We start from the raw sequence: 922,746 nt of genomic DNA on the forward strand, positions 1-922,746 counted from the left end.
TAGGTGTACAGGTACGGGTTGTCCTGCTGGATGATCTGCACGGCCTGCCCGTACAGTTCGGCGCGCTTGGCGACATCCGTTGTGCGCGAAGCCTGCCCGAGCAGATCATCCAGTTTCGGCGAGCTGTACCCGCCGTAGTTGCCGCCCGATCCGGTCTGCAGGAATCTGGTGATGTTGCCGTCCGGATCGAGGCGGCCCGACCAACCCAGGTACAGCGCCTCGAACGTGCCCCTCTTCTGCACGTCCAACAGCGTTGAGTACTCGGTTGGCACGACCTTGATATCGAATCCGCCCTCGGCGGCGCTGGCCTGCAGCGCCTGCGCGTAGCGGAGCTGGTCCTGCTGGTTGGTCACCTGCAGTTTGACCGGGTAGGGAATCGGCACGCCCGCCTCGGCGAGCAGTTGCCGCGATTTCTGCGGATCGTATGCGGGGCAGGCGGTTCCGTCCGGTGTGGCGAACGGGCTCTGCGGCGAGATCGGCGTGCAGGCCAGCTCGAACCAGTTGTTGAATACCACGTCCACCAGTTGGCGCCGGTCGATGGCCAGCGAGAACGCCATGCGGACCCGAGGATCCTTGGCCAGCGGGGTGTCGATCTGCTTGGACGGCTTGCCGACGCCGTCGACATTGCCGATATTGAGCGTAATGCCCTGGTAGCCCAGCGAACTCGACTGCAGCAGGTGCAGCCCCTTGTTCTTCACCAGCGCGCCGACATCCTGCGGGGAGATGGTGTCGGCCACCTGGATATCACCCGAACGCAGGTTCGCCGCACGGATATTCGCATCCGACATGATCCGATAAGTGATCTTGTCCAGGTGCACGTTCTTCGCGTCGTAATAGTTCGGATCGCGCTCGACCACGATCGAGGTCTGCGGCACCCGCTCGACGAATTTGAACGCCCCGACGCACACCGGGTGATCGCCGAAGTTGTCGCCGCGCTCCTTGATCGCGGCGGGCGACATGATCATGCCCGCGCGGTCGGCCAGCGCGGCCGTGATGGGCGAGAACGGCTTCTTGAACTTCAGCACCACATGCGCGGGATCGGCGGTCTCGATGCTCGCGATCGGACCCATCTCGCTGGTGCGCTGCGAGCCCTTCATCGACAGATGCCGCTGCAGGCTGGTCTGGACGGCCGCGGCGTCGAACTCGGCGCCGTCGGCGAATTTGATGCCGGTGCGCACCGGGATGGTGACCGTGAGCCCGTCCGGCGAAACATCCGGCAGCGCGGTGGCCAACTGCGGAACCAATTGGCCCGCAGCGTTGTTGTCGTAAAGCTTTTCGCAAATCGAGTTCATCACGTAGCGCGTGTAAAGAGAACTCGACGTGGTCGGATCCAGCCGGTCGGGCTCCGAGGATAGGCCCATCACCAACTCGCCACCCTCGCGCACCGACTGGCTCCCCACCGGGGTGCCGAAATCATCGGTGTGCGTTGCGCTTCCGGTCGGATGCTGCACCGGAGCACAGGCCGCGAGCGCGACGACGACCATTCCGGTCGTCAACGCACCCGCTGGGCGTCTCGACGCCCGAAACAGGTACCGCAACATGGCTTTTCAGCCCTTCCAATCCGTCACATAGGCCGCGTTGCCCAGCCGTACCGCGCCGTCGGCGTACACCTCGATGCCGGTGACCTTGGTCGAATGCACCGTCAGGCTGCGAATACGGTAGGTGTAGAGGTAGGGGTTCTCCCGATGGATGACCTGCATCGCCTGCTCGTACAAGGCGGCCCGCTGGGCCGTGTTGGTGCTGCTCGCGGCAGCGCTCAACAGTTCGTCGAGGGTGGCGTTGCTGAAACCGCCGTAGTTACCGGTGGATCCGGTGGTCAACATTCGGGAGGTGTTGGCGTCCGGGTCGATTCGGCCGGACCAGCCAAGGAACAGTGTCTCGTAGTTTCCGCGCTTCTGCATGTCGAGCAGCGTCGGGTAATCGGTTGGGATGAGCCGGATGTCGAAACCGCCCTGTGCCGCGCTGGCCTGTAGCGCCCGCGCGTAGTTGAGCTGGTCCGGAATGTTCATCACGTGCATCGCGATCGGGTACGGCATCTGCACGCCGGCCTCGGTGAGCAGCTTCTTCGCGGCCTCCGGATCGAAGACCGGGCATGCGGTGCTGGTTCTGGTCGCGAACGGACTGGACGGCGAGATCGGCGAGCAGGCCGACTCGTACCAGTCCTTCCATGCGGTGTGCACCAACTTGTTCCGGTCGATGCTGAGCGAAAGCGCCATCCGCACACGGGGATCCTTGGCGAGCGGCGTTTCGATCTGTTTGGTCGGCTTGCCGACGCCGTCGACATTGCCGATGTTGATGGTCAATCCTTGGTAGCCGAGCGAACCGGTCTGCAACACATGCAGTTGCGGATCCTTGGCGAGTGCGTCGATGTCCTGCGGGGACATGGTGTCGGCCACCTGGATCTCACCGGAGCGCAGGCTCGCGGCGCGGGCCGACGCATCGGTCATGATCTTGTAGGTGATCGTGTCCAGGTGCACGTTCTGCGCGTTGTAATACAGCGGATCGCGGGCCACCGTGATCGAGACACCGGGCACGCGGTCGACGAATTTGAACGGGCCGACGCAGACCGGGCGATCGCCGAAGTTGTCGCCCTTCTCCTTGAGCGCGGCGGGCGACATGATCATGCCCGCGCGGTCGGCCAGCGCGGCGGTGATGGGCGCGAACGGCTGCCGGTACTTGATCGCTACATGGGTGGCGTCGACGAGCTCTACGCCGTCGACCGGCCCCATCTCGCCGGTGCGCTGCGAACCCTTCATCGTCAAGTGACGTTCCAGGCTGGTCTGCACGGCCTGCGCGTCGAACGCGGTGCCGTCGGCGAACTTGATACCGGTGCGCACCGGAATGGTGACCGTCAGCCCGTCGGAGGAGATATCGGGCAGCGCGGTGGCCAGCTGCGGCACGATCCGGCCCGCCAGGTCCACGTCGTAGAGCTTCTCGCAGACCGCGGTCATGACGTAACGCATGTAGAGCGAGCTGGAGGTGGACGGGTCGAGGCGGTCGGGATCGTTGGACAGCCCCATTACCAGATCGCCGCCCTGGCGAACCGGCCGCGTACCCACCGGTGTGCCGAAATCGTCGGTGTGCGCGGTCGCGACCTCAGGAGCTTGATGCGCCGGCGCACATGCGGCGAACATGGCGGCGGCCACAACGAGCGCCGCCATCCGGGTGAAGCGGATCAGCATGCGCTACAACATACTTCAAGGTCTTTCACTTTTCTCCCCCACCATTTCCACTTTTCGGATTCCGTTCTTTTTCTGGCAATCACCGTGAATGTCATTTTCAAAAAGGCATGCGAAATAGCGGTCCGGTGCCATTTCCGGACCGCTATTGGCTGCTTGATTCGGTTATCGACCCACCGCGTAGCCCTGCATACCGCGAGGATTCGCGGCCGCTGACAATACACCGGTCTCCGGATCGCGGGCCACCGCGCACATCCGCCCCTCCGACCAGGCGTCGCCGACCGTCACCCGGTGGCCACGCCTGCGCAGATCGGCGATCACCTCATCCCCGATCCGCGATTCCACAACCACCGCACCGGGATTCATCATGCGCGGGTAGAACGAGCCGGGGAAACTCTCCTGATGCCAGTTGGGCGCGTCGATGGCGCCCTGCAGATCCAGGCCGCCACGCACCTTTTCGCGCAGCGCGACGGCGAGGAAGAAGTGCAGGCTCCACTGATCCTGCTGATCGCCGCCCGGCGTGCCGAACGCCATGATCGGCACCCCGTCACGCAGCGCGAGCGTCGGGCTCAGCGTGGTGCGCGGACGGCGGCCCGGCCGCAGCGAATTCGGCAGGCCCGGTTCCAGGGTGGTCATCTGCAGACGGGTGCCGAGCGGGAAACCGAGCTGCGGCACAACCGGATTCGATTGCAGCCAGCCGCCGCTCGGGGTGGCCGCGAGCATATTGCCCCAGCGGTCGACCACGTCGACGTGACAGGTGTCGCCGCGGGTCGCGCCGGTCGCGGCCACCGTCGGCTCCCCGACGCCGAGCGAAAGTTCAGCGGGCGCAACGGAATTCGTCTTGGCGTACTGGCCGAGCCGGGGCCGCTGACCATCCGGGCTACCCGGGCGCAACTCATAGGAGGCGCGCGGTGCGATCTTGGAACGGCGGCATACGTTGTAGTACGGGGACAGCAGCGTTTCGAGCGAGACATCGGTGCCGTCGCCGTACCACGCCTCCCGGTCGGCCATGGCCAACTTCGAGCCCTCGATGAGGGTGTGATAGTACTCCGGCGTGCCGTATTCGAGTTGGTCTGGCAGGAGCGCGAGTTGTTGCAGGAACACCGGTCCCTGGCTCCACAGTCCCGGCTTGGCCACGGTCCAGCCGTTCCAGTCGTAGGTGACCGGATCTTCGTAGGAGGCAGCGAAATTCGCGAGATCGTCACCGGTGAGCGTGCCGGCGTGCCGTTCACCGGAGGTGTCCATGGTCGGCTTCGCCGCGAATTCGGCGATCGCCTCGGCGATGAAGCCCTCACGCCACACCTTGCGCGCCGCCTCGATCTGCGTCTCCCGATCGGAGCCCGCGGCCTCGGCCTCGGCGATCACCCGGCGCCAGGTGGCGGCCAGCGCCGGATTCTTCAGCAGCGCACCGGGTGCGGGCGCGCGTCCGTCGCGCAGGTAGAGCTCGGCCGAGGTGGTCCACTCCGTCTCGAACAATTCCCGCACGGTGCCGACGGTTTCGCCGATCCGCTCCACCGCCGGATGTCCGTTCTCGGCGTAACCGATGGCGTAGGAAAGGATTTCGGACAGCCGCTTGGTGCCGTAATCACGCAGCAGCACCATCCAGGCGTCGAACGCACCGGGTACCGCGGTGGCCAGCGGGCCGGTGCCGGGCACCAGGTCCAGGCCGAGCCCGGTGTAGTGCTCGATCGTCGCGCCCGCCGGGGCGGGGCCCTGGCCGCACAGCACCCTGGGCGCCTGGCCCGCGGGTGCGAGAATTACCGGAACCTCACCGCCGGGTCCGTTCAGATGCGGCTCGACAACGTGGAGCACGAATCCGGCGGCGACCGCCGCGTCGAACGCATTGCCGTCGTTCTCGAGTACCGCGAGCGCGGTGGCCGAGGCGAGCCAGTGCGTGGACGACACCATCCCGAAGGTTCCCTGCAATGTGGGACGCGTGGTGAACACCCGCTGAGTATCGCCTGAGAACGGCACGTGCGTCCAAGACATCTATAACACCACACCGATAGCGTCAGGACATGGAACGCAGACAGCTCGAATACTTCGTCGCGATCGTCGAACACGGCGGTTTCACCCACGCTGCCCGCGCCCTGCGGGTGGCCCAGCCCTCGCTGTCCCGCGCCATCGGCAAGCTGGAGAAAGAGCTCGGCGTCGAGCTGTTCCACCGGGTCGGCCGCAGCGCGGTGCTGAGCAACGCGGGCGAATTGATGGCCGACCGCGCCCGCCAGGTGCTGCGCGACCTGGACGCGCTGCGGGCCGCCGCGCAGGCCGTCGGCGCTGGCGTCGTCGGCCGGGTCGATGTCGCGGCCACCTCGTCCTCGGCGCTGGAGCCGGTGATCAATACGATTGCCCAACTGCGCGACGATCATCCGGGCGTCACGGTGAGCACCTGGTCCGCGCTATCCGCGGCCGAGGTGATCGCGACCGTGCTGCGCGGCCGCTGCGAGGCCGGGGTGTGCGGCAGCGCCGAACGCCCGGCGGGCCAGGGCCTTGTCGCGCACTATCTGCGCGATGAGGATTTCCTGCTCGTCGCCCCACCCGGCACCCAGCTCGGCGCGAACGGCACGGTGACCCGCGACGATCTGCGCGGTATGAGCTTCGTGCTGCCGCAATCGGCGACAGCCGTTCGGGCCCGGTTCGACCGGCTCGCCGCGGCGGTCGGCGACCTGCATATCGCCGCCGAGGTCGGGGACCGCAGCATCGTGTTGCCGATGGTGTTGCGCGGCGTCGGCTGCGGCCTCATGCCCGACGGATGGGAATACCTGGCCCGCCGCGCCGGGGCGGAGATCTACCGCTTCGACCCGCCCGAACGGCTCCCCCAATGGCTGGTGCACCGCAGCGGACCGCTGACCGCGGCGGCGCAGGCCTTCATCGATACGACCCTGGCCCATGCCGGGGAGGTCCACTGAACGGACCGGGTATCACCAGCGGGATCGTCTGAGCGATCAGCCCTCCGCCCGGGCCGGATCCGCGGCCGCATGCCGGTCCGGGTCGTAGGTGTCCGCGCCGGTGTGGTGCATCCAGGCCAGGACCCGCGCCAGCGCGGCGGCCCGGCCGGCCTCCGGGTCGGCGACCTTGCCGGTGCGGATATTCAGCGCCACCTCACCGCCGAGTTCATCGCGGATCTCGGCGGCCGTACTGCCGGACAGTTTGCGCGCCGTACTATCCGACACCCGGACGCCGCGCGGCACCGGGAGCGCGGCGAGCGCACCATCGATCGCGCGCCGCGCCGACCGGAGGGCGGTGCGCGGGCGACGCAGACGTTCCACCGATATCTCGGTGCGCGCCTTCGTAATCCGTTCCACGTTGACGCCGGTCATGGTGCCGTCCTCGGTGCGGCGCTGAATCTCCGCGAGCAGTCCGGCCGCGACCTCGACCACCTCGTCGAGCACCTGCGCGCAGCCTTCGAGCGCGGCCGCCAGATCGCCGGGGGCGTCACCGGCGCGGTGCGTCCAGTTCGCCGCGTAGCGGTTCAACTCCTCGCGCGCCCGCCAGATCGGCGCGGCCGGGGTGCCGGGCACCACGTCGCGCGCGTTCACCAGATGCTGGCCCTCGCCCGAATCGGCCAGCCGGGTGGTCGGCACCCGCCCGCCGAGCAGATGCCGAACCCGCTCGTTCTCGGCCAGGTCACGAGCCGGATCCTCACCGGGCTGCGGCAGCGAGCGGCGCGGACCCGACGCACACCACAGGTGCTGGCTCGGATACAGCGTCTGCGAAATCGCCCGCCCGCCGAGCATCTCGGGCAGTTCGGTGATCACACCCGAGGAGACCGCCGACCGCTCGGCATACCGTTCCAGATGGTAAATCCATTTCCGCACTTGGGAACTCGCCTCATCCAGCGAATCGACTTCGGCGCCGTCGTCGCCGCGGGCGGCGTGATCGGTGGCCAATCGGTGCGCGACCGCGAGATGCTGCGCCGACGCCGCGAAATTCCGCGCGACCATCACCGCCACCGGCACCGGCAGCGCCGCACCGGGCAGCTGATCCAAATCCTCCGGCCGCCTGATCTTTCCGGATTCCCACCCGACCGCGCGGGCCGCCTCCGTATACGACTCCCCCGTCCGCGCCATCCGCGCCCGCACCTGCCGCTTACGCGCCTTGTCAGTGGTCACGGTCGATCCCTTCCACGGCGACGCCCCCACACCACCCCGCCGCTACTCCCGAATCGCCGAAACGCGCACAGCACAAGTAGATTCATCGCGCGAGGCGAAGCCCCTTGTCCTCATCTCGCCCGGCGGTGTGGGCGCCGGAACGATCGGAAGCGGGCGGGCGCGGGCAGCCACTGCACAGCAGAATACAACCCGCACAACGGATTCGAGGACGCCGGATCAGGCGAAGTCGACGTCCCCGCACCCAGGCCGCGAGCCGAGCACCCTGTACACCCAACGCACGGTTCGCGGACGAGGTGCGGCTGCACCCGGACGCGGTGCGACACGCCGCCACCACACAATGGGCGAAGACCAGCGCCGAGCCGTTGGGGTCTAGGCACGGTCACGCGCTGGACGCAGCAGCGCGAGTCCGGTGAGCAACCCCGTGGTCGAGGCGACGTGGATCAGCAGCGCCTTGCGGTTGGGCGCCCACTTGCCGGTGGTCGGCCCGCCGGACCACATCGCGGCCGCGAATCCGCCCGCGCCGCAGGCCATCGCACGCCACAGGACCCGGCCGCGATCGGGTCCGGCGAGCAGCCCGACACCGATCACGCCGAGCGAACCGAGCGTGATCAGCACCTCGCGCGCCATGTGGTACTGCACGTGCCCGGCGCCGTGGCGCACCTCCGGTGCGCGGTAGCTCTCGTCGGTGATGTGGGTGACGGTCTGCCACACCGACGGAACCGCCGCGGCAAGCCCAGCGACGGTGACCGCGACTCCAACACCTTCGCGCAGTGGCATTTTCAACTCCTGAATCTCGATGCGTGACAGGCGTTATCGACAGCCTGCCGCTGAACCATTGCTCAGTAGAACGATTTTCAGCCTAGACGCAACGCTGCGTCAAGTCTAGAATTTGGGTACATTGTCCCGAGGAGGTCACCCGATGCACCCGACCGAGACGACCGGACGTCACCACGGAAACCGGCACGGCCGTAGCGAATCCGCGCGTAAAGCGGTGTTGGAGGCCGCCGACGATCTGCTCGCCGAACGCGGCTTCGCCGGGTTCACCATCGAGGGACTCGCGCTGCGGGCCGGTGTCTCCAAGCAGACGATCTACCGCTGGTGGAAGACGAAGACCGACATCCTCGTCGACACCTACCTCGACGACGCGGCCGAACATCTCGTGCCGCCGGACCTCGGCGCCCTGGATCGGGACCTGCGGGCGCATCTGCGCAACCTCGTCCATTTCCTACGCGACTCGGACTCCGGCATGGTGCTGCGCGCCCTCATCGCCCAGACGCAACACGATCCGGCGATCGCCACCGCATTCCGTAACCGCTGCCTGCGGCCGCAGCGTGAGCGCGACCGAATCCCGTTGCAGCGGGCAATGATCCGGGGCGAGCTGGCCGCCGAGACCGATATCGACGCGGCACTGGACCGGCTCATCGGTCCGATCTACTACCGAGTGCTGGTGAGCGGCGAAGATATCGACGACAGGTTCATCGACGAATTGATCGAGATGTTGCTCCGCACATTCGGAAACGGAATCAACTGAATTCGGGGAGACCGACACCTCGCGATGCGGGCGATCGGAAGCAGGCGGTGCGCGGGTAGCCACCCCGCACAACGCATTCAGGGACGTCCGGCCCAGGGTTGGGAGCCGGGCGTCATCAGGGATCAGGCCAGATCGAAGCGGTCCAGGTCCATCACCACCTGCCGCTTACGCGCCTTACGTCAATACTCCTTACGTCTAATATTGCATCCACTTGGAATTATTGATAAAGTCTGTTGCGGAAATCGCGCGGAGCCTCGGGCTCGGGGGTGATATGGAAACCAGACAATTCTTCTGAACGCTCGAATTGCGTTGGGCGCGTTCTTTTGCCATTTTCCGGCCGATTCGGCTGTTGAATAGCGAGTTCGAGTTCGCGGCGGGGGTCTTGGTGAACGAATTTGTGAGCAATGAAGTGGATGCGTCGGCAACGCATCGAGATCGTGTCGAGCGACCGTCCCGTACCGCGGTGATCGGTGCGCTCACGGTGTTCTTGGTGTTCGGCGTGATGGCGGGCTCGCTCGGGTCGGCGCTTCCGGTCCTGCGCGTGCAGTACCACCTGGGGCAGACCGATGGCGGAGCGGCGGTCGGTGCCTACAACCTGGGCGCACTGCTGGCGATCATCGTCAGCGGCGTCGTCGAACGCGTCGTCCCTGCGCGAAAGGCCACGATCGCGCTGATCGCGATATTCGCCATCGGGGCGATCAGCGCGTCGGCGGCGGTTACTTTTCCGCTGTTCGTCGCGTGTACGGGCGTCGCCGGATTCGGTTTCGGTGGCCTCATCGTTTACCTCAACTCGGCATTCGCGAACGAATTCGGCGAGCGCAGCTTATTGATGGTCAGCGTGCTCAATGCGGCCTACAGCGCCGGAGCGGTACTCGGACCGATTGCCGTATCGGCCACCGCGCATACGGATATCCGTGCGGTGATGTGGATAATCGCGGTATCGGCCGTACTCGGCATACCCGCCTCGGGGTGTGTTTCCGCCGAATCCGCACGGGCCACGGACACCGAATTCCGGCCGGCAGTCCGAAAAGTCCTGGCCGTAGTAGCGCCGTTCGCAGTGCTGGCCTTCCTGTACTCCGGACTCGAAACGGCAACCGGGGCCTGGGAATCCACCCAACTCGTGTGGACTGGAATGTCCTCGGCCGCGGCCGCTCAGCTGACCTCTTTGTTCTTCGTCGGGCTCGCCGTGGGCCGGGCGATTATTCCCCTTTTCGCGCGACAGGCGGCGCCGCAGCGAACGGTTCAGGTGGGATTCGGCGCCGGAGCTGCCGCGCTGCTGCTGTCGACACAACCATTCGCACAGGTATGCGGATATTTCTTGGCGGGCCTGGCCATCGCGCCCATATTGCCCGCGATTCTCACGTGGACGAGTTCCGTCGTCCCCGCCAGCCGGTTGGCCACCGCATGCGTACTGACCGGCAGCCTCGGCGGGGCCACGATTCTGCCGACCACGATGGGCGCACTCGTCACGCCGGGCTCGCCGTGGCTGATCGCGGCAGCGCTCGGCACCGTGGCCGGACTGGGAGTGCTGGCCGCATATGTGATCGCCGTGTTCCGCTCGGCTGCGAAACCGAAATCGAAGGAACAAAATGACTAAACTGAACATTTACCTGGCTCAGGTGAACAACCATTTCGGAAATATGGCCTTCGTGCCCTATTCGGTCGGTATTTTGCAGGCATTTTGTCAGGAGCAGGAAGAGATTCGCGAGGCGTTCGAGTTCAAACGGTTCCTGTTCCTGCGCGAGGATGTGCGCGCTGTGGCGCGGGGGCTGGAGGCGCCCGCGGTGGTCGGCCTGTCCTCGTATATATGGAACTGGGAATACAACCGAGCATTGGCACGGGTGATCCGTGCGATGTATCCGCAATGCCTTATCGTGATGGGAGGTCCGCAGATCCCGGTCGACTCGTCCGAATTCTTCCGGGCCAATCCGATGGTCGACCTCGTCGTACACCACGAAGGGGAATACGCCTTCGCCGATATCCTGCGAACCAGGATCAGCGGCAGAGCGGACTACACCGATATTCCGGGCATCAGCATTCGCGACGAAGACGGTATGGCGATCAAAACCCCGGATCGTGAGCGGATTCGCGACCTCGAGGCATTGCCATCTCCATACCTGACCGGTGTTTTCGACTCACTGATGCGGCAGCCATATAAATGGAGCGTGAGTCACGAGACGAACCGCGGTTGTCCGTACTCATGCACTTTCTGCGATTGGGGTTCCGCGACCTTCACGAAGCTGCGGCAGTTCTCCACCGAACGACTCGCCGACGAGCTGGAATGGTTCGGACGCAATGGTGTGGATATCATCTACAATTGCGATGCCAACCACGGCATTCTGGCCAGGGATCTGGAATTGGCCGAAAAGCTGGCTGAAGTGCGTGGCCACTACGGATTCCCGGCGCAATTCCGCACCGCCTACGCGAAGAAGAGCAACGACACCGTATTCGCGATCGCAGAAGTTCTGCACCGGACCGGTTTGGAGCGCGGTGTGACACTCAGCATGCAGAGCATGAGCGACGATACGCTTTCCGCCATCAAACGACGCAATATCAAACAGGACAATCTCGGTGCACTGTTGCGCCGCTATCGCGAAGCGCATATTCCCACATATACCGAACTTATTCTCGGGCTGCCGGGTGAGAGCGCCGAGAGTTTCCGCAAGGGGATCGGCAGGCTGTTCGAGTTGGGACAGCACGAGGCGCTGCTCATCTACCTGTGCGAGGTGCTGCTCAACTCCGAGCTGGGCAATCCGGACTACCGCCGGGTGCACGGCGTCCGCACCGTGCGGATGCCGTTGCTGCTGGCCTACGTCACGCCGAGCGAGGACGATGTGACGGAATATTTCGAGATCGTCGTCGAAACCGCCACCATGCCACACGACCAGTGGCGTAATTCGTTGATTTTCTCCTGGTTCGTCCAGTGCTTCCACTGCCTGAATCTCACCCAGGGCATCGCCGTATTCCTGTACGCGGATCGTGGACTCGCCTACGAAGATTTCTACGAAGAACTGCTCCGGTTCGCCTCGACACCGGACAGCCGGCTGCTCCATCGTGTCCGGCGGGACGCTGTCGCACTTGTCGACGAAGGTTTGCGGGGGAAGGGGATGGGGCGCGTCGTGCCCGACTTCTGCGATCTCGTCTGGAATCCCGAAGAAGCGTTCTTCCTGAATCTGGTTCGCGACAAGGACGAGTTGTACGCGGAAATCGACACATTTCTGGCGAAGTTGAATATCGAGCGGCAGCTGGGATTGTCGGACGAACTGCGAACGGATCTGGTGGCGTTCCAGCGGGCGAGCCTGGTCGGCCCGGGTGAGTCGGCGGATATCGCGATATCAGTCGGTCACCGGCTGCCGGATTACCTGGCGCACGCGTATCTGCGGGAACCGACGACCCTCGTCCAGGAAGAATCGACGGTCGTGTTGACCGGTAACAAAGAATATCCGGACCCGGAACGATATGCGGTAGAAGCGCTTCGCTACGGGCGGAAGAACAATCGCCTCAGGCGGACCGCGGTCACCGCGAGAAAGTAGCGCACCGCATGGACTTCCATGAGGCGGAAGCGGCCCTGTTCGACCTGGATGGAACATTGGTCGACACCGAACCGCGCAGTCGGTGGGCGTGGTCCCGGCTGTTCGACGGCTACGGTGTGCCGTTGAGCGAGCCAACGCTGGCCGGTTTCGCTGGCCGACGGGGTTACGACGTTCTGGCCGAACGTCTTTCGCTGTTTCCCGGGCGCACCGCCGAGGAATTGTTCGCCGAGACCATGGCCTACTGGTGGTCCGCCGCGGCACCCGGCATCGCGGCGGTGCCGGGCGCCGTCGAACTCGTGCGGCAGGTCCATCGGTCCGGCACGCCGCTGGCGATCGTCTCCTCCGGCCGGCGCACCGACGTGGCGGCGATGCTCGGGGAGTTGGCGGTGTACGAGCTGTTCGATGTCATCGTTACGGCCGAGGACGTGAGCCGGGGCAAACCCGATCCGCAAGGCTATCTCATCGCGTGTGAGCGGCTCGGCCGCCACCCCCGTAGAACCGTGATCTTCGAAGACGCTCCGGCCGGAGTGACCGCGGCCAAGACGATCGGCGCCCGGTGTGTGGCGGTCACCACCACCTCGGCCGCCACCGAACTGGTCGACGCCGATCTCGTTGTGGCAGATCTGAGTTCGGTGTCCTGGCCGCTCGGCGGCGGTACGCGGCGGCGGTAACCGCGCACCGCTCGCACCGCGCGGATGCCCGGCCCCGAGGTTCGGGGGCCGGGCATCATTCGACGATCAGGCCAGATCGAAGCGGTCCAGGTTCATCACCTTGGTCCAGGCGGCGACGAAATCGTCGACGAACTTCTGCTTCGCGTCGTCGGCGGCGTATACCTCGGCGAGGGCGCGCAGCTGGGAGTTCGATCCGAAGATCAGATCGGCTCGGCTGCCGGTCCACTTGGCCGCGCCGGTGGCGCGGTCGGTGCCGATGTAGGTGCCGTCGTCGGCCGGGGACGGCGACCACTTCGTGCCCATATCGAGCAGGTTCACGAAGAAGTCGTTGCTCAGCGTGCCGGGGTTGTCGGTGAAGACGCCGAGCGGCGAACGCTGGTGGTTCGCGCCGAGCACGCGCAGACCACCGATGAGCACCGTCATCTCGGGCCCACTGAGGGTGAGCAGGTTCGCCTTGTCGACCAGCAGGTACTCCGCCGGGAGCCGGGTGCCCTTCCCGAGGTAGTTGCGGAAGCCGTCGGCCGTCGGCTCGAGCGCGGCGAAGGATTCCACATCGGTGTCCTCCTGCGTCGCATCCGTGCGGCCCGGCGTGAACGGCACCTGAACGTCGAAACCGCCGCTCTTGGCGGCCGATTCGACCGCCGCGACACCGCCGAGCACGACGAGGTCGGCGAACGACACCCGCACATTGCCGGTCTGGGCGGAGTTGAACGACTCCTGGATACCCTCCAGCACCCGCACCACCTGCGCGAGCTCGTCGGGTTCGTTTGCCTCCCAACCGATCTGCGGTTGCAGCCGGATCCGGCCGCCGTTCGCACCGCCGCGCTTGTCACTGCCGCGGAACGACGAGGCCGCCGCCCATGCGGTCGAAACCAGTTGCGGCACGGTCAAACCCGAGGCCAGGATGCGGCTCTTCAGATCCGCGATCTCCGCGGCGCCGACGAGTTCGTGGTCCACCGCGGGCACCGGATCTTGCCAGAGCAGGGTCTCCTCGGGAACCAGCGGCCCGAGGTAGCGGACCTTCGGGCCCATATCGCGGTGGGTCAGCTTGTACCAGGCCTTGGAGAATTCCTCGGCCAGTTCCTCCGGGTGCTCCAGCCAGCGGCGGGTGATCTGTTCGTAGATGGGGTCGAACCGCAACGACAGATCGGTGGTGAGCATCGCGGGGAGCCGGGTCTTGCCCGGTTCGTGCGCGTCGGGCACCGTGCCCGCCTTCGCGGGATCCTTCGGGGTCCACTGCCAGGCGCCCGCGGGCGACTTGGTCTTCTCCCACTCGTTGCCGTAGAGGACCTCGAGGAAGCTGTTGTCCCACTTGGTCGGGGTCGGCGTCCAGGTGACCTCGATACCGCTGGTGATGGCGTCCTTGCCGACGCCGGTGCCGAACGAGCTGCGCCAGCCGAGGCCCTGCTCCTCCAGCGGGGCGGCCTCGGGCTCGGGGCCGACGAGCGCCGCGTCACCCGCGCCGTGCGTCTTGCCGAAGGTGTGGCCGCCGACGATGAGCGCCGCGGTCTCGACGTCGTTCATCGCCATCCGACGGAATGTCTCCCTGATGTCGATGGCCGCCGCCAACGGATCCGGATTGCCGTTGGGCCCTTCGGGATTCACGTAGATGAGGCCCATCTGCACCGCGGCGAGCGGGTTCTCCAGATCCCGGTTGCCGGTGTAGCGCTCGTCGCCGAGCCACGTGTGTTCCGGACCCCAGTAGACGTCCTCCTCGGGCTCCCACTGGTCGACGCGACCGCCGCCGAAGCCGAAGGTCTGGAAGCCCATATCCTCGAGCGCGACATTGCCCGCGTAGACGATCAGGTCGGCCCAGGACAGCTTCTTGCCGTACTTCTGCTTGACCGGCCACAGCAGGCGGCGGGCCTTGTCCAGGCTCGCGTTGTCGGGCCAGCTGTTGAGCGGTGCGAAGCGCTGCATACCCGCGCCCGCGCCACCGCGGCCGTCGTTGATCCGGTAGGTGCCCGCGGCGTGCCAGGCCATCCGGATGAAGAACGGGCCGTAGTGGCCGAAGTCGGCGGGCCACCAGTCCTGCGAGGTGGTCATCACCTCGATGATGTCCTGCTTCACCGCGGCGAGGTCGAGGGTCTCGAACTCGGCCGCGTAATCGAAGTCCTCGCCCATGGGGTTGGCGACGGCCGGATTCTTCTGCAGGATCTTCAGATTGATCTGATTCGGCCACCAGTCGCGGTTGCCACCGCCCTCGGCGGGGTACTTGAGGCGACCGGAGACTACGGGACAACCACTTTCGGCCGGTTCCGTACTGGCCTCTCCGATTGGCGGATGTTCCTGGGCCACGGTATTTCCTTTCGCCGGTGCGTATTTCGGGCTGTGATCACGGTTGTGATCGGGTTTTTTCCGCTGTCGAGCAGCTGGGGCACAGGCCCCAATAGATGACTTCGGCCTCATCGAGGACGAATCCGTTGTCGTCGGATGCGGTCAAGCAGGGCGCCTCGCCGACGGCGCAGTCGACATCGGCGATGGCGCCACAGGAGCGGCATACGACGTGATGGTGGTTGTCGCCGACCCGGGTCTCGTAGCGCGCCACCGAACCCATCGGCTGGATCCGGCGGAGCAGACCCGCGCCGGTCAGAGCCCGCAACACGTCGTAAACGGCCTGGTGAGAGACCGCACCGAGGCTCTCGCGCACATGAGCGAGGATGGAATCGGTATCCGAGTGCGGATGCTCGTGCACCGCGCTCAGCACCGCCATCCGCGGCGCCGTCACCCGCAGTGATGCGCCCCGCAGCATGCGTTCGAAGTCCGAAGTCGTGGACACATTCCAGAGTATGACCCAGTCAAGTCTTGGCCGGGCGGGATTCGCGCGTATTTCATAGGTTCGTCCGTATCCGGTAACCATCGCCAGGCGCGGCTTCGGAGCTTCGACCAGACCGGGCGCGGTTGCCCACAACGACTTTCGCGCCGCGTCCGCGATGACGGAATCAGGTTAAGCGACGGTCAAGGATCGTTGTCCGGGGCTGCCTCGCGGGGGTGCGGTGGTATAACGTCGCCCGGTGCTGGAAGAGTTGTCGACGCGGGCAACGGCGATCGGGGTGGCGGGATCCGCACGCGCGGCCCGGCAGATATTGGACCAGGTTCTCGCGCACGCACCCACCGACGAGTCCGCGCTGCTGCGCGCGATCGAAAAGCTTTACGCGGGCGAACATTTCGCGGAGGCACGCACCGCCACCGCGACACTGCTCGAGCACAATCCGGACCATATCGACGGTCTGCACTACATGGCGGGCATCATGCTGGCCTGCGGCCTGCCCGAACACGGGCTGCCCTACGTGCGCCGCGCCGTCGCGCTGGAACCGCGACTACCTGGGCCGATGTGCACGCTGGCCGAATTGCTGTACGCCATCGACCAGGACGCGCCGGAGGCGATGGACTGGCTGCTGCGCGTCATCGACATCGCCCCGGATTACGCCACCGCGCACCTCGTCCTCGGCTGGTGGCACTGCCAGGCGGGCCGCTGGGCGGCCGCCGAACCAGCGCTGCTCGAGGCGGCACGGCTGGCGCCGTACAGCGATGCCGCGGAGCTGCCGCTCGCGCTGGCCAGGGCCGGACGCGGACGTTTCGCCGAATCGCGCTCGGCCGTCCGGGAATTGATCCGTACGAATTCGAAACAGGATCAACTACAACGAGTTTGCCGAGTGATCGAGCGCGTCGGCCTGCCCGGCGAGCTGTCCGAACTGTACGAGATGGCGCTGGCGGCGCTCGGCGAAACCGATCTCAGCCAACCGGGCGCGGCCGGAGCCGACCCGGAACTGCTCGCCGCACAGGGTGAACTCGCGCGCCGCGTCTACGAGTCGAAGATCGCAGGCGCCGCGGCGCGCGCGAAGGCGGCCGAACTGGCTTACGCGGTGCTCGCGCAGCGCCCGGCGGATCGCAACGCCCGCTACGTCTACGACCGGTCGACGGAATCCACCCGGCGGGAGAACCTGCAGCGAACCAGGTCCCGGCAGGGCGCGGGCGAGATCGCAAGGGCCAGAATGCTGGTCGATCAGGGCGATACCCGGGGGCCGCTGGCGCTGTACACGGCACAGGTCGCGGCCGGCGATCTCACCGCGGCGCGGCAGACGGTCCGCGACCGGCTGCGCGCCGACCCGGCGTCCTCGCTGTGGCTGTATCTGGCCTCCACCATCGCACAGGCGCTCGGAAACCACACCGAGGCACTGGATTACGCGCGCCGAGCCACCGCCGCCGCGCCCGCGCACGCCCATATCAACCATCGGCTCGGGCTGGCCGCCAAGGCGGCGGGCGAGCTGCCGCTGGCCGAGCAGGCGCTGCGCCGGGCCGTGCAGCTGGCGCCGGATCTCGTTGCGCCGCTGGCCGATCTGGCGCTGCTACTGGGCGAGATCGAGCGCTGGCAGGATGCGGACGCACTGCTGGCCCGGCTCACCCCGGAACTCCCCGAGCTCGGGACCGCCCGCGATCAGGTGGCCCAGATCGTCCGGCTCTGCGTCGCCAATTCCGAACCGCTCCGGCGTGCCGTCGTGCACCGGATCGCCGACGAGCAGGTGGCATCGGAACTGGCGCAGTGGTATCGGCTGATCCTGTCCTGTCACCCGGTGCTGCACGCGGGCAACCCGGACTGGGCGACGGCCGAATACCGAGGTCTGGCAACGCAACTGCGCCGAATGCGGGATGCGTTCACCTTCCCCGCACCGCCCCGCTTCCTCGAAATCCTGCACCGCTACGACGAACTCACCGCCATCCGATCGCGGTAAATCAGGACTCGAGCCGCCAGCCGTCCGGCAGGTCGGCGTCGACGCGGTCGCCGTCCACCCGCAGCCGCACGGCGGCCGCACCCAACCGCAGATCGCTGAATTCGACCGCGCCCCAACGCTTCGGCACCTGCGGCCGCACCGTGACCAGCCGGCCGGGCACATCCGGATCCAGGCCGAGGAAGGACCGCACGAGCAGCAGCGGCGCCGCGCTCGCCCAGGCCTGCGGTGAGCACGCGGCCGGGTACGGCACCGGCGCCTCGAAATCCGAACGCTGGAATCCGCAGAACAATTCGGGCAGCCTGCCGCCGAATGCCGCCGCCGAGTCGAGCAACCCATCGGCCAGGCGGGTGGCCAGCTCGATCGCGCCGGGCAGGTGCCGGTAGCGCAGCAGGCCCGCGACCGCGATCGCGTTGTCGTGCGGCCAGATCGAGCCGTTGTGGTAGCTCATCGGGTTGAAGGCGCCCATCGTCGCGGCCAGCGTGCGCAGGCCGAAACCGCTGTCCATATCGGGTTCGGCGAGGCGGTCGATCATGCGCGCCGCATGTTCGTCGGTGGCGATACCGGTCCACATGCAGTGCGTGATATTGCTGGTGAGCGCGTCGAGCGGGCGCTTGTCCCGATCCAAAGCCACCGCGTACCAGCCCTTTTCGGGCAGCCAGAAGGTTTCGTCGAAGTGGGCGCGCAGTTCGGCGGCGCGCTCGCGCATGCGGGCCGCGCCCGCCCGATCGCCGAATTCGGCGGCCAGCGCGGCGCGGCCGAGCAGCGCCGCGTATACGTAACCCTGCACCTCGCACAGCGCGACCGGCGGTTCGGCCGCCCGTCCCGCCGCGTCGTTGATACTGCCCTCGCTGTCCTTCCAGCCCTGGTCGGCCAGGCCGCGATCGGAGGCGCGCCGGTATTCGACGAAGCCGTCACGGTCGCGATCCCCGTAGCGGGCGATCCAGTCGAGCGCCGCGTCGGCGGCGGGCAGCAGCGCGCGCACCCGTTCGCGGTCGGCGCCCCAGCGTCGCGCCTCGGCCAGCAGCATGACGAAAAGTGGTGTGGCGTCGACGGTTCCGTAGTACGGCTCGCCGCCGAGCGCCTCGGTGACGGCCTGATGTCTGCGGATTCCGTGCATGATCCGGCCCGGCTCCTCGTCGCGGAACGGATCCACCCGCGCGCCCTGCAATCCGGCGAGCAGTTCCAGGGTTTCGACGGCGAGGCCGACATCGAGCGGCAGCGCCATCCATGCGGTCAGCAGGCTGTCCCGGCCGAACAGGCTCATGTACCAGGGCGCGCCCGCGGCGACGAACCGGTGACCGCCGTCCCGGATCTGCAGCACGGACAGATCGCTTTCGCTGCGCCGCAGCACCCGCGTCAGCACCGGATCCGCGACGGCGATCGAGGTCGGCGTCTCCCGCCACTCGCCGGTTCGCCGCGGGGCAGTGGGCTGATCGGTCCGATATGCGGCCGGATGCGTTGGCGCCACCCGGATTTCGGTCCGCCACCGCTCCCCGGCCGGGACGACCACCCGCCAGATCAACATCCCTGACCGCACCAGCGCGGGCCGCGAGGACGAGATCGAAACCCCGTGTGCGTGCGCACCGTCGGCGACGAGCACCAGCTCGCCGTCGGCGACGATCATCTCCGCCCGCCCGCCGCTCACCCGGCCGTCCTTGACCGCGTACGGGTCGGCGAAATCGCCGTCGACGCGGAGTTCGACGGTGACCGCCGACGGTTCGGATCCGGTATTCACCAGCGTGATCGTCTCCCGCATCCCCTCGTCCACCGTCCGCTCCCGCACCACGAGCATGGTGCTGTCGGCGGCGGTGGCCCACGGCGTGCGGCGCAGCAGGAAGCGCGCGGCGAACGGCCGCGAGTTCAGCACGGTCAGCGATTGCAGGCAGCGGTGTGCCAGCCGCAGCTCCCACCGCGACAGCACCCGCCGATGCCGATAGAAGAGCCCGTATTGCGCGCCCGGCTCGATATCGCCGGATCTGTCCGACACACAGAACGTCCGGTGTTCGACCAGCGTGACCACACCCGCGTCACCGACCACCGACGCGACCGGGTCGTCATCGAATCGCGAGGCACTGTCCTCCGGCATGGAACACCCCGAAAGTTATTTGGAGACATCCGTATTCGCCGCCCGGCCCGCCTTCCTGGAGCCTGCTTCGTCGCGGATACCCGGTGCCGGGCCCGTTATAACCCACGGTGCCGTGGGCACTTCCGGACGCGGCCGCCGCCTACCCGCAGCCGTACGGCAGCCGCCCCTCAACCGCAGATCGCCGAATTCGACCGCGCCCGATGATCACTCACGAGCGATGATCGGGAGTCGCCGAAGTAGTTGCAAATCAGAGCCTTCCGAGCGAAAGGATCTTGATGCCCGGCGTGAGCTGCTAGCCTGGCCGCGATCCGTCCAGGATTGTCGGACGTATCGGCGTAAGGATCGTTTTCTGGTATCGACAGCGAGGGAACGGGAGCACGCATGAACCACTCGACCGTGACGACTCGACGCATAATCTCATGTGTCCTTGGGTTGGGAATGGCCACCGCCGCAGGCATTTTCGCGGCGACTCCGGCCACCGCCGCAGCCGAGCGGTGCGGCGGGACACTGACCGATTACGTAGGTGCCGACAAGGATGCCTCCTACAGCGGCAAAGACGAAGAGGGCAGCACGGTCACGCTCACCTTCGACAGAGACAAGGCCACATTTCAGGAACCGGGCGAAAAGCTCAGTGGCACTTACGATTTCACGCCGCAGAAGACCGCCCCCGGTCTGGTCAACATAAACACCGAAGAAGGGGATGTTGTCCTCGAGTTGCGGGGCGGGAAATGCGCTGCGGGATCAACCTCGGTTGATAAGGCGCTGCTGGAGTTGACAACCAAGGGCGGGGGCAACGAGTCTTTCCAGCTCGAGCGCACCAAGTAAGGCACGCCAGATCCGGAAAGGGCCTCTTGGGCGCAACTGCGACGTGTCGGCTCGGTCCGATGGTGAAGGTACGAATGTCATCGATGAACGGAGAAACCGCCACACCCGCGGGCGTGCGAATCGCGCCCGCGGGCGGCAAGGGATTCGGCGTATTCGCCACGCACACCTTCGACCCAGGGGAGGTCGTCATCGCGGCACGTAAGGTGCGTGAACTGCCCCGACGCACCAGCCACTCGCTGCAGATCGGCTGGGACCGGCACATCGAGGTCGACCTTCCGGCGAGGCTGGTCAACCACTCCTGCGATCCCAATGTCGGTATCCGGGACAACGACTGCGACGCATACGATTTCGTAGCCCTGACCGATATCGCCGCAGATGAAGAGATCACCTGGGACTACGCGGCAAGCGAGTGGGTCAGCATCGCCGTTCCCACCTGCCGCTGCGGCAGCGCCTCCTTCCGCGGAGCGTCGCTGGGCTACCAGTATCTCTCGCCCCGGCAGACCGCCGGGCTCCACGGATACACCGCTCGCTACCTCACAACTCCTCGGCAAGCCGACGACAATCGGGAATGACGCATAACCCACGGCGCTCTCCTCGCTGCCCAAGCTCTACTGGAGCGACGGCCGCCCGCCGGGACGGGAGTGGATCCGCTTCTCCCGCAAGAACTTCGGTGCCGCGCAGAAACTCACCTATTTCGCCGTGGTGTAGATCGCATCGGGCGCCGCGATGTCACCGGCCGTGCTGGCCCGATTTCCGCGCTACGGCAGGCTTTTCGATTGCATTCAGGGCTGGAACGGCATCGCCGAATGGGGTGGCGTACCGCTTTCAGCGCTCGTCGACCTGGTCCGCCCTTCGAGTTCCGCGACCCATCTGATCTGCTACGCGATGGACGACAAGGCACTCACCGAGGGGCACGGCCGCTTCGGCTATTTCTACGAGGCCATCCCGCTGGAGGTCGCCCGCGCACCGCAGGCGCTGCTGGCCATGGAGATGAACGGCGCACCGCTGCCGATCGAACACGGCGCACCGCTGCGGCTGCGGCTGGAGAACCAGCTCGGCTACAAGATGGTCAAGTGGATCAAGGCCATCGAATTCGTCGACGACGTCGGCGGAATCGGTATGGGCCAGGGCGGATATCGCGAGGACCAGCTGCACTACGGCAATGTGCCCGGCATCTGAACCAGGGTCGGAGCAATCATGACCGGACCGATCGAACAGGCCACCGACCCGACGCAGCGGACGGTCGCCTTGGCGCGCGCCACCGTCTCCGACGGCCGCGGCCCGGACGCGGACCCCGCCGAACAGGCACGCGCACAACGGAATCGCGACCTGCTCGGCGCACTGCCCGCTCCGCTGGAGCGCGAGTTGGTCGCCCGGGCCGCACACCTGATCCGGCACAGCCCTGGCCCGATACTCGACCAATTGCGCACGGAACCCGAGCAATTGGCGGCGGCATGGCGAGTGCCCGTCGAGCAGGCGCGCATCCGGCTACGCGATCGCTGGTGAATTCCAACCGTTTCTATCGGTCGGAGCCGTCGTCAGGGCAATGCCTGACGTGGTCCGCACGCTGTCGTTCATAGAGGTCTCGGGCGCGGTCGAGCGGAGGGAGGTCGTCGGCGCGGCGGAACAGCTCCACAGGTTGAGCGTTTCGCTCCGGGAAGTAGAACGCGGCGGCTCGGCGTTGCTTCTGTGCACGTTCGGCCAACCAGCTGACGGCGGTCAATACCAGGGTGATCACGACCCCGCCCAGGATGGCGCTTGTCGGTGCGCCGTGGGAGAGCACGGCGGCGGTAGCCGTCGCCGTGAGGCTGTAGCCTACGCCCTGAACCGCGTACATCACCGAGTAGGCGGGGGCATGTAGGTCGGGCGGAAGCTGTTCGCGCAGTGCGAGATTGCGGGTGACCATGACACCGGATTGGAATATGCCCGCAACCACCAGGGCGACTCCGATACCAACACCGGGCAGGAGGGCGACCAGTGCGATCGCCGCCGCGGTCGCGATGAGCAGCACGAGCGCTTGGGTTCGCACGGCACCCGGCCAGGTGCGCAGTCCATAGCAGAAGGCACCGATCGCACTGGCGACAGCGAAGGCGGTGAGCATCGGTCCCGCCCACTCGACCGGCAGCCTCCGGTAATCCAGCAGCGCGGGCAGCACGAGCTCGGCCGTAGCCAGTAGCGACATGGCGGCAGCACTGGTGAGATAGATGGGCCATCCGGAAACCACTGTGCGCCAACGTGATTCGGAGCCAGAAAGCAGGTGCTCCGGCTCGCTTTCCGCGGGTGCGGACAGCAGGAAGATCAGCGCCGCCGCGGCGGCGGCGCACAATGCGCCCAGCGCAACGGGTGCGGCAGCGGACAATTGCGTCGCGAGCAACACCACCAGCGCGGGAGACACCGCCCAGATCACCTGTGTCAGCATCGCCTCGGCGCTCAGCGCCCGTGGCACGTCCTCTTCGTCCACCATCCCCGTCAGGATCGATCGCAATCCGCCCGGGCTGGCCGCCGGTCCGGCGCCGGCCAGCAATGCCAGGGTGATCAACACCGGTGCGGGCGCCTCGCGACCGAGCGCCAAACCGGCGAACGCGACCGCGCCGATGGCGAAACCTGCCGCTAGCTGGATGCGAATTCGATGCTGGCTCAGCCACATCGATTGTCCGGCCGCGCCGGCGACTTCACCCAGCACATAGGCCGCGGCGAGCGTCGCGCCGAGCGCATATCCGCCCGGCGTCTGCCGGACCAGAAACACCAGGCCCAACGGGGCCATGGCAATCGGTAGCTTTCCCGCGCTGGAAACGATTGTCCAGCTCAACGTTTCTCGTGTAGCAAGCCTGCGATAGCCCATCGGTCGTCTCCAGGTTGGTAATCGAGTTACCTCAGGTGGTTACCCGCTGGTCTATATCGGTGAACAACGCGGCCACAGCGGCCTCGATTCCCTCCGCCGCCGCCAGGGTCTCGGCAACGACAAGGTATTCACCCGAGTGGCCAACCGGCGCGGCATCGTCAACAGTGATCAGCACCCCGGTTCGGCTCGCCGGATCGTAGGCGAGACCATGCTCGGCGAGCAGTGCCACCGTCTTGCGGAACGGGGGGAAGGTGCAGCGGCGCAGCTCGATCAGCACTCGATCGTGGAAGTAGTTCGCACCGACGATTCGTTCGCCGATGTGATGGATGTGGCTGGAACCGCCGACACGGCAGTTGAACTCGTTGATAAGAATACGTCTGTCGGGTACAACGATGGCATCGATGCTGACGGTGCCCCGGTATCCCATCGCGTGCAGCGGCCGGCACAACTCGGTGGCTTCTTCGAGGAAGCCGGGAAAGCTCGGCAGGTCGGCCGATGGCGCCGGGACGATCAGTCCGTTCAGGACGGGCATCATCCGCATTTCGCCGTGTCCGACGAATTCCACCCCGGCATCGGTGACGACGACTTCGGCATAGATCGGAATCGAGTTGGGCAGGTAGTGCTCGATTACCACTCGACGCCGTCCCTGCTCGGTGTACCAGGGCCACGTCTGCTCGAGGTAGTGAGTCAGTGTGGCTCGATCGGAAATCTGCTCGACCTTGTGTGCGCCGACCGCCGGAATCCCGGGTACTGGACTGATGATCTCATTGCCATATCCGGCGACGTGAAAGTCTTGCTTCACGATTGCGCAGTGACCCGCGGCGAGCAGGGACCAGATCTGGTCTTCGGCGCGTTCCCGGCTGTTGACCACGGCGCCGTCCGCGACCGATACCCCGACCCCGGCCGAAAGGGCACGAAATGTCGCCTTGCTGTTGAGCATTTCACCGCCGCCCTGATCGACGAACGCGAATCCCGGTGTGCCGCGGTCCAACCCGAGTGCCTTCGTCAATTCGGCTACGGCACTGTCGAAGTGGAAGGGAAGTACGCGCTCGACTTCGAGCTTTCCGACCAGGGCACCCAGTTCGGCGACGAAGCCCGGTTCCAGTAGCCGATCACGGGTCAGCACATCGAGACCCAGTCGGCCCGGCGGCGGTACCAGCACCGGCAGCGCCGCCGATGCCACGCCCATAATGTCCGCGACGTAGTCCACGAACGCCTCGTCGACCCCGATCGGCAATACCAGGATGTCCCCGGGCCGCATGCTCCAGATCATCCGCTGCGCCTGGTTGGCGACGTATCGGCGATACTCGGGGGTCAGGGCCTCCAGGTCACCGACCATCTCCTCGGTTCGCTGATTGCTGATAACCAGTGTGCTCATCGAATTCCTTTCTCGTAGTGTCGAATCGATGAAGCGTCAGACGGCGTGCGCCGGGAGGATGTCGCACAGGGCATCGGCCAAGATTTCGATACCGTCGGGGCTCAACACCGACTCGGGATGGAACTGCATCGACCGAAATCCGGGTCCGCGCGTCGCGTAGACCTCGCCGGTGTCGTGGTCACGACTCACCGCGACTCTTCCGCCCGCAACGGGGCTGGTGAACTCGCCGACCGCGCTGACCGCGGCGAAAGTGTTGTAGAACCCGACCCGTCGGCGCCGGCCGAACAGATTCACCACGTACTGGCGTCCCTGATTCGGCAAGGTTCGACGCACGATCGGGAGACCGAGGATCCCGCACAGGACCTGATGGCCGAGGCAAACAGCGATGAGTGGTTTGCCGGCGCGCAGGGCGTCGGTTCCGATCGCACGTAGCGCCGCGATCTTCGGATGCCCTATTTCGCGCGGGTCACCGGGGCCGGGGCCGAGCAGCATCAGGTCGAATTCGCGGTGGTCGGTCGGCTCGTCGAATCGCCGAGTCGTAACCTCCAACCCGAGCGCGGCCAACTGGATGCGAAGCATGGCTGTGAACGAATCCTCGGCGTCGATGACCAGAAGCCGTCGACCATCGAGCGGCGCCGGCTCCGAACGTCCACGCTGCCGAAGCCAGAACTGCGCCAATGCGGCATTGCGTCCCATGAGCAACCGGTGAACGTCCGGATGGCTCGCGAACGTAATTCGCTCGCCAACCGGCGGTGTGGGAGTGGCCGCGGTTACGCCCCTTATCGCCGCCAAGAGACCCGCCGCTTTGGCGCGAGTTTCGGCCGCTTCGGTGGCGGGGTCGGAGTGCCGGACCAACGTCGCACCGACCCCGATGCGCACTGTGCCGTTCTGATCGACATCGGCGGTGCGGATCATGATGGCCGAGTCCATGGTGGGTCGCCCGCTGGCATCGTGGCCGATGAGCGCCAGCGCGCCGCTGTAATAACCGCGCCCCGTCCGTTCATGACGCGCCAGCACCCGGCACGCGTTCTCCAACGGGCTGCCGACGACGGTCGGCGCGAACAGCGTTTCCCGGAGTATGTCCGAGACGCCCCGTGCCGAGGTGCCGTCGATCAGGTATTCGGTATGCGCCACCCGCGCCATCGACTTGAGAAACGGACCGCGTACCCGCCCGCCCCGGATACACATATGCGCCATCATTTTAAGCTCTTCGTCCACCACCATGAAAAGCTCTTCGGTCTCCTTCTGATCGGACAGAAAGCGCAATGTATCCGAGAGCGTCGGGCCGGATGGCGGATAACGATATGTCCCACTGATGGGATTCATCATGACCGTACCCGCACACAAGTTGACGTGACATTCCGGGGTGGCTCCGATAAATGTGCGATCACCGAGATGGACCAGAAATGTCCAATAGACCCCGTGCTCGGCGAGCAGCAAACGCCGATAAATACTGAGCGCAGCGCGGACCGAGAATCCGGGAATTGTTGCGATAAAGGTTCGTTTGATCACGAAATTCGCCCCTTCACCGCCCCCGATCTCCGTTTCGAGCACCCGCCGAACGATCTGTGCGTACTCCTGGTCGTCGATATCGAAATCCGCGTTGAGCAGTGCGATCGGATCATCGGGCAGATCTTCGAGCAGTCGCTTCATGTCGATGGTGTGTTGTGCGTCGATGGTGAGGATCCGGATCGGTTCGCCATCGTCGACGCAGTCGAAACCGCGCTCGGCGATCTGCCTGTACGGAATCACTGCGAGCAGTTCGTGTCCGGCGCGGACAGCGGTGCCGCGCGTCGGCAGATCGGCCAGTGCCGCGACCGTCGTCACCTCCCCCAGCAGCGCTTCGACCGTGTCGGCGCCGGTCGCGCCCGGCCGGTGCAACAACGCAAAGGCCGGGGCGGCCAGCACCGATTCCAGCGCCGAGCCGGACCGGCCCGAATCGCGAATTACGGTATTCATTCCAGTCCTTTCCGCAATGGACGCTCCCCCTATATTGCCGAGGAGCGTGCGAGCACGGAACTACTCGATCGTGCAGTTTTTGCGTACTGCGGGCACCGCACCGATCAGTGCACAACTACTCATTCGAGTGATGCGGCCCCGACCGCGCGTTATCTAATTTTGGAGATGCACGGTCGCTCGATGCCAGATCTTCGAGCATAGACCGATTCGAACACATTTCGATCTATCGAGATGAGGACTTCGTGAGCAAGGCAATAGCGACAACTGAACTGACCGACGAGGAAATTCTCGAGTTCCATCGGGGCGGCAAACTCGTCGTCGCGAACTCCGCCCCACTGCTGGACCCGCGCGCCCTGTCCATTTCATATACTCCGGGCGTCGCCCGGGTCAGCCAGGCGATTGCCAGACAGCCCGAATCGGCCGCCGAATACACGTGGGCCTCGCGGTTGGTCGCGGTTGTCACCGACGGCACGGCCGTCCTAGGCCTCGGCGATGTCGGCGCCCTGGCCGCGCTTCCGGTGATGGAGGGCAAAGCCGGGCTGTTCCGAAGTTTCGCGGACCTGAACGCGATACCGCTCGTACTGGACACGACCGACAACGCGGAGATCGTGCGAATTCTCGAACGGCTCCGTCCCTCGTTCGGTGCGGTCAGTCTCGAGGATGTCGCCGCGCCGCGCTGTTTCGAACTGGAGCAGCGGCTTATCAGGGCGCTGGACTGCCCGGTCATGCACGACGACCAACACGGCACGGCCATCGTCACACTGGCCGGACTTCACGGGGCCGCCAGCGTTCTGGGGACGGCGTTGAATCGACTGCGCGTCGTGATCCTGGGTGCGGGCGCCGCCGGTATCGCGTGTGGACGGCTGCTGTTGGCCGCCGGCATCAGCGACATCACCCTTGTCGATTCGCGCGGCATCATCTATCCCGGGCGTGCGCAATTGACCACGGACAAAGCCGAATTGGCGCGGCGGACGAACCCGCGCGGCCTGCGCGGCGGGATCGCCGAAGCGCTGCGCAATGCGAATGTCTTGATCGGCGTCTCCTCCTCTCGGGTACCGGAGGAATTGGTCGCAACGATGTCGCCGGATGCGGTGATCTTCGCGCTGTCCAATCCGGAACCGGAAATCGAGCCGGAGCTCGCCGTTCGATACGCCGCGGTCGTTGGGACGGGTCGCAGTGATTATCCGAATCAGATCAACAACGTGCTGGCATCGCCCGGCATCTTTCGTGGTGCGCTCGACGCGGGCGCTAAACGCATCACCGATGCGATGAAGCTGGCCGCGACCGACGCCATCGTGGCCATCGCCGCTGAGGATCTGGCGGCGCACCGGGTGGTGCCGAGTGCCCTGGATCCGCGTGTCACCCCGGCCGTCGCGGCAGCCGTCGCCGCCGCGGCCGGAACGAACTGAAAAGGACTATCACTTGAGAAGCGAAACGGCGCTTAATCGTTCATTGTGGATCGACACGCGTCCCCTGGATGCCGATCGCGCCCGGTTGGCAGCTCTGCCAGCTCGGCAGCAACCGGATTGGGGAGATCCTTGGCTGATCTCGAAGGTCCGAACCACCCTGTCCCGAATGCCCGCTCTGACCGAATGGGGCGAAATCAGAGACTTAAGCCGGTCGCTGGCCGAGGCCGCCGCTGGACGAGCGCAGATCATCCAGGCGGGTGACTGCGCGGAGGATCCCGCCGAATGCACGCCGGAGTTCCTTACCCGGAAGTTCTCATTGCTCGAGACCTTGGGCGCGGCCATGCACGACGACACAGGTCGCCCGGTGATCCACGTCGGCCGGATCGCGGGCCAATTCGCCAAGCCCCGATCACGGCCCACCGAGCGGCATGGCGACCGCGAAATCCCTTCGTATCGTGGGCCGATGGTGAACGATCCGAGACCCGATCGGCGCTACCGGCAGCCGGACCCGATGCGATTGCTCACCTGTTTTCAGGCGGCGAGTTCCGCGATGGCATATCTGCGGTACCACGAGGATCGCCATCGCCGACCACGGATCTGGACCAGCCACGAGGTCTTGGTGCTCGACTACGAATTGTCGGCACTGCGCCGTTCCTACGACGGCCGACTGTTTCTGGCCTCGACACACTGGCCATGGATAGGTGACCGAACTCGCCAGCTTTCTGGTGCACACGTCGAACTGTTGGCTTCGGTCGCCAATCCCGTCGCCTGCAAAGTCGGGCCGACCATGACCGAGGCCGAGTTGCTCGCGCTGTGTCGGCGCCTCGATCCGGCCCGGACGCCGGGACGACTGACGTTGATCTCGCGCCTCGGCGCGGATTTGGTGGCCGATCGCCTCCCGCATCTGGTCGCCGCCGTCCGGTCCAGCGGCCATCCGGTGCTCTGGTTGTGCGATCCGATGCACGGCAACACGATCGCGGCGCCGGACGGTCATAAAACACGGATGCTCGGCGCCATAATCCGCGAGGTCACCGACTTTCGAACCGCGGTGCGTTCCGGCGGCGGTGTCGCGGCCGGGCTGCATCTGGAGGCCACCAGCGAGCAAGTCGACGAGTGCGTGACGGACCTCGCGCTGCTGGACGGGGTCGAACGCCGCTACACGAGCCTGTGCGATCCCCGGCTCAATCCCGAACAAGCCGGAACCGTTATCGAAGCCTGGACGCGAGATTCCTTGGTATCTCACGAAAGGAATGTCTGATGCCGATCTCCCCCATCGCTGCGTACCCCATGCCGGAGGAGTCCGATCTCCCGGCGAATATCGCTAACTGGCACCTACAGCCCGACCGCGCCGCCCTGTTGATCCACGACATGCAGCGATACTTCCTCGCCCCGTTCACGCTCGCGGAATCCCCAGGGGCCGAACTGATCCGCAACATCGCCGCGCTGCGCCGACGCTGTGTCGAACTCGGTGTGCCGGTCTCGTACACGGCGCAACCAGGCGGTATGACCGAGGCCGAGCGCGGATTGCTGCACGATTTCTGGGGCCGGGCATGACCGTTCGCCCGGAAGATCGGGAGATCGTCGAGCCATTGGTTCCGACCTCGGACGACCGGGTGTTCACCAAATGGCGATACAGCGCCTTCCACCGCAGCGATCTGCTGAAATATCTGCGGGACCACGACCGCGACCAGTTGATAGTGTGCGGCGTGTACGCACACGTCGGCTGCTTGATGACCGCCTGCGATGCCTTCACCAACGACATCCAGGCGTTCCTGGTGGCCGACGCGGTCGCGGACTTCTCCATCGACTATCACCGCCTGGCGCTGAACTACGCGGCCGAACGATGTGCGACAACACCAACGACCGCTGCGGCGTTGGCCGACCTTGCCGGGCAGCGCCGCAGCGACGAATCCGAGGCAGTGCGCGTCTAGGCGCCGTTGCGGTACCAGTGGTGGACAAGTTCGACCCGCGAGGATATCCCGAGCTTGCGGAAAACAGCACGGAGATGGTAGTTCACGGTGTGCGGCGACAGGTAAACCTTTTGGGCCACTTGCCGATTGGTCAGCCCCTGTCCGACCAATTCGGCGATCGTGCGTTCGGTATCGCTCAGCGTCCCCCAAGCCGATTCGACATCATCGGAATCGCTTGCGGGAGCGAGACTCTCGCTCGACGAATCATCGCCTCGGCCAGTGGTCGACGAAAACCCTTCGGCCGCAGCGCGGTTGCGGAACACTCCGGCGGCAGCATCGAGTTCGACCAGATCCTGTTCGGCACACGCGCGAGCCCACGGATCCACATGACGGACCGTGGCGGTGACCAGCCGGTCGCGATTCATGTCGAGAAGTCCGCGTGCGTGCGCGGCCCCTGGAGCGAGATACGGAAACCCTGGATTGTCCTGTACCAGCCGTTCTGTCGCAGCGACAATCCTGGCGGCGAGATCGCGATCGCCGATGTCCAAGGCCAATCGCGCGAGCCAGGCCCCGGCCCCCGGTTCCTGGACGAAGAGCCAGCGATTCGACTCCAGACCCCGGCAACGCTCGGTGAGAAATGCCGCCGCGGCCTGCGATCCTGAACGAGCATGTGTGGCAAGTAGTTCCACCCAGTCGTATTGCGGGGAGCGGAACAGCGTTCGCCCGCTGGCCAGTTCGGCACGGTAGCGGTGCACATACGCGAACGCGTCGTCGAGGTTTCCCGATCGCAGCGCGACCAACGCCAGCGTCGAGAAGGTAAGCGGGACAAGTAATGGCGTTCCCAACTCGGTTGCCGTATCGAGCGCGGCCAGCGCCGCATCGCGCGCTTCGGCCAGCGAACCTGCCTGTAGTAGCAGCCGCGCGCGCACCGTCGACAACGCGGAGAGGTGCGCGGCGAGCTTGAGCCGGGCAATACCGACGGCGGCGTCGTCGATCAGCGCCTGTGCCTCATCGAATCGGCGCAGTTCGCCCAGCTTGGTCGCCAATGCCAACTTCGGCCATACAAAAGGTGAATCGGCCCCGACTTCGCGCGCGGCCTCGTGGCCCCACCAAAGCCCCTCGCGAAGCCGGCCGCCTGACCACTCGGTGCTGGACAGCACGGTGGCGGCGATGATGGCGTCGGGGTCGTGCCCGACCAGGCCCCGCCGGTCCAGGATGGCATGAGCACGGGTGCGAGCCCTCGATTCGTCAAGCACAAATAGACCGAACATCAAGGCGGCGCCGGCCGCCGCAGCCTCCTGGGCCGATGGTGGCGGCGAGGCCGCCAGTACGCGTTCGGCCTCGATCACCCCCTCCGACGCGTTGCCCGCCATAACGAGCACATCACTGAGCAGGCAGCGCAATTCGATCGAAAGGTCTTCCGGCAGTTGACGGTCCAGTGCCCAACGCGCCACACGGATAGCGGTCTCCGGGCGGCCGGCCACGACCAGGCTGCGGACCGCCTCGACGGCATGACGATTGCGATCGAGTTCGGTCGACGGCGTCGTGCCCACCACCATCGGATCCGCCCCGAGGTGCTCCGTCCCTCGCTCGGTGCGCATGCGCCGTACGTCACGCTCCATGGATCGGCGCACGGAGACCGTAACCGATCCCCGAATCACCTGCCACACAAGATTGTTCGGAAAGGTGAGTCGATCACCGTCGGATATGAGCAGCCCGGCCCCCAATGCCTCGTCCAGCACGGGCACCATGCTCGCGGTCGACTCGTCGAGTAGATCGAGTACCTCGGGTAGTACGAATGACGAACCGAACACTGCGCCGATCCGTAGCAACTGCTGGCATTTGTCCGAATGTTCGCCCATCCACGATTGGATAGTCGAGACAACACGGTCTGGCACGGATTCGTCGAGCAAAGCCACGCGACCATCGACAATGGCGATATGTTCCTGCTCCGCGAGGCCCGTTGCGAGATCGATGATCAGACGAGGATTACCGCCCGCCATATCGAATAAGGACAGCACCTCCGGCTGTGGCGTCGCGTCGAAAACGTCCTCCAGCATCCGAACTACTGCTTCGTCACCCAGCGTGTCCAAAGAAAGCCGCACGACCTTGCCATAATCACGCATACGGAGGCTGGTCTCCGCATCGGGCTGATAGCTCGTGCATGCCTCGACGATCGCCGACCAAGGTGCGACATCCATGCCTGCCGGCCCCGCGGAACTCCTCGGCCGGATCAGGACCGCCGACGCAGCCGAATCTTCGAATTCGGCGATCAACCCAGCCGCCTTTCCCAGCATGACGGCCTCACTCAGCAAGCGACTCTTGCCGATACCACGCGGCCCCTCGACGATGAGCAACTGACGGGCGCCGCTGGCGGTTGCGGCGAGAAATTGCCGGACCTCGTCGAGTTCAGCCATTCGACCATGTAGTCGCATGCGATCAGCAAGCGCCGCGCCACCGTCGACAGACTCGAGGAGGCGCCGGTCCCTGCCGATCATGTCGCGCTCTCGATCGCAGACGAAGCACCGCGCCGCATAATTGCCATTATGCGTACGGAAAATTCTCTACTAAACTTGAACGGGCGATACCAAACGTGCCAGGTGAAATAATCTCGATCGACATCGAATACTAGACTAAATCTACGAATAATAGGCATATATCCCACCCCATTCCAACTGCCCACCACCCCCATGATACCGTACGGACGAAAGTCCATCACGTGCAGCCCTGGCCCACAATTGCATGAGCCGGACTGCATAAAAATAGATCCCGTAGCAGAATTATCCAGCCAACCGGTATCAAACAATTGATGCGCTTTTCCACCGAGTAGTGTTATATCCGACCAGGGTGACGTCACTGGGTATGCATATTGCTTCTCAACACACGCTATCCGGCTACTTTCGCAGCGCGGCACACAGCGCCGAGACGCCCTCGGCGTCGGTTTCGAAGCGGTCGAATCCGTCCGGCACGCCGACACCGGCGAATGACACCTCGCCATCGGCGCCGCGCACCGGGGCGCGCACGGCGGCGTGTACATCGGAAACCCCTGTGGCGGCGACGACTTGGGTGACATTCGCGGCCCTGATGCCACCGCACGCCATGATCGAGATGCGCCCCGCCGCCTGCGTGACCAACTCCGCGATCAGTGGCGCGCCGTCCATCGCCCGTGGCCGTGCGCCGGAGGTGAGCACTCTGGTGAAGCCCAATTCGATCGCCTGGTCCAGGACCTGCCGCGGTGACGCGCTGGCATCGATCGCGCGATGCAGGGTGATCTGCCGGTCCCCCGCCGCGTCGATCAGCGCCGCGCAGGCGGCGCGATCCAGCAGGCCGTCCGGTCCGAGCGCGCCGACGACGACACCGTGCGCACCCGCCAGCACCGCGGCGCGCACATCGCGCACCATCACCGCGAGCTCGTCCGCCGTGTACCGGAAATCGCCCGGCCGCGGCCGGATAAGCGGATGCACCGCAACGCTTTCCGCGCGCTGTACGGCGAGCTCCAACAACCCCTGGCTCGGCGTCAGCCCGCCTTCGGCCAGCGCCCCGCACAGTTCGACGCGGTCCGCGCCGCAGCGCGCCGCGATCTCGACACCGGCGATCGATTCGACAACGATTTCTATCCGCATCGGGCTCATTTCGACCGTGTAGCCTGCTCTCTCCTCGACCTCCGGCGCACCCGCCGACAGACTGTCGGCGTGGGTCGCACCCTGTTGCGTTGGCTCGCCATCGGTTTGGCAGTGCTGCCATTGCTCATAGTCTCGTGCGACGCCGGTCTGGTCGCAACAAGATCGCGTCCGGTCGCTTGGGCGCCCAAGGCGACCCATCCCGTACACAGCTGACGGCCTGGATCGGCGTGGCCGCCGAATTCGCCCACCCGATACCCCGCTGACCGTCCACACGCCGCGCCCGCACAGCAAGTTCACAGAAGTCCGCTCATCGGACCGGAGTCTTCCGCGCGCACAATTCCCAGCTCACCATGGGGCGGTCGATCGACGCGGGGGCGGAAATCCTTTCATGGCCCACGCAGCGCCAACGCGGCCGTCGTTCGATCCATTCCGCTGGGGGTTGAACATGGCTGAACTGTTCCGATTCATCCAACAGGCTTTCGTGGTGTCCGGCGATACCGCTTCGATCGACCTGACATCGCAATCGGCATTCCAGAACGGATTGCGCGATCTGATCCATTCCGGCGCGCCCTATACCGCGGTGCGCACCAAGGCCGAGCAGTACCTCGACACCGTCATCAACGGGCCGTCCTCCTCGCCTGGCGTCACATCCGCCGCGCTGGCCGATCCCGGGCTGGCCCGCCGCGCGAAATACGTCGACCTGCGCGCGAAACTGCTCGCGCTGCCATGCCCGCCGCAGCCGACACCGGCTCAGGTGGACGCCGCGATCAAGGGTGTCTTCGGCCAGAGCGCCGCCGATCTCGTTGCCTCGCAACAGTTCCCGACCGAACGCGACGTCTCCGGCGATGTGCTCGTCGCGGTGAAGCTCACCACGCGCTTCGATCTGATCGACGCGCCGTCGATCACCACCATGCGCCAGGTGATCGCGTTCGTCGCCGATTTCGCCGCGGGTCACGTGACCCCGCTGACGATCGACCACATCCGCGCGCTGCTGGACCGTCCGGTGCGAATTCCCAAGGTATTCCTGCCGACGCCGACTCCGGCCGCCGCCCAGGCCGCGCCCGCCGCGCGCGACGAGTCGGCAGCGCGCCGCGATCTGCTGCTCGCCGAACAGGATTCGCTGCGCGGCGCCTACGACACCCTGCTGACCGTGCGCCCCGACCGGCTCGCGATCAGCGTCCCGGCCGCGCAACGCGCCGAAGCGGCGGCGCCGAACGACCAAGCGCCGACCGCCAATCGAACCGCGGCGGCCGCACCGTCCGTGCTCACCGTCGCGCCCGAAATCGTCGCATCGATGGATGAGGTTGTCCGCGAACGGCTTCGGACCGAACTCGGCGACACCGCGACTGCCTCGTTCGCCGACATCCTCGCCGTGATCAAGGGCCGCTGGCTCGCGGTGTCGCGCGAGGTGGAGCCGAACAAAGTTCCAACACCACTGCGCACCTACCGACTCGGCGCGAATGTATTCGCGGTGCAAGAATCACTCGCCGCGGACGCCGCCCCACCGCCACCGGATTTCAGCCACGCCATCACCCGCCCGGTCGGCGTCGGTGATCTGCAGGTGGTCCGCCAGGAGCTGATCGGCTATGTGGCCGCGGACATTTCGCATATCGAGAACGTGTTGCCCGGCGAGCTGCTGAAGAAGACGACCAAGCGCGAGGAGACCTCCGAGCTGATCGTCACCCAGGAGACCGAGACCACCCAGACCGACGAGCGCGACACCCAGACCACCGACCGCAACGAGCTTGTCTCCGAGACGCAGAAGGAGGCGAGTCAGCAGAGCACCGCCACCTCGGACCAGACCTCCACCACCAGCTACGGCAGGCTGGTCGAGAACAGCAAGACCGACTATGCCCGCAGCGTCACCGACCGCGCCGTCAAGTCGCTCACCCAGCAGGTGAAACAGCAACGCGTGCAACGGGAGAAGAAGGTCTACACCGAAGAGGCCGAGCATCAGCTGGACAACTCCAAGGGCTTGCGCCCGATTCGCGGCATCTACCAGTGGGTGGACAAGAAGTACAAGACCCGCGTGCTCAACTACGGCAAGCGACTGCTGTACGACGTGGTGCTGCCCGAACCCGCGTCCTTCCTCATCGAATCGCTGAAAACCGCTGCGCAGCCGGAGAATTACCAGCTGGTCCGGCCGGTCGAACCGACGGTGCAGCCCGGCGATCTCAACGCGTCGAACTACATGATCTGGGCCGCGCAGTACGGCGTCACCGGATCGGTCACCCCGCCGCCGGACGAGATCACCACCGTGGTCGCACATGCCGAAAGCGGGGATGTCGCGCGCAAGCTCCAGGCGTATGGCGGGTCGTTCGACGCGGAGCAGTTCGGCCAGTTCACCATTCGAGTGCCGAACGACTACAGCGCGATCAGCGGCTATCTCCAGCGCACCAATCCGAACGAGGTCATCGACAACACGCAGACCGAGAACCGGATCTTCGAATTCTTCATCGGCGAGAACACTTTCATCCGGCAGAACGAAAACGACCAGCTGAACAAGTCTTTCGCGATGAACGGGGAAACCGGCGATATCCCGGTGACCTTCAACACCTTCCGGAAGATGTTGCAGTACAACTTCGCGATCGGCATCACCTGCCGCATCGATCGGCCGAAAATCGAAGAGTGGCAGCTGAAGACGCACGCTCAGATCGTCCAGGGCTATCAGCGCCAGCGCGCCGACTACCTCGATCAGCTCTCCCGCTTCCAGGCCGCGGTGCGCGCCCAGATGGCGTTGGCGCAGGGTCTGGCGCACGATGCCACCGCCGAACGCGACGAGCTGAAGAAGGCGTTCATCCAACTGCTGATGAGCGAACACTTCGGCCAGGTGTACTTCCCGACGCCGGATCCCGGTGCGTTCCCGCCGGATCCGCGGTACGTCAAGACCTGGGGCGCCGTCGTCGCGTTCTTCGAGCGCGCCTTCGAGTGGGAACACCTGATGTACCTGTACTACCCGTACTTCTGGGGCCGTCGCGCCCGCTGGGGTGAGCTGGTGCTGATCCAGGACGTCGACCCGCAGTTCGAATCCTTCCTGAAGGCGGGCGCGGCCCGGGTGGTGATCCCGGTGCGGCCCGGCTTCGAGGCGGCGCTCGCGCACTTCCACGAAACCGGCGATGTGTGGATGGGCGAGGAGATCCCGGATATGTTCAGCGATCAGTACGTTTCGATCATCGCTGAGATCAAGGCCCGCAATTTCGCCGAGGACGCGGAGGTCTGCGTCGATCAGTGGGAGGTGCGGCTGCCGACCACCCTGGTCATGCTCAAGGACGACGCGGATCTGCCCGAGTGGACGCCGACGCCGTGCCGGCCGGGCGCCGACACCGAGTCGCGGTGATTCGCGGTGGGGGACGGTGATCTGCGGGCCGAGTTGGAGCGGCGGCGCAAGTGGTTCTTCGAAGCGCAGCTGCGGCGCTTCAGCACTCAGACGTTCCGCGGAATCTCGCGCGATAGCAAGGATCCCGACGATATCCGGCTGCTCAAGCTGATCAGCGAACCGCTGCCCGCCCTCGGCTCCGGTCCACTACAGGTGACGGTGGGCGAAAACCCTTTGGGCCCGGTATATCTCGACAGCAAGACGCAGGTGTGGGACGACGATGAACAAAAGCGCCGTGAGGCGTTCATCGATTACACCGGGTATATCGGCGGTTGGCTGGAGTACAAGGATCCGCAGCGGCTGCGGGCGAAAATCGCCGAGCTGGCAACGGAATTCGAGCGGGACCGGTTCACCTCGGTGCTCGAGCCGACACCGCTGGGCGTATACCGGCGCAAGCCCGCCACCCTGGATCCCGATCCCGGCAACGATCCGTGGCAGAAGACCGACGGCCGTGGCGCGGCGATGAGCCGCGCCACCGTCGGCGCGGCCAAACCGTGGCTGCTGCCCGAGCTGTATCACCCCAAGAATGTGGATAGTTCGGAGCCGGAGAAATGGCTGGAGAACCTCGAGCAGTTCCTCACCGACTACGAGTCGGAACTGCAATTGGTGCTCGGCGGCGCGGTCGATCAGAAGATCACCTTCGATCGCGCCGCGCCCGACAAATACCGGGCGGCCATCCAGGAGGCGCTGCGGAAATCCACGGCGGTGGACGCGGCGGCCGCGGTCAAGGCGGAGCTGCTGCATCAGGAGCAGAAGCCGGGCGGCAAGCCTGACGAACAGGTCTACAAATACCAGATCAAGGTCGCCACAAACGGATTCCCGCTCGGCGACCCGAAGGACTTCCCATACTCGGCGATGGTGAAGTACTGGACCAGGGTGGTCGGCGCGCCACTGAAGGAGGTCTATGTCAACAAGGAGAACTCCGATATGGGCCTCGTCCTGCTCATGCGGGTGCTCTACCTGTTCGGCACCATTCCCGATCAGGTGGCGAGCGGGGATCGGCTGCGCTGGCGGAAACGGGCCGCGCCGGGGCCAGAGTTCGCGGAGTTCTTCGAAAACCGTGCCGCCACCGAGGTTTTCACGAAGGATGCGGCGCTTGCCGCCCGATTGTCCGACGCCCGAACGAGACTGAGCATCATCGTCGAGGAGAACGCGGCCGCTCCCGGCAGCGCGTCGGTCGCGTTCTCACCGATCGCGCAGGAGGTATTGCGTACCGGCATCCACCATTTCAAGTTCTGGCTCGACGAACCGCTGCACGCCAAGGACAACGGCAAGCAGCAGCAGGCACGCAGCGACCTCGGCTACGGCGATATCGCCGAGGGCGAGATGGAGTACTGGTCGGAAAACCACTTCATCATGTTCGCCTCCTCGGAGTATCTGGCCGGGCAACTGTGGGAGGGTGACGAATTCCAAGCGGGCAAACAGTTTCTCGACCCCGGCAAGCGCGACGGTGTGCTGACCGGTAAGCAGCGCAAGGAGCGCGGCCGGGCACGAGTGCTGCGCTGGCTCAACCACCGGCTGATGCTCGGCTGGACCGAATTCAACTCCTCCGGCTATTACCGCGAACATTTCTGGTCGCTGCTCAACCTGGTCGATTTCGCACTGGATCGTGAGGTCCGCGAAAAGGCGACGCTCGCAGCGGATCTGTTGCTGTTCGATATGGCGCGATTCCTGCACCGGGGTGCGATGGGCGCGGCGGGCGGCCGCAGCCAGTTCAAATCCAAGGCCAGCGGCAGCGATAACGCCATCGGCGATGCCATCGAGATCCTGTTCGGCACCCGCGGCCTGCTCGAGGACAGCGATTCCGAGATCGGTGCCAGCATGGCCACCTCGACCTACCGAATCCCCGATGTGCTACTCGAAATCGCGGCGCACCCACCGGTATCCGGCTTCATCGACCGCTCCCGGGTATCCGTCACCTTCGACGAGGCACCCAAGTACGGGATCTCCATCTCGCAGCAGTCGGACGCGATGGACTCGCTGCGTTCGGGTTACGCGCCGAAATTGGCCAAGCACTTCCAGTTCATCGATCAGCTGAATGCCGAAATCACCCGCACCCATATCGGTTACGGCGCCACCGAGGACAGCGTCGCCTTCTGGTTGAGCACCTCGGCCTTCTTCGTCAAACAGGTCGTGCACGGCCAACTCGACTTCATCGATAAGTTCGGCCTCGCCAAGACCGGCATCTTCAAGAAGCTCACCTCGATGGTCGGCACCATCGCACCGATCATCGAGGGCGTCGGGGATACGCTGTTCGGCGCGACCGTCGGCGCGGTGGTCGGCGGCGGGGTCGGCGCGCTGGCGGGCGGGCTCATCGGAGCCTTCTCCGGTGACAAGACCGAGGAGGTGGCCGACAAACTGTCGCTCTTCCTGGAGGGTTCGACGCGCACGCGCGCAAACATCATGACCTACCGCAATCGCGACATCATGCTGTCGAGCATCCAGAACTTCCGGACCGGTCAGCTGAACTTCCAATCGAACGTCAGCCAGGCCACCGTCAACGGCGTCACGAATGTGTTCACCACATCGGGCTTCGGCGGGTTGGATATTTCGGTGGAGCTGGCCGGGCTGGTCAGCCTGCTCGCCGGTGCGACCGCGACATTGGTCGGCGAGGCGATCCTCGGCATCACCGGTGTCGGCGCGGTAGCGGCGGTCGGGCTGGGTGTCGCGGCCGGTGTCGAGACCTTCAAAACGATCGAGGATCTCAACGGCACCAACCCGATCGGCGACGACCACGACGGACCCGGCTGGTGGACGGGTTACTGGGCGCTGCCCATGGTGGTTCAACAGGGGCCCGCGGCGATCATCGCCTACGACTTCCACGACTCGCAGAAAACCCTGGCCGACTGCGGTTCACACCTGTGGTTTCCCAAGCGCGGCTTCGACAATGCCGACGAGGTGCGCTGCTCGGGCTACGACGATGCCAACTTCTTCCTGCTCGATATCGGCGATATCGGGCCCAAGGGATTCTGGGTTTTCGGCAAATACACCCATCCCGCCGACGGTGTCGCGGCCGCGGATCGGCCAGAGGCCTACATCGGCGTGTTCTCGAACCAGCGCCCGGCCTGGTTGGACGGCTCGAAGGACAGCGATCCGGACTTCTACCATCGCAAACTGGAGGAGGCCGGCAAGAAGAAGATCGACGACCTCGCCGACCAGATCGACAACGAGAACGATCCGAACAAGAAAAAGCAACTGCAACAACAGAAGTCGGATCTGGAGCGGATCTGGAGCGAACCGCTGGCCCGCGACTACTTCGCCGACCAGGACTGGTACGTCGGCGGCAAGAACATCTGGATCGTGCACGTCGGCAACAAGGACGAATACGGCGATTACCAGACCTTCAAGGACCGGGTGAGCAGCGCCCGCGTCCACCTCGACGATGTCGGCGACATGGAGTGCACCTATCACATGCCGCTGCCGAGCGGCGGCAGTCAGACGCTGCAGTTGAAATACGGCGACGGTGGCGAATTCCATTACGGCGACGCACCTTTGCAGACCGACCTCTACCCACGCTTCGAAAATCCCTTCCTGCGCAGCGGTCGGGTCGAATGGGGGCAGCGGGCCTACGTCATCGAGTACAACGGCAAAACTCTGCTGCACGATTTCTCCGATTTCACCGAACCCGTTCGCACCGAACAGGTTCCGGCCGACGACCCGGACAACGTTCGCGCGCTGGTCGCCTTCGTCCGCACCCGCGACGACGATCTGGACGCGAAGAACCGCTGCGTCGCCACCGTGCGAATCGCCTGTGCCACAGTCACAACCGATGAGATCATCGCGGTCGGCCCGGTCGACGACAACACCACCCACGACGCGGAATGGATCTTCCTCGACAGCTCCGCGCGGTACGGCCCGGATATGACGATCGAACTCACCAAGGAGGCGTTCGACGACGGCGACGCCGACGACGGCTGGAAGATGAGCTTCTCGCTGCGGGCGCTGATGGGCGATTACACCCTGCGCGACTGCACATTGTCGTTCGACTCGGTGGATTTCGACGGCGACCGGCACGGCTCCGGGGTGTTCCCGGTGTCCATCCGCACCGACCGGTGGCGGCGCTGGGAGCCGGTGCCGGAGGGCCGGGCCGATGGGCGGGTCGTGCTCGCGGCCCGACCGTCCTGGGACAAAACCTATTACGACTACTGCGATCTGCTGGTGGTCGGTCCGAAACAGGCTGTGCGGCATCGCAAGTTGCCCGCCTGCCTGACGGCGGCACCGCAGTGGTCCGATATTCCGGGCGGTCCGGGGTTCACGCCGTCCTGCTCCGTCGCCGCGGCTTCCACCGTCCCGGGACAGTTGATCGCCGTAGTGCTCGATGCCGGAACGCTTTTCGCAGCGTCACCCGATCAGAACCTGCGGTGGACGGCGTGGACGGCGCAGCAACCGATGGCGGGAAATCTTTCGGCGCAGACTCCCGTGCCGCTCGCCTCCCCCGGCACCGTCAGCGCCGGGCCGTCCCAATTCTCCGGCAGCGGAGTCGAACTCGTCGTCACCGGGTCCGACGGGCAGGTATACGCCCACTTCGATTGGCACCTGGGCGAAATCTTCCCGTGGCGGCAATTGGCAGTGAACGGCTTCACGCTGCGTCAGGACGGTGCTTGCGTTCTGGTGGGCAATCAGCTGTACGTCCTCGATACCGACGGCGCGATCTGGGCGGCGTTCATCGATCGGTTCCCGCTGATCCCGCTTCCACCGGTGTGGGTGAAGGTCTCCGCCGACCTGCCGCCGATCCGAAACCTCACCGCCGCCAACGAAACCCGCCTGCTCGCGATCTCCGCGGACGGCCGGATCTGGGATGGCAGCCTCCCGCAGGACGGGCAGCCCACCTGGACCCAGCTCGCCAACATCCCGTTACCCGAAGGTGTCGGAATATCCTGTGCCACACCATATTCCGATCACATCGACGCATTCGTCGTCGGTGCGGACGGCATCGTGTACACCGCCGCATGGGATAAGGCGACCGCTTGGACCGACTGGCATCCGGTTACCCAGGACGCTCAGGGATTCCACGCCGCGCCGCGCACACCGCTGGCGGTCCATCGGGTCAACCGGCAACTGGAACTGTTCGTCGAATCCACCGACGGCGATCTCTTCCGCGCGTGGTGGTCGTGATCAGCTCAGCAGAGCCCGGGCGTACCAGTCCTTGTTGTCGACCACGCCCGGCAGCACGAAGAAGTAGCCGCCGCCGAACGGTTGCACATAGTCGGTGAGCGGTTCACCGGCGAGCCGGGTCTGGATGGCCTCGAACTGGCGCTGCACATCCTGCTGGAAACAGGTGAAGATGTGGCCGGTCGCCATATTGCCGTTCGGGTCGAGGCCGAGATCGTAGTTGTAGGAACGCCGAAGCAGCTGCTGGCGCGCGGTTTCCGGGGTGCGCGGGTTGGCCAGCCGGATGTGCGCGGTGGCCGGGATCACCGCGCCGTCCGGATCGGCGGCGTAGTCCGGCGTGTCGAATTCCTTGTTGCCGTCCAGCGGTGCGCCGGATTCGCGGCGGCGGCCGAACATGTTTTCCTGCTCGGCGATCGAGACCCGGTCCCAGAACTCCACGAGCATGCGGATCAGGCGCACCACCTGATACGTGCCGCCCTTGGTCCACTCCGGTTCGTCGGAACTGTCGGTCCAGACCAGCGACGCGGCGTCCGTATTGGTCGGATTCGCGGTTCCGTCCTTGAACCCCAACAGATTTCGCCCGGTGCCCGACGGCCGCGGCGGTGAGTTGTAGCCCTGGATCTTCCAGCGCAGCTGTAGCGCGCCGCGGGTGCGGCGGGTGATGTCGCGGATGGCGTGGTGGATGGTGTCCGGATTGTGCGCGCACAGCTGCAGGTGCAGATCGCCGTGCATCCAGGCCTGATCCGGCGAATCGTCGGGGAAGATCCGCATCGGCGTCAACCGGGCGGGCTTGCGGCTCGCGAGCCCGAAGCGCTGGTCGAACAGGCTCGCGCCGACACCCGCGGTGATGGTGAGGCCGTCGGCGGGAATATCCGGGCCGAGCACGGCGCTGTCGGCGGGCGGCTGACCCGGCCCGAGGTCCGGCGGCGGGCCGCCCGCGGTCAGTGTCCGGGCGCGATCGGTGAGCGTCTTCATCAGCTCGACCAACTCGCCCCGGTTGGCCGCGGTGACATCGAACGAGGCGAAGCAGGCGGCATTCTGGCGGTCCGCGGGCGCGGGCGTGAGGATGCCCGCCTGATGCACCCCGTGGAACGGGAAAGACGGTGCGGCCGTTGGCGTTCCGGTGGCGGTCGCGGCGTCCACCCGCGCGCCCTCGGCGAGGACGCCCGCGGTCAACGCGGTTCCGGCGGCGCCTGCGGCGGTGCCGGAGAGGAAGCGGCGGCGGCTGACATTCATCGGTGGGCCTTAGTCTTTCGTGCGGGGGTCAGTGGGCGCGGGTTTCCAGCAGCCGGGGCACCCGGTCCAGCTGTTCCAGTGCACCGCCGATCGCGGCGAGTACGGCCTGCCTCGCCTGCTGCGGCGTCTGCGCCGGTGCGCGCCAGCGGCCGTTGTCCTGGGTGGCGAGCAGCGCGTTGCGCAGGGTGTCGAGCCGGGCATTGATGGTGGCGCGCAGCTTTGGTTCGCGCTCGTCCACCAGCTGGCCGAGTTGGTCGAGCACCACCCGGGTGACATCGATATCGGCCAGGGTCGCCGGGTAGGCCGAGCCGGAGCCGAGATCGTCGAGGCCCGTAAGGTGGTCGCGCAGCGCGTCTTCCAGGATCTCGTGGGCCCGGATCGGCAGGTTGGTCGGCTGGCCGGCGAGGTCGGTGCTGCCGAGGTTCTGCTGCATCGCGTCGATATCGGCGTTCAACCGATCCAGCACTGGCAGCAGTTGCTCCGGTCCCTGACCGTGCCACAGTCCGTACTCCAGGCGGTGCAGTCCGGTGAAGTCCGGATCGTCTACGCCGCCGGGCAATCCGTTCGCCAGTCCGTCCACCGCGGTGCCCGCGGCGCCGAAGCTGTTGTACGACGCGCCGACTCGCTCCCACTCCAGTTGGGCGATCAGCCAATCGGCTTGTGCGGCAGGGATATTGCGCGCTCGCAGATCGCGGCCGACGGCGCCGAGCGCGCCGGTGAGCCGGGTGAGCACCTGATGCACGTAGGCCTGGTAAGCCTCGTTCGGCGCCTTGAGTTCGGTGGCGCGGACGGGCTTGACCACCTGCGGCGCATCCGTCGCGGCGCCGGTCGCCTGGACCCGCCGCGAGGACACCGGCGCCTGGCCCGACATCGCGCAGTAGATGGTGTACGCACCCGGGTTCAGCGTCGCGACCAGATCGGCAGTCGTTGCGGGACCGATGTTTTCGATCTCCGCGACCACCGCGCCATCGGCGTTGACCACACTGATCTCACCGGCCTTGTTCGAGTTGTTGTGCACCGAGATCGTCTGCGTGCCGGTGCGCGCCGCGGTCCACTCCGGGGCGCACGCGTCCGCGGTCACCGTCACCGTGCGCTTGGAATCCGCCGAACCCGAAGGCAGCAGCGCGATGGCCACTCCGGCGATCAGTGCCGGAACCACCACCAGCGTCGCGCCCACCAGCACCGGGCGCGGACCGGCCAGCCGCTCCCACCAGTCGGGAGCGTGCTCTTCGACGACCGCGGCGGGCGCGGTTTGCGTTGCGGGCGCAGCAGATTCGTCCGACTGCGACGATTCGATATTCGTCGCGGCCCCGGTTTGCGCTGCGGGCTCGGCAGATTCGGCCGCCGCCGGTTCCGTCTTCGGCGCGGGCTTGGCCGGGACGGCCCGCCCCGCGCGGACGAACAGCGGAATCACGATGGCCAAGTAGACAACCCAGGCCACCACCTGCAGCACCGTCATCTTCGGCGCGAGTTCGGTGACGCCGGTGATGAGCGAGACCCACCAGGAATTCGGGTCGACGTGTGCGGTGAGGTCGAAGGCCATCCAGCGCGCACCGGGCAGCAGGCCCGCCTCCTGGATGTCGCCGAGGCCGTATGCCAGCACACCGGCGGCGATCACGATCAGCAGCAGCGCGGTCCGGTTGAAGAACACGCCCAGGTTGAGCCGCACCGCCTGACGGAACAGCAGCCAGCACAGCGCGATCGCGGCGAGCAGGCCGAGCGCGGCGCCGACCACCGGCGCGACGGTCGTGCCCGCCGCCTTCACCGCCGTCCAAACGAACAGCGTCGTCTCCAGGCCCTCGCGGCCGACCGCGAGGAATGCGGTCACCGCGAGCGCACCGGCGCCGATTCCGGCGGCCCGCGCGACCTCACCGCGCAGATGTCCCGACAGCGTCGCGCCGACCCGGCGCATCCAGAACACCATCGCGGTGACCAGTCCGACGGCGAGCACGCTCAGCACGCCGCCGACCGCCGCCTGCGCGGAATTGGTCAGCACGCTGGTGGAGTAGCTCAGCACCGCCGCGAAGCTGCCGGCCAGCGAGACCGCGCCGAGTAGGCCGAGCCACACCGGCGCCGTCGATATCGGCCGCTCGGGGGTCGATATCCGCCGCACGGCCGCCAGCAGGATGGTGACGACCAGTCCTGCCTCCAGGCCCTCCCGCAGGCAGATGAGGAAATTGGGCACTGCCTCGGTAACGCTCACGCTGCAAAGGTAAGCCATACCTATTTGCGAGTCCAGCTTGGGCCCGGATTCGGCAACGCGGACCGCCGTGCCCCCAGAATCTCGGGCACGCCGTGTTCATCGGACCCCGCCGTGGACGCCTCGCACGAGCTGGAGATTCGACCCGAAACCGCCGCCGATCAGCGCGGCGTGCCGATGCGCTGCCAGCGGCGTCCCCCGGTACCGGGCTCGCGGGGCCGGACCAGCTCGCGGCTGCGGTAGACGACACAGGTACCACAGTGGAAACTCCACGAGCGCTCCAGCCGGGTGAACGGCCACACTGCCAGAATCGCCCAGGCCGCCGTCGCATGCATTTGGTAGAGCAGCGATCACCGCGACATCGGGATCGGCGACGAACAGGCTGCGGGACCAGAGCGCGACGCTGGCCCGATAGTCGTAGCCGGATCCGAGCATGTTCACCCCCGGCGGTGGGGACGATGCCGAACATCGACGCTCAGCGCGGAGCTGCGTCCCGCGCTGGCGGAGTTGGCGGCCCCGCACGAATCGCAACTGGTCCGCACCGATCGGGACGGTTGGCGGATCGCTTCGCCCGCACTGGAATCCGAAATCCACGACGGTATCGAACCGGCCACCTCGATGCGGTTGCATCTGCTGTCCGCCGATGCGCTGCATCGGCGGCGGCGACCCGAGCGCGGTGGCGACCCGGGCGCCGTGGCGGCGGGCGGCGACGACCATCGCGCGGCATCGACCTATATCACTGCGGCCGAGGAGCGGCTGCGATGCGTATCCGACGCCGCCGCACCGCTTTATGCCGAGACCGGGCTGGCTCTTCCGGTGCGTCGCCGCACCAGGCCGCGCTCCTCGCGGTGCGGGCGCAGACGCATCGGCGGCCCGCAGCCCGCACGAATCTGCTTGCCGCACTGGATGAAACCACGGTGGGTGTGCACAGCTCGCGACTGCTCTTCTCCAACCTGGCGATCATCGAAACTCGTTCGCGTGCAACCCCATTCGGCGAGCAGCTGGTGGAGCTCGCGGTCACCGAGGCGGCGATGATCCGGCGGCGCGCGGGCAGGCGCTCGCCGCCGCGGCCATCATCGATCTCACGCTGTCGAATTTCGAACGCGCGCGACGCAAATTCCGCCACGCGCGTCAGCTGCTCGAATTCGGCGCGATCCGAACGGGGCGGCACGGGCGGTCCCGCCCTATGCGGGCTGGGCGGCGGCCCGGCTCGGCCTGATACTGGTCCGCCAGGGGCGGCACGCCGAGGCGACGCCGCTCATCGAGGGTGCCGTGCAGCACCGGATCCCCCTGGTCTGGCACGAAGGACGTTCTGGTCTGGCACGAAGGACGTTGGGCCTACGCAGAATTGCTGTCCGCGTGCAAGGGCGCGGCGGCTCGCGCTGTCGCACGCGACGTGCTCGACACCGCCCAGGCGGCCGGGCATCTCGCGCAGGTCCGGCACCTGGCCGATCTGGCAGAGGCGGGATAGCCCCATCGACTTCGCCCAAGGCCCTCCACCAGACCGCACGGTACGAGTACGCTTCGAAACTGCTCCAGCTACGTTGCAGCTATATCGCGCTGAGGCCGGGTCGACCGGCCGTTCGACCACGCACTCGGTAACAGTTCGACCAACTCGACCGGGAACGGGAGTGAGATGGCTGGGACCTTGCTCGTCGCCGTCTGCGCCGCCGCGATCGCGGTGGCGATATTCCTGGCCGGAGATCGGCTGCGTCCGGAATCCTGGCGGCAGTCCGGCGACGAAACATCGGGCGCGCTGGCCCTCGATCTGGTCAAGACGTTCTTCACCGCCGTTGTCGCATTCATCTTCATCGTCTGCTGGCAACAGCACCAGAGCGCGCACGATCACACCGTCGCCGAGGCGAAGGGCCTGCTCGACACCTATTGGGCCGCGCAGGCCCTGCCGCCATCGGAGCGGACACAGGTGCAGTCGCTCGTGCGCGGCTACACCGGGCAGGTGATCGAGCAGGAGTGGCCGCTGATGGAGAATCGCGGCCGGCTCAGCGAGTCCGCCGCGGATACGCTCGCCACTCTGCGCGAGACGGCGGCGGCGCTGCGTTCGCCCGACCCGATCGTCACCGACGCGCGGTCCCGAACGCTGGCCGGCCTCGACCAGGTCGTGCGGGCCCGCGGCGACCGTGCCATCGACCTGAACCGCAATATTCCGCAATTCCTTTATCTCACATTGTATTTCGGCACCGCCCTGGTCTTGCTCAATCCGGTCCTCACCGGAATCAGGGTTACCTGGCGCAGCGTCACGATGATCGCGCTGCTCGGGATCGTCGTCGGTTGTGCGCTGTTGGCGCTGCGCGATATGGAGCGGCCGTTCTCCAGCGTCATGGGGATCTCGAAGGATGCGTTCGTCTACACCCAGTCACAGATCGAGCAGCCGCCCAGCGAACCCGGTGACAGCGCCAAATGAACCCGCGGTCCCCCGGACGCCTGCGCGGCTTGCTGACGGCCGGTGCCGTCCTGTCCGCGGCGATGCTCTCCGGAGGCAGGTCCGCCGCCGAACCGGTGGTCCCGAATCTGCCGTTCATCGCCGATATCGCGACCGGCAGCACCGCACCGACGGCCGCGCCGACCGGCAGTGCGGAAATCGGCAAACCACTCGCGTTGACACCCGAGATCGTCAGCGCCGCAGCGGATTACGATTCCGTAGCGGATCCCGGCTATCACCCGATCGCGCTCGGCCCCGCCGACGGCCCCCTCTCGGCGGCGTGCGCGGGCAGCGCGGCGGCGGCCGGGTCGGCGCTGCTGCTCGGATCCGCGGCGGGCAGCGGCCCGCTCGGGCCCGCGGCGATCATTCCCGGCTCGGCCGAATTGGCGATGGGCTCGGTCGCCCCCATGCTGCTGGGTTCGGCGGCGCCCGCGATCGGCTCGGCGACCGTACTGCTCGGCGTCACCGGATCCGCGATGACCGGCTCCGCGACGGCCGCCCTGCTGGCAGCCACCGGATCCACGCTGACCGGCTCGGGCGTGCCCGCGCTGCTCGGCTCGGCGGCGACCGACTCCGCGGCCGCCGCGCTACTGCTCGGCGTATTGGCCGCGCCGGGCGCCGGCAGTGCCGCCGCCGCGGGTAGCGCGCTGGTTCCTTGTTTGCTTGCCGTACCGGTAATTCCACCGACGCCCGGATTTCCGCTCGTCATCCCGCCTGCCGCCGCGCCACCCGGCGCACCCGTCGTGCCACAGCCCCCAGCGCCGCTACCCGCCGCCGCGCCGCAACCGGTCGCCGCGATCCCGCCGATCCCCTCGGCGGCCGAACCGGCGCCGCCGGTCGAGTTCGGCACCCTGGAGCTGGTCACGGTGCTGATCGTGACGATCATCGCCGCGTCGACGGCCAAGCGCGCGACCCAAGGGTGACCGACAGCCGATCGAATGCGGTGACTCGACGTGGCTTTCTTGTGCTGGTTCGTGGCTCGGCACATCGTACGAGCAATGGCGCGACCGCATCGGCGGTCCGTAGCCGCCGAGCAGTGAGATCCGTTGCGCGATGCCCGGTTTCGCCGAGAACGAGCCGGGTATGGCGGCCCTGTCCCTGATCCCATCGGTGGAGGAGCCACCATGCGGGAGGCCGAACGACGGCGGCTCGCCGAGGCGCTGCGCGGGTGCGTGGCGGGCGAGGTGCGTTTCGACGATGGCAGCCGGGCCATGTACGCCAACGACGCGTCGATCTACCGGCAGGTCCCGGTCGGCGTCGTCGTGCCGCGCGACGCCGACGACGTGCGCGGCGCGCTGGCGGTGTGCCGCGATTTCGGGGCCGCGGTCCTCGCGCGCGGCTGCGGCACCGGGCTGGCCGGTCAAAGCGTCAATGCCGCAGTGGTTTTCGATTTTTCCAAATATCTGAACTCGATACTCGAGATCGATGCGGACCGGCGGCTCGCCCGGGTGCAGCCGGGTGTCATCTGCGATGAATTGCGCTCGGCCGCCGCACCTTTCGGTCTGACCTTCGCGCCCGATCCGGCAACCCACGACCGCTGCACCATCGGCGGCATGATCGGCAACAACTCCTGCGGCACCCACTCCGTGCTCGGCGGAAAGACCGTGGACAACGTGCTGTCGATGACGGTATTGACCGCCGACGGAACGGAATTGACCGTTGGCCCGACACCCCCGGCCGAACTGGCCGCCCGGCGACGCGAGCCGGGACGGGTCGGCGACATCTACCGCGCGCTCACCGAACTGCGCGACGAATACACGGCCCTGATCCGCACCCGCTACCCCGATATTCCCCGGCGGGTTTCCGGATACAACCTCGATGCGCTGTTGCCCGAGAACGGCTTCGATACCGCCAAGGCGTTGGTCGGCACCGAGTCCACCTGTGTGCTCGTGCTGGAGGCGACGCTGCGGCTCATTCCGAATCCGAGTCATCGCGCGCTGCTCGTGGTCGGCTATCCGGATGCGGCGACCGCGGCCGACCATGTCACCGAATTCCACGATCCGCAGCTGGTCGGTCTGGAATGCTTCGACGCCGGTGTACTCGACAACCTGCGCAAACACCTTGGCAGCCAACCGAGTTCGGCGGAATTGCCGTCCGGGCGGGCCTGGCTGCTCGCCGAATACGGCGCCGACGACCAGGATCGGGCCACCGCCGCCGCGACACGAGTCGGGGATCGGATCGGCGCGCCCGGCTCGGCACGGATATTCGAAGATCCGGACGAGCAGGACGAGGTCTGGGAAATACGCCGCAGCGCAATCGAATTCGCCCGCATTCCGGGCGAGCATGCCGGACTCGCCGGGTGGGAGGACGCGGCGGTCGCGCCGGAGGTGCTCGGCGACTACCTGCGCGACTACTGTGCGCTGGTCGCGCGGTACGGCTATCACACCGTGCTGTTCGGGCATTTCGGCCAGGGCTGTGTGCACAACCGGCTGGACCTGGATTTCCGCACCGCCGACCGGGTGGCCGCCTTCTCCCGATTCCTGGCGGACGCGGGCGATCTGGTGGTGCGCTACGGCGGATCATTGTCCGGCGAACACGGTGACGGGCAGTTGCGGGCCGACCAGCTGGTCAAGATGTTCGGGCCCGACCTGGTGACGGCGTTCCGGAAATTCAAGGCGATCTTCGATCCCGAGGGCCGGATGAATCCGGGCAAGGTGGTGGACCCCTTCCGGCCCGACCAGAATCTGCGCTCCGGACCGGACAGCAAAGTGCGAACCGTCCGAACCCATTTCGCGTATCGGGACGACGAACGCGGATTCGCCGACGCCGCGAACCGATGCTTCGGCGTCGGCAAGTGCAGGCATCTCGATGGCGGCGTGATGTGCCCGAGCTTCATGGTGACCCGCGAGGAACAGCATTCGACGCGCGGCCGGGCCCGGCTGCTGTTCGAGATGATGGAGGGTCATCTCGCCGACGGGCCGGGCTGGCGCGATCCGCACGTCAAAGGCGCACTAGATCTTTGCCTGTCCTGCAAGGGCTGCCGCTCCGACTGTCCCGTCGGGGTGGATATGGCCACCTACAAGGCGGAATTCCTCTCGCACTATTACGCCCGCCGACTGCGGCCGCGAGCGGCCTACGCGCTCGGGTTGATTCCGTTGTGGGCCAAGGCCGCCAGTCACGCACCCCGGCTCGCCAACGCGGCCCTGCGCGCACCGGGCCTCGGCCGGATGCTGAAGTTCGCGGCGGGCGTCGCACCGGAACGCGCGGCGCCCTCGTTCGCGCACAACACCTTTCGCTCCTGGTTCGGCGGACGGCAGTCGGCGGCGGGCGAACCGGTGCTGCTGTGGCCGGATACCTTCACCAACTATTTCCAGCCCGGCATCGGCATGGCCGCGGTCGAGGTGCTGACGGACGCCGGTTGTGCCGTACAGCTCCCGGACCGTCAACTATGTTGTGGCAGGCCGCTTTACGACTACGGCATGGTACCCACCGCCAAGCGGTGGCTGCGCCGCGCCGTCGACGCGCTCGGCCCGGCCGCGGCCGCCGGACTCCCGGTGATCGGGCTCGAACCCAGCTGCGTCGCGGTATTCCGCGACGAACTGCGCAACCTGTTTCCCGACGACCTGGACGCGCATCGGGTCGCCAACGCCACCCGCACCCTCGGCGAATACCTGGTCGAACACGGCTATCACCCGCCCCGCCTGGCCCGGGACGCATTGGTGCAGACCCACTGTCACGACCATGCCGTCCTGCGTCCGGACGCCGACCGTGAGCTGCTCGCCGCCATGGGCGTCTCGGCCCGGTATCCCGATTCCGGATGTTGCGGTATGGCGGGCAGTTTCGGCTTCGAACGCGGTGAGCGCTATCGGGTGTCGATCGCCGCCGCGCAGCGGGTCATCCTGCCGCAGGTGCGTCGAGCAGAACCCGAAACCCTGCTGATCGCCAATGGTTTCAGCTGCCGCGAGCAAATCGCCCAGGCGACCGGACGGCAGCCGCTGCACCTGGCCCAAGCGATCCAATTGGCCATCGACGACGAGAAGGGCACGAAATAACCCATGAGCGAACAGCGCACGGCAGCAGACGTTCTCGTCGACCGACTGGTCGACTGGGGCGTCGACACGATATTCGGTCTGCCCGGTGACGGGATCAACGGCCTGATGGACGCACTGCGCAAGCGACGCGACGATATTCGCTACATCCATGTGCGCCACGAGGAAGTCGCCGCCATGGCGGCGGTCGGCTACGCCAAATTCACCGGCAAGCTCGGCGTCTGCTTCGCGACATCCGGGCCCGGCGCGATCCACCTGATGAACGGCATGCTCGACGCCAAGGTGGAACAGGCGCCGCTGCTTGCCATTACGGGCATGACCTATCACGACCTGATCGGAACGTCCTACCTGCAGGACATCAACACCGACTACGTGATGAACGACCTCACCGTCTACAACGCCCGCATCATGGGCCCCCAGCACGTGCTGAACGTCACCGACTATGCCTGCCGCACGGCGCTCACCCAGCGCGGTCCCGCGCATCTGGCCTTCCCCATCGATTACCAAGCCGCCGACGCCGAATCCGGAACCCGCTTCCAGCGCAACGTGTCCGGCCACACCTCAGCGAAATTCCAACCGCCGGTGCGTATTCCGCAACGCGAATTGCTGCGCCAGGCCGCCGACCTGCTCGGCGGGCGCAGCCGGGTCGCCATACTCGCCGGGGCGGGCGCCCGCGGGGCGGGTTCGGAACTGGAGCAGGCCGCCGAGAAGCTCGGCGCACCGATCATCAAGGGCCAGTTGGGTAAAGACTGCGTGCCGGACGACAGCCCGTACACCACCGGACCCGTCGCGCTGGTCGGCAGCCGCCCCAGCGAGGAGGCGCTGCAGGACTGTGACGCGCTGCTGATCGTCGGCAGCACAATGCCTTACCTCGAGTACTATCCGGAGCCCGGCCGCGCGGTATGCGTGCAGATCGATGACAAACCCGAACGCATCGGCCTGCGTCACCCCGTCGACGTCGGGCTCTGCGGCGACGCCAAGGCCACCTTGGCCGAACTCGTCGCGTTGCTGCCGCGAAACGAGGACCGCACCTTCCTGGAGCAGGCGCAGCGCGGTATGCGCGACTGGTGGGATCTGATGGCCGAACGCGGCACCCACACCGACGTTCCGATGCATCCGCAGGTGCCGACCTGGTACCTCAACGACGCGCTGACCGACGACGCCATCGTATGCGGCGACTCCGGCACCGTAACCACTTGGGCGGCAAGGCTACTCAAGATCCGCGGCAACCAGCGGTTCAGCTTCAGCGGCACCAACTGTTCCATGGCCGCGGCGCTGCCGTACGCCATCGGCGCCCAAGCGGCGTATCCGGGACGGCAGGTCGTCGCCTACACCGGGGACGGTTCGCTGACCATGCAGCTCGGCGACTTCCTCACCTGCGTCCAGCACGATCTGCCGGTCAAGGTCGTCGTCATCCGCAACGACACGCTCGGGCTGATCAAATGGGAGCAGATGGTCTTCCTCGGCAATCCGGAATACGGCGTGAACATGGCGCCGTTGGATTTCGTGAAATTCGCGGAAGCCTGTGGCGCCAAGGGATTTCGCATCGACGATCCCCGTCGCTGCCGCGATCAGCTGCTCGCGGCGCTCGGCCACCCCGGCCCGGTCATCGTCGAATGCGTAGTCGACGCGCACGAGCCGCCCATGCCTGCCAAGGTCAAGAAGGACCAGGTGCGAAAGCTCGTCAGCGCCCTGCGCGAAGGCACCCCCAACCGCCGCCGCATCGCCCTGCAAATGGTCAAGGACATGCTCGACGAGGCCAGCTTCGACGCCAGCCCCGGCCACGTCATCCCCGACGCCGTCGGCCGAGCCGCCAGCCGCGTCGTCCACCGCCACGACGGGAAGGAATAGCGCGGATCTCGCGATAGCACCTGTGCCACCATGTGCTGCATGGACACCGTCGGCCGGCGGGAATTGCGGCAAAACGCCTCCGAACTCGTGCGACGAGTCGAATCCGGCGAGGAATTGACCGTCACGATAGCGGGTCGGCCCAGCGCCCGGCTGGTACCGATGGCAACGGCACCGAGAACCTGGCGAACCTACGCACAGATCGCGGAGCTCTGGTCCGGCACCCCCGACACCGACTGGGAGGCCGACCGCGACCGAATCGACCAGCAACTGCGCGACCCGTCCTGAACCGTTCGATGGTCAAGGTGATCGAGGCCAGCCAACCGGCCAGTCCGCCGAGCAGCAGCAGCCACGCCGTGGTGCCCATCGCCGTGACGGCGGGCACACGGGTGGACGTCCGATCAGGCACGGGCCGCCTCGCGGGCCAGCGCCCGATCGCGCTGTTCCTCGAACCTAGGGATCTTCACCTTTTCCATATCGTCGAGGAAGGCGGCGAGCCGTTCCCTGGTCTGTTCCCCGCGGGTGCCGAAATCGGTGCGGCCGAAGATATTCCACTGCCGCAGCACCGGCTGGAGCACTTCCTCCAGGTGCTGGCGCAGGTCGTAGACGCCGTGTTTGGCCATCAGCACGCCGTTGCGGCGGAAGTTCGGCATTTGGGCGCCGGGCATGCGGAAGTTCTCGACGATATTGTCGATCGCGGCGATGGCCTGGTCGGGCGCCAGATCCAGGGCCGCGCCGCACACGGTGCGGTAGAAGATCATGTGCAGGTTCTCGTCGGCGGCGATGCGTTGCAGCATCCGGTCGGCGACGTCGTCGGCGCAGACCCGGCCGGTGTTGCGGTGGGTGACCCGGGTGGCCAGTTCCTGGAAGCTCACGTAGGCCACCGAGTGCAGGAATCCGCCGCCGTCGTCGAGCGTGACGGCGGCGCGCGGAGCGAACCCGTTGGTCATGTGCACCATGCGCGCCTGCTCCAGCGCGATCGGGTCGACGCCGCGGGTCACCACCAGATAGTCGCGAATCACGGTGCTGTGCCGCATTTCCTCGGCGGTCCACCGACCGACCCAGGTGCCCCACGCCCCGTCCTGCGAGAAGTTCTCGGCGATCTCGCGGTGATACGAGGGCAGGTTGTCCTCGGTGAGCAGATTGGTGATCATGGCGGCCTTGGCGACCTCGCTGAGCCTGGATTGTTCCGGCTCCCAATCGATTCCGCCGAGCATGGCAAAATTGCGCCCCTCGTCCCACGGCACATAGTCGTGCGGCTGCCAGTCCTTGGACATGGCCAGATGCCGGTGCACACAGGTCTCGGCGATGGGTTCCAGTTCGGTCAGTAGCTCGCGCTGGGTCAGATCACGCACCAATGCCGTTGTCCGCCTTTCTGTTTCGATGGCCCAAACGGCGATTTCGGCTCGCTGCCACCGATCTCGCCACATGGCATGACATCACCGCGTCGAGCCCCGCCAGTAGGGCAGCAGGTCCCACGACCGAAGGACCTAGGCCCCATCACCCGCGATACATCCGGCACATCCCGAGCCATAACCCACCATCGGCCTCGAAATTCGAGAATTTCTTGATTGCTTTGTTTCGCAACCAGTAGATCGATGCGGCGGTTTCTGCTAAACCTTCTCTTCGTGGCTGACGTAGTCGAGGTTCCTCCCACCGCCCCGGACGGGCGGTAGCGTGGGCTGGGCACGCAAGATCCTGCGCGTCGGCCGCATTGCCGAACCGGCCCCCGAACCGCCCGGCAGCGCGGAAACGCCTGCGGCGCTGCGTGGTTCACTGCAGCTGCGGCATGTGGACGCGGGCTCGTGCAATGGCTGCGAGCTGGAGATCTCGGGAGCGTTCGGCCCGGTTTACGACGCCGAGCGGTACGGTGCGCGCCTGGTGGCGTCGCCGCGCCATGCCGACGGGCTGCTGGTCACCGGTGTGGTGACGCGGAATATGGCCGAGGCCCTGCGCCGCACCCATGCCGCGACACCCGAACCCCGGGTGGTGGTCGCGTGCGGTGACTGCGCACTGAACCGGGGCGTATTCGCCGATGCCTACGGCGTCGTCGGCGCGGTCGGCGATGTGCTCGACGTGGACGTCCGGATCCCGGGTTGCCCGCCCACCCCGGAGGCGATCGTCGCCGCACTGCGTTCGGTGACGGGGCGATGACCGCGACCGTGGCGGCGGAAACTCCGATTCCGGTACGCCGCAACGGAATCGGCGCAATCGCCGCGGGCGCGACGACGAGCGTCCTCGGCGCGCTCGGCGTGGCGGTCGGCGTCGCCGGGATATTCGGCGCCGCACGATCGGTGACGATCGGCTGGCTGCTACCGCTGTCGGGCGTGTACCTGCGGATCGATCGACTCGGCGGCTTCTTCCTGGCCCTCACCGGGGCGGTGGCGGTACCGGTCGGCGTCTACCTGATCGGATACGCCCGCCGCGCGCACCTCGGCCGCGTACCACTATGGGTGCTCCCGGTGTTCGTCGCCGCGATGCTGGCGGTCCCGGCGGCCGGTTCGGTGACGACATTCCTGCTGGCCTGGGAGTCCATGGCAATCGCATCCCTGGTGCTGGTGCCGGCCGAGCACGAGCGCCCGGCGGCGCGCGCGGCAGGCGTGTTCTACGCCGTGATGACCCAGCTCGGATTCGCCGCGATCCTGCTCGGATTGTTGCTGGCCGCCGCGGCATCCGGTGGCGCGAACCGCTTCGCCGACTTGATGATTCACTCGGACGGCACCCGGGCGGTGATCTTCGTGCTCACCGTGGCGGGATTCGGATCGAAGGCGGGTCTGGTGCCGTTGCACGCGTGGCTCCCGCGGGCTCATCCGGAAGCGCCCAGCCCGGTGTCGGCGCTGATGAGCGCGGCGATGGTGAACCTCGGCATATACGGCATCGTCCGATTCGACCTACAGGTGATGGGGCCGGGTCCGCGTTGGTGGGGGCTGACGCTGCTGATCGTCGGCGGACTGACCGCCGTGTACGGCGTATTGCAGGCGTCGGTGGCGACCGATCTCAAACGGCTGCTTGCGTTTTCGACCACCGAGAACATGGGTTTGATCGCGCTCGCACTCGGCGCGGCGACCCTGCTCGCCGACGCGGGCGCCACCTCCGGGGCCACTGTGGCGATGGCGGCGGCAATGCTGCATCTGGTCGCGCACGCTGCCTTCAAGAGTCTCGGATTCCTTTGCGCGGGTTCGGTATTGGCCGCGACCGGATTGCGCGATCTGGATCGGCTCGGCGGGTTGGCCCGGCGCATGCCCGCGACAACCGTACTGTTCGGGATCGCGGCACTCGGCGCGTCCGGACTGCCGCTGGGCGCGGGTTTCGTCAGCGAGTGGCTGCTCGTGCAGGCGCTGATTCATACCGGTGCCCAACATGATCCGGTGGTGGCGCTGGCCGCACCGCTGGCCGTCGGCGCGGTCGCGTTGACCGCGGGGCTCGGTGTGGCGGCGATGCTGAAGGCATTCGGGATCGGATTCCTCGCCCGGCCCCGCTCCGAGCAGGCCGCCGAAGCAGGCGAGGCGCCGTTCTCGATGGTTGGCGGGATGGCCGTCTGCGCCGCCATCTGCGTCGTGCTCGCGGTGATCCCCGTCGTGATCGGCCCTGCCCTGCAACGGATCCTGACCGAATTGCCCGCGTCGGGAGGCAGCGAATTCTCCGGGCTCGGCTGGATCGTGCGGCTGCCGGGATTGGCCGGTTCGATCGCGCCGGGCGTTATCGCCATCGCGTTGCTCGCGGCGGTGACGGTGTCCGTCGGGGTGATCGCCTGGCACGCCCGGCGTCGTCCCGCGACGGACGCGCTGCCGCTGTGGGCGTGCGGCGCCGCCCAGCCGACCGCGCGAATGCAGTACACGGCAACATCTTTCGGCGAGCCGCTGCAACGGGTGTTCGACGATGTCCTGCGCCCGGACACCGATATCGAGATCACCCCGCTGGCCGAATCCCGTTACCTGGTGGAAAAAGTCGCGTATCGGGCCAGGATCGGCGACACCGTGGAGAAAGGGCTGTATCGGCCGGTCGCCCGTGCGGTCCGGCTGGCCGCGTTGGCGGTGGCCCGCGCCCACACCGGCAGCGTGCATCTCTACCTCGCCTACGGCACGGCCGGTGTGCTCATCGTATTGGTAGTGTCGCGGTGACCGCCCTCTCCTACGCGGCGGGCGCCGCGCAACTGGGCGCCGTAATGGCCGGTGCGCCATTGGTTTCCGGTGTGATGCGGCAGGTGCGGGCCCGCGCGGAGGGCCGAGCCGGCGCCGGGATACTCCAGCCGTGGCGAGACCTGCGCAAGCAACTGGGTAAACAATCGATCACGCCGATCGGCACCACCATCGTCTTCGCGGCGGCGCCCGCGGTGCTCGTCGGCACCATCCTGTTGATCGCCGCGGTGGCCCCGCTCGTGGCGACAGGGTCACCGCTGGACGGTGCGGCCGATCTTTTCGCGGTGGTCGGGTTGCTATTCGTCGGGACCGCCGCGCTGATACTCGCCGGAATCGATACCGGCACGGCATTCGGCGGGATGGGAGCCAGCCGGGAGACGGTGATCGCCGCGCTGGTCGAGCCGACCATTCTGCTCTCGGTATTCGCGCTGTCGATTCCGGGCGGATCATCGAATTTGGGTGCGCTGGTGGCGAATACGCTCGACCACCCGGGCCGGGTCGCGTCATTGAGCGCGGTGCTGGCCGCCGCGGCGCTGGTGATCGTGATCATCGCCGAGACCGGCCGGCTGCCGGTCGACAATCCGTCGACCCATCTCGAGCTGACCATGATCCACGAGGCCATGATCCTCGAATACGCCGGTCCCCGACTGGCATTGCTCGAATGGGCCGCCGCGATGCGGCTCACGGTGCTGCTGGCGCTGTTGGCGAATCTGTTCCTGCCGTGGGGAATCGCGAGCGGCGCACCCAGTGTGGCCGGAGTCGGCATCGGCGTCGCCGCGATCGCCGCGAAGGTGGTGGTGCTCGCGGTGCTGCTGGCCGCCGCGGAGGTGTTCATCGCCAAGCTGCGGCTGTTCCGGGTGCCCGAACTGCTGGCCGGATCGTTCCTGCTGGCGCTGCTGGCGGTGACCGCGGCGAATTTCTTCACCGCGCGAGGAGGATCGTGACCGACGCCGGATACGCGAGCATTCTCGATTTCGCCGCCGGGGCAATGGTTCTCGCGGCGGTACTGGTGGTCTGGCGGCGCGATCTGCGTGCCATCACCTGGCTGCTGGCGGTGCAGGGATGCGCGCTGGCGCTGATCCCCATCGTGCAGGGCGTCCACCACCGCGATATCGCGCTGTCGGTGGTCGGCACGATCGTGCTCGTGCTGCGCGCCGGGGCGTTGCCATGGCTGCTCGGCCGGGCGGTCGGCGCCGAACGCCGCGAATACCGTGAGGCGACACCGCTGGTGAATACGGCCGCCGCACTGCTGGTCGCGGCCGTGCTGACGGTCGCGGCGTTCGGGATCGGCAGGCCGCTGGTGGACCTGCAGCCGACGGCCGAGACGGCCGCCGCGCCCGCGGCATTCGCGGTGGTCCTGATCTCCCTGTTCACGATGGCCACCCGCCGCCACGCGATCTCGCAGGCGGCCGGATTCCTGATGCTGGACAACGGAATCGCCGCCACCGCATTCCTGCTCACCGCCGGGGTGCCGTTGATCGTCGAACTGGGCGTATCGCTGGACGTGTTCTTCGCGATCATGGTGATCGGGATCCTCACCGGCCGATTGCGACGCACCTTCGGCGACGCCGACCTGGACCAGTTGCGGGAGCTGCACGACTGATGACATCGCTGATCCTGCTCGCGATCCTCGCGCCCGTCGCCGCGGCGGTGGCCGGTGCGGTCGCCGGATGGCGCAGAGCCACGGCGCTTTTCACCGTAGCCGCCGCCATTGTCGTGCTCGTCTGCGCCGGCTGTCTCGGCGCCGGGCTGCACGGCCGCGAGCATGTGCTGCTCGACGGGCTGCTCCGCGCCGACGCCCTCTCGGCCACCATGCTCACCGTGATCGGCGTCGTCGGAACCTTGGCGACATGGGCTGGGATCGGCTACATCGATGCCGAACTCGCCGAGGGTCACGCCGATGAACGCCAGGCGCGCGCGTACGCCGCACTGGTGCCGACCTTCCTGGCCGCGATGGTGATCGCGGTGTGCGCCAACAATATCGGCATCACCTGGGTGGCGGTCGAGGCCACCACCGTGGCCACCGCCTTTCTGGTCGGGCATCGCCGCACCAAGTCCGCGCTGGAGGCCACCTGGAAGTATGTGGTGATCTGTTCGGTGGGGATCGTGGTCGCATTCCTCGGCACCGTATTGCTGAACTTCGCCGCCCGGCACGCGGGCATACCGACCGAGCAAACCTTGGATCTGGATGTATTGCTCACGCACGCAAGCCAATTGGATCCGGGAGTCACCCGGCTCGCGGGTGGGTTACTGCTGATCGGCTACTGCGCCAAAGCCGGTCTCGCCCCATTCCACACCTGGCTCGCCGACGCGCACAGTCAAGCCCCCGCACCGGTTTCGGCGCTGATGAGCGGGGTGCTGCTGTCGGTCGCGTTCTCGGTTCTGTTGCGCGTCAAGACGATTGTCGACACCGCGACCGGAACTACCTATCTGCGAACGGGTTTGCTGATCATCGGCCTGCTGACGCTGTCGATCGCGGCCCTGATGCTGACGGTGACCCGGGATGTCAAACGCATGCTCGCCTATTCGTCGATGGAGAACATGGGCCTGATCGCGATCGCCGCGGCGGCGGGCACCGAGCTCGCGATCGCCGCGCTGCTGCTGCACGTACTCGCCCACGGCATCGGCAAAACCATCCTGTTCCTGTCCACCGGGCCGCTACAGGCCGCACACGATTCGACGGCCATCGCCGCGATCTCGGCCGTCGCGGCCCGCTCCCGGTTGATCGGCACCACCTTCGCCGTCGGCACCGTCGTCCTGCTCGGGCTTCCGCCGTTCGCGATGTTCGCCAGCGAACTGGCCATCGCCCGCTCGCTCACCGACGCCCGCCTGGCCTGGGCGCTCGGCGCGGCGCTGCTGCTGATCGCCATCGCCTTCGCCGCACTGGTCCGCAATACCAGCCGCATCCTGCTCGGCACCGCGCCGAACGGAGCGCCCGCCATCACCGTGCCCGCGACGCTGGCCGCCGCGCTGGTCACCGGGGTGGCCGTATCCATCGCGCTCGGCATCACCGCGGGCCCGCTCACGGATCTGTTCACCACCGCGGCGGGGCAGGTGACGCGATGAGCGCGACCCGGATCCGCAGAATCGTCACCGTCGACGAGCTCACCGATATCGCGGAAGAACTGCTGGACAAGGGTTTTCGCCTGGCACTAACCGCCGCGCACGACGACGGGTCCGTGCTGCTGCGCATCGTCTATCTGTTCCTGGCCGGCCGCCCCGACCGGCGGGTGGAACTGGAATGCCTTGTGCCCGAAACCGATCCGGTGCTCCCGTCGCTTGCGTACATGTCGTTTCCGGCCGGGCGGTTCGAACGAGAAATGATGGACCTGTACGGGGTCCGCCTGCACGGGCATCCGCGCCCACGACGGTTGGTGCGCCACGCGCACTGGCCAGACGACTGGCATCCCATGCGCGCAGGCGCCGAAAACCGCCCCGACTTCGGCGGTTCCGGGGAATTGCGCTTTCTCACCGTCGCCGGTGACGGCGTATACGAGATCCCCGTCGGCCCGGTCCACGCCGGGCTCATCGAACCCGGTCATTTCCGTTTCTCCGTGGTCGGTGAAACCGTCGTCCGGCTCAAGGCCCGGCTGTGGTACGTCCACCGCGGTATCGAGAGACTCTTCCACGGCCGCCCCGCCACCGGCGCGGTCGAATTGGCCGAACGCATCAGCGGCGACACCTCCGCGGCGCATGCGCTCGCACACAGCCTGGCCGTCGAAGAAGCCTGCGGCATAACGGTTTCCGATGAGATTCACCGGTTGCGCGCACTGCTCGTCGAACTCGAACGGCTCTACAACCACGCCGCCGATCTCGGCGCACTCGCCAATGATGTCGGCTTCGGGCTGGCCAATTCGCACGCACTGCGCATCCGCGAACAACTGCTGCGCATCAACGCCTCGGTCACCGGGCATCGGCTCCTGCGCGGCGCGATCCGGCCGGGTGGCGTTGTCCTGCAAGCGCTTCCGGACCCCGCCCAGCTGTCCGCCATTGCCGCCGATCTGGCCGAGGTCGCGGAGCTGACGCTGCGTAACGCGGTGATCTACGACCGGTTCGCCGGTGCCGGGGTGCTTGCGGGTGGGGACGCCCGCGCGCTCGGCTGCCTCGGCTACGCCGCGCGCGCCAGCGGTCTGACCACCGATGCCCGCCTCGACCACCCGACGGTCGACATGCCGGTTACCGAGGTGCGGGCCGATGCCGGCGACGTGCTCGCCCGCTACACCGTGCGCCGCGACGAATTCGCCGCCACCGCGGCCCTCATCCCATGGATCATCGAAAACCATAGCGGGCCGATGGAATTCGAGAGAACGTCGAATGACCGGTCCGGCACCGGTGTCGGTATCGTCGAGGGCTGGCGCGGCACCATCGTGCATCGGGTGGAGATCGATGCCGGCCGGCTGACCCGCGCCAAAATCGTCGACCCGTCCTGGTTCAACTGGCCCGCGCTCCCGGTGGCGATGAGCGAGACGATCGTGCCCGACTTCCCCTTGGTGAACAAGAGCTTCAACCTCTCCTACGCGGGCAACGACCTCTGAGCGCATTTGCCCTGTTTGCTAAACTTCGCAACCAAACGACGATTTGGTTGTAAACATCGTCCGCGACAGAAGGGAGCGGCTCACATATGCCAGGACTGAGCAGGCCCCTCTACCAGATGAAGGCCGACTTCTTCAAAACCCTCGGCCACCCCGTCCGGATCCGCGTACTCGAATTGCTCAGCGAGCGGGAGCACGCCGTCTCGGAGATGCTGAGCGAAATCGGGGTCGAACCGGCGAACCTGTCGCAGCAGCTGTCCATCCTGCGCCGCGCCGGATTGGTGACGGCCCGCCGCGAGGGACTGTCGGTGACCTACGAACTCACCTCATCGAGCGTGGCGGAACTGCTGGCGACCGCGCGCGCCATCCTCACCGGCGTCGTCGCGGGTCAGGTCGAGGTTCTCGGACAGTCCGCCTGATACTCCCGCACACCCGGCCCGCGTCCGCACAGTCACTGATTGCAGGATTTCTAAACTAGTAGTTTCGCGAAGGAGACAACCACCGTGATCGAAAGCCCGACCAGCATCACCGGGATCGGCCAGGCGCCGACCGACCATGCGGGCATCCTGACCTGGGTGACCGAGATCGCCGAGCTCACCGCGCCCGATCGCATCGTGTTCTGCGACGGCACCCGCGACGAATGGGATCGGCTGACCGGACTGCTGGTCGAGAAGGGCACCTTCGTGCCGTTGACGGCGAAGCCGAACTCCTTCTGGTGTGTATCGGATCCCGACGATGTCGCGCGCGTGGAGGACCGCACGTTCATCTGCTCCGAAAACCGCGGCGACGCGGGCCCGACGAACAACTGGGTCGATCCGCTGGACATGCGCACGGTGATGACCGAGCACTACCGGGCCGCGATGGCCGGGCGCACCATGTACGTGATCGCCTTCTGCATGGGACCTTTGGATGCGGATGATCCGAAATACGGTGTGCAGATCACCGATTCGGAATACGTCGCGGTATCCATGCAAATCATGACTCGGTCCGGTACGCCGGTGTGGGAAAAGCTCACCGACGGAATAGATTTCGTCAAATGCCTGCATTCGGTCGGCGCGCCGCTCGCCCCGGGGCAGGCCGATGTCGCCTGGCCGTGCGACAAGATCAAATACATCTCGCACTTCCCGGAGACCCGCACCATCTGGAGCTACGGCTCCGGCTACGGCGGAAACGCACTGCTCGGCAAGAAATGTTTCGCGCTGCGCATCGCATCGGTGCTCGGCCGCGACGAAGGCTGGCTGGCCGAACATATGCTCATCCTGAAACTGACGTCCCCGCAAGGGAATACGCACTACATCGCGGCGGCCTTCCCCTCCTCTTGCGGTAAGACCAACCTCGCGATGCTCGAATCCGCACTGCCGGGCTGGTGGGCCGAGACGATCGGTGACGATATCGCCTGGCTGCGCTTCGGCGCGGACGGCCGGTTGTACGCGGTGAACCCGGAGACCGGATTCTTCGGTGTCGCACCGGGAACCGGCGCGAAGACCAACCCGAACGCGATCGCCACCATCGACCGCGGCAACTCGATCTTCACCAACACCGCACGCACCGATGACGGCGACGTGTGGTGGGAGGGTATGACCGCACAGCCGCCCGCGCACCTGATCGACTGGCACGGCAACGACTGGACGCCGGACTCGGAAACAACTGCCGCACACCCGAATTCGCGGTATTGCACCCCCATCGACCAGTGTCCGTCGGTGGCACCCGAATGGAACGACCCGACCGGCGTGCCGCTCTCGGCGATCTTCTTCGGCGGCCGACGCGCCGGTACCATACCGCTGGTCGCCGAATCCTTCGGCTGGGAGCACGGCGTTTTCACCGCATCGGTACTGTCCTCGGAGACCACGGCTGCTGCCGCAGGCAAAGTCGGTGTGGTGCGCAGGGATCCGATGGCGATGCTGCCCTTCCTCGGCTACCACGTCGGCGACTACTTCGCGCACTGGCTGAAGCTCGGCGCGGCCGCCGACCCGGCCAAACTGCCGAAGATCTTCCAGGTCAACTGGTTTCGCCGCGGCGCGGACGGCAAATTCCTGTGGCCGGGCTTCGGTGACAATGTGCGCGTGCTGAAATGGGCGCTGGAGCGGATCGAAGGTACCGCCGACGCCGAATGGACACCGATCGGTCGTGTGCCGACCCTGGACGCACTCGATCTCTCCGGTCTCGGCGAGGAGTATCGCGACCTGGTCGCGGCGGCGCTCGCGGTGAACACCGAGGAATGGGTGGCCGAAACCCGTTCGATCGACGAGTGGTACGCCACCATCGGCGGCAACCGGCTGCCCGACCAACTGCGTGAACAGCTCGCGGCACTCAAACTACGCCTGGTGCAAGCCCGATGACCGAACCAACGCTCGCACAACGAATCCGCTACATCTGCGGCGGCACGCTGCCACCGCGGATGTCGGCCTGGGTGATCAACGACCTCACCGGTCCCGGAGCCGCGCGCCGCTACCTGATGCGCATCCTCATCCCGATCATCCCGCCACTGTGCCTGTTCCTGCTCATCCCCGGCCCCCTCTGGATGGGCCTGGCATGATGGCACTGCTGTACCTACCACTGATCTACTTCACCGTCGCCCTCATGTACGTCTACCGCCGCCACCGCCTCGCCGGCCACGGCCTCGACCCAGCACTCGCCGACGCCAACGAACGCGCCCGCGCCACCGCCGAACGCGAGGCCTACGAACGCCGCCACGGCCGCCGCTGACCTTCGCGCAGCGCCACTATCACTGCGCACCATCCGGGAGGAGCAACCGTGACGACGCCGCCCGACCCGGCACAACTCCGAACCATCGACGAGGCCGACGTTTAAAAGGCCGACCGCGACGGGAGACCACCCAACGTTTGGCAACGCAAAGGACTCCACCAGATGGCACCTCGAGTGCCCTGCTCGATGGAACCTCCGACGAGGCGACAACTGCACGCCACCATCAGTACGAGGCTCCGGATCGAACCGCGTCCCAAAGACTTTCGGTGATGAAACCACCACAATCCGACAGCGCCAACAGTCATCATTGATTGGCAACCATCGTTGTAGCAGGGGCCGAGGGGATCCATGCCCACAAATATCGCTTGGGAACAACGGCGGCAGCGGGTCGGGGAAGCTTTACGAAAGATCTCCGGGTTGCACGGTGACCGCCGCAATGCCTTCGAGGCGTTACTGACACATGACCGCACCTGCCACCTACTTGTTGCGGAACCGCGCACCACGACGGCCGGACAGGCCGATGCATTCCTCCTTCGCCGCACCGGAATCTATGCGCTGACCTTCGCTGAAGCACTCGACGATTCATTCCTGCACCAACTTCGTGCTCAGACCGCCGACGCCTGTAGCGCTATCACCATGGGACGTAACGCATTCGTCCCATCCGCCGTCCCGATCGTTCAGGTGTTGCCAGCCGGACGGGCCGATGCCGCCGACGAGCGCGTCGTCGCTGCCACGTTGACCAACCTCGTGAACGTCGTAGCAGCAGAACGTGTCCGGTACTCCGCCGAGAAGATCACCCAATGGGCGCTCATGCTGTCCCAGCGCCTACCCGGCTATATTCCCATCACCGTCCCGGCGGAAAACACCCAAACCCATCGCGATGGCACCGATGACGGCTTGTTCACAGCCGCGGAAGCAAACTCCCGACAACGCGACCACGCCCTGACATTGCGCTGGGAACAGTGGATGCATTTCCTCGACAATGAGCAACGCGGATACGTGCGCAAGAACTACACCGGACCTGCTCGTATCGCCGGGCCGGCGGGAACCGGCAAGTCGGTTGTGGCGATGCATCGACTGGCCAGGATCGCGCGGGAAAGCCGAGGAAGACTTCTTTTCACGACATTCGTAGGCAGTCTGCCCAAATGCCAGGGAGCGGCGTTCCGTAATCTCGCGCCGGAAGTCGCCGACCGGGTCGAGTTCACCACGCTCCACAGATGGGCGCGAAGGCATCTCGCTGACACCGGAGCGGTCGATTTCGGTCGATATTCCCTGGACCGTAGAGATATCGACAGTGCCTTCGGCCATGCGTGGCGCGACTCGGGCCGGGCGGATGGCCCGCTCGCACAAGTGATTCCCGACGCCCGGTACTGGCACGACGAGATCACCCAGGTGATCGAGGGACGCGGTATCCGCACGGCATCCGAATACCGATCGCTCCGGCGAACCCGGGATCGCTTGAAGTTGCCGCCGGACCTGCGCGACGAGGTATGGAACCTATACGAGAGCTACGTTGGGTACAAACGCGAAAACGATGTGCTGGACTGGAGCGACGTGCTGCTGCAGGCGCTCGCGGAGCTGCGCCGTAAACCCCTCGAGGCACGCTACCGAATGGTGATAGTCGATGAGGTGCAAGACATCCCGATGATCGGAGTTCTGTTGGCCGCCGAGCTGACCGATATCGCGGAGCCGAATTCGTTGCTCCTTGTCGGAGACGGTCAGCAACAGGTTTACCCGGCCGGATGGCGGGTGTCCGAACTCGGATGGGAATGGCGTGGACGCAGCGAAGTTCTGCGCGTCAACTACCGCAACCGCCGGGCGGTGCACGAGCACGCCCGCGCGATCGGCGCAGGCAATTCACTCGACGATACAGGCGATGTACCCGCCATTCCGCTGCACGACACCACCGCCGCACTCGACGGCGGGTCCGTCGAGCACTGGCGAGGCACCGAATTCGAATTGGCCGACGCACTTGCCGACGCGCTCCGGGCCCGCCCCCGACCGCGACCGCCAACGGCCGTAATCGTGGACAACAACCAGCAGGTCGATCGGATCATCGGCAAACTACGCAGGGCCGGATTCGATGCCCAACACCTCGACCAATACGACTGCACGCCCTCGGAACGGGTCGTGGTGGGAACCGTCTATCTCGCCAAAGGGCTCGACTTTGCCGAGGTATTCCGGATCGTTGAAGCAAACACGCAGGGAATCACGTCATACGAATCGGATCGCCGGGATCGCCAGAGTTTGGTCGCCGCTACACGAGCCCGTGACTACCTTTGGATCGGCGTTGTGGGCGAGTCCGGCACCTGACTGTACTGACTGCGCTACCGCCCGGTGGCGTTCATGACGGTCTCCGCGACGTCGAGGGCGGGTTTGGGGTCGCCCTGGTCGGTGAAGAGGCCGAAACCGCTCAGGCCGGGGATCAGGTTGGGGACGTCGGTCAATTCGTAGAAATACAGTGACCGCACGCCGTAGGCACCGCGGAACAGTGAGACCGCGGCGAGGATCCGCTGCCAGAATTCGGCCTGTGCCTCGTATCCGGCCGGACCGGTCGGCGTGGGATAGCCGACCTCGGTGATATCAATCGGCAGCGTGATCGGCAGCCCTATGTATGCCATCCAGCACCGCGCGGACGCCATTCCCTGCAACTCACCGGCCTCCAGGTAGTCGCCGATCGGCGTCGCGGCGCTGGCCGGATTCGGGTAGGTGTGCAAGCCGAAGAAGTCCACCGAGCGAATGAATTCCGGAGTCGATATGGCTCGCAGCTGATCCCAGAAGCCCGGGAAAATGCCGAAATCGTAGTCCCAATCGAATGCCACCTGCAGTCCGTAACCGTGACCGACCGCCGTCTGCTTCGCCACGATCACGCCGTCGACGACATCGCGCACCACGTCGGGACTGCTGCCGTCGGTATTCGGCGTCCCGGGCAGGTTCGGTTCGTTGGTGATCTCCACCGCCGACAACCAGGACCCGTTGTCGGCGATGATCCGGCGCACGAATTCGACGAACGCGTCGTGCGGTACGCGATCGCCGCCCTTCGGTTCGTCATTGATATTGAGGCTGATCCGAAATCCCTTGTTCGCCAAGGCCCGCAGCGCGCCGAGCGTATTCGACAGCATCTCCGGCGTATTCGCCGCCGAAACATAGGAGTGCACGGTGAAATTCGGCAGATCCCCCCGCATCCGGTGCGCCAACGCCGCCGACCGAGGGGTGAGTTCCTCATCGATCACACCGAATGTCATCGGACCCGCGGACGGCAGTGGCGGCAACAGCGGCAGCGCCGAGGTACAGGGAATGAGTGGTTGCGCGACAACGGGCGCCGGAAACACGATCCCGGCGCACACAAGCACCGCGACGCCGCTGAACAACCTCCTGCTGATCGACATCGCTACCTCCGCTCGCGGGTAACAAACCGAATCAAATGCTAATCCCCCACAGACCGCCGACCCGGAATTCCCCGGCAGTGTCCCCCATCGAATTCCCGCTGGTAGACACACAGCGGCACAGCAACCGATGCACTGTTACCGAGCGCATCCACTCTCGGCTTCAGAGGTGCCGAATGTCTATCTCGGTCAGCTCCGGCACTATTCGGGAAACCGTTGTGAAGTCATTGTCGGCGTGAAGCACCGTGAGTCCGTGATGGACCGCTGTCGCGCAGAGCACCAAGTCGATGGGGCCCGGGCCACGATGTTGACCCTGCTGAGTGAGCTTGTACTGGGCCATCTCGGCCCATCGCCACGAATCCTTGGGCACGGATACCGACTCGAACAAGCCGTTCAGCTCGGATTCCATCTGATCCCGGTCCGCAGGACCCCGTGCCGAAAACAAGAACTCGAGCCGGGTCGGTGCGCATATATTGACCGACCCGGTCTCCAGAACAGAGAACAGCTTGGTTCGGGTCCCCTTATCGCGAAGCAGATTCCAGATGCCGGACGTATCCACCAAATACTTCACGCATCGCCCCGCTGCGCAGCCTTTCGGGCTTCATACGCAGCGATTGCCGCGTCGAAATCGCCGGCCTCGGCCCTCGCAACAAGACGTTCTAGCGCTTCGGACCGCTTCAGCCGTTGCACCGCCTCACGCAGAGCGGTGTTGACGGTGTCCTTCTTGGTCTTGGTTCCGAATAGCCGCATAGCTTCTGCCAGCAGTGCCGGATCCACATCGATATTGGTCGCCATGGCTGGCCTCCTCGCACAAGACGAGCCGCACTGTTGTGCGGTATGTACATCCTAGCTCAGAACGGAGCCTCCACGACAAAACAGGCCGGTCCTTCGACCAGTGAGCAGGTGATCCGCTGCGAGAGTTAGCGGAAAGCCGCTCGTCGCAAGGTGAGTCGTTCGGCTCCTTCCGGTGTGTACGCGGTGCACCGGTCGCCCGCGATATCGACCGGACCGGACGAGCCGGTGTGGGTGCTGATGTCGATCGCGTCGATGGTCAGGACGGCCGGGTGTGGCGGGGCCTGGGTCCGGTGCAGCTGGTGTACCAGCGTTTCCAGCTGGTTCAGCGGGAGGTCGGCGCGGGGGGCCGGGGTGATCGGGACGAGGTCGCGCATCCGGTCTGCCTCGATGTGGGGATCGTCCGATGGCTGTCCGAGCCGAAACATGTGGCCTGCCCAGTCCAAGCGCCGCACCGGCGTGCCTTCGACCGCTTCCACCGCGTCCGGCGATGGCGGGGCGGCGCCGTAATACACCTCCGCCCGCGCGACGAGCGCACCGTCGGGTCGGGTGACGCGAATCCGAGTCCGCCAGCTGCCGCGCGCGTACCAGGCTCCCTCGGCTGTCCCGCACAGTCGGACCCCGCCGTCGACCCGCAGCGCGGACAGTGCCACGGTGACCTCCCGAAACGCGACCAGAGGAAGATCGGCGTTCTCCGGCTGCACCCAATCGGCCAGGGCGCGCATGCCTTCCAGCAGGATGCTCACGGGGATGGCGGGCGCGCCGTCGACGCGAAAGTCGTTGCAGCACGGCCACGTTGCCGGATCGATTTCCAGCTCGGTCTCCAGCAGGGCGCCGCTGACGAATCGCCGCGGTCGCCCCAGGAACAGTCGGCGGTTGGCAAGGCGGTCCACGGCCGCGAACTCAGGGCTGGGCGGGTAGCCGCGTAACACCGTCGGCAGCAGTGCTTTACCGAATTCGCCGATGTAGGTGCGCTCCCCCGAGCCACCGGCCAAGATCTCCCGATGCCAGTGGTGCAACCCTTCCGGCACCGCCAGGGCCGACATGTAGGCAAGTGTCGCTTCGTAATTCGTGATGATGCCCAAGCGCTCCCAGGTGGGCCAGCACATCGTGGTCACCGGGATGCGCCGCGGCCGGCCCGCCTGCTCGGTACGGGTGGCCGCCCACAGGCCGATTCGGCTCAATGCCTCATTGGCGGCGGCATATTCGAGTTGCCCGACCATTCCGCCCATCCGGCCGGCGAGCGAACCCGCGATGCTGAAGAACCGCACCGGCGGCCCGTCGGCGAGCGCGTCCAAGAGATTCAGCAGGCCAACGACTTTCACCGATACGGTCCGGCGGATATCGTCGGTCCTCTTGGCGGGCAATCGAACCGGTGTATCGACCCCGGCATTGTGCACCACGCCGGCCAGCCGGGTTCCCGCGGCGGCGAGCAGGGCGCGTACCTGGTCCGGATCGGTGACATCGCAACGGCGATAGACGATGTCGAGTCCCTCGTCGCGAGCCGCCGCCAGTGCGCGCACCAGATCGCGGTTCCAGCGGGCGCGGGCCAGGTCGGCGCGGGCCGCGGCGACTGTCCCGGTAGTTCGTGCGGCAATCAGCAGGTTGTCGCGATGGTCGCGAAACTCACTGTCGGACAAGCTGTTCACCGGATCGTCCGGGTCCGGCACCGGCCCGCGACCGCTGACGATCACCCGGCAACCGTGCGCGCGGCACAGGGTTTTCGCCAGTTCGAAACCGATGCCTCGCCCGCCACCCGACATGACGACGACATCGCCGGGCCCCAGGGACAGCGCAGGTTCGGGCACCTCGACCCGCTCGGCGACCAGGCTGTAGCGATGTCCGTCGGCATATCCGATTTCGAAGTGATCCCAGCGGTACGGCTCGCGGCAGATCGCGTCCGCGTCGAGCGGGCCATCGGCCAGGTCGACGATGCGAACGTTCACATTGTCGAATTCGCGTGGCAGGCTTTTCGCCAAACCGGCCCACAGCCCACCCAGCGGCTGGGAGATCGGACCGTCGGCGAACCCATGCCTGCCGCCCATGCGGGTGACGACGAGGTAGAACAAACGGTCGGTGTCGATTTCGGCGCGCCAGTCGTCGAAACACTGCCGCAGCAACCCGATCGATTGAAGCAGCGGCGGCTCCCACTCGTAGCGACGCGAAATATCCAACTGCGCTTCGATATTCAGGTCGATCACGCCATCGATACCACCCGCGGACCGATAGAAACCGGCTACGTCGGCATCGGGAGCCAGCCGATGTGGTCGCGCACCCGCTCGGTGCAGCGCGGCGACGATCGCGTCGGCGGAGGCCGCGCTGCCGCCGACGACGGCCACCCGGCGCCCGGCCAGTCGCGGGCTCGGTTCCGGCGGCAACGCGGGCACCTGGATCGGGCGCCAGATGAATCGCCGCACGGGCAGCACCGAACGATCGGCTGGGTAAACAGTTTCCGCTTGCGCGGCATGCACCGTCACGTTCATCGCGACCTCGGCTCGACCCGCAGCACGACCCCGTTCTCGGGCCGCAACGTCACATAGGTGGACAGATCGGCGGAATGCCCTGGCACCGTGGTGATCCGGAACCGGGACACGATCATCGCCAGCGTCAGCTGCATCTGCATCAACGCCATCGCATGTCCGATGCATTTGCGCTGCCCGCCGCCGAAGGGGAAGTACGCGTACTTCGGCCGGTCGGCCGCGACCGCCGGATCGAATCGGTCCGGGTCGAATCGCGAAGGGGCGGACCAGAACTCGGGGTGGCGATGGGTCGCGTACGAGCACAGGAACAGGCTGTCACCGGCCGGGATGTGCCAGCCGTCCACCTCGTCGTCGGCCAGCGCTTGGCGCGGGTAGACGTAGACCGCCGGATGCAGTCGCAACGTCTCGTCGGTGACCGCCTTCGTATACGCGAGCCGCGATAAATCGGAGAGCACGGGATCGCGGCCCGCGAACACCTGCTGCGCTTCGGCGAACATCCGCTCCTGCACCTCGGGATTTCGCGCCAGCTCGTACAGCGCCCAGGACAGGCCCGTACCGGTGGTCTCGTGCCCGGCGATGAACACCGTCATCAACTCGTCCCGTACGTTCTCGGTGGTCAATGGCCGCCCGGTGGCCGCATCGGTGGAATTCAACAGCAGATTCACCAAATCGGGCCGGTCGCCGTGCGTTCCGCTGCGATGCGCCTCGATGATCCGGCCGGCCATATCGAACATCGTCGCCTGCGCGCGGGCCACGCGACGGTGATACGGCAAGGACAGCCACGACGGCAGCAGCTGAACCACGGTGCCCTGGAACACGATCGCCTCGATCACGGTTTGCATGGCCGCCCCGATCCGGGGCCAATCCGGCTCCAGGTCGGTGTCGAACATGATCCGGCCCAACGCGCCCAGGCTGATCCGCATCATGTCGGGCACCACATCTTCGATGACCGGACCATCGGACGCGGCCCAGCCGTCGAGCACCACGGTGGTGGACCGCACCATCTCCTCGGCCATGGCGTCGATCGCGGTCTTGTGGAACAGCGGATTGACCAGTCGGCGCCGGTTACGCCACGATTCGCCATCCATGGTCAGCAGACCCTGACCCATGAACAGCTTGAACCATTCGTAGGCGATACCGCGCACGTAATTGCCGTTGTTCTCCTGCAGCACATGCTGAACCGCATTCGGATGGTAGGCGATGTTCACGGTGAACAGACCCAGCGGCAAGCGCACCATATCGCCGTACCGACGGTGCAAGCTGGCGAGAAATTCGGGTGCATTGTCACCCAGCGCTCGAGCATTGCCGAGGATATGGCGAAATCCGATAGGGCCTGGCGGGATTCGGTTGGTGGATGAGGTGGTGACGATCATTTCAACGGCTTTCACTGCTAGAGGTGATTGAGTTGGTCTGTTGTGTTGCGGGAGTGAGGAATCCGATCGGGGCCCAGTCGACGTCGGTGAACGACACGACGACCCGGCCATCACGGCGGACCGCCGCGAAACGGTTGTCCCCGGCGGCCGGTACGACCGCGTAGAGCTCGATCGGTTCCGGTGCGAGCAGTGCGTCGTTGGTGTGCTCGTACAGATCCAGACGCCCGATGCGGCGCGGTGCCACGATCGGGATCGCGCCGTCGGCATCCGGTTCGGCGAGCGCACCGGTGCGCAGCAATCCATCGAGCAGCAGCGTCGGCACCCGAAAGCGGGAGAACAGCGGGTCATCGGGTGCCACCCGCAGTCGAGCGGTGGCGCGCTTACCGAGCGGATGCAGCCGGGTATCGGTGGTCGAGACGAACGGCCCCCGCAGCGAAATCGGTGACGCCGCATCGTGATACGCGTCGATGACCGGTACTTCGTCGGCCGGATACCAGTCCGGCCACCGCGGCGCGGGCGGCAGCACCGGTGACAGCAGAGCGGTCACGGTGAAGTGTGGCCGGTCGGTGATCAGCACGGTGCCGTTCGGCGCGACGACATCACCGGTGACGGTGACCGCCACACTCGTTCGGACCGAATCCTGCCGGATCACCTCGGCCCGAATGCGTTTCACCTGCGGCCGGTTACCGAGCTTCAGGAAATGGTGCAGCTCCAGATCCTCCAGCGCGTGGACTCGCAGTCCCGGCAGCAGTGCGGCGGCCGCCTCCACCGCCATCTCGGCGACGAAAGTCGCTGGCAGCGTGGGTGATCGGTGCACCTGATGGTCCGCCAGGTAGGGATCCGTGGTCAGGTCGAAGGTCCGCTCGTGCACCGCCCACGGCCTGCCCTCGGTGACGCCGGAGGCGATCAAGCGATCGCGATAAAACGGGCGCGGGGTCGGACCGAGGAAACCGGGGAGCAGGGCGTCGATGGTGCCGTACTCCGCGACACCCAGATGCGCCACCTGCGGCCGAGGACGCTCGATGTGCTCCATAAAGCGTTGCACGCCTTCGGTATTGGTGAATTTCGAGTACCGGCCGCTCTTGTCGTAGTAATCCTTGGCCAGCCCGTCCGCCGCCAAACCCACCTCTGCCCAACGGGTCCAACCGATAGTGGTTTCGCGACCGGGTTCCCGCACCGCGCGAGAAGAGGCGGCGGTGGCGAGAAAATCGTTGCCGCAGGTGTAATCCACCTCCCCGACCTGACCGGTGATCCCGACCAGCGACCCGAAATTGCACCACAGCCGCGGCGGATGCGCGGCCAACGCGACCCGCAGGTTGGTGTACCCGACGAGTTTGATATCGCGGATGGCACGGAATTCGGCGAAGTCCTTGACCGCGATCCGAGACGACCGATTGCGCCCGGCCGCATTGACCAGCAGGTCGATCCGGCCGGACGCACCCAGTATTCGATCGACCGCCTGCCGCACCGAGGCCAGGTCGGTCACATCGCATTCCAGATAGGTCACCTCCGCGCCGGCCACGGCGATCCGTTCCAGGGTGGACCGGGCGCGGCGCACATTGGCGATGTTCTGGTACTCGGCGTTGAGCGCACCCGGCGTCCGGGTCGGATCGGCGGCCAGCCGGGTGCGGATGAAATCGCGTTTGGCCGTGGCGAATTGCTCGTCGGTCAAACTCAGGTAGGCGGCGGGCGCGCCCTCGATATCGGAACTGCCGAGCAGATAGAACCGGCCACCGAACCGTTCGGCCACGGCCACCATCAATTCGGCGGTAATGCCACGCGCACCGCCGACCGCGACGATCACCGAATCCCGGTCCAACTGCGCGCCACCATCGGTGCCGTCCGATTCGACTGTGCGCCAACCGATGCGGCCGTCGACCGGCAGAGCGCCAGGCCACCCGGCGGGCTCCGCATCGGCGACCAGTCGGCCCGTGTGCCGAATTCCGGCGGCGTAGTACGCGACCGGCAGGCCGCGCGCCCGCATCGATTCCGACTCCGCCTCGGCGACAGCGGATTTCGCCGCACCGTCGGTCACGACGGCGAATGTGAGACCCTGTTCGCGCTCGAGATGGGCGACCTTGACGAATCCGGTGAACACCCCGACGTAAGGGTTTGGCGTTGTGCCCGTGATCGCGTCCATCAGCACCGCGATGGTGCTCGACTCGGGCGTCGCCAACGCCCGTGCCCGCTGCCGGGTGACCAAAAACAGCAGATCGTGTAGCGCCTGGACGCGCGCGGTCTGCTCCGACGTCACCTCGGCCCCGAGCGCGGTCACCAGTCGCAGATGCCGCAACCTGGCCTCGGGATCGAGCCGATCCAATAGCGCGGCAACGGTTTCCGGTGTCACATCGGCGATATGCACGGCCCGCGGATGCCGCGACAGGGCGAGTACGGTTACGGTGTCCGGCAGGGTGAGCTCATCCAGGATGGTCGCGTCGTCGGTGAGCAAGAATGTCGGCGCGTCGGGCCAGAACGGGGTGGGCGGCCGCACCACCGTGCCGGGGTCGACGACGAGCTGCCAGGTGTGCACGTCGATGCTCGGTGCCGCAACCGGATTCGCACTGTCATCGGCGAAACCGGCGCTCTGCCCGGGCCCCCCAATAGCGGGTTCCTCGGCTCGGGCGCCAGCGCCTTCGACCCCGATGATGAAATCGGGAGCATCGGCACCGCCTCGGCACACCACGAGGGCTCTGCCGTCGCGGCCGACCGTGCCGAGAGCGCGGAGTATGCCGACCGCGCCCTCGGCGGCGAGGAATGTGGCGCGGTGTGTCGATGGTGTTGCGCCGCACTCGATTACGGAATTCATGTCGTTCGGGGCAGGGTTGGTGTCGAGATAGCCGAGGATCGGCAAGCCCTCGGCCCGAGCGGTTTCGGGGGTGGTGAGGGCCAGTAGGAACGCGCCCTCCGCCAGCTCCACCTGCTCGGGCAGCATCGTGGCGAGCAGTTCGCGCTGCTCCGGGGTGCTGTTGCCGTTGATCCCGCCCACCAGAGCCATACTCAGTTCACCGGTCCGCAGGTAGCGGCCCGCGATATCGATGGCGGTCACCGCCGAGGTGAACCCGGTGTCGACGGTCATGTTCAGGCCGTTGAGCCCGAAGTAGTTCGCCACCCGCGCGGGAATGACATTCGGCATCATGCCGGGAAAGGTGTCCTCGGTCGACGGCGGCACCAGTGCCTTGATGTCGGCCGCGATGTCGGCGAGCACCTCATCGATCCAGGGGCCGCGCTCATCCTCTCCGGCGAGATCGGCGTCACCGCGCAGCGCGGCGGCAACATCGTCGAGGTAGCAGCGCAGCGCGTACAGCGTCGCATTGCGGGTGCCACCGAAATGGCCGAGCACCACACCGGTGTCGCCTTGCCGGCGGGTCCAGAAGTCGCCGAGCTCATCGCGGATCGATCGAGCGCAGGCCAGCACCATCAGCTGGCAGCGGTCGATGGCGCGCATGGTCGGCGGCGGCATCTTCACCTGGGTGAGCGGCGGCAGCGGGTACCGGTCACCGAAGCCGACCCGAGCCGCCGGGTCGGCAAGCCACCCGTCGAGCGACATAGCATCCGGCAGGTGTGTCGCGACCGCAACCACCGCGAGCCGCGACTGTTGCGCGCCACCGCCTTTCGCACGAAGCGAGGAAACCGTGGACACAGCAGTGGGCTCGGCCGCAACGGGTTTGCCGGGATCGCCTGCGGCGGCGACAGGTTCGGTCACCACGAGATGGGCGTTTGTGCCGCCGAAACCGAAGCCGGACACCGACGCGACCCGGGGTGCATCGGATGCGACCCAGGACACCGGGGACGTCGGAATCGCCAAATCGCCGGAGTCGAGGGCGAATTCGTCGGGTGGCGAGGTATAGCGATGCTGCGGTGTGATGGTCTCGTGCTGAAAGCCGAGTAGTACCTGAATCAATGATGCGGTACCGGCCGCCCAGCCTGTGTGTCCGATCACCGACTTGTTCGAGGTCACCCGGATCGGCCGTACGCTGTCGAAACTGCTTCGCAGCGTGCCGAATTCGGTGACATCCCCAGCGGGCGTGCCGGTGGCGTGCGCGATGATCCAGTCCGGTGTGCGGTCGGTTCCGGACAGGGCACGGCGGATGGCCAGTTCCTGCCCGGCGGCGCTCGGCGCGTAGATCGCCTTGCCCTTCCCGTCCGACGAACTTCCGAACGCCGTGATCGTCCCGAGCACCCGGTCACCGTCGGCCCGGGCCCGGCTCAGCCGTTTGAGCACAACGGTTGCGGCGCCGTCGGAGAACAGCACACCGTCGGCGGTCCGGTCCAGGGCCCGCACCTCACCGGTGCGCGACAGCCCATTGAGTTTGCCGAACAACACCGAGCCGCGCGGACCCACCGCGAAAGCTCCCGCACAGACCGCGATGTCGTACCTGTTCTCCAGCAGACCCTTGGCGCCGATATCGACGGCGTATAGCGACGAGGAGCACGCGGTGTCGACCATCACCACGTCGGTATCGGCGGGCAATACACCGGTGATGGCATTGCGCCCGACCCGGTGCGGGAAGAACCGCGATGTCTCGCCGACACTTCGTGGATACCGTGTGCGCAAACGCTTTTCGGCGCGAGCCGCCAAGCGGTCCGCATCGGGCACGCCGCGCTGCGCGAGCGCCGTACGCAGCCGCCGAAGCACGCCCGACACGACGGTCGCCTCTTCCAGATGCTGGTTGCCGTCGGCGGTGTAACCGGCCTGAAAACTAACCCGGTCACCCCGGCGCCGACGCACCGAATCCATCGCCTGCAGCACCGAATGGCGCAGCCACAGCGTTGTCGCTTCCATCTCCTTGCCGTCGCGCAGTTCCTCGGCGAGCACATGGTGCGGCTGGAAGTCCCTGATGAAGGCACCGTGCCGCGAATACGACTTGTCCTCGCCCGCACCGTCGGCCGAATAGAAACTGTCGCTGTGCCACCGCTGCGGCGGCGCGGGCTCGAACAGATCCGCACCCGAAATCAGTTCGTCCCAATACTGTTCGGGATTGCTGGCGCCGGGCACGACAATGCCCATACCAACGATGGCGATAGCGTCGGAAGCGGCGTCCTGATCGGAGACCGCGTCATCATCTAAGGCTGCGTGATCATTCGGGACCGCCGCATCCTCGAAGACCTTGTGATCATCCGAGACCGCCCCACCAACGGACAGCTCGCGATCATCCGGTACCGCCCCATCATCGGAGCCCGAATCATCCGAGACCGCCCCATCATCGGAGCCCGAACCATCCGAGACCACCCCATCATCGGAGCCCGAATCATCCGAGACCACCCCATCATCGAAGGCCGAATCATCCGAGACCACCCCATCATCGAAGGCCGAATCATCCGAGACCACCCCATCATCGAAGGCCGAATCATCCGAGACTGCCGCATCATCGAAGGCCTCGTCATCATCAGAGCCAACGTCATCGGGACCCGCATCATCGTCGACAGCACCCGCAGCGATGCGGGTCCTGCTCAACCTCGGGGCGAGTAGTGCCGCACCCGTTGACATTCCACCGTCGGCGAGGACCACCTGACCGGTGATCCAACTTGCGTCGGTCGAGGCGAGGAATGCGACGAGCGCGGCCAGTTCCTCAGGCGTGCCGAGACGCCCCATCGGCGTGGCATCGACAACGGCTCGCTGCATCGCCCCGGAGTCCGGAAACTGATCTGCAACAGGGGTTTTCAGCATGCCCGCCGCGGCGGCGTTCACTCGGATCCCCTGCGGTGCGTATTCGACGGCCAGGTAGCGGGTCATCGCCTCCACCGCCGCTTTGGCGGGGCCGCACGCGAAATAGTTGGCCATCACCAACTGGCCGCCGCCGACGGTGGAGAGGTTGACGATATTCGCCCCGTCCCGGCCCGCCATCAGTTCGGCCGCGCGCCGCGCGCAACCGAATCCCCCTTTCAGGTTGGTGTCGACGGCTTTGTCGATCATCGCGTCGGTGACCTCGCCGACGCCGACGAGCGCCCCGTCTGCGGCGTTGTTCACCAGGATGTCGAGGCCGCCATATTCTTGCGCGACCTGATCGAACATTCGATTCCGCTGTGCCGCAACGGCTACCGATGCGCGGATCACCGCACCCCGGCCGCCGCGTGCCTGGATCTCGGCCAGGGTTTCGCGCGCCTGAGCCGGTGATCGCCAGTGGTTGACGATGACGAATGCGCCCTCGGCGGCCAGCCGCAGCGATATGGCCTTGCCGACGTTTCGGGCCCCACCCGTGACCAGTGCGATCTTGCCTTCGAACCGTCCAGTCATCCTCACACCTCAGGCCGCGATGATCAGGTCCGCGATGCGGCCGAGCGTATTGTGTTCGCCCACTGCGAAATTGGATGGTCGCGGCGGCAGCCCGCGCTGTTCACCCACTCTGGTCAGCAGTTCGGTCTGTTTGACCGAGTCGACGCCGAGTTCGGCCTCCAGATCGGTGTCCTCCTCGAAGACCTCCGCCGGATATTCCAGGGCGTCGGCATAGAAGTTCACCAGCCAGTCGAGAACCTGTGCGCGGGACCCGTCGTCCGCCGCGGGTGCGGCCGGGGCAGGTATCGATACGGGCTTCGCCGATGCCGCCGGCACCGCGGCCGATCCAGCAGACGGCACCGCCGAGGACGCCACCGCCAGCTCGGCCCGCACGAGTTCGGTGATCCGCGCACCATGCAGCCGCCAGAGCCGGTCGAAATCCGTCGCGTCGAGTTCGGGTGCGAACAATCGGCGCAACTCGCCGGCTCCAGCGGGGACGAGGACACCGGCGCTCGTCAGCGTCGAAATCACGGTGGTGATCGGCGCCGTCGGCAGCAGTGTCGCCGTGTTGAGCTCGGCACCGGGGGCGAGGTGTCGCATGATCTTCGTCAACGTATCCCCCGCACCGCATTCGATGACGATGTCGGCCGGTACCGCACGCACCGCGTCGGCGAAATTCACGCGGCGGGTGAAATGCTCGGCCAGTTCGGCGGCGAGACGATCGGAATCGACGTACGCGCGCCCGGTGATCGGCGAGTGGACGAGATACTCGAGCGACCGTTGCGGCAGATCCTGGATCCGGCTGTGAAAGTCCTTCGCCGCCAAGGTCAGCAGCGGACTGTGGAACGGGTAGGGCGAGGGCAGTGTGCGTGCGCCGACGCCGAGCACCGCGGCGATGGCGCACGCCGCCTCGACCGTCGACCGATGCCCCGAGATCACCGTCTGGTCCGGGCGATTCGCCACGGCGATAACGGTTTCCGGGTCACCGAGCAGTGCGAGCAACCGCTCGGCCTGCACGGTGTCGGTGCCCAGTGCGGCCATCGCACCGTCGGGAATTCCCGCCTCGCGCAGTGCGGCGTTGCGGTGGAACACGATTCGCGCGCCGTCACCCGCGGAGAACGCTCCGGCGGCGACCAGGGCGGCGATCTCGCCGAAACTGTGCCCCATCAGCACCGCCGGTGTGAGCCCGCGGGCGGCCAGAATCCGGTATGTGACAACCGATGTCGCATAGATGGCCAGTTGCAGTAGATCCGGATCGGCGGCGAGCAGCTTGTCGAGGTCCGGGCTGTCGGCGGCGGTCAGGCGATCGGTGATGCGGTGGCCCAGCAGATCGATTGCGGCCGCATCGATCTCGGCGAGCACCTCCACCGCTTCGGGGAAGCTCCGGGCCTCGGCCAACGCACCCGCGAACCAAGCGCCTTGGCCGGGGAACAGGATTGCGATTCTATTGTTCATCGGATGAACTCCTCACGACGACTTCACTGATACAGACCCCGCCGGGGCCCGAAATTCGTCTGTGTGTTCGAAAACTGTTCGTGAACGACAGATCTCGATTCGGTCACATCCGATCTTGTTCAGGCGGAACGTAATCGGGAGGAGCTCGACCGATGTCGGTCAGCGATCGGAGAAGGCGCTGGGCAACCCGAACCGGGGCAGCAGACCGCTTTCGAACCGGACAATCGAGCTGACCCTCGCGCCGGTGATGCCGACGACGATGAGTCCGCTCCGCCCGCACCCCCCGGCCCCGTCGTCCCCGTACACCCCGAACGCCGGCTGCCCGTTGGCCCGCGTCGGCACCAGGCGATATCTGCGCCCGGCGTCGAACAGCATGCCGAGGAATCGCGCTACCGCGTTCAGGCCCTGGTATTCCAGCGGGACCGGCGGCATCGAGAGGAAGACATCGTCGGTGAACAGGGCGATCAGGGCTTGGAGATCCGCGGCCTCGTAGGCGGTGACGAACTTCGCCACGATGGCGTCCTCGGCAGGGGCGTCAGAGACGGGCGCCGGTAGCCGACGCCGCAGGCTGGTGCGTGCCCGCTTCAGCGCACTGTGCACCGAGTCGACCGTCGAGTCGAGCATGTCGGCGACCTCGCTCGCCGGAAAACCGAGGACGTCGCGCAGGACGAGGACGGCCACCTGACGCGGTGGCAGCACCTGTAGTGCGGTGACGAAGGCCAGCGAGATGGATTCGGTCTGCTCGTAGCGAGCCTCCGGCCCGGGCGGGGTGTGCGCCGCATCGGCCAGCACATCGTCGGGAATCGGCTGGAGCCAAGGGATTTCGCCGAGCCGCGTCGGTTCGGGCGGCTCGATACCGGGCAGGTCCCACGCCGCCGCCGACCGCCTGCTCGCGGCGCGCCGGACATTGAGGCACCGATTGGTCGCGATCCGATACAGCCAGGTGCGGATCGACGCCCGCTCCTCGAATCCACCGAGACCCTGCCAGGCCGCCAAAAGTGTGTCCTGCAAGGCATCCTCGGCATCCTGCAGCGACCCGAGCATCCGATAACAGTGCACCTGCAACTCGCGCCGGTACGGTTCGGTCAGCTGACGAAACGCTTCATCATCGCCGGCCCGCGCCCGCAGCACGAGGTCGTCTGTTCCCACCAACACCAGGAACTCCCACTTCTCTCATCCAGTCATGTCCCCCCTCGTATAGACACCGTTCGTGGGCAGAACTGGGCGGTCCGACAGCGACAAGTTTCGGGGCGTTGCGGTGTCGGCGGGCTTCTCGGTCATCAGCGGTCTGGTCTTCGCCTGCTGAGGCCAGGGCGATAGGAAAAGCGATGCAACATCAAATCCGCCGGATTCTACCGCCAAAGATAGTATCTCGCACGATAGTATCGCAGTTGAAAGTATCTTGATCCGAACCTGGAGGTGCGGTTTGGTCAACTTCATCGGGCGACAGCGCGAATTGAACACACTCGCAACCACGCTGGCCGGAGTACGCGGGGAGATCGGAACAGCGCGGCCAGGACGATGCCTGATCCTGCGTGGGCGACGCAGGATCGGCAAGTCCGCATTGGTGGAGGAGTTCGTGGATCGAAACCGAGTACCGAACGTCTTTCACACCAGCGAAATCGGCTTCGGCACCGATCCGCTCACCGAGTTCGTCGACGCGGTGCGCGGCTCTTCGCTGCCCGACGCCGATATTTTCGCCGAGGCCGTACCCGGCAATTGGACAGCGGCGTTCCGCCAGCTCGCCGGCATCCTGCCCGAGGACAAACCGAGTGTGGTGGTGCTCGATGAGCTGCCGTACCTGATGGACCCCGCCGGTGCGTTCGAGAGCGTTCTGCAGCGCGCCTGGGATCGTGAACTGTCGCGCAAGCCAGTGCTGCTGATCCTCATCGGTTCCGACCTCGCCATGATGCAGGCACTCACCTCATATGGACGGCCGTTCCACCAGCGCGGCACCGAGATGCGGCTGGGACCGCTCAACCCGGCAGACGTTGCCACGATGACCGGCCTGGAACCAGCCGCTGCCTTCGACGCCGCTCTGGTGACGGGAGGTCTGCCCGTCATCGCCGCCCGCTGGCACTCGGGTGAGGATATCTGGGCATTCCTCTCCCGGGAGCTAGCAGATCCAGTAAGCCCACTGGTCGTTTCCGCACAACTGTCGCTCGCCGCCGAGTTTCCGGACCAAACCCAAGCCCGCCAAGTCTTGGCGGCGATCGGCAGTGGCGAGCGCACCTTTACAAATATCGCCCGGGCTGCTGGCGGAATCGCACACTCGACCCTGACACGCGCGACGGAACTGCTGACCGAAAAGGGGATCGTCGCGGCCGAGCTGCCGATCAGCCTCATGCCCTCCAAAGAACGCCGATACCGGATCACCGATCCATATCTCCGATTCTGGCTGACCTTCCTCGGCCCACACCTCACCGAACTGGACCGAATGCGCCCCGACCTCACCCTCGAACGAATTCACCGTGGGTGGACAAGCTGGCGTGGCCGCGCCGTGGAGCCGCTGGTCCGGGAATCACTGGCACGTGTGCTACCCGCACACGGAATTCCGGCGGTTCCCGCAGTCGGCGGCTACTGGACCCGCAGCAACGATGTCGAAATCGACATCGTTGGCGCGGACCGCGAACCCATCGCGCACGAGCTGGCGTTCCTCGGGTCCATCAAGTGGCTGGAAAGTTCGCCCTTCGACAACCACGACCTGACCGAACTCCAGCGCCATCGGCACCGCGTCACCGACGAACCCGTCCCCCTGCTGGCCGTCACCAGGTCGGGTGCGACAACCGAGCATCTCGACGCCGTATTCACACCTGCGGATCTGCTCGAGGCCTGGCAATCTCGCTGATCAGCCCGAAAGCTCGAGTCCGGTTCATGCATGTCGGCTCCACAGCAGTAGTCACCCGGATTGCCGCAGGTGACAGCGACCCGGGGCGGCTGGTCACGGTATTCGGTAACTGATGAACGTCTCGCCCGGGTACATGGACACATTGATGGTCCCGCCCAGAACCGTGGTGATGAAACGCATCAGTTGGCTCTCCGTGACACCACTCGACCCGGCTCGGTTGACAGCGTTCAGCAATAGATGCGCGATGCGGTCCGGTTCGCCGTCCCACTCGTCCTTCTCGTATCCGAAATCGACGGTGACACCGTGCCGCTCGCGCAGTTCCGCTGCGAGCACGGCGATGGCATCCCATCGATTTGCACCGGGCCGAAGGCAATGCAGGCCGGACCCTTCGGGATACCACCGGCACCCTTCCGGTGGTGCATCCGCGAGCGCCGCGAGTTTCCCCTTATCGTTGTTCCAGTCGAGGAACAGCGTGATGTCGTGGACCACCTCACCACTCGCGTCGATCAGGATGAGTTCCCTAGCAGCCTCGTACCATCCTTCCGGCGCGGTCAGCTTCGCAATCTCGTAGCGCGCGAAGCGTAGATCATCGACCAGGACTTCAGGACCGCTGGGGCTACGGACCAACCATCCATCCTGAACGGGGGCAATCGTCGCAATAAGATCCGGCACGTGCCCCATCGTCGCGGATCCGTCGCCTGCCATCCGGCAGATTCGAGCCGAGTTGGGCAAGCCGCTCAACAGGTTCCGGCCACGCATCCCACTCGGGTGCAACCGGGATCACGTTCACATGCACACGAGAGCCAAACGCCTTGTGCAACTTCGAGCCCAACATATCCGCCCGCCACAGCTGATCATCGGCATCACGGATCAACGCAGACTCGACGGCCCGAGTTATCCGCGTAATACCTTGCCGCATCGAGAACTTCAGCGTCCGGCCCACCGATGGTTGACCGGCACCAACGTATCCCGCATCTAATCATCCGGAGTATGCAGCGACACAGCCGAAGTCACCGACAAACCCTCATCGGCAACTCTCCGGATGCTCGAGGATTCGCACACATCGGCGCATCCATCACTCCGTAGCTGTCAGCTCGATTTCGACCGGCGTGACGATGTCGATATCGTGGCGACCAGGCGTGGCCCACTTCGCGACGTCTTCGAGGAACTCACTGCCGCCCGCCTCGTCGTCGGCGTAATAGTTGAGCACTCTGGCAGCATCGACGGCGAGCGCTTCGCCGGTGATTCGAACGGCAAGGTTGAGGTCGTCCAGGCTTTCGATCGTCAACTGAATCGGGACGACGGAGGTGATCGACACATGATGGCTGGGAACCGTGCCTGTGCTCCCGTCAGGGAAGGTCAGGACCAGCTCGGCATCCTTGCCGTTTCCCGAGTAGACGATCTCGCGAACTGGCTTGTTATGCAGCGGAAGTGCTTCCCACGGGGCTTCGCTCACGGTGCAGGATCATTGCATGCGGGCGGGCTCCACGGGCCACGATTGGACAATCTTGTGCCCAGAGCCGCTATTCCGGTCGGCCGCAACACTTCTTGTACTTGCGAGCGGATCCGCGCCGAAATCCGGATGACAATGACATAGATAGGATCCTGAACAGGATCAGGCGTGCCTCAGCCTTCGGCGGCCAACTGCCCGCACGCCGCGGCGATCTCCTGACCCCGCGTATCCCGCACCGTACACGGCACACCAGCGGCATTGACTCGCCGAACGAACTCCCGCTCAACAGGTTTCGGGGACGCATCCCACTTCGAACCCGGGGTCGGGTTCAACGGGATCACGTTGACATGCACACGCGAACCGAGAGCCTTGTGCAGCTTCGAGCCCAACATGTCGGCCCGCCACGGCTGATCGTTGACATCGCGGATCAACGCATACTCGATCGAGACTCGGCGGCCCGACTTGTCGGCGTAATACCTTGCGGCGTCGAGGACCTCAGCGACCGGCCAGCGATTGTTCACCGGCACCAACGTGTCTCGGAGTTCGTCGTCCGGAGTATGCAGGGACACAGCCAGAGTCACCGACAGGTCCTCGTCGGCGAGCTTGCGGATGGCGGGAGCCAAACCGACGGTGGAGACCACGACATTGCGCTGGGAGATACCAAGGCCGTCGGGAGCCGGGGAGGTGATGCGGCGCACCGCGTTGACCACACGCTTGTAATTGGCAAGCGGCTCACCCATACCCATGAAGACGATGTTCGACAGCCGTCCTGGCCCACCCGCGACCTCACCGTCGCGCAGCGCGGCCGCGGCGGCACGCACCTGGTCGACGATTTCGGCGGTGGACAGGTTGCGGTTGAGTCCGCCCTGGCCGGTCGCGCAGAACGGGCACGCCATACCGCAGCCCGCCTGGCTGGAGATGCACAGGGTGTTGCGGTCGGCGTAGCGCATCAGCACGCTTTCCAGCAGGGTGCCGTCGCCCGCGCGCCACAGCGTCTTCCGGGTTTCCCCGCCATCGCATGCGACATGCCTTACGACATTCAGCAGCGGCGGGAACAGCGCCTCGCCGATTTTTTCGCGCACCGACGCGGGCAGATCGGTCATCTGCTCCGGATCGGCCTGTAGGCGGCCGAAGTACTGCCGCGCGATCTGGTCGGCACGGAACTTCGGCAACCCGAGCTCCTCGACCGCCGCCCGCCTGCCCTCGGCGTCGAGGTCGGCGAGGTGCCGGGGCGGCATGCCGCGGCGTGGGGCATCGAAGACGAGGGGCAGGGAGGCGGTCATAATTTCTCGATTCTCCCATCAGGGCGAATCGGCCGCACATCCGCCCGGCCGCCGACCGGCCGACATGCGCTTTCGTTGTGACGAAATGCACCCCGGTTCCATAGCCATCGGCAATGATCGAGGTATGTCCACCAATGCTGAGCCGCTGCCCGAGCCGCAGGTGTCCGACCAGCCGACGGCCACCACCACCGGCAAGAAGGACACCACAGGCAAGAAGGACATCGCCTCGCGCACCGGCTACACCTGGACCGGTCTGATCGCGGGCGCGCTGATCCTGATCGTGCTGCTGGTGTTCATCCTGCAGAATCTGGAGCAGGCCCGGGTGAGCCTGTTCTTCTGGGATTTCTCGCTGCCCCTCGGCATCACGATGCTGCTGGCGGTGATCGGCGGCGCGCTGGTGATGGCGCTGGTCGGCGGGGTTCGCATCCTGCAGCTGCGCCGCGCCGCCAAGAAGCACTGACGCCGAGAGCACTGAGCAGGCGCGTCAGAGCAGGGTGCTGAGTACCAGCCAGGCGACGAACGCCGAGGGCAGCATCGAGTCGAGCCGGTCCATGATGCCGCCGTGGCCGGGCAGCAGGGTGCCCATATCCTTGATGCCCAGCTCCCGCTTGATCTGCGATTCGATGAGGTCGCCGCAGGTCGCCACCAGTACGAGACCGATGCCGAGCACCACGCCGATCATCGAATTCGCCTGCAGCAGCAGGGTGACCGTGAGCAGGCCGCCGATCACGCTGAACACCAGCGAACCGGCGAAGCCCTCCCAGGATTTCTTCGGGCTGATCGACGGCACCATCGGATGTTTGCCGAACAGGACGCCCGCCACATAGCCGCCGACATCGGAGCAGACCACCAGGATCATGAAGGTCAGCACCCGCAGATTGCCGTTCGGATCCTCCAGCAACAGCAGCGTCGCGAACGATGCGAGCAGCGGAATCCAGGCCAGCGTGAAAATGGTGATGGCGGTGTCGCGCAGGAAGTTTCGCGGCGCGCTGCGCAGCCCGTGATCGAACAGCCGCCACACCATGCAGACCAGCGTTGTCGCGGCGAACGCGCCCGCCACCCCGCTCGCACCGTACGGCCAGCCCAGCCAGAACACCGCTTGACCGCCGACGATCAGCGGAATCCTCGGCACCAGCACATCGGCCTCACGCAGCCGCTTCGCGACCTCCCAGGTGGCCACCGCGACCGCGACACCGACGACGCCGATGAAGACCTTCGGCACGAACAGCAGAATCGCGATGAGCGACAGGCCGAGACCGAAGCCGACGGCAAGCGCCGCCGGTAGGTTTCGCCCGGCCCGCGAGGCAGGTGGCGCGGCACCGCCGGACCCGCCGGCGTCTGTCGCACCGGTGGACCCGCTCCGCGCAGGTGTCTCGCTGACCGGTACCGGATCTCCGGCGGCACCGGTGGCGGCGGCATTCTCGGCCACGATCGTCCCGTCGCTCAAATTCGTCGTTCCGTTCATCCCCCGCCCTGGCGGGCTTGCGCTGACGAGCGTCAGACCTCGAGCAGCTCGGATTCCTTGTGTTTGACCAGCTCATCGATCTGGCCGACATATCTGGCGGTGGTCTTGTCGAGATCCTTCTCGGCGCGCCCGACCTCGTCCTCGCCCGCCTCGCCATCCTTCTGGATGCGACCCAGCTCATCCATCGCCTTGCGCCGCACGTTGCGGATGGCGACCTTCGCGTCCTCGCCCTTGGCCTTGGCCTGTTTGACGAGTTCGCGGCGCCGCTCCTCGGTCAGCTGCGGCACCGAAATCCGAATGATGTCACCGTTGTTCGTCGGGTTGACACCTAGGTCCGAATTGCGGATGGCGGTTTCGATCGCGCCCAGCTGCGACTGCTCGTAGGGCTTGATCACCACCATGCGCGGCTCCGGCACCGTGATGCTCGACATCTGGGTGATCGGGGTCGGCGAACCGTAGTAGTCGATGACGATCCGGGAGAACATGCCCGGATTCGCCCTGCCGGTCCGAATCGCCCCGAGATCGTCTTTCGCGACCGAGACGGCCTTCTCCATCTTCTCCTCGGCGTCGAAGAGCGCTTCTTCAATCACGACCGTTTCCTCCACAGCGTCGTCATCGTCATGATCCGCGATCGGGCGGGTGTCAAGACCGAACCAGTGTGCCGATCTTCTCACCGGCGACCGCTCGGGCGATATTGCCCTTGGTCAACAAATTGAACACCAGCATCGGCATCTGGTTGTCCATACAGAGACTGAAAGCTGTCGCGTCCGCGACCTTCAGGCCGCGTTCGATCACCTCTTTGTGGGTGATTTCGGAGAACATGGTCGCGCCGTCGTCGGACTTCGGGTCGGCGGTGAAGACGCCGTCGACCGCCTTGGCCATCAACACCACTTCCGCGCCGATCTCCAGCGCGCGCTGGGCGGCGGTGGTGTCGGTCGAGAAATACGGCATGCCCATACCGGCGCCGAAGATCACCACGCGACCCTTCTCGAGGTGACGCTTGGCGCGCAGCGGCAGGTACGGCTCGGCGACCTGACCCATGGTGATGGCGGTCTGCACTCGGGTGTCGATGCCCTGCTTCTGCAGAAAGTCTTGCAGGGCAAGGCTGTTCATCACGGTGCCGAGCATGCCCATGTAGTCGGAGCGGGCGCGGTCCATCCCGCGCTCCTCGAGTTCGGCGCCGCGGAAGAAGTTGCCGCCGCCGATCACCACCGCGACCTGCACGCCGGTGGACACCACCTCGGCGATCTGTTCGGCCACCGTCTGCACGACGTCGGGGTCGAGTCCGACCTTGCCGCCGCCGAACATCTCACCGCCCAACTTGAGCAGCACCCGGCGATATCCTGGGCGATCGGTCCCCGGGTCCGTCATCGGTGTTCTACTCCTTCGGTGCGAGAGTGGTCACGGCGCGATTCGTCAAGGGCTGCGTACGTCGTCTCGGGTGGAGCGCGGCGCAGCTGCCGCACAAAGCGACCCTATCCTGCCTTACCGGGGCTCGGCGCCGACGAGCCACCCCCGCTCCAGCGCGAGTTCCCTGGCAACCGCACGGATCTGCTGGGATACCGGCGCGGAATTCCGGGGCAGTACGAGGTAGGTGCGCAGCTCGATACCCGGGTCCCGCAACGGGATCCAGCGCAGGCCGGCGGGCTGCGCACGCACCCCCGACTCGCCGACGATGGCGATCGCCGCACCGGAGCTGATCAACCCGCGGGACATGTCGAACGCGATCACCGGTTCGACGAACTCCGGATCCAGGCCCGCGAACAACTTTCGCACCTCGTCGTAGTGCGCCGGATTGTCCGCACGCGGATGCTGCATGATCGGAAACCGCGCCGCCGCAACGAGATCCAGTTCGGCGTGCGCGGTGAGCGGATGATCGGCCGCCAGCTGCACGCCGCGGCGTTCCACCCGCAGCAGAAAGCGGCGCGTCCCATCGATCGGCTGCGCGGACCTGGTGATGCCCGCGTCCGCCGAACCCGAGGCCACCTCGGGGGTGATGAGGGGTGTCGGCAACGGATGCCCCGACAACCGGAATCCCGGCAGCTCCCGTTCCAGCGCGGCCAGCAGCGCGGGCGCGGTATCGGAACCCATGCTCGCGCTGAACACGATTCGCATGGCACCGGATTCGCCCGCGGCGGTGGCACGCACCCGCGCCAACAACCGATCCCAGGCGGCCAGCGCGGCGGGCCCCTCCTCGGCGAGCAACCGACCGGCCGGTGTCAGTTCGACCCTGCGGGTGGTCCGCACCAGCAGCGGCGCACCGAGCTGCGCCTCCATCCGCCGGATCTGCGCGCTCAGCGCGGGCTGCGCGATACCGACGCGGGCGGCGGCCCGGGTGAAATTGCCCTCCTCGGCGACGGCGAGAAAGTACCGCAGGCTGCGCGCGTCGATCGAGAACGCCATGGTCTGAATCTAGTGCGCCGCGGTCTTTCCCCGCGCCCCGGTCGCGGACATACCGTTCGAGACATGGCAACTCTCACCTTGTCCGTCGCCCTCCGCCTGCGCGCCGACGCGCGCCCGGATTTCCTTGCGGCCGTAGCGAAATTGCGCGCGTCCGTGGCCGCCGAACCCGGTGTGCTCGACTACCGCGTCGGCCAGGACCCCGACGATGAAACCCGGGTGTACTTCTTCGAGCGTTACCGGGACCAGGCGGCCTTCGAGGCGCACCGCGCGACCGCCGCGGCGGACGACTATCTGACGGCGCTGCCCGGCTGGTTGGCCGAACCGTCGCACGTCGTCATCGAGAACGCGGAAACCGTAACCGAATTCGCGGTCGCACCGAAGGAGTGACCGACCCGCTACCGATACGCATCGGCCCCGCAGTCCGGGACTGCGGGGCCGATTCACGCATTCATCGACTCAGTTCTGGCCGACCTCGAAGCGGGCGAAGCGGCTCACGGTGACACCGGCCTCGTCCAGCAGCGCCTTCACGGTCTTCTTCGAATCGGTGACCGACGGCTGCTCCAGCAGCACGTTGTCCTTGAAGAAGCCGTTGAGCTTGCCCTCGACGATCTTCGGCAGCGCGGCCTCCGGCTTGCCCTCCTCACGGGTGGCCTGCTCCAGGATGGCGCGCTCCTTCTCGACCACGTCGGCCGGAACGTCCTCGCGGGTCAGGTACTTGGCCTTGAGCGCGGCGACCTGCATGCCCGCGGCACGCGCGGCCGCGGCGGCCTCGTCACCCTCGCCCTGGTACTCGACCAGCACGCCGACGGCGGGCGGCAGGTCCGAGGAACGCTTGTGCAGGTAGGTGGCGACCGGGCCCTCGAAGGACACGACGCGACGCAGTTCCAGCTTCTCGCCGATCTTCGCGGCGAGCTCCTGCACGGCCTGGTCGGCGGTCTTGCCGCCCAGGTCCAGCGCCTTCAGCGCGTCCAGGTCGGCGGGGCGGGCCTTGGCGGCGGCCGCGACGATCTGGTTGGCGAGACCCTGGAATTCGGCGTTCTTGGCGACGAAGTCGGTCTCGGAGTTGAGCTCGATCAGCACGCCGTCCTGCGCGGCGACCAGGCCCTCGGCGGTGGCGCGCTCGGCGCGCTTGCCGACATCCTTGGCGCCCTTGATGCGCAGGACCTCGACGGCCTTGTCGAAGTCGCCCGCGGTCTCCTCGAGCGCCTTCTTGCAGTCCATCATTCCGGAGCCGGTCAGCTCCCGGAGCCGCTTCACATCGGCAGCGGTGTAGTTCGCCATCCTCGGCGAGCCTCCTTCGGAGAAAGTCGGTGAGTACTGGGCAGCGGTGATCACGATGGCACGGCCTCGTGATCACCGCTGGAACAGCCGGTTACGAGTCTCAGGCCTCGGCCGGAGCGTCGGCGGCGGCCTCGGCGTTCGGCGCGGCCTGCGCCAGCAGCTCCTGCTCCCACTCGGCCAGCGGCTCACCCGCACCGGCCTCCGGCTTGTCGTCACCGCTGGACAGACCCGCGCGGGCCTGCACGCCCTCGGCGACGGCGGAGGCGACGACCTTGGTCAGCAGGGCGGCGGACCGGATGGCGTCGTCGTTACCCGGGATCGGGTAGTCGACCAGGTCCGGATCGCAGTTGGTGTCCAGGATCGCGATGACCGGGATGTTCAACTTGCGCGCCTCGCCGACGGCGATGTGCTCCTTGTTGGTGTCGACGACCCAGATCGCCGACGGCACCTTCTGCATGTCGCGGATGCCGCCGAGGGTGCGCTCGAGCTTGTTCATCTCACGCGTCAGCATGAGGATTTCCTTCTTGGTGCGACCCTCGAAGCCACCGGTCTGCTCCATCGCCTCGAGCTCCTTGAGGCGCTGCAGGCGCTTGTGCACGGTGGAGAAGTTGGTGAGCATGCCGCCCAGCCAACGCTGGTTCACGTAGGGCATCCCGACGCGCGTCGCCTCGGCCGCGATCGACTCCTGGGCCTGCTTCTTGGTGCCGACGAAGAGAACGGTGCCACCGTGGGCGACGGTCTCCTTGACGAACTCGTAGGCCTTGTCGATGTAGGTCAGCGTCTGCTGCAGGTCGATGATGTAGATGCCGTTGCGGTCGGTGAAGATGAACCGCTTCATCTTCGGGTTCCAGCGCCGGGTCTGGTGGCCGAAGTGTGCGCCGCTGTCGAGCAGCTGCTTCATTGTTACGACAGCCATGGCTCTCGTATCTCTCTTTCGTTGCCGGTTGACGCGACGGATCGGCGATCCATCGCCCTGGCGCCGCCGAATCATCGGAACCCGACCACCGTGGCGGATCGGGACCAGCCGACGATTCCCTGTTTCGCGAATGCACTGCGTCGAACGAGCGTTCTCGAACTGGAGCTCGGTTCGAACAGCGCCGTTACGAACAAGCACGGGTGGCGCGCGAAGTCGGTCAGCGTGTGCGGACCGCCGCAACAGTTTACGGGGTTCCGGCGCGAGGTCCTAAATCGGCCCGTCAGGGAGGTGGAGTCCGGCCGGTCAGCGGTGCGAAACGGGAGATGTCCACAGTTCGGAAAGTTGTCCACATTCCGCGATTGGGGGTGTTGCCGAAGGGGTCGCGGCGGCTGAGCTGGAAGGCATGAATCGCACATACCTTTCGCTCGGATTGCTCGTTTCGATGATGGTCGGCGCGCTGTTCGCGACCACGGGGTCGGCGGTGGCGGCGCCCCGCGACGATGATGCGGTGACCATCGGCGCGGGTTCGGTCGCGGTGCTGGACCCGGTCGCGGCCGACCGCAGTAAGGCGCGCACGTTGGAGGCCGTGCTCGGCGGCTGCACCGGATCCGCGGGCGGCCTGCCGCTGCTGGCGTGGCTGGTCCGGCTCACCCCGCTGCCGGTGCGGCCGCGCTGATTTCGGATGCTCCGGCGCCGGATAGGTTGGGCGGCAACGGTTTTGCTGCTGCTCACGGTGCTGGCCGCCGAGAACGACCCGGTCGCGGCGGCGGCGCCGGTCGGCCGGTTCGGCTGGCCGCTGCGGCCGCGGCCCGCGGTCGTGCGGCCCTTCGACAACCCGGCGCACGACTGGCTGCCGGGCCATCGCGGGGTCGATCTGGCGGGCACGCCCGGTCAGCCGGTGCTGGCCGCCGGGGACGGGATCGTGGTGTTCGTCGGTTCGGTGGGCGGCAAATCCGTTGTCTCGCTCGATCATCCGGGCAGTCTGCGCACCACCTACGAACCGGTGCGCGCGACGGTTCCGGTCGGTGCGCGGGTCACTCGGGGCAGTGTGCTCGGAACGCTCGAGCCCGGCCACGCGGACTGTCCGGCGGCGGCCTGCCTGCACTGGGGGCTGCGCGACCAGAGCGGCGGCAGGCGCGGGCGGGCCTACCTCGACCCGCTCCGCCTACTGCATTCGAATCCGCTGCGGTTGAAACCGGTGGATCCGGCCGCCTGAGCGTGGGGCAGGATCGATGGATATGGAGTCTCAGCCTGGGTTCACCTATCCGGAGGTCGGCGCGACCGCGGGTCCGCCGCCCGCGGGCTACCACCACTTCCGGCTGCGCCGCCGCATCGGGCACGGCCGCGCGCTGTTCGAGCGCGCGGCCGCGGAGGTGCTGGCGTACCGAATGCAGAAGGGCACCGGCGTTTTCGAATCCGCCGACACACCCACGGCCGCGCCGGGCACCGGCATCACCGTCCGGCTCGGCCTGGGCCCGTTGGCAATTCACGCGCCATGCCGAGTGGTGTACGTCCTCGACGAGCCGAACCGCCGCGGCTTCGCCTACGGCACCCTGCCCGGCCATCCCGAAATCGGCGAGGAACTCTTCGCCGTCGAATTCGACCCCACCGACGAATCGGTCCACGGCCTGGTCGCCGCCTTCTCCCGCCCCGGAACCTGGTACGTCCGCCTGGGCGGCCCGGTGGTACGAGCCATCCAACACTTCATCGGCGGCCGATATATCGCCGCACTGCCGAAATCGGAGTAGCGCAACCGTTTACGGCTACTCCACCGACCAAGGCACGGGCTAGCCCACGTCGAGTACTGCCTTACCGGCGACCTTGCGGGTGAGCAGTGCCTCGGCCGCATCGCCTACGCGTTCCCAGTCGCTGTGCCAGTCCACTTGCGGATCGAGTCGACCCGCGGCTACAAGCGAAGCCAGGTAGGCCAGGTCCGGGCCGAAGCCGGGGCCGACCACGAACGCCTCGATCCGAGCACCCGGATTGGTCAGCCGGGCCTGCTCGAAATCGATCGTGGAAGGTTCCAACGATGCTTTGCCGACGCTGACGGCGAGGCCGTCCGGGGCAAGCAGCGCGAACGCATCGGCCAACAGCTGTCCACCCACATTGTCGATCACTGCGGACACAGGCTCGCGCACCTCGGCCAGGCCACCGGAGACCACCTCGGCCGCACCCAGCTCCGTGAGCCCGATGCCGCGCTCCGGTCGACCGACAACGGCGACCACATGTGCGCCTGCCTGCGCGGCGAGCTGGACGGAGAACCGGCCGACCCCACCGGATGCCCCGGTGATCAGCACCCGCTTTCCGAGAATCGAACCCAGTCTGCGCACCGCGCGCAACGCGGTCACTCCGGCCACCGGCAGCGCCGCCGCCGCACTATGGTCGAGGCCTTCCGGCAGCACGGCAAGCTCACCGGTATCGACAGCCCGCAGCTCAGCCCACCCGCCATTCCAGCCGAAGGTCACTACCCGTGTCCCGGCCGGAGGGCCGCTTCCATCCGCCGCCGCAGCCACGACGACCCCGGAGGCGTCCCAACCGGCTACCCCGCCTGGCACGTAGTTCTTGCTCAGATACGCAACCTCACCGAAGTTGAGCGAAATCGCCGCGACCTGCACCAACGCTTGCCCAGGACCGGGAACTGGATCCGGCGCTTCACCCAACCGGAGACCATGCCTGGCAGTCGGGTCATAAACCAAAGCTTTCACGATCTCAACAACCCGAGGCACAAAGCCTGAATTCCGCTCCCGCTCGAGACCAGCCGTCAATTACTCGAACTCGCCTCGACGGTAAGCCCGCACGGACTTCACGCAACACCCTGCTCACGCTGTTGCGGAGTTCCCGTTGCGAGATCTCCGGAAGTTCGTCCGGTAGCGGCATATTCGCAGGCTAGACGATGTGCGACGGGCGCGGCTCTTCCGGAGGGAGTTGCTGACCTGCGGTGATGTGGTGGTACCGCTGCGGTCGTGAGGCTTCTGGATGCCGCACTAGGAGACCTCGAGCAGTTTGCCGGAGAGGTCGTAGAGGGCGGACTTGCCGCCGTGGGCTCCCTTGTTGGAGATGCTGACCACGATGACTGGCTCGGTGTCGTTGCGGGTGTGCCGGAAGACGGTCAGCTCATCGGGCACGCTGTCGGTCATCGCGGTGTCAGCGGGGGCTGACGCCAATGCTTTCGCCATCACCTGGGCGGAGACGAGATCGCTCCTGTACTGCGCCTGCACCACATCCGGCGAGGTCACCGGCGTTGTCTTGGCCGGCCCGACCGTATCGGAGTTCCCGTCATAGGTGTAGTCGACGAGGGTCTCGGGTGTCTGCGGATCGAACGCGAGGATTTCGACCGTCCGGGCTTGCTCGTTGACCCTGACCCTCGAGTAGTCGTGGGTGCCCGGACCGAGCTTTGCCTGAATCGCGTTGAGTGCCTTGGTCAACGTATCCGCCCGCCACCATACTGTCGGTTGTCGCGGCGTCGAGGAGGTCGGCGCGGGGCTGGCCGACGCCTGCGCGGTTGTTGTCGTGGATCCCGAGTTCGCCTGCACCGCAGTATCTTTCGAGCATCCCGTGAGTAGCAGCAGGGTGCCGATGCCGACTGCGATAGTCAGGGCCCGCCCGTATTCGTTCATCCTCATCGACAAACCGCCTACCACCATCGAACCAATCCCAAACATTCGCAAGACTTCCCAAGAATGGCTATGGCGGATGGCGTCCCGCGACGGAAGGGACAGATCAACACCATGCATCGCGGACACCCTACGCGGCCTGGCCCTCCCCGACAATCCGATCAGGCTCAGTTATCGAGGTTGGAGTGGTTCTTTCGTAGGCAGCCTGTGAGCTGCGTGGTCAACCGTCACTGCGAACGAGCCACTCCCATGTGCGACAGCTGTGCTCCGGAAATGTTGCGGCCCTAGGCTCGGGACCGATCCGGGTGATGTTGTTCTGCGAGTACAGGTGACGGTGCCTCTTCCTCGGGGGTGGTGGAGCGGACGGCGGCGATGTAGTGGCGGCCCCAGCGGGCGAGGGCGTCCATGAGTTCGGAGGTGCTGCGGCCCAGGTCGGTGAGCGAGTATTCGACCTTCGGGGGGACCTGCTGGTAGATGCGGCGGTGGACGAGACCGTCGTCTTCGAGTTCGCGGAGTTGGTGGGTGAGTACGCGCGGGGTGATGGTTTTGATGGCGCGGGTCAGTTCACCGTAGCGGAGTATCTCGTGCGTGGCGAGCAGCTGAATGATGGTCGGCTTCCAGGAGCCGCCGACCACGACGACGGCGATTTCGGCGGCGCACTTCGGATTCCAGTGTGCTACGACGTCTGCGGTTCTCGGGCGCATGATATCCATTTTGTGCGTATGGACAAGATTGTGCGTACTGGCGGGGATCGATGGTATCCACCAAACTGAGCCGGTGATCATTGGAATTTCTCGAAATCGACTGTGGCACAAGTGGCTTCCAATGGTTCCGATGCTGCTCGGCATTGCCGTACAGGGTCTGGCAACGACCATGACGAATCCGGCGCTGCCCGCGATCGCGGCCGATCTCGGGATGTCACCACGCGCACGGCTGTGGGTAATCGACGTCGTACCACTGGCTTTGGCCGCGGGCCTGGTCGCGGCGGCACGCGCGGGCGATCAGTGGGGACGCCGACGGGTGTTGGCCTGCGGGCTCATCGGCTACGCGGTATGCGGCCTGATCGGGGCCGCGGCGACCACCCCCTGGGTGCTGATCGCGGCGCGCACCGTCACCGGCTGCGCCGCCGCCGCGGTACTCGCCAGCGTTGTCGCCTCGATCGGCGCGATATACGCCGCGCATGAGCGGGTGCTCGCCTACGGGATGTGGACCGGAACCTTCGGCGCAGCAGCCGGATTCGGGCCGATCGTGGGCGGACTGCTCGGCACCGGCTCCGGGTGGCGAATCGGGATGGCGGCATGCGCCGTAGTGGCTGTACTCGCGGCGGCCCTCACCTTTCGGCTGCTGCCGGACAGCCGCGCCACCGCGGTGCACTGGGATCTGCCCAGCCTGGGCCTCTCGGTCGCCGGGCTGGCCGGATGTGTGACCGCCATGCAGGAGCTGCCCGACAACCTTTTGCTCGCGGCCGGACTCGGCTTTGTCGGCGTCGGCTCCTTGCTCGGGTTCATCATGCGGCAACTGCGCATGAGCACGCCGTTCATCGCGATCCGGATCTTCCGGAATCCCGGATTCACCCCCAACTGGCTGCGGGCCGTCGCCGGAGCCGCGACCGCATCCGCCGCCGTCTACCTCGTCACGCAGCATCTGATCCAGAGCCGGGGTGATTCGCCCGCCGCCGTCGGCGCGGCGCTCCTCCCGGAGGCGGTGGGTGTGGTGCTGGGCGCGGTCTGCTCACCGCGCCTGGCGAAACGCTTCGGGCAGGCCATCGTGCTCACCGCGTCTGTGGTGCTGCAGGCGGCGAGCCTCGCCTGGCTGTCGACCGATCCGAGCAGCATTCTGGTGCCGATCACCGGCGTCGGCATCGGTCTGGGCGTGCTCGGCACGCTCGCGGCGGCCGCACTGTTCGACGCGGTCACCGCCGAGGAGGCCGGTCATGTCGGCGCCATCCAGGAGGTCGGCTTCGCACTCGGCAACGGTCTCGGCGTGGCCGTGTTCGGTTTACTCGCAACAAGTTTCGATGATGGCTACCCGATCGCGATGATCGCCGCCGCCCTCACCATCGCCCCACTCGCCCACTCGCGCCGCCGACCGCGCATCGCACCGGTACCGGAACGGCAGCGCTGCGGGTGAGCTACTTCGGCGTCGACCGAAGTATTCGACTTCTACGCTCCCCCAATGCATCCCACCGACAGCGGCGTTATCTCCGCGTCTTGCACCGCGACCCACCTCGCCGTCGAGCCGAAGATCCTGTACTTCGGGACGCCGGTGGCGTTCATCTCGACCGAAAACGAGGACGGTTCATTCAATCTCGCGCCGATGTCCTCCGCATGGGCGCTCGGACAGGTTGTCGTGCTGGGGCTCGGCGCGCAGGGACAAACCGCGCACAACCTCCGCACCCGACCCGAGCTCGTGATCAATCTGCCTTCCGCGGCCCTGTGGCCCGCGGTGGAACGATTGGCGCCGTTGACCGGTCGCTATCCGGTGCCGCCCACCAAAGATGCCGACTGCGCTTCGAACCGGAGAAGTTCGCGGCGGCCGGGTTGCATGCGGCTCCGGCGGACCAGGTGCGGCCGCCGCGCGTCGTGGAATGCCCGCTGCAACTGGAGGCCTATGCGGACCGGGTCGGCCCGAGTTCCACCGGCGGGTTCGTCATCGTCGAGGCATCGGTGCGTAAGGTGCACGCCCACCGTGACATCGTCGTATCCGGCACCGACCACATCGACCCCGCAGCCTGGAACCCACTGATCTACAACTTCCGCCACTACTTCGGGCTCGGGCGGGAACTCGGCCACACCTACCGGTCCGAAACTTCCCGTGGGACCGAGCATTCCGGCACATGATCACGTAATGCCGTTGGTGCGAGCCCCCAATCGGCAATGGACGCAATCACGATGTGGCGCAAGGTCCGCCGACTATGGGCAGCCGTGCCACGGTGGGGCGGCCTTGAAGTCGGGGTGGAGTTCGATGGTCGGGGCGAGGGTGGACAGGAGTCGGCGGGCGCGGGACAGGGGGTGGGTGGGGTATGCGGCGTCGAGTTCGGGTTCCTCGGAGAGGTTGCGCGGGAGTCCGCCGGAGATGTCGGGGGCGTACGGGTGGACCGCCCACATCCGCATGACGTCGGCGAGCGGACGTCCCTTGCCGTATTCGGCGCTGAATTGGGTGAAGACCATCGAGTCCCGAATACCGGTGGTGCCGTGCTCGGGACAGTGCAGTTTCAGCACGACGCTGCGGTCCGCCCGCGGAATGGTGAAGGCGGCGATATAGGCGACGCCGAGCTCCTTGCCCGGCGGGCGCACCTTGACGATCTGCTGGATGGCGGGCAGCCCATCGATGGCGACAACGTCGAGTTCGATGACGCCCGCACCCAATTCGGCGGTGTGCGCGACGATCTCGCGGCGCAGCCGATCCAGATCGGCGAGGGAGGCGGGTAGGTCCGGCGGCATATCGTAGAACTGCACCTCGGCGAGGTCGTCATCACGATTGCGGAAGACGTTGGGCTCCAACTGTTCCCACCCGGTGGTATCGAATCGCAACGCCATATCGGCGAATCTAGTGTGCCCGGCCGGAATATGCACCGCCGCGCATTCCCAAATGCGCAGCGGCACTACCTATTCCGTTAGGTCAGGCCTTAGAGCAGCGCCTCCAGCGCGGCCGCCTCGGCGCGCAGGTCTCCGGCGTGCTCCGGTCGGCCGAGCGCGTCGTATTCGTCTGCGGTGCTGTGGCGATCGGCGATCTCGGCGCGCACGATCGATTCGATATCGGTCTCGGTGAGGTCCCGGCGGCGCACCTCCTGTGCGCCGAGCCCGACGGCACTCGCCTCGATCGCGCCCGCGCGCACGTCGACGGCGTCGACGGCCTCCGCGTTATCGATCGCGCCGAGCGCGGAGCGCAGCGCCTTCGTGGCATTGCGGTCACGCGCCTTCATCGCGACGGGCAGGGCGGCGCGCAGCCGGTCCCGCAGCGGTACGGATCTGTCCACGATCGTATTCGGCATGATCGTGACCGTACGCGCCTCCGGATCACCGGTCGAGCGATTTACTCAATCGAGTAAGGCAGGTCACGGGGTCACAATCGCGAAATCCGGATCCGGCGCATCGAAGACGCCGATCAGCTCGGACAGCTTGGTGACATCGCCATCGATCGCGATATGCCCGGCGGCGACCGCGACGCCGAAATCCTCACCGGCCAGCAACACTCGGATCAGCGTCGGTTTGGTGAGGGTGAAGGTGGCGTCGGGATCCGGCAGTCGCGCACCGGCGGGCCGGTCGTAGTGGGTCAGCCTGCCGTTGCGCAATTCCAGCCGGTGCACCCGGTTTTCGTCGCTGAACTCCCAGTCGGTCACCACCCGCTGATTCCACGCCTTCGGTCCGTCGACGCGCAGCGCCATGGCATCGAAGATCTGGTCGACCGTCATCGCGGCGAGCACGGTGGACGATCCGGCCTTGGTCGGCGTGCCGAAGGGGCCGTAGCGCAGTTCGTACGCACCGCTCAGATAGAAGTTGCGCCAGGTGGCGTTCTCCGCGCCGTAACCGAGTTGCTCGAACGTGCTGGCCTGCAACGCTTTCGCGGCATCGTTGGCCGGATCGGCGAAGATCACGTAGTTCACCACCTGCGCCACCCACCGGTAGTCACCGGAATCGTAGGCGGCCCGGGCCTTTCGCAGCACCTCGTCCGCACCACCCATGAATTCCACATGCCGCCTTGCTGATTCGACCGGCGGATGCTCCCAAAGATGCGCCGGATTACCGTCGAACCAACCCATATAGCGCTGGTAGATGGCCTTCACGTTGTGCTGCACCGAGCCGTAATAGCCACGCGCGTGCCATGATTCGGCGATGGCGGGCGGCAGCTCCAGCATTTCGGCGATTTCGCCGCCGGTGTAGCCCTGATTCAGCCGCCGCAGCGTCTGATCGTTCAGATAGCCGTATAGATCACGTTGCACCGCAAGGTATTCCACCAGCCGGTCGGTGCCCCAGGTCGGCCAGTGGTGGGAGGCGAAGACCACATCCGATTCGCGGGCGAACAGATTGATGGCCTCGGTGAGGTATTTCGCCCACACCCGCGGGTCCCGCACCAGCGCCCCGCGCAGGGTGAGCAGATTGTGCATGGTGTGCGTGGCGTTCTCGGCCATGCAGAGCGCCCGCCGGTCGGGGAGATGGAAGTTCATCTCGGCCGGCGCCTCGGTGCCGGGGGTGAGTTGGAAGACGAACCGCACCCCGTCGATCGTCTCCTCCTGCCCGGTGCGGACGATATCGACCGTCGGCGCAAGCAGCGTCACGGTGCCGACCGAATTGGTCTGTCCCAGACCGGATCCCACCGAGCCCTTGGGTCCACGCGGCAGCACCGTGCCGTACATGTACCCCGCGCGGCGCGCCATCGCCGTTCCCGCGTAGATATTTTCGGCGACGGCGTGCTCCAGGAACCCGTCCGGGGCGAGCACCGGGCAGCGTCCGGCCGCGACCTCCGCCTCGGTGATCACCCCGAGCGCACCGCCGAAATGATCGACGTGTGAATGGGTGTAGATCAATCCGGTCACCGGGCGCGGTCCGCGATGGTGCCGATACAGTGCCAACCCGGCCGCGGCGGTCTCCGTGGAGATCAGCGGATCGATCACGATGACGCCCGAATCCCCTTCTACCAGCGTCATATTCGACAGATCCAGGCCGCGGATCTGGTAGATCCCCGGAATCACCTCGTAGAGACCCTGTTTGACGACCAGCCCCGACTGCCGCCACAGGCTCGGGTTCACCGAGGCCGGACATGGTTCGCGCAGGAAGGCGTAGGAATCGGCGTCCCACACCACGGCCCCGTCCGCGGCGGTGATCACGCCGGGTTCCAGCGCGGCGACGAACCCACGGTCGGCGTCGTCGGTGCTGTCGGCGAACGGCAGCGCGGCGGCGACGCGCCGCTGTTCGGCGACGATGTAATCGCTCGGCTCGGTCGCTGTGGTCATCGGTCATCCTCCTCTGGTCGCGGCCGGACAGGTGGGTGTAGCGGATCAAGGTGCGGGGTCGGTGAATCCGAGCAGCACCGCGACGACGGCAACGGCGACCACCGCGGCGGCGGCGACGCCGATCACGAAAGCGCCGTGGCCGTAACGGCCTTCGTGCAGGCTGCGGTTGCGCAGGCTGCACAGGACGGCGACCGCGACCATGGTCGCGGCGGAGCCGAGCGTGGCCAGTTGCGCGCGATGCCAACCCACCGATACCGTGTGCTGCAGGAACAGCGCGGCGACCGCCATCGCCGACACCGCGGTGCGGCGCCACGCCAGCGCGGTGCGCTCGACGGCCAGCCCTTCGAGACCCGTGTCCGCGCGCCGCTCGCTCATGCCTGCGCTCCGTTCCGGCATGACCGAGCAATCTCGGCTGTGTCTATTGTTCGCTCGCTGCGCTCACTCATCGCAGCAACACCGCCACACAGGCCAGCACCGCGACGATGGCGATGCCCGCGGACAGGATCGGCACCAGCATGGTGTCCGGCAGCCGGTGGCCCCGGCGCATCGCCGCGCCGACCCGCCGCCAGTGTGTGTAGGCGCCGATCGAGACGATCACCGCCAGCAACAGGCAGCTCAGCGCGAGCGCCTGGCGTATGCCGGCCAGCCGGAACGGCTGCACCAGCGTATGCACCGCGACGCCGCCCGCGAGCAACCCGAGCGAGGTGCGCATCCAGGCCAGGAAGGTCCGTTCGTTGGCGAGGGTGAACCGATAGTCGAGTTCGGCGGGTTCGGGTTCCGGATCCGCGCCCGATCCGGAATTCATGGCCGGGCTTCCACTGTGGACCGCTGCACGACAGACAACGCTACTTCGGGTTCCGCGAAACCGTGCCGCGCTGCGCCGATCTCGGCGCGGGCATGATCATCGCCGAACACCACGGGCACCTCTTTCGCCGGCCGAGTTCCGAGTCCGCAGCTAACTATTCGCTACCCGAGCCTAGTTGGCATATCCGGGAGCGTCCACGAACCGGACCGGCGGGGCTCAGATCGGGGTGGCGTCCGCGAAGGTCATGGCGAGCCGATCGACGGTGGAGCTGGTCAGGGCCCGGCGCGGCAGGCCGAGCGATCTCAGCTCCGCGGCGATCGGGTGGTCGCCGAGGATCAGGCGGGCACCACCGGGACGGGCGCGCATGCCCGCCGGATGCATCCGCCATTCGGTGCGCCGGGTGACACCGTCGATGTGCGAATATGCGGCGAACACCGCCGACCGGCCGCGCCCACACGGTACCGAAACACCGTGGCGCAGCGTCAGATCGACGGCGAGCCGTCCATCCTGGCGCAGCGCGCCGCGGCGCGTCGGGCCGCCGTGATCGGTGTCGAAATCGGCGAGTTCCTTTGGGAAGCCCCAGATGCCGCGGCCCGCGGCCAAGGTGAATTGGCCGTCGACCGGAAGCCGGTGAATGAAAACGCCCGATCTCCCGGCGATAAGCGCACGCAGATCACCGGAGTCGAGTCCGTGCTCGCGGACCATGAACGACACGCCGAATTCCTGGTACGGCCCCAGATCGCCGTCGCGATAGTCGACGAAGACCAGCGTGCACGCGGCCCGGCCGCCCGGCAATCGGAGTATCCGCAGGCAGGAGTAGTCGATCAGGCGCTGCGCCGCCGCCGCGGGCACCAGGTACGTCGCCATGAACGCACGTGCCGACCGGATTCGCACCGGCATTCGGACTTCCCGGCCGAGGATCATGTGCGCTGTCATCGGACCGCCCTCCGAAACTAGAACTCGTTTCAGAATAATGGCACAGTCGATCGGCCGAATCGGGCGAAAGCCTTTCAGGCGCGCGGATGGGCCTGGTCGTGCACCTTCTTCAAGCGCTCGATGGACACGTGCGTGTACAGCTGGGTGGTCGCCATGCTCGCGTGGCCGAGTAGCTCCTGCACCACCCGCAGGTCCGCGCCGCCCTCCAGCAGGTGGGTGGCCGCGGTGTGCCGCAAACCGTGCGGACCCATATCGGGCGCGCCCGGAATGGCGGAAACCACCTCGTGCACAACGCTTCTGGCCTGGCGCTGGTCCAATCTGCGCCCGCGACGGCCGAGCAACAGCGCGCGACCCGATTCGGCGGCGGCGAAGGCCGGGCGCCCGAACCGCAGCCAGGCCGCCACCGCCGCGTCAGCCGGTCCGCCGAACGGGACAGAGCGCTCCTTGTTGCCCTTACCGAGCACGCGCACCAACCGCCGCTCCCGATCCACATCCTCGATGTCCAGCCCGCACAGCTCGCTGACCCGGATACCGGTCGAATACAGCAGCTCGACGATCAGCCGGTCCCGCAGCGCCATCGGATCCTGCTGGGCCGCACCGGATTCCGCCGCGTCCATGGCCTCGAGCGCCTGCTGCCTGCCGAGGACGGCAGGCAGCACCCGGTGTGCCTTGGGTGAGCCGAGCCGCAGGCCGGGATCGGTGGCGAGCCGCCCGGTCCTGGTGAGCCACGCCGTGAACGTGCGCGCCGAGGACGCCCGCCGCGCCATGGTGGTGCGGGCCGCACCGCTCGCCGACTGAGCCGCCAACCAGGATCGCAGCAGCGGCAGATCCAGTTCCCGCACCGCCGAATCCGACGACCGGGCGTACAGGTGGCCCAGCAGCGACCGCGCGTCCCCGAGGTAGGCGCGCACGGTATGCGCCGACCGATTCCGCCCCAACCGCAGATGCCGCCCGTACTCGGCCAGCAGCCCCTCCAGATCCTCCGGCAGTTCCTCCATCCCTCCACCGTCGCGGCCCGCCACCGACCGCGCAAGTCACCGCGCCGCCGTTACCCGCCCACACGTTCGACGTGGCGCGCCCACGACCAACCCGACACAGCCATTCCGCCACAGCACCCGGGCCACAGCGACCACCAGCTCTTGCCACGCCAGTTCCGGCACCGACATCCCGGGTAGCCCGCCGGACGGCAGATCCGAATCCGCAACGTCCAGTTCGGCCACCAGCCGTCGAGCACCGCATCCTGCTGAGCGCGGTGAGTGCCAACCATAGCCCATACCTCACCGCAGGATGCCCGGCCACTTCGTCCCGAGCGCTGTCTATCACCCACTCCGACAACGGATCCGCCGCAACAACAGGCCGAGCCTGGCGACCATCCATCGCCGAACACCGCACCGAACGACGGCGATCCGAGTGGCCGACCATTGCTCATCCGGATTCGCGGCTTACCGCACGACGCCGGGTCGCAGCGGTTCGGTGCCAACCGTTTTCGTCGGTACCGACCAGTTCGGCCAGTTCGAGTGCGGATAGTGCGGCGCGGACGGCGGGCAGGGGGAGGCCGGATCGGTCGGCGAGTTCGCGGGGTTGGCGCGAGCCGATGGTCGGCAGGGCGTCGAAGACCTGGGCGAGCTCACCGGTGAGCGAGTCGGTGCGGTCGGCGACGGGTGGGCCGTCGGGCAGCGCCAGCCGCAGCGGACCGGTCTCGTCGATGATCTCCTCGGCCTTCGTGACCAGCAGTGCCTCGCCGTCGCGGATCATCCGGTGACAGCCCGCGGAACTGGCCGAGGTGACCGGGCCGGGTATCGCCAACGCCGGACGGCCGAGGCGGCGAGCCCATTTCGCGGTGTTGCGGGCACCGCTGCGCACCCCCGCCTCCACCACGACCACACCGTCGGACAGCACCGCGATCAACCGATTCCGGGCCAGGAACTGATGCTTGCGCGCCACCGTGCCGGGCGGATACTCGCTGAGCACCAAACCGGTTTCGGCGATTTCGGCGAGCAACCGTTCGTGTTCGACGGGATACGGACGATCCACGCCGCATGCCAGCACCGCGATCGTCGTCCCGCCCACCGCGAGCGCCGCCCGGTGCGCGACGCCATCGATGCCGTACGCCGCGCCGGAGACGATCGTCCACTCCCGTTCGGCGAGTTCGCCCGCCACCTCGGCGGTGACCTGCCTGCCGTAACCGCTGTTGCATCGCGCACCCACCAGCGCAACCGCACGTTCCGTCGACGCGGACAGCGAGCACGGACCACGGACCCACAGCACCAGCGGCACCGCGCCGCCCGGGTCGCGGGCCGCGTCGAGTTGGGCGAGGCCGAGCATGCGCCAGGCGGGCCATTCGGCGTCGTCGGGTGTGACGACGCGCCCGCCCATTCGCTCCATCAACTCCAGATCCCGTGCCGCCCTGTCGATTCCGCGCCGCTGCTCGGTGGGCCTGCGCAGCGATTCGGGAAGTGCGGACTCCCGCACCGCACGCGCGGCCTCGACCACGCCGACCGATTCGATCAGCGCCGACAGCGCCGCACACGGCCCCGCCACCACCCGGGACAGGTAAACCCACGCCAACCGCCGCTCATCAACGGAATCCGCGTCCAGATCCACCGTCGGCGACCACCCACGCGCCCCCACATCCGCCACCATCCCACGCGGTTCACCCACAACACCCTCCCGTACTCCGCCGCCGTACATTTCGGCACGCGAACCGATTCACCGTGTCGCTCATGACGCGCTCCGCTGCCGGAAGTTCAGGGCGAGCAGAACGTCCTGTTGGGCAGGCATGGTGGCACCGCGCAGGTCGGCGATGGTCCAGGCGCAGCGGATGGCCCGGTCTGCGGCACGGGCGGACATGCGGCCGAGGCGAAGGGCGGCCTCGATCGGCGCCACCGCGTCGGGCGGCAGCCGGAATCGTTGGCGCAGAATATGTCCCGGTACTTCGGCGTTGGTGGTCCAGCCGTATTCGCGCCAGCGCTCGATCGCCGCCGATCGCGCGACCGCCACCCTGGCGCGCACCACCTCGCTGCTCTCCGCCGTATCACTGCTCAACGCGGCCCCGGCTTGACCGTGCATCTGCACCCAGATATCGATGCGATCCATCAACGGACCGGACAGTTTGCCGAGATACCGGCGGCGGGCCAGCGGCGCGCAGATACAGTCCACGTCACGGGCAGGCGCACACGGGCAGGGGTTCGCCGCCAACACCAGTTGGAAGCGGGCGGGATATCTGGCGACGCCGTCGCGCCGGGCGATGCGAACCTCGCCCTCTTCCAACGGTGTTCGCAACGCCTCCAGCACCTTGGTGGAGATCTCCGCGCACTCGTCGAGGAAAAGGACACCGCGGTGGGCCCGGCTGACGGCGCCGGGCCGGGCCGAACCCGTTCCGCCGCCGATCATCGCAGCGGCCGAGGTCGAATGATGCGGTGCGACGAACGGTGGCGTGGTGATCAGCGGTTGTTCGCCCGAGAGCGCACCCGCCACCGAATGGATGGCCGTCACCTCCAACGCCTCCGATTCGGTCAGTGGCGGCAGCAGTCCCGGAAGACGTTGCGCCAGCATGGTTTTCCCGATGCCCGGCGGACCGGTGAGCAACAGGTGATGGCCACCCGCCGCGGCCACCTCCAGCGCCCAGCGAGCCTCGTCCTGGCCGACCACCTCGCTGAGGTCACCGCCGGGGCGCACGATATCGGGCAGCGTGCCATCCGGTTCGGACAGTGCGCCCTCGCCGCGCAGCCATGCGATGGCGGTGCGCAGGCTGGACGCGCCGAAAACCGTTATCCCGTCGACCAATCCGGCCTCGGCCAACGCCGACTCGGGCACCACCACCGTCGGCCAACCGGCATTGCGCGCCGTGATCACCGCGGGCAGGATGCCGCGGACCCGGCGGACACGGCCGTCGAGCGCCAACTCCCCGAGCAGTACGGACTTGGCGAGCCGTTCGGACGGGATCACTCCCGCCGCATCCAGAACGGCTGCGGCACAAGCCAGGTCGTATACGCTGCCGACCTTCGGCAGGGTGGCCGGGGACAGCGCCAGGATGACCCGGCCGTCCGGCCACTTCTCCCCCGAATTCGCCACCGCGGCGCGCACCCGGTCGCGCGATTCGCTCAACGCGGTATCGGGCAGACCGACCAGATGCACCGATGGCAGGCCCTGACCGACATCGGCCTCGATTTCGACCAGCTGACCATCGATCCCGGTCACGGCGACGGAATAGGCTCGGCCGAGGGCCATTTCAGAACACCCCCCGCAGATGTTCGATCTGCGGCCGGAAGCCGCGGCGCAGCAGCACCGACACCACGTCGAAGCGGACATTCGGCCAATGCCCGTCCTGTTCGGCCAGCCAGAGCAAGGCGAGCCGCCGAATGCGTTGCTGCTTGGTGAATGTCACCGATTCGGCAGGTACGCCGTAACCCATCCCCGTGCGCGTTTTGACCTCGACGAACGCGGTGACCGCCGGATCACGGGCAATCAGATCCAATTCGCCGTACTTGCACCGCCAGTTCCGCGCGACGATCTCCATTCCCGCATCCCGCAGGAACCGGGCCGCGAGCTCTTCCCCGTGTGCGCCGAGCGCCTTCTTGTCTGCCACCGGATCAGCGTGACCCGTACCCGGTCCGCGCCTGACGACGCGACCTGGGCGAATACAAACCCTGTTGATAACCGCCCGGCTGTGGACAACCCGCCGCGGCAGGCGCTACGCGCGACGGATTCTGTCGGTGCCGTGCGGTAAAGGCGCGCCCTACTCCGGCAACCGCAGGTCGGGCTTCTCCAACTCCTCGATATTCACGTCCTTGAACGTGATCACCCGGACGTGTTTGACGAAACGCGCGGGCCGGTACATATCCCAGACCCAGGCGTCGCTCATCCGTACCTCGAAGTACACCTCACCGTCGGCGTTCTGCGGCCGCAGCTCTACGGAGTTGGCGAGGTAGAAGCGGCGCTCGGTCTCCACCACGTACGAGAACTGACCGACGATGTCCTTGTACTCGCGATACAGCGAGAGTTCCATCTCGGTTTCGTATTTCTCCAGGTCCTCGGCACTCATCGGGTGGGACTTCCTCCTTCTGGCCGCACTGCGTCGGGTTCTGACATCATCGCGCATGGGCGGCGTCGGTAGCCACTCGGCCATCGACGTCGACGCCTTCGGCCAGGACCGCGTCGGCGTAGTCGACCGGCGATCCGCCCGTTTCCCGGACGTTGCGCCAGGATCTGCGGTGCTCGCTGCTCGGTCCGAGGCGGTTCAGCGCGGCGATGTGCTCGGGTGTGTTGTAACCCTTGTGCGCCGCGAAACCATACCCAGGGAACCGTTCGTCCAGCTCGACCATGATCCGGTCCCGGGTGACCTTGGCCAGGATGCTGGCCGCGGCGATGCAGGCGGCCACGGCGTCGCCGCCGATCACCGGCAGCGACGGCACGGGTATGCCGGGCACGCGGAACCCGTCGGTGAGCACGTATCCGGGCGGGTGCGCGAGTCCGGCGACCGCGCGGCGCATGCCCTCGATATTGGCGACGTGGATCCCGATCGAATCGATCTCCCAGGCCGGGACGACGATCACGTTGTAGGCCAGCGACAGCCGGGTGATGACCGGGAACAGCTCCTCGCGCGCGGCCTCGGTGAGCTTCTTCGAATCGTCGAGCCCGGCGAGCTTGTCGTATGCTTTGGGCGCGAGCAGGCAGGCGGCGACCACCAGCGGCCCCGCACACGGACCGCGCCCGGCCTCGTCGACCCCGGCCACCGGCCCGAGCCCACCGCGAATCAACGCCGCCTCCAACGTGCGCAACCCGCCGGCCTTCCGCATCACCGCACGCGGCGGCCAACCCGGTGCGGTCCAGCCACGTTGAGCCACCCGACTACCTCGCGCCACTCGCCCTTGCCCCACCGTCCAATTATCCTGCGGCCCTGCCGAACTAGTTCGTCCGGGGTCCGGCGTCGACTTCGGGCCGACGCGTCCGCGAGGCTACATCGCCGACGAGCCCGCTTCCAGCAGGCATGGTGATAGCCGCCCTACTGTTGCGGGTCCTGCGAGTGCACCGGACCGATGCGCCCCGGCGGCCAGATCTTGAAGACGGCCTTGCCTCGGACGTTCGCGATCGGGACGGTTCCCTGGTACTGGTCGGCGACATGGGCGCGGGAGTCCCTCGACTCGTTGCGGTTGTCGCCCATCATCCACAGATTGCCCTCGGGCACCTTGATCGGGCCGAATACCCGACCAGCCGGGTAAACGGCGTTGGCTCCGTTGGGATTCCACTTGTAGTCCTTCTTCACGTATGGCTCATCGAGTGGTTTGCCGTCGACCATGACACGGCCCTCCGCGTCACAGCATTGAACGGTCTGACCGCCGACCGCGATCACCCGCTTCACCAAATCGTTCTCATCCGGCGGCACCAGACCGAAGAACGAGAAGAAGTTCTGCACGCCGCGCAGGGCCACGTTGTCCGAGCGGATCGACTTGTAGGTGTCGTTCCAGGACGGCGGCCCGACGAACACGATCACATCGCCCGGCTTCGGGTCGCCCCAGTAGTAGCTGAGCTTCTCGACGTAAATGCGGTCGCCCGTGCAGCCGGTGCAGCCGTGCAGCGTCGGTTCCATCGACTGCGATGGGATCACATACGGACGCCCGACGAAGGTGACCATCAGCGCGGCGATCACTGCGGCGATGACGATCAGGATGGGCAGCTCCTGCCAGAACGGGCGCTGCTTCTTGTTCGCCCGCCGCTTGCCGCGGCGCCGACCCGTCCTTTCGCCGTCCGCATCGGACACCGTCATCGACCCACTTTCGTCTGCCACGCGGAACAGAGTAGCCCGGCATCGAACCGAACGTCCGCTGCCGGGCTACCGTGAAGTTCTTTCTCAGGAAAGGCGGTTCGACGCCCTCGCCGGGCGCGCCTCGATCAGTGTGATTGCGGGTCCTGTGCATGCACCGGACCGATGCGCGACGGCGGCCAGATCTTGAAGACGGCTTTGCCGCGGACATCCTCGACCGGCACCGTACCCCCGAGCTCGTCACCGACGTGCGCGCGAGAGTCCGCGGAATTGCTCCGGTTGTCCCCCATCACCCACAGCCGCCCCGGCGGCACGGTGATCGGCCCGAAGATTCGGCCTCGATGCGCGAAGTCCTGGTTCGGTCGATCCGTGTACCACGGGAAGTCGTTCTTCACGTACGGCTCGTCCAATGGTTTGCCGTCGACCATGATCCGGCCCTGGGCGTCGCAGCACTGAACGGTCTGACCGCCGACCGCGATCACCCGCTTCACCAAATCGTTCTCGTCCGGTGGCACCAGGCCGAAGAACGAAAAGAAGTTCTGGATCCCGCGAACTACGGTGTTGTCCGAGCGAATCGAACGATGACTCCAGTTCCACGACTGGGTGGGACCGACGAATACCACCACGTCACCGGGCTTCGGATCGCTCCAGTAGTAGCTCACCTTCTGCACGTAGATTCGGTCCCCCGTACAACCTGTGCAGCCGTGCAGCGTCGGCTCCATGGATTCGGACGGAATGACGTAGGGACGCCCAACGAAGGTCACCATCAGCGCGGCGATCACCGCCGCGATCACGATGAGGATCGGAAGTTCCTGCCAGAACGGACGCTGCTTCTTGGTCTTCTTCGCCCCGCGCCTGCGGCGCCGTCCGGTTTCGCTGTCGTCGGGTTCGGAAACCGCCGCCCCCACACTTTCGTCTGCCATGCGAAACAAAGTAGCCCGGCATCGAACCGAAGGTCCGATGCCGGGCTACCCGGAAGATCCTCTTCAGGAAATGGCGGTCAGCGCTTTTCCTTGATCTTGGCGGCCTTGCCGCGCAGATCGCGCAGGTAGTACAGCTTGGCCCGGCGGACGTCGCCGCGGGTCACGACATCGATGTGGTCGATGTTGGGGCTGTGGACCGGGAAGGTGCGCTCGACACCGACGCCGAAGGACACCTTGCGGACGGTGAAGGTCTCGCGGATGCCGCCGCCCTGACGCCGGATGACGACGCCCTTGAAGACCTGGATGCGCTCCTTCGAGCCTTCGATAACCTTCACATGCACGTTGAGGGTGTCACCCGGTCGAAAGTCGGGAACGTCGCTGCGCAGCGACTTCTCGTCGACGAAGTCAAGGGTGTTCATATCCATCCTTTATGGGTTGGCGCGAACAGAGGACCCTGGCGGCACGGTATGTGCTCGGCCGGTTCATGCTCCGAATAAGTGTGGTCGCCGGGTCGACATCTACCCAGGGCAACCTGAGTATTGTGCCAGATCGGCATACCCGCGGTGAAATCGGACCCCGCGCGCACTCAGGCCGGATCTTCCGGAACGGCGAAGAAGCGGATGTTCATCGCCCGTGCCCCCTCGGGTGCGTCCGCCCGCTGCGTGGCATAGCGCATGACGAGCTCGTGGTACTCGCCGATGAACGCCACCCACTGCTCGTGCGTCATATACGTGCCGGTCCGCCGCACCTGCGCCCAACCGGTCGGACCCGAATATTCCTTCATGGCACGCAGGTAGAGCTCGATGTCCCGACTGGTTTTCAACCCGGCGAGGTGGGCCGCCGCGGCGTATTCGGCCGGTTCCATCGTCGCCGGATCCGGCGAGGTATGCCCGTAGGGCAGCGACTTCCACCAGCGTTCCCGGCCCGCCGACTTCTCCGCGATCTCCTCGATCAGCCCGAGTTCGGCGAGTTTGCGCAGGTGATAGCTGGTGGTGCCGGTGCTCTCGTGCAGCACCTCGGCCAGCGTCGCCGAATTCGCCTCACTGTGTTTGCCGAGGTAGTCGAGGATCTGCGCACGCAACGGATGCGCGAGCGAGCGATAGAGCGCGGTGCGCTGCGCGCTCGTCATCTCTTCGGCTACGTGCGTCTCTCCGGACCTGTGCGTCGGCATGCGCCCACGATAGCAAAAATTTCTTTGCAAATTTTTATTTGCAGAGATTTCTTTGCGACCGTACTGTTGTCGGCATGACCACAGCGCTCCTCCAGCGACCCAAGCCCATCGGCCGAGCCGTTCGCGACAAGTCCATGCGGGGCAAGGCCCGCAGGCTGATCATGCTCAGCGCCATCGGACTTCTGCCGTGGGCGAGCGTGCTCGCGGTAACCCTGCCGAGCAGCACGCACGTCCGGAACTGGTCGACCGCGTGGGTCGGCCTGGATCTATTACTCGCCGCGGGCTGCGGATTGACCGCGATCCTGTTGCAGCGCAACGATTCCCGAGCGCGGCTCACCGCGTCCGCGGTGGCCGGCGCCGCACTGATCGATCTGTGGTTCGACGTGATAACCGCCGAACCGGGCGGCCCGCTGGCCGTCGCGATGCTGTGCGCGGTGGCCGAATTCGGTTTGATCGCGGCATGCATGCACGTCGCACTCAGCGCACCCGAGGCGCCGGGTGCCGAACCCGCCACCGACCCCTACGTCCTCCGGCGAGCGACGGTCAGCGAATGACGGCGCGATGCACCGTCGCCGCCAAGCGCTCGTTCTCCTGACCCGCGAACCCAAAGGCGGCGCGCCGCCGGGTATAGCCATAAGCCAGATCTGCTCGCGGATCGGCGAAGGCCTCCGAACCGGCGGCGCCGGCATGGCCGAACGCATTCGCGCTCAGGAATGGATACATCAGCCCCTTGGCCTCGAAGCCGAGCGCATATGGCGTCCGGTCACCACGCACGAGGTCGTGGCCGACGCTTTGGAACGCGGCGAAGGCGGCCAGCGTATCCGGCGTCAAAAGTGCTGGGCGACCGTCGATTCCGGATGTCGCGGCGGCATACATTCGGGCCAGCCCCCTGGCGCTGGCGACCGCGCCCATCGAGGCCGGGCCGCCGGAGCGGACCGCTGGATGATTCGGCAACTCCAGCACGTCCGACGGCGCGAATCCGACCGCGTCGAGGTTGTACGAAATGCCCGCGATGCCTTGCGAGTTGGGCGAATTCGCGGCGAAGGCTGCCTCCTGCTCAGGCGTGGCCAGCCACGGCAGTACCGGGAGGTACCGACCCGACAGCGCCGCGGGTAATCCCAGATACACATCCAGCCCGTACGGCATGCGGATCCGTTCCTCGAACAGTTCTTGGATAGTCCGTCCGGTGTGGCGGCGCACCGCCTCGCCGATGATCGCGAACGTCACGAAGCTCGCGTAGGCCTGCGCCGCACCGGGCCGAAAGTATGGACGTTGCGCCACAACCCGTTTCGCGATCAGCCGATCGTCGGCGAGTTCGGCGATGTCGAATCCGCCGTCCACGCCGACCATTCCGGATCGGTGGGTCAGTACGTGACGGATGGTGATACCGGATTTGCCAGCGGTACCGAATTCCGGCCAATAGTCGGCGACCGGACGGTCCACGTCGAATACACCGTCCTGCACCAGTAGTGCGATCACGAGCGTTGCCGCGCCCTTCGTCGAGGACAGGACACCGGTCAACGTCTCACCAGTGACCTCGGCGCCGGACCAGAGGTCGACCACCTGCCTTCCGGACACGAAAACAGCCAGTTGAGAACCGGATTCACCGTTCTCCGCCGCGACAACGGCCCCGAATTCCTCCCGCACAGCCTCGTAACCCGGTGCGACACTCCCGTTCACCTCGATGGTTCGCATGAACTTCCTCCTTCGGATCGGATCTCAGGCGTGCCGGATGGGTACGAGCGGATTGCGGCGGCCCGACGCGGGCCGCAAAGCCCAGGACACGAGACTCAGACCCGCGAAACCGAGCGGGCCGAGCCATGCCTTCGGCTCGTCCCGCACCGCTATGTGCGAAGCGGCGGCACCCGCGTAGACGAAGGTGAGCCCGGCATAGGCCCATTCCTCGGCCTTCGGGAAGCCCGGCGTCACGATCGCGGCCACCGCGGCTGCCTTGGCGACCCCGAGGATGGTCGCGAGATACACCGGATACTCGAGCCGCTCGAAAACGTCACGCACATAAGAGATTCGGGCCAGGTCCCAGTAGGACCCGACCGTGGATTCGGCGAGCAGAACGCCGGTGGCCCCGAGGTAGGCCAGGCGAGCGGTCCGGGAGGTGGTGCACAGGTTCATGATTCATTCCCTTCTGGCGGCGTGATGCCGTCATCTACCTGACGACCGGCGGCGGGCAAAGGTAACAACTGTGGGCCGGATCACTCGGTTGTCACACCCGGCCCACCCGTTCCGTCATCGATGCGGAGCGATGCGAAGGAGATATGTTGGACGACAACGTGCTGGCCGACCGATTCGAGGCGCATCGACCGCATCTGACCGCGGTCGCGTATCGAATGCTGGGGGCGCTGGGTGAGGCCGACGACGCGGTGCAGGAGACCTGGCTGCGGCTGGCCCGCTCAGAGGTGTCCGGAATCGAGAATCTGGGCGGCTGGCTGACCACCGCCGTCGGCCGGATCTGCCTGGATATGCTGCGGACGCGCAAGTCGCGCCGCGAGGAGGGCTTCACCGACCATCTGCCCGACCCGATCGTCACCCCCGAATCCGCTGAGTTACCGGAACAGCAAGCGTTACTTGCCGATTCGATCGGGATTGCGCTGCTCGTCGTGCTCGACACCCTGAATCCGGCCGAACGAGTGACCTTCGTACTGCACGACATGTTCGCGGTGCCGTTCGAGCAGATCGGCCCGATCATCGGCAAATCCACGACGGCGGTGCGGATGGCGGCCAGCCGCGCACGGCGCCGGGTGCAGGGCCGGGCGCCGCGAGCCGATACCGATCCGCGACGTCAGCGACGCGCGGTGGACGCGTTCCTGGCGGCCGCGCGCAATGGCGAATTATCTGAGTTGCTGGCGGTTCTCGACCCGGACGTGGTGTTGCGCGCCGATGGTGGATCGGCATTCGGCGGCGGAATGCTGGTGCTGCGCGGCGCGGCCGCGGTGGGCGAACACCTCTCGGTGTTCCAACGGTCGGCACACGCGGCAATATCGCACCCGGTTCTGGTCAATGGTCTGGCCGGACTGCTGAATACCATGCATGGACAGGCAGTTTCGGTGATCTCGTGCACAGTGCGCGACGGCCGGATCGCGACCATCGAGGTACTCGCCGACCGGGAACGCCTGCGCGAACTGGAATTACCGGCTCGCGCCGACCACTGAGCCCGTGAGCTACCCGCCCATCGAACTGCGCTCTCCGCCGCTCCCCGGCCCGGCCGCACCGCCGCCAGACCGCGAATTGTCGTGCGGCCGAGCCGGATCGCCATCGGACCCCATGTGTTCCTGCTCACCGGAGAACAGCCCGTGATACCGGTGCGGTGCGGGCGGCGCCGGGACCACGATGCGGGTCAGCTCCGCCTCGGCCGCGCTGCGCACATGCTCCACATCGGGTTTCCCGGCGATCAGGTCCTGCACGAAGATCTTCGCGCGGATCACCGGTCGTCGATAGCGCCGCTCGCGCACGATGGCCCGATACATCAATCGCCTGCGGTCGGCGTAGCGCCAGCGCGCCCACGGCGCACCGGGCCTGCTCAACCGCAGCGCGCCGACCACGAGCAGCGGCAGGAAGAACATGCCGAACAGGCCGGTCCAGATCTTGCCCTTGGCGATGACGATCGCGGCGAGCCCCAGATTCACCACCGCGAAACCGACGACGAAGACCCGCACCTCGAGGCTCGGATCACGGCGAAAGTCGTTGATATCCAACAACCACAGCGGATGAAAGCCGAGCAACAACAGCCCGGTCACCGCGAGCGCGACGAATACCGCGTCGACCGAGGTGCGGCCCTGCTCCTCCCAATACACGTCACGCAGATAGAAGATCAGCGCGAATTCGTCGAGCACCAGCGCGGCGCCCACCCCGAAGGCGGACGCCAAAGCGCTGGCGGTGACCGTATCGGCGCTCTGGTAGAGGGTGACCATCCCGATGCCGGACAGCAGCACCAGCACCACCCCGAACACCATGTGGTGGATGTGCACGCCGCCGGACCGGAGGTTGCCCGGCCACCAGCGCACCTTCTTGCGGATCAGCCGGACGCTGAGCCGAATGAACAGGAACCCGACGATGAACCCGAGCAGGAAGCACAGCAGCGGCAGGCGACCGTGCGCGATCACATCCTGCTCGAGCCACCGTTGCATGGGGGCCTAGGACCTCCGTTCGCGCATCGCGGCCTACTGTCCGAAACCGGCCCGCCGCAACGCATCCGCCATCGCACCGCTCGGCGCTGGCGCATTGCGGCGCTGGTTGTTGTTGCGGCCCTGCTGGTTTCGCTGACCCTGCTGTTTACCCTGTCCACCCTGCCGCTGCCGGTTGTCGTTACCGCCGCGGCGCTCGCCCTGCGCCCGTCCGCGCGACTGATCGCCCTTCGGCGCGCCGCCGCCCGGTTCGTCGTCGAGACGCAGCGTCAGCCCGATGCGCTGGCGGGCCACATCGACCTCGACCACCTTCACCTTCACCACGTCACCGGATTTGACCACCTCGCGTGGATCCTTGACGAAGTTGTGCGACATGGCCGACACGTGCACCAGGCCGTCCTGGTGCACGCCGACGTCGACGAACGCGCCGAACGCGGCCACATTGGTGACGACGCCCTCCAGCACCATGCCCGGCTTCAAATCGGCGACTTTCTCGATGCCGGCGGCGAATTCGGCGGTTTTGAATTCCGGGCGCGGGTCGCGGCCCGGCTTCTCCAGTTCGGCGATGATATCGGTGACGGTGGGCACACCGAACTTGTCGTCGGTGAATTCGACCGGCTTCAGCGAACGGAGAACCGTTGTGTTGCCGATGATTTCGGAGACGCCGCGCCCGGTGTTCGCCAGGATGCGCCGCACCACCGGGTAGGCCTCGGGGTGCACGGCGGAGGTGTCGAGCGGATCGTCGCCGCCGCGGATGCGCAGGAAGCCCGCGCACTGTTCGAAGGCCTTCGGCCCGAGCCGCGGCACGTCGAGCAGCGCGGTGCGACTGCGGAACGGGCCGTTCTTGTCCCGGTGCGCCACAATGCTTTCCGCGACCGAGGTGGCGATGCCGGACACCCGGGACAGCAGCGGCACCGATGCGGTGTTCACATCGACGCCGACGGCGTTCACCGCATCCTCGACCACCGCGCCGAGCGAGCGGGCCAGCAGCGTCTCCGACACGTCGTGCTGGTACTGGCCGACACCGATGGACTTCGGTTCGATCTTCACCAACTCGGCGAGCGGATCCTGCAGCCGCCGCGCGATCGACACCGCGCCGCGCAGCGACACGTCCATATCGGGCAGCTCCTGCGAGGCATACGCCGACGCGGAATACACCGACGCCCCCGCCTCGGAGACGACGACCTTGGTCGGCTTGTTCTCCGGGATCCGCGAAATCAGTTCCGCGGCAAGGGCATCGGTTTCGCGTGAGGCGGTGCCGTTGCCGATCGCGATGAGTTCGACACCGAACCGCGCGACCAGCGCGCCGAGCACCGCGAGGGCCTCCTCGCTCTTGCCCTGCGGTTTGTGCGGGTAGATGACCTGGGTGGCGACCACCTTGCCGGTCGCGTCGACGACGGCCACCTTCACACCGGTGCGGTAGCCCGGATCCAGGCCCATGGTGGTCCTGGTACCGGCGGGCGCGGCCAGCAGCAGATCGCGCAGGTTGGCCGCGAATACGTCGACGGCGTCCTTCTCCGCCTGCTGACGCAGCCGCATCCGGGTGTCGATGCCAAGGCTCACTTGGAGTTTCGTGCGCCACGCCCAGCGCACGGTGTCCAACAGCCACGAATCGGCGGGGCGGCCCTTGTCGGCGATGCCGAAGCGCACCGCGATCCGGCCCTCGTAGATGGTCCGCTCACCGGGTTCGGGCTCTTCGGTGTCCGGTTCGAGGTGCAGCGTCAGCACCTCCTCCTTCTCCCGCGCAGCAGCGCCAGGATCCGGTGCGATGGCAGCTTGTCGAACGGCTCGCTGAACTCGAAGTAGTCGGCGAACTTGGCGCCCGCCTCCTCCTTGCCCGGCCGCACCGTCGAGGTGACCTGGCCGCGGTTCCACATCAGCTCGCGCAGCTCGCCGACCAGGTCCGCGTCCTCGGCGAAACGCTCGACCAGGATGGCGCGGGCGCCGTCGAGCTGTTCGGCGGAGTACTGCGCCGGATCGGTGGTCGGATCGTTGATCAGCGCGTCGGCCACCGGCTCGTGCCCGGCCTCGCGGGCGATCTGCGCCTTGGTGCGCCGCTTCGGCTTGTACGGCAGGTAGATGTCCTCCAGCCGGGCCTTGGTCTCGGCCAGCAGCAGCTGCCGGTGCAGCGCCTCGTCCAATTTGCCCTGGCCCCGGATGGATTCGATGATCGAGACCCGCCGCTCGTCGAGTTCGCGCAGGTAGTGCAGGCGCTCCTCCAGCGTGCGCAGCTGCGCGTCGTCCAGCCCGCCGGTGACTTCCTTGCGGTAGCGGGCGATGAACGGCACCGTCGAGCCGCCGTCGAGCAGATCGACGGCGGCGGCCACCTGGGTCTCCCGCACGCCTAGCTCGTCGGCGATGCGACGGTTGACTCCGGCGATACCGGCTGTGGTGCCGGCCGCCGGGCCGGTCGGTTCGGAACCTGCGATCTCGGGCGCTGTCGTCACAGCCGCAAACACTAGCTCGTCCGCCTCTCCGCGTCTGTTGCCGGTGGTAAGAGCCGCGGCGGTCCGCTCTCGTCGTGCGCGATGAATTACCGGCGTACCGCCGAAATCAATTGTCCGGCCTCGCGGCGTCGGCCGGTGCGAGGATCGCCGGTGCGAGTTCGCGCATCCGCGCTTTGCGGATCTTGCCGGTCACCGTCATCGGGAATTCGTCGACGATGTGCACATAGCGCGGGATCTTGAAGTGCGCGAGCTTCCCCGTGCAGAACGCGCGTACCGCGGCCGCGTCCAGCGGGGTCGCGCCCTCGCGCATCCGGATCCAAGCCATCAGCTCCTCACCGTATTTCGGGTCGGGCACGCCGATCACCTGCGCGTCCAGAATGTCCGGGTGGGTGTAGAGGAATTCCTCGATCTCGCGCGGGTAGATGTTCTCGCCGCCGCGGATCACCATATCCTTGATGCGTCCGGTGATCGCGAGGTAGCCGTCGGCGTCCATCAGGCCGATATCGCCGGTGTGCATCCAGCGGGCCGCATCGATCACCTCGGCCGTTTTCTCCGGTTGTCCCCAGTAGCAGAGCATCACCGAGTAACCGCGGGTGCACAGTTCGCCGGGCTCGCCGCGCGGCACCGTCAAACCCGTTGCGGGATCGATGATTTTGACCTCCAGGTGCGGGCCGACGCGACCGACTGTCGCGGTGCGACGATCGATGCTGTCGTCGCGCCGGGTCTGGGTGGAGACCGGCGAGGTCTCGGTCATGCCATAGCAGATGCAGACCTCGCTCATCCCCATCCGGTCCATCACCCGCTTCATCACTTCCACCGGACAGGGCGAGCCCGCCATGATTCCGGTGCGCAGCGACGAAAGATCGGCCGCCGCACCAGAATCCAGCGCAGTGAGCAGATCGATGAACATGGTCGGCACGCCGTAGAGCGAGGTGCACCGCTCCTCGGCCACCGCGGTCAAGGTGGCCGACGGATCGAAGGACGGCGCCGGAATGACAATGGCCGCACCGTGACTCGTACTCGCCAGATTGCCCATCACCATTCCGAAGCAATGATAGAAAGGCACCGGCACGCAGATCCGGTCCTGCTCGGTATATCCGCACAGCTCGCCGACGAAATACCCGTTGTTCAGGATATTGTGGTGGCTGAGCGTCGCACCCTTCGGGAAACCCGTTGTGCCGGAGGTGTATTGGATATTGATCGGATCGTCCATGGACAGCGTCGCCGCGATCTCGGCGAGCCGGTCGGCGTCGATCGCGGTGTGCGCCACCGCATCCCATTCCGGGGTGCCGAGAATCAACACCTGCGCCAGCTCCGGACAGTTCGGGCGCACCTGCTCGATCATGCCGACATAATCCGACGACTTGAAGGCGCTCGCGGCGACCAGCAGCCGAATCCCGGACTGGCGCAACACATATTCCAGCTCGCTGGTGCGATAGGCCGGGTTGATGTTCACCAGGATCGCGCCGAGTTTCGCGGTGGCGTACTGCACCAGGAACCATTCGGCGCAGTTCGGCGCCCAAATGCCGACCCGCTCGCCCTTGCTTATGCCCTGTGCGGCAAGGCCGGTGGCCAGGGCATCGATAGCCGCGGACAGCTCGCGATAGGTCCAGCGGCGTCCGGTCGGACGGTCCACCAACGCTTCTCGATCCGGATGCGCGGCCACCGTGCGATCGAAATTGCCGCCGATGGTGTCGCCGAGCAGCGGAGTCCGCGAGGCGCCGGAGGCATAGCTGGGCAGTGCGGACATCACTGGACTCCCTTCTGTCGCAGGATGAATCGCTGCACCTTGCCGCTCGGCGTCTTGGGCAGCTCGTCGACGAAATGCACCCGCCGCGGATAGGCGTGCGCCGCGAATTTCCGTTTCACCAGATCCTGTAGTTCGGCCGCCAACTCGTCGCTGCCATGACAACCCTCGCGCAGCACCACGAACGCCTCGATAACCTCGCCGCGCAGTTCGTCGGGCAGGCCGACCACCGCGGCCTCGGCGACCTGCTCGTGCAGCACCAGCACGCTCTCCACCTCGAACGGGCCGATGCGGTATCCGGCCATGATGATCACGTCGTCGTCGCGGGCGGAGAAGCGGAAGAAGCCGTCGGCGTCGACGGAACCCGCGTCACCGGTGAGGTACCAGCGGCCGTCCGGGGTGTAGCGCTCGGCGGTGCGTTCGGGTGCGTCCAGGTAGCCGAGGAACCACATCAGGGGGCTGTGCTCGGTATCGATCACCACACGTCCGAGTTCACCCGGTTCCGCCGGTTCGTCGATGTCCTCGCGCAGCACCCCTAGCGTCCAGCCGGGCAGCGCGCGGCCCATCGAACCGGCCGGGGCGTCGGTGTTCAACGCGTCGTGCCAGGAATTGCAGATGAGCATGCCGTGCTCGGTCTGGCCGTAGTGGTCGCGCACCGCGACGCCAAGATGCTCCACCGACCAGGCCACCACCTCCGGAGTCAGCGGCTCACCCGCCGACGATGCCCGGCGCAGCGTGAGATGCATTGTGGCCGTTGCGGGATCGCTGCGCAGCGCACGATAGACGGTGGGCGCCGCGGTGAAATTGGTGACACCGAAACGCTCCAGCACCTGCCGGGTGAGCGCGGGCGCGAAACCGGCGTGCAGCAGCAGACTGTGCCTGCCGGTGGCCAGCGGGCTCAGGATCGCCCAGTACAGCCCGTATGCCCATCCGGGATCGGCTGCGTTCCAATACATGTCGTCTTCGCGCACATCCAGCGCGAATTCCTGATAGGCGCAGAACGAGGCGAGCGCGCGCAGCGGAATCGGCACGCCCTTCGGTGTTCCGGTGGTGCCACTTGTGAACAGCTGCACCAGGATTCCGTCACCGCCCACTGTCACCGCATCGGCTCGTGCGTCGGCGTCGGTGAGCAGATCCGCGAACGGCACCGCGCCCGCCGGAGCGTCGCCGACGACCACCAGCCGCCACGGCGGATCGGCCGGAATATCCTCGCTCGGGGCAAGTTTCGGCGCCTGGTCCGCGTCGGCGACCACGACGGCCGCCCGACTCGCGGCCAACCGGAACGCGATGGCGGGCGGCGCGAACGCGGTGAACAGCGGGACGTGGACCGCGCCGCGGCGCCAGATGCCGAGCAGCGCGATCACCAACGCCGCCGATTTCGCCATCAGCGTCGCCACCCGGTCGCCCGGACCGACCCCGAGTTCTGCCAGACCGGTCGCGAAACGCGCAGAGGCGTCCCGCAATTCGCCGTAGGTGAGCTCGCGCGCCGACAGATCCGGTTCCACGATCGTGAAGGCGACCCGGTCGGCCGGGTGCCGATCGCACAGCAAATCGGCGGCGCACGCTTCGGGTCCGTCGTATTCGTCGATCAGCTCGCGCACGCGCGCGGCAAGCTCGGATTCGCCGGTCATCGGTGCCGTACTCATATGCCTCTCCTCGACGGGTGATCCAGCCCACCCGATTTCCAATAGGATGTGGGTCACATCACGTTCGCCACTACCCCCGAAAAGGGGTGAGTCCAAGTGACCACCGCACTGCTGCGCCCCCGCGACGGCGATGCGCTGCGCGCCGAGATCCGCTGGTTGGCGGGCCGGGCCGGGGTGCCGGTGGTGTTCGGCGGCGAGGTGCATCAGGACACGCTGCTCATCTCCGAGCTGTTCGGCACCACCACCAACGCGCTGCGCGGGCTGCCGGTGCTGCGCGCGTCCGGGCTCGGCGGGCGGGTGCTCGACACCAAGCGCCCCGCCTCGGTGGCCGACTACCAGAACGCCTCGACCATCACCCACCACTACGACGGCCCCGTCACGGGTGAGGGAATTCGCTCGGTGGTCGCCGTACCGGTGGTGGTGGCGGACCGCTCGCGCGCCGTCCTCTACGCGGCGACGCGCGGCGGCATCCCGCTCGGCGACCGCACCACCGATCTGATCATCCAGGCCGGGCGCAGGCTCGCCACCGAGATCACCATTCGCGACGAGGTGGACCGGCGGCTGCGGCTGCTCGAATCCGCCACCCCGACCGCCGCCACCGCGCCGGCCGTGGCCGAGGAGCTGCGCGATATCCACGGCGAACTGCTCGGTATCGCGGGCACGGCCGACGATCGGCTGCGCGGCCGCCTGCACACGGTCTGCGAGCGCCTCGGCCGGGTATTGGTCGGCGAGCCCGCCCCTGACGCGCCGCGCCTGTCGAGGCGGGAACTCGACGTGCTGTCGCAGGTCGCCTTGGGCTGCTCGAATCAGGAGGCCGCGCAACGCCTTTCGCTCGGACCGGAAACCGTCAAAAGTTATCTGCGCAATGCGATGATCAAACTCGGCGCGCACAATCGCCACGAGGCCGTCGTGCTGGCCCGGCGGCTCGGGCTGCTGCCCTGACCGGTCTGGTTAAGATCGGCCAATGGGATATCAGGGGTGGAGATCGTTCGTGTCGTGTGCGCTCGCCCTGAGCGCCGTCGTCTTGGTGGCCGGGTGCGGAAGTCAGAGCGGCACCGCCGAGCCGACCGGATCGGCGGACGTACCCGCTCTCGATTCGGCCCGGATCCAGAAATTCGATCTCGGCAAATACGATGCCGTCCGGATGACGGCCGCGGGCATCGTCACCATCACCGGCGACGGGCTCAACGGTTACGACCCGCGAACCGGCGAGCAGCGCTGGACCATTCGCCGCGACGGCGCCCAGGTCGACCAGCAGAGCATCTGGCTGCTCGACTCCGGACACGTCCTGCTCGTCGGCTGGAAAAACGTGCCGGAGCGGATCGCGTACGACACCGACAGCGGACGCGAGCTGTGGCCGACCATGAACCCGTCGTGGAGCGAGGCCGACGTCATCGCGGGCAACTTCGTCCGCAACGATCCGCGGACCGGGCAGCGGAGCTGGTCCATCGACCCCGCGACGGTGGGCTGCGCGGTGCCGCTGCCCGATAAGCCGACACTGTTCGAAAGCCGCGATGTGCTGCTGTTCCGGTGCCCGAGCAAGGTGGGCAACGATAACGACATGCGCGATCTGCGCATCGGGGCGCTCGCCAAGGACACCGGAAAGGTGTTGTGGCAGCGGCAACTCGAAGGGGATCAGAGCATCGCGCGCGGGCCGAGCAATGTCCTCGACGTCCGGCTCGGCGACAAGGCCGACACCGTCGACGTGCGAACGGGTGCGGTGCTCGGCACCAGGAAGCGCCCCGACAGCCCGTGGCGCTATCCCCTCCCCGATGGTTCGGCGCTCGCGATGGACAGCGTGAACCTCGTCGAGGACAAGGAGTTCCGTCTGGTCGCCGCCGACGGCTCGGTGAAATGGACGGCGCCGTTGCAGGCCGGCGAGCAAACGCTACCCGGCCCGGCCGCCCAGAACGTCATCCTCGGCACGATGCGTCAGCGACAGGGCGACCCCAAGGCGACCTGGATTCTCGCGTGGGACCTGCGCACCGCGAAACGAACCGTCATCCTGGGCCCCGACACCACCGCCCAAAACGAATCCCCTTCGCTGCGTTTCCCCGTCGCCGTGGACACACCTCTGGAGGTTTGGCCTTGGGGTGTCGCCGTAAAGGGAACCGACGGTAGTTTCGCTGTCATACCAGCCGCCTGACCCCGGCATACTTACCTGTCCGCCAAAACTTTCTCGAAGTTCGGCGCCGGCGACCAAGTGTAGTTGCGTCCCATTTTCGAGCGAACCAGTAGGCCGCGCTTCTCGAGGTCGTTGAGATCATTTCTGGCGGTCTGATCGGAAACGCCGTGACTGACCATATGAGTCTGGACCGTGTAATGATTACCCGGGTTCTTTATCGACGATTCGATCAGTGCAAGCTGTCGATGATTGAACTCGCCCCTGCTCGACAGCAAGCGGCGAGCTTCTTGTAGTTCCGCGGATTTCCTTACAAGATATTGGTTCAGCTCATCCAAAGCCTGTTTGATCACCTTCAGGTGATAAATCAGAAAGTATGTGAGGTCGCCCTCGTCCTGCTCGGTCAGAACGAATGAGCGCACATACTGTGCCGGTGCCTTCTTCAGTATTCGAGAGATGGTCAGATATTCGGTGAGCCAGTATCCCTGCTTGAGCATGCTCCAATAGAAAAGCGCTCGCGCAGTGCGGCCGTTTCCGTCTTCGAAATAATGATCGTAGCCGACCATGAAATGTACGATGAGCGCCCGGACCACGGCCGGAACGTAGGCCGTTCCGGTACTGGTCGCGTTCGCGAACGCACACAGGGCCTGCAACCTCGCAGGAAGTTGGGCCACCGGCGGTGGTATATGCAGCACGTCATCTTCTCGGCCGAACACCTTGACCCGGTCGTCGGGGTCCGGGTTGCTTTGTATTCGTCCAGCAGATTCGGGATCGTCCAGAGTGCCGGCCGTCACTATTCTGTGGAGCTCGCATACCAGCGCGGGCGTAAAGTCTTCATCCCTGTGTTCCGCGACGAACAGCATCGCATTGTAGTTGTTCAAGATCATCCGCTCACTGCGATCGCGGGGCTGACGACCGGACCTGATCATCTCTTTCGCTACGATCCTGCTGGTCGATGCCCCCTCGAGCTGACTCGACGTAATTGATTCCTCGATCAAGGAGCTGATGACATAGCGGTTCCGTGTAGCCGGATTGGTTACCGGTTCAGGCGCCGCGATCTGCCCGCTTGTCCGCCGAGTTATTTCATCCGTCAATTGCAGCACTTCATCGGGAAGAGCGTATGCGAACTCCCGACCCCCTATCATCTGGAGTGGCAGGGGCCGCAGCATATTGATTCGCATCATTTTGACCCCGAGCCACCACTCTTGCGGAGTGAGATCCCGAGGTGGCTTCTGATAGCGCAACTTGTCCCAGGGTAGGTAGGAATCGGATGGGGATGCGATACGGATGGTGGACATCAAAATTGTCGCGAGACGGCCCTTTTCGATCGTGCTCAGCAACTCGTCGCGATCCGGTGGCGGCGCCGGGTGCATCAGCCCTCCTCTGAGGTCGTCAGCCAAAGTCTAACAAATTTTGGTTTTGGGGTTGCTGGCGCGCCGAGTCAGTCGCGGGTGTCAGTTCCGCACAGCCCGCGTGGGCGGCTGATGGCCGATCGGGTGGTGAGGCCGGCTGGTTGGCTATCGCCAAATTTTGGCTTAGTTTGGCGTTCGTTTGGGGTTGGGCGCGGCTGGCGACAAAGCGTGCATCGCGTACCGCAGGGGCGGCACACGGCCGGATACATGGTTCTTCGAGCGGATGCCGCCGACTCAGATCGTGTCCGATTCGCCGAGTAGGTCAGGGCGGCGGTCGCGGGTGCGCTGCAAAGACTGTTCGCGACGCCAGGCGGCGACCTTGGCGTGGTCGCCGGAGAGCAGGATCGGGGGGACTTCGAGGCCGCGCCAGGTGACGGGGCGGGTGTAGCTGGGGCCTTCCAGCAGTCCGTCGGAGAACGAATCCTCTTGGTGGGATTGCTGATTGCCGAGGACGCCGGGCAGCAGGCGGACCACCGCTTCGGCCATGACGAGGACCGCCGCCTCGCCGCCGATCAGCACGTAGTCGCCGATGCTGACCTCCTCGACGCGGACGCGGCGGGCGGCGTCGTCGAAGACGCGCTGATCGATGCCCTCGTATCGGCCGCAGGCGAAGACGAGATGTTTCTCCGCGGACCAGCGTTGCGCGGTGGCCTGGGTGAACGGCACACCCGCCGGTGTCGGGACGACGAGCAGGGCGTCGTCGGGGCAGACGGCGTCGAGGGCGTCGCCCCAGATGGTCGGCTTCATCACCATGCCGGGGCCGCCGCCGTACGGGGCGTCGTCGACCGATTTGTGCACGTCGTGCGTCCAGTCGCGCAGATCGTGTACTTCGAGGGAGACCAGTCCCTTATCGATTGCCTTGCCCAGCAACGCCGTTCGCAGCGGTTCCAGGTATTCCGGGAAGATGGTGACTACGTCGAGCCTCATTCCGGATCCAACAGTCCCTCGGGCGGGTCGATGACGACGAGCCCGTCGGCGATCGACACGGTGGGCACGATGGCGGTGACGAACGGGATGAGGATCTCCCGTCCGTCCTCGGCGGCGCGCACCGACAGCAGCTCACCGGCGGCCGAATGCAGCACCTCACGCACGGTGCCGACCGGCGTGCCGTCGGTGAGCTGTACCGTCAGCCCCTCCAGCTCGTGGTCGTAGTACTCGTCCGGATCGTCCGACGGCGGCAGGTCGGCGCTGTCCACCACGAACAGCAGCCCGCGCAACGCGTCGGCGGCGGCACGATCGGACACCCCGGCGAGAAAGACCAGGAGCCGGCCCGAGTGTTCCCGGGCCGACTCCACGGTGAAGTCGCGAACCTCTTTCGCGCGCGGCAGCCGGCCACGCAGTCGCGCGCCCGGCGCGAAACGCGCCTCGGGTTCGTCGGTGCGGATCTCGACGACCAGTTCGCCGCGCACGCCGTGCGATTTGGCGACCCGGCCTACGACGAGTTCCATCTACTGGTCGGTGTCGACCACGTCGACCCGGATACCGCGGCCGCCGATACCGGCGACCAGAGTGCGCAGCGCGGTCGCGGTACGTCCGCCGCGACCGATCACCTTGCCCAGGTCATCAGGATGAACATGCACCTCGACGGTGCGTCCGCGGCGGCCGGTGATCAGCTCGACGCGGACATCATCGGGATTGGCGACGATGCCGCGAACGAGGTGCTCGACGGCATCGGCCACGACCGCACTCATTACTCGGCAGCCTCGGCAGCCTCGGCCTCGGCGGCCTCGTCCTTCTTGGCGGCCTTCTTCTTCGGGGTGACGGCCTCGGCGACCGGCTCGTTGTCGGCGGCGGCCAGCGCGGCGTTGAACAGGTCCAGCTTGGACGGCTTGGCCGCCTTCACCTTCAGCGTGCCCTCGGCGCCCGGCAGGCCCTTGAACTTCTGCCAGTCGCCGGTGATCTCCAGCAGACGCTGCACCGGTTCGGTCGGCTGCGCACCGACACCCAGCCAGTACTGAGCGCGCTCGGAATCGATCTCGATGAGCGACGGCTCTTCCTTCGGGTGGTACTTGCCGATGGACTCGATGGCCCGGCCGTCCCGGCGGGTGCGGGCGTCCGCGATGACGATGCGGTACTGCGGGTTGCGGATCTTGCCCATGCGGGTGAGCTTGATGCGAACAGCCATGCTGTTATATGCCTCTTTCAGGTAGTTGGTCACGGCGCGATTCAGCGACCCGCACGGTCTGCGGGCCCGGTTTCACGCTTGAAGTGTGTGACCGCCGCGCGGTACGTAACCGGAGACGGGCTGACACTGTCCGGAAGGACGGTGCTCCATTCTGCCAGACCGCCGACGCACCCCTGAAATCGGCTCCATCCTGGGTTACACCGACGCGTCGAGATCGATCCCCGGCAGCATCGGGACCGCCATGACGCGACGTAAGCGAACTCACCGGCACCGCCTTCGGCACGAACGGACTCAGGCTGGTTTGGTCGCCATGACCGCGTTGGTGGACATCCACGGCCCGGCGAACCACATCCGCCAGCCGAGGGGTTCGATAGTGACGTCGCGGGCGCCGTTGGCGGACAGCACTTCCCGGTATTCCGGCGCCTTGCTGATGTCGGCGATGACCATGCGGCCGCCGGGGCGCAGTACCCGCAGCGCCTCGCGGACGGCGGCGGCGCGACCGGTGGCGGATTTGATGTTGTGGATGGCCAGGCTGGAGACGACGACGTCGAATTCGTTGTCCGGGAACGGCAGCGCGGTCATATCGCCGGTGCACAGCTCGACGCGGTCGGCGACGCCGCAGGCATCGGCGTTGCGTTCGGCGATCTCCGCGCTGTTGCCGGATTGATCGATCGTGCGCCACAAATCGATGCCGACGACGCGGCCGGTGGACAGCCTGCGCGCCACGGCCAACAGCACCGCGCCACGGCCGGGGCCGAGATCGAGCACTCGTTCGTCACCGCGCAGCGCGAGCCGGTCGAGCAGTTCGCTCCACACCTGGAATTTGCCGCGGCGGGTGGCGTACAGGAACAGCCCGATCTGGGCGATCATCGCGATGGTGATGATGGCGACCACCCAGAATGCGATGGCGGTGCCGTATATGCCCACCAGGATCAGTGCGATCAGATAGCCGAGCGCGACGGCGCCGAGCCCGATCAACACATAGGGTGCGTCGAAACCATAGGAAACGCGCGTGGACCGAGCAGCGATCATCACCTCACTGTAGGAGATTGATCAAAGATGCTCAGCCCCAAGGTATTTGGGTCTAGAGCGAACTAGCGGTGCCCGGTGACCGGCCCGCCGCCCTTGACCACCTCACCCCGCAACACCACATAGTCCGGATTGCCGAGCACCTCGGGATGCGTCCGCGGATCCTCGTGGTAGACAACGAAATCCGCGGGCGCACCGGGCTCGATTCCGGGCCGCCCCAACCAGCCCCGGGCATCCCAGGAAGCCGCGCCCAACGCGTCGTGACTCGACAGCCCGGCCCCACGCAGCGCGGCGATCTCGTCGGCGATGCGCCCGTGCCTGATGCCGCCGCCCGCGTCGGTGCCCGCATAGATCGGCACCCCGGCATCGTGCGCGTTGCCCACCGTTTCACGCACCCGGCGGTGCAGGTCACGCATATGCGCGGCATAGGTGGGGAATTTGCCCGCGCCGTCGGCTATTTCGGGAAACAGCTCGATATTGATCAGCGTCGGGACCAGCGCCGTGCCATGTTCCACCATCAGCTCGACGGTGTCGTCGGTGAGGCCGGTGCCGTGCTCGAGGCAGTCGATTCCGGCGTTGATCAGTCCGGGCAGCGCGTCCTCGCCGAAGACGTGCGCGGTGACCCTGGCGCCGTTCGCGTGCGCGGCATCGATGGCCTCCTTCAGGATGGCGTCGCTCCACAGCGGGCGCAGATCGCCGACGGAGCGGTCGATCCAGTCGCCGACGATCTTCACCCAGCCATCGCCGAAACGGGCCTGTTCGGCGACGATCTCGGGCAGGTCGCGCTCGTCGTCGAGTTCGATGCCGAGTTCGCGAATGTAGCGCTTGGGCCGGGCGATATGCCTGCCCGCGCGGATGATCCGCGGCAGGTCGGCGCGCTCGTCTATGAAGCGGGTATCGATCGGCGATCCGGCGTCGCGCAGCAGCAGCGCACCGGCGTCGCGCTCGATCTCCGCCTGCGCGACGGCACCGGCCCGGTCCTCGTGGCCGCCGCCGTGCCGGATGCCGACATGGCAGTGCGCGTCGACCAGTCCGGGCACGATCCATCCTGTGCGGCAAAGGGTTTCGGCATCGGACACCGGTTCGAAGGACACCGCGCCCGCGCGCACCCAGATATCGCGGACCTCGTCATCCGGCAGAACAACACCGCGTAGATGCACCGCAACCCTCCTGGACGTCGTCGGCTGTCCTCAACTTACCTCCAGGAAAACCTAGCCATCGAAGACGACCACACCCGGTCGCTCCCGGCACACCTCCCACACCGCCGCGAGCCCGATTCCGATCAGCGGATGGTCGCCGCTCCCCCGCCGCACGCAGATATTGTGCCGCCGGAACGGCCGGGGCTCCCCGTGCAGCGGCACCCGGACCACCGCGAGATCACCGGGCAGACTGGCCAGCCGCGGCACCAGGCTGACCCCGAAGCCCTGCGCGATCATGGCGGAAATCCCGATCCAATCGATCGCGCGATGGCCGACGTGCGGCGTGAATCCCGCGGCGGCGCAGGCGGCCAGCAGGAATTGCTGATGGGCGACGCGATCCGGCGCCCCGATCCATACCTCCCCGGCCGTCTCGGCCAGCGCGATACTCGTCCGCGCGGCGAAGGAGTGCCCGGCCGGAACGAGCAGGTCCTGCGGGTCATCCAGCAGGGGCCACTGTTCGAAGCGCAGATCGTCCGGCGGCGGAGTATCCACGGTCGGGAAGACGACGGCGATATCGATATCACCCGCCAGCAGCAGATCCAGGCAAAGCCCGCTCTCGTCGGAGCAGAGCTCGACGGTGAGCCGCGGATGTACCGCGCGCAACCGGGCCGCCGCGGGCGCGACCACCGCGGTCGCCGTCGGCGAGCTGCCGATCCGCAGCACGCCCGCGATGCCGTCGCGATGTGCGGCCAACTCGGCCCGCGCCCGTTCCGCCTGTGCCGCAAGCAGATCCGCGTGCCGCAGCAGGGTGTGCGCGGCCGCGGTGAGCTGGACGCGGCGACCGATCTGTTCCAGCAGTCGCACGTCGAGTTCGTTGGCGAGCTGACGCAACTGCTGGGATACCGTCGACGGCGTCAGGTGCAGCGCCCGCGCCGCCGCGGTCACGGTGCCGTGCTCGCGCACCATGCGAAGGGTATGCAGCCGCGGATCAATCATTCGGTAATTCAACACGATTCGCTGCGGAATCTTTCGATGGACCCGAACGCCGGATGCGGTGAACACTGCGAATATGACCAGCGAAATCTGCACGCACTGCGGACAGCCGATCGATCGCGCCGACCGCACCATGTCCCGCCACCGCACCTCGGAGGGCACCGTCGTCTACACGCGCTGCGCCTGCGGCGGTGTGCACATCTGGCTGGAAGCGCACACCCGCAGCCTGCTCGCCGGTTGAAAAAGAATCGGCTACTTCTTCGGGAATTTGAGCTTCGACAGGTCGAAACCCTCCAGCCCCGGCGGCAATTCGTTCAATCCGGCGGGCATATCGGACAGGTCCGGCATTCCGGCGGGCAGCCCACCCATGCCGGGCAGACCGGGGAAGCCGCCGCGCACCTTCGGCGGCGTCGGGCCACGACCGCCCTTCTTACCCTTCTTGCCGCCCTTCTTGTTGTTGCGACGTCCCGCACCGGGCAGCCCCATCTGGCGGCCCATCGCCGCCATCATCTTCTTCGCGTCGAAGAAGCGATCGACGAGCTGATTCACCTCGGATACCGATACGCCCGAACCGTTCGCGATGCGCAGCCGCCGGGAGGCATTGATGATCTTGGGATTATCCCGCTCGGCGGGTGTCATACCGCGGATGATCGCCTGCACCCGATCCAGCTGCTTATCGTCGATCTGGGCGAGCGCGTCCTTCATCTGACCGGCGCCGGGCAGCATGCCGAGCAGATTGCCGATCGGACCCATCTTGCGGATCGCGAGCATCTGATCGAGGAAGTCCTCGAGGGTGAGCTCACCGCTGCCGATCTTGCGCGCGGCCTCCTCGGCCTGCTTCGCGTCGTATACCTGCTCGGCCTGTTCGATGAGGGTGAGCACATCGCCCATGCCGAGGATGCGGCTCGCCATCCGGTCCGGATGGAAGACATCGAAATCCTCCAGCTTTTCGCCGGTGGACGCGAACAGGATCGGCACGCCGGTGACCTCGCGCACGCTCAGCGCCGCACCGCCGCGAGCGTCGCCGTCGAGCTTGGTGAGCACGACGCCGGTGAAGCCGACACCGTCGCGGAACGCCTCGGCGGTGGTGACCGCGTCCTGACCGATCATGGCGTCGAGCACGAACAGGATCTCGTCCGGCTGCACGGCATCGCGAATGCCGGCGGCCTGCTGCATGAGTTCGGCGTCGATGCCGAGGCGGCCCGCGGTGTCGACGATGACGATGTCGTGCTGCTTCTGCCTGGCCTCCTCGATACCCGAGCGGGCCACGTTGATCGGGTCGGCCGCGGAGATGCCCAACGGGTTCTCGCCGCCGCCGATCGAGGTGCCGGGATGCGGCGCGTAAACGGGGACGCCCGCGCGCTCACCGACCACCTGCAGCTGCGTGACGGCGCCGGGGCGCTGCAGATCGCAGGCCACCAGGATGGGCTGATGTCCTTGGCCCTTCAGCCATTTCGCGAGTTTTCCGGCGAGGGTGGTCTTACCGGCGCCCTGCAGACCGGCGAGCATGATCACCGACGGCGGGTTCTTGGCCAGGTTCAACCTGCGGGTCTCGCCGCCGAGAATGCCGACGAGTTCCTCGTTGACGATCTTGACGACCTGCTGCGCCGGATTCAACGCCGCGGAAACCTCGGAGCCCTTGGCGCGCTCCTTGATGCGTGCGATGAACCCGCGCACCACGGGCAGCGCGACGTCGGCCTCGAGCAGGGCGAGCCGGATCTCCCGGCAGGTGGCGTCGATGTCGGCCGGTGACAGACGCCCCTTACCACGCAGATCCTTGAGGGCACCGGTAAGCCGGTCGGACAGGGATTCGAACACCGATCGCGCTCCTGATCTCGGGGGACGTCTAAAACACTGCTCTCCCAGGGTAATGGGCTAGCCCGAGTGTTCGCGCACGCGGTTCGAAGTCCAAGGCAGAAACCTTGGGAAATAAGGGGAATTCGCGAAGGCCGGTCAGTCGAGGGAGCGGCGGCGCGGTTTGACGGTCTTGCGGTAGTCGTGATTTTCCTCGGCCACCATGAATACCGCCTCGCGGGCGGTCAGGCCTAGCTCCAGGGCTAGGTCGTCGAGCATGGCCCATTCGGTGGTGGTGGGAATCCGCGAGGCGGCGACGGTGGTGGCGATTGTCATCGCGGTCACCGCCTGCTGACCGCTGAGGGTCCGCCCGGGCAGCCAGGAGACGACCCAGCGGTCTCCGCCGACACACCGCGCCATGTGCGTCGTCTCGTCGCTGGTCATCATCGATGCCGAAACCACCTCAATTGCCACCGACCTGCTCCCCTCACGCTTGCGATAGCCGGACGCTCTGATATTAAGGCGCGCGGAGCCCCGCGTATACGAGTTCCAGCAAATCGCGTGCAACAGGTTGGCTAATCGGTGGTCGGGGTCGGCTCCGGTTTCTTCGGCGCGGGCCGGGGAACCACGTCCAGAATGGCCTTTTCGATGGTTTCGCGCCGTTCCGGCCCGTCGTCGGCGCCGAGCTCGAGACAGAACACGTCGACCACCGCGGCGCCCATGGTGACGACCCTGGCCCACCGCACATCGGCGCCGGCCGCGGCGAGCGCAGCGGCGAGTCGGCTCAGCAACCCGATCCGGTCCTCGGCGCGCAGTTCCAGGATCACCTGGCCGGGCAATGAACTGTCCGACCAGATCACCCGCGGTTGGGCCTGCGCGAACGGGCTCGGTTTGGCGCCGACCGAGTCACGTTCTCGCTTGGCCAGCAAAGCGGGCAGGTCCAGGTCGCCCGCGATCGCGCGGATCAGCTCCTGCCGCAGCAAACCCGGATCCGGCGGATCGCCGAACTTCGGTGAGACGACGAAGGTGTTGATCGCCGAATCCCCCTCGCTGCCGAGCGCCGCGGACAGCACGCGCAGCGAGTGCAGCGCCAGGACACCGGCCGCCTCGGAGAGCAGTCCCGGCGTATCCGGCGCGATGACGGTGACCTCGTGCGTGTGTTTGCCCGCGCCCGGCCGCAATTCGACGTGCACGCCGCCCCACTTCGCCTTGGCGACCAGTTCCGGATCGATTTCGGCCGGGGTCGGGAGCCGGTCGCCCGCCATCACCAGGCGGCAGCGGCGGACGAGTTCGCCGATCAGCGAGGCCTTCCAGTCGCCCCAGACGCCGGGGCCGGTGGCCAGCGAATCCGCCTCGGCGAGGGTGTGCAGCAGATCGAGCAGTTGCGCGTCGCCGCCGAGCGCATCGACGACGAACTGGATGGTCTCCGGATCGGCCAGGTCGCGCCGGGTCGCGGTATCGGGCAGCAGCAGATGGTGCCGGACGATAGCGCTCAGCGTCCGCACATCGGACGGCCACAGGCCGAGGCGGCGGCCGACCTGGGTGGCCAGTTCCGCGCCGACGACGCTGTGATCGCCCGCCCGTCCCTTGCCGATGTCGTGCAGCAGCGCACCGAGCAGCAGCAGGTCCGGCCGGGCGACGCGGGTGCTCAGCGCGCTGGCGTAGGCGACCGTCTCCATCAGGTGTCGGTCCACGGTCCAGGTGTGCATGGCATCCCGCGGCGGCAGGTCGCGCACCGCGCCCCACTCCGGAAACAGCCTGCCCCACAAGCCCGTTCGGTCCAGCGCCTCGACGGCATCGATGACGCCGCGGCCCGCGCCGAGCAGCACGAGCAGATCGTTGACCGCCTCCTTGGGCCACGGTTCGCGCAGTTCGGGCGCGTCCTCGGAGAGCCGGTTCAGCGTGGTCGCCGACATCGGCAGTCCGGTCTGCGCCGAGGCCGCGGCCACCCGCAGCACCAGACCGGGATCCCGTTGCGGCCGTGCGTCCCTGGCCAGCACCACCTCACCCGCGTGCTCGACGACACCCTCGTCGAGCGGGCGGCGCACCGGCATGCGGCGCAACCGCGCCAGCCCGCGCCGCGGCAGCGCGTTGGCGGCGGTGCGCAGGCCGACATCCACCGAATAGCTGACGGTCCGCGCGGAATCACTGAGGGTGCGGGCGAGGTCGAAGCGGTCACCGATGCGCAGCGCGCCGCCGATTTCGTCGGCATCCTGTGCCCGCAGCTGATCTCGGGCGCGTCCGGCGACCCGATGTAACTCCGTGCGAACATCCAGCAAACGTCGTTGGGCCTGTTTGAGACCGCCTCCCGGCACGTCCGGACCGAGTCCCGGCATGGCGTCGGTCAGCTGTGCGATAGCCAGCGCGTCGAGCAATTGGATATCGCGCAATCCGCCGCGGCCATTCTTCAGATCCGGTTCGGCCCGGTGCGCGATCTCCCCGCTGCGCTGCCAGCGCGCCTGTGCCTGGGCGACCAAAGCGTCGAAGCGCGAACGGATTCCGGTGCGCCACTCCCGGCGCACCCCGCCGATCAGCAGATTGCTGAGTTCCTCGTCGCCGACGATATGCCGGGCCTCCAGCATGCCGAGCGCGGCGGTCAGATCGTCGGCGGCGACCCGAACGGCCTGCGCCACGGTGCGCACGCTGTGGTCGAGTTTGATATGTGCGTCCCAGAGCGGATACCAGAGCCGGTCGGCCACCTCCGCGACCCGCTTCGGATCGACGTCGTCGTGCAGCAGCACCAGATCCAGATCGGAATACGGCAGCATCTCCCGCCGCCCCAACCCGCCGACCGCCACCACCGCCAGACCGCTGTCGCGGGCGATGCCGAGCTCGGCGCCCTTGCCGGTGAGCCACAGTTCGTAGAGGTCGACCAGCGCCTGCCGCAGTGATTCGGCGTCGAGGCGCGGATTCCTCGGATGGCCCCCGTCGAGTAGTTGGTCACGCGCCCGAACCAGATCCGCCGCACCACCGGACACTTCGTACTGCTCACTAGCCACTGCCCACCACCCCAATCGATGCTGGCGGCCCCGTCCCGACCGGTGCTCCGGTGGGAGCGGGGCCGCCGCTCAGCCTCGTCATGCTGTTTTCGCGCCGCTCACGGACCCTGGGTGGTCACGCTGCGCCACCTCCTTCGGGCCCGACGCGCACGTCACGGTTACAGCGCGTCGGTACCACGTTCGCCGGTCCGCACCCGGATGATCGACTCGACCGGGGTGACCCAGACCTTGCCGTCACCGATCTTGCCCGTCCGAGCCGCCTCGACGATGACCTCGACGACCTTGTCGACCGACGCATCGTCCACGACGACCTCGACCCGGACCTTCGGGACGAAATCGACCGAGTACTCCGCGCCGCGGTACACCTCGGTGTGACCCTTCTGGCGACCGTAGCCCTGTACCTCGCTGACGGTCATGCCCAGCACGCCCGCCTGCTCCAGACCGGTCTTCACGTCCTCCAGAGTGAACGGTTTGACGATTGCGGTGATCAGTTTCATTGCGGTCATGCCTCCTTGACGGCCGTACGTGCCGTGCTACCCACAGCAGCAAAATCGTATGCCGTTTCCGCGTGCTCGGATTCGTCCAAGCCGAGCGATTCGGCCTCGTCGCTGGCGCGCAACCCGATCGTGAACTTGACGATGTAGGCGATGATCAGCGCCGCGACGAACGAGAAGGCAAGCACCACAAGGGCGCCCACCGCCTGCCGCCATAGCTGATCGATACCACCACCGTAGAACAGGCCCTTGGTGTTCGCGTACAGACCCGAAGTGGCGGCGGGCGATTCGGGCGCCAGGAACAGCCCGACCATAAGGGTGCCGACGATGCCGCCGACCAGGTGGACACCGACCACGTCGAGCGAATCGTCGAAGCCCAGTTTGAACTTCAGGCCGACCGCGAGCGCGCAGGCGATGCCTGCGACCGCGCCGATCGCGAGCGCGCCGAGCACGTTCACCGAGGAACACGACGGGGTGATCGCGACCAGACCGGCGACGATGCCCGAGGCGGCGCCCAGCGAGGTGGCGTGACCGTCGCGCAGCCGCTCCACCAGCAGCCAGCCGAGCATGGCCGCGCAGGTCGCGATGGTGGTGGTGATGAACGTGCTGCCCGCCGCGCCGTTGGAGCTCACCGCGGAACCGGCGTTGAAGCCGTACCAGCCGAACCACAGCAGGCCGGCGCCGAGCATCACGAACGGCAGGTTGTGCGGACGGAACGCGGTCTTCGGCCAGCCCCTGCGCTTACCGAGCACCAGCACCAGTGCCAGACCCGCCGCACCGGCGTTGATGTGCACCGCCGTGCCGCCCGCGAAGTCGATCGCCTTGAGATGGTTGGCGATCCAGCCGCCCGCGTGCACCAGGTTGCCGTCCGGATCCTTGACGTCGAAGTCGAAGACCCAGTGCGCCACCGGGAAATAGACGACCGTCGCCCAGATGCCCGCGAACAACATCCATGCGCCGAACTTGAGCCGGTCGGCAACCGCACCCGAGATGAGGGCAACCGTGATGATCGCGAACATCAATTGGAACGCGACGAATACGGTCATCGGAATCGTGCCCGCCAGCGGAATATGCACCTCCGGAGTGGTGATATTGCCTGCGGCGTCTTTCACCGCGTCCGCCGAATTGCCGCCGATCAGACCCTTGAGCCCGAAGAACTGCGCCGGATCGCCGATAACACCGAATTTGTTGTCGCCGAACGCCATCGAGTATCCGTACAGCGACCACAGCACGCCGATGAGACCCATGGCGCCGATGCTCATCATGATCATGTTCAGCACGTTCTTGGAACGCACCATCCCGCCATAGAAAAACGCCAGGCCAGGCGTCATCAACAGCACGAGTGCCGAACTCGCCAGCATCCATGCGGTGTCACCGGTATTCGGTGCTCCGGTCAAGGGAAAAGCCACCTTGAAATCCTCCTCATCTCGGGCCCGGCCGATAACGGCAAACGGACCTGCCCAGAAGGTTCCTCATTCGGTGTTTCATCCGTGAGTTTGCGGTGTTTCGCATATGTGAACGCATGGTGCGGTTATGTTGCTACCACGTTTCCGTGTCCGATTTGCCGCGCTCAGCGCGGCGTGTCCGCGGCCCCGGCGAGTCTCGCGGCGGAAACCGGAGCGGGAGCCGATCTCGGCTCGCCGACCGTCAACCCAGCAGTGCGTCCACGAAAGCCGCCGGTTCGAACGGGGCCAGGTCGTCGGCGCCCTCGCCGAGACCGACCAGCTTCACCGGGACGCCGAGTTCGTGCTGCACCTGGAAGACGATGCCGCCCTTGGCCGTTCCGTCCAGTTTGGTCAGCACCACGCCGGTGATGTCGACCACCTCGGCGAACACCCGCGCCTGCATCAGGCCGTTCTGTCCGACGGTGGCGTCGAGCACCAGCAGCACCTCGTCGACGGCGGCCTTCTTCTCCACCACCCGCTTGACCTTGCCCAGCTCATCCATCAGACCGGTCTTGGTGTGCAGGCGGCCCGCGGTATCGATCAGCACCGCGTCGACGCCGCGCTCGATACCCGCGGCCACCGCGTCGAAGGCGACAGCCGCCGGATCGGCGCCCTCGCGGCCGCGCACGGTATCCGCGCCGACCCGCTCGCCCCAGGTCTGCAGTTGATCCGCGGCGGCGGCGCGGAAGGTGTCGGCCGCGCCGAGCAGCACCCGGCGGCCGTCGGCGACCAGCACCCGCGCCAATTTGCCGGTGGTGGTGGTCTTTCCGGTGCCGTTCACGCCGACCACCAGCAGGATCGACGGATGGTCCGCATGCGGCAGCGCGCGCACCGCGCGATCCAGTTCCGGGCGCAGCGCATCGATCAGCACCTCGCGCAGCACCTCGCGGGCCTGTTCGGCGGTGCGCACGCTGCGGCCGGCCATCTCCTCGCGCAAACGGTCGACGACGGCGGCCGTGCTGGCGGTGCCGAGGTCGGCGAGCACCAGCGTGTCCTCGACCTCCTCCCACGATTCCTCGTCCAGGTCGCCGCCGCCGAGCAGACCGAGCAGCGACTTGCCGACGGCGTTCTGCGAACGGGACAGCCTGCCGCGTAGGCGTTCCAGGCGGCCGGTGGTCGGTTCGATGGTGTCGAGCGGCGGGGCGGTGGCCGCGGCGGCGGCATCGGACGGGGCGACTACCTCGGGTTCGGCAACAGGCGCGGATTCCGCGGCTGTCGGTGCCGATTCCGGGGTGGCCGTGCCGGATTCGGCGGCTGCACCGGAGCCACGGGTCGTCGTGCCGGAGCCTGCGGTCGCGCCGCCGGACCCGGTCGCCGGTTCGGCGGTCGTCGTGCCGGACTCGGTCGCGGCGTCGGGTTCGGCGGTCGTCGCACCGGACCCGTCCGCGGCCTGAGATTCGGCGGTCGTCGCACCGGATTCAGTGGCGCTTCGGGATTCGGCGGCTGTTGTGCCGGACCCGGTCGCACCCCGAGGCTCGGCCGTCGCGGTGCCGGATTCGGTCGCGGCATCGCCATCGGCCGCCGCATCGGGTTGCCCGGTCGGCGCGGCGGATTCCCTCGCGGCCTCGGTGGATTCGACATCCTCCGTGGGCAACTGAACATTGGTGATGCCGCGCCGCGGTGCGTCCCGCGGTATCGCCGCGTCATCGCCGACGTGCGGCTGGCCCTCGGTATCGGTCCGCTCGATCGGGGCGGGTTCCGGTTTGGTCGCGGTCCCGCCCTGGCTGAAGGTGAATCCACCCGACGCCGTGTAACCGCCCGACTTGTCGGTCAGCTCTTTCCGCTCGTCGGACGGCGTCAGCGAGACACGCCTGCTCCGGTACCGGACGAAACCGGCGACCAGGGCCACCAACAACACGGCGGCGACGGCGGCGATCAGGATCCACACTTCGGCACTCACGCGCCCCATCCTTGCAGAACCGCCTCGGTCGTCGGCGGACCACATCGCCCGGTGAGCTGCGTCACCACCGCCGACGGACCGGTCGATGGCCACTGATGGGCAGGTCCCGCCGGATGACGGGCCGGCAAATTAGTCGGACACACGAGGGGTGAGATTTCTTGTCCTGCGGAACTTCTCGCGACGGGCCAATAGGATCGGCGAGGTGACCGATCGAAACGTGCTTGGGGGGCCGCTGGAAGAGTGCGGCACCGATCCACTCACCGGCTTCTACCGGGACGGCTGCTGCAGCACCGGGCCGGAGGATCTGGGTAGCCACACCGTGTGCACCGTCGTCACGGCCGAGTTCCTGGAACACCAGGCATCCATCGGCAACGATCTGAGTACGCCGCGCCCGGAGAACAACTTTCCGGGCCTGCAGCCCGGAGACCGGTGGTGTGTGGTGGCCGTGCGTTGGTTGCACGCGCACGAGGACGGTGTCGCCGCACCCGTCGTGCTGGCGGCGACCCATGAAAACGCGCTGGAAGTGATCTCCATGGATATCTTGCGCAAATACGCCGTCGACGTGCCCGACGACGTCAGCGACCTGCTGTAGCGCCTCGTCCACGAACGACGGTAACCGTCGAGGCGGTCGGCGGTCGGCGGGTGATCCAGGAGGTGGGCACGCGCCGAGCGCCGAGCGCCGCGGTGGCCCGGTCGATGTCGGCGCCCGGTACGGCTCGGCGGCGAGTACCGCGGCGGCCCAACCGAAGTCGTCAGCCCGCCGCCCGCCCGCGATCGGCGGCACGCCTGCGATGCGCCTTCTGTCGGCACGCCGACGAACAGTAGCGCGGCGGGCGACCGGTACCGGCGGGTCGCATTGCGGTGCCGCAGATCGGGCAGTGCCTAGTTTGTTCCATTTCGTTACGCGCGCCAATTTCGTTATGGCGCTTGGCCTGCGCACCGACTTTCGTAACGGCCGTCGGCGCCCGTAGCGAGTCGAGCACCAGGCCCGCACCGCGCGACAGTCGGCCGTCGTATCGTCGATGTCGTTGGATGGCAACACATCCGGTGAATATCTCGGTAATGTCGGCGACGGTGATATCGGCGCGCACGCTGCCCTGCAGCTGCGCGGCCCGCAGCAGGGCGCCGAGCGCCTGATGGAATCGCGCGCCGATCAGCGCATTCGGCCAGCCGTCATCGGATTGCACGAGATCGCACAGCGCCTGCACGCGCGGCGCGGATACCACGAGTTCGGTACAGACCGCGAAGAACGTCGCGCCGGGATCCGATGCTTCGAGCCCGGCGGCGATCAGCTCCGTCATCCGATCGATGCGCTCCTGCATCACCGCCTGTAACAGCGCGGATTTCGTTGGGAAGTGCCGGTATACGGTGCCTGCGCCGACACCGGCCGACCGTGCGATCTCGACCAGCGTGACCGAAGTGCCCTTCTCGGCAAAGGCACGCCGGGCGGCGGCGAGCACCAGTGCGCGGTTGCGCCGGGAGTCGGCGCGCTCGAGGGTCAGTGGAGCGGACATTCGTTACGGCCTTCCGGATAGCGCCTGGTCTGCGGGTGTGGCCACCCATATGGTTCGAATACGGGTTGTTCGACCCGATTCTATCGAAACAGACAGGTGAACATGTCCACTCAGCAGTCCCCCATTCTGATCACCGGAGCCACTGGCAAGCAGGGCAATGCCACTGCGCGCAAACTCCGCGCCGACGGTGTGCCGGTGCGCGCCCTGGTGCGCGACCCCGATGCGCCATCGGCACGCGAATTGGCCGGGCTCGGCGCGGAATTGGTGGTCGGCGATTTCGACGCACCGGATACCTTGACACCGGCGGTCGCCGGCACCCGCGCCGTATTCCTCGTTCCCCCCGCCGCTTTCGGACCGAGCGGCTGGGATTCCGAACTGGAGGCCGCGCGCGGCATCGCCATGGTCGACGCCGCGGTCCGGGCCGGCGTCGAGCAGATCGTGTTCACCGGCATCGCGCAACTGCGCGACGACTCATGGGGCACGTACGGCAAAGACAAAATCGAAAACGCCGTCGCGGCAAGCGGTCTACGCTACACGCTGCTGCGGCCGGTGCGCTTCATGGAGAATTACCTCAATGCTGCGACACTCACCCTCGACGGCATCCGGGCAGACGGGGTGCATCGCCACCTCTTCCCCGCCGACCAGCCGCTGCAGATGATCGCGGTGGCCGATATCGCCGAATTGGCCGCGCTGATCTTCGCGGACCCGGCGCGATTCCACGGCCGCACACTCGAATTGGCGGGCGACGCACCGACACCGGTGGCCGCGGCCGAACTGATCACCGCGGCCACCGGACACAAGATCACCTATCAGGAAATCACCGCCGCCGAAGCGGACGCAATCGGTAAGCAGATCGGCAATACCTGGCGGCTGACCCACGAACACGGCGGCTGGCAGGCGGACATCCAAGCGCTTCGGGAAATCCTGCCCGGTCTCCAATCCCTCGAATCCTGGCTCGCCGCAACGGGAACCGCTCGGATCAAGGCGTTGTTGGACGAACAGCGTCCGGCCGCTGGCTGATCGCGGCACGCACATCGAATTATGTTCGGCCGCAAGTGGATCGGCGCGGAGGTCAGCTGGCCGCGCCGACCAGATTCTCCCCGCGCAACCGCTGCGAGATCACCTGGGTGATGCCGTCGCCGCGCATGCTCACGCCGTACAGCGCGTCGGCGATCTCCATGGTCGGCTTCTGGTGGGTGATGACGATCAGCTGGCTCTTCTCGCGCAGCTGCTCGAACAGGCCGATGAGCCTGCGCAGGTTGGTGTCGTCCAGCGCGGCCTCGACCTCGTCCATCACGTAGAACGGCGAGGGACGGGCACGGAAGATGGCGACCAGCAATGCGACGGCGGTGAGCGATTTTTCACCGCCGGACAGCAGCGAGAGCCGCTTCACCTTCTTGCCCGGCGGGCGGGCCTCCACCTCGATGCCGGTGGTCAGCATGTCGGACGGGTCGGTGAGCAGCAGCCGCCCCTCGCCGCCGGGGAACAGTTTCGCGAACACCTCGACGAATTCGCGTTCCACATCGGCGTAGGCCTCGGTGAAGACCTGCAGGATCCGCGCATCCACCTCGGCGACCACCTCGAGCAGGTCTTTCCTGGCGTTCTTCACATCCTCCAGTTGGGTGGCCAGGAAGTTGTAGCGCTCCTCGAGCGCCGCGAACTCTTCCAGCGCAAGGGGATTCACCTTGCCGAGGGTGCCGAGATCCTTTTCGGCGCGTTTGGCGCGGCGCTCCTGGGTGGCCCGGTCGTACGGCTGCGGCTGCGGCGGGGACACCTGGTCGCCGCGGTCCTTGGCCTCCTCGTACTCCCGCCATTCCAGATCGGACGGCGGCAGCGGGACATCCGGACCGTATTCGGCGATCAGGTCGGCCAGCGCGATGCCGAACTGTTCGGCGATGGTCTGCTCCAACTGCTCGATCCGCAAGGCGGCCTGGGCCTTTGCCACCTCGTCGCGGTGCACGGCATCGGTGAGTTGGGTGAGCTGAGCGCTCAGCGCGCGCACCCGCTCCTTCACCTGGTCGACCTGGGCGGCGCATTCGGTGCGGCGGCGCACCAGGTCGTCGCGGCGCGTCGCGGCCTGTGCCACAACCGTTTCCAGTTCGGCCGCCACCCTGGCGCCGGATTCCGCGACGGCCGCCGCCACCTCGGCGGCCCTGCGGCGGGCGGCCTGCGCGCGTTCGGCACGGGCTCGCGTCTCGCGTTCGGCCCTGGCCGCCCGGCGCAGCGAATCGGCTTTGCCGCGAACCGATTCCGCGCGCTCCTCGGCGGTGCGCACGGCCAGCCGCGCCTCCACCTCCATGGATCGGGCCTCGGCGAGCGCGGCCGCGGCCTCCTCGCGCTCCTGGCCGGCGGATTCGGTTGCGGCGCCGTCGTCGTCGGAGTCGCCCCGTTCGAGTTCGGCGTTGCGCAAACGGTCTTCGAGGTCGGCGAGTTCGGCGAGCGTTTCCTCGCGACCCGCCTCGGCCTCCAGCCGCTGGGTGACCAGCCGGTCGCCTTCGGCCTGCGCGGCGCGCGCCGCATGGCCGAGCCTGCCGAGCCGGTCGTAGATGCCGATCATGGCCTGATCCGATTCGTGCAGCGCCAGCAGGGCCTGGTCGACGGCCTCCTTTCGGTCGGCCTGCTCGGCGAGCGCACCGGCGAGCGCAGCCTCCAGTTCCTCGGCGCGGCGCTGGGACGCGACGAGATCGGCCTTCGCGGCATCGATATCGGCCTGGATCTCCAGCTGACTCGGCGCGCGATCGGATCCGCCGAGCAGCCAGCCGTTACCGGTCAGGTCACCATCGCGGGTGACCACCCGCAGGTGCGGTCGCCCGGCGACGAGTTCGCTTGCCGTGGAAAGATTTTCGGCAACCACGAGTCCGGCGGTCAAGGCGGCTATGGCCGGACGCACCTGTTCGGAACAGTCGACGACATCGGCCAGCCAGCGGGCGCCGTCGGGCAGCGGCGCATTATCGGCCGCCGCCACCGGGCCACCGCCGAAAACCAGTGCGGCACGGCCGCCGTCGGCCTCCTTCAGCGCGCGCACGGCCGCATGCGCGGTGCTGCCGGTGTCGGCGGTGACCGCATCGGCGAGCGGACCGAGCGCGGCGGCCACCGCGGCCTCGTATCCGCCGTGCACCCGCAGCAGCCCGGACAGCGGGCCGAGCAGGCCCTGCGCCCGGTTCTCCACCAGCCAGGCCGCGCCGTCGCGACGCGCCAAACCCATGCCGAGCGCCTCGATGCGCGCGGTCAACGAGGCGACCCGCTTACCGGCATCGCGATCCTGGTCACGCAGTTCGGCGACGCGCTCGTCGGCCAATTCGAGGGCCTGCACCGCATGTTCGTGCTGGGCGTCGAGGCCGTCCTCGCCCGCCTCCAACTCACCGAGTTCGGTTTGGACCGCGTCGAATTCGGCCTGCGCGGCCTCGTGGCGCTGCCTGGATTCGGCGAGCGCCGCGGACAACCTGGCGATCTCACCGTCCACCGACTGTGCCCTGATGCGCAGCGTGTCGACCTGCCCGGCCAACCGGGCCGCCCCCTCGCGGCGGTCGGCGATCGCCCGGACCGCCGCCAGATGCGCCTGTTCCGCGGCCTTGGCGGCGTGTTCGCGTTCGGCGAGCGCGTCGCGGGCGGCCTCCAGCGTCTCCGTCGCGATCTCGACGGCCTCGCGGAGCTCGGCCTCCTCGGCCTCCACCCGATCGGCCTCGGCCTCCAACTGCTCCGGATCGCGGCCGGTGCCGACCGGGGTTTCGGTGTCGAGATGCCTGGCCCGGTCCTCGGCGATGCGGATGGTCGCATTGACCCGTTCGGCCAGCGCGGACAGCTGGAACCAGATCTGCGCGGCCGCCTCCGCGCTCGGGGTCAGCTTGCCGAGCTGGAATTCCTGTTGCGCGAGTGCGGCATTGGCGGCATCGAGTTCGGCCTGCACGGTGACCTGCTGCTCGCGCGCGTACGCCTCCTTGCTCTGCTGACTCTCCAACTCGCCGCGCCTGGTCACCAGGTCGTCGGCGGCCAGGCGCAGGCGCGCGTCGCGCAGATCCGCCTGCACCGTCGCGGCGCGGCGCGCCACCTCGGCCTGCCTGCCGAGCGGTTTGAGCTGGCGGCGCAGTTCGGTGGTGAGGTCGGTGAGGCGGGCCAGGTTCGCCTGCATCGCCTCAAGTTTGCGGACCGCCTTCTCCTTGCGTTTGCGGTGTTTGAGCACACCGGCGGCCTCCTCGACGAAGGCCCTGCGGTCCTCGGGACGCGACTCCAGGATGGCGGAGAGCTGGCCCTGCCCGACGATGACGTGCATTTCCCGGCCGATACCCGAATCGCTGAGCAGTTCCTGCACGTCCATCAGGCGGCAGGAGCTGCCGTTGATCTCGTATTCGCCCGCGCCGTCGCGGAACATCCGGCGGGTGATCGACACCTCGGCGTAGTCGATGGGCAGCGCGCCATCGGAATTGTCGATGGTCAGCGTCACCTCCGCGCGCCCGAGCGGGGCGCGGCCCGAGGTGCCCGCGAAGATCACGTCCTGCATCTTGCCGCCGCGCAACGCCTTCGCGCCCTGCTCACCCATCACCCAGGTGAGCGCGTCGACGACGTTCGACTTTCCCGAACCGTTCGGCCCGACCACACAGGTGATGCCCGGTTCGAAGCGCAGCGTCGTCGCGGACGCGAAGGATTTGAAACCCTTCAGCGTCAGGCTCTTCAGGTGCAAATTCGACGACCTTTCCGTATGCGGACGATCCGCCATGGTATCCGTCGCTACCCGGCTTACCCCGGACCAGGCTATCGAGTCATCGCCGAAACTCCGGTATTTCGGTGTGCCTCGGATTTGCTCACCATACTGCGCGGCGCCGCGCGATTCCCCTCGCCCTGCCATCGGGCGATCGCTGCGCATACGATCCATGCGACCTCACCAGCCGAGTGTTTGTTCGGGAGCGCAGCGCATGCCAGTTCCGGTGCTCGAGACCAGCACGGTGCTGCGTCTTGTCCGGATCGGCTCGCTGGTGGCGGGCAGCCTGATCTTCCTATGGGGGTGTGAGGTCAGCAGACGGCCGATGCTGACGGATGTGTGGACCGAGCTGGTGCTCTCGGCGCTGCTCGGGCTCACCGCGCTGGTCGTCGCCTGGTTCGAGGTGGCCCGGCGCGGACGCCGCCCGCCGCCATCGGAATGCCGGTTCGAGGTCGACGGTTTCGCGGTGCGGGTGCGCATCGTGGCATCGGGTGAGCTGGTGTTCCGCGGCCGCGAATTCGTCGACAGCCGACCGGAATACGAGTGGGCGTGGACCTTCCACCCCGATACCTTCCCGGCCATTCGCGCCGCGCTCGACGGCAAGGGACATCTGCTCGCGATCCTGGATCGCACAGTGCCGCAACTGGATCCGGAGATCCGGCAGGATCCTGGGGCGTGGCTGTACGAACAGGGCATTCCGGCGGCGTTCCGGGAGCGCGGCGTCAGCCCCACCAGGATCACCGCGGACCTACCGATCGTCGAACCCGCCGCGCGACCACCCACGCGACCCCGCGCCGATCGTCGGCCACCGGCCCGTGAACAGTACGGGACGCACAGAGCCCGCGGTTATGCGCGATACGAGGCCGATTCCTATGGCGCCGAGGGAGATTCGGATCGTCGGCGCCGGGGCCGCTACCGGCTCGATTATTGATGCCGTCGCGGTCGGCTCACCGCTGCGGGCGACCGGAACAACGTCCGGCCTCGAATCCGGCGAGCATCCGGAATACCAGCACGGCACCCCACGGCCCGATCACCCACATCGGCCAGAAGTAGGTGAGCGAGCCGACGCCGAGCGAAATCGCACCCCAGATGACCAGCACGAGCACGCTGACCCCGAGCCAGCTGCCGCCCTCGATGCGCTGCCAGATCGGTACGCGCGAATTACGCTGCGCCACCGAATCTTTCAGCCGAGGCAGATCCGAAAGCACCACCGACAACTCCTCGCGCGTCGCGGTCGCATACACCCGCGCCACCCGCTGATCGTATTCGGCGAGGTCGATCCGCCCGTCCGCCATATGCCGCCCGAGCAACCGCACCACCCGCTCCCGCTCGGCATCCGAGGCGCGAGTCCCGGTCGAGAGTTCCATCCCAGCTCCAACCCTCCATAGTGGAATATAACCAGCGTGAACCGTCCAAAGTGGAATGTCAAGTCCGTCGCCGACCGAGAACTACGTGATGACGACGTAGGACCCGCAACCCGATCGCGCTCGAGCTCGGCTCGGCATATGACTGATAACCTCGAACGAGACACTCGATCGGGGGGGTAACGATGGCCGACGTGCCTATGAGCGAGCTTTCGGTCACCTCTGCCGCCCTACTCGGCTTCGCCGGAGATTTGAGAAATACCGGCGAAAGCCTACTGCGCAACACGTCGAGGATATCGTCGATGTTGTCACTTCCAGGTGACGCCTCCGGCCTCCTGGAGACTTTGACCTCCTCATTCCAAAATTTCCGGGATCGAGTATCAGCACTCGGTAGGCAGAGTCACGATCAGGTCCTGACTTTCGGTAGCAATCTCGAAACTACCGTCCAAAGGTTCCAGCAACAGGACACCGCCTGGGCCAGGGCCATGACCACCGCCACGTCCTCGCTTTCGTTGCCACCACTGGACCAGACCGCAACGGACAAAATCCGATTCAGTGGGATGCAATTTTTTGATCCCGTGGATATCCAGACGGAGAACCTCAGCGTCAAGGCCGTCGTCACCGGCGCTCACGACATCATCTCCATATTCGATGAGCGATTGAGCCAATCGATCGGGATAAAACCAGCAGAATACTATCTCAGCCCTTTGGCTTGCGACTGGGAGCATATCCGGACCATCGGCAAGCGAATCCGGCAGCTCGGAACCAACGATTCCGTCACCGCATGGAACCTGAACAGTGGCTCGCGGTGGCTGAGCTCGAAATGGTCGGGCAAGGCCGCCGACTCCTACGCGACCACCATCAGCACCCTCGAGACTACGATTTCGCAGCGCAGTGCCGATATGGAAACCATCTCGAATACGCTGGAAAAGGGAGGCGAATGCCTGGAACGGCTGGTTTACAACCAGGCCGCGGGCGTGTCCACCGGGCTCATGGAACCGCTGAAATTGCTGGGATTTTCGCTCCCGGTCGGGGTCTGGGCCCAAGTGGCGGATCGTCCGATGAACGATGCGGTCAAGAACCAGATCACCTCGGCGATCAACACCGTGCGAACCATGGCCGACACCAGGAACACAGAGATAAAACATTTGCTGGAACGGATTCAACAGGTCTTGGCCTACGAGCCGGGAACTCGGGTCCCCGAGCCGACCGACGATCTTTTCAACCTCCCCAGCAAGATCGTGGCAGATTTGGGGACCCTTCGGTACGGATACAAGAACAACGTATGGTGGGAACACAGCCTTGCATCCACCCTCTGAACCTCCGATTCCCGACAATGTCGTGGCATACGGTTCCGCCGATGGGATCGTAGACAAAGCCGAGGCGGCCGCGAACTGGTCGGAGGCCGGATACGTAGCCGCCTACTTCGATATGAAAGGTTTCGACTTCGCCTCGGAACTATTCGACTTCTACATCGGGAACAACGGTCCCGATGCCCGATACACGATGACTGCCGACCAAGTCCGAAAGGTATTGAAAACCGGCGACGTCAGAGACAAGGCCAGAGTCGGCCTCGACCGCATCAAGGACATAGTGAAGGCCGATCCTCGAATTGGTTCCAGAGAAGTAACAACCGACTGGATCCTGACCTATCCGACCGACGACTCGGATATCGCGAACGCTTTGGGACACTTTTCGATCGCGGTTGGCAGCGATGTCAAGGTCGAACAAAAAGATGGCGATAGCAGATTACTGGCCCACATCGATTGCGTGGTATACATCTATGATTACTATAATTTCGACCAAGCCCGCCAATTCGACACCGACCTCATATACAGCCTGAAAACCAATATCGACGCCGATATGAGGCAGTTGGAAGCGGCCGGGTGGGCCCGCAGCTTCCGTGTCAGCGGCAATACGAGAAATATCGTGCCTATGTCCTGGGAAGGGTACCTGTGAGACGCGCTCTCGCACTTCTGCTACCGGCCGCTTTCCTGCTCATCGGATGCAAGGCCGAATTCGGTGAGAAGTCCGCTCCGGACGAGCTGGCCAAATGCGCGAATATCCACTTCGCTGCCGCACCGCATGTTGCCGCGCAGCACTTCGCCGCCGACTTCGGGGCGGGTCGAACAGTGTCCGCCATCGTCGACGTCCCGCAGGACCAGGTGGCGCCCTTCCAGCAGCTCTCCGCGTTGGGTCGATTCACTCCCGGTGTGCCGCCTGAGTGGCGGTCGGAGCACTGGATGGACTCGGCCGTGGCAGACGCTCTGAAGGCCGATACCGGAAATATCCAATTCAACGACTACCATCCCCCCTTCCCGGCTCGATGGATCGTCATCCACGACAGCGGAAACGACCAACGGCGGATCTTCATCAAGGCGTACTGCGAAGGCGACGCCTGATATGCGACCGAGTTGAACTCGGCTACTCCGTGATGATGCGGTGCGGGATGAAGGCGGAGCCGTCGTCGGTGATCGGGCCCGCGGATTCGCGGATGCCCATGCCCGCGGCCGAGTCGCCGACGATCCAGGCGCCGATGACCGGGCGCATATCGTCGAAAAGCGGTAGGGGGTCCAGGAGTTGGTAGATGTAGCCCTCTTCGCCGTAGACGCCGCCGGTGGCGGTTTCCAGACCGGCGCCGACGATGGTCATATTCGCGCCCTCGCGGCCCAGCTTCGGCTTGCGAATGTATTCGGTGAGCTCGTGCGGCGCATCGATGTAGGCGGGCAACAGATTCGGATGGCCGGGATACATCTCCCACAGCACCGCGAGGATGGATTTGTTGCTCAGCAACGTCTTCCACAGCGGTTCGATCCACATGGTCTGCGGCAGACTCGACACCACCCGCTTGCCGAAGTCGTCGTCCAGCGCCCACTCCCACGGATAGAGCTTGAAGATCGCCTCGATCGGCGCCTCGGCCAAATCGACGAAACGCTCGAGCTCCGAATCGAATCCGACCTCCTCGATGGGTAGCGCGACGGTATCGAAACCCGCCTCGGCGGCGGTCTCCTGCATATAGGCGGTGGTCACATTGTCCTCACCGCTGGAATCCGCGCCCGACCAGCTGAAGTGCAGCTGGGCGCCGGGCAGGATGTCGCGCAACACCTTCCAGCGATCGACCAACTGCTCGTGCAGCGAATTCCATTGGTCCCCACCGGGATAGGAGTCGGTGAGCCAATGCCACTGCACGATCGCCGCCTCCAGTAGCGAGGTGGGCGTATCGGCGTTGTACTCCAACAGTTTCGGCGGCCGCCGCCCGTCGTAGCGCAGATCGAAGCGGCCGTACACGTGCGGGTCCCGGCGTCGCCACGATTCGGCGATCGGTTCCCAACTCCATTCGGGCAGACCGAAATCCCTATACCGCTCGGTCAGGATGATCTGGTCCACCGCGTCCAGGCACATCGAATGCAGCAATTCGACCTGGGATTCGAGGGCGAGTATCTCGTCCATATCGAATTCGTAGTGCACCGATTCGTCCCAGTACGGCCTCGGACGACCGGCGGCGTCCCTGGCGGGCACACCGTAGACCAGGCCCTGGCTCTGAATGGTCTGCTGCCATCCGCGCCGGGGCGCCCCGCGCACGCGTCGCACTACGAGCCACCGCCGCTCTTGCTGCCGAGCCCGCCGCGCTGAATTGTGGTGCCGCTCTTGGTGGTGATGTGCGCGTTGCTCGGGCGGTCGAACGTCCCGCCGGTCGGCGGCTTGCCAACGGTGCCGGTGCCGCCGTAGTAGTACCGGTACTGCGGACTCCCGATGGGCACGATGAGCGGGAACGGGACGAACCCGTTGCTGTCGTCGACGAATCCGGGGTGCCCCGGCCCGCAATGGGGGTCGGAGTCGGGCACGACCGTCTTCTGGTCTCCCTCGAGTTTGGTGCAGTAGGCGGTCACGTTCTCGTAGTCAGGTGCCGTCGCGGTGCGGTACGCGAGATAACCACCTCCGACCAACGCCGCGACACCGACAATCGCGGCACCGCCGATCATCGCCCGTTTCCGGTTGCGCCGCTTGCCTTCCGCGGCCGCCTCGGCGGCGAGCCTGGCCTCCTCCGCGCGTTTACGAGCCTTGTCCCGAGCCCGCGATTCGGCAAGTGTCGGCGGACGCGGCTGCGTGATACCCGCCTCCTGCACCTGGATCCGACCGCGCGAGACATCGGACTTCTCCAGCGACACCGTCGGCGAATCCGCTGCCGCAAGGCTTCCCGGATCCGCGCCGATCGCATCCAGCAGAACCCCGTCCACCAGCGTCGGATTCGGCCGGTCGGCGAATGTCGATTCGGGCCGGGTCGGCCCCGGCGGCGGGTAGCTGGGATATACCGGCATCGGATCCGGGACCAGGAGCGTCGGATTCGGCGCGACCGGCTCAGCCCACCACTCCCGGTTCGCCGACTCCGAGACCTGCGGCAACAAAGGTGTCGTCGGCTCAGGAGAAGGCGATTCCGACGCGGCCGATTGCGAGGCAGCCGATCCGACCGCGCCCGGTTCCGGCACAACCGGTTCGCGCGAAACCGATTCGGACACCGCCGATTCCGCGGCCTGCGGCAATAACGGCGTGGTCGGTTCGGGCGCAGGCGATTCCGCAGCCGCCGATCCGGACACCGGCGATCCCGGCATCGCCGATTCGGGTGCGGATGGCTCCGGTCCAGTCGATTCGCGCGCGGCCGATTGGGGCAGCCCCCGCTCCGCGGCCACTGAATCCGGTCCGACCAGTTCGCGCGCGGCCGATCGGGAGTCAGTCGATTCCCGCACCCTCGACTCGAACGAAGTGCGCTCGGGCTCAGGCGCTTTCGCCGACCCAGAACTCCCGGATCCAGCAGCGTCGTCGCGCAACGAATCCGACCGATCCGGCATGCCGGGATCCCGTGTGCTCATCCCGTCTTGCCCCCGTTCGCCCGAAACTTCATCAGCGCTCCTCGAATCCCGCCAAATCTCCCCGCGCCGCCTCCCAGTTTTCCACGACCAGGGTGACCCTGCCCGGAGTTTCACCGGAGCGCAACAGCCCGAGCAATCGCTCGCAATTCGGCCGTGACCCCTCCGCGATCACATGCACCCGCCCATCCCGGGCATTGGTGGCATGACCGGTCAGGCCGAGTTCCAGCGCCCGCGATCTGGTCCACCAGCGGAACCCGACGCCTTGCACCCGACCATGCACCCAAGCGCTAAGTCGGACAGCCTCCATCAACCCTCCACGGCGAAATTCAGCGTCACCTTGGTACCCGCCTTCAGCGTCCGGCCGACGGTGCATGCCCTGTCGACCGCGCGCTGCACGGTGACCAGCAACCGCTCCCGATCCTGTTCGCTTAGCTCCGACAGATCCAGCTCGAACTCCTCGTCGAGCTGCGGGTACAGCTCGTTCTCCCGGTCGGCGTCGCCGGAGACGTGGATCGTCGCGTCGAAGTTGTCGCCGAGTTTGCGGCTGAGCGAGAAGTCCGCGCTCAACCCGGTGCAGCCCGCCAGCGCGATCTTCAACAGTTCACCGGGGGTGAAGCGGCCGGGGACACCCTGCGAGCCGATCAACACCTCGGCGCCGCGCGAACTGCGCCCGATGTACTCGCGGGTGCCGGTGCGCTCGACCCATAGGGAGGTGGGGACAGTGGTGGGTGCGGTCTGCTCGGACATGCTCTCGATCCTGCCATTTGAGTAGGTATGGCTGCATGCCCGCTGTCCCGCCTCCCCGCGCTTTCAGGCCAGACTCGTGTGCCACACCGGCTGCGTCGGCGACCGGCGGCTGAGACGCTGGTCCAGTTGGCCCGTACCCGATGAGTTACCCATGTTGTCGCGAAATCAGATGTTGCGTCGGATTCCCATCACTCACTCCTGGAAGCGGTAGCCCATGCCCGCCTCGGTCAGCAGATGCTTGGGATGCGAGGGATCATCTTCCAGCTTGCGCCGCAGCTGCGCGAGATACACACGGAGATAATGGGTTTCGGTCGCGTAGGAGGGTCCCCACACCTCGCGTAGCAGTTCGCGCCTGCCCACCAGCTTGCCCTTGTTGCGGACCAGCATCTCGAGCATGCCCCATTCGGTGGGGGTCAGGTGCACCGTCTCACCGTTCTTGGTGACCTTCTTGGCGGCCAAGTCGACGGTGAACGACGCGGTCACCACCACCGGGTCGGCGGTGTCGGCGTCGGTGGCGCCGCGGCGCACCGCGGCCCGCAGCCGGGCGAGCAGTTCGTCCATACCGAACGGTTTGGTGACGTAGTCGTCGGCGCCCGCGTCCAGCGCCTCGACCTTGTCGGCCGAATCGGTGCGCGCCGAGAGCACGATCACCGGCGCGGTCGACCAGCCGCGAAGTCCGGCCAGCACCTCGATGCCGTCCATATCGGGCAGGCCGAGGTCGAGGATCACGACGTCCGGATGTTTGTCGGCGGCGGCACGCAGCGCCGCGGCGCCGGTGGCCGCGGTGATCACCTCATATCCGCGAACCGACAGGTTGATGCGCAGCGCGCGCACGATCTGCGGCTCGTCGTCGACCACCAGCACTCTGGTGGCCGGGGTTTCCTGCGTCTTATCGGTCATCGCCGCTTCCTGTGTTGGTAGGGCTGTCCGCGTCCGGTCCATTCCCAGCGTCATCATTGTTCCTGCTCGCTTTCGTCCGCGGGCAGGTCGACCAGCATGGTCAGGCCGCCGCCCGGAGTCGGTTCGGCATGCACGGTGCCGCCCATCGCCTCGACGAAGCCGCGCACCACGGACAGGCCGAGGCCGACGCCCGTGGTGTTGTCGCGATCCCCGAGCCGTTGGAACGGTTCGAAGAGTTGTTCCTCCGAGCCGGGCGGGATTCCGGGTCCGGTATCGACGACCGCGATGATCGCGCGGTCTCCGTCCCGTTCCGCGGTAACCCGCACCGGCGTGTCGCGCGGCGCGTGGCGCAGCGCGTTATCGATCAGGTTGGCGACCACGCGCTCGAGCAGGCCGGCGTCCGCGCGGACGGAAACCTCGCCGACCTCCACCTTCACCCGGTCCATCGCGGCGCGGCGCAACCCGCGCGCACCCATCCCGACGCTCACCAGCGCCCGGTGTACGACCTCGTCCAAATAGACGGTGCGCAACTGCGGTTGGACGACGCCGACGGCGAGCCGCGACTGGTCGAGCAGATTGCCGACCAGCGCGGTGAGCTGATCCACCGATTCCTCGATGGTCTCCAGCAGTTCCGCGGTGTCCTCGGGCGAGAATTCCACGTCGTCGCTGCGCAGACTGGATACCGCGGCCTTGGCCCCGGCCAGCGGGGTGCGCAGATCGTGGCTCACCGCCGAGAGCAGCGCCCGGCGCAGCCGGTCGGCCTCCAGCAGCGCCGCCGCGGCGCTGGCCTCCTCGGCCAGGCGGGCCTGGCGAACCAGTCCGGCGGCCTGGTTGGCCACCGCGTTCAGCACCGGCCGTTGCCCGACCTCCAGCGGTTTGCCCGCGAGCAGTAGCAGGCTGGTGGCGTCGCCCGCCTCGATGGCGATATCGGCGTCGGCCGGCCGCCGCGGCGGATCCGTCCCGGCCTCACCGACGACCGTCTCCCCGCACACCATGCTCACCGCGCGCTGCCCGTACGTCTCGCGAATCTGCTCGAGCAGATTCGGCAGATCGGCGCCGTGCAGGACCGCGCCCGCGAACATGGTGAGCAGTTCGGCCTGCCGAGATGCCTTGCGCGCCTGACGCGTTTGCTTCGCGGCCACATCGACCAGCGCCGCGACCGCCACCGCGACGATCAGCAGCACGACCGCGGTGATGAAGCTATTCGGCTCGGCGATGGTCAGGCTGTAGCGCGGATCGGCGAAGAACCAGTTCAGCAGCAGTCCGGACAGCACCGCGGAGAAGGCCGCGGGCAGTACGCCGCCGAGCAGCGCCACCGCGACCACACCGACCACGAAAATCGCGCTGATGCCGCCGAGATCCAGTGTGCCGTCCAGGAATTCGGAGCAGATGCCGCACACGATGAACGGCACCAGCACCGAGGCCAGCCAGGCCCGCACCGGTTGCCGCGGCCACAGCGAGTACCGGCGCAGCCCCCGATGCGCCTCCTCGTGGGTGACCATGTGCACGTCGATACGGCCGGAGCGCTGCACGACGCTCGCGCCGATGCCCTCGTCGAGGATGCGCGCCCAGCGCGAGCGCCGGGAGGTGCCGAGCACCAATTGGGTGGCGTTCACCTCGCGGGCGAATTCCAGCAGCGCGGTGGGCACGTCGTCGCCGGTGACCGTGTGCAGCGTGGCGTCCAAACTGGTGGCCAGTTCGCGCAGCCGGTTCATCCGCTCGGTCGAGACACCGGCCAGCCCGTCGCCCCGAACCACGTGCAGCACAACTAGATCCGCGCTCGACTTGGTGGCGATGCGGCTGGCCCTGCGCACGATGGTCTCGGATTCGGGACCGCCGGTCACCGCGACGACCACCCGCTCGCGGGCCTCCCACAGATCCTTGATCTTGTGGTCGGCGCGGTATTTGGCCAGCGCCGCGTCCACCTGATCGGCCAGCCACAGCAACGCCAATTCCCGCAGCGCCGTGAGGTTTCCGGGCCGGAAGTAATTGCGCAGCGCGGCATCGACCTTATCGGCGGCGTACACGTTGCCGTGGGAGAGCCTGCGCCGCAACGCCTCCGGCGTGATATCCACCAGCTCGACCTGTTCGGCCTGGCGCACGATGGCGTCCGGGACGGTCTCCTTCTGCTGGATGCCGGTGATCTGCTCGACGACGTCGTTGAGGCTCTCCAGATGCTGCACGTTCACCGTCGAGATCACGTCGATGCCCGCGTCGAGCAGTTCTTCGATGTCCTGCCAACGCTTTTCGTGCTTGCTGCCGGGAGTGTTGGTGTGCGCCAACTCATCCACCAGCACCACCGCCGGATGCCGCGCCAGCACCGCTTCGACGTCGAGTTCCGGGAAGGCGGTGCCCCGGTACGGGACCATCTTCGGCGATATCCGCTCGATTCCCTCGAGCAGTTCGGCGGTCTTGGGCCGCCCGTGCGTCTCGACCACCGCGGCCACCACGTCGCGACCGCGCTCCAGCCGCCGGTGCGCCTCGCCGAGCATGGCGAAGGTCTTGCCGACGCCCGGCGCAGCACCGAGATAGATCCGTAGTTGTCCGCGCTTCACGCCACCATCATCGCGCGGCGCGCGTCCTGTATGGGACACCCGTGCCGTAACGGGGTCATGTGGTCAGGCATCGGCGCCACGCCCCGGACCGCGCCGCCGCGCGAAGAGCCCGGATTCGGCCCGCGCCGCCACCCGATGCGCTTGACGCTCGTAGTCGCGGGCCCCGAGCGCGCGGATCAACAGGGCGCAGCAGACGAAGCCCAGCAGAACAGCGACCGTGACCGTGGACATGGCAACCCTCTCCTCAACCGATGGGAACACCGGTCGCGCTGGGAGTGGCCCGCCAGGCCGGCTCTCCACTTCTACCGCCGCGATCCAGGCAGAAGCGGGTATTTACGGTGTGTTTACGGCATCCGGACACACTTTGACGGCATCCTTTCAGTTATCCCATGACCGGCTGTAAACGAAACGCAAATGCGGTGGTCGACTGCGCAAAGGAGTCGTAAGGGACCTCGGCTCACGGTCTGATGGACGTTTGACTCCTCCTGTTGCGCCCCATGACAGGGGGCGTTGATGAAAGGTGTGTGTACCCATGTCTGTGGTCGTGTTCACGGTGGTCACCGTGGCCGTCTTCGCCCTGTTGGGCCTCATCCAGCGAGGGGTGGAGCGACTGTGACCGAGAACATCATCGGTCTGGTTCTCGGCATCCTGATCGCCGTCTACCTGGTTGCCGCCCTGCTCGCCCCGGAAAGGTTCTAGGTGAACACGACTACCGCAGGGATCGTCTTCGCGGCGACCCTGATCCTTGCGCTGGCCTTGGTGCATATTCCGCTCGGCGACTACATGTACCGCGTGTACGCCGGCGAGAAGCACAACCGGGCCGAGCGAATCATCTACCGCGCCATCGGCGTTCAGCCGGGCGTCGAGCAGACCTGGCCGGTGTACGCGCGCAGTGTGCTCGCATTCTCCGCGATCGGCGTGCTCTTCCTCTATTTCCTGCAGCTGCTGCAGAAGCATCTGCCGCTGCACCTGCCCGCCGCGGAGCAGACCACCGAGATGAAGCCGGATCTGGCCTGGAATACGGCCATCAGCTTCGTCACCAACACCAACTGGCAGAACTACGCCGGTGATTCGACCATGGGCCATGTGGTCCAGATGACGGGTCTGTCGGTGCAGAACTTCGTCTCCGCCGCGGTCGGTATGGCCGTCGCGGTGGCGCTGGTTCGCGGATTCGCCCGCAGCCGCACCGGCGATCTCGGCAACTTCTGGGTGGATCTGGTGCGCGGCACCATTCGCATCCTGCTGCCGATCGCCTTCGTCGGCGCGCTGGTGCTGGTCGCCGGCGGTGTGATCCAGAACTTCCACCTCTACGACCAGATCGCCGACACCGTCGCCAACACGAATAAGCAGACGCTGCCCGGTGGACCGGTCGCCAGCCAGGAAGTCATCAAGCTGCTCGGCACCAACGGCGGCGGTTTCTTCAACGTGAACTCCGCGCACCCGTTCGAGAACCCGACGGCGTGGACGAACTGGATCGAGATCTTCCTGCTGCTGGTGATCAGCTTCTCGCTGCCGCGCACCTTCGGCCGGCTGGTCGGCGACCGCAAGCAGGGCTACGCGATCGTCGCCGTGATGGCCACCCTGGCGATGATCAGCCTCGCGCTGAACAACTTCTTCCAGCTGCGCCACCACGGCACCGTGCCGACCGCCGTCGGCGCCGCCATGGAGGGTGTCGAAACCCGTTTCGGCGTCTCGAATTCCGCGACCTTCGCGACCGCGACCACGCTCACCTCTACCGGCGCGGTCGACTCGGCGCACGACTCCTATTCCAGCCTCGGCGGCATGATGACCATGTTCAACATGCAACTCGGCGAGGTGGCGCCCGGTGGTACCGGTTCCGGTCTGTACGGCATGTTGGTCCTGGCGGTGATCACGGTCTTCATCGCGGGCCTCATGGTCGGCCGCACCCCGGAATACCTCGGCAAGAAGATCACCCCGAAGGAGATCAAGTTCGCCGCCGCGTACTTCCTCACCACGCCGCTGCTGGTGCTGACCGGCACCGCTATCGCGATGGCACTGCCCGGTGAACGCGCGAGCATGGCCAACTCCGGACCGCACGGCCTGTCCGAGGTGCTGTACGCCTTCACCTCCGCGGCCAACAACAACGGCTCCGCCTTCGCCGGTCTGTCCGGCAACACCGTGTGGTGGAACACCGCGCTCGGCCTCGCCATGGTGTTCGGCCGGTTCCTGCCGATCATCTTCGTGCTCGCACTCGCCGGTTCGCTGGCGCAGCAGGGCCACACCCCGGCATCGATCGGCACGCTGCCGACGCACCGGCCGCAGTTCGTCGGTCTGGTCGTCGGTGTGACCGTCATCCTGGTCGCCCTCACCTTCCTGCCCGCGCTCGCGCTCGGGCCGCTCGCCGAAGGAATTCACTCATGACCACCCCAACCGTCGACGCGACGTCGACCACCGAGCAGCAGCACGCTGCGGAAAAGCACAAGGGCGGAAGGGTTTCCGGCGGATTGTTCGATCCGCAGATGCTCTACAAATCGCTGCCGGACGCGCTGAGGAAACTCGATCCGCGCACGCTGTGGCGCAACCCCGTCATGCTGATCGTGGAGATCGGCGCGGTCTGGTCCACCATCCTCGCGGTGGTGCATCCGACCTTCTTCGCCTGGGCGATCGTCGTATGGCTTTGGCTCACCGTCCTTTTCGCGAATCTGGCCGAGGCCGTCGCGGAGGGGCGCGGCAAGGCGCAGGCCGATACGCTGCGAAAGGCCAAGACCGACACCATCGCCCGGCGGCTCGTCGAATGGCATCCCGGCCAGGAGCGCATCGTCGAGGAGAAGGTGGCAGCGCCCGAACTGCAGCGCGGCGACCATGTGGTCGTCGAGGCGGGGCAGGTCATTCCGGGTGACGGCGATGTCGTGGAAGGCATTGCCTCCGTTGACGAATCGGCCATCACCGGCGAATCCGCCCCGGTCATCCGGGAATCCGGCGGCGACCGCTCGGCGGTCACCGGAGGCACCACCGTGCTCTCCGACCGGATCGTCGTCAAGATCACCCAGGAGCCGGGCGGCAGCTTCATCGACAAGATGATCGCGCTCGTCGAGGGCGCTTCGCGGCAGAAGACGCCCAACGAGATCGCCCTCAACATCCTGCTCGCCGCCCTGACGATCATCTTCGTCTTCGCGGTGATGACGCTGCAGCCGCTGGCCATCTTCTCGAAGGCGAACAACCCTGGCGTAGCGGACAGTTCGGCGCTCGACAGCAACGGCGTCACCGGAATCGTGATGGTCTCACTGCTGGTCTGTTTGATCCCGACCACCATCGGCGCGCTGCTGTCAGCCATCGGCATCGCCGGTATGGACCGCCTCGTGCAACGCAATGTGCTCGCCATGTCCGGCCGCGCCGTCGAGGCCGCCGGTGACGTGAACACCCTGCTGCTGGACAAGACCGGCACCATCACCCTCGGCAACCGCCAAGCCTCGGATTTCGTCCCGATGCCCGGCATCACCTCCGACGAATTGGCCGATGCCGCACAGCTTTCCAGCCTCGCGGACGAAACCCCGGAGGGCCGCTCGATCGTGGTGTACGCCAAGCAGGCCTACAACAAGCGCGAGCGCACGCCGGGTGAATTGCAGGGTGCCACCTGGGTGGAATTCACCGCCCAGACCCGCATGTCGGGCGTCGACCTGGCCGACGGGCACCAGCTGCGCAAGGGTGCGGCCAGCGCCGTCACCGAATGGGTGCGGGCCAACGGCGGCGCGGTGCCGGACGAGGTCGGCATCACCGTCGACGGCATCTCGGCCTCCGGCGGCACGCCGCTGGTGGTCGGTGAGATCGTCAAGGGCGAGGCCCGGCTGCTCGGCGTCATTCATCTGAAAGACGTTGTGAAGCAAGGCATGCGGGAACGCTTCGACGAGATGCGCCGGATGGGCATCCGCACGGTGATGATCACCGGTGACAACCCGTTGACCGCCAAGGCGATCGCCGACGAGGCGGGCGTCGACGACTTCCTCGCCGAGGCAACGCCCGAGGACAAGCTGGCGCTGATCAAGCAGGAGCAGGAGGGCGGTCGCCTGGTCGCGATGACCGGTGACGGCACCAACGACGCCCCCGCGCTGGCCCAGGCCGATGTCGGCGTCGCGATGAACACCGGCACCTCCGCCGCCAAAGAGGCGGGCAATATGGTCGATCTGGATTCGGATCCGACCAAGCTGATCGAGATCGTGGAGATCGGCAAGCAGTTGCTGATCACCCGCGGCGCGCTCACCACATTCTCCATCGCCAACGACATCGCCAAGTACTTCGCGATCATTCCCGCGATGTTCGTGGCGCTGTTCCCCGGCCTGGACGTGCTGAACATCATGCGCCTGCACAGCCCGCAGTCGGCGATCCTGTCCGCGGTCATCTTCAACGCGCTGGTCATCGTCGCGTTGATTCCGCTGGCACTGCGCGGTGTGAACTACACACCGTCGAGTGCGTCGAAGTTGTTGAGCCGCAACCTCTACATCTACGGCATCGGCGGCATCATCGCTCCGTTCATCGGGATCAAGATCATCGATCTCGTCATCCAATTCCTCCCAGGGATGTAGTCATATGCGTATTTCAACCTGGATCCGCCAACACATCGCGGCGCTGCGCGCGCTGGTCGTGCTCACGGTGATCACCGGAATCGCCTACCCCCTGGTGGTTTTCGCGGTCGCCCAGCTCCCCGGCCTGAAAGACAAGGCCGACGGTTCGCTGCTCGAGCGGGACGGCAAGATCGTCGGTTCGAGCCTGATCGGCCAGGCCTTCACCGATGGGCAGGGCACCCCGAAAACGCAGTACTTCCAGACCCGCCCGTCGAACGCCGTACCGGCCGCCGACCCGACCACCGGTGTCAGCCCCATGCCCGATGGCTACGACGCGACCGGTTCGAATTTCGGCAATATGGGTCCGGAGAGCATCGCCGACACCTACGTCCTCGATCCGAAGGATCCGACCAAGGTGACGGCGAAGACCACCAGCCTGCTCACCACGGTCTGCCAGCGCAGCCAGGCGGTCGGCAAGCTGGAGGGCGTCAGCGGCGAACGGCCGTTCTGCACCAAGGACACCGGCGTCGGCGCGGTGCTGTCGGTCATGGGTCCGCGCAACTCGCGCGGCGAGGTGATCGAACCCACCAGGGTGATCAGCATCAACGAACCGTGCCAGACCACGACAACGCCGTTCATCGCCACCTACCGCCGTGTCAAGGTCGAATGCGCCAAGGTCGACGCGAACGGTGAGGAGGACTACTCGGCGGGCCTGATCGTGCCGATCCGCGGTGACGCACCGACGGCGACACCGGTTCCCACCGACGCCGTCACCGCGAGCGCCAGCGGCCTGGATCCGAACATCTCCCCGGCGTACGCCGCCATCCAGGTGGCGCGAATCGCCAAGGCCCGCAACATCTCCGAGGATCAGGTACGTGACCTGGTGGCCGAGCACACGCAGGGTCGCGAGCTCGGATTCATGGGCGAGCCACGGGTGAACGTGCTGGAGCTGAATCTGGAACTCGACAGCAAGTACCCGTTCCGCGGCTGAGCGCAGCCCTTTACCGGCCGGAGGCCGTCTCCCCTGGGGGAGACGGCCTCCGTCTTTCATAGACCACGGAAGCCTGTCGGTGGCCCGGATTACAGTCCCACCTCATTCCATAGATCGATGGAATTAAAGAAAATCCTTGAATCTGAGCGGAGGGGGCGGTAGCGTCATGGATGCGTGGGAGATCTTGCTTACCGACGAAGTCGAGCGGTTCCTCGACGAGTTGTACGAGACCGACCGCACCACACACAAATTGGTGAACGAGGCGATCCTGGTGCTGGAACGGGTCGGGCCCTGTCAGGGCCGTCCACTCGTGGACAGCATCGTCGGATCGAATATCGCGAACCTGAAGGAACTACGACCGGGATCGTCGGGCCGGACCGAGATTCGCATACTGTTCGCCTTCGATCCGTGGCGCTCGGCCATCCTGCTGGTGGCCGGGGACAAAGCGGGCCGGTGGCAGCAGTGGTACCGCGAGGCGATCATCCGGGCCGAGCGGCTGTACCAGGCATATCTGATCGAGCGAGAGGAGGAGCCAGTATGACCACGTTCCGTCGTTGGCGCGACAGCGGGCACCTCGAGCGTGCCATCGAAACCGCTGGCGGGCCCGAGAAATTCGAGGAGGGCGTCCAGCAGCTCCAGGACTGGGCCCAGGGCTGGCGGCTGGCCGAGATGCGCAAGCGGCGCGGTCTGACCCAGCGCGAGGTCGCGGACCAGATGAGCATCTCGATCGCCCGCGTCTCCCAGATCGAAAAGGGTGAGGTGTCCACCAGGGACGTGCTCGACCGCTATGTCGCCGCCCTCGGCGGCAAGCTCAAACTCGTCGCGGACTTCGGCGACGAGCAACTGCTGGTCGGCTGAAAACCCTAATAGACACTAAGTATACGCATACATACAATATGCGTATGCTCGATCCAATCACCCTGATCGTCGGTGCCGGAATCGCGGGCGCCGGCTGGGCCGTCGGACGGTTCGGCCGACCGAAGGCGAAATCGGCCGAATCCCTCCCCGCGACCTGCGGCTGCGGTCACGACCTGGCCATGCACGACCCGCAGACCGGCGCATGCCATACCGAGATCGGCCGCAAAAGCGTTGTCGGCCTGCGCGAGTGGGTGCGTTGCGGCTGTCGCCGCTACACCGGCCCGCAACCGCTGGAGGAGCTGTTCAACAGGCCGCTGCTGCCGCCGACTCAGCCCTGAACGGGTTCGGGCCGTTTACGCAGCGGCACGCCGAGCCGATTCCAGAGGTTGATCATCGCCGTCACCGCGACCAGGCCCGCCAGGGCCTGCTCGTCGAAATGCTTCACCACCTCGTCCCAGATCTCGTCGCTCACACCGTGCTCGGTCAGCCTGGTCGTCGCCTCGGCGTAGGCGAGGGCGGCGCGTTCGGCCGGGGTGTACAGCGCCGACTCACGCCAGGCGTTGAGCTGGTAGATGCGCTTTTCCGTCTCACCGGCCAGCCGGGCGTCGGTGGTGTGCAGGTCGATACAGAACACGCAGCCGTTCATCTGTGAGACCCGGATCTTCACCAACTCGCGCACCACCGGATCCAGCGGACTGCGGTGGATCGCCCGCTCCACCTCGAACCACGCCTTGTACATCTCGGGCGCGACCTCGTTGAGGTTCATCCTTGCCATCGGGACCGGTCCTTTCGTCGTCATACCTGATAGATGACAGACGATGCGGCGGTCGCCGGTGTGACATTCGGCCGGTCAGGAGACCGGCTGGCACAGTGCCGGATTCGGCAGATCCGCGCACGGCAGCGCGCCCGCGCCGCGCAGCACATCCTTGCCGCCCTGATCGGTGAGGTAGCGCAGGAATCCGGCCGCGAGCGAATCGGCGGGCAGATCGCCGTTGCTGTAGGCGAATTCGACACCCCAGAACGGATACGTCCGGTCGAGCACCGCCTCCTTGCTCGCGGCATGTCCGTCGATGGCGACCGTTGTGATACCCGAAGCCTTTGCCGCGTCGGCGAATTCGCTGTACCCGATGGCGCCCGGTGTTTCCGCGACGGCGGCCAGCATGTCCTTGGTCGACGCCACCTCGCAGTGCGCCGGGCTCGGCGGTGCGGTGTAACGGATTTCGCGGCAGGTCGCTGCCGGGTAGAGCGGCTGCGGTTCGTCGAGCATCCGGTGTTCGAAGGTGTCGCGGGTGCCGGAGCCGTGCATCCGATTCACCAGGCGCACCGGCAGATCCGCGCCACCGACCTGATTCCAGTTGGCGATACGGCCGGCATACAGATCGCGGATCTGCGCGACGGTCAGCTCGCGCACGCCGACATCCTTGTGCACGATCACGCCGTACAGCGCGGATGCCAGCGGCCGGGACAGCAGCGTCGGATAGCCGACGCCCTTCGGTCCGTCGGTGATCGCCAGCAGGCCCGGATTACCCTTGCCCTGCTCGTCCAACCGGTCGAGCCCCGCACCGCTACCCACCATGGCGAAATCGAATTCCGCTCCGGCACAACGCTTCCGGTATGAATCGGCGGCCTGCCGGACGACCGGCTCGAAGGCCGTCGACCCGACGAGCGTCAGTTTGCCCGTCGCGCAGTCGAGCGGTTCCGGCGCGGACGGCGAATCCAATGCACCGACCGCGAACTGCACAGCGATCACCACGGCGAGGAAGGCCGTCAGCCCGACCATGAATTTGGAAGCACCGGTGCGGCTGTGGCTTTCGGCCACCCGGCCGCCCCGCAACCGCCCGCGCAGCTGCGGATCCGGATATTCGCCGACGCCGGACGAGCGCTGCAGAATCGCCAGAATCTTGTAATGGTCACCGCGATTCAGCTGCACCTTGGGCAGATCGATGATGCCGAACTGACCCACCGGATCCTCGCGCACCGCGATACCCGATGTGCCGTCCAGGAATTCGCCGAGACCGGGATCGCTCAACTCGGTGACCGCCATGCCGATCACCCGGCGCTGCGGGAAGTGCAGGTGCAGCCCGACCCGAACATCGTCCGGCACGGCGTAATCCGCCGGATCAATGGTGGTGATGCCGCTGTTCTCGATGCGGAACAGCACCACCGACAGATCCTTGAGCTCCGGGCTGCGGCCGTTCTCGTCCGGCCGCAATTGCGGTAGCACGCCAGGGAATACCGAATCGATCTCACCGGTGACCGGCGTGTCCATCTGCACCCGGTAGCCCAGCCGCCGCCTGCCGACCAGCACGAACTCCCAGACGAATGCGACAATCGGTACCGCGATACCGATGAGCGCAACGATCAAATCAATCGGAAATCCGCTCACGGCGCCTCCTCGCTAGCGCTCGTCGGCACCGTGCGCGGTGCGCGCTGCGCCCATGGTTCACTCGCAAGCTCGCTCACGGGCGATACCACTCCCCAACTATGCGCTGTGCCAACCATTTTCACGGTCGATATATCGGGCAGGAGGTTAACCCAGCGGGTGCCGGACACGCCAGCTCAGGCGTGTCGCGCGTGTTTCACTGTGTGCGCCGCGTCCAGGCAAGCAGTTCGTCCAGCGGCTTGGTATTGATGATCCGTTCCGGCGCAACGCCGTTCGCGATTGCCCGCTCGCAGCCATAGCCCTGCCAGTCCAGCTGCCCCGGCGCGTGCGCATCGGTGTCGATCGCGAATTCGCAGCCCATCTCCACCGCCAGTTTCAACAGCCGAGACGGCGGATCCAGCCGCTCCGGGCGGCTGTTGATCTCCACAGCGGTGCCGTACTGCCTGCACGCCTCGAACACCATCTCGGCGTCGAAAACCGATTCCGGGCGGGTGCCCCGCTCCCCCGTGATCAATCGGCCGGTGCAGTGGCCGAGCACGTCGACATTGGGATTCGCCACCGCGTAAACCATTCGCCGCGTCATGGTTTCGCTGTCGGCGCGCAGGTTGGAATGCACGCTGGCGACGACGATATCGAGTTCGGCGAGCAGGTCGGCGCGCTGGTCGAGTGCCCCGTCGTCGAGGATGTCCACCTCGATCCCGGTCAGGATCCGGAACGGGGCCAGCCGCTCGTTCAGCTCGGCGACCACGTCGAGCTGGCGGCGCAGCCGGTCCGCCGAAAGCCCGTTCGCCACCTTCAATCTCGGCGAATGGTCGGTCAGCGCGCAGTACTCGTGCCCGAGTGCGGCCGCGACGCCCATCATTTCGGCGATCGGGCTGCCGCCATCCGACCAGTCCGAGTGGGTGTGCAGGTCGCCGCGCAGCAGGGTGCGAATCGGCCTGCCCGGCACGCCGATCGGCTGTGCGGCGCGGCGCAGCTCCACCAGATAGTCCGGCACCGCACCTGAGCAGGCCTGTGCAATTACCGCGGCCGTCTTCGGCCCGATCCCGGAAATATCCTGCCAGTTACCGGAATTCCGGTGGGCCGCGAGATCGTCGTCGGACAATCCGGCGACGATATCGGCGGCCCGCCGGTAGGCCTTCACCCGATGTGTCTGCGCGCGTGAGCGTTCCAGCCAGAACCCGATCTCGCGCAGCGCCTGTACCGGACCCGGCGCCGCGGCCGGATCCGGTGTTGCGGTCGAATCCTGTTCGCCCACTTGGCTTATCGGATCCTGCTGTACTTCAGGAAGGCCACCCCGTCCTCGAATACCCGACTGGTGATCACCCGGAACCTGGCCGCCTCCGGCAGCCGCGGTCCCGATCCGAACAGCGACCGGCCCCGGCCGAGCACGATCGGATACAGCTTCAGGTAGATCTGGTCGATTTCCGGCAGCAGCGCCTGCGCCAACTCGCCGCCGCCGCACAGCCAGATCCCCAAACCCTTGGCGCGCTTGAGCTCTCGCACCTTGCCCAGCGGATCGCCGTCGATGAGTTCGACGGCGGCGTCCGGGCACTCCGGCAACGTGGTGGACACCACGTACTGCTTCAGATGCGCGTACGGACTGGATGTTCCGGTCCGCACACCGAAATCGTGTGTCTTGCGGCCCATCAGCACCGTGTCGAAATTCGCGTTCGGCTTATCGATCCCGAGCGCCTCGCGCACCTTCGTCGGCACTGTCTCCGGGTACAGCGCGTTGATCGCGGGGCCGTGATCCCCGCCGACCGGAAAGAAATCGACCGACCCGTCCTCGGTGGCGATGAATCCATCGATGGTCGATGCGACGTAGTACGTGAGCTTGCGCATATGTCCTTCCTCTACGGCCGTCATGTCCCGGTCCGCATAGAAGAAACGGTAGCTTGCGCGCCTCAGCGCAGGCGAGGCTTCGGCTGGCAGCGAGGGCAGGAGTAGGAAGAACGATTCATGAATTTTTCGCGCAGAATCGGCGCGCCACAGCGGCGGCACGGCTCGTCGGCCCGCCCGTAAACGGCCAGCGAACGCTCGAAGTAGCCGGACTCACCGTTGACGTTGACATAGAGCGCGTCGAACGAGGTGCCGCCGGCGAGCAGCGCATCACCCATCACGGTGCCGACCTCGGTGAGCAATGCGTGGACGGCGGGCCGGGTGAGTCCCGAGGCGAGCCGGCCGCCGTGCAGCTTGGCGCGCCAGAGGGATTCGTCGGCGTAGATATTGCCGACACCGGAGATCACGGACTGGTCCAGCAGCACCCGCTTGATCTCGGTCTGTTTGGCGCGCAGCGCCTTCACCGCGATATCGGCGTCGAAGAGGGGGTCGAGCGGATCGCGCGCGATATGGGCGACGGGTTCGGGCACCGATGTGCCGTCCACCTCGACCAGCGGGGCCAGCGCCCAGCCGCCGAAGGTGCGTTGATCGACGAAGCGCAGTTCGGAGCCGTCACCGAGCCGGGCCCGGATGTGGGCGTGCTTCTCGACCGGCGCGTCCGCGGGCTGCACCAGCATCTGCCCGCTCATCCCGAGATGGACGACCAGCGCGGTATCGGGCTCGTCGAAGGTGAGCCAGAGATATTTGCCGCGCCGCTGCGCGGCCTCGACGCGCAGGCCGGTCAGGCGCGCGGCCAGATCGGCGGCACCTTCGAGATGCCGCCGCACCGACCGCGGATGGGTGATGGTGACCGATTCGATGACGCGACCGACCACATGTTCGGCCAGCCCACGCCGGACGACCTCGACCTCGGGAAGCTCTGGCACCGGTCTCTTTTCAGCCTTCGGAGGTGAGCGCCTGATATGCGGCGCCCGCCGCCTTCTGCTCGGCTTCCTTCTTGGAGCGGCCGACGCCCTTGCCGTAGGCCCGGCCACCGATCACCGTCGTCGCGGTGAACTCCTTGTCGTGGTCCGGGCCGGTCGAGGTGATCTCGTAGCTGGGCACGCCGATACCGCGCTCGGCGGTGAGCTCCTGCAGGCTGGTCTTCCAGTCGAGTCCGGCGCCCATGCGGGGCCCGCGCTCGAGCAGTTCGGCGAACAGGCGCAGCACCACGCCGCGCGCGACCTCGATGCCATGCTCCAGATGCACCGCGCCGAGCAAGGATTCCATACCGTCGGCGAGGATGCTCGGCTTATCTCGGCCGCCGGTGAGTTCCTCACCCTTGCCGAGCAGCAGGTGTACGCCGAGACCGCCCTCGCCCAGCCCGCGCGCCACCTCGGCGAGCGCATGCATATTCACCACGCTCGCGCGTAGTTTGGCCAACTCGCCCTCGGATTTGTCCGGGTGCTCGTGGTACAGGCGCTCGGTGATGCTCAGGCCGAGGACGGAGTCGCCGAGGAATTCCAGGCGCTCGTTGGTCGGCAGGCCACCGTTCTCGTAGGCATACGACCGATGGGTCAGCGCTAGCCGGAGTAGATCCGGGTGCACATCCACGCCCAAGGCTGCGAGCAGGCTCGCGTGGTCACCAGTCGAGTCGGGTTCGTTGCCGGCGGTCACGTCGTGTATGACAGGTCGAGCGGTCAGACGGCGGGGGTGACCTGGCGGCCCTTGTAGGTGCCGCAGGACGGGCAGGCGATGTGCGGCAGCGTCTGCTGCCCGCACGCGCGGTTCGGGCAGGTGATCAGGGTCGGCGCGGTGGCCTTCCACTGGCTGCGCCGCGACCGGGTGTTGGAACGGGACATCCGGCGCTTGGGAACGGCCACGACTAATTCTCCTCTGTCCTATTGCTTGCCAGTTCGGCTGATTGGTCTGCTTGCTGTCGACCCGCACCGGCGCCCGCGTTCGGGTCGTCGGCGCCGGGCGATCCGGCGGCGAACTTCGCCAACCCGGCCCAGCGAGGGTCAAGTATCTCATGCCCATGGCCGGAACCCGCAATCGCCATCCGGACACCGCATTCCGGACACAGTCCGGCACAGTCGGGTTCGCACAGCGGCTGCAGCGGGAGTTCCAGCCCGATCGCGTCGATGATCACCGGTTCCAGGTCGATGGTGTCGTCGACCAGGCGGTAGATCTCGGCCTCTTCGGTGGTCTGCTCGGTGGCGCTGTCCGGGTAGGCGAACAGCTCGGTGAGCCGCAGTTCCACCGAATCGGTGAACGGTTCGAGGCAGCGCGAGCATTCGCCCTCGGTCGGCGCGGATACCGTGCCGGTGACCAGCACACCCTCCGAAACCGCCTGCAGCGTCAGGTCGAGGGCGACCGGCGCGCCCGCCGGGATCGCGATCAGATCCAGCCCGATCCGCTCGTCGGTGGTGATCTCGCGACGCAGTTCCCGCATGGTGCCGGGCCTGCGGCCGAGGCTGCGAACGTCCAGCACGAAGCCCGCGTCCGGCAGGCGGCGCGACGCCGCACGGGGACGCGAGGCGGGACCGGATCCGGCGGACATGACGAACTCACTCACGTTTCAAAGGCTCTTGTTTTCAAGAGAATGGGCAACCACCCAACAATACCGAAGTGGGCAGGCGGGGCTCAAACCGGGTTCAGCGGCGGTACTCCGCGGCATAATCCGGCACGCTCGTACCGGACCGCAGCTGATGCCGCCCGCGCCCGACGGTCCGCAGGGTGCCGTTGAGCAGCTCCTCGAAATCGGCCAGCTTGCCGTCGACGTACTCGTCACACTCCTCGCGCAACCGGTCCGCCTCGGCCTGCGCGCCGTCGATCAGCCGCGCCGATTCGGCGTGCGCGGCCCGCACCACCTCGGTCTGCGCGACCAGGCGGGCCTGCTCGGCCTTGCCGTCGGCGACCGAGCGCTCATAGGAGGCCTTGCCCGCCTCGATCATCCGCTCGGATTCGTCCCGCGCCCGGCCGGTGACCTCCTCGAATTCGGCATTGCCGTCGGCGATGACGCGGTCGGCCTCGGCCTGCGCGGAATTGACCAGGTGATCGGCGTGCGCGCTCGCCTCGGCGACCATGCGATCGGCGTGCGCCTTGGCGTCGGCCAGGATGCGGTCGGCCTCCTCGCGGGCGGCGGTGATGGTCTCGTGCGCCTGTTTGTTGGCGCCCGCGACGGTGGCCTCGGCGCCGTTGCGGGCGTCCGAGACGATCTTGTCGCGATGGTCGAGCACGTCCTGGGCGTCGTCGAGTTCGCCGGGCAGCGCGTCGCGCACGTCGTCGAGCAGCTCGAGCACGTCGCCGCGCGGGACGATGCAGCTGCGCGTCGGCGGAATGCCGCGCGCCTCTTCGACGATGGCCACCAGTTCGTCGAGTGCCTCGAATACGCGATACATGCTCACTTACCCCGCTCTCGGTGCAGATTCACGGCAACAAACTCGCCATTGTCGCCCAGTGTGCCCCGCATCACCGGCAACGGCCGAATCACTTTCCGGTGTGTCGCGCCAGTGTCTCGCACACCACACAAATCAAGTGGAGGATTCTCCTCCACTTGGTGTTAAATTTGATCACGCAGATCGAAACACGATTTTGACGACGTATCGGAAGAGCCATGGCAGTACTGCAAGCACCCCGCCCCTCGGTGTTGTCCACCGTGGGCTTGTTGCTGCCCTGGGGCGTCCCCTTCCCGCCGGTTCAAACACCGGGCCCGGCATCGCCCGCCCCGGCTCCGGCCCGGACTCCGGTGCGCGATCTCACCCAGCGGACGCTGGGGTACCTCCGCGGTGATCGCGCCTTCGCCCAGCTCATCCGCTTCGCCCTGGTCGGCGGCACCAGCAATATCGCCTACGTGCTGCTGTTCTTCGCCATGCACGGCATCGGGTCGCTCACCGCGAACGTCATCGGTTCGGTAGTCAGCACGATCATCGCCAACGAACTGCACCGCCAGCTCACCTTCCACGCCGCGGAGCGCGTCGGCTGGTTCACCGCGCAGTGGGAGGGCGGCGGACTCGCGCTGGTCGGCCTCGGCATCAGCACCGCGGCCCTGGCCGCACTCGACCTGTGGGCCCCCGGCATCGGCGGCGCCTTGCAGGCCGTCGCCCTGCTCGCCATCACCGCGGGCGTCGGCGGAATGCGCTTCCTGGCCCTGCGCGGCCTGGTTTTCTAGTACCGCAAGGGAACTCGCCGATCAGGTTCTGCGCGAGATGACCATGAGGTATTCGCACGGAGCGTTCGTCCGGTTGGCGAAGCCGTGGTCCGCGTCGGCCTGGAAGAACAGGGAGTCGCCCGCGCTCAGGGTCTCGCTGATCCCGCCGATCAAGACGGTGACGGTGCCGTCGAGCACCACGAGCTGTTTCTCCGTACCCGGCGGATACGCGGGCAGCAGCCCGGTGGAGACCTGCGCGGGGAGGTGGTGAAAGATCATCTCGCCCGTTCCCGCGCCCGGGGCCGCTGACACAATATGCCGTTCGAAGCCGGTTTCCGGGTCACGGAAAATCGGGCGCTCGCTCTTGCGCATGACGACGGCCGCACCGGATGCGGCGGCGGCCCCACCGATCAGGTCCGAGAGCGATGCCTCGAGGGCGTGGGCGATCCTGGACGCGACACCGATCGTCGGGCTCTTCTCACCGCGTTCGACCTTGGACAGCATCGCCCGGCTGACCGACGACTGAATCGACAGCTGTTCCAGCGTCAGACCCGCCTCCTCGCGGCGTCGCCGCACATTTCCGCCGAACGCCCCGGCCAGGTCGTCACCGTGCTGTGGTTCTGCCGCGTCTTGCTCGACCACCGTGCTCCTCGATCGATGGGTAACTCGCCGCCCAGAGTATCTTTCTTCTAAAGAAGATATCGTCTTCTATCGAAGACGGCCGATATCCGCCCGGCACTACGGAGGGTTCCATGCGTTTCATCTCGAGCGGCCAGCATCACGCCACGTTCGAATTCGGCGATCTGCGGGTGATCTCGCTGCGAGACGGGTACATCGATATGCCGCCGACCCGGCTCCGCGACGAGGAAGGGCGCACGCTCCCGGTGCTGCCGACCGCCGTGCCGCTGGTCGGCGACAACCTGCGGCTGTCGGTCAACGCCTTCTTCGTCACCGACGGCACGCGGTCGGTTCTCCTCGATACCGGCGCGTCCAACGCCTGGCACGACCCCACCATGGGTTTGATCTACGACGCGCTAGACGAAGCGGGAATCGATCGCGCGGACATCACCGATGTGGCCATCACCCACAATCACGAAGACCACGTGAGCGGCCTGATCGCGCCGGACGGTTCGGAGGCCTTTCCCAAGGTCGAGCGCGTGTGGATCGGCGCGGGCGACACCTCGGTGTTCACCGGGCGGCTGAAGCCGATCCGCGATCGGGTGGTACCCGTATCGGAGCGGGTCGCGATCAACGACTGGACCACCGCGATCCCGACACCGGGCCACACACCCGGTCACACCGTCTACGACATCGGGAGCGGCACCGGCCACCTACTCGTCTGGGGCGACACCGTTCACGTTCCCACGCTCCAATTCGAACGGCCGAACGTGACATGGGAGCTCGACGGCAACCAGTCCCAGGCCCGCGCCGCGCGTGCGGCCCTCCTCGAACAACTGACCCGACCACACCACTTCGTGGCAGGCGCCCACCTCGACTCACCCGGCATCGCCCGCGTGACCCCCTCCGGCGACGGTTATGCGCTGGAGTACCTGGCGCCACCGATCGGCTGATCGAGCCTGCGCGAACATGAATTCGCCCCGGCACCAATGGGTTCGGCGCCGGGGCGGATTCGGTCACGCTATGAACTGCCCGCGGATCCGGTGCTCGGCCTGCTTCCGGGCTTGCCCTGCTTATCCCAGTCCACGTTCAGGGTGTAGACATCGCCGTGCAGCAGGCTGCAAGTGGCGACACCCGGCGGGTATCCCTTCGCGGCCTGATTGCACTGCGTCCTGCCGTCCCTGCCAGAGAAGTGCCCGACGATCTGCTCGGTCGCCGACGCGGTGCCCACCGCGCAGACCCCGGCGAACACCGCGCCCGCGATGGCACCGGCCACCAGCGGCTTCCTCATCATTTGAACCAACTCCCCTTCTGGTTCGCCCCATGCAAACCGGAACGAGCTGAGCCCCTTCGTACTCAACTCGAACCACTCGGCACCGCTCTCCCTAAGTGCGGGTCAGGCGTTCGCTTCGGCCGTGCGCAGGTATGCGAACGACTTCGCCGACAGCGGCTATTGGGCGCGGCGCTCCGCGATGCGGGCCAGCAGGCGCTTGTGCACGGCGGCGGGCAACATTTCGGTGACATCGCCGCCGAAGGTCGCCACCTCCTTGACCAGCGAGCTGGACAGGAAGCTGAGGGCCGGGTTGGTCGCGATGAAGAAGGTGTCGACGCCGGAGAGCTTCTTGTTCATCTGCGCCATCTGCAGTTCGTAGCCGAAATCGGTGGCATCGCGCAGACCCTTGACGATCGCGGTGATGCCCTGCTCCTTCGCGAAGTCGACGAGCAGTCCGTACCACGACGCCACCCGCACGTTGGGCAGGTGGGCGGTGGCCTCGCGCAGCATCTCCATGCGTTCCTCGATGCTGAACATGCCCTGCTTGTTCTTGTTGATCGAGACGACGATCACCACCTCGTCGAACTGGGCCGCGGCCCTGGTGAAGACGTCGATATGCCCATTGGTCACCGGGTCGAAGGAGCCCGGGCACAACGCTGCTGCCATAGCTTCCGACCGTAGCAGCGAGCCACACAGAGATAAGAAGCGGCAACCGATTTCGTGAGAACATGGGTAACTCGCCGGGTACAGGCTGACCCGACCACCTGGCCTACCGCCGGTCGCCAGCGCAAATCTCGCGGCACACGAGTCTGGCCTAAAGTCGCGGGGAGGCGGGGGAGTATTCCGCGAGTTCGATCCGGGTTTCGCCGTATTTGCGCGGCTTGGCCGCGGAATACCCTGCGGGCCAATCGATTTCCGGTGACCGACTGGAACGTTCGACGATCACCAGCGCCTCGGGCGCGAGCCAGCCGTGCGCGGCGAGCAACCGCAGGTCGGCGAGCACCGCGGCGTCGTCCAGATCGTATGGCGGGTCGGAGAAGACGAGATCGAATTCGCCCGCACCGCCCGCCGCCAGCACGGATCCGACCGCGCCGACGCGCAGTTCCGCGCCGGGCAGCCCGAGGTCGGCGATATTGCCGCGGACGACGGCGGCGGCCTTGCGGTCGGATTCGATCAGCAGCGCGTGCGCGGCGCCGCGGGACAGCGCCTCCAATCCCAGCGCGCCCGATCCGGCGTACAGGTCGAGCACCCGTACGCCGTGCAGGTCCAGCCGCGCGTCGATGGCGCTGAACAGCGCCTCGCGCACCCGGTCGGAGGTGGGGCGGGTGCCCGCGGGCGGCACCCGCAGCCTGCGCCCGCCGACCGCTCCGGCGACGATCCGCGTCATTCCGCGGCGGCTTCGTGTACGCGCAGTTCGATGAGCAGATCCCCGCCCTCGACCTGCTGCACCGTTCCGATCGCGATCCGGCCGACCACACCGGCCCGGGGCGCGGTGATGGCCGCCTCCATCTTCATCGCCTCGATGGTGCCGATGATCGCGCCCGCCTCGATCGAATCGCCTTCGGACACAATGAGAGTCACCACACCGGCGAACGGCGCCGCGATATGGCCCTGGTTGTTCTTATCGGCCTTCTCCGCCGCGGGAACCTCACTGGCGATGGACCGGTCGCGCACCGCGACGGGCCGCAGCTGGCCGTTGAGGATGCACATCACCGTGCGCATACCGCGCTCGTCCGGTTCCGAGATAGCCTCGAGGCCGATCAGCAGCGTGACGCCCTTCTCCAGCTGCACCCGGTGCTCCTCACCGTGCCGCAGGCCGTAGAAGAACTGGTTGGCCGAAAGACCCGTCGTATCACCGTATTTCTCACGGTGGGCGAGGAACTCGTGCGTCGGGCCGGGGAAGAGCAAGCGGTTCAACGTCGCCCGGCGCTGCTCCGGCGTCCCGGCCAGCTGTTCCTCATCCTCTTGGGAGAGTTGGACTTCCGGCTTCGCCTGCCCGCGTCCGGCCAGCGCGTGCGTGCGGAACGGCTCCGGCCAGCCGCCCGCGGGTGTGCCGAGTTCGCCGCGCAGGAAACCGATCACCGAATCCGGAATGTCGTAGCGGCCCGGGTCGGCGGCGAAATCCGCGACGTCGACGCCGGTGCCGACGAGCGCGAGCGCGAGATCGCCGACCACCTTCGAGGACGGTGTCACCTTCACCAGCCGGCCCAGCAGCCGGTCCGCCGCCGCGTATTTCGCCTCGACCTCCTCGAACCGGTCGCCGAGGCCGAGCGCGATGGCCTGCTGGCGCAGATTCGACAACTGACCGCCCGGAATCTCGTGGGTGTACACCCGGCCGGTGGGTGCGGGCAGCCCGGATTCGAAGGGCGCGTACACCTTTCGCAGCGCCTCCCAGTACGGCTCCAGATCGCAGACGCTCTGCAGGTTCAGCCCGGTGTCGTATTCGCTGTTGGCCGCGGCCGCGACGATCGCGGAAAGCGCTGGCTGGCTTGTGGTTCCGGCCATCGCCGCGCTCGCGCCGTCCACCGCGTCGGCGCCCGCCTGCCAGGCCGCGAGGTAGGTGGCCAGCTGGCCGCCCGGGGTGTCGTGGGTGTGCACGTGCACCGGCAGATCGAAGTTACTGCGCAGGGCCGTAACGAGTTTCGCCGCGGCGGGGGCGCGCAGCAGGCCGGCCATATCCTTGATGGCGAGCACATGTGCGCCCGCGTCCACCATCTGCTCGGCCAGCTTCAGGTAGTAGTCGAGCGTGTACAGGGACTCGTTCGGGTTGGACAGGTCGCCGGTGTAGCTCATCGCGACTTCCGCGATGGCCGTTCCGGTTTCGCGCACCGCATCGATGGCCGGACGCATCTGGTCGACGTTGTTGAGCGCGTCGAAGATGCGGAAGATATCGATGCCGGTCGCCGTCGCCTCCGCGACGAACGCCCTGGTCACCCGCTCCGGGTACGGCGTGTAGCCGACGGTGTTGCGCCCGCGCAGCAGCATCTGCAGACAGATGTTGGGTATCGCCGCGCGCAGGGCGGCCAGCCGCTCCCACGGGTCCTCGTACAGGAATCGAAGCGCCACATCGTAAGTCGCGCCGCCCCAGCATTCGATGGACAGCAGCTCCGGCGTCAGCCGCGCGACGTGGCCCGCGACATCGAGCAAGCCGTTGGTGCGCACCCGGGTGGCCAGCAGCGACTGGTGCGCGTCGCGGAATGTGGTGTCGGTGACGCCGACCGCCTTCTGCTCGCGCAGCGCCTGCGCGAAACCCTCTGGGCCCAAACGCAACAGCCGCTGGCGCGAGCCGTGCGGCGGCGGCGCGGCCAGGTCGATGGCGGGCAGTTTGTCGTGCGGGTAGAGGGTGGTCGGGCGTTGGCCGTGCGGTTTGTTGACGGTGATGTCGGCCAGGTAGTTGAGGATCTTGGTGCCGCGGTCGGCCGAACCGCGCAGCGCGAGCAGCTGCGGACGCTCGTCGATGAACGAGGTGGTCACCCGGCCCGCCTGGAAGTCGGGATCGTCGAGCACCGCGAGCAGGAAGGGGATATTGGTGGTGACGCCGCGGATCCGGAATTCGGCGAGCGCCCGCTTGGCCCGCGCGATCGCGAGACCGAAATCGCGGCCGCGGCAGGTGAGTTTGACCAGCATCGAGTCGAAGTAGGCGCCGATCTCCGCGCCGAGGTTGGCGCCGCCGTCGAGCCGGATGCCCGCGCCGCCCGGCGTGCGGTAGGCGGTGATGCGGCCGGTGTCGGGGCGGAAGCCGTTGGCCGGATCCTCGGTGGTGATCCGGCATTGCAGCGCCGCGCCCCGGATGGCGATCGAATCCTGGGTCAGGCCAAGGTCTTCCAGCGTCTCACCGGCGGCGATGCGCAGCTGCGACTGGACCAGGTCCACATCGGTGATCTCCTCGGTCACCGTATGTTCGACCTGAATGCGCGGGTTCATCTCGATGAAGACGTGGTTGCCGCGCTCGTCGAGCAGGAATTCGACGGTGCCCGCGCAGCTGTAGCCGATCTGCCTGGCGAAGGCCACCGCGTCGGCGCAGATGCGTTCCCGCAGTTGCGGATCCAGGTTCGGCGCGGGCGCGAGCTCGAGCACCTTCTGATGCCTGCGCTGCACCGAGCAGTCGCGCTCGAACAGGTGCATCACATTGCCGTGCTGGTCGGCGAGGATCTGCACCTCGATGTGACGCGGGTTCACCACGGCCTGTTCGAGGAAGACGGTCGGGTCGCCGAATGCCGATTCGGCCTCCCTGGACGCGGCCTCGATCGATTCGCGCAGCTGTGCAGGATCGGCGACCCGGCGCATACCGCGCCCGCCGCCACCGGCCACCGCCTTGACGAAGATCGGGTACTCCAGCTCCCGTGACGCCGCGAGCAGTTCTTCGACATCCGCCGACGGCGCGCTGGACCGCAGCACCGGCAGTCCGGCCGCCCGCGCCGCCGCGACCGCGCGGGCCTTGTTACCCGCCAGCTCCAGCACCTCCGCCGATGGGCCGATGAAGGTGATGCCCTCGCGGGCGCACGCCGCGGCGAGGTCCGGATTCTCGGACAGGAAGCCGTATCCCGGATAGATGGCGTCGGCGCCCGCGGACTTGGCCGCGTCGATGATCGCGTCGATCGACAGGTAGGCGCGAACCGGGTGCCCCTGTTCACCGATCTGGTAGGACTCGGCCGCCTTCAACCGGTGGACCGAATTGCGGTCCTCGTACGGAAAGACGGCGACGGTCCCGATGCCGAGCTCGTAGGCGGCACGGAAGGCACGGATGGCGATCTCACCGCGATTGGCAACCAAGACTTTGGAGAACATTGGCCTAAGGTACCTGCCCCCAACACACGCACAGATGGGGAATGGCGCTTCGCATGGTTCTTCACAAGATGGCTTGGCAGCCTTGCGAAGTTGTGTTCATCGGCGCGTCACATACGACGCGCCGATGGACATCTGTCGGCTACCGAATTCCGGCAAACCGAGTCACAGCCAGCGCAGGGTGTGATACCTCGCACCGCCGCGCAACTGACCCACCGCGATGCCGAGCAGCAGCCCGCGCTCCTCGCTCACCAGCCCGCGGGCCACCGCGAGTCCGCAAATACGCACCAGTAATTCCGGCAGCCTGATTTCCGGCATACCGTTACCCGGATATTCGGCGTTCAACCGGGCGAGCCCGATGCCCCGGCTGCGTCCCTGCCGGTAGCCCGGTTTGAATCCGGGCCGATAGCGATAGGCCAGCAATGCCTCGGGCAGGAATCCGGTGCGATATCCGGCATTGTGCACGCGCCAGCCGAATTCGACATCCTCATTGGCCGGATAAGTCACATCCATGCCGCCCAGTTTGCGATAGACCTCGGCGCGGCATGCGGTGCTTCCGGCAATGATGATCGGGGCGAAGACACCGGCCGGTTGGAATTTGTCCGGCGCGGGCACATCGGCGACGCCGCGCGGATTATCCGCATTGAGCGATTTGCCCTCTACGGCCGAGCAGACCAGGTCGTAGCCCTCTTCCAGGAATTCGACGAGCCGCCTCGCCCAATTCGGATACGCCTTGTCGTCGTGATCGCAGAAAAGAAGTATCTCGCCCTCGGCGTGGTCTGCACCAATATTTCGAGCAAAGGCGGCGCCCTTGTGCGCCGACGCGTCGACCCATTTCAGGTCGAGTTTTTCCCGTAGCGGATGCTCGAGTATGTGTCGACGCACAAAAGTCGGCGATCCATTGTCCGCCACGACTACCTCGAGCGGGCCAACGTAGTCTTGCTCGGCTATTGCACCGAGTTGAACATCGAGGAAACCCAGACCCTCGGCATCCGAAATGAAAACGGGAATGACGATCGAAACCGATCGTGCGACCACGGTTACCCCACATCCAAGCTACAAGCGGGAAGGCACTCCCCCACAGACTCAGCAGAATTTAATGCATAGGTCAGCATACGGGAATCCAAACGTTGGTGACGATTCTCACATCATCCACCATTACCGGGCCGCCGAACGCATCGCCGGAGCGCACGGCGGGCAACGGAGAAGATGTGAAAGCTGCTGGCGCTGAAACTATCTCAGCGAACCAGCCAGATGTTACGAACCGAACTGCCGTGCGCGAGCGCATCGCCCAACGAGGCGGCGGCCAGACCGCGCTCGGCCAGACCGTCCAATACCAGGCGCGAGAGCGCACCCCGATCGAAGGTGGGCGCCGGACCGTCGTCCGCGCCGTCCGCGGCATTGGCGAACCCGTCGTGCAGCAGCAGCACATCGCCGTCGCCGATGCCCTCCAGCGCCTGCCCGGCCAGCTTCTGGACATCCTCGTCGACCCAGTCGCCCGCGAACCGGCTCCACACCACCGGGGTCAGGCCCGCGGCGCGAATCGCGGTCCACGTGCTCGCGACCTGCGCGCCGTACGGCGGCCGGAACCAGCGGACCGGTCTGCCACACAAATCCTCCAGCTGCCGCCGGGCATCCCTGGTCCGCCGGTACACCTGGGTGGCGGGCAGGGTGGTCAGCCGGATGTGGTCGTAGCCGTGTAGGCCGATCTCGTGGCCCGCCGCCAGCACATCGTTCAACAGCGCGCGCTGCTCCATGGCACGCCGGACCAGGACGAAGAAGGTCGCCGTCACACCGGCGTCGGCCAGCGCGGCCAGCACCGGCTCGGTGCTGCCGGGCTCGGGCCCGTCATCGTAGGTGAGCACCACGGTGGGGCGATCGGCTCGCACCAATTGAACAGACCCCACCCCGGCCGCAAGTGGTGCGAGTGCGCGGCCAACCACAGATTTCAACACGCGCCCATGCTAGGCGAATAAGCGTGTGATTCATGACCAACTTAAGGAAGGTCCGACCCGATTTGATGACAACTATGTAGTTGGACATATGCTGGATGACGCAGCTGGTTCACCGGGCGCAGGCGAGATGGAGCCCCTACGTCGCGTACCGGTGTCGAAACCCGAACGCTCCCTTGGGCGTACGGGCAAGAGGGAACCCGGTGGGAATCCGGGACTGTCCCCGCAGCGGTGAGCGGGAACGACCGCCGTCATCACGCACTGGGCTCATCGGCCTGGGAAGCGACGGCCAGTAGGACCTTCCGGCGGTCTGCCGGATCGGCCGATTCGGCCGGTGCCCGCGAGTCCGAAGACCTGCCGGTTGTACCGGGTACGCCGTATCCGGTGGCCACCGCCTCGTGGAGAGGGCGCGCGGGTCCGCAGCGTTTCGCCGGATGTGTTCCCGGTTCAGGGCTCCTGTTCGGCAGATCGCTGGTCCCGCTTGCCGATTGGGCGTTGGTTCAGGTCCAACACAATGGAGCACAACGTGACTGTTTCACATACGCCGTTCACCGCAACGGTTCTCGGTCTCCCGCGGGTGGGGCCGCGACGGGAACTCAAGCGCGCCACCGAGTCCTACTGGGCAGGTCGCATCGACGCAGAACAACTGCACGCCGTCGCCCGTGAGCTGCGGCGCGCCCAGTTGTCCGAATTGCGTTCCGCCGGGCTCGATTCGGTGCCGGTCGGCACCTTCTCCTACTACGACCAGATGCTCGACACCGCCGTGCTGCTCGGTGCGCTGCCCGCGCGGGTGGCCTCGATCGCCGATCCACTCGACCGGTATTTCGCCGCCGCGCGCGGCACCGACACCATCGAACCGCTGGAGATGACCAAGTGGTTCGATACCAACTACCACTATCTCGTTCCCGAAATCGATTCGGGCACAACGTTTTCGCTGAATCCGGAGCAGCTGCTCGCACAACTTGCCGAGGCGAGGGAAGTCGGCGTCGCCGCCCGGCCGGTGGTGATCGGTCCGATCACCTTCCTGAAGCTGGCCAAATCCGCCGGGGAACGCACGCTCGATCGGCTGCCGGAATTGGTGCGCCTGTACCGGGAGTTGCTCGTTCAGTTGGCCGCGGCGGGCGCCGAATGGGTGCAGATCGACGAGCCGGTGCTGGTCACCGACCTGACCGAGGACGAAATCGCCCTGGTGCGGCTCACTTACACCGAATTGGCCGCGGTCGAGCAGCGCCCGGCCATCCTGGTGGCCACCTACTTCGGGCGGCCGGGCGCGGCGCTGCCCGCCTTGGCCGAGACCGGAATCGATGGCGTCGCGCTCGACTTCGTCTCCGGCACAACGGTTCCCGAAGTGTCGGTGCTGCGTGACAAACTGCTGGTGGCCGGTGTGATCGACGGGCGCAATGTGTGGCGCACCGATCTGGACCGTGCGCTGGAAACGCTGCGGGACCTCGCGGGATCCACGGGCGCCGTCGCGGTTTCGACCTCGTGCTCGCTGCTGCACGTGCCGTACGGGCTGGCCGCCGAGACCGGACTCGACGAAGGGCTGCGTTCCTGGCTGTCGTTCGGCGCGGAGAAGGTGACCGAGGTCCGGACGCTGGCGACCGGTCTGCACCAGGGCGCCGATGCCATCGAGGATCAATTGGTCGCGACGCGTGCGGCTTTGGCCGCGCGGCGGGCCGACCCGCGCCTGCACGATCCGGCGGTGCGGGCCAGGTTGGCCGCGCTCGGCCCGGACGCCACGCGGCGCGCCCCCGCCGAGCAGCGGCGCGAATTGCAGTCCGAGCGACTGCGATTGCCCGCGCTGCCGACCACGACGATCGGATCGTATCCGCAGACCTCGGCCATCCGGCTGGCTCGGGCCGCGCTGCGCAAGGGCGAGATCGATCAGGCCGAATACCAGCGCCGGATGCGCGCCGAGATCGCCGATGTCGTTGCGCTACAGGAGAAATTGGGCCTCGACGTGCTCGTGCACGGCGAACCGGAACGCAACGACATGGTGCAGTACTTCGCCGAACAGCTCGACGGATTCGCCGCCACCGAGAACGGCTGGGTGCAGTCCTACGGCACCAGGTGCGTTCGGCCGCCGATCCTGTACGGCGATGTGGCGCGGCGCGATCCGATGACCGTCGACTGGATCACCTACGCGCAGTCGCTCACCGACAAGCCGGTCAAGGGCATGCTCACCGGCCCGGTGACCATTCTCGCGTGGTCGTTCGTGCGCGACGATCAGCCGCTCGCCGATTCGGCACGTCAAGTGGCCCTTGCCATTCGGGACGAGACGGTGGATCTGGAGGCGGCGGGCATCCGCATCGTCCAGGTGGACGAGCCCGCCCTGCGGGAGACGCTGCCGCTGCGTGCCGCCGACCAACCCGCCTACCTGGAGTGGTCGGTCGGGGCGTTCCGGTTGGCCACCGCCGGTGTCGCCGACAGCACCCAAATCCACACGCACCTCTGCTATTCGGAATTCGGTGAGGTCATCGACGCGATCGCCGGACTCGACGCCGACGTCACCTCCATCGAGGCGGCCCGGTCGCGGATGGAGATAGTCGAGGATCTCCGGTCCGCCGGATTCGACCTCGGCGTCGGGCCCGGTGTCTACGATATCCACTCGCCGAGGGTGCCCAGCGTCGAGGAGATCACCGCCTCACTGCGGACCGCACTGAAAGTCATTCCCGCCGAACGACTTTGGGTGAATCCCGACTGCGGCCTGAAGACCCGCGGCCCGGCCGAGGTGGAGTTGGCGCTGCGCAATATGGTGGCCGCCGCCCAAGCGGTGCGCTAGCCGATGTGGATCCCGCTTCGCTCGCGCGGAGCGGGATCCACTGGACTCCGGAAAGGTCACTCCGGCCACTGGTACGAGCGCGTCTGCGGAACCACCGGCCCGGGCTGCGGGGCGGGGGCCTGCTGCGGCACGGTGGTGCTGCGCCGCGGTGGCGGTTGCGGTGGGGCGGTGGTGATCGGCGGAATGTCCGCCGGGTTGGGGGCTTCGGTCGGCGGCGCGGGCGGCGGCTGTGAGGTCGTCGGCGCACTCGACGTGGTGGTCGTCGTAACCGGTTGCGGCACAACCTTGGACGTTGTCCCTGGGTTGGATGATCCACCGTCGTCGCGCATCACGAACGCCGCACCCACCGCGACACCGACCCCGGCCAGCAACAGTCCCGACGCCACCACGAATCGCATGCGCCGAGGTTTGCCGCGGGTCACCGGCTCCACCCACCGCGGCTGCTTGAACGGTATCGGCGGCGCGGGCGCCACGGCGCGGATGACGGTCGGGATCACCGCCTGATCCGGCACCGCATTACCCGAAACCAGAACCGGCCGTGGCGGTTCCGCACGCACGGTGACCGCGGCGGGTCGCAGCGCGTTCGCCGCGGCCTCGGCGAACGCGGTGCAGCTGGCGTATCGGTCCTCCGGCGATTTCGCCAGTGCGGTGGCGAGTACGGCGTCCAATTCGGCCGGGAGTTCGGGACGTGACTCGCTCGGCGCGGGCGGTGGAGCGCTCAAATGCGCGGCGATCACGGCCGCCTGTTCCTTGCGCGGGAACGGCTGCCGCCCGGTCAGCAGCTGAAATAGTGTGCAGCCCAGGGAATAAACGTCGGCGCGATGATCGGCGGGCGCGTCGGTGAATCGTTCCGGCGCGACATAGGCGAAGGTCGCGGCGATACCGGACAGCGTGACGGTGTCGTCGAGGGTGCGCGCGATCCCGAAATCGGTGAGCACCGCGCGCTCGCCGCCGCGCCGATCGTGCTCGACGAGCAGATTGGCCGGTTTCACATCCCGGTGCAACACACCCTGCGCATGCGCGTAATCCAGTGCGTGCGCGGCATCTTCGAGTAGCCGCAGGGCTCGCTCCGGCGCGAGCCCGTCCGGATGCGCGCTCAGCAATCCGGCGACATCACCGCCGTCGATATAGCGCATCGCCAACCACAGCGCGGGATCGTCGGCGGCGCTACGGTCGTATACGGGAACGATATTCGGGTGATCGAGTCCGGCGGCGAGGGTCGCTTCGCGGTCGAATGCGGTGCGCGTCTTCGGATCACCGGTGAACGCGTCGGCCAGCACCTTCAGCGCGACCCGGCGCCGCAGCCGCGGATGCGTGGCCAGATATACCGACCCCATCCCGCCGACACCGAGCAGTCGCTCGATGGCGAACCCGGCGAATACCGTTCCCGGCCGCAAACCCATGATCCTCCCCGGCGCGCATCGGGCCGAAACACGCTGCGGCGCTGTGCAAATATAACGAGCGCAAATGTAACGAGGGCAAATGTAACGTCACGAGGCCATCGGAGCGAGGCCGAGGGCCGCGAGCTCCTCGGCGTGGTCGCCACCGGCGAGCATCCGGGTTCGCAACGACTGGTAGCGGCATCCGGCGGCGTCGAACGCGGCAACCGTTGCGAGCATCCGCTGCCGGTCCCCCGTGCGCAGACCCTCGGCCCGTTCCACCAGCGCCTCGGCGACGGGATTCCCGGCCACCAGTTCTCTTGCCTGCGCCGAATATGTTCCGGCAGCCGCGCTTTCGGCGAGCACGGCCGCTTCGGCGCGCAGCGCCACATACCAGTGCAGCCACAGCCAGGTGATCGAGCGCCACACCTCGCCGGGCTCGGCCGCCAGCCGGTCGTGCGCTGCGCTCGATTGTCCGTTGTGCAGCAACAGCATTGCGTCGAACACCGCGCGGTATCCGTACGCGTGCTCGGGTGCGGTGTCGAGCCGGCTCAGCACGGCATCCCATTCGCGGCGCGCCGCGTCGTCGCCGCGCAGGCCGTTGATCATCGCGACACCGGCCACCGCGGCGCCGAGGACCGGCCCGGACGGGTTACCCGCCCGCTGCCACGACTCGAGGAATCGGGCGCCGTTGACGAGCACCTCGCCGACATTGCCCGCCAGCGCGTCGACCACCAGCAGCCAGCATGTCGCACGATGGCCGACCTCGGCGAGCATCGGATGTTCGGCGAGCTGCCGCGCCGAGCGCCGCGCGCCGGGCAGATCGCCGACGCCGAGGGCCGCCTCGGTGGCCTCGCCGAGCGCGTCGATCAACTCGTGGGTGCCGAGCGGTGTGTCCGGCGCGGACGCGAGCCGGTTCACCCGGCGCCGGGCCGTCGCGGCGGCGGCGAACGCGTCGCCCGCCCAGCTCTGTGCGCCTGCCAGGGTGTCGAGCGCGGCGGATTCGGCGAGCGGATCGCCGGTGCGGCGCGCGAGTTCCACTGCGCGCTGGGCGTATTCGATGGTCCGCGCCGCGGCGCTGTCGGGTGCGGCGGCGAACGCGTCGGTGAGCGCGCGCCCGGCTTCGGCCAGCGCCACCGCGGCCTGGGCCGCCAGGTTGTCACCCGCCGATTCGCGCGCGTCGGAAATGAGCGCGGCCGCCTCCGCCTGCGGCAGCGACCTGGCGAATTTGCTGGAGAACCGGTAGGAGTTGGCGGCGGCGGTCGCCAGGTCGGTGGCGGCGCCCGCGGCATCACCGGCCCGGCGGGCGGCCGCGGCGGCCGCGCGGTAGAGCCGGTCCATATCGTCGCCGCGCAGTTGGCATGCGGCCGCCGCGGCGGCCTGCCGCAGCATCGATGCGGCGTCGGCCGGGTCGTCGGCGAGCATGGCCGCCTGCTCGAAGCGCCACTGGGATTCACCGATCAGATTGCGGGTGAACAGCATTCCCGCCAGATACTCGGCGAAACGGTATGCGTCCGCGCGCTGTTCCGGCCGGTCGGACGCCCATGCCATCGCGGCGCGGAAATCATCGGCCGCCGCGTCGAATCGGGGCCGCCATTCGGCGCGCACCACCGCCAGCTCGGCGGCCTCGGTCAGGCACCAACGCAGGTGACGGGACCGGGTGATATCCAATTCGTCGGCCTCGGCGAGTCGCTCCATCCCGTACTGGCGGATGGTTTCCAGCGCCCGGTATTCGGTCCCGCTCGGCGCGGCCGAGACCAGCAGCAGGCTCTGCTCCACCAGCCGCGCCAATCCGTCTGCGACAACGCCCTTTTCGGAATCGGCGACCTGCGCGGCGGCCGCGACGGTGAACGACTTCATGAATACCGACACCCGGCGCAGCAGCACCCGGTCGGCCGGGTCGAGCAGGGCGTGACTCCAGTCGAGCGCGGCCCGCACCGACCGGTGCCGGTCCTCGGCGCGCGCGCCGCCCGCGAGCATCCGGAGTTGGTCGGACAGTCCGGCGGTCAGGCCATCCAGCCCGAGCGTCGTCCAGCGCGCGGCGGCCAGCTCGATGGCGAGCGCGACGCCGTCGAGCCGCGCGCAGAACGCCGCGACCTGGTCGCGCAGTGCGTGATTCGGCGGCCAGCCGCTGGCCGCGGCCCGATCCATGAACAGCGCGACCGCGTCCGAGGCGCCCGCACCGTCCAGCGACATCGGCGGCACCTGGTAGACCCGTTCGAACGGCACCAGCAGCCGGGCCCGGCTGGTCGCGAGCACCGTCACCTTCGGGCAGGCCGCGAGCAGTCGTTCGATGAAGGGCGCGACACCGTCCCGCACATGCTCGCAGTTGTCCAGCACCAGCAGGGCGTGCCGGTCGGCCAGCGCGGTGAGCACCGATTCGTCCATACCCCGGCCGGGTTGTTCGCCGAGGCCGAGTGCGAGCGCGGCCGTACCGGCGACGACGCAGATATCCGGGTTCGTGGTCGGGACCAGGTCCACGAACCACACCCCGTCCGGATACCCGCCGGCCACCTCGGCGGCGACCGCCAGCGCGAGCCGGGTCTTCCCGACCCCGCCGGGGCCGACGGCGGTCACCTGCCGATGTTTCGAAAGCAGCTCGGCGAGTTCGCCCCGCTCGCGGTCGCGGCCGATGAACGAGGTGAGCGGTGTCGGCAGCACCGGATGCGCTCTGTCGGCAGGCGCGAGCGTTGACGCGCGCTGGGCGAGCGCCCGCCGATCCGGAACCTCCAGTTTGCGCAGCAGCGAGGAGACGTGACTCTCCACCGTTCGCACCGAAATGAACAGTCGTGCACCGATTTCGGCGTTGCTGAGATGTTCCCCCACCAGCGAGAGCACCTCGGCCTCCCGAGCCGAGATCTCCACTGTCACTGCCATAACGCCACTCTCCCGTATCCGGCCGGTCCGATACTCCCCGGTCGGTTCTGCGCGCGACGACGCGCAGGTCACGGTACCCGCCACCGGTGATCCGTGCGGCAATCCGTGGCCGATTCCGTGGTCGGCACGGATGTGGGCGGACCACTGCGGCGGCGATGCTTTGGGCACCAACGAATTCAGGAGGGATCATGACCACCCAGGGCATCAAGACCGTGCTGCATCCGGTCTCCGACCTCGCGACCGCCAAGGCCCTGTACACGACGCTGCTCGGCATATCGCCGCAGACCGACTCGGCCTACTACGTCGGCTTCGACGCCGAGGGCCAGCACATCGGGCTGGTGCCGAACGGCGGGCCGCAGCAGATGACCTCCCCGGTGTCCTACTGGCACGTCGCCGATATCGCGGCGAAGCTCGCCGAGCTGACCGCCGCGGGCGCAACGGTCCGGGAGGACGCGCACGAGGTCGGCGGCGGCCGCCTGGTCGCCACCGTGACCGATACCGACGGCAATGTCCTCGGCCTGATCCAAGACCGCTGAACTTCCGAGCAGGAGAACGAATCATGACCACGAAAACCAAGACCAACACCGGATTCTCGGCCGACGAGGTCGCCGCGATGAAGGAGCACGCCGAGGAGCTGAAGACGGCGGCCCGCCGCGGCGCACGCGCCACCAAGGCGGATGGCGAGCAGGACGTGCTGGCGAAGATCGCCACGATGGCCGCGCCCGATCGCGCACTGGCCGAACGGATACACGCCATCGTCACGGCCAACGCGCCCGGCCTCGCCCCGAAGCTCTGGTACGGCATGCCCGCCTACGCCAAGGACGGCAAGGTCCTGTGCTTCTTTCAGAGCGCGGGCAAGTTCAAGGCGCGGTACGCGACGCTCGGCTTCAACGACGTCGCCCAGCTGGACGAGGGCACCATGTGGCCCACCGCCTTCGCACTGACCCGGCTCACCGCCGACGACGAGGCGCGGATCGGCGAGCTCGTCAGAAAGGCGGCCGCTTAAGCCTGCTGATCGAACGATTCACCGGACCCGATCGTGGTCACAGGTACGGATGACCCTCCGGCATCCGTCCGTCCACAAGATTCGAGACCGTCATGCACCTGTTAGCTACCGATAGGAGTGCCGGACCCGCGCCGGGCAGTGCCGGTGCGCTGGTTCTCGGGCTGTTTCGCATTCTGATCGGAATTTCGTTCGCCCTCCACGGGCTTTCCGAACTGTTCGGCAAGCCCGTCGCGCCGTACGGCGGCCATACCGCCACCTTCGGCAGCTGGCCGCAGTGGTGGGCCGGGGTGATCGAACTCGTCGCCGGTGCGCTCGTCGCGGCGGGAATCGGCACCAGGGTCGCCGCGCTGCTGTGCTCCGGCGCGATGGCCTATGCCTATTTGTTCGTCCACCTGAAGCACGGTCTACTGCCGATCCAGAACGGCGGCGAGCTCGCGGCGCTGTTCTGCTGGTCGTTCTTCCTCATCGCGGTCATCGGGCCGGGCGCGTTCGCGGCGGCATCGCTGTTGCCGTCCGCCGCTCGGCGCAACACCGTATCTACTCACAGATAACGGGATCGCCCGCCCGCTCCGCGCAGTACCGGGTGGCGAACCGGTACAGGATCCGCCGCGGCACCGTCACCGATTCCCGATGGCCGAGCGCGATCAGGTATTCGGCCTCGGCCGGATCGAAATAGCCTGCGTGCCGGTAGGTTTCGATGCGGATGGCGAGTCCGTCGCCATCCAGTTCCGGATGGAACTGGGTCGCGTACACGTGCTGCCCGGCCCGGATCATCTGCACCGGGCACGCGGCCGATCCGGCCAGCAGCACCGCACCGGGCGGGACGTCCTGGCAGGCCTCCTTGTGCCCGACGAACGCCCGGAACCGCGTCGGCAGGCCGCGCAGCAGTGGATCGGTGGCGGCGCTTTCGGTCAGCTCGATCGTCGGGGCGCCCACTCCCTCGCCGTACCGCTGCCGACCGACCTCGCCGCCGAGCACATCCGCCAGGATGCCCAAGCCGTAGCAGGCACCGAGATACGGGAAGTCGCGCGCGACGATCTCGGCGATCAGCTTCTTCAGCGTCGGCTCGAATGCCCGCTGATACTCGTACTTTTCGTCATCGGGGCTGCTGACATTGCTCGGCCCGCCGCCGACGATGACCGCGGCGAACTCGTCGAGATCGATATCGGGCAGCCCGCGATCCATCTGGATCCGCACGAACCGATCCGCGGGCAGGTCCGCACCGCGCCGGATGGCCTGGTACTCGTCGTCGGCGGCCGACCGCTCCGGCCGCAGCTGCAGCAGTAGGCAAGGCTTCGGCATGGGTCACATTCTGGTGCAGGGTCCGGCTGCGCGGTTCGGGTTCAGCCCACGATGTGGACCGGTTGCGAGCCCGTGCTCGCGATGACGGTGGTCCCCTGCCCGAGGTTGGCCGTCAACATGCCGCCGGATTCGTTGGGCAGCGCGCGGCCGGGCGCGATCAGATGGCCCGACCAGTCGTGCGGCACGCCGTCGCAGTCGACCATGACCGGGCCGTCGAGCCGGATGGCGATCGGGCCGCCGATGCCGCCGCGGAACATCTGCTCCAGCGAACCGTCCACCACGTCGACCCCGGCGGTGCCCCCGCCGCCGCAGGTGGCCGACCCGCTGACGGTCAGCGTGGTGATGTTGTAAACCAGCTCGGGCGCAACGGATATCGATGCGGGCGGCTGGGCCGCGACGGTCGCCGGGACGATCCCGAGGCAGCCGGTCGTCGCGGCGAGAACGATCAGGGTGCGGAACATGGTTGTCCTCCTGTCGATGCGCGAATCGCGAGATCGGAGACCACTACATCATCCCAGTTCGCCGGTTGGCGGAATTTCGGGGCACCTGTTTGCTCGCGATCGCTCCGCGATCGCTGCCCGCCCGGAATGCCGCCGACCTTGCATCACGGTTCGATGATCAACGAAAGGAATAGCGGCACTTGACCATTCGCCGAAATCGGCGCTACCAGGCGTCATTTTCCGCGAATCATGGCCGCGCACATTGCGTTATGGCCACCGTATAGTCCGCCGATATAACTGTTTCGCCAGAAATCAAGAACGCCAGCAATTTCTGGGTACATCCCGCACAAGCCGGGCCGGACCCGGAGGCATCGAAAAATGAAGAAAGTTACGACCATGCGTAGAGCAACGGCGCTCTTCGCCGCAGTATTGTTGGCCATCCTCCTCTCCCTCTCCTACGGAACAACGCCGAAGGCCGTCGCCGATGACTGCATCGGCGATTGGGCCATCGGTATCGGCGGTCTCGGCGACAACACCTCATCGGTGGTCGCCCCATACGTGGATCAACCCGTCGGCTACAACTCGCTCGATCCGATGTCGGGATTGAATGAACTCGACCGCCTGTTCTGGCTGCATCGCAACGAATGCCCCGGCGACCATATCCGGCTGATCGGGCACAGCGAGGGCGCCGGCATCGTGCACGCCTGGGTCACCGCCCATCAGGACGTGGACAATGCCAACGCCATACTCCTTTCCGATCCCAAGCGGGCGCCGGGACCCGGCTGGGGCGGCCTTTCGTCCACCCCGGGAAGCGGGATCGTCGGATATCCGCTGGCCGGTGTCGACGACTGGTTCGGCGGCTTCCCGGTGCTGACCGTGTGCAACCACGACGACCAGATCTGTGACACCTCCGCAGGCTGGCAGGGTTATCTCTTCGGCGGCGCGCACACCCGTTACGATTTCAACGTATGGGATTACGGCGATTGGGATTCCGGCGTCTGGTACCGGTGAACCGATCGGCCCGAGGGGATCAGTAGCCCTGCGCCACCGATCCCCGTTGGCTGAATCCGTGCCCCATCGAAGTACACACCGCCACACCCTGATAGGTGATTTCGCAATTCGCCCCGGCATATGACACCGAATACTGCGGATCGTGGTAATTGCCGGGCGCCGCGCGCAGCAGCGCCGGATTTCCACCGGGCAATGTGTGGCTGCCGTTGGAGTTCCACTGCGGATGTGCCGGCGACATCGTCGAATCGATGACGATGGCCGGCACATTCGGCAGCGATACCTGCATTCCGGCGTACAGCACATTCATCGCCGACGCCGGGATCGCGAGGTCACACCCCACCGCCGCATTCGCCGCAATCGAACAGTTCCATCCACCGATCGCGAAATACGCTGTGCCATCGACAACCGTCGGCCCCGCTCCGTCGGCGGCATCCGCCACGCCCACCCCCGACAGGGCCGCGACGCCACCCAGAATTCCTCCGCAAACCGTTGCGACGGCCAATTTTCCGGCCCTCAACACAACATCTCCCTCGAACGCACGACCAGCTCGGGTCAAGTCGAATATAGAGAAAAGCTATCACCATACGGTGCAAAGGCAAGCGATCCCGTCAAGCGCCCTTACCCACCGCTGTCCGATTCCTTCAAGACCTCTTCCCCTGTCCTTCGGTTGACTGGCCGCGAACAACATCGTTCAACCGAGGAGGCACCCATTTTCCGGCTACGAACCCTGGTTACGGCGGCCGTCGTGGCGGCCTCGATCGCCTTGACGGCCTGCTCCGGCACACAGAGCGGCTCCGCATCGGCAAATACTCAACCGCCCGTTCAGAGGAGTAACGATATGAAGGTCGATATCGGCGCGATCACGCTCGCCGTGCGGGATCTGGACCGCTCGCTGCGCTTCTACCGGGAAGCGCTCGGATTGTCCTCGCCCGGGATCATCGGCACCGAATACATTGGCGACCAGAACAATCCGAGCGGCGCGACCGCGATGTTCAAATTGCCGTCGGGGCAGATCTTTTCGATCTACTCGCGCGACGACCTCGCGAAGGATGCGGGTGTGCCACCCGAGCGGGTAGCGGGCTCCGGGTCGAGCCTCGGCTATTTCGTCGACAGCCGAGACGATGTGGACCGCGTCCTGGAAAACGTGCGGAAAGCGGGCGGCACGATAGTCCGCGCACCGCTGGAACGTCCTTGGGGGATATACGCGGGCTACTTCGGCGATCCGGACGGACACCTCTGGGAGGTGGTCTATTTCCTGCACGGTAGGCCGAACTGACCGACCCATCGGGTACGCGCCTCGATTTGCGTTGCGGCACTGCCACTTCGAGGCGCGTACCCACCGGTGAACGGAATCCCTCAGTCCGGCTCGTTCTCCGGTCGCGGTCTACGCCTCGGCCGCGCCGGATATTTCACGCACGGCTCGGTATGCGCTGCCGGTCGCGGCCGTATCTTGGACAATCCCTGACGCAATGCCGGATGACACCCACGCCCCATTAGAACTCCCCTCCCGATCGGTCGAAGAGCACCTTCAATCCCCTGATCAGATTCGACGCACGGGCGTGCGGATCGGTTCCATGGATTCAGGCGGAATTTGCGACGGGCCGGTCGAGGGCGGGTTATCCGGGGTTCAGGAGCCGAACGCTCGGGTGATGGCGGCCATGTCGAAATAGTCGCGCCAGGCGGTGATCTCACCGTCGGCGATCTCGAACACGCCGACGACCGGCAGCGGGGTGGCGCGGCCGTCCTTGCCGTTGAGGGTGTCGGTGCGCTCGTTCATCACCAGGTTCCCGTCGGCGAGTTGGTGGTGGATGGCGAAATCGATCGAGTCGAAGGTGGCCAGGAAGCCGGCGATGAATTCGCGGATGGCGGCCCGGCCGGTGATCGGTTCCATCGGAATGTTGTGGTACACGGCATTTTCCGCGAAATAGGCGCTGATCTTGTCCGGATCCGGATCGGACCAGCTTGCACACATGGCGCGGACGAGTTCGTCGGGGGTGGGCATGCGCGGCTCACTTCCTGCTCGGCGACGTGTACCGATTCAACCAAGCAATCGCTTGGCATGGAAGTCGCGTGATCGAATGCGGCCGACACCATAAGCTGGGCGCATGACCGACGAACGTCCCCTGCCCTACCGGCTCATCACCGGCGTCGACGACGCGGCCTTCTGCGAGCGCATCAGCGCGCTGCTGGATCAGGGTTACAAACTGCACGGCTCACCGGCCGTCACCTACAACGGCGCGAATGTCATTGCCGCGCAGGCGGTTATCTGGGATCCGCAGTAGTTTTCCGCTCGGCGGGCCGCGCTCGTGACGAACAGCCGTCCAGTATTGCCCGCTTGACTTCACCGGGCGCGACAACGCCGCCCTGCGCTCCGAATCTCGGACGTCCAGCAATCTGTCGACACCCACCGGGTTGGCTCGAGTTTGCGCGTGTCGCGCATGGTCATCGCACCGACGCATGCGTCGCGCGCTGCCGACCGGAGACCCGCACCGCGCCTGATGGGCGCTCGTCCGCAGACCTGCGCACGGACGGAGCGAATGCGGCGGTACCCCTGACTCGCACCCCATAGCCGGTCTCGGTATCGAGTTCGAACGGACCGCCACCGACAACCCGAATCTCAACGCGCACAACCGAATTCCGCACACCGAGCCGAGGCGCACAGCGTAAACCGTTGCGAATCAAGGAATAAGTCCGCCAACACCACGCCCATACGCCGAGCGGCAACCACCCCGGCAATCTTGGTTGCCAGCGGATCCGCATGCCGCGGCCGCCCGGCCGCGCACCGGCCGCAGCCGTATCGATCCGCCCGGACGCCAGCCGTCCACTTCGCACGCTACGCAGCAGCAACCTCGGGTAAAACTCCTCGCAACGCGCATTCCGGTGACCAGCATCGGCCCGGTTGCAATGTTTGCGAAGGATCGGGACTACCATCTTCGGCGTGCGCAAGATGTACGCGGGCGCCCGCCTACGGCGGTTGCGCGAGGAACGCCGGATGACCCAGGCGGCGCTGGCGAAGACCCTCGACCTGTCACCCAGCTACCTCAACCAGCTGGAGCGCGACCAGCGGCCGCTGACGATCCCGGTCCTGCTCAAGCTGAACTCCACCTTCGACCTGGATGTGCAGTTCTTCGCCGCCGACTCCAACGCGCGCCTGGTCTCGGACCTGCACGAGGTGCTCGTCGACGCCGCGGGCGGCGATACCGCGCCGATGACCGAGGTGGAGGAGCTGGCCACCCGACTACCCGAGGTGGCCAGGATGGTCGTCGCGATGCATCGCAGGCTACGCGCGGCCACCGACCAGCTCGACCTGCTCTCCGCCAGGGTCGCCGCGCCGACCGGCGCCCCCGGGGTGCCCATGCCGTACGAGGACGTGCGTGACTTCTTCTACGACCACCACAATCACATCCCGCAGCTGGATCTGGCCGCCGAGCAGCTGTTCGAGGAGTGCGGGCTGACCATCGGCTCGCTGGATCGCCAGCTCGCCAGGGTGGCCGAGGAGCGCGCCGGCGTCACCGTGCTGGTGCGCGGCGACGGCGCCGACCCGAATATCCCGAAGCGCCATTACGAACCGGACAACCGCACCCTCACCCTGGCCCGCAGGCTGCGGCCCGGCCAGCGCGCCTTCCAGATCGCCACCACCATCGGATCGCTGTTGTACGGCAAGGAAATCGACGCCGTCCTAGACGAATCCCGTTCACTCACCGGCGAATCCAGAACGCTGGCGCGCATCGGACTGGCCAACTACTTCGCCGGTGCGCTGGTGCTGCCATACGGTAAATTCCTGCGCTCGGCCGAGGAATTGCGCTACGACATCGACCTGCTCGGACTGCGTTTCGAGGTCGGCTTCGAAACCATCTGCCACCGGTTGAGCACCCTGCAACGACAGGGGCAGCGCGGCATCCCGTTCTTCTTCGTCCGCACCGACCGCGCGGGCAATATCTCGAAACGCCAGTCCGCCACCGCATTCCACTTCTCCAGGGTGGGCGGCAGCTGCCCGCTGTGGGTGGTGCACGAGGCGTTCGCGCATCCGGGCCGCATCCTCACCCAGATCGCGGAGATGCCGGACGGGCGTCGCTATCTGTGGATCGCCCGCACCGCGCACGCCGCGCCGCACGGATTCGGCACGGCGACAAAGAATTTCGCGATCGGCCTGGGCTGCGACATCGAATACGCCGAGCGGATGGTGTATTCCACCGGCCTGCAGCTGGACAATCCGGCGGCAACGGTGCCGATCGGCGCGGGCTGCAAGGTGTGCGAGCGACCCGCCTGTCCGCAGCGGGCCTTCCCGCAGATCGGCGCGCCGCTCGCGGTCAGCGAGAACACCAGCACCGACCTGCCGTATCCGCGGATCGGTCGCTAACAGCTGGTGAGCTTGTCGGGGTTGGCCACCGCATATATGCCGACGATCTGCCCGGTGTCCGGATCGAGATCGAGCACCACCACCGCGAAAGCCGCACCGCCGGAATAGATCACCGCCGACGGCTCACCATTGGCCAACCGGTACCGCACCGAAATATTTTCGACGAATTCGATGAGGCCCGGATTGGTGATCAACCGGACCACCTTGTCCTTCCCGATGATCGGGCGCAGCGCGGCACGGCGCTTGCCGCCACCGTCGGACCATAGCGTCACATCCGGTGCGAGCAGTTCCAGCAGCGCGGACAGATCGCCGGTGAGCTGGGCGGCGAGGAATTTCTCCGTCACCAGCTGTTGCGTCTTGGGATCGGCGGTGCGGCGCGGGCGGCGGGCGTGCACGTGTTCGCGGGCGCGATGGGCGACCTGCCGCACGGCCGCCTCCGACCGGCCGAGCATCTCGGCGATATCGCCGTGCGGATAGCCGAACACATCGTGCAGCACGAACACCGCGCGCTCCAGCGGCGTCAGGGTCTCCAGCACGACGAGCATCGCCATCGACACCGATTCGGAGCGAAGCGTCGCGTCCGCGGCATCGCCGGGCTCCGCCACCAGCGGCTCGGGAAGCCAAGGGCCGACATAGGTTTCGCGACGGCGGTTGACGAGGGCGCGCCGGTCCAGCGCCCGGTTCACCGCGATGCGCACCAGATACGCGCGCGGATGCTCGATGTGTTCGGCCGACGACCCGTTGCGCGTCGCCCAGGCCAGCCAGGTGTCCTGCAGCACGTCCTCGGTGTCGGCGACGCTACCGAGCACGTTGTAGACGATGGCGAACAACAGCTCCCGGTGTTCGGCGAATACCTCGGTCGCCCCGTCGATCTCGGTCATCGGCCCTCCTTCGATGTCAGAACCTAGAGGCCGGCGAGCGCGCGAATGTGACATCCCGCGGCGATATGTGATCTGAATCTCGCCTTGTCACGCTGGGTTCACGACTTCGCCAGATACTCCAGGCGCTCGCCGTCGACGGCCGCGTGCATCATGCTCGCCAATCCGGGATGCCGCTTCAGCCCCGGATCCTGCTCGACCACCTTGCGCGCCAATTCCTGTGCGGCGGTGATGACTTCGAGATCGTCCAGCAGGGACAGCAGCCGCAGCGACCGGGCGGTGCCGGACTGCGCGGCGCCGAGCACATCGCCCTCGCGCCGCTGCCGCAGATCGAGCACCGCGAGCTCGAATCCGTCGGTGGTCGCGGCCACCGCCTCCAGCCGCGCCATGGCCGAACCGCCCGGTGCGGCATCGGTGACCAGCAGGCACAGCCCGGCATGCTTACCCCGGCCGATGCGGCCGCGCAGCTGGTGCAGCTGGCTGACGCCGAACCGGTCGGCGTCGAGGATCACCATCACCGTCGCGTTCGGCACGTCGACGCCGACCTCGACCACCGTCGTGCACACCAGCACATCGATGGTCCCATCGTTGAAAGCCCGCATCACCTGGTCTTTTTCATCGGCGGGCAGCCTGCCGTGCAACAACCCGACCCGCACGTTCGCCAGCGGGCCGTGCCGCAGCATATCGAACACCTCGACAACGGCCTGGGTGCTCGGCCCCTCCTTCTCCTGCTCGGATTTCTTCGCTTTTCCGTTGCGGCCCTTCGGATTCTCCTCGTCATCACCGATGCGCGAGCACACCACATAGGCCTGCCGCCCGGCCTCGACCTCCTCGAGTATCCGCTCCCACGCTCGGTCCACCCAGTTCGGGTGCAGTTTGCGCGGCACCACCCGCGAGGTGATCGGTGAACGGCCCCTTGGCAATTCGGTGAGGGTCGAGGTCTCCAGATCACCCAGGGTCGTCATCGCGATGGTGCGCGGAATCGGGGTGGCGGTCATCACGAGCAGATGCGGTGTGGTACCCGGTTTCGCCTTGGCGCGCAACGCGTCCCGCTGTTCGACGCCGAAGCGGTGCTGCTCGTCCACCACTACCATGCCCAGATCGAAGAATTCCACCGCGTCCTGGATGAGCGCGTGCGTGCCGATGACGATGCCCGCCTCGCCGCTCACCGCGTCCAGCAGCGCCGCCTTCTTCGCGCCCGCCGACATGGACCCGGTCACCAGCACCACCTTGGTGGACCGCTCCGCCGCACCGAGTTCACCGGCGGTACCGAGGTCGCCGAGCATCCCGCGCAACGACCGATAGTGTTGGGCGGCAAGTACTTCGGTCGGCGCAAGCAGCGCGCACTGCTGGCCGCTGTCCACCACCTGCAGCATGGCGTGCAGCGCGACGATGGTCTTACCGGAACCCACCTCACCCTGCAGCAGCCGATGCATCGGGTGGCTGCGCGCGAGATCTCCGGAGATCTCCTCGATCACCTGCCGCTGCCCCGCGGTGAGTTCGAACGGCAGGCGTTTGTCGAATTCCGCCGCGATACCGTCGGCGCGGGGCGGGCACGGCCGCGCGGCCCGGCCCTCCGTCTCGTGCCGCCGCTCGGCCAGCACCAGTTGCAGGGCCAGCGCCTCGTCGAAACGCAAACGCTCCCTTGCCTGTTCGATATCCGACTTGTGCTCAGGCAGGTGAACCAGCCGCAGCGCGTCGGATATCGGCAGCAGCCCGCGCTCCGCGCGCAGGTCCGCCGGGAGCGGATCGTCTATCGGGTCGAGTTGATCCAGCACCTGCCGCACGCAGGCCAGCAGCGTCCAGCTCTGCACCTTCGCGGTCGCCGGGTATACCGGGATGTACTCCCGTTCGAAGAACGAAACATCGACCCCCTCCGCACCTTTGGCGCTCTGCGCGAGCCCCCGCAATGCGCCGCTGCCGCGCACGGTGGTGAGATTCTCGACCGAACCCTCACCCTTCTCGGGCAGGATCAGGTAATCCGGATGCGACAGATTCCACCGGTCCGGCCGCCACCAGTGCACGGTGCCCGACATCATCGCCCGAACCCCTTCGCGGACAAGGTAACTCACCTTGTCGCCATTGAAGAAGGTGATATCGATCGGGCTGGTGGAGCCGGTGTCGAACACCACCTTGAGCATCTTGCCGCGCCGGTTCTTCATCGGCCGCAGTTCGGTTTTCGTCACCCGGCCCACCACGGTGATGTGCTTGCCCTCCTCGGGCAGTTCTTCGGTGAGCGGCTGACCCTGCGTCGCGTAACGCAATGGATAGTGCCGCAACAGATCCTCGACCGTATGCATGTCGAACGCGTCGGCCAGCGGTTCGGCCGCCTTCGCGCCGAGCAGATGATCGAGCCGATCGCTCAGTGTCGCCATAGCTATCGCACCGTCCTACTCCACCCCGATCTGCACCAGATCACCGTGCTGCCCACCGGAATACACGATGACCTCGACACCGGGGAAGCCGCGTCCGATATGCGCGGTCAGTTCATCGGCCAGGTCCGCGGGGGCATCCGCACCCATCAGCAAGGTCACCAATTCGCCACCGAGACCGAGCATCCGGTCCAGCAGGGTCTGCCCCGCCGCCCGCACCTCCCGGTCTATCACCACCACGTCGGGCCCGACCAGACCGAGGCCGTCACCCGCCGCGCAGGTGCCGACCATGGTGAGCGCGCGTTCGGTCGCCGTGCGCAGCGCACCCCACCTGGTGCTCGCGGCCGCCTCCGACATCGCGAAGGCGTCGTCCACCGCGATCCGGCCGCGATCGTGCACCGCGAGCGCGGCCAGCCCCTGCACCATCGACGCGCTCGGCAGCAACAGCACGTCACGGTGCGCGTCGCGGGCCGCGACACCGACCGCGACCAGTTCGTGCGCGGGCAGTGCACCGTTCGGCAGCACCAGCACTTCGCGATTCGGCAGGCGGCGGATCGCCGCGAGCAGCGAATCCGTCGTCACCGGACCATCCGCGCCGAGGACGACCGCACCCGCGGTCTCGAACAATTCGACGGCGCCCGCGCCATCGGCGACGGCGAGCACCGCGCGGTCGTGCTCGCCCCGCGCCGAACCGATCGAATGCCCGACCGGCGCGGTGATCGCGAAACTCTCGATCCGGATCCGGTGCACCGCCCCCGCCGCCAGTCCGGCCTCGACGGCCGCACCGGCATCGGCGCAGTGGACGTGCGCCGACCAGGTCCCGGAGCCGTCGCCGACCACCACCACCGAATCGCCCAGCTCCGCCAGGCGATCGCGCAGCGCGGCCGCCTGCGGCTCGCCGGATGCACTGACCAGATACATAACCTCGAAATGCGGTGCGCTGGAAGGGAACTCATCATCGATGGGGTCCGGATTGCCGGACGGCGCGTACTCCGGCCGCACCGGCACCTCGCCGAGCACCACCTCGACCAGGCAGTCCAGCAGCACCACCAGCCCGCGCGCGCCCGCGTCCACCACACCGGCCGCGCGCAGCACGCCCAACTGTGACGGCGTATCGCCGAGCGCCTTCGCCGCGCCGTCGGCCGCCGCCACCGCGACCTCGGCCAGCGCCGCATCCGGGCAGCTCGCCGCGCAGGCGGCGGCGCAGTCGAGCACCGTGAGAATGGTGCCCTCGATCGGCACGCTCAACGCCGCGCGCACCAGCTCCGCCGCCCTGGCCAGCGCGATGCGCAGCGCGTCACCGGTGAACGGGCCATCGCGCACCGCATCGGCCATACCGCGCAGCACCTGCGACAGCAGGATCCCGGAATTGCCGCGCGCACCCGATATCGCACCGCGCGCCAGCGCCGCCGCGACCGCATGGGTATCGGATGCGTCCACCGCGGCCGCGGCATCCACCGCGGCGCGCATCGTGGCGAGCAGATTGGTTCCGGTATCGGCATCCGCGACGGGGAAGACATTGAGCGCGTTGATCTCCGCGCGACGCTCGGCAAGGCCGGTGAGACAGGCCCGGCCCCAGCGCAGCAACGCCGTGCCGTCCATCACGTCCCGCACCTCGGGCACCCGTCACCCCTTTTCCCATCCGCCAACGCCCGTCAGGTTAGCGATCAACACCGACAGTAGGATTCCACCGGTCGAACCGCGTGTCTCGCCCTCGTGACCGGATACCCCGGTTTGGCGGATCGAAGGCCTTCCGGCTACTCTTGCAGGGTTGCCTCGCGTGGCCACCCCATGGTTCACGCTGGTCGGCGTCAGTCGGCAGGCACATCACGACATTGTTCCCGGACATGCTGCACCGCGAATGCGGCGGTCCCCACATGACATGAAGGAGTTCGCGACTATGGCTGCCGTCTGCGACGTCTGCGCCAAGGGCCCCGGCTTCGGGAAGTCGGTCTCGCACTCGCACCGGCGCACCAACCGTCGTTGGAACCCGAACATCCAGACCGTTCGTGCGCAGGTCGCGCCGGGTAACACCCGTCGCATGAACGTGTGCACCTCCTGCCTCAAGGCGGGCAAGGTCGTCCGCGGCTGATTAGGCCCAGTTCGACGAAATAGCGCCCCGGTACCGCAAGGTGCCGGGGCGTTGTCGTGCCGACCATCATGGATCCCGTGACCCGACCGTGGCTGATCGCGCCGCTCGCCGCCGAACACACCCGCGGCCTGGCCGAATGCCATATCGAATGCTGGCGTGAGGCATATCGGGGATTGGTTCCCGATCACATCCTGGCCGCCTTCGATGTCGACCACCGCGCCGACCAGTGGGAACGCCGTCGGCTCCGCTATCCGAGCGCCACCCACCTCGGCCTCGTCGACGACAAGGTGATCGGCTTCGCCAGCGCCGGTCCGGCGCGCGACCCGGATCCGGCGACCGCCGTCGAACTGCATGCGATCTACGTGCGGACCGCGTGGCACGGCACCGGCATCGCCGACGAGCTCATCCGCACCGCGATCGACCCGGAAATCCCGTGCCACCTGTGGGTGTTCGAGGAGAACCCGCGCGCACACGCGTTCTACCGCAGACACGGCTTCGTCCTGGACGGCGCGCGCCGGATCGAGGCCTTCGCACCCATCACCGAGGTGCGCATGGTTCGCGGGTGGGATGCACAATCCAACCCGCGATAGGGTGCTGGACATGACCGCCACCGAGACCGAGTACGTCACCGTCGTCGACGGCGTGCTCACCATCACCATCGCCACCGCGGCCAACGGCACCTCGATGGATTTCACCGGAATCAACGCGGGCACCGCCGCGCTGCGCGAACTCGGCCCCGAGGTCGGCGCGGTGCTGCTGACCGGATCCGGCGCGAATTTCTGCGCGGGCGGCAATGTGCGCGGCTTCGCCGCGGCCGCCGACCGCGGCGCGCATATCCACGGTCTCGCAACGGATCTGCACGAATTCGTCCGCGCGCTGGCCGCGACACCGGTACCGGTGGTCGTGGGTGTGCACGGCTGGGCGGCGGGTGCGGGCATGAGCCTGGTGCTGCTCGCCGATATCGCCATCGGCGGTCCCGGCACCAAACTGCGCCCGGCCTATCCGGGTATCGGGCTGAGCCCCGACGGCGGCATGTCCTGGACGCTGCCGCGCGTCGTCGGCGCGGCCCGCGCCCGCGAAATCCTGCTCACCGACGCGGTTCTCGACGCCGACGAGGCCGTCCGCCTCGGCATCATCGGCCGCCTCGTCGACGACGCCGCGGTGCGCGACGAGGCGCTGCGGGTGGCCCGATCACTGTGCACCGGACCGCGATCCACCCACGCGAGCATCAAATCCCTGCTCGCCCAATCCGCTTCGTCGAATCTCACCGATCAACTGGATCGCGAACGCGACGCCATTGCGGTCGCGGCGAATTCGGCCACCGGTCGCGAGGGAGTCGACGCCTTCGTCGAAAAGCGCAAGCCCGACTACGCCCACCCGTCATCCGACAACCGCCCCTGATCGAATCACCGAGCGACGCTTGGCCCACCCGTCGCCCGACCTCGAATCACCGCGCGACGCTTGGCCCACCTGTCGCCCGACCTCGAATCACCGCGCGACGCTAGGCCGTTCAGCGGATCCGCAGCACGAATTTCGCGACGGCCTCGGTGAACGAATCGTTGTCGTCGCCGGCCGCCGTATGCGCGGCGCCGCCGATTTCGGCGAGCTGCGCGTGCGGCACCAATTCCTGGAAGGCGGCCGCACCCTCGGCGCTCACCACATCCGAGCGCATCCCGCGCACCAGCAGCACCGGAATGGTGAGCGCGCGGGCCGCCGCCTCCATCTGTTCCACCATCAGGCTGGGATCCTCCACCCGGTCGCGCAGCATGTCCGGATCCCAGTGCCAGTACCAACGGCCTTCCCGCAGACGCAGATTGCGCAGCAGCCCGTCGGTGTTCTTCGGGCGGGGCGGTGTGGCAGATATTCGGCGACCGCGTCGGCGGCCTGATCCAGCGTGTCGAAGCCGTCCCGGTGCCTGCTCATGAAGTCGATGACGCGCGCGACGCCGCCGGTCTCCGGTCTGGTGACGATATCGACGAGAACCAGTGCGGCGATCCGGTCGGCATCGGGAGCCGCGGTGGCGAGCAGTCCGGTGATGCCGCCCATGCTCGCGCCGACCACCACCGCGGGCGCGCCGAGCTGTTCCAGCACCAGCAGCAGATCTCGAACCATGGTGCCGCGGGTGTAGTCGCGATCCGGCGCCCACTGGCTGTCGCCGTGGCCGCGAGCGTCGACGGTGACCACCCGCATACCGGCGGCGGCCAGCTTCACGCCGGTCTGCTTCCACGAGTGACGGGTCTGACCGCCGCCGTGCAGAAAGACGACGAGCTGGCCGTCGACGGGTCCGTACTGGTCGGCGGCCAGCTCCAGTCCGCCCGAACCGCGCAATCGGAGCGGGGTCGGTTCGAGAAGATTCGCATCACTCACGATCCGAGGATCGCACAGTGTCGTTGCCGGGCGGCGGCGAGCCCGGCGAAAACTGTAACTAGTTGCAGTCCCACTTGCCCTGTGCGCTGAGGGTGCGCTGCAGCAGGCAGGTGACCTTGGCGTTGATCGAGGAGGAAAGGCTGGACGACCCCGAGGTGGTCAGCAGGTCGGTGACCGGCTTGGCGTTGCCGTCGACGGTGGTGGTCGTCGCATCCGTCGCGGGCTCGAGCGGCAGCGGGGCCGCACTCGCCGCCGCGGCGCCACCGGTCAGTGCGGCGCAGACGGCGATGGTTGCGGTGGCGCCGCGCAGTGCGCCGCGAACGGTCTTGTCGTGCATGGGAACAAGCTCCTAACTCGGTTTCAATTTTCGACTACCCTCGGCGAGCTTCAGGGCAGCCGCCAGTCCACCGGTTCGGCACCCAGTTCGTCAAGCAATTCGTTGACGCGAGAGAACGGACGCGAACCGAAGAAGCCGCGCGACGCGGACAGCGGTGAGGGATGGGCGGATTCGATATACGGCACCTCGGCCGCGGCCAGCGTCGGCTTCAGCGTTGACGCGTCGCGGCCCCACAGAATGGCGACGAGCGGTTCGTCCCGCCCGACCAGCGCGCGAATCGCCTGCTCGGTCACCGGTTCCCAGCCCTTGCCGCGATGCGAGGCGGGCTGTCCCGGCTGCACCGTGAGCACCCTGTTCAACAGCAGCACACCCTGATCCGACCACGGGCTCAGATCGCCGTTGGACGGTGTCGGGTGGCCGAGATCCTTGCTGTACTCGGCGAAAATATTGGCCAGGCTGCGCGGCACCGGCGAAACATCCGGCGCCACAGAGAAACTCAGGCCCATCGGGTGCCCTGGCGTCGGATACGGATCCTGGCCGACGATCAGCACGCGCACCGCGTCGAACGGGCGCTGGAAGGCGCGCAGCACATTCTCGCCCGCCGGTAGATAGCCGCGGCCCGCGGCATTCTCGGCGCGCAGGAACTCGCCCATGGCGGTGATCTGGTCCGCCACCGGTTCCAATGCCTTCGCCCAACCGGGATCGATGATTTCCGACAGTGGTTTCGCACCCATGACCGCACAACTTAGCGCGGGTCACCGACGGATGCCGCGTCTGCCCCGCCGAACGATTCCCAACCGCCACCGCCCGGCCGCGCGACGCCGTCCACGGTGACACCGTGACCGGCGTGAACCAGGCCGATCGCCACCCAGCCGGGCGGCAGTGGCCGGTCGGCCGGGAAGGCCCCGGCAAAGGCGTGATCCTCGCCGCCGGTCAGAATCCATTGTGCCGCATCGGCATTCGGGCCAGCCGACGACAACCCGGCCGGATCCGGCACGGCGGCCGAGCGCAATGCGGCCGCGATCGACTCCAGGGCCGGATCACGCAGCGCCGCATAGTCCAGATCGATCGCGACGCCCGACGCGTCGGCGATGTGGCCGAGGTCGGCGAGCAGGCCGTCCGAGACGTCGGTCAGTGCGTGGGGTGTCACTTCCGTTGCGGCCGTTGCGGACTCGACAAAGCGATCGAGTACGGCGGCGTAGCGCGGCCGCGGCGCACGGTGGTCTGCAAGCACACCCGCAAACTCATCGCGACCGTCCATGCCACTTGACAGCACGGCGAGTCCCGCCGCCGACCGGCCGAGTCGCCCGGCGATCGCGACCGTATCCCCCACCCGCGCACCGGATCTCGTGATCGCCGCGCGCCCGCGCAGATCGCCGAACGCGGTGACCGAGATGACCAGCTGCCCGTTGCGCACCAGATCCCCGCCCGCGATCGAACCGCCGGCCCGCGCCGCCTCGTCCCACATGCCGTCGGTGAGACCGTCGACGAAGGCGACCGGCGTATCGGCCGGGCAGCCGAGCGCGACGACGAACGCCGTCGGCGCCGCGCCCATGGCGACGATATCGGCCGCGTTCTGCGCGATCGCCTTGCGCCCGATCTCCACCGGACTCGACCAGTCCAACCGGAAATGCCGGTCCTGCACGAGCATGTCGGTGGACACCACGAACCGGCCGTCCGGCGCGGCGACCACCGCGGCGTCGTCACCCGGGCCGAGCTGCACGGCCGCCGCCTGCACCCGGTTGCTGTTCATGCGCTCGATCAGCGCGAACTCACCTAGTTCGCCGACCGTGGCGGGCTGCGTACTGTCGCTGATGACCGGTCCCTCCGGGCGCTGTGTCGGATCCGCGCCGGGCCCGTCGTACCGCGCGGCTGGTTCAAAACGACCCGACGGTACCCTTGCCGAGGCAATCAACTGTTACCGGGCTGGTCCGGCCGCCGCCTGATCCAGCCCGACGAGGAAGGAGTCGGTGACGATGGCGGAGCCGGACCGCGATTCGACGACCGATGCGGAGATCACGGCCCGAACGTCCGCCGGTAACTCGCCCGCCGACTCCGCGACCGCGCCGAGCGCGGATCCCTCGACCACCGATGCGGCCGAGCCGGAACGCGAAACCAGCGCGACCGAACCGGACGCCGCGCCGACCCGCGCCTACCCGCCCGCGCTCATCGCGACCGCGGTCGCCCTGCCGGTCATTCTCGTCGTCGCCGTCCTGGTCGCCGCGATTCTGGCCCGCCGCACACCCACCGAACGCGAACCGCTGGCGCTCGGCCCGGTCGCCGCGCCCACGGCCGACGGACCCGCCTGTGCCGCACTGCTTCCCGCGCTGCCCGCCGACCTCGGCGACTTCACCAAGTCCACCCTGGTGGAGCCGTCGCCGCCGGCCACCCGCGCCTGGCAGCGCAAGGACGGCGGCGATCCGATCGTGCTGCGCTGCGGCCTGGAACGCCCGCTGGAATTCAACCGCGCGTCCGCGACGCAGTTCGTCAACGGCGTGCAGTGGTTCGAGGTGCGCGACCAGACCGCCAAGGCGAGCACCTGGTTCGTCGTCGACCGCGGCCCCACCTATATCGCGCTGACCTTGCCCGACGGCACGGGTCCCACACCGATGCAAGAGGTTTCGGACACCATCGCCGCGCAGCTGCCCAAGCGGGACATCGATCCGGGCCCGCTGCCCAACTAGGCCCTGTGTCGAGGTCCGGCCGGACTTCGACACAGGGCCTAAATGTCAGCGCAGCCCGGTACCCCTGGCCAGCGCGGTTTCGATCAGCGTCGAAAGCAGCGTCGGATAGTCGATTCCGGTGGCCTCCCACATCCGCGGGTACATCGAGATCGAGGTGAAGCCGGGCATGGTGTTGATCTCGTTGATGACCGGACCGGCGTCGGTGACGAAGAAGTCGACGCGCGCGAGCCCTTGGCAGCCAAGCGCTTCGAATGCGCGTACTGCGAGTTCCCGTACCCGGTCGGACATTTCGTCGTCCAGTTTGGCCGGAACGTCGAATTCGCAGACGTCGTCGAGGTATTTGGTGTCGAAGTCGTAGAACTGCGGCGCCTCGGCCGTCGTGTCCTGCTCCGGCATCCTGATCTCGGCGACGACGCTGGCCGCGACCCGGCCGTCCGGGAATTCCAGTACGCCGCACTCGACTTCGCGCCCGATGATGCCCGCCTCCACGATCACCTTCGGATCGTGTTCGCGCGCCGTCGCGACGGCGGCGTCCAGCCGATCCCATGAGGTCACCTTGGTGATGCCGATCGATGAGCCGCCGCGCGCGGGCTTCACGAACACCGGCAGCCCGAGCCGCGCCCGGTCGGCCTCGCTCAGCGTGGTCTCACCGCGGCGCAGCACCACCTGGGTGCCGATCGGAAGTCCTTCCGCGGCAAGGAGTTTCTTGGTGAACTCCTTGTCCATGCCCGCGGCGCTGGCCAGTACGCCCGGCCCGACGTACGGGATGCCTGCGAGCTCCAGCATGCCCTGCAGCGTGCCGTCCTCGCCGAACGGTCCGTGCAGGATCGGGAACACCACGTCGACCGCGCCCAGCGCGGCGCCGGGTTCGTCGAGCGCGACCAGCGCGCCGGAGCGGCCCGCGGCCAGGGTGAGCGCGGTGCCCGCGCCGTCGACCGACGGCAGCTGATCGTGGCCGAGCTCGAGCTCCCTCGGATCGGCGCTACCGAGCACCCAACCGCCCTCCGTCGTGATGCCGATCGGCACCACCTCGTACTTCGCCGGATCCAGGTGCCGTAGGACGCTGCCCGCCGAAACACACGACACGGCGTGCTCGTTACTGCGCCCGCCGAACACCACAGCCACCCTGATCCGGTTCGTCATGCCCCGAACCGTACCCGTAGCGGCGGATGTGACGGGCCCCGCCCAGTGGCCGCTGCCGACGAAGCCGTCCTACTCCGGCTTGATCCGCCTGCCGAGCAAATTGCCAACCGCCTCCGGCACCGGCAGGCCCTCATGGCACACCTGATGCACGGCGTTGGTGAGCGGCATCTCCACCCGGTGTTTGATGGCGAGCGCGCGCACCGATGTGCACGACTTCACGCCCTCGGCCACCTGACCATGAGTCGCCTCCTGCGCGGCCTCCATCGATCCGCCCCGGCCGAGCACCCGCCCGAACGAGTTGTTACGCGAGAGTGGGGAAGCACAGGTAGCCACCAGATCGCCGACGCCGGCCAACCCCGCCAGCGTCGCGGGTTCGGCGCCGAGCGCGACACCGAGCCGGATGATCTCGGCGAGCCCGCGGGTGATGATGCTGGCCCTGGTGTTGTCGCCCAAACCCATCCCGGAGGCGATGCCACAGGCCAGCGCGATGACGTTCTTCGCGGCGCCGCCGACCTCGCAGCCGATCACGTCGGTATTCGTATACGGCCGGAAATAGCCCGTGGCACAGGCATGTTGGACGGCGACCGCGCGATCGGTATCGGTGCATGCGATCACGGTTGCCGCGGGCTGGCACTGCGCGATCTCCAAGGCCAGATTCGGCCCGGACAGCACCGCGATCCGGTCCGCGCTCGCGCCGGTGACCTCGCCGATCACCTCGCTCATCCGCAGCAGGCTGCCGTTCTCGATGCCCTTGGCCAGGCTCAGTAGCGTGGCGTCCGGATCGATCAGCCCCTTCCATTCCGCGAGGTTCACCCGCAGCGACTGCGAGGGCACCGCGAGCACCACGATGTCGGCGCCGTCCAGCGCGATCGCGGGGTCGTGGGTGGCGGCCATGGGGGGCAGCGGAATATCCGGGAGGTAGAAGCGATTGCGATGTTCGGAGGACAGCGCCTCGGCGACCTCCGGCCTGCGCGCCCAGATCGTGACCTCGGTTCCCGCGTCCGCCAACACCTTTGCGAACGCGGTGCCCCACGATCCCGCGCCCATAACCGCCGCCCTCGTCATCAGCCCAATATGCCATGGAAGGATTGGTCGCATGCGCCCGCACGCCGTGCACGCCGTGATCGCGGTCAAGAGCCTCGAACACGCGAAGACCCGCCTTGCCGACCGGCTGCGCCCGCCGGATCGGGCGCGGCTGGTGCTCGCCATGCTCGCCGATACGGTGGCGGCGGCGGTGGCGGTGCCGCAACTGGTTTCGGTCACGGTGGTGACTCCCGACGCCGCGGTCGCCGAGCTGGCGCGCGGGTTGGGCGCCGAGGTCCATCCGGAGCCGCCCGCCGTCGCCGACGCGCTGAATTCGGCGCTGGCCGACGCCGCGGCCGCGGTCCGGCGGCGCAACGGCCCCGCCGAACTGCTCGCGCTGCAGGCCGATCTGCCCGCGCTGCGCCCGGAGGACCTGGCCGAGATGCTCGCCGCCGCGCCGCCGGGGCTGCGTTCGCTGGTGGTCGACCACGCGGGAACCGGAACCGCCGCGCTGCTGGTGCGCGACCCGCTCGCCGCGCTCGACCCGCGCTTCGGCCCGGATTCGGCGCGCAGACATATCGAGGCGGGCGCGGTCGATCTCGCCGGTGATTGGCCGGGGCTGCGACTGGATGTCGATACCGCCGACGACCTCGACCTCGCCGTCGCGCTCGGCGCGGGTGACGCGACCCGCGCCGCATTGCGCGATATCGGCTGGCCGCAGCGGGTACCCGAATCCGCGCGACGGGTGTGCTAGCCGGTCGCCGAGGCGGCGTGATGCTGGCGGCAATACCGGTGTCGGACTGCACACCTACCCGGTAGTAAGGGATGATCGTTGGCGTGAACGAGGGTCAGCGAGTGAAGAACAGGCACGGCGCGCCATCGCGCACAGCGGCCGAGAGCGCCCCACCGGCGCGGCCGATGAGCGGCAGGATCGAGCAGAGCGAGGCGCAGTCGTGAGTGATACACATCAGCTATTGCCAACCGCGCCGCCCGCGGCGTCCACGCCCGCGACCGAAACCGCGACGGAGCGGTTGCCCGCCGATCGCTACCTCAACCGGGAACTGAGCTGGCTCGATTTCAACACCCGGGTGCTCGCCCTCGCCGAGGACGCCTCGCTGCCGCTACTGGAGCGCGCCAAATTCCTGGCCATCTTCGCCTCGAACCTCGACGAGTTCTATATGGTCCGGGTCGCCGGACTGAAACGCCGCGCGGAGACCGGATTGCTGGTGCGCTCGGCCGACGGCCGTTCCCCCGGTGAGCAATTGGAGCTCATCGCGGCCCGCGCCCAGGAGATCGCCGATCGCCACGCGCGCGTCTTCCTGGACCATGTGCTGCCCGCGCTCACCGCGGAGGGTATCGCCATCATCGACTGGTCCGATCTGGACGACGATGAGCGCCAACGACTTTCGGGGCACTTCCAGGATCAGGTGTTCCCGGTGCTCACCCCGCTCGCGGTGGATCCGGCGCACCCGTTCCCCTACATCAGCGGCCTGAGCCTGAATCTCGCGGTGACGGTGAAGGATTCGGCCACCGGCGGGGAACACTTCGCCCGCGTCAAGGTACCCGATAACGTCGACCGGTTCGTCCGGGTGCGGCGCACCGAATCCGCTTCGACCATCGCGGCCTTCCTGCCGATGGAGGAGCTGATCGCCGCGCACCTGGATCTGCTGTTCCCCGGCATGGAAGTCGTTGAGCACCACTCGTTCCGGATCACCCGCAACGCCGATTTCGAGGTGGACGAGGACCGCGACGAGGACCTGCTGCAGGCGCTGGAACGGGAATTGGCGCGCCGCCGCTTCGGATCCCCGGTGCGGCTGGAGGTTTCCGACGATATGACCGAGCACATGCTCGATCTGCTGCTGCGCGAACTCGACGTCGATCCGGGCGATGTCATCCAGGTGCCCGGCCTGCTCGACCTGTCCTGCCTGTGGCAGGTTTACGGGGTCGACCGGCCGAATCTCAAAGACGCGCCGTATGTTCCGGCCACCCCGCCCGCCTTCGGCGAGCGCGAGACCCCGCGCAACGTCTTCGCCGCGCTGCGCGAGGGCGACGTGCTGGTGCACCACCCGTACGACTCGTTCTCCACCAGCGTGCAGCGGTTCATCGAACAGGCCGCCGCCGATCCGCAGGTGCTCGCCATCAAACAGACGCTGTACCGCACCTCCGGCGACTCACCGATCGTCAACGCGCTCATCGACGCCGCCGAGGCCGGTAAGCAGGTGGTGGCGCTGGTCGAGATCAAGGCCCGCTTCGACGAACAGGCCAACATCAAGTGGGCCCGCGCGCTGGAACAGGCAGGCGTGCACGTCGTCTACGGCCTGATCGGTCTCAAAACCCATTGCAAGACCTGCCTCGTGGTGCGCCGCGAGGGCGCGACCATCCGCCGCTACTGCCACATCGGCACCGGCAACTACAACCCGAAGACGGCGCGCCTCTACGAGGACGTCGGATTGCTCACCGCCGCACCGGAAATCGGCGCCGACCTGACCGACCTGTTCAATTCGCTCACCGGATACTCGCGAAAGGCCAACTACCGCAACCTGTTGGTGGCGCCGCAGGGCGTGCGCGCCGGGATCATCGAACGCATCCAACGCGAGACCGAGCTGGCCCGTCAGGGCAGGCAGGCGCGAATCCGGATGAAGGCCAACGCGATCGTCGACGAACAGGTCATCGACGCGCTGTACCGGGCGTCGCAGGCCGGGGTTCCGGTCCAGATCGTGGTGCGCGGCATCTGCGGGCTGCGTCCCGGCGTACCTGGGATGAGCGAGAATATAGAGGTACGTTCGATTCTCGGCCGCTTCCTGGAACATTCGCGGATCATGCACTTTCAGGCGCAGGACCAGTACTGGATCGGCAGCGCCGACATGATGCATCGCAACCTGGATCGCCGGGTGGAGGTCATGGCCCAGGTGAAGGATCCGCGGCTGAGCGAACAGCTCGGCTCGATCCTCGACTCCGCGCTGTACCCGACCACCAGATGCTGGGTGTTGCAGCCGGACGGCAGCTGGCAGGCCTGGCCGGAGAAGTCCGACGAGGACGGCGAGCAGGTGCGCGACCACCAAGAATTCCTCATGCGATTGCGGAGACCTGATCAGCAGTGAACGACGCGGGGTACGAGATGGACGGAGGGTCCTTCTGGGATCCCCGGGTACGAGCCAACATTCACGCCGCGGGCACGGTGCTGTGGCGCCGGGCCGCCAACGGCTCCGGTGTCGAGATCGCCATCGTGCACCGGCCCAAATATCAGGACTGGTCGCTGCCCAAGGGCAAGCTGGATCCGGGCGAGACGCCGGTACTCGCCGCGGTACGGGAGACCGCCGAGGAAACCGGGCTGGATTGCCGGCTCGGCCGCTACCTCGGCCACGTCACGTATCCCATTCCGGGACACCGGAAGTTGAAGCGGGTCGACTACTGGGCCGCCGAGGTGGCGGGCGGCGCGTTCACCGCCAACTCGGAGGTGGACGAGCTGTCCTGGTATCCGATGGACCGGGTGATGGACCAGCTGTCGTATCCGATGGACCGGCAGGTGGTGCGCACCTTCATGCGACTGCCCGCGCACACCAGCACCGTGCTGCTGGTGCGGCATGCCAAGGCCGGACGCCGAGATCGCTTCTCCGGCCCCGACTTCGAGCGTCCGCTGGATCGGGCGGGCCGCGCCCAGGCCGACGCGCTGGTGCCGAATCTGTTGGCGTTCGGGGCATCCGAGATCTTTTCGGCCGATCCGCTGCGCTGTGTGCAGACGGTGACCCCGCTGGCCGAGAAGCTCGGCGCCGATATCCAGCTCGAACCGCTGCTGTCCGAAACCGGTTATGCCGCAGCGCAAGACGAAGGCCGTGCCCGAGCGGTCGAGCTGGTCTCCGACGCGGCGGTGCGCGTTATCTGTAGTCAGGGCAAGGTGATTCCTGATCTTCTCGCGTGGTGGGCTGAAAAGGACGGTGTCACAGTGCCTTCCGCTCGCAACCGGAAGGGCAGCGTCTGGGTGCTCTCGTTCGTCAAGGGCAGGCTGGTGGCCGCCAACCATCTGGACCGGTCCCTCTCGATGGACATCGTCGGATCCTGATCCACGGCACAGCCCAAAACCCGCTCCACACAACGAAAACGGCCCCAGGGTGTTTCCCTGGGGCCGTTTCCTACAGCGTGGCTTGGTGATTCGGCTGGGAACCGATCACCCAGCGGCTAAATGCCGCTGTCGCAGTGCCTACCGGCGCCTGGCAGTGGCCTTGCGGGCCGGAGCCTTCTTGGCGGCGGTCTTCTTGGCGACGGTCTTCTTGGCAGCCGTCTTCTTGGCGACGGTCTTCTTGGCTACGGCCTTGGTGGTGGTCTTCTTGGCCGGTGCCTTCTTCGCAGTTGTCTTGCGAGCGGCCGCCTTTGCGGGCGCCTTCTTGGCCGCCTTCTTCGCCGTGGTCTTGGCAGGCGCCTTGGTGGCGGCCTTCTTGGCCGTCGCCTTCTTCGCCGCCTTCTTGGCGGTCTTCTTGGCCGCCACCGGCGCGTTCGCGCCGCGCTTGACCGCAGGACCGCTGGCGGTGAGCTTCTGCTTCCCCGCGATAACGGCCTTGAATTGCGCACCCGGACGGAACGCAGGTACCGAAGTGGGCTTCACCTTGACAGTTTCACCGGTACGCGGGTTGCGAGCCACGCGCGCCGCGCGCTTACGCTGTTCGAACACACCGAATCCGGTGATCGTGACGCTCTGGCCTTTATGCACCGCGCGCACGATCGTGTCCACAACATGCTCGACTGCCGCTGTAGCCGTGCGCCTGTCTGTACCCAACTTTTCGGTCAGAACGTCGATCAGTTCCGCCTTGTTCATTGAATCCTCCGCAGACTAATGGCCCGTCGTCGGACCGACTAGGTACCACGGTAAACCCAGTTTGGGCAAGAGTCTATGTGCCACGCCAAAATTCATGTGGTTTAGCACACGTCCAGCTACCGGCGAAGCCGTCGTACAGCTAACGAAGACGGTGATTACGCTTGCGAAATACGTGCCGGAAGGGTGGTGGGTTTCCAACTCGGCCTTGCCTTTTCGAACTGCCCGATCACGTCACTCCGGCGCAACGTCAGCCCGATGTCGTCCAATCCCTCGAGCAGACGCCACCTGGTGTAGTCGTCAATATCGAACGGCAACACGACGGTTCCGGCCGTCACGGTCCGACTCTCCAGGTCCACAACCAATTCCAGCCCCGGCTGTTCCTCGAGCAACTTCCACAGCATTTCGACATCGTTCTGTGACATCTGGGCGGCCAGCAGCCCGCCCTTGCCCGCATTGCCGCGGAAGATGTCGCCGAAGCGGGACGAGATGACGACCCGAAAGCCGTAGTCGGACAGTGCCCATACGGCATGCTCGCGTGAGGATCCGGTGCCGAAATCCGGACCGGCGACCAGCACACTGCCCCGGTTGTAGGGCTCGGTGTTCAGAATGAAGTCGGGATCCGTGCGCCACGCCGCGAAGAGGCCGTCGTCGAATCCCGTGCGCGTCACGCGCTTCAGGTACACCGCCGGGATGATCTGGTCGGTATCGACATTGGACCGGCGCAGCGGCACACCGATCCCCTTGTGCACGGTAAAGGCTTCCATTTTCGATTCTCCTGTGAGTTGACTGGGTGGCCCGACTCGAACTGGGGGCGGAGGGTTTTCGTCCCGCTCAGTCGAGATCAGCGGGCGAAGCGAGCGTTCCGCGTACCGCCGTCGCCGCGGCCACCAGCGGGGAAACCAGGTGTGTGCGGCCACCTTTGCCCTGCCTGCCCTCGAAGTTGCGGTTCGAGGTCGACGCGCAGCGCTGACCGGGCGCGAGCTGATCCGGATTCATTCCCAGGCACATCGAACAACCGGCCTGCCGCCATTCGGCGCCCGCCGCGGTGAAAATCTCGCCCAGTCCTTCTTTTTCCGCCTGCGCGCGCACCCGCATCGAGCCCGGTACGACCAGCATTCGCACACCGTCGGCGACCTTGCGGCCCTTCAAAATCCCGGCCACGGCGCGCAAATCCTCGATACGCCCGTTGGTGCACGATCCGACGAATACCGTGTCGATGGCCACCTGCCTAAGCGGAGTACCCGGCTCCAAATCCATGTACCGCAGGGCCTTCTCGGCGGCCTCACGGGTCACCTCGTCGGCGATCTGCGCCGGATCGGGCACCGATTCACCCAGCGGCGCACCCTGTCCCGGATTCGTGCCCCAGGTGACGAAGGGGGTCAACGTATTCGCGTCGATGCGCACCTCGTGGTCGAACACCGCGCCGTCGTCGGTCTTCAGCGCCTCCCACGCGGCCACCGCGGCATCCCACTCGGCCCCCTGCGGCGCATGCGGACGGCCCTTCAGGAATTCGTAGGTGGTCTCGTCCGGCGCGATCATGCCCGCCCGCGCACCCGCCTCGATCGACATATTGCAGATCGTCATTCGCGCCTCCATCGACATGGCGCGAATGGCTTCGCCGCGGTATTCCAGCACATAACCCTGGCCGCCGCCGGTCCCGATTCGCGCGATGACGGCCAGAATCAAATCCTTGCTCGTGACGCCGTCGGGCAGTGCGCCGTCCACCGTGATGGCCATGGTCTTGAACGGCCGCAGCGACAGTGTCTGAGTGGCGAGCACATGTTCGACCTCACTGGTGCCGATACCCATCGCCAGCGCGCCGAACGCACCGTGCGTCGAGGTGTGGCTGTCACCGCAGACCACCGTCATACCCGGCTGGGTCAGGCCGAGCTGCGGCCCGACGACGTGCACGATGCCCTGGTCCAGATCGCCCATCGGGTGCAGGCGCACCCCGAATTCGGCGCAATTGCGCCGCAGGGTCTCCACCTGGGTCCGGGAAATCGGGTCGGCGATGGGTTTGTCGATATCGACCGTCGGGACGTTGTGGTCCTCGGTGGCGATGGTGAGATCGGGCCTGCGCACGGGCCTGCCCGCGGCGCGGAGTCCGTCGAAGGCCTGCGGGCTGGTCACCTCGTGCACGAGGTGCAGGTCGATGTAGATCAGGTCCGGTTCGCGGGCGGAGCCCTCCCCCTCGCCGCGGGCAACGACGTGTTGCTCCCACACCTTCTCGGCCAAAGTACGCGGGCGTTCGGCCATTCTTCGATCACCTTTCGGAACGCGCAGCCTGGTCCGCATCGTGGGCTGATGACACGGCAATCGGCTGCATCGAATTCGGATATCGCGGGCGTAGCGGGCTGTCGAGACATGATCTGTTCGATGTGCAATCTCAACATCCGAGACGCTAATATCGTTGTATGAGACAGCATAGCGGTATCGGCGTCCTCGACAAAGCGGTGGCGGTGCTCCATGCCGTCGCCGAGCATCCCTGCGGTCTCAACGAGCTCTGCACCCGCACCGGCCTGCCTCGGGCGACCGCGCACCGCCTCGCGGTGGGGCTGGAGGTGCATCGACTGCTGGCCCGCGACAACAACGGCCTGTGGCGGCCGGGCCCCGCTCTGGCCGAGCTGGCCACCAGCGCCGCGGATCCGCTGCTGGACGCGGCCGGATCGATCCTGCCCAGGCTGCGCGAGATCACCGGCGAGAGCGTGCAGCTCTACGTCCGCGACGGGAATGCCAGGGTCTGCGTCGCGGCGATGGAACCGCCGGTCGGCCTGCGCGACACCGTTCCGGTCGGGGCGCGGTTGCCGCTCACCGCGGGCTCGGCGGCCAAGGTGCTGCTCGCCTGGTCCGATCCGGAATTGCAGCGCGCCATCCTGGCCGACGCGGTCTTCGGCGAGCGGCAGCTGGCCGAGGTGCGCAGGCGCGGCTGGGCGCAGAGCGCGGCCGAGCGCGCGGCCGGCGTCGCCAGCGTGTCCGCCCCGGTGCGGGATGCGGCGGGCAATGTGATCGCGGCCGTTTCGGTATCCGGCCCGATCGACCGGATGGGCCGCAGGCCGGGCGCCCGCTGGGCCGCCGATCTGGTCGCCGCGGCCGATGCCTTGCACAAGCGTTTGTAAGGCAGTCTCAATTCGGAATCGCTAGTGTTTGCGCATGGGAGTCAACCAGCGGGCGCAGATCGTCATGTCCGACAGCGAGATCACCGAATTCCTGCAGCGCAGCCGCATCGCCACCATGGCGACGCTCGGGCGCGACGGCAGGCCGCATCTGACCGCGATGTGGTACGGCCTCATCGATGGCGAGATCTGGTTCGAGACCAAGGCCAAATCGCAAAAGGCCGTCAACCTGCGCCGCGATCCGCGGATCACCTGCATGGTCGAGGCCGGCCAGACCTACGACCAGCTGCGCGGCGTCGCCATCGAGGGCCGCGCCGAGATCCATGACGATCCGGACCGCCTGTTCGCCGTCGGGGTGAGCGTCTGGGAGCGCTACACCGGCCCCTACAGCGAGGAGGTGCGGCCGATGGTGGAGGCGATGCTGAACAAGCGGGTGGCCATCCGGGTGGTGCCGGAGCGGCTGCGCAGCTGGGACCACCGCAAACTCGGGCTGCCCGCGCTCCCGCTCGGCGGCACCACCGCAACCCCTATCGACTGACCCGCGCGGTAAAGCACCTGACAACGCGGCATCCGCCAGCTACCGTCAGGCACGTTCGACACCAATGGCCGGGCGTCGCCGCCCAACCCGGGGGCGCCGCGCGCGGCCCGACTACGAGGAGCAGGCATGGCGCAATCGGGCAGTTCCAACGGCTCTGGCAGTACCAACGACGGCGCCGACGAGGTCAAACGCAAGTTCCGCGAGGCGCTGGAGCGCAAGAACCAGCAGCACGCCAGGTCGGCCGACCACCTCGACGGCCGCTCCAAGGCCAACTCCACCCACGGCAGCGCCACCCACAAGCGCGAATTCCGGCGCAAGAGCGGCTAACCCACCCCGCGAAAACAAAAAGACCCTCCAGTCCCCGCGGACCGGAGGGTCTACTCATATCCCCCACCTGCGCTTTACACCACAAAATCAACAACCCACCCACCAAGAACACACCCCAAACAGCCCACATCACAAACCCACCAGCGAACTTCCACCGCCGACCCCCCGAAGCCCCAAACCCCCGAAACCCGAACCCGCACATTAACCCAACGACAACATGAAGCCCCACACATAACCGAGCCCCAAACAGAAACCCACCAACAAAACGCAACCCCCAACAAATAGGGGGCCAGGGGGCAAAGCCCCCGGTAGGGGGTCCGGGGGGCGAAGCCCCGCCGGGCGGGGTGTGGGGGTTGCACCCCCACAAAGTGCGCGGAAATGAGCAATGGCGAGTGCTCTCCACGAGCACTCGCCACCGCGAATGTAGCCCCGACGGGATTCGAACCCGCGCTACCGCCTTGAGAGGGCGGCGTCCTAGGCCGCTAGACGACGGGGCCAGGACTGATCTCTCACTTCCGTGAGTGACCGCTCTGTCGATCTCGGAGCGGGATCCTTCGCTCTCTCGATCAGTGGAAGCTCGGCTAGCTTAACCGGCCGAAGCTCGGCGACCAAATCGCCGATTGCTGAACTGATTTCGGCCGCGAACCGAAGCTAGAACAACAATCTCCGCTGGGGTACCAGGACTCGAACCTAGAATGGCTGAACCAGAATCAGCTGTGTTGCCAATTACACCATACCCCATTGACCAGGGATTCCGACCTCGCGTCTGGTTGACTCGAGACCGTGTTCCGGGCCGAGAAGAAGATTACCCTACGGCTACCGGTTAACCACAAATCGCCTGGTCAAGGCCATATTTGAGCTTCAGCCCGCCGCCTGCCAGCCCTGCGCGGCGCGCAGCCGGGCGAGGGCGGTCTCGCGTCCGAGCAACTCCATCGACTCGTACAGCGGCGGGCTGATGTGCGATCCGGTTACCGCGACGCGCACGGGCGCGAAGGCCTTGCGCGGTTTGAGGCCCAGTTCGTCGATGAGCGCGGTTTTGAGCGCTTCCTCGATTGCGGCTGTCGTCCACTGCGGCAACGGCTCCAGCGCGGTAATAGCGGCCCGCAATACCGGTTCGGCTTCGGATCCCAGATTCTTCGCACCCGCCGCCGGATCAATTGCGAACTCGTCCGCGGGCGCAAACAGGAATCGCAGCAGATCCCATGCGTCGGCCAGTACCACGATCCTGGTCTGCACCAGTTCCGCGGCCGCGGCGAACATCTTGTCGTCGATTTCCGCGCCGATGTGTCCGTGTTCGGTGAGGTACTCACGCAAGCGGTGCGCGAAATCACCCGGCTCCAGCAACCGGATGTGCTCGGCGTTGAGCGCATCCGCCTTCTTCTGATCGAATCGCGCCGGATTCGAATTCACTTTCGAAATGTCGAATGCCTCGACCATCTCGGCCATGGAGAACACATCGTGATCGTCCGAGATGCCCCAACCCAGCAGCGCGAGGTAATTCAGCAAACCTTCGGGAATGAATCCACGATCGCGATGTGCGAACAGATTCGACTCGGGATCGCGTTTGGACAACTTCTTGTTGCCCTGACCCATCACGAACGGAAGATGTCCGAACTCGGGGGTGAACTCGGCAACGCCGATCCGGCGCAACGCGGCATACAGCGCGATTTGTCGCGGAGTCGACGAGAGCAGATCTTCACCGCGCAATACGTGGGTGATCTTCATCATCGCGTCGTCGACCGGGTTGACCAGCGTGTACAGCGGATCACCCGTCCCGCGGGTGAGTGCGAAGTCGGGCACACTGCCCGCCTTGAAAGTCGTTTCGCCGCGCACCAAGTCGTGCCAGATGAGATCTTCGTCGGGCATCCGGAGCCGAATCACCGCGGGGCGACCGGCATCTCGGTACGCCTGGATCTGCTCGGGCGTGAGATTTCGGTCATAGTTGTCGTAACCCAGCTTCGGGTCGCGTCCGGCTTCGCGGTGACGTTGCTCGACTTCCTCTGGCGTGGAGAAGGATTCGTACGCTTCGCCCGCCTCGAGCAGCCTGCGCACGACGTCCCGGTGGATATCGCGCCGCTCCGACTGCCGGTACGGCCCGTACGGCCCGCCGACCTCGGGACCCTCGTCCCAGGTGAGCCCGAGCCAGCGTAGAGCGTCGAGGATCGCGTGGTAGGACTCCTCGGAATCGCGTGCGGCATCGGTGTCTTCGATGCGGAAGACGAACGTGCCGCCGTTGTGGCGGGCGTACGCCCAGTTGAACAGCGCCGTCCGGATCAGGCCGACATGCGGGGTCCCGGTCGGCGACGGGCAGAATCGGACCCGTACTTGTGTCATGGCTCTCTTTCGATCTGGCCTCTTCGAGCGACCTGTGAGCGGTCGCTAACGATGTTTGGCGGCAACAGGATTGGTGAGGGTGCCGATGCCCTCGACGGTCACCGTCACGCGCTGCCCGTCCTTCATCGGACCGACGCCCTCGGGGGTTCCGGTGAGGATCACATCACCGGGCAGCAGCGTCATCACCGTGGTGACCCACTCGATGAGCTTCGGAATGTCGTGCAGCAGAAGCGAAGTGCGGCTGCGCTGGCGCACGTCGCCGTCCAGTTCGGTGACGATCTCCAGATCCGATGGATCCAAGGCTGTTTCGATCCAGGGGCCGAGCGGGCAGAAGGTGTCGTACCCCTTGCCCCTGGTCCACTGGCCGTCGTGGCGCTGCTGGTCGCGCGCGGTGACGTCGTTGGCGACGGTGTATCCGAGCACGACGTCGAGCGCGCGGGCGGCGGGCACATCCTTGCACGGCCTGCCGATGACGATGGCCAGTTCGCCCTCGTAATCGACCTGAGATGAGCTGGGCGGCAGGATGATCGGCGCGTTGGGGCCGATGATCGACGTGCTCGGTTTGAGGAAGATCACCGGATCTTCCGGTGCGGGCCCGCCCATCTCGGCCGCGTGCGCGGCGTAGTTCTTGCCGACGCAGACCACCTTGCTCGCCAGAATCGGGGCGAGCAGGCGAACGTCGGCCAGCGGCCAACTCCGCCCGGTGAATGTCGGCGTACCGAACGGATGTTCCGCGATCTCTTTGGCGATGCTGTCGCTTCCCTCCCCTTCGATGCTGACGAACGCGACCCCATCGGGACTGGCAACTCGACCTAGACGCATGGCTGGCAGTCTATCGACCTGCTCGAACGCGTCCGACCACGCGGTACGCGGGAGCTCGTCCCAGGTGTTGAGAACAACGCGGGCAGCGCGGTCGCGACTTGTCGGCCGGGTGTACGGTGAACCTCGTTGTTCATTCAGTGGGACACGATTCCCAAATAATGAGATATACCGAGGTGATGCCGATGGCTGCCGTGACTCAGCTTCCCGAGGTCCGGCGGTGGGCGATGCTCGGCCTCGGCGTCTTCGCCCAGGCGAGCAGCGCGATATTCGTACACGGCCTCCCGTTCCTGCTGCCCGCGCTGACCGACCGCGGCATGACCCTCGCCACCGCGGGCCTGCTGGTGGCCATGCCGACAGTCGGGCTGGTCTGCACGCTGATCGCATGGGGTTACATCGTCGACCGGATCGGTGAGCGCCGCGTGTTGATCGGCGGGCCGCTGCTGATGTGCGTCGCGGGAGCGGCAGCGGCCGCGACGCACACCGATATCGCCTTGGGCGCACTGCTGTTCGTCGCCGGGGTCGGTGCGGGAAGCACCAACGGGGCCAGCGGTCGGGTGATCGTCGGCTGGTTCCCGCCCCGACAACGCGGGCTGGCCATGGGAATTCGGCAGTCCGCTCAGCCCGCCGGTGTCGCCGTCGGCGCGCTGACGATCCCGTACGTCGCCTCCAATCACGGTGTCGCCGCGGCGATTCTGGTACCGGCGGTAATGGCGGGCGCGGCCGCGCTCGGCTGTCTGATCGGCATCGTCGATCCCCCGCGACCCGCGGGTACAGCGGATAAAGACTTGCGCGCCAACCCCTATCGCGGCGATTCGACGCTGTGGCGCATACACGCCGTTTCGGTACTGCTGGTCGTACCGCAGGGAACGGTGTGGACCTTCGCGCTGCTGTGGCTGCACCGCGACATCGGCTGGTCGCTGCCCGCCGCAGGCCTATTGGTCACCGGCACCCAAATCCTCGGCGCCCTGGGCAGAATCGGCGCCGGAGCGTGGTCGGACCGGGTCGGCAGTCGGCTGGGCCCGCTGCGCACAGTGGCGATCGCGGCCGTGATCTCCATGGCCGCACTGGGTTTCACCGCATGGACGCACTGGTGGTTCGCGGCCGTGCCGCTGCTCGTCGCGGCCTCGGTCATCACCGTTTCGGATAACGGGCTGGCCTTCACCGCGGTCGCCGAAATCGCCGGACCCTACTGGAGCGGACGAGGATTGGGCATTCAGAACACTGGACAAAATCTTGCGGTCGCAGCGGTGCCTCCGCTGTTCGGCGCTCTCATAACTGCGAGTGGCTTTCCGGCTGCCTATCTGATGGCCGCCGCGCTGGCGGCGGTGGCGGTTCCGCTGGTACCGGCCGACAGGCGTACCGAATAGTGGTGCATACCTTATATATTCGGCCACCTCGTCGACGTCGCCCGCACCACCCGAACCAGCCGGGTTTCGGTCACGGTGACGAATAGGGGTGCCCTACTTACGATTTCGTGCCCGTCTCGAATGTCCGAGGCGGGCACGAGGTCCGATCGTGGGATGATCCCACTCACCATTACCCGCTCATCCTTCTCTGAAACCTCTTGGTCCCAACAACTTCCGGCGATCTTGACGCGGCGGGCGCTCCTATCCCCACCATGACAGGCGTCTGAAACCCGTCGTTCCCAACAACTTCCGGATCCACTCAGCCGGGGAACGTTTCACTTCGGTCGCGGTATCCCAATTTGGCGACATTACGTCGCCAATGCGCTAAGATAGCGACAGATCGTCGCCAACGACGGGAGCGAGATGCCGAAGATCGACGCACCGACCATCGCCGAGCATCGCGCGAATCAGGAGAACGCCCTACTCGCGGCGGCCCGCGCACTGCTGCTTTCCGAAGGGCCGCACGGGGTTACCCCCGCCGCGGTCGGTGCGGCCGCCGGGCTCGCCCGCAGCAGCGTCTACAAATATTTCCGCTCCGGCGACGAGATCTTGACGAGAATCGTCGCCGACTCCTTCGCCGAGTGGGGCGCGCAGGTGCGCGATACCGTCGAACGGGCGGAGACGGCGGCGGGCCGGATCGAGGCATATGTCCGAACGACTTTGGCGCTGGCCGCGGCGGGTGACCATCGCATCGCCGTGCTCGGCGGCGGACTGCCCCGCGACGAGGAGAGCCGCGCCCAACTCGCGAACGCCCACCACGATTTGGCCGCCCCCCTGCGCTCGGCCCTCACCGAACTCGGCGTCTCCGACCCCGAACTCACCGCCATGCTCATCGACGGCGCCCTCGCCCGCGCCATCGACCTGCTCGACGCCGGCCACCCGTCCGCCGAAATCGTTCCGAAGACAGTCGGTTTCATCCAACGCGCGGTCGGCATCACACATCACCGCCACCGCCCCCGCCCGCGCACCCATAAAGAATAAGGAACGACCCACACGATGTTCACGGTCATCAACGAGCTCACCGTCGCACCGGAGAATCGGGACACCTTCGAACGCAACTTCACCGCCAGCCTGCGCGGCACCCTCCCCGGTGTCCCCGGCCTGCGCGTCGCCCGTCTACTCGCCCCACAGGAACCGGACCGGCCTTACCTGTCCATCCTCGAATTCATCGACGAGCCCGCGTATTCCGCCTACCGTGCCTCCGCCGCCTTCCACGCCGCACACGCCTGGCCCGACCACGCCCCCATCGACGGCGCCCGCGTCACCACCTACCGCACTACGGCCACTGTCACCGAATCCCACAGCGCCGACTGAGCTTACAGCGAGCGGAAGCGGCACCGGGGCCGTCGCATGCGGCACGCGATCACGACCAGGAGCGCGGCCGCTTCAGGTTTCAGAACTCGAGCAGGTCGCCCCGGATCGAAGCTCACCTGGATCGGAACATCGGCATCGATTTCGGCGGTGAACGTCGCACCCTCGCCCACAACAGGTTCCGCGCGGTGCCCATCCGACATGCGCAAAGCTGCTTACACATGCTATCGGAGTCGGCACTGGCTACACCGAGAACGTCCGGGTCTGGGGCCTGCGTGCCGGATCGGTACGCAGGCCCGACTCGTACTAGAGGACGGCGGCGATGCGGGCGCCGATTTCGGAGGTGGACGACGGGCCGGTGCGGGTGGCGAGGTCCTTGGCTACCGCGGATTCGATGCGGGCGGCGGCCTCGGTGTTGCCGAGGTGGTTGAGCAGCAGGGCCACCGAGAGGATCGCGGCGGTGGGGTCGGCCTTGGCCTGGCCCGCGATATCGGGTGCGCTGCCGTGCACCGGCTCGAACATGCTCGGGTTGACGCCGGAGGCATCGATATTGCCGCTGGCGGCGAGGCCGATGCCGCCGCTCACCGCGGCCGCCAGGTCGGTGATGATGTCGCCGAACAGATTGTCGGTGACGATGACGTCGAACCGGCCGGGATCGGTGACCATGTGGATGGTCGCGGCGTCGATGTGCTGGTAAGCCGTTGTGACATCCGGGAATTCGGCCCCAACCTCGTCGACGGTGCGCTGCCACAGCGAACCGGCGAAGGTGAGCACGTTGGTCTTGTGCACCAGGGTGAGGTGCTTGCGGCGGGCCTGCGCCTTGGCGAAGGCGTAGCGCACCACCCGCTCGATGCCGAACCGGGTATTGGTGCTGACCTCGGTGGCCACCTCGTGCGGGGTCTCCACCCGGATCGCACCGCCGGTTCCGGTGTACGGGCCCTCGGTGCCCTCGCGCACCACCACGAAATCGATATCCGGATTGCCGGACAGCGGGCTGGTCACTCCGGGAAACAGTTTGGACGGCCGCAGGTTCACGTGGTGGTCCAGCGCGAAACGGGTGCGCAGCAGCAGGCCGCGCTCGAGCACGCCGCTCGGCACCGACGGATCGCCGATCGCGCCGAGCAGGATCGCATCGTGCTGCTTCAGCTCGGGCAGCACCGAATCGGGCAGGATCTCACCGGTGCGGTGGTAGCGCTTGGCGCCCAGGTCGTATTCGGTCTTCTCGACACCGGGTACCACCGCGTCGAGCACCCCGAGCGCCTCCGCGATGACCTCCGGGCCGATTCCGTCGCCGGGGATGACTGCAAGCTTCATGGCACAGGGCTCCGTTCAGTTTCACTGGCCGCGGATCGCCGATTCGGCTTCCGAGCGGCCGGACCGCAAGCACCGCAACATTAACCGGTGCCCGCTCCGACCTGGCCACCAGGGCGACCAGCTCCCACATCATGGGATGGACGGCCCACTTGCCGATACGACTCGCGCGGAGCCCGACCGCTCGCCGGACTCCGCGCGGGCCTAAGAGATCAGGAGAGGTCGACCAGCACCACCTTGGCCGCGCCGACCGCATCGGCGATGGCGGCCTGCACATCGGCGGGCACCTCACGGTTCACCCGCAGGATCACCGTGGCGCCCTGCTTGTCGACGTCCTGGCTGAGCTGCGCGGCCAGGATGTCGATCTCGGATTCGCCGAGCTTGGTGGCGATCCGACCGAGCGCGCCCGGCTTGTCCGAGTAGTTCAGCACGCCCAGGTTCAGGCCCTCGGCCCGCATGTCGTAGTTGCGGCCGTTGATGTTGACGATCTTCTGCACCTGCTGCGGCTCGGTCAGCGTGCCGGCCACATTCAGGGTGCGGCCGTCGCCGAACACCGCGCGCAGGTCGACCAGGCTGCGGTGGCTCGGGCTCTCGGTGATCGTGGTGACCTGCGCGGTGATACCGCGATCCCGGGCCAGCGTCGGCGCGTTGACGAAGGTGACCTGATCTTCCACCAGCGCCGAGAAGATGCCGCGCAGCGCCGAAAGTTCCAGCACCGCAACGTCTTGCGCAGCCAGCTCACCGCGCACCTGCACCTCGATGCTCACCGGCAGCTCGTTGGACACCGCACCGAGCAGGGCGCCCTGCTTGCGCACGATGTCGAGCCACGGCGCGACATCCTCGTTCACCGCGCCGCCGGTGACGTTCACCGCACCGGGCACGAATTCACCTGCCAGCGCGAGCAATACGGACTTCGCGACATCGGTGCCCGCCCGGTCCTGTGCCTCCGCGGTGGACGCGCCGAGGTGCGGGGTGACGACGACCTGCGGCAGCTCGAACAGCGGGCTGTCGGTGCACGGCTCGGTCTCGAAGACGTCGATGCCCGCGGCCCGGACGTGACCCGACTTGATCGCATCGGCCAGCGCGGACTCGTCGATCAGGCCGCCACGCGCGGCGTTGACGATGATGACGCCCGGCTTGGTGAGCGCCAGCTTCTCCTTGCTGAGCAGGCCCTTGGTCTCGGGGGTCTTGGGCAGGTGCACCGAAATGAAGTCGGCGCGCTGCAGCACCTCGTCCAGGCTCAGCAGTTCGATGCCGAGCTGGGCGGCGCGCGCGGGCGAGACGTAGGGGTCGTACGCGACGATCTTGGTTTCGAAGGCGGCCAGGCGCGCGGCGAACAGCTGGCCGATGCGGCCGAGGCCGATCACGCCGACGGTCTTGCCGAAGATCTCGACACCGTTGAACTTGCTGCGCTGCCAGGTGTGTTCGCGCAGGGTGGCGTCGGCGGCCGGGATCTGGCGGGCGGCCGCGAGCAGCAGCGTGACGGCGTGCTCGGCCGCGGTGTGGATATTCGAGGTCGGCGCGTTGACCACCATGACGCCGCGCTCGGTGGCCGCCGGCACGTCGACATTGTCGAGGCCGACGCCGGCGCGCGCGACGATCTTCAGGTTCTTGCCCGCCTCCAGGACCTCGGCGTCCACCGTGGTCGCCGAGCGCACCAGCAGTGCGTCGGCCTCGGGGACAGCGGCGAGCAGCGCCGGGCGGTCGGGCCCGTCGACCCACCGAACCTCGACACCGTCACCGAGCGCGTCGACGGTCGACTGGGCGAGCTTGTCGGCGATCAGAACAACAGGACGACCTGCTTGGCTCACTGTGCGGTACTCCTGGGGAAATGGGGTCGGCAATTACCGCCGCCCAGCTTAGTTGGCCCGTTTTCATCGTCGTTTCCGCCCTGGTTGGCGGCCGTCGTCAATTTCAAGGGTTCGCAAAAATATGATGACCGGTCTATAGTTTCGAGCCATGGGAGCGAAGGGCGACGAGACGCGGGGCAAACTGATCCAGGCCACCCGCGCACTCGTCGAGGAACAGGGCTACTACGGCGCCGGACTCAACCGCATCATCGAAACCAGCGGTGCGCCACGCGGATCCGTCTACTTCCACTTCCCCGGCGGCAAGGACGAACTCGTCGCCGAGGCGATCAAACTGTCCGGCACCGAGATCGCGACGCTCATCGATTCCGTCCCGCTGGCCGATGCCGCCGACGCGGCGGAGAAGCTGCTCACCGCATTCGGCGACCGGCTGGCCGCATCCGGCTGGCGCAGCGGCTGCCCGGTGGCGACCGTCGCGCTGGAGGTTTCCGCCGACAACGACGCCATCCAGGCGGAATGCGCTGCCGCGTATACGGCTTGGGAGCAGGCCCTCCGAATCCGGTTGCGCGGCGCGGGGCGCGCCGATGCCGACGACCTCGCCGCATCGATCCTGGCGCTGATCGAGGGCGCACTGCTGCTGGCCCGGTCGCGGCGCAGCAGGGAGCCGCTGGAGCGGGTGGCCCGAACCATTCGAACCCTTATCGGTAACTGAACCAATTGCCTTGCCAGGCAAGGTTTTTCGCAGGTCTATAAAATATGTAGACCAGTCCATTTAGGAGATGGGATGTCCGATAGCATCGTCTTCGGAGCCGCCGGATTCATCGGGCGCGCCGTTGTCGCCGAGCTGCTCACCAAAGGTCACGCGGTAATCGCCGCCCTGCGGCCAGGAACGCAGCGACGGCTCGTCGAATACCTCGAAGCACGCGACGTGCCGCGCGACGAATTGACCATTACCCCTTGCGATATCGTCGCGCCGGACCTCGGTCTGCCGGACGGGCTCGACATCGGCGGCATCCGCGACGTATATAACTGCGCCGCCCGCTACGCCTTCGGGCTGGCGCACGACGACGCCCATGCGGTCAACGTCACCGGTGCGGTGAACGTACTGGATTGGGCCGCAGGGCTATCCGGACTGCGGCGGGTGGTCCACATCACCGGATATCGCGCCGCGAGCGAGGCCCAGCCGACCACCGGCCCGCTGGGAGCGTACGAGTCGACGAAGCTGGCGGCCGACCCCCTGGTGCGCGAAACCGCCGCACGGCACGGCATTCCGCTGACGGTCGCGAATCCGAGCGCCGTGCTCGGGCCCGGTCAGTACATCGGGCTGACCGATACGGTCGAGCGCCTGTGGAACGGTAAGTTGCCCGCGTTGCCGGGCAGCCGCGAAACCTTTGTTCCGGTAGTGGATCTCGACTACTTGGCCGCATTCCTGACCGCGCTACCCGAACAGCACGGCACCGCAGGACAGTCGTATACCGTGCTGGACCCGGCGACTCCCGTTCTGCCCGAAGTGATTCGGCTGCTCGCGGAGCATATGGGGGTGCGGGTACCGCGGTTCTCGGTGCCCGTCTCGGTGCTCGAACGGCTGCCGAGGGCGCTGACGGGCGCCGATCCGGAACAGTTTCCATTCCTCGTCGAGGATCGGTACGACACGAGCGCGGCCGATGCCGTCGCGGACCGCGCCGGACTCGTCATGCCGCCGGTCGAATCCGTCCTGCGCACATGGGCGGATCACCTGGTGGCCGGTCGATTCGGCACCGTAACGGCCGAACCGGACGCGGGATTCGCCGATGGCGTCTGGCTGTCCGGCGCCAGGGAACTGCCGGAATATGTACTGCTACACGGAATTCCGCTGGACGGCAGCTCGTGGCTGCCGGTCCGGGACGCACTCGGCGCGCCGAGTCTGGCCGCGGATCTGCCCGGCCTCGGCCGGTCCGCGCCAGGACGGATCGAAGAATTGCTGCCCCGGCTCATGCGGTCCATACGGAGCGAGCCGGTACTGGTCGGATATTCGCTCGGCTGCGGGCCGGTGCTCGAATACGCCGCGGCGCACCCGGATCGGGTGTCCGGGGTGGTGCTGATATCTCCCGCGTTCCTGCAGAAACCGCCGAGCCCGCTGCTGCGCTCGCCGTTGACGGAACTGGCTTTGCGCCGAATGTCGGCCGCCACCTTGGCAACTCGGCTCGGCGTGCCCGAAAGCGATGCGGTGGCGAGCGCATCGGCCAACCTGCGGCGGGCCGGTGTCGCGCGCCGGACCGCGGCGGCATTGCGGGCGGCATCGGCCGAATCGCGCCGAAAGGAGTTGCGCGCCTTACTGGAGCGCGTCCGGGTTCCGGTGCGGATCGTCATCGGCGCCGATGACCCACTGGTGGCGCCGGTGTCGCGGCCGACAACGATTGTCGCCGGTGGCGGGCACTATCCGCAGTTGACGCATCCGGAAGCGGTCGCGGGTGCGATAGGCGCTGTCCGAGCCGAGGTGAGCCGCACGTAGTCTCCGGAGACGACTAAGGCCGACCTCCCGCGCCGCGCGCACCGGAGGTCGGCCTTTAGCCGAATTCAATCGACCATCACGTCGGTGATCAGCGACCGAAGGATCCCGTCCACAGGGTGTCGATGATGCCGTGGAACGCGGCGCCGAAGGTGTTCAGGAAACCGTTCAGAGCGGCGCTACCGGTGTCGATGATAACGGGGATCATTGAAATACCTCTTCGTTGGAACAACAACCCAGTTGAACTGGCTGACACATGACACATCGGGCCGTCCACAAATACGGTTACAAAATTTCCCCGGATAGTGACGCAGACTACATTCGGCCGCTCGATGTGACATGGTCAACCGTCCAGAAGCGTTTGAACTGCGAAAATAGCTTCTCACCAGCACAAACGACGCGAATTCGGACGATAATTTTCCTAGCTAACGAACAATTATGAGAATCCGATAAGACACGCCATTACGCGGTCGAAAAACTAACCGCGCACGATCGATTCATGCCCATGGAACTGATGGCATCCGGCGGGATACGGCCGGAAAACCCCTACCCGGGAAACGAGCCCGAGGCCAATCACGATCAGATCTCGATGGTGGGTGATCAGCCCAGCTCGCCGAGCACGTCCGCGAACGCGCGCACCCGCGCCGTCTCGCGACTGCGATGCCAGCACAGCCCGAGCACCGAATCGTCCAACCCGTCGACCGGCACGAAGGACACCGACGGCCGGGCCCGGTTCTCGCTGGTCGGCTTGCACAACAGCATGGCCCCGCGCTCGGTGGCCACCAGCGCCAACCCCTCCTCCAGCGTGCGCACCGCGGGCCCGGCCGGAATCGCCCGACCGCCCGGGGTGCTGCTCGGCGCATGAGCATCGCGCCAGTACTGCGGAGCGGGGCCGCGAAACCCGATCAACCGCTCCTCGGCGAGTTCCTCCGCATGGATACTGTCCCGGCACGCCAGCCGATGCCGAGCCGAAACGGCAAGCTGCTGAGTCTGTTTCGCGAACACATGGCCGAGCACCAGATCCGGCTCGCGGATCGGCGTCAGGATGAGCGCGACATCGACCTCGTCGCGGTAGAGCGGGCCGAACGGATCGGCGAGCGGAATCTCCCTGAGATCGATGGCACAGTCGGGGTATCGCCGCTGGAAGTGCTCGATCGCCGCCATCAGGCCCAGATCGGTGCTGCCCTGAAATCCGATGCGCAGCAGGCCGTGCACACCGCGCGCCGCATTGCACGCCCGGTCGAGGGTGTGGCCCAATGCCTGATAGGCGGGCCGCAGCTCGGCGGCGAATTCGGCGCCCAGCGGGGTGAGGCTCACCCGGCGGCTGGTGCGATCAACCAACCGGCCACCGATCCTTCGCTCCAACGACCGCAGCAGCTGACTCACCCGCCCCTGTGAGATATACAACCTCTCACCCGCGCGCCCGAAGTGCAGTTCCTCGGCCAGCACCAAAAAGGCTTCCAGTTCACGCACTTCGAGCCCCATCGGCGTCCGCTCCCTCCATCGATCAATAAGCCCGGCTCATAGAACAATCCGCGAATCGTCATTGTTTCCGCCTGGCAGGATCCGTTGGCTGGAGCCCATGACTGATCTTCGAGAACGCGTCGATGCCCCACCGGTGCCCGGGCATTCGATCCGGCGCGGATGGTTGGGCGTCGGCACGCTCGCCGTCGGCACGTTCACGGTGGTGACCTCCGAGATGCTGCCGGTCGGCCTGCTCACGCCGATGCGCCACGACCTGAATATCAGCGAGGGCACCGCGGGTCTGGCGATGACCGAAACCGGGCTCGTCGCAGCCATTTCCGCGCCGCTGCTCACCGCGGCGCTCAGCCGGTTCGACCGGCGCTGGGTGATGACGGGGCTCATGGCGGTGCTGATACTCGGCAACGTGACGGCCGCGGCGGCGCCGAACTTCGGCGTGCTCACCGTCGGCCGGGTGCTCGTCGGCCTCGGGATGGGCGGCGTGTGGTCGCTCGCGGCGGGGCTCGCGGCCCGCCTGGTGCCCGAAAACCGCACGGCCACTGCGGTTTCCGTGGTGTTCAGCGGGATCGCGATCGCCTCGGTGCTCGGCATTCCGGCGGGTGCGTACCTCGGCGCGGTCGCGGGCTGGCGGGCCGCGTTCCTCGTGACGGCCGGGCTGGCCGTCGTGCTGCTGGTCGCGATGCCCGCTGTCCTGCCGCCGCTGCGGGCGCAGGGCGATGTCGCGCTGCGCGGCGTCTTCGGATTGGCCGGAAATCCGGCGCTGCGCACCGGACTGCTCATCGTCGCATTCCTGGTGGCCGGGCATTTCGCCGCCTACACCTATGTGCGACCGGTGCTGGAGGACGTCACCGGCGCCGACGCCGGCCTGATCGGATCGCTGCTGCTGGTATACGGAATCGCCGGAATCGCAGGCAATTTCGTCGCCGGACCACGCGCGTCCCGGCGGCCGCGGGCGACACTGCTGGCGATCAGCGGGGTGCTCGGCGTCGCGGTATTGCTGCTGCCGATGCTGGGCGGTACGGCACTGATCGCCGGGGTGTTCATCGTGATCTGGGGTATCGCGTACGGCGGTGTGTCGGTGAGCACGCTCACGTGGGCGATGTTGTCCGAACCCGGCGCCCGCGACGGCGCGGCCTCGCTGCTCACCGCCGTCTTCAACTTCGCCATCGCCGCGGGCGCGCTGCTGGGCGGGCTGGCGGCGAACGGTCTCGGCAGCAGCGCCGCCATGTGGCTGGGCGGCGCGCTGGCCATCGCCGCCGTCCTCACCACGGCATTCGGGACCGCACCGGCGCGAAATTGAGCTGCGCCGCCGCCGATGCGGCCATAGCATCGCCGTCATGTCTCTGCGCGCGATTCCCGCCTCGATGGACCCGGCCGTCGTCGGGTCCATCGACGACGAGCTGGACCGGATCGCGGCCGAGCATCGGGTATCGATTCCGCTTGCCATCGAAAGTGGAAGCCGCGCTTGGGGTTTCCCGTCACCGGATTCGGATTACGACTGCCGGTTCGTCTACGTGGCGAGCCTGGACACGTACCTGTCGCCGTGGCGGACGCGCGATGTCATCGAGACGCCGCTGATCGGGCTGCTCGACGTCGGCGGGTGGGATCTGGCGAAGGCGCTGCGGCTGCTGGTGCAGGGCAATGCGGTGATCATCGAATGGCTGATGTCGCCGATCGTGTACCGCGGCGATCCCCGCTTCCGCGACGAGCTGCGGGCGCTGGCCGATGCGGTCGCCGACCGGAACAAGGTGGCCAGACACTACCTGCATCTCGGTGCAAAACAGTGGGGACTGTTCGGCGGCAATGGCTCGTTGAAGAAGGTGTTCTACTCGCTGCGGCCCGCGATCGCGCTGCGCTGGCTCCGTCAGCATCCGGACGCGGCCGTCGCGCCGATGCATCTGCCGACGCTGCTGGCGCAGTGTGAGCTGCCCGCCGATCTGGTGGCCGCCGTCGCCGAGCTCACCGAGCTCAAGTCACGCACGCGGGAGATGGGAAGCGGTGCGGCGCCCGCGCCGGTCTCGGCCTTCATCGAGGACGAATTCGCCTGTGCGGCAACCACTTTCCCCAGGGTCCGGGATCGCGATCTCGACCGGGCGCGCGAGCTCACCTCGGCGTTCTTCCGAAAAACGGCGCTCGCGCAGGGCTGACCTGTTTCGAATACAAAACGACCCCCGCACTCCATCGGTGCGGGGGTCATTTCACGCCACTCTAGAGTTAGGCGACCACGCGAACATCCTGGGCCTGCGGGCCCTTCTGTCCCTGGCCGATCTCGAACTCCACACGCTGACCCTCATCGAGGGAGCGGAAGCCGTTACCGGAAACAGCGGAGTAGTGCACGAAGACGTCGGGACCCCCGCCGTCCTGGGCGATGAAGCCGAAGCCCTTCTCGCTGTTGAACCACTTGACAATGCCTTGAGCCATTTCAAACTTTCTGTAGACGAGCCAGGCAATCACTTCAATTCACTGGTCTCGTAGATCAACCATGCCATGGTGGGACGATTTCGGCCACATCGACCCCCACTTAATGTGAGGTATATGACCCTGACCGCGAGTTGTGGCACCCACCTCGCCGTCACGATTGCAGATAGCGCAACTGTCCGGGCTTGGCCGCGTCATAACCGACCCGGCCGGACAGGTGCCGCGGCACACCGACCTCCCACCACGCACCCGCCTCGGTCCACGCGGACGGCTGGGTACGCACAATGACCACCGCGGGACGCGATTCACGTTTCGCCGCCGTTCTGGCTTCCGCATAAGCGACCCGGAATTCCGCGAGATCCGTCGCGGTGTGCACCGAACAGCCGAGCGCATGAGCGTGGTTCGCGAAATTCACCCGGGGCGGATCTTTCCGGTTGGTACGGCAGTCGGCGTACATATTGTTGAACGCCGCGCCGCCCTGCCCCTCCTGCAGCCGGGCGATCACCGCATAACCATCGTTGTCGCAGACCACGGCCACCATCGGATGGCCGGCGAAGGCGGCCGAGAACAGTTCGGAATTCAACATCAGATACGAACCGTCACCGAGCATGGTGGTGACCAGACCATCGGTATGCGCCATCGCCGCACCCCAGGCGCCCGCGAGTTCGTAACCCATACATGAGAATCCGTATTCGACATCCATCGTCGGCGCGCCGCCGGTCGCGCGCCAGCCGCCGATGAGCTCGCCGGGCAGGCCACCGGACGCGGTCATCACATAGTCCCCCGGCCCGCTGAGATCGTTGACCACGCCGACGATCTGGGCATAGCTGGGTATGCCGTCGGTGGGGGCGCGGAGCTTGTCGATGTGCGCGTCCCAGATGCTGCGCAGCGCAGCGGGTTTGCGAGCCCATTCGTCCTGTGTGCGCCAATCCCCGATGGCGGCCGTCAGATCCGCGATGGCCGCGGCGGCGTCGCCGACCACCGCGAGCGCACCATGTTTGACCGCGTCGAAGCGGGCCGTGTTCACCGTCACCAACCGGACCTCCGGTGCGAAGACCGTCCACGACGCGGTGGTGAAGTCCTGCAACCGGGTTCCGACGGCCAGCACCAGATCCGCCTCGGCGGCAAGCAGATTCGCCGATTCCGAACCGGTGATGCCGAGCGGCCCCGCGTATCCGGGATGTTCGTGCGGCACCAGGGTGCGGCCCGCGGTGGTCTCGGTGACCGGAATGCCGTGCCGGTCGGCGAATTCCAGCGCCTGCCTGCCCGCACCCGAATAGCGGACGCCGCCGCCGAGCACCAGCAGCGGACGTTCGGCGGCCCGCACCGCCGCCGCGGCCGCGGCGATTTCGCGAATATCCGGGCGCTGCCGCGGAATTCGGTGCATCCGCGGTGCGAAGAGGTCATCCGGGAAGTCGTAGACCTCCGCCTGCACATCCTGCGGCAACGCGATGGTCACCGGCCCGGCTTCGGCCGGATCGGTGAGCACCCGGGCCACCTGCGGCAAGGTGGCGATGAGCTGTTCCGGGCGGGTGATCCGGTCGAAGTAGCGGCTGACCGCGCGGAAGGCGTCGTTGACCGTCGCCGTCGCGTCACCGAAATGCTCCACCTGCTGCAGCACCGGGTCGGGCGCCCGGCCGGTGAAGGTGTCACCCGGAAGCAGCAGCAGCGGAAGACGATTCGCGTGTGCCACGCCGGCCGCGGTCACCATGTTGAGCGCGCCGGGCCCGATCGATGAGGTCGCGACGCCGACCTGACGGCGATGCGTCGCCTTCGCGTAGCCGACCGCGGCCAGCGCCATGCCCTGCTCGGTATGTCCACGCCAGACCGGGATTTCGGCGCGGCGCTCGTGCAGCGCGGTACCGAGGCCGAGCACATTGCCATGTCCGAAGATCGCGAAAACCGCTGGGAAGAGCGGGACTTCACGGCCGTCGATGGTCTCGGAGCGCTGCGCGACGAGCCAGGCGACGAGGGCTTGTGCGGTGGTGAGCTTCACGGATCCGTCCTTAGATATTGTCGCGCCTGCCGCGATGGTCGGTGACCGGGCAGCGCGGGTCGAGCTCCTGACCGGCCCAGGTGTCGCGGACCCAGCCGTGCGCGGGATCGTCGCAGAAGGCCATGGAACGGGCGGCCGCCGGACCGGCGAGCACGTTCAGGTAGTACATCGGGTAGCCGGGCGCCGCGATGCACGGCCCGTGGTAGCCGTGCGGCACCAGGAAGACGTCGCCGTCGCGCACCGCCACGTTCGCATCGAGCGCGCCATCGGCGGTGTAGGTGCGGTGCATGCCGAAACCCGTTGGCGACGGCGTGATTCCGTCGCGATCGGCAATGCGGAAGTAGTAGATCTCCTCATTGACCACCTCACATTCGCTCGCCTCGTCGTGCTTGTGCGGCGGGTAGGACGACCAGTTGCCGTCCGGGGTGATCAGCTCGCAGGCGTTGAGCTTGTCGGCGTGCTCCCACACCCCCGGTGTGCCGAAGTTGGTGACCTGCCTGGTGGCCTGGCCCGCGCCGCGCACCTCGACCGGAACCTCCTCGGCCGGGCCGTATTTCGGTTCCAGGCGGCGGGTGCAGCGGGCCATCGGCAAGGCGACCTCGACGCCGGATTTCGTGGTGAGCCTCAGTTCGGCGTCGCGCGGGACGTAGGCGAAGTCGGTCACCCGGGTGAAAACCGAGTCGCGGCCGGTCAATTCGATGGTGTGGCCGTCGACCTGTACCGTGCATCCGCCCGCCAAGGGCAGCACGAACGCCTCGAATTCGCCGGTGTGTACCGTGCGGGATTCGCCCGCGGCCAAACGGAGTACGCGCAGGCCGGTGAAGGTCCAGCCTGCGGCCTCCGGGGTGAGGAAGATGGGGTCGGTTCCGTCGACCAGTGTGCCGGACGGTCGGTGCAGCTTCATCGGGTCCTCCGGGCAAGGCATTTCGGCGTTCGGCTCATCGGGCGTCTTTCAGTAGCCGCGCCGCCGCGTCGACGGCCGCCGCGACATCGCCGTCGGGCGGATATAGGAGGGTGCGGCCGACGACCAGGCCGCGCACGACATCGTGGCTCAGTGCCCCGCCCCAGGAAGCGAGATCGGCGGCCGGATCACCGGATGGTGCGCCGCCCAGCACCACGACGGGCAGGGTTGTCGCATCCAGAACCGAGATATCCTGCGGCGCCGGAATTTTCAGCCACGTGTAGGCAGAGGTGACGCCCAATCCGGACGCGACGGTGATCGCGCGGGACAGCGACGGAGCGTCCTTGCTCATGATGAGCGCACCGGATTCGTCGCGGTGATACGGCAGCGGCTCCACCATCGCCATCAGCCCCTGCGCGGCCAGTTCGGACACCGCCTGCGCGCAGGCGTGCAACGTCGGGATGGTGCCCGCATCGGAATCATCCAGGCGCAGTAGCATTTTGCCGCCGTCCAGGCGGAACCGGGCCAGTGCGTCGGCGTCGTAGCCGGTGAACCGATCGTCGATCTCCCACTCCGCGCCCGCCAAACCGCCGCGGTTCATCGAGCCGATCACGACCTTGTCGTCGAGCGCGTCGAGCAGCAGCAGCTCCTCGACCACGTCGGGAGATCCGAGCACGCCGTCGACGTCGGGGTGAGCGAGCGCGATCAACAGGCGCTCCAACAGATTTCGCCGATCGGCCATCGCGGTGCGATCCGAACCGACACCGAGCGCGCCGCGGGCGGGATGGTCGGCGGCGACCAGGAACAGGGTGTCCTTGTCCGACAACAGGTTCTGACGCCGGACTCGTTTGTTGTACGCGCGCTCGACCGCCGCCGGGTCGGTGGCACGCACCCGGAGCAGGTCACGCCAGCGTTCGTCGCTCAGGTACACGGATCTCCTCCTTCAGCGGCACAGCAGTGCCTCGATCTCGGTATTCGTCGGCATCGCGTCGGCGCACGCCAGCCGCGAAGCCACCAGCGCCCCCGCGGCATTCGCATATCCTGCGATCCGGCGCGGATCCCAATCGGAGAGCAGGCCGTGGATCAGCGCGCCGCCGAAGCCGTCGCCGGCGCCGAGCCCGCACACCACCTCCACGCGGCACGGCGGCACCGTCCACCGTTCCCGTTCGGTCGCGATGAGCACGCCGTCGCCGCCCCGCTTGATCACCGCCAGCCGCACACCGCGGGCCAGCAGCAGATCGGCGGCGGCATCCGGATCGTCGGTGCCGACCGCGACCCGAACCTCGGTTCGGTTGCCCACCACCACATTCACGTGATCGAGCAGCCAACCGATCTCGGCCCGCGCGGTCGCCTCGTCGGGCCAGAACATCGGCCGATAGTCCAGATCCAGCACGGTGTGTCCGCGCCTGGCCCGGCGTTCCAGCACCGCGCGCTGCGTCGACCGGCTCGGCTCGACGCTCACGCCGGTGCCGGTAACCCACAGCAGCGGAACGGAATCCACCACATCCCACGGCACGTCGTCCGGGGTGATGGTCAGGTCGGGCGCGATGGGCGCGCGGTAGAACAGCAGCGGCGGATCGGCGGGTGGATTCAGTTCGCAGAACACGATGGGCGTCTGCAGATCCGGTGCGGTGCCGACGAAATCCGCCGAAACACCGAAACCTTCGAGAGCAGAGCGCACATACGCGCCGAATCCATCGGGACCGACCTTCGTGAGCACCGCACTGCGCCTGCCCAGTCGCGCGGCGGCCACCGCGACATTGGTCGCGGTGCCGCCGAGGAACTTCGCGAACGAGCGCACATCGGCCAGCGCGACACCGGTCTGCTCGGGGTAGAGGTCCACCCCGACCCGGCCGATGGTCAGAGCCTCGAGTTCCGTCACGGGTTCGCCACCACCCGCTCCAATTCGTGCTGCAGCGCGTCCAATTCGGCGCCGCCCGCCATCTGCCTGGTCAGCTCGGCGACATCGATCTCCGACTTCTCGTACGCGCCGAGCATCGCACCGCGCTTGAGCAGCAGGAACCGATCGCCGACCGGATAGGCGTGGTGCGGGTTGTGCGTGATGAGAATGACACCCAGCCCCCGATCACGGGCCTGCACAACATATTTCAGCACCACACCGGCCTGCTTCACGCCGAGCGCCGCGGTCGGTTCGTCCAGGATCAGCACCTTGGCGCCGTAGTGCACGGCCCGTGCGATGGCGACGCACTGTCGCTGACCGCCGGACAGCGTGCCCACCGGCTGCTCCATATCGCGGATCTCGATCCCCATATCCGTCAACCCTTTTCGGGCTATCTCCTGCGCAGCACGGCGATCGATCAGACGGAACGGGCCGTACCCCTTCGTCGGCTCGGAGCCGAGCACGAAATTTCGCCAGACGCTCATCAGCGGCACGACGGCCAGATCCTGGTAGACGGTCGCGATGCCGCGATCCAAAGCCGCACGCGGCGAGGAGAATGCGACCTCCTCCCCCTCGACCAAGAGCTTGCCCCGATCGTGCTGGTGCACACCGGCGAGTATCTTGATCAGCGTCGACTTGCCCGCGCCGTTGTCACCGAGCACACAGGTCACCTCGCCCGCGTTCACCACGGTGGAAACATCTTCCAGCGCGACGACTCCGCCGTAGCTCTTACCGATGCCGACGGTCTCGACCAAGGTGTTCATCTGCGCACCCTTTCGGCTCGCTTCTGGAATCGGTTGTTCACCAGCACCGCGGCCAGCAGCAGCACACCGAGGAACAACATGAACCAATCGCTGTCCCAGCGGGCGAAAACGATGCCCTGGCGCGCCATTCCGAAGATCAGCGCGCCGATCGCGGCGCCGATGGCCGAACCGAAACCACCGGTCAACAGGCAACCGCCGACCACGGCCGCGATGATGTAGTGCAACTCCAGTCCGACGCCCTGATTCGCCTGGACGCTGGAAAAGCGCAGAATATTGCACGATCCCACCACCCAGCCCGCGAATGCGGTGCCCATGAACAGCAGGATCTTCGTCCGCACCGCGGGCACACCGACGGCCCGCGCGCTCTGCAGCGCGCCGCCGACCGCGAAGATCCAGTTGCCGAATCTGGTGCGCACCAGGATGAGTGCGGCGATCGCCGTCAGCACGATCCACCACAGCACCGAGGCCTGGAACCGCACTCCGCCGATATCGATGGTCGAGGCGAATACCGACCCCGCCGATTCGTAGCCCGGCGCGCCGCGCACGCCCGACACCTGCACGGTATTCGTGACCAGCCGTGTCACACCGAGATTCAGGCCCTGCAGCGCGAGAAACGTGCCGAGCGTGACGATGAAGCTCGGCAGGCCCGTACGCATCACCACCCAGCCGTTGAAAGCTCCCACGGCCAAAGCGAATACGAGCGAGACCAGCAGCGCCAACCACACATTCCAGCCGGCGTGCACCGAAAGCAGCGCGGTGACCAGCGCGGTGGACGCGGTCATCACACCCGCCGACAGATCGAATTCGCCGCCGATCATCAACAGCGCCACCGCGATCGCCATGATGCCGAGCGTCGATGAATCATCCAGCCAGGTGGCGACGCCGAGCGGGCTCAGGAAGCGATCGGTGATCACCGAGAAGAACACGAACACCAGCAGCGCGCCGAGCGCCGCACCGATCTCCGGCCGAACGATCATGCGCTGCATCAGCGTCGGACCGTCCGGCCGCCGCGCCGGCGCGATTTCGGATGCTTTCGTGGCTACCGTCATGTCAGCCACTCACCGGGTGCCCTTGGCCACGAGCGCGGCAACGGCATCCACATTGGACTTGTCGACGAAGGCCGGTCCGGTCTGCACCGGGGCGCCGCCGCCCACGGTGTTGGCATTGGCCTTGTACAACTGCAGCAACACGATCGGCAGATAACCCTGCTCGAATTGCTGCTGGTCGATGGCGAACAACAGCTTGCCCGCCTTGATCGCGTCCACCACATCGGTGTTCAGATCGAAGGTGGCCACCGTCGCGGCCGAACCGGATTCCTTCACCGCGTCCACCGCGCGGGCGGCCACCTGCGAATTCAGCGTCAGCACCGCGTCGATCGACTTGTCGGCCTCCAGCGCGCCCTTGATCCGCGACTGGGCGTCGGTCGGGTTGTTGATATCCACCTGCAGTGTGGTGGCATTGCCGAAACCCTTTGTGGCGCCGTCACAGCGCTGGTTCGCGCCGATATTGCCCGCCTCGTGGATCACGCACAGCAGCTTGGTCTTCTTCGCGTCGGCCAGACGCTTGCCCGCCAGCTGGCCCGCGAGGGTTTCGCTCTGTCCCACATGGCCGATCGCGCCGAATTTGGCGCTCTGATCCTCACCCGAATTGATCGTCACGACGGGAATGCCCGCGGCGACGGCCTTTTCGATGGAGGACCGCAGCGCGTCCGGGTTCGCCATCGAGACGACCAGACCGTCCACCTTCTGCGCGACCGCGTTGTCGATCAGCTTGGCCTGCTGTCCCGGATCGCCCGAGGATTGGTAATCCACCCGCACGCCAAGGTCTTTCCCCGCCTGCTGGGCGCCGTTCTTGACGACGTTCCAGAACGCGTCACCCGCGCTGCCGTGCGTCACCACCGCGACCGAACCCAATTTGCCCGCGGCGACCGGAGCCTGGCTCGGGGCCGGCGACTCCGAACTCGGGCCGCTGCACGCGGTGAGTACCGCGACCGCCGCCGCGGTGGGCAGCAGCAGCGCGCGCCATCCGATGCGGCGCGAACGTATCGACGTCATTGTCATCACTTCCCAACTAGATTCGTACCGAGGCGAGTGCGGAGCCGATGCCCGCGAGGTGGCGCAGGCTGCGTTCGGCATCCCGGCTCGGCAGCTCCGCCGAGTCGGTGGGGCGCAGGGCGGCGTCCTGTTCGATGACGTACCAACCCCGGTAACCCGCGGCGTGCAGTGCCCGCACCAGTGCGTCGATATCGACATCGCCGTCGCCCAGCGGGACATACACTCCCTGACGCACGGCCTCGCTGTATTCCAGTGCGCCACTGCGGATTTTGTCCGCCAGCTCGGCGCGAACATCCTTGAGATGGATGTGGCCTATCCGATTCGCATGCCGCTGCGCCAGTTTCACCGGATCGGCGCCGCCGATCAACAGGTGTCCGGTGTCCAGGCACAGGTCGAGGTCCGAATCGGCGACGAAGCGCTCCACCTCGGCCTCGCTCTCGACATGTGTGCCGACATGCGGGTGCAGCACCGTGCGCAGGCCGTGCCCGGCGGCGAGATCGCGGATCGCCCCGGCGGTTTCGATCAGCGTGCGCCATTCGGAATCGCTCAGCTGGGGCCGCGCATCGTAGCCGTCGAGGCCGGTGGCCGCGGCCAGCACGAGCACTTCGGCGCCGGTCGCGGCGAACAGGGCCGCAGTCTCCTCGGCCGCCGCGATCGCGCGGTCCGGATCCCGATGCAGCGCGACGGCGAGGAAGCCGCCGAGCATCGTCATGCCGAATTCGCCGAGCAGCGTGCGCAATTCGCCGGGATCGCGTGGAAGATAGCCGGGCGGGCCGAGTTCGGTCGCGGTGAGCCCGAGTGCGGACATGGCGGACAGGACGGTGCGCGAGTCGAGCACATGGCCCCAGCCGGGCACCTCGCAGACTCCCCAGGAGATCGGCGCGGCCGCGATGCGCAGCGGGTTGAGCGGTTGGGTCATCGAGATTTCTCCGACCTTCGGTGTGATCGAGTTGTTGCCCAAACGTATTGGAGCGCTCCAACTATGTAACGTGGACCACAGGGTGTCAAGAGGTTCCGCCGGACTCTTTAAAATGTCCCTACCTCGGAAAATCCTACCTTCCATGCAAAACGCAGGTGACCGATGTCGCGAGAATTTTCTTATTAGAGCGCTCTATTGATTGGCGCGCGACAACCTTGTAACCTCCGTCACGGCACCTGATCGACGGATGCGGAACGGAGGCGAGATGGCGCGGCCCACCATGGAAGACGTCGCCGCCAGGGCGGGCGTCTCGCGCGCGCTCGTCTCGCTCGTCATGCGCGATTCGCCCAAGGTGAGCGAGCATCGGCGGCGCGCGGTACTGGAGGCCGCCAAGGAACTCGGCTACCAGCCGCACATAATGGCCAGATCGCTGGCCAGCCGCACCTCCAACATCGTCGGCGTCATGGTGTCCGACCTGCGCAACGCGTTCTTCGCCGATGTGGTGGAGGGTATGGACGCCGCGGCGCAGGAGGCCGGGCTCGAACTGATCCTGAATACCGGGCGGCGCAGCGCGGCCCGGGAACGCACCGCGCTGGAAAGCCTGCTCTCGTTCCGGCCCGGCGGCATCATCCTGCTCTCACCGGTGCTGCCCGCCGCGGCCATTCGCGATGCGGCGCAACAGGGTCCGGTCGTGCTCGTCTCGCGCACCTCCGCCATCGCCGACGTCGACACCGTCAACGACGACGGTGAGGTCGGCGCCGCACTTGCCGTGGATCACCTTGTCTCCCTTGGCCATCGGCGCATCGTGCACCTCGACGGCGGCGGCGCGTTCACCTCGGCGGCCCGCCGCAGAGGCTACCGCGCCGCCATGGAGCGGCACGCGCTGGAGCCGATGATCATTCCAAGCGAGCACACCGACTCGGCCGGGATGGCCGCGGTACACAAACTGCTGAACCTGTTCTCCCGCAACAACTTTCCCACCGCGCTGGTGAGCAGCAACGACTTCAACGCCGTAGGCGCCATGTCGGCCCTGGAGGAGGCCGGATTACATGTGCCAGGCGACGTTTCGGTCGTCGGATACGACAACACCTCGCTGGCCGCCCTGCGGCATGTCGCACTGACCACCATCGATCAGCCGCGAATCCAGATGGGGCGCTTGGCCGTCGAGGCCCTCACCGAGCGGCTGCGGCACGGCCGGACCGAGCCGGTGCGCAGGCGATTACAGCCATCGCTGGTCGTTCGATCGACCACATCGGCGCCGCGGTCCTGAACACAACCGAAGAGCTCAATCATCCGGCGTGTACGCGCGTCGGCATCGCATCAGAAGGAGAGTCGATGAACGCCGTCACCATAGGCCTCGCGGGGACCGGGCGGATCGGGACCGCCCACGCCGAAACACTGAAGAACCTGGCCGGTGTCGGCACCGTCGTGGTCGCCGACGCCGACGCCGAACGCGCGCGCACCGCCGCGACCAAACTCGGCGTCGAATTCGCCGCCGATATCGACGCGCTGTTCGCCACCCGCCTCGACGGCATCGTGATCGCGACCGCCACCGATTCCCATCCCGAACTCATCACCAGGGCAGTCGATCTCGGCATTCCGGTGTTCTGCGAGAAACCGGTCGCCGCCGATATCGCGGGCACCGTCACCGTCCTCGACCACCTCCGGAACGCGACCGTCCCGGTGCAGATCGGCTTCCAGCGCCGCTTCGACGCCGGCTACCGGGCCGCCCGCTCCGCCGTCGCCTCCGGCGAACTCGGCTGGCTGCACACCCTGCGCGCGACCACCCTCGACCCGGCTCCGCCGCCCGCCGAATACATTCCGCGCTCCGGCGGCATCTTCCGTGACTGCGGCGTACACGATTTCGACATCATCCGCTGGGTCACCGGCCGCGAGGTCACCGAGGTATACGCCGTCGGCGCCAACCGCGGCGACGAATTCTTCACGGCCGCAAACGATGTCGACACCGCCGCGGTGACGTTGACCCTCGACGACGGCAGCCTCGCCACCGTATCCCTCACCCGCTACAACGGCGCGGGCTACGACGTCCGGCTGGAGGCGCTCGGCTCCCGCGCCAACGCCATCGTCGGCCTCGACGATCGCGCCCCCCTACACTCCGTCGAACCCAACTACCCCCCTTCCCCCTTCCCCGCCTACCCGGGTTTCATGGACCGCTTCCGCAGCGCCTACACCGACGAACTCGCCGCCTTCCTCTCCGTCGTCCAGGGCACCATCGAAAACCCTTGCACCCCATGGGATGCCCTAGAAGCCTTCTACATCGCCGAGGCATGCGAACTCTCCCGCGCCGAACGCCGCCCCGTCACCGTCGCCGAGGTGCGGCGCTAGCAGTCGACCGCCGACGGACTCCCCGGATTCCGTCGGCACCTCTCACCCCTCGGCGAGCTCCGCCCAACTCCGCTCGACACAGAACTAGTCACCCTCCGGATCCAACAACACCACCCACCCCAACCCATTCGCCGACCGACGATCCTCGATCATCTTGCCCCCCAACCCGATCCACCTCCTCATCCTGGGCCGCTGCGTCGGCTTCCACCCCACCCCTGGCCACCCCGTAACCCCACCTCAAAACACCGCCAGCTCATAGGGATCAGCACAGTCGAACGTCACATTCTGAATGAGCATGCCGCCGAAGGTTAGGCGCCAACCGACCATCCCGACGCCATCGCGCATCCGCGTCATCTCCGCATACTGCCGCACATACTCAGCGTGCTCGATCTCAGGCCGCTGCGAGCCGAGCGAGCCCATGAACTGTCCCCGGTTTGGGGCCGCCCACCAATGCGCACCGACGCCGAACCAGTCAGGTGCTATGCCTCTACCCAGGTCGACCTGGACTGTGCCGATTGGCCGGACGACAGCTGAAATCCCAAACACCCCAAGGTCTTTTAGAAGTGACTCGGCACGTCGCTGGGTCAGATCGTGTCGTGGAAGCTCGCCAGGCGCAACAGTTTCGATGTCAGAATCGATTTGTCGGACGGCAGGTTTAGAGTCACATCTCAACAGTGCAGAATCTGTGAGGGAGGGTGAGGGTGGCCACTTGGCGAGACGAAGTTCCTACGGCCGGAGCAGTAGAACTAAGGCCCAACGCTCGGGCTATGGAGGGTCTTGGTGGCAATCACTCACTGGAAACCGCGCTCGCAGATCTAGTGGACAACTCCATCGACGCAGGTGCCAGCGACGTCCTGATACGGTTTGTTCGTCAGAACGGGCAGGTACGGGCCCTGTATGTAGCCGACAACGGCCGCGGACTCACACCCGAGGCGATCGACATCGCCATGACAGTCGGCGGCCAGCGCTCCTACAGCTCAAAAGATCTTGGCCATTTTGGACTCGGCATGAAGGCCGCGTCGTTTAGCCAGGCGAAGAGCCTGACAGTCTTGTCTCGAGCGGCTCGCCATCCGGCCGTAGGGCGCCGATGGGAGTTGTCCGAAGCAGGCCACAGTTTTCGCGTCGACGTGGTGACCGAGGAGTTTGCGGAGGCAGAGTTGCTCCGTGATTGGGCACTTCCTCCGACAGGCACCGGCACGGTGGTCAGATGGGACTCGATGGCCAGAGTCCCGGTTACCGAGGATCCACAGCGCATCGAGACATTTCTCAGCCAGACGGTTCAGTCTGTATCCACCCATCTCGGCCTCGTGTTCCATCGTCGACTTGAAGCCGGAGATCTGCGCCTGCTGTTGGATATTGAAGACACCGAGCGAGGCATGGGCCCGCGCTTTCTGGTCAGTCCGGTAAACCCCTTCGGTTACCGCACGTCCGGAAAGCTTGGGTATCCGAAGACCCTTATTGCGCAAGCTAACGGCACGCAGATGGTCTTCCAATGCCACATCTGGCCGGGTCGGTCGAGCGTACCTGAGTTTAAGCTGCCAGACGGACCAGAACACCGACAAGGTCTATACGTTTATCGGCGTGACCGATTGCTCCAAGCTGGAGGCGATTGGGGCGGAATAAGTAGGCCGACGAAACGCCTACAGCTGGCGCGAGTAGCTATCGACATCGGCAATGAACTGACTCAGTTCATAACAATGAACCCGGAAAAGTCACGAATACTCGTGGGCCCTGAATTCACACACTTGGCAGAGAAAGCTACCGCTGACGATGGCACCGGGTTCTTCGACTTCCTCAACGATGCCGAGCAGACATTTCGCGATTCTCGTACTCGAAACAGTGCCCGCAAGCCGCTCCATTTCCCGCCCGGGAAGGGGTTAGGTCCGCATCTACGCCGCACAATCGAGAATGAGTTCACCTTCATGTCCGAAGATCGTCCCGTCGACATACGCTGGAGAGGATTCAGCCCGGGCGATAGTCGGTTCTTCGACATCGATCGTGACAGCCAGACACTCTGGCTAAACGATTCCTACCGCTCCGCTGTTCTCGGCCATCGTCGAGCTGGTCTCAACGATGCGCCGGTTGTCAAATCGCTGCTCTACCTATTGATGGAACACCTATTCCGCGGTGAGCGGTTCGGAAACCGAGACAAGGATAATGTCGATGTGTGGCAGGAGATCCTAATCGCTGCCGCTGAAAGCGAGATCCCGTGAGTGACATCACCGTCCCCACCGACAGGCATATGAGCGTCTTAGGGTTCGAAGAATTCTTGCGGCGCAAGGTGCCGATCTCTATACCCATTGCTGGCGAGCCGCCGCTCACCTTCTTTATTGATCCCACTCGGCCGGCTATAGGGATTCGAGCGCCAAAACTTAGCGGCGGGGCAGCACCTGACACAGATCTTGAGAATATCCATGTCAACGAACTCTATAGGGATGGCGATCGATATTTCGAAATCTCCGTAACTAGGCAGCAGCTCTTCGTCGACGCCTACCCGGTCCTGTTGGCCATCGCAGACCGCATCCAACTCGATAATCAGCCACTTACGACCGCGCTGGTCGATACCGTACGAGCCCTTGGGCACCTGCTCGAACGCCGTGCCGCGCTCTCTGTCGAGAAAGAGCTAGGTCTGTACGGCGAACTCCTGATGCTGAGCGGCCTGATTCGACAGGTCGGCTCTAACGAGGCTATCGATGCCTGGCGAGGACCTGACCGCGAGGAGCATGACTTCGGACTCCGCGGGATTGATCTCGAGGTAAAGACCACCGCAAGCGAGCGTCGGTCGCACTGGATCGGATCACTGACGCAACTCTCCCCAGTCGAGAATCGACCCCTTTGGTTGGTCTCATATCAGCTGACCAGATCGGGTCCCGACGATGGTCGAACCCTTCCGTCATTGATCAACAACATTAGGGATCAGCTGTCCAACACAGCGGACTTACAAGCGTTCGAGCGCAGCCTCCAGAACGCAGGCTGGCACGATTCGTACGAGGCAACCTGCAGTCGATGGCGAGAACGGAGCGCACCTGCCCCCTTCGCAGTCGTCGATGACTTCCCTCGACTAACTCATGATCTACTCGCGGGGATTAACGTTGACCTTACCCGCCTAATCGATGTCCGATACCGACTAGATCTCAGCGGAGTACGAAACTCCAAAACTGTCCCACCCTTTCTTTCCGCTGCGCTGAATAATGGAGACTTTCATGACTGACGCATTCCGAAATGCATACCTCAGCGCTCTCGCCCCAATGGAGCAATCCGGCAGACCTCAGCGCTTGCATGATCTCGCCGAATTCCTTGGTCGCAATGACCAAGTTACAGCGAACGACGAAGCATTGCAGACGTATCTGTCGACATCAACACCTGATGATCCACTGCGAATGAAGCTACATCTGAACCTCGCGACCTGGGACAACATCGAGGATGCTGATTGGACAGCAAGCACCGAACACAACACCGACGAACGGCGAGCGGTAATCACAACCGCACTTGCCGTTGATGACGCCACAGCCAAAGTGTTCCTTGACCAATTCCCGATCAACAAAGCTGATGACATTGTAATCGCCAATACATGGTCGGCGTGGTATACAACGGCACTTCGACAGAAACACGACTTCTACTGGAATGCCTACAAGAAAGTCCTCACCGGCAAGAAGTGGTCACCTGCCGCGATTGCAGCGCTTGATGTCGCAACAACCGAGGTTGTCGAACGTCTCTCGGATCCGACCAGAATTGACGCCTATCAGGCAAAGGGCATAGTCGTTGGGTACGTACAGAGCGGCAAGACAGCGAACTTCACAGGCGTCGTAGCAAAGGCCGTCGATGCTGGCTACCGACTGGTTATTGTACTGACAGGAACCACAGATCTGCTAAGGTCCCAGACCCAGCGCCGGTTGGATATGGAACTCATCGGCGTTGAGAACATCAAGCGGGGAGTAGCCGACGACGACCAGGAAGGTTTGGCACAACTCGACTATCAGGACGATCACGATTGGCTAGGAGGTAAGTTCCTCTCCCACGGCGTATGGCCGGCTGATGTAGACCGTCCGGCGATTCACAGACTCACCACCTATGCCGGTGACTACAAGAGTCTCAGAAATGGAATTGAAGCACTTAACTTTCCAAAACATGGCGATCGGAAGCGTCCGTTCTACCATCCTGTAAATCTTTATTCCAGCGACGCCAAGGTCGCGATCGTCAAGAAGAACGCCACGGTGCTAAGCAAACTTGTTCGCGACCTGAGAACGATCACAGCCAAGCTGGGCGAAATTCCCGTACTCATCATCGATGACGAGTCCGACCAGGCATCAGTAAATACCAGCAATCCTAAACGATGGCTCGCAGACCGGAAGGACCGAACTTCGATCAACCGTCTCATCTCAGAGCTCTTAAAATTGCTGCCACGGGCTCAATATATCGGATACACTGCAACACCATTCGCCAACGTATTTATCGACCCCGATGATTCTGAAGACATATTTCCCAAAGACTTTCTAATCTCGCTGAGAAGACCCCCAGGTTATATGGGAGCTTCAGATTTTCATGACCTCGACTGCCCTATAGATATCGACGATCGCACCTTCTCCAACTCCCGCGAGCTGGCTCACGTGCGACGCATCCAACATCTACATGGAGCAGACGACACAGACCTTCTAAAGGCTATTGACACCTTCGTGCTGACCGGAGCGATGAAACTGTATCGAGCAGATCGTGGCATTGGAGAGTTCCGGCACCACACGATGCTGGCGCATGAAGCAATGAACACGGTCAAACACAAAGAACAGGCTGATCGGATCCGAGCTTTGTGGAGTGTTGGGGCTATTACTCCCCCACCGCCAGTCCCCGATTACGAGTTCTGTTCGATAGCGACTTGTTGCCCGTCTCACACGCCAGCAATACCGACCTACCGGTACCTGCAACGTTTGACGAGTTGAAGCCCTACATCCCCGCAGCGGTCCACAAGATCAGCCGGTATGGCGACCCGGTCATCGTTGTGAACAGTGATAAGGACGCCCTGTCTGAGAACCTTGACTTTGATCGCGAAAACGTATGGCGGATCGTCGTAGGCGGAAATAAGCTCTCCAGAGGATTCACCATAGAGGGCCTGACCGTTTCCTATTTCCTCCGCAGGGCAAAATCCGTTGACACAATGATGCAGATGGGCCGCTGGTTCGGTTTCCGAACAAACTACCAGGATTTCGTCCGCCTGTACATCTCACCTGAGCTTTATGAAGCCTTCGAAGGAATCGTGCTCGACGAGGAGTTCTTCCGTGCCGAATTGCGTCGATTTGCGACGCCGGTAGACGGAAGACCGCAGGTGACGCCGAGGGAGGTCCCACCCCTCGTTGCACAACACCTCCCATGGCTCAAACCGACGTCCCCGAACAAGATGTATAACGCGGCACTGACCGAGCGACAGTCGCCAGGTATTGGAGTAGAGCCAACCGGCTACCCTAAGGATATCACTCGTTTGCGCGAAAACACGAATGCCTTTCGCCCCCTGCTCGATGCGGCGTCCAATAAAATCGAGTTGCGCTCATCTATTCGCAACTACTACCCGGCGTTTGTCGGAATCATTGAGCATCAGGAGCTGCTTCGAGTATTGCAGAAATTATCCTGGCTCGAAGACGATTACTTTGAGCCAGATCTTCGATGGCTCAATAGGCTCGGCCCAGACAAGATCGAAGATTGGGCGGTGATCCTTCCACAACATGCAAGAAGCGCGGAAAGCACCCGGCTACTGCTCGGACACGGACCGCTGAGTCTATTCTCACGCGAGCGTCGTCGTGACCCGTACTTTGGTGCCATTCGCGACCCCAAGCACCTGTTTGCAGCCAAACGCATCATAGGAGAGCCAACCCCCTTTGACGATCCAGCAGCAGATCGACTGGCGCGCCCTCGCCGAGGTGCTCTCATCGTGTACCCGGTCATCGAAAGTACAGCACCAGCCGCAAACGCGATCGCGTCGGGACAAGTTGTGATGGCATTCCACCTTCTGGCACCGCTGAGCGCCACCACGTCTGACGGGCGCCTCGTGACCTTCACGACTCGTAACACCAGCCGACGCAACGCCGCGATCGTGGATGCCCAAGATTAACCCGACGCCGAAACTACGTCCGCTCCTCAGGCCTATCCGGTTGGTTGTTGTCGTCAAGCTAAATTTGACATACCCTCTGATGTCAAATATTCCGCCGAACCGGTGATGCGGAGGATGTGTGGAGGACTTCGGGACCTGGCTGGCACGTCAGCTCGCCCGTCAGCGGATGAGCCAAACGGAGATGGCAGACAAGCTCGGCGTGACGAGGGCGGCTGTCTCAGCGTGGGTCAACGGACGTGCGGAGCCTAGGTGGGAAAAGGTCCACGCTATCGGCGAAATACTAGGAATCGACACCAGATCAGTGCTCACACTTGTGGAGCCACCGATGTCCGCGGATCAGCTCAGCTGGCGCCACCGACCAGCTCATCCCGACGGTGGTCGAGAGTTGGGCAATGCCGCAGCGTTCGCCTTCGATGCTGACTTGGGTGTTGTGGCCCGGGAGGCCACCCAGAACAGCCTCGACGAGCGCTTCGTGGCTTCTGAGCCTGTCAAAGTCCAGTACACCCTCAACGAACTGACAGGCCCACACCTCCAGGAATTCCTTGCCGCACTCCGCTGGAAGGAACTAGAGAGTCATTTCGAGGCGGTCGTGGCCGAGCCGCAGAAGGTTGGTCGAGTTCTAGCAGACGGCCTTCGAGAGCTGCGAGAACGGCGAAGCCTCGTGCTGCTAAAGATTGACGACTACAACGCTGCGGGACTAACTGGGCCAGAATACGACGACGGCCGATTCTCCCGGGTCGTCCGACGCCAGCTGGACAGCGGCAAGGCTGGACCCGCTGGCGGTTCTTATGGCATAGGCAAAGCCACGCTCTGGGCAGCCAGTCGATTCGGGTTAGTGTTGATCAACAGCACCCTGTCCGTCCCTTTTGAAGGACGACGGGGCCCCCGTGTAATTGGCAGGTTGGACCTTCCGTGGCGCCGGGTGAGCAATGAGCAGTACGCCGGCCCCGCCTGGTTCGGCGCTCATGATCCTGATCGAGCAGGTGCTGCTCGATCATGGTGGGCCGACGACAACACGATTAGCGCCCTCCGCCTAGGCCGACAAGATACGGCTCCCGGTACGTCTTTCTTGATAGTGGGCGCCCACGATGCCAGCGGCGAAGCGACTGGCATCGAAGGTATGCATCGAATACTCGTTGAGAGCCTCGCCTCCCACTTCTGGGCGTCGATGGTCAGCACACCCAACAATGGACCATTGTTGGAGGCATCGGTGACCACACTTCGCAATGACACAGTCGTCGTTTCGGAAGAGCGAATCGATCCAGACACACATCAACCTGCCCGATCCCGCGCACTTCGTGCATATCTGACAGGTTCAACAGTCGACCAACTCACCTCACTGGACGACGTGGTCAAGGCCACAGTGCCACTCACGGTACCGCCTTTGAAGCGGGCGACCAACGGCCGGCCTGTACACCACGAAGCTGTACTTCTGCTTGCTGTCACCGACGACGACCGACCCAATCGCCTCGTCTGCATGCGCAGCAGCCGAATGGCCATCATCGAGCGATCCATCAGTGACATACCGCTCGGGTCACCTCATTTTCAAGCAGTCCTCCTTGCCGGTGGTGCCACTGGATCGGATTCCCCCGATGCGGTTGCAGCCGAGAGTTTTCTGCGCACATCAGAACCACCAGAGCACAACAATTGGAAGAAGACTGACGACCTCACTGCCACCTATGCACGGGGGGCGATTAGTCGACTAAAAGAATTCCAAGATGCAGCGCTTAACGAGATCCGCAGGATCCTGCGGCGTCCACACGATGAGATCTCGGATGATGGCCCTGCTGCTCTCCGCGATCTGTTGAATTATGATGCGCCCTCTCCGCCGCGGAGCCCTGGCTTCCCAACCGTGAAGAGCGTGACCGGCTCTGTTGACCCGACGGGGGCATGGCGAATAAGAGTGGAGGTCAGACTTCCCGAGCGAGAAGACCCATGGCTGCTCACACCGACGCTCCGCTTTGCCACCCGGTCCGGTCCTAAACCCGAGGCTCGATGGTCGGCTTTGACCCCGGAGGCGGGCTGCGAGGTCACCGAACAGGGCAACCTTGTCTTTGCGGCAGGTATCCGGAGTGCAGCGTTCAGCGGGGTAAGCGATGTGCAGAGTCATCCAGTCGCCGCTCAAATGGCAATCGTCGAGGTGGACCTCAAGCGTGTGAAAGGGACGACGGTATGAGGCAACTGGTCCCATATCCGACACTTGTTGGAGAGGTCAATATGGCCGTGCGCCACGTCGACCTCGACGGTCTTCCTATCCATTTGAACATGATCTCCAGCCGTGAGCACGTAGTTGCCCTTCATCAGGTCGAACGTGATGGATGGGAAGAGGCACGGCTCTCCGTGCAGTTGTCCGTACCAACCCAGGAGCTGAGAGCCGCCGACTGGTCCAACATTATTTGCGTCGCAGTGCTGACTGAGCGGCGCACTAATACGCGGGCGCTAACCCAGCTCACAGCAGACCCAGCTGGCGACTGGAGTGGGATCGTAACTCTTCATCGCGACCATCATGTTAATGCGGCAGAGCTTACTGGTCACGTTGTAGCGACAGTTCAAGGCATCCGTGGCCGGATAGTTGGATCAACTCAACAATCGTGGACCATCGATCTTCAAGCCCGGAAGCCCGTTCGGCAGAAATTCATGATCATCCGACATGTTGACTTCTCTGCCGCCGAGAATTCGCATCTCCATCCCTTCAAAGAGGATCCGTGGACAGTGGAAACTGGCGACGACACGCCGATCGTATATCTGAACACGAGATTCGAGGGACTCATTCGGCTGCTGGAGGCAGGCGACCGGGTAATCCGGGAGGCCGTTTCCACGCAGATCGCTGCGGATGTATGGACGGCACTATTCAACGCATCCGTCTATTCCGCAAGCACTGGTGAGAAACATACCATTTGGCCAGGAGGATGGAAAGACTCTGTGCTCAAACGGATGCTTCCGGATATCTTTCCAGATTTGTCTCTGGATGATGCTCTCGATGAAGTCGTGAGCCGTCGGCTGTCCAGCGAGGGAGGTGGTGATCTCCAAACGCGTTTGATTCACGCAACTGGTAGACAATCAGCGCGGGCCAGACGCCTTGGAAACTATATCCGTTCGATCGAACGGAAGGAGCACGCATGACCCCTCGTCCCCCTCGCAACCCGCCCCGCTGGGTCGCGCTGCTGCCTGAGAATGAAGCCATCAAGTACCTGACGACGGCAGTTCTCTACGGCGATAGGGAGATCCCTCAACTGGCTCTCGAGAAGGTCTGCATTCCTCTCAAGGAGGATCTGAGGTGGGCCGCCGATCCAATCCGAGACCTGGTCGATGAGGCGATCGAACGCCACATGAGTTCCCCAACCAGTGCGGACGCGTGGATGGCTCCACGGTTGCACGCAGCATTGCGAATCACCCGTCGCGAGGCCGCAGATCCTGCACTCTGGAACTTCTTGAGCCTTAGGCTTGCACCTGACTATGTTCTTTGGCGGCATCCCGGTAGAACGATTGCGGATCGTACTGAAGGGACTAATCAGCTACGCTTTGTCGGTCCATTCCATACTCAAACATTTGCAAGGTTGTGGTGGGCAGCCGAACTCTTCAGAGATGGGCCGGACTATCAAACTGTCGAAACCGCTTGCGGGAATCAAGATATACTGCACACCACTCTTCGGTTGGAGATCGTCCATCACCGGCCCACAGCACTAGCAATCACTCGTCTTCTTGCCCTAAAGAAAGTAAACACCGGGCGTGAGGTCAATGCTCTTTCACAGGTGATCAACGCAGCCGGAAGCACGCTACTTTTCGACACAATCGGTGTGGACATTTCTCCGGACACCGACGCCTACCGGCAGTGGCTTGACGAGGCCAACATGATGCACATGCCGTATGAATCGTTGCCCAGCGGGCCCGACGACGGGCGAGTTCCATCAAAGGCGATAGACGAACTTGTGCACTTGTTCGGGAAGCTCTTTGACGAGGCACCTGTACGGGGAAGGATTAAGACATGACCATGTTCACAAGTCTTGAAATCTGCGCTGGCGCAGGGGGGTTGGCCCTGGGGCTGGAACGAGCCCGCTTCTCTCCTGTCATGCTGATAGATAACGACGGGGACAGCTGCGCCACACTGCGCACTAACCGTCCTGAATGGCCCGTGGTGGAGATGGATCTCTTGCAGTTTGTTGCCTCGGACCATCCTGAAGTGCTTGATGTTGACTTGATGGCTTGTGGCGTACCCCGACCGCCGTACTCCGTTGCGGGCAAGCAACGTGGTAACGAGGACGAAGGCGATCTGTTGGAAGCAGCGATTTGGCTGACCGCTGAAGTACGGCCGAAAGCTCTGGTAATCGAAAACGTGCCTGCACTTCTTGAGGACGAAAAGTTCGCAGGGACCCGCGCATTCGTCCATGGAGAGCTGAGGCATCTCAAATACGATATCAGTTGGAAAGTTCTCGATGCGCAGGATTTCGGAGTTCCGCAGCGACGTAAGCACAGCGTGCTCGTCGCTATGAAGCATGAATACTTCGATCGCTTCCACTGGCCAGGCCCCGTCCAAACTCGCATGACCGTGGGTAGTGCCCTGCGGGATTCGATGGCCAGCTGCGGATGGGCCGGAGCAGACGAATGGGCCCTCGCCGCTAACACGGTGGCGCCAAGCATCGTCGGAGGTTCCAAGAAGCACGGCGGCGCCGACCTCGGTCCAACCGGAGCAAAGAACGCGTGGGCCAAACTCAACGTGAACGGACACATCTTGGGAAATGCGGTGCCCGGTGCAGACTTCGTTATACGTCACGGACTCGGACGCTATGGGCGCGACGGGCTGCCCAAACTAACAGTGTCACAAGTCGCACTCCTGCAGGGCTTCCCCGCCGACTGGACAATTTGCGGCAAGAAGACTTCGAGCTATCGCCAGGTGGCTCAAGCCTTCCCGCCACCACTCGCAACGGCGCTGGGCGCGCGGATCGCTGACGCTTTGGTCAATTAGATGATCGAGAGCGGCGCAACATTCTGAATGCCTTGCACCCATTACGATCGCCGCGAGGTGTCGATCGTTGTCAATCTTCAGTAGCTGCAACGGCTTTGACGTCGATACTGCCATTGAGACCTGATACACGAGCTGAATGTTGATCGCAGCGGTCAAGTTTGGACGACACGCCCAGCGCCCCAACCAGGCCCGCCTGCCAACGGCGACCCGCCTCGGTAATGTACCCGACATGACCATCGGTACGAGCAGCATCAAGGTCGTGGATCTGTTCGCTGGCTGCGGCGGGCTAACACAGGGCTTCCACGAGTATCGCCCCGATGGATGGACAGCATCACCGTTCCGTACGGTCGGAGCAGTCGAGTCCGACATCGCCGCCGCCTCGACCTACGCGGCGAACTTTGCCCAAGAGGCAGGTGGGACCGATCACATCCATGCGGGAGACATCAAGGACTGGGATCCAGCCGTGCTGGGCACAGATGTGGATGTGATCCTCGGCGGCCCGCCGTGCCAAGGATTCTCCGGGCTCGGCAAAGAGGACGTGAACGATCCACGTAACAAGCTCTGGCGCGAGTACAAGAGGGTAGTCAACAAGCTTAAACCGAAGGTCTTCATCATCGAGAACGTCGACCGCTTTCTAAAGTCCGGTGAGTTCGCATCGCTGGTGGATGCCACAGCATCCGACGGCGATCTGAGCGACTATCAGCTCGCAGAACCACGAATACTCAATGCAGCGGACTACGGTGTACCACAAGCCCGAAAGCGGGCCATCGTCCTTGCAACTCGCCGCGACCTGATAAAGAACTCTCAATTGCTTACTCATCCAGCTCCGAGCCATCGCAAGCCTGTTGCCGATGAGTCTGCCGCTATGATTGAAATCGATGACCGCAAGCCATGGGAAACGATCAACTCAATTTTCGCTCGAACGCCAAATGATGCACCAATCAAAGACCTGCCAGACCGGAGATGCAGCCCTTTGGGAACGGAGCTTCCCGGTACGTTCCATACATACGAGTTACACATCGGACGAAACCCCACTCAGATGTCTCTCGCCCGCTATAAAGCCATCCCAGAGGGAGGCAACCGGAAGAATCTCACGGGTGCGCTGACTACAGAAAATTGGCGCGGCCATAACACAGGTTCCGGAGACGTCATGGGTCGCATGCATTGGAACCAACCCTCGGTTACGATTCGCACCGAATTCTACAAGCCGGAGAAGGGGCGTTACCTCCATCCCGACGGAAATGTCCACCGACCAATCACCCATTACGAAGCTGCACTAATCCAAGGTTTCCCAGAGAGTTTCAAGTGGTGTGGCAGTAAGATCGCTATAGGTAAACAGATCGGGAACGCTGTGCCAGTAGGGTTGTCAAGAGCCTTGGCATCTCAAGTATATGAGTTCCTAGTATCAGCGAACGCAGTCATCGTGTCGCCTCTTCAGCAATCAGCTTAGCCTTGACTCTACGTCGAGGTGTGATCAGGTTCAGATTGGTTGTCTGCCGCTGAGCAGCGGTTGCAAGCAAACGATCCAGGTAGCACCGGCTACAGATTGGCTGCCGGTTCGCACCCCGTTACGCCGGCAGGAGGCGGGAGATGACCTCGGTGAGCTGTTTTACGTTGCGGCATTCGTGCATGGTTATGTGGGTGGCGTAGAGGGGGGCGGCGGAGTCGCCGGTGGACCAGGAGCGGGCGGGTTCGGGGTTTAGCCAGTGGGCGTGGGTGGCGCGGGTGGAGATTGTTTGTAGGGCTTCGAGGTTGGGGTTGGTGCGGTTGGTGCGGGCGTCGCCGAGGATTAGGAGGGAGGTGCGGGGGCCGATCGCGTCCAGGTAGTTGTCGGTGAAGGTTTGGAAGGATTCGCCGTAGTTGCTGCTGCCGAAGCGGGTTACCTTGGCTTCTCGGGTGATTCGGGTTGCTAGGCCGGGGAGGGGTGGGTCGCCGGGGGTGAAGAAGGGGGTGATTTCGTCGCAGGTGTCGATGAAGCCGAAGCTGCGGACCCGGGTGAATTGGTCTTGGAGAGCTTGGACTAGTTGGAGGGTGAATTCGGCGAAACCCGTTACGGAGCCGGAGAGGTCGGCGAGGATGACGAGGTCGGGGCGGCCGTGTTTGCGGGCGCGGAGGACGGGGGTTACCGGGACGCCGCCGGTGGCCATGGAGCGGCGGAGGGTGCGGCGCATATCGATCTGGCCGCGGACCGCTTTTCGGCGGCGGGCCGCTAGGCGGGTGGCCAGTTTGCGGGCCAAAGGGGTTACGAGGCGGCGCATTTCGGCGAGGTCCTGTTCGCGGGCGCCGAGGAAGTCGATCTGGTCGGTGCTGGATTGGACGCCGCGGCGGGCGATGTAGTCGGTGCCGCGGAGTTGGGCCGAGCGGAGGCGGGCCTCGGTTTGCAGGGCGGTGCGGAAGGCGGTGAGTCGGCGATTCGCCTCGATGGTGTGCACTGCGGTGTCGAATTCGTCGGTGCGGCTGCCCATTTCAGCGACCAAGCGGTCGGCGAGATCTTCCGGGCGCAGCGCCTTCAAGGTGAGGTACGAGGACCAGCCCGCACCTGAGGCGGTGGTGACGGGCGCGCTCGGTTGGCCCGCGCCCGCACCGCCGTACGCGCCCAAAGCGGTGAGCGCCTGCCTCGCCAACTCGGTCAGCGCGGCCGGATCGTCTTGCGCCAGTACCGCTACCAGCCGATCGCGCAGGGCTGCAACGGATTCCGGCGCTTCGTCCCGAATCGGTTCCACGCCGAGGAAGTAGAGGTCGAACAGCTGGTCGAAGACGGCGCGTTGTCCGTTGCGGCGCAACAGGGTTGCCGCCAAACCGGAACGCAGCCGGTTCGGATCCGCGGTACCGAGTGCGAGGATCGCTTCGGCGGCGTCGACGGTTTCGCTTGGGCCTGCGGTGATTCCATGTTCCCGCAGCAGACCGACGAAGTCGACGAGCCGGTCGGTCATCGTCTGCGCGGCACTGCCGCCGCTGCGCACCGCGGTCACCGCGCGCCGCCGTCCGCGCACGACGCGGCGGGGGCATTCCGTTCACCCGCGCACATACATTCCGCCACAAGCGGATCCAGACGAACTGTCGCGCCATCCGAAGTCGGCGCAGCCCGCAATGAGCTGATGCTCACCCGCCGCACATCGAAAACCCGCCACTGTTGGTCGACGGCGATGGGTCTCCATACCGCAATGCTTTTCGCGAGCCCAGTCGTCGGGGACGAGGATCCACCCGCGACATCGGCGCCCCCGATCATGCCGAACCCTCTCACGCATCGTCGCGAAGCAGCGCCAACCGCCCGTCGCAAGCCGATGATCGACCTGGCACACCCAGCCTCGAGTGGACCAGCCGGATCATGCCGAATCCTCCTCGAGCACCGGTCCCGTCGTTCAGTAAAGCCAATCGCTGCGCCGCAAGCCGATGATCGGCCTGGCACACCCAGGGTGGCGTAGGCCCGCCGGATCATGCCGAATCCCCTCGCGCACCGGTCTCGTCGTTGAGCAAAGCCAACCGTTCCGTCGCAAACCGATGCTTCAACAGCACGCCCTGCATGGAATGGATCCGCCGGACCATCCGAATCCCCTCGCACACCGGTGCCCCGTTCAGCAAAACCAATCGCTGCGCCGCAAGCCGATCGTCGGCCTGGCACACCCAGGTTGGCGTAGGCCCGCCGGATCATGCCGAATCCCCTCGCGCACCGGTCCCGCCGTTCAACAAAGCCAACCGCTGCGCCGCAAGCCGATCGACGGCCTGGCACACCCGGGGTGGAGTAGACCGCCGGATCATGCCGAATCCCCTCGCACACCGGTCTCATCGCGAAGCAACGCCAACCGTTCCGTAGCAAGCCGATGATCCGCTTGGTATTTCAACAGCACACCCAAAGTGGAGCGCACAACACCACTGGTCAGGTTTCGCGCACCCAGCGCGACCAAAGTCTTTGCCCAGTCGACAGTTTCGGCAATAGACGGCGCTTTTCGCAACGGCAGTTCACGCAATGCGCCGACGACGCGCACCACGGGTTCGGCCAAGACTGCGTCGAGGTCCGGCACCTTCAGTCGGACGATGGCCTTCTCCAATTCCGCTGTGGGGTAATCGATGTGGAGATATAAGCAGCGGCGTTTCAACGCCTCGGAGAGGTCGCGGTTGGCGTTGGAGGTGAGGATGACGAAGGGTTTGCGGATGGCGGTGACGGTGCCGAGTTCCGGGATGCTGATCTGATAGTCGCCGAGAACCTCGAGTAGTAGCCCCTCGAGCTCGACATCCGCCTTGTCGAGTTCGTCGATGAGCAGAACGGTGGGCGAAGAGCTTCGGATGGCGGTCAGCAGGGGGCGGGCCAGCAGGAATTCCTCGGTGAAGACGTGATCGCGGGTGGCGTCCCAGCCGTCTTTTTCGGTCGAGGTGATGCGCAGCAGCTGCTTCGCGTGATTCCACTCGTATAGCGCGCGGGCCTCGTCGATGCCCTCGTAGCACTGTAGACGCACCAGATCGGCGGCGGCCGCGGTGGCCACGGCGCGCGCCAGTTCGGTCTTGCCGACACCGGCCGGACCCTCGATCAGGAGGGGTTTGCCCAGGTGGGCGGCGAGAAAGACGGCGGTGGCGATATCGGTGGACGGCAGGTAGCCGGCGTCGGTGAGCCGCCGCGTCACCTCATCGACCGAACCAAAGAACTTACTCATCGGTAACAGTCTAGATCGCCGGCTTGACCTGAACGAAGGTATAGGTTCTACCGTCGCATCATGACCTTCACCGATGCCGAACGCGCATATCTGGCCGGACAAAGCCTCGGACGGCTGGCCACCGTCACCGCCAAAGGCGCCCCGCAGGCGCGCCCAGTCGCCTTTCAATTGAATACGGACGGCACCATCGATATCGGCGGGCCGGATATGACCAACTCGCAGAAGTACCGGAACTTGCAGAAGAACCCGCAGGTCAGCCTGGTGGTCGACGATATGACCCCGAATGAGCCGGGAGAGGTCAAGCCGGGTTGGGGCCGCGGCGTCGAGGTGCGTGGCGTGGCCGAACTGCTGACCGTCGAGGTGCCGCCGATCGCACCCGAATTCTTCAGCAAGGAGATCATCCGGATCCACCCGCGCCGCATCTCGAGCTGGCATATCGATCCGGCCGATCCGCAGGGCGGCGTGCGTAGCGTCGGCCAGTAGGTCAGCGCGCGAATCCGGTGAGCGAGAAGACATTTCCGTCCGGATCCGGGAACCAGGCGATCTTGTCGCCGCCGGGTGTCGTCCAAATACCGTCGGCGTCCTGGCTCATGCCCTCGTAGCGGAGGAATGTCACGCCCGCCGCGCCGAGTTCGGCGACAGTCGCCGCGATATCCGCAACCGTCCAGCCGAGAATGGTGAACGGTTGCGGCACAAGGCTTTCCACTGCGGTAATCCGGATGGTCGCATTGCCGCCGCGAACCACACAGGCGAACGGCGTCTGCTCGACGATCGCCAAACCGAGCACGTCGGCGAAGAACCGGCGCGAACGATCCAGATCCGTCGACGGTGCGAAGGCGACGACCTCGGCGGCGGCGAGTGTGCGCATGGCCCGACGCTACCCGCGCCGCACCGCGCGGACAGCCGAACGACCTAGGCCGAACCGATGCCCTCGGTGCGGCGGGCGACGTCGGTGACGAACCCGAAGATCAGCTCGGCGACCATATTCGCGCCGCGGGAATTGAGGTGAACCGTATCGGTCGTCAGCCGGAGCCCACGTCCGCGCGATATCGAGTCCAGACTGCGGCCTAAAACGAAATGTTGCGCCGCCGCGGTGCGCGCCAGCATCTTACCGGACCGGTACGGCATGCCGGATGCGTCGCTGTCCCGCAAATAGTCGACCATTGTTTCGTTGAGCGGCAGGTAGGCAGCGCCGCCCGCCTCGGCTTCCGCCGCCGCGATACCCGCATATTCCGTGGTCCGCCGCAGCGCCAACGATTCGAGGTCCTCGCCGAGAACCGGCGGGGAAAGCACAACGACCCGGGCATGTGTGCGCAGCCTGGCAATGATGGCTCGCATATTCCGCCGGTACCGGTCGGCATCCAACTCTTCGGTGAGTTTCCATTTCTTGCGCAGCTCTGCGGCACGCACACCGGACAGGGTGTAGTTGATGTCATTGGTGCCGATCAGCACGGTGACGATATCCGGCTGCCGTGCCGTGATCCGCGCGATCCTGCGCAGCACGCCCACCGTGGTGTCGTAGTTGACTCCGGCGTTCTCCACGATGTCCAAGGGCAACAGCTGCCGCAATATCCGCACATAATCCACGCTGACCTGACCGCGGGTAATACTGTCACCGACACATACGATTTTCATGTCAATCCTTCGGGATAACCCGGAACATCGGGCAACGCGGGGCGGCCGCGGCGAAACCTTCCGGGGATTCCGATGCCACAAGGCCGTTTCTGACGAATGCTCCGACGCCTCTGGGGTTCTGGACGGGGAACTCGCGAAGGATCGGGCCGCGCTCGGCTTGCGGCACCTCCACCAGATTCACCCATTCGATCTGGCGGCCCCGTGTCAGGGTTCCGTACCCGGCCGCACGAACATTCTTGACCCAGTCGGCATTTGGATAGGCCTGGACGAGATAGTGCGTTCCATCGATGAGCACGGGCGCGACCGGAGTCGTATACGGTCGCCCCGTCTTGCGTCCGGGAACGGTCAGCAACCGCATCGGACCGAACGGCAGCCCGATCCGATGGAACAAGACGACGACCCGGTTGCGGATCCGGTTCCGAGTTGTGATGGTACTCAATGGGATTCCCCTATTCAGTGGCGAGAGATGCGCCGCTGTGCGGACATCACCGCTGCGGCGTAGCGCGGATCGGGGCGAAGCAGGTGCTCCCGGAGGCAGGCTTCGGTGAATTTGATGACGTGTTCGTCGCGGTGTTCCGCTGCGCGGGCGGCCAATTCGCCGAATGTGGGCACCTCGGCCGCCCGTGCGGCAGCGAGCGCCGTGCCCTCCCCTTTCGCATCGCCGGTGGCGGTGAGCAGTAGGGCCAGATGCATCTGCCATAGCGCGGCGACCGTCGGCATGTGCAGTTCTGTCGGCAGGTGCGGCAGCACCAGCCGGGCGGCTGCGGGCGCGGTGACCGCATGCACCAGCGGAACCGGATTCCCTTGTGGGTGTGCGAGATACACGCCGGCGAACTCGGCCGTCAGTTCGGAGAGCAGCCATTGCGGATCGAGTTCGGCCAGGGCGTCCAGGTTCTCCCGATATCCGGGGCGCGTGGGCGCCGTACGCAACCGTTGCGCCAGCATTCCGACAGGCGCCGGTTTCGGCAGCGGTACGCGGGGCAGCGCGGCGACCGCCTCGGCGACCGTGCGATCACCCGCCATGCGGGCCCGCCCCGGCAATTCGTGAAACCTGGCCGCCCAGAAGGCAAGTCCCCTCGCCAGCTCGGTCAGTTGCGCCGGGCTGGGCGCGGGGGCGGCGGCCAAACCACGTACCGCGTGCGCCGTGCGGATGAGACCGTGGGTGAGCGAGGCCATCAGGCCGGGGAGCAGCCGCGGCCACCACCGCACCAGCACTGTGCGCCAAGGAGATTCGGCCAGCTCGCGGGCGAAGAGCTGTTCCCAGTCGCCTGCTCGATCGAATTCGCCGAGCGCGCCGCGCCATGACGATTCGTCCGATGGATCGATCGCGAACCGCGCCTGCGGCGGATCATAGAACGGCAACACGTTTCGGTAGTACTCGGTCCACGGGCCGACCTCGTCGACGAATCCGAGCGTGGCCAGCGCCTCCGCGCCCATCGGGCCGTGATTGGCCAGGTCACCGTCGGTGCCGCGCTCATATCCGAGGTCATCCATCCGGGCCAGGGCCTCGTTCATCGCATCGGAGTAGTTGAGCGATACCACTGTCGCCCACCTTTCATTCGATTTTTCGAACAGTTCGGAAATCCGAACTGTCTAAGATGGGACGGTGCCACAAGACGCCGAACCGCGCAAGACTATGCATCCGACCCCGGGCGACCTCGAGATCCTCGGCTATATACCGCTACTGTCCGGCTACTTCCGAAATGTGCGGGGCGAGATGCCCGAGGAAATGCGGGCGATCTTCGAGCGGCACAAGCTGACGGCCAGGCACGGTGCGGTGCTCCCCCAGCTCATGAGCGGAGAAGCAGTGAGCGTGAGCGAGCTCGCCGGACGGCTCGGCGTATCCCTTTCGACCGCGAGCGAACTCGTCGGCGACCTGAGCCGCGCCGGATTGGCCACCCGGCAGGAAGATCCGGGCAACAGGCGGCGCACCCTGGTGACATTGCCGGAGCAGCATCGGCGGGCGGTCGAATCCTTCATCGCCGCCCGTTCGGCGCCGCTGCTGCGAGCGCTCGCGCGGCTTTCTCCGCGTGATCGCGCCGGTTTCGTCGCGGGATTGACCGAATGGGCGCATGAGGTCCAGGGGTACGGCGCCAACTGCTGAACACATCAAACCTGATCAATACGCCATCGCCGCGGCTTTCACCCGCCCCGAGTCGATCGCCGCGAGCAGCGCCTTGTGATCGGCCAGCGTCTGATCCGCGTACGCGAGCGCGAAATCGCCCATGGCACGGTCAAATCCGTCACCGGAGCCGATATAGGCGGCAATAGCGACACGGTCACCGGAGCGCGCGTGGGCGCGGGCCAGGGTGTGCCCGCAGAGCGCGGCGTACTGGCGCAGCGCCGGACGGGACAGGTCCTCGATGGCGGCGGAACCCTTCATATCGCGCAGCTGTCGCCAGTAGTAGTGGTGGTCGTCAGGGCCGGTCGCCCAGCCGAGGAAAATATCGCTGGATGTTTGCATGAGCCGCTGCCCGTGCACCACTCGGTGGCCCTGATGCTTCTGTTTACTCGGCCGCAGATGCGGCGTGAGCACCGACTCCTGCGCCTCTTTCACTTGAAGGAAGAGCGGGCTGCCGGTGGTGGTATCGGCAAGCAGCGCAATGAAACACCGGGTTCCGACGCTGCCGACGCCCACTACCTTCCGCGCGGCATCCACCAGCCGGTACCGGTCGATCAACACCCGTCGTTCCTCGGGCAGCGAGCTGCGGTAGGCCGACAGCACGGTCTCGACCCAGACGTCCTCGCCGGTCTCGATCGGAACCAGCAGCGGCGGTTGATGTTTGATCTTCGGCGTGCCGTTTGCATCCGGTTCGGTGAGCTTGCGCAGCGCCTGCAGGCTGGTGCTCTTGCGCGCGGTATCGATGGCCTGCTCGATATCCTTGCGGCGCTTGGGTTTCTGGATCAACTCGGTGATCTGCTGGGTATCGACCTGCTCGTACCACACCGCGACAGCATCGGCCTCGGCCAACCGGCCCATCGTTTCGCGGTAACGCTGAGCCGCTGCGCGCACGGCATTTCCGGCCTCGTCGTCGCCGAAACCGTTGGCGCGGGCGGCAACCGCGATACTGGCGGCGAGACGTTTGACATCCCATTCGAACGGGCCGGGCAGCGTCTCGTCGAAATCGTTGAGATCGAAGACGAGTGCCCGCTCGGGCGAGGCGTACACGCCGAAGTTCGACAGGTGTGCGTCACCGCAAAGCTGAACCGTCAGTTCGGTATTCGGAGATGCCGCCAGATCGGCGGCCATGATGGCGGGTGCGCCACGCAGGAACGGGAACGGTGCGGCCGCCATTCTGGCGTAGCGGATGGGCACCAGCTCCGGCACGCGGGTGGCGGCCTGTTGTTCGAGGATGGCGATCGGGTCGGGGCGGTCGGCGGACGGCTGCCAGACGCCGAGCGAGGAGCGCGAGATCCGCTGGCGCGCGGCACGTCCTGCCGCGGCCGAGTCGCGGGCGGTCGTCGCGGTTGTCATCGAATCAGTGTCGCGCGATCGTCGGCGACGCGCAATCAACCAGCTACTTCTCGGCGATTTCAGCGCTCAGGGAATCCCCCTAGTACCGCAGATGGAAGTTCCGCGAAGTCGTGTCTACACCCGTGACCTTTCCGGCGAAGTAGGCCAGAGTGTAGGCGTGCCGTTGGAGTTTCGTCGGAAAACCGGGTCGGGGCCTGGAATACGACAACGGCGTGGTGAGTAGGAGCTCACCGGAGAGTTGAAAGGATTCACGTTGTTCTCGACAACCAAGTCCAGCGCTGCCCGGCGGACCCTGGCCCGCGTGGCCGTCGCGGGTGCGCTCACGGCGATTCCATTGACCGCGCTGGCGATCCCCGCCTCGGCCGATCCGGCCCTGCCCGGCGCCACCGAGGTGCACCACCACTGGCGCGACTGCGATGGTTTCGGCCCGTTCCGCGACTGGAACTGCGACGACGGCCTCGGCCCGTTCGACAACGACTGGCGCGACAACGACTGGCATTGGCGGCACCACGACGACCCGTTCTGGCAGTTCTTCCACGGTCGTCCGTCCACCGGATCGTTCGGCAGCAGTTAGTCCCAACTCGGTATGAGGCTCGGCACCACCCGAATGCCGAGCCTCATACCGTTTCGTGGCAGCGGACTACCCCACCCACTGAACCCTGACGACACTGACCAGCCGCTCCTGCTCGAGGACAAGATAGGTGATCATTCCGAAGCTGCCGAAAACCAACTGACGAAGCGGCGCATCCGGATTGCGCTTGTTGACGCTGAGGCCATTCCATGGAGCCAACTCCAGCACTACCGCTGCCTCCGCATACGCGAGAAGCGCATCATCCGGAAGGTTGGCAATTTGGTCGGTCGCCTCGCCGGAGGTGTCGACCCGGTACACCTATCGCCTGTCCAATCGGGCATTGATCATGGCTTTGATGTCGGCGCTGGAGACCCATGTTCCGCGCCTCCGCCCGGCACGCATGTCCGCCATAGTCTGGTCGGCTAGTTCGAGAAGCCGGAAATAGCTGCCCGGATCGGTCATCTCCGCGTGCGCTGTAATACGCCACTGGGCAAGAAAACCGTGCACGACAGTGAGATCGCACTCGTCTCTGGCCTGATCCATTGTCTCTCGCCAAAGGCGATCGAATTCCATCGCGACATCAGCTGGCAGGCACGCCCGAATCGCCGCAGGATCGGCATCCGGGATCCGGGGCGGCTCAGGCCGGGCGGCAGAGGTCATGCAGTAGATCATAGCCGCTGCGTATCCGATCAACGACGCCTTCAGTTGGCCGACGGCACCGATTGCCGTTGGCCGGGCAAAGCCTTGGCAGCGCACCAGCCGTTGGATGGCCCCCACCAGCCCGATGAACTCGAGCATGCACTGGCCCAGCGGATCCGGTGGCTGGTCCCGCACCGATTGTGCTCTCGCTCAACTCTTTTCGGTTGTCGATCGGTGGGCGACGAGATCGTCGGCCAGCCGTTCGAGCAGTGTGGCCAACTGTCGACGGTCCGCGGCGGACCACCCCGACAGTGCTCCGGCGAACCAATCCCGGACCTCGCTTGTATAGCGATCGACCAACCGCTGCCCCTGCGAGGTCAGCGCGACTCGTCGCGCGCGGCGATCGTCCGGGTCCACCACTCGGGCCACCAGCTCACGTTGTTCCAGCCCGTTGATGTGCCGGGTCACATGTGGTCCTTCGACCTGCATCTGTGTGGCGATCTCGCCGACCCGCAGCGGTTCGCCTGCCCCGTCGAGGATCACCAGGATCGTCATAGCGGGTCGTTCCAGCGACAGTCCGGCCGAGCGAATGATGTTGTCGTACAGGCGTCCTCGGTTGAGGACCGCGCTCAGCAGCGTCAGCCGGGGGAACAGCTCCCCCATGATGTCGTCGGATTCCGGCACACACCCTCCTTGTTAGATACCTAAGTTAGGTATATAGTTCACTCATCCCAACAGCGAAAACGGGAAAACTTCGATCCGAAAAAGTATACCTAAGTTAGGTAATAGAGTCCCGCACCGACCTCCGAGGAACCACCATGAACACCACCGATGTACTGATCGTCGGCGCGGGCCCCACCGGACTGACCCTCGCCTGCGAACTCGCCCGCCGCGGCGTCGCCCACGAGCTCATCGACAAACTCCCCCAACATAATTCGGCATCTCGCGCCAAGACCATCCAGCCGCGTTCGCTCGAGATCGCCGACGATCTCGGCATCGCGGAACGCATCGTCGACCGCGGCGCGATCCACCTGCCGACCCGCCACTACCGCGGGCCTCGAATCCTTTCCGAGGCCGTGGAGGCGGCGATCGGCGTACCGTCGACACCCGCGACACCGTATCCCGCACCGGTCTGGGTCGCGCAGCCGTATGTCGAAGCGGCACTGCGGGATCGGCTCGCCGAACTCGGCGGCGAGGTAAACCTCGGTACCGAAGTCGTTGACCTACAACAACACCCGAACTTCGTCACAGTGACGGTTACGAAAGACGGTCGGCGCGAGGAGATTCGAACCCGCTACGTCGTCGGCTGCGACGGTGGACGCAGCGCGGTCCGCGAGCTGGCCGGGTTGCGGCTCACCGGGACCTCGTACGGGCGGCACCGCTGGTACCTCGGCGATGTGCGGATCACCGGTCTGGATCGCGGCGCGCAACATCTGTGGATGAACGACGGCGTCCTGTCGCTGTTTCCGTTGCCGCACACCGACATCTGGCAATTTCAGGCCAGCATTCCGGCCGACGACAAACAGCCGCCCGCGCCGACGCTCGCGCACTACCGAAAGATCTTCGCCGAACGCGCCGGGCTGCCCGGTGTCGAGATCACCGACCCGACCTGGCTGTCCCTGTATCAGATCAATGTGGCCATGGTGGACCGCTACCGAACCGATCGCGTATTCCTGGCGGGCGATGCCGCACATATCCATTCACCGGGTGGCGGCCAGGGCATGAACACCGGCATACAGGACGCGTACAACCTGGGCTGGAAGCTCGCCGCCGCACTGCGCGGCACCGACGACATACTGGAAAGCTATGCGGCGGAACGACTTCCGGTGGCCCGCGCGGTGCTCGACGATTCGACGGCCCGCCTGCACATGGTCATGCGCGCCGCCGCGGCGAACGATGGCTCCGCCGCACAGCGGCAACTCACCGACGAATTCACCACCGGGCTCACCATCGCGTACCCGGACAGCCCGCTGACGGATCGCGCGCAGCTGCCGAAATCCGGTATCCGACCGGGTGAGCGCGCTCCCGACGCCATCTGCCGCGACCCCGAAACCGGCCACAAGACAAGGCTTTTCGATCTCTTCCGAGGAACCCACTGGACGCTGCTGGATTTCGGCGGCGATGCCGAGCCCGTGAAATCGGCCGACCTGCGGGTCTATCGAATCACGCAGCGCGAGAACGGATCCGGAGCGATCGTGGATGCCGACGGTCTCGCGCGCGAAAGCTACGGCGTTGACGAAGGAGAGCTCGTCCTGATACGCCCGGACGGGTATGTCGCGACGAGGACGAAATCATCGGCGGATATCGAGCGTTGGATCCCGGCCTGAGCGGACAATATCCATACCAATTCGCTGAAATCCCGCATCGAACAGCTGATTTTGTCCGTCTAGGCCGGAAACGCCGCTGGCCCGCCCCAATAAGGAGCGGGCCAGCGGCGTTGAACCTTAAGCGGTTTCGGTGATCGGCCGGTCGACCCAGCTCATCAGCCCGCGCAGCTTCGCGCCGGTGACCTCGATCGGGTGCTCGGCGTTCTTCTTGCGCAGCGCCTCGAGCTCCTTGTTGCCGCCCTCGACGTTGGCGACCAGGCGCTTGACGAAGGTGCCGTCCTGGATGTCCTTGAGGATGTCGCGCATCCGCTGCTTGGTGTCGGCGTCGATGACCCGCGGGCCCGACAGGTAGCCACCGAATTCGGCGGTGTCGGAGACCGAGTAGTTCATCCGCGCGATGCCGCCCTCGTACATCAGGTCGACGATCAGCTTGAGCTCGTGCAGCACCTCGAAGTAGGCCATCTCGGGCGCGTAGCCGGCCTCGACCATGACCTCGAAACCGGTCTTGACCAGTTCCTCGGTGCCACCGCAGAGCACGGCCTGCTCACCGAACAGGTCGGTCTCGGTCTCCTCCTTGAAGGTGGTCTTGATGACGCCGGCGCGCGCGCCGCCGATGCCCTTGGCGTAGGACAGCGCCAGCGCCTGGCCCTCGCCCTTCGGGTCCTGATCGATGGCGATGAGGCAGGGCACGCCCTTGCCGTCGACGAACTGGCGGCGCACGAGGTGGCCGGGGCCCTTCGGCGCGACCATGCCGATGGTGATGTTGGCGGGCGGCTTGATCAGGCCGAAGTGGATGTTGAGGCCGTGGCCGAAGAACAGCGCGTCGCCGTCCTTCAGGTTGGGCTCGATGTCGTTGGTGAAGATCGATGCCTGCGCGGTGTCGGGCGCGAGCAGCATGATCACATCGGCCCACGCCGAAACCTCGGCCGGGGTGCCGACGGTCAGGCCGGCCTCCTCGGCCTTCGGGCGCGACTTCGAACCCTCCGCGAGGCCGACCCGGACCTCGACGCCGGAGTCGCGCAGGCTCAGCGAGTGCGCGTGCCCCTGGCTGCCGTAGCCGATGACAGCGACCTTGCGGCCCTGGATGATCGACAGGTCGGCGTCGTCGTCGTAGAACATCTCGACTGCCACTTGGTAGGTCCCTTCTTTCCTTCTTTTTAGGTCTGTAGGCCCACGATCATTGCGGGCCAACACAATTCAATTCGTCGCCGGTCCGCTTATCGGACCGTGTACAACTAGCGAGTCGCGGTAATCGACTTCGGACCGCGACCGACCGCGACCACACCCGACTGCACGATCTCCCGGATCCCGTACGGCTCCAGCATCCGCAGCAGCGCGTCCAGCTTGGACCGGGTTCCGGTCGCCTCGACGGTGAGCGCGTCCGGTGAGACGTCGATCACCTTCGCCCGGAAGAGCGTAACCGCCTCGATCACCTGGGTCCGCACGCTGGCGTCGGCGCGCACCTTGACCAGGATGAGTTCGCGGGCCACCGAGCTGTCCGCATCCTGTTCGACGATCTTGATGACGTTCACCAGCTTGTTGAGCTGTTTGGTGACCTGCTCCAGCGGCAGATCCTCGACGGTGACGACGATGGTCATCCGCGAGATGTCCGGGATCTCGGTGCCGCCGACGGCCAGCGATTCGATATTGAAGCCGCGCCGGGAGAACAGGCTCGCCACCCGGGCCAGCACGCCCGGCTTGTCCTCGACAAGCACACTCAGCGTGTGGGTGGTGCTCATGCTTGCGTCCCCTTGTTCTTCTCGTGCGACATCGCCTCGTGGATCACCGCGGGTTCGGCGGCCTGCTCGTCCTCGTCGAACAGCGGGCGGATGCCGCGGGCGGCCATGATCTCGTCGTTGCTGGTGCCCGCGGCGACCATCGGCCACACCTGGGCGTCCTTGCCGACGATGAAATCGATCACCACCGGCCGGTCGTCGATGGACTGCGCCTCGCGGATCGCGGCCTCGACATCCTCCTCGCGCTCGACCCGGATGCCATGGCAGCCAAGGGCTTCCGCGAGTTTGACGAAGTCGGGGATGCGTAGCGTATGCGTGCCGAGATCGGTGTTGGAGTAGCGCTCCTGGTAGAAGAGGGTCTGCCACTGCCGGACCATGCCGAGGTTGCCGTTGTTGATCAGCGCGACCTTGATCGGCACGCCCTCGACGGCGCAGGTTGCCAACTCCTGGTTGGTCATCTGGAAGCAGCCGTCACCGTCGACCGCCCACACCTCTTTGTCGGGCGCGCCCATCTTGGCGCCCATGGCGGCCGGGACGGCGTAGCCCATGGTGCCGAGACCGCCGGAATTCAGCCAGGTGCGCGGCTTTTCGTATTTGATGAACTGCGCGGCCCACATCTGGTGCTGACCGACGCCCGCACAGTAGATGGCGTCGGGTCCGGCGAGGCGGCCGAGCGCCTCGATCACGAATTCCGGTGAGAGCGAACCATCTTTCGGCGGCGTCCAGCCGAGCGGGTACTGCTTGCGGATGCCGTCCAGGTACGTCCACCATTCCGAAAGTTCCAGCAGCGGAGCGTCTCCGGTGGCCGGGTCGGCCTTCAGCGTCTCGATGAGTTCGGCGATCACCTCGCGGCAGTCGCCGACGATCGGCACGTCGGCGTGCCGGTTCTTGCCGATCTCCGCCGGGTCGATATCGGCGTGAATCACCTTGGCGGCGGGGGCGAACGAATCCAGCTGACCGGTGACCCGGTCGTCGAAACGCGCGCCGAGGGTGATCAGCAGATCCGACTTCTGAAGTGCCGCAACGGCTCCCACGGTGCCGTGCATACCGGGCATGCCCATGTTCAGCCGGTGGCTGTCCGGGAACGCGCCGCGCGCCATCAGCGTGGTGACCACCGGGATGCCGGTCAGCTCGGCCAGCTCCAGCAGTTCCTTCGAGGCGTCGGCCTTGATGACGCCGCCGCCGACGTACAGCACGGGCGCCTTCGCCTCCAGGATCATCCTGGCCGCCTCGCGCACCTGCTTACCGTGCGGCTTGGTGACCGGGCGGTAGCCGGGCAGCCGCAGCTCCGGCGGCCAGGTGAAGGTGGTCTGCGCCTGCAGCACATCCTTCGGAATGTCGACGAGCACCGCGCCCGGACGGCCGGAGGCGGCCAGGTAGAACGCCTCGGCCAGGATGCGCGGGATGTCGACGCCCTCGGTGATGAGGAAGTTGTGCTTGGTGATCGGCATGGTGATGCCGGAGATATCCGCCTCCTGGAAGGCGTCCGTGCCGATCAGCCCGCGGCCGACCTGTCCGGTGATCGCGACGATCGGCACCGAATCCATCTGGGCGTCGGCGATCGGGGTGACCAGGTTGGTCGCGCCGGGACCGGAGGTGGCCATGCAGACGCCGACCTTGCCGGTGGCCTGCGCGTAGCCGGTGGCCGCGTGTCCGGCGCCCTGCTCGTGCCGGACCAGCACGTGGCGGACCTTCGTCGAGTCGAAGAGCGGGTCGTAGACCGGAAGAATCGCGCCGCCCGGAATGCCGAAGACCGTATCGACGCCGAGTTCCTCGAGCGAACGAATCACCGACTGCGCGCCGGTGACCCGCTCGGGCGGGACCTGGCGGCGGTTGGCGGTATTCGTCGCAGCGGGCTGGCCGGCGGCAGCGGGCTGCTGATTCGCCGAGGGCGCTGGCCTGCGGGCCGATGGCCCGGGCCGGGCGGTTGGTGCGCTCACCGTCTTCGTTCCTTACTGCTTGTCGTTCTGACCCCGGATTTGTGCGTGACATGCGGTGTCTTGCGACTCGCCATGTGCCGGACATTACTCCGAACAACAAAAAACCCCCGACCAGCGCATAGCTGTTCGAGGGTGGCGCGTCGCAACGCGAGCTGACGTATTCGACTCAGACTGTCAGGCTCAACGCTGGACGCGCCGGCCGATTACGAGAAGCTCGTTTCGATTCACGCGGACGACGTTAAGCGGGCGTGAACCTCGGAGTCAAACAGATGACCCATGACATCCCATTATGTGGGACTGCGGCGGCTGTATGTGAGCCTGCACCAGGATGCGAGGATGGTGGTGTGTCATCACCGCATCAGTCCGTGCCACCGGTTGAATCGTCCCACACCGCCGACTCGGGACCGGATACGGGTCGGGCGTCCGAACAACGGATCATCCGGATTCCGCAGCTGGCCTACCTAGGCGTGCTGGTCCTGCTGTTCTGCGTATTCTTCTTTTTCGTCGGCTGGCCCGTCGGCCTGTGGTGGCTGCTGTTGATTCCGGCGGCCGCGGTGGTCTGGGTGGCCAGGACGCGGACGGTGATCTCGGAATCCGGACTGGAGCTGCGCACGGTCTTCAAATCCCGGCATGTGGACTGGGCCGAGCTGAAGGGCGTCAGCATTCCCAAGCGCGGGTTCGTGCGGGCGCATCTGACCGATGGCTCCGAGGTGAAGCTGCCCGCGGTGAGCTACGACCGGCTGCGCGATCTGATCGCCGCGTCCAACGGGCGGATCCCGGACCTGTTCGCGGCGGCTGCCGAGGCCAAGGCCCAGGAGCGGGACGCAAGCGAGCAGGCAGAGTCGACGACAGCCGAGCCGGACGCGAACGCCGCCTCGGACAAGGACTCGACCGACCCGGAAAAGGATTCGCCCGCCTCGGACAAGGACTGACCGGAACTCACCCAGAGACCAAGCCGATCGGGGGCCTATTCCCCCGGTGGGTATGCGGATACTCACTGGCTCCGCCGGATGTAGCGACGCTAGGCTGGTTCCCATCAAGCGGTGCCGGAAGCGACACAACCGATGACACCGTTCGCGCCGACGACACCCCGCGGCGACACCAACATCAGCGCCGAGCACCGGCCGAGCGACCGCCAACAGCCGTCGCCACCGGCGAATAGGCCGACCCTCCCCGCGAGTACCGTGGAGAGGCCGCCGAGCGAACTCGGCGCCGTCGCACATCAGCCCCCGCGACCACGAGGACACCATGCCACCGCTTCGTTCCCGAACAACCACCATCGGCCGCAATGCCGCGGGCGCCCGCGCCCTCTGGCGCGCCACCGGTATGACCGATTCCGACTTCGGCAAGCCGATCGTCGCCATCGCGAACTCATACACCCAGTTCGTGCCCGGGCACGTCCACCTGAAGAACGTCGGTGAGATCGTCGCGGACGCGGTGCGCGCCGCGGGCGGGGTGCCGCGCGAATTCCACACCATCGCCGTCGACGACGGTATCGCCATGGGCCACGGCGGCATGCTGTACTCGCTGCCCTCGCGCGAAATCATCGCCGACTCGGTGGAATACATGGTGAACGCGCACACCGCCGATGCGCTGGTGTGCATCTCGAACTGCGACAAGATCACCCCCGGCATGCTGAATGCCGCACTGCGACTGAACATTCCGACGGTTTTCGTCTCCGGCGGGCCGATGGAGGCGGGCAAGGCGGTCGTCGTCGGCGGGGTCGCGCAGGCGCCGACCGATCTGATCACCGCGATCGCCGCGAGCGCGAATCAGGCCGTCTCCGAGGACGGTCTGTCCGAGGTGGAGCGCAGTGCCTGCCCGACCTGCGGTTCGTGTTCCGGCATGTTCACCGCCAACTCGATGAACTGCCTCACCGAGGCGCTCGGACTCGCGTTGCCGGGCAACGGATCCACGCTGGCCACCCACGCCGCGCGCCGGGCGCTGTTCGAGCGGGCGGGCACGGTGGTCGTCGATATCGCCAACCGTTGGTACCGCGAGGACGACGCCTCGGTGCTGCCGCGAAATGTGGCCAATGCCAAGGCTTTCCGCAATGCGATGGCGCTGGACGTCGCGATGGGCGGGTCCACCAACACGGTGCTGCACACGCTCGCCGCCGCGCAGGAGGGCGAGATCGATTTCGATCTGGGCACGATCGATGAGATCTCGCGGAAAGTGCCGTGCCTGTCCAAGGTTTCGCCGAACTCCGACTACCACATGGAGGATGTGCACCGGGCCGGTGGCATCCCGGCGATCCTGGGCGAGCTGCGCCGCGGCGGACTGCTCGAGACCGACGTCACCACCGTGCACACCCGCACCCTCGACGAATGGCTCGACACTTGGGATATCCGCTCCGGCAAGGCATCCGAGGAGGCCATCGAGCTCTTCCACGCCGCACCGGGCGGGGTGCGCACCACCGAACCGTTCTCCACCGAGAACCGTTGGTCGTCGCTGGACACCGACGCCGAAAAGGGCTGCATCCGCGATATCGCGCACGCGTACACCGTCGAGGGCGGGCTCTGCGTGCTGCGCGGCAATATCGCCCCCGACGGCGCGATCCTCAAAACCGCTGGTATCGACGAGGATCTGTTCACCTTCCAGGGTCCGGCCGTCGTGGTCGAATCGCAGGAGGAGGCGGTTTCGGTCATCCTCAACAAGAAGATCAAGCCGGGCGATGTGATCGTGGTCCGCTACGAGGGGCCGTCGGGCGGGCCGGGTATGCAGGAAATGCTGCACCCCACCGCATTCCTGAAGGGCGCCGGGCTCGGCAAGCAGTGCGCGCTGATCACCGACGGCCGCTTCTCCGGTGGCACGTCGGGACTTTCGATCGGTCACATCTCGCCCGAGGCCGCGAGCGCGGGCACCATCGGCCTGATCGAGGACGGCGACCAGATCCGCATCGACGTGCACACCCGCGCGCTCGAACTGCTCGTCCCCGACGAGGTGCTCGCCGAGCGGCGCTCGAAAATGGAAGCGTCCGAACGTCCTTGGCAGCCAGCGCATCGCGACCGTCCGGTCACCACGGCCCTACGCGCCTATGCCGCGCTCGCCACCTCGGCCGATAAGGGCGCGGTCCGGCGAGTGCCGTAAATCGTTGGCGGCCCGCAAATTCGAGATGCGGGCCGCTTTCGTCCCTCAGACGATTTCCAGCTGATACGCCGCCTCGACCCAGAAGCCGCCGGGTTCGTACTCACCGCCGAAGGTGAGGACGTAGTCGCCGCGCGAAAGGTCGTCGAGGCGGCACCACAAACCCCAGGCCGTCGCCTTGAACCGGCCGGTGACGCCGAATGGGCCGCCCGCCGCGGCGGTGACGCCGAACGGGGTTCGGTTGGCCACTAGGCGCACCGGCAGCGAAACACCGTTCAACTCGGCGTGTCCGGTCGCCGCGGGCGCCACCGGAACCTGACTGCCGAATAACGAGAACCCCTTGACCCGCTGGAACATATTGAAGGTCGGGAAGAAGAGGGGCCGTCCGTGCGGTACGGCACACCGCCGAGAAACCTTGCCGCCGAAGGTTCCCGCGAGAAACCAGACGTCCTCGGGTTGACCTTCGGCGGCGTACTCCCCGCTTTCGTCACGGACGGGATTCTTGGCGTTCGGTATCGACATCGCCCACTGCCACCATCGGGCGGCCAACTGATCGTCCGTATGCCGCATCCCACTCCTTCGGCCGCCGATCTCGACAGCCAGCATAACCGAAGTGGGAATCGTTGTGGGACTTGTCAATTGAAGGGGCCGATGCCCTGCAACGGATTCCCGCCGTGCAGGAAGTACCAGGTGACCACCGCTGCGGCGATCGCCAGAACGAGCACGACGAAGGAACCGTAGGCGGGGCGGGTGGCCCAGCCGCGGGCGCGGTCGAAGGACCAGCGGCCGGGGCCGGTCAGGATGAGCGCGGCCGCGGCGCCCGCGAGAATGCTTTCCAACTCGACGCCGGTGCGCACCGTCGAGCTGTATTGGAATCCGGGCAGCATGCCCTGCTTCCACGCCCACGCGTCGAGGATCACCGCGAGCACCGCACCGGCGGCGAGCGGGGTCGCGACGCCGATGGCGAGCAGCGTGCCGCCGCCCAGCTCGCCGACGGTGACCATGATGGTGGCCAGCGTCGGATGATCCCAGCCGCCCTGCTCCATCATGTGCCGGGTGCCGTCGAGGCCGGGGCCGTGGAACCAGCCGGTGAGCTTCTGCAGACCGTGATAGACGAAGGTGCCGCCCACCACCAGGCGCAGCAGGAACAATCCGAAATCCAGGGTGCCTCGGCGGTTTTCGCCGTTGCGCCGGCGCAGCTTGGCCGTCTCGCCCGGCGGGCTCGCCGCGGGCGGAATGCTTGCGTACGGGTAGCTGGCGGTCTCGGGCGCCGCGGACTCCCCGATCCGGCTCTGGCCGACGGTCGGCACCTGCGGGTCCAGACCGAGCTCCTCGTCGGTGCGCGGCACATCCCTGATCGCGGGCATCTGCTGCGTCGGGTTGTCGAAGGGGCTGCTCACCCCACGTCCGGTAAGCGCCACCGTCGGCTGGTCCGCCGCCGCTGAAGTCTCGTTCGGCTTGTCCGTCACGGGCCATACCCTATGTCGCCGGGCCGATAACAGGGCGGTAAACGGTAACGGCGTGTCAACACCCCACCCCGGAGGGGGCGCGTCGGGAAGTATTTCCGTAACGTCTCAACCATGAGTTTGGTTGTCGCGGGCCGCGTCGCGTTGAGCCTCACGCTCGGCGCTGCCCTGCTTGCCGGATGCGCCCGGTTCGATGATTCGGCGTCCAGCCCGTTCACCCCGGAACCGACCATGCACGCGGCCGATCTCGACCCGACGAAGCCGGCGCCGCCGACCACCTCACGCGTACTCGGCCCGTGTCAGGATCCGGACCAGAATGTGATGGCAACCTGCCTGGACACCCTCGGCGGATTGGTCGCCGTGCCCGACGGCGTACTGGTCGCCGAGCGCCGCACCGGCCGCATCCTGAAGGTGAGCGATCCGAATATCCCGCCGCAGGAGATCACCAAGCTCGATGTGGACGGCTCCGGCGACGGCGGACTCGACGATCTGGTGCTCTCCCCCACCTACCACGAGGACGGCCTGCTCTACGCCTACATCACCACCGCCACCGACAACCGGGTGGTGCGGATCGCCGAGAACGGCCCGCCGAAGGATATCCTGACCGGAATCCCCAAGGGCCCCACCGGAAATCACGGCGCGATCGAATGGGCGACACCCACCCAGCTGCTGGTGCTCACCGGCGATGCGGGCAATCCCGGTGCGGCGTCGACGAATTCGTCGCTGGCCGGCAAGCTGCTCCGGGTGAATTCGCCCGCGCCGGGCGCGTCGACGCCCGAGATCGCGGTATCCGGCATCGGGGTCGCGGGTGATATCTGCCGCGACCCGAAGGACGGCATCTGGATCACCGATCGCACCGCCACCGAGGACCGGCTGCAGCGCCTCGCCCCCGACGGCACCGTGACGACCGCGTGGACCTGGCCGGATCGGCCCGGGGTCGGCGGCTGCGCGGCGGGCGCCGACGTGGTGGCGATCGCACTCGGCAATGCGAAAGCGGTGGCGATGGTCGCGGCCGATCCGAATACGCACGCGGTGACGACGGCGCCGTCGCTCACCGTGCAAGACCGATACGGTCAGCTCTACGGCGCGACCACCGGCCCGGACGGAAATGTCTGGGTGACAACGTCGAACAAGACCTCCGGACCCGGTGGTCCGAACGACGACCGAGTCGTCCGGATTCCACCGCCGTCGCCGGGCGGCGGCTCGCCGGACTAGTCTCAGCTGCAGGCCGCGATGACGAGTTCGCGAACCCGGGCGGCGTCGGCCTGACCACGGGTCGCCTTCATCACGTCACCGACGATCTTGCCCGCGGCCTGCACCTTGCCGGAGCGGATCTTCTCGGCGATATCCGGGTTCGCGGCCAGCGCCTTTTCCACCTCGGCCTGCAGCGCGCCCTCGTCGCTGACCATGCCGAGGCCCTTCGCCTCCACGATGGCGGCCGGTTCGCCCTCGCCCGCCAGCACCAGATCGACCACCTGCTTGGCGACCTTCGAGTTGATGGTCTTGGCCTCGACCAGCTTGATCACCGCGGCGACCTGTGCGGGCGTGATCGGCAGGTCCTCCAGGGAAACCTCACGCTCCTTCGCCTTTTCGGTCAGGTAGGCGACCCACCAGGAGCGCGCGTCGTCGGCGGGTGCGCCGGCATCGGCGGTGGCGATGATCAACTCCAGCGCGCCCGCGTTCACCACATCGCGCATCACCTCGTCGGCCCAGCCCCATTCGGACTGCAGGCGGGCGCGGCGCAGCCACGGGTACTCCGGGATGGTGCCGCGCAACTCCTCGACCCAATCCGCCGGCGGCGCAACGGGTTCCAGATCCGGCTCGGGGAAGTAGCGGTAGTCCTCGGCGGACTCCTTGAGGCGGCCCGCCGAGGTAGTGCCGTCGGCCTCGTGGAAGTGCCTGGTCTCCATGATGATGGTGCCGCCGTCGGCGAGCACCGCGGCCTGGCGGCGCATCTCGAACCGCACCGCGACCTCGACGCTCTTGAGCGAGTTGACGTTCTTGGTCTCCGTGCGGGTGCCGAATTCCGTTGCGTCCTTGGGCATCAGCGAAACGTTGGCGTCGCAGCGCAGCGAGCCCTGCTCCATTTTCACGTCGGAGACGGCGAGCGCCCGCAGCAGATCACGCAGCGCGGTGACATATGCGCGGGCCACCTCGGGGGCGCGCTCGCCCGCACCGGTGATCGGCTTGGTGACGATCTCGATGAGCGGCACCCCGGCCCGGTTGTAGTCGAGCAGCGAGTGGCTGGCGCCGTGGATGCGGCCGGTCGCGCCGCCGACATGCACCGACTTACCGGTGTCCTCCTCCATGTGCGCGCGCTCGATCTCCACCCGGAAGGTGCTGCCGTCATCGAGCACCACATCGAGGTGGCCGTTGCTGGCGATCGGCTCGTCGTACTGGCTGATCTGGTAGTTCTTCGGCTGGTCGGGGTAGAAGTAGTTCTTGCGCGCGAACCGGCCCCACGGTGCGATGGAACAGTTCAGCGCCAGGCCGATCCGGATCGCCGACTCCACCGCCTGCTGGTTCACCACCGGCAGCGAACCGGGCAGGCCGAGGCATACCGGGCACACCTGGGTATTCGGCTCCGCGCCGAATTCGGTCGGGCAACCGCAGAACATCTTGGTCGCGGTGGACAGCTCGACGTGAACCTCCAAGCCGAGCACCGGCTCGAACCGGGAGACAACGTCGGCATAATCCATCAACTCGACCGTAGGTGCGCTCATAGCAGTCAGTTTATGCAAGCGGCGCTCCCCTATCGCGCCCGCCTACTTGGTCGGGAACCGCTGCTTCAGCCAATCGGTGACGTAGGTCAGCACCTCGGGCGCGATGGTGGTCTCGATATCGACATATTCGCTGGGCTTCCCGGTTTGCGTGGGCTGCATCAGATGGTTGAGACCTGGGAAGGTGTGCACGGTCGCGTCCGGATCGGCGCGCAGATGATCGCGCATCGGCTGTTCGTTCTGGGCGGCCGACACCTGGAGATCCTTGCCGCCGTAGAACGCGAGCACCGGAACGCGCAGCGCCTCCAGCGCCGGGGCCGGGTCGTAGCTGACGAGGGCCGCCAGATAGGGCGTGATCTGATCGGCCGCCTTGTCATCGGGTATCCGGCCGTGGTGCAGTTCGCCGTTCATCTTCTTGGTGTACGCCTTCGCACCCTCGATATCACCCGCGCGCAGCAGCCTGGTCAGTTCGGTGTTGTACCGCACCTCGGTGTCGATCTGATCGGCGGGCGTGCCCTCGGCGGCGCCGATCAGCTTGGTCTGTTCGACCAGCACATCCCCGCCGAGCACCGACGGACCCGCCATCGAGATGACGAACGCGACCCCGCTGTCCGGGCGCGCCGCTGCCAGCGGCGCGGTGTATCCGCCCTGGCTGTGCCCCATCAAACCGACTCGGGCCCCGTCGATCTCGGGCCGGGACTTCAGGAAACGAACACCGGCGAGGATATCGTCGGCGAGATCGTTGTAGTTGGCGTCGTCGAGTTTGCCGCCGGTGCCGCCGACGCCGCGCTGATCGGTGCGCAAGACTGCGTAGCCGGCCCGGGTGAACGTATCGGCCAGCAGCAGGAAGGGCTTGTGCCCGAATATTTCTTCGTCGCGAGTGTTCGGACCGCTGCCGACGACGAGCAGCACCGCGGGGAACGGTCCGCTCCCGTTCGGTTCGGTGAGGGTGCCCGCGATGGTGAGATCCCCGCTGCGGTAGGTGACGTCGTCGGATTTGTATGGGAACGGCGGCTTCGGTTCCTGCGGACGAGCCGGTGGCGCGAGTTTGCCGTGCTCGAGCTCGAGCGGGAATTCCTGTGTGCCCTGATGGAAGGTGCCGGTGATCTTGTCGCCGTCCAGCTTGCCGTCGAACTTCGGATCGCCCGGCACGTCCGGAATTGCGAACCGCACCCGATCCGGTTGCGTCTGAACGTCTTTCAAGGCCAGATCTTTTACGCCCTGCGCGGGGATATCGATGGTGGCCTTGCCCGCGTCCAGAAAGCTCACGCCGACCTGGAGCGGTTTGTCCGGCAACCGGATGGACCCGTGCCAGTCGCCGAGTACGGACGGCGATTTGCCCGGCTCGGACTTCGAGCAGGCGGTACCCACCACCATCGCGGCAATTACGAAAAGAGCCAACGCAATCAGTCGACCGGCGCGCATGCGGTCCACCCTACGGCTGGTCGGCGTCGATCGACATGGACGCGACCGAAGACCATACCTTCGGATGACCTGGTCACAGGGTTCCCCCTGATTCAGCCGAAGAACGCCTCGGCCTCCCGGTACCGGTCCTCCGGCACCCGCTTGAGCTGCTTGGTGGCCTCGGACAGCGGAACCAGATCGATCGCGGTGCCGCGCAGCGCCACCATCTGCCCGAACTGTCCGGCGTGCACCGCCTCGGCGGCGTGCAGACCGAAGCGGGTGGCCAGCACCCGGTCGTACGGGGTCGGGCTGCCGCCGCGCTGCACATGGCCGAGCACGGTGGTGCGCACCTCCTTGCCGATGCGCCGCTCGATCTCCGCGCCGAGCTGTTGCGCGACACCGGTGAACCGCTCGTGGCCGAATTCGTCGATACCGCCCTCGCGCAGCGCGAATCCGGTGTCCGGCGCGGGATGCGAACCCTCGGCGACCACGCAGATGAAATGCTTGTCGCCGCGCTGGAAGCGCCGCTTGATCATCTGGCACACCTCGTCGACATCGAACGGGACCTCCGGCACCAACGTCAGGTGCGCGCCCGCGGCGATGCCGGAGTGGATGGCGATCCAGCCCGCATGCCTGCCCATCACCTCGACGAGCATGACGCGCTGATGCGATTCCGCGGTGGTGTGCAGCCGGTCGATCGCCTCGGTGGCGATGGTGAGCGCGGTGTCGTGGCCGAATGTGACGTCGGTGCAATCGATGTCGTTGTCGATGGTCTTCGGCACGCCGACCACGGGCACACCCTCGTCGGACAGCCAGCTCGCCGCGGTGAGGGTGCCTTCGCCGCCGATCGGGATGAGCGCCTCGATACCGTTGTCGTCGAGGGTCCGCTTGATCTTGCCGAGTCCGGCGCGCAGCACGTCCGGGTTGGTGCGCGCGGTGCCGAGCATGGTGCCGCCCTTGTTGAGCAGCCGGTCGGTGCGGTCGTCGTTGAGGATATTGATCTTTCGATCCTCCAGTAGGCCGCGCCAGCCGTCCTGGAAGCCGACGACGGCATCGCCGTAGCGTCCGTTCGCGGTGCGAACGACGGCACGGATCACCGCGTTCAGGCCTGGGCAGTCTCCGCCTCCGGTCAAGACTCCGATGCGCATGGCCGATATCTTGCCTGCTTGCGCGGCACCGGAGAGCCGCACCCCCGAGTACTGCGGGTAACGGGAAGGATTGCTCGCTGCACCTGCCATGATCGGCCACACTTTCGTCGCGCTCTGCGTCGTTTCGGGAGTCGTTCGGAACCATCCTCGCCGGGTGCGGACGCACCCGCATCCGGTGCGGACGGCGTCAGTAGAGGTAGACGATGGCGTTCTCGCCACCGCTGCAGGTGACGAGGTCGCCACCCATCGTGCAGATCATTTGGTAGTCCTGGTCTTTGGCCGGGCTGTGCGCGGTGACCGTGACGGAGCCCGTGGTGACCCCGGTCGCGTTGAACGCCTTGCGCACCTCCTCGGCGAACGGGCACGAGGTGACCGTGGTGCCGACGGCCGAGGAGGCGAAGCGGCCCGGTTGCGGATACAACTTCGCGCACGGCTGTGCGTTCGCGGGCAATTGCACTACGTGCGTCGGCTCGGCGGGCGGGGTCGGCGTCTGCGCGGGTCGCAGCCGCAGCCAGCCGACAACGCCCGCCGCGACCAGCGCGGCGATCACGATCAGGCCGATCAGCGTTTTCAGCACTCGGCGCTTGGGCCGCACGGGTTGCGGACCGGTCGCCTCGCGGGTGGTCGAATTCGACGGCGCGGCGGTCTGATTCGGCGGCGCGGCGCCATCGCCGAATGGCTCCGACCGATTCGCCTGAGCCGCGGCACTGTTCGGCCGCTGCCCGCTCTGGTTCTGCTGCGCCGCATTCTGCTGCGCGGCATGCGAATTCGGCTGCGCCACGGCCGAATTACCCGGCGGCTCGGAACGATTGGACTGGGCTGCCGACCGGTTCGGATCGCCTGCCTGGCCCGGCCGATTCCCCTGCGCCGCACGCGGTTCCGCGCGCACCGGCTCGACTCGGATAGCGGGCCAGCTCATCTCCGTCGCGCTCGGCCGCGCCGGACCGGGCGGCGTCGGATCATTGCGCACCGGTTGGTTCGGCCTTTGCCGGCCGGGCTGCCCGTAACCGGGTTGGCCCGGTCGAGGCACCGGTCTGCTCGGCTGCGGCGTGCGATCGAGGCCGGGGCGCGGCGGCATCGGCTGCGGTCCGGAAATCCGCTGCGGCCGAGCCGGTTCCGGATGACTCACCGATCCGGCCCGGTGCGCGGCCCCGAGGTCGAGGAATTTGGCCGTCGGCGGGGCGGGCACCGCCGGTCGCGTACGGACGGTCGGCGCGGCGGGCGGGGTGTCGATCGCCGAGCGCGCCGCGGCGGCCAGCTCACCCGCCGTCGGATACCGGCCGGCGGGCGCCTTCGCCATACCGCGCGCGATCACCTCATCCAAAGCCGTTGGCACCCGCGGATTCCGGCGACTCGGCCGGGGCGGCGGCTGCGAAAGGTGGGCCCGGATCAGCATGCTCATCCCGTCGGACGGGAAAGGCTGTGCGCCGGTGAGCGATTCGTAGAGCACACAGGTGAGCGAGTAGACGTCGGCGGTGCCGGTAACCGGACCGGCGTCGAAGCGCTCCGGCGCGATATAGCTGTAGGAGCCGATGGCGACACCGGTCCCGGTGACGCTCGGATCGCTGGCCGAGCGCGCGATGCCGAAATCGGCCAGGTAAGCGAAATCCGTTGCGGTGACCAGAATATTGGCCGGTTTGACGTCGCGGTGCACCAGCCCCTCGGCATGTGCCGCGTCCAGCGCGGCCGCGATCTGTTCCACGATGTGCACGGCGCGGGCAGCGGGCAGCGGACCCTGCTCGCGCAGCACCGATTTCAGGTCCTCGCCGCGCACCAGGCGCATATCGATGTAGAGCGTGCCCTCGATGACGCCCCAGTCGTGGATCGGGATGACGTGCGGTTCGGCCAGCCGGGCCGCCGCCTGCGATTCGCGGCGGAACCGCTCCTGGAAGCGGGGATCGGCGGCCAGATCGGGGGAAAGCAGCTTCACCGCGACGATCCGGTCCTTCACCGTGTCGTAGGCCTCGTAAACCTCGCCCATCCCGCCTTTGCCCAGCAACGAGCGCAGTTCGTAGGGACCGAACCGGGTCCCGATCCGCGTTTCCACCCCGTTACCTCCACATGCGGGCACGCGCGGGCACCCCTGCGATATCACTCACCCGGTATTCGCGATTCTCAGGTGTGGCCGTTACCTGGTCAAGCCTCAGCTCGGGCACTTACCGCCGCTGAGTTCGCCCATGTGCTGGGAGATCAGCGCGGACATCTTGTCCAGCAACGTCATTCCGTCGGAGAACGCGCCCGAATCCGGTTGCGCGGCGAACGCGACGGCGAACTCACCGTTCGCGGCGGGCACCAGCCCGAACTGCCGGACCAGGTAGGCGCCCTGTAGATCCGGACCCCAGCCGCCCTTGAACTCCGCGTTGTTGAACGAGCCGAGGCCCCACCGCTGCTGCGGGGTGATCTGTTCCATCAGGTTGATCACCGTCGCCGACTGCGGCAGGCAGGGTAGTCGCGAGGCGAACCGGACCTGGTCGGTGAGCGCCCAATCGGCCTGCCCGAACGAGGACGCGTCGGATCTGGTGCGGGTGGCGGGCACGGTGGTCTTGGTGTCGCCGCCCTCGCGCAGCACCGCCTCCACCGCCTGCGCGGCCTCCTGGCTGCTGCCGAGCGACTGCCACAGCACGTCGGCGGCGGCGTTGTCGGACTGGGTGATCGCATTCGACGCGGCGTAGGTGGAGGTGGCCGGGTTGCGGCGCAGTGCGGCGATGGTGAGCGGAACCTTCATGGTGGACCAGGCTGGCCCGGAGGTCCACGAGCCGAAGGACACCGCCCGATCGCCGCCGACCGGCATGATCGCCATACCGATCTTGCCCTTCACCCCGGCCTGGAGTTCGACGAAACCGGCTGCGAGCGTGCCGGGTACGGTGATCGCCAGCCCGGCCTGTTCGGTCTTGGCCGCCGCCTCGGTGATGCCGGTCTCGGTCGTCGAACCGTGCCCGGAGTTCCCCGCGCACGAAGTGACCACGAGAGCCGCGGCTAAAGCCATACCGCACAACAGGTTTCGCAAGCCTCGCTCAATAAACATATACCACCGCGTTCTCACCGCCGATGCAGGTGACGAGTTGACCATCGGATGTACAAGTCATCGTGTAACTGCGCCCGGTGACCGGACTCACCGCAACCACGCTACGCTGCCCGCCGGAAGCGCTTGTCCCCGAAACGGTTTGGGCATACGCCTGGCGAACCGCCTCGGCGAACGGACAGCTCGTCACGCCGTTGCCCGCCGCGGCGTGCGAAAGCGGTGCGCCGCCCTGCGTCTGGCCGCACGGCGTAGCGCCCGCGGGCAGCGTCGATGTCGTCGTCGAGGTGGATGGCGCCGAGGTGGTCGTCTTGCTCTGCGGCGGTGTGGTTTTGGCGAGAGTTGTCGCCGCCGAGACGGAGGTGTTGGTGGCGGTGTTCGCTGCATTGCGTTTGCCGAGCACCTGCCAGCCGACCGCGATGCCGACCGCGGCGACGACTATCGCGACGACGGTGAACAGGATCGGCGCGACGATGGAGCGACGACGGCTCGGCGTCTCGTATTCGCCTGCCTCCGGCTCGTCGTAGTCGTCGGCGTACCCGTGCTGGTATTCGCCGTCGTAATCCTGATATTCGCCCTGATACGCGTAATCGTCGGCCTGACCGTACTCGTCGGGCTGCGGATGCCCACCGGCCTGCCCATAGCCGCCGAGCGCGTACTCGCCGCCCTGTGGGTAGCCACCCTGCTGGTATCCCTCGGGCGCGCGGTGGGCCGGACCCGGCTCGGGCTGGAAGGGCGGGCGGCTCGGCGGATATTCCGGCCCCGTCCAGTTGCCCGGCTGATCGCTCGAAAAATATTGCGTCTCTTGGGCGTCCGGATAGCTCTCGGGATAGCTGCGCGCGCCGGGATGCGGGCCGGAATGTTGGTTATCCGGATAGAGGTGCGCGTCCGGGAACGGCCGCACGGGCGGCAGCTGGGTGGTCGGCGGGAACTGCGCGGGCGGCCCGAACGGCGCGGCCGGCTGCTGCGGCGGCAGCGGGGTGAACTGGGTTTCGGTGGGCCGCACCACCGTCGGCGCGCTCGGCGTGATCACCGCGGGCAACGACAGCTCCCCCGTGCTCTCCGGCGGCACCAGACCCAGATGCACCGCGGTCGGATCCGGTTGCCGGCCTGCCGGATCCGGCGGCCGCACCACCAGCGTCGGCCCGCTCTTCGGCGCGGGCGATCCGGCGAGCGCGGTCTTGGCGGCCGCCGCGAGCGCGCCCGCGGTCGGATAGCGGTCGGCCGGATCCTTGGCCATGCCGCGGGCGATCACCTCGTCGAGCACCGCGGGAATTCCCGGCTGCTGCTGGCTCGGTCGCGGCGGCGGATTCGAAAGATGGGACCGGATCAGCACATTCATGCTGGCCGCCGGATACGGCGATGCGCCGGTGAGGCATTCGTGCAGCACACAGGCCAGCGAGTAGATGTCGGCGCGGCCGGTCACCTCGCCGGCGTCGAAGCGTTCCGGAGCCATGTAGATGTAGGATCCGACGGCCATGCCGACCAGCGTCACCGCGGCATCGCCCTCGGTATGCGCGATGCCGAAATCGGCCAGATACGCGAAATCCTTGTCCGCCACCAGAATGTTGGCGGGCTTGACATCGCGGTGCACCAGGCCCGCCGCATGCGCGGCGTCCAGCGCCGCCGCGATCTGCTCGACGATATGCACCGCGCGCGCCGCACCCAGCGGGCCCTGGGTGCGTAGCAGGGTGCGCAGATCGACGCCGCGCACCAGGAGCATATCGATGAACAGCGTGCCGTCGATGACGCCCCAGTCGTGGATGGGGATGACGTGCGAGTCGGCCAGCCGGACCGCCGCCTGCGATTCGCGCCGGAAACGCACCTGATAGACCGGGTCTTTGGCGAGCTCGTCGGCGAGCAACTTGACCGCGACGACCCGATCTTTCACCGTGTCGTAGGCCTCGTAGACCTCACCCATACCCCCCTTGCCCAGCAACGACCGCAGTTCGTACGGCCCGAACCGCGTTCCGGTTCTCGGCCCAGGTGCCACCACCGAAGTCGTTCCTCCACATCCCGGGCCAGCCGAGCCTGCCCGTCAAACAGTGGATTCTCCGGGTGTCACCACCCCGTGGTCAAACGCAAAGACGATCGCGGCGGCCCGATCCCGTAACTCCAGCTTCCCGAAAATGTGTCCTACATGGCTTTTCACGGTCACTTCCGAGATACCGAGCGTCCGGGCGATTTCCGAATTCACCCGGCCGCGGCCGATGAGCTCGAGCACCTCGTACTCGCGCGCCGTCAACTCGGACAGCCGAGGATCGGTGCGCGCCACCGCCGGGCGAATGCTGCGATAGGTGGACAGCACACGTTCGGTAACCGACGGATCCAGCCAGGCCCCGCCGCCCGCCACCATGCGGACCGCGCGAATGAGATCCTCGGCGGGCGAATCCTTCAGGATGAATCCGGCCGCGCCCGCGCGCAACGCACCGGAGAGCAGCTGATCGTCGTCGAAGGTGGTGAGCACCAGAACCGGTGGGGCGCCGTCGATCGCGCGCAGCCGCCGGGTGGCATCGATCCCGCCGACCCGCTTCATCCGCAGGTCCATCAGGACCACGTCGGGACGTTCCGCCGCGACGGCTGCGGGCACCTCGTCGCCGTCGGCGCATTCGCTCACCACGAAACCGTCACGCCTGCGCAGGATCCGGCGCAGGCCGCCGCGCACCAGTTCCTGATCGTCGACGACGAGAACCTCGATGGTGTCCTCGACGGTGTGCGGTAGTACCGTCACGTGGCCTCCTGTTTGAATATGACGCACGCCCCGGATTTGGCCGGTGCCAACGGGAATCGCACTCGAACCGACCAGCCGTCGTCGTACGGTCCGGCGGTGATCCGGCCGCCGAGCAGTTCGACGCGCTGACGCATACCCGAAAGTCCCATGCCCTGGCCGATTTTCGCGGGCAGTCCGCCGGGCAGGGTGTTGTCGACGGTGAGGCGGGCGGTCGCGGCGTCCACCGAAAGCCGGACCCGCACGCTAGCGCCCGGCGCATGTTTGACCACATTCGCCAACGATTCCTGGCCGATTCGGTACAGCGCGAGGCCGAGCGCGGCCGACACCGAGTCGATCTCGCCATCGCACACATAGTCGACCCGCAGGCCCGCGCGCACGAAATCGCCGACCAGATCGTCGAAATCGGCGAGCCCCGGTTCGGGCGCGGGTTTGGACGGCCGACTGTCCAGCAGCCCGACCGTGCGGCGAATATCGGACATCGCTTGGCGGCCAAGGCGTTCGGCGTCCACCAGCGCGTCTACCGCCTCGTCCACATCGCGATCGGTCTGCAGGGTGTGCCGGGCCGCGGTCAGGTGCAGCAGCGTGATGCTGAGCGAATGCGCGATGACGTCGTGCACCTCGCGGGCGATCCGATGACGTTCCTCGTCGGCCGCCTGGTTCGCGCGGATCTGCTGATACTCCCGCTCCTGATAGAGGTGGCGGCGCTGGAATTGCAGCATCACCCCGACCATCCAGCCGAGCACAACACCCGCACAGTAGCTGGACAGGCCCTCGGAGTTCACCGCCGCCGCATCCCAGAGCACATGCCCGTAGACGGCGAAGGCGATCAGTTCGGCGATGGCGGCGACGCCGAATACGAGGCTCACCCGCTTCGGCGCGATGGCCGCGACCTCACCCACCCCGATCATCAGCACGAACGGTGCGAAATCGGCCGAAACCGGCTGTACGAGGAATAGCGCGGCCGCGACCAGGCTGCCGACGCCGAGCAGTACCGGATGCGGCACGATCCCGATCAGGCAGAACAGCGGTACCGAGACGAACAGCATGAGCACCGCGAGAATCGGCAGCGGCGTCGGCCAATAGGCGTGCCGCTGGATCGCCGCGGCGATACCGACCATCGCGCCCATCGCGTCGGCGGTGAGGATCAGCGACGGCGGGTAATCGAAGGGCAGTTCCTCCAGCGCGATGCGCAGTGCGACGCTCGGGTTTCGCGTGAAGGCCCGCAGCCGATCGCGGATACGTCCCCGCTCACGGAATACGTCCGCGGCGGCCATCCGCCCCGGTCCGCCCATGGCCTGGGTCATATCCATACAGCAAGGCTAGCGACCTGGTCGGGCCCGGTACATCGTGCCGGGAGCGGTCACCCTCTCCTACCGGGGTAGGAGAGCGATTCGGGTCCGTGGCACGAAGACACCGGTGTCACCCGGCCGTAGCGTGATGATCACATCGAAGCGGGGGTAACCACGCTCATAGGGAAGGACGAGCACCAATGTCCTGGGAAGATCAGCACCGGCGCACCCGGATCGTGCATACCGTGCTCGACCGCGCGGCCCGCGATCCGCACAGCCCGGACCTGTTCCGCGAACTACCGGATCTGCAGCGCTTGTTCGGCGGCCCGATCGGTCTGCTGCGCGCGCTGGCCTATCGCTGGAACAACCATCTCGCCGCCAAACTCGACCAAGCCCAGATACAGGGTCAATCCGAGTTGGAGGCCTATCTGGAGCTCGCCGCGGAACAACCGGTGCTGCGCGCGCTGCTCGACGCACATACACACCGGGACGAAACCGTGCTCGCTCGCTGAGCATCGGAAAAGGGAGGGAATCATGCCGGAACCGGCGATGCTGGAACTGTCCGAGATCACCAAGGAGTATCGCGTCGGGGACCAGACCGTCCGCGCGCTCGACGGCATCGATCTGCGCGTCGAATCCGGCCAATTCACCGCGATCATCGGACCTTCCGGCTCCGGCAAGAGCACGCTGCTGCATCTGCTCGGCGCGCTGGACAGCCCCGACCGCGGCTCGATCCGGTTCCAGGGCGCGGAAATCGGCGCGCTCACCGAGGAGCGGCAGGCCGAATTCCGCCGCCACCGTGTCGGTTTCGTCTTCCAGTTCTTCAACCTCCTGCCGACGCTGACCGCATGGGAGAACGTCGCGATCCCGAAGCTGTTGGACGGCACCGCATTACGCCGGGCCAAACCGAGAGCGCTGGAGCTGCTGGACCTGGTCGGGCTGGCCGACCGGGCCCAGCACCGTCCCGCCGAACTGTCCGGCGGGCAGATGCAGCGGGTCGCGGTGGCGCGGGCACTGATCATGGATCCGCCGCTGATCCTGGCCGACGAACCCACCGGCAACCTGGACTCCAAAACCGGCGCCGCCATCCTGGAACTGCTGGGAAGCCTTACCGGCAACGGTAATTCGGTGGTGATGGTGACCCACGATATGGGCGCGGTGGCCTACTGCGACCGGGCGATCACGCTGCGCGACGGCCGGATCAACTCCGACGATCTGGTCGAGCGGGCGGTGAACGTATGACCGCGGGCTGGGATCGATTGCGGCTGTTCAATATCGGCGAGTTGCTCGCCCATCGCGGCCGCACCGTCATGTCGATGATCGTGATGGCGGTCTCGGCCGGACTGCTCGTCTCGGTATTCAGCATCTCCGGTTCGGTCACCGGATCGGTGGACAAGTTGACGAAAAGCCTTGCGGGCAAGGCGGAACTGGAGGTCACCGGGATCACCGACGCCGGATTCGACCAGGGGCTGCTGCCGCGGATCCGCGCGGTGCCCGGGGTCGCGGCGGCGGTGCCGATGGTGCGCGCCCAGATCGGCGTGGATGACAAGAAGGCGCTGCTGATCGGCGCCGACGGCAGCATCGCCGCGCTCGGCACCGCACTCGACGGACCGCTGCGCACCCAGGCGTCCCGGCTGCTCACCGTGCCGAACGGCGTAATCGTCGGCGGCGCAACGGGTTACCGAGAGGGCGAACATTTCCGGGTCGGCTCGGCCACGGTCACCGTTGCCGCCGTCCTCGATGACGCCACCGCCGATCGGTTCAACGGCGGCCACCTGGTGGTCACCACGCTGCCGCTGGCGCAGCAACTGCTCGGCCGGACCGGCAACCTGGACTCCATCCAGATCGTGCCGGGCCCGAATACCTCGGCGGCACAGCTGCGTTCAGCGCTCAACGAGCTGGTCGACGGTCGCGCGGTGGTCGCCGACCCGAGCCTGCGCACGGCACAGGCCGGTGGCCCGGTGACGCTGATCCGCTACTCGACCACCATGGCGTCGGCCGCGGCGCTGATCGTCTCCGGCTTCCTCATCTACAACGCGATGAGTATGGCGGTGGCGCAACGGCGTCCGACGCTTTCGCTGCTGCGCGCGATCGGCGGCAGGCGCGCACCGATGGTCCGGGATCTGCTCGCCGAGGCGGCGCTGATCGGCATCGTCGGCGGGCTGATCGGCGCGGTATTCGGAATATTCCTGGGCCGCAACGCCATCGACCGGCTGCCCGTCGCCGTCGTGCAGTCGATGGAGGCGCGCACCGAATATATGGTGCCGGGTTACGCGATCCCGGCGGCGGTGGCGGCCTGCGTGCTCGCCAGCGTCGGCGCGGCCGCGATCGCCGCACGGCAGATCTACAAGGTGCGCCCGGTCGAGGCGCTGGTACCGGTCGGGGTTTCGAAATCCGATGCGGTGAGCCCGCTGCTGCGTTGGAGCGCAGTACTTTTGGGGACGGCGATGGTGGCGGCGGCGATCGTCATCGCGACGGCGGATATCGGCCGTCTCTCGCTGGCGTCCATCTCCCTCTCGATCGGGGCGGCGGTGGTGCTCTGCTTCGCGGCGACCGAGCCGATCGTGCGCGCCACCGGTGCCGTCGCCAGGCTCTTCGGCGCGCCCGGTGCGCTCGGAGCCACCACGCTGGAGCGCGCCCCGCGCCGCGTCTGGGCGACCGCCATGACGGTGCTGATGGCGGTCACCGCCGTCGTCGCCATGGGCAACGCGTCGCGCAATCTCGTCGACTCGGCGGGCGCCAGCTTCGACAACCTGGCCAGCTCCGATATCTACGTCAGCCCCACCTCGTGGCTGGAATTCCCGACCGGACCGCTGCTGCCGCCCGATCTGATCGGGAAGATCCGCGCCGTTCCCGGCGTCACCGGGGTGGATGCGGCGCAGATGGCCTGGGCCTCGCTCGGCGGTGGCCGGGTATTGCTGCAGGGCTACCCGAACAACTCGCGCGCCTACCCGGCCGACCTGGACTCCGCCACGCTGAATCGGCTCGCGGCCGGCGACGGGGTGGTGATCTCCCGCGACGTCGCCCGCGCGCAAGGCGTGCGCGTCGGCTCGACGCTCGACCTGCCGACGCCGACCGGTGTCCGGAAGGTCGAAGTGCTGCGGGTGATTCCGTACTTCTCCGCGATCGCGGGCGTGGTCATCCTGAACCTGGACGTGCTGCGACAGTGGTATCAGCGGCCCGGCGAGACGGTGATCACCGCGAACTTCGCGCCCGGCGCCGATCAGACCGCCGTACTCGCGGCGATCCACGCCGCGATACCGCCCGAGCTGTACGTCAATCTCGGGAAGGATGCGGCCGCGCAGACCGCGAGCAGCGTGGAACAGGGTACGGCGTTGAGCAATTCGATCCTGTGGATCACCGTGCTCGTCGCCACCGTCGCCCTGCTCAACACGCTGATGCTTTCGGTGCTCGACCGCCGCCGCGAACTCGGGGTGCTGCGGGCCATGGGCACCGGGCGCCGGTTCCTGTTGCGCACCGTGCTCGCCGAGGCGGCCGGGATCGGATTGGTCGGCGCCACACTGGGTTTGGCGATCGGCGCCGCCGTGCAGTTCCTGGCGACCCGCGCGCTCGGACACGCCATGACCATCGACGTCGTCTATCAGGCGAGCCCGATGCTGGTGGTCTACGCCGCCGCGGCGCTGCTGCTCGCGCTGATCGGCTCGATACCGCCCGCGCTGCGGGCCGCGCGGATGCCGATTGTCGAGGCGCTGGCCGTCGACTGAAATATGCCGCGCCGCAACGTCACAGCGGAAGGTTGGACCACCAGGACTTCCACGCCGAGCTGGTCAGGCCGAAGCCGGAGGAGGCCACCGTATCGGTGATCGTCACATGCGCCAGGAACAGGTAGTTCGCCCGCGGCGGGTCGTTCTCGAAGCTCACCGCGATGAACCCCTCCGGGAATCCGGAACCCGATTTCTGCCAGCGGTAGGTGGTCACCGACTTGCCGTTCTTGGTTTCCGTCGCCCTGGTATTGGACGGGAATCCGGCGACGGCGGCCTTCGCGTCATCGGCCGATTTGAACGCGACGGCAATCATATTGGGCTCGTTGATCGGGGTGCCCCAGCAGTCCCAGCCGACGGCCCACTTCGGGAAGTTCGGCACATCCGAATTGGCGGACAGCTTGGTGTCGTTGCGGTCGTTGGTCTCCAGGAAGCATTTCTTACCGTGATAGCCGTCGCCGTTGCCGATACCGTATTTGGTGTCGACACCCTGCGGCAGCACCTGCGGGAACGCCTTGGCCAGCACCTGCGGATCGGTGGACGATCCCGCGGGCCCCGCTGCGCCGCTCGGTTTGCCCGCCGCCGTCGGCGACGAATCATCGCCGCCGCCACCGCGATTCGCCACCACGATGACCCCGACGACGAGCACGAGCAGCACGACGACCGCCGCGCCGATCCCGACCAGCAGCCCGGTATTCGAGCGCTTCGGCGGCGGTGTGGCCGGAAATCCGCCCTGCGGCGGATAATTCGGCGGTGGCGGGTAGGCAGGAGACGAAAACCCCTGCGCCGCACCATGTTCCGGTGACTGCGCGAACTGTGGAGCCGAAGTCGGAGCGAACTGCGACGCCGGAGTGAGGGTCGGAGCGTACTGCGGTGGCGCGGGAACCGGGGTGAACTGCGGCGCGAACGACTGCCCCTGCGGCGTCTCGACCTGGCCCGGATACGGCGCGTCACCCTGATTCGCATAGGTCGGCGCGGCGGGATAGGCGAGCGCCGGAACCGGCTGCGACAGCGCGGGATTGGCTACCACCGTCGGCGCGGGCCCATACCCGGGCGGCGGCGGTGGCGCGGTCAACGCCTGTTTGGCCGCCGCCGCGAACTCGCCGCAGGATCCGAATCGCTCGGCGGGCCGCTTCGCCATCGCTCGACCGAGCACCAGGTCCAGCGCCGGATTCAGCCCGGGACGGATGGTTGCGACCGGCGGCGGCGCCAACTGCAGATGGCCGCGGATGATCTCGGCCGGATTGTTCGCGTCGAACGGGCCGACGCCGGTCAGCAACCAGTACAGCGAACAAGCCAGCGAATACTGGTCGGAGCCGCTGTCCAGATGCGCTCCGGTCATCTGTTCCGGCGAGGCGTATGCCAGGGTCGCGGTGAACATGCCGGTCTGCGTCAGATGCGTGGAATCCTCACGCAGCCGGGCGATTCCGAAATCGGTGAGGAACACCCGCTCGCGCTTGCCGCCGTCCGAGCGGGCCAGCATGATGTTGGCCGGTTTGACGTCGCGGTGCAGCACGCCCATGCCGTGCGCGTAATCCAGCGCCGCCGCGACACCCTCGACGATCTGCACCGCGCGCTCCGGCGGCAGGCTGTGCGGCTGCACCGTCGCGGCATCGATGCCGTCGACGTACTGCATCGAGATCCACAGCTGCTCGTCCTCCTCGCCGCGGTCGTAGACCGCGACGATATTCGGATGGTCCAGTTGCGCGGCCAGATCGGCCTCGCGCTCGAACCGGGCCCGCACCTCGGCATCGGTGAACAGCTCGCGGTTCAGCAGCTTCAGCGCGGTCTGCCTCGGCAGCCGCGGATGGCGGGCCAGATACACCGACCCCATACCGCCCTGCCCGAGCATGCGCTCGATGGTGAAGCCGGCGAAGACATCTCCGCTGTTCAGCAACGCGCCCCCCTTCAGGTGACCTACAAAATTCGGAGCGTACCCGGTTACCGGTTCGCGACATCGCTTCGAAATCCGCGACGACAATCGGCAAACTGTGTACAGGTCCTCGCTTCGCCACCGCTCGACGGCGTCTGCGATGATGACCCACCGATCGGTCGACGACCGACGGGCCCATGGATCAGTTTGCACCGCCGACGACAGCGGATACGCGCAGGGGTGGTGGGGAGGACGCGGTGGTGAGAGCTAAATATCGAGTTCCGGCCCTGCTGCGCGTCACGGCGGGCACCGCGGCCCTACTCACCGCCACCTCGTGCGGCCTGCTCTCCGGTGATCCACATCCCACGACGCCACCGACCGTCAACACCGCGGCGCACTGGCGCCCCGGCCTCTCGGTGACCATGCCCGATTCGCTGGCCGCCGATTTCACCCAGCTGCAACCGACGCTCGGCGGTCAGGTGGGGATGGCGATCATGCCGGTCGGCGGCGGCCGGATGACCGTATTCGGCGACTGGACCTCCGGTATCGCCTGGTCCACCATCAAGGTGCCGCTGGCCATGGCGGCGCTGCGGCACGACTCCGGCGAGAAGATCTTCGAGGAGGCGCAGGCCGCCATCACCGTCTCGGACAACGATGCGGCCGAGGAACTTTGGGAATCGCTCGGCAACGGTCTGGAGGCCGCCGCCGCGGTGCAGGCGGTGCTCGACGAGGCGGGCGACGGCATGGCGAGCGTCGCCGGTCCGCGCACCCACCTCGACTATTCGGCGTTCGGCGGCACCGAGTGGACGCTGGCCAATCAGGTGCGCTTCGCGTCCCGGCTGCCGTGCCTGGCGCAATCCGACCAGGTCACCCAGTTGATGACGCAGATAACCCCGGAGCAGAGCTGGGGCCTCGGGGTGATCAGCGGTGCGGCGTTCAAGGGCGGCTGGGGTCCCGACGACGACACCGGCATTTACACCGTCCGCCAGTTCGGGGTGGTGCCGACGCCGTCCGGCCGGATCGCGGTGGCCCTTGCCGCACAGGCGGATACGGGCGAATTCGAGGATGCGACCGCGATGCTCACCCAGCTGGCGAATATGTTGTCGCGCCACCTCGGCGAGGTGCGCGGCGGCGGCTGCTCGCACTGAACCGCAACGGTTTTCAGCCCGGCGTGACCAGACCCGATTCGTAGGCCAGCACCACCGCCTGCGCCCGGTCGCGCAGGTTGAGCTTCGAAAACACCTTCGACACATGGGTTTTCACGGTCTGCTCGGCGACGAACAGGGATTCCGCGATCTCCGCGTTCGACATGCCCTTGGCGATCAGCTCCAGCACCTCGCGCTCGCGCGGGGTGAGCGAGGTCAGCGCGGGTGCGGGTTTGCTGCGGGCCGCGGCCCGCCTGCGGGTGACATCGGCGATGAGCCGCCTGGTGACCGTCGGCGCGAGCAGCGCCTGACCGTCGGCCACCACCCGGACCGCGCGCACCAGTTCGTCCGCGGGCGCGTCCTTGAGCAGGAAGCCGCTCGCACCGAGGCTCAGCGCCTCGTAGACGTAATCGTCGATATCGAAGGTGGTGAGCATCAACACCCGCACCGGCGGATCGAATCCGGCGGCCAGGATGGCCCGCGCCGCGTCCAGCCCGTTCATCTCGGGCATGCGCACATCCATCAGCACCACATCGGGGCGCAGCCGCTTCGCCTCGGCCACCGCCACCTTTCCGTCCGGTGCGTCACCTACCACACTGATATCGGGTTGCGCGGCGAGCAGAGCTCCGAAACCCTGCCGCACCATCGCTTGATCGTCGGCGATCAACACCGTAATTGCCACGCCCCAACATTAGGGAATCCAGCCCGAAACCTCATATTTGGTGCGCCGCGGCGATCACACTCTCGGCGGAGGCGTGCAGCGGCAGCCGGGCCCGGACCTCGAAACCGCCGTCCGGGCGCGGCCCGGCGTCGATATCCCCGCCGACGGCCACCGCGCGGGCGCGCATCCCCGCGATGCCGTGCCCGCCGTTGCCGACGGGTTTGGCGGGCACGGCACCGGGCCCGTTCACCACCGTCAGCGCCAGTTCGGGCGCGACAACGACATGGACCCGCACGGCCGCGCCCGGCGCGTGCCGCGACGCGTTGGACAGCGACTCCTGCACGATGCGATACAGCGCGAGCCCCGCGGTATCCGGCACCGCGTCGAGCGGTCCGTCCACCGCCCAGGTGATATCGACGCCTGCGCGCTTGGCGCCGTCGAACAGGCCGAGCACATCGGCGGCCCTCGGTTGCGGTGCGTGTTCGGGCAGCTGGCCGTCGCTGCGCAGCACGCCGAGCATGCCGCGGATCTCGTTGAGCGCCTCGCGCGCCGTCGCGCCGATCGATTCGAATTCGGCTCTGGCCGCGTCGGTTACCCCATCCACCCGGTATGGCGCGGTCTGCGCCTGCACCACCACCAGCGACATGTGGTGGGCGACGACATCGTGCAGGTCGCGGGCGATGCGCGCCTTCTCCTCGAGGATGGCGCGGCGGGCCCGCTCCACCTCGTTCTCCTCCTCCTTGCGCACCAGCTGCCGCCTGGAATACACCAGCCAGCGCACCAGCAGCGCGATGAGCACGACGGCCGCCAGCGCGATCGGCCAGGCCCAGACGCCCTGACCGGGCATGGTGGTGCCGAGCAGCAGCGAGGTCGCCGCCCAGGCGATGCCGACGATCTGCGGCGACGCCTGCACCGCCACTGCGAACAGCAGCACGAACAGCGCCAGGATGTGCACCACTTGGAACGGGAGTTGGTTGCCGGGCTGATGCGGGATGGCCAGCGTGATGAGTAGCGCGGAACCCGCCGAAATGGCCCAGCCCAGCGCCGGGTTGAGCCGAACGAGCAGCACCGGGAGGGCGGCGATGGCGGCGAACAGCGGCTGGATGGGCACGGGCACGGCGTGCGTAATATGCAGGGTCGGCCAGGCGACGATGAAGAACACCGTCGCGACCAGCACCGTGAGCCCGTCGACGAACATCCGGCCGTCGATCCGTCGCAACCGCGACTTCGTCTTCGCGGGCCGCTCCAGTTGATCGGCCTCGGTCCGGGCACGCCTGTTCCGCTTCATGCCTATGACAGTAGAAACCGATCGGGCGACCGGTCCTCATACCCACGGGTGAAATCGCGACCGATACCCGGGTACCAGAGCCGATGACCACTCCCCCGCCGGAAGCGGGCCGGGAACCGCTCCGCGGCGGGAGGCCGGATGGCGTCGGCGCTTCCTAATTTCGATGACCATGAGCACATCGACCAAGCGCCCGCGCCGGATGGCGGCGCTGACCGCGGTCGCCATGACCGCCATGGCGGCCACCGTCACCTTCGCACCCCAGTCCAGTGCCGTCACTGCGGACAGCGCGCCGCCGGAGAACGCCTCGGCGGGCAGCGCCATCGCGGCGCTCACCGCCGACGGCGCGATCGGCGCACCCATCCCGGCCGATTTCGCGACCGAATTCGGTTACCGCCCAGCCGTTGTCGACGGTCTGCTGGTGAACCCGCAGGGCGACTGCTCATCGCCGATACCGCTGCCCGCCGAATTCGACACCGCGTGCAAGGCACACGATCTGGGCTACGACCTGCTCCGCTACGCCGGACAGCACGGTGAGCCGCTCGGCCCGTGGGCCAGGCAGGCCGTCGACGCCACACTGGCCCGGCGCATGCACGAATCATGCGGCGCGCGTTCGGATCTGCTGTCGCGTGCGCACTGCGATGTCATGGCCTCGGTCGCCGATATCGCGGTGGATCTCAACTCGCTGCGACAGGATTACGGCACTCCGATCGTCGAAAAGCTCTTCGGCACCGAGGTTTCCGGCGCCGACCCGACCACGATGGCTCCGCTGCTCGCCATTCTGGGCACGGGCATGCTCGGGTTCTGGATGTTGCTGCGCCTGCTGATCGGCGCGCTGCGCCGCATCAACCCGATTCCGGCTGCCGCACAGGTGGTTTCGCGATGATCCGGAATGTGCCGCCGTCCGGCGTTGCGGACCGTCGCGCTGTTGATCGAATCAGCTTGCGGCAGCGTGCCTTTGCCGCCTCGGCGCGTATGGTGCGTCCGCGTGTCGGCACCACGCTCGGCATCGGGGTCGGCGTGCTCATCTCGCTCGCACCCGGTCTGCTGCCGCGCACGGCGGGGGCGCAGGCGGTGCTCACCGGCCTGCTCGCGGCCGTCACCTTCGCCGTCGCCGGACTGGTGCGATTCGTGCTGCGGCGCGCGAATTTCGAGATAGACCGCAGATTCGCCCGGTGGCGGCTGCCCGCGTTCGTGATCACCGCACTGCTCGTGGTCGGCGCCATCGCGCAGGCATGGCACTGGCAGAACCGATTGCGGGCCGCGATGGGGACGGCGGCGATCGGGCCGGACTATTGGCTGCGCTGGGCCATCGGCGCGGTCGCGATCGTCGGCCTGTACCTCGGCATCGCTCGCGGAATCGGTTGGGTCCTGCGAAAATTGGGCTGGTTGCGCGGGACCGCGGTCGGTGTCGTCGGGGTGTCGATGCTGTACCTGATCGGTATTCCGAGCGTGGTCGACTGGCGGCGCGACACTTACGCCGCCGCCAACGCGGAGATCGATCCGGCAGTGGCCCAACCGGTTTCGCAGGTCCGGTCCGGCAGCACCGCGTCGGCGGTCACCTGGTCGTCCATGGGCGCGGAGGGACGGCGGTTCGTCACATCCACTCAGGATCAACCGGTTACGACAGCGTCTTCGAGTCCGGCCGCTCGCTCGACCGGCGCGACGGAGGCCGCCGCGACAACGCGGGAATCCGGTCGCGGCCAGGTCCGCGTCTACGTCGGACTCGAATCCGCACCCGATCTGAATTCCCGTGTATCCCTTGCCATTCAGGAGTTGGAGCGAACCGGCGGCTTCGACCGCTCGAATATCGTCGTCGCCGTGCCGACCGGGTCGGGCTGGATCGATGCCAACGCGGTCACCGGATTCGAGCGGCGCTTCGGCGACGACGCGGCGCTGGTCGGCCTGCAGTACTCCTACGCGCCGAGCTGGGTGACGTTCGTCTTCGGCCGGGAGGACGCGATCCGGTCGGCGCGGGCCCTATTCGACGCCGTCGCGGATCGGATAGCCACGCTGGCGCACAAACCGAAGCTCTACGTCTACGGGCAGAGCCTCGGCGCGCTCGGCGGCAGCGCCGTCTTCACCGACGACGCCGATCAGGCGCGCCGTACCTGCGCAGTGCTCTGGGCGGGGCCGCCGGCCAATCGGGCACACCGCGCGAATGCCACCGTGCTGGCCAACAGCTCCGATCCGGTGGTCCACTGGTCACCCGAATTGCTTTGGCGCGCACCTGATCTCACCGGCACCCGGGCCGATGCCCCGCGCCCCGGCTGGCTGCCGGTGGTGAGCTTCGTGCAGACCACCGCGGATCTGCTCGCGGCGCTCGACGCCCCGCCCGGCCACGGCCACCGCTACGGCGCGGATCAGGGCACCGCGCTCGGCACGTGCTGACCCGCCTTGCCCGGCTTGTGAAACTTGTTCTAGTTTGCTGATATGGCCTTTGTCATCGACTCCGGATTCGAGACCGATGTGCCCGCCGCGGTCGTGTGGCAGGTGATCACCGATTTCCCCCGGTACGGCGAGTGGAACACCTTCTGCATCGAATGTCGCAGCACCCTGGTGCCGGGCGATCCGATCGATATGCTCGTGCACCTCGGCCCGCGGACGCGGCGGCAGCGCGAATGGGTGCGCACGCATACGCCGGGTGCGGAGTTCAGCTATTCGATGAAGCCCGTGCCATTCGGCGCGCTGCACAGCGTGCGCAGGCACCGCGTGACCGCGCTGGGGCCGGACCGCACCCGCTACGAATCGCATTTCGAGCTCGCGGGCTGGTTGCGGCCCGCGGTGACCGCGCTGCTCGGCGACGCGCTGCGCACCGGATTCGCCGCGATGACCGAGGGGATCGAGCGCGAGGCGCGGCGAATTCACGCCGCCTGATCACGGTCGGCATCCACCTCGAAAGGCGAACGCCGACCGGCGTTTTCAGGCGATGGGTCCCCGTGCGACCTCATAGGCCGCCGCGACACGGTACAGGCGGTCGTCGGCCAACGCGGGCGCCATGATCTGGAAGCCCACCGGCATACCGTCGTCCTTGCTCAGCCCCGACGGCACCGACATGCCCGGATGCCCGGCCAGGTTGCTCGGCAGCGTGCACAGGTCGGACAGGTACATGGCCAGCGGGTCGTCGACCTTCTCGCCCAGCTTCCACGCGGTGAACGGGCTGGTCGGCGCGACGAGCACATCCACCTTCTCGTACGCGGCGTCGAAATCGCGCTGGATGAGCGTGCGCACCTTGAGCGCCTGACCATAGTAGGCGTCGTAGTAGCCGGCCGAGAGCGCGTAGGTGCCGAGCATGATGCGGCGCTTGACCTCCGGGCCGAAACCGGCCTCGCGGGTGGCGGCCATCACCTGTTCGGCGCTGTGCTGTCCGTCGTCGCCGACGCGCAGGCCGTAGCGCATGGCATCGAACCGGGCCAGGTTCGACGACACCTCGCTCGGCATCACCAGGTAGTACGCGGGCAGCGCGTATTCGAAGTTCGGGCACGACACCTCGACCACCTCGGCGCCGAGCTTGGTCAGCACCTCGACCGCCTCGTCGAACGACGCGATGACGCCCGGCTGGTAGCTGTCGGAGTGAAGTTCCTTCACCACACCGACTTTCAGCCCGCGCAGATCGCCTTCGGCGCCCGCGCGCGCGGCGGCGACCACCGGCGGCACCGGCACATCGCGGGAGGTGGAATCGCGCGGATCGTATCCGGCGATCACCTCGTGCAGCAGCGCGGTGTCGAGCACGGTGCGACCACACGGACCGCCCTGGTCCAGCGAGGACGCGCAGGCCACCAGACCGTAGCGGGAGACGGTGCCGTATGTCGGCTTGGTGCCGACGGTGCCGGTCATGGATGCGGGCTGGCGGATCGAGCCGCCGGTGTCGGTACCGATGGCGAGCGGCGCCTGATAGGAGGCGAGCACCGCCGCCGAACCGCCGCCGGAGCCGCCCGGAATCCGGCTGGTATCCCATGGATTACGGGTGGGGCCGTATGCCGAGTTCTCGGTGGACGAACCCATCGCGAACTCGTCCATATTGGTCTTGCCGAGGATCGGGATGCCCGCCTGCCGCAACCGGGTGGTGAGCGTCGCGTCGTACGGCGACACCCAGCCCTCGAGGATTTTCGACGCGCAGGTCGTCGGCATATCCGTGGTGGTGAAAACGTCCTTGAGCGCCAACGGAACTCCGGCCAGCGGCGAGGCGGGCGCCCGGCCCGCGGCCAGCTCGGCGTCGACGGCGGCGGCAGCGGCGAGCGCCTGCTCGGCGCCGACGTGCAGGAAGGCGTGGTATTCGCCGTCGACCTCGGCGATCCGATCGAGATGCGCCTGTGTCACCTCCACGGCCGACACCTCGCGGCCGTGGATCTTGTCCGCCAGCTCCGCCGCGGACAATTTGGTCAGCTCACTCATTCGCCCTCTCCCAAGATCTGCGGAACCATGAACCGCTGCTCCTCGACCGCGGGCGCGCCGGACAGCGCCTCCGCCGGGGTCAGGCCCGGCGAGACCACATCGGGACGGGTCACATTGGTCGTCGGATTCGGCGACGCGGTTTCCGGGACATCGGCGGTCGCGACCTCGGAGATGGTCCGCACGTGGCTCAGAATCGAATCCAGCTGCCCGGCGAACTGATCGAGTTCGGACTCGGACAGCGCGAGCCGGGACAACCGGGCGAGGTGTGCGACCTCGTCGCGGGAGATGGCGGGCACCGCGTGACCCCTTTCGGCATGGTTTAGCTTGGTGAAACGGCCGTGGAACAGCCTAATATGCGCTGTCGGCGAAGCCGTCATCAGCCTGCGCACGGCCGGAGCGAAGGCGGAGGTACGCCTAGCCTGGGCGCGAGAAGGCCTGTCGGACGGGGACGATCACGTTCCGGTCGCCAACTCCGCGACACGTTTTCGCCACCCAGCCCGACACGCCGCATTGGCGGGAAATAGCCACATGAGCTACCTCACCCGACGTGCTCCGAGTCGATAACGCAGGCTTAGGGGTGTAAGTATTGCCAGACCCGGGTACCCGTTTTCCAGTCTCGGCCGCTCAAGGAAAGGAACGCACGTGTCATTCCTGCTCCGCGTGCAACTTCCGGATCGACCGGGAAGTCTCGGCGCACTCGCTCTCGCACTGGGTTCGGTCGGCGCCGACATACTCTCGCTGGACGTGGTGGAACGCGGGGCCGGTTTCGCGGTCGACGATCTGGTGGTCGAGGTGCCGCCGAACGCGCTGCCCGACACGTTGATCACCGCGGCGGAATCGATCAGCGACGTACACGTCGACTCCATCCGCCCCTACTCCGGCGTGCTGGACACCCATCGCGAACTCGAGCTCATCGACCAGGTGGCCAGCGCCCGCGACGACCGGCTGCAGGTGCTGGTCGACGGCGCGCCCCGAGTGTTGCGGGTGGGCTGGAGCACCATCATCGATATGGGCCCGCAGGGTGCCTACCGCGTCGTCGGCAGCCCGAGCGCACCCGAGACGCAGGCCGGTTCGGCGCCGTGGATGCCGCTGGAGAAGCCGGCCGTACTGGATCCGGAAGCCGATTGGGTGCCGCAGATCTGGCGCGATATGGACACCAAACTGGCCGCCGCGCCGCTCGGCAACACCGGCAAGGTGCTGCTGCTCGGCCGACCCGGCGGGCCCGACTTCCGGCCGTCGGAGGTGGCCAGGCTCGGCTATCTGGCCGGGATCGTCGCCACCGTGCTCGGCTGACGAATCACCGCGCGCGCCAAACGTTTTCGGCGATGCGCTCGGCATTCGCGGCGAGATCCAACCGCAGCACGGGCAGCCGGTTGCCCGCGTCGGTGATCCAATCCCGTTCCGGCACACGGACGAATCCGAAGCGTTCGTAGATGCGCATGGCGTCGGTCATGGTCGGCATCGTGGTGATCATCACCGCGGCATAGGATTCCGCGATCGCGCGGTCGATCACGGTGCGCACCAACGCGGTTCCGACACCGAGCCCACGCGCCGCCTTGGCGACGGCCAGCATCCGGAACTCCAGCTCGTCGGGGCGCGCGGTCTCCGCGTACGGCGTGCCGGGCGCCGCGATCGTCAGCGAGCCCACCACCTGGCCCCGATACTCCGCGACCAGCACCTCGGCCAGGGGCGCGCGGCGCGCGGTATCCCTGAGCTCCGGCACATAGGCGCTGGCCGGATCGATATGCCCCTCGCCGACATAGACGTCGACGGTCAGCTCACCGATCGCCGTGTACTCGTCGGGGCGGGCCACACGGATGATCGGCCGGGCTTCGTTCGCATCCATGATCGACGATCCTGCCATCCGCGCACGGCGCTCAGGAACCGAGATATGGCCGGACACCGGGGTGATCGACCTGGAAGCGCATCGGATTGCGCGGGGCGTACAGCACGCTGAGCTGGTCGCCGACGGCGGGCCACTGGTTCACATCCCAGGCGAAACGGCCGAAAACCACCTCGCCCGGCACGCTCGGGCCGGACAGGTTGCCGGTGATGGTGACGTACTGCTCACCGCCGGCGTTCGGCAGCGGGCTCACCCCGGTGACATACAGGGTGCCGGACTCCGCGCCGACCATCGGACCCGCCCGCCTGCCGCGCAGGTAGGCGGCGACCGCGACGGCCGTCGCGGCGGCGAGCAGGATCAACAGACCGAACTGCAGCATGCCACCCATGCTATTCAGTGCTGGGTGAGCTCACTGACACCGTCCTCGGTGCGGCGCACCTGCCAGACCGCGGCGCGGGTGCGCGGCGAGCGACCGTTGCCGCGATCGATCAGCGCGCGGTTGTTGGTGGTGAAAATCAGTTGGGCGCCACGGGAATTCGTCTCCGGATTCTGGAAAAGCTGGATCAGCCGGTCGGTTTCCTCGGCGGGCAGGTGTGCGCCGATATCGTCGACGGCGAGCACCTTCCCGGAATCCAGCGCGTCGAGCATCGCGGGCAACAGCCGCAACACCGACAGGGTGGCGGTGGACTCCTCGGCGATATCGAAGTCGGCGTCGATCCCGTTGTGCACCAATCGAAGTCCGACACCGCGGCGGGCGACCATGCGGGCGTAGAGCGCTTCTCGCGCGGCGCGCAGGTTGGTCAGCTCCCGCTCCAGCAGCACCTCGGTGATGCCGTTGTCGCGCAACAGCATATCCGCGTGGCTCGGCGAAACCGCGCACAGCTCGGCCTGTTTGCCGGTGTCGGCGATCTCCGCGTCCAGCTCCCGCAGATAGTCGGCATACATCGGATCCGGTTCGGCCACAAGCAGATCGACGATGCCGAGCCCGGCGGTGCGCAGCAGCAGGAGCAGGCGCGCCGCATTCTCCGGGGATTTCGACAGATGACCGCCGAGGCGGTGCGCCACCGCATCGGCATCCGTCGCGCCGTGCTGCACCTCGAGCTTCGACTCGAACCATCGATAGGCGGGCACCAGCGCCTCGGCGTACAGCTGCCCGGCGAGGCTGAGCAGCAACGCATTCGGCCGCACCAGCGGCGCCAGCGCGGCGATACCGTAGCGCGCCGCCTCGAACATCGGGCCGACCTTCACCTGTTCGCCGGTGCGCTCGAACACGATTCGCTTACGCGAGCGCGGATGCGTATACAGCCATTCCGCCGCGACCTCCGCGCTCTCCAACCGGAACCCGTAGGTGTACGGATAGCCCTCGGCGACGAATTCGACGACGAATTCCGATGGCCGCTCCGGGAATCCGAGGTGCGGCGCGCGCACCGGACCCGCGTACGGATCCCACCCGGTCACCGAATCCAGCACCGCCGACCGCATCTGCGCCAGCGCATCGATCAGGTTCGTCTTCCCCGCGGCCGCCGCACCATGTATCGCCGTCACCGGCACCGCCACCGGCCCCGCCCCCCGACTCGACCGCAACTCCTGTGCCCCCGCCAACGACTTGTGATTGGTCACCTGAAAACTGCGCAGCATTGAGCCATCCTGTCGGGTCCGGATCCATCCCGCGACACCGCACCTCGGCATTCCGCTGCCACGATCCATCGTGCACGGAGATTCGATCTGGTTACCGATCCTTGAATGGTCGCTCTACCAGGGCATACCAGCCGACCAAAACTGGCTCCCGATTCGGCGCGCACGGTAGCCTGTGCGCATGACCGAGCTCTCAACCGCGTATCACTGGACCCCTGAAGGGTTCATTCGCGCATGGGAAGCGGGTGCGTTCAACAGTCGTGTCGAGCTCATCGAGGGGGAGGTATGGTCGGTGGTCATCGGGGACTGGCACGGACAAGCGGTGTTCCGCGTTGGACGAGCACTTCCCGACACCGGGGTCGATATAACTTCGGCAACCCTGCCCACTGGGTGTTCGCTGCCTGATCCTGACTGCTGGGTCCGTCGCGCGAGCGCGGAGCCCGTCGGCATGGTGGGCTCGAAAATTTCCGTCTGGGATCCGAGCGATGTCCTACTGGTCGTCGAGGTCTCGGATGAAACCGTACTGAGCGACCTCAACACAAAAGCCAAACTGTATGCGCGAGCGGGATACGCGGTGTACTGGGTAGTCACCAAAGACATGATTTACGAACACACCGAGCCATCCCCGGACGGCTATCTCACAAGCCACAAATACCGTCCTGGCACCCGGATTCCAGTGAACTACGCCGATACCACGATCGCGGTCGACGATCTGCTGTTCTCGGCGTAAGCACGACGTTCAGCTCATTCCAACGGACAAAAATGTCCGCCGCGCGTTACCATGCTGGCGCGTCGGGCTTGTTGCGCGGCGGATTTGCTGGACGTTCGGATTGATGAGGTAGTGATGGTTGGTCGGTTGGTGGTACGTGGGTCCGTGATCGCCGCGCTCGGGGTGGGGTCGGTGGTCGCGTTCGGGCCCGGGAACGCGGTGGCCGATGCGCCGTGTCCGGATGGGACCGCGCGGATCTTCGTCGCGGGCGGCCACGACGACGAGAGCACCGACACCTGCCAGGGGCCGGGGTCCGTGACCTTCAGCTGGCCCAAGGCGGTGTCGAAGGTGTGCGCAGTCGGCTCGGCCAAGGCCGTCGTCGAGATCTCGGGGGCAAAGCCATACGCCGGAACCTACGAGCTGGTCAACGGGCACTGCGCGATGTTCAACTACAAGAAGGTGGACTCCGCGACGATTACTGTCTCGCGCGGCTGATACCGCATCAGGCGTACCTCCGCATTCGCTCCGGCCACGCGCGGGCTACGGACGGCTTCGCCGACAGCGCCCTTTAAGCGCGGAAAAGTAGAGCGCTGTCGCCGAATTCGTGCCAGAGGTAGCCGGTTTCCAATGCCGCCGCGTACGCCGCGCCGACGGTCGCCGTGCCCGCCACCGCGACCAGTAGGTCGAGATGCGATGCGCCCGGGGCGTGCCAACCGGTGATCAGGCCGTCCACCACGCGTGCGGGCCGATGCTCGCCGAGCACGAGATCGGTCCAGCCTGAGGACGTTTCGACATATCCCGCAGGGTCGGCGGCCGACTCGAGCGCCCGGGTGACCGTTGTGCCGACCGCGATCACCCGACCGCCCGCCGCCCTGGTGTCGTTGACGAGCCGAGCCGTCGCCGCCGGAACCGCGAAACGCTCCGGGCTCGGCGGCTCCCCGGCCTCCGGCGACGAAACACCGGTGTGCAGCGTCACCGGCGCGACCGCCACACCGGAGGTGATCAGGTCGAGTACCAGACGCTGCGTGAAAGGCCTTGCCGCGCTTGGCATCTCCGCACTTCCCGGAATACGCCCGAAAACGGTGTGATAGTAGTCCACCGACCACTGCTGCGGCACATAGGAATACGTGACAGGTCGGCCGTATGCGGCCATCAGCGCGCGTGGATCGGTGTCGATATCGGCGATCCAGAGCCGCTTCGCCCCCGGCAGCCACGGCTCCCGCAATGTCGCGGAAGCGCCGCCGGGCAGCCGGATCACGGTGCCGCCGTGCAGTTTTCCGGCGGCGAACGGCGTCCGCTCGGGTGCCCGCACCTCAACCACCCACCGGCCGTCTTCCAGCCAGGTGGAAAAGTGCAGCGCGGCCGCCACGCCGTCGACCGACGCGTCGACGGCGGCGGGCAGCGTCGCCGAATTGTTCACCACCACAAGGTCACCCGGCCGCAGCTGCCCCGGCAGTTCCCGAAAGACGGCGTGGGTCAGGCGATCACCGGCCACCAGCAGCCGCACCTCGTCGCGGGCGAGTCCGCGGGCCTCGGGTGGGGCGCTCGCATTGAGTTCGGGCGGCAGCACGAAGGAACGCTCGGAAAGCAGTACCGTCATCGCACCGCACCCGTCGTGAAATCGGCCGCGGTGTAGCGGCCGCGGTTGGGTCGGGTCTCGATCAACCGGAGTAGCGCGGGGACAACGGCTTCCGGTTCCGGACGGTCCGAAATATCCTCGCCGGGGAACGCCGCCTGATGCATCTCGGTGCGCATATCACCGGGATCGAAGGCGTAGATCGGTATTTCCGGATGTTCGGCGGCAAGGACCGCGGTGAGCTGATCCAGCGCCGCCTTCGACGAACCATAGCCGCCCCAGTTCGGATACGGTTCCACCGCCGCGTCGGAGCTGATATTCACCGCGACGCCGCCGGATTGGCCGAGCAGCGGCAGGGCGAGCTGCAGCATCGCCAGCGGCGCTACGACATTGGTGCGGTAGACCGACTCCAACTCGGTCAACGGATACCGGTCCAGCGCGGGCAGCGGGCTCGGGCCCAGCCTGCTCGCGTTGTTCACCAGCAGGTCGAGTCGCCCTGCCGCCCTTATGATTTCGAATAAGCGGCCGCGGTGGGCCGCATCCGTGACGTCACCGGGGACGGCGGTGAACCCCTCGCCCAACTCCGTCGCCGCCCGATCCAGCCGGTCGGCCCGGCGTGCGGTGCCGAACACCTGCCAGCCCCGAGAGACGAGTTCCCGGCTCAATGCCAGGCCGAGCCCCGCGGAGGCACCGGTGACGAGTGCGGATCGGTGAACCATGACAACCTCCTGGTATTCGCTACCAGTCGATGGTCATACCTTAAGAAAGGTTCAGGTCAAGGTGTCACTCGTCCGCGGCGTCCTCGTTCGCCGACGGCGCAACGGCTTGCGGCCCCTGCTCCAGCAGCAACCGGAATCCGGCCTCGTCCAGGATCGGCACCCCCAACTCCTCCGCCTTGGCGGCCTTGGACCCCGGCGAATCGCCGATCACGACGAACGCCGTCTTCTTCGACACCGATCCGGCCGCCTTACCGCCGCGCACCAGGATCGCCTCCTTGGCCCCGTCGCGGGTGAAACCCTGCAGCGATCCGGTCACCACGATCGAAAGGCCCTCGAGATTGCGCTCGATGGATTCGTCGCGCTCGTCCTCCATCCGAACGCCCGCGGCCCGCCATTTGTCGACGATCGCCAAATGCCAATGCACGGTGAACCATTCGGCCACCGCCGCCGCGATCGTCGGGCCGACGCCGTCCACCGCGGCCAGCTCCTCGGCCGACGCCTCCCGCACCCGGTCCATGCTGCCGAGCTGCGCGGCCAGCGCCCGCGCGGCGGTCGGGCCGACATGCCGAATCGACAGGCCGACCAGCACCCGCCACAGCGGCCGGTTTTTGGCGGCCCGCAGATTCTCCAGCAGCCGTTTGCCGTTCGCGGACAGGCTGCCATCGATATTGGCGTACAGCGAGGTGGTGAGCAGCCGCGCCTCATCCAGATCGAACAGATCGCCCTCATCGGTGATCGCACCCGATTTCAACAGGTCGATCGCGCCTTCGTAGCCGAGCGCCTCGATATCGAACGCGCCGCGGCCCGCGACATGGAACACCCGCTCCCGCAACTGCGCCGGGCAATACTGCTGATTCGGGCAGCGGATATCGGCGTCGCTCTCCTTCTCCGGCGCGAGTTCCGATCCGCACTCCGGGCAGTGCGTCGGCATGACGAATTCGCGCTCGTCGCCGGTGCGCGCGTCCACCACCGGGCCGAGCACCTCGGGAATCACGTCACCCGCCTTGCGGATGGTGACGGTGTCACCGATCAGCACACCCTTGCGCTTGACCTCGGAGGCATTGTGCAGCGTCGCCCGCGCGACCGTCGACCCGGCGATCGACACCGGCTCCATCACCGCGAACGGCGTCACCCGACCGGTGCGCCCGACGTTCACCTCGATGCCGAGCAGTTTGGTGGTGGCCTCCTCCGGCGGATATTTGTAGGCGATCGCCCAGCGCGGGGCGCGCGAGGTGGACCCGAGGCGCCGCTGCAGCGCCATCTGATCGACCTTGATGACCTGGCCGTCGATCTCGTGCTCGATATCGTGCCGGTGCTCACCCCAGTAGGCGACCCGCTCGATCACCGCGTCGATGCCCTGCACCAGGCGGGTGTGCTCGGAAACCGGCAGACCCCAGGCGGCGAGCGCGCGGTAGGCCTCGTGCTGTGAGGTGGGCGAGTAACCTTCCATCCGGCCGAAACCGTGGCAGATCATTCGCAGCCTGCGCCGCGCGGTGACCGACGGATCCTTCTGCCGCAGCGAACCCGCGGCGGTATTGCGCGGATTCGCGTACGGCGGTTTACCCTCGGCGACGATCTGGGCGTTCAGCGATTCGAAATCCTCCAGCCGGAAATACACCTCGCCGCGGACCTCCAGCACGTCCGGGATCGGGAATTCGGGATGGGCCGTGAGCTCGCCCGGGATGTCCTCGATGGTGCGCGCGTTGAGCGTGACGTCCTCGCCGGTGCGCCCGTCGCCGCGGGTCGCGCCGCGCACCAGCCTGCCCTTCTCGTAGACGAGGTTGAGTGCGACACCGTCGATCTTCACCTCGCACAGGTAGTGCAGGTTCGCGCCGGCCTCGGCCTCCACCCGGCGCGCCCAGGCGCGCAGCTCGTCGTAGTCGAACACATTGTCCAGCGAGAGCATTCGCTCCAGATGGTCGACCGCGGTGAAATCGGTGGCGAAACCGCCGCCGACCAGCTGGGTCGGCGAATCCGGCGTGCGCAGATCCGGATGCTCGTTCTCCAGCTCCTCCAGGCTGCGCAGTAGCTTGTCGAATTCGCCGTCCGAGATGATCGGCGCATCGCGCACGTAGTAGCGGAACTGGTGCTCGCGCACCTCGTCCGCCAGTTCCTGCCAACGCACCCGCTGCTCCGCCGTCGCCGGCACCGCCTCGCCTTCGTCACTCACAAACTGGCACATTAGCCGAGCCGACCGACAAGTATCGCCACGTCAACGCCCATCGAACCGGCGTTTGTCACCGACAGCCGACTCGGCCACCCAAGACGGATGCCCCTCGAAGCAACCAAGATCGGGGGCGGCTAGCCGAAGGTGAGGGATTCCGGGTCCTCGGCGAAGGCGCGGGCTACCTCGGTGCTCAGGGCGACGGCCTTGCGGGCCCAGGTGATGGGGGCGGTGGCGAGGCCGCAGGACGGGCTCACCATGACGGAGGTGGCGAGGGTGGTGCGGGGGAAGCCGAGGCGATCGATGAGGCGCACGCCGGGTTCGGCGAAATCGCGCCATGTGGGTGGGGTGGCCGGGGCGGTGGTCGGGATCAGGCCCAGGACAAGGAGTTTGCTCGCGTCGAGGGCTTCGCCGATGCCGTCGAGATCCTTGACGCCGATCGCCGCTATATCGAAACCCATTGCGGCACAGGAACTTTTGCTCAGGAAGCGCAGGGCGGGCGGTTCGGCGCAGGTGTGGACGAGCACCGGCGCGGTCTGCGCGTCGATCACACCGTCGAGCACCGCGAGCGCCTCGGGCTCGGGCACGGCGGCCACCGTATTCAACACGCTGACGCCGCGCAGCGAACCGTCCAGCACCGCGCTGAGCGACGGTTCATCCAGTTGCACAACGACTTCCGCGCCGAGCCGCCTGCGCACCTCGGCGACGTGCTGCGCCAATCCCTCGGCCAGCGATGCCGAAAGGTCGCGCACCGCACCGGAATCGGTGAGCACCCGATGTCCGCCGGGCAGCTCCACCTGGGCGGCGAGGGTGAGCGGCCCGGCCGCCTGCACCTTCACCGGATGCCCATGCCCCGCGAGACCCGCTGTCTCCCAAGCCTCTTCGAGCGCGTCCAGATCGGTGCGCAGCAGATCGTGCGCCCGTCGCGATACCGCGCCCGGCCGGGCGGCGAGCCGATAGCCGCGCGTCGTCGTATCGAATCGCAGGTCGACCAGCAGCGCCGAGGCCCGGCCGACCATATCCGCGCCCGCCCCGCGCCGCGGCAGCTCCACCAGATGCGGCAACTCCGCGAGCTCGCCGACGATCGTCGACGCCGCCTCGCGCGGGTCGGCGCCCGGCCACGACCCGACGCCGGTCGCGATGCCGCCACGCAATGCCTGTACCACCTGATTCGCCGTGCCACTACCGATTTCGGTCACGGCTGCCGATCGTGTCCAACTCGGCGCGGTCCTTGCCGGTGCCGGTGATGGTGCCGCTGCCGATCACCTCGTCGCCCAACGGATCCTGGCGATACACCACGACCGCCTGACCGCGTGCGACACCGGTGAGCGGCTCACGCAACCGCACCAGCATGCCGTCGCCGACCGCCTCGGCCACCGCGGGGGCGGTGCCGCCGTGCGCGCGCACCTGCGCGACGCATTCGATCGGACCGTCCGGCGCCACGCCCGAGGTCCAAATCGCCTGTGCCGCATCGACCGTCCACACCCGCAGGTCTTCGGCCGAGCCGACCCGCACCGTGCCGGAGTCGGGATCGATCCCGGTGACATAGCGCGGTTTCCCGTCGGCGGCGGGCCCCGGCAGGCCGAGCCCCTTGCGCTGACCGATGGTAAACCCGTGCACGCCTTCGTGTTTCGCCAATTCGGTGCCGTCGGCATCGACGACGGCGCCCGGCCGGATGCCGATCTTCGCGCCGAGGAAGGCACGGGTGTCGCCGGACGGAATGAAGCAGATGTCGTGGCTGTCCGGCTTGTTCGCCACCGCGAGACCGCGTTCGGCGGCCTCCGCGCGGATCTGCGGCTTGGGGGTGTCGCCCACCGGGAACATGGCGCGGGACAGCTGCTCAGCGGTGAGCACCGCGAGCACGTACGACTGATCCTTGTCGGCGTCGACCGCGCGCCGCAGCACACCGTCGTCGAGCCGCGCGTAGTGCCCGGTGACGACGGCGTCGAAGCCGAGCGCGACCGCCCGGTCGGCCAGCGCCGAGAACTTGATCTTCTCGTTGCAGCGCAGGCACGGGTTCGGCGTCTCACCCGCCGCGTAGGCCGCGACGAAATCGTCGATCACGTCTTCCTTGAAGCGGTCCGCGAAATCCCATACGTAGAACGGGATTCCGAGTACGTCGGCGGCCCGCCGGGCATCGCCGGCGTCCTCCTTCGAACAGCACCCGCGCGAACCCGTGCGCAGGGTGCCCGGTGTCGCCGACAGCGCCAGGTGCACGCCGACCACCTCATGACCCGCGTCGACGGCGCGCGCGGCCGCGACCGCCGAATCGACCCCACCGCTCATCGCGGCGAGTACCCGCATCAGACACCTCCTTTCGCACCGGCCAGGCCCGCGGCCATGGCCCGTTCGACAACCTGGGGCAGCACCCGAAGCAGCGCATCGGTATCGGCGCGGGTCGTGGTGTGCCCCAACGAGAATCGCAGTGACCCGCGCGCCTGCCAGGCCGGAACGCCCATGGCGATCAGCACATGGCTCGGCGTGGCGACCCCGGCGTTGCAGGCCGAACCGGTCGAGCATTCGATGCCCGCCGCGTCCAGCAGCATCAGCAGCGAATCGCCTTCGCAGCCGGGGAAAGTGAAGTGGGCGTTGCCCGGCAGCCTGCGCTCGTCGCGCGGGCCGTTGAGCACCGCATCGGGTATCGCGGCCAGCACGCCTTCGATGAGTTCGTCGCGCAGCGTCCGCAATCGCGCAGCGTACGTTGGCAATTCGGTCGCCGTCTGGTGCAGCGCGGTGGCGAGTCCGACGGCCGCCGCGGTGTCGGAGGTGCCCGATCGCAGATCCCGTTCGTGCCCGCCGCCGTGCAGCAGCGGCACACACGGCACCTCGCGGCCGAGCAGCAGCACGCCCGCGCCGTGCGGCCCGCCGAGCTTGTGACCCGCGATGCTGGCGGCCGAAAGTCCGCTCGCCGCGAAATCGATCGGCAGCTGGGCCGCGGCCTGTATCGCGTCGCTGTGCATCGGCACATCGAATTCCCGTGCGACCGCAGCCAATTCACTGATCGGCTGAATCGTGCCGACCTCGTTGTTGGCCCACATGACGGTGACGAGCGCCACCTCGCCCGGGTATTCGGCCAGCGCGGCGCGCAGCACCCGCGGCGCGACGACACCCTCCGCGTCGACCGGTAGCCAGGTGACCTGCGCGCCCTCGTGACGCTCCAGCCATTCCACGGCGTCGAGCACCGCGTGATGCTCTATCGAGCTCGCGATGATCCGGGTGCGGTGGGGATCGGCGTCGCGTCGCGCCCAATAGATGCCCTTCACCGCCAAGTTGTCGCTCTCGGTGCCGCCGGAGGTGAAGATGACCTCCGAGGGCCTGGCGCCCAGATCGGCGGCGATGGATTCGCGCGCCTCCTCCAGCGACCGGCGCGCCGCGCGCCCCGACCCGTGCAGCGAGGACGCGTTACCGGTGCGCATCAGCGCGGCCGTCATCGCCTCGACCGCGGCGGGCAGCATGGGAGTGGTCGCCGCATGATCGAGGTAGACCATCTTGGGTGCAGCACCGCTGACCGGACCCGAAAAACCCGACTTCATGACCGAGATAGCCTATCCCACCGTTGACCAGCGCATCTTCGGGGTCTCCCCCTGGTTACCGGACTCATCCACGACTCTCAACTGGATTACGGCCTCGGGTATTCCCGCCCGCCCGCACTCCGGCCGGGCGGACTACGGCCCGGTCGTGCGCCCGCTGCCGAGGCGATGCCGGCTCGGCAGCGATCCGCCGCCCACTCGACTGACCGTATCGGGCGGAGTTTGCCGAAAACGATGACAAGCCCAGGCGATCGGCCCGACCGCGGCGATACCATTGGCAAAGCGGTGGGGACTTGCGGGCAAATTCGCGAGTTACCAGCGGTGATCGCCGAGCATCGGAGTTAGGACCCCAATGAGCGCGGAGCCGGTCCAGGTCGGGCATTCGGATTCTGCCGCACCCCTTTTCGAATCCGATGTCGCCGATGTGGCGGATTGCGGGCCGACCGCGCTGCGGATCGCGATCGGTGGTCAACTCCGCAAACTGCGCGAGGAATGCGGCATCACGCCCGCGGACGCGGGCAGGCACATTCGCGGGTCGCACGCCAAGATCAGTCGGCTCGAACTCGGGCGGACCGGATTCAAGGAACGAGATGTCGCGGACCTGTTGACCCTCTACGGCGTGCGCGACCCGGATCAGCGCGAGATGGTGCTGGCCCTGGTTCGCAAGGCGAATCGACCGGGATGGTGGCATCCGTACAGCGATCTGTTGCCGCCATGGTTCCAGACCTATCTCGGTCTGGAGGGGGCCGCGACATTGATCAGAACCTTCGAGTGTCACCTCGTTCCCGGCCTGCTGCAGACCAGGGAGTATGCCCGCGCGGTCGTCGCGCTCGGTCGCCGCGAGAGCGCCGAGGCACGGCGGCGGGTGGAGCTGCGTCACAAGCGTCAGCAGATCCTCGATGCGCGCGGCGGGCCGATGCTGTGGGCGGTGCTGGACGAGGCCGTGCTACGCAGGCCGATCGGCGGAGCAACCGTAATGCGCGAGCAAATGGAGCATCTGGTGCGGATGTCGGACCGGCCGAATGTGACCATCCAGGTAATACCGTTCCTCGCCGGTGGTATCGCCGCGGCGGGCACCTCGTTCACGCTGCTCCGATTCGCGGAGCAGGTGCTGCCCGATATCGTCTATCTGGAGCAGGTGGCCAGCGCGATGTATCTGGATCGGCGGGAGGATGTCGATGTTTATCGCGAGCTGATGGACATCCTCGCCTTACAGGCCCAAACCCGACAGCAATCCCGCGACATGCTGGTCGCCGCGGCCGCGCGGTTCTGATTATTTCGCGTCCCAATAACATTCGACCACCGCGGTGGTGAACGGGAAGCGCACCGGTGTCGGGCCGAAGACGATCCGGCCCGCGGTGTCGGCGGCGGACGCGATCGCATCGGCGACCGCGGCGGCCTCCTGCTCCGGGCAGTGCACGATCACCTCGTCGTGTTGGAAGAAGACCATTTCGGCGCGCAGTCCCGCACTCGTCAGCGCGTGCCGCAGGCCGGCGAGCATCAGCAGGGCCCAATCGGCGGCACTGCCCTGCACCACGAAATTGCGGGTGAAGCGCCCGCGGGCGCGCGCCGCCGCGGTGCTGCCGTATCCGGCGCCGTCCTCCTGGAATTGGTCCATCTCGTCGAGCGTGGCATGCAGCGGCGGACAGGTGCGGCCCAACCAGGTGCGCACCAGGCGACCCTCCTCGCCCGCGCGCGCCGCGTCGTCGACATATGCCACCGCGGCCGGATACCGCCGCCGGAGTTCGGCCATATGAGCGCGGGCATCGCCGGAGGTCTGGCCGTAAATCGCGCCCAGCAGCGCGAGTTTGGCCTGCGCGCGGTCACCGCCGAAGACGCGGGCGGCCAGGTCCGCGTAGAGATCCTCGCCGCGTCCGGCCAGCTCCATCAGGCCGGGGTCGCGGGAAATCGCGGCGAGCACCCTCGGCTCCATCTGAGCGGCATCGGCGACCACCAGCCGCCAACCCGGATCGGCGCGGATCGCCTGCCGGATCACCTTCGGGATCTGCAGTGCCCCACCGCCATTGGTGGTCCAACGTCCGGAAACCGTTCCACCGGGCAGATATTCGGGACGGAAGCGGCCGTCGTGCACCCACTGCTCCAGCCAGGACCAGCCGTTGCTGGTGTACAGGCGGTAGAGCGTTTTGTAGGCGAGCAGCGGCTCCACCGCGGGATGATCGATCCGCCGCAGCTCCCACTTTCGGGTGGACGACAGCGAAATACCGGCTCGGGCAAAAGCTTTGATGATGTCGTTGGGCAGATCCGGCCGAACCCGCGTCCCGAAGGCGCGCGACACCTCGTCGGCCAGCTCCGCCATCCGTCTCGGCTCCCCGCCCGGAAAACGCTCTCCGAGCAGACGATCGAGCAATTCCCGGTGAACGTCCGCGCGCCAAGGGATTCCGGTCCTCGACAGTTCCGTCGCCACCAGCATGCCCGCCGATTCGGCGGCCAGCAGCAGCCGCATCCGCTCGGGATTTTCGGCCCGCTCGGTACGGGCGAGCTGTCCGGCGTACACCTCCAGCAGCGCGGTGAACTCGTCCGTGCCGGGCGGCAGCGGCACCGGACCGGACTCGAACAGCGACGGCTGGGTTTCCGCGACCCGCACGGGTGCGTCCGGCGGGACGGGCAGCTTGTGCAGCCGCGCCCACGCCGCCGCCAGCGAGCGGGCCTGGCCCGACTGACCCTCCTCATGGCCGATCAGCAGGGCCTCCGCGGCCTCGACGTCATAGCACCGTTCGACCCGAACGCCGGCCGCGAGCAGCCGCCGGTAGATCTCGGCGGTCGAGCGCCAGACCCACCGCTCGACCTCGGGACGCGAACGCACCGCGGCGGCGAGCGACGGTTCGCGGACCACCGGTCCCGCGGGACGGCCGTCCCGATCGAGTGGGCATAGCCGCGCCCCTCCGTCGTCTGTTTCCGTCAACGCCCATCGCACGTCCCAGAGTCTCGCATCGGGGACAGACATCTCCGAGGGTCTCACCGGCGGAATCGTCGTGACCGGTATGCCGGGCGCTCGCAGCGGGAGCATGCGATCGAAGGGCTCAGGTGCGCTCGGGCCGGGCGCCGGCGACTATTTCCTGAAGAGCCGCGATATGCCCGTCGAAGGCCGCGCGCCCGGCGTCGGTGAGCCGGGCGCGGACCTTCCTGCGCGTGCCGTCCAGGCGGCGTTCCGTCGCGACGTATCCGGCCTCTTCCAAGGTCGCCAGCTGCTTGGACAGCGCCGAATCGGACAGGCTCAGCCGATCCTTCAGATAGGCGAATTCGGCCCAGTCCGCCGCCGCGAGCGTCGCCACCAGCGAGAGCCGAGTGCTCGGGTGGATCAGCTCGTCGAATCGCGCGACCGTCATGCCCGAGCCCAATGCCGAAGTACCCGAAGGATTTCCGGTCCACCGAGGCCGACGACGGCCGCGACGAACACCGCCGCCCAGATGGTCGGGTGGATCGCACCGTCGGCGTCGAGCGCGAACGCCGCCGCGATGGTGAGACCGACCAGCGCGATCAGCATGCCGATCACCACCAGCGGGATGCGCCGCCCGGCCACTGCCGCGCTGACCTGCAGACGATCCGTTCGCCGCCGCCCGTCGAGCAATCGCGACGCGAGCGTCGAATGCCCGATGCCGAAGCCGAGCGTCGCGATGGAGATCAACCACCACGGCCCCCACTCGCCGATCACCCCGAGCACGAGCCAGCCGCCCGCGAGCGCCCACCAATAGCCGCGCGGCAGACCGACCTCATCGGCCACCCGACGCCGGGCCTGCTCGGCCGCCTCTAATGCGGCCCGGGCCTGTTCAGGAACCATATTTTCCATGACATCCTCACTTTCCTACCTGGAAAGTAAAGCTCCCACTTTCCCAGTAGGAAAGTCAAGGCTCGAATCAGGAGAGGGCGGCGTGCTCCCCGCCGCGAACCCGCCTGCCCGGTAGTAGTCGGCGGCGCGGCCTGCGCACCGCGGGCTCCGCCACCGCGACGGATTCCGGATCCCGAACCTTGGTGGCCGTCGCCTCGATCCAGCCGTAGCCATGCTGATCGCGGCGGATCGGCTCGACGCCGTGCACCGCACGCTGAACGCGGCGGGCCAGCTCACGCCGATCCTCGCCCGGTAGCTCCAACGGCTCCAGCGCGATCTCGACGACCATCCCGCGGGATCGCAGCACCCGGCCCGCCGAGGTCGCGAAGGTGTCGACGCCGACGAATCCCGGCACCGTCGTCTGCACGCCGTGCCGGTCCAGATAGCGCAATCGCACCGGCTGCACCGGCACCCCGGCATCGATGGCCGCCTGGAAGAGCGCGGGCCGCATGGTGCCGTACGCCCGGCCGCACCAGGTGGTGCCCTCCGGGAATGCCGCGACCTGCTCGCCCGCCGCCAGCCGCGCGCCGAGTTCGGCGACGACGCCGGGCAATTCGCGCAACTTCTCCCGTTCGATCGGGATCACCCGCAGCAGCTTCGCCAGCCCGCCGATCAGCGGCCACTCCACCATGTCGGCCCGCGCCACGAAGCCGAGCGGCCGCACCGCGGACAGCGCGACGATATCGGTCCACCCGATATGTCCGATCACCACGAGCGCACCGGAATCCGCACGGTCCGTTCGGTTGTCGATGACGCGCAAACGAATTCCGAGGCTGCGCAACAACATTCCCGCATACCGGCGCTGCAGCCCGGTCCGCCACCGCGGCGGCGTCAGCACGTGCGCCACCGGAAAGCTGACCAACAGTCCGACGATTCGCACAAGGCGGACCGCGACCCGGGCGGTACCGACCTGATCGATGGCCTCGATACAGCCGGGCCCGCACGGGCTCGACGGCATCCACGCATGGGTCGCCTGGGCCGGTGGCGCGTCGAATACCATCGCGCTCACCGCCCGTCGAAGGTGGCGGCCGCACCCTGTAGCCGCTCGAGATACCGCCGGTTGATGGTGTCCAGGCCGAGCAGCACGACGAAATCGGCGACCGCGAAATCCGGATCATGTGCGGGCTCACCGCAGATCTCGGCGCCGAGGCGCAGATAGCCGCGCAGCAGCGGCGGCAGCTTGGGCCGCGACGGCGGGGTCAGCTCATCGAGCGTCTTCCCGTCGACGACCACCGGGCAGTACGGCCGCACCCGCCGCTCCGGATCGCAGCCATGCTTGCCGAGCAGCATGTCGCGCACGCCGCGCACGTTCGCGCCGGGCGGATCCACCGGTGCGTCCTGCATCGGCACCGATGCGCAGCCCATCACCCAGTCGTATCCGGTGAGCTGGATGTAGTGCAGGATGCCCGCCCACATGAGCGTCACCACCGAACCGTTGCGGTGATCGGGCACCACGCAGGCCCGGCCCATCTCGACGATCCGCTGACCGACCGGATCCAGTTGGGCCAGATCGAATTCCGTCGCCGTGTAGTAGCCGCCCGCCGCGGTCACCTTGTCCGGCGGCAACATTCGGTAGCAGCCGACGAATTGTTCGGTCAGATCGTCGCGCACCAGCAGGTGGTCGCAGTGGTCGTCGAACCGGTCCGCGTCCAGCCCCGTGCCGTTGTCGGGGATGTGGAAGCCCGGTTCGTTGGCGAACACCTGGTAGCGCAACCGCTGGGCGGCCTCGCGATGTTCGGCGTCGGACGAGACGACGAGCGAGTAGCGGGACCGTTCCACCCCGGAGTCCGCCGGTCGAGCCGGGAACGTCGCCACGGACGAAATCGGTCCACCGGCACCCGTCAACGTATCGCTACGCGATGCTGTCATACGTCTGATGAAGCCAGCTCGACACTGCATCGGAGCAACCTCTGAGTGTCGCCCCGATGCCGCTTCGGTGAACGAGACGACAGTCACACCGAGCGTTCACCGAGCGGTCGCGCTCAGTTCGCGTAATCGCGTCCTACCTGCGCATTTCTTCTGCTTGCCCGGTCTGGCCGACCATCGGTCAGGCGACGGCCGAACCGATTCGATGACGCCGGGAGCGACGGAGCCCTCACGCAATCCGCCGTTCCACCGGGTCACCGATTCCGTTCGGCCGTTCGGCATTCGGCGTCGCGTGACCGGGATCACGAAGCGCCGCTTGGTAACCCGGTCAGGCAGCTCGTCGATCGGGCAATTGAACCACCTCGGCCGCCTTGTGCGCCTCGGCGAAACCCGGCCGCCCGGTACCGATGAACGCGACGAGCCAGGAGGCAACGGCCGCAAAGCGATTCCGGAAGCCGACGAGGTAGAACAGGTGCACCGCGAGCCACATGAACCAGGCGATGACGCCACGGAAGGTGATGTGCTCGTTCAGCTTGGTCACCGCGCTGAACCGGCTGATCACCGCCATGCTGCCCTTGTCCCAGTACTTGAACGGGGTGCCCGGCTGCTTCTTGCGGCGGATGATGTCGGCCGCGTGGCGGCCCTCCTGCATGGCGACCGGCGACTGGCCCGGGTAGCCGTTCAGCGAGGTCATATCGCCGATGGCGAAGATATCGGCGTGGCCGCCGACGGTGAGGTCCTGGTTGATCAGAAGCCTTCCGGCACGGTCGGTTTCGACGCCGGTGGCCTCGGCGAGGACCTTCGCGAAACCGCCCGCCTGCACGCCGGCCGACCAGACGATGGTCTCGGCGGCGACGCCGCGTTCGACGCCGTCCTTGCCCTTGACGGTGACCTTGCCCGGTTCGATATCGGTGACGAATGTGCCGAGCAGCACCTCGACGCCGCTGCGGGTCAACGACTTCTTCGCGTACTCCGAGAGCCCGCCGCCGAACGGGGGCAGCACCTCACCGGCGCCCTCCACCAGCGTGACCGAAATCTCTTGGTGGTAGTGCCTTTTCGCGAGTTCCTTCAGCTGACCCGCGACCTCGACACCGGTCGCGCCCGCGCCGACGACCACGAAGCTGAGCAGCCGTTCGCGAGTGGCCGGATCGGCGTCCTTCGCCTCGGCGAAGACGCGCTCGATCTGGGCGCGCAGCAGTTTCGCGTCATCGATGGTCTTGAGCGAGAACGTCTTGTCGGCGAAATCGTCGCGGCCGAAGTACGACTGGCTGGCGCCGGTGGCGGCGATCAGCGAACCGTAGCGGATGCGGCGCGGGCCCTCGGCGGTCTCGTAGGTCAGGATGGCGCGGTCCGCGTCGAGCGCGGTGACCTTGCCGAGCCGGACATCGGCCTCCTTGTGCCGCCGCAGCACCGCGGCGATGGGCGGGGCGATCTCCCCCGAGGCCAGCACACCCGTCGCAACCTGGTACAACAGCGGCTGGAAAAGGTGTTCAGGCGTGCTGGAAATCAGCACGTAGTTGATTCCCGACTTGGCCAACTGCTTGGCGGCGGCGAGACCGCCGAAGCCCGATCCGACGATGACCACTTCCGCGGTTTCGATTCCCGCGTCCACGTACTGCATGACATCCTCCTTCTCTCATTAGCAACCGTCATTTTGAACGCGGATGTTCCAGGGGATAAGGCGCATAATGTAGATGACTCTTATCTGGATCAGTAATGAATCGGAGGCGATGGTGGAACTTCGCCAGCTCACGTACTTCGTCGCGGTGTGTGAGGAGCTCAGCTTCAGCGGTGCGGCGACGAGGTGTTTTATCTCACAGTCGGCGATCAGCCATCAGATCTCCCGGCTGGAGCGCGATCTTGGTGTGCAGCTGTTCGAGCGCTCGACAAGATCGGTGGTACCCACCGACGCGACCACGCGGCTACTTCCCCTTGCGAAACAGATGCTCAGCCTGGAGTCCGCCATCCGCGCGGCCGTGCGCACCTCGGGTCCCCGGGTGCGGCTGGCCGCCAACATGTCCTTCGCGACCCGGTCGCTGTCGGCCATCGCGAGCACCCGCGCCGAGCACCCGGGCGCGGAGATCGAATTCGTGATCAAACCCTTCCGTCAGCGCATCGCCGCGGTGGCCGACGGCGACTGCGATCTCGCGCTCATCCGCGGCAGCGTCGACCAGCCCGGTCTCACGGTGCGCCAGCTCTGGGTCGAGGATCTGGTGATCGTCACCGCGCCGGGCCATCCGCTGTCCGCGGGCGACGGCGTGACGCTCGCCGACCTCAGCCGCTACCCGCTGCTGCTGCCGCCGGAACAGGAACAGGTGTTGCTGCACACCATCATTCGGCAGGCCTTCGCCGATCAGGCCAGCGGCCCGACCTACGGCCCGCCGATCCCGCCCGATCACACCGCGTCGATGGAATTGATCAACCGCCCCGACGCGTGGACGGTGCTCTACGCCGAGAGTTCGACCGAGGGCCTGGTGGCATTGCGGCTGGCCGACCACCGCTTGCGCATCCCGGTTTCGGCGGTGCTGCGCAGCGACATTCGCCGCTCACCGATTCTGGAAACACTACTTGCCGCACTCGAAAGACACTGAGAGCCAGCATATCTCGCGAAATAAACTGTCACACAAGCAAGCCCACCGAGACCGTCGCCGGGCTCGGTGGGCTTTGAAATCAAAAAGTATTGCTGGTCAAGCATTCTCGCGAGCGAAGCTGCGCCCGCCCAGCACCATCAGCAGCAACGCCACCGCGATGGTGAGCCCGGTACCCAGATACACCTCACTCGCCCCGAAGTCGCCGCGGAACAGCGCCCGCGCCGCGTCTACGGTGTGCGAGAACGGATTTGCCTTGCCGATGTCCCGCAGCCAAGTAGGTCCCACGTTGAGCGGCAACAGGATTCCGGACAGCAGCATCAGCGGCACCGAGAAGGAGTTCAGGATCGAGGCAAGGGTGTCCTCCGCACGCGCCCACAGCCCAAGGGCATACGAGGCCGATGCGAGCCCCGCACCCATGACCGAAATGAGCAGGATCGAGGCCACCAGCCCGAGTGGATCCGGCCGCACCCCGAACGCCGCCATCGCGAGTCCGACCAGCACCAACGCCTGCGTGAACAGCACCGTCATATCCTTCAACACCCGCCCGAACAACAGCGCACCCCGGCTCGCGGGCGTAACCCGCTGCCGCTCGACGACACCCGCGCGCAGTTCCCCCACGATCGCGAAGCCGACATAGATCGTAGAGAACAGCCCGGTCTGGATGACCAGCGCGGGCGTCAACAGCTGCCACGGATCGACGCCGGACCCGAGTCCGGGCGCTATCCCCTTCACCAGTGGACCGAACAACACCAGGTAGAGCAGCGGCTGGGAGAGCCCGATCAGCACCCATACCGGATTGCGCAGGTTCGACCGCAACTGCGACCAGAAGATCAGCCGGGTATCCCGTAGAAACGTCATGCCGCCCGCACCTCCTCGCGCAGCGAGCGCCCGGTGATGGTCAGGAAGACATCGTCGAGGCTCGGGCGTTTGACGGTGAGCGCGCCCGGCACCAGCCCGCGCTCGTCGAGCGCGCGCAGCAGCGGCACCACCGCGGCATCACCGCGATCGACCGTCAGATGCACCAAAGTCGTTCCGGCATGGTGCGATTCGGCGCTCTCGGCACATACCAGCGAGCGCACCTCGAGAACCTCACGCGCCACTGCCACCGCGAATTCCGCATGGGCGTCATCGATTTCGAGGCTCACCACATCACCGGAGATGCGCCTCTTGAGCTCGTCGGGCGTGCCCTCCGCGACGACGATGCCGTGGTCCATCACCAGCAGGCGATCACACAGGGCGTCGGCCTCGTCGAGGTAGTGCGTGGTGAGCACGATGGTGGTGCCACGCGCGCGCAATCGGCGGATGTGTTCCCAGAGATTGGCCCGGCTCTGCGGATCCAGGCCGGTGGTCGGTTCATCCAGGTAGATGAGCCGCGGACCGTGCACGAGACCGAGCGCGATATCGACCCGGCGGCGCTGCCCGCCGGACAGCTCACCACATTTACGGCCGCCGAGGCCCGCCAGATCGAGTGCGTCGATCAGTTCCGCGGCGTTGCGCTCGGCCTGCGCCTTGCTCAGCCCGAAAAGTCTTGCCTGCAAGATTAATTCGTCGATGACGCGGGCATCTTCGCCGGTCATACCGCCCTGTGCGACATAGCCGATCCTGGACCGCACGGTCCTCGGCTCGGTGCGCAGATCGGCGCCCGCGATGGTGGCCGCGCCCGCGGTCGGCCGGATCAGGGTGCTGATCATTCGCAACGTCGTGGTCTTACCCGCGCCGTTGGGTCCGAGCAGGCCGAGGATCTCGCCGTCCCGCACCGCGAAGTCGACGTCCTCGACCGCTTCGACAGGACCGGTCTTCGTCATGAAAGTTCGTGCCAGCCCGCGCACTTCGATCACCGAGGCGGCGGTGCGGTCACGAACGATATCAATCGTTTCCACACCGATTACGGTAGGAACGATCGACCTAATAGTCAAGCTTTACTATTCAGGTTTGATCACCCTGGTGGTTATACCTCCCGCTCTCGCGTCCGCGCCGTTCCGCCCGCGCGCTGCCGGGCTCGCGCCGTCCCGGACGCGGGTACACCCGCCGCGTCCACCGTCCCGATATTCCAGTGCGACCCGCTCCAAACATCGAGCTCACCGGATTCGATGCGCGCCAACGTCTTTCGCGACCAGTTCAGATCCGCCTCGATATGATCGGCGCTGAGCCGGACCGCGTCGGCGACGTGGTAGGGATCGCCCTCGGCCGGATTACCGGAACCCTCCAGGATTCGCTGCTCCTCGCGCCGCCACTGACTCAGCTCGGCCTCGAACTTCAGGATCCGCGCGCGCAACGCGGCCACCACCTCTTCGCGGGGCAGATGCGGCATCAGCGCGACCGAGGCGAGATATGGATTCTTCGGCCGCTCGGTCGACCACACCGCCTCGCGCACCATGTCACCGAACTGCCGTTCCCCTTCGGTGGTGATCCGGTACGTCGTCCGCTCGGGTCGCGCACCGTCCTGGCCGACGCCCTCGACCTCGATCAGCCCCTCCCGCTGCAGCGTGTTCAGCGCGCCGTACACCGAACCGGGTTTCACGTTCGCCCAGGTCTCCGCCTGCCAGGCCAGCAACTCGCGCCGCACGTCGTACCCGTGCACCGGCTGCAGAATCCGCACCACTGCGAGAACCAGCATCCGGGTAGTAGGAATAGCCATACTCGCAGGTTAACCCACCCGATACCGCCCAAATAAAACGAAAGGCTCGCCAAATCTGTTGCTACCGTACGCAACAACAGATTTGGCGAGCACATGGGTAACTCACCGGGAACCGGCCAACTGAGCCGCCCACTTTCGCTAGCCGGGTTGCCAACCCACCGCGCACCTGACAGGTCCGCCGAAATATCCGGAGAGGCGGACTAGCCTAGCCCTTGTGCGCCTTGACCGCCTCGGTCAACTGCGGGGCGACGTTGAACAGGTCGCCGACGATGCCGTAGTCCGCGATCTCGAAGATCGGGGCTTCCTCGTCCTTGTTGACCGCGACGATGGTCTTCGAGGTCTGCATACCGGCGCGGTGCTGGATGGCGCCGGAGATGCCGAGGGCGACGTACAGCTGCGGGGAGACCGTCTTACCGGTCTGGCCGACCTGGAACTGGCCCGGGTAGTAACCCGAATCCACCGCGGCGCGCGATGCGCCGACGGCCGCGCCGAGCGAATCGGCCAGCGCCTCGACCACCGAGAAGTTGTCGGCGGAACCGACGCCGCGGCCACCGGAGACGACGATGCTCGCCTCGGTGAGCTCCGGGCGGTCACCGGCGACGACCGGCTCACGGGAGACGACCTTGACGACGCCGTCTTCCTGCGCGGGCACCTCGACGGCGACCTTCTCACCGGCGCCCGCCTGCGGCGCGGCCTCGATCGCGCCGGGACGCACCGAGATCACCGGCACATCGCCGGTGGCCTTGGCGTCGACGGTGAACGCGCCACCGAAGATGGAGTGCACGACCGAACCGTCGGACTTCACGTCGATGACGTCGACGAGCAGGCCGGAGCCGATGCGCGCGGCGAGGCGGCCCGACACCTCCTTGCCCTCGGCGGTGGCGGCGACCAGCACGGCGGCTGGGGACGCGGATTCGACCAGTCCGGCGAGCACGTCGACCTTCGGGGTCACCAGGTAGTTGTCCACATCGTCGGATTCGGCGACGTAGATCTTCGCGGCGCCGGCGGCGGCCAGCGCGTCGGCCAGTTTGTCGCCGGTGCCCGCGGCGCCGAGCACGACGGCGGCGGGCTCGCCCAGGGCGCGCGCGGCGGTGAGCAGTTCGGTGGTGACCTTCTTGACGGCACCGTCGGCATGCTCGATGAGCACAAGTACTTCAGCCATTAGTTCTCTCCTAAGAAGTCTCGACCGGGCCGGATCAGATGATCTTCTGGGCGATCAGGTACTGGGCGATCTTGTTGCCGCCGTCGCCCTCGTCCGCGACCTTCTCACCGGCGCTGCGCGGCGGCTTCGGGGTGGCGGCCGTGACGGTGCTGCCCGCGTTCGCGACGCCGACGGTCGACGGGTCGATGCCCAGGTCGGCCAGCGTGAAGGTCTGCACTTCCTTCTTCTTCGCGGCCATGATGCCCTTGAAGGACGGGAAGCGCGGCTCGTTGATCTTCTCGGTCACCGAGACGATGGCGGGCAGCGTGGCCTCCAGCTTGAACACGCCCTCGTCGGTCTCGCGCTCGCCGGTGATCTTGTTGCCGTCCACGGTCAGCTTGCGCAGGTGGGTCAGCTGCGGGATGCCCAGGTATTCGGCGATGATCGCGGGAACGGCGCCCGCGCGGCCGTCGGTGGCCTCGTTACCGGCGATGACCAGCTCGACGCCCTCGACCTGACCCAGCGCGCCCGCCAGCACCCACGCGGTCTGCACGGCGTCGGAGCCGTGGATGGCCGGATCGTTGATGTGGATGGCCTTGTCGGCGCCCATGGACAGCGCCTTGCGGATGGCCTCGGTGGCGCGGTCCGGACCGGCGGCCAGCACGGTGACCTCACCGCCCTGCGCCTCCTTGATCAGCAGCGCCTCTTCGACGGCGCGCTCGTTGATCTCGTCGAGCACGGCGTCGGCGGCTTCGCGGTCGAGGGTGAAGTCGCCGTCGGTCAGCTTGCGCTCGGACCAGGTGTCGGGAACCTGCTTGATGAGTACGACGATGTTCGGCATTGGTCTTCGTCGACCTCCTGTTCTAGGTGGCACAGCGTTTGGTGGCGGTCGCACGAGCAGGGCCGTACGTCCATGTGAGTAGCTCGCTGCGTGACACTACCCTACGTTAAGTTACCCATGGGTAACTTACTGGCCGCACCATCGGAACAGGCAACCGGGCGATCGGGTTCGCCGGATCGGCCAGTAACGTCTGATGGATGAGTGAGGCTGTGATCCCTGCCGCGGCGGCCGAGTCCGGTGCCACCGAACCGCTGCCGCTGACCGGCGAGCGCACCGTCCCGGGCATAGCCGAGGAAAATTACTGGTTCCGCAGACATGAGATCGCCTATGCCCGGCTGCTCGAGCGCTGCGCCGGAAAAGTGGTGCTGGAGGCGGGATCCGGCGAGGGCTACGGCGCGGACATGATCGCCGACGTCGCCGCCAAGGTCATCGGCCTCGACTACGACGCGAGCGCGGTCGCGCACGTACGCGCCAGATATCCGCGCGTCGACATGCGCCACGGCAACCTCGCCGAACTGCCGCTCGACGACGCATCCGTCGATGTCGTGGTGAATTTCCAAGTGATCGAACATCTTTGGGATCAGGGCCAGTTCCTCCTGGAATGCCTGCGGGTGCTGCGGCCGGGCGGCGAACTCCTGATCAGCACGCCCAACCGGATCACGTTCTCCCCGGGCCGGGATACCCCGCTCAACCCCTTCCACACCCGCGAACTGAACGCCGCCGAACTCACCGAACTGCTCGTCACGGCCGGATTCACGGTCCGGTTGATGACCGGCGTGCACCACGGACCGAAGCTGAAAGCGTTGGACGCCAAGCACGGTGGCTCGTTCATCGACGCGCAGATCCAGCGCGCGCTGGCCGGCGAACCGTGGCCCGCCGAGCTGACCGCCGATGTCGCCGCCGTCACCATCGACGATTTCGAACTCGTCCCCGAAGACATCGACGCCAGCCTCGATCTGGTTGCCATAGCGGTGAAGCCTTGAGCGACAACGTTCCAGGACAGTTCACCCTCGTACTGCACTCCCACCTGCCGTGGCTCGCGCACCACGGCCGGTGGCCGGTCGGCGAGGAGTGGCTGTACCAATCATGGGCCGCCTCTTACCTTCCCGTCGTAGAGGTGCTGAGAACCCTTGCCGCCGAAGGACGTTCACACCTACTGAGCCTCGGGATCACGCCGGTGCTCGCGGCACAGCTGGACGATCCACACTGCCTCGCCGGCATGCACCACTGGCTCGGCAACTGGCAGCTGCGCGCCGACGAGGCGGCGATGAGCGGTAACGTCGCGCTCGGCGGACACGAACATCGTTTGGCCGCAAAGGCTTTGGCTGATTTCGAGCTACGCTGGCGGCACGGCGCCGCACCGGTCTGGCGGGAGCTCATCGATGCCGAGGCGATCGAATTGCTCGGCGGCCCACTGGCACATCCGTTCCAGCCACTGCTCGATCCCCGGCTGCGTGAGTTCGAATTGCGCGAGGGCCTCGCCGACGCCCGCGCCCGCTGGGGTCACACACCCACCGGCATCTGGGCGCCGGAATGCGGCTTCACCCCCGGAATGGAGTTCGGTTACGCCGCCGCCGGTGTGACCCATTTCATGGTCGACGGGCCCGCGCTGCGCGGTGACACCACCGTCGGACGGCCGGTTCGCGACTCCGATGTGGTGGCCTTCGGCCGCGATCTTCAGGTGAGCTACCGGGTCTGGTCGCCGAAGTCCGGCTACCCCGGGCACGGGGCCTACCGTGATTTCCATCACTACGATCACGCGACGGGGCTCAAGCCGTCCCGCGTCACCGGCAAAACCGTCGCCGGACCGGACAAGGCGCCATACGATCCCGAGCTCGCGGCCGCCGCGGTGCTGCGCGATGTCGACGACTTCGTGCAAACCGTCCGCGAACGGTTGATCAGCGAGTCGGCGCGCATCGGCAGACCCGCGCTGGTGGTCGCCGCCTTCGACACCGAACTCTTCGGGCACTGGTGGCACGAGGGGCCGCAGTGGCTCGCGCGGGTGTTGCGGGCGCTGCCGGAGGCCGGGATCACCGTCGGCACGCTGGCCGATGCCAGAGCGCGCGGATTCGTCGGTACCCCGGTCGAATTGGCCGATTCCTCGTGGGGGTCCGGCAAGGACTGGCGGGTCTGGGCCGGGGATCAGGTGCACGATCTGGTCGAACTCAATGCCGATATCGTCCGGCTCACGCTGGACACCGTCGACAAGATGCGCGCCGCCGAGAACTCCGGCCCGGCACTGCGCGATCCGGTCGCCGATCAGTTGCTGCGCGAGGCCATCCTGACCGTCTCCAGCGACTGGGCGTTCATGGTCAGCAAGGATTCCGCCGCCGGATACGCCCGCGATCGCGCGCACCGGCACGCGCACGCCGTCCGCGAGCTCGCGGCCGCCGTCGGCGCGGGCCAACTCGCGAAAGCACGGCAGTTGACGGCAGGATGGAACGCGGCCGACGGACTCTTTCCCGGTTTGGACGCGCGCCGCCTCGGCGCAACGGCCACCGAACACCCGGCAACGGCCGCCGCGGATCAGGCCGGTGCCGCAGAAGGATATGCATGAAAATCTTGATGGTGTCGTGGGAGTACCCGCCGGTCGTCGTCGGCGGGCTGGGCCGGCACGTGCATCACCTCGCGGTCGAGCTGGCCGCGGCGGGTAACGAGGTGGTCGTGCTCTCGCGCCGGCCCACCGGCACCGACGCCGCGACCCATCCCACCCACTCCTTCATCGCCGAGGGTGTGCTGGTGGTCGCGGTCGCCGAGGATCCGCCGTGCTTCGACTTCGGCGAGGACATGCTCGCCTGGACCCTCGCCATGGGGCACGCCATGGTGCGCGCGGGCGTCGGGCTCGGCAAACCCGGCATCGGCGACGGCTGGACACCCGATGTGGTGCACGCGCACGACTGGTTGGTCGCGCATCCGGCGATCGCGCTGGCCGAGTACTACGACGTGCCGCTGGTGTCGACCATCCACGCCACCGAGGCGGGCAGGCACAGCGGCTGGGTGGCAGGCAAGGTCAACCGGCAGGTCCATTCGGTCGAGTGGTGGCTGGCGAACGAATCCGACGCGCTCATCACCTGCTCGACCTCCATGCAGGACGAGGTGGAGCGGCTGTACGGGGCCGAGCGCGTCCCGATGACGGTGATCCGCAACGGAATCGACGTCGGCGCCTGGACCTTCCGGCCGCGCGCGCCGCGCACCGGGCCGCCGCGGCTGCTCTACGTCGGCAGGCTCGAATACGAGAAGGGCGTGCAGGACGCGATCGCCGCGCTGCCGCGCATCCGTCGCGCCCATCCCGGCACCACGCTCACCGTCGCCGGTGTCGGCACCCAGTTCGAATGGCTGCGCGAGCGGGCCCGGGTGCACCGGGTGGCCAGGGCCGTGAACTTCGTCGGACAGCTCGGCCACGCGGAACTGCTCGGCTGGCTGCACGGCGCCGACGCCATCGTATTGCCCAGCCGCTACGAACCTTTCGGCATCGTCGCACTGGAGGCGGCCGCCGCGGGCACCCCGCTCGTCACCTCCACCGCGGGCGGTCTCGGCGAGGCGGTCATCGACGGCGTCACCGGCGCCTCCTTCGCCCCGGCCGATGTCGACGGTCTCGTCGACGCGGTCCGCGCCACCCTCGACGATCCGGCCGCCACCCAGGACCGCGCATACGCCGCCCGCGAACGCCTCACCGCCGACTTCGCCTGGGACGTCGTCGCCGCCGAAACCACCCAGGTCTACACCGCCGCCAAACGCCGCGTCCGCAACCCCCTCCCCCGCCCCACGATCATCGAACGCCCCCTCCCCGAACGAGACCCCAAGTAACTCTGCGATACCGGCGTGCTGCTTGCCGCGGGCAACGCCAAGGACCGGCATCACGATCCTGGGATCGCGAACGTATATCACCGGCGCTTCCGGGTTGTCCGACCTCGGCATATTGCGGGGTTTCGGTTGCTTCCGGAGTAGGTGATATGCCGCCGAAAAGTGCTCTGTCCACATGCGTGGAGTTATCCACAGGGTGGGGTTTTTCGGAGGGGGTTGGGGTTTGGGGGCGGGCATTATGTGGGCATGGGGATGGGACCGATCGACGAGCGGGATATTTCGGCCAGCGGGGCGGTGCCGCAGGTGCTGCCGCGGGCGGGGTGGGTGCGGGTGCGGAGCGGGTGTTGGGTGCCACCGGAGAGTCGGGTGGTGGTGGATCCCGTTGCGCGGCACCGGATTCTGCTCGAGGCATCGATACGGCGGATGTCGGCGGAAGGGGCGGTGAGTCATCAGTCGGCGGCCGTACTGCGCGGATTGCCGGTGTGGGGGTATTCGCTGGACCGGGTGCATGTGACGCGGCGGCATATCAGGGAAGGGCAGCGCGGGCGGTACGTGCGGGTGCACTGCGCGCCGTACCGCGATGACGAAACGGACGAAATCGATGGTATGCGAACGCTTTCGGCCCAACGGACCGTCGTCGATCTGGCCCGCTGCGGTCCGCCGCACGCCGTCGTCGCTACGGGAGACGCTGCGGCACAACGATTTTCGGTGACCCGCCGGGAGCTGCGCGCCGCACTCGGCTACGCGGTGGGCAGACAGGGCTACCACACCGCGCTGCGCGTGCTCGACCTGATCGACGGGCGCAGCGAAAGCGTCGGCGAGTCACGCAGCCGGATGATCATGGCGGACGCTCGACTGCCGGAACCGGAACTGCAGACCATCGTCCTCGACGAAACCGGCCGCAGCATCGGTCGAGTCGACTTCTGCTTCCCCGATTTCGGGGTGATCGGCGAATTCGACGGCGGCTTCGAATACGGCTGCACGATGACACCGGACGCCGACCCAAGCGCGGTGATCCAGCGCGAGAAGCGGCGCGAGGCGCAGCTGCGCGACCTCGGCTGGCAGGTCGTCCGCTGGACCTGGCTCGACCTGGACAAGCCGGATCTGCTGACCGCTCGCTTACGCCGCGCCCTCACCGCGGGCACGAATCCCGCGGGCGCGATCCTGCGCGCACCGCGCCCGGACTAACCGGCGCACCCGATGTCGTGGCTCGAAAGCCCCACGCCGTGGCTCGAAAGCCCGATGCCGCAACTCGAAAGCCCACGTCGCGACTCGCAACCTCAGCGCCGCGACTCCCAACCTCAATGCCCCGGCTCACAACCTCAATGCCCCGGCTCACAACCTCAATGCCCCGGCTCACAACCTCAATGCCCCGGCTCGAAAGCCCATGCCGCGGCTCGGAACTCAGTGCCGCGACTCGGAACTCACTGCCGTGGCACGGAACTCAGTGCTGCGGTTTGAAGACGAACACCTCACCGATCCGGGTGGCGATGACTATCTCGCCCTCCGCGCCGATCGACGTGCCGGTGGTGCTGCCCTGTGCGCCGGGGAGCACCTCGGAGTCGATGGTGGTTCCGGATTTGGTGTCGAAGGTGGTCAGATTCAGTCCGTCGCCAATGGCGGCCACCGTGTACCCGGTATTGCCCGCCGTCTGCACCGGGGTGCCGCGCAGGGCGAGATCCTTACGCTCCCAGACGGTTTCGGCGTGGTCGCCCTTATCGCGCATGGCGAAGAGGTAGCCGTCGTCGCCGGAGGGGATGATCAGCCCGTTGTCGGAGACCGAAATCCCGCCGCGCGGGGTGAATTCCAGCTGCTGCGCCCAGCGGGTCTGCCCGTTGGCAGTGTCGACGGCGATGAGCCGGTTGCTGTTGTCGCCGACGTAGATCGTCGCGCCGTCGGCGGACAGCGCCGGTGCGGTCGCGCTGCCATTGGTCAACATGTCGGCGGTCCACTGCTGCTCCACCCTGCCGTTTCCGTAGCGCAACGCCACCAGCTCGGCGGTGGGTTTGCCGGGACGCCACAGCGTCACATAGAACCGGCCAGTCTTCGGATCGATCGCGGAGGTGTTGGCGACGGGGCACTGCGGCCCGCCGGTGCGGCAGTCGTCGAGGCCCTGGCTCGCGGCCGGGCGGGTCAGGTCCGGGTAGGCCAGCGGATCCGGATCGCCGAGCAGTTGCAGCGTCGGCGTGACCCGGTCACCGGTCTGCCTGCTCAGTACGTCGATCTGACCGGTCTGGGTGATCGAGACGACATTGCTGTCGGGGGTGAACTGCGCCGAAATCGGTACGCCCGCAACGGGTGTGCGCCACCGCGGCTGCCCGAGGTAGTTGAAGGAGTTCATCGCGCCGTCGTCACCGACGTACACGTTGTCGACGGCGTCGGCCAGGGTCGGCGCCCAGATCGCGCCGGGACCGAGCAGACTGCAGAACCGTTTACGGCCGGTGAGCATTTGGAAGGAGAAGAGCATGCAGTTCGACGTATCGGTGGTGACGAACATCTGCCCGTCCGGCCCGATGCTCACCGGCTGGGCGATGGGACCGCCGACCGGACGGGTCCAGCTGAGCGCCACCTTGCGCGATCCGGTGACCGGACTCGTCCCGCTGTTGCGACCGTCGTGATGGGCGGCGGGCCAACCGTTTCCGGGGCCCGCGGTGATGTCGTCGATGGTGGTGCTGCCGCAACCGGATAGCGCGAACACCCCGGCGGCGGCCAGTGAAAGTGCCGCCCGCACCCGGGACGGTCGCCACACGGGACTAGCCAGTACGCCGCTTCCCACCCGTCTGCTCTCCCTGTCGTCGTTGGCCATGTGCGACGCCGCGGGGCCGACAATCGGCCGCGTCGCGCACTCTGTCATGGTTCGCCGAGACCAAAGCGCGGCGAACCAACGGAGGTCGGCTCCCGATCCGGGTATCCGCGTTGGCGGGTTCGCCGCGAGTCACTGTACGGGAGCGGGCGCGGTGCGGGCGTGCGAGTCCCAGGTGTCGCGCCACGCAAGCTGTGCCGTCAACTCCCCGAGCGCCGCACGCAGGACTTCGGCCCGACGCGGCCCAGGGCACGTCCTCGAAGTCCGGCCGGATCCAGCTCGTCGCATGGCAAGGCGAGCAGGAGCCGATACCGGAGTTATATCGGCGGCGACGACAACGCAGCGAGCCGAACCGCGGAGACGCCGGATGGACTTCGAGGACGCGCCCGAGGGAGGGCCGCGCCGACCGCGCCTATTACCCTCTATTGAGGTCGCGGCGGAGATGGGCGCGACGGAAGACCACGACAGGAGAACCGTTCGTGACGAGCATGTGGGGCGCACCGTTGCGCGCGCGGTGGCGGGGCTCGCGCCGCCGGGATCCGCAGCAGGCGCGATTTCTGACCTTGGCGTCGCTGCGCTGGGTGCTCGCCAACCGCGCGTACACGCCCTGGTACCTGGTGCGCTACTACCGGCTGTTCAAATTCAAGGCGGCCAACCCGCACATCGTCTTGCGCGGCATGGTTTTCCTCGGCCGCCGGGTGGAGATCCACGCGACGCCCGAACTGGGCCGGATGGAGATCGGCCGCTGGGTGCACATCGGCGACGGCAACGCCATCCGCTGCCACGAGGGTTCGCTGCGCATCGGCGACAAGGTGGTGTTCGGCAAGGACAATGTCGTCAACACCTACCTCGATATCGAGATCGGCGAGTCCACGCTGGTCGCGGACTGGTGCTACATCTGCGATTTCGACCACAAGATGGATGACATCACCATGCCGATCAAGGATCAGGGCATCGTGAAGAGCCCGGTCCGGATCGGCCCCGACACCTGGATCGCCGCCAAGGTGACGGTGCTGCGCGATACCAGGGTCGGCCGCGGCTGCGTGCTCGGCGCGCACGCGGTGGTGAAGGGTGAGATCCCGGACTTCAGCATCGCGGTCGGCGCACCGGCCAAGGTGGTGAAGAATCGCAAGGCGGCCTGGGAGGCGGGCGCCGAAGAACGGGCGAAATACCTTGCGGCGCTTGCGGATATCGAACGCAAGAAAAACGGCACGACGAAGACCGCTTAGATGAACCGATACGCCGCCCTGCTGCGCGGGATCATGCCGTCGAACCCGAATATGGCCAATGCCAAACTGCGGGGCGTATTCGAGGGTCTCGGATTCGAGAACGTCGCCTCGCTGTTGGCGAGCGGGAACATAGTTTTCCGCGCGAAGGATACGAAGGTGCCCGAACTGGAGGCGCGAATCCAGCGGGCGCTCAATAAGGAACTCGGCATCGCGGGCGGCACGATCATCCGCGAATACGAGGAGCTGCGAGCGCTACTGGCCACCGACCCCTTTCCGGGCCTTACCCACCAGCGCGGCACCTACCTCATCGCGACATTCTTCAAGTCCGCCGAAATCCCCACCGAAATACCGGATTTCGACGACCCCGCGGCCCGTGTCGTCGCCGTCGACCCGAGGGCCCGCGCCATCATGGCGGTGATCGACAACAGCACACCGCGCACACCCGATTTCATGGCCTGGCTGGAGAAGCAGTACGGCAAGGAGATCACCACCCGCACCTGGCTAACCGTCCAGAAGATCGTCAAGAAGCTGGAGAGCTAGCCGCCACCGCCGTGCACAGAAATGCCGTGGGGGCGCGGCCGATTCTGGTGAGAATCAGCGTATAGGGTTGTGCGCCTTCGGGTTTCAGTCTGCGACGCAGCTGGTCGGGATCGATATCGACGCCGCGGGCCAGGATTTCGAGTTGACCGCAGTCGCGCCGGCGCAGTTCCGCGCGCAGGGTCTTCTCGCGCACGTCGAGGCGGTCGATGACGCGGAAGCCGCGCATGCCCGCGGGCACGCTGTCACCGGTCAGGTAGGCGATGCGCGGATCGAGTTGCCACAGGCCGTATTTCGCGGCGTAGTGGCGGACGAGACCGGCGCGCACGACGGCGCCGTCCGGGTCGATGATCCACTCGCCGGGCGCCTGTTCGGGAATATCGTCCGGATCGGCGTCGGTGAACGTCTCCATGACGCCGCCGGACCGTAATACGGTGGCGCGCCGGGTGATCGATGATTCGGCGAATCCGGGCGACCACAGGCACGCCTCCCGGACGGCCCCGTCGAGCGACACCACCTCGACCTCCCCCGCCCAGTCGAGCGCGCCGAAATCCAAACCGGGAGCGCATTTCACGGCCAGATCGCGCCCCGGATAGGCGGCGAGCAGATCCGGCAGCGGCGGCTGCAGTTTGGCCGGATCGTGGGTGCGCCTGCCGTCGGCGCGACGCGCCGGATCCGCGACGACCACGGTGCCGCGACTCACCGGAATCAACGCATCGGCCTTGGCCAGCAACACATTCCGGGCCGCACCCAGATTGTGCGCCGCCATCGCCAGCCGCACCGGATCCAGATCGCTGCCGAGCACCGCCGGGCATACCCGAAGCAGCTCGGCGAGTTCCGCGCCGATCGAGCAGGTGACGTCGTGTACCGCGCGACCGGCGAGGCGGGCGGCCCGGTGCCGGGCCACCGCTGTCGGCGTCGCCTGCTGCAGCGCGTCGTCGGTGAACAGCCAGCCGCGGGCGTCCGCCAGTTTGGCGGCGGCGCGGCGGCGCAGGCGCACCGTCTCCACCAGCGCCGGGGCGTGCGCACCGTGCGCGCGGCGCACCCGTTCGAGATCGCGCAGATGCGTCGCGGGAGTCAGCTCCAGCTCGTCCACCTCGGCCAGCGCGCCCGCCGCACCGGCGAGGTAGGTGACATCGGCGCGGCTGAAGCCGTACCCCACCTACTTGTCGGCCGAGCCCGGCTTCACGCCGGTGATCATCGCGTTGTAGAAGAACTGACGCGGCACGATGCGGCGCATCACGTTCTCGTCCACCCAGCTCAGGCCCAGCCAGGCCCGGTACATCGCCATCCGGTACTGCCAGGTGAGCTTCTCCGCGGGCACCGCGGCCTCGAAGGTGCGCACCGGCCAGCCCCACAATGCCGCCGCGAACTCCTCGGTGGTCGCCTTCACCTCGACGGCGCCCGCCGAACGAGCCATCGCCTCCAGGTCGCGCGGGTCGAAGGTGTGCAGGTCGACGACCGCCTCCAGCGCCGCGGCGCGCGAGGACTCGTCGAGCTCCTCCTGCGGCCGCCGCCAGCCGGACAGGAACGGCAGCTTGGTCACCTGGGTGGTGGCCTTCCAGGTGATGCGACCGAGCCAGCGGGCGTAGAAATTGCCGACGGTGGTCGGCTCACCCGCGAAGACGAAACGCCCGCCGGGCTTGAGCACCCGTAGGCATTCCTTCAGCGCCAGTTCGACATCCGGGATGTGGTGCAGCACCGCGTGGCCGACCACCAGATCGAAGGTGTCGTCCTCGTACGGGATGGTCTCAGCGTCGGCGACCCGGCCGTCCACGTCGAGGCCCAGGTGCTCCGCGTTGCGCAGCGCCACCTTCACCATGCCCGGCGACAGGTCGGTGACCGAACCGCGCCGCGCCACCCCGGCCTGCATCAGGTTCAGCAGGAAGAAGCCGGTGCCACAACCCAGTTCGAGCGCGCGCTCGTACGGCAGCGGCGCCGGGCCGACCGCGGCGTCGAAGCGGCCGCGGGCGTACTCGATGCAGCGCTCGTCGTAGGAGATCGACCACTTGTCGTCGTAGGTCTCGGCCTCCCAGTCGTGATAGAGCACCTGGGCGAGCTTCGTATCCTTCAGCGCAGCTTCGACCTCGGCCTCGGTGGCGTGCGGGTTTGGCGCGGGGTCGTCGGGGTGAACCGTCATGGGAGCGAAGCCTACCGAAACAAGTTCATCGCCCGACGAACGCCGCCGAGTTGGGCCCATCGGCCACATACGAGCGCGTGCCGACCGTCCGGTCCTCGGTGTGGAACAGCTCGGCCCATTCGGTGCGCGCGCGATCCAGACCGTGCGGGCCCGCCTCGAATACCGCCTTGGCGGCGGCCAGCGCGCGGGACGGCCCATCGACGAATTGGCGGGCCCAGGCCAGGGCGGCCGTGTAGACATCATCCGGCGGCACCACCTCGTCGACCAGCCCGAGCGCCGACGCCTCGTCGGGTTCGACGAACCGCCCCGTGTACACCAGATCCTTGGCCGCCGACGGCCCGATCAGCAGGGTCAGCCGCCGAATGCCCGCCAGCGGGATGAGGCCCGCCTTGATCTGCGGCAGGCCGAGTTTGACGTTGTCGCCGATGATGCGGCGGTCCGCGCCGAGCGCGAGTTCGAGCCCGCCGCCGAGGCAGTAGCCGCTGATCGCCGCAACCGTCGGCTGCGGCAGCCCGGCCAGACAGCCCAGTGCGCGCTGCAGGTCGGCGGCCATGGCGCAGGCCCGGTCCGCATCGAGTTCGGCCAGCTCCGCGAAATCGTCACCGGCCGAGAAGACGCGCTCGTCGCCGTATACGACCACCGCGGCCACCCGCGGATCCGTCGCGAGCGCAGCCGCGGCGGCCGCCACCTCACGCACCACCTGCGTGGTGAGCAGGTTCATCGGCGGGCGGGCGATCCGGAGCACGGCGACGCCGCGCGCCTCGCCCTCCGGCAGCTCAACGGTCACGAATTCGGCCATGGGACGCAACGCTACCGCCCGGTCCCGGCTGCCCGGTATGCCGCTCTGTGTCAGCGCGCGGACCCCTTGAGCCGCTTCACGTCCGGCAGGTCCGCGAAGTACCGCTCGTCATTCGGGAACCGGAGCCGCTGCTGCCCATTGGCGCCGACGAGTTCCGGCATGATCGGGGCGATCTCCCGTTCCGCCGCGAGAATGTCCGCGGTAGAAGCGAATTCGCTCAGCGCGACCAGCGCCGACCAGGTGGGCGGCAGCAGGATGTCGTTACCTGCCCGCCACTGTGCCAGCGCCTCGGCCGGGGTGCGCCAATGGACATCGGCGGCCTCGGTGGTCGCGCCGTCCGCCTGCTGTCCTTCGGGCAGCACCGCGACGAAGAACCGGGTGTCGTAGCGGCGCGGCTCCACCACCGGGGTGATCCAATTCGCCCACGGCCGAAGCAGATCCGCGCGCAACACCAGCCGCTGTTCGGCGAGGAAACCGGCCAGCGAGAGTTCCCGGCGCTCCAAATGTCCTCTGGCGTCCCGGAATCCGGCGGTTTCGGAGACGACGGTATCGGCGGTCGGCCCGGCCAGCAGCACCCCGCATTCCTCGAACGTCTCCCGCACCGCCGCGCACACCAGCGCCTTGGCGCGCGGTTCCGATGTCCCGAAATGCCGTGCCCACCAAGCGGGTTCGGGTCCGGCCCAGGCGATATCGGCGGTGCCGTCGGTGGGATCGACGCCCCCGCCCGGAAATACCGTCATACCCGCGGCGAAGGCCATGGCGCCGACCCGGCGCTGCAGGAAGACCTCGGGGCCGTGCGCGCCGTCGCGCACCAGCATCACCGTTGACGCGTCCTTGGGCGCCGCTGTCGTCTCACTCACCTCAGCACCATAACGAGCAACGGCTATACGCCGTCAAGTGACCGGCCATTCCGCCGGCGAAGATCAGGAACGATGCCGCCCGGCCCGCGCCGCCCGCCGCGCGAAGTACCGGCCGTCCACCTTGTCCAACGCGATCGATTGTCGGAAGGCATCGCTGAGGTTCTCCGAGGTGAGCACATCGGTGAGCAGCCCCTGCGCCACCACCTCACCCTCGTTGAGCAGCAGGCCGTGGGTGAATCCCGGCGGAATCTCCTCGACGTGATGGGTCACCAGCACGATCGCCGGCGAATCCGGATCGGCGGCCAGATCGCCGAGCCGCTCGACCAGCTCCTCGCGACCGCCGAGATCCAGTCCGGCCGCGGGCTCGTCGAGCAGCAGCAGTTCCGGATCGGTCATCAACGCGCGGGCGATGAGCACCCGCTTGCGCTCACCCTCGGACAGGGTGCCGTAGGTGCGGTCGTGCAGATGTTCGGCGCCTAGGCTTTCCAACATGTCGATGGCGCGTTCGGTATCCATCTCGTCGTAGCGCTCCCGCCACCGCCCGAGCACCGCGTAACCCGCCGACACCACCAGATCGGCCACCTTCTCGTCCACCGGCACCCGGCTGGCCACCGCGGCCGAGGACAATCCGATGCGCGGGCGTAGCTCGCTGATGTCGACCTTGCCGATGCGTTCCCCGAGCAGATGGGCGGCGCCCGAGGTCGGATGCAGTTCGGCGGCGGCCATCCGCAGCAGCGTGGTCTTGCCAGCGCCGTTGGGGCCGAGCACCACCCAGCGTTCGTCCAGTTCGACTTGCCAGGTGACCGGACCGACCAGGGTGTGCCCCGAGCGTCGGACGGTTACGTCGGTGAAATCGATGAGCAGATCGGGATCGGGTTGCGACACGCGCTCCATCTTCGCCCACCGCACAAACACATTCGCAACACGGGCGGCGCGCTGCCGCCGTGTCGCCGATCCTCGGTCATGCAGTCTCCGAATAACCGCTTGCCAGCGCATACCTCGAGAAGGGAGACGGCAATGCAGTACCGTCCAGGACCCGACGACGAAGAACCGGCCGAGAACGACGAACCCGGTTACTCGGACGACGCGGACGACGAACCCGCCGCCGCCCAACCGGACACCTATGTCGAGTACGACTACGAATGATCCGACGCGGGACCGTCAGCGTATCGAGCGGTGACGGTCCCGCAACTGATTGTCATACGGTAATTCGGAACCATCCGGCTCCTTGGTCCGGAACAGGCGCGCGACGACGAGTGCGATCGGAACCGACAGCAGCGCCCAAACGGCGAGGACCACCAGCAACGTTGTCACGATTGTCCGTCCCTTCGATCGAGCAGGTCACCCACCGACTCCCCTGCGGCCGCCGGCGAACGATCTCGAACCCGCCTGCCACTGTCATACCCGTATCCAACCCGGCGGACACGTGGTTCTCGACCAGCGACCCGTTCCATCCCCCATTACACCTCACCAGTCCGCGGCCGGTACCGCGATGACCGTCATCGAACCGGGCGCCACCTCGGTGAAACCCGCGTCCCGGACCGCGACCGCCGCGCCCTCGCGCACCAGACCGGTCAGCTCTCGCCACCGCGCGGCATCGGCTTCCCTTACCGCGCAATGGAATTCGAGCTCGGCCCAGCGGCAGACCGGATCCAGTTCGAGCGCGCCCGCCAGCAGCATACTCGCGTGGCCGACCTGCGCCGCGGCCTTGCCCAGCGTCATCCCGAGCGCCGAATTCACCCACAGCACAGGAAGTTTCGTAGTCGGTGGCCCCGGGTCGTCGTGTTCGAGATCGGTGCCGCCGATCTGCAACCGCCGGATCCGCTGATCCACCTCGCTCACCGCGCACGGCACCAGCGCCCGCGCCTGCGCGCCGTCCACCTCGACGGTCACCCCGTCCACCTCGCCCGCGGCCAGCCACTGCGCGCCGCGCGCCCGCCGCGCCACCTTACGGATCCGGGACCGCTTCCAGGCCAGATACCGGGACTCCCATTCCCCGCCCGGACCGACCCGCTCGTCCAGGCACAGCGCGACCGTCGCGGTCGCCGCCGCGGCCAGCAGCGCGCTGCGCGGCGGCGGGTCGGCCTTGGGCAGGTGCAGCACCAACTGCATGGCCTGCACCATGGCCGGGTCGGCCGGATCGCCCGCGCCGCCGTAGCCGAGCGCCAGCTCCGCGTGCCGGACGCGAAAGCTGTTGGCGCCGTTGGCTGTATCTCCATCCCGGAGCCCGGCCGTGCATTCCGGGATCGTCGACATCACTCCACCTTGATCGTCAGCGTGAACTTCTGTGCCGGTTCCATACCCTGCTCCCACGGCCGGGTGTAGTCCAGGGTGAGGTTGGTGACGCCCGCCGCGTTGGCGACGAATTTCCAGATCGAGTGCCCGCCCGAACCGGGGGCCGCGGGCACATTGGGGTCGGGTTTGTAATCCGGTTCCCCCTCCTGGCGGACCACGTTCTGATCGAGTTGGCCGATCCGCCACGAATATCCGGTCCCGGGGGTCGCAGGCAGCGTCACCGTCAGCTGCTGGCCCGGTTTCAGCTGCCGCTCTTGACCGTTGTCCTTTTCGGTTACCGCGGCACCCGGTTGATCGACCGGCTTGGCCGAGCTGGTGTCGGCCTTGCCGCTGTTGCTACTGCATGCCACCAGCGCCAAACCCATCAGGAGCACCACAAGAGATGTACGCACGGATCCTCCGATCGCCGAGTGATCATGATCAACATCCGTGAGCCTACCGAGGCGGACGCGGCACACCGGCCATCTCGGCCCGCTCAGCGATATGCCGTCGCATCCAACGATAGGACGACCGGACCTCCCCAGTTGTGTCTCCCCAGTTGATTTCCCGGCCTCAGCCCAGCGGAACCCGCCGCAGCAAACCGTCCCGCGCGTCGGCCGCCTCCACCTCTTCGCGGGTGACGCCGAGGATGAACAGCACCGCGTCCAGGAACGGATGCGACAGCGCCGCATCGGCCACCTGCCGCAGCGCGGGCTTGGCATTGAACGCGATACCGAGCCCGGCCGCGTTCAACATGTCGATATCGTTCGCGCCGTCGCCGACCGCGACGGTCTGCTCCATCGGCACCCCGGCGTCGGCGGCGAACTGCCGCAGCGCGGTCGCCTTGAAGGCCCGGTCGACGATCTCGCCGGTGACCTTGCCGGTGAGCTTGCCGTCCTCGATCTCCAACATATTCGCCTGCACGAAATCCAATTCCAGCTCGTGCGCGAGCGGTTCGATCACCTGACGGAATCCGCCGGACACCACCCCGCAGCGAAAACCCAAGCGGCGCAAGGTCCGAATGGTTGTCCGCGCGCCGGGGGTCAACTCGATGCGGTCGGCCACCGCCTCGATCACCGATTCGTCCAGCCCCGCCAGGGTCGCCACCCGCTGCCGCAGCGATTCGGCGAAATCGATCTCGCCGCGCATGGCCGATTCGGTCACCCGGCGCACCTCGTCCTCGACGCCCGCGTGCGCCGCGAGCATCTCGATGACCTCGCCCTGGATCAGCGTGGAATCGACGTCGAAGACGATCAGCCGCTTGGCCCGCCGGGCCAGGCCCGCGCGTTCCACCGCGACGTCGACCCGCTCGGCCACCGCGACGTCGGCCAGCGCCGTGCGCAGCCGCGAATCGGTGTCCGCACCGGTGTCGGGTGCGGTGACCAGCAATTCCATTCCGGTCACCGGATAGTCGGCGATACCGCGGATGGAGTCGATATTCGTACCGAGCGCGGCCAATTGCCGCGACACCGCGCTGAAGGCGCGCGCGGTCACCGGGCTGCCGAGGATCACCACCGCGTGGGTGGACATCGGCTGTCTGCCGTTCGCCGCGTCGACCTCGACATCGACGTGCATGCCGACGGTGTTCATGGCCTCTTCGAGCTCGTCCTGCAGCGCCTCGGGATCGCTCGGACAGGTGACCAGCACGCCGAGGGTGAGCCGGCCGCGGATCACCACCTGCTCCACGTCCAGCAGGCTGACGTGATGCCGCGACATGGCCGCGAGCAGCACGGACGTCACACCTGGCCGGTCGGGGCCGGTGACGGTGACGAGAACGGTGGTGTCGGCCAACTGATCTGCTCCCATAGTGATGTTTGCCGTCCCTGTGCTCGACTCCGATGTCATGCAGGCCCAGCGGAAACTCTCTCTCCACAAACGAGTGTGCACCTGCCGTCATCAGCAGGTGCACACCCATAACCCGAAAGGCTGACTACTTGGTAGCCGCAACACCCTCATGGACCTGGGTGGCATGTTTGCCGGAGCCCCAGCCCACGTGCGCCTCGGCGCGCATCCGCTCGACCATATGCGGGTAGTGCAGCTCGAATGCCGGGCGCTCCGAGCGGATCCGCGGCAGCTCGTAGAAGTTGTGCCGCGGCGGCGGGCAGGAGGTGGCCCACTCGAGCGAATTGCCGTAACCCCACGGATCGTCCACAGTGACGACCTCGCCGTAGCGGTAGCTCTTGAAGACATTCCACAGGAACGGCAGCATCGACGCGCCCAGGATGAAGGCACCGATGGTGGAAATGGTGTTCAGCGTGGTGAATCCGTCGCTGGGCAGGTAGTCGGCGTAGCGGCGCGGCATACCCTCGGCGCCCAACCAGTGCTGCACCAGGAAGGTGGTGTGGAAGCCGATGAACGTGGCCCAGAAGTGCCACTTCGCCAGGCGCTCGTCCAGCATGCGGCCGGTCATCTTCGGGAACCAGAAGTAGATACCCGCGTAGGTGGCGAACACGATGGTGCCGAAGAGCACGTAGTGGAAGTGCGCGACGACGAAGTAGGTGTCGGTGACGTGGAAGTCCAGCGGCGGCGAGGCCAGGATGACGCCGGACAAACCGCCGAAGAGGAATGTGACGAGGAAGCCGACCGAGAACAGCATCGGCGATTCGAAGGTCAGCTGGCCCCGCCACATGGTGCCGATCCAGTTGAAGAACTTCACACCGGTGGGCACGGCGATGAGGAAGGTCATGAACGAGAAGTACGGCAGCAGCACGGCGCCGGTGGCGTACATGTGGTGCGCCCACACCGCGATGGACAGCGCGGCGATGCCGAGCGTCGCGTAGACGAGCGTGGTGTAACCGAAGATCGGCTTACGCGAGAAGACCGGGAAGATCTCGGACACGATGCCGAAGAACGGCAGCGCGATGATGTACACCTCGGGGTGGCCGAAGAACCAGAACAGGTGCTGGTAGAGCAGGATGCCGCCGGTGGCCGGGTCGTAGATGTGGCCGCCGAGGTGACGGTCGTAGGCCAGGCCGAACAGGGCGGCGGTCAGCAGCGGGAAGGCAAGCAGCACAAGGACACTGGTGACGGCAATATTCCAGGTGAAGATCGGCATCCGGAACATGGTCATACCCGGCGCGCGCAGGCACACCACGGTGGTGAGCATGTTCACGCCACCGAGGATGGTGCCCAGACCGGAGACGGCCAGACCCAGGATCCACAGGTCGGTGCCGACGCCGGGCGAGTGCAGGATGTCGGTCAGCGGCACATACGCCGTCCAACCCATGTCGGCGGCGCCGCCGGGGGTGATGAAGCCCGCGGTCGCCATGGTGGCGCCGAAGGCGTACAGCCAGTAGCTGAACGCGTTGAGGCGCGGGAACGCGACGTCGGGGGCGCCGATCTGCAGCGGCAGGATGATGTTGGCGAAGCCGAACACGATCGCGGTCGCGTAGAACAGCAGCATGATCGTGCCGTGCATGGTGAACAGCTGGTTGAACTGTTCGGGCGAGAGGAACTGCAGACCGGGACGCGCCAGCTCACCGCGCATCAAGAGGGCCATCAGACCACCGATGAGGAAGAAGCCCATCGAGGTGGTCAGGTACATGACACCGAGGACCTTCGGGTCCGTGGTGGTGACCATCTTGAGGATGAACGAGCCCTTCGGCCCGGTACGAGCCGGATAAGGCCGAGTCGCTTCCAACTGAGGGACTGGCTGGGGCTCTACGGCAGTCACTGATCCTCCTGAAAGGTGCCTTTAGGTCGCTCCGCAGGCTCCGCTGCTCGCGTCCGAACCGTGACCGGAACGGACGACACTTCGCTTGCGCTTCTGAGATCGTAAACCGTACTGCCGCAGCGATCCGCACCGGTCCTACTCTGTGTCGTAGTTTCGAGTAGAGCACACGCGCATCGACGAGTCACTTTCCCTCGGGTGAATACCGATGACTTCCGCACCGCGACGCCGTCTTGTCGGGTACAGGCGTTCCATCACACGAGGAGCTGGTCATGGCCTATATCGACGCACCGAAGCCCGGCGACCCGATCTGGGTCGATCTCTACACCGCCGATCCGGACGGCGCCATCGCCTTCTACGACGAACTGTTCGGCTGGACCGCCGAACGCGCCGAGGAATTCGACGGATACATCACTTTCCGCAAGAACGGCAAGGCCGTCGCGGGCGGGATGGGCAAATCCGACGACGGGCCGGATCAGTGGACGGTGTATCTGTCCGCTGCCGATGCGGCGGCGACCGTGGACAACGCGGTGGCACACGGTGGTTCGGTGGTCGTGCCCGCGATGCTGGTCGGCGATCTCGGTGCGATGGCGGTGCTCGGCGATCCGCACGGCGCGGGTGTCGGGGTATGGCAGTCCGGAACCCATCGCGGATTCGAGACCATCGGCATCGCCTCCGGCGGCGTGTGGTCCGACCATATCGGCGTCCCGACCTGGTTCGAACTGCAGACCGGTAACTACGACGCGGCGATCGGCTTCTACCGCGAGGTGTTCGGCTGGCGCGACACCTTCACGGTCACCGTGCCCGACGCCGACGAATTCCGTTACACCACAATCCATGCCGAGACCCCGATGCTCGGCGGCGTGATGGACGCGGCGGCCTTCTTACCGCCGGGAACGCCCGACGGCTGGCTGGTGTACTTCGGCGCGGACGATATCGACAAGACCGCCGAACGCGCCGTCGAACTCGGCGGCCGCGTGCTGATGCCGCCGATGGACACGCCGTTCGGCCGGGTCGCCGCGCTCGCCGATCCGACCGGGGCGCGCTTCAGCATCGGCGGTAACAAGTCGTAGACCGTCCGGGACCCGCTGCGGCCGTTGCGGATCCGCCGGTTCCCCGACTCGCGGTGACCTGGCACTCTTGTGCGGCCCGTGCGCATGTACCCTCTCCCGCATGCCGGTGAGCGCCTTCGTACGCACCCGAATCCGCCAGACCATCCGGACCCGCGCCCTGCCGAGGCGCGGGCTCGCGGTCACCGCGCTCGCCGCGGTGCTGCTCGTCGCGGGCTGTAGTCAGAAAGACGACAGCAGCTCGATCGTGCGCACCACGACGAATATCGCGGGCGCCGACGTTATCGGCATCGATCGGGACACCACGCACGCCTGCGCGCTGCCGAGCGCACCCGATCCGGCGAGCGGACGCACCCGCACCGTCACCCATATCGCGGGCGTCTCCGAGGTGCCCGCCGATCCGCAGCGCATCGTCGTGCTCACCACCGCCGCCCTGGACGCCTCCTGCGCCCTGGGGTTGTGGGAGCGGGTGGTCGGCGCGGTGACCATCGATGGACCGCATCCGCAGCCGCAGTACCTCGGCTACGGCGTCGACAAGATCCCGAGCGTCGGCACCGCGGCACAGCCCGATCTCGGCAAGATCGCCGCGCTGCACCCCGACCTGATCATCGGCGATATCCCGACGGCGACCATCGGTTTCGACGCGCTGCGGGATATCGCGCCCACCGTACTCATCGGCCGCCCAGGCAACTGGCAGGCCGAATTCAGCGCCATCGCCGCCGGTCTCGGCCGCCGCAATGCCGCGGCCGCCGCGCTGGACAGCTACCACGCCGACGCGAAGGATGTGGGAAACGCGATCTGGTCCAATCAGACCCAGGCCTCGATCATCCGCTTCGGCGCGGATTCGGTGCAGGTGCAGGGCAGCGACAGCTTCGCGGCGCAGGTGCTCGCCGATGCGGGCGCGCAGCGGCCGACCGCCCAGCGCGGACCGTCCTTCGACGTGTCGACCTCGGACTTCACCAAGATCGAGGGCGACCTGATCTATATCCTCTTCGCGGGTGACGCCGGGAAGAAGCATGCCGAACAGGTGCTGCGCGAGGACGAATGGAAGAACCTCAGCGCCGCGCTCGACCGGCGCACCTTCATCATGGACGACGAGGTCTGGCACGGTGACGGGCTGACCGCGGCCCGCGCACTGCTCACCGATATCCGGAATACCTTGAATGGCTTCGTTACCAGCTAGGGAACATACCCAGCAGCTGGTACATGATCTGGCCGAGGGACTGCTCGTCCTTGCCGCCCACCCAGACCGCAGGCACCTGCGGCCCGTCCTCACCGTCGGCGAACGGCGGGCCCACCTGGGCCTCGAAGTAGACCGCGCCGTTGCTCTCGTGCCGGAATACCGTGCGGTCGCCGATCTGGATCGGGATGCCGTTCTCGATCGCCCGCTGCGCCTGATACTCGTAGAGCACCGCGTATTCGGTGCCGCCGTACGGCAGCGCGCAGACGTAGAGCTGCTGGCGGTCCGGTTTGACGGTGACGCCGAGGTGCGCCGTCACCGCGCACGGGTCGGCGCCGTTCAGCACCGTGTGCACCGTCGGATACGGATCATCTTGTCGCAGTTGCTGTTTCCAGGCCAGGACGGCCGTGCGGGTCAGCGTTTCGGCGACCGGGCACGGCTCGACGCCGCCGGGCACCGTCACGGCGAGCGAAACACCGGCGTGGGCCGGGAATTTCGCGCTCACCGTGCAGGCCCGCTCGCCCGCCGGGACCTGCTTGTCCGCCCGGGTGTCCTTGTCGGCGACGACCGTCGCCGTCGTGTCCTCGATCCGCTTCGTGGTGCCGACCCGGCCGTTTTCCTCGACGGTGCCGGCCAGCGCCCGCCACTGCGCCCGCACCGAGCCGCCCAGCTTCGCCGAATCCAGTTGCGCCGCACAGGATTCCGGCCCCGTAACAACCACCGACCGCACCGTGCCCAGCTTCGCGAGTTCGGCGCGCGGGATCAGCGCGCACGGCTCGATCGCCCGCGCCCGCTTGTAAACCTCCCAATACTGCTGATCGTTCTGTGGCGCGGTGTCCCAGAAGTCGACCGGCGCGCTGGTCGGCTGCGCCGCCTCACCGTTCCCACACGCAACCGCGGTCGCCAATAGCGCCGCTACCAGCACCACCAATCGCACCATCGAGTCCTCCCCCACAAACGTGAGAAGCCTGCCCACCACAACACCTGATACCGCCGAGCCGTGGTGTTCTGCCCCGGCAGTCTGCCCGCAGGCCTCGGGGCCTGCAAGGCGATCACCTTATCGACCGGAAATATGCGCCGGACGTTCGCATGGGGGTAAGGAGGTGAGCACATCGCAGCTAATAGTCAGCCGACCAGTTCTATTGATCTTGAATTACGTTGTACGACTTGATGATTCGCAGACCAGCAGTTGCTTTCCGATTGTTCGCCACCTAGGGTTGGGCAAACGTGAATCGATCGTGAAGTAGGTGCGGATTGTCGAGCCCGGCGGCCACCATTCCTGTGACACAAATGCTGTTGAGCTGGTCACATAAGGACAAAAAAGCCAAAAACGACCTGCTCGACCGCCTAGCCATTCAGCTCAACTGCCTGACCGGGATCTCCGCGGCCTGGTGGCAGGACTCCCATATCCACATCGGCACACCGTGGCGACAGGAAATTTTCACCCACCTCGACGAGTGCGATTTCGGCGTCCAGTTCATCAGCCCGGCGTTCTTCGGCAGCTCGTTCATCGTCCGCCACGAAATACCGCCCTTCGTCGGACCCGCCCCGCGTAAGCACGCCATCCCGGTCGGCCTGAAGCCCATCCGCCTGGACGGTTCCACAAATATGCACGGCATCGACGCCCTGCAATTGTTCCGGCTGGACCACAAGCACTTCTACACCGAACTCTCCAGCGACAACCGTCGCGACAGGTTCGCCGCCGACCTAGCCATGGAGATCCGCCGCCGCATCCTCGGTGAGGACGGCTGGCGCAAGCTGTGACCAACCGTCAGCGGCTCCCCAAGCGGGCCGTGCTCCGGCACCTGAAGACGCTCGATGACGATCTGAGCACGCGCCAACGGGAGCGATTGCACGCACTCGCCGATCTCATCGACGAAAACAACCGCATCCGGTTGTCGGATGCACTCGACGTCGCGACGCCAGCGGGCTCGAGCACCAGTCGCCAAGCCTCGTTCCGAAAGTTCCGGGCCGCCTTGGCCGAAGCCGCGAAGGAGAACGGGCTCCCCTTCGAGCTGGTCGCCGACACGCTGAAAGCCCAACCGGAGCAACGGTATTGCTGGTTCACCGGTCCGGACAGCGTCATCGCCGAACTCGCGGAGATCTCGAGCATCGAGGCGCGAACGGCCGAGTCCGGCAACGCAATCGAACAATCCGTAGCCGAACTGCTCGACCCGCGCGATATCCGGCTGTACGTGAGCGCGAACCCGGATCCGGCCGCGGGAGAACTGGCATCGATCCGAGCCTTCATCGAACTTCTCGAACGAAACCTGCGCGCACGCACCGACATTCGGGTGACGATCACCGATACCCTCGCGACGCCCATCGGTGCGCCGGTGACGGACAGCGTGACCCGACTGGCGGACGCCGACGTCGCGATCGCCCTGCTGGACCCCGGCTACCTGTGCACCGACGAATTCGACGCGATACGCGCCGCGCGGGCACAGGCCACGAAGTCGATACTTTTCGTCGCCCTCGACGAACTCCCCGACAATCCGGATCTGCGCGGCCTGAATGTCGGCGAGGTCCTGATGAAACAGCAGCCCTTCGCGACCCGATCGAAGGATGGCAGAAGGCAATTCGTGCGGACGGTCTGCGAGACGCTGATCTCGCACCTGAACCAACCATTCGCCGAACGGCAACCACGGCGGCTCAGCCGGGGCCCGGTCATGGACCGGCTGGCCGACTACAACCGCGGTATCTTCGCCAGAGACGGCTTCATTCAAGACCGGATCATCGAATCCTACGGCGATATAACCGCATTCGATGCTTCCACCGATCTCATCCCCAACGAGCCACACCGCCCAACCGGCGCGAAATGCGTTGCCGTGGAACGACTTGTCGATTGGGCGCTCGACAACGACCCGGCCGCGCGCCGCTGGTGCGCGCTGCTGGGAGATACCGGGATGGGCAAGACCACCACGAGCCGACTGCTCACCGCCAAACTGCTCGACCTGCGCGATCTGGGGGCGGCCGATGCCGACGGTCGGCCCTACCCACTGCCGATCTACTTCGACCTGCGAGATCTCCCCGTCCGAGAGGTAGGCCCGAACCCCAGCCTCTACCGCATCGTCGACGCCTTGCTGACCCGCATAGGCACGAACGACACGCGCCCCTCCGCCGACGAGGTGCTCTCCACGATGGAGCACGGAAACTGCGTCGTCGTCTTCGACGGTCTCGACGAAGCACTCGTCCATCTCTCACCTGCCGACGGCCAGGCGTTCACCCGAACCCTTTGGCGTGCAATCGAAAAGACCGCGCCCCGGTTGCCGTACCGGCTGCCCGCCACAACGCCGAGCAAATTGCTGCTGTCCTGCCGCACCCACTACTTCCGCTCGATCAGGCACGAGATCACCCATTTCACCGGACAGCATCGTGGGGGCCCGCAGGCACACGATTATCTGTCGCTGCTGATGCTGCCGTTCGACGACGAGCAGATCGGTGCGTATCTCGGAAAACATGTTCCCGGTGCGGACATCGCCGCACTGTTGGAAATGATCTCGAGTGTGCACAACCTGCGCGAGATGGCCGAGCGCCCATTCCTGCTCCAGTTGATCAGCGAAGAGTTGGCGTTCGTCGAACGCGCCGCATACGACGGGCAGACCATCCGCCCCGTCGATCTGTACGGCGCGTTCGCGCGCCGCTGGCTCGAGCGGGATGACGGCAAGCACACCCTGCTCCCGGCGCACAAGCTCCTCCTCATGGAACACCTTGCGGCCGAAGAATTGCGGCTCCGCCGAACCGGTTGGTCGGCCGACGATATCGAGCAGTGGTTGGTCGAGTTCATCAAGGAACGTCGCGAACTCGCTGTGCACTATGGCGACGAAACAAGTATCTGGAAAGAGGATTTGCGGACAGCGACCTTCCTGGTGCGACGCGGAGACGATCGATTCGGGTTTGCCCACACCTCGCTCCGGGAATACTTCGTCGCCCAATATCTGCTGCGCGCATTGCTATTGGGACCGGATGCGATCGACGCGGTAGCGACCGCCTGGGCGATGCCGGTGCTGCCGAGCGACGAGACATTGGATTTCCTAGGGCAAAGTCTGGCAGGGTTGTCCGAGGACGACCGGATGCGATGTGTTGCGACACTGCGAGCGATCCGCGACAGGTATTGGCCAGCTGCGTCCGAGCTGGTATTCGCTTACGCACTTCGGGCGGAACACAAAGGCTTTCCCCGGCATTCGGTTGTCGGGACCGTGCTTGATGGCGCGGAGCTCGACGGGTGGCGGATCGGGTCGGCTGATAGTCGGAGGCTCGACCTTCGATCGTTGTCTGCGCGGTCCGCCCGGCTCACCGGAACCATCTTCACCAACGTCGACCTGGGAGCGGCTTCCTTCCAGCTGAGCGATCTGACCAACGTCGAATTCATCGATGCGAATCTGAAGAACGCTCAGCTGGATGGCGCCGACCTGACGGGGGCAGTGTTCCGGATGTGCGATCTTTCCGGTAGCTCCAACGGCGACGCACGGACCTACCGCACGCAAATTCTGCGAAGTGAACTCGGCAGCGCCGTGAACTGGCATGGTAGTTCGCTCTTCATCGCACAGTGCACGGCTGCCAGGGTCGCTCTTGCACCAATAGAGAAACCGCTCGGCGCGAGATTGATACGGTACTCGGGTCATTCGGGGGAGCCGTGGTCGGCGGCCTACCGGCCTGATGGCTGTCACATCATTACGGTCGGTGCGGATACTACGGCTCAGATCTGGGATGCCCGCACCGGAAAGCAGCTCACCACACTCACCGGACACACCGATTGGGTCAACTCGGGCTGTTACAGCCCAGACGGCAACCAAATCCTCACCACCAGCGGAGACGGCACCGCACGAATCTGGAACGCCCGCACCGGAAAACACCTCACCACACTCACCGGACACACCGACTGGGTCAACTCAGGGACTTACAGCCCCGACGGCGTCCACATCCTCACCACCAGCGACGACCGGACTGCCCGAATCTGGGATGCCCACACCGGCGAACACCTCACCACACTCACCGGACACACCGACCCGGTCACCTCGGGCTGCTACAGCCCAGACAGCAACCAAATCCTCACCACCAGCGGAGACGGCACCGCACGAATCTGGAACGCCCACACCGGAAAACACCTCACCACACTCACCGAACACACCAGAGGGATCCTGTCCGGCACCTACAGTCCCGATGGCAACCAGCTCCTCACCACCAGCGAAGACGGCACCGCACGAATCTGGAACGCCCACACCGGAAAACACCTCACCACACTCACCGGACACACCGACTGGATCCGATCAGGAACTTACAGCCCCGACGGCAACCACATCCTCACCACCAGCGACGACCGGACTGCCCGAATCTGGAACGCCCACACCGGCGAACACCTCACCACACTCACCGAACACACCGGAGAGATCCTGTCCGGCACCTACAGTCCCGATGGCAACCAGCTCCTCACCACCAGCGAAGACGGCACCGCACGAATCTGGAACGCCCACACCGGAAAACACCTCACCACACTCACCATTATCGATGCCACAGCACAGTCGGGTTACTACAGCCCAGACGGCAAACAAATCCTCACCGCCGGCGGGGACGGCACCGCACGAATCTGGAACGCTCACAACGGAAAACACCTCACCACACTCACCGGACACACCGATTGGGTCAACTCGGGCTGTTACAGCCCAGACGGCAACCAAATCCTCACCACCAGCGGAGACGGCACCGCACGAATCTGGAACGCCCACAACGGAAAACACCTCACCACACTCACCGGACACACCAGCTGGGTCAACTCGGGCTGTTACAGCCCAGACGGCAACCAAATCCTCACCACCAGCGGAGACGGCACCGCACGAATCTGGAACGCCCACACCGGAAAACACCTCACCACACTCACGAGCAAGACAAACGGGGTTCTATTAGGGGCTTATAGTTCCGACGGTACTCGCATTCTCACCACCAGCACCAAAGGAACGATTCGACTCTGGGATGCCCACACCGGCGAACACCTCACCACACTCACCGGACACACCGACCCGGTCACCTCGGGCTGCTACAGCCCAGACGGCAACCAAATCCTCATCACCAGCGGAGACGGCACCGCCCGAATCTGGAACGCCCACACCGGCGAACACCTCACCACACTCACCGGACACACCGGAGGGATCCTGTCCGGCACCTACCGTCCCGATGGCAACCAGCTCCTCACCACCAGCACAGACTGCACCGCCCGAATCTGGAACGCCCACACCGGCGAACACCTCACCACACTCACCGGACACACCGGAGAGATCCTGTCCGGCACCTACAGTCCCGATGGCAACCAGCTCCTCACCACCAGCGACGACCGGACTGCCCGAATCTGGAACGCCCACACCGGAAAACACCTCACCACACTCACCGGACACACCGACTGGATCCGATCAGGAACTTACAGCCCCGACGGCAACCACATCCTCACCAAAGGGAATGACGGGACCACTCGAATCTGGGTTGCGGCAACAGGCACCGAAATCCTCCGAATCTGCGCTCTGCCGGACGCGAACTGCGCTGTATTCCAACAGGATCGGCTCATCCAGGCAACGCCCGGAGCATGGCGCTACCTCGGCTGGTCGGTGATCATTGACGGCAAGGCAGACCGACTGCCCGCCGAAACCTTCGGCCCACTCCCCCTGACACTGCCGGAGTAGCAGACCGGACCGCATCCCGCATCTCTGCGAAATACCAACAGCGCCAATAAGTTACGTCTGACCCCGCCGATGCCTATAAAACGGCCATAGTCGCCCGACGCCCGCTACTGCGCCCTGCCGAAACGGAAACTGCGCCGCCTACCAGCAGGACCAGCTCAACGAGGCAGCACCCGAATCGGGACGCTAACTCGGCTGGTCGGTGATCGACTACCCACAAGATCGACCTCTTCCCCCGAAACTTTCGGTCCGCTCCCCTGCGGTCCTGAAACACGCACTATCCTCCGGCGTATTGGGCGAACACCGCGGGTTGCCGGTCACCGCCATCCTCACCGACGTCGAAAACGCTTCCGGTGTCGCGACCACCGCCTCCGGTGGACTGGTCCCGATCCGGGACGCGCTGCGGCTGGCCGAAAACGCGCATCAGTACCTGGCGATCTTCGACCACCACGGCCTACCCCTGCACCTCGGACGGCAACGCCGCCTGGCCAACCGGTACCAACGACTCGCGTTGATCGCCAGCACCAGAGGCTGCACCCGCCCCGGCTGCGACGCCCCCGCCACCCTGACCGCCGTCCATCATGTCAGCGATTGGACCAAAGGCGGCTCCACGGATATCGAAAACCTCACGCCTCGCCTGCGTGGGCCGTCGGCTACCGGTGGCCCGGAATCGAAATCTGCGACATACTGCTCTAGGCGACAGGCCTTCTGACTGGCCTTCACTGCGGTGCCGATGCAGGCCCGCGTCGCCAACGCTCGGTACGCGATCCGCGGCGAGCGCCTCTCTTTTCCCGGTCGTTCCCTGACGTCGACGATTCGTCTCCCTCGTGAGATCGATCGCCGCGCCGCCGCATTGGGTCATTCAGCCCTCCCGATCCGACCGCACAGGCATCGACCACACCACAGAATGGAGTGAAACCTATGAGTACCAACCGAATTACCGTCGGCGACGAGCGAGCGCTCATCGAGAACATGCTCGACCGCAACCGCGAAGCGCTCATCGAGACCGTGCGCGGCCTGTCCGATACGGACGCCCGCCGGCGACTCGTTACGTCGCTGACCACACCGATCTCAGTGATCAAACATGCCGCCGCCGCGGAACGGATCTGGTTCCAACGGTTCTGGGCAGGACTCGACGAATCCGAATGCGACGGATACTCGCGCCGCGACGAGGGCACCTTCGCCGTCGCCGACGACGAGTCGGTGGCCGACGTCATCGCCGAGTTCGAGCGCGCGAGCCAACGATCACGGGTGATCGCGTCCCGCTTCGACCTCGATGACACCAAGGTCTTTCCCCGCGAGGGCGAGGTCAGCATGCGCTGGACCCTGCTCGCCATGATCGAAGAGTTCGCCAGGCACGCAGGGCACGGCGACATCCTCCGCGAACAGATCGATGGAGACACGCTGCGACAGCCGAACCGGGAGGTCGACCAAGCGCGTACCCGAAATCCCGGCAGCGCCAACTGAATGCGAAGCTGTCCTGCCGTCACCGCACAGTGACGGCAGGGCGGCGACTCAGAACTCCCAGTCCTCGTCTTCGGTATTGACGGCCTTGCCGATCACATAGCTGGAACCCGAGCCCGAGAAGAAGTCGTGGTTCTCATCGGCGTTGGGCGAAAGTGCCGACAGGATGGCCGGATTCACATCGCACTCGTCCTTCGGGAACAGGCCCTCGTAGCCGAGGTTCATCAGCGCCTTGTTGGCGTTGTAGCGGAGGAACTTCTTCACGTCCTCGGTGAGGCCGACCTCGTCGTACAGGTCCTGGGTGTAGTCGACCTCGTTGTCGTACAGCTCGAACAGCAGCTCGAAGGTGTAGTTCTTGAGCTCGTCGCGTTCGGCCTGGGAGACCAGTTCCAGACCCTTCTGGTACTTGTAGCCGATGTAGTACCCGTGCACGGCCTCGTCGCGGATGATCAGGCGGATCATATCGGCGGTGTTGGTGAGCTTCGCCCGCGAGGACCAGTGCATCGGCAGGTAGAAACCGGAGTAGAAGAGGAAGCTTTCCAGCAGGGTGGAGGCCACCTTGCGCTTGAGCGGATCTTCCCCGTTGTAGTAGCCGAGCACGATCTCGGCCTTGCGCTGCAGGTTGCGGTTCTCCTCGGACCAGCGGAAGGCCTCGTCGATCTCGCGGGTGGAGCACAGGGTGGAGAAGATGGAGCTGTAGCTCTTGGCGTGCACCGACTCCATGAACGCGATGTTGGTGAGCACCGCCTCCTCGTGCGGGGTCAGCGCGTCGGGGATCAGGCTGACCGCGCCGACCGTGCCCTGAATGGTGTCGAGCAGGGTGAGACCGGTGAAAACCCGCATGGTGAGCTGCTTCTCATCGGCGGTCAGCGTGGCCCAGGACGGAATGTCGTTGGAGACCGGCACCTTTTCCGGCAGCCAGAAGTTGCCGGTCAAGCGGTCCCACACCTCCGCATCCTTCTCGTCGGGCACCCGATTCCAGTTGATGGCCGACACCCGATCGATCAGTTTCATCCTGCCTCCACGCCCTTCCCGAGCACGCTGCCGTCACGAAATTCCTATCCCCGAACACTACTCGTTGTGGGTGACAAGTCCGGGCCGCACAACACCTTGTGTCGCTGCGGCGCGCGTCACTCCCGAGGAGCGGTTCGGGGACCACGATTGCGGCCCCTATTCTGCGGCACCGGCCCGCCCGCGGATACAGCGGTCCCGTGTGCGTCGCCGGGTGTTTGCCCACCCCGGGATCGGCGGTCCGCGGCGAACCGGAAAGTCCCTGCATGCCCCGCCGCCAACCGATTTGCCGGAATCGTCTGCGAATGGTGCGGCGGTAACTTTCCACTACCGCTCCGGTAACCGACCATCCGTACGATCGGTCGAACCGTTTCGGCCCGACCCCCAGGGAGCCAGCCCGATGTCCGCACCGACCGACCCGGATATGACCGATCTGCTCGGACGGCTGGCCCGGCTACCCAGCGGCCGCCGCGGCAAATGGGTGGTGCTGGGTGTCTGGCTGATCGCGCTGCTCGCGCTCGGCGTCTTCGCGGGCGAGCTCACCGGCGCCCAGAAGAACGACAATGTGAGCTGGCTGCCGGACAGCGCGGAATCGACGCAGGCGTTCAAGCTGGCCGACCGGTTCGGCAACAGCGACGAACTGCCCGTCGTGCTGGTGTACGAGCGGCCCGGCGGGCTCACCCCGGCCGACCGGGCCGCGATCGGCGCGGACGCCACCCGCGTCAAACAGGTCGAACATGTGTTGGCGGACAAGGTGTTCGGCCCGACGCCGTCGCGGGACGGGCAGGCCGCGCAGATCCTGGTGCCGATCGAAATCGGTGCGAACGGCTGGAATTCGCTGACCGACAGCGTCGCCGCGATCAAGGCCGCCCTCCCCGACCACCCGGACGGGCTGTCCTTCCACGCCACCGGCCCCGCCGGTTACGCGGCCGAATTCGGCCAGGCGTTCAAGGGAATCGAGGGCGTGCTGCTGTACGCGGCGGCCGCGATCGTCATCGTCATCCTGCTGTTCACCTACGGTCCGATGCTGTGGACGCTGCCGCTGTTCGCCGCGGTCGCCGCGCTGATCATCGCGATGAGCGCGGTATACGGCGCGACGAAATTCGGCCTCACCGTGAACGCGCAGAGCCAGGGCATCCTCACCGTGCTCGTCTTCGGCGCGGGCACCGATTACGCGCTGCTGCTGGTGGCCCGCTACCGCGAGGAGCTGCGCCGCCACGCCGACCGGCACGAGGCGATGGCCGTCGCGCTGCACCGGGCCGGGCCCGCCGTGCTGGCCAGCGGCACGACGGTGATCATCGCGATGCTGGCATTGCTTGTGGCGGAACTGAATTCGACGAAGGGCACCGGCCCGGTGTGCGCCATCGGCATCACCATCGCCCTGCTGGCGATGCTGACGCTGCTGCCCGCCCTGCTGGTGATCGCCGGCCGGTGGATCTTCTGGCCGCGGCATCCCGAGGTGGGCACCGTCGACCAGACCGAGACCGGAATCTGGGCCCGCACCGGGCAATTCATCGCGGGCAGGCCGCGGACGGTGTGGATCGGCACCGTGCTGGCCCTGCTCGCGCTGGCCTACGGCACGATCGGGCTGAACGCGAACGGCGTTGCGAACAAAGACGCTTTCGTCGGCCACTCCGATGCGGTGGCCGGAACCGCGGTCCTGGAACGGCATTTCGACGCGGGCACCGGCACTCCGGTGGTGGTGATCGCGGAATCGTCCCGAATAGATTCCGTCGCTTCGGCTTTCGGCGGCACGCGGGGCATCACCGCACCCACCAAGCCGGTGGTCAGAGGCGATCTCGCCTATCTGGAGGGCACGCTGTCCGATCCGCCGGACAGCCAGGCCGCATACGACACCATCGATCGGGTGCGCGCCGCGGTGCACGCCGCGGATCCCGCAGCCAAGGTCGGCGGCCAGACCGCGGTCATTCTCGATGTGAAACGTGCTGTGGCGCACGACAATCGGTTGATCGCACCGCTGGTGCTCGCGATCGTGCTGATTATCCTGACGGTGCTGCTGCGCTCGATCCTGGCTCCGCTGCTGCTCACCGCGACGGTGGTGCTGTCCTTCTTCGCCGCGCTCGGCGCCAGCCGGTGGATCTTCGATCTGGTCGGCTTCAAGGGCGCCGACAACGGACTTCCGCTGCTGGCCTTCGTCTTCCTGGTGGCGCTCGGCATCGACTACAACATCTTCCTCATGTCGCGGGTGCACGAGGAGGCCGAGCGGCACGGCACCAGGGCGGGCGCACGCACCGGACTTTCCGCGACCGGCGGGGTGATCACCTCGGCGGGCCTGGTGCTCGCAGGCACCTTCGGGGTGTTCACCACGCTGCCGGTGGTGAACCTCGCCGAGATCGGCATCGTCATCGCGGTCGGCGTGCTGATCGACACCCTGATCGTGCGTTCCGTCCTGGTCACCGCGCTTGCGCTCGATATCGGCGACCGGATCTGGTGGCCGAGCGCGCTATCGCGCCGCAAATCCGAGCCCACGCCCGAGCCGGAAATCAGCCTCACCACGTAACGCGCCCGCCGACCTGCGCCGAATTCGGCGATCAGCGGGCTACCTTGTGGCCGTTCGGTTATTCCACGCGTTTCGGAAGGAGTGTGTGTCATGACCAGTCCCGGCCCCGTGCGGACCGGCCCGGTGCTCAACGATATGACGATCTTCGCTGGCGTCCTCATCCTCATCACCGGGATACTGCATTTGCTCACCGCGATCGCGGCCATCGCCAAACGCGATATTTTCGTGGTGACCGAGGATCAGGTATTCCTGCTCAATGTGTCGACCTGGGGTTGGGTGCACCTGGTAATCGCGGTGCTGGTGATCGTCGCGGGCGTCGGCATCGTCACCGGGAAGTCGTGGGGTTATCTCGCCGGCATCGTGATGGCCGCGGTCAGCATCCTGGACAACTTCGTTTTCGCGCCGATCTACCCGTTCTGGGCCCTGGTCATGATCGCCATCGACATCCTGGTGATCTGGGCGCTGGCCCGGCAGATCGCCGCCGAATAGTACGAATTCCCCTGTGGTGCGGCGGTATTCGCCGGTGCCCGGTCGCCGGGCACCGGCGCGGCCGTTCATTCCGGCATGGTCGCGGCGATCGCGGCCTCCGCGTCCGGCCAGGTCGGCACGTGCACCACCCAGTCCGGTATCGGCGAATCCTGCGCCCCGAACAGGTAGCGGTGCGGCACCAGATCCCGCAGCGCGCGGTGCACGTCCAGCCGGTCATCGATCATGTGGGTGATGCCGAGTTCGGCGCAGTGGATCGCCTTGTCCGCGCGGGCCCGGCAGAAGCGCAGATTCTCCCGCCGCACCCCGGTGCGCGCGTAGAAATCGTTGTGGTCCAGCCATTGTCGCGTGCGCTCCTCGATACGGGGACCGCATTTGGAGATCACCCATGCGCGGCCGCCGAAGCGCAGGACCAGCCGGGGTAACACCTCGAAAGCATTGGGACTCGGCGGTGTTCGCATCGCCTCGGCGACGCCGCCGGAAAGAAATACCGTATCGGCGTCACCCGTCGGCAACGCCGCCCCCTGAATCACCCGGCCGAAATCGATGCCGAGCCGTGGTTGTCGTTCCTTGTTCATACGCTGTCCAGCGTGGCGGAGCGGCGCCGAATACGCCAGCGTTTATCCATTTTCCCGAAACAGTTACCTGTCAGCAAACAGGCGCGTATCATTACATCCGCTCGCGTACCAGACAGCCGGCCCGCGGCCGGAACCGATTCCTCCCCGATTGATCAGGTGGTTCGGATGGCTCAACAACCACGCTCGATGAGCACGCGCATCACCACACTCCTACTGCTCCGCCACGACATCGCCGACGACGACCGGGTCGGCGCGTACGCGCCGGATTGCGATCCCGACCACGATCCAGCGGATTTCGCAAAACCCTCGCCCGCCCGCTACTGCGCCCTGCCGAAACGGAAACTGCGCCGCCTACCAGCAGGACCAGCTCAACGAGGCAGCACCCGAATCGGGACGCTAACTCGGCTGGTCGGTGATCGACTACCCACAAGATCGACCTCTTCCCCCGAAACTTTCGGTCCGCTCCCCTGCGGTCCTGAAACACGCACTATCCTCCGGCGTATTGGGCGAACACCGCGGGTTGCCGGTCACCGCCATCCTCACCGACGTCGAAAACGCTTCCGGTGTCGCGACCACCGCCTCCGGTGGACTGGTCCCGATCCGGGACGCGCTGCGGCTGGCCGAAAACGCGCATCAGTACCTGGCGATCTTCGACCACCACGGCCTACCCCTGCACCTCGGACGGCAACGCCGCCTGGCCAACCGGTACCAACGACTCGCGTTGATCGCCAGCACCAGAGGCTGCACCCGCCCCGGCTGCGACGCCCCCGCCACCCTGACCGCCGTCCATCATGTCAGCGATTGGACCAAAGGCGGCTCCACGGATATCGAAAACCTCACGCCTCGCCTGCGTGGGCCGTCGGCTACCGGTGGCCCGGAATCGAAATCTGCGACATACTGCTCTAGGCGACAGGCCTTCTGACTGGCCTTCACTGCGGTGCCGATGCAGGCCCGCGTCGCCAACGCTCGGTACGCGATCCGCGGCGAGCGCCTCTCTTTTCCCGGTCGTTCCCTGACGTCGACGATTCGTCTCCCTCGTGAGATCGATCGCCGCGCCGCCGCATTGGGTCATTCAGCCCTCCCGATCCGACCGCACAGGCATCGACCACACCACAGAATGGAGTGAAACCTATGAGTACCAACCGAATTACCGTCGGCGACGAGCGAGCGCTCATCGAGAACATGCTCGACCGCAACCGCGAAGCGCTCATCGAGACCGTGCGCGGCCTGTCCGATACGGACGCCCGCCGGCGACTCGTTACGTCGCTGACCACACCGATCTCAGTGATCAAACATGCCGCCGCCGCGGAACGGATCTGGTTCCAACGGTTCTGGGCAGGACTCGACGAATCCGAATGCGACGGATACTCGCGCCGCGACGAGGGCACCTTCGCCGTCGCCGACGACGAGTCGGTGGCCGACGTCATCGCCGAGTTCGAGCGCGCGAGCCAACGATCACGGGTGATCGCGTCCCGCTTCGACCTCGATGACACCAAGGTCTTTCCCCGCGAGGGCGAGGTCAGCATGCGCTGGACCCTGCTCGCCATGATCGAAGAGTTCGCCAGGCACGCAGGGCACGGCGACATCCTCCGCGAACAGATCGATGGAGACACGCTGCGACAGCCGAACCGGGAGGTCGACCAAGCGCGTACCCGAAATCCCGGCAGCGCCAACTGAATGCGAAGCTGTCCTGCCGTCACCGCACAGTGACGGCAGGGCGGCGACTCAGAACTCCCAGTCCTCGTCTTCGGTATTGACGGCCTTGCCGATCACATAGCTGGAACCCGAGCCCGAGAAGAAGTCGTGGTTCTCATCGGCGTTGGGCGAAAGTGCCGACAGGATGGCCGGATTCACATCGCACTCGTCCTTCGGGAACAGGCCCTCGTAGCCGAGGTTCATCAGCGCCTTGTTGGCGTTGTAGCGGAGGAACTTCTTCACGTCCTCGGTGAGGCCGACCTCGTCGTACAGGTCCTGGGTGTAGTCGACCTCGTTGTCGTACAGCTCGAACAGCAGCTCGAAGGTGTAGTTCTTGAGCTCGTCGCGTTCGGCCTGGGAGACCAGTTCCAGACCCTTCTGGTACTTGTAGCCGATGTAGTACCCGTGCACGGCCTCGTCGCGGATGATCAGGCGGATCATATCGGCGGTGTTGGTGAGCTTCGCCCGCGAGGACCAGTGCATCGGCAGGTAGAAACCGGAGTAGAAGAGGAAGCTTTCCAGCAGGGTGGAGGCCACCTTGCGCTTGAGCGGATCTTCCCCGTTGTAGTAGCCGAGCACGATCTCGGCCTTGCGCTGCAGGTTGCGGTTCTCCTCGGACCAGCGGAAGGCCTCGTCGATCTCGCGGGTGGAGCACAGGGTGGAGAAGATGGAGCTGTAGCTCTTGGCGTGCACCGACTCCATGAACGCGATGTTGGTGAGCACCGCCTCCTCGTGCGGGGTCAGCGCGTCGGGGATCAGGCTGACCGCGCCGACCGTGCCCTGAATGGTGTCGAGCAGGGTGAGACCGGTGAAAACCCGCATGGTGAGCTGCTTCTCATCGGCGGTCAGCGTGGCCCAGGACGGAATGTCGTTGGAGACCGGCACCTTTTCCGGCAGCCAGAAGTTGCCGGTCAAGCGGTCCCACACCTCCGCATCCTTCTCGTCGGGCACCCGATTCCAGTTGATGGCCGACACCCGATCGATCAGTTTCATCCTGCCTCCACGCCCTTCCCGAGCACGCTGCCGTCACGAAATTCCTATCCCCGAACACTACTCGTTGTGGGTGACAAGTCCGGGCCGCACAACACCTTGTGTCGCTGCGGCGCGCGTCACTCCCGAGGAGCGGTTCGGGGACCACGATTGCGGCCCCTATTCTGCGGCACCGGCCCGCCCGCGGATACAGCGGTCCCGTGTGCGTCGCCGGGTGTTTGCCCACCCCGGGATCGGCGGTCCGCGGCGAACCGGAAAGTCCCTGCATGCCCCGCCGCCAACCGATTTGCCGGAATCGTCTGCGAATGGTGCGGCGGTAACTTTCCACTACCGCTCCGGTAACCGACCATCCGTACGATCGGTCGAACCGTTTCGGCCCGACCCCCAGGGAGCCAGCCCGATGTCCGCACCGACCGACCCGGATATGACCGATCTGCTCGGACGGCTGGCCCGGCTACCCAGCGGCCGCCGCGGCAAATGGGTGGTGCTGGGTGTCTGGCTGATCGCGCTGCTCGCGCTCGGCGTCTTCGCGGGCGAGCTCACCGGCGCCCAGAAGAACGACAATGTGAGCTGGCTGCCGGACAGCGCGGAATCGACGCAGGCGTTCAAGCTGGCCGACCGGTTCGGCAACAGCGACGAACTGCCCGTCGTGCTGGTGTACGAGCGGCCCGGCGGGCTCACCCCGGCCGACCGGGCCGCGATCGGCGCGGACGCCACCCGCGTCAAACAGGTCGAACATGTGTTGGCGGACAAGGTGTTCGGCCCGACGCCGTCGCGGGACGGGCAGGCCGCGCAGATCCTGGTGCCGATCGAAATCGGTGCGAACGGCTGGAATTCGCTGACCGACAGCGTCGCCGCGATCAAGGCCGCCCTCCCCGACCACCCGGACGGGCTGTCCTTCCACGCCACCGGCCCCGCCGGTTACGCGGCCGAATTCGGCCAGGCGTTCAAGGGAATCGAGGGCGTGCTGCTGTACGCGGCGGCCGCGATCGTCATCGTCATCCTGCTGTTCACCTACGGTCCGATGCTGTGGACGCTGCCGCTGTTCGCCGCGGTCGCCGCGCTGATCATCGCGATGAGCGCGGTATACGGCGCGACGAAATTCGGCCTCACCGTGAACGCGCAGAGCCAGGGCATCCTCACCGTGCTCGTCTTCGGCGCGGGCACCGATTACGCGCTGCTGCTGGTGGCCCGCTACCGCGAGGAGCTGCGCCGCCACGCCGACCGGCACGAGGCGATGGCCGTCGCGCTGCACCGGGCCGGGCCCGCCGTGCTGGCCAGCGGCACGACGGTGATCATCGCGATGCTGGCATTGCTTGTGGCGGAACTGAATTCGACGAAGGGCACCGGCCCGGTGTGCGCCATCGGCATCACCATCGCCCTGCTGGCGATGCTGACGCTGCTGCCCGCCCTGCTGGTGATCGCCGGCCGGTGGATCTTCTGGCCGCGGCATCCCGAGGTGGGCACCGTCGACCAGACCGAGACCGGAATCTGGGCCCGCACCGGGCAATTCATCGCGGGCAGGCCGCGGACGGTGTGGATCGGCACCGTGCTGGCCCTGCTCGCGCTGGCCTACGGCACGATCGGGCTGAACGCGAACGGCGTTGCGAACAAAGACGCTTTCGTCGGCCACTCCGATGCGGTGGCCGGAACCGCGGTCCTGGAACGGCATTTCGACGCGGGCACCGGCACTCCGGTGGTGGTGATCGCGGAATCGTCCCGAATAGATTCCGTCGCTTCGGCTTTCGGCGGCACGCGGGGCATCACCGCACCCACCAAGCCGGTGGTCAGAGGCGATCTCGCCTATCTGGAGGGCACGCTGTCCGATCCGCCGGACAGCCAGGCCGCATACGACACCATCGATCGGGTGCGCGCCGCGGTGCACGCCGCGGATCCCGCAGCCAAGGTCGGCGGCCAGACCGCGGTCATTCTCGATGTGAAACGTGCTGTGGCGCACGACAATCGGTTGATCGCACCGCTGGTGCTCGCGATCGTGCTGATTATCCTGACGGTGCTGCTGCGCTCGATCCTGGCTCCGCTGCTGCTCACCGCGACGGTGGTGCTGTCCTTCTTCGCCGCGCTCGGCGCCAGCCGGTGGATCTTCGATCTGGTCGGCTTCAAGGGCGCCGACAACGGACTTCCGCTGCTGGCCTTCGTCTTCCTGGTGGCGCTCGGCATCGACTACAACATCTTCCTCATGTCGCGGGTGCACGAGGAGGCCGAGCGGCACGGCACCAGGGCGGGCGCACGCACCGGACTTTCCGCGACCGGCGGGGTGATCACCTCGGCGGGCCTGGTGCTCGCAGGCACCTTCGGGGTGTTCACCACGCTGCCGGTGGTGAACCTCGCCGAGATCGGCATCGTCATCGCGGTCGGCGTGCTGATCGACACCCTGATCGTGCGTTCCGTCCTGGTCACCGCGCTTGCGCTCGATATCGGCGACCGGATCTGGTGGCCGAGCGCGCTATCGCGCCGCAAATCCGAGCCCACGCCCGAGCCGGAAATCAGCCTCACCACGTAACGCGCCCGCCGACCTGCGCCGAATTCGGCGATCAGCGGGCTACCTTGTGGCCGTTCGGTTATTCCACGCGTTTCGGAAGGAGTGTGTGTCATGACCAGTCCCGGCCCCGTGCGGACCGGCCCGGTGCTCAACGATATGACGATCTTCGCTGGCGTCCTCATCCTCATCACCGGGATACTGCATTTGCTCACCGCGATCGCGGCCATCGCCAAACGCGATATTTTCGTGGTGACCGAGGATCAGGTATTCCTGCTCAATGTGTCGACCTGGGGTTGGGTGCACCTGGTAATCGCGGTGCTGGTGATCGTCGCGGGCGTCGGCATCGTCACCGGGAAGTCGTGGGGTTATCTCGCCGGCATCGTGATGGCCGCGGTCAGCATCCTGGACAACTTCGTTTTCGCGCCGATCTACCCGTTCTGGGCCCTGGTCATGATCGCCATCGACATCCTGGTGATCTGGGCGCTGGCCCGGCAGATCGCCGCCGAATAGTACGAATTCCCCTGTGGTGCGGCGGTATTCGCCGGTGCCCGGTCGCCGGGCACCGGCGCGGCCGTTCATTCCGGCATGGTCGCGGCGATCGCGGCCTCCGCGTCCGGCCAGGTCGGCACGTGCACCACCCAGTCCGGTATCGGCGAATCCTGCGCCCCGAACAGGTAGCGGTGCGGCACCAGATCCCGCAGCGCGCGGTGCACGTCCAGCCGGTCATCGATCATGTGGGTGATGCCGAGTTCGGCGCAGTGGATCGCCTTGTCCGCGCGGGCCCGGCAGAAGCGCAGATTCTCCCGCCGCACCCCGGTGCGCGCGTAGAAATCGTTGTGGTCCAGCCATTGTCGCGTGCGCTCCTCGATACGGGGACCGCATTTGGAGATCACCCATGCGCGGCCGCCGAAGCGCAGGACCAGCCGGGGTAACACCTCGAAAGCATTGGGACTCGGCGGTGTTCGCATCGCCTCGGCGACGCCGCCGGAAAGAAATACCGTATCGGCGTCACCCGTCGGCAACGCCGCCCCCTGAATCACCCGGCCGAAATCGATGCCGAGCCGTGGTTGTCGTTCCTTGTTCATACGCTGTCCAGCGTGGCGGAGCGGCGCCGAATACGCCAGCGTTTATCCATTTTCCCGAAACAGTTACCTGTCAGCAAACAGGCGCGTATCATTACATCCGCTCGCGTACCAGACAGCCGGCCCGCGGCCGGAACCGATTCCTCCCCGATTGATCAGGTGGTTCGGATGGCTCAACAACCACGCTCGATGAGCACGCGCATCACCACACTCCTACTGCTCCGCCACGACATCGCCGACGACGACCGGGTCGGCGCGTACGCGCCGGATTGCGATCCCGACCACGATCCAGCGGATTTCGCAAAACCCTCGCCGGAGAAGCGAATCGGCGTGGGCGACCGTCCATGAGTGCGATTTGCCGCCCAATTGCGGATCGCGAATAATTTTCCGACTTCACCGGAAAATTGATAGCTATAGGTTAGCCTCTGGCATGACCAAAATACTGGCCTGCACCGCACCGGCCAAAGGGCATCTGTACCCGATCACCCCGGTGCTTGCCGAGCTGGTACTGCGCGGAAACGACGTCACCGTGCTGACCCTCCCCGGCAGCGAAGATGCCATGAGCCCGTTGGGAATTCAGGTCATGGACCTACCGTCCGAACTAGCCGGCGATGGCCCGCGCGACTGGGGAAGGCGATCCAAGATCGCGTCGCTGCGGGCCGCGATGCGCGCGCTCACCGCGCGCATCCCCGACGAGATCGAGGCGATCCGGTCGGCCATCGTCGCGACCCGCCCCGATGCGGTACTCGTCGACACCACCACCCTCGGCGCCCAGATCTACACGGCCGCAAGCGGATTGCCGTGGGCCGCATTCGCGCCGAAGCTGCTGCCGCTGCCGTCACGGGATGCACCGCCGTTCGGGCCCGGCCTCTTCCCGAAAGCGGGGCCGCTCGGCCGGATCCGCGACAGCACCGTGCAGTGGGCGCTGACCCGGCGCTGGGACGAGGTGCTGCCGCAGCTCAACCACATGCGCCAGTACTACGGACTGGACGTGCTGGCACACTCCGCCGATTACCTACGCCAGCCACCGCTGCTGCTGAACCTCACCGCGCCGCCCTTCGACGACCTACGCACCGACTGGCCCGCCTCGGTCCACCAGATCGGCCCCGGCCTGTGGTCGCCGAACGCCGAATATCCGGACTGGCTCGATAAGATCGACCGCCCGATCGCACTCGTCACCTGTTCGACCGAGTTCCAGGACGACGGACGCCTGGCCCAGGTCGCGATGGACGCGCTGGCCGACAGCGATCTGTACACCGTCGTCACCTCCGGCGCCATCGACCCGGAATTCTTCGCCGCGCCGCGCAATGCCAGGGTGGAAACCTTTCTCCCGCATCACCTGCTGCTCGATCGCGCGGCGGTGGTGATCACCCACGGCGGTATGGGCATCGTCCAAAAGGCTTTGGCGGCAGGCGTTCCCGCGTGCGTCGTACCATTCGGCCGCAGCCAGTCCGAGGTCGCGCGCCGGGTGGTCGGCAATGCGGCGGGCAGTTGGGTGCCGAAGAAGCGGCTGAACATCGCCAACCTGCGCGCCGGAATCGATGCGGCGCTGGCGTGCCGAGCGGGCGCGGCGCGGGTCGCGGCCGGATTCGCCGCGGCGGGCGGGCCTGCGCACGGAGCCGACCTGCTGGAACAGCATTTCGCCCGCACGCTGCCCGCACAGCGTGATCGGACGACGCCGAGCCCGGCCAAGCACACCGAGCGCCCCAGGGCCGCGGCCACTCCGATCATCGAGCCGGAGCCGAGCACCGCGCTGTCCGACGCCGACCTCACCGATCGCGGCTGTTGACAAGTTGCCCGCGCGCCGGTGAATCGGAACAGTGAAGCCCGGCGTGACGGTCCGAGCGAATGCTCCAATTGGCCTCGGCGCCGCGGCGAGAACCGTCGCGACCATGTCCGGAATATTTCGAAGGAGACACCCGTGCGCTTCGGCATCTTCATCCCGCAAGGCTGGCGACTGGATCTGGTCGGCATCGACCCGGCGGCGCAGTGGGCGGTAATGCGCGACCTGGCCCGGCGCGCCGACGCCGACGACACCTGGGAATCGCTGTGGGTGTACGACCACTTCCACACCGTCCCGGTGCCGACCGATGAGGCCACCCATGAGGCATGGACGCTGATGTCGGCCTTCGCGGCCAGCACGTCGCGGATCCGCCTCGGCCAGATGTGCACCGCGATGAGCTACCGCAATCCGGCCTACCTGGCAAAGGTCGCCGCGACCGTGGACCTGATCTCCGGCGGCCGGGTCGAGATGGGGATCGGCGGCGGCTGGTACGAACAGGAATGGCGCGCATACGGTTACGGATTCCCGCCGCCGGGTGAGCGGCTGGGCCGACTCGACGAGGGCGTGCGGATCTTCCGGCAGGCCTGGACCGAGGGCAAGGCGACCCTGGACGGGAAGTACTACCAGGTGGACGGCGCGATCGTGCGGCCACTGCCGTTGCAGGAGAACGGGATTCCGCTGTGGATCGCGGGCGGTGGCGAGAAGAAGACGCTGCGCATCGCCGCCAAGTACGCCGACTACACGAACTTCGTCGGCGACCCGGAGGGTTTCGCGCACAAGTCCGGACTGCTGCGCGAGCACTGCGCCGAAGTCGGCACCGATTTCGACGCGATCGTCCGCTCCGCGAACTACAACGCGATCATCGGCACCACCGAGGCCGAGGTGCGGGACCGCCTGAAGGCGTGGGCGTCGCGCATCGCCCCCTACGTCGGCGGCATCGAGCAGGCGACCAGCCACATCGACGACGTGACCCGCGGCGGCGCCGCCATCGGCACCCCCGAACAGATCGTCGAAAACCTCACCAAGGTCAAGGACCTCGGCCTCGCCTACACCATCCTCAACTTCCCCGAATCCGCCTACGACACCTCCGGCATCGACCTCTTCACCCGCGAAGTAGCACCAGCGCTGCGCTGATCGCGCGGTCAACTTGCCATCTCTTCTGAAAAAGTTCAGAATTGAGGGCATGGCTACCGAGGTTCAGTGGAGCGAGCTGCAGCGCGACCCCAAAGCGGTCGCGAAACTCGCCGATCAAGGCGCTGTCCGAGTGCGTCGCCGGGACGGGGCGCCGCTGATTCTCGTCCGCGAGGACGCGGCACAGAACGAATCGGAGGGGGCGATCATCGCGGCGCGTGCGGTGCGAAGTGCAGTACGGCATCTGCCGCATGACGCTGTGATCAGTGTGTTGGTCGACGAGTTCCCTTGGGTCGACCTGCTTCCCGAGAAGGCTCGGGCGGAATTCGTCACCGATTTCGCTCGGGCCTTCCACGCATCGGCCGAACTCGGGCAGTGGTCGATCTTCATGCAGACGATCCGTGAATGGCACAGCACCGCATTGGTTTACGCGGATCCGGAGCTGGCGCGAGCGCTGACACAACCGACCGAGGGCGACTTCGGCCCGGTCCCGAGCCCGATGGGGGAATGACTTGGCATCGAAACGTGGTGATCGGGTCGCACCACCGAGGCGGCCAGGCATGTGGGAGGCACGTTTCGGGACGACCGAAGCCGCAAAAGGTTGGGAAGATCTATGCCGGGCCGCGCAGTCGAACACCTGGGAAGCATGGATCTCACTCACGGAGCGGCCGACAACCCCGGAGAACCCGGCGCGCCAACATCGGCTCAGGAATGAGCTCAGCACCCATGTGATGAACGGCAAGGTTCTCCCGCTATGGCAATACGAGGTGACGGGAGCGGGCCGCATCTGGTACTGCCCCGATTCCGATCGGCAAATTGTCTGGATCGTTCGGGCGAGCGTCGGCCACCCGAAGCAAACCGAATGACGCGGCCGCGGACCATACGCACCGGTGCTGCGCTGACACTGACGGCCGATACGCTGTCGGCATGAACACTTCGCGCGAGGGGAGTCGCGCTGACAGCGTTCGGTCCGTTGGTGGTGGGTTCGAGCGCGCTGCGGACGGGACGCTGCGGTATGTCGATCGGACGGTCAAGGGCGAGAAGAAGGATGAGTTGCCGCTTGTTGGGCGGCGATCGGCGATCCAGGACGGGGACGAGTCGTCGGGGGTTGCGGTGTGGGTGGCGTTCACCATCGATCTGCTGCTGCATATCGGTGTCGGCGTTGGAGTTTGGTTCGCGCTCGCCCGCCACGGCGATATGCGGCAACCCATTCCGATCGCGGTCGCCGCCGCGATCGGGGTGTCGTTCGTGCACCGGACCGTTATCCAGCGGCTGGTCCGCACCACCCTCGGCAAATCACTGTTCGGTCTGCGCCTCTACCGGGTGGACGGCAGCTATCCGAGCCTGTGGTTCCTCGTCCGCAGCTGGTTCCGGGGTGCGTTCATGACCGTCATCGTGCCATTGCAGTTGCCGACCTGGCCATGAACGCACTCGGACTCACAGCATGCAGCTGACGCAACCCTCGACTTCGGTTCCCTCCAGGGCCATTTGGCGCAGCCGGATGTAGTAGAGGGTTTTGATGCCCTTGCGCCAGGCGTAGATCTGGGCCCGGTTCAGGTCGCGGGTGGTCGCGGTGTCCTTGAAGAAGAGGGTCAGCGACAGGCCCTGGTCCACGTGCTGGGTGGCCGCGGCGTAGGTGTCGATGATCTTCTCGTAGCCGATCTCGTAGGCGTCCTCGTAGTACTCGAGGTTGTCGTTGTCCATGTAGGGCGCCGGGTAGTAGACGCGGCCGATCTTGCCTTCCTTGCGGATCTCGATCTTCGACGCCACCGGGTGGATGGAGCTGGTGGAGTGGTTGATGTAGGAGATCGAGCCGGTGGGCGGCACCGCCTGCAGGTTCTGGTTGTAGATGCCGTGCTCCATCACCGACGCCTTCAGGTCGCGCCAGTCGTCCTGGGTCGGGATGTGCACGCCCGCGTCATCGAACAACTGGCGAACCCGCTCCGTCTTCGGCTCCCACACCTGTTCGGTGTACTTGTCGAAGTACTCGCCGCTGGCGTACTTGGATTCCGGGAAGCCGCCGAAGTGGGCGCCGCGCTCGATCGCGATCCGGTTCGACGCCCGAAGCGCGTGGTAGACAACGGTATAGAAGTAGATGTTGGTGAAATCGATACCCTCTTCGGACCCGTAGTGGATCCGCTCGCGGGCCAGATAGCCGTGCAGGTTCATCTGCCCCAGGCCGATGGCGTGCGAGGAGTTGTTGCCCTGTTCGATCGACGGCACCGAGTAGATGTGGGTCTGATCCGACACCGCGGTGAGCGCGCGGATGGCCACCTCGATGGTCTGCGCGAAGTTCGGCGAATCCATCGTCTTGGCGATGTTCAGCGAACCGAGGTTGCACGAAATGTCCTTGCCCACCTTCGAGTAGGACAGATCGTCGTTGAACTCCGACGGCGTCGAAACCTGCAGGATCTCCGAGCACAGGTTCGAGTGGGTGATCTTGCCCGCGATCGGGTTGGCCCGGTTCACCGTGTCCTCGAACATGATGTACGGGTAGCCGGATTCGAACTGCAGCTCGGCGATGGTCTGGAAGAACTCGCGCGCCTTGATCTTCGACTTGCGAATCCGCTTGTCGTCCACCATCTCGTAGTACTTCTCGGTGACATCGATATCGGCGAACGGCTTGCCGTAGATGCGTTCCACGTCGTACGGCGAGAACAGGTACATGTCCTCGTTCTTCTTCGCCAGTTCGAAGGTGATGTCCGGAATCACCACGCCGAGGGACAGCGTCTTGATGCGGATCTTCTCGTCCGCGTTCTCCCGCTTGGTGTCCAGGAAGCGGTAGATGTCGGGGTGGTGCGCGTGTAGGTAGACCGCGCCCGCGCCCTGCCGCGCGCCGAGCTGGTTGGCGTAGGAGAACGAATCCTCCAGCAGCTTCATGATCGGGATGACGCCGGAGCTCTGGTTCTCGATCTTCTTGATCGGTGCGCCCGCCTCGCGAATATTGCTGAGCAGCAACGCGACTCCGCCGCCGCGCTTGGACAGCTGCAGCGCGGAGTTGATCGAGCGCCCGATGGACTCCATATTGTCCTCGATGCGCAGCAGGAAGCAGGACACCGGCTCGCCGCGCTGCTTCTTGCCCGAGTTGAGGAAGGTCGGGGTGGCCGGCTGGAAGCGGCCCTCGATGATCTCGTCGACGAGTTCGCGCGCCAGCTGCTCGTCACCGGCGGCGAGGGTGAGCGCGACCATGCAGACGCGGTCCTCGAACCGCTCCAGGTAGCGCTTCCCGTCGAAGGTCTTCAGCGTGTAGGAGGTGTAGTACTTGAACGCGCCGAGGAAGGTGGGGAACCGGAACTTCTTGGCGTAGGCCTGCTGGAAGAGGGTTTTGATGAACTCCCTGCTGTACTGGTCGAGAACCTCTGCCTCGTAATAGTTCTCGTCGACCAGGTAGTCCAGCTTCTCGTCCAGATTGTGGAAGAAGACGGTGTTCTGGTTGACGTGCTGCAGGAAGTACTGACGCGCGGCGGCGACATCCTTGTCGAACTGGATCTCACCGTTCGGCCCGTACAGGTTCAGCATCGCGTTGAGCGCGTGGTAGTCCAGACCGTCGCCCAGCCCCGCGCCCCGAACCGGCGGACGCTCTACGCGAGCCGTTTTTCCTGCCGGTGCTGTCGTTGTTGTTGCCAAAACAATCCCAATCCCTCTCGGACGCGAGCGACGTCCTCGGCGGTTCCCATGAGTTCGAAGCGATACAGGTACGGCACCCCGCATTTGCGCGAGATGACCTCGCCCGCATAGCAATACGTATCGCCGAAGTTCGTGTTGCCCGCCGCGATGACGCCGCGCAGCAGTGCGCGGTTGTGCGGATCGTTGAGGAACTTGGCGACCTGGCGCGGTACGAATTCCTTATCGGATCGGTTGCCCCCCAGAACGTGCCGACCGCCCCCGTAAGTCGGGACGATCAGCACGTAGGGTTCGTCGACGCGCAGCGAATCGGCGGTGTGCAGTGGTATGCGAGTCGCCGGGAGTCCCAGCTTCTCGACGAAGCGATGCGTGTTCTCCGAGGCGCTGGAGAAGTAGACCAGTGCGTTCTCGGGCACGGGACACCTCCCCTTTTCGATCGTCACATCGGATGAACCGGAGCTGCGATCAGGCCGCGACGGCGGCGAGGGCCTTGATGCGGTCGGGCCGGAAGCCGGACCAGTGGTCGTCACCGGCGACGACGACCGGGGCCTGCAGGTAACCGAGGGCCATGACGTAGTCGCGGGCCTCGTCGTTCTCGGAGATGTCGATGACCTGGTAGTCCACCCCGACCTTGTCGAGGGCCTTGTAGGTGGCATTGCACTGGACGCAAGCGGGCTTGGTGTACACGGTGATGGTCATTGATGTCCCTCTCTCCCTATGCCTGATCCACAGCCTGTGATCCGTAAGTGCATGATCCGACGTACGCTGCGCAAACTCCTGGATCCGGTTCGGAAGTCCCTGATCAGCCGCTGAACGCGGGTAGGTCTCGTGCCGTGCTCCAGTACCGAAGACACTACACCTAGTGGCCGACAGATTCATACAACACGACATGTTGCGAGTCACAACGATGAAATTCCCTAGCGGTAAGTACCTGGACGCTCGATACGCAACTCGACACAGCAGTGGCGCAGATCACAATTTCGTGACGTAGCTCTTTCCCAGCAAACCCAATGATCGCCATTCGCACCACCCATCTCGCAGACCACGTTGATCACCTCGGGTCACAAATCCGGCACATACGAAAAGAGGGCCGCCTCCGGTCCGAACGGAACGGAGACGACCCTCGACGGCCAGGACTCAGGCGGCCACGGCGACCCGATCCCGCTCGATCAGCGCAACGAGCGCGTCGATCAGTTCAGCGATCAGGCCACGGCTGAACTCGTCGGTCAGCGCGCCCTGCGCGTCGAAGCGCTCACCATTCAGCCCCACGTGCACCTCGGGCTTGGTGACCACCTTCGAGTCCAGCCAGTGGAAGACGTCGCGCAGGTGGTTCTGCGCGCGCACCGTGCCGAACTGGCTCATCGACGCGCCCATGATGGCGACCGGCTTGGCGGTCAGGAAGGACTCGCCGTACGGCCGGGAGGCCCAGTCGAGCAGATTCTTCAACGCACCGGGAATGCTGTAGTTGTATTCGGGCGAGGCGATGAGCACGCCGTCGGCGTCGCGGATCTTCTCGCGCAGTTCGACCACGGACGCGGGCGGTTCGGCCTCGAGATCCTGATCGAAGTAGGGCAGATCCCGGATGCCCTCGTAGATCTCGATCTCGATACCGGCGGGCGCGACCTCCTTGGCCGCACGCAGCAGCGCCGTGTTGGTGGAGCCGACGCGCAGCCCGCCGGAGATTGCGAGGATCTTGATCGACATGACTTCTCCTGTTGCTCTGGAGCGGTGTGGCTTTCGAGCCAGAACAACCGGACCACGGTCCGCTTTAATTCCGAAGGGAGGACGTCATCGCCGTGACGTCGATCACACCTGACGAGAATCCGGCGGCCATGCTGTCCGTCTCACCGATCGGGGTCGGTCCGGTCTTCAGCCCCGGCGCACCGCTGACCACCGCGGAACCCACCGAACGCAGCGATGCCGCGCGCAACCGGCGGCTGCTGCTCGACGCCGCCCAGGAACTGCTGCACCGGCACGGCGTCGACGCGCTCACCATGGACGCGCTGGCCAAACACGCCGGGGTCGGCAAGGGCACGATATTCCGCCGCTTCGGCAATCGAGCCGGATTGATGCATGCGCTGCTCGATCACTCGGACCAGAAATTCCAGGCCGCCTTCATGTTCGGGCCGCCACCGCTCGGTCCGGGTGCGCCGCCGGTGGAACGGCTCATCGCATTCGGCCGGGCCCGGCTGCGCGATATCGATATAGAGGGTGAGATCCACCGGGCCGCCGAGGTCGGCGAGGGCGCCGACCGCTATGCGGGAGCTCCGTACAACACCCTCAAGGCACATGTGATGATGCTGCTGCGCCAAACCGCGGCATCCGGCGAAATCCCGTTGCTCGCCGACACTTTGCTCGCGCCGCTGGACGCCCGGCTGGTGATGGCACAGCTGCACGGTGCGGGCTATTCGATCGACCGGATCGGCGACCAATGGGAGCTGCTGGTCCGGCGGATGGTGCCGGACCGCCAGCTAAAGTGACGGCCATGGGGTCCCTGCGTGAACAGATCATCGCCGAACTAGGCGTCCAGTCCGAGATCGTGCCGAAGCTGGAGGTGCGGCGCCGGGTCGACTTCCTGAAGGACTACCTGCGCGCCACTCCCGCAACGGGTTTCGTGCTCGGCATCAGCGGCGGCCAGGATTCCGCGCTCACCGGGCGGCTGTGTCAGCTCGCCGTCGAGGAACTGCGCGCCGATGGCGTCGACGCCACGTTCGTCGCGGTGCGGCTCCCCTACGGTGTGCAGGCCGACGAGGCCGACGCCCAGATCGCGCTGGAGTTCATCCGGCCCGACCGGTCCGTCGTCGTGAATGTCCGGCCCGGCGCCGACGCACTCGCCGCCGAGGTCGCCTCGGCGCTGGCGGGCGAGCGGCTGCGCGACTTCGTGCGCGGCAATATCAAGGCGCGCGAGCGGATGGTGATCCAGTACGCCATCGCCGGACAGGAGAACCTGCTGGTGGTGGGCACCGACCACGCCGCGGAGGCGGTCACCGGCTTCTTCACCAAATACGGCGACGGCGGCGTCGACCTCACCCCGCTCACCGGGCTCACCAAACGCCAGGGCGCCGCGCTGCTCCAGGAACTCGGCGCACCGGCCAGCATCTGGTCCAAGGTGCCGACCGCCGACCTCGAGGACGACCGCCCCGCCCTCCCCGACGAGGAGGCGCTCGGCCTGCGCTACGCCGAAATCGACGACTACCTCGAGGGCAAGGATGTCACGCCCGAGGTGGCCGCCAAGCTGGAGACGATCTTCCGCAACACCAGGCACAAGCGCACCGTCCCGGTCACCCCGCTCGACACCTGGTGGCGCGCTTAGGATTTCGAATCCGGCTCCTCGACGAGCCTGCGGTGCAGCTCCTTGGTCATCGCATGGATGGCGACGGTCAGCTCCGTATTGGTCTTCAGCTCCAACTCCTGCGCCTTGAAGTCGTGATCGGCCTTCACCTGCTGGAATTCGGCCTGCCGGTTCTGGCCGATCATGACGAAGGTGGACAGGAAGATCGCCTCCAGCGACACCACCAGCGTCAACGTCGGCCATGGGCTCTGTTCACACCAGATCATCCAGACCGCGAACAGCAACGCATGGATGTAGACGAACCACATGGATCCGGCGAACCGGGTGATCCAGTCGGCGATCCGCAGCTGAATGCTCGCCGCGCGCTTCGCCTCGAATTTCAGGATGGCCGGGTGGCGGATCACCCGTTCGATCGGGTCGGACATCGGAATCCTCACGTGGATGGGCGTTTCCGCGCCAGATGCTAGCCCCCGCACCCGGTTTTCGAACCGCACACCTGCTGTTTCATGTGTACGGTTCGAAGACGGGGTGCGGCACCGAATTACCTACCGACTCAAAGGCAAACGCGGCAGTGGACCATACGGACAGGCCGACCCTGGAGCGAACCGCCACCACCGCATGCCCACGCACGCCCGTGCCCAGCTGGGGCGATCCAGTCGTCGTAGCGGCGCAACCAGAAACCCGACGCACCGATCCGTCGGAACCGGCCGTCCTACCCGCCCGCAAATGGCGGCAGCACGTCCACCCGCGGGGTCAGCGCCACCGAAACATCCCGCGTGAGCTCATCCCCCACCAGGAATGCGCAGACCTTCAGCATGGGCTCGAGTTCTGTCCCATACGAGGCCGACAGCGCCGTCCGCAGGTCGGCCACCGTCGCGCCCGGCGGAAGATCCAGCACCTCGGAACTCTTGCCGACCGCGTCGGCGATCGCGGCGAAGTAGCGGACCTCAACCACCGATGGCTCCCATCGTCCGTTCCGGCGGCACGAAATCCGCCGCGTCGATACCGTGGCCCGCCCACTTGTGCCACATGGCGCCGCGCCAGATGGTGGCGATCTCGGCGTCGTCGGCGCCGGAGCGCAGTGCCTGACGCAGATCGTATTCCTGGTCGCTGAACAGGCACGAGCGCAGCATGCCGTCGGCGGTGAGCCGGGTGCGATCGCAGGTTTCGCAGAATTTGCGGGTGACCGAGGCGATGATGCCGACGCTCGCCGGGCCCGCGCCGATCCGCCATTTCTCGGCGGGCGCGGCCGGATCCGACCGTCCGATCGGGCTGAGGGTGAAGCGTGCGCCGAGCACCTCGAGCAGTTCGGCGGCGGTGACCATATTGGCCCGCGCCCACTCGTGGTCGGCGTCGAGCGGCATCTCCTCGATGAACCGCAGTTCACAGCCCTCGTCCAGGCACCACTGCAACAGATCCGGTGCGCCGGAAAGGGTTTCGCGCATGAGCACGGCATTGACCTTGACCGGGGCCAGCCCGGCGTCGCGGGCGGCGCGGATGCCGGCGAGCACCGACTCGAGGCGATCGCGGCGGGTCAGCCTGGCGAAACCGGCGCGGTCGACGGTGTCGAGGGAGATATTGACCCGGCTCAGCCCGGCGGCGGCGAGCGCCCGCGCCCGATGCCGCAGGCCCACCGCGTTGGTGGTCATGGCCAGCGGAATGTCGGGGACGGCGGCGTGGCAGCCGGCGATGATCTGTTCGAGGTCGCGGCGCATCAGCGGCTCACCGCCGGTGAACCGGACCTCCCGGACCCCGAGATCGCGCACCGCGAGGGTGACCAGCCGGACGATCTCGTCGGCGGTGAGCAGCTCGTGGCGGGGGATTTCCGGCAGCCCCTCCTCCGGCATGCAGTAGGTGCAGCGCAGCGAACACTTTTCGGTGATGGACACCCGCAGATCGCGGGCGATGCGCCCGAAGCGATCGAGCAGTACCGGTGTGTCGGGACGTCCATCGAGTGCGGGGCGCCCGGATCGCACGGCGGGAATCCCTATGTCGACCAACGTCACTTCTCCATTATGACCGGTCGGCTGCGAACGACCGGCTGTGCCCACCGACAAAACCGGTTCCGGTCGCGGCTCCGGCGGGCCGTAGCTTCCTCCGAAGGGCCCGTCGGCCCGGCAAGGCGCGGGCCCGCGCATGTTTATGCTGACCGCATGACTTCTCGGCCAGTTACCTCCCCGGCCAGGTCGGTCGATGACTACCGCGACAGCATCGAGCGGCTGCTGCGGCCGCTCGCCGCGCGCGCGGTGCGCTCGGCCGCGGTGCCCGAGGCGCTGGGCAGACAGTTGGCGACGGATGTGCGTTCACCGATCGACCTGCCGGTATTCCGCAATTCGGCGATGGACGGCTACGCGGTGCGCGCCGCGTCGGTGGTGGTGGCGCCGGTGACGCTGCCGGTGGCCGGGGTGGTCGCGGCGGGCGCCGCCGGGCAGACGCCGCTGCCCGCGGGCGCGGCGATGAAGGTGATGACCGGCGCGCCGATACCGCCCGGCGCCGATTGCGTTGTCCCGGTGGAAGATGTTCGCGCCGAAGGGGATTCGATCGTCGTCGAGCGCGGTCGCGCGGCAGGCGAATTCGTGCGCGAGGCGGGCGCCGATGTGCGGACCGGCGAGCTGCTGGTGCGCGCCGGAACGGCGTTGGCGCCGAGGCATATCGCGGCGCTCGCGGCGGTCGGGCTCGCGGAAGTTCCCGTCTTCCAGCCGATTCGGGCCGCGGTGATCACCACCGGCGACGAACTCGTCCCCGCCGCAACACCATTGCGTCCCGGCCAGATCTACAATTCCAACGGCATCGCGCTCGCCGCGGCGCTGATCGCGAACGGGGTCGAGGTCGTCTCCGTGGAGCACAGCACCGACGATCCCGGCGTCTTCCGCCGATTGCTTTCCGCCGCGACGAGTTCCGCCGATATCGTGTTCACCTCCGGCGGCGTGTCCAAGGGCGATTTCGAGGTGGTCAAGGACGTATTGGCGCCGCTCGGTGGGCAATTCGGCTCGGTCGCGATGCAGCCGGGCGGGCCGCAGGGGCTCACCGTGGTGGACGGCGTTGCGGTGCTGAGCTTTCCGGGTAATCCGGTGAGCACCATGGTGTCGTTCGAGGTGCTCGCCCGCCCGATACTGCGCGCGCTCGCCGGACTGCCGCCGGTGCCCGGCCACGAGCTCCCGCTGCGCAATGCCATCCGCTCGCCGGAGGGGCGCAGGCAGTTCCTGCGCGGCACGCTGGAGCGCGGCGGACCGCATGCGGATCCGGTGGCGGTGGCGGTGGCCTCCGGGCCCGGATCGCATCTCGTCGCCGGTATGGCCTGGGCGGATGTGCTGATCGATGTGCCCGCCGAGGTCACCTCGCTGCCGATCGGCGCGACTGTGCGAGTCTGGACACTATGAGTGAGTTGTCGCATGTCGACCGGGACGGCCGCGCCCGCATGGTCGACGTGAGCGCGAAGGCCGAGACCGCGAGGATCGCCGTCGCCGCTGGCGAACTGCGGACCACCGCGGAGGTGGTGCGGCTTGTCCGGGCCGACGGCATGCCGAAGGCCGATGTGCTGTCCACCGCCCGGCTCGCCGGTATCGGCGGTGCGAAGAAGACCTCCGAGCTGATCCCGCTCTGCCACCAGCTCGCGCTGTCCTCGGTGAAGGTGGAATTCGGATTCACCGAGGACACCATCACCATCGAGGCGACGGCGAAGACCAAGGGCCCCACCGGAGTCGAGATGGAGGCGCTCACCGCGGTCGCGGTCGCCGGACTCACCCTGCACGACATGGTGAAGGCGGTGGATCCGGCCGCGACACTGAACGCGGTGCGGCTGCTCACCAAAGACGGTGGGAAGCACGGACATTGGGAGCGCGCCGAATCACACAGCGATGCGGCGCATCCCGGCAGCACGCCGCATCCCGGCAGCACGCCGCATCCCGGCAGCACGCCGCATCCCGGCAGCACGGCACATCCCGGCAGCACGGCACATCCCGGCAGCGCGGCGCATTCCAGTGGCGCGGCACATTCCGGCAGCGCGCCACAATCCGGCAGCGCGCCACAATCCGCCAGCGCGGCGCATTCCAGTGGCGCGGCACATTCCGGCAGCGCGCCACAATCCGCTAGCGCGGCGCAATTCAGCGGCACGGCACAATCCAGCGGCGCGGCCGAATCCACTGTTACAGCAGCGACAGACGAGACACACAACCATCAGCACGCCGAATCCGGCCACGGCACAACCCGATCCGGCGATACCGCGCGAACAGCCGTTGTACTGGTCGCGTCCACCGGCGCGGCGGCGGGCACGCGGGTGGACACCACGGGCCCGGTGCTCACGGAATGGCTTACCCGTCTTGGTTTTTCGGTGCGCGGGCCGCTGGTCTACGCCGACGCGCGGATCGCGGACGGTCTGGCCGATGCGCTGACATCCGCGCCCGCGCTGGTGATCAGCACCGGCGGCACCGGGGCCTCCCCCACCGACGCGACACCCGAGGCCACGCTGGCCGTACTCGACCGCGAGCTGCCCGGCGTCGCCGAAGCGATCCGGCAGCGTGGCACGGCGAAATTCCCGCTCGCGGCGCTGAGCCGAGGGGCCGCCGGGCTCGTCGGGCGCTCGGTGGTGATCAACCTGCCGGGGTCGCCCGGCGGGGTCAAGGATGGGATGGCGGTGCTGGAGCCGCTGCTCGACCATCTGCTCGCGCAAGTAGCCGGAGGCGGCGATCATGACCACAAGTGAACATATCGGGACCGGTGGGGTGCGCCTGGCCAGATTGTCCACCGAGCCGCTGGATCCGGCCGAGGCCGAGGCCGCGGTGACCGGACCAGAGCACGGCGCGGTCGTGGTTTTCACCGGCAAGGTGCGCAATCACGATGGCGGACAGCCGGTTTCCGCGCTGGAATACTCCGCGCACCCCGACGCGGAGCGGTTCCTGCACCGCTGCTGCGCCGAATCGGCAACGGCCACCGGACTTCCGGTGGCGGCGGTGCACCGGGTGGGCGATCTGACCATCGGCGATCTCGCCATCGTCGTCGCGGTCGCCGCACCGCATCGCGCGGAGGCCTTCGCCGCCTGCGCCGAACTGGTGGACCGGATCAAGCACGAGGTGCCGATCTGGAAGCGCCAGCGCTTCGCGGACGGTTTGTCCGAATGGGTCAACGCCTGCGGCTGAACGCATTACGGCTGCGTCTCATTCGGCCCGACATCGCTGTGATGTGGCTAACATCGGCACCCGCCGTGAGGCGTAGCGCACAGGTTCGATGACGAATCCCCACCTCCCGGCTACCGTTTGGCGCACGAGGAGGAGAACGGCATGGGCACCGACCAGGTTCTGCTGCATCGATTCGTCATCAATCAGTTATCGGCACAGGGGCTGGACCGGGAGCGGTTGATCCGGGAGGCAGGCGTGCCCGAGTGGACCATGTCGGGAGATGACGTCCACCTGCCGAGCCACACCTTCGGCCGGCTCTGGGAGCTGGGCGCGCACGGCCTCGGCGATCCGCACGTCGCACTGCATGTGGCCAGCCGGTACGAAATGCGCAGCCTCGGCCTCTACGACTACCTGTTCGCGACCGCCCCCACCCTCGGCGCGGGCCTGGCCACCTGCGGCCCCTACGTCACCGCGGTCACCACCAACCACCGGTTCGACCTGGTCGCCGAGAACGAGCGCGAGGTCACCCTCTACCTCGACATGATCGAGGGTGACGGCGCGGGTCGCGACCTCACCCAGCTGTGGGGGCTGTCGGCAGTGCTGAGCCGCGCCCGGCGGGTGGTCCGCGGCGATGTGGTTCCGATCCGGGTGGCGCTGCGCCAGCGGGCACCACGCGACACCCATCCGTTCGTCGAGGTATTCGGCACGGCCGCAATCGAATTCGACGCACCGACGGATTCCATGACCTTCCGGGCCGCGGATATGGAGCTGCCGCTCACCACCAGCGATCCGGTGCTGGCCACCGTCCTGCGGCCGCTGGCCGAGGCGCTGCCGCCGCCCCCGCCGCTCGCCGCCGCGTGGCCGGAGCGGGTGGCCGAGGCGCTGGCGGCGGCCTTCGAGGCGGGCGAGGTATCGCTGGACCGGGTGGCACGCAGGCTGGCCACCAGCCCGCGGACGCTACAGCGGCGGCTCATGGAGGCGGGAACCACGTGGCGCCGGGAACTGGATCGGGCGCGCAAAACCCGTCTGGCACAGGCGACTTCGACCGGGCCACTGAGCCGGGCCCGGCAGGCCGAACTGCTCGGCTACGCCGACGCGGGCTCGATGAGCCGGGCGGCCCGCCGTCTGGCCGGGCACCAAGCCGCCCACTCGCAGGGCCAATTCGACTGAACCGCTCAAACTTTCAGGTTGTCCGCGGCGATGCGCCAGAACGTTGCCCGTTCGATGGTCTGGAAGTCCCAGCCGTGCGCCACTTTCCGGGACGCGGCGACTATGGCGGGCACGTCGAAGTCGTCGCGGGTCGCGGTGCCCTTGGCCTCCAGCGCGGCGATGACGTAAGCGGTGGCGCTCTCCCGATTCTGGGACATGGGACTCTCCTATCGCACACGGTCGATGACGGCTCACCGGTACAGCCGAAGCGCCCCGCGGCGGGGCAGACTGCAAGTCTGCTAAGAGTTAACCGGAGATCACCAGCGCAGAACGCGCCAAGGTCGGGCAGAACGCGCCAAAGTCACTGCGGCGTGTACCGCCACACGCCGAGCATGGCCTGCTCGTCCAGCGGGTCCCGCGCCGTGTGCACCGTATCGCGCAGCCGGGCGACCGCCCGTTCGGTATCGAGCCCGGCGCCGATCAACACCAGCCTGCTCGCGCGCGATTCGCCCCGGCGCCAACCCGCCGGCTCGAAGCTGATGTGCCGTCCCACCATGTGCAGCACGAACTTTCGCCGCTCCTCCGCGACGCCGAAGGCGGCGAAGCCCTTCGCCCGGAACAGTCCGGCGGGCGGGTCCTCCAGGAATCCGATCAGCCTGCGCGGATCCAATTCCCGTTCGCTGGTGAAGGATACGGTCGAATAGTCGTCGTGCAGGTGCCGGTGGTCGGCGTGCCCGTGCTCGTGGTCGTGCTCGTCGAGCAGTTCGTCGAAACTCAATTGTTCGGCGACCGTTGGCTTTTCGCGTACCGGCGCGTCGAAGAGCAGGCCGGGATCGAGCCTGCCGTGCGCTGTCGCGTACACCGGAACCTGACCGACCGCGGCGGCGATATCCGCGCGCAGTGCCGCCAGGCGCTCGGCGGGCACCCGGTCCGCCTTGTTGACCACCACCAGGTCGGCCAGCCGCAGATGGGTGACCAGTTCCGGATGCCGCGCGCTGGTTTGCGGGAACTGTTCGGCGTCGACCACCTCGACCAGGCCGCCGTAGCGGATGCGCGGATTGTCGCTGCCCACCACCATTCGGATCAGGTTGCGCGGCTCGGCCAGCCCACTCGCCTCCACCACGATCACGTCGATCTTGGCGCGCGGCTGGGCCAGCCGGGTGAACAGCTCGTCCAATTCGCTGACGTCCACCGCACAGCACACGCAGCCGTTGCCGAGGGAAACCATCGCGTCGACCTGCCCGGCGACCAGCATCGAATCGATATTGATCGCCCCGAAATCGTTGACGACGACGCCGATTCGGGTGCCGCGATTGTTCCGGAGCAGATGGTTGAGCAGGGTGGTCTTACCGGAGCCGAGGAAGCCCGCGACGATAATCACCGGAATCGGTTCCACCATGCCAACACCCACCTCGTTCGTCCGTCACCGCGCGACCACCGGCAAGAATAGGCCCTGCCCCGAAGTCCGCCGCCGGATGGGACTTCGGGACAGGGCCCGGGCTCGCCGGTGGTCGGCGACTATCCGTGGATGGTGGGGCTGAGCAGCGTCGCGGCCAGCGTGTAGGCGATATTCAGCATCGACGCGGTGATCATCGTGTTGTCGATGCCGAGCGAATGCGCCAGCGGCAGCAGCATTGTCATGACGGTGCCGATCAGCGTGGTCATATCGGTCGTCGACTGCGACTGTCCGGGCAGTGCCTGGCTCTGCGTGCCCGGAGTCGAACCCGGCAGCGTCGAACCCGGTGCGGCCTGCGGCATTCCGGGAACCGCCGGGGTCTGCGGCAGTCCGGGGACCGTCGGCGACTGCGGCGCGGCCGGGGACTGCGGGACCGGCACCGGCTGGGTCTGCGGCGCGATCTGGAACTGCGGCGCGCCCTGCGACGGTGCGGCGGCCGGTTGCTCACCCGAGGAACCGCTGGTCAGTGGGCCGGTCGGCGCGGGCCCCGCGGTCTGCGTGGTGCCGAGCAGATAGCCGACGAGGCCGGTCGTGATCGCGATGGCGTGCTTGAGTTGGCCCTCCTGGCTTTCCAGCTGCGCGGCGTCATCGCGGTTGGCGCCGTTGCCCATCTCGATGAATACATCGGGCACCGTGGTGAGCGCGGGACCGGCGATATCCGCGCGGGTCTGCAGCCCGTCCTGGGTGCCTGCGTAGGTGGCGGGCTGGAATCCGGCCTGCAAGTAGGCGTCGCGCACGGCGATGGTCGCGGCCCGGCCGGGGCCGGACTGCACCTCGTTGGCCTTCGCGTCGGGGATGGGGAGCTGCGGCACGATGAAGTGGAAGCCGCGGTCGGCGGCGGGTGCGCTGTCGGCGTGGATGCTGATCGCGACCGCGGCGCCGGACTGGTTCGCCGCACGCGCCCGGTCATCGATGCAGCCGCCCCATCCGGTGTCGTCCGGACGGCTGAGCACCACCTTCGCGCCGAGCGCCTCCAGCGAGGATTTGACCAGTTGGGCGACGTTCCAGTTGATGGTGTGCTCGGGCACGCCGTTGACGGTCGTCATGCCGGTGGTCTGGCACTCCTTGGTGCCGCCGCGACCGTCGCTGACCTGTTTGGCCTGGTTCTCCGATGGGATGGAGCCCTGGTGTCCCGGATCCAGAAAGATGGTTTTACCAGCTAGTTTGGTGGCGACGTCCGGTACGGCGGGCGCGCCGAGCGCGGTGACCGGGACCAGCCCGGCGAGCGCCATGACCACCGCCGCGGTGAGGGCGGTGCAGACTCCGGCCTTGATGATGCGAGCTTTCATGTGCGGTCGGTGCCCCGGGACGGAGCACCCCTCCCTTCCCATTGGTCACATCAAACCCAGTGGTTCACTCTGACAACATGCGTTTCGGCAAAGCAAGGCGCGTTATCGAACTGTTACCAAAGGTGTGCGAGAAGCCTCAAGCCCCGATCGGCAGCCTGCGCAGCGAACGCAGGGCATAGTGCACGCGGGTCTTCACAGTACCCACCGGAATGCCGAAATCGTCGGCGACATCCTGGTAGGCCCGGTCGCGGAGGATAACTTCGACCACCGCGTCGCGCTGCAGGGGCGGCAGGCTGGCCAGTAGCTGGGCGACCAGCAAACCGTCGACCAGACCGTCGGCGAAATCCGGATCGGCACAACGGATATCGGCCACCTCGTGCACATCGTCCCAGCCGGTATCGCCGGGCCGGACCGCACGGGCCCGCGCCAGATCGACCAAGACGTTGCGCTCGATCACCAGCAGCCAGGTGCGCACGCTGCCCTTGCTCCGGTCGTAGCGGGCACAGGAACGCCAACCGCGCAGCAGCGTCTCCTGCACCGCCTGTTCGGCCAGTCCGCAATCGCCGAGCGCACGCATGGCCCGCCAGTGCAGCAGCGCCCGGTCGGCGGCCAGTACGGCGGCCAATCCGGCATCGGTGCACAGCTTGGCGCATCCGGCGCCGCAGACGGTCCGAACACATTCCATATCCGGATATCGCGGGCGACGGAGCGGGTGACAACAGCGCTCGAATTCGGCTGTGTATGCGACAGAAATCCGGTATTTCCACCCGATGACACGGCATGGTCTGGTAGACCCGCAGGTCAATCGGTTCGTTACCGGCAACCGCTCGATACGAGGAGAACATCAGCCATGCGCGCGAGGACGCTCATGGCGGCCGGGGCATTGGCGTCGACCGTGACGCTGCTCGGCACCGGACCCGCCACCGCATCACCGGCAACGGTCATGCCCAACGACGGCCTCTATCTGGTCGGCGTCGATATCTTCCCCGGCATCTGGGAGGCGCCGGGCACACCCGATCCGGCATACGGCTGCGACTGGCGCAGGCTGTGGAAGGTCGAGGGCGACAACACGGATATGCGCTACATAATCGGCAACAACTTCACCAGGTTGCGCCCGGTGCGGGTGGAGATCAAACCGACCGATGTCGCCTTCAAGACCGTCAACTGCGGGGCGTGGCACATGGTGCCGCCACCCCCGAACACCGGATCGTTCGGGGGCTGAAAGATCCGCGACCGCGGCTAAGGTCGGCCCATGACGAGGAAACGGATCCTGATCACCGGCGCCAGCGCCGGTCTCGGCGCGGCCATGGCACGTGACTTCGCGAGCAAGGGCCGCGATTTGGCGCTGTGCGCGCGCCGCCTGGACGCGCTGACGGAACTGCGCGCCGAGCTCACCGCGGCACATCCCGGCATCACCGTCGCGGTGCGCGGGCTAGATGTGGACGAACACACGGCGGTGCCAAGGGTTTTCGGCGAACTCCGCGACGAACTCGGCGGCCTGGACCGGGTGATCGTCAACGCCGGGCTCGGTAAGGGCGCGATAATCGGCACCGGCCGGGCGGCGGCGAATATCGCAACGGCCACAACGAATCTGGTGAGCGCGCTGGCGCAAACCGAAGCGGCGCTGGAGATTTTCCGCGCGCAGAATTCCGGACATCTGGTGCTGATTTCCTCGATGAGCGCGGTGCGCGGCCTGCCGGGCAAGAAGGCGGCGTATTCGGCGAGCAAGGCCGGATTGGCCGCGCTCGGCCAGGGTTTGGCGACGGAGTTGGCGCGCTCGCCGATCCGGGTCACCACGCTGCTGCCCGGATTCATCGCGACCGAGATGTCGGCCAAGGCGGGCGACGCGCGAATGGTCGCGCCATTGGACAAAGGCGTCGCTTCATTGGTCGGAGCGATCGAGAAGGAGACGGTGCGGGCATGCGTTCCCGCATGGCCGTGGCGGCTGATCGATCTGGTGCTGCCGCATTTGCCGGGATCAATTGTCGCGCGCATCGCTTGACCTGGCAGTTCGGCTATCACCGCAGGACAAGGCGCTCGGATGAATAATGTGTCGCGGGCCACAATTTCATTCGGAAGCGTTAGCTGCATTGTCTGAATTTATGCGTTCTTAACGCTTCTAAATCTTGTTTGATACATTCTTAACGGCTTCCGTTACCTCTCCGTAATAAATCGGGTGAACTCTCCTTAAGGGTTCGTTTTATGAGCCACCCCGACCAGTACACACCGGCGGGGATGCTCCATCAGATGAGGAAGTCACCAACCTAATGAAGCTCCAGAAGTTCGCCGCCGCGTCCCTGCTGTGTATTGCCGCCGTCGGAATCACCAGCGGCACCGCCTACGCCGATCCCACCCCGAACGCCACCCTGCAGACCGATATCGCCCCCGGCGTGCACTGGACGGCGAACGTCGTCGACAAGTCGGTGGTACTGAAGACCGACGCCGGCTCGCTGACCACCCAGGGCACCCAGTTCCAGGTGCTGGACAACCAGGGCCACCTGATCGCGGGCATGCCGCTCACCTACCTGAAAGACGGTAAGGAGTGGCCGATCGCCGCGCGGGTCGACGGCAACACCGCGACGCTGACGCCGAGCACCAACCCGGCCGAGGCGCACGCGGCCACCATGCTGAAGCCGGTGGACGCCAAGCCGATCGGCGGCGTCGACTTCAACACCGCGCTCAGCAACGCGGGCACCGAATTCGGTCTGGCCACCGGCGTCGGCACCCTGATCGGCACCATCATCGGCGGCACGCTCGGCTGCGTCGCCGGTGCGGTCGTCGGCGCGGCGCTCATGCCGCCGATCTTCCTGCCGGGCGCCGCGGGTGGCTGCCTCGCCGGAATCGTGGCCGGTGTCGCGCTCGGCGCCGCGGCGGGCATGATCACCTTCGGCGTCCCGGTCGGCATCGCCGCCGCGATCCAGTTCTACCAGTCGGTCTACGGCCAGTAAGTCCGGCTCACCCACCGCGGCCCGGTGCGCGACAGCTTCTCCGTCGCGTGCCGGGCCGCGGCGTTTCGGCGGAAAATCGCCATCGATGGCGGTGGCGGATTCCCGCCGGAGATCGACCGCGCACGCTGCTGAACTGGCATGCGTGTCAACGACTCTCGCTTCTCCCCCGATCGCGTCGACGGACCGGTCGCCACTGCTGTGCTGGTCCGGCGTCGCCGCCGTGATGCTCGGCATCTTCGCCATCGTGACCACCGAAATGCTGCCGGTCGGCCTGCTCACCTCGATCGCGGGCGATTTCACCATCTCCGACGGCATGGCCGGGCTGATGATGACCGTCCCCGGACTGGTCGCCGCCGCGGCCGCGCCGGTGGTGACCGTCGCGACCGCCCGGGTCGATCGGCGAATCATGCTGTGCCTGTTCATATTCCTGCTGATCGTCGCCGATCTGCTGATGGCGGTGACGCCGGTGTACTGGCCGGTGCTCGCCGCCAGGGTGCTCGTCGGCGTCACGGTCGGCGGATTCTGGTCCATCGCCGCGGGTTTGGCCGATCGATTGGTGCCCGCGAAATCCGTGCCGAGGGCCAACGCGATCATCTTCGCCGCGGTGCCGCTCGGCTCGGTGCTCGGCGTGCCCGCGGGCACCTATCTGGGCGATCTCACCGGATGGCGGGTGGCATTCGCGGTGGTGGCCGGGTTCACCGTCGCGGTCCTCGGCTTGCTGCTGGCCGTCCTACCACCGCTGCCCGGCGGGCCGGGAACACGAGTTTCCTTGTTGCGCAGTCTCGTTCGCGGCACGAATATGCGCTACGCCCTGCTGCTGACCTTCCTCATCGTGCTGGCGCACTTCGGCGCGTACACCTACATCACCCCCTTCCTCGAGCAGGTGACGAAGGCCGGTTCCGCGACCGTCACGCTCATGCTGCTCGCGTACGGCGTCGCCGGGATCGTCGGCAACTTCCTCGGCGGCGCGGCCGTCGCGCGTCATCCGCGCGGCGCGTTCGCCGGATTCGTGACCATGATCATCGCGGCGCTGCTGCTGCTTCCGGTGCTCGGCCGCTGGGAATTCGGCGCGCTGGCGCTGCTGCTGGTCTGGGGCGTCGGCTACGGCGCGGTGCCGGTCGCGACGCAGACCTGGTTCATCAAAGCCGCGCCGAACACCCCGGAGGCGGCATCGGTGTTGTTCACCGCGTCGTTCCAGCTCACCCTTTCGCTGGGCGCGCTGACCGGCGGGGTGATCGTCGATCACACGTCGCCGACAACCGTCCTGTTGCTCGCGGCAGCACCCGTCGCGCTGGCGATCCTCACGCTCACAACGCATCTCGCCACCGGGCGCGTCTGGCCGGACTTACCCCGGACGTAATCGACTCGACGTATCCGGATCGGGCATGATCGACATCATGATCGACGAGGTCGGCACCAAACTGTTCCACCAGACCATGCCGTTCACCGAACGGCTCGGCATCGAGGTGCTCGAACACAGCCGCGAACAGGTGCGCAGCCGGATCGCCTGGGACGCATCGCTGTGCACGCTCGGCGGGGTGCTGCACGGCGGCGTCCTGATGGCGCTGGCCGATGCGACCGGCGCGGTCTGCGCCTATCTGAATCTGCCCGAGGGCAAGCAGGGTACGACCACCGTCGAGTCGAAAACCAACTTCCTCAGGGCGATTCGCGCGGGCTACGCGACCGCGACGGCACGGCCGCTGCACGCGGGCCGGTCGTTCATCGTGGTGGAAACCGAAATCCGCGACGACGCGGGCAAGCTCGCAGGCAAGGTGACCCAGACCCAGGCCGTGCTCTGACCAGCTGATATCCGTAAGGCCCAGGCGCTGCGCCTGGGCCTTTTTCATGTCGCGGGAATATATCCGGGCGGCGGGCGGTTGAGTGGGTTGTCGGCGGTGCCGGTAGCTCGCACCATTGCGCGACGCCGATCGAGCCGCTACGCTCGGCCCTATCCGCTCCAGTGGATGTAGGCACAGCCTCCCATCGAGCGAATTCCGAGTTCCGGTGAGTCCCGAACCCTGATTTCCGTGATTCACCCTCCCGATACCGAATCCGCGCGTACCGGGGATCTCAAAGCGCGGCATATCCGCCGCAGTCACGGCCGTTCGCCGTACCCGAATACTCCCTCCTGAGAAGGAAACCCAATGAACAACAACACAATTCAGCAATCCGAAGGGACGGTCGAGATGCGCTCCGTTTCCGGCGTTGTCGAGCTGACGGAAAACCGCGCGATCCTACGCGTCGACGGCTATCTGCCATCGCCGCTCGACATCCACATCCCCGCCCGCATGGCTCGCGAAAATGCTTTGCGCCGAGGCGATTTCGTAGTCGGATCGGCGAAACGCGCACCGCGCAGCGAACAGCTGGACCCGCTGGTCGCCATCGAAACCGTCAACGGGCTCGACCCGGCCAAGGCGGCGGCCCGGCCGCATTTCGCCGACCTCACACCCATCTACCCGAATCAGCGGCTGCGGTTGGAAACCGAGCCGCACGCCATGACCACCCGGGTCGCCGATCTGGTCATGCCGATCGGCAAGGGCCAGCGCGCCCTCGTCGTCGCACCGCCCAAGGCGGGCAAAACCTCTGTGCTGCAAGCCATCTCGCACGGCATCGCGAAGAACCACCCGGAATGCGAACTGCTGCTGGTGCTGGTCGGCGAGCGGCCGGAGGAGGTGACCGACCTGTCCCGTGAGATTCCGGCCGAGGTCGCCGCGGCCACCTTCGACGCCTCGCCGCGCGAACAGGTGGCGCTCGCCGAACTGGCCATCGAGCGGGCCAAGCGCCAGGTCGAACAGGGCCGCGACGTCGTGGTCCTGCTGGACTCACTGACCAGGCTGGCCCGCGCGTACAACCTGGCCACCCCGGCCTCCGGCCGCATCCTGGCGGGCGGCATCGACGCCGCCGCGCTGGCGCCGCCCAAGAAATTCCTCGGCGCCGCCCGCAATATCGAGCACGGCGGCTCGCTGACCATCATCGCCACCACGCTGGTCGAGACCGGTTCGCTGGCCGACACCGTGGTCTTCGAGGAGTACAAGGGCACCAGCAACGCCGAACTCAAACTCGACCGGACGACCGCGAACCGGCGCGTCTTCCCCGCGGTCGACATCGGCCAATCCAGCACCCGCAAGGACGAATTACTGCTCACCCCTGAGGAACTCGCGGCCACCGAGCTGCTGCGCCGCACCCTGTCGGGATTGGACGGACAGCGCGCCATCGATCTGCTGCTGGAGGGCCTGCGCAAGACGCAGACCAACGCCGAATTCCTGGCCCAGCTCAAGCATTGAGCCCACCCGTCACCGAATCGCTACGCCATGTCCTGGCCCACCCGTCACCCGACCGCCACCCCTCACCGAATCGCTACGCGATGCTGTGCTGATTGCGGCCAGACCTTCGCCAGCCCCGTCAGCAACCGGAGCTCGGTGTCGAAATCGTGGGCGATCGGCACGGATCGCGACGCGTCGTCCGCCGCGACCGGTGGCAGGCCCGCCATCCGGCTCTTGGTCGCATATGACAGTCCGCGAGCGTAATCAGCCGGGCGCCAATCGGATTCGGGCCGCGTATCGGCGGGCAGATACGGCCCGAGGTGCAGCAGGGCATCCCGTATCTCCACGGTCATCCGCAGCAGGCGGGCCTCGGCGTTCAGCGGGGTGTCGACGGGCGGGGTCAGCACGATCTCGGGCACCGCGGCGGTGAGATCCCGCCAGAGCGGCCACAGCCTGCGGCATACCCGGCCGTTGCGATCCAGGCCGGCCCGGGTGATCAGCGTGACGACCACCGGGATGGCCGCGAGCGTGGTGGTGACGAAAGTGCAGAAGGTTGTGACCATCTCGAAGCGCACGAGCTGCGGGCCGAGGTCGGGCCGGGACCATCCGGTGACCAGCTGCACACCCGACAGCGTCGCAACGACGGAGACGATCAGGTTGGCCGCGATCAGACAGGAACAGACGAACTTGCCGCCGAAAGAGCTTTCCGCGAGCCGGAATTCGCGGATCCAGTTGCGGATCAGGACCCATCCGGCGACGGTCAGCGGAACGCCGAAGGCGGCGGTGACGACGAGTCCCGGCCCCGTGGGGCCGAGGTCGACCGGAACGCCGCGCGGTCTGGCGCACCGTCCGGCTAACAGGACGACGCAGGTCAGCCCGAGTCCGATGCCGACGCAGACGCGGTACCTGCGCAACGCGGCGGGCGAATCGGCGCCGTCCTCCCAGGCCCGCACGATCGCGTAGCAGCACATCAGCATGACGATCACGCAACCGAGCGCCAGCTGGTGCACCGGATCGGTCAGGCTGCGCGCGGGTGCGCACCGGTAGAGCAGCAATGCGAGCAGCGACCACATTCCGAGGCGATTGAACAATCGGTCGAGGTCGCCGGTGCGGCCCAGCGCGATTCGCGCGCACAGTACGACGGCGACATAGCCGGTCACCGGCCAGCCGATAACTCCGGGGAGCGGCGATGCGAACATAGCGAACCCTCCGGATCGGGAAACTCGTGCAGCCGGGAGGGTACCCGATCACCCGAGTGCCCACCGATCTCAGCCGAACACCACCAGCGCGCATGCGGCGAGGAAGAGCACCTGCACGAGGCCGCGCAGCGGCAGCGGCATGGTCTTGATGCCGACCCCGGCCCGCGCGGCGTGCACATTCGCCGGGAACAGCGCGAGCAGCAGCACGAACAGGCAGCCCGCCGCCAATTTCGCGAACGGTGGCAGCAAGAGCCCCAGCGCACCGGCGAATTCCAGTGCGCCCGTGACGGTTACCAGCCCGGCGGCATTCGGGAGACGCGGGGGCACCATGGCGATCAGCTCCGCGCGCTTACCGGGGACGAAGTGCGCGCTCGCGGTGAGCGCGAACATGGCGGCCAGGCCGAGCCGCGCGGCATGCGGCCAGGTATCGAGCCAGCCGATATCGCCGAGCCAGCCGATGAGGCGGGCAATTCCGGTGACGACGGCGAGAACTACCAACGGTGCCATCGGGACTCTCCTGTTCCACTGCAATCTTGACGGTGGAAAGATTAGGTTCGGCACCGTAACTTGTCAATGGCAAGATTGATCGGCATGATCGGACCATGGCGAAAAGCGGCTACCACCATGGTGATCTGCGGGCGACCATCCTGGCCGCGGCGGCCGAGCAGATCGCCGCCGACGGCGTCGGCGCCGTCTCGCTGCGCGAACTCGCGCGCCGGGCGGGCGTCTCACATGCCGCGCCGGCACACCACTTCGGCGACCGGGCCGGACTGCTCACCGCGCTGGCGATCGAGGGATTCGAGCGGCTGGCCGACGAACTCGACACGGCGGGAACGGATTTCCGCGAAATGGCGATCGCCTACATCCGGTTCGCGCTGCGCAATCCCGGCCATTTCGACGTGATGTACCGGCGCGAGGCGCTGCATGCCGACGATCCGCGGCTGACCGCGGCCCGCCAGCGTTCGGGGGCCGCGCTGCGCGGGGGTGCCGCGCGGAAACAGGGCGATGGGTCGCCGGAGGCGCAGGCGGCGACGCAACTGGCCGCCTGGTCGCTGGTGCACGGCTTCGCCACGCTGTGGCGCGAAGGGGCGCTGGTGAATTCGGCGCTGACCGTCGCGGACGATCCGGAGACGTTGGCGCGCAAGATGATCGCGATGGTCCGCTTCGGCTGACGGCTTATCCGAGCAGCGCGCGAACGCGGCGGCGATCCTCCTCGCCCACCGGAAGTTGCAGTACCAGCAGCAGATCCGGATCCTCGACCAGCCGGGACTGGTAGAGCTCCAGATTGATCAGCCCGACTTCCGGATGGTCGATGCCGATGACGGCGGGCCGGAAATCCTGTACCGGATATTCCGCCCACCAGGTCCGGAATTCCGGGCTGGCCGCGGCCACCTCGGCGATCACCGCGTTCAACCGCGGGTCGTCGGGTCGCTGCGCCACCGCGGTGCGGAACTGGCTGAGCGTGGCCCGTGCCATCGGCTCCCACGGGCGCACCATATTCCGATTGCGGGGATCGGCGAAGACGAACCACATGAGGTTGCGGCGCGCGAGCGGCACGCTGTCCGGATCGAGCCGGACCTTGGCGTACGCCGCGTTCCAGACCACGAAGTCGAACCAACTGTCATGCAGCACAGCCAGATTCGGCATCAGCGCGTCGACGAGCCGCTGCTGGCGCGACATCGATCTGGCCAGCGGGTGATCGATCACCGGATCGGGCAGCCCGGCCAGCCTGCGCAGATGCCGGTGCCGGACCGCGTCCAGCCGCAGCGCCCTGGCCAGCGCGTCGACCACCTGCGGACTGGCCGCGATCTTGCGGCCCTGTTCGAGCCAGGTGTACCAGGTGGTGCTCACCCCGGCCAGTGCGGCCACCTCCTCGCGCCGCAGGCCCGGGGTGCGGCGGCGGCCCGGCTCCAGATCGGGCGGCAGGCCGACGTCGGCGGGCCGCAGCCGGGAACGGTGGATGCGCAGGAAGGCGGCCAGTTCGGTGCGCTGGCTTTCGGACATCGAGTTCCCTTGTTGGATAGCACTATCGGTACCAGGACCGCGCCACTGTTCGTCTCTAACGTCTATCTCAGCAGAAAGAGGTGCGATATGGCAGGCGAAAAAGGCACGGTACTGGTGATCGGCGCGACCGGACAGCAGGGCGGCGCGGCCGCCCGGCAACTGCTCGAACACGGCTGGCCCGTAGACGCTTTCGTTCGCGACCCGGAATCGCCCTCGGCAATGGCGCTGCGGGCGGCCGGCGCCCGGCTCGTCGTCGGCGACCTGGACGACGCCGCCGCGCTGCGCTCGGCGCTGGCGGGCGCGTACGGGCTGTTCCTCATGCTGTCGCCGATGGAGGGCGTGCACATCACCGACGCCGGTATCGCGGCCGAGGAGCGGCGCGGGCTGCTGATCGCCGAACTGGCCGGGCAAGCCCATATCCAGCATCTGGTGTACAGCTCGGTGAAGGGCGCGGGCGAGGAAACCGGTGTCGGCTACTACGCGCCGAAGGAACGGATCGAGCAGCGGATCGCCGCACTGGGCCTGCCCGCGACGGTGCTGCGGCCGGTGTTCTTCATGGACAATTTCAACACCTTCAATCGGCCGGTGTTCGACGACGGTGGGCTGGTGCTGAATATCGCCGTGCGCGAGGATATTTCGCTGCCGTTGATCGCGGTGCGGGATATCGGCGCGTTCGCCGCGCTCGCCTTCGACGATCCGGACCGATACCTCGGGAGCACCCTCGCGCTGGCGGGCGATCGCCGCACGCCGCCGGAGATGGCCGAAATCTTCGGGCGCGCGGCGCAGCTGCCCGCACGCAGCCGCCGGACACCGATCGAACAGGTGCGCGCCTTCGACCAACATGTCGCCAGTATGTTCGCGCATTTCAACGAGAACACCGACGCGCCGATCGATATCGGGCGGCTGCGCGAATATCATCCGGGCCTACTGACGCTCGCCGACTGGCTCGAGCTCACCGGTTGGAAGCCCTGAGCGACCGGACCGTGGATACAGCCGAAGCAGCGCGATCGCGAGGGTGAGCGCGCACAGCCACGCGAACCAATCGCCGATGCGCGCGTACACCGTGCCGCCGGTGCGCAACGGGATATCCGCGAGCACCGTCCTGGTGTCGCCGAGATCCGTTGCGGCCGAACCCGATACGCGGCCGTTCGAATCGCTCGCCACCAATTCGCCCCGCTGCGCGGCGCGGGCGACGCCGACCCCGGATTCGACGCCGCGCATGACCGCCATCCGGCTGTGCAGCCAGTGGTCGACGTCGAAATCCAGTGCGGGAGCCAGCATCAGCGTCGCGCCGCGGCGCTGGTTCGCGCGGACCAGGCCGGGGCGGTCGAGGTCGAAGCAGACGGCAAGTGCCCAGGAGGTACCCGGAACCGATTGCCATTCGGTGCCCGCACGCAGCTCGTCCTCCAGGCCGGGAATGAGATAGTGCTTGGCGTACACCACGCCCGACGGATAGTCGACGGCCGCGTTGACGCTGACGCCCTGCCTGGTGAGCACCAGTCCGGCGATCACGTCGATACCGTGCCGCCGGGCGGCGTCGGCCAGCGGTCCCGATAGCAGCGGCAGCGTGGATTCATCTGCACGCCAAGCCTTTTCGGGAAACACCACAACTTTCGCGCCCGCGTCCGCGAGCCGGTCGATCTCGGCGACGGCGCGGTCGATCATCTCCCGGCCGTCCGCCGTATCGACCGGCACGTACTCCGGCGGTTGCGCCACCGCGACCAGACCGACCCGCACCACACCCCCATCGGCGGGGCGGTTCAGCTGGAAGACGCCGAAGCCGAGTACCGCGACGAATACCGCGACCGTGCAGCCGGAGACCCGAAGCCGTTGGGCCCGAGTCACATTCGGCGCGGTGAAGACGGCGAGCGCGGTGGGCGCCAGCAGGATCAGGAAGGTGATGCCCCAGGGACCGGTCAGCGCGGCGGATTGGATCAGCGGCAGCACATCGGTCTGGGCGTAGGCGATACTCCACCACGCGCCGTACGGGCCGAGCACCGAAATCAGGTATTCGAGCGTCACCCAACCCGCGGGAAACGCCAGCACGGCGAGCCCGGGACGGCCACGCACCAGCAGGGTCCGGGTGAGCAATACGAGCGCACCGTATGCCACGGCGGTGCCGCCCAACAGCGCGACGGCGGCGACGAACGGCTGCTCCACCGTCCCGGTCAGATACGGATAGAACTGTGCGACACCGCCGAGCCAGGACAGCGTCCCGGCCAGGAACGCGGCCCGCGCCGAGATCCGCGGCGCGAGGTACAGCACCGGCAGCGGCGCGAGAAAGGCCAAGGCGGGCAACGGATGCAGACCGCCGCCGAGGTGCCAGAGCACCGCGGACAGCACCGTCGCCGCGCCGATCGTGAGGTAGCGGTTCATGAAGACTCCCGCGTCGGCGATAAAGACGCCTCCGATGGTCGTCGCGTGCGGTTCAACGGACATCACCGACGAGGACGAATTCGCCCTCCCTCGTAAGGCTCATACCCCGGGGACGATCAGCCCCGACTCATAGGCGAAGACAACGGCCTGCACCCGATCGCGCAGTCCGAGTTTCGAAAGTATCGCGCTCACATGGGTTTTCACGGTGTGCTCGGATATCGTGAGCGCCGCGGCGATCTCCGCGTTCGACTGCCCTCGAGCCAGCTGGCCGAGCGTGGTCCGCTCACGTTCGGTCAACTCGCCCAAGCGTTTCGCCAATTCGGGCCGGGGACGGCCGCCGTGTACCAGTGTCTCGATCAGCCGCCGGGTGACCGTCGGCGCGAAAAGCGCCTCCCCGGCCGCGATCACCCGCACCGCCGCGACCAGTTCGGCGCGCCGCATATCCTTCAGCAGGAATCCGCTCGCACCGGCCCGCAGCGCGGCATACACATAGTCGTCCACGTCGAACATGGTGAGCACCAACACTTTCGCCGCGGTCCGCGCGCAGATCTCCCTGGTCGCCGCGACGCCGTCCAGGTGCGGCATCCGCACATCCATCACCACCACGTCCGGTTGCCGCGCAACGGTTTCGGCGACGGCCGCGATGCCGTCGGCGGCCTCGCCGACCACGGTGATATCCGGTTCCGCGCCGAGGATCAGCGCGAATCCGCTGCGAAAGAGCTCCTGATCGTCGACGACCAGCACCCGGGTACCCACCTCAGATCGGCAGTTCCGCGAATACCGTGAAACCGTAGTCGGATTGGCCGTCGCGCAGCAGACCGCCGCAGGCGCTGACCCGCTCGCGCATGCCGAGCAGCCCGTAGCCGATCGTCTCCGCGAAGCCGTCGCCGCGACCGTGCCCGTCGTCGCTCACCCGCACCGTCAACCAATCGTCGGACCAGCGCAGCACCACCCGCACACAGGTGGCGCCCGCATGCTTCATGGTGTTGGTCAGCGCCTCCTGCACCACCCGGTACGCGGTGATCTCGATATCGCCGGAAATCGGTCGGGGCGTGCCGTATTCGTTGAAGGTGGCGGCCAGCCCCCCGCGCTTGGACAGCTCGACCAGATCCGAGATCGCCGCGATGCCGGGCTGATGCCGCGGTTCGGTACCGTCGCGCAAAGCCTCGATGCTGCCGCGCAATTGGCGAACGGCATCGCGCCCGGTATCGGCGATCCCGGCGAAGGTGGCGTCGGCGCGGTCCGGATCGCTGTGGGTGAGCAGGGGTCCGGTCTCGGCCTGCACGATCATCAAACCGACGGCGTGCGTGACGATATCGTGCATATCCCTGGCGATGCGCACGCGTTCCTGGGCGACCGCGGCCACCCGCTCCTCCTCGAATCGCCGCGCCCGCTCCCGCAGCATGGCGATCTGGTTGTTCCTGGCCCGCACGCCGGTGCCGAGCGCCCACGCGGTGACGAACGACATCGCCGCATAACCGTAGGCCTGCGGCTGCTCGTTCGGCACGATCAGCGAGACCAGAATGCCCGCGACGATTCCGATGAAGGCGACGACCCGCCAGGTCAGCGAGCTGTGGGCGGCGATCGTGTACGCGCTGACGACGGTGCCGTACGGCAGCGCGGGCATGGCGTCGACACAGCCGAGGACGGTCAGCGCGGAACCGACGATCGTCAGCACGAGCACCGGGGCGCGGCGGCGCAACAGCACCGGCGCCGAGGCCACCACCGCGATCAGCACGATCCACCAGGGCCGCTGGTCGGCCAGGACGGGCCCGACCGTCGCCACCGTGACCGCAACGGTGACAACGACATCGACCGACCACGGCGGCACCTGTCTCAACCGGGCGGTCGCGTGTCGAACACCATCGCGAAACCCCACAGCGAAACAGTCTTGTTCCCGGGACCGGTACCGCGCTTCCCCCGCCAGGATGATCCTGAGATCATCCTGTGGAGTTACGTAGGTAGTGCGTTCGGTCGTAGGTTCGCCGATACCAGGTGCTCGTCCGGGTAGGCCTCCTCCTCGTGCGCGGCCACATCACCGATCTCCAGCACATCGTCCGGCATCCGCAGTTTCATGAAAAGCCCTAAGAACTTCAGGATCACCACGGTGACCAACGCGTCCCACACGATCACCGTCGCCGCCGCGCCGGCCTGCCAGAGCAGCAGTTTCGGATGGTGGCCGTACAGCCAGCCCGAATAGGTCACGTCCGCGACATCTTTCCCGTTGCCTAAGTAGACGACGACATGTGGGTCGGCGAGCACACCCACCAGTAGGCCGCCGGTGAGCCCCGCGACGCCGTGGGTGTGGAAGACGCCGAGGGTGTCGTCCACCTTGCGGAATAATCTGGTGCGCCCCAACTTGTTCCACGACAGCCACACCAGCGTCGACGCGACGACGCCGATGATCAGCGCACCGAAGCTGTTGACATATCCGGCCGCCGGTGTGATGGCCACCAGGCCGGTGATCATGCCGTTGATCGCGCCGAGGAAATTGGGCCGCCGGGCCGGGCCCGCGAAAATATCCCAGATCACCCAGGTCAACAGCGCGACCGCGGTGCAGAGGTTCGTGTTCAGCACCGCGAGCGAGGCGTCCGCGCCGGCGAAGTACGGATCGCCGCCGTTGAATCCGTTCCAGCCCAACCACAGTATGCCCGCGCCCGCCGCGGCCAGCGGCAGATTGTTCGGCACCGCGCGTTCCCGATCCCTGGCCAGCCGGGGGCCGATCACCGCGGCGGCGACGAAACCCGTTGTGCCCGCTGCCAAATGGATGACATACCCGCCCGAATAGTCCAGCGCGCCCAGCTGCGACCACCAGCCGCCGCCCCACAGCAGAAAGGCGTTCACCCCGTAGGCGAAGGTGGACCACAGCGGCACGAACAGCAGCCACACCTTGAAATTCATCCGTCCGACGACGCTGCCGAGGAACAGCAGCGGCGTGATACCGGCGAAGACGAACTGGAAATACGCCAAGGTCGTTTCGGAGAAACGGAATTTCGGCATGGTGCCGTTCAACAGCGGTATGACGGCCTGGTTCTGATTGCCGGAGCCGAGCACGGTATGCGGTACGCCGACGGCCGCCCGCAGGATGCCGGGACCGAGCCGCAGCGGCTCGCCGAAGCCCATCTTGAAGACCCACAACACCCACACGACCAACACCAGCGAAAATCCGGTGAACGCCATGAGAATCGTGTTGACGGCCCATTTTCGTTGCACGATACCGCCGTACAGGATGGCGATGCCGGGAATGCTCATCAGGCCGACGAGGGTCGCGGCAACCAACTGCCAGGCATTGTCACCAGGATTGAACCAGTCGGGGTAGGGTGACATGATTCTGCGCTGCCTCACTGCGCGGCGGCGCTCGTTCCAGCGCCGAAAACTCTGTGGCGTAAGGTGTCTCGCGTCACACTGATCCACCAAGTGTCGGCATCCGAGGTTTCCCTCCGGTTACCCGGAGTTAATTCTGGATTTCGCGGACGTGGGATCAATCCGCCTGGTGCGCAGCCGGATTCGATTCGGAAGTGCTCAGCGTTTTCCGAGCATCGCGCCGATCGCCGCGGTGACCTCCCGCGCGAGCGCAGCGTGCACCGGCGCGTGTTGACCCAACAATCGGTACCACATCGCGCCGAAGGCGAAGTCCACCACCAGATCCAGCGAAACCGCGGCATTCAGCTCACCCGTTTCGACACCGCGCGCCAGCAGCTCGCGCAGCACGGCTCGGCGCGGGCCGAGCACGCTGTCCCGCAACCGTTTCGCCAATTCGGCGTTGCTCTGCGCGTCCGCCATCAGCCCGACCAGCGCAGTTCCGGTATTCGTCCGGGCCAGCTCGTAGACGGTGGCCAGCAGCTCTTCGACGGCGGCGAGCACATCCGACGGCGGCTGCGGCGGCGACAGCGCCCCTTGATCTTTCGCGAGATCGACCAGCGCCTCCAGCAGTACCGACGCCTTGTCCGGCCACCAGCGATAGACCGTCTGCCTGCCGACGCCCGCGGCCTCGGCGATCGCCTTGATGGTCAGGCCCTGGTAGCCGTCGCGCTCGCACAGGTCCAGCGCGGCCCGCAGGATCGCGCGCCTGGCGTCCTCGCTGCGCGGGCGCCCCCTTGCTCCTGTCATGCGGATCACTTTACAAGACACCGTGCCTCGAATATATTAACGAGGCACAGAGGCTCGAAAATATGGAGGCAGTAATGAGCGAGCGCGTCGTCATCGTCGGCGGAACTTCCGGAATCGGCCTCGCCACCGCCAAGCGGCTCGCGGCGCGTGGCGTAGCCGTGGTGATCGCGGGCCGCAGCGAGCAGCGGCTCGCCGCGGCGCTGGCCGAACTCGGCCCCGAGGTCACCGGAAAAACCGTCGACGCGCGCGATCAGCAGGATCTGGCGCGACTGTTCGCCGAGGTCGGCCCGGTCGACCATGTGGTGGTGACGGTCACCGGCCCGTCCGGCACCAAGCCGTTCCAGGAAATCGACGCCGACCACCTGCAGGCCCACCTGTCCGGAAAACTGTTGCCGCACTTCGCGACCGTTCAGGCCGCGCTGCCGCACCTGACCCCGAACGGCTCGATCACCCTGGTGTCGGCGGCCTCGGCGGGTGGCTCGATGCCCACCACCGCCGCGCTCGCCGCCGTGAACGCCGGTGTCGAGGCGCTGGTTCCGGTGCTCGCGGTGGAGTTGGCTCCGGTGCGGGTGAACGCGGTCTCGCCCGGCGTCATCGACACCGAATGGTGGAACTTCCTGCCCGACGAGGCCAGGGCCGATGTCTTCGCGCAACTCTCGGCCACCACACCGGTCGGCCGGATCGGCACCGCCGACGATATCGCCAAGGCGATCGACTTCCTGGTGGACAACGGCTTCACCACCGGCATCGTGGTGCGGGTCGACGGCGGGGCCAGGCTCGGCGCGCCGAAGTAGCGAATTACGGTGCGGGCGTGGCCCTTTCTACTCGGGCTCGGCGACCGCCGAATCCCCCCAGCCCTGACTGGTGAAGGCGTAGAAGATCGCCACGATGAGATAGAGGGCCAGCGCCGCGATCGGCATGATGAAGCCGATCACGATGCACACCGCGTAGATGGCGATACCCGGCCAGGCGCGAAAGCTTTCGCGGCGTGCGAATTCCGCGTCGAAGCCGGGTTCGAACAGCTCCGGATGGTGCACGAGCCGCCGGTGCAGCGGCCACCACGGCACCGTCATCAGCACCCCGGCCAGCCCGAACAGCGCGGCCGCGACCTGCGCGTCGCGGTGCGCGCCGTGCACCACGTTCTCCGCGAGAATGCCGGTGGGGAAAGGCAATACGGAGACCCCGAGCAGCAGCATCAGATTCCACCAGCGAATCGCGTGATCGAGGTGGCGCAGCCTGCCGAAGTAGGTGTGGTGGTTCATCCACACGATCCCGACCGTCAGAAAGGCCGCCAGATAGGCGACATACGACGGCCAGATATGGGCGAGCGCCTCCAGCAGATGACCCGGCTGATGCTCGGGCACCCGAATGTCGAGGATCAACAGGGTGATAGCGATCGCCATCACCCCGTCGCTGAATGCCTCGACCCGCGTAGTACCCGATAGTCGACCGCTCCGGATCGCCTCATCTGCCATGGCAGGCAGCGTAAACGGGCGCTCATCCGGATTCGACCCGTATCGCTAAGGGTGAATAAGCCTGGGAGACGGTCAGATCGGCGTCACATACGCGCCCGCGATACCGCCGTCCACCAGGAACTGCGATGCGGTGATGAAGGAGGCGTCGTCGCTGGCGAGGAAGGCGACCGCCGCGGCGATCTCCTCCGGCTCGGCGAACCGGCCGATCGGGATGTGCACCAGACGGCGGGCCGCCCGCTCGGGATCCTTGGCGAAAAGCTCCTGCAGCAGCGGCGTGTTCACCGGGCCCGGGCACAGCGCGTTGACCCGAATCCCGTTGCGAGCGAACTGAACTCCGAGTTCCCGGCTCATCGCGAGCACGCCGCCCTTCGAGGCGGTGTACGAGATCTGCGAGGTGGCCGCGCCCATGACGGCGACGAACGACGCGGTGTTGATCACCGAACCCTTACCGCGTTCCAGCATGTGCTCGATGGCGTACTTGCTGCACAGATATACCGAGGTCAGGTTCACCTCCTGCACCCGGCGCCAGGCGTCGATGCCGGTGGTCAGGATCGAATCATCTTCCGGCGGTGAGATTCCCGCATTGTTGAAGGCGATGTCGAGGCCGCCGTAGGTGTCCACCGCCGTCCGGAACATATCCCTGACCTGTTCCTCGTCGGTGACATCCACCTTCACGTAGAGCCCGCCGACCTCGGCGGCCGCCGCGCCGCCCGATGTCGCATCGATATCGGCGACCACCACCTTGGCGCCCTCCGCCGCGAACCGGCGCACCGTGGCCAGTCCGATCCCGGAACCGCCGCCGGTGACGACGGCGACCCGATCCTGTAAGCGCTGCAACGCTTCTCCTTTCAATTGGTGGCGATGAAGACGTTCTTCGTCTCGGTGAAGGCCAGCGCCGCGTCCGGTCCGAGCTCGCGGCCGAGCCCGGACTGTTTGAATCCGCCGAACGGCGTCCAATAGCGCACGGAGGAATGCGAATTCACCGACAGGTTCCCGGCTTCCACCGCACGCGAAACCCGGAGGGCGCGGCCGACGTCACCGGTCCAGATCGAGCCGGACAGACCGTATTCCGTATCGTTGGCGATCCGGATGGCGTCGGCCTCGTCGTCGAACGGCAGCACCGCGACGACGGGTCCGAAGATCTCCTCCCGGACCACCCGGTCGTCCGGACCATCGGGGAGCACAACCGTTGGCGGATACCAGAATCCGGGGCCCTCGGGCCGGGTTCCCTGGAACGCGACGTTGGCCTGCTCGACATATCCGGCGACCTTCGCCCGGTGCGCGGCCGAGATCAGCGGGCCCATCTCGGTGGCCGCGTCGGCGGGATCGCCGACCCGCACGCCGTGCACGGCCGGCTCGAGCAGTTCGAGGAAGCGATCGAAGACGCTGCGCTGCACCAGGATTCGTGACCGCGCACAGCAGTCCTGCCCGGCGTTGTCGAATACGCCGTACGGCGCGGTGGCGGCGGCGCGCTCCAGATCGGCGTCGGCGAAGACGATATTGGCGCTCTTGCCGCCCAATTCGAGCGTCACCCGCTTCACCTGCTCGGCGCAGCCCGCCATGATCTGCTTGCCGACCTCGGTGGATCCGGTGAACACCACCTTGCGCACCGCGGGATGGGTGACGAAACGCTGCCCGACCACCGCACCCTTACCGGGCAGCACCTGAAAGACGTCCTCGGGCAGGCCCGCCGCGAGGGCCAGTTCGCCGAGCCGTAGCGCGGTGAGCGGCGTCAGCTCGGCGGGTTTGAGCACCACCGTATTGCCCGCGGCGAGCGCGGGCGCGAAACCCCAGCCCGCGATCGGCATCGGGAAGTTCCACGGCACGATGACGCCGACGACGCCGAGCGGTTCGCGGAAGGTGATATCGACACCGCCCGCGACCGGAATCTGGTCGCCGAGCAGGCGTTCCGGCATACCCGCCGCGAAATGCAGTACGTCCCTGACGTTTCCGGCCTCCCAGCGGGCATTGCCGACGGTGTGGCCCGCGTTCGCGACCTCGAGTTCGGCCAGTCTCTCCAGATCCGTGTCGACGGCCTCGGCGAAGCGGCGCAGCAGCCGGGCCCGGTCGCCGGGCGCGACCTCGCGCCAGCTCGCGAATGCCCGCTGCGCGCGATCGATGGCGGCATCGGTTCCGGCGAGCTCCGTCGCCTCGATCGATGCGACGACCTCCCCGGTCGCCGGATTGATCACCTGACTGGCCGTCACGGGGTCAACTCCTTTGTTCTGTCGGAAAACACTTGCTCCGGTCACGAATTACGGGTCGCGCGGTAATCCGCCGCGGCCGCGACCAGCGCGCGCATCAACCGGTCGTCGGTGGCATCGGACTCCGGATGCCACTGCACCCCGACCAGGAAGGGGCCGTCGATCGCCTCGACCGCCTCGATGCCGCCGTCCAGCGCCCGCGCGCCGACCAGCAGACCGTCGGCCAGCTCGGCGATGCCCTGATGGTGGTGGCAGTTCGCCTTCACCTCGGAGCCGACGATGGCGGCGACCCTGGTTCCCGGTTCGGTCAGCACATCGGTGACGGTGTACGCCCCGGGGCCGCCGGAGTGCTCGTCGTGCCCGAGCACATCGGGCAGATGCTGGTGCAGCGTGCCGCCCATGGCGATATTCACCACCTGTAGGCCGCGGCAGATCGCCAGAATCGGCAGTTCGGCCGCCCTGGCCAGCCCGAACAGCTCGAATTCGGAGGCGTCGCGATCCTCTCTGGTCTCGCCGAGCGACGGATGCGGCGGCGCGCCGTAGCGGGCCGGGTCGACGTCGGCGCCGCCGGTCAGCACCAGCCCGTCCAGGCGTTCGACCAATTCCGGGTAGGCGACCGTATCCGGCGGCAGCAGTACCGGGATACCGCCCGAACGCGCGACGGTCTGCACATAGGTGTTCTGCAGGATGGCGCTGTGGTGATCCCAGCTGCCGAATTTTGCCCGCTCCAGATAGGTCGGCAGCCCGATGACCGGGCGGGGTGTGATGCGCTGCTCAGAGTCTTTCGAAGCCACGTATTCGCTCCCAATCGGTGACGGCGGTGTCGAACGCGTCCAGTTCGACCTGTGCGGCATTGCGGTAGTGCTCAACCACATCATCACCGAAGGCGGACCGAGCCACCTTGCTGTCCCCGAACAGCTGGGCCGCTTCCCGCAGCGTACGTGGCACTCGCGGCCGGTGCGACACGTAGGCGTTGCCACGAAATTCCGGTTCCAGCGGCAGCTTGTGCTCGATCCCGTACAACCCGGCCGCGATCGATGCCGCGACGGCCAGATACGGGTTGACATCGCCGCCCGGCACCCGGTTCTCCACCCGCAGCGACGGGCCGGACCCGACCACGCGCAGCGCGCAGGTGCGATTGTCCCGGCCCCAGGCCAGCGCGGTCGGCGCGAAGCTGCCCGGTACGAAACGCTTGTAGGAATTGATATTCGGCGCGAGCAGATAGGTGAATTCGCGCAGACAGTCCAGCTGTCCGGCGATGAAATGCCGCATCAGCTCGGAGGTGCCGTGCTGACCGCCGCCCGCGAACGCGGGCGCGCCGGATTCGTCGCGCAGGCTGATGTGGATGTGGCACGAATTGCCTTCACGCTCATTGTATTTCGCCATGAAGGTGAGGCTGCGCCCGGACTGAGCGGCGATCTCCTTGGCGCCGGTCTTGTAGATGCTGTGGTTGTCGCAGGTGACCAGCGCCTCGTCGTAGCGGAACGCGATCTCGTGCTGGCCGGGATTGCATTCGCCCTTCGCCGACTCGACATACAGTCCGGCGCCTGCCATTTCGTTGCGGATGCGGCGCAGCAGCGGCTCGATGCGCGCGGTGCCGAGCATCGAGTAGTCGACGTTGTACTGGTTCGCCGGGGTCAGATCGCGGTATCCGGCATTCCATGCCGACTCGTAAGTGTCGTCGAAGACCAGGAATTCGAGTTCGGTGCCGACATAGGCGCGCAGCCCGTGCTCGGCCAGCCGGGCCAGCTGGGCGCGCAGCACCTGGCGCGGCGACGGCGTCACCGGTTCGCCCACGGGCGTCACCTTTTCCACATCGCAAAGCACCAACGCGGTACCCGGCCACCACGGCGTCAAACGCAGGGTGTCCAGGTCCGGGCGCAGCACGACATCGCCGTATCCGGTGTCCCACGACGACATGGCGTATCCGCCAACGGTATTCATCTCGACGTCGACAGCGAGCAGGTAATCACAGGCCTCCGTCGCGTGTTCGAGCACCTCGTCCAGGAAAAACCTTGCGGCACACCGCTTTCCCTGGAGCCGCCCCTGCATGTCGGTCATCGCGACCAGCACCGTGTCGATCTCCCCCGCGTCGACGAGCGCCCGCAGCTCCGCCGTGCTCAACATCCCGGTACGCATCACCGAAACCCCTCTCGACACCAACCGTGCTCACGCTAGAGCAAAAGGGGCGATTCTGTGCTGAGACTCACAAAGCATCCACCGATTCCGGTACCGGGTCGCCGGACCGGCGCAGCAGCAGCGGCGTGGCCAGCAGCAGCACCCCGGCCAGCGCGATGGCCGCGCGGGCGCCGACGACGGCGGCGAGCAGGCCCCAGCACAGGGTGGCGAGCGCGGTGACGATATTGCTGGTCGTCGACCAGGCCGAGAGCGTGCGGGCCACCCGGTCGGCCGGGAGCAGCCGCAGGCGTTGGGTGGCATAGACCGGGTTGAAGACGCCGATGCAGACGATCAACGCGAATTCGGTGCCGACGACCAGGGCGAACCCGGCGGGCCCCGGCCCGACCAAGGCCAGTGCCAGCGGCCAGCAGGCCCGCAGCGTGCCGCTCACCAGCAGCACCCGACCCTGACCGAAGCGCGCGACCAGCGGCCGGGCCAGCCGGGAGCCGACCAGGCCGCCGAGGCACGGAAGGCCGAAGACCAGGCCGTACTGCCATGCCGAATATCCGAGATCGCGCAGCAGCAGCACCGCGAGCAGCGGTTCCGGGGCCATGATCAGCGCGTTCACCAGCACCGTGTTCGCGAACAGCGGACGCAGGCGCGGATGGCTCAGCAGGTAGCGCCAGCTCTCACGGATATCGCGCCGGTCGGCCGAGCTGGTGGACGGCCGTGGTTCCTGGCCGCCGATCGCGCGAATCCCCAAGGCCGACAACAGATAGCTCACCGCGTCCAGTAGCACCGTCGTCACCGGGCCGAGCAGGCCGATGAGCATGCCGCCGAGCGGCGGGCCGAGCGCCGTCGCGGTCCAGAGCGTCGTCTCGAATCTGCCGTTGGCGGTGAGCAGATCGTGCTCGGGCACAAGACCTTTCAGGTACGCGCCGCTCGCCGCGGTGAACACCAGGTTGGCCGCGGCCGTGCCGACCGACACCAGCAGCAATTGCCAGAAGCTCAGCAGGCCCAGCGCATACGTGACCGGCACGGAAAGCATTGCCGCACAGCGCAGTAGGTCCATCCCGAGCATGACGGGGCGTTTGCGCCGGAACTCCACCCACGGACCGAGCGAACCGGCGACCAGCGCCCCGACCGCGGGACCGGCCGCGGCGAGCAGCGCGACCCCCGGCGCGCCGACATGCAGCACCTGCACGGCGATCAGCCGCAACGCGCCGAAGGCGAGCGAGGTGCCCGCGGTGCTGACGGCATACGCCGCCCACAGCCGAGCGAACGGCCTGCCGAGCGAATTCGTCTGTCGCATAACCGCTGCCGCCTGTCCGTCGGGGTTGAACGTCAGCCATCGAAGCGGGTGCGGGGCCGGGGATCAAACAACGGGATGGACGCCGTCGCACAACCGGCGGTTGTCGGCGCCGGTCGGGTGGGCGAACAAAAAAGTGCGGCCCCGCGTATTGCGCGGGACCACACTTGTCTGCCAAGCGGATTCGGCGGTTATCAGATAACGTGCCAGGCCTGGAGCAGATAGGTGATGTTGGCCGCGATGCCGGTCACCACATTGGCCAGGTTCAGGGCAGCAGAGCCGAAATCGAGAAGCTGCACGATCATCCTCCATTGATGGTTTACACACTTCGCCTACAAAGTACTGATCGGAAGTAACTGCCCGGATGTTTCAGCGGTGCACGCGATTCCGGCAATTGCGACAAATGGTTTTCGAAATAGGCCAGCGGGCAACGTTTTTCGACCAGCGCGCTGATCAGGCTCCGGCAGGCCGCCTGTGATGCATATAACCGCCGGACTGTCACCCAGGACACATTTCCGGCCCGGATTCACACTTGAAACCGACGTAGCGTCGGGTCCTAGCGTGGATTTCGCACATCGAAGAGGAGGGCCGACAGTGACACAAGGTGATTCGGCGGGCGAACGCACGTGGCGGTCCGGTGAGCTGGCGCGGGAGACGGGTGTGACGGTCCGGGCGCTGCACCACTACGACCGGCTCGGGCTGCTGTCACCGTCGTCGCGCACCGCGGGCGGTCACCGCTGCTACGACGGCGCCGACGTGCGCAGGCTGCACCGGATCATCGCGCTGCGCAGCTTCGGTTTCGCGCTCGACGAGATCGCCACGCTGCTCGATGCCGGACCCGACGATCCGCGCGGGCTGCTCGAACAGCAACTGGCGCTCGTCGACGACCGCATCGCCGATGCGCTGAAACTGCGCGCCCGCCTGCTCGACGTGCTCGGACGGCTCGACCACCTTGTCGAGCCGTCGACAACGCAATTCCTACGAATGATCGAGGTGACAATCGCAATGGATCGACCACTCACTCCCGAACGGCTCGCCGAAATGTCGCGCGCCAGAGCCGAATACCGGCAAAGCCTCAGCGATGCGGAGCTGGCGGCGCTACAGGAGACCCGCGCGGCCGCATTCGCCGCGATGAGCGAAGAAGAGCGGGAGCGGCTGCACGAACAGCGCAGGCGGATGATGCCGACCACCTGACGCCGAGTTCTCAGCTCACTCTCATCCAACACCGGTGAACAGCTCAGGATCGACCTGTTCAATCGGTGACGGCTGCCCCGCCCGGTCGCTCTCTCCCCCTCCGGGCGGTAGGCAGCGCCAACTTCCGTTCTGCCACACCGGTTTTCAGCGGCTCATTGAAATGTGATCATGGTGCCGTTGGCTACCGAAACCCTGGCGTTCTCGAACAGTGCCAGCCAGACGATTCGCTCCCGTTCGAACGGGTGGTCAACGGGGGTTTCGTTGACGGCCGCCGCGGCGGCGTCGGTGAGTTCGCCGTCGTGCAGTTCGATTCCGAGATACGGGGCGACGAATATCAGCTCCCTGAGCAGCGCGACGGAGGAGCCGACCATTCCTCCCGTCAGGTCCTCGTCGGCCAGCACGACCTCGAAATCGATTGGCACGTAATAGCCTTCGGCGTCGGAGTGGCAGATGAGATGGGTTTCGAAGATGTACTGCAGTCCCTCGACGAGCCGATCGTCCGCCGGATGCTCGCCGTCGGCGACCGGCGCCAGCGGCCGATCCGGATTCTCATAGGCGTGTGCGTAGGCGCGACGCAGGTAGTGCAGGAAGCTGTACGGGAAACTCCCCAGATGCTCACGCGGCTTCGCGGGGCCGTGGACCCGCGGCTCGTCGTGCTGCGGCAATCCCTCCCCGGCCAGTAGCAGATTGATCGTGTCGAGGTCCGCCTGATACTCCTCGACCTCCTCCGGATACTCCTCCGCCAGCAGATCGGCGAGCTCGTGAGTTCCTATCGCAAGTCCCATGGGCGCGGAGCTTACGGGCGCACTCCGACACGTTCCGCGGTAGCGCGCACAGCGGCATTCGAAAACGGCTGCCATAAAACATCGGCTATCTTTTGGCATTAATTTTCATTCAATTATTTATTGACCACCCCCATATGATCTCGACAACAGTCAGTTCAATTTATCTACAGGTGTGAAATTTACATTTTTCAAGCGGTCGGGATCACAGTATTTCCAGCGTTACGGCTCGATATACGTGACTTGCAGCACATCACTACACGGCGAATCACATACATGTAGCGCAGTCGGCGCACGATTTGACCTGGGCGAATGACGAGACCATCCAGCGAAGCTCCAGACATTTCAGACGTTATTGGTACGTGATATGCCGCGAACTTTCCGCTACCGTCTTCGTCGGCCCGGAACACCGCCGGGTTCGAGCTCGAATCGTTGAACGCCGTGACCCTGTCCCGCGATTCGAGGATCCCCGACATTCCTGGGGGCAGGGACCCGGCTGAGTTCGTCGCCGGCGTAGGCGGGCGCAGGCAGGAAATCACATGTCGCGTAACCGCAAGTTCAGCAACCGCATCGTCGGCTTCGCCGCAGTTCTCGGCGCGTTCGTCGCCGTACCGTTCGCCATGTCCACCGCCACCGCCTCCGCGCACAACTGGGATGCGGTCGCGCAGTGCGAGAGCGGCGGCAACTGGGGCATCGAGACCGGTAACGGCTTCTCCGGCGGTCTGCAGTTCACCCAGGGCACCTGGGAGGCCAACGGCGGCAGCGGCCGCCCCAGCAACGCCAGCCGCGAGGAGCAGATCCGGGTCGCGGAGAACGTGCTGGCCACGCAGGGCGCCGGCGCATGGCCGGTCTGCGGCTCCTACCTCTGACGCGTCACCGGCGCCCAACGCACGAATGCGTTGGGCGCCGGTCATTTTCAGCCGCTACGGCGCCGCGGTCATGGCAAGGGATTCGTGATCGGAATGCGGCTCACGCCTGGGTTCACGAAAGTCCTTGATACATACAGGAATTCATTGTTCCGATCGAGCACCGCGCCGTTCGCGCTCGGGAAATGCGCCCAATCGGCCTGTACCGCACCGTTCGGATACACCCGGCCGACGAGATCACCGAAATCGTTTGTGGCGTAGATGGTTCCGTCGTGCGCCACATCCAGCCGTCCGCCGCGCTCAGGCCTGCGGCGATGGACGTCACCGCACCGGTATCCGGATCAACCCGCACGATGCCCGCGTGCCGCAGCGCATCGCCGATCAGCACCCTGACGTCCGCGCCGTACCCGACGAGCAGTTTCATTCGCCGACATTTATGGCACGAGCCCCGCCCGCGAACGGTTCATCCGGCTAGTCAAGAGCAAATGCCGGGCCGCTTCGTCGACGGGCAGATCGACGGATGCCGAAATCCGGCATTATGTCTGATTTATCCTCTTTCTGGCGTCATACCGATTTGGTCGCGCCCCGTCCAGCAAGTGACGCAACCGACTGGGTCGAACCAGGCCACGCCATCGATCGGGCGACAAAGGTGCAGGTCACAGCCGCGAAAATAGAGATGACAGGCGAATCTTTTTCGGCCACAATGGAATTGGACGTCTTCCCAAGAGCGAGAACGTCGGCCTCGATATGTGTTCATTCTCACAGCAGATATCCGGGCGTATCAGGCTTGGCCGGGAATAGTTAGTCAGGCTAACGTGTTTTGAATAAAGCGTGTCTCGAACACAAAGAACGTGTCTCGAACAAAGGAGGCCGGCCAATGACGGAAACGCGGGAGGAGCGCCTCGCGCACCGGATCGCCGAGCTGTACAGGGAAGACGAGCAAGTTCGAAACGCCGCACCCATTCCGGAGATCGGCGCGGCGGTACGTGAACCCGGCCTCGGGCTTGCGCGCATTGTGACGACGGTGCTGCGAGGCTATGCCGACCGCCCGGCCGTCGGACAGCGCGCGACCGAACTCGTCACCGACGAATCCGGACGAAAAACCTTGCGGCTCTTGCCAAGATACGAAACAACCAGTTATGGCGAACTGCTGGAGCGGGTGACCGCGATCGCCGCCGCCTGGTATGGAAATACCGAAACTCCCTTGCGCAGCGGCGATTTCGTCGCAATTCTCGGCTTCACCAGCGGTGAATATCTCACCATCGATCTGGCCTGTATCCAGCTCGGCGCGGTCTCGGTGCCACTGCAGGCCAGCGCGTCGCCGACACAGCTGAACGCGATCCTGCGGGAAACCGAGCCCGCGATCTTCGCCACCGACGCCGGACATCTCGGCACCGCCGTCGACTGTGTCCTCGCCGGTGCGACGCCGCGCGAACTGATCGTCTTCGATTACCACCCCGACGACGACAACCACCGCGCCGCTTTGGCATCCGCGCGGGAACAACTGGCCGACCGCCCGGTGGTTATCGAAACGCTGACCGATGTGCTCGAGCGCGGTCGCACCCTGCCGCCCGCGCCCGTGCCCGCCGCCGACGACGACGCGCTGACTCAGCTCATCTATACCTCCGGCAGCACCGGAACACCGAAGGGCGCGATGTACACCCAGCGCCTGGTGAGCAATGTCTGGGTGAGTGCGCCCGAACTCGCGACGATCAATTTCAACTACATGCCGATGAGCCACATCGCCGGGCGCATCATGCTCTACGGTGTGCTCGCGCGGGGCGGCACCGCGTATTTCGCGGCGAAGAGCGATATGTCCACCCTGTTCGAGGACATCACGCTGGTGCGCCCGACCGAGCTGTTCTTCGTACCTCGGGTGTGCGACATGGTGTTCCAGCTCTACCAGAGTGAAGTGGAGCGCCGCAGCACGCCGGGCGCCGATCTCGCGGAAATCGAGCGCGAGGTCAAAAGCTATGTGCGGCAAGAGGTTCTGGGTGGGCGCTTCTTGTTCCTGGTGGTCGGGAGTGCCCCGCTGTCGCACGAGATGCACGAATTCATGGAATCGTTGCTCGGCATCGAACTGCACGACGGCTACGGCTCGACCGAGGCGGGCGCGAGCATTCTCATCGACAACATCATCCGCAGGCCGCCGGTGCTCGACTACAAACTCGTCGACGTACCCGAACTCGGCTACTTCGCCACCGACCAGCCGCACCCGCGCGGTGAACTGCTGCTGAAGTCGACGAATATGATTCCCGGCTACTACAAGCGGCCCGAGGTCACCGCGGAGATCTTCGACGCGGACGGGTTCTACAAGACCGGGGACATCGTCGCCGAAATCGAGCCGGACCACCTCGTTTACGTCGATCGCTGCAACAACGTACTCAAACTCTCGCAGGGTGAGTTCGTCGCGGTCGCGCACCTGGAGGCGGTGTACGCGACCAGCCCGCTGATCCGGCAGATCTTCGTCTACGGCAGCAGCGAACGCGCCTATCTGCTCGCCGTCATCGTGCCCACCGCCGAAGCGCTTGCCACCTACGGTGATTCGGTGAAGGGGGTGATCAGCGAATCGCTGCAGCAGCTCGCCAAAGACGCCGAACTACAGTCCTACGAGATCCCGCGCGACTTCCTGATCGAGACCGAACCGTTCACGATGGACAACGGTTTGCTGTCCGGAATCGGAAAGCTGTTGCGGCCCAAGGCGAAAGAGCGTTACGGCGAACGACTGGAACAGCTGTACGCGGCGCAGGCCGCGGAGCAGGCCGACGAACTGCTCGAATTGCGCCGTGGCGCGGGTGATCTGCCGGTGCTGCAGACCGTCGGCCGGGCGGCCAAGGCGCTGCTCGGCGTCGCGACGACGGATCTGTGGCCCGACGCGCACTTCACCGACCTCGGCGGCGATTCGCTCTCGGCGCTCTCGTTCTCCACGCTGCTGCAGGAGATCTTCGGCGTCGAGGTGCCGGTCGGCGTCATCGTCAGCCCCGCCAACAATCTGCGGCAGCTTGCGAATTACATCGAATCCGAACGAGATTCGGGCGCCAAACGGCCCACCGTCGGCGCGGTGCACGCGAGCTCCACCGAGATCCGCGCCGACGAGCTCACCCTCGACAAGTTCATCGATGCCCGAACCCTGGCCGCCGCCAAGGATATTCCGCATGTCACCGGCGCGCCGCGCACCGTGCTGTTGACCGGCGCCAACGGCTACCTCGGCCGGTTCCTGTGCCTGGAATGGCTGGAACGCCTGGCATCGGCCGGCGGACAACTGATCTGCGTGATCCGCGGCAGCGATGCCGCGGCGGCGCGCGAGCGGCTGGCCGCAGCCTTCGACAGCGGCGATCCGGAACTGGTCCGGCATTTCGAGGAGCTGGCCGCCGACCATCTCGAGGTGCTGCCCGGCGATATCGGTGAACCGGATCTCGGCCTGGACCAAGCCACCTGGCGGCGGCTCGCCGAAACCGTCGATCTGATCGTGCATCCCGCCGCGCTGGTCAACCATGTGCTGCCGTACAACCAGCTGTTCGGCCCCAACGTCGTCGGCACCGCCGAAATCATCCGGCTCGCGCTCACCGCCCGGCTCAAGCCGGTCACCTATCTGTCGACGGTGGGCGTGGCCGACCAGATCCCGATCGGAAGTTTCAGCGAGGACGGCGATATTCGCCGGATCAGCCCGGTGCGCGCGATCGGCGAGAGCTACGCCAACGGCTACGGCAACAGCAAATGGGCGGGCGAGGTGCTGCTGCGCGAGGCGCACGACCTGTGCGGGCTGCCGGTCGCGGTATTCCGTTCCGATATGATCCTGGCGCACAGCCGCTACGCCGGGCAGCTGAACCTGCCGGATATGTTCACCCGGCTGATACTCAGCCTGCTGGCCACCGGCATCGCGCCGTACTCGTTCTACCGCACCGATGCGGCGGGCCACCGTCAACGGGCCCACTACGACGGTCTCCCAGCGGATTTCACCGCCGCAGCGATCACCACGCTCGGGACGCAGGTGACGGCGGGCTTCCAGACCTTCGATGTGCTCAACCCGCACGAGGACGGCATCTCGCTCGACGAATTCGTCGACTGGTTGATCGCGGCGGGACATCCGATCCAGCGGCTCGACGACTATGCCGATTGGTTCGGGCGCTTCGAAACCGCGCTGCGCGGACTGCCGGAGCGGCAGCGTCAGCAATCGGTGCTGCCGCTGCTGCACGCCTACCGGCAGCCCGGGCCGGCGATCGACGGATCCGCGCTGCCCGCCAAACACTTCCAGGCGGCGGTGCAGGATGCGAAAATCGGTCCCGACCAGGACATTCCGCATCTGACGCCGGAGTTGATCGAGAAGTACGTCAGCGATCTGCGCCTGCATCGGCTGCTCTGAACCGGATGTGTGAGGCGCCGGGCGGCGAGAACGCCCGGCGCGCTTGCGCATTCACCGAGCCAACCTTCGCCGCCCGTGCCACACTGGCATCGAGCAGAGGGAGGTGGCCTGATGCCTCGCGCCGTGGCACCCGTCGTCCGCACCGATGGAACCGTGCAACCCGACAGCGGTGACTCCTACCAGGAACGCCTGGCCAAATACTTTCCGATCGAAACGAGCGGACCGTATCTGGCCGCCTCCGCCGCGGTCACCGGCATGACCGACGCGCACACCACCTCGCGAACCGTATGGCTGCTGGTGATTTTCGCGCTGTTCGGCATCGGAACCGTCCCGCTGCTGATGAAGCAGTATTCCGCCGCCCGCTACCGGAATCGCTGGCTGCCAATAGGTTTCGGTGTCGGCGCGTACGCCATCTGGGCGTACTCCCTCGGCAGCCTGCCACAGGAGCTCAACTTCTACAGCCCGATCGCCGCGGTCGTGCTGCCCATCCTCTACGGGTTCGGCGCAAATTTCAGCCCGTCCCAACCGGAATCGGCTCAGGCGCCCACCGCGGGCTGAGCGTTCGCGACGGCGGCGGCCAATTCGGCGACGCGGCGGGCGGCCGGGTTGTGCGCCATGGGTTTTCGAATGGCGATACCGATATGCCGGACCGGAGTGGGGTCGGTCAGCGCGACCGCGACCAGATCGGCGGGTAGCTCCGTGGCGGCGAGCCGGGGAAGTACCGTGATGCCGATTCCCGTCGCGACGAACGACAGCGCGGTCTGATAGTCGGGCGCCTGGACCTGGAATCGCGGGACGATACCCGCCCGCGCGCAGGCGTCCAAGGTGATCTGCCTGCACGTGCCGTCGCGGGGTTCGTTATCGATCCAGGCCCGGTCGGCCAGGGCGGCCAGCGGGATCGCGGTGTGTCGTGCTATCGGATCCTCGGCGCGGACCGCGACGACGTACGGATCGGCGGTGAGCCTGCGCACGAAGGCGGCCGACGGCGCGGCGGGTTCCTCGGTGTATATCTCGATGTCGTGGCGTCCCTCGCCGACCTCGATGGTCCGCAATTCCAGTCGTAGATCCGGGAATTCGACGCGCATCGCGTTGACGATGGGCGGCAGCCACAGCGCGCCGACCGAGGAGATGTAGCCGATGGACAGGCTGCCGATCCGGCCCGCGCGTAGATCGTCGACAACTCCGTCCAGGCGGGCGATTTCCTCGAACATCGGCTCGGACGCGGCGGCGAGGGCGCGGCCCGCGGCGGTGGGTTCGATACCCCGGCCGACCCGCTCGACCAGCTGCAATCCGGTCTCGCGCTGGAGCGCCGCCAGCTGCTGGCTCGCCGCCGACGGGGTGTAGCCGAGGGCGGCGGCGCTGGCCCGGATCGATCCGGTCGCGACGACCGTTCGCAGCAGGCGCAGCCGGGTGATGTCCAGCATCCGAAAATTGTACAGCTGAGCTTAATGGTTGTGCTCGATCGTTCGCTTGTCCTGTTCTTTTCCGGCGATCACGATGGTCAGCGTGATCAACGAATCCCGGACCGCGACAGCGGACCATGCGACGGCCACCGGTATCGACATCCCAGCCGCCGCGGCGGTTATCGTCGCGGTCGCGGTATGGGCCTCGGCGTTCGTCGCGATCCGCGACGCGGGAACGGCGCTGTCCGCGGCCCCGATGGCACTGCTTCGCCTCGCCGTGGCGGCGCTGGCGCTGACGGTCCTGGTCGGCCTCCGCGATCGCGGATTGCGCCGAGTACCGCGCGCCCGTGCGCCGTGGCTGTTGATCGCCGGGTACGCCGTGCTGTGGCTGGCCGGGTACACCGTCGCGCTGAACGCCGCCGAACGGCATGTCGACGCGGGCACCGCGGCGCTGCTCGTCAACCTCGCTCCGCTGTTGGTCGCCATCGGAGCCGCCTTCTTGTTGCGCGAAAAGCTATCGCGCGCACTGCTTTTCGGCGTGCTGGTGTCGCTGTCCGGCGTCACTGCCATCGCGCTCGGCACCGTCGGGCACCACGACGGCCTCGGTGTCGTCCTGTGTCTGCTCGCCGCCGTCCTGTACGCGGCCGGCGTGCTGATCCAGAAGGCCGCGCTGCGCCACGTCGACGCGCTCACCGCGATCTGGCTCGGCTGCCTCATCGCCACGCTCGTCCTGCTGCCGTGGACACCCCGGCTCGTCACCGAGCTGTCGACGGCTCCGGCACGCACCGTCGTCGATGGCGTCTACCTCGGATTGTTCCCTACCGCACTGGGATTCACCGCCTGGTCGTACGCGCTGCGTCGCACCGACGCCGGGCGCCTCACCACCGCCAGCTACGGTGTGCCCGCGGTATCGGTGCTGCTGTCCTGGTTGGTGCTCGGCGAGATCCCGACGCTGCTCGCACTCGCAGGCGGCGCGGTTTGCCTTGTCGGCGTTGCGATCTCGCGCCGCCGGAGCGCATGACCTCAGATCGGCAGCGGGAAAACGTCCCCGTCGCGGGCCACGCTCAGCCGCCCCGAATAGTTCCGGCCGATGCGGTCTGCCCAGCGCGGATCATCCGGCGGCGCACCGTAATAGTGGCTGAGCACCAGGTGTTTCGCGCCGACCGCGGCGGCGACCGCGCCGACGTCCTCGGCGCTGGTATGCGAGGCGCGGCTGTAGTCGTCCTCGTGTTCGAGAATCGCCTCGTGCACGAGAATGTCGGTGCCGGAAGCCAATTCGATCAGGTTGTCGGATTTCACGGTGTCGCCGGAGAAGGTCACCGAGCCACCGCCCGCCAGCTCGAACCGGAAGGCGAACGACGGATACACGTTGTGATGCGGCACCAGCGTCGCGGTGACGGTCACCGTCTCGTCGGCGTACACCGGAAACGGCGAAATCCGCGGCGCGGTATTGCCGAAATCCGAGCCCGGCGGGATCGCGATCTCGTTGGCCTGGATCAACTGCCGGATATCGCCCTGATGCAGCGAGCGGATGTGCACGTTCACCCCGTAGGCGTAGCCCGCGATGATGTGATCGGTGAGCGCGGCCAACCCGGGTTCGCCACCGAGATCGACATTGCCCACGCCGCCGACAATCGGTTCCGGGCCCGGCGCCAGACCGCCCGCCGAACCCGGCCCGTACACCCGCAACGGCCGGTCGGCCTTCCCATCCCACCAGTACCCGAGCAGGAAGCTCGGATAGTCGACGATGTGGTCGACGTGCAGATGTGTGACGAACATCGCCCGCAACCGATGGATATCCAGCCCCGCCTGCCGATACATCGGCACCGTCCCGCGTCCGCAATCGACCACGTACACCTGAGCATCGGCGCCGTCACCGATCTTCAGCGCCGTGCCGAATCCGGCCCGGTCGCCGACCGGCGGCCCCGCCGCGGTCCCCAGGGTGATCAGCGAATTGGCCGGAGCGGGACCGGATTTCGGCGAAGCGGCGGCCGATCCGGGCACTGCGGCGAGCCCGGCCGAACCGACCACCGCGGCAGCCGCACCCACCAGCGATCGACGCGTCAGGCGTACATGGTCTAGACACATGAGCCGTCAAGATAGCCGCCGGTCCGCGAGGCCGGAATAGAAACGGTCACCACGATTCTGGAGCACGCAGCGGTCCACTGAGCTCGAAGCGGCTCTGCCGAAGGCCGATTCCATCGGATAGAACTGGGCATATGTATGTCCCAGCGCAATTCACACCCGACGAACAGGCCGTACACGAACTGCTGAGCAGGCACGCAGCCGCCGATCTGATCACCGCGACGGCGGACGGACTCGTCGCGACCATGCTGCCGTTCGTCTACGACGCGGACGCCGGGACATTGCGTGGGCATCTCGCCCGCAACAACGACCAGTGGCGCCGACCGGCACTCGGCGAGGCGCTGGTGATCGTGCGCGGGCCCGACGCGTATATCTCCCCGTCCTGGTATCCGAGCAAGGCCGAACACGGGCGGGCCGTGCCGACCTGGAACTACGTCACCGCACACGTGTACGGACGCCTCACCGTGCACGACGATCCGGCTTGGCTGGAACGACACGTCCGCGACCTCAGCGACCGGCACGAGGCCGGACGCCCGAACGCGTGGTCCGTCGACGACGCGCCACCGAAGTTCATCACCGGTCTACTGCGCGCCATCGTCGGCATCGAGGTGGCGATCACGCGCGTCGAAGCCAAATACAAGCTCAGCCAGAACCGTCCGGCTGCCGATATCGACGGCGTGATCGCGGGTTTGACCGAGGACGGTCATGACATCGCCGCTGCCGCCGTGCGGCAGGCTCGCCCCGCCTGAGGCGGCCCGAAATTCACTTGACCCGATCGCGAGGATGGGTGGAGTGATCGAGCTGGCGTATACGGACTTCGGCGGCACGGGGCGGACCCTGCTGGCATTGCACGGAAGCTTCGGCAGGGGCGCGATTTTCGCGCGCCTCGCCGCCGACCTCGCCGGGTGCGCCCGAGTGATCGCGCCCGATCAGCGCGGTCACGGGTACAGCGACCGGGCCGAAACCTATACGGGTGCGGATTTCGTCGCCGACGCCGCCGCGCTGATTCGCCGACTCGAGCTCGAAGATGTTGTGGTTCTGGGTCATTCGCGCGGCGGGATCACCGCGTACCAATTGGCCGCCCGGCATCCGGAGCTGGTGTCGGCGCTGATCATCGAGGATGTCGGTCCGGTGATGCGGACGCCCGATATCGAGCGCCCGGTGCTCGACGTGCGCGGATGGCCCGCCACCGCGGATACGAAAGATGAACTGGCCGAGGCGATTCGGGCGCTCGGCGTACCGGATCCGGATTACTTCACGCACAGTGCGGTGCCGACCGCCGACGGCCGCTGGCGGCTGCTGTTCGACTGGGACGACATGATGGCCGTCCAGAACGGCGGGCTCGGCGACTGGTGGGCGGACTGGCTCGGCTCGAGCTGTCCCGCACTGGTTTTGCGCGGTCGGCACAGCACAATGCTGCCCGCATCGCTGGCCGCGGAGATGGTTGCCAGGCGCCCGGCCAGTCGCCTGGTGGAATTCGCCGAGGCCGGGCATTGGATCCACGACGACGAACCCGCCGAACTCGCCCGAACCGTCGCCGACTTCCTCACCGAACTCGAATCTTGATCGAAAGTTGTTGTGGCACAGTCATGATCTGGTGCGTGGCTTGGAGCGGCTCACCGCGACACCGGCCAGGCACAGGACGCCGCCGAGGATGGTCAGCGGGCCGGGCACCTCGCCGAGCGCGAGCCACGACATCAGCACGACGAGGGTCGGCACCACATAGGTGGTGACACCCATCCGGCCTGCCTCGGTGCGGGACAGCGCGTATGCCCACGCGGTGAATGCCAAAGCCGTTGGGAAAACGCCGATATAGATGACGCTCAGCGTGGCCGACAGCGGAGCGCTGATGAGTTCGGCGCCGAGCTGTCCGGCGAAGGGCAGACACGCGATCATCCCGACCACGCAGCCGAACGTCGTGACCTGAAGCGGCGACGCGTATTTCAACGCGGGCTTCTGCACGACCACCGAAATCGCCCATGCGGCGGCGGCGATCAGGCACAGCACGACGCCGAGCACCGCGGAACCACCACCGCCGGAACGGGATACGCCGACGACGATCGCTCCGCCGAAGGAGACCGCCATACCCGCGAACAGCCGCGGCGGAAAGCCTTCCGCCAGAAAGATTCCGCTCAACAGGGCGATGAGCACCGGGCCGATGTTGATCACCATCGCCGCGGTGCCCGCGTCCACCAGCTGCTCACCCCAGTTCAGCGCCACCATATAGAGGCCGAATGGTTCTTCGACCTGCCGTTTCGCGGGGCCCGCCCAGGGTAGTGCGCAGAGATAGCCGAGGAACAGGAGGAGTCATGCCCGAATCTCTCGATGGCGCACGCGTCGTGATCATCACCTCCAACGCCGGGGTGGAACACGACGAGCTGGTGGTACCCCGGGACCGGCTGCGCGAGCGCGGCGCCCGGGTGACCCATGCGGCGATGAAAGGCGAGACTGTACAGACCTATCGGCACGACCTCGAGCCCGACGAGCAGGTGCAACCCGATACCGCGCTCGACGCCGTCGATCCGTCCGAGATCGACGTGCTGGTGGTGCCGGGCGGCACGGTCAACGCCGACAAACTGCGGATGGACGACCGCGCCCGCAACCTGGTGCGACAACTGCGCACCGCGGGCAAACCGATCGCCGCGATCTGTCACGGCCCGTGGCTGCTGGTCGACGCCGGGGTGGTGCCGGGCAAGATGCTGACGTCCTATCCGTCGCTGCGCACCGACATCACCAATGCGGGCGGCACCTGGGTGGACGAATCGGTGGTGCGCTCCGATCACAACGGCTGGACGCTGATCACCTCCCGCAAACCGGACGACCTGCCCGATTTCGTCAACACCATCGCCGCGCAGTTGACGGGCTGACCGGGTCTCGGGTTGATCCCACCAAACCGGACGCCGTCCGCGGTCCAGTAGACTGCACCCGCAGAAAGCAGGTCGCTGGAAGTCGCCCGGGGGGCACGACTGATTATGAGAGGCGCGTGAATGTCTCGCCGCTACCCATCCACTGCCGCAACGGGATTCGTCCTGTTCGTGGCACTGGTGCTCGCCGCGTGCTCGAGTTCGCCGGATCATTCGGCGAACAGCCCGGCACCGCCCCCGGCCAAGATCACGATCGATCCGGGCAGCGGCTCCGACGTCGACCCGTTGACGCCGATCAAGGTCAGCGCGAGTGAAGGCATCCTGACGAACGTCAGCATGACGAACGAGGACGGCAAACCCGTCGACGGCATCTTCACCCCCGACAAGACGGCCTGGAAACCCACCGGCCCGCTCGGTTACGGACACACCTACACGGTCAACGCCGAGGGTGTCACGCTCACCGGCAAGCTCGGCCCGATGACGGCGAGCTTCGGCACCCTCAAGCCGAGCAACCAGACCAAGGCGTATCTGACGCTCACCAGCACCGCGCTCATCTCCGACGGCGGCACCTATGGCGTCGGCACCGTGGTCGTCGCCCAGTTCGACGAGGACATCCCGGACCGCGCGGCCGCGGAGAAGCGGCTCCAGGTCACCACCGTTCCGCAGGTACAGGGCTCCTGGTACTGGGTGGACAACCGGCACGTGCACTGGCGGCCGAAGGATTATTACGCCCCCGGCACCAAGGTGACCGTCGACGCCAACATCTACGGCGCGCAGCTCGGCCCCGGCCTCTACGGCCAGGAGGACAGTCACGTCTCGTTCACCATCGGCGCATCGCATGTCTCGATCGCCGACGACAACACCCACCAGGTGGAGGTATACGAGAACGGCAAGCTGATCCGTACCATGCCGACATCGATGGGCCGCGGCGGCACCGAGACCATCGCGGGCAAGACCATCAGCTTCTGGACCATGCCCGGCACCTACACGGTGATGGACAAGGCGAATCCGGTGATCATGGATTCCTCCACCTACGGCCTGCCGATCAATTCGCGCCTCGGCTACAAGGAGGCCATCGGCTGGGCGACCCGCATCAGCACCGACGGCATCTACCTGCACGCGCTGGACTCGACCATCTGGGCGCAGGGCAGCAGCGACCAGTCACACGGCTGCCTCAACCTGAGCACCACGAACGCGCAATGGTTCTTCGACTTCTCCAATCCCGGCGATGTCGTCGAGGTGCGCAATACCGGCGGTGCGCCGCTGGCCATCTGGCAGAACGGCGACTGGACCCTCTCATGGGACCAGTGGCTGCAGGGCAGCGCGCTGCACTAAACGCCAACTGTCCATCCCCACACGACATTCCGGGCTGATCTTCCGGCTCGGCTCGGCTATGTTGTGCGCATGCGGACCATGACACGGTTGGGCCGGGGCGTCTGTCTCTTGGCCGCGGTGCTGCTCGGGGTGACGGCCGGTGGCCAACTGGCCGTTGCGGATTCGGATCTGCCGCCCGGCGGGCTACCCGGGATCCCGGTGCCGGAGCTGGCCTGGCAGGCCTGCGGGGATGCCGGGTACCAGTGCGCGAGCGCGGAAGTGCCGCTGGATTACCGCAATCCGGGCGCCGGGAACCTTACGCTGGCGCTAAGGCGGCATACCGCAACGGATTCCGGGCGGCGGATCGGCTCGCTGTTCGTGAATCCCGGCGGGCCGGGCGGTTCCGGGACCAACTTCGTCACCTCCGTGGTGAAACGGATGCCGGATCTGGCCGCGCGCTTCGATATCGTCGGCTTCGATCCGCGCGGCGTCGAACAGAGCCGCGCGGTGCACTGCTTCGACGCGGCGCAGATGCGGCAGGAATGGGCGATGGTGCCCGCGCAATGGCGGCCGGGCGCCTTCGAGCGCGGACAGGATTCGGCGGCCCGCTTCGAGGCGGCCTGCGCGGCGAACAGCGGCGACATCCTGCCCTACATCGGAACGGAATACGTCGCCCGCGATATGGATCTGCTCAGGGCAGCCGTCGGCGATCCCCAAATCAATTATCTCGGAGTGTCTTTCGGGACCATGATCGGCTCGGTCTACGCGAACCTGTTCCCGCAACGGATCCGGTCGTTCGTGCTGGACGGCGCGTACAACCCGGAGACATACGCGAACGATCCGTACGCCTACGACTACGGCCAGTACGTCGCGGTGGAGGGCGCGCTCAACAGATTCCTCGACTGGTGTGCCGCGGATCGCGCGGACTGCCAGTTCGGCGATCCGGCGCAGGGCGGGCCTGCCACGGCCTTCGACGCCCTCGTCGGGGATCTCAGCGACAATCCGGTGCGCGACGAATCCGGTGCGGTCACCCTCAACGGTTCATCGCTGGTGTACGAAATTCTCTTGCGGCTCAACGGCGCTCGCGCGGCCTGGCCGGCCATCGGCCGGATGCTGCAGCAGGCGGCGGCGCACGACACCAAGGCAGCGGGGCTCGACTCGTTCAGCCAGATGGCCGACTTCTTCGCCGCCAATGTCGCGGTCGAATGCGCCGATCGCGTCTACCCGCCCTCGACGCTGGAACTGCAGGCCCGCCTCGCTTTCGAGGTCGCGTCGGCGCCGCGCACGGGCCCGGTCATGGCCTGGGGTCCGCCCGGATACGACCATTCACACGGCAATATCTGCCAGCGCTGGTCGCAGCCGCGGCTGAGCCGCTACGCCGGGCCGTGGTCGGCGGCGGGTTCCGCGCCGATCATGGTGGTCGGCACCACCGGCGACCCCGACACACCGTATCCGGACGCGGTCGCGCTGGCCGGAATGCTGGCGAACGGACGGCTGCTCACCGTGACGGGTGAGGGCCACTCCGGATTCGGCCACAGCGTCTGCGCGCGCGAGGCGGAGACGGCGTACTTCACCGAGCTGACCATGCCCGGCGCGCAATGCCCAGGCGACTCCTAGGTTCTCAGCCGTAGGTCTGGCTCGGCGCGGGGACGGAGTGGAATTCCTTGATCGTCACCGTCGGGGTCATATAGTTCTCCGACCGGGCCGAATCGGGAACCACCTTGCCCCGCACCGAGATCCAGCCGCCGTCGGAAACCGGCCCGAGGTCGCCGTCGAGGTGCACGCGCAGGGTCTGCGCGTCGGCGACGCAGCAGGTGATCACCACACGAGCCAGATCCCAGCCGGAATGCGAACCGTCCAAACGGATTTCGCCATCCTCCTCGGTGCGCACCAGAAAGCCGACCACGGTGATCTCGCGGCGGTCCAGCTCGCCGGAATTGTCGTAGGAGGCCCGGTCGATCAGGTCGTACATGCGCATGGTCGGCGCGTCGCCGGGCGGCATCGGGCCCATGTTTATCTTGCGGACGGTCTTCGCCGCCGGGTTCGCACCGATCGAATTCGCCGGTGCGGTACCGGATTTCACCGATGCGGCGCCGAGTGCGGGCGGCACGATGAGCAGCAGCCCGGCGACCGGAGCCACCAGCAGCCACCGCGAACGGCCACTGCCGTGCTCGTGCTCCTGGCTCGCGCGGCCCCGGCGGATGTCGCGCACTATCGCCGCGACGGCCAGTGCGATCACCGCGATCCCGCTGGCCAGCAGGAACGGATACAGACCCGGTTTGACATAGCGCAGATAGGTGCCGTCGAGGGTGATCTTCACCATCGCCCCGCCGATGAGCAGCAGGATCACATTCTGTGTTTCGCGATTCATCGCATACCGCCCAGGAAGATATATCCGGCGAGCGCACCGCAGCAGGTGGCGACCACCAGCGTCAGCGGCGCGAACCGGAGGGCGAAGCGCCGCCCGAAGGTCCCCGCCTGCATGGCGAACAGCTTCACGTCGACGGCGGGACCGACGACGAGGAAAACCAGCCGCGGCAGCAGCGGCAGCGCGGACATGCTGGACGCGACGAACGCGTCGGCCTCCGAACACAGTGCGAGCACCACGGCGAGCAGGGCCAGCACCACGATCGAGAGCAGCGGTGCACCGGCGAGGTGGCGGAACCATCCGGCGGGAACGAGCACATGCAGTGCCGCCGCGGCGGCCGCGCCGAGCACGAGGAACGCGGCCGCCTGGAGCAGGTCGTGTCGCGCGGCCTCGGTGAACACCTCCCAGCGGGATCGGCCGGTGACGCAGTGCTCATCCACTCGATTACCTTGTGGCCGTAGCCAGTCCGGCCGCCCGAAGCGCGACCACAGCCAGCCCATCGCCAGCGCGGTCGCCAGCGATCCGGCGAATCTGGCGCCGACCATGCCCGGCTGGCCCGGAAACGCGACCGCGGTGGCCACCAGGACAACGGGATTCACCGCGGGCGCGGACAGCAGGAAGGCGAAGGCCGCGCCGCTCGGCGCGCCCTGATCGATCAACCGCTTCGACACCGGGACCACACCGCATTCGCAACCGGGCAGCGCCATCCCGGCCAACCCGGCCACGCCGACCGCCGCGGTTTCATTGTTCGGCAGGACACGGCGCAGCAGCGCGGGCGAGACGAAGGCGGCGATCGCGCCGCTCATCGCGACACCGAGCACCAGAAACGGCAGCGCCTGAACGAACACCCCAACGAATATCGTTGTGGCGGTTTGTAATTGCGGAACAGCGCCGATCCAGTCGACCAGCGGCCCACGGAAGAGGATGCCGAGCACCGCCAGGAGTACGAACAGGTGTGTCGAGGTCGGGGTGAACCGGCGTTGCCGCGGCACCACCGCACCGGCAGGTCCCGACATATCCGCCCCTCCCGCCTGACGGTAATGACAACGGTTACAAGTTAACCGATCGGCAGGGCGCTGTCGCCTGGAACCGCCGTCAGGGTGATGTTTCGCATCGCGCGGGCGACGTATTCCTCCTTCTCCCCCACCGGAGCGACATAGTGCACAGCGCTTTCGGCCGCTTCGACACCCGCCAGGCGGGCGATGATCCACGCCGCGAGGTAGTGCGATGCGAGGCAGCCGCCCGCCGTCGCCACATTTCCCTTGGCGAAGATCGGTTGGTTCAGCACCTCGACACCGGCGGCCCGCACCCACGGTTTGGTGGTCAGATCGGTACATGCGGGCACACCGTCGAGCAGTCCCAGCTTGGCCAAAACCAGTGTGCCCGAACATTGTCCGGCCAAGAGCTGCCGGGCCGGGTCGAGCCGCAACCGCGCCATGAGCTCCCGGTCGTCGACGACTTCGCGGGTCCGCGCGCCGCTGCCGACGATGACCGCGTCCGCGGCGCAGGCCTCCTCGATGGTGGCCATCGACTCGATCACCACACCGTTCATCGACCGCACGCGCGGCGACGGGCAGGCGATCGACACCCGCCAGTCCGGCCGCCCGACCCGGTTCAGCATGCCGAGCGCGATGAGCGAGTCCAGTTCGTTGTAGCCCTCGAAGGTGAGGATGGCGATATGCACGGCAACTCCTTTCGCTGCTCAGGCACTGTATGGCGGCCCATCCAATACATTCAAGAAATTGTCATGCATACAATCGGGTGTGGCATCCTCCCGATACAAGCGCGTGGTAGACGCGCTGGCCGCCGATATCCGCGCGGGACGATTGCCGTCGGGCACGCGCCTGCCCACCCATCGCCAGCTCGCGGCGCGGGAGGGAATGGCGCTGGTGACGGCGACGCGGGTATATGCCGAGCTGGAGGCCATGGGCCTGGTGAGCGGGGAACGCGGCCGGGGCACCTTCGTCAGGGAGCTCGCGCTGCCGCCGGGCCACGGCATCGACCAGCAGGTCGCGGCGGCGGATATGGTCGACCTGAGCTTCAACTATCCCGCGCTCCCCGGCCAGGCCGACCTGCTGCGGAATTCGCTGCGTGAGCTCGCCGCCTCCGGTGACGTGGAGGCCCTGCTGCGCTATCAGCCGCACGGTGGGCGACCACACGAAAGGGACGCCGTCGCAAGGCATTTGCGGCAACGCGGCCTGGCGGTGGACGCGGATCGGGTACTCGTCGTCGGCGGCGCCCAGCACGGTTTGGCCGTCACGGCCATGGCCGTGCTCCAACCCGGCGATGTCGTCGCGGTCGATGCGCTGACCTATCCGGGCTTCAAGATCCTCGCCCACGCCCTGCACCTGGAGCTCGCGCCGATTCCGGTGGCGGGCAACGCATCCGACCTCGATGAGCTCGAACGGCTCTGTGCGACAAGGCGGGTGCGCGCGGTGTACACCATGCCGACGCTGCACAACCCATTGGGATGGGTCACCTCGGCGGCGCACCGTGCGCGTTTGATCGAGATCGCGCGCCGATACGGGCTGCTCGTCATCGAGGACGCGGCCTACGCCTTCCTGGCCGAGCGGCCGCCGCGCCCGCTCGCGGCGATCGCACCGGAGACGACCGTGTACGTCTCCGGTCTGTCCAAGAACGTCGCGACCGGACTGCGCTTCGGATTCGTCGCGGCCCCAACGGCTTTGGTGCCCGCGCTGGAGCGGGCGATACGCGCGACGGTGTGGAATGTCCCCGCGGTGCTGACGGCGATCGCCTGCCGATGGCTCGACGACGGCACCGTCACTCGGCTGGAGACACAGAAGCGCGCGGACGCGAATATCAGGCAGTCGATCGCCCGTGAGGTGCTCGCCGGGCTACCGCTCGTGGGCCATCCGTCCTCGTATTTCCTCTGGCTGCCATTGGCCGAGGAGGTGCGGGCCGATCAGGTGGCGGCGGCGCTGCTGCACGAACGCGTCGCGGTGTCGACCGCGGCGCCGTTCGCCACCTCCGCCCATGTGCCGCACGCGATCCGGCTCGCGCTCGGCTCGACGAACCCGCGGACATTGTCCGACGCGCTCGGCAAGGTCAAGCGAGTTATCGATGATCACACCTACGCCTGACGCGGCGAGGTCGTCCGGCAGGATGGTCGGTATGGAAGATCCGGAACAGTTGCTGAAGCGCATTCTCGAATTCGCCGCGGACGACCCCGGAATCCGCGCCGTGATCCAGACGGGATCGCGGGCGCGGGGCACCAGGATCGACGAATTCTCCGACCTGGACCTCGAATTCATCGGTCCCGGCGCCAAGGCGCTGGCCGGTGACGACGCATGGGCCGAGCGGATCGCACCGGTGCTGGTCGGCATCCACCTCGCCAACGACGAGGAGGACGAACCGGACTGGCCCACCTACCTCGTCGTCTTCGCGGAGGGCAGGAAGGTGGATTTCACGCTCGCCGATACCGCCCGGCTCACCGAACTGCGCGACGAACTCGACGAGCTCTACGAACGCGGCTACCGGGTGCTGCTGGACAAGGACGGGCTGGCCGCCGGGCTGCCCGCCGCGAGCGGTAGGCCGCGGGCCGAACCGCCGACCGCCGCCGAATTCGAGACCAACCAGCGCGAATTCTGGTTCGAGGCAACGCAGGTGCCGATCTATGCGGCGCGCGGCGACCTGTGGCATGCCCAGCTGCGCGTCGCCGAACTGCGCGAACTGCTGCTGACCATGCTCGAATGGCAGACCGCCGCAACGTCTTCCGGACAGATCGACACCTGGCACGCCGGACATCACGTCGACGAATGGGTCGCCGCGCCGTTGCGCGACCGCACGCCCGCGTATTTCCCCGCCTATCAGGCGGATTCGATCGTCGACGCCGTCCGCGCCATGGCGACGACCTACGCCGCGGCCACCGCGGAGGCCGCGGAAGTCCTGGGCCACACCGATCTTCGGCTGCGCGACCGGGTGCTCGCACATATCGACCGGATCGGGTCCGACTGAAAACGGACCGCAGATCGGGTTTTGCCAGCAGGATGGCGGCATGGCATCGACCGACCCGACTTCCCCGTCCGCCGCCCGCTTCGCCAGGATCGTCGCCGCGAGCGTGGCCGGGACCACCATCGAGTTCTACGATTTCTTTCTCTACGGGCTGGCCGCCGCGCTCGTTTTCAACAAGGTCTTCTTCCCCACCGACGATCCGCTCACCGGCGTGCTGCTCGCCCTGATCACCTACGGCGTCGGCTTTCTCGCGCGCCCGCTGGGCGGTGTGCTGTTCGGCCACCTCGGCGACCGGTACGGCAGGCGCCGCACGCTGTCGTTCACGCTCATGCTGATGGGCGCCGCGACCGTGGCCATCGGCCTCATCCCGTCCTATTCGAGCATCGGTGTCGCCGCGCCGATCCTGCTGCTCGGTCTGCGATTGGTGCAGGGGCTCGCGCTCGGCGGTGAATGGGGCGGCGCGATCCTGCTCGTCGCCGAGCACGGTTCGCCGAAACACCGTGGCTTCTGGACGAGTTGGCCGCAGACCGGCGGCCCGATCGGCAATCTGCTCGCCACCGGCATACTTGCGCTGCTGGGGCTGTGGGTCACCAATTCCCAATTCCAGCAATGGGGTTGGCGCATTCCGTTCCTGCTGTCCATCGTCCTCGTCGTCGTCGGACTCTGGCTGCGGCATGCGGTCGAGGAATCGCCGATCTTCCGCGAACTGCAACAGCGCGCGCCCGCCGCGAGCCACGCGCCGGTGTGGACCGTGCTCACCCGCTATCCGAAACAGGTGATCATCGCGGCGCTCGCGGATGTCGGCGAGAAGGCGACCTACTACACGTTCAGCATTTTCCTGCTCGCGTATCTCACCCAGATCGTGCACGTGGCCAAACCCGCTGCGCTGACCGCGATTACCATCGCCTCGTTCTTCCAGGCGGCCGCGATCCTGCTCGGCGGCGCGCTGGGCGACCAATACGGGCGACGGCCGACGAGTGTGCTGCTGGCCGTGCTGATCGGGATCTGGGCGCTCACCGGCCTTCCGCTGGTCGACGGCGGCAGCACCGCGCGGATCACCGTGGTGATCGCCGTCGGGCTCACCCTGCACGGGCTGCTCACCGGTGCGCAGGCGCCGTTCTTCGCGGAGCTGTTCCCGAGCGAAGTGCGTTATACCGGAGCATCTTTGGGATATCAGCTGGCCACCGTAGTCGGCGGTGCGCTGACCCCGATCCTCGGTACCGCACTGCTGCACCGCTACCCGTCGACGGTCCCGATCGCGCTACTGCTGTGCGCGACCCTGGTGTGCACCGCGGGCGCATTCCTCTGGGCCGGTGAGACCCGACGACGCGACCTGCGGAACATCGCGGCGCGGGAACCGGTCGAATCGGAGATCCGGTAGGCGCTTGTCCCTGAGTGCTCGTAACCGTATATTCGTAAGCGAGTATATCCGATTCGCCTCGAAGAGAACAAAATATGAGCACCCTCCATGTCCCCGGCGCCGACCTGTACTACGAAGTGACCGGCTCGGGTCCGCTACTGCTGCTGATACCCGGCGGCAGCGACGATGCCCGCGACTTCACCGGCATCGCCGAAATCCTCGCCGAGCGCTATACGGTGGTCGGCTACGACACCCGCGGCATCTCCCGCAGCCCGCAGGCCGACAAAACCGCGGGCGCGTCGATGGAAACCGAGGTCGACGACGCTTCTCGGCTGTTGGCCGCGGTCGGCGGCGAGCCTGCCCACATCTTCGGTACCAGCGCGGGCGCACAGATCGCGCTGGCGTTCGCGATCCTGTATCCGGACCGCGTGAAAACCGTTGTGGCGCACGAGCCTCCGGCCGCGCGGCTGCTGCCCGATGATGATCCGCGGCGTACACTCCTCGACGAAGTCCAGGCGGTCTACCGCGAGCACGGCACGCAGGCGGCCATGCAGGCGTTCGCCGTCGGTGCGGGTTTGGGTGGTCCGTCGAATTCGGATGCGCCGCCGTTCGAAAGCGAGCGCGGCGCTGAGCTCATGGGGCAGAAGCTGGCACGGATGGGGCAGAACGTCGATTTCTTCTACGCCCATCGTATGGCGGCGATCGGGGACTACGTACCCGATGCGACGGCGCTGCGGGCGCTCGGTTCCCGGATCGTGGTGGGAATCGGCGAGTCGTCGAAGGGGCAGCTCGCGCACGACACCGCGCTGGCCCTCTGCGCGGAATTGAACGTGGAAGCCACGGTCTTCCCCGGCAATCACGCCGGATACGCCACGCACCCTTCAGGTTTCGCACACCGGCTGGAGGAGGTCCTCACCCGCACACCGGTGTCGCGAGACGCGTGAACAGGCGGCCGACTGCAAGCAGCCCGCGCACCAGTGGACGTCGACCCGCTCGGGTGCAAGCCGGCGGAGCCGCGTCGACCGAGGCCAGCGTCGCGCGACATCCGGCCGCACGCTCTAGCCACCCCGGTAGGCCGCCGACAAGGATTCGGTGCCGCAACACATCCCGAGCCGGATCAACAAGGGATCGCGGGGAGGTTCGCGACACGCTAGCCCGCACCCCGTCGGCCAGCGAGCATCGGCAAGCCCCAGTTCAGCGCCGCGACACAGCAGAAGCCGAATCGACCAAGGCCGGGGTCGCGGGGGAAGTTCGCGATACGCGAGCCCGTACCCGGTCGCAAGCCCGGTTCAGCGCCCCGGCACAGCCCGGGCCGAGTCGAACAAGGCCCGGGTCGTGGGCAGGTGAGCGGTCAGTTCGGCGAGTGCCGAGCGCGTCGCGCGGATCTCGGGGACGGTGGCGAATTCGGCGGATTCATGGTGGAAGTCCCTGAGCCGTGCCGCGATTCGGCCCGTCGGGCACGGACCGATCAGGGGCAGTGCGGCGGTGACGGAAGCGGCGGCGCGATCGGGTTCGTGGATGAGCAGGTGTGCGCGGGCGACGGCGATGGAGCGCAGCACGGAGTCGCCTGGGCGGCCGGAACGTCTACCGCCCCGGGCCAATTCGGGTAAGCGCGCGATCGTGCGCGCGAATCGCGGCTCGGTGCGGGCCAACTCGCGGTAGGCGTGGCCGACATGGCGGTGCTGTTCACCGGGGCCCGGCCAGTGCCTGCGGGGACCGAGCACCGCCGCCAGCTCCAGCCCGAGCAGTGAGCGATCGACGGCGTCCAGCTGTTGGATTTCCAATTCGGTTGCGGCCGAATCAGATTCGACAAGACTGCGCGGCGCGGCAACGGGTACTCCATGCGCCCGCCGCGATCCGATGCCGAAACCCGCGGCGGCATTGGAAGGTTCGACAGACGATCGAACCTCCGATTCCGCCTCGGCGCGGCAATCCTCGGCGAAGGCGAAGGCCCGGCGGAAGGCGGGCCGGTCGCCGAGCATGGCGTGCGCCCATGCCTCCTGCCAGGAGAGTGCGGCGCGCAATCGCGATGAGGCGGCCCGCCGCGAAATGTATTGCGCCAGTTGCGCGACCTCCAGGCCGTCGTCCGGGCGACCGCGGTCCAGGTACTGCCAAACCAGTGCGGCCAGGGTCGCCGCCGCGAGCGCCGGATCGCCAGCGGCGGCGGCGTACCGCGCCGCCTGCACCGAATACCGTTGCGCCGCACGATGTTCCTCGATATCCCAGGCCATGACGGCGGCGATATCGGCGATTTCGGCGGCCACCCGCAGCGCCCGCCCGCATTCCGGCTCCCGGCGGAGCCGATCGCGGTTGCCGTTCAGCCAGCCCGCGACCTGGGCACGCGGTGCGGTATCGCGCCACTGCCGGGTCCGCGCCCAGCAGGCCCGCCGTTCGGCCGCCGCCAATTCGTCCACGGTGAACCGGCTTTGCGCGCCCGGTTGCCGGGCTCGCCGCGAATGCAGCAGCGGCCGCAGTTCGTCCCACGGCTCTACCGCGCCGGAATCGGTTGCCGCACCGTCGATCCGCACTCCCAGCGCGGCCTCGTACGCGGCGACATGCTCGGCCCGCACCGCACGCGATCCGGTCTCCAGCTGGCCCAGATACGGTTTCGAATAGCTGGTCCGCGCCGCCATCCGCGCCAGGCTCAACCCGGCGGCCATCCGTGCGGCCCGCAATGCCGCCCCCAGATCTTCCACCGCCAATCCTTTCGCCTGCCGCGCCGGATCGCCCGGCACTGTCAACCCCACACTGCCAGGCCCCGAAATTCCCGTCACCCGCAACCCACAAGCACTCACTCTTCAATAGCCGATGAACATTAAACCTTGCTGATGGTCTCGTCGGCCAACTACCAAGCGTCCAAACACTTTTCGGCCCGGCCGGTCGGATTCCGACCGCTGAGCAACCCGACAGTCGGCACAGAGCAACCTCTCAACCTCGGTGCATACTGTCGCCGCCATGACCCTTTCGCTGACGAACAACCGGCTCCTCCGCACCGTCGCCACCACCGCCATGGCCATCGCCGCGGCCTTCGTCATGGCGTCCTGCGATTCCAACGACAACTCCGGCTCAGCCCCGTCGGGCCAGCCGAAACCCGGCCGTCACGGCGGAAACGCGGTGGTCGGCAAGATCACCGCCGAGAACGCGGGCAGTTGGACCGTAACCAAGCGCGACGGCGGCACCGAAACCGTGACGATCACCTCCGCGACGGTCTTCGGCAACGAGAAGAATCCGGCAACGCAAGCGCAGTTCGCCGTCGGCGATTCCGTCGCGATCCAAAGCCAAGAATCCGGCGACACCATCACCGCGACGCACATAACCAAATCCCATGAGCGCACAACCCCCTCCGGCACCCCCACCCAGAGCCCGAGCTGATCGCCGTACGACGCAACCCGATCCGGCGCAGAATCGGATGATGGCCGAACTCACGCTCGTACTACTGCACAGTCCGCTCGTCGGCCCACTCACCTGGGCAGCGACGGCCGAATGCCTGCGCCGCGAAGGGCTGCCGACAGCGGTCCCCACCCTGGTGCTCGACGGTGATCCGCCCTATTACCGGCGGGTCGCCGACAGCACGGCGGCCGCCGTCGCCACCATCGGCACACCGCTCGTACTGGTGGCGCACAGCGCGGCGGGCGCATTCCTGCCGCCGATCGCCGAGGCCATCGGAAATCGGGTTCGCGCAATGATTTTCGTCGACGCCCTACTCCCACATCCCGGCCTCAGCTCATTGGATTCCGCGCCACCGCAGGCCGCCAAGATGTTGACCGACGAAGCCGGCGACGGATACCTGCCGCCGTGGCACACCTGGTTCCCACCGGGGTTGATCGAAGAGCTACTCCCCGATCCGGACCTGCGCCACCGATTCATCGCCGAGATCGCACCGCCACCGCTGGCCTATTTCGAAGAACCCGCTCCGGAAACGCCCGGCCTACCCGAAACCCAGTGCGCCTATTTGCAATTGAGCCAAGCTTACGAGGGCGCGGCCGACGAGGCCGAGCGCCGCCACTGGCTGGTGCACCGGGTGAACGCCGACCACCTGACCATGCTCACCAACCCCGAGGCGATCGCCGAGCTGATCGGTGAGATCACCAAAACCCTCATCCGAGATTGACATCGGCGGGCGCATCTACTCGTAAGCGACGAGAATCAAAGGCCCAGACCGGATTTCAGGGTGGGCCAGGAGTCGTGCAGCGCGTTCTGCCAGTAGTACCAGGCGTGGGTGCCGAAATCGGTGTAGCGCACGGTCGCGGGGATATCGTGTGCGCGCAGGACCGCGTCGAAGGCGACAGTGCAGTCGTGGATCACCAATTCGAGGACAACCGAATTGAAAACGTCGTCGGGGTATTTGTAGGTGGGATCGAAGGTGAAGTCATGTTGGCCCGGTATGCCGGTGGCCGCCGAGATGTAGACCGGCTTGCCGCGCAGCTGATCGACGTGCTGGCTCGGATCATGGGCAGCCCATTCGGGATTCGTCGAGGTACCCCACATATTGTCCGGATCGCCGCCCTTGATCCGCACCGGCGCCCGCACCGTGAACTGATCGTAGCGATCGGAGGCCAGGCATCCGCTGTATGCGGCCATCGCCCGATACAGCGACGGGTTGCGCACCGTCAGCGTCGCGGCGGCCTGCGCGCCCATCGACTGTCCGGCGATCGCGTTGATTCCGTTGCCGGACAGCGCATTATCGACGAGCGGCGGCAGTTCCCTGGTGAGGAAGGTCTCCCACCGGACGCGCCCGAGCTTCGGATCGTCCCGAATCCAGTCGGTGTAGAACGTGCCGGGACCGCCGACCGGCATCACCACATTCACCGGCTTGTCGGCGAAGAACTGGACGATATCGGTTTTCAAGGTCCACGTGCTCTGCCCCTCGTCATCGGAGGCACCGTCGCCGTCGAGCAGGTAGAGGGTGGGATGCGGCGCGGTCCGGTCCGCGGGCAGCAGCACATCGAGTTGCACGGTCCGCCCCATCGCGGGCGACCACACGTACATCTCCTCCCACCGATCCGTCTTCGGCTCGATGTGGTCGATCACCGCCTGCGCCCGCGCGGTGGGCGGTGTGACGCACATCGCTACCGCGAGCAGTACCAGCACACCAACGGCAAACCGAACTGCCGCGAAGCGCCGACCTCCGAGCGACACGATACGCACCGTCCTTGCCGATGAGCGGAATCCCGGCGGCCGATCCAGCAAACCGATGGCCGGGTCGGCGATACTACCCGACCGACCCCTGCCACCGGACGGCCGTCCAGGACAGCGCGCCGCTCCGGAGTTCGGCGATGACCGTATCGAGCCAGTCCCGTTCCGCGGCCAGCATGGCACGCTGGTATTCGTCCTCCAGCAGGAAGATCCGCTCTATGCCGTGCGCCTCGGCCATTCGATCCGGCGTCGGCTGCCCGAGCGCTTCGTCGAGGTGCCTGCGGCGGCGCTCGAGCAGCTCGGCGCATTGCGCTGGGGTGAGCAGCGAGGCGGTCGACAGCGCCGCGGGGAAGGCCGGGTATTCCTCGCGCGGCGCATCTGGCTCGATATCGCGTTCGTGCTCTGCGGCGCGCTGATGATCGTCGGCGTGCAGGGCATTCGAATCTCGCTCTTGCGCAACGCAAGCACGGCCAGGCAGGTCGCCGTGGCCGTGCTGCTGTGTCTTCCGGCGGTGGGCATGGTGCTGTGCGGGCTGTTCCCGATCGACTCGGGCGGGCCTGGGCACTTCATCGCCGCCAATATCGTGTTCCTCGGCCCGATCGTCGGCTTCCTCGGCTCGGGCGTCCTGCTTTTCCCGGTGCCGCGGCTGCGTCCGATCGCCATCGGACTGCTGGTGGCGGGCGCGCTCACCGCCGCCGGACTGTACGGATACTTCGTCAGCGCGCCGACGATGCGGGACTTCCGCACGATCGCGGGCGGCGGCACCATCGGGTTGTGGGAGCGAATCCTCGGCATCGAGATCGTCGGCTGGTACGTCGTTCTCGGTGCCGAGGCGCTGCGTCAGCGGGTCACTTGGTGAAGTACCAGTCCTCCGGGCTGCGGGCGGTCTGGTTCGCGGGGAACGCGACCCCGCCCAGGTTCTTCGCGACGACCTCCATGTAGGTGCGCAGCGGCATATTGATCTGTCCCGGCAGCGTTTTCACCGCGTAATCCTCGTAATTGGCGAAGGCGGCCTTGTCGTCGGAGTGCAGTGTGGCGTTGATCAGTTCGGTGAGCTTCGGATCGCTGTAGTTGCCGATATTCTCGCTCGCACCCGGCAGCAGCAGTTGATCGCCGGTGGGCACCGCGTCGTATTCCTGGTAACCGAAGAAGCCGATCTGCCAGTCGCAGGTCGGACCGGAGCCGTGGCAGTTGCTGATGTCGTCCATCACCGTGTTGAACTCCTGGCCCTTCAGGTCGAAGACGATGCCCGCCTGCGCCGCATCGGATTTCCACTGCTGCACCACCCGGCTGTAAATCGGGTTGCCGGTGGAGAATTCGAGGGTGAACTGCAGCTTCGTCCCCGCGGCGACGCCGTCACCGCACTGATTGTCGGCGGTGCCGGGACTCGTGCACACCATGACGCCACCCTGATCGGTCCAGCCGTGCCCGGTGAGCAGCGACTTCGCCTTGGCTTTGTCGAAAGCGTATGGGCCGGGACCACGTTCGGAGTCCGCGATATACGGGTTCTCCGGTTTGATCGGCACCGGTCCGGTGGTGACCGCACCGTAGCCGCGCATCGCGGAGTTGATATCGGTCTCCTGATCCAGTGTCAGCTGCATGGCCTGGCGAATGTAGAGCTGTTTGAACGTGGCGCCGAACGTCGGGTTGGCCATGTTCAGAATCGAAGTGCTCCAACCCCAACCGTATGCGGGGATCAGATTGTAGTTGGCCTGCAACGGATTCGAGGACGGCTGCTCCTGCGAGGCCTTCTTCTCCGGTAGATTGGTCACCTGCACGCCGCCCACCGAGAGGGTGTTCCCGGCGCGGAACGTGTTGAAGATGGCGTCGGTGCTGGTGAACGGCTCCATCTTGTAATGCGCCAGATGCGGCTTGTCCGGCCCGCTGTAGGCCGGGTTCGGGTCGAACGCGATATGACCCTGCGCGTCGTAATTCGTCAGATGCCAAGGGCCGTCGACGATCTGCCACAGCGGATCGGTGGCGTAGGCCGAGCTGTTCTTGCTCTTCTCGTAGAGATATTGGTAGACGGCATCACATTTGGACTGGTCGTCGGTGCAACCGCCGCTGCCCGGCGCGGCCGAATCGGAGGTCTTGTCCCATGCGATCGGCAGCGGGGTGACCTGCGAGAGCTCCTGACCGGTGAACCAGGTGGGCGAATAGCTGCTGTCGAGTTTGAAAGTCACCTGCTGCGGCCCGGTTTCGGTCACCGACAGCACATTGTCCGGGAATTGCCCCTGGACGTACTTGGCGAAGTTCTTCTTCTCCGCGAACAGCATATGCATCCAGAACAGGACGCCCTTGGCGTTCACCGGGTCACCGTTCGACCACTTGTACGGCTTCAGGTCGATGGTGACGGTGCTGTTGTTGTCGCTGTATTTCGGCGGCGCGGCAAGGCTTTTCGTCTCGTTGAGATCGGAGCTGCCCTTGCTGTCGCCCCAGAAGTACAGCGGGCGGTACATCAGCCGCTGCAGGTCGCCCGTCGCGTAGCCGCTGTTGTGCGCGGCGTCGTACAGCGGGAAGATCCAGTTCGGTTGCGTACCAGGCGGTTCGGCGAATACGGCGGTACCGCCCTCCTGCGGCGTGCCGCCCGAATGCGTACTGCTCGAACCACATCCGGTGAGCACCGACGCCGCGGCCAAGACCGCACCGACGGCGCCGACCAATCTCTTCACCTGCATCCCAGGACTTCCCTTCTCTGCACTGTCCTAGATGGTCACAACGCGACGGCCGAGTTCGCGGGCGGCTCCGACGCCGCGGCCGCGTCCAGCGGAAAATGGCACGCGGCCCGATGCCCGTCGCCGAACGCGCGCATCGGCGGCTCCTCCAGCGCGCAGATCTCCTGCGCCAGTGGACATCTGGTTCGGAACCGGCAGCCCGACGGCGGGTTGCGCGCCGACGGCAGCTCACCCTTGATGACACCGTCCCCACCGCGCCCGGCCCACGGGTCGGCCTTCGGCACGGTGCCGATCAAACCGAATGTGTACGGGTGGCGCGGATTACGGTAAACCTCGTCGGCGGGGCCGGTCTCCACCAGCTTGCCCAGATACATCACGCCGATCCGGGTGGACAGGTAGCGCACCACGGACAGGTCGTGCGAGATGAACACATAGGTGAGACCGTGCCGTCTGCGTAGATCGCCCATCAGGTTGAGGATCTGCGCCTGGATCGAAACATCAAGTGCCGAAACCGGTTCGTCGGCGACGATCAGCTTCGGCTGCAGCGCGAGCGCGCGGGCCAGCGCGATGCGCTGCCGCTGGCCGCCGGAGAATTCGTGCGGGTAGCGCTCGGCCGCCGCCGCGGGCAGGCCGACCTCGCCGAGCAGGTCACGCACCCGCGCGGCGCGTTGCGCGCGGTTGCCGACGCCGTGGATCACCAGCGGTTCGGCGACGATCGCACCGACCCGCATTCGCGGGTCCAGCGCCGAGTAGCTGTCCTGGAAAACCAGGTGCGTATCCTGGCGCAGCTGCCGTAACCGCTTGCCGCGCAACGATGTCAGCTCGGCGTCGGCGATCCGGACGTGGCCGCTCGTCGGCGTCTCCAATCCGGCGATGCAGCGGCCGATCGTCGTCTTGCCGCAGCCGGATTCCCCGACCAGACCGAAGGTTTCGCCCGCGGCGACGGAGAAGCTCACATCGGCGATCGCCGATACCGTGCCGACCCTGCGCTGCAGGATGGCGCCCGCATGCACCGGAAAGTCCTTGACCAGATGTTCGACCGCGAGCAGCGCTTGCCCGGCCTGCGCCACCGACTCCTGTTCGGCGGGCGCGGGTCCGCGCTCGTGCACGGCGACGCGGCCGGATGGTTCGCGCAGCGCGGGATCGCCGACCGGGTGGAAGCACGCGTACTCGTGCCCGACCACATCCCCGCGCAGCGCGGGATCCTCCGTTCGGCATCGATCGGTCGCGTATCGGCAGCGCGGCGCGAACCGGCACCCCTTCGGCGGGTCGACCAGATCCGGCGGCAAACCCGGGATGCTGTACAGTTTTTCGCCGCTCTCCGCCGAATTCTCCGGCAGCGCCTCGAAAAGCGCCTCGGTATAGGGATGGCGCGGGTTGCCGAACAGCGACCTGGTGTCGGTGAGTTCGGCGATGCGGCCCGCGTACATCACCGCGACCCGGTCGGCACGCCCGGCGACGACGCCGAGATCATGCGTCACCAGGATGACCGCCATGCCCACCCGGGTGCGCAGCTCATCGATCAGCTCCAGAATCTGGTGCTGGATGGTGACGTCGAGCGCCGTCGTCGGCTCGTCGGCGATGAGCAGATCAGGTTCGCAGACCAGCGCGCGGGCGATCATCACCCGCTGGCGCATCCCGCCGGACAGCTGGTGTGGATAGTCGCCGAGCCGCTCGGCCGCCCGCGGCAGGCCCACCAGCCCAAGCACCTCGAGCACCCGGGCCCGCCGGGCGGCGGCCGAGAGGTCGGAGTGCAGTCCCAGCGGTTCGGCGACCTGCCTGCCGATCGGGATGGTCGGATTCAGCGAGCTCAGCGGATCCTGGAAGATCATGCCGATCCGGCCGCCGCGCACCCGCCGCAGCTCGGACTCGGACATCTGCGCGATATCCTTGCCGCCCAGCAGGATTCGTCCCGACGCGATCCGGCCGCCCTCGGGCAGCAGGCGCAGGACGGACAGTGCGGTCATGGTCTTGCCGGAACCGGATTCGCCTACCAGGCCGAGTAATTCGCCGCGGCCGACCTCCAGGGTCACGCCGTCGACGGCGTGCACGACGCCGTCGCGGACATCGATCGTGGTGTGCAGGTCGTCGAGCCGCAGCACGGGTGCGTCGGTCATTTCACCACCTCCGCAGCCGTACCTCGAGCGCGTCGCGCAACGCGTCGCCGAGGAAGTTGAATCCGATGACGACGCCCATGATCGCCACACCCGGCGGCAGGACCATCCACCAGTAGCCGTTCTGCAGGAAATCCGTGCTGTTGGAAAGCATGCTGCCCCAGTCGGCGTGCGGCGGCGCCATGCCGAGTCCGAGATAGCTCAGCGCCGCCACCATCAGCACCGCGTCGGCCACCTGGAAGGTCGCGTTCACCACGATGACGCCGACGGCGTTGGGCATGATGTGGCGCAGGATCGCCCGGCGGTTGCCGCCGCCCATCATCTTCACCGCCTGCACGTATTCCCTTGTGCGCAGGGACAATGTCTCGCCGCGCACCAGGCGCGCGGGCGAGAGCCAGGCGGCGAAGGACACCACGAGGATGAGCAGGCCGACGCTGGCGGTGAAGATCGACGAGAGGATCAGCAGCAGGAACAGCGTCGGTATCGCCAGCAGGGTGTCGACGACGCGCATCATCGCCGAATCGACGAAACCACCGACATAGCCCGCGACCGCACCCCACAGCGTCCCGAAGACGGTGGCGATGACCGCCGCGGCGACGCCGATCTCCACCGACGCGCGCCCGCCGACCATGAGCCTGCCGAGTTCGTCGTAGCCGACGTCGTCGGTGCCGAGCGGATGCGCGGAACTCGGCGGCTGATTGGCGCCCGCGAGATTCGTCGCGATCTGCTCGGAGTGGTAGAGCACCGGGCCGAGGAAGCAGAACAGCAGGAACAACGCGATCAGCCCGATGCCGACCACGGCGAGCTTGTTCGCGAGCAGACTGCGCAGCACGGTTGCGAACCTGGATCGGGCACGACCCGGAATATGCTGGGCGGCAACGACTTCCGGTGATTCGTTGAGCGGCAGGATGCGATCGGCCATCAGTACTTCACCCTCGGATCGAGCACGGCGTAGCCGATATCGGCCAGCAGCGAGCCGACGACGGTCGCGACGGCGACCATCAGACCGATGCCGAGCAAGACCGGATAGTCGTGCACCTGTGCCCCCTGGACGAAAATGAAACCCATCCCCGGATAGTTGAACACCCGCTCGGTGATCAGCGCGCCCGCGAACAGCTGCGGCAGGGTGAGCCCGAGCAGCGTGACCACCGGGATCAGCGAATTGCGCAGCACATGCCGCAACAGCACCCGGCCGTCGCTCGCGCCCCCGGCCAGCGCGGTGCGCACATAGTCCTGCCGCAGGTTCTCCATCACCGAGGAACGCACGTACCGACCGAACGACGCGATGGTGACCAGCGTCAGCGTCGCCACCGGCAGCACCAGACCCGATGCCTGCCCGAGGATTTCGCCGACCGTATTACCGTCCGGCCCGACCGGCGGAAACCAGTGCAGCTGAATGGCGAACAGCAGGATCAGCAGTTCACCGAGGAAGAAGGTCGGCATGGCGTAGAACGCGAACGACAATCCGGTGATCGCGTAGTCGCCGAGGGTGTTTCGCTTGCGTGCCTGATAGATCCCGATCGGCACCGCGAGCAGCACCGCGACGGCGGTGGACAGCGACATCAGGATCAGCGTCTTCGGCAGGTGGTCGGTGATGACGTCGACGACCGGCTGGTTCAGCTTGTAGGAGTAGCCGAGATCGCCGTGCAGCACGCCGCCCGCCCAATGCAGGAACTGCACGACCAGCGGTTTGTCATAGCCGTTCTGCTGATTGAAGGTTTCGATCTGCTGCGGTGTCGCCTTCGGCCCGAGGATCGCGCGGGCCGGGCCGCCGGGCAGCAGCTGCAGCAGCACGAACGTGAGCACCGAGACCAGCACGACCACGATCACCGACTGCAGCACCCGACGCAGTAGGTATCCCGTCATCGTCGCCTCCGCAACAGAAACGCAATCGCCGCGAATGCGACCAACCGGTCACCTAACACCATGCGGGCATGTTAGCTAGGTGAAATGCTCGCGTCCACCGGAACCGGAGCCTCAGATTCCTTGTGCGACATCGGCTTTATCCGGCGAGCACCGATGGCGGTGCACCGCAAGCATTTACCGCGTCGTGAGCGCAACAGTTATTCCGCGGTTCGCACGACGATCCGGCGGACGCGTTCGCGCCCGCCGGATCGCACCCGTCAGCGCAGATCGCGGAAGAACTCGCGGATATCGGCGACCAAGATTTCGGGCTCTTCCATGGCGGCGAAGTGGCCGCCGCGGTCGACATCGGTCCAGCGCGTGATGGTGTTGGAGGTTTCGCAGTAGCGGCGGATCGCGACATCGTGCGCGAAGACGATGCAGGCGGTGGGGACGCCGGAGTTCGCCGGGAGCTCGCCCCATGCCTGGGCGCTCGCGTAGCCGACGTAGGCGGCGGAGCCCGCGGTGCCGGTGAGCCAGTAGAACATCACGTTGGTCAGCAGGCGGTCACGGTCGATGATCTTGTCCGGCAGCACATTTCGCGGGAAGGTCCATTCCCGGAATTTGTCCGTGATCCAGGCCAGCTGCCCCACCGGCGAATCCACCAGACCGTACGCGAGCGCCTGCGGGCGGGTGGATTGAATCGCGATGTAGCCGAACTCTTCTCGCATGAAGGCCGCGATCCGGGCGATCCGGTCGCGCTCGAGCTCGGTCAGCTCGGCGAGTTCGGACTCCGGGAGCGGGAACGGCGGAAGGTTCGTGCCGCCGTTCACGTGGACGCCGATCACCCGATCCGGCGCGGACCGCGCCACCTCCGGGCTCACCGCGCCGCCGATATCACCGCCCTGTACGGCGTATCGCGAATAGCCCAGGCGGTCCATGAGTTTCGCCCACAGCTTGCCGATTCGCGCTCTGTCCCAGCCCGATTCGCTGACCGGCCCGGAGAATCCGAAACCGGGCAGCGACGGAATCACCAGGTGGAAGGCGTCGGCCGGGTCGCCGCCGTGCGCGCCCGGATCGGTGAGCGGTCCGATCACGTCGAGGAATTCGACGACCGACCCCGGCCAGCCGTGGGTGAGCAGCAGCGGTGTCGCCGCAGGCTCGGCCGAGCGGATGTGCAGGAAATGCACGCGCTGACCGTCGATTTCGGTGATGAACTGCGGGTACCGGTTCAGTTCCGCCTCGGCGGCCCGCCAGTCGTATTCGGTGCGCCAGTACTCGACCAGCTCGCGCAGCCAGTGCACCGGGACACCGGTATCCCAGTCGTCGCCCGGCAGCGGCGCGGGCATCCGCGCGGCATCGAGCCGGGCCCGCAGGTCGTCGAGCTGTTCCTGGGGGATTTCGATCCGGAAGGGAGTGATCTCGTTGCTCATGAGACGTACCGTATGCGGCAGCTAGGACAGCTTCAGCCCTAGCTTCGAGACATAATTACTTCTGTGATGGAAACCTCAGCCCGGCTGCTGCGCCTACTCTCGCTGCTACAGACCCCGCGCGAATGGACCGGCGCCGAACTGGCCGACCGTCTCGCGGTGGATGTGCGCACCGTCCGCCGGGATATCCAAAAGCTGCGCAACCTCGGCTATCCCGTGCACGCGGTCGCGGGCGCGGCCGGGTATCGGCTCGGGGCGGGCGCGGAACTCCCGCCGCTGCTGCTGGACGACGACGAGGCCATCGCCGTCGCCATGGGCCTGCGCACCGCGGCGGGCGGCACCATCGCCGGAATCGAGGAGAGTTCGCTGCGTGCGCTGGCCAAACTCGAACAGGTGCTCCCCTCCCGGCTGCGTCACCGCATGACCGCGCTGCAATCGGCGACCGTCGCCGTGCCTGCGGGCGGCCCACAGATCGATCCAGACGTCCTGACCGCGATTGCCGCCGCCATTCGCGACCACCACCGGCTGCGTTTCGACTACCGCACGCACACCGGCGAAATCTCTTGCCGCACAACCGAACCGCACCGTCTCGTACACACCGGCCGCCGCTGGTACCTGACCGGCTGGGATGTGGACCGCGCGGATTGGCGCACCTACCGGGTGGACCGGCTCACCCCGCGCACCCCGACCGGCCCGCGCTTCACCCCGCGCGCGGCCCCCGACGCGGCCGATCTGGTCTCGCGCGGGGTGACCACCGCGCCCTATCGGTACCAGGCCCGCATCATGCTGCGGGCCTCCGCGGCGATCGCGGCCGAGCGGATCGCCCCGACCGTCGGCGTCATCGAGGCGATCGACGCGGAAACCTGTGTGCTGCATACGGGTTCGAACTCGCTCGACGCGATCGCCGTCTATCTGCTCGGCTTCGGCTTCGAATTCGAGGTGCTCGAACCGTCCGAGTTGGCCGCGCGGCTGCGCGAGCTGGCGGCCCGACTGCTCAGGGCGGCCGGGTCGGTCGCGGATGGCGGCCCGGCCGGTGAGCAGGGAACTTCCTGAGCATTCGTCGTTGGTCGTTGGCGCGCAATGGGTTCGGCTCACGGGAACGGCAAGGTGTGTCCGAGCACGGTGACCAGCACGAGCACCACCGGGAAGCAGACCAGGAACATCACGAAGGTGTAGCCCATGATGTGGCGGGCCTTGAGGCCGAGGATGGCCAGGGTCGGCAGCATCCAAAATGGTTGCAGCAGATTGGCGCTCGCCTCGCCGAGGTCGTAGACCACGACCATCCAGCCCTGGTTCACCCGCAGCTGATTGGCCGCGTCCAGCACATAGGGCGCCTCGATCACCCACTTGCTGCCACCGCTCGGCACGAAGATTCCGAGCACACAGGAGTAGAGGCCGATCACCGCGGGATAGAGGTACCCGTTGGTCAGGCCGACCAGCCAACCGGCGATCGACTTCGATAGTCCGGTATAGGCGATCATGCCGAAAATCCCACCGTAGAGCGGGAATTGGAGTAGCACGCCGGAGGCGGCCGGTGCGGCGTCGCGCACCGAGGCCACCAGGTTCGACGGCCGCCAGTGCAGCAGCAGGGCCAGCAGGATGAGGATCATATTGATGGTGTTCAGATCCAGGGCGTTCAGCGCGCCGCCCTGCGCGTGCTGGAAATACCGCACCAGATACCACAGCCCGAACAGGGTCAGCAGCACGCTGAACAGCGGGCTGTGCTCGAGCCAGTCGCCGGGTCGCCGCTGGCCGCTGTCGGCATTGTCGTTGCGCGTCAACGGCTTCAGCTCGACACCGAGATCGGCCGCCGATTTGACGGCGGCGCCGGTCGGGGTGATGAACCAGGCCACGGCGACCGCGATCACGAACACCACCAGGGTGGCCACGATGCCCTGCCACCGGAAGATGGTCTCCGACAAGGGGATCAGGCCGCTCCCCCGGCCGGCCTTGATGACGTCCTGCACCGCTTTGGGGCTGGATCCGGCGCTGGCGACCTGCAATGCCGCCGAGCCCGAGAGTCCTTGCGCCCATACGGTTCCCAGGCCCAGGAAGGCCATGGCGCCCACCGCGCGATAGTCGACGCCGCGCAGGATCCTGGCGATCTCCCTGGCCAGGATGGCGGTGAAGATCAGGCTGAACGCCCAGTTCAGGTAGGCCGTGATCATCGAAATGGCGGCGGTGAACGCGATGGCCGCCCGCGGCGACCTCGGCACCCGTGCGAGCCGTTCGATGACGCGGGCCACCGGCGGCGATACCGCCACCGCATAGCCGCCGATGATGATCATCGCCATCTGCAGGGTGAACTGGATCAGGCTCCAGAATCCCTTACCCCAGGCGTCGACCAAGCCGAATCCGCCGGTCGCCGCCGGATCGCTCGGTGTGCCGACGAGCGGAACACCGGTGCCGAGCCCGAGCGCGACGATCAGAAAGGTGCCGACGAGCACGAAGCCGAAGGCATCGGGCAGCCAACGCTCGGTAAACGCGGTGAACCACAACGCGATTCGGGCCAACCGGCCCTCACCGTCCTCGTCCGGCCGCGGCCGCCCGTCCGTCGCAGCCACCTCTGGCACCGGTGCCATGCGGACCTCCACTCAGTCGAACCTCACATACCGATCGAGCAGGCTATGGCATATTCCAGTCCCGGATACGGGGATTCCAGTTTTTTTCATACTGGTCACCCCGTTTTGCTGAACTGCAGCTCAGCGGGTGCTGCCCCCTTAGTTGCCGGGTGGTGTTATCCGCACGGTCGCGCCGGTCCATGTGACGACCATCGGGCTCTTGGTCGGGAAGTCGGCCATATCCTCTTCACCGATGTAGAGGTCGATATGGTTCTTCCCGCCGAGTCCAGGGGTGAACTCGTCGTCGATAACCCATTCCGGCGCAGTGAATTTCGCGCAGATATCCGCGGCGGGCGCCGAACCGCCGTCGTCGACGCCACACGATTCCAGCCGCACATGACTCCCGCGAGCGACCTCATCCGCCGCCGAACTGGCGAACGGCCGCAACCGCGTCCCCGACGCGCTCTTCGGCTCGTCATCCAGCCAGTACCCGACGTCATGCGACCAGTTCAGATACCTTTTCGGCGCGTCACGCGTGATCCGCCCCGCCCCCTCATCGTGCACGGCCCGCACAAAACTCCCCGGAAACCTCCCCAATTCGACCTGCCCACCGGAACATCGAGCATCCCGGCACCCCGTAACCGACACATCCGCATCCCCGTGAAACGACTCGACAGCCGTGTAATACACCGTCACCGTCCACCCCGCCTCACCCACGGCCTGCGGCGCGAACACCCCCGAACAAACCACCCCAACCCCCACAACCCCCAACCGAAAACCGTTGTATCCCATAGCCAACCGATACCACCCCAACCATTAGCCGATCATGAATCCTTCCCACCGGTGACTACCGGCATAGGTATCAAACCGGGCCGGGGCCCACTGATGCGGCGATGATCGGGGGGAAGTAGGTGCCGGCGAACCAGCGGGCGTGCTCGTCGGTGTCGATCGGGAGGGCCTCGCTGGGGACCATGAGTAGGGAGGCGGCGACGCGGACGAACATTTCGGCGGCGCGCAGCGCTCCGTCGAGCGGTAGGGAGTCGTCGGTGATGGCCATGGCGATGGCGGCGCGCACCGGTTCCATCGATGCGACATGGTCGACAAGGAAGGACGTCAAGGTTTCGGGTTCGAATTGGCGCAGCGCGGCCACCAACGGATGGCGGCGGGATTCGCGGACGCCGAGCACGAACGCTTCGACCGCCTTGTCCGCCGCCGTCTCCTTGGTCAGCACCTGGCCGCTGATCCCGACGAAGAACGACACCACCTCGCGCACCACGACCTGGCGGACGATCTGATCCTTGTCGCCCAGCCGCCGGTAGACGGTGGGCCGCGACACCTTCGCGCGGCGGGCGATATCGCCGACCGAGGTGCGCCGGAAGCCGTGTTCGATGAATTCGGCCCGGGCCGCATCCAGCAAGCGGCTTTGTTCGGCGTCGATGGCGAGCAACCCCGCCCCGAAAATCCGGCCGACGACGTCGCTGTTCTGGTCCGTCACGGTTGAAAGATTAACGTCCGGTGAATGGTTCCGGCCCGGCGCGGGTGAGTCAATGAACGATTTTTGCTTCATTGGTCGCATCCCTCCGGGTGACGGGTCATACTCGGGCGGTGGCGAAGATGGCACGAACGCGCGCCGGCCGGGCCGCGAAGCTGGGCGGCTTGGCGGGCACGCAGACCGTGCGGCTCGCGGCAGGCAAGGCCGCGGATCTGGTGCGTTCGCCGGAGCGCGCCGATGAGGCGGAGCGGCTGCGCAATGCGCTGCTGGCCGAGCGATTGGTGGCGGTGCTCGGGACGATGCGCGGTGCCGCGATGAAGCTCGGGCAGATGCTCTCGCTGGTCGACCCGGGATTCGTGCCGCCGGAATATCGCGACCTCTTCCAATCCACCTTGGCGACATTGCAGGACAACGCGCCCAGGGTGCCGTGGACGGAGATGCGTGACCACCTGGAGAGCGAACTGGGCGGCGAACTGGCCACGGCATTCGCCGAATTCGAGCGTGAACCGATAGCCGCCGCGTCGATCGGACAGGTGTACCGGGCCCGGCTGCTCGACGGCCGACCTGTCGCGGTGAAGGTCCAGTACCCCGGCATCGAACAGGCGGTACTGGCGGACCTGAAAAATCTGCGCACCCTGCTGAGCGTGTATCGGTTCGTCCATCCGGCGCTGGACACGGCGGCATTGGCGGACGAGTTCGAGGCGCGTATCCGGGAGGAGTTGGACTATCGCATCGAGGCGCGCAATACACGGCTGATGCACGAGGCATATCGCGACCATCCGTTCATCCGGATACCCGAGCTCATCTGCGCACTGTCGGGGCAGCGGGTGCTCGTCACCGAATGGCTTGCGGGCAAGCCACTGCGTGCGGCCTATGATTCCCCGCTGGACGAGCGCAATCGGCTCGCCGAAATTCTCTTCCGATTCTATTGTGGCGCACCGTATTCGATGCACTTCTACAGCGGCGACCCGCATCCGGGCAACGCCGTGCTGTGCGACGACGGTTCGATCGGCTTCCTGGATTTCGGCCTGTGCAAGACTGTGCGCGCGGATATCGCGGCGGCGGAGTTGACCGGCTTGCGCGCCGGGATAGACGGCGACGTGGCGCGGATCGTCGAACTGATGCAGACACGCGGATTCGCCACCGCCGCACAGGTTTCCGACAAACAGGCCTACGAGGTATTCCTCCGGCTGTTCGGCTGGTATCTGCGCGACGGGCCGACGGAGTTCGGCCCCGATATCGCCACCGACCTCGTCGCTCTGCTCGGACCCGCGCCGGATGTGTCGTTGCGCCCGTTCAATCTGCCCGCCGAGCACGCGCTGCGCGGCCGGGCGGAACTGCAACTGCTCGCGATCCTCGGCCAGTTGCGACCGCACACGAACCTGCACATCGTCGCCCGCGAGTGGATCTTCGACGACGAACCGCGCACCGAACTCGGTCGGGCGCACCGTGATTGGGTCGGTCACCGCACCGGTAGCGCACCGTCCATGCCGCCGACGTCGGTGAGTTTCCAGCCGGAGTCGCGGTCGACGGTGACGTGGTAGGCGACGGTGGTGCGCGCACCGTCGGGCGTCTGGGCGCTCGTGGTGTCGACGTCGAGGAAGACGTCCACCTGATAGCTGCTTCCGGATTCCGAGAGCACCTTGGCGGCAATGGGTTTCGCGGTGGACGTCCACCGCAGCGGGGTCAGCAGTTGTTGCAGTGCCGGTCCGGTCGCGTCGAATTTGGCGGCCAGCTGGGATGTCGTATTCGCCTTCAGCTTGGTCATCCATGCGGGGAAGTTCTGGTAGTCGATGGTGGATGCCCCGAGGGCGTAGTCGGTGGCGACCTGCTCGGCGTGCCGCCGGTCGGCCGCGGCGGCGTCGCGGTGGTGCAGGTCGCTCCGGGCCGACCACCACAGCACAGCGAAGATCACGGCGGCGGCCGTCGCGACGGTGATCGCGAGACCGCGCAGGACCGTGCCCACCCGGATCGAAACCGTTCGCGAGCCGAGCGCGACGCGACGCCCGATCGGTGCCGGACTGCTCGAATCAGGTTCGGGTGCAGTGGTTTTCGGGTCGGTGGCGACGGTCATGGCATCCTCCGGGAAACGGATCAACGGACAGCGATCCGCAGGCGAACGGCCCCGGTGTCGGTGCTGCTCAGGGCCTGCGAAATGAGCGCGCTCAGGTCGATGGTGCGCAGCGCGCCGGCGGCGGACGAGGTCAGCGGGGCCAGCACGGGGATAAGGGGACGCACCTCGGGCCCGATGCGGTCGAGGCGTGCGGCGAGCTGATCGAAGAACGGAACCAGCCCGGTTCCGGTTTGGTAATCCTCGGGAAATCCCTTGCTGCGCATCAGTTTCTCCAGCGCGTCGACGACATCGCGGACTCGGCCGCCGAACCGCCCCCACTGCGGTCCGCCCGCCTCGAGTGACGGGCCGAGCCAGTCCATATCCGCGCCGATGGTCTGCAGATCGGTGAGCATGGTCCGCAGTTGCGGCTGGCGGCCGAGCAGGGTGGCGGCTAATAACTCCGCCGCCCGATTCAGCTGGGGCAGAGCCGATTCCACTCCTGACGTCCCTTCGGTGAACGTCCGCACCAGCTCGCCGACGGCCGGTGGGTCCAGCTGGCCGAGCAGATCGGTTGCGGCCGTGGCCATCTCCGGGATCGATAACGGCGATCGCACCTGGCGAGCATCGATTCGGGCGCCGTCGGTGAGGTAGGGTCCGCCGCCGTCGGGCGGGGTGAATTCCAGATAGGGTTCGCCGAGCGCGGACAGATTCTCGATGCGCAGGATGCTGGCGGTGGGGATCCGGTAGGTGTCCTCGACGCGAATCCGGACCCGCACCGCGTGCTCGACGGTTTCGACCCCGATGACCTTGCCGACCGGAACACCCGATAGCAACACCGGAGAATGTTGTTGCAGCCCACCGGAATTCGGTAGATCCATGGTGAGATTCAGGTAATGCCGGAACCAGTCGACGCGGACGACGCCGAAGGTGAGATAGCTCGCGCCGAGCACGAAAACCACGGCGATCGCGCCCAGCGACAGCACCGATCGCCACCTCATCGCACCACTCCCACCATGCGCAGGGCCGCGATGACCGAGGCCACCCGCTCGTCCCGTGACATCGAATCGGTGGCCGCGGCACCGACATCGGTGATGTTCACCTTCGGCCCCTGTTCGGCGAACGGCAGAATCCGGTCACGCAACAGGCTCACCAACCTGTTGAGATTCGACGGTGCGTTCAGATCGAGCGGGCGATTGGTGAACAGCAGCGGTAAAAAAGCCTGTGCCGCCGCGTCACCGGATTGCGCGAGTAGTGCGAGCCAGGCGATGGCGTGCGCGAATCCGCCGATGGCGGAGAAGACTCCGAGCAGGTGCGCCAGCGAGGTGGTGGCCTCGGTGACGCGCCGGGCTCCCTCGGGTGAGAACAGGTCCCGAACGGCGGTCGCGTTGGTGCGGATTACGTCGATATCGGCCTGCGCCGCCGCGACGAATTGGTCGACGCGATCCAAATGCGTTGCCACATCGGTGAGATCGCCGATGCTCGCCCGCGCGAGACGCGCGGTCTCGCCCGGATCGGCGGGCAGCGCGGCATTCACCTGGTTCAGGATGTCCTGTATCCGGGTGATCGCCCCGCCGCGCACGAAGGTGGCGATCCCGGCCATGGTGTCCTCGACCTGAATCGCGGGCCGGGTCTGCGCGATCGGGATCGTCGCGTTGTCACCGATCGGGGCGCCCGTGGCGGGTGCGGCGAGGGCGATATAGATGTCGCCGAGCACCGTGTCTTGGCGCAGTTGGGCGGTGGTCGCGGCGGGCAGCCGGACCGAGGCGGCGATATCGACGTCCGCGACGACGTAGCCGGGCCGGGTGCCGTCCGGATCTACTAGGGTGACGCCCGCGAGGCTGCCGACCTCGACGCCGTCGGCGACGACCTTGGCGCGGGCGGGCAGGTTGAGCGCGTTCGCGAACTGGATGCGCACCCGGTAGGTCGGTCCGGAGACGGTGGCGCCCGGCACCGGAATCGCCGAGGGGTCGAAGCCGCAGCCACCGAGCCCGACCACCGCCACGACTGCCAGCGAAACCATTGTCCCCCTGCGCTTCTCACCTCTCATCGAGCACCTACCGATCCGAATATCAGTGCCGCCAGGTCGACTGTCCGCGAATCGTCGCAGCGCCCGGGGGCCAACGCGTTCACCGCCGCGCAGACCTGATCGCTGATCTGTTGCGACAGTTGAACTTTCGGTGGTATCCAGGCGAGCGCCGGTTGTCCGTCCGGCCCGGCGGCGCGGGTGAAGAGGCCCGCGATCGCGGGGATGCGGTCGATGATCTGCCGCAGCGTTCCCGCGCCCGACGCCACGATTCGCGCATAGGGCACCGCGGCGTCGAGACCGCCGAGGATGGCGCCACCGTATTCCCGGGTTATGTCGTTGACCCAGGGCAGCAGCACGCGCAGGCCGTCGACCAGCTCGGTGAGGTGCGCGAAGATATCGTTGTTGATCTGATCGAATACGCCCGGGAAGCGGGTGAGGACGTCGCGCACCTGATCCCAGTTCGCCGCGACGCTCGCCGCCAGCGACGACAGGGCGTCGATGAGGTCGCCGACCTGGGTGATCTGGTTGTCGGGCGCCCGCGCGGCGGAACCGAGCTTCGTGATCACCTGGTTGAACCGCGGGCCCGCTCCGGCGGTGGCGGTGCGCAGCGCCTCGAGGGTGTCGTGGACCAGCCGGGGATCATCACCGGCGCTGAGCTTGTGCGCGAGTTCGTCGGTGGCCCGCAGGGTTTCGGTGATGCTCTTCGGGGTGAGGGTGCGGGTGATGCAGCGGGCCGGATCCCAGCGGGCAGCGGTGGACGGGCCGGGCAATACGGTCAGGTCGCGATCGGCGGCGAGGGTGTCCGAGACCGTCGCGGCTCCGACGTCACCGTGCAGCGGGTATCCGGCGTCGATGCCGAAATCGACTCGGACCGAACCGTTCTCGGGTCGCACCGTATCGACGGTGCCGACAACGACGCCGCGCACCCGCACGTGGCTGCCGGGATACAGGCCGATCGAATCGGGCAGCTGTGCGCAATAGTGCCGCACCGGTTTCAGCGGATCGGCCACGACCGCGTACCCGGCCACCGCGACGACGGCGGCGCCGAACACCGCGAGCAGTGATGTGAGCCCGCGCGAAGCGAGGAGACGACGCACGGCTCAGCACCCCTTCCCCGGCAGCGGCACACAGATCGTGGACAGCGTTGTCGCCGACTGATCGATGGTGACCCCCTGCTGTGCGGCCACCTGCCGCAGATGCGTGGTGAGACCGTCGACGGTCGTGATCATCTCGTCCAGTCGCTGTCCGAGCCGCTGCAATTCCGGTAGTGCCCTGGCGAATTCGTCCACCAGCGGTTGCAGGGTGGTGCGGTAGCCCGGTTCCAGCGCCGCGATGCGGGAAACGAATCGAATCGTCAGCGGGACAGCGGCATTGATCTCGTCGCGCTTGTCGATCAAGATTGTTTCCACCGAGCCGATGTGCCGAATCAGTTCGCCGATGGCGGATTTGCCCGCGTCGATGGTCGACAGATATTCGTCGGCGGCCGAGAGGGCGGCGGCGATATCGGTGCGCTGCTTGTCGAAAATTCCGACAACGGTGTCCATGGCATCGCTCAGGCGGCGAATCGAATCCGGATTGTCGGCCAGCGACCGCCGGACAGCCGCCAGATTGCGGCGCAGCGCATCGCCGTCCACCCGCTCGACCGGTGCGGCCGCGTCTTGGAAGGTCCGCATCAGACTGTACGGCAGCCGCACCCGATCGGCCGGGATAGGCTGCGCGCCAAGTGGTTTCGATCCGGCTGGTGTCATCGCGAGGTAATGTCCGCCGACGGCGGTGAGCATACGAATGTCGAGTGTGCTGGCGTCACCGACGAAGACCTGGTGATCCACGGTGAAGCGCATGCGTACCTGATCGGGCAGTAACTCCAGGCCGGTGACCGACCCTACCGTTATCCCGGCCACCCGCACCTCGTCGCCGACCTGTACCGAACCTGCCTCGGACAACAATGCGGTGTAGCTCGACTTACCCAGCGGCAGAACATATAACACCGCGCACACCACCAGCAGCGCCACGACGGCCAGCACACCGAGCACACCCCAGCGCAGCTCCCGGCCCGAGTCGTCGCGCAGGTGACGGGTGAAACCGCTTGTCAGCGTTGGCATATCGTGATCCTCCGCCCATCGATCAGCAGGGCCAGCGGCGCGGGCAGCGATGCCGGGCCGTGGCTACAGATCGACGCCGCGCCCGCGCTCAGCCCATCGAGCGTCTGGAGCAATCCGGGTAGCCGGGCGAGCACATCGCGGGCGGCCGCCGGGTCCGGCAGGGCGGCACGCAGGATCCGGTCCACATCGGTGTCGGCGCCCGGGCTCAGGCCGAGGCGGGCGGCGAGGTCGTCCAAGGGTTGCAGCACCGGCGGAATGGTTTCCGCATAGTCGACCACCCCCTGCAATTTCTGCTCCAATGAGGCGAAGACATCGGCCAATCCGCTGATGATCGTGACCATATGCGGGGATCGCCCGGTCAGCGCATCCGACATCTCGCGCAGGTTGCGGATCAAGGTGGAGATCACCGTCTGCCGGTCGCTGACGTAGGCCGACAGCTGCTCGATGGCGTTCAGCGCCTGCCCGAGACCGGAACCGTCACCCTCCAGCACGGCCAGCATGCTCTCGGCGAACCGGTTGATCGCATCCGGTGACACCCCGGCCAGAATCGGCTGCAGGCCGTCGAACAGGGCGGTGATATCGAAGGACGGGACGGTGTGGTCCGCGCCGATCGTCGCGCCGGATGCGAGCCGCGCGCCCGCCCGCGCGGGCGGGCGCACCTCGAGATAGCGCTGCCCGGCCAGGGTTTGGTAGCGGATGGCCAGCGTGCTGCCCTCGAACATCGCGTGCGCCCGCTGAATGCTGAACCGCACCTTCGCGTTCGCGCCGTCCAGGGCGAGCGACTCGACCTTGCCGACCGGCAGCCCGTACATGCGCACGTCGTCGCCGGCGTGTAATCCGTTGGCATCGGTGAAGATCGCGGTATACCCATCGACCGCACCGACGACCGGACGGCGGATGACCTGCACGATCAGCATCAGCAGCACGATCATGACCGCCGCGAAAACGCCTATCCGCCAGGCGAATCGGAACGAGCTCATCGGCCGCCTCCCGCGCCGAGCAGCGGCACGGCGACGGCGGGAACACCGCGCAGCGCCACCTCGACATTCAGCACCGGCCCGCCGGGACCGTCGGTGAAAGCGCTGTCGAGCCGGTCGAGGAGCTGTCGAATCTCGGTGGCGGACCGCCCGGGTGCGGGCACGGTGGCGGCCAGCGCCCGCAGCAGCGGAGCCACCAGTTCCGAATAGGGCCCGAACGCGCGTTGCGCGGCCGATCCGGCGCGACCGACCGACGGCACGATCTGCTCGGTGATGATGTCGACCGACCGGTCGAACAGCGCGCGATCCTCGCGCAGCACCGGAATGTTCGAAAAGCTTTCCAGCAGTGTGACACTGCCGCCCAGCAACGAGGCCATCCCCTGGAGGGCGGAAGCGTACTGCGCGATCAGGTAGGACGGCGCGTATCGCTGACCGTCGACGACCGTGCGGGTCGTGGCAACGATCACCTGCAAAAGCGGTGCGACCGAGTCCAATTCGGTGCTCATCCGATTCAGCGACGAAGTGAGCTCGGGAGTCGCCAACTGTCCGGCGGTGGCGGCCAACTGCTCGAGCAGCCGACCCATGGTCGCATCGACGACCCGGCCGGTCGCGGACAGATCGATGACCTCGCCGTCGCGCAGCGGGTGGCCGCCGGACCCGGGCCGCAGCGCGATTCGGCTGATGCCGAACAGATTTCCCGGCGAGAACCGCAGGGCGAAGGTATCCGTCAGTTCGGCCGCCGCCGAGGGTGTGAGTGCCAGCGTCAGCCGTTGCCGCCCCGGCGCGACGACCTCGATACCGTCGATTCGCCCCGCGGGCACCCCGTCGAGTTCGACCGCCGAGCCGGCGCCGATTCCGCCCCCGATCCGCGTGGTCAACACCTGCACCCGCACCCGTCCGTCGGAACGAGTGTGCGCGTAATGCACCGCACCCGTGCCGATTACGGCCCCGACCAAGAGGGCCGCGAATCCACGCCGGAGCGCACCACCGCGGGTGATGGCGGATCCCGGCATTCCGTATCTGGGCATCGCGTCACCCCGTGAACTGAATCGAGGAACCGACGCCCCACAGCGCGACAGTGAGCACCATGTCCAAGGCGATGATGGTGACAAAGCTGGCCCGCACCGCCCGCCCGGCGGCGATACCGACGCCCTCGGGGCCACCCGCGGCGAAAAAGCCTTGGTAGCAATGGATCAGGATGATCGCGGTGACGAACACCAGCACCTTGATCACCGCGGCGATCATGTCCCAGCCGGATACGAACTGAAAGAAGTAGTGGTAGTAGACGCCGCTGGACTGCCCGTGCACGGTGACGACCACGACGGCGCAGCTCAGATAGGCCAGGATCAGCGCGACCAGGAAGGTGGGCACGATCGCGACGGCCCCGGCGATCACCCGGGTGCTGACCACGAACGGAATCGACCGTAGGCCAAGGGATTCCAATGCATCGATCTCCTCGGAGATGCGCATCGCGCCGATCTCGGCGGTCATCCGGCAGCCCGCCTGCGCGGCGAAACCCACCCCGGCCGCGATCGGCGCCAGCTCGCGAGTGTTGGCGAAGGAGGAGATGATCCCGGTCAACGGGCCCATGCCGAGCAGATCCAGCAGCGCGAACGCCTCGATACCCGTTCCCGCCCCCATCACGACGCCCAGCACCATCAGCGTCGGCACGGTGCCGCCGCCGACGATGATCGAACCCTTCCCCCATGTCATATCCGTGATCAACCGGACCGTCTCGCCGCGATAGTGCCGCAGCGTCAACGGAATCGAGCGCAGCACCTGCCACCCGAAATCGAGTGCGAAGCCGATGCTCTCCACCGCGCGGGGAACCGCCGCACCGACCCGCGCCGCCCGATACAGCGGCCGCACCGCCCTGGGGACGTAACCGGCGGCGCTCATGCGAACCGCACCGGCAGAAACATCGTGACCAGCTGCGTCAGCGCCAGATCGACCACCGCGATCGACACCACCGACAGCACCACCGCGGCATTGACGCCGTCGGCGACGCCGCGCGGGCCGCCCTTGGCCTCGAGCCCCCGCTGGCACGCGACGATCACCACCAGGAAGCCGAACAGCACCGACTTCGCCAGCGACACCCAGACATCGGCGACCACGGCGAACGATCCGAAGGTCAACCAGTAGCTGCCGGATGTGACTCCCTGCGCCGTCACGGCGATGGCGTAGCCGGAGGCGATGCCGACGAAGATGATCAGGATATTCAGCAGCGGGGCCACGATCACCATGGCGACCATGCGCGGAATCACCAGCCGGTGAACGGGATTCAGCCCCATCACCCGCAGCGCGTCGATCTCCTCACGAATGGTGCGCGCCCCGAGGTCCGCCGCGATCGCCGACGCCCCCGCCCCGCCGAGCAGCAGACCGGTCGCCATCGGCGCGCCCTGCTTGATCACGCCCAGCCCACCCGCCGCGCCGATCAGCGAATCCGCGCCGAGCTGATGGATCAGATTGCCGACCTGAACCGACACGATCACGCCGAACGGAATCGCCATCAGCACCGCGGGAACGGCGGTGACGGTGATCAGATACCAGCACTGCCGCAGCATCTCCCGCCATTGGAAGCGGCGGCGGACCAGATCCGCGACCGCGCCGCGGACCGATTCCACGGCCAGCAGCACAGCGCGCCCGTAGGTCCGCAGGCTCGCGATGCCGGTGTCGGAGAGGTTCTTCCGGAAGACGCCCGCGGCGGAGGGACGCGGTGGTGATGTCGCCGTGGGTGTTGCCATACGCCGCTCCTTCGATCAATCACTGAGACTGTAATGGCAAAGTGTCCGGCTGTTCGTGAAATCGCAGAACCCAACCGGTCAGGCTCGGAACATGAAGTTTGACCAGCTCCAAGCGTTTCAGATCGAGCGAGCCCGCGACGCAGTGAGTGAGCGGACGGCCGGTTCTCGCAAACCTACTCAGACGCTATTGACCGGTGTTGTTACACAGATCTAAATTTGATTCACCATTACACCCGTCGGTGTCGGTCCCGGTGACCGAGCCGCCGGGGCTCGACGAAAGGCGACCGATGCGGACGCTCCATCATCTGGGCCCATCTCCCGAACACCCCCGCTACCAGGCACTATTGCCGGAATTCTGGGACAAGGTCGGACAGCAGCAGAAGGAAGCCGTCGATCACGGCTACCCGCTCGCGGGCCTGCTGGAGTTCGGGCAGGCGTGGTTCGGCGCCTGGGCCGCCCAGAGCCTGGACCGGCTCCGCGACTGTATGGCGCCGGACTGCGATTTCATCGACAGCTCCACCTTCCAGAACATCCGCATCGGCCGCGAGGAAACCCTCGCCAACTGCGCGGCCTGCTTCGGGGCCTTCCCGGACATGGCGTTCTATCCGCAGGACGACAGCCTGCGCTCGCTGCCCTACGGCGACTACTCGCACGGGCAGTTGCGGGTCGCGATCCCCTGGCGCGGCATCGCGCGCTGGACCGGGCCGCTGCGGCTGCCCGGCACCGACATCGTGTTCCCGCCGACCGGTCGCTGCCTCAACTTCATCGGCGTCGACCGATACCTGCTGACCGACGACTTCCGGATCACCCATATCGATACCGACTGGGACCTGCTGTTCATGGGATTACAACTGTCCCCCTTGGGAATTCGCACACCGCGCCTCGGGTATCTGAAGGCCGCCTCGCTGGCGGCGCGGGCGGTGGTGCCCCTGGCGCGCGGCGCGGGTCGCGGCGGGACGGACGGCCATCGCCGGTTCGACCTCCCGCTGCCGAGCATCACTCGACTCGAGCAATGGCAGGGCGCCGATGCGGAGGCGACGGCATGAACCCGCACGCTCGTCCCGAAAGCACCGCCGATCCCGAGAAATCAACTCGCCGAGTCGATGCGTTTCCCGGCATTTCGGCCCAACCGGCTACCGTGCCGCGTCGCCGCCGTCGGCTGAGCACGTTCGGCCGGACCATCGACCCGGCGATACCGGGACCGAAGGGGCGGCCCGTCATCGGTCTGTTACCCGAATTCCGCAGGGACCCTTTCGAATCCGTGCGCGGATGGGCCCGCGAATACGGTGACGTGTTCCACGTGCCGCTTCCGGTGTGGAACCTGGTCATGGTCAATCACCCGGATCTGGTCACCGAGGTGATGAACAATCGGGAGGGTCGCTACAGCATGATCGGCCCCGGCGAAAAGCCGATCGCCATGACCGTCGGATCCGCCCTGCCGATGATGGAGGGCGAGCGGTTCCGCAAACGCCGCCGCATGCTCACCCCGATGTTCGGCCGAAAACACTTGGCGCGCATCGCCGATACCATCGTCGACGAGTTCACCCGCCGCATCGAACGCTGGGATCGATATGCCGATACCGGTGAGATCGTGGATCTACAGCACGAGATCGCGCAGGTGACGCTGCCCGCGTTCCTGCGAGCCATGTACAGCACCCGACCCGACGATAAGCGGATCGACCAGGCGGATCACGACATCCGGTTGCTCATGCGGACGGTGGCCTTCGCGGTATTCCTCTCCGGGCCGCCCAATCCGCTGCCGATCGGCGCAAACAGCCTGCCGCTCACCCTGTTTCGGTTGACGAGGCTCGTCGATGGGCTCGTCGCGGAGCGCGTGCTCCATCCGAGCGATGACACCGACCTGCTGGGGCTGCTGCTGGACATCCGCTACGACGACGGCACCGGGCTCAGCCGCCGTGACCTGCGGGTCGAACTGATCGCGCTGATGGGCGGCGGGTACGAGACCGTCGTCTCCTCCCTGTCGCACACGCTGGCCCAGCTGTGCATCAATCCCGAACCGGCGCAGCGACTTTACGATGAGATCGACGGATTAGGCGGGGCCGCACCGACTCTCGACGATCTTTCGCGGTTGACCTGGGCCAAGGCGTGTTTCGACGAGGGCCAACGCCTACAGGGCCACCCGATGAACCCACGACTGGCCATGCGCGACAGCGAACTCGGCGGATTCCAGATCCCGGCAGGCACTTTGGTCGGCACACCGGTCTATACCCTGCACCGCGACGAACGGTGGTGGAAGGACCCGGACGTCTACGATCCCACCCGCTTCACCGACCCGTCGCATCCGGCGCGACCGAACAACGCGTTCATACCCTTCGGCGCGGGTCCGCACCACTGCATCGGTTCGGGCATGGCCTATATGAACGCGCAGTTCCTGCTCGCGCTGATCTTCCAGCGGTACCGGCTCGAGACCCCGGCGGGCTGGAAACCCAAGCACGCCTCCACCTTCTCCATCACCCTCGACGGCGGCCTGCCCGTCCGGATCTCCCGGAGAACGGCATGAGCCCGGCCCACGTCGAGGTCGATCAGAACGTCTGCCAGTCGGCCGGGTACTGCATACGCACGGCGCCGACGGTCTTCGCCGCCGATGCCGACGGCATCGTCGCGCTCCGCGACGGAGACCACCTGACCGCCGGACCGATCGAAATACCCGAGGACCGAACCGAATTGGTCGATCGGGCGGCCTGGGACTGCCCGGCCGCCGCCATCACGATCAGCTGATTCCACCGCTTGCCTTGCGGCACAAGGAGATACAACGATGTTCGGTCCCGGATCGCTATTCTACGAAAGTTACGGCGATCGCCGCGGCTACCTGGTCGCGCCGGTCGAAGGGCTGCTGCAATTGATGTACCCGGCCCTCGGTCGCGGCGTGGAACAACATTCGGCGTTCTACGGCGAACCACTGCAACGGCTGTTCCGCTCGGTGCCACAGATACAGGGCACCATCTTCGACGGTCGCGCCGCCACCGAAACCGCCCATCGGATAAGGGAATTCCATCGCGACATCAAAGGCGCCATGCCCGACGGCAGCCGCTATCACGCCCTGGATCCGGAAACCTACTTCTGGGCGCACGCCACCTTCATCGACGCGGCCTTCCGCGCCACTGACCTGTACTTCGCCCGGCCGTACAACGCCGAGGAAAAGGCCGCGGTCTATCGCGAGGGCGTGCGGTGGTGGCGCATGTACGGTCTGAGCGAGCGGGTGGTGCCGCCGACCTACGGCGACTTCCGCGACTACTGGGATCACATGCTGCACAACGTGATCCAACCAACCCCCGCGGCCACCGAGCTGGTGCGCTTCTTCCGCGAACCCGGATCGATGCCCCAACCCTGGGTGCCGCGATGGCTGTGGCGTTCGACCGGGCCGCTGACCGGCCTGGCCTGGTTACAGGTCGGCGCGGGCGCCCTGCCGCCGGTGGTGCGCGAAATGTTCGACATCCCGTGGACGAAAGCCAATCAGCTCGCCTTCGATACCTTCCGCAAGACCGTCGCCTACACCTGGCCGGTGCTGCCTTACCGGCTGCGGATTACACCCCGGGCCCGCGCCGCCTACCGGCGCGACGGTCGGCTGGGGATCGACGCGGCCCGTCGACGCGTACACGCCCACACCTCCGCCGCCTGACCCGCCCCTGCGCGGTCGAGAAACGAGAAATCATGATCCACGAGCTTCTGGACAAATACTTCCTCGCGCCACCGGTCGATACGGTCACCCAATATCCGCTGTTCACGGTGCTGGCCTCGGCGCTGCTGGTGGTGATATCGCTGCTGTTCGGCATCGGCCACACCCTGGTGACCAAGAGCCCGCTGTATTTCTGTTCCGCGGTGGCCGGGTGGACGCTGTACCCGTTCTTCGTCGAACCCATCGCCGACCACTTCCTCGCCGTCTGGTATCCGAGCAATCACTACGTCGCTGCCACCATGTTCGACCGGCCGATCCCCTGGTTCGTCGTGCTCTTCTACGCCGGTGGCATACCGCTGGTCTCCGTGCTCGCCTACGAGATCGTCCGGCACGGCCTGCCCGCCCGCTATCTGCTGGGCCTGGTCGCATTCGTCACCGTCATCGAGATTCCGATCGAAGTGGTTGCCGGGCAATTCAATTGGATGGTCTACTACGGCAATCACGCGGTGATCCTGCGGGAGCCGATCTACTGCGTGCCGCAGAACGGCGGCATGTTCGCCGTCGTCGCCTGGGTGCTGGCCTGGTTGATTCCGCGAACCCGCGGCTGGCGTTGGGTTTTCGTGCCCTTCGCGGTCGCCGCCGTCCTGCCGGTCTTCGCGCTGGTCGCGACCTTCCCGGCCTATATCGCCATCGCCGACCACGCGGGCCCCACCGTCGGCTGGGCCGCCGGAATTCTGTCCACCGTGCTGAATGCCGCGGTCGTCGTCGCCTGCGTCTACTCGCCCACCCTGCAACGCCTGCGGCGCAACACTTCCCAGAGCCGGGTGATCGAACCAACCACTGCGACGGTTCGATAGACGCTGACCGCTACAGATCGATGATCAGCCGGGTGAGCGGCCCGGGTTCGGCGATGCACAGCCGCACCGTGCATCGCCCCGGGCCGGACAGGATCGATGCGGGGATCGCGGCCGAGGCGAATTCCGCTCCGAGCACGGTGGTTTCGCAGGTTCCGCAGATTCCGGTCCGGCACATCGAGTCCACCGCGATACCATGGTCCTCCAACGCTTCCAAGGCGGTCGATTCCGGTGGCACCCGCACCGTGACACCTGTTCGGCGCAGTTCCAGGTTCATCGGATCGGACACCGTGCCGGACCGTCCGCAGTGCCGTCGTGATGGTCGTATGGCGTGTCACGAATCCCGGCGCGTTCGGCGAGGAGCCTGGTGATGCGGGTGTTGAGCCGCCACGCCGGATCATCGCCGTCGGTTCTGCGCGTCATCCGCCATCGGGCGCCGGGCAGCCGATCGTCGACCGCGCGCAACCACACGTTCGCGGTGGACGCCACGGCGGCCAACGTCACCCAGAGCTGGATCGGTACCGACCGCAACGGTGTGTCGGAGATCAGGGTTCGTACCAGATCCTCGCTGCTGTAGTAGGCCAGCATGCCCAGCAGCGGAGCGGTCGCCCCGGCCGCGAGCCGGGTACGAATCCCACTGCCGCGCAAGCGTTTCGTCGCCGCACCGGCCATCGTGCCGGTCCATTCCGGCGCGACCCCCGCGGTGGCCACCATGTAGTCGGACATCTCCATGCCCGCCAGCGCGGTGTGCGGGATCAGCTCCTCGGCGACACCGAAAACGTATGCGATATAAGCCCAGTAGTGCATCGCGGCATCGAATTGGGCTGTGCTGAACCGGCGGCCGTGTACATGGTCGAAGCACATCGGCGAGATGCCGAAGGTGACCGCGGCGCCCATCATGGTGGCATTGGAGATCGGATTGCCGTGCCGCGCGAAATGCTCTTCACCCCAAGCCTTTCGGAGACCGGACCGGACCTGCGCGTGCATGAGCCGGACCCGCACGGTGTCCTTGAACACCGGTGACCAGCGGTCCATGCACCCGGGACGGGTGACGTTCCAGAACCAGGTCGAGGTTTCGAGATTGCGCCGGTACGGGTCGTTGACGAACCGACCGGTGGCACCGGTCGCCGAGGCCACCTCCGCGCCGACGAAAGTGCCCATGAAATCCTGCACTCCCATCGCGAGCTTGCCCGCGGTGGACACGTTGAGCCATAGCCGGCGCCCGTATTCCCACAGCTCCGGATCGAACCAATCCGGTGGATTGTCCAGCTGTTCGAACAGCGTCACCAGTTCCGGCGGCGGGTCGGCGATCGCATCGATACCGTGGTCGAGGGCTCGATCGAACATCCGCCGACCGCGCGCGGTACCGATCCGGCGGAACGCGGCGACCACGCCGTCCATCGCCTCGTCGCCCTGCCAGAGATGGTCGGCCATCATGCGGGTGCGCGGGGTGTCGGCCGGGGTCGGTCGCACATCGATCCAGGGGGACAACATCTTTCGCCGCGGCGCGAACCAGAGCTCGGAAGCTGTCGCGCGCGGCGGCGGTGGACGCAGTGCCATGCCGGGCCGGTAGTAGTAGTCGAAAGGATGGGCCGCGGCCGGTGTTTCGGTGGAGTGCATCGTCAGAATCCCGTCGCCTGCCGGAATCTCGTCACCGGGTCGGCGCCGAAATCCGCGTGCACCGGGCAGTAGTGCTTCGGATCGTGCCGGAATTCCGGTGCGGGCCAATATAATTCCGGCGCTTCCGGCGGCGGCAGGGTAGCGGGACGCTTCCCGGCCGCGCGTCGGCGTCCGGCACGGATGCGCGGTGCGAAGTACTTCACCTCGTCGGGCGTGATCGCGTTCATCGCCGAGAACAGGCGACAGATCCGGTCGAAACGACGCTGGTCGCGATCGGTCCACCGGAATCCCATCGTCCGCCGGATAGCGGGATCGCACAGTCCGATCGTGACGAACTTGTAGAATCCGGAGCCTGCCGGGCGAGCCACCCACTCCCACAACGGTTTCGGCATGCGACGCAGTATGGGGAAGATCGGTACCGGCGCGTTGTCGGCGAGATGCCAGACATCCCATGCCGCTTTGGTCGGCTCCAACATGTTCTCGCACATGTCGTTCCAGTACTGCTGGAATTCCGGCCAGCTCCGCGGCACCACCCGCATGCTCATGCCGTACATCTCGTACCACTGATACTGCTCACGCCACAGCTGCTCTTTCTGCGCCGCGGTCAGCCCGCCCATGAAAAGGTCGCCCGCGCGCAGGGTTTCCATGAAGAACACCGCGTGCGCCCAATAGAAGGTGCCGGGGTCGAGGGCGTGATAGCGGCGGCCCTCGGCATCGATCCCCTTGATATCGCGGTGGTGGTCGACGATTTCCCGTGCCGTTTCCCTGGCGCGTGAGCCGTCGAAAACCACACCGAGAATCGGATACGCCGAGCGGAAGACGCGCTGATAGAACTCATCCTGAATGCGCGAATGGAATTCGACTCCCGCGCCGAGCCCGGGGTGCATATTCTGCACCATCCCCAGGAAGAGGCCCGTCGGCGCGAAGTACAGCGATCCGAAGATCTGCCAGGTCAGCGAGTCGGGTCCGAGCGGTGTCGGCTGCTGGCGGGCCACGCTGCCCGCATGTAACATCATGACAATATTGTCTCGAGGTAAATAGCTCGCCTTCAATTCGCATTCGAGGGATATGGCCGCACGACGCCCCGCCGCCACGCGCAAGATCCCGCGCCAGCAGCGTTCCCGCGAGATGGTGCGCCGGATCATCGACGCCGGTCAGGCCGTCCTCATCGACCACGGATACGAGGGAGCGTCGACCAATCGCATCGCCGCGGCCGCCGACATCAGCCCGGGGTCGCTCTACCAGTACTTCCCGAACAAGGATGCGATCATCGCCGCGGTCATCGACCGATACCACGCGGAGCTCACCGCCCGCATCGGCGACAGCGTCATGGCAGGCCTCACCCAACCACCCGAAATCGCTGGGCCCACGGCGATCGCCGCCCTGCTCGACGCGCTGAGCGAACACCCTCGGCTCCTGCGCGCGGTCGTCGAACATACGCCCCGGCTCGACTCCGCCCACACCGTGCACGCCTTCGAACACCAGATCGGTGAGATCGCCCGAGCCGCCTTGCGCATGCGCAAACAATCCCTACCCGACGATATCGATGCCGACGCGACGGCCTGGCTACTGGTGCGCGCCGTCGAACACCTCACCATCCGCTACGTCCTGGACCGGCCGCCCATCCCCCGCGACCGATTTCTCACCGATATCACCAGGCTGATCAGCAATTTCTTCCTCACCGCGCCGCCATCGACCCAGACCGCGTGGTAATCGCGAACAAAACGCGAGCGCTTCCTCGCATTCGGGTGCGGCACCCGTCCGGACCGGCAGCGATCGAGCCGAATCGCCGATGGTCCGGCGGCGAGGATTCCGGCGACACCGCACCGTACCCTGCTCGGGTGGCCCCAGTCGCTCCACGAACCCTCAGCCTGCCGGACCGCGCGATATGCATTGCCGAATACGGCGATCCGACAGGCGATCCGGTGCTTTACAACCACGGCGTACCCGGTTCGCATATCGAGGCGATCGCCTTCGACGAGGCGGCCGCGGCGGCGAAACTGCGCATTATCGCGATCGATCGTCCAGGGATCGGGGGTTCCCCGCCGGTGCCCCTTCGACGAGTTGTCCAGTGGGCCGATGTCGTTGCCGCGCTGGCCGATCGGCTCGGGCTGGATCGGTTCGCGGTCGTCGGGGTCTCCGGCGGCGGCCCATATGCGCTTGCTTGCGCGCACAATCTGGCCGACCGCGTCACCGCGGCGGTGGTGGTCAGCTCCATCGCGCCCCTCGACGATATTCCTGGGCAGCGACGTGGCAGTTTGGCGATGCTGCGGCGGTTTCCGTTCATGGCGCGACCCGTTGCCGCGCGAATGGCCGCACAGATCCGCAAACCCGGCGGTGTCGCCGCGACCATCGCCCGGATGGCGCCGGTAGATCGTGCGCGGGTAACCGCCGATCCGCGGCTGGCCACCGAACTCGAGACCAACATCGGCGAGGCATTCCGCCAAGGCGGCCGCGGCTTCGCCATGGACCTGCGGTTATTGTTCACTCGCCCATGGGGTTTCCGCCTCGCCGACATCACGGTGCCGGTCCGTATCTGGCACGGCGCCGCCGACCACAATGTGCCCGTATCCGATGGCCGTCGACTCGCAGCCCTCTTATCGAACAGTCGAATCGATATCGTCTCCGATGCCGGACACCTACTGTTCATCGACCACACCGCCGCGATCCTCGAATCGGTCCGCATCGGCGACGCTGATCGACCATGACCTCAGTCGGCGCTCATTCGCACAGGCTGGTCCCGATCGAGGCCAACGCCTCGGTGAATGCCGTCGATACCGAATCGGGATCCTCCCGGATCGTCACCGACATCGCGAGACGGCGGCCGCCGTCAGCGGTGCTCAACAATTCGGAGAGGTAGCCGTGGATTCCGCCGTCGTGCCCGACGACCTCGCAGTTCGGCCGCACTCGCAGCACCCCGAGCCCGAGGCCGTACCCGGCCGACTTCTTCGGCTCCGGAACGGGCGTGCGCATCATGTCGAGCAGATTCGGCGCCAGCAACCGGCCACCGAGCAGCGCCGTCATGAAACGGTCGAGATCGGCTGTGGTGGAGATGATTTCGCCCGCCGATCCGCCCCACGACGGGTTCAGCTCGGTGATATCGGCCAGTTCGTCTTTTCCGTCGCGCTGATAGAGGTAGTAGCCGTGGGCGTGCGGATCCGGGATATGCGGATCCTCCCCCGGCAGCCAGGTGCTCCACAACCCGAGCGGCACAATGATTCTCCCGTAGATCTGCCATGCGTACGGTGTGCCGGTGAGCCTTTCGATGAGGAGTCCGGCGAGAATGTAGTCGGTGTTCGAGTACCGCCACTGTGCGCCGGGCGCGAACCGCGCCGGTCTGGCCAGCGCGAAGCGGGCCAGTTCGCCGAGGGTGTACCCGCGCAGCTTGTTGTCGACGAATTCCGCACCCCGCAACGGGATTCCGGCCTCCTCGGTGCCGTCGGGATTCGTTTCGCCGGTGTAGTCGAACAGTCCGCTGGTGTGCTGCAACAGCATTCGCACGGTGATCCGCGGATCGATGCCGTATTCGGGAAGGTGGTCGCGCACCGGATCGTCGAGACAGAGCCTGCCCTCGCCGACCAGCTGCAACACCACGGTGGATACGAATATCTTGGTGATGCTGCCGATCCGGAACCGCCCGTCGGTCGACGGCGGCTCCGGCCTACCGATTTCGGCCACACCGGAACTACCCGTCCAATCGCCGGATTCGTCGTGTATCCGCAATTGCACACCCACCGCACCCGCGGCGACGAGGTCGTCCATCGCCCGCCGCAAAGCGGCACGATCGGCGAGCGGCGCGGCCATCGCATCGACACCGCAGAACGCACCCGCCGCCGTCACGATCGCCACGACCAGCAAACACAGACTTCGCCGAACTGCCCTCATCTTCCCTGAATCCCTTCGGGTGGAATGCGATACGCCGGTCGGACAGACAAGATCGGCTCCCCCTGCTCCTCGATCCGGAAGCCGTTGCATCCCAGGTTATCCAGCAAGTCGACGCTTCGCACCGAGCCGCCATTCCGAATTCAGCGTGCTCGCCGCACCCGACCTTCATCCCAGACCGGCGTATCGGTTTCGTAGACGTCGCCATCGGATCCGAAGACCAGGAAGCGATCGAATCCGCGCGCGAACCACCGGTCATGGGTGACCGCGATGACCGTGCCCGCGAACTCGGCGATGGCCTGCTCCAGCGCGTCGGCGGAGTGCAGGTCCAGGTTGTCGGTGGGTTCGTCGAGCAAAAGCATTGTTACGCCTGATAATTCGAGCAACAGGATCTGCAACCGGGCCTGCTGACCGCCGGAGAGATCGTCGTAGCGCTGCTCGGCGGCGCGAGCCAGCCCGTACCGGTCGAGCACCCGGCTCGCGGTCTCGCGCCCCATTCCGTCGCGATGCTCGTTGCCCGCGTGCAGAATCTCGAGCAGCGTATTGCCCACCAGGTCCGGCCGAAAATGCGTCTGCGCGAAGTAACCTGGGCGCACTCGCGCGCCCAGCACCGCATTTCCGGTGTGCGGCACCGGCATCAGCTCCAGATCTTGAACCGGACGCTGTTCGATCTCCGGATCGGAACCACCCGCCGCGAGCAGCCGCAGGAAGTGCGATTTACCGGATCCGTTGGCGCCCAACACCGCAACGCGGTCGCCGTACCAGATCTCGGCGTCGAACGGCCGCATCAATCCGGTGAGCTCGAGCCCGGTGCACACCAGTGCGCGCTTACCGGTTCGCCCGCCGCGCAACCGCACGGATACGTTCTGCCGCAACGGAACCGCCTGCGGTGGCCCGGCCGCCTCGAATTTGGCCAGCCTGGTCTGCGCGGCGTGATAGCGCGCGGCCATACCGTCGTTGAACTTCGCCTTCTCGCGCAACCGCAGCACCAGCGCCCGCAGCTTGGCGAGTTCCTCGTCCCAGCGCCTGCGCAATTCGGCCAATCGTGTGTTGCGCTCTTCGCGCGCCTGCTGATAGCTCGCGAAGCCGCCGCCGTGGATCCATGCCGTCGCACCACTGACTCCGGGCTCCAGCGTGACGATCCTGGTGGCGGTATTCGCGATCAGTTCCCGGTCGTGGCTGACGAACAGCACCGACTTGGCCGATTCGGCGATCATCCGTTCCAGCCACTGCTTGCCCGGGACATCCAGGTAGTTGTCCGGCTCGTCGAGCAGCAGCACCTCATCGGGACCGGCGAACAGCGCCTCGAGGATCAATCGTTTCTGTTCGCCGCCGCTGAGCGAACGCACCGGCCGCCACTTGGCCCGATCGAAGCCGATACCGAGCGCGGCGGTGGTCACGACGTCCCAGAACGCCTCGACCTCGTATCCGCCGACGTCGACCCAGTCGGCCAGTGCCTGCGAATACGCCAGCTGCGTCGGCTCCTCGTCACGTTCGATCAGTGCGTTCTCGCTGGCGTCGAGCGCGTGCGCCGCCGCGCGAACAGGCTGCGGCGCAACCGAAAGCAGCAGATCACAGACCGTCGATTCGTCGTTGATCTGGCCGATGAATTGCCGCATCACCCCCAGTGGCCCCGACCGGGTCACCGCGCCGCCGTCCGCGGTGAGATCACCGGCGATGATCCCGAGCAGCGTGGTCTTGCCGGTGCCGTTCGGGCCGATGAGTGCGGCTTTGACACCGTCGCCGATCCGGAAGCTCACCCCGTCGAGCAGCTGACGTCCGTCCGGGAGGAAGTAGTCGAGATCGGCAATGTCCAGGTGCGCCACAGGTATCCAGGCAACCTGACGGGCACCGGTCGCGGCAACCGATTTTCGGGGACAGGGCCGAAAGACCCAACTCGGCTGAGCGCCAATCTGACGCCCGCAACCCCCATTTCGCATGGGGGGACTTGAAAGGCTAGGAGCTAGAACATCCTCGCGGCAGCTAGGCGTGTTAGATCGGCAATCGAGACCGCTTGACGGTACGATGGAAAACAACGAGTTGGTGATACTCCACCGCCGTCATACACAGTCCACGCCTAGACGTGTGATTCCTCGAGCAGTAGGTCAGGTCGGACCATGGGGGGTTGTGCTGTGCCCGGCGCCGGGAGATCGATGAGTGAGATGAGGTACCGGCCGGTGGCTGCCAAAGATGCCAACCCGGGCAATGGGAACTACGGCGCGTCCAGCATCACGCGCCTGGAGGGGCTCGATCCGGTCCGCAAAAGACCCGCGATGTATATCGGCTCCGTCGGTGAGCTCGGACTACACCACCTGGTCTGGGAGATCGTCGACAACTCCGTCGACGAGGCGATAGCCGGATTCGCGACGCGGATCGACGTGCGGTTGCTGGCCGACGGTGGCGTCGAGGTGGCCGACGACGGGCGCGCGATCCCGGTCGAGATGCATGAGACGGGCCGCCCCACCGTCGAGGTCGTGATGATGGAGCTGCATGCGGGCGGCAAGTTCGACTCGAATGCCTACGCGGTCGCGGGCGGCCTGCACGGCGTCGGCCTGTCCGTGGTGAATGCCCTGTGCCGCCGAGTCGAATTGGAGATCGACCGCGACGGCTACCACTGGACCCAGCACTACACGATGGCCCGGCCGGGCGAACTGGTGCGCGGCGCGCGGACCGACCGCACCGGCAATACGACGCGCTTCTGGCCGGATGCGGAGATCTTCGAGACCACGACCTTCGATTTCGAGACGGTGGCGCGGCGACTACAGGCGACGGCCTTCCTCAACTCGGGCCTGACCATCACCCTCACCGACGAACGGATCGCCGAAAACGACGAGATCCCAACCGAACTGACCTATCACTACCCGGGCGGTCTCGCGGATTTCGTGCGCCACATCAACCGCACCAAGCAGCCGATCCACAACTCGGTAATCGCCTTCTCCGGCAAGGACATCGGTTACGAGCTGGACGTCGCGATGCAGTGGAACTCCGGCTATTCCGAGTCGGTGCACACCTTCGCCAACGTCATCAACACCCACGAGGGCGGCACCCATGAAGAGGGCTTCCGGGCGGCGTTGACCACGGTCGTCAACAAGTACGCCAGAGATAAGAAGCTGCTGAAGGACAGGGACGGCAACCTCACCGGCGACGATATCCGGGAGGGTTTGGCCGCCATCGTGAGCGTGAAAGTCGGTGCGCCGCAGTTCGAGGGCCAGACCAAGACCAAACTCGGCAATACCGAGGTCAAATCGTTCGTGCAGCGGATGTGCAACGAACATCTGACGGACTGGTTCGAAGCCAATCCGGCCGACGCGAAAACTATTATCAACAAAGCGGTTTCGTCGGCGCAGGCGCGCACCGCCGCGCGTAAGGCGCGAGAACTGGTGCGGCGCAAGTCGGCCGGTGATCTCGGCGGACTACCGGGCAAACTGGCCGACTGCCGGTCCAAGGACCCGCACAGGTCCGAGATCTACATCGTCGAGGGCGATTCCGCCGGTGGTTCGGCCAAATCCGGGCGCGATTCGATGTATCAGGCGATCCTGCCGCTGCGCGGCAAAATCATCAACGTCGAACGGTCCCGCATCGATAAAGTGTTGAAAAACAACGAGGTTCAATCGATCATCACCGCGTTCGGCACCGGCATCCACGACGAATTCGATATCAGCAAACTGCGCTACCACAAGATCGTGCTGATGGCCGACGCCGACGTGGACGGCCAGCACATCACCACCCTGCTGCTGACCCTGCTGTTCCGGTTCATGCGGCCCCTCATCGAGCAAGGGCACGTCTACCTGGCGCAGCCGCCCCTCTATAAGCTGAAATGGCAACGCGCGGAACCGGAATACGCCTATTCGGACCGCGAGCGCGACACCCTGCTCGCCACCGGGACGGCGGCCGGCAAGAAGATAAACAAGGACGATGGCGTGCAGCGCTACAAGGGTCTCGGCGAGATGAACGCCAAGGAGCTGTGGGAGACCACCATGGACCCGAGCACCCGCCTACTGCGCCGCGTCACCCTCGACGACGCGGCCGCCGCGGACGAACTGTTCTCCATCCTCATGGGCGAGGACGTCGAAGCACGCCGCGGTTTCATCACCCGCAACGCCAAAGACGTTCGCTTCCTCGACCTTTGATCCCAGATCGCCGCATGATCGGGGTCAAGGGCAGGGACGGACATACGGTATGGAGGGGAACAGGTCGTGCCAGGTTTGTTCGTCGATGTGGGTCTCGGCCGAGGCGCACAGGTGCGTCGCCACGTCATCCGGATCGGTGTATCCCAGTACCGAGGCGAGGTCGGTGACGGTGAGGATGCGCGACGGGTCACGCGGATCGAAACGTAGGTGCACCGACGCCGCGACAGGAAGGTAGATCGGGACGTCCGCCTGCCTGATGTCGGTGGGGTCGGAGATATCCCACAATCGGGCGGTCTGGTCGTCACCACCGGAGGCCAGCCGATGACCCGACGGGTCTATCGCCAGTGTCTGCACCGCACTTGTGTGTGCGTGCACGGAATCCAATTCGCGCGGGCGCGCGTGGTTCGTCACGTCCCACGATCGGATCACTCCGGCGGTGTCGGCGCTGAACAGCTGTCGGCCGTCGGGGGCGAAAGTCAGCGCCCGCACAGTGGATCCGTGCGCGTCCAGGGAGACCTCCGACGGTCTGTTCCCATCGGACAAGTCCCACAGGTGGATTCGCGCATCGCTGCCGGCCGCGACCACCACCGAATTCTTCGGATCGAATGCGGCAACGCCGATATCGCGGGCCGGCGCGGTCAATGGCGGTCCCAGTGCATGCGGACTCGAGGGGACCGACACATCCCAGATCTGCAATGCGCGGTCACCCATCCCCGTGACCAGGCGGCTGCCGTCCGGCGCGAACGCGATCGGAGCGCCGATCCCCGCACCGGGTAGTGAACCCAGCGGCGTGGGTCCGGCGGGATCGGCCAGATCCCACAGCCGCACATCGGGACCGGTCGTCGTCGCCAGCAGCCGGCCGTCCGGGCGTAGCGCCACCCGCACCCCGGCCTCGCTGGGCGGTCCCGCGGAGAACGCGCTCGACACATGGCTGAGCTGTGGAGCGGACACGTCCCAGATCGTGACCTGTCCATCCCGCATTCCCGTGGCCAGAATCCGGTTGTCACGGTCGAAGCCGACCGTGGCGAGCGAACCGTCCAGCAGGATCGGAACGAAGATCATCGGTGGACTCCACAGTCGGATCCGCCCGTCCGATCCGGCCGTGATCCCCTGGATGTCGCCGACGAAATGGATCAACCGCGTCGATCCGGCGTTGCCGTGGATCTCCCAGCCGACCGGGGTCACCCGGTCGCGACGCTGCGTGTTCCAGAGCTCGATATTGCCGTCGATATCGGCTGCGGAGAGAAGTTGGCCACCGTGGGTGAACGACAGCCCCGAAATCGGTACCCGGCGATCGTGTTCGGTGTCGATCAAGCGCGGCTCGTTCGGATCGCGCACATCCCAGATTCGAATCGCCCCATCGGCGGTCCCGGTGGCAAGTATGCCGCCGGGTCCGAACTCGACGACCTGCACGGCGCCTTGACCATCCAGCGGTGTGCCGATGGGCGCCGGGTGCTCGGCGTCGTCGACCGACCACAGTCGCACGGCGCCGTCGTCCCCGGCGTCGGCCAGAACGGCGGCATCCGGAGCCGTCGCCAACGACCGAATCGCCCCGGGATGCGCGGGAATTGGGCATCCAACACGCTGAATCGATTGCGGCACCTCGATATTCAGCAAGCACAGCGCGCCGTCGGCGCCGGCCGCGGCCACGACGTGACCGCCCGGCAGGAAGACGACAGCGTTGACGGGCGTTCCGTTGTCGACCGTGCCGAGTGCGCGGACGGCATCCGGGTGATGGATATCCCAGAGCCGGATCGCGCCGTCCTCTCCCGCGCTGACCAACTGGGCGTCATCAGGTGCGAATGCGACCGATTCGACTCGCCCTCGGTGACCGTCGAGTCCGGATCCCACCGGGTGGACGGTGCGCCCACTCGCTATGTCCCACAATCGAATTCGACCATCATCGCCAGCGCTGGCCGCCAGTTTCCCAGCAGAGCCCACCGCCAGTGCCTGGATCGGTGCACCATGTGCCGATATCGAGGTGGTCTCCAACGGAAGCGCTTGCGCCGTCAGCAAACGAATGCGGGCGCTGGCGTTGCGCGGATTCATCCGGTAGGCAGCCAACGCCAGCTGCGCCGCGATTCCGGGGCTGCTGACGTCCATCCGTTGCGATTGCGCGATGACCTCCCCCAGCCATGCGTCCTTGCGCTGCTGGGAGACCGCGGCCCCCTGCGCGATCATCAGCGCCGAGGCCACCAATGCGATTACGGCGAGCACCGCGACCGCGACCAGCAGCGCCTTCCGCCGTCGCGCATGCGTTCCCGTCTGCGACAGCGCCGCGGTCACGAACTCGCGAGCCAGCTTGTTCAGTGAATCCGTACGCCGCGTCAGCTCGGCCGCGTCCTCCAGCCGGGTCCTGACGTACAGCAGTTCCGCGGGTCTGCCCTGATTCGCCCACTCCCGGGCATCTGCCTCGATGCGCTGGCGGGCGGGTGCGAATTCCCTTTCCTCGGTTATCCATTCGGCCATCCGGGGCCAGATGGTGAGCGCCAGGTCGTCGACCAGTTCGAGGTCGTCGTTGTACTGCACCAGGATTCGAACCTCGAGCAGCCGGTCGATGACCGATTTCGCGCCGTCGGGGTCCTCGGCCTCGGCGATCAGCACCTTCCGCGGCAACCGGTTGCGCTGCGCCGACGTCGGCCCGATGATCGTCAACGCCATCAGCACGCGCCGACCGGCCTCGCGTTCGCCATCGCTCAGCCGGGACCACCAGCGTTCGGCGCGGCGCGCCATGATGCCGGCCACCCCGCCGAGGTCGCGGTAGGTGGCCAGCGTCAGTGTCCGCCCACGTCGGTTCTCCCAGATCAGCGCCAGTACGGAGAACAGCATCGACAGCCGGGCCGGATGTTGCGGGGCGAGTCTCCCCACATCCTTCAGCAGCACTTCGACGAGGCTGTCTTCCACCCGCAGACCGACGATCGCGGCAGGCCGGACTATCGCCTCCCGCAGTTCGTGCTCCGACATCGGGTCGAGCATCATCGACCGGTGCCGCAATGTCGTCATCAGCAGCGGGTACTGCGGCAGTTGCGGAAGATAAGCGGTGTCGACGGCCAGGACAACGGTGGTCGGCGGATCCGCGCCCGGCGCGGCGAGCATGGCGACTTCACCCAGGAACTGTTGGCGCAGAGCCTCATTCGTGCATCGGGTGAACAGCTCCTCCCCCTGTTCCACGATCAGCAGGCGGCGACCGCCCGACGCCCCGGCCAGCGCCGACCGCAACGCGGCCACCGGGTCCGGACCGGGTGTCATGACGATCGGCACCCGGGATCCCGGCGCGGCCTGCAGACCGGCGGCCAGCAACGACGTCTTGCCGACGCCCTGTGGACCTAGCAAGAGCACGAGCGCCATCGAGCCGCTCGCCTCGACGTCGGAAATCAATTGACGCAGTTGGCGATTCGCGGTGTCCCTGCCGAAGAACAGATCGGCGTCCTCGGGCCGGTACGATGCCGGCGCACGATAGGGTTCGCGGTTGGTATCGATGACGATCGGCTCGGCCCGCGCCGACCGCCACTCCGCCTTCCAGCGCGCCGGATCGAACAGGGAAGTATCGGCGGGCGGATTACCGGCGGTCCGGCGGCGAGCCTCCGCGATGAGCACCTCCAGGACCGGCAGAACCGATTCGAAGGTGGCGGGTGTGCGGTGACCGCGTCGCCAGTCGCTGATGCGCTGGGCGGTAATGGGTTTGGTGCCTTGACGAAGGCGTGAGTTCGCCGCGCGGAGAATGGTTTTCACCGGCGGGTTGCCGGCCGCCGCGAACAGTGTGTCCAGACGAGCGGCGAAGGCATTGCGGCCATCGCTGCCGGCGATCCGTTCAGGTGTCGTGCGCGTACTCATCGGCACCACCCTGCGTTTCAGCGGATGTTGTATCGAGCGGACGAGCCACAGATGTCGCGAACCTCCCGGCGCGGACCATGCCGGAGGTGAGCCGATCGTATCAGTCATCGTGTCGAGGCCTGGCGATCATTCGGTCCGGGTGGCGGCGCGCACCGTTGGCGGATGCGCGCCGCCACTCGATTCCCCGCCCTAGGCGATATGTGAGATCGCGGTGAGCAGGGCATCCTGCACGGCTGGCAGGAAACCTAGATTCAGCACCAGAGCCATGCCGACACCGGCACGAAGCCGGCGATGCCGGTTCCACCATCCGGTCGGACCCCGGCCGTTCCGAGGTTCATGGCAGCGGACGATGGTCGCGGCGTCACTGGCGTTCTCCTCGTAGTAACCGAAACCGACCGGCGCGGAAGTGACGTCGAACAATCCGCCCAGCGGATCGGCGGTACTCACACCGCTTGCGGCGAACCTCGTTTCGAGCATGATCGAACCTCCCTACTTCGCGTCAAAGGTCAGGAGATGACGCTGCGCCAAGGCCGCATCATCGCGTCGTAGACGTCCTGGGTGAACCGGCCACGGCCCACCAGGTCGCCGAGTACGGCCGCGGTAACGGCCTGGCCGACCACGGTGATCACGCCGATCGAGCCGAGCGAGTTCAGCAGTCCGGCGATTTCGCCCACCCCTGCCGCGTTCGGCGAAATCGCCTGCCCGGCAACCGTTCCCGCGGTTTGGAGATTGCGAACGCGACCGAATTCGCGGGCGGTCTCGGTCGCGATCTGTCCCGGTTGGGGGTCGGTCGAGGATCGGTCGGTCAAGGACCGGCCGAGGCCGGAGAGCAGGCCGGCGAACCCGCCGGCGCCGCTGGTCTGCGACAGCCCGGCCATCTGCGAATTCATCACGCTTTCGAACTGTGCATTGAGCCTTTCGCGCTCTTCCGCGGTCAGCTGAGCCGCGCGTTCGACGATCTGCACCACCTCACGCCACTGCGGGCCGTACAGGTATTCCAGGTGCAGGGCCGGGTCCGGGGCGCCGAAGGGGTTGCCGGTCGAGTTGGTTTCGGGGGTCATCGTGCACTCCTTCTTGGTTGTATTCCCTTGGTGGAGCAGATATTTCGTGGGTCCCCCGTCGCCCCGGCGGTCATCCCGGGCCGGGGCGACGGGAGGTCATTTCAGACGGACACCGGGATGAGCCGCGCCGCTTGCGAGGTGCGCACCGGACCGTCGGTGGCCCGCGGGCCGACGAGCGGAACGGTGTCGAGCGCGGATGCGGGCGCCTGCATCGACTTGGACGAGGAGCGTCGCTTCTGCAGCGAAGCGATGATCTCGGCCCAGCTGGCGGTGTCCTGAATGTCGTCCAGGAACTGACTTCCGGTCGCGGTGCCACCGCCGGCCGAACCTTGGACCGGGCCGCTCAGGTCCTGCTGGGCACGGATCGCCGAGATGATGTAGGACCGCAGCGCCGGATCCAGCAATGCCAGCAGAACCAGCAGAGCCACGGTCGCCAGAGCCACCAGCCCCGCGACGGCCGCGGCAGGCACGGCCAGCAGCGGTATCGCCACCGCCGCGAGCGTCGCGACCGCGAGCGTGCCGAGGACGGCGGCTCCCAGACCGACGGCCAGCGTGCCCAGCACGCCGATACCGATTCCGACGGCCAGCGCGGCAATCGCGGTCGCCGCGAGGGCGGCCAGTGCGCCCAGCGCCAGTACCGGCAGGGCCAGCAGAGCCAGGGCCAGTGCGGCCATGGCAGCCAGTCCGAGCAATGCCAGCGGCACCGCGACCGCGAGCACCGGAAGAGCGAGGGCGGCAGCCACCGCAAGTCCGATGCCGACACCGACCGCAAGCGTCGCGAGTCCGGCCAGCGCGAGCGCAGGCAGGGCCACGGCCGCAATCGCCAGCAGCGCGAGCAGGGCCAGCGGCAGCCCGATCAGCAGCAGCGGGGGCAGCAGGCCTAGGCCCAGCAATCCCAGCAGTGCCAGCGGGACAACTACCGGCGCGGACAGAATCGCCAGGGCGCCGGCGGCGGCCAATGCCGCGACCGGAACCCCGGCCAACAGGATCAGCGGCAGTACGGCCAGGGTCACCAGACCCACCAGGGCGAGCGGCAGCACGATCGGTGCCGCCAGCGCGGCCAAGACACCGAGGGCGGCCGCGGCCAGCACCGGCAATGCCAACACCGCGAGCACCGGCAGGGCGAGCAGGGTGAGTAGCCCCAGCACCGCCAGCGGCACCACGACCAGCGCCAGCACGGCCAGGCCGATGGCGAGGAATGGCGCGGCGGCCAGGGCGAGTGCTCCGATTCCGGCCAGGGCGAGAACCGGTACCGCCAGCGCCAGCATCAGTGGCAGCATGGCCAGGGCCAGCAGGCCGAGCAGCGCCAACGGCACGAGGACACCGAGCAGCGGAATCGAGACCGCCGCCGCGACGGCGAGGCCGACGCCGACACCGATCACACCGGCGATGAGCGCCGCGACGATCGTGGAAAGGGCCAGCAGCGGCAGCGCGATGGCCGCCGCGACGGCCAAGCCGATACCGATCCCGACGACGGTGGCGAGGGCCAGCAGCGGCAGCCCGATAGCGAGCGTGGCCGCGATGCCGATACCGAGGCCGACAAGCGTCGCGAGAGCCAGCAGCGGTAGTCCGACGACGGCCGCGATCGCGAGACCGATGCCGATACCGAGGCCGAGTGCCGGAATCGCGATGGCGAGCATGGCGGCCAGCGCGACCCCCGCCAACGCGGGCAGCGCGGCGAAGTCCATCGGAAGGCTGAGCAGCCACAGGAACGCGGCCAGACCCTTGCCGACGACATCCAGGCCGATGGCCAGGGTCACCAGGATCGCGGGGATGCCGAAGAAGCCGAAGGCCTCGACCGCCAACGAGATTGCCGCGCCGGTCAATCCGGCGGCCATGAACGGCAGCCAGATCGCGAGCATCGTCAGCGCGATGATCGGCGAGATCGCGGTGGACACGACCGGCGCGAACGGCCCGAAGATCAGGAACGGGATGCTGAGCACCCCGGCCCAGACGGCATACGGGATACCCATCACGACCGTCGCGACCGAAAGCACGAGGCCGACGGCGGCGGCCAGGATGCCGCCGGCACCGACCACCGCGGCCAGGGCGACCAGTCCGGCGATGTCCTCGGCGCCGATCAGGATGGCCGCAACGGCGAGCGCAGCGATACCGACCGGAATCGCGGCGATCGCGAGCGGCGGGAACAGCAGCGAGCCGAACACCCAGGTGCCGACGATCATCAGGATGCTCAGCGCCAACGGGATGCTGCTGGCCACGGTCAGCACGGCGGCCAGCCCGGCCAGCGCGAGGCCGGCGAGGGCCGTGATGCCGATGCCGCCGAGCGTCGTCACCAGCTGACCGAAGACCAGCAGCGGGATGGCGAGCAGCGCGAGCGGCGGGTTGACGACGATCAATGCGAAGATCGTCAGCGTCATCATGGCCCAGCTGAAGATGTTGACGGCCAGACCGCCCACGAAGACGGCGGCGACCGCCGCGACCGCCGTCACGATCGCGGCGGCGGTGACCGCGATCAGGCCGCCACCGGTGAACACGTAGTTCGCGGCGGCCAGTGCCATGACCCCGGCCGCTGAAGCCGCGCCGAACGCGACCAGCGGAATCCACGCGAACGGCAGCGTGTAGGGCATCACCAGCGCCAACAGAACGCCGAGTGCCAACGCACCGAACGCCCAGTCCGCGGCCGCGAACAGGAAGAAGCTGGTGCAGAAGGCAAGCACCAGACCCGAAATACCGACGCCGCCGAACAGGAACAGCAGCCCCAGCGCGGCCGGGGCGACGACCAACGCCAGGAAGAACAGCGGCGACAGCAGTGGGCCGAACACCGGAATGGCGAAGGTCAGGAAGATGGTCGCGGCGAACCCGGCCACCACGGCCACCGCCGTGGCGATGATGCCCGCGGCGGCGGTCAGCAGCACGGCGGCGGCCGCGAACCACCAGAAGACGAAGGCGGCGGCCAGATGCAGCGCCGTCGCCACCAGCGACCAGGCCATCAGGATGGTGATGGCCGCGGTCCCGACGACCGAGATGCTGAGCAGGCCCGCCAGCGACACGGCGCCGACCGCGACGCCGATGACCAGCGCGGCCGCGGCGAACAGGATCAGCGCGGCCAGGCCGAGCACCGCCAGCACGGGCAGGGCGATCAGACCCCACGGCGTGAGCAGTGACGCCAGTGCAAGCGCGCCGAACAGCAGGGCGGAGACCACGAAAGTCGCTGCCAGCGTGCCGAATCCGGCTATGGCCGTCGCGATCATGCCGGCCACCAGGATGCCGAAGGCGATGGTGAAGATGAGCGGCACGGCGATCAGGCCGAAGAACGGCGCGACAGCGGCTGCCACCAGTCCGAGCGCCATGGTGACGATGAACAGGGCCGCGGTTCCGACCAGCCCCAGCGCCGTGACGACGAGGGACGCGGCGATACCGCCGACCACCGTCACCGCGAATCCGGCGAGACCGAACGCCAGGATGACCGGCGCGAAGACCTGGAATGCGATGAATGCCAAGGGAATTCCGACGATCAACACCGGGATCGCGATAATCGCCAGCACGACGAGCACCGGGACCGCGAGGATTGCTATCACGAACACCACCGGCAGTGCCACGATCGCCAGCCCGGCCAGCACAATGCCGCCGATCACCAGCGCGCCGATCACGAACGGAGCGGCGATGAGTGCGGCTATTCCGATGGCGCCGATCGCCAGCGCACCGGCGAACAGCAACGGCACGATGACGAACAGCCCGAGCGCGGGCAGGCCCAACAGCGGCAGCGCGGCGTTGTGCCGGTCGAGCAGACCGGTGTGGGTCACCATGGCGCGGATGTCGTTCAGCAGCGGCCGCAGTGCGCTCACCGGATCAGTGACCATGCCCAGGATCGGCGCGATGTACCCGAGCACCGGCGCCAGCCCGCCCGCGAAGGGCGCGACATATCCGAGCACCGTCGAGGCGAGCCCCTCGAGCCCGCCACCTTGGGGGTTGCTGATCTGCCGCAGGCCTTCGGCCAAGTGCTGCAACGGATTTCCGTCACCGGCCGTATCGCCGAAGAGCGGGCTCAGCAGCTGACGCAATCCCTGCTCCGGCTCGGCGTCGCGCGGGAAGCCGAACAGCGTGCGCGCCTGATCGAGCAGATTGTCGATCGGGTTGACATCGCTGTCGCGACGGTAGCCTGCCTGCTCGATCGCCTGGCCGACAAAACCCAGCAGGTCCTGGACAGGCTGACGCAGCGGCCCGGAGGGGAAGGTCTGGTCGGACCAGTCGGCAAGCTGTTTCAAGTCCAGCCCGGAACCCTGCACCTGCGCGGCGACCTGAGCCAGCTCCGTCACCGGCGACGGTACGGGTCCGAGCAGACTCTGCGGGTCCATCGCGCCAACGGCGTTGTTTCGCAGCTGATCGGCAACCGGGGGCGCGGAGGCGGGAATCGGAGTGGTCGGGCGATCGGTCGCCGGAGCGGTGCCCGCCGGTGTCGCGCCGGGGACGGGAACGCCGAAAGCGTTGAGCGCGTTGCTTGCCATGGCGCCTAGATCGGCGCCGATCTGCGGAACGGCGGACCCGATATCCGGAACGGCACCGGCGAAGTTGGGAACGATCTTGCCGAGGTCGGGCACGATATTTCCCGCACCGGACGTGCCGATACCCAAGGTGGGCCGAAGTCCCAGGTCGCCTATGTTCGCCACGGCGGGCGGGACGTTCGGAGCGTCGGCCGCGGCCCTGGCGCCGGTCACCATCACGCCGGTCATCGACGCGAACGCGGCCGCGGCGTACAGGCCACGACGATTGCGCTTGACTTCCTTGCGATGCCGGCCGCCATCCTGCTTGGCCGTCCGGTTGAATGCGTGCTTGCCAGACATGGAATCACCTTTCGAACGAGGGATTGTGCATCAATGCCCGGCCGAATCGACCGGGCGACCGCGCCACGACCTCAGGGCCGGACGGGACCGCTTTCTCCCGGCGCACACACCGCCCGGGACGAACCACCTGAAGTGCCGATGGTGAGCCCGATGCGGCTGTGATCCAGCCCGCCGATATCGCGGCAGCGAATGAAGGCGTGTTGCCCCACACCGGACCCCGGCTGACAGGTCAGGGTGATCTGGTTGGGCACCGCGGAATCGACCGTGCATCCCTCCGGAACCTCAGGCCCCGGAGCGGCGGACGCCGGCCCTATGACGAGCACAGGCCCCGCAATCGCGAGGGCGCACGCCGCACAGAACGTGACGAACTTCGTGTCGATGTACATGCCACAGAGCGTGGGTTGCTAAAGGTTTGCTGAACTATGAGCGCCGTCACAATCCGCTCCCGAGCACGCCCCCGACCTGCGAGGACGACTTATCCTGCGCGGATCCGCAGCGGATTCTTCCTACGCAAAATTGACAGCGGACCCCTTGATCCTCGAGCCCGAATCGCGATAATGATCGGCTCACGAGAACGACCGATCACCAGCCCTTTTCCGACAATTCGATCCGACCCGCACCCCATCGGGATCAGTCGACCAAGACACCGCAAGGCACATAAAAAACACCGACCGCGAGCGAACAGTCGGCGTTTCGAATATGCGCCCCTTACTGGCACCGATTACAGCGCATGCGACTCTAAGCGACCGTGCACCAGCCTCCTACGCCTCGATAACATTCATGGCGTTTGTGCCATGTGCTGGGCCGCGCGGCTCGGTAGCGGATCGGGGGCGGATGAGACAGATCCTGTTTGCGGTAGCGATTGCCTTGACGGTGTCGATCACGTTGACACCGTTGCTGGTTCGCTTGTTCAACCGAGCGAAAATGGGCCAGGAGATCCGCGCGGAAGGCCCCGCAAGCCACCACGCAAAACGGGGCACACCCACCATGGGCGGTATCGCCATCCTCGCCGGGATGTGGTCCGGCTACCTCGGGTCACACCTGATCGGCGTACGCTACGACGCGCCGGGCGTGACGGCATCAGGGCTGCTGGTGCTCGGTTTGGCCACGGCGATGGGTCTGGTCGGCTTCCTGGACGACTTCATCAAGCTGTACAAGCAACGCAACCTCGGGCTCACCGCGAAGGGCAAGTACATCGGCCAGTTCGGTGCGGCAATCATTTTCGGCATCCTCGCACTGCGATTTCCTGACAGCACCGGACTGACCCCGGCCAGTCGCCACATCTCGATCATTCGCGATCTGAGCTGGTTGTCGTTGATCCCGGTGCTGTTCGTACTGTGGGTCTGTTTCCTGGTGGCCGCCTGGTCGAACGCCGTGAATATCACCGATGGACTGGACGGCCTCGCCGCAGGATCGATGGCACTGACCTTGGGTGCCTACGTGTTGATCACGTTCTGGCAGTACGTCAACGCCTGCACCACTCGCCCCGGCGCAGGCTGCTACACCGTGCGCGATCCGCTGGACCTGGCACTGATCTGCGCAGCGACAGCAGCGGCTTGCGTGGGCTTCCTGTGGTGGAACGCGGCACCAGCGAAGATCTTCATGGGCGACACCGGATCTCTCGCCTTGGGCGGACTGCTCGCCGGACTGTCGATCACGACCCGGACCGAACTGCTGATGGTGGTCATCGGTGCCTTGTTCTGCGCGGAGATCCTCTCGGTGCTGTTGCAGATCGTGGTGTTCCGCAAAACCGGTCGTCGGTTGTTTCGCATCGCGCCGATGCACCACCACTTCGAACTCAGCAGCTGGCCCGAGACCACCGTCTCCATCCGGTTCTGGCTCCTCGCCGGACTGTCCGCGGCCGCCGGACTGATGCTGTTCTACGGTGAGCACCTCTCCGTGACCGGCTGATCGGTAAACGCACTCATCTGCCGCGGGCGCGCGTTGGTCAATCGTTCAGATTGGCTGGGCGACATGGCCTTCCGTCGCACCCAAATCTATGCGAGCATTCACGCGACGCAAGGCATCTCGTTACTTGCGCGCAGCAGCTACCGTGAGGGTCGTGCCCAGGTTCAGGGTCAGGTCCGTGCCGCGCGCAACTGTCGAATTCCACAGCCACGGCTGCGCCCGCACATCACGGGTTGGCAGGTGCGTCCGATCACCCACCAGCACGGTAATTCGCTCGGCAGGCGCGCCTCCGTCGATCGATGCTGCGTGCCGTGGCATGCGTCGTGAGGATGGGAACCTCATTCGCCACGATGACGCGCTGACCGCAGTGAGTCCGGAATGGGGTTTTCGACCGGTACTTCGGTCACCGGGCGCGGTCGGATGGCCGTTCAGCGATGGTTGCCGGGGTTACCGCGAACTACCGGGTTGACCGGGACTACCGGGCGGAACGGGACTATTAGGATTTCCGCCCTCGGCTTGATTGGGCGCGGGTTGACCGGGTTGACCGGGAGAGCCGGGTTGACCGGGACCACCAGGATTACCTGGTTGACCGGGAGGGCCTGGCTCCGTATTTGTGTCGGTGAGCTGAAATGCGAACAACTCCCTCGTGTCCAGACGCGTGTTGGATGCTTGTTCACCGGCGTGCGCAGATCCTCCGCCTGCGACATCGGGGCTGACACCGGCCGCGGCGGCCAGCACGGACAATACGAATTGAGGGGCCATGGCACCTATCCTTTCGTGAGTTCGCTTCCGCTCCAGGCAGAGGAAGACGGTGGGTGGACCCAACCGTTGAAAGCGAAACGGCTATCGACGAATTCACCGCTCGGGCAACTCACCGGCCGCACCTCATGGCGGGCGGTCGCTGGAAAGAACACGACGGTGTCGTGCTGGGGCTCGATGTCACGGTAGGCTGCCGAATCCACGGCTCGCCCTTCACGGACACCGGTATCGAATATGCGCAACGCTCCTCCAGAGAACGCACGAGGAGTGCGGTGCAGGTAGTACACGAATGTCAAGGCTCGCTCCGTGCCGCCATCGCGCACATCGATGTGTGGCCGGTAGAAATCGCCGTCATTGTGGGCAGTGAAGTGGTACTCCAGACCCCGCGACGGGTCGATGACGACCCCCAAGATCTCTTCGACAAGGGGAAGTACTCTCAGCACGGCCTGCTCCAGGCTCGGCATCGGTAGCTCGATACTGCGCGAACGACGGATATCGCGGTTCTCCACCAGGCCACCATCGAGGATCATGGACGGTGTGAACCGCGTCTGGGTGGCCATGGCGCAATCCAGGACACGATCGGCCTCGGCCTCGCCGAGAAACCCTTCGAAGTGACACATCGGCACCGCGATCGACAGCGGAGCAACACCGTTCCATGACCATGGCACCGTGTGTGCCTCGGTGCCGTCGATACTCAAACGTCAACCGCCCCTTCCCATCTCAGCATCCTACGGAGATGCGTCCATGATCATCAGCATACATACCACCGTTACCTTCGCGGTATCGATGCAGGGCGACTCGTGGTAGAGCTGTCCCCGGCCGAACGTCCGCACATGCGCGGGGCGCGTGTTCGACAAAGCCATCTGATCAGTTGCCCGACAGCGCAACTCGATCTGCACGGATACCCGCCCTCGTAGAAGTTGTTGTGGCTGTTAACTTTTGACGATTACCGGTGTCGCATTTCTCGGTCTTCGGCACGCCGCCGAGGCCCAGGCGGTCACCGTCGAACAATCGGGCAAGGGCGCCGAGGCGTTGGAAGCACTCGCCCGCGCCTACGCCCTGGTGACGGCCAACAGGACCACGACCGCCGCCGTTCCTCGAGTGGGCACGCGGAGCTTGGTTTACAACAACGAGCCCTACATCGAACTCGTTAACGCGCAGTTTTCCGAGGGCAACAGCTAGCGCCCGATGGCTGGGCCTGGCCGCCGGTAATCACTCGGATTCTGGCGGCCAATGCCGCTTACGGAGCGGTTGTCAAGATGAAATGCGCTGCGGCACAGCCTATCCACAGCTCCACGGTAGCGGCCGCCAACCGTAACCCTGTCAACGCGCGGTTCGTATACTGTCCGCAAACGCGAAATCCGCAGGTACTTGACCTGCGGATTCTGTTCGAGTGGACCTGACGGACCAGCATACGAACCGCACGGTGCTGGTCGACGGGCCTGACATCACGATCCGCGCGGTGGGCACCCGGCAACCGGTCGACGGTGCCGTCCGATGAACGGCCACAACGACAACACGGCTGCGGACGGAGCGGCGGGTGGTCGACGTCCTATAGCTACTACCCCAAACGCCGATCACGGCAACGACAACTACGCCGGTCGACACGCAAGGAGACAAGGGGGCCAAATCGATCGTGACGACGCGAAGAGTCCGTGGCAGCGCGGCAGCAACGAGAACACGAATGGTCTTGTCCGCCAATATCTTCCCCGACACCTGGACCTGCGCACCTACAGCCGAACCGATCTGGACGCCATCGCCGACGAACTCAACGGCCGCCCTCGACAAACCCTCGGATTCCGCACACCATCAGAAGCACTCGAAGAGGTGTTGCGATGACCGCCTGAACCCACAGCAGTTACCGGACGTGAGGCCAACCAGCCGTCCGCTACCCTCGTGTAGTTCAAAGGGCGAGCATGGCGGCAGTGACCTGGTCGGCTGCGGCGTGCCGCAGGGCGGTACCCATGTCATCGAGGACGAGCAGCCTCGCCGTTGCCGACCGGGAAGAACGGGTCGGCGCGACCGTGTACCACGAGCGTGGGCATGTCTAGTGCCGTGTCCCGGTTTTCGCGGGTCAGAGTTGTTCGAGGACCTCCTGGGCGGCTCGCTTGCCGGAGCTGACGGCACCGTCCATGTAACCGTTCCAATGCCGGGCTGTTTCGGCGCCCGCCCAGTGCACTCGGCCGAACGGCCGACCGAGCCAGTCGCCGTAGCCGGTGAGCACGCCGGGCGCTGCGACCGAGGTGGGCCCACCCAGAGTCCACTGTTCGGCAGCCCAGTCCTGTTCCACGTAGTCGATCGTGTCGGCGGCCCTCGGGCCAACGACCTGGGCGAAGCAGCGCAGCACCGCGTCGCGCCGTTCGCGGGCCGGGCGAGGCGCCCACTTGCGCCATTCCCGGCCCCCGATGAAGCCCATGAGCACGCCCGGCGCACCGTCAGGCGGGGTGTTGTCGAACATCGACTGGATCGGGGTGCCATCGCGTAGCAAGGCCGTGCCGGACAGTCCATCCGCGCGCCAGAACGGCTCCGGGTAGATCGCCTCGACCTTCATGAGCGTGCCGAACGGCAGCCGTTGCAACAGCTGATCCTGCTGCGACGGCAGCAGCGGCTCCCACACGATCCGGCTGGCCAACACCGGCGGAACTGCCACTATCACCCGAGATGCCTGCCAGTTGCCGGCATCGGAGTCGACGGTGACGTGGTTGCCTTGCTGAGCGATGCGTCGTACCGGGGCGCCCAGCCGGACGCACCCGTCGAGTTGCTCGGACATCCTGATCGACAGGATCTGGGAACCACCGATGAATCGGCTGTCCTGTGCGCCGCCTTCGGCCGCCAGGCCTCGCGTCAATCGCCCGGGCGTGTGTTCGTCACCGAACATCGCGAAGTACCAGAGACTGAACAGCAGCGACGCATCGCGCGCATCGCCGCCGTAGATGATGTTGAGGAAAACATCCATCAGCTCGATGGCATTGTCGGTGATCTTCAGCTTGCGCAGCCACGACTCCAACGTCTGACCATCCCACTCACGTGCGTTGTCGGCCTTCCACGGCTCATCCGGTGAGATCTTTCGCACCTGCCGGTCGATCCGGGCCATCGTGACCAGGAGATCCGCGGCGGCTGCCAGGTCCGGTGGGAGCGCGCCGGTATAACGCTTGGCTTTGCCCTTGTGGACATAGACGTCCTCGCCGCCCGTACTGGCTTTGAACGTGCCCACCCCCAGTTCCTCGGCGAGGGCGAGGACATGACCTTGAGTCGGGCCGACGTACTGCCCGCCGAGTTCGGTGACCCGGCCATCGCCCAGATCGTGATTCACGGTACGACCCCCAACCCGATCGCGGGCCTCGAGCACGACGACGGATCGACCCGCCGCGGCCACCTGCCGGGCGGCGGTGAGCCCGGCCAGACCGGCACCGACCACCACCACATCCACGACACGGCTCGATACCTGATCTTGTGCAGCCATCGGTTTCTCCTATCGGTCCACTGCGGATTGAACGGGGATGCGCACGGCCTCGGCACCAGGTAGGTCGAGCGCCGCAATGCCGTCGGCGACGGGCTCATTGGCTGTGTCACAAGGTCGAGAAGATCGGTTGGGCTGGGCGAACCGGCCCGTGGCGGCAGTCACCGCTGGAGTGGCGAGAGTGGCGGCAGTATCGAGTGAATTCGTGATGGTGAGGTACTGCACCAGTTGCGGTGTCGGGTTCTGGGCGGCCCGGACACCGGTGTCGTCGAGGGGGTTCTCGCCAGCTCGGACCAGTCGCTCAACCCCGTCGACACCGTATGCGGCCACCGCTGTCTCGAGCGAATAGATCGGAATGGAGGTCGCCCCGAGAGCGCGGGCGAGCCGCACATCGTCGACGAGGGTGTTCAGCTCCCGGTAGACACCGTCGCCGGCGATGCCCAACGTCAACTGTCCGCGCTCGGCACCGACCTGCCGGGCCTGCTGTGCGTAGTGCGCGATCAAGCCGGGACCGGGGTCGGCGCCCATCACCTCGGCGACGGTGCTTCGATACGCCTGGAAATACAGAGTCTGCGCGCCGCGCGGGAGCCCCCACAGACCGAGGGCATTCTGCAGGGCGAGGTCGCCGTTGGCCAGGTCGTCGAGGACGAACGGCACCGGCGCGCCGACCACCCGTCCGAAATGCTCTCGTGCGTAGTTGTACACCGCGTCGTACTGTTCGATGGCACGGCACTGTGCAGCCGGGTCGATGAAGCGCGTCTGCTCGACTGCATCCATTCGCCCGGCGACCAATGCGTTGATGGAGTCCACGGGCGGCTCCATGTCGTAGGCGACACCGGCAATGTCGAGGTGGTTGTCGCGGACCCATTCGGTGAGGGCAGTGGTGGCGGTGAGTTGGGCGGGCGCGTTGTCCTGTGTCGCCCAATACCCATCCTCATACGGCACGGCAACCCAGGCGAACACCGGTACGCCAAGCTGGTTGGCCCGCCGAATGATCGGCAGAGCGTCGCCTTCGAGGCGGCCGTGCGGCACAGCACCGAAGTCGCGTCCATAGCGCAGGTGGAAGTAGATCGGTACTCGATGCCGTTGCAGCATCGCCCACAACTCGGGCGTCCACATACTCAGATCGCGATCGGCCCAGTAGTCGGCCGCGCGGGCCGGGTAGCCCGACGGCCCGCCTTCCCCCAGAAATCGTTCGCCCGCCCAGAACCCGACCACCGAGGACGCACCGCCCGGCGACACGCCGCCACGGACACCCGGGTCCGCTGACGCGACCGGCACAGGCGCCAGCGAAGCCAGCATGATCACCGCCGCCCCTAGCGCCGAAACGCCGATCATGGCAAGCCGGGAGATTCTTCGGCGACCGGTTCGGTCGCGAAGGAGCCGATTGCGGCCAGATACACCCACGATCCTCGTTCCTTCCTGCCGAGCCGGACGGCACCACTCAGTGCCGGACGGGCCGGCTCGACCCATCTGCAGTAAGTGTTCAGACATCTATGTGTGTAAACACCTATATGCGCAGGCATCGGCGAGTGTAGGGTATCTGGTATATGTGTGCAAGCACATAGGAGGTGTGGATGCTCGACTACGTGATCCTCGGAACGCTCGCGCTACATCCCATGTCGGGCTACGACCTGGGCAAACGAATGGACGGACCGGGCCGGTTCATCGGTTACCGAGTCGGCCTGCCACAGATCTATCGCACCCTGGCCAAGCTCACCGATCGCGGTCTGGTCGCATTCGATGTCGACCCACGCGATGGCCGACCCGCCGCCAAGGTGTATCGGCTCACTGCTCCGGGCCAACAAGCGCTGCTGGAGTGGGCCCACTCGCCGTATGAACCCGCACCGAGACCGATGGACCCCGATTTCATGCTCCGCTTCTTGTTCGCCGGAATCCTCGGCCACGACATCGCCATTGGAATCTTGCGGACGGAACTCGAATACCGACGCGCGCAACGACACGATCCCATGTCCATCGACGAACTCGTCGCCGATAACGACCCCATCGCCGACATCGACCCAGCCTGGGCCGCCCACATCATGCATACCGCACACGAATACGGCCGCTCGTCCATGACCGCCTACATCGCCTGGCTCGAAGCCACCCTCGCCGAGTTCGAAAACAGCCATCCGGCAGCGACTTCCGCGAGCTGAATCAGCGGGCGCAAGACCCGAATGGTCCTCGGTCGTCGCCCGGCGGCTGCAGGTTGAGTGGCCCAAGCACCCGATTCATCTCCGTGGTGAAATCCGGGTCATACTGGCCTTCCAGGTCTTGGTAGCCTGCCACGACACCCCGCCAGCCTCGAGAATCTGCCGCAGCGTCTCGCGGCTGATGTCCGCGATCTGGTTGATACGCAACTACTTCCGCGACCTTCGACAAACTCCATGCCGAGAACGGCCAGCCCAGGTCGCGGCGGTAGCACAGGGCGATCTGACGGATCCGATCACGCGTCGCGGGATCGGTCTTCGCCGGTCTGCCCCCGTTCCATTTTGGGTCCAGAACGTCGAACCCTTTCTCTTAGAAGTCGTGAATCACTTGCCGCACATACGATTCCGATACCTGCATCAGCTTCGCGATCAGCGGCACCGGCTGATGCTGCCGAAGCCATCACCACGACCGCGCGACGCATCCGCACCGGCTGTTTACTGCGCCGCACGATCTGCGGCAGCTCCGCCCTTCCTCCGATGTCACCGCCCTGACGAAGACATCCGGCTTCCGAGCCACCGGCACCGCCTCTACCGGCAGCATCCCAACACACTTAATTCGGTGCTTACGGAGCGGTTGTCAAGATGAAATGCGCTGCGGCACAGCCTATCCACAGCCCCGCAGTAGCGGCCGCCAACCGTAACCCTGTCAACGCGCGGTTCGTATACTGTCCGCAAACGCAAAATCCGCAGGTACTCGACCTGCGGATTTTGTTCGAGTGGGCCTAACGCTGCACAACCCGAACACTTTCGATAGGTGACGTCGCCACTAAAGGTGACCACAGATTCCGGGGGTCCGGGGGCACGCCCCCGGCCGGGGGCGTGGGGGCTTGGCCCCCACAAAAGATGACGATGATCGAAAACATCGAAGGCGTGCCCGCCGAGCGAGCACGCCTTCGATCGAGTGGAGCTAAGGGGACTCGAACCCCTGACCCCCACACTGCCAGTGTGGTGCGCTACCAGCTGCGCCATAGCCCCTGGTTGGGTGCGCTCCGGGTTTCCCGTGCGCCTGAATGAAGTTACACCACGGGGATCTCGGCGACCAAATCGCCTGGATTGGGCGCGGATTATGCCCTAGACTCGAACACATGTTCGATCACAATGATCTCTCGACTGTGGACTTCCAGGCCATGAGTGACGAGGGGCTGATCGATGCCCTTCGCGTGGCACACGGGTCGGTGGCGGTGGCGCAGGCGGCGGAGGTGTTCGCGGCGCGGGAGCTGTACCGGCGGCATCGGGCGGCGAACGCGGAGCCGGGGCCGGATGGGGTGCGGGCGGGCGAATTCGCGGCTACGGAGGCGGCGCTCGCGCTGCGCGTCGACGAGGCGACAGCGGGTGCGCTGATCGATATCGGTTTGGCGCTGGAGGATTCGCTGCCGCGCACGCGGGCGGCGTTCGCGCGCGGGCGAATCGATCTGGCGCAGGTGCGGGTGATCGTCGACAGCACCCGGGCGGTGGCGCGCGAGGCGTTGGACGAGCTCGAACCGGAACTGCTCGCGACGGCTGAGCACAGCACGCCCAATCGGCTGTGGCAGGCGGCGCGGCGCTGGGTGATGCGGCTGGATCCCGTTGGGGCACAACGGCGCCGGGAACGCCGCCAGGACGACCGAGACGTGCGCATCCGCACCATGCGCGACAGTATGGCGGTATTCGACGGCCTGCTACCCGCACCCGGCGCGCAGACGGTGGCGATGCGATTGCGCGAGATGAGCCTGCAGGTGTGCGCGGCCGATCCACGCACCATGCCGCAGCGCCGCGCCGACGCGCTCGTCGCGCTCGCCGACGGCTCCGGTCGATTGCGGTGCGGTTGCGGGCGCGGCGCGCGCTGCCCGAATAACGCCGTGCCGAGCGAACCGCCGCGCAGGCCGCTGATCCAGATCGGAATTCCGGCCGACACCCTGCTCGGCATGCGTGAAGCGCCCGCCTTCCTGGCCGGTTACGGACCGATCGATGCCGCGCTCGCCCGCATCCTCGCCGAACACGCCCGCTTCGAGGTGATTCCGGAACGGCCGGACGGTGCGGACGCGCTAGCCGAGCGCGAGGTGCGCGCGATGGACGGCATGTGCCGCTTCCCCGGCTGCATACTCCCGGCCGCCGAATCGGATCTCACGAACCTCGACGCGAAACAGATATCGCTGTGCTCCCGCCATCTACGCCTGAAAACCTTGGCGGACAAGGGAAAACAAGGTTGGCAGGTGGAGTTCGCCCGCCACGATCGGTTGGACTGGCGCACCCCGACCGGCGAGCGGCACAGCACGGTTCACGAGGGCGCGCGATACCTGTTCCCGCACACCGACATCGGGGCACCGATCGTCGAATTTCCGTCCACGACAATTGAACCGGATAAGAAGGCGGATCTCACGCATCCGTTGCACGGCCACGTCGTGCTGCACCGGCAACTGTCCCGTATCGCGCCCGACGATGAAATCCCGGACAACGCGGCAAGTTCCGCGTCCAATTGACCATCGGAATGCTCGACGCCCTGCGGACCAGGGGGCTGGGATATGCCGCATCGTCGAGCGGGCCGGGCCGTCGACTGGTGGCGACGGCCCGGCCCCAACATCACTTGGTGAGCGAGACCACCCATTCGGAATTGCGCCAATCCACCTTCTTGCCACCATCGAGCACCGTAGGAGTTCCGGCATCTTTACCGATCGCGGCATGCAGCGAATCCATCCCCGCGTTCGCATCGGCCTTGGCGGCATCGATCCGCGAGCCGCCGCCGATGCATTGCACCACCGATTCCGGCGCGCCGGCCACCCGGGCGACGGCGGCGAGCTCGTCGTTGCTCAGGTCGCTGCCGCCCTCCTTCGGCTGCTTGTCGGTGAAGAGCAGCTCATGGAATTTCGAGTACACCGGACCCGAACCAGCTTGCGCCACACACTGATTCGCGGCTATCGCCCTGGTCGAGTAGTTCTTGCTGCCGGATCGCTGGTCGAGGAAGTTCAGCAGGTGGTACCGCACGGCGAGCTTGCCTTCGTCGATCTGCTGCGCGATCTCCTGCCCGTGGATGCGCTCCAGCGACCCGCAGGCGGGGCACAGCGGATCCTCGTAGAGGTCGATGGTCTTGGTGGCGCCGTCCTTGCCGAGCAGGATCACCCCGTCCTGCTGCACCGCCGAGTGCACATTCTGGTTGCGGACCGGACCGTAGCCGTCGTTGCGGATGCTCGGCTCGTCGTGCCCCCACTGGAACGCCAGAATCACGATCAACACGACGAGGGCGAGCGCGACGCCGCCGAGCGCGTAGGTGGTTTTGCTGGACATCGGACGCGGGTTGTAGTTCGAACGCGATTCGCTCACCCGAACCACTCTGCCGCAACCGCGACACCGGATTCGCTCGGGGCGGGCCGGGCGCGCCGTGTGTCACATCCGTCTGAACAGGTAGCTAGGGATTTTCTAAGGTTCGTTGTCCATGATGGCGCTGGCCTGCCCGGCTGCAGCGGCGGGGCGATATGGGCGACGACAGGAAGGCGGGTTGATCCCGAGGTGAGCAGGCGGTCTGGTCGAAAAGGTGCGGTGACGGCGGCGCGGCAGGCCGGACGCGGGCGCGGTGTCCTGGTCCAGGTGCTGGTCGCCGGGGTGCTGGTCGCCTTGGTCGCCGGAATCGGCATCAGCTTGGCGGTCCGCCGTTCACACGACAACGTCGCGGTTCCGGCGATTACCGGGCAATCGCAGAGCGGTGTTGTCGGCTCGCTCACCGACACCGGCGCCATCCGCATCGGCAAACCGGATGCCGGTGTCACCGTGCGGATCGTCTCCGACGCCCAGTGCCCGTACTGCAAGCTGTTCGAATCCGCGAGCGCCGCGACGCTGACCGACGCGATCCGAAAGGGCACCGCGGCCGTCGAATACAACATCGTCTCGTTCCTGGACCCGGCCTCCTCCGGCACCAGGTATTCCACCCGCGCCGCGAACGCCGCGTACGTCGTCGCCGCGGCGGATCCGGCGAAGTTCCCGGACTGGGTGGCCGCCCTGTTCGCCCAGCAGCCCCCGGAGGGCGGCACCGGCCTGACCGACGAGCAGCTGATCCAGCTCTCCGCGGCCGCCGGCTACACCGATCCCGCTGTCGCCCAGGCGATCACGGGTGGCAAGTACGACGCGTACGTGCAGAAGGTCAGCAGAGACGTTGCGAAGAGCGGTATTACGGCCACCCCATCGGTTTTCGTGAACGGCAGGCAACTCACGTCGCAGCAGGACCTCTACGGCCCGGACGGACTGCGGAAGGCCATCGACGCGGCCAAGGAGTCGTGACCATCCCACCCTGCTCAACCTAGCGAACAGATCCGGGACGAAGGCACGGAATCATTTCATCCTGGCGCGGTAGGCCGCGACGGCGTTGCGGTTGCCGCACGCGGTGCTGCAGTAGCGCCGGGACCGGTTCCGCGACGAATCGAAAACGATTCCCTCGCATGACTTGTCGGCACAGATCGACAGCCTGCTCAATTCGTCGGCACGGATCAGATCGACCATCGCCATCGCGGTCTCGACGGCGATTCGCACCGCGAGCGGGGCCGTCGCGGGCACCGCGTGAATGTGGTAGTCGAGGTCGTCGTGCCGGACCAGTTGCGGCAGCGCCCGATTCGCGGCCAGGGTCTCGTTCACCAGCCGCACCGCGGTATCGCGATCGCCGGTGAGCATGCGGCGCAGCGGCGGCCGCAGCGCGCGCACCGCCGCCAACTCCTCGGCATCGCCCGCATGTACTCCCGAATACGCGAACTTCACGAAAAATGCGTCCAGCTGGGCGATTTCGGTCAGCGTGTCCGGCGGCTCCGCCGAGTTGACCAGCTCAACCGCGGCCCGCAACGCGCATTCGATGTCATCAGCGAAAAGCACTTTGACATATTATATCATTGCCCCTAGCGTAATGAGTCATGGCGACGATGACCCATGACAGGACCGCATCGCGGCTCCGATCCGGACTGATCTGCGCGGTGGCGTCCGCCTCGTCGTTCGCACTGTCCGGCCCGCTGGCCCGCGGTTTGATGAACGCGGGCTGGAGTTCGGCATCCGTCGTCGCGGTCCGGGTGCTGGTGGCCGGGGCCGTCCTCGCACCGATCGCCGCCGTACAGCTGCGCGGGAACTGGCAGCTGTTGCGCCGCAACATACTTCTGCTCACCGCGTACGGATTGGTCGCGGTGGCGGGCACGCAACTCGCGTATTTCAACGCCGTCGCCCGCTTGCCGGTCGGCGTCGCGCTGTTGATCGAATACACCGCACCGATCGCGGTGGTCGGCTGGCTGTGGCTGCGGCATCGCGAACGGCCGGGAACCACCACGGTTCTCGGCGGTGCGGTCGGCATCGTCGGCCTACTGCTGGTGATCGACCTGCGCTCCGATACGCCCACCAGTTGGCTGGGCGTCATCTGGGCGCTCACGGCGATGATCGGCGCCGCAGCCTATTTCGTGCTCTCCACCAAGGGTGACGGCACGCTACCCGGCACCGTCCTCGCCGCGGGCGGACTGCTCATCGGCGGGGCCGCCCTGCTCGCGGCGGGCGCGATCGGCGTCGTTCCGCTGGCCGCGACCACGAATCCGGTTGTCTTCCAAGGGTTTACCACTCAATGGTGGATACCGGTGCTGATACTGGGCACGGTCACCGCCGCGCTCGCATACGTCGCGGGCATCGCGGCCACCCGACTGCTCGGCGCCCGCCTCGCGGCATTTTTCGGTCTGTTCGAGGTGCTCGCCACGCTGGGATTCGCCTGGGCACTGCTCGGCGAGACACCGCGCCCCAGCCAATTGCTCGGCGGCGCACTGATTCTCGCCGGTGTTGTGGTTGTCCGCCGGGGCGAGTCGGCCGAAGCCACCCGCGCACTCGACGGACAATCGACGGTCGTGAAAGCTCAGTAAGCGATGAAGAGGATCTCGTCGCGCGAATAGTCGTGCCCGGGATGCTTGTCCGCGAGGTGCGCCTTCGTCTTCTCGACCAGATCGTCCTCGTCGACGCCGGTTATGTACTCGCCACAGGGGCAGTTGAGCCTGGTCTTCATCTCGTCTCTTCCCATCATCGCTGGATCGACATCCCCACCATCATCCACCGACACCGAACCCCTTGCACCCCAGCGGTATCGAGCACGCCGAAGGGCGGGCGCACCGTTCGGTGCGCCCGCCCGTGAAACCGCCTGCTACGGAGCTACTTCCAGTCCACCTGCGGGGACCGGTAGAAGTTGATGCCCTGTGCGGTCCAGATCAACCCCTGCTTGGCGAGCCGGGCGCGATAGCTGTCCCAGTTGTGCGTCGCGGCGGGAGACCAGCCGATCTCGGCGATACCCGCGAGCCGGGGGAATGCCTGGTATTCGATATCGGCGCTGGTGCGCAGGGTTTCCGACCAGATCGGCGCCTCGACACCGGCGATCTGATCCTCCGAAAGACCCTGCAGGAAGGTGGCGGGATCCCAGTTGTAGGAATCCTTCACCTCCACATAGCCGGCCCAGTGCAGACCCAGCGGGTCGTCCGGGGTGTATTTCATATCCAGATATGCCTTGTTGGCCGGCGCCATCAGAATCTTATTGCCCCGCCCCGCGGCCGCGACCACATCGGCATTGCTGTTCGCGGTATCCCAATATTCGGGAATGGCCGAGGTCGGCGGATTCGCGACGACGATATTGTGCCAGGCCTGAATTTTCTTGTCGTACTGGGCGGCCAGCGGCATCACCTTCTGATAGAAGGCGTTGTAGTCGGCCGGCGAGGTGGAATGCGCCTCGTCGCCGCCGAGATCGATGTACGGGCCGGGCGTGAGGGCCGCCAATTCGCTGATGACGTCCTCGACGAATTTGTAAGTGGTGGGGCTGGGGATGCACAGCGAGCTGTAACCGACCTCGATATCGGTGCGCGGCGGCACCGGCTTGCCGTCACAGTTCAGTTCGCCGTACGAGGCCTGCGCGGCATTGGTGTGGCCGGGCATATCGACCTCGGGCACCACCGTAATGTGCCGGGATGCGGCGTAATTGACGATATCGGTGTATTGATCCTGGGTGTAGTAACCGCCCGGATCGCCGTTCACCGCGGTCTGGCCGCCGATTTCGGCCAGCTTCGGCCAGCTCTTGATCTCGATGCGCCAGCCCTGGTCGTCGGTCAGGTGCAGGTGCAGCGTGTTGATCTTGTACTGGGCGACCTCGTCGATGTACCGCTTGACCTGATCGGGGGTGAAGAAGTGCCGCGCGACATCCAGCATGGCGCCCCGCCGGGCGAATCGCGGATAGTCGAGCACCGTACCGCCCGACACCGTCCAATTCTGTTGCTGCACACCGGTTTTATTGATGGCCGCCGGGAACAGCTGCCGCAGCGACTGTATTCCCTCGAACAGGCCGTCGGTGGTGTTGGCGCTCAGCGTGATTCCGTCCTTTGCCACGGCGAGCTTATAACCCTCGTTGCCGACATCCGGGCCGGCATCGCCGAGGCACAGCGTGATTCCAGGCTTGGAACGGTCGCTCGGGTCGACCACCGGCAGCGCGAATCCGGTCGCGGGCCGCAGCAATTGGCCGAGATATTCGGCGACATCCTGGGCTTGATATTCGGCACGGATCACGCTGTCGCTGGTGAGCGTGAAATCGCCGTTCGGGTCGGCCTGCGCCTGCACGGGCACCGGCACGATATCGTTCACGGTTCGTTCGGCCGACGGGTTATCGGCAACGGCGGAACCGGTCAGTCCGGGCAGACCGAGCACGGTCAGCCCCAACGCGGCACCGAATACCAAGGGAGATAATAACTTCCGCAAAATACACCTCCAGTCCAGCGGAGCGGACACGAAGGGAGCGGACCGTAATCCGCCGGCCACTCTATTCTCGACGCGACCAATTCCCTTCAGCTGCCCACTATTTCACAGATGAAGGAAAGATCGACTGGGGAGCGGATCCACCGGTGTGGGGAATGGATTTCGCTGCGCGACACCGATTCTCGGGTACAGACCCAACCGATCACCCCAGCCTCCAGCCGTAGATCCACCGGAAGGAACTCGACCGGACCGGAAAATCATTTGTGTCGATCGGCGCAGCGGGCGACGATGCGTCTCATGTCTTCCGAACCGGGGCTCTTCACGGATATCGCGCTCGCTGAGCGGATCGAGCGCGCCGAGCGGTCGTTGATCGAGGCGGGGGCGGTGGCGGCGGCGTGCCGGGAGCCGCGGGTGTGCATGGTTGAGCTCGGCAGTGGGCTCGCGGTGTGGGCGGGGCCGGGTTCGCCGCTCGACAAGGTGGTCGGGGCCGGGATCGGCGGCGATTTCGACGATGGGGCGCTGGATGCGGCGGAGCGCGCCTTCGCCGAACGGGAGACGCCGGTCCAGTTCGAGGTGTCGACGCTCGCCGATCCCGCGCTCGTCCAGCGGCTGACCCGGCGCGGTTATGTGCTGACCGGATTCGAGAACGTGCTCGGGCGGCGGCTCACGCCGGGTCCGGCAGCGCGGGTCTCGAACGGCATCGCGATCGAAACCGTTGCGCAGGCGGACTTCGACACCTGGATCGACGTCGTAACCACCGCCTTCGCGACACCCGATACCCAGGGCGTCGTCTCACACGAGGAGCACGGGCGGGCGGCGATCGCCGACGCGATCAGCGATATGTCTTCGGCGAGCGGCTATTCCAGCTCGCTCGCGCGGATCGGCGGTGTGCCCGCAGGTGGTGCGAGCATGCGGCTCAGCGACGGTATCGCCCAATTCTGCGGTGCGGCAACGCTGCCGGAGTTCCGTTGCCGGGGTGTTCAGGGCGCACTGCTCGACGCCCGGCTCGCGGCCGCCGCGGCGGCCGGCTGCGATCTGGCCGTCGTCACCACGCTGCCCGGGTCGAAATCACAGCAGAACGTACAGAAGCTCGCCTTCCAGCTGCTCTACGCGCGGGCCATCCTGGTGCGCACATTCGAAACATCAAACTAATCAACGGCTCTCATGCCGCGTGCGAGTAGATCCCATGCCGGACCGAACACGAACCACACCCCGACGACGCCCCACGAACGGCCGACCCATCCCCACAAGGGGCCTGACTGATCGCCCCTCGCCACCGTCGCGATGAGCAGCAGCAATACCGCCGACGCGATCGTCGCCGCGAGCACCACCCGGCCCCATTCCCGCCATGTCGCGGCCAACGCCTCCCGAGATCCCTTGGCGGGCTTGACCGGTGGCGGCCCACCCGCGAACCGGTGCGCGAAGCGAATATCCGCCCAGCGCACCATCGCGGGCCCGAACGCGACGCTGACGCCGAGGTAGACCGCCGCGAGTCCGTGCACGGCACCCGGCTCGGCGCCGCGGTGCAGGTCGATCGCGGTCGCCACGAGCAGCGCGACATCGAGTAACGGTATGCCCCCGAGCAATACGGCGCCCACCGGCCGCAACCGCAGCGGGTAGCGCGCGACCAGCCCGGCGGCGAGCAGCACCCACAGCCCGATCTCCGAGACGACGATCATGGTGGCGACCGGATTGTCCCGAACGATATCCATCAGACCTCCCGTGGAACGAACACGGCCACCGAGCCACGCTAATGACGCCCGCCCGGCCGACGCGTCCTACGAAAGACCCACCCGCGCTCACCCGAAAGTGCGAGCGGCGTCGGCTATCGCCTGGTCGAGAATCGAAAGCCCAAGGGACAGTTCATCTTCGGTGGCGGTCAGCGGCGGAGCGATACGGAATACCCCGCCCATGCCCGGCAGTTGGACGATATTCATGTGCAGGCCGAGTTCGAGGCAGCGGCGGGTGACCGCGGCGCCGAGTTCGTCGGAGGGCCGCTTGGTCTCCCGGTCGGTGACCAGTTCCAGACCGGCGAGCAGGCCGCGGCCGCGGATATCGCCGACCACGCTGTGGCGCTGGGCGATTCGCTCCAACCCGTGCCGCAGGAACGCGCCGAGCTCGGTGGCCCGCCGGTCGAGCCCGTCGCGTTCGAGAATGTCGAGCACGGTATTGCCGACGGCGGCGACCAGCGGGTCGGAGACATGGGTGGTGAAGAAGAGGTATCCGCGATCGTGTGCGGCCGCCTCGATTTCGGCGCTGGTGATCACGGCCGCGAGCGGCAGTCCGGCGCCGAGGGTTTTGGACAGGGTGAGGAGGTCGGGGACGATGCCGTCGCGCTCGAAGGCGTACCAGGTTCCGGTGCGGCACAGGCCGGTTTGCGCCTCGTCGAGGATAAGCAGCATGCCGCGCTCATCGCATTTGTCGCGCAACGCGGCGAAATAGCCGGGCGGCGGTTCGACGATGCCGCCGGAACTGAGGATGGGTTCGACGAGGCAGGCGGCCAGGCTGCCGACGGATTGCGCGTCGATCAGGTCGAAGGCGAAATCGAGTTGGCGGCGCCAGTCGAATTCGCCTTCGGGCGTTGTGAAGTCGGGCCGGTAGGCGTTCGGCACCGGGATGGCGAAATTGCCGGGCGCGGCGGGTCCGTAGCCGCTGCGGCCCGCGCTGTAGGTCGCGCTCGCGGCGGCCTGGGTCATGCCGTGCCACGACCTGGCGAACGACACGATCTCGTGTTTACCGGTGACCAGCTTGGCCATGCGCAGCGCGGCCTCGTTCGATTCGGCGCCGGTGGTGAGCAGCAGCACCTTCTCCAGCGGCGCGGGCAGCGAATCGGCAAGGCGGCGTGCGAGATTCACGACCGGACGGCTGAGCATGCCGCTGAACAGATGGTCGAGCTCGCCGATCTGGTCGCGCACGGTGGCGACGATCTCCGGATGTGCGTGCCCGAGAATGGCGCTCATCTGCCCGGAGGTGAAATCCAGTATCTCCCTTCCGCTTTCGGTGTAGACGAAACTGCCGGCCGCGCGGGTGATGATCTCCCTGGTGAAATCGCCCGCACCGGCGTAGCGCACCAGATGGCGGTCGGCGTCGGCCCAGAAGTCGCGAGCGGGGCTGATTCTCGAGGTCGCGATGGTCATGTGCGCAACGGTAGGTGCGGTCCGAGCATCACGTCCATCTCACAATTCCGGCTGTACTGTTCGGCTCAGCCGTACAACACTGGTCGGATGTTGAACCCGTGGCGGCTGCGCCTGCTCAGTCAGCTCGACACCCTCGGCACGGTTCGCGCGGTGGCCCAGGCGGCCGATATGAGCGCGTCGAGCGTGTCCCAGCAACTCGCGGTGCTGGAATCGGAGACGCGCACCCAGCTGCTCGAACGCACCGGCCGTCGGGTCCGGCTCACCCCAGCCGGACTGATGCTGGCCCGCCGCGCCAGATCCATCCTCGACCACATGGACACCGTCGAGGCGGAGCTGCACAGCCTGCGGGCCGAACCGGTCGGGCTGGTCCGGCTCGGCGCGTTCCAAAGCGCCATCCACGCGCTCGCGGTGCCCGCGGTGACCGAGCTCGCGCAGACCCATCCGCGGTTGAATATCGAACTCGTCGAGCTGGAACCGCACGAGAGCATGCCTGCACTGCGGGTCGGCGATGCCGACATCATCATCACCACACCGGATTTCGTGGAACATCCGCTCGGCCCCGATATCGATATCGTGCCGCTTGCCACCGATCCGATCGTGCTGGTGCTGCCGCCGGACCGGGCCGCCCGCGGGCCCGCCGACCTCGCCGCGTACGCCGACGAGTCGTGGGCCTTCGATCTGCCGCAGTCCTATATGGCGAATCTCGCGACCCGGCTGTGCCGGGAATCGGGTTTCGAACCGCGGGTGATCTGCCGGTTCAGCAACTACATGTTGACGCTGCAGCACGTCGAGGCCGGGCTCTCGATAGCGCTGCTCCCGGAACTGGCCGTCGACCCGCGCTATCGCGTCGTCACCAGGGAACTCGCCGGGCCGGTTACCAGGACCATCACCGCGGTGGTCCGGCACGGTACCCGCCCGCGCGCCGCGGTCGGCACGGTGCTCACCGCGCTGCGGCGGCGCAGCAGGCTGCCCGGCCAGGCCCGGTTCCGCCCCTTCCCGGATGAATAGCGCACCACGACGGTCGCGGAACTGCCGCTGGTGAACCGCATTCACGATCCGCTGTTCATGCGGGAATGAAATCCGTTGCCGCGAAAGCACACTCGATGGGTGTAACGTGAGACACACTGGCAGGATTAGTAATAGCTGATAAACATTGATGGTGTGCAGTGTCACCAACTGGAAATAGGGGCACGCTCTTAGTCATCCGACGTGTTAGCGTCGGGGCCTTGTGTCGTTGATCGAACAGTGATGAGGGGTGGGCGCCGAATCATGTCGCCAGAGCGGAAAATTGCGCACCGGTCGAACAGCTCGACCGTGGAACGTTGTCCGGCACCGACTGCCCAGGTACTCGAAACCCGTTAACTCGCGGCTCCTTTCGGGGGATGCGTGGACCGGCTCGGGGGCGGTGACGGGCAGGGCAGCGGTCGACGCGGTGCGTATTGCCGCTACCTGATGAAGGAATAAGTTCATGGTCACTGTCGCACCGGCGGCAGAGCGTTCCGCTAAACCGGCCGACGAGCAGCCCGGGAGCTCGCGAACCCTCCTATCGCTCGCCGCAGCACTGATTTTCACGCTCGTCTCGATCGCGGTCTGGCTGCTGTTCCTGCGGCCGAACTGGCCGATGTATTGGCATCAGGTCGATCTTCAGGTCTATATGTGGGGCGGGCGGACCGCCGCCGTTCACCCCGAACAGCTGTATGTCGAGCGGGGCCCGCTGTATCTGCCGTTCCTGTATCCGGTATTCGCCGCGTGGATCTGCGCCGAGCTGGCGCGGTTCCCGATCGACTACGTCGGTAACGGCGTCGCGGTCACGACCATGCTCGCGCTGTACGCGAGCGTGTGGTGCACCGGCAGGCTGCTGCGACTACGCGGGCGCGGGCTGCTCGCGCTGACGCTCGCGGTGGGCAGCGCCGCGCTGTGGTTGGAACCGGTCCAGCAGACCTTCCAGTTCGGCCAGGTCAGCATCATCCTCATGGCGATGGTTCTCGCGGATCTGGCCATGCCCGGCCGGTGGTATCGCGGCATCCTGATCGGCATCGCCACCGGCATCAAACTCACCCCCGCGGTATTCATCGTCTACCTGCTCATCACCCGCCGGTTCAAGGCCGCGGGCACGGCCATCGGGGCGTTCGCGGTGACGGTCGCCATCGGGTTCTGGTATCGGCCCGCCCAGGCCTGGCAGTTCTGGACCTCGACCGTCGCATCGCAGGACCGGGTCGGATTCGCCTACGTACAGAACCAATCCATCAATGGCGTGTTCGGCCGCCTGCAGTGGACCACCTGGGAACATCATCTGCCCTGGCTCATCGCCGCGGGCGTGCTCGCGGTGGCCGGGATGACCGCCGCGTGGATCGCGCACCGGCGCGGGGACGAACTTCTCGGCATCCTGCTCGCCGCGGGCGTCACCCTGCTGTGCTCCCCCATCTCCTGGACCCACTACTGGGTCTGGGTGATCCCCGCGCTCATGTGGGCGGTACACGCACTGTCCGGCCGACCGCTCGTCCTGCGCGCGGCCGTTCCCGTCGCCGTCGGCCTGCTCGCCTTCGCCTGGCCGATGCGGGTGGACCGGATCGGCAACTGGGATCCGGATGTGGCCCTGCTACCCCAGGGCCTCATCTGGTACGTCCCGCAAACCATGGGCCGCGAATTCCACTGGACCGTAATCCAATTCTTCGTCGGCAACTCCTACACGCTGCTCGGTAGCGCCGCATTCCTCGTCGCGGTGGGCTATCTGCTCTACGGCGCGCGACCCGGTCAGCGGGCGGGCGCGAGCGCGCGTTCGAGCGCGGCGGCGACCTGATCCAGCGGTGCTGTGCCGCCCTCGGTGCGGCACAGCACCAGCCCGCCTTCCAGCCCGGCGAGTAGCAGCGCGGCCAGGTTCGTCGCGTCGGCGTCGTCGAATCCGTTGCGCCGCAGGCAGTCGCGGAACGAACCCTGCCAGCGCCGGAAGATCATGCGCACCGCGCTCGGCTACACGTGGCTGTGCGGGCCGTTCTATCTGCTCGTCGCGATCCTCGGCCTCATCGGCGGGGACCATGTGCTGCACCTGATGGCCGTCGACACCTTCGGCAACTGGGTGCACGCCGTCGAAGGCACCATCCTGCTCGCGATCGGCGCCGTCATCGCATTCGAGACGCGTCAACGCGCGGTGGCCTGATGAAGGGTCGTTGAACATTACGAACAGTTGGGCCGACGGGTCGCGCGTGGCGAGTACGGTTGTGCGCCATGTCTGGTTTGCGAGCCTCGGTGACAAAGGTCTCGTTAGGCCTTTGTGCCGCACTCATTCTCGCGATGCCATCGGCGGCGGCACAGGCGCCGGATGCCGGACGCTTCGACGGCATCGGCATCATCGATCCGGCGTTCTCCTTCGCGAAGGCCGGGCTTTCGCTCCAAATCACTTATACGACAACCGATCAGCACGGCGCGTCGGCGCCGGCGTCAGGTGCGCTGTACGTACCGCAGGGCCTGCCACCGCAGGGTGGATGGCCACTAATGGTGTGGGCGCACGGCACCATCGGGATCGGTGACGGCTGCGCACCGTCGCGGCGACCGCAGCTGGAGCGGTACAACACCTATTTCAACACCATCCTGGAGAGCGGGTACGCGGTGCTCGCACCCGATTACCAAGGCCTCGGCACCGGCGGGAATTTCAGCTACTACAACGCCGCCGTCGAGGGCGATTCGATCCTGGATATGGTGGCCGCGGTGCGCACGTTGCCGATTCCGTTGTCGCACAAGTGGGTTCTGGTCGGCCAATCCGAGGGTGCGCACGCGGCGATGAGCGCCACGGGCCGCTACCGCGGCGACGGACCCGCGGCCGGTTTGAGCGGTGTATCCGTCACCGGTCTGCGCACCAATCCGGCCAAGAGCCTGCCGGAGATGTTCCGGCATGGTTCGACCGGCGCGGTCAACCAGGTCGGATACGCCGGTTACTATCTGGCCTCGCTGCAAGAACTGCATCTGGACCGCGTCGCGCCCTACCTATCCGATTTCGGCAGAGATTACGTGGAAAAGGCCACGACCGAATGTCTTTCGGACCTGGTGGCCCGCGCCGGAGGCCGTCGGCCCGAGGCACTGGTCATCGACCCGAGCAGGCCGACGCCGACCTTCGCCGACGATATCCGCGCGCTCACCCGATACCGCGACGACAATCTCCCGGTCGACGTGCAGATCGGTTACGGCACCGCCGATATCGATGTCCCACCGGCCGACACTCCCGGCTACGGAAAGGATCTGCAGGAACGCAACCCCGGCGTCCGGGTGACGGTCAACCGGTACGAGGGCAAGGACCACCGGGAGGCGTTCGTGGCCTCACTGCCGGATACGTTGGCGTTCTTGCGATCTCACCTCTAGCCCGCGCGAGCGGTGTCGTCGTTCTCGACGGTTTCCGTTGACGCGGTGACCGATCCGGACGTATCGATCTGCACTCGGCGGTACCGGTCTGCGGTCGTCGCGACGATGGTGGCCACCGCCTTCCGGCCGGCCGGCAGCACCCGCACGGTGATCCGGCCCGCGCTCATCGCATCCAATTCCGTTACGGCCGTTGCGGTTACCACCTCACGGACATCATCGGGCGCGGGTTCGAGACCACCGTCGTCGAGCACGGTCACATCGACGCCGCGGCGGCGGGCCCCGCGTGCGGCCGCGACGAATTCCGCGGAGCCGAGCCCCGGCGCGCGCAGCCGGTCGCGCAGCTGCGCCTCCAGCAGCAGACATTCGCCGACATCGTTGCGGGACAGCGGTTTACCGGCGGCGATCAGCTCGAGCACCGGCCGCGCCGTGCGATCGAAATAGGCGAGCTGCCGGTCGCGTTCCCGGCTCTGCGCCGCGGCCCTGGCCTCCGCGCCCGCATGCTGTGCCACCACCGCGCGAGCGGCATGGAACGAGCGCAGCGTCGGACGCAGCGCGGCCGCGAACACCGCGACGGCGAGCACCGTCGCCGCGGGCACCCCCAATCCGGCGAACACCCCGCCGACACCGCCGCCCGCCCACAGCAGGACGGCCGACATCCCGGCAAGGGCGAGCGCGGCGGGACAGATCCGCCCCCGAATCGCGAGCACGGCGAGCACGGACGAGGTGGCGACCGCGATCCACAGCACCTGGAATTGCGGTGTCGGGCCGCGATAGCCGAGCACGATCACCGCGGCGCCGACCGGGCCGACCACCACGACGAACCACGTCACGGGCCAGAGCAGCGGATCCTGGCGGGGCAGCAGCGCCGCGACGCCGGCGAGCGCGGCCAGACCGAAGGCGATCAGCGCATTGGGCGCGGGCAGCCCGAAATCGAGCCCGCCGAGCATCCAGAACACGACGGACGCCTCCAAAAGGAGCAGTCCGGCCGCACCCGACCGGCCGTGCGCGGTGATCAGCGTCGGTACCGCGGGCTCGATCGGGTCGGCCCTGGTCCAGCGCAGGGTCACCGTCGTACCCTCGCCGGGCGCCGAGCGAATCACCGCGTCACCGCCGCGCACCCGGCGCATCCGGCCGAAGATGCTGTGCCGCACGCCGAGTCGGTCCGCCGCGACCCGCGCGACCTCGAATCCCGCTCCGTCGTCGGTGAATTGGGCCATCACGCCGTTTCCGTCGAAGACCACCTCGACCCGGCGCGTCACCGGACGCCCGCCGAATCCGGCGTGCCGCGCGCTGTTTCGCGCCGCCTCGCCGAGCGCCGCGGCCAGCGCGGTCACCGTCTCACGCGGGACGCCCGCCGCGGCGCGGTCGACCCGGGTGCGGAAGTCGACGGCGCAGTCGGCCTCCGCGACGGCGTCGCGCAGCAGCGCGACGACCTCGTCCGCCGTCACCGGCTCGTCACCCGTTCTGCCGCCACCGCTTTCGTCGAGGCGGTGCAGCGTTCGCTCGGCCGCGCGGGACAGTACGGCGGTATCGGGCACCCTGGCCGTCTCCCGCAGCGTGGCCAGCACATTGTCGTGAATCAATCCGGCGAATCTGGCGCGTTCCCGCTCGGTGGCCTCGGTGCTCGCGGCCACCGCGGCCTGCCGCACCGCGACCGCCGTCGCCGCGTCCAGCCGGATTGCCGTGACGAGCACCCGCGCCGCGATCCAGGCGAAGAAGCCCTCCATCGATACCGTGCGCAGCAGATCCTCCGCGACGCTGTGCACCCCGGGTCCGCCCGCGACGTAGAGGTCGGCGGCGACCGTGACCACCCCGGCGAGTACCAGATTGACGGGCCAGGTCCGCGGCCACACCAGCACGCCCCCCACCGCGGGGATGCCGACGAGCGGAATCAGCCAGCTGCCGTCGGGTGCGAGATCACCGTATTCGCAGGCCAGCGGCAGGGTGGCCGCGGCCGCCAGGTAGGCGAGCACCTGCATGCACGCGGCCATTCGAATCATCCGCGCACCGTGGAATGCCGACACCACCAGCACGGTGCCGGTGACCAGCAGTATGGATACCGCGAACGGCGTCCACCACCGGCTCACCAACTCGGTCTGCCGCACGATCTGCGACAGTTCCGCCATCATCCAGAGCACTCCGCTGACGCCGACCGCGACCGCGATCGACCGCCGAGCCCGGTTTTCCGCAAGCACGATATCCGCCCCCCGGATCCGCTCCACAACCATGGCTTACCAGCCGCCACCTACCCGTGCACAGTTCTTATCGCGATCGGCTAACAGCTTGATACTTATTGCCTAAATTTACCTAATCAAGTAACTTCTTACTCATGCAGGTAAAGGGTGGACGCCGGTCGCCGACCGCCGAGGAACGCCGCAGGCAGATCGTCGCGGCCGCGATGGAGGTGCTTGCCGAATACGGCTACGCGCAGACCTCGTTCGCGCGGATCGCCGAGCGGGCGGGCATCAGCAGCACTCGACTGATCTCGTACCACTTCGCCGGTAAGGAGGAGTTGATGCGGGCCATCGCCGAGCAGGCGAAGGAGGCCGCGGTGGCGTTCATTTCGCCGCCCATCGAGGCCGCGCCCGGACCGCGGGCCATGCTCGCCGCCTACATCACCGCGAATTTGGAGTTCTGCCGTGAGCGCCCGGCCGAGCTGCGGGCATTGATCGAAATCGCCACCAATGCCAAGGCCGCCTTCGGTGAGCCGTACCTGCCGAACGAGCCGCAGGAAACGATGGAGGCCTTGGAGTCCGGATTCCTGGACGGTCAGACCGTCGGTGAATTCCGCGAATTCGACCCACACGTGATGGCGACCGCCGTGCGCGCCGCCATCGACACCGTCGCGCTGCGCTATGCCGCGGACCCAACGCTGGACCTGGAACACTTCGCGACGCAACTGGTCACGTTGTTCGACCGCGCCGTCGCCGCCGAATGAGCCACGGCCGGAATGCATTCCGCCGTGAGACGACCTCGATGAGAAAGGTGAGGATGAGATGAAACTGGAAGCCGGACAGGTGGCCGTCATCACCGGGGCCGCCAACGGGATCGGGCAGGCGCTCGCGGGCGCACTGCACGCCCGTGGCCTGCGGGTGGTGCTCGCGGATATCGAGGAGGACTCGGTACGCCGCGCGGCCGCCGAACTCGGTGGTGAAACCCTCGCCGTGCCAACGGATGTCGCCGATCCGGCGCAGGTCCAACGGCTCGCCGAGGCCACCGTGGAGCGGTTCGGCCGGGTCGACCTGGTGGCCAACAATGCGGGCGTCGGGGCCGGCGGGGCGATGTGGTCGATCGAACCCGAAGACTGGCAGCGGGTTTGGTCGGTCAACGTCGGCGGCATCGTCAACGGCATTCGCGCCTTCGTCCCGCACCTGATCGCGTCGGGGCACGGTCACGTCGTCAATACCGCATCGATCGCGGGCTTCACCTTCGGCGCGTTCAACGCGCCGTACACCGCGAGCAAGCATGCGGTGATCTCACTGTCGGAATCGCTGCGCGGCGAATTGGACATCCTGGCACCGGAAATCGGCGTCACCGTGATGTGCCCCGGCCCGGTCGACACCCGGATGTTGCGCGGGGTCACCGATGGCGCCTCCGCCGATGCCAGGACGGAGTGGCTGGCCTCGTTCACCCCCGAACAGTGGGAACGGTTCGCACCGAGGATGGAGATCATCAAGCGGATGCAGGATGAAATGATGCCCGCCACCGAGGCGGCCGAGATCATCATCCGGGCCGTCGAGACGAACCGGCTCTACGTCACCACTCACCCGCACTACGCCGAGGCGGCCAAGAGTCGTGCCGAACTCGTCGTCGCGGGTCTGGCCGAGGCCAATTGAACTGAACGCGAATATGCCGGATGCCACTGTGACACCGGCATATTCGGCTCTGTCGACTCGGAATTACCTCAGTTCCACTGCGATTGGGTTCGCCGCCGCACTATCGACGGGGTGTTCGCGACGGTTTCCAGATCTTCCAGGAACCGTTCGATACTGTCAGCCCGCACCTGCGGCGAGTCGGCCTGGTCGCGCACCTTTGCCTCGGTTTGCGCCAGCACGGTAGCGGTCAGACCGGCCTGCAGATCGCGAATCACCTGCTTGCGGAACAGCACGATCTGATCGCGGCCCTGCCGACGCACCCGAGCCACCTCCGCGGCGGCGACCTCGCGCATCTGCGCGACGATCAGCACCGCGTCCTCCTGAGCGTCCTGACGCATCCGCTCGAGTTCGCGCTGCGCCTCGGCCAGCGCGTTGTCGTAGGCCTGTTTGGCCTCGGCCAGTCGGGACGACGCCAACTTGCTCTCCTCGAGCTGCTGGGCGATGACGTCCTGACTCTTCTTCATCAGCGGCGTCATCCACTTGCGGAAGGCCCACATGAGGAAGTACACGATGACGCCGAAGGCGAATAGCTGGCTGAAAAATACCGGCCAGTCGAAGGTGATGTGGTAGATGCCTTCGGCGAGCACGCCGTTGGTTGCGCTCATGATGACGACCGTCCCGTTTGGTGACCTGGGCTTGTTCCGGCGTGCCGATCATCGACACCGACGATCCGATCGGCGATCGACTGGGCGAGCGGTTCCACCGACTCGCGCAGCTCCCGATCGATCTGATCCGCCTCGGCACGCAGTCGCGCGGTGGTCTCCGCGACGATCGCATCACTTTCCGCCTGCGCCTCGGCGCGCAGTTCGTCGATGATGGCCTGCCCCTCGGCCCGCGCTTTGTTGCGAATGGCGGCCGCCTCGGTACGCGCCTGCTCCAGCCCCTTCTGATAACGCTCGGTGGCCTCGGCGAACAAGCGCCGCGCCTCCTTGTTCTCCACCGCCGTCTCGGCAATCCGGTTGTCGCGTTCCGCCAATACCTTTCGGATCGGCGGAACAACGAAGAACCAGATGATGCCGAGCACGATCAGAAAGATCAACAACTCGGCGAAGAAGGTGCCGTTGGGGATGAGAAAGTTCCCCTGAGCCTCCACATCTGTTCTCGCCGACATGATCGGACTACTTACCGGGAGTGGCGAATACGAAAAGCGCCATGAACGCTAGATTGATGAAGTACGCGGCCTCGACCAGACCGACGGTCAGGAAGAAGATCGCCCGCAGTCGGCTCTCCGCCTCCGGCTGCCGGGTGACGCCGTTGATCAACGCGGAGCCCGCGAGACCGTCACCGATACCCGCGCCGATCGCACCGCCCGCCATGATGATGCCGCCGCCGATGAGAGCGCCCTGGACGATGCTCGCGGTTGTTGGGTCTGCCATTTGTTCACTTCCTTTGTATTCGAATAGTGCACCGGCCGGTGGAACCGGTCAGTGGTGTTCATCTTCCAGCGACATCGACTGGCTGAAATAGAGGACGGTCAGCAGCGAGAAGATAAATGCCTGAATGAAGCCGACGAATAGATCGAACGACTTCCAGATGGCATTCGGACCCCAGCTGATCCAGAAGGGGAAGAGCGCGATCACGGAAACCATCACACCGCCGGCGAACATATTCCCGAACAACCGGAGCGAGAGCGAGACGGGCTTGGCGAGTTCCTCGATAATGTTGATGAACACCATCGGACCCCACCCGGTGTGCCCCTTCAGCAATTGCTTGAGATGGGTCAGCGGACCGCGGCGCGCCATACCGGCGGTGTGGTACGAGAGGAATACGAACAGCGCGAGCGCATACACGAAGTTGACATCCGATGCGGGCGGTGCAAAGAATTCGCCCTTGCCGTATTGCACCGGCAATACCGACAACCAGTTGGACAGCAGGATGAAGGTGAACAGGGTGACCGCCACCGGCAACGCGAACGGCGCCACCTTCATACCGATCGCACTCTCGACCTGATTGCGCATTGCCTTGGTGACGGTCTCGAAGGCCAGCTGCACGCCGTTCGGCACGCCGGAGGTCAGCTTGATCCGCAGGATAAAGGCCAGTACCAGCACGATCACCGCGGCGATCGTGGTGGAGATGAGCGTGTCCACATTGAAGTCCATGCCCAGGAAATGACCGACGGCATGTTCGCCGACCTTGATCTTCGGTTCGGAATCGGCGCCCTCGGCGAGCGGTAGCCCGGTTATCGAAACAGCGGAGATGATCATGACGCCTGGCGCAGCCCTTTCAATTCGGGAACCACGGTGTTGAGAACCAGAATTACTTGGAACAGGGCGATACCGAAGAAGATGCCGACACCGTTCGGCCGCGCCAGGAATGCCACCGCAATCGCGACCACCGTGATACCGAGCAGCCGCACCGCGGACGACCTGAGCAGGCGCAACTTCTTCGGGGTATCCGAATCGGCAATTCGCGCTACCGCCCGCAGTGTCAGCTGAGCATTCAGCCAGCCCACCGCTAGTCCGCCACTGATGAATATGCCGAGCAATAGTCGATCGAGCGATCCGGCCGCCATCAATACGAGGATGCCGAGAACGGTCGCGATGATGGCCGCTCGGCGCACCTGGATCTTATTGACATCCATTACGACACCGCCCTCAGCCGTTCGCCCCACCTCTTAGTGGGGTCGTGATTGATCCATAGCATACACATCCGAACGTCCTTGTGTAGCAACGTTTTTGATCTTCCTTGACTTGATCTTGAAACGCGTTCTAGCGACTGTTCGGCAATCTGAAGAATGGTGATGTGATTGCGCTCACATCAAATTTTTCGACAAAAACATCATCAGCAGTACACGATTCCGACCGACATATACTTTTTGTCTGATTTGCCGGTTTTGCCATCACACTTGCCGCTACATCACCGCGAACGCATCCCCAGGCACACGGAGGGCCAGGTCCGACGAAATCCGGACCTGGCCCTCGGTGCGGGGTGCGCTCAGCGCATCACGGGACGAGCTCGAACTGATCCCCTGGCGAGACGTAGTCGTACAACGCCCGCGCCCCGTCGGGGGTCATCCGGATGCAGCCGTGCGACTTCTCCTGGATCGGGCCGATATGCGTCGCGATATCGCCGTTGAAGAACACCGCATAGCGCATCTCGGCGTTATGCATTGTGCTCCAGTGGTATTCCTTCTTGGATGCGGCGTGGAAGACGCCGGGCGGCGTCTCGAAGCCCGGCCGCCCGTGCGAGATAGGGGTCGGACCGTAGACCACCTTGCCGTTGTCCATCAACCATGCCTCGTTGCTGGACAGCCGCATACAGACGCGCGCCGCATTCGAGCACGGCGCTGTCGGCGGGACGACGGACCCGACGCCCGGAATATCCGGACCTCCTGGCCACAGCGGCGCGGCCTGTGCGGACGCCGCCACGAGCACCCCGGCCGACGCGACACCGACGAGAACCGCACATCGGGCCGACCAGTTCAGTAAACGGTTGTTGCTCATCGAGATTCGAACCTCTCTACCCTTGCCCGCCACCCTGTCGTGTCGCCTGTCAGGGTGCTGGGACCACCTTGTTGGAACAAGAACGTTGTCGAAACAAGAACGCGGGACCCACCTGGAGGTGTTGAAGATCATTCTGTCCTGCCCGCGGCCTCCAGACCTGCATTCCAGCGGTATCAGGGGTTGGTGAGTTGCCCGAATCTGAGAGCACTCACATAAGCGGCACAGGCTGCGGCCAGGTTTCGTCGGCAACCTGGTCGAGTAAGCCGACCGCGGATAGTGAGGTGCGCGATGGTGGAGTTCGAGGTGACCGGGACGACGGTGACGGTCCATGTGCAGGGCACACACCGGCTGCTCGCGCTACGCGACCACCTGAGCTTCGAGCTGTCGCACATCACCGCGATCACCGCGGCCGAGGTGGATCTGCGGCCGCCGTGGGTGCGCACCCCCGGCACCTTCTTTCCCGGGGTGATCGCGGCGGGCACCTTCCGCGGTAAGGGTCGTAAGGAATTCTGGGATACCCATTTCGACGGACAAGGCGTCCGGATCGAACTCGCCGGAACGGATTTCACCAGGTTGGTGGTGGATGTCGCGGACCGCGACGCCGTACTGCGACAGCTGAGCATCGCGGCCGCCGCTGCTTAAGGAATATAGGGCTCACCGTCCGCCTTCGGCGGCCGGACCTGCCCGACCGCGCCCGCGACGGCGATCACCGTCAGCAGATACGGCGTCAGCTGCAGCACCTCGGTCGGGATCGGCGTCGCCAGCACCTGCAACTGGCCCTGCAGCGCCTTGGTGAATCCGAAGAACAGCGCGGCGCAGGTGGCTCCGAGCGGATGCCAGCGTCCCATGATGACCGCGGCCAGCGCGATGAAACCGTTGCCCGCGGTCATCTCCTTGGAGAAACCGCCCGTCGAACCGATGGTGAAATAGGCGCCGCCGAGTCCGGCGACCGCGCCCGCCACCAGCACCGCCTGATACCGGACCCGCAGCACATTGATGCCGACGGTGGCCGCTGCGCGCGGATGCTCACCCACCGCGCGCACCTGCAGACCCCAGCGGGTGCGGGAGAGCACCAGCGCGATGAGCACGACCCCGGCCACCATCGCGTAAACCAGTGCGGTCTGGGTGAATACCGTCGGGCCGAGCACGGGGATGGCGGACAGTCCTGGAATCGCGATGGGCTGCATGGTGCCCGGACTGTTGAATCGCGCCGAACCGTCCCGCAGCCCGGTGAGCTGATCGAACAGGAACCCGGTGACCCCGGTCGCGAACACCACGAGCACCACGCCGAGCACGATCTGATTCACCAGGTAGCGAATGGAGAACACGGCGAGCAGCCAGGCCATGAAAACGCCCGCCACCAGCGCGGCAACCACCCCGACCAGGAAGCTGCCGCTCACCGACGCGACGATCGCCGCCGCGCAGGCGCCCGCGAGCAGCTGACCCTCGATGGCGATATTGATGACGCCCGCCCGCTCGCACAGCACGCCGGCGAGCGCGCCGAGAATGAGCGGTGTCGACAGCGCCAGCGTGCCCTGGATCTGATTGGTGAGCGGAAAGAGCTTGCCCGAGGCCGCCCAGCAGATGAAGGCGATCACGAACGCGATGCCGAACGCCGCGAACAGCACGGCCGCCCGGCGCCCGGACAGCCCGCGCCACAGTTGGGCGACGGCGATCGCCAGCGCGACCACCGATAACACCAGCGCCGTCGGCTTCGCCGCGACGTGCAGATCACCCGGACCGCTGCCGTCCGGCGCGGACAACCGGAACGCGACGCTGCCCGATTTCGTATAGAGGGCCAGCACGACCGCGGTGATCGCGAGGATCAGCAACAGCACACCCAATCGCAGCCGTCGCTGCCGGTGCGCAGGCGATTCCAGTGCCGCCGTTCGGGTTTCCATTCAGTTCCACCCCTTCGCCAGCACGGCCTCCGCGCGCTCCGCCCGAATCCGGAAGACCGCGCGCACCAGCGCCGGCGCGGCGACCAGCAGCACGATGACGGCCTGCAATACGGTGACCAGCGTGAGCGGAATGCCCGTCGCCGCCTGCATTTCGTGACCGCCCGCGTTGAGTGCGCCGAAAAGCAGTGCGGCACAGACGGTTCCGACCGGACTGCCGCGGCCGAGCAGCGCGACGGTGATGCCGTCGAAGCCGAAGGTTCCGGCGATGCCGTTGGTGAGCGGCAGGTCGGTTCCGAGCACCTGCTGGGTGCCCGCGAGCCCGGCGAGTCCACCCGCGAGCACCATGGCGAGTACGTACGCCGTGCCGACCCGCATGCCCGCGGTGCGCGCCGCCTCGTGGTTCGCGCCGACCGCGCGCAGCCGGAAGCCGAGGGTGGTGCGTGCGAGCAGCCACCAGACCAGCGCCGCCGCCAGGAGCGCGACCACGAGGCCGAGATGCAGCCGGGTATCGCCGAATCTGGGCAGCTGCGCATTCGCGTCGACCACCGGGCTGATCGGTTCACGGCGGCCGGGTCGCTGCAGCGGCGAGGTGGTCAGCAGCCAGGTGAGCGCGTACAGCGCGACGTAATTGCCCATGATGGTGCTGATCACCTCGTGGGCGCCGGTGCGCGCCTTCAAGATTCCCGCGAGCCCACCCCACAGCGCGCCCGCCGCGACCCCGGCGGCCAGCGCGACCACCACGTGCAACACCGGCGGCAGATGCCAGGCGAAGCCGACCCAGCCCGCGGCCAGCGCGCCCGCGATGAGCTGGCCCTGTGCGCCGATATTGAACAGGCCGGTGCGGAAGGCCAGCGTCACCGAGAGTCCGGTGCAGATCAACGGCGTTGCGGCGACCAAGGTTTCGGCGATCTGATGGGTGCCGCCGAAGGCCCCGGTGAACAGCGCCCGATAGGCGCCGGAGACCGCGGACCAGGCCGCCGAGAGGGTATCCGCGGGCCGCGCGAAGAAGTATCCGGCGGCCGAGGTCACGGCGGAATCGCTGACGATGATCAGCACCGCGCCGACCAACAGGGCGAGCACTACGGCCAGCGCGCTGAGTGCCAAGTCCCGCAAGCTGTTCCGGCCGAACGACCGGAGTTCCGGCTGGGGTTCGGCTGTTTCGCTACGGCTGTTCATCGCCCACCACCGTCGGCCTCGTCGGGAGCGCATCCGGCCATCATCAGCCCCAACCGATCTCGCGGCGTCTCCGGCCCGACGACACCGACGATCCGTCCGCCGAACATCACGATGATCCGGTCCGACAGCGCGTAGATCTCGTCGAGTTCGGATGACACGATGAGCACCGCGGTACCCTGATCGCGTTCCCGGACAATGCGTTTGTGCACGAATTCGATCGATCCGACATCCAGTCCGCGGGTGGGCTGCCCGGCGATCAGCACCGCCAGCGGGCGCGAAAGTTCCCGCGCCAGAACCACTTTCTGCTGATTTCCGCCCGAGAGCGAGCTCACCGGGTCGGCCACCGATTGCGCGCGGATATCGAATTCCTCGACCCGGTGCGCCGCGTTGCGCCCCACCGCCGCCGGTGACAGCACGCCGTGCCGGGAGAACTCCGGCCGATCGATCAGGTCGAGCACCAGGTTCTCGGCCACGCTGAAGGTGCCGATGTACCCGTCGTACGAACGATCCTCCGGCACATAGCCGATGCCCGCGTCGAGGTGTTCGCGCGGCGAACGGCCGAGCAGTTCGGTGCCGCGCACCGTGATCGAACCGCGCACCGGGGGTTGCAGTCCGAGCAGCGCGTTGACCAGCTCCGACTGTCCGTTGCCGACAACCCCTGCGATACCGACGATTTCGCCGCCGTCGACGTGGAAGGACACATCGTCCACCACGGCCGTGCCCGCCGCGTCCACCACGGTGAGGCCGGTGACCTCCAGCGTGCGTCCGGTCGGCGCGGCGGGTGTCTTGGCGACCACGAGTTCGACGGCGCGCCCGACCATCAGCTCGGCGAGTTCACTTTCCGGCGTGGTGGGTTCGACGGTGCCGACCACCGCGCCGCGGCGAATCACGGTGATCTTGTCGGCGATTCGGGTGACCTCCCTGAGCTTGTGCGTGATGAAGATGATCGAGGTGCCGCCGGCCGCGATGCCGCGCAGCACCGTCATGAGCTCCTCGATCTCCTGCGGGGTGAGCACCGCCGTCGGCTCGTCGAGGATCAGCACCTCGACGTCGTTGGCCAATGCCTTCAGGATTTCGACCCGCTGTTGTTCGCCCACCGACAGATTCGCCACCAGCGCGTCCGGATCCACCGGCAGCCCGTAGCGCCGCGAGAGTTCCCGCACCCGCCGACGAGCCGCCGCCCGATCCAACAGGCCGAAACCCTTTGTCGGCTCGCGCCCCAGCATCAGGTTCTCGGCGACGGTGAACACCGGTACCAGCATGAAATGCTGATGCACCATGCCGATTCCGGCGGCGATCGCATCGGCGGGCGAATGGCACCGCATCGGCTTTCCGTCGAGCAGTATTTCGCCCGCGTCCGGTTGCAGCAGCCCGTAGAGCATATTCATCAGCGTGCTCTTACCCGCGCCGTTTTCCCCGAGCAGACAGTGGATCTCGCCGGGCGCCACCACCAGATCGATGTGATCGTTGGCCAGCAGCGCGCCGAATCGCTTTGTCAGACCGCGTAATTCGAGGCGCATCTACTTGGCCGCTGGTTGCGCCTTGGACGCGATGGTGACCTTACCCGATGCGATATCCGCTGCGAGCGCGGTGATTTCGCTCTTCAGATCGGCGGGGACGGCCGAATCGAAGTCGTGGTACGGCGCCAGCCCGACCCCCTTGTTCGCCAAAGTCCCGACGTAGGTGGTGGTGCTGAACTGTTTGTTGAACGCGTCGGTCACCGTCTTCTGCACCGCGAGGTCCATACTCTTCTGCACGCTGGACAGCAGCGAGGAGCAGTATTCCGCGGCGCTCACGCAGCCGTCGGTGTCCACCCAGATCGCGGTGACCTTGCCGCCGGAGGAGTGCGCCGCCTCCAGCGCGCCGAGCCCCGCCGGACCGGCAACCGGCAGGATGACGTCGGCGCCCTGGCTGATCAGGTCGTTGGCCTTGGTCTTGCCGATGTTCTTGTCCTGGAAGTCATTGGTGATCACGCCCTGCTGGGTGGCCTCGTCCCAGCCGAGCAGCTGCACGTTCTTGCCCTTGTGCTGGTTGTAGTACTGGACGCCCTCGGCGAATCCGTCCATGAAGATGGCGACGGTGGGGATGTTGATGCCGCCGAAGGTGCCGACCTTGCCGGATTTGGTCATACCCGCCGCGAGGTAGCCCGCGAGGAAGGAGGGTTGGGCGGAATTGAAGACCAGGCCCTGCAGATTGGGTAGTGGCGGATTCTTGGCCGGATCGTAGGAGTAATCGACGATCGCGAATTTGGTGCCCGGATTCGCCTTGGCCGCCTCGTATGTCACATCGCCCTGTTTGAAGCCGATGGTCACCACGATGTCGCATTTCTGCCGGACCATCGTATTGATATTGGTCGGATAGTCGTTGTCCGACTTCGATTCCAGTTGCGCCTTCGAAATACCCAGCGCGGCAACGGCATCGGTGATGCCCTTGAACGAGGTCTGGTTGAACGACTTGTCGTCGAATCCGCCGGAGTCCGACACCATGCAGGCCTTGAAATTCTTCGCGGCCGTATCCGACTTTCCCTGCTCGGCCGGGGGGCTGCCGCATGCCGCGGCCAATGCGACCACGCAGGCAGCGGTCGGGATCAGCCGGGTTCTTCTCATACGTGCCTCCTGAAATGCGCTATACCGCAACAGATCTCGTGAGCCGATGCAATGCGGTAATTTGGAGGATCTTAGGCTGTCGCGTCAACCGATGGGGCCGTTTTCGCGATCACCTGCGGCTCAGGCCGGTTCGTTCCGCAACCCGCCGCACCAGATGCCGACGATCGAGCGGGTGGCCGAAATGTCGGCGGTCGGATCGCCATCGATGAGCACCAGATCGGCGCGCAGCCCCGGGGTCACCGCGCCGCGGTCGTCCAGACCGAAGTGGCGGGCGGGCAGTTCGGTCGCGGCGCGCAACGCCTCGACCGGCGTCAACCCCGCCCGCACCAGCAATTCCAGTTCGTAGTGCAGACCTTCACCGAACTTCGGGCTGAACCCTAGCCCGGCATTATTCGCATCCGTGCCCGCCAGGATCGGCACACCGGCGCCGTGCAGCGCGGAGACATTCGCCAGAGCGGTGTCCAGGGCGGCAGGACCGGCGACGGCGGTCCCGATCAACTCCATCATGGTCATGGTCGGCACGCAGATCGTGCCCTGCGCGGCCATTCGCGCGATCTCTGCCTCCGGCAGCAGATCTCCGTACGGAACGTGCGTGATGACGTCCGCACCGGCATTCAACGCCATGATGTACGCGCCCACCGTCGCCGCATGCGCGATCACCCGGAGCCCGCCCGCGTGCGCCGCCGCGACGACCGCCTTCGCGGTCGCCTCGTCGGGGCCGCCTTCGCCCGGCGCTTCCAGTATCAGCTTCAAATAATCGGGCCGGTGCGAAATACGTTCCGAGACAATGGATTCAGCCTCTCCCAGGTCCCGGATAATGCCCTCTGGACCGATGAAGTCCGCGTGCCTACCACCCGGACCGTACACCGGCATACCCGCGCCGCGGACCCGCGCGGTATCCGGAACCTGTCGCAGCCGGTCGAGTACATCCGGCGAACCGCCCATATCGAGCACCGTCGTCACGCCGAAAGATGCGAAGACGTCGAGGGTTTCGGGCCGGTCGAGATGCACGTGTGCGTCGATGAAGCCGGGCAGCAGCGCCACACCGCCCGCATCGATCACATCCGCCCCCGGCTCAGCGGAGATCGCGGAGCCGTCGATCGTCAGGGTCGTCGGCTCGGATAGTCGATGGCCGTCGAAGATGCGGACATTGGTCAGCGTGGTCATACTCACTCCATTTCGCCGGACGATCTGTCATACAGACACTACGAAATACATGGCGACACGTGAATGATTCACCTCGCATTCGCCCGGATGTGGACTCACCGGTGTATGTCAAGGGTCATGAGTGAAAACGAGGAGACCACCGGAGGCGAGACTACCGGGGCCACGGCGCCCCAGGGCGGGATCAGCAGGCGGTGGTTGTTCGGCGCGTCCGCGGGCGCCGCGGTCGCCGGACTCGCGGTCGGCGCGGGGGCGACGGCGGGGCTTCGGTCCGGCGGCAACGACGCGCCGCTGTGGCCGCGTTCGGCCGAACTACTCGGCGCGCCCGACAAACTGGCCGCGCCGCGGGTATCCGGACTGCACCTGCAGTTCGGGGCCGACGCGGCCCGTGAAGTCGTCGTCTCGTGGCACACGAACGCGTCGGTCGCCAAACCGGTTGTCCGCTACGGCACCGCGACCGGCGGATTCGGCAATGTGGTCGACGCGCAGACCCGAACCTACCGTGATGCCAAGTCCAGCACCGAGATTCAAGTGCACCACGCGCGGATCACCGGGCTCACGCCGGATACCGAGTACGTGTACGCGGCCGGGCACGACGGCGCGCCGCCGGAACTCGGCACCATCCGCACCGCGCCCGCGGGCCGGGCCGCCTTCCGCTTCACCAGCTTCGGCGATCAGGGCACGCCCACCGTCGGCAAACTCGACGGCGGCAAATATGTCAACGATAATCTCGGCTCACCGTTCGCCGGCGACGTCACCGCCGGAATCGAACGCGTCGCACCGCTTTTCAACCTCGTCAACGGCGACCTGTGCTACGCCAACCTCGCCACCGACCGGGTGCGCACCTGGGATGACTGGTGGGCCAACAACAGTCGCTCGGCGCGCTACCGGCCGTGGATGCCCGCACCGGGCAATCACGAAAACGAGCTCGGCAACGGCGATATCGGGTACGGGGCCTTCCAAACCTATTTCGCGGTACCGGATTCCGGCAGCGAGCAGCTGTCGAAGGGGCTGTGGTACGCGTTCACCGTGGGCGGTGTGCGGGTGATCGCGGTGGCCAATGACGATATCTGCTACCAGGACGCGGGCAACAGCTACGTCCGCGGCTACTCCGGCGGTGCCCAAAAGCGTTGGCTGGAAGCAGAATTGGCGAAGGCGCGGGGCGACCGCGGCATCGACTGGATCGTGGTCTTCATGCATCAGACCGCGATCTCCTCGGCCGACAAATTCAACGGCGCCGATCGCGCCATTCGCGAGGACTGGCTGCCGCTGTTCGACAAGTACCAGGTGGATCTGGTGCTGTGCGGTCACGAACACCATTACGAGCGTTCGCATCCGGTGCGCGGCACGCTCGGCACCGAAACTCTCACCCCGAAGCCCGCCGACACCCGCACCGACGTCATCGATACCACGAAGGGCACCGTGCACCTGGTGATCGGGGGCGGCGGCACCTCGGCGCCGTCGAACCAACTGTTCTTCCCCGGCAACAAGTGCCGCGTCATCACCGCCGCCGGGCCGGCCGACCCGGCCACCGGCAAGAAGACGCCCGTATACGTGCTGGAGGACGCGCCGTGGTCGGCCTTCAAGGACGCCGAACACCCGTACGGCTTCTGCTCTTTCGACGTCGACCCCGGGCGGCCGGGCGGCCAGACCAAGATCACCGGTACCTATTACGCGCTCACCGGGCCGACCAGTGAGCTGAAGGTCGTGGACCAGTTCACGCTGACCCGACCGCGTTCGGATAGCTGAACGATCACCCTCCGCCCGCGCCCACTGCCATTTCATGGCGAACGAACATAGGGCGCAATACAGTTGACGCCAGCGCACTCGTATCGGGGTCCACGGAGGACGAGATGACCGACCGGCACCCGCTGGCAGTCGGGTCGCAGTTCGGACCTTATCGGCTGGACCGGCTGATCGGGCGCGGCGGCATGGGCGAGGTGTTCGAGGCGTACGACACCGTGAAGGACCGGACCGTCGCGCTCAAGGTGCTGCCCGACCGGCTGGCCGACGATCCGGTTTACCGGGAGCGGTTCCGTCGCGAAGCACATGCCGCCGCCCGGCTGAGCGAGCCGCATGTCATCCCGATCCACGACTACGGCGAGATCGACGGACGCCTCTACCTGGATATGCGCCTGGTCGACGGCACCAGCCTGCGAACGCTGTTGCGGGAGGGGCCGCTGCCGCCCGCGCGGGCGGTCGCACTCGTCGCCCAGGTCGCGTCGGCGCTGGATGCCGCGCACACCGACGGGCTGGTGCACCGCGATGTCAAACCGGACAATATCCTCGTCACGCCGGAGGATTTCGCCTATCTCGCCGATTTCGGCATCGCGCATTCGACCGGCCGGACGGCGCTCACCAAGAGCGGTTCGGCGATCGGTTCCTACCACTACATGGCACCGGAGCGGTTCGCACCCGGCGCGGTGACGGCCGCGGTGGATGTCTACGCACTGGCCTGTGTGCTCTACGAATGTCTCACCGGGACACAGGCTTATCCCGCCGACAGCGAGGCGCAGCTGGTACGGGCGCATATGTTCGACCCGGCGCCACGACCCAGTCAGCTGCTCGCGGCCGGGTCGCCGGATTTCGACACCGTCATCACACGCGGCCTGGCCAAGCTGCCTCGGCAACGCTACCGCACGGCGGGCGCGCTGGCCGCCGCCGCACGGGCCGCGCTGGCGAAAACTAGTTCGGCGCGAACGGAAGCCGAAGTGCCGGTTGATATTTCACCGCACGGCGCGGAAACGGTGGAGTCCGATCCGGCCCCCGCAGAGTTCGGCGGGGCGCTGTTCGACGATCACTTGCTGGAACGATTGCTCGCCGCACATCCGGCGGATGACGCGGACGAACACACCGATGACGAAATCTCCAATGGCGTAACGGGATCCGATCAGCTGCCGGACCCGACGGAAGCACCCCGCAAGCCACGCCGCGGACTCGGACTGCTCGCCCTGCTCATCGCGCTGATCCTCGCCGTGGCAACCGATCTCGGCGTCTGGCTGGTCACCGATCGTCCCGTCACGGGTATCGCCGCGGCCGACGGTTCGGCACTGCGCGGCCCCGACATCGATCTGCTCCTCGCGATCGGACCCATCGGTTACAAACGCACGAATTGCTCACATGCACAGCCGGATTCGTGGTCCATTTCGATTCTCTTCTGCGCGGCGAACCCCCGAGCAGGTATGCCGGAGGCCCAGTTCCACCGTTTCCGCGGCCTCGACCAACTACAGGCCTACTTCCAACAGTTCCGCGAACTGTTCCACACGATGAACTGCCCCAACGATCCGCCGGGACCTGATGGCCCGTCGCTCGCGAACGGACAGACCGTCGGCCGGAAAGCCTGCTACGGAATTCGGACAAGCGATCCGGCGGCACCGCGACCGGCCATGATCCTGACGAACGAATCCGCGCTTGCCGTCGCGGAATATCAGTGGGCCGGCCCAGGCGAACTGATCAATCGCGACTACATCGCCGCCAACAACGGGTGGCAGTTCGTCCCGATCGACAATGTGCCGGATCCGGACCGATTCAGCGCCGCCGATGACGTGCTGTTCGCCCGGCTCACACCGGATTTCACCACGATGAACTGCCTGCACGCCGATCCGGCCGCCAATCTGGTGAACGCGATGGTGGTATGCGCGACCCCCGCCGATTTCCCCGGCGCGAACTTCTACGGCTTCCCGGACCAGCGCTCGGCGAGCCAGGTGTACCAGAACGATCGGGCTCAGTTCGGCGGTCACACTTGCGCCGGGGCGACGGACGACGGGTGGCGCAGAGGCGACCGCCCGGTGGGCCACTTCTTCTGCTATCCGAACGACGACCCCCGGATCGGCTCCCGGACCTGCCTTTTCGCCTTCGATGACCGGCAGCTGTTCGCCGCCAGGTTCTGTACGGCGCTGGCCAAGGATCCCGGGACCGCTCCGAAGACCGAAGCCGAGTTGTCCGGCTGGTTCGGGCAACACTTCAGCTGATCCGTTCGCACACCTCCGGCGATTTCGCATGCTCAGCGCTATAGCCCTAACGGGATAGTCTGTGTCAGACTAATCTGCGTTGTACTGATCTGACTCAAACTGATTGGAGCTGGGATGCAGAGCGTGAACTCGCTCGGGCTCGCGGTCCTACGACTGCTGTGCGAGCAGCCGCAACATCCATACGAAATGCGGCAGCGCATGGGGGATCACGGCATCGATGTACTGATCAAGGTGACCCGCGGCGCGCTCTACCACACCTTCGACGTACTCACGAAGGCCGGATTGATCGAGCTGGTCGAGACGACCAGGGAGGGCAAGCGGCCGGAGCGCACCGTATACGCGATCACCGACGCCGGACGGGAGGTCGCGCAGGAACGGGTGCGGGAACTCCTGGCGAAGCCGGCCCCGGAATACCCGAGTTACGCCGTGGCGCTCGCCTTCATGTCGCTGCTGCCCAAGGAACACGCGCTGGGCAGGCTGGAGCTGCGCTGCGTTCTGTTGGAAGCCGAATTAGCTTCCTGCACAGTGGCTTACGAGGGACTGCTGAAACGCGGCCTGCCCGCGCTGAGCGTGGTCGAGTGGCGGCACAAGCAGGCGCACCTGCGCGCGGATCTGGAGCTCACCAATGCGCTGATCGACGAAATCCGCTCCGGCGCAATGGAATGGTCGCTCCCGCAGGACGATTGGAAGTCGAACCGGTGAACCGTTTGCGTGGCAATCCGTGGGCGGTGCTGATCACCCTGTGCCTCGGCTTCTTCATGACCCTCCTGGACACCACCGTCGTCGGCGTTGCGATGCCGAATATCATTGCCTCCCTTGGCCTCAGCTACAGCGAGGTGCTCTGGGTGAGCAATGCGTACGTGCTGGTGCTCGCGGTGCTGCTGATCACCGCGGGCCGCCTCGGCGACCTGCTCGGCAAACGCAATGTGTATCTGGCGGGCGTCGCCGTGTTCACGGTGGCATCGGTGTGCTGCGCGCTGTCGCAGAACGCGGGCGAGCTGATCGCCGCGCGCGCCGTGCAGGGTCTCGGTGCGGCATTGCTGATGCCGCAAACCATGTCGATCATCGTCGCGATCTTCCCGCCCGACCGCCGCGGTACCGCGCTCGGCGTATGGGGCGCGGTGGCCGGGGTGGCGACCGTCGCCGGGCCGCCGCTCGGCGGGTTCCTGGTGAACGCGGCGGACTGGCGCTGGATCTTCACCATCAACGTGCCGCTCGGCCTGCTCGTCCTGGCGTTGGCCCCGTTGATAATTCCGGTGACCGCACGGCCGCCGCGCGCCGGGCGCTTCGATGTGCGGGGCGCGGTGCTGATCACCGTCGCGCTCGCGCTGCTCGCCTTCGCGGTGCAGGAGGGTCAGCGCTACCACTGGGGCACGGTGTGGTCGTTCGTGAGCATTCCGCTGTTGCTCGTGCTCGGGGCCGTGGTGTTCGCCGGCTTCGCGCTCAGTCAGTCGAGGCCGGGCGATCGTACGCCCATGGTGCCGATTCCCTTGCTGCGCAACCGAAATTTCGCGCTGATGAGCGTGTCGGCGATCGGCCTCTCGATCGGGCTGATGAGCATGGCCATCGGCTTCCAGCTCTACGCGCAATCGGTGCTCGGCTACTCGGCGCTGGCCGCCGGAATGATCAGCGCGCCGCTCTCGGTGGTCTCCGCGGTGGTCGGGCCGATCATGGGACGGTTGAGCGATCGGTTCAGCGGCCGCCGGATCGCCGCGGCCGGATTGGCCTTGTTCGCAGTGGGTTTGGTGATTTTCGCGCTCACCTCGCGGGTGGACAGCAGTGTCTGGGCGCTGGTGCCGGGCCTGGTGGTGATGGGCGCGGGGCTCGGCTGCGTCTTCGCGCCGCTGGCAGCCGTTGCGATGCACGATGTTCCGCCGGTCATGGCGGGTGCGGCGGCCGGTGTCATGAATGCGACGCGCCAGCTCGGCTCGGTGCTCGGCACCGCCGGATTCGGCGTGCTGCTCCAGTACGAGCTGACGAACAACCTTATGGGAGTGCGGGAATCGACCGTGTCGACGCTGCCGCCCGAGGCGCGGGCGGACTTCGTCAACGGTATCCATGGCGCGGCCGCCAACGGAATCGATTACGCCGCACTACAGACGGGCACCGCGGTACGCCTGCCACCCGATGCGACACCGGAACTGGCACAACAGATTTCGGTAGTGGCACGGCAGGTGTTCGGCGATGGTTTCGTCAGCTCGATGCACATCGCGCTGTGCCTGCCGATCGTCGCGCTGCTGGCCGCCGCAGGATGCGCGCTGCTCACCAGGGAGCGCACCCCGGCGCCCAGCGAACCCGAGCGGGAGTCGGTGCGGACCGCATGATCAAGGTCGAACATCGGTGCCCGATCTCGGTCGAATGAGCCGTTGACCAGCCATCATGGCGACTTACCTGCTTGATGCCTTGGTCGCTTGATATCATGTTCGTGTCACGCAAGTGATGCCGAGGGTGGAGACCGCCCGGCCAAGACGGTCCCCACCGGTGGGTTAGTTAGTCCGCACTCGGCGGACCACTACAGTGAGCGCCCCGGCGATCACGGCAGCAACTGCTAAGACGATGCCGTAATCGACCGGGGCCTTGCACTTTTTCCGGCGATGTTTCGCCATACCCCACCACCTCCTCTCTGGGCGCGGTGTCTGGACCAGAGTCCACCGCCCCGCGAAAGGAGGTAACGATCACATTACGACAGCCCACTGACCAGAATCGTTGGAATGACCCGTTTCGATCATGGTTGACCCCCGACCAACCGCGGGGCATGGTGGGGCGATGAGTGGGAGCGAGGTCAGAGCCGGGGTCGAGCTGACCAATCTCGACAAGCCGCTGTTCGACGGGGCCGACGCGACCAAACGCGATCTGATCAATTACCTGGAGGCAGTGGGCGATCGGCTCGTGCGGCAGTTGCGCGACCGGCCGCTGTCGGTGGTCCGAATCCGGCCGGGGCAGGAACCCTTCATGCAGAAGAACCTGCCCAAATACACCCCCGACTGGGTCGAGCGGGTGACGGTGTGGGCCGAGACCTCCAAACGCGAAGTGTCATATGCCCTTTGCAATGACGTGCGCACCCTGCTCTGGTTCGGCAACCAGCGCGCCGTCGAATACCACCCGACGCTGCAGACCACGGATTCCGCTCTGGGACAGACACATCTGATCCTCGACCTGGATCCCGCACCGGGACAACCGTTTCGCCAAGCCGTGCTCGCCGCCGAGCTGGTGCGCGAGGCACTTCGGGCCGACGGACTGGCCGGCGGCGTGAAAACCAGTGGGGCCAAAGGGGTGCACATCTTCGTCCCGCTGCGGCCCGGTATCCCGCTCGACGATGTCGCGGCCGCGACCCGCGCCGTCGCGGCCCGCGCCGAACGCATCGATCCCGCGCTGGCCACCACCGCGTTCATCCGAGAAGACCGGGCGGGCAAGGTTTTCCTGGATTCGACCCGAGCGTGGGGCGCCACTATCGTCGCCGCCTACAGCCCGCGGGTCCGGCCGGGCACGCCGGTCTCCTACCCGATCGGCTGGGCGGATCTCGGGAATATCCATCCGACCGAATTCACCATCCACTCGGCGCCGCGGGCGCTCGGCGAGCGCGATCCGTGGCAGGAACAGCTACCCGAACCGCAGGCGCTGCCGGAGGATCTCATCGCGGAGGGGCACACGATCCCGGTGGCCCGGGTACAGGCGATGCACGAGGGCAAGCGACGCGCCCGGGCGCGCAAGACCACATAGCCGGTTTCGCCCAAATGAGCCAATCTGTACTATTTCCCACGATTTTCACCATTTGGCCCACGGTGCCAACCAGCGCGAAACGCCCGCTGTCACGGCCCCTTACATGATCGCGGGAAGGTGACCGAATGTCGCCGATGCGCCAGATAGCTACTGGTGTGTCGCGCGCGCCACGCCGCGATTTCGGGGGGTGACGGCAAATCGACAGTTTCGCTGACAACGCGCATCGACTATAAATCGCATGTGCCGTTCCCACGTGTGATCACTTGTCTGTCATCCGATCTCCCCCGCCGGGAGGCGATGTGACGATCGAGCACCCCCTCGAGGACGAGGTCACCCAGCTGGCGAAACGGGTCGAACGGGCCCGAGGACGTCTGGCCTACCAATTCGATCCTGCGCTGACCGAGGCGCTCTCCGAAGACGAGCTGCGCGCGGAACGCGAACTCGCCGAACGCATTCGCGATCAGGACCGCGACCAGCGCTGGAAACAGACGCAGGCCGCGGCGGCCGCAGCCGACCGGGCCAGGCACACCACGGAAGCGATCGAAAAGGCCGACATGCGTGACCTATTGATGGCTCGAAAGGCGATCGCCGCACAGCGGCGAGAATCGAGCCCGCATGCCAAACTCGCATCTCTGTATCGGCATCGATCCTGGTCGCTACGCGCTTTGGCCGCTGTCGTCGCGGCGGGCATGCTGTGGTCGGCGGTCAACGTGCAGCACAACATCGCACCGGGCGGCCCGAGCGATCCGCTCTACTGGTTCAGCTATCTGCTCGAGGCGATGATCAGCGTCTGCCTGATCATCATCATGATCGGCACCAACAAGGTGGCCGAGTGGGGGGTTCTGGACAGTCGCAGGCAGGTCGTCACGGCCGAGGTCGCGCTGCTGGCACTCACTGTCACCCTCAATACCTACCCGTACATACGCAGCGGCGCCTGGTTCGACGCGGCGGTACACGCCGTCGCACCGGTCATGATCGGCGTCGCGCTGCTCATCCACGACGCGGCGAGTTCGCGCTACGGGTTCGCCATCGCCAGGGCCACCGATCAGGTACGGGAACTGCCCGATCCGGCCGAACAGATCCGGCGCACACTACCCGCGGTGGCGTACCGGCTGAGCCGCCCGGCGCTCGCGGCGGCATCGGTGGCCGCCGAATCCGAACCCGATGCGCTCGAGGTCGCGGCCGAGGGCGACGCGGACGATGATGCGCCGCAGACCGTCGAGATCGAGTTGGAGGCCGTCGAGGCGGCGCTCGACGAGGAGCAGCCCGCCAAGCCCAACGGGCGCGCGCCCAAGGCGCCGATGGTAGCCGAGAAGAGCCTCCCCACGGCCGTCGAGAAGCCCGCGTTGAACGGCAACGGCAAGAAGTCCGTCACCGCGGCGAACGGTAAGGCCAAGCCCGCGACGCCGACCACGGCCACGCCGACCACCGCGGCACTGCTCGCCGAAACGCCGACCACCGCGGCACTGCTCGCCGAGCACAACGGCAGCGAGAAGAACGGCACGGCGAGCACGATCGTCGGGAAGTCGGCGCCGCGTGCCACCACACCGCTCGAGCCGGAACCGCCCGCGCCGCCCGCCACGGTGAAGCGGCCCGCACTGGAGACCGAAACCCGCAGCGCGCCATCGACGGTGCGCAACGGCAAGGATTCCGTGCTGGATCCGGAACCGGACCTTTCGGTCCGGCCGACCACCAACATCTACGACACGGGCCAGTTCCGCGTCGCCGACATCCTGGAGCAGGAACTCGCCGAACTCCAGGCCGAACGCCGCCGCGCCCGCGCGAACAAACAGCGGTAAACCCTTGTGCGCCCGTCCCGGTCGGCCGCGGTCCGGCCGGGACGGTCACCACTCAGCCGTTGGTGTGCAGCGTCGGGTGAGTGCAGCAGCAGGTGCCCTCATCCCAGGAGCAGTAGAACTCCGGAGCGCCCAGCATCGCGGCGCCCTCCGGGGCCGGGCTGGTCTCCGGAAGCCGCTGCAACAGCGCGACATCCACGCTGAGCCGCAAGTTCTCGAAGTCGAGACTCATCGATTTCACCTCCTTCCATCGTGCACGTCGACGACCCGATTCGCCGAGTCGTCCGGTTCAGGACGAATTCATCTGTGCCGGTGGTCGTTTCGTGACAGGAGTCAACTGCGGACGCAGCGGGTGCATTGGGTGCCCTCTTCCGTCACGGTGCCGGTGACATCGGGCGCTCCCGGTATCGCGGCGGCATCGTTCGTCGGGCTGGTCTCCGGAAGCCGCTGCAGCAGCGCGACATCGGTTGTCAGCTCTCGGCCCTTCGATTCGAGATCCATGTAATTCACCTCCCTCCAGCGAGAAATCCGGTCACCGCATCGGCGACGACGCCGTGCGGGTCGGTAGTGAGTTCATGTGTCCCGGTGGGTAATTCGAGATATCGAACGGGTTTGCCGAGGGACCGCAGCCGGTCAACCAGCAACCGGGACTGCCCGACCGGCACCATGGCGTCCCTGGCCCCGTGCGCGATGAACAGCTCCGCATCGATCCGGTGGCAGCGCGGCAGGACATCGGCCGGTGCCGAGCGGCCGTCCAACCGATCGATCAGATCCCGGATGCCAGGCGTCGCATCGTCGTACAGCCTGCGCGCGGACAGGAACGGGGCGAGGACCGCGCAACGGTCCCACAGATTCGGTTCGTCTGCGACGGCCAGCAGCGCCAGAAACGCGCCGTAGCTCTCGCCGTACAGCCGCAGCCGCGGCAGCCCGGATGCCGAACGGGCGGCGTGTAATTCGCGGGCGATATGCAGGATGTCGGCGAGATCCGGCCCGCCCCAAGCGCCCTGGATGGCCCGAGTGTGGCGGTCACCGTAACCGGTACTGCCACGCTGATTCGGCGCGACCACCACCAGACCTGCCCCGGCGAGCCGGTGCAGCAGCGGGGTGTGCTGCAACCGCCACGCCGACAGCGGCCCGCCGTGGACGGCCAGCACGATCCGCTCGGCCCGGCGCCAGTCCGCGGCGCCGTGGACGATCGCCTCGATGGGACCCGCTGGACCGGCGAAACTCTCCACCCGCACCGGACTTTCACCGCCGGACTCGGGTAACCGGAACTCCGGATCGTCCGGCGGGGCAACGGTGATGAGCCGGGCGGGCGCGTCCGGGGTGGACCACACCGTGGTGAGCGCGTCCTCGGTCCAGCGCACCGGGGGCAGCGCGCGGCCCGGCGGCACCGGCAGCTCGGTGCTCGAATCGTCGTCGAGGCGATAGACCGACAGTGCGGACCGCACCCCGATCTGCCGTTCCAGCAACAGTTTTCGGCCGTCCGGCGCGACCGCCAGCGGACGATAGGGCTCGCCGCCCGGATTGAGCGCGGCCGGGAATCGGAGTCCACCACGGCCGACGACGGCCCAGCCGAGTTTGCGCGCCCCGGACGCGTCGGTGCCGAAAATCGCCAAACCCGTTGCGGGATCGGTGAGCAGCACGCCGTCGTGGCTGCGGTCGTGGACATCGAGCAGCGTGGTCCATGATCCGTCCCGCAGGTCGACGGCGAGCACCCGGGTCGCCCCGTTGGCCACCGCGCTCTGTTCCATGGCGAGCACCATTCCCGAGGATTCCAGCGGCAGGCCGGTGGCCAGCACGCCCGGCACTCGGGCGAGCCGCTCGGTCAAACCCGGTGGGGTGAGCTCGATTCGCCGTATCTCGGTGTGCGCACCGTCGGGAACCAGTGCGAGCCCGATCCGGTCCGGGCGCGGTGCGCGAAAGATGCGCAGGCCGTTGGGAATCGAATCGGTCAACCGGATGCGCGCGCCATCCGGTTCGTACAACCACAGCGCGGGATCGGCGGCACGACTGTCGTAGACCAGAATTCGGCCGTCGTCCATGACGAGCAGCTGCGGATGATCAACCGCGCCGAGCGCCGGACCGGGCAGCCAATCCCGGCCCACTCGCCGCCATGTTCGCAGGTCAAGGCCCGGAACACCTTCTCCGGCAAGACAAGTCGCGTGGGTCGCGGCGGGTGCGAGCCGGAATTCGAAACGCACCGGGACCGAGCCACCGGGCGGCGCGGCCATCAGGCCGCCTCGACCATCCACGGCCGCGCGCCGCCATGCCGGAGCCGGTGCAGGAAGGCGACCCAACCGGCCACGCCCGCACCGTATTCCGCGCCGAACCCGAGCATGGTGTCATCGGTGGCGACCAGCCTGCCGTCGCGCAGCGCGGCCCGCGCCGCGAGGGCGGTGGCCAAATCCTCGGCTCGGCTTCGGTTTTCCGCCGCACCCGCCGAGGCCAGATCGAGCAGGAATTCCCCGTTGCCCGCCAGACCGTGGCACACCGATGGGCCGGCCAGCCAGCGCCGATGCCACACCGCGACGGCCGCGCGTTCGGCCAGCGCAAGATAGTCGGAATCGCCACGCGCCCTGGCCAATCGGACGAGGAAGGTGCCGATGCCCGATCCGCCGCTACACCAGAATTCGCGCAGGAAAACCGTATCCGCCGGGCCGGACCGCCAGCGCACGCCCCGGTCGTCGGGCACCGCGACCGCGCTGAGCATGCGGCCGACCTCATCGGCCATCTTCACCCACTTCGGTTCGCGCAGCAGTTCGCCCGCAGCGAGCAGGAAGGCGCCGACTCCGGCCGCGCCGTGCGCGAATCCGTAATCGTTCACTCCGGCCAGCCGCGAGTCGAAGGAGGTCGGTACCGGCCACAGGATCATGCCGTCGGCCCGCTCGGCCCGCGCCGCCAGCAGTTCGGCGGTTTCATATGCGCGCCTGCGCATTCCGGTCTCACCGCTGGCCCGCCACAGCCGCAGTGCGGCCAACCCGGCACCTGCCATGCCGTGCGTGATGTCCGGATTGGGCCAGTCCACCGGCAGCTCGTCGAGCAGTTCGAGTGCGCGCGCGGCCAAGCCGGGATCGTCGAGCAATCCCGCCGCCTCGTACAGCGCCCAGGCCGTGCCCGCGCGCCCGAAATACAGTCCGGGCAACATCTTCCGGCCCGCCGCGCGGTCCTCGTCCAGCCGCTCCCCCAGCCACTGCGCGCCGACGTCCACCGCGTCGGCCAGGCGCTCGTCGCCGCGGTCCCGGGCCAGCGTCGTCAGCACCGCGAGCACACCGGCCGCACCGTGCTGCACGTTGCAGGCGTCGCTGCGTTTTCCGTACGGGGTTGCGGGCCAAAGTCTTTCCCGATCCTCCGGGGTCATCGTCGCGAGCAGATGCGCGATGCCGCCGTCCAGCAGCGCGGCGGTGTCGGGATCCGGCCGGACATCGACCGAAAGCGCCGACACCGCGACGGGCACGCCGGATACCGCGTCGAGGAATCGGCGGGCCCGCGGCAGCGTCCACCGATCCGCCGGTTCGTCGGCGAGCAGTCCGCGCAGCAAAGGCCAAAGGCGGCAGACGTTTTCGCTGGTCTCCGCCATCGCGGCGAGCCAGTCCGCCAACCTCGCCGCGGTGGCCCGCCCCGGCAGTTCGTCCGGCGCGAGCAGCGGATCGGTCCCGGTGGTGAGCAGGAAGAGCAGTGCGCCGAGTGCGTAGCAGTCCGATGCGGCGTCGACGGTTTCACCGCGCAGTTGTTCCGGGGCGCCGTAACCCGGTGTGCCGACCGCGATCGCGGCGGCGCCGTCCGCGGCGGCGAACTCCAGGTCGATCAGTGTCAGCGAATCATCGTGGCGAACAAGCAGATTCGTCGGCGACAGGTCGCGGATCACCAGTCCGTGCCGATGCACCGTCTCGATCAACGTCACCAGCCGCCGCGCCGCATCGACCAACCGCGGCCACGGCACACCGGGTTCGTCCCCGATGGCCTGTTCGGCACACCACGATCGAAGCGTCGGACCGTCCACCCGCTCCTGCACCAGGAACAGATCGCCGTCCTGCTCGAACAGCGCGACACGACGCGGGGTGATGCCGGCGCGGCCGAGCCGGTCGAGCAGTTCGGCCTCGTTGCGCAGCGCGGCACACGCGTCCGCGTCACCGCCGACATGCGCCCTGGCCTGTTTGACGATCACCTGCTCGGCGGTGAATCGGTCCATCGCATGGAAAACCCCGCCCTTGTTGGCGTGCCGCACCGCCTCCCGGACGACGAACCGATTGGCCAGCAATACGCCATCTGCCGCGATATCCGACGAAATCTGTTCCGGGAAAGGCGATTCGGCCCATTGCGGCGGCTCGAACCAGGCATCGCGCCGATCCTCGACCAGTTCGCCGCCGGGCGCGACGATGACGTACCGGTATTCGCCGTCGTTGGTCAGCGTCTGACGTCCGCGGAAGGCGCCGAAGCGGTAGTGCACCAGGCTGCCGGGCCGGTACGGCCGGTCGGACAGTATCGATGGACCGGCCAAACCCGCTGTGGCCTCGTGCAATTCGCGAGCCAGACAGCGGAACCGGTCATCGTCGTCCGGGTAGACGGTGATGAATTTCCCTGCGCCGCCTCGGGTGTAGCGTCCGCCGGTCAGCTCGCGCACCCGCTCCGGCGTGCTGGCGAATTTGAACTGGCAGCCCGCCCGCAGCAGCACGTCCAACGCCCGGTCGAGCACCTCGGCCGCCGAAGCCGGGGTGCACGACAGATGCAGTTTCCAACCCTGCTCGCGCTGCACATATCCCGGCGGCCGCAGCAGACACCAGATTTCGTCGACCCGAACGCTCCACCCCTCGAGCCAGGCCGCGGCCAGGCGCTCGCGTGCCATCCGGACCAGCGGCGAGGCATCGGCCGTGCCCCGTGCACCTTCCCCCATCGCGATACCCCTCGAAACGGCCTGTGCAGGCGACGATTTGACGCTTTCGAGGATGTCGCGGCGATAACGGCGCGGCTAGGTCCCGGTCCGCTCAGCAGACCGTGTGGAATGCCGTCACGGCTTGCGACCCACCGCGCCCAGCATGGATACCGCCTCCGGACGCGGATGCGCGTGCCACTCCTCGGGCCGCCACGCCGTCACCGAGACGATGCCGGGCGGCACCAATTCGAAGCCGCGGAAGAACCGGCTGAATTCCGGCGTGGAACGCAACTGGAACGGCACGCCGCTGCGCGCGATTGCCGCGTTGTTCTCGGCCAGATCCTCGGCGGTGAGATAGTCGCTGGTCGCGTGGGTCATCGCCAGATAGCTCCCGGACGGCAGCGCATCGCACAGCCTGCGCACCACCTCGTACGGCTCCTGGTCGTCGGTGATGAAGTGCATGATGGCCACCAGTATCAGCGCGACCGGCTGGGTCAGGTCCAGGATTCTGGCGAGATCCGGATGACCGAGGATGTACTCCGGATCGCGGACATCGGCCTCCAGGTATGCGGTGGCGCCCTCGTCCGAGCTGTTCAGCAGGGCGCGGGCGTGCACGAGCACGATCGGGTCGTTGTCGACGTAGACGATGCGGGAGTCCGGCGCGACATCCTGTGCGATCTCGTGCACATTGCCCGCCGTCGGCAGCCCGGTGCCGATGTCGAGGAACTGCCGGATACCGGCCTCGGCCAGATAGGCCACCGCCCGCCGCAGGAATTTGCGATTCTCCAGCGCCGCGAAGCGAATCGTCGGGAACGCCTCGGCCACCACGTCGGCGGATTCCCGGTCGGCGGCGAAATTGTCCTTGCCGCCGAGCCAGTAGTCATACCGGCGCGCCGGATGTGGCTTGCCGGTATCGAGCCGGTCCGCCGCCGAGTCCGGGTCCACTACGCCCTCGATTCGTTTGCATTAGTCTCATGATGTCGGCCGTGCGTTGCGATCAGGTAGCGAGCCATGATGGACCTCGAGTACAGCCCATACGATTTCGATATCCAGGACGACCCGTATCCCTACTATGCCAGGCTGCGCGAGCGGGCCCCGGTGTTCCGTAACGAGGCGGACGACTTCTGGGCGCTGTCCCGCCATGCCGATGTCCTCGCGGCGCTCCGGGATCACGACCGCTTCTCCAGCGTCAACGGCATGCGCATCGAACCGGCGTTCTGGGGGCCGCAGGCCGGGCAGTTCTTCTCCTTCATCGCGATGGATCCGCCGGAACACACCCGGATGCGCGGCCTGGTCGCCAAGGCGTTCACCCAGCGCCGGGTGCGGCAATTGGAGCCGCGGCTGCGCGAGATCGCCCGGGATCTGCTGCGGCCGCTGCTGGCCCGCGGCAGCTTCGATCTGATGACCGATTTCGCCATCCACTTCCCGACCGAGGTGATCGCCGAACTGGTCGGCGTGCCCGTCGCCGATCGCGAAATGCTCAGCGAACTCGGCATGGAGATCATGCACTCCGACGAGGAGTCCACCGATTTGCGGCCGGAGGCCGTGCAGGCGGTCGGCGCGCTGGTCGCCTACTACACCGAGCTGACGATCGAACGCGGCCGCGACCGCCGCGACGACCTGCTGTCCGACCTGCTCGACGCCGCCGACGCGGACGACCGGCTCACCCCGGCGGAGATCGTCGGCGTGTTGATCCTGTTGATCGGCGCAGGCATCGAAACCGTGATGCTGAACCTCGGCCAGGCCTGGCACGCCGCGTGGCGGCACCCGGACCAGCGGCGCCTGGCATTCGGCGGCCGGATCGCCGAGTGGATCGCCGAGACGCTGCGCTATGAACCCGCGGGGCAGACCTTATTGCGCTGCACGACCGAACCGGTCGAACTGCACGGTGTGAAGATTCCGGCGGGTGCGCGGGTGGTGCTGCTCCCCGCGTCGGCCAACCGCGACCCGGCGGTGTTCCCGGATCCGGACGTCTTCGATTTGCACCGAGACACCTCCGCGTCGCTCGCCTTCGGCAGCGGCCGCCACCACTGCCTCGGCGCGAACCTGGGCCAGTTGGAGATGCGGATAGCGCTGGAGGAGATCGTCGCCGCGGTCGCCGACTACGACATCGATCCCGACGGCGCGCGGCGCATCCACTCCACCAACAACCGCGGTTTCGCGGCATTGCCCACCACCGTCGTCCCGCGCTGAACGCCGGGCGGCGGCGGATTCGGCGAATCCACAGCCGATTCGGCCGCCACGGCCGCCCGAATTGTGCAAACTTGTTATTTCACAACAGCATTGAGGGGCACCCAAGGAGAGCCGATGGGGTGGGTAAGTACTGGGCCACCTGACGGACACCCGTAGAGGGGTGTGGCGATGTCGTCGAACAACCGCAGGCGCAGAGCGGCTGAACCGGTCTGGCCCGGGATGCTCCCGCCGCAGCGCGCCGGACAGCGGCGGGCGGGGCACCGGCCGCTGCGGCGCGGGCTGCGGCGGATCTGGCTGGTGCTCGGGCTCGCGGTGGCCGGATCCGTCGCCGCGGTGACGGTGGTGCTGGTGTACACGGCGGCCGCCACCGGTCCGCGCCAATCGGCCGTCGTCGTCGATCCGGTACTCGGCGGCGGACCCGGCTGCGAACCCGTCCGCACCGAACAACTGGTGCGCGGCAACGGAATCGGTGGCACCGACTCCGGGCCGAATGTCATCCTCGCCTTCCAGCACGCCTACTACGTCGCCCGCTCCGGCACGGTCGCCAGGCAGGCGACCACACCGGACGCGGCGGTGTCGGCCGCGGATGTCATCGATACCGGAATCGCGTCGATACCGGCGGACACCAAGCACTGCGTGCTGATCACCCCGATATCCGACGGCCGATTCGATGTGGTGGTCTCCGAGATCCGGCCCGACGCCACCGTGCACAGCTACCGCCAGTTCGTGACGGTGACGGCGCGCAACGGCGCGGTGCTGATCGCGAAAATCGAACGACCGGCCTAGATTTCACCCAACACGGCGAAAACCGAACGCCCCGAATGATTTTCAGGTCGGCTGCCGCACGGCGGCGCGAACGAACCCGTCCGCGTCGGCCAGCAGCTTGTGCGCCTCGGCCTGATCGACACCGGCCAGCTGCATGACGATGGCCGTCTTCGGATGCCCGTCGGCGGCCGTCAAAAGTGCGGCGGCGGTTGCGGAATCGACGCCGGTGGCCTCCGCGACGATGCGCCGGGCGCGGTCGACCAGCTTGACGTTGGACGGGTTCACATCGACCATCAGGTTGCCGTACACCTTGCCGGACCGCACCATCGCCGCGGTCGAGAGCATATTGCACACCATTTTCTGCGCGGTGCCCGCCTTGAGCCGCGTCGAACCCGTCAGAACCTCTGGGCCGGTATCGATTTCGATACCGACATCGGCGTGGTCGGACAGTTCGGCATGGCGGTTGCAGGAAACCGCAACGGTCGCAGCGCCGATCGAACGCGCATACCGTAAAGCGCCGATGGCATAAGGGGTTCGGCCGCTGGCGGCCAGTGCGACCACCACATCCGCCGCGGTGAGCGCCGGATTCAGCGCGATGAGATCGCGCACGGCCAGCGCCGGATCGTCCTCGACGCCCTCGACCGCCCGCGACAGCGCCACCATTCCGCCCGCGATCACCCCGACCACCTCGGCCGGATCGGTGCCGAACGTCGGCGGGCACTCCACCGCGTCGAGCACGCCGAGCCTGCCGCTGGTGCCCGCGCCGACATAGATCAGCCTGCCACCGCGACCGCGCGCCGCGACGATCGACTCGACCGCCCGCGCGATATCCGGAATAGCCTCGGCCACCGCGGCGGCCACCCCGGCGTCCTCGGCGTTCATGGCGCGCAACAGCTGTTCGACCGGCATCGAATCGAGCCCTGCCGTGCGCGGATTCACCGACTCGGTGGTTAGCTCACCGATCTCCATCGAGCCTCACTGCTCCTCCTGCGTTTCTCTACCCTTGCGCCGGTCGACCACCGCGTCGTATGTACGGCGCAGTGCGACCGCCGCCGCCGGTGTGCGTTGCAGCACACCGACATACAGCGCGTCGACGACAAGCAACTGACTCATCCGGCTCGCCATGGCCGCCGAGCGGAATCCGTCCTCGCGCCCGGCGACCAGCAGCGTATGCGCGGCCGTCCTGGCCAGCCGCGACTGCGCGCCGCCGGTCACCGCGACGGTGGTCGCGCCCGCCGCGGCCGCCCGCCGGGTGGCCTCGACGATCGCCTGCGTCTCCCCCGAATGCGAGAAGGCCACCAGCACATCGCCGTCGTGCAGCAGGCTGCCCTGCACCAGCGCGCCGTCCTCCGAGGTGCAGACGTGGCACCACATGCCGATGCGGTTCAGCTTCTGGTCCATATCCACCGCGACCAGCCCCGATGCGCCGATCCCGACCAGCAGCACCCGCCGCGCCCGGACCAGCGCGTCGACGACGGCCTCCATCGTCGCCGGATCGGCCAGGTCGGCGGTGGCCAGCATGCCCTCGGTCTCGAAGGCGGTGAGCTTCTGCATCACCTTGCCCAGCGCGTCGTCGGCGACGATATCGGTGGCGAACACCGGGGTGCCCGCATCGACGCTCGCCGCGGCCGCCAGTGCCAGCCGCAGCTGCGGATAACCCTCGTAGCCGAGCATTTTCGCCAGCCGCACCACCGCGGAGGTGCTGGCCTCGGCGCGTTCGGCGAGCTGGTTGACGGTCAGCTGCGCGGCGCCCGCCGGATCGTCGCGGATCACCCTGGCCACCCGCAGCGCGGTCGGCGTCAGGTTGGGCAGTGCCGCCAGCAGGCGGGTGCGGACATCATCTCCGTCGGCCATGGTCAGCCCACCACCGTCAGCTGTCGCGGCGCCGCGGCCGGACGCGGTGGCAGGTCGAATCCGGCCGCTCCCGGGGTGAGCGATCCGAGCACCGACGCGTGCCGCGCACCGGTGCAGGCCGGGAGCACGCCGGGCAGACCGTGCGCGGTGAGGAAGCCGAGCACCGCGAAGGCCGCGGCCTCCTTGGCGGGCGACGGCAGGCCGAGATCGTCGGAGGTGCGCAGTTCGGCGGTGGCCAACTCGCCGCGCAGCATCCGCATGAGCACCGGATTTCTGGTCCCGCCGCCTGAGGCGATCACCTCGGTGGGCGCGTGCGGTGCGAGCGAATCGGCAATTGTTCGAGCGGTCAAGGCGGTCACAGTGGCGACGATATCGTCGGCCGGTAACGCCGAGACCCGCAACACGCGCTCGAGGTAGGCACGGTTGAACAGCTCCTTGCCGGTGGTCTTGGGCGGCGGCGCGCCGAAATAGGGTTCGGCGAGCAGTGTCTTCAGCAGCGTTTCGTCCACCCGGCCGCGCCCCGCGCGCAGGCCGTCGCGGTCGAAATGCTCGGCGCCCGCGGTCGCGAGCTCCACCGCGGCATCGATGAGCGCGTTGCCCGGGCCGGTGTCGAATGCGACCGGCGGATCACCGAGCACGGTCACGTTGGCGATGCCGCCGATATTCAGCGCGGCCGCGCGGCCGGGCCGCCCGCGCAGCCACAGCACGTCGAACAGCCCGACCAGCGGTGCGCCCTGACCGCCCGCGGCGATATCGCGGGAGCGGAAATCGCTGACCACCGGCAGTCCAGTACGTTCGGCGATCCAGGCGGGCTGGCCCAGCTGCAGGGTGCCCAGTACGGCACCGTCGTGCACCCAGTGGTAAACCGTCTGTCCGTGTGAGGCGACGAGATCGGCTGTGCCGTCGAAGAATTCGTGTACCGCCGCCTCGGCGGCCGCGGTGAAGGCCTGACCGATCCAGGTGTCGAGGCGGCAGACCGCGGCCATATCCACTGCGGCGGGCGGCAGCGCGGCGATGAGTTCGGCCCGCACGCCCTCCGGGTACGGCAGGCTGAGCCCACCTACGATGCGAACCTGTAATTCGGTGTCCCGCAACGAGATATCCGCGCCTACCGCATCGATCGCATCGTGCGATGTGCCCGACATCAACCCGATCACCCGCACTAGACCACCGCCTCGACCGGTTCCGGCCGCGGCTGCGGCGCCGGGTGGAACATGCTCGTCGCACCGCCGACCGCCAGGGTGACGAGCACACCGATCGGCACCAACCACTGTGCGGCGATACCCTTTTGGACCACCTTGCCCGCGACCTCGACGTCCACCTTGATCACCCGAACCACGAACGTCATGACGATCACCGTCGCGACGAAGGCGACGATGGCGTCGAACTGGTTGGCGCGCTTGACGATTCGACCCAACAGGAAGGCGCCGAGCAGGGCGCCGTACGTGTAGCCCGCGATCGTCAGCGCCGTCAGGTAGACATTGCCGGTGGTCGAGCTGAAGCCCATCGCGAACAGCGCCATCAGCACCGCCCACACCAGCGTCATCACCCGGGCCAGGCGCAGCATGGTCCGGTCGTCCAGCGTGCGCTGCGCGAAACTCCGGATGATGTCGGCCACCGTGGAATTCGCCATCGAGTTCAGCGCCGAGGACAGCGAACCCATTGCGGCGCCGAGAATTCCGGCCACCAGCAGACCGGAGATCACCACCGGCAGGCCGTGCAGGATGAAATTCGGGTACAGGCTGTCAGAGCTGCCGAGGCCGAGATCCTTGACCGACTTGCCGCCGTTGTAGGACCACAGCAGCGCACCGACCAGTGAGAAGGCCCCGAACTGGATGGCGATGAAGATGCCGGAACCGATCATCGCCCGCTGGCTGTCGCGCAGCGATCGGGTGGCCAGAATGCGTTGCACGATCAGCTGATCCGAGCCGTGCGAGGCCATGGCGAAGATCGAGCCGCCGATGATGGCCGTCGGCATGGCGAAGGAACTGGTGAGCACGTGCGCCAGCCCGAAATCGGTGTCGAAGAGCCGGAACTTGCCGCCGTCCAACGCCTTCGCCCAACCGGACGCGCCGACGTGACCGGTGAGCACGGCGATCGCGATGAGCGCGCCGACGAGGTAGAGGCTCATCTGCAGCGCGTCGGTCCAGATGACGGCCTTGATGCCGCCGAGGTAGGTGTACACCACCGTCAGCAGGGTGAGCGCGACGATGATCACGTCGTAGCCGACGGTCAGCCCGAACTCGCTGAGCAGCAGTTTGATCGGGATGGCCGAGGCGAACAGCCGCACGCCCTCGGCGAGCAGGCGGGTGACGACGAAGGTCACCGATGCGACGCCCTGCAGATAGCGTCCGAAGCGCAACTCCAGATATTGGTAGGCGCTGACGAAGCCGCCGCGTTTGTACAGCGGGATCAGCACGATAGCCACGATGGTGCGGCCGATGATGTAACCGAGCGCCAGCTCCACATTGCCGAAGGCTTGGTCCGTGTACGCACCGCCGGGCACCGAGATGACCGTGAGCACGCTGGTCTCGGTGGCCACCACCGAGAAGCAGACGGTCCACCACGGCATCCGGCCCTCGCCGACGAAGTAGTCGCTGCTCGATTTCTGTTTACCGGACAGGCGCAGGCCGATCCACGCCACGGTCACCAGATAGACGACGATGACGGCTAGATTGAGTGCGTTCATCGCGACTCTCCCGGATGACTGGCGAACCTGGCGCAAGTAAGTGTCAATCGTCACAGATGGCCTGTCAACGATTGTCAGCCCTAATTCATAGGACTTGAATCCTATTTCATAGGGGTTGGGTATCGATCCGGGCGATCAGGGGTTCGAGCACGGTCGACCGATCGGCCGCCAGCAACGCCGCACCATCGATCGGGCCACCGGCCGGCACGCGGCGATCGACCGGGTAGGTGATCGCGGCATCCAGCGGGTCGAGCAACGGCCCACCCAGATTGATCAACCCGCCCGTTATCGCGAAGGGCACGGGGCTCGGCAACCCGGACCGCTCGATCGCCGCGCACACCGAGCGCCCCAGCGCCGCGCCCGCGGCCGACATGATCTCCGCGGCAACCTCGTCCGAAGCAGCGGCCCGCGCCACGACGGGGGCGAACCGAGCCGCAACCAGCGTCGGATTCTCTTGCTGCCCAAGAAATTTCGGCAACTCATCGGGCGCGATACCGTACAGCTCGGCAACCTCGGCCAGCAACACCGTCGCGGCGCCGCGCCCGTCGTGCGCGCGCAGCACCGCCCGCAAACCCTCCGCACCGATCCAGCCGCCGCTACCCACATCCCCCAGCAGCGGCCCCCAGCCGTCAACCCGGGTGAACCGCCCCCTCTCGTCCACCGCGGTAACCACCGCCCCCGTCCCCGCCGCCAGGACCACACCCGGCCCGCCCCGAGCGCCCCCGCGTGCGCGGTCACCGCATCCGAGGTCACCGCCACCTGGCCGACCTCCGGCAAACTCGCCAGCCCCTCGGCCAGCCGAACCGCCGCCTCCGGCGCGGCGACCGCACCCGCCGCGCCGACACCCACCGCCAACGGCAACTCCTGCGGACCGATCCCGGCCAGCACCGCCCGAATCGCCTTCTCCGCCATAGCGACACCCCCGGCGCTCGCCAGCCCCGGCGTCCCCGCCACCTCGGCGAACCCCACCTGCACCCCGTCGACCCGCACCGACCCCCGACAACTCGTCTTCCCGAGATCCACTGCGAGCACGCGACCAGCCATCCGCCGATCCTTACATCTCCGCTCTCGGGCCGCCCGGTAATCCACGGCTCCGGTTCTCGACGAATCAGTCCGCGGCACTGGTTCTCGACGAATCGGAAGGTCAAGTGGGTGGTCGCGCCACTACGACGACTGGATCGCCCGAGATAGGCGCGGGGCGCGTTGGCGAGCGGCGTTTCGCCTCCACGAAGGCGGCTGGGTGGTCACGTCAGTCGGACAATCGCTGCTCGAGCAGCTGCTACACCCGTCTGAAGAGTGCACACCCCGTACAACGAATGTTCGGTTCGAAGACGGGGTGCGACGTCTCTCTTTTACCTTTGATCCAATAGGTAAGAAGCTTCGCGCGCAGGCCATTTCATCCAGCGCGTGAAACCGCACCCCGCATCCCAACGCACCACGTCCCTACCTCGGGCGATCCAGTCGTCGTAGCGGCGCACCGCCCAACCAACGCACCGACTCGTCCGAACCCGCCCATGGATCACACACCCGTACAACAGCCCATTGCATGCGCGAGAAGCTGAAAGCTATGCGGGAACAACGTCGTCCGGCGTGCGAAACCGCAACCCCACATTCCAACGCACCCACGTCCCCATCTCGGGCAATCCAGTCGTCGTAGTGGCGCGACCACCCAAACAACGCACTGATTCGTCCGAACCCACCCCCAACCGCGAGCAGACCTCACTGCGGAGTAGCGGTGGAAGGTTCGTCCGCAGCCTGAACAACCTCCGCCGCATCTCGAACGGATTCGTCTGCGGCGCGGACATCTACGGCCTCCGGAACAGCTTCCGCCGCGTCCTGGACCTGCACCGGAATCGCAAGCGCGTCAGCGGGTTCCACACCACTGCGCCGCGAAGGCTCAGGTACCAGCGCCCACACCAGTGCCGCGACGGCCAACAGACCGCCGGTGACCGCGAGTCCGAGCCCGTACGAAACCTGTTGCGCCAGTGCGCCTACCGCGATGGGGCCGAGGACGGTGCCGAGGTCCATCGACATCTGGAATCCGGCGAGCACCGGGCCGCCGCGGCCGCGTGGACCGATGATGTCGGCGAGGGCGGCCTGCTGGGTGGGGGTGAACATGCCCGAGCCGACGCCCGCGACGAACGAGGTCGCCAGCAGCCAGGGCAGGTTCGGCGCGATGCCGAGTCCGGCGGTGCCGATCGCGCAGATGATCGAGCCGATCACCAGGAAAGGTTTGCGGCCGAAGCGATCCGAGAGCCGTCCCGCCGAAAACAGCACCGCGACATTGCCCGCCGCGAATACGGTCAGCGTGACGCCCGCCATGCCGGCGGACTGGTGCAGCACCTCGACGACGAGCAGCGGCACCAGCGCCATCCGAACGCCGAAAACCGCTGCGCCGTTGGCGAAATTCGACAGCAGCACCGCGCGATATTCCGGTAGCGCCAACCCCTCGCGGAAGGTCATCATCCGCACCTCGCCGACCGGTTCGGGTGCGGCGAGCGTCGAATTACGCAGGCTCACATAGACAACCGCGGCCGCGATCAGCAGCGCGACCGCGTAGATCACGAACGGCGCGCGCAGCCCGAGCCCGGCCAGCGCACCGCCGACCAGCGGCCCGCTCACCGATCCGATCAGAAAACTCGACGACCACAGCCCGGACACCCGGCCCCGCTCAAGCGGCGGCGACAGCCGAATCACCAGTGCCAGCGAGGAAACCGTGAACATGGTGGATCCGATTCCGCCCGCGGATCGCAAAACCATGAGCTGCCAATAACTTTGGGCCAGCGCGCTGGCCCCGGTAGACACCGCGACGATCAACAGTCCGCCGAGATAGACCCACCGCTCACCCAGCCGCTGCACCAGCCGCCCGCTCAACGGCGCGAACAGCAAACGCATCAGCGCGAACGCGGAGACGATCGCCGAGGCCGCGGCCACCCCGACGCCGAAGCTGCGCGCGTACTGCGGCAGCACCGGCGACACCAACCCGAAGCCGATGGCGACGATGAAGGCGGACCCGACCAGCACCCAGATCTCGGCGGGCAGGGTCCTGGAGTTACTGCTGCGCACCGGTAAGCGCCTGCCCCACCATTTCCTCCGCGGCCGCCTGCACCTGGGCCAGGTGGTCGGCGCCGTGGAACGATTCCGCGTAGATCTTGTACTTGTCCTCGGTGCCGGACGGGCGCGCGGCGAACCACGCGTTCTCGGTGGTGACCTTCAGCCCGCCGAGCGGCGCGCCGTTACCGCGCGCCCGGGTGAATACGGCGGTGACGGGTTCCCCGGCGATCTCCTTCGTACCGATCATGTCCGGAGTCAACTTCGCGAGCAGCTCTTTCTGTTCCGCGCTGGCCGGCGCGTCGACGCGCGCGTATGCCGGGCTGCCGTATCGGCGCTCGAGTTCGACGTAGCGCGCCGACGGGCTCTGCCCGGTGACGGCCGCGATCTCGGCGGCGAGCAGCGCCAACAGGATTCCGTCCTTGTCGGTGGTCCAGACGGTGCCGTCCATCCGCAGGAACGATGCGCCCGCGCTCTCCTCACCGCCGAATGCCAAACTGCCGCTGAACAATCCGGGCACGAACCATTTGAAGCCCACCGGCACCTCGTGCACATCGCGGCCGAGCACGCCGACCACCCTGTCGATCATCGATGAGGTGACCACCGTCTTGCCGATCTTGGTCAGCGCATCCCAGCCCATCCGGTTCGCGACCAGGTATTCGATGGCGACGGCGAGGAAGTGGTTCGGGTTCATCAGCCCGCCGTCGGGCGTGACGATGCCGTGCCGGTCGGCGTCGGCGTCGTTACCGGTGGAGATGTCGTAGTCGTCCTTGATCGCCACCAGCGAGGCCATGGCGTAGCGGGAGGACGGATCCATCCGGATCTTGCCGTCGCTGTCCAGCGTCATGAATCGCCATGTCGGGTCGACGAACGGGTTGACGACCTCGAGTTCCAGGTCGTAGCGCTGCCCGATCTCCTCCCAGTAGTCGACGCTGGCCCCGCCCATCGGATCCGCGCCGAGCCGGATGCCCGCGCCGCGAATCGCGTCCAGATTCAACACATTCGGCAGGTCGGCGATGTAGTGGTCGAGGTAGTCGTAGCGTTCCACCTTGTGCGCCAGCGCATGCTGCAGCGTGGTGCGCTTGACCCCGTCGAGTCCGTTGCGCAGCAACTCGTTCGCGCGCGCGGCGATGACGTCGGTGGCGACGGTGTCGGCCGGGCCGCCGTGCGGCGGGTTGTATTTGAAGCCGCCGTCGCGCGGCGGATTGTGCGACGGGGTGACCACGATGCCGTCGGCCTGGTGTCGCGTGCCGCCCCGATTGTGGCGCAGCACCGCATGACTCAGCGCGGGTGTCGGGGTGTAGCGGTCGCGCGCGTCGACGATCGCGGTGACGTCGTTGGCCGCGAGCACCTCGAGCGCGGTGGTCCACGCCGGTTCGGACAGTGCGTGGGTATCCCGCGCCAGATACACCGGGCCGTCGATGCCGCGGGTGGCGCGGTATTCGACGATCGCCTGGGTGATGGCCAGGATGTGCGCCTCGTTGAACGCGGTGTCCAGGCTGGACCCGCGATGCCCCGAGGTGCCGAACGCCACCAGCTGCGCCGGATCCGCCGGATCCGGAATGCGGCTGTAGTAGGCCGTCACCAGACCTGCGATATCCGCGAGGTCGGTGGGGCGCGCGGGACGCCCGGCTCGATCATGGGCCATGCTCGGGTCTCCCTTCCGTGTCGGCTGCGCCCGGCTCGTCATCAGGATCATGTCCACACCCATTCGGCGGCGTACACCGCGGTGCGGACGGAGTTGTTCGCACTCGCGCCCGGCAGCGCCGAACCGACTATGTTATCGGCGAACGTGCCGGGCGGCAGCAAAGATTCGAAACCCTCGCTCATCGCACCGTCCCCTGCCAGATCTCGACCGGGGACAGCGCGACGTTCACGCTGGTGAACAGTTCGGCGTTATCGGCGACGAAGGCGCGTAGCCGCGGCGCCTCGTCCACGATCGTGACCACCGCGGGTAGATGGTCGGCCAGGTCGAGGATCCGGCTGGTGTGGATGCGCGAGGACGCGCCGTACCCCTCGATGCCGCGCCATACGCTGGCGCCGGCCAGCCCGGCGTCTCTGGCCCGCCGCACTATCTCGTGGTAGAGGGAGCCGTGCCGCCACTTGTCGTCTTCGTCCAGCAGTACGGTCAATCGAGCCGCCGACTGCCAGCCACCGACCGGTGTCTCGTTCATCGCCTGCCCCCTTCCGTCGTGCCGTCGTGTCGTTCAGGTTCAGCTACCGCGCCATGCTGATTCCGCGCACCGCCCCCGAGGTGAGCCGACACCTTGCTCGCGGTGCCGATTGGAAAAGTCTACGAACCCGTACGGCCGGATCCGGCACCGCCGGGACCGCAATGGTATCGGGACACCAATTGGTCTGTTCCGGGTGGGAGCGCGACAATTGATCACGAACAGCGTCGTTCGTTGACATGCCGACGGGTTCCACGTACGAATGCCCTGAAGGTTTCCGCCGAAGTGCCATCAACTCCGACCCCTATTCCGGGAGTGACGATGGCCGCAGGACGAGCTCGACACCTCCTATACCGGGCGGCGCCACGCAGGCCCGGGCACAGGCATTTCCGCAAGCTGCTACTGGTGACGCTGTCCGCGACGGTCGCGGCGCTGGCATACGCGCCGCCCGCGTCGGCGACGCCGATCTACCCGATTCCGGACCCGGACGGCTTCTATTGGGCCCCACCGGATATCGGCAATTTCCAACCGGGCGATGTCATCCGCAGCAGGCCGATGCCGACCGGCGCCTACCCGGGAGCGACCGCCTGGCAACTGCTCTATCGCTCCACCAATTCCTATAACCAGCCCATCGCGGCGGTGACCACCGTGCTGATCCCCGCGGGCGGCGGGCTCAACCGGCCGCTGGTGTCGTATCAGCCGTTCGTCAACTCCCTCGGCATGCAGTGCGCCCCGTCGCACAGCCTGTTCAACGGCACCATGCAGGAGGGCCCCGCACTGAATCTGCTGCTGGCCCGCGGCTGGGCCATCGCCATCCCCGACCACCTCGGGCCGACGAGCGCATACGGTGCGGCCCGGCTCGGCGGCCGCCTGACCTTGGACGGCATTCGAGCCGTAAAACGTTTCCCCCCAGCCGATCTCGCGGGTAGTCCGGTCGGCATGGCCGGATACTCCGGCGGCGGCATGGCCACCGGCTTCGCGGCGGCACTCGCCCCCGAATACGCGCCGGAACTGCCGATCGTCGGTGTGGCGCAGGGCGGTGTCCCGGTGAATATCGGCAAGCTCGCCCTCGATGTCGGGTTGCAGCCGAGCCCGCTGTTCGGCCTCGGATTCGCGGCCGCCGTCGGCCTGGAGCGTGAATACCCGAACGAGCTGCCGATGGAACGCATACTGAAACCCGCGGGCTGGGCGCTGCGCGACCAGGTGGCGAACGCGTGCACCCAGGAGATCATCAACGCGGGCGCGAACAAGGGCTTCGCCGACGTCTTCTTCGGCCGGATGGAGGATGCCGACCCGACCACCATCCGCATCATCCACGAGAACAGCCTCGAGACCTTTCCCGGCGTGCCGCGCGCCCCGCTCTACGAATGGCACGGCACCAACGATCAGGTCAACCCGTGGCTGGCCAGGGATGTGATGGGCCGCTACTGCGCGGCGGGCACCCCGGTACTGCTGGACATGATTCCGGGCGCCGATCACGGCACCGCCATATTCGCCGGTGCGCCAAGGGCTTTCAGCTATCTCTCGGATCGGTTCGCCGGACTTCCCGCGCCGAGCAACTGCTGAAAGCACCGCGCCCGCGACACTCCGATGTGTCGCGGGCGCTGTCGCTATTCAGTTGAAAGATGTTGCGGCACAAGGTCAATTCAGTGCGCGAGCACCGGTTCGCCCTCCGACGGCGCAGGCACCGTATTGGGCATCAGCACCGCCATGATCACCGCACCGGCCACGAAAATCCCGGTGGCCCACCAGAAGCTGGTGGTGTAGCTCTCGATCATCGACTGTGCGACGGTCAGCTTGTCCGGCACCTTCCCCGCCAGGTAGTCGCTCGCCGCGGAGGCCGCGATGGTGCTGAGCAGCGCGGTGCCGATCGAACCACCCACCTGCTGGCTGGTGTTGATCGTCGCCGACGCGACACCGGCGTCCTCGTGGTGCACCCCGGCGGTCGCGCCCTGGAACGCGGTGGACATCGCGCCACCGAGACCGAGGCCGAGCAGGATCAGCGCGGGCAGCACGTGCGAGGCGTATCCGGTGGTCAGACCGATCCGGGTCAGCCAGGCCATACCCGCCGCCGCGACAAGGAATCCGACGCTGGTGACGATCTTCGGCCCCACCTTCGGCAGCAGCAGCGAGGGCACGGTGGTCGAGGAGGCGACCATCGCGGCGACCATCGGCAGGAAGGCGACACCGGTCTTGATCGGCGAGTAACCCATGGTCAGCTGCATGTAGTAGGTGAGGAACAGGAAGATCGCGAACATTCCGATGCCCATGACGAATACGGTCAGGAACGACGCGCCCCTGGTGCGGTCCAGCACCACGCGCAGCGGCAGCAGCGGATGCGCCACCCTGGCCTCGATCGCGACGAACGCACCGAGCAGCACGACACCGCCGATCAGGAAGCCGAGCGTGCCCGCATCGGTCCAGCCGTGCGATTCGGCGCGGGAGAAGCCGTAGACGATGCCGAACAGCGCCGCGGTCACCACGACGGTGCCGGGGAGGTCGAGCTTCGGCCGATCGGTGGTCACATGCTTGGCCAGCAGCAGCACCGCGCCGACCAGCGCGACCGCCGCGAACACCAGGTTGACGAACATCACCCAGCGCCAGTTGGCCCATTCGGTGAGCGCACCGCCGAGCAGCAGGCCGATCGCGCCGCCCGCACCGGCGACCGCACCGAAGATGCCGAATGCCTTGGCTCGCTCGGACGGTTCGGTGAAGGTGACCGTGAGCAGGGACAGCGCCGCGGGTGCGAGCAGTGCGCCGAAGACGCCCTGCGCGACGCGGGCCGCGACCAGCATGTCGAATCCGGTGGCCGCGCCACCGACCGCGGAGGCGGCCGCGAATCCGATCAAACCGACGATGAACGTGGTGCGGCGGCCGAACAGGTCACTCAGGCGTCCGCCGAGCAGCAGCAGGCTGCCGAAGGCGAGCGCGTATCCGGTGACCACCCATTGCCGGTCGCCATCGCTGAACCCGAGATCCCGCTGCGCTGCGGGGAGTGCGATGTTCACGACGGTCGCGTCGAGCACGACCATGAGCTGGGCGACGCCGAGAACGGCGAGCACCCACCAGCGCATTGCGTGGGAGCCGCGACGACCCGCCGCGGATTTCTCGGGGGCGGTTGCCCCACGGTCGATCGTGGTAGTCATATGTCCCCTTTGTCTCGAGTATTGATCCGGAGAAGCAATCTCCGCTTTCCCCGAATGAAAGCTATCACGATAACGGAGGATCTGCCTCCACTTAATCCCGATCGTTGCTAGCATGACGGTGTGAATCACGCCACGGCCGTATCTCCGCCCCGCCGCCTGCGCGCCGATGCCGCTCGCAACCAGCAGCGCATCATCGCCGCGGCGCGGCAACTGTTCGCCGATCACGGACTCGAGATCACCCTCGACGATGTGGCCGAGCGCGCCGGCGTCGGCGTCGGCACGGTGTACCGGCGCTTCGCGAACAAGAAGGAGCTCATCACCGAGGTCTTCGAGCAGAATCTGCTGGAGTTCGCCGACGCCGCCGATGTCGCGCGTCAGTATCCGGACCCGTGGCTCGGCATCGTCGAATTCTTCGAGTACGCGAGCAAACACCTCGCGAACAACCGCGGCTTCAGCGCGGTGATGCTGGAGCTCAAAGAGGATATGGACCGGTTTTCCAAAATCCTGGACGACCGGATCAAGCCGTCCATTCGCGGCCTGGTCGAGCGGGCCCAGGAGGCGGGCGTGCTTGCGCCCGGCGTCGACGCGTCGGATTTCTTCGCGCTGATCCACATGATCGACGGCATCGCCGAATTCGCCGCGCCCGCCAATACCGAGGTCTGGCGGCGGTATATGGCGATCGCGCTGAACGGCCTCCGGGCCGATTCGGTGCCGCGCAGGCCGTTGTCCGTGCCACCGATGACGGAGGAGGAGATCGAGCACGCGAAGGCGGCCTCCTGCACCGGCCGTCGCCGGTGACCCGCCCGGCGAATATCGACATTTCATTTCATTTCGCGCATTGAGTAGCGGTGGTCACACCACTGACCTACAGTTGGACACATGACCAACTCGTGGGTGAATTGGGCGGGCGATCAGCGCTGTGCCCCGGCGGCCATCGTGTCCCCGCGCGATACCGACGAGCTCGCCGAAATCATCGGCGCCGCCGCCACCCGCGGACAGACCGTCCGGGTGGCGGGTGCGGGCCACTCGTTCAGCGACACCGTCCTCACCGACGGCGTCCTGCTCGATCTCGGCAAACTGGATCGCATACTCGACATAGACCACGCCACGGGCCGGGTCAGGGTTCAGGCGGGCAGCACGCTCAACGCGGCGAGCAATGCGCTGCACTCGCACGGGCTCGCCTTCCCGAATCTCGGCGACATCGACGTGCAGACCATCGCGGGCGCCACCGCGACCGCAACCCACGGAACCGGCGCCACCCTGCAAAACCTTTCCGCCGCAATGCATTCCATCGAGCTGATGCTCGCCGACGGCAGCCGAGTGGAGTTGAACGCCGAAACCGACCCCGACGGCTGGCGCGCGGCGCGGGTCAGCCTCGGCGCGCTCGGCATCGTCACCGAGGTGACGCTGCAACTGGTGCCGTCCTTTGTCCTGGAGGGCGTGGAACGCCCCATGCCGGTCGATGAACTGCTCACCGAGCTGGACACACATGTCGACGGCAACGAGCACTTCGAGTTCTACATGTTTGCGCACAGCCCACTGGCGATGACCAAGCGCAACAACCGGGTCGCGCTGCCGGAGCAGCCGCGCGGCAAGGCGGTGGACTGGTTCGCCGACATCCTCATGTCCAACTACACCTTCGACGCGCTGTGCCGGCTCGGCAGACGGGCCCCGCGCACCATCCCGTGGATCCACCGTGGCGCCGCGTACGCGGGCAGCTACCGCAGGCAGGTGGACCGCTCGTATCGAGTCTTCGCCTCCCCCAGGCTGATTCGGTTCACCGAGATGGAATACGCGATCCCCCGTTCGCATTCCGTCGATGCCATCCGCGAAATCAAGGAACTGGCGCGGAAATTCGATACGCCGATGCCCATCGAGGTGCGCTGGGTCGCACCCGACGACGCGTTCCTCTCCCCCGCGACCGGGCGGGAGACCTGCTATATCGCCGTACACCAGTACCGCGGCATGGACTACGAACCGTATTTCCGTGCCTGCGAAGCGGTTTTCGACAAATATGATGGACGCCCGCACTGGGGCAAGCGCCACTTCCAGACCTGGGAGACACTGCGCGACCGCTACCCGGACTGGGAGCGATTCGCCGAGGCGCGGCGGCGATTCGACCCCAAGGGCCGCTTCGCCAACGCCTACGTCGACCGGGTGCTCGGCTCGGTCTGACGAATTCGGTTCAGGCCGAAAGGATTTCCGACACCAGCCGCGGCACGGCGGTGCCGATCGGCTCGCGGACCAGCTCGCTCGCGATGCCGTCGTACGGCGTCGGCTCGGCGTTCACGATGATCAGATCCGCACCGGCGTCCACCGCGACCGCGCACATCGACGCGGCCGGCTCCACCTGCAGTGAACTGCCGATGGCCAGGAAGATTTCGCAGGTCTGCGCGGCGAGCGCGGCCTTGGTGACGGTGCGCGCGTCCATCTGCTGGCCGAACATGATCGTCGCGGCCTTCAATATTCCGCCGCATTCGGGACAGGGCGGATCCGGTTCCCCGTCCGCCACCCGGCCCAGCGCCGCCTCCATCGATGTCCGATAGTCGCAGCCGACGCAGACCACCTCGAACATATTGCCGTGTATCTCGATCACCCGCTCCGGCGTCGATCCGGCGCGCTGGTGCAGCCGGTCGACGTTCTGGGTGATGATGGTGACCGCCCGCCCGCCCCGCTCCAACTCCACCAGCGCCCGGTGCGCGGCATTGGGCCTGGCCTGCCAGGCCGGGTTGTCGCGGCGGGCCAGCCAGGAGCGGCTGCGCAGGTCCGGATCGGCGATGTAGTTGTCGTAGGTCGAAAGCAGTTCGGCGATCGGATCTTTCGTCCACACGCCGCGCGGCCCACGGAAGTCGGGAATGCCGGAATCGGTGGAGATGCCCGCGCCGGTGAGGACTCCGATCCGGCCGGTGCGGCGGCGCCAGTCGGTGGTCATATCGATCAAGGTTAAGCGAATGCCGGGACCGCGCCCGAGCGGGCTCATCCGGGCGGTGTCCGGGGGCTCCGCGAGCGGTCAAGCGCCACAACGGCTTTCGAAAGTATCCGCAGGTCACCCGCGGCAACGTAACGCAGGCGCGATGGTGACGATGTGCACGTCGAGCCCATCCTGACGGTTCCGGGATACGTATTCCCTTACGCTACGACAGCGTTTCGGCGGGAACCCGGGAACCGTCCATCCAGCGAAAGGCGATGCATGACCCACACACCGAGCGTGCTGTTCGTCTGCGTGCAGAACGCGGCGCGATCGCAGATGGCCGCCGGATTCCTGACCGCGCTGGCCGGCGATCGCATCGAAGTGCGTTCGGCGGGCAGCGAACCGGCGGCGGCCGTCGATCCGTCCGCGGTGGCCGCGATGGCCGAGCTCGGCATCGATATCTCCGAGCGGCGCCCGACTCCGTTGACGGACGAGGCGGTCGGTATTTCCGATGTGGTCGTCACCATGGGCTGTGGTGAGGCGTGTCCGTTCTTCCCCGGCATCAGCTACCGCAACTGGGATCTGCCCGATCCGGCCGGGCACGGACTGGACGGCATCCGGCCGATCCGCGATCGCATCCGGATCCTGGTGGAGAACCTCATCGCGGAATTGGTACCGGTGTCCAGGCATTGACCCGGGCGTCCGATTTCTTCAAGACCGCCCCGGCCCGAGCGCCATACGCTGCGGATATGACTCCACAACTCAGCTTCATCGGCATCGTCGTCAACGATATGACCGCCGCGCTGGCGTTCTATCGCCGGCTCGGACTGACCTTCCCCGCGGGCTCCGAAACCGAACCGCATGTGGAAGCCGAGTTGGGCGGCGGCCTGCGACTGTGCCTCGACACCGAGGACACCGTCCGCTCGTTCCACCCCGAATGGCAGCCGCCCGCCTCGCCGGGCCGCATCGGTTTCGCCTTCCTGTGCGCGAGCCCGGCCGAGGTCGATCGCGTGTACGACGAGCTCACCGCCGCCGGGTACCACGGACAGCTGAAGCCGTGGGACGCGTTCTGGGGCCAGCGGTACGCCACGGTCCACGATCCGGACGGCAACAGCGTCGACCTGTGTGCGGCCCTCGATTCCTGAGCCCGCCCCATCGAATCGCTACGCGATGCTGGGCCCGGTCGTGCTGGCCGTCAGCGAGATAGCAACTCCCGCAACGGCATTCCGGTCAGTTCGCGCACGTCGCGGGACAGGTGCGCCTGGTCGGCGAAGCCGGTGACGACAGCCGTCTCGGCCAGCGGCGCGCCGCCGCGCGCCGCCCTCAGCGCCCGCTGTAGCCGCAGCACCCTGGCCAGTGTTTTCGGCCCGTAGCCGAATGCGGCCAGCGAACGGCGGTGCAGCAGCCGAGGGCCGAGGCCGACCGCCTCGGCGGTGGCGGCGATCGTCCAGCCCGAGTCCAGAGCCGTCACGATGCGGCGCAGCCGGGGATCGGGCGGATCGACCGCGGCGGCCCTGGCCAGCGCGATGGATTCCAGCGCGGCGCCGCGATCTTCGGCCGCGTCCACCTGCTCGGTGAGCCTGCGGGCCGTCGCGGTGGGCCACAGCTCGTCCAGATCGACGCGGCGGTCCCGCAATTCGTGCGCGGGCACGCCGAGCAGGCCGGGCGCGGTGCCCGGATAGAAGCGGATACCGGCCAGGCTCGCGCCGGGACGGATGGCCGGGTACTGGGCCGCGGTGTCCGGACCCGCGATGAACAAACGCCCGTCGGACCAGATGAGATCGATGCAGCCATCGGGCAGGACGGGATGCGACGCGTCGCGCACGGCGACGGTGCGGGTCCAGAGGACGGCACCGGCCATGCGCGACGGCCGTTCGCGATAGCCTGCCGTCTCGTCCGCCATACCTTCGACGCTATAAGCACCCACCGACAGCGGGCAGCCGAATTCTCGTCACACCGCGATGTCTCAAAAATATCGTCTCAATAATGCGTTTTATTTGAGATATCGGTAGAGCGTCGCCCGCGACACCCCGAGTTCCCGCGCGATTTCCGGAACACTGCGGCCCTCGTCGACGCTCATCCGCCGGGCCACCGCGACGAGTTCGGGGGTGAGCGCGGCGGGGCGGCCGCGCTGTCCCGAAACCCGCTGCGGTCCATCGCCGTACAGGAGTTCGATACCGGCGAGGACCTCCGCGCGCAGCTCGTCGAGCGGCGCCTCCGCGTAGAGCACGACCGGATCGCCCAGGCTCGCGATGATCTGCGAGGCGCGCACCCGTTCCGCGAAGGTCGGATGCGGTCCGGCCGCCAGCTCGTTGGCCCGCACCATGGCCGTCCGCAATCGCTCGAAAATACTGCCGGGACCGGCCATCGCAAGATCGCTGAGGCTCAGCCGCAGCAGATAGCGGTGGGCGAGGTAGACATCGAGCAGACCCTCGACCACCATCCGCCGCGCCACGGCGGGCTCGGCCCGTCCGGCGGTGGCGACGGTCCGCTCCATCGCGACGAGTAGCGGCTCGGCCAAGCCGGCGAGAATGTCGTACTTGCTCGGATAGTGGTACAGCACACCGGCTTTGGTGATGCCGAGCTGTTCGGCGATGGCGCGAACCGAGGTGCGGTGGTAGCCGTGCGCGCCGAACAGATCGAGCGCGACCGCCAGAATGCGCTCGCGCATGCCCGCATGATTCTCGTCGTCCATCTCCCGATCGTAGCCGTTGACTGACCGATGGTCAGCGTCATACCGTAATGACTGACCATCGGTCAGTCGATCCGGGAGCACAGCATGTCAAGCAACCGCAACGTCCTCATTTCCGGCGCCAGTATCGCCGGGCCCGCCCTCGCCTACTGGCTCAATCGCAACGGGTTCCGCACGACGATCGTCGAGCTCGCCCCTGCCCTGCGTCCGGGCGGCAACGGCGTCGACCTGCGCGGCGACGCCGTGCGCCTGGTCGCGCAGACGGGCATCCTGCCCGAGCTGCGCGAGCTCGCCACCGATATCCGGGCACTCACCTTCGTCGACGAGCGGGGCGCGCAGGTGGCGACCATGCCCAACAGCGCGTTCAACACCGCCGACGATATCGAGATCATGCGGGGTGATCTGGCCCGCAAGCTTCACGAAATCACCTCGGACGAAACGGAATACCGCTTCGGCACGACCATCGAGGCGCTCACCCAGCGGCCGGACGGGGTGGCGGTCACCTTCGCCGACGGCACCACCGAGATATTCGATCTGGTCATCGGCGCGGACGGATTGCATTCGCGGGTAAGGAATCTCGCGATCATTCCCGAGGCGCGGGCGGTACACCACCTCGGCCTGTATTTCGCTACGGCACAGGTGGATTCGTCCTTCGGTGCGCCGGGTACGGTGACGCTCTACAACATTCCCGGCAAGGTCGCCGGTGTCTATCGCTCGGCCGCGCACGACACCGCGGGCGCCTTCTTCATGTTGCGCGAGCCGCACGTGCTCGAATTCGATCACCGCGACCGCGATGCACAGAAGGCGTTGCTGCGCAAGTACTTCGACATTCCGGGTTGGCGGGTGCGCGAACTGCTCGCGCAGGCCACCGCCGACGAATCGTTCTATTTCGATGCGGCCGACCAGATCCGGATCCCGCACTGGTCCAGCGGGCGGGTGGCGCTCGTGGGCGACGCGGGCTACTGCGCGACCCTGCTGTCCGGCGCGGGCGCATCGCTGGCGCTGACGGGTGCGCACCTGCTCGCCACCGAACTCGCGGCGGCCGCGGGCGACCACCGCCGCGCCTTCGACCGCTACGAGGCCACCCTGCGTCCGACGGTCGCCAAACACCAGCGGGCGACCAAGCTGAGCAGCGCCCTACTGATTCCGGCAGGGCCGTCGCAGCTCTGGTTGCGCAACCGGCTGGCCCGGATCCTGACCTTCGAGCCGGTGGCCGCCAAGGTGTTCCGGCAGCAGTTCGAGCGCGCCGCGTAGGAACGGCCGGCCACCGGTCGTGCCGCCGATCCCGCGCGGCGGCGGCATGCGGGTGACCGCCGGACACCGGTCTCGCGGCGCGGAGCACCCGCCCGCTCAGTGTGGTAGCAAACCTCGGGGAATCACCCTGATATACGGATTCTGATTATCCGCCGGGATCTTCGAATTCGGATCCTTGCAACCCACCGTCAGCTCGGTGTTGGGTGGCGCCGAAAACGTCCACAGGGTCATCCAATCGTGCCCGTAGATCTGCTGCGTCTTTTTTACGTCCGAGGAACGCAGATCCTCGTTGCGGCCCGCGCCGTCCAGCACCGAACAGCGCAAACCCGATGCCGCGGCGCCCCAAGCCGCGGGCACCTTGATATCGAGAACCGCATCGGCGGGCACCACCACCGTCTTGGTTTCGCCGATCGGGATGCGCACCCCACCACTCGGATCGTCGGTTTCGCTCGTCGGCGCGGCGGACGATTCGGAATTACTCGACGCCGCGGCCGGCGAACTCGATTCCGCATTCGAGGATTTATCGTCCGCACAGCCGGTTACGGCAAGCGAGATCAGTGCCACAACCGTCATCCAGATCAGTTTCACGAGGTCCGCCTCTCGGCTCGGCGATCGAATGGAACAGAGCAGGTGTCGCGGTGCCGCACAGTACCTCAGTCAGAAATTCGGCAATTAAGTGGCAAATAAACGGAATCCGGACATCCGGCGATCTGGACGCCGTCACACCGCGTCAACCCGCGCTTGAACGCTCAACGTGACGGCGCCGCCAATTCCGACGCAACATTCGAATTCGCCGCCGTGAATTCCCCGTCGCGCACACGGGACGGCGTTAGGCTTCGCACCGTCCCGTACCGGATGGAAGGCATCCGCCATGGCCCTCGAATCGCTGATGGTGCCGCTCGGCACCCCGCTGCCCGAATTCTCGCTGCCCGATCTCGATGGCGCGCTACACACCGGCGCCGATTACGCGGACGGGCCCGGATTGCTGGTCGCATTCGTCTGCAACCACTGTCCGTACGTAAAACATATCGAGGCGGCGTTCGGCGAACTAGCGGGCGCCATGGAGGCGATGCCGGTGGTGGCGATCTGCACCAACGATGCCGCCGCCTACCCCGACGACGCGCCGCTGCAGCTGCGCGATCAGGCGATCCGCGCCGGTTGGACCTTCCCCTATTTGATCGATGAGACCCAGGACGTCGGCCGCGCGTTCCATGCGGCGTGCACCCCCGATTTCTTCCTCTACGACGCGAACCTCGAACTCGCCTACCGCGGCGCCTTCGACGAATCCACCCCGGGCAACGGCAAGCCGGTGACCGGCGCCGATTTGCACGCGGCCGTCGAGGCGGTGCTGGCCGGTAAGCCGGTACCGGAACCGCACCGGCCCAGCATGGGCTGTTCGATCAAGTGGCGCTGAGCTTTTCGGTCCATTCGGCGACCTCCCGCGTCGCGGCGACGGTGACCGGATCCGCCGGACCGTAGGTGCGGTCCCAGATCTCGGGCAGCCGCGCGCCGACTTCCAGTGCGGCGGAATAGTTTCCGTTCGCGGCATACAGGCGGGCGAGCGCGAGCTTCGTGGCGATCGTCGAGGGATGTTCGGTGCCGGAGACCTCATCGCGCACCGCGATCACCCGCCGGTACAACTCGATGGCCGAGGCGGCGTCACCGCAGGCCGCGGTCCACAGCGCCAGATTGTGCATGGCCCAGAGCGTGGTGTTGTGTGTCCGGCCGAGCCGAGTGCGGCACCGCGGCACCAGTCGCGTCATCATCCGCCGCGCACGGCGCGGATCGCCCGTTTCACCGATCCAGCGGGCATAGTGGTCGCGGGCATTCAGCACCTCGGGATGGCTGCGGCCGAATATTCGCTCCATAGCCGGCAATACGGCGGCGTAATGTTCGCGCGCACCGGCGCTGTCACCGGTCTGACCGGTCCAGAAACCCAAACTCATTCGGGCGCGCAGGACTTCGCGTATGTCACCGGCCCGCTCCAGCCGCGGCAACAGCTCGATGAATATCGCGGCGGCGCGGGCGGGTTCGCTGGTTTGGCCGTACCAGTCGGCGAGTTGTGCTCGTGCGAGCAGTGTTTGCGGATGGTCGGGGCCGAGCGTCTGCGCACAGTAGTCGGCGAGGTCGGCGCACATCTCGCGGGCGCGGTGCGGTTCACCCGCGTAGCCGGTCCACCGGGCCAACCGTGAGCGGGCGGTGAGCACGGCGGAATGGTCTAGTGGCAGTGCGTTTTCGAAAACGGAGAGCCAACTCTCCCACGCCATGCGATTGTCGACGGCGCGCCGTTGCGAATCGGCGGCATCCAGAAACGCTATGGCGCGCTGGTGGTCTCCGCATTCGATCAGGTGACGCGGGCCCGAATGCTGTGCGTAATCGGCGAATTCGTCGTCCCACGGGCGAGGTTCGATGAAATGGGCGACCTTCGCCCTGCGTCGCGCCGCCCGATTCGACGAACGCACGCGACGCCACGGTGGTCGCGCGTACCCGTCTGCAGCGGGCACCACCTGGCTGACGCCCTCCCGCCCCACAGCGGCCGCAACGGCACCATAGTCCCCAGTGGGCGCTGGGCGCTCCAGGACCGCGGCGCCTGCGGGCGCCCCAGCCCCAGTACTCCTGCGTCCGAGAACACCGCTCCGTAGTGCGCCACGGACATCGAGCACATCGGACAACGCTCGTTGCGCCTGGAGTATCACGCCCGGTAGGCACGCGGACACCACCCGCGCCAGCGGCTCGGTGAACGCGTGATGGGCCAACCCGACCAACTCCCCGTCCTGTCCGGGATGTCCCCTCGCCACCAGAACACCGAGATCGACCACGACATCGCGTAAATGGGATAGGGAGACCGATTCTCCGAGCTGGGCCAGCGCCGCATGGATCAATCGCAATGGGGCGGTCGGGCCGACCCCCACTGCCGCGAGCAATGCGGCCAACTCAACAATCACCCATGTTGGTCGGCGTCGCGCAGCGGCCTCGAATCGCCGCGCCACCAGCGAATCCAGCCCATCCATCTCGGAATCGCTTCCATTCCAGTCGATTTCGGTGACAAGCCGGGCTATCAGCCATCCGCCGCCTAAGTCGTCGTGTAATCGACCGAGCATGGGGATGATTTCCCTCGGCATCGGAGCGCGGGTGCGAATCAGGTCACTCAGGATCTCGCCCCCCGAGGGCGGGGCCAATCGAAACCGCCTCGCGTGCGCCAGATCCGGATGTTCGGCGATCTCGGTGCCGGAACGTACCCCGACGATCACCCGCACCTGGCGCAACCGCTCGTCACCGGACAAGACGCCCACCGCTTCGATAACACTATTCCGGCATCCTTCGTCCGGTTGGTCGAGACCGTCGATCACCAGCCTGATCCGCCTTCCCGGCCGCTGCATTCGGTGCAACGGCCGCACGATATCGGTCTCGAACGCGCTGAAGCGTTCCCGGTCGACCAGCTCGTCGAGCACCGCCTGCCGCGCATCGCGAAACTCCGCGCCGAACCTGGTCTCCAGCTGTTCCACCAGCTCGGCGTGCATCGTCTCGACCGTGCTGGAAACATCGAGAAACACTGCGGCCGTGACGAATTCGGCATTCACCCCGCTCAGTTCGGCGACCAGTCCCGGCCGGATGAGCAGTGAGAGCAGCGTCGACTTGCCCGCACCCGCCGGGCCCGTCAGCACCTGTAGCCGATCGCCGGATTCGACCAGATCCGCCAGCGTATCCCGCACGGCGTCGGTCAGCGATACGGTGCGCACCAGATGATCGACCAAACCCGCTGCGGGCCTTCCGGTTACCGCATCGCGGGACCTGGCCCGGTTGGGAACCAGCCAGAGCCCGAGGTCGCCGCGAGCCACCTGGGTCCCGTTGAACGACAGGTGCCTCGGCGTCTGCGAGCTACAGGCCGCGTTCAGCTCCGGCGCCAGTTCGGCGCACAGCAGATTGGATCCGCTGCCCGGCAGCCCGGTTTCGAAGGTGCGCAGCATGGTTCGGGTGAAGCAGCCGTCGTACGCGTCGCCCCGATCGGAGGCCGCCAGCAATTCCATTCGGCCCGAACCCTGTTCGAGCAGTGGCACCCATTTACGGCCGGCGTCCAGCACGCCGGGGCCCGCCTCACACGCGTCTACGAGCACGATCAGCCCGTCCAGCGAACCGGTGTTGGTCAGCTGCCTGGTGACCTCGTCCACCAGGTGCAGGCCGCTCTCGTAGTCGAGCGGAAGCTCGGAATCGTGTGCCAGCAGGAAGAAGTCGTCGCGTCCGGTGGTGAAGCCGTGCCCGATGAAGGCGATCAGCAGCGTCGCCGCGCACCGATCCGCTTGCTGGAAGGCGGCTTTGAGGCGGGTCTTCAATTCCGCGACCGTCGGGTCGAGCACCGGGCCGTCGCCGACCGGCCGCCAGCCGCCGAGCTCGGTCAGCGCCCGCAGCAGCGCCTCCGCCAGTTCGGCGGTGAAACCGAGCCTGCCGAAATTCGCGCATTCCGATCCGATAACCAGCGCCAACCTGTCGGCCATGAGTGAAACTATCGGGGACGGTGGCGCGGGAAACAACCGTTTTGAGAAAGGTGGACCGGTGGCAACCATCGTGCTGGTGCACGGCATCGCCCAGGAGCAGGAATCCGCCGACACGCTGGAGGACAGGTGGCTGCCCGGGCTGGCGGGCGGGGTGCGTGCGCACGGCGCGCCCGAGCTGGCGGATCGGCTGTGGCGCAATAGATCTCCCGGTGATATCGAGGCGAGGATGGCCTTCTACGGCGATCGTTTCCTGGTGCGGGGCGCCCAGGGCGTCGGCATCGGCGACCTGGACGAGGAACAACTCGCGCTGATGGAACGGCTCGCCGAGCTCTGGTTGGCCAATGCCGCCGAGTACGCCGAGGACGCCCGCGATCGCGGCGCCGCGCGACGATATACCGCCCCACCGCCATCGAATGCGCAGGGTGCGGCGGCGCTATTGCGTCCCGCGCTCAACGGCTTGGTCCGGCTGCGCTGGTTCGCACCGTTCGGCATCGGGCTCGCGGAGAAATTCGTATGGCGGGCGCTGTCCCAGGTGAGCCGCTATTTCACCGACGAATCCCTGCGCGCGCACGCCCAGGATCAGGTGCTCGCGCACATCGGTCCGGAGACCAGGCTGGTGATCGGTCACTCGCTGGGTTCGGTGGTGGCCTACGAGGCGCTGCACCGGACCGATCACCGGGTCGCGCTCTTGACGCTCGGCTCACCACTCGGCCTGCGCACGGTCGTATACGACCGGCTGCGACCGCAGCCGCCATCGGTACCGAAATCCGTTGTCGGCTGGCACAATCTGGTCGACCGCGACGATCTGGTCGCCGCCCATCTCGATCTGGCGCCCTACTTCCCGGCGCATTCCGGTGCCGGAATCGCCCCTGTTACACCGGAATCCGTCGACAACGGCGCGAAACCACATGACTCCACCCACTATCTGACCAAGGCGGTCACCGGCGGCATCGTCGCGAGCGCGCTTCTCGCGGGGTAGGCCGCTCACACCTCGGCCAACGCGCGCCGATCGGCACGCAGCATCCGCACCGCGACGAGCAGTCCGAGAACTGTAAATGCCGCTCCGACAAGATATATCGAGCGCAGGCCCGGACCGTTCTCGATCACGCTCCCGCCGAGCCAACCCGCGCAGGCCGCGGCCACCTGGTATCCGGACGCGTTCACCGCGACCGCGAGGGTCGGCGCCCGGCCCGCCGCGGCGACCACCCTGGTCTGCATGCCGGGGATGATCGCGAAGGCCAATGCGCCGAGTACGAAAACCAATGCCGCGGTGAGCCATTGGGTCGCATCGGCCACCCAGAGCAGGACGAGCACCGCGATCAGCGCAGCCAGCAGGCCGATCAGCGACGGCAGCAGCGCGCGGTCGGCCAACCGGCCGCCGAGCCGATTGCCGACCACCGCGCCCGCGCCGTAAACCAGCAGCAGCACCGGAACAACGCCGGCGGCGAAACCGCCTACCCCGGTGAGCAGCGGAGTGATGTAGGTGAAAACCATTGCCACACCGATATTCCCCGCCGCGCTGAGCGCGATCGCCCACAGCACGGCGCGATCGGTGAACACCCGCAGCTCACGCCAACCGGATTCGCCTGACTCCATTGGCAATTCGGGCATGTACCGAAGGACGAACAGCAACGCCGCCGCGATGCACAGCGCCACCGCGACGAAGGTCGACCGCCACCCGAACGCATGCCCGACGACCGTGCCCAGCGGGGTGCCGAGCACGATGCCGAGGTTCATGCCCATGGCCACCTGCGCGACGGACGACGCCTCCCGGCCGGGTTCGGCGGTCGCCACCGCGGTGGCGACCGCGACCGCGAAGAAGGTCGCGATCACCAGTCCCGCGGCGAAGCGGCCGACCAGCAGCAGCGGATAGTTCGGCGCGACGGCCGAACCCAGATTCGCCAGCACCGCGAACAGCACCAGCCCGACCACCAAACGCTTTCGCGCCACCCGAGCGGTCAGCGGCGTGAGCACGGGCCCGCCGACGATCATGCCGATCGCGTACCCGCTCACCAACCCGCCCGCCGTGCCGACCTGCACCGATAGTCCGTCGGCGACCTCGGGCAGGATCCCGGCTATTACGAATTCCCCGGTGGTGAGCCCGAATACCACCATCATCAGCGCGAGCAACGCAGGGCGCATCACATCTCCATGTAGTTCTAACTCAAATGATGTGAGTTAGAACTATCACAGTTCGAAGCATCCGGCTAGACTCGACCGTGTGACCAGGCAATCCGGACCCGCGGTGGACAGCGAACTCGATCGAGCCATCTGCAAACTGGCCCACCAGTTCACCCATAGCCTCGGCGGTCACGCCCGCCGCGTCGCCGACGAACTCGGCCTCACCGCCTCGCAAGTCATTGCCCTGCGCGAACTTTCGGAGCCGATCACGGCCAGGGAACTGGCCGCGCGCATGTTCTGTGAACCATCGAATGCCACTTTCGTCCTGGACCGCCTCGAGCAGCTGGATCTCATCCGCCGCGAACCCCACCCCACCGACCGCCGCGCCAAACAGATCGTCCTCACCGAGGCGGGTAGACAGCGCAGAACCGCGGCGGTGGAGCTGCTCGGCAGCCACTCCCCCTTGGCCGCGCTCTCGCCACAGGATCAGAAAACCCTGCGCGACCTGCTCCGCGCGGCAACCGGTGAATCCTGAAAAAGACTTCGCCGCAAGCGATTTCGTGCGGGGTCAGTCCTGCGGCAGATGCTCCCTCGCCGTCTCGTAGCCGCCCTCCCGAACCTTGTCGTCCGGGCCGTAGACCAGGTGCACGACACCGGTTTCGAATGGGGTGGCCGAGATCAGGCGCAGCGGCACCGCCTCGCCGACACCGAAGAGGCGGTCGCCCTCGTTCAGCGCGATGGGGTGCACCAGCAGGTGCAGTTCGTCGAGAAGGCCCGCGGCCAGCAGCTGCCGGACCACCGAAATCGAACCGCTCAACCCGATATCGCCGCCCGGCTCGTTCTTGAGCGCGGTCACCGCCTCGATCAGATCGCCCTTCAGCTGCTCGGAATTGCGCCAGCTGAATTGCAGGTCCTGGCTGGAGACGACGATCTTGCGGGCGTCGCCCAATTTCTTCGCCATACCCGCGTCGGCCTCGCCGGCCAGCTCACGCTCCGGCCACGCGGCCGCGAAGCCCTCGTAGGTCTTGCGTCCGAAAAGCACGGTGTCGGCGGCGCCGAGCTGATCGTTGACCGCCGCGCCCATCTCGTCGTTGAAGTAGGGGAAATGCCAGTTCTGTGGGTCCTGAATCACGCCGTCGAGCGAGATGAACAGGCCTGCGGTGATCTTGCGCATCGAAAACTCCTTCGTGGTCACGCACTGTGTCAGCAGTTCTGACGACGCGCGGCCGAAAAAGTAATCGACGAGCGGACCACCGCAGGCGCACGCTCGGCTAGGCCCGTTTCGCGTACAGCACGAACACCGGCAGCACCATCATGCCGTCGGCGTCGAGTTCGACGTCGAGACGGCCATTCGGCGCCATGGCCGCCACGGCCTCGGGCGGCAGCGGCGTCGCGATCACCGCACCGCTGCGCAACTCCTCGATCGACCACTCCGGTGCGGCGAACGCCGCGCGCACCTCCTCCTCGGTGCTCGCAAAGGGCGAGTACGCCTCGCTGCCGGGCACCTTCGAGAAGGTGAACTGGATGAGCCGCCCGCCGGGCCGCAGCACCCGCGCCATCGCCGCTACGTATTTCCGCTGTTTATCCGGCTCCAAGCAGTGGTACAGCGAGCTGCTCACCACCGTGTCGAACCCGTTCTCGTAACCGTCGAGCTCGGTGGCGTCGGCGACGCCGAACGACACTGTCACATTCTGCTCGGCCGCCCGCCTGCGGGCGGCCTCGATCGCGGTCGGCGCGATATCCAGCCCGGTCACCCGGTAGCCGAGGCCGGCCAGGTACACCGAGGAATCGCCTGGGCCGCAACCGATGTCGAGCACCTCACCGGAGATGCGGCCCTGTTTCTCGGCTTCGAGCAGCTCCGGCTGAGGCCTGCCGATCTCCCACGGCATTCGCTCCAGCACGACGCCTTCGACGATTGCACTCCTCTGGTAAGCGGTCTCGAAATCGAGTTTTGTCGGATCGAACCGCTGCGGCGCTGCATCATTTTCGGTCATCTGAACCTCGCCTCTCGGGTCATGAATGGTTTTGCCCGGGCATGTCGACATAGGGCAGCCTACTCCTTAACTGGAGTACTTTGCTCCGGTTCTGCGGTTTGACCGGAACCCGCTACGGGCCGTCGTCGCCCACCACCGGATGCGCGGTCAGTTCGCAGGTGTCGATCCGCGCGGGAACCCGTACGCCATCGGTCGTATTCGGCGGTGTCACAAGCAATTCCGTGTAGAACGGACATTGGTTGCCCACATCGTCGGTCGCCCGGCCCTCCACCACCGCGTGCGCGCCGTGCGTGGCGTCCAGCGTCACCGTGGCGATCTGGGCGCCCTGCGCCAAACCACCCAGGTAGCCGCGCTCGGTCCAGGTCGCGTGCAGCAGCGGCCCGCCGGCCCCGGAATCGACGCCAGGATACCCGCGCAGTGTGCAGCGCTCGCCCGGGCGCACAACCGAAAACCCCAGTCGCACACCGCGATGCGTCGATCCGGGCGATATCTCCGACGCGGTGACCGCGACCTGCCCCGAGACACAGGGACGCACCGCCGCATCACCGCCCGGCACCGGCGTCGGGGTGACGCCCGCCGTACTTCCCGGCACGGAGCTCACCACCGTGACCGGGCTGTTCTCGGAATCCGGCGCACACCCCGCGCCCCAGGCCACGGCACACAACGCAAGCGGCAGCAGATATTTCGCGCCCAACGATCCTCCTGGTCGTTTCGAGCATCCGACTAAAGGATAGGAACCGCACGCCCGCGCCACTGCCTACCCTTGGGTCGGTTTCCGCCCACCCTGCGGTCACCCCACCGGCTTCACATAGCGGTGCGTCGGCACGTCGACCGTATCGCTCCGGTCGGTCACCCGATTCAGGTACGCGATCACCGGCGCGTCCGCACCCCGGGCCCGCCGCACCACCACATCACTCATGGCCGCACTGTAGTGACCGGCCCCGACCCGACGCCCGGCCCGGATTATCGGGGCATCCCGGGCGCCGCTATTCGCGATTGTGTCGAATCTCGTCGGGCATCGGGAAATTCGACCAATCGCCGGTCAAATCCAGCTCGGCATCGGGCGAGTCGAGCAGATCTTCCAGAATAGCCAGACAGTTCAGGCATTTTTCGCCGACGATGTTGTGAGTTTCGGCGCGTACCCCACCATCTGGACCGACGACCACCGTAATACGTTCCGCATCATTCACTGTCGCACCTCCAGGATCATCGTCACCGAATCGTCGCTGTTCGTGGTTTCCGAAACCAGCGCCATCCCCGCCGCGGGGGCGCGATCGCGAAGTTTGCGCAGCACCTCCTGCTGCACGCGATGACCGTACGCTCTGTCTATCGCCGAAACCGTCTCGGCACAGCGCCGTTCGTCCGTCGTGCCGGTGAAACGGGCGAGCCGGATCCCGTCCGCGCCGCGCTGCAGCCGGGCGGCGAGGTCCGGCCAGGTGGCATCTATCGCATCCGCCCCCACCACGACCTTCGCCGCCCCAGCATCTTCCAGTGCGAGCGCGAGCAACCGAGGGTCGCGCAGGCGCGTCGACACCGGGCACATCATCGACCCCTGCACGGCGACGGGCGCGGCGGCCTTCGCGGCCTCGGCAACGCCGGTCGGCACCAAGATGATGGAGATAGTCATACCTCCGAATTATTCCCTTACCGAAGCGAATTGGGTCGGGTCAATTTCCGGCGAATGCCGAACAGACCGGTCACCACAAATTGTTCGATTTGCGCCCCTTCGAATCCCGGCCGCCGTGCTCGGATCGTCCTTGCCGCCACAGAAATCCCCTTCCGCCGAATATCCGGACAGTGTGATCGAGTATTGCGCCCGCTCCCGATGAGCAACGGTGCTACAAGACGAAAATATCTGGGGCACAAGATGTTCGGCGGCCCGAGTGTTAGAGTCCTGGGTCGAGCGGCGCATACGCTCCCGCCCGCTCCGATCCACGAGAGGTAACCGTGTGCTGCGCTGAACCCATTCAGGACCCCCGGCGTACCCGCGGGCAGCTGATCTCGTCGGCGGTGCGGCTGGGCCTGGCGGTGACCGCAGGCCTCGTCGCCGCCGGTATCGGGATGAATTCCGCGGGCGCCGACCCGATTTCGGATGCGATCCCCACCGGGGCCGAGGCGGGCTTCGTGGTGTTCGACCGGACCGCGGGGCGGGCGACCATCGAACTCGATGCGCACAAACGGTTCCGGTCGGCCTCGGTGGTGAAACTGCTCATCGCCATCGACTATCTGGAATCCCATGACGCACAACATCTTCCGGCGGCGGATGCGGAACGACTAGAGGCGATGCTGCGATCGAGCGACGACGATGTCGCCAGCTATCTGTGGATCGAGGACGGCTGGCAGACGATCATCGACCGGATGGTCGCCCGGATCGGGCTCACCGATACCGCACCGCCCGCCGCCCGCGGCATGTGGGGTTACACCGCGATCAGCGCGGCCGACGTGGTGCAGATCTACCGGTACATCCTCGAACGGGCCGATCCGGCGGTCCGCCGGTTCATCATGGACAATCTGCACGCCTCGACGAAGTGCGGCCAGGACGGTTTCGATCAGTCGTTCGGGATCGGCCGGGCGCTCGGACGCCCGGCCGCCGTCAAACAGGGCTGGTCCGGCTTCGGTGACGCGCCGGACCCCGACAAGCTATGTGCCCCCAGCAATCCCAAGCCACCGATACCCGCCGACGCACTGTCGGCCAGCGCGACGAAGAACCTGACATTCGGGCCGGACGGCATCCGCGAGATGTGGTCGCCGACCCAGGGCACACCGCCCGAACCGCCCGCGATCAATCTCACCAAGCGAGCCATGCACACCACGGGCACCGCAGGCGTCGACGACGAGAAGATCATCGTGCTGCTCTCGCTCGAACCGACCGGCACCCCGTGGGATGTCTCCGCTCAGCGAATCACCGTGCTGACCAAGGCGATCGACCTGGCGAACTGGAGCGAGACGACCGGACTCGGCGCGCACTGACCGCGAATACCGCTGCGCCCATTGCTAGGCCGCGGCGCCGTTCGAGAACGACACCGCGGCCCATCGCAAAGTTCAGCGCTCGCCGACCAGTTCGGCGTCGGGATCGCGCTCCTCGTCCTCCCCCAACACTGCCTCACCGCGGGCGACCATCCCCGCCTCATCCGACAGCTTCAACTGCGGGATGAACAGTGCGAGCAGCAGTGCGACCGCCGCACCGGGAATCAGATACCAGAAGCCCGGCACCAGCGCGTCGACATAGGCGCCGACGATGGCGTCGTGCAACTGCGACGGCAGGTGTTTCACCACCGATGGCACCAAAGCGCCCGGCTGCAAACCGGACTGGGCCACCTGGTCCATATGCGCGCGGAACGCCTCCGTGAGATTGTCGGTCAACCGGTTGGTGAAGATCGAACCGAAGATGGCGATGCCGATCGCGCCGCCCATTTCCCGGAAGTAGTTGTTGGCGCTGGTCGCGGTGCCGATCTGGTTGGGCGCCACCGCGTTCTGCACGACGAGCACGATGATCTGCATGATCAGGCCGAGCCCGGCGCCCATCACGAACAGCTGCGCCGAGACCACCCACATCGGGGTATTCGCGTCGAGCTGGGTCATCCACACCATGCACAGCAGGATGATCAGCGCACCCAGCGGCGGATACGCCCGGTACTTACCGGATTTCGTCACCGCCGTCATCGACGTCATCAGCGTGCCCATCATGCCGACCATCATCGGAATCAGCAGCAGACCCGAGACAGAAGCCGAAGCGCCCGTTGCCATTTGCAGATAGGTCGGGATGAAGCCGAGCGCCGCGAACATCACCAGGCCGATCAGCAGACCGATGGTCGAGGTGAGGACGAAGGTCCGGTTGCGGAACAGCCACAGCGGCAGCATCGGCTCCTCGGCCCGGGCCTCCACCGCGATGAACACCCCGACCACCAGCACCAGCGCCGCGGCCATGCCGAGGATGGTCGCCGAACCCCAGGCATACCGCTTACCGCCCCAGTCGGTGATCAGGATCAGCAGGGTGGTCGCCGTCGACATCAGCAGCACGCCGAGGTAGTCGGGCCGAGTCTTGGGCCGGTGACTCGGAATCGTCAACTGCCGGAACGCGATAACCAAGGCGACGATGCCGACGGGCACGTTGATCCAGAAGCACCAGCGCCAGCTCAGATGATCGGCGAAGAAGCCGCCGAGCAGCGGTCCGGCGACGGATGTGACGCCGAAGATCGCACCCATCGGCGCCATGTACTTACCGCGATCCTTGGCGGGCACCACATCCGCGATGATGGCCTGGGCCAGGATCATCAGACCGCCGCCGCCGACACCCTGCAGGCCGCGGAAGGTGACGAATTCCCAGAATCCGGTGGACGCGGCCGCGCCGATCGACGCGACGGTGAAGATGCCGATGGCGAACAGGAACAGCCAGCGCCTGCCGAACAGGTCGCCGAACTTCCCGTAGATCGGCATAGTGATGGTGGTGGCGAGCAGGTAGGACGTCGCGGTCCAGGCCATATTCGACACTCCGCCCAGCTCGCCGACGATGGTCGGCATCGCGGTGCCGACGATCATCTGGTCGAGGCTGGCCAGGAACATACCCGCGATGAGCGCGGAGAAGATGAGCCAAATCCGCTTCTGGGTCAGGACAATCGGTGGCGGCGGCGAATCTGCCGTCGTTGTCATCGGTTATCTCCTTGTGCTGGCGGCCGCTCGAAGAGGCGAGCGGCCATTCGGCAGTGTTCGTCCAGTCCCTGGGCAAGGGTCATGGACGTATCCCCGGCCAGCGACATCGCGGCACGGGTGGTCATTGTTGTCATCAATCCCGCTGTGAGCGAGATGAATTCGGATGAGATCGCATCACCCATCCGGGCGTGCAGCAGTTCACCGAGCGCGGCCTCGTGTTTCAGACCCGCGGCGAAGAATCCGGCGAGCACCCGCGGCTCGGTCTTGATGAGGTTCGCCACGAGTGAAATCGTTTCGCGCACTTCGGCATCGGGTTCGTAACCGGATGCGAAGAGCCGGGTGAGATCGTCGATCAGCACACCGGTCGGCCCGCCTGCGATGAATTCCGCTCGGGCACTTGGCGTTCCGATTTCACCGACCGGACCGACCACCGCGTCGAGCTTGGTTTCGTAGTAGTTGAAGAACGTCCGCGGTGACACCCCGACGGCCTTGGCGATGTCATCGGTGGTGGTCGCGTCGAGTCCGCGCTCAGCCGCGAGTCGCCGCGCGGCCTGGCAGAGCGCGAACAGGGTCTGACGCTTCTTCAGTTCGCGCAGACCCAGTTCGGGTGCGTTTCGCTCGGCCATAGCCAAAACATAGCACAAACTGCAATTTTTCAGACAGTGCAACTTTCGTCACATCGGGCCCGGCATACCGAATAACGCGGGTTGGCCCGATCGAGCCCATCGATGCGGCATCCTGGATGCCTGTCCCCGTGCCAGTGCTGTCGCGCAACAGAACTCGGACCACCATGCGAATCGAACGACGGACATTCCTCCGCGGCGCGGGCGCCGCACTGCTCGCGCCCGCCCTCGCCGGATGCGGCGGCGATGACGACGCGCTGACCTTCTTCTTCCAGGCGAACCCGGAGGAGGCGGACGGCCGGATGCGGGTGATCGACGAATTCACCCGCAGACATCCGGATATCAAGGTCAGGACCGTGCTGTCCGGCCCGGATCCGATGCAGCAGATGCTGACCTTCTGCGCGGGCGGCAAATGCCCCGATGTGCTGATGGCCTGGGAGCTCACCTACGCCGGCCTGGCCGACAACGGGGTGCTACTCGACCTGAACACCATGCTCGCCAAGGATCCCGCCTTCGCGGCCGACCTGAAATCCCGCAGCGTTCCAGCGCTTTACGACACCTTCGCCTTCAAGGGCGGGCAGTACGCGCTGCCGGAACAGTGGGCGGGGAACTTCCTCTTCTACAACCGGCAGCTGTTCGACAAGGCGGGCGTGCAGCCGCCCCGCACCTGGTCCACCGCCTGGAGCTTCGACGAATTCCTGGATGTCGCAAAGGGTTTCACCAAGCGCGAGCGATCGGGCAAGGTGACGCAGTGGGGTTTCGTCGACACCTGGGTGCCCTACTATTCCGCCGCGCTATTCGGCATGAACAACGGCGCGCCGTGGGCGATCCCGCTGTCCAATCCGACGAGGGCCAATTTCGCCGACGACGCCTTCATCGACGGCGTGCAGTTCTACGCGGACCTCGCGAACATATACCGGGTGGCGCCGACCCCGGCCGATCAACAGTCCATGTCGACCATGGACCTGTTCACCCAGGGCAAGGCCGCGCTCGCCATGGGCGGCCATTGGCGCTATCGCACCTTCTCCGACGCGGAGCAGCTCGATTTCGATCTCACCGCGCTGCCCGCCGGACCGAAGGCCTGTGGTGCGCAATCGGATATCGGCACCACCGGGTTGGCCATCGCGGCCGATAGCAGGCGCAAGGAACAGGCTTGGGAATTCGTCAAGTTCGCGACCGGCCCGGTCGGCCAGGCGGTGATCGCCGAAACCGGCCTGTTCGTACCGGTACTGAATTCCGCGGTGAACTCCCCCGAATTCGCCGGCGCGCACAAACATGTGGCAAACCTCGGCATCCTCACCGAGGGGCCCGCGTACTCGGCCCGGTTGCCGGTCACCCCCGTCTGGGAACGCATCGATGCGCTGATGGACCGCAATTTCGGCCCGGTGCTGCGCGGGGCCGCGTCCGCGCATTCGTTCAAGGACGGCCTGTCCCACGACACCGACGAGGTGCTGCGCAACCAATGACCCGTTCCGATCTGGCCCGGCGCCGCGCCCGCGCGGGCCGTATGTTCATCGCACCGAATCTGCTCGCCGTCGCGATCTTCCTGGTATTTCCGCTGGCGTTCTCGCTCTATCTGAGTTTCCAGCACTGGGATCTGTTCGGTCCGTCCCGATTCGCCGGACTGGCGAATTTCCGCCGCCTGCTCACCGGCGATCCGCTGTTCGTCATCGCGGTGCGCAATTCGATCGTCTTCACCATCGGCACGCTGGTGCCCACCGTCGTCATCAGCCTCGCGGTCGCCGCGGCGCTGAACCGGAAGATCAAGGGAATAGGGATATTCCGAACCATCGCCTTCCTGCCGCTCGCGGTGTCCGGCGTGGTGATGGCGGTGGTGTGGCAGTACATCTTCGATACCAACTCCGGACTGTTCAACACCGTGCTCGGCTGGGTCGGGATCGATCCGGTCCCCTGGCTGGTCGACCCGAAATGGGCGATGGTCTCGCTCTGTCTGGTCAGCGTCTGGAAAAGTATTCCGTTCGCCACCGTCGTGCTGCTGGCCGCCATGCAGGGGGTGCCGGAAAACCTCTACGAGGCAGCGAAAATCGATGGGGCGAGCGCGCTACAGCGTTTTTTCTCGATAACCCTGCCGCTGATCCGCGGCGCGCTGTCGTTCGTCTTCGTCATATCGATCATCAACGCGGTCCAGGCGTTCGATCAGGTCTATGTGCTCACCGGCAGGCACGGCGGGCCCGAGAGCGGAACATATGTGCTCGGCATCATGATCTTCCAGAACGCCTTCGCATTCGGCGATGTCAGCTATGCCTCGGCGATCGCCTGGCTGATATTCGTCGTGCTGCTCGTGCTGACCGCCGCGCAACTGTGGTTCACCAGGAAGGACACCGCGGAGCAATGATGTCGGCCAAGGTCAGGCGATTGAGTGGGCGCGGCTTCGCCCGTGCCGTCGCGCTATACGCCGCACTTACCGCGATCGCGTGGTGCGCGCTGTTCCCGATCCTGTGGGCGCTGTCGGGTTCGCTGAAGAAGGAATCCGAAATCACCACGCCGACGCTGATCCCGCCGCATCCACAATGGTCCAATTACGGCAGCGTTTTCCGGCTGATGCCGTTCGGCCGCATGTTCCTCAATACGATTCTGTACGCCGGATGCATCACGGTCGGCCAGGTGTTCTTCTGCTCGCTGGCCGGATACGCGTTCGCCAGGCTGCGTTTCGCGGGCCGCGAGGTGCTTTTCCTCGCCTATCTCGCCACCCTCATGGTGCCGCTGACGGTCACCGTCATCCCGCAGTTCATCCTCATGCGCGTCTTCGGCTGGACCGACACACCATTGGCGCTCATCGTGCCGGGGCTGTTCGGCAGCGCCTTCGGCACCTACCTGATGCGCCAGTTCTTCCGCACGCTCCCAACGGAATTGGAGGAGGCCGCGATCCTGGACGGCTGCACGACGTGGCAGATCTACTGGCGGGTGCTGCTGCCGCACGTCCGGCCCGCCGCCATGGTGCTGGCGGTCCTCACCTGGGTCAATGTGTGGAACGACTTCCTGTGGCCGCTGATCATGGTCCAGCGCAAGGACATCTCCACCGTCACCCTCGGCCTGGTATGGATGCAGGGACAATATATTTCGAAATGGCCGGTGCTGATGGCCGCATCGATGGTGATCCTGGTGCCGCTGCTCATCGTCTACGCCTTCGCACAGAAATCCTTCATCCGCGGCATCGCCATGTCCGGGATCGGCGGACGGTGACCAGGTTTCACCGGGCTCGTGCACGCGCGGCGCGAATTTCGTCGCCGTGCGTCACCGCCCAATCGGCCAGCGCGGAAAGCGGAACCAGCAGCGACCGCCCGAGCGGCGTCATGCGGTATTCCACGGTCGGCGGCGCAGTCGGGAATACGGTGCGTTCCACCAGTCCTTCGTTTTCCAGCGACCGCAAGGTTCTGGTCAGCATTCGCTGGCTGATGCCATCGATCGAGCGATGTAACTCGTTGAACCGGTAGGGCCGTCGTCCGAGCAGTGCGATCAGCAGCACCGTCCACCTGTCACCGATCTGTCGCAGGGTATCGCTGACGGGGCAGGCGTCGTAGTCGACGACCGGAACGGGTACAGGTAAATCGACCTCGATCATCGAGGGCACACCCGTGTACGTATCTGACATAAAAGTGCCTTCTTTCGCCGCCGCCGCGCATTGCAGATGATCGAGGTACATCAATCAGGCTAATGGAGAAGACATGACCAAAACCGTCGTCATCAGCGGCGCGACCGATGGTATGGGCCGTGCGATGGCCCTCGAACGGCTGACCCGCGGCGACACCATGATCGCGATCGGCAGCAATCAGGCCAAGGGTGAAGCCCTCGCGGTTGCCGCCGGATCGGCGGCGGACCGGCTGCAGTTCCTGCGTGCCGACCTGAGCTCGGTGGCCGAGGTCGAGCGGGTGATCGCCGAAATCAAGGCGACCCACCGCGCCGTCGACGCGCTACTGCTGTTCGCCAACCGGGTCAGCGCGCGCCGGATGGAGACCGCGGACGGCTACGAATACAGCTTCGCGCTCTACTACCTGAGCAGATATCTCTTGTCGCACAAGCTGACTCCGCTGCTCGAGCGGGCCGCGCGTCCGGTGATCGTGTGCGTCTCCGGTGTCGGCGTCACCAAGGGCGGAATCAATTGGGACGATCCGCAGTTGACCCAGAAATACAGTGCCGTCCGCGCCCAGCTGCAGGCCGGTCGCGCCAATGACCTCTTGGGCGTCTACTACGCCGAAAAGTTCGGCGGTACAGTACGATTCGTGCATTATCATCCCGGCTTCACCCGCAGCGGCGATCTGTCCGCCGTGAATCCGGTGGTCCGGACCACGATTCGCACACTCGCCCGATGCGCCGCCCGCCCCGTGGACGAATCGGTGCGGCCGATCAACGATTTCATCGATAATCCGCCCGCTGCGCCGCTCACCGCGATCGACCGCGGGCGAATCCTGGACCTGTCCCTGCCCACCCTCGACCCCCGCAATGCCCGCCGTCTCGCGAGCCTCACCAAAGATCTACTGTCGACCCACAATTGAGGTCACCGGTCAGCGCGGTTGGCCGTCGGAGCACAGCCACGACGGCGGTGCCCGCGCTTACCGCACGCTGACCGGTTCCGGTTCCGCCGTGGGAGCAACCGGGTCGCGGCGCAACAGCACGACGCCGAGCAGCGCCGCGGCGACGCTGAAGCCGGCGCTGATCCACGCACCGGTGGACATCGCGGTGGCGAAGGCCGCCTTGGCGGGTTCGGTGTAGCCGAGTTCGAATGCGGCGCCGATGGATTCGCGCGCGGCGGCGGGCACGTCATCCGGCATATTGTCGGTGAATACGCCCGCCAGCACGCTGCCGAGGATCGCGATGCTGATCGCATTGCCGACCTGCTGCACGGTGTCGTTCAGCGCGGAGCCGACCCCGGCGTGCTCCAACGGAATCGCGCCCATGATGGCGGTGTAGACGGCGGGTGCGGCCAGGCCCGCGCCGATGCCCATCACCAGCATGCTCGCCAGCACCGCGCCGTAACCGCTGCCGAGCGCGAGCACGGTGAACGCCGCACCCATGATCAGCAGACCGGTCACGATCAATGTCTTGTTGCTGATCTTCTTGCCGAGCGCCGCGCCGAGCCCGTTGCAGACCACCGCGGCCACCGCGTTCGGCAGCAGTGCCAGGCCGGCCTTCATCGGTCCGTAGCCCAGCACGAATTGCAGATATTGCGTGAGCATCAGCATCATCGAGCCCATCCCGAACACCATCAGCAGCAGCGTGCAGCAGGTGCCGGTGAACGCACGGCTGCGGAATACCGCCAGCGGCAACATCGGATGTTCGGCCCGCCACTCCCAGCCCACGAAGGCCAGCGCCGCGGCCACCGCGAGCGCGATCATCCCGAAATTCCATTCGCGTTCGATGATCACGTACACCGCCGAGGTCAGCGCGACGATCGAGAGCCCGACGCCGACCGGGTCGACCGGCCGCTGCGCACCGACCGATTCCGGCATCAGCACCAGCGCCGCCGCGATCGCGAGCACCGCGACAGGCACGTTGAGCAAGAAGATCGAACCCCACCAAAAGTGTTGCAGCAGAAGACCACCCAGTGTCGGACCGAGGACGATGCCGACCACCGACACCACCGACCAGCCCGCCATCGCGGTGCGCCGCTCGTCCTCGTCGAAGGTGGTCATCAGGATGGACAGGGTCGACGGCATCACCAGCGACCCGCCGACGCCCATCGCGGCACGCGCCGCGACCAGCTGCCACGGTTCGCTGGCCAGCAGCGCGATCAGCGAGGCGCCGCCGAATACCGCGAGCCCGATGATGAGCATGCGCCGCCGCCCGAACCGGTCGGACAGGCTGCCCGCCGTGAGCAGCAGCCCGGCGAAGACCAGCACATAGGCGTCGAGAATCCACTGGATATCGGATGGGGAGGCGCCGAGTTCGCGGATCAGCGACGGTATGGCCAGATTGAGCACCGTCGCGTCGATCATCAGGACCAATAGGGACAGGCAGAGCACCACCAGGATCCACCAGCGGCGCGGGTCTCGTACAGTGTTCGATTGCACTCGCACAGCGTACGATAAACTTGGCTACCGTGCGAGCAGATAAATCCGCGAGGAAACCGTTCACCTCCGTGTGGACCCGAGAACCGCGCCGCCCCAAGGCATCCGGGCTGGACCGAGACCAGATCGTCCGGGCCGCAATCGAATTGCTCGATCATGAAGGCCTGGAGGCGCTCAGCATGCGCAAGCTCGGCGCGGCCCTCGGCGCGGGCGCGACCAGCCTCTACTGGTACGTCGCGAACAAGGACGAACTGCTGGAGCTCGCACTCGACGAATTCTGGGGCGGCATCGGCGTACCCGATCCGGACGAGATGCACTGGCGCAACGTCATCACCGCCTTCGCATACAACATGCGGATCAGCTCGCTCGCCCACCCGTGGGGTCCTTCGCTCATCGGCACGCTACCCAGCGTCGGCCCCAACGCCTTTCGGCTCACCGATCGGCTCCGCCGGGCCTTCCTGCAAGCCGGGCTCACCGGGGTCGATCTCTATCTCGCCAACTCCACGGTGCTGAGTTTCGTACTCGGACAGGTCATCCCGGAGATCACCTTCCGGAAGGCCTTGGGCGGCGGCGAATACGACCAGGAGTCCACCACCGAGGCGCTGACCCGGTTGGCCGCCGAATACCCGGACATGCTCGACGCGCGGGCCGCGCTGGAGAAACTCGATCCGAACGCGGCCCGCGCCATGGCCTTCGATTTCGGGCTCACCGCCGTGCTCGACGGGATCGCCGCCAAACTTCCCCAGCGGTCAGCGCAACCGCAGCGAAGCCAGCGCGGTCGCCAGCAGCAGTAGCGCGCCGAGCAACAGGCTGGTGGTCATCCCATGCTGGAAATCGTGCGCGACAAGCGAGCCGAACAGCGCGACCGCCACCGCGCCGCCGAGCTGCCGCACCGCGTTGAACACCCCGCTCGCCACACCGGCCTGCTCGGCGGCGACGCGATCCAGCAGCACGCTGAGCAGCGTCGGAACGGCGAGCCCGCCACCGAATCCGATCGGAATGGCGAGCAGCGCCACCACCGGCACCGGCGTCGACCCGTCGACGAAAAGCAGCATCAGCAGCCCGAGCGCCACGCCGAGCTGACCGCCGACCACCGGCACCCTCGGCCCGAACCGCCGGGCCAACCACGGCGAGGCCGTATTTGCGAACCCGATCAGCACCATCATCGGCACGAAGGAGAGCCCGGCGGCCAGCGCCGAATAGCCGCGCATCTGCTGCAGATACAGGCTCAGCAGGAACACGATCCCGTAGAAACCGGCGCTGAACGCGAAACCCGCCGCGAAAGTGATCGATACCGCGCGGGTGCGCAGCAGCCCGAAGGGCACCATCGGTCGCGCGGCCCGGGATTCGGCCAGCCAGAAGCCGATTCCGGCCGCCACCGCCACCGCGGCGGCCAACAGCACCGGCGTGCCGGTATATCCGGCGTGACCGCCCTGGATCAGCGCGAAGGTCAGCGCGGCCAGCGCGACAACCGCCGTCACCTGCCCCGGAATATCCAGCGGTGTCCGGTGCCGCGGCGAATGCCGCACCCGCGTCAGCACCAGCAGCGCGACAATGCCGACCGGAACATTGATCAGGAAGATCAGCCGCCAGCTCCACACGGTGGTCAGCAACCCACCGACCACCGGGCCCGCCGCGACGGCCACCGAACCCGCGAGCGCCCACATCGACAGCGCCCACGCCCGCCGCGCCGGATCCGGATAACCCTGCCGCACCAGCGCCAGCGACGACGGCAGCACCAGGGCGGCGGCAATGCCCTGCAGGAACCGCGCGCCGACCAGCAACCCGAGGCCGGGAGCCAACCCGCACGCCACCGAGGCGACGGTGAAACCGCCGAGCCCGCAAGCGAAGGCGCGACCGGCGCCGATCCGGTCGGCCAGCGCACCGGCCGAAAGCATGACCGACGCGAACATCAGCGTGTAGCCGTCGACCACCCACTGCAACCCCGACATGCCCGCGGCCAACTGCCCGCCCATTGTGGGCAATGCGACATTGACCGCCGAGGCGTCGAGGATGATCAAGAAACTGCCGAACAGTGCCGGTAGCAGCGCGAACCCGGAACTTACCTGTGCCGCAGCCGGTTTCAGTGTGGACACCATGCTCCGAGTCTCCCGTTGGAGCCGGTGTGGTGGAAGGGCGCCGGTATCCGGGGTGTGCCACGGCCCCTTTCGCCGCGTCGAACGGACCTAAACTCCGAATACATGACAGACCAGGGCGAATTGGGCAGATTCCTCCGGGCTCGGCGCGAGCGGGTCAAACCGGCCGAGGTCGGTCTGCCCGCCGTCGGCGTGCGCCGCACCCCCGGGCTGCGCCGAGAGGAACTAGCCACGCTGGCCGGGATGAGCGTCGATTACTACGTCCGGCTCGAGCGCGGCAAGGAGGTGCATCCGAGCCCCGCCGTGCTCGAAAGGCTGGCCGCCGCACTGCTGTTGACCGAGGCCGAGACCGCGCACTTGAACGCGCTCGCGGCCGGAGCCGGCGGCACCGCGAATCCCAGGCGACGCCCGGCGAGCCGAACCGTCCGCCCGACCGCGCGGCTGCTGCTGGAGGCCGTGCGACCGAACCCGGCCATTCTGCTGAGCCGCACCAACGACCTGCTCGCCGCCAATCCGTCCGGCCTGGCGCTGTTTCCGGGTCTGGCCGATTGGCCTGCCAAGCGGCGCAACCTGATTCGCTACCTATTCCTGCATCCGGCCGCCCGCACCCTCTGGCCGGACTGGGAGACCATGGTGCCCCGCAGCGTCGGCAACCTCCGGGCCAGAGCGGGCACCGATCCGGACGATCCGGAACTGACCGCCCTCGTCGGCGAATTGATCGTCAAGAGCCCGGATTTCGCTCGGCTGTGGCATCGCTATGACGTGCGCCCGCGTACGGTCGGCACCAAGGTGTACAACCATCCCACCGTCGGCCGGATGCACCTCGACTTCGAGAATATGGCCCTGCCCGATACCGACGGCCAATACCTCGTCATCTATCTGGCCGCGCCCGACACCCCGGACCACGACGCCATCACCCTGCTCGACCTCGCCGCGGATCCGGCCGTATCCGACACCCGTTGAAGTAGATTCGCTGATACAGACTTCGAGATCCGGGCCGGTGCCCGCATCCCGCCGATTGGAGTACCCGATGGACCTGTTCACGGTGTCCGACCGCGCCAAGAAATACCGGGATGAGCTGCTCGCCTTCATGGACGAGCGGATCTACCCCGCCGAATCCGGCTATGCCGAGCAGATGCGCGCCGCGGGCGATCCGCACCACCACCCGCGGATTCTGGAGGAGCTCAAGGCCGATGCCCGCGACCGCGGACTGTGGAATCTGTTCCACCCGCATCCCGAATGGGGCCCCGGACTCACCAACCTCGAGTACGCGCCGCTGGCCGAGATCATGGGCCGCAGCCCGATGCTGGCGCCGGAGGCCTGCAACTGTTCGGCACCCGACACCGGGAATATGGAGGTGCTGACCCTGTTCGGCACCGAGGAGCACCACCGACGCTGGCTGGAACCGTTGCTGGCGGGCACGATTCGCTCCGCCTTCGCGATGACCGAGCCCGCGGTGGCGAGTTCGGATGCGACCAATATCGAGATGCGGATGGAACGCGACGGTGACGGATACCTGTTGAACGGGCGAAAATGGTTCGCCTCCAACGCATTACACAAGAACTGTCGGGTGCTCATCGTCATGGGCAAGACCGATCCGGACGCGCCCAAGCATCGACAGCAGTCGATGATGGTCGTCCCGATCGACGCGCCGGGCGTGACCGTGGTCCGCAACCTTCCGGTGTTCGGCTACGCCGATCGGGAGGGCCACGCCGAGATCACCTTCGACAATGTGCGCGTGCCGGACGGCGACGTATTGGCCGGGCCGGGTGAGGGTTTCGCGATCAGCCAGGCGCGGCTGGGCCCCGGCCGCATCCACCACTGCATGCGCGCGATCGGCATGGCCGAGCGGGCACTCGAATTGATGTGCGCCAGAGCGGATTCCAGGACCACCTTCGGCGCCCCGCTGAGTGAGCGCGCCAATATCCAGGATTGGATCGCCGAGGCGCGCATCGAGATCGAGCAGACCCGACTGCTCACCATGAAGGCGGCCTGGCTGATGGACACCGTCGGCAACAAGGCGGCCAGGGTGGAGATCGCCGCGATCAAGGTCGCCGCGCCGAATATGGCGCTGAAGATCGTCGACCGCGCCATCCAGGTGCACGGCGCCGCCGGTGTCACCGACGACTTCCCGCTGGCCAGCGCCTGGGCGCACCTGCGAACGCTGCGGCTGGCCGACGGACCCGACGAGGTGCACAAGCGCAGCATCGCCCATGCCGAACTCGGCAGGCATCGCAAGCGTGTCGCCGAACGGGCGGGAAAAGAGCAGTGATGCAACAGGTTCCGGCATTCGATCTGGAAACGGCCGTGCCCGGCTGGTTGACGGCGCTCGGCCTCGAACACCGGCTTCCGTTGCGCGCCACCAGGGTCGGGCTCGGGCAGTCGAACCTCACCTTCGCGGTCACCGATGCCGAGGAGCGCCGCTGGATCCTGCGCAGGCCGCCGCTCGGACAGCTGCTGGCCTCCGCGCACGACGTCGCCCGCGAGGCGCGCATACTCACCGCGCTGGCCGACACCGATGTCCCGGTTCCGCGCGTACACGGCGTCGTCGCCGACGGCGAGGTGCCGGTGGTGGTCATGGAATACGTCGACGGGCTGGTCGTCGACCGCATGGACATCGCCGAGGGTTTGACGCCCGAACACCGCGGGGCGATCGGAATATCGTTGCCGCGCACCCTCGCCCGGATTCACGCCGTCGATCTCGACGCCACCGGGCTGACCGGTCTGGCCAGCCACAAGCCGTATGCCGAACGCCAACTCAAGCGCTGGACCGCGCAGTGGGAACATTCCAGAACCCGCGAGCTGCCGCAGCTGGACCGGCTCACCGAGCGGTTGCGCGCCGCCGTCCCGCCGCAGCGCGAAATCGCGGTGGTGCACGGCGATTTCCACATCCGCAACGTCATCACCGACCCGGCCACCGGCGCCATTTCGGCCGTGCTCGACTGGGAGCTGTGCACGCTCGGCGATCCGCTCGCCGATCTCGGCAGCCTGCTGGCCTACTGGCCGGAGCCGGGGGAACACAATATCGGCAACTTCGGCATGTGTACGCTGCCCGGCTTCCCGAACCGCGCCGAAATCGCCGCCGAATACCTCGCGGTGACCGGCAGAGATATTGCGGCCCTTGGCTTTTGGCATGCACTGGGCCTGTGGAAGGTCGCCATTATCGCCGAGGGGATCCTGCGCCGCATCCTGGACGACCCACGCAACCGGGCCGCGTCGGGCGCCCCGACCCCCGAACGCATCGACGAGGTGGTCGCGGCCGCGGATAAGGTCGCGAGCGCCGCCGGGATCTGAAAGATGTTGGGTGGCTAGCCGATCGGGTCACCCGCGATCGGGACTCCGATCCGTGCGGCCTGCGCGCGCGAGGCGGGTGAATCGGCGCTGCGGGCCGCCGTCCGCGGAATGCTCGGCGGCGCTGCGTCTTTCGGCGTATCAGGTGGCTGATAGCCGACGAGTGTCGCCGTGCCCCACACGTACGGATCGGCCTGCGGGCTGCCGAACGGCGACCAGGCCAGCCGGGTCTGGCCGGTCTTATCGGTGGTATCGGAGTTGTAGACCATGATGTTCATCGCGAACCGTGCCGGATCGACCGGGGCGGGCAGCGCGGCGAACGGGATCTTCACCTCCACCGTGTAGCCCGCGTACGGTTCGGTGACCGTGGCCGCCACCTGAATACCCGAATCACCCACCGGGCCTTGGTTGTTGTCGGCGTCACGCTCGGCGGCCGGGCCACCGTCGGCGGTATAGGGCAGGATGCCGGTCTTCAGTGTGGTGGCGGTGTCGTCGGAATCGCCGCGGGGATCGATGGCGATCTCCACCGAATCGGTGCGCCAGTGCCGTTTGACGTCGTCACGCGCCAACGCCGCACCCTTGGCCCGATCACGCACGGTGACAAGCACATACAGATCGTCGGCATGCCTGGCCAGCTTCGCGGTCGCGGTGCAGCGGTCGTCGCCCTGCCAAACGGCAAGCGGCAGTTCGGGTCCCGGATATTCGCCGGGATCGGCCACGCCGTTCAGCACCGGAGCGGTCGCCACGGCGGGCACCGTGGTCGCCGGGCGCGGCGGATAATCCGGCTGCGCCCGATTCGCCAACCACGGCAAGCCGTTTCGTTCGGCCCAGTCCCGGAATTCGGCGTATAGGGGCCGCAGCCCGTCCTGCCGCCGCACCGGCGCCTCGATGAACCGGCCGTCCTCGGCCAGCACGGTGAACCAGTCGGAACCGAGCTGCCGAGGATCGGTCGGCACCTGGGCGGGCATCGCCGCGAAACCCTGTGTGCGGTACAGCCGCGCCGCATCGCGCTGCACCTGCGCCCAGGTCGTGCCGTATTCGCGCGAACGAGCGCCGGACCACACCCCGAGCACCGGCAGCCCGCTGGCCGGATCGGTGCGCTGCCGCTCGGCCGCATCTGGGCCGAGCAGTTCGCTGAATCCATAGTTCTGGGCGAGCAACCGCCGCGGCCGCCACAGCGTCAGCCCCTCCACGGTGAGCTGTTCCGGAAAGGCATGCGGATCACCGGCCAGCCGGAACGCCTCTATCCCGAGTCGAGCCGAAAATTGATGTCCGCCATGCTGATTGAACGGACGCGGATCCATCACCACAATGGTGTGCGGCGTCGTCGCGCGCACCAGCCGCACCACCCTGGCCAGGGTGTCGGCGGCGCCCCAGATCCGCGCCGTCAGCGGTGCGGAGAGCGTGTACCAGAAGTCCGGTTTATCGAGGTAGTAGATGTTCTCGATGCCGGCGAGCGCGGTGGCCCTGCGCTCCTCGTCCTCCCGGATCAGACCCAGTTCGGGGCCCTCCGCCAGTCCGACGGCATTGCCGCCGCCCTCGCCCCGAGTGATGGTGAGCACGCCGGTGCGCAGGCCCAACTCCTCCCGCCACCGGCCGAACGTGCCGAGATTCGACGACTCGTCATCCGGGTGCGCACCGATGAACAGCACGTCGGAATGCGCCCGGCGCGGGTCGAGCGCGAATCGGTCCAGGTCGCGGGCGGCGCTGTCGGCCGCTCCGCCGAGCAGCCAGGCGCCGGCCAGCGCGGATGCCGAGGCGAGGACGGTGCGCCTGGTCGGCCCGCGCCGCTTCGCCTCGACCACGCCGTACCTCCCGTCGCTCGCCACCACCCGTCCGTCGAATCACAGCACACCCGCGATATCGACGGTCCTATCGGTTACCGCCGCCGCGTGATCCCCACCGGCTTGATCTCGGTGGGCACCTGGGCGAACGCCGCCATCGGAACGCCGAACGAGGCGGCCAGTACCTCGCGCGGCAGCGCGTTCACCGTCGCGACGATACCGATGTCGTCACTGGGTTCCTTTGCGCTGGTGTTGAATACGACCAGCACATCCAACGGCGCATCGGCGCTCGCGTTCTCGAAGTAGTGCAGGAAACCCTGCGGCGCGAAGACGAGATCGCCCTGTTCCATCCAACCCGATCGCACCCTGAGCCCCGTTGCCCCGCTTGGCATTCGACTCCTCCACCATGCCGCTGTCCCTTCTGTGTGGCGAAATCACCTCTGACACTTCGGATTACTCAGCCAGCTGATACTCCGAGGGTAAGCGAGTGCCTCGCACTGGAACTCGGCCCGGCGCGGGCTTCGCCCGACAGCACCGCATTTGGCCCGCCAATCCCGCCGAAAACATGGGATGAATCACAGTAGGGGTTTGTCAAGGAGAAAAACGGGGTAAAGGTCTGTTTCGTGCGTAATGCTCGGCGCCGCGGCGCTGAGCGGAATCGAAAACAGGTCCCTGCTGCGGGCTGGGAAGGACGAACACGTGACGGAACGGAGCGCGGGGGCTTTTCCGCTACGGCGATCGGTCGCGGCGGCTGCCATGGGAAATGCCACCGAATGGTTCGATTACGGGGTATACGCGGCGACCGCGGGCTACCTGACCGACGCCTTCTTCCCCGGGCACCTCGGCACCCTCGGCACGATGCTCGGCTTCGCGGTCTCGTTCGTGCTGCGGCCGCTCGGCGGAATGGTGTGGGGGCCGCTCGGCGACCGGCTCGGCCGCAAGGCCGTGCTCGCGACCACCATCCTGCTGATGGCCACCGCGACCGGCGCGATCGGCCTGCTGCCGACCCATTCGTCGGTCGGGGTGCTGGCGCCGGTGCTGCTCATCGCGCTGCGGGTGGTGCAGGGCTTTTCGACCGGAGGCGAATATGGCGGCGCCGCAACATATCTCGCCGAATGCGCGAACGACCGCAAGCGCGGCTTCCTCGGCAGCTTCCTGGAATTCGGCACGCTGGCGGGTTTCGTCGGCGGCTCGGCCGTCGTGCTGATCTGCCAGCTCGTGCTGGGTTCGGCGAGCATGCACGACGGCGGCTGGCGCATCCCGTTCCTGCTGGCGGTCCCGCTCGGGCTCACCGGCTGGTATCTGCGGGCCCGGCTGGACGAATCGCCGGTATTCAGCGAGGTGGCCGAGCGCGACCACCCGCCCGGCGGCATCGGCGTCGTGCTGACCACCTACCGCCGCGAATTCCTCACGCTCGCAGGGCTTGTCGTCGCGCTCAACGTCGTGAACTACACCCTGCTCACCTACCAGCCGACCTATCTGCGGCAGACCATCGGCATGGGTGAATCGGCGACCACCACGATGATGCTGATCGGCCAGACCGTCATGATGGTGTCGCTGCCCTTCTTCGGCCGACTGTCCGACCGGGTCGGCCGCCGCCCGATGTGGCTGTTCTCGCTCACCGGCCTGATACTGCTCGCGGTGCCCATGTACTGGCTGATGGGTCGCGGAACACCTTGGGCGATAACCGGATTCGTCATCTTGGGTCTGCTCTACGTGCCACAGCTGGCCACCATCAGCTCCACCTTCCCCGCCATCTTCCCCACCCACGTGCGCTATGCGGGCTTCGCCCTCGCCTACAACGTGTCCACCGCGCTGTTCGGCGGCACGGCGCCACTGATCAACGAGGCGGTGATAGATGCGACCGGCTGGTCACTGTTCCCCGCCTGGTACACGGTGGGCGCCGCCATCGTCGGCCTCATCGCATGCGCCTACCTCCGCGAGACCGCGGGCACCTCGCTGCGCGGCACCGAAGTCCCTGTCGCCGATGAGGATTCGATCTCCGGGTCGATGCAGATCGCGGCGGGCTAACCCAGTTTCGGCGCCGGGATGCGCCAAATCGAAGTGGGTACCTTCTCCGTCGGTCCCGACTCGAAGACGATCCAGGCGCCGTCGGGCGACCAACTCGGCGCACCGTCGTAGCCGTCGGATTTGGTGACCCGCACGGGTTCTCCGGTGCCGTCGGACCGGGTGACGAAGATCTGCCCATGCTTCAGCCCACCATGGTTGGACGAATACACCACCCAATTGCCGTCCGGAGAGAAACTCGCGTCAGAGTCTTCACCTTCGCCACCGGTGATCACCTTGCGGCCGGTACCGTCCGGAGCGATCGTCACCAGCCGCGACTTGTCGGAACCCCCTGGGCTGGACTGGAATACGATAATATCGCCGCGCGGCGACCAATTCGGTTGCCGGTTATCGGTATTCGTGGCGGGGCCATCGACCAGCGCGGTGATCCCGCTGCCGTCGGCGCGTACCTTACGGATGGTGCCCCGCGAGCCGGTCTGTTGCTTGGCGTCGTTCTCCTGGAACACGATCCAATCACCGTCCGGCGCGAAGCTCGGCTCGGTGTACATTCTGCCGCTGTGCGAGGTCACCTGGTGCGGCTCGGCGCCGGGCCGCATCGTCCAGATCTCATCGATATCGGTGACGTTGTACGAGAAGGTGATCGAGCCGGTCGGCCCGTTCCATGCCGACCCGGGCAGGTTCACCGCCGACTGATCGCCCTGCTCCACCAGCACCTGTGGTGCGCCCCCTGAGCTCGGCATGAGGTGCAGACCCGCCCCGCCGCCGTTGTAGCCGCCCCGACAAATGGTGAGCAGCAAGGTTTTTCCATCCGGCGAGTACGCCGGGTTCTGGGCACTCGCCGAGCCGGACGGGCTGTACAGCAGTTCGGCCCCGTCCGTCCTTGTCTGCGCATCAGCGGCGGCGGGACGCGCGACGACCGCGATCAGAACAGCAAGCAACACAAGTGGCGTTCTGCGAAACACACGAAAAACAGTAGTCATATTCCCGCGCCTGGGGAGACCAGGCCCGCCGCAGACCCGGGCCCGGTCTCTCGGCGCTTCCTCATGCCTGTGACGATCCGATCGCGGCGTCGAAGGCGGCCTGTCCACCGACCACCGGGAAGGCGATCCGCGTTTCCCCGAGGTTCACCCCGAATCCGGGTCCGGGCTTGGGCAGCAGGGTGAACTCGTTATCGCTCGACAGCACGACGATGCCCAGTTGATGTCCGCTCGCCAGCACATAGTCGTGCGGTTCCATGGACAGCCGGACGCCGTACTCCTCACCCGGCGTGATCGCGCTGGTTTCGCTGATCGAATCGCGGTTCTGCGGGTCGGTCCAACCCCTGGTGACGATCCGCGATGTGCCGTCCGGCGCCCGATCCACCAGCAGCGCGGTCACATTCGCCGCCGCCCGCTGGAACGACATCCGGAACGCGACGCAGACCGAGCCGCTCACCCGCAGCGAGGTCGATACGGGTTTGGTGAAGTACGCCAACCGATTCGGCGAACTCGGCGCGGCGACGAGATCAGCGGCCAGTTTGGTCGCGTCGTCGTCGAGTGATTCGGTGACGGAATTGTTCGCGCCGTCGGAGGTGGCCGAAACCAGGCCGCCGACGGCATTTCCGCCCGGCTGGAACATCGCCGCCGCGTCGGAGGTGCCGGGAGCGGGCCAGTCCGCCTCGTCCACCCACGACTTGTCCTCACGCTGGATGGTGGCCTTCGGCTCTCGATCGATCCCGTTGTCCTCCCCGAGCAGATACTTGCTGAACCACCGGTTCACCGTGCGCAGCCATTCCTCCCTGCGCAGCCCGATCGGGTCGGTGTGGCCGGACTGATGCAGCCAGATCTTGTGCGGCACACCGGCATTCGCGAGCGCCGAGTACCACTGGGCAACATTCTTGGTCTTCACGTTGAAATCGTTGAGCCCGTGCGCGGACAGCACTGCGGCATGGACATTACCCACCGCGTTCAGGTAATTGCGCTCGTTCCAGAATCCGTTGTAATCACCGGTGATTCGGTCCTGATCCTGTTCGAGCTGATCGATCACCGGTTTGCAGACATCCCGATCCTCCCTGGTGTAAACGTATTTCGCGAGAACATCGGTGTCCTCGCCCTGATAGGTGCCCGGCGCCACCACCGCGCCCGCCGCGCGATAGTAGTCGTACCAGCTGCTGATCGCGCCGATCGGCACGATCGCCTCCAGGCCGGGCACGCCGGTGGTGGCCACCGCATTGGGCAGGGTGCCGTTATAGGAGACGCCCATCATGCCGACCTTGCCGCTGGCCCAGTCGGCCGTCACCGGATTGCCCTGCTCGTCGTGCGCGTCGGCCCGGCCGTTGAGCCAATCGATCGGGGCGCGCGCGCCGACGGTCTCGTTGGTCGCACCCGAGGTGGGGCAGCCCGTCGACTTACCGGTGCCGAGCGATTCGCCGTACATCACGGCGAAGCCGCGGGACAGGAAGTAATCCTCGTACTGCCAATGGATCTGACCGTCGGAGAGGGTGATCCCGTTGGCCCGCAACTCCTCCGGCACCAGGTTCCGTACCGGGCCGGGCGGCTGGGCCCGCCGCGCCTCGGCGCCGTCCGGCGGCACATAGAGTTCGACATCGACGTTGTGGTTGGTGACATCATTGCCGCCCGAGAAATACGGGCTCGCTTGATACACCACCGGGAGCTTGCCGGTGGCCCCGGCCGGGCGCACGAGCTGGACGTGCACCTCGTCGTCCTTGCCGTCGCCATCGCTGTCCACCGGCGCGCGCACCCACAGATCCTGCCGGACCGTCGCACCGGGATCGAACACCGGCTGCGCCTCCCCGCCGGACACGGCCGGCCCCGCCGCGGGCGCCGCCGCCATCGCGGGAGCGCCGTACAGCAGCAGCACGGAAGCCGCCCCCATCAAGGCAATTCGCGGCAATCGACGCAGAATTCGGCCATCGAGTCTGCCGGAGCACCACCGGCTTTGCTGAATTCCCATGGAACACAATCCCTTTTGAGAATGGACAGGGTGATGCGGCGCGCGTCGACAGGTAATCGGCTGCGCGACAGGCAAACTCCGCAACGTCAGACTGCCGATTTGCCCGGTTCGCTGTCCAGGCCGGCACTGGGGATCGAAATTGGGGATCCCCATTTCGATTCCCCACTGGACAGCCCGTCCGGTCGGCGGGCAATCTGACCGGTACCGACAAGTCGACGAGTCTTCATGCGCCGCAGTTGATTACGGCGCTCAACAGCCGCGACCGAAGGAGTTGTGCCCGATGAGAATCCGCCGCTCGGCGTGCGGTGCGGTATCGAGATCGCGACAGCCAATCCTTTTGCCCGCGTTCGCGGTTGCGCTGAGTCTGATATCCGTCGACCCAGGCGTATTCGCCGCACCGGCGAACGCGGCGACGGACTTCTCGACCATCGTATTTCCGGATCAAAGCCATTCCGCCGTATACGATTTCATCGATTCGGCGACCAGCTCGATCGATATCACCATGTACGAGCTCCGCGACGACACCGCGGTCGGCGATCTGGTGCGCAAACAGCAGGCCGGAATCGCGGTTCGCGTCATCCTGGACGGCGCCCACCAATCCGTGAACAACGCCGCGTACACGACGCTGGCGAACGCCGGGGCCGCCGTCACCTGGTCCACATCGGCCTTCGTCTACACCCACCAGAAGACGATCACCGTCGACCACGGCCGGTCGCTGATCATGTCGGGCAATCTCGACTCGACCTATTACGCCGACGATCGCGACTACGGCGTCTTCGACGCCGACCGGGCCGACGTCGACGCCATCGAGCAGGTCTTCGACGCCGATTTCGCGCAGAATCCGGGCACGCCCTCCGATGGCGACAACCTGGTCTGGTCGCCGACCGACGCGGAATCCCGGCTACTCGGGCTGATCAACGGCGCACAGCACAGCCTGGATGTGGAGGAACTCGAATTCGGTGACAGCACACTGGTGAACGCCATCGCCGACGCCGCGCGGCGCGGCGTCACCGTCCGGGTCGTCGGTATGAATCCGGACAGCTACCGGGACCAGTTCGATCAGGTGCAGGCCGCGGGCGGACAGATCGTCACCTACTCCGCCAGCGGCGGCACCTACATCCACGCCAAGGCGATCGTCGCCGACTACGGCACCGCGACCGCGAAAGTCTTTGTCGGATCGGAGAATTTCTCCGACAACTCGCTGAACCACAATCGCGAACTCGGCCTCATCGTCGGCGACTCCGGTGTGCTGAGCACGGTCGAGAACACCTTCGCCACCGACTTCGCCAACGGGACGCCGTACTGAAATTCGTTGCGGCACTGCCTAAATGCGCTTGATCGTCGCAAGCCAAGCGGGCAGTCCGTCGACATTGAACGTCGCCCGGATCCGGTCCGGTTCGACGGCGGCGACCTTCCATCCATCGGCGAGACCGAATGCGGCGCTCAACTCCTCACGGGCGACCGGATGCGGGCCGAGCTCGGGACCGATATCGCTGAAGCACAACACATAAAGCGTGCCACCGCACTCGAGCACCGAACCCAAACTCGCCACGTACTTCCGCCGCTCATCGCGATCGAACGTGTGGAAAAGCCCGCAATCCAGCACCGTATCGAACCTGCGCCCCAACCGGTCCAGCCGGAACGCGTCGGCCACCGCGAACTCGGCCGCGATCCCCCGTTCCGCCGCCTTCTTCCTGGCGACGGCCACCGCCGTCTCCGCCACATCGACACCCAGCACCGGCAACCCCAGCGCGGCAACGCACAGCGCGTTCTCCCCCGTCCCGCACCCGGCATCCAACACCGCCCCCACAAACCCACCCTCACCCACCAACCGCGCTACCGCAGGCTGCGGTTCACCAATATCCCACGGCGCACCCCCGTCCCGATACGAGTCATCCCACGGCCGCCCCGCCGCCCGCTCATGGCTCGTCAGCCCCCGCCCACCGCCAGCATCTCCAGTCAATTCGGCCACCACCCCAGCCTGGCACGTTGATCAGCCCCCGCATGGTCATCCGCAGAAAATACCTTCAAAAACGCAGCCAACGGTTGCCTAATTGATTCCGCGCAGCCTGATTCGACTCGGCGATGCTCGCTATCGAGATGGCCCTTCATCAATTGCCGCGAGGGCAATGATCTTTCGTGCCACCGGTGTCAGATCGTGTGCCGGCAGCGGTGGAGGGATGTACCGGGCAGCGACAACGTCATCGTCGTTGCCGTCCGGCTCGAGTGTTCCGGTGGCCGCGGCGCGGAAGTAGTGCCGGGTGGATTCCCAGCCGGTTCCGGACTCGACGTCGAAGAAGTACTCGATGAATTGGCACAGCTCGATGGGTTGCCCGGTGATGTGGAGGCCGGTCTCTTCCCGGACTTCGCGAGTAAGCGCGTCGATCAGGTCTTCTCCTGGTTCGACACCGCCGCCGGGGAGGTCCCACTGTTCCTCGATTCGTGCGCTATCACGAACCAGCAGAACACCTTTGGCGTCATACAGCAGCGCGTACACCGACGTCCGTCGCACGATGTCGGAGCGATGGACGATATGAACCTCGCCGTTGATATCCCGACAGAGGTAGTGAACGGAGTCCGCCATAGGCGCTCGAACTACCGGAAGTAGGGCATGGGGTCTCTGGGCTTACCATCCACGCGAACTTCGAAATGCAACTTCGTCCCTGCCGTGAACCCGGTGTGCCCGGCATAGGCGACGAGTTGGCCTGCGTGCACCGTCTCGCCCTGCCGGACGACGATGCCGGAGGCGTGGGCGTAAAGGGTGGAAAGTGCGCCGTCGGACGACGCTCCGTGCCCGATGATCAAGTAGTTCCCGTAGCCGTTGGCAACGGCCTCCGTATGGACTTCCTCAACTTTTCCGTCACCGGCGGCATACACGGGGGCACCCTCCTGGGCTGCAAAGTCCACCCCGGAATGGAACACCGGCGAGGTCGTGCCAATGTGGTCGCTTTTCCCGAACTGCGACACCACTTCTCCGTTCACTGGACGCAGCAACGAGCCGGACTGCGCGTCGATCGGGACAGCCACCGGAGGCGCCGATTCACCGAGATGGGTGTCGCTCTCGAACGCGCCGGGCACAGCCCCCGCGTTGGCGGGTATACAGATGGCCAGGGCGAGGACCGCACCAGCGGTAACCACAGCGCTACCAAGGCCTTTGATAGTGGTGCCTTTCATCGGACCTACTCGCATATTCTTGGGCCGTGCCGCCAAACGCTTCGTCGGAGAGGCTGGGAGCAGCGGCGTGCGGACCAGTCGACGTCAACGCGGCCGATCGTACCAATCAGCGAGTTGACTTTCGCCGCAACAGATTTGCATCACCCACCATGGAGGAATCCGAATGAGAAATCCGATTCGGCTCTACATGTCGATGTCGCTCGACGGCTATATCGCGGGTCCGGACGATAGACCGGGTCAGGAGCTCGGGCGCGGCGGTGGGCGCCTTTTCAACTGGCTCGACGACCGGGAGTCCGACGGTCCGAGCGGACAGGTGTATCGCGAGGCGCTGGCGACCGGCGCGCTGATCTCCGGCCGCCGGACCTTCGAACTCGCCGGGCGTTGGCAGGGCGACCATCACGACGGTGTGCCGATCTTCGTCCTCACCCACCATGTGGATGACGGGGACGAGCCGATCGGCCACGAGCGATTCGTCACCGACGTCGAGGACTGCGCCCGTCAGGCTCGCGCGGCGGCCGGGGACCGGCCCGTTATGGTCCACGGGGCCGGCGCGTCCCAAGCGCTGCTCCGGGTCGGCCAGATCGACGAGATGGAGATCCACCTGGTTCCGGTCCTCCTCGGGGGCGGCCGACGACTGTTCGACAACCTCGGTGGCGATCCCATCGAACTCGATCTCGTCCGACGGCTCGAGGACCGAGATGTCACGCACCTTCGCTACCGGGTGCGCCGAACCGAGGAGGCCGCGTGAAGACGCTGTTCGTCTCCTACCGCGTCACCGACCTGAAACGCTCGCTCGACTTCTACACTGCCCTGGGCTACATCGAACTGGGCAGAGTCGACCCCGGCGACGGCAGCCACCTCGTGATCCTCGCGTTCCCCGGCGAACCCGCTGCCTCCCTGGAGCTGGTCCACCGCCCCGCCGACGGACGCGTCGACGTGGGCAACGGTTTCGACCACCTCGCCATCCAGGTGGACACCCTTGCACCCACCCTGGAGCGGCTGACCGACGCCGGCCTGAACCCGGAACCTGTCCAATACCCAGGCGGCCCGCACGGCCCGAAAACATCGTGGCTCACCGACCCGGACGGCTACCGGATCGAATTGGTGGAATGGCCGCCCGGACACCCCGACGGCATCACCGCCGCAGACTTTTCCTGAGAGTCCTTGTTCCGCGAACACAAAAGGGCGACAGTCTCGTTCGACCTACATCAAAACCACGCTGAAGCCCCCACCTGGTCCAAGTCGAAAACTCGGGCCTACCTTCGTCCCCAACCCGCCTCCTACATTCCTGAAGGCGCCAACATCAGGAATGTCTACCATCCTGAAGGTTGGACCATCAGGAACGTATACCTGATGCTCGCCGCACCCTCAGGAATGCAGAGGTATGGGGCGGAGCCTCGGAGGGTCCGGAGGCTGAAGCAGCGCCGGGGAGGCGAGCCGGTCGGGGCAATGCACGAAGCGGCCTTGGGAAGGCGACCCCGACCGAGACATGTCGTGGCTCTAAGAAGCGGCTCACGCCAGAGGAGACTGCCGAGATCGTGGCCAAGTACGAGGCCGGGGCGTCGATGGCGCGGCTGAAGTTGACCATCACATGGCCAAGCGAACGATGGCGAAGGTGTTGCGCGAGGCTGGAGTGACGATCCACCGAGGGGCGGGCAGACCGGCTGACGGATCCTTGCGGTCCCAATCAGGCGAATAAGCGATTGGCTTCGACCACCGAACTAGCGATGTCTTGACCTGCATGTCGCCAGTCACCTATGAGTGTCCAATTCGCGGATCAGTGCCTCCGCCGCGTCAACACCCGGAGGCAGGAGCGCCACCGTCCTAGCGTCCTGGTCATATTCAATAAGGCGCTCCTTGTGCATCGGGCGGAGCACCTTCGCTCGAAAGTCGCCCGGGCGCGTCTGTTCAAGCCATGACAACAAGTCCGTCTCCCGCACCTCGACAACCCCCGACAGAAGCAGCAGAGTTCTTTTACGGAGGGTAAGCCCACTCGCAAGTACGCGCCGTTTGTCACCACTACGCCACACGAGAGCGACCTCGCGCTCGACCAAAACATCGACCAGATCGGTGGCTTCGTCGGTCGCAAGACCATGAAGAAGTCGCACCAGCTCGGCGACGATCCATTTGCTCATATACACCACTGCAGTAGCGTCCATATGGTTTGGATCGACATCCCCGCCAGCGTGTCCGACTCCCCTATTGTTCCGAATCTCATAAAGCGCGACGATCATGCGAGGAATCTGAATTCGTGCCGACCGTGTGCCGTTTTGCGACTCCAGCCTTCTACAGGCATCGACCATATTGCCAGGCTTGTGGGCACGTGCAGCGTAGACGCCTGCAAAATACCCTTCGAGGATCGTGTACGCAGCCTCGCACAACTTCCCGCCGTTGAGTTCCGCGGGCTCCCAACGATGCTCAGCGAAGTTTTTGACTACCTGCCGGAATGCGTCAAGCAAGTCAGCAACGAGCGCCGCCGGAATGGCGTTGAACGCGTCCTTCGGATCGAGCGCCATTAGGCAATCATCTGCTCGACGGTCTTCTTCCCGGCGTCGGTGAGTCGGTATGTCTTGCGTGCCTGCTGCGACTTGCCCGATTTTTTGAGCTGGAGGATGAGCGAAGGCTTCTTTGCGATAAGCGTGGACATGACCTTAGAGGTTCCCGTAACACCGTGTCCAAGATCCTTGAGAAGCTTATTCAGCTCAAGGGATCCAAACGAGTCTTGGCCTTTGAGAACCTGGACCCAGTAGGCAGCGACCAGCATCCCGGCCGGGTGAGTCGACGCCCCTGAGGCGCTGTAAAGCTCCGCGAAGTGCTCCCAGTTGCTGGCCTCGGCCGCGATCCCCTCATCGATCTCGTTGCGGTCGAACTCGTCATCAGGTCCACTGGATACGCTGGCCAGACCAGTTTTCTTAGGCGACGGACCCAGCGAAATATTGTGCCGCTCCGCAACCCATCGAATAACGCGCCCACGCGCGTCATCATCGAGCTCGCTAAGCGCTCTCGACACCTTGCCCATTGCCTCGATTTCGAGGTCTACTCCTTCGTCCATCTGCCCTCCAGCTTTGGGTGGCTAACACGAGCATGTTAGATGCCATAACATAGAAGACAAAGGACATTCATGCGCGTGTGTGCCCCAACTCGGTAAGACTTCGTTAGCGCAAGGGCGCCTCGGAGGGCTCGTCTGAACTGTAATGTCGGGATATACCTGCTGGTAAGCGTAATTTAGGTACCCACAGCGACCGCAGTCGCGGAAGCCGTCACCTTCCGGCAGTTGGGTCGAGGTCGGCGACCTCATCAATGACCAACTTATACCCCGTACCAGGTGGGCTACTGACTCTAGACCACCCCATTGCCGAAGCAGCCGATCACATCAGCAAGGCTGTGATCGAAACCCTCATCGCGTACATCCAGCTCACAAGACTCCCCCGCTGAAGCACGCGCCCCCGCTGAAGCACGCACCTGCCCGATGCCTCCCGCTGCTTGTGCCGAGACCAAGCGACAGGCCGCTGCGGTTCGAGTAAGAGCTGTAACAATCAGGCAGATAAGCAACTGGCGGCGGACGCCGCCCTAGCCGATACCTTGCTATATGTCGTTGGTGACATATATCGTTGGTGTCGTGGGTAAACTGTTCACCATCGAAATCGAGCCCGAGGTGCGGGACTGGCTGGAAGCGCTGCCAGCCAAGCACTTCCTCAAGATCGATGAATACGTCGGCCTGCTTGCCGAACAAGCTGAGTCGCTGAGCGAACCCCTACGCCCGATACCTCGGCAACGGGGTCCGGGAGCTACGCCCCACGCTGAATGGGGCCGCCATCCGCATCACCTATTGGCTCGCACCCGGACGACGAGCCATCCTGCTGACAGTGTTCCGCAAGACCCGGATGCGAGAAGACATCGAGATCAAACGCGCGAAAATCGCCCAACAAACCTGCCAAGCCGAACACACACCCGCCCATCAAGAATTCGTCCGCATAATCGAGAAAGGAGAACTGGACCGATGAGCCACGCACGCTGGAAAACCCTACGGGAACGCAAACTCGCCGAGGGCTACACCGAACCCGACGATGTCACCGAGACCCGCCGAGAAATCCGGCTCTCCATGGCACTGGCCAAAGCCGTCTACGACCGCCGCACCGAACTCGGACTCACCCAAGCCGACCTCGCCGAACGCGCCGGTCTCACCCAAGCCAAAATCTCGCGCATCGAAGGCTCCGACACCGTGCCAACCCTCCCTCTGCTCGCTAAGCTCGCCGACGCACTCGACGCGACCCTGAACATCGCTCTCGACGCCGACGACACCCGAGTCAACTTCACCAGCCACCACACCGACGCTGCCTGAATGAGAGATCGCTTCGACGAGACCTGCAATCGGCCATACGAATAGCGTCCTGACCGTCGCGCCTTCCCGCAGTAAAGCGTAGGCGATCTCTATCTCTCGATGCGTGCGGCGCAGAGCTCCTACTTCCGTTCCTGCAGAAAACCAATTCAGCATGGGATAGCCAATGGTGTTAATTCTCCACAATATCGAGGATCCGCGCACACCGTGCGGCGGTGTCGAGTCTCCCGGCCATTACAAAGGCGCGCTGGCAACTTCCCTTGGATTCGCCGATAAGACTGTCACACGCACCCAAGCATTGGCGCACTGTGCCCAGACACGCAACGGACTGGCGATAGCGTACGAGATAGTTTTCTCGCCGCCACACTCGTGGTCCATCATGTGGGGTCTCAGCGAGTCCGACACGGTGCAGTTAATGGAGAAAGCATACGTTGCGGCGATTGATCGGACCATGAAGTACGTCGAGGAACAACTGTCGTACACTCGACGCGGACTCAATGGGATAAGGCAAATCGATGCAAGCCTGTCGTGGGCGCAGTTCGAGCATTTCTCTGATAGGCGTGAGCGGCCCGATCGCCATACACATATAATAATCGATACGACCGTGCATGGGTCCGACGGACAATGGAGTCAGCTCGATGTGCGACCGCTTAGAAGCAACGCGGAAGCCGGGACTTTTCAGGCAATATTCGAGTCGGCGATTGCAGCTTACAGCAGCCAAATGGTTGGCCTTGCCTTCGAGGAAAGGGCCGCCTTCGAACCAGGCGACAAAGCTCGGTTCGAAGTTTCCGGTGTGCCAGATGAGCTGATTACCAACTTCTTCGGCAGATCTGTATCCAGCTGGCAAGAATCGGACTGGCAAGTCCTCTGACAACTGTTCGGGTAGCGCAGCAGCCTGGCTGATGGGACATCAGAACTCAGCGCAAGCTCGGGCGCAAGATGGCGACGCTCGACGCCACGGCCACCTGTTCAACAGCGTCGGCTATGCGCCGCGCTTTATGAGCGGAGGGTGACCGTAGCCCCAGATCCCCGCGCCATCGGAGCGTGGAAAGGTACCTCACTCAAGGTTCGGGTGAGGGCTTCTCGTGGACATTGCAGGAACTTACTCGAACCGGACCGATCTCCTGGAAGGCTTCTCCGAGCTGCATGAACGACTCGCCAGAAGCAGACTACACATGTCCACGCCTCGCCCTTCGCGGCCGTCAGGATGACGGAAGAAGCAGTTGATGCCCGAGGAGACAGGCACAATCGTGGCCAAGTACAAAGCCGGGGCGTCGATGGCTCAGCTGAGGGTCGAACACCACATGGCCAAACGGACGGTGTCGAATGTGTTGCGTGATGCCGGGGTTGAGATCAGATTCAGAGGTGAACGCCCCCGAAGCTAGGTCATTCCATCGCGCGACCGAAAGCTCCGTGCTACATTGAGGCGACTCGCTACAGGATCGCCGGTCGGACCGCGGTTACCAGCCAGTCTCCTTCAAAAGCAACGCGCCCAAATCATGTTCTACTGCGTCCCTTGATACCAAACGCACTGTTCGTGCCTCAACATCGAAGTGGCCGACTTGGGCATATTTGTCGTGCGCAGAAACGGATCAGATCGCACATGAACGAAGTGAAATACCGCGCATTTCTAGTAAGCAGCACACCGTCCAAACATCGTGTATTCGCCGTCGTTGGTAACGAACTCGAAGCTGTCGCAACCTTCGACGAACGTATTCAGGCACGATGGCTGGCCGGTGCACTGAACGAGTACGCGCAAGGCAGGATGGCGGCCCGTGAAAGCTTGTACGTGTTCCATCAGCAGCAGAATCTGCCAGGGCCAGTACGTGCCCAGGTCCGCCGCATCGAGGAATCGCTCAGTGTGTCTATCGAAAAACTATCGGCTCGTCGCGCACAGGGAGCGTTCCCCATCATCGAGGCGTTGGAGTATGAACGCCCCGTGCACTCGTTCATGCTCTATTCAGATCCAGATCATGCAGACGCACATCAACACATAAGCCCGCGCACAGCAGCAGCCATCTACGACGTCTGCGAAGGAATCATCGAGCTGTTGGAGCAGATGACCGACGAGCAAGTCCGTGAAGACGAGCCACTGCGCTGCTGGGCTGCCACCCCAGGGCTCCACGCACAGAACAGAGATATAGCCCTTCTATACATGAAGGCCGTGGAGAAGTTTCAAAGTGACCTGTGCTGGGGCGGGCTACTCCCTCAGTCGCTGTTTGAGGAAATTGTATTGTGGGAGATTCTCAACATCGCCGAGGCGGACATCAAGAAGATCCGAGAACTTGGCCCCGAAGTAGACGATGACACATACTGCGCAGAGGTACTTGCAGTCGGTGATCTAACCGAGCTGCCTGAGCGAGAATACGACCACAATTACGGACAGCTACGCAAGGTACTGTTCGAAGAGGAAGATACAGCCGATATTCGACGCATTCTGACAGCCTTGAAGGAGCCACTTCCGGCCGACTTCGACATCTCGTTCCTGTTCCTCCCTTTCGATGAGATGTGCGTCGAGGGCGACTGTGATGAGTGCGATAGCCATGCTGACAACTTTCGGGCAGCCCTCCTCAGCGAAGGCTACGGAGCGTAGGTCCAGCCAACTGATAACGCGGTTCGAGTAAGGGCCATAGCCGACGGCCCCGCAAGTCTGTGACCTGCGGGGCCGTCAAGGGTGGGAGCTAACGCTTGACAGCCCGAACACCTCGGCAGGTGACGTCACCGCACAAGGTGACCACCGGGTCGGGGGTCCGGGGCCGAAGCGGCGTCGGGAAGGCGAGCCGATCGGGGCAAGGGGCGAAGCCCCGGAGGGGGTCCGGGGGGCGAAGCCCCGCCGGGTGGGGTGTGGGGGCTTCGCCCCACAAACATCGCGAAACGAGAAACGGCTCATGCTCTCCATGAGCATGAGCCGCCATCGAGTGGAGCTGCCGGGAATCGAACCCGGGTCCTCCGCCGCGTCTTCAGGGCTTCTCCGTGTGCAGTTCGCTGTGTCTCTGCTCGGATCTCCGGGTCACGCGAACGAGCTCGGATGACGATCCCAGTCGCTGTTTGTTGTCCCGTACCACTCCGCGACCGAGTGGGACGGTGAGCCCTCTAGCTGATGCCGGCACCGGGACCGAGGGCATATCCCGGGCCGACAGAGACGCTGTCGCTTAGGCAGCGAGAGCGTACTCGCGCTGATGAGAATCGGCGCTTAATTGGTTGCAACGACGCTTACGGTGGTCTCTTGCCTGCACCGACACGCTTCCCCTGAATCAACGTACGCAGTCGAAACCGTTCAGCCCCGTACGTCCCGGCACCTTGCCGGGCTAGTCATGTTAACACCGTGCGAACGCCAGATCATCCCGATATCCCGGTGCCGCTGTTTCCGCGGCGGCGGGGCAGCGGTCCCGTTCTGCCGCACCGGAACTCAGCGCATACCTTTGATCCGGCGGCCGATTTCGCGGGTGACCTCGCGTTCGGCGGTGCGGCGGGCCAGGTCTTGCCGCTTGTCGTAGTCCTGTTTACCTCTGGCCAGCGCGAGCTCGACCTTGACCTTGCCGTCGGAGAAGTACATCGACAGCGGGACCAGCGTGTTGTTGCCTTCTTTGGCCTTGCCGGTGAGTTTGTCGATCTCGCGGCGGTGCAGTAGTAGTTTGCGGGTGCGCCGCGGGGCGTGGTTGGTCCAGGTGCCGTGGCTGAATTCGGGAATGTGCAGCCCGCGCAGCCACACCTCGCCGTCGTCGACCGTCGCGAAGGCGTCGACCAGCGAGGCCTTGCCCTCGCGCAGGCTCTTGACCTCGGTACCGACCAGCGCGATCCCGGCCTCGTAGGTATCCAGGATCGTGTAGTTGTGCCGCGCCCGGCGGTTGGTCGCGATGACCTTGCGCCCCTTCTCCTTCATATCTCCTCAATCATCCCGTATGCCCAGCTAGACGGCTCGTTTCCGCGCTGGCACCCGCGCTCGGCGTCACCGCCGAGCTGGAGTGCCCAACCAGCTTACGGATGCGCTCGGAATCGACCCCGGCAGCAATCAACAGCGAGACGAAGAAATGTCTTCCGCCATGCCACGCGAAGCCGGTGCCCTGACCGCTAGGAACCCCTGCCCGCTTCGAGATGGCAGCCAGCCTGCCGGCTCCAGATACGAGCTGGTGAATCCTCCGCCCTTGGCCGACAGGAACGCAAGCGCATTACCTTTCCGTCCGAACTTCTTCAGCGAACGCGAAGCGGTTCTGTCAGCTCCGACCAGGATGGCCGACAAATCATTAAGCTCGGCGCGTGAACGAAGGTGAAAACAGTCCGGAGCAGTACCTGGGCTGGGAGCAAGACCTGTCGCCATCGGAGTACTCGGGCGGGAGCGCTGTGGCGGAATTCGGACCGCTGCCGCCGATTCCGGCGTTGGCGCAACCGCACGCGGTGTTCAGCGTCGGTGCGGACACGGCCTTGCGGGTAGGGGAGGCACTGGCGGGGCGGATGCTGCGCAATCCGCTGGTCTGGATGTGGTTCGTCCTGTTGTGGGGCGGGATAGCGGGAGTACTCACGCTGTTCATGGGCCAGGTGGGTGCCGTGCTGGGCGTCTGGGTCATCGGGGCGGCATTTGTTTCCCAGCTGCTGAGCCACGGCCGCCGGGTGCGGAAGTACACGGCGATCGCTCGGGCCGGCTACGTGCCCGGCACAGTGGTGGCCGTTCGATTCGGACCGGATGCATTCGACTTCAGCAGCGAACGTGGCCGGGCGCGGTTCCACTACGCGCGCATTCGGGCCGTCTTCAACAACCGACCGGATACCGTGGTGTTGCGCATAGGCGACGCGCTGTGTGGATTTCCACGAGAGCTGTTTCCGGACTGGAGCATCGATCTCATCGCGGCGGCGAAACGCGGCGACGGTTCGGCGTCCGCGCCGAATATCGCTGAGCTGCTGCCGATTCCAGGCCTCGTGCAACCAACCGCGACGTTCGTTGCCGGACCCGGCACGGCTCGCGCCATGGCACGTACCTACACCTGGCAGACGCTGCGTCCCCTCCTCCCCACCGCCGCGATGCTCATCATCCCGGCCTTTATCGTCGCGCTGGTCACGCACAGCGGGCAGGTGCTGGCGCTCGCGGTGGCCGTCGCGGTAGTGGTCGGGGGATTCGTGGCGCTCGTGGCGCTCCTGACAGTTAGGCAGATGTCCATCGGTTTTGCCTGCGCCGCGCCGCCCGGCCAACCGATGACCGTCCGCTACGGATCGGACGCGGTCGAACTCCAACTCGCGAATTCTCGGAGCCGAACCCCGTATTCGGTAATCCGCTCGGTGAACGTCCGTGGCCCGATTGCCGTCGTCACCACGACCACGCCGACGGTGTGCCCGCGAGATCTCGTCCCGGATAGGGCTATCGAGCACATGCGCACGGTGAATCCGCGAATCGTGATCAAACGCTGAGGCCGGTAGCCATCACGGCAAGCTCCGCACCGGCGTGTCATCTCTTCGACACGCCGGTGATTTTTCGGCGTCGCACGCTTCCAGCAAACCAATTGATAAACCGTTCGAATGGCACGGAAAAGCACATCGATTCGCTGATCACCATGGCAATCAATTGCGATCCGAACGAACGGATACCAGGAGTGAACCGGCCTCGTACCAGCATCATCAACGATAGCCACCGCATAGCTGCCGACGGCAACTCCTCGACCGAACCCACCGTCCTTGCGCAGCAACCGAATTCACCCGTCCGGTCACGTTGACCGACCCGGCCACCGCTCCAACGATTGATCCCGTGAGCGGCCCACGAACCGGATGGGCGCTCAGCCCGAAAGGAAAGTCCATGAAGCGTCTCGCCGCACTCGTCCTGCTTCCGCTCGCCGCCGTCAGCGCGCTGGTGGTACTCGGCCCAACGATCGCGGGCACCGCATCGGCCTCCCCCGATCGGGTCCACTTCTGAGGTCCCTGAAAGGAATCGACATGTCGCGCACGAAGCGTCTCGTCGCCCTCGTACTGTTGCCGCTGTCCGCGGTTGCCGCGCTGGCGGTGGTCGGCCCGACGACGGCGGGCACGGCCGCCGCCGATCCCGGTCGTGTGCACTGCTGCTGACCGGGTGATTGATTGTGGTCAGCCCCCGGGCTGCACAATGAAATAGATCACCAGGACCGCTAAAAACGCGGCCACCAGCAGCACGGTCGACAGGCGTGGCCAACCCGGATGCCGGACCGGGCTGCGCCTGCCGAGCCAAACCGAATCGACCGTCGGATCGACCGTCGGATATCGCGAACCTTTCGCCTGCGGCTCGGGTAGGTCGGGACCGTCGGCGGACGACGAGTTGTCGCCGCTCAGGTCGGCCCCGCTATCCCTGGGGCCCTCGTGGTGCATGCCGCAACGGTAGTGCGATGAACGCCGCCGCGGCGGAATTATGCGGCACCGCAACGGTATCGGAACTCAGGCGAGACGCCGCGCGAACGCTTCCGCCGCCGCGCCGGACGCCAGGTCCACGGTGTGCACCGCCAGGTCGACGCGGTCCGGTGCGAGGTCCAGCACCATGAACCCGAGCTGGTGGTAGTTCTCGAACAGCACGGGATTCGTCCCATTGGGATTCAACTTCGGTTCGGCCGCAACGGTTTTGGCCGCCGCGCCGGAGACGATCTGCCGCGTCCCCCGGCAGGCCGGTGTCGGTTCGAGCACCTGCAGCGAGTGATCGTGACCGGACAGCAACAGATTGACCCGGCCGAGCACGTGTTCCTCGAAGAAGCGCTGCGCGTGCACGCCGTTGATCGGCGCGATATCGAGACCCTCGTAATGTCCGGCGTTGCCGTGCGGCCCATTGTTGAGATACGGCTGATGTGTGCAGGCGATCTTCCAGGTGGCGGGCGATTCGGCCAGGGCCCGGTCGAGCCAGGCGCGCTGTTCGTTCATGAACTGCCCGTCGGGCGCCCAGTAGTCCGAAAGTACCTGCGGCACATAGGCGGCGAGCGGATTCACGTCCAGCACGAAGAATTCCACGACCGGCTGACGCTGCGGGATCCGCACCGAGTAATACCGGCTCGGCATCCACCAGCGCGGCGAACGCGCATGGTAGGCCACCTCGTCGTTGCCGCGCTGCAGCCAGCCGCCGTCACCGGGCAGAATCGAACTGTTGTCGTGGTTGCCGAGCACCATCAACCACGGGAAATCCAGTCCGGCATTGGGGTTTTCGAATTTATCGGCGAACTGGGGGTCGTCCGGGCCGTTGGGCCCGCTCTCGTAGATATTGTCACCGAGCCCGAGCGCCAGCGAAAACGGCTGCCGCGCGTGGTGTTCCCGCATGGCGTTGGCGACCGCCCACTGATTGCGGTTGCCGGTGCCCGCGTCGCCGGTCACCAGCACGCGCAGGGTGCGCTCGGCGGGGAAGGCGAATTTGGTGACGTCCGCCGCGACCGGGACCGCATGGGCGGGCGTCAACCCGACCAGCGATGTCCCAGCCGCGGCGGCGGCCGCACCCGCCAGAAAGCCGCGGCGGCCGAATCCGTTGTCAGCGTTCATGATCGGTGAGGTTACCGACCGGTCGCATCACTTGCCCGGCGCGGCCTTCTTGCTCCGGTCCAAGCCGAGCGCGTCGGTGATGGTGAAGAACATATCGGTCTGGTCGGTCAGGCCGACGACGTTCGCGGCGCGCGGACCGTAGGCGGCGACCCGCAGCTGAGTTCCGGTGTGCTCCTGCGAACCGCCCTCCTCGGCATTGCCGTAGGAGATGGCGATCTCGGCGCCGTCCTTGGTGACGACCTTGCTGGTGAGCGCGGGCGACTTGGTGTCGAGCGGCACGATCTGGCTGCTGTGCGCATGGTCGGCGGTCACCACGACCAGCGTGTTGCCGTCCTGCTTGGCGAATTCCAGCGCGGCCTGCACGGCGGCGTCCAGGTCGACGGTTTCACCGACCTGACCGCACGGGTTGGCATTGTGGTCCTCTTTGTCGATGGAGGCGCCCTCCACCTGGAGGAAGAAGCCGTCCTTGCGATCCTTCAGCAGGTCGATCGCCTTGCGGGTCATGGCCGCGAGCTCGGGCTGGGTGTCCTTGCGCTCCGGGTTCGCCTTACAGGTTTGCGCCGGATTGTTGATGCCGTTGTGCACGGCCTTCTCACCGGTCAGGCGAACCGGCATATTGCCCGGCGCGAACAGCCCGAGCAGCGGCTTGTCCTGATCGGCCTTGGCGATCCCGTCGAGTCCCGCCTTGTCCGAGACGATTTGGTAGCCGCGCGCGGTGGCCTGCTCCTTCAGCGTCTTGTCCTTGTACTGGCCCGCGGTCGCCTTCTGGTCGAAGGATTTCGCGCCGCCGCCGAGGGTGACATCGGCGCGGGTGTCGAGCAGTTGCTCGGAGATGGAGCCGAGGCCGCCCTGCTCCTTGGCGTTGGTCGGGCATTTGGCGGCGGTTTCCTCCGGCCCGTAGCACTTGCGGTCGGTGACGTGCGCGGCGAGCACGGCCGGGGTGGCGTCCTGGATTTCCGCGGTGGTCACATTGCCGGTGGCCTTGCCGTTGGCCTTGGCGATCTCGATCAGATTGGTCTGCGGCTTACCGGCGATATCGACGCCGATGGCACCGTTGTAGGTCTTGGTGCCGGTGGCCCATGCGGTGCCGCTGGCCGCGGAGTCGGTGACGTAATTGGGCTTGCCGGTCGCTTTGTCCAGCGCGTAGTGGGTGTACGAGCCGGTGAGCGGCAGCGCGTCGATGCCCTTGAAGAATCCGCCCGCACCCTCGGCGACATTGCGGGCCACGGTGATCTCGGAATCGCCCATACCATCGCCGATCAGCAGGATGACGTTCTTGGCCTGCGACGAGTTGATGGCGGCGCGCAGCGCCTCGCTGCGGTCGCCGGTGAGCCTGCGGGCGCCGCCGGTCTCGCTGGCCTTGCCCGGTGCGGCCTGGCCGAACAGCTCGCCGGTGGCCTGTTTGGCGGTATCGGAGCCGCAGGCCGCGAGCGCGCCGACCAGCAGCGCGGCGGCGCCGGTGATGGCGCAGGCCCTGGCGAGCCGGGGCCGGGTAAGTACGGACATCTCTATAACCTCATCTGTTCCGGATAGAAGTACCGATGACAGAGCGTGCCCGGAATGTCTGAATCAACAGCAACCGGTTGGTTACCGACGGATGAAGTGACTGGCCAGGCTATCCGGCGGCCAGTACCTCCAGCACTCCTTCGCCGTATTTGGCGAGTTTGTTCTCGCCGACGCCGCTGATCGTGCCGAGTTCGGCGCGGTCTGCGGGTTTTCGGGCGGCGATCTCCCGGAGCGTGGCGTCGTGGAAGACGACGTAGGCGGGTACGCCCTGTTCCTTGGCCGTCGCCGCGCGCCACTGCCGCAGCCGCTCGAACAGACCGACATCCGCGGGCGCGAGATCGGCCGCGGCCTTCGGCGCCTTGGCCGTGCGCGCCGGTTTGGTGACGCGCTCGGGCTCACGCCGCAGCGGCACCTGTCGGCCGTCGAAGAGCACCTCATTACTGGCCTCGGTGAGGGTGAGCACCCCGTAGTCGCCGTGCACCGCGAGCAGCCCGGCGGCCAGCAACTGCCGGACCACGCCCCGCCATTCGGTATCGCGCAGATCGGTGCCGATGCCGAACACCTTCAGCTCGTGATGGTCGTACTGCAGCACCTTCGGATTCTGTTTGCCGAGCAGGATGTCGATGACGTGACCCGCGCCGAAGCTCTGCCCCCGCTCACGCTTGAGCCGCAACACGGTGGACATCAACTTCTGCGCCGCGACGGTGCCGTCCCACGACTCCGGCGGATTCAGGCAGGTGTCGCAGTTGCCGCAGGACTGTCCCGACTGGCCGAAGTAGGCGAGCAGCTGGGTGCGGCGGCAGCTGACGGTCTCGCACAGTGCGAGCATCGCGTCCAGGTGCAGCTGCAGTTGACGGCGGTGCGCCGCATCGCCCTCGGAGTTGTCGATCAGCTTTCGTTGCTGCACAACATCATTGAGCCCGTACACCATCCACGCCGTCGACGGCAGACCGTCGCGGCCCGCGCGACCGGTCTCCTGGTAGTAGCCCTCAACGGATTTCGGCAGATCGAGGTGGGCGACGAAACGCACATCCGGCTTGTCGATACCCATGCCGAAGGCGATGGTGGCGACCACGACCAACCCGTCCTCGCGCAGGAAGCGCGCCTGATTGGTGGCGCGGGTGCGATTGTCCAGGCCCGCGTGATAGGGCACCGCGCTGACGCCGTTCTCGTTGAGGAAGGCCGCGGTCTTCTCCACTGAATTGCGCGACAGGCAGTAGACGATGCCCGCGTCGCCGGCGTGCTCGGTGCGGATGAACTCCAGCAGCTGCCGGTCCGGCTTGTTCTTCGGCTCGATCCGGTACTGGATATTCGGCCGGTCGAAGCTGGCGACGAACTGGCGGGCATCGCCGAGATCGAGCCGGTGCACGATCTCGTCCCGGGTGCGCTCGGTCGCGGTCGCGGTGAGCGCGATCCGGGGTACCCGCGGCCAACGCTGGTGCAGCATCGACAGTTCCAGATAATCCGGCCGGAAATCGTGGCCCCACTGCGAAACACAGTGCGCCTCATCGATCGCGAACAGCGCGACCTTGCCCCGATCCAGCAGTTGGGCCGTCGAGTCCAGCCGCAGCCGCTCCGGCGCGAGATAGAGCAGATCCAGCTCCCCCGCCAGGAACTGCTGCTCGACCGTGCGCCGCTCGTCCGGGAACTGGGTGGAGTTGAGGAATCCGGCGCGCACGCCGAGCGCGCTGAGCGCGTCCACCTGATCCTGCATCAGCGCGATCAGCGGCGACACCACGACACCGACGCCGGAACGCACCAGCGCGGGCACCTGGTAGCACAGCGACTTGCCGCCGCCGGTGGGCATCAGCACCAGCGCATCGCCACCCGCGACAACGTGCTCGACGATCTCGGCCTGATCGCCCCGGAAGCTGTCGTAGCCGAAGACTCGCCGCAAAACCTCTTGTGCCGCACCGGATTCGGTGCGCGCATCGAGTTCTGCGGCGGCCGCGAAGGTTTCGGGTGGAGTCACGCGGCCCATCCTACGAGCGCGCGCCGACAGCCGGGCCGGTACCGTGCGCCGAATCCCGGGTGACACGGCAAGTTCTCCACAGGTGGATAACCCGACCCGGCCTGCGCCGCAAGGTCATTCACGCACGTAGTAGCGCAGGGTGGCATACGCCGTCAGCGCCGCGAAGACGATTCCGATCGGCGCGATGGTCAACGCGACATTGGCGATATCCGGCCCGGTGATCCGCGGGAAGACGTTCTCGTCGAACAGCTGCCCGAGCACCCGGTCGATCACCATCGGCCGCGCGAGCAGCAGCGCGCCCACCGCGAGGATCGACCCGAGCACCGCGGACACCACCGCCTCCAACAGGAACGGCAGCTGGGTGTACCAGCGCGTCGCGCCGACCAGCCGCATGATCCCGACCTCGGTGCGCCGGGTGAACGCCGCGATCTGCACCATATTCGCGATCAACAGCAGCGCCGCGATCGCCATCACGATCGCCAGACCGAACGCGGCATTGCGCAATCCGTCGAACACGCTGATCATCCGGTCGACGATCTCCTTGTCGTTGGTGCCGAATTTGATGCCCTTGCGCTTGCCGAACTCGTCGAGCACCTTCGGGTAGTCCCTGGCGTCGGTCATCTTCACCCGCAGCGATGCGGGCAGCGGCGTCTGCTGGATGTACTCCACCATCGACGGCTGACCCTTGAACAGGTCCTGGGCCTCCTTCAAAGCCGCTGCGCGATTGAGGAATTGGACGCTCACCACGCCGTTGTGCTTCTTCAGATCGGCCATCAGCGACCGGCACGGTTCCTGGGAACAGTCCTGGTCGCTCTCGGAGACCTGATCGTCGAGGTAGAACCGCAGCTCGATGCGGCTGGCGAAGAATTCACCGGTTTTGTCGGCCATCCGCACCGAGAGCAGGCCGCCGCCGAGCATGGTCAGCGAGACCGCGGTGGTCAGGATCATCGCGATGGTGATGGTGACGTTGCGGCGCAGACCGCGCAGGACCTCGCTGAAGAGGAAGTTCAGTCGCATTACCGATCCACCCCGTACACGCCGGTCGACTCGTCACGCATCAGCTTGCCGCGATCGAGCTCGACCACCCGCCTGCGCATGGCGTCCACGATATGGCTGTCGTGGGTGGCCATCAGCACCGTGGTGCCGGTGCGGTTGATCCGCTCGAGCAGCATCATGATGTCCCCGCTGGTGTCCGGATCCAGGTTGCCGGTCGGCTCGTCGGCCAGCAGCACCAGCGGCCGGTTGACGAACGCGCGGGCGATCGCCACCCGCTGCTGTTCACCACCGGACAGCTCGCTCGGTAGTCGGTCGGCTTTGCCGCCGAGCCCGACCATGTCGAGCACCTCGGGCACCGTGCGCTCGATGAACTGGCGCCGCTTGCCGATCACCTCCAGCGCGAACGCCACATTCTGCTGCACCGTCTTCTGCTGCAGCAGCCGGAAGTCCTGGAACACCACGCCCATGCGCTGACGCAGCTTCGGCACCTTGCGGCCGGGCAGCCGGTCGACCCGGAAGTCGGCGACCTGGATCTCGCCGGCCGTCGGGGCCTCCTCGCGCAGCAGCAGGCGCATGAACGTCGACTTGCCCGAACCGGACGGTCCGATGATGAAGACGAATTCGCCCTTGTCCACCTCGACCGAGACATTGTCCAGCGCGGGCCGCGTCGACGTCTTGTAGGACTTGGTGACGTTCCGCATGGTTATCACGGGGAGCCAGTGTAGCCAGGGACCCCGGGACGGCCGCGTTGCGAATACCGCCGGGCGCGGCTGTCACAGCACACTCACAGCGACTACGGGCTCGAATTCTCAACCGCCGGTTTGGTATTCACCACCAACTCGGGTCCGGAAAAGACCGCGTGATCCGGCTTGACGATCAAATACAGCACGAACGTGGCGATCCAGGTTGCCAACAGGATCGCCGTCGACTTACGAGTTCTCACTTATTCCCTCCCGGCGCAATGCCGCGGCCACCCGCACCCGCAGTTCGCGACCGACATCGAATTGTTTGCCTGGCAACGTGCGGGCAACCATTCGGATATTCATCGTGTCCACCGTCAGATCCTCGACGCCCATCACACTGGGCTTGTCGAGCAGCAACGGTTGCAGTAAGGGGTCGCTGTACGCCTCTGTACCGACCTCGTCCAGGATCTCGTTGATCCGTTTGATGTCGGCGCTCGCCGGAACCGGCACATCGACCGCGGCGCGCGCCCAATCCTTCGACAGATTCGTGACTTTCACGATCTGGCCGTTGGGGACGGTGATCACCTCACCGTTCGAGTTGCGGACCGTGGTGATCCGCAAGGTCACATCCTCGACCGTACCTTCCGCGGGCTCTGGTTGTCCGGTCACCGCGATGCGAACCACATCACCGAATCCGTACTGCCGCTCCGTAATCAGGAAGAAGCCCGCCAGAATGTCCTGGACGATGCGCTGCGCGCCGAAACCGAGCGCGGCGCCGAGCACCGCCGCGGGCGCGACAAGGCCACTGACCTGAAAACCCAAGCGCTCCAACACCGCCATGCCGACGAGCACGTAGACGATGACCAGTACCACCCAGGTGATCACCTGGGCGAGCGCATGCCGATGTTTGGCCGCCTCGGATCGCACCAGCGCATCGCTGCTGCGGAACTGGGTGTCGATCTTGCGGGTCAGCCGGTCGCGCAGGTAGGTCGCGAATCGGCTGAAGAGCATCGCGCCCAGGACGTAGAGCACGATCTCCAGGCCGTCGGATCGCAGCCAGTCCAGCGTGCCCGACGGGGAGGCGAGGAAAACGGTCATCGCGCCGACCTTCGGACCTGCCGAAAATCGGCGTTCCCGCGCAACGCCCCCACATCTGGAACACACACGTCGAACAGGTTACAACGCGATCACGGCACAGGTGGATCAGCCGTGGAAGGCGGCGATCAGCATGTCGACCAGTCTGTCGAGGTAGCCGGGGGCTTCGAGGTCGCCGCCGTTGATCGAACGCCAGAACATCGGCGCCACAAGGAAATCCAGCGCCAGCTCGAGATCGAGCCCGGCGGGCAGCTCGCCGCGCGCGATGGCGCGGCGCAGCATTTCGGCCACCTTCGCACGCCGGGACTGGCCGATGCCGATCTGCAGCGCTTCGCGCAGCGCCGGGTTGCGCATCGATTCGGCAAATAGATCCGGGATGATCCGCGCCGCCAGGGGGTGGGATACACCGAGCAGGGTGATCTCCAGGAAGGCCAGCAGGTCACCGCGCAACGTCCCGGTGTCGGGCGTATCGGCCGCGGCCACCGCGACCTGGGTGATCAGCGCGATGACCAGCTGTTCCTTGGCGGGCCAGCGCCGGTACAGCGTCGGTTTGCTCACCCCGGCCCGGCGTGCGACCGCCTCCATGGACAGCTTCCCGTAGCCGACCTCGGCGAGCTCGGCGAAGGCGGCCTCGGTGATCGCCGCGGTGACCTGCGGCTGCATGACGGCGGCACCGGCGGGGACGCGTTTGCGGGTCTCTGACATGCACCGAAGCATACCAACGACGAAACGCTTGCGTTTACACGCAAGCTGATCTACCGTTTCCAACGTACGACGAAACGCTTCCGTATCGACGCAACATTCGAGGTAGACCCATGAAATTCCTGTTCGATGACGAATCCTTCTCGTTCGAGACGCTGCGTGCCGCCGGGTTCGCCTGCTACGGCGGCGCGGAACTCGGCGAGGTGCTGGTCACCGCCGCACACATCCCGAACGGCGACGAAGACGCCTGGCTGCGCGAATGGAAGGCAACCGCCACCAGAGTGCACGCCATCGGCGATGACAGCCTGGCCAAGGGCCACCGGGTCAGCGCCCGCGAGGCCCTGCTGCGCGCCTCGAACTACTACCGCACCGCCGAGTTCTACCGGCGCGACAACCCGGCCACCGATCCGGAGGCCAGGGAACTGTCCCGCCTGTCCCGCGAAACCTTCGCCGCCGCAGCCGAATTGATGGATACCCCGGTCCGCGCGGTATCGATTCCCTACGGCGACACCACACTTCCGGGATACCTTTTCCTGGTTGACGATTCGGGTGCGCCGCGACCCACCGTGATCTTCAACAGCGGATTCGACTCGACCCTGGAAGAGGCCTACTTCGTCATCGCCGCAGGCGCTTTGGCCCGCGGCTACCAGGTACTCGCCTTCGACGGTCCAGGGCAGGGCGCGGTCATCCGGGAGCAGGGCCTGCCGTTCCGGCACGATTGGGAAGCCGTCGTCAGCCCCGTCGTCGACTACGCGCTGACGCAGCCGGAAATCGATCCCGCGCGAATCGCGTTGTACGGCTACAGCCTCGGCGGTTATCTGGTCGCCCGCGCAGCCGCCTTCGAACCCCGCATCGCCGCGCTGATCCTCAACGACGGACTGTTCAATTTCCACGCGATCACCCGCATGATGCCCGAATTCCTGGTGGAGTGGGTGAAGTCGGGCCGCGACACGGAGGCGGACGCCGTCCTGCGGTTGATCATGACCGCCAGTACCACCCTGCGTTGGGCGGTACGCAACGGCATCTGGACCTTCGGCGCCACGGGCGGTGCCGACTTCCTCCGCCGGACCGAGCCGTTCACCATGGCCGGAATCAGCGACCGGATCGCCTGCCCCACACTGGTTTTGGACGCGGAGGAAGATATGTTCTTCACGGGTGAGGCGGTGCGCATGTACGAGGCGCTCACCTGCCCGAAGGAGCTGATCGTCGGCACCGCCGCCGAAGGCGCGGGCGCGCACTGCCACATGGGTGCGATGCTGCGCACCAACCAGCGCGTCTTCGACTGGCTGGCAACCGTTTTCGCCTAGGAAACGGAGCGGTTCCGGTACTTACCGGAACCGCTTCAGCTGGCGGCCTTTTCGCGCATGCGCCAGCGGATACCGGATTCGATGAACCCGTCCAGATCGCCGTTCAGCACCGCGTCCGGGTTGTTCACCTCGTAGTTGGTGCGCAGATCCTTGACCATCTGGTAGGGGTGCAGCACATACGAGCGCATCTGATTGCCCCAGGAGGCGCCCTCGTTGGTCTTCAGCGCGTCCATCTCGGCGCGCTCCTCCTGGCGCTTGCGCTCCAACAGCTTGGCCTGCAGCACGCGCATCGCCGAAATCTTGTTCTGCAGCTGCGATTTCTCGTTCTGGCAGGTGACGACGATGCCGGTGGGCAGGTGGGTGATGCGGACCGCGGAGTCGGTGGTGTTGACGCTCTGCCCGCCGGGACCCGACGACCGGTACACGTCCACCCGGATCTCGGTCTCCGGCACCTCGATGTGGTCGGTGGTCTCCACCACCGGCAGCACCTCGACCTCGGCGAAGGAGGTCTGGCGGCGGCCCTGGTTGTCGAACGGGCTGATCCGCACCAGGCGGTGGGTGCCCATCTCGACCGATAGCGTGCCGTAGGCGTACGGCGCCTTCACCGCGAAGGTCGCGCTCTTGATGCCCGCCTCCTCGGCGTAGGAGGTGTCGTATACCTCCACCGCGTACTTGTGCCGCTCGGCCCAGCGGATGTACATGCGCATCAGCATCTCCGCCCAGTCGGCGGCATCGACGCCGCCGGCGCCGGAGCGGATGTTGACCAGCGCCTCCCGCTTGTCGTACTCACCCGACAGCAGGGTGCGGACCTCCATCGCCTCCACATCGCTGTGCAGCGCGGCCCGCTCGGCATCGGCCTCGGCCAGCGCGGACGTCCGGGACTCGCCCTCCTCCGCCTCGGCCAATTCGTACAGCACCGGCAGATCGTCGAGGCGTTCCCGCAGCTTCTCCACCCGGCTCAGCTCGCCCTGCGCGTGCGACAGCTCGCTGGTCACCCGCTGGGCGTGGTCCTGGTCGTTCCACAGCTCGGGATCTGCGGCCTGATGCTCGAGCTCATCGATGCGACGGCGCAGCTCGTCGATATCGAGCACCGACTCGATCGTCTTCATGGTGGCGTCGAGTTCGGCGAGATCGGCGGAAACGTCAGGATGCACAATCTTCAAGGCTACTAGCCGACGCCGCGGTCGACGAAACCCGATACCGCCCGCAGCGCGCCGGGCCTGCGGCCGGCCAGCAGGTCGAGCGCACGGGCGGCCGCGGGATCGGCGGGCAGCCGGACCACGATCCGCTGATCGTCGTCGGCGGACAGCTCCAGGGTTTCGAAGGCCAGGCGCAGCTCGCCGACCTCCGGGTGGGTCATCCGCTCGATACCGTTGGCGGCGGCCAGGCCCGGAATGTTGCGCATGCGGTCGGTGAACTCCGCGCCGACGGTGACCGTCAGCTCCTCCACCAGCGCCGAAATCAGCGAATCACCTTGCACCGGACCCTGTTTCAGCGTCGCCACGGTCTTGTCCGCGACGTGACCCCAATCCGGATATGCGGCCTTCGCCCGCTCGTCGGTGAAGATATAACGAACGACATTGGCGGGCAGGCCGCCATCGAGCAGGCCGATCGGACCCATCAGCGCGCGGTAGCCGTCGGTGCAGGCCAGCACCTCGCAGAGCCGATTGACGACGGCGGCGGGCGCGGGCTCCAACTGCTCCAGCAGGCTCATGACGAATGGGCGCACCACCCGATTCGGCTGCGCGCCGCCCAGACAATGGAAAGCCGAACTCGGGATCTTCGTCATGCGATACAGGTGCACCCGCTCGCTCGGCGACATGCGCAGCGCGTCGGCGAGCGCGGTCAGCACCTCGGCGGACGGATGCCGGTCCCGGCCCTGCTCCAACCGGATGATGTATTCGACGCTGACATCCGCGAGCATCGCGACCTCGGCGCGGCGCAGCCCGGATGTGCGCCTGCGCGGCCCGGCGGGCAGTCCGGCCTCGGCGGGTGTGACCGATTCGCGCTTCATGCGCAGGAACAGCCCCAACTCGTTATCGCTCACCCATCGAACGTAACAGCGGTGCGGCGGCCGATGGTGGCCCTCTCACTACCACTCTCCGCGTGGTCTCCCAACCGGCCTTGCGCGGCGGCAAATTTGGTTTCCGGTGGCCGGTGCGGCCGCCGGAAACCGAAGGAGAACACCATGTCCCGTTTGAAGCTCGCGGTGATCATCGGCAGCGTCCGCGAGGGCCGGTTCGGCCCGGTGGTCGCCCGCTGGTTCGCCGAACAGGCCGAAGCGCACGGCGCCTTCGATATCGACGTGATCGATCTCGCCGAAATGACGCTGCCGCTGGAACTTCCGGCCACCTCGCCGATGCTCGACCCGAATCCGCCTCGGCCGGAAGGGATGCGCGAGCTGACCCGGCGGCTCGACGCGGCCGACGCCATGGTGATCGTCACGCCGGATATCAACCGCAGCTACCCGGCCTCGATCAAAACCGCCATCGACTGGCACTTCACCCAGTGGCAGCACAAGACGATCGGATTCGTCGGCTACAGCGGCAACAGCGGTGGCCTGCTCGCCATCGAACACCTGCGTCAGGTGTTCAACGAGCTCAATGCGCACACGGTGCGCGATTACGTCTCGTTCCCGCGCTACTACCTGCTCTTCGACGAGGCGGGCCGACTGCGCCAACCCGATGAGCCCGCCGCGGCGGCTCAGCGCATGCTCGACCAATTGCATTGGTGGGCAAGCGCGTTGGCCGCGGCCCGGGCGGTCCCGGCCGGGGTGTGAGGTGCCGCTGTCGCATTCGCCGGATGCGTCTGGTCTCATCGATGCGTGCGGATTCTCGGCGTCGACAATGTGCTGGCTCCGGTGGGAGATCTCGCGGCGGCCATCGAGTTCTATCGCGGCAAGCTGGGTTTGACCATGAAATTCGAGCTGCCCGCGCACGGCATCGCGCTATTCGCCATCGCCGACGAGGCGCCCGGGATCATGGTCCGGACCGATCCCGACGCGGGCAGCGGGCAGACCCCGGCCATGCGGCTCTGGCTGGAGGTGCCCGATGCCAGAATCGCGGCCGCCGAACTCGTCCGGCGCGGCATCCCACCGCTGGCCGAGCCGTTCGAGGTCGGCACGGGCTGGGTCGTCGAAGTCGCCGACCCGTGGGGCAACGTCATCGGTTTGACCGACTACACCAAGCGGCCGGAGCTCGCCCGCGGCACCGCATCCGGCGAGTAGCGCAGTTGGTCTAGACCTGTCGACGTGCGGTTGTCCGCGCTCGATAGGGTGTGCGCGTGGCACACACCTCCGATCTCGAACTTGCCCTGCGGCTGGCCGATGCGGCCGATGCGATCACCCGGGCGCGTTTCGGCGCGCTCGATCTGCGGGTGGACGCCAAACCGGACCTGACCCCGGTGTCGGATGCCGACCTCGCGGTGGAGAAGTCGCTGCGCGAACTGCTCGAACAGCAGCGGTCGGGCGATGCGGTGCTCGGCGAGGAGTTCGGCGGGAGTGCCGAATTCAGCGGCAGGCAGTGGGTGATCGACCCGATCGACGGCACCAAGAATTTCGTGCGCGGGGTGCCGATCTGGTCGACCTTGATCGCGCTGCTCGAGGACGGTGTCCCCGTGGTCGGCGTTGTCAGCGCGCCCGCACTGGCGCGCCGCTGGTGGGCCGCTGCCGGGTCGGGCGCCTGGGCGAGCTTCGAAGGTGAAGCGGCGAAACCGATTTCGGTATCCGCGGTGGGTGAGCTCGGCTCGGCCAGCCTGGCCTTCTCCAGCCTCTCCGGCTGGCGCGACCGTGGACTGCGCGACCGGTTCATCGCGCTCACCGACGAGGTGTGGCGGGTTCGCGGCTACGGCGATTTCCTCAGCTACTGCCTGCTGGCGGAGGGCGCCGTCGATATCGCCACCGAACCCGAGGTATCGCTGTGGGATCTGGCGGCGCTCGACATCCTGGTCCGCGAGGCGGGCGGCCGGTTCACCGCGCTCGACGGTACGGCCGGCCCGCACGGCGGCGACGCCGTCGCCACCAACGGCCTGCTGCACGACGAGGTGCTTACCCGGCTGCGGGTTTAGTCCAGCAGCTTCTCCATCAGCACCACTCGACGGTCACCGGTGAACTGCGGCGGCAGCGGCGCCTCCCTGACCTCGATGAATCCCTGTGTGTCATAGAACTTTCTGAGCACCGGATTGGTCGACACCACATCGAGGCGCTGCACCGAGATGCCGCGGGCGATGGTGCGGTCGGCGCAGAAGCGGATGATCCGGGAGCCGAGGTCGTTACCGCGGAACTCCGGGGCGACCATGAGCCCGTGGATATATCCGGCCTCGGCGTCGTCCGCACCCCAGAAATCGGGATCGCGCCAGATCAGCCGGACCGTCGCGACCAGTTCGCCCTGCGCGCCGCGCCAGACGAACCATTCGCCGCGCTCGGCCTCCAGCGCCATCCGCTCGGCCGGGTATTCGCCCGGAAACCATTGGCGGATACCGCGTTCCACCATCCAGCCGGCCAACCGATCGCGCAGGCGGGCGATATCCGCGGCGTCCTCGGCGGTCGCGGCGATCATGGGCGCGGGTTCCGGCATGGGTTCTCCTCCTCGGTCGGCGATGCCGCGGACTCTACCGGCCGACCCGGACACACTGCGCCGCACTGTTTTCCGTCAGCGGTGCGTCGGATCGGCCGGGGTGAGGTCGATTCCGGCGGGCGGGCGCAGCTTGCGCAGCGCGCCGTCCATGCTGGTGACGTAAAGCGCCCATGAGTCACCGTCTTTCGCGATACGCACCGAGGTCGCGCCGTCCGGCGGATTCCGGAACGGTCCCGGCTTGATCAGGCCGGTGACAATCGAGCAGGCCGCACCGGTGGCCGGATCGATCTGGTAAACGGCGCCCTGCAGATGTTCGGCGAGAAAGAGTTTGCCGTCGCGGGTGGCTTCCATATCGTCGGGCAGCGCGAGCAGTTGCGGCGGGCCCGCGACCACCGTCACGTCATTCGGCGCGTCGAGAGGGACGCGGAACACCTGAAGCATGAGATTGTCGGTGTAGATGGACTTTCCATCCGGTGCGAGCGCGATTCCGTTGGTCCACGGCACATTCGACCAGGTCTTGGTGTACTCACCGGTGGCGGGCCGGTAGCGGCCGATTCCGGTGGGCGCGCCGTTGATACCGATCGTGGTGAACAGCAGGTCGCCGTCGGGCAGAAGCAGCAATCCGTTGGGTCCGTTGAGATCGGTGAGCAATACCTCGACCTCGCCGGTGTCGCGGTTGTACCGGCGCAGGGTTCCCGGCGCCTCCGCCACGCCGTCACCGGTCAGGAAGTAGACGTAGCGGCCCGCCACTCGGACGCCCGCCGGATGATCGAGACCCGTCACGAGCTTTTCGAAAGTCCCGGCCGCGTCGACGTGTCCGAGATAGCCGTCGATGATCCCGGTGAGGTAGAAACCCCCGCCGCCATCGGCGTCGAGATTCTCCAGATTCCCGATGCCGCTCACGATCGTGCTGACTTCCCAGCCCTGCGCACAGGATTGCGCCGCCGCCGAGCCGGGAACGGCGGCTACCACGCCGATCGCCAGCCCGGCCGCAACCAAGGCGGCCCGAATCCGTCTACTCCCCAGCCCGTTGATCATGCTGGTCAACCTAACAGCGGTATCTCGGAGCCGCAGACCAGCCGACGCACCGGCCTGAGCGGACAATTTCGCGGTTCATCGCCAGACTTCCGCACTCTTCCGCCCGAAATTGTCCGCCGAGGCCGGGCTATCCCAAATGCTTTGCCTTCGGCCATATTTCAGACCAAGACGCGTTGAGTCCGTGGCACACGTAGATCGGCTTACCGCGCTCGTTGTTCTTGATGCCCTCGGCATTGTCGATGGTTCCCGCGAGCTCGATATCGTTGCAGTATCGCGCAAATCCCTCACGCGGCAGCCCGACGGTGATGATCTCGCGCGCCGAATCGCTCGGCGGACCCCACCACCAGTAGGCATTGTGACCGGAGTGCGGCGTCGGCAGATGGTATTGCGCACCGAATCGCTCGATCGCACCGGCCTCGCCGTAGTTCCCGGTGACGATCGCGACATCCGGACCGAGTCCGGCCCGCACGTCGCCGATCCGGCGCACGAATTCCGGCCAGCCCACCGTCTCGCCGACGTCGTGGTTGATCGCGAGCACCGGCGAATCACGAAGTGCGGTAAGCGGAAGCACCGGCAGGAACAGGATCGCCGCGAAGACGGCGCTCACCGCGGCCACCGAACCGACCGCCGCCCAACGGATTCGGCGCGTGCCGAGCCAGCGCGCCAGCGGAACCGACGCGGCCGCAAGCAGAATCGGATACATCCCGCCCAGGTAGTACGCCTTGCCCCCGGTTCCCAGATACAGCAGGAACATCAGCACATAGGTCGCGGCGAAGGCTCGGTAGCTCCGGTTGCGCCACAACCACCACAGCCCGTACGCCCACATCGGCACCAGCAGCGGTCCCATCAAACCGAATTGCAGCAGTATGTATCCGATCGGCGTATTCGATGTGCTCGACGATCCGCCCGCGATGGCCCGGCCCATCTCCAGCTGTGGCCATCCGTTGCGCGCCTGCCAGATCAACCAGGGCAGCCACAGCAGCACCGCGATGCCGACCGCGATCGGAAAATACTTGGTCGCGAAGATTTTTCGCGGCCCGAACAGGACAAGTGCGAGCACCAGCAGCACGACGGAAAAGCCGAGCAGCAGTTTGTTCTCCAGGCCGATGCCGACCGCTATCCCGATCGCGGGCCACCAGCGCGCGGCAGCACCATCCGCCATCAGGCGCAGCACGAGCACCCCCACCACGGACCACGCCGCTAGATCGAACACCTCGGTGTTGAGCATGTGCCCGGCGCCCATCAGCAGCGGGCTGCATGCCACCGCCCCGGCCGCCAGCGCCTGCGCCCCTCGACCGCCGCCGAATTCGCGCGCCATAAACCCGGCGCAGATCACCACGACGGTCGCGGCCAGGATCGCGGGCGCCCGCAGCAGCAATAACGAATCGGGATCGATTGCCGACATCGCCCGTGCCAGCAAGGGCGTTAGGACCGGCTGATCGGGGTACGCCCAATCAAGGTGCCTCCCCGCCGCGAGAAAGTACATTTCGTCACGGTGATACCCGTAGCGGGTGGCGAGTGAGGTGAGCAGCATGGCAAATAGTGCCGCGACGTAGAACACACCGACAGCGTCCCATGGCCCGGCGGCGTACGCTGGCCCTCGACGCACTTCTTACTCCAGAGTAAGATAGTCTTACTCAGGAGTAAGATAGCGGGGACACAGACCTCACCCACCCATCGAGAAAACAGGTGATGATGAGCACTCGAGACAGCGCAACGAAGCGACGTCCAGACACGTCCGCGGTCGGCCTCAACCAACCCAAGCGGGATTGGATGGGTGCGGCGATGCGGGTGATGACGACCATTACCGGGTCGGAGCTCGCCGAGAAGTACAACCTGCGCAAGCCGATCGAGCGAGTCACCTACGAGGGCACCAAGACCGGCTTCCGCACCCTTGGCGCGGCCACCCGCGTCTTCAGCAAGGTCGCGGGCGGCGGAGCGCCGAAACGCTTGGCCCCCAACGAGTCCAAGAAGAAGGACTTCTTCGACCTCACACCCAGCGACGAACAGCAGATGATCGTCGAGACGGTGCGGGAATTCGCCGCCGAGATCCTGCGGCCCGCCGCATACGACGCCGACGCCACCGCCAAGGCGCCGCGCGATCTGCTCGAGCGCGCCGCCGAACTCGGCATCACCCTGATCAATGTGCCGGAGGAGTTGGAGGGCGCGGCCTCCGAGCGCGGCGCGGTCACCAATTCCCTTGTCGCGGAGGCGCTCGCGCACGGTGACATGGGACTGGCGCTGCCGATCCTCGCGCCGAGCGGTGTCGCGGTCGCGCTGTCCCAGTGGGGCACCGACGCGCAGCAGCAGACCTACCTGCCCGCCTTCACCGGCGAGAACGTGCCGCAGGCCTCCGTGGTGATCGCCGAACCGCGCGCGCTGTTCGACCCGTTCGCGTTGCAGACCAAGGCCGTTCGCTCGCCGAGCGGCTACCGGCTCAACGGCGTGAAGAGCCTGGTGCCCGCGGCCGCTGATGCCGAGCTATTCCTCATCGCCGCCGAACTCGACGGTCGCCCAACGTTTTTCATCGTCGAATCGGATGCGCCGGGGCTGGTGGTCGAGGCCGATCCCGGAATGGGGCTGCGCGCGGCCGGAATCGGCAGGCTGGTGCTGAACAACGTCGCGGTCGGCACCGATGCGATCCTCGGCGACGGCGATGCCAAGCAGCGCGCCGAGGAATACGCCGACGCGGTGCGGCTGGCCCGGCTGGGCTGGGCCTCGCTCGCCGTCGGCACCGGACAGGCCGTGCTCGACTACGTGATCCCGTACGTCAACGAGCGCGAGGCGTTCGGCGAGCCGATCTCGCACCGGCAGGCGGTCGCCTTCATGGTCGCCAATATCGCCATCGAACTCGACGGCCTACGGCTGGTGACCCTGCGGGGTGCGTCACGGGCGGAGCAGGGCTTGTCCTTCGGCCGCGAGGCGGCGCTGGCCCGAAAGTTGGCCACCGACAAGGGAATGCAGATCGGTCTGGACGGCGTGCAACTGCTCGGCGGCCACGGCTTCACCAAGGAACACCCGGTCGAGCGCTGGTACCGCGATCTGCGGGCCATCGGCGTCGCCGAAGGTGTCGTGCTCATCTAACCGGCCCGTTCCTTACCTTGTAGGAGACCTCCCATGATCAACCTCGAACTCCCCAAGAAGCTGCGGGCCAGCGCCAACCAGGCCCACCAGGTCGCCAGCCAGATCTTCCGCCCGATCTCGCGCAAATACGATCTCGCCGAACACGAATACCCGGTCGAGCTGGACACCATGGCCGCCATGGTCGAGGGCCTTGCCGACTCCGGCACCCAGAAGATCGGCGGCGCGGCGGGCGGCCGCTCGGACGAACCCGACCCGCACGCCACCGAACTGCTCGGAAACACCAACGGCGGCAATATGTCCGCGCTGCTGAACGCCCTGGAGACCTCCTGGGGCGACGTCGGCCTGATGCTGTCCATCCCGTACCAGGGACTCGGCAACGCGGCCATCGCGGCCGTCGCCACCGACGAACAGCTGGAGCGGTTCGGCAAGGTGTGGGCCGCGATGGCGATCACCGAGCCTTCCTTCGGCTCCGACTCGGCCGCGGTCAGCGCCACCGCGGTGCTCGACGGCGACGAATGGGTGCTCAACGGCACCAAGATCTTCGTCACCGCCGGTTCGCGCGCCACCCACATCGTGGTGTGGGCGACCGTCGACAAGAGCCTGGGCCGGGCGGCGATCAAATCGTTCGTCGTGCCGCGAGATGCGCCGGGGCTCACCGTATCCCGGCTCGAGCACAAGCTCGGCATCAAGGCCTCCGATACCGCGGAACTGCGGCTGGAGGACTGCCGGATCCCGAAGGACAACATCCTCGGCAGCCCGGAAGTGAACGTGGAGAAGGGTTTTGCCGGGGTCATGCAGACCTTCGACAACACCCGGCCGCTGGTCGCCGCGATGGCCGTCGGCGTCGCACGGGCCGCGCTGGAGGAACTGCGCACCATCCTCACCGAGGCCGGTGTGGAGATCTCCTATGACACTCCGCCGAACAACCAGCACGCCGCCGCGGCCGAATTCCTGCGTATGGAAGCGGATTACGAGGCGGCCTACCTGCTCTCGTTGCGCGCCGCCTGGATGGCCGACAACAAGAAGCCCAATTCGCTGGAGGCCTCGATGTCCAAGGCCAAGGCGGGTCGCACGGGTACCGACGTCTCGCTCAAGGCGGTCGAACTCGCGGGCACCCTCGGATACTCGCAGCGAACCCTGCTCGAGAAGTGGGGCCGCGACTCCAAGATTCTGGACATCTTCGAAGGGACGCAACAGATTCAGCAGCTGATCGTTGCCCGCCGGGTGCTCAACAAGACCTCGGCCGAGCTGAAATAGGCTGTTACGCAGTTCGGTGCGGGTCGAGGCATTCGGCCCGCACCGATTTGCTTTGGGGGGCCAGTGGGCGCGTGCTGGGAACGTGCCCGAGGCCGCTGCCGACGGTCGCGGTTGCTCGGTGTGCGCTTTTCGATACCGTCGCTATCCGATGTCAAGTATTATTGGGATGTCACGTGAGTGACGCCGAGGGTGGGACCGCCCCGTTTAGACGGCCCCACCGGGTGGGTTTACCTAGCCCGCCAGACTCGGTGGACCAGGATGAGCGCCCCGGCGATTACGGCAGCACCAACCAAGACGATGCCGTAATCGACCGGGGCATCGCTCTTCTTCCTGCGATGTTTCCCCATTTCCCCACCACCTCCCTCCTGGGCGCGGTGTGTGGACCAAGTCCACCGCCCCTCGGCTGGAGGTAACGATCACATTACTGCATGGTGGTGACAGGAAATATCAATTCGCGTACGAAAGTTCCACTGCCCCAAGCCACTTCACCATTCCAATTGGACGAGCGACCGATATTCTCGCGCGCCGGGCCCCATCCCCGCTTGCCGTGGCATCGAATCAACAAATTAACCGGACGTAACGACTGGTCGGCCTACCGCGAAAGATTCAGCGGACGAATTTTCAGCAAGCGGTACCAGATGGGAGAGCTGGTTATGCCACTGAGTTTGAAGCGTCACCTCACCACCGCACTCGCCGCCACTGCGGCGGCAACCATTGTTTTCGCAGGTAACGCCGGCGCCGAGCCGTCGGCGCTCGACTGGGGCGTCGCGGGTCAGCGGTTGCGTGCCGCCGCGGCGGGCGACCCGGACGCGACGCGGGCCGTCGACCGACTGCTGGCCTCCGGGCAGCTTCCGGCGGCGGGGCAGGTGGCCCTGCCCGCGCAGCCGTTCCAGATACCGGCGCAATCGGATATCGGTCGCGGCGACGGCCCCGGTGTGTACGGCTCCGGGATCGCGCTCGGCCTGGACGGATTCCGGTTCGGCTTCTTCGGCGGGCCGGGCACCATCGCACCGGATCAGACCGGCGCGAAGCTCGAGGTGCTGTGGATCAACCTGTCCAACGGGCGCAGCGGCACCGAGGTGCTGACCGAACATCAGGACGTCCCGGTCGATACCACGATTCGCACCCGCGTACTGGATCCGGGCGGCGGGCTCATCGTCGCCGCCGTGTACGGCAGCCTGTGGCACCGCTGGTCGGTTCCGGTCAGCGATGCCAACCCGGACGGTTACCAGTATCAGAAGGGCACCATATCGGTTCCGTCGTTCGGCGCCGTATACAACTGAGCGACAAACGATTCCGGCGCGGGCCGGTGCGCTACCTCGTCCGTACGCACCGGCCCGCGCCGCCGGTTGACGAGTGATGATCGCCCCGTGCTCACGATAGTCCGCGCGAAGCGGCTGATCGGCGAATACCGAAGGGCCGGAAGGGATTTGCGACGCCAACTGCCGCGATAATCTTTGCGTTGCACGCAAGGATTACATACCGAAGTTGCGCTGCGGATCATGCCCTGGCAGCTATCGATAGCCCCGCTTCAGCAGGTATTTCGCCCCTGTTTCGAAGCCCTCCGGGCCGAGTAGTTCGAAGCCGAAGGCGTCGGCCAGTCGATTGGTCGTATCGAATGCCGCGCAGACCGCGAGTGCGTCCTCGATCTGTTGGCGAGAGATGCCTGCCGACAACACTTCTCGCATGTCATCGGCGGCGACGGTGCCCTCGCGGGTCAGCTTGCCGAGCATGCGCAGCGTCGCTCGCAGGCCTTCGTCGATGGGGGCCGATTCCAGATCGGTGAGGACCGCTCGCACCTTCGCATCGTCCCGGTACGCCTGCGTCGCGGTCGCGGTGTGCGCGCCGACGCAGAACGCGCACTCGTTGACTTTGGATACGAAGGCCGCCATCAGTTCTCGGTCGGCGACCGACCAGGCGGATGGGCCGCGCATCGCCTCGTGCGTGAACTTCTTCGCCCTGGTTCCGTAGAAGCCGGGACGGTAGAAGACGAGTTTGGCGGCGTCGGGTATCGGCTGCCCGGAGAACATCCGGATGAGCGCGAACAGCATTTTGGTCGCGGGGCGGTAGCCGCTGTTGAGGATTTCGAGTCGCATTATCCGGCCTCCGCCTCGGCCAAGGCGGCCAGCCCGGCGTCGTACATCCGGGCGGATCGGCCGACCGCCGCGCATATCACCAGTTCGAAGAGTTGGTCCTCGCTGAATCCCGCCGTCTTCGCCGCCGCGAAGTCCGCATCGGTGACCCGCACCGGGCTCCTGGCGACCTTGCCGATCAGTGTCCGCAGCGCGGGCGGAAGGTCGGTGTTGTCGAAGGCTTGGGCTCGCAATTCCGCAGACGCCTCACCCGCCCCGTACAACACGCCATCCACCAGTGCACGGTGCGCCGCGCGCTTGTTGTTCCCATCCGCCACGCCGAGCCTCCGCTCCTCGCGTCCGCTGTGCCGGACTAGACGATAGCCGGACGGTCCGACAAAATCCGTCCGCCCGACCGGGTCGGTCCAGTGACCGATGCGAACGCCGGGGATCCCGATGGCCATATTCGTGTCTCCGATCCGCTCGTCAGCACGAATCCGCGCTGTCACAACGCTTCTCGGTTCGATCATGCCACCCAGTAGCCTCGGACACCGCTGGCGAGGCGCGGTCCGCTCGGCCGCCGCGATCAATTCGAATTTCGCGGCGACCGATTCGATCGGCGGCAATCACGAGAATTTCACAACATATTTCTCGGCCGGACTGGCGACACCTGTCACGGTGATCTCCCCACGCGCATCCGAATAGTCGCCGGTACCTCCGGTAATTGCGATGACCATCGGGGCGAGCGTGTGCGGAGTCAGCCCGCGAGCGAATATCTGCCCCTGCGCGAGTTGGATTGTCAATTCGCAATAAGCCGTCGGACTGTCCGGCGCAATATTGGTGAAGAAACACGCGCCGCCGTCGTGCCCGACCACATTGCCGTCGACGGACAGTATGTCGGAGAAGACATCCATATCACCGACGTCGAGGCCGGGATTGCCGAAATCGTGCCTGGCCACCTGATCGTTCTTCACCTCGAGCGTCAGCGTGGCCGGTTTCGGGTTCGCCGATACGCGTGGTGCGCCGACGACCAGTAACGAACAAATTCCCAACACGACGCAACAGGCCGCCGCCATACCGCCGATGGCAACTCTTTTCGAGAGTGTCACGCGCTCCTCCTAGAGAATGTGAAATTATTTCCGCACCCACAACAATGCGACCGCGCGGCATGAATGTCCAATATGGAAAAATGCTGACTGTTATCATTCTCGGATATGGAACTGCGACAACTGGAATACTTCGTGGCCGTCGCCGAGGAAGGCAGTTTCACCAGGGCGGCCGCCCGTATGCATATCGCACAGTCGGGGGTGAGTGCCCAGATACTCCAATTGGAACGCGAGCTCGGCCTGCGGCTGTTCGCCCGCTCGCGCCGGTCGGTGCGGCTCACCGAGGCCGGGGCCGCGGTATTGAACCACGCCCGCACGGCGCTGGCCGCGGTGACCGACGCCCGACAGGTCGCCGACGAGTACAGCGGTCTGTTGCGCGGCCGGGTCCGCTTCGGGCTGGCGGCATCGTCGTCGTTCGCCTTCGACCTCGCCGACATGCTGGCCGAATTCCACCGCGACTATCCGATGGTCGAAATTTCGCTGCTGGAGGCGAGCACCGATGAGCTGGTCGCCGGGTTGCTCGACGGCAGTCAGGACGCGGCGATCATCGCTCCGCCCGCCACCCCGCCAACGGAGTTGCGGCTGCAGTTGATCGCGGACGAAGCCCTGGTGGCCGCGGTGAGCCCCGCGGATCCGATGGCCGCCAACGCCACGGTCACCCTCGCGGAGCTGAGTGGGCGCCGGCTGATCACCTTCTCGCGCATGATCGGAACCCACAGCGTCATCGTCGCCGCATTCGCGGCCGCCGGGTTACCGGCGCGGATCGCCATCGAGGCAGGTGACCCGAATGTGCTGGCTGATCTCGCGGCAGGCGGCCTCGGCGTCGCGCTACTGCCGGAACCCTACGCCCGCGATAGGCGGCTGCACGCCCTGCCGATCACCGGCGTCCGGTTGCGCGGTTCCCTCGCGCTGGCGTGGAACGGCACCCGGCCACCGACGCCCTGCGCACGGCGGCTGATCGACTACGCCCGCCAGTCGCTGCGGGCGGCCCAGGGCCGAGCAACCAAAGCCCTCGCCGCCGATAGACCGATAACCGGTCGGCACGCCTGCTATCGCCCGGATCGTCAAGCCTTCGGGAATCGAGATGACATTGCGGCTCAATAGTATTCATTCGAAAATGCGGGCGTGACCGCGACATGCGGGACACCCGCGCAAAGGTTTGCACGCGCCGCGTGAATCGCGGCCCGGCGGCGCACCGGCTCTAGTACGCTGAAATACGCACGGGGGCAACCCTCCGGGGGATCCACTCTCCCGATTCATTTGGGGTGAAAGATCTTTCGCTCCGAGTCCGTTACCCCGAAACTTCTGACCATGGGGAAGTTACGATGAGCGCTGATCAACCCTTTTTCGACCCGGTGGCATACGGCAACGGTCCCGACGACAACGTTACCGACGCCACCGAGGCCGCCGCCGTCACCCACCACACCATCACGCTCGGCGGTCGCGAAATCGCTTACACCGCAACGGCGGGGCATCTCGTCACGGTGGATCCGAGCAGTTCACAACCGAATGCGAAGATGTTCTATGTCGCATTCACCGAGGACGGCCAGTCCGAGGAATCGCGGCCGGTCACCTTCTTCTACAACGGCGGCCCCGGCTCGTCCGCGGTTTTCGTCATGCTCGGTTCGTTCGCGCCGCGCCGGATCGTGACGAATATGCCGGATTTCACCCCGCCTGCGCCGTATCGCATGGAGGACAATCCCGACAGCCTGCTCGACAAGAGCGACCTGGTGTTCATCAATCCGGTCGGTACGGGTTATTCGGTCGCCGTCGCACCGCACAAGAACCGGGAATTCTGGGGCGTGGACCAGGATGCCGAATCGCTGAAGGATTTCATCAAGCGGTACCTGACCAAGAACAATCGCTGGAATTCGCCGAAGTTCCTTTTCGGCGAGTCGTACGGCACCCCGCGCAGCTGCGTACTCGGCTACCGGCTGCACGAGGACGGCGTGGATCTGAACGGCATAACGCTGCTGTCGTCGATCCTGGATTACGGACAGTCGGGTAATCCGATCGGCATCCTGCCGACCGCCGCCGCGGACGCCTGGTATCACAAGCGGCTCGGAATCAACCCGCCGCCAACCGATCTCGCGGAATTCGTGCAGGAGGTCGAGCGGTTCGCGAGCGTGGACTACGCGAACGCGCTGCAAGCATTCCCGAAGGCCGATCCGGCCACCGTCGACAAGCTCGCCGCGTACACCGGAATCGATAAAACCATCCTGACCTCGTGGAGCCTGGTCGTGAGCTGGCCGTTCCTGACGACCCTGCTCCAGGACAAGCACCTGGCCCTCGGTGCGTACGACGGCCGGGTCACGGGCATCGATTCGGGTATCGCGGGCCGGGTCGACCCGGCGTCGGGCGGCAACGACCCGACGATGGCCGCGGTATCCGGCGTCTATACCACGATGTGGAACAACTACCTGAACGAACAGCTGCTGTACACGTCGAATTCGGCGTTCACCGATCTCAACGATCAGGTATTCCAGAATTGGGATTTCAGCCATACCGATCCGACCGGCACGAAACGGACGGGACCGGCCCTGTACACGGCGGGCGATCTGGCCGCGCTGATGGCGATCAACGTGGATCTGAAGGTGTTGTCGGCCAACGGATATTTCGACTTCGTGACACCGTGCTATCAGACGGTGATGGATCTGCAGAATATGCCACTGGAGGATCAGACGGTGCGACAGAACCTGACGATCCGCTTCTACCACTCCGGGCACATGGTGTATCTGGACGGGCACTCGCGCACCGAGCTCAAACAGGATCTGGTGCAACTGTACGACTCGGCGGTAGAGGATAAGGAGGCTCGGCACCGCATCCTCTCACTGCAGGCCGCCAAACGCTGAGACACCCGCGGTGGCCGCGCACCGAGCGATGCGCGGCCACGGCGATCATGCCTTGGAAAACGTTGCCCGCCAACGATTTACTTCGGCAACCTGTTCGATCTCGACCGCTCGCAGACCATCCGAGCCGAACGATTCGAGTTCGGTCCTGGTCAACGGCCACGGCGGACCGTCGGCCGTCGCGCCCTCGGCGCGGATACCGGCGATCACCACGAGTTCACCTGCGGGAGCGACCATTCGGCCGACATTCGCGATGGCAGGCTCTCGCACCGAAAGCGGCATCGACTGCACGGTGATCGACTCGACCACCAGATCGAACGCACCGGTCCACGCCGCGGGCGGATCGAGCAGATCGGCCACCACATATTCGACCGGCGATCCGGGATGACGTTGTGCCGCACCGCGGATCGCGGTTTCCGAGATATCGAATGCCGTGGTACGGAATCCTTGTGCGGCAACGTATTCCGCATCGGTACCGTAACCGCAACCGATCACCAACGCCCGCCCGGATCCGGCCGCCGCGCGCCGCTCGAACCATTCGACCAGTAGCTGGTTGGGCACATCGCGATCCCACGGCACCGTCGCCTGCCCATTCGCCGCCGCGGCGTACAGCGGCTCGAACCATCCGGTCGGATCGTCGCGGGTGACGAATCCCGCAGCCAGTTCCCGCGCCGCCGCGTCCGCAGCCTGCTGTGCTTCGACCTTCCCCTTTTCAACCATTTCGAGCAGTCTGCCGCATACCGCCCGGCCGATCGATCGAATATGTCGTGTAGGCGCTGTCGGGCGAAGGCGGAGGTACGCCTAATAGACGCTGTCGGGCGAAGCCCGTCCCTAGCCCGCGCACGGCCGGAGCGAAGGCGGAGGTACGCCTAATAGACGCTGTCGGGCGAAGCCCGTCCGCAGCTCCGCGCACGGCCGGAGCGAATGCGGAGGTACGCCTACGCTGCGATAATTGTCCTCTTGTCACGTATTACGTAGTTCCGTAACTTCACCGGCATGGGTCTAGCGGAGCGGGTTGCGGAGTTGGAGCGGCGGGTCGCGGCGCTCGAGGGCGGCCGGACTCAGGACGACCATCCGTCGGCGGACGGCCAGGACCTATGGGCGGTGACCCGACTACGCGTGGAGTTCGCCGAATCCGGCGAACCGGGCGGCGGCGTCATGCTCGCCGGCTCGGTCCGCCTGCCGACCGAGGAGCGCTACGGCTGGCAGTCGCAGTTCGATACCGGCGGCCTGCTGGAGGATGGCTGGGATGAGGCCGCCGCGGATTGCCTTGCGGCACTTGGCAGTCCGGTACGGTTGCGCTTGCTGCGGGCCATCCTCGACGGCCGCAGGACCGCGGCGGAACTCACCGAACTCGACGGCGTCGGCACCTCGGGGCAGATCTACCACCATCTGCGGCAGCTCGCGGCGGTCGGCTGGTTGCAGACCGCCGGACGCGGGCGGTTCGAGGTGCCGCCGGTGCGCATCGTCCCGCTGCTGGTGGCGCTGGCCAGCGCTCGGCGCTGAAGGACTGCGGCACAATACTTTTCGGCTAGCAGCCGTAGATCAGGCCGTAGGTCTCGTCCTTGTTCGCGGCCCGTTCCCGCAGGCAGCCGAATGCAACGACGCCCGCATCGCTCAGCTGCACACCAGCATGGTTCGTCGGGTCGACGCAGTACAGCCCGGTGGTGTCCATCCGGCAGACGAAGTCGTGCACGGTGATTCGCGAACCGTAGCCGAGTTGTGCGCCGTCACCGCGAACGAACGGCCCCGGATCGCCGTGGAACGAGCCGACGGTCAGCTCCGATCCGGGAAAGTCGACCCAGCCGCCGACCCAGTGCCCGACATCGTCGACGGGCCGCTGCGGTGGATTCTTCAATTCGACCAGACAGCTCAGGCCCCGAATATGGTCCTGATAGTCACTGGTGCACTTGATCTTTCCCGTCGGACTGACGAAAGCCCGGTCATCGCTTTGCAATTGGGTCGGGCCACCATCGGATGGGCGCACCGTACCGTAGCTCGCCGCGTCCACCGCGGTACCGGCCTGGACCCAGGCCGCGAATTCCTTGATCGGCGTTCCCGGTTTGGGCGGTCCGGCCTTCGCCGTTGTCGTTGCGGCGGTGCTCGTTCGGGAGCTCTCGGCGGTGACCGCACCGGCCGCGTCATGCGATTGATGATCCGTCGATGCGGCACATCCGGCCACGAACAGGAGTATGGCCGCAATGGCCGCGATACGCATGCGTGCACCCTATCGGCCGGTTCCCGACCCGGCATCCGGGCCAACAATGGCTGCCGCCGTATGGAATTCGACCTACGCTCGGTACATGCGACTGAATGCCTTCGCCGATGACGCCATGGGCCGCGGTGACGCGGTGGCCCTCGCCGAGGCGGTCCGCACCGGCGCGACGACGCCGGAGGAGTTGGCCGCGGCGGCGGCCGCCCGCGCCGCGCTGGTCGACCCGGAACTGCACGCCATCGCCCACGCCGCATTCGACCGCCCGCGTTACGCCGACGACAAGGACGGCGCGCTGTACGGCGTCCCGACCTTCGTCAAGGACAACACCGATATCCGCGGACTGCCGACCAATCACGGCACCGCCGCGTTCCGCGCCGGACCCGCCCACCGCGACGGCGCGTACGCCAAACAGCTGCGCAGCACCGGACTCACCGTGCTCGGCAAAACCCGGCTGCCCGAGTTCGGCTTCAGTCCCACAACGGAATTCATGTCCGAGGCGCCGACGCACAACCCGTGGAACACCGACTATTCCGTCGGCGCCTCATCGGGCGGTTCGGCGGCGCTGGTCGCGGCGGGCGTCGTCCCGATCGCGCACGCCAACGACGGCGGCGGCTCGATCCGCATCCCCGCCGCGTGCACCGGACTCGTCGGGCTGAAACCGAGCCGAGGCAGACATGTCGACGGCGAGGCGGCCCGCACCATGCCGATCAATATCGTGTCCGAGGGCGTGCTCACCCGCACCGTCCGCGATACCGCCGCCTACCTCGCGGCCATCGAGGACTATCGGCGCAATCCGGCGCTGCCGCCGATCGGCCGGGTCGACGGCCCGGCCCGGCGCAGGCTGCGGATCGGCCTGATCACCGACAGCATCACCGGTGCGCCGACCGACGAGCAGACCAGGGCCGCCGTGCTGCGCGCCGCGTCGCTGCTGGAGCGGGCCGGACATCGCGTCGAACCGATGGCGCTGCCGGTGACCAAGCAGTGGGCCGACGATTTCCTGCAACTGTGGGCGCTGCTCGCCGATATGGCCGCGTCCGCGGGCCGATTCGTGCTCGACCGCTCCTTCGATACGGCCGAACTCGACGGGTTGACCCGCGGCCTGCGCGCCCGGCACCGCGCCGCGATGCACCGCACGCCGGGTGCGCTGCTGCGGCTGCGCCGCACCGGCGAGGCATACGCTCGCATGTTCGCCAGGCACGAACTGGTGCTGTCGCCGGTGCTGACGCATATCACCCCTAAGCTCGGATACCTCAGCCCCACAGTCGATTTCGATGAATTGCTGGAACGCCTGTTCAGCTATGTCGGCTTCACGCCGCTGAACAATGTCGCGGGCACGCCGGCGATCTCGCTGCCGATGGGTCTGGCCGAAAGCGGTGTTCCGATCGGCATCCAGCTGTCGGCCGCCTACGGTGACGAGCGCACGCTGCTGGAGATCGCGTACGAAATCGAGGCCGCACAACCGTTTCCGTCGCTCGCCTAGGTATCTGTCACCGGGAGTCTGTGATACGCGACACTACCCACTGCTACGGTGAGGTTCCGTAGTCCTGGTGGAGGTGTTCGACATGAAGGTGGCGCACGCGCTCGAGGCGGTCAAGGCGCTGGGTGTTCTCCGAGCGAGGGGGGTCACCGACCCCACGAAACCGTTGGAGACATTGCGAACCGTGCGGGAATCGCAGGTTCTCGGTCCGTCCGCCACGCTGACCAGGCATTCCGCCCGGGTCATCCCGCACGCGCCCGCGCTGGTCGACGAGCGCGGTGAGCTCACCTACCGGCAGCTCGACGAGCAGTCCACCGCGGTCGCCCGCGGCCTGCGCGCGGCGGGTATCACCGAGGGCACCGTGATCGGCCTGCTGGCCCGCGACCATCGCGGCCTGGCGCTGACGATGATCGCGGCGGGCAAACTCGGGGCGCGAATCGCGCTGATGAACACCGGATTCGCCAAACCGCAGTTCGCCGAGGTGTGCGCGCGGGAGAAGGTGCGGGCGGTGCTGCACGACAGCGAATTCCTCGGCCTGCTCGATGCGCTGCCGACGGGTATGCCGCGCTACCTGACCTGGGTGGACGAGGGCGTCGAGCTGCCGAGCGGCGCGCAGACGCTCGACGATCTGATCGCCGGGAATTCGACCGAGGAACTGCCCGCGCCGAGTAAGCCGGGCGGGTTCGTCATCCTGACCAGCGGCACCACCGGCCTGCCGAAGGGCGCGCCGCGCAGCAAGGTGACCCCACTCAGCACCGCCCAGATGGTGGACCGAATCGCGTTCCCGCACAAAGGAACTCAGGTGATCGTCTCACCACTGTTCCACAGCACCGGGCTCGGCACCTGGCTGGTCGCCCTCGCACTCGGCAACAAGACGGTGGTGCGCAGGCGATTCGACGCCGAGGCCACGCTGCGAATGGTGGCCGACCACCGGGCGGAAATGCTGGTCGCGGTGCCGACGATGCTGCACCGGATCGTCGAATTGGATCCGGCGATCCGCGCGAAATACGACACCTCCTCGTTGAAGTGCATCCTGCTGGCCGGATCGGCCCTGTCACCCGAGCTGTGCGTCAAGGCGACGAAGGTATTCGGGCCGGTGCTCTACAACCTGTACGGCTCGACCGAATGCGCGGTGGCCACGGTCGCGACGCCCGAGGATCTGGCCCTCACCCCCGGCACCGCGGGCCGTGCGCCGATCACCTGCGAGATCCGCCTCTACGACGACCAGGACCGCCGGATCACCACGCGCAACACCACCGGACGGATCTTCGTGCGCAGCGGCGCACCCTTCGAGGGCTACACCGACGGACGGCACAAGCAGATCATCGACGGCTATATGTCCAGCGGCGATGTCGGGCATATCAACGAGCACGGCCTGCTCATGGTCGACGGCCGCGACGACGACATGATCGTCTCCGGCGGCGAGAACGTCTTCCCGCAGGAGGTGGAGAACCTGCTGCTGGAGCGGCCGGACATCTTCGACGCCGCCGTGGTCGGGGTGGACGACGCCGAATTCGGCAAACGCCTGCGCGCGTTCGTCGTACCCGAACCGGGACAGTCGCCGGACGGCGAGGAGATCAAGACCTACGTCAAGGACAATCTGGCGAGGTACAAGGTGCCGCGCGAGGTGGTCTTCCTCGACGATCTGCCGCGCAATGCCACGGGCAAGCTGCTGCGCAGGGCGCTGGTGGAGTACGAGGTGTCCTGATATTTGCTCTCCGCACAGGCCGGGTCGGTCCGGAGTGAGATGCGAGACACATCGGTTTCACTAACGCTTGCTATTGTTAGCAGCAGCACTGGATCTCGAAGTTGCGGTCCGAATCACCCGAGTCCCGGCGGGTGGACCGCGGAAGGTTGTCATCGATGTCTTTGTCCTTCCCTGCGCTGAATGACTCGGTCCGCAAGGCGGGCGATCTCGCCTCCAGCGTCAACGTCATGGTCAAGCGGCGGTTGTTCAACCCGCTCCGGCCCGATCACGCGATGCGTTCCGCGTTCAACATGCTCAAATTCGGGCCGTTCGCCGGTGTCGTCATGCACGCCGCGCAGACCAGGCCACACGCCGGAGCCATCGTCGACGAGCGCGGCGAGCTGACCTTCGGTCAGCTCAACGAGCAGTCCAATGCGTTGGCCCGCGGTTTGCAGGCGCAGGGAATCAAGCCCGGCGACGTGATCGCGCTGCTGGCCCGCGACCATCGCGGCATGGTGCTGAGCCTGGTCGCCACCGGCAAACTCGGTGTGCGCGCGGTGCTGATGAACACCGGCTTCGCCAAACCCCAGTTCGCCGATGTCGCCAAGCGCGAGAACGTCAAGGCCGTGCTGCACGACAGCGAATTCATCGATCTGATGAGCGCCATCCCCGCCGAGATCCCGCGGGTGCTCACCTGGGTGGACGAAAAGGACAATGCCGACCCGTCGATCGAGACCATCGAATCGCTGATCGCCGGACAGTCCGCCGCTCCCCTGCCCGCGCCCGATAAGCCGGGCGGCATGGTCATCCTGACCAGCGGCACCACCGGCACGCCGAAGGGTGCGCCGCGGGACAAGGTGAGCCCGTTCGCCTCGGCCCAGTTCGTCGACCGGGTGCCGCTGCCCAACAACGGCACCATGATCATGGCCGCGCCGATCTTCCACGGCACCGGGCTTTCCCAATTCACCCTCGGCCTCGCGCTCGGCAATCGGGTGATCTTCCAGCAACGCCGGTTCAACCCGGAGCAGACCCTCGCGAATATCGCCGAGTACCGGGCGGATTCGCTGGTGGTGGTGCCGACGATGCTGCAGCGCATCCTGGATCTGGACGAGACGGTCCTGGCCAAGTACGACGTGAGCAGCATCAAGGTGATCTTCGCGGCCGGCTCGGCGATCGCGCCCGACGTGGTCACCCGGACACTCGACCACTTCAACGACAGCCTCTACAACCTGTACGGCTCCACCGAATGTGCGGTGATGACCGTGGCGACCCCGGCGGATCTGCGCAAGGCGCCCACCACCGCGGGCCGCGCACCCGTCGGCATCCGGATCGTGCTGCTCGACGAGAACCGCAAGCCGATCACTGCGCCGAATGTCACCGGCACGATCTTCGTCGACAACGGCTTCGCCTTCAGCGGATACACCGACGGGCGCACCAAGGAGACCGTCGACGGCATGATGTCCAGCGGTGACGTCGGGCACTTCGACGAGGACGGGCTGCTCTACATCGACGGCCGCGACGACGACATGATCGTCTCCGGCGGCGAGAACGTCTTCCCGCTGGAGGTGGAGAACCTGATCGCGGGCCGCGAGGACATCTTCGAGGCCGCGGTGGTCGGCGTCGACGACCGCGAATTCGGAAAACGGCTGCGCGCATTCGTTGTTCCCGGACCCGATTCCAAGCGGGATCCGCAGGAGATCAAGGATTACGTCAAGGCGAACCTGGCCAGGTACAAGGTGCCGCGCGAGGTGATCTTCCTGGACGAACTGCCGCGCAATGCCACCGGCAAACTGCTCCGCAAACCGCTCATGGAGATGCGAATCGACGCCGACTGAGAGTCGGTAATCCTTCGGCTATCATCAGCGCGTGAGTTTCCAGGTCGGCCGCGCGGTTGCGGCGCAGCGCGGCGCGACGGCGCGGCTGCGCGGCGCGGCCGCCGGAACGACCTCGGGAGCGATATCCGTTGCGGCACATGGGTGGGCCTCCGGTGGCATGGCACCGGACGGCACCACCTTCGCTCTGCTCACCGCCGCGGCGGCGGTGATCGGGGCGCTGGTCGCCGGGCTCGCGCCGCTGCGTGACACCTCGGTCGGGCTGGTCGCCGCGCTGGTCGGCGGGCAACTGCTCGGCCACCTCACCATGGGTTTCAGCTCGGGGCATATGCATCACGGCGATGCGCAGCTGACACCCGCCATGCTTACCGCACACCTGGTGGCGGCCGTTGTCGCCGCCGTTTTGATTCGCGGCGCGGAGGCCGCGTACCGGATCGGGTGCGCGGTGCTGTCGCGGGTGTTGCCGCTGCGGTACCACCCACCCGCCGTCATCGGTCCGGCGTCGCTGCGGTCCGCGCATCGCGACCGGGTCATCCTGCGGATCTTCGCCGCGGAAACGCTGCGGACCCGCGGGCCGCCGATCTCTGTTCGTCTCTGATATTTCATTCCCGGACACACGGGTCTCGCGACTCGTGTGGTCGCTGGTTTCACGGCGCGATTGTGCGCTGCCGCATGGGGGTTCGGCATCGTTCGCCGCACAGGTCGGCTGAGACCACGTCAGGCAGATCGGCCTGTTCAGCGGCATCCGGGGTTCCATCGACTCCGAGAAACGAACAGATATGAGCATTACCGAGGACCTGAGTCCGCCGTCCACCGAAATACCCACGCCGCCAACGGAATCCGCACAACGCAAGCGCCCGGGAAATGGGCTCTACGCGCTGGCGATGCGGCTGCACTTCTACGCCGGAATCTTCGTCGCGCCGTTCATCCTCATCGCCGCCGTCACCGGCGCGCTCTACGCCATCGCGCCGACGCTGGAGCGGATCGTGTCGCACGACCTGCTGTACGTCGACGGGTCGGGGCCGGAAAAGCCCTTGTCCGAGCAGGTTTCGGCGGCAGTGCGGGAGCGGCCGGACCTGCCGCTCGTCGCCGTCGCGCCCGCGCCGGAGGCCGGGCAGACCACCCGGGTGATCTTCGGCGACACCACGCTCGGCGAAGGTGAGCGGCGCGCGGTATTCGTGAATCCCTATACCGCACAACCGGTCGGCGAATCCGTCGTCTACGGCAGTTCGGGCGCGTTGCCGCTGCGCACCTGGATCGATCACCTGCACCGGGACCTGCATCTCGGTGAGCCCGGCCGCATCTACAGCGAGATGGCCGCATCTTGGCTGTGGATTATCGCGCTGGCCGGACTGGTGCTGTGGTGGCGCCGGGTGCGCGGCCGCCGCAACCGCAACTCCGCCAAATGGCTGCTGACGCCGGATCGTTCACAGGGCGGTCGCGGTAAGTCGCTCAACTGGCATGGCGCCGTTGGTATTTGGGTGTTGCCGCTGCTGTTGATCATCTCGGTGACCGGCATGACCTGGTCCACCTATGCGGGCGACAATATCGCCGAACTGCGCAAGCAGCTGAGCTGGACCACTCCGTCGGTGAGTACGAAACTGCCGGGAAGCCAAGGGTCCGTTGCGCATTCGGGCGGCGAGCATGCCGAGCACGGCGCCGCCACCGCGACCGCGCCCGCCGATCCCGCGGCGCGGATCGCCCAGCTCACCACGGTGTACGCGGTCGCGCGGGCGAACGGGGTCACCCAGCCCGTCGAGATCAGCGTGCCGGCCAAGGCGGATCAGGCCTTCGCGGTGAAGGAACGGCGCATGCCCGGCACGTACACGGTCGACGCGATCGCGGTGAACGGGTTGACCGGCGTGGTCACCGATCGGCTGCCGTACGCGCAGTGGTCGCTGATGGCCAAGTTGACCAACTGGGGCATCCAGTTCCATATGGGTCTGATGTTCGGGTTGGCCAACCAGTTGCTGTTGCTCGCCGCCATGATCGGGCTGATCGTCGTGATCGTGCTCGGCTACCGGATGTGGTGGCAGCGGCGGCCGATGCGGACCGGGGCGCGCCTCGCGCTCGGTCGGGCGCCGCGCCGCGGCGCGATCCGGCAGTCGGCGTGGTGGCTGGCACTGCCGCTGGTGGCGGCCGCGCTCGTGGTCGGGTGGTTCGTTCCGCTCGTCGGGCTGAGCCTGCTCGGGTTCGTCGCCGTCGATGTGGTCATCGGGATAGCGGGCAGGTTGCGCTCGGTTTAATCAATTCTTTTACACAGTTATAACTTCCCTTTACCTGGACGTCTGACCGACTGAGCAGGATGGCCGTTGTCCCGCCATGCCCTCAGCAAGTACTAAGGAACATCTCGAGTATGAAGATCACGAAGTTCGCCCTGGCCGCCGCGTTCATGAGCATCGCGGTCGGCGTTGCCGCGGGCGCGAGCTCCGCCGAAATCAACGAAAGCCGGGGCATCGGTGTGACGGCTCGCACCGCGGACGGTGCGAGCATCATCGAAACCGATTCCGGCACAATGGTTGTCGAGGACGGGGTATTCAAGGTCAAGGACGGAAACGGTGCGGTGCTCGCGGGCACGCCGCTGAAATTCCGCCTCGATGACTTCGAATTCCCCATCGCCGCAACCATTTCCGGTCACACCGCCACTCTCACCCCGCAACTGGATATGGCGCATGCCGCCTACAAGCCGGTCGCGCTGCCCTTCGAGGACACCGCCCCCTGGAAGACGCCGTACGACCGGGAGAAGGATGCCTGGAGCCGGATGACCGGCACCGTCAGCCTCGGCGCATCCATTGCCGCCATCGTCGGCGGCATCGGCGGCGCGGCCGTCGGCTGCGTCCTGGGCGGCTCGCTCGGCGCGGTCGCCGCGCTCGGCACCATCGTCGGACTATTCGGCCCGTTCCTGCCCGCCGCCGTCGTCGGCTGCCTCGCCGGCGCCGTCATCGCCGCACCACTCGGCGCCATCGCCGCCCAGTTCGTCATCACCGCGCCGGTGGCCATCGCCGCCGCGGTGCAGTACTTCAGCACGATCAATTCGCCGATGCCGAACAAGGCCAAGTGATGCGTTGAGCCCTTGCGGCACAATCGAACCCCGCTCGGCTCAGCAGCCGGGCGGGGTTTGTTCCATCAGAGGCAGTGGTCGGTGTGCCAGTCCATGACGTCACCCCAGGCCTGGAAGACCGGATCGGTGCGCAGCACGAGATCGCTTGGTGCACCGTTCAATACCGCCGTTTCCGCATATGCCTCGATCAGCGAGTCGAGCTCTATTTCGGCGGGCGCGCTTGCCGCGAAGGTCTGGGCGCGGGCGGCGGCGCCCGCGCGATCCACCGGCGGGGTGTGTTCGAACAGATCCGTGAAAAGGCTGGTGACGTATTGCGACTCCGTGCAGAGATCGTAATTCGGCGCGGCGTTCGCGGCGCCCGCCCCCGACACTGTTGCGGCACCGGCGGCGATGACGAGGCCGGCCGCGGCAATGGTACGAAGCACGTGAAACTCCTTGTTGTCGAACCGGTCCCGATCCCGGGCACCGACGGAGATTCGAAGGCTAGGTGCGGCCGATTTCAGTCGAATTACATTGCGCCGGCGCCATCTTCCTGGGCGAGGATCATGAGTTTCTCCGGATCGGGAAAGGGCACGAAACCGACCTTCTCGTACAGCTCGTGGGCGTCGAGGGTGGACAGCAGCACCCGCTTCAGCCGGTACGGTGCGAGATGGTCGCGGACGGCGGATGCCAGCCACACCCCGAGCCCGAACCCGCGGTGGGCACGGTCGACATACACATCACACAGCCACGCGAAGGTCGCCAGATCGGTGACGACCCGGGCGTAGGCGACCTGATTACCGAGTCCGTCGTAGATACCGAAATTCAGCGAACCCGCCATCGACCGTTCGACGGTCTCTCGGTCGCGCCCGAGCGCCCAGAACGCGTCGGTGGACAACCAGTGATGCACCAGCGCCACATCGATGCGGCCTTCGTCCATGTCGATCTCGTAGCCGTCTTCCCTGCGGTCGATCATGTCCTCGACACTAATCGCTTCGCCCGAAACCGCTGCCGCCCAAGACTTCTCCCCCGCGATCCGTACCACCGTCCAACTTTTCGGCGTTTCGTGCGACATTTGCTGGCGAGTCGCGAGAAACGCCGACGCTGACCGAGCAAACTTTTAGCATCGAACAGGTTTTCGACGATTTCGAATTACGTTGGGCCGCATGGTTACTGCCAGACACGAAGCGATGCACGAGCTATTCAAGCGGAACCCAGGCGTCTTCGCCCACGCGTTCCGAGCGCTGGGCCTCCCCTTCGACGACCCACTCGAAACGGACCTGCTCTCAACGGATCTGACGGAAACCGAGCCACTGGAGCGCCGAGCCGACACGATCTTGCGCATCCGTACCGCCAACAGCACGTTCCTGTTGTTGGTCGAGGCGCAGGGCAAAAAGAAGGCCGACAAGCCGGTGTCCTGGGCCTACTACCTGTCCTTCCTGCACGCGAAGTACGACTTACCGGTGGTGCTGCTGGTGGTCTGCCAGTGCCCGAAGGTCGCAAGCTGGGCACGAGGACCGTTGAAGCTCGGCCCACCCGGCTGGACAAGCCTCACCGTGGAGCCGCTGGCCCTCGGGCCGGACAACGTCCCCGTCATTACCGACCTCGAAACAGCGATGGCCTATATACCGCTTGCCGCATTGTCGGTCATCACGCACGCTTACGAGACAGTGGTCGATGAGATAATGAAACCGGTGGCCACGGCCGTCCTGAGTCTCGAAGACCCCGACAAACAAATCACCATCGAACTTATCGAACGCGGCCTGGTCGGCACCCCGGCCCTCAACCTTTGGAGGCAACTCGTGTCCGTCGATCCGTCCTGGTTCCAGGGACCCACCGCCCAAGCTATACGCGAGGAGGAGGCGGTGCGCAGAACGCAACAGCACATCCTCCGCATCCTGGAGGTTCGCGGCGTCACCACACCTGCCAACGATCGATCGAAGATATTGACCTGCCGAGACGGCAACCTGCTCGACAGGTGGCTCGAGCGCTCCGGCATTGCCAACACCATCTCCGACGTGTTCGCCTAGCATCGCGAACCCTATCGAACGCGGCCTGGTCGGCACCCCGGCCCTCAACCCTTGGAGGCAACTCGTGTCCGTCGATCCGTCCTGGTTCCAGGGACCCACCGCCCAAGCTATCCGCGAGGAAGGCCGCAAGGAGGCAGCGGTGCAGCATATCCTCGAAAGCCTGGAGATTCGTGGCATCTCCATCTCAGCCGCCGACCGCTCCAAAGTCTCGGCCTGCCGAGATATTGACCTGCTCCGTGAGTGGTTCAGGCGCTCCATCACTGCCAAGACCGTCGACGACCTGTTCACCGGGATAAAGGAATCCAACTGAACACCGACGACATGTTCCAATATTGAACTAGCAATTTACTACTGAGAAGATCGCCGATATCTTGTAAATCTCCGATGACTTGCCGCCGAGCCGAATTCTGCTCATAACTGCCGAATTCAGCTCGGCGGCAAGCTTTTACGCGACGTCGTCCGAATCCTCCTCGGCGGGTGGGGTTTCGGGTTCGGGTGGGACTACCGGGCGGAGCAGGGTCCAGGCCAGGAAGACCAGGGCGACGGCGATCATGGCGAGGCCGGACCAGAGGTTGATATCGACGCCGCCGGTTTTGGCTTTTTCCTTGGCGGCGTCGGAGAGCAGGTCGGTGATGACGAGGATGATGCCGTAGAGGCCGAGGAGGGCGGCGACGATGGTGCGGATGTCGAAAAGCATTGGCGGATCCCCTTATCCGACGAAGATGTTGAGGGCGATGACCAGGACGAGGGCGATGCCGGCGAGCAGAACGGGCCGCTGATACCAGGGCAGCGTTTCGGCCTCCGGGTCGGTGCGCTGGGATTTCGGGGTTTCGGAGTAGACGAGGCCGACGAGTTCGGCGGCCGGTTTCGGGGTGCTCACCTGTGTGACGAGCACGCTCACCACGATATCGACCACGAATGCGACACCCGCCGCGACGAAACTGGAACCCTGCCCGGACAGGTGGAACACATCCGCCCTGTGCAGGACGAAAACGATGATGGCCGAACCGGTTCCGCTGATCAGGCCGATCCAACCGGCCGCGGGCGTCATCTTCTTCCAGAACATGCCGAGGATGAAGGTGGCGAAAAGGGGCGCGTTGAAGAAGCTGAACAGCGTTTGCAGGTAGTCCATCATGTTCTGAAATTCCGACGCGATGAAGGAGGTCAGGATCGCGACCGTGGTCGCGCCGACGGTGGCGAGCCGCCCGACCGTCAGGTAGTAGCCGTCGGGCCGGTCCTTCTTGACGTACTGCTGCCACAGGTCGTAGCTGAAAACCGTATTGAACGCGGAGATATTGGCGGCCATCCCGGCCATGAACGCGGCGAGCAGACCGGCGAGCCCGACGCCGAGCAAACCGTTCGGCAGCACATCCTTCATCAGATAGAGCAGCGCCTGGTTGTAGGTGGTGTCACCGGTTTTCCCGCCGGCCGATTCCGCGGCCTTGTACTCGATCATCTGCGGCACCAGCGCGGCGCTGATCATGCCGGGAATCACCACGATCAACGGTATGAACATCTTCGGGTAGGCGCCGATGATCGGGGTGCGGCGGGCCGCCGAGATCGAATGGGTCGCCATGGCCCGCTGCACCTCGACGAAGTTGGTGGTCCAGTACCCGAAGGACAGTACGAATCCGAGCCCGAACACAATCCCGATCACCGAAAGGAAATTATTGGAGAATCCGCTGAGCGCATTACCCGGCCACGACTCCAGTTGCGCGGACCCGCCCGGCGAGTGAGTCACCTTGTCGCGCAAGCCGTCCCAGCCGCCGATCTTGTGCAGACCCACCAGGGTGAGCGGCAGCAGCGCGGCGACGATGACGAAGAACTGCAGCACCTCGTTGTAGATGGCGGCCGAGAGTCCGCCGAGGGTGATATAGGACAGCACGATCACCGCGGCGACGATCACCGACACCCACAGCGGCCAGCCGAGCAGCACGTTCACGATCGATCCGAGCAGGTACAGATTCACGCCCGCGATGAGGACCTGCGCGATGGCGAAGCTCAACGCGTTCACCAGATGCGCGCCGGTGCCGAACCGCCTGCGCATGAACTCGGGCACGCTGCGCACCTTGGAGCCGTAATAGAACGGCATCATCACCACGCCGAGGAACAGCATGGCGGGCACCGCGCCGATCCAGAAGTAATGGAAGGTCGGGAAGCCGTATTGGGCGCCGTTGGCGGACATGCCCATGATCTCGACCGCGCCGAGGTTGGCGGAGATGAAGGCGAGACCGGTCACCCAGGCGGGAAGTGACCTGCCGGAAAGGAAGAAGTCGATACTCGACGAGACCCGCTGCCTGGCCAGCAGACCGATGCCGATTACGAAGACGAAATACAGTGCGACCAGGGCATAGTCGACCGGCGCCGCATCCAGCCGCAGGGTGGACTGGGCGAGCAGGGGTGAATCGGCAAGCGGCACAGGGGCGTCGAGCCCGATGAAGTCGGCGGGGCGGGTGAGCACAGCTTTCCTCCTGGATCCTCCGGGGGTACCGCGGTGCGGCGGCAGCGACCGCACGACCGCGCGCTACCGCTCACTGTGCGTGATTGTGCCGCAACGAGGAGGCGAAATCGGGCATTGAACCCGACCGTTTCGATCGATTCGCCGATTCAATCGATCCGGTGCGCACCCGCTGACGGGACGACCACGAACGTGCGCGGTTCTTCGAAACCGTTGCGTGCGAACGCTTCTCGTATCGATGAAGCGACGGTCGCGGTTCGTTCGCGGTCGGTGAGCGCGATGGCGCTGCCGCCGAATCCGCCGCCGACCATGCGCGCGCCGTGCGCGCCCGCGGCGAGTGCGGTGGCGACCGCGGTGTCCAGGGCGGGCGTAGACACCTCGAAATCGTCGCGCAGCGAGTCGTGCGTCGCGGTCAGCAGCGGCCCGATCTCGCGCGGATCCGCACCGGCGCGCAGCTTTTCGACGACCGCGAGCACCCGCCGGTTCTCGCCGACCACGTGCCGGGCGCGCCGCCGCAGCACCGGATCGCCGATCCGCTCGACGGCGGCCGGATCGGCATCGCGCAGTGCGGGCACCCCGAGTGCGGCAGCAGCGGCCTCGCACTGCGCCCGCCGCTCGGCGTATCCGCCGTCCACCAGACGATGCGGCTGTCCCGTATCGATCACCAGCAGCTCGAGACCGAATCGGGCGAGGTCGAAGGGGATCTGCTGGTACGCGGATCCGGTTTCGGCGCCGGCGAATCGGCGCACGTCGAGGAATAGCGCATGCCCGGCCGTGCACAGGATCGCGGCCGACTGGTCGAGCACGCCGGTCGGCGCGCCCGCGTAGTCGTTCTCGGCGGCGCGCGCCATATCGATCAGCTCGCGGTCGGACAGCTTGGGCGCGAACAGATCTCGCAGCGCGATCGCCACCGAACAGGACAGCGCGGCCGATGACGACAGACCCGCTCCGATCGGCACCGCACCGTCGAGCATGAGTTCCACCCCGGCGATCGGCAGGCCGCGCCGCACGAATTCGGCGACGACGCCGAGCGGATACCGTGCCCAATCGGGCAGCCGGTCGCGTTGCGCGGCCAATTCGGTGAGCGCGGCCCGAACCGGCGCTCCGGGCCGCTGGCGCGAACTCACTTGAGCGAAGCCGTCGCTGGTCGCCTCGGCGGCACACCTCACCACCAGCGGCAACGCGATAGGCAACACGTAGCCGTCGCTGTAATCGGTGTGTTCACCGATGATGTTGACCCGCCCTGGCGCCACCCATGTCTGCACCGGCCCACCCTACGAGAGCCGCTGATGACCCGAGACATGCCGCGCCAGCACGACTTTCGGTAAACGACCGACCGGCCGGACCGCCGCAGAATTAACCGCAAGATCAACCTGCAAAACGGGGTTCCGCAATCGGGTGGGCAACTATGATTCACACCACCGCGCGCAGCGGCCTGATGGCAACCCGCGCACCGGTTTTCCGCCATACCGGACGCCCGGATCGCGGCAGCTCACTCGACCGCGCTCGACGTGGATTCGGCACGTCCGGAAAGGTGGGTGAACTCGACTTGATTCGACTGCGCACCAGCGTAACTCACCGCGCCGTGCCCGCACCCCGCGCGACGCGCTACCCTGAGCATACGGCCCGCAATGCGATTCACTGCGCGGGTCGCATCCCTGTTGCGCCGAGCGCGGGACAGGGGACGGCTGTTCGTGCCATGATCAGATCAGTTGTCCAGTTTTCCGTGGCCGAACGAGCCGCGTCCGATCGGAACATCCGCTCGGACAACAACGCTCGGTTCTCATCGGCCCGCACGGTTCGATCGGCGCCTGATGAGCAATCGAATGTCGAAGTCGCAGTGACGGATTCACAGATGTACTACACAGCACAGATGTCCTACACAGCGCGGTGCACAGGGGACGGAGCGACCGAGGGGGGCTGATGACAGAGACCGAAAGCGAGCCGACGAGCCTGCCGAACATCGGAAGACGATGCTACGCACTGCTTCTGGGGGGAAGCGCGGCCGCGATCGGACTCGAGCTGTTCGCCGCGTCGCCGCTGGTCTCGCTGCTGACGACGCTCGCGGTACTCGGCGCCATGCTGACCATGATCGCGATCGGCGTGCGGCGGCACCGGCCCGCGCGGCCGCTGCCGTGGTGCCTGCTTCCGGTCGCGGCGCTTTCACTCGCCACCGGAACGGTGTTGCGCGACACCGGCGGTCATGCCGTACACCTGCTCGACGACGCGTTCACCCTCGGCGGATACGCCGGATTCGGCCTGGCCGCGCTGATCTGGCTGCGGCCGCGCCAGGTGCGCGGCAACTACGACATGCTGCTGGATTCCGCGCTGATCGGGCTCAGCGCGCTGCTCGCCTCCTGGACCTTCCTCATCTCACCGATCCTGCGCACGCATGCGACAACGCTGTCCACCGTGGTCGCGGCCGTCTATCCGGTGTGCGACGCGCTGCTGCTGACGCTGATCGCGCATTCGGTCGCCACCTCGGCCCGTTCGGAGACCTCGCTGCGCCTGCTGCACCTCGGCCTGTTCGCGGTGCTGGTCGGCGATTTCGGCTCCAGCCTGGAAACCGTTGGCACCGCGGTGATCCGGAAGGAGCTGCTACTAGCCCCGCTGCTGCTCGCGTACACGGTGGTCGGTTTGGCCGCACTGCATCCGACGATGAATGCCCTCGGCGAGCCGCGGCGCATCCACCCGCATCGTTCCCGGCAGCGGGCGAGCGTCATCGCGGTCGCGCTGATCGTGGCCTCGCTGGTGCCTGTGGTCGGCGCGCGCCTGGCTCCGCTGGACCGGGTGGTGGTGTCGACGCTGTTCGCGCTGTTGTTGATCGGTGTGCTGGTGCGCAGCGAACGGGCGATCGCGCGCAGCGCCCGCAGCGAGCGCCGCGCGCAGTATCAGGCCGACCACGACATGCTGACCGGACTGCTGAACCGGTCGGCCCTGCTGCGCGCGCTCAACCGGCACCGCGAGCCGTGGCGGACGACGGAAGAGCCCGGCGCCGATCAGCCGCTGTGCCTGCTGTTCATCGACCTCGACGGGTTCAAGATGGTCAACGACAGCTACGGGCATGCGGTCGGTGACGAGCTGATCGCCAACGCGGCCTCCAGGATTCGGCGGGTGATCCAGCGCGACGCGATGGTATCCCGGTACGGCGGTGACGAATTCGTCGTGCTCGCGCCGCTGGATCGGCCGGGGGCGGCGCTGCTTGCCGAACGGTTGCTCGCCGCCTTCGTGCGACCGTTCGAACTCAGCGCGGGCGAAATCCCGATCACCGCCAGCATCGGCCTCGCCTGTGGCAGCCCGCGCAGCTCGGACGCCACCGTCTACGACCTGATCCGGGACGCGGATTCGGCCATGTATCACGCGAAGGAGTTTTCGCTCGGCTACTCCTTCCACGAGGACATCAGACACGCCCCGCCGACCGCCGACTCCGGGCGCCGCATCTGGCGCCGGGAGACGGCGGTCTGAACCGCTCAGTCGTCGAGTTCGTCGAGCAGTTTGCGCGCCGCCTCCAATTCGGCCTGCAGCTGTTCCACTTTCGCGCGCTGGGCGCCGCGCGCGGCCTCCAGCACGCCCGAAACCACATCGGCCACTTCCGGATGCAGCAGTTTGGCCGCCTGGGCCACCGCGGAACCCTGCACGGCAAGTCCGCGCACGGCCCGCTTCTTACCGCTCACCACATCGACGGACCATTCGCCGTCGGCGGTGCCGGTGAGGGTAATGGTCACCTCCGGCGTCTTCGCCTTGGCGGCGCGTGCGGCGGGCGCCTTCGCCGCCTTGGCGGCCGGCTTCGGGGCGGCCTTCTCGTCTGCCGGATCTGGCTGTGCCGGAACGGGTTTCGGCACGATCGGCGGGGTGTCCAGATCCGGGCGGACCTGGCTCTCGATGGGCGTGCTCGGCAGGGTCGACGGCTGGGTCACGGTGGATTCCTTCCTTGTTGTCGACTTCGGCTGGGCTGTGGATTGCTGTGCTTTCGATGCGCCTGCCTTCGGCGCGGCCGCCCGCGGCGGCTTGGTCAACGTCACTTCGGTCGGAGAAAAGGACAGTACATCCTTCGAGCCGGTCGGCCGCACCTGCAGGAAGTCGCCGTCGGACGGGTCGCCGAGCGCGATCACCTTGCCGGAGCGGCCCTCCGGGACCCCGACCGCTGCCGCGGTGAACCACACCATGGGTGGGCGGCCATCGGCGATTTGCGTGGCGATCTGCTGAATCTCTGTGTCGGACAACGGGCGTGGCTTCGTTCTTGGCGACGGCATGGGGCACTCCGAGCGGTTTTCGTTGCGGTTTCGTTCGATGGCTGCGTGCACCGATGATGCCGCAAGGCACCGACACTTTCACCGACTGGGAGGCCGATCGATGTTCGTGACCGGCAGTCGCGCGCGTTTACCCACAAGTCAGCGAACTATCCGCTACATTCCTCGCCGATCCACTTCGACAAATCGCGAGGAGGAGTTCGATGCGTCTGTTCCGCCGTGCCGTCGCCGTCTCGGTGATCGCCGTCCCCGCGCTGACCGGTACGGCGGGCTGCGTCCTACATCAGGTCCGGGCCGACGTGCCGCGCTCCGGCACCACCGCGGTGCTGAACTGCGTATCCCGGGCCAGGGTTCGCCCGGCGGACATCCCGATCACCTGCGCCGATCCCAACCATTTCATCACCGGGATCACCTGGGACAGCTGGGATGACGCGTCCGCGCACGGCCGCGGCACCGACGACCGGAACCTGTGCGTCCCGGACTGCGCGGCCGACAAACGCCAGGCCGTCGAGGTCGAACTGGATCTGAGCAACCCGATCAACGGGGTGTTCACCCTCGTCACCATCACGGGCCCCTATGGCAAACAGGGGCATTACGCGCTGCCCGGCTGATCTCGCGGCGACTGCAACGCCGGATACCAGATATCGCCGAGCACCTCGGCGGCCTGTTCGGCGGTGACGTCGATGGTGCCCTGCATGGCCCAACGGGTGAAGAACCGTTCCAACTGGGCCACCAGCAATTCCACCCGCAGCCGTGCCTCGTCCCGGCGCGCCTCGGGCCAGCGGGACAGGTATGAGGTCATGGATTCGGGCAGGGACATGATGCCGCGGCGGGCGATCTCGCGGAATTCCGGTTCCAGTGCCGTCGCCTCGTCCCAGGCGGGCAGCAGGTCCTTGTATTCGTGGAACCAGGCGATGGCGCGGGTCATCCAGGCGACGAATTCGGCGCGGGAGCCGGTGTCGAGCACCCGGTCCAGGTCCTGGTAGAAGTGCCGCGCGCTGGGCGCGGTGCCCTCTTCGGCCACCGCCCGCAACACCTCCAGCTTGCTGGTGAAATGCAGGTAGAAGGTGGCGCGGCTGGCGCCGGCCGCCGCGGCGATCTCGTCCACCCGCACCGCCGCGTAGCCGCGGGCGGTGAACAGTTCCTTGGCGGCATCCAGCAGCCGGGCCCTGGTCTGCGATTTCTGCTCATCGCGCAGCGTCGGCGTCTGCCGCGCATTCGGGGCCTTCACGGGCAGCCTCATTTCTCGTCGACGAAAAGCGTTGCCGTCCTGCGGCTTCCGGTGCACAAGTCTATGACTCAACCTTCGATAGACACAATGCCAGTCACTAGACATACAGTCTATCGACTGCTATTTTGTTGCCCAAGTCACAGACGAGGACAACCGCATGACTTCACACGCACTCCCCCGGGTCGCCGTCATCGGCGCGGGACCGTCCGGGATCACCACCGCGAAACGCCTGCGGGATCACGGAATTCCGTTCGACTGCTTCGAGGCCTCCGACGAGGTCGGCGGCAACTGGTATTTCAAGAATCCGAACGGCATGTCGGCCTGCTACCAGTCGCTGCACATCGATACGAGCAAGTGGCGCTTGGCCTTCGAGGACTATCCGGTGCCCGCGTCGTGGCCGGACTTCCCGCATCACTCCCAGCTGTTCCGGTATTTCCGGGACTATGTCGACCATTTCGGCCTGCGCGACCGAATCCTGTTCAACACCAAGGTTGTTCACGCCGAACGCGGGTCCGGCGGCGGCTGGCTGGTGCACACCGCCGACGGGACGTCCCGCGACTACGACGCGCTGATCGTGGCGAACGGACACCACTGGGATCCCCGGATACCGGACTATCCGGGCGAATTCGACGGCGTGCTGCTGCACAGCCACGCCTACAACGACCCGTTCGACCCCGTCGATATGCGCGGCAAGCGCATCGTCGTGGTCGGCATGGGCAATTCCGGGTTGGATATCGCCTCGGAACTGTCACAGCGGTTCGTCGCCGCGAAGCTGACCGTATCGGCGCGGCGCGGGGTATGGGTGTTGCCGAAGTACGTCAACGGCCGGGTCGGTGACAAACAGAGTGTGCCGCAGTGGATTCCGCGCAGGGTTGCGCTGCGGCTCAAGCAGCGGTTCGTCCGGAAATTCCGCGGCGAGATGGAGTTCTACGGTCTGCCGAAACCGGATCATCGCCCGTTCGAGGCGCATCCGTCGGCCAGCGAGGAATTTCTGCACCGGGCGGGTTGCGGCGATATCGCGTTCAAACCGGCCATCACGGCGCTGGAGGGGCCGCTGGTGCGCTTCGCCGACGGCAGCGCCGAGGCGGTGGACGTGATCGTCTGCGCCACCGGGTACCGCATCAGCTTCCCGTTCTTCACCGACCCGAATCTGTTGCCGGACAACGAGAATCGCTTTCCGCTGTTCAAGCAGATGGTGAAGCCCGGATATCCGGACCTGTTCTTCATGGGGCTGGCCCAGCCGCTGCCGACGCTGGTGAACTTCGCCGAGCAGCAGAGTAAGTTCGTCGCCGCCTATCTCACGGGAAAGTACCGGCTGCCCACCGACGCCGAGATGACCGCCGCCATCCGGGCCGCCGAAAACCGCCGTATCGGACGGTATTACGACTCGCCGCGACATACCATCCAAACGGAATTCGAACCGTATGTGCGGGATCTGAAGCGGGAGTTGGCCCGCGGCGCGAAACGCGCCGCCGCGGCCGGATACGCCCTACCCGTGCCCGCGCTGGCCAGAGTATGAGGTCCGCGATGTCTGTCGAGGGTTACTGTGCCGACGAATTCACCGGCGTGCGAACGGAATTGGCGGGTCAGCTGGCATCGGGCGCGGAGGTGGGCGCATCGGTCTGCGTGACGGTGGACGGCGAGCGCGTCGTCGATCTGTGGGGTGGGCACCGCGACCGGGAACGCACCGAGCCGTGGACCGCGGATACGCTCACCAACGTCTTCTCCATCACCAAGACCATGACGGCACTCTGCGCGCTGCTGCTCGTCGACCGCGGTGAGCTGGACGTGCGTCAGAAGGTGGCGCACTACTGGCCCGAATTCGCCGCGAACGGCAAGGGCGGTATCGAGATCCGGCATCTGTTGAGCCACACCTCAGGTGTGTCCGGCTGGCAGCCGCCGATCGCGCTCGCCGATATCTACGACACCGCGGCCGCCGCGGCCCGGCTCGCCGCGCAACCGCCGTGGTGGGAGCCCGGCACGGCGTCCGGATATCACGCGCTCAACTACGGCCATCTCATCGGCACGGTGATCGAGCGGATCACCGGACGCTCGCTGGGCCGATTCTTCGCCGAGGAGTTGGCCAGGCCGCTCGGCGCCGACTTCCACATCGGCACCGGGCCCGAATATCGGCACCGCATCGCGCCGCTGATCCCGCCGCCGACACCGGAATTCGATCTTTCGGCGCTCGACCAGGACAGCGTCCTGGTCAAAACGCTCACCTGCCCGCTGCTCGACGTGGCCGAAACCGCGACGCCCGCATGGCAGCAGGCCGAGAACGGCGCGGTGAACGGGCACGGCAACGCCAGATCGGTGGCGCGGGTGCAGTCCGTGATCTCCTGCGGCGGTGTGCTCGACGGACGAAAATTCCTGTCGGACAAGACGATCGACCTGATTTTCGAGGAGCAGTCCAACGGTGTCGACCTGGCGCTGCTGCTGCCGCTGCGCTTCGGCATCGGCTACGGATTGCCACAGCCGCAGACCGCGCCCGCGGTGCCGGACGGGCGGGTCTGCTGGTGGGCGGGCTACGGCGGCGCCATGGTGGTCAACGATCTGGACCGGCGAATCACCTTCGCCTACACCATGAATCGGATGGAACCCGGACTCGTCGGGTCGGCGCGGGCGGATGCGTATCTGCGGGCCACCCTCGCCGCGGCCGAGGCGGCGGCATGATGCGCGCGCTGCAATTGACCGCACCCGGCACCCTAGAGCTGCGCGAGGTTCCGGTGCCCGAGATCGGCCCGGCCGACCTGTTGCTGCGGGTGGGCGCGGCGGGGATCTGTCATTCGGATCTGTATGCGCTGGGACTGCCGGTCCGGATGCGCGATGACCCACTCACCCTCGGTCACGAGGTGGCGGGCACCATTGATGCGGTGGGCAGCGCCGTCACCGGACGGACCGTCGGCGAGCGCGGGCTGGTGTACCTGTGCTGGTCCTGCGGACAGTGCCGGGAATGCGTGGGCGGCAACGAGAACGTCTGCCTTGCCGCCGGACGCGGTGCGATGCCGCCGTGCCCCGGCCTCGGTCCCGACGGCGGTATGGCGGAATACATTCGGATTCCGGCGAATTCGTTCGTGCCGATCGGCGACCTGGACTTCCCGCAGGCCGCCCCGCTGGCGGACGCGGCACTGACCAGCTACCACGCCATCGAGGGTGCGCGCGAACAGCTGCGGCCCGGGTCGACGGCCGTGGTCATCGGCATCGGCGGGCTCGGACATGTTGCGGTGCAGATACTTTCGGCCACCACCACAGCCAGGATCATCGCGGTGGATGTCGACGCGAAGAAGCTGTTCCTCGCCGCGAACTACGGCGCGGACGAATGTGTGCGCAGCGATGCCGACGCCGTGCGATACATCCTGGACCGCACCGATGGTCGTGGCGCGGAGGCGGTATTCGACTTCGTCGGCGTCGACGCGACGGTGCGGCTCGCGGTGGAATCGGTTGCGCCCAACGGTGCTTACCGGATGGTCGGGCTGGGCGGGGGCGTCTCCGAGATCGCAGCGGTCCCGGCGGGCGGACCCGGTCTACCGTGGGGTGCGACGGTGCGGAAGTCCTACGGCGGCACCAAATCCGATCTCGTCGAAGCGGTCGCGCTCGCGCGGGCGGGCAAGATCACCGTCGAGGTCGAGCAATTCGATCTGGCCGACGGGCCCGCCGCATTCGAACGCCTGGAGCGCGGGGAGATCACCGGCCGTGCGGTGTTGATCCCATGACGAGCGGCGCCGGTGATGCCGATATGACGCGGAAATTGCCCGGCGACCGAATGCGAACGGTAGGACGGTTAAGCGATACCGGTGTGGCAAGGAGTTCGACGATGACGAAACAGGTTGATCTGCAAGCACTCACCGCCGAGGTGGCGGGCAGGCTCACCGGGCCCGGCGGCCCGTTCGAGTTGACCGTCGAAGAGGTGCTCGGCGCGCCGACCCCGCTCATGCGCAACCGGCGGCGTTCGCTCACCGAGGTCCTTCGAGCCTCGCTGACTTGGGGCGACAACGACTACCTGGTGACCGAGGACCGCCGCATCTCCTTCACCGAGCACGTCGCGGCCGTGGCGGCGCTGGCCACCGGGCTGCGCGACCGGTACGGCATCGAAAAGGGCGACCGCATCGGCATTCTCGCCGCCAATACGCCCGAGTGGGTGCTGGCCTTCTGGGCGGCGCAGACGCTCGGCGCGATCGCCGTCGGCTACAACGCCTGGTGGGCGCCGCGCGAAATCGCATACGGCATCGGACATACCGAGCCCGCGGTGTTGGTCGTCGACACCAAGCGCGCCGCACTCCTCGCGAAGCTGGAAACGCGGATTCCGGTGCTCACCATGGAGCACGATATTCCCAGGCTCATCGCCGAGTACACCGGCGCCGAACTGCCGGAAACGCCGGTGGCCGAGGATGATCCGGCCGTCGTCATGTACACCAGCGGCACCAGCGGACGTCCGAAGGGTGCGGTGCATTCCCAGCGAAATCTGTTGGCGGTGGTCGAATATCACCGCTTCAACGATGCGCTGGCCGCGGGTATGGCCGGCCGCACCGAACTGCCGAGCGGCAGGCGCTACCTGCTCACCTCGCCGCTGTTCCACATCGCCAGCCTGCACAACGGGGTGGTGCCACGGGTGTTGAGCGGTGACGCGGCCGTGCTGTATCAGGGTGCGTTCGACGCGGATCGGGTGCTCGGGCTGATCGAGCGGGAGCGGATCACGCACTGGGGCGCGATGCCTACCATGGCCACCCGGCTGCTCGGCGCGGACCTCGACCGCTACGACCTGTCGTCGATGGCCGCGATGTCGCTGAACTCGGCGCCGTCCTCGGCGGCGTTGCAGCGGCGGCTGCGCGAGCGAATTCCGGTGGCGCGCACCGTGCTCGTCACCAGCTACGGCATGACCGAATGCAGTACCGCGGCCACCATCACCAGTCCGGCGGAGCTGGCCGCCTTCCCGGATACCGTCGGGCGTCCGGTGATCGGCGCGACCGTGCAGATCCGCGACGAGCACGGCGAACCGGCGCCGGACGGCGTCGAGGGCGAGATCTGGGTGCGCGGCCCGTATGTCATGCTCGGCTACTGGAACGATCCGGCCGCGACCGCCGCGGCGATCACCCCCGACCGCTGGCTGCGCACCGGCGATATCGGCATCATCGCCGACGGCAGGCTGCGGCTGTCCGGCCGCCGCTCGGATCTCATCCTGCGCGGCGGGGAGAACGTCTACCCGGTCGAGATCGAACAGGTGCTGGAGGATCATCCGGCGGTGCACGAATGCGCGGTGATCGGCGTGCCCGACGACGATCTGGGCCAGCTGGTGGCCGCCCTGGTCGTCGTCGAGAACGAATCCGCGACCACCGAGTCCGAGCTGCGCGAATTCACCGCCGAGCGACTGGCCTACTACAAGGTGCCTGCCCGCTGGCGCCTCACCACCACCCCGCTGACCAGGAACGCCACCGGGAAGGTGGTGCGCACGGCGATCGAGGTTTGACAGCGCGGGCTACCGTGGTGGTGCGGGCGTCTCAAAGTCGAACGCCGGCGAGGGGAGCCATCGTGCCGATATTTCATCATCGCGGCCGCGCCGTCGTCTACGACCGATGGGGCGACGGGCCACCGCTCGTCCTACTGCACAACGCGGGGACCCAGCGGCACATCTGGGACGATCAGGTCACCGTGCTGCGCCGCTCCTATGAGGTGTTCGCGCTGGATCTGCCCGGCTACGGCGAATCGGAGCGGCCCGCCGACGGCTACCGGCTGACCGATTACGCGCGGCTGCTGGAGGCATTCCTCGCGGCGGGCGGCCATACCGATGTGGTGCTGATCGGTAACTGTCTCGGCGCGGCCACCTCGCTGCGCTACGCGATGACCCACCCGGACAACGTGCGGGCGCTGGTGCTGATCAACCCGCTCACCTGGAATACCGTGTCCGGCGGCCGTTGTGGGCCACTGGCCTGGGCCGACGCCCGGCTGCCGCTCGGACCGCTGGCCGACCGGCTCGCTCTGCCCGGTCCGGTTGTCTCGCGAATCATCAACGAGCAGTTGGGTGTTCGCGGCAGGCAGCGCGGGCTGCGACATTCGCCGCGGCTCACCGCGCACTGGGGCGATCGCGGGCGGCTGCGCGCGCTGCACGGGCTGGTACAGGATTTCCCGAACTATCGCGAGCTCGACACCTTCACTCCCACAGCGGATTTTCCGCCGCGCTGCATGATCTGGGGTAAGCAGAACCGCATCCTCTCGGCCGCGGCCGGTGCGCGCCTGGCGGATACGCTGCGCCCGCAGTCCAGCGCGGTGCTGTCGGATTGCGGCCATCTGCCGATGGTGGAGGATCCCGAGCGAATCACCGGCCTGATCACCGAATTCCTCGGTTCGGCCGCGGTACGGCCGTATCGGGAGGCCGGACCGCTGGCCCGCTGAACCGGCGTTCCCGGAAACGGCAACAAACCTCGACGGTTTCGCCCACCCCGACGCACTCTCGCTGCCATGAGATCGAACGAGACGAACGGCGAAGTGTGGGACGCGGTGCTCATCGGCGGTGGCGCCGCCGGATTGAGCGCGGCCGTCGCCCTCGGCCGGGCTGGGCGCAAAATCGTTGTGGTGGACGATGATTCACCGCGTAACGCACCGGCCGAACAGGTGCACGCCTTCCTCACCCGCGACGGCATGCCGCCCGCCGAACTATTGCTGCTCGGCCGGGCCGAGGCGTCGGGCTACGGCGCGAAACTGCTCGACGGCCGCGCGATATCGCTGAGCTGGCGTGGCGAAGAGCCCGGTTTCGTGATCGGGCTCGACGACGGCGCCGATCTGGTGACGCGCGCGGTGCTGGTGAGCACCGGCCTGCGCGACGAACTGCCCGACATCCCCGGCCTGCGCGAACGCTGGGGCAAGGATGTACTGCACTGCCCGTACTGCCACGGATTCGAGGTCCGCGACCAACCGATCGGTCTGCTCGGTGGCGGCGATCCGGATCTTTCCGTGGCACACGCCCAGCTGATCCGGCAGTGGTCGAACGATCTGGTCTACTTCCCCGGCGGCCTCGAGCTGACCGGAGAGCATCGGAATTCGCTGGCGGCCCGCGATATCCGGGTCGTCGACGGCGAGGTGGCACGGGTGGTCACCGTCGAGGACCGGCTGCGCGGGCTGGAACTCACCGATGGGCGGGCGGTGCCGAGGCGGGCGCTGTTCGTCACGCCGCGGATGACCCCGCACGACGAACTGCTGCGCGCGATCGGCTGCGATATCGACGAAACCGGTTATGTCACAGTCGATTCCCTCGGCGCGACCAGCGTGCCCGGCGTATTCGCCGCCGGCAACGTCGCCGATTTCTTCGCCCAGGTGATCAATGCGGCGGCCGCCGGGAACGCCGCGGGCGCGGGGATCAACCGCTATCTGGTGGAACTGGACGTCGCCGCGGCCCGCGCGAAATTCCGCCCCGAGCAGCCCTTCTCGGCGGCTCTGGAGCAACTCGCGCATCGGGTGCTGCACGGCGACGACGGCCACGGGCTGTAATCCGGCTATAGGGGCGTACCTGGGCCAAACCGCTGCAAGAGCAACAGTGACGGTGGCATACTGCGGCCAACCGGATACCTACTCGTGCTGAGGTGGCGGCGACATGACTGTTGCTGAAATCCAAGCCGTCCGGCCCTATCCCAAGCGGATGGGGCCGAAGGGTTCGTTCCTCTACAAAATGGTGACGACCACCGATCCCAAGGTGCTCGGCGTCCTGTACATCGTGTCGGCGATGTCGTTCTTCTTCATCGGCGGGCTGATGGCGCTGCTGATGCGCACCGAACTGGCCAGACCCGGCCTGCAGTTCCTTTCGACGGAACAGTTCAACCAGCTGTTCACCATGCACGGCACGATCATGCTGCTGTTCTACGCGACGCCGATCCTGTTCGGTTTCGCCAATTGCGTACTGCCACTGCAGATCGGCGCGCCGGATGTGGCGTTCCCGCGCTTGAACGCGCTGAGCTATTGGCTGTACCTGTTCGGCGCGACCATCGCCACCGCGGGCTTCCTGACCCCTGGCGGCGCGGCCGATTTCGGCTGGACCGGATACACACCGCTGAGCTCCATCACCCACGCACCGGGCGTCGGCTGCGATATGTGGATCATGGGGTTGGCGGTATCCGGCGTCGGCACCATCCTCGGCGGCGTCAACATGATCACCACGGTCATCTGCCTGCGCGCGCCGGGTATGACCATGTTCCGCATGCCGATCTTCACCTGGAACATCCTGGTGACGAGCATCCTTGTGCTGCTTGCCTTTCCGATCCTGACCGCGGCGCTGATGGCGTTGGCGATCGACCGGCATCTCGGCGCGCACATCTACGATCCGGCCAACGGCGGGGCGTTGCTATGGCAGCACCTGTTCTGGTTCTTCGGCCACCCCGAGGTGTACATCGTCGCGCTGCCGTTCTTCGGCATCGTCACCGAGATCTTCCCGGTGTTCAGCCGCAAACCGCTATTCGGTTACACCACACTGGTTTACGCGACTCTGTCGATCGGCGCGCTCTCGATGGCGGTGTGGGCGCACCACATGTACGCCACCGGCGCCGTGCTGCTGCCGTACTTCTCGTTCATGACCTTCCTCATCGCCGTCCCCACCGGGGTCAAATTCTTCAACTGGATCGGCACCATGTGGCGCGGTCAACTGACCTTCGAATCGCCGATGCTGTTCTCGGTCGGCTTCCTGGTGACCTTCCTGTTCGGCGGTCTGTCCGGCGTCATCCTGGCCAGCCCGCCGCTCGACTTCCACGTCACGGACACGTATTTCGTGGTGGCGCACTTCCACTACGTGCTGTTCGGCACCATCGTGTTCGCCACGTTCGCGGGCATCTACTTCTGGTTCCCGAAGATGACCGGCCGTATGCTCGACGAGCGCCTCGGCAAACTGCATTTCTGGACCACCTTCCTCGGCTTCCACGCCACCTTCCTGGTGCAGCACTGGTTGGGCGCCGAGGGTATGCCGCGCCGCTACGCCGACTACCTGCCCAGCGACGGATTCACCACGCTGAACACCATTTCCACCATCGGCTCGTTCATTCTGGGCACATCGATGGTCGTGTTCGTCTGGAACGTATTCAAGAGCTACCGCTACGGCGAGGTCGTCACAGTCGACGATCCGTGGGGTTACGGCAATTCGCTCGAGTGGGCCACCTCCTGCCCGCCGCCGCGGCACAACTTCTACGAGCTGCCGCGGATCCGGTCGGAGCGCCCGGCGTTCGAACTGCACTACCCGCATATGGCCGAACGGATGCGCGCCGAATCGGCGGTGGGTTGGGGTTCGCATGCGCGCCGGGCCGCCGATCTGGCGGACGCGCACCGGGCCGCGGTCGCCCTCCAGGAGAAATCGGATGCGGCGGAGCCGGGCGAGCCCGAATAGACTTTGCCGCTTCGGCAACGAAAGTTGCCGAAGCAGATCGCCCCGGTGGACAGTTGGCGCGTGGGCACGACACATGAGCACGAGGGCGACACTTCGATCGAATACTGGGAGAACTTCTATCGGGATCGCGAGCAGATCTGGTCCCGCTCGCCCAATCCGCTGCTGGTGCGCGAGGTCACCGGGCTGATACCGGGCGCGGCGCTGGATCTCGGCTGCGGCGAGGGCGCCGACGCGGTGTGGCTGGCCAGTCGCGGCTGGCGCGTCACCGCGGTGGATGTCTCGGCCACCGCACTGGGCCGGGCCGCCGAACTCGCCGTGCGCGACGGCGTCGCCGAGCGAATCGACTGGCAGCGGCACGATCTCGCCGAAACCTTTCCCGCGGGCAGCTTCGAATTGGTTTCGGCGCAGTTCTTCCACTCGCCGGTGGCGCGCGGCGGTGAGCGGGAGAAGGTCCTGCGCCTGGCGGCCGACGCGGTCGCGCCGGGCGGCACCCTGCTCATCGTCGGCCACGCGGAATGGCCGTCCTGGGTGCGCGCCGGGGAGGAGCCGCGCCGCGATATCCACTTCCCCACCAACCGCGAGGTGCTCGACGCCCTGCAACTGCCGCAAGGAGATTGGCGCGTCGAAGTCGACGAGTCGGTGCTGCGCGAGCTGACCGGACCGGACGGTCTACCGGCCACCCGGCGCGACTGTGTACTACGGCTGCACCGGATTCATTGATAGCACAGTGCGATTCGGCACATGGGGATCGGCCAACGGCGGCGCAACATCTGGTGTCGGCCGCTTGAATTCACCGTAACAGCCAGGGCGGTAACGGTATTCGGGACAGCTGCGGCGCAACGACGTGCCGCGACCGGATACCGCGGCCCGAACCGGGATTGACCTGCGCCGGATCCATCTCGGACGGTTGAGCGAGATATGCTCCGGCGCAAGCAATATCACGTCGAACGCCGCCGCACACCCGGTCCGAGGCACTTTTCAGCTCCGCTACAGTTGGCCCGTCGCACAGCCGGTGCCGAGGAGATAGTGGTGAGCGTCGAAACTGCCGACGAGGAAAAGGCGGCCCGCGAGGCGAAGGCGATCCGGCGGGTGGTGGACACGCTCGTCGAGTCGTTCACCGAAACGCATTCCGCCGTCGAGATCGAGCAGACGATCGACACCGCGCGCCGCCGGTTCGACGGCGACCCGATTCGCGACTTCATCCCGATTCTGGTGGAGCGCATCGTGCGACGGGAGTTGGCGCCGATCTCCCTGGCCAAGTCGACTGTCGAAACTCCTTCGGCGCCAGTCGAATCCGAACCCCGCGACCCGCTGGCCGTACTGCGGCGAATTCCGTTCGGCGACAAGCGCGTGCTCGCGGGCATCGGCGCGGCGGTCGTCGCGCTGGTTGCGGTGGTCGTACTCGCGACCCGGCAGTCGACGCCCGCGCCCGCGCCGGTCATCGCCGTGACGCCGCCGCTCACCGCCGTGCACGGCGTTGTCGGCTCGGAGAAAATGCCATTTTTCGAGGATCCGAAGGTCGCCAAAGCCTTGGCCGACAAGGGTTTCAAGGTCGACGTCGAACCCGCGGGCTCGCGACAGATCGCGACCTCGATCGATCTCGGCAAATACGATTTCGCCTTTCCGTCCAGCGAAACCGCCGCCGAACGAATCCAGCGCCAGCGCAACATCACCGCGAAATACACGCCGTTTTCCTCGCCGATGGCCATCGCCACCTTCCGGCCCATCGCGGATCTGCTCACCAAACAGGGCGTGGTGCGGCCCGGCCCGGTGACCACCTTCGACGTCGCCGAATATCTGCGCCTGGTGCGCTCGGAAACCCAGTGGAGCCAGCTGCCGGACAACGCCGCCTACCCGGTGCGCAAGAACATCCTGATCTCCACCACCGATCCGCGGACCTCCAACTCCGCGGCCATGTACCTGGCCATCGCAAGCTATATCGCCAACGACGACACCATCGTCCAGGGACAGAATGCGGAACAGGCGGTATTGCCAACGGTGGCAAAGCTTTTCGTCGGGCAGGGCCATACCGGGAACAGCACCGAGGGACCGTTCGAGCAGTATCTGCGCGACGGCATGGGCCCGACGCCGATGGTCTGGATCTACGAGGCCCAGTACGTCGACGCCGCCGTCAACGGCCGCCTCGGCCCGGATGCCGTGCTCATGTACCCGTCGCCGACCGTGCTGTCCCGGCACACCCTGATCCCGCTGGATCAGGCGGGCGACAAACTGGGCCGCCTGCTGACCACCGACCCGGAGCTGCGGCGACTGGCCGCCGAGCACGGATTCCGCACCGGCGACGCGGACCGATTCGCCAAGGTCACCACCGATCGTCAGGTGCCGGTGCCCGCCGAGCTGATCGACGTGGTCGAAACCCCCACCTACGACACCATGGAACATCTGCTCGACGGCGTCACCAAGTCGTACAACTGATCCGGCACCCGTTGTAACTTGTTCTAACATTGAGCGGCAAGCCCTCAACGTGGAGGAACGTGTCATGCCGCCGAATTCGACAGCCGCCGAACTACTCGCCGCGGTACAGGCCTCGCCGCGGGCCGTCACCGCGCACGACAGGGCCGCCTGGGTCGGACTTTTCACCGCGGACGCCGTCGTCAACGATCCGGTCGGCTCCCGGCCGCACACCGGTCGCGATGCCATCGAACGGTTCTACGACACCTTCATCGCGCCCAACACCATCGTCTTCGCCGCATCGCACGATATCGTCTGCCCACCAACGGTTTTCCGCGATCTGACGATCGAGATCACCATGTCGGCCGGTGCGACGGTCGCGGTGCCGATGCATCTGCGCTACGACCTGGCCGACCAGGACGGACACTGGAAAATCGCCCGCCTGCACGCACATTGGGAACTCGGCCCGATGATCGGGCAACTGCTGCGCACCGGCGGACCCGGCCTGCTGGCCGGGCTTCAGCTCGGCCGCCGACTCGTCCGCCATCAGGGCATCGGCGGCGCCACCGGAATGCTGCGCGCGCTCGTCGGGGTCGGCGACGCGGGTAAAGACGAAGCGGAGCGGGTGTTCTCGGCCGCGGCCGCCACCGAGATCGGCGACATCCGCGGGTTGCTCGGCGCGGACACCATCGTCGAGCTCGGCGGAAACCGGGTCACCATCGAGGAATTCACCAATCGGACCCGCAATATGGTGTGGGACAAGCTGATTGCCGCAGGTAATACGGTGACCGCGAGTGTGCTGATCGGCGAGGCACCCGGAATAGCGCTGGTCGAATTCGTCTCCAGCACCGGCCGGATCACCGCGGTGCGGCTCTTTCTCGATCGCTGATAATGCGCCCCCGAGCCGGACACCCATTGTCCCGGGTGTCCGGCTCGCAGTCGGAAACAGCTCAGGCCGGCACGGAAACCTTTGCCGCGGTGTCGGTTTCCGCCGATTGCTCCGACCATCCCGGCGGTCCGAAGACATAACCGAAGCGCCCACGCCAGGTCTTCGCCTCGCGCACATCGCGCAGCAGCGCGCCGAGCTCGTGGTAGTTCACCCGCAGTGGATTGTCGGTGCCGATATTCTTGGTGAGCCCGTAGCGGATCGGTTCGGATTCGGCGGCGAAACTACCGAATATGCGGTCCCAGATGATGAAGATGCCGCCGTAGTTCTTATCGATGTACGGCTTGTTCGAGCCGTGGTGGATGCGGTGGTGGGCCGGGGTGTTGAAGACGAATTCGATGGGCCGCCACAGGGTTGCGATCTTCTGGGTGTGGATCGGGAACTGGTAGAGCAGCCCGATGCTCTGCAACAGGAAGATCATCCACGGCGGAATGCCGATCAAAGCCGCTGGCACCCAAGCCATTCCGCGAATCAGGTTGGCCACCGGATGCAGCCACGGCAGCCGGATCGCGGTGGTGAAGTTGAAGTACTCGCTGGAGTGGTGCACGCTGTGCGCGGTCCACAGCAGCCGCACCCGATGGTCGGCGCGATGCGCCCAGTAGTAGCAGAAATCGGTGACCACCAGGCCGAGCACCCACACCCACCACGATTTCGCCGAAAGGTGTAGCGGGGTGATCGCGGCAGCGGCCACCACCGCCGAGAACGGCAGGATGTACTGCATCAGCGGTTTCACCAGGCGGCCGAGGAAGAAGGTCGCCACATTGGACGCGGTATCGCGGGCCGCGCCGCCGTTGTCCGGCCGATCCGGATCGCGCCGGTAGGCGATCCATTCCACCAGCATCAGCAGCGCGAATGCCGGCACCGCGTATCCGAGCAACTCCACCGGAGCCATCGACAACCTCCTCCACTCTGGCCTTCCGCAGCAACGGTACGGGCGCCTGCCTGCGGTTTCATCCCGCTGACGAGGGGTTTTCGGTCCCTCACACGGGGGACGCGCCGAACCGGGCGGCCGGGCAGAGTTGACCTCCGGCGTCCCGGAATCGGCTCGGTAGGATCGCCGCGACGACGGCAGGCGGAGGTGAGGCTCGTGGACGTGAGCAGGTCGCTGGCCCGCCAGTCGGTGGTGGTCGCGGTGGTGGCCGCCGTTATCGACACGCTGGTGCTCGGGGTGTGCGGGATATTCGCGGTCGCACCGTGGCAGACCGGTGTCGTGCTGGCGGGCATCCTGGTGGCCGACCTCGCGCTGGCCGGACCGCCGCGCTCGGCGGGCGCCGTGGCGCTGATCCAGGTGGCGCTGCGCTTCCTCGCGGCGATTCTGCTGCACCGGCACGGTTTTCCGGTCCGGTTCGCCGATGTCGGGTTCCTGGTGGCCGGATACCGGGCGGGCGCCTGGCTGACGGGCCCGGAATCGGTGTGCACGGTGCTCGCCATGTCGGCGGGCGTCGCCACGGCGAATATCGTGGCCGACAGCACCGCCGCACACGATTGGCGGATGCTGGTGGCCACCACCGTCGCGGGTGGTTGTGTCCCGTGGCTGGTCGGCCGGTACACGGCGGCGCGCAGCGCGTACATCGCCGACCTGGAACAACGTGCCCGGCTGCGCGATCAGGAGCACCGGGCCGCGCTGGACCGCGCGGTCACCGACGAACGCGCGGCCATCGCCCGCGATCTACACGATGTGATCTCCCATCACGTCAGCGCCATCGGCATACACGCCGGCGCGGCGCGGATGGCCCTCGCCGATACCGAAAATCCAGCGGCGACAAGGTCATTGACCGCCGTGGAGGCGAGCAGCCGAGCCGCCATGATCGATCTGCGCCGCCAGCTCGACCTGCTGCACGGCCACGAGGACGACGGCCAGCGTCAGCCGGGCCTCGCCGATATCGACGGGCTGCTCGAGCGGGTACGCGCCGCCGGGTTGAATATCGAACTGTCCGAACGCGGTTCGGCGGTGCCGCTGCCGGATTCGTTGAATATCACCCTGTACCGGATCGTCCAGGAAATGCTGACCAACGCACTGCGCCACGGCGACGGGGAAAACGCCCGCCTGACAGTGCGATACCGGCCGGACCGCATCGTCGTCGAGTCGGAGAACCCGCTGAGCGGCACACCCGCCGAGACCGGATCGCAGGTGCCGCGCGGGCTGGCGGGCATCCGCCGCCGGGTCGAACTCTTCGATGGCGAACTCGACTACGGCGTCACCGGAAAGCGCTGGCGCATCACCGTTTCCATGCCGATCGGAGGACTATGAGCGGGCCGGTGCGGGTACTCATCGCCGACGACCACAGCATGTTCCGCTCCGGCCTGCGCGCCGTCGTGGACAGCCAGGCCGACCTGGAGTGCGTCGCCGAGGTCGCGGACGGTCGCGCGGCCGTCGCCGAAACCGCCCGGCTGCGACCGGATGTCGCGATCCTGGACGTGCGGATGCCGAAGCTGGACGGGCTGGCCGCCACCGAGGCCATCGTCGCGGCGGGCGGCACCCGGGTGGTGGTGCTGACCACCTACGACAGCGACGCCAACCTCTACCGGGCGCTGCAGGCCAGCGCCAGCGGCTTCCTGCTGAAAAGCCTTCCCCCGGAAGAACTCGTCACCGCCATCCGGATCGCCGCCCGCGGTGACGCCCTCATCGACCCATCGATGACCCGGCGGCTGGTCTCCCGTTTCGCGACCACCCTGGCGCCGCCGCCCGCACCGCCGGAGATGGATCAGCTCACCGCCCGCGAACTGGAGGTGCTGCTGCTACTCGCCGATGCGCGCAGTAACGCCGAGATCGCGGCGGCGCTCGGTGTCGGCGAGGAGACGGTGAAAACGCACGTCTCCCGGGTGCTCGCCAAACTCGGTGTACGCGACCGGATTCACGCGGTGGTGTACGCGCATCAGAACGGCCTGGTGCGGCGCCGCTAGCCGGACTCTGTTAGACGAGACTCAAAGTAACGGTTTCATAACACGGGCGGGCGGGTACACGCTTGATATGACAGTAAGGCGACACCGACAAGTGCGGATCGCCGGCCTGGAATGGGGCACAGCAGTATTGTCACTATTGACCTGCCTTTTCTTCGTCGGCGGCATAGCCGCGCTCTCCCGCTCCCCGGTCATCGCGGCGCTGGCCGCCGTCAGCATCCTGACCGGGCTAGCCGTGACGCGCAGCATCCTCCCGCACGACAGGTAGCCGCGCCCACGTCAACGCCAACTCGGCAACCACAGCTCCTGCTGCCAGCGCGACGGCGTGATCGGCGTCGCGGTGAGTATCGGGTGAATCCAGATGAAGTTGGCGACGACGAGCCCGAGGTAGAGACAGACCACGAGTCGGCCGGTACCTCGACGCTCGCTGGAATCGGTTGCCCTGCCCAGTATTTCACCCAGCGGCAGGGCAATCAGCATGACCAGGAACGGTGCCATGGCGGTGGCGTAGAAGAAGTACATCTGCCGGTCCAGCTCGATGAACCACGGCAGCCACCCGGCGCAGTACCCGGTGAGCACCGCGGCATACCGCCAGTCACGGTGCGCGATCGAGCGCCATCCGGCCCAGCCGAGCGCCGGGAACGCGAGCCACCAGATGGCCGGGGTGCCGAGCAGCATCAGCGCCGAAACACATTGGGGCGCGCCACAACCGGCCCCGGGTTCCGGACCGGTGTAGAGGTAGTAGAGCATCGGACGCAGGCCCATCGGCCAGGTCCACGGTTTGGATTCCCAATTATGGTGTTGCCCTGAGGAATTCGTGAGATTTACGTGGAAGTTCAAAACCCAGGCGCTGTTGTACCAGAGTGAGCGCAGCGCGTCCGGCACGAAGGCGAAGTAGCCGTCCCGGCCCACGGTCACCCCGACCGCGTAACGGTTGACGCCCGTTTCGCTGGCGAACCACCCGGCATACGAAAACAGATACACCGCAAGGGGAATCGCCACCAACGCGAACAGCGCGGGCCCGGCGTCGCGAACCAGCGTGCCGAGCAGCGGGCGCTCGACACGGTTGGCCCGCCGCGCCGCGTAGTCGAAACCCAGGCACAGCACCAGGAAACACAGCATGAAATACCCGCCGGACCATTTGGTGCCGCACGCCAGCCCGAGCAGCACCCCGGCGCCGAACCGCCACCAGCGCACGCCGAGGCGAGGGCCGTAGGGGCTCAACGATATTCGTCCCTCGGCCAGTACCGGCGCGAACCGCTCGCGCACCTCGTCCCGGTCCACGATCAGGCAGCCGAACGCGGCCGTCACCAGCAACGCGAGGAATATGTCCAGCATGCCGATCCGCGACGACACCATGCTGACACCGTCGGCGATCAGCAGAATTCCGGCGATCGCCCCGACCAGCGTCGACCGCGTCAGCCGCCGCACGATCCGGATCACCAGCAGCACCAACAGGGTTCCGCACACCGCCGCGGAAAACCGCCAGCCCCAAGGGCTCCAACCGAACAGCAGCTCGCCGACGGTCATCAGCAACTTGCCGACCGGCGGATGGGCGACGAGCGGAAATCCGGGATTGTCCTCGATGCCCATCCCGTTGTTGAGGATCTCCCAGGCCTGCGCCGAGTAGTACTTCTCGTCGAAGACCGGCGTCCGGCCGTCCGTCGGCGATCCGAGGCCGACGAATCTGGTCACCGCGGCGAGTGCGGTGAGCGTGATGGTCACCAACCAGCCGCGCAGCCGATCTCGCGGCATCGGCTCCGCACCCGGCCGCAACGGGGCGGGCCCGGTCATCGGCCGGGACTCGAAGGTAACCCCGGTCATACCTGCACACTAGGCAGTACCGGCGGATCGCTCAAGATCGCTGCGCCACACCGATTCTCGGCCGGCGGGGTGGTTCGGGCACACGAACCTGCGTAAACGCCGGGTAGCCGGGCGATCAATGTCGCGACGATGATCCCGCCGTTATGCCGAACCGCTGAGCGGGAGGCGCAGGCGCACCACCGCGCCGCCCTCCGCGCGATTGGCGGCATCGGCGTGGCCGCCGTGCAGCGCGACGATCGAGCGGACCAGCGCCAAACCCAGTCCGTGCCCCTGACCGTGGCCGCGGGCGAAGCGACGGAAAACATGTGGCAGGACAGCCGGATCGAAGCCGGGACCGTCGTCGGTCACCGTGACGACGGCCTCGCGCCCTTCGACCTGCACGCCGACCCAGACGTGGCCGGCGCGGGCCACCGCGTTGCGGACCAGGTTATCGATCGCCTGCCGCAGCAGCACATCGTCGCCGTCGACAACGGCCCGCTGGACGTCGGTGAGTTCGACCGCCGCACCGCCCGCGGCCGCCGTCGCGACGATCTCCTCGGCGAGCAGATCCACCCGCAGCAGCGCACGAACCGGTTCCACCTGCCCCGCCTCCAGCCGGGCCAGGTCGAGCAGCTGCACGACACCCTCCCCCGCGCGTTCGGTGGCATCCCGGATTTCGGTGAGCGTGCGCACGTATTCGTCGGGTTCTCGCGGGCGGGCCAGCGCCTGACTCGCCGCGGCGCGGATCACCGCGATCGGGGTGCGCAGCTCGTGCGCCGCATCGGCGAGGAAGTCGCGCTGGGATTGCTGGGTGCGCACCAGCGGGGCCAGCATGCGGCCGGACAGCAGCCAGGCGGCCAGCGTCGCCAGCGCGACAACTCCGGCGGCGGTGCCGCCGACGATCCAGCGCTGCCGCAGGATGACGGAATCGGTTTCGTCCAGCGAGGTCGCCGCCGCGACCACCTGACCATCGGGCCGGGCCCGCGCCGCCTCCAGATAGTGGCCGTCGACGGTCCAGACCTCGCGGAAGGCAATGCCGCCCGCCGGATCGTCGAGCACCCGATCGGCCAGATCCACCGGCGCGCCGACATCGGTGTCGCCGAGTTGGTTGTAATTGCCGTCGGCATCGAACAACCAGGCGTTGAACCGCAGGCCCTCCGGGGCCTGATCCGGTTTGGCCAGTGCCGCGATATCGCCGACCCGCTCGCCCGCGGCACCGTGCGCGGCCATCTCGCTGCGATCGGCGAGCACATAGGCGAGATAGACCGCCACCGCGCCCGCCAACAGCAGCGCGCTCGCACCGACTGTGGTGGTGATCCGAATCCTGATCCGCCGCAACAACTCTCAACCCTCCGCGAAGAGCCGGAAGCCGACGCCGCGCACCGTGTCCAAACGGGTGCGCTCGGTGGGCAGATCCAGTTTGCGGCGCAGCGTCGAGACGAAGACGTCGACGATATTCGAGGTGCCCTCGTAGTGCATATCCCAGACCTGCTCCAGCAGTTCGGTGCGGGTCACGGTCTGCCCGGCCTGCTGCACGAAATACTGCAGCACGGCGAACTCCTTGGCGGTCAACGGAATCAGCACCTCGCCGCGGAACACCCGGTGCGTCGCCATATCGAGCCTGATATCGCCGACCCGCAGCTCCGATCCGCCGACCGTGACCGGTCTGCGCAACACCGCACGCACCCTGGCGGCCAGCTCACCGAAGTCGAACGGTTTCGTGAGGTAGTCGTCGGCGCCGGTGTCCAGACCCTTCACCCGCTCGGTGGCGCTGCCGCGCGCGGTCAGCACCAGCACCCTGGTGCGGCCGTCGGCCTTGAGCTGACGGCACAGCGTCAGCCCGTCACCGTCCGGCAGGCCGAGATCCAGCACCACCAGCGCGTAGTCGTTATAGGAGCACAGCTCGTCCGCGGCGGCCAAGGTCGCGGCGTGATCGACCGCGTGCCCCTCCTCCCGCAGCCCGCGCACCAGCACCGGAGCCAGCCCGGCATCGTCCTCCACCACCAGCACACGCACCAGCTCAGTCGACCACATCACCACTCCCGCGCGACGCCCGGCATACGTTTGCCGCCGACTATCCCCGCGCGGGCGTTAAGCGATCATGAAGATGGGGTCATGGATTCGATTGCCGGTCTCGGGCTCTGCCGCGGACGTCTGCGGGCGGGGCGCTGCCGGGATTCCAAGCGAACCCGTTCGGCCAGTTCGTCCGGTACGTGCGCGATGATCTCCGATCTGGTGGCGACCATGAGCTTGCGGCGGATGGTCGCCACCTGAGCGTCGACCGTGCGGATGGAGCTGCCGCGGCGCGTGGCGATCACGCTGTTCGGCCAGCCCGCCGCGGCGAGAACGGCCACCTCCTGCTCCGCGGGCGAGAGTTCGGACCAGCGCGACGCGGTCTCGGCGGCGGGCAGCTGCTCGATCCGGAACCTGCCGAGCAGCAGGCGTTGCAGCTCGGCGTGTTCCGGGCGCAACAATTCACCGCGGCGCAGCGCCGCCCGGTATTCCGATGCGCCGAGTACCGATTTGGCGGTGCGAGCGGCCGCATCGATCGCCTTCGCCGGAAAGATCAGCCGGTCGGGGGTGATACCGAGCGAGCGGTGCAGCGTCGACATGCCGCCGAGCACGTGCGCGAGTTCGGTGGCCGCCGCCGTCAGTTCGCTCGGCTCGGCGCCCGCCGCGATCCGTTCGGCGAGCAGGTTTTTCGACGCGACCATGAGGAAGTGCATGAACCAGCTGACCGTCCACAGATCGTCGGTCTCCATATTGCGCTCCAGGGCGAACCGCCCGAAACGCACCGCCTCGCGCGGGTCACCGTGCGCGTTCAGCGCCAGCATCCAACCCAGTTCGGCCCAGGCGATCGCGGCGCCCGCCGCGGCGTCGATGGCGCGGTCGAGATGCCGCCGCGCGACGGCGATGGCCTGTTCGGGTTCGCCGACGATCGAATGGGCCAGCGATTCGAACAGCTCGCTGCGCCCCATTCCGGCGCGATCACCCATAGCTTCGAATTTCGTTCTGGCCCTGGCCAATACATCGATAGCGCGGCGATCATGGTGTACCAGAAGCAGTTCCAGGCCCCAGGTGCACTCCACCGCGGCGGGCAGCCCGATATCCCGCTCGGCCGTCTCGCGCCACGTCCGGCGCAACACCGGATCGGTAAGGCATTCCGCCGCACATTCGTCCAGCAGCTGCGCGGTATAGAGTTGCCTGCCCTGCCACACCGCGATCCAGCCGATCAGCGCCATGGCCTCGACCCGCAGCGAGACCGCCGATTCGATATCGCGGACGGCCGCCAATGCCCGCTCGGTCAGGCGCATTACGGCACGATTCGCACCGGTGATGAACGGAATCCGCAGCGCCATCAGCGTATTGGCGGTCTCCAGCGCGATGGTGGCCTGGGCGGGCTCGGACAGGCCCGACTCGATCGCGAAAAGGACGTTCTCCCAGGCCGCGCGCAGCCATTCGATCCAGTCGTCCTGGCGCGGACTGCACCAGAGCTCCTGTCCGGCAACGACTTTATCCCGGTAGTAGCGCCGGTGCCGGTCCAGCAGGGCGGCCTCGTCCACACCGTCGACGCGGCGGCCCAACCGATCCCGCGCGAAGACGCGCACGCTCTCCAGCAGGTAGTACCGGACCGTCGTCACCGAGCTGCGGGCCGAGACCAGCGAACGCTCCACCAGCCGCTCCACCAGATGCTCGATCCGGTCCGCGGGCAGCGCGGCATCGGCGCAGACGGCGGTGATCGCGGCCAATTCCGCTCCGCCACCGCATGTTCCGCCGCAATCGATATCGAATCCGGTGACGAACACCGACATTCTATCGAGCAGCAGTCGCTCCTCGGCCGTGCACAGCCCATACGACCAGGCGATCACGTCGTGGACGCTGCCGTGCCGCTCCGCGCCCACCCAGCGGTGAGACCACTGCATCCGCTTGTCGTCGCGGTCACCGGTGAGCTCGCGCAGCACGGCGGCCACGGGCCGGTGCCGCAGCCTCGCCGCGGCCAGCTGGATGAACAGCGGATTGTTTTCCACTCGGCCACAGATCTTTTCGGCGATGGCGTGATGTTCCGCATCGCCGTGGATGGGCCTGCCGTTGCGTTCGGCCTGCCGCAGGAACAGCGTCAGCGCGTTCGGACCCGAGAGCGGCGGTATCGCGATGAGGTGTTCGTCGAGCCAGCCGATCGGCTCCCGGCTCGTCGCGATCACCGTCAGCCCGGGAACCGCCTCGACCAGATCGATGACGAACGGGCCCGCGCCGGCCAGTACGTGCTCGCAATTGTCCAGCACCAGCAGCGTCGCCCCGGCCCGGGTGAATATCTCGACCAGGCAGTCGCGCGCCGAGCGCCCGGCCATATCCGCCTTGGCGACCAGCTTCACCACTTCTTCGGCGATGGCCTCGCTCGTCGAACCGGGCGCCAGCCTGGCCAGCCGGGTCCAGTGCACGGGACGGTCCGAGACCTTGCGGTAGCGGCGCACCGCCTCCGCGGCCACCGCGGTCTTACCGATACCCCCCGGCCCGACCAGGGTGATCAATCTCGCGTGCGGTGCGGGGAGCAGCTGCTCGATCCGCTGTAGTTCCGCGGCCCTGCCGACGAATTCGCCGGTGGCCGCCGGCGGCACCGGGACCGTCATGAGTACTCCTCCATCGCAACGCTTCCTGGCACGACCTCCTCCCGGACAGCACGGTACCGAGCGGCGTAGCGCGCGGCGAAGCCCTCGGTTCCCGGGGCGGCGACCATCGCCGGGCGGTTGCGGCGCGGCCTGCGTTCGGCCTCGCGCCGGACCCGGTCGGTGAGCTCGCCGGGCACCAGCGCGGCGATCTCGTTGCGGGAGGCCACCTTCAGCTTCTGCCGGATGACGGCGACCTGGACGTCGACGGTGCGCACCGAACTGTGCCGCCGGACGGCGATGGCGCTGTTCGGCCAACCCGCCGCGACCAGCACCGCGACCTCGTGCTCGGCATCGGAAAGCGCATTCCAACTGGCACCCCGCCGATTCGCGTCCGCGGGATCCGGATCGGCGCGCAGCACGTCGAGCGCATGTCTGCGCACATCCTCGAAATCCCGCCAGCGCTGTGCGCCTTCACGTTCCGCGGCGGCATAGCCGCGGACGCCGAGCACGGCACTGGAAACGGCTGCGGCCCTTCGTAGTTCGCTGCCCGAACCACACGCTTCGGCGTTCATATTTCCGGCCGTCCGATGGTATGCCCGGCCCGCACCGACCAGCTGTGCGATTTCCCGTGCCGCCCAGGTGGTTTCGGCGCCGCCAGACCCGTGCGGCGGCAGGCCGGTCGACAGTGCCTCCACCAGGGTCATGATGTAACCGCCGACCGCGTACAGCGACGCCCTGGCGACCCGGGAGACCGGCGCGAAGCCCTCCGCCCGCGTCCTTTCCAGCGCCCGATCGGCCAAACGCTCGGCGAAGTCGGCATCGCCGTGGACGAGCGGCGTCCACAGCGACATCAGGGCCGCCGACATCTCGGTGGCGACCAGCGCCTCCGCCGGGTCGTCGAGTGCGGTTTCGATGGCGAGCGAAAGATTGTCCCAGGCCGCACGCACCCAGTCCAATGTCGGGCGGTCGCGCGCGCCGTGCCGCAGGGCGCCGTTGTCCATGAGCGCGTCGCGGTAGTAGCGACGGTGCCGGGCGGCGAACCGCAGCACCTCGTCCGGATCGCGCCGCTGCCATTGATCGCGGGCGAAGACGCGCACGCTCTCGGTCAGGTACCAGCGCACCTCGGTATGGGTGAAATAGGTGGACAGCAAGGAACGTTCGGCCAGCTGATCGAGCAGCGGTTCGATCGCGGTGCTCGGCAGCCGGTCATCGTCCGCGCACACCGCCTGGATCACATCCGATTCAACGCCGTTGCGCAGCATTTCGTCGCCGCCGGCCGGAAAACCCGCAGCGAACACCGACATTCGCTCCAGCAGCAGGCGCTCCTGCGCGCCGCACAGCGCATAGGACCAGGCGATGGTGTCGGCGATACCGCGGTGGCGCGATTCGACGCCCGCTCGCGCACCGAGCGACCAGCGCAGGCGGCGGTCGTCGTGGTCGCCGGAGAGCTCGCGCAGCACCGCGGCCATCGGCTGCTGGCGCAGCCGGGCCGCCGCCATGCCGATGAACAGCGGATTGTGATCGACATGGCGGCAGATCCGCACGGCCATGGCGATCATGTCGGGGTCGTCGGGGACCGGCCGCCCGGCGCGCTCGGCCCGGCGCCGGAACACTTCCAGTGCGTCCGGGATGGTGAGCGGCGGTACCTCGACGATGTGCTCGTCGGGCAGGCCGATCGGTTCCGTGCAGGTCGCGATGATCGTCGAACCCGGTGCGGTATCGAGCAATTCGGCGATCAGCGGGCCGACCCCGGCCAGCATGCGCTCGCAATTGTCGAGTACCAGCACGGCGGCGCTCGCGACCGGTTGGAGCGAATCCAGGCGGACCGCATCGGATTCGAGCTCGGCGAGCCCGATCCGGCGGACCGGCCGGACCTGCGCGCGCAGCGCCTCGGCGGCCAGCCGGGACTTGCCGATACCGCCGGGGCCGACCAGTGTGATCAGTCCGACACCGCGCCTCAGCAGGGTGCGGATGCGGGCCAACTCACTTGTTCGGCCGATGAATTCGCTGGTAGACACCGGTAATCCGGTTCTGCCCAGCGAATTCACAGACATGTGTATCAAAGTTAGCCGACGGGTCGGTACTCCGCCACGGTGGTCAACGTTTGAATCAGGCGGGGGTCACTGTCTTTTCGCCGTCACGACGCATGTACGGCGTGCTGGTAGTGCACCTGCACCACCGCACTCTCGTAGGCGGTGACGTCGAGCAGTTCCACGGCGGCGAGGTCGGTCGGTTTGCGGAACAGCGGGATGCCGCCGCCGAGCAGCAGCGGGTGGACGAAGAGCCGGTACTCGTCGATCAGGTCGTATTCCATGAAGGTCGCGGCCGTCTCGGCACCGCCGAACAGGATCATCGTGCGACCCTGCGCCCGCAGCGCGCCGACCTCCTCGACCAGGCCGTCCCGCACCACCCTGGTACGCCAGCCCGCGCCGCGCATGGTGCGGGAGAACACGATCTTCGGCGTCTGTTTCCACAACCGCGCGAAGTCCACATAGAACGGCGAGATCGCCGGATCCGCGTCGGCCGTCGGCCAGAACGCCGCCATGATCTCGAAGGTCTTCCGGCCGTAGAGGAATATGTCGGCGGCCCGCAGCTCGTCGAGGTAGGACTCGCACAGTTCCTCGTCGACCACCGGCCAGTGGATCTCCCCGTCGGGCCCTTCCGCAAAGCCGTCGAGCGACATCTGCATCCACAGTTTCACGGTCCCCATCACACATACCCATCTGCTGTCTCGTACAACAGTCCGGATTCTGGCGACGGCGACGCCACCGCGCATCGGTATGCCTGCATCGCCCGCATACGTAGGTAGGTATGTGAGCCGACGGTCACCGTTCGGCCGAGTTCAATGCACCGTCGGCTAACGAATCGCTAGGCAACGGCGTATCGCCACCGCAGCCGCCGGACCCCCGAGGCAGCTGAACCCCTCAGACGCCGGGCAGCACCTCGGCCAGCTCGGTGTCCTCCCGGAGATACCGAGCCATCGACCGATTGACCAGTTCCGCGCTCGCCCGCCCCGGTACCGCGCTGGTCAGCGCGACCCGTTCCGCCAGCTGTGCGCGATCGACCTCGGCGCGCTCGGACCGCCGGTAGGACTCCCACGCCGTCCGGCGGAAGAGATCGACGAAGCGGCGGGCGATCCGGTCGCAGTCACCGCGCAGTTTCTCCAGCTCGGCGACGATTTCCGCATCGCCGATATCCGCGGCGGCGAGCTGCTCGGCGAGCCGGACGAGCTCTCGGTCGACCACCCGATAGGTCACGGCGTCCACCGGCTCGTACAGTCCGAGCCCGACCACCCGGGCCAGGCCGTTCGGGACGTCGCGGTAGCGCTCCTCCAGCTCGGTCGCGGCCACCGTATCGCCAACGGACGGCGCGGTTACTTGTGGCGCATCCAGCCGCGTGACGCCGAGTACCGCGCCGAGGTCATCGCCACGATCCCAGGCCTGCAGCAGCTCCCTGATGCCGTTGAGCTTGATTCCGCGATCCAGCAGCCTGGTGATCGTGCGAACCCGATTGAGATGCTCCGCCCCGTAGAAACCCGTCCGCCCCTTCACCCGCGGTGGGGGCAGCACACCCCGCTCGTGATAAACCCGCAGGCTGCGCACGGTCGTACCGGCCTCGCGCGCCAGCTCGTCGATCGTGTATTCCACACCCGCTGCCATAGGTCTAAGCAAACCACACAGCGGCGCATCGAGAACGGTGCGGCGATGGTGGCGGAAGACCTCTCCCGGATCCGGATCGGGCATGGCCGGATCGTATCCGTGTCGCGGCGGACCCGGCATCGTCACACTTCCCGCTGCCGGGAAGCACGGCCTCGGCGCTACTTCTTCTCCGTCACGAAATACTCTGGGGGAACATCGAATACGCGCGCCAACGCGATGATCAGATCGAGCCGGGGTATCGCGTCACCGTGGATGAGCCGGTACAGACCGGACTGCGAGACCGGCACATCCGGATACGCCAACTCCAGGTGCTGCGCCAGCGCGTACAGCGTCAGCGAACGCGTCGTGCCGTACTCGGTCGAGACGACGGATTCGGCGATCAGTTCCGAAAGCCGGCTGGAGAAGATCGCCGCGGCCGCCTGCCGCGGCGTGAGTGGCTCCGCGCCGTCTCGATGAACGAAATCACCATCACCCGGCTGAGATTCCGATACCACACTGATAGACACTACCGTCCCATCCGCAAATCGAGCCAATACCATCGAGTTACGCAGATCCGTTGGGGGCCAGTGGAATCGACGGACACGCCGCGACCTCGTCGGTGATCGACCCGATGAAATCGACAGGGTGCCCACCTGTTTCGAGGTATGGCCGCCACGGCGGCGGCGCCCCGCCGCCGTGGTGGCCCGGGTCGCGGTATGTCCGGCTACCGCGACCTGCTCCCGTAACCAGATTGCGTGATTACGGAAGATGTTTCGCCAGTTATGACCTCCTGACAGCGAGAACGCTATGCCATCCCCAGCCGTGGGAACGGCGGCGACCATTGCCACCGGCGGGAACCGGAAATCAGGCGGGATTGCGGCACATACTGCCGGTGAGACAGTGACGTAACTGATCGTCGTAACCTATCGGCGCATTCATCGGCCACCTGCTGTCGCGGCCCGACTCCGGCTGTGCGACGTCGTCGACGATCTGCACGAATTGTGCGATCGCGAGCCGATTCGCTTGCCCCGGATAGGGATACAGCAACAACGAAGTCGGTGAATAGCCACCGCGGTAGTTCAGCGTGCGGACCGTGATCCCCGCGGCTTCTCCGGTGCGCAATCGCGCGGTCGACCCCATCAGCCTGGCTCGGTCGTCCGGATGGAATACGTCGACGGGGCGGAACAGATAGTCCCATCGGATCCACGGCGCCGGATCGGTGAGCCAGTGCGAGATGCTGGTGCGTTCGGGCCGGACGACCGCGAGGTAGGTGCCCGCGCGGCGATGGGCCTCGCGCAGGCCGACCTGCTCGAGCGTCGGCGAATCCGATGGCACGTCACCCGACGTGACGTCCTCCACGACGGACCAGACCTCGCGAGCCTTGCCGTCGGTGCGGGCGCGAGAGGTTATCCGCCAGCGAGCCGGCCGTCGCGAGCCGAGTAGGAGGGAGATTTCGACTTGAAGTTTGGCGCCGGGTAGCGGGTCGTAGAGCAGGTCCAGCACCTCGGCATGCCGGTCGAAGGCGAATGCCCAGCGAAAGGCCTCCGCGATGGACATGCGCGGCACGTATTCCTCGTCCGCCATCTCGGCCACCCGGGTTATGGCCTTCGGCAATTGGAGGGTCTGAGTTTCGAGGTCCCATACCGTGCCCACCGCGGGCCGCAGCGCCGGGAGCGGCGCGCCACGCGGCCCGAGCCACAGCCGCACCGCGGGTACGAGCTCGCCCGGTCCGCGCACCGGCCGGATCCGCAATTCGTATGGCCCGGAGCGGGTCTCGATGGCGATGTCGACATTGTTCGCGCCGTCGCACGCCGCCCGCACCGCCTCGATGATGCCCGCCGTTGTCATCGTGTCGTAGACCGCGGGCATTTTCGCCAACTGTCGTTGCAATACGCGCTGTATGTCGGCGAAGTCCCGTGGGGCCGCGCCGACCGACGCGACGGACATGGCTCCGGGCGTCAACGTTTCCACCGTTATCCACGGCGGCACCGTGTTATCCGACACCTCAGATCGCATATGCCTCCACCAACCGTTCCTGCATCGGCCCAGCTCGAGCCGCTTATGCCAAACTATAATGTACCGTTATATAGCGGCACATTCAAGGATACATCGGGAGGTCGGCTCCGATACGGCAGGCCGCGAACCCGAGCGCCACGATCACGAAATGCGCACCGCCGGAATTTGTTTCGCTGTCGACAGGTCAGCCGCCCGCCGGCTCGAGCGGCCGTCCGAGCACGATATGCCGCCGTGGCGCGGCCATGGAGGCTTCGCCGCGCACCGGACGGACACCGGTGTGAATGATTCGCAGCGGCCGTTTGCGGTCCGCGGGCGCGACGCGGTGCCGGTCCAGATCCTCGACCACCCGGCCCGCGTTGTCGTAGGCGATGCCCGCCCAGATCATCGCCCTCGGCGCGTCACCGCGGGCGATCAACGACTGTGCCAGGCGGCCGCACTGTCCCAGCAGCGGGCAGGCCCGGCAACTGAGCACGGCCTCCCGCCAGGATTCCGGGTTGCCGACGTCGAGGTCCCAGTTGTCCGGCGTGTCCGCGCACGTCGGACGCGCGATGGATCGGGTTCGTGTCGTCGAGAGTTGCTCTGGCGCAATGGTGTTGCCGATCGGCCTAGGGGTTGGGGTGAAGCTCATAACCGTCTCCGGAGGATGCCGAGGGCACGCACGTGTCCACTGGCCTGGCGTCGTCAGGGCTGCTCGACAGTCCCCGGAAAACCGGCGCTGAACGCCGGGCACTCGCACGGTATCCCGGCGAGTGCCCGGTCAGCAACCGAGCGTGCCGCTGTTCAACGGCACGCTACATGAGGATACTATCCACCGGTCCGCTATATAGCGGCTCGTATCAGCACGACAACCGGGCCGATTCGTCGTAATCCGCTCACACGAAGCGCAGTGCTGACGCCTTGCCGCCGAGCAGGGCCTCGGTGTGCGCGGCGACATTGAGTCCCTCGCTCAATGTCGCCCCGGCCGCGAGCCGCGCGATGAGCTTCGCCTCCGCCTCTTTGGTGGCCGCGGCGGAATCCAACAGAGATTCGACGCGTTTCGGATCGACGACGATAACGCCCTCGTCGTCGGCCATGATCAGTTCGCCGGGCGCGACCGGCACTCCCCCGCAGGTTATCGAGATCTGTAGTTCGCCGAGGTCGGATGTGGTGCCCGCCATCGGTGTGACGAACCGGCTGTAGACCGGCAGTTCGCATCCGCGCACATACGCGATATCCCGGTACCCACCGTCGACGATGATCCCGCCGAGCCCGCGCGCCAGCGCACCTCGTGCGAAAAGCTCTCCGGCGTAGGCGATCTCGATACCACCGCCATCGACGACGAGCACGTCGCCCGGCGCGGCCGCCTCGACGGCCCGCAGCACCCCGAAGAAGTCGCCCCGGCATCGGATAGTGAATGCGGGACCGAGGATTCGGCGATTGGCCGAGCGCCCACGAATCCCGCTGTCCAGCACACGAATCGACTTGTCCGCATCGCAGATCGAGGTCGTGTCAACGGATTCGAACCTGGCGAGTAGCCGATTGTCGAGCACGGGACTCCTTCATGGTTTGGTCGCGACGACGATGTCGAACGGCCCCGGCAGCACCTCGATATCCCGGAACCCGAGTTCACCGAGCACCCGCACATAGTAGGTGACCTCACGCAGCAGGCTGGAGCAGCTGTCGACGCCGAGTAGGAAATAGGACCAGAAGAACTGCCGCGCAAGGCGTTCGGCATCGCGGAACTCCTCACAGATCAACAGGCGTCCGCCCGGCCCCAACGCCCGGTGCGCCTTCACAAGCAGCTCACGGGCCTGCTCAGGCTCCCAATCATGCAGTACCCGAACGAAGGACAGCGCGTCGTATCCGGTCGGCAGTGGTTCGGCGAAGAAATCGCCGCCGACGAACCCGAGACGGTCACCGCAGGCCGATTCGATGCGGGTCCGGTCGACCAGCGGCGCGACGGCGGGCAGGTTGTAGACATCGATACCGAGTCCGGGGGTGTCCCGCAGCAGGCGCGCGGCCAAAGTGCCTTCCCCGCCGCCGATATCGAGCAGTCGCGTTTCGCCCGGCCCCCAGAGCGCGTCCGCATGGATCCGGAAGGCCTCGGCGATAGGTCCGATCCCGGCCGCCATACTGCGCTCGAACCCCGCCACCTGCTCATCGGTATTCGGCGGCCAGCTGAACGCCTCCGACGGCATGCTGTGCTCGCCCCGGAGCACCTCGGGAAGCCTGCCGTGCAGTGTCCGCCACGGGTAACCGTCCCGGTCCCGCTCCAGCGACCCCGGCCCGAGGACATCCAGTACCGCGTCGCGCGCACCAGCGATCGCGTGATAACTGGTGTCGCGCAACGTATCCGACGAGTCGCGGCGGACGAAACCGATGCATTCGAGACAGTCCATCAGTTTGTACAGCCGCATCGGCACGAGCCCGAACCGGTCGGCGAGTTCGCCCAGGGTGACCGGCCCGGCGTCCACCGTGTCGAGGATGCCCAGTTCCCATGCCGCCCGCAGCACGTCGATCGCCTTGTCGCCGTTGAACAGGAGGCTCAGCAATGCCCTCGGTGAGAGGCTCACGCGTGAGATTCCTTCCGCTCCGCGACGAGCGCGTCCATGAAGGCATCCACCTCATCGAGAGTGTTGTAGATATGCGGCGCGACCCGCAATCCCTCGCGCCAGCTGCATACCATCCCGCGTTCGGAAAGTCGTTGCTGCGCTTCGTGATCGCCGGGGAAACTCAGGCTGACCACCCCGCCACGCCGCGGCGCCGCTCGCGGTGTGCGCACTCGGATCCCGGCCTCGTCGGCCCGTGCCAACACCCGTTCGGTACACCGCAGCGAATGCTCACGAATCGCCCGCACCCCCACCTCGGCGAGCAGATCGAGCCCGACCCGAGACAGCATGGCGGTCAACGGAATCGGCGTACCACCGGCCAGCCGCCTGGCATCGGCCGCCCAGTCCCGCGCCGGACGGAACGACAGCGGATCCGCGCCCGCGAACCACCCGGTCGCCGCGGGACGCAGTGTCGGCAACAGCTCCTCGCGCGCATACAAAAACGCGGTGTGCGCCCCGCACAGCCATTTGTGCGCCCCGCCGAGCACGAAATCCGCACGAAGCGTGCGCAGATCGATCGGCACCACTCCGACGGTCTGGAATGCGTCGACGATTACCAACGCACCCATCTCGTGTGCGCGGGCGACGATCCGCTCCAGATCGAGCAGGCCGCCGGTGAGGTAGCTGCCGTGCGCGACGCAGACCAGCAGGGTCCGCTCATCGATCGCCGATACCACTGCGTCCGTGTCGAATTCGACCGTCACCGGCTGGGCGCCATATTTCGCGAACCCCTGCCACAGAAACGGCACCGTTGGGAATTCCTGGTCGGTGATGACCACTTTCGCGCGCTCGGCAGCGAAATCGAAGCAGGTGGCGAGCCGGCCGAGCAGCGTGGTCAGATTTGTATCGATCACCACGGTTTCCGGTGTGGCGCCGAGGAATTCGGCAAGGGCCCGGACGTAGTCGTCGAATTCGCCGAGCCAGCCGTACCAGGCGTCGTCGCGCCAGGTGCGCAACGTCTCCCAGTAGCGCCGCAGTACCGCTTCGGCGCCGCGCGGTATCGCTCCGGTCGAATTGCTGTTGAGGTAGACGCAGGTCTCCAGCACGGGGAATTCCGCGCGCAGCGCATGGTTCATATGGCCGCGGACCTCCTGGTCTCGCCCGGTGCGTAACCGCCGTCGCGGCGCCAGCTCGCCGTCAGCTCGTCCCTGGCCTGCCAGAGCGCGCGGAACAGCGGTTTGGTCATCCGTCCCGTGAGCACCCTGGTCGGCACGCCGTCCAATGCGTGCACACCGTGACCGATGCCGATTGTCCTGCGCACCAACATGAAATGCGCGACCAGCCACAGCTGGAAGCGTTCGTCGAAGTCGATCAGCTGCTCGCAGACGCGTTTGATGCCGGGCGGCGCACCCGTCCCGTATACGTCCGTGATCCGGATGCCGCCGCGGTCGAGCAGCCGGTCCAGCGCCGCGGCGATGTACCCCGCCGCGGTCTGCACGCCGTTGTAGCCGGGTGACTGTTGACCGCTGCCGTCGCCGAGGTTGCGCCGGATGACCTGATAGGTGTCGGGCGTCATGGATTCGAGCACCTGCAGTTCGCGCATCAGGCAGTCGGCGATCCGCACCACCCGGTCCAGCCGGGCGGACACCGCCCACAGCGCGTCCGCATCCAATTCGCCGACGACGCTCGCGAGCTCATGGGACAGCAGTTTGAGCCAGACCTCCTGGGCCTGGTGGACGATCTGGAACATCAGCTCGTCCGGATCGGTGAGCTCGTCGACCTCCGTCTGCAGCGAAAGCAGTTCGGCGGTGCGTAAATAGATTTCGTAGTCGGTGGTGCCGTCACCGACCCATGTCTTCAGGACCGGGTTGAATACCGGCTTGGCCAGCGCCTCGCGCAGCTGCTCCGCGGCGGTCCCTCCCCCCATCGCGCTCAATGCCTACCTCCTAGACCGAAATAGCAAGTGCCACAATGGCAGATCCTAGTGCGCCGAGACCGGATCCGGTTCGGTCAACGGATCGAAATCGAACCGCCGGGTAGAAAAGCACCCCGCCGGCCGGTGCGGCGGCCAGGTCGCAGCACCGACAGCGGCCGATCCGGACGCGCACGCCGGGTCGCCAGATCCATCTGTCCACTGTTGGTAGACGGCTGGTTGTCGAGGATGGTTCAGCGATCGCAACGCCGGCGCCAGCGAGATTTGATCGGGCTTGTGGGCCGCCTTGCCCGGGCGACGGCGACGTTCAATAACACCGTGGGACATACATTTTCGTGAGCCGAACAAATCGCAATCCCCTACCGGGTAATTCGGGCGAGGTCGGCGGTTTACCCCGCCGGAAATCTGGGCCGATATTCCCGGAGCGAAAATCGAGCCGCAGTTTGTGATCGCCGTCTCCGGAGCCCCGCCTGCGCCGGTAAACGAATACTGTTGGGCCGCTATCGGTTTGGTTCACCCACCGACCTGGTCGTCAAGTCGCGCGCGATCGGTCCGCCAGGCGCACCGCTGGAGCAATACCGCGACAGGGCGGCGCCTGCCGATCATCGAGTCACAGCCAATTTCCGCAGGCCACACGGCATGGAGCCAAAGATCAGGAAAAGAAGAAGACCCGGAACATGATGTTCCGGGTCTTTCCCTAGTAGCGGGGACAGGATTTGAACCTGCGACCTCTGGGTTATGAGCCCAGCGAGCTACCGAGCTGCTCCACCCCGCGTCGGTGAACACAACATTACACACGGGTGTGAAGCAGATGCAAATCGCCTGATCAGCCAGCCATTCAACCGGCTCTACCGAACCTCGCGCGACACGCCGACGACCATCGGATCGGACATCACACGGCCCAATTGGGGATATCAACGGCTTGACAAATTCCAAGATTCCTGCCGCATAACGCCGGAATTTCTCGGCCCAACCCCCGAGATTTCCCCATGTCGATCTAGGTCAAGCTTCTCAAACGTGACCTGGATCACTATTTCACAGTGATCTCGGTCACATAACGGTGCTATAACAGACCAGTCGGAATCCATTACTAAAGCTTAATTCACCTGCAAAAAGGCTAATATCCGTCCGATTCACTTCACACAATTCACCCGTTATCAAGATGTGATCGACGGTGATTTGTTCGTTACCGTCTGATCCACGGCCCGGATCAACCGGGAAGGGCCGAACTCGAACCGGCGAACACCGGCAACCCTGTCCCACGGTTCGAGTAACCCCGACGACCTGGGGACAGGGACCCGGTAACGCACCATCACCGGGCCGGCGGGCGCAGGGAGGGAAACGACATGTCTCACCACCGAAAGTTCAGCACCCGCGCCATCGGCTACATCGCAGTCGCAGGCGCCTTCGTTGCCGTACCGTTCGGTCTGTCCACCGGAACTGCCTCGGCCGCCACCCACAACTGGGACGGCGTCGCGCAGTGCGAGAGCGGTGGCAACTGGGGAATCAGCACCGGCAATGGCTACTACGGCGGCCTGCAGTTCACGCAGAGCACCTGGAATGCCAACGGCGGCAGCGGTAACCCCGCCCACGCGAGCAAGGAGGAGCAGATCCGCGTCGCGGAGAACGTGCTCAACACCCAGGGCGCGGGCGCATGGCCGGTCTGCGGCCAGTACCTGAGGTCCGGCCAATCCTCCGGCGTCGCCGCCGAGGAGCCCGCTCCCGCGCCCGCCCCCGCGCCGGCTCCCGCCCCTGCCCCGGCGCCCGCGCCCGGCAGCAAGCAGGCCCTGATCGAGCAGGCCAAGTCGACCGCCGCGCAGCTGGCCAAGCAGAACGGCCTGGAGTCCCAGTACAACCAGATCCTGGACCAGAACAAGGATCTGATCGATCAGCTCAGCCGCTGAGACTGGAGAGACACAAAAGAAGCGGCGCTGCCATCACCGAGGATGGCAGCGCCGCTTCGTATTTCGACCGCTTACCGTCCGGCAGCCTCGTAGGCCTTGATCGCCTGATCCAGGCGGGTCAACGCCGCACCCAACTTGCCGAGATCACCGCTGGTCTGCGCGTCGTGCACATTCGCGAGCGCCGAATCCAGTTCCCGCACAGCGGCATCCTTCGCACTCGGTGGTTGACCGCCCGCGGGCGGTGGCGGCGGCGGGCTCTGGCTGGTGGGCGGTGGCGTACCGCCCTGATCGGGCGGCGGATTCTGGCCGGGGTTCACCTCGCCGCCGGGAGCCGTTGCGGCACTGCCTGTTCCGGGGAAGATGCGGTCCAGCGCCGCGGCCAGCGTCGGCTCGTAACCCACCTTGTTCACGCCGGTGGCCGGATCGCGGTAGCTCACCAGCACCCGCGCCAACTGCGGGAAGGTCGAGGTATTCGGCGCGCTGTTGCGTTCGGTGTACAGCGGCTCCACATAGAGGATGCCGCCGTCGGCGATCGGCAGGGTCAACAGGTTGCCGTAGCGAATCTTGTTGGAGCCCTGCAAGAGCGTCTTGTCGCGCGAGACCTCGTCGTTGATCGTCATGGTGTTCTGCGTCTGCTGCGGACCCTGCGTCTGGGTATCGGTCGGCAGCTGCAGCACAGTGAACTTGCCGTAGTTGTCCGGATCCGAATGAACCGAGATGTAGGCCGACAGATACTGCCGGTTGAAGCCGACCATGGCGCTGGTGAGGTTGAACGTCGGCTTACCCGACTTCAGATCGCCCGCGAGCACGTAGTACGGCGGCTGTTTGAAGGTGCCGCCCTCCATCGTCGGATCGCTCGGCACCGACCAGAAGGCGTTGTTGGTGAAGAACTCGACCGGATTGTTCACGTGATACTTGGTGAGCATCTCGCGCTGCACCTTGAACAGATCCTCCGGGTAGCGGAAGTGCGCCCGCAGCTCCGGCGAGATATCGCTCATCGGCTTGACCGCGCCGGGGAACACCCCGCGCCACGCCTTGAGCACCGGATCGGTCGGATCCGTCTCGTAGAGGGTCACCGTGCCGTCGTACGCGTCGACGGTGGCCTTCACCGAATTGCGGATGTAGCTCACCTGTTTGCGCGGCACCAGCCGGCCCGTCTTCTGATCGACGCTGTCCTCGACCAAACCCTGCAGCGAGGTGGACTGCGCGTACGGGTAGTTGTCGAGGGTGGTGTACGCGTCGACGATCCAGACGATGCGCTTGTCGACGACGGCCGGGTAGGCGGCACCATCGGTGGTCAGCCACGGCGCCACCTTCTGCACGCGATCGCGCGGGTTGCGGTTGAAGATGATCTTCGAATCGTTGCCGATCGCGCTGGAGAACAGGATGTTTCGCTCGGCGTACTTGGCCGCGAAGGCCAACCTGTTGAACCAGTTGCCGATCGAGACGCCGCCCTTGCCGTCGTAGGTGAACGACGCGTTGTCGGTGTCGTATTCGCGCGGCTGCTGACCGTTGACCGCGCCGACGATCGCGTAATCGGCGTTGGAGTTGGCGATCAGCGGGCCGTAGTAGACGCGCGGCTGATCCACCTTGATGGCCTGGGTGACCTTCGGATCCGCCATCGTCGCCAGATCACTGATGTAGGTGACCGTACCGTCGGCGAATACCGGATAGCCGCTGTCGCCGGTGGACGATGCGGCCGTCGCGTCCTTGGCGGCCGCCTTGTTGATCCGGTTGGCGGGCGCGGCGACGAAACCGTTGCCGTGGGTGTAGACGGTGTGCCGGTTGATCCAGTCGGTCTGGTTGTCCTTGAGGCTCTGCGGTTCCAGTTCGCGCGCGGCGACGATGAAGTCCTGCAGCTGACCGTTGATGGTGTAGCGGTCGATGTCGAGCGGGTTCGGGAAACCGTAGAAGTTCTTCAGCTGCTGCAGCTGAGTGAACGTGGGCGACAAGATATTCGGGTCGAGCAGCCGGATGTTGGCGATGGTGGTCTTGTCCGCCGCGACATCGCGCGGATTCTTGGTGCCGTCACCCTTGTAGTTCTGGTATTCGATCTTGTCCGGGGTGATCCCGTACGCGCTGCGGGTGGCGTCGATATTGCGATGGATGTATTCGCTCTCCTTGGTCGACGCGTTCGGGCGCACCGAGAACTGCTCGACCACCAGCGGCCACACCGCACCGACCAGCACCGACGACAGAATCAGCAGCGCGGCCGCCATCGCGGGCACCCGCAGATCGCGCAGCACGATGCCGGTGAAGAAGGCGATCGCGCAGATCACCGCGATGGACAGCAGGATCAGCTTGGCAGGCAGCACCGCGTTGATATCGGTGTACGACGCACCGGTGAAGGTCGGCTCCTTACGGCTGCTGGACAGCAGCTCGTAGCGGTCGAACCAGTAGGCGATCGCCTTGAGCAGCACGAAGGTTCCGGCCAGCGAGGCGAGCTGCATCCGGGCCGGTTTGGTGAGCGTGCCCTCCCGGCCGGACAGGCGCAGGCCGCCGAAGACGTAGTGGCTCACCAGATTCGCGAAGAACGCGATGACAACGGTGACGAACAGCCAGTTCAGCACCATCCGGTAGAACGGCAGATCGAAGGCGTAGAAGCCGATGTCCAGATGGAACTGCGGATCGGTCTGCCCGAACGAGCCGCCGTGCAGGAACAGCTGCACCGTCACCCAATTCGACTGGGCCACCAGGCCGGACAGCAGACCGAGCAGCACCGGGATACCGATGCCGAACAGCCGCAGCCTGCTCATCACGGTGGTGCGATAGCGCGCGATCGGATCGTTCGGGCCGTTCATCGGAACGAATACCGGGCGGCTGCGGTAGGCCAGCAGCAGCGCGAGCCACACCACCACCGCGACGAACGCCGCCACCGCGAGGAATAACAGCACCCGCGTCCAGAGCACGGTCAAATACACTCCGCGGAAACCGACCTCGCCGAACCACAGCCAGTTCGTATAGGTATCGGTGAGCCGCGGCCCGAGCAGCAGCAGCGCCGCCAGGACGATGGCCGCCACCAGCAGCACACGGCTGCGTCGGGACAGCGAAGGTAAGCCGGTGGGGGCCGCATGCCCACGATTCCACTCTCCCAAGGGTCCGGCGGCGCGCACGCCGTACCGGCCGACGCGCCGCAGTCCGATGTTTGCGGTGGTCCTTACGGACCGTCTGCGGCCCACTCTACGGCGTGTGTCTGATTTGCTCCGTCGGCCTTCGCCCACGGCGATACTCTGCGAGGGCTCCGCACGCGTTTGATTGGATGTGCAGCGTGACCGCAGACCTGCACGCCGAACTCGTCCTCGCCCGCTGCGTCCGCGAGGTGGCCGAATTCGTCGACGCCGAGGGTTGGGACCGTCCGCCGCAGATGTTCGCCCTGGTGCCGACCGCCGACCTGGTCGCGGCCGAACCCGGGTTGCTGGATCAGCTGGAGGACGGCAGCGAGCTGACTCCCATTGCCCAAGAGGCGTTCCCGGACGACATCACCGGCGGATCCATGGCCCTCGACGAATTCCTGGCCACCACCAGCTGGCCGCCCGCGGTGCGCGGCTGCATGCTGGTGCAGGAGATCGTCGTGCTGCCGCCCACCGCCGAGAGCACCCTCGACGACGCGCTGACCCCGCTGCTCGCCGATCACGACGCCGCCGACGCCGCCGCGCGCGCCGCGGCCGACGCCCATCCGGAGCGCAGGCAGGCCCGGCTGTTCGCGGCGGTACTGCGGGAGGGCGCGTCGCTGTGCCTGCTACAGCTGCGCCCCGAAGACGAGGACGATTTCGGTGGCGACCTCGACCTGCGCACCTACCCGAATCTGGCCCCGAACCTCATCGAGGCGCTGCACCACACCCTGGAGTGAGGCCGCTCACCCGCAGCTGGGCACATCCTTGCCCGCCTTGATGTCGTCGAGGGATTGCACTGCGCCGCTGAGGTTTTCGACCTTCACCAGGCGCAGCCCGTCGGGCGTTCGCTGCTTGGCCTCGTTGCAGTTGGCGGCGGGCACCAGGAAGGTCTGCGCGCCCGCCTCGCGCGCGGCGATCATCTTGTATTGGATGCCGCCGATCGGCCCGACCTTGCCGTCCTGATCGATGGTTCCGGTGCCCGCGACGAATTTGCCGCCGTCCAGCTCGCCGGGGGTGAGCTTGTCGATCAGCGCGAGGCTGAACATCAGACCCGCGGACGGCCCGCCGATATCGGCGAGGTTGAACGTCACCTGCATCGGCTGCCGCGCGCCCTCACCGGTGGTGATGCCCATATATCCCTTGGCGGTCGCGCCGGGCCGGGCGCCGAGCGTGACGGTCACCGTCTGTTCGGCGTTGTCGCGCAACACAACCACGGTGATCTTGCTGCCCGGCTGCTGTGCCGACACCGCGTCCACCACATCCTTGGGCGTGTTGACCGGCGCGCCGTTCACGCTGACGAACTGATCGCCCGCCCGCAGCGCATCCTTCGCCGGACCGTCCTCGCTGACGGCGCGCACCAGCACCGCGGTGGGCAGGTGCAGGTAGCGCATCACCGCGACCTCGGCGTTGCTCTCCGAATCGGAGAAGTCCTGCTGATTGGATTTGTCGATTTCCTCACGCGTCTTGTCGGGCGGGTACACCTCGGCGCGCGGCACCAGTCCGTGATCGCCGCTGAGCCAGAACCCGAACGCCTCGAAGATATTCAGTCCGTCGCGCACCGAGACCGTGGTCATATTGAGGTGGCCGTCGGTCGGGTCGACGGGTACGCCGCGCACGTCCACCACCTGCTTGTCGTTCACCACGCTGAGGGTGTTCACGGTGGGTCCCGGCCCCAGTGCGACGAACGGCACAGTGACCAGACTCCCTGCGACACCGAGCACGACGACCGGGAGCAGAGCGGCGAGCAGGGTGAGGATCCGACGATTCACCCGGACCACAGTAATGATCGCCGCTGGGAACAGCGGGCTCAGGCACGGATTTCGCGGCGGAGATTTCGCTCTGCGCGGACACCGCCGGGTGACCGGCCGCCGCACAGAATCGTGTAAGTCCCGCCGCGTAACGTTAGGCATATGACTGACTTCCCGTTCGGATTCTCGAATCGCGATGACGACGAACGCAGGCGCGAAGAGGACGCGGCGCGCGAGCGCGGCGAAGATCCGGGCGCGAACAACCCGTTCGGCTTCGGGATCGGCGGACCGGGCGCCGGGGGCTTCGACCCGGCCCAGCTGGGCCAGATGCTGACCTCGCTCGGTCAGATGCTCAGCGGTATGGGGCAGCCGGGCGCGCAGTCCGGTCCGGTGAATTACGACGTGGCCAAGCGGTTGGCCCGCCAGCAGCTGGGCGCGAGCGTGAGCCCGGTGTCCTCGGGTACCGCGAAGGCCGTCGCCGACGCCGCGCATCTGGCCGAGCTGTGGCTCGACGGCGCGACGACGCTGCCCGCAGGCGCGACCAGGACGGTGGCGTGGACCGCCAACGACTGGATCGAGGAGACCCTGGACACCTGGAAGCGGCTGTGTGATCCGGTGGCCGAACAGATTTCGGGCATGTGGTCCGCATCGCTGCCGGAGGAGGCGAGGGAGTTCGCCGGGCCGATGATGGGCATGCTCGGCCAGATGGGTGGCCTCGCGTTCGGTTCGCAGCTCGGGCAGGCGCTCGGCCAGCTGGCCAAGGAGGTGCTCACCTCCACCGATATCGGTCTGCCGCTGGGCCCGAGCGGCACGGCCGCGCTGCTGCCCGCGGCGATTTCGGAGTTCAGCGCGGGTCTGGAGCAGCCGGAGAGCGAGATCCTGGTGTTCCTGGCCGCCCGCGAGGCCGCGCATCAGCGGCTGTTCGGTCACGTGCCGTGGCTGCGTCAGCAGGTGCTCGGCGCGGTGGAGGATTACGCGCGCGGGATCAAGATGGACTTCTCGGCGCTGGAGCAGGCGGCGCAGAACATCGATCCGATGTCGCTGACCGATCCGGCCAAGTTGGAGGAGATCCTGGCGCAGGGCACCTTCGAACCGCAGACCACCCCGGAGCAGAAGGCGGCGCTGGAGCGGCTGGAGACGCTGCTCGCCCTGATCGAGGGCTGGGTGGAGGTCGTGGTAACCGAGGCGATCGGCGACCGGTTGCCCGGTGCGGGCGCACTGGCCGAGACACTGCGCAGGCGGCGCGCCACCGGCGGCCCGGCCGAGCAGACCTTCGCGACCCTGGTCGGTCTGGAGCTGCGGCCGCGCAAGCTGCGCGAGGCGGCGGCGCTGTGGCGGCGGCTCACCACCGATGCCGGGATCGATGCCCGCGACGGGGTGTGGGCGCATCCGGATCTGCTGCCCGATTCGGCCGATCTGGACTCCCCCGCCGGCTTCATCGATTCGGTGATCGGCGGCGGCGCAACGGCTTTCGACGATCCGCTGGCCCAGCTCGCAGAGACCGAGGCGCGGGAGCGGGCCGAGCGCGGCGGCGATCAGGAGGACGGCCCGAAGGACACGGACGCGTCCTGACAGCTGTCCTGTGAATACCGCGAATTCCTGTGGACAACTCCGGTATTCGCGGTAAAGGCGCTGGTGCGGGCCGCACATACTCGGGGCATGACGATTCGCCCGTTCGGTCCGATGCTGCATCCCGCGGTGCTCGTGCTGATCCGTCCCGGTGGGGTGATCCAGCTCGGCGTCGATCCGGAGGGCGCGCTGCTGCTGACGCCCACCGAATACCGGCCCGACGCCGTGCACGCCTTCCTGCGGCTGTTGGACGGACTGCACACCAAACCGCAGATCATCTGGCGGGCCGGGGAATTCGGCATCGAGCCGGGCCGGGCGGTGGCGCTGCTCGCGGAGATCGACGCGGCGGGCCTGCTGGTCCGCCCGGAACATCCGGCCGCACGAATCCGGGCCGTGCGGGTGCACGGACTCGGTCCGCTGGCCGACGCCATCTGCGCCGGTCTGCGCAGGCACGGCCTGCGTCCCAGCCGCTCGCGCGGCTACGGCCCCGAATCGACGGTCGCCGGTTGGCGCTGTGATCTCGCGGTGCTCACCGACGCCATGGTCCCGGATCCGCGGCTGGTGAACGACCTACTGCTGCACCGGATTCCGCATCTACAGGTGCGGATCCGCGGCTACCGCGGCGTGGTCGGGCCGCTGGTGCTGCCCGGCGCGACCAGCTGCCTGCGCTGCGCCGATCTCATCCGCGCCGAATTGGATTCGGACTGGCCGCATCTGGCCGCCCAACTGCTCGACCGGGTCGGCCACGCCACACCCGCCGGTATCGCGGCCACCTCGGCGCTGGCGCTGCGCGAGCTGGAGGCCATCATGCGATGCTCGGCCGATCGGCAGCCCGACACCCTGGACACCACGCTGGAATTGGATCTGGAATCGCATCTCATGCGGGTGCGGCGCTGGCCGCGCATCGACACCTGCGAATGTCACAACCTCGCGTTCGGCCGGTCATGGGCGTGATTTCTCCGGTCCGGCAACCGAACACGCCAAGATTGCCATGGCTAAGTGGCGGGTCCGTCGTTCATGATGGGTACGTGTCTGAGATCGTGCGCCGCCGCTCGTCCCGCAATGCCAAGTTGGCCAAGATTCCACTCGGTATCGCCGGGCGAGCCGCCGTGGGATTCGGCAAGAAGCTCGCGGGCGGAGATCGGGCGGAGATAAACGCGCAGCTGAACCAGAAGGCCGCCGAGCAGCTGTTCTCCGTGCTCGGTGAGCTCAAGGGCGGCGCGATGAAGTTCGGGCAGGCGCTCAGCGTGCTGGAGGCCGCGGTCCCGGAGGAATTCGGCGAGCACTACCGCGAGGCATTGACCAAACTGCAGGCAGCTGCGCCCCCGATGCCGGCGACAACCGTGCACCGAATGCTCGACCAGCAGCTGGGCACCCAGTGGCGACAGCGCTTCGCCTCGTTCGACGACACCCCGGCCGCATCGGCCAGCATCGGCCAGGTGCACAAGGCGGTGTGGTCCGACGGCCGCGTCGTCGCGGTGAAGGTGCAGTATCCGGGCGCCGACGAGGCACTGCGCGCCGATCTCAAGACGCTGTCGCGCATGACCGGCCTGATCGGTGCGGTGATCCCGGGCGCCGACGTCAAGCCGATCCTGGCCGAGATCACCGAGCGCACCGAGGAGGAGCTCGACTACCGCAACGAGGCGAACAATCAGCGCGCCTTCGCCAAGGGTTTCGACGGGCATCCGGATTTCGTCGTGCCGAAGGTGGTCGCGGGCGCGCCGAAGGTGATCGTCACCGAATGGCTGGACGGCACACCGGTTTCGGCGATCATCAAGGCGGGCAACGAGGATCCGGAGGGCACCCGCGAACTACGCAACCGGGTCGCCGGGCTGATGGGCCAGCTCCACTTCTCCTCGCCGGAGATAGTCGGGCTGATGCACGGCGATCCGCATCCGGGCAATTTCATGATGCTGCCCGACGGCAAGCTGGCCATCATCGATTTCGGCGCCTGCGTGCCGCTGCCCAACGGTATACCGGAGGAGCTCGGGCATATCCTGCGGCTCGCCGTCGCCGAGCAGTTCGACGAGCTCACCGAACTGCTCTACGCCAACGGCTGGATCATCCCCGGGCGCATCGTCACCGATCAGGAGATCGCCGACTATCTGCGCCCGTTCACCGATCCCATCCGCACCGAATCGTTCCACTTCACCCGCAAGTGGATGCAGCGGGTGGCGGGCAAGGCCTCCGACATCACCAGCCCGGAGATGAAAACCGCACGCGCGCTGCAACTTCCGGCGGATTACGTGATGATCTTCCGGGTGCTGGCCGGCTCCATCGGCATCTGCGCGCAGCTGGACGCGGAGGTGCCGTTCATGAAGCTGGCCAACACCTGGATGCCCGGCCTGCGCGAAGAACGTTCCGCCAGTTGAGGATTACGCCTCGCCGGGGGTGAACGTCTTCAGATGGTCCAGCACCACGAACCGGGAGCTGGATCCGGCCATCGCTTTGCGCAGCGGTTCCAGGCCGCCCGCGTCGCGGGCCGGTTCGCCCAGCGGATAGTCGAAATCGTCCCAGTGCGTTGGTAATACGTAGCGTGGATGGCCGAGCACGGTCAGCAGCCGGTTGGTGTAATCGCGCACCTTGGCCCCGCCCACCGGCATCAGCAGCACATCCGGGCGCAGCCCGGCGAGCTCGGATTCGATGAAGTTGGAGCCGCCGAGGTTCAGCACGGTCATGCCGCCGCCGGTGACCTGATAGGCCAGAGTTCCGCCCTCGACGAGATCGCTGATCGTCTGCGGCACCGGGATTTTCGCACCGAGGCCGGGCCGGGTGCCCGGATACGGCACCTGCGCGCGCGGGCCGATCGCCGAATGCAGCGACCGCAGCACCTTGATCGAATATCCGTCGAAGGCCAGATCCTCGCCGCCGTAGGCGACCGCGAGCTGATCCTCGGGCGCACCGAGCGCGATCATCAGGTTCAGGTGGGTTTCGGTGCCGATCACCGTCGCGCCGGTCTTCTTCGCCAGATACGGCACATCGGTCAGGTGGTCGTAATGCCCGTGCGTGACCAGGATGTGGTCGGCGCGCAGCTGCCCGGAATCCACGTAGGAATCGATGAGCGCGGTGTCGACCGAGATCGGGGTGTTCGGGTTCGGGCCCGCTTTCGTGTAGGTGCCGGTCTTGAATCGGGTGAGCCACGGGTCGATCAGGATGACCTTCTTGCCGACCCGGATCTCCCAGCCGTTGTTACCCCACCAGCGCAGCGCGCCATCCGGTTTGCCCGCCGCGGGTGTTTCGGTCGCCGGCGCGGGGCCGGATCCTTTCGCGCATGCGGCCGCGGCCATCAGTGTCGCCGCACCGGCGCTCACTCCGAGCAAACCGCGTCTGCTGAACTCTGCCATGTGGGCACAACAGCACGGATCCGATGCGGCTGTCCAAGACCAGTCGGCGCGCCCACCGATATCCGAACCGATATCGTCGCAGCGTGGACCCCTTGCGCAAGCTGCGGTACTTCCTCGCCGTCGCCGAAGAATTACATTTCGGGCGGGCCGCCGAACGCCTCGGCATGGCGCAGCCGCCGCTGAGCCAGCGCATCCGCGAACTCGAAAAGGAGCTCGGCGCACGGCTGTTCGACCGCGGCAGCCGCCACGTCGAACTCACCGACGCGGGGCGGGTGCTGCTCACCGAATCCCGGGAGCTGCTCGCGCGCTGGGACCGCACCCGCACCCTGGTCGGCAAGGCGCATCGCGGCGAAATGGACGCGCTGCGGGTGGGAGTGCCGCCCGAACTGGCCGGCCGGGTGCTCGCGGCCATCGTCACCGCCTTCACGGGGCGGCATCCGGAGATCCGGTTGGATCTGCAGGAGCTCAGCACCGCCGAACAGGTCCGGCTGCTCGCCGACCGTCAGCTCGACGCCGGGCTGCTGCAACATCCGGCCGACGTCACCGGCCTGGAGTTGGGACCGGCCATCGATACGCCGTTGGGCGTTGTGCTGCCGCGGGATTCGGCGCTGGCCGCCCGCGCCGAGCTGACCGTGGCCGACCTGGCGGGGCAGGGATTGGTGATCTTCCCGCGCGCCGCCGCGCCGGGACTCTACGACCAAACCCTGCACACCTGCCGCGAGCGCGGCTTCCGGCCGACCGCGATCGTGCACGCGCGTAACCCGGAATTCGTACTGGGACTTGTGCTTTCGGGGCAGGGCGTGGCTTTCGATCAGGGCGCCGTCGCACAGAAGGAGCCGAGGGTGGTGTGGCGGCGGCTGCGCGACAACCCGCTCAATCGGCGGATGTCGCTGGCGTGGCCGTCTTCGGCCGCGCATCCGGTGGCGCGGGAATTGGCCGAGCTGATCGGGAAAGTGCTTCGGGACGACGGGGTTTCGACGCTGGTGCCCGCCGAGGACGAGGTGCGGCCGTGGCATGTCGTCCAGCTGCGGCGGCCGTAATAGCTTGGCGCAGAAGGTGTTTATTACCGATGCCGCCAGCGGTCGTCGCTATCGGATACCGCATTGGTCCGTGTGCCGTATCTCGGCGATCGCGGCCGCGGCGGCGGAGCCGATCACCCGGTCCACATCGGGCCTGCGCAGGTCCAGCGTCTGCGCGCGGGTGAAAACCGCTACCGCATAACGTGTTTCGTCGGGGAACTCGACTACGCCGATCTCGTTGCGCACACCGGGCAGCGTTCCGGTCTTGCTCCACACCGCCACGTCGGCGGGGAATGCGGCGGGCAAGCGCTGCTGGTTCACCTGATGTCCCATCAGCTCGCGCACCATCCGGCAGGCCTGCGGCGGGCCCGCCTCGTCGCGCGCGATGAGTTCCAACAGGCGGGTCATCTCACGCGGGGTGCTCGCGGTCGTGCGTGCGGGGTCGTATACCCGCATCGCGAATATCTCCGCCGCGGGCGATTCCCGGTAGCGGCGCGCGAATTCCGCCGCATCGCCCGCGCCGAGATCCTGCACCATCGTCAGCACCAGATCGCGCAGTGCGCCGACGATTCGGGTACGCACCAACCCGAGTTCGCGCATCAGCGACCGAACATTGTCCAACCCGACCCGGTCGAACAGCAGATCCGCCGCCGTACTGTCGCTCACCGACAGCGCGAACAGCGCCGCATCCCGCAAACTCAACTCCACATCGTCGGCGCATCCCGAAGTCCCGGCCCCACCCAACCGATCCGCCGCCTCTGCCCGCACCCGATCCCGCGGATCCACCTGCCCCGCCGCCACCTGCCGCGCGAACTCCACCACCAACGGCAATTTCACCACCGAAGACAGCACCACCAACTCATCCGCCCCCACCCCCACCTCGCCCCCACACCCCAAACACCGAGCATGCACCCACCCCCGCACCCCAACCCCCGCAAACATCTCCTGCACCCGCCCAGCATGCCCGAACATCGGACCCTGATCACCAGGGCCTGGGCGGCAACAGGTTTCCGCGCCTTATTCGGAGTCGGGCAGCAGGGCGAAGGCCTCGATTTCCATCAGTAGGTCGGGGTGGACGAGGGCGGCCACTTGGACGGCGGTGCTGGCGGGTAGGTGGGAGGGGGCGATGTGGGCGTCGCGGGCGGTGCGGATCGCGGGGAGGTGGGCGATGTCGGTGACGTAGTAGGTCAGCTTGATGACGTTGTCGAAGGTTGCGCCCGCGGCGGCGAGGCAACGGCGCAGGTTCTCGAATACCTGGCGGGCCTGGGCGGCCGGGTCGCCGGGGCCGACGACATTGCCGTCGGCGTCGAAGGCTATCTGTCCGGACAGCGCGACCATCCGGCCCGTTCCGATGACGACGTGGGTGTAGCCCTTGCCGGGAGCGACACCGTCCGGCTCGGCGATATAGGTGAGTTTCGTATCCTCCACCACCGCATCCTCGCATCCGAGGCGTGCACGGCCCCAACCGTTCACGGCACCGGTATGTACAGCGCCTCGAACGGTCCTTCGCCGATCGCCGCGGTGCGATGGCCCCGCCCGGTGGTGTCGGTGACCAGCAGCAGGTCGCCGGGACCGAACCGGCGGCGAGTTCCGTCGGTCACCTCCACCTCGATGACACCGCGCACCATCACCACCCATTGTTTGCGCGGCGCCGGATGCCAGGTGCCGCCGATCGTCTCGCTGCGCACGAATGCCACACCCGCCGCCGAAGGCAGCGCACCGAGGAACATCGGCGGAACGCCCGCGACAATGTGCTGCTCGGCCAGCGTGATTTCGGAATCCTCGAAGTCCGTGCCGCCGTCGACGGTCACGATGGTGCTGTAGCGCAGGCTGTCTCGCTTCGCGTTCATGAACGCAAGCATTGCCCGATATCGAGGCGCGCACGATTCCCTCCCGGGAATCCTGTTTCCGCACAATCACACTCGCGGTATCCGCACCGTATACAGCAGGTGCACAAGACAACCGACGACGGCGGCCATCGTGACGCCGCTGCCGAGGAGCAACCGCAGGTCGGTGGGGAAGGCGCGGTAGAGGTTCGGGGTCAGGATGGGCAGCAGACCCGCGGTGAGGGCGGCCGTCGCGGTGACGAGCGTTCCGTCGGCGGTCAGATCGATGCGCTCGAACATGCCGATGCCCGCCGCGACGATCATGGCGAAGGCGATGGCCGCGGTACCGCCGATGACCGGTCCCGGTAGCGAATTCACCAGTCGCCCAACAGGTGCGAGGAATGCAGTGAGGACAAGCAGCACACCGGTGCCCGCGGTGACGTAGCGGCTGCGGACACCGGTGAGCCGGAGCAGGCCGATGTTCTCGCCGCTGGTGACCATGGTCGGTCCGCCGAAGAGTCCGGACAGCAGCGAGGTCACCGCGTCACCGCGGATGGTGCGGCCCACCGTATGCGGCGTATCCAGTTCCCGGCCCACGATTTTCGCGTTGAGCACGGTCTGCCCGGCCGCCTCGGCCATGGATCCGATGCCGAACACCAGCAGTGGCACGCTGGCCAGTAGATCGAAATGCGGTGTGCCGAACGGGAACAGCCGCGGCAGCTGCACGACGCCCGATCCGGGTTGCCAGTGGAATCGGCCGAGCGCGGCCGCCGCCAGACATCCGGCCACCATGCCGAGCAGCACCGAGAGCCTGCGCCAGCCCGCCGGGAGGATTCGGTGCGCGAGCACCGTGGCGAGCACGGTCGCCGCGGCGAGTGCGGCGGCCGAGGCGGGCGGCTGATCGTCCGGCGCGGTGATCAGTGCGCCCGCGACCTTCACCAGGTTGACCCCGATGACGACGATCATGCTGGCGATCACCACCGCGGGCAGCCGGGTGACCAGCCGTCGCGCCACCGGCACCAGCACGAATCCCGCCGCCGCGGTGAGTATTACGGCACCGGAGGCGGTGGCCGGGCCGGACTCCTGCGCGATCTGGATGAACAGCACCACCGCCGCCCCGCCGGGCAGCATCACGAATGGCAGACCGGCGCCGATCCCGAAACGGCCGCCGGATTGCAGTATCGTCCCGACACCGCTGAAAAGCAGTGCGGCGCAAAGCAACGCGCGGATCTGCCCGTCGTCGAGGTGCAGGCCCCGGCCGATCAGCAGCACCGAGGTGATCGGCGTAGCGACCATCACCGCCATGTGTTGCAGCGAGGCGGCGAATGCCTTTGCTGGAGACGGTATTTCGTCGACAGGATGCGCCGACGTCACACGGCCAACCACGGAATATCCTCTGCCCGATACCGATACGCGCGGAAGATCGCGTTCGAGATCCCCGGGAATACCTCGGCGGTGCCGGGGTCCGGATACGCGGTGAACGATGGCACCACATACTCCCAGCAGATCCGTTGCGCCGCGGTGACTTCGAAGATCCGCCCGAACGCCGCCTCGGTGATCAGGGTGTTCCCGTTGGGCAGCCGCTGCGCGCCGCCCATGAACGGGGTGAAGAACGCCTCGCGCGGGGAGTCCTGATATCGCCACCCGATTTCCCCGGTGGCCGTGTCGATTTCGATGACCCGGCTGTAGGTGACCGATTCGCCGGTGCGGAAGGTGCCGTTGTCGAACACCAGGATTCGGCCGTCGCCGACGGGGGTCGCGTGATGCTGCTGCGCCACGGTGGTCCGGTCGGCCACGGATGTCACCTTGCCGGTATGCCGGTCGATCAGGATGACGGCGGAAACGCTGCGCAGGCTGGCGACGACGGTGTCGGCGTCGAGCGGGTACACACTGTTGATCAACGGCCAGTGCTCGCGCCAGTAGTGCGGTTGCAGCGGGAACTCGGCCGGGTCCAGCTGGTCGGCCGCCTTCCACTCCCACAACGAACTTCCGTCCGGCGCAACCTCTTTGATCACATCCGCCCAGACGACCCCGTCGGCTTCGGTATCGGCGACGCCGCCCCGGATTCGCCCGGCCGCCGCGCCGGTCAGCGGTTCTACGGCGGTGTACAGGATGCGGCCGTCGTCGTAGTGGTGCGCGTCGTGGTGCTGCAGCGGATCCCGGATTTCGTTGAGCAGCAGCCCATTCCGGTCATAGCGGCCCATCGAGCCGCCGCTGTATTTGCGCCACATGGCGAACGGCGCGAGTTCGAGCGTCGCACCGTTGTATGCCAGCGATCCGTCGGCGAGCAGACGCGCGTGCCGCCCGGGCCGATACGGCAGTTGCCAGCGGTGCACGACCGCCCCGGCGAGGTCGACGAGTTCGACGAGTCCGTTGGCGGCCAACGGCGCGTACAGCGTGTATCCGGGGGACGCCAGTTCGGGATCGCTGCCGATCAGCCCGGTACCGCGCCGCTTGAGCGTGTTCTGCTCCACCAAACCTCCTGAATATTCAGTGGCACTAAATATTCAGTACGCTAATCCGGTAACGAACACTTCCAATCACGCTGATGTAAAAGCTGTGCTACTCAATAGCCGGATCCACAATGAGCGGAGGAGAGAGGTTGGTGCAGAGTGAGTGAGTCCCCGGAGCGCGGCGCGCCCCCCGCTCCGCACGCCGATCGCGAACCGCCGTCCGATCCCGCCCGCTGGCAGGGGCTGGGCGATGTCATCCATCACCGCAGGCTCGCGGCCGGGCTCACGCTCGCCCAACTGTCGACCGGATCGGGACTGTCGGCATCGTTCCTCAGCCAATTGGAGAACGGCAGAACCAACGCGAGCCTGCGTTCCCTGCAACAGATTTCGGATGCGCTCGGCACCACCGCGACCGAACTGCTCGCGGCCGCCGACGCCGATCCGGGCGCGCTGCTGGTCCGCGCGGGCGACGGCCTCGCCCAGGAGCGCACCGGCTCCGACGGCACGGTCCGCGCACTGGTGCACGGCGCGAGGGATCTGCGCGCCCTGGAATTCACCGGTGGAACCACCCGGGGCACCCGCGAATTCGCGCACGGCAACGACGAATTGATCTATGTGGTGCACGGCAGCATCACCGTCGTCGTCGACGGTGTCGAATCGACGCTGTCCACCGGCGATGCCTACTACTGCGCGGGCGGCAGTAAACACCGCTGGTGGGCGCACACCCCGGAGACGAAAACGCTACTGTTCGCGGTCGCCGACGGTCTCGTGGTGCGCCGCGCCACCCATCGACCCCGCTGACGGAGTCAACGCCGGACCGGGTCCGGCGCTCACCGCGTCAGCGGAAATCGTTGCGGGACAACGCAGACGAGCCGCACACCCGATCTCGGGGTGAGCGGCGCGTCTGCTTTCTCGTTCCTGGGCCCGGCTCGGGTCCGTATACACGGGTGGGGCCTCAGCGACCGGAGGGAGGGAAGTCCCGGTTAACGGCATGAGCCCGAGGAGGCTCATGCCGAGACCGCGATCTTGCGCGGACGACCACGCGGGCGCTTGCGGGCGATCACGACACCCTGGTCGAAGATCTCACCGCCCCAGACGCCCCACGGCTCGCGCCGATCAATGGCCGCGTTCAGGCAGCCCTTGCGGATCGGGCACGAAGCGCACAGGGCCTTCGCCTCCTCCAACTGGACCGGGCTCTCGGCGAACCACAGATCGGGGTCCCCCACTCGGCACGGCACGGTGACCTCCCGGGTACGGGTCGGCCTGGCCACGGTCCGGCATGTCACGTCAGTAGTGGCCGACGGCCAGCTTTCTGCGGTGAACACGTCGTTCTCCTTCAGCTTGTTGCAGCGGTTCGTTTCGTTCTTTCGGCGAAACCGGTGCCGGTGGCTGAGGAGCCGGAAAATACTGGCCACGGTTTCGCTTTGAGCGATCCGTGGCCAGGAGGTCTGGGAGGGGTCTCCCTACCTAGGTCGACATCTGTGTCGACCCCTGATCACGGACGCTGGGTGTGCGGTACGGCGGAGGCGGGCTGCCCGCATCGGCGCCGGCGCATAACCGGCCTCGATGACGAAGGCGCCGGAAACTGCTTTCGCGGTTACCGGGTGCTGCCAGCCAGCGCTGGGCTTGTCCTGTTCGACGGTGCGAATCGGCGATTGCGTATCGATGACGTGCTTGTTCACCAGATGCAGCCGCTCGACGAATGCGCCGTCGAAGGACAGTCCGATCCCCTGCAAGGCGAGGAACCCCCGGGAGGCGGACACAGACGTATCCACCGCAACGCAATTGGCGCTGAAGTTCGTAATGCCGTTCATTGGTCTGCCTCCCTCCTTCTTCTCGTAATCGGTCTGTTCGATGTGCGCGCCGGAATCCCCTCCCGGTGCGTGCTTCCCACCATAGGCGACGGCCTATGAAGCCGACAACCTATTTTCTACCTGCGGTTTTATGGGCTTGACGGCGCCGAGTTGCCACCAGCGCCAACACATCCGCGCCGTACTGATCGATCTTCTTCGCCCCGATTCCCGGAATCGCGGCCAGCGCGGCGTCGTCGGCGGGCAGCTGCTCGGCGATGGCGGTGAGGGTGGTGTCGGTGAACACCACGAACTCGCGCACCCGCAGTGCCTGCGCCTTCTCCTCGCGCCAGGTCTGCAACATGCCGAGCAGTTCGGCGTCCAGTTCGGCCGGACACCGCCTGCATCGCCCGAGCATCGTCGCATACGTACCGATCAACGGCTTACCGCAGACCCGGCAATGCGGGCGAACGCCGTTGGCGCCGGTGTGCTCGACCGGCGCGGCGATCCGCGATGCGGGCGAATCGTCGGGGATCAGCCCGTTCAGGAAGCGCGACCGGCGGCGGGTGCGGCGGCCGCCCTCACCGCGGGCGAGCGCCCATGACAGCCGCAAATGCTCGCGCGCCCTGGTGACACCTACATAGAGGAGTCGCCGCTCCTCCTCCAGCGCGGCCTCATCGGCGACCGAGCCGTCGTCGGCCAGCACATGTGCGATGGGCATGGTCCCGTCGGACAGGCCGACCAGGAAGACGGCGTCCCATTCCAAACCCTTTGCGGCGTGCAGTGAGGCGAGCGTCACACCCTGGACGGTCGGCGGGTGCCGCGCCTCGGCGCGGGCGGCCAGCTCGCGCAGCAACCCGCCCAGTTCGAGTTCCGGATCGTGTCCGACCAGTTCCTCGGTGAGCTGCACCAGCGCCATCAGCGACGACCAGCGTTCCCTCGCCTGCGCGCCCGCGGGTTCGGTCGCGGTGAGCCCGTGCGGCGCGAGCGCGGCCCGGACCAGCGTGACAAGCGCTGTGCCGCTGCGGGATTGATCGGGCAGATCCTCGCGCGCGGCCACCTGACGCAGCGCGACCACCGCCTGCTTCACCTCGGGTCGTTGGAAGAAACCCTCGCCCCCGCGCACCTGATAGGGAATGCCGCGCTCGGTGAGCGCCTGCTCGTAGTTCTCGGATTGGGCGTTGATCCGGTACAGCACGGCGATCTCGGCCGCGGGCACGCCATCGGCGATCAGCTTTTCGATCGATGCGGCAACGGCATTCGCCTCCGCGGGCACATCCTCGTATTCGGCGAAGGACGGCTCCGGACCGTCCGAGCGCTGGCCGATCAGCTGCAATCGGCTGCCCGCGATGCGGCCGCGCGCCACCCCGATCACCCGGTTGGCCAGCGAAACCACCTGCGGGGTCGAACGATAGTCGCGTTCCAGCCGGACCACGGTGGCCTCCGGGAAGCGGCGGGAGAAGTCGAGCAGGTAGGCGGGCGTCGCGCCGGTGAAGGAATAGATGGTCTGGTTGGCGTCGCCGACGACGGTCAGATCGTCGCGGTCGCCGAGCCAGGCATCGAGCACCCGCTGCTGCAGCGGGGTGACGTCCTGGTATTCGTCCACCACGAAACTGCGGTAGCGGCCGCGGAATTCATCGGCCACCGCCGGATAGTCCTCCAGCGCCGCGGCGGTGTGCAGCAGCAGATCGTCGAAGTCGAGCAGCAACCCGTCGGGCGTGGTCTTGAGCTTCTCGTACGCGGCGTACACCTCGGCGATCCGCGCCGGATCGTATGGGGTGTCGCGATGCTGCCGCGCCGCGGCCGCCGGATAGTCCTCCGGTGCGATGAGCGTCGATTTCGCCCACTCGATCTCACCGAGCAGGTCGCGCACGCTGTCGGTATGCGTCGGCAGACCCGACGCGTGCGCGGCCTGGGCGACCAGCTGGAATTTGCCGTCGATCAGCCGCCACGGCACATCGCCGACGATCTGCGGCCAGAAGTACCGCAGCTGCCGCAGCGCGGCGGCGTGAAAGGTGCGGGCCTGCACCTGATTCGCATCGCCGCCGAGGCCGAGCGCGCGCAGCCGGTTGCGCAGTTCGCCCGCCGCGCGGGCGGTGAACGTCACGGCGAGCACCTGATCGGCCTTCACATGCCCGGCCGAGACCAGGTGGGCGATGCGATGGGTGATGGTGCGCGTTTTACCGGTGCCCGCGCCTGCGAGCACGCACACCGGACCGCGCGGGGCGCGCACGGCGGCGGCCTGCTCCGGATCGAGTGCGTCGAGGTCGGGGGCTGGCACGCGCTCAATGATGACAGCCCGCACCGACAAGAACCCGGGTGGCTCAGCCCCTGTCGCGCAGCATGCGCAGCGCCCCCGCGAAATGGGCGGCGTCGGATCCGAGCGGGGCGAAGAATTCCTGATCGCAGTTCTCCACCGCGACCAGCGCCCGATTGACAAGGGCCGCACCGGATTCGGTCGGCGCCAGGGATTTGGCCCTGCGGTCGTGCGGGTGGTCGCGCCGCTCGATCAGGCCCTTCTGTTCGAGCGTGCGCAGCACCTGCGAGGTCATCATCGGGTCGGTGGCGGCGTGTTCGGCCAGGTCGCGCTGCATCACCGGCTCCTCGCGGCGGGCCGCGAAGTAGGTGAGCGAGGCGAGCAGCACGAACTGGACGTGGGTGAGGTCGAAAGGCGCGAGTGCCGCACGCTGGGCCGCCTGCCAGCGGTTGGTCACCTGCCAGAGCAAGAGCCCGGGACTTTCGTCGGCGGCCGCGAAACGGGTGCGCAGACCGGGTGTTGCGGATTCACTCATCGTCCTCCCTCACGCCGGGGTCGTCTCGTCCAGCATCGCCGCGGAAATCACCGCGAAATCGTGCGCGCTGAGTTCGATCAGCCCGCGCCGCAACACGATTCCCCAGTTCGGCCTGCTCGTGAGATCCAGTTCGGCGCGCAACCGCTCGATCGGGATCTCCCGCGCGTCGGTCCGGTAGTGCACCGCCCGCCGCCACGGCTCGAAGCAGCCACCGCCCGGAGCGGCGACTCCCTCCATGACAGCCTGCCAGGCCGGCCGATCGGCGACGACCCCGATGGCGGTGAAGGCGCGGACCGGCGCACCGGCCCGCATACCTTCCCGTGGCGAGTAGTAGACGAGGCCGTCGCCCGGCGTCATTCGTTCGATGCCGTGTCGCTTGCCGTGATTGGCCTGGACGATCCCGAGTTCGACCCCGCGCAGGACGTGTTCGCGCGAAACTACGTTGAGCCAGTACTTGGTCACACCCGCACCGCCTCGGCGGCCGCGACCAGCGCCTCCAGATCGCGCTGCACACCCTCGGCCAGGTCGGCGCCCATGATCAGCTTCCACAGCCCGCGCAGCGGACCCTCCATCGAGATGGTGACGGAAACCGTTGTGCGACCGTCATTTTCGGTGACGTGATGCGCGAACACCAGTCGCGCGCCGATGAGCTTGGAGACGTCGACGAAATCGGTATCGGTCAACCGCTCGACGACGAACTTCACCTTCGGCCCACCCTTCGGCTTCAGCATTCCGGTGGCACCTTCCGCGAACGGCCCGTCCAGGCGAACCCATTCGGTGTCACCGTTCCACTCCGGCCAGGTGGCCATATCGGCCCACTTGGCGAAGAAGGCGGCGGGAGCGGCGGTCGAGGTGGCGCTTGCGGTAGCAATCTGTGTCATGTGAATAGTATGCGCGCTTACTAAATGCCTGTCAATCCCGACCGCGCGGCGAAGTCACGGACGCGCGAGATCCGGTTTCGTCGTGTTGGGAAGTTGACGGACGGCGTGGGTCGCGGCGGTGATGACGCCGTTGTCGTCGGTGAGATAGAAGGTGGGATAGGCCTGGATCCCGAAGGCCGTCGCGACGGCGCCCTCGCTATTCGGTTCGCAGACGAGTGTGGTTGTCGGAGTGAGCATTTCGACCATCGGGTCGGTCGCGTCCCGGGTGGTGACCATGGCGAGGACGTGGTCGCGGGCATAGCCGGCGCCCTGGATGTAGGCGATGAAGTCGGGCAGGTTGGTGCGGCAATGCGGACAATCGACCGCAAATAGCGCGATGGCAGCGGGGTGGCGCAGGTCGGTGTCGGCGAGGCGGCTGCCATCGATGGCGTGGGTGGTGAACGCCGGAATCGGGGTGCCGACGGGTAACGCCCGGGCGGTGGTTGCGCCGACGAGTTCTTCGAGCAGGTCGGAGTGCACCCGTATGCGGCGCACCAGACCATAGGTGACCAGCAGATTCAGTGCGGTGATGATCGAAAGCACGACAACGAGGATGTTCATCGCGGATGGTCCGGTTCGGTTCGGTTGTGGCGGGTGGGCGACGGCGCCGGACGGATCAGGTCGGCCAGATCGTCGAAAACGATGAGGGATGCGCCGAGTACGACCCCGGCGAAGGCGGCGATCCACCAGTCGGAGATCGCACGGGGGTGATGTCCCGTCGCGGTGGTGGCCAGGCCGATGCCAGTGACCATGAGCAGCAACAGATTACGGACGAGCTGAACCCCCGACACGGGCCGCGCGGAGCGCCCGAAACAGTGGCACGCGGTGGTGGCGCCGCGGCGCACCGCCGCGGCGATCGCGATGGTGAACGCGGTGAGTGTCGCGGCGGCGAGGACGAACCCGGCGATACCGGGCAGCAGCAGCGTGATCGTGACGGCCCATTCGGTGACGATCACCGCGGTCGCCACCGACTCGGCCGGGCGTCCGCGCAGCCGTGGGACGAGCCCCGCGACCGCGGCCCGGAACCTGCTCCGGGCCGCGGCTCCGAACTTTGCGGCCACCGCGGCGGCGAAGACCGTGACCAGCGCGATCCGCGCCGCCACCGCCACCGAACCGATCGGATCGATCACCGGCGGGACACCTCTTCGACACCTTGCCGGTCAACGGTCGGCGCGGCGCACGGCCCGCCGCGGATCGATTCCGTCATCCGTCCCGACATTCCGCGCTTCGGCCTACAGCACCTGGCATCGGCCGAGGCCGGAGTTCTGGAGGATGCAATGGCCTTCACAGCATTCGCGGTCCACCTTGCACTCACCCAACAATGGGACGCACATCCGGATGGGCGCCTTTCTACGGATGACCATCTTGCAGGTGATGGTGTCGGCGATCCGGTCGATGCGTTCGATCAATGCACTGGCCATCAGGTTCATCTCCTTGCTCACTGAACCCTGTGCACGGCTCCGGCGACCGCCGGTGCGGCCGTGACGACCGGCGCGGTGCACATCCTCAGGCTGCGCCAACCATCGGCACGACACGCCGAATCTCGAAATTAATTGTGCGACAATAAATTTCACCAAGCCGATGCCGGATGGGAAAGGCGGTCGGTGCGCGATGGGCGCGGTTGCGGTGTTCGTACTGGGGCTGGCCTGGCGGGCGGGCCGCCGAGCGGTGGTGGCCTGTGTCGCGGTGAGCCTGGTCCAGGCGGGCGCGGGGGCGGTCTCGGTGCTGACGGTGCGACATGCCGTCGCCACCGTCACCGGTGCTCGGGAGGCGGCGACGGCACTGCTCGTGCCCGCGGCCGTGCTGGCCGGGGCGGCATTGGTGTCGCAGACGTTGTCGGGAATCGCGTCGTATCTGCAGGCGGTGCTCGGCGAAAGGACCGCCCAGCTGGCGGTGCGGCGGGTGATGGTGGTCGCGGCGGCGGCCGAACTGATCCGCTACGAGGATCCGCGGTTCCACGACCGCGTGGTCCGGGCGCACACCACCGCCAACACCTACCCGCGCACGGTGGTGCAAGCGCTGCTCTCGGTGATGCACACCGCCATCTACGGTGTCGCGGTCGCCGCCTCGGTGGCCGTGCTGGCCTGGATGACGGTGCCGCTGCTGTTGCTCGCGGTACTGCCGATGTGGCTGGAAGCGCGCCGATCGAACCGCCGCTGGTACGAACTGGCGGTCTCCCAATCCGAAATCACGCGCAGCACAATGCATTTGGAGACCATGCTGACCGATCGCGGCGCGGCCGCGGAAATCCGCGCCTTCGCTGCCGGACCCACCCTGCTCGCACGCTGGCAGGACCTGCGGACCGAATTGCTGACCGAACAGATCCGGCTGCAGCGCATCACGGCGGTCCGGATGACCATTGCCCGCGCCGCGGGCGTCGCGGTGATGGTGGTGCTGGTCGCGGTCCTGGCCGTCGCGGCCGAGTCCGGTGTGCTCACCCTCGCGACCGCCAGCGCGGTCGTCGTCGCCGTTCAACTGCTCATGGGACAGCTCACCAGCGTCGCGACCACGCTGTCCATGATCGGGCGTGGGCGGTTGTTCCTCACCGACCTGATGGACTTCACCGAACTTCCCGCGGCGCGACCCGCACCGCCGCCGCACGCGTTTCGTACGCTCGCCGCCCACCGGCTCGGGTTCACCTATCCGGGGGCAGGCACCGCCGCACTCACCGATATCGAACTCGAACTGCGGGCCGGTGAGGTGGTGGCGCTCGTCGGCTACAACGGCTCGGGTAAGACGACACTGACCAAAATTCTCGCCGGACTGTACCCGCCGACCACCGGCCGACTGTCTCGCGACGGACAACCCCTCTCGGATGCCGACCGCCCGTCGCTGTGCGCCTCGGCCACCCTCGTACCGCAGACCCCGGGCCGATATCCGCTGTCGGCCACGGACAATATCGGCTTCGGCGCCGAACGACCCGATCCGGCCGCCGTGGCCGCCGCGGCCGACAACGCCGGTATTCACCGCCATCTCGCCGGACTGCCCGACGGCTACGACACCATCCTCAGCAAGGAGCGCAGCGGCGGCACCGATCTCTCCGGCGGGCAATGGCAGAAGATCGCCATCGCCCGCGGCTTCTATCGCGACACCCCGCTGCTCATCCTCGACGAACCCACCACCGGCCTGGATCCCGCCGCCGAGGCCGATATCTACCACCGGCTCCGTGCGCTATATGCCGGACACACCATCGTCCTGGTCACCCATCGCCTGGCCAACATCCGCGACGTGGACCGCATCTACGTCCTCGACAACGGCCGCATCACCGAATCCGGCACCCACGACGAACTGATCGCCCGCCGCGGCGCCTACCACCGGCTCTACACCCTCCAAGCCGCCGCGTACCAGACACCGCGGGCCAATGGAACAGGAGCAGACCGTACGGCGTTGAATGTCGGCGTGACCGATGTGAACCCCACCCTGACGATGTACTCGACCACCTGGTGCGGCTACTGCCGCAGGCTGAAGAAGCAGCTGGAGGAGGCCGGTATCAGCTACGTCGAGATCGATATCGAACAGGATCCGGCGTCGGCCGAATTCGTCGGCAGCGTGAACGGCGGCAACCATGTGGTGCCCACCGTCAAATACGCCGACGGCTCCACCGCGACCAACCCGTCGCTGGCCCAGGTCAAGCAGGCGCTGGCCGCAATGGCCTGAGCCGCGTCCACACACGCCGCACGAATGCGTGCGGCGTGCGTCTGTTCGCGCTCAGTCCCGCGCCGCCCAGGATTCCAGGATGGTGCGGGCGATCGAGATCGATCCGGGCAACAGCAGCCGCGCGCCCTCCCGCTTGGCCGACCAATCCCCCGCCGCCAGCGCCGCACGCACCTCGGTCCTGGTGAACCAGTACGCCTCGGCGATCTCACCGTCGGAGAACGCGAGCGACTGTTCCGGATCGGCGACGGCCGAGAAGCCGAGCATCAGCGAGCGTGGGAACGGCCACGGCTGGCTGCCCAGGTAGTGGATGTCGCGCACGTCGACACCCACCTCCTCCTTGATCTCCCGCGCGACGCAGCGCTCCAGCGATTCGCCCGCCTCGACGAATCCGGCGAGCAGCGAGAACAGCGTCTCCGGCCAGGTGTGCTGGCGGCCGAGCAGCACCCGATCGCCGCCGTCGTGCACCAGGCAGATGACGGCCGGATCGATGCGCGGGAACTCCTCGTCGCCATTCGCGCCGACCCGCGACCAGCCGCCCTTCACCGCGGTGGTCGGCGAACCGTCGACACCGTGGAATCCGGCCTTGTCGTGCCAGTTGAGCAGGGCGACCGCGGTGCCGAGCAGCCCGATGACGCGATCGTCGAAACCGCTGGACATGGCTCGCAGATCCGACAGCTCGCCGGTGAGTTCCCGATCGCGCACCGCCCACACGTGTTTGCCGTCATCGATGCCCAGGAACACCGCCGCCGGGCTCGGTTCCGGCGCCAATTCGACGGCCTTGTCGAAGATCAGCGCGCCATCGGCCAGCCGAACCTGACCGCGCCGGTTCACCCGCAGCAATTTGGCATCGGCCCAGCCGTCCTTCAGCGCCTGCTCGTCGCCGCGGACCTCCTCGGCCCGGTCGTGGGAGGAACGGGAAAGCAACGGAACGGCATTCAGCTCAAAGGACACGCCTCCGAGGGTAACGGGCGAGATTACTTGCCGGCGCGGCGGATATACAGCAGTTTGTCGCCCGCCTCCAGCGAATCCACCTCGGGCTCACCGACCCGCACCAGCACCGAACCGCGCACGACGCCGAGCACGATATCGCCGAGATGCCTTGGCGAGCCGCCGATTTCGGCTGGCTCCACCTCGCGCTGGGCGATCGCGAAACCCTCCTCCGGGGTGAGCAGGTCCTCGATCATCTCCACCACGCTCGGGGTGGCGGTGGCGATGCCGAGCAGCCTGCCCGCGGTCTCCGAGGACACCACCACCGAATCCGCGCCGGACTGGCGCAGCAGATGGGTGTTCTCGGCCTCGCGGATGGCGACGACGATCTTGGCGGTCCGGCTGAGTTCCCGCGCGGTCAGCGTGACCAGCACCGCCGTATCGTCCCGATTCGCCGCGACGATCACCGACGCCGCATGCTGTGCGCCCGCCAGGCGCAGCACATCCGACTGGGTCGCCGAACCTTGCACGGTGACCAGGCCCGCATTACCCGCGGCCGCGAGCGCGACGGCATCGGTGTCGACCACGACGATATCGGCGGGTTGCACGCCGTCGCCGAGCATGGCGTCGATCGCGGTGCGGCCCTTGGTGCCGTAGCCGACGACCACGGTGTGATTACGCACTCTGCGCCTCCAACGCTGAATCTTGAAAGCCTGCCTGGAGCGTTCGGTCAGCACACCGAGCGTGGTGCCGACCAGGACGATGAGAAAAAGGATGCGCAGCGGGGTGATGATCACGGTATTGGCCAGCCGCGCGGCCGGGCTGACCGGAGCGATATCGCCGTATCCGGTCGTCGAGAGCGAGACCGTCGCGTAGTAGAGGGCATCCAGGAAGCTCAGCTCGCCGCCCGCGTTGTCGTGGTAGCCCGAACGCCCGAGATACACCACCAGGGCCGCGGCGAACAGCAACGCGATGGCGAACAACACCCGGCGCAGCAGCGACCGCCACGGGCTGGTCTGTATCTCCGGAATCTTCAGCAGGCCGACAAGGGCGAAATCGGGGTGTCCGGCCAGCCCGAGCCGGGGCGCGCGTACACCGAACACGCTCGCGGTACTCGGCCGACTCGACACGCACCGCAGCCTACCGGCTCCCGCACGCGGTCGCGGGTCTCGACGCGAACCCTCGGCAAATGAAAGGGTGACGGATATGGCTGACAACACCCCATCCGACGGCGGCCGCAGGCCCGCGCTGTGGCTGGCCGCCCTGCTGTTCGGTTCCGGCATCCTGCATTTCGCCTGGCCGAAACCGTACGACGCGATCGTGCCGAGGGCACTGCCCGGCAAGGCGCGCGACTGGACCTATGTATCCGGTGCCGCCGAGCTCGGGGTGGCCGCCGCGCTGGCGCTGCCGCGCACCCGCAGCCTCGGCGGGCGGCTGGCCGCACTGCTGTTCATCGCGGTCTTCCCGGCGAATGTGCAGATGGCCGTGGACGTGGTTTCGAATCCCAAAGCGCCGCAGGTGTTCAAGCTCGGCACGGTACTGCGGCTGCCGCTGCAGCTCCCGCTGATCACCCAGTCGCTGAAGGTGAGTCGCCAGGCGCGGCGTTCCTGATCAGCTCCGCGAGTTCGGCGGGGCCGGCCAGGGTGCGCGGGGCGATGGTGCGGCCGGTGCGCACGTAATGGAATGCGGCGCCGACCTTTTCGAGCATATCGGCCTCGGGCGCGCCGGTCCGCGCCGCCATCAGGCGCGCCCAGGCCAGGCGGTAGACGGCCAGCTGCATGGCGACGGCGGGTTCCTCGGCGCGCGTCGGTTCGGCGCCGGTCTTCCAGTCGACCACGATCCAGCCGCCGCCCGGCTCGGCGAATACCGCATCCATCCGGCCGCGAATCACGGTGCCCGCGATGGAGGTTTCGAACGGCACCTCCACATCGATCGGGCTGCGGTTGGCCCACGCGGAATTCAGGAACGACTCCTGCATCTTGATCAACTCCGCGTCCGCGGCATCGGGTGCGCCGCCGTCGGCCGCGCCGGGCAGCTCGTCGAAGCCGAGCAGGCGGCTGGCGGCGAACCAGCGCTGCACCCAGGCGTGGAACGCGGTTCCCCTGCGGGCCAACGGATTCGGCGGATACGGCAGCGGGCGGCGCAGGCGGGCGGCGAGTTTCGTCGGATCGGCGCGCAATTCCACCAGCGCCGTCGCTGGGAGCTGTCCGGGTAGTTCGACCTCCTGGGCGGCGGCCTCGGTGGCCGCGAATTCGGCGAGCAGGGCGTCGACGTCGGCGACCCAGCCGTCCGGGTCGTCCGGGTCCGCGGCCGGTTGTTCACCGAATTCGGCTGGGGCGAAGTCGTATTCGGTGAGGTAGTCGTCGTCCGGGGGTGGGGTGAGGTCGGCGAAGTAGTCGTCGGGTGGTTCCGGTGTGTGGCCGTACGCATCTTCGTGGGATTCATGGCCGACGGCGGTGTCCGCGAGGTGATCATCGGCCGAGTCGGGTTCCGTTGCGGTGTTCCGTATTTCAGAATCGGCGGCGTGGCCGGGCCGTGTGCCGGTCTCATTCGAGGCGCTACCGGCCGGTTTCTTTGGACGCAACCGCAATTCGTCCAGCGCCCGGCGAACCAACATGGCGCCCTGTTCGATGGGGTCGCGGCGATTGCCGAGGGGATCGCGGGGCCATTCGGCGGTGGCCGGATTATCGGTGAACGGGTTGACGGCGTCGATGTCCGGCGCGTCGGCCCATTCGTCGACGGTGAGCACGCCGTAGGCGCGGCTGTCCGGGGATTCGCTCGCGCTCTTCAGTTCGAGCAGGAAGTCGGACGGCCCTTTGGGGGTGGTTCCGGTTTCGGCCCAGTGATGCGCCGAAACCAGCAGTGTGCGTTCGGTTCTGGTGAGCGCGACATAGAACAGGCGGCGCTCCTCGTCGATGCGGCGGCGATCCAGCGCCTCCTTGTGCGCCTTGATGGCGCGTTCCAGCTCGGCGCGGTCGTAGAGTTCGGACAGCTCGAGGACCGGAACACCCTCCGCGGCGTCGTCCTGTTGCCGATCGCCACGCAGGGTGGTGGGCAGTTCGGCGAGTGCGCCGAGCCAGGTGCCCGCGGCGGCGCCGGACGGGAAGACGCCGCGCACCACGTGCGGCACCGCGACCACCTCCCATTCCAAACCCTTTGCGGCGTGGACGGTCAGCACCTGCACCCGGTCACGGGCGACCTCGACCTCACCCGGTTCCAATCCGTTCTCGACCGATTCCGCGGCGGTGAGGAAGGCGAGCAGGCCGCCGAGCGATGCGCCGGTATCGGCCGCGTAGCCGGCCACCACCTCGGCGAAGGCGTCGAGATGTTCGCGGCCCGCGCCGGTGCCCGCCATGGCGCGGCGGGCCTGCGTCTCCACGCCGACGCCGATGGTGCGTTCGACATCGGCGACGAGTTCGGTCAACGGTTGACCGGCGCGCTCGCGCAGCGCGGCCAGCTCCCGGCCGAGCGCCTCGATGCGCGCGTATCCGGCGGCCGAATAGTGTTCCGCCGGACCGGGATCGGCGATCGCGTCGGCCAGACCCGCCTGTTCGGCCGGTTCCGGCGCCACCTCGCGCAGCGCGTCGGCGAGTGCGGCGCTGTCGGTGATCTCCGCCGCGTCACCGGTATGCGGGCGGATCGAGAGGTCGCGTGCCCGGCGGGCGAGCGCGGCCAGATCGGTGACGCCGATGCGCCAGCGGGCGCCGGTCAGTATCCGCATGGCCGCGCTGCCCGCGCCGGGTTCGGCGATGAGGCGCAGGGTCGCCACGATATCGGCGACCTCGGGTGTTGCCAGCAGTCCGCCGAGTCCGACGATCTCGACCGGCAATCCCTTGGCGCGCAATGCCTCCGCCAGCGGCGCGGCATCGGCGTTGCGGCGCACCAGAACCGCGGAGGTCGGCGGGACCGCATCCGCCGCCCGACGTTCGGCCCATTCCGCGGCGATGCGCTCGGCGATCCACTCGCGTTCGTCGGCAACGGTTTCGGTGAGCGCCAATGCGACGACGCCGGATCCGGCATCGGGTTTGGCGCGCAACGCGTCGACGGTGACTCCCCCGGCGTCGATCGCCTTGCGCCGCAACGGTTCCGCGACCAGATTCGCGAGCGCCAGTGCCTCGGGCGGGTTGCGCCAGCTGGTCAGCAAGGGCAGCGTCGGCGCGGGAATCCCTGGGGCGCTGGGGAAATCGGTCGCGAAACGCGGGAGGTTGGCCGCGGAAGCGCCGCGCCAGCCGTAGATCGATTGCATCGGATCACCGACCGCCGTCACCGCCAGGCGCGACGCCGCGGCGAATTCTCCCACGCCGCCGAACAATGCGGACAGCAGCACGCGCTGGGCGTGGCCGGTGTCCTGATATTCGTCGAGCAGCACCAGGCGGAATTTGGCTCGTTCGGCGGCGGCGACCTCGGGATGTTCGGCGGACAACCGCGCCGCCAACGACATCTGCGCGCCGAAATCCAGTGCGCCCCTGCGCCGTAACGCCTCGTGCAGCCGCAGCACCAGCGGCAGCAGCGCGACCCGTTCGCGTTGCACCTGGAGAATGCCCAGCAGCGTCTGACTCGGCCCGCCGCGCTGACGCGGACCGGCGGGCAGCGTGTGCACCAACTTCTCCAGCACGGTGTGCGCCTCGGCCAGCTGCTCCGGTTCGACGAGGTGTTCGGCCAGCTGACCGGACAGGGCCAGCACCGCCTCGGTGACCGAGACCGGCGTGCGCTCGGTATCCAGATCACCGTCCCAGGTGCGGACCACCTGGTGCGCGAGCTGCCAGAGCTGGGTCTCGGTGAGCAGCGTCGCCGCGGGCTCGACCGGCAGCAGCAGACCGTGCTCGGACAGCAACCTGCCCGCATACGAGTGGTACGTGCTGATCTCTGGTTCCGCACCGGCGAGCTGGGTGCGCAGCGCGCCCGACGGGTCCAGCTCGCGCAGCAGCGGCGACCCGGCCAGCCTGGCCAGCCGGGTGCGGATGCGAGAAGTCAGCTGCTGTGCGGCTTTTCGGGTGAAGGTGAGGCCGAGCACCTCATCGGGCAGCACCAGCCGGTTCGCCACCATCCACACGACGCGGGCGGCCATCGTCTCGGTTTTGCCCGCGCCCGCGCCCGCGACGACGAGGGTCGGGCCCGGCGGTGCGGCGATCACCGCGGCCTGCTCGTCGGTGGGGGCGGGCAGGCCGAGCGCCTCGGCCAGCCGCAGCGGGGTTACAGGGGCCACTACTCGTCGGTCACCTGCCTCCCGGCGTCCTGCACCGGGCAGCTGCCGGATACCGAGCAGTGGCGGCAGCCGTCGTTGCGCATGGCGAGATAGCTGGGGCCCCGGGTCGCCGCCGCCGCGTCGTGAATTGTGGTGCGCCACTTGTCGAGCGCCTCGGCGTCGAGCGGCGGCTGCATGCGCTGGGTCGCGCCCTCCTTGCTGCTCGGTTTGGCGACGTAGACCAGCCGGGCGCCGCCGGGCTCGCCGAGATCGCCCGCTGCCATCCCGGTCTGTTCACCCGGCTCCGCACGACCGGATTCGCCTGCCGCACCATCGGATTCAACCGCGTCCCGGCCGGATTCGGCGGATGCCACGCCGGTGTCGAGCGCACCCATCGCGGCGGCGACCTGATAGGTCGCCAGCTGGGCGTGATCGACGGCGGCCTGTTTGGTGACCGGCGTCTTCCCGGTCTTCACATCGACGATCACGAAGCGGCCGAGCGCATCCCGCTCCAACCGGTCCACTCGGCCCCGAATGCGTACGGGCCGTTCGTCTTCCGCGCGCGCGGGCAGCACACAGTCGACCGGCACCTCCACCCCGGCCTGGGTGAGCTCACCGCGGGTGTTGCGCACCCAGGACATGAAGGTCTCCAGCATGGCCTCGGTGCGCCGCCGCTCCTGCCGGGAATGCCAGCCGGTGCCCGGGTCGACGGCCTGCCAGGCCCGGTCCAGCGCCGCGCGCACCTGCGCCTCCGGCACCTTACCCGCCAGCGCCTGCACCAGGGTGTGCACCAGGTTGCCCTTCACCGCGTGCGGGTTGTCGCCGTCGGTGCCGCCGTGCCGCTCCAGCGCCCAGCGCAGCGGACAGGTGCGAAGCAGCTCCACCGTCGACGGCGAAAGGGCAACGGCGGATTCGGTTTCCGCCCACAGCGGGTCGGCCGAGCTGAGTTCGGCGGTGCCGTACCAGTCGTCGGGATGGGTGCCGGGCACACCGGCGTCGGCCAGCCGGGCCAGCTGCTCGGCCGCGCGTTGCCTGCGCTCCGGTTCGGATTCGGGATCGCAGACCGCGCCGCGCAATTCGGCCACCAGCGCGTGCATCACCAGCGCGCGGCCCGGATCGACCACCGGCAGCAGACCCGGTTCGGCATCGTCGTCGTGGCCGAGCAGCTCCGACAGGAATCGCGACGGCACCAGATCTCGTTCGCCCGCAACCGATTCCACCGCGGTGACCAGTAGCGACCTACACGCCCTGCTGCACGCCACCAACAGCAGCCTGCGCTCCTCGGCGAGGATCGGCGCGGCCCGGCTCACCCGCTCGCCCGGTTCGGCGATGCCCGCGGTGAGATCGATCAGGTCCTCGGTGTTGAGCAGGGTGCCGCGCGGGCGCGGATTCGGCCAGATGCCCTCCTGCACCGCCGCCACCGCGACGACATCCCATTCCCGGCCCGCCGCGGCATGCGCGCTGAGCAGCGCCACCGCGTCACCCGGCGCGGTGAGCGGTGCATTGTCGAACGGGATCTCCTGCTGGGCAAGGTATTCCACGAAGCCGTCGATGCTCGCGCGCGGCAGCCGGTCGACGTAGGCCGCCGCGGCGTCGAAGAGGCCGACGGCCGCGTCGAGGTCGCGGTCGGCCTGCATGCCCGCCGCGCCGCCGCGCCGGGATTGCGCCAGCCAGCGCCGCTCCAGCCGCGAGGCGGTCCACAGCGCCCACAGCACGTCCTCCAGGCCCGCGCCGCGCTTACGCGCCTTCGTCGCTCGATCCAGCGCGCCGAGCACCCGGCGCAGTGGCGCCGATTCCACCTCGGTCAGACCGCCGAGGATGGCCGGGTCGCCGATGCCGATCATCAAGTCGCGCAGCACTTCCGCCGAGGACATATCGGACAGCGAACGCCGCTGGCGCGCACCCTCTCTTGATTCCTGGGCGGATCCGGTGTCGATTCCATCCGCATTCGCTTGATCGTCATCCGCGGACCGATCGCCGATCGAAAGCCCGACATCGTCTCCCGGTTCGCGTGAAACGGCTGCGACCGTGGCGTTTTCGGTGCCGGGCAGATCGGCACCGTTTTCACTATCGGCTAGATCGTCCGCACCATCGACCTCGCGGTCACGATCGCCGTATCGATCCGCACCCGAGGTCCACTGCTCATCGATGCCGTACCAATCGGATTCGTCGACCATCCGTTCGGCGTCGGTGAAATACCGTTCGGGCACTTGGTCATTCGGCGGGGTATCGGCCGGTTCCACCGGCTCCCAACCGGGTGCGGCCGAGCGTCCCCTGATCCGCTCGAATTCCAGGACGCTGCGGCGGATTCCGCGACGCAACCGGCGCAGCGCGATCTGGTCGGCGCCGCCGAGCGGTCCGGACAGTAGGTCGAGCGCGTCTTCCGGGGTGAAGGATTCGGATCGCCGTCCCTCGGAAAGCAGTGCCCGCAGCGCGAGCAGCATCCAGGCCGCGCCGCGCCGCCGAGCCAGCGGCGTATCCAGCACCGGCTGCTGCACCGGCACCCCGGCGGCCAGCAGGGCCCGCCGCAGCGGGGCCAGCGAGAGCGGCACCGAGCGCACGATCACCGCCATCCGCGACCACGGGATCCCGCCCGTGAGATGGGCCCGCCGCAAATGGTCGGCGATCAGCGCGGCCTCCTTCGCGGGGGTCGCGAGCACCCGGACCCGGACCGAGGCGCCGTCGCCCGCCTCCGCATCGGGCCGCGCAGGCACCGGAATGCGGTGCGGCGCACTGCCCGGCAACCTGGCCGCGATCCTGGCGACCGCCACCCGCACCGCGCCGCCGCAGCGGTGGTTGTCCCGCAAGACGATTCGCCGCTCGTCGGGGGCGTCCGGATCGGCGATGAAGCGCGGATCGGCGCCGCGGAAGGCGAAGATCGCCTGGTCCGGATCGCCGGCCAGCACCGTCGTCGCCGTCGCGCCGATCGCGCGAATCAGCATGGCCGCCTGCGGATCCAGGTGTTGCGCATCGTCCACCAGCAGGTATCGGATGCGTTCGCGTTCGGCCGCAAGCAGATTCGGATCTCCGGCCAGGGCATCCAATGCCGCGCCGACGAGTTCGGCGGCGTCGAGTGCGGGCGCGGTGGCCTCCGGCGCGTCGACGCCGACCGACCAGCGCAGCAGCATCGACTGCTCGTAGCGGATGGCGAATCTGCCCGCGGCCACCCATTCCGGCCGGTCGTGTTCGCGGCCGAGGCGCACCAGATCCTCCGGCCCGAGCCCGCGTTCGGTGGTGCGCAACATGAGATCGCGCAACTGTTCGGCGAATCCGGTGAGGCCGAGTGCGGGCCGCAGGCGTTCCGGCCACAGCCCGCGCGCGCCCGCCGCGATATCGGCGAGGTCGCCGCGCAGCATTTCGCGCAGCACCGCATCCTGTTCGGCACCGGTCAGCAACCGGGGCGGCGGATTGCCGTGCGCGGCGGCATGCCTGCGCAGCACCGCGAACGCGTAGGAGTGGATCGTGCGCACCAGCGGTTCCCGGGTGGCGCCGGGCACACCGCCCTCGCCGTCGGGATCCGGGGTGAGCCGCGCGGTGACGGCGTCGCGGACGGTCGCCGCCGCCCGCTTCGAATGGGTCAGTACCAGCACCGATTCCGGATCGGCCCCGCCGCCAACGCGGGACGCGGCCAGCTCGACCAGCAGCGCGGTCTTACCGGTCCCCGGTCCACCCAGCACCTGCCACGGCCGCCAACCCGGCCGCACCGGCCCGGTCTCGGACAGCGCGTCGAACAGTGCGCGAACGTCGGCGCCCCAGGCCAGAGGCCGGGGTGCCGCCACGTTCCGGCGAACAAGTCGCACCGCGCTATCCGATCGCACCACGCGGGCTATTGCAACAGACGGCCCTGACACGCCACGCGGCACGTCGGGACACACCGCCCGGCGGGCGAATTTCGTCACACGGCAAAATGGCCCGGTGTCATCGCTGAACATTCACCGCTTCGGTCCGGCCGGAGCACCCCAGGTCCTCGCCCTGCACGGAGTGACCGGGCACGGCAAACGCTGGGAGCAGGTCGCCGAGCGGCTGCCCGGAGTCCGCGTCATCGCACCCGATCTGCGCGGGCACGGTCGCTCGACACCGCTGCCGCCATGGGATTTCGAAACGATCGTCGCGGACCTGGTCGAGCTGTTCGCCGCGGAGATCGATGCGCCGGTGGTCGTCGTCGGCCACTCGTTCGGCGGTGCGGTGGCATTGCATCTGCTCCAGCGTTATTCGGAGTTGGTGCGGCGGCTGGTGCTGCTCGATCCGGCGATCGGGCTGGATCCGGCCTGGCTCAACGAGATAGCGCTGGCCTCGGTCGCCTCCCCCGACTACACCGATGTGGCGGAGGCCAGGATGGACAAGCAGGCACGCGCCTGGGGCGATGTCGATCCGGACATATTGGAGGCCGAGCTCACCGAACATCTGATCCCCACCGCGAACGGTCGGGTCGGCTGGCGGATCAACAATGCGGCGATCACCGCGTACTGGGGTCAGCTGGCCCGCGAATTCGTGCTTCCGCCAGCCGAATTGCCGACAGTGCTGGTGCAGGCGATGAAGGTGCGCCCGCCGTTCGTCACCCCGGAATTCCGGGCCGCGCTCACCGCCCGGTTGGGCGACAATCTGACGGTGCACGAATGGGATTGTGATCACATGGTCGCGCAGGCCCGCCCGGACGAGGTCGCGGCGCTGATCCGCGCGGTGCTCTGACGTCATGGCCACCACCGATGCCGAGGTCGAGCGGGTGCGCGAACTCGTCGCATCGATTCCGCGCGGTCGGGTCGTCACCTATGGGGATATCGCGGCGGCCGCCGGACTGTCGACGCCGCGGACGGTCGGCTGGATCATGCGCACCGACTCCGCGGATCTGCCGTGGCACCGGGTGCTCGGCGCGAGTGGAAAACCCGCGCGTCACCTGGCCGAACGGCAGCTGCGCCGACTCGCCGAGGAGGGCGTGCCGATCCGTGACGGCCGAGTGGACTTGCGCGCCGTGCGTTTTCCGTTCCACTGATCCGACGAATTCGTAACAGACCAGCACAACCGCGGTTACGGTTGAGTCATGTCCACCCGCCTGGCGTGCGTCGTCTTCGATGCGGACCGCCCGCGGTTCGTCGCGGACTTCTGGTCCGAGCTGCTCGGCTGGTCCGTAACGGTGGACCGGGCGGATCAGGTGGACGTGGCCGCGCCCGATCCGGACGGCCTCGATCTGGCCCTCACCTTCCTGCCGACGCGGCGAACCAAGAACGGCAAGAACCGCATCCACCTCGATCTGGCCAGCCGGTCGATAGACCATCAGCGGGTGCAGGTGGATCGGGCGCTCGCATTGGGCGCCCGGCGCGTCGATATCGGACAGGGATCGGTGCCGTGGGTGGTGCTCGCCGATCCGGAGGGCAACGAATTCTGTGTGCTGGAACCGCGCGAGGAATACGTGGACACCGGCGCGGTGGCGGCCATCGTGGTGGATACCCGCGATCCGGTGCGGCTTGCCGAATTCTGGTCCACCGCATCGGGTTGGCCGATGACGCACGGCGGCGCGCAGGCGGCCGGGCTGCGCTCGGCCACCGGGCTCGGCTCCTGGCTGGAGTTCGTGCGCACGCCCGACGAGAAGTGTGAACGTAACCGGCTACACCTGGATCTCGCCGCGTTCCCGGCCGACGATCCGACCGCTGAACTGCTGCGATTGTGTGCGGCTGGCGCCACTCAGGCGGTGCCGGTGCACAATGGCGCCGCGCCGGGCCTCGCGCTCACCGATCCGGAAACCAACGAGTTCTGCCTCCTGCGACCAGCTCCCGATCGTTCGACCGTCTGACGGACCGGCCCCGGCCATGGGGACGGCCGGGCATAGCATTTCGGCCATGCACAACCCAGGTCGTGGCCGGTGACGGCCGCCGATGCCATCGTGCTCGCCGGTGGGCGCGCCAGCCGGATGGGCGGGGTGGACAAACCCGCGATCGTTATCGGCGGGCGGTCCATGCTAGACGCGGCGCTGCGTGCCGTCGCGGGCTGCGAGCACACGGTCGTTGTCGGCCCGCACCGGCCGGAATTGGATCCGGCGATCCGGCAGGTGCGGGAGGTGCCGCCCGGATCGGGTCCGGTGGCCGCGCTGGGCGCCGGGGTGCGCGCGCTCGGCGATACGGCCGCGCCGCTGCTGGTGGTGCTGGCCGCCGATCTGCCGTTCCTGACGGAATCGACGGTGGCCGAACTGATCCGGCACACGGTGGAGTCCGGTGCGGCCGCGGTGTTCGCCGAGGACGAGTCGGGCCGCCCACAGTACCTGGTCGGGGTTTGGCGCCGCTCGGCGCTGAAAAAGGCGCTGGAGCAATTGGATTCGCTGACCAATCAGCCGATGAAGGCGCTGGTGCCCGCGGATACGGTGCTGGTGCCGGTCCCCGGAATCGCCGATTGCGATACCGAGGAGGCGGTGCGGCAGGCCAGGACGTTGGCGGGCGATCCGGTCACCGTCGCCGATCCGACTACCGTTGGGCGGCCCGCGCTTTCGCTCGACGAGGCGCGAAATCTGCTGCGCACCGGAATCTCTCACCTGGTGGCCTATCGGGCGGAGCTGCGTTCGGTGCGCGGCGCCGCGCTGGCCGAACCGCTGCGTGCCGCCGGACCTCTTCCGCGCTTCGATGTTTCGGCCATGGACGGATATGCCGTCGCCGGGGACGGGCCGTGGCGGCTGCGCCGCGATATCGGTTTCGCGGGCGGGCAGCGGCCGGTGGGACTGCTACCCGGCGAGGCGGTGCGGATCGCGACCGGCGCCCATGTGCCGGACGGGACCACCGCCGTGCTGCGCGACGAATTCGTCCGCATCGAGGCCGAGACGCTGCATCGGCTGCCGGGCACCCCGGTCCGCGACGATATCCGCCGCAGGGGCGAGGACCGCAATCCCGGCGATCTCGTTGCGCCGGAGGGCACCTCGGTCGGCGACGCGCTGATCTCGGCGGCGGCCAGCGTAGAGGTCACCGAGGCCGGTGTGCGCGGCCCGGTGCGGGCGCGTGTCGTCATGACCGGCGACGAGATCCGCGGCGACGGCCCGCTGCACACCGGGCAGACCCGCGACTCGATCGGGCCGATTCTGCCGGATCTGTTGTCCTGGTATGGCATTCGGACTGTCGATCGCACCCACCTGCGGGACACTCCGAACGGCTTCGACGAAGTGCTCGGCGCGACAACGGATTGCGATCTGCTGATCGTCGTCGGCGCGACCGGCGGCGGAGCGGCGGACCAGCTGCGCGAGGCGGTCGCCCGAGCGCAGGCGCGAATTCTGGTGCACCGCCTGCGCTTACGGCCGGGTGGCTCGACCTTGGTCGCCGAGCTCGGCTCCGGAACGGTGGTGCTCGGGCTGCCGGGCAACCCGTTCGCGGCGATAGCCACCCTGACGGCGCTCGCGCCATCGGTGGTGGACGGGCTGACCGGCAGGCGCCCGGGCCGTGCGCAGACCGGCCCGCTGCACAATGCGGGCGCCATCGCCGGGCCGGTGCCCCGCATCGTGCCCGCCAGGATCGCGCCACAGGGCGGCTGGCTCGGCGACCCGAGTATCCGCACCGCCCACCTCGGCGGGCTCATCGATCGCGACGGGCTCGTCGTGGTGCCCGCCGGCGCACGCGACGGCGATCCGGTCGAATTCCTGCCGCTGCGGCCGTAATTCACGACCGGCCGGGAAATTCCGTTGCGCGACGGGAATTGTCGGACAATAATCCGCGACATGTCCCGAGAATTCGAAGAATTGGTCGCCGAGGCCGCGGCCGCCCCGGTGGACGGCTGGGATTTCGGCTGGCTCGACGGCCGGGCCAATGAACAACGGCCGTCCTGGGGATATCAACGGCTGATGAGCGCACGGCTCGCGAAAGTCGATGCGGCGCTGGATATCCAGACCGGCGGCGGCGAGGTACTCGCCGGGGCCGGTGAATTCCCGCGTCTGATGGCGGCCACCGAATCCTGGCCGCCGAATATCGCGAAGGCCACCCAATTGCTGCATCCGCTCGGAGTGGTGGTCGTCGCGAATTCCGCGGAACCGCCACTTCCATTCGGCGACAATGCGTTCGATCTGGTGGTCAGCAGGCATCCGGTGCGGCCGTGGTGGACGGAAATCGCCAGGGTATTGCGGCCGTCCGGCGCCTACCTGGCCCAACATGTGGGCCCGGCCAGCGTTTTCGAACTGGTCGAGTATTTCACCGGCCCACAGCCGCCGGAAGTCCGGCGCAGCCGCCACCCCGACGACGAGCGCGCCGCCGCGGAGGCCGCCGGACTGGAAATAGTCGAGTTGCGGCCGGAGCGGCTCCGGGTCGAGTTCTTCGATATCGGCGCGGTGGTGTACTTCCTGCGCAAGGTGCCGTGGATGGTGCCGGACTTCGATGTCGATCGATATGCCGATACCTTGCGCAAGATGCATTCGGAAATCACGGCCAACGGATCTTTTCTCGCCCATTCCAGCCGATTCTTGATCGAGGCCCGTAAACCCTGACGACACGCCGCACCGGCCCCGTCATGCCACATTTTCACTTTTCCCTTCCACGATTGATGCGGGGTAGCTATTGTGATGATCTAGGCGAAAACCTAATCCCCGGAAAGGACCGTGTGGAGATGACTGAAAAGTCGAAGAAAACGCCTAAGAAAATGCCCAAGCAGATGCAGCGCCAGCAGCAGCAACAGCAGCAGCGCCAGGACCAGCAGGGCATGAACCGTGCCGGCTCGAATGCCGACAGCCAGCGGGACAGCCAGCGGGACAGCCGGATGGGCAACAACCCGAACCAGGCGCAGCGCCCCGGCCAGCACTGATCGAAGTCTCATAACGCGCCGCCGGTCCTACCGACAGGACCGGCGGCGCTGCTGTGTCAATGATGCTGCGGCGCCGCACCTTCCACGCGCCCTGCGCCGAACCCTTGCGGAGCCGTACCAGCGGGCCTTGACTGGATACATGCGTGGACGGATCCGCCATTACCCCGGAGGTAATTGCCCGGCCTCGGCACCCGACCTATGTTCGGCTAACCCGAACAAAGGAGTGCCGCATGACCGCCTACGGATTCGCCCATCTGCGCAGCCGACGCCCGCATCCGGACATCATCGAGTATCTGGAACGCATCCAGGCGACCCTCGACCCGTTCGCGGGCGAATTCGTCATCCACGGCACACCCGTCGAGGTGGTGGAGGGCGATTGGCCCGGATCGATGGTGTTGATCGGCTTTCCGACCATGGAGCAGGCGCGGGCCTGGTATCGCTCACCCGAGTACCGGGCCATCCTGCGGCTGCGCACCGACCACATCGACGGCGACCTGCTGCTGATCGACGGTGTCGGACCGGACTACGACCCGGCCCGGCGGGCCGCCCAGCTGCGCACCGAACCCGGATATCGCGCGGCCGACTGAGTGCGGCGGATGGGCCGTCTAGGCGGATTTCGGCCGCCGACCGGCGTCGGATACCGTTCACCAGGCGGTATGCGGTTCGCGACGAAGGATGCACCTGATGGACGACAGTTCTCTGACCTGGGACGACGGTGTGCTGGTCACCATCGACCAGCGCGGACTGCCACATGAGGTGCGCGAGCTGCGCCTCGGCACCGTCGACGAGATCATCGACGCCATCCGGGCGCTGGCCATCCGCGGCGCGCCCGCCATCGGCATCGCGGGCGCGTTCGGCGTCGTCATCGCCACCCGCGCGCACACCGCGGCGGGCGTTGTCGACGTGCCGCGGGTCCGGGCCGAGGCCGAGCGCATCGCCGACGCCCGCCCCACCGCGGTGAACCTGGCCTGGGCGGTGCGCCGCGTCGTCGAGCGGGTGGCCGAGGGCGCCGAGGCGGTGCTCGCCGAGACACTGGCCATGGTCGCCGAGGACAGCCGGGTGAACCGGGCCGCCGCGACCCACGCCGCCGATCTGGTGCTGCGGCTGTGCCCGGACCGGCCGCTGCGCGTGCTCACCCACTGCAATACCGGCCGCCTGGCCACCAGCGCTTTCGGCACCGCCATCGGCGCGCTGCGGGTGCTCGCCGAGCGCGGCGCCATCGAGGACGTGCTGGTCGACGAGACCCGCCCGCTGCTGCAGGGCGCGCGGCTCACCGCATGGGAGCTGGCCGAGGCCGGAATTCCGCACCGGCTCACCATCGATTCCGCGGCGGCATGGGCGATGGCCACCGGACAGGTCGACTGCGTGATCGTCGGCGCGGACCGCATCACCGCCAACGGCGACGTCGCCAACAAGATCGGCACATACGCGCTGGCCCTTGCCGCGCGGCACCACGGAATTCCGTTCATCGTCGTCGCGCCCGAATCCACAAGGGACACAACGATGGCGACCGGCGCGGATATCGTGGTGGAGCAGCGGGCCGCCGCGGAGGTCACCGGATTCGGCGGTGTCGCAACGGCTCCCGCGAACACCAGGGTTTTCAATCCGGCGTTCGACGTGACGCCCGGCGAGCTGGTGACGGCCGTCGTCACCGAGCACGGCATCGTCTACTCGAACGAGGACGCGCCGGGCGACGAGATCGCCGGCATTGCCCGCGAAATGTATGCGCGCGGCTGGATGCCGGGCACCGCGGGCAATATCTCGGTGCGGTCCGGCGACCATGCGGTGATCACGGGCAGCGGGCTGTCCAAGGGCGAGCTGACCGCCGCCGATATGGTCACCGTGCACGTCGGCGACTCCACCCCGGTCGGGTCGCAGCGTCGTAAACCCTCGGCGGAGACCACGATTCACACCGCGGTGTACCGGACCAGGCCCGCCGCGGCCGTCGTGCACATCCATCCGCCCTATGCCACAACGCTTTTCACGCTGAACGGCGCGCCGGACGCGCCGACCACCTTGCGCGTCACCGATTTCGAGCTGATCAAGGGGCTCGGCGCACAGGATCCGGCGCTGATCGATATCCCGATCTTCCCGAACTGGCCCGACGTCGCGCGCATCGGCGCCGACATCGAGCGCTACCTGACCGAAAACCCCACCGCGCCACCGGTTCTCGGAATCGCCGGACACGGCATCACCGCGTGGGGGGACAATCTGTCACAGGCACGCGACCGCGCGGAATGCCTGGAGGCGCTGTGCGAGCTGGTCGCCCGCACCGGTCGCCGCCACGCGTTCGCGACGCGCAACGAGATTCTCGAGATTGGACTGACATGACCCTGCTGCAGGTGATGGCCGCCGACAATGCGGCCGAGGTGCGGGTACGGACCACCGACGACGCGGTGATCGGCGCCGAATTGGCAAAGTACGGCGTCACTTACGGCCACTGGCCGGTGCTGGACGACGCCGCGGCGATCGCCTCCGACGAGCTGCTGGCCCGCTACCGCGACGAGGTCGGCGAGCTCAACGCCGATGGCCGCTACAAGCATATCGATATCGCGCGCATCCACCCGGACGACGGCAATCCGGAGTGGCCGCAGATCGCCAAGGGCGCGCGGGAGAAATTCCTGAACGAGCACCGGCACGCCGAGGACGAGGTGCGGTTCTTCGCCGCCGGACGCGGCTGCTTCTACCTGCACCTGGGCGAGGAGGTGCTGGCCACCGTGTGCGAGGCGGGCGATCTGCTCTCGGTGCCCGCGGGCACGCTGCACTGGTTCGATATGGGTACCAGGCCCGATTTCATCGCCATCCGGTTCTTCGAGGAGGAGGACGGCTGGATCGGTGATTTCAGCGGGGACCGGATCAGCGAAAGCTTCCCCACCCTCGACGAATTGCTGATCGCCCCGTGACCGCCGCGGTCGTCGTCGATATCGAGGGCACCACCAGCCCGACCAGTTCGGTGCGGGAGGACCTGTACGGCTATACCCGGCAGCGACTTCCGCGCTGGCTGGCCGAAAACCGCAGGGGCGCGGCGGTTTCCGTGGTCGAGGGCACGCGCGAGCTGGCCGGGCGGCCCGCGGCGGACGAGGCCGAGGTGGCCGAGATCCTGCGCGGCTGGCTGGATTCCGATGTGAAGGCCGAACCGTTGAAGGCCGCACAGGGCATCATCTGCGCCGAGGGCTTCCGCAACGGTGCGCTGCACGGCGAATTCTTCCCCGACGCACCGCCCGCGCTGCGCGCCTGGCATGCCGCGGGCCTGCGACTGTACGTGTACTCGTCGGGATCCGAACGCAACCAGCGCGATTGGTTCGGCTTCGCCCGCGGCGGTGAACTCGCCTCACTCATCAGCGGCTACTTCGACCTGTCGACGGCGGGCCCGAAACGCGAGCCCGCCTCGTACGAGAAGATCGCGGGCGCCATCGGCACCGCACCCGCGGACATCCTGTTCCTCTCCGATCACCCGGACGAACTCGACGCCGCCACCACCGCGGGCTGGTCCGCCATCGGCGTCCACCGCCCGGGCGAACCGAATCCCCCACGCCCACCGCACCGTTGGATCGCCTCGTTCGCCGAAATCGATCTGCCCGGAACCTAACTCAACTCGGAAACCGTCCGCTCGATCCGCCGCGCCCTGGTCTCCGGTCGCTTGGCGGAATCGATCGAGTCGACCGCTTCCCGCTGTTTACTGAAGGACAGTTCGTCGAAGACCTTCCGCAGCCCCGCCGCCGTCAACGCGGCGGCCAGATCCTCCGGCACCTCCACGGTCCGCGCCGCCTGGTCCCGCACCACCGTAACCGTCACGGTATCCCCGGATGCCTTCCCGAGCTCGGCCCGAATCGCCTTCAACACTCCTAGGCACGGCCCCGCCCCCATCGACACGATCGATCCCCTGTACTCGATCCCATCGAATGTCGCGATTACCGGGATCCGGCCACCGCCGCCGAGCCCGGCGACGACCTCGGCGGGCACCGCGATGAACGCCCCGCCACCGGGGGCGTCCTCGATTACACCGTCGAATCGGAGCATGACCGAACGATACGCCGACCGGCACCGGACCTGCGGAAATCGCTAACCCGCCGCGCAAACCGGCGCGGGGGCGTCCTCGAACAGGGGTTTTCCGATCGGGGGCGCGTAGACGACGTCCAGGATGAGTGGGTCGGGGCCGAGGTTGCGGCCGATGTGGACGTTCCAGGCGCCCTCGGGTTCGTAGATGAAGTCGCCCGGGCGGTAGACGACCGGTACGCAGTCGGGGCCGGGGTGGGTCAGCGTGCCGGCGCGCACGAAGCCGAATACCGGACCGTAGTGGTAGTGCCAGCCGGTGGAACCGCCGGGCCCGATGGTGATCTCCCGGACGACGTAGTCGGTGCCCGCGACGAAAGGCAGTATGTTCGCCGGGATTTCGGCCTGGCCGAGGGTGACCGGATTGACATCGACGCCGGGTGTCGCACCGGCCTGTGCCATCCAGACCAGCGTGCTGCAGGCCGCGACCGCCGCCGCGCGCGGTAAGAGTTTCATCGCCGCAGGGTAACCGTGATCACAACGCGACGAAACCGCTGTTCCGTCCAGCGGACCCGCGGGTGCCGGTGATTCTGGGGTCGGCCGGGCCGGTCTGATCTAATTGAACAACCGTCCGGTTTCTTTGATTCGGGGCGGTTTGTTCACGGGAAGGATTTGGATATGAGGAAGTCTGTCGCCATCGTGCTCGGCGGCGCGGCCGTCACACTGGCCGCCGCGCTCGGCTCGGGTACCGCCGCCGCGGATCCCGTCACCGACGCGGTGGGCCCGGCGCTCAACATCGCCCCGGCCCAGACCCCGGAGCTCGACAAGCGCCGCACCGACTTCACCGGCGTCGGCGCGCTGATCGGCGCAGGCACCGGATCCGCGATGGCGGGCCCGGTCGGCGCCGCCGTCGGCGCCGCGGGCGGTGCGGCCGCCGGCTACGGCGTCGCGCTGGGCACCGAACAGCCGCGCTGAGGTAGCGCGTCCTGAGTAGCCGCGGCCACAAATGGCCGCGGCTACTTCTTTTTCGGCGGCAGGGTCCTGGCGTAGTCGACACCGCGATCGACCCACTCGCGCAGCGCCTCCTCGGTGCCGACCGCCTCGGCGTCGACGCGCAACCAGCCGTTCATCGTGCGGCCGCCCATGACCGCCGTCTCGACATGAACGCGGGCGGTGAGCTCGTCGCTCTCCTCGGGATCGACCCGGACCAGCAAGCCGCCCTCGCGGTTGGCTGCCACCGCCATATTGCCGCCGACCAGGAAGGACAGCCCACCGAACATCTTCTTCTCGGTCAGATCGGGTTCGGGCTCGATGAGCTCCCTGATCCGATCGGCCAGCTCTGTGTCGTATGCCACGTCCGCATTGTCCACCCGGGTACCGACATGCTCACACCCCGAGTGCGGCGGCGAACATCGGCCACGACTGGTGCACGTCGTCCTGCCAGTAGGACCAGGCGTGCGTGCCCGCCGGGCGCAGATTCACCGCCGCCGGGATGCCGAGCGCGGCGAGCTGGTCGAGCAGCGGACGGGTGCAGGCGGCCACCACCGTCTCCATCGCCCCGCCGACCATCACCCGGTCCAGCAGCCGCCCCGGATTGCCATCGATACCGGGATCGGTGAGCGTCTCGTGCGGGCCCGGCGCACCGTTCCCGGCCGAAATATAAAGGGCCACACCGCGTAACCGATCGGCATGCAGGGTCGGATCATGTTCGGCCCACGCCGGATTGGTCGGATCGCCCCACATATTCCCCGCATCGGCGCCGAAGGTGGCCAGCTGCGTGTACACCAGGGCGCGCGCCAGCGGATCGGTGGTGCGCGCGCAGCCGCTGTACGCCCCGACAGCTCGGTAGAGTCCGGGCGCCCCGATCGCCAGATCGAGTGCGGAGGTGGCCGACATCGACAGTCCCGCAACGGCATTGCGTCCGGTCATCTGGAAACGGGCATCCAGCAGCGGCGGCAGCTCCCGGCTGAGGAAGGTGGCCCACCGGTTGCGGCCGAGCACCGGATCGTCGCGCAGCCAATCGGTGTAGAAACTGGCCCGCCCGCCCATCGGCACGATCACGTTGACCGGTTTGTCGGCGAAGAAGTTCACGACATCGGTGCGGGTGGTCCACGGACCGCCGTCCTCGCCGCCGTCCACCGCGTTCAACAGGTACAGCGCGGGCGCCGACCCGTCGGGATGCGAAACCCACAGCGTGATCGGACGATTCATCGCGGCCGAATACACCACCACCTCGAATTGTCTGCCGCCCAACGGCCGTACGTCGAGTATGCGTGAATCCCCTTGATCGGCCGAGGCTCCGGTGACCGGAAGACAAACCAGGCAGACGATCAGGACCAAGCAGCGCAGCAGCCTGCGTATTCTCACGATTCCCTCCGGGTGGTCATCGGGCGTGTTCTCCTGGCGCGTGTACCCGCAAATCGGTGATCGCATCGGCCGCCGGTCCGTCGACCCGCATTCGTTCGGCGATGGTGCGACGCAGGTTACGCGGCAGCTCGGGCGCGATACTGGACAGGTACGCGTACAGCCATTCGCTGCGGCCGACGAGGAACGGGAAGTCGGTGTTCATCATCTTCCGGATCACCAGCATCGGCACCGGCGCGTCCAAGGGGTGAAAGTCCTTGTTCCACAGGCCGGGAACGGCACAGCCCGGATAGAACTGGCCGAGCATCAGCCCTTGTTCGACGACGCCGGACTTGCGCGCGGCATGCACCGAATCGACGAGGTGCAGCCGGGTGAGGCCGGGAAACAGCGTGAGCGAGCAGAGCCGCGGATCCGGATCGGCCGCGCGCATGGCGCGGTAGATCTCGATGGCGTCGTCCACCGCATCGGTCATCCGAGGCACCGTCAGCTCATCCCCGCCCGGCACCACGGCGGCCCACAGCGTATGCCGCTTGATCGATTGGCGCACAAAGGGACACACCGGACCGTCCCGGCCGAGGTCGGGGTGCGGGCGGGTCAGATAGCCGTCGATCCACGCGGTGAGTCCGGCGACCTCCGGATGCCCGTGATCCCATATATCGCGCCATTCGAGCCCGGTGCGGGTGCCGACGCTCGGAAACATGTTGCGAGAGTTCACCATCCGCTCCTCACCGGCGCGGCCGAACGCGCGAGGTGCGCGGCCAGGATCGGTCCGATGACGGCGACCACGTCGGAGTTGGTGAGCTGTGCATGGGTCGCGTCCACGCGGTGCTCGATCAGTTCGCCGGTGACATACGGCCGCCAGATCCTGACATCGAGCAGTTCGGTCATGCCGCGCGTCGCGCAGAAGTAGAGCAGATCGCCGTCGAAGACGCCGGGCCGGTAACCGTGGGAGAGGCCGACACCGTCGACGTAGCCGCGGTGCAGCCGCGCCAGCTGATCCGCGGTCAGGCCGGTGCCGAAAGACGCTCCGGCGGCGGCTAATTCGGCCGCCGCCTCGGCGGCGGTGAGATCGGGCAGCGCATCGGCGTCGACGGGCTCGTCACCGAGCAGATGGGTGAGCAGATCGCGCATGCGCGGTGCGGGCGGCGGTTCCGCGCCATCGGGGATCACGACGCTGTCCAGCATCGCCAGCAGCGCGACCGCCGCGCCCATGGCACGCAGTCGGACCGCGACGGCGTGTGCGATCTGTCCGCCCAGCGACCAGCCGAGCAGGTGGTACGGCCCGTCGGGTTGCACCCGAATCATTTCCCGCACATAGGCATCCGCGAGATCGTCGATGGTGGTGACGGCGGGCACCGGACCGGTCAGCGCGGGCGCCTGCAGGCCGTACACGGGCCGGTCGGTGATGTACCTGGCCAGCCCGGCGTAACACCAGGCGAGCGGGACGGCGGAGTGCACGCAGAACAGCGGCGGCTGAAATCCACTGCGCCGCAGGGGCAGAAGTATGCCGAGCGCGTCGTCGGCGGCATCCACGCCGTCGTAGGTGGCGATCCGGTCGGCGAGCGCCCGCACGGTCGGCGCGGTGTAGATCCAGCGCACGGTGACCGGGACGCCGGACGCCGCGGCCAACTCCGCCGAAACCGCGACGCCGAGCAGCGAATTGCCACCGAGCTCGAAGAAGTCGTCGTCGAGGCCCGCCCGCTGCTCGGTCGCCCGCGCGAAATGATCGGCCACCAGCCGCTCCAGCGCCGATCCGGGCTCCCGGTAGACGCGGGCCCGCACCACGGGTGCGGGCAAGGCGGCGCGGTCGAGTTTTCCGTTGGGCGACAACGGCAATCGATCCAGCTCGACCAGCGCGGCGGGCACCGATGCCGCGGGCAGCACATCCCGCACCCGGCGCAGCGTTTCCGCCGGTTCGAACGAAAACCCCTCGGCTGCGACGACATAGCCGATGAGTCTGGCCTCGGGACGACCCGCGTCGGCGACCGTGACCGCCGCCGCCGCGATCTCCGGACCTGCCGTCAACGCCGCCTCCACCTCGGCGAGTTCGATCCGCCGCCCGCGCACCGCGACCTGCGCGTCGGCGCGGCCGAGGAAGTCGAATTCGCCGTCGGCGCGGGTGGCCACGAGATCGCCGGTGCGGTAAAGGCGTTCGCCGGTGCCCGCCGGATCGGCGACGAATCGGACCGCGGTGAGCGCCGGGGCGCGATGGTAGCCCCGCGCGACACCGGGCCCACCGATATAGAGCTCACCGCGGCCACCGAGCGGCGTCGGCCGCAGGCGCGGGTCGAGCAGCATGGTGCGCACGCCGGGCAGGGCCGGGCCGATGGTCACCGGGCCGTCCGGCGTCATCGCGCCGGTTTGCGTTGCCATGATGGTGGTTTCGGTCGGACCGTAGCCATTGCACAGCCGCACGTGCGGGGCCCACCGCCGGACCAGCTCGGCGGGGCAGGCCTCGCCGCCGACCACGACGAGTTCCAACCCCGGCACCTCGTCCGGGGCGAGCGTCGCGAGCACGGCGGGTGTGGTGAGGAAGTGGGTGATCGCGTAATCCCGGATCAGCCCGGACAATTCGCTGCCGGCGACAATCCTCGGCGGTTCCACCACCAACCGCGCACCGGCCGCGAACGCACCGAGCAATTCGAGCAGGTGCGCATCGAACGACGGCGAATGGGCATGTAGCACAACCGAATCCGGATGCAACCGATAGTGCTCGACCAGATGATCGGTGAGTGCGCCGAGCCCGCGGTGGGTCACCGTGACACCCTTGGGTTTCCCGGTGGTTCCCGAGGTGTAGATCAGGTACGCCGGATGGTCGGCGCGCAATGGGCGCAGGCGATCCCCGTCCTCGATCGGATCCCCGGAGCGATCGGGCGCGGGCCGGTCGATGGTCAACCATGCGACGCCCGAGCCGTTCGCACCACCATCCACTGTGACGGCACAGGCGACCTCGATCGGACGCAGACGCGACGACCCGTAGGGCAACTCGCCCAGTAATCCGGCGGATGTGATCCCGAGGCGGGCACCGGAATCGGTGAACACCGCGCCGAAACGCAGCGGCGGATCGGCCGGATCGATGGGTACGAAGCACGCGCCCGTCTTCGCCACCGACCACAGCGCGAGCACCGATTCCAGCGAACGCGGCACCGCGACGACGACGCACTCCCCCGGCCCGGCCCCGTGCGCGATGAGTTCCCGTGCCCACCGCGACGAGGCCCGGTCCAGTTCCCGATAGGTCATGGTGCGCGAACCATCCTGGATCGCAACGGCATTCGGCATCATGCCCGCGCGCAAAAGATCGGGCAGCAGACGGAAACTGCCGATGTGGTGCGGAGCAAGCGGATACGCGACCGGCTCATCCAATGCCCTTACCGGACAATCCGATTCGGCCGCCAGGAACCGGCCGAAGAAGTCCAGGAAGAGCCGATGCTGCCAGGCAAGGGTATCGCGGTGGTAGCGCGCCGGATTGGCCTGGAAGTCGATTCGGGCCAGCCGCTCGTCCGGGCCGAGCTGATACCCGTTGACCAGCAGATCCTCCACCGGTCCGAGCGAAAGCAGGTGCACCGCACCGTGTACCGGGCCGAGCCGCAGCGGTTCGACGAAGCCGAGCACGTTCACCACCGGCCCGAATCCGCCGCGCACCGGCTGTAGTTCACCGCGGTCGCGCTGAATGTCCTCGTACCGGTAGCGCTGATGGCGCAGCGCGCCGATGACCCGCAACCGGACCTGAGCGAGCGCCGCGCCGACCGTGCCGGTCCCGACGCCGGAAAGCCGCAGCGGCACCACATTCGAGATCGATCCGGCCGAGCGCCGCAGTGCCGCGGTCGGCCGAGCGGTGACCGGGAGGCTGAGCACGATGTCGTCGGCGCCGGTCATCCTGGCCAGGAAGCAGGCGAAGGCGGCGACCGTGAGTTCGGGGAAGGTGGCGTTATGCCTGGCCTTGGCGGCGACAAGGCGCTGCGCGGCGGTCTCGTCCAGCACCCCGCTCACCTGCAGCGGATGCGGTTGCGGCGCCGCGGGTTGGCCGGCCAGACTCACCGGATCACCAAGTCCGGCAACCTGTTCCAGCCAGTAGGCGCGGTCCGCGGCGGACCGTGCCGAACCCTGGTAGGCCTGTTCGTAGTCGAGTAGTTCCGGCACCGACAGGGCACCGCATTTCGGCTCGGGCAGCCCGCCCGCGGCCCGGTACAGCTCGCCGATCCGCCGCAGCACCGCCGCCGCGCCGACACCGTCGAGCACGATGTGGTGGCTGCGCAGATACAGCAGATGATGGTCGGGCCCGATCCGGTACACCGTCGCGACGGTGAGCGCGTCGGCCAGCGGATCGAGCGGCGCGCCGTAGTCGTCGGCCATATAGGCGAGCGCCGCGGCGATCGGATCCGGCCCGTCCGGCTCGACGAATCGGACCGGCAGTTCGGCGGCGGTGTCCACATACTGGCGCGGCTGTCCGTCCACCACCCGGAACCGCACATGCGGCGATTGCAGTTCGCGCGCCGCGCGCCGCGCACACCGCCTGGTCAGCTCGATATCGACGCGACCACGCATCTCCAGATACATGGCCACGGTCAGCGGCACCGTCGGAAACAGTTGCTGCGCAACCCACCACCGTAGCTGAGCCGTCGACAGTGGATGCAGCGTCACGCCGCCGTCGGCTGCCGTCAACACACCTCCCAGGCCTGCTGGATACCCCCGGCTAAAACTACGGCATCCCTGGCCTACCTGGCGTTATTCCGGAGTGCGCGTCGGGATCAACCGCCGAGACCGACGGGCCTGATCACCATCGTATTCACATCGACACCCTCTGGTTGGGCGATTGCCCAGGAGACCGCGTCGGCGATATTCTCCGGCCGCAGCGCCAACGGCGGCGCGCCCTGGGGCCGCTGGTCGAAGAACGGCGTGTCCACCGGGCCCGGCGCGATCAGCGTGACACCGATACCGTCACCGGTCACCAACTGCCTGGTGTTCTCGGCCAGCGCGGTCACCGCCCATTTGGTCACCGAATACATATTGCCCGGCGAATTCCGGAATCCCGCAACGCTTCCCAGCAATACGATCCGTCCGCGACTGTCCCGCAGCGCGGGTAGCGCGGCCTTGACCAGCAGCGCGGGCCCGAGCACATTCGTCAGCACCATCTCGCGCAGCCGGTCCGGGTCCGCGTCGGCGATGGTGTCGTGACTGGAGAATCCGGCGCTCGCGATCACGCAGTCGAGCCGCCCGAATCGGCGCACCGTCTCCTGCACCGCCGCGGCCATCGCCGGATAATCGGTGGCATCGCCGGTGATCGCCAATACTTCGTCGGGCGCGTCGAGCCCGGCGGTGAACCGGGCCAGCCGGTCCGCATCGCGTCCGACAACCGCCACCCGATGCCCGGCCGCCAGCAGCTTTCGAGTGGTCTGCGCACCGATGCCGCTCGACCCGCCGGTGATCAGCGCAACCCGATCCATTTCTCTCCTAATTATAGTTAGAACCCTAATATTGAACCCTAGTCCGGCGCGACGATCCCCGCCAGCGTTGCGCCCGAATCCGGGCGTGCGGCTCGCCGCTCCAACACCGCCATGACGATGGTCGGCAGGGTGGCCAGGACGGCGGCGGCGAGTACCCAGGCGAAGGTGACACCGAAGGCAGCGGCCTGATCGGCAGGTTGAATTCCTTTGTCGCGCAGGCTTTTATCGAGAATGATGACGAATACGGCGGTGCCGATCGAGCCGCCGAGCCGCTGCATGATGTTGAGTTGCGGTGTGGCATCGCTGATTTTCTCCGGACGCAGGGTACCCAGCGCGACCGTCATCGCGGGCATCACGGCCAATCCGATTCCGGCGCCGCGCACCACCATGGCGGCGGCGAGCACCCAGTAGGGCATATCGGCGGTGATCAGCATGAACGGTAGCGTGGCGATGATGCCGATTACGCTGCCCAGCACGCAGATTCGGCTACCGATCCGGTCGAAGACGCGGCTCGACACCGCCATCGCCACCGCGGCGCCGATGCCCTGCGGCGCGAGCATCATGCCGGTATGCGCGGCATCCTGATGACGGACGAGCTGAAAATACAAGGGCAGCAACACCATCGCACCGAAGGTGGCCGCGCCGAAAATAAAGGTGGCGATCGAGGCGGAGCTGAACAGCGCATCCCGATAGAGCCGGACATCGAGCACCGGATGCGCCACCCGCAGCGAGCGCAGCACGAATGCCGCGAGCGCGACTATTCCGACGGCCCCCGTAATAAGCACCCGCGGTGCCGAGATCCCCAGCGAACCGGCCTCGGCCAGTGCGTAAGTCAGGCAGGCCATGCCGAGCGAGGCCAGCGCCAGCCCGAAAACATCGAGCGGACCGGCCGATTCGGCGCGTTCGTCGGCGGGCAGCAACCGCAGGGCCAGTAGCAGCCCGACCAGGCCCAGCGGCACGTTGATCAGGAAGATCCACTGCCAGCCGACGTTCTCCAGCAGCAGACCGCCGATCGTCGGACCGACGACGGGGGTCAGCACCATCGGAATCCCAACGGCCGCCATAACTCTCGCCAATCCGCGTTGACCGGCGGCGGTCACCAGGATCATCTGGCCGGCGGGAACCATGACACCGCCGCCGATCCCCTGGAACACCCGGGCGGCGATCAGCTCGCCGACACCGCCGGACAACCCACAGGCGACCGAGGCGATGACGAACACCAAAAGGGAAACCAGATAGAGCCGTTTGGCGCCGATCCGCCGCACGGCCCAACCGGTGACCGGCAGGACCGCGGCCTGGGCGAGCAGGTAGACGGTGACCACCCATTGGATGGCGTCGAGCGAACTGTCCAGCGTGCCGGACAGCGACTTCAGCGCGACATTGACGACGGTGGCATCGAGGAAGGCGAGGATCGCGCCGATCAGCACGACCACGACGGCCTTGCGTGCCCGCGGTGTGAGCCCCGGCCGTTCGGAGGCGTCTTCGGAGAGGTTCGAGATTGTCACCTCGGAAGTGTCATCCCGTCGGAATATTGTGTCAACCCACGAGATGATTAAACCAACTCGCCGGTCAGTAGGTGCGGTATCATCGCCGCATGACGTCCGAATCCGGTACCAAGCAGGGACCGCGCCGCTCCCCCAACGCCGAGGAGCGCAAACGCGACGCCGAACGCTCCAGGCAGGCGCTGCTGAGCGCGGCGTTGGACGAGTTCTCCGAGAAGGGATTCGACCGCGCGCGCATTCAGGACATCGCGGACCGGGCCGGCCTGAACAAACAGCTCATCGGCTACTACTTCGGCGGAAAAGAGGGTCTGTACCGGGAGATTCAGCGTGGTTGGCGCGAGAGCGAGGCCGATTTCGCCGATCCGGCGCTACCGCTCGAAGAGGTGGTCGACCGATACCTGCGCGCCGGGCTCGCCGACCCGCGCGCGGCCCGGCTCACCGCATGGCGCGGCCTGACCGCCGCCGACGCCGAATCCGATCTCGCCGAGGAGGCCCGGTCCGACCTGGCGAACCTGCACAGGGCCAAGGAGCGCGGCGAGATCGCGGCGGAACTCGACCCGGCATTCATCCGAATAGTGCTGACGGCCATCGTGATGGCGCCCGCGGTACTGCCCGGCACCATCCTCGGAATGACCGGAATACGGCCGGGCACACCGGAATTCGAGGACTACTACCGCACCCAGTTGCGCGGGCTCATGCGCCGGATCGCCGACGGTTCGGTCGATTTTCGACCGGGCGGCGAGCCCGTGGAGTAGGACGGGATCAGCCCACGGCCCACCATGCGGCACTATTGGCGGCGAGTTCTGCTGTGCCGCCGTGAATTTCGAGTTCCTCGGCGCTGGAGAGCAGGAGTTCGCCTGGCACCGGCACGGTCACCGGCTCGTCGGTGAAGTTCACCGTGCAGCGAAAGGACGGTCCACGGTCGAAGGCCAGCACGCCGTCCGGCCCGGGCCGCCAAGTAAAATCACTGTGGGACAACAACTCTCGACGTAGCGCAAGGGCACTGCGGTACAGCTCCAGCATGGAACCCGGCGTGCCGGATTGCGCCTCGGCGGTGCACGCGACCCAGTGATCCGGCTGCGGCAGCCAGGGCGCGGCGCCCTGCGGGCCGAACCCGAACGGCGGTTCGGCGCCCGACCACGGGATCGGCACTCGGCAGCCGTCCCGGCCCCGCTCGGTGCGGCCGGATCGCTCCCAGATCGGGTCGGCCAGCACCTCCTCGGGCAGATCGGTCACCTCGGCGAGTCCGAGTTCCTCACCCTGGTAGAGGTATGCCGATCCGGGTAGGGCCAAGGTGAGCAATGCTGCGGCGCGCGCCCGGCGAGTGCCCAATTCGCCTCCGCCGTACCGGGTTACATGCCGGACGACATCGTGATTGGACAGCACCCAGGTACTCGTCGCACCCGCACCGGATACCGCATCGATCGAGGCGTCGATCACCGAACGAAATTCCGCCGCATCCCATTCGGTGTGCAAATAGTGAAAGTTGAAGGCCTGGTGTAGTTCGTCCGGGCGCAGATAGTTCGCCGACCGCGCGGCATTCGGTGCGAACAGTTCGGCGGTCGCGATCCGTTCCCCCGGATAGGAATCCAGGATCTTGCGCCACCGCCGATGAATCTCGTGCACACCGTCTTGATCCAGGTAGGGCAGCTCCGCGACGCCCATCAACCGCCACTGCCCGCCGTGCCCGACATCGGGCAGCCCGGCCGCCTTCACCATCGCGTGCGCGACATCGATGCGGAATCCGTCGACGCCGCGGTCCAGCCAGAACCGCAGGATCTCGTCGAATTCGGTGAGTACATCGGCGTTGTCCCAGTTGAGATCCGGCTGCCCCGAGTCGAAAAGGTGCAGATACCACTGGCCGTCGGGCACCCTGGTCCAGGCCGGGCCGCCGAAGCAGGATTCCCAGTCGTTGGGCGGCAGTTCGCCGCGCCCGTCGCGGAACACATAGCGTTCGCGCGCGAGCGAACCGGGCCCGGCGGCCAGCGCCTCGACGAACCAAATATGCTGCGCCGAGGTGTGATTGGGCACCAGGTCGATCAGGACCCGCAGCCCGAGCAGATGCGCGTCGGCGATCAGCGCGGAGAGGTCGTCCAGCCCGCCGAAGAGCGGATCGACGGCGCGATGGTCGGCGACGTCGTAGCCGCCGTCGGCCATCGGCGAAACGTAGAACGGTGTGAGCCATACCGCGTCGACACCGAGGGCGGCCAAATACGGCAGCCGGGTGCGGATTCCACTGAGGTCGCCGATGCCGTCACCGTCGCCGTCGGCGAAGCTGCGCACATAGATCTGGTAGATCGTCGCGTGCCGCCACCAGCGCAACCCCGGACCCGAGTTCTCGATCATGAATGTCCCTCTGGGATAAAGCCGTAGTTTGTTCAGTTACTGCACAAAGTAAGATACGGATATGCCCCGCACCGCACAAGAACCGGCGAAGAACGGCATCGGCGAGCTGCTCCTCGCGCTACACACGTTGGGCGGCAGCGCAACTCGGGCCGAGCTGACCGAACGGCTCGGTTGCGGCCGCAGCGTGACGGGTTATCTGCTGCGTGAATTGGATCAGCTCGGCATGATCGGCGTCGATCGCGAACACCAACGGTCCGAGGGCGGGCGTCCCTCCCACCGGATCCGGATCGCCGACACCGGACCGGTGGTGCTCGCGATACAGCTGCACGCCGCCACGATCAGCGCGGCCAGGGTCGCGCTCGGCGGCCGGATCCTCGAACGCGTCGACCGAGACCTGCCGAGCCGCGACGTCGCCGATGTGGTGCGCGAATTATGCTGTCTGGTAGGCGAATTGGTACCGGATGAGCGGCCGCTGCTGGGTCTCGGCATCGCCGTGCCCGGCCCGGTCCGGCTGCCGGACGGGCAGGTTCGGGCCGCGACGCACCTCGGCTGGCCGCGCTCGGTGCCGCTGGCGCGGCTGGTGCGCGCCGAATTACCGCCGCATCTCACGGATCTGCCGATCGAGGTCGGCAACGACGCGAACCTCGCCGCCTGGGCCGAACACCGCCACGGCGCCGGACGGGCCGCCGCCCAACTGCTGTACCTGACGACCACCCGGGTCGGCCTCGGTGGCGCGCTGGTGAGCGGGGGCCAATTATTCAGCGGCGCACACGGATACGCGATCGAACCGGGGCACATCACCGTCGATCCGGCCGGTGCGCGCTGCCGCTGCGGATCCACCGGCTGCCTCGAGGTCGAGGCAGACCAGCGCGCCCTCCTGCGCGCCGCCGGGGCACCGGATCTCCCGGACGGCGAAATCCCCGGCGCCGCAGCGGAAGTGGTCGCCGCCGCCCGCGCCGGTGACGCACGCGCCCGCACCGCCGTTCAACGACTCAACACCCACCTCGGCAGCGGACTGGCCAGCTTGGCCAACATCATCGACACCGACCGCATAGTGCTCGGCGGAACCCTCGCCGCACTCTACGAACTGGACCCGGCCACCGTCCGCGACCAACTCGCCGCCCGCGCCTTCCTCGTCGACATCGACGAAATCACCATCGCCACCGAACAATTGCCCGACAGCGCCCTCCTCGGCGCCGCCGAACTCGCCTGGCACCCCCTACTCACCGACCCCAGACGCACCCTCAGCACCGCCCACCACCCCCAACAGGCTTGATTCGCCCCAGTGGAATCCAGAACTGGTCAGCGGTTGGGAACTGGCACCAGGTCTCGGGTGGCGGTGTGGTAGCGGGTGGCGATGAGGCGGATTACGGCGGGGTGTACGCCGATGGGGTCGGCGACGCCGTCGGCGCCGGCGTCGTGCAGGCGTTGCTGGAATAGGCCGTGGGACAACAGGTATGAGGCGATGAAGACTCGGTTGTGGCCTGAATTGCGCAGTCCGGCTACGACATCCGGTACGTGCGGGGCGCCGGTGGCGATGTAGCCGACGGTGACGGGGGTGCGCAGGCGGTCGGCGAGCAGGTCCGCCGCGCTGCGAACGTCTTGGCGGGCACGGCGATCCGAGGAACCGGCGGCGGCGAACACCACCGCGTCGCCCGGCCGCCAGCCCTCGGCGTGCAGCCGCATGGCCATGACGCGGGCCAGTGCCGGATCGGGTCCGATGGCCGGGGTGACCGCGACCATCGGGTGACCGCTGTCCGCGACCTCGCGCGGCACATCCTGGTAGACGTGGTACCCGGATGCGAGGAACGCCGGAACCACTACGGCGGGAACGGATTTCCGATCCAGATCGCGCAGCACCTCCGACGGCGACGGCCCGAGCACGTCGACGAACGCGGTGCGCACCCACGGACCGCGAAACTCGGTGCCGGGCCCCGAAATCCCGGCACCGAGCTCCCGCGAAACCGCCTCGGCGAGCGTGCCGATGAGCTCGACCCCCTTGGTGCTCCTGGTGCCGTGCGCGACGAGTACCAGCGCGCTCACCACGTCCCCACCGCCTGTACGTAGCGCGGTGCGCGCACCGGGGTGCCGACGCCGGGCCCGGACGGCTGTGGGCTCTCGCACTCCTCCGCGGCCTCGATGGCCAGCCGATAGCCCCGTTTCACCACTGTCTGAATCGCTTTCGGGGTGCCGAGCCCGCTGCGCAGCCTGGCGATCGCCGTCTCGACGGCATGGGTGTCGTCACCGCCGCCGGGCAGCGCGGCCAGCAGCTGTTCGCGGGAGACCACCCGGCCCGGCTGCCGCACCAGCGCGCGCATCAGCGCCATCGGCGCCGGCGCGAGCTGACGCACCGCACCGTCGACGACGACGCACGCACCGCGCACGCTGATGACGTGCCCGCCCGCCTGGATCCGGTTGGCCCGCCTCGGCAGTTCCTCGGCCACATGCCTGGCCAGTGCCCCGAGCCTGGCCCGGGCCGGCTGCGAGGTCGCGACGCCCAGTTCCTCCAGCGGCGCGGCGGTGATCGGCCCGACACAGGCCGCGAGCACCCGCCCGCGAAACGCGTGCAGCAGCCCATCCAGCAGCCCGGTTTCCTTGGCGCGCATCAGCATCGATGCCACGGCGGGCGCACTCGTGAAGGTGACGCAGTCGAGGCCGCCGGTGACGACCGCCTCGATGAGATGGTCCATCGGCCCCGAATCCACCGGTGGCGTCCAGCGATACACCGGCACCGGCACGACATCCGCTCCGGCGCAGCGCAATACCTCGCAGAAGTCCGGCACCGGCTCCCATTCCGTTGTGGCGCCGTGCAATTGGACCGCGATCCGCACACCCTCGACCCCCGCGGCGAGCAGGTGATCCAGCACCTCCGCCGACGATTCCGAGGCGGGCGACCATTCCTCGCGCAGGTCGGCGGCGCGGATCGCACCGGTCGCCTTGGGCCCGCGCGCCAGCAACCGTCCGGCGGCGAGGGTGTCGTGCAGCTGTTCGGCCAGCCCCCAGCCCTCGGCGGCCTCCATCCAGCCGCGGAAGCCGATGCCGGTGGTGGCGACGGTGATCTGCGGCGGGGCTTCGATGAGCCGCCTGGTCACCCGCTCCAGCTCGGTGTCGTCGGCCAGCGGGATTATTCGAATAGCCGGGGCCGCAACGACATTCGCCCCGCGCCTGGTGAGCAGCGTGGCGAACTCATCGGCCCGGCGGGCGGCGGTGACGCCGACGGTGAATCCGGCGAGACAGGGACCGATCCCCGTCGGCTCGCCGCGCGATCCGGTGTCCATGGATCATCCGTCCGCGGGCAGGGAGGCGGCGACCGGCTCGTTCGACAGCGCGACGATGCCGTCGACCACCCGCACGGCGTATACGGGCAGCGCGGCGTCGGGATCGTCCAGGCAATGCCCGTCCACCAGCGAGTACGCCTGCTTGAGCAGCGGCGAGGCGACCACCGGCACACCGCCCCGGTCCCCGACGATGCCGCGCGACATCACCGCGGCCCGCCCGATCGGGTCGATATTGCCGACCGCGTAGAGCATGCCGTCGGGCAGCAGGAATAGTGCGGCTTGCTGGCCACCTTTCAGCAACACGGCGACGCCGCGGCCAGGGATCAGGTAGTCGAGCCGGCAAGCCTGCGTCCATCCGGTGATGGTTGCCGTCATGGTGCCGGGAATATCGATCACGGTCATCGGTGTCTACCTCCAAACGCCATACTCATTGGTACCGGCGTCCTGTTTCTGCACGGTTAAGTTGTCATTTCCCCTGCGTAGCGACAGGGACCGGGGGCATCCCCAGCAGCACGGGCACCTTGCGCTCGCCGCTGTCGTCGAAGGCGATGGTCGGATCGGCCGCATCGGGTGCGTTGACGAAGGACACGAACCGGGACAGCTTCTCCTCGTCGTCGAGCACCGCCGCCCATTCATCCCGGTAGCCGGCGACATGCTGGGCCATGGCCGCCTCCAGGTCGTCGGCGATGCCGAGGCTGTCCTCGCAGATCACCTGCTTCAGATAGTCGAGCCCGCCCTCCAGCGCCTCCTGCCACGGCGCGGTGCGCTGCAGCCGGTCGGCGGTGCGGATGTAGAACATCAGGTAGCGGTCGATGTATTTGATCAGCGTCTCGTCGTCGAGGTCGCCCGCCAGCAGCACCGCGTGCTTGGGCGTGAGCCCGCCGTTGCCGCCGACGTACAGGTTCCAGCCGTGTTCGGTGGCGATCACCCCGACGTCCTTGCCGCGCGCTTCGGCGCATTCGCGCGCGCAACCGGAGACGGCCAACTTCAGCTTGTGCGGCGAACGCAGTCCGCGGTAACGCTTTTCGAGCAGCACGGCCATGCCGACCGAATCCTGCTGACCGTAGCGGCACCAGGTGGAGCCGACGCAGCTCTTCACCGTCCGCAGCGACTTGCCGTACGCGTGACCGGATTCCATACCCGCGTCGACCAGCCTGCGCCAGATCAGCGGCAGCTGCTCGACCCGCGCGCCGAACAGGTCGATCCGCTGCCCGCCGGTGACCTTGACATAGAGCCCGAATTCCTTTGCCACCTCACCGATCACGATGAGCTGCTCGGGGGTGACCTCACCGCCGGGCATCCGCGGCACCACCGAATAGGTCCCGTTCTTCTGCAGGTTGGCCAGGAAGTGGTCGTTGGTGTCCTGCAGCGCGGCCTGTTCGCCGTCGAGGATGTGATCGCTGGAGGTGGACGCCAGGATCGATGCCACCGTCGGCTTGCAGATATCGCAGCCGGTTCCGGTGCCGTACTTGGCGATCAGGCCGGAGAAGGTGCGGATACCGGTGACCTGGACGATCTGGAACAGCTCGGCCCGCGACTGGGTGAAGTGCTCGCACAGCGACTTGGACAGCTCGACGCCGGACTGTTCCAACAGCTTCTTGAGCATGGGAACGCAACCGCCACAAGATGTTCCGGCCGAGGTGCAGCCCTTGATGGCCGGGATATCGCAGGCGCCGTCCGAAATCGCCCCGCAGATGGCGCCTTTCGACACGTTGTTGCAGGAGCAGATCTGCGCGTCGTCCGGTAGCGCGTCCGCGCCGAGTTCCGCGCCCGCGGGCGAGATCAGCGCGGCCGGTTCCGCGGGCAGCGGGCGGCCGACCAGCGGACGCAGCGCCGAGTAGGCGGTGGCATCGCCGACGAGTATGCCGCCCAACAGGATTCGCGCGTCATCGGAGACGACGAGCTTGGCGTAGGTGCCCTTGGCCGCATCGTGCAGCACCACCGATAGCGCGCCTTCGGTGACGCCGTGCGCGTCACCGAAGCTGGCCACGTCGACGCCGAGCAGCTTCAGCTTGGTCGACATGTCGGCGCCCGGGAATTCGCCCGCACCGCCGAGCAATCGGTCCGCGACGATCTCCGCCGTCGTGTAGCCGGGCGCGACCAGGCCGTAGCAGACGCCCTCCACCGCCGCGCATTCACCGACGGCCCAGATATTCGGGTCGGAGGTCTGCAAGCCGAGATCGGTGCTGACGCCGCCGCGCGGCCCGAGCTCCAATTCACAGTCGCGGGCCAGCTGATCGCGCGGGCGAACGCCGGCGGAGAACACCACCAGCGACGCATCGATGACCGACTCGTCGGAGAGCGTAACCTTGAGCCGCCCTTGGCCTTCCGACTCGATCGACGAGGTGCCGACCCCGGTGTGCACGTGCAGGCCCAGATCGGTGACGAGCCGTTCGAGGATCGCACCGCCGCCCTCGTCCACCTGTGCGGGCATCAGCCGGTCGTTGTACTCGACGACGTGCGGGACCAGCCCGAGCAGCCGCAGCGCGTTCGCCGCCTCCAGCCCGAGCAGTCCGCCGCCGACGACGACGCCGACCGCACCGGGTCCGGCCGCCTCCGCCGCCGCCCGTATGCCGTCGAGGTCCTCCAGCGTCCGGTAGACGAAGCATTGCGCCAGATCGTGGCCCGGCACCGGCGGCACGAATGGATACGACCCGGTGGCCAGCACCAGCGCGTCGTAGGCGATGGTGTCACCGGCCGAGGTGGTCACCTTGCGGGCCGCCCGGTCGATGGTTTCGGCGCGCTGACCGAGCCGCAGCTCGACCAGCGCGTCACCGGTGTACTCGTTGCCGGGCAGCGCCAGCGCGGCGGCGTCCCAGCTGCCGACGTAGGAGGACAGGCCGACCCGATCGTAGGCGGGCAGCGCCTCTTCGCTCAGCACGACCACCTGCCAGCGGCCGTCCTCGTCCCGCGAGCGCAGTGCCTCGACGAAACGGTGCCCGACCATGCCGTGCCCGACGACGACCACGGTCTTGCGCTGCGATGAGTTCATCGGTAAGTCCTCCAGTGGTTCGAAAGGTCAGACGCGGGCCGAAGCGGTTTCGGCGGAAGCGGTTTCGCGCACCTCGGCGACCTTGCCGGTGGGCCGCCGCAGGAACACCGCCCAGGTGAGCACGGCGCACGCCGCGTAGAAGACCAGGAACACCCAGAACGCGTTGGTGGCGGATTTGGTCGAGGCGTAGGAGGCGCGCAGCACCATATTGATCAGCACGCCGCCGAAAGCGCCTACGGCTCCGGCGAATCCGATCAGCGCGCCGGACATGTTGCGCGACCAGGCGGCCTTTTCGGCGGTATCGCCTTGCACGCTCTTGGATTTGGCCTCGAAGATCGAGGGGATCATCTTGTAGGTCGAGCCGTTGCCGATGCCGGACAGGATGAACAGCAGGATGAAACCGATTACGTAGAACCACAATTCGGCGTGCGTCGGGGCGCGGTGGCCGTTCTTCAGCCCGGTGACGACCAGGATCGCGGTCGAGGCGACCATGGCGACGAAGGTGTACAGCGTGATCTTGCCGCCACCGAATCGGTCGGCCAGCTTGCCGCCGACGGGGCGCAGCAGCGAACCGAGCAGCGGGCCGATGAACGCGATCTGCGCGGCGTGCAGCGAGGCCTTGCCCGCCACCGCGGCCAGCGCGGCGGCCTTCGCCGGACCGGACAGCGCCTGCGCCGCCTGGGTCAGCTCCGCGGTGAAGTTGATATTGAGCACCTGACCGAAGGCGAAGCTGTAGCCGATGAACGAGCCGAAGGTGCCGATGTAGAGCACGCTCATCACCCAGGATTCGCGGTACTTCAGCATCCGGCCCATCGCGGACAGGTCGGCCTTCTGGTTGCGCACGTTGTCCATGTAGAGGTACGCGCCGAGGGCCGCGATCACGATCAGCGCGAGGTAGATCGCGCACAGCACGCTGGCCTGCTTGCCGTCGCCGGTGTACTTCTGCCCGAGCGCGGCGATGATGGCCAGACCGATCAGCTGGATGACCGGCACACCGAGGTTGCCGCCGCCCGCGTTCAGGCCGAGCGCCCACCCCTTGAGCCGCTGGGGATAGAAGACGTTGATGTTGGTCATCGAGGAGGCGAAGTTGCCGCCGCCGACGCCGGCGAAGGCGGCCACCACCATGTACGTGGTGTACGACGCGGGATGCGCCATGTAGTACATGGTCAGCGCGGTCGGCACCAGCAGGGCGACGGCGCTGAAGGTGGTCCAGTTGCGTCCGCCGAATTTCGCCGTCGCGACGGTGTAGGGGATGCGCAGGATCGAGCCGATCAGCGTCGGCATGGCGACCAGGTAGAACTTGCCGATGACGTCGATGTGGTAGACGGCCGGCGGCATCATCAGCACCATCACCGACCAGATGGACCAGATGGAGAAACCGATGTGCTCGGCGAAGATGGACCAGATCAGGTTGCGCCGGGCGATGTCCTTACCGCCCGACTCCCAGGCCTCGACGTCCTCCGCGTCCCAGTGTTCGATATCTCTATTGCGTGCCAGCACACTCACCACGGGCCTCCCAGCATTCGGTTGGCCCAACGGTATGGAACGGGTATTGCGACAATGCTGCGCGCAATGACCGGCAAATCAACCCTTGCTCACCCGCGGCGCGACCGCGAGGTGAGGGTTTGTCAGTGCCAGGTGTCCTCGAGCATGCGCGGCTTGCTGGCCACCCAGGCGCCCGCCAACAGCACCAGCACCGCGACGACCAGCATGGCGAACGGCGCCGCCCAGCCGCCGGTCGAGGTGTGCAGCATGCCGAACAGCACCGGCCCGACGCAGGCCACCGTGTAGCCGACGCCCTGGGTGAAGCCGGACAGCGATGCCGAACCCTGCGGGGTGCGGGTGCGCAGGTTGATCAGGGTGAGCGCCATCGGGAAGGTGCTCGGGCCGAGGCCTAGGATGATCACCCACAGCAGCGGCGCGCTCATCGGCGCGATCAGCAGACCGGCGAAGGCGATGAAGAAGCAGATCGCGCAGCCGACCACCACGATGAACGGATTGCGCAGCCGCGCGACGATCGTCGGCGCGCTCAGCGCGGCCACCAGGCCGACCAGGCCGAAGATGCCGACCATGGTGCCGCCGAAGCTCGGGCTGGCCCCCGCCTCGGACAGGATCTTGGGCAGCCAGGCGAACATCGCGTAGGTGGTGAGCGAGGTCATGCCGAACATGGCCGCCATGCCCCAGGCCAGCGGCGAGCGCCAGACCTGACCCTTCGGTCCCTCGGCGGGCAGCGCGGTCTGGTCGGCCAGGTCGTGGCCGCGCCGGTCGTGCAGCACGCCGATCCACGGCAGCGCGGCGGCGAAGCCGAGCGCCGCCCACAGCCCGAGCGAGACGCGCCAGCCGTGCGCGTCGGCCAGCGGCACCGCGACCAGCGCGGGCAGCACCGTGCCCAGCTGCACCATCACGATGTACAGCGAGCTCACCGTCGCGAGCCGGTCGGAGAAGTACCGCTTGACCAGCGGCGGGATGACGACGTTTCCGATGCCCATACCCGCGAGCGCCAGCGCCGAGAACAGCAGCAGCGTCCAGGTGTCGGACATGAGCACCCGAATCAGCATGCCCGTGCCCGCCATCACCATGGCGACCAGCGCGGTGCGCTCCAATCCGAGGCGGCGGACCAGCACGGGGGTGAGCAGTCCGGACAGCGCGAACATCGCGGTGGGGATCATGCCGAAGACGCCGACCACCGCGGTCGAGTAGCCGATGTCGTGGCCGATCCGCTCGGCGAGCGGGCTGAACGCGGTGACTGCGACGCGCAGCGTGAACGCGGACACGACGATAGCGGCCAATACCAGCAGCCTGCCCTCGATCAGGGCGCGCTTTCGCTGCTCAACCCGGGTGAATTCCGGGCAGGTCTGGGTCTCGCGGAGGGTCGAAGTCACCGCGAAATCATAGGATGACCCGACGATCACACACAACGATTTGTGACGAGCGGTACTCTGTTGCGGTGCAACCCGTCCGGCGCACCAGCCTCATCGCTCAAGTAACCGAACAACTACGTGCCGAAATTCGTTCCGGCCGTTGGCAGATCGGTGCCAGAATTCCCACCGAACCGGAGCTCACCGAGCTCACCGGAACAGGTCGAAACACCGTGCGCGAGGCCGTCCAGGCCCTCGTACACGCAGGCATGTTGGAGCGCCGCCAGGGCTCCGGCACGTATGTGATCGCCGCCTCCGACCTCGGCGGCACCCTCGGCAAATATTTCGCCGACGCCGAGGAGCGCGACGTGCTCGAGCTCCGCCTGGCCCTGGATACCACCGCCGCCGCGCTGGCCGCACGCCGCCGCGACGACGTCGATATCGCCAACCTGCGACGCCTGCTCGACGAGCGCAGCGTCAAGGACGAGGATGCGGCGAGCCGCACCGTCATCGAGGCGGATGTCGAACTGCATCGGGCCATCGTGGTCGCCAGCCACAACGCGGTGTACCTCGAGTTCTACGACTCGCTGCTGCCGACCATCGAACAGGTGATCCGTTCGCGCGTGTTCAAGGGTGACGACTCCTACGACGCCGAACATCAGGAGATGGTCCAGGCGGTGATCGATGGCGACTCGGAGCGGGCGGCCACCGCGGCGCGCTGCTTTCTGGACGCGCTGATCGCCGACTATCCGGACGCCAGGTAACACCGGATCACAGCAGGAGCCGGACCATATCCGCCGTGCGCGCGAGCCCCGGGAAGGCCTCGGGGGTCGAACGCGGATGCAGCGCATGTACCGCCAGCCGGAACATCACCGCGCGCAACAGCATCTGCGGCCACTCGGGTAGGTCCGCCCAGCGCTCCAGCAACCCGTCGTCGGCCCCGCCCCAGGACAGCGCGTCCACCACGATCACCCCGGCCGCCCACGGGGCCGGCCGCCAGTAGGGCGTGATATCCGCGAGGCCCGGCGTGAAAACGCCTGCGAACAATACGGTTCCGAACAGATCGCCGTGCACCAGCTGCGCGGGCGTCTGCACCGGCTTGCGCAGGGTGGCCAGCTGATTGATCAGCTCGATGCTGCGCTGCCCGTCCGGTGACGTGGTCGGCAGCGTGCCGCCCGCCCGTAAACCGCGCAGCGGCACCGCCTCCCAGGCCGCCCGATCGGCCGCGACGAATACGTCGACGTCCACCCACGGCGCCACCGGCGGCTGCACCAGGAACCGCGGCCGCTCCAAATGCGCGGTCGCCTTGTGTAGTCGCAGCGACACCGAAACCACCTCGTCGTGCCGGGGTTCCGGGGTGCCCTCCAGGTAAGTGTCCGCGCGCCAACCGGATACGACATATCTGCCGTCGGTCGCGCGCACCGGCCTGGCCAGGCGCAGACCGTCCACCTTGAGCGTCTCGCGGACCTTCGCCGACCACGCGGCCCGCGCGTGATCGGCGACCGGACTGAGCACCACGTCACCGAAGCGCCATGCACCGTCCCAGTCGTCCAACGCGACCGGGCCCACCTCGCGCAGCCCGAAGGTGGCGCGCACGTGATCGGGGGGTTCCAACGACGTCACGGGCGGTACCGTACCGCCGGTATGGAACGGGTTCCGTGACGCCGCGCCGAGGCCGCAACCGAAGCGATACCCCGGTCGATCCCCCTTGTCAGTACACCGGCAGCGAGGGGTCGATCTGGTTGGCCCAGGCGATGATTCCGCCCTGCACATGGGTCGCGTCGGCGAACCCGGCCCGCTTCAGCGCGGCCAGCGCCTCGGCCGAGCGCACACCGGTCTTGCAGTGCAGCACGATCGGCCGGTTCTGCGGCAGCTCGGCCAGCGCCTCACCGGACAGGATGCGGTCCTTCGGAATCAGCTTCGCGCCCTCGATATGCACGATGTCCCATTCCACCGGCTCGCGCACATCGATGATCTCCACCGGCTTACCCGCGTCGATCATCTCCTTGAGCTCCAGCGCGGTGATGGTGGATCCGGCGGCCGCGGCCTGCCCCTCCTCCGACACCACACCGCAGAACGCGTCGTAGTCGATCAACTCGGTGATCGGCTGACGCTCCGGATCGCGGCGCAGCTTGATGGTCCGGTAGTTCATATCCAGTGCGTCGTACACCATCAGCCGGCCGAGCAGCGGCTCGCCGACGCCGGTGATCAGCTTGATCGCCTCGGTCACCATGATCGAACCGATCGACGCGCACAGCACGCCGAGCACACCGCCCTCGGCGCAGGACGGCACCATGCCGGGCGGCGGCGCCTCCGGGTACAGGTCGCGGTAGTTGATGCCGCGCCCGTCCGGCGCGTCCTCCCAGAACACCGACACCTGACCCTCGAACCGGTAGATCGAGCCCCAGACGTACGGCTTGCCCGCCAGCACGGCGGCATCGTTGACCAGGTAGCGGGTCGCGAAATTATCGGTGCCGTCGACGATCAGGTCGTATTCGCCGAACAGCTCCACCGCGTTCTCCGGCTCCAACCGGATCTTGTGCAGCCGCACATCGATGCCGGAATTGATCTCCAGAATCGAATCGCGCGCGCTGTCCGCCTTCGGGCGGCCGATATCGGATTCGCCGTGAATGATCTGACGCTGCAGATTCGACGCGTCGACCTCGTCGAATTCGACGATGCCGAGGGTGCCGACACCGGCGGCGGCCAGGTACAGCAGCGCGGGCGAGCCGAGACCGCCCGCACCGATCACCAGCACCTTGGCGTTCCTCAATCGCTTCTGACCGTCCACACCCAGATCCGGAATGATCAGGTGACGGCTGTAGCGGGCGACCTCATCCCTGGTCAGCTCCGCGGCCGGCTCGACCAATGGCGGCAGGGACTTTGGTGATGACACGTCCAGGACTCCTCGAATCGAATTGGCCGATCGCAATATCTGTCTTTCAACACCGGTGGCACGGCCGTTCTTCCCGACCATCGTCCTCCACCTCAGCCCCTCGGATACGGCCAGGGGTTGAAGTGACAGGTCTTACCGTCCATCGGGACGACACCGCCCGGTTCCAGCGCGGCGATGTCGTTGTCGCGCACGCCGAAGGTCTGCTGCATCATCACCGGCGCCAGCCCGCCGTCGGCCTCGCACGGCTGATGCTGGTGGTAGCCGATGGCATGGCCGACCTCGTGATTGATCTGGTACTGCCGATACGACCCGATATCGCCCTCGAACGCCACCGCACCGCGCACCCAGCGCACCTCGGAAAGCACCACCCGCCCGATATCGGCGTTGTAGCAAGACGAATCGATCGGAATTTCGAAACCGCATGCCTTGCGGGCGGTTTGGCGCGAGGTGAGGGAGATGCGGAATTCGGTGTCGCCCTGATCGACGCGGCGGAAGGCGAACCGTTTGTCATGGGTCCAGCTCTTCGGATTGGCCAGGGTGGAGTCGATCATCTTGGCCACCGATTCGTCACCGCCGAATCCGGAGGTGTCGACGCCGTCCTCGATTTCCACGGTGTACCGGAAGACGTTCTCGGTGCCCTGACCGACCTGTGCGCCCGCGCCGGGAACGATATGCCAGGCCCCGGCGCCGGATTCGGTGAACGCGCCGCCGTCGGGCAGCGCGCCGGTCGGCAGGTCGGTCGGGAAGCGCCCGTCACCGGACGGCCCGCCGATGATGCCCTGGGTGGCGGCGCGCGGACTCAATTTGCCGAATCCGGGAATGCTCGTGGTCGGCACGGGCGCATCGGTGCCGCGCACCGCGTCGACGATCACCAGCACCGTGACCACGAAAAGGACCGGCAGCGCATAGGCCCGCCAACCGTAGGTGGAGACGAAACGTCCTAGGGCGCTTTGCTTTTTCGCGTTCCGCTCCGGTCTTTCGCGGGTGCGGCGGTCATCGGGCGCGGTGGGATCCCAGCGGGCCCGCAGCGGCTGATGCGAACGGTCCGCGGGTTGATAGAGGCCCAGCGGATCGTAGATTTCGACGCCGTTGTGATCGCGCAGCGGCGCATCCGGCTCCGGGGACGGGTCGGAGCCCCGCGAACGCTCCCGCGCGCTCGCACCGTCTCCGGCGCGCGACCGTGCATCCGGTCCGAACCCTGCCACGAAGCCCGACACTACGGAACCGGGGCCGCCGAAGCCAGCGGCCCTGGTGGCCATACCCGGTGCGAGCTAGGTCACCGAGTGGTACTTTCCCCTCCCGGACCGGACAGTGACTTGATACCGGGTATTGTTCATGGGATACCCGGTGCACACCCCCTCCTGCCGGGGAATCGACTGGGAGAGCCGAAATGACTGACCTCGTGGACCGGATGACGTCCCGCAGATCATCGTCGTCCGAGGCCATGGCGCCTACGAAGCGCGGTACCCGGCTGCCACGCGACGAGCGGCGGCAGCAATTGCTCCTGGCGGCGAGCGAGATCTTCGTGAACCGCGGCTACCACGCCGCGGGTATGGACGAGATCTCGCAGTGCGCCGGGGTGAGCAAGCCGGTGCTCTATCAACACTTCACCAGCAAGCTGGAACTGTACCTGGCCGTACTGCAGAACTACGTCGACATGCTGGTGTCGAGCGTGCGCCAGGCGCTGCGTTCGACCACCGACAACCGCCAGCGCGTGCGCGCCGCCGTGCAGGCGTACTTCGATTTCGTCGATAACGAAATGCAGGGTTTCCGACTGGTTTTCGAATCCGACCTGACCTCGGAGCCGCAGGTGCAGCGCCGGGTCGAGCAGGCCACCGAGGCCTGCGTCGACGCGGTCTTCGACCTGGTGGCGCACGACTCCGGATTGGACCCCTACCGGGCCCGCATCCTGGCCGTCGGCCTGGTCGGCGCCAGCCAGTTCACCGCGCGGTACTGGCTGGAGGCGGATCGGCCGATCCCGAAGGACGAGGCGGTCGACACCACGGTCGCGCTCGCGTGGGGCGGCCTCTCGCACGTCCCGCTGCATCCGATCGACTAGAACACACGAAGAGAGCCCCTGGGATACCCCAGGGGCTCTCTTTGTGTCCGGCCGCGACTACACCGCGGCGAAGCCGACCCGGCCCGCGGCCGAGGTGCCGATCTCCACGTAGGCGACCTTGGAGGCCTGGATCAGGTATTTGCGGCCCTTCTCGTCGGTCAGCGACATGATGCCGCCCTGACCGCTGAGCGCACCGGACACCAGCTTCTCGACCTCTTCGGGCGTCTGCGAGCTGCTGATCACCAGCTCGCGCGGGCTATCCGCAATACCGATCTTGACCTCCACGGCCAACCTCCGAACCTAGAGTCCTTCGCTGTCGGAACAAGGCTAGTGCAGGGCAACCCGGAAATCGCATGCGCCCGCCTGCGCTGTCAGCGAACGTGCCGACCGGAATTCACTACTTCGGCTCGACCAGCTGGATCTCGAGTTCGATCTTGACGGCGTCGCTGAGCATGCCCGGCAGCGGGCCGCCGACACCGAAATCGGTGCGCTTGATGGTGCCGGAGGCGGAGAATCCGGCGTGCCGGTCGCCGGTGGCGGGATGTTCCCGCACGCCGCCCCATTCCACCTCGAGGGTGACCGGCTTGGTGATGGCGCCGAGGGTCGCCTCGCCCTGGACGGTGAAGGTTTCGGCGACGGCGACCGGCTCGGTGGCGCGGAAGGTCAGCGTCGGACGGTTTTCCACGTCGAGGAAATCGGCATTGCGCACGTGCGCATCGCGATCGGCGTTGCCGGTATCGAAGGAGTCGAGGTAAATGGTGGCGCCGATATTCGCGGTGCCGTCCGCGCCGACCACGAATTCGGTGTCGAATTTGCTGAAGCCGCCGCGCACCTTGGCGATGCCGAGGTGACGAACGGTGAACCCGACCGAGGAATGGTACGGATCCAGCGTCCACGAGCCGGTTTTCAAAGATGTTGCGGTGGCGGTGTTCTCGGAAGTCGTCATACCGGCAAGAATTCCGCCGCGGTGATCGAGTAGCCAGACCGCCGTTATCCTGGACCTCCCAGGGCGAGGATAAGCGGACCGCGGCCCGGCATGATGGATCCATGGCTCGTAACGGTTTCGCGGAATTCCTGGTCGCCCGCCGCGCCGAACTGCGCCCGGCCGACGTCGGACTTCCCGAGGGCGGCCGCCGCCGCACCCCCGGCCTGCGGCGCGAGGAGGTCGCCGTGCTGGCCGGGCTCAGCGCCGACTATCTGGCCCGGCTGGAACAGGGCCGCGACACCAACCCGTCGATGGCGGTGGTCAACGCGCTCGCGAAGGCACTGAAATTGGAGGGCCCGGCCCGGCATCACTTCGGCTGGCTCGCCCTGACCAGTTGCGATCTCGGCACGCAGTGCCCGGGCAGCGACTCCCCCACCGAGGTTCCGGAAACCATGCACAGCATCCTGTGCGCGCTGCAGCCGACGCCCGCTTTCGTACTGAGCCGCCGGCTGGACGTGGTGGATTGGAATGCCGCGTGGGAGACGTTCGCGACACCCCTAGGCCTGCTGGACGATCCGGACCACGCCAACCTGGTGCAGTTCACCTTCGCGCACCCGTCGGCCCACCGCATCTGGCGCGATTGGTCGCAGGTCGCCGATCTGTTCGTCGCCGCGATACTCCGGTCCACCATCCGCTGGCCCGCCGATCAACGGCTCCGCGACTACGTCGAATACCTGTGCGGCTTCCCGGAATTCGCCGAACGCTGGAGCAAGCACCAGCCCGGACTCCAGCCGACGGGCACACTGCACATCGAGCATCCGGCGCTCGGTCCGGTCGCCGTGCCATTCGAAACACTGGACGGCGCAGGCGATTACAGCGTCGCGGTCTGGCTCATCGAGCAAACCGCAACGCGCGCACCGGAACTGCGCCTGGTCCAGAACCGCGCCGTCAACGAGTGATCAGATACCGAGCACGGCCATGCGTTCGGCGTGGCTGGCCTGCATCCGCTCGAACAGCGCGGCGATGCCGTTCAGGTCGCCGGTGGCGGTGAGCACCAGATCGGTGAGCTCATCGCGCTGGGCCATCACGTACTGCGCCTGGGTGATCGCCTCGCCGAGCAGGCGGCGGCCCCACAGTGTGAGCCGGTCGCGTTCGGAGCGGCTGGCGGCCACCGCGCGGCGCACCTCGTCGACGACGAACTCGGAGTGGTTGGTCTCCGCGAGCACATCCCGGACGACCGCCGCGACCTCGGGCGTCAGCGCGCCGGCGATCTCGGTGTAGAAGTCGGCGGCGATACCGTCACCGACGTAGAACTTCACCATCGATTCCAGCCAGGTAGACGGGTCGGTGGAGGCGTGGTAGGCGTCGAGGGCCCGCACGAACGGCGCCATCGCGTCGAAGATGTCGACGCCGCGCTCGGCCAGCGCCGATTCGAGCATTTCGAAATGCTCCATCTCGGCGGCGGCCATCTTGGCCACCGCGACCTTGCCGCGCAGCGTCGGCGACAGCTTGGCCTCCTCGGCCAGCCGGTAGAACGCGGAGATCTCGCCGTAGGCGAGCACCGCGAACAGATCGGTCACCCCGGGATGGTCGGCGAGGATGGGCGATCGGCTCGGGTCGTTCTGCGAAACACCTAGCGCGGTAGGTGACTGGGCTCCCATGCCGCACAGCCTAGTCGCGCACGGTGAATCCGGTTCGGCGGTCTCGCGGTTGCTCCCGGCAATTGGAAAAGACCACCCAGCATCCGAGATTCGGCGCTCATCGCTCCGACAGGAACTTGTCCAGATAGGCCCATGTGGTGTCGCGCGCGCCCGGCCCGGTCAGGATGCCGAGGTGGCTGCCCGGCGCGGTCTCGTATCGAACCTCGGCCGCGTTCACCAGCGTCGCGACGCCCGCCTCGACGGCGGCCGCCGCGGTGATCATGTCGTCGGGCCCGCCGACCAACAGCACCGGCGCGGTGACGGCGGCGAGCTCGATCCGCCGCCGACCCAGTCGCACGACACCGCGCCCGATGTCGTTGTGCCGGATGAACCTTCCCCACAGCTGGTTGTAGAACCGGCCCGGATAGCCCGGCATCTCGGCCATGAACCGGTCGATCGACTCCATCTTGGCCAGCGCCTCGGTGCTGGTGATGTTGTTGGCGACGAACCACGGTCTGGTCAGCTCGCGATCCCATGCGGTGAGCCGGTAGGCGAGCCGGGTGAGCGTGGCCGGGACGCCGCCGACCGCACGCACCGCGGTGGACATGCCGAGCCCGCCGGTGAGCCGGGCGAGCGCGCGCACCTGCGGAATTCCGGCCATCCTGTCGTAGTCCAGCGGCGCGCCGACCGCGGTGATCGATCGGATCGGCAGTTCGGCGTGCGCCGCGGCGGTGAGCAGCGCCAGCGTGCCGCCGATCGACCAGCCGACGAGATCCACCGCGCGGCCGCCGCGGTCGGCGGAGACCCGCAGGATCGATTCGGGCAGGATGTCGTCGATCCAGTCCTCGAAACCCATCCGCCGGTCGGCGAAGGTGATCTCGCCGTAGTCGACCAGATAGGGCGCGCGGCCGGATTCGAGCAGGAAACGCGCGACGCTCTGGTCCGGCCGCAGATCGAAGCAGGTCGCGGGCGCGGCCAGCGGCGGCACCAGGAGTACGGCGGAATCTGTTGTCTCGCTTGCATTTTCGAAACGACGCAGCAGGCGGTGCGGCGCATCCCACAGCACCGTCGCCGGTGCCGGATCCGGCGCCTCGACACCCGGCCCGAAGGTGAGCGCCCAGGCATTGCGCGCGGCCAGCGTGACGTTTTCAGCGAAATTCACGAGCAGAATCTCTCACACTCCGGTACCGCCGGTAACACTCAACCCTCGTTCTTCCCCATGGCGATCGGCGTATTCGACGGCACCACCTCCGCCCGCACCCGCTTGACCAGCGGCGCGAACGCGGTGGTGAATTCCGCGACGGCATCCTGGGACAGCGCCGAGAGCGCACCGTGCCAAGCGGCCTCGTCGGTGGCCTTCTCCACCCGTTCCAGCAGTTCGCCGCCGCTCGCGGTCAGCGACGGATTCGTCGGCTCACCCTTCACCAGACCACCGGCGCGCAGCTCGTCCACCGCGTCGGCCCACTCCCGCTCGGAGATCCCGCGCGCAATCCGCGTCACCGATTCGGTCGTCTTACCCGCCGCCACCTGCAGCACCAGCGCCTGACGCCCGCTGATGCCGTGCGCGACCAGCGCCGCGACATGTCCGTCGCCGCGATGCTCGCGCAGCGAGGTCACCGTCTGCCACAGCGCGCCGACCGGGTCGTCCGGCAGCGGCAGCGCGGCATTCGCGGCGTAGAGCGCGCGGCCGGTCGCGTCGGCGGCCCGCAGCGCGGGAGCCAGCAGCGCGGCCGCCCTGGCGGATTCCGCGTCACCCGCCCCGCATTCGCGCAGTACGCGGGTGGACAGGGCCAAACGCGCCTCCAGACAGTGCCGCGGCGTGGTCCGCGACCAGGCGTCCGGTAGCGCTTTGGCGACCATATCCGGGTGGAATCCGGCGAAGGTCGCGAGCACGACACCCGCCCCGACCTCCCCGAGTGGCGCGGCCCGGTAGGCGAAGTAGGTCTGCCAGTAGCCGCGCAGGCCCAGCGCGAGTCCGGACTCCTTCACCCCCGCTCCGAAATAGACGACATCGTGCAGCGGTTCGAGCGTCGTCCAGATTCGACGCGCCGGGTGAATTGCCATGTGCCGCACTGTACGTCGACAAACCGAGCGAGGAAACCGAACTATTGCGGCGAAATTACCGGCCCGGAATTCGAGCCGTGCACAATATCACGCTACAATCTTCCCGGACAACGGAAATTTCCCCGCCTTGACCGGTTTCGGGCGTGGTATCCGGAGTCCGAGAAAATGTGCGCGCACCTGATCCGCGTCACCCACGCGTCGCGCCGAGGTATCCCGAGCTGGTTGGCCGTCGTTTTTCGATGGCACCCGGGACCGGCAGCGACTGGCGGTGAGTATCACAGGCGGATACGTGGTCGTCGCGGACCGACCGGTCTGCCCCACGCCTCGTGCGCGCGTGACGCGCTGACGAGGAAGGCAAGAACCTGAGCAAGATCACCGTAGAACAGGAACCAGGACTGGCGGACACGCTGCTGACGGCCGAACTGGACGACACGCACACCGCCCCGAGTTTCGCCGAATTGGGCGTGCGCCCGGAAATCGTGCGCGCGCTCGGCGAGATCGGAATCGAACGCACATTCGCCATTCAGGAACTCACCCTGCCGCTCGCGCTGGCCGGTGAGGATCTGATCGGCCAGGCCCGCACGGGTATGGGCAAAACCTTCGGCTTCGGTGTGCCGCTGCTGCACCGCATCGCCACCCCCGAATCCGGAACCACCCCGCTCGACGGCACGCCGCGCGCGCTGGTCATCGTGCCGACCCGCGAGCTGTGCATCCAGGTCACCCAGGACCTGGAAAACGCCAGCAAATACCTCACCAACCAGAAGGGCCCCCTACGGGTCACCGCCATCTACGGCGGCCGCCCGTACGAGGCGCAGATCGATGCGCTGCGTTCCGGCGTCGACGTCGTGGTCGGCACCCCGGGCCGCCTGCTCGACCTGGCCGACCAGCAGCATCTGATCCTCGGCAAGATCGGCGTGCTGGTGCTGGACGAGGCCGACGAAATGCTCGACCTGGGCTTCCTGCCCGATATCGAGCGCATCCTGAACATGGTCCCGGAGAAGCGTCAGACCATGCTCTTCTCGGCCACCATGCCGGGCCCGATCATCACCCTGGCCCGCACCTTCCTCACCCGCCCGACGCATATCCGGGCCGAGGAACCGCACGATTCCGCCGTGCACGACCGGACGGCCCAGTTCGTCTACCGGGCGCACGCGCTGGATAAGAGCGAGCTCGTCGCCAGGATTCTGCAGGCCGAGAGCCGCGGCGCCACCATGATCTTCACCAGGACCAAGCGCACCGCGCAGAAGGTGGCCGACGAGCTGGCCGAGCGCGGATTCGCGGTGGGCGCCGTGCACGGCGACCTCGGCCAGATCGCGCGCGAGAAGGCGCTGACCAAATTCCGCAAGGGCACCATCGACGTGTTGGTCGCCACCGACGTCGCCGCCCGAGGCATCGATATCGACGACGTCACCCACGTCATCAACTACCAGTGCCCCGAGGACGAGAAGACCTACGTGCACCGCATCGGGCGCACCGGCCGGGCCGGGCGCACCGGTGTCGCGGTGACGCTCATCGACTGGGACGAGCTGAACCGCTGGGAGGCCATCGACAAGGCGCTCGGCCTCGGCATCCCGGAGCCGGTGGAAACGTATTCCCGTTCGCCGCATCTGTTTTCGGATCTGGGCATCCCGGAGGGCGCGACCGGCTTCGTCCGCAAGCCGAAGCCGGAGCGGGATCCCGACGCGGTGGTCGAGGAACGACCCGCCCGCACCCCGCGCAAGCGGAATCGCAAGCGCACCAGGGGCGGCCAGCCGGTCGACGCGAACGGTGTTGCGGCCGAGGTCGATTCCGATTCCGCGGCGGCCGAGGTGGAAGCCGTCGAGGCGGTCGCCGAAAATGCCGACGCCGCAACGGTTGACGACGAGAACGCCGAAAAGCCCGCCCGCCGCAGGCGGCGTCGGCGCAAGCCGGCGGAAACCGACACGGCCGACACCGAATCCGGTGCGGCGGTGAATGAATCCGGCGAAGCCGACACGGCCGAATCCGACACAACCGAATCCGACGCGCCCGCCAGGCGCAGGCGTCGCCGCCGCCGGACCTCGGACGAGCGCGCCGAAAACGGTTCGGCCAATGGCACCGTCGCGACCAGCGACAATGCCCAGGCGGAAAGGGCGGGCGCGACCGCGTCAGCCTGATCGCGCCGGATCGGCTAGTCTCGCAGACGTGCTCGCACCCGAGCGGCGAACGCGCGCCGACATCATCTCCGCAGTCGCGATCGCCGTGCTCGTGGTGGTCGCGGCGATCGTGGTGTGGGCGCGCGGCGATGCGAAGGGCACCGAATCGGTGACCGCCAGCCATCCCGCGCCGGTACCCGCTGTGGCTGATCAACTACCCACCACACTGCGCGAGCTGTGGCATGCGCCCGATTCGGCAAGTGCGCGTGCGCTCGTCGCGGGCGGTGTCGCGGTCACCGGCGACGACGGTTCCGTCGTCGGGCACGACCCGAAAACCGGTGCGCAGCTGTGGCTCTACAAGCGGGATATGCCGCTGTGCGGCGTGGAATCGCAGTTCGGCACCGTGATCGCGGACTACCGGGACCAGCGCGGTTGCAGCCAGGCCACGCTGCTGGCCGGCGAGGACGGCTCCCGCCGCACCGCGCGCAGCAGCTATATGGATCCGACGGTGCGGCTCTCCGTCGACGGCACCTACGCGCTCGCGCTCGGCCCGAATCGGCTGGAGATGTGGCGCTCCGATCTGGTCCGCACACTCGAATACGGCTACGTCGACGCGCCGGTGAATACAAAAACCCAGCCGCGCACCGGATGCAAGCTGTATTCCGCCGGTTCCAGCGCGACCCGGCTCGCGGTCGTCGAGCGCTGCCCCGGCGATCCGGCCGACCGGCTCACCGTGCTGAGTCCGGCGCCGAAGGACAATACGGTGCCGGAGGAATACGGCTCGCATGTGCTCACCGTCCCCGGCGGCGACGGGCTCGATGTGCGGGTGCTCGCGGTGTCCGACAGCCGGATCGCGCTCTACCTGCCCCCCGCCGCGGCCACCGCGGGTGAGGCCGCGGCCGGGCCGCGGATCGGCATCTACGACGCCTCCGGCAACCAGCTCGCACTGCGCGACGCACCCGGCCCGATCACCGGCGGGGCCACCTCGGTCCGCATCGGCTCGGCCGACTTCGTCTTCACCGGCAACAGCGTGCTCGCTTGGAGCGCAAGCACTTTCGACCAGCTGTGGAGTGCGCCGGGTGCGCTCGGCACGCCCGCGCTGATGGCGGGCCGGATCGTGCTGCCGGTGGCCGGCGGTATCGCCGTGCTGGATCCGGCCAGCGGCGCCGAACTCAGCCGGATACCCGTCGACCGGCCGGGTTATGACGGCGCGCCCATCTCGCTGTCCGTCCTCGGCAGCACACTGCTGGAGAAGCGCGGCAACGAACTGCACGCGCTCGGCTGAAATCCACCCCCACGTCAAGCCCGCTGACCAGGTCGCGACCATGATGGTTTCATGTCCGCACTCGACGACGCCCGACTGGTCCTGCTCCGCCACGGCGAAACGACGTGGTCGGCCGCGCACAAGCACACCGGCCGCACCGATCTGCCGCTCACCGAGCGTGGCGAGGAGCAGGCCCGCGCCGCCGGACAGTTGCTGGCCGGGCTGAAGCTGCGGGATCCGCTGGTGCTCACCAGCCCGCGCGAGCGCGCCATCCACACCGCCGCACTGGCCGGATTCACCGAAACCGCCGTCGACGACGATCTGGCCGAATGGGATTACGGCGATTACGAGGGGCTCACCACCGCCGAGATCCGCGAATCCGCGCCGCACTGGACCATCTGGTCCGGCGCGGTACCTGGCGGCGAGTCGGCCGAGCAGGTGCGGGCCAGGGCCGACCGGGTGCTCGCCTCGGTGGAACCGGAGCTGGCCGCGCGCGATATCGTGCTGGTCGGGCACGGTCATTTCTCCCGGGCGCTGATCGCCCGCTGGGCCGAGCTCGATGTCAGGGAGGGGCGTCGCTTCGCCATGTCGACCGCGGCGGCAACCGTCCTCGGCTACGAGCACGAGGAGCGAACCATCCTCGCGCACAACCTCGTTCAGCACACCGATGGAGTAATACTGTGAACGGACCCGGCACCCTGCGCCGCGCGACCTCGGCCGATGTCCCGGCCATCGTCGAACTCATCCACGAGCTCGCGGAGTACGAAAGGGCAAGGGATCAGGTCGAAGTCACCGTCGAGCAATTGCACGACGCGCTGTTCGGCACGGCCCCCTCGGTTTTCGCGCACGTGGTCGAGGAGAACGGCGAATTGGTCGGCTACTCCATCTGGTTCAAGAACTATTCGACCTGGACCGGCACGCACGGCCTCTATCTGGAAGATCTCTACGTCCGGCCGGAGACGCGCGGAAAGGGTTACGGCAAGGCGCTGCTCGTCGCGCTGGCGCAGGAGGCCGTCGCGAACGGATACCGCCGCCTCGACTGGGCGGTGCTCACCTGGAATCAGCCGTCCATCGATTTCTACGAATCCCTCGGCGCGCTGCGCCAGGACGAATGGGTCGGTTATCGGCTCACCGGTGACGCGCTGGAAAAGGTGGCCGGGCAAACCCTTTGATCCGATGCGGATTTCGATTCGGCGACCGTGGCCGACCACCCCGGAACAGGCCGTCGCGCTACAGGACGAACTGCGCCCGCTCGTCGATCCGGTGAATCCGGGCCCGCCGGATTTCCGCACGGTCGCCGGGCTGGATTCCGCATATGCCGACAGCGGCGCGGTCGCGGCCGCGGTGGTGGTGCTGAATTGCGCGACGGCCGAATCCGTCGATTCGGTCGTCGTGCACGGCAGGACCGAATTCCCTTATGTGCCAGGACTGCTCGCGTTCCGGGAATTGCCGACCACCGTCGCCGCCCTGGAAAAGCTTTCCACCACACCGGATCTGCTGATCTGCGACGGCCAGGGACTGGCCCATCCGCGCCGCTTCGGCCTGGCCTGTCATCTCGGCGTGCTGACCGGAATACCGACCATCGGCGTCGCCAAAACCGTGTGGGGTGAATACACCGAACCGGGCCGGGAACGCGGCGCGGCAACGGATCTGGTGCTCGATGGCGAGGTGGTCGGCCGGGCGCTGCGCACCAGGGACGGGGTCAAACCGGTCTTCGTCTCGGTGGGCCACCGCATCGATCTCGACACCGCATGTGCGCAGGTCCTCGCGCTCACGCCGAAGTACCGGATTCCCGAAACCACAAGGCGCGCGGATCAACTGTGCCGCCGAGCGCTGAAAGAGGCTGCGGCTTAGGCCGAACCGCTTCGCGACCTATTCGGGATCGATCCCGTACGACTGCGCGATATACCTCGTGGTCGGCGGCGCGAACAGCAGCCCGAGCGCCGTCACCGCGACGATACCGAGCAGGGTTCCGTACACCGGCTGATGCGATTCGGTGAGCAGCGACCAGGTCACCGGGAGCAGCAGCAGCTGCGCGATCACCGCGATCGCCCGCCCCCATCGCTTGCCGAACAGCAGCCCGATGCCTGCCGCGAGCACCGCGCCGCCGAGGATGCCGAACCAGGCCGCGGTCCCGTATCCGCTGGCCTGGGTCTGGTCGTGGCCGAGCAGGCCGCGCACGATCAGCACCGCGGCGACGATCACCGCGACCGCGCCCTCCAGCGTCACGAGCGCGCCCGCCGCGCGCACCGTACCGGGAACCGCACCGCCCTGTCCGCCGTCTGCCACGGGCCCATCCTCATCCGCCACGCGCCCAAGCCTAAACGCGGGTACTACCGACTGTCGTTTCGGACGGCGTCCAGCTGCGTTTCAACCCGCGCGACGGTGGGAACTACGCTTCGAACGTGCGGACGCTGCTGATCGTGAATCCGAATGCCACCTCGACGACACCGGCGACCCGGGACCTGCTCGCGCACGCCCTGGAGAGCCGGACGCAGCTGACCGTCGCGCACACCCAGCACCGCGGCCACGCCGCGGAATTGGCCCAGTGGGCATCGACCAACGAGATGGACCTGATCGTCGTGCACGGTGGCGATGGGACGGTCAACGAGACCATCAACGGCTTCCTGCCGCTGCCCGAATTGGCCGACGGGCAGGCCTGGCTGCCCCGCCTCGGCGTGATTCCCGGCGGTTCGGCGAATGTATTCGCCCGCGCGCTCGGCATTTCCCCGGATCCGGTGACCGCGACCAATCAATTGATCGACCTGTTGACGCTCGACGACGATCGCCGGATCGGTCTGGGCCTCGCCGACGATCGCTGGTTCACCTTCAGCGCGGGCGTCGGATTGGACGCCGATGTGTGCGAGGCGATCGACAACAGTCGCGCCAAAGGGCACGCCGCCACTCCCGCGCGTTATGTTCGAACAACAGTGCGACAATTCTTCAAGGCCAAACGGCACGCTCCCGAGGTAACCGTGGAAGTGCCGGGCAGCGAACCGGTGCCGGGTGTTCATTACGCCTTCGTAACGAACACAACGCCGTGGACCTATCTCGAATCGACACCGGTGCACACCAATCCGGGCACCCGGTTCGAAAAAGGACTCGGCGTCTTCGCGGTACGATCGATGGCGGTGCTGCCGACCCTGCTACTCGCGCGGCAATTGCTGGCTGCCAAGGGAAATCCCAAGTCCCGCAATTTATTTCGCGATGACGACGTGGCGTCGGTGCGCATCGAAACCAAGGAACCCATAGGCCTGCAAATCGATGGCGACTACATCGGTAAGCGCAACGTGGTCGATTTCACCTCGGTTCCCGATGTACTCGGTGTGGTGGCCCCGCGCCCGATCTGAACGCGAAACGCCGCGAAAAACATCGCGGTTGCGCTGCGAAAACCGGAGAGAGCGAGTACAAAGGACCGGGCAGGTTCCCCGAGCGGGGACCTAGTGAGCGTGAGCTTCCCCACGGTGCACCGCAAACCTATTGACATCTACGGTGTTCGTGAAAGCATTCACAAGCAACCGTGCGGAAACATTCGAGTCGCACAAGTGAACGGACCACAAACCATAGGCGCCCTTTGGGGTGCCCAGCAAAGGAGCAGAGGAATGGACTGGCGCCACAAGGCCATCTGTCGCGACGAGGACCCCGAGCTGTTCTTCCCGGTGGGTAACAGCGGTCCTGCGCTCGCGCAGATTGCCGATGCCAAGCTGGTCTGCGCTCGCTGCCCCGTTACTGCCGACTGCCTGTCCTGGGCCCTGAAATCCGGACAGGATGCCGGCGTGTGGGGTGGTATGAGCGAGGACGAGCGCCGGGCGCTCAAGCGTCGCAACGCGCGCACCCGCACCCGCACCGTCGTCTAACCGACGACTTCCCGGTTACCGGGCCCACCAGCCCGGCCCGGTAACGCATTCACCCGGCACCCCAGGTGCCGGGTTTTTTGTTGCCCGAAACGGACTCGCCCGAACCGAATTGGCGCGCGGCTCAGCGACCGGACCTGCGTCCCAACGGAACTCGCAGTACCGCGTCGGTGCCGATATCGGCGCCGGGATGTAATCCGATGGAGCCGCCGAGTTCCGCGGTCACCAGCGTGCGGACGATCTGCAGACCGAGCCGGTCGGACGATTCGAGGCTGAAACCCGGTGGGAGACCGCGTCCGTCGTCGCTGATGATCACGTCGAGCCAGCGCGCCGACCGCTCGGAGCGAATGGTGACGGTGCCGTTCTGTCCGGGATCGAAGGCGTGCTCGATGGCGTTCTGCACCAGTTCGGTCAGCACCATCACCAGCGGGGTCGCGCGTTCGGCGGAGAACACGCCGAGCGATCCGGCGCGCCGCACCCTGATCCTGGCCGTATGCACCGTCGCGACATCGGCCATGATCGGCAGCAGCCGGTCGACCACCTCGTCCAGGTCCACCTCTTCGTCCACCGACATGGACAGCATCTCGTGCACCGACGCGATCGAGGTGACCCGGCGCACCGATTCGGTCAGCGCGACCTGCGCCTCCTCGTTGTCGGTTCGCCTGGCCTGCAACCGAAGTAGCGCGGCGACGGTCTGCAGGTTGTTCTTCACGCGGTGGTGGATCTCGCGGATGGTGGCGTCCTTGGACAGCAGGGCGCGGTCGCGCCGCTTCACCTCGGTCACATCGCGGACGAGCACCGCGGCGCCGGCCAGTTCACCGTGCGGACGCAGCACCAGGGTGCGCAGCAGCACGGTCGCGCCGCGCGCCTCCACCTCCATCCGGCGGCCGGTGCGCCCGGCCAGCGCCGCCTGGATATCGCCGACCACCTCCTGCGCGTCGAACGGATCGGTGATCAGCGAGCGGGTGGTCGCGGCCAGATCCTGGCCGGTCAGATCGTTCTGCAGGCCCATCCGGTGATAGGCGGACAGCGCGTTCGGGCTGGCGTAGACGACGATGCCCTCGGTGTCGAGCCGGACGAAACCGTCACCCGCGCGCGGGCTGGAGTGGGTGGCCGCGCGATCCTCGGTGGTCGGGAAGGTGCCGTCGGCGATCATCTGGCACAGGTCGTCGGCGCAGGCCACATAGGCGATCTCCAGTGTGCTGCGCACCCGGGAGCGCTGCACGTCGGTGTCCCGGCTGAGCACCGCGATGACGTCGTCGCCGCAGCGCACCGGAATGGCCTCGCGAATCGCGTGCACCGGGTGCGGATGGTAGACGCCCTTGGCCTCGACCTCGCTGTCCGCGCGCACGATCTTGCCGGTGAGCAGGGCCTCGAAGACCTGGGGGTAATCGTCCTTCGACGCCGTGCCGCCGACCATATCCTCCAGGTGCACGGTCGCCGCGGTGGTCGGACGGCACTGCGCGACACACACCACATCGGCCCCGTCGGCGACCGGACCGGCCCCGACCCAGAGCAGCAGATCGGCGAAGGACAGATCGGCAAGCAGCTGCCAATCACCCACCACCCGCTGCAGATGATCCACGGCGACGCCGGGTAGGTCGGTGTGTTCGGCCAGGAGTTCGCTGAGTGTCGCCACGTTCGGTCTACCGCTTCGATATCGCTCTAGGAAATGACGGCGATCAGATCGCCCTGTTGTAGCACCTGACCCGGCGCGACCGCGATCGAGGTGACCTCGCCGTCGACCTCGGTGAGCACCGGAATCTCCATCTTCATCGATTCCAGGAGTACCAGCGTCTGGTCGACGTGCACCTTCTCACCCACCGCGACCTCGACGGTCAGGACGGTGGACACCATCTCAGCGCGCACTTCCTCAGCCATGACACCCCGTTCACTAGGTCGATTCCGGCAGCGGCCCGCATCCGCTGAAGGTACAGCCAACCACACATGAAACAATGGCCTTCAATCAGAAGGGAGACTACCGATGGGTAAGCGCGGACGTAAGAAGCGCAGTCGCAAGGGAAGCGCGGCGAACCACGGCAAGCGGCCGAACGCCTGAGCTGCACTGCCTGCAGACGCATCGAGCGGCATGTCCCTCCGTTACGGAAGAGCATGCCGCTCAGTGCTTTTGGGGGCTAGTCAGATTCGATCTCGGTGATCGAAACCGTGCGCCGGATCTCCATCTTGAGCCGATCGCGCAGGCCCTCGGGCGCCCTGTCGCCACCGCATTTGCGGGTGAGCAGGCTCTTGATCTTCTCCTCGATGCCGTATGCCTCCAGGCACGGCGTGCACTCGTGGATGTGCTGTTCGAGCCGGGCGCGCGTCGCCTCATCGCATTCGTTGTCCAGCATCAGCCAGACATCGGCCAGCACGGCCGTGCAATCCAGCTCCATATCGGGGTCATGCTCGTGCTGCGTACTCACTGCTTGACCTCCTGACGCGCCGCACCGTCGCGGTTGAAACCACGTTCGCGCGCCACATCGGCGAGCAAACCCTTCAGTTGTTTACGGCCGCGATGCAGCCGGGACATCACCGTACCGATGGGGGTGCCCATGATGTCGGCGATTTCCTTGTATGGAAAGCCTTCGACATCGGCGTAATAAACCGCCATCCGGAACTCTTCCGGCAGCTCCTGTAAAGCGTTCTTGATGTCGTCGTCCGGTAGCGCGTCCAACGCCTCCACCTCAGCCGATCGCAGACCCGTCGAGGTGTGCTCGGCGGTGGCGGCCAGCTGCCAGTCGGTGATCTCGTCGGTCGGATACTGCGCGGGCTGGCGCTGCTTCTTGCGGTAGGAGTTGATGTAGGTGTTGGTCAGGATGCGGTAGAGCCAGGCACGCAGGTTCGTGCCTTCCTTGAAGGATTTGAACCCCTGATACGCCTTGACATAGGTCTCCTGGACCAGATCCTCGGCATCGGCCGGATTCCTGGTCATGCGCAGCGCGGCACCGTAGAGCTGGTCGAGCAGCGGGAGCGCGTCGCGCTCGAACCGCTGCGCCAGCTCGGCATCGTCGACCGCGGCACCGACCTCGTCCGGTTCGGTCGCCACGTCATCGTCGCTCGTCACACCAATCCCTTCGATCGCCGTACCAGCCAAATCTACCGGCAAGGCGTTTTCGAATGGGAAGCGCAGGTGTGTCGGGCGCTCTTCGACCAGAACAGGCACCGACCTCTCCTTCACGTCGATCACGGGTTTGAACCTCTGTACCTGCACATAACACGACACAACCGTCCGCTTGTTCCCACGGCGACATCGCAGCATCGCAAAAAACCGGTACGAGACGAGTGCGCCGCGATATTAGGGTGACCCGCATGGCAAAGGGAGCCGCCACCCCGGCGATCACCGCGTTGACCAAAGCCGGTGTGGCCCACCGCGTGCACGAGTACAAGCACGACCCGCGTTCGGACTCCTACGGCGCGGAGGCGGTGGACGCGCTGGCCGCCGAACTCGGGGTCGGGCCCGCCCAGATCTTCAAGACGCTGGTGATCGAATTGGGTACCGGCGCGCTCGCGGTCGCGGTACTGCCGGTGCCGAATACGTTGTCGCTCAAGGCCGCTGCCGCCGCGCTCGGCGCGTCGAAGGCGAGTATGGCCGATAAGACCAAGGCCGAACGCACCACCGGATATGTGCTCGGCGGCATCTCCCCGCTCGGCCAGCGCAAACAGCTGCCGACCGTGATCGACGAATCGGCGCTGTCCTGGGACCGGATGCTGTGCAGCGCCGGGCGGCGCGGGCTGGAGATCGAACTGGCCCCGGCCGACCTGGTCCGTTTGACGGCGGCCGTCACCGCGCCGGTGATCTCGGGCTGATCACGCCCGCGGCCTCGACCGGGCGGGTTGCGCGGGGATCCGGGCGAACTGTGCGTTACTGGACAAATCAACCGGTCCGAGTCGAGGAGTGATGCGAGATGCGTGCGCGCCAGCTTGTCGTTGTCCTGTTCGGAGCTTCGCTGCTCACCCTCGGAACAGTGGTGCTGGACACCGCGACTACTGCCGCCGCACCCGCTGTCGTCCAGGTCGACACCAACTACCCGCTCGACGGCAAGGACACCCCCGGCAACCCGCCGAAGAAGGACGAAAAGGCGGAGAAGGCCGAGAAATTCGGCGGTAAGACCACCAACAGCGTGATCGATCTGATCACCGGCGTGATCAAATGCGCGTTCAATATCGCGACCAACAGCATCAAGTGCCCGCTCTGAACGACCGGTTCAGAGCAGGCTGATCTGCCCGGCCTGTTCGGTATCGGCGGTATCGGCAAGGGGCGCAAGCAATTCCGGCCCGTTGTTCTTCACGCTGTTCACCAGTGGCGATACCGGGCGCACCGCGATGCCCGCCACCGCGGCCGCGTCCGGGGTCTCCAACAGGGATGCGGGCGCGGGATGGTCCGGGTCCAGCCAGGCGTCCCAGTGTTCCTCGGGCATCGGCAGCGGCATGCGGTCGTGGATGTTGGTGAGTTCGCCGACCGAATCGGTGGTGAGGATGGTGCACGACAGCAGCGGATCGCTGTCCGGCAGCGCGCGATCCCGCCACACCGACCACAGCCCGGCCATATACAGCCGGGAGCCGTCGGCGTTCGACATGTAATAGGGGTGTTTGACGGCCTTGCCGTTGCCCGCGGATTCGACCAGCCACTCGTACCAGCCGTCCATCGGCACCAGGCAGCGCCGGTATTTGACGGCGTCGCGGAACGACGCGGTGGTGGCCGCCTTATCGGCGCGGGCGTTGAACAGCGGTTTGCCCTTCACCGGGACGCCGGGCTCGGCGACCTTGGTCCACACCGGGATCAGGCCCCAGCGCATCCGGCGCACCCGCAGTTTCGGCTCGTCGTCGGGGTGGCCGTGCTCGTGCCTGCGCACCACCGTGAGTACCTGGGTGGTGGGTGCGACGTTGTAACTGGTGAAGGTCCTGGCGTCGGCGGCGCCGGTCTCATCGATCGCGTCGAGGTCGGCGGCCAACCGGGCCGGGTTGGTGGTGGTCGCATAACGTCCGCACATATCCCGATACTCCCATCGTGTACCGACAAACTCGGGGACAATTGGACGATAGTGGGTGACCAGATGAGAGTTTTCACCTAGCATTCTCTCACGCGCCCAGGCTGCCCGCTGGCGAATCACGCAAGAGGAGAGATCCACCGTGACATCCACCGAGACCACCCCCGACCAGGACGTCCTGAAGTCGGTCGATCCGGCCACGGGCGAGGTCATCGCGACACACCCGATCGCCGATGCGGACGCGGTGCGCGCGGCCGTCGCCAAGGCCCGCACCGCCGCCGCCACCTGGGGTGCGCTGAGCTACGGCCGGCGCCGCGACCACCTGCTGCGCTGGAAGAGCCGCCTGGTGGCCGACGCCGACGAATTCACCGCGCTCATCCACCGCGAGAACGGCAAACCGCTCGACGACTCCTTCCTCGAGCTCATGCTGGCCATCGAACATATCGACTGGGCCGCCAAACACGCCGAAAAGGTGTTGGGCCCCAAGAAGATTTCGCCCGGCATGTTCATGGCGAACTTCGCCGCCCGGCTGGAACACCGCCCGTACGGCGTCATCGGCGTGATCGGCCCGTGGAACTATCCCGTGTACACCCCGAACGGTTCCATCGCATACGCGCTCGCCGCGGGCAATGCGGTGGTGTTCAAGCCGAGCGAATACTCCACCACCATCGGCAATTTCCTCGCCGACGCGTTCGTCAGGGCGAATCCCGAACTGCCGGTAGGCGTATTCGGCACGATCAACGGCTTCGGCACGACCGGTGCGGAACTGGTCAAGGCCGGCGTCGACAAGATCGCCTTCACCGGTTCGACCGCCACCGGCAAGCGGATCATGGCCGCCGCGGCCGAGACGCTCACCCCGGTGCTGCTCGAATGCGGCGGTAAGGATGCGGTGATCGTCGCCGCCGACGCCGACCTGAAGGCCGCCGCCGACGCGGTCGCCTGGGGCGCCACCGCCAACAGCGGCCAGACCTGCGCGGGCGTCGAACGCGTCTACGTGGACCGCTCGGTGCGCGATCAGTTCATCGCCGAGGTGAAGAAGATCCTCACCGATGTCAAACCCGGCTCCGGCGCGGGCGCGCACTACGGGCCGATGACCATGCCGAGCCAGATCGATATCGTCAAACGGCATATCGAAGACGCGTTGAAGCACGGCGGCACCGCGGTGCTCGGCGGACCGGATTCGGTGAAGGGTCCGTTCATCGAGCCGGTGGTGCTGGTGGACGTGGACGAGAACTCCGACGCGGTGCAGGAGGAGACCTTCGGACCCACCGTCACCATCCGCACCGTCGACAGCGTCGACGAGGCGGTCGAACTGGCCAATGCCAACAAGTACGGGCTCGCCTCCGCGGTGTACTCGCGCAAGAACGGCTTGGATATCGCGCGGCGGCTGCGGGTCGGCGCCACCTCGGTCAACTCGGTGCTGTCCTTCGCCGCCATCGCCGGTCTGCCGTTCGGCGGCGTCGGCGATTCCGGCATCGGCCGCATCCACGGTGCGGCCGGATTGCAGGAGTTCGCCCGGCCGCACTCGATCGCGGTGCAGCGCTTCGCGATTCCCGGCATGGCGCTGCTCAGCTACAGCCGCACCCAGTCGACCATGAAGCTGCTGCGGCGATTGGTGCCGGTGCTGCACGGGCGGCACAAATAAACACACTCCGGTGGCGTGTCCATGTGACTCATGAGTCAAGATGGAAAGGTGAGTTTCTGGCCCGCTCCCCATGTCGACAGCCCCGTTCACGCGACGGTGACCCTGCCCGGGTCCAAGTCGATCACCAACCGGGCGTTGATCCTGGCGGCGCTGGCCGACGGACCGTCGACCCTGACCGGCGCGCTGCGCAGCCGCGACACCAACCTGATGATCAACGCGCTGCGCACGCTCGGCGCGACCATCGACGGTAACGGCGACACGCTCACCGTCACCCCGGCGGCCGCCCTCGGCGGCGGCACCGTCGACTGCGGACTGGCCGGAACCGTGATGCGGTTCCTGCCGCCGGTGGCCGCGCTGGCCGGCGGCGCGGTGCATTTCGACGGTGACGAGCAGGCCAAGATGCGTCCGATCGGCACCATCCTGGACGCGCTGCGCGCGCTCGGCGCGCAGATCGAGGGCGACGGCCTGCCGTTCACCGTGCACGGACGCGGATCGCTGCGCGGCGGGTCGGTCAGCATCGACGCGTCCGGGTCCTCCCAGTTCGTCTCCGGGCTGCTGCTCTCGGCGGCCCGGTTCGACGAGGGCATCGTCGTGCACCACACCGGTAAGGCGCTGCCGTCGATGCCGCATATCGAGATGACGGTGGAGATGCTGCGCCGCGCCGACGTGAAGGTGGGCGCGCCGACCGACAGCCGCAAGGCGCAGACCTGGACCGTGCATCCCGGCCCGATCCGCGCGGTGGACTGGGAAATCGAACCCGACCTGTCCAACGCCACCCCCTTCCTGGCGGCCGCCGCGATCACCGGCGGCGAGGTGAGCATTCCGCACTGGCCGCGCATCACCACCCAGCCGGGCGATGTGATCCGGGAGATCCTGGTGCGCATGGGCGCCGAGGCGCGCATCTTCGACGGCGTGCTCACCGTGCGCGGCCCCGACCGGCTCGCGGGCATCGATATCGACCTGCACGACGTCGGCGAGCTGACGCCGACGGTGGCCGCCCTTGCGGCACTTGCGGATTCGCCGTCGGTGCTGCGCGGCATCGCACATCTGCGCGGCCACGAGACCGATCGGCTCGCCGCGCTGGCCACCGAGATCAACCGGCTCGGCGGCAAGGTCACCGAAACCGACGACGGCCTGGAGATCGTGCCCGCCGAACTGCACGGCGGCAGCTGGCACTCCTACGCCGATCACCGGATGGCAACGGCCGGTGCGATTCTCGGCCTGCGGGTGCCCGGCATCTCGATCGAGGACATCGGCACCACCGCCAAGACGCTGCCCAATTTCGTCGAGCTATGGGGTCGGATGTTGGGAGCTGCGCACTGAGCCCCGGACGTTCGGCGGCCAGCTACGACGAATCCGATGTGCGGGTGCGTCCGGGCCGCAGCTCCCGACCCCGCACGAAAACCCGTCCGGCGCACAGTGATGCGCAGGCGGCGATGGTGGTCTCGGTGGACCGGGGGCGCTGGGGATGCGTACTCGGCGGCGATCCGGCGCGCCCCATCGTCGCGATGCGGGCCCGCGAATTGGGCCGCACCCCGATCGTGGTCGGCGATCAGGTGGAGGTGGTCGGCGACCTGTCCGGCAAACCCGACACCCTGGCCCGCATCGTGCGGGTCACCGAACGCCGAACGGTGTTGCGGCGCACCGCCGATGACACCGATCCGTTCGAGCGGATCGTGGTCGGCAACGCCGAGCAGCTGTTCATCGTGGTCGCGCTCGCCGATCCGCCGCCGCGCACCGGATTCGTCGAACGCGCCATGGTCGCCGCGTATGCCGGTGGGCTGCAACCGATTCTGTGCCTGACCAAACACGATCTGGCCGCCGAATCCGAATTCGCCTCCGACTTCGACGATCTCGACCTGACCATCGTCTACGGCGGCCGCGACGACCCGCTGGAGCCGGTCCAGCACCTGCTGCTGGACCGGCTCACCGCACTCATCGGCCACTCCGGTGTCGGCAAATCCACCTTGGTGAATCGCCTTGTGCCGGAGGCGGATCGGGCGGTCGGCGAGGTGTCCGGGGTCGGCAAGGGCAAGCACACATCGACCCAGTCCGTCGCCCTCCCGCTGCCGGGCGGCGGCTGGGTGATCGATACCCCAGGCGTGCGGTCCTTCGGCCTCGCGCACATCACCCCCGACGACGTCATCGCGGCGTTCAGCGATCTCGCCGAAGCCATCGAGGACTGTCCGCGCGGCTGCACCCACCTCGGCCCGCCCGCCGATCCGGAATGCGCCCTCGACCTGTTGCCAGGCAAGGAGCGTCGGGTCGCGGCCATCCGCCGGTTGCTCGTCGCGCTCAACTCCAACGAGTCGTGGTGAGATCCCTTCGGCTGCCATAACGCTCGATGGAGCGATATCGCATTCCACAACACCGTCGGCCGCGATGGAACGGTTGCCGCCGCCGATATTGAAGTACGCGGTATCCCCCACCGGTCATTGTGCGCACTCCATGACGATCCGCGATATCAGATTCCTGGACTCCTCCTCGCCCAAGGCCATGTGCTGGAGCTGTGCCAGGGCGATGCGATATTGCCGAACCTCATGCTCCTTGTCCAGATACAGGCCGCCGGTGTAGCCCTGGACATAGATCAGCGGAGGTTCGGTGAGGTGCACGGTCGGATGCGCCGGAAACTCCATCATGATGAAGGCGCCGGTGATCAGGCCGATGCATGCGCCCATCTTCGACCGAGGTATCACTCGGATCGAGATATTCGGCATCGTCGCGACATCCAGCAGGTGGCGAAGCTGCCCGGACATCACCGCAGGGCCACCGACCATCGTGTGCAGCACCGTTTCCCCGATGAGCGCCCGCAGTTCCAGCCCGCCGCCGCGCCCGGTCAATCGCCGCAGCCGCCGCGTGTGGATCTCGACCCCGTTTTCGACGAAATCGGTCGGCTGATTGGGATGCTCGATCCAAATCACCGCCCGCCGGTAGTCGGACGTTTGCAGCAGCTCGGGTATCAGCGTGGGCTGGAATACGGTCAGCCGCTTCGCCGCTTCCTCGAATCCCAGGAAGACATTCGCATGGGCGGACAGCGGATCGCCGAAGCTGTGCCACCATCCGGGCTTCTTCAGCTCGGCGACCAGGCCGATCAGCGCATTGGTCTCCGCTTCGCCCGCACCGTACATGGCGCACAGAATGCTCACGTACAGCTCTTTGAGTTTCGGCCCCAGCTGACCGGATTCGATCCGCCACAGCGTCTGCTTCGACACCTCGATGGCCTTCGCCGCCGCGGCGGCGGAAACCCCCGCATCCTCGCGCAACTTCTTCAGCTGACGGCCCAGACTGCGCCGTGGAACAGACGATGCTGTCATTACGTAGCCTCACTATCGGTTGTAGTCGATTTTGGAATCGCCGCACGCGGCAAACTGGAAGAGCCACAACAACATTCACGACCGAAAGACAGATAAGTTACAAACCCCGATCCGGGAGTGTAGACCTGAACCAGACATCAACGTACCGAAAACAGCAAACCCCACGAGCCGGAATGCATTGCCGCATCGGCAATTTCGCCATTCTCGAAAAGGAGGAGCACATGGATTGCCCACTGGGCACCCACGAATTCCGAGCCCGGTGCCTACCGATCGAAACCGGCGAACTCGTACATCGAAGAATGGGTTTCCGATAATCGACCCGATTATGGCGCGTCGTAATTAATTGCGCCGCACGTTATCCGGCCGTGGTAGATGAATCGTGGGTGCCAGCCGTATACATTTCGGCTACAGCGATTGGTCCGCCGACCGCGGCCCGGGTATGGATCGCCGCAAAAGCATCGAGCCGGAGGTTGCCGCCGAACGGTGGCGGGCGGCGGCCGCGGCCGACTACCGTTGGCGCGGGTATCGATGCAAGGAGTGATTCATGAGCATGCTCGAAAACCGGCCGCACACCGCGCTTCTGGTGATCGATGTGCAGGATGCCTTCGTCGCGGGCACATACGAGCGGGATGCGGTGATCTCGCGGATCGGCGACCTGGTCACGCAGGCGCGGCGAGACGACGTGCCGGTCATCTGGATTCAGCATTCCAATGACGAGGTACCGATCGGCAGCGACGGCTGGGCCATCGTCGCGGAGCTGAAACCGGCCGACACCGAGCGGCGGATCGAGAAGAAGTACGGCGACTCCTTCGAGGACACCGCGCTGGAGTCGATCCTGGCCGATCTCGGCATCGGGCGGCTCGTCATCTCCGGCGCGCAAACCGACGGCTGCATCCGCTCGACCCTGCACGGCGCGCTCACCAGGGGCTACGACACGATCCTGGTCAGCGACGCGCACACCACCGAAGACCTGACGCAGTGGGGTGCGCCGTCACCGGAAAAGGTTATCGCGCACACCAATCTGTACTGGTCTTTCCAGGCAGCGCCGGGGCGGACCGCCGGAGTGGTCGAGACCAAGGATGTCGAGTTCCGCTCCTAGACAGCCGGATTCGGCTCGGCGGAATCGAATACCGGTCGCAGCGGTCCACGTAAACGCAAGCGCGTGCCGATCGGAACGCGCAAGACCGACCGCTTATCCGCGTGGGTCAATGATCGCAAGATCGCACTGTCTCCCGGAAAAGGGTTCGTGACATTGCGATCGAATCGAATCGCCGCCGAAATCGAAGGGCGGTATTCGAGCCTGCGCCAACGGGCATGGAGTCCAGCCTTTTCATCGGCGGAAAGCCGAACGAAGCCGAAAAGAAATCGATGAACTGACCGCCCGAACAGACGGTGCGATAGATATGGTGTGGGCGGTTCCGCGCACGGTGACCATCTTGAAAAAGAACGTGGAAATCCAGCCGCCGGAACCGACTGTCGAGGATCTGTTCATCGGCTACGCGCTGGCCGCGGCCTTCGGCACCGGCGGGCTACCGCTGACCGCCGTAATAGTCGGGCTGATGGATGCGGCACTGCCGGGGTAGTGCTCCCTTCTGGTTTTCTTGCTGAGTGACGCCGTTAGACATGCGGTTGGAGCACGAATATATCTGGTAGACAAGGGTATTGGGTATCTGAGGGCTGCTGCCGAGACCAGGTTGGTGTTGGAAGGCAAGTGCTTTCGCGCGGCCCTTACAGGCACGCTGACCTCATGACCGGTAAAAGACCGGTCGACGAGGCGGACCACACCGGGTCTCCGAGGATGACTCGAGGATCAGCCTCCGCCCCTGGAATCGGCCGTTTGCCTGTGGCACAAGGCGATTGAGGATTGCGGGATTTCAGCCCGATAGACGGGTCACGGCCAGTGAGATCCGTTCGCCGACAGGGATGTGTGTTGCGTCGGAACGGTTACGGGCGGCGGCGATGAATTGGTCTCGTAGCCGGTTCAGGCTGGAGTGGTCGAGCAGTTGTGTTTCGTAGTACCCCTGCGCGGCCAACTCCCACACCTGCTCGGCGGTACCGGCGGGGCCGAAAGTGATGGATTCCCAATGGACAGGGGCGAATCCGGCGGGGGTCACGAGGCTGTCGAGCCCGTCGCGGGTGCGGGCGTGGCGACCACCGACCACTGGCATGCGACGCTCGACCTGAATCTGCGCGAAGTAGGGGCGCGCCAGCGAAAGAAACAGCTCATACCCGCTGTCGGGTGCCGGAGGCGCCCCGACAACGAGCACGAGGACCCCACCGGGATGTAGCACGCGGGCGATCTCGGCGACGACCTGATCCGGGTCGGCCATCAGCATGAATGCCATGTGGGAGACGACCGCGTCGAACGAGTCGTCTGGGAACGGGAGCTCCTGGGCGCGCCCGACCCGCAGGTCGGCATCGGCCAGTTCGGGCCGTGCCCGGGCGCGAGCTATGTGCTTGTCGGACAGGTCGATACCCGCCAGCCCGCTGATCCCGGTATGGGCCAGGATCGAAAGAAGTGCGCCATCACCGCATCCCAGGTCCAAGACCCGCCCAGCACCGAGGACATGTTCGGCGACAAGATCGTAACTACTGCGTCCGTCGCCCAAACGGTGCTCGAGAAAGAATTGCGATGCCGCATTAGGGATCTCATCGTGTACCGCCCGAAGGAACGCTTCCGCCGCAGCGGCGTTATCGCCAGAGCTCATCCAGCCAACCTAACGGCGTCCGACCGGGTTGCCGAGCGAATTGAACCTGGCCAGCGGGGCGCGTGGAGATTTCGATCTTCATCGCTGGGATCAGCGGCTGCGACGGTTCGGCACCGGTGACCAGTGGATCAGCTTGTGCTGTGAGTTGATCGGAGTGTTGCGAGTTCGCGGTTGGCCGCGATACGGCTGCGGTGGTTGAGTTGGTGGAAGCAGTGTTGGATTCGGGTGAGGTAGAGGGCTCGGGTGGCCGGATCCAGTGGGGTGTGGGGGGATTCGGGTGTGGGGGTGGGTGGGGCATGGTGATGTGCCTCGGCGAGGAGTTCGTCGGGGTGGTGGCGGTGGTTCACGTGTGGTGTGCGACCGGGGTCGACGTGTGGGGGCGCTATCCAGGCTGCGCGACCGGGATATGGGGAACCGTGCTGCTGGACAATGGTTTTCCAGCCGCCGGGTCCGTCGTGGATGCGGGCGTGGCAGGCGTCGCATGCGAGGGTGAGGTTTTCTAGATCTGTGGGGCCGCCCTTGGCCCAGTCGGTGAGGTGATGGACGGCGGTGAGGGTGGCGGGGGCGTCGCAGCCGGGGCGGGTGCAGCCGCGGGCACCCGCGATCAGGGCCAGCCTCTGGTAGCGGTTGGCGAGGCGGCGTTGCCGCCCGAGGTGTAGTGGGAGACCGTGGTGGTCGAAGACAGCCAGGTACTGGTGGGCGTTTTCGGCCATCCGCAACGCATCCTGGATCGGGACCAGCCCACCGGAGGCGGTAGTGGCGACACCGGAAGCGTTTTCGACATCGGCGAGGGTCATCGTGACGATGGCGGTGACCGGCAGCCCGCGGTGTTCGCCCAATACTCCGGAGGACAGTGCGTGTTTCAGTACCGCGGCCAACGCGTCATGGTTGCGTTGGGCGGCGGTTCGGGTGTCACGCGCGGCGGCGGCAACCAACTGCGCGCGGTCGACGTGCTCGCAATCACCGGTCGGGCTGTCTGGATCATCCGGATTGTTCATCCCGGGACGTGCCCATTTTGCCAGAACCGGATCCAGCAGCGCGCGAGCGACCGGGTCGAGTTCGCCACCGAACGGTGACATCAGATCCGCGCGCTGCCGCCCAATGCTGAAGCCGCGGCGGCGTTTCCGGTCACGGTCGCCGGTGAGGGTGCCGTCGGGGTCGAGGTGGGCCAGGATCTGTAGTCCGGCTTTGTCGATGTCTTCCGGGGGTGCGCTGCGCGCTAGGCATGCCAGGATCTGTTCGGCTTGTTCACGGTCGGCCGGTTCGACCGCCGCGGGTACTCGGTCCATGATCGTGTTGATCCGGCGGGCGTGCTCGATGGAGATCGCACCCTCGGCTTGGGCGTGTGCGGTGTGTGGCAGCACCGGCGGGCGGGTCGCGCCGTCGATGCCGTGCCAGGAACCCAATGCTTTGGCCGCGGTGGTGCGTTGCACGGCTTCGGTTTTCGACAACCGCAGAGTGTCGATGAGGAACTGGCGGACCGATCCGACGCCGTGGTCTTCCGGGATGGCGCGTTCGCCGACCTGTACCAGCATCCGGTGCGTCAGCGACGCCAGTGCGCGGGTGCGTGATTCGACCCGCCGCAGCAGGTCCACGATCGCGTCATCGGATACCAGATCGAGGTCGATTTCGGACAGACCGGCGACCGCCTCCTCAAAGGCGGTGAGTTGCCGATCAAGCTCAACGTCCGAACTCATATTCGAATCATACCCGAAAATACCTATGTAACAAGCATTTTCGTAAGCCTAGAAGCTATCAAGCGACCAGTTGCCAGCACTCGGAAACCGCGCCAACCAACACAGTCAATTTCAGCTGGAAACTAGTCCACGAATGCCCGATGCAACTCCGACAGCGGCGGTACATCGGCGACGAATCCGAATCGACCCGCGCGCATCTCTGCGGCCGCGTCGGTGAAGGCGCGCAGGGCGATTCGGGAAAGCGCGCCGCCGATGCTGATGCGCCGGACTCCGATCTCGCGTAATTGATCCAGCGTGATCGACGGATCGGCGAAGCCCATCACCACGTTCACCGGTTTGCGCACCGAGGAGACCACCGCGCGCATTTGGTCGAGGGTGCGCAGGCCCGGTGCGTACAGCGCATCGGCCCCGGCCTCCTCGAAGGCTTGCAGGCGCCGGATGGTGTCGTCCAGATCGTCTATGCCGTACAGCAGATTTTCGGCTCTTGCGGTGAATACCAACGGATTCGGCAACGCTCGCACGGTTTCCACGGCCGCGCGAACCCGGTCGACGGCCAGCGCGAAATCATAGATCGGATTTCGGCTGTCACCGGTGTAGTCCTCGATGGACGCGCCGGCCGCACCCGCGTCGGCGGCCAGCTCGATGGAGCGGGCCGCGGCGACGGGGTCGTCGGCGAATCCGTTCTCCAGGTCGACGTTCACGGGAAGCGGTGTGGCCGAGTCCATTTCGCGACAGTTGCGCAGAATCTCGGGCAGCGTCGCCCGGGTGCGGCCGAGGACGTTCGCCACGCCGAGGCTGGTGGTGGCCAGTGCCTCGAACCCGAGCGCGGCCAACAGGCGGGCCGTTCCGGCATCCCACGGATTCGGCAGCAGCAGCGGTTCCGGCCGCTCGTGCAAGGCCCGGAAACGCGCGATCTTCGTCGCCTGATCAGTCATACGTTCACTCTGCGCGCCGACTCGTCATCATTCAAATGCATATTTCTTAGCCTTATACATCAGGAATACTGATGGAATGACCTTCGAGGAGATCGAGGCCTTCATCTGCATCGCGGAGGCGGGCGGATTCACCGAGGCGTCGCGGCGACTGCATCGCTCGCAGCCCGCGATCAGCCGCCGGATCCACGAATTGGAGCGCGGCCTCGATACGAAACTGTTCGAACGGGTCGGCCGCCGCATGCGACTGACCGATTCCGGACGCGCACTGCTGCCGTACGCGGAGGCCGCGCTGGCCGCGCTTCGCGATGGCGAACAGGCCGTGCGAGACCGGGCCGGAACCCTCCCGCTCACCTTGCGGCTGGCCATCGTCGGCACGCTCGCCGATTCGCACATCGGCGACGCGCTACGCGAATTCACCTCGCGCACAGCGGATGTCACGATCGATCTGCGCACGGCGACCAGCCGTGAGGTGAGCGCGCTGGTCCGCGGCGGCACCGCCGACCTCGGCCTGCGCTATCACCCGGACACCGACCCGAAACTGGAATCGATCCCGCTCGGCGCGGAGCGGCTCTACCTGGTGGTACCGGCCGACCATCCGATCACCGCCGACCGGCTGCCGGACCTGCGGCCGCTGCGGGACGCCACCTGGCTCGGCTTCCCCGCCGAGCGCGGCGGCACCGGCTCGTTCCGCGGTCTGCTGGAAGGTCAGCTGGCGGCGGCGGGCATCACCGATCCATCGATCACCACCGTCGACAGCCTGACCGCCCAGAAGCGGTTGATCGAGGCCGGGCTCGGCGTCGCGCTCATGCCGTTGGCCAACATTCGCGAGGAACTGCGGATCGGCAGCCTCCGCGTGATCGATGTCCCGGCGCTGAAGGCCGAAATCCCGGTCGTCGCCGTGCGCCGCGCGGGCGGCCATCCCGGCCGTGCCGCAACAGAATTCCTCGCCATCCTGACCGCGGGCGCCCCGAATCCGCACTGAACCATGACGTTCCGCGCAAGCGGTACGCAAGAGCCCGGGCGCAGCATGGATTTCATGGGTGAATACGTAATTGCCGGTGGTGTCAACACGTACTACGAGGTGTACGGCGACGGGGAGCCGCTCGTGCTGCTACACGGCGGCGGCGCGAACGCGCTCAGCTGGTTGGCGCAGATTCCGGAGTTGGCCAAGCACTTCCGGGTCTATGTGCCCGAACGGCGCGGGCACGGGCATACCGCCGATGTCGACGGCCCGATCAGCTTCCAGATCATGGCCGAGGACACCGCGGCCTTCCTCGAAACGCTGGAAATCGGTCCCGCGCACCTGGTCGGCTGGAGCGATGGCGGGATCGTCGCGGTACTGGTCGCCATGCGACGGCCCGACCTGGTGCGCAAGTTGGTCGCCATCGGCGTCTATGTCAACCGCGATGGCGAAACCCCGGCCTGCCACCAACTTTTCGAAGAACCCGTCAGCGCGCGGATGGGCGAGATCGTCCGCGGGAGTTATACGGAGGCACCGGACGGCCCCGATCATTTCCCGGTGATCTACGAGAAGCTGCTGCGGATGTGGCGGGAGGAGCCCAATATCGCCATCTGCGATCTCGCCGCGATCCAGGCGCCGACCCTGCTCATGCAGGGCGATGACGACGGGGTGACGGTCGAGCACAGCCTCGCCATGGCCAGGGCCATACCCGACTCCCAGCTCGCCGTCGTCCCCGGCGCATCGCACGGCGTTCCCATGGAGAAGCCCGAGCTGGTGAATCGGATGATCCTCGACTTCCTCGCTGGGAACCAGCCGAGAAAGGTGTTCGCCCTGCGTGATTCGCTTCCGGAGTACCTACGGGATCCCGCGGCGTCCGCCTGATCAGTCCGGGGCGCGGCCCGGGATGTCGACGCCGCGCTGTAGGACGCCGAAGGCCTCGTCGAGAGCGCGTTGCAGGGTGGCGGGGGTGTGGTCGGCGGTCTGGATCCAGCGTTCGACGCCGACTCGGACGGCGACGAGGAAGGTGGCGGCCAGCAGTTGGGGCGCGAGATCGGCGGCGGGCAGTCCGGTGCGGGCGGCGATCCGCTCGGCGAGCACCCGCTGCCGCTGCGCCTGTCCGGCGGAATCCGCGCCGCGGACAGTGGGATTGGCCGCCATGATCCGATTCGCTTGCCGGGCCGCCTCGGCCATCCTGGCGCGTTCGGCGGCCGCGGTGGGGTCGAGTAGGTAATCGCGCATGGCGCGGCGCATGGCGGTCAGCGCGGATTCGTCGAGCGGACGGCGCGCGAAATAGTCGAGTGCGCCGCCGAACAGCGACGACTGGTAGGCGAAGACGATGTGTTCCTTGGACGGGAAGTGCCGGTGAAAGGTCCGGCGTGACACACCGACCGCGTCGGCGATCTGCTGCACGGTGGTCTGTTCGAAGCCCTGCTGCTCGAACATCCGCAGGCCGGTGATCATGAGCTCCGCCCGCAGCAGCTCCTTTTTACGGCTGCGCGCGGGCAGGGTCTCGTCCGGCTTCATTTGGTCCGGTTCCTCTCGACGGGCTCGGCTGCGGATCTTGCCAACCGGGGGCGCTTGGATGCTATCTTGTGTCTCTCGGTGACACTATATGGGCAGTATGTGTCTCTGAGAGTCATTAGAGGGAAGTGACCGAGCCGGGCAGCGCTCGATGGAATGGCGAATGATGGTGCGCACGTTCCGGATTCAGCCGACCCGCGCCCCGGAACGGTCGATACCGGAGGTGATCGCACCATGCGCGTTCAGCGGATCGCGCGTTCCGCCGTCATCGCGACGCTGGCCTCCGCCACCGTCATGACCTGGACAATGGCCGACCGGCGGGTCGACGGCCAGGCCATGCACTGGCGGCTGTGTACCGCGGGCTCGTGCGCGACGGCGGTACAGCTACCCGCATCGCGGCCGCTGGGCGCGCACCCACCGGTGCGCGGTCCGCAGGTACCGGGACGCACCGATCGAGCGCTGCCGCGCTGCGTACCGCCGCACCCCGGGCCGCGGACCGGGCAGGCCCGGTCGCGGACGACGCCGTCGCCGGTGGCCCGGCGCTGCGCCTTCACCGCCGCGCTCGCCCGATCGAACTCGGCCAGGGCGGCGGATCCGCCACAGCGGACCCGCGCCGACGATGGAGTGCGCATCGAAACCGTTGGCGGACAACACTGCCCGGCCGACCGGACCCCGGACAACACGGCCAATTCACTTCCGGCTATCCGCATCTGCCCGCGATGAGATCCTTTGCCCGGCAGGGCAATCACCGCGACCCGATGAACCGCAGCCCGGACATCGTGCCGAGCACGACGGCCGAACCCGATAGCGCCGGGGTGGCGAAATGCGGTAGCGGACCGGTGCTGTCCTGCTCGATCACCCGCCCGGTCGCCGGATCGAGTGCGTAGAGGGTGCCGGAATGCCAGTCGGCGGCCCAGATTCGATTCCCGTCGACAACCGGGGAACCGGTCGCGGCCACCGTGGCGCGCCAGAGCACCGCGGCCGTACCGTCGGTGGCGATGCGCACCGCCGTAATGCCGTTGGTGCAGGGCAAATAGATCACATCGGCGGCGACCGCGGCGGCGCCGAAGGCCCGGCAGTTGGTGAATGCCGGTGCACGAGTGGATATTTCGCCTAGTTGATGGGCGTCGAGCACGTAACCGTTGCCCGCCTTGCCCGCGATCACGATATGTTCGCCGACCAGTGCCGGATTCATCGAACCGAGATCCTTGTCGGCGGCATTGTCCTGCGCCCAGGTCGCCGGGGCGAAGAAATCGGCCCGGCGCAGATCCGCCGTCAGCGCGATCACCGAATCCGTTCCGTCATAAGCGGTTCCGGGCCCGGCATCACCGTTGCCGACCGAGTAGTACAGCCGGTCGTTCGCGATGACCGGTGGGCCGGGAGCCCAGATACCGCCACGGCCGCCGGACGACGCGCGATACCAGGTGACGGCGTTATTCGAAACATCCACAGCCGCAACGGCTCCGGTGTATTCGCCGCAGTCGCCGAAATTACCGCCGAATGCGGCGTACACGCGACCGTTCCAGAAGGCGAGCGCCGGACGTTGCAGATATGCGGCGCGATCACCGAACGGCGGATCGACCGGAACCCGGTCGACCACCGCGCCGGAATCGGCGTCGAGGGCGTACAGCACATGGTGGGCGTCGGCGGTTTCGGCGACCGCGTACAGCCGGTGGGTCACCGCGTCGTAGGCGGGCTGCCCGGTGATCCCCTCCGGATCGATATCGCCGCACGGCAGCTTCGACCGCGATATCGGCTCGGTGAGATGGGCGCGCCAACGCACGGTCGAACCGGTCACGGCGTAGACCGAATTACGTTCTGTCGCAGCGAAAATCGTGTCCCCGGCCACCATCGGCCGACCGTAGACGGCCCCGTCGAGGGTTACGGTGTCACCGCCCGAGGGAGGAGGCGTCGTCTTCTCGGTCGGCGAATCGCCACCGCAGGCCGTCGCGTAAACCAGCACACACGTCAACGCGGCGCCGAGCAGACCGTTGCGTCGAGTTCGCATTCCTCCAGTGTGCTTTCGGCCCACGAGCATCGCGACCTGCGGCGCACCACCGGCCGCTGCCCACCTCGGCGCCGAAGACGCGACCGGCGGTCGACGAGGTGACCGCGGTCAGCGCATCCGCGTGAAGGTGGCGTAGTGATCGCCGGTGTACCAGGCCGAACCGTCGCTGCCGGTGACGATGCGCTCCGCATCGCGGTTGTGCCCCGGCAACTTTCGGTTGACATCCCATTCCAGGTAGTGGATCGGGTTGCCCGAACCGTCCGTCCTCGGCAGCGTGCCCTCCCGGTTCGTCCAGGTGGTGCCGCCGTGCGTGCCCGAACCGTCGTTCGGCGGCCACTCCCCCGCGTCGATCTTCGCCAAGGTGTCCCAAGCGCGCTGCGGCACAGTGGCGTTCACCAGAACGACGGAATCCGTCCGCACCGGCTGCGGCGCGGCCGAAACACCGGCAACCACAGCGAATGCCGCGACGAGCACCGCGAATAAACTTGCGAATAGTCTCAGCCCAACCCCTGTCATGAACCGGCACGCTAACAAACCGAACCGAACAGCAGGGTTCATCCGGTTTTCAGATGAGTTACGAATCGGCCGGATGTCGTAGGCTGCGCGAATGGGGATGGGCGAGCGACGGCTGCTCGAATTGCGTGGCACTCGGCAGGTCCGGCCCGAGCAGGTGGTGCCGGCCCGGCTGGCCGGACTTCCGCTGCTGTCCTGCTTCGGTTTCGATGTGCACGAGCCGGAACCCGTGCGGCGCCGCAAGATTCCGGGCGGCACCGTGAAGATCGGATTCGCGCTCGACGGCGTCTTCGAGGGACGCGCGCTGCGGCCGTTCGCATTCGTGGTCGGCATGCACGACCGCGGCGGATTCGCCACCCATGCGGGGCGGTTGTGCGGTGTTCAGGTGCAGTTGGATCCGCTGACCGCCCGGCGATTACTCGGCGTTCCGCTGCACGAATTGCGCAATAGGCGAGTGGATCTGGACGAATTCCTCGGACCCTCCGCGCGGGAGGCCACCGAGCGGCTCGGCGCCACGCGGTCGTGGGCGGACCGATTCGAGGTGGTGGGCGGGTATCTGCGCGAATGGTTCGCGCGCACCGACTATTCGGGTGATCCGGCGATCGCCTATGCCGCCGGGCTCTTGCGCCGCAGCGGCGGCAGGGTTCCCCTTAACGAGCTGATCAGCGAATCAGGTTGGAGTCCAAGGCATTTCCGGAGACGATTCGCCGATGACATCGGGTTGTCACCCAAAACGTTCGGCGCGCTCACCCGATTCACCGCGGCGCTGCGGGCGGCGGCCGCGGCACCGGAACCCGATCTGAGCCGTATCGCGGACGAAAGCGGCTACTACGACCAGGCCCATATGCACCGGGATTTCCTGCGTTTCGCGGGCGCACCGCCGGGGCGGCTGCTCGGTTGAGTTCCGGCACGACCGTTTCTTCCAATACGGCGAACCGGGCCGCCCGTACCGTTCGGATCCGAAAGATACCGAGCGCGAAGGGGTTCCCGTGCCGCTACCCAACTCCGTCCGAATCGCCGTCGCGGGCATCGTAATTCACGCGATCGACCACCTCGTCGTCGCGGCCTGGCCGCCGTTCAGCTGGAATGTCGGCACCGTCTACCACCTGACCCACGCCCCGATCTATGCCGCGCTCGCCTACTTCGTGCTGCGCGGCGACCGCTGGGCCCGCGGCGTCATCACCTTCCTGCTCGCCGGCCAGATCATCGGCCGCGCGGTGGTCTGGGTGCTGTTCCCGTCATCGGGTGCGCATGCCGCGCTCCTCGCGGGGTGGGCACTATCGGCGATCATCCTGACTCTGCTGTGGATTCCGGTCGAGGCCCGAACGTACTTCCGCAAGAAACAGCCCGTCGCGCATGCCGATTGAAAACTGTTCTGCCGAAACTCAATTGGTGGGATCCGGCGGGAATGCCCACTCCTCGAACCAGATACACCGTTCCGATTCGTTGAAGCGCAGAATCCACATATCCCGCCAGCGAATCGGCGCGGCTCCCCCGTATTCGACCTCCACCCGGACCACCGCGGTCTCACCCTCCACCGCGACGACTTCGGATTCCATCGTGAAATCCTCGTCCGGGCCCTCCCGCTCGTCGTCCCAGAATTCGGCGATGGCGGCCAACCCGAGAATGGGCTCGGCCCACGGGGCGATCAGGTAACCGGCCTCCGGCGCGAACAGGTCCGCGAGCCCGTCGGTCCCCGCCGCGCGCCAGGCTCGTTCATAGCCGTCGACCCATTTCTCGACCGCTTTACGGTCCACGCTGCGTAAGCTACCCGAATTTCCCGCCGTCGCAGGGCGGTACCGCGAAGATCAGCCCCGGAAGGTTTCCCGGTGCACCGCCTCGTCCAACGGCCGCCCGGACCGCCAGCCGAAACGCTCCAGATCGGGGACCCGCTGGAATTCGCGCACCGGTCCGGCACAGAGCCAGGCCACCGGCCGGATGCCGTCGGGCAACCCGACCAGTTCGGACAGGAATCCGGGATCGTAGAACGACACCCAACCGACGCCGACGCCCTCGGCCGTCGCGGCCAGCCACAGATTCTGGATGGCGAGCACGGCCGAATAGATGCCGGTCTCCGGCACCGTCGCCCGGCCGAGCACCTGCGGGCCGCCGCGCTGATGGTCGTAGGTGACCACGATGCCGGTGCCGCTCTCGACAATGCCCTCGATCTTGATCGGCTCGAAGGTCGCGGCCCGCTCCGGCGGCAGCGCGTCGCGGAATTCGATCCGCTTCTCGGCCACATGGTCGGCGAACCTGCGCAGGGTGGCCCGCTCCCGCACCACCACGAAATCCCACGGCTGCGAATTCCCGACGCTCGGCGCCCGGTGCGCGGCGTCGAGAATCCGCCACAGCGTCGCATCGTCGACGACGTCCCCGGTGAATTCCGCGCGGACATCGCGCCGCATCCGGATGACGTCGTAAACGTTCAGGTCTTCGGCATACACGAGGCAGAGTCAACCAGCCCCGACCCGGCAGGGCTCACCCGACCGGCTGAAGTTCCCGCGACTGCCCGCGCCGCCCGAACCGGCGCTTGCCCGCCGCGAGCGCGGTGCGCAGACCCCGCCGCTTGCCGGTCACCGGGTCGACGGTGGATTCTGTATTGCCGCCGAATTTGCGCTCGGAGGCGGTCTCCGGGGCGTCGTCGACGGTGTCGCGCAGGTATTTGTTCGGCAGCGCCAGCTTGAGGATGGTGCGCCACGCCTTGAAGTACTGCACCGGCAGCGAACCGGTGGTGTACGGGAGGTCGTATTTGTCGCACAGCTCGCGCACCCGCACCGCGATATCGCGGTACCGGTTGCTCGGCAGATCCGGGAACAGGTGGTGTTCGATCTGGTGGCTGAGGTTGCCGGTCATGAAATGGGTGAGCGTGCCGCCGGAAATATTGGCGCTGCCGAGCATCTGCCGCAGGTACCACTCGGCCTGGGTCTCCCCGTCGACATCGGCCTTGGTGAACTTCTCCGCACCGTCCGGGAAATGCCCGCAGAAGATGACCGCGTTCGACCAGACGTTGCGGATCATATTCGCGGCCAGGTTCGCGGTGAGCGTCGAGACGAAGGCCGGGCCGGTGAGCAGCGGGAAGACGAGGTAATCCTTCACGACCTGCTTGCCGACCTTGGTGAGCACCTCCTTGCGCTTGCGCTCGAATTCGGCGCGGGCGGGGGTGCCGGGCTTGTATCGGCCCGCGGCGAGTTTGCCGAGCTCCAAATGCTGGATGGCGACGCCGTATTCGAAGAACAACTGCAGCAGCAGGTTGTAGACCGGGTTGCCGATATTGAACGGCCGCCACTTCTGGTCCCGGGTGACGCGCAGCAGGCCGTAGCCGATGTCGTCGTCCATGCCGAGCACGTTGGTGTACTTGTGATGCAGGTAGTTGTGGGTGTGCTTCCAGTGTTTGGCCGGCCCGGTGTTATCCCATTCCCATGAGCTGGAGTGGATTTCCGGATCGTTCATCCAGTCCCACTGACCGTGCATGACGTTATGCCCGATCTCCATGTTCTCGATGATCTTGGCGGTGCTCAGCAGGGCAACGCCGGCCAGCCAGGCCGGGGGCAGGAAGCTCACGAAAAGTACCGCGCGGCCACTGATTTCGAGCGCGCGCTGCAGCCGGATGACGTTGCGGATGTAGCGGGCGTCCCGCTCCCCGCGCGAGGCCTCGATCTCCCGCCGGATCGCATCGAATTCCGCGCCGAGCGCCTCGACATCGGCCGCCGTGAGATGCGCGTATTCCTTGACATCCGAGATTGCCATGGCGGCTACAGTACCGTAAGTTACGACTCCGTAGGTTGTCAGGATCGCGTCAAGACTGTGGCAAATCTTCCATTGTGAATGTGACCTGGAGATGCTAGAAGCGTCAGGCCATGCGGCGACGGCGAACCCGCAGGATCGCCCGCTCGCGCAACGCCTTTCGCCGCAGTGCGACCTTCTCCTGCCGGGCCTTCTCCTGCAGCGCCAACGTGGCATCGCGCAGCGCGGCCTGCTCCTGGCGCGCCTTATCCTTCAACGCCGCCTTCGCCTCGCGCAGCACTTCCTTCTCGTGCCGTGCCTTCTCCTCCAGCACCACCTTGGCCTCGCGCAGCGCCGAACGCAGCCCGCGCCGCCGGCCGGACTCCGGATCCACCCCCAGCCAATGACTTTCGCTCCACCCGGCGGTGGGCAGCGACGGCAGGGTGATCCCGGCGAATTTGCGCTCGGACGAGGTTTCCGGCGCATCGTCGGCGGTGCGCTTCAGGAATCGGTCCGGCAGCGCCAGTTTGTGAATGGTGCGGAAGGCGAGCAGATACTGCTTGCCCAGCGAACCGGTGGTGTAGGGCAGATCGTATTTGTCGCACAGTTCGCGCACCCGCGCCGCGATCTCCGGATACCGGTTGCTCGGCAGATCCGGGAACAGGTGATGTTCGATCTGGTAGCAGAGATTGCCGCTCATGAAGGCCATCACCGGGCCGGCCTTGAAATTCGCGCTGCCCAGCATCTGCCGCAGATACCACTCGGCCTGCGTCTCACCCTCGAGCTGCTCGATGGTGAATTTCTCGGCGCCGTCCGGGAAATGCCCGCAGAAGATCACCGCGTATGCCCACAGATTCCGCACCAGGTTCGCGGTGGCGTTCGCCTTCAGCGTCGATTTCCACGCGGGCCCGGTGAGCAGCGGATAGATCAGGAAATCCTTGGCCACCTGCCGCACGATCTTGCCGCCGAACTCCTTGTTCGCCGGCGAACCCAATTGGTAGCGCGGGGTGTTGGTGAGCTCCTTCTCGATGCTCCAGTCGTGCAGCGCGATACCCCATTCGAAGGTGGCGGCCAGCAGCAGATTCGCCAACGGCTGCACCAGGTGCATCGGCTTCCACTCCTCGTCCCTGGTCATCCGCAGGATGCCGAAACCGAGGTCCTCGTCCTTGCCGAGCACATTGGTGTAGGTGTGGTGCGAATAGTTGTGCGCGCGCCGCCACTGCGCCGACGGCCCGGTCATATCCCACTCCCAGGTGCTCGAGTGGATTTCCGGATCGTTCATCCAATCCCACTGCCCGTGGCTGACGTTATGCCCGAGCTCCATGTTCTCGATGATCTTGGCCACCGAGAGCAGTGCCGTCCCGGCCAGCCACGCCCATCGGTTGCGGCTGCCGAACAGCACGGCGCGCCCGGCCACCTCGAGACCGCGCTGGGCCGCGATGGTGCGCCGGATGTATTTCGCGTCGCGCTCGCCGCGAGCGAGCTCGATATCGCGCCGGATCGCATCGAGTTCCCGCCCCAGTGCCTCGATGTCGGCCGCCGTGAGATGAGCGAACGCCTGAATATCGGTGATGGCCACCGGGGTCCTTTCCCTACACGAATTGCTTCGAGCCTACCTGCGCGAAATGTCGCGCCCTCAGACGTCGAGTGTGCAGTCGCCGGCCGCGGCGGAAATACAGGTCTGCACCTTGTCGCCCTCGCGGCGCTCGTCACCGTTGCGCAGATCCCTCGTGTAACCGGAACTCAGTGTGACGACACAGGTTTGGCAGATGCCCATGCGGCAGCCGAACGGCATCTGGACACCGACCGACTCACCGGCCTCCAGCAGACTGGTCGCGCCGTCCACCGTCGCGCTGCGACCGGACTTGCCGAATGTCACGGTGCCGCCCTCACCCACCGCCGACCGCTCGATCTCGAAACGCTCGACATGCAGCCGATCGCTCAGGCCCGCATCGCGCCAGTGCCGCTCGATCTCGTCGAGCAGCGCGGCGGGGCCGCAGGCCCAGGTCTCGCGCTCGCGCCAGTCCGGCAGCGCCTCGTCCAGGGAGTCCAGTGCGAATTTGCCCCGCTCACCCGTCAGATGCGGGCGCATGGTGAAGCTGGGATGCCGGTCGTGCAGCTCGCGCAGTTCCGCGCCGAACATGATGTCCTCGGCGGTGCGGGCGGAATGGATGTGCACCACATCGGGCACCGCGTCGCGGCGGTCCATCGCCCGCAGCATCGCCATGACCGGGGTGATGCCGCTACCTGCGGTCAGGAACAGCACCTTCGGCGGCGGCGGTGACGGCAGCACGAAACCGCCCTGCGGCGCGGCCAGCCGGACGATGGCGCCGGGCCGCACACCGTTGACCAGATGGCTCGACAGGAAACCCTCCGGCATCGCCTTCACCGCGATGGAGATCACCCGCTTGCCGCCATGACCCGGCTCGTTCCAATTCGGCGGGCAGGTAAGCGAATACGAGCGCCAATGCCAGCGGCCGTCGATCAGGATGCCGATGCCGATGTACTGGCCCGGTTGGTATTTGAAGTCGAAACCCCAGCCCGGCTTGATCACCAGCGTCGCCGAATCGGCGGTCTCCTTGCGCACCTCGACGACGCGGCCGCGCAGCTCGCGCACCGACCACAGCGGGTTCGCCAGGTGCAGATAGTCGTCCGGCAGCAGCGGGGTGGTGACCCGCGCGACCGCGCCGCGCAATACGTTCAGCCGACCGCCCCGTTCGGCGACACTCGCGGCCGGGGCCTCGAGCCATTGCCGGATGCCCCGCACGGAAAATCCCCCACGTTTCGAGCTCATCGCTGCCGTTCGTCTCCTGTCTGGACCTGCCGTACGGCAGCCAGGTTACGGCATCGTAGGTTCCGGTGGGTGGCGCGACCAGGCCCACCCGCCACCCCTCATCGAATCGCCGCGCGACGCCCTAGAGCAGTTCCAAAAGGAACGGCAGCTCCTGGGCCGCGTACCAGGCCAGTTGGTGGTCCTCGGCATCGCCGAGCACGAATTCGGCGTCGGTGTCACCGAGATCTGCGGCGTCGATCACATCCACCGCCTTGGCCACCTCCGGCTCGGCCTCGGCCAGGTCCACGTGCACCGAGGCGATCTTGCCGTACGGAACCGGGCCCGCCAGCTTCACCACCGCATCGTCCAGATCGGGCCGCAGCCGCGCGCCGCTGACATCGGCCGCGATCACCGCGCGCCGGTACACCGGGCCCGGGTCGCGGTCACCGGCGGGTGCGTCCTCGCCGGATTCGGTGATCCCGTCGCGTTCGGCCGCCAGCAGTCGCAGCGCGGCCCGCGCCGCCTCGCTCATCGCGACCTCGGCCAGTTCCTCGTCATCGCCCGAGGCGTACGCCTCGCGCAGCGCCGGGGTGACCGCGAACGCGGTGCCGCCGATCGCGCGCAGCTCCCGGTCGGCCACCAGCTCGCGCAGCATCGGCACCGTCGCGGGGATGTAGACCCGCATCGTGTTCTGATCAGAGACAGGCACCGAGCATCTCCTCCATGGACTCGTGCACCGACGCGGCGAGCACGCCGATGTCGGCCATCGCGTCGCGATCGGCGTTGAGCCCGTAGCAGACCCGTCCGTCATAGGACGTGATCCCGATGCTCGAAGCCTGGTTGCGCAGCAGCGGCGACACCGGATACATCTCCAGCATCCGCGCGCCGCCGATATACATCGGCCGCTGCGGACCCGGCGCGTTGGTGATCACCAGATTGAACGTGTGTTCTGCGAACGTACTCGCCGCCCGCACGCTCATCGCATGCAGGCTGGCCGGTGCGAAGCCGGCCATGTGCACCAGGGTGCGGGCCCGCACCCCGCGCCGATGTTTGCTGTTGGCCGCGGTGGCGTGCGAGATATGCGAAAGCCGAATCACCGGATTCGGTTCGCCCACCGGCAGATCGATCAGGAACGAGGACACCTCGCTGGCCGGATTCAGTTGCGCGGCGCCGGGACTGTCCACATAGACCGACATCGGCACCACCGTCCGCACGGTCGACGATTCGGTGAGCGCCTCGCCGCGCGAGAGCAGCCAGTTGCGCAGCGCGCCCGTGACGACGGCCAGGATGACGTCGTTGATCGAGCAGTCGAAACGCTTGCGGAGCTTGCGGTAGTCCTCCAGATCGGTGCGCACCACGGCGAAGCGGCGGTTGCGCGAGGTCCGGATGTTGAGCGGGCTGTCCTGGGTGCCGGTCGCGGCGGCGCGCACCGCGCCGACCACCGAATGCACCGCCTTACCCGTCGAACCGATCATCCCGAGCACGCCGGAACGCGCCTCGCGCACCACCTCCAGCGCCTCACCCGGCTGGGCCGCCAGATGCGCGAGCGCGCCGATCAGCAGTTCGGATTCGGAGGGTTCGCGCGGCGCGTGCCACGCGTCGTCGGCGACCCCGCGCGGCGACGGGCCGGTATCGAGGATGACGTGGCCGATTTCGAGCGCGGTATCCCCGTCGACCAGCGCCGAATGGGTTTTGGTGAAGATCGCGCTGCGCCCGTCGGTGAGGCCCTCGATCAGGTACATCTCCCACAGCGGCCGGGTCTGGTCCAGCGGCCGCGACGCCAGCCTGGCCACCAGGTCGAGCAGTTGCTCGTCGCTGCCGGGACCGGGCAGCGCGGACCGCCGGACGTGATAGGTGATATCGAATCCGCTGTCCTCCACCCACACCGGCCGCCCGAGCGCGAACGGGATCTCGCGCACCTTGCGCCGATATCGCGGCACCAGCGACAACCGCTCCTCGACCAGATCGACGAGCCGGTCGTAATCCAGCGCGACCTCATCCGCGCCGCCGGAATTCCGGACGATCGCGAGTGAGCCGATGTGAATCGGATTGCTACTCGACTCGAGCCGATAGAACGACGCGTCCTGCGGCGTCAACCTCGTGATCACGCTGCCGCCTGCTCCCTTCGGTGCCCTGGTCCGTGGCACACATGAGTACATCGCCCCCGGATCCGCCGCGCGGGCAAGCTGTTTCGATCGAATCGTGCCGCCATCGCCAAGCGGACGGATATCGGCTCCGGAGTCCGAGCCGCGCTGCTCAGTGGTCGTCATATGCCGACACCGATCGTCCCCGATACGATCGGCCGGTATTCCGTCGGCATACCGAACGCCTTACATCGTACGATACGGATGACGAAACATGTTCCGGGCCAATCCGATTCACTGGGAGGTCGCTGGGCTCTCCGGCCCGGGCCGGAACAGCGCCCATCCCCACTCCCGGGTAACCGATCCGGCGCACTTCACAGCAAGCACGGGTACGGTGAGACCCAGCGGGACATTCATGGCCGGAACCCGGGGGTGAGGCAGCACATCGTTGCTGGTCGGCGCCTACCATGGGTGCCGCATTAACATTGGGAATGCATCCGCGCCGTTGATACACACCGACCAGAGGACTGACGAGACCCGTGCCTGCGCTGACACTGACGAGGTTGCTACGGATTGGTGAGGGTCGCATCGTGAAGCGGCTCGCCCACCTCGCCGACGAGGTCATCGCGATCGGGCCGGACTTCGAGGAGCTCTCCGATGCGGAACTGCGCGCCAAGACCGAGGAGTTCAAGGAGCGCTACGCCGATGGCGAATCCCTGGACGACCTGCTGCTCGAGGCGTTCGCGGTAGCGCGCGAGGCGTCGTGGCGGGTGCTCAACCAGAAGCACTACAAGGTGCAGATCATGGGTGGCGCCGCGCTGCATCTCGGCAATATCGCCGAGATGAAGACCGGTGAGGGCAAAACCCTGACCTGTGTGCTGCCCGCCTACCTGAACGCGATCAGCGGCGACGGTGTGCACGTCGTCACCGTCAACGACTACCTGGCCAAGCGCGACGCCGAGTGGATGGGCCGCGTGCACCGGTTCCTCGGCCTCAGCGTCGGGGTGATCCTGTCCGGTATGACGCCCGCCGAGCGGCGCGAGTCGTACGGCTCCGACATCACCTACGGCACGAACAACGAATTCGGCTTCGACTACCTGCGCGACAATATGACCCATTCGCTGGAGGATCTGGTCCAGCGCGGGCACAACTTCGCCGTGGTCGACGAGGTCGACTCCATCCTCATCGACGAGGCCCGCACCCCGCTGATCATTTCGGGCCCGGCCGACGCCTCGTCCAAGTGGTACGCCGAATTCGCCCGTATCGCACCGCTGCTGAAGAAGGACGTGCACTACGAGGTCGACATCAAGAAGCGCACCATCGGCGTGCACGAGCAGGGCGTCGAATTCGTCGAGGACCAGCTCGGCATCGACAACCTCTACGAGGCCGCCAACTCGCCGCTGGTGAGCTACCTGAACAACGCCATCAAGGCCAAGGAGCTCTACGCCCGCGACAAGGACTACATCGTCCGCGACGGCGAGGTCATCATCGTCGACGAGTTCACCGGCCGCATCCTGATCGGGCGCCGCTACAACGAGGGCATGCACCAGGCGATCGAGGCCAAGGAGGGCGTCGAGATCCAGCCCGAGAACCAGACGCTGGCCACCATCACGCTGCAGAACTACTTCCGCCTGTACGACAAGCTGTCCGGCATGACCGGTACCGCCGAGACGGAAGCCGCTGAGCTGCACCAGATTTACAGCCTCGGCGTGGTGCCGATCCCGACCAACAAGCCGATGATCCGTCAGGACCAGTCGGACCTGATCTACAAGACGGAGGAGGCCAAGTTCTCCGCCGTCGTCGACGATGTCACCGAGCGGCACGAGAAGGGCCAGCCGGTGCTGATCGGTACCACCAGCGTCGAGCGCTCGGAGTATCTGTCCAAGCAGTTCACCAAGCGCGGCATCCCGCACAACGTGCTGAACGCGAAGTTCCACGAGAACGAGGCCGCGATCATCGCCGAGGCGGGCAGGCCCGGCGCGGTCACCGTCGCCACCAATATGGCCGGTCGCGGTACCGATATCGTGCTCGGCGGCAACCCGGACATCATCGCCGACATCCTGCTGCGCAAGCAGGGCCTGGATCCGGTGGCGACGCCCGACGAATACCAGCAGGCGTGGTTGCCGACGCTGGAGCAGGTCAAGGCGCAGACCGAGGAGGACGCCGAGGCGGTCCGCGAGGCAGGCGGCCTCTACGTGCTCGGCACCGAGCGGCACGAGTCGCGCCGCATCGACAACCAGCTGCGCGGTCGTTCCGGCCGCCAGGGCGACCCGGGCGAATCCCGCTTCTACCTCTCGCTCGGCGATGAGCTGATGCGGCGATTCAACGGCGCCGCACTGGAATCGATCATGACCCGGCTCAACCTGCCCGACGATGTGCCGATCGAGGCGAAGATGGTCTCCAAGGCCATCAAGAGCGCGCAGACCCAGGTCGAGCAGCAGAACTTCGAGATCCGCAAGAACGTGCTCAAGTACGACGAGGTGATGAACCAGCAGCGCACCGTCATCTACAGCGAGCGCAACCGGATCCTGCGCGGTGAGGATATGGAGGGCCAGGTCGACGAGATGATCACCGATGTGATCACCGCCTACGTCGACGGCGCCACCGCGGAGGGCTATGTCGAGGACTGGGATCTGGAAAAGCTGTGGACCGCGCTGAAGACGCTCTACCCGGTGAGCCTCAACTACAAGGATCTGACCGGTGAGACCGAGGTCGGCGAGGCGGGCGATCTGACCCGCGACGATCTGCTGGAGGCGCTGCTAGAGGACGCGCACACCGCGTACGAGAAGCGCGAACAGGAGATCGACGGCCTGGCCGGCGAGGGTTCGATGCGCAATCTCGAACGGCAGGTGCTGCTTTCGGTGCTGGACCGCAAGTGGCGCGAGCACCTCTACGAGATGGACTATCTCAAGGAGGGCATCGGCCTGCGCGCCATGGCGCAGCGCGATCCGCTCGTCGAATATCAGCGCGAGGGCTTCGACATGTTCGCGGCGATGCTGGAGGGCCTGAAGGAGGAGTCGGTCGGCTTCCTGTTCAACCTGCAGGTCGAGGTGCAGCAGCCACAGCCGGAGGGTGTCGCCGTCGATCCCGGTCTGCGTTCGCCGGTCGGCGCGTTCGGCGACGCGCAGCGTTCGCTGCCGACCGACGAGGCGCCCGGCAATGGTCACGCGGCGCCTGCGGCCTTGCGCGCCAAGGGAATCGACAACAGCGACCCGCGCGGCCTGAGCTACTCCGGCCCGGACGAGGGCGGGCACGCCGCGGTGCACGGCGACGTCGACGAGTACGGCGACGGCACCACCCGGCGGGAGCGCCGCCAGGCCGCCCGCGCCCAGTCGAAGGACAAGCGGCAGCCGAAGACCCGGCGCAGGCACTGACCTCCAGAGCCGAATAGCGAAGGCGCCCATGGTATTCCATGGGCGTCTTCGCTTTTACCGAAAAACCTTGCGGCTCAGATGCGTTCGAGAACCGCCGAGGCCCCGATGCCACCGGCCGCGCAAATACCGAGCAGCGCAACGTTTTTACCGCTGCGCGCCAGCTCGTTGGCCATGGTGGTGACCATCCGCGCGCCGGTCGCGCCGAAGGGATGCCCCAGCGAGACCGAGCCGCCGTGCACGTTCAACCGGTCGATATCGACCGCGCCGACGGCGGTGTCCCGGTCCAGCCTGGTCTTGGCCCATTCGTCGCTGGCCAGCGCGGCGAGCACCGAAAGTGTCTGTGCGGCAAAGGCTTCGTGGATATCGACGAAATCGACGTCGGCCAAGGACATTCCGGCCTTGTCCAGCGCGCGCGGCATGGAGATGGCCGGACCGATGAGCACCTGATCGGTGGGGTCGACGCTGACGTAACTCCAGGACCGGAAGGCGGCCAGCGGCTGGTAGCCGAGTGCCCGCGCCCGCTCCTCGCTCATCAACAGCACCGCCGACGCACCGTCGGTGAGCGGGCTGGCATTGCCAGCGGTGACGGTGCCGTCGGCCGCGAAGACCGGCTTCAGCCTGGCCAGTTTCGCGGCGGTGGTGTCGCCGCGCACCAGCCCGTCGCGGTTGATCTCCTTGCCGTCGGGTGTGCGTACCCGCAGCACCTCGTCGTCGAAGCGGCCGGAATCGATTGCCGCGGCGGCCCGCTGATGTGAGCGGGCGGCGAACTCGTCCTGTTCGGCTCGGCCGATGCCGTGGATGCGGGCCATCTTCTCCGCCGATTCGCCCATCACCTCACCGGTGGTGCGCTCGGCGATCTTCGGCCGCCGCGGCACGATATCGGTGAACGGCGCCAGCTGCGCGACCGCCGAAAGGTAGTCCTTCGGCTTCGGCTTGCCGAGCGCGAGCGGCGCGGCCGCGTGCACCACCTTCTGCGGCAGCTTGACCTCGGCATTGCTGGTGGAATCGCTGCCGCCGGCGATCATCACGTCGTATTCGCCGCGTTCGATGGCGGCGGCCGCCGCGGTCACCGCCTGCAGGCCGGACGCGCACGCCCTGGTGACGGTGTAACCCTCGCAGCCGGGATCGAGGCGGAGGTCGAGCGCGATTTCGCGGGCGATATTCGGTGCGGCGCTCGGCAGGATCACCCCGCCCCACACGATCGCCTGCACCTGATCCTTCGGCAGCGCGGTGCGCTCGAGCAGTCCGGCGACGGCGGCATCGGCCAGCGCGATCGAATCCATCCGCGTGAAATCGGTGAACGCCTTGCGGAACGGAGTCCGCGCCCCGGCGACGATAACAGCACGGCGAGCAGCGTAGGAAGCCATGCTAGTCCGCCTCTCCGCGCCTCTTGCCGGTCGCAAGAGCGGCGAGACCCACGTTGCGGGCCGACGGCGAGGTTCGTTGGCCCGGTTCTGGGCGTGCCCGACGAGTTACCCATGTCCTCGCGAAATCAATCATCACTGATCGATTTACTCATGAACCCCGACGAGATACCAGTACCCGGAGTAACGGTATTTCGGCGGACGCGAAGTTCCTCGCGCCGAGTGGCATCGCGAGGCTCGACCGGAGACCAGCTCAGCGATCCCCTCCAGATGCCGCTGAGCCGGTCTGCCGCGCGCCGTTGCGCAACAGACCGGGGCGCTCGTTCCGGCGAACGCCCCTGCCCGCTCCGGAACCGCAAGGCCGGGCGATGGTGCCACTCGGCGCCCTTCGACAGTAGCAATATTTCGATGAAGTTCTCAAATGCTTTCTACAAAGTTGGCTTCGGCTGCCGGATGGAACTACCATGAAGCCCACTATGCAGCGCACTTCGGAGCCGTCGCGGCAGAAGCGCTTCGGCCGCATCATCAGGGAACGCCGCGACGAGCTCGGCCTCACCCAGATCCAGATCGGGGATCTCGGCGGCCCATCCGCGCCCACGATCCGCAAGATCGAGGACGGCACCGCGACGATCAGCATCAGCACGCTGAACAAACTCGACGGGCCGCTGCGCTGGGTGCCCGGCAGCGCCGCCCGCACCTACGCGGGCGGCACCCCCACCGCAGACGAGCCGGCCGACCCACCGCAGACGGGCGAATCCGTTGTGGCGGGCCCGGATTCGATCCCCTTCGACATCGCCGACCTGACCGGACTGCTCGCCGCCTCCGGCAAACTCAACGACGCGGTGGAACGCGGCCGCACCACCGATCCCCATGTGGTGGCGGCGATTTCGGAGCTCAACCGGGTGGTGTCCAAATTGTCCGCGCGCTACGCGACCACCATGCTGGAACGCAACGGCGGCCCGGGCAGGCAGCTGCACCCCCTGGTCGAAATGGCCTTCGCACATCTGCTGGAAACCCCGGCGGAGGCGGATGACGAGACGGAATTCGAGGAGCGCCGCTACCGCCGCTGGCTGGCCGGCCGCGCCGAGACGGTGGATGCCGCCACCGAAACCCGGTTCCGGCTGCGCTGGCAGGCGGCCAACGGGGCACGGGCGGCGCGCAACGGTAAGGGAGCGTGACGATGGACGATCAGACGGATCTGACCTTGAGCCATAAGATCAACCGGCTCTTCGCGGTCGTACATCCGCGCTCGGCCCCGGAGCGCAGCATCGAGGCGGTGGCCGAACACGTCACCGCCCGGCTCACCCGCCCGATCGATGCCGCACAGTTGGAGCGGCTGCGCAGCGGCGAACTCGATCACCTGACCGATTGGACCCCGGCGGATCTCGAGGTGCTCGCGGCGATCGCGCAGTCCTTCGGCGTCGCCCCCGACTACCTCACCACCACCGGAACCGCGGCGGCCGCCATCGACCGGGAGTTGGAACTGCTCGCCACCATGCGGGATGCGAATGTGGCGAGTATCGCGCTGCGCGGCGGCGATATCGACCAGGCGACGCTGACCCAGATCATCGCCGACTGTTAGGCCCGGTCACCCCCGCTCGATACCTCGGAACCTCCGACCACAGCACGTCGCTCGCACCGCGCCGACTCGGTACCATCGTCTCCCAATGCAAGGCTGCAGTAGGGAGATCGCGTCGCATGGTCGGTATCGAACAACGGTTCCAGGAGCTATCCAAAACCGTATCGATTCCTCAACCCTGGGATCTGACCGGCTACGTCGAGGCGGTCGCCGCATACCGCGGACGGCCGATCAGCCTGCATCCGATCGGGGCCGGCGTGCTGTCCGGCAGCGGCTGCGGCACCGGCAGCGGCCTGTGGATCGCCAAGCGTGACTGCGACGTCATCGTCTACGGCGCCGACACCACCCGGTGGCATGCCGAACACATCGTGGTGCACGAACTCGGCCACATGCTGCTCGGGCACGGCGCGGAACCGGAACCCCCGAAACCCCTACCGGAACAGACGCTGGCCGCCGTCGCCGAACTGCTGCCGTCGATCTCGCTGGAATCGATCGCACATGTGCTCGGCCGCACCGATTACGGCACCGCCCGCGAACGCGACGCGGAGACCTTCGCCGATCTGGTAATGCTCCAGGCAATGCGCCCACCGCGGCGAAACTCGTTGCTACACAAGACATTTTTCCGCGATGGGCGGCTGTGAAATCTGATCCCGGCCGGTGCGTGACCGGCCGGGGAAACGCCTGACCTATGCGAGCCGGATGAGGCCGTAGTCGAAGGCGTGGCGACGGTAGACGACCGACGGTCGGTCGGTCTCCCGGTCTTGGAAGAGGAAGAAGTCGTGGCCGACGAGCTCCATCTGGTAGAGGGCGTCGTCGACGGACATCGGGGTCGCGGAATGAACCTTGGTGCGCACGATATGTCCGGGACCCGCGTACTCGGCGGGTTGCGCCGACTCGGCGCGGTGGCCGTCGTGCTCATGCGCGGACCCGTTGGCCAGCGCGAACAGTGAGTCGTCTATCAGGTCTGCGGTGGCCTCGGCGACGGAGACCGGGGTCTTCTCGCCGTAGTGCACCCGGCGCCGATCCTTGGTCCTGCGCAGTCGGCTCTCCAGCTTCGCCGTCACCGACTCGAGTGCGGCGTAGAAACTGTCGGCGCAGGCCTCGGCCCGGACGATCGGGCCCTTACCGCGCGCGGTGATCTCGACGCGCTGGCAGCTCTTGCGCTGCCGCCGGTTGCGCTCGTGGAACAGCTCGACATCGAAGAGGAAGATCGACGGATCGAAGCGTTCGAGTCGGGAGAGCTTCTCCGCGACATAGATTCGGAAATGGTCGGGAACCTCGACGTTGCGTCCTTTCACTACAACGTCGGCGCGCGGCTCGCGCGTCTGGCCCGCGGGTTGGTCCAGCTCACCCATTTGCATGGGATTGGTGCTGAGCATCGAGGGCGTTACATCTGCCATGGGTCGTGATGACGTCGTCACGCGTACCTCCCGGATATGGCCGCACATACCGATTCACGTGCGGCGGGATTTGCCGTGCCGATCGACGATTCGCTCGGCACAAGTTGTCCGAGGCGCCACCTCCAAACTTCCGTTCGGTGTGTGATCGCGACGCTAGTACGACATTGGGCGGTCCGCCAGTGTTCACGCAAATTTCCCGGAGTCAAGCGCCGCACGTCACCAGAACGGCACATGGGCGCAGCCCTACCCGCGCCAGCGCGCGGATCGATTCGCATGCCGTCGCACCGGTGGTCAGCACGTCGTCTACCAGCACGACCTCGGTGTTTTCGGTGAACGACGCAGCCTTGTCGTACCTGCGCGGGACCATAATTCGCCCGCGTAGATTGTGTTGTCGCTCACCGGCCGTCAAGCCCACCGAATCACGCACACCCCACCACACCCGCAACATCGGTACCACTTGGCTATCAGGCAGCCATCCCGCGGCCACCTGCGCGGCACGGACCACCGGATCGCCGCCGCGGCGCCGTGCCGCCGCCCGCCGGCTGGGCGCCGGAATCAGCACCAGCGGGCGGTCTTTCGCCCGCAACCGGGCCAGCGCCAGGGCCAACGCCAGGCCGAGCGGCTCGGCCAGATCGCGGCGGCCCTGCTCCTTGGCGGCGAGCACCGCGCGGCGGGCCGGGCCCGAGTACGGGCCGAGCGCCCAGCACGGCACCCCGGGATCGGTGCGCGGATGAATCCGCCGCGGCACCGCGGCCAGCGTGGCCGCGCAGTCGGCGCACCAGCCGACGCCGGCGGTCCCGCAGCCGCCGCAGGCCGCGGGCAGGATCAGATCCAGCAGCGTGCGCATCGGCAGATTCTGCGGCAGCGGCGCGGGCCGTTCCGCGCGTCCCTACCCGGCGTGTTTCAGCCCGGCAGCACCGGAACCGCGTTGGCGCCCAGGTTCGGCAGCTCGCGCCAGTAGGCGTCGCCGACATCCGGCGCGGAGGCCAGCTCCAGAACCGCGCGGGCATCCGCGGCGTATTCGTGGTCGCCCGAGCCGTCGACGAGCCGCACCGGCGGCGTCAGATTTCGCGCGGTCTGCGGGACCAGCTGTGAGCCATCGATCGAAACGGTCGAGACCGGATCGACATTGCCCTCCCTGGCGATGGCGATGGTGTCGGGGGTGAGCCAACTCAGCGAGACCGCGCGGGTGCTGAGCGTCACCCCGATCGGCAGCGGCGAGGTCAGCGCGTATGTCCCGTCCGGATGACGTTCGATCACCGCGACGTACACCTTGCCGTCGGCGACGAGCGCGGCGCGCACTCCGGTACGGGACACCCGTAGCTCCGTAATCGGTAGGCGCAGTGAAGAATTCGCGTTTGTGAGCGCGGAGATGTCGACATCCTGCCGCGATACGGTGCCGGTGGCGCGATCGTTGACCACCCGGATCACCCGCTCGCCGTCCACCACCACCCAGGCGGCGGTGCCGTCGGAATTCCAGGACGGCCTGCTGATCGAGCCGCCCTCGACGACCGGGAACGCGCTGCCGCCATAGCTGCCGATCATCAACGTCTGCGCCGGATCCGGCGCGGGCCGTCCGGTGGCCGCGACCGCGGCGACCAGCTGACCGTCCGGGGACAGCGCCACCGACTGCAGGTTGTTCACCGCGCCGAAGTATCCGGGCGTCGGGGTGATGCTGCCGTTCGGCTCGACCTGCACCAGCCCGCCGCCGCGCAGGGCGTGCAGGCCGATCTTGTTCTGCGCGCCGGTCGCCGGGCTGAACGCCTCGACGTCGGCGACGGTGTAACCGTTCGCCGCGTACCGCTCGTCGAGCGGCTTCCCGTCGACCGAGATCTGGTAGGGCCCGAGAATGCCGGCACCCGAGAGGGTCAGCACCACCTGCGCTGCCAACAGCTCCCGATCGTGCGGGGCCAGTCCGGCGGCGCCGGAGAAGTCGATATGCACGCCGCCGAGCCCGATGCCGACATCCTCCGCATCACCGTTGGCCTTGGTGATCGGACCGTGGATGGCCACCGGCGCGGCCAGCTCGTTGCGCAGCACCGGGGTCAGCGCGGGCTGGGTTCCCGCGTTCAGCAGGGCGAGCAGCCGCTGGGTCAGCTGGCCGTTCGGCACGGCGATCCAGCGCAGATCCGGTACCAGGGTGGTGCCGGTCGGATCGACGAAATACAGCACGTAGCGGCGGTAGAACTTGGCGAAGGCCGTCGAGTCCATGACCACGCCGTCGGGCGGATCGTCGATGCGCCATTCGCCGTCGACCTTGGTCATCTCGATCTTCTTCTCGAACGGATCGCTGACCGCCCGGTACGCGCCGTCGGCGGACAGCTCGCCGACGGTGCGCGCCCGGATCACATAGGTCGCCTTGTCGCCGGTGCGGGATTCGCGCAGCGTGTCCGGCTTCTCCACGATCACCGTGCTAGACGTGTCGTCCCAGTGCGTCGACGCCTCGGGCGTCATGAACTGCCTGGCGATGAGATGCTTGTTCGCCGGATCGGCACTGGCCACCAGGAAGTCGCGCAGCAGCAGATCCGGATCGCGGCCCTGCAGCGGCGGCGGCGGGCCGTCCGAGGTGGGCTGGCGGTTGATGGTGCCGAGCGCCTGCGGCGCGGTCGATTCCGGCAGGTTGGCGCATCCGCTCAGCGCCAGCAGCGCCAACAGCGCCGCGCCGAGCGCGTACACCCGGCGCCGACGCGGATATCGGTGACGCACCCTCATCACTGTACGTCCCGGCCTTCGGCGGATACGGCGTCACCGCTGGGCGCGGGCGCCGCCCCGTTTCCGCTCGGCCGGGCATCGGTTCCGGCGGGCCGTTCCGCCGCGCCGATCGAATTCGACTCGGCCCCATTAGAATTCGATGCACCGCCCGATGAATTCGCCCCTGTGCCATCGGGATCCACGACAGGGCCATCGGAATCCACGACAGGCCGCTCGGCAGGCGAATCCGGTTCCGCCGCAAAGGAATCCGTACTCTCGCCGTCCTCGACCGCACGCAACGGCGCGGCCTTGCGCGGCGGCGGCTCCAGCGAGAGCGGGCTCGCGCCGAGCTTCTTGCCGCGCACCAGCGGCAGCGTCAGCCGGAAGCTGGCGCCGACGCCGACCTCGCCCCACGCCTCCAACCTGCCCTCGTGCAGATTCGCGTCCTCGACGCTGATCGAAAGTCCCAAACCCGTTCCGCCGGAACGCCGCATCCGCGACGGATCGGACCGCCAGAACCGGTTGAAGACCAGCTTCTCCTCCCCCGGCCGCAGACCGACACCCTGATCGCGCACCACCACCGAGACCGCGTTGGCATCCAGATCGCCGCGCATCCGGATCAGCACCGGTTTGCCCTCGCTGTGATCGATGGCGTTGGCGAGCAGATTGCGCAGCACCCGCTCCACCCGGCGCGGATCCACCTCCGCCACCAGCGGATCGTCCGGCAGGTCGATGATCACCTCGGTGCCGGCATCCTTGGCCAGGTGCCGCACCGTGGAAATCGCGGCCCGCGCGCACATTCGCACATCGAGCGATTCCACCTGCAGTTCGGCGACGCCCGCGTCGTGGCGGCTGATCTCCAGCAGATCGTTGAGCAGACCCTCGAACCGGTCCAGCTCGTTGACGAGCAGTTCGGCGCTGCGGGCCAGCGCCGGATCGAGTTCGTCGCTGCTGCCGTGGATCAGATCCGCGGCCATGCGCACCGTGGTGAGCGGGGTGCGCAGCTCATGGCTGACGTCGGAGGTGAAGCGGCGCTGCAGATTTCCGAATTCCTCCAGCTGGCCGATCTGGTTGGACAGACTCTCGGCCATTTCGTTGAAGGCCTGCGCCAGCCGCGCCATATCGTCCTCGCCGCGCACCAGCATGCGTTCCTTGAGCCTGCCGTCGGCGAAGCGGCCCGCGATCCTGGCCGCCGACCGGATCGGCAGCACCACCTGCCTGGTGACCAGCGCGGTGATCGCCGCCAGCAGGATCAGCAGCACCGCACCACCGACGAACATGGTGCTGCGCATCAGCTGCAGGCTGCTCTCCTCACTGGCGAGCGGGAAGATCAAATAGATTTCCAGCGTCGGGATTTCGGCGCTGGGACTGCCGATGATCAGCGCCCTGCCGTGATATCCGTCCGGATCGTTGACCGTGGCGAACTGATAACTCACCTGGTTGCGCAGGACGAATCGGCGCAGTTCGTCGGGCACCTCCTGAATCGGCCCCGACGACATCTGCTGCTGCGGGGTGCCGCCGACGATGCTCAGCGCGGAATCGAAAGTGCCTGCGGCACCGGTGGATTGGCCGGTGCCGCCGCGGTTCGACAGCGCGTTGCGTGCGTCCGCGAGCCGCGACTGCTGGGTGCCGATATCGCGCACACCGGCCAGCTGGCTCTGCACGGTATTGCGGGCGCGGTCCATCTCCTCCACGGCCGCGTTGATCTTCGCGTCCAGCAGTCGATCGGTGATCTGGCTGGTGAGCACGACGCCGAGAATCGTGATGACGATCAGCGACAGGGTGACCGTCGAAACGATCACGCGCAGTTGCAGCGACCGACGCCACAGGTGGCCGAGGGCGATACCGACCGACTGGAACCAGGCCACCACCGGTGCCAGCGATCGTTCGAGCTTCCGGTACAGCTCACCGATCACGGGGGTCCGGCCTTGTAGCCGACTCCCCGGACGGTCAGCACGATCTCCGGGTTCTCGGGATCCTTCTCGACCTTCGCGCGTAGCCGCTGCACATGCACGTTGACCAACCGGGTATCGGCGGCGTGCCGGTAACCCCAGACCTGCTCCAGCAGGACTTCACGGGTGAACACCTGACGCGGCTTGCGCGCCAGCGCCACCAGCAGATCGAATTCCAAGGGGGTCAACGAGATCTGCTGTCCGCCGCGGGTCACCTTGTGCGCGGGCACGTCGATGACGATATCGGCGATCGAGAGCAGTTCGGCCGGTTCCTCCTCGGTGCGGCGCAGGCGGGCCCGCACTCGGGCGACGAGCTCCTTCGGTTTGAACGGTTTGACGATGTAATCGTCGGCACCGGACTCCAGACCGAGCACGACGTCGACGGTGTCCGTCTTCGCCGTGAGCATCACGATCGGGACCCCGGAATCGGCCCGCAACACACGGCATACATCGATGCCGTTCATGCCGGGCAGCATCAGGTCCAGCAACACCAGATCGGGGCGGATCTCGCGAACCGCCGCCAGCGCCTGCGTGCCGTCGCCGACCACATGCGGGTCGAACCCTTCCCCGCGCAAGACGATCGTGAGCATCTCAGCGAGCGCCATATCGTCGTCGACGACCAGAATCTTCGGCTTCATAAGTACTATGTTGTCATCTCTCCGGCTCGGATCGGGCCGCCACGCCTACAGTCGTGACCCATCGGCGCACATCCAACCCTATCGGGCAATGATTTCGGTGAGCCGCGCAGCAAACGTTGCCGTATCGTCACCGGGCGTATGCACGGACCAGGGTCCGTACCAGTTCATCTCGGCCAATTCACAATAAACGGCGGCGGTGCGCTGTTGTAGTGCACCATCGCGTTCGTATGCGTCCAGTGCGCGGTCACAATCGAGTTCACCGCGCCTGCGCGCGCGTTCGGCGGCCACCTCGGTCGGCACGTCGAGCAGCACCTGTAGCGCGGGCACCGGCAATTCGAAGCGTTCGAATTCCAATTCGCCCACCCAGCGGACGATTTCGCCGCCGGCGGATTGGCCGAGCCGGGCCGCGTTGTATGCCGCGTTCGAGGCCACATATCGGTCCAAGATCACGATGTCGTTGTCCGCCAACAACTTCAGCAGCTCATCGCGGGCGCCGTACCGATCCAGCGCGAACAGCAAACCCATCCCGTTGACCGAATCGGCCAGATCGCCGTGCGCACCGCGCAGCGCCTCCGCCGCCAGATCCGCGTGCACCGAATGCCCGTACCGCGGAAACGCGAGCGTCTCCACCTTCGCGCCCCCGGCCCGCAGCCCATCGACGACGCCGTCGATCAACGTCCGCTTCCCCGCGCCGTCCAGCCCCTCGACCGCAACCAACGCACCCATGAGCAGCGACCTTACCTGGTCAGCGCCCGACACGACGCCCCGGCATGGAGTAAGAACACGAAGGCCGCCGGGACCTTTCGGTGCCGGCGGCCTTCGCGGGACTGGATCAGTAGCGGTAGTGGTCGGGCTTGTACGGGCCCTCGATATCTACGCCGATGTATTCGGCCTGGTCCTTGGTGAGTTTGGTGAGTTCACCGCCGAGGGCCTGGACGTGGATGCGGGCCACCTTTTCGTCGAGGTGCTTGGGGAGACGGTAGACCTCGTTGTCGTATTCCTCGGGCTTGGTCCACAGTTCGATCTGCGCGATCACCTGGTTGGAGAAGCTGTTCGACATGACGAAGGACGGGTGGCCGGTCGCGTTGCCGAGGTTGAGCAGACGGCCCTCGGACAGCACGATGATCGACTTGCCGGACTCCTTGAACGTCCACAGGTCCACCTGCGGCTTGATATTCAATTTCGTTGCGCCCGAACGCTCCAGCGCCGCCATATCGATCTCGTTGTCGAAGTGGCCGATATTGCCGAGGATGGCCTGGTCCTTCATCGCCTTCATGTGATCGAGGGTGATGATGTCCTTGTTGCCGGTGGCCGTGATGACGATATCGGCCTCGCCGATGGCCTTGTCGGCGGTGACGACGTCGAAGCCGTCCATCAGCGCCTGCAGTGCGTTGATCGGGTCGATCTCGGTGACCTGCACCCGGGCGCCTTGTCCCGCAAGGGATTCCGCGCAGCCCTTGCCGACATCGCCGTAGCCGCAGATCAGAATCTTCTTGCCGCCGATGAGCACATCGGTGCCGCGGTTGATGCCGTCGATGAGCGAATGCCGGGTGCCGTACTTGTTGTCGAACTTGGACTTGGTGACCGAGTCGTTGACGTTGATCGCCGGGAACACCAGCTCACCCGCCGCCGCGAACTGGTACAGCCGCAGCACACCGGTGGTGGTCTCCTCGGTGACGCCGCGGACAGATTCGGCGATCTTGCCCCACTTGGTCTTATCGGTCTCGAACCGCTCGCGCAGCAGGTTCAGGAACACCTTGTACTCGGCGGAGTGGTCGTCGTCCTCCGGCGGCACCACGCCGGCCTTCTCGAACTGGGCGCCGCGCAGCACCAGCATGGTGGCGTCGCCGCCGTCGTCGAGGATCATATTGGCGGGTTCACCGGGCCAGGTGAGCATCTGCTCGGCGGCCCACCAGTACTCCTCCAGGGTCTCGCCCTTCCAGGCGAAGACCGAAACGCCCTGCGGCTCGTCGACGGTGCCGTGCGGTCCGACGACGACCGCGGCGGCCGCGTGGTCCTGGGTGGAGAAGATGTTGCAGGAGGCCCAGCGCACCTGAGCGCCAAGGGCCACAAGGGTTTCGATCAGCACCGCGGTCTGCACGGTCATATGCAGCGAGCCGGAGATGCGCGCACCCTTCAGCGGCAGCACCTCGGCGTATTCGCGGCGCAGCGCCATCAAACCGGGCATTTCGTGCTCGGCGAGGCGAATCTCCTTGCGGCCGAACTCGGCCAGCGACAGGTCGGCCACCTTGAAATCGATGCCGTTGCGGACATCGGCGGTGAGGGTGGTACGTGCGGGAAGTTCTGAGGTCGTCATCTGCCTCTTTCAGCCTCTCCTGAATGTGTCGGTACCGAGGCAAGGCTAGCCGCCTGAATACCTCGGGAGCCGAAGTGGCCATACCGGCTGCGCTCCGGCCTGCGCAGGCTTACCGACGGACCCGTCCGGCTGCGCAAGTTGTGCGATCGTGCAACCGTCAGACGGTTGCTCCGTACGCGGCAAGGATACGTCGGCGCTTGCGCGGTTGGATATTCGCCAGGGTGACATCGCCGCCGTAGTGTGCGAGCACCCGATGATCCATCACGGCCCGCCACAGCGGCGGCAGCGCCGCGAACAGGATCATGCTCGCGTATCCGGCGGGCAGCTGCGGCGCCACCTGTGAGCTGCGCAGAGTCTGGTACCGGCGGCCCGGATTGGCGTGGTGATCGCTGTGCCGCTGCAGGTGGAACAGGAAGATATTGGTGACCAGCCGGTCGCTGTTCCAGCTGTCCCGCGCCGAGCAGCGCTCCCAGTGTCCGTTGGGCCGCTTGGCCCGCAGCAGGCCGTAGTGCTCGACGTAGTTCACCGTCTCCAGCAGACCGATGCCGATGACCGCCTGCAGCAGCAGCCACGGCAGCGCGCGCCAGCCGAAGACGGCGACCAGCCCGCCGAACAGCACCAGCGTCATCGACCACGCCTGCAGGATGTGGTTGTGCACGCTCCACCAGCCGTGGCCCTTGCGGGCGAGGCGGTCGCGTTCCAGCGGTAAGGCCGAGCGGAAACCGCCGATCACGCTGCGCGGCAAGAACTCCCACAGCGATTCACCCAACCGCGCACTCGCTGGATCGTCCGGCGTGGCCACCCGCACATGGTGACCGCGATTGTGCTCGACGAAGAAATGACCGTAACCCGACTGCGCCAGCGCGATTTTCGCCAGCCAACGCTCCAAATGCTCTACCCGATGGCCCAATTCGTGCGCGGCGTTGATCCCGATACCGCTGACGAAACCCAGCGTCGCCGCCAGACCCAGCTTGTCGACGAAGCTCAACTCCTCGCCCGCCCACATGGCGGCGGCGATGATCAGACCGATCAGCTGCACCGGCAGGAACAGATAAGTGCACCACCGGTAATACCGGTCATTCGACAGCAACTCGTAGTCCTCGTCGCGCGGGTTGCTGCCGTCCTCGCCGACCACCCAGTCGAGGACCGGGATGGCGATCAGCACGATGATCGGCCCGATCCACCAGAACACCGGCGCCCCGGTGTGCAGGACGAGCTGGGACGGGAGTAGCGCGGAGGCGGGAGCGATCAATCCGAGAACCCACAGGTGACGCTTCGGGTCAGGTGAACCCGCCGGTTTGCCAACCGTTTGCACGTATGCCCGCCTAAATATGTACCTTTTCTCCGTCGCATGACAATACTTGCAGACTTTACGTCCGTTACAGGCCCCGGGCACGACTAAACGTGGGATCAATTACATCCCGTCCAGTCGGTTTTTAAGGGTGCCCTAATGTGGCGCAGGTCACCGCATACGCGCCGCTACCGATATTTGGAATATCGCCGCTTCAGCGGCTCGCCTCCCGGGCGGCCAAGATCGCCTCGACATAGGGACTCAGCAACGCGCTCAGCTCGGCGGGCGCGTTGCGGCCCGGGGCGGGCGGCGTCGGGATGTAGCTCAGCGCGATGCGGACGAGCGCGTGCGCGATGACATCCGATTCCTCGGCCGTCGCCGCCACCCAACTCTGTTGGAAGGCGACCGACAGCCGCTCGGTCGCCCGGTCGAGCAACGGTCCGGCATCGAGGGTGATCAGCCGTAGCAGATCCAACTTCACCTCGCCGGCCAGCAGCGAGCGCACCAGCGGATCCGCGGCGGCGTCCAGAAAGAAACCGGCCAGCCCCTCCTTGAACGCGGCCCGCGCGTCGCCGACGTTGTTGGCGATCGCCGAATCCACGTGATCGACCAGATCGTCGGCGAGGCGTAGCGCGTAGGCCTGCGCCAGGCCCGCGCGAGAACCGAATTCGTTGTACAGCGTCTGCCTGCTGACCCCGGCCCTGGCCGCGACATCACCGAGGGTGATCTTGGACCAGTCCCGCTCGGTGAGCAGTTCGCGCATCGCATCCAGCACCGAGGTGCGCAGGAGCTCCCGCGCCGCCTCCTGGTAGGGGATCCGGGTTCCGGTACGCGGCATAGCAGCGACACTGGCACGGGAGGCCGACCTAGTCAAAACGCCCGGCCGACTTCACGAACGCTCGATCTCGACCATGTAGAAGTCGGACTTGGCCGCGCCGCAGTCGGGGCAGCTCCAGTTGTCCGGAATATCCTCCCACCGGGTGCCGGGGGCGATGCCGTCCTCCGGCCAGCCCTTGGCCTCGTCGTATTCGAAGCCGCACTGAACGCATTGGTAGAGCTTGTATTCCGTCACTTCACGATCCCAACTGGTTCGAAATCAACCTTCTCCCGCACCCCGCAGTCCGGACAGCACCAGTCATCCGGTACCGCCGCCCACGCCGTGCCCGCCGGAAACCCCTCGCGCGGTGCGCCTTTCGCCTCGTCGTAGACGTAACCGCAAACAGGGCAACGATATGCGCTCATGATCGAACTCCGGCGTGGCCATAGCGGGCGATCACCTTGTCCCGCTTGGCCGGATCAATATTTGCACGGGTGATGTCACCGCCATAGTGGGCCAGCACGCGCTTGTCCATAACCCGCCGCCACAGCGGCGGGAAGTAGGCGAGCAGGATCATGCTCGCGTAGCCGCTCGGCAGGTTGGGTGCGCCGTCCCAGCTGCGCAGCGTCTGGTAGCGGCGGGTCGGATAGGCGTGATGGTCGCTGTGCCGCTGCAGGTGGTACAGAAAGATATTGGTGACGATGTGGTCGCTGTTCCAGCTGTGCACCGGCGCGGGACGTTCGTAGCGTCCGGATGCGGTGCGTTGGCGGACCAAGCCGTAATGCTCCAGGTAGTTGACCGCCTCCAGCAGGCTGAAGCCGACCACCGCCTGCAGCGCCAGGTAGGGCAGGACCCCGATGCCGAATACCGCGACGAGCGCCGCCCACAGCACCGCCGACATCGCCCACGCGCTCAACACCTCGTTGCGCGGGCTCAGCGGCCGTTTGCCCAGCCGCGCCAATCGGGCCCGCTCCAACCGCCATGCCGAGCGCAGACTGCCGAATACGGTCCGCGGCCAGAAGGCCCAGAACGTCTCGCCCACACGGGAACTCGCCGGATCATCGGGTGTCGCGACGCGCACGTGGTGGCCGCGGTTGTGCTCGATGTAGAAGTGACCGTAGAACGATTGCGCCAGTGCGATTCTCGACAGCCAGCGCTCCAGATCCACCTTCTTGTGGCCCAATTCGTGCGCGGTGTTGATGCCGATGCCGCCGATCATGCCGACGGTGACGGCCAGCCCGATCTTGTCGACCAGATGCAGGCCGCCATCGATGCCGAGCCAGCCGAGGTTCGGCGCGGCGATCAGATAGCAGGCCATGATCAGCGTCGCGTACTGGAACGGCAGGTACAGGTAGGTGAGGTACCTGTAGTACTTGTCGTTCTCCAGATACTCCATCACCTCGTCGGGCGGGTTGTCGCCGTCGGGCCCGAAGCAGATGTCCGCCAACGGAATCAGCAGATACACCAGGATCGGGCCGAGCCAGAACGGCACCTGCGCCGCCCGATGCCAACCGATTTCGTTGAATGCCCACACCAGCGGCAGGCCGATGGTGAACAGGCCGGTCGGGGCGAACAGGCCCCAGAGCCAGAGATAGCGCTTGCGGTCGCGCCAGGCCGGTGCCGTGATTCGCGCGCCGGACCTGTCGGTATCCGTGGACATCGTTGTCTCCATTCCAGCGGCACGTCAGGTGTGACGCGCAGTACTACTGAAATGGACGATAGAGATCGATTTGTCGTATGTCTAGACAAATCAGATCATTTGTAAACCACCCTGGGCGTCAGCCGCGCAGCGGCACCTCCGCATCCTTCGGCAACGCGTCGACCGGCCACCAGCGCAGATCGGTGGATTCGGCGCTGTGCACCGGCTCCGCGCCCTTCGGCGCACGAATTCGGAAGAGCAGATCGAGATGCCGGGTCGGGACGCCGAGCGAGCAGGTGATCGAATGTGCCTGCACCCCATACAGTCCCGGGTCGAGTTCGAGGCCGGGAATGCCCGACTCCTCGATCGCCTCGCGCAGCGCCGCATCGGACACCGTCTCGTCGAATTCCTCGCAGTGGCCGCCGAGTTGGATCCAGAGCCCGACCCGCGGATGCAGCGTCAGCAGCACCTCGCGCTCGTCGTGCGAGAACACCAGCGCCGATGCGGTGATGTGGCCCGGCGCGTACTCGCGCAGGCAGCCGCGCGGGGCCGAATCCAGGAAGGCCAGCAGCGCGACCGTCAGCGCGCGATCGGAATCCGTTGGCGGCTGCCATGTTTCGAGCAGCACGACGGCCGACTTGTGCAGCGATTCAGCACTCACAGCTCGACGAGCCCGAAATCCGGTGCGGGCACGGGCCGCGGTGCGAGCTCCTCCGGCGGATAACCGATCGCGATGGCGCCCAACGGATTCCAGTCCGCCTCCAGGCCGAGCACCGCACGGGTGATCTCCGGCGCGAAGATGGTGGACCCGATCCAGCAGCTGCCGATGCCCTCGGTGGCCAGCGCCACCAGCAGGCCCTGTACGGCCGCACCGACCGCGACGGTGAACATGGTGCGCTCGGCGGCGCGGCGGCGCTCGTCCGGATAGTCGTGCGCGCCGTCGGGCACGCAGAACGGGATGATCATCTCCGGCGCGTCGAACAGGATCCGGCCGCGGGCCACCCGGCGCTCGATGCTGTCCGGCGTGCGGCCGTCGCCGCCGAGGTCGGCGCGCCACTTATCCGCCATCGCCTCCAGCAGCTGCTTGCGCAGCCCGGGTTCGCGCACCCAGACGAACCGCACCGGCCGGGTGTGATGCGGCGCGGGCGCGGTGAGCGCCACCGCCACCGCGGCCCGGATCCGCTCGGGATCCACCGGCGTATCGGCGAATTGGCGAATGGACCGGCGCAGCAGCACCGCCTCGCGCCTGCCCTTGTCGATCGCCTCGGCGGTGCCGAGCCAGAACAGGTCGTCGGTGCCGGTGCGCAGCAGATCGGCCGCGGTGGATCCGTCGTCGGTGACCGGCAGTCCGCGCACCACCGCCACCGGGACGCCGCCGAGCTTGCCCTTCACCAGATCCGCCGCCGCCGCCAGTTCGTCGGCGATGGCCACCTGGGTGACGTGCAGTTCGTTGCCCTGTCCGTCGACGGCGCCGTTGTAGTCGTGCAGCACCCGCAGGCCCGCGGCGCCGATGGCGGCGTCGATCTGGCCGCTGCGCCAGGCCCGGCCCATGGTGTCGGTGATGACCACCGCCACGTTCACCCCGAGCCGCGCGGCGAGGCCCTCGCGCAGCGCCTTGGCGCTGGCGTCGGGATCGGTTGGCAGCAGCACCAATTCGCCCTGTTCGACATTGGAGCCGTCCACCCCCGACGCGGCCTGCACGATGCCGAGCCGGTTCTCGGTGATCAGGGTGCGACCCTTGCGGGCGAGCACCCGCACCGCCTCGCGGGCGACGAGTTCGCGGCGGGCGGCGTCGCGCTCCTCCGGATCGAGTGGGGCGGCCACGATGCGCCCCTCGGCCTTGGCGACGATCTTGCTGGTGACGACCAGGATGTCGCCGTCGGCCAGCCAAGGGGCCTTGTCGGCGAGTTGGGCGACCAGATCGTCGCCGGGCCGGAATTCGGGTAGGCCGACAACCGGAAGGATGCGCAGTTCGGATGCGGCGTGATCGGGCAACGCGGTCATTTCACTCCAGCCAATTCCAATGCCTCGCGGGCCATTTCGGCGGTGGTCTGCGGATCGGTCATGAGCAGCGGCACGCTGCGCACCTCGACGCCGGGCACCTCGGCGGAATCGGTGGTGTGCACCAGCCAACCGTCCAGGATCCCGGTCTCCGAGCGCGCGCCATAGTAGCGGCCGACCGCCTCCGCCGAGGTTTCGACGCCGATCACCGACAGGCATTCATCGGCCATGCCGCGCAACGGTTTTCCGTCGATGACCGGAGACAGCCCGACCACCTTGGCCTCGGTGGTGCGCAACGCGCCGCGAATACCCGGTACCGCAAGTATCGATCCGATGCTCACAACCGGGTTCGACGGGGCGAGCAACACCGCATCGGCGGCCGATATGATCTCTGTCACATTTGGTGCCGGTTTGGCTTGTTCCGCCCCAATTGTGGCGAATCCATGGGTCTCGATGCCCGCGCGGTACCGAACCCACCACTCTTGAAAATGGATCGCTTTACGTTCGCCAGGGTTCTCCGGGTCGGTCACAACGACATGTGTTTCGCATCGGTCATCGGTTGCCGGCACCAGTTTCACGCCGGGCTGCCACCGCTTGCACAGCGCCTCGGTGACCGCCGAGAGCGGATACCCGGCGCGCAGCATTTCGCTGCGGATCAGATGGGTGGCGATATCACGGTCGCCCAAACCGAACCAATCCGGCTGCGCCCGATAGTTGGCCAGCTCCTCTTTGGCGTGCCAGGTTTCGCCGACCCGGCCCCAGCCGCGCTCGGTATCGATCCCGCCACCCAGGGTGTACATGCAGGTATCGAGGTCGGGGCAGATGCGAAGGCCGTGCATCCAGACGTCGTCGCCGACGTTGACGATGGCCGAGATATCGGCCTGCGGAAGCAGTTCCCTGACGCCCTGCAGGAATCGTGCGCCACCCACTCCGCCGACCAGGACGGCGATCCGGGGTCCGCTTGCGGGCGCGGTGCCCGCGTGTTGTCCACTCACATCCGCACAGCCTATGCGGTAGCCGCCGAACCGCGATTCACCCCATATTTGCTGGTCATTTGCCGAATGGCACTTCAAGATCGAACTGGAATGCGGGCGCGGATAGTAACGGAATAGCGTCGGCGGCTTGACCATCGACACGTACGGCGTGTCTAATCACAGTCATGTCATTCCGGGTTCGCGCGAGAGTTCAAGGCGCGGACGGATTTTCGAACAGATGTTCCCATCGGGGTGACGAGCTCGGGGATGTCCGCGGGACTACGTCGCGGGGTAGTGCCGTCGGTGTGCGTGTTGGTCCGACGGAAATAATCATTCTGCGCTAACACACAGTGAGGAGGCGGAGCGATGGCCAATGAGCTGGTCTCGCCGACCGATTCCACCGCAGGCGCAGCACGTGGCGTCTGTGCAGACAACGGCCGGAAGGAACGAGAGGGGGGTAGCGAAGTCTCGGCGCCCCGGCTCAGCCTGGTCGTCACGGGCTTCGACGAGATGTTCGAGTCCATCGAGGAACAGTGGCAGGAACGTGCCCTGTGCGCGCAGACCGATCCGGAGGCGTTCTTCCCCGAGAAGGGCGGCTCGACGCGGGAGGCGAAACGGATCTGCATGGGCTGCGAGGTCCGGGACGAGTGCCTGGAGTACGCACTCGCCCACGATGAGCGCTTCGGCATCTGGGGCGGACTCTCCGAACGGGAGCGCCGCCGCCTCAAGCGCGGTATCAGCTAGACCTTCTCCAAGGCCGGCCCCGCCCCGCCCTGGGAAGCGTGGCCGGGGCGGGCTGGCCTAAGTTCGTAGCATGGCTCGTTCTCGGAAGCGTCGTCCGCCGACCGCACGGTCGGTGATCCGCCGTGGGCGCGGAGTACGCGGGCCGATGTTGCCGCCGACGGTGCCCGCATGGCGCACCCGGGGGCAGAAATTCGACCGGCTGGTGCTCGAGGCATTCGCACCGCTGGACACCCGCTGGCACGACCGGCTCACCAAACTGGACATCGCGGTCGACGATGTGCCGAAAATCCGTCCGCTGCACCCCGATTCGGTCACCTGGCCGGACGAGGTGGTGGCCGACGGACCGGTACCGCTGTCGCGGCTCATCCCGGCCGGGGTGGACCGGCACGGCGCGGCGACCCGCGCCAGGGTCGTACTCTTCCGCAAACCGCTCGAGCTGCGCGCCAGCGATCCGGACGACCTGGTGGACCTGCTACGCGAGGTCCTGGTCCAACAGGTGGCCACCTATCTCGGCGTCGATCCGGACGTCATCGATCCGGAAGCGGAGTAACGGCGTCCGAATTCGGTTGTCCGCCGCGGAATTCACCTCCGCCGAGGCGTGTCCGCTCCCCATCCGACGGTCAGGGGGGTTACTCTCATCGGCGTGATCCCCATGCGTCGTTGCTGCCGACCCGGCTGCAAGAATCCGGCCGTCGCGACGCTCACCTACGTGTACTCGGATTCGACCGCGGTGGTGGGCCCCCTGGCGACCGTCGCGGAACCGCACTCCTGGGATCTGTGCGAAACACACGGTTCCCGGATTACCGCGCCCAAGGGTTGGGAGCTGGTTCGGCACGAGGGCGGATTCTCTTCCAGCACACCGGATGACGACGACCTCACCGCATTGGCGGAGGCGGTGCGCGAGGCCGGGCTGCGGCGCCGCGCGCCGGAGCCGGAACGGCAGCAGCGCGGTTACACCGGCTATCCGCCGCCCGCCCAGCGGGCCCAGCGCACCGGACGCCGCGGACATCTGCGGGTCCTCCCCGACCCGCCCAGCTGACGGAATGTCCGCGCTCGCCATGGAATCGGAACCGCGACAACTGATTTCGTGAGTACATGGGTAACTCGTCGGGTACGCCCAGAACCGACCGAGCAAGAAACCGCCGGACCGGTACGAGAGTCTCGCGGCTCTCACGACCGGCGAAAAGACTCGGGGAGGCGGACAAGAATTCGCCTGAGCGGGCGCGCACACTAGTGTGGTGGCCATGACAGTCGCCCGCTCTGCCGAATTCGTGAACGCGGTGATCAAGGCCTACGACGTTCGTGGCGTGGTCGGAGAACAGATCGACGGTGACTTCGTCGGGGATGTCGGCGCATCGTTCGCGCGGTTGATGCGCGGCGAGGGCGCGACCCGGATCGTCATCGGGCACGATATGCGCGAATCCTCCCCCGGCCTGGCGGCGGCCTTCGCCGAGGGTGTGCGGGCGCAGGGCCTCGACGTGACGCATATCGGACTTTCCTCCACCGACCAGCTGTACTTCGCCTCCGGCCACCTCGCATGCCCGGGCGCCATGTTCACCGCCAGCCACAATCCGGCCCGCTACAACGGCATCAAGCTGTGCCGGGCCAATGCGCTGCCGGTCGGCCAGGACACCGGACTGGCCACCATCAAGGCCGAAATCGTCGACGGCGTACCGGCCTTCGACGGGCCGCAGGGCACGGAGACCACCGTCGACCTGCTGCCCGATTACGCGAAGTTCCTGCACGGGCTGGTCGACCTGACCGGTATCCGGGAACTGACCGTCGCGGTGGACGCGGGCAACGGCATGGGCGGCTACACGGTGCCCGCGGTGCTCGGCACTCTTCCGCGGCTGAAGGTGGTGCCGCTGTACTTCGAACTCGACGGCTCATTCCCCAATCACGAGGCCAATCCGCTGGATCCGAAGAATCTGGTGGATCTGCAGCGGCTGGTGGTCGAATCGGGCGCCGATATCGGCCTGGCCTTCGATGGCGATGCCGACCGGTGCTTCGTGGTGGACGAGAAGGGCGATCCGGTCTCGCCGTCGGCGATCACCGCGCTGGTGGCCGAGCGGGAGCTGGTCAAGGAGCCGGGCGCGACGATCATCCACAATCTGATCACCTCGCGGGCGGTGCCCGAGCTGGTCACCGAGCTGGGCGGCACCCCGGTGCGCACCCGGGTCGGTCATTCGTTCATCAAGCAGGAGATGGCCGCCACCGGTGCGGTATTCGGCGGTGAGCATTCCGCGCACTACTACTTCCGCGATTTCTGGGGCGCCGACTCGGGCATGCTCGCCGCGCTGCATGTGCTGGCCGCGTTGGGCGAGAAGGACCGGCCGATGTCCGAACTCGGCTCCTCGTATGCAACATATGCGAGCTCGGGAGAGATCAACTCCACAGTGGCGGACGCGAAGGAGCGGACGATGGCTGTGCTGAAGAACTACGAGGGCCGTGCCCTCTCGGTCGACCGGCTGGACGGCGTCACCGTGCAGCTGCCCGACGATGCCTGGTTCAATCTGCGTGCCTCGAATACCGAGCCGCTGCTGCGGCTGAACGTGGAAGCTAGGACTTCCGAGGATGTAGACGTACTCGTAACCGAGATTCTGAGCATCGTGCGCTCCTGACTGGAATCATGGAATCACATGCACGGGATTCGACAACCGAGGATGTAGACGGCTGTGCCCGATGCCGAGATTCTGAGCATCGTGCGCTCCTGACTGGAATAGTGGAATCACAGACATTGGATTCGCCCGACCTGGGCTCGGTGTGGACGAAAACACAGCGCGATGAGGGGAGGTGGGACGCCCGATGATCGCTGGAACACCGGTGCTCGACCTGGACGATGCCGCATCACTCCAGGCAGCCGATGCCGGCGGCGCCCTGCGCTCGGCCGCCTCCGGCGGCGCTCAGGTGCGCGCCACCGCGGCGGCCGTCGGTGAGGACGCGCTCGCGCGCCTGAAGGATCTGCGCCCGCGCAGCGTGGTGTTGGTGTCCGGATCGGGCCGGGCCACCCGGGCCGCCGGACTACTCGTCGCCGCGCTCGGCGACCGCGTCGGCCTACCCATCGTGCCCGTCGCCGCGCTGCCGCCGTGGGTCGGTCCGCTCGATGTCGTCCTGGTTTCCGGTGACGACGCGGGCGATCCCCGGCTGATCGACGCGGTGGACCGGGCACTGCGCCGGGGCGCCGAGGTGGTTGTCGCCGCGCCGCACGAGGGCCCGCTGCGCGCGGCGGCGGCAGGCCGGGCGGCGCTGCTGGAGCCGCGAATACAGGTACTCGACCACAATCGGCTGCTGCGCTTCCTCGCCGCGGGCATCGCGGTGCTCGCCGCGGTGGATCCGGGCCGGGCGGGCGCCGCGGTGCCGGATCTGACCGAACTCGCCGACGTGCTGGACGCGGAGGCGCTGCGCGACGGTCCGCAGAACGAGGTGTTCCACAATCCGGCCAAAACGCTCGCCGCGCGCATGCAGCAGCGCGGGATCGTGCTGGCGGGCGACTCCCCCGCCGCGACCCAACTGGCCGAGCACGGCGCCGAGGTGCTGCTCGCCGCGGCGGGCAAGGTCGCGACGGCGGTGAACCTGGCCGAGGCGGTGGCCGCGAACCCGCAAATGACCGAGGCCGCAGGCCAATCCGCGCCCGGCTTCGATCCGCTCTTCCACGACGAACAGCTGGACGGCCCGGCGCCGGTGGAGCGGCTGCGGGTGTTCGTGCTCAGCACCGACCCGGACCAGGTGGCCGCGCGGCGCAGGCTCGCGGTATTCGGCGGCGGTCCCGGACTGGTGGACGCCGATCTGGTGAGCGCCGATGTCGACCTGCTGCACACCGAGTTCACCGATCCCGGCGCGCCCGCACCCACCGAGGAGCCCCGGCCGGCCACGGGGCGCGGCAGCGAATTGGAACAGTTGGCGGTGCTGGCGCTGCGGCTGGAGATGGCCGCGGCCTACCTGCGGCTCATCGGCTCGCGCGGCGCCGCGACCACCGGATCCGGTGACTACGACGGGGGACGCTACTAGTGCACGAACTCGTTGGTGCACTGCGCAATTACGCATGGGGTTCGCGCACCGCGCTCGCGCAATTGTGTGGCAGGCCGGTGCCGTCGGCGCATCCGGAGGCGGAGCTGTGGTTCGGCGCGCATCCGGCCGATCCGGCGCTGGTGCGCATCGGCGGCCGCAAACGGTCGCTGCTGGAGCTGGTCTCGGACGATCCCGAGCGTGAATTGGGTTCCGCCGCACCAGAATTCGGCGGCAAGCTGCCCTTCCTGCTGAAGATACTCGCGGCCGAGGAGCCGCTCTCGCTGCAGGCGCATCCGAGCCTGGCACAGGCGCTGGAGGGCTATCAGCGGGAGAATCGCGCGCGGGTGCCGCTGGATTCGCCGCTGCGCAACTATCGCGACGAGAACCACAAGCCCGAACTGGTTGTCGCACTGGAGCGTTTCGAGGCGCTGGCCGGATTCCGCGAGCCGCGGCGCACCGTCGACCTGCTGCGCGCACTCGACGTGCCGGGGCTCGCGCAGTACGCGGATCTGCTTGCGGAGGCACCGGATTCGTCGGGTCTGCGGACACTGTTCACCACCTGGATCACGCTGCCGCAACCCGCGCTGGCCACGCTGCTGCCCGCGGTGCTCGACGGCTGCGTGCGCTACCTCTCCGGCAAGGGCAGGCGAGCGTTCGGCGCGGAGGCCCGCACGGCGCTGGAATTGGCCGAGGCCTACCCGGGCGATGCGGGTGTGCTCGCCGCGCTGCTGCTGAACCGGGTGACGCTGGAGCCCGGCCAGGGCTTGTATCTCGCGGCCGGGAACCTGCACGCTTACCTGCGCGGGCTCGGCGTGGAGATCATGGCCAACTCCGACAATGTGCTGCGCGGCGGGCTCACCCCGAAGCATGTCGATGTGCCGGAACTGTTGCGGGTGCTGGATTTCGAACCCATCGACGTGCCGTTCGTGCTGCCGGAACCGGCCGGTGACGGTTCGGTGCGCTATCGCACACCCGCGCCGGAATTCGAGCTGCGCCGCTTCGATCTCGCCGCGGGCTCGGGCCAGGTGCCGCTCACCGCGGCCGGACCCGGCATCGTGCTGTGCACCTCCGGCGCCGTGCGACTGCTGCAGAACGGCGCCGAGCTGCTGGTGGAACGCGGTGGCGCGGCGTGGATTTCGGCCGCCGACAGCGATATCCGGGCGCAGGCGGTGGATGGTGCGGCGCAGCTGTTCTGCGCCTGTGTCGGCGCGGGCAACTGACCGCCGTCCGAGTTGTCCTTTTCACTGATTTACGCTGTTCGAGCATATTTCGCGACGGAGAGGACGGTCCATGTCGGCTGGCGGCGGCAAGAAGGCGATTATCGCGGCGCTATCGGCGAATGCCGGGATCGCGGCGGCGAAATTCGTCGGCGCGGCGCTCACCGGCTCCGGATCGATGCTCGCCGAGGCCGTGCACTCGGTGGCCGATACCGCCAATCAGGGCCTGCTGCTGCTCGGCCAGCGCCGCGCCGCGCGCGAGGCCGATGAGCTGCACCCGTTCGGATACGGGCGCAACCGGTACTTCTACTCGTTCATCGTCGCGCTGGTGCTGTTCACCCTCGGATCGATCTACGCGATCTACGAGGGCGTGCACAAGGTGCAACATCCGGAGGAGCTGAGCAATCCCCTTGTGGCCGTTGTGATCCTGGTGATCGCCATCGCGCTGGAGGGTTTCAGCTTCACCACCGCGATGCGGGAATCCGCGCCGTTGAAGGGTTCGGCGAGCTGGTGGCGATTCATCCGCAATTCGCGCAGCCCGGAACTGCCCGTCGTGCTGCTGGAGGACACCGGCGCGCTGATCGGTCTGCTGTTCGCGTTCGCGGGCGTCGGGCTGACCATGCTCACCGGCGACCCGGTGTGGGACGGTATCGGCACGCTGGCCATCGGCGCACTGCTCGGGGTGATCGCACTGGTGCTGATCGTCGAGATGCAGAGCCTGCTGATCGGCGAGGGTGCGACGCCCGATGAGGATCGGGCCATCCGGGCGAATCTGGTCGACGGTACGCGGATCGACCGGGTCATCCATCTGAAGACGCAGTACCTGGGCCCCGAGGAAATCCTCGTGGCGGCAAAGGTTTCCATCGTGCCCGGCCTCGATATCGCCGATATCGCCGCCGCCATCGACGACGCCGAGGCGCGGGTGCGCGCGGCCGTTCCGGCGGCGCGGGTGATGTACCTCGAACCGGATCTCTACCGCACGCGCTGACCGGCGAGCAGGTCGAGCGGATCGGTGCGGATGCCGAAACGCTCGCGTAGGACGTGCCGGGTGGCGTGCAGACCGTTCATACCGTGCACACCCGGCCCCGGCGGCGTCGCCGCGGAGCACAGGTAGACGCCGGGAAGCGGTGTGCCGTAAGGGTTCCACCGAGCGGCGGGACGGAATGGCACCTGGCGCAACGACATCGCGCCCGCGGAGATGTCGCCGCCGATGTAGTTGGCGTTGTGCGCCGGAAGTTCGGCCGCGGTGTAGACGTGCTTCGCCACGATCAGATCGCGGAAACCCGGTGCGAAGCGCTCGATCTGGGCGATGACGGCCTCGCTGACATCGCGGGTGGAGCCGTTGGGCACATGCGTATAGCTGTAGAGGGTGTGCCCGCCCGCCGGGGCGCGCGTCGGGTCGACGACGCCGGGCTGGACAGCGAGCACATAGGGGCGTTCGGCGTGTTGTCCTGCGGCGACGGTCTTTTCGGCGGCCATCGCCTCGGCGCGGGTGCCGACCAGATGCAGGGTGCCGGCCAGCTCGCAGCCCGCCGCCCGCCACGGCACCGGGCCGGACAGCGCGAAATCGACCTTGCACGCCGCACCGCCGTAGCGGAAACGGTTGAGCTGCTTGGCATATCGCTGCGGCAGCCGGTCGCCCGCGAGGCGGAGCAGTTCGGCGGGGGCGGTGTCGAGGACGACGGCGCGGGCGGTGCCGAATTCGTCGAGCGAATCCACCCGGTGGCCGAGGTGCACCTTGCCGCCCAAGCGCTCCAGCTCGCCGATCAGCGCGTCCGGGATGGCCTGGCTGCCGCCGCGCGGGAGCACCCAGCCGCCCACGTGCGCGAGGGTGCCGAGCAGCAGTCCGGCGCCGACGGCGGGCAGCGCCCTCGGCGGCGTGATCGCGTGTGTCGCAATGCCGCTCAGCATCGCGGGGGCGGCGTCGTCACGAAACCTGGTGTTCCACAGCGGCGATCCCTGCTCGAGTAGGCGAAGACCGAAGCGGATCGCGCTGGGTATCGCGCGTGGGATATGCCGCAGATCCCCCATCGCGACATCCACCACCTCGGTCCAGTGCCGGACCAGCGGACCGAACAGCGAACGCCACGCCGGGCCGTCCGGGCCGAGCCCGTCGACGGTGCGGTCGAGATCGCGCCAGGCCAATCCGGCCCGGCCGTCGTCGAGCGGATGCGCGTAGGAGACCTCGGGCGCGAGCAGTTCGACCCCGTGCGCGGTCAGGTCGAAGGCGCGAAAAACCGGTGATGCCAACGCCATTGGATGCGCACCGGCGCAGACATCGTGCCGGTAGCCGGGCAGCGTCAGCTCCGCCGTGCGCGAGCCGCCGCCCGCGGTGGGCTGTGCCTCGAAGACCTCGACCGAGAGACCGGCCTTGGCGAGGATCACCGCCGCGGCGAGTCCATTGGGTCCGGAGCCGACAACCACAACATCAGGCATGTCACCCACGCTACCCGGCGGCCAACCACTCACCGACGACGATCTCGAGCCGCCGATCGCGCAGTTCCGGGCGGAGCCTGCCGCTGCGTTCGAGGGTGGCCAGGCCGTGCAGGGTGCTCCACGCGGTCTCGGCGCGCGCACCGAGTTCGTCGGGGTCGGTGATGTACGGGCGGAACGGATTCTCGATCTCGGCGAAGGCGTCGCGCAGCGGCTGCGGCGCGTCGAGTCCGAAGACGAGGTCGACGTTGAGCACGAACATCGCGTCGTACAGCGCCGGGTTCGCGGCGGCGAAGTCGAGGTAGCCGCGGGCCATGGCGGTGAGCGTCGCCGCATGGGTTTCGGTGCCCGCCTTGGCTTTTCGCAGTTCCCGGGTGAGGTCGACGCAACCCTGTACGGCGACGGCGGCGACGATCGCGGACTTTCCGGCGAAATGGCTGTAGAGCACCGGTTGGCTGTATTCGATGCGTTCGGCCAGCTTTCGCACCGTCACCGCCTCCCAGCCGTCCGCCTCGGCCAGCTCCCGTGCGGCGTCGATGATGCGCTGGTGGCGTTCGGCGCGTTCGCGTTCCTTGCGGGTTTGTGTGCTCACGAAATCATTCTAGCAACGCTAGACAAGCTACCGATGCTTGTTTATCGTTGCTCGCAAGCCTAGCGCTGCTACGTTCAGGATCGACCAGCAAGGAATACCGCCATGACCACCTCCCGCATCGCCACCGGACTCGCCATCGTCGGCGCGGCTTTCATCCTCTACATCGGCATCAGCTATCTGGTCGCCCCGGAATCCACGGCCAGCAGCTTCGGCCTCCCCGCCTGGCCGACCGGCGACGCTGACGGCTTCCTGAACGTCAAGGGCGTGCGAGACACCGTGACCGGAATCCTGGTCATCGCCCTGCTGGTCGCCAAGCAGCGCTTCGCCCTCGGCGTCACGCTGCTCGCCGTCGCCCTCATTCCGGTCGGCGACATGCTGACGGTCCTCGCCCGGCACGGCTCCACCGCGGCCGCCTTCGGCATCCACGGCCTCACCGCGGCACTGGTGGCGTTGACCGGCGTGCTCCTGGTGCGCGAGCGCCGGTCCGTCACCGCTTGAGGATCGCCGACGGACCGACACCCGCACTGGGCGTCCCGCTCATGCGGGTGTGCCGCGAAACACACAGCGGCGTCGGCTAATTTGCGGCTGCCACCGCGTCACTACCACCGAACACACCATCAGCAAGGAGATTTCGATGGCGAACCAGCCGAAAGGCCCCGCATCCTACTTCCCGGCGATCGAGGCCAAGTACGGCAAGACGATCGACGAGTGGAAGTCCCTGATCCGCGAGTCCGGCCTGACCGCGCACAAGGAACTCGTCGAATGGCTGAAGAACACCCACGGATTCGGCCACGGCCACGCCAACGCCATCGTCCAGCACCATCTGCACCCCGAGAAGTGGGCCGCCTGATCGCTATGCCGCCTCGGCTCGAAAAGTGTTGAGCCGCTGGGTCAAGCGGTCGCGGGCGGAAGGCCATTCGGGGGCGAGCATCGAGTAGAGGACCGTGTCGCGGGAGGTGCCGTCGGGGCGGATGCGGTGGGCGCGCAGGACGCCCTCGCGCAGCGCGCCCAACCGTTCGATGGCTCGCTGCGAACGCAGGTTGCGGATGTCGGTGTGCCAGGAGACGCGTTGCGCGCCAAGGGTTTCGAAGGCGTGCCGGAGCAGCAGGAGCTTCGCCTCGGTGTTCAGCGCGCTCCGCTGCCATGCCGGGCCGAGCCAGGTGTATCCGATCGAGATCGACCGATGCCGTTCGGAGATCTCGTAATACGAGGTGGTCCCGGCGACCTGCCCGGAGACCAGATCGATCTGCGCGAACGCCCGCCGCTCCGGATCGGCGAGGGTCTCGGCCACCATCTGTTCCGCATCGGCCAGGTCGACCGGTGCGCGCCTGCTCAACCAGGTCCAGATCCCGGGATCGCGCCCGGCCTCCAACAACCCCTTCGCATGCTCCTGGCCCAGCGGCGTCAACCGAACGTGCGTACCGACCAGCTCCGTATGCTCACTCCACTCACTCACCAGGCAACGCTATCGAGGAAAGTGGCATTGCCGAATAGCCAATTCCACGGTATTCCGGAAGGCCACTTTCACCGCTCGGACGGCCGCCAGACATATCGGGTCTTCGGACGGCCCGCCCGGCCGTAGTCGGAGCGGCGGGTCACCAGGCCGTCCTCGGCCAGCTTCTCCAGATAGCGCCACGCGGTGATGCGGGAGACGCCGACGGTGGTCGCGGTATCGGCGGCGGTGATACCGTCCGGTGCGCCGCGCACCGCCCGCGAGATCTCGTCGAGCGTCTGCGGCGCAACGCCTTTCGGGGCGGTCGCACGCTGGTCGGGTGTGCGCAGCGCGCCGAGGGCGCGATCGATGTCCTGCTGTGAGACGGCCGCCTCGCCCGCGGGCAGCGCGGCCCGGAAATCCCGATAGCGCTCCAGCTTGTCGCGAAATGCCGCGAAGGTGAACGGCTTCAACAGATACAGCACGACACCGTAGGACACCGCGGTGCGCACCAGCGCCAGATCGCGGGCCGAGGTGATGGCGATGACATCCGGGCGCGGAGCCAACCCGGTCATGGCGGCGGCGACATCCAGGCCGCTCGCGTCGGGCAGGCCGATATCCATCAGCACCAGATCGATCGGCGCGCCCTCCGCGGCCGCGTCGGCGGTGGCGCGCATCGCCTCCCGGCCGGTGTGTGCGACGGCGACCGGAACGAAGCCGGGAATCCGCTCGACATACGCGCGGTGCGCCTCGGCGATCAGCGGTTCGTCCTCGACGATCAGGACACGGATCATCGGTCACCCCGCGGAATCCGCGCGGTCACGGCGCTTTCCGGCCGCACCACGGTTTCGATGACGCCGCCGTAGCGGGAGACCACCCGGTGCACCAGCGCGAGGCCCAACCCCTGATGATCGGCCTTGGTCGAATAGCCGCGCTCGGCGGCGCGGGCGAAGGTTTCCGGGGACATTCCGGGGCCACTGTCGGCAACCCGCACGTAAAGCACCGAATCATCATGCCGTACGGTCACTTCGACCCACCCGGCGGCATTGTCCGTCGCCGCGTCCAGTGCGTTATCGATGAGGTTGCCCACCAGCGTCACCGCTTCGTGCGCCGTCAGCGGCGCGGTGGAATCCAGCGCGGTGTCCTGGGTAACGGTCAGTTCGATACCCCGCTCGGCGGCCTGATTCACCTTGCCGAGCAGCAGTGCGGCCAGCGCCGGATCGCCGACCGCCGCCAGTAGTCGATCGATGAGCGCCTGGGACAGTTGCAGTTCCGCGGTCGCGAACTCCACCGCCTCCCGATAACGCCCTAGCTCCACCATGGTGACGACGGTGTGTAGTCGGTTCGCCGATTCGTGCGCCTGCGCCCGCAGCGATTCGGCGAAGCTGCGCACCGAATCGAGTTCGCCGAGGACACCGCGCAATTCGGTGTGGTCGCGAATGGTGAGCACGGTGCCGAGCGGGCGGCCCTCCCAGGTCACCGGATCCTGGTTGACCAGCAGGATGCGCGAATCGGTGACATGCATCTCGTCGCGAACCAGTCCGGGACCGAGCCGCTGGAACGAGACCGGCAGATCGTCGCGGCGGATCTCGCCGGGCGGCAGGTCCAGCAGCCGCCTGGCCTCGTCGTTCACCACATCCGCTCGGTCGCCCGCGGCGCCGAACACCAGCAGGCCCTCCCGGATCGAATGCAGTACGGCGTCGTGGTGTTCGTACATGGTGCGCAGCTCATCGGGCGCCAGCCCGTGCGTCAGCCTGCGCAGCCGCCTGCTCAGCAGCAGCGATCCGATGGTGGCGACGATGAGCCCGATCGCGGTGACGCCGAGGATCAGCGGCAGCTGAGCGCCGACCTGATCGCCGATCTTGGCCCTGGTCACCCCGGCCGACACCAGCGCGACGATCCGGTCGCCCGCGTAGACGGGCGTCACCGCGCGGATCGACGGGCCCAGCGTGCCCGGGAATATCTCGGTGAACGTCTCACCCTTCAGCGCCCGGTCGATATTCCCGGTGAACGCGTGGCCGATTCGCTCCGGAACGGTGTGCGTGTACCGGGTCCGGTCGGGCGCCATCACCACGATGAAATCCATCCCGGTCTGCTTGCGGATCCGCTCGGTCACCGGTTGCAGCTGCGCGGTGGGATCCGGCGACTGCACCGCGGCTATCGTCGACGGCGCCTGCGCGACGCTCACCGCGACCGCGATAACCTGCTGGCGGGTCGCATCGTCGCGGCTCGACCGCTCCTCCAGTACGGCCAGTCCGGCACCCGCGCCGATCACCAGCGCGAGCACGATCAACTGCAGCACGAACGTCTGTCCGGCGAGCGACAACCGCCCAGGTCTCATGTACCGCCTTCTGCCTTTCCACTGAACGTAATGCACGAAACCGTGACCACCGTCACGATCGCGGCAACCATTCTCCATGGTCAGGCGTACTCCGCCCGATTCGGTACCACGTGAAGGAAAAGCCACCCGTCATGGACACAACGCAACCCAAGCGGCGCGACCGCACCCACTGGCTGTACCTGGCCGTCATCGTCGCGGTGATCGCGGGCATTTTCGTCGGGTGGTTGGCGCCCAAAGCCGGCGAGGCGGTGGCGCCGCTCGGCACCATCTTCGTCAACCTGATCAAGATGATGATCGCGCCGGTCATCTTCTGCACGATCGTGCTGGGCATCGGTTCGATCCGCAAGGCCGCGACCGTCGGCAAGGTCGGCGGCCTGGCCATCGGCTACTTCCTGATCATGTCGACCGTCGCGCTCGGCATCGGCCTGGTGGTCGGCAACCTGATCCATCCGGGTACCGGCATGAATATCGCCAAGACCGCGAAGGCCGGTGCGGAATACGCGAAGACCGCGCACGCCGCGGGCGGCACCTGGGATTTCATCACGAATATCGTGCCGACCACGCTGCTGTCCTCGCTCACCTCGGGCAGCGTGCTGCAGGCGCTGTTCGTCGCGCTGCTCGTCGGTTTCGCGATCCAGGCGATGGGCACCGCCGGTGAGCCGATCCTGCGCGGGGTGGCCAGCATTCAGAAGCTGGTGTTCCGGATCCTGGTGATGATCCTGTGGCTGGCGCCGATCGGCGCGTTCGGCGCGATGGCCAACGTGGTGGCCAAGACCGGCCTCGACGCGGTGCTCAAGCTGGCGACGCTGATGATCGCCTTCTATCTCACCTGCCTGATCTTCATCTTCGGTGTGCTCGGCGCGCTGCTGTGGGCCGTCTCGCGGGTTTCGATCCTGAAGCTGGTGCGCTACCTGGCCCGGGAATTCCTGCTGATCGTCGCGACCTCGTCGTCGGAGTCGGCGCTGCCGCGACTGATCGCGAAGATGGAACATCTCGGCGTGGATCGCACGACGGTGGGTGTCGTTGTGCCGACCGGATATTCGTTCAATCTGGACGGCACCGCCATCTACCTGACCATGGCCTCGCTGTTCATCGCCGAGGCGATGGGCAAGCCGCTGAACCTCGGCGAGCAGATCGGCCTGCTGGTGTTCATGATCGTCGCGTCGAAGGGCGCGGCGGGCGTCACCGGCGCCGGACTGGCCACGCTGGCGGGCGGTTTGCAGAGCCACCGGCCGGATCTGCTGGACGGCGTCGGCGTGATCGTCGGCATCGACCGCTTCATGTCCGAGGCTCGGGCGCTCACCAACTTCGCGGGCAATTCGGTCGCCACCGTGCTCATCGGCACCTGGACCAAAACGGTGGACGTGGACCGGGTGCGCGAAGTACTCGACCGCAGACTGCCGTTCGACGAGAGCACCATGGTCGATCACGGCGACGCGCCCAGCGCGGGTCCGGAGGAGAAGGACCTCGTCACGGCATAGACCTGTTTCCCACCTGATTCGGTAAGACTGGGACGATCCGATCAGGACGAAGGGGCTCGCGCCATCCGCGCGGGCCCCTTCGCTTTTCAGACGCCCGCGGTCTCGTTGGTGCGGGCGGCTACGCCGGGCGTAGGCCGTCGAGTACGGCGCGCAGGCCGCGGTCGAAGCGTTGGCGCGCATCGGCATTCGCGTAACCGGCCAGAAATTCCGCTGCGGGGGTGAGCTCGTCGGCCGCCGCCGGATTCGGCAGTCCGGCGGTGAGCGACTCAACCGTGGAACCAGTTCGGGCCCAGGCAGATTCAGCGAGGGCTGCGCCGAGTACGTAGTAGTAGAAGGCGGTGGTCGCGGATTCCAGTCGCTCGCCGGTGAATCCGGCTGCGGTGAGCACCCGCATGATCGTGCCGAATTGCGCGACGGCCGCGGGGCCCATGGGCGGCGCGGCGCCGACAAGTGCGGCCGCCCAGTGGTGGCGCAGCAGGGCCTCGAAGGTGCGCGCGCCGATGGCGGCCAGTTCGGCGCGCCAATCCGTGCCGGGCTCAGCGTCATTCAGCGTTTCGTCGAATACCGCATCGAGCGCGTATTCGAGCAGATCGTCCTTGGTGGCGACGTAGCCGTAGAGCGTCATCGGCGGGACACCTAGACGATCGCCCAGCTTGCGCATGGTGAGCCCGGCAACCGATTCCTCGTCGAGCAGCGCCACCGCCGCCGCCACGATCTGGTCGCGGTCGAGCGCGGGCCGACCGCGTCCGGGCTTCGCGGGTCGCAGCCATATCGACGTTCTCTCGGGCATTGCCTGAGCATACCGAGCGTCGTACATTGAACGGAGTTCGTACGTTGTACGTAGCTCGTATGTTGTACGAGATCCAATCGAAACGAGGTAGTGGTGTCGGCAGGTAATGCGCGCAAGGTCGATGTGGTGGTCGTCGGCGCAGGGGTGTCCGGGTTGGCCGCCGCACGGCGGTTGGCCGACCAGGAGCGCTCGGTTGCCGTACTGGAGGCCTTGCCGCGCGTCGGCGGGCGCACGCTGACCACCGAGGTGGGTGACGTCGTGGTGGACGAGGGCGCGACGCTGGTATATCCGATGCACCGCAACGTCTTCCGGCTCGCCCGTGCACACGGCGTCGACCTGTTCGAGAGCACTTCCAACGGACAGTTCCAGCTCTATACCGAGGGCGTCTCGCACGGTTTCCACTTCGGCAACGCGCGCGGCATGAAGCTGTTCGGCGTCCGGGCGCTGCATCCACTGCTGCGCGCCGTCCTCTACCTGGCGTCGCGACGAACGGCGCTGCCACTGGCCCCCGAGGCGACGATGCAGCTGCTCCGCGCGATCTCGACGCTGGACGCACTCGCGGCGAAGGTTCCGCCCGAGGCGCCGTGGACCGCGCCCGACGCCGACGAGCTCGATCACCGCACCCTCGGATCCTGGCTGCGCGAACAGGTGCCCGAACCGCAGGCGCGGCGGTTGTTCGAGGCGAACTTCGCGGGGTATCTGCCCGAGTCCACCTCGCTGCTGTACGCCTTGCATTTCCTGCGGACCTGGGGTGGTATCGGCAACCTCTTCGGCACTCCCGCGCAGGTGTACCGATTCCGCGGCGGCGCACAGGAATTGGCCCGAGCGATGGCCGCGACGCTCGGCGCTCGAGTGGTTCTCGACAGCCCGGTCGAGGAAATCGTGCAGCATCCGGCCGGTGTCGTAGTGCGTTGCGCCGATACCGAATTCGAGGCGGACCGGGTGATCGTCGCCATCGGCCCCGCCGGTATCCGCGAGCTGCGCTTCTATCCGGCACTGCCCGCCGATCGAGTGACACTGCAGGACGCCTGGCAGCCGGTGCATGGACGCAAGGTCAATATCGTTTACGCCGAACCGTTTTGGCGCAACGCCGGACTCTCGGGCTCGGTACTGACCGATCTCGACGCGGTCCCTGGACTGCTGGACGTGTCACCACCGGACGGACGCGCGGGCGTACTGGGCGCCTTCCTTCCCGCCGACCGCGGCCCCGCCGATGCCGACGAACGTCGCCGCGCGGTGCTCGCGGTATCCGCCGCGCTGTTCGGGCCGCCTGCGGGCACGCCCCAGCGCTACCTCGAAAAGAGCTGGCAGGACGAGCCGTTCGCACACGGCTGCGAGGGCGCACTCGCAGCCGGTGCGCTGACGACGGCGCGCCGCCTACCGAAAACAGCGGCCGACCGGGTGCACTGGGCGGGTGTGGAGACAGCCGACGCGTGGATGGGGTTCCTCAGCGGCGCCATCCAAGCGGGCGAACGCGCCGCCGAGGAGGTTCTCCAATCGAAATCCCGCCAGCCCATCCGCTGAACGCGGTCAGCGGCCACCCGGGCGCTGCCGATAGCGAATTCAGGAAGATGATCGTCGATATGGCGTTTGCCATTGGCTTTGGCGTTGGGACGATCCGATCAGGACGAAGGGGCTCGCGCCATCGGCGTGGGCCCCTTCGCTTTTCAGACGCCCGCGGTCTCGTTGGTGCGGGCGGCGGCCCGGCCGAGGTGCACCGGCATGCGTTCGTAGCCGTGCAGGGTGAACAGCTGACGGCGTCGAGGCTGCCCGTCGAGGCGCAGGTCGGGGAAGCGCTCGAAGAGGGCGCGCAGGGCGTACGCGCCCTCCATCCTGGCCAGGCTGGCGCCGAGGCAGACGTGTACGCCGCTGCTGAAGGTCAAGTGCTCCTTGGCATTCGAGCGGGTGATGTCGAAGCGCGCCGGATCGGCGAAGACGGCGGGGTCGCGGTTCGCGCCCGCCAGCGAGAGCACGATGGTTTGGCCCGCGCGGATCGGCACACCGTCCACCTCGGCATCGGTGAGCGCGGTGCGCGCGGTGGTCTGCACCGGCGAGTCGATGCGCAGGATCTCCTCGACGGCGTTGGGCCACAGGTCCGGTTCGGCGCGCAGCCGGGCCAATTGATCCGGGTGCGCGAGCAATTGGATGACGCCGTTGCCGATCAGGTTGACCGTGGTCTCGAAGCCGGCGCCGATGATGAGGCTGGCATTGGCCTTCAGCGCGAAATCGTCGAGTTCACCGCCGGTGACCATGGTGCTGAAGATGTCCTCGCCCGGTTTGCGGCGCAACCGCGCGATATGCGCGTCGAGGTAGTCGTTCATCTGCTCCATCGCCTCCTGCGCGCGGCGATACGCCTGCCAGGAGATGCCGACGTCGAGCAGCGGGGACCCCCGGTCGCCCCAGTCCAGGAACATCTCCTGGTCTTCGTCGGGCAGGCCGAGCATTTCGGAGATGATCGCGATCGGCACCCGTGCGGAGAACGCGGCGACCAGGTCGGCCGAGCCGCCGGACGGCAGCGCGTCCAACAGCTCCTCGGTGACCGATTCGACCCGCTCGCGCAGCCTGCCGATGGCGCGCGGGGTGAAGGCCGACGCGACCGGTTTGCGCATCCTGGTGTGGTCGGGCGGATTGATCACCAGCATCGCGGGCGGCTCGACCGGACTCGGCGGCAACGGGAACCGGGCGCCGAATTTCTTCAATATCTCCGGCGTATTGAAACTTTCGACGGTGCGCACGCCGAATCGGTTGTCCCGCAGAATGGTTCGGACCAGCTCATAATCGCAGGTGACCCAGGAGAGCGGGGTGCGCTGCAGCCTTCCCTGCGCCCGCAGCTCCTCGACCAGCGGATACGGGTCCGAGATCCCGCGCGGCCCGCCCATCAGCTGAGCGAAGGGCTGACCGCGCCGGGCCGCGCCGCGCAGCACCAACCGGGGTGTGCCCTGCATCGACAACCAGCGGAACCAGTACTGCGGCTTCATATTTCACCAACTCCATCGTTGTGCGGATGAAATCCACCGTACGGAACCGGATGAAATTGTGGAACGTCCCAGAGGCGGAGACGCACCTATACCGTGGTCGGACTCGGCTCAGAGCTGAGCCGTGACGCGCTCGCTCTCGATTCGCCTGTCCCGCAACTCCGGATCCGGATTCACCACCTGCACCAGCGAGGCCCCGGCCGCCAGCACCGCGACGAATCCGTCGATGAGCTCGTCGGCGGTCTCCCACGGCGCGCTCGACAGCACCCGGTCGCCTTCGGAAAACCCTTGCCGCGCCGCGGATTTGCGGGCCCTGGCGAGCACGTCGGCGACCGGGTGCCCGTCCAGTGCGACCCCGGCGCCCGCGGGCAGGAACTGGTCGCCGTGCACGCGCACCGAGGTGGCGAAATCGGTGATGCCGACCGGCAGATCCCGGACCGGTGCGCCGAGCGCGTCCAGCGAGAGCGCGGCGACCTCGGCGATACCGTCGGTCTCGGCGAGCCGTTCGGCCGTCACCAGCGCCAGGTCGGCGTCCGGGTCGGGCCGCAGCACCACCTCGGTGCCCGCCCACCAGCAGCCGAGCAGTACGGCGGCGGTCTGCCAGTGCGCGGGCAGCAGCACCGCGACCCGCGCGCCCGCGCTCAACCCGAATTCGTCGCGAATCAGGTTCGCGGTCTTGGCCGCCCAGTTCGCCAGGGTGAGCCCGGACAGTTCGATGCGGGCGCCGGTGGCATCGTCGTAATAGGTGACGCGCGGGCCCGCTGGGTCGCGCGCGAGGATCGGGTCGAGCACCGCCTCGGTGAGGGTGTGCGTCGAATCGTGATCACGCATAGTTCAGTTCACACATTTCGGTCCGTTCTGGCCTGCGTCGATCGGTGGGGCGGGTGCGACGGGCGTCGCGCCGTTCGACGCCGTTGCCGACGTATCGAATATGCCGCTCGCCGCCGAGCCCGGACCAGAATAATCGCCCGCCAACACCACGCTCACCGAATCCGCGGACTGGGTGGTATCCGTCACCACGGTCAATCCGCCGAGCGCCTTGGCCACCGCCTTGGCCTTGGGGCTGGTGCTGTCGGCAGCGAGCACCCGGCTGCCCGGTACCGTTCCCCCGGTATAGTTCCCGACATCGCCGGTGCGGAAACCCTTGGCCGCCAACGACTGTGACACCTGCCCCGCCAGCCCGCCGACGGGGCCCGCGTTGTACACGTCGACGGTGACGGTGGTCGGATCCACCCCCACCGGAGCCTCGGGCGGTGCGTCTACCACCGAGGCGACATACTTCTTGACCGCCTTCGGATCCACCCGCACCACCGATTCGCCCGCCGCGGTCTCACCGTTCAGATCGGTCACCGGGACGGTCTCGAACCGCACCTTGCCGCCGGCCAGATCCTTGAGCTGTTGCAGGAAGGCCAGCACATCCCAGTCCTCGTCGAGTACGACGGTGCGACCGACGCCGTCGCTGAGCTGTTTTAGTCGGCCCGGATTGCTGAGCGTCTTCGCGCTGAGTATCTGATGCACCAGCTGTGCCATGTACACCTGCTGGCGCACGATCCGGTCGAGGTCGCCGCGCGGCAGTTCGTGTCGCTGCCGGACGAAGCTCAGCGCCTGCGGACCGTTGAGGCGCTGACGGCCCGCGGGGAAGTTGGCGCCCGACATCCATTCGTCGACCGGGTTGTTCAGGCAGACGTCGACGCCGCCGACCGCATCGGTCAGCAGGACGAAGCCGAGCAGGCTGACCTCGGCGTAGTGGTCGACGGTGATGCCGGTCAGATTGCCGACCGTTTTGATCAGCGCCTGGCGGCCCGCGAGGGTGGCCCGCTTCTCGGCCTCGTCCTCGGCGACGCCCTCCTTGATCAGCTTCAGCCGCTGGGTCTCCTTGGTCGCGCCGTACGCCGAATTGATCTTGCCCATGCCCAGACCCGGTATATCGACGTAGGAGTCGCGCGGTATCGAGATGGCGGTGGCCGACCGGCCGTCGTTGGGCACCCGGACCAGCACGATGGTGTCGGTGTTGGTGCCGACCTCGTCGCCCGCGTGCAGCATGGCGCGCTCGGCGTCGGTGAGCGGATTGCCGTGCGCGTCGGTGCGGCTGTCCACGCCGACCAGCAGGATGTCGGTGGCGCCGTCCCGGCCGCCGCCGAGTCCGAGATCGCCGATCCGCTCGATATTCGAGATCAGCGCGTCGACGCTGTGCCAGGCCATTCCGGTGATGACCAAGATCAGTACCGCGGCGGCGGCGAGGATGGCCTGCCCGGTACCGAACGTGGCAGCGCCGCCGTTCGCGCCGGATGCCGTTGACCGTGCCCAAGTCTGCCGCTGCGGTGACACCTGTATTCCTCTCGACACCCTCTCGACGAATTCGCGAACCGATCTCCCCACGACCGGTAATCCCCGGAGACCAGGCTAACGAACGGACCGGGCGGCGGACTTCAACCGCAGGTGCACCGGCGTGCCAGACTTGCGGCCGTGACCGACCAGATCGCACCATCCCGCCTCGTCGTCACCGGCGCGGGCGGACAACTCGGCCGCGCGCTGCTCCGGCTCGCCGCCGCCCGCACGGCCACCGACTACCCCGGCGCACCGGCCGTAATCGGCTACGCCCGCACCGAACTGGACATCACCGATCCGGACGCGGTCCGCGCGGCGCTGCGACCCGGCGACACCGTCGTCAACTGCGCGGCGTTCACCGCGGTGGACCTGGCCGAGACCGAGGTGGCCGCGGCATACGCGGGTAACGAGACGGGCCCGGCGACGCTGGCCGCCGCCTGCGCCGAAACGGGTGCGCGGCTGATCCACCTCTCCACCGACTACGTCTTCCCCGGTAACGGAAGCTCCCCGTACGAGACAACGGACCCGACTGGACCCGCCACCGTCTATGGAAAATCGAAACTCGCTGGCGAACAAGCCATTTCGGCGATAGACGGCAATTCGACCATCGTCCGCACCGCGTGGGTGTACACCGGAACCGGCACCGATTTCGTCGCCACCATGCTGCGGTTGGAGCGCGAACGCGACACGGTATCCGTCGTCGACGACCAGCTCGGCTGCCCCACCTACGCCGTCGACCTGGCCGCGGGCCTGCTGGAGCTCGCCGCCCGCCCCGACGCGCCGCGAATCCTGCACGCCACCAATGCCGGACAGGCCAGCTGGTTCGAATTCGCCCGCGCCGTATTCGAATTGGCGGGCGCCGACCCGGACCGGGTGCTGCCGTGCGATTCGGCCGCCTTCCCGAGACCCGCACCGCGCCCGGCATATTCGGTGCTGTCGAACCGGTCGTGGGCCGCGGCCGGGCTGACGCCGCTGCGGCCGTGGCGGGCGGCCCTCGCCGACGCGCTCGACCCGGACCAACCCGACGGCGTCGATTAGGCTTGCCGCTCGTGAACCCCGATTCCGCGGCCCCAGGTGGCCTTGTCGTCGTCACGGTGACCTACTCGCCCGGCGAGCACCTCGAGCACTTCATCAGCACCCTCGCCGCGGCCACCACGGAGAAGCCGCAGGTGATCCTGGCCGACAACGGATCGGTCGACGGCGTGCCGGAGATGGTGGCCGAGGCCAATTCGCATGTGCGGCTGCTGCGCACCGGCGGCAATATCGGCTATGGCGGCGCGATCAACCGGGCGGTCGCGGAGATCGATCCGGATGTCGAGTTCATCGTCATCGCGAATCCCGATATCCGCTGGGGCACCGACTCCATCGATCAGCTGCTCGCCGCCGCGCGCCGCTGGCCGCGGGCCGGTGCGCTCGGCCCGCTGGTGCTGGAGCCGGACGGCAGCGTCTACCCGTCGGCGCGGGCCGTGCCCGGTCTGCTCGACGGTGCGGGCCACGCCATCCTCGGCACCGTCTGGCCGGGCAACCCGTGGACCCGCCGCTACCGCCAGGAGAACGAGCAGATCTCCGAGCGCACCGTCGGCTGGCTGTCCGGCTGCTGCCTGCTGGTGCGCCGGGCCGCCTTCGACGCCATCGACGGCTTCGACTCGCGCTACTTCATGTACATGGAGGATGTGGACTTCGGCGACCGCATGGGCAAGGCGGGCTGGCACAACGTCTTCGTGCCCGGCGCGGAGGTCACCCACGCGAAGGGACATGCGGCGGGTCGCAATCCGGCAACTATGCTGCCCGCGCATCACGCCAGCGCGTACCGTTTCCAGGCAGACAGGCATCCGCACTGGTGGCAGGCGCCACTGCGCCTCGCGCTGCGCCTCGGACTTGCGGTGCGCGAGCGGATTGCGGTTCGATCTGCGCTGCGCCGGCAGGCGCGCGAAGCGGGCAAAACGGCTTAGGCAAACAATCCCACCTGGACAGGGGACTCGATGGCAGGAAATGCAGGCACCGACGCCGTGGTTCTGGTCGGCGGACAGGGGACGCGGCTGCGGCCGCTGACCCTTTCGGCACCCAAACCGATGTTGCCGACCGCTGGCGTCCCGTTCCTGACCCACCTGCTGGCCCGCATCGCCGACGCCGGCATCAACCATGTGGTGCTCGGCACCTCGTACAAGGCGGAGATCTTCGAGGAACATTTCGGCGACGGCTCCGACCTGGGCCTCGAGCTCGAGTACGTCACCGAGACCAAACCGCTCGGCACCGGTGGCGGCATCCGCAACGTGCTGCCGCGGCTGCGCGCCGACAACGTGATGGTGTTCAACGGTGACGTGCTCGGCGGCACCGATCTGGGCGCGGTGCTGGATACGCACGAGTCGACGAACGCCGATGTGACGCTGCATCTGGTGCGGGTGAGCGATCCGCGCGCGTACGGCTGCGTGCCGACCGACGAGAACGGCCGGGTGACGGCCTTCCTGGAGAAGACCCCCGACCCGCCGACCGACCAGATCAACGCAGGCTGCTATGTGTTCCGCCGCGAATACATCGAGAAGATTCCGGCGGGCCGCCCGGTCTCAGTGGAACATGAGGTGTTCCCGGCGCTGCTCACCGAGGGCGCACGGGTGCAGGGACATGTCGACACCGCCTACTGGCGGGATATGGGCACGCCGGAGGATTTCGTCCGCGGCTCGGCCGATCTGGTGCGCGGTATCGCGCCGTCGCCCGCGCTGCACGGTCAGCGGGGGGAATCACTGGTGCATCCCGGTGCGGGTATCGCGCCGGGCGCACTGCTCATCGGCGGCACCTGCGTCGGCCGCGGCGCCGAGGTCGGCGCCGGTTCCCGGTTGGACAGCACGGTGGTCTTCGACGGCGCGCATATCGAGGCGGGCGCGGTGGTGGAACGCTCCATCATCGGCTTCGGCGCCAGGATCGGTCCGCGCGCCCTGGTGCGCGACGCGGTCATCGGCGACGGCGCGCAGATCGGCGCCCGCTGCGAACTCCTGCGCGGCGCCCGCATCTGGCCCGGCGTCGACATCCCCGACGGCGGCATCCGGTTCTCCACCGACGTCTAGGCCCTGTGTCGAAGTCCCATCCGGCGCATCCGGCCGGACTTCGACACAGGGCCTAGTCCGGATCAGCTGAAGCCGACGGCCTGTTCGCCCCAGGCCGTGTGCATATCGCGGTCCGGGTTGTCGATGACGCGGTCGACTGTGTCGATGAGCATGGTGGTACGGGTGGCCGGGCGGTACGGCGGCCAGTGTTTCGAGCCGTCGAGCGCGGCGGGGACACCGTGGGTGGCGAAGGCCAACCAGCGCCGCATCATTCGGCCGGACACCTCCATGGCCACCTTGCGCCCGCCCAACCAGAAGGTCGGGTCGTGGTTGAAGGTGCCGAAATTGCCGAAGACATAAGGCAATTCGGTGGCGTGTCCGGCGCCGACCCGGGCCGCGCGCAGCATCGGCGTCGCGTGGTCGAAGCGGTACATCCAGGTGGGCGAGTGGCGGGCGTGCGCGTCGGCGACCCAGTGCGACGGCATCCGGAACGCGGCGTCGGTCGACATCGCCAGTGCGCCCCTGGTCTTGTCGAGATCCGGGTAGGCGGAAGTGATTTCGGCGATCCGCTCATGCGGCAGATCGGGGTGGCCCGCCTCGATATCGCGCAGCATGGCGTTCACCGCGTCCGGCGTCACCGGCATGATCGGCGAGCGGAACAGCCGGAACAGCGAGGCCTCGTCCCGGTTGGTGCCGATGATCAGCGGCACCCGGTGCGAACGGCCGTGTTGGAAGCGGTCGATCGGATAGTCGGGCACCAGATCGCCGTCCACCACCGGCGCGGCGGCCAGCCTGCCCGGTTCGCGCAGCGGCACCTCGTCGAGCAGGATGCCCGCGGCGTCGGTGATGCGTTCGATCGGGCAGGTGAGCAGCTCATCGGTGCGTTCGGCGGGCAGCTCGAGCAGTTCCAGAAAGCGTTGCGCCACAACGGCTGCCCGCTCCCGGCCGAAGACGGTGGTGGCGGGCGGGCTCTGCGCGATCGCCCGGTGGAACAGGCCTGCGGCCTGCGGCGAGGTCAAAAGCGTTGTGACACAACCCGCTCCGGAGGATTCGCCGAATATGGTGACATTGCCCGGATCGCCGCCGAACGCGGAGATGTTGTCGCGCACCCATTCCAGTGCCGCGAGCTGATCGTGCAGGCCCAGGTTCGGCACGAATTCCGGTCCGAGCGATGACAGGTCGAGAAAGCCGAGCGCGCCCAGCCGGTAGTTGACCCCGACCACCACGACATCACCGGCTTCGGCGAGCCTGCGCCCGTCGTAGATGCCCTGTGCCGCGGTGCCGAGGCAGTACGCGCCGCCGTGCAACCACACCAGCACCGGACGCGGCTCGCCGTCGCCCGTCGGCTCCGGCGACCAGACGTTCACCCACAGGCAGTCCTCGCCGACCCGCAGCCCGGAGTCGAGCGGCACCATATTGCCGACGGTCTGCGGCGCGATATCGCCGAATTCGAGGCAGTCGCGGACACCGTCCCAGCCGACCGGCGGGCGCGGCCTGCGGAAGCGATGCGGGCCCGATGGCGGCGCGGCGTAGGGGATGCTGCGCCAGACCGCGACGCGGCCGTCCCATGAGCCGCGGACCTGTCCGTATATCGTTCGCGCGACGGGCGCGATCTCGCGCGTCTCCCAGGTCGGATCGAATTCGATCTGCGCACTCATATCCCGCAACCCTCCTACCGACAGATCGTCGATGGCTGCCGGTTTGCTACTGGTCGGTGCGGTCATCGATGAGCTGTTCTTCGAGGGTACGTCCCTCGTGCAAGCCGGTGCCGAGCGATTTGCCTCAGTCGCCGGGTACAGCCTTGTCGGCGCGCCTGTCGGTGTGTCCGAGATCACGCTCCGGCGCGACCCGATCGCGCACCCGTTGCTTGAGCACCGCGATATCCGGAAAGCCGCCGTCGGCCTTGCGCTCCCACACCTGTTCGCCGTCGACGGTGATCCGGAACACACCGCCGGAGCCGGGAATCAGCGCCACCTCGCCGAGTTCGGTGCCGAAGGTGCTCAGCAGCTCCTGCGCCATCCAACCGGCGCGCAGCAGCCAGCGGCACTGGGTGCAGTATTCGATCGCGACACGTGGCATGGTCGGCAACGCTACCTATGCCTCGATCGCGCCGTCGAGATACGTCCACGCGCCGTCGACCCGAACGAAGCGGCTGGTCTCGTGGAGTTCGCCGCGCCCGCCGCCCGAGCGGTAGTGCGCGACGAATTCGACGGTGCCCGCGTCGTCGAAGGGGCCACCGCGTTCGGTGCGCACGATCTCGAGGAACAGCCAACGCTGACCCGGGTCCAGGGTGAGTTCGCGCGGGCGGGTCCGTGGATGCCAGGACCGCTTCAGATATTCGGCGTCACCGACCGCGAAAGCCGTGTAGCGCGAACGCATCAGCGCCTCGGCGGTCGGCGCGTCGCGCTCGCCCGCCAGGATCGGGCCGCAGCACTCGTCGAATCGCTCACCTCGTCGGCACGGACACATATCCATACCCCCATCCTCTCTCAGCAAACCCTCGGCTCCGATCCGGATGGCCTCGCACACCGAATCACGAAATGAACGTGCAGGTTCCAACCACCCCGTCGAAGGAGCCAGTCATGAAGTTGCTCAATATCCTCAACATTCTCAGCACGGGGTCATCGGCCGCTGCCAGCGGTTTTTCCATGCTCAGCAGCATCATCAGCCTGTTGTCGATGTTCTGACGCCAGCCAGATCGGTTGCGATGCGGGCGGTTTGCTCACGCCAGCGGCGTAACTCGGTGACGCTCGGGGCGAGTTCGTAGTCATGGTGGTGGGCGGCCCGCGACAGGGCCGCCCACACCGTGGCCACCTGCGCGGCCGCCTCCGCACCCGCGAAGAAGCGCAGCGCCAGCAGTTGCGCGCGCATCGGGCAGCGCACCAGTTCGGGAGCTACCCGCAGCCACAGCTCGTCGACCGCCTGTTCCAGCGCGAGCCGCAGAATCCACGCGGTGGCGCGCGACCACAGGCCGCCCGCATCGGTCACCGTGCCGGCGAGCAGCCGGTCCACCGCATCGAGCCGCGCGCCGACCGACGGGCGCTCGGCCAACTCCCGCTCGAGTTCGCGGCGCGCCGAAATTTGTTGGCGACGACCATCTTTCGGCTTGCGACGCCGACCGTCCCCGCGTCTTCGGTCCTCCGTCATTTTGCCAACCAGGCCACGAATTTCTCGGTGTCGGCGATCAGATCCCGCATACCGCGCCCGATCGGCACGTGCGCACCGGCGGTGGCATCGCGCAGCGCGTCGACCACCCAGCGGCCCTCACGCGCGGCGAGATGCTTGTTCAAATCGTCGACCCGCGCGCCGACGCCCATCACCGCGAGCGCGACCATGGCACGGGTGGTCTGCGCCGCCTCGATATGCCGTTCGACCGCGCGGTGATCCATCCCGCCGGACAACAGATTTCGGCGTGCCCTGGCCAGACTGGCCGCCTCGACGGCGGAGCGGCAACAGGTGGCGACGAGTTCGTCGGCGATCCTCGGCGGGAGCTGCGGGGTGCGGACCAGTGAGCGGGCGTCGTCCAGATAGCGGCGCACCGGATCACTGGATACCCGCACCTCAACGACCGAACGCTCGCGCCGCTGCACCTCCAGCACCGTCGCGTCCAACTGCATCCGGCGCACCGCCTCGGCCAGGCGCTCGTCGTGGGTGAACACCACCACCTGTCGGGTCCACGCCACCGTCGCGAGCACCCTGGCCAGGCCGTCGACCTTCGCCGGATCCATTGCCTGCACCGGATCGTCGATCATGACGAACCGGAACGGGCTCTCCTCGACGGTGGCCCGCGGCAGGAACAGCGAGAGCCCGAGCGCGTGCAGTTCGCCCTGGCTCATCACGCCCAGCGCGGCGCCGTCCACCTCGTCGACGGTGACGTCGAGCAGTACCCGGCGCGCGGTTCCGGCGTTGCCCTGCAAGCGAATAGCGCCGAGTTCGACATTGCTCTGCTGCCGCAGCGTATGCCAGACCCAGCGGGCGGTGGTCTCCAGCGGCGCCATCCGCTCGCCGCGCAGACCGGCCGTCGCGGCCTTGAGCCAATCCTCGGCGCGGCGCACGGTGCGCAGCTCGCCCGCGTTGACGGCCACCGCGCGCGCCCCGTCCAGCCAGGTCACCAGGCGTGGCACCAGCGGCGACCACACCTCGTCCAGCCGGTCCAGCTCCTTGCGGGTGCCCTGCTGCAGCAGGTCGAGTTCGTCGACGAGGCGGGCGTGCGCCTGCCGCAGGCGCTCGGGCAGGTCGGGGGTGTAGTCGGCGCTGGTGAGCGCGGCCCATTCGGTCCAGGCCCGGCGCACCGCGTCGGTGTCGACGGTCGGCGGGTTGGCCGGATCGAAATCCAGTTCCGGCGGAACGTGATTGGGCAGTGCGCGGGCGGCGCGCACCGCGCGGTCCAGTTCGTCGCGCGCGGCGCGCAGGGTCTGCACGCGGGTGCTCAAAGCCGCTATGGCGGCGTCGGTTTCGCGGGCCCACGCATGGTCCAGGGTGCGTGCGCCGCATACCGGGCATGCGCAATCCCCCACCACCGCAACATGTTCCCGAGCCTGCCTGAGCAATTCCAGCACCCGCAGGTCGGCTTCGGCGCTCGCGGTGGAGTCGCGGGCGATCACCTTGCCGTACTGCTCGATTCGCTCCGCGACCGCGTCCACCTCGGCCCCGCTCGGCAGCGCGAGCCGGACGATGGCGCGCAGTCCGGCGGATCCGACGGGATCGTCCGCGCCGCCGTGCATTTCGCGATGGATGGCGGACAGATCGGGTTGCGCCGGGCGCAGCAGCGCGGCCATCCGCACCGCGCGGTCGTCGGCCACCGCACCGAGCACGTCGAGCAGTTCCAGTCGTTCCTGACGCGAATCACGTACCGCGCGTTCCAATTCCAGGCGGCGGGCGCGAATCCGCTCCTGCGCCGCCGTCAGCTCGTCGAGGCCGAGCAGCTGATGCAGTGCGTCGAACAGATCGCTCGGCTTACCATCGACCAGCGCGCCCAATTCGCTGTAGGACAGGAACGGCCGGTACAGCTCGAGCCGGGTGGCCCAGCGGTCCACCGCGAACGCGGTCGGCGCGGCGGGCGGGCGCTGTTCGGTCCAGTGCGCATCGGTCAGGTCGGCGTCGGGCCGCCACTCCTTGGCGATGGTCAGCCGCGGCGCCGGGCCGGTGGCGAGCAGTTCCAGTTCGATCCGGGTGGCATCGCCGTCGTGCAGGTTGCGCCAGCCCTCCCGCCATGCGGCGGAGCGGCCGTCCCAGCGGCGGTTCCCACCGGTCAGCGCGAGTTCGGCGGCTTCGGCGAAACTGGATTTGCCGCTGCCGTTGCGGCCGACCACCAGCGTCAGGCCCGGGCCCGGATTCAACCGCAGCGTCGCCTCCCGGCCGATGCCGCGGAAGCCGCGCACCCGGATCGCCTCCAGGAAAATTCCGGTGCCATCGAATTCCGTTGTCTGATCGCCTGACTCGGCGCCGCCGAGCGCGCGCAGCACGGCCTTCGCGACCTCCGCGGTGACACTCGGATCGTCCGCGAGCCGCCGGGCCACCACCTCGGTCAAACGTTGCGTACCCACGCCTTGAATATCCTCGGTGGCCCGTGCGTCCGTGCGCATCAGCGAACCCCCTACAGCGGCCGACCGCAGCACGTCCTCCAGCCCCCGTACGCGGTGTAGTTTGTCGAAAGCTGTGCGAAACGCTACCCGATCGCGTCGGATTCGCCCACTTGCCCGCCGAAGCTGCCCGCGGGGATGGTATTTGGCCATCGAGCGACCGGGGGCCGCGCTCGATGTCCACCCCTCGCCAACCCCGGCGGGCAGTTCGTTGGTGTAACACCCGATCCGGGTGGCTCGGACGAGCCGAACAGGACAGAATGCCAGAATTGGAAGCCTCACCGCAAGATGCTTCGGTCATCGAATCCGGCGTCCGCGCAGCGATTTCCGCGCGAAAGCCCGGGCTAGCACGGAGGATGTCAGTGGCCCGGGGTAGAAATTCGGCAACGGGAATTTCGGAGAGCGGAGAGCGAGCGGATGGCAGAGCGATGGACCGTCGCCGGGGTCGAGGCGCTCGCCCCCGATGCGAGCTCGGTATCCGCCGCCAGAAAGCTCGCGGGCCGCTGGCGGGACACCGGATGTGGCGACGGTGCGCTGTGGGGGCTGTGCCGCGGCAGCGGTGCCGAACCGTATCGAACCGTCGTCGACCTGTCGGGGCCCGCGTACAAGTGCACCTGCCCGAGCCGGAAAATCCCGTGTAAGCACGCGCTTTCGCTGTTGTTCGACTGGGCGGAGGGGAAGGTCGGCACGGCGGGCGAGCCGCCGGGTTTCGCGGCCGAATGGCTGGCCGCGCGGGCGGCCAAGGCGGCGGCGGGCACGGAAACCGTTGCGCGCACCGCGAATCCGGCGACGGCGGCGCAGCGGCGGGTGCGGGTCGGCGCGGGTCTGGAGGAGCTGGATATCTGGCTCGGCGATCAGGTGCGCACCGGACTCGGACAAACCGACCGTTCTTTCCAAGCCTTCGAGGCGATCGCCGCACGCATGGTCGACGCGCAGGCGCCGGGCATCGCCTCGGCGCTGCGCCAACTGCCCGCGACCGCGATGACCAGGGCCGAATGGCCGGAACTCATGCTGCGCGAATTCGCCAGACTGCATCTGCTCGCCGCCGCGCACCGGCGGCTCGACGAGCTGGATCCCGCGCTACAGGCCAGCGTGCGCGGCCATATCGGCTATCCGACGCATGCGGAGACGGTGCGCGACGAACCCCCGGTGCGCGACCACTGGCAGGTGCTCGGCCGCCGGGTCACCGAGGAGGACCGGCTCTACACCCGCCGAATCTGGTTGTACGGCCGCCGGACTCGGCGCTGGGCGCTGCTGGTCGACCATTCGTTCGGCACGCCGAACTTCGCCGCCGAGGTACCCGTCCCCGGACTGCTCGCCGACGCCGACGTGCACTTCTATCCGGGCGCGGCGCCGCTGCGGGCGCTGTGGGGCACCGGTCATGCCGCGGCTCAACCGTTCACCACCCTGCCGGTCGACGACGGTTCCATCGCGGCCGCGCTGACCGAGCACGCCCGGGCGCTCGGCGCCGATCCGTGGCTGCGGTCCTGGCCGGTGCTGCTCACCGCGGTTACTCCCGTGCGACACGAAAACACTTGGTACGTAGCCGAATCCGATGGCACAGCGCTGCCGCTCGCGGTACTCGACGAGCCGTGGCGGTTGCTCGGCATCGCGGGCGGATATCCGGTGACGCTGGCGGGTGAGTGGACCGCCGACGGTCTGGCGCCGATCTCGGTATTCACCGCAGGCGAAGTGATCGTGCTGGACCGGACCGATCCGGTGGGCAGGACCATCCCGAATCCGGCTGCGGCCCAAGGCCTTACCGCTGCGGCCCTGACTTCGGCCGCGCTGCTCGGCACCGCACGCCGCAACGTGGACGCCGGCCAACTGGCCGCACCGGTGGCCGAGGCCGCCGCCGGACTCACCGCGGACCCGGCACTGCGGCTGCTCGAAACCGCCGCGCTCGACGGGCTTTTCGCGCGCGGCGGGATATCCACCCGCAGCACGCCGATCCCGGAACCCGCGGCCGAGGACCACCGGCGCAGGCTGCCCGACGATGCCGCCGCCCGGCTCGGGAACATGCTGCGGGACCGATCACCGTTCCTGCCGGAATGGTTCGCGGCCGCCGAGCCGTACGACTATCGCGCACCCGACGAATTATGCGGCCAACTGCTCGAATACGCGCGCACCAGCGCGGATTCGCGCGAGCCGCTGCTGCGGCTGGCGGGCGAACGCGGGCGCTGGCTGGCCGCACAGCATCCGGAATGGCGAACTCTGCTGCGCCCCGAAACACCATCCGACGAAATCTGGCGGTTCGGCCAGCCGCCCGAGCGCATCTCCTGGCTGACGCGCCTGCGGGCCGCCGAACCCGAATCCGCGCTCGCCGTGCTGACCGAGGCATGGCCGAAGGAATCCGGACCGGTGAAGGCGGAACTGCTCGCCGTACTGGCCGAAGGCATCTCGGCCGCCGACGAACCGCTGCTGGAGACCGCGCTCGACGACCGGCGCGCCGACGTCCGCCGCACCGCGGCCGGATTACTTGCGCTGCTACCGGATTCGGCGTTCGCCCGCCGGATGGTCGAGCGGGCGCTGGCCTGGGTGCCGAGCCCGCACGAGCACCGAATCGCCATCGTTGCGCACCGGCTCGGCGCGGAGCACCGGCTCACGGTCGAACTGCCCGACACCCTCGACGACGCCGCCCGCCGCGACGGAATCCACGACCGCCCGGTCGAATTCGCCTACCGCTGGGACGGCGCACCCGATCCCGCCGCGGGCTGGCTGCGGCAGCTGATGGCGGCGACGCCGCTGCGGCACTGGCGGCAGGTCTTCGGCGGTCCGCGCGAGGCCGTCACCGCGAAGATGCCCAACCGATTCCGCCAACCGATACTCGATGGCTGGGTGGATGCCGCACTCTCCCAACAGGATTCGGCTTGGGCAGGTGCGCTCTTCGACGCCGGTGTCCCCTCCGATATGGCGATGCTGCGCCGCCGCGAACTCTTCGCGCTGCTGCCCGCCGCGGACCGGACCCAGCGCCTGCTCCGGCTGGACGGCTCATGGCTGTCGGAGCTGGAGGCGCTGCTGCCCGCGATGGGCCATCCCTGGCCGGATCCGCTTGCGCAGCACCTGATCCTGCTGCTGTTCGAGCGGGCGCGGGCCGCGGCGCGCAGGCCGGGCGCCTACGGCGCCGGACCGGCCGCGCACCGCTCGCTGCTCGCCGCCGCGGCCGTCCACTTCCCGTTCACCGCCGCGAGCGCGGTCGCCGTCGTGGCCCGCCGCTGCGCGGACGACAGCTGGCAGCGCGCCTTCGACCAGCTCGCCACCGCCATCAACCAACGCTCAGTGATGCTCGAGGAGTTGCGATGAGTACCGAATCCCCTGCGGGCCTGTTGCGTCCGCACGCCGAACAGTCCGATACCGCCGAACTCGCGGCGCTCGCCGCCGTCGACGATCGCCCGCGCCCGCCCTCGTGGCGGCTCTCGCCATGGGCGGTGGTCACCTATCTGCTCGGCGGCACCCTGGACGACGGCACCGTCATCACCCCGAAGTATGTCGGCCCGCGCCGCCTCATGGAGGTGGCGGTCGCCACCCTGGCCACCGACCGGGCGCTACTGCTGCTCGGTGTCCCCGGCACCGCGAAAACCTGGGTGTCGGAACATCTTTCGGCCGCCATCTGCGGCACCTCGGCACTGCTCGTACAGGGCACGTCGGGCACCGCGGAGGAATCGATCCGCTACGGTTGGAACTACGCCAGGCTGCTCGCCGAGGGTCCGAGCGACGGCGCGCTGGTGCCGTCACCGGTGCTCACCGCCATGCGCACCGGCGGCATCGCCCGGATCGAGGAGCTCACCCGCATTCCGTCCGACGTGCAGGACGCGCTGATCACCGTGCTGTCCGAAAAGACGCTGCCCATCCCGGAACTCGGCGCCGAGGTGCAGGCCGCCAAGGGTTTCAATGTGATCGCCACCGCCAACGACCGCGATCGCGGCGTCAACGAACTGTCGTCCGCGCTGTGCCGCCGCTTCAACACCGTGGTGCTGCCGCTGCCCGCCAGCGAGGACGAAGAGGTCGAGATCGTCACCCGCCGAGTCGCCCAACTCGGCGCCGCACTCGAACTGCCGCCCATACCCGCCGCGGCCGAGGAGGTCCGCCGCGTCGTGCGGGTCTTCCGCGAATTACGCTCCGGCGCAACGGCCGACGGCCGCACCAAACTCAAATCTCCCTCGGGCACCCTGTCCACCGCCGAGGCGATCTCCGTACTCACCAACGGCATCGCCCTGTCCACCCACTTCGGCGACGGAATCCTGCGCGCCTCCGATATCGCGGGCGCGGTGCTCGGATCGGTGATCAAGGACCCGGTCGCCGACGCCGTGGTATGGACGGAGTATCTGGAAGCCGTTGTCCGAGAACGCCCGGACTGGGCCGATTTCTACCGGGCATGCCGCGAGGTGACGGGCTGACCGCCATGGCACAGGAGACGCCTGGCGGCGCGGTCACGCGGATATTCGGCATCCGGCACCATGGTCCCGGCTCGGCGCGGTCGTTGCGGTTGGCGCTGGCGCAGTTCCGGCCCGACACGATTTTGATCGAGGGACCGGCCGATGCCGATCCGCTCGTCGCCTATGTGGCCGCCGACGGCATGATGCCGCCGGTCGCGCTGCTGGCCTACGCGCCGGATGCGCCCGCGCGGTCGGCGTTCTGGCCGTTCGCGGTGTTCTCGCCAGAGTGGCAGGCGCTGTGCTACGCGGTGGAAAACGTTGTGCCCGTGCACTTCTGCGATCTGCCAGCCAGTGCGGTACTTGCGCTGAACGACGAACCCGGCGACGGCATCGATCCACTCGCCGAATTGGCCGCGGCCGCCGGATACGACGACGCCGAGCGCTGGTGGGATGCGGTTGTCGAATCATCCGCTGACGCAACGGCTTTCGAGGCCATTACCGAGGCCATGGGCGCACTGCGCGAGGCGGCCGAACGGGGCGAGTTCGTACCGATGACGCATCCGGCGGAATTCGAGCGGCCGGTCGCCGCACCGGAGGATCCGGATTCGGTCGCCGCGGCAACCGCGATCGACGAACCCGACGCGAATCCCCTTGCGCCCGAGGTAATCCGGATCGATGCACATACGCTGCGCCGCGAGGCCTATATGCGCCAGACCATGCGCAAAGCCTTGAAGAGCGGCGCACAGCGCCTGGCCGTTGTCTGCGGCGCATGGCACGCACCGGCGCTCACGGGCGAACAGGGCAAACTCGGCCCCGCCGCACCCGATACCCGCCTGCTCAAGGGACTTCCGAAAACCAAGGCGGCGCTCACCTGGGTGCCGTGGACGCATTCCCGGCTGGCCACCACCTCCGGCTACGGTGCGGGCATCGACTCGCCCGGCTGGTACCACCATCTGTTCACCGAGACAGAGCAGCCGATCACCCGCTGGCTCACCAGGGTGGCGGGTGTGCTCCGCGCACACGATCTGCCGGTGTCCAGCGCGCACATCATCGAATCAGTAAGGCTCGCCGACACTTTGGCGGCCATGCGGAATCGGCCGGTGGCCGGGCTCGCCGAGGTCACCGAGGCGGTGCGCGCGGTGATGTGCGGCGGCGACGAAACCGTCGTGCACTGGGTGGCCGCCGAACTCGTGGTGGGCGAGGCGCTGGGCAGCGTCCCCGAGAACGCGCCGACGGTTCCGCTCGACGCCGATCTGCGCGCGAGCATCCGCACGCTGCGGCTCAAACAGGAGCCGCAGGCCCGCACCGTCGATCTCGATCTGCGCAGGGAGCGCGAGGTCGCCAAATCGCGGCTGCTGCACCGGCTCCGGCTACTCGGCATCGATTGGGGCACACCGGCTTCCAGCGAGGTGCGCAGCACCGGCACCTTCCGGGAGACGTGGACGCTGCGGTGGCGGCCGGAGTTCGCCGTCGCCATCATCGAGGCCTCCCGCTGGGGCACCACCATCCGGACCGCCGCCGAGGCGAAGATTCTCGATCTCGCGGGCCGAGCGGGCAGCACGGTCGGCGAGTTGACGGCCGCGCTGGAACTGGCGCTGCTCGCCGACCTCGGCGGCGCCACCGACGGTCTGATCGCACGGCTGGAATCCGTTGCGGCCCTTGATCACGACGTCACCCACCTGCTCGCAGCGCTGCCCGCCCTGATCAGGACGCTGCGCTACGGGGATGTCCGCGGCACCGACACCAAGGCGCTCGCGCACGTCGCCGACGGTCTGCTGGTGCGGGTGTGCGCGGGTCTGCCCGGCGCGGTCAGCGGCCTCGACACCGAGGCGGCGACCCAGCTGCGCTCGCTGATCGACCAGGCGCACATCGCGATTCACACCCGCGACGACGCGTGGGCCACCGGCGAATGGCTGGCCGCGCTGCGCCGCATCGCCGACCGCGCCGAGGTGCACGGCGCGTTGGCCGGCCGCGCGGTCCGGCTGCTGTGCGACGCCGGGCTGATCGACGGAACCGATTCCGCGAGAAGGCTTTCCGCCGCCCTCTCGGTGGGCAATATCCCGGCGGCCAAGGCGGCCTGGATCGACGGCTTCCTCGGCGGCCGCGGATTGCTGCTGGTGCACGACCGAGAGTTGTTGCGCCTCATCGACTCCTGGCTGCGCGGCCTGCGGGAGGAGCAGTTCATCGAGGTGTTGCCGCTGCTGCGCCGCACCTTCGGCGAATTCGAATCGGGTGAGCGCCGGGCCATCGGCCAGGCCGTCACCGAGAGTGGTTCAGCACCAACGACCCTCACCGACGAATACGATATCAATCGCGGCATCGCGGCCATCCGCACCGCCGCCGAAATACTCGGAGTTTCCGCATGACCGAGGAAAGTCACCTCCGGCGTTGGCGTTTGGTGCTCGGCGCGGCCGCGGAGCCGGAACTCGGCGGCCTCGGCGGCTCGGGCGATTCCGACGACGCCGGTATGGATCGCGCGCTCTCGGCCCTCTACAACACCGCCGACGACCAGGCCGCGGGTGCGCGCGGCGGCGGCCTCGGCGGTTCCGCGCCGCGAGTCGCCCGCTGGCTCGGCGATATTCGCAATTATTTCCCGTCGACGGTGGTCGAGGTGATGCAGCGCGACGCGGTCGACCGGCTGAACTTGACCCAGCTGCTGCTCGAACCCGAACTGCTCGCGGCCGTCGAACCGGATGTGCACCTCGTCGGCACCCTGCTGAGCCTCAACCGGGTGATGCCGGAAACCACCAAGGCCACCGCCCGCACGGTGGTCGAGAAGGTGGTGCGCGATATCGAGCGACGCATCGCCGCGCATACCGTCGCCGCGGTGTCCGGCGCGCTGCGCCGCGCCGCCCGCAGCACCCGCCCGCGGCACCGGGATATCGACTGGGACCGCACCATCCGCCGCAACCTGGCCAACTATCTGCCCGAACATCGCACGGTGGTGCCGGAGAAGCTGGTCGGCTACGGCCGCAAGGCCCAGGCGGTGCGCCGCGAGGTGGTGCTGGCCATCGACCAGTCCGGCTCCATGGCGGCCAGCGTGGTGTACGCGGCGGTGTTCGGCGCGGTGCTGGCGTCGATGCGCTCGCTGCGCACCTCGCTGGTCGTCTTCGATACCGAAATCGTCGATCTCACCGAACAACTCGCCGATCCGGTCGACGTGCTGTTCGGCACGCAGCTCGGCGGCGGCACCGATATCAACCGCGCCATCGCCTATTGCGGGTCGCTGATCACCAAACCGAACGACACGCTGTTCGTGCTGATCTCCGACCTGTACGAGGGCGGTATCCGGGACGAGATGCTGCGCAGGATCAACGCCATGAAGGAGTCCGGGGTGCGGGTCGTCGTGCTGCTCGCCCTCTCCGATGAGGGCGCGCCGTCGTTCGACCACGACAATGCCGCCGCCTTGGCCGCACTCGGCGTACCCGCCTTCGCCTGCACCCCGGACCGCTTTCCCGAGCTGCTCGCCCTGGCCCTCGATCGCGGCGATATCACCGCATGGGCCAACGGCGCTACTCCGTGAGCCCGTCGGCGACGTGCCCGTTGGTCTCCGCGACCTCGGCGGTCTGCTTGATCGCGGGCAGCAGCGACTCCCTGGCCAGACCGGTGAGCGCACCGGCCTGCTGAATGATCTCGGCCAGTGCCGAGGTGACGCCCTGCGCACCGTTCAAAACGGTGAACTGGCCGACGTGTTCGAACGGCGCGGCCGCGGCGGCCACGATCTCCGGCAGCCGCTCGGCCACCTGCTGGGCGATCACCGCCTCCTGGTTCTGGCTCATCGCCTCGGCCCGCTGCCGGATACCGGCCGCCTCGGCCTCCATCCGCGCCCGCACCGCGTCGGCCTCGGCCAGGCCCCTCGCCTTGATCGCGTCGGCCTCGGCCTGACCGTTCAGCCTGGTGGCCTCCGCCTGCGCCGATGCCCGCACCCGGACCGCCTCGGCCTCCGCCTCTGCCGCCAATTTCGTCTGTGCCGCAGCGGCTTCCGCGCGCAGCCTGGTCTCCTGCGCCTGCGCCTCGGCCTGATGGATGTGCGCGTCGCGGGCCGCGGTGGCCAGGGTGGTCTGCCGGTAGGCCTCGGCGTCGGCGGGCTTGCGGATATCGACCTGCAGCTGCTGTTCGGTCTGCTGCGCCTGCAACTGCGCGACCCTGGTCTCCACCTCGACCACCTCCTGCCGCGCGGTGGCCTGGGCCAGCGGCCCCTGCTGCGCGGCCTTCTGGGTGGCCTGGTCGACCTCGGCCTGATAGCCCGCCTTCTTGATCTCGGTGTCGCGGCGGGCCAGCGCGATCTGCGCCTGCGCCGCCTGTTCCTGTGCGATGGCGTCGCGCTCGGCGTTGGCCCTGGCGATCCTGGCCCGCTGCTCGACCTCGGCCTGATGCGGAATCGCCAGGTTGGCAATGTAATTCGATTCGCTGGCGATGGACTGGATCTGGAAGCTGTCGATCACCAGCCCGAAGGATTCCATCTCACCGGAGCAGCGGTCGCGCACCTGCTCGGAGAATTTGTCCTGATCGCTGATCATGTCCTCGACGGTCATCGAACCGGCGATGGCGCGCAGGTGGCCGACGAAGACGTTCTGCACCTTGGTCTCCAGCTCCTGGGCCGGACGGTCCAGGAATCGCCGCGCCGCGTTGGCGATGGACCGGTAGTCGTCACCGACCTTGTACATCACCACACCGGTGAGCGCGAGGTTGATCTTCTGCTGGCTCACACACGGCACGGTGATCTGACTTTCGTGCGCCTCCAACGAGATCCGGCGCACCTTGGTCAGACCGGGGGCGACCAGCGTGCCCCGGCCGGTGACGATGCGGAAACCCATCTGATCGCCGGCGTCGGCTGCGCCGCGCCCGGCCCGGAAACCCGAAATGATCAGTGCCTCATCAGGTTCCGCGACCCGCCAGGCCACCCGGAACAGTATGAAAAGCACCACGAGGATCGCGATGACGATCCCGACAACGACCCCGATGAGGACGTCCACTGTGCACCTTCTGTTAGACGGTTACCACTTCGACGGTGCGTCCACCCAGGCTCCCAACCACGAGAACCTGGGCGTGCTTGGGAATGACGGCTTCACTGTCGGCGGCGCGCGCCAGGAACCGCTCGGTCCCCGCACGCACCTCGATCACGACCTCACCGAGATGACCCGGCTTGATAGCCGCCGTCACCCTGGCGTACTTGCCGATCACATCCGCCGCCACCGACACCTCCCCCGCACCACCGCCGCTTCCGAACCCTGTCCACCGTAGACCCGAACCGGCCCGGCGGGAACGGTCTTGATGATTCCGCAACCGTTCTCAGGTCGGCGCAACCCCGTTCACAGATCGGCGATCGCCGCCAGCGGTGGCGTCCTGGCCGCCCGGATACCGGGCCACAGCGCCGCGAGCACTCCGACCACACCGGACGCCAGCAGCATCAGCACCAGTTGCGTCCACGGCACCGAGATCTGGTCCAGCCCCAGATCCCGCAGCGTGCGCAGGAATCCGACGCCGAGGCCGAGCCCGAGCACGACACCGACCACCGCACCGAAGATCGAAATCAACACCGATTCCAGGTAAATGGTCCTGCGCACCTGCACGCGCTGCATGCCGACGGCGCGCAGCATCCCGATCTCCCTGCGCCGCTCGACCACCGACAGCGCCAGGGTGTTCACGATGCCGAGGATCGCGATCACGACGGCCAGCGCGAGCAGACCGTAGAGGATGGCGAGCATGGTGTTGATCTGCTGGCCCTGAGTTCCCTTGAACTGCTCGTGATCCTGCACCTGCACGATGCGCAGCGGGTCGGTCGCCTTCTCCAGACCGGCGCGCAGCGCGGCCATATCCGCGCCGGGTTTCGCGGTGACGAGCACGATGAAGTCGCTGCGGAATTTCTCCGGCGTCACCCGGTCGTAGACGGTCGCGGGCACCACCAGCCTGCCGAGCAGCTGGGTATCCTTGTATATCCCGGACACCGTCAGCGAAATCTTCTCCGGCTCTTTACTGTTCAGCCCGACGTTCAGCGTGGTGAGCTGAACCTGTTGTCCCACATGCCAATTCCGCTCGGCGGCCTCGGCCTGCGAGACCAACACATCGGTGTCGCCGAGTGTCTTCGAGCCCTGCGCGATCTCGTAGTTCAGCACCGCGTCCAGCGGTCCGTCGGCGGAGGTGGCGATCAGCGCGTCGTTGCCCACCTTCAGGTTCGTGCCCCGCATCGCGACCACATCGCGAACGCCGGGAACGGATTTCGCCGCGTCACCGGTGGTCACCGGGATGCCGAGGAAGCTGCTGGGAGGTCCGGTCAGTATGTATTCGGCCTTGACACCCTTGTCCACCAGCGCGCCGATGCTCGCCTTGGCCGAAGCGCCGAGCATGCCGATCGCCGAAACCAGCATCAGACCCAGTGTCAGCGCGAAAGCCGTTGCGGCCGTTCGGCGTCTATTGCGCACGGCATTGTTGCGGGCGATCCGGCCGATCGGCCCGAACAGTCTGCTGAGCGTGCCCAGCGAGCCGACGATGGGCCGGGACAGCGCGGGCGAGACCAGCAGTACGGCCAAAATCAGTGCCCCAGCGCCGATTCCGACGGTCTTCGCGGCACTGTCGCCCGTGGACTGCGCACCGATGTACGCGACGACGGTGCCCGCCACCGCCAGCACCGTGCCGAATACGGTTCGCAGCCGCAGCGATTCACCGATCGATGCGAATTCCTCGCGCATCGCCTCGACCGGTGGGATCCGGGCGGCCCGGCGCGCGGGCGCGTACGCGCTGAGCACCGTCACCAGCACGCCGAGCCCGATCGAGACCAGCACGGTGCGCGGCTGCAGCGACATCGTCCCGGTCGGCAGGCCGACGTCGAACGCGTTGAGCAGTCCGGAAAGTCCGAACGAGAGGGCGACGCCCGCACCGAGACCTATTGCGCTGCCGAGTAATCCGATGACGAACGCCTCGGCGACCACCGAGACGCCCACCTGCGCCCTGCTCGCGCCGACCGCCCGCAGCAGCGCCAGCTCGCGCAATCGCTGCGCGACGATCATCGAGAAGGTGTTGTAGATGATGAAGGTGCCGACCACGAGCGCGATGGCGCCGAAGGCGAACAGGAAGTAGTTGACGAACTTCAGCGTCTTGCCGATCTGTGCCTCCAGATCGGCGCGCAACTGGGCGGCGTCCTGAACCTTGAAGCCGGGCAACTGTTTCGCGATCTGATCGCGCACCTGGTCCACCTTCGCCCCCGGTGCGACGGCGACATCGATGAACTGCACGTGATACGGATCGGTGAACAGCGACCGCGCCTGCGCGTCGTCGAACAGCAGCCCGATGATTCCACCGGTGTCGGAGGAGACCCGATAGATCCCGGTGACCGTGAGCTCGAGCATACTGTTATCCCGCGATTGTTGTGGGACAACGATTTTGGCCTTGTCGCCGACCTTCAGCCCGGCGCGCTGCGCACCGCTGGCGTTGATGGCGATCTCACCGTCGTGCGTCGGCGCGACGCCCTCGACGATCCGCTCCGGTTCCGCGACGGCCCGCTCCGGCGGCAGGTAGGACTGGCCCCAGCTCGGCGCACCGCCGGTCTGCACCGGACGACCGCTCTTGTCGAGCAGGATCAGCGGCCCGCTGACCCGCGGCGCGACCGTGCGCACACCGCTGACGCCGGAGACGAGATCGACCGCGCCGACCGGAACACCCTGTGACATCTGCTCTTCCGAGCTGACCCGAATGTCGACGCCCTTGATCTGACTGGAGAAGATGCCGTTGAAGGTGCTCTGCAGCGTGTCGGTGAAGACGAAGGATCCCGCGATGAACGCGGTGCCGAGGATGACGGAGAGCAGCGTGAGCGCGAGGCGCAGCTTGTGCGCGGCAAGGTTGCGCAGCGCGACCTTGCGCATGGGGTCGGCCATTACGCCTGCTCCAGCGATTTCATCCGGTCCAGCACGGTATCGGAGGTCGGGTCGCGCATTTCGTCGACGATGCGTCCGTCGGCGAGGAATATCACCCGGTCGGCGAAGCCCGCGGCGTGCGGCTCGTGCGTGACGATCACCACGGTCTGCTCGAATTCGTCGACGGCGGCCCGCAGGATGTTCAGCACCTCCTCCGAGGCGCGCGAATCGAGGTTGCCGGTGGGTTCATCGCCGAAGATGATCTCGGGTTTGCCCGCGAGCGCGCGGGCGCAGGCCACCCGCTGCTGTTGGCCGCCGGACAGTTCGCTGGGCCGGTGGGTGAGCCGGTCGGTGAGCCCGAGCCGCTTGAGCACGGTGTCGAGCCAGTCCTGATCGGGTTTGCGGCCCGCGATATCCAGCGGCAGCGTGATGTTCTCCAGCGCGGTGAGCGTCGGCACCAGGTTGAATGCCTGGAAGACGAAGCCGATTCGGTCCCTGCGCAGACGGGTCATCTGTTTGTCGGAGAGGTTGGTCAGGTCGGTGTCACCGATCCGCACGATTCCGGAGCTGGCGCTGTCGAGCCCGGCCAAGCAGTGCATCAGGGTCGACTTGCCGGATCCGGACGGACCCATGATCGCCGTGAACTCTCCCTTCGCGAACTCGGTGGACACTCCGTCCAGGGCCGTCACCCGGGTGTCGCCGGAACCGTAGACCTTGCCGAGGTCGATGGCGCTCGCGGCGGCGCCGGTCGGCACCGACACAGCGGTGCCGGAACCCAAAGCTTGCGAAGTCATGGTGTCCAGTGTGTAGACGATTGTCCGGCCGCGCCATCGGGGATGTCCCCTAAGTGGAGCCGGTACCTCTACTTGGCCGGCACCGGTTCGGCGGCGTGCAATCGCTCGATGAAGCCGTCCAGCGCCCGCGCCAATCGGCCCCGATCGGCGGCCAACGCGTCCAGCCCACTTTCCGCGATGGCCGTATTCATCACCTGATAGGTGAGCAGTCCGCGGCGGGTCGGGAAGACCAGAACCCGGCGGCGGTCGGTGTCGTCGACCTTGCGGTGCACCAGGTTGTCGGAGATCATCGCGTCGATCAACCTGGTCAAACTGGCGCCGACCAGCAGTGTGGCCTCGGTGAGCTGTGACATCGAGCGACCGGATCCGTCGGCGACCGCGGACAGCACATGCCAACGGCCGACCGAGGTTTCGCCGAGGCAGGTCGCGATCGCCTTGTCCAATTCCTGTGACGCCCGGCGCACCAGTCGCGCCAAGTCTTCGAGCGCGATGCTATCGTCCACCTCAGCACTATATCGACAACGCCGTATGAGAAAGCTTCAGACGGAAATATACGGTGGTGATCAGCGTTGGCGCCGTTCGGATTTCGTGACACGGTAGATATCGCACTGGTGGTGCCGCTGAGTGGTCCGGCAGGCATGTTCGGGCCGTCCTGCGAGGCGTGCGCCGATCTGGCCATCGATGACATCAATGCCGCGGGCGGCATACTCGATCGCCCGGTCCGGCTGCATCCGGTGGACGCGGGCGCACCGCTGCCGCTGCTGGCCGAGCGGATCGATCGAATGGTGAGCGCCGGAGCGATCGATGGCGTCGTCGGCTGGCATCTGTCCAACGCGCGCAAGGTGATAACGCCGCGCACCGCGGGCCGGGTGCCCTACGTGTACACCACCTTCTACGAGGGCGGCGAGGATTCCGACGGCGTGTACATGGTGGGCGAGACACCCGATCAGCAGCTGTTCCCCGCGTTGCGCTGGCTGCGCGCCGAACTCGGGATCCGGCGCTGGTGCGTGGTCGGCAACGATTATGTCTGGCCGCGCGAAACAGCCCGGGTGACAAAGGATTTCGTGCGGACCACGGCGGATCTCGAGGTGATCGGCGAGATCTTCCTTCCGCTCGGCGGGCGCGATTTCCGCGGCGCGCTCGACCTGATCGGCGGATCGTCGGCGCAGGGCGTGCTGCTGTTCATGGTCGGCGCCGACTGCGCCGCCTTCAACCGCGCCTTCGCCAGGGCCGGATTCGACGACCGCCGGGTGCGCCTGAGCATGATGATCGGCGAGGACGTGCTGTACGCGGGCGGCGCCACGAGCACGCGCGGACTGTTCACCGCCTCCGGCTATTTCGAGAGCCTGGTGTCCAGCGCCGGGATGGATTTCGGGGCGCGGTACCTGCGTGAATTCGGGCCCGCCGCACCGGCGCTGAACAATATCGGCGAATCCTGTTACGAGGGGCTGCTGCTGTTCGCCTCGCTCGCCGAGACCGCGCGCAGCCTCGACCTGCGCACCATCGAGCGCAGCGCGGCCGGGGTCAGCTACGGCGGCCCGCGCGGCGAAGTGCGGGTGCGCGGCGCGCACACCACCCAGCCGGTGTACCTGGCGGGCGCGGACGCCCTGGAGTTCGGTGTGCTGGCCGAACTCTCGTAATACGAAGTTCACCTTGCGGTTTCGCCACGGAGACGCGCGTAGCTTTGTATCGTCACCGTACGAAATATACCCGCTTGAAAATATTTGAGGTGCAAAGTGCCGACTTACCAATTCATCTGCCGCCGCGGCTGCGGCAGCTTCGAGCGCAGCTTCGCCATGGCCGCCGCACCGGCGGTCACCTCATGCCCGCAGTGCGCGGGCGCCAGCCGCCGCTGCTTCGGCGGCGCGCTCATCCAACCCGGCTCCGCCGCGAGCCGGCTGTTGGAGGCCACCAATCGCACCGCGACCGAACCCGCCGTCGTCCATTCCCTGCCGGCCGGCCGAAGCGCAACGGTCACCCGTAACCCCTTGCACCGCAAGCTCCCTCGACCCTGATCCGGAAAGAGGTCACATCATGCCGGAACTGCTCTACCCGCTCGACTCACGCAAGCGGTTCACCGATCAGCAACTGGTCGGCCACAACCGCTGGCATCCGGATATCCCGCCCGTCGCCACCGTGAAACCGGGCGCCGAATTCCGGGTGCATGTGCGCGAGTGGTTCGACGGCGCCATCCACAACGACGATTCCGCCGAGGACGTGCTCAACGCCCCGCTCAGCACGGTGCACTGCCTGTCGGGCCCGTTCGCCGTCGAGGGCGCGCGCCCCGGCGATCTGCTCGTCGTCGACATTCTCGATATCGGCCCCATCCCGCAAGAGGATTCGGGCCCGCTGGCCGGACAGGGCTGGGGCTATACCGGCATCTTCCCCACCGACAACGGCGGCGGTTTCCTCACCGAACATTTCCCGGACGCATACAAGGCGATCTGGGATTTCAGCGGCCACACCGCGACCTCGCGGCATATTCCCGGGGTCAGGTTCACCGGTATCACCCATCCGGGCCTGATGGGCACCGCGCCGTCGAAAGCGTTGCTGGCCAAGTGGAATACGCGCGAGGCGGCGCTGATCGCCACCGATCCGCTGCGCGTGCCGCCGCTGGCGCTGCCGCCCGAACCGCGCGACGCCGTACTCGGCGCGCTCGCGGGCCCGGAGTACGACCGGGTCGCCGCCGAGGCGGCACGCACGGCGCCGCCGCGCGAGAACGGCGGCAATCAGGACATCAAGAACTTCACCCGTGGCAGCCGCGTGTTCTACCCGGTCTTCGTCGACGGCGCGAACCTCTCGGTCGGCGATCTGCACTTCTCCCAGGGCGACGGCGAGATCACCTTCTGCGGCGCGATCGAGATGGGCGGATTCATCGATCTGCGGGTGGATCTGATCGAGAACGGGATGGAACTGTACGGCGTCGCCGAGAACGCGATCTTCATGCCCGGTAGCGAAGGCCCGAATTACACGGAGTACCTTGCCTTTTCGGGCACCTCGGTGACGCTCGACGGTGAACAGCGCTATCTGGATTCACAACTGTCGTTCGAGCGCGCCTGCCTGCACGCCATCGACTATCTGACCAAATTCGGCTACAGCCGGGAGCAGGCGTACCTGCTGCTCGGCGCCGCACCGATCGAGGGCCGGCTCTCCGGTGTCGTCGATATCCCGAATTCCTGTGCCACCGTGTACATTCCGACGGCCATCTTCGACTTCCCGGTCACCCCGTCGGCATCCGGGCCGGTGCGGATCGATCCCGGCCCCGGGGCGCCGCGCGCATCCCGCTAGACACAGGGCCTGAATATGCGAAAGCGCCGATCCCCCTGCAGGGTTGGACGGGATCGGCGCTTTCGGTTCGGTCGACTGCCGGATTACTTCGGCAGCGGCGTCACGCCACCGCTACCCGAGCTGAGCAGCTTGGCCAGGCCGGTGGCGAAGTTGGACGAGCCGGTCGGCGCCGGAGCCGGGTCCGCGACCTGGTTGTTGCTGACCGCGGCGGGCGCGGCCGGGGCGAGCTCGAGGCCCTGGGCCGAGGCCAGGCCGGCGCCCGCGCTGACGATGGCGGCGGCCGCGGCGGCGACCAGGCCGAACGTACGGATCTTCTGCATGTGGCTACTCCCCTATTTCAGTGGTTCGGCGTCGAACGTGCACGCCGACGCACAAGGAGTATCACGAATTCGCAACGCTCGAATCGGGTGCGGATCCGGGCCGACTCACGCTGATAGCTAAGGATTTGCCACCAGCCTGAGCGGCGACCTGGACAATTGAACAGTAGTGCCCTATCGGATTCGACCCCGAAACCGCTGTAGTTCAACCGAAGTTTGCATCCCCGTCACACCGTGTTGATCACAGCTAACTCTCAGCCACCGTGAGATTTGGGTCACACCAGGCACTTCTTAACAGGTAGTAAGGCCACCAGCAACCGAAATACTCAATTCCGAACCACCCATTCGAAGGCCTCGGCCTTGGAACGCGCCCCTTCCACCGTCCGCGACCTGTTGGGTTCGCCCAGCTCGGGCAGCAGCTCCTCGGTGAGCTCGACGAGCCCGGCGAGTGTGCTCGGAGTAAACCAGCCCGGCCTGGTCGCGAAAAGTATGTCCTCGCTGGCGGTATTGCCGCTCGCTCCCGGCGCGAACGGGCAGCCGCCCAAACCGCCGAGCGATCCGTCCACCATCGCCGCACCCGCCGCGATGGCGGCCAGCGTATTCGCGACACCCATTCCCCAGGTGTCGTGGCCGTGAAAGACGATGCGCCGCACCGGCGTTCGCTCACGCACCGCCGTCACCAGCGCGATGACCTGCGCCGGATGCGCCTGGCCGAGGGTATCGGCGAGCACGATATCGGTCGCCCCGTCGGCGCGGGAGTCGTTGGCAATGGCCAGCACTCGCTCCGGATCCACCGGACCGTCGAACGGGCAGGTGAAACTCGTTGCCAGACAGAGCTGGATCGCGCCGCCCGCGGCCGTCGCCAACCGGACCGCATCGGGCATGGCGGCCAGGCTCTCCTCGGTGCTACGGCCGATATTGGCCTGGTTGTGCGCATCCGATACCGAGAAGCAGTACTGGAAATTGCGCACACCGGCCGCGGCCGCCCGCTCGACGTGCCGCGGCGTCGCCACCCACACCCAACAGCGTTGCAGCTCTTCGGGTGTCAGTTCGGCGATCAACTCCATGGTGTTGGCCATCGGCGGCACCAGATCGGGCCGCGCCATCGAGCCGATCTCCAACGCGGGCACGCCGAGCGCCAGCAGCCGCCGCACCAGCCGCACCTTGCGCTCGGTCGGCAACACCTTGCCGGTCAATTGCAGTCCGTCGCGCAGGGTTACGTCCCGCAGCAGCGCGCTCAACGGTCCTCCCTGGCCGGGCCCAGCGTCCTGCCCCGCTCGTCACCCGGCTGCGGCGGCACGCACATCACACCGCCCCACGGCTTTTCGTGGCCACCGGCCGGATTCGGGTGCACGGTGGGACGCACATGTCCTGGCGCGCGCACCTCCCAGACGCTGCGCCCGGCCGGCCTGCGCCGCTCCCTGCGATGGCGGATCATCGTGCCTCCAGCGCGTCGATCTCGTTGTCGCTCATACCGAGTAGTCCGGCCAGCACCTCGCGGGTGTGCTCGCCCAGATCCGGTCCGACATTCCGGATGGGCAGCGACTGCCCGCCGATCACCGGAACGATACCGGGAAAGCCGACCGTTTTCGGTTCCGCCGCACCGACATCCACCGAAAATTGCTGAATCATATTGCGCGCCTTGTACTGTTCGTCCGAAACGATATCCGCGGCGGTGTAAATGGGACCGCACGGAATCGCGGCGTCCTCCAGGATTTTCAGCGCTTCGTCGCGGCGGTGCCGAATCGTCCACTCGCCGATCGCGGCATCGAGAAGGTCCCGGTTGCGCCAGCGGCCCGCATTGTCCTTCAGCTCCGGATCGGCCGCCAGGTCCGGCCTGCCGATCACCTCCATATAGCGCTGGAAGATGGCATCGCCGTTGCCGCCGATGATGATGCTGGTGCCGTCGGCGCAGGGGTAGGCGTTACTCGGCGCGATACCCTCCATCCGCCCGCCGACCCGCTCCCGCTTGATGCCGTATGCGAGATAGTCGGGCACCAGCGATTCCATCACCGACAGAATCGCCTCGTTCAAGGCGACGTCGATGATCCGCTCCCGCAACGGAATCGGCTCCGCGGCACGCTCCCGCTGGAACAGCGCCATCACGGTGCCGAACGCCGCGTAGATACCCGCGATGGAATCACCGATGGACACCCCGGTCCGCACCGGCGGCCGATCCGGATCGCCCACCAGCTCGCGCAGTCCACCCACCGCCTCGGCCACCGCGGCGAAACCCGGCCGCTCGGCCAGCGGCCCGGTCTGGCCGTACGCGGAGATCCGGGTGAGCACCAGCCGCGGATTGGCCGCCTGCAAAACCTCCGGCCCGAGCCCCCACTTCTCCAACATCCCCGGCCGGAAGTTCTCCAGCAGCACATCGCTGCGCCGCACCAGCTCGAGCGCCACATCGCGGCCCGCCTCGGTGCGCAGATCGAGGGTGATCGACTTCTTGTTCCGGTTGACGGTGCGGTACAGCATCGAGGTGTCGCCGCCGTAGAGCCGCCAGTTGCGCAGTTCGTCGCCGACCTTCGGTCGCTCCACCTTGATCACCTCGGCGCCGAAGTCACCGAGAATGCGCCCGGCGGTGGGTGCGGCGATGTAATTGCCGAGTTCCAGGACGCGCACACCGTCCAGCGGCCGAATACTCATGCGGACAAGTTTGGACCATGCGCCGTTCGGCGGTCCGGGCGCACACGTTACGAGGCGAGCAGCGAGATCTCCTCGACGATCGAATAGTGCTCGGCATCACCCGTGATGACCGTGCTGGCCCGGCCGTCGACACCGACCGGGATATCGCCCGCCAGGGTGATCCTGGTGAGCTTGCGCGGCTGATCGTCGTAGTCGTCGACGGCGTAATGCTGGGTGGCGCGGTTATCCCAGATCGCGACGTCGCCGGGCGCCCAATTCCAGCGGACGGTGTGCTCCAGCCTGGTCACCCGATCCTGGAACAGGCGGAACAGCGTCTGCGATTCGCCGGTGGACAGCCCGACGAAGTTCCGCACGAAATGTCCTACCAGCAGCGCCTTTTCACCGGTTTCCGGATGCACCCGCACCACCGGATGTTCGGTTTCGAAGTAGCTGGATTCGAATTCGGCGCGGTAGGCCGATTCGTTCGGCCGGACCGGATCGACATGGGTCGCGGCATAGTCGTAGAGGTTGGTGTGCACCGCGCGCAGGCTCTCGGCCAGCTTCTTCAGCGGCTCCGGCAGCGAGTCGTATCCGGCGACGGTCGATGCCCAGGTGGTGGAGCCGCCGTAGGGCGGAAGGTGCACCGCCCGCAGGATGGACGCCTTCGGAATCCGGTCGACGAAGGTGACGTCGGTGTGCCAACTGTTCGCCCGGCCGTGCTGGGAATCGATGGCCAGACTCTTGACCCCGTGCGAGGTGACCGTCGGATGCGGCGTGGTCGGGGTGCCGAGCAATTCGGCGAATTCGTACTGCCCGTCCTCGGTGAGGTGATCCTGTTCACGGAAGAAGATCACCCGGTGGTCGAGCAGCGCGCGCCGGATCACCGCGACGGTCGCCGCGTCCAGATCGCCACCCAGCCGGACATTGTCGACCCGGGCGCCGATATGCGCGCCGAGTTTGGTCACCGTTGCCGCCGTCATCTGCCGAGCACACCACCGAAACCCCAAGGTCCACCATGGTTTCGGTCGGCGTGATCGGAAGAACCGGCTCAGCCGATATGTTCGCGCAGGTAGGCCAGATCCTCTGCGACGCCATCGGCCGGCGTCTCCAGTACCACCGGCGCGCCCGCAGTGCGGCACACCTCGGCGAGCAGTTGCGGATCGATGGTGCCGTCGGCGAAATTGGCGTGCCGGTCGGCGCCCGAATTGAATTCGTCGCGCGAGGAATTCAGGTGCACCAGATCGATCCGGCCGGTGATGGCCTTGATCCGATCGACGACACCGACCAGTTCCTCACCGCCCGCCCAGGCGTGACAGGTGTCGAGACAGAATCCGGCGCCGAATTCGCCGACCGCGTCCCACAGCCGGGCGATCGAATCGAAATGCCGTGCCATGGCGTGATTTCCGCCGGCGGTGTTCTCGATCAGGATGGGCACCGCGAAGCCGCCCTTCTCCTGCTGACGTTCGAACAGCTTGCGCCAGTTGACGATCCCCGCCTCGATCTCCGCATCGGACCGGACGTGCCCGCCGTGCACCACCAGACCGAACGCGCCGAGCTCGGCCGCGGCCTTGGCCTGCTGGGCCACCGCATTGCGCGAGGGCATCCGCAACCGGTTGTTCAGGCTGGCCACATTGATCTGATAGGAGGAGTGCACCACCACATCGATCGGGCTGGCCAGAATTTCCGCGGTCCGCGGATGCGGCTCGGGTTTATCCCAGCTCTGCGGATCGACGACGAACATCTGGATGACATCGGCGCCGAGTTTCTCACCGAAGCCGATCGGATCGCTGTCGAGTCTGACATGAGCACCTATGCGCATGCGGGCCACTCTAATGAGTGGCACCGACAACGCCGGAAAGTAAGGGGTGTTGCGTCCCGGTTGCGGTGCGAGATACATGGGTGAGATCCGCGGGCTCGGGGACCGGCGCAACTGCTATGGTTTCGATGTTTCCGTGGTCGTCGGGTCGCGATCACGCGTTTTCTTTTGCGGTACGCCTGTTCATCGGCGGGTCCCGGTGAAGCGGCGGAAAGTGGGGCAGAAATGCTGGCCAGCGGCGATGTGTTCGCGGGCTATGTCATCGAACGGCAGCTCGGCCGCGGTGGCATGGGTTCGGTATACCTGGCGAAACATCCGCGGCTACCGCGGATGACCGCGCTCAAGCTGCTCAACCGGGAGATGTTCTTCGACAAGGAAATACGGGCGCGGTTCGAACGGGAGGCGGATCTGGTCGCCCAGCTCGATCACCCGAATATCGTCACGGTGTACGACCGCGGGCTCGAGGACGATCAGCTGTGGATCTCGATGCAGTACATCGACGGTATCGACGCCGGTTCGGTGGATCCGCATACGCTGCCGCCCGAACGCGCCGTGCAGATCATCAAGGAGACCGCCGACGCGCTGGACTACGCGCACGGCGTCGGGGTGCTGCACCGCGATGTCAAACCGGCGAACGTACTGCTCGCCCGCTCCGGCGGCGGCCGAGGCGAGCGGGTGTATCTGACCGATTTCGGCATCGCCCGGCTGCGCGATGACACCGGCCACCTGACGCAGACCGGCACCTTCACCGCCACCCTGGCCTATGCCTCGCCGGAGCAGCTCACCGGCGCCACCCTCGATCACCGCTCCGATCAGTACTCGCTGGCCTGTTCGCTGTTCTGGTTGATGACCGGCAACGGGCCGTATCAGGCGACCAATCCGGCGCAGGTCATCCAGGGACATCTGCAGGCCCCGCCGCCCGCACTGAGCAATCACCGCCCCGGTCTGCCATACGCCCTGGACAATGTGCTGGCCAAGGCGATGGCCAAACGCCCGGACGACCGGTTCGCCAACTGCACCGAATTCGCTTTGGCCGCAAGGCAGGCGCTCGGGAACCGCAGCGCGCCCGCCATTCCCGTCGTCGGTCCGCGGCCGGTGACCGGGCCGCCGATTCCCAATCAGCAACCGCCGCAGACGAATCAGCCGCATCCCGCATTCGGGCCGCAGTCCAGCGGATCGAATCCGCTTGTCGGACAGGGCGCTTACCCGCCGCCGACGCTGGTGGCCCAGCCGCACTCGACCAGCCCATACACCAACGGGCCCACCAACTTCCAGCCCCCGGTGCATCGGCCGCCGCAGCAGTTCACACCGCCGCCGCCACCGAAGAAGTCGAACGCGGGCCTGATCATCGCCATCTGCATCGGCGTCATCGTGTTGTTGGTGTTGGTGCTCGCGTTGATCGGCGCACTGTCCGACAGCTCGAGCAATGCCAGCGACAGCGGCTCATCGAGCACGAGCTCCGTTGCGGCACAGTCCACCTCGGGCGTGAAGAGCAGCTCCGGCGCGGCCGATGCCAAAACCATCAGCGCCCAGTTCTCCCGCATGGTGCCCGCGGGCGCCGACGACGGTGTCGGCTTCGACAGCGCCCGCTGCTGGAACACCGACCCGAGCTTCAAACCGTCCACCTTCGACGGTGAGCCGAACTACGGCAGCTGGGCATGGCAGTGGATCTGCTCCGGCGGCAACAACAATGACGATCCGCTCTACCGCTTCGTCATCTACAAGTCCACCGATGACCTGCAATCCGTCCTGAAGGGCTTACCCTCCGGCGCCACCAAGAGCACCGACACCAACGGCGGCAAGACCTACACCAACTACAAGTGGACCGACAGCAAATCCCACCAGATCCTCACGGTCTTCTCCGGCGGCGACAAGGACCGAATCCTGTTCGTATGCCACGACTATTCGTCGCCGGAGGAGCTGCTCAGCTGGTGGAAGAAAGCGCCGCTGTAGGCGAGAACCCGTACCGCACGAATTCGTACGTCGGCTCGAAACCGATTGCGCGATAGATCTTGTTCGAGGTGGGGTTGGCGACGTCCGCGAACAGACAGACCTCGATATCGCCGTCGCGAAGCATCCGCCCGATATGTGCGGTGAGCGCGCTGGCATAACCGTGACCACGCGCATCGGGTGGGGTGTAGACCGGTCCGATGCGCGACCAGCCCTGCGTCGGAAGTTGATGTGCCGCAAAGCTTACCGGCTGGCCGCCGTGCTCCCAGAGCCACCAGCTACCCGCGGCGATCCGGTGCCGGATTCGCTCGGGCGTCAGCGCGGGTGGGGGCATGCCGGTCTCCGCGCGCATCGCGTCGATCCAGTCGGAGCACAGCTCCGTGTCGATATCCGTTGCCGGACGCGGATTCCCGGCGACCGGCGGGATGCGCAAATCCCCCAGCCGGTACAGCAGGTGCGCATAGGACCAGTGGTACTGCTGGCCCGACAGCGCGCACCATCGCTGCGCGAAAAGCGTCGCGAGATCGGTGGTTCCCTCGACTCCATCGCTGTCCGGCACCGCATCGATCAGCGCTTCGGCCACCGCCGGCACACTCGCCGGGGGCAATTGGCCGAGATAGATGTGATAACCCGGCGCACGCATGGCTACGCCGACCACCTCACCGCCGGACCGCACCGACAGCAGATGCATCGGCTCGGCCGCGTTGGCCACGGCACCGGTGATCACGGTGTGCCGCAGTGGATCTCGAAGCAGAAAAGTCTCCGCTTCGGCATGGAACTCCGCGATATCGGTGGTGAGGAAAATGCGCATCGCGAGGGGCGATCAGGTGCTGCTGTGGGTCTCCGCGCGCAGTTTGAGCAGGACCAGGCCTGCGGTGCAGGCGAGAATCAGTCCGGCGACGGTGATTTCGACGTGCAGGCCGGCCAAGCCGAGGCCGGCGCCGACGAGTCCGCCGAGGAAGATCACCCAGCCGACGATGCGCAAGATAAGCGTGGACAGCTTGCGCGCCTGCGGATTCGACACCTGAGGCTGGTTCGCGTTCGACACGGCCGATTCGGCTGTCGCGTTCGCGGCTTCCAGCGGGGTAGTCGAGTAAGCTCCCATCATCTACTCCTCGATGACGCCGTACAGACAAACGTCGCGGCGCGAACCGAGCAACGCGTCCCTCATCTTGGCACTGGCGTCTCATGCGTAACTTTGATCACACACGCTACGACTAGTCCCGGTAGTTCTACTACGACACGTGCCCAAGACACGCCAACGAGATCAATTCGATATCTGAATTGTGGATGTTTAAGTCTGAATCGGGTCGGCCGACTAAGGTGAGCCCCGAAACACACGAGGAGAGTCACCCCATGGAGAGCAGCAGGGCCAGGATCGTCGGTCCGGCTATAGCCGTAGGCGCGGTCTCCGCGGGTTTGATCCTCATCGGCGCCTGTGGCCTCGGCTCGCACGACACCTACGTGCCGCCGCCGCCACTGAAGAACGGCCCAGCGATGGCGGCCGCGCAGGTCAACAGCGATGCCAGTTCCACCGCGCCGAAGGTCATCATCCCGCCCTCCCCCAGCTGGCAGATGGCGCCGAATGCGCCGCGCCTCAACGCCGGGTTCACCGTGCCGCCGTCATCCACCTCGACGGAAACCACGCCGCAGCCGGGTCAGCCGACCGACAGCGACGACCCGACACTCACCGCACCGCCCCGCCCGACCCCGACCTCGGACGAACCGCTCAGCACCACCCGGCCCCGTCCGACAACGACGACGCGACCGCCGCGACCGACCACCCATTCGGCCCCGGCCGACGATTCCGGCGACGACGGATAAGCAAAAGGCGGTGCGGGCCAACAACTCTCCCGCACCGCCCGCCGCTCACAGTTCGGGCAGCGAATAATCCCCCACCCGGTCGCCGAGCACCCGCAGATGCTCCAACGCACCGCCGAGGGTGTGCTCGATCGCGGTGAGCCTGGCCACGTAATGACCGACCGGGTATTCGGCCGTCACGCCGATACCGCCGTGCATCTGGATCGCCTCCTGCCCGATATGCCGTGCGGCACGGCTGATCTGGAGGCGGGCCCGGGACGAGACCACCGCGTCGGCGCTGCCGTCCGCCAGCGTGGCCGTCGCGTACAGGCTCATGCTGCGCGCGAGCTCGAGCGACACATACATGTTCGCGGCCCGCTGGGTGAGGGTCTGGAACTTCGACAGCGTGACGCCGAATTGCTTGCGGGTCTTCAGATATTCGGAGGTCAGCCGCAGCGCCTCCTCCATCGCGCCCACCGCCTCGGCGGCCAGGCTCGCCTGGGCCAGCGCCTCGACGGCCGCCAGCTGCGCGCTCGCATCGGTCGCGGCGCCCAGCAATTCGGCAGGCGCACCGGTGAATTCGAGCTGCGCGCCGCGCTGACCGTCGAGGGTGCGGTACGGCTTGCGGGTCGCGGCCGCCGCGTCGACCAGGAACAGGCCGGTTCCGCCGCCGGGCAGCAGCGCGCTCACCACCAGTTTGTCGGCGCAGTCGCCGTGCGGCACCGGATTCTTCACGCCGGTGAGCGTGTACGAATCACCCTGCGCCACAGCGGCTGTCGTGATATCGGTGGCAGGCCAGCGCAGCCCCGGCTCGGCATGCGCGAAGGCGAGCAGCAGATTGCCCGCCGCCACCTCGGGCAGAATCGCCTGCCGCTGTTCGGCGCTGCCCGCCGCGGCGATCAGGCCGCCGGGGACCAGCACGGCATCCAGGATCGGTTCGGGCGCCAGCCTGCGGCCGACCTCGGCCAGCACGACCATGGTCTCCACCGGTCCCGCGCCGACACCACCGTCCGCCTCGGCGAAACTCAGCCCGAGCACGCCGAGTTCGGCCAGCTGCTGCCAAACTTCACGGCTCCAACCCAGTTCGGTGTCGGTGACCTTCAGCCTGGTCTCCGGATCGTAATTGCGGGCCAGCAGTTCGCGCACCGTGTCGCGCAGCATGACCTGTTCTTCGGTGAGTTCGAAATCCATTGTCGTGCCTCACAATCCAAGGATCGTGGAGGCGATGATGGTGCGCTGCACCTCGCTCGAACCTCCGTAGATGGTCGTCTTGCGATAGTTCAGGTAGCCGGGGCCGGAGCGCTGTGCCCATGCGGGCGAGGCGATCTCGTCCGCACCGACCGGCAGCGCGTCGGGTCCGGCGATGTCGAGGAGCAGTTCGGTGGCGGCCTGCTGCAGCTCCGAGCCGCGCAGCTTCAGCACCGAGGACGCCGGATTCGGTTTGCCGTCGGCGGAATCGGAGATCACGCGCAGCTGGGTGAGCTCCAGTGCGAGCAGTTCGTTCTCCAATTCGGCGACCCTGGCCGCGAAGACCGGATCCGCCAACAGCGTGCCGGACCCCGACTTGACCTGCGCCGCATACTCTTTCGCGACACCGATCTTGACCTTGGTGCGGCCGACGCCGGTGATGCCGGTGCGCTCGTTGCCGAGCAGGAATTTCGCGTACGTCCAGCCCATATTCTCCTGGCCGACAAGCTGATCGGCGGGCACCCGGACGTTCTCGAAGAAGACCTCGTTCACCTCGTAGCCGCCGTCGATCAGCTTGATCGGCCGGATGGTCACGCCCGGCGATTTCACGTCGAACAGCAGGAACGAGATGCCCGCCTGCTTCTTCGGCGCGTTCGGGTCGGTGCGCACCAGGCAGAAGATCCAGTCGGCGTACTGGGCCATGGTGGTCCAGATCTTCTGTCCGTTGACGATGTAGGAGTCGCCGTCGCGCACCGCGGTGGTGCGCAGCGAGGCCAGGTCCGAACCGGCGTCGGGCTCCGAAAAGCCTTGGCACCACCAGATATCCAGGGCCGCGGTGGGCGGGAGGAAGCGCTGCTTGAGTTCCGGCGAGCCGAAGTGCGCGATCACCGGGCCGACCATCTGCGCATTGAACGTCAGCGGCTCGGGCACCGAGGCGAGCTGCATCTCGTCCTGCCAGATGTGGCGCTGCATCGGCGTCCAGTCCTTGCCGCCCCATTCGACGGGCCAGTTGGGGACGGCGAGGCCGTTGTCATTGAGGATTTTGTGGGTGGTGACGATGTCGTCGCGGGACAGCTCACGGCCGTACTTCGCACGCTCGCGGATGTCGGACGGGATCTCGGTCCGGTAGAAGCTGCGCAGCTCGTCTCGGAAGGCCACCTCGTCGGGGGACAGGGCTGTTTTCATACACGACTCCCAGTGTGTCTCGTACGTCCGAGTCCAACCTACCCCTCGGTAATTTGTCACTGTCGCGAGGATCACACAGGTGACGACATCCGGGTGTGGCCAACTCGAGACCTCGCACGGGCGAAAAGTCGGGCGACCTGGTAGCTTCTCGGCAGGCATGGGTCGGCGGCCCCATGGGTGTTCGGTAGCAAGGAGTTACGGTGAACGGCAGGACCATCGCGCACGTCGTGACGGCGGTTACTTCTCTCGGCATCGGCGCGGTTCTGACACTCTCCGGCACGGCCGCGGCCGAACCGGCCCCGCCGACACCACTGGAAAAAGGCCTGACCAAGCTGGCCGAGGACGCGGGACTCGATCCCGGTAAGCAGGCCGGCGTCGCCGCGCTCAACCAGTACACCAAGCTGGTCGATATCGCCGCGCTGCAGAACATCGGCTCGGCCTTCGCGCCGTTCGCTTACGCCGCACCGACTTTCGGCTGCGGCAGCAACGGACCGATCACCACCACCATCGCGGCCGTCACCACCACCGGACCGAATCTGGACGAGGGTTCGGCCCCCGTGCCCGGCACGCTGCGTTTCAGCGCCGCCCCCTCGACTCCCGGGCTGCCGATCTCGTCCGGACTCGTCGTCGGCTGGGTCAACCTGAGCACCGGCGCCAGCGGCATCGACCCGCTCGACGATGTCACCCAATACAACCTGCCGTCGCTGTCCAAAACGGTGAACAGCGGCCCCGGCACCGTGCTCGCCTCGATGTGGGGCACCATCAACTACCCCGGCACGCTCTGCGTGATGACCCCGACCGTCGGCACCTTCTTCGTTCCGGACCTGCCGGTCGAGGTCGTGCCCGCGCCCAGCGCACCGCCGATCGATCCGGACACCAAGAAGCCGCTCGTCCTACCCGGACCCGACGTCCACATCCCGGGCACGCCGACGCCGTCCGCGGCGCCGGCCCAGCCCGCCCCGGCCGCGGCGCAGCCGGAACCGCAGGCCGCCCAGCCCGCACCCGCCGCCGCGCCGAGCCCGAGCAAGGCGCCGTCCGCACCGCCCGCCAGCCTGGTGGGTCAGGCGGGCAACTGAGCCACCTTCGCGAAGAAGGTGCGGATATCGGCGGCGTGCGCGTCGGGAAGTTCCATCGCCACAAAGTGATTGCCGGTATTGCCGGTCGGCCAGTGCGCGATGATGTTGTCCCGCTCGGCAAGTCGGCGCATCAGCGGTGAGCCGCCCCCGTACACGCCCACCGGAACCAGTTTTTGGCCTGCGGGCCAAGCGAATCCGTCGGGGCCGAGGCCGTTGTACATCGGCCAGGACGAGGTCGCCGCGGTATTGGTGAACCAGTAGATGCTGATATTCGTCAGCAGCTGGTCGCGGTCGTAAGCGTCCTCGAGATCGGCTGCCAGCGGCGCGAATTCGTTGAATTTGTGCACCAGCCAGGCCAGCAGGCCGACCGGTGAATCGGTCCAGCCGTGCCCGAAGGTCTGCGGGGCCTGACGCAGCAGCACGTGATGGTTCACCCCGGTCATCCACTGCTGCATGAGATCCCATTCGGCGCGTTCCTCCGGGGTCATCGTCGGCACGTCGGCCGCCGTCGGCATGCCGATGCCCGCGTCGATATGCACGCCCACGATCCGGTCCGGCGCGGCGATCGCCATCTCCTGGACCACGTACGCGCCGAGATCGCCGCCCTGCACGCCGTACCTGCGGTAGCCGAGGCGGTCCATGAGTTGAATCCACATCTCGGCGACCTTGCGCGGGTTCATGCCGAGCTCCCGTGGCCCGGTGGAAAAGCCGAACCCGGGGACCGACGGGATGACGACGTGGAACGCCTGGCCTTCCACCCCGTGTGCACGCGGATTCGCAAGCAGATCAATGGATTTGGTGAATTCAACGAAGGAGTTCGGCCAGCCGTGCGTGAGAATCAGCGGCAGCGCGTCCGGCTCCGCGGACCGCACGTGCACGAAATGCACGTCGAGGCCGCCGATTTCGGTCAGGAACTGCGGAAGTTCGTTCAACGCCGCTTCCTTTGCGCGCCAATCGAATTCGGTGCGCCAGTACTCGGCGAGCTCGCGCAGACAGTCCACCGGGACGCCGCGGTCCCAGCCCTGCCCCGGCAGTTGCGCCGACCAGCGGGCGCGGGCCAGCCGGTCGCGCAGATCGTCGATATCGGCCTGCGGGATCTCGATGCGGAAGGGGCGGATCGCTGTGTTCGTCATGGTTACCACCGTAAAAACCATGTAGGACCATTCATGTCCTAGTTTTCTGAAATTCTGTGACGCATGAACGGAACACCCGCTCGACTGCTGCACCTGCTCTCGCTACTCCAGACCCCGCGCGAATGGCCGGGCAGCGAACTGGCCGAACGGCTCGGCGTCACCGACCGCACCGTCCGGCGCGATATCGATCGGCTCCGTGAACTCGGCTATCCGGTCGAGGCGACAATGGGTGCCGCGGGCGGCTACCGGCTCGTCGCGGGCACCGCCATGCCGCCGCTGCTGGTCGACGACGAGGAGGCCGTCGCCATCGCGGCCGGGTTGCGGATGGCGGCCGGTTCGGCGATCGCCGGGATCGAGGAAGCCTCGGTGCGGGCGTTGACGAAACTGGAGCAGGTGCTGCCGACGAAGCTGCGGCGGCGGGTCCGGGTGCTCGGCGCGGCGACGGTCGCGGCCGGATCGGATGGTTCCGTCGTCGATCCCGAGGTGTTGGTCGCCTTGGCGGCGACCGTAACCAACAGGGAGCGAGCGCGTTTCGGATATCTGTCGGGCTCGGGAGCCGAAAGTCGGCGCAATGTGGAGCCGGTTGGGCTGGTCTGCGCTCGAAGACGTTGGTATCTGGTGTGTTTCGATATCGACCGGCAGGATTGGCGGGCATTTCGGGTCGACCGGATTTCGGGGGTGCAGGCTACCGGTGCGCGCTTCGTTCCCCGGGAGTTGCCCGCGGCGGACGCGGCGGCGTTTGTCAGTGGGGCACGCAATGATTGGGGAACGAAAATGGTGCGTGTTCGGGTATTCATTCACGCGCCGGTCGGGCAGGTTGCGGGACGGTTGGGTGACCGGGAAGGGGATATTGTCGCGGTCGATGACGGGATTTGTTTGTTGGATGGTCGGCGGGACGATTCGATGGAGTGGTTGGCTCATCGGTTGATCGGGTTGGGGGTTGGGTTCGAGGTGGTGGGGCCCGGGGAGCTTATTGCGGAGTTGCGGAAGATTCGGGGGCGGGTCGATTCGGCGATTTCCGGTCGCGGCGATAACAAGAACTTGTGATTGACCAAGAGGGGGCTCACGGTGACATTCAACTGATGACGTTCAATGCGCTGTCACCACGCGCGGCGGCACGGCCGATTCGAATCGGAATCGCCCTGGCGTCACTGGGATTGGCCGCCGGATGTGGATCCGGCACGCACTCCGATTCCGCGCCTGCCACATCGACGACGAGCACGTCGCTCGCGCCCGCCCCTACCGAATCAATGCCCGATATGTCAGCGAACGCCCCTGGCTACAAGACCGGCTACGGCATCACCTTCAAGTCTCCGAGCGGAAAGTTCATGTGCGGCATCGTCGACGATCATGTGGGCTGCAACGGACGGTTCCCGCAGAACGTCCCGTTGGCCCATAGTTGCGGGGGCCGGATGAGCAGACCCAATACGATCTCCGTATCGCGCGGAGCCAAGGCCGAATTCGTCAACGCCTGTTCGCCTGCGGCCGGTGACGATTCGAAGGTCCTGCCCTACAACATCGTCCTGCGCGTCGCCCACACGCAGTGCGTGATTCACGAACAGACCGGCGTCAGCTGCGACACCGGCGATGGGCACGGATTCACCGTGTCCGATACCGCGTACACGTTGAAGTAAGGGACAACTATCACCGCAAACCTTTTCGCCGTCACCGTCGACTGTCCGGACCCGATCCGGCTGGCTCGGTTCTAGCCCCACCGAAGAACCCAACTGACCCAGCGGGAATCCGGTCGACCGCACCGACGCGCGCTGTCAGGATGACGGTATGACGAGTTTGGGGGCCGTATTCCGTCCACAGAATCCGCCGGAACTGCTGCGCGAGGTCGTGCAGGTGGCGGATTCGACGGGCCTGGAACTGGTCGAGAAGGGCCGGGCCGCAAGCGAATACCGCGGAGAGTTCTCGTTCGTCGTCCAACTGTTGACCGCCACCGGCCCCGACGCGACCGACCGCGTGACGACCGAATTGCGGCGGATGGGTCATGACACCATCGATGGTCTCAGCGCCGTCGGTGATGCGCACGCGGTCGCCGATGCGGTCGCCCGGTGGGTGCAGGCGGGTGCCGATACCGTGGTCCTCGAACCGACGCCGGACGAACCGGACCCGGCCGGATTCGTTCGGTTCGCCGGCGAGCAGGTTCGGCCGCTCATCGCATAACCTCGGGAGGGGAACCCATGACCTATCGCACCTTCGGCACCGACTGGCAGCGCCAATTGCCAAAGGACACAGCGGAGATCGTTACCCAGGCACTGGCCTTCGCGGAACGCGCGCACGGCGCGCAAACCCGGCCCGCCGGTGAACCGTATGTGGAGCATCTGCGCGAGGCGGTCGCGGTGCTGGTGGACGGCGTAGGCCGGACCGAACCGGACCTGCTGGTGGCGGCGGTCCTGCACGACGTGGTCGAGGACACCCCGGTGACCCTGGCCGAGGTCCGCGCCGAATTCGGCGATGCCCCAGCGGAACTCGTGTACTGGGTGACGCGCGATCCGGCGCAGGAGAAGTCCGCCTATCTGAAGCGGTTCGCCGCCGCGCCCGATGACGCGGTGCTGGTCAAACTGGCCGACCGGCTGAGCAATGTCCAACGCCTGCACACCCATCCGCGCCCGGCCAAGCGTGCCGCGTATTTCGCCGAAACGGTGGAGTTCATCCTGCCGCTCGCGGCGCGGCACCCATGGTTCGCCGACTGGTTCGCGCAGTGGCGCACCGCGATGGAAGCCCGCTTGGCCCAAGCTGATTCGTTCGGAGAAGCGGCCGCCGCGTATGCCAAGGCGCGGCCGTCGTACCCGAATGAGGCCGTCCGATGGCTGATCCCGCCGAAGGCCGGTCTGGTGCTGGATCTCGGCGCGGGGACCGGCCAGCTGACGCGCGCGGTGCTGGCGGCCGGATTCGATGTGGTCGCGGTCGAACCGTCGGCGGGTATGCGCGCGGAACTCCGGCGCGCGCACCCGAACGTACCGATCCATGCCGGTACCGCCGAACGAATTCCGCTGCCGGACAACGCGGTAGATGCCGTCGTGGTCGGACAGGCCTGGCACTGGGTGGATGTCGCCGTCGCGGTTCCGGAGATCGCCCGGATCCTGCGCCCCGGTGGACAACTCGGCCTGGTCTGGAACATCCGCGACGAGCGCCACGATTGGGTCGCCGAACTGGGCCGGATCATGCACCGAGGCATAGAACAGGACATGGGCAGCGAAAACCCCCGCGTCGGTGCGCCTTTCACACCGATCGAACGACGCGACTTCGAATGGACCTACCACCTGTCCCGCGCCGACCTACTCGACCTGGTGGCCTCGCGCAGCTACGTCATCACCATGGAACCCCAACAGCGCGAACAGGTCCTGGCCGAGGTAACGGAACTCCTGCACACCCACCCAGACCTGAAAGGCCGGGACACGCTGGAACTCCCCTACCGCACCCGCTGCTCGCGCACCGTCACAGATCTTTCCGTGGATCGACCTGAACCGGCGTCGCCCCGGTGCGCCAGGTGATCCGGAGCGACAGCTCGCGCAGTCGCCAGCCTTCGCCGGTGCGCACGGCCTGTCCCTCGAATACTCCGCCCGCCATGAAGTGTGATTCGAGCGCGACAGCGTCGGTGTAATCCTCGGTCCAGAGGTGCATCGCGGTCATGTTGGCACGCAATCGCGCCGTGTCACCGTCGATTTCGATGAGCTGATCGGTGATCGCATGATGGGTCGCCCGGAAGAGGGTAAAAGCCCGGCTCTGGCGCTCGGTGATCTCCGCCCGGCCCACCAGCGCGTCGCCGAGCGGATTCACCAACCTGCCGTCGACGGCGAACGTCGCGTCCACCAACTCCCGATCCAATTTCTTGTCGTCGATCGCACCGTAGTACCGGCTGAGCAGTTCACCGATCTGCGCGCGATCGACCAAATCCGTTGCGGTTACTGTCATGTCGACCAAGATCGGGCACCGGACTTGCATGGCGCTTGCGTCGCGGTTGCTCCGGGCTACTCGACGCGAAACCCGTTGACCCGGGCCAGGATCCGTTCCGCCTCGGCCGCGATCGAATGCACGATCTCGTCCGCGTGCGCCACCGCGGTGATCAGACCGAGCGCCTGACCCGCCCAGATCGGCATGGCGTCCGGGTCCTCCCGGTCGATGGCCGCGCGCAGCTCGGCGAGTGTCGCGGTGTCGGCGCGGAGTTCGTCCTCGCGGTGTTGCCAGCGGTCGATGACGGTGTTACGCAGGGTGCGGGCGGGATAGCGATCGGGCCACGCGGAGCCGCGGGCGATATCGAGGACGGTGTTGCGTTCGGTGTCGGCGCCGTGCGCGTCGAGCAGCGCCTTGGTCACCTCGGCGGTCACCACCGCCTCGAAGCTGGCCTCGAACCGGGTGCCGATGACCGCCCCCGCGGCGCCGAGCGCGAGCACGGCGGCCAGACCGCGCCCGTCGGCGATCCCGCCCGCGGCGAGCACCGGAACACCGGCGGCGAGATCGACCACCGACGGCACGAAGGACAGGGTGCCGATGGCTTTGCGGCCGACATGCCCGCCCGCGTCGCCGCCCTGCGCGACGAGCAGATCCGCGCCGACGTCGAGCGCGCGCCTGGCCTCGTCCAGGTCGGTGACCTGGATGATCAGCTTCGCACCCGCAGCGTGGACGGCCTCGGCGTACGGGCTCGGATCGCCGAAGGACAGCATGATGGCGGTGGGCCGGGACTCGAGGGCCGTCGCCACCGTCGGCATATCCAGCCCCCACGTGAGAAAGCCCACACCCCAAGGCTTTTCGGTGTTGATCAAACCGAGTTCGTGTTCCAGGAAGTCCCGGTCGGCGCTGGTGCCCGCGCCGATCATGCCGAGACCGCCCGCCTCGGCGACGGCACTGGCCAGCGCGCCGCCCGCGACGCCGCCCATCGGGGCGCAGGCGATCGGGTGCCGCAGCGCGAGCAATTCGGTGAAGTCCGTTCGCAACATCCATCGAGCATAGGAGGTGCGCAACCCGACCCGTCGGTAACAGAATCGGAAATTACATGAAGTCCCCTGTTACACACACTCTTTGGCAAGATCCGGGGATGCTCTACTTCGACGGCGCTCGCGGCCGTATGCACTATCGGCGCTGGCCGGTCGAGAACAACCTGGCAGTCGTGGTTCTCCTGCCCGGTCTCGGCCAGCACAGCAGCCACTATCACCGGTTCGCGCGCACGCTCACCGGTGCCGAAATCGAAATGTGGGCCCTGGATACTGCGGGCCATGGACTGAGCGAGGGCGATCCGAACAATCCGGGCACCCTCGCCGAACTGGTGGCCGACGCGCTACATCTGGTGGAACTGGCCCGGCTGGCGAATCCGGGCCGCCCGCTGATCCTGATGGGTCATTCGCTGGGCGCGGTCACCGCGCTCGGACTGCTCGGCGCCGCCGTCCCGGATCGGGCGAGCGCGACGGATCTACGCGCGGTGGAGGGCAAGTATCCGGTGCACCCGAGCATCCCGCCGGATACGGTCGCGGGGCTGGTGCTGTCCGGCGTGCCGAAGCGCGCGCTCGGCGGCGGTGTCCCCGGGGCGCCCGGCACGCCGCTGCCGCGCAGCCTGCCGATCCTGGCGGTGCACGGCGCGGAGGACCGTCGCGCACCGATTGATGCGATGAAGGTCTGGACTCGGCGGCATGATTGGGTAAGTTTTCTGGAGTACGCCGACGCCGGGCACGATCTGCTGCACGAACCGGTGCATGCGCGGGTCGCCGCCGACATCGCGGAGTGGATGCGGGGCACGGTCGTGGGGTTGGCTCGACACCCGTGAACTGAGCACGAATCGGAGAAGGGGGACGGCAGGTGCAGACGAACGATGTTGCCGCACTGAACAAGGCGGTCGACGATGGCCAGCTGTGGATCGACGGCGTGCTGGTCGCCGATGGTGCGCACGAGCGCTGCGCCACCCGCTACGAACAGCTCGCGGATCGGGTCGAGGCCCAGATCCGCGTGCTGAGCGGGGCGACATCCCTACCCGGTTTCGGCGGTTTCGCCTCGGGTGACGCGCTGCGCGGCGGCTTCGAATCGAAGGCTGACAGCGCGATAACGCATCTGCGCGATTACGCCGATGCCGCGCGGGCGCTGGCCCAGACGTTCCGCGCGGCGGCGGCCGCGTACGACCGGGCCGACGGTCAGCTGGCGAGCGCGGTCAAGGCGACGGGAGCCGACAATGCGTAAATTGCCGCGCACCAAGGAGCGGGGAACGAACCAGTTCGTGGATCCGGAGTACGCGCCGACCGTCGAGGAGTTCGACAACCTGTCGCACGCGGAGATCCACAAGAAGGTGCAGCTGATGGATCCGTCGGTGCTCACCGCGGGTCAGCAGGCCTGGCACGGATCCGCCACCGGGCTGGCCGAGGCGGTGACGGACGCGCACACCGAGATCCGGTCGGCGATCGCCGACGGCTGGCGCGGGGCCGCCGCGGAGAAGGCGGTTGCCGCCGTGCGTTCGTTCGAGGAGAGCGGCCAGCGACTTGCCGATGTGATGGCGACGGTCGCGCAGCGGCTCGGCCAGGCGGGCGATGCCGCGGAGGCGCTGCGTGCCGCGGTGCCGCAGCCGCACTCGGCCCGCCCGGATCTGTCGGCGGCCCTGCTGAATCCGTCCGCGGCGACGGCCAACGCGGGCATCCAGAAGTCCGCCGAGAGCGCCCGCCAGGATGTGGTGCGGGCGATGGACACCATCTACGCGTCGGCGTTCATCCCGACCGGCACCGGGGTGCCCGCTTTCGCGGACGAGACGCTGAGCCCGGCGGGCCAGCCGTCGACCGGCGAGAAGCGCACGATCGCGGAAAATCCCGCGACGCAAACGGTTTCGCTGATCTCCGGCACACAGCCCGGCGAAACGCCGGTGGTCGCCGCACCCGAACCGCAGGCCGATCGGCCCGCGACGGTTACCGCGACACAACCCACCGCGACCACCGAAACCACCCCGCGTCAGCCGCTTCGGCGATCGATCCGGCGCGCCCGGCAGCCGCCGACCCGGCGACCGTTCCGGCCACGGCCCGAACCGCGCCCTCCACCTCGACGGTTCCCACCACCGTCGCCATGACCGAAACCGTTGCCCCACAACCGGTTTCATCCACCGGACCGAGCGCCGCGACGCCCACCGAAGCGCAACCGGCATTCACCGCGACCCGCGCCACGAGCACCTCTGCCGACGAGAAGCGCAAACGCGATGAGCGGCAACGGGATTCGGATTCCAACTCGACCACCGATACGGTCACCGGTGTCGGCGCGGGCGCCGTCGGCGGCCTGATGGGCGGCGCGTTCGCCGCCTCAGAGGCACCGCCACGTTCCGGCCCGAGCGTCGCCGCCACCGCGGCGCGGGCCGCCCGCGCGGAGGACGAGGACGACGAACTGCACTGGATCGACGACGATCTCGACTATCTCGAACCCGCCGACGAGAGCACCGAACTGATCGGCGCGCTGGATCCCACCACGCCGCCGGTGCTAGGTGAGTGGACCGAACTGGAGTGAACTGGACCTTCACCCCGGATCAGTTCGCGCTGGCCTGGGCCCGCACCGATGGCGACCGCATCCCGTATCCGCTCGCCGTCCGGCGGTCCGCACGCGACACCGCCGAGCGCGAGGCACAACTGCCCGAACTCAACGCGTGGTGCGACGAAGTGGTCGACGCGGATGTCGAAGCCGCGCTACGGGTTCTCGCCAAACCGACCGTATGCGTCGAGGTATTCGGCGAGCGCGGCGCCGAATCGGAGGTGCGCCCCGTCCGCGTGCTCGGTGCGGCGGCGGGCAATATCGCGGTGGTCGCCGCCCAGCGCCCCGGCACCGAGCCCGATCGCGGCGGCGAGGTGCGGCTGTATGTCGGCGGCGCGAAAACCCTTCCGGCCCGGGTTGTTTCGACGCTGCCGGAGAATGTGCCCGGCGGCACCGAACGGTTGACCGCGCCGCTGGCGAAGGTCAACGAGGACAGCCGCGACCTGGTGACGGTTCCGGTGTCCGGGCCGACGGTTTCGGCGCGCATCCGCAGGCTGCTCAAACAGCCGCGCGACGGGATCGGGCAGCTGGTGGTCTCGGTGCGCCGCGATGACGAACTGCGCCCGTTCGGCGTGCTGTGCTGGATCGATGTGGCGGGCGACGGCCGCTACGCGGTGCGCACCGGCGCCGACGTCGACGTCACCCCGGTCGGCGCGGAGGCGTTCACCGCCGTGCTGCGGCCGATGGTGACGGCGGCGGCGCGCAGCGTCCAATACGCCGAGCAGTGGTAATTCGCGAACCCCAAACCCACTGATCGCCGTTACGGTGGACGCGTGCCCCTATATGAGTTCGAAGGCAAACGCCCGCAAGTGGATCCGACCGCATTCATCGCGCCCAACGCGACGCTGATCGGCGATGTCCGCGTCGAGGCGGGCGCGTCCGTCTGGTATGGCGCGGTGCTGCGCGCGGATCTGGCCCCCATCATCATCCGGGAAAGGGCGAACGTGCAGGACAATTCGGTGCTGCACGTGCCGCCGGACGGCCCGATCGAGATCGGTGCCGGCGCCACCGTCGCGCACAGCGTCGTCGTGCACGGCGCCACCGTCGGCCCGGAATCCATTGTGGGGAACGGAAGTACGGTGCTCGACGGGGCGAAGATCGGCGCGGGCAGCATGCTCGCCGCGCATTCGCTCGTGCAGCCGGGTGCGGTGATCCCCGATGGCGTGCTGGCGGCGGGCTCCCCCGCGACCGTGAAAAAGACGTTGGAGCCGGGCAGTTCGGCGCTGCGCTGGGTGCAGACCAACACCGATTTCTATGCCGCACTCGCGCAGCGGCACCGCACGGGCCTCATCGAGCTTTAAGCGAGCAGCGCGCGCACCTCGTCGTCGTCGAGTTGGTGAAAGTCGCGATACGCCATGCCGACTCCGCCGAGCGAGCGCGGCACCAGCGGGCAGACCAATTCGTCCGCCTCCACCGAAACCCGTTGCAGCGCTTCGGCCGACGAGACCGGCACCGCGACTACCAACCGTTGCGGCCGCTGTGCCCGCGCGACCCGGCAGGCCACCGAGACGGTCGCGCCGGTCGCCATGCCGTCGTCGACGATCACCGTGGTGCGGCCGGCGATGGAGAGGGGTTTGGCATCGCCGCGCAGCACCTCCCGCCGCCGCTCGAGCTCCAGCATTTCGGCCTGTTCGATCTCGGCGAATTCCTCCGGCGTTACGTCGATGTGCGCCAACACATCCGGGTTGAGCACCTGGACCCCGCCCTCACCGATCGCGCCCATCGCGAGCTCCGGCTGCCACGGCACACCGAGCTTGCGCACCAGCAGGATGTCGAGATCGCCGCCGATCACTTCGCGCACCCCGGCCGCCACCGGAACCCCGCCGCGCGGTAATCCGAGCACCAGCGGAATCGCCGCGCGCAGGTGTTCGAGTTCACTACCAAGCGCACGCCCGGCGGACACCCGATCGGTGTAGATCATCCATTCGAACGCTACTCCGCCGAGCTGCCGCTGATCGCGAATCGGGGCAATGCGTGGACCGGCTCTCGAGTTGCCTAGGTCTCATCGCGTTGGGCCGGTGACCGGGCCGACCACGACCAGGCAGTAAACTCCTGGTCAATGAGTACCAATGAGGTCGACAGCGTTCCTGGCGACGAGAACCAGGAGACGTCCGGCCCCTCCTTCGCCGATCTCGGGATCGATGACCGCATCCTCGCGGCCATCGCCGATGTCGGCTACGAATCGCCGTCGCCGATTCAGGCCGCCACCATTCCGCCGCTGCTGGAGGGCCACGATGTGGTCGGGCTCGCGCAGACCGGCACCGGCAAAACCGCGGCATTCGCCATCCCGATCCTGATGGGAATCCAGGCGTCGGGTAAATCCCCCCGCGCCCTCGTGCTCGCGCCGACCCGCGAACTCGCGATCCAGGTCGCCGAGGCGTTCGGCCGCTATGCCGCACATCTGCCCGGCATCCATGTGCTGCCGATCTACGGCGGCCAGAGCTACGGTGTGCAGCTTTCGGGTCTGCGCCGCGGCGCGCAGGTGGTGGTCGGCACGCCCGGTCGCGTCATCGACCATCTGGAGAAGGGCACGCTCGACCTCTCGCAGCTGCAGTACCTGGTGCTCGACGAGGCCGACGAGATGCTGAAGATGGGGTTCCAGGAGGATGTCGAGCGCATCCTCGCCGACACCCCGGCGGATAAGCAGGTCGCCCTGTTCTCGGCGACGATGCCGTCGGCCATCCGCAAGATCTCCAAGCAGTACCTGCGCGAGCCGGTGGAGATCACGGTCAAGGCCAAGACCGCCACCAACACCAACATCACCCAGCGCTGGGTGCAGGTGTCGCATCAGCGCAAACTCGACGCGCTCACCCGGATACTCGAGGTCGAGTCGTTCGAGGCGATGATCATCTTCGTGCGCACCAAGCAGGCCACCGAGGAGTTGGCCGAAAAGCTTCGGGCGCGCGGTTTCTCGGCGGCCGCCATCAACGGCGATATCGCGCAGGCGCAGCGGGAGCGGACCATCGGCCAGCTGAAGGCGGGCGCGCTGGACATCCTGGTGGCCACCGATGTCGCCGCCCGCGGTCTCGATGTGGACCGCATCTCGCATGTGGTGAACTACGACATCCCGCACGACACCGAGTCATACGTGCATCGGATCGGGCGTACGGGCCGGGCCGGGCGCAGCGGCGAGGCGCTGCTGTTCGTCGCGCCGCGGGAGCGGCACCTGCTCAAGTCGATCGAGCGGGCCACCCGGCATCCGCTCACCGAAATGCAGCTGCCGAGCGTCGAGGACGTCAACGCGCAGCGGGTGACCAAATTCGGCGACACCATCACCGAGAATCTGGCATCGGCGAATGTCGCGCTGTTCCGCAAGCTGATCGAGGACTACGAGCGCGAACACAACATTCCGCTGGTGGATATCGCGGCGGCGCTCGCGGTCGGATCGTACGACGGCGACAACTTCTTCATGGAGCCGGAACCGGAACCGGAACGCCGGGAACGGGTTCCGCGGGAGCGTCCGGCCCGCCGCTTCGAGGACGAGGAGCGGTCGCATCACCGCGGCACCGGCGCGGAGCTGGCGACCTACCGGATCAGCGTCGGCAAGCGGCACCGCGTGGTGCCCGGCGCGATCGTCGGCGCCATCGCCAACGAGGGCGGGCTGCGCCGCAGCGACTTCGGGCATATCAGCATCCGGCCCGACCACAGTCTGGTCGAACTGCCCGCGCATCTGCCGGCGGAAACGCTGGAAGCATTGCGCCGCACCAGGATCAGCGGTGTACTGATTCAGCTGCAACTCGATCAGGGACCGCCCCAGCACCGCACGCTCAGCCGCGGCCCGCGCCGCGACCGCGACAGCGTCAAGCGATTCGAACGGCGCAAGCCACGCTCTTGAGCCGGGCAGGGTACGGCCCCTGCGGCGACGCTAGCTAAGGTGTTGCCGTCCGGTGTACCCGCGGGACGCACAGGAGGGGCGCGTTTGTTCGTGTTCGGTGATCGTGTCGTCTGCACCGCCGTTGATCTCGTGCGCGCGGCGCGCTGTGAATTCGCGATGCTGCGCGCCCTCGATCGCCGGATCGGCACGCTATCGGAGGTGGCCGAGCCGGTCACCGACACCGAACCCGTGGGCGCATTCGATGATTCGCACGCGCGCAGGCTCGCCGATCTGCGGGACCGGTTCGGCGGCGCGCTGGTCGATGTGCGGCTGCACGCGGAGTTGCCCGACGATCCGGCGGCCAGGATCGCCGCGCTGCGAACCGCGCACACCGAAACCGTCACGGCGTTGCGGGCGGGGGTGCATGTGGTGCACCGCGCCACCTTCTTCGACGGAAGGTTCGCCAGCACCTGCGATTTCCTGGTCCGGGCCGGGCATCGGGTGCGCTACACCGTGCAGGGCACCCACCGGGGCGGGCCCGATACCGTCGGCGCCGCACTTGAACTCGCCGCCTGCGCCGACGCGCTGGACGGCAGCGGCGCGCTCACCGCGCCGGTGGTCCGGTTGTTCACCGGCGAGCAGTGCACGGATTACCCACTGAGCGAACTGCTTCCGATCTACGGTGCGCGCAGGCGCAGGCTGGAGCGGATCCTCGACGAGAAACTCGGTGAGCTGCTGCCCGCGCAGTGGGGCGATCAACGCTATCTCGCATGCGGACGATGCCCGGACTGCACCGCGGCCATCGCGGGGGCCCGCGACCTGTTCCTGGTGGCCGGAATGGCGAACACCACGCGGGCGCGGCTGCGCGAGGCCGGTGTGCACACCATCGACCGGCTGGCCGTCACCCAGGCGAACGTGCGGGGTGTGTCCCCGCGCGCCCTCGCCACGCTGCGCCGCCAGGCCGAAATCCAGCTGCGCCGCGAGGTTTCCGGACAGCCGACGCATACGCTGGTCGATGCGATCGCGCTGGGCGCGCTGCCGCCGCCGTCACCCGGGGATCTCGCGCTGACCATCGCGGACGGCGTTGTCGAGCTCGGCAATTCGGATGCGGTGCTGCTCTCGTTCCGGGACGCCGAACTCGGGCGCGGCCTCACCGAGCTGCTGGAACTGGTCGCCGAGGAACGGCTGCGGCATCCGGATCTGCATATCTACCACTACACCTCGCGGGTGCGCGCGGATCTGCTGCGGCATACCGCCGCGTGCGGGGTCGGCGAGGAGAGCGCGGGTGAACTGCTGCGGGCCGGTGTGCTGGTCGACCTGTATCCGATCGTGCGCAACGCGATGCTGGTCGGCGAACGCTCGTACGAACTGCCCGGACTACGCGGCCTCCTACCGGATTCGGTTGCGGCGGAACGGGATTGCGTCACCGTGCTGCGGCTGCGGGATTGGCTGCTGGACCGCGCCGCCGAACAGCATCCGGTGCTGCCCGCGCCGACGCTGGCGCCGATCGGCTCCTGGTGTCTGGTGCCGGGACCCGAGGAGCCCGGCCCGCACGACCTGGCCGATCCGCTGGCCGGGCCGTCATCCATCGCGGCGGCGCTCACCGAATTCGTCAACACCCTGGCCGATTCGCCCCCGCACCACCCCGCGGCCATGATGGCCGCGGCGCTGGGCTATCACCGCCGCGAGCGCCAGCCGCTGTGGTGGGCGCATACCGACCGGCTCAGTCATCCGGTGGACGAATGGGCCGACGCGCCCGGTGTGCTCGTCGCCGAATGGGGCACCGTGGATACGAAATGGCATCGCAGCCCATCGGCGGGCAGGAGCGGAGCGACCCGGGAATCGACACAGCGGCCGACCATGCGCCGATATCTCACCCTGACCGGGCGGATCGGCAGCGGCGGCGCGAACTCGGTATTAGCGCCCGGCACAACGGTTTACACGTTCTACGACCATCCGGTGGCCGCGGGTATGGTCGCCGCGATCGGCAAGCGGGCCACCGCGAGCGCGACGGTGCTCGGCTGCTCGGTGGACGCCGACTTCGATGACACGGTCCGCCTGGAGGAACTGCTGCCCGAGGGCTGTGAACCATACGACGAACTGCCGATCGCCATCGCGCCGGGACTGCCCGCCTGGGACGAAAGCACCGAGGACGCGGTCGAATACGCGGCGCAACAGCTGCTCGTCGCGCTGCCGCGGATCCCGTACGGCGCCCTCTTCGACATCCTGTGCCTGCGCAGACCCCGGATGCGCCGGGCGCTTTCGCTACCGGAGGTGCACGGCGACCACGCGGCGGCCATCACCGCCGCCGTCCGCGATCTGGACGATTCCTATATCGCCGTACAGGGTCCGTCGGGCACCGGTAAGACCTCCACCGTCGCCCGGGTGCTGGAACGCCTGGTCACCATGCACCGGTGGCGGATCGGCGTTGTCGCGCAGGCGCATTCGACGGTGGAGCAGCTGCTCGACGCGGTGGTGCGGGTCGGCGTGCTACCGGAACTGGTCGCCAAGAAGGACGTTCAGGCGGTGAAACCGGAGTGGGCCGTCATCGATGCGGCGCGCTATCCGCGATTCCTGGACAACTCCGTCAACGGATGCGTGATCGGCGGCCTGCCAACGGATTTCGCGAACGACGCGATCGTGCCCGCGGGCAGGCTGGATCTGCTGGTAATCGCCGACGCGGGCGGTTTCCCGCTGGCCGATACCGCCGCGGTCGCGGTGAGCACCCGGAATCTGTTGCTGCTCGGCGATCTCGCGCCGGCCACCGCGCGGGCCACTCATCCGGAGCCCGTCGGCATGTCGGTGCTGAACTGGCTGGTCCAGGGACGCGCGACGCTGCCTGCCGAGCGCGGCTATTTCCTGGACCGCACCTGGCGCATGCATCCGGCGGTATGCGGGCCGATCTCCCGGCTCTGCTACGACAATCGGCTGCGCTCCAACGAAACCGTCACGCTGGCACGCAATCTCGAGGGTGTCGAGCCGGGAATCGAAACCGTCCTCGTCGAACATCACGGCAATGCCACCGAATCCGATGCCGAGGCCCGTGAGGTGGTGCGCCGGGTGCGCGCCATGCTCGGTGCCGCGTGGACCATCGGCGCGGTCACCAGGCGGCTGCATCCGCACGATATCTTCGTGGTCGCCCCATACGGCGCTCAGGTCGGCCGGATTCGAACGCTGTTGGCGCGGGCCAAGATCGAGGATGTGCTCGTCGGCACCGCGGACCGGTTCCGCGGCCGGGAGGCGGCCGTCGTACTGCTCTCGATGACGACATCCAGTCCGGCCGACGCCCCATACGGTATGCCGTTCCTGTTGTCGCGCACGCTGATTCAGGCCGCGCTGTGCCGGGCCATGTGGAAGGCGATCATCATCCGCTCACCGCTGCTCACCGAATACCTGCCGCCGGACACCGGCGAATTGGCCGATCTAGCGGGTTTCCTCACCTTGAGCTAGAGCATCGCGAAGCGATTCGATGGGGGGCGGCGGTCGGGTGACGGGTGGGCCTAGCCGAAGCATTTGCCTTCGCCGCGGTAGGTCGGCACCGTGGTGCGCGTACCGTCGGCGTCCACCAGATGCACCCGGTCGAAGCGTTCGCACAGTTCACCGGCCTTGGCGTGGCGGAACCACACCCGGTCCCCGATCCGCGTCTCGGCGGCGCCGGACAGCGGTGTCTGCACCTCGCCCGCGCCCTCGGTGCCGATCAGCTTCAATCCGGTGGGCCACACCGGTTTCGGCACCCGCGACGGTCCGGCCGGGCCGGAGGCGATATAGCCGCCCGCGAATACGGTCGCGATCGACGGCGTCGGTTTGCGCAGCACCGGGGTCGCGAAAAACAGTGCGGGCCTTGGGGTGAAGGCCCGATAGTGATCGAAAAGCGTTGGCACGTAAAGTCCGGAGCCCGCGGTCACCTCGGTGACGTCCGGATCGGCGATGCTCACCTCGATGGATCCGGTGCCGCCGCTGTTGACGATCTCCAGCTTGCCGACCTCGGCGCGCACCGCGTCGAGCACAGTGCGGCGGCGCTTGCCGATTTCGGCGGCGGAGGCCCGCTTCACCAGCCGCACCGCGATATTGCTGTCGGGCAGTCCGGCGATCTGCGCCTCATAGGTCATCACGCCGACCACGTCGAAACCGCGTCGCCGAGCCGCCGAGGCCAACGCCGCCGCCTGTTCCGGAGTGCGGATCGGCGAGCGGCGGACGCCGAGGTGCAGCGGACCGATCCGCAGCGAGGCGTCCACGTCGAGGCAGATCCGCGGCCGCACCAGCTCGCTGCCGACCGCGGCCCGGATGAATTCCAGCTGCGCGATGTCGTCGACCATGAGGGTGATCGACTGCCGCAGCGTGTCGTCGGCGGCCAGTTCGGCGAGCCCGGACCGGTCGACCGTCGGATACCCGAGCAGGACGTCGCGCGCGCCGAGTCCGACCAGCCAGATCGCCTCGGCCAGCGAATAGGACATGATGCCCGCGAAACCGCCCGCCGCCGTCAGGCCGGTGCCGAGTACCTCCTCCAGCACCGCGCGGCAGCGCACCGATTTGCTCGCGACCCGCACCGGAACCCCGTTGGCGCGGCGGATCAGGTCCGCGGCATTGGCGCGCAACGCGCCGAGGTCCAGCGCGGCCAGCGGCGGATCCAACTCGGCGGTGGCCGCGTGCAGACCCGCAATGGGCGACGTGACTGTCACCCGAACAACTCAACCACCAAACTGGTCATACGTCCAGCATGGCGCGTGGGTTCAGACCTCGACGGCCTTCGTCGCGAGGCTGCTCACCAGGTCGTCCAGGACGACCAGCATGGTTTCGTCGTTGCAGTCGGCCAACCACCGCAGCACCGTGCCCTGCAGCACGGAAACCGTGTAGGTCGCGATGGCGTCCACCGGCTCCAGCCACTGCGCACCGGAGCGATCCGCGCACAGCTGCAGGAATGAGGCCACCTCGGAGTCCATATGCCGGAACGCCGCGGCCGCCGACGGGTCCGCGACACAGTCGGTATGGACCTCCCAGTGCTTGCGCAGCGTATGCACTGTCTCCTCGTAGGCCCGGATCTGCTTGTTCGGGGTGGCCTTGACCAGCGGCCAGTATGCACTGACCCCGGCATGCAGCAGCACCCGCAGCGCTCGAACTCCGGTGATATCGAGCGAGGCCGCGGCCTTCTCGATCGCATCGCAGATGGTCGGCCGTAACCGCGCCTCCGCTATATCTCCACTCGCACTCAACGACGACTCCCTCGGCGAAAGAATTCCCGCACCCTCGTCGGCGCGACCTCGCGGGTCGCGCGTGATGGTTCCCTGCTTGGAAATCCCCAGGCTGCCCGGTCCAACATTCATCAATGGTAGAAGGTTTTCAAGGTTTAAGAACAGGTTCAGTGGGTAATTCCAGACTGGAAGAATGTTTTGTTACCCAAACGGAACACCTCCGCGACCAACCGGTTGCGGCCGTAATCCGCTTCCTGGGCGTCGATCTCGACCCTGCCCGGCCGAGACACAGACCATTGACGACTCTACGGACGAACCCCCGCGCCGAGGCGAACCTGTGGGGCATCACACAGGCGAACCGCACGAACCGGACATCTGGCCGTGCGTTGTTCGATCCGCGAACGACACCATCGCGATACCGCGGAATGGATAGCCTGGATCGGTGACTCTCTCGCCGCCCGCCGATCAGTTCTATCTCTCCGGAACATTCAACTTCCGCGACACCGGCGGCCTGCGCACCGTCGACGGCGCCCGCGTGCGCTCCGGCGTGCTGCTGCGCTCGGCCCAGTTGACCGGACTCGACCACCGCGGCCATGCGGCGCTGCGCGAACTCCGCGTCAGCGATGTGCACGACCTGCGCGGCATCAGCGAGATCGAATACCACGGCGCGGACAACCTGCCCGACGAGGTCCGGCTGCACGTCACCCCGTTCGATCCGCGGATGGGTAAGGAGCCACCGCACGAGGCGCAGACCGAATCGGCACTGGCGCACATGCACCAGGTCTACCGGATGTTCCCGCTCATGGCGGAGGCGAACGCGGCCATCGTGACGCTCGCCGAATCGCTCGTCCGCGGCGACGGCGCGGTGCTCGTGCACTGCGCGGCGGGCAAGGACCGCACCGGCTGGTCGGTGGCCACCATCCTGCGCGCCGTCGGCGTGAGCGAGGCGGACATCCTGGCCGACTTCCTGCTCAGCAATGCCGCGGTCCCCTCACTGCGCGCCATGCTCACCCCCAAACTGTCCGCGGGCGAACAGCTTTCGGAGGACATCCTGGGCGTGCGCGAGGAATACCTCGCCATCGCGACCGCGTCGGCGATGGACGCGCACGGGCATATCGACACCTACCTGGAGGCCATCGGCCTGACCGTCGAGGTGCGCGAGCACCTGAAGAACCGGCTACTGGAGTGACCCCACCCGGCGCACCAGCCCGTCCGGATCGATGATGACCTGGGCGCCGGTATGGAACCAGGTTCCGGTGAAACCGGCCTCGGTGGCCATCGGATCGTTCCAATAGCGGCGGCTGACATTCGGTCCGCGACAGAGCAATTCGCCGTGACCCAGCTCGGCCCGCGGCCCGCACAGCGCCAATTCGGTTCCGCCGAAGGGGAATCCGAGCGCCGATCCGAGACCGTGGCCCGTGCTGTGGTCCACCGCGAGTCCGATACCGCAGGTTTCGGTCGCACCCCAGATCGACCACTGGTGGGCGGCCGGGAAGATATCGCGCAGCGCCGCCGCCAATTCCATGGAATCGGTTGGCGCGGCGGCCCGTTCGGATCGGTGACCGGCCGTGCTCACCCGGGCGACGCCGTCGGTGCACAGCCCGTCGGTGCGCAGCGCGGACAGTTCCGGCAGCAGCCGCGCGAAAATGCGCGGGGTCGCCGAAACCATATCGATCCGTTCGGCCACAAGGGTTTCCGCGAGCCGGTCGGTATCCGGCGCGAGCACGACGGTGCCGCCGACCGCGAACGTCGACAGCATCTGATCGACGCAACCGCTGGCATGGGCCAGCGGCAGCAGCACCAGATTGCGCAGACCATCTGTCGGCAGATCCAGCGTGCCGACCACGGAACGTATTGCGGACAGCAGGTTTTCGTTCGTCAGCTCGACACCCTTCGGCGCGGCCGCGTCGCCGGTGTAGCACAGCAGCGCCAGATCGTTCAGCGCGGCGCCGTCATCGATGAAGGCCGCACCGTCCGGCAGTTCGAAATCGGCGCACCGGGAAGCGGATCCGGTCCGGCCCAGCACGAAATCCGCTCTGCTGTCCAGGATCACCTGTTCGGCGACCACGTCGGGCAGGGCGTCATCCACCAGCACGGGCACCGCACCGCTCAGCAGCGCGCCGAGAAAGGCCCGCACCCAGCGCACGCCCGCGGGCATCCGGATGGCCACCCGATCGCCGTAACCGATGCCGTGCTCCTGCAGTCCGCCCGCGATCCGCGACGCGGAGTGCCACAATTCGCGATAGGTGAGCCGGACGCCGCCGGACTCCACCACCGCCTCCCTGCCGCCGAACGCGTGCACCTGCAGGTCGAGCAGTTCGGTGAGCGCGGGTGTCAGGTTGCCGTAGCGCAGCACCCCGTCCGCGCCGCGGGCCAGCGGCGGATCGATGGCGTGCGGATGGGATAGGGGGTATTCGACCAGTAGCTGCGACATCCGTCCTCCGCGATCGAGCCGGCAGGCATTGCCGACTATATGACCGAAGTCACACCGATGCGCGAATAGGCGATGAACGTGTCCTGCTTGTCACCGGCCGGTATAGCTGGCCTTCCCCGGACCGACCTCGAGGAAGCTGCGCACCGCGCCCTTCAGGTCATCGGTATCGAACAGCTGGCCCGACACCTCCGGCGTCACCGAATCCGCGTGTGCGACACCGCCGGACCGCCACGCCTCGATGATCCGCTTGGTCGCCGCATGCGCCCGGGTCGGGCCGTCGGCCAGTCGGCGCGTGAGATTCCTTGCCGCGCTTTCGATGTCCTCGTGCACCGCGTTGACGACACCCCAATCGGCCATGGTCGCGGCGTCGTAGAGGTCGCCGGTCATCACGAATTCGCGGGCCCGGCCCGAACCCGCGCGCTCGGCGAGCCGCTGCGGTCCGCCCATCGACGGCGTCAGGCCGACGACGGTCTCCACCAGACCGAATTTCGCCCGCGGCGCGGCCAGGATGATGTCGCAGGCCAGCGCGATCTCGAAGGCGGCGGTCAAGGTCAGCCCGTGCGCGGCGAATACGACGGGGCACGGCAGCGCCTCCAGCGGATGGATGATCCGCGCGAACAGGGTGCGCCACAGGTCGGCGCCCTGGTCCGGGGTCAGGCCGTCGAAGACGTGCACGTCGACGCCGCCGGACACCACCTTGCCCTCGGCGCGCAGCAGCAGGGCGCGCGGCGGACGCGCGGTCAGCTCGGTCAGGTCCGCGGTCAACGCGTCGAGCACGGCCTTGTCGAAGAGGTTGAGCGGCGGATGCGCGAGCGTCAGCGTCGCGACCTCCGCACCGCCCGATGTGGTCGTCCGTTCCAGCCGGGTGGGCTTGGTGTCGTTCATGTCCGGCAGCTTAAGCGCCGAATCTGAAACACTGAGACGGTGACCACACAGGCCTCGTACGTCGAACCCGGTGAGTTCAAGCGCGACACCAACTACATCACCACCCGGATCACCGCCGACGGACGCGATGGCTACCCCGTCGAGCCGGACCGGTACCGCCTGGTGGCCGCGCGCGCCTGCCCGTGGGCGAATCGCACGCTGATCGTGCGTCGCCTGCTCGGCCTGGAGCAGGTGCTCTCGCTCGGACTGTGCGGCCCGACCCACGACAAGCTCAGCTGGACCTTCGATCTGGATCCCGGCGGGGTCGATCCGGTGCTCGGCATCCCCCGGCTGCGGGACGCGTATCTGAAGCGCTTCCCCGACTATCCGCGCGGGATCACCGTGCCCGCGATCGTCGACGTGCCCAGCGGCGAGGTGGTCACCAACGACTACGCGCGGATCACCCTGGATTTCGCCACCGAATGGACCGCCTACCACCGGCCGGGTGCGCCGCGGCTGTATCCGGAGGAGTCGCGCGCGGAGATCGACGCGGTCAACGACGTGGTGTTCCGCGATGTCAACAACGGCGTCTACCGCTGCGGGTTCGCCGGATCCCAGCGGGCGTACGAGGCGGCATACGACCGGCTGTTCGCCCGCCTCGACTGGCTCTCGGATCGCCTTGCCGCCCAACGGTTCCTGGTCGGCGACACGATCACCGAGGCCGATGTGCGGCTGTTCACCACGCTGGTCCGCTTCGACCCGGTGTATCACGGGCATTTCAAGACCAACCGGTGCAAGCTCACCGAGCTGCCGGTGCTGTGGGCATACGCCCGCGACCTGTTCCAGACGCCGGGATTCGGCGACACGATCGATTTCGGACAGATCAAGACGCACTACTACGTCGTGCACGCCGACATCAACCCGACCGGCGTGGTGCCCAAGGGTCCGGACCTGTCGAACTGGCTCACCCCGCACGGCCGGGAAGCGCTGGGCGGCAGGCCGTTCGGCGACGGAACCGCGCCGCCACCGCCGCCGCTCAGCGAACGGGTACCCGCACTGCCGTAGAGTTCTGATCAGCGTTGACGCAGAAAAAGGGGTGTTGCCGATGAGCAGCGGCGCGTTCGAGAAAACCGTGGTCGCGTTGTTGGAGAACGGGTCACGGTTGCAGGCGCCCGCGGTCGCCAAATACGTCGACCGGCTGCGGCGCTCGCATCCCGCCGAACGCCCGGCGCAGATCGTGGAACGGCTGGAGAAGCAGTACCTGCTCGCGGTCACCGGCAGCGGCAGCGCGGTCGGCGCGACCGCGGCGGTGCCCGGGGTCGGCACCATCACCTCGCTGGCCGCGGTCGGTGCGGAAACCGCATTCTTCCTGGAGGCATCGGCACTGTTCACGCTGGCGGTGGCGGCGGTGCACGGCGTCTCGCCGGAGGACCGGGCACAGCGCCGGGCCCTGGTGCTCGCGGTGGTGCTCGGCGATACCGGAATGGAGATAGTCGAGAAGACCGTCGGGCATTCGGCGAAGAACTGGGGCACGCTGCTGGCCACCCGGATTCCGGGGCTCTCCGGCATGAACGATTCGCTGATGAAGCGGTTCATCGTGCGCTTCCTCACCAAGCGGATGGCGCTCACCGCGGGCAAGATCATCCCGGCCGGAATCGGCGCGGTGATCGGCGGCGTCGGCAACCGCGCGCTCGGCAGGACGACGATTGCGAACGCGCGCAAGGCATTCGGCCCCGCGCCCGTGGTGTGGCCCGCCGACCGGCACCTGATCATCGACGCCGATCCGCTGCCCGCCATCGACGCCAACGGCGCCGACCGATGAGCACCCGGCGCCCCGCCATCACCGTCCGCGGCCTGACCAAGCGTTTCGCGACCGCGTCGGCGGTGGAGAACATCGGCTTCACCGTGCCCGAGGGCACCACCGCCGCACTCGTCGGGCCCGTCGGCTCCGGTAAGACGACCGTGCTGCGCCTGCTGCTCGGACTGATCGAACCCACTTCCGGCACAACGACTCTCGACGGCACCGCGCACGGCATGCTGACGCCGCGCGGTCTGCATCCGGCCCGCACCGCGAGCGATCACCTGCGGGTGTACGCGGCGGCGGCCGGGATTCCGGACGAGCGCGTCGAGCAGGTGCTCGGCCAGGTCGGGCTCGGCGAGGTGGCCGATACCAAGGCGAGCGCGCTTTCGCCCGGTGAACAGACCCGCGTGGCGCTGGCCACCGCGCTGCTCGGCGACCCGCGACTGCTGCTGCTCGACGAGCCCACCGCCGGACTGGATCCCGCCGAGCGCGGCCAGTTGCAGGATCTGCTGCGCAGGCATACCGCCCGCGGCGGCACCGTCCTGCTCACCAGCGAAAGCCTCGCCGCGGTGCTGCCCGGCGCGGATCAACTCATCGTGTTGAGCGCGGGATCGATTGTCTACCAGGGCACTCCGGCCCGGCTGCGGCGCGGTCATCCGGACCGGCTCGTCGTCACGGCGTCGACGCCGATCGCGCTGGCCACCATGCTCGCCGCCCGCGGCTACACCGACGCGGTCATGCGGCCGGACGGCAGGCTCGCGGTGGCCGAGGCGACGGCGGCGCAGATCGAGGACGCCGCCGCGGCCGCCGGGGTCAGGATCGACGGCATCGTCGCCGATCAGATCCATCCGGACCGGGTGCTCGCCGCGCTGACCAAACCCGCGCATCCGCCGGTGGTTTCCGGCCTCGCGACGCCCTACGGTATTCCCCGATGATCGAGATAATCCCGGCCGAGCTGCTGCCCGCCGTCAACTCCGAGATCCGCAAGGTCACAACGCTGCGCAGATATCAGCTGCTGGCCGCGGCGCTGGTGGTCGTCGCGATCGTCGCGGGTTCCGGATTCGCGCTGATGTCCGGCAACGCCGATCCGAAGGGGCAGCCCGCCACCGGCGCCGCGACGATCGGGCTGTATCTGGCGATGGCGGCGACCATCGTGGCCGCCGGGGTGTTCGGCGCGCTCGGCGCGGGCGAGGAGTACCGGTACCGGACCATGCCCGCCACCGTGCTGTTCACGCCGAACCGGGATCGCATCGCCATCGCCAAGTTCGCGGTCGCCGCCGGATTCGCGGTGGCCACCGCGGCGCTGGTCGAGGTGATCGGCGCGGGCTGCACGCTCGGCTTCGGGCGCGGCAAATTCGATATCGGGCTGAAGTTCTTCGCGGCGCTCGGCGGCGGGCTGGTCGCCGCGCTGTGCTGGGCGGTGCTCGGCACGGCGCTCGGGCTGCTGCTGCGCTCTGCGGCGGGTGCGGCGGCCGCGCTGCTCGGCTGGTTCATCGTCATCGAGCCGCTGATCTGGTTGATCACGAATACGTTGGGGATACCGGGATTCGCGACGCTGTTGCCGGGTTCGGCGACCGTCAGCACCGTCGTGGTCGGGTCGTTCGCCAAGAGCCACTTTCTCGCGCCCGCACCGGCGGCGGTCGTCGTGCTGGTGCTGTGGACCTCGGCGCTCGGCGTCGCCGCATGGTGGTATCTGCGCCGTCGCGAGGTCTGAGCTGCGGCGGTGGGCGACTGTCGGTAGGCGTCGCTATGGTCGATTGGTGTGAGTGTGCAGGGGGCTGATCGACCGGGGTGGATCCGGCGGCTGTGGACCGAAAGCCGGTCGCACAGCGTAGTTCTCGTTGGTATCGCATTCGTGGTGCTCGGCGGCGCGCTCGTCGATATCGCGGGCCCGCTGCTGAGCAAACATGCGATCGATGCGGCCGGAGTCGGCGATACGCATGCGATCGGGGTGGTCGCGGCGCTGCTCCTGGGGTCGGCTGTCTTCCGGTATATCGTCTCGTCCGGGCGGCGCGCGCTGGCCGGGCAGCTCTCGCTGGACGTCCAGCATTCGCTGCGCGTCCAATTGCTCACTGCGCTACAGCGTTTGGACGGTCCGGGCCAGGACGGGATCCGCACCGGACAGGTCGTCTCGCGCTCGATCACCGATCTGCAGCTCGTACAGGGCCTGCTGGCCATGGTGCCGCTGTCGACCAACGCGCTGCTGCAATTCGTGCTCGCCGCGGCGGTGATGTTCTGGCTGTCACCGCCGTTGGCGCTGGCCGCGCTGCTGGTGGTGCCCGCGATGGCGGTGGTGGTGTACCGGATCCGGCCCCGGCTCTACGCGGCGACCTGGTCGGCCCAGCAGCGCGCGGCCGACCTGGCCCAGCACGTCGAGGAGACGGTCACCGGCGTCCGGGTGGTGAAGGGTTTCGGACAGGAGGCCAGGATGGTCGACATCCTGGAGCGGCACGCGCGCACCCTGTATGCCGAACGACTGCGCGCCGCCCGCATCGATTCCCGATTCGCGCCGGCGATCGCGGCGATCCCGCAGGTCGGCCTGGTGCTGGTGATCGGGCTCGGTGGCTGGCTCGCGCTACACGGCCATATCGGGATCGGCACCTTCCTCGCCTTCGCCGCCTACGTCTCCACCATGACGTTCACCGCGCGCACCATGTCGGCGGTGGTCATCATCGCCCAGTTGACCAGGGCCGCGGCCGATCGCGTCTTCGAGATCATCGACACCGCACCCACCATCACCGATCCCCCTGCGCCGCAACCGATTCCGGAGGGTCCGCTCGGCATCGAATTCGCGGCGCTCACCTTCGGATTCGATCCGGACCGGCCGGTGCTGCGCGAATTCGACCTCACCGTGCGCCCGGGCGAGACGGTGGCCGTCATCGGGCCCGCCGGATCCGGTAAGAGCACGCTCGCGCTGTTGCTGCCGCGCTTCTATGCGCCCGATTCCGGGCACATACGCCTGTTCAACGCAGCCGGGCGGAGCCCGTCCGAAGACCCGCGCACGGCCGGAGCGAATGCGAAGGTACGCCTTTTCGGCGGCGAAAAGTCCACTGCCGCAGTGGATATCGCCGACGTATCGGCCGCCGACCTGCGCGGGGCGGTCGGCGTCGTCTTCGACGATCCATTCCTGCTCTCCGACACCATCGCCGCCAATATCGCGCTCGGCAGGCCCGAGGCCACCGAGCCGGAGATCCGGCAGGCCGCCAAACTCGCCGCCGCCGACGATTTCATCGGCGAACTGCCCGACGGCTACGACACCGTGGTCGGCGAGCGCGGGCTCACCCTCTCCGGCGGTCAGCGGCAGCGGATCGCGCTGGCCAGGGCCCTGCTCGCCCGGCCGCGCGTCCTGGTGCTCGACGACGCCACCTCCGCGGTCGACGCGGTGACCGAGGCCGCCATCTTCGACACGTTGCCCGATAACGGCGGCCGCACCACGATCATCCTGGCGCACCGCGAATCCACACTGTCCCATGCCGATCGGGTGATCCGGCTGCCCGCGCCGTCCTTGCCCGCCGGATCCGTTGCGGTGCAAGAGATCTCCAACGGAATCGGCGGGCTCGGCACGGCCGGCGGCCTCGACGCGGCCGAATCACCGGAACTGCGCCGCGATCTGGCACGTCTGCCACCGGCGACCGAGGAACCCGGTATCGACGGCGCATCATTGCGCGAACCCGACCCCGGCTTCCGGTTCCCGCGCCTGCTGCGCCCGGTGTTGCTGGTCGTGGCCGCGGTGATCGGGCTGATGGCCCTGGACGCGGTGCTCGGCGTCACTTTCCCGGCGCTGGTGCGCTACGCCATCGATCACGGTGTGACCGGCCATGATTCGAGCGCGCTCGGGCTGGCCGCGGCCATCGGCGCCGGACTGGCCGTGCTCGGCGGTATCGCCGGTGCGGCCAATATCCTGCTCACCGCCCGCACCGGCGAGCGCGTGCTCTTCGGCCTGCGGGTGCGCAGTTACGCGCACCTGCAACGGCTCGGGCTGGACTACTACGAACGCGAACTGTCCGGCCGCATCATGACCAGGATGACCACCGACGTGGACGCGCTGTCCACATTCGTACAGAACGGCGTCGCGACCTCGCTCGTCTCGGTGATCACCCTGGTGGGCATCCTGATCGCGCTGCTGCTCGTCGATGTCGGGCTGGCCACCGTCGTGCTGCTCGCGCTGCCGCCGCTGGTGGTCGCGACGCTGATCTTCCGCCGGGTCTCCGCGCGCGCGTATTCGATCTCCCGCGAACGGGTTTCGACCGTCAACGCGGACTTCCAGGAGAATGTCGCGGGCCTGCGCGCCGTCCAGGCAAACCGCTACGAACCGGCCGCCGCGCGCCGCTTCACCGAATACTCGACCCGCTATCGCGACAGCAGGTTTCGCGCGCAGCTGGCCATCGCGCTGTACTTCGGATTCGTCGCGGCCTGGGGCGATCTGGCGCTCGCCGCGGTGGTGTGGTTCGGGGCGCGGGAGGTCGCGCACGGCACGACCAGTCCGGGCACGCTGGTCGCGTTCATGCTCTATCTCGAGCTGCTGTTCGCCCCGATCGTGCAGCTCTCGCAGACCTTCGACGGCTATCAGCAGGCCGCGGTCGGGCTGCGCCGGATCGGCGAATTGCTGCGCACCCCGTCCACCATCGCCGCCGACCCACCCGACGCGGTAGCCATCGACGGCCCGCTGCACGGCGCGGTCGACCTCGACGGCGTGCACTTCCACTACCCGGGCACCACGCTGCCCGCCCTCGACGGCATCGATCTGCATCTCGCGCCCGGTGAAACGCTCGCCCTGGTCGGCGCGACCGGCGCAGGCAAGTCCACCATCGTCAAGTTATTGGCACGTCTGTACGATCTGCCCGCCGATTCCCCGGCGCCGGTCCGGGTCGACGGCATCGACATCCGGCGCTACCGACTCGCCGACTACCGGTCGCGACTAGGCATCGTCCCCCAGGAAGCGCACCTGTTCACCGGCGACGTCGCGAGCAATATCGCCTTCGGCAGACCCGATGCCACCGAGGCCGAGATCACAGCCGCCGCGGCGGCCGTCGGCGCGGCGGACATGATCGCGGCGCTGCCCGGCGGGATGCGTCATCCGGTCGGCGAGCGCGGCCGCGGACTGTCCGCTGGTCAGCGCCAGCTCATCGCGCTGGCCCGCGCCGAATTGGTCGATCCCGATCTGCTGCTGCTCGACGAGGCCACCGCGACCCTCGACCCGGCTACCGAGGACGCGGTGCTGGTAGCGAGCCGGTCGCTGGCGCGCGGGCGCAGCACGGTCGTCGTCGCGCATCGCCTCGCGACGGCGGCGCGGGCCGATCGGATCGCGGTGGTCGATCACGGCCGGATCTCGGAAACCGGCACACATATCGAACTGCTGGCCGCCCGTGGGCCGTATGCCCGACTGTGGGCGGCGGCACAGCATACCGAAGGAATATTCTCGGTAACGGACGAGTCGTCATCGATGGAGTCGGGTCTGTCCGGTGGTCCGTAGATCCGCCGATTTGCTGCTGGGCCTATCCTCAGATAGGGCGCATCGGCGCGCATCCGCTGATCCCCGTGCCGGGCACGTCACAAACGTCGCAGCGCGAAGAACGAAATGAGGCGAACACCTGCTGTGAGCAGCTCAACTTCCCAGTTCGGACAGAACCAGTGGCTAGTCGACGAGATGTATCAGAAGTTCAAACAGGATCCATCTTCGGTCGACGAAAGCTGGCACGAGTTTCTGGCCGACTACACCCCTGAAGCGACGAGTGATTCTGGTAACAGCCAGACCGCTCCCGCCGCACCCGCGCAGGTGGCCACCCCGGCACCGGCTCCCGCGCCCGCGGCCCCCGCTCCGGCAGCTGCCCCCTCGGCAGTAGCCGCCCCGGCTCCCGCGCCCGCCCCGGCACCGACTGCGACACCCACCGCGCGTACCCCGCAGACCACGCCCGCGCCGACCTCGAACGCGGCGCCGACCTCCGGCGCGCCCAAGACCGAGGCCGCCGACGAGGCGAAGGTGCTGCGCGGCCAGGCCGCCGCGGTGGTCAAGAACATGTCCGCCTCGCTCGCCATCCCGACCGCCACCTCCGTGCGCGCCATCCCGGCGAAGCTGATGATCGACAACCGCCTGGTCATCAACAATCACCTGGCCCGCACCCGCGGCGGCAAGATCTCCTTCACCCACCTGCTCGGCTACGCGATCGTGCAGGCGGTCAAGAAGTTCCCGAATATGAACCGGCACTTCCAGGAGATCGACGGCAAGCCGAACGCGATCACCCCGGCGCACACGAACCTGGGTCTCGCGATCGATCTGCAGGCCAAGGACGGCAGCCGGTCGCTGGCCGTCGCGGCCATCAAGGGTTGCGAGACAATGACCTTCGGGCAGTTCCACACCGCCTACGAGGACGTCGTCCGCCGCGCCCGCGACGGCAAGCTCACCATCGAGGACTTCTCCGGCGTCACCATCTCGCTCACCAACCCGGGCACCATCGGCACCGTGCACTCGGTGCCGCGGCTGATGTCGGGCCAGGGTTGCATCGTCGGCGCGGGCGCGATGGAGTACCCGGCCGAATTCCAGGGCATGAGCGACGAGCGCATCGCCGAAATCGGTGTCGGCAAGCTGATGACGCTCACCTCCACCTACGACCACCGCATCATCCAGGGTGCGGAGTCCGGTGATTTCCTGCGCACCATCCACCAGCTGCTCATCGCCGACGAGTTCTACGACGAGATCTTCCACGGCCTCGGCGTGCCCTACGAACCGGTCCGCTGGCGCAAGGACATTCGCGAGCGCGGCGTCGACAAGAGCTCGCGGGTGCTCGAACTCATCGCGTCCTACCGCAACCGCGGCCACCTGATGGCCGACACCGATCCGCTGCGGTTGGTGAAGGACAAGTTCCGCAGCCACCCGGATCTGGACGTCACCCAGCACGGCCTGACCCTGTGGGATCTGGACCGCGAATTCAACGTCGCGGGCTTCCACGGCCAGGAGCGGATGAAGCTGCGCGATGTGCTGTCCATCCTGCGCGACGCGTACTGCCGCCACGTCGGTGTCGAGTACACGCACATCCTCGATCCCGAGCAGCTGCAGTGGATTCAGGAGCGGGTGGAGCAGAAGCACGCCAAACCGACTGTCGCGCAACAGAAATACATTCTGAACCGGCTGAACGCGGCGGAGGCCTTCGAAACCTTCCTGCAGACCAAGTACGTCGGGCAGAAGCGCTTCTCGCTGGAGGGCGCCGAGGCCGTCATCCCGATGATGGACGCGGTCATCGACCAGTCGGCCGAGCACCGGCTCGACGAGGTCATCATCGGCATGCCGCACCGCGGCCGCCTGAACGTGCTGGCCAATATCGTCGGCAAGCCCTACTCGAAGATCTTCACCGAGTTCGAGGGCAATATGAACCCGGCGGCCACCCACGGCTCCGGCGACGTGAAGTACCACCTCGGCGCGCACGGCACCTACCTGCAGATGTTCGGCGACAACGAGATCGAGGTCTCGCTCACCGCGAACCCGTCGCACCTCGAGGCGGTCGACCCGGTGCTCGAGGGTCTCGTCCGCGCCAAGCAGGATCTGCTCGACAAGGGTGACGGCCCCGAGGGCTTCTCGGTCATGCCGCTGATGCTGCACGGCGATGCCGCGTTCGCGGGTCAGGGCGTTGTCGCCGAGACGCTGAACATGTCGGGTCTGCGCGGCTACCGGGTCGGCGGCACCATCCACATCGTGGTGAACAACCAGATCGGCTTCACCACCTCGCCGGAGAACAGCCGCTCCACCGAATACTCGACGGATATCGCCAAGTTCATCGGCGCGCCGATCTTCCACGTCAACGGCGACGACCCGGAGGCGTGCGACTGGGTCGCCCGCATCGCGGTCGACTTCCGGCAGAAGTTCCGCAAGGACGTCGTCATCGACATGATCTGCTACCGCCGCCGCGGTCACAACGAGGGCGACGACCCGTCGATGACCCAGCCGTACATGTACGACGTCATCGACACCAAGCGCTCGGTCCGCAAGGCGTACACCGAGAGCCTGATCGGTCGTGGTGACATCTCGCTCAAGGAGGCCGAGGACGCGCTGCGCGACTACCAGGGCCAGCTGGAGCGGGTGTTCAACGAGGTTCGCGAGCTGGAGAAGTACCCGCCGGAGCCGAGCGAATCGGTCGAGGACGACCAGCAGGTCCCGGCGACCGTCGTCACCGCCGTCGACAAGGCGGTGCTGCAGCGCATCGGCGACGCCTTCCTCAATGTGCCGGACGGCTTCAACGTGCATCCGCGCGTCAAGCCAGTGCTGGAGAAGCGGCGCGAGATGGCGTACGAGGGCAAGGTCGACTGGGCCTTCGCCGAACTGCTCGCCTTCGGCACCCTGATCGACGAGGGTCGCGCGGTGCGCCTGACCGGTCAGGACTCGCGGCGCGGCACGTTCACCCAGCGGCACGCGGTGATCATCGACCGCAAGACCGCCGAGGAATACACCCCGCTGCACAACATCGGCAGCGCGAACCCGGGTTGGTTCGCGGTGCACGATTCGGCGCTGAGCGAATACGCCGCCGTCGGTTTCGAATACGGCTACTCACTCGGCAACCCGGACGCACTCGTGTTGTGGGAGGCGCAGTTCGGTGACTTCGTCAACGGCGCGCAGTCCATCATCGACGAGTTCATCTCCTCCGGTGAGGCCAAGTGGGGTCAGCTCTCCGAGGTCGTGCTGCTGCTGCCGCACGGTCACGAGGGTCAGGGCCCGGACCACACCTCCGGCCGCATCGAGCGATTCCTGCAGCTGTGTGCCGAGGGTTCGATGACGGTCGCGGTGCCGTCCACTCCGGCGAACTACTTCCACCTGCTGCGCAGGCATGCGCTGGACGGTATCCGCCGTCCGCTCATCGTCTTCACCCCGAAGTCGATGCTGCGCAACAAGGCCGTCGTCTCGGATCTGAAGGATTTCACCGAGTCGAAGTTCCGTTCGGTGTTCGACGAGCCCGCCTACGAACAGGGCATCGGCGACCGCAACAAGGTCAAGCGCATCCTGCTCACCAGCGGCAAGCTGTACTACGAGCTGGCCGCCGAGAAGGCGAAGCAGAAGCGTGAGGATGTCGCGATCGTGCGCATCGAGCAGCTGTACCCGCTGCCGAAGTTCCGGTTGAACGAGGCGCTGGCCGGCTACCCGAACGCCACCGATATCGCCTGGGTCCAGGAGGAACCGGCCAACCAGGGCGCCTGGCCCTTCTTCGGCCTCAACCTCCCGGAAATCCTCCCGGACCGCTTCACCAAACTGCGCCGCATCTCCCGCCGCGCCATGTCGGCCCCCTCCTCGGGCTCCGGCAAGGTGCACGCGGTGGAGCAGCAGGAAATCATCGACGAGGCCTTCGAACCGACCGCCTAGTCGCACAACCCCTGACGCCGGGCCGAATCCGTTCTGCTGGAACGCGATTCGACCCGGCGTTTTCGTTTGTGTGCGCCGCTATCCGAAGCGCCAGTGGGTGGCGCCGTGGGGTTCGGTGAGGGCGAGGGCGGCGGCGGTTTGTGGGGTGAAGCGGTAGAGGTGCCAGGGGGCGGGGCCTGCGCTTGGGGCGCTGTAGGGGGCGGTGATGGCGTCGCCGGCGCGTTCGGCGGGCCAGCCGAGGCGGCGGTAGGTCGCGGTGACCTGGTCGAGTTCGTCGGGGTCGACGGTGCGATGCGCTTCGCCCTCGAGGACGAGGTCTACGTCCGGGAAGCGGAATGACAAGGTGCACTGCGGGTTCGCGGCCAGATCACGCGACTTGCGAGTGCCGGGACCACTGGTGAAATACAGGTGCGCACCATGCAGGGCGACCCCGATACCCGCCGAATGCGGCCGCCCGCCCGCACCGACCGTGCCGAGGAATTGCGGCGTCTCGGGCAGGCCGACACCCGCCTCGATGGCCTTCACTACGCGGCTCCACGGAAGCTCCGCATCACCGTAGATATTGAGATCGCGGGCCGAGATCGGTTCGGGCAACATCATTTCCTCCTCCGAGAGTTCCTGTACCAGTGCAGACGCCGCGCACCGAGCGAATTCATCGTGGCCGACTACGTGTTCCCGCACCCTGTCTTCGAACCGTGCACACGACGTACGGGGTGTTTGGCTTGGAGACGAGGGGATGGGAGCACGAGGAGCGGGGAGCTGGACGGCTGTTCAGTAGTTGTGCACAGGGGCCGAGTTATGCACATTTGGCGATGGTGGGGTGGATTGAGGGGCGGTGACCAGTGACGATCTGGAGGTGGACATTCCGATACCAGTTTCTCGGCGGGCTGCGCTCGCGAGCGGATTCACTGATTACGAGCTGCGCGGAAGGAGCTGGCAGCGGGTGCGGCGCGGTCATTACATCGATGCGGCGCGTGCACAAGGGTTGGATCGCATTCAGCGACATCTGGTTGCTGTCCATGCCGCGATGGCAGAAGCGAGTTCGGATGCGTTCGCCTCCCATATCTCGGCTGCCGTGGCACACGAACTCACGGTTTGGTCGATATCGATGAGCCGCGTTCACGTCACCCGGAATCGTGACTCCGGCGGGCGGGTCCGGCGTCAGATGGTGGTGCACACCGGGCGGATCGCACCGGACGAGTACGTGGAGATCGGTGGCATCCGAGCGACCTCGGTCGCCCGTACCGTGATCGACATCGCCCGCACTGAACCGTTCGAACAGGCTGTCGTGGTGGGTGATTCAGCGCTACAAGCGGGTAAGACCACTCGGGACGAGCTGATGGTTCAGCTCGAACGAGCCAGCCATCGAGTCGGTGCGCCGGCGGCCAGGCGGGTGCTGAGCTTTCTCGACGGTCGCGCGGAAAGTGTCGGGGAGTCGAGAAGCCGTGTCGCTCTGCGCTATTCCGGCTTACCGATGCCCGAATCTCAGGCGTGGATCATCAATCCGGACGAAGGCCCCATCGCGCGGGTCGATTTTCTCTGGCCCGACCTCGGGATCGTCGGTGAATTCGATGGAATGGTCAAGTACCACAAGGAGTTACGCGGAGACATAACCGCCGAGCAGGTGGTGGTCGACGAGAAACGTCGCGAAGACGCGCTCCGCGCGCTCGGTTGGTTCGTGGTGCGTTGGACCTGGTCCGATCTCGCTCAGCCGGAACCGCTTCTCGCCCGAATCCGAGCTGCGGCCGAAATCTCCCGCACCACATTGCGACTGGGCGCATGGCAGCCGACACTATGCTGCTGATACGACGCCGCACCCCGTCCCCTGTCCACGCACCCCGTGTACGGGGTGTGGGGTTGACACGAGAGGTGCGACGCCGAACCTCACCCCCGCAATGCGGCAGCCAGCTCCGGATTCAACGAAAGAGCAAGGGCCAGTAGGGATTCGACCAGCAGGTCGATCAGCGAGGCGCGGGGAATCGGCTCACTGCGGAGCCAGGTGAGCGTGGTTTCCTCGACGAAGGCGATCCAGCCGCGCATGGCCAGCTTCAGGCGGGGCTGGTCGGCGGAGGCGGATACGGGCGCCTCGGTGAGGATGATGCCGATGATGGTGTCGCGGGTCTGATCCACCAAGCCGAGCAGTTCGGGACTGGTGCTGGCCGGTCCGCGCAGCAGCGCCGTGTACGGGGCGCGGTTCTCGCCGACGTAGTCGACGTAGCGGGCGATGGAGTCGCGCAGCATCTCCGGTATCGGCAGGCTCCGGTCCGGCGCGATCCGTTCCAGCAGCTGCCCGTTGGCGTGCTGGACGATGGCGAGCTGGAAATCCTGTTTGGTCGGGAAGTAGTGGAACAGCAGCCCGCGGGAGATACCTGCCTGTTCGGCGATTTCGCTGATAGAGATGTCTTCCAGCGCGCGATCGCCGAGCATTTCGACGCCGAGGGTGATCAGCTGCAGCCGGCGTTCTTCCGGGCTCAACCGAACCCGTCTGCCGTTTTCTCCAGCACCACGCCCACTCATGCCGACAAGCTTACTGAACACGAGTCAATACTGTTGACCACTGCTCAATAAGCCCGTACCCTCGGGTACATGAGTCGCAAGGTTACAGACAATGCTGTCGGCAACCGCCCGACCCGTCATGCCAAGACGATCATCATCGGCAGCGGTTTCGCGGGTTTGGGTCTGGCCATCCGACTGGCTCAGCAGGGCCGCACCGACTTCCTGGTGCTGGAGCGCGGCAGCGAGGTCGGCGGCACGTGGCGCGACAATACCTACCCGGGTGCGGCGTGCGATGTGCCCTCACATCTGTACTCGTACTCGTTCGCGTTGAACCCGAACTGGTCACGCTCGTTCTCCAAGCAGGGCGAGATCCAGGAGTACATCCGCGGTGTCGCCAAGCGCCACCGGGTGCTGGACAAGCACATCTTCGACTGCGACGTCACCGCGGCGCGCTGGAACGATGCCGCCGCGCACTGGGAGATCGAATCCAGCCAGGGCAGCTTCACCGCCGAAACAGTTATCTCCGCGGTCGGCGCGCTGTGCGAGCCCGCGCTCCCGGATATCAAGGGCATCAACGCCTTCGAGGGCCAGATCTGCCACTCGGCGCGCTGGAATCACGACGCCGACCTGACCGGCAAGCGGGTCGCCATCATCGGCACCGGCGCGTCGGCCATTCAGATCGTCCCGTCCATCGCGCCGAAGGTCGCCCACCTGGACGTCTACCAGCGGACGGCGCCATGGCTGCTGCCGCGCATGGACCGCCCGTACCTGCTGCCCGAGCGGCTCGCGTTCAAGTATCTGCCCGGCGTGCAACGACTTTCGCGCGCGGCGATCTACGCGATAAGGGAAACCCAGGTGGTGGGCCTCGCGAAATTCCCGCCGCTGATGCAGGCCTTCGAACTGGTCGCCAAGGCGAAATTGCGCGCCGAGATCCACGATCCGGAATTGCGCGCGAAGGTCACCCCGAACTTCCGCATCGGCTGCAAGCGGATGCTGATCTCCAACGACTACTACCCGGCGCTGAGCCGCGACAATGTCGACGTGGTCACCGACGGCATCCGCGAGATCCGCGCCCACTCGGTGGTCACCAAGGACGGCACCGAACGCGATATCGACGCGCTGATCGTGGCCACCGGCTTCCATGTCACCGATTCGCCGACGTACAACACCATCTCCGGGCGCGACGGCCGCACCCTGGCCGAGGTTTTCGACGAAATCGGCCAGCAGGGTTACAAGGGTTCGGCGATCAACAACTTCCCGAATATGTTCTTCCTGCTCGGCCCGAATGTGGGCCTCGGCCACACCTCGATGATCTACATGATCGAGTCGCAGATCAACTACATCGCCGACGCGCTGGCCACCGTCGACCGGATGGGCCTGTGCACGGTGGAGGTACGCCGCGAGGTGCAGGACACCTACAACCGGGACCTGCGGCGCAAAATGGCCAACAGCGTCTGGATGAACGGCGGCTGCTCCAGCTGGTACCTCGACAAGCACGGCAACAACACGACGCTCTGGCCGGATTTCACCTTCGAATTCCGTAGGCTGACCAAGAAATTCGACGTGACCGCCTATGACACGACCACCGTCGCGTCTCGACCCGATTTGAAAGTGGTGGCAGCACAGTGAGCAAGGACGCTTACTTCAGGGGCAAAGTCTGTGTGATCACCGGTGCCGGGTCCGGCATCGGTCGCGCGCTGGCCGAGAATCTTGCCCGCCGCGGCGCCAAACTGGCGCTCTCGGATATCGATACGGAGGGCCTCGCCGAAACCGTGCGGCGCTGCGAAAAGTTCGGCGCCGAGGTGAAATCCGATCGGCTCAATGTTGCTGAACGTGAGGCCGTGCTGCTCTACGCGGACGAGGTCAAAAAGCATTTCGGCGTTGTGCACCAGATCTACAACAACGCCGGTATCGCCCACTACGGCGACGTGATGAAGTCCTCGTTCAAGGACGTCGAGCGGATCATGGACGTCGACTTCTGGGGAGTCGTCAACGGCACCAAGGCTTTTCTGCCGTACCTGGTGGAATCCGGCGCCGGGCATGTGGTGAACGTGTCCAGCTTGTTCGGGATCATCGCCATTCCGGGTCAGTCCGCGTACAACGCGGCGAAGTTCGCGGTGCGCGGCTTCACCGAGGCGCTGCGCCAGGAGATGCTGGTCGAGAAGGCGCCGGTGAAGGTCACCTGTGTGCATCCGGGCGGTATCAAGACCGCGGTCGCGCGCAACTCCACGGTGGTCGAGGGCGTCGATCAGCGAAGCGCGGCAGCGCTTTTCGACAAGTATCTGGCGATCCACACCCCCGAGATGGCGGCCGAGACCATCACCGAGGGCGTCCGCAAGGGGCACGGCCGGGTGCTGATCGGCTGGGAGGCCCGGCTGCTCGACGCGCTCGTGCGCACCACCGGGGCCGGGTATCACCGGCTCGTCGCCTTCACCACCCGGGGTTTCTTACCTCGGTAATCGATCGAAAGAAAACCCATGCGCGACATCGCCCTTCCTTTGCCGGTCGCCAAGGCGGTGCTGCGTCCGATCTACGGGGTGACGCTGAACAAGCGGCTCCCGTGGCGGACGCAGCGCCTGCTGCTCGAATTGAGTTCGCGCGCACAGCCCGTGCCGAGCGGGACCGTCGTGCACAAGCTCCGGCTCGGCGGCAGACCCGCCGAACGGCTCACCGCGGGGTCCGGCATCCCGGACGCCGCGATCCTCTACCTGCACGGCGGCGGATATGCGGTGGGTTCACCACTGACGCACCGCTCGATGACCGCCCGGTTGGCGCGCGAAACCGATTGCGCCGTATACGCTCTCGACTATCGACTGGCCCCGGAGCATCCGTTCCCGGCCGCGCTGGACGATGCCGAGGCGGCCTTCGCCGAACTCGTCGCCATCGGCTATCCACCGGAACGCATTGCCATCGCCGGTGATTCGGCGGGCGGCGGGTTGTCGCTGGCCACCGCGCAGCGCCTGATCGCCGAGCACGATCAAACGCCGGCCGCGCTCGGCTTGATCGCGCCGTGGACCGACCCGAACGAAATCCCGTCGGGTGAGCGCGATCTGGTGATCAACAAGGGCTGGTCACGGGCCTGCGCCGCCGCCTACCTCGGCGAAAATCCCAGCACCGCAGCGGGTTACGCGCCGCTGCACGGCAGGCTGGCCGGACTCCCACCGACGTATGTGCAGGTGGACGTCAGCGAGCTGCTGCACGGCCAGTGCGTCACCTTCGTCGCGGCGCTGCGGGCGGCCGGAGTTCCCGTGACCTTCACCGAGAGCCGCGGCCTGTGGCATGTCGCGCAGATCCAGGCGGCGCTGGTGACCGGGGCCGCGGCGGCGCTGAGCGAGCTCGCCGAATTCCTCCGGGACGCCGTCCACCCCGTGAACAGGAGGTCCGACCAGGCGGCCCGGTGATAGGTGTCGTAGATTACTGATGGGTAAACCATACGTGGAAGGGCACCGCACCGATGCGAGAGTTCGAAGTTCCGGCTTCTTACACCATCCCCGAAGACGCCAACATGTCCGACGGTGCCTTCCGGCACGCCGAGCAGACCCCGGGGCTGGTCGTGTTCAACAAGCCCGACGGCAAGGGCGGCTGGACCGATATCACCGCCAAGGAGTTCGCGGCAACGGTCACCGGTGTGGCCAAGGGTTTCATCGCGGCCGGGATCGAGCTCGGTGACCGGGTCGCCATCCTGGCGCCCACCCAGTACGAGTGGGTCGTGCTGGACTTCGCCATCTGGGCCGCGGGCGGCTGCACCGTCGCGATCTACGACAGCTCATCGGCCGAGCAGGCCAAGTGGATCCTGCAGGACTCCGCGACCAAACTGCTGATCGTCGAGAACGCCAAGCACCGCGCCACCATCTCCGAGATCGAGGGCGACCTGCCCGCGCTGCGCGAGACGCTCCTGCTGGAGAAGGGCGCCATCGCGGACCTGACCGCCCGCGGCGCCGACCTCGACGACCAGGTCGTGCACGACCGCCGCGCCCAGGTGAAGGCGGCATCGCCCGCCACCCTCATCTACACCTCGGGCACCACCGGCCGTCCGAAGGGCGTGATGCTCTCGCACGCCAACATGTACGCGGAATCGGCCGCGGACCGCTCGGCCATGTCGGAATTCCTGCGGCCCGGCAACAAGTCGCTGCTGTTCCTGCCGCTGGCGCACGTCTTCGCCCGCGCCGTCGCGCTCGCCGCCTTCGACGCCGGTGTCACCGTCGCGCACAGCGCCGACTGGTCGACGCTGGTCGAGCAGTTCGGCGCGTACAAGCCGGACTTCATCCTCTCGGTGCCCCGGGTATTCGAGAAGGTCTTCAACGCCGCGAAGCAGAAGGCGCACGACGGCGGCAAGGGCAAGATCTTCGACGCGGCGGCCGACACCGCCGTCGCCTACAGCGAGGCGCTGCAGTCCGGCGGTCCCGGCCTGGTGCTCAAGCTCAAGCACGCGCTGTTCGACCGGTTGGTCTTCGGCAAGCTGCGTGAGGCGCTGGGCGGGCGCTGCCTGTCCGCGGTGTCCGGCGGTGGGCCGCTCGGCGCGCGGCTGGGTCACTTCTTCCGCGGCGCGGGCGTCACCATCTACGAGGGCTACGGCCTGACCGAGAGCACCGCCGCGTTCTCGGTGAACACCCCCAAGCACATTCGGGTCGGCACCGTCGGCCGCCCGCTGCCCGGTCACGCCGCCGCGGTCGCCGAGGACGGCGAGCTGCTGCTGCGCGGCCCGGTGGTGTTCAACGGCTACTGGGGCAATGCGGAGGCCACCGAGGACGCGTTCGTCGACGGCTGGTTCAAGACCGGCGATTTGGGCGCCATCGATGACGAGGGCTTCATCACCATCACCGGCCGCAAAAAGGAGATCATCGTCACCGCGGGCGGTAAGAACGTCTCCCCCGGCATGCTGGAGGACGATCTGCGCACCGCCCCGCTGATCAGCCAGGTCATGGTGGTCGGCGACGGGGAGCCGTTCATCGCCGCGCTCATCACCCTCGACCCGGAGGCGCTGCCCGGCTGGAAGGAACGCAACAACGTCGCGGCCGATACCCCCATCGAGCAGGTGATCGAGAACCCGGCGCTGGTCGCGGAGATCAATGCCGCGGTCGCCGAGGCGAACAAGAAGGTTTCGCATGCCGAGGCGATCAAGAAGATCCGCATCCTGCCGGTCGATTGGACGCAGGAGACCGGTGAGCTGACGCCGAAGATGTCGCTCAAGCGCGCGGTGGTCATGAAGAAGTACGCCGACGAGGTCGCCAAGATCTACAGCTGAGTTCGCTTGCGGCACAACGGCCCGTCCCCGATCGGGGGCGGGCCGTTGACGTCGCTACGGCAGCACCGGCCACTTGGCCGAGCCGAGTTCGCGGGAGATGGTCCGCGCGGTGGCGCGCACCGCGTCGACGATATCGGGGGCGGCGGGCCAGTCGGCTGTCGGCAGCACAACGCCGACCGCGCCGACGGCCGTGCCGGTGCGATCGAATATCGCTCCCGCGATGGAGGATTCGCCGAGGACCGCTTCGTCCCGCTCGTAGGCGAGGCCGGATTCCCGTACCGCGGTGAGACATTCGGCGAGCACCTCGGACGCGATGATCGTCTCCCCCGTCATGCTGCGCAGCGGGCCCGGGGCGGCAGGCGGGTGAAAGGCCAGCACCGCTTTGCCCAAAGCGCTTGCGTGCGCGGGTATTTCGATGCCGAGCTCGGGCATCTGGCGGCTGCCGTCCTGGCGCGGCTCGTGGTGGATGATCACCACGTCGTCACCGAACAGCACGCCGACCCGCACGGCGAGACCGGTGCGGCGCGCCAATTCGTGTGCCCAGGTGAGTGATCGGGCACGCAGGTCGAGCGTGTCCAGGTAGACATTGCCGAGCCGCAGCACCGCAGGCCCGAGCTGATAGCGCCCGCCGCCGCGTTCCTGGACCACCACACCGTGCGCGGCCAACGTCCGGACGATGCCGTGCACCGTCGTCGCGGGCAGCCCGAGTTCGGCGGCCAATTCCGACAGCGTCATGCGCCGCGCGCCCTGCAGCGCGAACAGGATCCGCACCGCCCGATCCACCGACTGGATCACGCGGCCTCCTTCCCGAGGACTTGTGACCTAAGCAACACCAACGTATTCTACGAATGAGATTCGACATTATCGAATGACATTCGAAAACATCTTGGGCCGAGCGAGGACACCGACGATGAAGAAACTGATCAACGATCCCGCCGAGGTGGTGGACGACGCGCTCGCCGGGATGGCGGCCGCCCATCCGGAGCTGCGGATCGACGAGAAGAACCGGCTCGTCCTGCGCGCCGAACCGCCGAAACCGGGCAAGGTCGGACTGGTGTCCGGCGGCGGCTCCGGACACGAACCGCTGCACGGCGGCTTCGTCGGGCCCGGCATGCTCGACGCCGCCTGCGCCGGTGAGGTTTTCACCTCGCCGGTGCCGGACCAGATCGTCGCCGCCACCACCGCCGTCGACGCGGGCGCGGGGGTGCTGCACATCGTGAAGAACTACACCGGCGACGTGATGAACTTCGATATGGCCGCCGAGCTCGCCGCCGCCGAAACCGGCGGCGAGGTGGTCGCCGTCGTGGTGAACGACGATGTCGCCGTACAGGACAGCCTCTACACCGCCGGGCGGCGCGGCGTCGGCGGCACCGTGCTGGTGGAGAAGATCGCGGGCGCCGCGGCCGAACAGGGGCGTTCGCTCGCCGAGGTCGCCGCGGTGGCGCGCACCGTCAACGAGAACTCGCGCAGCATGGGTATGGCGCTCACCTCGTGCACCGTCCCGGCCGCCGGTAAACCCACCTTCCAACTCGGCGACGGCGAAATGGAGATCGGCGTCGGCATACACGGCGAGCCGGGGCGCGAGCGGGTGCCGCTCGCGCCCGCCCGCGCGGTCGCGGAAATGCTGGTCGCGCCGATTCTGTCGGATCTGCCGTTCCGCCAGGGGGATTCAGTGATCTGCTTCGTGAACGGGATGGGCGGCACCCCCCTGATCGAGCTGTACGTGATGTACAACGAGGTCGCCCGTCTGCTGCGCGGGCACGGCATCGAGGTGGCGCGCTCGCTCGTCGGCCCGTACATCACCTCGCTGGAGATGGCGGGCTGTTCGGTGACGCTTACCAAGATCGACGACGAACTGCTGCGGCTCTGGGACGCGCCGGTCCGCACGCCCGCGCTGCGCTGGGGGGTGTGACCATGACCGTTATCGATCCTGTCGCCTGGGTTCGCGAATTCGCCGCGCTGATCGACGAAAATGCCGACACGCTAACCGAATTGGATGCCGCCATCGGCGACGCCGACCACGGGAGCAATATGCGGCGCGGCACCGCGGCGGTGGTGGCGGCCTTCGCCGAGGCCGAACCCGATTCCGCGGCAGCGGCACTCAAGCAGACCAGCATGGTGCTGATCCGCAGTGTCGGCGGGGCGAGCGGACCGCTCTACGGCACCTTCTTCCTCCGGTTCGCCGCCGCGGTCGGCCAGGACGGCGTCGACGCGTCGACCTTCGCGAAGGCGTTCCGGGCCGGACTCGACGGCGTCGTCGCCCGCGGCAAGGCCGAGGCGGGCGACAAGACGATGTTCGACGCGCTCGCCCCCGCCGCCGATGCGTTCGACGAAAAGCTCGCCGCGGGAGGCGAATTCGCCGACGCACTGGATGCGGCGCTGGCCGCGGCCGAGGCCGGCCGGGATGCGACCATCCCGCTGCAGGCCCGCAAGGGACGCGCCTCCTATTTGGGTGAACGCAGTGTCGGCCACCAGGATCCCGGCGCGACCAGCGCGGCCCTTCTGGTGCGCGCCGCACGGCGGGCGCTGCGATGATCGGCATCGTCGTCGTCTCGCACAGCCGTCCGCTGGCGCGCGCCGCCGTCGCGCTGGCCACCGAAATGCAGGGTGAACGGCCGGTGCGGGTGGAAATCGCGGCCGGACTCGACGAAGAGACCCTCGGCACCGACGCCGTCGCGGTCGCGGAGGCGATCGCCGCCGCCGACTCCGGCGACGGCGTACTACTGCTGATGGATCTGGGCAGCGCGGTACTGTCCGCCGAACTCGCCATCGATCTGCTGGAATCACCGCACGAGGTGAAGCTTTGCGCGGCACCGATTGTCGAGGGGCTGGTGGCGGCCGTGGTCACCGCGGGCAGCGGGGCCTCGCTCGACGAGGTCGCGGCCGAGGCGGAGAATGCGTTGCTGGGCAAGCGGTCTCAGCTCGGCATGGACGGGCAGGCACAACCGGCTACAGACGCCACGCCCGAACACGACACACACCCTCGGCCCAGTGAAAAGGCGAGCGGCCAGCCGCAGCCAGCCGCAGACGCCACGCCCGAACACGACACACACCCTCGGCCCAGTGAAAAGGCGAGCGGCCAGCCGCGGCCGGCCGCAGACATCACGCCGGGACAGGACACACACCTCCGGCCCGGTGACGAGCCGGGCGAGCACCATCCGATCGTCACGAATTCTGGTGCACAGCACGATAATTCGATCCAGCGAACCACCATCGTCGTGCGCAACGAGCACGGGCTGCACGCACGTCCCGCAGCACGACTGGTAGCCGCGTTGCGCGGCATCGACACAGACGTCCGGTTGCGCAACCTGACCACCGGCGCTGGACCGGTCTCCGGCCGCAGCCTCACCAGAATCGCCGCACTCGGCGTGCTCACCGGACACCAAATCGAGGTCAGCGCAACCGGTACCGACGCGGCAACCGCGATCGACCGGATACGCGCACTCGCCGACCGCTGGTTCGACGAAGAACCCACCGAGGCCGAGCGCAACGCCTCGCACACCAGGTCAACCGAGTCAGCCCGTCCCGCAACAGAATCGCCCGACGCCGCATCCGGGTCACTCCACGCAGCCGACTCCGCCGCCGGTCCATCCGATGCCGCACCAACGGATTACGAGCCGGGCCAGTCCGCCGCCCCCGTTGGCACGTCCAGTGCCTTCAACAACGCATCGGAATCGATCCGAACCACTCCCGAACCCACCGACCAGAGCGGTTCGCCCACCAAACGGTCCGATGCGACACCAAACGGTCGCGAGCCGAGACTGTCCACCGCATCCGTGAGCGCGCCCGCATCCAGCGACGCATCGGAATCGATCCGAACCACCCCTGAATCCGCCGACCACCCCGGCTCGTCTGCCGAACAACCCGGTGCCACACCAACCGATAGCGAGTCGGCACGGTCCGCCGCATCCCGAGGCGCACCTCGCTCGACCAGTCCCGCAACAGGATCGAACCGGGTTGCTCCTGAAGTCCTGGCGGGCACACAGGGCGGAATCGAATCCGTCGGCGGCGCAATCGAATCGACGGATGCGGGCGGTTCGCGGCCGCCCGGCACCGAGCCCGAAGGTCGGAGAACCGGACCGTACCCGGCCTCGGCTGGAATCGGCATCGGACCCGTATGGCACTTGGCTACAACGGAATTCACGCTGCCCGAGCATCCGGCTGGCGCGCCGGTGGATGAGCAACGGGCGCTCGATGACGCCATCGGCCGGGTGCGCGAGCAGCTTACGGCGGATATCGCGCGCAGCGACGGGGGACGCTCCCCCGAGGCCGATATTTTCGAAGCCCATCTGATTCTGCTCGACGACGAGGACCTCACCGATGAGGTGCGGCGGCGGATCGCCGACGGCGCACCGGCGGCCACCGCGTTTGCTGCGGTATTCGATGGCGCCGCAGCGGAATTGGCGCGGCTGCCGGATGAGTATCAGCGGGCGCGGGCCGCGGATGTGCGTGCGGTGCGGGATCAGGTGCTGGTGGTGCTGCTCGGATACTCGAGCGAGTTCGTCACCCGCCCAGGCATTCTCGTCGCCGCCGACCTGACACCAGGGCAGCTGGCCGCATTGGACCGGTCACTGCTGGACGGAATCGTGCTGGCCCAGGGCAGCCCGACCGCGCACAGCGCGATCCTGGCCCGTTCGAAGGGCATTCCGGCCGTGGTCGGCGCGGGTGCGGAAGTGTTGCGAATTCCGGAGGACACCGTTGTCGCGCTCGACGGTGGGACGGGTCGACTGGTGGTCGCGCCCAAGCCGTCGGTACTCGCCGAATTCGAAACGCGCGCACGCGAACAGGACGAGCAGCGGCGCGCGGCCGAGGCGGCGGCGCAGGAGCGAGCCGTCACCGAGAACGGCACCGAGATTCATGTCGCCGCCAATGTCGGCAGCGTCGCCGATGCGGTCGACGCGGTGCGCGCGGGGGCCGATCTCGCGGGGCTGGTGCGCACCGAATTCCTGTTCCTCGGCCGCGAACACGCGCCGACGGTCGCCGAACAGACCGAGGTCTACCGGGAGTTGGCGAAGGTTTTCGACGGCCGCCGGATCATCCTGCGCACCCTCGACGTCGGCGGTGACAAACCGCTGCCCTACATCGACCAACGGCCGGAGGCCAACCCGTTCCTCGGGCTGCGCGGCATCCGGCTCGCGCTGGCGCACCCGGACCTGTTGCGCGACCAGTTGCGGGCCGTCGCCGCGGTGGCCGCCGACCATCCGGTGAGCGTCATGTTCCCGATGGTCACCGGGCTGGATGAACTTCAGGCGGCCCGCAAGATTCTGAACGAGGTTGCCCCGCAGGATCTTTCGCTGGAAATCGGAATAATGATCGAGGTGCCCGCTGCCGCGGTGAAGGCGGCGGTGCTCGCCGAATACGTCGATTTCTTCAGCATCGGCACCAATGATCTGACCCAGTACGCCATGGCCGTCGACCGCGGCAACGACACCATCGCGGCGCTGGCCGACCCGCTGGATCCCGGAGTACTCCGCCTGATCGATCTGGTATGCCGGGGCGCCGGGGACACCAGGGTCGCGGTGTGCGGTGAGATCGCCGCCGATCCGGCCGCGGTGCCGCTGCTGCTCGGTCTGGGCGTCACCGAACTCAGCGTCGCTCCGCCCGCCGTCGCCATGGTCAAGGCACAGGTACGCACGCTCGATACGACGAGGTGTAGGGCACTGGCGGTCGAGGCGCTCGGCTGCGAATCGGCAGCCCAGGTGCGCGGGCTGGTGCGTCGACAGGCGTAGGGGTTCGAAACACCCTGCGGCCGAATATGTTCCGGCGGCAATAACCGAAAACCGGTGTGCGCGCATCGCGGGCGGCGTTGAATGGACGGCATCGTCGAGAGCCAGGAGGCCGCCGAGATGACCGGTTCCGCACGCGAATTGCTCGATGAGATCCAGACCGAGCTCGCACCCCAGGACGAGGACAATCGACTCGTGCCGCTGATCGTCGCGGGCAAGGCCCCGCGCGCGGTGTTCGCGGCGATCGCCACCGAGGAACATCGGATCACCGGCAGCGACTGGCGCAGTTTCCACGCGCTGGCCGCACGCGCGGATGAGCCGAACGCACGCGCGTTCTTCGGCGCGCTGGCCCCCGGCGAGCAACAGGCGCTCGGCATGATCGATGAGCTGCTTGCGGCGGCCGGACCGGATCCGGGCCGGCAGCGCCCGCGCGCGGGCTGCCAGGCATATCCGGCGTTCATGGCGTGGCTGGCGCTCAATGCCGAATCGGCGGCGGCCGCGGCCGGAATCTTCGCCAACTTCAAGGCCTTCGGGCGCTATTGCAAGGATGTCGCGGCCGGGATGCGCGAGCACTACGGATTCGACGACAAGGCCTGTGGCTTCTTCGACTTCTTCGCCGCCGACGTGCCGGAGATCGAACAGCAGGCGCTCGCCGCGATCCAGGCCGGACTGGATTCCGGGCGGCTGATCCGCGCCGACGCGCACCTGTACGCCCGGCTGTTCCAGAGCTACGAACTGATGTTCTGGAATACCCTCGCCGACGAATTCGGCGGCTGAGGCGAGCCCGCCGGGCCGCGTCATCGAATGGTCACATTCATCGGCCCGGCGCGGCACTACGCTCGAATCCATGGCCGAACTGCGACTTCGGGTGCTCGCCGGGCTGGTATCGGCCGGACTCACCCTCGGCATCGCCGAACTGCTGTCGGCGCTGTTCGGTCCCGACAGCGAACCGCTGAATGTGCTCGGCCGCACGGTGGTGGACGGCACGCCGGTCGGCCTGCGCGAGTGGGCCATCTCCTCCTTCGGCACCAACGACAAGACCGTGCTCTATCTGAGCATGGCGGTGGTCGCCGTGCTCGCCGCCGGACTGATCGGCGCCATCGAACGCACCACCCGCGCCGCGGGCACCATCCTGCTCGTCGCCTTCGGTCTGGTGACCGCGCTGTTCGCGGCCAACCGAGCCGGATTGAGCGCCGCACTGCCGATCGTCATCGGGGTAATCGCGGGCAGCTATGCCCTGCGCGCGATCACCACACGCATCGATGCCGCCGCCGAGGCCGCGCAAAACGCTTCCGCGACACCAGCATCCGCCCAACCGACCGGAAATGACTCCGCCACAACCGAATCGGCCGACCACGACCAACCTCCGACCGGCGTCGAATCCGCCGCGCACGATGCGGCGACATCCCAGACTTCGACGGCCATGTCATCTTCCGCAGAGCCCGAAGAAGCCACCGAACGGGGTGACACCGAGCAGCCGACCTCACCGGCTCGCCAAACACCTTCGCCCACAACATCTTCCGCCGAGATCAACCAGACCGGCGGAACGGATGGGACCGCACGCCCAGCAGCCGGACCCGGAGCATCGGACACCTCCGTGGAACGACGAAAGATTCTGCGCGGCATAGGAATTACCGCCGCAATCGCCCTCACCGCGGGCGTCGGCGGACGGGTGTTCGCGGCCGCCCGGCGCAACGTTTCCGGTGAGCGGGCGGCGGTGCAACTGCCGACGCCGAGCGGTCCGCCCGCACCGATCGATCCGAACAGCGATCTGCGGGTTCCTGGTCTGACGCCATATCTCACCGCGAATTCCGATTTCTATCGGATCGACACGGCCCTGCTCGTCCCGCAGGTATCGGTCGACGATTGGTCGCTGCGCATCCACGGTCTTGTCGATCGCGAAATCCGTTACAGTTGGGCAGATTTGGCGAAGCGGCAGCCGATCGAGCGGCTGGTGACGCTGACCTGCGTCTCGAATCCGGTCGGCGGCGATCTGATCGGCAACGCCCGCTGGCTCGGCTACCGCCTCGACGAGATGCTGGCCGAGGCGGGCGTGCATCCGGACGCCGATATGGTGCTCTCGCACAGCGTGGACGGTTTCACCGCGGGCAGCCCGCTGGCGGCGCTGACCGATGGCCGCGACGCCATCTTGGCGGTCGGCATGAACGGCGAACCGCTGCCCATCGAGCACGGCTACCCGGCCCGCCTGGTCGTCCCCGGCCTCTACGGCTATGTCTCCGCCACGAAATGGGTTACCGAGCTGGAGATTACGCGTTTCGACCGCGCCAGCGCCTATTGGACGAAGCGCGGTTGGTCCGCCAACGGACCCATCAAAACCGGCACCCGCATCGACACTCCGGGTTCCCGCGCGCGCCTGAAGTCCGGCCGCGTCCAGGTGGCGGGCGTCTCCTGGGCGCAGCATCGCGGCATCCGCGCCGTCGAGGTACAGATCGACGACGGCGACTGGCAGCAGGCCCGCCTGGCCGCCGACCAGTCCATCGACACCTGGCGCCAATGGGTCTTCGACTGGGATGCCACCCCCGGCGCCCACACCATCCGCGCCCGCGCCACCGACGCCACCGGCCAACCCCAAACCGCCGCCCGGGCCGACGTAATCCCCGACGGCGCAACGGGATACCCATCAATCACCGTCCAGGTCTCCTGACCAGCCCTGTCGGCACCGCCGCACGCGCCGACGTAATCCCCGACGGCGCAACGGGATATCCATCGGTCACCGTCCAGGTCTCCCGGGCAGCCCCGTCGGCGCATTCACCTGCGGCCGCGAAACCGCTGCCCCGCAAGCCGATTCGGCTTGCGGGGCCACAGATTTCAGTGGGCGAAGGTATCCGCCTTGACCGGCGAGTCCTGCTTACTACCGTTGGTGGCGGACTTGCCGTGCCGCACGAACAGCGCCGACGCGATGACGCCGATCAACAGCACACCCGCCGGGAGGAGCAGGGACTGCCCCAGTGCCGTACTGAAGGGTTCCTTGATGAATTCCGGCATGGTCATATGCGCGGCGCCCGCCTCGCTGATCTTGCCGCCGCCGAGGCCGTTGGCGGTGAGGCGGGCCGAGATCAGGGAGCTGATGGCGGCGCTGCCGAGCACCGAGCCGACCTGACGGGTGGTGTTGTAGATGCCCGCGCCCGCGCCGGCCTGCTGTACCGGCAGGTTGTGGGTGGCGGTGCTGGCCAGCGGCGCCCAGATGCAGGCGTTCGCCACACCGGCCACCGCGGCCGCCACCAGGAACCAGCCGATCGACGTGTGCGGCTTCATCAGCGCCGCGAACCAGAACACCGAGGCGGCGTAGAGCGCGAATCCGATGGTCGGCACGATGCGCGGGTGCAACCGGTCGGCGGCCTTGCCGATGCCCGGCGCGAGCACACCGGTGATGATCGCCATCGGCGCGAACACCAGCGCCGACCTGGTCGGCGACATATCGCGGACGCCCTGCAGGAAGAAGTACGAGGGCACCATCATCGAGGTGACCGCGGCGCCCATGGTGGCGATGGCGACGCTGGACAGCGCGAAGTTGCGGTCCTTGAACAGTCCGAGCGGCACCAGCGGCTCACCGGTGCTGCGCGACTGGTAGTACACGAACGCGACGAGCACGAGCACACCGGCCGCGATCAGCGCCCAGATCACGCCGTCCCAGTCGCGGGTGTTGCCCTCCTGAATTCCGAAGACCAGCAAGAACATTCCGAGCGCGCTGAGCACGACGCCGGGTATATCGAACTTGTGCGGATGCGTCGGCAGCGCGGGCACCAGCCACATCGCCAACCCGAACGCGATGATGCCGATCGGCACGTTGACGTAGAAAATCCATTCCCAGCCGAGCCCGTCGACCAGCACGCCGCCGAGGATCGGGCCGACCAGCGTCGCCAGGCCGGCGACGCCACCCCACAGCCCCATGGCCGCACCGCGCCGGTCCGGCGGGAAGGTTCGGGTGATCACCGCCATGGTCTGCGGCGTCATCAGCGCGGCGCCGAGGCCCTGTACGGCGCGCGCGGCGATCAGCATGTCGATCGATCTCGAAAGGCCGCACCACAGCGATGCCGCGGTGAAAACCGTCAGGCCGATCAGGTAGAGATTCTTGGGTCCGTAGCGGTCACCGAGCCGCCCGGTGACCAGCAGCGGCACCGCGTAGGTGAGTAGGTAGGCGCTGGTGACCCAGATGACCTTGTTGATATCGGTCTGCAGGCTGGTCATGATCGCCGGGTTCGCGACGGCGACGATGGTCATGTCCAGCAGGATCATGAAGAAGCCGACGACAAGCGCGAACAGCGCCAGCCACGGATTGCGTTGAGTGGACATGGGTTCGGTTCCTTGTCTGAAATCTACTCGGCGAAATACGAACTGATCGGTATGTGTGCGCCCGTTAACTTTTCTGGACCTCGGTGAACATGTCAACCGGCCTTGGATGAATGACCGTCACACGGCTCGCCGTGCCGATCGCCGGTGGTCGCGTCGAATTGCTCCCACTCCATCGCACCGCTGGTCAGATCCGCGAGGAATTCGTCGACCCAGGCGATCTCGGCGGTCAACATCGCCCGCAGGTAGGGCAGCACGAGCCAGTAACGGCGCGGCACGCCACGGGAACCGGCCCAATCACCGGCGATGTCGATCTCGGCGAGTTCCCGGTGCAGCAGCTCCAGCCGCTCGTTCAGCAATGCGATGACTTCGGGCATCGGCAGGTTGTGCGCCTCGGCGATGCCGATCGGGAAGGCCGGATATTCGGCGGCGGGCGCGCGCAGGATCTCCGCGATCCGCTCCCGCATCGCGGTCCGGCCGCGCTCGGTGATGCGGTAGGTGGTCCGCTCGGGGCGATTGCCCTCCCGGCCGGTGCCTTCGGCGCGCACCAGTTCCAGGTCGGCCAGGCGCGCGACCGTGTGGTACAGCGAGCCGGGGCGCACCTTCACCAGCACGTTCTGCTGACGACTGACCAGCAGCTGGTACATCTCGTACGGGTGCATGGGCCGCTCCTCGAGCAGTCCGAGCACGGCGATCGCCAACGGCGTCACCGCATTGCGCTCCTGCTGCCCCATCACCGCCGCCTTTCCGAGCCATCGGCAGACCATAGCCACTGCCGCCGACATACCCCGCACTAAATATTCCGCACCGAATATACGGCGCGGACTAGGCGCGCGACAAGGGAGTATCCGGTGCGAGAAATCGTGACGAGCCGCACATCGGGCCCGGACAGGCTCAGAGCCCGTGCTGGTCCAGCCAGTCGCGCGCCAGATCGGCGGGTTGGGCGCGTTCGTCGCGCATCCGGCGCACCATCGCGCTGAGATCACCGGTATTAAGCTCGCCCGCAACGTAATTCAGCTTCTTGACGCGCCGGTCGTCGAGCAGGCCCTTGCGGAACAACGGAATAACGTTCTCGGCCCGCACCGCGTAGTCGGCGTCGGCGAGCACGACGAGACCGTCGGTATCGGCCGGATCGATCGGCGGCCCGGATAGCAGACCGACCTGAATCGAACCGTCCAGCAATGCCTTTCGCAGCGCGGCCGGATCGGGCAGCGGCACCGGCGCCGCGCAGCCGGGTATCCGCAGCAGCTCGGCGGGCAGCTCCAGCAGTCCCGGCACCGGGGCGACGCCGATCGCGCGGCCATCGCAGTGCGCGGCCAACTCCGCGACCGAGTGCACACCGACCGCCGCGGTCGTCAAGACCCGTGGCCGCATATCGGTGCCGTCCGCCGCGTCGGCGACCACGGTTCCGGCCGGCAACGCGCGATTCAACGCCTGGTTCACCTCGCCGGGCGTGCGCGCGTCCGAGCTGGAATCCAGTTCGGCCAGCAGCGCGCCGGTGTGCTCACCGAACAGCTGAACCCGATTCGCGTCGAGTGCGGTCAGCCGGTCGGCGCGGCCGCCGAGCCCGGACACCACCGATGTGCGCGCCCCGGCACGCGCCAGCGCACCCGAATAGATTTGTGCGAGCAGATTCGATTCCGCCGAATCGCCCGCGCCGACCGCGACGACCGGTCCGCTTTCGACGCCGTTCCCGCACGATACGGCCAGTACAGCGGTGGCAATGACAAGTGCGCGAACCAGCAACCGCCTCGACGCGGCCAACACCATCCGGCGACACCAACTCTCCGTAGCTACGAGGAACGCCATGCGGCGGGCAGTATGGACATCCAGAATGTACCGGTGGCTGTGCCGCCTTCAGTACCTCGCACCGCCCGCCATGCCGGAAGGACCCCAGTGAAGACCCTCACCCCACACAGTGGCCGAGCGCTGCGCCTCGCGCTACGCGCCGCCCGATTCCTCATCGCCGCGGCCGCGCTCGCCGCGGCGATGATCCTATCCGCCTGCGGCAATTCGAATCCGCTCGCGAACAAGGGCGACTGCTCCGGCGACGGCATCAAGGTCGGCTCGGCCAATTTCCCGGAATCCGAGACGGTCGCCGACGTCTACGCCGAGGCGTTGCGCGCCAACGGTTTCAACGTCGACACCAAACTCGGTATCGGCAGCCGTGAGGCCTATGTCCCTGCCGTCAAATCGTGCGCCATCTCGGTGATTCCGGACTACACCGGCAACCTGCTCCAGTATCTGGACAAGAATTCCACTGCCTCCGACGCCACCGCGATCGACGCCGCGCTGCGGACCGCGCTCGGCTCCGATCTGTCCATCGGTACTCCCGCGCCGGGCCAGGACTCCGACGCGGTCGTCGTCACCAAGGCCACCGCCGACCGCTGGAACCTGCACACCATCGCGGATCTGGCCCCGCACTCGGCCGAGGTGAAATTCGGCGCGCCCGCCGAATTCGCCGAGCGCGCAGGCGGTTTGCCCGGCCTGAAGAAG

848 protein-coding genes, 4 tRNA genes, 1 other RNA gene, 10 pseudogenes and 1 riboswitch (2 of these 864 only partly in view) are annotated in these 922,746 nt (G+C 66.9%); of the genes and pseudogenes, 368 read left to right on the forward strand and 495 right to left on the reverse strand.

Annotated features, from left to right (window positions below; all coding sequences use genetic code 11):
• The 3 genes from F5544_RS33595 to F5544_RS33605 all read right to left on the reverse strand — a co-directional run.
• Nucleotides 1-1,496, reverse strand: the 5' portion of a protein-coding gene (locus tag F5544_RS33595; protein ID WP_238846788.1) for an ABC transporter substrate-binding protein. 112 nt of this gene lie to the left of the window's left edge; 1,496 of the gene's 1,608 nt are visible here — the first part of the coding sequence; the start codon lies at nt 1,494-1,496; the stop codon falls past the left edge of the window.
• Between the two features lie 51 nt (nt 1,497-1,547).
• Nucleotides 1,548-3,182, reverse strand: a complete 1,635-nt coding sequence (locus F5544_RS33600; protein ID WP_167476901.1) for an ABC transporter substrate-binding protein — start codon at nt 3,180-3,182, stop codon at nt 1,548-1,550.
• Between the two features lie 162 nt (nt 3,183-3,344).
• Nucleotides 3,345-5,126, reverse strand: a complete 1,782-nt coding sequence (locus tag F5544_RS33605; protein WP_167476902.1) for a gamma-glutamyltransferase family protein — start codon at nt 5,124-5,126, stop codon at nt 3,345-3,347.
• A gap of 71 nt (nt 5,127-5,197) precedes the next feature.
• Between F5544_RS33605 and F5544_RS33610 the strand changes: the two genes are divergently transcribed.
• On the forward strand, nt 5,198-6,088 hold the full coding sequence (locus F5544_RS33610) for a LysR family transcriptional regulator (protein ID WP_167476903.1): 891 nt from the start codon (nt 5,198-5,200) through the stop codon (nt 6,086-6,088).
• 36 nt (nt 6,089-6,124) lie between these two features.
• On the opposite strand, the gene F5544_RS33615 is transcribed toward F5544_RS33610, so the two are convergent.
• Complete coding sequence (locus F5544_RS33615) at nt 6,125-7,291, reverse strand: hypothetical protein (protein WP_167476904.1); 1,167 nt, start codon at nt 7,289-7,291, stop codon at nt 6,125-6,127.
• 369 nt (nt 7,292-7,660) lie between these two features.
• Nucleotides 7,661-8,068 (reverse strand): hypothetical protein, encoded by a 408-nt coding sequence (locus F5544_RS33620; RefSeq protein ID WP_167476905.1) that lies wholly within the window; start codon nt 8,066-8,068, stop codon nt 7,661-7,663.
• A 142-nt stretch (nt 8,069-8,210) separates the two neighbouring features.
• On the opposite strand from F5544_RS33620, the gene F5544_RS33625 reads away from it, so the two are divergent.
• The 4 genes from F5544_RS33625 to F5544_RS33640 all read left to right on the forward strand — a co-directional run bounded on the left by F5544_RS33625 (nt 8,211) and on the right by F5544_RS33640 (nt 13,026).
• Nucleotides 8,211-8,822, forward strand: a complete 612-nt coding sequence (locus tag F5544_RS33625) for a TetR/AcrR family transcriptional regulator (RefSeq protein WP_167476906.1) — start codon at nt 8,211-8,213, stop codon at nt 8,820-8,822.
• Nucleotides 8,823-9,219: 397 nt separating this feature from the next.
• Entirely contained in the window at nt 9,220-10,419 is a 1,200-nt protein-coding gene (locus F5544_RS33630) for an MFS transporter (protein WP_167476907.1), read from the forward strand.
• Complete coding sequence (locus F5544_RS33635; protein WP_167476908.1) at nt 10,412-12,355, forward strand: B12-binding domain-containing radical SAM protein; 1,944 nt, start codon at nt 10,412-10,414, stop codon at nt 12,353-12,355. Before F5544_RS33630 ends, F5544_RS33635 begins: the two co-directional genes overlap by 8 nt.
• A gap of 8 nt (nt 12,356-12,363) precedes the next feature.
• The gene (locus F5544_RS33640; RefSeq protein ID WP_167476909.1) at nt 12,364-13,026 is read left to right on the forward strand and encodes an HAD family hydrolase; all 663 of its coding nucleotides are present in this window, start codon (nt 12,364-12,366) and stop codon (nt 13,024-13,026) included.
• A gap of 66 nt (nt 13,027-13,092) precedes the next feature.
• On the opposite strand, the gene katG is transcribed toward F5544_RS33640, so the two are convergent.
• Together katG and F5544_RS33650 are read right to left on the reverse strand one after the other, a co-directional pair.
• Nucleotides 13,093-15,324, reverse strand: coding sequence for a catalase/peroxidase HPI (gene katG, locus F5544_RS33645; RefSeq protein ID WP_167476910.1), 2,232 nt, complete (start codon nt 15,322-15,324; stop codon nt 13,093-13,095).
• Between the two features lie 37 nt (nt 15,325-15,361).
• Nucleotides 15,362-15,805 (reverse strand): Fur family transcriptional regulator, encoded by a 444-nt coding sequence (locus F5544_RS33650; RefSeq protein WP_167476911.1) that lies wholly within the window; start codon nt 15,803-15,805, stop codon nt 15,362-15,364.
• A 235-nt stretch (nt 15,806-16,040) separates the two neighbouring features.
• Between F5544_RS33650 and F5544_RS33655 the strand changes: the two genes are divergently transcribed.
• Nucleotides 16,041-17,759, forward strand: coding sequence for a tetratricopeptide repeat protein (locus tag F5544_RS33655; RefSeq protein ID WP_167476912.1), 1,719 nt, complete (start codon nt 16,041-16,043; stop codon nt 17,757-17,759).
• Between the two features lies 1 nt (nt 17,760).
• On the opposite strand, the gene F5544_RS33660 is transcribed toward F5544_RS33655, so the two are convergent.
• Nucleotides 17,761-19,845: an amylo-alpha-1,6-glucosidase gene (locus tag F5544_RS33660; RefSeq protein WP_167476913.1), complete on the reverse strand. Its 2,085-nt coding sequence runs from the start codon at nt 19,843-19,845 to the stop codon at nt 17,761-17,763.
• A 438-nt stretch (nt 19,846-20,283) separates the two neighbouring features.
• On the opposite strand from F5544_RS33660, the gene F5544_RS33665 reads away from it, so the two are divergent.
• From F5544_RS33665 to F5544_RS33680, 4 genes are all read left to right on the forward strand, one after another.
• Entirely contained in the window at nt 20,284-20,670 is a 387-nt protein-coding gene (locus tag F5544_RS33665; RefSeq protein WP_167476914.1) for a hypothetical protein, read from the forward strand.
• A gap of 83 nt (nt 20,671-20,753) precedes the next feature.
• Nucleotides 20,754-21,242, forward strand: a complete 489-nt coding sequence (locus tag F5544_RS33670) for an SET domain-containing protein (protein ID WP_167476915.1) — start codon at nt 20,754-20,756, stop codon at nt 21,240-21,242.
• Nucleotides 21,243-21,396: 154 nt separating this feature from the next.
• Entirely contained in the window at nt 21,397-21,849 is a 453-nt protein-coding gene (locus F5544_RS33675; RefSeq protein ID WP_167476916.1) for a molybdopterin-dependent oxidoreductase, read from the forward strand.
• Between the two features lie 18 nt (nt 21,850-21,867).
• Nucleotides 21,868-22,176 carry a hypothetical protein gene (locus tag F5544_RS33680; protein ID WP_167476917.1) on the forward strand — a complete coding sequence of 103 codons (309 nt, stop codon included), beginning with the start codon at nt 21,868-21,870 and terminating at the stop codon, nt 22,174-22,176.
• A 13-nt stretch (nt 22,177-22,189) separates the two neighbouring features.
• Here F5544_RS33680 and F5544_RS33685 read toward each other — a convergent pair whose 3' ends face one another.
• The 3 genes from F5544_RS33685 to F5544_RS33695 all read right to left on the reverse strand — a co-directional run bounded on the left by F5544_RS33685 (nt 22,190) and on the right by F5544_RS33695 (nt 26,849).
• A complete protein-coding gene (locus F5544_RS33685) occupies nt 22,190-23,434 on the reverse strand; it encodes an MFS transporter (protein WP_174867455.1) in 1,245 nt (414 codons plus the stop codon).
• Between the two features lie 109 nt (nt 23,435-23,543).
• Nucleotides 23,544-24,890 carry a peptide ligase PGM1-related protein gene (locus tag F5544_RS33690; RefSeq protein WP_167476918.1) on the reverse strand — a complete coding sequence of 449 codons (1,347 nt, stop codon included), beginning with the start codon at nt 24,888-24,890 and terminating at the stop codon, nt 23,544-23,546.
• A gap of 36 nt (nt 24,891-24,926) precedes the next feature.
• Nucleotides 24,927-26,849, reverse strand: a complete 1,923-nt coding sequence (locus tag F5544_RS33695; RefSeq protein ID WP_167476919.1) for an anthranilate synthase family protein — start codon at nt 26,847-26,849, stop codon at nt 24,927-24,929.
• Nucleotides 26,850-27,091: 242 nt separating this feature from the next.
• Between F5544_RS33695 and F5544_RS33700 the strand changes: the two genes are divergently transcribed.
• The 3 genes and pseudogenes from F5544_RS33700 (at nt 27,092) to F5544_RS47360 (ending at nt 30,189) form a co-directional block, all read left to right on the forward strand.
• A complete protein-coding gene (locus F5544_RS33700) occupies nt 27,092-28,258 on the forward strand; it encodes an NAD(P)-dependent malic enzyme (protein ID WP_167476920.1) in 1,167 nt (388 codons plus the stop codon).
• Nucleotides 28,259-28,307: 49 nt separating this feature from the next.
• Complete coding sequence (locus F5544_RS33705) at nt 28,308-29,516, forward strand: 3-deoxy-7-phosphoheptulonate synthase (RefSeq protein ID WP_342760435.1); 1,209 nt, start codon at nt 28,308-28,310, stop codon at nt 29,514-29,516.
• A pseudogene (locus F5544_RS47360) lies at nt 29,516-30,189 on the forward strand (isochorismatase family protein). Before F5544_RS33705 ends, F5544_RS47360 begins: the two are co-directional and overlap by 1 nt.
• On the opposite strand, the gene F5544_RS33715 reads toward F5544_RS47360, so the two are convergent.
• Both F5544_RS33715 and F5544_RS33720 read right to left on the reverse strand, forming a co-directional pair.
• Complete coding sequence (locus F5544_RS33715) at nt 30,186-32,585, reverse strand: helix-turn-helix transcriptional regulator (protein ID WP_167476921.1); 2,400 nt, start codon at nt 32,583-32,585, stop codon at nt 30,186-30,188. The pseudogene F5544_RS47360 and the gene F5544_RS33715 overlap by 4 nt on opposite strands.
• A 477-nt stretch (nt 32,586-33,062) precedes the next feature.
• Nucleotides 33,063-33,791 (reverse strand): copper homeostasis protein CutC, encoded by a 729-nt coding sequence (locus F5544_RS33720; protein WP_167476922.1) that lies wholly within the window; start codon nt 33,789-33,791, stop codon nt 33,063-33,065.
• Nucleotides 33,792-34,236: 445 nt separating this feature from the next.
• On the opposite strand from F5544_RS33720, the gene F5544_RS33725 reads away from it, so the two are divergent.
• Together F5544_RS33725 and F5544_RS33730 are read left to right on the forward strand one after the other, a co-directional pair.
• Nucleotides 34,237-37,128 carry a hypothetical protein gene (locus F5544_RS33725; RefSeq protein WP_167476923.1) on the forward strand — a complete coding sequence of 964 codons (2,892 nt, stop codon included), beginning with the start codon at nt 34,237-34,239 and terminating at the stop codon, nt 37,126-37,128.
• Between the two features lie 6 nt (nt 37,129-37,134).
• Complete coding sequence (locus F5544_RS33730) at nt 37,135-42,282, forward strand: hypothetical protein (RefSeq protein ID WP_167476924.1); 5,148 nt, start codon at nt 37,135-37,137, stop codon at nt 42,280-42,282.
• On the opposite strand, the gene efeB is transcribed toward F5544_RS33730, so the two are convergent.
• The 3 genes from efeB to F5544_RS46045 all read right to left on the reverse strand — a co-directional run bounded on the left by efeB (nt 42,283) and on the right by F5544_RS46045 (nt 46,050).
• Nucleotides 42,283-43,515: an iron uptake transporter deferrochelatase/peroxidase subunit gene (efeB, locus tag F5544_RS33735; protein WP_167476925.1), complete on the reverse strand. Its 1,233-nt coding sequence runs from the start codon at nt 43,513-43,515 to the stop codon at nt 42,283-42,285.
• Between the two features lie 28 nt (nt 43,516-43,543).
• Nucleotides 43,544-45,736, reverse strand: coding sequence for an iron uptake transporter permease EfeU (efeU, locus tag F5544_RS33740; protein ID WP_428847085.1), 2,193 nt, complete (start codon nt 45,734-45,736; stop codon nt 43,544-43,546).
• 140 nt (nt 45,737-45,876) lie between these two features.
• A complete protein-coding gene (locus F5544_RS46045) occupies nt 45,877-46,050 on the reverse strand; it encodes a hypothetical protein (protein ID WP_203217410.1) in 174 nt (57 codons plus the stop codon).
• 172 nt (nt 46,051-46,222) lie between these two features.
• Here F5544_RS46045 and F5544_RS46050 point away from each other — a divergent pair, with 172 nt between their 5' ends.
• Complete coding sequence (locus tag F5544_RS46050) at nt 46,223-46,750, forward strand: hypothetical protein (RefSeq protein WP_203217411.1); 528 nt, start codon at nt 46,223-46,225, stop codon at nt 46,748-46,750.
• A 96-nt stretch (nt 46,751-46,846) separates the two neighbouring features.
• On the opposite strand, the gene F5544_RS33750 is transcribed toward F5544_RS46050, so the two are convergent.
• Entirely contained in the window at nt 46,847-47,017 is a 171-nt protein-coding gene (locus F5544_RS33750; protein ID WP_167476927.1) for a hypothetical protein, read from the reverse strand.
• A 334-nt stretch (nt 47,018-47,351) separates the two neighbouring features.
• Here F5544_RS33750 and F5544_RS33755 point away from each other — a divergent pair, with 334 nt between their 5' ends.
• The 5 genes from F5544_RS33755 to F5544_RS33775 all read left to right on the forward strand — a co-directional run bounded on the left by F5544_RS33755 (nt 47,352) and on the right by F5544_RS33775 (nt 54,280).
• The gene (locus F5544_RS33755; protein WP_167476928.1) at nt 47,352-48,137 is read left to right on the forward strand and encodes a DUF4239 domain-containing protein; all 786 of its coding nucleotides are present in this window, start codon (nt 47,352-47,354) and stop codon (nt 48,135-48,137) included.
• Nucleotides 48,134-49,078 (forward strand): hypothetical protein, encoded by a 945-nt coding sequence (locus tag F5544_RS33760; RefSeq protein WP_167476929.1) that lies wholly within the window; start codon nt 48,134-48,136, stop codon nt 49,076-49,078. Before F5544_RS33755 ends, F5544_RS33760 begins: the two co-directional genes overlap by 4 nt.
• A gap of 201 nt (nt 49,079-49,279) precedes the next feature.
• Nucleotides 49,280-52,147 carry an FAD-binding and (Fe-S)-binding domain-containing protein gene (locus F5544_RS33765; protein WP_167476930.1) on the forward strand — a complete coding sequence of 956 codons (2,868 nt, stop codon included), beginning with the start codon at nt 49,280-49,282 and terminating at the stop codon, nt 52,145-52,147.
• Nucleotides 52,148-52,150: 3 nt separating this feature from the next.
• Nucleotides 52,151-53,995, forward strand: a complete 1,845-nt coding sequence (locus F5544_RS33770) for a thiamine pyrophosphate-dependent enzyme (RefSeq protein ID WP_167476931.1) — start codon at nt 52,151-52,153, stop codon at nt 53,993-53,995.
• Between the two features lie 39 nt (nt 53,996-54,034).
• The gene (locus F5544_RS33775; RefSeq protein WP_167476932.1) at nt 54,035-54,280 is read left to right on the forward strand and encodes a type II toxin-antitoxin system Phd/YefM family antitoxin; all 246 of its coding nucleotides are present in this window, start codon (nt 54,035-54,037) and stop codon (nt 54,278-54,280) included.
• Nucleotides 54,281-54,393: 113 nt separating this feature from the next.
• On the opposite strand, the gene F5544_RS33780 is transcribed toward F5544_RS33775, so the two are convergent.
• On the reverse strand, nt 54,394-55,350 hold the full coding sequence (locus F5544_RS33780) for an acyl-ACP desaturase (RefSeq protein WP_167479651.1): 957 nt from the start codon (nt 55,348-55,350) through the stop codon (nt 54,394-54,396).
• Nucleotides 55,351-55,669: 319 nt separating this feature from the next.
• On the opposite strand from F5544_RS33780, the gene F5544_RS33785 reads away from it, so the two are divergent.
• The 10 genes and pseudogenes from F5544_RS33785 to F5544_RS33830 all read left to right on the forward strand — a co-directional run bounded on the left by F5544_RS33785 (nt 55,670) and on the right by F5544_RS33830 (nt 67,682).
• A complete protein-coding gene (locus tag F5544_RS33785) occupies nt 55,670-56,146 on the forward strand; it encodes an NADH-quinone oxidoreductase subunit B family protein (protein ID WP_167476933.1) in 477 nt (158 codons plus the stop codon).
• Nucleotides 56,143-58,113 (forward strand): proton-conducting transporter membrane subunit, encoded by a 1,971-nt coding sequence (locus F5544_RS33790; RefSeq protein ID WP_167476934.1) that lies wholly within the window; start codon nt 56,143-56,145, stop codon nt 58,111-58,113. Before F5544_RS33785 ends, F5544_RS33790 begins: the two co-directional genes overlap by 4 nt.
• A gap of 44 nt (nt 58,114-58,157) precedes the next feature.
• Nucleotides 58,158-59,075 (forward strand): respiratory chain complex I subunit 1 family protein, encoded by a 918-nt coding sequence (locus tag F5544_RS33795; protein WP_167479652.1) that lies wholly within the window; start codon nt 58,158-58,160, stop codon nt 59,073-59,075.
• Nucleotides 59,076-59,119: 44 nt separating this feature from the next.
• Entirely contained in the window at nt 59,120-59,734 is a 615-nt protein-coding gene (locus F5544_RS33800) for a hypothetical protein (protein ID WP_428847191.1), read from the forward strand.
• On the forward strand, nt 59,734-61,197 hold the full coding sequence (locus tag F5544_RS33805; RefSeq protein WP_167476936.1) for a proton-conducting transporter membrane subunit: 1,464 nt from the start codon (nt 59,734-59,736) through the stop codon (nt 61,195-61,197). The genes F5544_RS33800 and F5544_RS33805 overlap by 1 nt, the downstream gene beginning before the upstream one ends.
• A complete protein-coding gene (locus F5544_RS33810) occupies nt 61,194-62,666 on the forward strand; it encodes an NADH-quinone oxidoreductase subunit C (RefSeq protein WP_167476937.1) in 1,473 nt (490 codons plus the stop codon). The genes F5544_RS33805 and F5544_RS33810 overlap by 4 nt, the downstream gene beginning before the upstream one ends.
• An 86-nt stretch (nt 62,667-62,752) precedes the next feature.
• A complete protein-coding gene (locus F5544_RS33815) occupies nt 62,753-63,082 on the forward strand; it encodes an ArsR/SmtB family transcription factor (RefSeq protein ID WP_167476938.1) in 330 nt (109 codons plus the stop codon).
• A gap of 84 nt (nt 63,083-63,166) precedes the next feature.
• Nucleotides 63,167-65,002 (forward strand): phosphoenolpyruvate carboxykinase (GTP), encoded by a 1,836-nt coding sequence (locus F5544_RS33820; RefSeq protein WP_428847086.1) that lies wholly within the window; start codon nt 63,167-63,169, stop codon nt 65,000-65,002.
• Nucleotides 64,999-65,369, forward strand: a pseudogene (locus tag F5544_RS33825) (DUF5313 family protein). The gene F5544_RS33820 and the pseudogene F5544_RS33825 overlap by 4 nt, the downstream one beginning before the upstream one ends.
• A gap of 348 nt (nt 65,370-65,717) precedes the next feature.
• Complete coding sequence (locus F5544_RS33830; protein WP_167476939.1) at nt 65,718-67,682, forward strand: UvrD-helicase domain-containing protein; 1,965 nt, start codon at nt 65,718-65,720, stop codon at nt 67,680-67,682.
• A 14-nt stretch (nt 67,683-67,696) separates the two neighbouring features.
• Here the strand turns inward: F5544_RS33830 and F5544_RS33835 are convergent, their stop codons facing one another.
• The 8 genes from F5544_RS33835 to F5544_RS33870 all read right to left on the reverse strand — a co-directional run bounded on the left by F5544_RS33835 (nt 67,697) and on the right by F5544_RS33870 (nt 82,218).
• Nucleotides 67,697-68,758 carry a hypothetical protein gene (locus F5544_RS33835; RefSeq protein WP_167476940.1) on the reverse strand — a complete coding sequence of 354 codons (1,062 nt, stop codon included), beginning with the start codon at nt 68,756-68,758 and terminating at the stop codon, nt 67,697-67,699.
• 160 nt (nt 68,759-68,918) lie between these two features.
• Nucleotides 68,919-69,326: a PIN domain-containing protein gene (locus tag F5544_RS47670; RefSeq protein WP_167476941.1), complete on the reverse strand. Its 408-nt coding sequence runs from the start codon at nt 69,324-69,326 to the stop codon at nt 68,919-68,921.
• Nucleotides 69,323-69,550, reverse strand: coding sequence for a type II toxin-antitoxin system VapB family antitoxin (locus F5544_RS33845; protein WP_167476942.1), 228 nt, complete (start codon nt 69,548-69,550; stop codon nt 69,323-69,325). The genes F5544_RS47670 and F5544_RS33845 overlap by 4 nt, the downstream gene beginning before the upstream one ends.
• Nucleotides 69,551-69,675: 125 nt before the next feature.
• Nucleotides 69,676-72,030: an SDR family NAD(P)-dependent oxidoreductase gene (locus tag F5544_RS33850; protein WP_167476943.1), complete on the reverse strand. Its 2,355-nt coding sequence runs from the start codon at nt 72,028-72,030 to the stop codon at nt 69,676-69,678.
• The gene (locus tag F5544_RS33855) at nt 72,027-73,511 is read right to left on the reverse strand and encodes a cytochrome P450 (protein ID WP_342760395.1); all 1,485 of its coding nucleotides are present in this window, start codon (nt 73,509-73,511) and stop codon (nt 72,027-72,029) included. The genes F5544_RS33850 and F5544_RS33855 overlap by 4 nt, the downstream gene beginning before the upstream one ends.
• Nucleotides 73,402-79,635, reverse strand: coding sequence for an SDR family oxidoreductase (locus F5544_RS33860; RefSeq protein ID WP_167476945.1), 6,234 nt, complete (start codon nt 79,633-79,635; stop codon nt 73,402-73,404). The genes F5544_RS33855 and F5544_RS33860 overlap by 110 nt, the downstream gene beginning before the upstream one ends.
• A 9-nt stretch (nt 79,636-79,644) precedes the next feature.
• Nucleotides 79,645-81,069 (reverse strand): acyltransferase domain-containing protein, encoded by a 1,425-nt coding sequence (locus F5544_RS33865; RefSeq protein WP_167476946.1) that lies wholly within the window; start codon nt 81,067-81,069, stop codon nt 79,645-79,647.
• Between the two features lie 159 nt (nt 81,070-81,228).
• Nucleotides 81,229-82,218 carry an RNA polymerase subunit sigma-70 gene (locus tag F5544_RS33870; RefSeq protein ID WP_167479654.1) on the reverse strand — a complete coding sequence of 330 codons (990 nt, stop codon included), beginning with the start codon at nt 82,216-82,218 and terminating at the stop codon, nt 81,229-81,231.
• Between the two features lie 277 nt (nt 82,219-82,495).
• Here F5544_RS33870 and F5544_RS33875 point away from each other — a divergent pair, with 277 nt between their 5' ends.
• Complete coding sequence (locus tag F5544_RS33875; RefSeq protein ID WP_167476947.1) at nt 82,496-83,917, forward strand: ATP-binding protein; 1,422 nt, start codon at nt 82,496-82,498, stop codon at nt 83,915-83,917.
• 93 nt (nt 83,918-84,010) lie between these two features.
• On the opposite strand, the gene F5544_RS33880 is transcribed toward F5544_RS33875, so the two are convergent.
• From F5544_RS33880 to rlmN, 4 genes and pseudogenes are all read right to left on the reverse strand, one after another.
• A complete protein-coding gene (locus F5544_RS33880) occupies nt 84,011-84,622 on the reverse strand; it encodes a hypothetical protein (RefSeq protein WP_167471241.1) in 612 nt (203 codons plus the stop codon).
• A pseudogene (locus tag F5544_RS33885) lies at nt 84,534-84,961 on the reverse strand (hypothetical protein); the annotation flags it as partial. The gene F5544_RS33880 and the pseudogene F5544_RS33885, both read right to left, overlap by 89 nt.
• A 31-nt stretch (nt 84,962-84,992) precedes the next feature.
• Complete coding sequence (locus F5544_RS33890) at nt 84,993-85,373, reverse strand: hypothetical protein (RefSeq protein WP_167476948.1); 381 nt, start codon at nt 85,371-85,373, stop codon at nt 84,993-84,995.
• Between the two features lie 170 nt (nt 85,374-85,543).
• Complete coding sequence (rlmN, locus tag F5544_RS33895; protein ID WP_167476949.1) at nt 85,544-86,653, reverse strand: 23S rRNA (adenine(2503)-C(2))-methyltransferase RlmN; 1,110 nt, start codon at nt 86,651-86,653, stop codon at nt 85,544-85,546.
• Between the two features lie 124 nt (nt 86,654-86,777).
• On the opposite strand from rlmN, the gene F5544_RS33900 reads away from it, so the two are divergent.
• The gene (locus F5544_RS33900) at nt 86,778-87,113 is read left to right on the forward strand and encodes a LapA family protein (RefSeq protein ID WP_167476950.1); all 336 of its coding nucleotides are present in this window, start codon (nt 86,778-86,780) and stop codon (nt 87,111-87,113) included.
• 24 nt (nt 87,114-87,137) lie between these two features.
• On the opposite strand, the gene F5544_RS33905 is transcribed toward F5544_RS33900, so the two are convergent.
• From F5544_RS33905 to F5544_RS33920, 4 genes are all read right to left on the reverse strand, one after another.
• Complete coding sequence (locus F5544_RS33905; RefSeq protein ID WP_428847192.1) at nt 87,138-88,085, reverse strand: phosphatidate cytidylyltransferase; 948 nt, start codon at nt 88,083-88,085, stop codon at nt 87,138-87,140.
• 65 nt (nt 88,086-88,150) lie between these two features.
• The gene (frr, locus tag F5544_RS33910; RefSeq protein ID WP_167476951.1) at nt 88,151-88,708 is read right to left on the reverse strand and encodes a ribosome recycling factor; all 558 of its coding nucleotides are present in this window, start codon (nt 88,706-88,708) and stop codon (nt 88,151-88,153) included.
• A gap of 52 nt (nt 88,709-88,760) precedes the next feature.
• Nucleotides 88,761-89,489 carry a UMP kinase gene (gene pyrH, locus F5544_RS33915; RefSeq protein WP_167476952.1) on the reverse strand — a complete coding sequence of 243 codons (729 nt, stop codon included), beginning with the start codon at nt 89,487-89,489 and terminating at the stop codon, nt 88,761-88,763.
• Nucleotides 89,490-89,603: 114 nt separating this feature from the next.
• A complete protein-coding gene (locus tag F5544_RS33920; RefSeq protein ID WP_167476953.1) occupies nt 89,604-90,521 on the reverse strand; it encodes a LysR family transcriptional regulator in 918 nt (305 codons plus the stop codon).
• 63 nt (nt 90,522-90,584) lie between these two features.
• Here F5544_RS33920 and F5544_RS33925 point away from each other — a divergent pair, with 63 nt between their 5' ends.
• Nucleotides 90,585-90,908 (forward strand): putative quinol monooxygenase, encoded by a 324-nt coding sequence (locus F5544_RS33925; RefSeq protein WP_167476954.1) that lies wholly within the window; start codon nt 90,585-90,587, stop codon nt 90,906-90,908.
• 69 nt (nt 90,909-90,977) lie between these two features.
• Here F5544_RS33925 and tsf read toward each other — a convergent pair whose 3' ends face one another.
• Nucleotides 90,978-91,802, reverse strand: coding sequence for a translation elongation factor Ts (tsf, locus tag F5544_RS33930; protein WP_167476955.1), 825 nt, complete (start codon nt 91,800-91,802; stop codon nt 90,978-90,980).
• Nucleotides 91,803-91,902: 100 nt separating this feature from the next.
• Nucleotides 91,903-92,718, reverse strand: coding sequence for a 30S ribosomal protein S2 (gene rpsB / locus F5544_RS33935; RefSeq protein WP_167476956.1), 816 nt, complete (start codon nt 92,716-92,718; stop codon nt 91,903-91,905).
• A 403-nt stretch (nt 92,719-93,121) separates the two neighbouring features.
• On the opposite strand from rpsB, the gene F5544_RS33940 reads away from it, so the two are divergent.
• From F5544_RS33940 to F5544_RS33950, 3 genes are read left to right on the forward strand one after another with little or no spacing between them, the layout of a single operon-like run.
• Nucleotides 93,122-93,394: a hypothetical protein gene (locus F5544_RS33940; protein WP_167476957.1), complete on the forward strand. Its 273-nt coding sequence runs from the start codon at nt 93,122-93,124 to the stop codon at nt 93,392-93,394.
• Between the two features lie 6 nt (nt 93,395-93,400).
• Nucleotides 93,401-93,934 carry a M23 family metallopeptidase gene (locus F5544_RS33945; protein ID WP_167476958.1) on the forward strand — a complete coding sequence of 178 codons (534 nt, stop codon included), beginning with the start codon at nt 93,401-93,403 and terminating at the stop codon, nt 93,932-93,934.
• Between the two features lie 22 nt (nt 93,935-93,956).
• Nucleotides 93,957-94,466 carry a DUF1990 family protein gene (locus F5544_RS33950; protein ID WP_167476959.1) on the forward strand — a complete coding sequence of 170 codons (510 nt, stop codon included), beginning with the start codon at nt 93,957-93,959 and terminating at the stop codon, nt 94,464-94,466.
• A 39-nt stretch (nt 94,467-94,505) separates the two neighbouring features.
• Here F5544_RS33950 and F5544_RS33955 read toward each other — a convergent pair whose 3' ends face one another.
• From F5544_RS33955 to F5544_RS33965, 3 genes are all read right to left on the reverse strand, one after another.
• Nucleotides 94,506-95,378 carry a zinc-binding dehydrogenase gene (locus tag F5544_RS33955; protein ID WP_342760396.1) on the reverse strand — a complete coding sequence of 291 codons (873 nt, stop codon included), beginning with the start codon at nt 95,376-95,378 and terminating at the stop codon, nt 94,506-94,508.
• Nucleotides 95,379-95,702: 324 nt separating this feature from the next.
• Nucleotides 95,703-96,452 carry a DUF3558 domain-containing protein gene (locus F5544_RS33960; protein WP_167476961.1) on the reverse strand — a complete coding sequence of 250 codons (750 nt, stop codon included), beginning with the start codon at nt 96,450-96,452 and terminating at the stop codon, nt 95,703-95,705.
• A 164-nt stretch (nt 96,453-96,616) separates the two neighbouring features.
• Nucleotides 96,617-97,036, reverse strand: coding sequence for a winged helix-turn-helix transcriptional regulator (locus F5544_RS33965; RefSeq protein WP_167476962.1), 420 nt, complete (start codon nt 97,034-97,036; stop codon nt 96,617-96,619).
• 130 nt (nt 97,037-97,166) lie between these two features.
• Here F5544_RS33965 and F5544_RS33970 point away from each other — a divergent pair, with 130 nt between their 5' ends.
• Together F5544_RS33970 and F5544_RS46730 are read left to right on the forward strand one after the other, a co-directional pair.
• Nucleotides 97,167-98,462: an MFS transporter gene (locus F5544_RS33970; protein ID WP_167476963.1), complete on the forward strand. Its 1,296-nt coding sequence runs from the start codon at nt 97,167-97,169 to the stop codon at nt 98,460-98,462.
• 410 nt (nt 98,463-98,872) lie between these two features.
• Complete coding sequence (locus tag F5544_RS46730; protein ID WP_238846789.1) at nt 98,873-99,172, forward strand: hypothetical protein; 300 nt, start codon at nt 98,873-98,875, stop codon at nt 99,170-99,172.
• A gap of 72 nt (nt 99,173-99,244) precedes the next feature.
• On the opposite strand, the gene F5544_RS33980 is transcribed toward F5544_RS46730, so the two are convergent.
• The 16 genes from F5544_RS33980 to F5544_RS34055 form a co-directional block, all read right to left on the reverse strand.
• Nucleotides 99,245-99,871, reverse strand: a complete 627-nt coding sequence (locus tag F5544_RS33980) for a hypothetical protein (protein WP_167476964.1) — start codon at nt 99,869-99,871, stop codon at nt 99,245-99,247.
• A gap of 89 nt (nt 99,872-99,960) precedes the next feature.
• Nucleotides 99,961-100,326, reverse strand: a complete 366-nt coding sequence (locus F5544_RS33985; RefSeq protein WP_167476965.1) for a hypothetical protein — start codon at nt 100,324-100,326, stop codon at nt 99,961-99,963.
• A gap of 63 nt (nt 100,327-100,389) precedes the next feature.
• The gene (locus F5544_RS33990) at nt 100,390-102,285 is read right to left on the reverse strand and encodes an alkyl/aryl-sulfatase (protein ID WP_167476966.1); all 1,896 of its coding nucleotides are present in this window, start codon (nt 102,283-102,285) and stop codon (nt 100,390-100,392) included.
• Between the two features lie 45 nt (nt 102,286-102,330).
• Entirely contained in the window at nt 102,331-102,660 is a 330-nt protein-coding gene (locus F5544_RS33995) for a DUF202 domain-containing protein (protein ID WP_167476967.1), read from the reverse strand.
• Nucleotides 102,661-102,727: 67 nt separating this feature from the next.
• Complete coding sequence (locus F5544_RS34000) at nt 102,728-103,090, reverse strand: YidH family protein (protein WP_167476968.1); 363 nt, start codon at nt 103,088-103,090, stop codon at nt 102,728-102,730.
• Between the two features lie 216 nt (nt 103,091-103,306).
• Complete coding sequence (locus tag F5544_RS34005) at nt 103,307-104,026, reverse strand: acetoacetate decarboxylase family protein (protein WP_167476969.1); 720 nt, start codon at nt 104,024-104,026, stop codon at nt 103,307-103,309.
• A 74-nt stretch (nt 104,027-104,100) separates the two neighbouring features.
• The gene (locus F5544_RS34010; RefSeq protein ID WP_167476970.1) at nt 104,101-105,024 is read right to left on the reverse strand and encodes a tyrosine recombinase XerC; all 924 of its coding nucleotides are present in this window, start codon (nt 105,022-105,024) and stop codon (nt 104,101-104,103) included.
• Nucleotides 105,025-105,451: 427 nt separating this feature from the next.
• Nucleotides 105,452-106,594, reverse strand: coding sequence for a DNA-processing protein DprA (gene dprA, locus F5544_RS34015; protein ID WP_238847519.1), 1,143 nt, complete (start codon nt 106,592-106,594; stop codon nt 105,452-105,454).
• 153 nt (nt 106,595-106,747) lie between these two features.
• Nucleotides 106,748-108,256, reverse strand: a complete 1,509-nt coding sequence (locus F5544_RS34020; protein WP_167476971.1) for a YifB family Mg chelatase-like AAA ATPase — start codon at nt 108,254-108,256, stop codon at nt 106,748-106,750.
• Between the two features lies 1 nt (nt 108,257).
• Entirely contained in the window at nt 108,258-108,614 is a 357-nt protein-coding gene (locus tag F5544_RS34025; RefSeq protein ID WP_167476972.1) for a YraN family protein, read from the reverse strand.
• A gap of 150 nt (nt 108,615-108,764) precedes the next feature.
• A complete protein-coding gene (locus tag F5544_RS34030; RefSeq protein ID WP_011210678.1) occupies nt 108,765-109,070 on the reverse strand; it encodes a DUF2469 domain-containing protein in 306 nt (101 codons plus the stop codon).
• A gap of 46 nt (nt 109,071-109,116) precedes the next feature.
• Nucleotides 109,117-109,872 carry a ribonuclease HII gene (locus tag F5544_RS34035; protein ID WP_275106987.1) on the reverse strand — a complete coding sequence of 252 codons (756 nt, stop codon included), beginning with the start codon at nt 109,870-109,872 and terminating at the stop codon, nt 109,117-109,119.
• A 158-nt stretch (nt 109,873-110,030) separates the two neighbouring features.
• Nucleotides 110,031-110,792 (reverse strand): signal peptidase I, encoded by a 762-nt coding sequence (gene lepB / locus F5544_RS34040; protein ID WP_167479658.1) that lies wholly within the window; start codon nt 110,790-110,792, stop codon nt 110,031-110,033.
• Nucleotides 110,793-110,917: 125 nt separating this feature from the next.
• A complete protein-coding gene (gene lepB, locus F5544_RS34045) occupies nt 110,918-111,712 on the reverse strand; it encodes a signal peptidase I (protein WP_167476973.1) in 795 nt (264 codons plus the stop codon).
• A gap of 77 nt (nt 111,713-111,789) precedes the next feature.
• On the reverse strand, nt 111,790-112,131 hold the full coding sequence (rplS, locus tag F5544_RS34050) for a 50S ribosomal protein L19 (protein ID WP_011210681.1): 342 nt from the start codon (nt 112,129-112,131) through the stop codon (nt 111,790-111,792).
• Nucleotides 112,132-112,298: 167 nt separating this feature from the next.
• Nucleotides 112,299-112,883 carry a winged helix-turn-helix domain-containing protein gene (locus F5544_RS34055; RefSeq protein WP_167476974.1) on the reverse strand — a complete coding sequence of 195 codons (585 nt, stop codon included), beginning with the start codon at nt 112,881-112,883 and terminating at the stop codon, nt 112,299-112,301.
• Nucleotides 112,884-112,957: 74 nt separating this feature from the next.
• Here F5544_RS34055 and F5544_RS34060 point away from each other — a divergent pair, with 74 nt between their 5' ends.
• Entirely contained in the window at nt 112,958-113,437 is a 480-nt protein-coding gene (locus tag F5544_RS34060; protein ID WP_167476975.1) for a hypothetical protein, read from the forward strand.
• Here F5544_RS34060 and F5544_RS34065 read toward each other — a convergent pair.
• The gene (locus F5544_RS34065) at nt 113,427-114,578 is read right to left on the reverse strand and encodes a serine hydrolase domain-containing protein (RefSeq protein ID WP_167476976.1); all 1,152 of its coding nucleotides are present in this window, start codon (nt 114,576-114,578) and stop codon (nt 113,427-113,429) included. The genes F5544_RS34060 and F5544_RS34065 overlap by 11 nt on opposite strands.
• 24 nt (nt 114,579-114,602) lie before the next feature.
• A complete protein-coding gene (locus tag F5544_RS34070; protein ID WP_167476977.1) occupies nt 114,603-115,013 on the reverse strand; it encodes a DoxX family protein in 411 nt (136 codons plus the stop codon).
• Between the two features lie 143 nt (nt 115,014-115,156).
• Between F5544_RS34070 and F5544_RS34075 the strand changes: the two genes are divergently transcribed.
• Nucleotides 115,157-116,050 carry a sigma-70 family RNA polymerase sigma factor gene (locus tag F5544_RS34075; RefSeq protein ID WP_167476978.1) on the forward strand — a complete coding sequence of 298 codons (894 nt, stop codon included), beginning with the start codon at nt 115,157-115,159 and terminating at the stop codon, nt 116,048-116,050.
• 9 nt (nt 116,051-116,059) lie between these two features.
• Here the strand turns inward: F5544_RS34075 and F5544_RS34080 are convergent, their stop codons facing one another.
• The 4 genes and pseudogenes from F5544_RS34080 to F5544_RS34095 form a co-directional block, all read right to left on the reverse strand.
• Nucleotides 116,060-117,025, reverse strand: coding sequence for a hypothetical protein (locus F5544_RS34080; protein ID WP_238846790.1), 966 nt, complete (start codon nt 117,023-117,025; stop codon nt 116,060-116,062).
• A gap of 33 nt (nt 117,026-117,058) precedes the next feature.
• Nucleotides 117,059-119,451: pseudogene (locus F5544_RS34085) on the reverse strand (Tex family protein).
• A gap of 124 nt (nt 119,452-119,575) precedes the next feature.
• Nucleotides 119,576-121,219: an AMP-binding protein gene (locus F5544_RS34090; protein WP_167476979.1), complete on the reverse strand. Its 1,644-nt coding sequence runs from the start codon at nt 121,217-121,219 to the stop codon at nt 119,576-119,578.
• On the reverse strand, nt 121,219-122,862 hold the full coding sequence (locus tag F5544_RS34095) for an AMP-binding protein (protein WP_238846791.1): 1,644 nt from the start codon (nt 122,860-122,862) through the stop codon (nt 121,219-121,221). The genes F5544_RS34090 and F5544_RS34095 overlap by 1 nt, the downstream gene beginning before the upstream one ends.
• Nucleotides 122,863-122,958: 96 nt before the next feature.
• Between F5544_RS34095 and F5544_RS34100 the strand changes: the two genes are divergently transcribed.
• Both F5544_RS34100 and F5544_RS34105 read left to right on the forward strand, forming a co-directional pair.
• On the forward strand, nt 122,959-123,804 hold the full coding sequence (locus tag F5544_RS34100; protein WP_167476980.1) for a helix-turn-helix transcriptional regulator: 846 nt from the start codon (nt 122,959-122,961) through the stop codon (nt 123,802-123,804).
• Nucleotides 123,805-123,826: 22 nt separating this feature from the next.
• Nucleotides 123,827-125,008, forward strand: a complete 1,182-nt coding sequence (locus F5544_RS34105; protein ID WP_167476981.1) for a PQQ-binding-like beta-propeller repeat protein — start codon at nt 123,827-123,829, stop codon at nt 125,006-125,008.
• Nucleotides 125,009-125,019: 11 nt separating this feature from the next.
• On the opposite strand, the gene F5544_RS34110 is transcribed toward F5544_RS34105, so the two are convergent.
• The 8 genes from F5544_RS34110 to F5544_RS34145 form a co-directional block, all read right to left on the reverse strand.
• On the reverse strand, nt 125,020-126,357 hold the full coding sequence (locus tag F5544_RS34110; protein ID WP_203217414.1) for a Fic family protein: 1,338 nt from the start codon (nt 126,355-126,357) through the stop codon (nt 125,020-125,022).
• A gap of 273 nt (nt 126,358-126,630) precedes the next feature.
• Nucleotides 126,631-127,323: a tRNA (guanosine(37)-N1)-methyltransferase TrmD gene (gene trmD, locus F5544_RS34115; RefSeq protein WP_167476982.1), complete on the reverse strand. Its 693-nt coding sequence runs from the start codon at nt 127,321-127,323 to the stop codon at nt 126,631-126,633.
• Entirely contained in the window at nt 127,320-127,844 is a 525-nt protein-coding gene (gene rimM, locus F5544_RS34120; protein ID WP_167476983.1) for a ribosome maturation factor RimM, read from the reverse strand. Before rimM ends, trmD begins: the two co-directional genes overlap by 4 nt.
• Nucleotides 127,845-128,087, reverse strand: a complete 243-nt coding sequence (locus tag F5544_RS34125) for an RNA-binding protein (RefSeq protein WP_011210690.1) — start codon at nt 128,085-128,087, stop codon at nt 127,845-127,847.
• Entirely contained in the window at nt 128,087-128,521 is a 435-nt protein-coding gene (rpsP, locus tag F5544_RS34130) for a 30S ribosomal protein S16 (RefSeq protein WP_167479661.1), read from the reverse strand. The genes F5544_RS34125 and rpsP overlap by 1 nt, the downstream gene beginning before the upstream one ends.
• Before the next feature lie 291 nt (nt 128,522-128,812).
• The gene (locus tag F5544_RS34135; protein ID WP_167476984.1) at nt 128,813-129,553 is read right to left on the reverse strand and encodes a class I SAM-dependent methyltransferase; all 741 of its coding nucleotides are present in this window, start codon (nt 129,551-129,553) and stop codon (nt 128,813-128,815) included.
• Between the two features lie 62 nt (nt 129,554-129,615).
• Complete coding sequence (locus F5544_RS34140; protein WP_167476985.1) at nt 129,616-130,710, reverse strand: amidohydrolase family protein; 1,095 nt, start codon at nt 130,708-130,710, stop codon at nt 129,616-129,618.
• A gap of 51 nt (nt 130,711-130,761) precedes the next feature.
• Entirely contained in the window at nt 130,762-131,685 is a 924-nt protein-coding gene (locus tag F5544_RS34145; protein ID WP_167476986.1) for a LysR family transcriptional regulator, read from the reverse strand.
• Between the two features lie 73 nt (nt 131,686-131,758).
• Between F5544_RS34145 and F5544_RS34150 the strand changes: the two genes are divergently transcribed.
• Nucleotides 131,759-131,923 carry a hypothetical protein gene (locus F5544_RS34150; RefSeq protein ID WP_167476987.1) on the forward strand — a complete coding sequence of 55 codons (165 nt, stop codon included), beginning with the start codon at nt 131,759-131,761 and terminating at the stop codon, nt 131,921-131,923.
• An 11-nt stretch (nt 131,924-131,934) separates the two neighbouring features.
• Here the strand turns inward: F5544_RS34150 and ffh are convergent, their stop codons facing one another.
• From ffh to ftsY, 6 genes are all read right to left on the reverse strand, one after another.
• Entirely contained in the window at nt 131,935-133,500 is a 1,566-nt protein-coding gene (gene ffh / locus F5544_RS34155) for a signal recognition particle protein (protein WP_167476988.1), read from the reverse strand.
• 135 nt (nt 133,501-133,635) lie between these two features.
• Nucleotides 133,636-133,950: a hypothetical protein gene (locus tag F5544_RS34160; protein WP_225729787.1), complete on the reverse strand. Its 315-nt coding sequence runs from the start codon at nt 133,948-133,950 to the stop codon at nt 133,636-133,638.
• Between the two features lie 101 nt (nt 133,951-134,051).
• A complete protein-coding gene (locus F5544_RS34165) occupies nt 134,052-136,475 on the reverse strand; it encodes a [protein-PII] uridylyltransferase (RefSeq protein ID WP_238846792.1) in 2,424 nt (807 codons plus the stop codon).
• 158 nt (nt 136,476-136,633) lie between these two features.
• Nucleotides 136,634-136,972 (reverse strand): P-II family nitrogen regulator, encoded by a 339-nt coding sequence (locus F5544_RS34170; RefSeq protein ID WP_167479663.1) that lies wholly within the window; start codon nt 136,970-136,972, stop codon nt 136,634-136,636.
• Between the two features lie 5 nt (nt 136,973-136,977).
• Complete coding sequence (locus tag F5544_RS34175) at nt 136,978-138,330, reverse strand: ammonium transporter (protein ID WP_174867642.1); 1,353 nt, start codon at nt 138,328-138,330, stop codon at nt 136,978-136,980.
• Between the two features lie 286 nt (nt 138,331-138,616).
• Nucleotides 138,617-140,314 carry a signal recognition particle-docking protein FtsY gene (gene ftsY / locus F5544_RS34180; protein WP_167476991.1) on the reverse strand — a complete coding sequence of 566 codons (1,698 nt, stop codon included), beginning with the start codon at nt 140,312-140,314 and terminating at the stop codon, nt 138,617-138,619.
• A gap of 202 nt (nt 140,315-140,516) precedes the next feature.
• On the opposite strand from ftsY, the gene F5544_RS34185 reads away from it, so the two are divergent.
• The gene (locus F5544_RS34185; protein WP_019048221.1) at nt 140,517-140,906 is read left to right on the forward strand and encodes a DUF2237 family protein; all 390 of its coding nucleotides are present in this window, start codon (nt 140,517-140,519) and stop codon (nt 140,904-140,906) included.
• Between the two features lie 160 nt (nt 140,907-141,066).
• Here F5544_RS34185 and F5544_RS34190 read toward each other — a convergent pair whose 3' ends face one another.
• A complete protein-coding gene (locus F5544_RS34190) occupies nt 141,067-141,828 on the reverse strand; it encodes a TetR/AcrR family transcriptional regulator (protein WP_167476992.1) in 762 nt (253 codons plus the stop codon).
• Nucleotides 141,829-141,930: 102 nt separating this feature from the next.
• On the opposite strand from F5544_RS34190, the gene F5544_RS34195 reads away from it, so the two are divergent.
• The gene (locus tag F5544_RS34195) at nt 141,931-142,848 is read left to right on the forward strand and encodes an NmrA/HSCARG family protein (RefSeq protein ID WP_167476993.1); all 918 of its coding nucleotides are present in this window, start codon (nt 141,931-141,933) and stop codon (nt 142,846-142,848) included.
• Nucleotides 142,849-142,900: 52 nt separating this feature from the next.
• Here F5544_RS34195 and smc read toward each other — a convergent pair whose 3' ends face one another.
• Nucleotides 142,901-146,506, reverse strand: coding sequence for a chromosome segregation protein SMC (smc, locus tag F5544_RS34200; protein WP_167476994.1), 3,606 nt, complete (start codon nt 146,504-146,506; stop codon nt 142,901-142,903).
• Between the two features lie 232 nt (nt 146,507-146,738).
• Here smc and F5544_RS34205 point away from each other — a divergent pair, with 232 nt between their 5' ends.
• Nucleotides 146,739-147,455 (forward strand): hypothetical protein, encoded by a 717-nt coding sequence (locus F5544_RS34205; protein WP_167476995.1) that lies wholly within the window; start codon nt 146,739-146,741, stop codon nt 147,453-147,455.
• Between the two features lie 16 nt (nt 147,456-147,471).
• Here F5544_RS34205 and F5544_RS34210 read toward each other — a convergent pair whose 3' ends face one another.
• Nucleotides 147,472-147,891 carry a DUF1707 SHOCT-like domain-containing protein gene (locus F5544_RS34210; RefSeq protein ID WP_167476996.1) on the reverse strand — a complete coding sequence of 140 codons (420 nt, stop codon included), beginning with the start codon at nt 147,889-147,891 and terminating at the stop codon, nt 147,472-147,474.
• 182 nt (nt 147,892-148,073) lie between these two features.
• On the opposite strand from F5544_RS34210, the gene F5544_RS34215 reads away from it, so the two are divergent.
• Genes F5544_RS34215 through F5544_RS34225 form a run of 3 tightly spaced genes read left to right on the forward strand, consistent with a single transcriptional unit; the run spans nt 148,074 to nt 150,290 of the window.
• Nucleotides 148,074-149,207: a hypothetical protein gene (locus F5544_RS34215; RefSeq protein ID WP_167476997.1), complete on the forward strand. Its 1,134-nt coding sequence runs from the start codon at nt 148,074-148,076 to the stop codon at nt 149,205-149,207.
• Nucleotides 149,208-149,229: 22 nt separating this feature from the next.
• Complete coding sequence (locus tag F5544_RS34220; RefSeq protein WP_167476998.1) at nt 149,230-149,847, forward strand: hypothetical protein; 618 nt, start codon at nt 149,230-149,232, stop codon at nt 149,845-149,847.
• The gene (locus F5544_RS34225) at nt 149,844-150,290 is read left to right on the forward strand and encodes a hypothetical protein (RefSeq protein ID WP_167476999.1); all 447 of its coding nucleotides are present in this window, start codon (nt 149,844-149,846) and stop codon (nt 150,288-150,290) included. The genes F5544_RS34220 and F5544_RS34225 overlap by 4 nt, the downstream gene beginning before the upstream one ends.
• A 22-nt stretch (nt 150,291-150,312) precedes the next feature.
• On the opposite strand, the gene F5544_RS34230 is transcribed toward F5544_RS34225, so the two are convergent.
• From F5544_RS34230 to F5544_RS34260, 7 genes are all read right to left on the reverse strand, one after another.
• Nucleotides 150,313-151,479: a glutathionylspermidine synthase family protein gene (locus F5544_RS34230; protein WP_167477000.1), complete on the reverse strand. Its 1,167-nt coding sequence runs from the start codon at nt 151,477-151,479 to the stop codon at nt 150,313-150,315.
• Nucleotides 151,479-152,483, reverse strand: coding sequence for a hypothetical protein (locus tag F5544_RS46735; protein WP_238846793.1), 1,005 nt, complete (start codon nt 152,481-152,483; stop codon nt 151,479-151,481). The genes F5544_RS34230 and F5544_RS46735 overlap by 1 nt, the downstream gene beginning before the upstream one ends.
• A gap of 304 nt (nt 152,484-152,787) precedes the next feature.
• On the reverse strand, nt 152,788-153,063 hold the full coding sequence (locus F5544_RS34240; protein WP_167477001.1) for an acylphosphatase: 276 nt from the start codon (nt 153,061-153,063) through the stop codon (nt 152,788-152,790).
• Nucleotides 153,063-153,503 (reverse strand): OsmC family protein, encoded by a 441-nt coding sequence (locus F5544_RS34245; protein WP_167477002.1) that lies wholly within the window; start codon nt 153,501-153,503, stop codon nt 153,063-153,065. Before F5544_RS34245 ends, F5544_RS34240 begins: the two co-directional genes overlap by 1 nt.
• Nucleotides 153,504-153,695: 192 nt before the next feature.
• A complete protein-coding gene (locus F5544_RS34250) occupies nt 153,696-154,403 on the reverse strand; it encodes a response regulator (RefSeq protein ID WP_167477003.1) in 708 nt (235 codons plus the stop codon).
• A gap of 53 nt (nt 154,404-154,456) precedes the next feature.
• A complete protein-coding gene (locus tag F5544_RS34255; RefSeq protein WP_167477004.1) occupies nt 154,457-156,958 on the reverse strand; it encodes a sensor histidine kinase in 2,502 nt (833 codons plus the stop codon).
• Nucleotides 156,959-157,021: 63 nt separating this feature from the next.
• The gene (locus F5544_RS34260; RefSeq protein ID WP_167477005.1) at nt 157,022-157,189 is read right to left on the reverse strand and encodes a hypothetical protein; all 168 of its coding nucleotides are present in this window, start codon (nt 157,187-157,189) and stop codon (nt 157,022-157,024) included.
• A gap of 282 nt (nt 157,190-157,471) precedes the next feature.
• On the opposite strand from F5544_RS34260, the gene F5544_RS47675 reads away from it, so the two are divergent.
• The 7 genes from F5544_RS47675 (at nt 157,472) to F5544_RS34295 (ending at nt 163,665) form a co-directional block, all read left to right on the forward strand.
• Nucleotides 157,472-157,657 carry a potassium-transporting ATPase subunit F gene (locus F5544_RS47675; RefSeq protein WP_167477006.1) on the forward strand — a complete coding sequence of 62 codons (186 nt, stop codon included), beginning with the start codon at nt 157,472-157,474 and terminating at the stop codon, nt 157,655-157,657.
• Nucleotides 157,658-159,340, forward strand: a complete 1,683-nt coding sequence (kdpA, locus tag F5544_RS34270; protein ID WP_167477007.1) for a potassium-transporting ATPase subunit KdpA — start codon at nt 157,658-157,660, stop codon at nt 159,338-159,340. It begins immediately after the preceding gene.
• Complete coding sequence (gene kdpB / locus F5544_RS34275; protein WP_167477008.1) at nt 159,337-161,499, forward strand: potassium-transporting ATPase subunit KdpB; 2,163 nt, start codon at nt 159,337-159,339, stop codon at nt 161,497-161,499. The genes kdpA and kdpB overlap by 4 nt, the downstream gene beginning before the upstream one ends.
• A 4-nt stretch (nt 161,500-161,503) precedes the next feature.
• Nucleotides 161,504-162,469: a potassium-transporting ATPase subunit C gene (locus F5544_RS34280; protein WP_167477009.1), complete on the forward strand. Its 966-nt coding sequence runs from the start codon at nt 161,504-161,506 to the stop codon at nt 162,467-162,469.
• A gap of 166 nt (nt 162,470-162,635) precedes the next feature.
• The gene (locus tag F5544_RS34285; RefSeq protein WP_167477010.1) at nt 162,636-163,010 is read left to right on the forward strand and encodes a type II toxin-antitoxin system RelE/ParE family toxin; all 375 of its coding nucleotides are present in this window, start codon (nt 162,636-162,638) and stop codon (nt 163,008-163,010) included.
• Nucleotides 163,007-163,327: a helix-turn-helix domain-containing protein gene (locus F5544_RS34290; protein WP_167477011.1), complete on the forward strand. Its 321-nt coding sequence runs from the start codon at nt 163,007-163,009 to the stop codon at nt 163,325-163,327. The genes F5544_RS34285 and F5544_RS34290 overlap by 4 nt, the downstream gene beginning before the upstream one ends.
• 44 nt (nt 163,328-163,371) lie before the next feature.
• Nucleotides 163,372-163,665: a hypothetical protein gene (locus tag F5544_RS34295; RefSeq protein ID WP_167477012.1), complete on the forward strand. Its 294-nt coding sequence runs from the start codon at nt 163,372-163,374 to the stop codon at nt 163,663-163,665.
• On the opposite strand, the gene F5544_RS34300 is transcribed toward F5544_RS34295, so the two are convergent.
• The 9 genes from F5544_RS34300 to F5544_RS34340 all read right to left on the reverse strand — a co-directional run bounded on the left by F5544_RS34300 (nt 163,656) and on the right by F5544_RS34340 (nt 170,935).
• Nucleotides 163,656-164,102, reverse strand: a complete 447-nt coding sequence (locus tag F5544_RS34300; protein WP_238846794.1) for a carboxymuconolactone decarboxylase family protein — start codon at nt 164,100-164,102, stop codon at nt 163,656-163,658. The two genes, F5544_RS34295 and F5544_RS34300, sit on opposite strands and share 10 nt — an antisense overlap.
• Nucleotides 164,103-164,177: 75 nt before the next feature.
• Nucleotides 164,178-165,713, reverse strand: coding sequence for a substrate-binding domain-containing protein (locus tag F5544_RS34305; protein WP_167477013.1), 1,536 nt, complete (start codon nt 165,711-165,713; stop codon nt 164,178-164,180).
• A 193-nt stretch (nt 165,714-165,906) separates the two neighbouring features.
• Nucleotides 165,907-166,968, reverse strand: coding sequence for a PHP domain-containing protein (locus F5544_RS34310; protein ID WP_167477014.1), 1,062 nt, complete (start codon nt 166,966-166,968; stop codon nt 165,907-165,909).
• A 5-nt stretch (nt 166,969-166,973) separates the two neighbouring features.
• Entirely contained in the window at nt 166,974-167,555 is a 582-nt protein-coding gene (locus F5544_RS34315; protein WP_167477015.1) for a dihydrofolate reductase family protein, read from the reverse strand.
• Nucleotides 167,556-167,617: 62 nt separating this feature from the next.
• Nucleotides 167,618-168,478: a bifunctional DNA-formamidopyrimidine glycosylase/DNA-(apurinic or apyrimidinic site) lyase gene (mutM, locus tag F5544_RS34320; protein WP_167477016.1), complete on the reverse strand. Its 861-nt coding sequence runs from the start codon at nt 168,476-168,478 to the stop codon at nt 167,618-167,620.
• 10 nt (nt 168,479-168,488) lie between these two features.
• Nucleotides 168,489-169,217, reverse strand: coding sequence for a ribonuclease III (rnc, locus tag F5544_RS34325; protein WP_428847193.1), 729 nt, complete (start codon nt 169,215-169,217; stop codon nt 168,489-168,491).
• A 14-nt stretch (nt 169,218-169,231) separates the two neighbouring features.
• A complete protein-coding gene (gene rpmF, locus F5544_RS34330) occupies nt 169,232-169,414 on the reverse strand; it encodes a 50S ribosomal protein L32 (RefSeq protein ID WP_167477018.1) in 183 nt (60 codons plus the stop codon).
• 2 nt (nt 169,415-169,416) lie between these two features.
• Complete coding sequence (locus F5544_RS34335; RefSeq protein ID WP_174867644.1) at nt 169,417-170,094, reverse strand: YceD family protein; 678 nt, start codon at nt 170,092-170,094, stop codon at nt 169,417-169,419.
• 94 nt (nt 170,095-170,188) lie between these two features.
• Nucleotides 170,189-170,935 carry a DivIVA domain-containing protein gene (locus F5544_RS34340; protein ID WP_167477019.1) on the reverse strand — a complete coding sequence of 249 codons (747 nt, stop codon included), beginning with the start codon at nt 170,933-170,935 and terminating at the stop codon, nt 170,189-170,191.
• 215 nt (nt 170,936-171,150) lie between these two features.
• Between F5544_RS34340 and F5544_RS34345 the strand changes: the two genes are divergently transcribed.
• Nucleotides 171,151-171,705 carry a GtrA family protein gene (locus tag F5544_RS34345; RefSeq protein ID WP_167477020.1) on the forward strand — a complete coding sequence of 185 codons (555 nt, stop codon included), beginning with the start codon at nt 171,151-171,153 and terminating at the stop codon, nt 171,703-171,705.
• Between the two features lie 21 nt (nt 171,706-171,726).
• On the opposite strand, the gene F5544_RS34350 is transcribed toward F5544_RS34345, so the two are convergent.
• Nucleotides 171,727-172,326: a helix-turn-helix domain-containing protein gene (locus F5544_RS34350; protein WP_167477021.1), complete on the reverse strand. Its 600-nt coding sequence runs from the start codon at nt 172,324-172,326 to the stop codon at nt 171,727-171,729.
• 110 nt (nt 172,327-172,436) lie between these two features.
• Between F5544_RS34350 and F5544_RS34355 the strand changes: the two genes are divergently transcribed.
• On the forward strand, nt 172,437-173,255 hold the full coding sequence (locus tag F5544_RS34355) for an MBL fold metallo-hydrolase (protein WP_167477022.1): 819 nt from the start codon (nt 172,437-172,439) through the stop codon (nt 173,253-173,255).
• A 68-nt stretch (nt 173,256-173,323) separates the two neighbouring features.
• Here the strand turns inward: F5544_RS34355 and F5544_RS34360 are convergent, their stop codons facing one another.
• The 6 genes from F5544_RS34360 to F5544_RS34385 all read right to left on the reverse strand — a co-directional run bounded on the left by F5544_RS34360 (nt 173,324) and on the right by F5544_RS34385 (nt 180,315).
• Nucleotides 173,324-173,596, reverse strand: coding sequence for a hypothetical protein (locus F5544_RS34360; protein ID WP_167477023.1), 273 nt, complete (start codon nt 173,594-173,596; stop codon nt 173,324-173,326).
• 156 nt (nt 173,597-173,752) lie between these two features.
• Nucleotides 173,753-174,241, reverse strand: a complete 489-nt coding sequence (coaD, locus tag F5544_RS34365) for a pantetheine-phosphate adenylyltransferase (protein WP_167477024.1) — start codon at nt 174,239-174,241, stop codon at nt 173,753-173,755.
• Between the two features lie 148 nt (nt 174,242-174,389).
• Nucleotides 174,390-174,962, reverse strand: coding sequence for a 16S rRNA (guanine(966)-N(2))-methyltransferase RsmD (gene rsmD, locus F5544_RS34370; protein ID WP_167477025.1), 573 nt, complete (start codon nt 174,960-174,962; stop codon nt 174,390-174,392).
• Complete coding sequence (locus F5544_RS34375; protein ID WP_167477026.1) at nt 174,959-178,363, reverse strand: pyruvate carboxylase; 3,405 nt, start codon at nt 178,361-178,363, stop codon at nt 174,959-174,961. Before F5544_RS34375 ends, rsmD begins: the two co-directional genes overlap by 4 nt.
• 162 nt (nt 178,364-178,525) lie before the next feature.
• Complete coding sequence (locus F5544_RS34380; RefSeq protein WP_167477027.1) at nt 178,526-179,398, reverse strand: glycosyltransferase family 2 protein; 873 nt, start codon at nt 179,396-179,398, stop codon at nt 178,526-178,528.
• A 200-nt stretch (nt 179,399-179,598) separates the two neighbouring features.
• On the reverse strand, nt 179,599-180,315 hold the full coding sequence (locus tag F5544_RS34385) for a polysaccharide deacetylase family protein (protein WP_203217415.1): 717 nt from the start codon (nt 180,313-180,315) through the stop codon (nt 179,599-179,601).
• 134 nt (nt 180,316-180,449) lie between these two features.
• Nucleotides 180,450-180,688: riboswitch (cobalamin riboswitch) on the forward strand.
• Nucleotides 180,689-180,826: 138 nt separating this feature from the next.
• Between F5544_RS34385 and metE the strand changes: the two genes are divergently transcribed.
• A complete protein-coding gene (gene metE / locus F5544_RS34390; protein ID WP_167477028.1) occupies nt 180,827-183,094 on the forward strand; it encodes a 5-methyltetrahydropteroyltriglutamate--homocysteine S-methyltransferase in 2,268 nt (755 codons plus the stop codon).
• Between the two features lie 56 nt (nt 183,095-183,150).
• On the opposite strand, the gene F5544_RS34395 is transcribed toward metE, so the two are convergent.
• Together F5544_RS34395 and F5544_RS34400 are read right to left on the reverse strand one after the other, a co-directional pair.
• Nucleotides 183,151-184,497: a serine/threonine-protein kinase gene (locus tag F5544_RS34395; protein WP_167477029.1), complete on the reverse strand. Its 1,347-nt coding sequence runs from the start codon at nt 184,495-184,497 to the stop codon at nt 183,151-183,153.
• Between the two features lie 87 nt (nt 184,498-184,584).
• Nucleotides 184,585-187,350: an ATP-binding protein gene (locus tag F5544_RS34400; RefSeq protein ID WP_167477030.1), complete on the reverse strand. Its 2,766-nt coding sequence runs from the start codon at nt 187,348-187,350 to the stop codon at nt 184,585-184,587.
• Between the two features lie 188 nt (nt 187,351-187,538).
• On the opposite strand from F5544_RS34400, the gene F5544_RS34405 reads away from it, so the two are divergent.
• The 3 genes from F5544_RS34405 to F5544_RS34415 all read left to right on the forward strand — a co-directional run bounded on the left by F5544_RS34405 (nt 187,539) and on the right by F5544_RS34415 (nt 188,907).
• Complete coding sequence (locus F5544_RS34405) at nt 187,539-187,886, forward strand: VOC family protein (RefSeq protein WP_167477031.1); 348 nt, start codon at nt 187,539-187,541, stop codon at nt 187,884-187,886.
• A 23-nt stretch (nt 187,887-187,909) separates the two neighbouring features.
• Entirely contained in the window at nt 187,910-188,356 is a 447-nt protein-coding gene (locus F5544_RS34410) for an iron chaperone (protein WP_167477032.1), read from the forward strand.
• A 92-nt stretch (nt 188,357-188,448) separates the two neighbouring features.
• The gene (locus tag F5544_RS34415; RefSeq protein WP_167477033.1) at nt 188,449-188,907 is read left to right on the forward strand and encodes a DoxX family protein; all 459 of its coding nucleotides are present in this window, start codon (nt 188,449-188,451) and stop codon (nt 188,905-188,907) included.
• Here F5544_RS34415 and F5544_RS34420 read toward each other — a convergent pair.
• Complete coding sequence (locus F5544_RS34420; RefSeq protein ID WP_167477034.1) at nt 188,894-189,658, reverse strand: glutamine amidotransferase; 765 nt, start codon at nt 189,656-189,658, stop codon at nt 188,894-188,896. The genes F5544_RS34415 and F5544_RS34420 overlap by 14 nt on opposite strands.
• A gap of 41 nt (nt 189,659-189,699) precedes the next feature.
• Entirely contained in the window at nt 189,700-190,119 is a 420-nt protein-coding gene (locus F5544_RS34425; protein ID WP_167477035.1) for a hypothetical protein, read from the reverse strand.
• A gap of 375 nt (nt 190,120-190,494) precedes the next feature.
• Between F5544_RS34425 and F5544_RS34430 the strand changes: the two genes are divergently transcribed.
• On the forward strand, nt 190,495-191,109 hold the full coding sequence (locus F5544_RS34430) for a cutinase (RefSeq protein ID WP_167477036.1): 615 nt from the start codon (nt 190,495-190,497) through the stop codon (nt 191,107-191,109).
• 19 nt (nt 191,110-191,128) lie between these two features.
• Here F5544_RS34430 and F5544_RS34435 read toward each other — a convergent pair whose 3' ends face one another.
• On the reverse strand, nt 191,129-191,629 hold the full coding sequence (locus F5544_RS34435; protein ID WP_167477037.1) for a hypothetical protein: 501 nt from the start codon (nt 191,627-191,629) through the stop codon (nt 191,129-191,131).
• A 318-nt stretch (nt 191,630-191,947) separates the two neighbouring features.
• On the opposite strand from F5544_RS34435, the gene F5544_RS34440 reads away from it, so the two are divergent.
• On the forward strand, nt 191,948-192,385 hold the full coding sequence (locus tag F5544_RS34440; RefSeq protein ID WP_167477038.1) for a VOC family protein: 438 nt from the start codon (nt 191,948-191,950) through the stop codon (nt 192,383-192,385).
• 351 nt (nt 192,386-192,736) lie between these two features.
• Here the strand turns inward: F5544_RS34440 and F5544_RS34445 are convergent, their stop codons facing one another.
• The gene (locus F5544_RS34445; protein ID WP_167477039.1) at nt 192,737-193,111 is read right to left on the reverse strand and encodes a nuclear transport factor 2 family protein; all 375 of its coding nucleotides are present in this window, start codon (nt 193,109-193,111) and stop codon (nt 192,737-192,739) included.
• Nucleotides 193,112-193,214: 103 nt separating this feature from the next.
• On the opposite strand from F5544_RS34445, the gene F5544_RS34450 reads away from it, so the two are divergent.
• Together F5544_RS34450 and F5544_RS34455 are read left to right on the forward strand one after the other, a co-directional pair.
• The gene (locus tag F5544_RS34450) at nt 193,215-193,391 is read left to right on the forward strand and encodes a DUF1737 domain-containing protein (RefSeq protein WP_167477040.1); all 177 of its coding nucleotides are present in this window, start codon (nt 193,215-193,217) and stop codon (nt 193,389-193,391) included.
• Nucleotides 193,392-194,047: 656 nt separating this feature from the next.
• The gene (locus tag F5544_RS34455) at nt 194,048-195,469 is read left to right on the forward strand and encodes a short-chain fatty acyl-CoA regulator family protein (protein WP_174867457.1); all 1,422 of its coding nucleotides are present in this window, start codon (nt 194,048-194,050) and stop codon (nt 195,467-195,469) included.
• On the opposite strand, the gene sigJ is transcribed toward F5544_RS34455, so the two are convergent.
• From sigJ to F5544_RS34470, 3 genes are all read right to left on the reverse strand, one after another.
• Nucleotides 195,466-196,350, reverse strand: a complete 885-nt coding sequence (sigJ, locus tag F5544_RS34460; protein ID WP_174867459.1) for an RNA polymerase sigma factor SigJ — start codon at nt 196,348-196,350, stop codon at nt 195,466-195,468. The genes F5544_RS34455 and sigJ overlap by 4 nt on opposite strands.
• 98 nt (nt 196,351-196,448) lie before the next feature.
• Nucleotides 196,449-198,722 (reverse strand): ATP-dependent DNA helicase RecG, encoded by a 2,274-nt coding sequence (gene recG, locus F5544_RS34465; RefSeq protein WP_167477041.1) that lies wholly within the window; start codon nt 198,720-198,722, stop codon nt 196,449-196,451.
• Between the two features lie 15 nt (nt 198,723-198,737).
• On the reverse strand, nt 198,738-200,321 hold the full coding sequence (locus tag F5544_RS34470) for a DAK2 domain-containing protein (protein ID WP_167479670.1): 1,584 nt from the start codon (nt 200,319-200,321) through the stop codon (nt 198,738-198,740).
• Between the two features lie 298 nt (nt 200,322-200,619).
• On the opposite strand from F5544_RS34470, the gene rpmB reads away from it, so the two are divergent.
• From rpmB to F5544_RS34485, 3 genes are all read left to right on the forward strand, one after another.
• Nucleotides 200,620-200,811 carry a 50S ribosomal protein L28 gene (gene rpmB / locus F5544_RS34475; RefSeq protein ID WP_011210730.1) on the forward strand — a complete coding sequence of 64 codons (192 nt, stop codon included), beginning with the start codon at nt 200,620-200,622 and terminating at the stop codon, nt 200,809-200,811.
• Nucleotides 200,812-200,888: 77 nt separating this feature from the next.
• Complete coding sequence (locus tag F5544_RS34480; RefSeq protein ID WP_238846795.1) at nt 200,889-201,401, forward strand: GNAT family N-acetyltransferase; 513 nt, start codon at nt 200,889-200,891, stop codon at nt 201,399-201,401.
• Nucleotides 201,402-201,411: 10 nt separating this feature from the next.
• Nucleotides 201,412-202,212: an enoyl-CoA hydratase/isomerase family protein gene (locus tag F5544_RS34485; protein WP_167477042.1), complete on the forward strand. Its 801-nt coding sequence runs from the start codon at nt 201,412-201,414 to the stop codon at nt 202,210-202,212.
• Nucleotides 202,213-202,321: 109 nt separating this feature from the next.
• On the opposite strand, the pseudogene F5544_RS34490 reads toward F5544_RS34485, so the two are convergent.
• From F5544_RS34490 to F5544_RS34505, 4 genes and pseudogenes are all read right to left on the reverse strand, one after another.
• Nucleotides 202,322-203,178: pseudogene (locus F5544_RS34490) on the reverse strand (alpha/beta fold hydrolase).
• A 58-nt stretch (nt 203,179-203,236) separates the two neighbouring features.
• Nucleotides 203,237-203,515 carry a hypothetical protein gene (locus tag F5544_RS34495; protein WP_167477043.1) on the reverse strand — a complete coding sequence of 93 codons (279 nt, stop codon included), beginning with the start codon at nt 203,513-203,515 and terminating at the stop codon, nt 203,237-203,239.
• Between the two features lie 50 nt (nt 203,516-203,565).
• Nucleotides 203,566-204,249 (reverse strand): uracil-DNA glycosylase, encoded by a 684-nt coding sequence (locus F5544_RS34500; RefSeq protein WP_167477044.1) that lies wholly within the window; start codon nt 204,247-204,249, stop codon nt 203,566-203,568.
• Nucleotides 204,250-204,260: 11 nt separating this feature from the next.
• Entirely contained in the window at nt 204,261-205,331 is a 1,071-nt protein-coding gene (locus F5544_RS34505; RefSeq protein ID WP_167479672.1) for a thiamine-phosphate kinase, read from the reverse strand.
• A gap of 160 nt (nt 205,332-205,491) precedes the next feature.
• Between F5544_RS34505 and F5544_RS34510 the strand changes: the two genes are divergently transcribed.
• A complete protein-coding gene (locus tag F5544_RS34510; RefSeq protein WP_167477045.1) occupies nt 205,492-206,199 on the forward strand; it encodes a DUF3515 domain-containing protein in 708 nt (235 codons plus the stop codon).
• A 45-nt stretch (nt 206,200-206,244) separates the two neighbouring features.
• Here the strand turns inward: F5544_RS34510 and F5544_RS34515 are convergent, their stop codons facing one another.
• The gene (locus tag F5544_RS34515; protein ID WP_167477046.1) at nt 206,245-207,342 is read right to left on the reverse strand and encodes a D-alanine--D-alanine ligase family protein; all 1,098 of its coding nucleotides are present in this window, start codon (nt 207,340-207,342) and stop codon (nt 206,245-206,247) included.
• Nucleotides 207,343-207,411: 69 nt separating this feature from the next.
• Nucleotides 207,412-208,407 carry an NAD(P)H-dependent glycerol-3-phosphate dehydrogenase gene (locus F5544_RS34520; RefSeq protein ID WP_167477047.1) on the reverse strand — a complete coding sequence of 332 codons (996 nt, stop codon included), beginning with the start codon at nt 208,405-208,407 and terminating at the stop codon, nt 207,412-207,414.
• 31 nt (nt 208,408-208,438) lie between these two features.
• Here F5544_RS34520 and cofC point away from each other — a divergent pair, with 31 nt between their 5' ends.
• The 3 genes from cofC to F5544_RS34535 all read left to right on the forward strand — a co-directional run bounded on the left by cofC (nt 208,439) and on the right by F5544_RS34535 (nt 212,425).
• Nucleotides 208,439-209,119: a 2-phospho-L-lactate guanylyltransferase gene (cofC, locus tag F5544_RS34525; RefSeq protein WP_167477048.1), complete on the forward strand. Its 681-nt coding sequence runs from the start codon at nt 208,439-208,441 to the stop codon at nt 209,117-209,119.
• Between the two features lie 199 nt (nt 209,120-209,318).
• Nucleotides 209,319-211,466, forward strand: a complete 2,148-nt coding sequence (locus F5544_RS34530; protein WP_174867461.1) for an RNA degradosome polyphosphate kinase — start codon at nt 209,319-209,321, stop codon at nt 211,464-211,466.
• Between the two features lie 17 nt (nt 211,467-211,483).
• Nucleotides 211,484-212,425: an NUDIX hydrolase gene (locus F5544_RS34535; protein WP_167477049.1), complete on the forward strand. Its 942-nt coding sequence runs from the start codon at nt 211,484-211,486 to the stop codon at nt 212,423-212,425.
• A gap of 138 nt (nt 212,426-212,563) precedes the next feature.
• On the opposite strand, the gene F5544_RS34540 is transcribed toward F5544_RS34535, so the two are convergent.
• The 3 genes from F5544_RS34540 to leuC all read right to left on the reverse strand — a co-directional run bounded on the left by F5544_RS34540 (nt 212,564) and on the right by leuC (nt 215,431).
• A complete protein-coding gene (locus tag F5544_RS34540) occupies nt 212,564-213,175 on the reverse strand; it encodes an HU family DNA-binding protein (RefSeq protein ID WP_167477050.1) in 612 nt (203 codons plus the stop codon).
• A 155-nt stretch (nt 213,176-213,330) separates the two neighbouring features.
• Nucleotides 213,331-213,939 carry a 3-isopropylmalate dehydratase small subunit gene (gene leuD / locus F5544_RS34545; protein ID WP_167477051.1) on the reverse strand — a complete coding sequence of 203 codons (609 nt, stop codon included), beginning with the start codon at nt 213,937-213,939 and terminating at the stop codon, nt 213,331-213,333.
• Between the two features lie 67 nt (nt 213,940-214,006).
• Nucleotides 214,007-215,431, reverse strand: coding sequence for a 3-isopropylmalate dehydratase large subunit (leuC, locus tag F5544_RS34550; RefSeq protein ID WP_167477052.1), 1,425 nt, complete (start codon nt 215,429-215,431; stop codon nt 214,007-214,009).
• A gap of 158 nt (nt 215,432-215,589) precedes the next feature.
• Between leuC and F5544_RS34555 the strand changes: the two genes are divergently transcribed.
• The 3 genes from F5544_RS34555 to F5544_RS34565 all read left to right on the forward strand — a co-directional run bounded on the left by F5544_RS34555 (nt 215,590) and on the right by F5544_RS34565 (nt 217,153).
• The gene (locus F5544_RS34555; RefSeq protein ID WP_167477053.1) at nt 215,590-216,291 is read left to right on the forward strand and encodes an IclR family transcriptional regulator; all 702 of its coding nucleotides are present in this window, start codon (nt 215,590-215,592) and stop codon (nt 216,289-216,291) included.
• 34 nt (nt 216,292-216,325) lie between these two features.
• Nucleotides 216,326-216,826, forward strand: coding sequence for a PPOX class F420-dependent oxidoreductase (locus tag F5544_RS34560; RefSeq protein ID WP_167477054.1), 501 nt, complete (start codon nt 216,326-216,328; stop codon nt 216,824-216,826).
• Between the two features lie 126 nt (nt 216,827-216,952).
• Entirely contained in the window at nt 216,953-217,153 is a 201-nt protein-coding gene (locus tag F5544_RS34565) for a DUF5302 domain-containing protein (protein WP_167477055.1), read from the forward strand.
• Nucleotides 217,154-217,577: 424 nt separating this feature from the next.
• Here the strand turns inward: F5544_RS34565 and F5544_RS34570 are convergent.
• The 4 genes from F5544_RS34570 to F5544_RS34585 all read right to left on the reverse strand — a co-directional run bounded on the left by F5544_RS34570 (nt 217,578) and on the right by F5544_RS34585 (nt 220,309).
• Nucleotides 217,578-217,650, reverse strand: a tRNA-Glu gene (locus F5544_RS34570).
• 172 nt (nt 217,651-217,822) lie between these two features.
• A tRNA-Gln gene (locus tag F5544_RS34575) sits at nt 217,823-217,894 on the reverse strand.
• A gap of 120 nt (nt 217,895-218,014) precedes the next feature.
• Nucleotides 218,015-219,487: a glutamate--tRNA ligase gene (gene gltX / locus F5544_RS34580; protein ID WP_167477056.1), complete on the reverse strand. Its 1,473-nt coding sequence runs from the start codon at nt 219,485-219,487 to the stop codon at nt 218,015-218,017.
• A 45-nt stretch (nt 219,488-219,532) separates the two neighbouring features.
• The gene (locus tag F5544_RS34585) at nt 219,533-220,309 is read right to left on the reverse strand and encodes a fumarylacetoacetate hydrolase family protein (protein WP_167477057.1); all 777 of its coding nucleotides are present in this window, start codon (nt 220,307-220,309) and stop codon (nt 219,533-219,535) included.
• Nucleotides 220,310-220,491: 182 nt separating this feature from the next.
• Between F5544_RS34585 and F5544_RS34590 the strand changes: the two genes are divergently transcribed.
• The 3 genes from F5544_RS34590 to F5544_RS34600 all read left to right on the forward strand — a co-directional run bounded on the left by F5544_RS34590 (nt 220,492) and on the right by F5544_RS34600 (nt 223,029).
• Nucleotides 220,492-221,676, forward strand: coding sequence for an MFS transporter (locus tag F5544_RS34590; RefSeq protein ID WP_167477058.1), 1,185 nt, complete (start codon nt 220,492-220,494; stop codon nt 221,674-221,676).
• Between the two features lie 402 nt (nt 221,677-222,078).
• A complete protein-coding gene (locus F5544_RS34595) occupies nt 222,079-222,696 on the forward strand; it encodes a TetR/AcrR family transcriptional regulator (protein ID WP_167477059.1) in 618 nt (205 codons plus the stop codon).
• Nucleotides 222,697-222,711: 15 nt separating this feature from the next.
• Nucleotides 222,712-223,029: an antibiotic biosynthesis monooxygenase gene (locus F5544_RS34600; protein ID WP_167477060.1), complete on the forward strand. Its 318-nt coding sequence runs from the start codon at nt 222,712-222,714 to the stop codon at nt 223,027-223,029.
• A gap of 303 nt (nt 223,030-223,332) precedes the next feature.
• Here the strand turns inward: F5544_RS34600 and F5544_RS34605 are convergent, their stop codons facing one another.
• Nucleotides 223,333-224,340 (reverse strand): 3-isopropylmalate dehydrogenase, encoded by a 1,008-nt coding sequence (locus F5544_RS34605; RefSeq protein WP_167477061.1) that lies wholly within the window; start codon nt 224,338-224,340, stop codon nt 223,333-223,335.
• A 209-nt stretch (nt 224,341-224,549) separates the two neighbouring features.
• Complete coding sequence (serA, locus tag F5544_RS34610) at nt 224,550-226,148, reverse strand: phosphoglycerate dehydrogenase (RefSeq protein WP_167477062.1); 1,599 nt, start codon at nt 226,146-226,148, stop codon at nt 224,550-224,552.
• Nucleotides 226,149-226,296: 148 nt separating this feature from the next.
• On the opposite strand from serA, the gene F5544_RS34615 reads away from it, so the two are divergent.
• Nucleotides 226,297-226,857: a TetR/AcrR family transcriptional regulator gene (locus tag F5544_RS34615; RefSeq protein WP_167477063.1), complete on the forward strand. Its 561-nt coding sequence runs from the start codon at nt 226,297-226,299 to the stop codon at nt 226,855-226,857.
• A 72-nt stretch (nt 226,858-226,929) separates the two neighbouring features.
• Nucleotides 226,930-228,636, forward strand: a complete 1,707-nt coding sequence (locus tag F5544_RS34620) for an alpha/beta fold hydrolase (protein ID WP_167477064.1) — start codon at nt 226,930-226,932, stop codon at nt 228,634-228,636.
• Nucleotides 228,637-229,233: 597 nt separating this feature from the next.
• Here F5544_RS34620 and F5544_RS34625 read toward each other — a convergent pair.
• Nucleotides 229,234-230,118 carry a LysR family transcriptional regulator gene (locus F5544_RS34625; RefSeq protein WP_167477065.1) on the reverse strand — a complete coding sequence of 295 codons (885 nt, stop codon included), beginning with the start codon at nt 230,116-230,118 and terminating at the stop codon, nt 229,234-229,236.
• 97 nt (nt 230,119-230,215) lie between these two features.
• Between F5544_RS34625 and F5544_RS34630 the strand changes: the two genes are divergently transcribed.
• Nucleotides 230,216-231,415 (forward strand): MFS transporter, encoded by a 1,200-nt coding sequence (locus F5544_RS34630; RefSeq protein ID WP_167477066.1) that lies wholly within the window; start codon nt 230,216-230,218, stop codon nt 231,413-231,415.
• Nucleotides 231,416-231,452: 37 nt separating this feature from the next.
• A complete protein-coding gene (locus tag F5544_RS34635; RefSeq protein WP_167477067.1) occupies nt 231,453-232,262 on the forward strand; it encodes a nucleotidyltransferase domain-containing protein in 810 nt (269 codons plus the stop codon).
• Between the two features lie 67 nt (nt 232,263-232,329).
• Here the strand turns inward: F5544_RS34635 and F5544_RS34640 are convergent, their stop codons facing one another.
• The 9 genes from F5544_RS34640 to F5544_RS34680 all read right to left on the reverse strand — a co-directional run bounded on the left by F5544_RS34640 (nt 232,330) and on the right by F5544_RS34680 (nt 241,067).
• Entirely contained in the window at nt 232,330-232,536 is a 207-nt protein-coding gene (locus tag F5544_RS34640) for a cold-shock protein (RefSeq protein WP_167477068.1), read from the reverse strand.
• 151 nt (nt 232,537-232,687) lie between these two features.
• Nucleotides 232,688-234,529 (reverse strand): 3D-(3,5/4)-trihydroxycyclohexane-1,2-dione acylhydrolase (decyclizing), encoded by a 1,842-nt coding sequence (gene iolD, locus F5544_RS34645; protein WP_167477069.1) that lies wholly within the window; start codon nt 234,527-234,529, stop codon nt 232,688-232,690.
• A gap of 10 nt (nt 234,530-234,539) precedes the next feature.
• Nucleotides 234,540-235,433 carry a 5-deoxy-glucuronate isomerase gene (gene iolB / locus F5544_RS34650; RefSeq protein ID WP_167477070.1) on the reverse strand — a complete coding sequence of 298 codons (894 nt, stop codon included), beginning with the start codon at nt 235,431-235,433 and terminating at the stop codon, nt 234,540-234,542.
• A gap of 34 nt (nt 235,434-235,467) precedes the next feature.
• Entirely contained in the window at nt 235,468-236,355 is an 888-nt protein-coding gene (locus F5544_RS34655) for a Cgl0159 family (beta/alpha)8-fold protein (RefSeq protein WP_428847194.1), read from the reverse strand.
• An 18-nt stretch (nt 236,356-236,373) separates the two neighbouring features.
• A complete protein-coding gene (gene iolC, locus F5544_RS34660; RefSeq protein WP_167477072.1) occupies nt 236,374-237,312 on the reverse strand; it encodes a 5-dehydro-2-deoxygluconokinase in 939 nt (312 codons plus the stop codon).
• A complete protein-coding gene (locus tag F5544_RS34665; protein WP_167477073.1) occupies nt 237,309-238,094 on the reverse strand; it encodes an ATP-binding cassette domain-containing protein in 786 nt (261 codons plus the stop codon). Before F5544_RS34665 ends, iolC begins: the two co-directional genes overlap by 4 nt.
• The gene (locus tag F5544_RS34670) at nt 238,091-239,143 is read right to left on the reverse strand and encodes an ABC transporter permease (protein WP_167477074.1); all 1,053 of its coding nucleotides are present in this window, start codon (nt 239,141-239,143) and stop codon (nt 238,091-238,093) included. The genes F5544_RS34665 and F5544_RS34670 overlap by 4 nt, the downstream gene beginning before the upstream one ends.
• Before the next feature lie 9 nt (nt 239,144-239,152).
• Nucleotides 239,153-240,148, reverse strand: a complete 996-nt coding sequence (locus tag F5544_RS34675) for a sugar ABC transporter substrate-binding protein (RefSeq protein ID WP_167477075.1) — start codon at nt 240,146-240,148, stop codon at nt 239,153-239,155.
• 16 nt (nt 240,149-240,164) lie between these two features.
• A complete protein-coding gene (locus tag F5544_RS34680; RefSeq protein WP_167477076.1) occupies nt 240,165-241,067 on the reverse strand; it encodes a TIM barrel protein in 903 nt (300 codons plus the stop codon).
• A 265-nt stretch (nt 241,068-241,332) separates the two neighbouring features.
• On the opposite strand from F5544_RS34680, the gene F5544_RS34685 reads away from it, so the two are divergent.
• Together F5544_RS34685 and F5544_RS34690 are read left to right on the forward strand one after the other, a co-directional pair.
• Nucleotides 241,333-242,337 carry a LacI family DNA-binding transcriptional regulator gene (locus F5544_RS34685; RefSeq protein ID WP_167477077.1) on the forward strand — a complete coding sequence of 335 codons (1,005 nt, stop codon included), beginning with the start codon at nt 241,333-241,335 and terminating at the stop codon, nt 242,335-242,337.
• 65 nt (nt 242,338-242,402) lie between these two features.
• Nucleotides 242,403-243,413 (forward strand): Gfo/Idh/MocA family protein, encoded by a 1,011-nt coding sequence (locus F5544_RS34690; protein ID WP_167477078.1) that lies wholly within the window; start codon nt 242,403-242,405, stop codon nt 243,411-243,413.
• A 237-nt stretch (nt 243,414-243,650) separates the two neighbouring features.
• On the opposite strand, the gene F5544_RS46055 is transcribed toward F5544_RS34690, so the two are convergent.
• Nucleotides 243,651-243,833, reverse strand: coding sequence for a hypothetical protein (locus F5544_RS46055; RefSeq protein WP_203217416.1), 183 nt, complete (start codon nt 243,831-243,833; stop codon nt 243,651-243,653).
• A gap of 347 nt (nt 243,834-244,180) precedes the next feature.
• On the opposite strand from F5544_RS46055, the gene F5544_RS34700 reads away from it, so the two are divergent.
• The 9 genes from F5544_RS34700 to F5544_RS34735 all read left to right on the forward strand — a co-directional run bounded on the left by F5544_RS34700 (nt 244,181) and on the right by F5544_RS34735 (nt 255,923).
• Nucleotides 244,181-245,626 (forward strand): ATP-binding protein, encoded by a 1,446-nt coding sequence (locus tag F5544_RS34700; protein ID WP_203217417.1) that lies wholly within the window; start codon nt 244,181-244,183, stop codon nt 245,624-245,626.
• Complete coding sequence (locus tag F5544_RS34705) at nt 245,623-246,624, forward strand: PD-(D/E)XK motif protein (protein ID WP_167477080.1); 1,002 nt, start codon at nt 245,623-245,625, stop codon at nt 246,622-246,624. The genes F5544_RS34700 and F5544_RS34705 overlap by 4 nt, the downstream gene beginning before the upstream one ends.
• On the forward strand, nt 246,617-248,347 hold the full coding sequence (locus F5544_RS47180) for a Z1 domain-containing protein (RefSeq protein WP_203217418.1): 1,731 nt from the start codon (nt 246,617-246,619) through the stop codon (nt 248,345-248,347). The genes F5544_RS34705 and F5544_RS47180 overlap by 8 nt, the downstream gene beginning before the upstream one ends.
• Nucleotides 248,287-249,510, forward strand: coding sequence for a Z1 domain-containing protein (locus F5544_RS46065; RefSeq protein WP_275107068.1), 1,224 nt, complete (start codon nt 248,287-248,289; stop codon nt 249,508-249,510). The genes F5544_RS47180 and F5544_RS46065 overlap by 61 nt, the downstream gene beginning before the upstream one ends.
• A gap of 118 nt (nt 249,511-249,628) precedes the next feature.
• Nucleotides 249,629-251,686 carry a helix-turn-helix domain-containing protein gene (locus tag F5544_RS34715; protein WP_275106988.1) on the forward strand — a complete coding sequence of 686 codons (2,058 nt, stop codon included), beginning with the start codon at nt 249,629-249,631 and terminating at the stop codon, nt 251,684-251,686.
• Nucleotides 251,683-252,633 (forward strand): hypothetical protein, encoded by a 951-nt coding sequence (locus F5544_RS34720; protein ID WP_167477081.1) that lies wholly within the window; start codon nt 251,683-251,685, stop codon nt 252,631-252,633. Before F5544_RS34715 ends, F5544_RS34720 begins: the two co-directional genes overlap by 4 nt.
• Nucleotides 252,630-253,499 (forward strand): DUF6339 family protein, encoded by an 870-nt coding sequence (locus F5544_RS34725; RefSeq protein WP_167477082.1) that lies wholly within the window; start codon nt 252,630-252,632, stop codon nt 253,497-253,499. Before F5544_RS34720 ends, F5544_RS34725 begins: the two co-directional genes overlap by 4 nt.
• Complete coding sequence (locus tag F5544_RS34730) at nt 253,496-254,473, forward strand: DNA cytosine methyltransferase (protein ID WP_167477083.1); 978 nt, start codon at nt 253,496-253,498, stop codon at nt 254,471-254,473. Before F5544_RS34725 ends, F5544_RS34730 begins: the two co-directional genes overlap by 4 nt.
• Before the next feature lie 229 nt (nt 254,474-254,702).
• A complete protein-coding gene (locus tag F5544_RS34735) occupies nt 254,703-255,923 on the forward strand; it encodes a DNA cytosine methyltransferase (RefSeq protein ID WP_167477084.1) in 1,221 nt (406 codons plus the stop codon).
• Nucleotides 255,924-256,041: 118 nt separating this feature from the next.
• Here the strand turns inward: F5544_RS34735 and F5544_RS34740 are convergent, their stop codons facing one another.
• On the reverse strand, nt 256,042-257,445 hold the full coding sequence (locus F5544_RS34740; protein WP_238846799.1) for a vWA domain-containing protein: 1,404 nt from the start codon (nt 257,443-257,445) through the stop codon (nt 256,042-256,044).
• Nucleotides 257,446-258,228: 783 nt separating this feature from the next.
• A complete protein-coding gene (locus F5544_RS34745; protein WP_167477085.1) occupies nt 258,229-259,122 on the reverse strand; it encodes an AAA family ATPase in 894 nt (297 codons plus the stop codon).
• A 60-nt stretch (nt 259,123-259,182) separates the two neighbouring features.
• Between F5544_RS34745 and F5544_RS34750 the strand changes: the two genes are divergently transcribed.
• Nucleotides 259,183-259,605: a PPOX class F420-dependent oxidoreductase gene (locus tag F5544_RS34750; RefSeq protein WP_167477086.1), complete on the forward strand. Its 423-nt coding sequence runs from the start codon at nt 259,183-259,185 to the stop codon at nt 259,603-259,605.
• A 1-nt stretch (nt 259,606) separates the two neighbouring features.
• Here the strand turns inward: F5544_RS34750 and F5544_RS34755 are convergent, their stop codons facing one another.
• Genes F5544_RS34755 through F5544_RS46750 form a run of 4 tightly spaced genes read right to left on the reverse strand, consistent with a single transcriptional unit; the run spans nt 259,607 to nt 262,299 of the window.
• A complete protein-coding gene (locus F5544_RS34755; RefSeq protein ID WP_167477087.1) occupies nt 259,607-259,990 on the reverse strand; it encodes a VOC family protein in 384 nt (127 codons plus the stop codon).
• 44 nt (nt 259,991-260,034) lie between these two features.
• Complete coding sequence (locus tag F5544_RS34760; RefSeq protein WP_167477088.1) at nt 260,035-260,757, reverse strand: SGNH/GDSL hydrolase family protein; 723 nt, start codon at nt 260,755-260,757, stop codon at nt 260,035-260,037.
• Between the two features lies 1 nt (nt 260,758).
• On the reverse strand, nt 260,759-261,196 hold the full coding sequence (locus F5544_RS46745; RefSeq protein ID WP_275106989.1) for a nitroreductase family deazaflavin-dependent oxidoreductase: 438 nt from the start codon (nt 261,194-261,196) through the stop codon (nt 260,759-260,761).
• A 14-nt stretch (nt 261,197-261,210) separates the two neighbouring features.
• Nucleotides 261,211-262,299, reverse strand: coding sequence for a questin oxidase family protein (locus F5544_RS46750; RefSeq protein WP_238846801.1), 1,089 nt, complete (start codon nt 262,297-262,299; stop codon nt 261,211-261,213).
• A 64-nt stretch (nt 262,300-262,363) separates the two neighbouring features.
• Between F5544_RS46750 and F5544_RS34770 the strand changes: the two genes are divergently transcribed.
• Nucleotides 262,364-262,861: a MarR family winged helix-turn-helix transcriptional regulator gene (locus F5544_RS34770; RefSeq protein WP_238846802.1), complete on the forward strand. Its 498-nt coding sequence runs from the start codon at nt 262,364-262,366 to the stop codon at nt 262,859-262,861.
• 15 nt (nt 262,862-262,876) lie between these two features.
• Here the strand turns inward: F5544_RS34770 and F5544_RS34775 are convergent, their stop codons facing one another.
• Nucleotides 262,877-264,232, reverse strand: a complete 1,356-nt coding sequence (locus F5544_RS34775) for a DUF2252 domain-containing protein (protein ID WP_167477090.1) — start codon at nt 264,230-264,232, stop codon at nt 262,877-262,879.
• 253 nt (nt 264,233-264,485) lie between these two features.
• On the opposite strand from F5544_RS34775, the gene F5544_RS34780 reads away from it, so the two are divergent.
• Nucleotides 264,486-264,806, forward strand: a complete 321-nt coding sequence (locus tag F5544_RS34780; protein WP_167477091.1) for a hypothetical protein — start codon at nt 264,486-264,488, stop codon at nt 264,804-264,806.
• Nucleotides 264,807-264,872: 66 nt separating this feature from the next.
• Here F5544_RS34780 and F5544_RS34785 read toward each other — a convergent pair whose 3' ends face one another.
• The 3 genes from F5544_RS34785 to F5544_RS34795 are packed head-to-tail and all read right to left on the reverse strand — an operon-like array spanning nt 264,873 to nt 266,126.
• Nucleotides 264,873-265,121 (reverse strand): hypothetical protein, encoded by a 249-nt coding sequence (locus F5544_RS34785; RefSeq protein ID WP_167471242.1) that lies wholly within the window; start codon nt 265,119-265,121, stop codon nt 264,873-264,875.
• Complete coding sequence (locus F5544_RS34790; protein WP_167477092.1) at nt 265,122-265,601, reverse strand: DUF6247 family protein; 480 nt, start codon at nt 265,599-265,601, stop codon at nt 265,122-265,124.
• Between the two features lie 51 nt (nt 265,602-265,652).
• Nucleotides 265,653-266,126, reverse strand: a complete 474-nt coding sequence (locus F5544_RS34795; RefSeq protein ID WP_238846803.1) for a MarR family winged helix-turn-helix transcriptional regulator — start codon at nt 266,124-266,126, stop codon at nt 265,653-265,655.
• Between the two features lie 134 nt (nt 266,127-266,260).
• Here F5544_RS34795 and F5544_RS34800 point away from each other — a divergent pair, with 134 nt between their 5' ends.
• A complete protein-coding gene (locus F5544_RS34800) occupies nt 266,261-267,769 on the forward strand; it encodes an FAD-dependent monooxygenase (protein WP_167477093.1) in 1,509 nt (502 codons plus the stop codon).
• A gap of 117 nt (nt 267,770-267,886) precedes the next feature.
• Here F5544_RS34800 and ilvC read toward each other — a convergent pair whose 3' ends face one another.
• The 3 genes from ilvC to F5544_RS34815 all read right to left on the reverse strand — a co-directional run bounded on the left by ilvC (nt 267,887) and on the right by F5544_RS34815 (nt 271,445).
• Nucleotides 267,887-268,888 carry a ketol-acid reductoisomerase gene (ilvC, locus tag F5544_RS34805; protein ID WP_174867645.1) on the reverse strand — a complete coding sequence of 334 codons (1,002 nt, stop codon included), beginning with the start codon at nt 268,886-268,888 and terminating at the stop codon, nt 267,887-267,889.
• A gap of 116 nt (nt 268,889-269,004) precedes the next feature.
• Nucleotides 269,005-269,508, reverse strand: a complete 504-nt coding sequence (ilvN, locus tag F5544_RS34810; protein ID WP_167477094.1) for an acetolactate synthase small subunit — start codon at nt 269,506-269,508, stop codon at nt 269,005-269,007.
• Nucleotides 269,505-271,445: an acetolactate synthase large subunit gene (locus F5544_RS34815; protein ID WP_167477095.1), complete on the reverse strand. Its 1,941-nt coding sequence runs from the start codon at nt 271,443-271,445 to the stop codon at nt 269,505-269,507. The genes ilvN and F5544_RS34815 overlap by 4 nt, the downstream gene beginning before the upstream one ends.
• Before the next feature lie 365 nt (nt 271,446-271,810).
• On the opposite strand from F5544_RS34815, the gene F5544_RS34820 reads away from it, so the two are divergent.
• Entirely contained in the window at nt 271,811-272,377 is a 567-nt protein-coding gene (locus tag F5544_RS34820) for a PH domain-containing protein (protein ID WP_238846804.1), read from the forward strand.
• A gap of 316 nt (nt 272,378-272,693) precedes the next feature.
• Entirely contained in the window at nt 272,694-274,535 is a 1,842-nt protein-coding gene (gene ilvD, locus F5544_RS34825) for a dihydroxy-acid dehydratase (RefSeq protein WP_167477097.1), read from the forward strand.
• Nucleotides 274,536-274,580: 45 nt separating this feature from the next.
• On the opposite strand, the gene F5544_RS34830 is transcribed toward ilvD, so the two are convergent.
• Together F5544_RS34830 and F5544_RS34835 are read right to left on the reverse strand one after the other, a co-directional pair.
• Nucleotides 274,581-275,102 carry a hypothetical protein gene (locus F5544_RS34830; protein ID WP_167477098.1) on the reverse strand — a complete coding sequence of 174 codons (522 nt, stop codon included), beginning with the start codon at nt 275,100-275,102 and terminating at the stop codon, nt 274,581-274,583.
• A 65-nt stretch (nt 275,103-275,167) separates the two neighbouring features.
• On the reverse strand, nt 275,168-276,001 hold the full coding sequence (locus tag F5544_RS34835; protein ID WP_238846805.1) for a DoxX family protein: 834 nt from the start codon (nt 275,999-276,001) through the stop codon (nt 275,168-275,170).
• Nucleotides 276,002-276,112: 111 nt separating this feature from the next.
• Between F5544_RS34835 and F5544_RS34840 the strand changes: the two genes are divergently transcribed.
• Nucleotides 276,113-277,213, forward strand: a complete 1,101-nt coding sequence (locus F5544_RS34840; RefSeq protein ID WP_167477099.1) for a PQQ-dependent sugar dehydrogenase — start codon at nt 276,113-276,115, stop codon at nt 277,211-277,213.
• Nucleotides 277,214-277,215: 2 nt separating this feature from the next.
• Here the strand turns inward: F5544_RS34840 and gatB are convergent, their stop codons facing one another.
• The 8 genes from gatB to F5544_RS34880 all read right to left on the reverse strand — a co-directional run bounded on the left by gatB (nt 277,216) and on the right by F5544_RS34880 (nt 288,330).
• Entirely contained in the window at nt 277,216-278,721 is a 1,506-nt protein-coding gene (gene gatB / locus F5544_RS34845; protein WP_167477100.1) for an Asp-tRNA(Asn)/Glu-tRNA(Gln) amidotransferase subunit GatB, read from the reverse strand.
• Nucleotides 278,722-278,763: 42 nt separating this feature from the next.
• Nucleotides 278,764-280,143, reverse strand: coding sequence for an alpha/beta hydrolase family protein (locus tag F5544_RS34850; protein ID WP_167477101.1), 1,380 nt, complete (start codon nt 280,141-280,143; stop codon nt 278,764-278,766).
• A gap of 92 nt (nt 280,144-280,235) precedes the next feature.
• Nucleotides 280,236-281,270: an ATP-dependent 6-phosphofructokinase gene (locus tag F5544_RS34855; RefSeq protein ID WP_167477102.1), complete on the reverse strand. Its 1,035-nt coding sequence runs from the start codon at nt 281,268-281,270 to the stop codon at nt 280,236-280,238.
• A 187-nt stretch (nt 281,271-281,457) separates the two neighbouring features.
• The gene (locus F5544_RS46070; protein ID WP_238846806.1) at nt 281,458-283,317 is read right to left on the reverse strand and encodes a serine/threonine-protein kinase; all 1,860 of its coding nucleotides are present in this window, start codon (nt 283,315-283,317) and stop codon (nt 281,458-281,460) included.
• Between the two features lie 96 nt (nt 283,318-283,413).
• Nucleotides 283,414-284,235 (reverse strand): class A beta-lactamase-related serine hydrolase, encoded by an 822-nt coding sequence (locus F5544_RS34865; RefSeq protein ID WP_238846807.1) that lies wholly within the window; start codon nt 284,233-284,235, stop codon nt 283,414-283,416.
• A gap of 49 nt (nt 284,236-284,284) precedes the next feature.
• Complete coding sequence (locus tag F5544_RS45870) at nt 284,285-286,282, reverse strand: protein kinase domain-containing protein (protein WP_194252475.1); 1,998 nt, start codon at nt 286,280-286,282, stop codon at nt 284,285-284,287.
• A 45-nt stretch (nt 286,283-286,327) separates the two neighbouring features.
• Entirely contained in the window at nt 286,328-287,020 is a 693-nt protein-coding gene (locus F5544_RS34875; protein ID WP_174867462.1) for a response regulator, read from the reverse strand.
• Nucleotides 287,017-288,330, reverse strand: a complete 1,314-nt coding sequence (locus F5544_RS34880; protein ID WP_167477104.1) for a sensor histidine kinase — start codon at nt 288,328-288,330, stop codon at nt 287,017-287,019. Before F5544_RS34880 ends, F5544_RS34875 begins: the two co-directional genes overlap by 4 nt.
• A 179-nt stretch (nt 288,331-288,509) precedes the next feature.
• Here F5544_RS34880 and F5544_RS34885 point away from each other — a divergent pair, with 179 nt between their 5' ends.
• Genes F5544_RS34885 through F5544_RS34895 form a run of 3 tightly spaced genes read left to right on the forward strand, consistent with a single transcriptional unit; the run spans nt 288,510 to nt 292,034 of the window.
• Nucleotides 288,510-288,821, forward strand: a complete 312-nt coding sequence (locus tag F5544_RS34885; RefSeq protein WP_167477105.1) for a hypothetical protein — start codon at nt 288,510-288,512, stop codon at nt 288,819-288,821.
• A 22-nt stretch (nt 288,822-288,843) separates the two neighbouring features.
• Complete coding sequence (locus tag F5544_RS34890) at nt 288,844-289,551, forward strand: ABC transporter ATP-binding protein (RefSeq protein WP_167477106.1); 708 nt, start codon at nt 288,844-288,846, stop codon at nt 289,549-289,551.
• On the forward strand, nt 289,548-292,034 hold the full coding sequence (locus F5544_RS34895; RefSeq protein WP_167477107.1) for an FtsX-like permease family protein: 2,487 nt from the start codon (nt 289,548-289,550) through the stop codon (nt 292,032-292,034). Before F5544_RS34890 ends, F5544_RS34895 begins: the two co-directional genes overlap by 4 nt.
• Before the next feature lie 19 nt (nt 292,035-292,053).
• Here F5544_RS34895 and F5544_RS34900 read toward each other — a convergent pair whose 3' ends face one another.
• Nucleotides 292,054-293,928: a serine/threonine-protein kinase gene (locus tag F5544_RS34900; RefSeq protein WP_167477108.1), complete on the reverse strand. Its 1,875-nt coding sequence runs from the start codon at nt 293,926-293,928 to the stop codon at nt 292,054-292,056.
• A gap of 233 nt (nt 293,929-294,161) precedes the next feature.
• On the opposite strand from F5544_RS34900, the gene F5544_RS34905 reads away from it, so the two are divergent.
• Nucleotides 294,162-295,052 (forward strand): hypothetical protein, encoded by an 891-nt coding sequence (locus F5544_RS34905; RefSeq protein WP_238846809.1) that lies wholly within the window; start codon nt 294,162-294,164, stop codon nt 295,050-295,052.
• 13 nt (nt 295,053-295,065) lie between these two features.
• Here the strand turns inward: F5544_RS34905 and F5544_RS34910 are convergent, their stop codons facing one another.
• Both F5544_RS34910 and F5544_RS34915 read right to left on the reverse strand, forming a co-directional pair.
• The gene (locus tag F5544_RS34910; RefSeq protein ID WP_167477109.1) at nt 295,066-295,731 is read right to left on the reverse strand and encodes a response regulator; all 666 of its coding nucleotides are present in this window, start codon (nt 295,729-295,731) and stop codon (nt 295,066-295,068) included.
• Nucleotides 295,732-295,762: 31 nt separating this feature from the next.
• Entirely contained in the window at nt 295,763-296,998 is a 1,236-nt protein-coding gene (locus F5544_RS34915; RefSeq protein WP_174867464.1) for a sensor histidine kinase, read from the reverse strand.
• A gap of 169 nt (nt 296,999-297,167) precedes the next feature.
• Between F5544_RS34915 and F5544_RS34920 the strand changes: the two genes are divergently transcribed.
• The 3 genes from F5544_RS34920 (at nt 297,168) to F5544_RS34930 (ending at nt 299,872) form a co-directional block, all read left to right on the forward strand.
• Entirely contained in the window at nt 297,168-297,881 is a 714-nt protein-coding gene (locus F5544_RS34920; protein WP_167477110.1) for a hypothetical protein, read from the forward strand.
• 89 nt (nt 297,882-297,970) lie between these two features.
• Entirely contained in the window at nt 297,971-299,386 is a 1,416-nt protein-coding gene (locus tag F5544_RS34925) for an alpha/beta-hydrolase family protein (RefSeq protein ID WP_167477111.1), read from the forward strand.
• 42 nt (nt 299,387-299,428) lie between these two features.
• Nucleotides 299,429-299,872, forward strand: coding sequence for an SRPBCC domain-containing protein (locus tag F5544_RS34930; RefSeq protein ID WP_167477112.1), 444 nt, complete (start codon nt 299,429-299,431; stop codon nt 299,870-299,872).
• Nucleotides 299,873-299,917: 45 nt separating this feature from the next.
• Here the strand turns inward: F5544_RS34930 and gatA are convergent, their stop codons facing one another.
• Nucleotides 299,918-301,390 (reverse strand): Asp-tRNA(Asn)/Glu-tRNA(Gln) amidotransferase subunit GatA, encoded by a 1,473-nt coding sequence (gene gatA / locus F5544_RS34935; protein ID WP_167477113.1) that lies wholly within the window; start codon nt 301,388-301,390, stop codon nt 299,918-299,920.
• Nucleotides 301,387-301,686, reverse strand: a complete 300-nt coding sequence (gene gatC, locus F5544_RS34940) for an Asp-tRNA(Asn)/Glu-tRNA(Gln) amidotransferase subunit GatC (RefSeq protein ID WP_167477114.1) — start codon at nt 301,684-301,686, stop codon at nt 301,387-301,389. The genes gatA and gatC overlap by 4 nt, the downstream gene beginning before the upstream one ends.
• A 346-nt stretch (nt 301,687-302,032) precedes the next feature.
• Between gatC and F5544_RS34945 the strand changes: the two genes are divergently transcribed.
• Complete coding sequence (locus F5544_RS34945; RefSeq protein ID WP_167477115.1) at nt 302,033-302,683, forward strand: amino acid-binding protein; 651 nt, start codon at nt 302,033-302,035, stop codon at nt 302,681-302,683.
• A gap of 4 nt (nt 302,684-302,687) precedes the next feature.
• Here the strand turns inward: F5544_RS34945 and F5544_RS34950 are convergent, their stop codons facing one another.
• From F5544_RS34950 to F5544_RS34960, 3 genes are read right to left on the reverse strand one after another with little or no spacing between them, the layout of a single operon-like run.
• Nucleotides 302,688-303,236 carry a GNAT family N-acetyltransferase gene (locus F5544_RS34950; protein ID WP_167477116.1) on the reverse strand — a complete coding sequence of 183 codons (549 nt, stop codon included), beginning with the start codon at nt 303,234-303,236 and terminating at the stop codon, nt 302,688-302,690.
• Nucleotides 303,237-303,267: 31 nt separating this feature from the next.
• Complete coding sequence (locus F5544_RS34955; RefSeq protein WP_428847087.1) at nt 303,268-303,612, reverse strand: hypothetical protein; 345 nt, start codon at nt 303,610-303,612, stop codon at nt 303,268-303,270.
• A gap of 14 nt (nt 303,613-303,626) precedes the next feature.
• Nucleotides 303,627-304,871: an AAA family ATPase gene (locus F5544_RS34960; RefSeq protein ID WP_167477118.1), complete on the reverse strand. Its 1,245-nt coding sequence runs from the start codon at nt 304,869-304,871 to the stop codon at nt 303,627-303,629.
• Between the two features lie 178 nt (nt 304,872-305,049).
• Between F5544_RS34960 and F5544_RS34965 the strand changes: the two genes are divergently transcribed.
• Nucleotides 305,050-305,598 carry a Uma2 family endonuclease gene (locus tag F5544_RS34965; protein ID WP_167477119.1) on the forward strand — a complete coding sequence of 183 codons (549 nt, stop codon included), beginning with the start codon at nt 305,050-305,052 and terminating at the stop codon, nt 305,596-305,598.
• Nucleotides 305,599-305,712: 114 nt separating this feature from the next.
• Nucleotides 305,713-306,072: a hypothetical protein gene (locus F5544_RS34970; RefSeq protein ID WP_167477120.1), complete on the forward strand. Its 360-nt coding sequence runs from the start codon at nt 305,713-305,715 to the stop codon at nt 306,070-306,072.
• 73 nt (nt 306,073-306,145) lie between these two features.
• Here the strand turns inward: F5544_RS34970 and F5544_RS34975 are convergent, their stop codons facing one another.
• The 6 genes from F5544_RS34975 to F5544_RS35000 all read right to left on the reverse strand — a co-directional run bounded on the left by F5544_RS34975 (nt 306,146) and on the right by F5544_RS35000 (nt 313,569).
• Nucleotides 306,146-307,177, reverse strand: a complete 1,032-nt coding sequence (locus tag F5544_RS34975; protein WP_167477121.1) for an S-adenosylmethionine:tRNA ribosyltransferase-isomerase — start codon at nt 307,175-307,177, stop codon at nt 306,146-306,148.
• Nucleotides 307,174-307,872 carry an SDR family NAD(P)-dependent oxidoreductase gene (locus F5544_RS34980; RefSeq protein ID WP_167477122.1) on the reverse strand — a complete coding sequence of 233 codons (699 nt, stop codon included), beginning with the start codon at nt 307,870-307,872 and terminating at the stop codon, nt 307,174-307,176. Before F5544_RS34980 ends, F5544_RS34975 begins: the two co-directional genes overlap by 4 nt.
• 64 nt (nt 307,873-307,936) lie before the next feature.
• Nucleotides 307,937-310,042, reverse strand: coding sequence for an NAD-dependent DNA ligase LigA (gene ligA / locus F5544_RS34985; RefSeq protein WP_238846810.1), 2,106 nt, complete (start codon nt 310,040-310,042; stop codon nt 307,937-307,939).
• 131 nt (nt 310,043-310,173) lie between these two features.
• The gene (locus tag F5544_RS34990; RefSeq protein WP_428847088.1) at nt 310,174-311,235 is read right to left on the reverse strand and encodes a methionine synthase; all 1,062 of its coding nucleotides are present in this window, start codon (nt 311,233-311,235) and stop codon (nt 310,174-310,176) included.
• Nucleotides 311,219-312,340, reverse strand: coding sequence for a tRNA 2-thiouridine(34) synthase MnmA (gene mnmA / locus F5544_RS34995; protein WP_167477124.1), 1,122 nt, complete (start codon nt 312,338-312,340; stop codon nt 311,219-311,221). The genes F5544_RS34990 and mnmA overlap by 17 nt, the downstream gene beginning before the upstream one ends.
• Nucleotides 312,340-313,569 carry a cysteine desulfurase family protein gene (locus tag F5544_RS35000; RefSeq protein ID WP_167477125.1) on the reverse strand — a complete coding sequence of 410 codons (1,230 nt, stop codon included), beginning with the start codon at nt 313,567-313,569 and terminating at the stop codon, nt 312,340-312,342. Before F5544_RS35000 ends, mnmA begins: the two co-directional genes overlap by 1 nt.
• Nucleotides 313,570-313,918: 349 nt before the next feature.
• Here F5544_RS35000 and F5544_RS35005 point away from each other — a divergent pair, with 349 nt between their 5' ends.
• The gene (locus F5544_RS35005) at nt 313,919-314,839 is read left to right on the forward strand and encodes a helix-turn-helix domain-containing protein (protein ID WP_167477126.1); all 921 of its coding nucleotides are present in this window, start codon (nt 313,919-313,921) and stop codon (nt 314,837-314,839) included.
• Here F5544_RS35005 and F5544_RS35010 read toward each other — a convergent pair whose 3' ends face one another.
• The 6 genes from F5544_RS35010 to F5544_RS35035 all read right to left on the reverse strand — a co-directional run bounded on the left by F5544_RS35010 (nt 314,840) and on the right by F5544_RS35035 (nt 320,900).
• Entirely contained in the window at nt 314,840-316,489 is a 1,650-nt protein-coding gene (locus F5544_RS35010) for a bifunctional 3'-5' exonuclease/DNA polymerase (protein WP_238846811.1), read from the reverse strand.
• Nucleotides 316,490-316,607: 118 nt separating this feature from the next.
• A complete protein-coding gene (locus tag F5544_RS35015) occupies nt 316,608-316,913 on the reverse strand; it encodes a transcriptional regulator (RefSeq protein WP_167477128.1) in 306 nt (101 codons plus the stop codon).
• Nucleotides 316,910-317,365: a hypothetical protein gene (locus F5544_RS35020; RefSeq protein ID WP_342760397.1), complete on the reverse strand. Its 456-nt coding sequence runs from the start codon at nt 317,363-317,365 to the stop codon at nt 316,910-316,912. Before F5544_RS35020 ends, F5544_RS35015 begins: the two co-directional genes overlap by 4 nt.
• Nucleotides 317,366-317,441: 76 nt before the next feature.
• The gene (locus tag F5544_RS35025) at nt 317,442-318,413 is read right to left on the reverse strand and encodes a lysophospholipid acyltransferase family protein (protein WP_167477130.1); all 972 of its coding nucleotides are present in this window, start codon (nt 318,411-318,413) and stop codon (nt 317,442-317,444) included.
• Nucleotides 318,414-318,418: 5 nt separating this feature from the next.
• Nucleotides 318,419-319,282 (reverse strand): GNAT family N-acetyltransferase, encoded by an 864-nt coding sequence (locus F5544_RS35030; protein WP_167477131.1) that lies wholly within the window; start codon nt 319,280-319,282, stop codon nt 318,419-318,421.
• A gap of 325 nt (nt 319,283-319,607) precedes the next feature.
• Nucleotides 319,608-320,900 (reverse strand): NAD(P)/FAD-dependent oxidoreductase, encoded by a 1,293-nt coding sequence (locus tag F5544_RS35035; protein WP_167477132.1) that lies wholly within the window; start codon nt 320,898-320,900, stop codon nt 319,608-319,610.
• A gap of 112 nt (nt 320,901-321,012) precedes the next feature.
• Between F5544_RS35035 and F5544_RS35040 the strand changes: the two genes are divergently transcribed.
• On the forward strand, nt 321,013-321,870 hold the full coding sequence (locus tag F5544_RS35040) for a LysR family transcriptional regulator (RefSeq protein WP_167479684.1): 858 nt from the start codon (nt 321,013-321,015) through the stop codon (nt 321,868-321,870).
• A gap of 96 nt (nt 321,871-321,966) precedes the next feature.
• Here the strand turns inward: F5544_RS35040 and F5544_RS35045 are convergent, their stop codons facing one another.
• From F5544_RS35045 to F5544_RS35065, 5 genes are all read right to left on the reverse strand, one after another.
• Entirely contained in the window at nt 321,967-322,728 is a 762-nt protein-coding gene (locus tag F5544_RS35045) for an ABC transporter permease (RefSeq protein ID WP_167477133.1), read from the reverse strand.
• A complete protein-coding gene (locus F5544_RS35050) occupies nt 322,725-323,750 on the reverse strand; it encodes an ABC transporter ATP-binding protein (RefSeq protein ID WP_238846812.1) in 1,026 nt (341 codons plus the stop codon). Before F5544_RS35050 ends, F5544_RS35045 begins: the two co-directional genes overlap by 4 nt.
• Nucleotides 323,751-323,818: 68 nt before the next feature.
• A complete protein-coding gene (locus F5544_RS35055; protein WP_167477134.1) occupies nt 323,819-324,508 on the reverse strand; it encodes a PadR family transcriptional regulator in 690 nt (229 codons plus the stop codon).
• 205 nt (nt 324,509-324,713) lie between these two features.
• Nucleotides 324,714-325,670, reverse strand: a complete 957-nt coding sequence (locus F5544_RS35060; protein WP_167477135.1) for an electron transfer flavoprotein subunit alpha/FixB family protein — start codon at nt 325,668-325,670, stop codon at nt 324,714-324,716.
• Nucleotides 325,671-325,704: 34 nt separating this feature from the next.
• A complete protein-coding gene (locus F5544_RS35065; protein ID WP_167477136.1) occupies nt 325,705-326,490 on the reverse strand; it encodes an electron transfer flavoprotein subunit beta/FixA family protein in 786 nt (261 codons plus the stop codon).
• A gap of 197 nt (nt 326,491-326,687) precedes the next feature.
• Here F5544_RS35065 and F5544_RS35070 point away from each other — a divergent pair, with 197 nt between their 5' ends.
• From F5544_RS35070 to F5544_RS35085, 4 genes are all read left to right on the forward strand, one after another.
• Entirely contained in the window at nt 326,688-327,473 is a 786-nt protein-coding gene (locus F5544_RS35070) for a class I SAM-dependent methyltransferase (protein ID WP_167477137.1), read from the forward strand.
• A complete protein-coding gene (locus F5544_RS35075; protein ID WP_167477138.1) occupies nt 327,470-329,047 on the forward strand; it encodes a 1,4-alpha-glucan branching protein domain-containing protein in 1,578 nt (525 codons plus the stop codon). The genes F5544_RS35070 and F5544_RS35075 overlap by 4 nt, the downstream gene beginning before the upstream one ends.
• On the forward strand, nt 329,044-330,297 hold the full coding sequence (locus F5544_RS35080; protein ID WP_167477139.1) for a glycosyltransferase family 4 protein: 1,254 nt from the start codon (nt 329,044-329,046) through the stop codon (nt 330,295-330,297). Before F5544_RS35075 ends, F5544_RS35080 begins: the two co-directional genes overlap by 4 nt.
• A gap of 243 nt (nt 330,298-330,540) precedes the next feature.
• Nucleotides 330,541-331,482 carry a hypothetical protein gene (locus tag F5544_RS35085; RefSeq protein WP_167477140.1) on the forward strand — a complete coding sequence of 314 codons (942 nt, stop codon included), beginning with the start codon at nt 330,541-330,543 and terminating at the stop codon, nt 331,480-331,482.
• A gap of 256 nt (nt 331,483-331,738) precedes the next feature.
• Here F5544_RS35085 and F5544_RS35090 read toward each other — a convergent pair whose 3' ends face one another.
• Complete coding sequence (locus tag F5544_RS35090) at nt 331,739-333,043, reverse strand: PQQ-binding-like beta-propeller repeat protein (protein WP_238846813.1); 1,305 nt, start codon at nt 333,041-333,043, stop codon at nt 331,739-331,741.
• Between the two features lie 533 nt (nt 333,044-333,576).
• Between F5544_RS35090 and F5544_RS35095 the strand changes: the two genes are divergently transcribed.
• A complete protein-coding gene (locus F5544_RS35095) occupies nt 333,577-334,326 on the forward strand; it encodes an acyltransferase (protein WP_167477142.1) in 750 nt (249 codons plus the stop codon).
• The gene (locus tag F5544_RS35100; RefSeq protein WP_167477143.1) at nt 334,327-334,866 is read left to right on the forward strand and encodes a DUF1697 domain-containing protein; all 540 of its coding nucleotides are present in this window, start codon (nt 334,327-334,329) and stop codon (nt 334,864-334,866) included.
• Here F5544_RS35100 and F5544_RS35105 read toward each other — a convergent pair.
• The 5 genes from F5544_RS35105 to F5544_RS35125 all read right to left on the reverse strand — a co-directional run bounded on the left by F5544_RS35105 (nt 334,847) and on the right by F5544_RS35125 (nt 339,556).
• The gene (locus tag F5544_RS35105) at nt 334,847-336,025 is read right to left on the reverse strand and encodes a THUMP-like domain-containing protein (RefSeq protein ID WP_167477144.1); all 1,179 of its coding nucleotides are present in this window, start codon (nt 336,023-336,025) and stop codon (nt 334,847-334,849) included. The two genes, F5544_RS35100 and F5544_RS35105, sit on opposite strands and share 20 nt — an antisense overlap.
• Nucleotides 336,026-337,003, reverse strand: a complete 978-nt coding sequence (locus F5544_RS35110; protein ID WP_167477145.1) for a class I SAM-dependent methyltransferase — start codon at nt 337,001-337,003, stop codon at nt 336,026-336,028.
• Nucleotides 337,004-337,028: 25 nt separating this feature from the next.
• Nucleotides 337,029-337,802 (reverse strand): enoyl-CoA hydratase-related protein, encoded by a 774-nt coding sequence (locus F5544_RS35115; RefSeq protein WP_167477146.1) that lies wholly within the window; start codon nt 337,800-337,802, stop codon nt 337,029-337,031.
• Nucleotides 337,803-337,852: 50 nt separating this feature from the next.
• The gene (locus tag F5544_RS35120) at nt 337,853-338,620 is read right to left on the reverse strand and encodes an NUDIX hydrolase (protein ID WP_167479686.1); all 768 of its coding nucleotides are present in this window, start codon (nt 338,618-338,620) and stop codon (nt 337,853-337,855) included.
• A 105-nt stretch (nt 338,621-338,725) separates the two neighbouring features.
• A complete protein-coding gene (locus F5544_RS35125) occupies nt 338,726-339,556 on the reverse strand; it encodes an ABC transporter ATP-binding protein (protein ID WP_167477147.1) in 831 nt (276 codons plus the stop codon).
• Between the two features lie 123 nt (nt 339,557-339,679).
• Between F5544_RS35125 and F5544_RS47185 the strand changes: the two genes are divergently transcribed.
• On the forward strand, nt 339,680-339,808 hold the full coding sequence (locus tag F5544_RS47185; RefSeq protein WP_275106990.1) for a hypothetical protein: 129 nt from the start codon (nt 339,680-339,682) through the stop codon (nt 339,806-339,808).
• Between the two features lie 15 nt (nt 339,809-339,823).
• Here F5544_RS47185 and F5544_RS35130 read toward each other — a convergent pair whose 3' ends face one another.
• From F5544_RS35130 to ctaD (F5544_RS35150), 5 genes are all read right to left on the reverse strand, one after another.
• A complete protein-coding gene (locus F5544_RS35130) occupies nt 339,824-339,976 on the reverse strand; it encodes a hypothetical protein (RefSeq protein ID WP_167477148.1) in 153 nt (50 codons plus the stop codon).
• A 153-nt stretch (nt 339,977-340,129) separates the two neighbouring features.
• Nucleotides 340,130-340,918, reverse strand: a complete 789-nt coding sequence (locus tag F5544_RS35135; RefSeq protein WP_167477149.1) for a peptidyl-tRNA hydrolase — start codon at nt 340,916-340,918, stop codon at nt 340,130-340,132.
• Nucleotides 340,918-341,349, reverse strand: a complete 432-nt coding sequence (locus F5544_RS35140) for a protease inhibitor I42 family protein (RefSeq protein WP_167477150.1) — start codon at nt 341,347-341,349, stop codon at nt 340,918-340,920. The genes F5544_RS35135 and F5544_RS35140 overlap by 1 nt, the downstream gene beginning before the upstream one ends.
• Before the next feature lie 160 nt (nt 341,350-341,509).
• A complete protein-coding gene (gene serB, locus F5544_RS35145; RefSeq protein ID WP_167477151.1) occupies nt 341,510-342,742 on the reverse strand; it encodes a phosphoserine phosphatase SerB in 1,233 nt (410 codons plus the stop codon).
• A 124-nt stretch (nt 342,743-342,866) separates the two neighbouring features.
• A complete protein-coding gene (gene ctaD / locus F5544_RS35150; protein ID WP_167477152.1) occupies nt 342,867-344,609 on the reverse strand; it encodes an aa3-type cytochrome oxidase subunit I in 1,743 nt (580 codons plus the stop codon).
• A gap of 269 nt (nt 344,610-344,878) precedes the next feature.
• Between ctaD (F5544_RS35150) and F5544_RS35155 the strand changes: the two genes are divergently transcribed.
• Nucleotides 344,879-345,679, forward strand: coding sequence for a VOC family protein (locus F5544_RS35155; protein WP_167477153.1), 801 nt, complete (start codon nt 344,879-344,881; stop codon nt 345,677-345,679).
• Nucleotides 345,680-345,779: 100 nt separating this feature from the next.
• Nucleotides 345,780-346,859, forward strand: a complete 1,080-nt coding sequence (locus F5544_RS35160; protein WP_167477154.1) for an ABC transporter substrate-binding protein — start codon at nt 345,780-345,782, stop codon at nt 346,857-346,859.
• On the opposite strand, the gene F5544_RS35165 is transcribed toward F5544_RS35160, so the two are convergent.
• The gene (locus F5544_RS35165) at nt 346,849-347,796 is read right to left on the reverse strand and encodes a hypothetical protein (protein ID WP_167477155.1); all 948 of its coding nucleotides are present in this window, start codon (nt 347,794-347,796) and stop codon (nt 346,849-346,851) included. The two genes, F5544_RS35160 and F5544_RS35165, sit on opposite strands and share 11 nt — an antisense overlap.
• 314 nt (nt 347,797-348,110) lie before the next feature.
• On the opposite strand from F5544_RS35165, the gene F5544_RS35170 reads away from it, so the two are divergent.
• From F5544_RS35170 to F5544_RS35185, 4 genes and pseudogenes are all read left to right on the forward strand, one after another.
• Nucleotides 348,111-348,620, forward strand: coding sequence for a TIR domain-containing protein (locus tag F5544_RS35170; RefSeq protein ID WP_167477156.1), 510 nt, complete (start codon nt 348,111-348,113; stop codon nt 348,618-348,620).
• Entirely contained in the window at nt 348,617-353,527 is a 4,911-nt protein-coding gene (locus F5544_RS35175) for an NACHT and WD40 repeat domain-containing protein (protein ID WP_167477157.1), read from the forward strand. The genes F5544_RS35170 and F5544_RS35175 overlap by 4 nt, the downstream gene beginning before the upstream one ends.
• 256 nt (nt 353,528-353,783) lie before the next feature.
• Nucleotides 353,784-354,152: pseudogene (locus tag F5544_RS35180) on the forward strand (DUF222 domain-containing protein); the annotation flags it as partial.
• 293 nt (nt 354,153-354,445) lie between these two features.
• A complete protein-coding gene (locus F5544_RS35185) occupies nt 354,446-354,991 on the forward strand; it encodes a DinB family protein (RefSeq protein WP_167477158.1) in 546 nt (181 codons plus the stop codon).
• A gap of 48 nt (nt 354,992-355,039) precedes the next feature.
• Here F5544_RS35185 and nrdF (F5544_RS35190) read toward each other — a convergent pair whose 3' ends face one another.
• Nucleotides 355,040-356,002, reverse strand: coding sequence for a class 1b ribonucleoside-diphosphate reductase subunit beta (gene nrdF, locus F5544_RS35190; protein ID WP_167477159.1), 963 nt, complete (start codon nt 356,000-356,002; stop codon nt 355,040-355,042).
• A 397-nt stretch (nt 356,003-356,399) separates the two neighbouring features.
• Here nrdF (F5544_RS35190) and F5544_RS35195 point away from each other — a divergent pair, with 397 nt between their 5' ends.
• Both F5544_RS35195 and F5544_RS35200 read left to right on the forward strand, forming a co-directional pair.
• Complete coding sequence (locus F5544_RS35195; RefSeq protein WP_167477160.1) at nt 356,400-358,520, forward strand: MMPL family transporter; 2,121 nt, start codon at nt 356,400-356,402, stop codon at nt 358,518-358,520.
• 90 nt (nt 358,521-358,610) lie between these two features.
• Complete coding sequence (locus F5544_RS35200; RefSeq protein WP_167477161.1) at nt 358,611-359,009, forward strand: DUF7144 family membrane protein; 399 nt, start codon at nt 358,611-358,613, stop codon at nt 359,007-359,009.
• A 65-nt stretch (nt 359,010-359,074) separates the two neighbouring features.
• On the opposite strand, the gene F5544_RS35205 is transcribed toward F5544_RS35200, so the two are convergent.
• Nucleotides 359,075-359,584 (reverse strand): hypothetical protein, encoded by a 510-nt coding sequence (locus F5544_RS35205; protein WP_167477162.1) that lies wholly within the window; start codon nt 359,582-359,584, stop codon nt 359,075-359,077.
• Nucleotides 359,585-360,053: 469 nt separating this feature from the next.
• Here F5544_RS35205 and F5544_RS35210 point away from each other — a divergent pair.
• Both F5544_RS35210 and F5544_RS35215 read left to right on the forward strand, forming a co-directional pair.
• Nucleotides 360,054-360,422: pseudogene (locus F5544_RS35210) on the forward strand (DUF222 domain-containing protein); the annotation flags it as partial.
• A gap of 293 nt (nt 360,423-360,715) precedes the next feature.
• Nucleotides 360,716-361,261, forward strand: a complete 546-nt coding sequence (locus F5544_RS35215) for a DinB family protein (RefSeq protein WP_167477158.1) — start codon at nt 360,716-360,718, stop codon at nt 361,259-361,261.
• A 48-nt stretch (nt 361,262-361,309) separates the two neighbouring features.
• Here the strand turns inward: F5544_RS35215 and nrdF (F5544_RS35220) are convergent, their stop codons facing one another.
• Nucleotides 361,310-362,272 carry a class 1b ribonucleoside-diphosphate reductase subunit beta gene (gene nrdF / locus F5544_RS35220; protein WP_167477159.1) on the reverse strand — a complete coding sequence of 321 codons (963 nt, stop codon included), beginning with the start codon at nt 362,270-362,272 and terminating at the stop codon, nt 361,310-361,312.
• Between the two features lie 397 nt (nt 362,273-362,669).
• Here nrdF (F5544_RS35220) and F5544_RS35225 point away from each other — a divergent pair, with 397 nt between their 5' ends.
• On the forward strand, nt 362,670-364,790 hold the full coding sequence (locus tag F5544_RS35225; RefSeq protein WP_167477160.1) for an MMPL family transporter: 2,121 nt from the start codon (nt 362,670-362,672) through the stop codon (nt 364,788-364,790).
• Nucleotides 364,791-364,880: 90 nt separating this feature from the next.
• A complete protein-coding gene (locus tag F5544_RS35230; protein ID WP_167477161.1) occupies nt 364,881-365,279 on the forward strand; it encodes a DUF7144 family membrane protein in 399 nt (132 codons plus the stop codon).
• Between the two features lie 65 nt (nt 365,280-365,344).
• Here the strand turns inward: F5544_RS35230 and F5544_RS35235 are convergent, their stop codons facing one another.
• On the reverse strand, nt 365,345-365,854 hold the full coding sequence (locus F5544_RS35235; RefSeq protein ID WP_167477162.1) for a hypothetical protein: 510 nt from the start codon (nt 365,852-365,854) through the stop codon (nt 365,345-365,347).
• Nucleotides 365,855-365,866: 12 nt separating this feature from the next.
• Between F5544_RS35235 and F5544_RS35240 the strand changes: the two genes are divergently transcribed.
• The 6 genes from F5544_RS35240 to F5544_RS35265 all read left to right on the forward strand — a co-directional run bounded on the left by F5544_RS35240 (nt 365,867) and on the right by F5544_RS35265 (nt 370,190).
• Nucleotides 365,867-366,199 (forward strand): hypothetical protein, encoded by a 333-nt coding sequence (locus F5544_RS35240; protein ID WP_167477163.1) that lies wholly within the window; start codon nt 365,867-365,869, stop codon nt 366,197-366,199.
• 82 nt (nt 366,200-366,281) lie between these two features.
• The gene (locus F5544_RS35245; RefSeq protein WP_167477164.1) at nt 366,282-367,640 is read left to right on the forward strand and encodes a glycosyltransferase; all 1,359 of its coding nucleotides are present in this window, start codon (nt 366,282-366,284) and stop codon (nt 367,638-367,640) included.
• A gap of 132 nt (nt 367,641-367,772) precedes the next feature.
• Complete coding sequence (locus F5544_RS35250) at nt 367,773-368,768, forward strand: LLM class F420-dependent oxidoreductase (RefSeq protein WP_167477165.1); 996 nt, start codon at nt 367,773-367,775, stop codon at nt 368,766-368,768.
• 49 nt (nt 368,769-368,817) lie between these two features.
• On the forward strand, nt 368,818-369,276 hold the full coding sequence (locus F5544_RS35255; RefSeq protein WP_167477166.1) for a hypothetical protein: 459 nt from the start codon (nt 368,818-368,820) through the stop codon (nt 369,274-369,276).
• Between the two features lie 49 nt (nt 369,277-369,325).
• Nucleotides 369,326-369,631, forward strand: coding sequence for a hypothetical protein (locus F5544_RS35260; protein ID WP_167477167.1), 306 nt, complete (start codon nt 369,326-369,328; stop codon nt 369,629-369,631).
• Between the two features lie 61 nt (nt 369,632-369,692).
• Nucleotides 369,693-370,190 carry an RDD family protein gene (locus F5544_RS35265; protein WP_167477168.1) on the forward strand — a complete coding sequence of 166 codons (498 nt, stop codon included), beginning with the start codon at nt 369,693-369,695 and terminating at the stop codon, nt 370,188-370,190.
• A gap of 12 nt (nt 370,191-370,202) precedes the next feature.
• Here the strand turns inward: F5544_RS35265 and nrdE are convergent, their stop codons facing one another.
• From nrdE to F5544_RS35285, 4 genes are all read right to left on the reverse strand, one after another.
• Nucleotides 370,203-372,284: a class 1b ribonucleoside-diphosphate reductase subunit alpha gene (gene nrdE / locus F5544_RS35270; protein WP_238846814.1), complete on the reverse strand. Its 2,082-nt coding sequence runs from the start codon at nt 372,282-372,284 to the stop codon at nt 370,203-370,205.
• Between the two features lie 62 nt (nt 372,285-372,346).
• A complete protein-coding gene (gene nrdI / locus F5544_RS35275; protein WP_167477169.1) occupies nt 372,347-372,805 on the reverse strand; it encodes a class Ib ribonucleoside-diphosphate reductase assembly flavoprotein NrdI in 459 nt (152 codons plus the stop codon).
• 49 nt (nt 372,806-372,854) lie between these two features.
• A complete protein-coding gene (locus tag F5544_RS35280; RefSeq protein WP_167477170.1) occupies nt 372,855-373,088 on the reverse strand; it encodes a redoxin NrdH in 234 nt (77 codons plus the stop codon).
• 438 nt (nt 373,089-373,526) lie between these two features.
• A complete protein-coding gene (locus tag F5544_RS35285) occupies nt 373,527-374,093 on the reverse strand; it encodes an NADPH-dependent FMN reductase (RefSeq protein WP_167477171.1) in 567 nt (188 codons plus the stop codon).
• Nucleotides 374,094-374,221: 128 nt separating this feature from the next.
• Between F5544_RS35285 and F5544_RS35290 the strand changes: the two genes are divergently transcribed.
• Nucleotides 374,222-374,869, forward strand: a complete 648-nt coding sequence (locus tag F5544_RS35290; protein WP_167479689.1) for a TetR/AcrR family transcriptional regulator — start codon at nt 374,222-374,224, stop codon at nt 374,867-374,869.
• 5 nt (nt 374,870-374,874) lie between these two features.
• On the forward strand, nt 374,875-375,702 hold the full coding sequence (gene nadE, locus F5544_RS35295) for an ammonia-dependent NAD(+) synthetase (RefSeq protein ID WP_167477172.1): 828 nt from the start codon (nt 374,875-374,877) through the stop codon (nt 375,700-375,702).
• On the opposite strand, the gene F5544_RS35300 is transcribed toward nadE, so the two are convergent.
• The 3 genes from F5544_RS35300 to moaA form a co-directional block, all read right to left on the reverse strand.
• Nucleotides 375,699-376,106, reverse strand: a complete 408-nt coding sequence (locus tag F5544_RS35300) for a DUF1003 domain-containing protein (protein ID WP_167477173.1) — start codon at nt 376,104-376,106, stop codon at nt 375,699-375,701. The two genes, nadE and F5544_RS35300, sit on opposite strands and share 4 nt — an antisense overlap.
• A gap of 287 nt (nt 376,107-376,393) precedes the next feature.
• Nucleotides 376,394-376,636, reverse strand: coding sequence for a MoaD/ThiS family protein (locus F5544_RS35305; protein ID WP_167477174.1), 243 nt, complete (start codon nt 376,634-376,636; stop codon nt 376,394-376,396).
• Nucleotides 376,629-377,687: a GTP 3',8-cyclase MoaA gene (gene moaA / locus F5544_RS35310; protein WP_174867466.1), complete on the reverse strand. Its 1,059-nt coding sequence runs from the start codon at nt 377,685-377,687 to the stop codon at nt 376,629-376,631. The genes F5544_RS35305 and moaA overlap by 8 nt, the downstream gene beginning before the upstream one ends.
• A 147-nt stretch (nt 377,688-377,834) precedes the next feature.
• Between moaA and F5544_RS35315 the strand changes: the two genes are divergently transcribed.
• The 4 genes from F5544_RS35315 (at nt 377,835) to F5544_RS35330 (ending at nt 381,965) form a co-directional block, all read left to right on the forward strand.
• The gene (locus F5544_RS35315) at nt 377,835-379,061 is read left to right on the forward strand and encodes a molybdopterin molybdotransferase MoeA (protein WP_167477176.1); all 1,227 of its coding nucleotides are present in this window, start codon (nt 377,835-377,837) and stop codon (nt 379,059-379,061) included.
• Nucleotides 379,058-380,383, forward strand: coding sequence for a bifunctional molybdenum cofactor biosynthesis protein MoaC/MoaB (gene moaCB, locus F5544_RS35320; RefSeq protein ID WP_167477177.1), 1,326 nt, complete (start codon nt 379,058-379,060; stop codon nt 380,381-380,383). The genes F5544_RS35315 and moaCB overlap by 4 nt, the downstream gene beginning before the upstream one ends.
• Complete coding sequence (locus F5544_RS35325; RefSeq protein ID WP_167477178.1) at nt 380,370-380,816, forward strand: molybdenum cofactor biosynthesis protein MoaE; 447 nt, start codon at nt 380,370-380,372, stop codon at nt 380,814-380,816. Before moaCB ends, F5544_RS35325 begins: the two co-directional genes overlap by 14 nt.
• Nucleotides 380,817-380,957: 141 nt before the next feature.
• Nucleotides 380,958-381,965, forward strand: coding sequence for an AraC family transcriptional regulator (locus F5544_RS35330; RefSeq protein ID WP_167477179.1), 1,008 nt, complete (start codon nt 380,958-380,960; stop codon nt 381,963-381,965).
• Between the two features lie 5 nt (nt 381,966-381,970).
• On the opposite strand, the gene F5544_RS35335 is transcribed toward F5544_RS35330, so the two are convergent.
• The 4 genes from F5544_RS35335 to F5544_RS35350 all read right to left on the reverse strand — a co-directional run bounded on the left by F5544_RS35335 (nt 381,971) and on the right by F5544_RS35350 (nt 385,374).
• Nucleotides 381,971-382,162, reverse strand: coding sequence for a hypothetical protein (locus F5544_RS35335; RefSeq protein WP_167477180.1), 192 nt, complete (start codon nt 382,160-382,162; stop codon nt 381,971-381,973).
• Between the two features lie 143 nt (nt 382,163-382,305).
• Nucleotides 382,306-383,343 (reverse strand): CobW family GTP-binding protein, encoded by a 1,038-nt coding sequence (locus tag F5544_RS35340; protein WP_167477181.1) that lies wholly within the window; start codon nt 383,341-383,343, stop codon nt 382,306-382,308.
• A gap of 119 nt (nt 383,344-383,462) precedes the next feature.
• Nucleotides 383,463-384,689 (reverse strand): N-acetylmuramoyl-L-alanine amidase, encoded by a 1,227-nt coding sequence (locus F5544_RS35345; protein WP_167477182.1) that lies wholly within the window; start codon nt 384,687-384,689, stop codon nt 383,463-383,465.
• 136 nt (nt 384,690-384,825) lie between these two features.
• On the reverse strand, nt 384,826-385,374 hold the full coding sequence (locus tag F5544_RS35350; RefSeq protein ID WP_167477183.1) for a sigma-70 family RNA polymerase sigma factor: 549 nt from the start codon (nt 385,372-385,374) through the stop codon (nt 384,826-384,828).
• Between the two features lie 165 nt (nt 385,375-385,539).
• Here F5544_RS35350 and F5544_RS35355 point away from each other — a divergent pair, with 165 nt between their 5' ends.
• The 6 genes from F5544_RS35355 to F5544_RS35380 all read left to right on the forward strand — a co-directional run bounded on the left by F5544_RS35355 (nt 385,540) and on the right by F5544_RS35380 (nt 390,921).
• Nucleotides 385,540-385,911: a hypothetical protein gene (locus F5544_RS35355; protein ID WP_167477184.1), complete on the forward strand. Its 372-nt coding sequence runs from the start codon at nt 385,540-385,542 to the stop codon at nt 385,909-385,911.
• A 30-nt stretch (nt 385,912-385,941) separates the two neighbouring features.
• A complete protein-coding gene (locus tag F5544_RS35360) occupies nt 385,942-386,691 on the forward strand; it encodes an SDR family oxidoreductase (RefSeq protein WP_167477185.1) in 750 nt (249 codons plus the stop codon).
• A gap of 265 nt (nt 386,692-386,956) precedes the next feature.
• A complete protein-coding gene (locus F5544_RS35365; protein WP_167477186.1) occupies nt 386,957-387,637 on the forward strand; it encodes a hypothetical protein in 681 nt (226 codons plus the stop codon).
• A gap of 142 nt (nt 387,638-387,779) precedes the next feature.
• Entirely contained in the window at nt 387,780-388,997 is a 1,218-nt protein-coding gene (locus tag F5544_RS35370) for an MFS transporter (RefSeq protein ID WP_238846816.1), read from the forward strand.
• A 25-nt stretch (nt 388,998-389,022) separates the two neighbouring features.
• Nucleotides 389,023-389,436, forward strand: a complete 414-nt coding sequence (locus tag F5544_RS35375) for a PaaI family thioesterase (RefSeq protein ID WP_238846817.1) — start codon at nt 389,023-389,025, stop codon at nt 389,434-389,436.
• Between the two features lie 345 nt (nt 389,437-389,781).
• Nucleotides 389,782-390,921 (forward strand): transcription termination factor Rho, short form, encoded by a 1,140-nt coding sequence (locus F5544_RS35380; RefSeq protein ID WP_167477187.1) that lies wholly within the window; start codon nt 389,782-389,784, stop codon nt 390,919-390,921.
• 62 nt (nt 390,922-390,983) lie between these two features.
• Here F5544_RS35380 and F5544_RS35385 read toward each other — a convergent pair whose 3' ends face one another.
• Complete coding sequence (locus F5544_RS35385) at nt 390,984-392,099, reverse strand: MAB_1171c family putative transporter (protein ID WP_167477188.1); 1,116 nt, start codon at nt 392,097-392,099, stop codon at nt 390,984-390,986.
• 69 nt (nt 392,100-392,168) lie between these two features.
• The gene (locus F5544_RS35390; protein WP_167477189.1) at nt 392,169-392,606 is read right to left on the reverse strand and encodes a hypothetical protein; all 438 of its coding nucleotides are present in this window, start codon (nt 392,604-392,606) and stop codon (nt 392,169-392,171) included.
• Between the two features lie 95 nt (nt 392,607-392,701).
• Between F5544_RS35390 and F5544_RS35395 the strand changes: the two genes are divergently transcribed.
• Nucleotides 392,702-393,271, forward strand: a complete 570-nt coding sequence (locus tag F5544_RS35395; RefSeq protein WP_167477190.1) for a TetR/AcrR family transcriptional regulator — start codon at nt 392,702-392,704, stop codon at nt 393,269-393,271.
• A gap of 4 nt (nt 393,272-393,275) precedes the next feature.
• Here F5544_RS35395 and F5544_RS35400 read toward each other — a convergent pair whose 3' ends face one another.
• A complete protein-coding gene (locus tag F5544_RS35400; protein ID WP_167477191.1) occupies nt 393,276-394,103 on the reverse strand; it encodes a helix-turn-helix transcriptional regulator in 828 nt (275 codons plus the stop codon).
• Between the two features lie 87 nt (nt 394,104-394,190).
• Between F5544_RS35400 and F5544_RS35405 the strand changes: the two genes are divergently transcribed.
• Nucleotides 394,191-395,075, forward strand: coding sequence for an NmrA/HSCARG family protein (locus F5544_RS35405; RefSeq protein WP_167477192.1), 885 nt, complete (start codon nt 394,191-394,193; stop codon nt 395,073-395,075).
• On the opposite strand, the gene F5544_RS35410 is transcribed toward F5544_RS35405, so the two are convergent.
• The 5 genes from F5544_RS35410 to F5544_RS35430 form a co-directional block, all read right to left on the reverse strand.
• Complete coding sequence (locus F5544_RS35410) at nt 395,028-396,479, reverse strand: nitrilase-related carbon-nitrogen hydrolase (RefSeq protein ID WP_238846818.1); 1,452 nt, start codon at nt 396,477-396,479, stop codon at nt 395,028-395,030. The genes F5544_RS35405 and F5544_RS35410 overlap by 48 nt on opposite strands.
• A gap of 99 nt (nt 396,480-396,578) precedes the next feature.
• On the reverse strand, nt 396,579-397,235 hold the full coding sequence (locus tag F5544_RS35415; RefSeq protein WP_167477194.1) for a response regulator: 657 nt from the start codon (nt 397,233-397,235) through the stop codon (nt 396,579-396,581).
• A gap of 1 nt (nt 397,236) precedes the next feature.
• Nucleotides 397,237-398,310 (reverse strand): sensor histidine kinase, encoded by a 1,074-nt coding sequence (locus F5544_RS35420; protein ID WP_167477195.1) that lies wholly within the window; start codon nt 398,308-398,310, stop codon nt 397,237-397,239.
• Between the two features lie 122 nt (nt 398,311-398,432).
• On the reverse strand, nt 398,433-399,806 hold the full coding sequence (locus F5544_RS35425) for an ammonium transporter (protein ID WP_167477196.1): 1,374 nt from the start codon (nt 399,804-399,806) through the stop codon (nt 398,433-398,435).
• Nucleotides 399,807-400,001: 195 nt separating this feature from the next.
• On the reverse strand, nt 400,002-400,589 hold the full coding sequence (locus F5544_RS35430) for a TetR/AcrR family transcriptional regulator (protein WP_167477197.1): 588 nt from the start codon (nt 400,587-400,589) through the stop codon (nt 400,002-400,004).
• A 74-nt stretch (nt 400,590-400,663) separates the two neighbouring features.
• Here F5544_RS35430 and F5544_RS35435 point away from each other — a divergent pair, with 74 nt between their 5' ends.
• On the forward strand, nt 400,664-401,383 hold the full coding sequence (locus F5544_RS35435) for an SDR family oxidoreductase (protein ID WP_167477198.1): 720 nt from the start codon (nt 400,664-400,666) through the stop codon (nt 401,381-401,383).
• Nucleotides 401,384-401,410: 27 nt separating this feature from the next.
• On the opposite strand, the gene F5544_RS35440 is transcribed toward F5544_RS35435, so the two are convergent.
• From F5544_RS35440 to F5544_RS35465, 6 genes are all read right to left on the reverse strand, one after another.
• Nucleotides 401,411-402,064: a TMEM175 family protein gene (locus F5544_RS35440; RefSeq protein WP_167477199.1), complete on the reverse strand. Its 654-nt coding sequence runs from the start codon at nt 402,062-402,064 to the stop codon at nt 401,411-401,413.
• 72 nt (nt 402,065-402,136) lie between these two features.
• Nucleotides 402,137-402,901 carry a 3-oxoacyl-ACP reductase gene (locus F5544_RS35445; protein ID WP_167477200.1) on the reverse strand — a complete coding sequence of 255 codons (765 nt, stop codon included), beginning with the start codon at nt 402,899-402,901 and terminating at the stop codon, nt 402,137-402,139.
• A gap of 11 nt (nt 402,902-402,912) precedes the next feature.
• Nucleotides 402,913-404,271, reverse strand: coding sequence for an aldehyde dehydrogenase family protein (locus F5544_RS35450; protein ID WP_167477201.1), 1,359 nt, complete (start codon nt 404,269-404,271; stop codon nt 402,913-402,915).
• Nucleotides 404,272-404,312: 41 nt separating this feature from the next.
• Entirely contained in the window at nt 404,313-405,062 is a 750-nt protein-coding gene (locus F5544_RS35455) for a gamma-glutamyl-gamma-aminobutyrate hydrolase family protein (RefSeq protein WP_238846819.1), read from the reverse strand.
• Nucleotides 405,043-406,407 carry a glutamine synthetase family protein gene (locus F5544_RS35460; RefSeq protein WP_238846820.1) on the reverse strand — a complete coding sequence of 455 codons (1,365 nt, stop codon included), beginning with the start codon at nt 406,405-406,407 and terminating at the stop codon, nt 405,043-405,045. Before F5544_RS35460 ends, F5544_RS35455 begins: the two co-directional genes overlap by 20 nt.
• Nucleotides 406,408-406,474: 67 nt before the next feature.
• Nucleotides 406,475-407,698, reverse strand: a complete 1,224-nt coding sequence (locus tag F5544_RS35465; protein ID WP_167477203.1) for an MFS transporter — start codon at nt 407,696-407,698, stop codon at nt 406,475-406,477.
• Between the two features lie 591 nt (nt 407,699-408,289).
• On the opposite strand from F5544_RS35465, the gene F5544_RS35470 reads away from it, so the two are divergent.
• Nucleotides 408,290-408,889, forward strand: coding sequence for a MerR family transcriptional regulator (locus F5544_RS35470; RefSeq protein ID WP_238846821.1), 600 nt, complete (start codon nt 408,290-408,292; stop codon nt 408,887-408,889).
• 152 nt (nt 408,890-409,041) lie between these two features.
• On the opposite strand, the gene F5544_RS35475 is transcribed toward F5544_RS35470, so the two are convergent.
• Entirely contained in the window at nt 409,042-409,674 is a 633-nt protein-coding gene (locus F5544_RS35475) for a hypothetical protein (RefSeq protein ID WP_167477205.1), read from the reverse strand.
• A 536-nt stretch (nt 409,675-410,210) separates the two neighbouring features.
• On the opposite strand from F5544_RS35475, the pseudogene F5544_RS35480 reads away from it, so the two are divergent.
• Nucleotides 410,211-410,537, forward strand: a pseudogene (locus F5544_RS35480) (transglycosylase family protein); the annotation flags it as partial.
• 80 nt (nt 410,538-410,617) lie between these two features.
• On the opposite strand, the pseudogene F5544_RS46755 reads toward F5544_RS35480, so the two are convergent.
• Nucleotides 410,618-410,955, reverse strand: a pseudogene (locus F5544_RS46755) (SMP-30/gluconolactonase/LRE family protein); the annotation flags it as partial.
• Nucleotides 410,956-411,414: 459 nt separating this feature from the next.
• Between F5544_RS46755 and car the strand changes: the two are divergent.
• A complete protein-coding gene (car, locus tag F5544_RS35485) occupies nt 411,415-414,900 on the forward strand; it encodes a carboxylic acid reductase (RefSeq protein WP_167477207.1) in 3,486 nt (1,161 codons plus the stop codon).
• Nucleotides 414,901-415,011: 111 nt separating this feature from the next.
• On the forward strand, nt 415,012-415,458 hold the full coding sequence (locus F5544_RS35490) for a hypothetical protein (RefSeq protein ID WP_167477208.1): 447 nt from the start codon (nt 415,012-415,014) through the stop codon (nt 415,456-415,458).
• Here F5544_RS35490 and F5544_RS35495 read toward each other — a convergent pair.
• Nucleotides 415,437-416,324 (reverse strand): LysR family transcriptional regulator, encoded by an 888-nt coding sequence (locus tag F5544_RS35495; protein ID WP_167477209.1) that lies wholly within the window; start codon nt 416,322-416,324, stop codon nt 415,437-415,439. The two genes, F5544_RS35490 and F5544_RS35495, sit on opposite strands and share 22 nt — an antisense overlap.
• Nucleotides 416,325-416,406: 82 nt before the next feature.
• On the opposite strand from F5544_RS35495, the gene F5544_RS35500 reads away from it, so the two are divergent.
• Entirely contained in the window at nt 416,407-417,324 is a 918-nt protein-coding gene (locus F5544_RS35500; protein ID WP_238846822.1) for a DMT family transporter, read from the forward strand.
• Nucleotides 417,325-417,326: 2 nt separating this feature from the next.
• On the opposite strand, the gene F5544_RS35505 is transcribed toward F5544_RS35500, so the two are convergent.
• Entirely contained in the window at nt 417,327-418,391 is a 1,065-nt protein-coding gene (locus tag F5544_RS35505) for an MBL fold metallo-hydrolase (protein ID WP_167477211.1), read from the reverse strand.
• A 131-nt stretch (nt 418,392-418,522) separates the two neighbouring features.
• On the opposite strand from F5544_RS35505, the gene F5544_RS35510 reads away from it, so the two are divergent.
• The gene (locus F5544_RS35510) at nt 418,523-419,137 is read left to right on the forward strand and encodes an FMN-binding negative transcriptional regulator (protein WP_167477212.1); all 615 of its coding nucleotides are present in this window, start codon (nt 418,523-418,525) and stop codon (nt 419,135-419,137) included.
• A gap of 43 nt (nt 419,138-419,180) precedes the next feature.
• Complete coding sequence (locus F5544_RS35515; protein ID WP_203217422.1) at nt 419,181-419,954, forward strand: alpha/beta fold hydrolase; 774 nt, start codon at nt 419,181-419,183, stop codon at nt 419,952-419,954.
• A gap of 21 nt (nt 419,955-419,975) precedes the next feature.
• Here F5544_RS35515 and F5544_RS35520 read toward each other — a convergent pair whose 3' ends face one another.
• Nucleotides 419,976-420,611: a DMT family transporter gene (locus tag F5544_RS35520; RefSeq protein WP_167477214.1), complete on the reverse strand. Its 636-nt coding sequence runs from the start codon at nt 420,609-420,611 to the stop codon at nt 419,976-419,978.
• 86 nt (nt 420,612-420,697) lie between these two features.
• On the opposite strand from F5544_RS35520, the gene F5544_RS35525 reads away from it, so the two are divergent.
• The 3 genes from F5544_RS35525 (at nt 420,698) to F5544_RS35535 (ending at nt 424,183) form a co-directional block, all read left to right on the forward strand.
• Nucleotides 420,698-421,255 (forward strand): type 1 glutamine amidotransferase domain-containing protein, encoded by a 558-nt coding sequence (locus F5544_RS35525; protein ID WP_167477215.1) that lies wholly within the window; start codon nt 420,698-420,700, stop codon nt 421,253-421,255.
• A gap of 120 nt (nt 421,256-421,375) precedes the next feature.
• Nucleotides 421,376-422,587: a L,D-transpeptidase gene (locus F5544_RS35530; RefSeq protein WP_167477216.1), complete on the forward strand. Its 1,212-nt coding sequence runs from the start codon at nt 421,376-421,378 to the stop codon at nt 422,585-422,587.
• 69 nt (nt 422,588-422,656) lie between these two features.
• Nucleotides 422,657-424,183, forward strand: a complete 1,527-nt coding sequence (locus F5544_RS35535) for an alpha/beta fold hydrolase (RefSeq protein ID WP_167477217.1) — start codon at nt 422,657-422,659, stop codon at nt 424,181-424,183.
• 4 nt (nt 424,184-424,187) lie between these two features.
• Here F5544_RS35535 and F5544_RS35540 read toward each other — a convergent pair whose 3' ends face one another.
• The 3 genes from F5544_RS35540 to F5544_RS35550 are packed head-to-tail and all read right to left on the reverse strand — an operon-like array spanning nt 424,188 to nt 426,618.
• Entirely contained in the window at nt 424,188-424,937 is a 750-nt protein-coding gene (locus F5544_RS35540) for a TIGR03943 family putative permease subunit (protein ID WP_167477218.1), read from the reverse strand.
• Nucleotides 424,934-425,950 (reverse strand): permease, encoded by a 1,017-nt coding sequence (locus F5544_RS35545; protein WP_167477219.1) that lies wholly within the window; start codon nt 425,948-425,950, stop codon nt 424,934-424,936. Before F5544_RS35545 ends, F5544_RS35540 begins: the two co-directional genes overlap by 4 nt.
• Nucleotides 425,951-425,991: 41 nt before the next feature.
• Nucleotides 425,992-426,618: a DJ-1/PfpI family protein gene (locus F5544_RS35550; RefSeq protein ID WP_167477220.1), complete on the reverse strand. Its 627-nt coding sequence runs from the start codon at nt 426,616-426,618 to the stop codon at nt 425,992-425,994.
• Between the two features lie 79 nt (nt 426,619-426,697).
• Here F5544_RS35550 and F5544_RS35555 point away from each other — a divergent pair, with 79 nt between their 5' ends.
• The 4 genes from F5544_RS35555 (at nt 426,698) to F5544_RS35570 (ending at nt 431,210) form a co-directional block, all read left to right on the forward strand.
• Nucleotides 426,698-428,035, forward strand: coding sequence for a PLP-dependent aminotransferase family protein (locus tag F5544_RS35555; protein WP_167477221.1), 1,338 nt, complete (start codon nt 426,698-426,700; stop codon nt 428,033-428,035).
• A gap of 31 nt (nt 428,036-428,066) precedes the next feature.
• Entirely contained in the window at nt 428,067-428,909 is an 843-nt protein-coding gene (locus tag F5544_RS35560; protein WP_167477222.1) for an aminoglycoside 6-adenylyltransferase, read from the forward strand.
• Between the two features lie 40 nt (nt 428,910-428,949).
• On the forward strand, nt 428,950-430,287 hold the full coding sequence (locus F5544_RS35565; RefSeq protein WP_167477223.1) for an MFS transporter: 1,338 nt from the start codon (nt 428,950-428,952) through the stop codon (nt 430,285-430,287).
• A gap of 74 nt (nt 430,288-430,361) precedes the next feature.
• Nucleotides 430,362-431,210, forward strand: coding sequence for an alpha/beta fold hydrolase (locus F5544_RS35570; protein WP_167477224.1), 849 nt, complete (start codon nt 430,362-430,364; stop codon nt 431,208-431,210).
• Between the two features lie 345 nt (nt 431,211-431,555).
• On the opposite strand, the gene F5544_RS35575 is transcribed toward F5544_RS35570, so the two are convergent.
• Complete coding sequence (locus F5544_RS35575) at nt 431,556-432,962, reverse strand: helix-turn-helix domain-containing protein (RefSeq protein ID WP_167477225.1); 1,407 nt, start codon at nt 432,960-432,962, stop codon at nt 431,556-431,558.
• 259 nt (nt 432,963-433,221) lie between these two features.
• Between F5544_RS35575 and F5544_RS35580 the strand changes: the two genes are divergently transcribed.
• On the forward strand, nt 433,222-433,638 hold the full coding sequence (locus F5544_RS35580) for a DUF5666 domain-containing protein (protein WP_167477226.1): 417 nt from the start codon (nt 433,222-433,224) through the stop codon (nt 433,636-433,638).
• 40 nt (nt 433,639-433,678) lie between these two features.
• Nucleotides 433,679-434,377, forward strand: a complete 699-nt coding sequence (locus F5544_RS35585) for an alpha/beta fold hydrolase (protein ID WP_167477227.1) — start codon at nt 433,679-433,681, stop codon at nt 434,375-434,377.
• Between the two features lie 35 nt (nt 434,378-434,412).
• Here F5544_RS35585 and F5544_RS35590 read toward each other — a convergent pair whose 3' ends face one another.
• Nucleotides 434,413-435,405, reverse strand: a complete 993-nt coding sequence (locus tag F5544_RS35590; protein ID WP_238846823.1) for an alpha/beta hydrolase — start codon at nt 435,403-435,405, stop codon at nt 434,413-434,415.
• Between the two features lie 73 nt (nt 435,406-435,478).
• Nucleotides 435,479-435,640, reverse strand: coding sequence for a hypothetical protein (locus tag F5544_RS35595; RefSeq protein ID WP_167477228.1), 162 nt, complete (start codon nt 435,638-435,640; stop codon nt 435,479-435,481).
• On the opposite strand from F5544_RS35595, the gene F5544_RS35600 reads away from it, so the two are divergent.
• Nucleotides 435,626-436,261, forward strand: a complete 636-nt coding sequence (locus F5544_RS35600; protein ID WP_167477229.1) for a DUF998 domain-containing protein — start codon at nt 435,626-435,628, stop codon at nt 436,259-436,261. The genes F5544_RS35595 and F5544_RS35600 overlap by 15 nt on opposite strands.
• Here the strand turns inward: F5544_RS35600 and F5544_RS35605 are convergent.
• From F5544_RS35605 to F5544_RS35625, 5 genes are all read right to left on the reverse strand, one after another.
• Complete coding sequence (locus F5544_RS35605) at nt 436,251-438,080, reverse strand: ABC transporter substrate-binding protein (protein ID WP_167477230.1); 1,830 nt, start codon at nt 438,078-438,080, stop codon at nt 436,251-436,253. The two genes, F5544_RS35600 and F5544_RS35605, sit on opposite strands and share 11 nt — an antisense overlap.
• 35 nt (nt 438,081-438,115) lie before the next feature.
• Nucleotides 438,116-440,194: an ABC transporter ATP-binding protein gene (locus F5544_RS35610; protein ID WP_167477231.1), complete on the reverse strand. Its 2,079-nt coding sequence runs from the start codon at nt 440,192-440,194 to the stop codon at nt 438,116-438,118.
• Nucleotide 440,195: 1 nt separating this feature from the next.
• A complete protein-coding gene (locus F5544_RS35615) occupies nt 440,196-441,113 on the reverse strand; it encodes an ABC transporter permease (protein ID WP_167477232.1) in 918 nt (305 codons plus the stop codon).
• Nucleotides 441,113-442,057 carry an ABC transporter permease gene (locus F5544_RS35620; protein ID WP_167477233.1) on the reverse strand — a complete coding sequence of 315 codons (945 nt, stop codon included), beginning with the start codon at nt 442,055-442,057 and terminating at the stop codon, nt 441,113-441,115. Before F5544_RS35620 ends, F5544_RS35615 begins: the two co-directional genes overlap by 1 nt.
• 257 nt (nt 442,058-442,314) lie before the next feature.
• Nucleotides 442,315-443,466, reverse strand: coding sequence for an epoxide hydrolase family protein (locus F5544_RS35625; protein WP_167477234.1), 1,152 nt, complete (start codon nt 443,464-443,466; stop codon nt 442,315-442,317).
• Nucleotides 443,467-443,529: 63 nt separating this feature from the next.
• Here F5544_RS35625 and F5544_RS35630 point away from each other — a divergent pair, with 63 nt between their 5' ends.
• Nucleotides 443,530-444,516, forward strand: coding sequence for a helix-turn-helix transcriptional regulator (locus F5544_RS35630; protein WP_167477235.1), 987 nt, complete (start codon nt 443,530-443,532; stop codon nt 444,514-444,516).
• Between the two features lie 38 nt (nt 444,517-444,554).
• Here the strand turns inward: F5544_RS35630 and F5544_RS35635 are convergent, their stop codons facing one another.
• The 3 genes from F5544_RS35635 to F5544_RS35645 form a co-directional block, all read right to left on the reverse strand.
• Nucleotides 444,555-446,045 carry a short-chain fatty acid transporter gene (locus F5544_RS35635; protein WP_167477236.1) on the reverse strand — a complete coding sequence of 497 codons (1,491 nt, stop codon included), beginning with the start codon at nt 446,043-446,045 and terminating at the stop codon, nt 444,555-444,557.
• Between the two features lie 138 nt (nt 446,046-446,183).
• Nucleotides 446,184-446,588 carry a hypothetical protein gene (locus F5544_RS35640; protein ID WP_167477237.1) on the reverse strand — a complete coding sequence of 135 codons (405 nt, stop codon included), beginning with the start codon at nt 446,586-446,588 and terminating at the stop codon, nt 446,184-446,186.
• 298 nt (nt 446,589-446,886) lie between these two features.
• Nucleotides 446,887-447,519 (reverse strand): TetR/AcrR family transcriptional regulator, encoded by a 633-nt coding sequence (locus tag F5544_RS35645; RefSeq protein WP_167477238.1) that lies wholly within the window; start codon nt 447,517-447,519, stop codon nt 446,887-446,889.
• 119 nt (nt 447,520-447,638) lie between these two features.
• Here F5544_RS35645 and F5544_RS35650 point away from each other — a divergent pair, with 119 nt between their 5' ends.
• A complete protein-coding gene (locus F5544_RS35650; RefSeq protein ID WP_167477239.1) occupies nt 447,639-449,060 on the forward strand; it encodes an ABC1 kinase family protein in 1,422 nt (473 codons plus the stop codon).
• Here F5544_RS35650 and F5544_RS35655 read toward each other — a convergent pair.
• From F5544_RS35655 to F5544_RS35695, 9 genes are read right to left on the reverse strand one after another with little or no spacing between them, the layout of a single operon-like run.
• Nucleotides 448,979-449,590, reverse strand: a complete 612-nt coding sequence (locus F5544_RS35655) for a hypothetical protein (RefSeq protein WP_238846824.1) — start codon at nt 449,588-449,590, stop codon at nt 448,979-448,981. The genes F5544_RS35650 and F5544_RS35655 overlap by 82 nt on opposite strands.
• Nucleotides 449,591-449,610: 20 nt before the next feature.
• The gene (locus tag F5544_RS35660) at nt 449,611-450,567 is read right to left on the reverse strand and encodes an MlaD family protein (protein WP_167477240.1); all 957 of its coding nucleotides are present in this window, start codon (nt 450,565-450,567) and stop codon (nt 449,611-449,613) included.
• Nucleotides 450,564-451,616, reverse strand: coding sequence for an MlaD family protein (locus tag F5544_RS35665; RefSeq protein WP_167477241.1), 1,053 nt, complete (start codon nt 451,614-451,616; stop codon nt 450,564-450,566). Before F5544_RS35665 ends, F5544_RS35660 begins: the two co-directional genes overlap by 4 nt.
• Nucleotides 451,613-452,692 (reverse strand): MlaD family protein, encoded by a 1,080-nt coding sequence (locus F5544_RS35670; RefSeq protein ID WP_167477242.1) that lies wholly within the window; start codon nt 452,690-452,692, stop codon nt 451,613-451,615. Before F5544_RS35670 ends, F5544_RS35665 begins: the two co-directional genes overlap by 4 nt.
• A gap of 3 nt (nt 452,693-452,695) precedes the next feature.
• Nucleotides 452,696-453,697 (reverse strand): MlaD family protein, encoded by a 1,002-nt coding sequence (locus tag F5544_RS35675; protein WP_167477243.1) that lies wholly within the window; start codon nt 453,695-453,697, stop codon nt 452,696-452,698.
• Entirely contained in the window at nt 453,685-454,677 is a 993-nt protein-coding gene (locus tag F5544_RS35680) for an MlaD family protein (RefSeq protein ID WP_167477244.1), read from the reverse strand. The genes F5544_RS35675 and F5544_RS35680 overlap by 13 nt, the downstream gene beginning before the upstream one ends.
• Nucleotides 454,674-455,702, reverse strand: a complete 1,029-nt coding sequence (locus tag F5544_RS35685; RefSeq protein WP_167477245.1) for an MlaD family protein — start codon at nt 455,700-455,702, stop codon at nt 454,674-454,676. The genes F5544_RS35680 and F5544_RS35685 overlap by 4 nt, the downstream gene beginning before the upstream one ends.
• A gap of 4 nt (nt 455,703-455,706) precedes the next feature.
• Nucleotides 455,707-456,573 carry an MlaE family ABC transporter permease gene (locus F5544_RS35690; RefSeq protein WP_167477246.1) on the reverse strand — a complete coding sequence of 289 codons (867 nt, stop codon included), beginning with the start codon at nt 456,571-456,573 and terminating at the stop codon, nt 455,707-455,709.
• Nucleotides 456,570-457,418: an MlaE family ABC transporter permease gene (locus F5544_RS35695; RefSeq protein WP_167477247.1), complete on the reverse strand. Its 849-nt coding sequence runs from the start codon at nt 457,416-457,418 to the stop codon at nt 456,570-456,572. Before F5544_RS35695 ends, F5544_RS35690 begins: the two co-directional genes overlap by 4 nt.
• A 287-nt stretch (nt 457,419-457,705) precedes the next feature.
• Between F5544_RS35695 and F5544_RS35700 the strand changes: the two genes are divergently transcribed.
• The 5 genes from F5544_RS35700 to F5544_RS35720 are packed head-to-tail and all read left to right on the forward strand — an operon-like array spanning nt 457,706 to nt 461,912.
• Nucleotides 457,706-458,464 carry a nuclear transport factor 2 family protein gene (locus F5544_RS35700; protein WP_167477248.1) on the forward strand — a complete coding sequence of 253 codons (759 nt, stop codon included), beginning with the start codon at nt 457,706-457,708 and terminating at the stop codon, nt 458,462-458,464.
• Nucleotides 458,461-459,939 carry a cytochrome P450 gene (locus F5544_RS35705; protein ID WP_167477249.1) on the forward strand — a complete coding sequence of 493 codons (1,479 nt, stop codon included), beginning with the start codon at nt 458,461-458,463 and terminating at the stop codon, nt 459,937-459,939. Before F5544_RS35700 ends, F5544_RS35705 begins: the two co-directional genes overlap by 4 nt.
• Nucleotides 459,936-460,157, forward strand: coding sequence for a ferredoxin (locus tag F5544_RS35710; protein WP_167477250.1), 222 nt, complete (start codon nt 459,936-459,938; stop codon nt 460,155-460,157). Before F5544_RS35705 ends, F5544_RS35710 begins: the two co-directional genes overlap by 4 nt.
• Before the next feature lie 37 nt (nt 460,158-460,194).
• The gene (locus tag F5544_RS35715) at nt 460,195-461,058 is read left to right on the forward strand and encodes an oxygenase MpaB family protein (RefSeq protein WP_167477251.1); all 864 of its coding nucleotides are present in this window, start codon (nt 460,195-460,197) and stop codon (nt 461,056-461,058) included.
• A gap of 32 nt (nt 461,059-461,090) precedes the next feature.
• Nucleotides 461,091-461,912, forward strand: a complete 822-nt coding sequence (locus F5544_RS35720; protein WP_167477252.1) for a hypothetical protein — start codon at nt 461,091-461,093, stop codon at nt 461,910-461,912.
• Nucleotides 461,913-461,922: 10 nt separating this feature from the next.
• On the opposite strand, the gene F5544_RS35725 is transcribed toward F5544_RS35720, so the two are convergent.
• From F5544_RS35725 to F5544_RS35735, 3 genes are read right to left on the reverse strand one after another with little or no spacing between them, the layout of a single operon-like run.
• Nucleotides 461,923-462,198 (reverse strand): 2Fe-2S iron-sulfur cluster-binding protein, encoded by a 276-nt coding sequence (locus F5544_RS35725; RefSeq protein ID WP_238846825.1) that lies wholly within the window; start codon nt 462,196-462,198, stop codon nt 461,923-461,925.
• Nucleotides 462,183-463,529, reverse strand: a complete 1,347-nt coding sequence (locus tag F5544_RS35730) for an oxygenase MpaB family protein (protein WP_167477253.1) — start codon at nt 463,527-463,529, stop codon at nt 462,183-462,185. The genes F5544_RS35725 and F5544_RS35730 overlap by 16 nt, the downstream gene beginning before the upstream one ends.
• A gap of 2 nt (nt 463,530-463,531) precedes the next feature.
• Entirely contained in the window at nt 463,532-464,545 is a 1,014-nt protein-coding gene (locus tag F5544_RS35735; RefSeq protein ID WP_203217423.1) for an oxygenase MpaB family protein, read from the reverse strand.
• A 52-nt stretch (nt 464,546-464,597) separates the two neighbouring features.
• Between F5544_RS35735 and F5544_RS35740 the strand changes: the two genes are divergently transcribed.
• On the forward strand, nt 464,598-465,242 hold the full coding sequence (locus F5544_RS35740) for a TetR/AcrR family transcriptional regulator (RefSeq protein ID WP_238846826.1): 645 nt from the start codon (nt 464,598-464,600) through the stop codon (nt 465,240-465,242).
• A gap of 128 nt (nt 465,243-465,370) precedes the next feature.
• Nucleotides 465,371-466,237 carry an alpha/beta fold hydrolase gene (locus tag F5544_RS35745; RefSeq protein ID WP_167477254.1) on the forward strand — a complete coding sequence of 289 codons (867 nt, stop codon included), beginning with the start codon at nt 465,371-465,373 and terminating at the stop codon, nt 466,235-466,237.
• 13 nt (nt 466,238-466,250) lie between these two features.
• On the opposite strand, the gene F5544_RS35750 is transcribed toward F5544_RS35745, so the two are convergent.
• Nucleotides 466,251-467,378 (reverse strand): serine hydrolase domain-containing protein, encoded by a 1,128-nt coding sequence (locus F5544_RS35750; RefSeq protein ID WP_167477255.1) that lies wholly within the window; start codon nt 467,376-467,378, stop codon nt 466,251-466,253.
• A 176-nt stretch (nt 467,379-467,554) separates the two neighbouring features.
• Complete coding sequence (locus tag F5544_RS35755) at nt 467,555-469,237, reverse strand: ABC-F family ATP-binding cassette domain-containing protein (RefSeq protein ID WP_167477256.1); 1,683 nt, start codon at nt 469,235-469,237, stop codon at nt 467,555-467,557.
• Between the two features lie 336 nt (nt 469,238-469,573).
• Here F5544_RS35755 and gyrB point away from each other — a divergent pair, with 336 nt between their 5' ends.
• Nucleotides 469,574-471,541, forward strand: a complete 1,968-nt coding sequence (gene gyrB, locus F5544_RS35760; RefSeq protein ID WP_428847195.1) for a DNA topoisomerase (ATP-hydrolyzing) subunit B — start codon at nt 469,574-469,576, stop codon at nt 471,539-471,541.
• A 24-nt stretch (nt 471,542-471,565) separates the two neighbouring features.
• On the opposite strand, the gene F5544_RS35765 is transcribed toward gyrB, so the two are convergent.
• From F5544_RS35765 to F5544_RS35785, 5 genes are all read right to left on the reverse strand, one after another.
• A complete protein-coding gene (locus F5544_RS35765; protein ID WP_167477258.1) occupies nt 471,566-475,375 on the reverse strand; it encodes an NACHT and WD repeat domain-containing protein in 3,810 nt (1,269 codons plus the stop codon).
• Between the two features lie 189 nt (nt 475,376-475,564).
• On the reverse strand, nt 475,565-475,852 hold the full coding sequence (locus tag F5544_RS35770) for a hypothetical protein (protein WP_167477259.1): 288 nt from the start codon (nt 475,850-475,852) through the stop codon (nt 475,565-475,567).
• 29 nt (nt 475,853-475,881) lie between these two features.
• Entirely contained in the window at nt 475,882-476,436 is a 555-nt protein-coding gene (locus F5544_RS35775) for a hypothetical protein (protein ID WP_167477260.1), read from the reverse strand.
• Nucleotides 476,437-476,537: 101 nt separating this feature from the next.
• Nucleotides 476,538-481,238 carry a hypothetical protein gene (locus F5544_RS35780; protein WP_167477261.1) on the reverse strand — a complete coding sequence of 1,567 codons (4,701 nt, stop codon included), beginning with the start codon at nt 481,236-481,238 and terminating at the stop codon, nt 476,538-476,540.
• A gap of 71 nt (nt 481,239-481,309) precedes the next feature.
• Entirely contained in the window at nt 481,310-481,624 is a 315-nt protein-coding gene (locus tag F5544_RS35785; protein WP_167477262.1) for a hypothetical protein, read from the reverse strand.
• 448 nt (nt 481,625-482,072) lie between these two features.
• Between F5544_RS35785 and mraY the strand changes: the two genes are divergently transcribed.
• Nucleotides 482,073-483,149: a phospho-N-acetylmuramoyl-pentapeptide-transferase gene (gene mraY, locus F5544_RS35790; RefSeq protein WP_167479698.1), complete on the forward strand. Its 1,077-nt coding sequence runs from the start codon at nt 482,073-482,075 to the stop codon at nt 483,147-483,149.
• A 764-nt stretch (nt 483,150-483,913) separates the two neighbouring features.
• Here the strand turns inward: mraY and F5544_RS35795 are convergent.
• Nucleotides 483,914-484,603: a 2OG-Fe(II) oxygenase gene (locus tag F5544_RS35795; protein WP_203217424.1), complete on the reverse strand. Its 690-nt coding sequence runs from the start codon at nt 484,601-484,603 to the stop codon at nt 483,914-483,916.
• A gap of 241 nt (nt 484,604-484,844) precedes the next feature.
• On the opposite strand from F5544_RS35795, the gene F5544_RS35800 reads away from it, so the two are divergent.
• Nucleotides 484,845-485,087 (forward strand): hypothetical protein, encoded by a 243-nt coding sequence (locus F5544_RS35800; protein WP_167477263.1) that lies wholly within the window; start codon nt 484,845-484,847, stop codon nt 485,085-485,087.
• Between the two features lie 459 nt (nt 485,088-485,546).
• Nucleotides 485,547-485,744, forward strand: a pseudogene (locus F5544_RS35805) (transposase); the annotation flags it as partial.
• Nucleotides 485,745-485,979: 235 nt separating this feature from the next.
• On the opposite strand, the gene F5544_RS35810 reads toward F5544_RS35805, so the two are convergent.
• Together F5544_RS35810 and F5544_RS35815 are read right to left on the reverse strand one after the other, a co-directional pair.
• Nucleotides 485,980-487,368 (reverse strand): flavin monoamine oxidase family protein, encoded by a 1,389-nt coding sequence (locus F5544_RS35810; RefSeq protein WP_167477264.1) that lies wholly within the window; start codon nt 487,366-487,368, stop codon nt 485,980-485,982.
• Nucleotides 487,369-487,377: 9 nt separating this feature from the next.
• Nucleotides 487,378-488,703: a hypothetical protein gene (locus F5544_RS35815; RefSeq protein WP_167477265.1), complete on the reverse strand. Its 1,326-nt coding sequence runs from the start codon at nt 488,701-488,703 to the stop codon at nt 487,378-487,380.
• 239 nt (nt 488,704-488,942) lie between these two features.
• Here F5544_RS35815 and F5544_RS35820 point away from each other — a divergent pair, with 239 nt between their 5' ends.
• On the forward strand, nt 488,943-489,521 hold the full coding sequence (locus F5544_RS35820; protein WP_167477266.1) for a PadR family transcriptional regulator: 579 nt from the start codon (nt 488,943-488,945) through the stop codon (nt 489,519-489,521).
• A gap of 956 nt (nt 489,522-490,477) precedes the next feature.
• On the opposite strand, the gene F5544_RS35825 is transcribed toward F5544_RS35820, so the two are convergent.
• Nucleotides 490,478-490,550, reverse strand: a tRNA-Ala gene (locus F5544_RS35825).
• 110 nt (nt 490,551-490,660) lie between these two features.
• Between F5544_RS35825 and F5544_RS35830 the strand changes: the two genes are divergently transcribed.
• A complete protein-coding gene (locus F5544_RS35830; protein ID WP_167477267.1) occupies nt 490,661-492,034 on the forward strand; it encodes a DUF222 domain-containing protein in 1,374 nt (457 codons plus the stop codon).
• A 100-nt stretch (nt 492,035-492,134) separates the two neighbouring features.
• Here F5544_RS35830 and F5544_RS35835 read toward each other — a convergent pair whose 3' ends face one another.
• Nucleotides 492,135-492,836, reverse strand: a complete 702-nt coding sequence (locus tag F5544_RS35835; protein ID WP_167479700.1) for a DsbA family protein — start codon at nt 492,834-492,836, stop codon at nt 492,135-492,137.
• A 252-nt stretch (nt 492,837-493,088) separates the two neighbouring features.
• Between F5544_RS35835 and F5544_RS35840 the strand changes: the two genes are divergently transcribed.
• On the forward strand, nt 493,089-493,823 hold the full coding sequence (locus F5544_RS35840) for a DsbA family protein (RefSeq protein WP_238846827.1): 735 nt from the start codon (nt 493,089-493,091) through the stop codon (nt 493,821-493,823).
• A 51-nt stretch (nt 493,824-493,874) separates the two neighbouring features.
• On the opposite strand, the gene F5544_RS35845 is transcribed toward F5544_RS35840, so the two are convergent.
• Nucleotides 493,875-494,405, reverse strand: coding sequence for a CGNR zinc finger domain-containing protein (locus F5544_RS35845; RefSeq protein WP_167477269.1), 531 nt, complete (start codon nt 494,403-494,405; stop codon nt 493,875-493,877).
• 47 nt (nt 494,406-494,452) lie between these two features.
• Between F5544_RS35845 and F5544_RS35850 the strand changes: the two genes are divergently transcribed.
• Nucleotides 494,453-495,421, forward strand: a complete 969-nt coding sequence (locus F5544_RS35850) for a DMT family transporter (RefSeq protein ID WP_342760398.1) — start codon at nt 494,453-494,455, stop codon at nt 495,419-495,421.
• Here F5544_RS35850 and F5544_RS35855 read toward each other — a convergent pair.
• Together F5544_RS35855 and F5544_RS35860 are read right to left on the reverse strand one after the other, a co-directional pair.
• Nucleotides 495,415-495,561: a DUF1059 domain-containing protein gene (locus F5544_RS35855; protein WP_167477271.1), complete on the reverse strand. Its 147-nt coding sequence runs from the start codon at nt 495,559-495,561 to the stop codon at nt 495,415-495,417. The genes F5544_RS35850 and F5544_RS35855 overlap by 7 nt on opposite strands.
• Nucleotides 495,562-495,704: 143 nt before the next feature.
• Nucleotides 495,705-497,267 (reverse strand): beta-N-acetylhexosaminidase, encoded by a 1,563-nt coding sequence (locus F5544_RS35860; protein WP_238846828.1) that lies wholly within the window; start codon nt 497,265-497,267, stop codon nt 495,705-495,707.
• A 315-nt stretch (nt 497,268-497,582) separates the two neighbouring features.
• Between F5544_RS35860 and F5544_RS35865 the strand changes: the two genes are divergently transcribed.
• Nucleotides 497,583-498,437: a GNAT family N-acetyltransferase gene (locus F5544_RS35865; protein ID WP_167477273.1), complete on the forward strand. Its 855-nt coding sequence runs from the start codon at nt 497,583-497,585 to the stop codon at nt 498,435-498,437.
• Here the strand turns inward: F5544_RS35865 and F5544_RS35870 are convergent.
• Nucleotides 498,434-498,997, reverse strand: a complete 564-nt coding sequence (locus tag F5544_RS35870) for a hypothetical protein (protein WP_238846829.1) — start codon at nt 498,995-498,997, stop codon at nt 498,434-498,436. The genes F5544_RS35865 and F5544_RS35870 overlap by 4 nt on opposite strands.
• An 87-nt stretch (nt 498,998-499,084) precedes the next feature.
• A complete protein-coding gene (locus F5544_RS35875) occupies nt 499,085-500,422 on the reverse strand; it encodes an aspartate aminotransferase family protein (RefSeq protein ID WP_167477274.1) in 1,338 nt (445 codons plus the stop codon).
• Between the two features lie 87 nt (nt 500,423-500,509).
• Between F5544_RS35875 and F5544_RS35880 the strand changes: the two genes are divergently transcribed.
• Together F5544_RS35880 and F5544_RS35885 are read left to right on the forward strand one after the other, a co-directional pair.
• The gene (locus tag F5544_RS35880) at nt 500,510-501,430 is read left to right on the forward strand and encodes a LysR family transcriptional regulator (protein WP_167477275.1); all 921 of its coding nucleotides are present in this window, start codon (nt 500,510-500,512) and stop codon (nt 501,428-501,430) included.
• Between the two features lie 460 nt (nt 501,431-501,890).
• Nucleotides 501,891-503,222, forward strand: coding sequence for a glycosyltransferase 87 family protein (locus tag F5544_RS35885; RefSeq protein ID WP_167477276.1), 1,332 nt, complete (start codon nt 501,891-501,893; stop codon nt 503,220-503,222).
• On the opposite strand, the gene F5544_RS35890 is transcribed toward F5544_RS35885, so the two are convergent.
• Entirely contained in the window at nt 503,177-503,377 is a 201-nt protein-coding gene (locus F5544_RS35890; protein ID WP_428847196.1) for a hypothetical protein, read from the reverse strand. The two genes, F5544_RS35885 and F5544_RS35890, sit on opposite strands and share 46 nt — an antisense overlap.
• Here F5544_RS35890 and F5544_RS35895 point away from each other — a divergent pair.
• A complete protein-coding gene (locus F5544_RS35895) occupies nt 503,376-503,579 on the forward strand; it encodes a DUF4383 domain-containing protein (RefSeq protein WP_167477278.1) in 204 nt (67 codons plus the stop codon). The two genes, F5544_RS35890 and F5544_RS35895, sit on opposite strands and share 2 nt — an antisense overlap.
• Nucleotides 503,580-503,647: 68 nt before the next feature.
• Nucleotides 503,648-504,775, forward strand: coding sequence for an alpha/beta hydrolase family protein (locus F5544_RS35900; RefSeq protein ID WP_167477279.1), 1,128 nt, complete (start codon nt 503,648-503,650; stop codon nt 504,773-504,775).
• Here F5544_RS35900 and F5544_RS35905 read toward each other — a convergent pair.
• Nucleotides 504,772-507,003, reverse strand: a complete 2,232-nt coding sequence (locus F5544_RS35905; RefSeq protein WP_238846830.1) for a hypothetical protein — start codon at nt 507,001-507,003, stop codon at nt 504,772-504,774. The two genes, F5544_RS35900 and F5544_RS35905, sit on opposite strands and share 4 nt — an antisense overlap.
• A gap of 101 nt (nt 507,004-507,104) precedes the next feature.
• Between F5544_RS35905 and F5544_RS35910 the strand changes: the two genes are divergently transcribed.
• Nucleotides 507,105-507,713, forward strand: coding sequence for a TetR/AcrR family transcriptional regulator (locus tag F5544_RS35910; RefSeq protein WP_167477281.1), 609 nt, complete (start codon nt 507,105-507,107; stop codon nt 507,711-507,713).
• A gap of 58 nt (nt 507,714-507,771) precedes the next feature.
• Nucleotides 507,772-508,611, forward strand: coding sequence for an SDR family NAD(P)-dependent oxidoreductase (locus F5544_RS35915; protein ID WP_167477282.1), 840 nt, complete (start codon nt 507,772-507,774; stop codon nt 508,609-508,611).
• Nucleotides 508,612-508,679: 68 nt separating this feature from the next.
• On the opposite strand, the gene F5544_RS35920 is transcribed toward F5544_RS35915, so the two are convergent.
• The 6 genes from F5544_RS35920 to F5544_RS35945 form a co-directional block, all read right to left on the reverse strand.
• On the reverse strand, nt 508,680-509,255 hold the full coding sequence (locus F5544_RS35920; RefSeq protein WP_167477283.1) for a hypothetical protein: 576 nt from the start codon (nt 509,253-509,255) through the stop codon (nt 508,680-508,682).
• Complete coding sequence (locus F5544_RS35925; protein ID WP_167477284.1) at nt 509,252-509,761, reverse strand: F0F1 ATP synthase subunit B; 510 nt, start codon at nt 509,759-509,761, stop codon at nt 509,252-509,254. Before F5544_RS35925 ends, F5544_RS35920 begins: the two co-directional genes overlap by 4 nt.
• A 7-nt stretch (nt 509,762-509,768) precedes the next feature.
• Nucleotides 509,769-510,026, reverse strand: coding sequence for a F0F1 ATP synthase subunit C (locus tag F5544_RS35930; protein WP_167477285.1), 258 nt, complete (start codon nt 510,024-510,026; stop codon nt 509,769-509,771).
• A 48-nt stretch (nt 510,027-510,074) separates the two neighbouring features.
• Complete coding sequence (atpB, locus tag F5544_RS35935) at nt 510,075-510,854, reverse strand: F0F1 ATP synthase subunit A (RefSeq protein WP_167477286.1); 780 nt, start codon at nt 510,852-510,854, stop codon at nt 510,075-510,077.
• A complete protein-coding gene (locus F5544_RS35940; protein WP_167477287.1) occupies nt 510,851-511,231 on the reverse strand; it encodes a hypothetical protein in 381 nt (126 codons plus the stop codon). Before F5544_RS35940 ends, atpB begins: the two co-directional genes overlap by 4 nt.
• Before the next feature lie 361 nt (nt 511,232-511,592).
• A complete protein-coding gene (locus F5544_RS35945) occupies nt 511,593-512,093 on the reverse strand; it encodes a L,D-transpeptidase (protein ID WP_167477288.1) in 501 nt (166 codons plus the stop codon).
• Between the two features lie 288 nt (nt 512,094-512,381).
• Between F5544_RS35945 and F5544_RS35950 the strand changes: the two genes are divergently transcribed.
• Entirely contained in the window at nt 512,382-512,735 is a 354-nt protein-coding gene (locus F5544_RS35950; protein WP_167477289.1) for a hypothetical protein, read from the forward strand.
• On the opposite strand, the gene F5544_RS35955 is transcribed toward F5544_RS35950, so the two are convergent.
• The 5 genes from F5544_RS35955 to F5544_RS35975 all read right to left on the reverse strand — a co-directional run bounded on the left by F5544_RS35955 (nt 512,732) and on the right by F5544_RS35975 (nt 518,943).
• Nucleotides 512,732-513,994 (reverse strand): ABC transporter permease, encoded by a 1,263-nt coding sequence (locus F5544_RS35955; RefSeq protein WP_167477290.1) that lies wholly within the window; start codon nt 513,992-513,994, stop codon nt 512,732-512,734. The two genes, F5544_RS35950 and F5544_RS35955, sit on opposite strands and share 4 nt — an antisense overlap.
• Nucleotides 513,995-515,170, reverse strand: coding sequence for an ABC transporter permease (locus F5544_RS35960; protein ID WP_167477291.1), 1,176 nt, complete (start codon nt 515,168-515,170; stop codon nt 513,995-513,997). It lies immediately after the preceding gene.
• A complete protein-coding gene (locus tag F5544_RS35965; protein ID WP_167477292.1) occupies nt 515,167-516,690 on the reverse strand; it encodes an ABC transporter ATP-binding protein in 1,524 nt (507 codons plus the stop codon). Before F5544_RS35965 ends, F5544_RS35960 begins: the two co-directional genes overlap by 4 nt.
• Nucleotides 516,691-517,776, reverse strand: a complete 1,086-nt coding sequence (locus F5544_RS35970) for a BMP family lipoprotein (protein ID WP_167477293.1) — start codon at nt 517,774-517,776, stop codon at nt 516,691-516,693.
• Between the two features lie 120 nt (nt 517,777-517,896).
• The gene (locus tag F5544_RS35975; RefSeq protein ID WP_167477294.1) at nt 517,897-518,943 is read right to left on the reverse strand and encodes an amidohydrolase family protein; all 1,047 of its coding nucleotides are present in this window, start codon (nt 518,941-518,943) and stop codon (nt 517,897-517,899) included.
• Nucleotides 518,944-519,060: 117 nt separating this feature from the next.
• Here F5544_RS35975 and F5544_RS35980 point away from each other — a divergent pair, with 117 nt between their 5' ends.
• From F5544_RS35980 to F5544_RS36005, 6 genes are all read left to right on the forward strand, one after another.
• Nucleotides 519,061-520,689 (forward strand): purple acid phosphatase family protein, encoded by a 1,629-nt coding sequence (locus F5544_RS35980; protein ID WP_167477295.1) that lies wholly within the window; start codon nt 519,061-519,063, stop codon nt 520,687-520,689.
• A gap of 104 nt (nt 520,690-520,793) precedes the next feature.
• On the forward strand, nt 520,794-522,911 hold the full coding sequence (locus F5544_RS47680) for a serine/threonine-protein kinase (protein ID WP_167477296.1): 2,118 nt from the start codon (nt 520,794-520,796) through the stop codon (nt 522,909-522,911).
• A gap of 114 nt (nt 522,912-523,025) precedes the next feature.
• Entirely contained in the window at nt 523,026-523,613 is a 588-nt protein-coding gene (locus F5544_RS35990) for a PadR family transcriptional regulator (RefSeq protein ID WP_167477297.1), read from the forward strand.
• Nucleotides 523,610-525,235: a DHA2 family efflux MFS transporter permease subunit gene (locus tag F5544_RS35995; protein ID WP_167477298.1), complete on the forward strand. Its 1,626-nt coding sequence runs from the start codon at nt 523,610-523,612 to the stop codon at nt 525,233-525,235. The genes F5544_RS35990 and F5544_RS35995 overlap by 4 nt, the downstream gene beginning before the upstream one ends.
• Nucleotides 525,236-525,677: 442 nt before the next feature.
• Complete coding sequence (locus tag F5544_RS36000) at nt 525,678-526,631, forward strand: DNA polymerase domain-containing protein (RefSeq protein ID WP_167477299.1); 954 nt, start codon at nt 525,678-525,680, stop codon at nt 526,629-526,631.
• Between the two features lie 299 nt (nt 526,632-526,930).
• Nucleotides 526,931-528,430: a hypothetical protein gene (locus F5544_RS36005; RefSeq protein WP_167477300.1), complete on the forward strand. Its 1,500-nt coding sequence runs from the start codon at nt 526,931-526,933 to the stop codon at nt 528,428-528,430.
• Nucleotides 528,431-528,482: 52 nt separating this feature from the next.
• Here the strand turns inward: F5544_RS36005 and F5544_RS36010 are convergent, their stop codons facing one another.
• The 5 genes from F5544_RS36010 to F5544_RS36030 form a co-directional block, all read right to left on the reverse strand.
• The gene (locus tag F5544_RS36010) at nt 528,483-528,659 is read right to left on the reverse strand and encodes a hypothetical protein (RefSeq protein ID WP_167477301.1); all 177 of its coding nucleotides are present in this window, start codon (nt 528,657-528,659) and stop codon (nt 528,483-528,485) included.
• A 101-nt stretch (nt 528,660-528,760) separates the two neighbouring features.
• Nucleotides 528,761-528,928 carry a hypothetical protein gene (locus F5544_RS36015; protein WP_167477302.1) on the reverse strand — a complete coding sequence of 56 codons (168 nt, stop codon included), beginning with the start codon at nt 528,926-528,928 and terminating at the stop codon, nt 528,761-528,763.
• A gap of 5 nt (nt 528,929-528,933) precedes the next feature.
• Nucleotides 528,934-530,661 (reverse strand): alpha/beta hydrolase family protein, encoded by a 1,728-nt coding sequence (locus F5544_RS36020; RefSeq protein ID WP_167477303.1) that lies wholly within the window; start codon nt 530,659-530,661, stop codon nt 528,934-528,936.
• Nucleotides 530,661-533,321 carry a class IV lanthionine synthetase LanL gene (lanL, locus tag F5544_RS36025; protein WP_167477304.1) on the reverse strand — a complete coding sequence of 887 codons (2,661 nt, stop codon included), beginning with the start codon at nt 533,319-533,321 and terminating at the stop codon, nt 530,661-530,663. Before lanL ends, F5544_RS36020 begins: the two co-directional genes overlap by 1 nt.
• A gap of 114 nt (nt 533,322-533,435) precedes the next feature.
• The gene (locus tag F5544_RS36030) at nt 533,436-534,245 is read right to left on the reverse strand and encodes an SAM-dependent methyltransferase (RefSeq protein ID WP_167477305.1); all 810 of its coding nucleotides are present in this window, start codon (nt 534,243-534,245) and stop codon (nt 533,436-533,438) included.
• 66 nt (nt 534,246-534,311) lie between these two features.
• Here F5544_RS36030 and F5544_RS36035 point away from each other — a divergent pair, with 66 nt between their 5' ends.
• Both F5544_RS36035 and F5544_RS36040 read left to right on the forward strand, forming a co-directional pair.
• Nucleotides 534,312-535,493 (forward strand): cytochrome P450, encoded by a 1,182-nt coding sequence (locus F5544_RS36035; protein ID WP_238846831.1) that lies wholly within the window; start codon nt 534,312-534,314, stop codon nt 535,491-535,493.
• Between the two features lie 168 nt (nt 535,494-535,661).
• Nucleotides 535,662-536,279 (forward strand): hypothetical protein, encoded by a 618-nt coding sequence (locus tag F5544_RS36040; RefSeq protein ID WP_167477306.1) that lies wholly within the window; start codon nt 535,662-535,664, stop codon nt 536,277-536,279.
• A 42-nt stretch (nt 536,280-536,321) separates the two neighbouring features.
• On the opposite strand, the gene murQ is transcribed toward F5544_RS36040, so the two are convergent.
• From murQ to F5544_RS36080, 9 genes are all read right to left on the reverse strand, one after another.
• On the reverse strand, nt 536,322-537,227 hold the full coding sequence (gene murQ / locus F5544_RS36045; protein ID WP_167477307.1) for an N-acetylmuramic acid 6-phosphate etherase: 906 nt from the start codon (nt 537,225-537,227) through the stop codon (nt 536,322-536,324).
• 6 nt (nt 537,228-537,233) lie between these two features.
• Nucleotides 537,234-538,112: a MurR/RpiR family transcriptional regulator gene (locus tag F5544_RS36050; RefSeq protein ID WP_167477308.1), complete on the reverse strand. Its 879-nt coding sequence runs from the start codon at nt 538,110-538,112 to the stop codon at nt 537,234-537,236.
• Nucleotides 538,113-538,114: 2 nt separating this feature from the next.
• Nucleotides 538,115-539,275, reverse strand: a complete 1,161-nt coding sequence (locus tag F5544_RS36055; RefSeq protein ID WP_167477309.1) for an anhydro-N-acetylmuramic acid kinase — start codon at nt 539,273-539,275, stop codon at nt 538,115-538,117.
• The gene (locus F5544_RS36060) at nt 539,275-540,801 is read right to left on the reverse strand and encodes a sodium:solute symporter (protein WP_167477310.1); all 1,527 of its coding nucleotides are present in this window, start codon (nt 540,799-540,801) and stop codon (nt 539,275-539,277) included. Before F5544_RS36060 ends, F5544_RS36055 begins: the two co-directional genes overlap by 1 nt.
• A gap of 106 nt (nt 540,802-540,907) precedes the next feature.
• Nucleotides 540,908-541,501, reverse strand: coding sequence for an N-acetylglucosamine kinase (locus F5544_RS46770; RefSeq protein WP_342760399.1), 594 nt, complete (start codon nt 541,499-541,501; stop codon nt 540,908-540,910).
• Between the two features lie 1,019 nt (nt 541,502-542,520).
• The gene (locus tag F5544_RS36070) at nt 542,521-543,867 is read right to left on the reverse strand and encodes an MFS transporter (protein WP_167477311.1); all 1,347 of its coding nucleotides are present in this window, start codon (nt 543,865-543,867) and stop codon (nt 542,521-542,523) included.
• A complete protein-coding gene (pgm, locus tag F5544_RS36075; RefSeq protein ID WP_167477312.1) occupies nt 543,854-545,500 on the reverse strand; it encodes a phosphoglucomutase (alpha-D-glucose-1,6-bisphosphate-dependent) in 1,647 nt (548 codons plus the stop codon). The genes F5544_RS36070 and pgm overlap by 14 nt, the downstream gene beginning before the upstream one ends.
• A gap of 47 nt (nt 545,501-545,547) precedes the next feature.
• Nucleotides 545,548-545,682: a hypothetical protein gene (locus tag F5544_RS47190; RefSeq protein WP_255664421.1), complete on the reverse strand. Its 135-nt coding sequence runs from the start codon at nt 545,680-545,682 to the stop codon at nt 545,548-545,550.
• Nucleotides 545,679-546,026: a DUF190 domain-containing protein gene (locus tag F5544_RS36080; protein WP_167477313.1), complete on the reverse strand. Its 348-nt coding sequence runs from the start codon at nt 546,024-546,026 to the stop codon at nt 545,679-545,681. Before F5544_RS36080 ends, F5544_RS47190 begins: the two co-directional genes overlap by 4 nt.
• A 318-nt stretch (nt 546,027-546,344) precedes the next feature.
• On the opposite strand from F5544_RS36080, the gene F5544_RS36085 reads away from it, so the two are divergent.
• Nucleotides 546,345-547,589: a lipase family protein gene (locus F5544_RS36085; protein WP_167477314.1), complete on the forward strand. Its 1,245-nt coding sequence runs from the start codon at nt 546,345-546,347 to the stop codon at nt 547,587-547,589.
• Nucleotides 547,590-547,669: 80 nt separating this feature from the next.
• Here the strand turns inward: F5544_RS36085 and F5544_RS36090 are convergent, their stop codons facing one another.
• Nucleotides 547,670-549,169 carry an MFS transporter gene (locus F5544_RS36090; RefSeq protein WP_167477315.1) on the reverse strand — a complete coding sequence of 500 codons (1,500 nt, stop codon included), beginning with the start codon at nt 549,167-549,169 and terminating at the stop codon, nt 547,670-547,672.
• A 120-nt stretch (nt 549,170-549,289) separates the two neighbouring features.
• Here F5544_RS36090 and F5544_RS36095 point away from each other — a divergent pair, with 120 nt between their 5' ends.
• Both F5544_RS36095 and F5544_RS36100 read left to right on the forward strand, forming a co-directional pair.
• Complete coding sequence (locus tag F5544_RS36095; protein WP_167477316.1) at nt 549,290-549,967, forward strand: TetR/AcrR family transcriptional regulator; 678 nt, start codon at nt 549,290-549,292, stop codon at nt 549,965-549,967.
• A gap of 81 nt (nt 549,968-550,048) precedes the next feature.
• Nucleotides 550,049-551,344, forward strand: coding sequence for a D-arabinono-1,4-lactone oxidase (locus tag F5544_RS36100; protein ID WP_167477317.1), 1,296 nt, complete (start codon nt 550,049-550,051; stop codon nt 551,342-551,344).
• 10 nt (nt 551,345-551,354) lie between these two features.
• Here F5544_RS36100 and F5544_RS36105 read toward each other — a convergent pair whose 3' ends face one another.
• A complete protein-coding gene (locus F5544_RS36105; protein ID WP_167477318.1) occupies nt 551,355-552,101 on the reverse strand; it encodes an SIR2 family NAD-dependent protein deacylase in 747 nt (248 codons plus the stop codon).
• 258 nt (nt 552,102-552,359) lie between these two features.
• On the opposite strand from F5544_RS36105, the gene F5544_RS36110 reads away from it, so the two are divergent.
• Together F5544_RS36110 and F5544_RS36115 are read left to right on the forward strand one after the other, a co-directional pair.
• Nucleotides 552,360-552,773: an arsenate reductase ArsC gene (locus tag F5544_RS36110; RefSeq protein ID WP_167477319.1), complete on the forward strand. Its 414-nt coding sequence runs from the start codon at nt 552,360-552,362 to the stop codon at nt 552,771-552,773.
• A 56-nt stretch (nt 552,774-552,829) separates the two neighbouring features.
• On the forward strand, nt 552,830-553,225 hold the full coding sequence (locus F5544_RS36115) for a VOC family protein (protein ID WP_167477320.1): 396 nt from the start codon (nt 552,830-552,832) through the stop codon (nt 553,223-553,225).
• Nucleotides 553,226-553,275: 50 nt separating this feature from the next.
• Here the strand turns inward: F5544_RS36115 and F5544_RS36120 are convergent, their stop codons facing one another.
• Entirely contained in the window at nt 553,276-553,983 is a 708-nt protein-coding gene (locus tag F5544_RS36120; RefSeq protein ID WP_167477321.1) for a helix-turn-helix transcriptional regulator, read from the reverse strand.
• A 90-nt stretch (nt 553,984-554,073) separates the two neighbouring features.
• Nucleotides 554,074-554,775, reverse strand: coding sequence for a TetR family transcriptional regulator (locus F5544_RS36125; protein ID WP_203217425.1), 702 nt, complete (start codon nt 554,773-554,775; stop codon nt 554,074-554,076).
• Between the two features lie 84 nt (nt 554,776-554,859).
• On the opposite strand from F5544_RS36125, the gene F5544_RS36130 reads away from it, so the two are divergent.
• On the forward strand, nt 554,860-556,026 hold the full coding sequence (locus tag F5544_RS36130; protein ID WP_167477322.1) for an FAD-dependent monooxygenase: 1,167 nt from the start codon (nt 554,860-554,862) through the stop codon (nt 556,024-556,026).
• Between the two features lie 96 nt (nt 556,027-556,122).
• Here F5544_RS36130 and F5544_RS36135 read toward each other — a convergent pair whose 3' ends face one another.
• A complete protein-coding gene (locus F5544_RS36135) occupies nt 556,123-556,599 on the reverse strand; it encodes a hypothetical protein (RefSeq protein WP_167477323.1) in 477 nt (158 codons plus the stop codon).
• 298 nt (nt 556,600-556,897) lie between these two features.
• Between F5544_RS36135 and F5544_RS36140 the strand changes: the two genes are divergently transcribed.
• Entirely contained in the window at nt 556,898-557,440 is a 543-nt protein-coding gene (locus F5544_RS36140) for a thioredoxin family protein (protein WP_167477324.1), read from the forward strand.
• Here the strand turns inward: F5544_RS36140 and F5544_RS36145 are convergent.
• On the reverse strand, nt 557,427-560,519 hold the full coding sequence (locus F5544_RS36145) for a tetratricopeptide repeat protein (protein ID WP_167477325.1): 3,093 nt from the start codon (nt 560,517-560,519) through the stop codon (nt 557,427-557,429). The genes F5544_RS36140 and F5544_RS36145 overlap by 14 nt on opposite strands.
• A gap of 58 nt (nt 560,520-560,577) precedes the next feature.
• On the opposite strand from F5544_RS36145, the gene F5544_RS36150 reads away from it, so the two are divergent.
• Complete coding sequence (locus F5544_RS36150; RefSeq protein ID WP_167477326.1) at nt 560,578-561,498, forward strand: lipase family protein; 921 nt, start codon at nt 560,578-560,580, stop codon at nt 561,496-561,498.
• Between the two features lie 5 nt (nt 561,499-561,503).
• Here the strand turns inward: F5544_RS36150 and F5544_RS36155 are convergent, their stop codons facing one another.
• Entirely contained in the window at nt 561,504-562,661 is a 1,158-nt protein-coding gene (locus tag F5544_RS36155) for an MFS transporter (RefSeq protein WP_167477327.1), read from the reverse strand.
• 79 nt (nt 562,662-562,740) lie between these two features.
• Between F5544_RS36155 and F5544_RS36160 the strand changes: the two genes are divergently transcribed.
• Nucleotides 562,741-563,175, forward strand: a complete 435-nt coding sequence (locus F5544_RS36160) for a MarR family winged helix-turn-helix transcriptional regulator (RefSeq protein ID WP_167477328.1) — start codon at nt 562,741-562,743, stop codon at nt 563,173-563,175.
• Between the two features lie 33 nt (nt 563,176-563,208).
• Here the strand turns inward: F5544_RS36160 and F5544_RS36165 are convergent, their stop codons facing one another.
• From F5544_RS36165 to F5544_RS36185, 6 genes are all read right to left on the reverse strand, one after another.
• Nucleotides 563,209-563,814, reverse strand: a complete 606-nt coding sequence (locus F5544_RS36165; RefSeq protein WP_167477329.1) for a dihydrofolate reductase family protein — start codon at nt 563,812-563,814, stop codon at nt 563,209-563,211.
• A 97-nt stretch (nt 563,815-563,911) separates the two neighbouring features.
• Nucleotides 563,912-564,634 (reverse strand): class I SAM-dependent methyltransferase, encoded by a 723-nt coding sequence (locus tag F5544_RS36170; protein ID WP_167477330.1) that lies wholly within the window; start codon nt 564,632-564,634, stop codon nt 563,912-563,914.
• A gap of 112 nt (nt 564,635-564,746) precedes the next feature.
• Entirely contained in the window at nt 564,747-565,328 is a 582-nt protein-coding gene (locus tag F5544_RS36175; RefSeq protein ID WP_238846833.1) for a DUF4232 domain-containing protein, read from the reverse strand.
• Between the two features lie 96 nt (nt 565,329-565,424).
• The gene (locus F5544_RS47195; RefSeq protein WP_275106992.1) at nt 565,425-565,553 is read right to left on the reverse strand and encodes a hypothetical protein; all 129 of its coding nucleotides are present in this window, start codon (nt 565,551-565,553) and stop codon (nt 565,425-565,427) included.
• Between the two features lie 67 nt (nt 565,554-565,620).
• Nucleotides 565,621-565,824 (reverse strand): DUF2997 domain-containing protein, encoded by a 204-nt coding sequence (locus F5544_RS36180; protein ID WP_167477331.1) that lies wholly within the window; start codon nt 565,822-565,824, stop codon nt 565,621-565,623.
• A complete protein-coding gene (locus F5544_RS36185) occupies nt 565,821-566,261 on the reverse strand; it encodes a hypothetical protein (RefSeq protein ID WP_167477332.1) in 441 nt (146 codons plus the stop codon). Before F5544_RS36185 ends, F5544_RS36180 begins: the two co-directional genes overlap by 4 nt.
• Nucleotides 566,262-566,581: 320 nt before the next feature.
• On the opposite strand from F5544_RS36185, the gene F5544_RS36190 reads away from it, so the two are divergent.
• Nucleotides 566,582-567,604 (forward strand): hypothetical protein, encoded by a 1,023-nt coding sequence (locus tag F5544_RS36190; RefSeq protein WP_238846834.1) that lies wholly within the window; start codon nt 566,582-566,584, stop codon nt 567,602-567,604.
• 72 nt (nt 567,605-567,676) lie between these two features.
• Here the strand turns inward: F5544_RS36190 and F5544_RS36195 are convergent, their stop codons facing one another.
• Entirely contained in the window at nt 567,677-569,284 is a 1,608-nt protein-coding gene (locus tag F5544_RS36195) for an MDR family MFS transporter (protein ID WP_167477333.1), read from the reverse strand.
• On the reverse strand, nt 569,281-569,910 hold the full coding sequence (locus F5544_RS36200) for a TetR/AcrR family transcriptional regulator (RefSeq protein WP_167477334.1): 630 nt from the start codon (nt 569,908-569,910) through the stop codon (nt 569,281-569,283). Before F5544_RS36200 ends, F5544_RS36195 begins: the two co-directional genes overlap by 4 nt.
• Before the next feature lie 164 nt (nt 569,911-570,074).
• Here F5544_RS36200 and F5544_RS36205 point away from each other — a divergent pair, with 164 nt between their 5' ends.
• Genes F5544_RS36205 through F5544_RS36215 form a run of 3 tightly spaced genes read left to right on the forward strand, consistent with a single transcriptional unit; the run spans nt 570,075 to nt 573,111 of the window.
• Nucleotides 570,075-571,373 (forward strand): ABC transporter substrate-binding protein, encoded by a 1,299-nt coding sequence (locus F5544_RS36205; protein ID WP_167477335.1) that lies wholly within the window; start codon nt 570,075-570,077, stop codon nt 571,371-571,373.
• Entirely contained in the window at nt 571,370-572,263 is an 894-nt protein-coding gene (locus F5544_RS36210; RefSeq protein ID WP_194252446.1) for a carbohydrate ABC transporter permease, read from the forward strand. The genes F5544_RS36205 and F5544_RS36210 overlap by 4 nt, the downstream gene beginning before the upstream one ends.
• Nucleotides 572,263-573,111, forward strand: a complete 849-nt coding sequence (locus F5544_RS36215) for a carbohydrate ABC transporter permease (protein WP_428847197.1) — start codon at nt 572,263-572,265, stop codon at nt 573,109-573,111. The genes F5544_RS36210 and F5544_RS36215 overlap by 1 nt, the downstream gene beginning before the upstream one ends.
• Before the next feature lie 7 nt (nt 573,112-573,118).
• Here the strand turns inward: F5544_RS36215 and F5544_RS36220 are convergent, their stop codons facing one another.
• The gene (locus F5544_RS36220; RefSeq protein ID WP_167479707.1) at nt 573,119-573,520 is read right to left on the reverse strand and encodes a winged helix-turn-helix transcriptional regulator; all 402 of its coding nucleotides are present in this window, start codon (nt 573,518-573,520) and stop codon (nt 573,119-573,121) included.
• 73 nt (nt 573,521-573,593) lie between these two features.
• Here F5544_RS36220 and F5544_RS36225 point away from each other — a divergent pair, with 73 nt between their 5' ends.
• Nucleotides 573,594-574,421 (forward strand): SDR family NAD(P)-dependent oxidoreductase, encoded by an 828-nt coding sequence (locus F5544_RS36225; RefSeq protein ID WP_167477337.1) that lies wholly within the window; start codon nt 573,594-573,596, stop codon nt 574,419-574,421.
• 57 nt (nt 574,422-574,478) lie between these two features.
• On the opposite strand, the gene F5544_RS36230 is transcribed toward F5544_RS36225, so the two are convergent.
• A complete protein-coding gene (locus F5544_RS36230; protein ID WP_167477338.1) occupies nt 574,479-575,936 on the reverse strand; it encodes an MFS transporter in 1,458 nt (485 codons plus the stop codon).
• 68 nt (nt 575,937-576,004) lie between these two features.
• Here F5544_RS36230 and F5544_RS36235 point away from each other — a divergent pair, with 68 nt between their 5' ends.
• Complete coding sequence (locus tag F5544_RS36235) at nt 576,005-576,727, forward strand: TetR/AcrR family transcriptional regulator C-terminal domain-containing protein (protein ID WP_167477339.1); 723 nt, start codon at nt 576,005-576,007, stop codon at nt 576,725-576,727.
• On the opposite strand, the gene F5544_RS36240 is transcribed toward F5544_RS36235, so the two are convergent.
• Nucleotides 576,683-578,032 carry an MFS transporter gene (locus tag F5544_RS36240; RefSeq protein WP_203217428.1) on the reverse strand — a complete coding sequence of 450 codons (1,350 nt, stop codon included), beginning with the start codon at nt 578,030-578,032 and terminating at the stop codon, nt 576,683-576,685. The genes F5544_RS36235 and F5544_RS36240 overlap by 45 nt on opposite strands.
• A gap of 102 nt (nt 578,033-578,134) precedes the next feature.
• On the opposite strand from F5544_RS36240, the gene F5544_RS36245 reads away from it, so the two are divergent.
• From F5544_RS36245 to F5544_RS36255, 3 genes are all read left to right on the forward strand, one after another.
• On the forward strand, nt 578,135-578,992 hold the full coding sequence (locus F5544_RS36245) for a helix-turn-helix transcriptional regulator (protein WP_167477340.1): 858 nt from the start codon (nt 578,135-578,137) through the stop codon (nt 578,990-578,992).
• A 67-nt stretch (nt 578,993-579,059) separates the two neighbouring features.
• Nucleotides 579,060-580,301: an acyl-CoA dehydrogenase family protein gene (locus F5544_RS36250; protein ID WP_167477341.1), complete on the forward strand. Its 1,242-nt coding sequence runs from the start codon at nt 579,060-579,062 to the stop codon at nt 580,299-580,301.
• A complete protein-coding gene (locus F5544_RS36255; protein WP_167477342.1) occupies nt 580,301-581,323 on the forward strand; it encodes a phosphotransferase family protein in 1,023 nt (340 codons plus the stop codon). The genes F5544_RS36250 and F5544_RS36255 overlap by 1 nt, the downstream gene beginning before the upstream one ends.
• A 14-nt stretch (nt 581,324-581,337) precedes the next feature.
• Here the strand turns inward: F5544_RS36255 and F5544_RS36260 are convergent, their stop codons facing one another.
• Nucleotides 581,338-583,149, reverse strand: coding sequence for a sugar-binding protein (locus F5544_RS36260; RefSeq protein ID WP_238846835.1), 1,812 nt, complete (start codon nt 583,147-583,149; stop codon nt 581,338-581,340).
• Between the two features lie 50 nt (nt 583,150-583,199).
• A complete protein-coding gene (locus F5544_RS36265; RefSeq protein WP_238846836.1) occupies nt 583,200-583,496 on the reverse strand; it encodes a cupin domain-containing protein in 297 nt (98 codons plus the stop codon).
• Between the two features lie 364 nt (nt 583,497-583,860).
• On the opposite strand from F5544_RS36265, the gene F5544_RS36270 reads away from it, so the two are divergent.
• Nucleotides 583,861-585,135, forward strand: a complete 1,275-nt coding sequence (locus F5544_RS36270) for an MFS transporter (RefSeq protein ID WP_174867652.1) — start codon at nt 583,861-583,863, stop codon at nt 585,133-585,135.
• Here the strand turns inward: F5544_RS36270 and F5544_RS36275 are convergent.
• Nucleotides 585,132-586,073 (reverse strand): hypothetical protein, encoded by a 942-nt coding sequence (locus F5544_RS36275; protein ID WP_238846837.1) that lies wholly within the window; start codon nt 586,071-586,073, stop codon nt 585,132-585,134. The genes F5544_RS36270 and F5544_RS36275 overlap by 4 nt on opposite strands.
• Before the next feature lie 100 nt (nt 586,074-586,173).
• Nucleotides 586,174-588,006: a Xaa-Pro dipeptidyl-peptidase gene (locus F5544_RS36280; RefSeq protein ID WP_167477346.1), complete on the reverse strand. Its 1,833-nt coding sequence runs from the start codon at nt 588,004-588,006 to the stop codon at nt 586,174-586,176.
• A 415-nt stretch (nt 588,007-588,421) separates the two neighbouring features.
• On the opposite strand from F5544_RS36280, the gene F5544_RS36285 reads away from it, so the two are divergent.
• Nucleotides 588,422-589,390 carry a phospholipase D-like domain-containing protein gene (locus F5544_RS36285; protein ID WP_203217430.1) on the forward strand — a complete coding sequence of 323 codons (969 nt, stop codon included), beginning with the start codon at nt 588,422-588,424 and terminating at the stop codon, nt 589,388-589,390.
• Nucleotides 589,391-589,408: 18 nt separating this feature from the next.
• On the opposite strand, the gene F5544_RS36290 is transcribed toward F5544_RS36285, so the two are convergent.
• The 3 genes from F5544_RS36290 to F5544_RS36300 form a co-directional block, all read right to left on the reverse strand.
• On the reverse strand, nt 589,409-590,047 hold the full coding sequence (locus F5544_RS36290; protein WP_167477348.1) for a class I SAM-dependent methyltransferase: 639 nt from the start codon (nt 590,045-590,047) through the stop codon (nt 589,409-589,411).
• A gap of 129 nt (nt 590,048-590,176) precedes the next feature.
• Nucleotides 590,177-590,668 (reverse strand): NUDIX hydrolase, encoded by a 492-nt coding sequence (locus F5544_RS36295; protein ID WP_167477349.1) that lies wholly within the window; start codon nt 590,666-590,668, stop codon nt 590,177-590,179.
• 11 nt (nt 590,669-590,679) lie between these two features.
• Nucleotides 590,680-591,258: a M23 family metallopeptidase gene (locus tag F5544_RS36300; protein ID WP_167477350.1), complete on the reverse strand. Its 579-nt coding sequence runs from the start codon at nt 591,256-591,258 to the stop codon at nt 590,680-590,682.
• A 163-nt stretch (nt 591,259-591,421) separates the two neighbouring features.
• Between F5544_RS36300 and F5544_RS36305 the strand changes: the two genes are divergently transcribed.
• Both F5544_RS36305 and F5544_RS36310 read left to right on the forward strand, forming a co-directional pair.
• Complete coding sequence (locus F5544_RS36305; RefSeq protein ID WP_167477351.1) at nt 591,422-592,006, forward strand: dihydrofolate reductase family protein; 585 nt, start codon at nt 591,422-591,424, stop codon at nt 592,004-592,006.
• Nucleotides 592,003-592,416, forward strand: coding sequence for a VOC family protein (locus tag F5544_RS36310; protein WP_167477352.1), 414 nt, complete (start codon nt 592,003-592,005; stop codon nt 592,414-592,416). The genes F5544_RS36305 and F5544_RS36310 overlap by 4 nt, the downstream gene beginning before the upstream one ends.
• A 593-nt stretch (nt 592,417-593,009) precedes the next feature.
• Here the strand turns inward: F5544_RS36310 and F5544_RS36315 are convergent.
• Both F5544_RS36315 and F5544_RS36320 read right to left on the reverse strand, forming a co-directional pair.
• Nucleotides 593,010-593,774, reverse strand: a complete 765-nt coding sequence (locus F5544_RS36315; protein WP_167477353.1) for a hypothetical protein — start codon at nt 593,772-593,774, stop codon at nt 593,010-593,012.
• Nucleotides 593,774-594,310, reverse strand: coding sequence for a hypothetical protein (locus F5544_RS36320; protein ID WP_167477354.1), 537 nt, complete (start codon nt 594,308-594,310; stop codon nt 593,774-593,776). The genes F5544_RS36315 and F5544_RS36320 overlap by 1 nt, the downstream gene beginning before the upstream one ends.
• A 748-nt stretch (nt 594,311-595,058) precedes the next feature.
• On the opposite strand from F5544_RS36320, the gene F5544_RS46775 reads away from it, so the two are divergent.
• The 4 genes from F5544_RS46775 (at nt 595,059) to F5544_RS36340 (ending at nt 598,190) form a co-directional block, all read left to right on the forward strand.
• Complete coding sequence (locus F5544_RS46775; protein WP_428847198.1) at nt 595,059-595,262, forward strand: hypothetical protein; 204 nt, start codon at nt 595,059-595,061, stop codon at nt 595,260-595,262.
• Complete coding sequence (locus F5544_RS36330) at nt 595,259-595,600, forward strand: helix-turn-helix domain-containing protein (RefSeq protein WP_167477355.1); 342 nt, start codon at nt 595,259-595,261, stop codon at nt 595,598-595,600. Before F5544_RS46775 ends, F5544_RS36330 begins: the two co-directional genes overlap by 4 nt.
• Before the next feature lie 163 nt (nt 595,601-595,763).
• Nucleotides 595,764-596,468 (forward strand): MobF family relaxase, encoded by a 705-nt coding sequence (gene mobF, locus F5544_RS36335; RefSeq protein WP_167477356.1) that lies wholly within the window; start codon nt 595,764-595,766, stop codon nt 596,466-596,468.
• A 732-nt stretch (nt 596,469-597,200) separates the two neighbouring features.
• Complete coding sequence (locus F5544_RS36340) at nt 597,201-598,190, forward strand: hypothetical protein (RefSeq protein WP_167477357.1); 990 nt, start codon at nt 597,201-597,203, stop codon at nt 598,188-598,190.
• A gap of 323 nt (nt 598,191-598,513) precedes the next feature.
• Here F5544_RS36340 and ssrA read toward each other — a convergent pair.
• Nucleotides 598,514-598,882: a transfer-messenger RNA gene (gene ssrA / locus F5544_RS36345) on the reverse strand.
• 124 nt (nt 598,883-599,006) lie between these two features.
• On the reverse strand, nt 599,007-599,480 hold the full coding sequence (gene smpB / locus F5544_RS36350; RefSeq protein WP_167477358.1) for an SsrA-binding protein SmpB: 474 nt from the start codon (nt 599,478-599,480) through the stop codon (nt 599,007-599,009).
• A 374-nt stretch (nt 599,481-599,854) separates the two neighbouring features.
• Here smpB and F5544_RS36355 point away from each other — a divergent pair, with 374 nt between their 5' ends.
• Nucleotides 599,855-600,997: a hypothetical protein gene (locus F5544_RS36355; protein WP_167477359.1), complete on the forward strand. Its 1,143-nt coding sequence runs from the start codon at nt 599,855-599,857 to the stop codon at nt 600,995-600,997.
• A gap of 519 nt (nt 600,998-601,516) precedes the next feature.
• Complete coding sequence (locus F5544_RS47200) at nt 601,517-601,645, forward strand: hypothetical protein (RefSeq protein ID WP_255664423.1); 129 nt, start codon at nt 601,517-601,519, stop codon at nt 601,643-601,645.
• Nucleotides 601,646-601,663: 18 nt separating this feature from the next.
• Here F5544_RS47200 and F5544_RS36360 read toward each other — a convergent pair whose 3' ends face one another.
• The 9 genes from F5544_RS36360 to F5544_RS36400 all read right to left on the reverse strand — a co-directional run bounded on the left by F5544_RS36360 (nt 601,664) and on the right by F5544_RS36400 (nt 610,024).
• Entirely contained in the window at nt 601,664-601,921 is a 258-nt protein-coding gene (locus F5544_RS36360; protein ID WP_167477360.1) for a hypothetical protein, read from the reverse strand.
• A 66-nt stretch (nt 601,922-601,987) separates the two neighbouring features.
• Nucleotides 601,988-603,067 (reverse strand): metallophosphoesterase, encoded by a 1,080-nt coding sequence (locus F5544_RS36365; protein WP_167477361.1) that lies wholly within the window; start codon nt 603,065-603,067, stop codon nt 601,988-601,990.
• A 27-nt stretch (nt 603,068-603,094) separates the two neighbouring features.
• On the reverse strand, nt 603,095-604,573 hold the full coding sequence (gene phoA, locus F5544_RS36370) for an alkaline phosphatase (RefSeq protein ID WP_167477362.1): 1,479 nt from the start codon (nt 604,571-604,573) through the stop codon (nt 603,095-603,097).
• 109 nt (nt 604,574-604,682) lie between these two features.
• Nucleotides 604,683-606,545 (reverse strand): DNA helicase RecQ, encoded by a 1,863-nt coding sequence (gene recQ / locus F5544_RS36375; protein WP_167477363.1) that lies wholly within the window; start codon nt 606,543-606,545, stop codon nt 604,683-604,685.
• Between the two features lie 114 nt (nt 606,546-606,659).
• Nucleotides 606,660-607,562: a permease-like cell division protein FtsX gene (gene ftsX / locus F5544_RS36380; RefSeq protein WP_167477364.1), complete on the reverse strand. Its 903-nt coding sequence runs from the start codon at nt 607,560-607,562 to the stop codon at nt 606,660-606,662.
• Nucleotides 607,562-608,251, reverse strand: a complete 690-nt coding sequence (gene ftsE / locus F5544_RS36385) for a cell division ATP-binding protein FtsE (protein WP_167477365.1) — start codon at nt 608,249-608,251, stop codon at nt 607,562-607,564. Before ftsE ends, ftsX begins: the two co-directional genes overlap by 1 nt.
• Nucleotides 608,252-608,334: 83 nt before the next feature.
• Nucleotides 608,335-608,484, reverse strand: a complete 150-nt coding sequence (locus tag F5544_RS36390; protein WP_167471243.1) for a hypothetical protein — start codon at nt 608,482-608,484, stop codon at nt 608,335-608,337.
• Nucleotides 608,471-609,322, reverse strand: a complete 852-nt coding sequence (locus F5544_RS36395; RefSeq protein WP_167477366.1) for a mechanosensitive ion channel family protein — start codon at nt 609,320-609,322, stop codon at nt 608,471-608,473. Before F5544_RS36395 ends, F5544_RS36390 begins: the two co-directional genes overlap by 14 nt.
• 105 nt (nt 609,323-609,427) lie before the next feature.
• The gene (locus F5544_RS36400) at nt 609,428-610,024 is read right to left on the reverse strand and encodes a TetR/AcrR family transcriptional regulator (protein WP_167477367.1); all 597 of its coding nucleotides are present in this window, start codon (nt 610,022-610,024) and stop codon (nt 609,428-609,430) included.
• A 110-nt stretch (nt 610,025-610,134) separates the two neighbouring features.
• Between F5544_RS36400 and F5544_RS36405 the strand changes: the two genes are divergently transcribed.
• Nucleotides 610,135-611,328 carry an alpha/beta hydrolase family protein gene (locus F5544_RS36405; protein WP_167477368.1) on the forward strand — a complete coding sequence of 398 codons (1,194 nt, stop codon included), beginning with the start codon at nt 610,135-610,137 and terminating at the stop codon, nt 611,326-611,328.
• 35 nt (nt 611,329-611,363) lie between these two features.
• On the opposite strand, the gene prfB is transcribed toward F5544_RS36405, so the two are convergent.
• On the reverse strand, nt 611,364-612,482 hold the full coding sequence (gene prfB / locus F5544_RS36410; RefSeq protein ID WP_167477369.1) for a peptide chain release factor 2: 1,119 nt from the start codon (nt 612,480-612,482) through the stop codon (nt 611,364-611,366).
• Between the two features lie 14 nt (nt 612,483-612,496).
• On the reverse strand, nt 612,497-613,375 hold the full coding sequence (locus F5544_RS36415; protein ID WP_167477370.1) for a helix-turn-helix domain-containing protein: 879 nt from the start codon (nt 613,373-613,375) through the stop codon (nt 612,497-612,499).
• Nucleotides 613,376-613,516: 141 nt separating this feature from the next.
• On the opposite strand from F5544_RS36415, the gene F5544_RS36420 reads away from it, so the two are divergent.
• The 3 genes from F5544_RS36420 to hisN are packed head-to-tail and all read left to right on the forward strand — an operon-like array spanning nt 613,517 to nt 615,393.
• Nucleotides 613,517-614,107, forward strand: a complete 591-nt coding sequence (locus F5544_RS36420; RefSeq protein ID WP_167477371.1) for an NADPH-dependent FMN reductase — start codon at nt 613,517-613,519, stop codon at nt 614,105-614,107.
• A gap of 45 nt (nt 614,108-614,152) precedes the next feature.
• Nucleotides 614,153-614,554 (forward strand): VOC family protein, encoded by a 402-nt coding sequence (locus tag F5544_RS36425; protein ID WP_167477372.1) that lies wholly within the window; start codon nt 614,153-614,155, stop codon nt 614,552-614,554.
• A gap of 56 nt (nt 614,555-614,610) precedes the next feature.
• Nucleotides 614,611-615,393, forward strand: coding sequence for a histidinol-phosphatase (hisN, locus tag F5544_RS36430; protein ID WP_428847089.1), 783 nt, complete (start codon nt 614,611-614,613; stop codon nt 615,391-615,393).
• On the opposite strand, the gene F5544_RS36435 is transcribed toward hisN, so the two are convergent.
• The 3 genes from F5544_RS36435 to F5544_RS36445 form a co-directional block, all read right to left on the reverse strand.
• Nucleotides 615,390-615,902: a GNAT family N-acetyltransferase gene (locus F5544_RS36435; protein ID WP_238846839.1), complete on the reverse strand. Its 513-nt coding sequence runs from the start codon at nt 615,900-615,902 to the stop codon at nt 615,390-615,392. The genes hisN and F5544_RS36435 overlap by 4 nt on opposite strands.
• 75 nt (nt 615,903-615,977) lie before the next feature.
• On the reverse strand, nt 615,978-616,940 hold the full coding sequence (locus F5544_RS36440; protein WP_167477374.1) for an SMP-30/gluconolactonase/LRE family protein: 963 nt from the start codon (nt 616,938-616,940) through the stop codon (nt 615,978-615,980).
• A gap of 127 nt (nt 616,941-617,067) precedes the next feature.
• Nucleotides 617,068-618,549: an ArnT family glycosyltransferase gene (locus tag F5544_RS36445; protein ID WP_238846840.1), complete on the reverse strand. Its 1,482-nt coding sequence runs from the start codon at nt 618,547-618,549 to the stop codon at nt 617,068-617,070.
• 80 nt (nt 618,550-618,629) lie between these two features.
• On the opposite strand from F5544_RS36445, the gene F5544_RS36450 reads away from it, so the two are divergent.
• From F5544_RS36450 to F5544_RS36460, 3 genes are all read left to right on the forward strand, one after another.
• Nucleotides 618,630-620,024 carry an acyl-CoA dehydrogenase family protein gene (locus F5544_RS36450; protein WP_428847090.1) on the forward strand — a complete coding sequence of 465 codons (1,395 nt, stop codon included), beginning with the start codon at nt 618,630-618,632 and terminating at the stop codon, nt 620,022-620,024.
• A gap of 33 nt (nt 620,025-620,057) precedes the next feature.
• Complete coding sequence (locus F5544_RS36455; RefSeq protein WP_167477376.1) at nt 620,058-621,281, forward strand: acyl-CoA dehydrogenase family protein; 1,224 nt, start codon at nt 620,058-620,060, stop codon at nt 621,279-621,281.
• A 653-nt stretch (nt 621,282-621,934) separates the two neighbouring features.
• Nucleotides 621,935-622,564, forward strand: coding sequence for a hypothetical protein (locus F5544_RS36460; protein ID WP_167477377.1), 630 nt, complete (start codon nt 621,935-621,937; stop codon nt 622,562-622,564).
• Nucleotides 622,565-622,795: 231 nt separating this feature from the next.
• Here the strand turns inward: F5544_RS36460 and F5544_RS36465 are convergent, their stop codons facing one another.
• The 3 genes from F5544_RS36465 to F5544_RS36475 all read right to left on the reverse strand — a co-directional run bounded on the left by F5544_RS36465 (nt 622,796) and on the right by F5544_RS36475 (nt 624,462).
• Nucleotides 622,796-623,377, reverse strand: a complete 582-nt coding sequence (locus tag F5544_RS36465; RefSeq protein WP_167477378.1) for a carboxymuconolactone decarboxylase family protein — start codon at nt 623,375-623,377, stop codon at nt 622,796-622,798.
• Nucleotides 623,377-623,691 carry a hypothetical protein gene (locus tag F5544_RS36470; RefSeq protein ID WP_238846841.1) on the reverse strand — a complete coding sequence of 105 codons (315 nt, stop codon included), beginning with the start codon at nt 623,689-623,691 and terminating at the stop codon, nt 623,377-623,379. The genes F5544_RS36465 and F5544_RS36470 overlap by 1 nt, the downstream gene beginning before the upstream one ends.
• A 288-nt stretch (nt 623,692-623,979) precedes the next feature.
• A complete protein-coding gene (locus F5544_RS36475; RefSeq protein ID WP_167477379.1) occupies nt 623,980-624,462 on the reverse strand; it encodes an allene oxide cyclase barrel-like domain-containing protein in 483 nt (160 codons plus the stop codon).
• Between the two features lie 105 nt (nt 624,463-624,567).
• On the opposite strand from F5544_RS36475, the gene F5544_RS36480 reads away from it, so the two are divergent.
• On the forward strand, nt 624,568-625,563 hold the full coding sequence (locus tag F5544_RS36480; RefSeq protein ID WP_167477380.1) for a LysR family transcriptional regulator: 996 nt from the start codon (nt 624,568-624,570) through the stop codon (nt 625,561-625,563).
• Between the two features lie 221 nt (nt 625,564-625,784).
• Nucleotides 625,785-627,311, forward strand: coding sequence for a S10 family peptidase (locus F5544_RS36485; RefSeq protein WP_167477381.1), 1,527 nt, complete (start codon nt 625,785-625,787; stop codon nt 627,309-627,311).
• Between the two features lie 45 nt (nt 627,312-627,356).
• Here the strand turns inward: F5544_RS36485 and F5544_RS36490 are convergent, their stop codons facing one another.
• The gene (locus F5544_RS36490; RefSeq protein WP_167477382.1) at nt 627,357-628,028 is read right to left on the reverse strand and encodes a class I SAM-dependent methyltransferase; all 672 of its coding nucleotides are present in this window, start codon (nt 628,026-628,028) and stop codon (nt 627,357-627,359) included.
• A gap of 276 nt (nt 628,029-628,304) precedes the next feature.
• Between F5544_RS36490 and F5544_RS36495 the strand changes: the two genes are divergently transcribed.
• Complete coding sequence (locus tag F5544_RS36495; RefSeq protein ID WP_167477383.1) at nt 628,305-628,814, forward strand: ArsR/SmtB family transcription factor; 510 nt, start codon at nt 628,305-628,307, stop codon at nt 628,812-628,814.
• 25 nt (nt 628,815-628,839) lie between these two features.
• Here F5544_RS36495 and F5544_RS36500 read toward each other — a convergent pair whose 3' ends face one another.
• Nucleotides 628,840-629,526, reverse strand: a complete 687-nt coding sequence (locus tag F5544_RS36500) for a hypothetical protein (protein WP_167477384.1) — start codon at nt 629,524-629,526, stop codon at nt 628,840-628,842.
• A gap of 85 nt (nt 629,527-629,611) precedes the next feature.
• On the opposite strand from F5544_RS36500, the gene F5544_RS36505 reads away from it, so the two are divergent.
• From F5544_RS36505 to F5544_RS36530, 6 genes are all read left to right on the forward strand, one after another.
• Nucleotides 629,612-631,003 carry an amidase gene (locus F5544_RS36505; protein WP_167477385.1) on the forward strand — a complete coding sequence of 464 codons (1,392 nt, stop codon included), beginning with the start codon at nt 629,612-629,614 and terminating at the stop codon, nt 631,001-631,003.
• Between the two features lie 82 nt (nt 631,004-631,085).
• A complete protein-coding gene (locus tag F5544_RS36510) occupies nt 631,086-632,708 on the forward strand; it encodes an acyl-CoA synthetase (RefSeq protein ID WP_167477386.1) in 1,623 nt (540 codons plus the stop codon).
• A 155-nt stretch (nt 632,709-632,863) separates the two neighbouring features.
• On the forward strand, nt 632,864-634,522 hold the full coding sequence (locus tag F5544_RS36515; protein ID WP_167477387.1) for an acyl-CoA synthetase: 1,659 nt from the start codon (nt 632,864-632,866) through the stop codon (nt 634,520-634,522).
• Between the two features lie 31 nt (nt 634,523-634,553).
• Nucleotides 634,554-635,117, forward strand: coding sequence for a hypothetical protein (locus tag F5544_RS36520; RefSeq protein ID WP_167477388.1), 564 nt, complete (start codon nt 634,554-634,556; stop codon nt 635,115-635,117).
• Nucleotides 635,118-635,298: 181 nt separating this feature from the next.
• On the forward strand, nt 635,299-636,765 hold the full coding sequence (locus F5544_RS36525; RefSeq protein ID WP_167477389.1) for a PepSY-associated TM helix domain-containing protein: 1,467 nt from the start codon (nt 635,299-635,301) through the stop codon (nt 636,763-636,765).
• 110 nt (nt 636,766-636,875) lie between these two features.
• Nucleotides 636,876-637,580 (forward strand): hypothetical protein, encoded by a 705-nt coding sequence (locus F5544_RS36530; RefSeq protein ID WP_167477390.1) that lies wholly within the window; start codon nt 636,876-636,878, stop codon nt 637,578-637,580.
• Nucleotides 637,581-637,645: 65 nt separating this feature from the next.
• On the opposite strand, the gene F5544_RS36535 is transcribed toward F5544_RS36530, so the two are convergent.
• Complete coding sequence (locus tag F5544_RS36535) at nt 637,646-638,005, reverse strand: hypothetical protein (RefSeq protein WP_167477391.1); 360 nt, start codon at nt 638,003-638,005, stop codon at nt 637,646-637,648.
• A gap of 83 nt (nt 638,006-638,088) precedes the next feature.
• Nucleotides 638,089-638,535, reverse strand: a complete 447-nt coding sequence (locus F5544_RS36540) for a GNAT family N-acetyltransferase (protein WP_167477392.1) — start codon at nt 638,533-638,535, stop codon at nt 638,089-638,091.
• Nucleotides 638,536-638,725: 190 nt separating this feature from the next.
• Here F5544_RS36540 and F5544_RS36545 point away from each other — a divergent pair, with 190 nt between their 5' ends.
• Nucleotides 638,726-639,589 (forward strand): hypothetical protein, encoded by an 864-nt coding sequence (locus tag F5544_RS36545; RefSeq protein ID WP_167477393.1) that lies wholly within the window; start codon nt 638,726-638,728, stop codon nt 639,587-639,589.
• A gap of 64 nt (nt 639,590-639,653) precedes the next feature.
• Complete coding sequence (locus F5544_RS36550; protein ID WP_167477394.1) at nt 639,654-639,899, forward strand: hypothetical protein; 246 nt, start codon at nt 639,654-639,656, stop codon at nt 639,897-639,899.
• A 135-nt stretch (nt 639,900-640,034) separates the two neighbouring features.
• Here F5544_RS36550 and F5544_RS36555 read toward each other — a convergent pair whose 3' ends face one another.
• The 3 genes from F5544_RS36555 to galK form a co-directional block, all read right to left on the reverse strand.
• Nucleotides 640,035-640,286 carry a hypothetical protein gene (locus F5544_RS36555; RefSeq protein WP_167477395.1) on the reverse strand — a complete coding sequence of 84 codons (252 nt, stop codon included), beginning with the start codon at nt 640,284-640,286 and terminating at the stop codon, nt 640,035-640,037.
• A gap of 12 nt (nt 640,287-640,298) precedes the next feature.
• Nucleotides 640,299-642,008 (reverse strand): sodium:solute symporter family protein, encoded by a 1,710-nt coding sequence (locus F5544_RS36560; RefSeq protein ID WP_428847199.1) that lies wholly within the window; start codon nt 642,006-642,008, stop codon nt 640,299-640,301.
• Nucleotides 642,009-642,196: 188 nt separating this feature from the next.
• On the reverse strand, nt 642,197-643,312 hold the full coding sequence (gene galK / locus F5544_RS36565) for a galactokinase (protein WP_167477396.1): 1,116 nt from the start codon (nt 643,310-643,312) through the stop codon (nt 642,197-642,199).
• 658 nt (nt 643,313-643,970) lie between these two features.
• On the opposite strand from galK, the gene F5544_RS36570 reads away from it, so the two are divergent.
• On the forward strand, nt 643,971-645,512 hold the full coding sequence (locus F5544_RS36570; RefSeq protein WP_167477397.1) for a GGDEF domain-containing protein: 1,542 nt from the start codon (nt 643,971-643,973) through the stop codon (nt 645,510-645,512).
• A 5-nt stretch (nt 645,513-645,517) separates the two neighbouring features.
• Here the strand turns inward: F5544_RS36570 and F5544_RS36575 are convergent, their stop codons facing one another.
• Nucleotides 645,518-646,270: a DUF6319 family protein gene (locus F5544_RS36575; protein ID WP_238846842.1), complete on the reverse strand. Its 753-nt coding sequence runs from the start codon at nt 646,268-646,270 to the stop codon at nt 645,518-645,520.
• A gap of 230 nt (nt 646,271-646,500) precedes the next feature.
• Here F5544_RS36575 and F5544_RS36580 point away from each other — a divergent pair, with 230 nt between their 5' ends.
• Nucleotides 646,501-646,908, forward strand: coding sequence for a hypothetical protein (locus F5544_RS36580; protein ID WP_167477399.1), 408 nt, complete (start codon nt 646,501-646,503; stop codon nt 646,906-646,908).
• Here the strand turns inward: F5544_RS36580 and F5544_RS36585 are convergent.
• The gene (locus tag F5544_RS36585; RefSeq protein WP_167477400.1) at nt 646,890-647,540 is read right to left on the reverse strand and encodes a TetR/AcrR family transcriptional regulator; all 651 of its coding nucleotides are present in this window, start codon (nt 647,538-647,540) and stop codon (nt 646,890-646,892) included. The genes F5544_RS36580 and F5544_RS36585 overlap by 19 nt on opposite strands.
• A gap of 145 nt (nt 647,541-647,685) precedes the next feature.
• Here F5544_RS36585 and F5544_RS36590 point away from each other — a divergent pair, with 145 nt between their 5' ends.
• The 10 genes from F5544_RS36590 (at nt 647,686) to F5544_RS36635 (ending at nt 660,181) form a co-directional block, all read left to right on the forward strand.
• Nucleotides 647,686-649,047 carry a flavin-containing monooxygenase gene (locus F5544_RS36590; RefSeq protein ID WP_167477401.1) on the forward strand — a complete coding sequence of 454 codons (1,362 nt, stop codon included), beginning with the start codon at nt 647,686-647,688 and terminating at the stop codon, nt 649,045-649,047.
• Between the two features lie 8 nt (nt 649,048-649,055).
• Nucleotides 649,056-650,201, forward strand: a complete 1,146-nt coding sequence (locus F5544_RS36595; RefSeq protein WP_167477402.1) for a serine hydrolase domain-containing protein — start codon at nt 649,056-649,058, stop codon at nt 650,199-650,201.
• Complete coding sequence (locus F5544_RS36600; protein ID WP_167479713.1) at nt 650,201-651,241, forward strand: NAD(P)-dependent alcohol dehydrogenase; 1,041 nt, start codon at nt 650,201-650,203, stop codon at nt 651,239-651,241. The genes F5544_RS36595 and F5544_RS36600 overlap by 1 nt, the downstream gene beginning before the upstream one ends.
• Nucleotides 651,242-651,342: 101 nt before the next feature.
• Nucleotides 651,343-652,992, forward strand: a complete 1,650-nt coding sequence (locus F5544_RS36605) for a class I adenylate-forming enzyme family protein (RefSeq protein WP_167477403.1) — start codon at nt 651,343-651,345, stop codon at nt 652,990-652,992.
• Nucleotides 652,993-653,054: 62 nt separating this feature from the next.
• A complete protein-coding gene (locus F5544_RS36610; protein ID WP_167477404.1) occupies nt 653,055-653,915 on the forward strand; it encodes an alpha/beta fold hydrolase in 861 nt (286 codons plus the stop codon).
• Between the two features lie 66 nt (nt 653,916-653,981).
• Nucleotides 653,982-655,007 carry an NAD(P)/FAD-dependent oxidoreductase gene (locus F5544_RS36615; protein ID WP_167477405.1) on the forward strand — a complete coding sequence of 342 codons (1,026 nt, stop codon included), beginning with the start codon at nt 653,982-653,984 and terminating at the stop codon, nt 655,005-655,007.
• A gap of 103 nt (nt 655,008-655,110) precedes the next feature.
• Complete coding sequence (ctaD, locus tag F5544_RS36620; protein WP_167477406.1) at nt 655,111-656,883, forward strand: aa3-type cytochrome oxidase subunit I; 1,773 nt, start codon at nt 655,111-655,113, stop codon at nt 656,881-656,883.
• A gap of 60 nt (nt 656,884-656,943) precedes the next feature.
• The gene (locus tag F5544_RS36625) at nt 656,944-657,603 is read left to right on the forward strand and encodes an SAM-dependent methyltransferase (protein ID WP_174867468.1); all 660 of its coding nucleotides are present in this window, start codon (nt 656,944-656,946) and stop codon (nt 657,601-657,603) included.
• Between the two features lie 309 nt (nt 657,604-657,912).
• Nucleotides 657,913-659,316, forward strand: a complete 1,404-nt coding sequence (locus F5544_RS36630) for a three-helix bundle dimerization domain-containing protein (protein WP_203217432.1) — start codon at nt 657,913-657,915, stop codon at nt 659,314-659,316.
• Between the two features lie 64 nt (nt 659,317-659,380).
• Nucleotides 659,381-660,181 (forward strand): nuclear transport factor 2 family protein, encoded by an 801-nt coding sequence (locus F5544_RS36635; RefSeq protein WP_167477408.1) that lies wholly within the window; start codon nt 659,381-659,383, stop codon nt 660,179-660,181.
• Between the two features lie 61 nt (nt 660,182-660,242).
• Here the strand turns inward: F5544_RS36635 and F5544_RS36640 are convergent, their stop codons facing one another.
• Nucleotides 660,243-661,130, reverse strand: a complete 888-nt coding sequence (locus F5544_RS36640; protein WP_167477409.1) for a sterol desaturase family protein — start codon at nt 661,128-661,130, stop codon at nt 660,243-660,245.
• Between the two features lie 195 nt (nt 661,131-661,325).
• Between F5544_RS36640 and F5544_RS36645 the strand changes: the two genes are divergently transcribed.
• The 3 genes from F5544_RS36645 (at nt 661,326) to F5544_RS36655 (ending at nt 663,407) form a co-directional block, all read left to right on the forward strand.
• Entirely contained in the window at nt 661,326-662,489 is a 1,164-nt protein-coding gene (locus F5544_RS36645) for a sensor histidine kinase (RefSeq protein WP_238846844.1), read from the forward strand.
• Nucleotides 662,486-663,142, forward strand: a complete 657-nt coding sequence (locus F5544_RS36650; RefSeq protein WP_167477411.1) for a response regulator — start codon at nt 662,486-662,488, stop codon at nt 663,140-663,142. The genes F5544_RS36645 and F5544_RS36650 overlap by 4 nt, the downstream gene beginning before the upstream one ends.
• Before the next feature lie 67 nt (nt 663,143-663,209).
• Nucleotides 663,210-663,407 (forward strand): hypothetical protein, encoded by a 198-nt coding sequence (locus F5544_RS36655; RefSeq protein ID WP_167477412.1) that lies wholly within the window; start codon nt 663,210-663,212, stop codon nt 663,405-663,407.
• 11 nt (nt 663,408-663,418) lie between these two features.
• Here F5544_RS36655 and F5544_RS36660 read toward each other — a convergent pair whose 3' ends face one another.
• The 15 genes from F5544_RS36660 to F5544_RS36730 form a co-directional block, all read right to left on the reverse strand.
• Complete coding sequence (locus tag F5544_RS36660; protein WP_167479715.1) at nt 663,419-664,933, reverse strand: dolichyl-phosphate-mannose--protein mannosyltransferase; 1,515 nt, start codon at nt 664,931-664,933, stop codon at nt 663,419-663,421.
• A 171-nt stretch (nt 664,934-665,104) separates the two neighbouring features.
• On the reverse strand, nt 665,105-666,283 hold the full coding sequence (locus F5544_RS36665) for a sensor histidine kinase (RefSeq protein WP_167477413.1): 1,179 nt from the start codon (nt 666,281-666,283) through the stop codon (nt 665,105-665,107).
• Nucleotides 666,284-666,286: 3 nt separating this feature from the next.
• The gene (locus F5544_RS36670) at nt 666,287-666,976 is read right to left on the reverse strand and encodes a response regulator transcription factor (RefSeq protein ID WP_238846845.1); all 690 of its coding nucleotides are present in this window, start codon (nt 666,974-666,976) and stop codon (nt 666,287-666,289) included.
• A gap of 65 nt (nt 666,977-667,041) precedes the next feature.
• Complete coding sequence (locus F5544_RS36675) at nt 667,042-669,570, reverse strand: ATP-binding protein (protein WP_167477414.1); 2,529 nt, start codon at nt 669,568-669,570, stop codon at nt 667,042-667,044.
• Nucleotides 669,567-671,567, reverse strand: coding sequence for a helix-turn-helix transcriptional regulator (locus tag F5544_RS36680; RefSeq protein WP_167477415.1), 2,001 nt, complete (start codon nt 671,565-671,567; stop codon nt 669,567-669,569). The genes F5544_RS36675 and F5544_RS36680 overlap by 4 nt, the downstream gene beginning before the upstream one ends.
• Before the next feature lie 119 nt (nt 671,568-671,686).
• Nucleotides 671,687-672,259 carry a dihydrofolate reductase family protein gene (locus F5544_RS36685; RefSeq protein WP_238846846.1) on the reverse strand — a complete coding sequence of 191 codons (573 nt, stop codon included), beginning with the start codon at nt 672,257-672,259 and terminating at the stop codon, nt 671,687-671,689.
• Nucleotides 672,260-672,473: 214 nt separating this feature from the next.
• Nucleotides 672,474-673,208 (reverse strand): MerR family transcriptional regulator, encoded by a 735-nt coding sequence (locus F5544_RS36690; protein ID WP_167477416.1) that lies wholly within the window; start codon nt 673,206-673,208, stop codon nt 672,474-672,476.
• Nucleotides 673,209-673,366: 158 nt separating this feature from the next.
• Nucleotides 673,367-673,702, reverse strand: a complete 336-nt coding sequence (locus tag F5544_RS36695) for a helix-turn-helix domain-containing protein (protein WP_238846847.1) — start codon at nt 673,700-673,702, stop codon at nt 673,367-673,369.
• Nucleotides 673,703-674,051: 349 nt separating this feature from the next.
• Nucleotides 674,052-675,203, reverse strand: coding sequence for a GAF domain-containing protein (locus F5544_RS36700; protein WP_238846848.1), 1,152 nt, complete (start codon nt 675,201-675,203; stop codon nt 674,052-674,054).
• 184 nt (nt 675,204-675,387) lie between these two features.
• Nucleotides 675,388-675,831 (reverse strand): hypothetical protein, encoded by a 444-nt coding sequence (locus F5544_RS36705; RefSeq protein ID WP_167477417.1) that lies wholly within the window; start codon nt 675,829-675,831, stop codon nt 675,388-675,390.
• A gap of 244 nt (nt 675,832-676,075) precedes the next feature.
• Complete coding sequence (locus F5544_RS36710) at nt 676,076-676,732, reverse strand: RraA family protein (protein WP_167477418.1); 657 nt, start codon at nt 676,730-676,732, stop codon at nt 676,076-676,078.
• 9 nt (nt 676,733-676,741) lie between these two features.
• On the reverse strand, nt 676,742-677,755 hold the full coding sequence (locus F5544_RS36715) for a methyltransferase (RefSeq protein ID WP_238846849.1): 1,014 nt from the start codon (nt 677,753-677,755) through the stop codon (nt 676,742-676,744).
• Complete coding sequence (locus F5544_RS36720) at nt 677,752-678,867, reverse strand: aminotransferase class V-fold PLP-dependent enzyme (RefSeq protein WP_167477419.1); 1,116 nt, start codon at nt 678,865-678,867, stop codon at nt 677,752-677,754. Before F5544_RS36720 ends, F5544_RS36715 begins: the two co-directional genes overlap by 4 nt.
• Nucleotides 678,864-679,658, reverse strand: coding sequence for a tryptophan 2,3-dioxygenase family protein (locus tag F5544_RS36725; RefSeq protein ID WP_167477420.1), 795 nt, complete (start codon nt 679,656-679,658; stop codon nt 678,864-678,866). The genes F5544_RS36720 and F5544_RS36725 overlap by 4 nt, the downstream gene beginning before the upstream one ends.
• A 707-nt stretch (nt 679,659-680,365) precedes the next feature.
• Nucleotides 680,366-680,439, reverse strand: a tRNA-Met gene (locus F5544_RS36730).
• A gap of 571 nt (nt 680,440-681,010) precedes the next feature.
• Here F5544_RS36730 and F5544_RS36735 point away from each other — a divergent pair.
• Nucleotides 681,011-681,568 carry a transglycosylase family protein gene (locus tag F5544_RS36735; RefSeq protein WP_167477421.1) on the forward strand — a complete coding sequence of 186 codons (558 nt, stop codon included), beginning with the start codon at nt 681,011-681,013 and terminating at the stop codon, nt 681,566-681,568.
• Between the two features lie 71 nt (nt 681,569-681,639).
• Here F5544_RS36735 and F5544_RS36740 read toward each other — a convergent pair whose 3' ends face one another.
• Complete coding sequence (locus F5544_RS36740; protein ID WP_238846850.1) at nt 681,640-684,597, reverse strand: UPF0182 family protein; 2,958 nt, start codon at nt 684,595-684,597, stop codon at nt 681,640-681,642.
• A 230-nt stretch (nt 684,598-684,827) separates the two neighbouring features.
• On the opposite strand from F5544_RS36740, the gene F5544_RS36745 reads away from it, so the two are divergent.
• Nucleotides 684,828-685,418 (forward strand): PPA1309 family protein, encoded by a 591-nt coding sequence (locus F5544_RS36745; RefSeq protein ID WP_167477422.1) that lies wholly within the window; start codon nt 684,828-684,830, stop codon nt 685,416-685,418.
• Between the two features lie 6 nt (nt 685,419-685,424).
• Here F5544_RS36745 and F5544_RS36750 read toward each other — a convergent pair whose 3' ends face one another.
• Nucleotides 685,425-686,450: a YlbL family protein gene (locus F5544_RS36750; protein ID WP_194252447.1), complete on the reverse strand. Its 1,026-nt coding sequence runs from the start codon at nt 686,448-686,450 to the stop codon at nt 685,425-685,427.
• 141 nt (nt 686,451-686,591) lie between these two features.
• Here F5544_RS36750 and F5544_RS36755 point away from each other — a divergent pair, with 141 nt between their 5' ends.
• From F5544_RS36755 to F5544_RS36765, 3 genes are all read left to right on the forward strand, one after another.
• Nucleotides 686,592-688,001, forward strand: a complete 1,410-nt coding sequence (locus F5544_RS36755; RefSeq protein WP_167477424.1) for a zinc-dependent metalloprotease — start codon at nt 686,592-686,594, stop codon at nt 687,999-688,001.
• An 87-nt stretch (nt 688,002-688,088) separates the two neighbouring features.
• A complete protein-coding gene (locus F5544_RS36760) occupies nt 688,089-688,952 on the forward strand; it encodes a hypothetical protein (RefSeq protein ID WP_167477425.1) in 864 nt (287 codons plus the stop codon).
• A 74-nt stretch (nt 688,953-689,026) separates the two neighbouring features.
• The gene (locus F5544_RS36765) at nt 689,027-690,370 is read left to right on the forward strand and encodes an ABC1 kinase family protein (protein WP_238846851.1); all 1,344 of its coding nucleotides are present in this window, start codon (nt 689,027-689,029) and stop codon (nt 690,368-690,370) included.
• A gap of 3 nt (nt 690,371-690,373) precedes the next feature.
• Here F5544_RS36765 and F5544_RS36770 read toward each other — a convergent pair whose 3' ends face one another.
• Complete coding sequence (locus F5544_RS36770) at nt 690,374-691,342, reverse strand: MBL fold metallo-hydrolase (RefSeq protein WP_167477427.1); 969 nt, start codon at nt 691,340-691,342, stop codon at nt 690,374-690,376.
• An 83-nt stretch (nt 691,343-691,425) separates the two neighbouring features.
• Here F5544_RS36770 and F5544_RS36775 point away from each other — a divergent pair, with 83 nt between their 5' ends.
• On the forward strand, nt 691,426-692,382 hold the full coding sequence (locus F5544_RS36775) for a LysR family transcriptional regulator (RefSeq protein WP_167477428.1): 957 nt from the start codon (nt 691,426-691,428) through the stop codon (nt 692,380-692,382).
• Nucleotides 692,383-692,430: 48 nt separating this feature from the next.
• Here F5544_RS36775 and F5544_RS36780 read toward each other — a convergent pair whose 3' ends face one another.
• The 5 genes from F5544_RS36780 to F5544_RS36795 all read right to left on the reverse strand — a co-directional run bounded on the left by F5544_RS36780 (nt 692,431) and on the right by F5544_RS36795 (nt 696,661).
• Nucleotides 692,431-693,333 (reverse strand): serine hydrolase, encoded by a 903-nt coding sequence (locus tag F5544_RS36780; protein WP_174867470.1) that lies wholly within the window; start codon nt 693,331-693,333, stop codon nt 692,431-692,433.
• A gap of 45 nt (nt 693,334-693,378) precedes the next feature.
• Nucleotides 693,379-693,789: a RidA family protein gene (locus F5544_RS36785; RefSeq protein WP_238846853.1), complete on the reverse strand. Its 411-nt coding sequence runs from the start codon at nt 693,787-693,789 to the stop codon at nt 693,379-693,381.
• A 41-nt stretch (nt 693,790-693,830) separates the two neighbouring features.
• Complete coding sequence (locus F5544_RS46780; RefSeq protein ID WP_238846854.1) at nt 693,831-694,211, reverse strand: hypothetical protein; 381 nt, start codon at nt 694,209-694,211, stop codon at nt 693,831-693,833.
• A gap of 66 nt (nt 694,212-694,277) precedes the next feature.
• Nucleotides 694,278-695,573, reverse strand: a complete 1,296-nt coding sequence (locus F5544_RS36790) for a uracil-xanthine permease family protein (protein WP_203217434.1) — start codon at nt 695,571-695,573, stop codon at nt 694,278-694,280.
• A complete protein-coding gene (locus tag F5544_RS36795; protein ID WP_167477430.1) occupies nt 695,558-696,661 on the reverse strand; it encodes an aryl-sulfate sulfotransferase in 1,104 nt (367 codons plus the stop codon). Before F5544_RS36795 ends, F5544_RS36790 begins: the two co-directional genes overlap by 16 nt.
• A 138-nt stretch (nt 696,662-696,799) precedes the next feature.
• Here F5544_RS36795 and F5544_RS36800 point away from each other — a divergent pair, with 138 nt between their 5' ends.
• Nucleotides 696,800-697,441 (forward strand): helix-turn-helix domain-containing protein, encoded by a 642-nt coding sequence (locus tag F5544_RS36800; protein ID WP_203217435.1) that lies wholly within the window; start codon nt 696,800-696,802, stop codon nt 697,439-697,441.
• A 206-nt stretch (nt 697,442-697,647) separates the two neighbouring features.
• On the opposite strand, the gene F5544_RS36805 is transcribed toward F5544_RS36800, so the two are convergent.
• The 9 genes from F5544_RS36805 to F5544_RS36845 form a co-directional block, all read right to left on the reverse strand.
• Nucleotides 697,648-697,926, reverse strand: a complete 279-nt coding sequence (locus F5544_RS36805; protein ID WP_167479725.1) for a WhiB family transcriptional regulator — start codon at nt 697,924-697,926, stop codon at nt 697,648-697,650.
• Between the two features lie 177 nt (nt 697,927-698,103).
• Nucleotides 698,104-698,454: a hypothetical protein gene (locus F5544_RS36810; protein ID WP_167477431.1), complete on the reverse strand. Its 351-nt coding sequence runs from the start codon at nt 698,452-698,454 to the stop codon at nt 698,104-698,106.
• A 109-nt stretch (nt 698,455-698,563) separates the two neighbouring features.
• Nucleotides 698,564-700,720: an ATP-dependent DNA helicase UvrD2 gene (locus F5544_RS36815; protein ID WP_167479726.1), complete on the reverse strand. Its 2,157-nt coding sequence runs from the start codon at nt 700,718-700,720 to the stop codon at nt 698,564-698,566.
• 34 nt (nt 700,721-700,754) lie between these two features.
• On the reverse strand, nt 700,755-701,222 hold the full coding sequence (locus tag F5544_RS36820) for a MarR family winged helix-turn-helix transcriptional regulator (protein ID WP_167477432.1): 468 nt from the start codon (nt 701,220-701,222) through the stop codon (nt 700,755-700,757).
• A 9-nt stretch (nt 701,223-701,231) separates the two neighbouring features.
• Nucleotides 701,232-701,684 carry an EVE domain-containing protein gene (locus tag F5544_RS36825; protein ID WP_167477433.1) on the reverse strand — a complete coding sequence of 151 codons (453 nt, stop codon included), beginning with the start codon at nt 701,682-701,684 and terminating at the stop codon, nt 701,232-701,234.
• Entirely contained in the window at nt 701,681-702,103 is a 423-nt protein-coding gene (locus F5544_RS36830) for an SRPBCC family protein (protein ID WP_167477434.1), read from the reverse strand. The genes F5544_RS36825 and F5544_RS36830 overlap by 4 nt, the downstream gene beginning before the upstream one ends.
• Nucleotides 702,104-702,157: 54 nt before the next feature.
• A complete protein-coding gene (locus F5544_RS36835; protein ID WP_167477435.1) occupies nt 702,158-702,703 on the reverse strand; it encodes a redoxin domain-containing protein in 546 nt (181 codons plus the stop codon).
• A complete protein-coding gene (locus tag F5544_RS36840; protein ID WP_167477436.1) occupies nt 702,700-703,272 on the reverse strand; it encodes a MauE/DoxX family redox-associated membrane protein in 573 nt (190 codons plus the stop codon). Before F5544_RS36840 ends, F5544_RS36835 begins: the two co-directional genes overlap by 4 nt.
• A 102-nt stretch (nt 703,273-703,374) precedes the next feature.
• Entirely contained in the window at nt 703,375-703,716 is a 342-nt protein-coding gene (locus tag F5544_RS36845) for a hypothetical protein (RefSeq protein WP_167477437.1), read from the reverse strand.
• A 37-nt stretch (nt 703,717-703,753) separates the two neighbouring features.
• Between F5544_RS36845 and F5544_RS47205 the strand changes: the two genes are divergently transcribed.
• Nucleotides 703,754-705,799: a mycoredoxin gene (locus F5544_RS47205; RefSeq protein ID WP_167477438.1), complete on the forward strand. Its 2,046-nt coding sequence runs from the start codon at nt 703,754-703,756 to the stop codon at nt 705,797-705,799.
• A gap of 51 nt (nt 705,800-705,850) precedes the next feature.
• On the opposite strand, the gene nudC is transcribed toward F5544_RS47205, so the two are convergent.
• Together nudC and F5544_RS36860 are read right to left on the reverse strand one after the other, a co-directional pair.
• Nucleotides 705,851-706,750: an NAD(+) diphosphatase gene (gene nudC, locus F5544_RS36855; protein ID WP_167477439.1), complete on the reverse strand. Its 900-nt coding sequence runs from the start codon at nt 706,748-706,750 to the stop codon at nt 705,851-705,853.
• Nucleotides 706,751-706,773: 23 nt separating this feature from the next.
• On the reverse strand, nt 706,774-707,829 hold the full coding sequence (locus F5544_RS36860; RefSeq protein ID WP_167479727.1) for a potassium channel family protein: 1,056 nt from the start codon (nt 707,827-707,829) through the stop codon (nt 706,774-706,776).
• A gap of 103 nt (nt 707,830-707,932) precedes the next feature.
• Here F5544_RS36860 and F5544_RS36865 point away from each other — a divergent pair, with 103 nt between their 5' ends.
• Entirely contained in the window at nt 707,933-708,337 is a 405-nt protein-coding gene (locus F5544_RS36865; protein WP_167477440.1) for a DoxX family protein, read from the forward strand.
• Here F5544_RS36865 and F5544_RS36870 read toward each other — a convergent pair.
• Together F5544_RS36870 and F5544_RS36875 are read right to left on the reverse strand one after the other, a co-directional pair.
• On the reverse strand, nt 708,294-711,932 hold the full coding sequence (locus tag F5544_RS36870; RefSeq protein WP_167477441.1) for an ATP-dependent DNA helicase: 3,639 nt from the start codon (nt 711,930-711,932) through the stop codon (nt 708,294-708,296). The genes F5544_RS36865 and F5544_RS36870 overlap by 44 nt on opposite strands.
• Nucleotides 711,932-715,729, reverse strand: coding sequence for an ATP-dependent helicase (locus F5544_RS36875; protein WP_428847200.1), 3,798 nt, complete (start codon nt 715,727-715,729; stop codon nt 711,932-711,934). The genes F5544_RS36870 and F5544_RS36875 overlap by 1 nt, the downstream gene beginning before the upstream one ends.
• Nucleotides 715,730-715,826: 97 nt before the next feature.
• Here F5544_RS36875 and F5544_RS36880 point away from each other — a divergent pair, with 97 nt between their 5' ends.
• The 10 genes from F5544_RS36880 (at nt 715,827) to mtnC (ending at nt 724,260) form a co-directional block, all read left to right on the forward strand.
• On the forward strand, nt 715,827-716,600 hold the full coding sequence (locus tag F5544_RS36880) for an alpha/beta fold hydrolase (protein ID WP_167477443.1): 774 nt from the start codon (nt 715,827-715,829) through the stop codon (nt 716,598-716,600).
• A gap of 4 nt (nt 716,601-716,604) precedes the next feature.
• Nucleotides 716,605-716,901, forward strand: a complete 297-nt coding sequence (locus F5544_RS36885; RefSeq protein WP_167477444.1) for an MGMT family protein — start codon at nt 716,605-716,607, stop codon at nt 716,899-716,901.
• A 48-nt stretch (nt 716,902-716,949) separates the two neighbouring features.
• Entirely contained in the window at nt 716,950-717,699 is a 750-nt protein-coding gene (locus F5544_RS36890; protein WP_167477445.1) for a VOC family protein, read from the forward strand.
• A 69-nt stretch (nt 717,700-717,768) separates the two neighbouring features.
• Nucleotides 717,769-719,538: an NTP transferase domain-containing protein gene (locus F5544_RS36895; protein ID WP_167477446.1), complete on the forward strand. Its 1,770-nt coding sequence runs from the start codon at nt 717,769-717,771 to the stop codon at nt 719,536-719,538.
• A gap of 60 nt (nt 719,539-719,598) precedes the next feature.
• Nucleotides 719,599-720,357: a class I SAM-dependent methyltransferase gene (locus tag F5544_RS36900; RefSeq protein WP_167477447.1), complete on the forward strand. Its 759-nt coding sequence runs from the start codon at nt 719,599-719,601 to the stop codon at nt 720,355-720,357.
• Between the two features lie 119 nt (nt 720,358-720,476).
• Nucleotides 720,477-720,671 carry a hypothetical protein gene (locus F5544_RS36905; protein WP_167477448.1) on the forward strand — a complete coding sequence of 65 codons (195 nt, stop codon included), beginning with the start codon at nt 720,477-720,479 and terminating at the stop codon, nt 720,669-720,671.
• Between the two features lie 230 nt (nt 720,672-720,901).
• Nucleotides 720,902-721,258, forward strand: a complete 357-nt coding sequence (locus tag F5544_RS36910; RefSeq protein ID WP_167477449.1) for a DUF1330 domain-containing protein — start codon at nt 720,902-720,904, stop codon at nt 721,256-721,258.
• Nucleotides 721,259-721,355: 97 nt separating this feature from the next.
• Nucleotides 721,356-723,002 (forward strand): S-methyl-5-thioribose-1-phosphate isomerase, encoded by a 1,647-nt coding sequence (gene mtnA, locus F5544_RS36915; protein WP_167477450.1) that lies wholly within the window; start codon nt 721,356-721,358, stop codon nt 723,000-723,002.
• Nucleotides 722,999-723,574, forward strand: coding sequence for a 1,2-dihydroxy-3-keto-5-methylthiopentene dioxygenase (locus F5544_RS36920; RefSeq protein WP_167477451.1), 576 nt, complete (start codon nt 722,999-723,001; stop codon nt 723,572-723,574). The genes mtnA and F5544_RS36920 overlap by 4 nt, the downstream gene beginning before the upstream one ends.
• The gene (mtnC, locus tag F5544_RS36925; protein ID WP_167477452.1) at nt 723,571-724,260 is read left to right on the forward strand and encodes an acireductone synthase; all 690 of its coding nucleotides are present in this window, start codon (nt 723,571-723,573) and stop codon (nt 724,258-724,260) included. Before F5544_RS36920 ends, mtnC begins: the two co-directional genes overlap by 4 nt.
• Here mtnC and F5544_RS36930 read toward each other — a convergent pair.
• Both F5544_RS36930 and F5544_RS36935 read right to left on the reverse strand, forming a co-directional pair.
• The gene (locus F5544_RS36930; RefSeq protein WP_167477453.1) at nt 724,257-724,691 is read right to left on the reverse strand and encodes a YdeI/OmpD-associated family protein; all 435 of its coding nucleotides are present in this window, start codon (nt 724,689-724,691) and stop codon (nt 724,257-724,259) included. The genes mtnC and F5544_RS36930 overlap by 4 nt on opposite strands.
• 42 nt (nt 724,692-724,733) lie before the next feature.
• Entirely contained in the window at nt 724,734-725,180 is a 447-nt protein-coding gene (locus F5544_RS36935) for a cupin domain-containing protein (RefSeq protein ID WP_167477454.1), read from the reverse strand.
• Between the two features lie 162 nt (nt 725,181-725,342).
• On the opposite strand from F5544_RS36935, the gene F5544_RS36940 reads away from it, so the two are divergent.
• A complete protein-coding gene (locus F5544_RS36940; protein ID WP_167477455.1) occupies nt 725,343-725,639 on the forward strand; it encodes a hypothetical protein in 297 nt (98 codons plus the stop codon).
• Nucleotides 725,640-725,680: 41 nt separating this feature from the next.
• Here the strand turns inward: F5544_RS36940 and F5544_RS36945 are convergent, their stop codons facing one another.
• The 6 genes from F5544_RS36945 to F5544_RS36970 all read right to left on the reverse strand — a co-directional run bounded on the left by F5544_RS36945 (nt 725,681) and on the right by F5544_RS36970 (nt 733,977).
• On the reverse strand, nt 725,681-726,019 hold the full coding sequence (locus tag F5544_RS36945) for a TfoX/Sxy family protein (RefSeq protein ID WP_167477456.1): 339 nt from the start codon (nt 726,017-726,019) through the stop codon (nt 725,681-725,683).
• 31 nt (nt 726,020-726,050) lie between these two features.
• On the reverse strand, nt 726,051-727,025 hold the full coding sequence (locus F5544_RS36950) for an alpha/beta hydrolase (RefSeq protein ID WP_167479728.1): 975 nt from the start codon (nt 727,023-727,025) through the stop codon (nt 726,051-726,053).
• Between the two features lie 22 nt (nt 727,026-727,047).
• Nucleotides 727,048-727,746, reverse strand: a complete 699-nt coding sequence (locus F5544_RS36955; protein ID WP_167477457.1) for a DUF6875 domain-containing protein — start codon at nt 727,744-727,746, stop codon at nt 727,048-727,050.
• Nucleotides 727,740-731,693: an amino acid adenylation domain-containing protein gene (locus F5544_RS36960; RefSeq protein WP_238846856.1), complete on the reverse strand. Its 3,954-nt coding sequence runs from the start codon at nt 731,691-731,693 to the stop codon at nt 727,740-727,742. The genes F5544_RS36955 and F5544_RS36960 overlap by 7 nt, the downstream gene beginning before the upstream one ends.
• Nucleotides 731,694-731,776: 83 nt before the next feature.
• On the reverse strand, nt 731,777-732,472 hold the full coding sequence (locus F5544_RS36965) for an SDR family oxidoreductase (protein ID WP_167477458.1): 696 nt from the start codon (nt 732,470-732,472) through the stop codon (nt 731,777-731,779).
• Between the two features lie 38 nt (nt 732,473-732,510).
• A complete protein-coding gene (locus F5544_RS36970; RefSeq protein WP_203217436.1) occupies nt 732,511-733,977 on the reverse strand; it encodes a DHA2 family efflux MFS transporter permease subunit in 1,467 nt (488 codons plus the stop codon).
• 89 nt (nt 733,978-734,066) lie between these two features.
• On the opposite strand from F5544_RS36970, the gene F5544_RS36975 reads away from it, so the two are divergent.
• Entirely contained in the window at nt 734,067-734,729 is a 663-nt protein-coding gene (locus F5544_RS36975) for a TetR/AcrR family transcriptional regulator (RefSeq protein WP_167477459.1), read from the forward strand.
• 7 nt (nt 734,730-734,736) lie between these two features.
• Here the strand turns inward: F5544_RS36975 and F5544_RS36980 are convergent, their stop codons facing one another.
• Entirely contained in the window at nt 734,737-736,320 is a 1,584-nt protein-coding gene (locus tag F5544_RS36980) for a glycoside hydrolase family 13 protein (RefSeq protein ID WP_167477460.1), read from the reverse strand.
• Between the two features lie 61 nt (nt 736,321-736,381).
• On the opposite strand from F5544_RS36980, the gene F5544_RS36985 reads away from it, so the two are divergent.
• Nucleotides 736,382-737,596, forward strand: a complete 1,215-nt coding sequence (locus F5544_RS36985; protein ID WP_167477461.1) for an ROK family protein — start codon at nt 736,382-736,384, stop codon at nt 737,594-737,596.
• Nucleotides 737,597-737,622: 26 nt separating this feature from the next.
• On the opposite strand, the gene F5544_RS36990 is transcribed toward F5544_RS36985, so the two are convergent.
• The 6 genes from F5544_RS36990 to F5544_RS37015 all read right to left on the reverse strand — a co-directional run bounded on the left by F5544_RS36990 (nt 737,623) and on the right by F5544_RS37015 (nt 745,472).
• On the reverse strand, nt 737,623-738,363 hold the full coding sequence (locus F5544_RS36990; protein ID WP_428847091.1) for a sirohydrochlorin chelatase: 741 nt from the start codon (nt 738,361-738,363) through the stop codon (nt 737,623-737,625).
• Nucleotides 738,360-739,598, reverse strand: a complete 1,239-nt coding sequence (locus tag F5544_RS36995) for a uroporphyrinogen-III synthase (protein ID WP_167477463.1) — start codon at nt 739,596-739,598, stop codon at nt 738,360-738,362. The genes F5544_RS36990 and F5544_RS36995 overlap by 4 nt, the downstream gene beginning before the upstream one ends.
• 3 nt (nt 739,599-739,601) lie before the next feature.
• Nucleotides 739,602-740,000 (reverse strand): nitrite reductase small subunit NirD, encoded by a 399-nt coding sequence (gene nirD, locus F5544_RS37000; protein WP_167477464.1) that lies wholly within the window; start codon nt 739,998-740,000, stop codon nt 739,602-739,604.
• Nucleotides 740,001-740,064: 64 nt separating this feature from the next.
• Nucleotides 740,065-742,590, reverse strand: coding sequence for a nitrite reductase large subunit NirB (gene nirB / locus F5544_RS37005; RefSeq protein WP_167477465.1), 2,526 nt, complete (start codon nt 742,588-742,590; stop codon nt 740,065-740,067).
• Between the two features lie 27 nt (nt 742,591-742,617).
• Nucleotides 742,618-744,099: a nitrate/nitrite transporter gene (locus F5544_RS37010; protein WP_428847092.1), complete on the reverse strand. Its 1,482-nt coding sequence runs from the start codon at nt 744,097-744,099 to the stop codon at nt 742,618-742,620.
• A gap of 119 nt (nt 744,100-744,218) precedes the next feature.
• Nucleotides 744,219-745,472, reverse strand: coding sequence for a CynX/NimT family MFS transporter (locus tag F5544_RS37015; RefSeq protein WP_167477466.1), 1,254 nt, complete (start codon nt 745,470-745,472; stop codon nt 744,219-744,221).
• A gap of 65 nt (nt 745,473-745,537) precedes the next feature.
• On the opposite strand from F5544_RS37015, the gene F5544_RS37020 reads away from it, so the two are divergent.
• Nucleotides 745,538-746,212 carry a FadR/GntR family transcriptional regulator gene (locus tag F5544_RS37020; RefSeq protein WP_167477467.1) on the forward strand — a complete coding sequence of 225 codons (675 nt, stop codon included), beginning with the start codon at nt 745,538-745,540 and terminating at the stop codon, nt 746,210-746,212.
• Nucleotides 746,213-746,219: 7 nt separating this feature from the next.
• Here F5544_RS37020 and F5544_RS37025 read toward each other — a convergent pair whose 3' ends face one another.
• The 3 genes from F5544_RS37025 to F5544_RS37035 all read right to left on the reverse strand — a co-directional run bounded on the left by F5544_RS37025 (nt 746,220) and on the right by F5544_RS37035 (nt 749,549).
• Entirely contained in the window at nt 746,220-747,071 is an 852-nt protein-coding gene (locus F5544_RS37025; RefSeq protein ID WP_167477468.1) for a TIGR02569 family protein, read from the reverse strand.
• Nucleotides 747,072-747,159: 88 nt separating this feature from the next.
• Nucleotides 747,160-748,344: an adenylyltransferase/sulfurtransferase MoeZ gene (gene moeZ, locus F5544_RS37030; protein ID WP_167477469.1), complete on the reverse strand. Its 1,185-nt coding sequence runs from the start codon at nt 748,342-748,344 to the stop codon at nt 747,160-747,162.
• A 92-nt stretch (nt 748,345-748,436) separates the two neighbouring features.
• Nucleotides 748,437-749,549 carry a DUF3152 domain-containing protein gene (locus F5544_RS37035; protein WP_238846858.1) on the reverse strand — a complete coding sequence of 371 codons (1,113 nt, stop codon included), beginning with the start codon at nt 749,547-749,549 and terminating at the stop codon, nt 748,437-748,439.
• Between the two features lie 185 nt (nt 749,550-749,734).
• On the opposite strand from F5544_RS37035, the gene F5544_RS37040 reads away from it, so the two are divergent.
• The gene (locus tag F5544_RS37040) at nt 749,735-750,403 is read left to right on the forward strand and encodes a TetR/AcrR family transcriptional regulator (protein WP_167477470.1); all 669 of its coding nucleotides are present in this window, start codon (nt 749,735-749,737) and stop codon (nt 750,401-750,403) included.
• Between the two features lie 57 nt (nt 750,404-750,460).
• Here F5544_RS37040 and F5544_RS37045 read toward each other — a convergent pair whose 3' ends face one another.
• Together F5544_RS37045 and F5544_RS37050 are read right to left on the reverse strand one after the other, a co-directional pair.
• A complete protein-coding gene (locus tag F5544_RS37045) occupies nt 750,461-750,688 on the reverse strand; it encodes a DUF3107 domain-containing protein (RefSeq protein WP_167477471.1) in 228 nt (75 codons plus the stop codon).
• A gap of 112 nt (nt 750,689-750,800) precedes the next feature.
• Nucleotides 750,801-751,349, reverse strand: coding sequence for a YceI family protein (locus tag F5544_RS37050; protein ID WP_167477472.1), 549 nt, complete (start codon nt 751,347-751,349; stop codon nt 750,801-750,803).
• A gap of 101 nt (nt 751,350-751,450) precedes the next feature.
• Between F5544_RS37050 and F5544_RS37055 the strand changes: the two genes are divergently transcribed.
• Nucleotides 751,451-752,287, forward strand: a complete 837-nt coding sequence (locus F5544_RS37055; protein ID WP_167477473.1) for a helix-turn-helix transcriptional regulator — start codon at nt 751,451-751,453, stop codon at nt 752,285-752,287.
• Here F5544_RS37055 and F5544_RS37060 read toward each other — a convergent pair whose 3' ends face one another.
• The 3 genes from F5544_RS37060 to F5544_RS37070 all read right to left on the reverse strand — a co-directional run bounded on the left by F5544_RS37060 (nt 752,288) and on the right by F5544_RS37070 (nt 755,032).
• Nucleotides 752,288-752,989, reverse strand: coding sequence for a ferritin-like fold-containing protein (locus F5544_RS37060; protein ID WP_225724908.1), 702 nt, complete (start codon nt 752,987-752,989; stop codon nt 752,288-752,290). It abuts the gene before it with no gap.
• Nucleotides 752,990-753,086: 97 nt separating this feature from the next.
• Nucleotides 753,087-754,130, reverse strand: coding sequence for an alpha/beta fold hydrolase (locus F5544_RS37065; protein WP_167477474.1), 1,044 nt, complete (start codon nt 754,128-754,130; stop codon nt 753,087-753,089).
• 38 nt (nt 754,131-754,168) lie between these two features.
• Nucleotides 754,169-755,032: an SCO6745 family protein gene (locus F5544_RS37070; RefSeq protein WP_167477475.1), complete on the reverse strand. Its 864-nt coding sequence runs from the start codon at nt 755,030-755,032 to the stop codon at nt 754,169-754,171.
• Nucleotides 755,033-755,427: 395 nt separating this feature from the next.
• On the opposite strand from F5544_RS37070, the gene F5544_RS37075 reads away from it, so the two are divergent.
• From F5544_RS37075 to F5544_RS37095, 5 genes are read left to right on the forward strand one after another with little or no spacing between them, the layout of a single operon-like run.
• Nucleotides 755,428-757,167 carry a DEAD/DEAH box helicase gene (locus F5544_RS37075; protein WP_167479734.1) on the forward strand — a complete coding sequence of 580 codons (1,740 nt, stop codon included), beginning with the start codon at nt 755,428-755,430 and terminating at the stop codon, nt 757,165-757,167.
• 28 nt (nt 757,168-757,195) lie between these two features.
• Nucleotides 757,196-758,431, forward strand: coding sequence for an Rv3212 family protein (locus F5544_RS37080; protein WP_167477476.1), 1,236 nt, complete (start codon nt 757,196-757,198; stop codon nt 758,429-758,431).
• Between the two features lie 51 nt (nt 758,432-758,482).
• Nucleotides 758,483-759,094: an acid phosphatase gene (locus tag F5544_RS37085; RefSeq protein ID WP_167477477.1), complete on the forward strand. Its 612-nt coding sequence runs from the start codon at nt 758,483-758,485 to the stop codon at nt 759,092-759,094.
• Complete coding sequence (locus tag F5544_RS37090) at nt 759,091-759,582, forward strand: GNAT family N-acetyltransferase (RefSeq protein WP_238846859.1); 492 nt, start codon at nt 759,091-759,093, stop codon at nt 759,580-759,582. Before F5544_RS37085 ends, F5544_RS37090 begins: the two co-directional genes overlap by 4 nt.
• A 4-nt stretch (nt 759,583-759,586) precedes the next feature.
• Complete coding sequence (locus tag F5544_RS37095) at nt 759,587-760,264, forward strand: endonuclease V (protein ID WP_167477478.1); 678 nt, start codon at nt 759,587-759,589, stop codon at nt 760,262-760,264.
• Nucleotides 760,265-760,282: 18 nt separating this feature from the next.
• Here F5544_RS37095 and F5544_RS37100 read toward each other — a convergent pair whose 3' ends face one another.
• Nucleotides 760,283-760,699 carry a hypothetical protein gene (locus F5544_RS37100; protein WP_167477479.1) on the reverse strand — a complete coding sequence of 139 codons (417 nt, stop codon included), beginning with the start codon at nt 760,697-760,699 and terminating at the stop codon, nt 760,283-760,285.
• A 116-nt stretch (nt 760,700-760,815) separates the two neighbouring features.
• Between F5544_RS37100 and F5544_RS37105 the strand changes: the two genes are divergently transcribed.
• Together F5544_RS37105 and F5544_RS37110 are read left to right on the forward strand one after the other, a co-directional pair.
• Nucleotides 760,816-761,760 (forward strand): diacylglycerol/lipid kinase family protein, encoded by a 945-nt coding sequence (locus tag F5544_RS37105; protein ID WP_167477480.1) that lies wholly within the window; start codon nt 760,816-760,818, stop codon nt 761,758-761,760.
• Between the two features lie 252 nt (nt 761,761-762,012).
• Entirely contained in the window at nt 762,013-762,267 is a 255-nt protein-coding gene (locus F5544_RS37110; protein ID WP_011211115.1) for a WhiB family transcriptional regulator, read from the forward strand.
• Nucleotides 762,268-762,388: 121 nt separating this feature from the next.
• On the opposite strand, the gene F5544_RS37115 is transcribed toward F5544_RS37110, so the two are convergent.
• Both F5544_RS37115 and F5544_RS37120 read right to left on the reverse strand, forming a co-directional pair.
• Nucleotides 762,389-763,903 (reverse strand): sensor histidine kinase, encoded by a 1,515-nt coding sequence (locus F5544_RS37115; RefSeq protein WP_167477481.1) that lies wholly within the window; start codon nt 763,901-763,903, stop codon nt 762,389-762,391.
• Nucleotides 763,904-763,929: 26 nt separating this feature from the next.
• The gene (locus tag F5544_RS37120; protein ID WP_167477482.1) at nt 763,930-764,145 is read right to left on the reverse strand and encodes a biotin/lipoyl-binding carrier protein; all 216 of its coding nucleotides are present in this window, start codon (nt 764,143-764,145) and stop codon (nt 763,930-763,932) included.
• A gap of 103 nt (nt 764,146-764,248) precedes the next feature.
• On the opposite strand from F5544_RS37120, the gene F5544_RS47685 reads away from it, so the two are divergent.
• Nucleotides 764,249-764,323, forward strand: coding sequence for a 50S ribosomal protein bL37 (locus F5544_RS47685; RefSeq protein WP_095887907.1), 75 nt, complete (start codon nt 764,249-764,251; stop codon nt 764,321-764,323).
• A 76-nt stretch (nt 764,324-764,399) separates the two neighbouring features.
• Here F5544_RS47685 and rsrA read toward each other — a convergent pair whose 3' ends face one another.
• On the reverse strand, nt 764,400-764,657 hold the full coding sequence (gene rsrA / locus F5544_RS37125) for a mycothiol system anti-sigma-R factor (protein WP_167479736.1): 258 nt from the start codon (nt 764,655-764,657) through the stop codon (nt 764,400-764,402).
• A 26-nt stretch (nt 764,658-764,683) separates the two neighbouring features.
• Complete coding sequence (locus F5544_RS37130) at nt 764,684-765,310, reverse strand: sigma-70 family RNA polymerase sigma factor (RefSeq protein ID WP_194252476.1); 627 nt, start codon at nt 765,308-765,310, stop codon at nt 764,684-764,686.
• A 263-nt stretch (nt 765,311-765,573) separates the two neighbouring features.
• Between F5544_RS37130 and ybaK the strand changes: the two genes are divergently transcribed.
• Nucleotides 765,574-766,071 (forward strand): Cys-tRNA(Pro) deacylase, encoded by a 498-nt coding sequence (ybaK, locus tag F5544_RS37135; protein WP_167477483.1) that lies wholly within the window; start codon nt 765,574-765,576, stop codon nt 766,069-766,071.
• Nucleotides 766,072-766,169: 98 nt separating this feature from the next.
• On the forward strand, nt 766,170-766,460 hold the full coding sequence (locus F5544_RS37140; RefSeq protein WP_167477484.1) for a hypothetical protein: 291 nt from the start codon (nt 766,170-766,172) through the stop codon (nt 766,458-766,460).
• A 9-nt stretch (nt 766,461-766,469) separates the two neighbouring features.
• Here F5544_RS37140 and F5544_RS37145 read toward each other — a convergent pair whose 3' ends face one another.
• Complete coding sequence (locus F5544_RS37145) at nt 766,470-767,255, reverse strand: SOS response-associated peptidase (RefSeq protein WP_167477485.1); 786 nt, start codon at nt 767,253-767,255, stop codon at nt 766,470-766,472.
• Nucleotides 767,256-767,394: 139 nt separating this feature from the next.
• On the opposite strand from F5544_RS37145, the gene F5544_RS37150 reads away from it, so the two are divergent.
• Genes F5544_RS37150 through rsgA form a run of 3 tightly spaced genes read left to right on the forward strand, consistent with a single transcriptional unit; the run spans nt 767,395 to nt 771,215 of the window.
• Nucleotides 767,395-768,897, forward strand: coding sequence for an aldehyde dehydrogenase family protein (locus F5544_RS37150; protein WP_167477486.1), 1,503 nt, complete (start codon nt 767,395-767,397; stop codon nt 768,895-768,897).
• Nucleotides 768,898-768,927: 30 nt separating this feature from the next.
• Nucleotides 768,928-770,220 (forward strand): 3-phosphoshikimate 1-carboxyvinyltransferase, encoded by a 1,293-nt coding sequence (gene aroA / locus F5544_RS37155; protein WP_167477487.1) that lies wholly within the window; start codon nt 768,928-768,930, stop codon nt 770,218-770,220.
• The gene (gene rsgA / locus F5544_RS37160; RefSeq protein WP_167477488.1) at nt 770,190-771,215 is read left to right on the forward strand and encodes a ribosome small subunit-dependent GTPase A; all 1,026 of its coding nucleotides are present in this window, start codon (nt 770,190-770,192) and stop codon (nt 771,213-771,215) included. The genes aroA and rsgA overlap by 31 nt, the downstream gene beginning before the upstream one ends.
• A gap of 114 nt (nt 771,216-771,329) precedes the next feature.
• On the opposite strand, the gene F5544_RS37165 is transcribed toward rsgA, so the two are convergent.
• A complete protein-coding gene (locus F5544_RS37165) occupies nt 771,330-772,211 on the reverse strand; it encodes a helix-turn-helix domain-containing protein (RefSeq protein WP_167477489.1) in 882 nt (293 codons plus the stop codon).
• 379 nt (nt 772,212-772,590) lie between these two features.
• Here F5544_RS37165 and F5544_RS37170 point away from each other — a divergent pair, with 379 nt between their 5' ends.
• The 3 genes from F5544_RS37170 to F5544_RS37180 all read left to right on the forward strand — a co-directional run bounded on the left by F5544_RS37170 (nt 772,591) and on the right by F5544_RS37180 (nt 773,794).
• Nucleotides 772,591-772,752: a hypothetical protein gene (locus tag F5544_RS37170; RefSeq protein ID WP_167477490.1), complete on the forward strand. Its 162-nt coding sequence runs from the start codon at nt 772,591-772,593 to the stop codon at nt 772,750-772,752.
• 3 nt (nt 772,753-772,755) lie between these two features.
• A complete protein-coding gene (locus tag F5544_RS37175; protein ID WP_167477491.1) occupies nt 772,756-773,310 on the forward strand; it encodes an isochorismatase family protein in 555 nt (184 codons plus the stop codon).
• 337 nt (nt 773,311-773,647) lie between these two features.
• Complete coding sequence (locus F5544_RS37180; RefSeq protein ID WP_167477492.1) at nt 773,648-773,794, forward strand: hypothetical protein; 147 nt, start codon at nt 773,648-773,650, stop codon at nt 773,792-773,794.
• Nucleotides 773,795-774,085: 291 nt separating this feature from the next.
• Here F5544_RS37180 and F5544_RS37185 read toward each other — a convergent pair whose 3' ends face one another.
• From F5544_RS37185 to F5544_RS37195, 3 genes are all read right to left on the reverse strand, one after another.
• The gene (locus F5544_RS37185; protein WP_167477493.1) at nt 774,086-774,919 is read right to left on the reverse strand and encodes a class I SAM-dependent methyltransferase; all 834 of its coding nucleotides are present in this window, start codon (nt 774,917-774,919) and stop codon (nt 774,086-774,088) included.
• 128 nt (nt 774,920-775,047) lie between these two features.
• Nucleotides 775,048-776,616, reverse strand: a complete 1,569-nt coding sequence (locus F5544_RS37190; RefSeq protein WP_167477494.1) for an HNH endonuclease signature motif containing protein — start codon at nt 776,614-776,616, stop codon at nt 775,048-775,050.
• A gap of 122 nt (nt 776,617-776,738) precedes the next feature.
• The gene (locus tag F5544_RS37195) at nt 776,739-777,551 is read right to left on the reverse strand and encodes an isocitrate lyase/PEP mutase family protein (protein ID WP_167477495.1); all 813 of its coding nucleotides are present in this window, start codon (nt 777,549-777,551) and stop codon (nt 776,739-776,741) included.
• 76 nt (nt 777,552-777,627) lie between these two features.
• Here F5544_RS37195 and F5544_RS37200 point away from each other — a divergent pair, with 76 nt between their 5' ends.
• Nucleotides 777,628-778,533, forward strand: coding sequence for a LysR family transcriptional regulator (locus tag F5544_RS37200; protein ID WP_167477496.1), 906 nt, complete (start codon nt 777,628-777,630; stop codon nt 778,531-778,533).
• 54 nt (nt 778,534-778,587) lie between these two features.
• On the forward strand, nt 778,588-779,394 hold the full coding sequence (locus F5544_RS37205; RefSeq protein WP_167477497.1) for an alpha/beta fold hydrolase: 807 nt from the start codon (nt 778,588-778,590) through the stop codon (nt 779,392-779,394).
• Here the strand turns inward: F5544_RS37205 and F5544_RS37210 are convergent, their stop codons facing one another.
• Entirely contained in the window at nt 779,395-780,036 is a 642-nt protein-coding gene (locus F5544_RS37210) for a TetR/AcrR family transcriptional regulator (RefSeq protein ID WP_167477498.1), read from the reverse strand.
• Nucleotides 780,037-780,267: 231 nt separating this feature from the next.
• Here F5544_RS37210 and F5544_RS37215 point away from each other — a divergent pair, with 231 nt between their 5' ends.
• Complete coding sequence (locus tag F5544_RS37215) at nt 780,268-780,756, forward strand: hypothetical protein (RefSeq protein WP_167477499.1); 489 nt, start codon at nt 780,268-780,270, stop codon at nt 780,754-780,756.
• Between the two features lie 22 nt (nt 780,757-780,778).
• Here F5544_RS37215 and F5544_RS37220 read toward each other — a convergent pair whose 3' ends face one another.
• Together F5544_RS37220 and F5544_RS37225 are read right to left on the reverse strand one after the other, a co-directional pair.
• Nucleotides 780,779-782,041 (reverse strand): PQQ-binding-like beta-propeller repeat protein, encoded by a 1,263-nt coding sequence (locus F5544_RS37220; protein ID WP_167477500.1) that lies wholly within the window; start codon nt 782,039-782,041, stop codon nt 780,779-780,781.
• Between the two features lie 108 nt (nt 782,042-782,149).
• Nucleotides 782,150-782,515, reverse strand: a complete 366-nt coding sequence (locus F5544_RS37225) for a ribonuclease domain-containing protein (protein WP_428847093.1) — start codon at nt 782,513-782,515, stop codon at nt 782,150-782,152.
• Nucleotides 782,516-782,648: 133 nt separating this feature from the next.
• On the opposite strand from F5544_RS37225, the gene F5544_RS37230 reads away from it, so the two are divergent.
• Both F5544_RS37230 and F5544_RS37235 read left to right on the forward strand, forming a co-directional pair.
• Entirely contained in the window at nt 782,649-783,455 is an 807-nt protein-coding gene (locus F5544_RS37230) for an AraC family transcriptional regulator (protein WP_167477502.1), read from the forward strand.
• 88 nt (nt 783,456-783,543) lie between these two features.
• Nucleotides 783,544-783,921 carry a hypothetical protein gene (locus F5544_RS37235; protein WP_167477503.1) on the forward strand — a complete coding sequence of 126 codons (378 nt, stop codon included), beginning with the start codon at nt 783,544-783,546 and terminating at the stop codon, nt 783,919-783,921.
• An 18-nt stretch (nt 783,922-783,939) separates the two neighbouring features.
• Here the strand turns inward: F5544_RS37235 and F5544_RS37240 are convergent, their stop codons facing one another.
• From F5544_RS37240 to F5544_RS37270, 7 genes are all read right to left on the reverse strand, one after another.
• Entirely contained in the window at nt 783,940-784,311 is a 372-nt protein-coding gene (locus tag F5544_RS37240; RefSeq protein ID WP_167477504.1) for a YybH family protein, read from the reverse strand.
• Nucleotides 784,312-784,362: 51 nt separating this feature from the next.
• Nucleotides 784,363-784,983 carry a 5,6-dimethylbenzimidazole synthase gene (gene bluB, locus F5544_RS37245; protein WP_167479738.1) on the reverse strand — a complete coding sequence of 207 codons (621 nt, stop codon included), beginning with the start codon at nt 784,981-784,983 and terminating at the stop codon, nt 784,363-784,365.
• A 49-nt stretch (nt 784,984-785,032) separates the two neighbouring features.
• Nucleotides 785,033-786,301: a fatty acid desaturase family protein gene (locus F5544_RS37250; RefSeq protein WP_167477505.1), complete on the reverse strand. Its 1,269-nt coding sequence runs from the start codon at nt 786,299-786,301 to the stop codon at nt 785,033-785,035.
• Nucleotides 786,302-786,404: 103 nt separating this feature from the next.
• Nucleotides 786,405-787,856: a fatty acid desaturase gene (locus F5544_RS37255; RefSeq protein ID WP_167477506.1), complete on the reverse strand. Its 1,452-nt coding sequence runs from the start codon at nt 787,854-787,856 to the stop codon at nt 786,405-786,407.
• 57 nt (nt 787,857-787,913) lie between these two features.
• A complete protein-coding gene (locus F5544_RS37260; RefSeq protein ID WP_167477507.1) occupies nt 787,914-789,071 on the reverse strand; it encodes a ferredoxin reductase in 1,158 nt (385 codons plus the stop codon).
• A gap of 121 nt (nt 789,072-789,192) precedes the next feature.
• Complete coding sequence (locus F5544_RS37265) at nt 789,193-789,735, reverse strand: DUF6912 family protein (protein WP_167479739.1); 543 nt, start codon at nt 789,733-789,735, stop codon at nt 789,193-789,195.
• Between the two features lie 10 nt (nt 789,736-789,745).
• Complete coding sequence (locus tag F5544_RS37270; protein WP_167477508.1) at nt 789,746-791,158, reverse strand: WS/DGAT/MGAT family O-acyltransferase; 1,413 nt, start codon at nt 791,156-791,158, stop codon at nt 789,746-789,748.
• Between the two features lie 515 nt (nt 791,159-791,673).
• On the opposite strand from F5544_RS37270, the gene secA reads away from it, so the two are divergent.
• Nucleotides 791,674-794,508: a preprotein translocase subunit SecA gene (gene secA / locus F5544_RS37275; protein WP_167477509.1), complete on the forward strand. Its 2,835-nt coding sequence runs from the start codon at nt 791,674-791,676 to the stop codon at nt 794,506-794,508.
• Nucleotides 794,509-794,582: 74 nt separating this feature from the next.
• On the opposite strand, the gene F5544_RS37280 is transcribed toward secA, so the two are convergent.
• Complete coding sequence (locus tag F5544_RS37280) at nt 794,583-795,875, reverse strand: acetyl-CoA C-acyltransferase (protein WP_167477510.1); 1,293 nt, start codon at nt 795,873-795,875, stop codon at nt 794,583-794,585.
• Nucleotides 795,876-796,336: 461 nt separating this feature from the next.
• Between F5544_RS37280 and F5544_RS37285 the strand changes: the two genes are divergently transcribed.
• The 3 genes from F5544_RS37285 (at nt 796,337) to F5544_RS37295 (ending at nt 798,092) form a co-directional block, all read left to right on the forward strand.
• Nucleotides 796,337-797,050: a helix-turn-helix domain-containing protein gene (locus tag F5544_RS37285; RefSeq protein WP_167477511.1), complete on the forward strand. Its 714-nt coding sequence runs from the start codon at nt 796,337-796,339 to the stop codon at nt 797,048-797,050.
• 2 nt (nt 797,051-797,052) lie between these two features.
• Nucleotides 797,053-797,454: a hypothetical protein gene (locus tag F5544_RS37290; RefSeq protein ID WP_167477512.1), complete on the forward strand. Its 402-nt coding sequence runs from the start codon at nt 797,053-797,055 to the stop codon at nt 797,452-797,454.
• A gap of 116 nt (nt 797,455-797,570) precedes the next feature.
• A complete protein-coding gene (locus F5544_RS37295; protein WP_167477513.1) occupies nt 797,571-798,092 on the forward strand; it encodes a hypothetical protein in 522 nt (173 codons plus the stop codon).
• 45 nt (nt 798,093-798,137) lie between these two features.
• Here F5544_RS37295 and hpf read toward each other — a convergent pair whose 3' ends face one another.
• From hpf to cofD, 15 genes are all read right to left on the reverse strand, one after another.
• Nucleotides 798,138-798,812, reverse strand: a complete 675-nt coding sequence (hpf, locus tag F5544_RS37300; RefSeq protein ID WP_167479740.1) for a ribosome hibernation-promoting factor, HPF/YfiA family — start codon at nt 798,810-798,812, stop codon at nt 798,138-798,140.
• A gap of 241 nt (nt 798,813-799,053) precedes the next feature.
• Complete coding sequence (locus tag F5544_RS37305; RefSeq protein ID WP_167477514.1) at nt 799,054-799,698, reverse strand: ComF family protein; 645 nt, start codon at nt 799,696-799,698, stop codon at nt 799,054-799,056.
• 56 nt (nt 799,699-799,754) lie between these two features.
• Nucleotides 799,755-801,563, reverse strand: coding sequence for an MtrAB system accessory lipoprotein LpqB (lpqB, locus tag F5544_RS37310; protein WP_167477515.1), 1,809 nt, complete (start codon nt 801,561-801,563; stop codon nt 799,755-799,757).
• Entirely contained in the window at nt 801,563-803,458 is a 1,896-nt protein-coding gene (gene mtrB / locus F5544_RS37315; RefSeq protein ID WP_275106993.1) for an MtrAB system histidine kinase MtrB, read from the reverse strand. Before mtrB ends, lpqB begins: the two co-directional genes overlap by 1 nt.
• Nucleotides 803,455-804,132, reverse strand: a complete 678-nt coding sequence (gene mtrA, locus F5544_RS37320) for an MtrAB system response regulator MtrA (protein WP_011211146.1) — start codon at nt 804,130-804,132, stop codon at nt 803,455-803,457. The genes mtrB and mtrA overlap by 4 nt, the downstream gene beginning before the upstream one ends.
• A 78-nt stretch (nt 804,133-804,210) precedes the next feature.
• Nucleotides 804,211-804,858, reverse strand: coding sequence for a dTMP kinase (locus F5544_RS37325; RefSeq protein WP_167477516.1), 648 nt, complete (start codon nt 804,856-804,858; stop codon nt 804,211-804,213).
• Between the two features lie 106 nt (nt 804,859-804,964).
• On the reverse strand, nt 804,965-806,449 hold the full coding sequence (gene ahcY, locus F5544_RS37330) for an adenosylhomocysteinase (protein WP_167477517.1): 1,485 nt from the start codon (nt 806,447-806,449) through the stop codon (nt 804,965-804,967).
• 157 nt (nt 806,450-806,606) lie between these two features.
• Nucleotides 806,607-807,701, reverse strand: a complete 1,095-nt coding sequence (locus F5544_RS37335; RefSeq protein ID WP_238846862.1) for an alkane 1-monooxygenase — start codon at nt 807,699-807,701, stop codon at nt 806,607-806,609.
• Between the two features lie 253 nt (nt 807,702-807,954).
• On the reverse strand, nt 807,955-808,578 hold the full coding sequence (locus F5544_RS37340) for a TetR/AcrR family transcriptional regulator (protein WP_167477518.1): 624 nt from the start codon (nt 808,576-808,578) through the stop codon (nt 807,955-807,957).
• A 51-nt stretch (nt 808,579-808,629) separates the two neighbouring features.
• Entirely contained in the window at nt 808,630-808,812 is a 183-nt protein-coding gene (locus F5544_RS37345) for a rubredoxin (RefSeq protein ID WP_167477519.1), read from the reverse strand.
• Entirely contained in the window at nt 808,809-808,982 is a 174-nt protein-coding gene (locus F5544_RS37350) for a rubredoxin (protein WP_167477520.1), read from the reverse strand. Before F5544_RS37350 ends, F5544_RS37345 begins: the two co-directional genes overlap by 4 nt.
• Complete coding sequence (locus F5544_RS37355) at nt 808,979-810,217, reverse strand: alkane 1-monooxygenase (RefSeq protein ID WP_167477521.1); 1,239 nt, start codon at nt 810,215-810,217, stop codon at nt 808,979-808,981. The genes F5544_RS37350 and F5544_RS37355 overlap by 4 nt, the downstream gene beginning before the upstream one ends.
• A 118-nt stretch (nt 810,218-810,335) precedes the next feature.
• Nucleotides 810,336-810,857: an NUDIX hydrolase gene (locus F5544_RS37360; RefSeq protein WP_167477522.1), complete on the reverse strand. Its 522-nt coding sequence runs from the start codon at nt 810,855-810,857 to the stop codon at nt 810,336-810,338.
• Nucleotides 810,854-812,200: a coenzyme F420-0:L-glutamate ligase gene (locus tag F5544_RS37365; protein WP_167477523.1), complete on the reverse strand. Its 1,347-nt coding sequence runs from the start codon at nt 812,198-812,200 to the stop codon at nt 810,854-810,856. The genes F5544_RS37360 and F5544_RS37365 overlap by 4 nt, the downstream gene beginning before the upstream one ends.
• The gene (cofD, locus tag F5544_RS37370) at nt 812,197-813,192 is read right to left on the reverse strand and encodes a 2-phospho-L-lactate transferase (RefSeq protein ID WP_225724951.1); all 996 of its coding nucleotides are present in this window, start codon (nt 813,190-813,192) and stop codon (nt 812,197-812,199) included. The genes F5544_RS37365 and cofD overlap by 4 nt, the downstream gene beginning before the upstream one ends.
• 489 nt (nt 813,193-813,681) lie before the next feature.
• On the opposite strand from cofD, the gene F5544_RS37375 reads away from it, so the two are divergent.
• The 7 genes from F5544_RS37375 (at nt 813,682) to F5544_RS37405 (ending at nt 820,128) form a co-directional block, all read left to right on the forward strand.
• On the forward strand, nt 813,682-813,915 hold the full coding sequence (locus tag F5544_RS37375) for a WhiB family transcriptional regulator (protein WP_041561325.1): 234 nt from the start codon (nt 813,682-813,684) through the stop codon (nt 813,913-813,915).
• Nucleotides 813,916-813,985: 70 nt separating this feature from the next.
• Nucleotides 813,986-814,465: a metallopeptidase family protein gene (locus F5544_RS37380; RefSeq protein WP_167477524.1), complete on the forward strand. Its 480-nt coding sequence runs from the start codon at nt 813,986-813,988 to the stop codon at nt 814,463-814,465.
• Between the two features lie 102 nt (nt 814,466-814,567).
• Nucleotides 814,568-814,954, forward strand: coding sequence for a DUF3499 domain-containing protein (locus F5544_RS37385; RefSeq protein WP_167479744.1), 387 nt, complete (start codon nt 814,568-814,570; stop codon nt 814,952-814,954).
• 205 nt (nt 814,955-815,159) lie between these two features.
• Nucleotides 815,160-816,536 (forward strand): phosphomannomutase/phosphoglucomutase, encoded by a 1,377-nt coding sequence (locus F5544_RS37390; protein WP_167477525.1) that lies wholly within the window; start codon nt 815,160-815,162, stop codon nt 816,534-816,536.
• Nucleotides 816,537-816,720: 184 nt separating this feature from the next.
• Nucleotides 816,721-817,923 (forward strand): tobH protein, encoded by a 1,203-nt coding sequence (locus tag F5544_RS37395; RefSeq protein WP_167477526.1) that lies wholly within the window; start codon nt 816,721-816,723, stop codon nt 817,921-817,923.
• Nucleotides 817,923-819,143, forward strand: coding sequence for a mannose-6-phosphate isomerase, class I (manA, locus tag F5544_RS37400; protein WP_167477527.1), 1,221 nt, complete (start codon nt 817,923-817,925; stop codon nt 819,141-819,143). The genes F5544_RS37395 and manA overlap by 1 nt, the downstream gene beginning before the upstream one ends.
• A gap of 70 nt (nt 819,144-819,213) precedes the next feature.
• Complete coding sequence (locus F5544_RS37405; RefSeq protein WP_167477528.1) at nt 819,214-820,128, forward strand: cation diffusion facilitator family transporter; 915 nt, start codon at nt 819,214-819,216, stop codon at nt 820,126-820,128.
• Here the strand turns inward: F5544_RS37405 and F5544_RS37410 are convergent.
• Together F5544_RS37410 and F5544_RS37415 are read right to left on the reverse strand one after the other, a co-directional pair.
• Complete coding sequence (locus F5544_RS37410) at nt 820,113-821,576, reverse strand: phytoene desaturase family protein (RefSeq protein ID WP_167477529.1); 1,464 nt, start codon at nt 821,574-821,576, stop codon at nt 820,113-820,115. The two genes, F5544_RS37405 and F5544_RS37410, sit on opposite strands and share 16 nt — an antisense overlap.
• 10 nt (nt 821,577-821,586) lie before the next feature.
• Nucleotides 821,587-822,165: a TetR/AcrR family transcriptional regulator gene (locus F5544_RS37415; RefSeq protein WP_167477530.1), complete on the reverse strand. Its 579-nt coding sequence runs from the start codon at nt 822,163-822,165 to the stop codon at nt 821,587-821,589.
• Between the two features lie 102 nt (nt 822,166-822,267).
• On the opposite strand from F5544_RS37415, the gene F5544_RS37420 reads away from it, so the two are divergent.
• Both F5544_RS37420 and F5544_RS37425 read left to right on the forward strand, forming a co-directional pair.
• Nucleotides 822,268-822,663: a DUF4267 domain-containing protein gene (locus tag F5544_RS37420; protein ID WP_167477531.1), complete on the forward strand. Its 396-nt coding sequence runs from the start codon at nt 822,268-822,270 to the stop codon at nt 822,661-822,663.
• A 136-nt stretch (nt 822,664-822,799) separates the two neighbouring features.
• Nucleotides 822,800-823,015 carry a DUF4287 domain-containing protein gene (locus F5544_RS37425; protein ID WP_167477532.1) on the forward strand — a complete coding sequence of 72 codons (216 nt, stop codon included), beginning with the start codon at nt 822,800-822,802 and terminating at the stop codon, nt 823,013-823,015.
• Between the two features lie 3 nt (nt 823,016-823,018).
• On the opposite strand, the gene F5544_RS37430 is transcribed toward F5544_RS37425, so the two are convergent.
• From F5544_RS37430 to F5544_RS37440, 3 genes are all read right to left on the reverse strand, one after another.
• On the reverse strand, nt 823,019-823,621 hold the full coding sequence (locus tag F5544_RS37430; protein ID WP_167477533.1) for a GNAT family N-acetyltransferase: 603 nt from the start codon (nt 823,619-823,621) through the stop codon (nt 823,019-823,021).
• Between the two features lie 68 nt (nt 823,622-823,689).
• Nucleotides 823,690-824,391, reverse strand: coding sequence for a response regulator (locus tag F5544_RS37435; protein WP_167477534.1), 702 nt, complete (start codon nt 824,389-824,391; stop codon nt 823,690-823,692).
• A complete protein-coding gene (locus F5544_RS37440) occupies nt 824,388-825,938 on the reverse strand; it encodes an ATP-binding protein (protein ID WP_174867472.1) in 1,551 nt (516 codons plus the stop codon). Before F5544_RS37440 ends, F5544_RS37435 begins: the two co-directional genes overlap by 4 nt.
• A gap of 131 nt (nt 825,939-826,069) precedes the next feature.
• Here F5544_RS37440 and F5544_RS37445 point away from each other — a divergent pair, with 131 nt between their 5' ends.
• Nucleotides 826,070-827,419: a cation:dicarboxylate symporter family transporter gene (locus tag F5544_RS37445; RefSeq protein WP_167477535.1), complete on the forward strand. Its 1,350-nt coding sequence runs from the start codon at nt 826,070-826,072 to the stop codon at nt 827,417-827,419.
• Nucleotides 827,420-827,537: 118 nt separating this feature from the next.
• On the opposite strand, the gene F5544_RS37450 is transcribed toward F5544_RS37445, so the two are convergent.
• A complete protein-coding gene (locus tag F5544_RS37450) occupies nt 827,538-828,209 on the reverse strand; it encodes a TetR/AcrR family transcriptional regulator (RefSeq protein ID WP_167477536.1) in 672 nt (223 codons plus the stop codon).
• Nucleotides 828,210-828,302: 93 nt separating this feature from the next.
• Between F5544_RS37450 and F5544_RS37455 the strand changes: the two genes are divergently transcribed.
• The gene (locus F5544_RS37455; RefSeq protein ID WP_167477537.1) at nt 828,303-829,733 is read left to right on the forward strand and encodes a flavin monoamine oxidase family protein; all 1,431 of its coding nucleotides are present in this window, start codon (nt 828,303-828,305) and stop codon (nt 829,731-829,733) included.
• A gap of 143 nt (nt 829,734-829,876) precedes the next feature.
• On the opposite strand, the gene F5544_RS37460 is transcribed toward F5544_RS37455, so the two are convergent.
• The 3 genes from F5544_RS37460 to F5544_RS37470 all read right to left on the reverse strand — a co-directional run bounded on the left by F5544_RS37460 (nt 829,877) and on the right by F5544_RS37470 (nt 833,386).
• Complete coding sequence (locus F5544_RS37460; RefSeq protein ID WP_167477538.1) at nt 829,877-831,187, reverse strand: cytochrome P450; 1,311 nt, start codon at nt 831,185-831,187, stop codon at nt 829,877-829,879.
• Nucleotides 831,188-831,295: 108 nt separating this feature from the next.
• Nucleotides 831,296-832,015 carry a TIGR03089 family protein gene (locus tag F5544_RS37465; protein WP_167477539.1) on the reverse strand — a complete coding sequence of 240 codons (720 nt, stop codon included), beginning with the start codon at nt 832,013-832,015 and terminating at the stop codon, nt 831,296-831,298.
• Between the two features lie 3 nt (nt 832,016-832,018).
• The gene (locus F5544_RS37470; protein WP_167479746.1) at nt 832,019-833,386 is read right to left on the reverse strand and encodes an LCP family protein; all 1,368 of its coding nucleotides are present in this window, start codon (nt 833,384-833,386) and stop codon (nt 832,019-832,021) included.
• A 264-nt stretch (nt 833,387-833,650) separates the two neighbouring features.
• On the opposite strand from F5544_RS37470, the gene rfbD reads away from it, so the two are divergent.
• Genes rfbD through F5544_RS37485 form a run of 3 tightly spaced genes read left to right on the forward strand, consistent with a single transcriptional unit; the run spans nt 833,651 to nt 836,574 of the window.
• Nucleotides 833,651-834,550, forward strand: coding sequence for a dTDP-4-dehydrorhamnose reductase (gene rfbD / locus F5544_RS37475; RefSeq protein ID WP_167477540.1), 900 nt, complete (start codon nt 833,651-833,653; stop codon nt 834,548-834,550).
• An 11-nt stretch (nt 834,551-834,561) separates the two neighbouring features.
• A complete protein-coding gene (locus F5544_RS37480) occupies nt 834,562-835,464 on the forward strand; it encodes a glycosyltransferase family 2 protein (protein WP_167477541.1) in 903 nt (300 codons plus the stop codon).
• A 30-nt stretch (nt 835,465-835,494) separates the two neighbouring features.
• Complete coding sequence (locus F5544_RS37485) at nt 835,495-836,574, forward strand: sugar phosphate nucleotidyltransferase (protein WP_167477542.1); 1,080 nt, start codon at nt 835,495-835,497, stop codon at nt 836,572-836,574.
• Nucleotides 836,575-836,636: 62 nt separating this feature from the next.
• Here the strand turns inward: F5544_RS37485 and F5544_RS37490 are convergent, their stop codons facing one another.
• The 5 genes from F5544_RS37490 to F5544_RS37510 form a co-directional block, all read right to left on the reverse strand.
• Nucleotides 836,637-838,211, reverse strand: a complete 1,575-nt coding sequence (locus F5544_RS37490; protein ID WP_167477543.1) for a carboxylesterase/lipase family protein — start codon at nt 838,209-838,211, stop codon at nt 836,637-836,639.
• Nucleotides 838,212-838,335: 124 nt separating this feature from the next.
• Nucleotides 838,336-838,632, reverse strand: coding sequence for a SelT/SelW/SelH family protein (locus F5544_RS37495; protein ID WP_167477544.1), 297 nt, complete (start codon nt 838,630-838,632; stop codon nt 838,336-838,338).
• Nucleotides 838,633-838,647: 15 nt separating this feature from the next.
• Nucleotides 838,648-839,022: a YchJ family protein gene (locus F5544_RS37500; RefSeq protein WP_167479747.1), complete on the reverse strand. Its 375-nt coding sequence runs from the start codon at nt 839,020-839,022 to the stop codon at nt 838,648-838,650.
• 195 nt (nt 839,023-839,217) lie between these two features.
• Nucleotides 839,218-839,700, reverse strand: coding sequence for a hypothetical protein (locus F5544_RS37505; protein ID WP_238846863.1), 483 nt, complete (start codon nt 839,698-839,700; stop codon nt 839,218-839,220).
• The gene (locus tag F5544_RS37510) at nt 839,697-842,099 is read right to left on the reverse strand and encodes an AAA family ATPase (protein WP_238846864.1); all 2,403 of its coding nucleotides are present in this window, start codon (nt 842,097-842,099) and stop codon (nt 839,697-839,699) included. The genes F5544_RS37505 and F5544_RS37510 overlap by 4 nt, the downstream gene beginning before the upstream one ends.
• A 453-nt stretch (nt 842,100-842,552) precedes the next feature.
• Between F5544_RS37510 and F5544_RS37515 the strand changes: the two genes are divergently transcribed.
• From F5544_RS37515 to F5544_RS37530, 4 genes are read left to right on the forward strand one after another with little or no spacing between them, the layout of a single operon-like run.
• A complete protein-coding gene (locus tag F5544_RS37515) occupies nt 842,553-845,438 on the forward strand; it encodes an SWIM zinc finger family protein (RefSeq protein ID WP_167477546.1) in 2,886 nt (961 codons plus the stop codon).
• Complete coding sequence (locus F5544_RS37520) at nt 845,435-846,532, forward strand: ATP-binding protein (protein ID WP_167477547.1); 1,098 nt, start codon at nt 845,435-845,437, stop codon at nt 846,530-846,532. Before F5544_RS37515 ends, F5544_RS37520 begins: the two co-directional genes overlap by 4 nt.
• Nucleotides 846,511-848,877 (forward strand): DUF5682 family protein, encoded by a 2,367-nt coding sequence (locus F5544_RS37525; protein ID WP_238846865.1) that lies wholly within the window; start codon nt 846,511-846,513, stop codon nt 848,875-848,877. Before F5544_RS37520 ends, F5544_RS37525 begins: the two co-directional genes overlap by 22 nt.
• Nucleotides 848,874-850,034 carry a VWA domain-containing protein gene (locus F5544_RS37530; protein WP_167477548.1) on the forward strand — a complete coding sequence of 387 codons (1,161 nt, stop codon included), beginning with the start codon at nt 848,874-848,876 and terminating at the stop codon, nt 850,032-850,034. Before F5544_RS37525 ends, F5544_RS37530 begins: the two co-directional genes overlap by 4 nt.
• On the opposite strand, the gene F5544_RS47210 is transcribed toward F5544_RS37530, so the two are convergent.
• The 5 genes from F5544_RS47210 to F5544_RS37555 all read right to left on the reverse strand — a co-directional run bounded on the left by F5544_RS47210 (nt 850,024) and on the right by F5544_RS37555 (nt 855,658).
• Nucleotides 850,024-851,487 carry an SPFH domain-containing protein gene (locus F5544_RS47210; RefSeq protein ID WP_167477549.1) on the reverse strand — a complete coding sequence of 488 codons (1,464 nt, stop codon included), beginning with the start codon at nt 851,485-851,487 and terminating at the stop codon, nt 850,024-850,026. The genes F5544_RS37530 and F5544_RS47210 overlap by 11 nt on opposite strands.
• A gap of 13 nt (nt 851,488-851,500) precedes the next feature.
• The gene (locus F5544_RS37540) at nt 851,501-851,707 is read right to left on the reverse strand and encodes a hypothetical protein (protein ID WP_167477550.1); all 207 of its coding nucleotides are present in this window, start codon (nt 851,705-851,707) and stop codon (nt 851,501-851,503) included.
• A gap of 116 nt (nt 851,708-851,823) precedes the next feature.
• Nucleotides 851,824-854,382 carry an ABC transporter permease gene (locus F5544_RS37545; protein WP_238846866.1) on the reverse strand — a complete coding sequence of 853 codons (2,559 nt, stop codon included), beginning with the start codon at nt 854,380-854,382 and terminating at the stop codon, nt 851,824-851,826.
• Entirely contained in the window at nt 854,382-855,155 is a 774-nt protein-coding gene (locus tag F5544_RS37550; protein WP_167477551.1) for an ABC transporter ATP-binding protein, read from the reverse strand. Before F5544_RS37550 ends, F5544_RS37545 begins: the two co-directional genes overlap by 1 nt.
• A gap of 68 nt (nt 855,156-855,223) precedes the next feature.
• The gene (locus F5544_RS37555) at nt 855,224-855,658 is read right to left on the reverse strand and encodes a MarR family winged helix-turn-helix transcriptional regulator (RefSeq protein ID WP_167477552.1); all 435 of its coding nucleotides are present in this window, start codon (nt 855,656-855,658) and stop codon (nt 855,224-855,226) included.
• Between the two features lie 66 nt (nt 855,659-855,724).
• Here F5544_RS37555 and F5544_RS37560 point away from each other — a divergent pair, with 66 nt between their 5' ends.
• Entirely contained in the window at nt 855,725-856,795 is a 1,071-nt protein-coding gene (locus tag F5544_RS37560) for a substrate-binding domain-containing protein (protein WP_238846867.1), read from the forward strand.
• A gap of 104 nt (nt 856,796-856,899) precedes the next feature.
• Here F5544_RS37560 and F5544_RS37565 read toward each other — a convergent pair whose 3' ends face one another.
• Complete coding sequence (locus F5544_RS37565) at nt 856,900-857,133, reverse strand: hypothetical protein (RefSeq protein WP_167477553.1); 234 nt, start codon at nt 857,131-857,133, stop codon at nt 856,900-856,902.
• Nucleotides 857,134-857,189: 56 nt separating this feature from the next.
• On the opposite strand from F5544_RS37565, the gene fmdA reads away from it, so the two are divergent.
• The gene (fmdA, locus tag F5544_RS37570) at nt 857,190-858,443 is read left to right on the forward strand and encodes a formamidase (RefSeq protein ID WP_167477554.1); all 1,254 of its coding nucleotides are present in this window, start codon (nt 857,190-857,192) and stop codon (nt 858,441-858,443) included.
• 83 nt (nt 858,444-858,526) lie between these two features.
• On the opposite strand, the gene F5544_RS37575 is transcribed toward fmdA, so the two are convergent.
• The 6 genes from F5544_RS37575 to F5544_RS37600 all read right to left on the reverse strand — a co-directional run bounded on the left by F5544_RS37575 (nt 858,527) and on the right by F5544_RS37600 (nt 863,204).
• The gene (locus F5544_RS37575; protein ID WP_167477555.1) at nt 858,527-858,763 is read right to left on the reverse strand and encodes a hypothetical protein; all 237 of its coding nucleotides are present in this window, start codon (nt 858,761-858,763) and stop codon (nt 858,527-858,529) included.
• A gap of 323 nt (nt 858,764-859,086) precedes the next feature.
• Nucleotides 859,087-860,001 (reverse strand): hydroxymethylglutaryl-CoA lyase, encoded by a 915-nt coding sequence (locus F5544_RS37580; RefSeq protein WP_167477556.1) that lies wholly within the window; start codon nt 859,999-860,001, stop codon nt 859,087-859,089.
• The gene (locus tag F5544_RS37585) at nt 859,998-860,198 is read right to left on the reverse strand and encodes a hypothetical protein (protein ID WP_167477557.1); all 201 of its coding nucleotides are present in this window, start codon (nt 860,196-860,198) and stop codon (nt 859,998-860,000) included. The genes F5544_RS37580 and F5544_RS37585 overlap by 4 nt, the downstream gene beginning before the upstream one ends.
• Nucleotides 860,195-861,406: a CaiB/BaiF CoA transferase family protein gene (locus tag F5544_RS37590; RefSeq protein WP_167477558.1), complete on the reverse strand. Its 1,212-nt coding sequence runs from the start codon at nt 861,404-861,406 to the stop codon at nt 860,195-860,197. The genes F5544_RS37585 and F5544_RS37590 overlap by 4 nt, the downstream gene beginning before the upstream one ends.
• A gap of 47 nt (nt 861,407-861,453) precedes the next feature.
• The gene (locus F5544_RS37595) at nt 861,454-862,365 is read right to left on the reverse strand and encodes a TauD/TfdA dioxygenase family protein (RefSeq protein WP_167477559.1); all 912 of its coding nucleotides are present in this window, start codon (nt 862,363-862,365) and stop codon (nt 861,454-861,456) included.
• A gap of 68 nt (nt 862,366-862,433) precedes the next feature.
• Entirely contained in the window at nt 862,434-863,204 is a 771-nt protein-coding gene (locus F5544_RS37600; protein ID WP_167477560.1) for a deoxyribonuclease IV, read from the reverse strand.
• A gap of 222 nt (nt 863,205-863,426) precedes the next feature.
• Between F5544_RS37600 and F5544_RS37605 the strand changes: the two genes are divergently transcribed.
• Nucleotides 863,427-865,154, forward strand: a complete 1,728-nt coding sequence (locus F5544_RS37605) for a serine/threonine protein kinase (protein ID WP_167477561.1) — start codon at nt 863,427-863,429, stop codon at nt 865,152-865,154.
• Here F5544_RS37605 and F5544_RS37610 read toward each other — a convergent pair.
• The gene (locus F5544_RS37610) at nt 865,126-865,962 is read right to left on the reverse strand and encodes a GNAT family N-acetyltransferase (RefSeq protein WP_167477562.1); all 837 of its coding nucleotides are present in this window, start codon (nt 865,960-865,962) and stop codon (nt 865,126-865,128) included. The two genes, F5544_RS37605 and F5544_RS37610, sit on opposite strands and share 29 nt — an antisense overlap.
• 12 nt (nt 865,963-865,974) lie before the next feature.
• Nucleotides 865,975-866,259 carry a hypothetical protein gene (locus tag F5544_RS37615; RefSeq protein WP_167471244.1) on the reverse strand — a complete coding sequence of 95 codons (285 nt, stop codon included), beginning with the start codon at nt 866,257-866,259 and terminating at the stop codon, nt 865,975-865,977.
• Nucleotides 866,260-866,507: 248 nt separating this feature from the next.
• Between F5544_RS37615 and F5544_RS37620 the strand changes: the two genes are divergently transcribed.
• Nucleotides 866,508-866,975, forward strand: coding sequence for a hypothetical protein (locus F5544_RS37620; protein WP_167477563.1), 468 nt, complete (start codon nt 866,508-866,510; stop codon nt 866,973-866,975).
• 45 nt (nt 866,976-867,020) lie between these two features.
• Here F5544_RS37620 and F5544_RS37625 read toward each other — a convergent pair whose 3' ends face one another.
• The gene (locus F5544_RS37625; RefSeq protein ID WP_167477564.1) at nt 867,021-868,142 is read right to left on the reverse strand and encodes an acyl-CoA dehydrogenase family protein; all 1,122 of its coding nucleotides are present in this window, start codon (nt 868,140-868,142) and stop codon (nt 867,021-867,023) included.
• Nucleotides 868,143-868,151: 9 nt separating this feature from the next.
• Entirely contained in the window at nt 868,152-869,324 is a 1,173-nt protein-coding gene (locus tag F5544_RS37630) for an acyl-CoA dehydrogenase family protein (protein ID WP_167477565.1), read from the reverse strand.
• 200 nt (nt 869,325-869,524) lie between these two features.
• Between F5544_RS37630 and F5544_RS37635 the strand changes: the two genes are divergently transcribed.
• Complete coding sequence (locus F5544_RS37635) at nt 869,525-870,400, forward strand: hypothetical protein (RefSeq protein WP_167477566.1); 876 nt, start codon at nt 869,525-869,527, stop codon at nt 870,398-870,400.
• On the opposite strand, the gene F5544_RS37640 is transcribed toward F5544_RS37635, so the two are convergent.
• Nucleotides 870,385-871,533, reverse strand: coding sequence for an epoxide hydrolase family protein (locus F5544_RS37640; protein WP_167477567.1), 1,149 nt, complete (start codon nt 871,531-871,533; stop codon nt 870,385-870,387). The genes F5544_RS37635 and F5544_RS37640 overlap by 16 nt on opposite strands.
• Before the next feature lie 63 nt (nt 871,534-871,596).
• On the opposite strand from F5544_RS37640, the gene F5544_RS37645 reads away from it, so the two are divergent.
• The 4 genes from F5544_RS37645 (at nt 871,597) to F5544_RS47365 (ending at nt 875,036) form a co-directional block, all read left to right on the forward strand.
• Nucleotides 871,597-872,580 (forward strand): helix-turn-helix transcriptional regulator, encoded by a 984-nt coding sequence (locus F5544_RS37645; RefSeq protein ID WP_167477568.1) that lies wholly within the window; start codon nt 871,597-871,599, stop codon nt 872,578-872,580.
• A gap of 212 nt (nt 872,581-872,792) precedes the next feature.
• A complete protein-coding gene (locus F5544_RS37650) occupies nt 872,793-873,167 on the forward strand; it encodes a hypothetical protein (RefSeq protein ID WP_167477569.1) in 375 nt (124 codons plus the stop codon).
• A 148-nt stretch (nt 873,168-873,315) separates the two neighbouring features.
• Nucleotides 873,316-873,705: a hypothetical protein gene (locus F5544_RS37655; protein WP_167477570.1), complete on the forward strand. Its 390-nt coding sequence runs from the start codon at nt 873,316-873,318 to the stop codon at nt 873,703-873,705.
• Nucleotides 873,706-873,722: 17 nt separating this feature from the next.
• Nucleotides 873,723-875,036: a class I SAM-dependent methyltransferase gene (locus tag F5544_RS47365; protein WP_194252449.1), complete on the forward strand. Its 1,314-nt coding sequence runs from the start codon at nt 873,723-873,725 to the stop codon at nt 875,034-875,036.
• Here the strand turns inward: F5544_RS47365 and F5544_RS37670 are convergent.
• Nucleotides 874,981-875,457 (reverse strand): nuclear transport factor 2 family protein, encoded by a 477-nt coding sequence (locus F5544_RS37670; protein WP_167477571.1) that lies wholly within the window; start codon nt 875,455-875,457, stop codon nt 874,981-874,983. The two genes, F5544_RS47365 and F5544_RS37670, sit on opposite strands and share 56 nt — an antisense overlap.
• Before the next feature lie 56 nt (nt 875,458-875,513).
• Entirely contained in the window at nt 875,514-876,479 is a 966-nt protein-coding gene (locus tag F5544_RS37675) for an NAD(P)H-dependent flavin oxidoreductase (protein WP_167477572.1), read from the reverse strand.
• A 98-nt stretch (nt 876,480-876,577) separates the two neighbouring features.
• On the opposite strand from F5544_RS37675, the gene F5544_RS37680 reads away from it, so the two are divergent.
• Genes F5544_RS37680 through F5544_RS37705 form a run of 6 tightly spaced genes read left to right on the forward strand, consistent with a single transcriptional unit; the run spans nt 876,578 to nt 880,328 of the window.
• A complete protein-coding gene (locus F5544_RS37680; RefSeq protein ID WP_167477573.1) occupies nt 876,578-877,300 on the forward strand; it encodes an alpha/beta hydrolase in 723 nt (240 codons plus the stop codon).
• A gap of 32 nt (nt 877,301-877,332) precedes the next feature.
• The gene (locus F5544_RS37685) at nt 877,333-877,707 is read left to right on the forward strand and encodes a hypothetical protein (protein ID WP_167477574.1); all 375 of its coding nucleotides are present in this window, start codon (nt 877,333-877,335) and stop codon (nt 877,705-877,707) included.
• A complete protein-coding gene (locus F5544_RS37690; protein ID WP_167477575.1) occupies nt 877,700-878,578 on the forward strand; it encodes a PPE domain-containing protein in 879 nt (292 codons plus the stop codon). Before F5544_RS37685 ends, F5544_RS37690 begins: the two co-directional genes overlap by 8 nt.
• Nucleotides 878,575-879,006 carry a hypothetical protein gene (locus F5544_RS37695; protein ID WP_167477576.1) on the forward strand — a complete coding sequence of 144 codons (432 nt, stop codon included), beginning with the start codon at nt 878,575-878,577 and terminating at the stop codon, nt 879,004-879,006. The genes F5544_RS37690 and F5544_RS37695 overlap by 4 nt, the downstream gene beginning before the upstream one ends.
• A complete protein-coding gene (locus F5544_RS37700) occupies nt 878,988-879,758 on the forward strand; it encodes an ESX secretion-associated protein EspG (RefSeq protein ID WP_238846868.1) in 771 nt (256 codons plus the stop codon). Before F5544_RS37695 ends, F5544_RS37700 begins: the two co-directional genes overlap by 19 nt.
• A 42-nt stretch (nt 879,759-879,800) precedes the next feature.
• Nucleotides 879,801-880,328, forward strand: a complete 528-nt coding sequence (locus tag F5544_RS37705; protein WP_167477577.1) for a gamma carbonic anhydrase family protein — start codon at nt 879,801-879,803, stop codon at nt 880,326-880,328.
• Here the strand turns inward: F5544_RS37705 and F5544_RS37710 are convergent.
• Nucleotides 880,325-880,948: a phosphoribosyltransferase gene (locus F5544_RS37710; protein WP_167477578.1), complete on the reverse strand. Its 624-nt coding sequence runs from the start codon at nt 880,946-880,948 to the stop codon at nt 880,325-880,327. The two genes, F5544_RS37705 and F5544_RS37710, sit on opposite strands and share 4 nt — an antisense overlap.
• A 138-nt stretch (nt 880,949-881,086) precedes the next feature.
• Here F5544_RS37710 and F5544_RS37715 point away from each other — a divergent pair, with 138 nt between their 5' ends.
• Nucleotides 881,087-882,862 (forward strand): DEAD/DEAH box helicase, encoded by a 1,776-nt coding sequence (locus F5544_RS37715; protein WP_167477579.1) that lies wholly within the window; start codon nt 881,087-881,089, stop codon nt 882,860-882,862.
• Between the two features lie 90 nt (nt 882,863-882,952).
• Nucleotides 882,953-886,291, forward strand: a complete 3,339-nt coding sequence (locus F5544_RS37720; protein WP_238846869.1) for an AAA domain-containing protein — start codon at nt 882,953-882,955, stop codon at nt 886,289-886,291.
• A 50-nt stretch (nt 886,292-886,341) separates the two neighbouring features.
• On the opposite strand, the gene F5544_RS37725 is transcribed toward F5544_RS37720, so the two are convergent.
• Nucleotides 886,342-887,520, reverse strand: coding sequence for an amino acid deaminase/aldolase (locus F5544_RS37725; protein ID WP_167477581.1), 1,179 nt, complete (start codon nt 887,518-887,520; stop codon nt 886,342-886,344).
• Nucleotides 887,521-887,571: 51 nt separating this feature from the next.
• Nucleotides 887,572-888,051, reverse strand: a complete 480-nt coding sequence (locus F5544_RS37730; RefSeq protein WP_167477582.1) for a TetR family transcriptional regulator — start codon at nt 888,049-888,051, stop codon at nt 887,572-887,574.
• A gap of 421 nt (nt 888,052-888,472) precedes the next feature.
• Between F5544_RS37730 and F5544_RS37735 the strand changes: the two genes are divergently transcribed.
• On the forward strand, nt 888,473-889,219 hold the full coding sequence (locus F5544_RS37735; protein WP_167477583.1) for a tyrosine-protein phosphatase: 747 nt from the start codon (nt 888,473-888,475) through the stop codon (nt 889,217-889,219).
• On the opposite strand, the gene F5544_RS37740 is transcribed toward F5544_RS37735, so the two are convergent.
• Nucleotides 889,208-890,464, reverse strand: a complete 1,257-nt coding sequence (locus F5544_RS37740; RefSeq protein WP_167477584.1) for a class I adenylate-forming enzyme family protein — start codon at nt 890,462-890,464, stop codon at nt 889,208-889,210. The genes F5544_RS37735 and F5544_RS37740 overlap by 12 nt on opposite strands.
• Before the next feature lie 90 nt (nt 890,465-890,554).
• On the reverse strand, nt 890,555-891,349 hold the full coding sequence (locus tag F5544_RS37745; RefSeq protein ID WP_167477585.1) for an enoyl-CoA hydratase/isomerase family protein: 795 nt from the start codon (nt 891,347-891,349) through the stop codon (nt 890,555-890,557).
• A gap of 39 nt (nt 891,350-891,388) precedes the next feature.
• Here F5544_RS37745 and F5544_RS37750 point away from each other — a divergent pair, with 39 nt between their 5' ends.
• The 6 genes from F5544_RS37750 to F5544_RS37775 all read left to right on the forward strand — a co-directional run bounded on the left by F5544_RS37750 (nt 891,389) and on the right by F5544_RS37775 (nt 902,472).
• On the forward strand, nt 891,389-892,393 hold the full coding sequence (locus tag F5544_RS37750; RefSeq protein ID WP_167477586.1) for a glutathione S-transferase family protein: 1,005 nt from the start codon (nt 891,389-891,391) through the stop codon (nt 892,391-892,393).
• Between the two features lie 40 nt (nt 892,394-892,433).
• Entirely contained in the window at nt 892,434-893,150 is a 717-nt protein-coding gene (locus F5544_RS37755; protein WP_167477587.1) for a hypothetical protein, read from the forward strand.
• Nucleotides 893,147-894,064 (forward strand): ATP-binding cassette domain-containing protein, encoded by a 918-nt coding sequence (locus F5544_RS37760; RefSeq protein ID WP_167477588.1) that lies wholly within the window; start codon nt 893,147-893,149, stop codon nt 894,062-894,064. The genes F5544_RS37755 and F5544_RS37760 overlap by 4 nt, the downstream gene beginning before the upstream one ends.
• The gene (locus F5544_RS37765) at nt 894,061-894,843 is read left to right on the forward strand and encodes an ABC transporter permease (RefSeq protein ID WP_167477589.1); all 783 of its coding nucleotides are present in this window, start codon (nt 894,061-894,063) and stop codon (nt 894,841-894,843) included. Before F5544_RS37760 ends, F5544_RS37765 begins: the two co-directional genes overlap by 4 nt.
• Nucleotides 894,844-894,891: 48 nt before the next feature.
• The gene (locus tag F5544_RS37770; RefSeq protein ID WP_238846870.1) at nt 894,892-898,602 is read left to right on the forward strand and encodes an ABC transporter ATP-binding protein; all 3,711 of its coding nucleotides are present in this window, start codon (nt 894,892-894,894) and stop codon (nt 898,600-898,602) included.
• Between the two features lie 105 nt (nt 898,603-898,707).
• Nucleotides 898,708-902,472 carry a multifunctional oxoglutarate decarboxylase/oxoglutarate dehydrogenase thiamine pyrophosphate-binding subunit/dihydrolipoyllysine-residue succinyltransferase subunit gene (locus F5544_RS37775; RefSeq protein ID WP_167477590.1) on the forward strand — a complete coding sequence of 1,255 codons (3,765 nt, stop codon included), beginning with the start codon at nt 898,708-898,710 and terminating at the stop codon, nt 902,470-902,472.
• A 78-nt stretch (nt 902,473-902,550) separates the two neighbouring features.
• Here the strand turns inward: F5544_RS37775 and F5544_RS37780 are convergent, their stop codons facing one another.
• Complete coding sequence (locus tag F5544_RS37780) at nt 902,551-903,069, reverse strand: pyridoxamine 5'-phosphate oxidase family protein (RefSeq protein WP_167479755.1); 519 nt, start codon at nt 903,067-903,069, stop codon at nt 902,551-902,553.
• Nucleotides 903,070-903,718: 649 nt separating this feature from the next.
• Between F5544_RS37780 and F5544_RS37785 the strand changes: the two genes are divergently transcribed.
• Nucleotides 903,719-904,276, forward strand: coding sequence for a hypothetical protein (locus F5544_RS37785; RefSeq protein WP_167477591.1), 558 nt, complete (start codon nt 903,719-903,721; stop codon nt 904,274-904,276).
• Nucleotides 904,277-904,356: 80 nt separating this feature from the next.
• Here the strand turns inward: F5544_RS37785 and F5544_RS37790 are convergent, their stop codons facing one another.
• The gene (locus F5544_RS37790) at nt 904,357-904,989 is read right to left on the reverse strand and encodes a TetR/AcrR family transcriptional regulator (RefSeq protein ID WP_167477592.1); all 633 of its coding nucleotides are present in this window, start codon (nt 904,987-904,989) and stop codon (nt 904,357-904,359) included.
• A gap of 69 nt (nt 904,990-905,058) precedes the next feature.
• Between F5544_RS37790 and F5544_RS37795 the strand changes: the two genes are divergently transcribed.
• From F5544_RS37795 to F5544_RS37810, 4 genes are read left to right on the forward strand one after another with little or no spacing between them, the layout of a single operon-like run.
• Nucleotides 905,059-906,597, forward strand: a complete 1,539-nt coding sequence (locus tag F5544_RS37795; protein WP_167477593.1) for a flavin-containing monooxygenase — start codon at nt 905,059-905,061, stop codon at nt 906,595-906,597.
• Nucleotides 906,594-907,427 (forward strand): SDR family NAD(P)-dependent oxidoreductase, encoded by an 834-nt coding sequence (locus F5544_RS37800; protein WP_167477594.1) that lies wholly within the window; start codon nt 906,594-906,596, stop codon nt 907,425-907,427. The genes F5544_RS37795 and F5544_RS37800 overlap by 4 nt, the downstream gene beginning before the upstream one ends.
• A gap of 18 nt (nt 907,428-907,445) precedes the next feature.
• Nucleotides 907,446-908,369, forward strand: a complete 924-nt coding sequence (locus F5544_RS37805; RefSeq protein WP_167477595.1) for an alpha/beta hydrolase — start codon at nt 907,446-907,448, stop codon at nt 908,367-908,369.
• Between the two features lie 53 nt (nt 908,370-908,422).
• Nucleotides 908,423-910,213, forward strand: a complete 1,791-nt coding sequence (locus tag F5544_RS37810) for an AMP-dependent synthetase/ligase (protein WP_167477596.1) — start codon at nt 908,423-908,425, stop codon at nt 910,211-910,213.
• 54 nt (nt 910,214-910,267) lie between these two features.
• Here F5544_RS37810 and F5544_RS37815 read toward each other — a convergent pair whose 3' ends face one another.
• Nucleotides 910,268-911,008 (reverse strand): IclR family transcriptional regulator, encoded by a 741-nt coding sequence (locus F5544_RS37815; RefSeq protein ID WP_167477597.1) that lies wholly within the window; start codon nt 911,006-911,008, stop codon nt 910,268-910,270.
• A gap of 115 nt (nt 911,009-911,123) precedes the next feature.
• On the opposite strand from F5544_RS37815, the gene dhaK reads away from it, so the two are divergent.
• The 5 genes from dhaK (at nt 911,124) to F5544_RS37840 (ending at nt 918,604) form a co-directional block, all read left to right on the forward strand.
• On the forward strand, nt 911,124-912,125 hold the full coding sequence (gene dhaK, locus F5544_RS37820) for a dihydroxyacetone kinase subunit DhaK (RefSeq protein ID WP_167477598.1): 1,002 nt from the start codon (nt 911,124-911,126) through the stop codon (nt 912,123-912,125).
• A gap of 2 nt (nt 912,126-912,127) precedes the next feature.
• Nucleotides 912,128-912,748 (forward strand): dihydroxyacetone kinase subunit DhaL, encoded by a 621-nt coding sequence (dhaL, locus tag F5544_RS37825; protein ID WP_167477599.1) that lies wholly within the window; start codon nt 912,128-912,130, stop codon nt 912,746-912,748.
• Nucleotides 912,745-915,942: a phosphoenolpyruvate--protein phosphotransferase gene (gene ptsP, locus F5544_RS37830; RefSeq protein ID WP_167477600.1), complete on the forward strand. Its 3,198-nt coding sequence runs from the start codon at nt 912,745-912,747 to the stop codon at nt 915,940-915,942. Before dhaL ends, ptsP begins: the two co-directional genes overlap by 4 nt.
• Before the next feature lie 81 nt (nt 915,943-916,023).
• On the forward strand, nt 916,024-916,716 hold the full coding sequence (locus tag F5544_RS37835) for a hypothetical protein (protein ID WP_203217438.1): 693 nt from the start codon (nt 916,024-916,026) through the stop codon (nt 916,714-916,716).
• Nucleotides 916,717-916,786: 70 nt separating this feature from the next.
• Entirely contained in the window at nt 916,787-918,604 is a 1,818-nt protein-coding gene (locus tag F5544_RS37840; RefSeq protein ID WP_167477601.1) for a molybdopterin-dependent oxidoreductase, read from the forward strand.
• Between the two features lie 164 nt (nt 918,605-918,768).
• Here the strand turns inward: F5544_RS37840 and F5544_RS37845 are convergent, their stop codons facing one another.
• The 3 genes from F5544_RS37845 to F5544_RS37855 form a co-directional block, all read right to left on the reverse strand.
• Complete coding sequence (locus tag F5544_RS37845; RefSeq protein WP_167477602.1) at nt 918,769-920,253, reverse strand: DHA2 family efflux MFS transporter permease subunit; 1,485 nt, start codon at nt 920,251-920,253, stop codon at nt 918,769-918,771.
• Between the two features lie 92 nt (nt 920,254-920,345).
• Complete coding sequence (locus F5544_RS37850; protein WP_167477603.1) at nt 920,346-920,984, reverse strand: PadR family transcriptional regulator; 639 nt, start codon at nt 920,982-920,984, stop codon at nt 920,346-920,348.
• Nucleotides 920,985-921,144: 160 nt separating this feature from the next.
• Nucleotides 921,145-922,020, reverse strand: a complete 876-nt coding sequence (locus F5544_RS37855) for a glycine betaine ABC transporter substrate-binding protein (protein WP_167479757.1) — start codon at nt 922,018-922,020, stop codon at nt 921,145-921,147.
• A gap of 219 nt (nt 922,021-922,239) precedes the next feature.
• On the opposite strand from F5544_RS37855, the gene F5544_RS37860 reads away from it, so the two are divergent.
• A protein-coding gene (locus F5544_RS37860; protein WP_167479758.1) for an ABC transporter substrate-binding protein crosses the window boundary here: on the forward strand, nt 922,240-922,746 show its 5' portion. The gene runs 378 nt beyond the window's last position; the window shows 507 of its 885 coding nt (coding positions 1-507); its start codon is at nt 922,240-922,242; the stop codon falls past the right edge of the window.

This window comes from Nocardia arthritidis (assembly GCF_011801145.1).
In the GTDB taxonomy this organism is placed as follows: Bacteria; Actinomycetota; Actinomycetes; order Mycobacteriales; family Mycobacteriaceae; genus Nocardia; species Nocardia arthritidis_A.

Bases quoted from the DNA above. Each gene is read 5' to 3' on its own strand.
- F5544_RS34205 (WP_167476995.1), top strand. From the start codon at position 146,739: ATGCCAGTTCCGGTGCTCGAGACCAGCACGGTGCTGCGTCTTGTCCGG.
- F5544_RS35710 (WP_167477250.1), top strand. From the start codon at position 459,936: ATGAGCCCGGCCCACGTCGAGGTCGATCAGAACGTCTGCCAGTCGGCC.
- F5544_RS37210 (WP_167477498.1), bottom strand. From the start codon at position 780,036: ATGAAGCCGGACGAGACCCTGCCCGCGCGCAGCCGTAAAAAGGAGCTG.
- F5544_RS35350 (WP_167477183.1), bottom strand. From the start codon at position 385,374: ATGGAATGTGTTCGGACCGTCTGCGGCGCCGGATGCGCCAAGCTGTGC.
- ftsX (WP_167477364.1), bottom strand. From the start codon at position 607,562: ATGCGACTGAACTTCCTCTTCAGCGAGGTCCTGCGCGGTCTGCGCCGC.
- F5544_RS35065 (WP_167477136.1), bottom strand. From the start codon at position 326,490: ATGCCGAACATCGTCGTACTCATCAAGCAGGTTCCCGACACCTGGTCC.
- F5544_RS36050 (WP_167477308.1), bottom strand. From the start codon at position 538,112: ATGGCCGACGGAGATGATGTCCGCACCCGCCTGCTGGCGGCACTGCCC.
- F5544_RS37790 (WP_167477592.1), bottom strand. From the start codon at position 904,989: ATGAGTGGGCGTGGTGCTGGAGAAAACGGCAGACGGGTTCGGTTGAGC.
- F5544_RS34420 (WP_167477034.1), bottom strand. From the start codon at position 189,658: ATGCCGAAGCCTTGCCTACTGCTGCAGCTGCGGCCGGAGCGGTCGGCC.
- F5544_RS35785 (WP_167477262.1), bottom strand. From the start codon at position 481,624: ATGTACATCGACACGAAGTTCGTCACGTTCTGTGCGGCGTGCGCCCTC.
- F5544_RS37355 (WP_167477521.1), bottom strand. From the start codon at position 810,217: ATGTCCACGGATACCGACAGGTCCGGCGCGCGAATCACGGCACCGGCC.
- F5544_RS35850 (WP_342760398.1), top strand. From the start codon at position 494,453: ATGACCCATGACAGGACCGCATCGCGGCTCCGATCCGGACTGATCTGC.
- F5544_RS35390 (WP_167477189.1), bottom strand. From the start codon at position 392,606: ATGGCACCGTTGGTAGTTCTCGCCGTCGTCACCGGAATTGCCCGCCTC.
- ilvN (WP_167477094.1), bottom strand. From the start codon at position 269,508: ATGAGCACCACCCACACGCTGAGTGTGCTTGTCGAGGACAAGCCGGGC.
- F5544_RS35015 (WP_167477128.1), bottom strand. From the start codon at position 316,913: ATGACGGTCGCGCGATTCGACGAGCTGATCCACCCGAGCACTCGGCTC.
- F5544_RS37280 (WP_167477510.1), bottom strand. From the start codon at position 795,875: ATGGCTTCCTACGCTGCTCGCCGTGCTGTTATCGTCGCCGGGGCGCGG.
- car (WP_167477207.1), top strand. From the start codon at position 411,415: ATGACGGAAACGCGGGAGGAGCGCCTCGCGCACCGGATCGCCGAGCTG.
- F5544_RS34700 (WP_203217417.1), top strand. From the start codon at position 244,181: ATGGAGGGTCTTGGTGGCAATCACTCACTGGAAACCGCGCTCGCAGAT.
- F5544_RS36585 (WP_167477400.1), bottom strand. From the start codon at position 647,540: ATGAGGCTGCCCGTGAAGGCCCCGAATGCGCGGCAGACGCCGACGCTG.
- F5544_RS34345 (WP_167477020.1), top strand. From the start codon at position 171,151: ATGGCAGTACTGCAAGCACCCCGCCCCTCGGTGTTGTCCACCGTGGGC.
- F5544_RS34065 (WP_167476976.1), bottom strand. From the start codon at position 114,578: ATGCGAACCATCGAGGTGAACGGGAGTGTCGCACCGGGTTACGAGGCT.
- F5544_RS36255 (WP_167477342.1), top strand. From the start codon at position 580,301: ATGCAACAGGTTCCGGCATTCGATCTGGAAACGGCCGTGCCCGGCTGG.
- F5544_RS35715 (WP_167477251.1), top strand. From the start codon at position 460,195: ATGTTCGGTCCCGGATCGCTATTCTACGAAAGTTACGGCGATCGCCGC.
- F5544_RS35085 (WP_167477140.1), top strand. From the start codon at position 330,541: ATGGGGATGGGACCGATCGACGAGCGGGATATTTCGGCCAGCGGGGCG.
- F5544_RS33610 (WP_167476903.1), top strand. From the start codon at position 5,198: ATGGAACGCAGACAGCTCGAATACTTCGTCGCGATCGTCGAACACGGC.
- F5544_RS34150 (WP_167476987.1), top strand. From the start codon at position 131,759: ATGACCAGCGAAATCTGCACGCACTGCGGACAGCCGATCGATCGCGCC.
- F5544_RS47180 (WP_203217418.1), top strand. From the start codon at position 246,617: ATGACTGACGCATTCCGAAATGCATACCTCAGCGCTCTCGCCCCAATG.
- F5544_RS34680 (WP_167477076.1), bottom strand. From the start codon at position 241,067: ATGACCCAACCGCTCAACCCGCTGCGCATCGCGGCCGCGCCGATCTCC.
- F5544_RS37220 (WP_167477500.1), bottom strand. From the start codon at position 782,041: ATGCGAACTCGACGCAACGGTCTGCTCGGCGCCGCGTTGACGTGTGTG.
- F5544_RS36600 (WP_167479713.1), top strand. From the start codon at position 650,201: ATGCGCGCGCTGCAATTGACCGCACCCGGCACCCTAGAGCTGCGCGAG.
- F5544_RS34800 (WP_167477093.1), top strand. From the start codon at position 266,261: ATGAACACCACCGATGTACTGATCGTCGGCGCGGGCCCCACCGGACTG.
- F5544_RS36685 (WP_238846846.1), bottom strand. From the start codon at position 672,259: ATGGGGACCGTGAAACTGTGGATGCAGATGTCGCTCGACGGCTTTGCG.
- F5544_RS33845 (WP_167476942.1), bottom strand. From the start codon at position 69,550: ATGGCGACCAATATCGATGTGGATCCGGCACTGCTGGCAGAAGCTATG.
- F5544_RS34590 (WP_167477058.1), top strand. From the start codon at position 220,492: ATGGCTGCCGTGACTCAGCTTCCCGAGGTCCGGCGGTGGGCGATGCTC.
- F5544_RS37690 (WP_167477575.1), top strand. From the start codon at position 877,700: ATGCGTAAATTGCCGCGCACCAAGGAGCGGGGAACGAACCAGTTCGTG.
- F5544_RS35540 (WP_167477218.1), bottom strand. From the start codon at position 424,937: ATGAATCGCGAAACACAGAATGTGATCCTGCTGCTCATCGGCGGGGCG.
- F5544_RS36360 (WP_167477360.1), bottom strand. From the start codon at position 601,921: ATGCACCACGAGGGCCCCAGGGATAGCGGGGCCGACCTGAGCGGCGAC.
- F5544_RS35720 (WP_167477252.1), top strand. From the start codon at position 461,091: ATGATCCACGAGCTTCTGGACAAATACTTCCTCGCGCCACCGGTCGAT.
- F5544_RS35940 (WP_167477287.1), bottom strand. From the start codon at position 511,231: ATGGATGTCAATAAGATCCAGGTGCGCCGAGCGGCCATCATCGCGACC.
- leuC (WP_167477052.1), bottom strand. From the start codon at position 215,431: ATGGCCGAACGCCCGCGTACTTTGGCCGAGAAGGTGTGGGAGCAACAC.
- ilvC (WP_174867645.1), bottom strand. From the start codon at position 268,888: ATGTTCTACGACGACGACGCCGACCTGTCGATCATCCAGGGCCGCAAG.
- F5544_RS36760 (WP_167477425.1), top strand. From the start codon at position 688,089: ATGACGATTCGCCCGTTCGGTCCGATGCTGCATCCCGCGGTGCTCGTG.
- F5544_RS47185 (WP_275106990.1), top strand. From the start codon at position 339,680: ATGCAGTACCGTCCAGGACCCGACGACGAAGAACCGGCCGAGAACGAC.
- F5544_RS37745 (WP_167477585.1), bottom strand. From the start codon at position 891,349: ATGAACGACACCAAGCCCACCCGGCTGGAACGGACGACCACATCGGGC.
- F5544_RS35700 (WP_167477248.1), top strand. From the start codon at position 457,706: ATGCGGACGCTCCATCATCTGGGCCCATCTCCCGAACACCCCCGCTAC.
- F5544_RS34195 (WP_167476993.1), top strand. From the start codon at position 141,931: ATGTCCACTCAGCAGTCCCCCATTCTGATCACCGGAGCCACTGGCAAG.
- mtnA (WP_167477450.1), top strand. From the start codon at position 721,356: ATGGACGACAGTTCTCTGACCTGGGACGACGGTGTGCTGGTCACCATC.
- F5544_RS34450 (WP_167477040.1), top strand. From the start codon at position 193,215: ATGACCGACGAACGTCCCCTGCCCTACCGGCTCATCACCGGCGTCGAC.
- F5544_RS34515 (WP_167477046.1), bottom strand. From the start codon at position 207,342: ATGACGAACCGGATCAGGGTGGCTGTGGTGTTCGGCGGGCGCAGTAAC.
- F5544_RS36700 (WP_238846848.1), bottom strand. From the start codon at position 675,203: ATGCGATCTGAGGTGTCGGATAACACGGTGCCGCCGTGGATAACGGTG.
- F5544_RS34135 (WP_167476984.1), bottom strand. From the start codon at position 129,553: ATGATCGCTGCTCGGTCCACGCGCGTTTCCTATGGTTTCGACGCACCC.
- F5544_RS34105 (WP_167476981.1), top strand. From the start codon at position 123,827: ATGGGATATCAGGGGTGGAGATCGTTCGTGTCGTGTGCGCTCGCCCTG.
- F5544_RS35125 (WP_167477147.1), bottom strand. From the start codon at position 339,556: ATGGAGCGCGTGTCGCAACCCGATCCCGATCTGCTCATCGATTTCACC.
- F5544_RS35315 (WP_167477176.1), top strand. From the start codon at position 377,835: ATGACTTCTCGGCCAGTTACCTCCCCGGCCAGGTCGGTCGATGACTAC.
- F5544_RS37465 (WP_167477539.1), bottom strand. From the start codon at position 832,015: ATGCGTGATCACGATTCGACGCACACCCTCACCGAGGCGGTGCTCGAC.
- F5544_RS35945 (WP_167477288.1), bottom strand. From the start codon at position 512,093: ATGAGCAACAACCGTTTACTGAACTGGTCGGCCCGATGTGCGGTTCTC.
- F5544_RS35005 (WP_167477126.1), top strand. From the start codon at position 313,919: ATGAGCGCGGAGCCGGTCCAGGTCGGGCATTCGGATTCTGCCGCACCC.
- F5544_RS36605 (WP_167477403.1), top strand. From the start codon at position 651,343: ATGACGAAACAGGTTGATCTGCAAGCACTCACCGCCGAGGTGGCGGGC.
- F5544_RS37165 (WP_167477489.1), bottom strand. From the start codon at position 772,211: ATGACAGCATCGTCTGTTCCACGGCGCAGTCTGGGCCGTCAGCTGAAG.
- F5544_RS37590 (WP_167477558.1), bottom strand. From the start codon at position 861,406: ATGAGTATTCGGCCGCTGGACGGTGTGCGCGTCCTGGAACTCGGCAAT.
- F5544_RS35070 (WP_167477137.1), top strand. From the start codon at position 326,688: ATGAGTGAGGCTGTGATCCCTGCCGCGGCGGCCGAGTCCGGTGCCACC.
- F5544_RS36920 (WP_167477451.1), top strand. From the start codon at position 722,999: ATGACCCTGCTGCAGGTGATGGCCGCCGACAATGCGGCCGAGGTGCGG.
- F5544_RS35385 (WP_167477188.1), bottom strand. From the start codon at position 392,099: ATGTTCGCATCGCCGCTCCCCGGAGTTATCGGCTGGCCGGTGACCGGC.
- F5544_RS37500 (WP_167479747.1), bottom strand. From the start codon at position 839,022: ATGTGTCCGTGCCGACGAGGTGAGCGATTCGACGAGTGCTGCGGCCCG.
- serB (WP_167477151.1), bottom strand. From the start codon at position 342,742: ATGGGAGCAGATCAGTTGGCCGACACCACCGTTCTCGTCACCGTCACC.
- nirB (WP_167477465.1), bottom strand. From the start codon at position 742,590: ATGAACTCATCGCAGCGCAAGACCGTGGTCGTCGTCGGGCACGGCATG.
- F5544_RS36985 (WP_167477461.1), top strand. From the start codon at position 736,382: ATGCCCCGCACCGCACAAGAACCGGCGAAGAACGGCATCGGCGAGCTG.
- F5544_RS36525 (WP_167477389.1), top strand. From the start codon at position 635,299: ATGAGCATTACCGAGGACCTGAGTCCGCCGTCCACCGAAATACCCACG.
- F5544_RS35195 (WP_167477160.1), top strand. From the start codon at position 356,400: ATGTCCGCACCGACCGACCCGGATATGACCGATCTGCTCGGACGGCTG.
- F5544_RS35830 (WP_167477267.1), top strand. From the start codon at position 490,661: ATGTTCGATCACAATGATCTCTCGACTGTGGACTTCCAGGCCATGAGT.
- F5544_RS33675 (WP_167476916.1), top strand. From the start codon at position 21,397: ATGTCACCGGCCGTGCTGGCCCGATTTCCGCGCTACGGCAGGCTTTTC.
- F5544_RS33640 (WP_167476909.1), top strand. From the start codon at position 12,364: ATGGACTTCCATGAGGCGGAAGCGGCCCTGTTCGACCTGGATGGAACA.
- F5544_RS37605 (WP_167477561.1), top strand. From the start codon at position 863,427: ATGCTGGCCAGCGGCGATGTGTTCGCGGGCTATGTCATCGAACGGCAG.
- F5544_RS34745 (WP_167477085.1), bottom strand. From the start codon at position 259,122: ATGAGTAAGTTCTTTGGTTCGGTCGATGAGGTGACGCGGCGGCTCACC.
- smpB (WP_167477358.1), bottom strand. From the start codon at position 599,480: ATGAAGGAGAAGGGGCGCAAGGTCATCGCGACCAACCGCCGGGCGCGG.
- rpsB (WP_167476956.1), bottom strand. From the start codon at position 92,718: ATGGCTGTCGTAACAATGAAGCAGCTGCTCGACAGCGGCGCACACTTC.
- F5544_RS37640 (WP_167477567.1), bottom strand. From the start codon at position 871,533: ATGACGAACACAGCGATCCGCCCCTTCCGCATCGAGATCCCGCAGGCC.
- rlmN (WP_167476949.1), bottom strand. From the start codon at position 86,653: ATGACCGCCTCCCTGCCCCTCGTCTTCGATGCCCCACGCCGCGGCATG.
- F5544_RS33980 (WP_167476964.1), bottom strand. From the start codon at position 99,871: ATGGCGTTGCGATTCGATACCACCGGGTGGGAACAGTTGGAGCCCAAC.
- rsrA (WP_167479736.1), bottom strand. From the start codon at position 764,657: ATGGAGCTGGATTGCACGGCCGTGCTGGCCGATGTCTGGCTGATGCTG.
- nirD (WP_167477464.1), bottom strand. From the start codon at position 740,000: ATGACCGTGATCGATATTCCCGGCACCATGACGGCAACCATCACCGGA.
- F5544_RS36300 (WP_167477350.1), bottom strand. From the start codon at position 591,258: ATGAAAGGCACCACTATCAAAGGCCTTGGTAGCGCTGTGGTTACCGCT.
- F5544_RS33925 (WP_167476954.1), top strand. From the start codon at position 90,585: ATGGCAACTCTCACCTTGTCCGTCGCCCTCCGCCTGCGCGCCGACGCG.
- F5544_RS37775 (WP_167477590.1), top strand. From the start codon at position 898,708: ATGAGGCGAACACCTGCTGTGAGCAGCTCAACTTCCCAGTTCGGACAG.
- F5544_RS37645 (WP_167477568.1), top strand. From the start codon at position 871,597: ATGAACGGAACACCCGCTCGACTGCTGCACCTGCTCTCGCTACTCCAG.
- F5544_RS37625 (WP_167477564.1), bottom strand. From the start codon at position 868,142: ATGGATTTCGAACTCACCGAAGAACAGGTCATGCTGCGCGACACGGTG.
- F5544_RS37395 (WP_167477526.1), top strand. From the start codon at position 816,721: ATGATCGCTGGAACACCGGTGCTCGACCTGGACGATGCCGCATCACTC.
- F5544_RS34690 (WP_167477078.1), top strand. From the start codon at position 242,403: ATGAACGCCGTCACCATAGGCCTCGCGGGGACCGGGCGGATCGGGACC.
- F5544_RS36295 (WP_167477349.1), bottom strand. From the start codon at position 590,668: ATGGCGGACTCCGTTCACTACCTCTGTCGGGATATCAACGGCGAGGTT.
- F5544_RS34090 (WP_167476979.1), bottom strand. From the start codon at position 121,219: ATGTCCGCACTGCCCAGCTATGCCTCCGGCGCCTCGCGGACTCCGCTG.
- F5544_RS33685 (WP_174867455.1), bottom strand. From the start codon at position 23,434: ATGGCCCCGTTGGGCCTGGTGTTTCTGGTCCGGCAGACGCCGGGCGGA.
- F5544_RS35030 (WP_167477131.1), bottom strand. From the start codon at position 319,282: ATGACAGCATCGCGTAGCGATACGTTGACGGGTGCCGGTGGACCGATT.
- pgm (WP_167477312.1), bottom strand. From the start codon at position 545,500: ATGGCCCATGATCGAGCCGGGCGTCCCGCGCGCCCCACCGACCTCGCG.
- F5544_RS35815 (WP_167477265.1), bottom strand. From the start codon at position 488,703: ATGATCGGCGTTTCGGCGCTAGGGGCGGCGGTGATCATGCTGGCTTCG.
- F5544_RS35435 (WP_167477198.1), top strand. From the start codon at position 400,664: ATGAGCGAGCGCGTCGTCATCGTCGGCGGAACTTCCGGAATCGGCCTC.
- F5544_RS36885 (WP_167477444.1), top strand. From the start codon at position 716,605: ATGGCCACCACCGATGCCGAGGTCGAGCGGGTGCGCGAACTCGTCGCA.
- F5544_RS36420 (WP_167477371.1), top strand. From the start codon at position 613,517: ATGTCCCGTTTGAAGCTCGCGGTGATCATCGGCAGCGTCCGCGAGGGC.
- F5544_RS37585 (WP_167477557.1), bottom strand. From the start codon at position 860,198: ATGATCCGCCATCGCAGGGAGCGGCGCAGGCCGGCCGGGCGCAGCGTC.
- F5544_RS47675 (WP_167477006.1), top strand. From the start codon at position 157,472: ATGAAAGGTGTGTGTACCCATGTCTGTGGTCGTGTTCACGGTGGTCAC.
- F5544_RS37265 (WP_167479739.1), bottom strand. From the start codon at position 789,735: ATGCGGGTCTACATCCCCGCGACGGTGCCGATGCTGCGCGAGCTGGTG.
- F5544_RS37835 (WP_203217438.1), top strand. From the start codon at position 916,024: ATGGACGGCATCGTCGAGAGCCAGGAGGCCGCCGAGATGACCGGTTCC.
- F5544_RS33815 (WP_167476938.1), top strand. From the start codon at position 62,753: ATGCCAGGACTGAGCAGGCCCCTCTACCAGATGAAGGCCGACTTCTTC.
- F5544_RS35820 (WP_167477266.1), top strand. From the start codon at position 488,943: ATGCTCGACTACGTGATCCTCGGAACGCTCGCGCTACATCCCATGTCG.
- F5544_RS33680 (WP_167476917.1), top strand. From the start codon at position 21,868: ATGACCGGACCGATCGAACAGGCCACCGACCCGACGCAGCGGACGGTC.
- F5544_RS35705 (WP_167477249.1), top strand. From the start codon at position 458,461: ATGAACCCGCACGCTCGTCCCGAAAGCACCGCCGATCCCGAGAAATCA.
- F5544_RS37295 (WP_167477513.1), top strand. From the start codon at position 797,571: ATGGTCGGTATCGAACAACGGTTCCAGGAGCTATCCAAAACCGTATCG.
- F5544_RS34410 (WP_167477032.1), top strand. From the start codon at position 187,910: ATGACCACGAAAACCAAGACCAACACCGGATTCTCGGCCGACGAGGTC.
- F5544_RS36365 (WP_167477361.1), bottom strand. From the start codon at position 603,067: ATGAACGCTGACAACGGATTCGGCCGCCGCGGCTTTCTGGCGGGTGCG.
- F5544_RS37375 (WP_041561325.1), top strand. From the start codon at position 813,682: ATGTTCGAGTCCATCGAGGAACAGTGGCAGGAACGTGCCCTGTGCGCG.
- F5544_RS34635 (WP_167477067.1), top strand. From the start codon at position 231,453: ATGTCTCTGCGCGCGATTCCCGCCTCGATGGACCCGGCCGTCGTCGGG.
- F5544_RS36130 (WP_167477322.1), top strand. From the start codon at position 554,860: ATGTCAAGCAACCGCAACGTCCTCATTTCCGGCGCCAGTATCGCCGGG.
- F5544_RS34000 (WP_167476968.1), bottom strand. From the start codon at position 103,090: ATGAATTCCGGATCGGGCGCGGATCCGGAACCCGAACCCGCCGAACTC.
- F5544_RS33690 (WP_167476918.1), bottom strand. From the start codon at position 24,890: ATGAGCACACTGGTTATCAGCAATCAGCGAACCGAGGAGATGGTCGGT.
- rsgA (WP_167477488.1), top strand. From the start codon at position 770,190: ATGGGGTCGGATGTTGGGAGCTGCGCACTGAGCCCCGGACGTTCGGCG.
- F5544_RS35200 (WP_167477161.1), top strand. From the start codon at position 358,611: ATGACCAGTCCCGGCCCCGTGCGGACCGGCCCGGTGCTCAACGATATG.
- F5544_RS36185 (WP_167477332.1), bottom strand. From the start codon at position 566,261: ATGACTATCTCCATCATCTTGGTGCCGACCGGCGTTGCCGAGGCCGCG.
- F5544_RS35475 (WP_167477205.1), bottom strand. From the start codon at position 409,674: ATGGGACTTGCGATAGGAACTCACGAGCTCGCCGATCTGCTGGCGGAG.
- F5544_RS36545 (WP_167477393.1), top strand. From the start codon at position 638,726: ATGGTTACTGCCAGACACGAAGCGATGCACGAGCTATTCAAGCGGAAC.
- F5544_RS36125 (WP_203217425.1), bottom strand. From the start codon at position 554,775: ATGGACGACGAGAATCATGCGGGCATGCGCGAGCGCATTCTGGCGGTC.
- F5544_RS33805 (WP_167476936.1), top strand. From the start codon at position 59,734: ATGACATCGCTGATCCTGCTCGCGATCCTCGCGCCCGTCGCCGCGGCG.
- F5544_RS37445 (WP_167477535.1), top strand. From the start codon at position 826,070: ATGGACACAACGCAACCCAAGCGGCGCGACCGCACCCACTGGCTGTAC.
- F5544_RS35955 (WP_167477290.1), bottom strand. From the start codon at position 513,994: ATGGAAACCCGAACGGCGGCACTGGAATCGCCTGCGCACCGGCAGCGA.
- F5544_RS37695 (WP_167477576.1), top strand. From the start codon at position 878,575: ATGACCGAAACCGTTGCCCCACAACCGGTTTCATCCACCGGACCGAGC.
- F5544_RS47195 (WP_275106992.1), bottom strand. From the start codon at position 565,553: ATGAGTGATGTGGTGGTGCGGCGGGCCCGGGGTGCGGACGCGCCGGTG.
- F5544_RS34535 (WP_167477049.1), top strand. From the start codon at position 211,484: ATGGACGGAGGGTCCTTCTGGGATCCCCGGGTACGAGCCAACATTCAC.
- kdpB (WP_167477008.1), top strand. From the start codon at position 159,337: ATGACCACCCCAACCGTCGACGCGACGTCGACCACCGAGCAGCAGCAC.
- F5544_RS36900 (WP_167477447.1), top strand. From the start codon at position 719,599: ATGTCCCGAGAATTCGAAGAATTGGTCGCCGAGGCCGCGGCCGCCCCG.
- rpsP (WP_167479661.1), bottom strand. From the start codon at position 128,521: ATGGCTGTTCGCATCAAGCTCACCCGCATGGGCAAGATCCGCAACCCG.
- F5544_RS34750 (WP_167477086.1), top strand. From the start codon at position 259,183: ATGACCTTCACCGATGCCGAACGCGCATATCTGGCCGGACAAAGCCTC.
- F5544_RS35395 (WP_167477190.1), top strand. From the start codon at position 392,702: ATGGCGAAAAGCGGCTACCACCATGGTGATCTGCGGGCGACCATCCTG.
- F5544_RS34485 (WP_167477042.1), top strand. From the start codon at position 201,412: ATGACCGCCACCGAGACCGAGTACGTCACCGTCGTCGACGGCGTGCTC.
- F5544_RS36810 (WP_167477431.1), bottom strand. From the start codon at position 698,454: ATGAACGGCATTACGAACTTCAGCGCCAATTGCGTTGCGGTGGATACG.
- F5544_RS33670 (WP_167476915.1), top strand. From the start codon at position 20,754: ATGAACGGAGAAACCGCCACACCCGCGGGCGTGCGAATCGCGCCCGCG.
- F5544_RS35610 (WP_167477231.1), bottom strand. From the start codon at position 440,194: ATGACCGACGCACCCGTGCTGCGGCTCGACGACCTGCACACCACGATC.
- F5544_RS35375 (WP_238846817.1), top strand. From the start codon at position 389,023: ATGATCGACATCATGATCGACGAGGTCGGCACCAAACTGTTCCACCAG.
- F5544_RS34175 (WP_174867642.1), bottom strand. From the start codon at position 138,330: ATGCTGGCGAGTTCGGCACTCGTGCTGTTGATGACGCCTGGCCTGGCG.
- F5544_RS33800 (WP_428847191.1), top strand. From the start codon at position 59,120: ATGGTTCTCGCGGCGGTACTGGTGGTCTGGCGGCGCGATCTGCGTGCC.
- F5544_RS35690 (WP_167477246.1), bottom strand. From the start codon at position 456,573: ATGAGCGCCGCCGGTTACGTCCCCAGGGCGGTGCGGCCGCTGTATCGG.
- F5544_RS34170 (WP_167479663.1), bottom strand. From the start codon at position 136,972: ATGAAACTGATCACCGCAATCGTCAAACCGTTCACTCTGGAGGACGTG.
- F5544_RS34675 (WP_167477075.1), bottom strand. From the start codon at position 240,148: ATGACGTCGATACGTTCGCGCCGCATCGGATGGCGCGCGCTGCTGCTG.
- pyrH (WP_167476952.1), bottom strand. From the start codon at position 89,489: ATGACGGACCCGGGGACCGATCGCCCAGGATATCGCCGGGTGCTGCTC.
- F5544_RS37440 (WP_174867472.1), bottom strand. From the start codon at position 825,938: ATGAGACCTGGGCGGTTGTCGCTCGCCGGACAGACGTTCGTGCTGCAG.
- F5544_RS35115 (WP_167477146.1), bottom strand. From the start codon at position 337,802: ATGGCCGAATTCGTGACCGTTGAGCTGCCGGAGGGCGAGGCGCGCGGC.
- F5544_RS35355 (WP_167477184.1), top strand. From the start codon at position 385,540: ATGCGCGCGAGGACGCTCATGGCGGCCGGGGCATTGGCGTCGACCGTG.
- F5544_RS37095 (WP_167477478.1), top strand. From the start codon at position 759,587: ATGCGGATTTCGATTCGGCGACCGTGGCCGACCACCCCGGAACAGGCC.
- F5544_RS37260 (WP_167477507.1), bottom strand. From the start codon at position 789,071: ATGAGCTCGAAACGTGGGGGATTTTCCGTGCGGGGCATCCGGCAATGG.
- F5544_RS36590 (WP_167477401.1), top strand. From the start codon at position 647,686: ATGACTTCACACGCACTCCCCCGGGTCGCCGTCATCGGCGCGGGACCG.
- F5544_RS35880 (WP_167477275.1), top strand. From the start codon at position 500,510: ATGTTGAACCCGTGGCGGCTGCGCCTGCTCAGTCAGCTCGACACCCTC.
- F5544_RS36315 (WP_167477353.1), bottom strand. From the start codon at position 593,774: ATGGCGCTCGATCCGAAGGACGCGTTCAACGCCATTCCGGCGGCGCTC.
- F5544_RS35910 (WP_167477281.1), top strand. From the start codon at position 507,105: ATGCAGGTAAAGGGTGGACGCCGGTCGCCGACCGCCGAGGAACGCCGC.
- F5544_RS35235 (WP_167477162.1), bottom strand. From the start codon at position 365,854: ATGAACAAGGAACGACAACCACGGCTCGGCATCGATTTCGGCCGGGTG.
- F5544_RS37060 (WP_225724908.1), bottom strand. From the start codon at position 752,989: ATGGGAGCCCAGTCACCTACCGCGCTAGGTGTTTCGCAGAACGACCCG.
- F5544_RS36395 (WP_167477366.1), bottom strand. From the start codon at position 609,322: ATGACCGTTTTCCTCGCCTCCCCGTCGGGCACGCTGGACTGGCTGCGA.
- F5544_RS37780 (WP_167479755.1), bottom strand. From the start codon at position 903,069: ATGTTGCCCGAACCGATCTCGGCCCGCGATCTCAATATCTACGGTGAT.
- F5544_RS34280 (WP_167477009.1), top strand. From the start codon at position 161,504: ATGCGTATTTCAACCTGGATCCGCCAACACATCGCGGCGCTGCGCGCG.
- F5544_RS34830 (WP_167477098.1), bottom strand. From the start codon at position 275,102: ATGCGGCATACGGACGATCAGTTGGCCGCCCGATGGTGGCAGTGGGCG.
- F5544_RS37655 (WP_167477570.1), top strand. From the start codon at position 873,316: ATGACGAGTTTGGGGGCCGTATTCCGTCCACAGAATCCGCCGGAACTG.
- lanL (WP_167477304.1), bottom strand. From the start codon at position 533,321: ATGGGGGAAGGTGCACGGGGCACGGCCGATGCCTCGCCGCTGGTCCGG.
- F5544_RS34595 (WP_167477059.1), top strand. From the start codon at position 222,079: ATGCCGAAGATCGACGCACCGACCATCGCCGAGCATCGCGCGAATCAG.
- F5544_RS37795 (WP_167477593.1), top strand. From the start codon at position 905,059: ATGAGTCGCAAGGTTACAGACAATGCTGTCGGCAACCGCCCGACCCGT.
- F5544_RS34730 (WP_167477083.1), top strand. From the start codon at position 253,496: ATGACCATGTTCACAAGTCTTGAAATCTGCGCTGGCGCAGGGGGGTTG.
- F5544_RS36440 (WP_167477374.1), bottom strand. From the start codon at position 616,940: ATGATCAACGGGCTGGGGAGTAGACGGATTCGGGCCGCCTTGGTTGCG.
- F5544_RS36530 (WP_167477390.1), top strand. From the start codon at position 636,876: ATGAAGATCACGAAGTTCGCCCTGGCCGCCGCGTTCATGAGCATCGCG.
- F5544_RS34640 (WP_167477068.1), bottom strand. From the start codon at position 232,536: ATGGCTCAAGGCATTGTCAAGTGGTTCAACAGCGAGAAGGGCTTCGGC.
- efeB (WP_167476925.1), bottom strand. From the start codon at position 43,515: ATGAATGTCAGCCGCCGCCGCTTCCTCTCCGGCACCGCCGCAGGCGCC.
- F5544_RS34245 (WP_167477002.1), bottom strand. From the start codon at position 153,503: ATGTCCGAGCAGACCGCACCCACCACTGTCCCCACCTCCCTATGGGTC.
- F5544_RS34315 (WP_167477015.1), bottom strand. From the start codon at position 167,555: ATGCGCAAGCTCACGTACTACGTCGCATCGACCATCGATGGATTCATC.
- F5544_RS35895 (WP_167477278.1), top strand. From the start codon at position 503,376: ATGCGCACCGCGCTCGGCTACACGTGGCTGTGCGGGCCGTTCTATCTG.
- F5544_RS37620 (WP_167477563.1), top strand. From the start codon at position 866,508: ATGGAGAGCAGCAGGGCCAGGATCGTCGGTCCGGCTATAGCCGTAGGC.
- F5544_RS35380 (WP_167477187.1), top strand. From the start codon at position 389,782: ATGAACAACAACACAATTCAGCAATCCGAAGGGACGGTCGAGATGCGC.
- F5544_RS34620 (WP_167477064.1), top strand. From the start codon at position 226,930: ATGTCCGATAGCATCGTCTTCGGAGCCGCCGGATTCATCGGGCGCGCC.
- F5544_RS34335 (WP_174867644.1), bottom strand. From the start codon at position 170,094: ATGTCCGCCGGATCCGGTCCCGCCTCGCGTCCCCGTGCGGCGTCGCGC.
- aroA (WP_167477487.1), top strand. From the start codon at position 768,928: ATGAGTCAAGATGGAAAGGTGAGTTTCTGGCCCGCTCCCCATGTCGAC.
- F5544_RS36485 (WP_167477381.1), top strand. From the start codon at position 625,785: ATGAGCGCTGATCAACCCTTTTTCGACCCGGTGGCATACGGCAACGGT.
- F5544_RS35060 (WP_167477135.1), bottom strand. From the start codon at position 325,670: ATGGCTGAAGTACTTGTGCTCATCGAGCATGCCGACGGTGCCGTCAAG.
- F5544_RS36495 (WP_167477383.1), top strand. From the start codon at position 628,305: ATGGGTCTAGCGGAGCGGGTTGCGGAGTTGGAGCGGCGGGTCGCGGCG.
- F5544_RS36595 (WP_167477402.1), top strand. From the start codon at position 649,056: ATGTCTGTCGAGGGTTACTGTGCCGACGAATTCACCGGCGTGCGAACG.
- F5544_RS36080 (WP_167477313.1), bottom strand. From the start codon at position 546,026: ATGAACGAGACACCGGTCGGTGGCTGGCAGTCGGCGGCTCGATTGACC.
- F5544_RS36755 (WP_167477424.1), top strand. From the start codon at position 686,592: ATGACTGACTTCCCGTTCGGATTCTCGAATCGCGATGACGACGAACGC.
- F5544_RS37715 (WP_167477579.1), top strand. From the start codon at position 881,087: ATGAGTACCAATGAGGTCGACAGCGTTCCTGGCGACGAGAACCAGGAG.
- F5544_RS33760 (WP_167476929.1), top strand. From the start codon at position 48,134: ATGAACCCGCGGTCCCCCGGACGCCTGCGCGGCTTGCTGACGGCCGGT.
- F5544_RS36165 (WP_167477329.1), bottom strand. From the start codon at position 563,814: ATGCGCAAGATCACCGCAGGCCTGTTCATCTCGCTCGACGGCGTGATT.
- F5544_RS35780 (WP_167477261.1), bottom strand. From the start codon at position 481,238: ATGTCTGGCAAGCACGCATTCAACCGGACGGCCAAGCAGGATGGCGGC.
- F5544_RS35365 (WP_167477186.1), top strand. From the start codon at position 386,957: ATGAAGCTCCAGAAGTTCGCCGCCGCGTCCCTGCTGTGTATTGCCGCC.
- F5544_RS35135 (WP_167477149.1), bottom strand. From the start codon at position 340,918: ATGTCGACGATCCCGGAATGCACGGCCGGGCTCCGGGATGGAGATACA.
- F5544_RS37630 (WP_167477565.1), bottom strand. From the start codon at position 869,324: ATGAAAACAGCCCTGTCCCCCGACGAGGTGGCCTTCCGAGACGAGCTG.
- F5544_RS33950 (WP_167476959.1), top strand. From the start codon at position 93,957: ATGGAGTCTCAGCCTGGGTTCACCTATCCGGAGGTCGGCGCGACCGCG.
- F5544_RS35285 (WP_167477171.1), bottom strand. From the start codon at position 374,093: ATGTCGATCAAGATCCTCGCAATCTCCGGCGGGCTGCGCGTCGGCTCC.
- F5544_RS33985 (WP_167476965.1), bottom strand. From the start codon at position 100,326: ATGCCGAATACGATCGTGGACAGATCCGTACCGCTGCGGGACCGGCTG.
- F5544_RS34250 (WP_167477003.1), bottom strand. From the start codon at position 154,403: ATGACCGATAAGACGCAGGAAACCCCGGCCACCAGAGTGCTGGTGGTC.
- F5544_RS37495 (WP_167477544.1), bottom strand. From the start codon at position 838,632: ATGCCACGTGTCGCGATCGAATACTGCACCCAGTGCCGCTGGCTGCTG.
- F5544_RS37145 (WP_167477485.1), bottom strand. From the start codon at position 767,255: ATGTGCGGACGTTATGCGACCACCACCAACCCGGCCCGGTTGGCCGCC.
- F5544_RS46055 (WP_203217416.1), bottom strand. From the start codon at position 243,833: ATGGGCTCGCTCGGCTCGCAGCGGCCTGAGATCGAGCACGCTGAGTAT.
- F5544_RS34425 (WP_167477035.1), bottom strand. From the start codon at position 190,119: ATGTTCCGCACCCTGATCGTTCTCGCCGCGACGACCGGCTGCCTCGGG.
- F5544_RS46045 (WP_203217410.1), bottom strand. From the start codon at position 46,050: ATGCATGCGACGGCGGCCTGGGCGATTCTGGCAGTGTGGCCGTTCACC.
- F5544_RS36195 (WP_167477333.1), bottom strand. From the start codon at position 569,284: ATGACAACGACGGCAGATTCGCCGCCGCCACCGATTGTCCTGACCCAG.
- F5544_RS36220 (WP_167479707.1), bottom strand. From the start codon at position 573,520: ATGTCAGATACGTACACGGGTGTGCCCTCGATGATCGAGGTCGATTTA.
- F5544_RS35870 (WP_238846829.1), bottom strand. From the start codon at position 498,997: ATGGATATCGTTCGGGACAATCCGGTCGCCACCATGATCGTCGTCTCG.
- F5544_RS35950 (WP_167477289.1), top strand. From the start codon at position 512,382: ATGGTGGAGTTCGAGGTGACCGGGACGACGGTGACGGTCCATGTGCAG.
- F5544_RS37610 (WP_167477562.1), bottom strand. From the start codon at position 865,962: ATGCGCATTTTCCTCACCACCGATATCGCGGAGTTCCATGCCGAAGCG.
- F5544_RS34880 (WP_167477104.1), bottom strand. From the start codon at position 288,330: ATGGATATGACCCAGGCCATGGGCGGACCGGGGCGGATGGCCGCCGCG.
- F5544_RS35020 (WP_342760397.1), bottom strand. From the start codon at position 317,365: ATGGTTCCTGAACAGGCCCGGGCCGCATTAGAGGCGGCCGAGCAGGCC.
- F5544_RS36980 (WP_167477460.1), bottom strand. From the start codon at position 736,320: ATGATCGAGAACTCGGGTCCGGGGTTGCGCTGGTGGCGGCACGCGACG.
- F5544_RS33765 (WP_167476930.1), top strand. From the start codon at position 49,280: ATGCGGGAGGCCGAACGACGGCGGCTCGCCGAGGCGCTGCGCGGGTGC.
- F5544_RS35185 (WP_167477158.1), top strand. From the start codon at position 354,446: ATGAGTACCAACCGAATTACCGTCGGCGACGAGCGAGCGCTCATCGAG.
- F5544_RS37520 (WP_167477547.1), top strand. From the start codon at position 845,435: ATGAGTACCGAATCCCCTGCGGGCCTGTTGCGTCCGCACGCCGAACAG.
- F5544_RS37215 (WP_167477499.1), top strand. From the start codon at position 780,268: ATGCGCGTTCAGCGGATCGCGCGTTCCGCCGTCATCGCGACGCTGGCC.
- F5544_RS34110 (WP_203217414.1), bottom strand. From the start codon at position 126,357: ATGCACCCGGCGCCGCCACCGGATCGCGACGAGTTGCTGAGCACGATC.
- F5544_RS36330 (WP_167477355.1), top strand. From the start codon at position 595,259: ATGAGCCACGCACGCTGGAAAACCCTACGGGAACGCAAACTCGCCGAG.
- F5544_RS37325 (WP_167477516.1), bottom strand. From the start codon at position 804,858: ATGGGTGCGTTGGTTGCGGTCGAGGGGCTGGACGGCGCGGGGAAGCGG.
- F5544_RS34005 (WP_167476969.1), bottom strand. From the start codon at position 104,026: ATGACAGCGCACATGATCCTCGGCCGGGAAGTCCGAATGCCGGTGCGA.
- F5544_RS37545 (WP_238846866.1), bottom strand. From the start codon at position 854,382: ATGGCCGACCCCATGCGCAAGGTCGCGCTGCGCAACCTTGCCGCGCAC.
- F5544_RS36660 (WP_167479715.1), bottom strand. From the start codon at position 664,933: ATGACCGGGCCCGCCCCGTTGCGGCCGGGTGCGGAGCCGATGCCGCGA.
- F5544_RS35465 (WP_167477203.1), bottom strand. From the start codon at position 407,698: ATGCGACAGACGAATTCGCTCGGCAGGCCGTTCGCTCGGCTGTGGGCG.
- F5544_RS35340 (WP_167477181.1), bottom strand. From the start codon at position 383,343: ATGGTGGAACCGATTCCGGTGATTATCGTCGCGGGCTTCCTCGGCTCC.
- F5544_RS37845 (WP_167477602.1), bottom strand. From the start codon at position 920,253: ATGTCCACTCAACGCAATCCGTGGCTGGCGCTGTTCGCGCTTGTCGTC.
- F5544_RS35490 (WP_167477208.1), top strand. From the start codon at position 415,012: ATGCCTCGCGCCGTGGCACCCGTCGTCCGCACCGATGGAACCGTGCAA.
- F5544_RS33770 (WP_167476931.1), top strand. From the start codon at position 52,151: ATGAGCGAACAGCGCACGGCAGCAGACGTTCTCGTCGACCGACTGGTC.
- F5544_RS36615 (WP_167477405.1), top strand. From the start codon at position 653,982: ATGAGATCGAACGAGACGAACGGCGAAGTGTGGGACGCGGTGCTCATC.
- F5544_RS37205 (WP_167477497.1), top strand. From the start codon at position 778,588: ATGGGTGAATACGTAATTGCCGGTGGTGTCAACACGTACTACGAGGTG.
- F5544_RS36270 (WP_174867652.1), top strand. From the start codon at position 583,861: ATGGGAAATGCCACCGAATGGTTCGATTACGGGGTATACGCGGCGACC.
- F5544_RS35655 (WP_238846824.1), bottom strand. From the start codon at position 449,590: ATGACCGTCGCCACCGACCCGAAAACCACTGCACCCGAACCTGATTCG.
- F5544_RS47205 (WP_167477438.1), top strand. From the start codon at position 703,754: ATGGGCGCGGTTGCGGTGTTCGTACTGGGGCTGGCCTGGCGGGCGGGC.
- F5544_RS35545 (WP_167477219.1), bottom strand. From the start codon at position 425,950: ATGTCGGGACCTGCCGGTGCGGTGGTGCCGCGGCAACGCCGGTTCACC.
- F5544_RS35360 (WP_167477185.1), top strand. From the start codon at position 385,942: ATGACGAGGAAACGGATCCTGATCACCGGCGCCAGCGCCGGTCTCGGC.
- F5544_RS36105 (WP_167477318.1), bottom strand. From the start codon at position 552,101: ATGACCACCGACTGGCGCCGCCGCACCGGCCGGATCGGAGTCCTCACC.
- F5544_RS36690 (WP_167477416.1), bottom strand. From the start codon at position 673,208: ATGGCAGCGGGTGTGGAATACACGATCGACGAGCTGGCGCGCGAGGCC.
- F5544_RS36910 (WP_167477449.1), top strand. From the start codon at position 720,902: ATGACCGCCTACGGATTCGCCCATCTGCGCAGCCGACGCCCGCATCCG.
- F5544_RS35915 (WP_167477282.1), top strand. From the start codon at position 507,772: ATGAAACTGGAAGCCGGACAGGTGGCCGTCATCACCGGGGCCGCCAAC.
- F5544_RS36435 (WP_238846839.1), bottom strand. From the start codon at position 615,902: ATGCCGGAACCCGCGCCCATGATCGCCGCGACCGCCGAGGACGCCGCG.
- gyrB (WP_428847195.1), top strand. From the start codon at position 469,574: ATGAGGTACCGGCCGGTGGCTGCCAAAGATGCCAACCCGGGCAATGGG.
- F5544_RS36210 (WP_194252446.1), top strand. From the start codon at position 571,370: ATGACCCGTTCCGATCTGGCCCGGCGCCGCGCCCGCGCGGGCCGTATG.
- nrdF (WP_167477159.1), bottom strand. From the start codon at position 362,272: ATGAAACTGATCGATCGGGTGTCGGCCATCAACTGGAATCGGGTGCCC.
- F5544_RS35615 (WP_167477232.1), bottom strand. From the start codon at position 441,113: ATGGCCGATCGCATCCTGCCGCTCAACGAATCACCGGAAGTCGTTGCC.
- F5544_RS37140 (WP_167477484.1), top strand. From the start codon at position 766,170: ATGCGTGCGCGCCAGCTTGTCGTTGTCCTGTTCGGAGCTTCGCTGCTC.
- F5544_RS35265 (WP_167477168.1), top strand. From the start codon at position 369,693: ATGAACACTTCGCGCGAGGGGAGTCGCGCTGACAGCGTTCGGTCCGTT.
- F5544_RS34920 (WP_167477110.1), top strand. From the start codon at position 297,168: ATGAGCACATCGACCAAGCGCCCGCGCCGGATGGCGGCGCTGACCGCG.
- F5544_RS36145 (WP_167477325.1), bottom strand. From the start codon at position 560,519: ATGGCCGACAGGTTGGCGCTGGTTATCGGATCGGAATGCGCGAATTTC.
- F5544_RS37195 (WP_167477495.1), bottom strand. From the start codon at position 777,551: ATGACTGATCAGGCGACGAAGATCGCGCGTTTCCGGGCCTTGCACGAG.
- efeU (WP_428847085.1), bottom strand. From the start codon at position 45,736: ATGGCTTACCTTTGCAGCGTGAGCGTTACCGAGGCAGTGCCCAATTTC.
- F5544_RS35885 (WP_167477276.1), top strand. From the start codon at position 501,891: ATGGTCACTGTCGCACCGGCGGCAGAGCGTTCCGCTAAACCGGCCGAC.
- F5544_RS35620 (WP_167477233.1), bottom strand. From the start codon at position 442,057: ATGACGGGATACCTACTGCGTCGGGTGCTGCAGTCGGTGATCGTGGTC.
- lpqB (WP_167477515.1), bottom strand. From the start codon at position 801,563: ATGAGGGTGCGTCACCGATATCCGCGTCGGCGCCGGGTGTACGCGCTC.
- F5544_RS37175 (WP_167477491.1), top strand. From the start codon at position 772,756: ATGAGCATGCTCGAAAACCGGCCGCACACCGCGCTTCTGGTGATCGAT.
- F5544_RS35460 (WP_238846820.1), bottom strand. From the start codon at position 406,407: ATGCGTACCGGGATGTTGAGCACGGCGGAGCTGCGGGCGCTCGTCGAC.
- F5544_RS36570 (WP_167477397.1), top strand. From the start codon at position 643,971: ATGACAGAGACCGAAAGCGAGCCGACGAGCCTGCCGAACATCGGAAGA.
- F5544_RS34405 (WP_167477031.1), top strand. From the start codon at position 187,539: ATGACCACCCAGGGCATCAAGACCGTGCTGCATCCGGTCTCCGACCTC.
- F5544_RS35505 (WP_167477211.1), bottom strand. From the start codon at position 418,391: ATGTGTCTAGACCATGTACGCCTGACGCGTCGATCGCTGGTGGGTGCG.
- F5544_RS34290 (WP_167477011.1), top strand. From the start codon at position 163,007: ATGACCACGTTCCGTCGTTGGCGCGACAGCGGGCACCTCGAGCGTGCC.
- F5544_RS33940 (WP_167476957.1), top strand. From the start codon at position 93,122: ATGAATCGCACATACCTTTCGCTCGGATTGCTCGTTTCGATGATGGTC.
- F5544_RS37530 (WP_167477548.1), top strand. From the start codon at position 848,874: ATGACCGAGGAAAGTCACCTCCGGCGTTGGCGTTTGGTGCTCGGCGCG.
- F5544_RS34010 (WP_167476970.1), bottom strand. From the start codon at position 105,024: ATGGAGGAACTGCCGGAGGATCTGGAGGGGCTGCTGGCCGAGTACGGG.
- F5544_RS37490 (WP_167477543.1), bottom strand. From the start codon at position 838,211: ATGAGTGCGCAGATCGAATTCGATCCGACCTGGGAGACGCGCGAGATC.
- F5544_RS37505 (WP_238846863.1), bottom strand. From the start codon at position 839,700: ATGACGGAGGACCGAAGACGCGGGGACGGTCGGCGTCGCAAGCCGAAA.
- F5544_RS37285 (WP_167477511.1), top strand. From the start codon at position 796,337: ATGAAGCCCACTATGCAGCGCACTTCGGAGCCGTCGCGGCAGAAGCGC.
- F5544_RS35560 (WP_167477222.1), top strand. From the start codon at position 428,067: ATGGAAGATCCGGAACAGTTGCTGAAGCGCATTCTCGAATTCGCCGCG.
- F5544_RS34970 (WP_167477120.1), top strand. From the start codon at position 305,713: ATGGTTGGTCGGTTGGTGGTACGTGGGTCCGTGATCGCCGCGCTCGGG.
- F5544_RS34540 (WP_167477050.1), bottom strand. From the start codon at position 213,175: ATGAACAAGGCGGAACTGATCGACGTTCTGACCGAAAAGTTGGGTACA.
- tsf (WP_167476955.1), bottom strand. From the start codon at position 91,802: ATGGCGAACTACACCGCTGCCGATGTGAAGCGGCTCCGGGAGCTGACC.
- F5544_RS37515 (WP_167477546.1), top strand. From the start codon at position 842,553: ATGGCAGAGCGATGGACCGTCGCCGGGGTCGAGGCGCTCGCCCCCGAT.
- F5544_RS34360 (WP_167477023.1), bottom strand. From the start codon at position 173,596: ATGATGAGGAAGCCGCTGGTGGCCGGTGCCATCGCGGGCGCGGTGTTC.
- F5544_RS37595 (WP_167477559.1), bottom strand. From the start codon at position 862,365: ATGACGGCGGCAACGGTGACCAAACTCGGCGCGCATATCGGCGCCCGG.
- F5544_RS35165 (WP_167477155.1), bottom strand. From the start codon at position 347,796: ATGGTGCGATTGGTGGTGCTGGTAGCGGCGCTATTGGCGACCGCGGTT.
- F5544_RS37185 (WP_167477493.1), bottom strand. From the start codon at position 774,919: ATGAGCTCTGGCGATAACGCCGCTGCGGCGGAAGCGTTCCTTCGGGCG.
- atpB (WP_167477286.1), bottom strand. From the start codon at position 510,854: ATGATCATCTCCGCTGTTTCGATAACCGGGCTACCGCTCGCCGAGGGC.
- F5544_RS35920 (WP_167477283.1), bottom strand. From the start codon at position 509,255: ATGAGCGCAACCAACGGCGTGCTCGCCGAAGGCATCTACCACATCACC.
- F5544_RS37040 (WP_167477470.1), top strand. From the start codon at position 749,735: ATGACTGACCTCGTGGACCGGATGACGTCCCGCAGATCATCGTCGTCC.
- sigJ (WP_174867459.1), bottom strand. From the start codon at position 196,350: ATGACCGAGATCGACGGGGCGACCGAGGTATTCGCCGAACACCGGGAG.
- F5544_RS36650 (WP_167477411.1), top strand. From the start codon at position 662,486: ATGAGCGGGCCGGTGCGGGTACTCATCGCCGACGACCACAGCATGTTC.
- F5544_RS35990 (WP_167477297.1), top strand. From the start codon at position 523,026: ATGCAGAGCGTGAACTCGCTCGGGCTCGCGGTCCTACGACTGCTGTGC.
- F5544_RS37070 (WP_167477475.1), bottom strand. From the start codon at position 755,032: ATGGCAATTCACCCGGCGCGTCGAATCTGGACGACGCTCGAACCGCTG.
- F5544_RS35160 (WP_167477154.1), top strand. From the start codon at position 345,780: ATGCCGGTGAGCGCCTTCGTACGCACCCGAATCCGCCAGACCATCCGG.
- F5544_RS34145 (WP_167476986.1), bottom strand. From the start codon at position 131,685: ATGATTGATCCGCGGCTGCATACCCTTCGCATGGTGCGCGAGCACGGC.
- F5544_RS35280 (WP_167477170.1), bottom strand. From the start codon at position 373,088: ATGACCATCACCGTGTACACCAAGCCCGCTTGCGTCCAGTGCAATGCC.
- F5544_RS37250 (WP_167477505.1), bottom strand. From the start codon at position 786,301: ATGGCAATCTCGGATGTCAAGGAATACGCGCATCTCACGGCGGCCGAT.
- F5544_RS36490 (WP_167477382.1), bottom strand. From the start codon at position 628,028: ATGGTTGAAAAGGGGAAGGTCGAAGCACAGCAGGCTGCGGACGCGGCG.
- F5544_RS33865 (WP_167476946.1), bottom strand. From the start codon at position 81,069: ATGAACAATAGAATCGCAATCCTGTTCCCCGGCCAAGGCGCTTGGTTC.
- F5544_RS36100 (WP_167477317.1), top strand. From the start codon at position 550,049: ATGACCAACTCGTGGGTGAATTGGGCGGGCGATCAGCGCTGTGCCCCG.
- F5544_RS34665 (WP_167477073.1), bottom strand. From the start codon at position 238,094: ATGAACACCTTGGTCGAGACCGTCGGCATCGGTAAGAGCTACGGCGGA.
- F5544_RS34395 (WP_167477029.1), bottom strand. From the start codon at position 184,497: ATGGGTTTGCGGCCGGGAACGGTATTCGCCGGGTTCGCCATCGAGCGA.
- F5544_RS35110 (WP_167477145.1), bottom strand. From the start codon at position 337,003: ATGACGGTTCACCCCGACGACCCCGCGCCAAACCCGCACGCCACCGAG.
- F5544_RS37850 (WP_167477603.1), bottom strand. From the start codon at position 920,984: ATGGGGCAGCAGGAGCGCAATGCGGTGACGCCGTTGGCGATCGCCGTG.
- mnmA (WP_167477124.1), bottom strand. From the start codon at position 312,340: ATGCGGGTACTCGCCGCGATGAGCGGTGGGGTCGATTCGGCGGTCGCG.
- F5544_RS34125 (WP_011210690.1), bottom strand. From the start codon at position 128,087: ATGAGTGCGGTCGTGGCCGATGCCGTCGAGCACCTCGTTCGCGGCATC.
- mobF (WP_167477356.1), top strand. From the start codon at position 595,764: ATGGTGTTAATTCTCCACAATATCGAGGATCCGCGCACACCGTGCGGC.
- F5544_RS37575 (WP_167477555.1), bottom strand. From the start codon at position 858,763: ATGCAGAAGATCCGTACGTTCGGCCTGGTCGCCGCCGCGGCCGCCGCC.
- F5544_RS37050 (WP_167477472.1), bottom strand. From the start codon at position 751,349: ATGACGACTTCCGAGAACACCGCCACCGCAACATCTTTGAAAACCGGC.
- F5544_RS33715 (WP_167476921.1), bottom strand. From the start codon at position 32,585: ATGGCTGAACTCGACGAGGTCCGGCAATTTCTCGCCGCAACCGCCAGC.
- F5544_RS36640 (WP_167477409.1), bottom strand. From the start codon at position 661,130: ATGGCTCCGGTGGAGTTGCTCGGATACGCGGTGCCGGCATTCGCGCTG.
- F5544_RS35510 (WP_167477212.1), top strand. From the start codon at position 418,523: ATGTATGTCCCAGCGCAATTCACACCCGACGAACAGGCCGTACACGAA.
- F5544_RS34560 (WP_167477054.1), top strand. From the start codon at position 216,326: ATGGGAGTCAACCAGCGGGCGCAGATCGTCATGTCCGACAGCGAGATC.
- F5544_RS37485 (WP_167477542.1), top strand. From the start codon at position 835,495: ATGGCAGGAAATGCAGGCACCGACGCCGTGGTTCTGGTCGGCGGACAG.
- F5544_RS36865 (WP_167477440.1), top strand. From the start codon at position 707,933: ATGGCTGACAACACCCCATCCGACGGCGGCCGCAGGCCCGCGCTGTGG.
- F5544_RS35765 (WP_167477258.1), bottom strand. From the start codon at position 475,375: ATGAGTACGCGCACGACACCTGAACGGATCGCCGGCAGCGATGGCCGC.
- F5544_RS36265 (WP_238846836.1), bottom strand. From the start codon at position 583,496: ATGCCAAGCGGGGCAACGGGGCTCAGGGTGCGATCGGGTTGGATGGAA.
- F5544_RS36720 (WP_167477419.1), bottom strand. From the start codon at position 678,867: ATGAACCATGCGCTGCGCGCGGAATTCCCCGTGCTGGAGACCTGCGTC.
- F5544_RS36955 (WP_167477457.1), bottom strand. From the start codon at position 727,746: ATGGTGAACTCTCGCAACATGTTTCCGAGCGTCGGCACCCGCACCGGG.
- ctaD (WP_167477406.1), top strand. From the start codon at position 655,111: ATGACTGTTGCTGAAATCCAAGCCGTCCGGCCCTATCCCAAGCGGATG.
- fmdA (WP_167477554.1), top strand. From the start codon at position 857,190: ATGCCGGAACTGCTCTACCCGCTCGACTCACGCAAGCGGTTCACCGAT.
- F5544_RS35255 (WP_167477166.1), top strand. From the start codon at position 368,818: ATGGCTACCGAGGTTCAGTGGAGCGAGCTGCAGCGCGACCCCAAAGCG.
- F5544_RS35245 (WP_167477164.1), top strand. From the start codon at position 366,282: ATGACCAAAATACTGGCCTGCACCGCACCGGCCAAAGGGCATCTGTAC.
- F5544_RS34720 (WP_167477081.1), top strand. From the start codon at position 251,683: ATGAGGCAACTGGTCCCATATCCGACACTTGTTGGAGAGGTCAATATG.
- F5544_RS34725 (WP_167477082.1), top strand. From the start codon at position 252,630: ATGACCCCTCGTCCCCCTCGCAACCCGCCCCGCTGGGTCGCGCTGCTG.
- F5544_RS33775 (WP_167476932.1), top strand. From the start codon at position 54,035: ATGGACACCGTCGGCCGGCGGGAATTGCGGCAAAACGCCTCCGAACTC.
- F5544_RS35225 (WP_167477160.1), top strand. From the start codon at position 362,670: ATGTCCGCACCGACCGACCCGGATATGACCGATCTGCTCGGACGGCTG.
- F5544_RS34055 (WP_167476974.1), bottom strand. From the start codon at position 112,883: ATGCCGACGCACAGGTCCGGAGAGACGCACGTAGCCGAAGAGATGACG.
- F5544_RS34980 (WP_167477122.1), bottom strand. From the start codon at position 307,872: ATGGTTCACCGATCCGCACTCGTCACCGGTGCCTCCGCGGGGCTCGGC.
- F5544_RS37680 (WP_167477573.1), top strand. From the start codon at position 876,578: ATGCTCTACTTCGACGGCGCTCGCGGCCGTATGCACTATCGGCGCTGG.
- F5544_RS37670 (WP_167477571.1), bottom strand. From the start codon at position 875,457: ATGACAGTAACCGCAACGGATTTGGTCGATCGCGCGCAGATCGGTGAA.
- F5544_RS37085 (WP_167477477.1), top strand. From the start codon at position 758,483: ATGTCCGCACTCGACGACGCCCGACTGGTCCTGCTCCGCCACGGCGAA.
- F5544_RS36555 (WP_167477395.1), bottom strand. From the start codon at position 640,286: ATGCTTTTCGACATCCGCACCATCGTCGCCGCCCTCCTCGGCCTCTAC.
- F5544_RS34625 (WP_167477065.1), bottom strand. From the start codon at position 230,118: ATGGGGCTCGAAGTGCGTGAACTGGAAGCCTTTTTGGTGCTGGCCGAG.
- leuD (WP_167477051.1), bottom strand. From the start codon at position 213,939: ATGGAAGCCTTTACCGTGCACAAGGGGATCGGTGTGCCGCTGCGCCGG.
- F5544_RS35045 (WP_167477133.1), bottom strand. From the start codon at position 322,728: ATGACGTTTCTACGGGATACCCGGCTGATCTTCTGGTCGCAGTTGCGG.
- F5544_RS35495 (WP_167477209.1), bottom strand. From the start codon at position 416,324: ATGCTGGACATCACCCGGCTGCGCCTGCTGCGAACGGTCGTCGCGACC.
- F5544_RS35565 (WP_167477223.1), top strand. From the start codon at position 428,950: ATGGCATCGACCGACCCGACTTCCCCGTCCGCCGCCCGCTTCGCCAGG.
- F5544_RS34075 (WP_167476978.1), top strand. From the start codon at position 115,157: ATGTTGGACGACAACGTGCTGGCCGACCGATTCGAGGCGCATCGACCG.
- F5544_RS35675 (WP_167477243.1), bottom strand. From the start codon at position 453,697: ATGCCAACGCTGACAAGCGGTTTCACCCGTCACCTGCGCGACGACTCG.
- F5544_RS36670 (WP_238846845.1), bottom strand. From the start codon at position 666,976: ATGTGGTCGACTGAGCTGGTGCGTGTGCTGGTGGTGGAGGACGATGCC.
- nrdF (WP_167477159.1), bottom strand. From the start codon at position 356,002: ATGAAACTGATCGATCGGGTGTCGGCCATCAACTGGAATCGGGTGCCC.
- F5544_RS36135 (WP_167477323.1), bottom strand. From the start codon at position 556,599: ATGACGGTTGTGGCACTGATCTCGCTTGCCGTAACCGGCTGTGCGGAC.
- F5544_RS33790 (WP_167476934.1), top strand. From the start codon at position 56,143: ATGACCGCGACCGTGGCGGCGGAAACTCCGATTCCGGTACGCCGCAAC.
- mtrA (WP_011211146.1), bottom strand. From the start codon at position 804,132: ATGAAGCCGAAGATTCTGGTCGTCGACGACGATATGGCGCTCGCTGAG.
- F5544_RS34240 (WP_167477001.1), bottom strand. From the start codon at position 153,063: ATGGAGGCTGTCCGACTTAGCGCTTGGGTGCATGGTCGGGTGCAAGGC.
- F5544_RS35215 (WP_167477158.1), top strand. From the start codon at position 360,716: ATGAGTACCAACCGAATTACCGTCGGCGACGAGCGAGCGCTCATCGAG.
- F5544_RS35335 (WP_167477180.1), bottom strand. From the start codon at position 382,162: ATGTCCCAGAATCGGGAGAGCGCCACCGCTTACGTCATCGCCGCGCTG.
- F5544_RS33945 (WP_167476958.1), top strand. From the start codon at position 93,401: ATGCTCCGGCGCCGGATAGGTTGGGCGGCAACGGTTTTGCTGCTGCTC.
- iolB (WP_167477070.1), bottom strand. From the start codon at position 235,433: ATGAAGCTGCACCGACCGTCCGGCACACTGGTCGACGGAACCGACCCC.
- F5544_RS35650 (WP_167477239.1), top strand. From the start codon at position 447,639: ATGGCACGAACGCGCGCCGGCCGGGCCGCGAAGCTGGGCGGCTTGGCG.
- F5544_RS33995 (WP_167476967.1), bottom strand. From the start codon at position 102,660: ATGAGCGAGCGGCGCGCGGACACGGGTCTCGAAGGGCTGGCCGTCGAG.
- F5544_RS34445 (WP_167477039.1), bottom strand. From the start codon at position 193,111: ATGCCCACCCCCGACGAACTCGTCCGCGCCATGTGTGCAAGCTGGTCC.
- F5544_RS34300 (WP_238846794.1), bottom strand. From the start codon at position 164,102: ATGGCAAGGATGAACCTCAACGAGGTCGCGCCCGAGATGTACAAGGCG.
- F5544_RS35635 (WP_167477236.1), bottom strand. From the start codon at position 446,045: ATGGCACCGGTGCCAGAGGTGGCTGCGACGGACGGGCGGCCGCGGCCG.
- F5544_RS35865 (WP_167477273.1), top strand. From the start codon at position 497,583: ATGTCTTCCGAACCGGGGCTCTTCACGGATATCGCGCTCGCTGAGCGG.
- F5544_RS35900 (WP_167477279.1), top strand. From the start codon at position 503,648: ATGTCTGGTTTGCGAGCCTCGGTGACAAAGGTCTCGTTAGGCCTTTGT.
- F5544_RS33970 (WP_167476963.1), top strand. From the start codon at position 97,167: ATGCTGCTCGGCATTGCCGTACAGGGTCTGGCAACGACCATGACGAAT.
- F5544_RS34215 (WP_167476997.1), top strand. From the start codon at position 148,074: ATGGCCGACGTGCCTATGAGCGAGCTTTCGGTCACCTCTGCCGCCCTA.
- F5544_RS36200 (WP_167477334.1), bottom strand. From the start codon at position 569,910: ATGGCCGAGCGAAACGCACCCGAACTGGGTCTGCGCGAACTGAAGAAG.
- F5544_RS35100 (WP_167477143.1), top strand. From the start codon at position 334,327: ATGAACCGATACGCCGCCCTGCTGCGCGGGATCATGCCGTCGAACCCG.
- F5544_RS34260 (WP_167477005.1), bottom strand. From the start codon at position 157,189: ATGTCCACGGTCACGGTCGCTGTTCTGCTGGGCTTCGTCTGCTGCGCC.
- ptsP (WP_167477600.1), top strand. From the start codon at position 912,745: ATGATCGGCATCGTCGTCGTCTCGCACAGCCGTCCGCTGGCGCGCGCC.
- F5544_RS35035 (WP_167477132.1), bottom strand. From the start codon at position 320,900: ATGCAGTACGTGGACGCGGGAATCGAAACCGCGGAAGTGGTCATCGTC.
- F5544_RS36015 (WP_167477302.1), bottom strand. From the start codon at position 528,928: ATGGATCTCGAATCGAAGGGCCGAGAGCTGACAACCGATGTCGCGCTG.
- F5544_RS33600 (WP_167476901.1), bottom strand. From the start codon at position 3,182: ATGCTGATCCGCTTCACCCGGATGGCGGCGCTCGTTGTGGCCGCCGCC.
- F5544_RS33920 (WP_167476953.1), bottom strand. From the start codon at position 90,521: ATGGCGTTCTCGATCGACGCGCGCAGCCTGCGGTACTTTCTCGCCGTC.
- F5544_RS35890 (WP_428847196.1), bottom strand. From the start codon at position 503,377: ATGATCTTCCGGCGCTGGCAGGGTTCGTTCCGCGACTGCCTGCGGCGC.
- F5544_RS34670 (WP_167477074.1), bottom strand. From the start codon at position 239,143: ATGACGGTAGCCACGAAAGCATCCGAAATCGCGCCGGCGCGGCGGCCG.
- F5544_RS33620 (WP_167476905.1), bottom strand. From the start codon at position 8,068: ATGCCACTGCGCGAAGGTGTTGGAGTCGCGGTCACCGTCGCTGGGCTT.
- F5544_RS36215 (WP_428847197.1), top strand. From the start codon at position 572,263: ATGTCGGCCAAGGTCAGGCGATTGAGTGGGCGCGGCTTCGCCCGTGCC.
- F5544_RS35530 (WP_167477216.1), top strand. From the start codon at position 421,376: ATGTCTCGCCGCTACCCATCCACTGCCGCAACGGGATTCGTCCTGTTC.
- F5544_RS35055 (WP_167477134.1), bottom strand. From the start codon at position 324,508: ATGGCTATTCCTACTACCCGGATGCTGGTTCTCGCAGTGGTGCGGATT.
- F5544_RS37190 (WP_167477494.1), bottom strand. From the start codon at position 776,616: ATGAGTTCGGACGTTGAGCTTGATCGGCAACTCACCGCCTTTGAGGAG.
- F5544_RS36770 (WP_167477427.1), bottom strand. From the start codon at position 691,342: ATGGCAGAGTTCAGCAGACGCGGTTTGCTCGGAGTGAGCGCCGGTGCG.
- F5544_RS35740 (WP_238846826.1), top strand. From the start codon at position 464,598: ATGGCCGCACGACGCCCCGCCGCCACGCGCAAGATCCCGCGCCAGCAG.
- F5544_RS36935 (WP_167477454.1), bottom strand. From the start codon at position 725,180: ATGAAACTCTTACCGCGCGCGGCGGCGGTCGCGGCCTGCAGCACGCTG.
- F5544_RS35205 (WP_167477162.1), bottom strand. From the start codon at position 359,584: ATGAACAAGGAACGACAACCACGGCTCGGCATCGATTTCGGCCGGGTG.
- F5544_RS34755 (WP_167477087.1), bottom strand. From the start codon at position 259,990: ATGCGCACACTCGCCGCCGCCGAGGTCGTCGCCTTCGCACCGTCGACG.
- F5544_RS36460 (WP_167477377.1), top strand. From the start codon at position 621,935: ATGCCACTGAGTTTGAAGCGTCACCTCACCACCGCACTCGCCGCCACT.
- F5544_RS37290 (WP_167477512.1), top strand. From the start codon at position 797,053: ATGGACGATCAGACGGATCTGACCTTGAGCCATAAGATCAACCGGCTC.
- F5544_RS36320 (WP_167477354.1), bottom strand. From the start codon at position 594,310: ATGGACGAAGGAGTAGACCTCGAAATCGAGGCAATGGGCAAGGTGTCG.
- F5544_RS36780 (WP_174867470.1), bottom strand. From the start codon at position 693,333: ATGTTCGGGCATGCTGGGCGGGTGCAGGAGATGTTTGCGGGGGTTGGG.
- rpmB (WP_011210730.1), top strand. From the start codon at position 200,620: ATGGCTGCCGTCTGCGACGTCTGCGCCAAGGGCCCCGGCTTCGGGAAG.
- F5544_RS47200 (WP_255664423.1), top strand. From the start codon at position 601,517: ATGTCGCGCACGAAGCGTCTCGTCGCCCTCGTACTGTTGCCGCTGTCC.
- F5544_RS36020 (WP_167477303.1), bottom strand. From the start codon at position 530,661: ATGGCCGCGCCGCCCGGTGGCTCGGTCCCGGTGCGTTTCGAATTCCGG.
- F5544_RS37410 (WP_167477529.1), bottom strand. From the start codon at position 821,576: ATGCCTGATGTTGTGGTTGTCGGCTCCGGACCCAATGGACTCGCCGCG.
- F5544_RS35770 (WP_167477259.1), bottom strand. From the start codon at position 475,852: ATGCTCGAAACGAGGTTCGCCGCAAGCGGTGTGAGTACCGCCGATCCG.
- F5544_RS35810 (WP_167477264.1), bottom strand. From the start codon at position 487,368: ATGGCTGCACAAGATCAGGTATCGAGCCGTGTCGTGGATGTGGTGGTG.
- F5544_RS36455 (WP_167477376.1), top strand. From the start codon at position 620,058: ATGATCAACCTCGAACTCCCCAAGAAGCTGCGGGCCAGCGCCAACCAG.
- F5544_RS35325 (WP_167477178.1), top strand. From the start codon at position 380,370: ATGACCACAAGTGAACATATCGGGACCGGTGGGGTGCGCCTGGCCAGA.
- recG (WP_167477041.1), bottom strand. From the start codon at position 198,722: ATGGCGACACTGAGCGATCGGCTCGATCATCTGCTCGGCGCGAAGGCG.
- F5544_RS33965 (WP_167476962.1), bottom strand. From the start codon at position 97,036: ATGCGCCCGAGAACCGCAGACGTCGTAGCACACTGGAATCCGAAGTGC.
- F5544_RS33900 (WP_167476950.1), top strand. From the start codon at position 86,778: ATGTCCACCAATGCTGAGCCGCTGCCCGAGCCGCAGGTGTCCGACCAG.
- F5544_RS36140 (WP_167477324.1), top strand. From the start codon at position 556,898: ATGGCCCTCGAATCGCTGATGGTGCCGCTCGGCACCCCGCTGCCCGAA.
- F5544_RS35660 (WP_167477240.1), bottom strand. From the start codon at position 450,567: ATGAGGTGGCGATCGGTGCTGTCGCTGGGCGCGATCGCCGTGGTTTTC.
- F5544_RS34775 (WP_167477090.1), bottom strand. From the start codon at position 264,232: ATGACAACCGCGACGACCGCCCGCGACTCGGCCGCGGCAGGACGTGCC.
- F5544_RS37615 (WP_167471244.1), bottom strand. From the start codon at position 866,259: ATGATGGGAGCTTACTCGACTACCCCGCTGGAAGCCGCGAACGCGACA.
- F5544_RS36040 (WP_167477306.1), top strand. From the start codon at position 535,662: ATGTCGTCGAACAACCGCAGGCGCAGAGCGGCTGAACCGGTCTGGCCC.
- F5544_RS34030 (WP_011210678.1), bottom strand. From the start codon at position 109,070: ATGAGTGCCGAGGACCTGGAGAAATACGAAACCGAGATGGAACTCTCG.
- F5544_RS34190 (WP_167476992.1), bottom strand. From the start codon at position 141,828: ATGTCCGCTCCACTGACCCTCGAGCGCGCCGACTCCCGGCGCAACCGC.
- F5544_RS34735 (WP_167477084.1), top strand. From the start codon at position 254,703: ATGACCATCGGTACGAGCAGCATCAAGGTCGTGGATCTGTTCGCTGGC.
- murQ (WP_167477307.1), bottom strand. From the start codon at position 537,227: ATGGAGATCGGTGAGCTAACCACCGAGTCGGTGAATCCGCGCACGGCA.
- F5544_RS34885 (WP_167477105.1), top strand. From the start codon at position 288,510: ATGTCCTGGGAAGATCAGCACCGGCGCACCCGGATCGTGCATACCGTG.
- F5544_RS35680 (WP_167477244.1), bottom strand. From the start codon at position 454,677: ATGAGCTCGTTCCGATTCGCCTGGCGGATAGGCGTTTTCGCGGCGGTC.
- F5544_RS35960 (WP_167477291.1), bottom strand. From the start codon at position 515,170: ATGAACAGCCGTAGCGAAACAGCCGAACCCCAGCCGGAACTCCGGTCG.
- F5544_RS34685 (WP_167477077.1), top strand. From the start codon at position 241,333: ATGGCGCGGCCCACCATGGAAGACGTCGCCGCCAGGGCGGGCGTCTCG.
- F5544_RS34630 (WP_167477066.1), top strand. From the start codon at position 230,216: ATGACTGATCTTCGAGAACGCGTCGATGCCCCACCGGTGCCCGGGCAT.
- F5544_RS35905 (WP_238846830.1), bottom strand. From the start codon at position 507,003: ATGGTTGTGGAGCGGATCCGGGGGGCGGATATCGTGCTTGCGGAAAAC.
- F5544_RS35965 (WP_167477292.1), bottom strand. From the start codon at position 516,690: ATGCGCCTCGAATTACGCGGTCTGACAAAGCGATTCGGCGCGCTGCTG.
- F5544_RS34925 (WP_167477111.1), top strand. From the start codon at position 297,971: ATGGTGCGTCCGCGTGTCGGCACCACGCTCGGCATCGGGGTCGGCGTG.
- F5544_RS35440 (WP_167477199.1), bottom strand. From the start codon at position 402,064: ATGGCAGATGAGGCGATCCGGAGCGGTCGACTATCGGGTACTACGCGG.
- F5544_RS35735 (WP_203217423.1), bottom strand. From the start codon at position 464,545: ATGATGTTACATGCGGGCAGCGTGGCCCGCCAGCAGCCGACACCGCTC.
- F5544_RS35345 (WP_167477182.1), bottom strand. From the start codon at position 384,689: ATGAAAGCTCGCATCATCAAGGCCGGAGTCTGCACCGCCCTCACCGCG.
- F5544_RS35120 (WP_167479686.1), bottom strand. From the start codon at position 338,620: ATGCTGGTGCGCGACGGCGCGCACGGCCCCGAGGTCTTCCTGCAGCGC.
- F5544_RS35930 (WP_167477285.1), bottom strand. From the start codon at position 510,026: ATGGCAGACCCAACAACCGCGAGCATCGTCCAGGGCGCTCTCATCGGC.
- F5544_RS35430 (WP_167477197.1), bottom strand. From the start codon at position 400,589: ATGACAGGAGCAAGGGGGCGCCCGCGCAGCGAGGACGCCAGGCGCGCG.
- rsmD (WP_167477025.1), bottom strand. From the start codon at position 174,962: ATGACGCGGATCGTCGCCGGAGCGGTCGGCGGGCGCAGGCTGCGGGTG.
- F5544_RS33880 (WP_167471241.1), bottom strand. From the start codon at position 84,622: ATGGCAGGCGACGGATCCGCGACGATGGGGCACGTGCCGGATCTTATT.
- F5544_RS36975 (WP_167477459.1), top strand. From the start codon at position 734,067: ATGACGTCCGAATCCGGTACCAAGCAGGGACCGCGCCGCTCCCCCAAC.
- F5544_RS35080 (WP_167477139.1), top strand. From the start codon at position 329,044: ATGAAAATCTTGATGGTGTCGTGGGAGTACCCGCCGGTCGTCGTCGGC.
- F5544_RS34975 (WP_167477121.1), bottom strand. From the start codon at position 307,177: ATGACGGTACTGCTTTCCGAGCGTTCCTTCGTGCTGCCGCCCGAACTC.
- F5544_RS37840 (WP_167477601.1), top strand. From the start codon at position 916,787: ATGGCCGAACTGCGACTTCGGGTGCTCGCCGGGCTGGTATCGGCCGGA.
- metE (WP_167477028.1), top strand. From the start codon at position 180,827: ATGGAGCACAACGTGACTGTTTCACATACGCCGTTCACCGCAACGGTT.
- F5544_RS34495 (WP_167477043.1), bottom strand. From the start codon at position 203,515: ATGCACGACAAGACCGTTCGCGGCGCACTGCGCGGCGCCACCGCAACC.
- F5544_RS36155 (WP_167477327.1), bottom strand. From the start codon at position 562,661: ATGCGCCCTGCGTTGCTCGCGCTGATGATGGTGGTATTCGGGCTCACC.
- F5544_RS34470 (WP_167479670.1), bottom strand. From the start codon at position 200,321: ATGGACGGCACGGCGTTGCTGCGCTGGGGCCGGGCCTGTCTCACCGGC.
- F5544_RS37380 (WP_167477524.1), top strand. From the start codon at position 813,986: ATGGCTCGTTCTCGGAAGCGTCGTCCGCCGACCGCACGGTCGGTGATC.
- F5544_RS34340 (WP_167477019.1), bottom strand. From the start codon at position 170,935: ATGTATCGCGTATTCGAGGCACTCGACGAACTGGTGGCCATCGTCGAA.
- F5544_RS36225 (WP_167477337.1), top strand. From the start codon at position 573,594: ATGACCAAAACCGTCGTCATCAGCGGCGCGACCGATGGTATGGGCCGT.
- F5544_RS33960 (WP_167476961.1), bottom strand. From the start codon at position 96,452: ATGCATGGTGTTGATCTGTCCCTTCCGTCGCGGGACGCCATCCGCCAT.
- F5544_RS34855 (WP_167477102.1), bottom strand. From the start codon at position 281,270: ATGCGCATCGGAGTCTTGACCGGAGGCGGAGACTGCCCAGGCCTGAAC.
- F5544_RS36540 (WP_167477392.1), bottom strand. From the start codon at position 638,535: ATGATCGACCGCAGGGAAGACGGCTACGAGATCGACATGGACGAAGGC.
- F5544_RS34790 (WP_167477092.1), bottom strand. From the start codon at position 265,601: ATGCTCGAGTTCATCGGGCTGGTGGGGGCCATCCAACGGCTGGTGCGC.
- F5544_RS35775 (WP_167477260.1), bottom strand. From the start codon at position 476,436: ATGACCCCCGAAACCAACTCGACCGGCAACCCCTTCGGCGCCCCGGAC.
- ilvD (WP_167477097.1), top strand. From the start codon at position 272,694: ATGCCACCGCTTCGTTCCCGAACAACCACCATCGGCCGCAATGCCGCG.
- F5544_RS37350 (WP_167477520.1), bottom strand. From the start codon at position 808,982: ATGAGCGCATATCGTTGCCCTGTTTGCGGTTACGTCTACGACGAGGCG.
- F5544_RS35605 (WP_167477230.1), bottom strand. From the start codon at position 438,080: ATGCAGGTGAAGAGATTGGTCGGCGCCGTCGGTGCGGTCTTGGCCGCG.
- F5544_RS34760 (WP_167477088.1), bottom strand. From the start codon at position 260,757: ATGAAAATCGTATGTGTCGGTGACAGTATTACCCGCGGTCAGGTCAGC.
- F5544_RS36240 (WP_203217428.1), bottom strand. From the start codon at position 578,032: ATGGTGTCCACACTGAAACCGGCTGCGGCACAGGTAAGTTCCGGGTTC.
- F5544_RS35925 (WP_167477284.1), bottom strand. From the start codon at position 509,761: ATGTCGGCGAGAACAGATGTGGAGGCTCAGGGGAACTTTCTCATCCCC.
- F5544_RS34020 (WP_167476971.1), bottom strand. From the start codon at position 108,256: ATGGCCCTCGGCCGAGCCTATTCCGTCGCCGTGACCGGGATCGATGGT.
- F5544_RS35580 (WP_167477226.1), top strand. From the start codon at position 433,222: ATGACCCTTTCGCTGACGAACAACCGGCTCCTCCGCACCGTCGCCACC.
- F5544_RS47190 (WP_255664421.1), bottom strand. From the start codon at position 545,682: ATGAGCGAGGGTTTCGAATCTTTGCTGCCGCCCGGCACGTTCGCCGAT.
- F5544_RS36725 (WP_167477420.1), bottom strand. From the start codon at position 679,658: ATGGGGGGAGGGACCGCCGCGGAGCAGCTGCGCGAGGCGCTGGCCAAG.
- F5544_RS33625 (WP_167476906.1), top strand. From the start codon at position 8,211: ATGCACCCGACCGAGACGACCGGACGTCACCACGGAAACCGGCACGGC.
- F5544_RS35300 (WP_167477173.1), bottom strand. From the start codon at position 376,106: ATGTCCGACCCGATCGAACGGGTGATCCGCCACCCGGCCATCCTGAAA.
- rimM (WP_167476983.1), bottom strand. From the start codon at position 127,844: ATGGAACTCGTCGTAGGCCGGGTCGCCAAATCGCACGGCGTGCGCGGC.
- F5544_RS36250 (WP_167477341.1), top strand. From the start codon at position 579,060: ATGGACCTGTTCACGGTGTCCGACCGCGCCAAGAAATACCGGGATGAG.
- F5544_RS36580 (WP_167477399.1), top strand. From the start codon at position 646,501: ATGCGTCTGTTCCGCCGTGCCGTCGCCGTCTCGGTGATCGCCGTCCCC.
- F5544_RS36635 (WP_167477408.1), top strand. From the start codon at position 659,381: ATGCCGCCGAATTCGACAGCCGCCGAACTACTCGCCGCGGTACAGGCC.
- F5544_RS37405 (WP_167477528.1), top strand. From the start codon at position 819,214: ATGTCGGCTGGCGGCGGCAAGAAGGCGATTATCGCGGCGCTATCGGCG.
- F5544_RS36505 (WP_167477385.1), top strand. From the start codon at position 629,612: ATGCGACTGAATGCCTTCGCCGATGACGCCATGGGCCGCGGTGACGCG.
- ahcY (WP_167477517.1), bottom strand. From the start codon at position 806,449: ATGACGACCTCAGAACTTCCCGCACGTACCACCCTCACCGCCGATGTC.
- moaCB (WP_167477177.1), top strand. From the start codon at position 379,058: ATGAGTGAGTTGTCGCATGTCGACCGGGACGGCCGCGCCCGCATGGTC.
- F5544_RS36940 (WP_167477455.1), top strand. From the start codon at position 725,343: ATGAGGAAGTCTGTCGCCATCGTGCTCGGCGGCGCGGCCGTCACACTG.
- F5544_RS34890 (WP_167477106.1), top strand. From the start codon at position 288,844: ATGCCGGAACCGGCGATGCTGGAACTGTCCGAGATCACCAAGGAGTAT.
- F5544_RS34375 (WP_167477026.1), bottom strand. From the start codon at position 178,363: ATGTTCTCCAAAGTCTTGGTTGCCAATCGCGGTGAGATCGCCATCCGT.
- F5544_RS36465 (WP_167477378.1), bottom strand. From the start codon at position 623,377: ATGCGACTCGAAATCCTCAACAGCGGCTACCGCCCCGCGACCAAAATG.
- F5544_RS36085 (WP_167477314.1), top strand. From the start codon at position 546,345: ATGGCCGCAGGACGAGCTCGACACCTCCTATACCGGGCGGCGCCACGC.
- F5544_RS35025 (WP_167477130.1), bottom strand. From the start codon at position 318,413: ATGGTATTCGACGCGCCACCGGCCCAGGCGACCCATGCGTGGATGCCG.
- F5544_RS35665 (WP_167477241.1), bottom strand. From the start codon at position 451,616: ATGAGAGGTGAGAAGCGCAGGGGGACAATGGTTTCGCTGGCAGTCGTG.
- F5544_RS36090 (WP_167477315.1), bottom strand. From the start codon at position 549,169: ATGACTACCACGATCGACCGTGGGGCAACCGCCCCCGAGAAATCCGCG.
- F5544_RS35520 (WP_167477214.1), bottom strand. From the start codon at position 420,611: ATGGTGGCGCTGAACTGGGGTGAGCAGCTGGTGGACGCGGGCACCGCG.
- F5544_RS37390 (WP_167477525.1), top strand. From the start codon at position 815,160: ATGACAGTCGCCCGCTCTGCCGAATTCGTGAACGCGGTGATCAAGGCC.
- F5544_RS37760 (WP_167477588.1), top strand. From the start codon at position 893,147: ATGAGCACCCGGCGCCCCGCCATCACCGTCCGCGGCCTGACCAAGCGT.
- F5544_RS34510 (WP_167477045.1), top strand. From the start codon at position 205,492: ATGGCGGAGCCGGACCGCGATTCGACGACCGATGCGGAGATCACGGCC.
- F5544_RS37365 (WP_167477523.1), bottom strand. From the start codon at position 812,200: ATGACCGCGTTGCCCGATCACGCCGCATCCGAACTGCGCATCCTTCCG.
- F5544_RS34070 (WP_167476977.1), bottom strand. From the start codon at position 115,013: ATGAACCTGTGCACCACCTCCCGGACCGCTCGCCTGGCCTACCTCGGG.
- F5544_RS35835 (WP_167479700.1), bottom strand. From the start codon at position 492,836: ATGTCCAGCAAAACCACCTACGCGCTCGGCGGCGTCGCGCTCGCCCTC.
- F5544_RS34600 (WP_167477060.1), top strand. From the start codon at position 222,712: ATGTTCACGGTCATCAACGAGCTCACCGTCGCACCGGAGAATCGGGAC.
- F5544_RS34355 (WP_167477022.1), top strand. From the start codon at position 172,437: ATGCGTTTCATCTCGAGCGGCCAGCATCACGCCACGTTCGAATTCGGC.
- F5544_RS33755 (WP_167476928.1), top strand. From the start codon at position 47,352: ATGGCTGGGACCTTGCTCGTCGCCGTCTGCGCCGCCGCGATCGCGGTG.
- F5544_RS36905 (WP_167477448.1), top strand. From the start codon at position 720,477: ATGACTGAAAAGTCGAAGAAAACGCCTAAGAAAATGCCCAAGCAGATG.
- F5544_RS35855 (WP_167477271.1), bottom strand. From the start codon at position 495,561: ATGAAGACCAGGCTCAACTGCCCCTGTGGCGAGTACATAACCGGCGTC.
- F5544_RS37810 (WP_167477596.1), top strand. From the start codon at position 908,423: ATGCGAGAGTTCGAAGTTCCGGCTTCTTACACCATCCCCGAAGACGCC.
- F5544_RS34605 (WP_167477061.1), bottom strand. From the start codon at position 224,340: ATGAAGCTTGCAGTCATCCCCGGCGACGGAATCGGCCCGGAGGTCATC.
- F5544_RS36655 (WP_167477412.1), top strand. From the start codon at position 663,210: ATGACAGTAAGGCGACACCGACAAGTGCGGATCGCCGGCCTGGAATGG.
- coaD (WP_167477024.1), bottom strand. From the start codon at position 174,241: ATGGCAGCAGCGTTGTGCCCGGGCTCCTTCGACCCGGTGACCAATGGG.
- F5544_RS34930 (WP_167477112.1), top strand. From the start codon at position 299,429: ATGGCCTTTGTCATCGACTCCGGATTCGAGACCGATGTGCCCGCCGCG.
- F5544_RS35260 (WP_167477167.1), top strand. From the start codon at position 369,326: ATGTGGGAGGCACGTTTCGGGACGACCGAAGCCGCAAAAGGTTGGGAA.
- F5544_RS36965 (WP_167477458.1), bottom strand. From the start codon at position 732,472: ATGGATCGGGTTGCGCTGATCACCGGCGGGTCGAGCGGCATCGGTGCG.
- F5544_RS34895 (WP_167477107.1), top strand. From the start codon at position 289,548: ATGACCGCGGGCTGGGATCGATTGCGGCTGTTCAATATCGGCGAGTTG.
- F5544_RS36305 (WP_167477351.1), top strand. From the start codon at position 591,422: ATGAGAAATCCGATTCGGCTCTACATGTCGATGTCGCTCGACGGCTAT.
- rplS (WP_011210681.1), bottom strand. From the start codon at position 112,131: ATGAACACCCTTGACTTCGTCGACGAGAAGTCGCTGCGCAGCGACGTT.
- F5544_RS36930 (WP_167477453.1), bottom strand. From the start codon at position 724,691: ATGCTCCGATTCGACGGTGTAATCGAGGACGCCCCCGGTGGCGGGGCG.
- F5544_RS35405 (WP_167477192.1), top strand. From the start codon at position 394,191: ATGGCAGGCGAAAAAGGCACGGTACTGGTGATCGGCGCGACCGGACAG.
- F5544_RS37450 (WP_167477536.1), bottom strand. From the start codon at position 828,209: ATGCCCGAGAGAACGTCGATATGGCTGCGACCCGCGAAGCCCGGACGC.
- F5544_RS34960 (WP_167477118.1), bottom strand. From the start codon at position 304,871: ATGCTGCGCAGTTTTCAGGTGACCAATCACAAGTCGTTGGCGGGGGCA.
- F5544_RS37385 (WP_167479744.1), top strand. From the start codon at position 814,568: ATGCGTCGTTGCTGCCGACCCGGCTGCAAGAATCCGGCCGTCGCGACG.
- F5544_RS35975 (WP_167477294.1), bottom strand. From the start codon at position 518,943: ATGACCACGCTGACCAATGTCCGCATCTTCGACGGCCATCGACTATCC.
- F5544_RS34955 (WP_428847087.1), bottom strand. From the start codon at position 303,612: ATGCTGCAGTTCGGTCTGTTGATCCTGCTCGCCGCCGCGACGGCCGTC.
- phoA (WP_167477362.1), bottom strand. From the start codon at position 604,573: ATGTCCGTACTTACCCGGCCCCGGCTCGCCAGGGCCTGCGCCATCACC.
- F5544_RS34850 (WP_167477101.1), bottom strand. From the start codon at position 280,143: ATGCGCGCCGGTCGACTGATTGCGTTGGCTCTTTTCGTAATTGCCGCG.
- F5544_RS34415 (WP_167477033.1), top strand. From the start codon at position 188,449: ATGCACCTGTTAGCTACCGATAGGAGTGCCGGACCCGCGCCGGGCAGT.
- F5544_RS37200 (WP_167477496.1), top strand. From the start codon at position 777,628: ATGACCTTCGAGGAGATCGAGGCCTTCATCTGCATCGCGGAGGCGGGC.
- F5544_RS33635 (WP_167476908.1), top strand. From the start codon at position 10,412: ATGACTAAACTGAACATTTACCTGGCTCAGGTGAACAACCATTTCGGA.
- F5544_RS37120 (WP_167477482.1), bottom strand. From the start codon at position 764,145: ATGGCTGAGGAAGTGCGCGCTGAGATGGTGTCCACCGTCCTGACCGTC.
- F5544_RS35625 (WP_167477234.1), bottom strand. From the start codon at position 443,466: ATGAGCAACGAGATCACTCCCTTCCGGATCGAAATCCCCCAGGAACAG.
- lepB (WP_167479658.1), bottom strand. From the start codon at position 110,792: ATGACGGTGTCCGATGCGGACGGCGAAAGGACGGGTCGGCGCCGCGGC.
- F5544_RS36890 (WP_167477445.1), top strand. From the start codon at position 716,950: ATGTCCACCCGCCTGGCGTGCGTCGTCTTCGATGCGGACCGCCCGCGG.
- F5544_RS33835 (WP_167476940.1), bottom strand. From the start codon at position 68,758: ATGTCGATCAGCAGGAGGTTGTTCAGCGGCGTCGCGGTGCTTGTGTGC.
- mraY (WP_167479698.1), top strand. From the start codon at position 482,073: ATGAGACAGATCCTGTTTGCGGTAGCGATTGCCTTGACGGTGTCGATC.
- F5544_RS36340 (WP_167477357.1), top strand. From the start codon at position 597,201: ATGAACGAAGTGAAATACCGCGCATTTCTAGTAAGCAGCACACCGTCC.
- F5544_RS37435 (WP_167477534.1), bottom strand. From the start codon at position 824,391: ATGATCCGTGTCCTGATCGTCGAGGACGAACCGCTGATCGCCGAGGCG.
- F5544_RS36120 (WP_167477321.1), bottom strand. From the start codon at position 553,983: ATGGCGGACGAGACGGCAGGCTATCGCGAACGGCCGTCGCGCATGGCC.
- nadE (WP_167477172.1), top strand. From the start codon at position 374,875: ATGGGGTCCCTGCGTGAACAGATCATCGCCGAACTAGGCGTCCAGTCC.
- F5544_RS37600 (WP_167477560.1), bottom strand. From the start codon at position 863,204: ATGCGCATAGGTGCTCATGTCAGACTCGACAGCGATCCGATCGGCTTC.
- F5544_RS36110 (WP_167477319.1), top strand. From the start codon at position 552,360: ATGACCCACACACCGAGCGTGCTGTTCGTCTGCGTGCAGAACGCGGCG.
- F5544_RS33810 (WP_167476937.1), top strand. From the start codon at position 61,194: ATGAGCGCGACCCGGATCCGCAGAATCGTCACCGTCGACGAGCTCACC.
- F5544_RS33665 (WP_167476914.1), top strand. From the start codon at position 20,284: ATGGCCACCGCCGCAGGCATTTTCGCGGCGACTCCGGCCACCGCCGCA.
- cofC (WP_167477048.1), top strand. From the start codon at position 208,439: ATGCGCCCGCACGCCGTGCACGCCGTGATCGCGGTCAAGAGCCTCGAA.
- F5544_RS37855 (WP_167479757.1), bottom strand. From the start codon at position 922,020: ATGGTGTTGGCCGCGTCGAGGCGGTTGCTGGTTCGCGCACTTGTCATT.
- gltX (WP_167477056.1), bottom strand. From the start codon at position 219,487: ATGACACAAGTACGGGTCCGATTCTGCCCGTCGCCGACCGGGACCCCG.
- F5544_RS36735 (WP_167477421.1), top strand. From the start codon at position 681,011: ATGTCTCACCACCGAAAGTTCAGCACCCGCGCCATCGGCTACATCGCA.
- F5544_RS33860 (WP_167476945.1), bottom strand. From the start codon at position 79,635: ATGACTGGACGGTTCGAAGGCAAGATCGCACTGGTCACGGGTGGGGCC.
- F5544_RS47365 (WP_194252449.1), top strand. From the start codon at position 873,723: ATGACCTATCGCACCTTCGGCACCGACTGGCAGCGCCAATTGCCAAAG.
- F5544_RS37460 (WP_167477538.1), bottom strand. From the start codon at position 831,187: ATGAAGCCGCAGTACTGGTTCCGCTGGTTGTCGATGCAGGGCACACCC.
- F5544_RS36500 (WP_167477384.1), bottom strand. From the start codon at position 629,526: ATGCGTATCGCGGCCATTGCGGCCATACTCCTGTTCGTGGCCGGATGT.
- F5544_RS36000 (WP_167477299.1), top strand. From the start codon at position 525,678: ATGAGTGGGAGCGAGGTCAGAGCCGGGGTCGAGCTGACCAATCTCGAC.
- gatA (WP_167477113.1), bottom strand. From the start codon at position 301,390: ATGAGTGAGCTGACCAAATTGTCCGCGGCGGAGCTGGCGGACAAGATC.
- F5544_RS36010 (WP_167477301.1), bottom strand. From the start codon at position 528,659: ATGAGTCTCGACTTCGAGAACTTGCGGCTCAGCGTGGATGTCGCGCTG.
- F5544_RS33830 (WP_167476939.1), top strand. From the start codon at position 65,718: ATGCCCACAAATATCGCTTGGGAACAACGGCGGCAGCGGGTCGGGGAA.
- F5544_RS36675 (WP_167477414.1), bottom strand. From the start codon at position 669,570: ATGACGGTCCCGGTGCCGCCGGCGGCCACCGGCGAATTCGTCGGCAGG.
- F5544_RS36830 (WP_167477434.1), bottom strand. From the start codon at position 702,103: ATGACACAGATTGCTACCGCAAGCGCCACCTCGACCGCCGCTCCCGCC.
- F5544_RS34440 (WP_167477038.1), top strand. From the start codon at position 191,948: ATGAAGGTCGATATCGGCGCGATCACGCTCGCCGTGCGGGATCTGGAC.
- F5544_RS36515 (WP_167477387.1), top strand. From the start codon at position 632,864: ATGTCTTTGTCCTTCCCTGCGCTGAATGACTCGGTCCGCAAGGCGGGC.
- F5544_RS37765 (WP_167477589.1), top strand. From the start codon at position 894,061: ATGATCGAGATAATCCCGGCCGAGCTGCTGCCCGCCGTCAACTCCGAG.
- F5544_RS37805 (WP_167477595.1), top strand. From the start codon at position 907,446: ATGCGCGACATCGCCCTTCCTTTGCCGGTCGCCAAGGCGGTGCTGCGT.
- F5544_RS35980 (WP_167477295.1), top strand. From the start codon at position 519,061: ATGAGTGAAAACGAGGAGACCACCGGAGGCGAGACTACCGGGGCCACG.
- F5544_RS37550 (WP_167477551.1), bottom strand. From the start codon at position 855,155: ATGACTTCGCAAGCTTTGGGTTCCGGCACCGCTGTGTCGGTGCCGACC.
- F5544_RS35400 (WP_167477191.1), bottom strand. From the start codon at position 394,103: ATGTCCGAAAGCCAGCGCACCGAACTGGCCGCCTTCCTGCGCATCCAC.
- F5544_RS35875 (WP_167477274.1), bottom strand. From the start codon at position 500,422: ATGACCATCGCGACCTCGAGAATCAGCCCCGCTCGCGACTTCTGGGCC.
- F5544_RS37755 (WP_167477587.1), top strand. From the start codon at position 892,434: ATGAGCAGCGGCGCGTTCGAGAAAACCGTGGTCGCGTTGTTGGAGAAC.
- ybaK (WP_167477483.1), top strand. From the start codon at position 765,574: ATGGCAAAGGGAGCCGCCACCCCGGCGATCACCGCGTTGACCAAAGCC.
- F5544_RS36205 (WP_167477335.1), top strand. From the start codon at position 570,075: ATGCGAATCGAACGACGGACATTCCTCCGCGGCGCGGGCGCCGCACTG.
- F5544_RS36115 (WP_167477320.1), top strand. From the start codon at position 552,830: ATGACTCCACAACTCAGCTTCATCGGCATCGTCGTCAACGATATGACC.
- F5544_RS33795 (WP_167479652.1), top strand. From the start codon at position 58,158: ATGGCCGGTGCGCCATTGGTTTCCGGTGTGATGCGGCAGGTGCGGGCC.
- F5544_RS37420 (WP_167477531.1), top strand. From the start codon at position 822,268: ATGACCACCTCCCGCATCGCCACCGGACTCGCCATCGTCGGCGCGGCT.
- gatB (WP_167477100.1), bottom strand. From the start codon at position 278,721: ATGAGCGCACCTACGGTCGAGTTGATGGATTATGCCGACGTTGTCTCC.
- F5544_RS34295 (WP_167477012.1), top strand. From the start codon at position 163,372: ATGCTCGATCCAATCACCCTGATCGTCGGTGCCGGAATCGCGGGCGCC.
- F5544_RS46780 (WP_238846854.1), bottom strand. From the start codon at position 694,211: ATGAACGCGAAGCGAGACAGCCTGCGCTACAGCACCATCGTGACCGTC.
- F5544_RS35685 (WP_167477245.1), bottom strand. From the start codon at position 455,702: ATGCCCAGATACGGAATGCCGGGATCCGCCATCACCCGCGGTGGTGCG.
- F5544_RS34060 (WP_167476975.1), top strand. From the start codon at position 112,958: ATGACCACAGCGCTCCTCCAGCGACCCAAGCCCATCGGCCGAGCCGTT.
- F5544_RS37110 (WP_011211115.1), top strand. From the start codon at position 762,013: ATGGACTGGCGCCACAAGGCCATCTGTCGCGACGAGGACCCCGAGCTG.
- F5544_RS35970 (WP_167477293.1), bottom strand. From the start codon at position 517,776: ATGAGAAGAACCCGGCTGATCCCGACCGCTGCCTGCGTGGTCGCATTG.
- F5544_RS34915 (WP_174867464.1), bottom strand. From the start codon at position 296,998: ATGAAGCGGAACAGGCGTGCCCGGACCGAGGCCGATCAACTGGAGCGG.
- F5544_RS37525 (WP_238846865.1), top strand. From the start codon at position 846,511: ATGCCGCGAGGTGACGGGCTGACCGCCATGGCACAGGAGACGCCTGGC.
- F5544_RS34965 (WP_167477119.1), top strand. From the start codon at position 305,050: ATGACCGAGCTCTCAACCGCGTATCACTGGACCCCTGAAGGGTTCATT.
- F5544_RS35155 (WP_167477153.1), top strand. From the start codon at position 344,879: ATGGCCTATATCGACGCACCGAAGCCCGGCGACCCGATCTGGGTCGAT.
- F5544_RS35000 (WP_167477125.1), bottom strand. From the start codon at position 313,569: ATGAAGTCGGGTTTTTCGGGTCCGGTCAGCGGTGCTGCACCCAAGATG.
- F5544_RS36820 (WP_167477432.1), bottom strand. From the start codon at position 701,222: ATGAGTGAATCCGCAACACCCGGTCTGCGCACCCGTTTCGCGGCCGCC.
- dhaL (WP_167477599.1), top strand. From the start codon at position 912,128: ATGACCGTTATCGATCCTGTCGCCTGGGTTCGCGAATTCGCCGCGCTG.
- F5544_RS35585 (WP_167477227.1), top strand. From the start codon at position 433,679: ATGGCCGAACTCACGCTCGTACTACTGCACAGTCCGCTCGTCGGCCCA.
- F5544_RS35410 (WP_238846818.1), bottom strand. From the start codon at position 396,479: ATGAACCGCTACCTCACGATCGGCGCGGCGACGGTGCTGTCCGCGGTG.
- F5544_RS36995 (WP_167477463.1), bottom strand. From the start codon at position 739,598: ATGGACACCGGATCGCGCGGCGAGCCGACGGGGATCGGTCCCTGTCTC.
- F5544_RS34565 (WP_167477055.1), top strand. From the start codon at position 216,953: ATGGCGCAATCGGGCAGTTCCAACGGCTCTGGCAGTACCAACGACGGC.
- F5544_RS35695 (WP_167477247.1), bottom strand. From the start codon at position 457,418: ATGGCAACACCCACGGCGACATCACCACCGCGTCCCTCCGCCGCGGGC.
- F5544_RS33695 (WP_167476919.1), bottom strand. From the start codon at position 26,849: ATGAATACCGTAATTCGCGATTCGGGCCGGTCCGGCTCGGCGCTGGAA.
- F5544_RS34430 (WP_167477036.1), top strand. From the start codon at position 190,495: ATGCGTAGAGCAACGGCGCTCTTCGCCGCAGTATTGTTGGCCATCCTC.
- F5544_RS36280 (WP_167477346.1), bottom strand. From the start codon at position 588,006: ATGGGGGCGGCTTCCGTGCTGCTGCTGTACGGCGCTCCCGCGATGGCG.
- F5544_RS37305 (WP_167477514.1), bottom strand. From the start codon at position 799,698: ATGCGCACGCTGCTGGATCTGATCCTGCCCGCGGCCTGCGGCGGCTGC.
- lepB (WP_167476973.1), bottom strand. From the start codon at position 111,712: ATGGCAGACGAAAGTGTGGGGGCGGCGGTTTCCGAACCCGACGACAGC.
- F5544_RS36060 (WP_167477310.1), bottom strand. From the start codon at position 540,801: ATGAACGCACTCAATCTAGCCGTCATCGTCGTCTATCTGGTGACCGTG.
- F5544_RS36480 (WP_167477380.1), top strand. From the start codon at position 624,568: ATGGAACTGCGACAACTGGAATACTTCGTGGCCGTCGCCGAGGAAGGC.
- F5544_RS35730 (WP_167477253.1), bottom strand. From the start codon at position 463,529: ATGCACTCCACCGAAACACCGGCCGCGGCCCATCCTTTCGACTACTAC.
- F5544_RS34080 (WP_238846790.1), bottom strand. From the start codon at position 117,025: ATGCAACGGTGGCTCGAGCAGGATGTGATCGCGCACGGTCGCCTGCCG.
- F5544_RS37470 (WP_167479746.1), bottom strand. From the start codon at position 833,386: ATGGCCTGGCACAGCGTCGACGCGCTGATCTCGAATATCGAGCGGATC.
- F5544_RS33725 (WP_167476923.1), top strand. From the start codon at position 34,237: ATGGCTGAACTGTTCCGATTCATCCAACAGGCTTTCGTGGTGTCCGGC.
- F5544_RS34950 (WP_167477116.1), bottom strand. From the start codon at position 303,236: ATGGATGCGAACGAAGCCCGGCCGATCATCCGTGTGGCCCGCCCCGAC.
- F5544_RS34520 (WP_167477047.1), bottom strand. From the start codon at position 208,407: ATGACGAGGGCGGCGGTTATGGGCGCGGGATCGTGGGGCACCGCGTTC.
- F5544_RS36035 (WP_238846831.1), top strand. From the start codon at position 534,312: ATGATGGACCTCGAGTACAGCCCATACGATTTCGATATCCAGGACGAC.
- F5544_RS33850 (WP_167476943.1), bottom strand. From the start codon at position 72,030: ATGAACGTGACGGTGCATGCCGCGCAAGCGGAAACTGTTTACCCAGCC.
- F5544_RS37650 (WP_167477569.1), top strand. From the start codon at position 872,793: ATGTCAGCGAACGCCCCTGGCTACAAGACCGGCTACGGCATCACCTTC.
- F5544_RS34285 (WP_167477010.1), top strand. From the start codon at position 162,636: ATGGATGCGTGGGAGATCTTGCTTACCGACGAAGTCGAGCGGTTCCTC.
- F5544_RS36835 (WP_167477435.1), bottom strand. From the start codon at position 702,703: ATGAACATCCTCGTTGTCGTGCTTTCGATCATCACCGCACTGAATCTG.
- F5544_RS33660 (WP_167476913.1), bottom strand. From the start codon at position 19,845: ATGCCGGAGGACAGTGCCTCGCGATTCGATGACGACCCGGTCGCGTCG.
- F5544_RS36510 (WP_167477386.1), top strand. From the start codon at position 631,086: ATGAAGGTGGCGCACGCGCTCGAGGCGGTCAAGGCGCTGGGTGTTCTC.
- F5544_RS34400 (WP_167477030.1), bottom strand. From the start codon at position 187,350: ATGGCAGTGACAGTGGAGATCTCGGCTCGGGAGGCCGAGGTGCTCTCG.
- F5544_RS34095 (WP_238846791.1), bottom strand. From the start codon at position 122,862: ATGAGTACGGCACCGATGACCGGCGAATCCGAGCTTGCCGCGCGCGTG.
- F5544_RS36245 (WP_167477340.1), top strand. From the start codon at position 578,135: ATGACAGACCAGGGCGAATTGGGCAGATTCCTCCGGGCTCGGCGCGAG.
- dhaK (WP_167477598.1), top strand. From the start codon at position 911,124: ATGAAGAAACTGATCAACGATCCCGCCGAGGTGGTGGACGACGCGCTC.
- F5544_RS36170 (WP_167477330.1), bottom strand. From the start codon at position 564,634: ATGACCGAAAATGATGCAGCGCCGCAGCGGTTCGATCCGACAAAACTC.
- F5544_RS34840 (WP_167477099.1), top strand. From the start codon at position 276,113: ATGAGTTTGGTTGTCGCGGGCCGCGTCGCGTTGAGCCTCACGCTCGGC.
- F5544_RS34585 (WP_167477057.1), bottom strand. From the start codon at position 220,309: ATGCGTCTAGGTCGAGTTGCCAGTCCCGATGGGGTCGCGTTCGTCAGC.
- F5544_RS37425 (WP_167477532.1), top strand. From the start codon at position 822,800: ATGGCGAACCAGCCGAAAGGCCCCGCATCCTACTTCCCGGCGATCGAG.
- F5544_RS47680 (WP_167477296.1), top strand. From the start codon at position 520,794: ATGACCGACCGGCACCCGCTGGCAGTCGGGTCGCAGTTCGGACCTTAT.
- F5544_RS35330 (WP_167477179.1), top strand. From the start codon at position 380,958: ATGGGCACCGACCAGGTTCTGCTGCATCGATTCGTCATCAATCAGTTA.
- nrdE (WP_238846814.1), bottom strand. From the start codon at position 372,284: ATGCTGAACCTGTACGGGCCGAACGGTGAGATCCAGTTCGACAAGGAT.
- F5544_RS35230 (WP_167477161.1), top strand. From the start codon at position 364,881: ATGACCAGTCCCGGCCCCGTGCGGACCGGCCCGGTGCTCAACGATATG.
- F5544_RS35290 (WP_167479689.1), top strand. From the start codon at position 374,222: ATGCTGTCCGTCTCACCGATCGGGGTCGGTCCGGTCTTCAGCCCCGGC.
- F5544_RS33990 (WP_167476966.1), bottom strand. From the start codon at position 102,285: ATGACCACAGCGACCGAGCCGAGCGATTACATCGTCGCCGAACAGCGG.
- F5544_RS37710 (WP_167477578.1), bottom strand. From the start codon at position 880,948: ATGATCTACACCGATCGGGTGTCCGCCGGGCGTGCGCTTGGTAGTGAA.
- F5544_RS34555 (WP_167477053.1), top strand. From the start codon at position 215,590: ATGAGACAGCATAGCGGTATCGGCGTCCTCGACAAAGCGGTGGCGGTG.
- F5544_RS35570 (WP_167477224.1), top strand. From the start codon at position 430,362: ATGAGCACCCTCCATGTCCCCGGCGCCGACCTGTACTACGAAGTGACC.
- F5544_RS35595 (WP_167477228.1), bottom strand. From the start codon at position 435,640: ATGGCCGAGGCGCACGGCATAGAGCGGATCTTCCTGCTGGAGGACGAA.
- F5544_RS35535 (WP_167477217.1), top strand. From the start codon at position 422,657: ATGCGGACCATGACACGGTTGGGCCGGGGCGTCTGTCTCTTGGCCGCG.
- F5544_RS37740 (WP_167477584.1), bottom strand. From the start codon at position 890,464: ATGTCGCAGCTACTGGTCGAATACCCCCTATCCCATCCGCACGCCATC.
- hpf (WP_167479740.1), bottom strand. From the start codon at position 798,812: ATGCAAATGGGTGAGCTGGACCAACCCGCGGGCCAGACGCGCGAGCCG.
- F5544_RS37230 (WP_167477502.1), top strand. From the start codon at position 782,649: ATGGGGATGGGCGAGCGACGGCTGCTCGAATTGCGTGGCACTCGGCAG.
- F5544_RS33855 (WP_342760395.1), bottom strand. From the start codon at position 73,511: ATGGCCGGGTCGTCGTGTCGTTCACCGACGTCGACTGGGCCCCGATCG.
- F5544_RS37675 (WP_167477572.1), bottom strand. From the start codon at position 876,479: ATGTTGCGAACGGACTTCACCGAATTGCTCGCGCTGCGGCACCCGATC.
- F5544_RS36405 (WP_167477368.1), top strand. From the start codon at position 610,135: ATGAAATTCCTGTTCGATGACGAATCCTTCTCGTTCGAGACGCTGCGT.
- F5544_RS35525 (WP_167477215.1), top strand. From the start codon at position 420,698: ATGCCCGAATCTCTCGATGGCGCACGCGTCGTGATCATCACCTCCAAC.
- F5544_RS35425 (WP_167477196.1), bottom strand. From the start codon at position 399,806: ATGTCACCCTACCCCGACTGGTTCAATCCTGGTGACAATGCCTGGCAG.
- F5544_RS33720 (WP_167476922.1), bottom strand. From the start codon at position 33,791: ATGCGGATAGAAATCGTTGTCGAATCGATCGCCGGTGTCGAGATCGCG.
- F5544_RS36705 (WP_167477417.1), bottom strand. From the start codon at position 675,831: ATGAGCTTCACCCCAACCCCTAGGCCGATCGGCAACACCATTGCGCCA.
- F5544_RS34615 (WP_167477063.1), top strand. From the start codon at position 226,297: ATGGGAGCGAAGGGCGACGAGACGCGGGGCAAACTGATCCAGGCCACC.
- trmD (WP_167476982.1), bottom strand. From the start codon at position 127,323: ATGAGGCTCGACGTAGTCACCATCTTCCCGGAATACCTGGAACCGCTG.
- F5544_RS34500 (WP_167477044.1), bottom strand. From the start codon at position 204,249: ATGGGTGCGAAACCACTGTCGGAAATCATCGATCCCGGTTGGGCGAAG.
- F5544_RS34210 (WP_167476996.1), bottom strand. From the start codon at position 147,891: ATGGAACTCTCGACCGGGACTCGCGCCTCGGATGCCGAGCGGGAGCGG.
- F5544_RS36745 (WP_167477422.1), top strand. From the start codon at position 684,828: ATGTGCAGCGTGACCGCAGACCTGCACGCCGAACTCGTCCTCGCCCGC.
- F5544_RS37055 (WP_167477473.1), top strand. From the start codon at position 751,451: ATGGCTCGTAACGGTTTCGCGGAATTCCTGGTCGCCCGCCGCGCCGAA.
- F5544_RS37340 (WP_167477518.1), bottom strand. From the start codon at position 808,578: ATGCCGCGTACCGGAACCCGGATCCCCTACCAGGAGGCGGCGCGGGAG.
- F5544_RS36400 (WP_167477367.1), bottom strand. From the start codon at position 610,024: ATGTCAGAGACCCGCAAACGCGTCCCCGCCGGTGCCGCCGTCATGCAG.